Origin of the sequence: Rhizobium jaguaris (genome assembly GCF_003627755.1) — a bacterium.
GTDB classification, from domain to species: Bacteria; Pseudomonadota; Alphaproteobacteria; order Rhizobiales; family Rhizobiaceae; genus Rhizobium; species Rhizobium jaguaris.
The window spans coordinates 2,946,878-3,858,606 of sequence record NZ_CP032694.1; the positions used below are offsets into that span (position 1 = coordinate 2,946,878).

Sequence of the window (911,729 nt, forward strand, 5' to 3'; positions counted from 1 at the left end):
TCGGGCACGGCTTGCCGCTGTGCGCAGCTTGCGGCAAGCGCGCCAGCAGCTCAGCGGATTTCTGCTTCGTCATGGCTTTCACTACAGCCGGCCGGCCTGGACGCAGATGCACCGCCGTTGGTTGGCCGGTCTTTGCTTTGAACAGCCAATCCACCAAATCGTTCTCCAGGATCACATCGCCACAATCGAGGCGGCAACTGAGCGGCGGGATCGGCTGACGAAGCAGATCGAGACCATGTTGAGTGACTGGTCATTGGCTCCGGTGGTCGTCGCGCTGCAATCACTGCGCGGCATGGCTCTGGTGACGGCCGCTACGATGATTGCCGAATTGGGCGATCTCAGCCGCTTCACAAACCCGCGCCAATTAATGGCCTATCTCGGGCTGGTACCATCGGAGCATTCAAGCGGTGGAACTCGGCGGCAGGGCGGCATTACAAAAGCAGGCAATACAACGGCGCGTCGAATGCTGATTGAAGCCGCTTGGAGTTATCGGTTTCCCGCAAAGATCAGCCGTGATCAGTTGATCCGCCAGGAGCAGCTCCCAAAAGCGATCCGCGACACGGCATGGAAGGCGCAGGAGCGGCTGTGCGGCCGCTATCGCAAGCTCACGAAGGCCGGAAAGCCGGCAACGACCGTAACCACGGCGATCGCTCGCGAATTATCCGGATTCGTCTGGGCGATTGCATGCCAGGTCTCACCGCGTTGAGTATAGCTCAATCCTGAACTCAACAAGGAGGACAGAAGAGTCAAAAAGCCATATGCGCCTGGGCAAGGCTGGGGGCACGGTCACGGCAGGAGAACCCTCGATTCCACTATCAGCCGGTTACATTCCGACGCTGCGAACTAGACAGAGGAAGCTCCGCGACGCATCAGGTCCGGCGGTAACCAACCCGCGCATCAGAGCATGATCAACCGTCGTTATATGACCGTGCTTCCTGCTTTCCCCAGGATGCATCCACACCAAACGAAACGCCCTGACGACAGGGCGACGATTTTTCTATTCCTGCATCTTGTAAGGGCGAACATGAGAGTGGGTCGATTGCAGCGACGAATGCCCTGAGCCAAAGCGAAGGGCCGGCGATGCAGCAAACGGAGGCCGCTCGGTTACCCTTCAACCCTAACGCCCCACTTCTCCGCTATCGTCGTCATTGAAAAAGGCCCCGTTTCCGGGGCCTTGCCTTGTTTCATCAACCGTCGGCCTGTATGACGCCGGCTTCACGCTCCAGATAGGTCTGGTCGATTTTCGGCAGCGGCTCATCATCGATCGCCGCTTCGAAGGCTTTGAGGCGCTTGTGGATCGACAAGAGCTCGATGATCGTCGTCCAGGAATTGACGAGATACTGGAACGAATTGCTGACCTGACCGAAGGCGGTCGCGATCTGCTGATATATGCCGTAGGTGATCGCGCCTGCGACAAAAGTCGGCACCAGCATGAACAATACGAACATCGAGTCGGCCTGCAGATAGAAATAGCGGGCGATATTGAAATAGACGTAGTGGAAATAGATGCGGAAGTAGTTGCGCCTTACATTTGCGAAGAGCTCTCCGACAGTCGCAGGCTGTGCACGCTCGGCATTGTCTTCGCCGTAGACGAGCTCCTTGCGGTAGGCCGCTTCCACCCGCTGGTTCTTGAAATTCAGGCCAGGCAGCTTGATGCCGGCAACCGCCAGCAGCACCGTGCCGAAGGCCGACCAGAAAAGCGCCAACCAGAAGAGCGAATGAGAAATCTTGCCGATGATCGGCAGTTCGGTGACATAGCCCGAAAGCGCAAGCAGAATCGGCAGAAACACAATCAGCGTCATCACCGAGTTTATTAGGCTGATACCCAAGCCTTCCAACGTGCTCGAAAAGCGCATCGTGTCTTCCTGCACACGCTGCGAAGCGCCCTCGATGTGGCGCAGCTTTTCCCATTTCGACATGTAGAAGGTGTTCATCGCGGTACGCCAGCGGAAGATATAATGGCTGGTGTAGAAGTCCGTCAGGATGGAGACAAACATGCTGAGGAAGGCGATCTGCGCAAAGATTATCATCAGCGTGTAGAAACTCTCCACCGTCACCCCAGGCTGTTTCGTGAGCGCAGCCTGCAGGAGGTCACCGAAAGGACGGCGGAAGTTGTTGACGACGACAGACACTTGGACACCAAAATAGGTGACCAGAATAATCAGTGCCGAGCCCCAGATTGACCAGATCTTCCAAGGATGATCCCAGGCCTTGATGTGCCATGCCCCACAGAAGATCGCGGTGCATAAAAAGAAAAACCCGTAGAACCAGAGATTCCCCCACAATACGAAATAGCTGAGATCGTAGGGCTCCTGTCCTTCCGGCGGCATGATGAACCCCAGATGCGTCCCCAGATCGGAGAGAGACGAATACCAGATTGCTATGCAGAAAACCGTCCAGACCACCATCGAGATGAAGAACAGCTTCGGTTGAGGGAAGAAAGAGTGAAACACGAGAGGCAAGCTTTCTTGATTGGGTCCAGCGACCGCAATGACGTTTATTCGCGGCGAACCTAAGGCACTTCGAAAGTTGCGGCAACCAGCCAGGCTGTATTCTTACAGAGATGTAATCGCTTATCCCATGATCGTGATGCGATTGTTCAGCCGCGATTTCCCGTTTTAGGAAGGCGAACCTGTCGCCGCTCCGGGATCCGGCAACCCCTTTCAGCAAAAATTCGACGTCCCCTTGCAACAAGCTATCTTACGATATATATCTTACGACATGACGAACGATATAAACCTCATCATCAAAGGAGATACACTATGAGAGGCTTTAGAGATCGCATGTGCGGCGATAGCTTTGACACCGTCGAGGCATATATCCTACGACATCGCGAAAGCCGTGATTCACACGGGCGGCACGGGAGAGATTTCATGAGAGGCTTCAAGGGCGGCATGTTCGGCGGCGGTTTTCGTACCGGCCGGAAATTCGACGCCGCCGATCTGCAGCTCATCATTCTGGCCCTGCTTTCCGAGCAGCCGCGCCATGGCTATGAACTGATCAAGACTCTGGAAGAGCGCTCCGGCGGCTTCTATGTGCCGAGCCCCGGCGTCATCTACCCCGCCCTCACCTACCTGGAGGAAACGGGCCTGGCCGAAGTCGAGGCGAGCGGCACGAAGAAACTCTACCGTATCACCGAGAGCGGTCAGAAGCGGGTCGAGGAAAACCAGGCACTGGTCGAGGCGACGCTCGCCAAGCTCAGCGCGATCGGCGAGAAGATGGCGCATGTCAGGCGGGTCTTCGGCGGCGAGGATGCCGGCGACGATGAAGGCCGCGACAGCCCCTTCGGCCGCGATGCCGGCGATGTTCACCTCGCACGCCAACTTCTGCGCTCGGCGCTGCGCTCGAAATATCCATGGAACAAGGCCGAAGGCGCCCGCATAGCGGCAATTCTCGAACGCGCCGCCGCCGATATTATCCGCGGTGAGACGAAGGCGGAAGATTGAGGTCTAACCGATCAGTTGTCCGCTAGGGTCAGGATTATCGGCCCATTGCGGGTGGTGACGACGGTATGTTCGAACTGAACCGTGGCCGCACGTGGGTCGGCATAAAGCGTCCAGGCGTCGTCGCCGCCCTCCGCCCAAGTGGCGCCGAGCGACAAAAACGGCTCGACGGTGAAAACCAGGCCGTCCTGCATGATGCGGGTCTCATCGGGATCGGCCCAGGTAGACACCTCCGCCGGCTCCTCATGCAGTGAACGGCCGATGCCGTGGCTGGCGAGATTGGCGATCAGCGTATAGCGGTTCTTCTGAGCGAAGGCACCGACGGCATGACCGATCTTCGAAAAGGGCGCACCGCTGCGCACCTGGTTCAATCCAACCCAGAGCGCCCTCTTGCCGTCGCGGCAGAGACGCTCGACCTTCGGCTTGACCGGTGGCACCGCGAAGGAAGACCCTGTATCGGAGAAGAAACCGTCCTTCTCCGCGGAAACGTCGAGATTGACCAGATCGCCGGCCTGGATCACCCGCGGACCGGGAATGCCGTGCGCCACTTCCTCATTGACGCTGATGCAGGTGGCGCCGGGAAATTTATAAACAAGTTCCGGCGCCGAGCGGGCGCCGGCATCGTCCAGCACCTTGCGGCCGATATTGTCGAGTTCCAGTGTGGTGATGCCCGGCTCCAGCGCCGCCGCCATCGCCTGTATGGCGTTGGCGCAGATGCGGCCGATCTCTTTCAGCTTGGTCAGTTCGTCGTCGTTCGAGATGATCATTCACGGCTTCCGGCTGGCGTACACGCCCCGCAGACTCCTGACGCGAAGGCTCAAGCAGTCGCTTTCGCCTCTCCGCTTTGTTCAGTCAATGCCTTTCTGACAAGCGGCGCGACTTTCGTGCCGTAAAGCTCGATGCCGCGCATGATCTGCTCGTGCGGCATCGTGCCGATCGCCATCTGTAGCAGGAAGCGATCGTTCTTGAACAGCTTGTGATGAGCGACGATCTTCTCCGCCACGACGTCGGGATCGCCGACGAAAAGTGCCCCGTGAGGTCCGCGCGATTGGTCGAAATGTACCCGGTTCGTCGGTCCCCAGCCGCGCTCGCGGCCGATGCGGTTCATCACCTCGGCCTGAGGGCCATAGAACTGATCGGCGGCAGCCTCGGTCGTATCGGCGACGAAGCCGTGGACATTGATGCTGGTTTTCAGCTTGGCCTGATCTTGATCAGCGCGGCGGGCGGCCTCGCGGTAGAGATCGATGAGCGGCGCAAACCGGCGCGGCTCGCCGCCGATGATGGCGAGCGCCATCGGCAAACCAAGAGCGCCGGCGCGCGCGACCGACTGCGGCGTGCCGCCGACTGCGACCCAAATCGGCAATGGATCCTGGAGCGGGCGTGGATAAACCCCTCGCCCGTGGATCGGCGCGCGGAGTTCGCCCTTCCAATTCACCTGCTCGCTCTCGCGGATCGCCAACAGAAGGTCGAGCTTTTCCTCGAATAGCTGGTCGTAATCTTCGAGATTGTAGCCGAAGAGCGGGAAGGACTCGATGAACGAGCCTCGTCCCGCCATGATCTCGGCACGGCCGTTGGAAATAAGGTCGAGCGTCGAGAACTGCTGAAACACGCGCACTGGATCGTCCGAGCTCAGTACCGTCACGGCACTGGTCAAGCGGATATTCTTTGTCTTTGCCGCAGCTGCCGCGAGGGCGACGGCTGGTGCCGATGCGGCATAATCCGGCCGATGATGCTCGCCGAGCCCGAAGACATCGAGACCGACTTGATCGGCCAACTCGATTTCCTCGATCAAATTTTTCAGGCGACGCGCTGCCTCCGCACCCTTGCTGAGAGCGGGATTGGGATCGACGTCAGCGAAGGTATAGAGACCAAGTTCCATGATAAAAATCCCATCTGTCGTTGATGGACGAAATAGGAAGACGAGGCTGATACCGCAAATATGAATTGTCGAACGGTTTGTTCGAGAATGTAGATAAGTAAGAACTAAGAACCCTCAGTCCACGGATTGATGAGATTGATATCCAGTCCCTGAAAATCGCGGACATTACGGGTGACGAGCGTAAAACGGTGAACAGCGGCCGTCGATCCGATAAATGCGTCGCGCCAAGGCCTGGGATTGGGGACGAAAGTAGCCGCACAATGCATGGCCACGGCCTCGTCGATTGACAATATGCGCCCGCGCAGAGCGGCTTTTATCTTATCGGACCAATCTCGCAGAATTCGAGCCTGCAAGGGATCTCGCCGCTCAAGCAGCAATATCCCGTTTTCAATTTCAAAAAGCGTGATGACAGACGCATAAAGAATATCCACCGCGATGGTATCGAACCACCGGGCAAAAACCGGGTCGGCTTTTCCATTGCTGAGCTTTCTGAGCTCGGAAATAACATTCGTGTCCAACAGATACATTATGAGAAATCAGCCGGCTTGAAACCGAAATCGCCGTCCAGCTTTGGTATTTCCAAATCGATCTCGTCTGCCCCGGGAGAATAAAAAGCCTCAGCGACTGTCGGTCCCTTCTTCGCCAATTTCAAATACTCATCCATGCTGAGCAGGACGTGCGAGGGCTTGCCGCGATCCGTGATAAAAACCGGGCCTTCCGAAGCAGCACGCTTGGCGCCGCTTGTATCCTGATTGAACTCTCGGCTGCTCATGATCGTCATCGCGAGAACTCCATTTGTAGAGAAGTTACTACATATACAAAAATAAGCAATTCGAATCCGAAATCAACAGCTTGCCCGCCACTTCGGAATCGACCTCAGAAGCATTTGATGTTGGACATCAAAGGCGTTGATCATCCGTCAGCAGCGCCCAGCGTTCATGATCGCACCAGACGCCGCCAATTCTCAGATATTTGGGCGAGAAGCCTTCCTTGCGGAAACCGAGCCTTTGCACCAAAGCGATCGAAGCATGGTTCGCGGGCTGGATATTGGCCTCAAGCCGATGCAGGCCGATGTCGTCGAAACCATGGGCGATGGCCAGACGCAACGCCTCGGTCATGAATCCCTGACCGGCAAAGGCCACCATGCCGTGATAGCCGAGAAATGCGCTGCGGAAACCGCCCCACACCATCTGGCTGATGTTGACCACCCCGACAATGCCGCCCGAACCAGTGTCGCGCGCGACCAGACCGACATTGGATCCCGTCACGGTCTGGCCGAACCAAACATCGAAGCCATCCCGATCCACGAATGGATAAGCCCATGGCGCATGGTAAGCGCGGCTCGCAACATTCGCCGCGATCAATTCGCCGGCGTCCGATTGCCTGACCGGTGCAATAGTGACTTGCGGCATGGCTCACTCCACGAACAGATGAGAGAGTGAGCCATATCAAATCGAAACCAAAATCAACAGCTTCCGCGCATGAATGGAATCATTCTGCGAACCCCTTCATAGCGTAGATAAAGTCCACCCCAGGCGATGACGCCGAGATAGAGACCGAACAGCAAATGCGAGAACATCGGGCTGCCTACCCGCAGATGTGTCGCCATCGCTCCGCCGAGCAGACCGGTGAGGAGGATCGCACCGAGAACCGATGTCTGCGGAATGGCGTAGAGAACGGCACAGCCAAGCGTGATGACGCCCAACAGCCGCGCCAAAGCCGGATCGCCGGAATAGCCGAGCACCGCCATTGTCTCCGTAACCACAGGCAGAGGAACGAGCTTGATCACGCCGTCGAAAACAAGAAAGGCGACAATCAAGCCGCTGAGGATTGTGCCGGCCACGCGCTGCACCCGCGAGCTGGATGGTGATTCTGTTAGATAAGACATTGCGGCATCCCCCGGAATTGAATCGGAAAATCAGATCTTCAGCGCCAGCGCGCCTGCGTCTCAAGGACGCCGACTGCAGCCCCTTTCCGACATGGAAGGACGGATTTTTCGATTATTTTGCGATTGCCGGAGCTGTGACGCTGAGCCGGTCGAGCTGATGACGGATATGAGCAGCTTCGGCGGGCGAATGGGCAAGCGCGATTGCGCGGTCGAAGGCTATGTGCGCCTCGTGCGACCGGCCCAACTGCGCAAGCAGACCGCCTCGAAGCCCATGAAAGTAAAAATAGCCATCGAGTTTATCCGCCAGCGACTCGACCAAGGCCAGCGCCTCCTCCGGTCCCTTGAGCTTGGCAACAGCGACCGCGCGGTTCAGCGTGACAACGGGGGATGGATGCAGCCGCTCCAGCGTCTGATAGAGCAGATCGATCTCCGACCAATCGGTATCCTGGGCCCGCTTGGCCCTGGAATGCAGCGCCGCGATCGCAGCCTGAAGCTGATAAGGCCCGGGGCGGCGATGGCGGATTGCCTTGTCGAGCAGAGCGAGCGCCTCGTCGATCAATGTGCGGCACCAGAGCGACCGGTCCTGATCCTCCAGCAAGATGATCTGGCCGTCCGCATCGAAGCGGGCCATATTTCGCGATTGCTGCAGCAGCATCAGCGCCAGCAGACCCATGATTTCCGGCTCCGCCGGAAAGAGGCGCAGCAGCAGCCGACCGAGTCTGATCGCCTCATCGGCAAAGGCAGACGCCTCGCGGCCCGGCCCGCCGGCGGAATAGCCCTCGTTGTAGATGAGATAGATCATGGCGCTGACGAGCGCCATACGTTCGGTCCGTTCGACGGCGCCCGGCGTCTCGAAAGGCACGCCGGCCGCGGCAACACGCGCCTTGGCGCGGGTGATGCGCTGCTCCATCGCGCTTTCGCTGACGAGGAACGCACGAGCGATCTGCGTCACCGACAGGCCCGAGACGACACGCAGAGCCAGCGCAATCTGCTGTGTCGCCGGCAGGTCGGGATGACAGCAAATGAACAGCAACCGCAGAATATCGTCACGATAATTGGAACCGTCGAGCCGCTCGGCAAGATCGCTTTCGGCGTCGCCGGTGTCCGAGATCACCTCCTCGTCCGGCAAGCCTTGCGTTTTCGACTGTTTGCGCACCGCGTCGATACCGCTGTTGCGGCCGACAAAGATCAGCCAGGCGACGGGATCGCGCGGCGGCCCCTTGTCTGGCCATGTCTTCAACGCCCTGAGGCAAGCCTCCTGGAATGCCTCTTCGGCGATATCAAGGTTGCGGAAATACCGCAGCAGCGCACCGAGCACCTGCGGCCGGGCATTGGTGAACGCGATATCGATCCAGGCAAGATCGGTCATGTTGCCATCGTCCCCGGTCTAAACGCATGAAGCGGGCGAATTTCATAGGAGCCGGCACCGGGATTGGCGATGGCCAGTTTCTTTGAGAATTCAATTGCTTCGTCGAGTGTCTCGAAGTCGATGACATAGAATCCGAGCAATTGCTCCTTCGTCTCCGCGAAGGGTCCATCGATGACGAGCGGCTCGTTCTTGCCCTTGCGCAACGTCGTTGCCGCCGTCGTCGGCATCAGCCGAGCGACCGGGCCGAGCTTGCCGGCCTCACGGAGCGGCGCCTGCACCGCGATCAACCGGTCCATCGTCGCCTGCTCCTCTTCCTTGGACCAGGAAAACACGGTGTCTTCGTCGTTGTAGCATAGGATTGCATAGAGCATGAGAATGTCCTTCTCTTGTATTGACGAGGAAATATCGCCTGCGCCGACAGGCCGCGTCAAAAAATTATCGATGCTGGAGGCTATGCACCGCCGCGCTGGACCATCAGCGTCCCCGCTTTCGCATCCAGGACAGCGACTGCGCCGATCGGCACGCTCAACGGGCTATGCCCATGGCCCAACGGTAAGCCGCCGAGGACCGGAACATCGAGCGCATCGAGGTGTTCGCGCAGGATATCGATGACCGAGAAACGGCGATCGAATTCAAAGCGCGTGAACTGGCCGACCGCAACGCCAGCTAGACCATCCAAATGCCCCGCCTTGCGTAACATCGTCAATTGCCGGTCCACCTGCCCGCGATACATGTTGACGGCCTCAAGCAACAGGATGGCACCGCGCAAATCCGGCAGGGCCCAGCCGGCCGCCGTAGCAACCATATCGAGATTGCCGCCGATCAATCGCCCGGTGACCGCTCCCGCAGTCGTCAGGGTGGATGTCGGTTCCTCCGGGCGCGAGCGGATGACGATATCCTCCGAACTCATCAGCGCCCCGCGAAGGGAGCCGCTGGTCTCCGTGCTGACAGTCTGTTCGCCCTCGCTGACGAAAAGCGCGCCGTGGATACTGACCTGTCGGCAATGCTTCCACAGGCTGAAATGCAGCACGGAAATATCGCTGAAACCGACGACAAACTTCGGATCGCGCTGCGCAGCCAGGAAATCCAGCCGGTCGGCGATACGGTAGGACCCCTTGCCGCCCCGCGTAGCAAAGATCGCCCGAATCTCGGGATCACGAAGCGCGGCGTTGAAATCTGCCAATCGCTCCTCATCCGTCCCTGCAAGATAGTCGTGCCTGCAAAAAGCATGCTCACCGAAATCGACGTTGAGCCCCCAGCTCTTCAAAATCTCGACTTGCCTCAAAACGAGGTCCTGGTCGGGCGGACTTGCGGGCGAAACAAAACGGATTTTGTCGCCGGGCCGGAGCGGCGGCGGCAGAACGCAATCGGCTTCGGTTCGATCAAATGATTCCATGCCCGAATTTTGGCATGGAACGACGACGGGCGTTAGTCCCCGGTCGCACGCCTATGCAACCGCCTCGACTGTGACTGGAACTCCCCTCCTCAACGAATTGTGGACCATACATCGCGCCTTGGCCTCAGCAATCACGGGCTGCGGGTCGGAACCGTCTGATGTCTCGCATGACACCGTCACCGTCGCAGCTTTGGTAAAAGACAGATCGCTTTCCAATTCAACACGCACGGAGATCGAGATTTTTGTCAACTCGACACCCATCTCGGCTGCAACAAAATGCAGGTCGTTACAGAAACATCCGCCGATCGCCAATCCCAGCAGTTGCGCGCCATTGAAACCGAGCCCCTGCCCGCCGGCCCGGCCCTGCGGACGATCGACGACGATAGTGTGACCGCCGGCCCAGCCCAACGCCGCCCGCGTGCCTTCGACGTTGCGCAATTCAACCGTTACGGACACCATGGCCGATCTCCTCGTTCGGCGGGAAGGCGAATGATTACGTGATCAACGCAGCGACGGAGCCAAGAGGCCAGCCCCTTTTGTGGTCGCCCCCGCAGCCTTTTCAGGGGTTGGCGACTCCTGCCGAGCCGGCGCCTTGCCGTCCCACAGTGGCAGTCCGAGGGATTCCGATACGGTGGGATCGGCCGTAAAGACCGGATGACCGCGCTCCATCAGCCGCAGTAGAATTTCCCTGTCTCTTTGAATATGCAGCCGAGCCAGATTTACCTGATTGTAGATGTGTCCACCGGAATCCGGGTTGATGCCGGTAATAATCACCGCGGTGGCGCCGTTATAGAGCGCGAAGAGCACGGCATTGATGCCGTTCGAGCATTTGTCGCCCGCACCCAGTTCGCTGCATTTTACACCGCCAACCCGGTCGAGAAGTGCCATGCGCTTATAGCGATCGACAATTTCAAGATCGTCGTATCGATAGTTGAAGGCTCTCAGCCCATTCTCCAGCCGCTCGCGGCCCTTTCGCCAGAGCAGAACGTAGAGCTTCTTCGTTCGCTCGCCATTGAGAACGCGGCGCACTTCGACGGCGTTCGTATTCGTTCCCTCGATCTGGTTGAATTGAACGAACGTGACATCCGGCTGTTCGATGCCCCATGCCTTCGTCACGACCTGAGAGCCGTTGATCGTGATGACCTTGAATGTCCCGTCAAAACCAGCGGGTTTGTGCGACGCCGGCGCCGAGCCGACCACGAGAACGGGGCCGGAAAACCTCTCGGCGAGCGTGGGGGGCGTCGGCCGGGAAAGCCAATACTTTACGCTTCGATAGATGTGTCTTTTAACATCCGTAAATGTAGCAGCCATGTCTCGCCTTGGATTTCTTGAAGGCGTCCACCCGAACATAGTTGAGCCGACAACAACTGATTCAACGATATCGGTCGTTGAATCGCGCCTCAGCTTACTATCGCTGCTTGGTGCTATTTTAGGAAAATAAAGAAATTTTACACACTCTAATCTTAGGTGAGCTGCATATTATCCCGCATGCTCTGTGCTTAGCGTCCGCCTTACCGCGTCGCGCCATCCCTTCAGCTTCACCGTTCGCGTCTTCTCGTCCATGTCCGGCTCGAAGCGTCGGTCACGTGCCCAGGCCTTGGCAAAACTCTTGCGGTCCGGCCAGACCCCGGCGCGGCTGCCGGCAAGCCAGGCGGCGCCGAGCGCGGTGGTTTCCAGGATGAAGGGACGGTCGACCGGCGCGTCGAGCAGATCGGCGAGCCGCTGCATCGTCCAGTCGGAAGCGACCATGCCGCCATCGACGCGCAGCACTGTCTCCCGGCCGCTGCCATTCTTCCAATCCTTGTGCATGGCATCCAGCAGGTCGCGCGACTGATAGCAGACCGCCTCCAGCGCGGCGCGGACGATTTCCGCGGGGCCGGTATTGCGCGTCAGCCCGAAAATCGCGCCGCGCGCATCCGGATCCCAATGCGGTGCGCCGAGGCCGGTGAAGGCCGGCACGAGATAGATCTCCTGCATCGGATCGGCCTTTTCCGCCATCCCGTCGGAATCGGCGGCGCGCTTGATCGCCTTCAGCCCGTCGCGCAGCCACTGCACGGCCGCTCCGGCGATGAAGATCGAGCCTTCCAGCGCGTAGGTCGTCTCGCCATTCAGCCGGTAGGCGATGGTGGTCAGCAGGCGGTTTTTGGAGCGCACCATGTCCGTGCCGGTGTTCAGCAGTGCGAAGCAGCCAGTGCCGTAGGTGGATTTCATCATACCGCGCTCGAAGCAAGCCTGGCCGATGGTGGCCGCCTGCTGATCGCCGGCAACGCCAAGGATGGGGATTGCCGCCCCGAAGATAGACTCATCGGCAATGCCGAAATCAGCGGCGCAGTCCTTCACCTCCGGCAGCATCGCGGCGGGAACGCGCAGGATATCGAGCAGATCCTCGTCCCACGCATTGTTACCGATATTGTACATCAGCGTCCTAGAAGCGTTGGTCGCATCGGTGACGAAACTCTTGCCGCCGGTCAAACGCCAGATCAGGAAGGTGTCGACGGTGCCGAAGCAAAGCTCGCCCTTGGCGGCGCGCGCACGAGCACCCTTCACGTTGGCCAGCAGCCAGGACAACTTCGTGCCGGAGAAATAGGGATCGAGCAAAAGACCGGTATGGCGAGTGAAGAGCTTTTCCAGGTCTTGCCGCTTCAGTTTCTCGCAATAGCTCGCTGTGCGGCGGTCTTGCCAGACAATGGCATTATGGATCGGCTTGCCGGTTTTTCGATCCCACACCACGACCGTTTCGCGCTGATTGGTGATACCGAGAGCGGCGATGTCCTTCGCAGTGATGCCGGCGGCCTTGATAGCCTTATTGACGGTCGAAACGACGGAAGTCCAGATTTCCTCCGGATCATGCTCGACCCAGCCGGGCTTCGGGTAGTGCTGCGCGAACTCCTGCTGCCCGGCGCCGGCGATTTTCATGTCACCGTCGAAAACGATCGCCCGCGTCGACGTCGTACCCTGGTCGATCGCCAAGACATAACCGCTCATGCATTCCTCCCGATTGTTCCTGTCCCAAATCAACAGATACGGCACCAAAACGAATGTGAAAAGAAAGCAAAACGAAATTTTATGCCGAAAACGCTTCATTCCTCCTCGCGAATATATGAAGCGAACTGTCGCAAAAGAGTCTTGCAGCGGTGCGATTGCCATATCCGACGGTTTGGGACTAACCTCAAGCCGCTATTGCGCTGCAACAAGACGCGCCGTTCAAGGAGAAGATCATGGCAAGAACAGTCGTTGTCACCGGTTCTACAAGCGGTATCGGCCTCGCCATCGCGACCGCCTTCGCCGCCAAGGGTGAAAACATCGTCCTCAACGGCTTCGGCAAGCCCGAAGAGATCGACGCCATCAGGAACACGCTCGAAGCGTCTGGTGGCGGCAAGGTGATCTACCATCCAGCGGACATGACCAAGCCCGCAGAGATCGCTGACCTGATCGCGACCGCCAATTCAACCTTCGGCAGCGTCGACGTCCTCGTCAATAACGCCGGCATCCAGCATGTCGAGAAGATCGAAGACTTCCCGATCGAGAAGTGGGACCAGATCATCGCCATCAATCTGTCCAGCTCGTTTCACACGATCCGCGCCGCTATTCCGCTGATGAAGGCGAAGAAATACGGCCGCATCATCAACATCGCCTCGGCCCACGCCCTCGTTGCCTCGCCCTTCAAATCCGCCTATGTGGCCGCAAAACATGGTATTATGGGTTTGACTAAAACGGCAGCGCTCGAGCTTGCCGAATTCGGCGTTACCGTCAACGCTATTTGTCCCGGCTATGTCCTGACCCCTCTCGTCGAAGCGCAGATCCCGGATACGGCCAAGGCGCGCGGCATGACTGAAGAGCAAGTTAAGAACGAGGTCATCCTCAAGGCGCAGCCCACGCATGAATTCGTCAAGGCCGAGGAAATCGCAGCATTGTCGATCTATCTTGCCAGCGACGATGCACGCCAGGTCACCGGCACACACGTCTCGATTGACGGTGGCTGGACTGCGGAATAACCATAGACGGTTAGGGCCGGATTCGTGTGAGCATGACCGGCCCCGACCAACAGATGATAAACGGGAACGACATGAACGACAGCATCCGCTTTATCCTCAACGGCGAGGATATCACGTTATCGAGTCTGCGCCCGACCGAGACGCTCCTCGATTTCCTGCGGCTCAACCGGCGTTTGACGGGTACGAAGGAGGGATGCGCGGAAGGCGATTGCGGCGCCTGCACCGTTCTGATCGGCCGCCTGATCGATGGCGGATTGCATTACGAATCGGTCAATGCCTGCATCCGTTTTGTCGGCTCGCTGCATGCCACCCATGTCGTTACCGTCGAACATCTGGCCGCCAAGGACGGGACGCTGCACCCGGTGCAGCAGGCCATGGTCGACTGTCATGGCTCGCAGTGCGGTTTCTGTACGCCGGGCTTCGTCATGTCGCTCTACGGCCTGTGGCTTACGACCGAAAAGCCGAGCCGGGCGCAGATCGAAAAATCGCTGCAGGGCAATCTCTGTCGCTGCACTGGCTATGAGCCGATCGTCAAGGCAGCCGAACAGATAAGCCGGACGCGTCCGAGCGCTCTGTTCGATCCTCTTGAAAAGACCAGAGCCGACATCATCGCCCGCCTCTGGGCCATGCAGGGCAGCGATACCATCAGCGTGACTTCCGGCGAGGATCGCCTGATCGTGCCGGGCTCTGTTGCAGCGCTTGCGCAAGTGATGGCCGACGAACCCAAAGCGACGGTCGTTGCCGGCTCCACCGATGTCGGCCTGTGGGTGACCAAGCAGATGCGCAAGCTCGACCCGGTCGTCTTCATCAACCATCTGACCGACTTGCAAAAGATTGTCGTGGACGACAACGGCCTGACCATCGGCGCCGGCGTCACCTACAGCCAAGCCTTCGCCGCTATGGCCGAAAAGATCCCCACGATCGCAAGCCTCATCAACCGCATCGGCGGCGAACAGGTGCGCAATATGGGCACGATTGGCGGCAACATAGCCAATGGATCGCCCATTGGTGACACGCCGCCGCCGCTGATCGCGCTCGGCGCCGCCGTCAAGCTGCGTTCCGTGACCGGCGCCCGCACCTTGCCGCTGGAGGACTTCTTCATCGACTACGGCAAGCAGGATCGCAATCCCGGCGAATTCGTTGAAAGCGTTTTCGTGCCTTACCCGGCCGAAGGTGCCCATTTCGCCGTCTACAAAATTTCCAAACGTCGCGACGAGGATATTTCGGCGCTCTGCGGCGCTTTCCATCTGGTGTTGGATGCGGCCGGCAACGTCGCCGACATTCGCATTGCCTTCGGCGGCATGGCCGGCACGCCGAAGCGCGCTCGCACGGTCGAAGCCGAACTGATCGGCAAGCCCTGGACCGAGACGACGGTCGAAGCCGCCCGCGCCGCCTTCGATGCCGATTACACGCCGCTCACCGACTGGCGCGCCACCGCCGAATACCGGCAGTTGACCGCTAAGAACCTGCTTATCCGCTTCTATCTGGAGACGGCCGGCGCGCCGCAGGAATTGAAGCGCTTTGCGACGGTGGAGGCTTGAACCATGGATAAATCCACCTTCGAAGAACGCAAGGTTATCAACGGCTCGATGCATGGTGCGCTGAAGCACGACTCGGCGCACAAACACGTAACTGGCGCAGCCGACTACATCGACGATCTGCCGGAACCCGCTGGCCTGTTGCATGGCGCACTCGGCCTTTCCGACCGCGCCCATGCCGAAATCGCTGATATCGATCTCACCGCCGTGAAAGCCCATCCGGGCGTCGTCTGGGTATTCACCGCCAAAGATATCCCGGGCGCCAACGACACCAGTTCCAACGGCATGCACGACGAGCCGCTGCTCGCCGACACCAAGGTCGAGTTCCACGGTCAGCCGATCTTCGCCGTTATCGCCGAAACCCGCGAAGCGGCTCGCCAGGCCGCAAGGCTCGCCAAGATCGACTATCGCGATCTTCCGCATTGGAGCGACATCGATGGCGCGCTCGCCAACGGCGCGCCGCTGGTCTACGAGCCGATGACGCTGAAGCGCGGCGAGCCGGAAACTGAGATGGCCAATGCCAAGCACCGCATCAAGGCGCAGATGCGCATCGGCGGCCAAGAGCATTTCTATCTCGAAAGCCACATCGCCATGGCGATCCCCGGCGAAGACGACGAAGTTGCCGTCTGGTCGTCCACCCAGCATCCGAGCGAAATCCAGCATATCGTCGGCCACGTCCTGAACATCCCGTCCAACGCCGTCACCGTCAATGTGCGCCGCATGGGCGGCGGCTTCGGCGGCAAGGAGACACAGGGCAACCAATTTGCGGCGCTCGCCGCCGTCGCTGCCAAGAAGCTTCGCCACGCCATCAAATTCCGTCCCGACCGCGACGAGGACATGGCCGCCACCGGCAAGCGCCACGACTTCCTGGTCGATTACGAGATCGGCTTCGACGATGATGGCCGCATCCACGCCGTCGATGCCACCTATGCCGCCCGCTGTGGCTTCTCCTCCGACCTCTCCGGCCCGGTCACGGACCGCGCATTGTTCCATGCGGATTCGAGCTATTACTACCCGCATGTGCATCTCGTCTCGAAACCGTTGAAGACGCACACGGTTTCCAACACCGCATTCCGCGGTTTCGGTGGCCCCCAAGGCATGGTCGGCGGCGAGCGCTTCATCGAGGAGATCGCCTATGCGCTCGGCAAGGACCCATTGGAGATTCGCCGCGCCAATTTCTACGGCCAGCCGGGCTCCGATCGGACGCTGACGCCCTATCATCAGGAGGTGGAGGACAACATCATCCACCGTATCGTCGATGAATTGGAAGAGTCCTCCGACTACCAGGCGCGGCGTAACGCCATTATCGAGTTCAACCGCTCCAGCCGCTTCATCCGCAAGGGCATTGCGCTCACACCGGTGAAATTCGGCATCTCTTTCACCATGACCGCCTTCAACCAGGCGGGCGCGCTGGTGCATATCTATCAGGACGGCTCGATCCACCTCAACCATGGTGGCACCGAGATGGGTCAGGGCCTCTACACCAAGGTGGCGCAGGTCCTGGCCGACAGTTTCCAGGTGGATATCGACCGCGTGAAGATCACGGCCACGACCACGGGCAAGGTGCCTAACACCTCGGCGACCGCGGCCTCCTCCGGCTCCGACCTTAACGGTATGGCTACCTTCGATGCCGCTCGCCAGATCAAGGAACGGCTCGTCGCCTTCGCTGTCGAGAAATGGGGCGTCGCTGCCGAAGAGGTGCAATTTTTGCCGAACCGGGTGCGCGTCGGCGACATGGAAATTCCCTTCCCGGATTTCATCAAGCAAGCTTATTTTGCCCGCGTGCAGCTTTCCGCTGCCGGCTTCTACAAGACGCCGAAAATCCATTGGGACCGCAAGGCCGGCCGCGGCACGCCATTCTACTATTTCTCCTATGGCGCCGCCTGCTCCGAAGTCTCGATCGATACGTTGACCGGCGAATATCTGATCGACCGCACTGATATCCTTCACGATGTCGGCCGTTCGCTGAACCCGGCCATCGATATCGGTCAGGTCGAAGGCGCCTTCGTGCAGGGAATGGGCTGGCTGACGACCGAAGAACTCTGGTGGGACAATAAAGGGCGGCTGCGCACGCATGCGCCGTCGACCTACAAGATCCCGCTCGCCTCCGACCGGCCGAAGATCTTCAACGTCCGCCTCGCCGAATGGTCCGAAAATGCCGAGGCCACCATCGGCCGCTCCAAGGCCGTGGGCGAGCCGCCCTTCATGCTCAGCATCTCGGTGCTCGAAGCCTTGTCCATGGCGGTCGCGAGCGTCGCGGACTATCGCATCTGCCCACGTCTGGACGCGCCAGCAACGCCGGAACGGGTGCTAATGGCGGTCGAGCGGCTGAAGGGGATGTGACCATGGCGATCCGCGAAGTGCTTTCCGGTGTCATACCCAGGAGCGACTTCCGCGCATTTCTCGCGACACACCCCTCCTCCATCCTCATCGAGATCATCGGAACACAGGGCTCGACGCCACGCGAGGCCGGGACCTTCATGCTCGTTTCCGAACATACCACCTGGGGCACGATCGGCGGCGGACAGTTCGAATTCCTGGCGATCCAGAACGCCCGTGATTTACTGACCGGCGGTGGCGTCGAAGCGATGGACATCCCGCTCGGGCCGGAGATCGGCCAATGCTGCGGCGGCCGCACGCAACTGCGCTTTCGGAAGATGACGACACAATTGCGGAAAGAGCTCGAAGCCAAACGGGCGAGCGAAGCGGAACATCGACCGGAAGCCTATCTCTTCGGCGCGGGACATGTCGGACATGCATTGGCCGCTGCACTCGCACCTCTGCCGCTTTCCGTGACGGTAGTCGAGACCCGCAAGGAGGAATTGGCAAACCTGCCGGCGGAGATGAAGACGGTGCTTTCGCCAATGCCGGAAGCGCTGGTAAGGGATATGCCGGCAGGCTCGGCAATCATCATCCTGACCCATGATCACGCCTTGGATTTCCTGATCGCCAAGGAAGCCCTCGCCCGCACCGACCTTGCCTATGTCGGCATGATCGGCTCGGCGACCAAGCGCGCCACTTTCTCCCGCTGGCTCGTGCGGGAGGGCGGCGACAAGGCCTCGCTTGAACGGCTGACGCTGCCGATCGGCGGCGCGGCGGTGAGGGACAAGCGCCCCGAGGTCATCGCCGCCATGACGGCCGCCGAATTGCTAACGGCTTTCGCCGCCTACCGCATCCGATCATCCTCGTAACGCGGCTCACGCCCGTCGAGAAATCCGAGATCGCGCTTGAACCGATCGGGCATCTCATCGAGATGCAGGCGGGGCGAAGGTTCCGTGCGTCCTGTGAAGACGTGCGCCAATGTCTCCAACAGGCGGGCCAAGACAGGCGGTCTGGCCGCGTTCATCTGCTCGATGGTAGCACAGCTATTCATGACAATACCTCAATCCAATCGGTGATATGGATTGCAGTTTGCCGCTGAAAATGCTGAAATTCCAATCGAACTATCATCTGCATACATAAAGAGAACTTATCTATGAAGCTCTCGAAACAGTTTCCGCTGAATGCGCTGCGCGTCTTCGAGGCCGCCGCCCGGCACGGCAGTTTCACCCGCGCCGGCGAGGAACTCGGCATGACGCAGACGGCCGTCAGCTATCAGATCAAGCTTCTTGAGGAGAATGTCGGCGAGCCGTTATTCCTGCGGCGTCCGCGTCAGATCGCGCTGACCGAGGTCGGCGAACGGCTGGCGCCGAAGGTCAGCGAAGCCTTCAGCATGCTGCATGAGGCGATGGCTTCGGTCAGCGACGACGCCGAAACCACGCTCCTCATTCACTCAACGCCGACCTTCGCATCGCAATGGCTTGCACGCCACCTCGGATCATTTCAGCTACAGCATCCGAATGTCGCGGTGCGGCTCGCTACCTCAGACGCGCTCATCGACTTCTCTCGCGAGCCGTCCGACATCGCCATTCGCAATGGGCGCGGCACTTGGCCCGGGCTGCGCGCGCATCTGTTGATGAAAATGAACTTCACGCCCATGCTCAGCCCTGCGCTCGCAGCCAGTATCGGCGGCGTCCATACGCCGGCTGATCTCCTCAAACTTCGGATCATCGATGCCGGCGACCCCTGGTGGGCACAATGGTTCGAAGCGGCTGGAGTTCCGGATCCCGGCCTGCAGGGCCGACCGAGAAGCAGGCTTGGGGCACAATCCTTCGAGGCAAGCGCAGCCATCGCCGGACAGGGCGTCGCTGTCCTAACCCCCGAATTCTATGCCGACGACCTAGCCGCCGGCCGGCTTATCCAGCCCTTCGATATCCTCTGTAACGATGGCACGAACTATTGGCTTGCCTACCCCGAAAACAGACGTCACACACCGAGAATTCGTGCCTTTAGAAACTGGATTCTCGGCGAGTTCGGCATGCCCTTGGAGTGAGCGCCGCTCAATAAGCCATATCCGGTGCATAGAAGCAGCGCGGCGTGTTCTCGTCCGGGAACAGACAGAGGTGATAGGCTCCGTCGGGCGAACGCATCGTCTTGCGCTGTGGCAGGTTGAAGATATGGGCATGTGTCACATAGCGATGATCGCCGGGATAGAGCTCAATCCGATAGCCGCCCGGCACAACGGTAACCGTGCGCGAGGGGATCATCTCGCAATCGCCCGTCTTGCTGTCGCCGTTGCAACAATAAGGATCGTAGGACCAGCCGGAGGGCGCATCATGCGCCATGGCAGAGGTTGCAAGAAGGAATAGTGCAAACGCCAGTATACCACGCATGGGCAAATCTCCGACGATACGGCACACCGCGGGCTTTGTGGCCCACCTATCACCGACGACACCGAAAAAAAGCGTCGAAATTTTGATCTATGTCGAAGTTGGCGCTCGGCAAGAGCGGCAGTATATCGGTCACGGAAGTGTGTGATCCCGGCACGAAAAGCACTTCCCCAATCAAACTCCCCTTCCCTCTGCGTCCAACATTTTGCAAGGTGTCGAGTCGGAGGAAGAAAAAGGGGAACTGAATGTATGAATATGCCATTGCGTGGGAATGGCTGGCTTTTGCTGCCCGCTGGTTCCACGTCGTAACTGCGATTGCCTGGATCGGTTCGTCTTTCTATTTCATCGCGCTCGATCTCGGGCTGGTGAAGCGTCCGCATCTCCCGCCCGGCGCCTATGGCGAGGAATGGCAGGTGCATGGCGGCGGTTTCTACCACATCCAGAAATATCTCGTGGCTCCCGCCCAGATGCCCGAGCATCTGACCTGGTTCAAATATGAGAGCTATTTCACCTGGCTCTCCGGCTTCCTGATGCTCTGCATCGTCTATTACGGCGGCGCCAATCTCTTCCTCATCGACCGGCACGTGCTCGACGTCAGCGTTCCCGTCGCCATCCTGATTTCGCTCGCGTCCCTGGCCGGCGGCTGGATCGTCTACGACCTGCTCTGCAAGTCGCCCCTCGGCAACAATACCTGGGGACTGATGGCGGTGCTTTATGTTGTCCTCGTCTTCATGGCCTGGGGTTATACGCATCTGTTCACTGGCCGCGCCGCCTTCCTGCATCTCGGCGCCTTCACGGCGACGATCATGTCGGCCAATGTCTTCATGATCATCATTCCCAACCAGAAGATCGTTGTCGCCGACCTGATTGCCGGACGCACGCCGGACCCGGAATATGGCCGCATCGCCAAGCAGCGTTCGTTGCACAACAACTATCTGACGCTGCCCGTCATCTTCTTCATGCTGTCGAACCACTATCCGCTGGCCTTCGGTACCACCTACAACTGGATCATCGCGGCGCTGGTGTTTTTGATGGGTGTCACCATCCGCCACTGGTTCAACACGATCCATGCCCGTAAGGGCCGGCCGACCTGGACCTGGATCGTCACCGTTATCCTCTTCATTCTGATCATATGGCTTTCGACAGTGCCGAAGGTGCTTACCGGCGAGAAGGAAGCCAACGCTATCGCACCCGCATTCCAGCAGTTCGCGGCTGATGCGCACTTTCCGGCGGTGAAGCAGATGATCTCGACGCGCTGTTCGATGTGCCATGCCGCCGAGCCGGCTTTTGAAGGCATTGCCCGCGCGCCGAAGGAAGTGATGCTGGAAAACGACGCAGAAATCGCTATGCATGCCCGCGAGATCTATATTCAGGCCGGCCGCAGCCATGCCATGCCTCCCGGCAACGTCACCGACGTGACGCCGGAGGAACGCAAGCTGCTGGTCGCCTGGTTCGAAAGCTCCGTCGGAGAAAAAGACCAATGACAACCCTTTTGCGCGGCCGCCTGCTCTCCTTCAAGCGCGCGCCGCAGAGCCTGAGCGATACGGACAGCTATTCGTATGAGAACGATGGCGGCCTGCTGATCGAAAATGGCATCATTGCCGCCATCGGCCCCTATGCGGAGGTGAAGGCGAAAGCGCCCGCGCATGTTGCCGAAGCTGACCACCGGCCGAACCTGATCTTGCCGGGCTTCATCGACATGCATTTGCATTTCCCGCAGATGCAGGTGATCGCCTCCTATGCCGCCAACCTGCTGGAATGGCTGAACACCTATACCTTCCCCGAGGAATGCCGCTTCGTCGAAAGCACCCATGCTCAGCGCATCGCCACCCACTTCTACGACGAGTTGGTCCGCCACGGCACGACGACCGCAGTCGCCTATTGCTCGGTGCACAAGACCTCCGCCGACGCCTTCTTTTCCGAAGCCATGCACCGCAACATGCGTATGGTCGGCGGCAAGGTGATGATGGACCGCAACGCACCGCAGGGCCTGCTCGACACACCGCAAATGGGCTATGACGAGACGCGCCAGGTGATCGCCGATTGGCACGGCAAGGGGCGCAATCATGTCGCCATCACTCCACGCTTCGCCATTACCTCGACTCCGGAGCAGATGGAGGCTGCAGCAGCCCTTGCTCGCGAATTCCCGGATCTGCACATCCAGACGCATCTCTCCGAAAACCACGACGAGATCAAGTTCACCTGCGAGCTCTATCCGGATGCGATCGACTACACCGATATCTACGCGCATTACGGCCTGCTCGGACGCAAGAGCCTGTTCGGCCACGCGATCCATCTTTCCGAACGCGAAGCAGACGCCATGAGCGAGGCCGGCGCGATCGCCGTCCACTGCCCAACCTCCAACCTTTTCCTCGGTTCGGGCCTCTTTCCGCTGAAGGCTCTTGCACGCCGCGAAAAGCCCGTTCGCATCGGCGTGGCCACCGATATCGGCGGCGGTTCCAGCTATTCGATGCTGCGCACGATGGACGAGGCCTACAAGATCCAGCAGCTGCTCGGCGAGCGTCTGAACCCGCTGGAAAGCTACTACTACATGACCCTTGGCAATGCCGAGGCCCTGTCGCTGGCCGATAAGATCGGCACCCTCGATCCCGGCACCGACGCCGACCTCGTGATCCTCAACGCCTCGGCAACGCCGGCCATGGCACTGAAGATGGAAGTGGTGAAGAGCCTCGCCGAGGAACTGTTCCTCTTGCAGACCATGGGGGATGATCGGGCGATCGTGGAGACCTATGTGGCGGGCGAGCCGGCCAAGAGTGTTCTTGGCCAGCACTGAGTGGGTCTCAAACGACCGGCACCGTACCCCCGTCGATCGTATACTCCGCTCCATGGATGGCCGCCGCGCGGCCCGAGGCGAGGAACGCCACCAACTCGGCGACCTCTTCGGGAAAGGCGGGGCGGCCGATGGGGATGCCGCCGAGTGCGTCCATGATGCTTTGGCGGGCTACGGCTTCGTCGATGCCGCCGTGTTCGGCGATGCGGCTCACCATGTGTTCTGCAGCCTCCGTCATGATCCAGCCAGGCGCGACGGATGTGACCCGTATGCCCTTCGGCCCGACCTCCTTGGAAAGGACCTTGCTATAGGTCGTCAGCGCGGCCTTGGCCGCAGCATAGGCGATGGTCGATTCATGCAACGGCAGACGGCGCTGGATCGACGAGATATGGATGACGACGCCGGCGCGGCGTTCAATCATCTGCGGCAGCAAAGCGCGATCCAGGCCAACGGCGGCCATGAGATTGAGGTTCAGCTCCTGTTGCCACAAGACATCGTCGATCACCGCAAAACCGCCACCAGGCGTCGCGGAACCGCCGAGATTGTGGACGATGACATCGACGGCGCCGAACCTGCCCAGAACTGCGTTCGCCACTTGGGCAACACCTTCTGCTGTCACAAGATCGGCCTGAACGAAGAGCGCGGGCGAAAGATCCTCCGGCAACGGCGAACGAGCGGCCGTCGCAACCGTTGCGCCAGCCGCCATCAGCCGGCGGACAATGGCAGCACCCGCCCCCTTGGTGCCACCCGACACAAGCACGTGTTTGCCGGAAAATTCATTGGGATCGATCGAAAACGTCTGCACAAAGGTCATAGACCGATCTCCAGGCGGATGATCTCGCCGTCCGCTCCGAGCGTAAAGTCGTAGTGCAATACGATCGGACTACCGGGGAAAGTACCGGCGACTTGCGCGGATACCCGCAGCGCTTGACCTATTGCATCGACACCCTGAATGTCGGCCGTGATGCCGTATTTTCCGGTCGTCTTCACGATCCAGCTGCGAATGGCGGCATGGCCGCGCATCTCTTCGCCTTCGTCGTGCACGAATGCATCCTCGCCAAACTGCGCGAGCATTCCGGCGACATCACGTTTGTTTACTGCAGCGAAATAGGCTGCCAGTTTTTCGGGCAGTGATATTGTCATATCTCGAATCCTTCTGTTGTATCAGGGAAACGGAGGCGCCACCGTGTCCAGGCATAGGTGGCGGAGGACAATCGAAATGGCAAGAACGCACGAAAAAGTAGGGTACTTACCTGAAAGTCAGTATGAGGCCTTCTCGACGCCTTCCTCGGCGGCCGTCGGTGTTGAAAACGTGCTGCGAATTCTCGAGGGCCGCTGGAAGTTGGTGATCCTCTTCCATCTGTTCGGCGGCAAGCTGCTGCGCTTTTCGGAACTGGAAAAGGCGATCCCGGCTGTGTCGCAAAAGATGCTGATCCAGCAGCTTCGGCAGATGGAGGCCGACGGTATCGTCCGGCGGATCGTCCATCATCAAGTGCCACCCAAGGTCGAATATGGCCTGACCGGCTGGGGTCAGGCATTGTGCCCAGCGCTCGACGCGCTCCTTAAATGGGCTGCTTCCAAAGAAGCTGCCGAAGCCGCTTCCCCACCCAAGGAGGGTTCGGTCTGAGCCGAATTCCTCGTCACATCTTCGTCAAAATCATGCTATTGGCGAATGTCTCATTTAAATTCAAAGGCATACTGCCATGACCGAGCCGCTTACCATTGCCGAACTGAAGAAGCTCGCCAAACGGCGCGTGCCGAAGATGTTCTTCCAATATGCCGATTCCGGCTCGTGGACCGAGTCCACCTATAATGCGAACGAAGCGGATTTCAAAAAGATCAAGCTGCGCCAGCGCGTCCTCGTCGATATGGCCAACCGCTCTCTGGAAACGCGCATGGTCGGCCAGACGGTGTCGATGCCGGTGGCGCTGGCTCCGACCGGGCTGACCGGCATGCAGCATGCCGACGGTGAAATGCTGGCGGCGCGCGCGGCGGAGGAGTTCGGCATTCCGTTCACGCTGTCGACCATGAGCATCTGCTCGATCGAGGACGTTGCCTCGGTGACGAAAAAACCCTTCTGGTTCCAGCTTTATGTCATGAAGGACCGCGACTTCGTGATAGACCTGATCAATCGCGCAAAAGCCGCGAAGTGTTCAGCCTTGGTGCTGACAGCCGACCTGCAGATCCTTGGCCAGCGGCACAACGATCTGCGCAACGGCCTGACGGCGCCGCCGAAACTCATTCCGAAGCATATGTGGCAGGTGGCGACGCGGCCGCGCTGGTGCCTGGACATGATGCGAACCAAGCGGCATTCCTTCGGCAATGTCATCGGTCATGCCAAGAACGTTACCAGCCTGGCGTCGCTGGCGGGTTGGACCCATGAGCAATTCGATCCCAAGCTTTCATGGAGCGATGTCGGCTGGATCAAGGAGCGCTGGGGCGGGCCGCTGATCATCAAGGGCATCCTCGATGTCGAGGACGCCAAAGCCGCCGTCGATACCGGCGCGGACGCGATCATCGTTTCCAACCATGGCGGCCGGCAGCTAGACGGCGCCCCCTCCTCCATCAGCGTGCTGCCGAAAATCGTCGACGCTGTCGGCGACAAGATCGAGGTGCATGTCGACGGAGGTATCCGCTCCGGCCAGGATGTATTGAAGGCCGTGGCGCTTGGCGCCAAAGGCACCTTCATCGGCCGCCCCTTCCTCTACGGCCTCGGCGCCATGGGCAAGGAAGGCGTCACGCTCGCGCTTGAGATCATCCGCAGGGAGCTGGACATCTCCATGGCGCTGTGCGGCAAGCGGGATATCAAGACCGTGAATCGGGAGATTATCGCCGAGGTTTAGCGCAGCCACCCTGTCGCCAAACCGCTCGCCCAATCGGCGCGGCCGGCACGCCCAGCTAACGCCGCCATCGCTCGATGATCGTAGGCCACCTGCCGGAATGCCGGCAGCCATATGCCGTCCACCTTTTCCAGAATGACATAGGAGGCGAAGGGATGGCCGGCCTCGACCTTGTGATAATGGGGCAAATCGTCATCGTAGGCGGGGCAGCCGACGCTGCCGGGGTTGACGATCAGGCGCCCATCACCGAGGCGAACCATACGCGGGATGTGACTATGGCCGCATAACAACAGCGGAAAATCGATTCCGGTGGCCAGCGCCTCTATCTCTTCGATCGGCTTCAGATAAATGTGGCCTTGCGGCGAGACGGCTTCGAGCCAATAGGTATGATCGTCCTTGGGCGTCGCGTGGCAAAGGTAGGCCTCGTCCCCATAGACGGTGCTGAAGGGTAAGGTCCTCAGCCAGTCGAAATGATGCACGGACAATTCCGCATGGGCGGCACTGTCCGAAGCATGCATCTCTTTCGGCACCTGTTCGATCAGATGCCGATCGTGGTTCCCGCGAACCGTCACCGCGTCGAGCGCAACCAGGATTTCGGCCGTCTCCCCCGCCGTTAGTGGCCCGCTAAAGCAGTCGCCGAGATTGACGATGTCGTCGATGCCTTGCGCCCGTATATCAGCCAGCACCGCCTCCAGCGCCAGATGATTGCCATGCACATCCGCAATCGCCGCAAAACGCAATTCTCAGCTCCCGCGATAGGTGGAATAGCCATAGGGCGAGAGCAGCAGCGGCACGTGGTAATGCGCCGTCGTATCGGCGATACCGAAACGGATCGGTACAAGATCCAGGAATGCTGGCTCGGGTAGCTTGACCCCGGTTGCACGCAGATAATCGCCGGCCCGGAAGAGTAATTCATAGATACCGGCAACAAAACTGTCGCCGACCAGCATCGGCCCACCGTCGACGCGTCCGTCCGAATTGGTCGTGACCGTCTTCAGATGCTGCCGCGTCTCGCCCTCGATCTTGAAGAGATCGATCACCAGGCCTTCGGCCGGTCTGCCAAGGGCAGTATCGAGCACATGGGTGGTCAGTCCGGTCATAGGGTCGGCGCTCCGATGATGAAGGGGGTGTCGAAGAAGAATTCCACCAGATTGTTGCCCGGCCCGTCGCGATCAACGACGAGAAAGTCGCTCGGCTGATCAAGGGTCATCAGCGGGTAGTGCCAGACATTGCGACGATAGTTCACACCTTGGTCACCTCGTGCCAAAAAAACCCGCGGCGTGCCTGGCCTGCCGTCCTCATCCTCCGAAACGATGACAAGAAACTGCCGATCGTTCAGCGGTACGAAACACTGGCTGCCGAGGGGATGGCGCTCCATCATCTCGACCGCGTATGGAAAGGCCCGCGGCTGGCCGCGAAACAGATTGATGATCACGCGCGCTTCGTCGCCCGCGGCCTCAGCGCTGGAAAGGGCATGAAACCGCTCCGTCGTACCGCCATTGATCAGCCTCACCGTCGCTGGGTCCGCTTCGATGACGTCGCCAAAGGGCGCGAACGCGGCCTTGGTAAGAGGGAAGATATCGAGAGTTCTGGTCATGGGCGTCACTCTCCTTCCGCTCGCCAGCGGCGGATGGATTCGAGCTGTGTGAGCAATTCCGGGATCACATGCCCGACCGTCGTCCAAACGTCCTCGACGTTTGCCGTGACGCCGTCGGCTAGCAGGAGCTCGCTCATGGCTTGCATCTCATTCCAACGTAGATCCGGATGGTCCGGGCCAAATTCCGGATATTCACGCAGCAATTGGGCTGCCGCCGCACCAATGGCACAGAGGCTATATGCGACGGCATATTGAGTACGATCATCGGCCAGGAACGATGCCCTGTCCATTCCTCGAACAAAAAGACGCGCTTCGGACGCGGCCCTCTGCATGTGATCCAGGTAATGGACAGGACCTCTACCGGTCATGTCCTAGGCCTTGTTCCCGAAAAGCCTAAGCCGCATGACGCCGCCGTCCGGATGCATGGCGAATCGCACATGCGTTACCGGGCCGATGGACGCCAAGACATCGGCGCCATATTCGTGGATGTGATCCATCTGCAGCTTCTGGCGCGGAAGGATCGGCTTCCAGTTCTCCGAGGCGGCGATCTCCGCATCGGTGAAGGTGTCGCCGTGACCGGGCAAATAAGCGCCAAGCAGTTCGCACGTATCCGGAAAATTGCCCTTGAAGAATGCGGTGTCGACGATAACGCGGTTGATGGTACCGGGATGACCTAGGCGGATGATCGTCCAGTCATGGCCGGGGCCACGCCGGCGCTTTGTTTCCCAGCCGTCGCCCATGTTGAGACCACGGCCCGGTCCGAGCATCTTGTCGGGGTGGCCATAATGCGCATCCGACCAGGCAAGCGCCTTGGCGCCGTTGAAGATATAGCCAAGGTCGACTTCTTCGGTGCCACCCACCTTCGACCAGTCGAAATAGGCCGCGCCGTAGACGCGTAGACGTGCAACACCGCCATCGGGATAGATGTGCATCCGAAGATGCGTCCAGACTTTTTCCTTATCGGCCACTTCGAAGAAATGATGTGCGCTGGAGCCGAGCGGCGATTTTACGAGGATCTCGGTCCAGGCGGTCGCGTCGGTCGGATCGCCATTTTCAACGAACGCGGCCTCGATCGAGCAATGCGGCGGGTAATTGCCCGTGAAATAGCTGGTATCGACATCAAACCCGAAGATGCGGCCCGGCATGGCGAGGCGGATGTCCGACCAGTCATGCCCCGGTACACGCTTGCGCCGGCTTTCCCAGCCGTCCATGTACTTGCCGTTGTCATCATAGAGATCCGGATCGAAGCTTGCCGGTACATCCTGCAGCATCCGATCCAGCGGCGCGAAGAACTCGTCGGTGGCGTAGAGCCCTTTGGCGCCGAGACGGGCGGAGGCAAGGTTAATGGCACCGAGCGCGAAGGACGGAAGGCTGGTATCGGCAGTGTCAGTCATTCAAGTCTCCGGAAGCATGGATTGCAGGCGTAGCATCGCGATCCTCTCCACCTGCGCCGTTGCGGTCGCAAATTCCGCGTCCCGGTCATTGCCGATCCGCGTTTCGAAGGCGGTGAGGATATCGTCTTTGCCGAGCCCCCTGACCGCAATAATAAAAGGAAAGCCGAATTTCGTCACGTAAGCCGTGTTGAGCTCGGTGAAGCGAGCATGCTCAGCCGGTGTCAGCCGATCAAGTCCGGCGCCTGCCTGCTCTTTGCGGCTGTCCTCAGTGAGCTTGCCGGCAATGGCCAGCCGACCGGCGAGGTCGGGATGCGCCCGCAAAACGCCAAGCCGCTCGTCAGCACTGGCCCTGCGGAAAATCGCAACCAGAGCGCCATGTACGCCGACTGACGTCAACGGTTCGACAATGCCACCAGCGTCATAAGCTCGTTCGGCAATGAACGGAGAGTGCTCGAAGACGCCGCCGAAGCGGGTCACAAAATCGTCGCGCGATATCATTCAGGGCGCACCCACGGGAAGGTGATGCTGGTACCAGTGATTGGCGATATCGATGCGCGTAGGTATCCAGACCTTGTCGTGCTTCAGTACATAGTCGATAAAGCGCCTCAGCGCCGCCGCACGACCCGGCCGGCCGACCAGACGGCAATGCAGGCCGACAGACATCATCTTCGGGCTACCCTGCTTGCCCTCTTCATAGAGCGTGTCGAAGGCATCCTTGAGATAGGTGAAGAACTGATCACCGGAATTGAAGCCCTGCGGTGTGGCGAACCGCATGTCGTTGGTTTCAAGCGTATACGGAATGATCAGGAACGGCTTGCCCTCGAGGCCGTCGACCCAATAGGGCAGATCGTCGGCATAGGAATCCGACGAATAGAGGAAACCGCCCTCTTCCATCACCAGTCGCAACGTGTTGTCGGAAGGTTTTCCCTGATACATGCCGTAGGGACGCTCACCGGTCAGCTCGGCATGCAGGCGCACGGCTTCGAGGATGTGCTTGCGCTCCAGATCCTCGGAGAAGTCCTTGTATTCCAGCCAGCGATAGCCGTGGCTCGCGATCTCCCAGCCGGCTTCCTTCATGGCAGCGACCGCTTCGGGATTGCGCGCCATGGCAAGCGTCACGCCGTAGACGGTCGCCTGAACCTTGAGCTCGGAGAACATGCGCCACAATCGCCAGAAGCCGGCGCGCGAACCATATTCATAGATCGATTCCATGTTGAGATTGCGCTGGTTCGGCCAGGGTGCCGCACCGACGATTTCCGACAGCAGATTCTCGGAGGCGGGATCGCCGTCGAGCACGGAGCTTTCCCCGCCCTCTTCGTAATTGATCACAAACTGCACCGCGATGCGCGCATCGCCAGGCCATTTCGGATCCGGTGTATGGCGGCCATAGCCAACGAGATTGCGGGGATAGGTATCGGACATCAAAGCACCTTCTCAACTGCGTGAAGACGGTAGCATTCATGGCCGGAAAGTCGAGACGGAAAGTGCGAAACCCACTTTCCTTTCGCCTGCAAGCAGTTAGGCGATCTTGCGAGCGCTGACCTTGCCCATCGGATGAAGAGAGTGCACTCGGAACGGCCCGCCGCTGCCCTCTTCCACCATCAGTGCAATGTTCGACACCGGCACCGGCTCGGCAAGCGCCGGCTCGAAGAAATCGCGCAATACCCGCTCCATGCGTGGCAGGTCGGCGGGGCTCACCGTACCTGTCAGCATCATCTGGAAGCGAAATTCATCCATGACATGCGGATGGCCCCAGCGGTGCAGATTGGCGAACTGCGTAGCCGACAGATTGTCTGGGTCGCTGCGCTCGATTTCCGCTTCGGTCAGCGGTGCCCGATAGTGGTCGAAGGCCTGGACCAGCGACGCGGCCAGGAAATTCATTTGCTGACAGGGTTCCGACGGCACCAGTCCGAACGTCCCACCGAGGCGCGCGACTTCCATCCGCGGAATTTCGAATGGCGTCACCGTGCCGGAAAAACGCATGAGATCGCGCAGCAGCGTCGCCTCGGACATATCTTCGGCCAGGCGAAACGGTGCTTTCAACGTGCCGTTGAAGCCGTAGCGGCGCGGCACTGCGGTATGGAAGGCGATTTCATGAATGCCGAGCCCGCGAATGGCTGGCGGGTCGACCATCTCCCCGGAGTAGACATTGCGTCCCAGCCAATTTGCGGCCACCAGCGTCAGCGGATCGCTGGCAGACGGCGTGAAGCAAATGGCGTAGCGCATAAAATCTCCTCCAGAGCGCGATAAACCGGCCAACCCAACCGGCGGCCGATGGGCAAGGAGATAGGTGATTTGCGTGACAAATTGACGACCTGGACAGGTTTATATTCACGTTTTATGTGATGCTACCGTAATGTGGTTCGAAAGTGCGAAACCTCGGGGCAGCTTGAAAGAACAGGGAATTTCCAACGCCTCCCGAACCGCCGCTTCGGCCAAGCGATGCGCCAGACCGAAACTGACCTTGAATCCACCGGTCAGCGCGATGAGATGTGGATGGTCCGGATGCGCTCCCACCATGGGATCCCGATCGATCGCCTTTGGCCGCAAACCGGCCCAGCGTTCGACCACCTCGGCATCGGCCAACACCGGCGCCATCATCCGCGCAGCGGTAAGGAGATCGTCCAGTTGAGCATCGGTCGACAACGGATTGTCGAAACGGTTCTCGCTCGTGCTGCCGACCGCAACCAATCCGCCCTCATGCGGAACGATATAGAGCCCGTCACGGAAAATCACCGGCAAACCTGCATCGACATCCGCTTTCAACAACGCCGCCTGCCCCTTGACTGGCACGCCGAGGGGCGAATGACGACCGGGCGTCAACCCATCCAGCATCGGAAAGGAGCGATGGCCGGCTGAGAGGATGCAACGGCGGAAACGGATGACGCCTTCGCGGGTCACCGCAATGCCTCTGTCCGGCTCGACGCTCTGGACATCCAGTCCTTCTACAACTCGAACATGTTTCGCCTTGCTGAGATATTCGGCAAGAACCCTCACGACGGCGCGGGGCGCAACGCGAGCGGCGAGCGTGTCGAAAACAAATCCGCTTTCGCCGGCGACCGGATCAATCCAGTCCTCTGCCGGGGCAGCGTCGAGCACATGCCAATGAAATCGCCGCTCGCCGTGATGCCAATGCGTTTCGGCATCCTGCGAGTGGCCCAGCGCAATCTTGCGCAGATGCGGCTTCGGCAACGGCATCAGCCGGCCAGAACGGCGGTATCCGGCGGAAAGCCCGATTGCCGCTTCCAGCGCCGCGATCTCATGCTCCAGAGATACGAGTGCATCGAACTGAAACTGCTTCTTCTCGGACCACTTGTCCGGCATATGCGGCATCAGCGCACCAAGCAGGCCGCCGCTTGCCCCCTGCCCCAGCCGACCGGCATCGACGAGCAAGGCCTCGACGCCCAAGCGCTCCGCATGCACCGCCGCCCATAGGCCCATAATGCCGCCGCCAACGATCAGCAGTTCGACGGACGATTGACCGGCAAGCCCCGGAAGATTATCGGCTGTTCCCATGACAGATCCAGTTTCCGATCGGACGCCAGCAGCCGAGGCCAATGCGGGCCAAGCGCTTGAATGGCGCGATGGCGATATGCCTTATTCGACCGCCTTTGGCGACCATTTTTATTGCCAGACCGACGGCCGGCTGGAATGCGGCCATGTCTTCCTCGCCGGCAACGGTCTGCCCGCGCGCTGGAATGAACAACAGAGCTTCCTGATCGGCGAACTCGGCTTCGGCACCGGTCTGAATTTTTGCGAGACCTGGCGGCAATGGCGACAGCACCGCGCGCCGAATTCGCAACTGCATTTCATGTCTTTCGAGCTCTACCCGATGCGCGCCGAGGAGATCGATCGCGCGCTGTCGCACTGGCCTGAAATCGAAGCCGAACGACAGGCGCTTGTCGCCGTTTGGCCTAAAGAACCGCGAGACCTCGTTGCACTCGCACTCGACGCCCAGACGCGCCTCAGCGTCGTCTGCGGCCAGGCGATCGACGGCGTGAGCCAGGCAGCAACAGGCTTCGACGCCTGGTATCTAGACGGCTTCGCCCCTTCCCGGAACGCCGATATGTGGTCGCCGGAACTCATGCAGCGTCTCCACGACAAGACAGTTCCCGGCGGCACCTTCGCCACCTACGCCGCCGCTGGCTTCGTGCGCCGCAACCTGCAGACAGCGGGCTTCACGGTCGAACGACGCAAGGGGTTTGCGGGAAAACGCGAGATGCTCTGCGGAGTCAAACAGTTTTAATTTGTGGAACGCTCGGTCTGGAGCGCCGCATCGCCCAGCCAACGGCGAGCCTTGGCTTCCAGGAGCTCGGGGCTGATCGGCTTGGACATATAGTCGTCCATCCCCGCCTCCAGGCACATGTCGCGGTCGACATCGAGCGCATGGGCGGTGACCCCGACGATCGGCACGCGCCAGCCCTGCCCGGCATCTGCTTCCAACTGCCGGATCATACGCGTCGCCTGATGGCCGTTCATGATCGGCATGGAAACATCCATCATGATCAGCGATGGCCGAAGCTGCTGCCAGGCCTCCACGGCCTCCTGACCGTTCTGAACTACGAGGAAGCGCAGGCCCGTGACCTGCAAGATCTGTGTGAAGACGATCTGATTGACCTCGTTGTCTTCCGCGACGAGGATATCGATGGCGCTAACGGGCTTCGCAGCCAACCCGCGTTCGATGGTGTCGATAGCGGTCGCTGCTTCGGCTGCTACCGGTGACTGCGAAGAGGCTGTGGGTTCGTCGCTACTCACCCGCTGCCGCCGTGCCGTGCGCAAAACGTCGATGATGGTGCCGCGCAGCACATTGGCGCGCGTGGGTTTCATCAGATGCGCCTGGCCATTTAGCGCCGCAAATTCCTTGTCGCTGCCGGCGACGTCCATGGATGTCAGGAAGATCAGCGACACGCCTTCGAAGCGAGAATCGGCGCGAATGGCGCGCGCGACCTCACCGCCGTTCATGTCCGGCATGTGATAGTCCAGGATCACGGCATCGACCGGGACGCCCATATCGAAAGCGGCATGGAGGATGGCGAGCCCCGTCTTGCCGTCCTCGGCGGCATAGCCGTCAAAACCCCATTGCTCCAACTGCTCGGTCAATATCCGCCGGTTGATCTCGTTGTCATCGACGACCAGGATACCGGCGCCCTTGACATTGACCGGCACCGCACGCGGTTCGCTGCGCATGGCCGCCGGAGAAACGGGCAGATGCACGGTAAAGGCCGAGCCCTTGCCCCATTCGCTCTCGACTTCGAGATAGCCGCCGAAGAGATCGACCAGCCCGGCTGTTATGGCGAGGCCGAGTCCCGTACCTTCGTGGCGGCGCGTCGAAGAAGCGTCGACCTGCGAAAACTTCTCAAAAATGGAATCGAGCTTCTCGTCGGGGATACCGATGCCCGTATCCTCGATACGGAGCGTCAACATGATCTCCCCGTTGTCGATCGGCTGACTGTTTACCTCGACCAGCACATGACCGCGCTCGGTGAATTTGACCGCATTGCCGACAAGGTTCGTGACGATCTGGCGAAAGCGGCCGGCGTCTCCCAACACCATGACCGGCACATCGGGCGCTGTGCGCACCAGCAACTCGATATCCTTTTCCGCCGCCGGCGACGACAGGAGTGTCGCGACATCTTCCACCGCCTCCGCCGGATCGAAGGCGGCCTTGCGCAAACGCATCTGCCCGGCATCGATCTTCGAGAAATCCAGGATATCGTTGATGATCGTCAGGAGCGCATTGCCCGATTTGACGATGATATCGATGAAAGTCTTCTGTCGGGCGTCGAGATCGGTCTTGGCCAAGAGTTCCGCCATTCCGAGAACGCCATTCATGGGCGTACGGATTTCATGGCTCATATTGGCGAGGAACTCGGATTTGGCGCGGTCGGCAGTTTCGCTGCGGGAAAGCAGCAGTTGCAGCTCTGCTTCGCGCTCCTTCATCTCGGTGACGTCGGTCAGCACCACCGTCCAACGGCGACTTTCGCTGATCGTCGCTTCGAGCTGCATCCAGCGCTCTCCGGCGACCTGGAACACCGCCGAGACAGGCTTGTTCGCCGCCATGCTTTCGCGCCACGCAAGCCGAAGCGCCTCCGGCTCGTCGCCGAAATCGCCGCGGGCGGCGCAATGATCGAAGGCGACGGACCAATGCTTGCCGACCTCGAGATAATCTACAGGAACACGCAGCATGTCCGTCAATGCGTCGCTTGCCAGCATGATGATGCCGTCCTGCACGATGAGCAGTCCTTGCGACATGGCATGCGTGGCGTCCGTCATCAGCTCGCCAAGGCGCTCGAGCGCAAGGCGAGCCTCGGTAATTTCGCGAGCTTGCTGGCGCACGGAGGAGATATCCGCATAGGCGACCAGGGTGCGGCCGTTCGAAATGCGGCGTGCGTCCATGATGACGGACTTGCCGTCGGCAAAATTCAGCTCGGTCTGGAGATGCGGCCCGGCATTGCGGAAGGCGTCCAGTCGCGCCTGGTAGATATCGTCGATGCTGCCGGCATCGGCATCGTAGCGGCCGACCTCGAAATGCTTGGCAACGAGGTCACGATAGGGCCGGCCCTCGAAGCGCTCGTCCTTGGGGAATTCCCAGATGTCGTAAAAGGCATCATTGGTATATTCCACGTCATAATTGCCGTCATGGATCATCACGCCGATCGGCATCGAGCGCAGGATATTCTCCAGATCCTGATGCAGGACCTCGGCGCGCGCCTGCGCGTCGATCAACTCGGTCTCTCGCAGCTTCAACACGGAAATATCGATCATGGACCCAACGGCATAGCGCTTGCCGTCCGAGGTGACGACGCGGTTGACGCGCGTCATGATCGGATGCTTCACCCGCAGCCGATCAACCACTTCACCTTCGAATTCGAGCCCGCGCCCTTCGTTCAGCGCCTTCTCGTTTTCCCTGAAGAAATCATCGGCGCCGGTTTCGAACATCTCGTGTTCCGTCTTGCCCAGCACCTCGGCGCGGCTCAGCCCCGTGATCGCCGCATAGGCCTCGTTGGCATAGATCAGCCGATGGTTGGCATCGCGCACGAAAGCGGCAACCGGCAGATCCTCGAGAATGGTGCGGTAAAGTCCGATCTCATCGACGTGATTGCCCGGACTATCGTCCTCTTTGGCAGCCAAGGACGAACGCGAAGGCGTGGCCGGCGCATCGAGAAACATCCCGAAGACGTAGAGGCGGTCTTCGGAGGGCGAAAAACTTTCAATCTGCACCCGCGAACGGCTATGGCCCGTCGGATCGAAGCAAAGCGCCATTTCCTCGGAGCCGAAGACCAGCGCCCGGCGCTCCTTGTCTTCGCGATCGGCCTCTTCGCCGCTATCAAAAAGGTCGCGGCTGCGATTGCCGATGAAATCGGAGATATCGCGCCCAAAGAAGCGCGCATAGGCTTCGTTGACGGCGACATAGCGCAGATCGCTGTTCTTGACATAAGCCGGCTGATCCAGATCGGCGATCCGGCGACAGGCCATCTCCAGCAATTCCCCGTCCGAGTTCAACAGGACCCCTCTTCTCACCACGCACAACAGTCTACTGACCAGAGCTTTATCACGAATCGCTTTAACAAGCCGTTAACCATATTGCCAGTTCGCTGAACGTCGCGTTCAGGCCACTGACTATCCCAGAACGGTCACCCCTAGGTCGCAAACGACGGCAGCATCCGACGTCGAACTCTGCCAAGAATCATATCAGGACAATGGTGGAGCGAGAGTATGAGCGACGATAGGAACATGGCCCTGCACGAGATCGAAACTGCTACGATCCCGGTCGAGCGCCGCCGCCGGGCCGGAGGTCGCGGGGCCGAGCGCAGTCGCAAGCCAAGCGGCGCAAAATATCTCAATCTCGTCAACAATCTCGCCCACACCGAGCTCCTGTCGCCTGAAGCGCTCGACGACATTCACGAAGCGTCGCTGACCATTCTCGAAGAGATCGGCATGGACATCATCCTGCCGGAAGCGCGCGAGCGCATGAAGGCCGCCGGCGCTACCATCACGCCCGGCACGGAACGTGTCCGCTTCGACCGCAGCATGATCGCCGAATTGATCGCCTCTGTCCCTTCGACCTTCACCCTGCATGCCCGCAATCCGCTCCGAAACGTTCAGATCGGCGGCAGGAACCTCGTTTTTGCCCAGGTCGCCTCGGCGCCGTTCGTCGCGGATCGTGAAGGTGGAAGACGAGCTGGCAATCAGGAGGACTTCCGCAAGCTGATCAAGCTTGCTCAATCCTACGACATCATTCACATGACCGGCGGCTATCCAGTCGAGCCCGTCGATATCCATGCCTCGGTGCGACATCTCGATTGCCTCTCCGACATCGTCAAGCTCACCGACAAGGCGTTTCATTGCTACTCGCTCGGCAAGCAGCGCAATCTCGACGCGATCGAGATCGCCCGCATCGGCCGCGGCATCAGCATCGAGCAGATGGAGCGCGAGCCGTCGCTTTTCACTGTCATCAATTCCTCTTCTCCGCTGCGCCTCGACGGACCGATGCTGCAGGGCATCATCGAAATGTCGTCGCGGGGCCAAGTCGTGATCCTCACGCCCTTCACGCTGGCGGGCGCAATGGCGCCGGTAACCATCGCCGGCGCGCTGGTGCAGCAGAATGCCGAGGCACTGTGCGGCATCGCCTTCACGCAGATGGTGCGCAAGGGAGCGCCCGTCATGTATGGCGGCTTCACCTCGAATGTCGATATGAAGACCGGGGCGCCGGCCTTCGGCACACCGGAATATATGAAGGCCGTGATCGCCGGCGGTCAGCTCGCTCGCCGCTACGGCATCCCCTATCGCACCTCCAACACCAACGCCGCCAATACGCTGGATGCCCAGGCAGCCTACGAATCGGCGTTGTCGTTGTGGGCGCTGACCCAGGGTGGCGGCAATTTCGTGCTGCATGCCGCCGGCTGGAGCGAGGGTGGGCTCACCGCCTCCTTTGAAAAATTCATCCTCGATGTCGACATGCTGCAAATGGTCGCGGAATTCCTGACGCCATTGGATGTCAGCCAGGACGCGCTGGCGCTGGACGCCGTGCGCGATGTCGGCCCCGGCGGCCACTATTTTGGCACGGCGCACACGCTCGCTCGCTACGAAACCGCCTTCTATTCGCCCATCCTTTCGGACTGGCGCAACCACGAAACCTGGACCGAAGCCGGTCGACCGACGACCTATGATCACGCCAACCGCGTCTTCAAGGAATCGCTCGCTCATTACGAGCGTCCTCCGCTTGATCCGGCAATCGAGGAGGAGCTCGATGCCTTTGTCGCCAAGCGCAAAAAGGAAGGCGGCGTTCCCACTGATTTCTAGAGTGAAATCAACCAGTTTTTCCTGTTTATTATGGACAAAATTTAATGCTGCGGCCGTCTTTTTGGCCGCGACTTCGCCCCCTTTTCCACACACCTTCAAACTCGGCTTCGGCTTGAGGCCCCTGTGTTTTGGGAAAGGGATGTCAATGTCTGTGCTTCGCACTTTAACGACGGCCGGTTTGATCGCGTTGACGCTTGGCAGCGCCGCTGCCGTAACCACCACAAATGCCGGCGCCTCCGAACGCGGCGCCTTCTTCGGCGGCCTTGCCGCTGGTGTCGTCGGTGGTGCCTTGGCGGCGGAGGCGGTACGGCCGGCCTACCCCGTCTATCCGGCTTATTATCCGGCCTATCGAACCTATTACGCTCCTGCCTATGTACGCGCCTACCCCAGCTGCTACTGGGCATGGCGCCATGACGGTTGGGGCCGGCCCTACCGTGTCGAGGTCTGCCGCTGAAGCATGATGGGACCGCGAGGTGCCGACAGTTTGCGAATGCCGCCGGCTTTCCGGCGGCGTTTTTGTTGCACCTGCGAACAAGCTTTCGCCCACACCCCTTGACATTAGCGTGGAATAAGACCAAATGCGCGTCAGCTTTCGCCTTCCGGCCGCCGCGTGAGCGTGCCCTGCGGGACTAGACGTACGCAAGAGAAGGACAAAAGCGCTTTTGAAATGAGACCGCAACCAAGGCGGTCGGATGCGCTGGAAAGCTTTTTCCAACTAACAAGTTCCCACTTCACGCGGGGTTCTTGACGCCAGAGACAGACCGGGCCGCATGGTGCGATCCGGCCTATTTGCTTTGGCGCCCCCGAAAGGTATTGATTTGACCGATTTTCATTCGCTTGGTCTCTCCAAGCAGATCGTCGATACGCTGTCGCAGAACAACTTCGCGACGCCGACGCCGATCCAGGCACAGGCCATCCCGCTTGTTCTCCAGGGCCGCGATCTCATCGGCCTCGCCCAGACCGGCACCGGCAAGACCGCTGCATTCGGCCTGCCGATCATCGAAATGCTGCTTAAGGACGCCAAGCGACCCGACAACCGCACCGTCCGCACGCTCATCCTTGCGCCAACCCGCGAACTGGTGAACCAGATCGCCGACAATCTTAAGCTCTTCGTCCGCAAGACACCGCTGAGAATCAACGTCGTGGTCGGCGGCGCCTCGATCAACAAGCAACAGCTCCAGCTCGAACGCGGCACCGACATCCTTGTCGCCACCCCTGGCCGCCTGCTCGACCTCATCAACCGCCGCGCCCTGTCGCTCGGCCAGGTCAGCTATCTCGTCCTCGACGAGGCCGACCAGATGCTCGACCTCGGCTTTATCCACGACCTGCGCAAGATCGCCAAGCTCGTGCCCGCCAAGCGCCAGACCCTGCTGTTCTCAGCCACCATGCCGAAGTCGATCGCGGATCTCGCTTCCGACTATCTGACCGATCCGGTCAAGGTGGAAGTTACCCCGCCGGGTAAGGCGGCCGACAAGGTCGAGCAGTATGTCCACTTCGTTGCCGGCCAGAACCATAAGACCGAGATCCTCAAGGAAACGATATCCGCCAATCCGGATGGCCGCGCTATCGTGTTCCTGCGCACCAAGCACGGTGCCGAGAAGCTGATGAAGCATCTCGACCACGTCGGCTTTGCCGCGGCCTCCATCCACGGCAACAAGAGCCAAGGCCAGCGCGAGCGCGCGCTTAAGGCTTTTCGTGACGGTGAGGTTCGAGTTCTCGTCGCTACCGACGTCGCCGCCCGCGGCATCGACATTCCCGGCGTTTCGCATGTCTATAACTACGATCTGCCGGAAGTGCCGGACGCCTATGTCCATCGCATTGGCCGCACCGCGCGCGCCGGCCGTGACGGTATCGCCATCGCCTTCTGCTCGCCGGATGAGATCCGCTTGCTGCGCGACATCGAGCGCCTGATGGGCATCGAAATCGCCGTTGCCAGTGGCGAAGCTCCGGCGGACCGTGGCCGTCCGGCTCGCGGCAACAACCGCGGCGGCGGTCGTGGCGGCCAGGGTCAGGGCCGTGGCGCAGGCCAGGGTCGCTCCGAAGGTCGTCCGGCTCGCCCGGCCCGTCGTCCCTTCTTCGACAAAGAAAACGGCGAGGCCCGAAGCCAGGCCGGCGAGCGCCAGGAGGGCCGTCCACACGAAGGTCGTCCGCAGCGCGAAAACAATCGCAATGCCGACTTCCGCGGCCAGCGCCGCAACGAGCGCACGCCGCGCCCGGAAGTGGACTACGATCTCGCTTCGACGTCCGATTTCCGTCCGGCCAAGAAGCCGCATCATAACGGCCCGGCAAACGCCAATGGCGCAGCCCACGAAGCCGGCGCCCATCGCGGCCAGCGCCACGCCCATAGCCGCCCCTCCGGCCGCCATAATGAGGAGCGCGGCCAAGGCCACGCCCATGGCGAACACCGCGAAGGCGGCAATGGCGGGATGAAGCGCCGCGGGCCGCGCAACGGCAACGGCCAGCGTCGCGAACGCGCTTGATGAAATGAAGAAAGGGGGCCCGAATGGCCCGGCCCCTAATCGAAATGTCGAACTAAAGTCGATATTGATGTCGAACCGCTTGCAGTACAGACACTGCAAGCGGTTTTTCTTGCTGCGGAATGCCTATTTTGCGACACAGCAAAACCCAGCCGCCAAATCATTGCAAGCTCCATTTGAAGCTTAGGATGTGTATGACGATGGCTCCGCGCTTGTGATTTGATCCAGATTTGCGATCAGCCGGGTGAGTAAGGCGACGAGTTGTAGCGCCTCTTCTTCTGTGAACCCATCCATTGCGTCACGATTTCCTTTGAACAAGGTCTCAATCGCGTAAGGCATGCGGGCCTGCGCGGCCTTCGTGAGAACGATGCGGCTACTTCGCCCGTCTTCCGGGTTGGGTGTTCGCTGGATCAAACCATCCCGCTCCATGCGAGCGAGCATCTGGGCCATCGGCGGCTGTTCGATCTTGGCGAAGCGAGCCAGATCGCGTTGCGTGCTTGCCTTCCCGTTCTGCAGCGCGACCAGCACCGGCAAGTGACCGACGCCGAACCCAAGCGGCCTCAGGCGTGCCTCGCTTAGACGGGCGAATCCTCTCGCAGCAAGACTGATGAGATGCCCCGGCGTAGAAAGCACGTCGTTTTCCATCTTCCGCTTATCCTTTGCCTGTGTTGACCGCAAACTACATATGTACGTATATATATTCGGGCAAGCTGGCAAGTTCGACTCCATGCCGAGCAACGATCCTTCTAACCAACCTTGAGGAAACGATATGTCGGAGACCCATACGCAATTGATCGAGCGCATCTACGACCGCTTCAACGCCAGAGACATCGACGGCGTACTCACCGAGCTTGCCAATGATGTTGCCTGGGCGAACGGTATGGATGGCGGCCACGTTCATGGGCGTGAGGCTGTGCGCGATTATTGGACACGGCAATGGGCGGTTGTCAGTCCACACGTTGAGCCCGTGGCAATTCAGACAACCGATGACGGTGTCATCGCTGTCGAGGTAATCCAGTCCGTGTTTGACCTCAACGGCCAGCCGTTGACGGGGCAAACCCATGGGCTGAAGGACAAGACGGTGACGCATATCTTTCGCATGAAGAACGGCAAAATCGCTCGCTTTGATATTAAGGACGCCCCGTAGACGTCCCGCGAGACCATGCCGAGAAAGCGGTCGTCCGGCGATTTGAGCTTCGGCGGGTGCCATACCGCCGATGAGCCCAGCCCGCCTTATTCCGGTACCACGGCCGCCGTGCGCCGATTGGTCAAATAAACGCCGATCACCACGATCAGGGTGCCGATGATGATCGGTAAGGTCAGCGGCTCACGGAAAACGATCGCCGCTTCGATGGCGACGGCGGGCGGTATCAGATAGATCAGTGAAGCAGCGCGCGACACCTGCCCTCGACGGATAAGATAGAGCAGCAGGCCGACGGCACCCATCGACAGACCGAAGACCGACCAGAGCAGCGCAAGGATGGCCTCAGGCGTGCCGTCGAAATGCAGGTTCTCGACCGTCAGCGCCAGAGGCACAGTGACGATGAGCGCGCCGACATATTGCAGCGTCGCGATGGTCCGGAGATCCCCTGTCTGCAAATGACGCTTTTGATAAAGTGTGCCATACGTCACCGAAACCATCGACAACAGATTGACGCCGAGCGGGATCGCCGACTGCCAGAGATTGGCGGTATCCGATGTCAAAAGCTTCGGCGAGATGGCAATCGCAATGCCGACGAAGCCGAGCAGCAGGCCAAGGCGCTGTGCCGGCTGCAGGCGCTCCCCGACCAGATAGGGCGCGGCCATCGCCGTCATCAGCGGCTGCAGGGCGGCGATAATGCCCGAAATCCCTGCTGGCACGCCGTTAGCGATCGCCCACCAGAGACCGCCGAGATAAAATCCGTGCAGAAAGATGCCAGAATAAATGGCGCGGAAGACGCTGGACCAATCGCGCGGCCATTTCGCACCGGTAAATGCGCAGAGCAGGACGAAAGCAAGCGCGGACAAGCTGTAGCGGATCACAAGAAAGGTGAACGGACCCGAGTGCATCGCTGCATATTTCGCAACGATCCAGCCTGTAGACCAGAGAAAAACGAAGATCGCCGGCGCGAATGTATCGAGGGACATGGGGGCTCAGACTGAAATTGATTTTGCAGGCTCGAACCGGGCCAGAATTGAAACCGGAACGTCCCTTGTGCAAGGGGCAGCTGCTGATAACCGAAGACAGTCAAAGCGTCAAAATCGAACCGCTGAAAACAACCATCAATTTTCTTCATGTCGGCCCCGAACACCCACGCTCGAGAAAATTCAGCATGCCGTTCAGGCATCGTGACGACAAAAATAAGCAAATGCTTAGATTTTGATCGCAGGCCAGCAGCAGTAATCTTTCATTTACTGGTGCGGCCACCCAAAATGCCTGGAAATCCAGCATTTTTGCCAGCTCCGAAATTCATGCCCTGAAACGCGCATACTTCTTGCATTGTCAAAACGGTTGTATTCAAATGAGAAAAAATGGGGACCGCACCTTTGGCATTTGATGAAATGATAACTGCGGATGAAAGTCCGCGCGCGCCTTACGAGAAATATTTCGAGTGGTACTCCGGCCAGGACAGAGGCCACCTAATTGCCAAATCCCGCGACGCGGAAAACATCTTCCGAAAGACAGGCATTACCTTCGCAGTCTACGGACACGCGGACTCCGCCGAGAAACTCATCCCCTTCGACATCATCCCCCGCATTATTTCCGGCCGTGAATGGCGCAAACTCGCCCAAGGCATCGAGCAGCGGGTCATCGCACTGAACGCCTTCCTCGACGACATCTACCACAAGCAGGAAATCATCCGCGCCGGCCGTATCCCACGCGAGCTGATCGAGAGGAACGACGCTTTCCTGCCGGAGATGATCGGCTTCCGTCCCCCGGGCGGCGTCTACACCCACATCGTCGGCACCGATATCGTGCGCACCGGCGAGGACCAGTTCTACGTGCTGGAGGACAATGCCCGCACGCCCTCCGGCGTCAGCTACATGCTGGAGAACCGGGAAACCATGATGCAGATGTTCCCGGAGCTGTTCCATCAGAACAAGGTGCAGCGCGTCGAGGACTATCCGCTACTGCTGCGCCAGAGCCTCGCCTCGCTCGCGCCTCGCGGCTGCAACGGCAAGCCGCGCGTCGCTGTTCTGACCCCCGGCATCTACAATTCCGCCTATTACGAACATTCCTTCCTTGCCGACATGATGGGCGTGGAGCTGGTCGAGGGTTCGGACCTGCGCGTCATCGATGGCAAGGTGAAGATGCGCACCACACGCGGCTATGAGGCGATCGACGTGCTCTACCGCCGGGTGGACGACGACTTCCTCGATCCCCTCACCTTCCGCCCGGATTCGGCGCTCGGCATCCCCGGCATCATGGACGTCTATCGCGCCGGGCACATCACTATCGCCAATGCGCCCGGCACCGGCATCTCCGACGATAAGGCGATCTATTCCTACATGCCCGAAATCGTTGAATTCTACACCGGCCGCAAGCCGATCCTCGAAAACGTGCCGACCTGGCGCTGTTCCGAGCCGGACAGCCTGAAATATGTGCTGGAGAACCTGGCCGATCTCGTCGTGAAGGAAGTGCATGGCTCCGGCGGCTACGGCATGCTTGTCGGGCCAACCGCCTCGAAGAAGGAGCGGGCGGAATTCGCCGAGAAGCTTAAGACCAAGCCGAACAATTATATCGCTCAGCCAACCTTATCCCTGTCGACCGTGCCGATCCTGGTAAACAAGGGCATAGCACCTCGCCATGTCGACCTGCGCCCCTACGTCCTCGTTTCCGACAAGGTACGGATCATTCCCGGTGGCCTCACCCGCGTCGCACTGAAGGAAGGTTCGCTGGTGGTCAATTCCAGCCAGGGCGGCGGCACAAAAGATACCTGGGTTCTGGAGGACTAAGACGGACATGCTTGGAAGAACCGCGAATGGCCTCTACTGGATGTTCCGTTACATCGAGCGCGCCGAAAACATAGCCCGTCTGGTCGATGCCGGCCAGCGCATGTCGCTGACCCGCAGCGGCGCAAACGAGGACGATGACTGGGACGGCGTGCTGCAGAGCGCCGGCGTGCGCGAAGCCTATGACGAGGTGCATGGCAAGCTGACCGGCGCCGACGCCATCGACTATCTGATGCGCGACCGCTCCAATCCGTCGAGCGTAATGTCCTGCATCGATTACGGCCGCAACAATGCCCGCATGGTACGCACGGCGCTCACCCGCGACACCTGGGAAGCGACAAACGAATGCTGGATCGAGCTGAAGACATTGCTCGGCAAGCGGCTGAAGACGGCCGAGGTGCCGGAGATGATCGAGGTCATCAAGCGCCGCGCCGGATTGATCCGCGGCGCGTTTCACGGTTCGATGCTGCGCAACGAGCTCTACAACTTCGCCCGCATCGGCACCTTCATCGAACGCGCCGACAATACGGCGCGCATACTCGACGTGAAATACTACGTCCTGCTGCCGTCGATCTCGCATGTCGGGTCTTCGCTCGATAATGCCCAATGGGAATCGATCCTGCGTTCGGTCTCTGCCCATCGCGCCTATAAATGGGCCTACGATCCGGAGTACAAGCCGGCCAACATTGCCGACTTCCTGATCCTCAATGGCCAGATGCCGCGTTCGCTTGCCTATTGCTACGAAAAGATCGTCAGCAATATCGGCTATCTCGGGACCGAATACGATCAGCGGCTCCCCGCGCACGACACCGCCGATGCCATCCGCAAGATGCTGCAGACGCTCACGGTCAAGAGCATCATGGATCAGGGACTGCATGAATTCCTGGAGGATTTCGTTTCGCGCAACAACAAGCTCGGCGCGGAAATCTCCGAGGGCTACAGGTTCTATGAGTAAGCGGATCACATTATGAGACTGACGATCAGCCATACCACCGAATACCGCTATGACGAACCCGCGCAATTTTCATTGCAGCGCCTACGGCTAACGCCGCTCACCGGTCCGGGCCAGACCGTCCTCGACTGGAAACTGACGGTCGAGGGCGCTCATCCGGAGGTGGAATATGAGGACCAGTTCGCCAATCGCGTAACACTCGTCTCGCTCGACGGCCAACAGGAAGCGACCCGGATCGTCGCCGCCGGCGAGATTGAAACGCAGGACCTGAACGGCGTGGTCGGCCCGCATAGCGGTTTCAGCCCGCTCTGGCTCTTCCTCAGGGAAACGCCGCGCACCAAGGCTGGCAAGCTGGCGAAGGAACTCGTGCGCGGCCTTTCGGGCGACAACGAACTCGGCAAGATGCATGCACTGATGAGCGCGATCCATCAGACGGTGGAATACAAGCCCGGCAGCAGCGACACGGAAACGACCGCGGAACAGGCATTGGAGAAGAAGAGCGGTGTCTGCCAGGACCACGCCCACATCTTCATTGCCGGCGCCCGCGCACTTCGCATCCCGGCCCGCTATGTCTCCGGCTACCTGTTGATGGAAGGCACGGCCGAGCAGACCGCCACGCATGCCTGGGCCGAAGTGCATATTCCCGGCCTCGGCTGGGTCGGCTTCGATCCGGCCAACGACGTCTGCCCCGACGCGCGCTACGTTCGCATCGCAACCGGCCTCTGCTACCGCGACGCCGCCCCGGTCTCCGGCATGCGCCTTGGCACGCCAGGGGAAAGCCTTTCAGTCAAGGTGACGGTGGCGAGCCAGGAACAAAGCCAGAGCCAGAGCTGATATCGGCATCTCAGGAATTAGCTGCGCCCAAACGACAATCTTTGGCGACCAAAGAGCGCGCGCCGCTTCCGGCGGTCGGGAGCATAGGCGTCATTTTTGGGACGTGCCTCCTCAATGCACCCCGCCATCGGGCAACAGGAGTTCCAGCCCGTTTCGCCGCCCGATCTCAACCACACGCGGAATATCCGTCGGCTTTCCGTACGGTGGCGGCAAGTCGCATGTGCCGACCGGCATCGCCTCGCCTGCTTCCGTGAAGAAGCCATCGTGAACGCGACCGGGCGAATTGATGATCAGCAGCCGTCCCGGCGCCGCACCGATATTGCGGAACGCATGAATGGCGCCGGTCGGTATCTTGACAAAACTACCGGCCTGCGCCTGGACGGTCTCGCCATCGATCATGAATTCAAACAGGCCCTCCAGGATGTAAAACGCTTCATCATCATCGGGATGCCTGTTCGGCGGTGTGCCCGCCCCTGGCGCCGTCAGCGTCTCGACAAGGCAATAGGCCCCGCCTGTATCGACGCTGTGAGCGTGAAAACGAAAAAGGTTGCCAAAGAGATGATAGGTATCGGCCTGCAAGGCTGACATAGCGCCCCCCGGATGCCAAATTAAGGATGCAATCCGGAAGGGACTATATCATGAACTGCTGATCAAAGCAGTGCGGCCGGAACCATGCACCGGAACGCGCCGCATACTTACCAACGGCCGCAATATGCAAAAAGGGCGGAACTTTCGTCCCGCCCTTTCCAATTCCAAACGCTAAACTTAGTGGCTGTCGCGATTCATCGGGACGTCGGAGCCGCGTGAGCCAACCAGGAAGTCCAGGTCGGCACCAGTGTCGGCCTGCATGACGGTGTTGATGTAGAGGCCGCCATAGCCGCCGACGAGCGGCTTGACCGGGGAAACCCAGGCGGCGCGGCGCTTAGCCAGTTCTTCGTCGGAGATTTCGAGCTGGATCGTGCGGGCCGGAACGTCGACGGCGATGATGTCGCCGTTCTGAACCAGTGCCAGAGGCCCGCCATCGGCAGCTTCCGGAGCCGTATGCAGGATGACGGTGCCGTAAGCCGTGCCGGACATGCGCGCATCGGAAATGCGGATCATATCGGTGATGCCCTTCTTCAGCACCTTGGGCGGCAAGCCCATGTTGCCGACTTCGGCCATGCCCGGATAACCCTTCGGACCGCAGTACTTCAATACCATGATGCAGTTCTCGTCTATGTCGAGGTCCTCGCGGTTGATGCGGGCGTGGTAGTCCTCGATGCTTTCGAAGACGACGGCGCGGCCCTTGTGCTGCATCAGATGCGGCGAAGCGGCGGACGGCTTGAGAACGGCGCCCTTCGGAGCCAGGTTGCCGCGCAGAACCGCGATGCCGCCGGATTGCGTCAGCGCCTTCTCGCGCGAGACGATGACGTCCTCATTGTAGTTGACGACATCCTTGACGCCGGCCCAGATGGTATCGCCGGTGACGGTGATTGCATCCTTGTGCAGCAGCCCCATGTCGCCGACTGCCTTGATGACGACAGGCAGACCGCCAGCGTAATAGAACTCTTCCATCAGATATTTGCCGGAAGGCTGCAGATTGACGATGGTCGGCACCTCGCGGCCCAAGCGATCCCAATCGTCCAGCGACAGACCGACGCCGACACGGCCGGCAAGGGCCAGGAGATGCAGCACGGCATTGGTCGAACCGCCGACGGCACCGTTGACGCGGATGGCATTTTCGAAGGCTTCCTTGGTCAGGATATCGGAAGGCTTCAGGTCTTCCTTGACCATATCGACGATGCGGCGGCCGGAAAGCTGCGAAATGACGCGGCGACGCGCATCGACGGCGGGGATGGCGGCATTGCCCGGCAGGGTCATGCCGAGTGCTTCGGCCATCGACGCCATTGTCGAGGCAGTACCCATCGTCATACAGCTACCGGCCGAGCGGGCCATGCCCTGCTCCGCATCCATGAATTCCTCCAGCGTCATCTCGCCGGACTTGACCATTTCCGAAAACTGCCAGACCGCCGTGCCGGAGCCGACATCCTTGCCCCGCCACTTGCCGTTCAGCATCGGGCCGCCGGAAACGAGGATGACCGGGATGTCGACGGAGGCGGCACCCATCAAAAGGCTTGGGGTGGTCTTGTCGCAGCCGCCGAGCAGCACGACACCGTCGACAGGATTGCCGCGGATCGCCTCTTCGACGTCCATCGCTGCGAGATTGCGGAACATCATCGCCGTCGGGCGCAGCGTGCTTTCACCGGTCGAGAAAACCGGGAATTCCACAGGGAAACCACCAGCTTCGTAAACGCCGCGCTTCACGCGCTCGGCAAGATCCCGAAGATGCGCATTGCAGGGCGTCAGCTCCGACCAGGTATTACAGATGCCGATGATCGGTCGGCCGTCGAACGTGTCGGCCGGCAAGCCCTGGTTCTTCATCCACGAGCGATGCATGATCGCGTTCTTGCCGGTGCCGCCGAACCAGTCGTAGGACCGCAATTTGCGCGGCCATTCTGCTTTCTTTTTCATGTCTTAATACCCTTTGCGTCGCCCAGGCCGCCTCGTTCGCGCCTGGGCTTTGAAATCGATGATCAGGCCAGCGTGTAAGCCGTCTTGACCGTGGTGAAGAATTCGGCGGCATATTTGCCCTGCTCGCGCGGGCCGAAGGACGAACCCTTGCGGCCGCCGAACGGCACGTGGAAATCGACGCCCGCCGTCGGCAGGTTCACCATCACCATGCCGGCTTCCGCATTGCGCTTGAAATGCGTCGCGTGCTTCAGGCTCGTCGTGGCAATGCCGGAAGATAGGCCGAACGGCGTGTCGTTGGCCGTTGCCAGCGCCTCTTCGTAATCCTTCACTCGGATGACCGAAGCGACCGGTCCGAAGATCTCTTCGCGGCTGATGCGCATCTGGTTCGTCGCTTCGGTGAACAGCGTCGGCTGCAGGTAGAAGCCGGGCGTTTCGCGGCTGATGAGTTCGCCGCCGAAGGTGAGCTTGGCGCCCTCCTGCTTGCCGATCTCGATGTAGTCCGTATCGGTCTTCAGCTGCTTGGCGTCGACCACGGGACCGATATGCGTGCCGGTCTTGACGGCGTTGTCGACATTCAGCCCCTTCAGCCTATCGGTCAGAGCCGCGACGAACTTGTCGTGGATACCCTCGGTGACGATCAGACGCGAAGAAGCGGTGCAGCGCTGGCCGGTCGAGAAGAAAGCGGAATTGGCCGCGGCCTCGACGGCAACAGTCAGGTCGGCATCGTCAAGCACGACCATCGGGTTCTTGCCGCCCATTTCGAGCTGGTACTTGCGGCCGTGCTCGACGGAGGAAAGTGCCACACGTTTTCCGGTGCCGACCGAGCCGGTGAAGGTGATGCCCGAAAGAATCGGGCTGTCGAGCATCGCCTGGCCGACGACCGAACCCTTGCCCATGACGAGGTTCAGCACGCCTTTCGGCAGGCCGGCGCGGTGGAGAATATCGACAATCGCCCAGGAACAGCCGGGCACGAGATCGGCCGGCTTGAAGACGACGGTATTGCCGTAGCAGAGCGCCGGCGCAATCTTCCAGGCCGGAATGGCGATCGGGAAGTTCCAGGGCGTGATGATGCCGATGACACCGAGCGGCTCGCGGGTGATCTCAACGCCGATGTTGGGGCGGACCGAGGGAACCACTTCGCCCGCCAGGCGCAATGCTTCGCCGGCGAAGAATTCGAAGATCTGGGCCGCGCGGATCGTCTCGCCGATCGCCTCCGGCAAGGTCTTGCCTTCTTCGCGAGCAAGCAGCGCGCCGAGCTCATCCTTGCGCGCCATGATCTCGTCGCCAGCCTTCTTCAGGATGGTATGGCGCTCGAGAATACCCGAACGCGACCAGGCAGGAAACGCGGCCTTGGCCGCCGCAATCGCATCCGCCACGTCCTGGACGCTGGCACTGGCATAGAGACCGACGACCTCGTTGGTATCAGATGGATTGATATTCTCGGCGCCGGTCGTGCCGGTCCATTCGCCGGCGATCAGATTCTGATGAATGGTCATGGCTTCATGCCTCCCTGGATCTTCTTGGAAATGGCCAGCCGCGCATGGGGCAGCCGGCCTCGACATATATTAGAGCTGGCGAACCGCTACATTCTCCTCAGAGGCAACAGCGAGCCGATTGCGCAGCGGCAGGCCAAAATCAGCAACTTCGATTTCGAAGACATCGCCGGCTTCCGGCTTGATGCCATCCGCGAAGGAGAGCGTCGCCGTACCGAACATATGGACGTGGACGTCGCCGGGAATTCGGAACAGGCCATACTTGAAATGGTGGTATTCGAGATTGGCGAAAGTATGCGACATATTCGCCTCGCCCGAGAGGAAGGGCTTTTCGAAGATCACCTTGTCGCCGCGCTTGATGCGCGAAGTGCCCCTGATATCCTCAGGTGCGGCGCCGATACGGATTTCCGGACCGAAGCTTGCCGGACGCAGCTTGGAGTGGGCAAGATAGAGGTAGTTGATCCGCTCGGTGACGTGATCGGAAAATTCGTTCGAGAGCGCAAAGCCGATGCGGAACGGCGAACCGTCCTTGGCTATGACATAGATACCGGCCATCTCAGGCTCTTCGCCGCCGTCGAGCGCGAAGGAGGGAGAAACGAGCGCAGCGCCAGGAGCGGCTGCGCCATAGCCGTTGCCCTTATAGAACCATTCAGGCTGGACACCCTTTTCGCCGGCCTTCGGCTTGCCGCCCTCGATGCCCATCTTGAACATCTTCATGGAGTCGGTAAGCGTTTCCTCGGCAGCTTCCGTCGTCTTCTTGTGCATGGAATCGCGGGTCGCGGCGGAACCGAGATGCGTCAGGCCAGTGCCGGTCAGATGCAGGTGAGCCGCATCGGGATGAGTGATCGGCGACAGGAAACGGCCTTCGGTATAGGCTTTTTCCAAATCGACCACGTCGCCGAACCCGTGCGCTTCGATGACGGAAACGAGGGACTTGCCGCTATCGGCAGCTTCCATCGCGAGCTTATAAACGCTGCCGCCGTTGACGACGGCCTTGGCAACATCGCAGCGCCTGTTGCGGACCGCAACGACGATCTCGCCGTTCGAACCCTTGATCTGGGAGATGAGCATATCTTTCATCCTTTCCTAACAGACAGAGATCGGATGCACTTCACCGTTCCGGCTCTCGTCGAGAGCCGGACTCTGTCATGGATTTGGTTTTAAAGCCTCGGTTGATCGCGCTGCGATCAACCCTTGTTCTTGTTGTAGACGTCGATGAACACGGCAGCGAGCAGCACCGCACCCTTGATCATCTTCTGGGAGTCGGTCTGATAGCCAAGGATGGACATGCCCTGGTTCAGCACGCCCATGATCAAGGCGCCGATGACGGCGCCCGTCACCTTGCCGACGCCGCCGGACGCCGAAGCGCCGCCGATGAAGCAGGCCGCGATCACGTCGAGCTCCAGACCGTCGCCGCCCTTGGCGGTTGCCGAGTTCAAGCGCGTGGCGATGATGATGCCGGCGATGCTGGCAAGGATGCCCATGTTGATGAAAGTGTAGAACGTCAGGCGGCGGGTATCGATACCCGAAAGCTTCGTCGCCTTCTCGTTACCGCCCATGGCATAGATGCGCCGACCGATGGTGGTGCGCTGCGTGGCAAAGCTGTAAAGGGCGATCAGCAGCAGCATGAGAACCAGAACGTTCGGCAGTCCTCTGTAGGAGGAAATCTGATAGCCGATGAAGATGGTCGCGGCGGCAACCACCAGATTCTGGGCGAGAAAGAAGCTGAAAGGCTCGACGTCGATGCCGTGCTGCTCGTTAACATTGCGGCGACGCCACGAGAGCAGGAACATGACGATCGGGATGGCGATGGTCAGGAAAATCGACGTCGAGCGAATGGTGCCCATATCGACGAAGTCGGGAATGAAGCCCGTTGCGACGATCTGGAATGCCGGCGGGAACGGGCCGATACTGCTGCCGTTGCCGGTCGTATTGATGATGGCATAGGTCAGGCCGCGGAAAACCAGCATGCCCGAAAGCGTGACGATGAACGAGGGAATGCGGTGGTAGGCGATGAAATATCCATGCCAAGCGCCGACCGCGGCACCCATCAGAAGACAAATGACCGTCGCAAGCGCCAGATTCATATGCATCTGCACGACCAGCACGCCGGCAACCGCACCAACGAAACCGACGACGGAGCCGACGGATAGGTCGATATGGCCCGCCACGATCACAAGCAGCATGCCCAACGCCATAATAACGATGAATGAATTCTGCAGCACGATGTTGGTCAGGTTCTGCGGCCTGAACAGAACGCCGTTCGTGAGATACTGGAACAGCAGCATGATGACGACGAGCGCGATCAACATGCCGTATTCGCGAATATTGTTGCGGATATGGTCGCCGATGGAAACGACGTGGCTGGTTTCCGTGGCTGTGGCTGGGTTGGCCGAACTCATTGATGCTTCTCCCCTGAGCGCATGATAGCGCGCATGATACTCTCCTGGCTTGCCTGTGCCTTCGGCAGCTCGGCAACGATTCGACCTTCATTCATGACGTAGATGCGGTCGCAGGTACCGAGAAGCTCCGGCATCTCCGATGAAATCATCAGAACGCCCTTTCCGTCGGCGGCAAGCTGGTTGATGATGGAATAGATTTCGTATTTGGCGCCGACGTCGATGCCACGCGTCGGCTCGTCAAGGATTAGGACGTCCGGATCGGAGAACAGCCATTTCGACAGCACCACCTTCTGCTGGTTGCCGCCGGACAGGTTGCCCGCCTCCTGGAAGACGCCTGCCGAGCGGATTCGCAGCTTGGCGCGATAGTTTGTCGCCACCTGCAGCTCCCGAACGTCGTCAATGACGGTCGCCTTGGAAACGCCCATCAGATTGGCGAGCGTCGTATTGTGCAGGATGCTGTTCGACAGCACGAGGCCGAGTTGCTTGCGGTCCTCGGTCACATAGGCGAGACCGGCATCAATCGCCCTGCGCACCGTGCTGGTGTCCACCGCCTTGCCGTCGACAAAGACTTCACCGCTGACCCTGTGACCGTAGGACTTACCGAACACGCTCATGGCAAATTCGGTGCGTCCGGCACCCATCAGGCCGGCAATACCGACCACTTCGCCCTTGCGCACATTGACATTGATATTGTGCAGGACCTGGCGATCGCGATGCTGTTGGTGAAAGGCGTTCCAGTTCTTCACTTCGAATATCGTCTCGCCGATCGGCACCGAACGGGGCGGATAGCGATCCGCCAGCTCGCGGCCGACCATGTTGCGAATGATGATGTCTTCGCTGATCTCTTCTTCGTGACAGTTCAGCGTCTTCACCGTCATGCCGTCACGCAGCACCGTAATCTCGTCGGCCACCTTGCGCACTTCGTTGAGCTTGTGCGTGATGATGATCGAGGTGATGCCCTGATTGCGAAACTCGATGAGGAGGTTGAGCAGCGCATCGGAATCGCTTTCGTTGAGCGATGCCGTCGGCTCGTCGAGAATGAGCAGCTTGACGCTCTTCGACAAGGCCTTGGCGATCTCGACGAGCTGCTGCTTGCCGACGCCGATGTCGGTGACGAGCGTATTCGGGGATTCCTTGAGGCCTACCTTGGCAAGGAGCTGCTTGGTCCGAGTGAAAGTTTCCTGCCAATTGATCATGCCATTGGCGATGACCTCATTGCCCAGAAAAATGTTTTCGGCGATCGACAGCAGCGGCACAAGCGCCAGCTCCTGATGGATGATGATGACGCCGATCTCTTCGGAGTCCCTGATGGTTTTGAACTGACGGACCGCGCCGTCGTAGTAGATGTCGCCATCATAGGTGCCGGCCGGGTAGACGCCCGAAAGCACCTTCATGAGGGTGGACTTGCCTGCCCCATTTTCCCCGACCAAGGCATGGATTTGGCCCTGGCGGACCTTCAGATTGACATTTTCCAAGGCGTTCACACCAGGAAACGACTTGGTGATGCTCCGCATTTCGAGGATGGTATTGTCCATTGTCCGTATCCAACGCCGCAGTCGAACATAGCAGACCGGGCGATCGTCTTAAATATCAAAGCCAGGGCTCGCGTTTCAGCGAGCCCTGACCGGTATGCAGGAAGATTACTTCAGCTGATCAGCCTTGTAGTAACCACCCTCGACGAGAATCTTCTCGTAGTTGGTCTTGTCAACTGCGACCGGGGTCAGCAGGTAGGACGGAACAACCTTGACGCCGTTGTCGTAGGTCTTGGTGTCGTTGACTTCAGGCGTCTTGCCTTCCATCAGAGCGTTGACCATGTTGACGGTGACCTTTGCGAGGTCACGGGTGTCCTTGAAGATCGTGGAGTGCTGCTCGCCGGCGATGATGGACTTGACCGACGGAATTTCGGAGTCCTGACCGGTAACGATCGGGAGCTTCACGCCGCCGCTGCCGTAGCCAACGCCCTTGAGCGAGGAGAGGATGCCGATCGACAGGCCGTCATAAGGAGACAGAACAGCATCGACTTTAGCGTCGGTGTAGTAGGCCGACAGCAGGTTGTCCATGCGAGCCTGGGCTGTTGCCGGATCCCAACGCAGCGTGCCGACCTTGTCCATGCCCATCTGGCCGGACTTCACGACCAGCTTGCCGCTGTCGATGTAGGGCTTCAGGACAGACATTGCGCCATCATAGAAGAAGAAGGCATTGTTGTCGTCTGGAGAACCGCCGAAGAGTTCGATGTTGAACGGACCCTTGCCATCCTTGAGGCCAAGAGCGTCGACGATCGAGCCAGCCTGCAGGACGCCGACCTTAAAGTTGTCGAAGGTCGCATAGTAGTCGACGTTCGGGCTGTTGCGGATCAGACGGTCATAAGCGATGACCTTGATGCCGGCATCGTGAGCCTTCTGCAGAACGTCGGACAGCGTGGTGCCGTCGATCGAAGCAACGACGAGGACCTTGTCGCCCTTGGTGACCATGTTCTCGATCTGAGACAGCTGGTTCGGAATGTCGTCGTCGCCATACTGCAGGTCGGTGCCGTAGCCAGCTGCCTGAAGCTGCTTGACGATGTTGTTGCCGTCATCGATCCAGCGAGCCGAAGCCTTGGTCGGCATGGCGATACCAACGGTACCCTTATCTGCCGCGAAGGCAGGCGCAACCAGCGTAGCGACGCCGAGCGCTGCGCCGGCCATCAATGAGATAATGGATTTCATTACTCTCTCCCTTAGTTAATAATGCGGCGGACTAAAAAAGCCCGCCCGAGACTGCGGCAGGTTCCGTAGAAGGAATGGTTACTTCTAATTGTGAGAAACGAAGTAGGTCTCCTCCACGCTCTCACGTGCATGAGCTGCACCCAGCGCACGAGCGGCAAACTCGTACGATTTCGTATAACTGTCAAATAGAATAACTGGCGCAACATATACCTAGTTTGGTATAATGTTAAAAAATAGTACTTTTTTGCCGACGAACGGGAAATTTGGCCGTCATGGAGAAAATATATAACGATTATTCGAGCGAAGGCATCGAGATTCACTCGGACAGTTTTCGCGACGATACCCTGCTCAAGGCCGGTTTGAAGCTCAATCACCTGCGTATGATCGTCACGATCGAGGACCACGGGCAGATTTCGGCGGCCGCTGAGTCTATGAACATCTCACAACCTGCGGCTTCGCGCATGCTCTCGGAAATGGAGTCGATCGTCAAAAGCCCGCTTTACGAGCGTGTCGCCCGCGGCGTTGTGCTGACACCTTTCGGCTTGGCGCTCGCCAAGCGGGCACGCAAGATCCTGCTTGAGCTGCGTGAGGCGAGCCGCGAGATCGGCGAGCTCAGAACCGGCAAAGGCGGCTCGGTCTTTCTCGGCGCCGTGACCGCGCCTGCAATCAGCCTTGTCGTACCGGCAATTCAACGCGTGACGCGCGCCTATCCCGGCATCGAGATCAATATCGAGGTGGAAACCAGCAATGTGCTCGCGCGCGAACTGCTCGCCGCTCGCCACGATTTCATCATCAGCCGCATTCCGGATGAGCTCGATCCGCGCCTGTTCACCGCCTATGAGATCGGTGTGGAGAAAGCCTGTCTCGTGGTCCGTAGCGGCCATCCGCTGCTGAAGAAGGGCGTGGCTAGTCTCGATGATCTGCCGGGCTACGATTGGGTCTTCCAGCCCCCGGGCACTTTGCTCCGGCGCAAGGTGGAGGATATCTTCGTCACGGCTGGCGTGCCCCTGCCGGAAAACATCATCAATACCTCTTCGTTGCTCCTGACGCTTGCCATCGTCTGCAAGACGGACGCCATCACTCCGGTCGCGCTCGACATGGCGCACTTCATGTGCGGGCAGTCATCGCAAGCCGGCGAATCCTCCATTTTGCCCATCGATTTCGATATTGAAGTGAAGCCCTACAGCCTGATTACCGCCCGTGAGCGCGCCATGCCGCCCAGTGCCCGGTTGCTGCACGATATGATCCTGGAGGAAAGCAGGAGCCTCGATCTCGCTTGAGTCTGCCGAAAAAGCCGCCTCTTCCAGTTCATGATCATACCTGCGGCCATAAGCTCCGCGCCAACTTGCGTGGCTATTCTAGATGCTTCTGGAGGCAGGCATGTTGTTCGGGCAATCGCTGTTTCAATCCGTCCTCGATCGTCTCGACGCGGAAGAAGAAGATAAGTCAGGGAAGGACGAGGCGGCGCATCGCATCCGCGGCCTCAATGTGAGCTTTGCCGCGACCGTTTTCGGAGGCGAGCCGCCGGCATCTGCTCGTCCAGACGACGCCTACGTCGACAATCTCGGCAACGAGATCCCTTCGCCTGAGCCAATGCTGGAGCCAGAACAGAAAGAGCCGGAGCCGCCGGTAATGCCTGACTATCTGGCGCGCACCTCGCGAGAAGAGGTGGCGGCCGAACTGGCGATCTCTTCGCAGAGCACGCTTCAGTCCCTCCATGAAAAACGCCGCGCTTTCGCCAAGGCCAATCATCCCGACGGCGTCGCTCCATCTTTCCGCGAACAGGCGACGACACGCATGATGATTGCCAATCAACTGATCGACGAGGCCATACGGCGTCTCACGCGCTAGCAATTTCAGGAAAAGTGCGAAGTATCCGTCTTAGTCAAGCGTGTTCAGGTGTCCAAAATCGATCCTCTCGGATGAGTGCGTTTGCGAGAATGACGAGCTTTCGCATGATGGCGGTAATGGCGGCCTTGGCGGCTTTTCCGCCGGCGGTGAGTTGCTGGTATTTGCTCTTGAGGGGTGGATTGAAGCGAATGGCGACGAGGGCCGGCATATAGAGGGCGCGGCGAAGCTGGGTCCTGCCGCCTTGAATGAAGCTTTTGCCTTTCCATTGGCCGGACTGTCGCACGACCGGCGCGAGACCGGCCAGGCTGGCGGCCTGTTTGTTGGCCAGTGTTCCAAGTTCCGGCATGTCGGCAATCAGCGCCAGGGCGCAGGTTGCCCCGATACCGGGAATGCTGGTGAGGATGTCGAGACGGCGCTGCAATTGCGGCTCGGCGGCAATCAATCGACGGCTTTCGGCATCGACAGCCTCGATTTGGGCGTCGACCTGCCGCAGCCGTTGCTCGGCCTGGCGCTGCAGCAGGGGGATGGTCACATTCTTCTGCCGATGCAGGAGAGCGTTCCGGTCCTTAACGAGCGCGCGGCGAGCGGCGAGCAGTTCGGCGAGAAGATCAAGCACTTGGCTGCGCATTGGCCGGATGTCCGGGGCCATCAATGTGCCGAACCGGGCCATGACGCGCGCGTCGATGCGGTCCGTCTTGGCCAGCCGGCCACAGGCTTTGGCGAAGGCGCGTAGGCGCTGCGGGTTCACCTTGACGCCGGGCAGGTCCGCCGTTGCCAGCATGCGTTCGAGGCGCCGATGGTAGGCGCCGGTCGCCTCGAAGACAATGCGCTCGGGCGCGTAAGGCAACAGCCAGCGGATCAATGCCCGCAGCCCTTTGGCGTCGTTGGGGAACTGCTTGTCGATGCCGTCCGGCAGGAGATGGACATCGAGGCGATCTTTCGAGATGTCGATACCGAGGGTTCGTGCTATCGTATGAGCCATCTTTTCCGTGTCCCATGCTTGTCATGCGGGCCGTCAAAGCCCGGCTATCCGTTCAGGCCTCATGGAAAAGAAAGGGGCGATCCTACTGCGCAACGGTTCTGTCAAACCAGCGGTTTCTCGATCCCACCCCTCCCGCCGTCTGTGGGTGTTCAGGCCCACAGGCGGCAATCCATTGTCGCCTCAAAACAAGACAAAGTCATAAGACAAGCGGTTTTCCGTCCGGAATGCCTAAAAACAAAGGGATAGAGCGGGAAAGCGATTCCGTGAAACGCTGAACCGCGCTCGGTCATTTCTTTTCGTCTGTCGGCTCGTCATCTTCTGCTTCGTCGCTCACCGCAGCGCTTTCAGCCTCAGCCTTGGGCGGCTGCGGATTGAAGCTCAGAAGCAGCATCCAGGCCGCGTAGGCGCCAAGACCGCCCGCAAGGACAGCCCAGAAGGGTTGCGGCCCCAGGGCCTCAACAACGGCCCAGCCGAAGCAGACGGCTACGATCAGAACCCGCACCCAAAGCGGCTTATAGACGGGATGGTTGGGGTCGATCAGTTGCATGGGCCTCGTTCGCCTGTTGGAGAGATCTTGTCTTTAGCGCATGATCCCGAAAAGTGCGAAGGGGTTTTCGTACAAGATCAAGCCGGTCAATCTAGCGCAGGACGGCGATTTGAGGATAAGCCAATTTCGCAACATGAATTTCGGAATTGTGAAACGCTGGCAGCTTGACGCCGCCATCGGAAAATGGAATGAAAATTCCATATGGATTATTATTCGGTTCATTTGTTCCGAATTAGGGAGGTAGAGATGACTGTCAGATTTGGTTTGCTTGGCGCCGGGCGCATTGGCAAGGTGCATGCAAAGGCCGTGAGTGGCGATGCCAACGCCAAGCTCGTCGCAGTGGCGGATGCGTTTCCGGCCGCCGCGGAAGCGATTTCCTCGGCTTACGGCTGCGAAGTCCGCACCATCGAAGCCATCGAAGCCGCCAAGGACATCGACGCAGTGGTGATCTGCACGCCGACCGACACGCATGCCGATCTTATCGAGCGCTTTGCCCGCGCCGGCAAGGCGGTCTTCTGCGAAAAGCCAATCGATCTCGATGTCGCCCGCGTCAAGGCCTGCATCAAGGTGGTCGAAGAGGTGAAGGGCAAGCTGATGGTCGGCTTCAACCGCCGCTTCGATCCGCATTTCATGGCGGTCAAGAAAGCCATCGACGACGGCCGCATCGGTACGGTCGAGATGGTGACGATCACCTCGCGCGATCCCGGCGCCCCGCCGGTCGACTATATCAAGCGCTCGGGCGGTATTTTCCGCGACATGACCATCCATGATTTCGACATGGCCCGTTTCCTGCTCGGCGAAGAGCCGGTCGCAGTCACCGCCACCGCCGCAGTCCTCGTCGACAAAGCGATCGGCGATGCGGGAGACTATGACAGCGTCTCGGTCATCCTGCAGACCGCATCCGGCAAGCAGGCGATCATCTCCAATTCCCGCCGAGCCACCTATGGCTACGACCAGCGCATCGAAATTCACGGCTCGAAGGGCATGGTCGCGGCCGAAAACCAGCGTCCCTTCTCCATCGAAGTCGCCAACGGCGACGGCTACACCCGCCCGCCCCTGCACGACTTCTTCATGACCCGCTACACCGAGGCCTACGCCAACGAGATCGCGAGCTTCATCGCCGCCGTCGAAAAGGGCGCTGCGATCACGCCATCCGGCGCTGACGGCCTCGCCGCGCTCAAACTTGCGGACGCGGCGGTTCAATCCGTCAAGGAAGGCCGACTGGTCAAGCTCAGCTAAGCAGTTGGCCGATCCCACCAAGGGATATGGTTTCGTCCAATGAGTCCGTCGCGAATGACTTCGCGGCGGACTTTTTCTTTGGCCGCTCCGCAAGCGTTCGAGAGTCTGCCGTCGGCAACCAGAGAATCATCAGTCGCAAGCTGTTGCGGAAAGCTCTTGCGAATCACATAAGTACGTGCTTATCTGTCGCCATGATAGAGAACGAGATATTCCGGGCTTTGGCGGACCCTACCCGCCGCGCCATCTTTGAAAAGCTGGCTGCGGGCAGCATGAACGCTAGCGGCCTGCGCGAAGGCATGGAGATCAGCCAGCCAGCGATGTCCCAGCATCTTGCGGTCCTGCGGGGCGCCGGGCTGATCAGAGAAGAACGGCAGGGGCGTTTCGTGAATTACGAAGTCGATCCGGAGGGACTCGCCCTCATCGCCCAGTGGCTGGCGAAATACCGCGCCTACTGGCCTGCCCGGATCGAAGCTCTCAAGGTCTTGTTGAAGGATATGGACCAATGAACGACCTGAAGACCCCCACGCGTGAAAACGGTATCGAACTTGAATACGACCTCAACGAGCCGCCGCAAAAGGTCTGGCGCGCGGTCAGCACCCCTGAACTCCGGGAAAACTGGCTGCCGAAGGAAGCTTTGGCCAATCCCGACGCGATATCGGTCAAACCGGGCGAAGAGGTCCGCTACAGGCTGCGCGATGACGAGCCACCATTCCTCGAAAGCACCGTGACGTTCAGGATAGCCCCGAACGCAAGCGGCGGTACGAGCCTGAGGATCATCCACGAGCTTGATGATGTGAGGCTTCGAAGGACTGCAAAAGCTGCGGCGAACAACAACGGCGTCTCCGTCATGCGCGCCGCCTAACACGCCAAATCCGCCAACAATTTCAGTGATATTGGAGGTCGCCGATGCGCGAAGCGATGCAACTCGTGCCTATGGTCGTAGAACAATCCAGCAGAGGAGAGCGGTCTTTCGACATCTATTCCCGTCTGCTGCGCGAGAGGATCATCTTCCTGAATGGTGAGGTGAACGATGACGTCTCGGCCCTGGTCTGCGCGCAACTGCTGTTTCTCGAGGCTGAAAATCCGAAGACGCCGATCAGCCTCTACATTAATTCGCCGGGTGGCGTCGTGACCAGCGGCTTCGCCATGTACGACACCATGCGTTACATCCGCGCGCCAGTGCACACGCTCTGCATGGGGACTGCCCGTTCGATGGGATCGTTCCTGCTGATGGCGGGCGAACCGGGCCAGCGCGTCGCCTTGCCCAACGCCAGCATCCATATCCATCAGCCTTTGGGCGGCTTCCAGGGCCAGGCCTCCGACATGCTCATCCACGCCGAGGAAATCAAGCGCACCAAGCACCGCGTGACGCGGCTTTATGCAGAGCATTGTGGCCGTTCCTATGACGAATTCGAACGCGCTATGGATCGAGACCACTTCATGACGGCGGAAGAAGCCCTGGAATGGGGATTGATCGATCGTATTCTGCACGTCCGCGAAGAAGATCGGCACATGGGCTTGGTGGATTGATTTCTATAGCGGCGTTGCGGCGCTTTATGAATAAGATTGCGCATTCGGTTTGAAGGCCGGGTTGCCCGGCCTTCTCTCCCGATTTTCTATTTCGTCACAGGTTGATTGCTCGTCTGTTGCCCGGCGGGTACCGGCGTCGCGGCAGCCGGCTGCGCTGTGGCCTGATCGGTTTTCTGAGGCGGCGGGAACCAGTATTTCGCCGAAGTGGTGCCGCGCTTGATCACCACATGCTGGTTGGCGAAGATGCGGTAAGGCTGACTCCACTCCCCGTCCGGCCACTGCACCCGCACCACGGCGCGTTCATTGGTCCCGAGGCCGAAATGGGTGAAGCCGACATGGCCCGACGCGTGACCGCCGCCGACCTGCACACGCTGCACCTGCGTCTGCGTGCCGGCCCTGACATTGATGGTCGCGCCGATGCCCATATGGTTGATCGGGCCATTGTCCAATTCGATTTCGGTCCAATTGCCGAGCGGACGATAGCCCCAATCGGTCTTTGCACCGAGATTGCGAAACAGGAAGGCGCGCTGGCTGCGGTTGACGACGAGGATGTCGAGCATGCCGTCATTGTTGAAGTCCTCGACCACGGCGCCGCGCCCCTTGCCGGGAAGTGCAATGCCGGCCTCGTCCCCCTTCTCGGTGAACTTTCCGTCGAAACCGCCAAGCAGCAGGTTGTCGGGATCACTGCTGGCGAAATCCGGCATGGCCTCGACATTGCCCTTGGTCATGAAGAGATCCATGTTCGTGTCGTTGTTAATGTCGGCGAACTGCGCGTGCCAGCCCGTCGAGGGACGGTGATCGTTGCCCGTATAAGGACGATAGGCAGCGACACCCTTTTCATAAGCCGTGTCGCGATAGGTCGGACTGTTTTCGTCAGCCGCCTCGTCATTGAGTTCCTGCAGCTTGTTGTCACCCATGGAGGTGATGAAATATTCCGGCCGGCCGTTGGCCTTGGGGTCGGCTTCGGCGATCCCCATGCCCCAAATCTTCAGCGATGCCCAGCCGTCGCTCGCCGTATATTGCCGCGGCGGCCTGCCGGGAGAGATATCCCAGAGCTGCTCCTGTCCACCGCGATAATATTGCCGGTCGTTGGCAACCCGCAACGAATCCTGGCCCGAATGGTTCCAGTCGGTGAAGAGCATCGACAGCGTACAATAGCTTGGCTTCAGCGGCAGCGGATTGGAATAATCCGGCTTGTCGTTGCCTACGGGACGATCGAAGACATTGTCGCTGCAGGTGCCGAAGGGCGTGCCTGGCGCATAGCGATCGACGTAGTTGCCGAAAGCAAGCGTCGGATATTTGTTGCCGGCTTCCCAGGTGGCCGCAAAGGCGACCGTCCAGTCCTTGCCGCCGTCGAAGGCAAAGGTGCGATTGGCCTTTTCGAAAGTGCAGTTCGGTCCGCCCTTCAGGATGATATTCTCGCCGAGCCGCAACAGGACGACGTCCGTGTAACCGTCATTGTCGATATCGATCGGATAGACACCGAGGACGGACCGGAGATCCTTATCGGAGAGATTGATAGGCACTTCCTTGAATTTCAGAGCGCCACCCGTCTCGCTTTCATTGACATAAAGCGCCAGCGGGCTGGTGCCGCCGGCCAGCATCAGGTCGGGCTTGCGGTCGCCGTTGCAGTCGAAGCTGGCGACCCCGCCACCGACGAAATATTCCCAGCCGCCGGTATATTGATGGTCGATGCCGGCGGCGACCGCTTCCTCCTGGAAATGCGGGACATCCATCAGGAAAGGTGCCGGCGCGGGCGTGTCCTCGGCGAAACTGCCGGGCGCGAACGAGAAGGAAATCAAGCCGGCGACGGCAAGGAGGGCTGCTATCTTCTTCATTGGTTCACCCCTGCCTGCTCGATGACCAGCGTCTTGAGGAAAGCGATGATACGGGCGCGATCGTCTTCGGACGCGCCGACGTAGCTATCGCGGGCGGTGCGGCCGTCGCCGCCATGGGCACGAATGACGCCGTCAAGGGTCGTAATGTCGTTGCGATGACCATAGGGAGGTGTCGAAGCCACGCCCCAAAGCTCCGCCGTCATGAAGATATTGCGATCGACGAAACGTTGCGCCAGAAGCTCGTTGCCGAGCTGGTCGACTGTGCTGTCGGTCATGGCGTGACGCTTGAGATCGCCGAATAGCGGCACCAGCACCTGCCCCTTGTCATTGCGCTTCAGCTTCTTCGTCCAGTCGAGCTGCGACAGGTCGTAGACAGCCGGGTCTTTTACCTGGCTCGTGCTCAACGTACCGGACATGTCGTTCGGACCGGGATCGGAGAAGGAGAGACTATCGAGCGGCAGGCTTGTCCTGTGGCAGGCCGTGCAGCCCATCCCATCGAACAGCTTCTCGCCGGCGGCCGCCATGTCACGCCATTGGGCATTGTCCGGCACCTTCTGGTCGGGCGCAGGCAAGGTTGCTTGCCAGGCGACCATTGCCGAAACATCGCCGTCGCTGATCTCGTCGGCATGTCCGTCGCCATCGAAATCCGTGGTCCCCGTCCAGCGGCCACCGAAGCGCTCCACCGGCTCCATGCCGTGATGCTGGTTCAACGCATTGACGGTAAACTGCCGGAGCGAGGTCATCACGCCCTTTTGGCTGAACGGGCGAATGACAAGATCCATGTCGACGCCATCGAGCTCCTGCATATCGACCAGGCCGTTGGGCTGCGCAGTCAACCAGCCGTACTTGACGCCCTTGGTCTCGAGCGCGACGCGCTGGGGCTGGCCGGTTTTTGCCGCAAGCGTAATCGCCTCGGCGCGCTGACGCTGCAGATCGACGGTCATCTCGCGCGCCAGAAGCTCGATCAGACCATCGCCGAATAGGCTGTTGGTGCCGCGCTCATTGGAAAATTGCGGATCGGTCGTGTCGAAATCCGCGCTCTCAAACCCTTCGGATACGAAGACATTGGTGGTGAAATCGCCCGCGCCACCCGGAAACGGCATGTTATGGCAGGAGGAACAGGCATTGGCATCGACACCCGCCGTTCGGCTGAATTCGTTCATGACCGGATGCTTGCGCTTGGTCGGCACGATCGCCTGCGTCGCGCCGGGGCGCCCTGCCCCATCCTCCACCGTGAAGCGCGCCGTGAACAATTGCTCCCCTATCTTGATCAGGTTCTTGAGCTGATCGAGCGTCAGATGGCCGGAAACCTCCGTGCCGGCCTGTCCCAGCGCCGCCGTCTTCTCCTCCCAAGGCTGAGCCGCGATCGCGGGCAATCCCGCCGCGGCAAGACAGAGGCACGCGAGTGCCATTCGTTTCATAGTCCCCTCCTCAAACAGTCTGGCTATTCAACTCCGCAACGACACCCGAACTGACGATATCGTCATCCATCATGGCCAGAGCGCGGTTGAGGTGCCCTTCGAACACCAGCGTCGGTTCGTCCGCCACCACCCGCAGCTCCGGCATGCCCTCCATGCGCACGACATGCGATTCCGCCAGCCCCTCGGAAATGCCCTCCACCAGCAGGTCGTAATAGCGCGTCCCCGGACCCGTGATCGCGATCGGCATGCTTTCGTGCAGGCTGAGCACGCGCGAGAGGCCGTTGCCAAGTGCCAGCCCCGCCTGACGGAAGGCGTGGATGTTGCGGCGGCTGCCCTGCCGGGCGCTGGCCGCGATCTTGTCGAGTTCGGCGATCGGCACGAATTTAGCGGGGATCGTGTCGAGCGGCACGTCGAAGGCCGTGCGCAGGATGGCGTAGAAGCCGGCATAGGCCTCTATGCAGCCACGCGAGCCGCAGCGGCAGAGGCCGCCGCCCGGCAGATGCAGCATATGGCCGAAATTCGGCGCCGATATTTGGAGCCTTCCCTCATCGCCGCGGCGCACCACGCCCAGACCGATGCTGTGGCCGAGCGAGAGTGCCGCAAGCGCCCGGAAATCACGGCCCTTCTTGTTCTCCTCCTGGCGTCCGACGGCAGCAGCGACGAGCAGCGTCTCATTGCCGAGGATAACTTTTGCCGACCATTCGTCGCGTAACACCGCTGCAAAATCGATTTGCTCGCGCCCGAAGATCGGCGACCAGCGCAGCACCGGCTCCGAACTCTCGACCAGGCCCTTGCTGCTGATGGAAATCATCAGGACCTTGTCGCGCGACAACCGCGAGCGCGCGACGATCCGGTTCAAGGCATCGCGCAGCCCCGTGACGAAAGAGCCGACACCCGAAACGTTCTGCTGCCTCTCCTCGGTGAAGCGGTCGATCAGCCGGCCGGCATAATCCACAAGCGAATATTGAACGGCATCGGATGAAATGATGACGACGATGAGATAGCCGCAATCGCGCCGCTGCGAGAAGAGCACGCGCGGGCGGCCGCGGCCACTTGCTGCCTGCTGCTCCGCCTTCTCGATGATCTGCGCCCGCTCCAGATCGGTGGTGATCACCGATATCGTCGCCGACGAAAGCTTGGTGAAATCAGAAAGTTCAGTATGGGCGAGCGGACCGTGGCGGCGTAGCGCCGTCAACACCAGAACACTGTTTTTCTGGCGGACCAATTCGGTGCTCGATTTGGCCAGCATCATCAAGCCTCCCGCTCATTCCATCCCTCCGTCCGCAACTCTAGTCCGCTCTTCTTAAACGGCCGATTAAACCTGGCAGTGCGGTGTTGACAGTTGAAAAAATCTCTGACACTAAATTTCTCGACTGTCGAGAAAAAAATCCGAACCTTTCTCGTCAGCGTTATCGCGGCGGCCGGCGGGAGCTCAGGGCACGTGCGGTCGCATTCACTCGGGAGGATAATATGAGAGCTTTAATCAAGCTGGCTGCTGGTGCGGCCATCGTTTTGACCATGCAGACAGCGGCCTTCGCGAAGGATCTCGTCGTCGGCGTTTCCTGGTCAAACTTCCAGGAAGAGCGTTGGAAGACCGACGAAGCTGCCATCAAGAAGGCACTCGCTGCGGTTGGCGCCAAGTATATTTCCGCTGATGCCCAGTCTTCCGCTTCCAAGCAGTTGACCGACGTTGAATCCCTGATTTCCCAGGGTGCCAACGCACTCATCATTCTCGCTCAGGACTCCGACGCCATCGGCCCGGCTGTTGAAAAGGCTGCCGACGAAGGCATTCCGGTCATCGGCTACGACCGCCTGATCGAAAATAAGGCCGCCTTCTACATCACCTTCGACAACAAGGAAGTGGGCCGCATGCAGGCTCGCGAAATCCTGAAGGCCAAGCCGGAAGGCAACTACGTCTTCATTAAGGGCTCGTCGTCCGACCCGAACGCTGACTTCCTCTTCTCCGGCCAGATGGAAGTGCTGAAGCCCTCCATCGATGCCGGCAAGATCAAGAATGTCGGTGAAGCCTACACGGACGGTTGGCTGCCGCAGAACGCACAGCGCAACATGGAGCAGTTCCTGACCGCCAACAACAACAAGGTTGATGCGGTCGTTGCCTCCAACGACGGCACCGCCGGTGGCGCCGTTGCCGCTCTCGACGCCCAGGGCCTCGCCGGCTCCGTTCCGGTTTCCGGTCAGGACGCCGACAAGGCAGCGCTCAACCGCATCGCGCTCGGCACGCAGACCGTTTCCATCTGGAAGGACTCGCGTGAACTCGGCAAGCGCGCCGCCGAAATCGCCATCGATCTCGCCAACGGCAAGTCCATGGACCAGATCAGCGGCGTCCAGACCTTCAGCGGCGGCCCGAAGCACGTGCCGATGAAGTCGGTCTTCCTGACACCGCAGCCGATCACCAAGGACAACCTGAGCGTCGTCATCGACGCCGGCTGGATCACCAAGGCTGAAGCTTGCCAGGGCGTAAAGGCCGGCAGCGTTGCAGCCTGCAAATAAGCTGTCCTTGAACGGTTGACCCGATCATAATACCGACGCCGCAACGGCACTCCGTTGCGGCGTCGAATGCGGATCAGGAGCAGACAACTCTCCCTTGCAACTGGAGACGGAGCTTCCCGCATCGTGCTGCGCCATCGCATATCCCGCTGGCCCGTCGGATGACGGTCATCGGGACCGGTACGAAGACCGGCCGCACGGCGATGACGCATTTTTGAGATTGGCGCGGTTTCGCCAGCGATAGCCTGGAAGGTATCGCAGACCGCGCCCAACAGTGGAGAACGGCAAAGCGATGGCCGACATGACACAGTCCACAACATCGAGCGGTCCCCGCGACGCGGAAGCCGGCGCAATTACCCGCTTCCTGCGTGCCACCGAAATCGATACCCGCCTGCTCGGCATGATCGGAGCGTTGCTGATCATCTGGATCGGCTTCGATCTTTATCTCCGGATATTCGACGGCCGGGAATTCCTCACCGCCAGAAACCTTTGGAACCTTTCGGTGCAGACCTGCGAAATTGCGGTCCTCGCGACAGGCATGGTGCTGGTCATCGTCACGCGCAACATCGATCTTTCGGTCGGCTCGCTGCTCGGCTTCGTCGCCATGATCATGGGCGTCATGCAGGCCAAATGGCTGCCGCAATATCTCGGCTTCGACAGTTCCTGGACCTGGGTCATCACGCTGATCTGCGGCCTTGCGATCGGCACGGCCATCGGCGCCTTCCAGGGCGCGATCACCGCCTTCATGAATGTTCCCTCCTTCATCGTGACGCTCGGCGGACTTCTCGTCTGGCGCGGCCTTGCCTGGTATGTCACCAGCGGCCAGACCGTGGCGCCGATGGATTCCACCTTCGTCGTCATGGGCGGCGGCGGCGCGACCGGTTCGATCGGCGCGACCTGGAGCTGGGTGGTAGGTGTGGCCGCCTGCCTGCTGATCATCGCCGGCATCATCGGCTCGCGCCAGCAAAGAAAGCGCTTTCACTTTCCGCGCCGTCCGCTTTGGGCGGAATATTTCCTTGCCTGCCTCGGCTCCCTGATCGTCCTCGGCACCGTCTATCTCTTCAACAGCTACAATTGGCCGATCGGTATCGCCAAGCGCTACGCCACGGACCATAATATTCCCTGGCCGGAGACCGGATTGGACATTCCTTACGGCATTGCCGTTCCGGTTCTCATCGCCGTCTTCATCGGCATCGTGATGACCTTCATCGCCACGCGCCTGCGCTTCGGCCGTTATGTCTTCGCAATCGGCGGCAACCCGGAAGCAGCCGAGCTCGCCGGCATCAAGACCAAATGGGTCATCGTCAGGATCTTCGCGCTGATGGGCTTCCTAGCCGCCGTCGCGGCCGCTATATCGACGGCGCGCTTGAATTCGGCGGTCAACTCGCAGGGCACGACCTACGAGCTCTTCACCATCGCCGCGGCCGTCATCGGCGGCACCTCGCTTGCCGGCGGCAGCGGCACGGTAGCCGGCGCCATGATCGGCGCCCTGGTCATGCAATCGCTGCAATCGGGCATGGGTCTCGCCAATGTCGATACGCCAATTCAGAACGTCGTCGTGGGCATTGTCCTGGTGGTCGCCGTCTGGCTCGACATCGTCTACCGCTCGCGCGCCAAGTAAAAGGAATTCTGAACCATGACGGATCAAACCACTCCGCTTGTGGAAATGAAGAACATTTCCATCTCCTTCGGCGGCATTCACGCTGTCGACAACGCCTCGGTGGACCTCTTTCCCGGCGAGGTCGTGGCGCTGCTCGGCCATAACGGCGCCGGCAAGTCGACACTGATCAAAATTCTCTCCGGCGCCTACAAGCGCGACAGCGGTGAAATCCTGATCAACGGCGAACCGGCTGATATCCGCACGCCACGCGACGCCAAGAAATACGGCATCGAGACGATCTACCAGACACTTGCCGTCGCCGACAATGTCGATGCCGCCGCCAACCTCTATCTCGGCCGCGAGTTGCAGACCCGCTGGGGCACGCTGGACGACGTCGCCATGGAGGCTTCCGCCCGCAAGGTGATGGGTCGCCTGAACCCCAACTTCAAGCGCTTCAAGGAGCCGGTGAAGGCGCTCTCCGGCGGCCAGCGCCAGTCGGTGGCGATCGCCCGCGCCATCCTCTTCAACGCCCGCATCCTGATCATGGACGAGCCGACGGCGGCCCTTGGCCCTCAGGAAACCGCGCAGGTGGGCGACCTGATCAAGGAGCTGAAGAAGGACGGCATCGGCATCTTCCTCATCAGCCACGACATCCACGACGTCTTCGACCTCGCCGACCGCGTCTCGGTGATGAAGAACGGCCAGGTCGTCGGCCACGCCCGCACCGAAGACGTCACCAAGGACGAAGTCCTCGGCATGATCATCCTCGGCAAGGTCCCGCCCAAAGCCATCCCCGGCCCCGGCGCGATGAAGAGCTGAGCCCGCAATCGCAAACAAACAAACAGGGCCGCGACATCAAACGATCGCGGCCCTTTTGCATTCAAACAAATCGATATGTGGTTTCCCGCATTTTCCGCATTGAAGCCAAACGCTTCCTAGGCTAAGAACCACCTCATCGGACAGGCGAGTCAGATCGCCAAAGGCATGCACCCGTAGCTCAGCTGGATAGAGTGTTGGATTCCGATTCCAAAGGTCACAGGTTCGAATCCTGTCGGGTGCGCCAACAATTTCAATAACTTATTACAAAGCTAGTGGCCTTAACTTTAAAGGTAGGAAGCATATAGGAAGCGGTATGACGGCACTTTTCTCGATCCCCGTTGAAAATGCAGATCTGAATCTTCCGGAATGCTGCTTGGTCGTTCCATCCGCGGCATCTGTTTTTTCCATCTCGGCAGAATCTGCCCTAAATCGCTCTTCCTGACCTTTGAAAGGCCGGGTCGACCCTTGTCGCGCAAAAACGAAAGCCCACGAGGCTCGGGAGCAACATATCGCAATTAGGTGAAGCCCCACCACTCGGTCAGGTGACATGTGAAAACCTGCATATCGAGCGAAGAGCAGAGCTGTGGACTCGCTTGCGCCGACAGACGGGGACTCACGATCGATCGCGTTCATTGCGCCACGGAATATTCATGGAAGGCGCAAGCAAATGACTCACATTACAAAACGGCGGGATGTTCCCTCGTCTTGCTGGCTTCCTATGCCAATTAATCTCCTTCGCTTTGAACGCGTTTTAGCCGGCTCGGAGAAGCCTAACGTCGCCTATATTGAGCCTCGCAGAAATTGCGGCACTCAACGCATCGCGGATTCGATTGACGACAACGTGGCGAATATTGGTGACATTCCAGCGGACGCTTCCCAGGATGTTGCTGTCGGCAGTAAGCGTTTCCGTGGCTTCGAACAATGCTTGATGGCGAGCCACCAATTTCTGATGTGCTGCTTCGCGTTCGTCCAGCTCATCATCTATCTCTTTGCGGTGACGCTGATTAATAAAAAGATCCGGTGGCATGACGACGTATCCTCCTAATCGAGCTTGAAAACTGAGGGAAATGCGCTTGCAAGTGCCTGATGAGCCGAACTCTTCTCCCCCCTGGAGTTCAGAGCGTCTTGCGCCCAATCGAAGTCCAAGCTCGATAAAGGAGGCCACCAGTCAAAATTGGCCAGATTATCATTCCCCAGGACTCGGCGGCTTGGGGGTACATATAGAATGGGGCAGCCTTGTTGATCTCTTCAGTACCACTCATGCAATGATTGATCTGCGTCGTTCCATCCAGATTGTTGAACAGAAGGGAGAAGCCGCCCCCATCACTACAGTGCCCAGCAGGGGCAAGAACAACGAAATACTGTAGGGACAAAAAAGCCGTGAGGGCCGTAATCAGCACAAAAATTACGGCTAGAGGAAGCTGACCTATATCCGATGCGACTGGAACTTTGAGCTGTCGTGACAGATACCATATGACGACTGAGACGATCACCGCGGCGGGCGGGCCAAAGACGATTAGATAAACGACATTGAGGTTAAGCGGCAGACTGACCAAGGGCAACGTTCCAGTGAATGTTGTCGGCGCGCGCGATACAAAGGCGGAAAGTGCCAACAAGGCAAGAACGGTTCCGGATATTTTCCATATGGCCTTTGCCGAGGCGGATTTGGCATTGCCGGTCGGTTCAATCTGCGCCATCGTCGTCTTCTCCGGTTATTGCTTGCACAATTTCGTCAGTTGCTGGGGCAACCCGCCTTTGAGCCCCTCCTGGATTTGCGGCTTGAGTGCGTCGATAAATTTTTTGAAAGTTCCGCCGGTGTCGATAATTTGCACATCGTTGCTGGTAACCACGCAGGTTCCAAGATCGACCTGTGCTTTGATGGCGAACGTGGCCGAAACATCACCTTTCATAACAGCTTGATCTGACGTCTTGCATGCCAGTGATGCGTTCAGACTAACATTCGCGGTATTCCCTTGGATATCGACCGACGCAGCTTTCACATCTACGGATTCGAACTTATCGACGCCAACCGTAACGAAACCTGCCTTCACCTTGAGCGAACTACACGGCTGAGCGGCCGCAATCGCGCGGTCAACAATATTGTCAGCTTGCGCAATACCATCGGCGCCAATGAGGCACAGGCCGCCTAAAGAAATCGGCATGAATAACCGAAGTGTTATTGCGAGAAAATAATGCTTTCGGCTAGCATCCATGCGCATTTTATCCTCTCCAAAAGTTGAAGACGCTTAGGCTGATGGATTGTATTGCGGTGTTCTGCCCTTAATTATTCTAAAATGTAGCTCAGTTGTGCTTGTGGAGCTAGAGTGAATTTTACAGCCATGGGCTGCTGCCAGCTTTGAATATTATCATACTTGCCCGTTGAGCAAGACTCGTGCGGCGACAGTATGCTCGGGGCAACTGGCCCATAGTTTCAGCGAGGTGCCATCATCATGTCGTAATGCGCGGATTGCTCCGTAACAGCGAAAACCTGTTTGAAGACAGCCAAGAAACGTTCGACGGTCGTGGAATCACAAGCAAGATAGAGGTCTTCGTAGGCGTTGTGTGATCCGTCGTTTACCCAAGAGAACAGCGAATTGCAGATCTGTTGATCCTGACCGACGAATTTGTCGATAATCTTGTCCTTGTCCATATTTCCGAGGATCGTGAAATAGTTTTCCAGGATCCGCCTGAGCGTGTTTTGGATTGTGAGCATCGAACGGTTCTCATTTCGAACCTCCTGCCAAAGCATCTCGTAGGAGGTGCGTATCGGATTATGGAGGTGGCCCTCGATGACGGAATAATCGTCTTTCTTCCTGACAACCCAGAACGTCTCGAAATTTCGCCTCTCACCACCCGAGCGCTTCGGATCGAATGCGACTTCCTTGTGAAAGTAGATGTTGTGGGTCAGGACGAAAACTTGCTTCAACGTCGAAGCTGGTTCTTGCACCTTCGCGAACAGCTTCTTGATCAGGCTGCTCACGATGAACAGAATGTCGCTGTCCAGGCTGGAAACCGGGTCATCGATCACCACGATCCGGTTCGTGGTTATGCCGCTTTCGGAAACGCTGCCGCTGATAAGATAATAGAAGTAGAGAAAGACGATGAAGGTCTTCTCACCTTCGCTGAGCGTTTCTCGGGCTTCTGAACCATCACTCCGGATAACCGTATAAAATCGGTCGCCTTCGTGAGCTGTGGCGAGTTTGAAGTTCCGGAAGCCAAACGAATCCAGCAGGCTATTAATAGCGTTCACTGTCGGCTGGACGCTGGTTACCTGCCTTTCAAGCTCCTGCAGCCTCGCCGATTTCTCATTCCTTTCTCGCTCTTTTGCGGCAATGCCGGTTGTCAGGCCGGAAATGGCATTTGTCAGGGCCAATCGAGCAGTCTTGTACGCCTCCAGAGGCAGCTTGGCTTCATCAACGATATAACGCCAAATTTCCGAAATCAGCTTTTCGCGCTCAGAGACGATGTTATCGATTAGCGCATTGTGAGCATCAATTTTCTGGTTCGCCTCAGCGGCGATAGCGTTAAGGGTGTCGATTGTTGCTGCAACCCCTTCCAAGATTATCTTGACGCTCGGCTCAGCTCGCTTTCTGCCAATATGCTGTGCGTTCAAGCTGAGCTTGGTGCGAAGTGCCTCCGCGGTTTGTTCGAACAATGGCCTGTCGAGATATTCCGACTGGACGAGAAGCACCGCGTCAAGTTGGCGGATGATGCTTTTGGAATGTTCGTCGTAAGCGGTGGCTATGCCGGCAATAGCATCAAGGTCGCGTTGATATGTTTCGTCGAAATACGCCTCAAGATCGTGGCGGAAGGCATCATCTGTAGTTTGCTGGCAAAAGGGACAGCAGTCCCCGTTCTGATGAAAATATCCGAGGCCCTGCTTTACCCAATCGCTGTTTCCAAGGCGCTTGATCATATCTGCTATGGAAACGTCCTCTTTGCCAACCACACGCTTGTCGAGAATAGCAGCAGCCTCTAGCGCCACAATTTCCGATCCCGGGATGTCCGGAAGGCGATCCTGGCGCAGCTTGACATCAGCAAAAATAGTGGCGGCTCGGGTCTCCAAATCATCTTGCGATTTGAGGTCGACCGAATTGCTTTCGAACTCAGCAAACATGCGGTCGGCGAAATTGGCTCGGGAATTCAGAACCCCGCGAAACGCCTCACGAAACTTGTCCTCGTGCTTAAGCTTGGTTTTCCAGCATGCCTCTTGAAAATTGGTATTTAAATCGTGCAGTTCTTTGCGCTTTCCTCCATTGCCATCCGGCCCCTCTAGCGTATGCTTTCTGGCCCGGATAGTGTTCGAGACGTCATCGATGTCTTTCTTTAGGTCTTCAATCGCTTGTAGAACCGCAGCGTCTTCATGACCAAGAGTGAATATGCCTCGCATCCGAGCAGTGAAGTTTTCTTCAATGAAGTCGCGATTGTACACAAGGCATTGGAGCGGCGACCGACCTGCCCAACTGACGGCACAGTTGGCATAGGTCTCTGGTTTAGCTATCACTCGTGAGAGTGTAGTCTTTCCCGAGCCGTTGGCGCCGAATATGAAGTTCACCGACCTCAATTCAGAAAGAACCGCAGCACCTCCAGTGTAACTCGCCACGCCATCGATGGATATCTGTTCAATCATATCCTGCCTCCGAACTCCCGGCCGAAATATACGCGTAAAACGCGATCAATCAAACCGGTAAATACAACGAAAAACAGTGAAAGGATCGGTGTAGGAAGGCAAGGATGTCACCACGTTGGGGGCACTCCCGGTCTGCGAAAGTTGGCGCTTTCGTGAGCGCGACGAACAGCCCACTGTTTTCGGCGTTGACGGGATCGCAATAGCACTTTCTTTCAGAACTTCTGCTTTGCCCTTTTCGGCATAAAGTAGGTTCGGATATTGACGAGCGCTTCGGCGACGGCAGCAGCATCCTGGCGGGTGGCTTTCCGTTTTGTCTCGCCGAGCTTGCGGATGGGCGCGATGATATCGCCAGTGACGGCATGACCTCGAAGGACCGGCTGCCAAAGCCTCGGCGCGTATCCTGTTCCCAGCAGAAAGCAGAGATCCCAATCGAATGGATCAAAGGTCTGATCATCGATCCTGGTGAACTTGGGCCGGTGGTCTTTCGGCGTTTCGGAGAGGCTTGCCGAGATACGGTTGTACTCTGCAACGATCGTCTGCACGGCCCGATGTTCGATTGTTTCCATCGGCAGATTCAGGGCGTCCGGACCGGTCAGTTCCGGGATCCACTTGCGTGGGTCGATGAACTTTGGGCCGATGATGAGAGCCGTGAGATAGCCATCGAGACCGCTCATTGACCAGATAGGCGATGGCGGACGACGTTTCCTGATAAAGGCTTCGAATGCGTCGTCATCGAGCTTCGGTCGCGGCGTCATCTCCTGGCTGTTCTGTGTCATGCCGCTTGTCGCTCCTGCTGTGTCATCGCTTCGCGCTCCGCCTTCCAGGCCCAAGGCAAAAGGCTCTCCATCTCGTTGGCTTTCACTTTGCCGGAGATGATGCGCTCCAACACATCGGCAAGCCAGACGTCGGGGTCCACGCCGTTAAGCTTTGCCGTGTTGACGAGCGATGCCAGAACAGCGAAGGACTTTCCACCCCGCTCGTTGCCCACGAATAATGAGTTCTTTCTCGTCAGAGCCACGGATTTCATTGAACGCTCGACGACATTGGAGTCCACCTCGATCCGGCCATCCTCCAGGAAGGCTGTCAGTCCGCTCCAGTGGTTGAGCATGTAAGTGACTGCCTTGCCAAGTGCCGATTTCGACGACACCTCGTCGCTCAGTTCGGTGAGATGGACCTTCAGTTCTCTCATGATGGGAGCTGCCTCACGACGCCTGCCGCTAAGCCGGGTATCTTCATCTTCCCCTCGTAGTTTTGCTTCGATGCGATAGATTTCGGCAATCCTGGCAAGGATCGACAAGGCCTCCGAAGAGCCGGTCAGCTTGACGACATCGACGAACTTTCGCCGGGCGTGGGCCAGGCAGAAGGCCAGCCGCATGGGGGCAACGTTGCTCTTGCCGCGTCGTTTGACCATGGTTTTATAGGCTTGGTATCCATCAACCTGAAGCACGCCGGCAAACGACGACAGTTGCCCCTCAACCTCGCGAGCGCTGCGGCTTTCGGCAAAAGTATAGGCCACCGCCGGTGGCGCCGGACCATTCCAGGGGCGGTCGTCAACTGCTTGCGCCCATAACTGGCAAAGCTTGGTTCGTTTGCGCCCCGGATCGAGGCGCGGCAACGGCGTCTCATCACAGAACATCCTCGGCTGCGAGCGGATGAAGGCGAGTAGCTCGTTATAGAGAAGTTCTAGCCACCAGGCGACCCGCATGACCCAGGCGCCGAGTGTGCCGCGATCGATGATGACGCCGCAGGAGGCCAGCATCTGGGCCTGGCGATTGAGCGGGAGATGCCAGGCAAACTTCGAAACAGCGACATGCGCGGCAAACGCCGTGGTCACCATGCCACCATCCATCACGCGCGCTGGTGCCGGCGCCTGCACAACAACGCTTTCGCAAGCCCGGCATGCGTAGCGCGGCCGGATCGTCCGTTTCACCCGGACAACCGCAGGCACGATGCCGAGCGCCTCGCTGACATCAGCGCCGATGCAATGAAGTTCGAACGAACAGCAGGGGCAAGTCTTGCTCTCCGGCTCGATGACCTCGTCATAACGCGGAAGGTGCTTGGGCAAGCGGCCGATATTGCGGGCTGGCGATCTCCGTGCCTGCGTTTTGTCGTCATCGACTGGCGCGACATCGTCATTGGCAGCAACGGGAATGTCGCTTAGATCGCCAAGATCGAGCATTGCCTGCGTCGGATCGAGCACCGTCATCTTCTCCGATTTCGTCCCGAAGAGTTGGCGCTCAAGGAAGGCCACGCGCGCTTTGAGATCGGCATTCTCTTCGTTGAGCGAGAGAATGATCCGGGTCAATTGCGCAGCATCCTGGGGCAAGGGATCGGGTCGAAGCGGCATGACAGACCCTACCATATGAGTCTGAATCTTCAAGCAAAACCAATAGGATCAGCCTGCTTTTGAGGGCCTTCTCACCGCGTTTCGTTTGACCCTCGTCCAGTCAATGCCGGCCAGCAAAAGCGAGAACTCCTGGGCACTCATCTGCATCGCGCCATCGCAGATCGGCGGCCAAACGAACTTTCCGCTTTCCAACCACTTCGTTGCCAGGATCATGCCGGATCCGTCCCAATAGATGCAGCGCAGCCGATCGAGACGCTTGGCGCGGAACACAAAAACATCGCCACAATACGGATCAGCAGCAAGCGCCGAAGCCACCAATGCCACCAGGCCATTCATCCCGCGCCGGAAGTCGACAGGTTGCGTCGCAATCATGATCTTCACGCCATTTGGCGAAACTCCGATCACCGGCGTCCTCGCAACGCCGCCACCATTGCTTGTGCCAGCTCAGGCGCTACCGAACCGATAACCGTCATGCGCGCGCCGGCAATCTCGATCTCAATCCGGCCAGCAAGAACCTCCGAGGCATTCGATGGCGAGCCTTCGTGTCGTGCGCCATCCCCAACCACTGTCACCGGCACGAATACGGCAGGCGGCAAGCTGGCCTTTGCCGACCGTTGAGAGGTTAGTCCGGCATCCCGTCGCCACACATTCAGCAAGCCGCGATTGACGCCCCAGCGCCTCGCAACAGCCGAAATGTTCACTTCAGGTTCTGCGCTCTCCGCGAGAATCCGCGCCTTCTCCTCGTCAGTCCAATTCCGCCGCTGCCGCCGACCGGTGATCATCTCGATCCGCCGATACTTTCCCTCATGCCTGGCTTCATGCATGCCTTCATCCATGACTTCAAGCATGGCATCAGCGCGATCTCCAACCATCCCGGTCCACTCCTATCAATGATAGAGCTTATCTCGCGGCCTCATTCACAAAAGAAAAGGTGGGCTGTTCGTCGCGCTCACGCGCTTTCAGGCCGATCCAGATAACCGTTATGATTTTGGTCCTCAATCCCGCGATGCAGTTGCACCACCTCGAAGAGTTGCCGATTCCGATGAAGCCGCCCCTTTGTTCCGAGATGATTGCGCCCCTTGATTCCGGGATGATCTCGCCCCCTGTTTAGTGGGGTCTGCAGGCGATGATTGTTGTCAGTCCATTTAGGCGGGGTGTCAAGCTTTTCGGGGCAGGTTTCGGCGTAGGCTATCGCCGCTCAATTCGATGCGATGGGCGTTGTGAACGAGGCGATCCAGGATGGCATCAGCATAAGTCGGGTTTCCTATGACGTCGTGCCATGCCGACACCGGAAGTTGGCTGGTAATGATGGTTGATCTGCGGCCGTAGCGATCTTCCAGGATTTCGAGGAGGTCGTGCCGGGCCTGTTCGTTGAGCGGTTCGAGACCCCAGTCGTCGAGGATCAGGACTTGAACATGGCCCAGGGTACGTTGCAGCCGAGCATACCTGCCGTCGCCGCGAGCAAGTGCGAGCTGAGCAAACAGTCGTGGGACACGCTGATAGAGAACGGAACGATCGTCACGGCAAGCCTTGTGGCCGAGAGCGCAGGCTAACCAGCTTTTTCCGACACCCGAGGGTCCGCAAATGGCCAGATTGTCATGAGCGTTGATCCAGTCGCCGCCGAGCAGCTTCATGAAGAGCGCGCGATCAAGGCCGCGCTCGCTGCGGTAGTCGACATCTTCCGGGGTGGCCTGGTGGCGAAGCTTGGCAAACCTGAGGCGTGCGGCAAGCTTACGATCGTAGCGGGAACTCCACTCCCGTTCGAGCAGCAGTCCTAGCCACTCGGCATGCGAGAGATGTTCGGCTTCGCCGTTGGTGACGAGCTCCCCGAAGGCCTTTGCCATGCCGGCCAGGCCCATGGAATTGAGTTTGTCGAGTGTTGGATGGGCAAGCATTCTTTGTTCTCCTTAGTGGTAATAGCGAGGTCCACGGATGTTTTCGTGTTGGATAGGCTCATGCGAAGGTGGTCCATTGGTGGAGGCGGCTCGATCGAGATGATTGTCGAGGATGGAGCGCACCGAACCGTAGGTCCGGGCCCCGATCTCAAGCGCACGGCTGCAAGCAGCGTTCACTCTGTCGCGGCCAAAGCTTTTGTTCAGGCGGATAATTCCCATGCAGGCTCGAAAGCCCTGCTCCGGGTGCGGCCTGTCGGCGAGGATCTTCTCACACAGCAATGCAACCTCCGGCCCGATGGAAGAGGCCTCGCGTTGAATGCGTTCGATCGTCCAGTCGGCAAAGCGGCGGTGGGCCGAGGGCATGTGATCGGGGATTGTGGTGTGCTTGCCGTTACCGCTGGAGCGGCGATGAGCGGCTATTCGCTCGCCTTTGTGGAATATCTCGATCGTATTGGCGGTGATGCGCGCCTCGACTTGCTCGCGAGCAAAGCGATAGGGAACGGAGTAATAATGCCGCTCGATCTCGACGTGGTAATCCAATCCAGCACGCCGGATACGCCATTCCGCAAAGACATAGCGTTCAACGGGCAATGGCCTTAAAGCGGGCCGGTCGAGCTCTTCGAACAATTGGCGGCGCGTGACGCCAACCCGGCGAAGGACACGCCTGTCGTTCAAATCATATAGCAAGTCGGCAATCGCCGCATTGACTTCGGCCAGACTGTAGAAGGTGCGATGGCGGAGGCGGCCCAGCAGCCAACGCTCGACGATACGAACCGCAGCCTCGACTTTCGCCTTGTCGCGGGGGCGTCTCGGCCTCGTCGGCAGGACGGCGCTGCCATAATGCGCTGCCATCGCGCAATACGTCCGGTTGACCTGGGGATCGAAGTGGCACGCCTTGATGATCGCCACCTTGGCATTGTCGGGAACCAGCAACGCCGGCGCACCGCCGAAGAACTCCAGCGCCTGAACATGGCATTCGACCCAGTCCGGAAGCGTCTCGGTCCAGCGCGCCTGCGCGAACGAAAGACTGGATGCCCCCAGGACAGCGACAAATAAATGGGCCTGCCGTGTTTTGCCCGACAGCCGATCAACGACAACAGTGACCGTGTCGCCGGCGTAGTCGACGAACAATTTGTCGCCCGCCATATGATCCTGCCGCATCGTCACCGGCAGCTTCAACGCCCAGCCGCGATAGAGGTCACAATATCGGCTGTAGCGGTAACCATCGGGATAACGGCTTATGTATTCGTCCCAGAGAATTTGCAGCGTCACGTGCTTGCGCTTGAGCTCGCGATGGACTTGCACCCAGTCAGGCTCCGGTGCGCGACGATGACCCGTCTTCGTCCCAGCCGCACGGTAGAGCGCCGCCTCCAGGACGGCATCACTCACGTCATCATCCAACGGCCACGAAAGCCCCGCAGCCGCCGCCCGTCGCAGCGTCTCGCGCACCGTCGAGGCTGCTGCTCCGACCCGAACCGCAATCGATTTGTGGCCCAGCCCTTGCTCGGACCGATATCTCAGTATCTCGCGGACACGCCGCATCTCCAGTCTCTCCGCAGGCATCCCGTTCCTTCCTTGTCATCATTGACGGAAGGAACTTCACACCGGCAGAACACCCTTGCCACATCCCTCCGTAGGGGGCGGCATCATCTCGGAACAAGGGGGCGACTAATTCTCGGAATTGGGGGGCGACATCATTTCGGAATCAGGGGGCGGATTGCCTCGGAATTTGCAAAGAGTTGCACCGCGGCGTGCCTACCGATTGCGCCGTCGTTGACAGAGGGGCCTTTGCAGGTGCCCAGAAGTAGCAAATATTTCGGGAAATTAAGGAATCTTATTTCGGCGCCGTCGCCAGCCAATGGTCGTTTATAGCGCGATCAACGATGGCCCGGATCGTCGGCTGGTCGAGGTCGGGAAACAGATGTTGCGCAAGCGCAGTGCGTTTGCCAGTGCCCACCTTGGGTCCATTAAAGCGAGAATCTCCCATTAGCTGCTTGGCCTTGAGAATAATGGTCTTTTCTTTGGCGGCTTGCAGTTCCCTCTCGCTGATTTCCTGCTGTTGAAGCAGTTCGGTCACCAACTGCTCAATCTCGCCTTCAAATTCCTCCAACCAATCGGTCTGTTCAATAGCGCGATGTAAGATGCCATCGCACATCAAGCCCGCGGCCACACGGCAGGCCTGGCCATCGTGGCTGCGCCATATCGCAATAATCTTCTTGGCTTCTGGAAGGTCGCTAATGTCGTCCTCTTCGAAGTTGTCGCCGAGTTCTTCCGCCGCATCAAAACTGGTGGTGATGAGATAGACGATTTTTGGCTTGGCATGCCTTATAAGATTAAGAAACTCGCCAAATGAAACAGATGCGATGAACCCGCCTCTGCCTTCCACGGGCAGCACCGCTTCCAGCAATAGCGCGCCGCATTCTGCCGCGGCCTCTTTCAAATCATTCGCAAGGCGGTCGATATCTGCAGTATCCATGACCTGTGTCCAATATCGAGGCTGCATGGCTTGTTATAATCAATCAGTGCGAGCATCTAAAGATGGCCCCTCTGCCGTGGAGTCTTTAAGTTCCTGTCTACGCAAGAAAACCAACACGGCAGTTCCTCTATCTCTAAAGCAATCGTTGATCTTGCTCTGCTTCCCGCGCTGCTGCTGGATTGAAATGTACAACAACATCGTCTGATTTGCTGCCCGTAAACGAAAAAGCAAATTCCGGAGCATTTGGATCTGGTCGCCGGATCGCTTTAGAGACTTGCCGCTTCTCCGGCTGAAAGAACTCTCGGGATATGTGTCCGAGCGATGGGAGTGCTGGACGAACGCCCTTGAACCACTCGCCGATCGTGACGATTTGAAGCCGGGGAAGATGGCCGTGAGCTGTATCAACAAAACCGAACGACGCCGCTTCGGCTCTCATCTCACGAGTGGCTTCATGAAGACAGATAAAGAGCCCCATTTCCGCGCGTTCGCGGTCGATTACAGCCTTGAACTCTCTGACGTCTTTTGCCCCGACATGCTGCCCACCTTTCACTGATGTTAAGATCCGGCCCCAGCCGCGTGGACCGTTCATAAAATACATCTCGCCATCGATGCCGCGATCTGGTCCCTTTTTTGTTTCTTTCAGCGCTTGCACTCCGACCAGATAGTTCGCCCACCACTGAAACTGAAACTTGTCCTTCAACGCCAAACGTTCAGCGCTGAGAAAATCTCTCGGTATTCCCCCGACATCATAGGCAGCATTTGGATTCAATCCTCGGATCCGATTCTCAATGACCTTGATCGCGTGAAAGGCAACATCGATTCCCACCCACTGCCTTTTAGCAATCTCCGCTGCGGCTATCGTCGTCCCGCAACCACAGAAAGGATCGAGGACCACTCCTCCTTCAATTGTAGCAGCACTCAGAATTCGGTTGAGGAGCTTTACCGGCTTTTGAGTGGGGTATCCGAGCCTTTCGCGCGCTTGCGAGTTAAGCGGGGGAATATCTGTCCAGACATCACCAAGCGGCATCCCTCGTTGCTCGTCCAAATAACGCTTTAGGCGTGGCACTCTTCCTGGTGCTGATTGATGAATCAAACCAGCGAGAAATGCTTCCTCCATTCGGCTTCTCGTCCAACGCCAAACGCGCGTGACGCCCAAGAACTCGTATGTCAGATTTGGGCGGTCGTGATTTGGATTTAGAAGATTGTCAAGCTGATACTTTCTGCCATCGCCATCGTCGTGAACGTACTTTTCCGCAATGGACGGCGGAAGGTTATTCAGATCATATGGCTCGTACAATTCATCGCTGTTCCAGGTCCATTCTCTCCCTTTTGCAAAGCTCAAAATTACATCGTGATTGTTGGGAAGCCGTCTGGTTGACAGCGACTTGCCCGTGCTTCTCTGCCATATTATTTCGTTGGCAAATTGCTCAGGTCCAAAAATGGAATCCAGAACGATCTTCAGATAGTGGCTCGCCGTTGCGTCACAATGCAAAAAAAGTGATCCGGTTGGCTTTAAGACGCGCCTCAACTCGTGAAGACGTTGCGCCATCATAACGAGGTAAGCCATCATGTCGCTTTCGCCCAGAGCTGCGTGCAACGCATGGATAATGGCGGCAACGCTACCACCAGTTCGCATCAACTCATCAAATGCCCACTGCGCCTCGCTACCCCAAGTCCAAGTATCTCGGAACGCCTCAACCTGAGCACTCGCAGCCTCGTCGGCCGGAGTTCGAAAAAGTACGTTGTAGTTCGCGTTACTGTTGAATGGTGGGTCAAGGTAAACAAGATCCACGCTTTCGCTCGCGATTTCTTCCCGCAATATAGTCAGATTGTCCCCAAACCAAAGTTGATTCATCGCTTGTTACTCCACACCCTCAGTAAATTTGAGCGAATATAGTTAACATCTTCCTACACCTCATAATTGAATAAACATGAGGGCCATTCGCCGGTACGGAGAGCACTGCTGATAAGCACGTGGGCGTGCGCGACCCTCACGAGGCGAAGAGGAACCCAATGGTCCCCAATTTTGATATCTTTGATCCTTCAGATCAAAGATATCGCAAAAGGCGCTCGGGGTTTTTGCGCTTTCGATCTTCGTATGACCAATTCGGATTGTACTTTGGTCAATCGGTTCCTTCCGTCCACTCCGTCGTATGCTGTTCTCATAGTTATGGATCAACTTGATAGCTCCGTGAGCACATGATCAAGTAGAGGTATTTTATCCGGTGTGGCAGCACGCTATTTGAGCGCGTGACTACGGGAGGGTTAGATCATATGACATCCGCTGAGGCTCTGCGCGGTGGGCCGCAGATAAAAAATGTAGATGGCTAGCGGTGTAGTCGTGAACACGGTTCGGCTGCCCTTCCAGATCGCGATGCAGGACGATGAGCTTCCTGCCAGCTTTGTAAGTCGAGTTGCGATTGCGAACGGCTTTCGATCCGGGTCGGAATTTTGCGCGATTACGGGGATGAACCGCGATCGACTCATCCATGGCAGCGAATATGAAATCAAATTGCTAGCAGAATGGACTGGTGTAGATCCAGCGCAGATCAATGCATTCACTTTCAAGCAAGGCCACCTTTTTGCATTTGGCCAGGCGGTCTTGAAAACTCGCGGCTTCTGCCGAGACGGTTTCCGCTTTTGCTCGGAATGTTACGTCGCAGACACCAGCCTCGGTCCGCCGGTGATCCGGGCGACCTGGCAATGGCTGCCTATTTCCTGCTGCCCGGTACACGGAATACCTTTAGCGTCATCATCTGGCGATGTTGGTGAGATCGGCGCCGTTCCTGAAATGGCTAACGAAGCCTTCAAAAGCACTAAGCGGCTCGCCTATCCAAAGGCTATCGCGCTATCCAAATATCTCACCGATCGGATATTGCGATCTGCCGATGACGATTTTGTCGGAAGACTTCCGCTCTACGTCGCGCTCGAGTTCTTTGATGTCCTGGGTTCTCTGCATCGAAGAATTCGTCAAAGTTCATGCCTGGGCACCGGGAGGTTCGAGCTGGCCCAAGCTGGATACCAAATTGCGCAGCGTGGACCAGATGCGGTGTCCGAGCTGCTGTCGCGCTACACGACGAAGGGAAGCGCGAGCAGCGCCAACAGACTTCGGGTCAAGATCTATGGAGACGCGAAGCAATGGTTGTGGCGTCACAAGGATGACGCCGATTACTCCCCGATTGCCGATCTGTTCCAATCACAGGCTAGATGGAATCCATCGTTTGCGACCGGTGGGATATCTGCCAGGAAAGCCCGAGCGAGCCGCACTCATACGGTACGGAGCGCATCAGAAGAATATTGCGTTCCCGTTGCACTCGTGGAGCGATTTCTCAAGGAGCGGGGCGTGGCCCTCCCATCAGACTGCTTGCTCTCGAGCTTCAAGTTCGACGCCGCCGTCGCTGATGAACTGTTCGGAGGAGCTGGTATCCCACTTGGCCTGCACCAGGCCGCTGAGGTACTCGGCTGTTCGCCTGCCACAATCATCGAGCTGCTTGATCTTCGCTTACTGGATCCTCTTTCGAGCGACAAGAAAGACGTTCGAGAGACGTTCGTCAGCAGCGCCAACTTGTCCCGTCTTCTGAAGCGTATCTATCGGGACGCAGACACAACGGCAAAGACGCCCGGGTTAAGATCTCTCCCACATTGCGCTATCGCGTCCGGCGTTTCTGAGGGGAGAATCGTAGGTTTCATTTTGGCGGGACATCTATCTAACGTCGCAATTGCGAAGGCCCAAGCTGGATTGGGCGCGTTGTACGTCTCCTTGCGAGAGGTGCTGACGTTAAAGAGCCAAAGGGTTTAGCGATCACGCTCGCCCGATCGCAGAGCTGATCACCAAAAAACGCCGAACATGTCCTATGCCATCGGCATCGCAGTCCCTCTGTGCCTATAGTGGCATAGATAGATATTTCGTCTTTAAACCCCTGAGCGTAAGGCGCGATAGCCTTCGCACTGCTCGCGCCGCTGGATTTCCCGCCTTTAGAATTTCTCGTCCCTTGCATCAATCGCGTGCAGAATCGCAGGGACTCTGCCTACATGAGGCCAAAGTGTGTAACGAACCAATCGTGTCCATCGACGGGCCTGCGTCGATAGTCGAAATTATGGAACAGATACTGAAGGGTCATAGGTGGCAGCCGACGAGTTGGAACAACAATGCGGTGGTTGAAATTGGCGTCGATGGACAGGAGGAAGGCTTTTTGAAAATCAATTTGAGAGCTACCAGCGGTGACTTCGAGGGCATCCCGTTGGTGTGGTGGCAAGAAGTTTCTCTCGCTGAGGCGGGCGATCACCTAAGACAGTTCCTTCTTGAGCAAGCCGCTTGGGTTGAAGAGCATGTTGGTACCTCGCTGCAGTTCGAACCGCTTCCGTTGTGGTTGACGGCTGTGCTAGCCGAAGACTTAGAAGCATGGAGCCTCGAGGCCTATGAAAATGCAATAGCTACCTTGGAGGCCTCAGGCTCCGCCCGCCGCGATCCGAAGGAATGCCAGTCGCAATTTTGCTAGAAAGTCCTTATCGTCTGATGTTAAGGATTTTGACATAGTGGCCACGACATGGGGCACCAACATCGCTCCCCCGTTCACACGCCGCATACGCGGATGTGTAATTTCCTTGCTTCTTTCATAAACCAGGTCCTCCTGAAATCCCATCGTCTCCACGACGATAGTTTTCATTAGGTGTCCGCCTTCGTTTCGCACTTCAAGGACAAAATCTGGACGGCACATCTCCAAGTCTCCTTTCTCCATACGCACGGCGATATCAAAGAGCGGCTTCCAAATATCAAAGCGAATGCCGCCTTTCTCTCGCTCCTTTTTTTGCACCCATGATAGTAGCCCGAGCGTCCGCTTCTCGTATTCGCTGTCGACTGGTGCGCAATCCGTTCCAGAGAGGCACGGTTGAGCGAAACACCCGTATGGCTCATAAACCGTATCGTTGGGAGTGCCCTTTGCATAGCTGATTAAGGAAATATACGGGCCGGTCATCACGTCCTTGCATTCCGCGAAAACATGCGGCTTGTTCGCCATTGGGCGTGAAAAGTGGTCGCTACCAAATACCACCGTGCCTTTCTCGAACCGATTGACCCGGGTGCAAAGAAACCCATGCGGTCTCCCAGTCCCAGGCCAGCCTTCCGCGGCACTAGCAATCTTTTGTCTCAGGGTTACGGGCTCGCTGACAGCCGTAAAAGAATGCTCTGATCTTCCAATTAACTTTGGAGACGAGATAATCAGATCGCCGACGGACTTGCCGCCGCCAAGAGGCAGTTCCAACGCGGCCTCGCGGATCGCTTCATATTGTTCCTTGAGGCTCCTACGTTGCTCGCCAAATTTCCACCTATTGATTTTGGCCCGATCCAAAAGCGTCAATAAAAGATGCGCGTGACTTGAAGAGCGCGTTCGATCGTCGCGTGTCCCGTCGCGAGGTATGACTGGGGAGCGTACTGGTGATGCGCCTCGAAATGCACGAACCAAACCAAACGTGTTTACCTGCCTTGGCCGCCTTTCAGGATCAATGAATTTTTGAGTGTTATCAGCGTTGGCGTTCAACTTCCCACGAGACTGAACAAAAACGCAGTACTCATCGTGTTCAGGCCGGCTCGGGTGCCTCCTTAAGATGATGCCTTCCACCGGATGAAGAAGAGGTGCGAACTTCAATTCTGTATAACGTTTGCAATCGCATGCCAGCCATTGATTGCGAAATTTCAGGTCATGGAATAAATCCTCGACCTCTTCGGCCATAGTGTCGGTTAGTTCGCCGTGGCGCGTGAAATAGGCTTTGATGGGCGCCGTCAAATTGCCGTCAACGTCGCAGTTATCCGCAAACCGGAAAGGAGCCCGGTCAACCCTCTTAAATGGCATGTCTTCAATCCGAGATTCGAAACATAACGTTCTATCGCTTCGCAATGCGCCTGGTTTTCTAGGCTGTAGAGGAAACCGCGGTAAAATTCGCTTTCACGATAATCTTACGCGCAGATAAGTGGAAAGCGTTTGAAGAATAGTGTTTCAATTCGATACAATTATAAAGATATGCAATTACTTAGGTTCATGAGGAGACGAACGCATCCCGTAATTCCAGTTGAGATGGCCACGGCGACCGCGCGCCATCGGCTTAGCCCCCAAAATATGTGCAGCCAATTATGAGAATGCGGGTGTTTCGACTCGGCCTTGGTAGCGTGGCTACTTCCTGCGTTTCACCACAGCAATGCTAGACGCATCGGCGGCTTACCTGATGAAACGGCGATTTATATTTTTATAATCTAGCTACTGAGAATTGTTGCATTGCGAGTAATATTCATATTCTGCCCGTTCCACTGCAACGCGACCTGTTCAGTCGGAGAATGCCCAAGGTTGAGCAGGCACCCTCCAATGAAGAATCAGCGTGCAAGTACCCTTGGCCTATTAGCTTCGTGTACTTCAATCACGGCAAGCTGATCGCTTAGAATCCTTCCAAGCACCTCCGCAACCTCTTCCTCGCCAAGACCCGAAGCCAGAAGCTCTCTGCGAACCTTGTTTGCTTTACGGATGTTGTCAAGCTTGTCAGAGACAACACTTTGCCAAGCCTTTGCGTTTGCTATCGCTCGCTTGTCTTGTTCTTCTTGATAAAACAACACCCTATCAAGTACTTTCCTGGCGAGGGAAATAGGAATCTTCCTAAGTACTGCCCATATCTCAAACGGATTAGTGAACGATATCTGGTCTACTTGTACCAAATCTCCCATGTCATCCACCGGCCCACGCGGACCACCACCTCTATCGAAAACTGAGCAAGCGTAATAAAATAATTCGACTGCAAGGATGTTTAGCTCAACATCCTGAGGCAGAAGGATTCCTTCCGCTGATTTCCTTGTATCCATCGTGATGCTCACAACTGCCATGGAAAATCCCTCTTCAGCGACCTTTATTTTGCGGCCATTTTTTCTCTTATCTCAGACGCCGGATTTACTTCTAGCGCTATCCTTCTGGTTGACCCAAAGTATTATATTTGCCACTAGTAGTATCGTCGATCAAGTGTTGAGCATGCCGATTGCGTTCTCGAAACTCCCTCGCCGACATTCGCCCCGTTGACATTGCGATGATGGCTCAATCGCCAACGCTTCGGGAAGTGTGGTGATCTTCGTATTGGAAATATCGATCATCCCACCAATGTCCGCGAACAGCTCCTCGTGTTCCGGTGACAGAATGAGCTTCGCTCAGCGCTCGCGGGCGGCCGGGCCACCCATTGCGACTTGCCGATTTCGCGAGGTATTTGCTCGATGGTCGAGAACTTCAGCAGCTTCTTCGGGTGTCCCCGGATAAGCGAACTCAGCGTCCCAGTGTGCTTCTTCATTCAGCAGTTGCGAGCAACGTTTCGACGCCCGCACCGCCAATGGCGCCGGACAACTCACCGTAAGCACATTATTTTTAGTGGGTCCTGAACTCTCGCGCCGACATCGTTCGATCGTTCGTGATGATGACCTGATCATCTGGGACGCAATTTGGCAAAGAGTTGATGGCGGAGTTGCTCAGACTGATCTTACCGCCCACACTCATGATGTCCGGCAGCTTAGAAATTGATGTCCCACCGATCAGAACGTCGCGGTCCACGTACAAGCCGTTTGATAGCTGGGAGACTTGGGTGCCGCGAAGGTCGAGGTTTCCTCGAATTCGCGTATTCTGTGGCAAGGTAGTCAAAGGTGCATTGCCGATGATAAGGCCGCCTACATCCAGCCCCTCGCCAATTTCCGCAATCAGACTGGAGCCGATGAGCAAACAACCGCTCACATACAGTCCCGGCGGAAGGCTCCGCAGAGCGGTATAACCAAGGTTCAACCTGCCCGGAACGCGGAGGTCTGGTGGAAGCTCGCTTAGCTTGTGCCAGACACCGTTCTCGTCAAGTACCCGTCCCAGTTCGAACGCTGCCAAGCCTAGTTTGTAGCCCTCGCGCGAAAAGAAGGGAGCGAGAATGTTGAAATATCGATCGATGGGCGGCCGATTTCCCTTTCCTTGCATAGCGATAACGTATTTCCCGTTCACCACTGACATGGTGACATGCGGCCTTCCGAAACGGTCGCGCAGGGAAAGGAAGGCGCTGCCAGGGCTCTGAAGACAGTAATCATATCGCCCACAGCCCAAACAGTGATCCATTCGAAGACCTTCCCAATCAAGTGCTTCCACCGTGACCAGCCTCACAATGGTGTAACCGTCATCGAGCTCTGCGATGCACTCTTCGCCCGAACACGCAGCCGGTGGGCCGAGTTTCCGGCCTGATTGCCGTTCTGTCTTCGCGACTTCGACAAGCAGCTGTTCGATCGAAGCGCATTTCATAATTTTCTTGGGTCTATTTGCCTCGTCAACTTTCTGCAGCCAATAGGCCTCATGAAAGACGGCATCGTGCAGCCACTCAACAACCCGTTCGATATCCTGGTCAAGAAGACGTCTTGTCCTACGCTGCAAGATACCTCGTACGATGACAGGCATCACACAATTGCGCATCAACCCATATACGTGAAAGTGGCAATCCCAGTAGAATTGGAGCCGGTTTTGCACGCGAATGGTCAATCGCGCGCGAACTTGATCTCGCGTCGGCATGGTACACCTAATGGCTTCTGATTGGTGATTGCCGCCAAACCGGCGGCTGATTGTGCGGGCGTCTAATAGTCCGCAAGTGCCGCTATTGAGCGGCTATGCCGGAATAGCTGTCGGGCTCCAAGGCAACTGGCACGGTCTGAAACGACACGGCATGAGCAGCAACCATTTCGCCGACTTGTTGCGCGTCTAGCCGGCCTTTTTCGACCAACGCGTCGCACATCGCGTCGAACAAGACGCGCTCCTCGACGATGATGGCTTTGGCGCGTTCGAGCTGTCGCAGCAGACCCGCCTCAACCGCCTCCGCCAATCGAGGGTAGAAGCGCCGTACTCGATCGGCCTCTTCGGCATCTGCTGCCGCTGAGAACGTTAACCTGTGCCCTAGTCCGGTCGCCGCCTCCATCTCGGTCAACCGATCTGTTGCTCTCTGCAAATCCGAACCGACGATCAAGCCGCCACCGTCACAGTGACCGCCGAGGATCACGATTTCCGCAGCGATTCCTCCGAGGAGCATTGCGTTCTCCCGTTCAAAGTAGTCGCGATCACGCCGCTGAAGCACTGATTGTTTGAAATGCGCCCCACCCAGCTCGATCACTTGGTCGCCGGGGTTAAACCAGTCGGCAATCTTGACCCCGACAAATTTTCCAGCTCCCAGTCTAAGGCCTACCAGGCTGTGACCGATCTCATGCACAGCCATCGCACGGCGATGTTCGCGCGGAATGATCACACGCGGTGGCAGATGTGCAAGTACGTCATCGACTGACACAGGACGGCCGCTACGTCTGGCAGACCGGCGCGCGTCTCGTGCCAACTGTTCCAAGTGAGCACCTGACATTCCCTCCGATAGGTCCGACACCGGAGCCAACTGGCTTTGCGTCAATGCTTGGTCCAAATACTGCGACAAGATAAGCAACCGCTCGGTCGGGCCAGGCAGTCGGATTTGGATGAAGCGATCGAGGCGACCAGGGCGACGTAGCGCAGAATCAATTCGGCTCGCATTGTTGCAAGCGCCAACGATAATCAGACCTTCGTGTTCATCGGAACCATCGATTTCTTCCAAAAGCGCGTTCACGACCTGGATGCTGTAGTCGCGGTTATCGTCGTCGAGCTTTTCCCGGTCGCCAAACGCGTCGATCTCGTCGATGAACAGGATAGTGGGTGACTTGCTTTTCGCCTGCTCAAAATCGCGGTGCATGGCCTTCAGGAGGTCGCCCAGATGCCCGCGCCGCTGCCAGGCGGCCAGAGATGCCGTAACGAGATGTGCATTCGCTGTCGTCGCAAGAGCGCGAGCGAAGGTGGTCTTTCCAGTTCCCGGCTTGCCTTCAAGCAGGACGCCGCGATCGACGTCACACCACCCGATCTTGCCAGCCTGCCAATCTCTCAAGTCTTCCGTGAGCTGCATGCCCCATTCAGCCGCTTGGCCGTACCCGGCCATGTCCTCCAGACCCCTCGCATTCGGCTGCGACTTTCGCTTTGCTGGCGCGGAGTCTGAGGCTCCAAGTGACCTCAATCGCCTGAGACTCTCGTTGAAGCTTCGGCCTCGCGCGACGGCCTTCCACATCAAATCTGCACCGATGTGGAGAGCCTCGGCAATCTGCGTGTCGGTCGCGACAACATCGCAGCAATTCAGGAGCGCGCAACGCACCTGTCGGACGGTCAGCTTCTCGATATCGCCGATGAAGGACGCGGCCAGTTGCCACTCGGGCGGAATTTTGAAGTCGTGGACGACCACAACCAAGATATACCCGAATGAACGTACCTCGTCGCTATCCAAGACCTTGTGAAACGCCGAGCTGTCGTCGTCAACAATTACGCGCCGCTCCTTTTCGTTATAAGCCGGTCTCCTGCCCGCAAAGAGCACGGCCTCGGCGGCCTCTCGATAAGGCTCGGCTGACTGTCCCAGCGGGGCCTTGAGAATTGTAATTCCATGAAGCCACGGATTAATCTTTCGATGTAATCTGAGTGCTTTCTGGATTGCGCAGTAATAAGCGAAGGTCTCTGCAGACTTCATGGCCGCGCGTAAAACGTCCTGCTTGCGAGTCATCACGAACCCACCTTTCATCGGAGGTTGCAACAGAGTTTCGATTTTTGGATATGAAGATCAGCGGCGCCGAACGCGGCTGTCCGGCCCGAGCGGAAGCTCGTCTATGTCGTCGAAGACAATGAACCGATGGAGGAAAAGGCTTGCGACTACGGGCACAGCCCTTCCTGTCATGTTGATTGACTGGCAATCGGCCAGGCTCAAGCTTCCTTGTTCGTCGAGCGCGGACAACAATCGAACTCGATCAGAAAGCGACACGGTGACCCTGGCGTATTGCAAGAGGTCTTTGGCGTTTTGCAAACGCACCGGCGCGATCGCAGACCGATCAACGTGGCGATAACGATGCCCGAGATCGTGGATCCGCTGCGGCAGCCAAGTAGGGAGCCGCTGACTGGCATCCTCGATCGTGACGATCTCGATGGAGGTGCCATAATTGACTTCGAAATCGGCGGTGAATTGCTCCCCTTCCCCGTCGTGGAAGATCGGGCCGCAAGTCCAGCTTCCAAGCTGGTCGTCTACGTCAAGGAGACACGCGTAATCACGAGCCAGCTCACTCCTAAACCTGAGCGGACCGACTGATCGGACGGTATTCAAACCTGATGGAAGAAAAGCGCGGGCTTCCGCGCGATGGGACAGCAGTTCGCCCATTTTTGCCACTCCGATACGACAAACGAGAATACATAACCACCCGGTGGTGGGTCATATGTTTTCGCGAAAGCGTATGAGGCGGCCAATGTTTGTCATGGTCGGAACAAATACAGAACAGACCTACTTATTGTCAAGTGCCTTTTTGAGCTAGGGCTGCCGGTCGGACGGTTTAGGAAGGAGAACCGGCATGGTGAGTTCCGGGGGGTTGATCCTGATTGCCATCTTGCCCTAACGCACCTGCATAGATTCAATGCTTTGAAAAGATTGACAATTCCAAGTTCCGGTTGGGTCACAGCGAAACGCAATGGTCGAAAAGAGAAAGAATTCAACACACGATGCTGCTAGGCCACTACAACTGACCGTGTTGTCGGCTGCAAACGCACCAACGCTTCCCCAACCCTTGCACTCTTCCTGTCGCGAATCGAACAAATCAAGAAATGAGCCGAACGCTGCGTCGCCATTGCGATGTCGGCGAGAGTGGGCCGGGTTGGTGGATCAGGTCCGGTCGCGCCGCCAAGCGAAGGCCGACACGGCTATAGCGCAGAGCATGCAGGCCGCGCCGGCGGCGCCGATCCAGGCTACCGAAGCCAGCGTGATAACAACGGACCCCAAGATTGCGCCGAGTGAGAAGCCGAGATACATGAATGAAGCGTTGAGCGAGAGAACGACCGGCGTATGGCTGAGGCCGGCAACGCCGACAAGCCGTGCCTGCTGTGGCGGGAAGAAGCTCCAGGCGCTCAGACCCCATAACGCGACCAGCGGCAGGATCGCCAGGAGTGCGTGGGGCGCCCAGATCAGCGCTACCATTGTCAGACTCGCGAAGGTCAATGCCGATATCGGCAGGGCAACAGCCTGAGCCCTTCGAGTGCCAAACCGATCATTGGCGTGGCCACCGAGCGTCACCCCACCAATGGCGCAGATGCCGAGCAATGTCAGAACGAGACCAGCCTGTTCGGGTGCCAGGTCCGCAGCAGACACCAGGAAAGGCGACACATAGGTGTAAACAACGTAGGCGCCGGTCGCCCAAAGAGTCGTTGTCAGCAACGCCGAAAACACGCCGGGCATCACGGCGACCGAGAGGCGTTCCCTCAGGCCAGCGGGCGCGCTGGCTGCGATTTCGCGTGGAAGCCTGATGCCGAGCACCGAGAGAGCAATCGCCGAAAGGCCGGCAACGCCGACGAACGTCGCCCTCCAGCCAAAATGTGCGCCAACAAGGGCACCGGCCGGAACACCGAGCGCGACCGCGACGGTAATGCCGCCATTGACGATTGCCAGAGCTCGGCCGCGATATGCGGCAGGCGCCAGCGCGCTAGCGACGGCATTGGCGTTCGGCACATAGAGTCCGGCCGCAAATGCAAGCAGGACGCGAGCGCCCGCCAGCCACCAATAGCCGGGGGCCGCTGCCGCAATCAGATTGGCAACGACAAACCCGGCGAGCGATACCATCAGAAGGCGGCGCCTCGGCCAGGCCGCCGTCAGCGCGGTCAGGATCGGTGAACTCAAGGCGTAGGTCAGAGCGAAGATCGTCACGAGCTGGCCTGCAGCTTGAACGCTCGTGCCCAAGGAGGTCGCGATCGACGGCAGGATCGCCGCAATCATGAAACCCTCTGTGCCAACGGCGAAAGTGCCAAGCGCCAGCGTGTAGAGTGTGCCGCGATCATAGTCCGGTTTGGCCAGCGTAGCCTGGTTACGGCAATGCTTGGCGCTTCCGCTGGTCGAGGTATCTGCTGTGACTGCGCAGTCGGAAGAAGCGCTCATCCCGTTCTCCTGAAGATCGTTGCACTGGGCGCCGTACTGGCGGCCGGAACGTCGTCGCGCCGAGGCCGTCATAGAGGCCACCTGCACGGCGTTCTGCTTTGCACAGTCAATTTGGACGGGACAAAATAGATCCGCTAGCGGCTGATTTAGGCTAACTTCTATGTATATAATACATTAATCGCGTGGAGCCGCAGTTGGCGGGCTCTGAAAGGAGCCGATGTAATTTGATCAAGGATAATTTCGCCCTTCGCCTCTATACGCGCGTCGCCCGTCTCGGCAGCTTCTCTGCCGCGGCGCGGGAGTGCGGCTTGTCGCAATCCCAGGCGTCGCGGATTGTGGCCGATCTGGAGGCCGAGCTCGGTGTCAGATTGTTGTCGCGTACCACGCGGGCCGTCGTGCCGACCGAAGCCGGCGGAGAATTCCTCGCGCGGGTCGAGCCCATTCTCGCAGCGTTAGACGAGGCGGAGCATAGCGTGCGCGAGGGGGGCGAACTGCGCGGGCTTCTGAGGATGAGCATGCCGACCAGCTTCGGCATTCGCGATGTCATCCCGCGCCTGGCCTCTTTCGCCGAAAGGCACCCGGATCTGCGTATCGAGCTTCAGCTCGGCGACCGGCGGCAGGACCTCGTCCGGGATGCCGTGGATGTCGCCATACGGCTTGGTCGGCTTCCCGATGCCACTGCTACGGCGAAGCGTATCGCGACGATTCCGCGTGTGGTCGTAGCCTCGCCTGAATATCTTGACCGATTCGGTGCGCCCGAGACACCAGACGATCTCGTTCGGCATCGCATTGTCGGCGGCACCGCCGCTGCAGTGCCGACAGCCTGGCGGTTCGAACGACATGGCCAGGAATCGGCCATAAAGCTCGATCCGCATTTCTTGACCGACGAGAATGAAGGGGCCATTGCGGCAGCGGTTGCGGGATTCGGCATCACCTCGACAAGCGGCTGGGCCTGCCGCCGCGAGTTGGAGAGTGGGGCGCTGGTGCGCCTGCTTCCCGATTGGACATTGGCCGGCATCCCCGTCCACGCCTATTTCCCGATGGGGCGAGCGACACGCGCCGCAGCGCGTGCCGCGATCGATCATCTCGTCTCTGCCTTCGAACGCAGTCCATCGGTCGTGCCCGACTGAATGCCTTCAAGATTGGACGGCAATGGCGCAAATACTGGGCGCTCCTCTTCTGATTGATGTATTTCATGCATAGAAATTAGCGGAATTTTGAAGCTACCGGCCAGAACCGCCACAGACGATGTTCGCCCTCACCAACAATCAAAGTGAGGGCTTTCGATTATGACCCGCTCCGTCCGCATCCACGATTTCGGTGATGCCAACGTCCTCCGCATCGAAAATGTCGAGGTCGGGGAGCCGGGCAGAAGCGAAGTCCGCCTTCGTATCCGCGCGATCGGCCTCAACCGCACAGAGATTACTCTCCGTTCCGGTCGGTCGCCTGCGAAACCGCCGTTGCCTACCGGTCTTGGCTTCGAAGCGGCCGGCGTCATCGAGGCGCTTGGTCCGGATGTCACCGGATTTTCGGTTGGCGATCGGGTTGCCCTCGTGCCGGCCTACGGCGCCGCGCAGTATGCGCTCTATGGCGAAGCCGCGATCGCGCCGGCCCGCTCGCTAGTGATGATCCCAGACGATGTAGGCTTCACCGAGGCCGCCGCGACCTGGACCGCCTATGGCACGGCCTGGGGCGGGCTGGTGGCTGTCGGCGCGCTCAAGGCCGGCCAGAGTGTGCTCATTCCCGCTGCCTCTAGCAGCGTCGGCCTAGCTACTATCCAGATCGCTCATCGGCTGGGTGCGCGTCCGATCGCGCTGACCCGCACCTCGGCGAAAGCGAACGATCTTCGCCACCTCGGTGCCTCAGCGGTCATCGCAACCACCGAGCAAGACGTCGTGGCCGAGGTCAAAGCCCTCACTGGGGGCAAGGGCGCGGAACTAGTCTTTGATCCGGTCGGCGGTCCTGAGTTCGCGACGCTTGCCAAAGCCACCGCCGCTGGTGGCACCCTCGTGGTCTACGGCGCTCTCGACATACGGCCGACGATCGTGCCGCCTTTCGAGATCTTCGCGCGCGATCTGGCGATACGGGGCCTCGCCCTGACCGCCCTCACGCGCGATGACCCAAAACTCGCATCGCTGAAGCAGTTCGTCAGCGAAGGCCTAGTCCAGGGCGCCTTCCATCCGACGATCGCGCGCACCTTCACCTTCGACCAGATCGCCGATGCTCACCGCTTCATGGAAGCCGGCGAGCAGATCGGGAAGATCGTGATCACCCTCTGACCCCTCGCTTTCAAAGGAAATCTCTGATGACTACCCAGCCTCTGTTCACTCATTATCGCATGGGCGATCTCGTTTTGCCGAACCGGATCGTCATGGCGCCACTCACCCGCATGCGGGCTGGCACACACGACCATGTACCGACGGCCCTACAGGCGGAACATTACGCCCAGCGGGCGAAAGCGGGCCTAATTGTCACCGAGGCGACCGCGATCAGCCCAGACGGGTTCGGTTGGGCCGACACTCCTGGCTTATGGACCTCGGATCAGGTTCGTGGCTGGCGCCGCGTCACCGACGCCGTCCATGCCGCGGGCGGGCGTATCGTCGCCCAGCTCTGGCACACCGGCGCTATCTCTCATCCCAATTTACGCGGCGGAGCGCTCCCACTGTCGGCCTCTGATGTCAATCCGGAGCAAGTATCCGTCACCGCTGCCGGGCGCGTGCCGACCGTGACACCGCGTCCAATGACCCGAGATGAGATCCGGCAGACCGCCGCCGACTATGCCCGAGCGGCGCGCAACGCGCTGGAGGCCGGCTTCGATGGCGTGCAGATTCTGGCCAACTATCTCTATCTGTTGGCTCAATTCCTGAACAAGACGACCAATCGGCGGACCGACGATTATGGTGGCGAGATTGAGGACCGTGCTCGCATTCTGTTCGAGGTTGTCGAGGCCGTCCTCAACGAAGTCGAGCCGTCGCGTGTGGGAGTGAAAATCAGCCCGATGCACGAAGGGGGCCCCTTTGCCGCAAATGACGAGACGCTGCCGATGGCAGAATACGCCATTCGCGAACTTAACGGCTATGGCCTCTCGCATCTCCTTCTGATGGGCGCCACCACCGACTTCACTGGCACGCCGCTTGAGCCGCTGATGGGCGATGGAATGTTCCGTCATTTCCGCCCGATTTTTAAAGGAACGCTCATCGCGAACGTCCAGATGGATGCCGAGCGCGGTAATCGGCTGATAAACGGAGGCCTCGCCGATCTCGTGGCGTTCGGTCGGCCGTTCATCGCCAATCCGGACCTAGTCGAACGTCTGGGGACCGGCGCGCCGCTCGCCGAGATCGACTGGACGACCGTCTATGCATCGGGTCCCAACGGCTATTCCGATTACCCGGCTCTGCAGCCGGCGAACCTCTGAACCATCACCCAATCCGAACACGGAAGGAATTGACCATGTCCAAAACCACACCGGAAGAAAACAAGAGGCTTATGTTCGAAGCCTCCGACACGCTCTTTAACAAGCGCGACTATGCAGCCTCCGAACGCTGTTGATCGGATCACTACATCCGGTATAGCGCCCATATCGCGCCCGGACACGGGGGACTGTTCAACCTGATCGGCATGCTCCCGGACACGCTGCGTGACGAGAACCAACTCATCGTCGCCGTGGGCAATTACGTGATTGCCCACGGCCGGTTCTAGGGCAACGCCCGACCCGCCGCCGATATCGTTCGAATGGAAGACGGTGAGCTCGCCGAGCACGGGGTATGCTCCAAGACGAAGCACCAAAACCAAACCGCCACCAGCAAGGTGTTTCTCGACCATGCGCGCGCAGCGCTCGTTCAAGTTGAGGCGACGATCGAGGCGACGCGACGTGCGGCGGTGCCAGCCAAAGCGTCTTTGGGTCTCGACTTCCTAACCGGCTACGAATTTGACTGGCTGCCCGCGATCATCCGCATCATGTATGACGAGCTACGCCATGTTGAGATTGTCATTCTCAGCCCCTCATCGCCCGATCTTGTAGACGACTGATGCGGGGCAGGAATGATCTTGCCTCCCCCGGCATGAGCGCAATGCGCCGAGAATCGTCTCCACTCGGCTGACCGACGAGCCGCCTATCGTGTTGATGCCAGTGGAGTACCATCTGACGGAGCGCAGCACCATCACCCCGATAACGTAACGGGCGGGCAATTTGTCGGTGTTCTCCATGACAAATCGCCAGCGTTGAGAGCGGTGGCTGACGCCTAGCGGATCAAGCTCGGTATTGATCTCACCTCTGATCAATACCGAGCTTGACCCGCGGAATTGCTCCGATGCCGCTCTACGCGCTCGATCTGTCGCCTTCCACCGTCGTCAGTAGACCGCTTGCCGGCGTACCGCCGACGATCGACCTCTCACTCGGCGACAAAGAAGCCAACACGTCGCCCCTTCCAAAAGCCATCGAATCAAAGATCGGCGAACTCAAATTCGCCGATCCTTGGCTCTTGCGTTCCCTGAGGGGCGACCGGACATGGGCGTAGCGTAAGCGGAGACGCTGCTGAACCACGCCTAATTCAGCCGTGCTTCTAGATGCATCAACCCAGAAGCCGGAAACGGCAGTCGATGCCGAGCGCGCGGTCGCCGAATGTCGCCTGATAGCCGGGAGAGTTGTACCAAGCCGTCGCGGTCTCGCGATCAGCGAAACGAATGATGGCACCGTTCGTAAAGGCTGGCTCGCCGGTCAAAACATCCCAAGCGCCGCCAGCGATAAACTCGCCGCCATATTCCTTCAGAACGGGACCCGCTGCGGTGGAGTAGCGATCCTTTGCCTCGGGGTCCTTCACAGTCAGTTCGACTACAACATAAGCACTCATTTCGTTCTCCGATCTTCAAATCTAAGGGGAATCGTTGTTACTGAGTCGTCTGGAGTTCGACTCGCTACCCGGCTTGGGAAGCCGAGTGTGCGGTTATGGCGGGCCGGGCTACAGCCCGGCCCTGGCTTTCTGGGTCAGCCTGCTGACTTACCGCCGTCGACGGTCAGGATATGGCCGGTGACGAAGCTGGCGTCGCCCGAGGACACGTAGAGGATGGCCCGTGCGATCTCGTCAGGCTGGCCGACCCGCTTCTGCGCATTGAGGCTGGCGAGATACGCCTTGACGTCCTCGCCGCCTCCAGTGAAGCGGTCAAGCATGCCGGTCTGGATCGGCCCCGGCGCAACCGCGTTAACCCGGATTCCCTGCGTCCCGACTTCCAGCGCGACCGACTTGGTCAAGCCTTCCACGGCATGCTTGCTAGCGGAGTAAATCGATGCGCCAGCACCACCTTCATGACCGAAGGTCGACGAGATGTTGACGATGCTCCCACTGCCCTGAGCCTGCATCACACGCAACTCGTGCTTCATGCTGAGGATCGTGCCGAGGACATTGGTGTCGAAAGTCGCGGCATAGGTTTGCGCGGTCTGCTCGACAGCTGGGCCGGGCTGACCCTCGGTGCCGGCGGCATTGACGGCGATGTCCAGCCGGCCGAAGCGCGTGACGGTCGCATCGACGAGCGCACGAACATCGTCCTCATGGCGCACATCGGCACGAACGAACTCGGCTTCCGCACCGGCGGCACGCAACTCGGCGACGAGAGCCGCCCCGGCGTCGGCATGGCGGCCGGAACCAACGATCTTAGCTCCCTTCTGTGCAAAGGCGAAGGCGGTGGCGCGAGCGATGCCTGTGAGGGCGCCGGTGATCAGGACTACGGGCGTATTCATATTCATTTCCTTTCGAAGCGGCGTTCTAGTGGCCATGCCTGAGTGGTCTGGATTGGTAGCCGCGTGGTTTGGGACGTGAGTAAATTCGGCTGGAAAACCTTGCCGGTGAAAAGGAAATAGGACTTGAAGGCTCCCGTGAGAAAGACTTTGTTTCTTGGACTCCATGCCTGAGAGGTATGATCGTGGATTTACGCCGCCCCCTGATATTTCATTGCCGTCGCCGAGGAAGGCAGCCGGAACACGCGCCGATTGCACGCTATTATCGGCCGAGCAACGGATAGAGGGACGAAAAGGGCGCGATCTTCACATTGGGAAGGTGCGCCTGCCATCGCTTGTGATTCTTCGCGATACCATTCTGGCGAGCGCAGGCGCCGCCTTGCTGGCAAAGTTCGTAGCCGCTGACGACATCGAGGCGGGCCGACCCGCCTACTGGGGAACACATGCCAGCCCATTGGTCGAGATCTGGGCGCTCCAGAGCTCGCGCCGTCTCATCGGCGCTAAGGCTCGTGCTTTCCTGGACGTGATCGAAAAGGCATTCCCGGAGAAGATCCTTATCCCTCCGACCTGAGGGAGGGGTGGATCGCGGCGAAAGCTGAGCCGCCAACCTTGGAATGGTACACTCGAGCGATCTTAAGAATCGGGGCTGGTCGATATGACGACCGATTAGCAGACAGGTATTCAAACTCCGTGTTGGAGATTCCAATTTTTCGATGAGCTTCGATGTTGCCGCGCCGCTGCTTGGCAACTTAGGACAGATCGGCCGCCCACGGGGCCGCCCCTGACTGAGCGCAAGCTATGATGGTCGCGCCGTCCGGCAAGACCACGTCCGATAAAGGCCGTGGATCAAGCTTCGCCCGTGGCCGCGTGACAAGCGTGCTGGCCAATCGTCTCATCATCAGCCGCACCCAGTTCTGTGCAGTGAAGGCCTACATGTTCGCTCCCGAAACCGACAACGCCGACGTAAAGAGATTTACCGATCATTGAAAGGACCGCCGGTACCGTCTCTGGTGCGGCGGCGCGTCCACGTCAACGTGAACGCCCGAACCGCTTCCAACCGATGGAGGATCATGTTCCGAGTTGATCAGCGGGCTGAGCCAAGCCAGCTTCAACTCACCTACGTTCCAGCTGGGTCTACCGGCGTGGTTGATACCATACTCCGAAAGCATGGACGATCGACCTACAAAGTCTTTTCCAACGCAAACACGGCTGCCTATGTTGATGCTTACAGGGCGTCGAGATAGCGATGCCCCCTAACGCAGAGAAAGGGAAATTATCATTTTTCTTCAATCATCTGTGGTTTCGCTGCTGCTATCAGCTTTTTTGTACTCACACCCTCCAGAGGCCCGCAGCCCGCTCGTCTGTGGTCACCTCTCGTCATACCTGCTTCGCATCAGCGTGGCATCAGAAAGGAACAATGAAATGAAACTCTACCACTCCAAGGGTTCACCCAATTCACGTCGCGTCCGCATCCTAATCGCTGAGAAGGGTCTCGACGTCGAACTTGTGCCAGTAGATCTCGGGATCCGGGAGCAGGCGTCAGACGCTTATAAGGCGATCAACCCGCGTCAGGTCGTCCCGACGCTCCTTCTCGACAATGGCATCGCGATCGGCGAAGTACCGGTCATCCAGCGCTACCTTGAGGAAGTTTCTCCGGAAAAGCCGCTCTTTGGAACGACGCCGGAAGAACGGGCCGTGGTCGGCATGACTGACCGCCGCATCGAGGCGGAGGGCTTCGCTTCAGTCATGGAGGCGATCCGAAACACCGTGGCCGGGCTCAAGGATCGGGCGATCGCCGGCCCGCACAGCTACGCTCAGATTCCCGACCTAATTGTTCGCAGCAAGCAGCGTGTTGCGAACTTCTATTCCGACCTCGAAGCGTCACTCAAGACGTCTGCCTACGTCGCCGGCGCTGATTTCTCTGTTGCCGACATTACAACACTCGTGACGATCGATTTTGCGACGAACGCAATCTCGATGCCAATCCCGGAGACCGCGGTGGCGGTGAGGGCCTGGTACGAAAAGGTCGCGGCACGTCCCTCATCGCAGGCCTAGTCGGTGGTCCTGTCGGGAGGTTGGTCGGCGTACGCAAAAAGTCCGACCTCTCGACATCCAAGGAAGTCAGCGCAGCACGAGACACGCGCTTGCATTGCATAAAACAATATAGCTCGTTTTGATTGCGAGCTTTCTGCATCGAGCCTTTTGAAGATTGAAACGGCCCTCTGTCGGAATACTTCGCAGTTCCGCCATGTCGTACGTTTGAGTGTGGCCTTGACACCTTGAGTTAGGGATTCGTTATCGTTCCCAACCGGTCGCTCAGCACTCCACCGCCAACAACGAGGGAGGCAAGAGCGAGCAGGCAGACGCTCGAGAGCCATTGCACGGCGGAAAGCGGCCCGGCAAGATCCAACTGGATGGTCGGCAGCGCGACGTTCACGATAGAGGCGTCGACAAAGTCGATACTGTTGCCGAAGATGCTCACCAGCACTGTCAGGGAGTTTCTCGAACTGGTAGGAAGCCACCCATCGGGGGTGGCCGCCTCATGAGGCAAGCTGTTTTCCGTTCCGATCGTGATGAGGTTGGCTTAGGCGGCGGCGCGGGTCAGGCCGTGGGGAATCTTCAAGCTGTCGAGAAGAGCCTGCGGCTCGAAGTACGCTACCCAGATGTTTATGGCTTTACCGTCCCGGACTGTCCAGTGCTCCGAGATCTTAATCATCTCGTCCCGACCGGTGAGACCGAAGTTCACGAGCGCGATGGCGTTCTCGCCGTTGGCGAAGAAGACGTCGTAGCTGAAGCGGCCGAAGTCGAGAACGTCCGGCAGGTTGGGGAGCACCTGCTCGCGAAAGAACGCGCCTCCATGATGGACGCCGCCCCACGGGAGGTAATTTGGTGCAGTGGTGACGAAGTCATCGTGGAGATACGAACCGAAGTCCGTGAGGCGCTTTTCGACGCCGGCCTGGTAATAGGCGTCCACGACTTCAAGCGTGTTCTTGGTGGTCGAGATCATGTCCATTCCTCGGTCCTTTCTGATCGATCTGGAAGCAGAATCCGGACATGACGCGACGCGTCGTCAGGTATTCTCGATGAACGATGTAGGCCCTGACGGCACTGTTTTATTGAAAGCTTGTGCAGGTTTTGAAGTTTCGCGATCAAAATTCGGAAAACGAAAGCACTACGACTGCAATCGTTGCTTACTCGACCTCACGGCACTATCCCGTACTAGGACTTTTGAGGATTCGAGCATGGACAATTTCTCAACCACCCTATGGGCGCTGGTCGAGTGGGGACAGCCTGCGATGGCGCTCCTAGGTGTAGGCAGCCTCACGATAGGCACCGCTACAACGGTAGCATATGGCCTCTTCAAGTGGCTCGGCGAGAAAAGTGGATCGATCAGAAATTGGCAAATCAGCTCGAACTGTTCAAAAGTGAGCAAGCGCGGGAGCTTGAACACTTGCGATTGAAGATCAACCGCGCTTTTCGAAGAAAGGGGGCGAACTATTGGGCGCCCTACCTACCCGACAAAAGCATCGGTGTGTTCTCGATGACTAATTCCAACTGCGCATGCTCGCGGCTTCCGATTTTCGGAATTCTCTCGAAAGCCCTTCGTAAGACCTCGACGCCGTTGACAGTCCCAGCGGTCAGCATGAGGTCCGCGAAATCCACGACCCAGGCCCACAATTCCGGGCGCTTGAGTATGGAGGCCGAGACTGCCGTGTAAGTGTCGAAGCTCCCTTCTCGCCCCAGCTCAATGAGGTGTGGCTGCGCTTGCAGGCGATCGTCAAAATGCCCGAGGGACATCTCGTCCGATCCCCCGTTAACGCTACCCCAGTGCAGCAGATCAGCAGCCATTCCGGCGCTGAAGACGAGAACCATGGCCGAGCGGGATTCCTTAGTAAGGATTTCGGCGGTCTGCCACCTCACATGACCGCGGCCATGCTCGCTTTCCTCGATGCTCATTACGGTGACATGGAAGCCGCATGCCATTCCATAACCGCATGGCCAGCTTCATGGTAGGCGGTGATGGTGGACTGGTCTCGTTGCGATGCCATTTGTGTTCTTCCAGTGAGTCGGTGCTTCCAGTGTCTCACAATGGATGTCGGCCATCTTCAAAATCCGCAGTTTCTTTCAATCAGGCCCGGCCCCGTTAGACTAACTACGTTACACAGAATGCGGTTCAGCGCGAGCTGATACCTGGAGGCGATGCGATGAACATCTCAGTTGTCGCGGGAAGACCCCGCCCATTTCTCGGAATGCCGATTTTGAACGCACACCAGCCTATGAAGATCGTCGGTCTCGCCGGCAGCCACAGCAAACCGTCGAAGACGCTGGCACTTGTCGACTACATCTGCACGAGAGCCGAGACCCAGTTCCGTCTTGAAAAGACGACGTTCGACATGATGGGCGTCGGTCCCTCCCTCGGGACGTCGATGAGCTTTGGCGACCTCGACGCACAGGCGCAGTTCGCCGTCGATCTGATGCTGGCTGCCGACGTTCTCGTAGTCGGAGCGCCGACGTACAAAGGCAGCTATCCTGGCCTTTTCAAACATCTGTTCGACTTGCTCGATCCAGCCAGTCTGCGTGGCAAGGTGATCGTTATCGCGGGTACGGGCGGCGGCGACCGACACGCCCTAATGGTCGAACACCAGCTCAGGCCGCTTTTTGGCTTCTTCATGGCCCATACCGTGGCGACGTCTATCTACGCCTCCGACAAGGACTTCGAAGCTTACACCGTCCGATCGGAAGCCTTGGCGAGCAGGGTCGACGAAGCGATGAGCGACATCGCCGCCTTCGTCAGACCGGGCACGCCAAGGCGTCTGCTTGATCTCGGGCCGCTTGCCTAGACTTGAGGGGAACTAAATTGCGATCGGCGCCGGGGGGCGAACGAAACGCAATCCGGAGAAAGTAGATGAATCATATGCCGTTGTCGTTTCCGATCGGCGGGCAGCGCCCGGCCAAATACGAGATTGAGGACCGTATCCGTAGATGGCGGGCGGGGCCCGAGCTCTTTGCCGTCCAAACAGTGACGCAACTACGCACTTGGTCGGATGATGCCTTGGACGCCTTGGGTGAGATACCTCTTCCCATGAACTACAACGCCGAAACGGACCGGTTCGAGGTTCTCACCTGGGCTGAGGCGGTGCGCGTCGTCGGGGACGAACTCGACGCTCTCGAAAACCCTGATCAGCTCTCCGTCTTCGCGGGTTCCGCGATCTCGAAGGAGACTGCGTTCCTGCTCAAGATCTTCCTCAGGGCTTTCAGATGGCGATCGGTGCCACCGACCGTCGACACGCGGGATACTCAGCTTCTGGAGCCACGCCATCGACATCTGGTAAGGGCTGTTTTTCATGTGGGGGAGCGCTCTGCCGGCAAAATGCTTGTCGACGCCCATAGCTCGGAACTTGATCTCGCTGTCCACATCGACGCCCGCGTCAACCGCAACCATTTGGTCGCAGCCAAACATTCGGTGATTCTACCGGCGTTCGAGTTCCTTGAAACCCCGGCGACGGAAAGCGACCATCGGCTGACCTTCCGCAGAAATCCATCGCGAACCGTGCCTCGCCTATCTTCCTTACCAGGCTGTGACCGCAAGGCGGGACCCGAAATCGTCGCGACGATCGCCTTGACCACGGCCCGCACTCGCGGCGCTTTCGAGTGGCAGCGCATGGCCGACGACTTCGACGAGATCCGCGCTGAGATGGCGAAAACACGCTCCTCGACCTCATGCCTGGGGTTACGAGGCGTAGCGGCCGGCCGCTGACGCGATTCTTCGCTCGCCATGCCTGATGGGCATGCCGGTCCATCTTACAAAGTCTTTTTCAACGTATAGGAGACGACCTAAACCTCTCCCCGGCTTATAGACACCATGTCGCACGCACGATCGCCGGCACCGCTGGTGATGCTCTCGCGGCATGCCATCCTGAGAGGATAGGTGTGATGAACGTCGTTACGAGAAACACTTCGCCACGCGCGATGGTCCTGCCGCCCTCCCTTGGTTACGTCTTCTCTGCTCCGTCTGACGAGTATCGCGAGATTTGTCGCCACAGTGGGCCTACTTACCAGGGAGCGACCGTCGAGAAGCGGCACGCGCACTCATGGGACGGCGTTTCCGCATCGCTCGACAACGTCGTCGCCGAGGGCGGCTACGGGGTATCGCTCGACAGCGAGCATCCAGTCATCGTCATCGTTCTTGAAGAGGTCGGAGGGGTTCTACAGCTCTTGGATAGAGCGTCGGTTCCCCGTCACACGGCGGCTGAACATGGTACGATCAGCGTGGTTGCGGCAGGGGCGCAGGTCGACATCGCGACAAAGGAATTGCGCTATCTCCGGCTTCTCACTTTGAGCGTGGACCCTTCGATGTTCACGCGCCCGGTTCGCGACGCGGTCTCGTTCCTGAATAAAACCAGACTGTCGTTCGGCGATCACGACGGCCTCGCACTGGCAGAACTGATTGCTGAAGAACTTCGCGCGCCAGGGGTGAACGATACCCTTTATCTGGAGAGTCTCACGTCAGCCCTGCTGGTGGCGCTATCGCGCGTAGACGCCCAAAAGACGAAACCTCGCTATGTCCGCGGCGGCCTGGCTCCGACACATTTGCGTCGGGCCCAGGAACTTATGCTTCAAGAGGACGCCCAGCCGCTGAAACTGCAGGACGTCGCCAAGGAGCTCGACATATCCCAAGCGCATCTTTCCAGAGCGTTCAAGATGTCAACTGGGCAATCTCCGCATCAATGGCTCATCGAGCGCAAGATCGCGAAGGCCAAGGCCCTCCTGGTCGAGGGAGAAATGGCTCTTTCGGAGATCGCCTTAAAGTTGGGCTTCTGCGACCAGGCCCATTTCACGAGAGCCTTCCGAAAGAGCACCGGATTGACGCCGTTGGCATGGCAGCGGTTGTAAAAGCGGCCGTCAGGCCGCAGTCAGCACGTTGACAGTAATTCTCGCCAGGGCCGGTTTGACTGTGGCAAGAAACGCGTTGAGATGAGCGGACTTCATGTGGGCGTCGAGCTTTTCCGGCGCTTCCCACTTCTCGATCACCAAGAACCTGTCCGGCCCAATCTTGTCTCCACCGTCGGCGTCGACGACGGGTTCGTATTGGATACAACCGTCTTCCCTCAGCGTCGCTGGGCGCATCTTCTTGAATTCTTCGAGAATGAAGTCCCGTTTTCCGGGGTTGGCAGCAAGCGTCGCGACGACGTGTATCATTGAGGCGTTCCTTCAGTTATTGGTCGCGTGCACCTATACCTGTAGAAACCGCGCGTGGATTGCAGGTTCTTGATCCAAAGGCGTGGCCTCAGGCGACCTCGAGGTCCTGGTTTTCCAGCAGAGCGTTGCACTCGACCGCGCCGAGATCGTCCGATAGCTGCCGTTCGTTCACAGTCGCGACGGCGATGTGTTCTCCGAGCGCAGACAGGAATGTTGCGATACGGGCATCTCGCCGGCGCGTCTCTAATGAAAGTTTCGAGGCCCAACGAATGACGATGGTTATTTCGGGGCCATGTTCCAGTGGCGGGTTCAAGGCGTCGGTGACGAATCCAAAGTGCAAGCAGTCCGGATCCAGCCGGACAGGTTCCACGACCGCCTCGAGATACCGAAGCACCACCCCCATTCTCTGCCGTCTGACGCGAACAGTCGCAACGATCTCGATCATGTTAGCGTCCCTCGTTCGATTGGTGAAGCCAAGCCGGTTCGAGGGCCGGCTTCTTGTACCATTCTGAGGTGAAGTCCAGACGAAGGCTCAGGCCTTCTCGCCGACGCGCAGGCTTCATGCTCGAATTGTTCTACGAATGTCAGCATTGCGCAATAAGGACGACCGTCTGGCCCATATTTCGCGTTAGCAACCAACAGGGTTCATGCGAATGATCTCGCTCTTGTAACCGGCAGCTTTGCTATGAACATCACTTTCGGACGCTCCGCGAGCTTCCTCATCTCGGGAGCGGTTGTCGCCCATACTCTTTGGACGAGCGCCGCCCCTGCAATGACGTACCCAATCTACGCCAGGGAATGGCACCTTAGTCCCGCGGTGACCACCGGGATCTTCGCGATCTATCCGGTCGTGGTCGTCCTCGTGCTGATCCTATCTGGCGACATCTCGGATTATATCGGACTGCGGGCCACGATGCTTTCCGGCCTTCTCTTCTCGATAGCGGGAGTGCTGCTCTTTGCACTCGGTCCGAACGTTGTCTGGATTTATGGAGGCCGCACGCTGATGGGGGTCGGCGTCGGGCTTTCGGCCACGCCGTCCGCCGCCGCCATGGTCGAGTTCGCCAGCTTGCGCGGAAAGTCTTCAGCCAGCGCCGCAATAGCCGCCTGTCAGGGGGTCGGCCTCGTGGCTGCGGCACTGGTGGGCGGTGCGTTGATCCAATATGCGCCCTACCCCACCCGTTCAAACTTCTGGGTCTTGTTTGCCGTTCTGTCCACGATCTTTGCGTTCACGGCCGGTCTGCCGAGGCACACTCCGAGTGAAGAGAAAGGGCCGTGGAAAATCCGGCCCGTCTCGGTGCCGAAGTCGCTGCGGCCGGTCTTTGCGGTTTCAGCCTTTGCGATGTCGCTGTCGTATGCCCTGGGCGCGATCACGCTTTCCCTGGGTGCGCAGATCGCCATCGAACTGGTAGGATCGACGAACTCCCTCGTGAACGGCGCCATCATAGCGTTGTTCTCTTCGTCGTCGGCGGTCGTCTCGGTCGCAGGGCGCAAGCTGCCTCCCAGCCTCGCTATCCTGCTGGGCTCGATCGCTTGCATCTTATGCGGCGGGTTTCTTGTCCTCTCCTCGCTCTCCCATTCGCTGGCCCTCTTCACGTCGTCGATGATCACAGCGGGCATTGCCTACAGCATGCTGTTCTCCGGAGGGCTCGGCCTGATCTCGGCGCATGCCCCCGCCCATCACCGTGGCGGCGCCATATCCGCGCTTCTCCTGTCGGCCTACCTCGTTCAGGGCTGCATGGCCTTCGTACTCGGCCTACTGGCCACGGCAGCGGGCCTCACCATCGCGATCGAAGCCGGAGCCGCGGTCCTTGGGGTCATCGCCTTTGCAACTATCACCCTGGCGCTCGCGACCGGCCCGGGCAGAAGCAGCGCCTACTAGCACGGGCGGACCTACACAACGGTCCGCCTTCACCTCAACCTCGAAATATCAGGAAAACTGCTATGTCCCAGACAGTTCTCATCACGGGTGCCCTTTCCGGCATCGGCCGCGAAACCGCCATCGCTTTCGCACAGGAAGGCTACAACGTCGCCGTCTCCGGCCGTCGCCAGGAGGCCGGTGAGGAGTTTGCAACCGAGCTTCGCCGGCTGGGCGCGGCGGCCGAGTTCGTGCTCGCCGACGTTTCCATCGACGAGGGCGTCCGAAAGATGGTGGACATGGTCGTCCATCGTTTCGGTTCGATCGACATCGCCATCAACAACGCTGGAACGGAGGGCAAGCCGGGACCGATCGTCGAGCAGACGCGGGAGTCCATTACCTCAGTATTCGAGACGAACGTCGTCGGCGTCCTCCTGAGCCTGAAGTACGAGCTCAAGGCAATGATGGAGCAGAAGCGCGGAAGCATCATCAACATCTCGTCGACGATGGGCCGGACCTCGTTCCCAAACCAGGGCGTCTATGCGGCGAGCAAGCATGCGGTCGAGGCGCTCACCAAGACGGCCGCCCTGGAAGGAGCGCCGTTCGGTATCCGGGTCAACACGGTCGCTCCCGGACCGACCGATACCAACATGCTTCACCGTCTTACCGGGGGTGCGGACGGCATCGCGAAGATGACCGCCGGTATTCCGCTTGGTCGTGCAGGAACGCCACGGGAAGTGGCGGATGCATGCGTCTTCATTGCGTCCGACAAGGCGAGCTTCATCACTGGCCAAGTGCTCGGCGTGAACGGGGGCCGGCTGTTGGGCTAAACCTTGCCACGCTCTTCGATCATGCTCGTGAAGCATGGCTACAAACATACAAAGTCTTTCACTAACTGTCTGCGAAGTCATACCTTTCTGTTCAGGGAAGCCACTCCGGCATTGCCTCCATATATAGAAAGGAACTATCGCTATGGCTAAGTTTTCAGGTAAGACTGCGCTCGTTACGGGCGCGTCGCGTGGCATCGGTCGCGCAGCAGCACTCGCTCTCGCCGAAGGTGGCGCGAAGGTCTTCGTCCACTACAGCCAAGGCGTCGACGAGGCCGAGGCCGTCGTCAACGAGATCCGCAGCAAGGGCGGCGAAGCAGAGAAGTTCAAGGCTGATCTTTCCGCCGCAAATGGACCGCACGAGCTCGCCGAGCAGGTAAAGAAGGCGACCTCGAAGCTCGACATCCTGGTCGCGAACGCGGGTATCTCCAAGGCCGCCTCAATCGAGGAGACGCGGGTCGAGGATTTCGACAGACAGTTCGCGGTGAACGTGCGCGCGCCGTTCTTCCTCGTGCAGCAGCTCCTTCCGATCCTTAGCGACGCCTCGAGCGTGGTGCTCGTGTCCTCGCTGGCTGCGCGTGCGGCGGTCGGCACTCTCTCGGCCTACGCTGCAACCAAGGGCGCGATCGACACCCTCGTCAAGCATTTCGCGTCGGCTCTGGGCGAGCGCGGCATCCGAGTGAACGCTGTTGCTCCCGGCGTCGTGGCGACGGACATGTCGAGCTTCGCGAAAACCGACGCCGGCAAGGACTTCACGCTAAGCATCCAGGCGATGAAGCGCGTTGCCCAGCCGACAGACATCGCCGGTGCTATCGCTTTCCTGGCGTCCGATGACGCACAGTGGGTCACGGGGGATACGCTCCGCGTCGACGGCGGCTCGAAGCTCTGATCTGAAAGAACAAAAACAGGCGCCCTTCCACATGCGGGAGGGCGCCTGTTTCACGGACGTCCTGTCCTACCGGCAAGGCGCCGGGCGATCACGGCTCCGTTGGCGGACGAGCGAGCCGAATCCTTGGAGGTCGAGGGGGGCAGCCTCGGGACGCCGCGTAGCCTGGGCCACGAAAACGAGGATAGGCGCAACTGCATTGAAGGCATTGAAGGATTCGAGCTCATTTTGTGGAAAGCCGATGGAAACAGTCGGGACTTCACGGCCATGCCCAGCAGCGGCAGTCGTCGCTTCCGAGCCGAGTTGCAAATCTGCTGGCCGGCCGCATCTCGGTTTCATGATACTAGATGCGCCCTCTGGCCCACCGACTGGCGGAGCAAACCCGGTACGGGGGATCTCACCGGAAGAAATGTAACTTCGGAACGCTAATCTCGCTGCGCATTTTTATGAGCGCCTTCATAGCTTGAGCGGAATCGCCCAGTTCACGGTGATTGGAAACCACAAGTCGGATCAGGACGTGGTCCGTCCCTATCCGAACCATCAGGTCACCCGGAACGTGCCGGCTTCTTTTGGTAGTAAGGCGAGGCCATCGTGAAGGAGCGCGACGTCGTGGGCGTATCTAATCCATCGACAGGGTATCCCAGGCAGGCCTTCGGAGTTACGCGTTCCGATCGTAGAGGTTACGGTCTTTTTCACGGAGAAAAAGCTGAACGAGATGCGGGACGCTGACCGCGCCTCCGGCCCGTCGCACTAGGCCAGCGAAGATCAATCTCGTGATAGCGGCGTGGTCGCTGGAAGTCTTTCCTCGACTAAGCATAAGCAGCTCCTTCCGATCCGCCGGCCGAAGGATCGCATAGCTCCATTCCAGAGCCGCGCTCATGCTCCGATGACGCGGATGCGCAGTTCGCCTGCCGCCTGAGAGCACATCGATGCCACCCTCCGCCTGAGCAAGCACTCCATCGAAGCCCAGCTCCAGAACTCTTGCTGCTGCAAGTTCGATAGCCAACGGGTTCCCGTGCACCAGTCTGCAGATCTCCAACGTTGCAGTAATCTCCTCGTCCGTGAACGAATTGCTCCCCACCACCGCGGCGGCTTCTTCCAGGAAGAGTTCGACAGCCGGCCCGTCGTCGTCGACGGGCAACGGATCGATCATTTGCACGACCTCCCCGTCGAAACCCAATGCGACTTGACTGGTTGCAATCACGATCGATTCCGGGGATCGTTGACGGATCGCCGAGACCAGGCGCACGGCGATGGGTACGACATGCTCGCAGCCGTCGAGGACAAAAACCGCCCTCTTCCCAGCCAGAGTGGTCTCCATGTCGTCCAAGCGGCCGCTGTCGTAGGCGTCTTCGATTTTGAGGGTGTCCTGTTGCCTCCCATCCAAACGCCAAACCGACATCGCTTCGAAATCGAAGACAATCGTCCCGTCTGGATATTCGCTCGCAATCCGTTCGGCTGCCGCGAGCGCAAGCGCTGTCTTCCCAACGCCACCGCCTCCGCTCAAGGTTACGTTCCCACGTATTTGGAGGTTCGCCACGGCTTCCTGAAGGTCGTCTTCCCTTCCGACAAGTCGAGTCAAGGGAGCCTGCTCGAGGATGATCGGCGGCGCTACGTCGAACTGCTGGATTTCGCCTGAGAAACGGTAGCCCTCGCCCTGAAGGGTCACGACATAGGACGTCTCCAGGTCGTCCTGCTCGAGAGCTCTTCGAAGGCGCGCGACGTGGACGCGCAACAATCCTTCAGAGATTGGCTCCCCAGGCCAGATGGCTTCAGAAAGTTCGGCGGCTTTGACGACGGCACCGCCCTGGCGGATCAGAGTGACGAGGATGTCGAACGCACGCGCTCCGACCGGCACCGGTCTGCCTTCATGCTGGAGCCGCCTCCCCGGAACTGAAAGAACATAAGGTCCGAACCGGAACTCTTCCGCCACCGCAGTCTCCTTGACAGGCGGAGGAACGCCGGCAACTCGCCATATGTCCAACAATCATCTGGTCTGGGGACTGCGCAAGAAACCACCTGCGCCACTTTTTCCAGAGAATACCGCCGCTTGAAGGCGTTTTCTCACAGCCTGCTGAGGCCGTTTAGAAGATTTTTGAAGCTTTAGAATGAAACAATACAAAACGGATCTGCGATTATCTCGCCCGCTGATGCCGACGCCGCCATTGCCCAGGCGGCATTCCGATCCTGCGCACAAATTCCCGTCCAAGATGGCTCTGGTCCGAGAAGCCGCAGGCCAGCGCAACGGCGTTCAGCGGCTCCGAGGTGCGGTCGAGCATATCCTTGGCCATCGCGATCCGAAGCTCGGACAGCCAATGGTGCGGCGGCATTCCCATGGTTTCGCGGAAGGCTCTGACGAAGTAGCTCGATGACAGCCCGCATTCCTCGGCGACCTTTGCCATGGAGACTTTGGAAAGCTCCGCCGCGATGAGCTCTTTTGCACGCTTCTCCTGCCACGGAAGGAGCCCGCCCCTCTTGCGAGGACTTGCAATGGCAGTCTCATTGTAGTTGTGAAGCAGATGCGTCTGTACGGCGATGCCGAGCTGATCGAGGAACAACTGCGGCGCCCGGTCGGGGTACTGGAAGCAGGCCGCGACGGTCGAAGCGATCCCAGAGATGATCGGATCGATGGTGCCGATCGGCGGACGGGTGATGCGTACGCTCTGCTTGTGCCCCATCTCGCGAGCGGCGTCCTGAAGGCTATGGCGAGGAAAATGGAAACGGATCATATCGAACCGCGTGTCCATCTCCATCATCTGGAGATCCGCGAGGTCGTAGATCGCGATACCGGACAATGGGATGTGGTGCTTTTGCTCGTTCGCCCGGCCCGGTGCGATCCGGAGAAGCCCGTGGGAGATGCAATTGACGTGCAACGAGTAGGCGTCTTCGGCGCTGATGTCCCCGAGCGAAAAACTTGGCGGGGCGATGAGCCTTGCGAATGCGACCGCCGCGCCCGTAGCAGACTTTGCGTTGAGCCTTCCGGACAACGCTACACCAAACCTCCTGACGGCAAGCTCGCCCACCCCGCTATCCCGCGTCAAGCGGTCGCCGTCGGCGAGGCTATCGCCAGCCTGGTTTTCGGTTCTGTCGCTAACGTCGAGCTGAATCCCGGTCATAACCTTTCATGGCATATTTTCAGGTCAAATGCGACCTCTGCCATGCCAGAGGCGTCGTTCCGACCGCTTTCAGAAATGTCCGGGTCAGGTGCGCCTGATCACAGAAGCCCAAGGCTATCGAAATCTCCGCTATTGGAAGCGTCTTGTCGAGTAGCAACTGCTTGGCTTTGTCGATGCGAGCGGCGATGAGCCACTGATATGGCGACTGACCGGTCGACGACTTGAAGGCACGTGAAAAATGCGCCAGCGAGACGCCCGTCAGCTCGGCGAGCGCCTGTAGCGATATAGAATCGGCAATATGCTCGATCATGAAGCCTTGCGAGCGACGGAGCTGCCATGGGGCCAGTCCGCCTCGCGAAAGCTGCTTCAACGGCTTCCGACGCCAGCGTGTCAGACCTACCATAAGCGCAAGGATGAGACCCTCCCCGTACTGGCCGCTGTTCGTGCCTGGATCGCAACTCTCCTCCGCAATCAGCCGGCAAAGGTTCTCGATGCGTTCATCTGAAACCATATGATGCGGAAGCGCGAGTTCCCTGCGCGAAGACGGTCCGCCCGCATCAGAAATTCGTGACAACTCACCGGCGTCGAGCTCAATAACGACCCTCCTGAAGAGCCTGATGGTCGCCGCGCTTCCGGAAGCGAAGAAGCCCTTTGGCAGAAACGTCACGGGTCCCCTTCCTGGCTCCGCTGCCTCCGGGTCGCCCCGGTCCATGCCATGGAACTCTAGCTTCCCGCCGACCTCGTCCATCATGAAGACCAGCGTCGGACCTACGGCGTCGATGCTCATGTCCGTCTCGCCGTCACACTGCATGTCGTCGACAGTAACCTTCCCGAGTCCCCACGTCTGCGTTCGGCGCTGCAGAAGCCTTCCGGTGTCCTGGAGCTCCATCTCCGGCTGTTGCCGCGGAGCGTTCCCGACCAGAGACACTGATGCTCGCCGAGGCGTTCTTGCGCCAATGTTCGTCGGTTGGGGAGCATCTAGTATATCGAGCATCGCAGCACCTCTTCGGATTGCGACGCAGCATCGGACCAACGCCGACCCGAGCCAAGTTAATGCCCGCTAACGTCCGTTAAATGAGCATCGGCTCACTTTGCGAACAAAAGCGGCTTTGGCGGCCGTTTTCGTGATGGCAGACCCACAGTGATGGGTCGACGGTGTTGCACGCTCCCAAGTGCCGTCTCGTTGCGCTCCTGGGGGCACATGCAAGGTCGGACGATCTCTTTTAGACGTGGCCAAAATTGGGTTTGATGGAAGCCGCATCGAGGCTCGAATTAGGCTTTGACGAAAGCGAAAGGTCGTGGATCTACGACTCGAAAGCAGGGGGCACCCGGGCCGTCTCACATTCACCTAGTCGCCAACATCCGGATCACTTGTTGTCGAACCAAAATTCGTCCGGACAAAGCCGCTCTGCCGCAAGCGTCTGATCCGCAAATCTTTCAGCCAATCAAAATCGGCTTCAACAGTCTTCGATGAATATCTTTACGAGTAGGGCCGCAGGAAGCGGCCCATCTCTTTCACTCTGCGGCTTCCGCCTGCAGGAACGGGTAATCGACATACCCCTTTTCCGTTCCACCGTAGAAGGTGTCGCGGTCATAGCGGTTCAGGGCTGCGCCGGTGCGGAGGCGCTCCGGCAAGTCCGGGTTCGCGATGAAGCTTCTGCCAAACGCCACCAGCTCGGCATCGCCGGCCCCGATGACTGCCTCGGCCTTCGCACCGTCGTAGCCGCCGGCCGATATGATCGGCGCCTTGAAGAGCTTGCGCAGTCGGTTGGTGGCGATCGGATGTTCCATCCCCTCAACGTCCTGCGATCCAACTACGCGCGGCTCGACAATATGAAGATAGGAAAGCTCGCGCTGATCGAGGCTCCGCACAACGTAGTCGAAGAGCGCGTCCGGATCGCTGTCGCCCATTCCGTTGAAGACGCCGCTGGGCGAGAGCCGGACGGCATAGTGGTTTGCGCCCCAGACCGACTTCACGGCGGCGGCAACGTCAAGGAGGAACCGGGCGCGGTTTTCGATCGAGCCGCCATAGCGGTCGCTGCGCTTATTCGAGATGTCCTGCAGGAACTGGTCGGGCAGATAGCCGTTCGCCGCATGGATCTCGACTCCGTCGAAGCCCGCGGCCTTCGCTCGAATGGCCGCGGAGCGGTAGAGCTCGATGACTTCCCCGACTTCCTTCTCCGAGAGCGCGCGTGGAGGCGTGGCCGGAACCCAGCCGTTCCTGGTGAACGCGAGACCGTCGTACGGAATGGCGCTTGGGGCGACGGGGATATGACCGTTGCTGATGTCAGAATGGGCCGTACGGCCAACATGCCAAAGCTGTAGGTAGATGAACCCGCCCTTCGCGTGGACGGCGTCGGTGATCCTCGCCCAGCCTGCGACCTGTGCGTCGCTGTAGATGCCAGGGGCGCCAAGGTAACCCCTATTGTCCGGCGTGATCGTCGTGGCTTCGGTGATGATTAGCCCGCCCTTTGTGGCGCGCTGGCTGTAATATTCGAGCATGAGGTCGGTCGGCACATCACTGTCATGGTCCGCACGCATGCGCGTCAACGGGGCCATCACGACACGATGCTGAAGATCCATTTCGCCGATACGAACGGGCGAGAAGAGATGCGTGGTACTATCGCTTGTCATTGGTCGAATCCTTTTGGTGGGAATGCGTGCCCTCGGCACGACACCGCGGGAATTCTTGTGGAAGCAGGGGCGCCTGGATTGTCTGAAAGTCGCGCCGTAGAATATTCCGAGCGTCAAAACGGACGATCGATACTGGCCGGAGTGAGCATTAGACTTTCATGATCTGGCGCTTCGAAATCGATCCACGAATGGCGCCATCGACGTTGACCGCCAGCTCTTCGACGCCGTCCGAGATCATGCGCGACAGCGCTTCCCGAAGGTTGGAGTTCGCCGTGATCGGGCGTCCGCTGTTTTCGATCGAATTCTGAGACATTACGTCCACGACCCTGAAAAGGCTCAACCTTCGCACCGCACGGTCAGCTCCCACAAAGTCTTCGACGAAATCGTTGGCCGGCTTCGAGAGGATCGCCTCGGGGGTATCGTACTGGATGAGCTCACCCGCCTTCAGGATGGCCACTCGGTCGCCCAGCTTGATGGCTTCGTCGAGATCGTGCGTAACGACAACGACGGTCTTGCGCACCTTCGAGAGGACATGGGTCAGCTCCTCCTGCAACTTCGTCCGGGCAATGGGATCGATGGCGCCGAAAGGTTCATCCATGAGAAGGACGGGTGGATCTGCGGCGAGGGCCCTCGCCACGCCGACCCTCTGCTGCTGCCCGCCGGAGAGCTGCTTGGGATAGCGCGAGCCGAATTCGCGTGCGTCGAGCCCGATCGTCTCGAATAGTTCCTCGACACGCTCGGCGATCCGCGCTCTGCTCCATCCGAGCAGCGACGGGACGGCGCCAATGTTCTCGGCGACCGTCATATGCGGAAAGAGACCCACCTGCTGGATAACGTAGCCGATCCGACGTCGCAGCTCGGACGGGTCCGCCGCCGAAATGTCCTCGCCGTCGATCTCGATGCGGCCGGACGTCGGCTCGATGAGCCGGTTGATCATCCGGAGCAGAGTGGTTTTGCCGCACCCCGATGGCCCGATGAGCGCCACAGTCGACCCTTCCGGCACCGAGAGGGTGACCCCTCTGACCGCAGGCGGGGAGCCCTCGCCGTAGCGTTTGAAGACGTCCGTAAGTCTGATCATGAAGCCCTCCGGCTGAACGCCAGGCGTTCCACGAGTGAGAAAAGAAGTTCGGAGCCCAGGGCCAGAGAAGCGATCGGGACTGCGCCGACGAGGAGCTTCACCGGATCCATTGCGCTGATGCCCGTGGCGATGAAGTCTCCAAGTCCGCCTCCACCGATGAAGGGTGCGAGTGTCGCGCCCGAAAGGACCTGAACCGCCGCCGTCCGCGTTCCGGCGAAGATGGCAGGATACGCGAGCGGAAACCGAACCTTCATCGTGGTCTGACGCCTCGTCATGCCGATGCCGATCGCCGCCTCTACTGCGGCGGGGTCGGCGTCGCGAAGTCCAATGAACGAGTTGATTAGGATCGGCGGCAGTGCCAGGACCGTCAGCGCGACGACCGATGGTGCAAGGCCAATGCCCATCAGCGGCATGGTAAGGGCGAGGATGGCGAGACTCGGAATTGTGCGGAGCCCATTCACGACCGCGATCCCTATCGACGCGATCTTTGCCGAGCGGACGATCGCGGCCGCCACTGGCACGCCGATCGCAAGCGCTATCAGCATGGCGATTGCGGACATCTCCAGGTGACGCGTGAGCGCTATCCGGAAGTCGTCAGGATGGTTTCGTACCCACTCGATCGCGGCAAGGAACATCGGCTAGACCTCATCGCCAGCGCACGAACAGTTGCTCGGCAAGTTGCAAGGCCTTGTCGAAGAGCAACGCAAGCGTCGAAATGAGCACGCAGCCGACGATGATCTTCTCGGCCCGGTTCTGGTCGAGGCCGGTGAGAATGATGGTGCCTAGGCCGCCGCCGTCGATGAACGCCCCGATCGTCGCGATGCCAATGACGGTAACGGACGCGATGCGAAGGCCCGAAATGACGAACGGCGCCGAAAGCGGAAGTTCGACACGAAGCCATAAGTCCTTCGGGCGAAATCCCAACCCCCTCGCCGCCTCCATGGCGTCCTGCGGCACGGCGTTCATACCCGTCACCATGTTCCGGAGGAGTATAACCAGGCTGTACGAGGAGAGCCCTACGATAACGGGCTTCTGCCCCAAACCGAGGAATGGGATGAGAAAGGCGAAGAGCGCCAGACTAGGGAGCACGAATAGAAGGTTGGTCAGCACCAGCGCGACTGCGTAGGCGCGCGGTCGGTGGGCGCAATAAACTGCGATCCCTGCTGCGACCACGAAGCCGATCACCACCGACACCCCGGAAAGCCAGAGATGCTGTGCAGTCGCCAGCAGGATTTCCGGGATATGGCCCAAGGTCCACTTCATGCGCCCATTGCCCTGTTAGAAGCCATTTTCCGAAAGGAACTTGGCAGCCACATCCGCCGGTTCCTCCTCGTCGCGATCAACTTCGGCGTTAAGTTCGCGCATCCTCTCGCTGGTCAGCAACGGGTCGACCTTGTCGAGAACCTCCGCGATCCTGGGGTCTTTTGCGACGGCGTCCTGCCGCACGAAGGGAACGAGATAGTAGGGCGGAAACAGATGCTTGTTGTCTTCCATGACGACGAGGCCTTGGTCCTTGATCTGCCAGTCGGTACCGAACCCGAACGAAACGTCGAGGTCGCCGCTCTGGAGAGCGGAATACCTGAGGCCGAGCTTCGCCAGAACCTTGTAGTCCTTGAACTTGATGCCGTAGATGTCGCGCAGACCGATCAGGCCGTCCTTGCGATCCTCGTAGCCGGCCTCTGCGCCGAAGACGAGCTTGTCAGACACGGGACCGAGATCGGTCAGGGTCTTCAAATGATATTTTTGAGCGGTCGCCGGCAGCATCATGATTGCGTAGCCGTTGTCGATGTTCGAGGACTTCAACAGGGTGACCTTGAAGTGGTCCTCGTAGTACTTCTTGACGGTCGCATAAATGTCCTCGGCGCTTCCCGAAAGATCGCCCTTCACCACGTCCGCGAGAGCCGTTCCCGTGTACTCGGGGTAGAGGTCGATGTCGCCGGACAGCAGCGCAGTGTGCGCGATCGCGGTGGTCCCGAGATTGAAGCGGCGCTCGACCCTGACCCCGGCCTTTTCAAGCGCCTGAGCGTAGATCTCGGAAACGATGAATTGCTCGGTGAAGTTCTTACTGCCGATCTTCACCGCGTCGGCGGCGTGCGAGACGCCGGCGGCAAGGACCGCGATCCCGATCGTCAATACGTGCTTGATGTTCATGGTGACTCTCACTTGTCGGAACTGTCGAAAAGATTGGTAGGCTTCTTAAGCCTGAGGCGGTCCCGGAAAGTTCCGGCCTCGTACTCAGTGCGGAACAGGCCGCGACGCTGCAGCTCGGGCACGACCTCCCGGCAGAATATCAGCCAGTCGCCAGGCAGTAGAGGGAACATGAGGTTGAAGCCGTCGGCCGCTCCGCTGACAAACCATTCCTCAAGCTGATCCGCGACCTCGATCGCGGTGCCGGCGATCGTCGGTACCGCGCCCGTGTTGGCGAGGGTCGTCGCGATCTCCCGGATCGTCGCCCCGGTCTCGGCCATCTTTCGAACCCGGTCGAGCGCGGTGCGGCCGCCGTTGTAGGTGGCGTCGTCGGGGAGCTTCGGCATCTGGTCGTCGGGCGAATAGCCGCTCAGGTCCATGCCGCTCCAGCTAGACAAGAGATCGAGCTGCATCCGGTCCGGAATGTAGGTTTCGAGGAACGCCTGGCGCTCAAGCGCCTCCGAACGGGACTTCGCGACCACTGGCAGGATCCCAGGAAGAACCTTGAAGCTCTCCGGCGCTCTGCCGCGGGCGGCGAGCCGCCTGTCGATGTCGGCGCGATAGGCGGCACCCTCCTCCTTGCTCTTGAGGATCGCAAAGTGGAGATCGGCATGCTGGGTAGCGAAATTCTTGCCGTCATCCGAAGAGCCTGCCTGCACCACGACCGGATGACCCTGCGGGGGCCGTGGAACGTTGAGCGGTCCCCGCACCTTGAAGTGCTCGCCCTCGAACTTCAGGGAATGAACCTTTTCGACGTCGGCGAAGTCTCCGGACGCTTTGTCGAAGAGCATAGAGCCGTCTTCCCAGCTATCCCAAAGGCGCTTCACGATCGATATGAATTCGTGGGCTCGCTGGTAGCGGGTAGCGTGCTCTGCATTGCCGTCGCGTCCGTAGTTCATCGCCTCTTCCGGCATTGCGGACGTCACCAGATTCCACGAAGCACGGCCACTGCTGAGATGGTCTAGCGAGGCAACCTGGCGCGCGACGTTGTAGGGCTCCCAGTATGAGCTCGATATTGTGGAAATCAGGCCGATGTTCTTCGTGACGGCTGACAGCGCAGACAGGAGCGTGATCGGCTCGAGGCGCGGGTTGGCGAAATGCGCCAGGCCGCTCGGGAGTATGTCCCAAATGGCCACGTGATCGGCGATGAAGATTGCGTCGAGCCTCGCGTCCTCGGCGGCCGTCGCGAGCTTCTGATAGAACGAGAGGTCGAAGATCTCGGTGGTCGGCGCTTCCGGATATCGCCATGACATCCTGTGGTCGCCCTGGGGGTTGAAGAAGAAGGCGCTCAGGATCATGTAGCCGCTGGACATAAAGAAACCTTTCAAGGGCTCGAAATCTATCGATTGAGTGGCTTTTGAAATTGAAGAAAAAGAACGCCTTGGAACAAAGCTGACGCTAAGTGATCAGCCGAGCATTACGAAGACTATCGTTGCTGGAACGTCGCCCAGGTTTCGCTAGCCGTGACGCGCTCCTGCTGGACGACGATGTCGCCGGCGTGGATGTCGCGACGGTCGCCGCCGTCAAATTCCAACATCAGCACGCCTTCCCGCACAATCGCGTAGTCCAGCATCGGCGTAGTGTGCATCTTCGAGCCGTCGTATTCGAAAGTGTCCGCGAGGCCCGGAAGTCCGTTCGCCTATTCCTGCCCGATCTCGGCCGGCGCCGCCGTCGTCTTGGTCCGCTCCGCTGGCGGCGGGAAGTCGACTATCTGCGCGAGGGAACCGTTGGCTCGACGAAGTGCGGACTTCTGGGTTTCTTCGTCCCCGGTCAGCGGCTCTCCTTCGGCGATCCCCTTTGCAGACCAGACATAAGCTTGCTGTAAGCCCTTCACGGTCTGGAAGAAGTACGCTTCTCGGCTTTCGTCCCGGACGAATACCGACTTTCCGTTTTTGTTGCCGGTCGCGACGCCGCGATGGATCTTTCAGTTGCTAGTCATTCGAATTCCTCCGGCCGTACCCGGCCTCTATTAACCATGAAATGGACGCCGCCTCTTGGGTGTACGGCGTCCTCGCAATTCAGGCCGTGGCGTCTGCCTGGGCGTGAGTGTGAACTCGGCCAAAAAGAAGGATCGAGACCAGGGAGAGCGCGGACATCACGCCGCCAAAGTACATCGCGTCGAAGAGACCGAAGCCGTCAACCACGAGACCGCCAACGAACGAACCGACCGCGATGGAGATCTGGAAGTTTGCGACGAAGAGGGCCATGCCGCCTTCGGCGACGTGGGGCGCCGCCTTGGCCATCCACATCTGCAGGGCGACGGGCATCGCTCCGTAGGACAGGCCCCAGATGGCGAGTAGCAGGAGAACACCTGCCTGAGATACGCCGACGACCGGCAGAAGAAGCATGGGCAGCATCAGGAAGACGATGGTGACCATGAAGGTCTTGTGGATGCTGTGCGAAGCGCCCGCCCCGCCGACGAAGTTGCCGAGAAGCCCGATCGCGGTGTAGCCGAGAAGGATGGAAGAGATCGCGGCGCCGCTGAAACCGGAAACCTGAGCGAGGAAGGGCGTGACGTACGTGTACGTTGCGAACTGGCCGGTGAGCACGAGGAACATCGCGATCAATCCAATGCGACCCTGCTGTGTCTGCGCAATGCCGAGGAGGTCAGACGGACGAACGCGCTGCTGAACTTCGAGCTTGGGCAAAGAAATGACCTGCGCCAGGAACGCGAGCACTGAAATCGCAAGTGCTGCACCGAAGGCCGCGCGCCAGCCCACGAGATCACCGATGATCGCGCCGGCCGGGCCGCCTATCAGCATCCCGAGCGAGACGCCTGCGAAGATGATCGAAGTGGCCCGCCCGACACTGCGTTCGGCGACGAGACGGCCGCCAAGACCCGCGCCAATGGCCCAGAAGCCGCCGAGACCGATGCCGAACAGCACGCGGCCAACGATGAGCGCAGCAAAGCTGGGGGCGAGCATCGAAACCAGGTTCGACAGGACCAGCAGGAGGGACAGGCCGAGCAGCACCAGGCGCCGATCGTGATTCTTGACGGCGACCGTCACCACCGGGGCTGCGACCGCTGCAAGCACGCCGGGCGCGGTGACCATCAGGCCCGCCGTGCCCTCCGAGACGCCGAGGCCTTCTCCGATATAGCGGAGCACGCCGACTGGAAGGAACTCGGTGGTGCAGAAAACTGTGGCGCTTAGGGCTACGGCGAAGACGCCGAGCCAGTTTGATTCTTTCTCCTGCGACATAGCAGAATCCTTTCCTTTTTGACGTTCGAGGAATTCGCTAGAGTTGCGAACCTCCATCGACCGGAACGACCTCACCGGTGATCCAGCGGGCTTGGTTTGAGGCGAGAAATGCGACGACGCGGGCGACGTCCTCTGGACTGCCGATCCGCTTGAACGTCTGCATGGCGAGTGTGTGCTCACGGCCCTCGCCCGTCTTCACAAAGGCGGCGGCGTCGGTTTCTATGACGCCGGGAGCGACCGCGTTGACGCGGATGCCGTGCGGACCGAAGGCCCTGGCCAGATACTTTACCGTGGTCTCGAGAGCGCCCTTGCTGGCGGCGTAGGCCGCGAAGTCGCCAATGGTCGCCCTAGCGGCGAGAGACGAAACGAAGATCACGTTGCTGCCGGTGCACATAATGGGCCTGAGCTGCTGCACTAAGAAGAGCGGAGCCCGGACGTTGACCGCGAAGAGCTTGTCGAACTCCTCGACGGCCAGGTCGTCGATCGACGAAGGCAAGAAGACGCCAGCATTCGCCACCAGGATGTCCAGGCGACCACCGATAATCTCCTTTGCCCGCTTCGCGAGCTTGTGGGGACCGTCTGGCTGGGCCAGGTCCGCGTTAATCTTCTCAGATCGCGAACCCATTGAGCGGATCTCTGCCACCACCTGGTCGGCTTCCCTCGCATGCCTGCCATAGTGGACCAAGACCTGCGCGCCCTCCTTGCCGAGAGCAAGGGCGATCGCCTTTCCGATACCACGGGAGGCGCCGGTCACGACAACGGTTTTCCCTAGAAGACTTCTTGCCATTGCGCGCTCCTTCCTTGGTTGTGGGACGCACCAAGCCTTCCTGGCCATCCGCGTGGATGGCCAGGGCGTCCTGCCTAAGACTTGCTAGTGGGGCCGGCTCTTAGGCGGCGTCGAGGAACGTCGAGACGTGGGTCACGAACAGTTCCGGGTACTGGTACTGCGAGCCGTGGTTGCTGTCCGAATACAGGATGAGTTGGGCGTCGGGGATGTTCTGCTGCAGGATGTATGAGTTCACCGAGTAGATGATTACGTCCGTGCCGCCGTTGACAACCAGGGTCGGCTGCTTAATGGCCTTCAGGTAGTCGTAGGGGTTTTCACGCGGTGCTCCCCACTTGCCGAGAGCTTCGATCTGTGCGGGAGCGACTTTCTCGTTCACTTCCGGGTCGCGGCCTTCGCTACGCAGACGAAAGCGCTTGAGGAACTCGCGGCCTGCAGCCTGGCTATTTTCGGACGGCGTGAAGAAGACGCCCAGCCAAAGGTCGTCGGGGTTCTCGTACGCCGCACCGAAGACTGCCTGGGCTTCTGGAGTCAACGTCGCCATGCCCTCGCCGCTGCGGGGACCGGTACCGACCAGGATCAGCTTGCGGACGAGGTCAGGCTCGGCCAGCGCGATCTCCTGGGCGACGAGACCGCCCAGAGAGAAACCGAGGACGTCCACCTTCTTTAGGCCGAGGGCCTTGATGAAGGAGACTCCGTCCGCGGCCATACCCTCGATCGTCGTGGGGACTTCTCCCGAGGTGCTCGAGATGCCGGCGTTGTTGAACAGGATGACTTCCCTGCCCTTCGCGAGACCGTCGGTCACCAGCGGATCCCAATGATCCATTGTCCCGGTGAAGTGCATGTTGAGCACAAGTGGAACGCCTTCCGGTTTCCCGAAGCGGCGGTAGGCGAACTTGATACCGTTAGCTTCGACGTACTGTGTCGGAGCGGTCTGATGCGTATTGGTCATAGCAGTGTTCCTCGTTGAGTTCTTGCTGGGTCTATCTGTCAGCCGGCGGTCTTGCCGCCGTCCACGGTGACAACCTGTCCGGTGATGAACGACGCTTGTTCCGAAGCCAGGAATGCGATCGCATGCGCCATCTCGTCAGGCTTGCCTATGCGGCCGAGCGGAACGCCGGAGGCGAGTTTGGCCTTGTTCTCATCGGTACCGGTGAAGCGGTCGAGCATGCCGGTGTCGGTCGGGCCAGGGGCCACCGCATTTACGCGTATGCCGGAGTTCGCGACTTCCAACGCCGCCGACTTCGTCAGGCCTTCGACGGCGTGCTTGCTCGCCGAGTAGATGGACGCGTAGGCGGCGCCTTCATGACCGTAGGTCGACGATATGTTCACGATGCTCCCTGCGCCCTTCTCCTGCATGGCGCGGATTTCGTGCTTCATGCTAAGCAGCGTGCCGAGGACGTTCGTGTCGAAGGTCGCCGCATAGGACTCTGCGGTCTGAGCAGTAATCACACCCGGCTGCCCTTCCGTGCCGGCGTTGTTGACGGCGGCGTCAAGCCCGCCGTAGAGGGCCACGGTCTGGTCGACAAGGTTGCGGACTTCTTCGTCGTGGCGGACGTCGGCGCGAATGAATGTAGCGGTACCGCCGCTTGCCTTGATTTCTTCCGCGAGGGCATGCCCTGCAGGTTCATTGCGGCCAGAGATGACGACCTTATCGCCTTGTTTGGCGATTTCAATTGCGGCCGCGCGGCCAATGCCGGTTAGCGCTCCAGTGATGAGTACAACACGTTCTGACATTGGATCAAATCCTTGAAAAATTTAGCTCTGAACGACCCGAGCGAATTCCATCTGCGAGTTGTTATCGCCTCCGTTGGGCATTGGTTTAAGCTCCTTCCTCGCTATTGAAAAAGACTTTGTAAGTTGGTAGATATACCTGCCAGGCATGGGAGAACAGTAAGTGGAACTACGACATCTTCGATACTTCGTGGCAGTCGCCGAAGAAGGCAGCCTCACGCTGGCGGCAGAGAAACGGTTACACACGGCGCAGCCCTCCCTGTCGCGCCAAATCCGCGATCTCGAATATGAAGTCGGCGTCCCGCTGTTTTCGCGCAGCGCGAAGGGCATCGAGATGACGCCTGCAGGAAGAGCGTTCCTCGACCATGCACGGCAGTCTCTTGCCGAAGCGCAAGCCGCCGTCGAAGCCGCAAGGCGTGCCGCCGAGCCCGACAAGCCCGTCTTCTCGATGGGGTTCCTCACCGGCATGGAGGTCGAGTGGCTCCCGATCGCTTCGCGCATCCTTCGCGACGAGCTGCCGAACATCGAGATCCGCGTCGTAAGTCAGTACTCGCCTCAGCTCGCCGAAGACCTGCATCGCGGAAAGCTCGACGTCGCCTTCCTGCGTGCCGAGGGAAAACCGAACGTCGAGTACAAGGTGGTCGCAAGCGAGCCGCTCGTTGTCATGCTTCCGAGCGATCATAGGCTCGCCGCGCAGGACGCAATCGATCCCCACGAGCTCGTGGGCGAGATTTTCATCGGAATGTCGGACATCCCGCACGTCCTGCGGGACGTGATCAGCCGCTACTTCGACAAGGTCGGAATCTCGATCAAGCCGACGCATCTCATCGACAATTTCGCGATGGCGATCTCGCTCGTCGCCTCGACGCGCGGCGTCTGCCTGCTTCCGGCTTATGCGGAAAACTTCCTGTCGTGGTCGGTCGTCAGCCGTCCTTTGAAGGGCGAGGTCCCCTCCATCGATCTGATGCTCGGATACAATACTTTGAACACGTCGCCACTTCTGAAGCTGTTCCTCACGCGGATGGAGAATCAGGGAACGGCCGTCGCAAGCTAATCGTCTTTCCGGCGTTGGATCTGCAGTCACGGCGGCCTCATGTATGTTCCAGTTGGGCATCCGCTAAGTAGTGGCGGCCGCTCACCGCGACGCGGAGACCATGGCGCGGCGGAGAGCGGCCGGTCATGATCGAGGGAGGGCGCGCGACCATGACGATGTCCGGTATGTCGCCTGACAAAAACACATAGCTTCACTGGGAGATTGGACGTTCTAAGCCGTTTTGTGAGATCCTGCGCAAACGTCGAAACAGCATGGGACCGCTTGAGACCTCATTTGGGACGCATCGTTCCGAGCCTCCGCTCAATCCGCGACCGCTGGGTTTCAAGCCACGGCGGCAGCACGATCGACGGTCCGGCGGGATTGTCGTCCAGTATGAGGCCGCTCGACGTGTCTGCCGCCAGCCCGACACGAACACCGCACGGGATTTCGAAATAGATTGCCTTGAAATAGTATCGGTCGAGCACCGGCGTCACGTCGAGTCCGAACGCCACGACGCGGTCGCGGAACATCTTCAACCGCTGCAAGTCGCTCACCTTGAACGCGACGTGCGTCGCGACGCCCGCGCCATGCGTCCCCCGTCCGTGACCAGGCGCCGACAGCAGGTCTATCACGGGTCCGCCAAAAGTCGTGGTGTCGGCAAAGCGCGTCACCGCGCCCTGCCGATCGACCTGGGCGAAGCCGAGTATTTCCCTGATGAACCGCGCCGTATGCTCGAAACCTTGCAGATGGAACTCTACTGACTTCAGCTTTCCGATAGCGAGGCGTTTGTCGGCTATGGCGGAATGGCCGCCGCGGTCGCACTCGACGAGCGAGATCGACAGACCATCCGGGTCGGAGAAGCAGAGGCAACGCTCGCCGAAGCTGGAGGCGAACCCGGTGACGTCGACGTCGCGCCTAGCCAGCAGCTCCGCCCATTGTTCCAGCGTACCGGCATGGACTATGAACACGAGATTGCTGATCTGGCCTGTACCTTGCACTCCCTGGGGTGACGCCGGATTGACGGTGAACGTGATGATCGAGGCCGGAACGCCAAGCGATCCCCCAAGCTGGATCTCAAGCATGGTGGTCTGGTCGTAGTTCACCGTTCGGCGTAGCAGGCGCATTCCGAGGCCGGCCGTATAGAACTCGGTCGTGCGCTCCTCGTCCGAGCAAACGGCCGTCACATGGTGAAAGGCCAGTTCAGTTGGCATTCTGATTGTAACCTCGCGGTGCTTACCAGAATTGAGCACTACCACAGGGCGTCGGAGTGCCGCGACACAATTGATTCGTCGAAGCAAATTTGAGGTCGGAATGTTATACGTCGGCGGGAATCTTCAATTGCCGCCCGCAATTAACACTGCGTAACTTTCCCCTGAGCATGGACTCCTATAACCGGTGTTAAGAGCGCTATCGCGAGGAGAGGCGAGTGAATTCGACGACACGCGACTGCAAGGACACCGATCGCCTATTCGAAGACTTTGACAATCAACCTGTAACAAGGTTGCACGTCTTTGCCCTGGTGGTTTGTGGCCTTGGTTTTTCTTTTGACCTTGCTGAGATAGCCTTCGGGAATACCCTGTCCGCCGTCTTTTCCGCTCCGCCCTACTCTGTCGGAAGTTCGGAACTCTCCGTTCTGCTTGCCTCGGTCTATATCGGCGCGGTGGTCGGCGCACCGCTGCTCGGACTTCTCGCCGACCGGTTCGGAAGGCGGCCGGTTCTTTCGGGAATCATGCTTCTCTTGACCGTCGCCTCCGCACTGGCGGCGACCGCGGCTAGCATCGGGGCATTGACTGCGTCGCGCGCTCTTGGCGGCATCGCGCTCGGCGCCTATCCGCCGCTGATGTTCGCCTACCTCACGGACATCCTACCGGCCGCAAGGCGTGGCAAGCTTGCGGTCGCCAGCACCGCCATCGGCTATATCGGCCCGCCGACCTTTATCTTTCTCGTGCGCAGCCTCGGGGAATCTTCTCCTCTCGGTATCGAAGCTTGGCGATGGGGCTTTTGGATCGCTGGGGCTGGTTCGCTCCTGTGCTTCTTTCTTTTCATCTGTCTACCGGAATCGCCTCGCTGGCTTGCCATGAAAGGACGGCTGCCAGAAATGGAGCAGGCACTCGAGAAGTTTCGCCGATCCGCCGTCATGCTGGCGTCTATGCCACCGCGACCCGGTCGAAAGGATGCCCCCGTCGAAGTCAAGGACGGCCCGGTGCTTGGGCGCGCGATAAGCCTTGTGGCGTTGTATTTTCTATCGCCATGGGCCGCCGTCGGGTTCACCGTTCTGTCGGGCGCGGTTCTGGTTCAGAAGGGCATCAATGTCCGGGACTCACTCTTCTACCTCGGAATATCGACGCTTGCCCCAATCTTCGGCGCCGTCTTTATAAGTTCGTTCGTTGACAAGATGCAGCGTCGAACATTCCTTGTTGTCTGCTCGATCGCAATGGCTGTCCTAGGCATAGCGTTCGGCGGTTCGAACGAGCCTTGGGTGCTCATTACGAGCGGACTGGCTTTCAACCTAATGGTGACCCTCTACATGCCGGTCCTGGTGCTCTTCGCGACAGAATCGGTCCCGACGCTGCACCGCGCGGGCGTTACCTCTTGGGCATGGGCGTCCAACCGACTTGGATCGGCGCTGGTGCCACTGGTCCTGCTTCCGCTCCTAGTGAACTTCGGCGGTCTTGTAATGTTTTCGGCGATAGCGGTGACTTTGATCGCATTTGCCGTGTTCGTCGCTCTATACGATAGGAGATATTTGCCGCGCAACGTTAAGTAACGTTCGCGCCCATCCGATATACTATGATGTGGCTCCTATCGCCGTCTGTTTGTTGTTTTTATTGTGACGCATAACATAAGCGTGCTAGACATTCGGGTATTGAGCTTGGGAAAGCGCGGATTCCATTGATGGACGCTGACGGAAATGTTGCCTCGCTCGGGCGTCGTTCGGGCTCAATGCGGCCAAGCGACGCGAGCTTGGACGAGGGCTACCTGTTCGACCGCTTTTGCTTTTATCCTGGCCGTGGCGCTCTTCTCGAAAACGGGAAGGAAGTGAAGCTCGGCGGGCGGGCCGTCAAAGTGCTGGCGACGCTGGTGGAACGTTCGGGCGAGGTTATCAGCAAGGAAGAAATCATTCGCGCCGTGTGGCCGTCCACCTTCGTAGATGAAGGCAATCTCCGCGTTCATATCGCCGCCCTCCGCAAGGCCCTCGGCCAAGACCGCGAAAATACGCAGTTCATATCCAACATCGTCGGTCGGGGATATCAGTTCACCGGCAGGGTTTCGAAGGTGCGGGGGCCGGTGAGCGCCAACGCCATCCAGCTCCGCCTTCCCGACCAGCTCTCCAACGACACTCTCCCTGCCCCGCTGGCGCGAATCGTTGGCAGGGCGGAAGCCATCGACGGTATCGTTCAGCTTGTCAGCAGACAGCGCCTGGTCACCATCGTAGGAGCGGGAGGCATCGGGAAGACGACGATTGCACTTGCTGCTGCCCAGAGGCTCTCGGCTAGCTTCAACGACGGCGTGTTCTTCATCGATCTGGCGGCCGTCTCCGACGCCGGGCTCGTACCGTTCGCGGTTGCTGCCGAACTGAACATATCGGCAGAGGCCGCCAATCCTATTGGAAGTCTTGTTGCCCACGTCCGGCAGCACCATGCGCTTATCATTCTTGACAACTGCGAGCATGTGATCGGAGGCGCTGCGGAACTGGTGGAAGGCCTTCTCCGCGGCGCGAAGGGCCTGCGAATAATCGCCACCAGCCATGAACGCCTTCGCACCGAGGGCGAGTGGCTCTACAGACTGTCGCCGCTCGAAGTGCCGAAGGCTGCGGACGACCTGCTTCTTGAGGAGGCGATAAGCTACCCTTCCGTCGAACTCTTCGTCGAACGGGCCACCTCGGACAATCCCGCAATGACGATCGGAGAAGCGGACGTTCCGTTCATCGTCGAGATCTGCCGCAAGCTAGACGGCATCCCGCTGGCGATCGAGATCGCGGCTGCGCGCGTCGAGGTTTTCGGCATTGCCGGACTTCTCGAGAACCTAGAGGATCGGCTCGACGTCCAGAACGGTGGCAGACGCACAGCGGTCGACCGGCATCGTACGATTCGCAGCATGCTCGACTGGAGCTACGAAATATTGGACGCCGACGAGCGCGTCGTCCTCCGCAGGCTCTCGGTCTTCGCAGGCTCGTTTTCCATGGATGCGGCCGTACAGGTGGCTGCGTGCGAGATGCTTACGCCGCAAGCCGTAATGGAGGGCGTCTCCGGGCTGGTCCGGAAATCGCTTCTCTACTCGAGCATGGGGCCGAAGACAGTCAGCTACCGATTCCTCGAGAGCACGAAACTCTATGGCCGGGAGAAGCTGGCCGATATGTCCGAAACGTCGAGATCGAAGCGGCTCCACGTAGAGTATGTCATCGACGTGCTCATCGAAGCCGACGCGAAGTGGAAGGACACGGGACGATCCATCTGGATCGAACGCTATTCTCCCCTCCTCGACGACATACGCGATGCGATGTCCCACTGCTTCCATCCCGAGGCAGACCACTCCGTGGGCGTCAGGCTGACGGCGCTCGCAATGCCGCTCGGACTGCAGCTCGGTCTGGTCGACGAATTCAGGGAGCGGGCAAGGAAGGCTATAGCAGCGGCTACAAGTCTGCCGAAGCCAGACCTCGTGTCCGAAATGCGCCTCAACATCATCTACGGCATTCTCGTTCAGAACCAGCACCAGCCCACGGACGACAACATCGTTGGCCTGACCCGAGCCGCGCTCCTTTCCGAAGAGATCGGACAGGATCGTCACAGAATCGAGCCCCAGATCGTGCTCGCCGCGTTCAACATGGGCATGGGCAAGTACGCGCCGGCCATCACACACGCGGAGATGGCCGAGCGGCTCGGGCAGAGCGTCGGCGACGACCTCGCGGTTGTCGCATCGCAGCGCATCCTTTCGCAAGTCAACCATTTCAACGGCGATCACGCAAGGGCGTCGAAGCTCGCGAAGGCCGTCCTTGCCCATCCTGTGGTCAACATCCCGACTGCGTATGGTGGCCTCCAGACGGACCGGCGCGTCTCGATGCGGATAATCCTGGCGCGCGCCCTTTGGATGACAGGCAAGCCCGATCAAGCGATCGAGGTCGTCAGAAAGGCGGAGGAGATCGCCCGCGCGGACGGGCCGCTCGCCCTCTGTCAGGCGCTCGCGCTCGCGGTCTGTCCGATCTTGCTATGGCGCGGCGGCGACGATCTCGCACGACAAGCCGTGACCGATCTGCTGGAGCAGTCGTTGCGCTTCACTCTAAGTCACTGGCATTCGTGGGGTCGGATGTTCGAAAGCGTGTTGCAGCACCGCGCCACGGGCGAAGACCAAGGCCTTCCGGTGATAGAGACGCAGGGTGACCTTCAGGCCCAGACGCTGGCGACGCTGACGGGTCAGCTAGTCGGTCTCGAAGCTGACGCCGCGGGCGAAGACGGCTGGTGCGCTCCGGAAGTCATCCGGGCCAAGGGCGGGCGAGCCGTCGCCGAAGGAAGGTACGGAGAAGCCGAACGACTGTTCCGGCGTTCCATTTCGGTTGCTCAGACGCAGGAAGCGCTTTCGTGGGAGTTGCGAAGCGTCACCAGCCTTGCGCGGCTTCTGGCTTGCCAGGGACGCGTGCAGGAAGCGAAAAGTGCCGTACGGCTCATTCTCGAACAGTTTTCCGAGGGGGTCGACACGCGCGACTTGGTCGACGCCCGGAGCATATTGAGTCTTCGGTGAGATCCACAGTCGCTGCATCCTCGTGATGTCGCCGCTATGCCGCGACGCGCCTGGTCCGCGCGGACTCCCGAATAGCACTTGTATCAGTTTACTTCAAAGATCGACAAGCGCGTCCAAGACCTGGTGCTTGATAGAGCGGAAAACGTGGCAGATAAGCGCGGTGGGCGCTCGCCCGCCTGACAACGCCCCTCGATGGACATTCATGAACGGAGTACGGCTATGGCAGATCAGGTGACGACCAGAACCAAACGGATGCCTGGCCCGGATCATCCGATTACGATCGAGGCAAGCACGTCGCGGGTCGTGGTGAAGGTTGGCGGCGAGACCATCGCGGACACGAGGCACGCCGTTATTCTGCGTGAGGCGAACTACGCGCCCGTGTTCTACATCCCGCGCGAGGACGCCCAGATGTCGACTATGCGGCGGACCGATCACATGACGTATTGCCCCTACAAGGGCGAGTGCGCGTACCTTTCGATACCTGCTGGTGGCGGACGATCGGTGAATGCCGTCTGGACCTATGAAAAGCCCTACGAAGCGGTGGCCGAGATAAGGGGCTTTCTCGCGTTCTATCCGGATCGGGTGGACTCGATAAACGTCGGCGACTGATCCGAGCTTTAGCTCAAGGAGGGGGATCCGTTGGCTCATTCTCGACGCTGGCGAGATTATGAAGTGCGTCTTCTCTCGCCACCCTCCAGAGTATCATCGGACCTCTAGGGATAACCTTGCTGGAAGAGCGAGCTTGCCGGCTTCCCAAGTCGCCGAGAATCGCGTTTTTATCAACTTCCACAAGAGCGGGATGAGCGATGCAGGTTGTATTTAGAGGGCGCGCGGGTCGGTCGTTGAGAACCCCAACCGACAGCGGTGACGTTCTCGAGCTCATCGAAAATGACTGGGACGATTACGGGCACGCGACGACCTTCAACACCGCATGCCGGATAGGGGGCGAAATCCTTGACCTCGGCTCCGTGAAGATTTTGTTCGACGGCAAGACCTCAAGCCGCGGCGTCCTCCGAGAAGCGGTATCGGCGGGATGGGATGGCGTGCTCCCCGTCCCCGATCTTTCGTACGTCTCCGTCCCTTCTGAGATTTCGTTCTATGAGCAGCTCGTTTCACTGCTTGGTGAGGAAGGAGCGAGCGAGGTCGCAATCGCCCTTCGGGACGCCAGCTATCTTATCAATGTTAGAAATGACGATGAAGCAGTGCGGATGTCGAAGGCGCCTGGGTTCGGGTCGTCGCTGCAGCGAGAGCGCGGAGCGCAGAACGCTTTCCAGGACGGGTGGAAGGTTTTCGCCCAGCAAATGGCGACAGCGAATAATCTTGATTTCCGTTATCTCGACGCAAACGGCGTCATTCGGGAAATTCTTTTTAGGTATCGGTCACCGACGCCGCTTCCTCATGACATCAACGTGCTGATTGGTCCGAACGGGATTGGAAAATCTCAGCTTCTTCATCAAATCGTCAGGGATTGGATCGATGACGACGACAGCAAGCCTGCCGAGTCGCCTGGCTTCATCACAAGACCGAGCCTCAGCCAGATCGTTGTCCTTTCGTACAGCCCTTTCGAACGCTTCCCGATCACTATGGAGAGGGAAGACTTCCAGGATCAGGACGTCTACAGGTACTTTGGACTTAGAGGGCCTGCAGAGGCGGGAAACGTCCCTGTGAACGAAGACGTCCTCAGCCTTGAAGTTCCGAAGGAGGCAACCGCCCGATCGCTGATCTCATGTGTTTCCGACGACGTCCGCTTCCGCGCCATGCGCGCATGGGCAAAGAAGTTGGCGACAGCCGAAGAGGTTCTGAGGTCCGCGTTCTCCTTTGATTTCGCAGCGGTAGAAGTTGAGAGGGACGACCCGTCCACGTTCGCGAGTAAGGCGATAATGGGGCCACATCCTGTGTTCGACGGGCCAAACGGCGAGCAGTTCGTGCGCATATCTTCGCAGGAGCTGCCCCAGCTAGTTCCAGACCGCATCGTAGACAGGCTCAGAGCGCGCACGGGTGTAGTTTTCTTTAAGGACGGGGCGCCACTCCATCTAAGTTCGGGGCAACGCCTCTTTTCTTACATTATCATCAACCTTCTGGGCGTCATGCGACGCAACAGTCTCATCCTGATCGATGAGCCAGAGCTCTTCCTTCATCCCACGTTGGAGATCCAGCTCGTCGACATGCTGAAAGAGATTTTGAAACAGTTCAATTCGAAAGCCCTATTCGCCACCCACTCGATCGTCGCGGTGCGTGAGGTTCCAGCCGACTGCGTTCATGTCTTCGCCCGGACCGACGACGGCATAGTTGTTAATACACCGCCGTTCCAGACATTTGGCGGCGACGTCCAACGTATTACGTCATACGTGTTCGGCGATAGAGCGGTCTCGAAACCGTTCGAGGCCTGGATCAAGGAGCAGCTACAAGAGCGCTCAGCCAGCGATCTGATTAACTTGCTTCGCGACGAGCTGAACGAAGAAATGATCATCCAGATCGCTGCGATGGGTCGGGCAATCTGATGGTCCATATATTGACGCCGCCCGCGGTCGACGACGTAGGTCTGATCGATGATGTGATCGCCGAACGACAGACTGGCGTAAACGCCGCGTTCTTCAATGGCATCGCCGTAGAATGGCGAGAACGAGTTCAATCTTATCTCGACGGCCGCGGTTCGCCCGCGGTCGTCGAGAGGTGGCCGGCAGCCGAAGCTCGCAAGAGCACACTGATCGGCCTCTATACACATCCAGCCGAAGGTTCCGCCCAAGCAACCGTCCTAAACAATCTCAGATCACATGAACTGGTTATATGTCCGGCGTGTGGAGAGGCCGGTCGACCAAATACACTCGACCATTACCTTCCGAAGCGGCTCTACCCTCAGTTCGCAATCGTTGCCCATAATCTCTTTCCAATGTGTGACGCCTGCCAGAAGGCAAAGCTGGAGGAAACGGGCGACGCCCAGAATCCCCGCTTTTTCATCCACCCTTATTTCGACAGATTCTCTGCGCCGAAACTCGTTGCGTTGAGGATCGAGCCTCCATTTTCGACACCACTTTTCGAACTCACGGCGAATCCCGATTTGCATGATCATGAACGTGCGATTGTTGCGATCCATGTCGAGAAGCTGGAGGTTACGACACGGTTTGCATCGTTCTTCTCCGGAGCCCATCGCCGTGTTCTCCGACTCGCCGGTGAGATTCGTGAAGGCGGCCAGGACCTGGTGGCAATGTTCGGTTACTTCCGGGGAAACGCTTGTGCGATATCGCCCAATTCGTGGGACTTCATCGTCTACGATGCAGTGCTATCGAACCCGGAGCTGATGAATTTTCTGCAAAATGGAGAGCTACCGCCGCTCCTGTAGAAGGCTTCGCTTAAGCTGAAGCTAGCGGTGGCTGGCGGCGTGGCAGTTTTGTTCAAAGGACATCACGATTGTACAAGAGTGGACAGGCTCGAGAATCCTATCGCCTTTTCTCCATTCGGGAATTGAGAGCCGCCTATGCTTCGCAGAGATAACGACGTGACTACTCTATGGCCTCAACACCGGCACGAAATAATCGACTGGTTGGTCAAGGATGTCCACGAACAGAGGTTCATCGACAATCTATTGGTAGATTTGTGCGCGCGTCTGGCATCGACCGGCGTTCCGGTCGCCCGCGCAGCGCTCGTGTTCCGCACCAACTACCCGCAGTGGCTGGGTGCTCGAATCCTTTGGCAGCGCGGCGCTAGCGAGTGCGAGATTCGCGGCGTCGAATACGGGATAGAACGAACTCCCGGCTATATCGGAAGTCCCGTTGAGCAGGTTGAGAAAGGTGCCGACTTCGTCCGTCATCGCATCTTTGACGACAAGCCGGGCGCGTCCCGCCATATGGTCTACGACGAACTTGCAGCCGAAGGCATGACTGATTATGTCGCTCTTGTAATGCATCATACCCTAGGCAAACGTCAGGTCGTTACGTTTGCCACAGATGCGCCCCAAGGATTCAGGGACGACGAAATCGACCTTCTAAAGGATGTCACTCCCCTAGTTTCGTCCGCGAGCGAAATCCGGATCAAGAACCATCTGGCGCGTATGCTCCTCGAGACATATGTCGGGAAACAGGCAAGCAATGAAATCCTTGCCGGTGCGACTAGGCGGGGAAGCGGATCAACAGTGCAGGCGGCGGTGATGATCTGTGACCTGCGAGACTTCACTGCACTATCGGACGCTCTTCCAAGGGACAGCGTGCTCTCGCTGCTAAACGACTACTTCGATACCGTCACCGAACCGATCGAGCGCCACGGTGGCGAAATTCTGAAGTTCATGGGCGACGGCCTGCTCGCGATCTTTCCGTTGAGCAGGCCTACAGCTGCCGAGGATCTCCTTGCCGCCGTGAAAGACGCGAGCAAAGGACTTCAGGCCTTGTCCGCCGCGCGCCTGAAACATGGCCGCGAACCGCTGTCCTGGGGCGTCGGCGTTCATGCGGGCGACGTAATGTACGGAAATATCGGCTCGGCAAGTAGGCTGGACTTCACGGTTGTAGGTCCTGCCGTAAACGTCGCATCGCGACTGGAACGGCTGACAAAGGACATTGGCCGACCGGTATTGATGTCACAGGATTTCGCCAGCCTCCTACCAGATAGTGATACGCTAGAGCGCCTCGGTCCCTTCCGGGTACGCGGATTAGGGGCGCCGATAGAGGTCTTCGCACCGGTTAACGACCAATCCGCCAAACCTCCCCCCGTTTCCTGACAGCGCAGGGAGCACGATCCAGACGCGAGGGTCGCCATAGTCGACGCACAGTACCACGAACCTGCCATTGAACGGCCAGATCTCTTGATTGCGGTCAGCTCGACATCGAGGACGGCATCGAAGTCGCCGCCGAGACATCAAGGCTCTCGGAAGACGTTCTCCGTCGCGGATCGCCGGCTCTTTTGGTTCGATGTTTGCGGTTGTGCCGCTTCCGATCCGGATCGTCCAACGCCGTGCTCGCTATTTTCAATACCAGCCGCCAGCGGCGGGGTACGTCTTCACGATCGCGCCGCTCCCGAACTCGCATTGAAATTCCGAAGCGGCCGCGCCAAAAAGGAGAAAGCCGATGACGACCCCGGAAGAAAACAAGGCCCTTGTCCTGAAGGCCTTCGACACGCTCTTCAACAAGCGCGATTACGACACCGCTTGGGATTTTTGGTCGCCCCACTACATCCAGCATAGTGCGCACATCAAGCCAGGCCGCGAAGGCCTCTTCGACCTCATTCGCGCGGTGCCGCCAACGCTGAAGTACGAACATCAGCTCATCGTGGCCGAAGACGACTATGTGATCGTCCACGGCCGCTTCTCGGGAAACGGTCGCGGCGTCGCGTGGGTCGCGGCAGATGTCGTTCGGATCGAGGGTGGCAAGCTTGCCGAACACTGGGACGTTCTGCAGGACGAGGCCACCCGTGCTGAATCGCAGAGCGGCAACCCGATGTTTGGCGGATTCTTCCCCGAAGAGCTGAACCCCGCCTGACCGCTTCGGCGTTTCGCCGTGCAGAACTTTCGAGGCGTCGTCGGAGTACCGCGACGCCTTTCTCCATGGCCTCTGAAGAGAGTTTGACCCAATCCGGTCAGTATTCTCCTAAAAAGCTGCTTTCCGACAATCGTTTCGGAATGGCGGGCCTACGGTAGCGGTCCGAATTCCCGCAGCCACCGCGGCCGCCGCACAAAGGTCTCATCATGCCCCTCGTCCGTTTCGACCTCATCAAAGGTCGTTCCCCCGATCAGCTCGCAAAGCTTCTGGACCATGCACACCGCGCGTTGGTCGAATCGTTCCGCATACCCGAGAGCGACCGCTACCAGGTCGTAACGGAGCACGAGCCCATTCATGTGGTTGCGCTGGACACCGGCCTCGGTTTTCAGCGGACGAAAGATCTTGTCGTCGTCCAGGTTGTCAGCCGTCCGCGGTCGATGATGGAAAAGACGGCCTTCTACAGTTCCTTGGCGAAAGCCTTGGAAGACAAATGCGGCGTCAGTCCCTCAGACCTCATCATCTCGGTCGTCGAAAACACCGACGCCGACTGGTCCTTCGGCAAGGGCGAGGCGCAATTCCTGACGGGTTCGCTCGCAGGCGTGAAGAACGAAGACGCCATCGAAGGCCCGCATTTCGGCGCCCGTCAACATCGAGGATAATTACATGTTCTCTCGCAAGCTCGCGTTGCCGCTGCTCCCACTTATGGCTGCACTCTCCAGTGCCCAGGCATCCGCCCAGCAGGCCCCACCCCCGCCTCAGGTCTCCGTTGCTAAGCCGCTCGTCCGGGAAGTGGTCGACACCGACGACTTCATCGGCCGCTTCCAGGCGTCGGAACAGGTTTCAGTCCGCTCCCGCGTCGGAGGCTATCTTCAGAACATCGACTTCCAGGACGGCCAGCTCGTCAAGGCGGGAGACAACCTCTTTCAGGTCGACCAGCGGCCGTTCGACACCGCTTTGAGCGAGGCGAAGGCGAACCTTGCCGTGGCGAATTCGACGCTCACCTATGCGAAGGCCCAGTTTGACCGGGTAGACGCGCTCGTGAAGTCGGGCAGCCAATCGGTCTCGACCCTGGACGACCGGCGTCGCGAGCTACAATCGGCGGAGGCGAGCGTCCAGGGCGCGGAGGCGAGCGTGGACCGCGCCAAGCTCGACCTCGTGTACAGCAATATCACCGCGCCGCTGAGCGGCCGCATCGACCGGCACCTCATCTCCGTCGGAAATCTGGTCCAAGCCGACCAGACGATCCTCACCACGATCGTGGCTCTCGACCCGATCGACCTCTACTTCGACGTGGATGAGCGGCGATTGCTCAGCTACGCGGAAACCGCCCGCACCCAAGGCAAGGTGCTTCAGGAAGGCGGCGGCGGCATCGCCGTCACGGTGACGCTTTCGGACCGCGACCATACCAAGTTCACCGGCAAGGTGAACTTCGCCGAAAACGTCGTGGACCCAGCCACGGGCACGCTTCGCGTCCGCGCCAGGTTCTCAAACCCGGACTTCATTCTGCAGCCCGGTCTCTTTGGGCGGGTCAGCATCGAGGGCTCCAATCCCTACAAGGCGATCCTCATACCGGACGAGGCGATCTCGTCGGATCAGAACGAGCGTATCGTCTACGTGCTGAGCGCGGACGGAACGGTCACCACAAAGGCCGTCCGGTCCGGCCCGAAGCTTTACGGGTACCGCGTTATCCGAACCGGCCTGACAGGCGATGAGAACGTCGTCGTCAAAGGCGTTGTTCGTGTGCGTCCTGGTGCTAAGGTCACGCCCGTCACGGTCGTGCTGCCCCAGGAAAACAACGAAGCGCCCTCCTCTAGTCAGGAAGCCGCTGCAACGACGGAGACGACGAAATGAGGTTCGCGCACTTTTTCATCGATAGGCCGATCTTCGCGTCGGTCATCTCCGTCGTCCTGATGATCGTCGGAACGGTCGCATACTTTCAGCTCGCGGTAACTCAGTACCCGGAAATTGCGCCTCCTACGATCGTAGTCCGGACCTCTTATCCGGGTGCCGATCCCCAGACCATCGCGGACACCGTGTCGACGCCCATCGAGCAGGAAGTGAACGGCGTCGAAGACATGCTCTACATGTCTTCCTACTCGAGCGCCGACGGCGCGATGTCGCTGACCATTACCTTCAAGCTTGGTACCGACCTGGACAAGGCGCAGGTTCTTGTCCAAAACCGCGTGGCCATCGCCCTTCCCCGTCTGCCGGAGGAAGTCCAGCGACTGGGCGTGACGACGAACAAAAGTTCGCCCGACCTCATGATGGTCATTCACATTCTGTCGCCTACGGGACGCTACGACCAGCTCTACACCTCGAACTACGCGCGCAACCGTATCCGGGACGCGCTCGTGCGCCTGCAAGGCGTCGGCGACGTCCAGATCTTCGGTGAGCGCCAATATGCCATGCGCATCTGGCTGGATCCTGAAAAGCTGGCGTCCTACGGGATGACTTCCGCAGACGTGGTGCAGGCGCTCCGGGATCAGAACGTACAGGTGTCGGGCGGATCGATCGGCGGGCCACCGGCAGGCAGTGACAATTCCTTCCAGTACACGGTCAGGACCGACGGGCGCTTCTCTGAAGCCCGACAATTCCGTTACGTGATCGTCAAGTCGACGCCCGACGGCCGTCTCGTCAAGCTTGAGGACGTCGCCCGGATCGAGCTCGGCGCGCAGGACTACGTCACGAACAGCTATTTGAACAATCAAGCGGCGGTCGCCCTTGGCATCTTTGCGAGACCCGGAACGAATGCCCTGGATACCGCCGCTCACATCAAGCAGATCATGACTGAAGCGGGCAAGAGCTTCCCGCCTGGCCTCGAATACCGGATCGTCTACGATACGACCGCCTTCGTTTCGGAGTCGATCACGGAGGTCTATCGGACCATTGGCGAGGCTGCCGTGCTCGTCGCAATCGTCGTCATTATATTCCTCCAGTCCTGGAGGACCGCGATCATTCCGATCGTCGCTATTCCGGTTTCGCTCATCGGCACCTTTGCGTTCCTTTCCGCCTTCGAGATGTCGTTGAACATGCTAACGCTGTTCGGCCTCGTTCTCGCGATCGGGATCGTGGTCGACGATGCGATCGTCGTCGTCGAGAACGTGGAGAGAAACCTTGCTAAGGGCATGAGCCCGCGCAAGGCGTCGCACGTGACCATGAACGAGGTCGGCACAGCTGTGGTAGCGATTTCGCTCGTTCTGATCGCCGTTTTCGTGCCGACTGCCTTCATCCCGGCATTTCTGGTCAGTTCTACAAACAGTTCGCGGTGACGATATCGATTGCGACGGCAATCTCCGCGCTAAACTCGCTGACGTTGTCTCCCGCCCTCGCCGCGATCATTCTCAAAAAACACGTCCACCGGCAGGATCACCACAAGCGGAATATCTTCTCGCGCATCGGTCACGGAGCCGCCACCGGGTTCAATCGAGGCTTCGATGCTATGAGCAGAGGGTATTCCTCCATCGTCCGGATATTCGTCACCTCCTGGCCTGGACGCGGGATCGCGCTCCTCATCTTCGCTTGCCTGCTTGGCGCGACTTACTTCCTCAGCACCAAGGTGCCAAGCGGCTTCATTCCGGTCATGGACCAGGGATACGCCATCATCGTCGTGCAGCTTCCGGACGGCGCCTCGCTCGATCGCACTGACGCGGTTGTCAAGCGCGTTGCCGAGATCGCCAAGAAGACGCCCGGCGTCGGTAACGCAGTAGAATTCGCGGGCTTCAGTGGCGCAACGTTCACAAACGCGTCGAATGCGGGCGTGGTCTTCACTCCCCTCAAGCCGTTCGAGGAGAGACTGAAGGACGGTCAGACCGCAACCTCCATCATCAGCAACCTCTACAAGAACCTGCGGAGCGAGCAGGAAGCCTTTATCATCGCCATCCCACCGCCGCCCGTCCGCGGCATCGGCAACTCCGGCGGCTTCAAAATGCAAATCGAGGATCTTGAAAACGCGAGCATGACGCGAGTCCTTGGCCTGACCCGCCAGTTGATGGCGGCTGCGAACCAGACGCCAGGCCTTTCGGGAGTGTTCACGACCTTCTCGGAATCCAGCCCCGAGTTTTTCGTCGATATCGACCGGGACAAGGCCCAGTTTCTGAACGTGCCGATCCCGAACATCTTCGACACGCTCGCCAGCAACCTCGGGATCTCATACGTGAACGACTTCAACGCCTTCGGACGCGTCTATCAGGTGCGTGCGCAGGCCGACAAGCAGTTCCGCATGGAGCGGGACGACATGCTCGACCTGAAGGTCAAGTCGGCGACCGGCGCCCTAGTGCCGCTTGGAACGCTTGCCGACATCCATGAGACTAGCGGCCCCCGCTGGTGCAGCGCTATGGCATGTACGTATCCGTGCCTCTTCAGGGCAACACCGCGCCCGGCACGTCGACCGGAGAGGCAATCAAGAAGATGGAAGGACTCGCGACGAAGATCCTGCCGCCTGGGACGACGTTCGAATGGACCGACCTTGCCTACCAGGAGACGCATGTGGGCGGGAACGCATCGTGGATTTTCGTCCTATCGGTCGTGTTCGTCTTCCTTGCGCTGTCCGCCCAGTACGAGAGCTGGATCCTTCCTCTGTCCATCATCCTGATCGTGCCGCTGGCCGTCCTTGGCGCGCTACTGGGCGTCTACGTCCGGGGGATGGACAACAACGTCCTCACCCAGATCGGCTTCGTTGTCCTAATCGGACTGGCGGCGAAAAACGCGATCCTCATCGTCGAGTTCGCCCGCCAGGCCCAGGACGAAGGCAAGACCGCCGTCGAGGCGGCAATCGAGGCCAGCCATCTTCGTCTGCGGCCCATCCTTATGACGGCGTTCGCCTTCATCTTCGGCGTGCTGCCGCTGGCGGTGGCCGAGGGACCCGGCGCGGAAATGCGCCGATCGCTCGGAACCGCGGTGTTCAGCGGGATGTTGGGCGTGACGATCTTCGGCCTGTTCCTAACACCGGTGTTCTACGTCGTGCTCCGGTCGGGCTACAAACCCCGCGTCCACGAAAAGGAAGACGAGGACGAAGTGTTCCCGCAGGCGGCGGAGTGACAGAAAGCTCGGCTACGCTCTAGCGAAGGTGTCCGAGGCCTTTCCCTCCCGCGGTTCGCAACCGCCAGCAAAGTGGACGACGCCGATGATCTACGCCGTTGAGTGCAGCTACAATGACCGCGCAAGCGAAGTCGAATGGAACGCGTTTTACAGCTTCGAGAAGCTGCCGGCGCTGATCTCCGTCGCTGGTATCAACACGTCGAGCGGTTTAAAGCGCTCACGCCCGGATGTCCGAAATACCTGGCGCTTCACTCGGTCGCCTGCCCCGACGTGCTCCTGAGCGCCGAGTATCGATTGAAGGGCGGTGGGAACTTTGCAAAATGGCAATCCCACATCACGGACTGGCATCGCAACGTCTACGAGGGAATCGAGCTGATGCTAGCAGTGGGACCAACAGATCTCCTTGCCCTCACTTTCGATGGTTCAAGCGCATTCGAGCATGATGACGAGGCATTCCGGCTGGAGGCGGTCGCACTCGATATGAAGCCAGCGTTTCGCTGGTTGCGAGTGTTCGACTTGGTCAAGGTTGATCTCGCGCGGCTCCGGCTGGAGGGCCTGGCATTGTACGAGCCCATGGGTAAGCGACTTATGCCAGGCGTCCGGAACGAATAATTGGTCCCGTTTGCCCAAGCCGGAAACCCGTCCGCATCCGAATGGTGCTTTGAGATCCACGTACGAAGACATTGAGGCAGCCATCAGGATCCGGATCCCGAATGCTCCGTTGATCCTGGCATGATTGCGCGACGGAAATATTCGGAACCACCATATCCGATCAAGGCGCCGATCGCGAAAGCGCCGAAGAAATCCTCGACCGTGATGAAGCTCTGAGCACCAGTCTTTCGGGACAACGTTATAGAAGCAATGATGCTCATAACAACTGCGGCTGCGCCTTGGACAAGCGAGACCAGACCGATGTCCGCTGGCGTTTGAAGGGAGCGGGCTAGTGCGCCCAGCGAACCGCCGAAAATCGATCCCAGCAAAATGGAGCCAAGCGGTGGGTTTATCGAAAAAGTGGCGGCAACGACCTGGCTCCTGAAGCGCCCATCAAGCTCGAAGCCGAGCTGAATATTTACGGGGAATCGTCGCGGCGTAAACAACAGCCAATGCGTTGTACGAACAAAAACAGTGAAAATGCGTTCGCTCCCCGGCGGTATAATGACGGTATCGACCAGATTCTTCGGCTCAGTAAGCTGCTTTCCGATCTCTACATTAGACCCCTCCTCCGCAGTGATATTAAGCGTCGTGTAGGGCCCCACGTCTTCATCAAATTTGACCTTCGAATTGGGCTGCGCGATGACGTTGACTTCTCTGTTAGATTGCCTTTGGGTCTCGATTTTGATCCCGGCGAGCGGTAGTGAGATCGAAGCCAATACGCCAGACATTCCTTCCAGAAACCCCGACGCCGCCTTGACCGCAGCCGCACCGTTCCGTGTTCGATCCTTAACGACAGCGGTCACGGTCTGAGAACTCGGGCCTGCGACCTCGGTGACAGAAATTGGCACCGAAAATGGATTTCTGATGATGAAGTTAATCGCGTTGTCCTGGCCCGCAACAAGCGTCTCTTCAGGAACCACGATCTCCAGACGCCCAGATTGTGAGGGTTCAGTGCCCAGTTCTTTTGCGATCGGGTCCATTTTTCCACCTGCTCAGTCGTTCCAATTTCCGTAGGCGTGAAGCTGCGGAAATGCAACCATTGATCGGGAAGCTCGAGCTTGCTCCTATACAGCGGTTACCCCTACGGCCAAGAAGTATTTGTCGCGAGCGCCGATACTAATGTTGATTTGATCGCAGGACTTGTCTCAAAAGAGTGAATTAATCGGCGAGGCTGGAAGGCCTCGGACCGTCTGTACGGCGCCTTCCTGTCGCCGCCTGCGCGTCTCGAGACGAGAGTCTGGAAGTGTGCGTCAACATGCTCTGATCGGCGATCCGCCGCGCAAGCCGCACCCGATCGCTTCACGCTCGCTTCGTCCAATCATCATCAACATCGTTCAATCCCGTCCGCCTCCAAATGCGAATATCGGCCAGCAGCATCGCGAGCTGCGACCGGTATCCTGTGGAGGCCACCATGAAGTTCAATGCACTCGTCGGCGCGGGGCTCTTTCTCCTGTCCGCATCCGCCGCCCTCGCCCAGCAGCAGGCGCACGGCGATCCGACAACTGGCGACGCCCCTGCGGCCATAGTCGCACGCGGAGAGTATCTGGCACGAGCTGGGGATTGCATCTCGTGCCATACTGTGCCAGGCGGCACGCCGTTCGTTGGCGGCCGCGCCTTCACCCTGCCCTTCGGCGTCATCTACTCGACGAACATCACGCCGGACAACGAGACCGGGATCGGGGCATGGACCGACGACCAGTTCGTACGCGCCGTGCACGAAGGCATCGGCAAGGATGGCGAGCACCTCTATCCCGCCTTCCCCTATGCTTCGTATACCCAGATCTCCCGCGAGGACGTACTCGCGATCAAGGCATACCTGTTCAGCATGCCGCCGGTTCATCAGCCGAGAACCGCCAATAGCCTTTCCTTTCCCTTCAACCAGCGCTGGGGAATGGCCTTCTGGAACGCTCTCAACCTTGACGCCGCGCGGTTCAAGCCCGATCCCGGAAAATCAGCGGAATGGAATCGCGGCAACTACCTTGCGAACGCCCTGGGCCACTGCGGGGAATGTCATACGCCCAGGAATGTCACGTTCGGCCTTCAGGCCAGCCGGATGTTTTCCGGCGCTGAGATCGAGGGATGGCGCGCCTATAACGCATCGGCCGACGCCGCGCTGGGGATCGGCGACTGGTCCATGCAGGAACTCGAGCAGTTTCTGAAGACGGGGCACGCCGAGAATCGTGGTTCGGCATCCGGCCCGATGGAGGAAGTCGTCCGGCTGAGCCTAAGCCATCTCAACGATCAGGACATCCATTCGCTCGCCGTGTACCTGAAAGACACCGCTCCGGTCTCTAACGAGCGCGATCCAAGGGTAGCCGCAGCTCCGTCCGCGTTGCACGATGGCCGCTACGTGCCTGGGACGGGGGATGCCGGGCTTGGACAGAAGGTCTTCGCCGGAAATTGCGCGAGCTGTCATAGCTGGAATGGCGGCGGCATGTCGACGCCGTTCGCCGGTCTAAGGGGGAGTAAGACTGCCAATGACGCAGTCGGCTCGAATATCGTCCAGGTCGTCCTTAGTGGACAGAAGGCAAACACATCGACAGGCGTCGTAAGCATGCCATCCTTCAGGCTGTCGCTCAATAACAGTGAGATCGCGGCGGTTGCAAATTACATTGTTGGACGCTTTGGAGACAAACCGGGCTTCGTAACGCCGGAACAGGTCGAAAAGCAGAGAGTCGGCGAGCAGCGGATCGATTTCGGACCATACGTTAGGTTTGCCGTCGGCGGTCTCGTGATCATCATAGTTACCGGCGTTCTGGCATTTTTGGCGTTCCGTTCACGCAGGCAGCCTCGCGGCAACATGCACGCGCACTGATGTTAGGGGACATCGCTTGTCCCCGTCTTGCCTTCAATCGACGCACGTGCAAGAACACCTGAAGTTGAAATTCTTAAGAGTCGGAATTGAGCCACGAACTGAAAGCGCTCGACAAACCCACGAAATGGCCAGGCGCGAACGCACGGCTCTTGGGTCCAAGCCATGGATTGCCTGTCAAGCCGATCGATCGTTTGGCATTGTTCAGCGCGGACGAGTTCGAACGCTTCGTTCTTGAATGGGCAGACGACTATCTCGCCCAAAAACTCCCCGGTGTGACGCAGGTCCAGCAGAGAGGCGGGTCCGGGGACAAAGGGCGCGACATCGTCGTCTGGTTCGGCGCGCCGGGATCGCCAGATCGATACTGGCATCTGTACCAATGCAAGCGGTATAGTACGGCGCTCGGTGAAGCAAAGGCGGTCGCAGAGATCGGCAAGGTTCTCTATTTTGCTTGGCGGGGCGACTTTTCGCTGCCGAAAGAATACTGGTTCGTGACCCGCAAGGGGGTGACGAATGATCTTCAGGATACGGTCGACCACAATAAGCTCGGCGCCTTTCTTATCGACAACTGGGACGAGTATTGCGCAGGAAGCATCATTTCAAAGACGAAGATCCCTCTGGAGGGCGACTTTCTCGAGTTTGTGAAAGCAATCGACTTTTCATTCGTGAGGGTTAAGCAGCCGCTTGAGATCCTCGGGGAACACGCTCAGACTAAGTATCACAGGTTCGTTTTCGGCGCGCCGCTGGTGGATCGCGCAAAGCCCGCAGTGCCCCCTTCGTTAATCGCAGAGAAGGAGCGTGGGTATGTTCGACAGCTTTACGACGTCATTGGGGAACTGACAGGCATGTACGTCCAAACGGAGGCTGACTTCGACGGTCACAGCAAGTCTGCGCTTCTGTTCAAGAGGTCCCGTGCCTCCTTCTACAGCGCCGAAGGACTTAAGGAGCTCTCCCGCGACCAGATGAACGATGAACAGTTCTTCGATGATTTGCTCGAGCGTTTTGAGACAGGCCTCTATTACACATATTCCGGGCCGGCGGCGAATGGTTACGAACGCTTGGCCGCTACGGTCAAGGCTGCGCAAATTCAACAGATCGATGGGCACGTCCTGAAGGAGCACATGTCCCCCCTTGATCGAGAGGGCGTCTGCCACCACCTCGCCAATTCGGGTACCGTCACGTGGTGCGACGATGAGTGAAGGTCAGGATCGTCCTCGCAGGCGTCGTCGCGAGCGCCTGTTCAACACGCCCATCGAGTGCGGGTTCCGCCTGCTTTTCGTTTTGTCGGCAAGCCGGCCTTCCAGTTACGATGTCCAAAGACTGATCAGTTACGACTATCTCCTCGTTCATTCAGGCGACGCCGCCGATGAGCATGGAAGCCTTCACCCGGCTGTACCCAATCGCGGAAACGAGTGGGTCGTGAAGAGAGATGTCGTACAGGCCGGGCTGCATTTGATGTTCGCTCGCGAACTGTTGGAGAAGCGGCTGACAGGTCAGGGCATTCTTTTCTCTGGCACAGATCTGACAACAGCGTTCGTCAACCTTCTTGAGACGCCATATGCGGAAGCGCTTCGCGAACGGGCGGCGTGGCTGGCGACAACCTTCGATCCGTACTCGGACGCCGAACTTCAGCAGTTCATGACCTCCCGCGTCGGCGTATGGGGGGCGGAGTTCGAAACGATGTCAGCAATCAAGGATCTGGAACTTTAATGGCCAGAATAGTCGAAATTCGCCTCACTGGTGCTGGCCTGGAAGATGCAATCATACGCTTCAAACCAGGCCCGAACGTCGTCACAGGCGACTCGGATACCGGAAAGAGCTACCTTCTCCGTCTTGTTGACTTCGTGCTAGGCGCGAAGGAGCTGTCGAAGGTCATCGATGAAGCTGCTGACTACGAAACCGCTTGGCTCGAATTGGCGGACGACCGCGGAAGGCCCCTTACTCTCGAGCGGCATCTGACGGGGGGAAATGTTCGGAGCTATTCTCGAGCTATCGATGAAATCCTGATCGAGATCAGGGGCGCTGGCGAGGAAAAGCAGCCCGTCGTTCCGGACGACGCAGAGGTTCTCTTGTGGAGAAGGCAGGGCAAATCCACCGAGCCGGACGTGACGTCAAAGATCTTCCCCTTCTTCGGAATGCCGGAGAACGTCTTTGTGCGGGAAAACGCCGATGGCGACGTCCAGCGACTTTCAATCAGGACTTTGCTTCCGATCGTTTTGGTCGATGAAGAGTCTATCATCACGGAGAAATCGCCCATTCTGCGCGGAGGATTTGCTCAGACGGCAGAAAAGCGGATGTTCTCCTACCTTCTTACCGGAAAAGACGATCGCGGCATCGTTGCGCAAGAGCCTCGCGAGATCGTCTCAGCACGCACCCAGGCGCAGCGCGACCTCATCGACGAGTTGCTTGTGCCGTTGAACGAACGACTGAAGGACCGCTCGGAGAGCGAGGAAGACGAATCCATCGACCGGCTCGAGGGGACGATCGGATCGTTGTCGGACGCCCTCGCCGCCAACTCCGACCAACGATCGCGCCTCCGGCAGCGCCGGACGGAGCGCTACCAGCATGTATTGAAATCCGATACTCAGATTGCGGCGGTCGACGGACTGCTGACACGTTACCGTCTCCTCGTCGAGAGATACGCCTCGGATTTGCAGCGCCTCGACTTCATAGCCGAGAGCTCGCATTACTACGACGGACTCCAGGAAAGCGCCTGCCCGATGTGCGGTCAACTACTCGTTGGAGAGGCGCACGACCACGGCGAAGACGCTGAGTTTAGGGCTGAAGAGGTTCATGTATCCGCGAGCGCCGAAGCCGCCAAGATCCGTGGGCTCCAAAGCGATCTGAAAGCGACGATCGCGGACCTCGTCGAGCGGGACGCATATTGGAAAGACCAAAAAGAAAACGCGTCGCGCGAGTTAGAGACCATCGACCAACAGTTAGACAACGTTCTGACCCCTGCTCGCGCTACCGTCCGCAATTCCCTGAATGAGCTGGTACAAAGGCGCCTAGAGCTCCAAACGGCGCGCGCTGACCGGCTGGAAGCCGCTCGCCTCGCCGAACTGAGGGCGAAGCTTGAACGGCAGCTTTCCGAGCCCACTGCGAAGCCTACATGGGCCGGGCTGGAGCCGAAAGCTGTCACCGATCTCAGCTTGGAGATCCAGGGCGTTCTTAAAGAGTGGTCGTGGAAAGAGGACGTGCGCGTCGAATTCCTAGAGGATCGCTTCGACATAAAAGTCGACGGGAAGCTGCGGCGCTCGCACGGAAAAGGATTCCGCGCCGTCATGCATGCGGCCCTTTCCATCGCGATCCTCCGCTTCTGCAAGAAGAACGAAAAGCCACATCCAGGATTCGTGGTTCTGGATTCGCCGTTGACGACAGTAAAGCAGCGCAGCGGCCAGGCCGCAGTGGAAGTGGCCGAGAAGGATCGACTCCTTCCTTGGATCGAGCCGAGCTTCTGGAAAAGCATATCGAAAACCGATGCCTCGGTGCAGATCATCGTGCTCGATAATAAGGAACCGCCATTAGATCTTACCGACGATCTAAACGTCCAGCTGTTCGTCGGTCCTGAGGTCGGGCCTGGTCAGCGCGCAGGATTCATCCCACCGAAAAAGTGAATCATAAGCACGAGCGGCAGAGACGTCCCAGCATCGCGCCCAGGTCGAATGAGCTGCAACGGAACGCCTTCCCGCAAGTGCGGGCGGGACGCTCCAACACCCTTCTGAGACTGTGCGGTCAGGATCGTCTTGCCTAGGTTTCAGTCGCACCGACGTCGCGCACCGCGGTCGCGTATCACCGCCCTCATTCCGCTGGGAGGTGACCACACGGCAAAGCTCTGACCTATATCGCCAAATACTGGACGACCTTTCTATCTTTTCGACCGACGGGTGTCTTCCGCGATCATGCCGTCGGTAACGACGCCGCCACCGGCAACTTCCTGAGACGCTTGCCACATGCCGCGAAGATGGCGTTCGTCAGCGCCGGCGCGGCCGCTGCCGTCCCCGCCTCGCCGACGCCGCCTGGATTCTCGTTGCTAGAAATCAGATGAACGTTTACGACAGGTGCCTCGTTCATGCGCAGCACGCGGTAGCCGTCGAAGTTGTTCTGGTCGACGGCCCCATCGGTGAAGGTTATTTCACTGAACATGGCTGCGCTGAGGCCAAAGATGATGCCGCCCTGCATCTGCGCTACGACCGTGTCGGGATTAACGGTCATCCCGCAATCGATCGCGGCGACTACTTTCCGAATGATCACATTCCAGCCATCGGCGACGTCGACCTCGACGCAGAGGGCGACGAACGAGCCGAAGGCGTTCAGCACGCTTAGGCCACGTCCCTGCCCCTTCGGAAGTGGACGCCGCCATTCCACCTGCTGGGCGACCTTGTCGAGGGCCGCCAGCGTTCTCGGGTTCTTCGCGAGCATCGACCTCCGGAAATCGAGTGGATCCTTCTTTGCCGCGTGCGCAAGCTCGTCGATGAGGCTCTCTACGACGAATGAATTGTGTGTCGGTCCGACACCGCGCCAGAAGCCCGTGTTGATGCCTTCCTGTTCGTACCGCACGTAATCGACGAGCACCGCTCCGTCTTCGTACGGCGTTTCTGCCGCAGCCTCGACGGCGTCGCTGTCAAGGCCGTCCTTGAATGCCGGCGGCGCCCATCTGGCAAGGATCGACGGCCCCGCCACGCGGTGCGTCCTACCGACAAGCCTGCCGTCATTGTCCAGGCCGGCCGACACGCGGTCGTAGTAGAACGGCCGGTAGTAGTCGTGCGTCATGTCCTGCTCGCGGCTCCAGACGAACTTCACCGGGTAGGAGACGTTCTTGGCAAGTTTGGCCGCTACCTCCACCATGTCGATGTCAAGCTTCCTGCCGAATGCGCCCCCCATCAACATGTTATGGACGACGACCTTTTCTTGAGGGAGGCCGGTGGCGTTTGCGACGGCGATCTGCGCCCTTACCGGAACCTGTGTTCCCATCCAAAGGTCGGCACCGTCTGGCCGGACATGTAGCGTGCAGTTCAACGGCTCGAGCGGAGAATGCGACATGAAGGGCGACTGGTAGACCTGTGTCACCTTTACGGCGGCGTCCTGAATGGCCTTGTCGGCGTCGCCTTCCCTTCGGGCGACGACGCCCGCGTTTCTCGATGCGGCGTCGAGAGCCGCTACATGGGAGGCCGAGCTTATTTCGGCGTTCTCGCCTGCCCTCCATTGCGGATTAAGCGCCTCCAGTCCTTGGAGGGCAGCCCACATGTGATCCCCGATGACCGCGACGAGGTCATCACCTGCCGAAACGACGTCGCGTACGCCCGGGACCGCGCGCGCTGCGGCCACGTCGGAGGATGCGAGCCTGCCTCCCTTGACGGGAGAGATCGCGAGCGTTCCGATCTTCATTCCCGGTATCTTGGCATCGATGCCGAACTGCGCGCCTCCATTCACCTTGGCGGGCGTGTCGAGGCGCTTTTGCGTCTTGCCGACAAGCCGGAAGTCTTTCGGGTCTTTGAGTGGAATCGTAGTCGGCACCGGCTGCCCGGCGGCGTCGGCTGCAAGGTCGCCGTAGGAGTAGGACCGACCGCTGGCCTCGTGATGAACGACGCCCAACTCCGCCCTGCAGGCGGCGGGCGAGACGCCCCATCGTGCGGCCGCAGCGCCCACCAACATTATGCGAGCTGCAGCGCCGGCTTCTCTCAGGCGTTTCCAGTCGGCGCGCGTCGAAAGCGACCCGCCAGTGGCCTGGTCGCCGAGGAACGGGTCAATGTACTTCTTGATGTCAGGCGGGGCAGGTTCAACAGCGATCTGGTCGAGGCGAAGTTCGAGTTCTTCACAGACCAGCATCGCGCTTGAGGTGTAGATGCCCTGCCCGACTTCCGTGTGCGGGATGACGAGCACGACAGGGCCGGACTTCTCGATCCGTATGAACGCGTTGGGAACGAAGGCGTCGGCGTCGGCTGCCTGCGCCCCGCTCCTGCCCATCTGCGTCGCCAGCACTAGGCCGCCGCTAACCGCGACTGAAGCCTTCAGAAACGCGCGCCTTGTCTGAACGAAATCGGTCATGTCACACCTCAAGCCGTCGCTGCTGCATGGATTGCTTCCCTGATGCGGCCGTACGTCCCGCAGCGACAGAGATTGCCTGACATGGCGTCGTCGATGTCGGCGTCGGTGGGATGGGGGATATGGTCGAGCAGAGCAGTGGCGGACATGATCTGCCCAGACTGGCAGTAGCCGCACTGGACGACCTCCTTGCCGAGCCAGGCGCTCTGCACCTTCTTGCCATTCGGCGTCTCGCCGACGCCCTCGATCGTCGTTACCTTCGAATTGCCAAGCGCTCCGATCGTGGTCTGGCAAGCGCGGACGGCGTCACCGTCGACATGGACGGTGCACGCGCCGCATTGGGCGATGCCGCATCCATATTTCGTACCGGTCATTCCCAAAATATCGCGGAGAACCCAAAGGAGCGGCATGTCGTCGGGAACGTCGACCTGGACGTCTCTGCCGTTAACGGTGATTGTCTTCATCGGGCGCACCTCTCATCGAAATCGATAGCGAGGCAGACTAGACGAGCGGGTGTCGGTTGCGTTGTAGGAAGTAGACGAGATTTGAATATTCAAAGCAGATTGTGGATCGTCGCGCTCGATGCTCTTCGATTCAGTTCTCGATCTCCGCAATGCGCTCACCCTGCAGGACCGTTCGGAGGACACGGTATTCCTGGAGCGATTTCCATTCATCTGGCGTGCAGATTGAGGCCGACGTACCTCCCTAGCGTATCTTCGATAGGCTTGATCGCTTGGCCCAAATCGAAGACGTCAAGAGCGCCACAATCATCAGGCGACGTCGCTTTCCCGCTGCGCTTCTTGCCAGCGAGCCGAATACGAAGGACAGCGCAATGCGATTTCCGAATGGAGCCAGTTCTCGGGCTATGGCCTCCGCCACTCCGACTGTCATCAGACAAATCGAACGCAATTCAAGATAAATCGAGTGCCTCCGGTTCGGCGAGTAGAGCCGCTGATCGCACCCGGCGGTCTTCAAGGCGATCACCGACATCGCGAACTGCATCGGGACGCGTTTGCCGGCGCCGGAGCCAGGCCTGCCGATCGCAACGAGTTCGTTAGACCTGAACCGTCGCCCTGGATTTAGCAGCAATGCTGCCAGCATCTTTTGCTAACGTGCGGAGAGCATGAAGTCGACACGAGACATAACGAACCCATTACTGGACCGACTACACCAATAGTGGGTTTATACCGACCCGTTTCAACTAGTCGATCCGACGGGACTCGTCTTATGCGCTCGCCTTAGCGCCTGCGCCTCGTCGGTCAACAGGGCCTCTTTAGATTCAGACGAATTTCGCGAGATGACGATCTTAAGCGCAGGCGCAGTCCGCGCGTGGCGCGTTACCCAGACCGCCCCCGGACGCCGGCATGCGGACACTGACTGTCCAGTCCGTCCACAAGCAACTCTACGATCGCGGCGCTCGCTCCGCACTGCCGCCCGTCGCGACATGGCCGACGTCACAGACGGCCAGTGCGCCTCGCCCGCACGGCGGGGGCGACCAGCATCTCCAGGATGAGCGACGTCAGCTCATCGATCTTAAAAGGTTTCCGCAAATATCGGATGTCTTCACCTTCGATCAGGCCGTTTCCAGGCTTGTGGGTTGTAAGGACGACCTTCTTGTCGGGCCACTGGGTCACGACGCGCTCGGCGAACCGACGGCTATCGAGCTCGTCCAGCAGGACGTCGTCCGCAATGACTACGTCGACTTCGGGATAGGATGCCAGCATAAACTCCGCATCACTTGCGTTGCCGCACTCGACGGTATCGAAGCCCGCGTCGAGCAGTTGGGCTACCAAAATCATTCTTAGGAAGATTTCATCCTCGACGACGAGGACAAGCGGTCGGTCGATGTTCACGATGTCACCTCGTGGAGCCAATTTTCACGACGATGATGTGGGAACGCGCGCAGCTCGATGTCAGGGCCAAAGGCGGCTGCTGATTGGACGAATTCCTCATTTTTGGGAGGAATCGCGCGCGATATTTTTGGGACGGCAGTCTCCTGTGAAGGGTCTCAATGCTAATCGGGATAGGGGGGAGCCAGCCGGCTCCGCCCCTCCCACACCACCCGGCATGCGGGTCCGCACCGGGCGGTTGGAGCGGTTGAAGTCGTCAGGTTTATAGTTCTCCCGGCCTGCCGCTTGGGTTTGCTTATTCTGGTTCGGCGGGTTTGATTTCTCGCTGCCGAGGCCCCTCGGGCTTCACCCTACCTGCCAGATCGGCGAGCTTCGCTGACGCGACCATCTGAGACCGTTCAAATCCGATAACCAGTGGCTCTCCCTTCCGCTCCTTCGGCCCTTCGTTCGCACCGTGGCGCTCCCTACTACGGCCTCTGCTGACTTCTCGCCCCGGCTCGACACCGTCGCCCTTTCAGGCACAAGGCGAGATCTCCCCAGGTAAGAACGCACTCCTTCCCTGCACGACCGCCGGATTTACGCCACCGACCCTTGGTCACAAGAGCTTCGCGGTCGTTGGCCCGCTTGCCCTGGTCGGCACCGCCTCATATCCGGTTCTTGTTCATCGGCCCACAGGTTCGATCCACGCTTCCTCCCCACGGTCGGTCGCCCTTCCGCAGTTGCGCTTCTCTTCGCTCGCCATGACCAGCTCACGGTGGGACTTCCACCCACAAGAATGCGCCCATGCTGGGCGCACCAACAAAAAAAGGACGGCCACTGATTGGTGGCCGTCCTTTTTTTGTTGGATAGTCGCTTCGATCACGCCGCCTGGAAGAGCGCCAGCATCTGTGCGTTGAAGCCGTTGACGAGTTCGTGTTCCTGAGGACCCGCATTGTTGCGCAGCCCACGCGCTTCCTCGACAAGGATTTCGTCGGCGTCAGTACCGAGCGCTTCGATCGTACCTGCGATGAATTTGTCGAGCGGCATCGCGGCCTCGGCCTCGGAGCTGTTCATCAGATCGGTGCGGACCCATGGCGGAGCGATTTCAAGCACGCGGACCGAAGTGTCGCGAAGCATGAAGCGCTGAGAGAGGGCGTAGGAGTGGATGGCTGCCTTGGTGGAAGAGTAGACGGCGGTGAACGCAAGCGGCACGAAGCCTAGGACGGAACTCGTATATGCGATAACGGCGTTTTCCTTGGTCTTCAGATGATCGACCAGAGCCGAGGAAAGACGCATCGGGCCGATGACGTTCGTGGTGATGGTATCGACCATCTGCTTGTCGTCGAGCTTCGTCGACGCTGCATCGGGAAGCATTATGCCCGCGTTGTTGAAGACGACGTTTAAGTCAGGATACTGCTTGATGAGATAGGCCGCAGCCTTTTCGATGCTGCCGAGATCGGTAATGTCGAGCTCGACGGCTTCGATACCGGGATTGGCTGCCACCACGGCATCCAGATGGCCCTTGCGGCGACCGCCGACGATGACCTTGTTCCCGAGCTTATGGAGCGCCTCTGCGAGGCCGCGCCCGATGCCGGAACCGCCGCCAGTGATGAAGATCGTATTGCCAGTGAGTTTCATTTCGATGCCCTTTGCAATTAGTCGCGAGGGTGTGAGCCGACAGGCGCCGACCGTCGCGAACGTGGTGTGTTTTGTTTCGAAAGTGAGCGGGGTTTGTTAGCCCAAAAGGCGGAACCGACATTCGATCGCCGCCGAGCGAAGATCCTTTAACGCTTGATACTCAGGCGAATTGAACCAGCTCTCAGCGGCTTTACGGTCTTCGAACTGGACGATCATGCCGACCTTGTGGTCGGACTGGCCGACGAGTTCCTGCCATGGGCCGAATGCGACGGGGTTGCCACCGAACCGCTCGATGATCGGTGCGGCAAGTTGTGCGTACTCATCTCGCACTTCCGCGTTTAAAACATTTGCTTCGACGACGACGAATGCACTCACAACCGCTCCGAACCTGTTGGAAACAACCTGATGGGCAGCTCGCGCCAATCGGTCGGCTGCCACGAGATTGAATATAGAAAGGGTGGAGGTAGCGTGATTGTACAAAGCGAGCATGTTCGTCTGCCGCCACGTGAGCCTACCTCTACTAGTCCACAGACCAGACTTTAACTCCATGTCGTTCGAGCCTCCCAATGCACCGGGTGCCCGAGCGAGCAAGGGGGCATAAAGAGGACGAAGCGGTTGCGAAACACTTCCGAGTGCTGGTCGAGCTTGTCCAGGTCCTTTGCTTGTTGAGTTCTGGGAGATTTTGACCCCAGATTACCACTTTGGCCTAACCCGCCTTGGTAAATGCAATACCTTGAAAAAATTGATACTTCGAATTTTCGGCCGGGTCATCGCCAGGCAAAAACGTCAAATAAGGATGGAATTCAATAACTTGCGCTTGAAGATACGCAAATCTCTGAGAATTTCAGGACTTACCCACAAAGCAGCTGTCACTCAGTGCCCGGCCCGCCCTTCGAAAGGAATTCCCTCGCAGATTGCGTTATCTGGTCTCGCCTTAGTTCCACGACAAACCGTTGTCCACGATGCACGACCGTGATTTCGCCAGTTACGCGCAGCCGCTCGAGGAAGCGATCAAGCTCCTCGTCGCTTGAATTCACGACAAGAATTTCTTTCTGCGCCATAGCCATCCGCAACTGCACGCTACAAGGATTTCTTTAGACCGTTCCGGTGAGAAATGCAGCATCTATTTGGAGTCGACGCGCACGGCAGCGGGGCATGTTGGACTGAACATCGTTAGCGTCTTAATTCATTAGTAACGTCTAACAATTAGCCTTCCGAAATAATTTTCGCGATAGAGAACCGCGATGACCGCGTCTTTCTTGCTTGATACAAGCGTCCTAAGCGAAACGAGCCGACCTTCTCCTCGGAGGGAGATTATTCGATTTCTCCACACGGCGGGCAACCTCTACATTTCTGTTGCATCGCTTTTCGAACTGCAATTGGGAATAGTTCAGCTTCTTTCTACCAACCCGACCAAGGCGATCAGATTGAGCGAATGGTATTCGCAATTACTGAAAAGCGGCATTCCCATTTTGCCCACGACATCGGCCGTTACCGATATCATGGCCAGCCTCAGCAGCGATCCTCTTTTGCGAAATCTGGCTGTTCCGCGCGTGGACTGTAAGAAAATTAAGGGCGGACAAGACCTTCATATTGCCGCGGCTTCTTTGGCGCATAGGCTCCCCATCGCCACTTTGGATACGAAAGACTTTCTCCTCATCAACTCCGTCTACCCGCTCATCGGGGTATACAACCCCCTTAACGAGCAATGGCACGCGCGAATGGAACCTCTCGGCTACGATTGCATGGCCAGTATGCCTGACATGGCGCTCGATCGTCAAAAGTGAGGGCCGCAGGACAGTCGACCGCTTTACCTCGGTGGAGAGAGCCGCGAAATATGCACGATCTCTCGGTCGCAAATTGACGGTTGTCGACGAGCGCACGGCAGAGGTCGAGGACCGGTTGATCGAAGGCTATTTTCAAGGGTTACGGACTACCGGAACCGAATTTAACGCCGAAAACTCTGCCCAATACAGCCCAATGCCACAGGCAAACTTGGCCGAGACGTCGATGAAATCTGGCCGGACGGAAAAGGCAATATTGAGCATCAACCCTTTTGAGCGAAGGTGCGCAACACGCTGCTCAGGAGCCGCGTGAGGGAGCAGAATATCAATTTAGAGCCATCTTAAAACGCGAAGAGCCGCCCTTTTACACACCCCCGGAGAGGCCGTGTGGCGGCCCGTGACGGATGGAAAATAAGTCTAAAATCTTAAGACTGCAAGGCTGCCGACGGCAGGAAGCGCAGGAAGAAGACAATGACCAGAGCGGCAAAAGTGGAAGCCACCCATCTCGATGACGATGAATTCGTCATCGGCAACGCACCATAAAAACACTTAAGGGACCCGAAGGTCCCTTAAATGCGGTTAGCGTAGTAGCAATAACCCCGTGGCAAAGCCATGGTGGGAAACTAATCGACGCTTCCGATTTTTGCAAGATTAATACTGCTTGGGCCTTCAGACGCCCGGGACAGCAACCCGTCCGCGGGCTCTTTAATAGATTAGGATCTCGCAACTTACTGTTCCGAAGAGCGACAAGGCGGAGACTACCTCGGTGGACTGCGGCAGGACAAGCCAGGTCAACTCAGTGTCAGCAATTAATCGTCAAAAGCAGCGCTCTGACTAACAGAAATCCGCCCATCTTTGCCCGTATGGATGTGAGATCGTCGAGCGGCATATCTCGTCCTCAGGGCTCTGCACATAGATCTCTGCGAAGCGCGAAAACGCGACGGCAACTTCTTCGGCGAACATTCCCGTGCCGCCGCGGAGGTAGTGTGCCAACAGTTCACCAAGGCTTTCGTGGCAGTCTACAACCACGGCCGCAAACTGCAGCGGCATCAGTGGATTTATCCGCCCGCACGATATCACATGGCGGCCATACGGCGCTGACGGCAGGTAATCGTCGGGTGACCAAGCCGCGATGCCAAACGCCGAAATCTCGAGATCGTACACAAATTTGGATTCATCGTTGTATGCGAGCCACTTCAGAAACCTATTCATCTGTTGCCCAGCTTCCCGCTCCGCCGCTTCTTTGGAAAGAAATGTGACAGGCTTTGCCTCGCTGCGGATGCATCTGATAAACGATAGATCGATCGGCACGGGACCTCCGCGACAGAACCATGCTATTTCCGTCAATGAGCGTCTGGAGGTCTCGATATCGGCAGCAAGCTGTAGCCGAGTATACTCAGCGGGCAACTCGATCTGCCATTTTGCTCGAACGCGCTCCTCCGCCGGATGAAGGCGAAATTCCCCCTCTCTCCAGCAGAGAACACGATCTAGTGTGTCGATATCTCCTTCGTGGATATAATCGTCCAACTCGCTAAGCAGCCGTTTGACGTCGAGTTCCGCGAGCCTCAGATATTCCGCGTGAGCTTTTTCGCGTTCCTCAGTGATCTCTTGAGCGCGGTCCAGTAGTGCTTTTTCTAATTTCGTTGTCAGCATATCGATTTTTGACCTGGACGATCCATCGATAGAACGTGTCACAAGATCAAACAGCTGAACCGTTTGAGGCGGAACAGCCTCCCGCCCCAGACCAAACATGAATTGATACAAGTAGTCGGCCCGCAATCCGGCCGGAATCGAAATTGCGACGTCGCGCCCATTGACTGAGGATGCTTCAACTAGATCAAATCCGAACGGTCCTGCTCTTAAGACCATGCCTGCGGGCAGTGGAGACGCGTTGCTTGCGAGCTCCGAAAGACACGCTTTCAGAAGCCTGACGAGTGGTGATGACGATGTCATGGGTGTGGTTCTCAAGGTGAACAGGAATATGAGAACCGAAAACTGCGAGCTTGAAAAGCCCGCTTTTTTTGTCGCTCGTATTTTTCTCCAGATAGGAGCCACAACTCACACTGGTTTTTTACCAAACATTTTGGCAGCTTAGAAAGCTTCGATTGGTAGAGAGAAGGCACTGAGCCCCTGGAAATTCTCAATCACCATGCAATTCGCATTCGAACAATCGCTAAAGTCTCGGAGCGCGCCCAGCGAAGCTCAGCTCGCTGAAATAGCGGCTCGAAGCGATGCGCTAGATGACGCCAAAAAAGAACTTGCGGATATCCAGAAAGCAATGTCGGCGGCAATGTTCCGCATGTTCGACGAAGTCGAGAAGCTGCACAAATCACACTTCGAAAATTTCAGCGCTATTGCAGCTTGGCTCAAAACTGAGTGCAGACTCTCCGACGAAGATCTCTTAACCTACCAGAGGTTCGGCGAAGCTCTTGGTCAACAACGGGACCTTCTCGATAAAACAGGCATCACCTTCGAAACGATTAAGGCGCTTGTTCACGCAGATAATGTAGTTCGTGACGACGCTCTCCGGATGATCAAGGCGGGCCATGCAGTCGACGCCAACGTGGTGCGATCGATATCGAAATCTCGTCACCGCGAGGCAATGACGGTTTCTGAGCGTAGATATAGTGAGCAACAGCTGCTGATACGACGCAAGATTTACCAGAAGGGCCGCGCGATCATCGTTGACTTTCAAAAGGAGGCTCGCGACCTCTACCGGCTGATTACGACACAGGAGGTTAGCCGGCGAGTTCTCTCGGATGGTAGGAAGTCCACCGACGACGCTGGCGTCGGAGTGGCACCGGATGAGGATTCGATCAAAACCGAGATCATCGACCGCGCAAAGAGGCTGCAGCCGCGCTTCGAAGAAATATTCGCACCAAAATCTGTCGCTGTCGAAGATTGGCTTACCGTCGGTTTGAAGGATCTGGCGGAGCAAAATGTCGCGGAAGCGAAATATGCTTTAGAGCGTTTGAGCAGTGGCGAGTTTTCTCTGGATTTTCCAGACGAATTTGAGTTTGACATCTATGAATGGCGAATACCGGATGGGATCCTTCACTTGACCGGTCTCTCCTTCGCTGCGTCAACGAAAAGTCTCGGGCCGGAGGCGAACGAGAAGTTGACTTCCCTGGAAATTTGCGCGGGCATCGGTGGTGAGGCCATCGGTCTGATGGCGGCCGAATTCGAAACTATTGGTCTGATCGATAATTCGGGGGACGCGATCGCACTCTTCAACTGAATTGGCCACGCTGGAACGCCATACAGAAAGATCTTCGCTCTAAAGTCGCGCAAAAGGAAATTCTTGCGTTGAAAGGTGGAATTGACCTCCTTGCTGGTGGTGTTCCTTGTCAGCCTTTCTCCAGAGGCGGCCAACGCCGCGGGGAATTTGACGATCGTGAACTGTTCACCACCGCCGGATATTACGTCAAGGAATTGAAGCCTCGGGCCTTCTTCTTTGAAAACGTCAAAGGATTCGAGGAGCGCAAGCACGCTGATTTTCGCAGACGCCTTACCGTCGACTTCAATTCGCTCGGCTATGACATCAAGCTCTTCACGATGAAAGCAGCCGAATACGGATTGCCCCAGGAACGTGAGCGCGTCGTTCTCCTTGGATTGAAGAAGGGTTACAGAGGCGCATTCAGGCTACCGAGCGTGAATCCAACTCCCAAAACCTTTGTCGACACAATCATCGACGTTCTCTTTCCTTACCGATCTAACCTGGACGCCCTGGAAGATGATTCATTTGCCGTCGCGCGAAGTAAGCAACAGAAGCTATACGACGATTGGGTCGCGACCTGGATTTTCCGATATGGAGACAATCGAGCGCCTACCCTCGTCAGATCGGGTTTGAAGATCGGTGAAAGTCGTGAGGACAAATGGAGACAGATCGGATTCGACATACGGCTTGAGGCGGAACCTGTCAGACCGGAGCGGGTTCGAAGTGTCGATGATCTGCCGCGTTTGACCATCGGCGTTGTAAAGCGGATACAGGGGATTCCGGACAACTGGAATTTGCCTCCAAACATCAGCACCCGAAAAGCCTCGCTTCTGATCGCTAACGCCTTTCCGCCGGTTCTGGCCCGTGCGGTAGGGCTTGCCGTGCGCGAGGCCTTGACGGGCAAGGCCCACGATCAAAACGAGGCTTTGCAACAACCGGTCATCGACACTCGGCGCATCGGTCGAAAGCGAGACCCGATTAACTTGAAAGCCGTCATCGATCCGAGATGGCGAGAGCGCGCCCCGTCCGCCAAGGCAAAGATCTGGCGAGAACATATTGTCCATCAGCGGAAAGAGGAAGAGGTCGAACGTCTCCTCTATGCGCAGGCGCTTCTCATTGAGGATGACGGACCAGGCCCAATGTTTGGCGACGAGACATAGCTCGTATCTGCGCTCGCAAAGCCTTGCCGATTTCCTGGGGCTCATAGGCATTCAGCCAGACCTTGCGTTGCTGATCAACGGACAGACTGACAATATCCTTGTAGAAAAGCAGGCTGTATCCATGTCCTTCCGGATCTTGGAAGCTGTAGATTTCGGCGCCACCTACGCGGTCGCACTTGATTTGAACCGGCCCTAGCTTCTTCACCGCTTTCTCGATTTCTGGATAGGCATTAGCGAACGCGTCAAATCTCGTCACGTTCGGGTGCTTCGTTCCGTCCGGGATCACGCCGCTGTATTCGATTGCCTCGGTTATTTCCTTGACAAGGTCTTCTCGTTTGTCGGGAAGCTGGATGCTGTAACGGCCGCACTGTGTATAGGCGATCCACCCGTTGTGGCCGATCTTCCGTTCTTCAATGTAGGTGGTGGAGAAATACCCTCGGTCCCATACGGCTTTCTCTCGCGGCTCGCCTCTGCGAGCGTATAGCTCGATGGCGATGGGGCACTCGAGGCCGCGTGCGCGATCCCTGAACTCGATGTGATAGCCGCCGTCAACCAGCTTGATCGACGGGCGCAGGTGAAATCGCTGCAACACCGGCGCCAAGTCTTTCGAAAGCTCATTTACCTGATCGAAGATCGTCATCTCGTTGGCTCCCTGTGATGTCCAAAGAAGCTTCAGAGCCACTTGTGCAACCGACAAATTGCGTTTTCGATTGCCCGGATGCGGTTAAAGAAAAGCCAATATGCGATCGTTGCCTTGCCGAATTTGAAGCGGCCGTACGCGCATCGCCGTTAACCATGTTTAATATTTTAGTTAACACTTATTTAAAATGCGCTGGATTTTGAAGACGAAAATGGCACACTGATGATCGCAAAGGCCGTATTCAGGGATAACCAAGGCATCGCCATGTCCATGATACTCATATGCATTTCGGCGCGAACGGAACGCCGCTGCATCAGCTGAGATAGCGAAAGCGTCCAGTTGCCCGGCTTCCGCGCTCGTGAGACAGAACCCAAAGTTCAAACGTCGCGAAATGCAAAGCCATGAACGCTCCCCATTTCCACCACCGTGCCAAAACAAGACAACCTTCTGCGCACGCTCTTCCTAGGGAAGAGCGCACATTCGCGCGTCATCGTGACGAGGGCCGGATTCATTTTCTGGTAGCATTGCCCGAAATCTTTTATCTCGCACTATCCCCCCAACAATTTGAAGATCGGCTATTTCTCTCCGTGCAAGCAATGCCAACCGGAGCCCATCAGATGTTGTTCGAGCAGATAGCAAGCGAGACCGCCCCTATCATCCCGGGCTTTGTCTCACAGATTTAATCCACCTTTTCGAGTTAGAAGGACTTTGCTGCCATGTCGCAGATCCCTTTCGCACGCCCAAAATTCAGCGACCCAATTGCTGCACCAGTCGCCCCCAACGCCAAATCGCTCCTCGCCCCGCTGGAGGAGGACACCGAAACGTCGCTTTCGAGCTCGCGCGTTCAAATCGGCCAGAAGGGTCTATTCGTTCGCCGCTCAAGCGAGGGCGTTTTCCTACGCAAAATCTGGAAAATCGAACAGGCCACTGTCGGCGCGGAAGTCTGCATCGACTGGGTTGCTCGGGTTAGCGTTCTGCTCAACCACCGCTCCCACATCCTTTGGATCGAGCGGCGTAATCCGGAAAACGATCGCTTCATCACGATCACATGTAGATCCAAGCCGACGATCTCGGATCGCCAGGCAACGGCCATGATTCGACTGGCTCTCCTCGACGTCGAATTCGAGCGGTGCAAAAAGGCGGCCGAAAAGAGCGCTGAGGCCGAAGTCGATCAGTCGGAAGGGACCAGAGCTCCGACTCCAAACGGGCCGCAAAGAGAGCTTAAGGAGGGATGTGACCATGAAATTTAGCGAGGAACTTCTCTACCGAAGCATTATTAAGAGCCGCCAGATGAAAGAAGTCCACCGCAATGCTTCGCGATCCCCTCAGCCAATCGACGAATTCGACCCAATCGCGATCGGCCCTGCACGACCCGTCGCTATCCAGGAGAAGCGGGCGACCGACGCGGAGCCGATGTTCTATTCGCCTGGGGAGCACAATGGGGCTCGCAAGATCGCGAAAAATAGCGACAGCACTTCGCTCGGCTACACGTTCTTCAATGATCGGAAGATCTATCACGAGAGCTTGAACGAACTTCGCGTCTCGGCAATTTTGCAATCGACGCCAGACGTTGTCGATCTCTATTCGCAGTTGCCGAAGGTCTATTTCAAAGACGATGACCTTGCCCCGTTGAAATAATCCATTTTGAAGTAAGCTCTGGCCCATTGAGAGGACCAGGGAATGAAACGCAACCGTTTTACTGACGAACAGATTATCGGCATTCTGAAGGAGCACGAGGCGGGCACGCCAGTATCGGAGCTTTGCCGCAAGCACGGCGTCAGCGATGCCAGCATCTATAAATGGAAGGCCAGATTCGGCGGGATGGAGGTGTCTGAGGCCAAGCGGCTGAAGACGCTGGAGGACGAGAACACGAAGCTGAAGCGGCTTCTGGCGGACGCGATGCTCGACAATGCCGCGTTGAAAGACCTTTTGGGAAAGAAGTGGTGACGCCCGCAGCAAAGCGGAACGCTGTCGCGCATCTGATGGATCACCATCGGATGAGTGAACGGCGGGCGTGTAAAGCCATCGGCGTTTGCCGGATGACAGTTCGTTACGAAAGCAGCCGCATCGACGACCAGGGCCTTCGCGAGCGGATGAAGGCGTTGGCGCATGAACGCCGCCGCTTCGGCTATCGACGCATTCATGTGCTGCTCAGACGCGAGGGGCACCTTGTGAACCACAAGAAGCTCTTCCGGCTCTATCGGGAGGAGAAGTTGACCGTGCGCAAGCGTGGTGGCCGCAAGCGAGCGATCGGCACACGAGCACCGATGCTGATACCAGTAACCGCCAATGAACGTTGGTCGCTGGACTTCGTGTCGGATCAACTCACCGATGGTCGCAGGTTCCGGGTTCTGACGGTCGTCGATGATTGCACCAGAGAATGCCTGGGTCTCATCGCCGATACATCGCTTTCCGGCCTGCGTGTTGCTCGTGAGCTGGACCGGATCATCGAGGGGCGTGGCAAGCCGAAGATGATCGTCAGTGATAACGGCAGCGAGTTCACAAGCAATGCGATCCTGCAATGGACGGACAAGACGAAGATAGATTGGCACTATATCGCGCCAGGCAAGCCGATCCAGAACGCCTTCATCGAAAGCTTCAATGGACGGCTGCGAGACGAGTTCCTGAACGAAACACTGTTCTCGTCACTGACCCATGCTCGTTCAGCGCTTTCAAACTGGCGCAGCGATTATAACGATAACCGCCCGCACTCTGGACTCGGCTGGAGGACACCTGCCGAGTTCGCTCAGACCATCAACCCGCGACGTGATGCGGTGCTGCGCAGCCGAAATGGCTCCGCACCGCAACCCGCCGCTACCGCCCCGAATACAGCAACCCAAAACCACTGGAGCGAACTCAAAACTGGATAAAACTTGGGGGCAAGGTCAACGACAAGGGCATTTGGCACTACCATATCTTCGACTACCTGGCGATCATGGCAGACGGAGAAAGGGTGGGGATCGCGGTCAAGGCCGCAAAGTACTACAGTAGATTGATGAAGATGTTCGCCCTGATGGCCGCAAGCGGACAGAACCACATTGATCGCGCTGTCGCTTGGACTAACAAGCAAGCCACTCGTGAACTGTTCGCAAACGCCCGAAATATCAACTGGGCGCGTGACGACCATGATCCTGACGAAGTCGTCATCGTTCGTAGCCTCATGCGGAGGCTGCCGTCCTCGGTCTACTTTTGGCAACTCTATGATAATGCCGAGCGCAATTGGAAGCGCGAGGCGGCAATTTTCCATCTGATCGGTCTCGGTGAACTTCGGGCGATAGATCCCGCTGAAAGGATCACCGAGATCACCGTCCTGAACATCATCAGGTAACTCTCCCTTCAACCTAACAACCTCACGCCGAACACCCCGATTCCGGGCAACGGCGAAGCTATGCCGGAAAGGAGGCACGAAATGAATCAAGCACTGAGACGCGTTAGCTATTACCGTTGCGATCTACATCCCACCGACCGCCTGTTCTATAGAGGCGAGTATTGGATTCCTCGAGAATTCGACAACAATGGTCACCATGTTCAGTCCGAAAAAGACCCGGGCCGATGGCACTTCATCGAACATGAAGAGCTCTACCGGGCGCTGGAATCAGGTGAGTCCAGGACGGACGATGGATATTACACCCAGGAGCAAACGCTTGTTCGGGCTCGGACAGGCGACCTGGAAATCCACGAATTCTCCGAGAAGAAGCGAGAGCGTGCCCGCTTCATGGAGCAGCTCGTCCACTATTTCGAGGAGGAGTGCAATTCGCGGGGCGGCAAGAAGCCGACGTGGGAGGAGCTCGAACTCCTGCTGATTACCTGGGCTGCCGAAATCACCAAGAAAACCGCCCAGACACACCTCTTGGCAAAGAAAAGCGAGAAGCGTGGCCGCAAGCCCAAGGGCGCCGCCTCCCAAAAGAAGAGCCCGAAGGCCTATGGCGGCACGCGTGCGCAGGTCTCGATCTACACTCCCCCCGGACCTAAGCGCTTCCTCCAGCTTTGTGAGCGATATTGGAAGTGTAATCGCGACGTACGGGCTTTGATGCCGCTGCATAGCGGCCCCGGTGTCATGGCGCTTACGGACGGATGCAAGGAATCGCTGGCACTGGCGATGAAGTATGCCGTCCAAATCGCGACCGACCGAAAGGCAAAGAAAGCCAAGCTCTTCTTTGAGTATGGCAAGGCTTACGAGGCCGAAAACAAAAAACGATCGAAAGAAACTCAACTCAAGAAATTTGGCCGGTTTCGCTTTGAGAAGCTGATCGACCGGCTGTTCGCGGCCGACGAACTCATGGCAGCGCGCGAGGGCAAGGGTAAGGCCCGCGCGTACTTTCGACCGCAAATGTATGGACACGATGTCGAGCGTCCGGGTGAGCGCATCGAGTTTGACTCGATGATGCTCGATGTCGAGACCTGGTTCCGTTTCTGGGAGATCTGGGAATTTCTCGATGGCCCCACTCAGAACGCCCTCAAGCCGCTGCGCATCTATATCGTCGCGGTCGTCGATGCGGCGACCGGGTACATCCTCGCGCTCAAGGGCACTCTGACGGAGACGTCGGCAGCGGTGATCGAAGCGCTGGACATGGCGCTCCACGACAAAGCCCACATCTCGAAACTGGTCGGGGCGCAGACGCGCTGGCTTTCCGGGGGCAAATTCAGTTCCGTTTGGACAGACCACGGCAAGCCCTATACCGCCGAAGAGACCGAACTCGCCTTCGCCTCGTATCGCATCAGCTATAACCACCCGCCTGCAAAGCAACCTTGGCACCGCCCATTCATCGAGCGGACCATTGGCATGATCCAGCAGGATATCGCGCCTAATTTCGACGGACTCACATTCTCGGACGTCGTCAAGAGGGGTGACTACGATGCAGAGAAGCAGGCCGCACTGCTAACAGATGAGGTCATCGCACTCATCCTACGCACGATCCTCGATGTTTATCACCATCGTATCCACTATCGGTTGGGGATGTCGCGCCACGAAGCGTGGGCGAAATACGTTACTGAAACCGGCATTAAGCCATCCTTCGACCGCGAGCGTCGTATCCATGTTTTCGGCACTACCGAAGAACGCACGCTACTGGCTGACGGTATCCACAACTACGGCATTCGGTTCAATTCAGCATGGCTGGCCAATCTACGCGGCAAGATCGGACAGACGAAGGTCAAGATCCGCTACTATAAGAACGATCTGCTGTACGGCATCGTAGTAAAAGATCCTGAAGGACCGGGCTGGAAATTCGTTCCGAGCCGCGCTCGCTATACTGCTCACGTCAGCGTCTTCGACTGGACGATTGCTCGCCTCAGATTACTGGAGAAGGCCCGCGCAGGCGAAAATGCTACCGTCGATATCATGTACGCTGCGATGCGCGATGTCGCCTCGTCTTCGGACGCGGCGGCCGAGCGCGCTTTGATGCTGAACGCAGGCTTCACGCCGCACATGCCGTCGCATCAGGACCTCATCAATATCCACGCCACGATTTTCGAAGGCTGGCTCATCGACGAAGACGAGCCCACCACCTTCGATCCTAGTTCGGCTCCCATGCCGAAAAACCCGCTGCGCGAGGGGGGCGTTTCGATGCTCCCCATCCATCGTCCCAGCGAACCTACCCTCAAGACCGGTGAAGACATCCCCGATCATGGGACCGCAACTGACTACCTCGAAACACAGGAGACTCACAATGACGACGACGAATACTACACCCGTTAATAACTCCCCTCTTCCGACCGGCGATGTCGAGGCCCGCATGCTTGCGAAGGTCATCGCTGCTACGTCCATCTACATTGAGTTCGAACGGGACGACACGTTCGACCGCCACCTTGACTACTTCGACCTCAATCGACGCGCTTGCATTGCGGGTCACGGCGCTCGACAGCGTGCGCTTTACATCATGGGCGAATCTGGAACCGGCAAGACGAAGATGGTCCGTCATCATCTTGCAAAGCGGAAGGAATTCCAGCCCTACCAAAATGAAGCGGGCCATACAATCAATCCGGTTCTTTTCGTTGAGACGCCAGCTGCTACGAACAATACCAAATCGTGTGCTATCGCGACCTTGGCACAGTTGGGGATCTCCGCATCTGACAGGGCTTCAGAGTTCAAACTCTACGACCTCCTCAAACGGCAGCTGAAGTTCCAGGGCATCCAGTACATCGTCTTCGACGAGGCACAGCAAATCTTGCGTGGTGCTAAGGCAGCCACCGTCCTCAAGGTCCAGGACGTGATGAAAAGCCTCCTGCAGATCGAAGGGCATCCGGTCCACATCATTTTCGTTGGGACCCCTGCCCTCGCTCGCTTTCTGGACGGCGACCGTCAGCTAGCAAATCGATCGCGTGTCATGCGTCTCCTCCCCCTCAATCCGAAGAAGGACATGGAATTCGTCAAGAAGGTCATCCATGAGGTCATCCTCCGCTGCGAGCTAACGCCAGGGTGGGGCGAACACGAAGACGTCGGGGCGCGCCTCGTCAAAGCCGCCAGCAACTCGCTTGGCACGCTTGCGGAGATCCTACGCGATGCCTGCTTCATTGTGCTCAAGGACGGTCGGAAGGCTTTAACGTCCAAGGACCTCGCCATCGCCTATCGCGAGCGCTTTGGCGCCCTCAACTCTCAAAACGTGTTCAAGGCCAAGCCCGGGGCCTGGGAAAACATCAACCCCGCCAAGGCGGTCTCCGACCTTGTAGCTGAAAACGAGAAATAGGAGAAACCCGTGGGAGAGGTTACCAAGCGACTGAGGTACCGCATTCCGATGGCCATCGACGAAACGGGCGAGAGTTCTCTCGCCCGCCTAGCGTGGGCAAATGGGTTTCAATCTACCCAAGAGTTCGCCTACATCACTGGCCTACGTCTTGCACCTGGCGGCCGAGTGAAGGACGAGGACATTCCGAAGCTTTCGGAGTGGTCTGGCATGCCGATCGCTGTTCTGCGGCGGTTCGATATCGCAGACGGCACGGTGGTCCCCTTTGGGGCCACTACCGTTAAGCGCTTCCAGCTTCGCAGCGGGCAATCGGGTTTTTGCCCCCACTGTCTGGCAGATGACGCCTCCGAGCCCTACCTTCGCGGCCCGTGGAAGTGGAGCCTCCTGACCCATTGCCACGTTCATGGTTGCGAACTTCGTCCGTTCCCTGCGAAATTCAATATCGCGGACGCACGAGACTTCTCGACATTGGCTGTGGAGGTTTCCCGTTCGGAACCATCCAAGCCTGTTGAAGCAGATCGATACTTCTACGAACGCCTCACTCTCCCCGCCGAGAGTGGCTTCCTCGATCGCTTTCCGGTCTACGTCGCGGCAGAGTTCTGTGCCTTGATTGGCCAATTCCATCGGGCGGTCGAGCTCGGCGCTTTGACTGAACGCATTCCCGGCGGTTTCGAAAACAGGGATGTTCGGTTGCGCGGCTTTGAGATTGCCAAACACGGAGAGGAGGCAGTGCGCGAGTTCTTGTCGGAATACGTCCGAAACACCGGCACGCGCGTTACCGCTCCTGTCAGAATGTATTCACCCGCGTTGCACTGGTGGGAGGTCAACAAACACAATGACGACTACCTGCCAATGATGCGCCTTTTCCAAGACCATGCCGAGAACAACATTCCGATGGAGCCAGGGGAAGTCTTCATGTGGCCGATCACTCGGCGGAAAGTCCATACGCTGGCGACAGCGTCACGGGACTATGAGCTCTCCGAGGAGCGCATTTTGCGGGTCGTCGAAGCGAAACTTAGCCCGTCGCCGGTGCCGCGTTTCCTCAAACGCTCCGAAGTCCATCATTGGCTTCTAGAGGAAAAATCGTATGTGACGACCTCCGAAGCCGCTTCCGCGTTGGGCTGCACAATCGAGCTTGTCGACCTACTGATCAAGTCAGATCTGTTGGCGGCTGTACCGAACAAAACCGCCGAGGGTCGAGTTTTTCGTCTCATCCATAAGGTAGAGATCGATGGCTTTCTGAAATGCCTTCGAGAAAAAGTGGTCATGGTAGAAGCGAGTCCCCGCCTCCGGCCACTAGGAACAAATTCCTTTCGAGCTCATTGCTCGCGTGCCGATGTCATCGAGCTCGCGATGCTCGGCTATCTCCGGTCCATTGCACATCCCGAAGGCGTCTTCCGAATAGATCAGCTGCTCTTCGACTTGGATGAGGTTGGAGAGCAGCTAATCAAGCTCAAGAAATTGAGCGTGGCCACCGACCGTGAGTTCGATCACGAGATGATCAAATTAGAAGCGGCTCGAAGGAAGCTCGGAGTAACAAGGGCAACGATCGATGGGTTGGTCGACAACGGACTGATAAAAGCCGCCTTGAAAGCGAACGATGTCCATCACAAGGGTCGGATCAACAAGTGGGTCCGGACGATCGAACTGGATGAATTCGCGGACCGCCATTGCTCGCTTGGTCAGATCGCTTCCAGTACGTCACTCGATCAAACGCAAATTTTGGACCGCCTGGCCGAACATCAAGTTGACCCAATCTTTGTTGGCCATAGATACCGCGAAAGAATTTATCGTCGTTCGGACATCGAAGGATTGAAGTTCATCTAAAGCTTCCATCTGTTTCCATTCGAAGCCCGGCAATGCCGGGCTTTTTTGTTCCTGAATTTGCTCGAACTATCCTTTGCTGGATGTTGGAAAAAACAGATGCGGCATCTGGAAATAACAACTGAATGAGGTGAAATAGGCCCAAAATGCGGGCAAAATTATGCTTATTTCTCAATAGCTTACCGAGTCGGCATTTTTCGTCATGGAAGATTCAGATCAGCGTCGTCACCCGTGTGACCTTGGTAGAGGTGGGACTGTGGCGCGGCGCAACCTTTGGCGCAGATCGGCGTTAGCTTTGTCACGGCAAAATTGATCTTCATCACCGGGTCAAGCGTTTTGAGACTTCCCGCCCATTCACTTCTATGCGCTCGATATCATCGTAGTGCCCGACGCGGGTCAGAACATAATCCTGCGGGTCTTTCTCGATGGGTAGCTGAAGAGTGAATTGATAAGTCCTCTCGCTAATGCCGCTTCCAACAAGATGCTCTCGAAACGCCAGTTGAGCCGCTGAATGGCCCACATTAAATTGGTGATCAGAGATATCTTTCGAAAATGTCAGGGTGCCGGTGGTCGAGGGTACGGGCGTTGCATAACCAACGCCACCATAGGTACGATATCCGTGCGGATTGGCACCTTCCAAAGGCCCAACGGCGCTCGCGACGGAGCCGATCTGGCGCCGAAGTTCTGTAATCTCTTCCCACAACAATTGTAGCTCAGGAGGCGCGGCGTTCTCGATCTGCTGTACTCCACGTGCGCGCGTTACCGGATTTATCACTTTAAAGTTCGGGCGCACCGCCTCTGCCACTGCATCTTTGAGATCGCGCCGGGCTTTATCAACTGTTTCAACATGATCGATTGAAAAAGGAATGGCTCGATGAGGAGCCACGTCGAACGGAATCTTCGTGTCCGCCGAGTACATATGAACGATGGGTTTCGCCGTCATATGACGAATACCCATTTCGTAGAACGCGTTGGGGTTTGTTTCCGACATATCTGCGATAACAAGCTCCGCGTCGTGCAAGTGATTGATCATTTGGACGTCAATCATGCCAGGAGTTACAATAGTGTCGGACCTGACTACGTCGTAACCTGGAAAATGCGCATCAAACACTGGCTGTATTATGCCCCTTAGGAGCCAGTCTGCGCGTCTCCGAGTTTCGCTATCGGCAGCCCCGATAGGACCAACAACGAAACAGGTTTTCCTTTTGGCGGCAGCGCCATCCTTTTCGTCATCACCAGTCGGTTTCATGCGCGCGCCTTCGCTGGAAAATCATGGATTGTGTATCGCGGCACCTGTCTTGCCGTCTTCCGGCACATCCGTCAACTTTGCTTGCCATCGACCGACCATCCCCACGCGAGCGACTGCCTAAGTCTACAATCCTTGGGCCGCTACCTATAGATGCGAGTGCGTATTAAGCCGGATTTGATGTAGTTAAGCACAGAGAAAACGGTAGGCCCGAAGGGCCTAATAAGATGCAATAGAAACAACGGCATACCGAAGTGCTTAGCTACAACTGTTTTGTATCCGTTCACGGTTCGCAGGCTAACCGTAAAAGAGAACGGCATTGCAATCCGAAACCGCAAGCCGATGCTGACGATCATATTTAAGCTGGTGTACTCCCCTCACCGTATTATTTCGGCTTGATTCAAAGCCCCACAACCTATTCAATCGACAGTAGGACGCGCGACAATCGATTTCGCGCTGACATAGAAAATATAGAAAAGCGATAAAATGCTCACTAGCTGGCAAATCAAAAATTTCAAATCGTTTAAAGAGCCGCCGCAAGTGGACTTTTCAACTGTGAATGTTTTAGCTGGAGCTAATAGCAGCGGGAAGAGCACCCTTATTCAAAGCATTTTGCTGTTGAAGCAGACCATCCAGTACGGCTCTCAAGATCGCGAAATCACCCTCAATGGCCCGCTTTTGCGTCTTGGGTCATTCAGTGACATACGGAACAACAGTTCATCAAATAGTAATTTCACCGTCGCTTTTGACATGAAGGTTCTACGCGGGGGCGGACCGAATCAGCTCCGTCCCGATTGGGCGAGATCAGCCGGTTATTCCTTGTATTCTGGGAATTCCGTAACGTGGGAAAGAATATCCCTATTTCTAGATTACGCAGACTTAACCGAAGATACCTTTCCGAGACTTGATATCGCCGAGACACGCAAACCGCCAAGCTTGACGAGGCTCAACCTCGAAATACAAGGTTCTTTGGACGATCAAAAAGAAATTAATACCTGGGAATTTACGCTAAACCCGGAAGGCCGATGGCCATATCACGCCAACTTAGATCCAACGAGCCAGAAAGAAGTTATTGACGGCAGGCCGGACGGCAGGGTGAACGGGGGTCTTATTTCCCATTTCTTGCCCGAGATAGCTGTTGTCGATTACAACGCGACCGAACTTGCAGTGAACAATATTGTGGAAACAATATTCGAGCCTAGCTTTCTCGGCCGCCGTGCGAGCAATGACGAAACGCTCTCACCCGAAGTTGTCAGTCTTATCAACGACTGGCTAACAAAGCATGACCCAGCCGCAGAGCTTCTAGCAGGTGGTCCGGTGCTCGCATCACAAGCAAACCAGCGCTTCTCACGTATTGCTCGCCCACAATTTATGACTGGCATACTCGGAAGCAATCGAGTTCGCTCCGCCGCTACTGCCGAGGCTGCAGCAGACTTGGAGCAATTGAAAGCAAATGTGAAGGCGACGCTCTTAAGTGAACGAAAGCCGGAGCGCGCTGTCGCAGCAGGACGTTCGACTGGCCTGAACTACGCCGTCAGCTACATAAGCGATTTTTTCCGATTCGGCGTGAGATATCTCGGACCTCTCAGAGAGGGTCCCCGACCCGTTTATCAACCGGAGGCGTTAGAGGGATTGACCGATGTTGGCTATAAAGGAGAGCACACCGCAGCGGTTTTCGAACTGAATAAACACAACCGAGTGCAGTATATTAAACCGCCGAAGGAAGGCACCGACGACTACTATGTCGCCACAGCCGTGCAAGCCTCGGACTCGTTGGAAAATGCTGCCGCGGAATGGCTTGTTTATTTGGGTGTAGCCGCGTCGGTGCAAACAATCGACTCTGGAGTTTTTGGAAACCGAATGCAGGTTTCCATCGAGAAAGGCGCCGAACCTCATGATCTAACAAACGTAGGGGTCGGCGTTAGCCAAGTCCTTCCCATCCTCGTAACAGCTCTGCTCGCTCCTCGGGGTAGTCTACTGATTTTTGAACAGCCAGAGCTTCATTTGCATCCAAAAGTTCAGGCGCGGCTCGCAGATTTCTTTTTGGCACTAGGGATCGATGGAAAACAGACCCTGCTCGAGACGCACAGCGAATACTTGGTAGATCGCTTGCGCTTTCGGATCGCGACATCCGAAGAAGACAATATTCGGCCGTTAGTGAAGATACTCTTTTCAGAGAAGCACGACGGATGCTCGGCTCTGACGCCGGTTGAAATTAGCGAGTTCGGCGCAATTCTGAATTGGCCGGCGGATTTCTTCGAACAATCTCAAAAGGAAATCAGTAGGATCGTCCAAGCTGCAGCTCGCAAGCGAAAAAATAGGACGCACAAGGGCTGACATGCTTCATATATATTTGGATACAGCTTTGCTGGCGATTCCCAACTACGCTTATGGCATGACATCCGCCGAAGTACAGGAATTGCTTGATAGGGTAACACATTTCTCAACCATTCTTTCTGAGAAGTTACCTTTGAGAATCGTAGTGGCGGACGACGCCGAGAGCGAGCTCGATCAAGACTTTCCCACACACGAGAGCATTCAAGAGTTCCTCGAGCAAGAGCAGCTGACGGACTTCTATTCGACAAACGACTTATTATCTCAATACCTTACCATCCTTGGAAAAGCTTCTCGGCCGATAGATCTTGGTACGTTCGAAGTACACCAAGCATCAGATTTTTCATCTGATCCAGAGCTTCCACCCGGCCTTGGTCCAGCCGATCTTTTAGCGGAATCGCAAAGGGTCTTCGCAACTGTGGCTGTTCGAGCCGATGCAAGTGCCACCGCGTGGTGGGTGGGTTCAGCCATGAACGGTACGTCTAACCAGTCATTCGACGTGAGCGCGTCGGTCGTCGCCGCGTCACACGACCCGGCCCCTGTCGACGGTGCCTTGCCTTTCTCTTTTACCCGTGCGGCACGCACGATAGAACGATTAAAAGACCTCGTGGATTCCAATTCAGCGGAGGTCCTTTGGAAAGCTGCGCGGTCGCCCGAAGAATTGCACATGGCCATAACGCTTGGAGCCCTTGCAGTTCGTCGATCGATGCATCCAGAATCAGGTCTGGAAGACTTGCTGACTTTCACCGTTGGGACAGAGTTCGCCGCCAGCTTAATAACTCATCAATGTGGTGGCTCCCAGAATTATTCCTCAACAACGTTCCAACGTTGCTGCCAAGTAATTGCTGACATTGGCGTTGTGGAAACGAAAATTATGGGGCGTCCAACTCAAATTCGCCGTGAGGCTGATAACTCTGGAGCCTATCGGGTACACATCACTAAAGGCCACCAAGCGTTGCGATTGTTATATTGGGATACGCCTGGAGGTATCGAGTTTGCCAATGTCGAAGTGAAGAAAAAAATTGCGATAGAAGCGGGAAACATCGCCCAGCGGAAAAACGTCTGCATTAAACAAGTCCTCGATTGAAGTAGTTGTCGCGTGCGACCTTTGGGGCAATTTCACCGCCCATGAAGAGGAGAAAGCCAGCGTCAAATAGGCTGGCTTTCGTTACCCGTTTATTCAATAACACGTCGGGAAAACCATTTCTGAAACAGAACTTCCGTCCCGCGCGGCCCGAGGTACGCTAGCCCCGCTATCAGGCCGGTTGTCGCGGGCGGCCCGACGTTCAGATAGGAGGCAATCCCCTCCCCGATGAATGCCATGCCAAAGGCAACCGGGACTTCCCAAAGCAGTTCGATGCCAAAGAACTTCCGCCGCCCCTTGCGGGCTTCATTGCTATGCCACATAGCGCGGCCCATCATGGCACCGACGATGGTCGAGAGCGCGCCTCCACCCCAGGCATTCAGCAGCTCATAGAGCGAGTTGTATTTATCGGACATCAATCAGACTTTCCGCAGTAGAGGGCATAGCGTCCGCGATGCCGAGCGATGTTGACAGCAACCCTCCGGTCGTGACCGACAAGGTATGTGTTGGTTTCTGGCAGCGGATCGATCGGCACCAGAAGGTCGCACGGTTCAATCGCCTTGGCGGTTGGGCTACAAGCAGCCGCCGAGCAACAGGCACAAATCAGCATCATCAGCCTGAAGAGATTGTTCATCGATCTTTTGTCCGTCTTTGAGGATGGTAACGCGGCCAGCCTGTAGGGTCGCCGCAATCTCGGATTTGGCCGCGTGTCTGCCGAGCAGATAAGCGGGCGCAAATGCCAAGGCGGCACCGATCACGATGCCGCCTCCGATCTTGATGTAGTCGAATGGGGTCATGACAGCTTCCGCCATGCCAGATAAACCGTGAGGCAGACAACCATCACCGCGATAGCCATCCGCAGCCAATCGCCGGACGAGAGATCACCTTGTTGCGCCGTGACAACCTCGACGGCTTTTACAAGCGGCTCCTGCGCAACGGGTGCCGCCGTGCCGACGCCGCCGGCAACAAGCGCGACCGCCTTGGACTTTGCTTGCGCGTCGGTCTCAGCCTTTTGTTTCGCGCCGGCAATGGGTCCCTTTGACGAGTATTGCTCCCAAGGCAGTTGCCAATGGGGCCCATCCTTGAAGGTTTTCCAGTCCCCGCCCCACTCGATAGCAATGCGGAGTTCCTTTGCCGCCTGTTTCATAGCCTTGGCGATCTTGTGGTAAAGCGGCCAATCCCAAGAGACCGACCCGTTGACGACCGGCGCGAGATCGACCGCATGCCCATAGCCGTTCTCTGCGCGTAGATGACGCGAGTTCATCGTCGTGGACGCGCCGGATGCGACCATGTCCTTTTGCCGTCCAATGTCACGGACGCCCTCAAGCACCGTGAAATCAACTTCGGTGATCTGGATCGCGCGTCGGACCAGGCGAACGAGATCGGGGTGCACGCCAAAAAGACGCGAATTGCTCCGCGCCGACAGCGAGTAAGCCATAATTTCTCTCCATATTTTGGGGTAAAATTTGCACCACTTATATTTACATGGTGCATAATATGCCCTATGTTTACCCCCTCGAAGTGAGGGGCACATGGGCAAACTGGTTCAGATCGGAAACGTCATCATTCGGATTTATGCGAATCATCATTTGCCTCCGCACTTCCACATTCTCACGCCTGATGGGGATGCATTGGTGGAGATCGCGACACTGGAAATCCTGCGTGGTAAGCTCGCACGCAAGGCGCAAGATACCGCCCTCGAATGGGCAGCAAAGAACAAGGCAGCTATTGCCGCCGAGTGGAACCGGACCAATCCCCGCTTTCCAATCGCTTGAGGAAGGGAAACAGAAATGGATATGCCGCGAATTGAAAGCGTAACGCCTACGTCAAACATGACACTGGCAATAAAGTGGAAGGGTGGCACTGAATCTTCTGCAAACCTAGTTGGCTGGATTGCGACCGGCGGCGAATTGCTCGCCCCCCTCAAGTCTCCCGATGTCTGGAAAACCGCCGCAGTTGCCGACTATGGCGCAACGGTCGAATGGGCCGGCGAAGATTTGGCGATCGATGCCTATCACCTCTTCCAGATCGCCGAAGACCAACGCGATTTCAATGCCGGGGATCTACGGAAATGGCAGGAAGAGATAGGGCTTTCGAATAACGAGGCGGCGGACTTCCTTGGAGTTACCCTTCGCACATGGAAGAACTATCGCGCGGGTGCTCCGGTCAGCCATGCCGTCAAGATGCTGTTACGTGCAAGTCAACGCGACCCGCTCTTGATGCATGCGCATTACCGGCCGCGTCAGAATGGCAGGCCGAAAGCTGCTTAGCCAACAGGCCATTCATATTTCAATCATTACTGGCACCTGCAACATCTGGAGAAACGATGATTGGACGCTGCGCCATGTGCAAAAGGCAACTCGATCTCGAAGGAGATCCACTTTCCGGGAACACGGGGGGTGATTGCTGGGGATGCGTCGGGCATATGGAGGCTTTTTGTGGCGGCGATCCGCAAGAGAACATTTCGATTGGATTCGTTGCAAAAGAAATCGAGTGGGGTTGGAGAGAACGCGACGGAAGACCGAAGCCTCAATCGTTCTTCCTGTCAAATCCGCAATATTGGCCTAGTGAATGACTGTTTGGAGGAAGATCAACCCTCTCTCCTGAAAAGCTCTGGCCTAGTTCTCATCAATCCGCCCGAAGCGGCGAGGCGTAAGGAAAACCGGAGGCGTGGCGGGCGTGCCCGGCGCGCTACTCGGCGCAACCTTCCCGGCCGTATCGGCGGCTTCAAGCGGTTCGACACCTTCGCGCCTGCCGCCGCCCTCGTCTTCGGTCGCCGACTTGCCGTCGTAAAGTCGTCCCGACACGTCAACCTCAAAGCCCGTTGTCTTCGCATACTTAGAGCGTGCCGTTTTGATGATGTACGGCACGCCATCAAGTCCGGGCGAACATCTGCGACGAGTAGAGGCAAGCCCGCCCCAATTTCGGCATCGCCTAGTACCGTTACCGAAACAGCGCCCTCCCCGCGTGCAAGCTCTTTCGCTTTCGCGCGCGTGGCCTTGTCCGCTTCTGCTGGCGAGAAAAAGGCATCGGGAATGCGATAGACGCTATCGCCATCCGCATCCGCATCGGCTTCAACCTCCACACGCTGCGCCTTGTCCGCGTCCTGATAGTAAGACACCACCTTGCGATACTTCGTGCGGTCGTTGATATCGACTTTCAACGTGCCGGTTTTGATGACGGCGGGCGTGAGGATGACAGAGCCGAGAGACGCGCCGGAAACCGACAGACCGGAGCCGCGCCGGGCATACAGTAGCCGCCGCTGCTTGATGGCAAACAGGGCGTTGTGCCGATCTGCCAGCCGCCGAAGGAAATGGATGTTTGTTCGTCCTGCCGGCCTAAGGTTTCGTTCGAAGGTTATCGAGATGCTCTTCGCAGATGGTCTTCACCAGGTGCTGCAGCTGGGTGGTGCGCCCACCGAGCCAGAGTAGCGCTTCTTCGCTGATGCTGAAATGCGGAGAATAACGGGCCTTCACGTAAGCCTGATTGATGGTATTGAACCAGGCGACATAGCGTTGTCGCTCCTTCGGCCAGATCTCCACGAGTCGCCGGTCACGACCTTCTGCTAGCATCCTTAGGTGGTTGAGGTTATGCGAGGCGGGACTGTAGCTGGTCAACGTGAGCAATAGCGTCGAATAGGATTGCTCAATGGCTTGATGAAGCAGGAACGCCGCATGCTTAGAATGGCCCTTCTTTACATAGAGTTGGACGCCATCCATCAAAGCTACCGCGAAGGAATACCGGTCGTCAAAATGCTCCCTGGCAACTCGGTATTCATCCGCAGCTGAAAGCGGCTTCGGCTGGGCTAGTTCTTCATCGTCGAGCTCGAAGAGTACTATTCCGTCGCGACGGATGTCGCTGAAGAAATAGTTGCCCTCCTTCAGCGCCGTGTTGACCTCACGGCGCGAGTGCACGATCAGGCTGACCGGCGTCTTGATAGCGCGGTCATAGGGGAAACGAGTGGCTGCCTTGTGCCAGAAAAGCGCGAAATCGGTGAGTTTGCGGTTGTTGACGATGATCAGCAGATCATAATCGGATTTATAACCCTTGCTGGTGTGAACCTCATCGACCCAGTCGCCGCGAGCGTAGGAGCCGAACAAAATGATCTTGAGAATGCGGCCCTTCTTTTTGAACTCCGCCGTGCCCTCCTTCAAGGCATCCTCGAACTCCTCGTGCAGGATCTCCACGATGTGCGATAATTCGCGCTGTTTGCGCTCCGGCAGATGCTCAAGGCTGGATTTCATAAAAAACGGAAACCTTTCTGACGGGGCCATTTTAGACACGATCCGGTTGCAAATGCCAATCCGGCGTTGGTTAGAGAACAGCAGATTTTCTTCAGGGTGCACCCCTCTGTAGGAATTTCATTTGCCTTCGGGATGAAGATTTTTCTGCTCACGATTGCCGCTTATAAATCGCTATCTGCTAATCATCCTTTGTGAGAGTCATATTCGCTCCTGGAACAAATGTAGAACATAATTGCCTTTTGCTCCGATGAACAGAGACACTTGGCGTCCGACCGACGTGGGCAGAGGGTCTTCTACCCGGTTGAGCAAATTCTGTGATCGATGAATCGAATGCGAAGTGACGGCGGTGCCGCCTGCGGATGAAGTCATTTTAGTCACTCTGATAACCACGACGTTGAAACTTCGGGATAACGAACTCGCCACGCGGCAATTTCAAAAGCTCGGTCCCCACCTCCTCAAGAACCTACGCCACCAAGGCATGCGAAGCGTTTTGCGAGGAAGAATTGCGGAACGGCGCCTTCCGGCGCCAGCCGGCCTTGACAGCAGGCGAGCACTGCCTGTCCAGCCTTCCAAGTCCCCCACCCAACCATCCATGGATAAACCGTAACTTGCCTCCCCTCCCATTGAGGATGACACTCCTATCGCGCCGGATAACGGAGATGATAGACATGTCGAATTTGGAAATGCTTGTCAGACGCCGGATCGAAGAAGAGCGCGCCAAGGGGACATCCCCAGAGCGAATAGCGCAGCTCGTTCAGGAACTCTTCAACAGCACGGACCCCGCGCAGGCTGGTGCTTCCCATGCGGTTTCACGCGATCGGAATTCATAGCCGAATTGCGCATGCATCACCTTCGCCGGCTCGAACCCTGACATCATCGCGCCGGCGTCCCCTTCGGGCTTGTCTCGAAAGCGCGCGCCGGTTTCCCGGCCGATAAGGAGACAATAAGCCAGCCTTAATGGAACAGCCGCTATAGACATGCGATAACGAGCCGGGAAACGAGGGGCGCTATCCATGTCCATTGGGAATTACCTTCGCATTGTACCCGCCGCGCTCGCATTGCTTTGCAGCGCCTTGTCGGCCACGGCGGCCGGGCGGGTTATCTATCTGACCTTCGATGACGGCCCGCTGTCGGGGACGGCGAATGTTCTGGATGTGCTTGCCGAAGAGCAAGTGCCGGCGGCGATGTTCTTGGTCGGACTTCATGTCGAATCCAGTGGGGAGCAAAGAGCGCTGCTGATGCGCGCCAAGGCGCTGCCTCTGGTCACGGTTGGAAACCACAGTTACAGCCACGCGAACAATCGTTACAGGGACTTCTATTCCGACACCGACGCCGTCGTTGCGGATATGCTCAAGGCCAATAGCGTGCTTGGCCTGACGCCCTGGGTCTATGCCCGCTTGCCAGGGCGCGATGTCTTTCGCCTGATCGATTATTCCAAGGACGATCTTTCAATGGATCCCGCCCACTACGAGCGCGAAGTGGTCGATTACGACTATGTGGCCGCGATGAAGTTCCTGATCTACGGCTGGGATTTCGAATGGGCGCATTCGGGTGATGGCAAGCCGGTGCAATCCGTCGATCTCCTGCTTAGCGAAATTGATCATCTCTTCGCCTATGGCCGGTTCATGAAACGCAATGAGATGATTCTCTTGATGCATGATGAGATGTTTCAGGATCGTTTTAACGGCAGGGAAAAGCTCAAAACGCTCATTCAGCAATTGAAGGAACGTGGCTATGTGTTTGGCGACATAAAGCAATATGATCCGAATCCGTATACGGGAACTGCCGCTCGCTCGTCGGCGAAGTGATTTGGCGATGGCACCTCGAACCGGACATCATGAGAGGTCGGATCACGTGATCTAACCGCCAACGCAAAAACATTTCCCGCAGCATGTCGGGAATGCGGCTTGTCTTCCGTCCTTGGGTGAGAACGGCGATATTGTAATCGGGATTGCCGGATAGTCGAAAAACGGAGGATATGCACATGGGCAAGACAATCGCAATCTGCCTGGCCAGACTGATCTTCGGCGCCGTCTTCGTGATGGCGGCCACTTTCAAATTCGCGGACATGCAATCGACGGCGGGCTATATCGCCTCGGCCGGTTTCCCACTGCCGCTGTTCCTCGCCTGGATCGCCGCCTTATTCGAAAGCGCGCTGGCGATCTGCCTGCTGACGGGGGCCTTCTTCTCCGAAGCCGCGTTGCTTGCCGGCATCTACGTCATCTTCCTCGCCTTGAGCTTCCATGGTCCAAGCCGCTGGAGCGGCAATCAGGCGGAATTCGGCTTCTTCGTCGATCATTTCGTCTTTCTCGCCGGCCTGTTGTTTGCGGCGGTCCACGGCCCTGGCGAAAGACTGGCCGTTCGTGTCGGCATGCTGCGATCGGAAACCGGCATCTGACCGCAGCCGTTTTCTTCAAGAGTGACGCATCTCTCGCCTTATAGTGTATAGTTGCTGCGATGCTTCCGACGGTTGGCGCACTCGATAAAAGGGGCGGCGCCGGCCATTCGAAATGAACATATCCGCTGCTGCGACTATCATCCGCTTTACTGAGGACATGGGGGAGAAAGCGTAATGAGCGATGATCACATCTATAATGTTCTATTCCTTTGCACCGGCAATTCCGCCCGTTCAACCCTTGCCGAATCGATCTTGAACACGGAAGGCAAGGGCCACTTCCGTGCTTTTTCGGCCGGTAGCTATCCCAAGGGCCAGATAAATCCCTGGGCCACCAAAACACTTGACGCGCTTGGATATCCCTCTTCCGGCTTCAGCTCGAAAAGCTGGGATGTTTTCGCCGAGCCGGGCGCACCGCAGATGGATTTCATCATCACCGTCTGTGACGATGCGGCGGGTGAAGTCTGCCCGGTATGGCCTGGCCATCCCGCCTCCGCACACTGGGGCATCGAAGACCCCTCCACTGTCGAAGGCTCCGAACTCGACAAGGCTCGCGCCTTCGCGCAGACCGCTCGCTATCTGAAAAATCGGATCATGCTCCTGGTCAACCTTCCGATCGCGTCGATCGACCGGTTGGCGCTGGAAGCACATCTGCAAGAGATTGGCCAGATGGAAGGATCGACATCTCCGGTCAAAGCGGAGTGATATTTTCCGGCTTGCGGCACCAGGCGAACAAGTGATCGGGCGCGCTAGATTGGAGAGTTTGTAGACCGAATTTCTCCGGCGCCCCTTCAAATGATCAACCGAGGCTTTCATGATGCCGTTGTGTATTTCGACGGTAGGTTGAGTCGCAGCCACGCAAGTGTGGCCGATGGCGGCAGGATTGATTTCGATCAAGGCTCGCCCGTTCCATGCCCGGCATAATCACAACATGGAAAATCCGGTGAGCTTTTAGCCCGGCGCAAGGAGATCATATGTATCGCAGAATTGTTTGTGCCCTTGACATAGGCAAGTTGCAAAAGGGCGAACGGCTTCTGAGACGGGCGGCAGCATTGGCGGACGACGGTGGCGAGATCATCGTGGTGCACGTCGTCGAGGACGTACCGAGCTATCTCGCCGATCTGCCGCAAGCGGTCGTGACCGGCGCGATCAAAGATTCGCAGGAAAAGTTCGAGAGTCTCTGCCATCGCATGGCGATTCCAGCAATTGTCGATACCCGTACCGGAAGGCCGGCAACCGCCATTCTCGCAGTCGCTGAAGAGAGGAAGGCCGACCTCATCATCGTCGGCTCCCATATTCCGGACCTTTCGAATTATTTCCTGGGAGCAACCGCCGACCGGATCGTGCGGCACGCGAAATGCTCCGTTCTGGTCGAACGCGGATGAGGGCAATCATGCGCTTGGGAAAGCGATGGAAGCGTCACGCAAGCGTCTCCCCGCACGGATTGACGCATGGGCGACATATCGATTGCAAACAGGACAGAACGACTTACAGTGATTTCAGAAATTTCTGAAATCACTGACAACAGGATGCGACCATGAATCTTCCGCCTCTCGTACAGTCCTTTGTGCTTCACTTCGGGGAGATGGGTTCGCGATGGGGCATCAACCGCACCGTCGGACAGATTTACGCCCTGCTCTTCGTCTCCCCGGCGCCGCTCTGCGCTGAAGAGATTGTCGAAGCCCTCGGCATTTCCCGTTCGAATGTCTCCATGAGCCTGCGCGAGCTGCAGACCTGGAACCTTGTGCTCCTGAGGCACAAGCCCGACGACCGTCGCGACTTTTTCACTACGCCGGACGATGTCTGGCAGATCCTGCGCACGCTTGCCGAAGAGCGTAAGAAGCGCGAGGTCGATCCGACTCTCTCGATGCTGCGCGAAGTGCTGATGCAGCAGCCGGCAAGCGATGCCGAACGTTATGCCCAGGGACGGATGAGCGAAATGTACGGCCTGATCGAGCGGCTGACCAATTGGTACGACGACGTCAGGCGGTTGGAGACGGAGCGGCTCGCGACTCTGCTGCTGCTCGGCTCGAAGGTGACGAAGCTGCTGGAAACAAAGGACCGCGTCGTCTCGCTCGGCCGCCGCCGTCCCAAGACGACGAAAGAGGATTGAACGATGACGGCTGCTTTCTTCGATCCTGACATCACTCCAGAAGAAGCGCACACGGCCGAGTCCGACGCTGCGCCGGCCGCGAAGCGAAACCGAGCAAGCCGGAAACAAAAGCCGGCGGGGCTTAAGCTGGCCGCAGGCATGCAGACCGCTGCTGCGCTGGTCTGGATTCCACAGGCAGCCCTCCTCGCCTTCAGCGTCGGCGTCATTAGCGATGGCGGCAGCACAACGGACGTGGCACTTGCGGCCCTTGCCATTTTGGCGCTTGGCATCGTTCGCGCCGCTGTCGAGGCCGCCGGCGGACGCATTGCTTTCCGCGCGGCGAGAGGCGAGCTTACATCGCGGCGCAATCGCGCCGTTGCGGCGCTTGCAGCCCGGTCGCCCCTCGACATTGGCAGGCCGGCCTCGGGTTTGGCGGCGAGCGTCGTCAGCGAACAGGCCGAGGCGGTCGTGCCCTATCTCGCCCGCTTCCAGCCGATACGCATGAAGGCGAGCACGGTGCCGCTCGTCTTCTTCGCCTGCATCTTTCCGATTTCCTGGGTTGCGGCGCTCATCCTGCTCATCGCCGCGCCGCTCATTCCAATTTTCATGGCTCTGATCGGCTGGCGCGCCAAAGCCGCCAGCGAAAAGCAATTGGCCGAAACCGGCGGCCTCAACGCCTTCTTGCTCGACCGCCTACGCGGCCTCGCAACGATCCGGGCACTCGACGCCGTGGATGTAACGGCGGTACGGTTGCGCGCCGATGCGGACTCGTTGCGAAGCCGCACGATGGCGGTGTTGAAGATCGCCTTTTTGTCCTCCGCCGTTCTCGAGCTTTTCTCCGCCCTCGGTGTTGCCGCAACCGCCGTCTATATCGGCTTCAGCCTGCTGGGTTCGATCGACATCGGCACATGGCACGGCCGGCTCACGCTTACACAAGGCCTTTTCATCCTTCTGCTCGCACCGGCTTTTTTCGAGCCTCTGCGAGAACTCTCGGCCGTATGGCACGATCGCGCCAACGGCGAAGCGGCGCTTGCCGCACTCGACGCCTTATCGTCGCAAGGACCTACGATCCTCGATGGAGCGGAGCCAGACGGCGTAAAGGCCCCGACTACCGTTCCCTCCGTGCAGATCGATGGGCTGGTCTTCCGCCACGCACCGGATCTTCCGGTGGTGATCGACGACCTCTATCTCAATGTTGCAGCGGGAGACCATGTCGCACTCTGGGGTGCCAGCGGCTCCGGCAAAACCACCATCCTGTCCCTGATTGCGGGGCTTGCTCAGCACGAAGCCGGCACGATCAGGGTCGGCGGCGTCCCGCTGACGGAGGATAGCGCCGCCGCCCTTCGCTGTCGCATGGCCTGGATTGGACAGAGGCCTCATATTTTCTCCGGCAGCCTAAAGCGAAATGTCAGCGTTGGACGGGCCGGTATCGACGATGGCACCATCGAAGATGCGCTTCGGACGGTGCGCCTAGACGGCGTGGTCGCTGCCAACGAGATCGCCGCAGTCGGTGAAGGCGGCCTTGGCCTCTCTGGCGGCGAAGCGCTGCGGCTGGCGTTGGCCCGCGTAGCCGCCAACAACGACGCCGGCATTATCCTCGCCGACGAGCCAACCGCCCACCTCGATGCCGCAACTGCGGCCGATGTGACCGAGGCTTTGCTCGCGCTGGCAAAGGGCCGGACGCTGATCGTCGCCACCCATGATCCGCTGCTTGCGGCACGCCTCGACCGCACTATCCATCTTGAAACGCGACGCAGGGGGATTGCCGCATGAAACGGAGCCTAACCACGCTTCTGCCGATCGTCCGCCTGTTTCGTGCCGAGCGCGGACGCGGTCTTTGCCTCGGCGCAGTGCTATCGGCTTTGGCCGTGCTCTCCGGTGCCGGATTGCTCGGTCTTTCCGGCTGGTTCGTCACCGCGACGGCGCTCGCCGGCATGTCGGCGACCAGCGCCATCATCTTCGACGTCTTCGCGCCATCGGCCGGCATCCGCCTGCTCGCCATCAGCCGCACAGCAGCACGCTATGGCGAACGGCTGGTGACCCATGACGCAACTCTGCGCGTTCTCGCGGCATTGCGCGAAAGGCTCTTTCGCGGCTGGGCAGCACCCGGCAGCGCCGCAGCCATGATGCGCCGTCCGGCAAAGCTGCTGTTCCGGCTGACGGCCGACATCGATGCGCTCGATTCGCTTTACCTGCGCGTACTGTTGCCGGCGGGCGTCGCTCTGCTATCAGCTCTCGCCATCGGCGTTGCGCTGGGCCTGATGCAGCCGATCTTCGGTATTTTGGTCGGCCTTTGGCTCGTTATCACCGGCCTCGGCATTCCTTTGATAGCCGGTCGAATGGCGATGAAGCCTGGACGCCGCCGCGCCCACGCGATGGAAGCGCTCCGTGCGCGCGTCATCGATCTGGTCGCCGGCCAGACGGATCTTGCCATGGCCGGTCGTCTACGGGCGCAACGCGTCGCGATCGACGACGCCGACCGACGGCTCACTGACGCGGATCATGAATTGAACAGGATCGAAAATGCCGTCGGCTTCGGCTTTTCGCTCGCCTCGACGGTTCTGCTGACAGCCACGCTTCTGACCGTTGCCGCGCTGGCAAAACACGGCACGATCGGAGCGCCGGCCGCCGCTTTCGGCTTGCTGATCGCCTTCGCCGCGACGGAACCGTTCGCGGCACTGCGCCGCGGGGCGTTGGAGCTCGGCCGCACGCTGCTTGCCGCCAGGCGTATCGCCCCGCGCCTGGCGACGGAAGATATAGCCTCTGAGACCATGCAGCCACCCGACGGCTATGCATTCCAGTTGAAGGCTGTCAGCGCATCCTACGAGAAAGCGCGGCATCCGGCGATCGAGAACCTGTCCCTGTCACTGGCTGCCGGTGAGCGACTTGCCCTTGTCGGCGCAAGCGGCGCCGGAAAATCGACACTTCTCGCTCTGCTTGCCGGCGAAATCGCTCCGGCTTCCGGGACGATCACCCGCCTCAGCGCGACAACGCTGACGCAGCGCACCGAGCTTTTCAACGATACGATCCGCGACAACCTGTTGCTCGCCGACCCGCTCGCAAGCGACGAACGGCTCCGTCAGGCGCTGCAGGCCGCAGGCCTTCTCGCCGATATCCAGGCGCTGCCGGAAATACTATCGGCGCGTCTCGGTGAAGGCGGTGCCGGCCTGTCGGGCGGCCAATCGCGCAGGCTGGCGCTGGCCCGGCTCTTCCTGCGCGACACGCCGCTCTGGCTGCTCGACGAACCGACTGAAGGGCTCGACGCTGAAACCGCGCGCGCTGTCTTGGGAGAGATCGCCACCAACACCGCCGGACGCAGCCTCGTCATCGCCACACATATCCGCCGCGAAGCCGCGATCGCCGATCGTATTGCGATGCTCGAGCATGGCCGCATTACAGCATCGGCGCGACGCGGCGAACAAGAATTCGATGCCATCCTGAACCGGCTGCGACCGGACTGAGGCGGCAAACTGACCGTACAAAGACGGCGCGTCGAATAGCGCCGTATCGACCAACCCCCGTGGGACCGTGGGAGAAAGACTATGGAACTCGACATCGTGGCGCTATCGCGCCTGCAGTTCGCCATGACTGCGCTTTATCATTTCTTATTCGTGCCGCTGACGCTCGGCCTCTCCGTGTTGCTTGCCATCATGGAGACGACCTATGTGATGACCGGACGGCAGATCTGGCGCCAGATGACCAAATTCTGGGGCACGCTGTTCGGCATCAACTTCGTGCTAGGCGTCGCAACAGGCATCGTCATGGAATTCCAGTTCGGCATGAACTGGAGCTATTACAGCTATTATGTCGGCGACATCTTCGGCGCGCCGCTGGCGATCGAGGGCCTGATGGCCTTCTTCCTGGAGGCGACTTTCGTCGGCCTGTTCTTCTTCGGCTGGGACAGGCTCTCCAAGGTCGGACACCTCGTCACCACTTGGGCGGTCGCGCTCGGCTCCAACTTCTCGGCGCTCTGGATCCTCGTCGCCAATGGCTGGATGCAGAATCCGGTCGGCTCGGCGCTCAATCCGCAGACGATGCGCATGGAGATCACCAACTTCTTCGACGTTGTCTTCAATCCGGTAGCCCAGGCAAAATTCGTCCACACCGTATCGGCCGGCTATGTCTGCGCCTCGATCTTCGTGCTCGGCGTTTCGGCCTGGTACATGCTGAAGGGCCGCCATATAGAGATTGCCAAGCGCTCAATGACGGTTGCCGCGTCCTTCGGCCTGGCTTCGGCCCTGTCGGTCGTCGTCCTCGGCGATGAAAGCGGTTATCTCTCGACCGAACATCAGAAGATGAAGCTCGCGGCGATCGAGTCCATGTGGGAGACCGAGCCGGCACCCGCCGCTTTTACCCTTTTCGGCTTTCCGGATCAGCAAGCACGCGAGACCCATTATGCCGTCCGTATCCCCTGGGTCATGGGCCTGATCGGCACCCGCTCGCTGACCACCGAAATCCCCGGCATCAACCAGCTTGAGGAGCAGGCCAAGACCCGCATCCGTGACGGCATCAAAGCCTACGACGCGCTCATGAAGATCCGCGCCGCCCAGCCTGGTACTGCCGGTGCCGTTGCGCAGGATACGTCCATCCAGCAGGCGCGCGCTTCCTTCGAAGATATCGGCCACGAGCTCGGCTACGCCCTGCTTCTGAAGCGCTATGTCGACGATCCTCGCCAGGCGACCGATGCGCAGATCGATCAGGCCGCGCGCGATACCATTCCAAATGTGCCCACACTCTTCTGGACCTTCCGCGTCATGGTCGGTCTCGGCATGTTCTTCATCCTGCTGACGGCAACCTTCTTCTGGCTTTCGGCCCGCCGCCAGCTCGACCGCTATCCCCTGTTGCTCAGGATCGCCTTCTTTGCCATCCCGCTTCCCTGGGTTGCCATCGAGTTCGGTTGGGTCGTCGCCGAGTTCGGCCGCCAGCCTTGGGTCATCGAAGGCGTGCTGCCGACCGCCGCTGCGGTCTCCAATCTCGGAGCCAGCACTGTGCTTCTCACTTTGCTCGGCTTCGCCGCGATCTACACCGCGCTGATCGTCATCGAGATGAGCCTGATGGTGAGAGCCATTCGTAAAGGCCCGGAACCGGACGACGAGCCGGAAGCCGAACTTACATCCGAAACCTTCGTTCCTGCTGCGGAGTAACCGTCATGATCCTGCATCAACTGATCGACTATGAAACTTTGCGCATCATCTGGTGGTTGCTGCTCGGCGTCCTGCTGATCGGCTTTGCGGTGACCGACGGCTTCGATCTCGGTATCGGCGCGCTCCTGCCATTCGTCGCAAGGACGGATACCGAGCGGCGCATCGCCATCAATGCGATCGGCGCGACCTGGGAAGGCAACCAGGTCTGGCTGATCCTCGCCGGCGGCGCCATCTTCGCCGCCTGGCCGCCGCTTTACGCCGTCTCCTTCTCCGGCTTCTATCTGGCGATGTTCGCGGTCCTCTTCGCGCTCATCCTCAGGCCGGTGGCGTTCAAATACCGCTCCAAACGCGAAAGTGCACGCTGGAAGGCAGGCTGGGACTGGGCGCTGTTCATCGGCGGTTTCGTTCCCTCCCTGATCTTCGGCGTCGCCGTCGGCAACGTCTTGCAGGGCGTGCCGTTCCGCTTCGCCGACGACATGCGGATCTACTACGAGGGCTCGTTCTTTGAACTCCTCAATCCCTATGCGTTGCTCTGCGGCCTGCTCTCCGTCGCCATGCTCACCATGCATGGCGCGGCATGGCTGCAGTTGAAGACGGACGGCGTTGTCGCCGAACGGGCCCGCAGTTATGGCAGCCTGGCAGCACTCGCGACGGTCGTGCTCTTCGCACTCGGCGGCCTCGCCCTCTGGTACGGCATCGACGGCTATCACATCACCAGCGAGATCAACACGATCGGTCCGTCCAATCCTCTATTGAAGACCGTCGATCATGCGCCTGGCGCCTGGTTCGCCAATTATGGTAGTCATCCCTGGATGATGATCGCTCCGATCCTCGGCCTCCTCGGCGCAATCGCGGCCCTTCTGTCGATGCTTGCCCGCCGTCAAGTGGCACCGCTGCTCTTCAGCAAGCTCGCCATTTTCGGCATCATCTCGACGGTCGGCGTCTCGATGTTCCCCTTCATCCTGCCCTCCTCGCTTGACCCGCGCTCCAGTCTCACGGTCTGGGACTCGTCCTCAAGCCATATGACGCTGTTCATCATGCTGGTCGTGGCGGTGCTCTTCCTGCCGATCATCCTGCTCTACACCGCCTGGGTCTATCGGGTGCTCTGGGGTAAGATCGACGCCGAGACGGTCAGCGACAAGAGCCACCACGCCTACTGATCGCACAATAGGAGAAAGAACATGTGGTATTTTGCTTGGCTTCTCGGCTTCCCCCTCGCCGCAGCCTTCGCCGTCCTCAACGCAATGTGGTATGAGATCGTCGACGACAATAAAAAGGCGAAAGAACCGGCGGGGAAGGCTCACTAAAGCCAGTCTCTCGGATTACTCGAGGCGCGGCGGCCCTGCCGTCGCGCCTGGCCTGACTACCCAGTTCCAATGAAACAAACGGCAGTCGAATTGCTTTTTGCCGCCGTGGCTCCTTGGAGTCTGACGGCCATTTCCCTTGACGAGGCTAGCATCATGCCGAACGGAAACCTGCTTCTGACTTTCAATGCCGGGTCGTCGACGGTCAAAATCGGCCTGTTCGAGATCGAGGCCGATAAAGCCCATCGCATCGGCAAGGGACTGATCGATTTTCGTCGTCGCCCCCTCACCTTCCATTTGACAGAAGGCCCGGCGTCCCTCGATCGCTCTCTGCAAACAGATACAGGCGAACATCTGCACGAAGTCGTGGACGAAACTTTTGGCATCCTCAGCGAGCATTTCGACCTGTCCACAGTGAGAGCCATCGGTCACCGTGTGGTCCATGGAGGCGATATGTTCACCGGTCCGGTGCGCCTCGATGAGGCCAGTATCCGCGATATCGAAGGGCTGACTACGCTTGCGCCGCTGCACCAGCCGCAGGCGCTGCGCCTGATCCGCGCGGTCAAGCATCTGCGCCCGGCGCTCGCACAGACCGCCTCCTTCGACACCGCCTTCCACGCCACGCAGAGCGATCTCGTTCGTCGCTTCGCTCTACCGCGCGCGCTGCACGACCAGGGAATCAAACGCTACGGCTTTCACGGCCTTTCCTATGCTTTCATCGCCGCCGAGCTGCAAAGGCGCGCACCCAAGGCGGCCGCAGGCAAAGTCGTTGTCGCCCATCTTGGCAGCGGGGCAAGCCTCTGCGCCCTCGACAAGGGCGAGAGCCGTGATTGCAGCATGGGATTTTCGACGCTGGACGGCATTCCGATGGCGACGCGCTGCGGCACTCTCGATCCCGGCGTACTGCTTCATCTGCTTGGACAGAAAGGCACGGCGCTGAAGGAAGTGGAAGATATGCTCTACTACCAGTCCGGCATGATCGGTGTCTCCGGCATCAGCGCCGACACGCGCGATCTGCTGAAGGACGCGCGCGCGGAAGCGCGAGAGGCGATCGATTTGTTTTGCCTGCGCATTGCCGGTGAGATCGGTCGCATGGCGGCAACGCTGGGTGGCCTGGACGGCATGGTCTTCACCGCCGGCATTGGCGAGCACCAGCCGGAAATTCGTGCGGCGATCTGCGACCGCCTGCGATGGCTCGGTCTCGATATCGACAACGATGCGAATGCCGCCAACGCGCCCGTCGTCAGCACATCTTCAAGTTCCGTTACCGCTTTCGTCATTCCAACGGACGAAGAGCAGATCATTGCCAATGAGGCCCTGTCGATTTTTGCCGGGAGTGATCCAGATCATAACCAGCCCGCTCCATGGGCGATAGCTTCCCATTCGACCACATCGAATCGGAGCAATCACATGGAAAAGCAGGCAACCGCAGATTCTACCGGCGTGCTTGATACGGCCGAGCTGGCGCTGATCGACCGCTATTGGCGCGCGGCCAATTACCTCTCGGTCGGACAGATCTACCTTCTCGACAATCCGCTGCTGCGCGAGCCGCTGAAGGCGGAGCATATCAAACCCCGTCTGCTCGGCCATTGGGGCACGACGCCCGGATTGAATTTCATCTATGCTCATCTCAATCGGATCATCCGCAATCGCGATCTCGATATCATCTATGTCTGCGGCCCTGGCCATGGCGGTCTCGGCATGGTCGCCAATACCTATCTCGAAGGCACCTACAGCGAAATCTATCCGGATATTTCCGAGAATGCGGACGGCATGCGCAAACTGTTCCGTCAGTTCTCCTTCCCAGGCGGCATTCCGAGCCATGCGGCGCCGGAGACGCCCGGCTCGATTCATGAGGGCGGCGAACTCGGTTATGCCCTCGTCCATGCCTACGGCGCCGTCTTCGACAATCCCGACCTGATCGCAGCCTGTGTAGTCGGCGATGGTGAAGCCGAAACCGGCCCGCTGGCCGCTAGCTGGCATTCCAATAAGTTCCTCAATCCGGCACGCGACGGCGCCGTACTGCCGATCTTGCATCTCAACGGCTACAAGATCGCCAACCCCACCCTTCTCGGCCGCGCCACCGACGAGGATTTGCGCCATCTCTTCATCGGCTACGGCTACGAGCCGTTCTTCGTCGAAGGTTCGGAACCGCATAAGATGCATCAGGCCATGGCCGCGACCTTCGAACAGGCGTTCGATCGTATCCGCGCCATTCAACGGGAGGCCCGCCACGGCGCGCCCGGCAATTTCTGCCCGCGCTGGCCGATGATCGTATTCAGAAGCCCGAAGGGCTGGACAGGCCCCAAGGAAGTCGACGGCAAGAGGGTCGAAGGCTTCTGGCGGGCGCATCAGGTGCCCGTTTCCAATTGCCGCGACGATGCCGGTCACCGGAAGATCCTGGAAGATTGGATGCAAAGCTACGATCCGCAGGATCTCTTCGACACCAACGGGCGTCTGAAGGAGGCGTTGCGCGCACTGGCGCCGATGGGCCAACGGCGCATGGGCGCCAATCCCCATGCCAATGGCGGCCTCCTGCGCCAAGAACTCGTAACACCCGCGATCGACGATTATGCAGTCGCCGTCAAAGAGCGCGGCAGAACGATGGCACAATCGACGGAAATCCTTGGCCACTATCTGCGCGACACCCTGACCCTCAATGCCGATGGCGCCAATTTCCGCATCTTCGGTCCCGACGAGACGGAGTCCAACCGCCTTGGCAGCGTTTTCGAAGTGACCGACCGTGTGTGGATGGAGGAAATCAAGCCGTATGACGTCAGTCTGGCCCGCGACGGCCGGGTGATGGAAGTGCTGAGCGAGCATCTGTGCCAGGGTTGGCTGGAGGGCTATCTGCTGACCGGTCGCCACGGCCTGTTTTCCTGCTACGAAGCCTTCATCCATATCATCGATTCGATGTTCAACCAGCACGCCAAGTGGCTGAAAGTGTCGCGCGAGCTCCCGTGGCGCAAACCGGTTTCCTCGCTGAACTACTTGCTGACCTCGCATGTCTGGCGGCAGGACCATAACGGCTTCAGCCACCAGGACCCCGGCTTCATCGACCTTGTCGCCAACAAGAAGGCCGACACCGTGCGCATCTATCTGCCGCCGGATGCCAATACGCTGCTGTGGACGTCAGACCATTGCCTGAAGACCTATGACCGCATCAACGTTATCGTCGCGGGCAAGCAGCCGGAATTGCAATGGCTGTCGATGGATGAAGCCGTCAAACACTGTGAGGCCGGCATCAGCATCTGGGATTGGGCCGGCAATGAACAGGGCGCCGGGGAACCCGATGTGGTCATGGCCTGCGCCGGCGACGTGCCGACCATGGAGACGCTTGCGGCGGTGGATCTTCTCCGCCAAAACATTCCGGAGCTATCGATCCGCGTCGTCAACGTCGTCGACCTGATGGCATTACAGTCCAAGGAACAGCATCCGCATGGCCTGACCGATGAGGTCTTCGACAGGCTGTTCACGCCGGATCGGCCGGTCATCTTCGCCTATCACGGCTATCCCTACCTGATCCACCGCCTGACCTACCGGCGCACCAACCACAGCAACATTCATGTCCGCGGCTTCATCGAGGAAGGGACGACGACAACGCCGTTCGATATGACCGTTCTCAACGAACTCGACCGCTACCATCTCGCCATCGAGACGATCGAGCGCGTGCCGGGATTGAAGGAAAAAGCGGCCGATGTGATCAAGCTTTTTCAGGGCAAACTCGAAGAACACCATCGCTACGTCCGCCAACACGGCGAAGACATGCCGGAAATCAGTAACTGGAAATGGCCTTATGACGGCAATGGTACGCGTCTGGCCTGAACAGGCCTGACGCGGCAGGGGAAAGAACGAGGTGACGAGCCAGGCCGCATAAAACCTGCCCCAATGCACTTCCTTGCGGCAGAGGTGCAATCCGGCACCCCTGCCGCACGAGTGACGAGCCGTATGAAAGCTCCACACTGAGAGGAGGTGCGCGACCGCATGCATAAATTGATCGGATACCGATCAAAATCCAGCAAGTTTGTTGAGAGGGCTGCAGGGATTCTTGCGTTGCGTTGCGTCACTCAAACCGTCGCTCAGGAGATGTCATCTTGGCAGTATCACAACCCAAAATGGCGGCTATCCATCCGGCGTTTGAACCATAACCTCGTATCAGTATCGCCTTTTGGGCTGGGTGCAGATGTGCGGTTGAGTGATCCCACCGCCCTTCAACTCTCACTTTGCTGAGATCACGCCAGATGCTGCAAACATGCATATTTTTCAATACAGACCATCTCAAATTCGATCCGCTGCGCCTGTTGTTGGCGGCGGCAATATCCAAGAACCGCATACTGAAAAGCTGCTGCCGCACCCCTGTCAATTGATGGGCTTATAGAAACGCGCCCCATGGTTGTAGTTAGAAAGATTCCTTCATCTCGCTACATTGGGTTGCACGCGGGATTAATCCCCATTTTATCATGACATGACACAACAACGGGTATAATATTCGCGACGAGATGGAACGCATTTATCCTTGGGGGGCGACACGTGTCCATCAATTCACGAATAAAACGCCGGAACGGGCGCGACGCGCCAACCGTAATCATCATAGACCATCACACACTTGCCCGCACGACCATCGTGAAGCTTCTTGAGCACGAACTCGCCGGCTGGGATCTTGTTGATATGGTCTCTACTGAGAGTCTTGATAGGGCTCTCGGAATGGATGTCCGTCTGATCGTTCTGGATTTGGGCGGCAGAAGCGTTGAGAGCGTCAGTGTACTTGAAGATCTGACGGCTATCGCGGAACGCTTTTCCGAAGCGCCTATCGCGCTATTATCGGGCTCGGATGATATTTCTATCGCATCTCAAGCACTGAAAATGGGCATTCGCGGCTTTTTCACGACCTCAATTCCCATTGAGATCGCCCTTGCCGGGCTGCGGCTCGTTCTCGCAGGCGGTATATTCTGTCCGCAGCCGTTAGATATGCTTACAAACGGCCTTGTCAGGCATACCGACTCTCAGGATGACGATCAAAGGATGATAGAGGCGCGCGCGCATGGCCTGGACCTTGCCGACTTCACGCCGCGCGAAACGGATGTGCTTGCCGAGCTGCAACGCGGCTGCTCGAATAAGGTCATTGCGGGGAAGCTCAATCTGTCCGGCCACACCGTGAAAATGCACGTGCAGCATATTATGCGCAAGCTGCAAGTCCAGAACCGAACCGAAGTCGTTGCCCGTTTGGGTTACAGGGTGCTAACCAACGGCCATGATGCGGCGGCATCGTAAGCTACGCGCTTTCCTTGGATGTTTTTTCAAGCATTTCGCTCAGCGTCGCTGCTGCGAGCATGGTTTCGGCCAATAGCTTCTTGAGTTTTCGGTTCTCCTCTTCCAAGGCCCTCAGCCTTTTGACGTCGAAGCCGGCATTCCTGAGCTGCAGGGATTGCCACCGATAGAAGGTAGGCTCGCTAATCCCGTATTTGCTGCACACATCCGTCACCGTCATGCCACTCTGATGCTCCTTCAGAATGTCCATGATTCTGTCATCATTGAATTTTCTCTTACCCATCATTGCGTCCCTTCGACGGCGACATGCCAGAAATTGAGAGGCGCCAGGAAGGAATGGTGGGAGTACCAATCCATATTCGCGTCGCATTTCCAAGCCGTATGCTCTGGAGGTCTTCAGTCTTCGCGAAACGCTCTGTTGAAGCTGTCCAGAAGCGGTCTGATTGCGTAAAACGCGACGCTGCTCTTGCCCGTTTCGATCAATGCTTGGGCGGGCATGCCCGGAACCAGCGCGACATCGTGCATCTTCGCCAATCGTTCATCTGTCACACGGATCGTCGCAGCATAGTAGGCCTGACCGGTCTGCTTATCGACAAGGCGATCCGCGGAAACGTAGTCCACTGTACCTCTCAGCAGCGGAACCCGCCGCTGATTATAAGGTAGAAGATGAACTTGTGCTTCCAACCCCGGACGCACCAAATTGATATCCTCCGGCCGCACATGTGCCGTTATCACAAGACGGGCCTCGCGCGGCACCAGATCGAGAAGCGGCTCGCCCGCACCGACCACGCCACCTGCCGTGTGAACGTGCAGGTCCATGATCACCCCGTCCTCCGGAGCCCGGATGTCGGTCCTCGAAAGCTGATCGTCAATTTCACGCAACCGCTCGCTCAGTTGCAGAATTTGGCTCTCCGTGTCGCGCAGGCCTAGGGCGACCTCATTTTGCCGATCGTTCTGCAGTTTCACCAGATTGGCCTGGGCTTCGCCGATCACCTGATAGGCGCGCGATATCTGAGCGTCCACTTCGCCCGCCTGCCCATCGATGTCAGCCTTCTCGCGCCCCAGATTGAAAATCCTGCTCTTCCGCTCCGCCCCTTTGTTGACGAGACTCGTGGCCGATTCCATCTCTTGCCGTGAGATTTCGGCCCTGTCTGCAAGCGAAGCCTTTTGTGCGCCGAGCCCGATGATCTCCTGTTGAACCTGCCTCATCTTTTCCTGCGTGATTGCTATCTCGGACTGCATGACCTGACGGCGCGTCTCGAATATCCTGTGCTGCCCGCTCATGATGGCATTGACCGCCGGATTATTGTTCATCAACGCTCGAAGGTCCGGTGGAAAGGTGATCTGGTCGCTATCGCTCTGTTCGGCAAGCAGGCGCGCATGCATGCCTTCAGCGTCCCAGAGCTGGCCCTGAATGCTGTCGCGCTCCGAACGCGATTTCGTATCGTCCAGTTCGATCAAAACCTGCCCCGCAGTGACGGCATCGCCGTTCCTGACGAGAATTTGTCTTATGATCCCACCCTCCAGATGTTGGATGGTCTTGCGGCTGAACTCCGGTTCCACGATGCCGGAGGCGACCGCAGCGCTCTTGAGAGGAGCCAACGCCGACCATATTCCGAAACCGAGGATAAACACGCAAATCAGCAGGTTGCCCGTTCGCTTCACCGACCGCAGCACGGGCATGGGCGACGCCGGCGCCAACCTCGTGAAATCCGCATCAAGGACCGGTGAATAGCTCAGGAATTTCTTCGCAGCCTCCAATCTTTGGGCAGACCGGGTGCTCGGGCTTGACGGACTTATGAATTTGGCCGGAGCTGCTGGACGGATGACAGTCATGGCACAGCCCTTCCCTCCAGGGACGGCGCCGGCGATGGAGGGCGAAGGTAGGTATCGTATATATACTCGCTCTCTCCAAACGCATTGACCATGCCGTTGCGGATAATGGCGATCTTGTTGGTGACGGGCAGAACGCCCATCCGATGAGTAATGATGACGACGATCATTCGCCTGGATCTCATGCGTTCGATCGCATTAAACAAGATGCGTTCGCCTTCATAGTCCAGACTGGAATTCGGATCGTCGAGTATCACAAGCGCTGGATTTCCGTAGGCAGCTCGCGCCAATCCGAGCTGCTGCCGCTGAGCGCGCAGCAGCAAGCTTCCCCCCTCGCCGATGTCGGTCTCGTAGCCCTGCGGCAGCCGCATGATCGTTTCATGCAGCCCGACGAGCTTTGCCGCTTCGATCGCCTTGGTGGGATCGGCGCCGTCCAGACGCCCGATGACGTCCTTGATCGCTCCGCCGAAAAGCTCGATATCCTGCGGCAGATAGCCGACGTGATGGGTGTCGCCGCAAAGGCGCAGCGCCGATATGTCGACGCCTCCAAGGAACGTGCCTCCGCTCGTCGGGTGCAGGACGCCGGCCATGATCCGGCCGAGCGTCGACTTGCCGGACCCCGACGGGCCGATGAGCGCAACGCAATCACCTGGCACAAGGCGCAGCGTGACGCCTTTCAATATCGGCCGATCGACAAACGGCGGGGCATAGCCGACATTGTCGACGACGAGCCCGCTGGGTTCGGGGGTGGGTATCGTTCGGGCGTCATCCTGCGAAGCAACAACCAGCAGCATCTTGTTGAGACGATTGAAGGAATTGCGAGCAAACGCAAACGAGCGCCAGGCACCGATCGCGCCCTCGACCGGCGCAAGACCGCGGCCGAGCAGCAGGCTCGCGACAAAGATGATCCCGGGACTGCTGTTATCATCGAGGACCAGCCATGCGGCCGCTCCCATGGCAAGAATTTGCGTTAACGTCCTGATGGACTTCGAGAATCCCAAGATGATCTCGGTCCGATGCATCGCGGTATCTTGCGCTCTTCTGGCGACCTCCGCATCGCGGTAGATGATTTGTGCCGCGCCATCCTGCATCCCCATGGCTCGGATCACCTGAATATATCGGAGAGCCGTTGAAAGCCGCACATAGCTCCTTGACAGCGCAAGATTGGCCTGCGCGATCGGCTGCTGCGTCGCCAGCTCCGTCAACAGGGCAAGCGACAAAAGCGCGACTGCGCTAACAAGGCCGATCGCTCCCAGCAAGGGGTGGACGAGAAAGAGCAGCAACAGGAATACCGGCGCCCAGGGAACATCGAAGAGAAGCGAACTTGCCGGCGAATCGAGGAACTGACGCAGCGTGGCAAGGTCGCGATAACAGTCGGCCGCCACGCTGGTATCGGCACGGGACGCATATTCGAACGACGCGCTCAAAACGTCCGGGCGCAACCGGTGGTCCATCCAACTGCCGATACGCGAAAGCGCTGCTCTGCGCACAATATCCAAGGTGGACCCCACCACCACGGCAACAGCGATGATGAGCGTCAGCATCAACAGCGTATCGGCGCTGCGGCTCGACAGCACCCGATCGTATATCTGCAAAAGATAGATGGAAGGAGCGAGAAGAAAGAGATTGTAGCCGCAGCTATAGATGAAGACCAAGCCGAAAGCGCCGGCGGAAGCCCGGAGGGCAATGACCAGTGGAGTCTGCGGGCGCTGGGCTTGTGCAAGACTTGTTGACATCATCAGATCTCGCAGCTCTGGACTATGAAAGGCGAATGCTTGGTCGAACTGTCATAAATACGAGGATCGCTGGCCGAAACCGGCGATCCTCAGGACCCGAATTCACGGGCCGGCTGGCATAATCGATCACGTACCGAGATGGTGCACGTCGATGGTGCCGAAAGAATTGTCGAAATGATCGAAAGCGTTCGATACGGCCGTGCTGAGGGTATCGGTATGAACCAATGCAGTCGAGACACTGCCGCCTTCGGCCAGGTTGCCGTTACCGCCATTGCCACCCATGCCGGATATGATGGTGGCGTGCTGATCGGACACCAATTCGCCAAGTTGTGTGGCTGTTGTCGGTGCCGAAACCGCTGCCGTGTCGCCGCCGCTCCCTGAACCCTGGTTGCCGCTGGAGGTGGGGTCTCCGCCTGCTCCACCAGCTCCGGCGTTGTTGACCGTTGCAAGTAAGGCACTCACAGCGGCGCCGCCAGCTCCGCCGTCACCGGTGCCCCAATCGGCCATCTGAGAAACATGATCGCCATTGTGAACATCAGTTGAGGCGCCGTAGACGTCCTGAACATTGTGGACATATGCAGTGGGATCGAAGTGGATATCCCCATTGCCATAGCCATTACCGCCGTTGCCGGCATTTGCGTTGCCTGCAGTGGGATCGGTGAGATTGATCGTATCAGTTATCTGTGGAATAGGCATAGTGTAACTCCTCTCCTATTCGGTCCGTATATCTCCCACGGCCCGATGCCGGTACGTTATTACCTGGCAAGAAAACCGCTTGCAGACAGTGCTCGCAATTCAACCGGTGAGCCAGCCGGATATTCGGAGATGGCCCTTTGGGTGGGGTATGGCCGGGAAAGAGGATGTATCCCAAATGGCTATGCCCACGCGATTAACGGCGCAAAGCTAGACGACAGAGACAATGCTCTCTGTAAACACTTCCATTGAGAGTTGGAACCCGGAATTGGAACCGCCTGCGCATGTTCCTGCGAAGCGGTTTTTCCGTCCTCAATTGCAAAAAACAAAAGGATAGAGCAGTTTCCTGAAAACTGAGCCGATCTAGCTGTGCATAAAATTGAGGATATCGTCGACGAGCGCCGAATGGGCATCCGTCAGGTTGCCCTCGCCGCCATGGCCGCCAATGCCGGCCAATTGCAGCGTATGCTGATCAGTGAGGATATGGTCGATCTGCTGGGCGTCGGCCGTCCCGCCGGCAGGAACAGCAATGTTGATCGGATGGAAATACCCGATGCTGACATCGACGAAACTGCCGTTCGCAGACCCCGATCCACCACCGCCACCCATGCTGTTTCCGGTGAAGATCGTATCCGAGGACAGATTGAAACCGCCTCCATCACCGCCGATACCCGCCATCTGGATACCGCCCTGCTCGAAAATCGCATTGTTTGTCTGATGGGCTTCCGCCGAGCCGCCCGCAGCGCCGACCGCGATGTTGATCGGCGAAAAGATGGCGACGTTGACATCGACCATGCTACCGATGAAGTGGCCATCGCCACCGTGTCCGGCATAGTTGTCGCCGGTGAGAATGAGCGCGTTTCCAGGGTTTGAAGCGGCACTCTCCGACCCGCCGCCACCGGCGGCAATATTGTGGTCGCCACCCGAGCCGCCGATACCGCCCATCTGGGTCGCGCCCTGCAGAAACACGGCGTTGTTCGTTTGGTCCGAATGCGCCACGGATCCCTCGCCACCCGCGACGGCGGTGTTCACCGGGGCGAAGACGGCAACATCGGAGCTCACGATACCACCGAAAAACAGGCCATTGCCGCCGCTTCCGGCATGGTTGACAGAAGTACTGCCGATACCGCCGATTGCGACATTGCCGCTACCGCCATTGCCGCCTATGCCGGCCATTTCGGTGGAGTGCTGATTGAAAAACACATCATTGCCCTGAGAGGCGTCCGCTGTCGAATGAGGGCCGGCTATTGCCGCGTTGGATGGGGTGAAGATCGCGAGGGGATTGCTGCTGATAAGGCCGGTCGCAATTCCGTCGCCGCCGCTTCCTGCGGAATTAACGTTCGCGCTGGGCGCAATATCCAAAGGCATCCATGTAGGAACCAGCGCCAGATGTCCCGCGCTGGTACCGGAGATCACGTTTTGACCAATGCTCGAATTGGACGCGTCTTCCCCTGTGAGACGAGTTTCCGTCATCGCGGTCTCCCCCTTGCACACTCACGCCTGGCGCGAATTATCCTGCGCTATTGTGGAATGGGACGGGCAAAAAGAAGAGCCTGCAATTCGTCTACGCCCATATGGGCGGGGTGACAGCCATTTGGGGGTCATACCGTTTGGCCGTATGCCGTGACCGCGAAGAGATTGGTGGGCGCACCGTGCAACATGACTTCGCGTTCGAAGGTGAAGCCGCATTTTTCCAGAACAGCCCTGGAAGCGACATTGGCTGAACGAACGAGGCCAATCACCTGTTCAGCGCCCAAGTCATTGAATGGAAATGTCAAAGCTTCCTTCACCAGTTCGGTCGCGTAGCCCTGTCCCCAGCTATGCGTGCGCGTATGATAGGTCAAGTTGAGACTATCGAATCCTTTCGACACCGTGATGCCGCCAAACCCGATCAAGCCGTTGCCCTACATCGAGAGTCCCACGTCTAATTCGATGATTACGCCAGTGATTCATATCACGAGAAAGACGTCGCGCCCTCTTCGATCCGGTCGAGACTGCCATTGGGCTTGTGGGCAACGGCACGAAGTCCCAGTTGCGAAGGTTTCACACGGCCTCAGCCAAAGGAACCTTGTCGAAGCAGCAGGCGGCCGTGGAAACGCCTATGCTGCAGCCGCTCGCCTCCAGCGCTTCCGTCACGACTTCCACGAACAAGCGACGCAGCCAGACCGAACGGCTGTCGGCCTGATCGACGCGCCGATAGAGCATCGTCACCGGATCAGCTGGCAATTCGAACGGCGGCGCCGAAATTGTCAAATCGTGAAGCTGCGCCATGCAGCGGGCGATGGACTCCGGAACTGTCGCAATGGCCGGAATGGCTCGCAATGTCGGCGGTAAAGCGGAGAAACGCGGGACCGTCGCCACCACCTGACGGCGATGCCCGAGGCGCGCAAGAGCGACATCGACATTGGTCGATATGGTGCCCTCAAGTGATACCGTCACATGCGGCGCGTTTGCGAAATGCTTCAGGCTCAGCGGCGTCGCGCATGTCAGATGCCGGGCATCATAGATGCACAACGAGGCCTGTTCGAACAAAGGCGCTCGAATGTGCCATGAGGCAGGTTCGTCGTGCACGGAGATGCTGAACTCATAGGCTCCATCGTCCAGGAGACGCGCGGCGTCGCGTTTGTCAAACGCCACGCTGACCAACCGAACACCAGGCGCCAGCTGCCGCATCCGCGCCGCCAGCGGCCCGAAGAAAGCCGATTCCAAATTGTCGCACATGCCAACGCGGAACTCGCCCTGCCAACTTGCCGGGTCGAAAGCGGTCGGTGGTCGGATGGCGCGCTCGATACCCGAAAGCGCGTCCTCAATGGCGGGGGCAATGGAGAGAGCGCGCGGCGTCGGCTGCAAACCGCGGCCGACACGCACGAACAATTCGTCATCGAGCGTCTCGCGCAGCCGGCGCAGCGCGGCCGACAGACCGGGCTGGCCGAGCAGCAGGCGCTCGGCGGCGCGGCTCACATTCCGTTCCCGCATAAGCACGGAAAAAGCGAGCAGCAGATTGAGGTCGATCTTTCGGAGTGTGGCATCATTCATCATCACGAGTAATACCTGACATGGTTACTATCAATTTGCAATAGGGTTTGAAGCTGTACATTTTCTCGTTCCCTGCCGTTTTCAACCTCCCAAGAGTCGGCAGCCTAGAAAGGAACGATCCCGATGAATTCTTCCCAAACTCGAAGCGGGGCCGGATTGGCGTTGCTGCTGCTATGCGCCGCCAATTTCCTCGACGCCATGGACGTCTCCACCATTGGGGTGGCCCTGCCCGCAATCCAGAAAGAGCTCGGCATGCAGGCGACCTCGCTGCAATGGGCCGTCAGCGCCTATGTGCTTGGCTATGGTGGTTTTCTGCTGCTCGGCGGCCGTGTCGCCGATCTCTTCGGCCACCGTCGCGTCTTTCTCTGGTCGCTCGGCGTCTTTGCTGCCGCCAGCATTGCCGGCGGCTTCGTCGATAGCGCACCGACCTTGATCGCCGCACGCCTGATCAAGGGCATCGCGGCCGCGTTCACGGCACCGGCAGCCCTCGCACTGCTGCTCTCTGTCTTCGGAGAAGGCAGCGCCCGTGCCAAGGCACTCGGCGTATTCTCTTCCACCGGTGCCGCCGGCTTCGTGCTCGGTATGGTGCTTGGTGGTGCGGCCACGATCGTCAGCTGGCGCGCGACCCTGGTCATGGGTGCTCCCGTCGCCATCCTAGCCCTGATCGTCGCCCCCTTCGTCCTCCCTGCCGATCATAAGCGAAGCGGCTCACGTCCCCACTTTGACTGGGCCGGCGCCTTGACGATCACCCCCGGTCTGCTGCTTTTCGTCTTCGGCGTCACCAACGCCGCCGCCGATGGCTGGCAGGCATTCGCAACCTGGGGATCGCTCGTTGCAGCGCTCGTACTGATCCTGCTCTTCCTGCTGGTCGAGTCGCGCCATCACGATCCGATGGTGCCGCTTGCGATGTTCCGGCGAGCCAGGCTCAGCCATGCTAATGCCATCGCTGCCCTGTTCCAGGGAGCCTATGTCGGTTTCCAATTCATCGCGACGCTCTATTACCAGACCGTCGTCGGCTGGTCGGCCTTCGCCACCGGTTTCGCCTTCGCCCTCGGCGGCGTCTGCGTGATGTTCCTCGCGCCTCGCTTCGCCACGATCGGGCAGAACCGCGGCACGACGTTACTGATGACATTCGGCGTCGGACTTCAGGCCATCAGCTATCTCTTCTGGGTACTGTCAGCCGGCCAGATCGATACGATCGTGCTCGTCGCCATCTCGCAGTTGTTGCTAGGCGTCGGTTATGCCATGACCTATCCGTCGATTCAGGTCGCCGCACTGTCTGACGTCAGCGAAGACCAGTCCGGCTTGGCTTCGGGCATGCTGTTTGCCTCCTTCCAGATCGGTGGCGGCATCATCCTGGCGGCCGCATCGGCTGTCTTCAGCGCAGCACCGAGCTTCGGCTGGAACCCCTATATCGCCGGCACTGCCTTCGTCGCAATATTGGCTGCCGCGATCACATTGCTGGCAGCTGTGGGGCCGAGAACATCGACCCCGCGCTCGGATGCCTATCAAGCGGCAGAATAGTCAGTGTTTCGGGTACCCGCACCGTTCGGGTGCGGGTATTCGCAATCAGACGGTTTCGATCGTCCTCAGCTGATTGTCGGAAGGTGCTGATGTCCGGCGAATACAGTCATGACGACAGCGATGCCGCCTCAGCGGCACGTCGCATCAGCAGGTCACGCTCCCGCTGGTTCCCGGCAAGTGCGGTGGCCGCTTCGAAAGCAGCTTTCGCCTCCCCGTGGCGGGCCAGCTTATGGAGCAGATCGCCGCGAACGCTCGGCAGCAGGTGATATCCCCTGAGCGCCGGCTCGTCTGCAAGCCGATCGACGATAGCCAGCCCCGCCTCCGGTCCTTCAGCCATGCCAACCGCGACCGCACGATTGAGTTCGATGATCGGCGAAGGCACAATCGCCGTCAGCTCGCCATAAAGCCCGGCAATCCGCGCCCAATCGGTCGCATCGGCCGTTCGAGCTTCCGCGTGGCAGGCGACGATTGCCGCCTGCAATGCGTAAGCTCCGCCCGCGCCGCCGAGGTCCCGCGCCCGTGCAAGTGCCCGCAGTCCTCGCCGGATCTGGAGCTGGTCCCAAAGGGCGCGGTTTTGTTCCAGTAGGAGGATCGGCTCGCCGGCTGCGTCCGTACGCGCTGCGGTGCGCGAGGCATTTAGTTCCATCAGTGCCAACAACGCATGCGCTTCGGGCTCGTTCGGCGCGATGGAGGTGAGGATGCGGCCCATCCGCAGTGCTTCGTTGCAGAGCTGCGGCCGCAGCCAGTCCTCGCCGCGCGCTGCTGTGTAGCCCTCGTTGAAAATCAGATAGACGACCTCCAGCACGGAGGCGAGCCGTTGTCCGAGCTCCTCGCCGCAGGGTGTCTCATAAGCCAGCCCCGATTCCGAAAGCGTTCTTTTGGCGCGCACGATGCGCTGGGCGATCGTCGCCTCCGGCAGCAGAAAAGCCCTCGCGATCTCCTCTGTCGTCAAGCCGCAAATCATCCGCAACGCCAATGCGACGCGGGCCTCTCGCGATATCAACGGATGGCAGGCGGTGAAGACGAGACGGAGCATCTCGTCACCTATGTCATCGTCCAGGGCAGCATCTACATCGGGCATGGCCTGCTGCTCCTCATCCATTTCCAGGGCGATCATCTCATGCTTGCGCTCAAGCATCTGGCGGCGGCGCAGATGATCCAGCGCCCGGCGCTTGGCGGTCGCCATCAGCCATGCGCCGGGTCTTTCCGGGACGCCCGTCTCGGGCCAGCGTTCCAGCGCTGCCAACAGCGCCTCTTGAGTCAGGTCTTCGGCCAACGGCACGTCGCGCAGCATCCTTGCCAGGCTGGTGATCAGCCTGGGCTGCTCGATCCGCCAGACGGCCAGGATCGTGCGATGGGCGTTGGCGGCCGTCACGGCCGCCTATCCCCTCTTTCGGCTGCTAGCTTCAAGCGACCTCAACCACGACCGAGTGCGTGCTGCATGGGTTCATATCCGGCGGGAAGAACGGGCGAACCTCGCACGTGCCTTCCCAGCCTGGCATGTGATCTATGTGGAGCTGCATGAATTCGACCGTCAGTGCCAACGCCTCCTCCTTGTTCTGGAATTCGAAGATTGCGTAGCCGCCGACCACTTCCTTGGCCTCGACGAACGGGCCATCCACGACGACGATCTTTCTGTCTTTGATGCTGACGCGGACTCCGGTTTCCATCGGCATAAGTCCGGCGGTGTCGATCATGCGGCCGGCCTTGATCTCGCGATCTGCGAGCTTACCAATGGCTTCCATGAGTTCTGGCGTCGGCATTCCGACTTGAGCGGAAGAGATGATAGACATGAAACGCATTTGACCGTTCCTTTCGAGGCGAGCCGCTGGCGCCATTGCCGCGGAATTGTCTCGCTCACTATGACGACGAAGCGATCCTTCGGAAATCGACAGGCAATCTGAAAAAAATGCGTGGGCGAGATTCCAACTCGATTCCGAGGATCAAGCCGATCGATCGAACGCCCCGCGAAAGCCTGAAATTTTTTCTGAGCCGCAGGCACCCCACCCTATCAATTCCGCGCCTGCAGACAAGCTGCAGAACGCCGGGAACCGAGGCTTCATGCACAGGACCCGAACAGGCGCCCGGGCAGCTCTTCATTGACTTCGAACGGTCGTTGAAAGATGGTTGGAAACAACGCCATCGCCATTGGATTTGAAGGGGGCATACCCTCAGCCTTGGCAGGCATGGAGCCGCGGAAGCGGACAAACGGAGCCCTGTATTTTATGTTCGATCACATCTCGATTGGTGTCAAAAGCGTGGAAAGAGCCCGGCAATTCTATGATGCGGCACTAGCGCCGCTCGGCTATGAGCGTCTGTCGAATTTCGACGGCACGATCGGCTACGGTGCGGAGCGGGCGCAATTCTGGGTCATGGAAGTGGAGCGGCCAGTTCCGGCGGATCGCGGCTCCGGACTGCATTTCTGCTTCGTCGCGCCGAGCAAGGCGGCGGTCGACGCCTTCTACGCCGCCGGGCTTGCCAATGGCGGCGAAGACAATGGCAAACCGGGCATCCGGCCGGACTACAGCCAATTCTACTACGCGGCCTTCGTCATCGACCCCGACGGCTATCGCCTCGAGGCCTATTTCCAGACCGGCGAGTGACGATTAGGTCAATCGACGCGACAACGCCAGGCGGGTGCATTTTGCACCGCCCGTAGGTGCTCCGTCGGCATAGCATGCCACGGGTTATCGTGTCCGACACGGCAGGTGACGGGCGCGATCCGGTCGTCGCCTCTTGAGAGGACAAACCGCGCTTCCTAAGCATTTTATGTTTCAGGTTACTGTCAGATTTCTCCCGTAATGAGCGCAACGGAGATCGTCTGCGCCCTTCAGCGGGTGGCCGATAGACCCTCCTAGCATCCCTATATGCGATGACGGAAAACGGCGTTTCCTGATGTATGACGACTATGCTGCTTACCCAAAACGAGCGACATCGTTCGGCAAGCCGCTTGCCTGGTTCGTCGCGCTCTTTGCATTTTGGTGTTTGCTGCTTCTCCTCTTCAACAGGTTTCCCCAGATCGATCTTTCCGTCGCTCGCAGCGTCTTTACGAATGCGCCTTGTACATCGACGGATTCGGCGGGCGAGGTCTGCGGCAAGTTTGCCTATGACAAATATCGGCTCTTCGTTTTGCTGCGCACCATCACGCTCGCCTTGCCCTATGTCGCGATCGTTGTGCTGCTCGCGGTCCCCTTTCTCTCCTGGAGGAAGCTTGGCGGATCCCATTGGCGCACGCCGAAAATCGACCAGTGCATAGTGGCGCTGTTGTCATTGGCCGTCGGCTGTGGCCTCATCGTCAACATGATACTAAAGGCATATTCCGGCCGACCGCGCCCCCGCGATACCAATCTTTTGGCGGAGCGATGGATTTTGCTCAGGCGGGCTCGTTTGCGGGAAAATGCCTCAGGAATTGTTCCTTCATTTCTGGAGAGGCGTCATCAGCCGGATGGCTTCTCTGTCTCATCCTGCTGCTGCCGCCGCGCTGGCGTCTTCCTCTGGGAGTGCCATTAGCCGCGGTATCGATCATGATGCCGACGATGCGCGTTCTGACTGGCGCCCACTATCTGTCTGATGCGGTGCTGGGTTGGCTTTCGTCACTGGTAATTTTTGCAGCCGTATTGACTGCCTTCGAAGTCTTCAACTCCAGATCGCTGCAGCAACCTTGAAAACTGCACTGCTCCGCGCCGGTCAGCCGGTTTGGGGAAGAATGCTCGGCCGGTGTTTCCTCGATTTTCCGGCGCTTGACGATGTTATTGCTTTGCGGATGCGGGCCGTGAGTTCGCCAAGGCCGAACGGCTTTATGAGATAATCAGTCGCGCCGATGTCCATTCCGGCCATTTGATCCGATAGCTGATCATAAGCGGACATGATAATGACAGGCGTGGAATCGCCCTTCGCCGTCATTTGTTTCAGCAGGTCCAGGCCACTTCCATCCGGCAGGCGAAGATCTAGGAGAACCACGTCATAAGCTTCGGCGACAACCGCCACCGTTGCGGACCGAAGGTCCATCGACCAATCGGCCGTCCAGCCTTCGGCAAGCAAATGATCCTGCACTGCATTGCCGATAGTGGCGTTGTCTTCGACCAGCAAAACCCTCACGATTTCTCCCTTATTTTAAGAGTGAAGGTATGATCGGGATTTCTGACGGCGACCTGAAATCCGTGCGGCCGCACGGCGAAAAGCGTAGATAACGGAAATTGGCTGCCAAACAACCGCCAAACAGCAGTGCAAAAGGAAGGCTCATTCAGGTAAATGTCAGGAACGGCGGACACGGTCCCGCGCTTATTTAGTCAAAGCAGCGTCCTGCGCATGCTCCGGTTCCCGGACCCGCCTTGCAGGAAACGCCTTGGAGAAAACCTTTGAACAACAATAATACTCAGCCTGGCCGACAGGGTGTCCGGCCAGCAATCGGCAGCGTTACTCTTTGCCTCATAACCACTCTTTATATCCTTCTTGTGACAAATCAGACGTTTTGGACCAAGTCTTACGGCTATTTTGTTGCTGAGCCTGCCGCCTTCGCCGCCTTCGCCATCGGGATCTCTGCCGCGATCATGGCGCTCTTCACGTTTTTTTCCGCCAAATACGCCACAAAGCCGACTTTGATCTTCTTCGTTCTCGTGGCGTCGGTGTCCTCGTGGTTCAACGATCAGTTCGGCGTCATCATCGACAAGGAAATGATCCGCAATGCGGCGGTATCGACGGGTGCGGAGGCAGGTCACCTGATCACGCTGCGCTTCGCAACGCATGTGCTGCTGACGGGTATTTTGCCGTCTCTGGTGATTGCCGGGGTGCGCATCGTCCATCGCCCCATCCTCAAGAAGCTTGGCTATAATACCGCTGTCATACTCTCCTGCGTCGCCATTTTCGTGGTTGCTGGCACCAGTTTCTACAAGACGTTCGCCGGTGTCGGCCGCGCGCACCCCGATCTGGTGGATATGCTCAATCCAGTCATGCCGATCACCAGCGCCGTGCGCTACGCCATCAACTCGCGAAAGGATTCAAGCATCGTCGCGCAGCCTCTGGGCACGGATGCCCACAGGGTTGGCACGGCCGACAACGGCAAGCCGCGCGTGACGATCATCGTTGCCGGCGAAACCGCGCGAGCCCAAAATTTTTCACTCGGCGGCTATGGCAAGATGACCAATCCGGAATTGGCAAAACAGAATGTCGTTTATTTCCCCAACACCAGCAGTTGCGGAACTGCGACGGCAACCTCGATTCCCTGCCTGTTCTCCGTCTATACCCGGGCGCAATATACCCATCTGAAAAGCCTGGAGACGCAGAACCTGCTCGATGTGCTGACCCACGCCAAAGTGGACGTCACCTGGCTGGACAATGATACCGGCAGCTATCACGTCACCGACCGCGTTTCCTACGCCTATCTGCCGACATCGGCCGATCCTCGCTTCTGCAAGGATGGTGAATGCCTGGATGCGATCCTGGTGGACAAGGTCGACAATTGGCTTGATCACGTCAAAGGAGACAGCGTCCTCGTGCTGCACCAGCTTGGCAGTCACGGCCCCGCCTACTACCAGCGCTACCCCGATGAGTTCCGCCGATTCACGCCCGATTGCCGCGCCAATGATTTCGGCAGTTGCACGCCGGAAGAGATCACCAACGCCTACGACAATACGATCCTCTACACAGACCATATCGTTTCGGCGGTGATCGACAAATTGAAGCAGCGTTCAAACTCGCTGTCCGGCGCAGTCGTGTACTTCTCGGATCATGGCGAGTCGCTCGGCGAGAATGGGATCTACCTGCATGGTACGCCCTATATCATCGCTCCGTCTCAACAAACCCATGTACCGTTCCTGGTCTGGCTGGCCGGCGATCTGGCGAAGACTGGCGGCTATGACATGGCCTGCCTGGCAAAACGTGCCGCTGACGGCACCTATTCGCACGACAACATCTTCCACAGCGTCCTCGGCCTGATGGATGTTGCAACGAAGGTCTACGATCCCAGCCTGGATGTGTTCGCCGAATGCCGTCGTCCGCTGAACAAGCTGGCCCAATTGAATTGATGGCTGTCAGCCTCGAACCCGAATTGCGGTCTCGCCAAACCGAGACCGCAATTCGCCTCGTACCGCTCAAAGCCGAGCCGGCTGACGTATCGTCCGCTCGTTTTCCACATTGCCGGTATTGAGCGTCGTATTCCTCTCCAGCAGCAAGACCTCGCATGTCGGTTCTGCGGTCGGACAATGTTCGACGCCATGCGGCACGATGATGTATTCGCCGGGGCCCAGGATGATATCGCCACCATTCTCTTCACGTAGCTTCATGCGAAGCGTGCCTTTGACAACGAGGAACAACTCGTCCTCCTCGTCGTGATGATGCCAATGAAAAGCACCTTCGAGTTTGACGAGTTTGATCTGAAAATCATTGATGTCGCCGCCGATCCGCGGGCTCCAGGTCTCGCTGAACGCCGCAAAGGCCTTCGTGAGATTGACTTTTTTCAGCTCCGGCATGCGCTTCCTCCTTCTTGCACCTGCAATCGAATGCCGGGCACACTATCGACGGCGGCCCCGCCAAACGCAACGCATCACCGCGAATTCATAGGTGCCCCTGTCTGTACTGCCACCATGGCCATATCGAATTCTTCGAACGGAACCCTAGAAACTTTGCGGGTAGTTCACATGGGAGTACGCAGATAAATGCCTGCCAAACACAATTGCGATAGGCGATGGAAAAATCATGGCGGCAGGTATTATCGAATTCGGGCTCGATACTTTCGGCGATGTCACTCACGACGAGAACGGGAAACCGGAATCCCACGCACAGGTCATCCGCAACGTCATCGAGGAAGGCGTGCTTGCGGACCAGCTCGGGATCGATTTTTTCGGCATCGGCGAACATCATCGCCAGGATTTCGCCGTCTCCTCTCCGGACACCGTGCTGGCGGCGATTGCAGGTCGCACGTCACACATCCATCTTGGATCGGCCGTTACCGTTCTCAGTTCCGATGATCCGATCCGCGTCTTTCAGCGTTTTTCCAGCCTGGACGCGGCGTCGAACGGGCGCGCCGAAGTGATCCTCGGCCGCGGTTCGTTCACCGAATCTTTCCCGTTGTTCGGCTTCGAGCTATCCCAATATGAAAAGCTGTTCGAGGAAAAGCTCGACCTTTTCGCCGCCCTGCTTTCCAATGAACCGGTCAACTGGAAGGGAACGATCCGCCCACCACTCAGCAATCAACGGGTCTTTCCGACGATCGAAAAAGGCCATCTGAAAACATGGATCGGCGTCGGCGGAAGTCCGGCTTCGGTCGTCCGCGCCGCGCAATATAATCTGCCGCTGATGCTGGCGATCATCGGCGGCAGCCCCTACCGCTTTCAGCCCTATATCGATCTCTATCATAGGGCGTTCGCGCAATTGGGCGGAACGGTTCAGCCGATCGGCATCCATTCGCCGGGTTATATAGCCGACACCGACGATCAGGCCCGCGAAGAATTGTGGCCCAGCTACAAGGCGATGCGTGACCGCATCGGCCACGAGCGCGGCTGGCCGCCGATGACGCGCGAAGAATTCGAAACCGAGATCGAAAACGGCTCGCTCTATGTCGGCTCACCCGAAACGGTCGCCGCAAAGCTCGCGCCGGTCATCAAGACGCTCGGCGTCAGCCGCTTCCAGTTGAAATACAGCGCCGGCACGCTCAGCCATCGGAAACTAATGCGCTGCATCGAACTTTACGGCCAGAAAGTTATCCCGGCGGTACGGGCGGAAATAAGCGGCAACGCCTGAGACCCAACCTTTGCGGCTGAAGGGCTCAACTCTCAGCGATCAGGCCGAGACCGGGTGGAATGTCATGGCTACGCCGTTGATGCAGTAGCGCAGGCCCGTCGGCTTTGGCCCGTCTGGAAAGACATGGCCGAGATGGCCGCCGCAGCGGCTACAATGCACCGCCGTGCGCGCCATGCCGAAGGAATGATCCTCTGTCGTACCGACCGCGTCGGCGATCGGCGCCCAAAAGCTCGGCCAGCCGGTGCCGCTGTCGAACTTAGCACTTGAAGAGAAGACATCCTGCTGGCAGCCGGCACAGGCGAAATTGCCCTTGCGTTCTTCATGCAGCAGCGCGCTGGAAAAAGGATATTCCGTACCCTCCCCGCGCAGAACGTCATATTGGTCCGACGTCAGCAGCTTGTGCCATTCTTCGTCGGTGTGAATGACGGGAAATTTCCCGGCCGCAACGGCGGGGCCCGATCCCAGACCAAGTCGAGTCGCGACCGCACCGAGCGCAGCCGCGATGAGGAATAGTCGTCTGTTCAACATTGCTGGAGCCTCCCATAAAGGGGACGATCACCTGTCCGATAAATAATACGGCACGGACGCGGATTTTGTTACATATGGGTGCGCGAAGCACCGAAACGTGATCCCGAATACGGCTTCCGATATCGCCCAGGAGTCCGCGAAATCTCAGGCGCAGCAATTGTTGCATGGACCTTGCGTGGCTCGCCGATCGCGGCGGCACCAATGGCTCGCCCGGCTGTCTCATCATTGTCATGCTGATGTAACAAACATTACCTATATCGATATCGGTAGCGTTTGCTACGTACAAATCTCAAAGGCAAACCGCCATGACAACGGACACCCAGCCGCAGGCGACATTCGACGCTCAGATTCTCGCCGTGCTTGAGGACCTTGCGCCCGCTGAACAACGCGTGGCCCGTTTCTTTGTCGACCAGAAGCAGATGGTGCTGCTAAGTTCAGCCGCCCAGATCGCCCAGCTTGCCGGCGCCAGCGATGCGACCGTTGTGCGTACCGCCCGCGCGCTCGGCTTCGAAAGCCTCTCGGCGCTTCGCGCAGCCATGCTCTCGGAGCTCACCGGGACGACGTCGCCCGGCAATCGCCTGGAACGGACACTTGCCGAGACGGGCGGCGATGCCGCTGGCGCTCTTCATCACGTCATCGGCATCCACGAGAGTGTGCTGGACGTCCTGCGGCGTCCGGAGATCGCCGCGAGCTTTGAGCGCGCGATCGATATTCTGGCAGGCGCAGCGAGGCGTCATGTCTTCGGTATCGGCCCCTCCGGCGCCATGGCGGATTATTCCAGCCTGCAATTCAATCGCATCGGACTGCCCACCAGTTCGCTCTCTGCATCAGGCGTTGCCTTGGCGGACCGTCTTCTCTGGCTCGGCAAGGGCGATGCCGTTTTGATGATGGCCTATGCGCCGCTTTATCGCGAAGTCGAGGTCGTGCTCGACCAGGCCGCCCGGCATGACGTGCCGGTGATCCTGATCAGCGACAATCTCGGCCCACTGGTCGCCGACAAGGTGGCGGAAATTATCCCTATTCCACGCGGCAAGGCCGATCATCTCGCGATGCATGGCGGTACCATGGTGCTGATCGAAGCCATGATCGTCGGACTGGCGGGTCGCTGTCAGGAAGCTGCCTTCGACAGCCTCGACCAGCTTAGCGTCTTGCGCGGCTCCATCGACAAGGCATGGAAAAAACGCGGCACGAAGAAAAAGAAATAGCGAAGTAATCATCCGCATACATAAATGCTTCAAAAAAGAATTATAGTATAAAATCGCAGTAATTATATCCTCTCTAACGAGTACGGGAGAAATAAATGCTTACTAAAACTATAGCTGGACTTGCGCTGAGTGTAGCGGTGACATGCGCAGCCGCCCCGGCCTTTTCCGCAGACCTGGTGCTGTACGATGCGCTCGATTTCAGCGGCAAGGTAGCCAAGGCTTTCGAAGCCAAGACCGGCCTCAAGGTCGATGTCGTCGAGCCCGGCAGCACCGGCGAAGTGCTTGGCAAGATCGCCGCCGAAGGCAACAACCCGCAATTCGATATCGTCTGGCTGGATGGCTCGGCCGTGATGGAACGCATGGCGTCGGATCACGTCCTGCAGCCGATCCCGGGCGATGTTTATGACAAGGCGGCCTTCACCGATTTCGGCAAGTCGCTGATCCCGGCAAGCCATGCCTTCCTGCCGACCGGCGCCAGCACCACGGCTCTCGAAGTAAACACCAAGAAGGTGCCCGCCGACAAGACGCCGAAGTCCTGGGCCGATCTTGCGCATTTCGCCGGCACCGTCGCCGCCAAGGACCCGAACCTCTCAGGTCCGGCCTACCAGTGGCTCGCAGGCTTCTTCCAGACCAACGGTCTCGATGCCGGCAAGGATCTGCTCGGCAAGGTGCTGACCGTGAAGTCGCTCTCGGGCCTCTCCAGCGGCGGTAAGGTCAATACGGCCGTGCTGACCGGCAATGCTTCCGTCGGCATCAACCAGGACAGCGCCATCTTCGCAAAGATCGCCGGCGGCGAACCCGTGATTGCCGTTTATCCGACAGAGGGTTCGATTGCCCTGCCGCAGGGCCTCGGCATTAGCGCCAAGACGACGCATATGGATGCTGCCCGCAAGTTCATCGATTTCGTGACGAGTGCTGAAGGCCAGGCAGCCATGCAGGACGGCGACGATACCGACTTCTTCTTCATGCCCGTCATTACCGGCGTCAAGGCGAAGCCCGGCCGTCAGACCGACGTCGCCTTCGTACACCTCGACGACAAGGTCGCTTCCGCGCACGAGACCGAATGGAAGCAATGGTATAAGGATCATTTCGTCCCATGATCGAACGGAGCTCACGATGACCGTTCTGCATCATGAAGGGGCCGCGGCATTCGCCCGCGGCTCCAACAGCAGAGGCTTGTCGCCGAATGGATTGCTGGCTTTCATTGGCCGTCTCTGCGGGCCGATGGCCATTTATGCCGTGTTCTTCCTGCTGATCGGGCTACCCCTGGCGCTTGTGCTGATCCAGTCCGTGATGCCGCGGCTGTTCGACGTTCAAGCCGGCAGCACCGCCTTTAGTCTGGAGCCGCTGGCGCATGCTTTCGCCTCGCCGCGTATTCTCCAGTCGATCCTGAATTCATTGGAGCTGGCCGCAACGGTCGCCGTGACGACCACCGCCCTTGGCGGCGCCTTCGCTGTCCTCGTGCAGCGATGCAACGTGCCCCTGCGCGGCGTCATCGCCGTCACGCCCTGGCTGGTGTTCTTGACGCCCTCCTATCTCAAGGCGCTGGCTTGGGTGCTGCTGATGTCGTCCGGCGGCTATCTGGCGCAGCTCGGCATTCTGCCGCAGGCCTGGAGCGATGCCTTCTTCGGGCTCGAAGGCCTGGTCTTCGTCCACACGCTCGGTCTTTTCCCCTTGGCCAGCTTCATCATCGCCAGCGCGCTTGCCGGGCTCGGCAGCGAGCTCGAAGATGCGGCGCGGCTATACGGCTCGTCTCCGCTGAGAATATGGCTGCGGATCAACGGCCCCCTGCTCGCGCCGGCCATCGCGCTCAGCATCATCGCCACCTTTGCAGAGGTGCTGTCTGATTTCGGCCTTGCCTCGACCATCGCCCGAACCTCGAACTTCGGCGTGCTGACCTACGGCATCTATTCCGCGACCAGCGATTATCCCGTCGACTTCGCTTCGGCAGGCGCACAGGCGCTGATCCTGCTCGCTTTGGTTCTGCTTGTGGTGCTGGCCGACCGGATGCTGCGCCGCCGGGCCGATCCCCGTCTGATCTCCGGAAGAGCGCGACCCGCGCACCGATATGAGCTTGGTCTCTGGCGCTGGCCCGCGACCATCGCTGCGCTCGCCGTCGTCTTCCTCGCACTGGTCCTGCCATTGCTCGCAGTCGCCATCCGGGCATTGAGCCAGACCCTCGGCCAGGGGCTGGACCGGAGCAACTTCACGCTGGTCAATGTCCAGACGGCTTTGAGCCTCGGCACGGCGGCAAATCAGGGCCTGCTGCGCAGTCTCGGCTATGCCGGCCTGACAGCGATCATCGCGAGCGGCATCGCCCTGCTCCTCTCCGCCCGGCTCGACCGCTCCAATTCGCTTATGCGCACGATCGCCATCGGCCTGTCGCTCGGCGCAGTCGCCATTCCCGGCATCGTGCTCGGCTTCGGCTATATTCTTGTCTGGAACCGCCTGCCCGGCTTCCGCGACTGGCCGTTCCCACACTATGGCGACGGCTCGCTGCTGGTCACCGGCTATGTCGCGGCTGCCTTGCCCTATTGCCTCGTCGTCATCCTTTCGGCCATTGGCCAGCTGGCACCAAGCCTGACCGACGCAGCGCGACTGCAAGGCGCGGGCGCAATGCGCCGCCTGCTTGCCATCACCTTGCCGCTGGTCTTCCTGAGCGTGGTGACGGCCTTCCTCCTGACCTTCATCCGCACAGTTTTCGAACTGCCGATGTCGCAAATGCTCATTCCGCTCAGCGGCCCCGCTGCCCCGACGCTGATCCTGAAACTGTTCAGCCATGATCAGGACGGCCTCGCTTGCGCCATCGCATTGATGGCGATGGCGGTTGCCGGCGGCGGCGCGGCCGCGGCGTGGATGCTGGTACGGCGCTTCATGCCGAAACGTGGCAGCAACACCAGAGGAGACAATGTAAAATGACCGCTTCGCTGGACTGTATCGGTATCTGCAAATCGCTCGGCGGCCGCCCTGTGCTCGACAATCTCGATCTGAAAATCGCTGCCGGCGAGGTCGTCTCGCTGCTCGGCGCCAGTGGATCGGGAAAAACGACGCTGCTTCGCATCATCGCCGGACTGATCAATCCGGACAGCGGCATCGTCAAGTTCGACGATACGGTCGTCTGGAGCCGACAATCCGTCGTGCCGCCGGAAAGGCGCCGCGTTGGCATGGTGTTTCAGGACTATGCCCTGTGGCCGCATATGACCGTATCCCAGAACCTGTCCTTCGGGCTGCAGTCACAACGCCTGTCCGAAACAGAAGTAGCGGGGCGGCTGGATCATGCCCTCGAGGTCACTCGTCTGATCGCCTATCGCAACCGCTATCCGGCGGAACTGTCCGGCGGCCAGCAGCAGCGTGTGGCAATCGCCCGCTGTCTTGCCGCCCGCCCCGCGTTGATGCTGTTCGACGAGCCGCTCAGCAATCTCGATGCCGCGCTGCGCGAGGATATGCGGGTGGAAATGATGGAGCTGGTGCGCCGCGAGGCCACAACGGTCATCTATGTCACCCATGACCAGGCCGAGGCTATGGCCGTGTCGGATCGTATTGCGGTTATGCGCTCCGGCGTCATCGCGCAGTTCGATACGCCGCAGGCCATCTATGAGGCCCCAGCGGACGCTTTCGTTGCCAGCTTCATCGGTGGCTTCTCGATCGTTCCGGGGGAGGCCCGCGACGGTCGTTTCAAGATCGAGAATGCTCCGGCCGAAGCATTGCGCACGGGCGGTGCCCAAAGCGGCAGCGCGCTCCTGGTCGTTCGGCCGGAAGACGCGCGACCATCCGATGCCTATCCCGACAACCGGCTTCAGGGTATTGTCCAGTCCAGCGCTTTCCAAGGACGCTGCTGGCGCTTGATGATCGATATCGGACCCCATCGCGTCCGGCTCGACTGGCCGCAGGCCATGCCCACCGGCACACCGTTGGTCTTCTCCTTGCCGCCCGAACGCTGTGTGGTCCTTACCGCCTAAAGCATGATCTTATCCGAAAGGTGCGAGAGACTTTCGGATAAGATCATGCAATATCAAAAACCTATCCGCTACTCAGGATTCACTGCATGAACAGTCTCACACCCATTCTTTCCACCATAACAGCGTCCTTCCTCGGTTCTTTCGTCGAAGTCGTGGAAGCCTTCACCATCGTCCTCGCAGTCGGGGTCACGCGGAGCTGGCGTCCGGCGCTGACGGGTGCCGTGCTGGCACTCGCCGTGCTTGCCGCCCTCGTCCTGATCTTCGGGCCGCTGCTGGCGCTGGTGCCGATCACTATACTGCAATTCGTGGTCGGCGTTCTCCTGATCCTGTTCGGCATGCGCTGGCTGCGCAAAGCCATTCTGCGGTCGCTCGGCGTCATAGCCCTGCATGACGAGGAAGCGGCCTTCTCCAAGGAGACGGCGGCGCTTCGGCAACAGTCCGGGGACCGGCGCGCCGACTATCTCGCCGGCCTTGCCTCCTTCAAGGCAGTGCTATTGGAGGGCGTTGAGGTGGTCTTCATCGTCATTGCCGTCGGCGGCGCCCATGGCTTGACGCTCTACGCCGCCCTCGGCGCGCTGGCCGCCTTCATCCTGGTTATGCTGATCGGCCTGCTGGTGCATCGTCCGCTCGCCACCGTGCCGGAAAACACACTCAAATTCGTTGTCGGCCTGATGTTGACCAGTTTCGGCATCTTCTGGACCGGCGAAGGCATCGGCGCGGACTGGCCGGGCGCAGATCTTGCGCTTATCGCGATCTTCGCGATCGTTGCCCTGGCGTCCTTCGCCATCATCCGCAGCCTGCGCGGCTCCGTCGGCAAACCCACAGCAAAGGCAGCCCAATGAACATTATCCGTATCGCCATATCCGAACTTATCGGCATGTTCATCGACGACGGCAGCCTTGCGGCTTTCTCGCTGATCCTGGTGATCGTGGTCGCCGGCGCGGTCAAGCTTTTCGCATTGCCGCCGCTCATCGGCGGTTTGTTGTTGCTGCTGGGTTGTCTTGCCATTCTGGTGTACAGCGTTCGCCGCGCTGTGAAACGATAACATAAATATTTCCCTGCAAACCGCTGATTTGCGGGGGAATATTCACAGAATGGCGGCAGTATCAGCCGCGGTCGCTTACGGGCAAGGGCGGCAAGACATGGTCGAGCAGCTTCTCCACAAAGGTGCCGAGATTTCCCTTGCCGCCGGCCTCCAGCCAGGCGTGGACCATCCGCCCTGCAAGTGCCTGATCCACCGGCAGGCCATTCGCCCAAAGTGTCGCCGGGAACGACCGTGCGCGCGTCTCAGGATCAAATGGCAAAAAAAGCGGCGCGATAGCGGCGGGCTGGCCGAAATAGAGCCTCGCCGCATTGCCGCCGTGGAATGCGGTGCGCTCCTCCAATGTCGGCGAGAGCCGCTCCACCCAGTCGATCGCCTCCGGCATGGTCTCCGTCCGCCAGAACATAACGGGGGCTTCAGAACCCCAGAGGATACGGCTCCATCCGGTCCGGGCGACCACTGCCTCTGCCCAGGTCAGAACGGCAGCGGCCGGAAATCCGCCGTGCCGGGAGAAGACGACATGAAAACGGGGATGGGCGAAGAGCGCGGCAGCGGGGCCATAAGCGAGAATTCCCGGATCGCCGACACCGGCGAAATGTCCCCCGATCACGATGGCGTCGGGATTGCGTTCGAGATTGGCGAGCACCGCCCGGGCGGTTTGGTCGGCAGATGGCCGCCCGCAGACGATAGCGATCCGACCTTCGGCGGCGAGAATATCGAGCAGCCATGGCCGCTCGATCACATCCTCATCCGTCAATCTGAGGCCGCTGAAGCCTGCCGTGAGCTGAGCGCGGACAGCGGCCTCCATCTCCTTTCGGTCGTTGCCGAGAGGAACACCGAGACCGCGGAATTTGTCCGGCGACCGGCTGATCGCCGTGTGAATGGCGGCCAAATCCGGGCTGCTGTCGAAGGAACAGAGTACCGCGCGGCCGATCCCCGCCCGTGCCATCACGCCCTCATAATCCCCGACGCTCTGGAAACGCGGCATGCCGACATGGGCGTAGGCATCGATCAGCAACGGATTATCGCTCATGGCTGGCTCGCTATCTTTCCGGTGTCGCTGTCATTCCGCATCCTGCGCCCGATAGACATCGACGGTCATGCGGGGCAGTTGCGCAAAGTCGAAAGCCGGATGGAAATCGTTGACCAGTTTGACATTGAGATCGACCTCCTCCGGCCAGCGCATCCCGACAATGGCCGAGTGGACGCGGCTATCCGACAGGACGAATTCAAGGCAGACCTGGAAAAGGTCCTTCGCTTTCTGCCAATCGGGTGCGAGATAACGCACTCCGCGCTGAAATATCCCGGAGGTCATGGTGCGCATGGTGACGACGCCGACATTTTCGGCCCTGGCCTCGTTGAGAATATGCCGCGCCGCCGATTGGTAGATGAAGTTATAGGCGAGTTGGAAGACATCGAATTCCTTGTGTTTCAAGAATTGCCGCGCCGTCCACGGCTCTTCCGCCGTCAGTCCGATAAAGCCGATCTCGCCTTTCTCCCGCAATTCCAGTAGCCCCTCGAGCGGCCCACCCTTGACGATGTGCTCGTACTCCTCCGCCGAGAACATACCACCGTGAAACTGCACGATGTCGAGGCGGTCGGTGTTGAGGCGCTTCAGGCTGTCGCGCACGCTGGCGATGACGTCCGCCTTGCCGATGCCATCCCAACGAACTTTGGTGGCCAGCACGCATTCGTCGCGGCGGCTCTTCATCACCTCACCGATCAGCCTCTCGCTATTGCCTTCGCCATAGGCGGGAGCCGTGTCGATATAATTGATGCCGAGATCGAGGGCGCGGTTGATGGTGGCGATCGCCGATTTCCGCCCCTCTTCCGACCATGGGTCCCAGTTGTTGGCGCGGTTGAGCCCGCCGAAGGGATATCCGCCAAGCGCGATCCGCGATACCTGCAGGCCGGTTCTGCCAAGAGCTATTTTCTGCATCGATCTCTCCAATGTCATCTGTGAGATTGTCGCCCCGAAATCCAGGCGTCGTCAGCCGAGTTCGGCCAGGGCAGCGCGAACGCCGGTCAAATTGTCGAGGCGCATCTCTGAATATTTTCGGCCGAGCACGACGCCGGAGGCGCCGCCTTCAAAAGCGGCAAGGACGGCCGCCTTGACCCGATCGGGCGTGGTCCGCGTCAAATCGGGTCCCAAAGTCTCGTCGGCATCGATCATGGCGGCGTCGCCAAGCACCGGCCTCGGAATCTCGCTGGCATCAGGCTGACCGACCGGAATATCGACATCGATGCCGGCATAAATGACGCAACGCCCTTCGCCGCCGACCAGTGCCCGCTTGGTTTCGCGCCTCACATAGTCGGCGGAAAAGCCGTTCTTCGGCAGGTCCTGATACGGTGCCTCGTCCAGGCCCAAAATCTTCAACATCAGCGGATAAACCTGGCCCGGATCAGCATCCCCGAAGATCGTGCGGCTGATACCGGCAATGAAGGTGTGGAAGCGCGGTCCGGCTGCGTTGTTGTAAGTCGATATCTTCAGGAAATCGGCGATATGGCTGAGATCCGCATAATTCTGGCTGGCCCGAAAGAATGGGCTGAAGGTGATGTTCTGCGGCATATTCCAGCCGGCCTTCATCTCCGGCCGATAGGCGCGCACGGTGCCGAAGATGTCGCGATACATCTGGTGCTGTCCGTCAGCCCAGAGCGCTTGCCAGGAAAGCAGCTCCGGATAGGTCAGCAGCAGCCGCCAGAAGGTGACGAAAGCGCCGTCAGAGGGAATGGCACCGCGGGCAATGTCGGCATTCCAGAGAACCAGCTTGCGGTAACCTTCCTGCGCGCGTCGCCAACTGATGCCGCGCTCGGCGCCGAGCGCCTTGCAGTGGCTGCAATAGCAGGTGATCAAGCCGAGACCCTGCCGCGTTGGCTCCTGGATCAGCCGATCGAGCGGGCTTGGGCGCTCCGACGACCACATAATCCCGTCAAGCTCATAGCTCTTGATGTAGTCCTCGATGATGCCGAGATGCCAATTGCGGTAGTCGGGATTGTTGAAGCAGGGCCGCCGCGCCGGCTTGTTCCAGATATCGACTTCGAGGCATTTGAGAAAATTCGGATAGCTGCGCAGATGCCGTGCATGGCTGCTTTCGTCGATCATGGCGAAGCTTTTCATCCCCCGCCGCTTCGCCTCGGGAATGACGGTCTCCAGCATGTCCCAGTCGGGATATTCAGGGGCGCGGCCCGCCGGCCCCAGGATGGTGTTGGCGTAATATTCAGGACGGATCTTGGCGTAGTTGCCGCCGCGCCAGTCAGGTTCATATTGCCGAACGCCATGGTCGGGAAACGGCCGTCCAGGCTCCGCCCGGCCGCCGGTGGCGCGGTCCCAGGTCGATGTAGCAAGGAATAGCGTATTCGCCGCTGCCCGCTCCTGCACCGTGTCCAGCACCATACCGACACCTTCATCCATGAAAGACACGGCTCCGACCTGGATTGCCACCAAACGCTCAGTCATTGGATTTCTCCACCATTGCTCTTGCCATGGCAAACCACCTCACCCTTTAAGCCCCGTGGTTGCGATGCCTTCGACGAGGCGCTTCTGGAAAAACAGGAAGACGAGGAAAACCGGCACCAGCGACAGCGTCGTCATGGCGAACATCGAGCCCCAAGAGGATTGCCCCGACGCATCGAGGAACTGCCGAAGACCGAGCGAGACCGTGTAGTTCTTCTCGGTATTCAAATAGAGAAGCTGCGAGAAGAAGTCGTTCCAAGTCCAGATGAAGGTGAAGATCGTCGTCGTCACCAGCGCCGGCATCATCAGCGGCAGGATGATCAGCGTGAAGATCTGGAAACGATTGCAGCCGTCAACCATTGCCGCCTGTTCGAGTTCCAACGGTATGCCGCGGATGAATTGCACCATCAGGAAGATGAAGAAGGCATCGACTGCGAAGAACTTCGGCACGATCAGCGGCAGGAAGGTGTTGATCCAGCCGAGCCTATTGAAAATGATGTATTGCGGCACGACCGTGACATGAAACGGCAGCATCAGCGTGCCGATCATCAGGGCGAAGAGAATGCCTTTGAAGTGGAAATTGATGCGAGCGAAAGCGTAGGCCGCGAGCGAGCAGGACAGCAGATTGCCGACGATCGCACCCAGGCAGACGATGAAGGAATTGAGGAAGAAGGTCGAAAACGACGTGCCGGTGCCGAGCGTCCAACCCTTGATATAATTGGAGAAATCCAGCCTCGTCGGAATGGGGTTGAGATTGGAGAAGATCTCTCCTTCCGGCTTGAAGGAACTGCCGATCATCCACAGCAGCGGATAGAGCATCAGGAAGGCGCCGACGATAAGCACGACGTGCAGCAGCCATCGCCAGTCCCTGCGTCTGCGCCTTGTCTTGATCGGGCCTGCAAGGCTTGCCATCGCGACTACCTCTCGTCCTCGTAGTGAACCCAGTATTTGCTGGAGAGAAATGCCAGCGCGGTGAAGGCGCCGATGATGATGAGCAAGACCCAGCCCATGGCCGATGCGTAGCCCATCCGGAAATTTCCGAACCCCTGCAGATAAAGGTAGAGCGTGTAGAACAGCGTCGAATCGAGCGGGCCGCCGGTGCCGCCGCTGACGATGAAGGCGGGCGTGAAGGCCTGGAACGAATTGATGATCTGCAGGATCAGGTTGAAGAAGATCACTGGCGTCAGCATCGGCACGGTAATCATCCGGAACTGCTGCCAGCGGCCGGCGCCATCGACCACCGCGGCCTCATAGAGCTCCTTGGGGATCTGCTTCAGCCCCGCGAGAAAAATAATCATCGGCGAGCCGAACTGCCAGACATGCAGCATGATCAGGGTCCACAGCGCCGAATTCGGCGAGGATACCCAGCTCGCACCCTGGACACCGAAAACCGCAAGGATCTGGCTGACGATGCCGCTCGGACCGAAAACCTGCCGCCAGAGAATGGCAATCGCCACGCTGCCGCCCAGCAGCGACGGCACGTAGTAGACAGCCCGATAAAGCCCCAGGCCCTTGATCTTGGCGTTCAGCAACATGGCGAGCGCCAGCGCGAAGGCGAGGTTCAATGGTACGGCGAAGGCAACATAGGTGAAGGTCACCCTCAGCGAGGTTAGATAGCGGCTATCCATGGTGAACAGCCGGACATAATTCATCGCCCCGATCCATTTCGGCGGGTTCAGCAGGTTGAAGTTGGTGAAGGAGAGATAGAGCGACACCAGCGTCGGACCTGCCAAGAATAGCAGCATGCCGATGATCCAGGGCGCGAGAAAGAGGTAGCCCCAGCTGTTGTCGCCGAGCTGCCTTCGACGCCGCCGCTGGCGCTCCTTTGAAGGGGATGAGGTCAGCGCTGCAGGCGGCGCGCTGTGCCGTGCCGCTTGCATGCCGCTTTGACGTTGAGAGGACGACATCAGTTCAAAATGATCCCGGCCTCACCGAAGAACTTCGTGGCAGCGTCGGCGACACTGCTTTGGCCGAAGGCAATCGCCTGATGTGAGCGCTGCATCAGGTCCTGCACCTGTCCCCCGGTCGTCGGCCAGGTGACACCGGGAGCCGCAGAGTGGTTCTGGGTATATTTGATGACATCGGCCATGCTCTGCTCGATCGGCGAAACGGCTGGCAGGATCGATTCCGCAATCTTCGCCGACAACGGCACGCCACGTGCCATCAAATGGACCTTCGCGGCATCGGGATCGTTGGTAACGAAATTCAGGAAATCGACCGCCAGATCTTTCTGCTTCGTGGCGGCGTTGACGAAGACCTGTAAGCTGGCATTGATGAAGGCGCCGAATGTCGGGCCGGACAGCGCCTTGCTGTTGATGCCGTTCGGGACGACCGCGCAGACGAGCTTGTTCTTGGTCAGCGCCTGCAGCGACGATGCTATCGAGCTGTTGACGGGATACATCGCCGCCTTGCCCGTGATGATCGGCGAGGTCTCGTAGCCGCCTTCGGCCGCTGTGATCTCGGCAGGCGGCACGCCGCCCGCTTTGCGCAGATCGTCCCAGAAGGTGAACCATTCCGTCAGTTCTGCCTGCTCAAAACCGAGCTGGCCATCGGTCGTGAACGTCGACTTGCCGCGCTGACGCAGGAAGAACTCGAAGGGATAGAGCGAGCGAGTGCCGGCCGGCGCCCAAATGTCGGCGGAACCGTAGACCTTGCCGCCGCTTGCCTTGTTGATCGCTTTGGCCTTCTCCGCATATTGATCCCAGGTCCAGTCCGGGCCGGGCAAGGCGACATTGGCGTCCTGGAAGGCTTTCGTGTCGAGGAAGAAGCAGCCGCAGGCCAGCCCCCAGGGAATGCTGTAGAGCTTGCCGCCGACCTTGATGGTTTCAACGACACTCTTATTCGCATCAGCAAGATTTATCTTTCCGCTGGCGATGGCGTCGTCCAATTGCAGCAAGCGGCCCGACGCTATCAGCGCCTCGCGATTGTCGGAAATCTGCATGATGTCGGGAGCGTTGCCGCCGGCGAACTGTGTGGAAATCTTATCCTGATAGCCGATAAGTCCGCCATATTGCGCATCCATCTTCAGACCGGGATGTTTGGATTCGAATAGCTTCAACAACTTCAACGTCTTCTGGTGCCGGTCATCCGAACCCCACCAGGCGACCAGCATTTCGGCCGCTCCCTGTGCGCGGGCGATCTCGGGCAGCAGCCCGCTTCCGGCAAGCATTGCGGCGCCGATCAGCAGGCTGCGGCGACTAAGCTCGCCGTTCTCTGCAAATCGAGCCAAATCATCTGCGGTCTTATTCTTGGCCATGATAGCGGTCCCCTCCTCTGGGCCGTTCAGGGTATGAGCGCCGTCTCCTCCCGCCGCCCAGCGCTGAACGCATGGGATTCTTTGATCACATTCCCGGAGCGGTATCGAATGGTTTACGGTTGCTTTTCCGCATCGTGGAATTCTCATGTAAAGGCTGACGACTACCTCAGGATTTCCCCTAGTTTGGCGACGCAGATCAACCGAGACATGAGTGAGCGAATCCATGGCATTGGAACCCTGGTACAAGACGACACTGCGCTGGGCCCAGACGAATCTCGTCGAAATCGACCCGGCGCGCTATGACGAGCAATGGTGGCGGGAACATTGGCGCAGGACGCGCATCCAGGGTGTAATCGTCAATGCCGGCGGCATCGTCGCCTATTACCCCTCCGAATTTCCGCTGCACCACCGTGCCGAAACGCTCGGCGAACGCGATCTCTATGGTGAGATCGTCAAGGCGGCCCGTGAAGAAGGGCTGAAGGTCATCGCCCGCATGGATTCAAACCGCGTGGCCGAGGATTTCTATCGCGCCCATCCGGACTGGATCTGCATCGACATCGACGGCAAACCCTATCGCCAGGCCGACAAATACGTCACCTGCATCAACTCGCCCTATTACAGCGAGTACCTCCCGAAAATCATGGAGGAAATCATCGGCCGCAGCCAACCAGACGGCTTTGCCGACAACAGTTGGGCCGGCATCCCGCGCAAGAACATCTGCTATTGCCAGCACTGCACCAAGCAATTCCGGGAATGGTCAAACGTCGAACTGCCGCGCCGTCATGACTGGGCGGACGAGAGCTATCGGCTGTGGATCCGCTGGAACTTCAAGCGGCGCACCGATCTCTGGGAGTTCAACAACAAGGTCACCACCAAGGCCGGCGGCGAACATTGCGCCTGGATGGGCATGATCAGCGGCGATGTCTTGAACAACAACAACCGGTTCATCGACCTGCCTTCGATCCTCGCCCGCAGCCCGATCGTCATGCTCGACCACCAGCGCCGCAACACGACAGACGGCTTCGAGGACAATACTGAGGTCGGCAAGCGGCTGCATGAAGTCGGCGGCTGGGACAAGCTCATTCCGGAAAGCACGCCGCAATATCAACTCGGCTCTCCGGCCTTCCGCCTCGCGAGCATGCCGCCGGCCGAGGTGCGTCTCTGGTCGTCCGCCGGTTTCGCCGGCGGCATCCAGCCGTGGTGGCACCATATCGGCTCGCTGCATGAGGATCGGCGCCAGTACAACACCGCCGAACCGATCTTCACGTGGCATGAGGTCAATCAGGAAATCCTCGTCAACCGCAAGCCGCAGGCCGATGTCGCGGTCGTCTGGTCGCAGGGCAACCACAATTTCCACGGCCAGGATCAAGCCAACGACCGCACCATGAATCCCTATCGCGGGACAACACGAGCCTTGGACAGAGCGGGCATCACTTATCTGCCGGTCCATGCCGACGATATCGGAAAGGCGGCCGACCGTTTCGGCGTCCTGATCCTGCCCAACCTTGCCGCAATGTCGGACTCGCAAGTTGCCGCCGTCGAAGCCTTCGCCGCTCAAGGCAGGTCGGTCATTGCCTCATCGGAATCGAGCCTCTACGGAGAATACGGCAATAAGCGCGCCGATTTCGCCCTGGCGAAACTGTTCGGCGTCCATGCCAAGGGCGGCAGCCGCGGCGCCCAGGAGGCGGCCAATCCCGATATCGAGACCAGCTTACGCCACACCTATCTGCGTCTTTCCCCGGAACTCCGCGCCAAGGTGCATGGGCCGAGGGACAAGACCGCACCGGCCGCTGACGGCAGCCGCCATCCTGTACTTGGCGGGCTGGACGGAACCGACACCCTGCCCTTCGGCGGTTATCTGCCTGTTGTCAGCGTCGAGGACGACGTGAAGGTGCTGGCGACCTTTATCCCGGATTTCCCGATCTATCCGCCGGAAACTTCGTGGATGCGCCAGCCCTATTCGGATCTGCCGGCCATCACTGTGCGCGAGACGGCCAAAGGCGGTAAACTCGTCTGGTTCGTCGCCGACCTCGACCGCTGCTACGCGCGCGACGAACAGTTCGAACACGCCAAACTGATCGCCAATGCCGTGCGCTGGATGCTCGGCGACAAGTCCCTTCTCAGCCTTGAAGGAACGCATGGCTTCCTGACGGCAACGCTCTACAGCCAGGACAGCAGGCAGATCATCCACCTCAACAACCGCATCCTGACCTCGCGCGTGCCCGGCCGCCAGAACGAACTGCTGCCCATCGGCCCGGTCACCGTCCGGTTGCGTAAGCAGCCGGGCGCCAGCATTTCCGCTGACGTATCGCTTCGGGTAAGCGGTCGGAAAGCTCCGGCGAAGTCCGAAGGCAATGAACTCGTTATCGAGATCGGCGACGTCCTCGATCATGAAGTCGTCGTGGTCGATTGGAGCCGATAACCACAGAACCAGTCCCCTCTCCCCGCATTGCGGGGAGAGGGTCAGGGTGAGGGGCCAGGCACGAAGGCACGGCAACGGCGGCGGCGCCTGACAATCGGTAGATTATTGATTGGAAAAGAATTTTCCTTCGCGCTATCGGGAGAAGTGTCCCCCTCCCCGCTGCACGAGAGAGGGAGTTATTGGTGCCTGCTCCACCCGGCATCGCTCCGCCAGCGTTTAATTCACGCCATCGCAAACTCCACCACCAAAATATTCATTGCAACCTTACGATGCGTCTGGCAAGGTTTGGTAATGGCATCGGTTCCTGCCAGTCCCGAAAAGAGAATGACATGAAAGCGGTGTTCGCGGTTACCCTGCCCAGCCTGATATTTTCGGTCCACGCGATGCACGCCGAACAGCTAGGAGCGCCGATCGACGCCGATAGTCTTAGAGGAACGCCTGGCGTCGAAGTCGAAAGCACGGGCGATGGCGATGCTAGAATCATCACTATTCGCAAAGGTGGCGTCGAAATACGCCAAGAAATCGTCAACGGTGAGATCCAGTCCTTCGGTATCGACAACAGCGGCGAAGGTGCAGTTCTTTGCGCATGGGAAATGAACATCTCAATGAGCGTGGCTGTCGATGCTTGCTATGCATCCAAATTCGCCGGTGTTCGGCAAAATCTGAACTCCCAAATCAGCCAGATCAACGATTTTATCAGCAAAAACAATCTCACTCCGATCTCAAGAGCCGAAGTCGAGGCTGTTGAAAAAGTACATGCCGGAAAAGCCCGCGCAGAGTGGGCGAGATATTCGCGAAAACAATTGAGAGAGGCATGCTCGCACTATCCGCTGCTACCTCTGGTGCAGCAGATGTCAGGTATGAAGCAGACAGACAAACAGGAAGCCTTGGATCGCCTTCTCAGAACGCCTAGGCCTCCTGTTATGAATCCGTGTCTCTAAGCCAGAAAAATAGGAAACCGGTCTAATGGCTGCGCCCTACCCTGGCATTGCCCCACCCAACGCCAGCGTCAGTTCCTGCGCCGTTTCGGCCACCAACCGCCCGAGCGCGGGTACCCGCTCCATCGGAATACGCGACGGCAGCCCCGAGACTGAGATCGCGCAAACGCTCTCGCCCTGATAATTGTGCACGGCCGCCGCGACACAGCGCAGACCGGTGGTAAACTCTTCGTCGTCAATGGCGTAGCCGTTTTCGCGAACGGTTTCGAGTTGAGCCTCCAGCGCAGAACGGCGTGTCAGCGTGTTCGCGGTGAAGCGGCGCAGGCCAGAGCGCGACAGGACAGCCGTTACGTCCTCCTGCGAATAGGATGCAAGAATAGCCTTGCCCATGCCCGAAGCCGGCATCGGCACGCGACCGCCGATGCGGTTGATGGCACGAGCGATTTCGCGGCTTTCGACCTGGTTGATCAACACCACTTCGCCATCCTCGACAACGCCGAGATTTGCCGTCTCATGCGTCTGATCGCGCAGGCGGCGTAGAAACGGCAAGGCCGGCGCTACGAAGCTGCGCTGGCGGGCGAAAGCCGAACCGATGGCAAAGGTCTGGCGGCCGATATGCCAGAGCCGGTCCGTCGGGTTGAACTGGATGAACTGACGCTGCTCGAGCGTCGTCAAAATGCGGTGCACCGTCGATGGCGCAAGACCGGTGCGGCTGACGAGATCGGTCAGCCGGTTGCCTTCGTCGTCCTCTCCCAGGACTTCCAGCAACATCATAGCCCGCTCGACGGATTGAACGCGACCGTGAAGATCCTTCTCCTCCATGAATGCTACCACTCCCTTTTCGACCGAATGCATCCGGGCACGATCACAGGCTTGCGCTCGCCCTCCGGTGGCCGAGCGCCTGCAACATCCCATCGATTGAAATTTCCTCCCGAATGACAGCTTGGTCTGACATTCCTCTCAGCTTCTCAGACCACGCGGATGTGGCCCTCAACCAAGTTGTCATGCGACTATGGTAGCGCTACCGTCATTGGTCGTCAACGGCTATGTTTTCAGTCGCCAAGGCAGGACCAGAGACTTTGGGGGCTGTTTCAGCGGAAAAATCGGGTCTTATGTAGCAAGTGCCACCAATGTTCGGTGCCGGCCTCAAGCGGTTATAACGCTCTCGTGAATGTCATGCGAGAATTTGGGACTTCCGAGGTGAGCCTCGATATTGATTGGACCGGATGACGGGATTATCAAAGAGATTTGAGCGAGGTGCCGGATCGAGCCGCTACCGACCTTGCCGATGACGTAAAAATCAACTCAGCGTGTGCTCCAATCAGTATGATGGAGAAACACATGGAAGGCGTCGATCGCTGGGTTCCGTATAGTACGATGACCAATCCAGGTCGTCACGCCAGCGCAATCACCGCGCTTCCGACCGAGGTTGGCGCTCTAATCCAAATCATTCAAGGCGTCTTGGTTCATTCCGACTGGGTGAAGGAGTACGGCCTTGACGAGACGAAGCTGAATTCGACGGCGCGAACGACACTGCCGATCGCGGAGCGTTTAGACGACGTCTTAAGGCGAGATTCACAGCCCCTCAACGTCCAGCGGTCGGCCGACAAGCGGTCGGTAGGAACCTGCCGCGACTACGCTCTAATGCTCTGCTCCTTTCTGCGATGCAAAGGTATTCCCGCCCGTGTACGCTGTGGTTTTGCAGCTTATTTCTCCAATGGATGGGAAGATCACTGGGTATGCGAATACTGGGACTCTGGCGCTGGAGAATGGTGCCTGTGCGATCCCCAAATCGATGAGATGCTGCGGCAGAGGAGCCAAATCTCGTTCGCTCCGGCCAACGTTCCACGTCAGTCCTTTATGTCGGCGGGGGAAGCATGGCTGGAATGCCGGCGAGCGAGAGCAGATCCAGCTTCCTTCGGCCATGGCAACGTTACTGGTCTGTGGTTCGTGAAAATCAACGTGCTGCGCGACCATTATGTGCTGAACGGTCGCGAGACTTCGAGTTGGGACCGTTGGCGGGACGCGCCAAAGCCCAAACGCGCGGTAACCGGCGGCGAATTGGAGTTACTGGACGCGTTAGCCACAAGCCCGGAGCAACCGTTGGTGGAGATTGCGCCAGACTGGTAGATCCGCCAAATCCAGAACTCGTTCGGCTTCGTGACATGACGCCGACTCGTGGAGAGCGAGTCTGCAAGGCATGTTTTGGCGCAAGGTTTGCCTCCAACACCTTGGCCGCTCATGGCGCATAATCGCGCTCCACCGCTGGTAGCATATGCTACCGAATACCGGAAGAATCAGACGAAATACCCGATATTACCACGTTCCCCGGGTGGGACTCCGGGCGAGACCTCCATGGCGATCGGTGCTGCCGCGCTTCATGACCTGGAAGCCGAGATCGACGATCGTCGGGCCGCCCTCATCGCCATCCAACCGGCGGCGCAATGCTAGCACGGCCTCATGACCGGACTCCCAACGCGGGCTACGCACGCTGCTCAGCGACGGATGCGCCGCCTCCATGATGTCGAAATCGTTGAAACCGGCAATGCCGAAGTCCTCCGGCACACGAATGCCGCGCTGCATGCATTCGAACAACACGCCGAGCGCCATGCTGTCATTGTTGCAGAAGACGGCATCCATGCGCGGATCAGCTTCCAGAAGGCCGCTCAACAGCCTGCGCGCACCGAGCGGGGTAGCGAAGCTCATTTTTTTCTCATCTCTATGTTCATGCACCGGCTGACCTGTGATGATCGGCGTAATCAGCTTTGGATTGTACATGCCCGCTTCCTTCAGCGTATCCGTCAGTCCGGCGAGACGTGCGAGCGAGCGGCCGTTCATCCAGCCGCTCAGGAAACCGATATGGCGATAACCGGCCTCGATCAGATGACGGGCAATGCCTCGACCGGCCTCGTAGTGGGAAAAACCGATCACCGTGTCGATCGGATCATCAGTCAGATCCATGATCTGGATGACCGGGCATCCGGCCTTCTCCAGCATGCTGCGCGATCTGGGGTTCTGATCCGTACCGGAGATGATCATGCCGGCCGGCTTCTGCCGCAGCATCTGCCCGATGAGGCGCTCCTCCTCTTCCTCGTTGTAATGGGTATTGCCGACTTGTATCTGAAGATTGGTGCCGTCGACGCCGTCATAGACGCCTCTGAGAACGTCGGAGAAGATGTTCTGGGTCAGCGAGGGGACGAGAACGCCAACCACATCGGTTCGGATCGAAGCTAAAGCGCGGGCGTTCAAGTTTGGAACGTAGTTCAGCTCGCGGACGGCGTCGTCGATCATTCGCCTCAAGGCTTCGGAAACCTGAGTGGGATCGCGCAGTGCCCGTGATACGGTAATGGCTCCGACACCGGCGCGGCGTGCCACGTCGGCGATTGTTGGACGACCGTCGGTCCGGCGACTCCTCAAATCCATTCCCCCGAATGCTAGCTGCAGGTCCCCTGGTACCTGCTCGATATCTGATCGTAAGACAGGCCGGCCCGTGTTCAAAGCCGGTTTATGAAATTCGCCACAGCCATTCGAAATGCGCTTGACGACCCCATTTGGTAGCGCTACCGTAATTGGGCGTTGCTCGTCAACTCGCCTAAACCAATAAAAAATCAATAAAATTTGTAGGGAAGAGATGCGACGCCTCGATAGAGGAGGATTCGAGTGTGACATTGACCAGACGTACCTTTATGGGCCGTTCCGCCGCCATTATCGCCGGCGCCGGTTTGGCTGCCAATTTCGCAATACCAGCAGCAGCACAGAATAGCCCCGAACTCAGATTGGCCTTTGCCGCCCGCGGGCTGCGCACCATCGACCCGGCCTTTTCCATCCAGGGCGCCGACGAATGGGCGATCATCCACATCTTCGACCAGCTCATAGACGTGCCTCTTGGTCATTTCCCCAACAGCATGGATGAGGTTCAACCAAATCTGGCCGAAAGCTGGACCATGTCGCCGGATGCCAAGACCTGGACGTTCAAACTGCGCCAGGGTGTAAAGTGGCACAAGGGCTACGGCGAGATGACCTCGGACGACGTGCTCTTCACGTTCCAGCGTCTGCGCGATCCCAAGCAGCTCGCCGCCAACCATGTTCTCTTCAACAACATCGCCGATGTGAAAGCCGATGGCCCCTATCAGGTCACCTTCACTCTCAATCAGCCCGATCCCTTGTTCCTCGTTGGTCCGCTCGGTCATTTCTCATCCAGCATCGTGCCCCGCAAGGCCGTGACGGAAAAAGGCAAGAATTTCGAGAAAGACCCGATCGGCACCGGTCCCTACCAGTTGGTGAGCGTCGAAAGCGACCCTTCGCAGGGCGTGAAGCTGACGGCCAATCCAGACTATTTCGGTCCGGCGCCGCTGACGAAGGATATGCATATCCTCTACATAGCTGACACCACGGCGCGCACGCTGGCGCTGTTTTCCGGTGACGTTCACATGATCGAAGGCGTGCGCGCACCCGGCTGGGTGGCGTCCATCCAGCAGCGCGGCGCCGGATACCATTATGACGTCGCCTCGCCGGGCAGCATCTTTACGGTTTCCTTCAATCTGAAAGTAAAGCCCTTCGACGACCCGCGCGTCCGCCAGGCCATGGCCTACCTGATCAATCGCGACGAGATCGCGGCAGCGCTTGCCCCTGTCGGATTGAGAACCTACGGCATCAACCCGCCATCCTATCTCGGCGGCTTCACCGCCGACACCATCCCAGCCGAAGTGCGTTACGACTACAGTCCCGACAAGGCGAAGAAGCTCCTTGCCGATGCCGGCCTTCCGAATGGCTTCCACTTCAAGGCCGACACCTCGCAGCGCGAGGATTATCAGTCGATCATGCTGATCATCCAGCAGCAACTGCGCGTCGGCGGCATCGAGATGGAGCTCAATATCAAGGATCATACGGCGTTCCATGCCGATCAGGGCAAGGACACCAACACGCTCTACCAGCGTTCCGCCGCCTATCCGCCGGTGCCGACGCTCGCCATTATCGAGCAGTTGAGCAAGGACGCCGAGGTCAAGGCGGACGGCTCCGGCGGCCCGAATTTCAGCCACTATGGTGTCGTTACCCCGGGGATCGACGATATGCTGGCGAAGGCACAGGACGAGCCCGACATCAACAAGCGCATCGAACTCGTGCACGAGATCGAGACCAAGTTCTTGAAAGACATGCCGTTGCTGCCGATTTGCGACAATGGCTACATGCTGGTTCGCGCCCCGAATGTCGATCTCGGCTACGAACTCAAGTCGGGCTACGCCCATTGGCGCCTGACGAGGACGAAGATTACCTGACGGTAAACCGCCGGGGGACGCTGACCCGTCCTCCGTCGCGCCCAAAATGCACGACGCCCGGGAGCCTCGCTTTCGAGCGAATGAGTTTTCGCGCCTGTACGACCCGACACGACCGGGCCACAGGCCTCTTGTCCGCGGTGCGGAGCCTAGTCTTATCTTGCGAGGAATTCTTCATATGGGCATTTTTTCGACCATCACGATCGTCCTCTCCGGCCGTGACGATGCATCCAGGTCCGATGCCGTTCGCTGGGCGGCGGCTGAATTGAAGCGGGCGCTGGACAAACGCGATGTCGAGACAACAATCGCAGAAACAGCAGGGCCAGGATTCAATATCGAAATAGCGAGCGGCGCCCAGGGTTTCCCGCCAAAGATTTCCGCGCCTCGTCCCGACAAAGAGGAATCCTTCGCGCTCCACCGCGAAGCGGACCGGATCCTTGCCTGGGGATCGGATGAGCGCGGCCTTGTCTATGCTCTGACGGAACTGGCGGATCGCGTTCGTTATGCCGGCGGAGAGGATCTGTTCGCCGGCACCTTCCCGCTCGTCGAGCAGCCCTCGGCGCGGGTACGCAGCATGGCGAGACTGTTCTGCAGCGAGGAAGAGGACAAGGTCTGGTTCTACGACAAGCAGCAATGGCGCGATTATCTGACCATGCTTGCCTCGAACCGCTTCAACCGCTTCGCCCTGACGCTCGGCATGGGCTACAACTATCCCTACCACAATCCCTGGATATCGGACGTCTATTTCTATTTCCCCTACCCGTTCCTGCTGCAGGTTCCGGGCTACAAGGTGGATGTCGTCGAGCTTTCGGAGGAGGAGCGCGACACCAATCTGGAGATGCTGAAATTCATCGCCCGTGAGGCGGCGAAACGCGGGCTGGAATTCCAGCTCGCACTCTGGACGCAGCGCTATGATTTCGACGACGTACCGCACGCCAATTACACCGTCCGCGGCGTCACCAATGATAATCTCGCGCCCTATTGCCGGGATGCTCTGACGCTGCTCCTGAAGGAAGTGCCCGAGATTACCGGCCTGACCTTTCGTGTCCACGTCGAAGGCGGCATAGCCGAAGGCGATTACGGTTTCTGGCGCGAGGCTTTCGCGGGTGTCGCCGCCGCCGGCCGTCCTGTCGAGATCGACATGCACGGCAAGGGCCTCGATCACGAGATGCTGCAGATCGCCCGCCAATCCGGCATGCCCTTCGCCGCTTCTCCGAAATACCTCGCCGAGCACATGGGTCCGCCCTACCACCAGTCCGCCATCCGTAACAAGGAATATCCGCCGGAGGTGGCGCGCAGCGAGCGCGAGCAACTGAGCGAAGGCTCGCGCAAATTCCTGCGCTATAGCTATGGCGATCTCCTGACCAAGGACAAGGACTACAAGGTCATCTACCGCATCTGGGCCGGCACCCAGCGCGTGTTGCTCTGGGGTGATCCGGCCTTTGCCGCCGGCTACGGCCGCAGCTCGATGTTTGCCGGCTCCGACGGGGTGGAATGGTGCGAACCGCAGAGCTTCAAGGGGCGCATGGGTACCGGCATCCCTGGCACACGCTTCAACTACCAGAAGCAGGGCATGCCGACCCGCTACGACTGGCACAAATACGACTATCAATACCGCGTCTGGGGCCGTCTGCTCTATTATCCGGAAGCGCCGCGCGAAAGCTGGATGCGCTATCTCCAGCATGAATGCGGCGATGCGGCTGACATCTGCGAACAGGGTCTCTCCTGGGCAAGCCGCGTGTTGCCGCTCATCAGCCTGACCCACGGTCCCTCCGCCTCCAACAACCATTATTGGCCGGAGGTCTACACCAACATGCCGCTGATCGAAGGGACCGGACAGCGCGCCTATGGTTTCGACATGGAAGGGCCTGTGCGTTTCGGCAATGCTCCGACCTTCGACTCCAGCCTCTTCGCCAATCCGCGCGAATATGCCGAACTGCTGCTCACCGGCAGGGAGTCCCATCGCTACACGCCGCTTGATGTTGCCGACTGGCTTGAGAAGATGGCCGATGGCTGCGATCAGGCCGTACTCGACGCCAAGAAGACTGCGAGCTTCGGCAAAGCGGCCGTGCAGCGAATGATCGTTGATGTCCAGATCTGCGGCGGCATAGCCCGCTTCTTTGCCGAGAAATTCCGCGCCGCCTGCTGGGCCGAGCTGTTCATCGCCACCAAGGTGTCGAAGCTGATCGAGCCGGTCATCGACCATGCCCGCCGCTCGGTCATGGCCTGGCAGACGGCCGCCGACGTTTCGCGCGATCTCTATCATGACGACCTGACCTACGGACCGCAATCCTGGCTGCGTGGTTCCTGGCACTCGCGCCTGCCGGAGATCCAGGCGGAGATCCTCGATCTGGAATCACTGCGCGGCGGCAAGACGGAATCCGTGCAGCCGACGGTCGAGGTACAGGCAGCAATCGACGCCCTGGTCGGCCGTAGGCCGGTATTGACACAAAAGTTCAATATCGAAGCGCCGCTATCCTTCAAGCCTGGTAGCGCATTTACGGTCCGCGTCACCGATGCGGTGGACGAGGCACCGGTGCTGCATTATCGTCATATCAATCAGGCGGAGCGCTGGAAGGCGATGACGATGACACGCGATGGGCAGGGTTATGCAGCCGTCGTTCCCAGCGACTACACGAACTCCAAATTTCATCTGCAGTACTTCATCAGCGCCAAGAGAGACGGCCGCGCCGTACTGTCGCCGGGGCTGGAGGACAACCTCGCGAACGAGCCCTATTGCACAGCATTGCAGGTTTAGGAGCTTACTCGAAACATCGGGGCGACTGTCGACTGCCCCGATGCCTTAGCCGTTTTGAGACCATTGATCGGAGACGGAGGGAGCCGTTTCCATCGATGGGTGGAGGAGATGGAAATATGGCCCGATACTTATTGCTGCGGTTGCTGGACGCGATCCCGACCGTTCTGCTGGTCCTGACGCTGGTATTCATCGCCATGCGCATCCTGCCGGGTGATCCGGCAATTGCCGCGCTAGGCGACATGGCAACCGCCGACCAGCTCGCTCAATTCCGCGCCAAGATGGGCCTCGATGCGCCGCTCTGGCTGCAATATATCCATTTCGTCCTCAGCGCCTGCACGCTCGATTTCGGCAAGTCGATGATGACCAACCAGTCCGTGCTCGGACTGATCGCCTATAACCTGCCCTACACGATCGAGTTGACCGCCGTCGCCATGCTGATCGGCACTGCCATCGGCATCCCCTTCGGCGTCGTTGCCGCAACCCATCGCAACGGCGTGCCGGACAGCGGCATGCGCGCCTTCTCCTTGATCGGCTACGCCATCCCCGACTTCTATCTCGGAGCATTGCTGCTGATCGTCTTCGCCCTTAATCTCGGCTGGTTTCCGATCAATGGCGGCGGCAACAATTTTCTGGACAGCCTCTATCACGTCTTCCTGCCGGCACTGACGCTCGCCCTCGTCAAGGCCGCGTTTATCGGCCGATTGACGCGCACGTCGCTGCTGGAGGTGCTCGGTAAGGATTATGTGCGCACGGCCCGTGCCAAGGGCGCGGGCGAAACCCGTGTCATCTATCGTCACGGCCTGCGCAACGCGCTGCTGCCACTGACGACAGGCATGGGTCTCAGCCTGCTCACGACGCTTTCCGGCTCGGTCGCCATCGAAATGGTCTTCAACCGGCCAGGCATCGGCAAGCTGCTGATCAACGCCATCGCCGAACGCGACTATGCCGTCATTCAGGGCGGCGTCATCGTCTTCGCCATGGTCGTCGTTCTCGTCAATCTGGTGATGGACCTGCTCTATATCGTGGTCGATCCGAGAATTAGGGTGAAGTGAGATGACGCTGACCATCGATCGCGATCTCCCGGAAATCGCTCCCGCTCCGACATTCTCCTCCCATCTGCAGCATCTGCTCTTCGGCCGAGTGTCCACCATCTTCGCGCTGCTGCTGATCATCATCTTCGTCGCGGTCGCCGTCCTGGCGCCGTTGATTGCCCCCTATGATCCGCTGCAGCAAAGCTTCCTGGCGATCAATAAGGGTGCATCGGCCCAGCATTGGCTCGGTACCGATCAGTTCGGCCGCGACGTGCTGTCGCGCATGATCTACGGCTCGCGAAACTCGCTGATCTTCGGCCTCGTCTCGCCGCTCCTTGCCGCCGCCTTTGGGACTACGCTCGGAGTCACGGCAGGCTTCTTCGGTGGCACGCTTGACCGGCTGGTATCGCGGCTGATCGATATTCTCCTTGCCTTTCCGGAGCTGTTGCTGGCGATCATCATCGCCGCGGTTCTGGGCGGTGGATTCTGGAACATCGTGTCCGTCATTACCGTCGCGTTCATTCCGGGCTTCGCGCGCGTCGCCCGCGCCTCGACGCTTTCCGTCAAGCAGGAGCCCTATGTCGAAGCCGCGATTGCCGCCGGCGTGCGGACGCCCGTCATCATCTTCCGCCATGTTGTCCCCAACATCGCCGCGCCGATCGTCGTGCTGATGACATTGTGGGTGGCTTCGGCCATCCGACTGGAAGCGGCGCTGAGCTTCCTCGGCATCGGCACCCAGCCGCCGAACCCGAGCTGGGGCAACATTATCCGTGACGGCCTCAACAACATGTTCGGTTCATCCTGGCCGATCATCAGCGCCGGCTGCGCCATCACCTGCGTCGTGCTCGCCTTCAATCTGCTCGGCGACGCCGTGCGTGACGTGCTGGACCCGGAGACCGCCTCATGACACCACCACTGCTCAAGGTCAACAATCTGGCGGTGGAAATAAGCGGCAAGACAGGCAAGGTGCGTCTCATCGATGGCGTCAGCTTCGAGATCGAAGCCGGCGGCGCAGTCGGCATTGTCGGCGAATCCGGCTCGGGCAAATCGATAACGTCGCTGGCGATTATGCGGCTGATCCCGGAGCCGCCGCTGAAAATCGCCGAGGGCCGCATTGCGTTCGACGGCACCAACCTGCTGGACCTGCCACTTTCCAAAATGCCCGAGATTCGCGGCCGTGACATCGCGATGATCTTCCAGGAGCCGATGAGCTCGCTCAATCCGGTCATGACCATCGGCGACCAGATCGGCGAGGCGCTGAAGCTGCATGCTCGCGGCACCCGCAAGCAGCGCCGCGCCCGCATCATCGAGTTGCTCGGCCTTGTCGGCATTCCCAATCCGGAAGGCAGGCTCGATGCCTATCCGCACCAGTTCTCGGGCGGCATGCGTCAGCGCGTGATGATCGCCATGGCGGTCGCCTGCAATCCGAAACTCCTGATTGCGGATGAGCCGACGACAGCGCTTGATGTCACCATTCAGGCGCAGGTGCTGGAACTGATGCACAAGATCAGGAAGACGCTGAATACGGCAGTCCTCCTCATTTCCCACGATCTCGGCGTCATCGCCGATGTCTGCGACCGAGTGATCGTCATGTATGCCGGCCGTGTGGTCGAAGATGCCGACGTCCGCTCGGTTTTCCGTGCGCCGGCCCATCCCTATACCCGCGCTTTGTTGAAATCGATTCCACGCCTCGGCGGCGACCAGACGCGCCTGTTCCAGATACCGGGCTCGGTTCCGGCGGCGGGCTCGGTAAAGCAAGGCTGTCCCTTCTATGGCCGCTGTACGCTGCGGGTCGACCGCTGCGCCGCCGAAATGCCGCCGATGTTTTCCTTCGGCACTGCCCACCGCGCCGCCTGCTGGGTGACATCGAGCAACATGTCGGCGACGTCACCTAAGGAGGTGGCAAAATGAATACCATCCTGCGCGCCGAAGGCATCAGCAAAACCTTCTCGGATGGCGGTGGTTTGTCCTTTGGCACGCCGAAACAGGAAGTCCGGGCCGTCGACAGCATCGATCTCGAAATCAAGCGCGGCGAGACGCTCGCGCTGGTCGGCGAATCCGGCTGCGGCAAATCCACGCTCGGACGGTTGCTGCTCAGGCTGATCCAGCCGAGCGGCGGCAAGGTCTGGTACGACGGCACCGACATTACGGCGCTTTCCAGCGAACAGATGCGCAATATGCGCCGCAAGCTGCAAATGGTGTTTCAGGACCCCTATGGATCGTTGAGCCCTCGCCGTTCGATCGCGCAGATCATCGCCGAGCCGCTGGATGCTTTCGGAATGCTCCACTCGGCAAAAGAACGGCGCGACAAGGTGGCGGATCTCCTGACACAGGTTGGCCTCGCTCCAGCCTTCATGGATCGCTACCCCCGGCAGTTTTCCGGCGGCCAGCGCCAGCGCATCGGCATTGCCCGCGCCATTTCGGTCGAACCAGATTTCATCGTTGCCGATGAACCGGTCTCCGCGCTCGACGTTTCCGTGCAGGCGCAGATCATCAACCTGATGCAGGACCTGCAGCAGCAGAAGGGCTTTTCCTTCCTGTTCATTGCCCATGATCTCGCCGTGGTGCGCCATATCGCCGACCGGGTGGCGGTGATGTATCTCGGCCGTATCGTCGAGATCGGTCCCAAGAAGCTCATCTACGACCTGCCGCAGCATCCCTATACACAGGCGCTGTTGTCAGCCGCTCCCGAGCCGGACCCGGATCTGAAAAGCCGCCGCATCATTCTCGAAGGCGACGTGCCGAGCCCCACCAACATGCCATCGGGCTGCGCCTTCCGTACCCGCTGCCCGCTCGCCAGGGACATATGCAGCGCAGAGCGGCCGCCGCTTCGTGAAGTCGCTCCCGCGCAATGGGCCGCCTGTCATTTCGCTAAGCCCAACCCGATACCGCTCAAGGCTTGAGAGGCGTATCCTTCCGGCATGATCGTTGCCGCGGCGCTGTCGAGGACAGCCTGTCGCCGGGTGAACATTGCGAATATTGGAGGATCAAATGACTCTTCAGGGAAAAATCGCCCTTGTCGCCGGCGCCACGCGCGGTGCCGGCCGCGGCATTGCCGTCGAATTGGGAGCCGCTGGCGCGACCGTCTATGTCACCGGGCGCACGACGCGCAATCATCAATCCGATTACGCTCGCCCCGAAACCATTGAGGAAACGGCGGAATTGGTAACGGCGGCCGGCGGGTACGGCATCGCGGTGCAGACCGACCATCTCGTTGCCGACGAAGTGCGGCGACTGGTCGAGCGCATTCGTGTCGAACAGGGACGGCTCGATATCGTCGTCAATGACATCTGGGGTGGCGAAAAACTGTTCGAATGGAACAAATCGGTATGGGAGCACAATCTGGATGCCGGCCTTCGTCTGCTGCGGCTTGGTATCGACACGCATCTGATCACCGCACATTTCGCCCTGCCGCTTCTGATCGAACGCCCCGGTGGCCTATTGGTCGAAGTGACCGACGGCACCGCCGAATATAATGCCGACCACTACCGGCTTTCGCCCTTCTACGACCTCGTCAAGGTGGCCGCGACGCGCATGGCCTGGGCGCATTCCAAGGATCTCATGTCCTATGGTGCAACGTCCGTATCGCTGACACCTGGCTGGCTGCGGTCGGAAATGATGTTGGAGGGCTATGGCGTCAGTGAAGACAATTGGCGCGATGCCACCGCAAAGGTTCCGCATTTCATCATCTCGGAAACCCCGCGCTTCGTCGGCCGTGCCGTCGCAGCGCTTGCCGCGGATCCGGATCGCGCCCGCTGGAACGGCCGATCGCTTTCCAGTGGCGGCCTCGCACAGATCTATGGCTTCACCGACCTCGACGGGTCCCGCCCGGATGCCTGGCGCTACGTTCCCGAGATTGAGGATGCCGGCAAGCCGGCGGACGCGACCGGTTATCGATAGGCTGCCGATCGTCCCTCGACAGACCGTCTCGCAGATGCGAAGAATCGCCGGGAGTTTCAGCGCGATTGAGAGGCGTCCAAATGAGCAGTTCGCATCCGGAAATCTACCTGGTTCGGCATGGACAGACGGAATGGAGCCTGTCCGGCAGACATACTGGGCGAACCGACATCCCTCTGACGGCGGCCGGTGAAGAAGCCGCCCGCAAAGTCGCCGGCCGCCTCCCCGCCATCGATTTCGCCGCGGTCTGGTCGAGCCCGTCGCAGCGCGCCAAGAGCACCAGCGCGCTGGCGGGCTTCGGCGATGCGCGTGTCATCAAGGAGGATCTGGCGGAGTGGGATTACGGCGCCTACGAGGGCGTCACCACCAAAGAAATCCTGGCTCAGCGTCCCGGCTGGCAACTGTTTCGCGATGGATGTCCCGATGGCGAAACGGCGGCCGACGTCGGCGGGAGAGCCGACCGGATCATCAGCGAGCTTCGGGAGGTGAACGGCAGCGCTCTGATCTTCTCCAGCGCGCATTTCCTGAGGGTCTTCGCCGCCCGCTGGCTCGGCCTGCCGCCCGAAGGCGGCGCACACTTCGTGCTCGACACCACCAGCATCAGCGTTCTCGCCTACGAACACGACCTGACCGAACCGGTCATCCGCCGCTGGAACCAGGTTTGACGGATCGTCCAGGCATCGGTTGTCGGCAGACAGAAATCGAACGGCAATAGCGCCGCTCGATCAAAGTTCCGCAACCACCTTTACCAGGATTACCAGGCCGTCAGCCCCAGCAGTTTTTCGCCCAGCGGCGTCAGAACGGCCGTCGCCGCATTGCGTTTTTCCCACTCGCGGGGATCGCCGGGAAACGCCTCGCGTTTCGGATGATCGCGCTCGCGCCACAAGCGGATGCGTTCCTCGCGCTCGGCGACATTGTCGAACTCGGCAGGATGCATCGAAATATACTGCGCCATGCGGACTCGGTTTTCCGCATGATTGGGCCGGACGCCATGGGCAAGCAATGAATTGAAGATCATCAGATCGCCGGGCTCCATGTCGATGTTGACGACCGAAAGGCTGGCCATGTCGGGGTGCATCGGGTCTCGATCCGCGGGCTGCGTCTTCTCCCATTCCTCAAAGTGCTCGAACAACGCCGGCACGCACTGAAAACCACCGACGTCGCCGTCCTGCTTCTTCAGGCTCAAGACGCCCTGAACGCCTATCGGCAGGGGACGCAGGGATGTATCGACATCCCAGTGAATGAAGCCGTTCGGATTGCCCTTGATCTTCTTCGGCGGATTGAGATTGGCGCGATCGATCGTCACCCACATATCCTCGCGGTCCCAAATATCGACGAAGGCGCCGTAGATGCGCGGCTCCATACGATTGTCCCAAAGATACTGATGGTTGTAGATCTCTAGCATGCCGGTGTTGTTGAGCTCTTTCATTTTGTGCTCGCGGCGCTGCGGCGCATACCAGGTCGACGGATCATTCGGGTCTTTCTCGTCGAAGGCCCAAAGCACCTCCACAAGCCGCTCGACATTGGCGGGAGGGACGGCCTGCCGCACGATCACATAGCCTTTGGTGATCCAATGCTGCCAGTCTTGCTGCGAGAGGACCCGCAGCGGCAACGTCTTCTTGATGTCCTTCAACTGCGTCATGGCCGAAGACGCGGTCGGATGTGCGTCCCGTTTCAAACCTTGTTGCATATACGTCTCCCATCTCGTTGATCCCCGTCACATCAGGCGATGCTCCAGCAATAGCGGGATGCAGGTCGGTCATGTTGCCTGGGTCTGGCCTTTTCTGATACTATTCTAGCTTCCGTTATCATTTAGACGCCCGATGAGACCCTATCTTGAGATATTGCCACGGTCGCAGGAAACGTCGTGGAGCATGCTGAACCGGCGGCTCGACGATGTCATCCCCTTCCAATGGCATCATCATCCCGAATTCGAACTCACCCTCACACTGAACTCGGTCGGGCAGCGTTTCATCGGTGACCATAGCGGCGACTATGGCGACGGCGATCTCGTCCTCGTCGGCCCCAACCTGCCGCATACATGGGCCTCACGCGCAAAGATCGACGAGCATAAGCCGCATGTTGCCCTTGTCTTTTGGTTCCATCGCGACTGGCTGTTGCAGATGTCGGGCGGTGCAGTCGAATTTCGGCCGATCGAGGCGATGGTGATGCGGGCCGATAACGGCCTGCAATTTTCGAAAGAGATCGCTGCGGCGGTGCGGCCGGACTTCGAGGCAGTCTTCGAAAGGCGGCCTGTCGAACGTCTGCTATCGCTGTTGAGCATCCTTGTCAGGATCGCCGATGACAGGAAGGCGACGCCGCTTGCAAGCGCGCCGGGCCAATCGCAGGACCTTCGGGAGAGCCGGGAACGCATCGACCGTGTGCTGACACATATGCATCTCAACTATGCGCGCCCTATCAGCCTGGATGAATTGGCCGATATCGCCGCGCTCAGCGTTTCCGGTCTGCATCGGATGTTCCGCCGCCACACCGGCACCGCCATTTCCGATTATCTGATGCGCATGCGTATCGGCGACGCCTGCGCTCGCCTCTCGTCTACCAATCAGGCGGTCCATCAGATCAGCGATGCCGTCGGCTATAATTCCATCGCCAATTTCAACAGGCAGTTCAAAACCCTGAAGGGCATGACACCGCGAGAGTACAGACGATTGTTCGTCAGGCCGTGACTTCTGGAAGCCGAATGAGTTTGGCAATCTTTGCCGCTGCCGCGTCCGCCGCCTCGGGCGCCATGCGTGCGATTCCGAACAGCAGCCCCGGTCGCGGCGGCCCAAGATGCAGGGCAGACATGGGCCGAAGCGCGAAACCCTGGGCATTGATCCTCCGCACGACCGCGCGATCATCGGCCCCTGCGTCCCGGAACCACGCAGCCAGTTGCAGCCCGCCGGTGCCCTCGCCGATCGTAAGCTGATCTCCGCAATGGCGGCGCAACGCGGACACGGCGGCCGCCATCCGCTCGGCATAGACCGCATTCATATGTCTCAGATGCGCGCGAAACCGGCCCTCGCGAATGAAATCGGCAAGGGCCGCCTGGATATGGATCGGTACGACGGCCCCTCTCAGCCGCTGCGCGGCAGCGGTCTCGGACACAAGCCGGGATGGCACGACCGCATAGGCGATGCGCAGGCCGGGCGCCAGCGTTTTCGAGAATGTACCGAGATAGGCGACCACTTCGCCTCGATCGATGCCCTGCAGCGCTGCGATGGGGCGTGAAGCATATTGGAATTCGCTGTCGTAATCGTCTTCCAGCACCACCGAACCGTTGGCGCGCGCGAATTCGAGCAAGGCCAGGCGGCGTGGCAGGCTCATCGTCACGCCGGTCGGATATTGGTGGGAGGGCGTGACGTATATCAGGCGCGGTGTCGGACCGGCAGCCTTGGCAACATTGATGCCTGCCTGGTCGCACGGCACCGGCACCAGGTCCGCACCCGCCATCCGCAGCAACGCCTGCGCCGTTCCATAGCCTGGCTCCTCAATCCAGGCGACGGTCCCTTTCGGGCGATCGGGCCGCAGCAGGACGCGCGCCAAAAGATCGATGGCGGCTCCGGTCGAAGGAACGATGAGGATTTGTTCGGGACGGGCGATCACGCCGCGCGTCGCGGAGATGTGCTCGAGGATTGCCTCGCGCAACTCGCGAATGCCGCTGTGGGCACCATAGCCGAGGTCATGCACCCGCAGCGAACGGCCGCGAGCGCCAAGGCAGCGCGCCCAGGCGGCATGCGGAAAAGCTGCAACATCCGGCACGCCGGGCTCGAAGAGGCCGCCCGCGCCCATCTCGATCGCTGGCACCGGGCTGAGCGTCGTCGGTGCGGCTTGCCCCTGCAAAGGAGGCGTGGCAAAGGCGGCAACGCGCGTCGCAGCGCCCGTCGTTGATTGCAGATAGCCCTCGGCTTTCAGCCGCTCATAGGCATTCACAACGGTGGAACGCGCGACGCCGATCGAGACCGCCAGCCACCGTGTCGACGGCAGCCGCTGCCCTGGCGGCATCTGCCCTTGGAGAATACGATCGCGCATCACTCGATACACCTGCCCCTCCAGGTCGCCTGCGGCCCGATCGAGTGCCGGCCATTGCGCAACAAATGCCATGGCATCCCTCAACTGGTCTGCTGAAAATAGATAAACTGGTTGTTTATAGCCTACCTGTTTGGCGGCAAGAATCAAAAAGAATACCAGCGAGGAAAACGATGGCTGATCTCTACCCGCCGCAAGCCGACGACTATCCGACCACCGAACGCTCGCGCGTGCGGCGCGAACATCATCGCGGCAGCCATGCTCGTGCCGACGTTTATGCGGTTTTGGATGCCGCACCTCTCTGTCACGTCGGCTATGTCATCAATGGCGCGCCCTATGTGACGCCGACGCTGCATTGGCGCGAAGGCGACCACGTCTATTGGCACGGCTCGGCCGCAAGCCGCTTTCTGCGTGCGGCAGAGGACATGCACGTCTGCCTCACCTGCAGCATCTTGGACGGCTATGTGCTCGCCCGCTCCGCCTTCAATCATTCGGTCAATTACCGATCCGCCATGGTTTTCGGCACGGCCCGCCTGCTGGAAGATGCCGAGGAGAAGGCCGAGGCGCTGCGCCGCTTCGTCGAGAACCTGTTCCCGGGCCGCTGGGATAGCCTGCGGCCGATGACCGGGCAGGAGGTGAAAGCCACATCCGTATTGCGGATGGAAATCGAGGAGGCGACAGCCAAGGTCCGCAACGGCCCGCCGGGCGATGCAGATGAGGCGCATTTTCCCGTCTGGGCGGGCGTCCTTCCGGTGCGGAGCCATCTGGTTTCGGCGGAACCCGCGCCTGGATTGCCCGACGGGATAGAGCTACCCGAACCGCTGGCGGCGCTGATACAATCGGGCCGGATTCGATAGATTGCCTTCGCATTTGATACCAAAGGATTTTGATATGGACCTCGCGAATTGGAACGGCGTGCCGCGCCCGGAACGAATCACTCTGGAAGGCCGCTATGCCCGACTGGAGCCACTCGGTGCGGCGCGGCATGGCGCGGACCTCCTCGCTTCGGCGCAAGCGTCGGGCGCGGAGGATCGCTTCCGCTATCTGTTCGAGGAAGCGCCGGCCGATGTCGCCGCCTTCACGCCCTGGCTTGAAAAGGCCGCCGCCAGCACCGATCCCCTGTTCTTCGCCACGATCGACAAGCGGACCGGCAAGGCCGAAGGCCGGCAGGCGCTGATGCGTATCGATCCCGTGCATGGCGTCATCGAGATCGGCAGCATTCTTTGGGGGCCCGCCATCGCCCGCAGCCGCGTCACTACCGAAACGCTCTACCTCTTCGCGACTTACATCTTCGACACGCTCGGCTACCGCCGCTTCGAGTGGAAATGCCACAATCTCAACGAACCGTCGAAGCGCGCAGCCGAGCGTTTCGGTTTCACCTTCGAAGGCATCTTCCGCCAGCACATGGTCGCCAAGGGCAGGAATCGCGACACCGCCTGGTTCGCTATCATCGACGCCGACTGGCCGCGCCTGAAGGCCGGTTACGAGAGATGGTTGTCTCCTGAGAATTTCGACGAGGCCGGGCAGCAGAAGAGCAAGCTGACGTTCGGGTGAAGCCTCGGCTGCTCGGCATACGTCTCTTGTCCTAAAGCGGCTTTCGAAAATAGACGACGCGCCCGGTTTCCTCGAAACCCAATGCAGCGTGGAATGCATGGCTTTCAACGTTGTCGAGCAGCGCGTCCGAGCCGAATTCACGGCATCCGGCAGCACGCCCCCAGGCAGCAATCGCGTGGCAGAGCGATCGAGCGACGCCCTGCCGCCTGTGCCCCGGCAATACATAGATGCCCTCCAGAAAAAGCACCGGAGACGTCTCGCAGCCGTTCACATAGTCGTGCCGAAGTGTCGCCTCCGCAAACCCCACGACCTCCGCCTGCTCGCAGGCAAGGTAGGCAATAGCACCTTCCTTCGAGAGAAATTCAGCGAGCTCGGCGCGATGATATTCGATCGAGCTTTCCGGCCAGAGTTCGGCACGCAGACGCGACCATGCATTCGTATGTTTGGGTTCCGCTTCCTCTATGCGCATGGCTTGGCCTCCAAGGATCCGAGGTCTAATTTACCAGACTCGAATCGATCACCGGAAGATTTCGCTTCCTCGTCCACAATCATCGCGGTACATATCCCGCATATTGCGCGCCACCCCACCCGACTGACGAGAATTCGAGGACAATGGCATGACATTTCAAAACAGTTCGCGTCTCTACGCTGCTGTTTCATCCTTATTGTGGCCGGCCATCTTTTGCGCCGGGCTGACAGGCGCCTATTTTGCGTTTCAGTCGCATATGCCGCTCCTTTGGTTCAATGTCGTCTATCTCTCGATCGTGGCGACGATTGCGCTGTTCGAGCGGCTGATGCCCTATGAGGAGGCCTGGCTGGAACGCGACGGCGAGACGTTTAGCAATGTCGCGCACACGCTTTTGAGCAAAGGGAGCGTGCAGATCGCGGCAGCCATCGGCACGTCATTTCCGATGGCGGTGGCGACCGTAGCGCAGCCTTTTCTGAGCCACCAGGCACATATCTGGCCAGAGCAATGGCCGATGGCTTTGCAGGTCGTGCTTGGATTGGTTGTCGCCGAATTCGGCCTCTATGTCGCCCATCGCCTAGCGCATGAATACCTGTCGCTTTGGCGTTTCCATGCCTTGCATCATAGCGTCGAGCGGTTGTGGGTCATCAACACCGGGCGTTTCCACATCATCGATTCGCTGTTCAAGATCGCGCTGGGGCAGATCCCGCTCTATCTCTTAGGCTCGCCGCTGCCGGTCTTCCTGTGGATCGGCGCGGTGACGGCCTTTATCGGCCTCCTCACCCATTGCAATATCGATGTACGCACAGGCCCGCTCGACTGGTTCCTTTCCACGCCGCGCTTGCATCGCTGGCATCACTCGAAGCTGCTGGCCGAAGGCAACACCAATTACGGCGAAAACCTCGTAATCTGGGACCAGATCCTTGGTACCTACTACAACCCACCCCGCCCCTCCTCCACCGACATCGGTATCAGCGGCAAGGTGGCAAAGGGCTTCCTTGCCCAGCTCGTGCAGCCCTTCTCCACCAAGGGACGAAAGCAAATTATTGGGAAAAAACCGAAGGAGTTGGTGGCCAAGGAAGAACTGGCTGCCAGAGCGGCTGCCGTTCGCGAACAGCCCCGCGAGTCGATCCGAAAAACGAGCTGAGAGACGATCATGAGCGGCCTCCCTCACTTGGCGTCGAAGCGCGCAGCGTTCGCCGGCCTTTGCCTCGCACTTGGCGCCCCGTTTTCCGCTTTGGCGATGGATCAGGTCGGCGTCGGTCCGCAATATGATACGACCCACGTCTATGTCGCGCCCGACAAGGTCGATGTTTTTGCGAAAAGCTTCCTCGCCACCTTCGGCGGCACCAGCACAAAACAGGTGACGACCAAGGCGACGCCGACGCCGAGCGGCACGACATCGCAACTGTTGCAGACGCCGGCGGGCTATGTGTCGCTCTTCGGCTTCACGACGCCGATCCCCTACCCTTTCGGCCTTGAACGCACAGGCTATCTCGTCACCGATATGGATAAGGCAGTCGCAGCGGCAAAAGCCGCCGGTGCCGACATCATCGTCGCGCCGTTCCCCGATCCGATCGGCCGCGATGCCGTCATCCAATGGCCAGGCGGTGTCAACATGCAGCTCTATTGGCATACGGTGGCCGCCAACTATCCGCCGCTGCAGACCGTGCCGGAAAACCGTGTCTACGTTTCGCCCGATCGCGTTGGTGTTTTCGTTGAAGATTTTATCGCCTTTTCCCATGGCAGGATCGTTTCCGATGATCCGAAAGCCCCTGGCGTCGAGATTGGCCGGCCGAACGACACCTTTCATCGCATCCGTCTCGAATCGATTTTCGGCCGGATGACGGTGCTCGTCACCGACGGGCATCTTCCCTATCCTTACGGCCGCGAGATCACAGGCTATGAAACCACCGACCTGAAGGATACACTTACCAAGGCGACGGCGAGCGGTGCTGCGGTGATCACAGGCCCCTATGCCAGCGACGGCCGGGAAGCCGCGGTGGTTGCGTTTCCCGGAGGGTATATCGCGGAGATTCATGCAGCGACGAAATAGGTTTTCGCCTCTTCGCGCCATCCACATTTAAGATGATACGCACAGAGATTTTTGTGTTGAAACCAGCGCCGCTAAATTCCAGCATGCAACCAGTGCTCGGAAACCTATTTCAAATCGAGAAGATATTGTCATTTAACGTGTATTGAAAAAGCCACCCCACGGGGTTACCTATCGCACGCAAATGAATGGCCATGAAAGATTAGGAAAATTATTGAAATGGAAGGGAGATTTACCACAGATCATCTCAAGCAACTCCATAGAATATTTTTCACATCTCGTGAAATAGACCGACTTGAACGAGAATTCATCAAGCAAGGCATAGCACATTTTCACGTTTCCGGCGCGGGACATGAGTCGACGGCGCTGTTGAACGAATTCCTCCATGAAGACGACTGGTTGCATCTGCATTATCGCGACAAAGCCTTGATGCTGGCGCGCGGCATGCCCATTCGTGAGTTTTTCTCGAGCCTTCTCGCCACAAGCAACTCCCATTCCGCCGGCCGGCAGATGAGCGCGCATCTTTGCTCCCGCGCTCTCAACATCACCTCCATCGTCGGCCCCGTCGGCAACAACGCACTACATTCCGTCGGCGTTGGCGCCGCGCTGAAACACAAGGCCGGCATGCCGATCGCCATTTGTTGCGTCGGTGACGGCACCACGCAGCAGGGCGAATTCGTCGAAGCCGTGGCCGAGGCCGTGCGCAGCCAATATCCCGTCGTCTTCATCGTCGAAGACAATAGTTTCTCCATCTCGACGCGGACTACCAAGCAGACTTTCTTCGATCTGCCGACCGGACCCGCTTCTTCTTTCTACGGCCTCGACATTATCCGTGCCGATGGCGACGATCTGCAGGCGTCACGAGAAGCTTTCCGCAAGGCGGTCCGCCACAGCCGCAACAACCGTACGCCGAGCCTCGTGGTTCTCAATATCGAGCGCCTGTCCGATCACACGAATGCCGACGATCAGAAGACCTATCGCACCCAGGAAGAGATCGAGGCCGGCTTCATCCACGATCCGCTCACCAATCTGCGCGCCGCCCTGCACGAGGCGGGTGTCGACGCTGCCGCGCTGGAACAGATCGAGAAGGATCTGACTGCCGAGGTGCAGGCGCAAGCAGCCCTTGCCCGCAAGGAAGATGCGCCGCATGTCGAGCCCGAGGCGAAGGCGCCCTATCCGGCTTCGTTCGACAAGACTACCGAATATCGCGGCGGCAAGAGCGCTGCGACTCTGACCATGCGCGAGGCGCTGAACGGCGTGCTCGACAAGCAGCTTGCCGACAATCCCGACGTAGTTCTTTTCGGTCAGGATATCGAAGATCCCAAGGGCGATGTCTTTGGCGTCACCCGCGGCCTCAGCACGAAATATCCCGAGCGGGTGCTCAATGCCGCGCTCAGCGAATCGACCATCGTCGGCACAGCTGTCGGCCGCGCGCTTGCCGGTCAACGCCCCGTCGCCTTCCTGCAGTTCGCCGATTTCCTGCCGCTCGCTTATAACCAGATCGTCTCGGAAATGGGCAGCATGTACTGGCGCACCCAAGGTGCCTGGGAATCGCCCGTGATCCTCATGGTGAGCTGTGGCGGCTATAAGCCAGGCCTCGGACCGTTCCACGCGCAAAGCTTCGAGAGCATGCTGGCGCACACGCCCGGCATCGACGTCGTCATGCCCTCCAGCGCCGGCGATGCCGCGGGTCTGCTCAACGCCGCCTTCGAGTCGCGACGTCCGACCGTCTTCCTTTACCCCAAGGCCGTGCTCAACAATTCCGACGGCCGCACCTCCACCGATCTCGACAAGCATTTCGTCCGCCCCGGCTTTTCGCGCTACGTCGCCCGCGGCCGTGACCTGACGCTGGTCACCTACGGCAACACGGTTTCGCTCTGCGCCAAGGCGGCGAGCGCCTTCGAAGCCCAGGGATTTTCCGTGGAGGTCATCGACCTGCGCTCGATCTCGCCCTGGGACGAAAAGGAAGTGCTCGCGAGCGCCAAGCGCACCAAGCGCCTGATCGTGGTGCATGAAGACAATCGCTCTGTCGGCATGGGCGCCGAAATCGTCGCGACTGTTACCGAGAAGACCGACGTACCCGTCGTCGTCCGCCGGCTGGCCCGCTCGGATGCGCATGTGCCGTTCAATTTCCGCAACCAGTTGGAAACGCTGCCTTCCTACAGCAAGCTGGTCGATTTGATGGCTGAGGTTCTCGAATGCGAGGTCACCTGGCATGAAGAGGACAAGACTGGCCCAACCGCCGCCATCAAGGCTATCGGCTCCGGCCCTGCTGATGAAAACGTGCTGGTGACCGATCTTCTGGTCAAGCCGGGCGATACGATCGAGGTCGGCCAGCTGGTCGCCGTAGTCGAGGCGACCAAGGCCTCCGTCGAAATCTGCGCCAATATCGGCGGCGTAGTGCAAGAAGTCTTCGCCAAGATCGGCGACCAGATCGCCACCGACAGCGCGCTTTTGACCGTCGATGCCGACCGTGACCTGAGCGAGCGCAACTTCGCGCTTGCCTCGGAGACTCACAATAAATTCGTGCTGCGCCGGCTGAAGTCGCATGCGATCCCTGCGTTGCGCCGCCACTCCGGCAATTTCTCCGAAATCGCCGTCAGCGGCATGGGTTTTGCGACGGGTGCCCGCCGCGTCAGCAACGAAGACATCATCCACAATTGGCCCAACCGGCGCGCCGAGGAAATATTTGCGCTGACCGGGATCAAGAGCCGCTTCTGGGTCGGCCCTGGCGAAGGCACATTGAGCCTCGCGACTAAGGCTGTCCGCGATCTCTTGCGCCAGACCAATATGACGATCCACGATATGGATCTCGTCATAGCCGCGACCGGCACGCCCGATATCGCCACGCCATCGCTTGCAAGCCGTGTTGCGGTCGCCGTTGCCGAAGACGGCGTGCGGCCGTCGCTTGCCGCCTATGACATGGGAGCTGCCTGCTCGGGCTACATCTACGCCCTGCAGCAGGCTTACGACTTCATCGCCCAGCAGAACGACGCCAAGGTGCTGATCGTCACCTCGGAAGTGCTTTCGCCGCTGCTCGACATGAACGATTTCTCCACCGCCATCCTGTTCGGAGATGCCGCCACGGCCTGTCTGGTGACCAGCCGCGACATGGCGCGCAATCCGCTTTTTGCCGCCAGTCGTCCGATCATCAGCGGCCGTCCGGAGCCGGGCGACCTCCTTTATGTGCCACTGCCGGATGAAGGCGTTATTTCGATGAACGGCCGCTCGGTCTTCACCGAAGCGGTGCATTCCATGTCGCGCTCGATCGAGGACGCTTGCGTCGATGCCGGGCTCGAGCTCGCCAACCTTGACCTTCTGGTGCCTCACCAGGCCAATCAACGCATCATCGACACCATCGCCAAGCGCAGCGGCCGGCCGGCTCTCAGCGTCATCGAAACCTATGGCAACACTAGCTCGTCGAGCATCCCGCTCGCCATGATGCACGTCGCCAATGAACGCTCCGAACCGCTCAACCTCGGCCTCGTCGCCTTCGGCGGGGGTATGACCTCCGGCGCAGCCATCGTGCGCACGATAAAATAGTAATCTTCAAGCAGCCCGAGCCGCCGTCTTCAACAGACGGCGGTTCCGCGTGGACGCGGATGCTTTCTCCTGATTTTTTGTTGTTGCTGGCATGATCCAGCCACGTTCTGCCGGTTGCACTTAACCATTCGGCCGACTACGCTTAGGTAGAGTGTAGCATCAAAAAAACGCAACCTGCCTCCCCTTTCGTTCATTACAATTCATCCATGTTTGCCTGCGCGTCTTCTTGAAAAGCACCGGAGCGGTACTTTACTTATATCGCATGGCAAAGACACCCGGTCCATCGCGCCAATCGCTCCTGCGTTATGAGCTTGCTCCCGATAGCGCGGCACGGAACGCTTTGGACGAGACCTTTGCCGCATACGGGCAGATGATGGCGATTCTGACCGAGATCGTTTCGGATAAAGCCGGGGCCAATCTCGTCGTTCTTCACGATCTTGCCTATGAAACCATTCGCGAACGCACAGGTTTACCCGCACGTCTGGTGACGCTTGGCCTGCGTGATTTTGCGGCCAGTCGCGGCGGAGTGGTCGATGTCAACCGCCTGCCGCTCGATGAAAAACTCTTTGCCATCAAGGGTCCGTCGGACCTGACAATCTCGACGGTACGCGGCCGCGTCGCCGTGCCCTTCGACGTGGCCGGTTATTCCAGGGGGTGGGAGAGTGTTTTTCCTGCCTACTTGGTCGCCGATGCCGGCCACTACGAGATTCACATCGGCGTAACGCCAAACTCCCCCCGAACGGAGGAAAACATGATGATGAACGAAGGCATTCTTTCCCGCATGGGACGGCTGATCGCCGGCCTCGCCAATGCGGCAATCGACAAGGCGGAAGGCGCAAACAAGATCGCGGTCATCGAACAGGCACTGCGTGAGATCGACGCTGCAGCCGACGAGGCCCGCACCGATCTCGGCAAAGCGCGCGCCGAGGAATACCGTATCCAGAGCCGTCGCACTGAAATCGTCGACGACCTTGCGGCCCTCGACGAAAAGATCCGGCTTGCCGTCTCCAACGACCGCGACGATCTCGCCAAGGCGGGTGTCGCGCGCCAGATTGATCTCGAAGCCCAGATAGCCGCGCTCGACAAGGCGCTGGCCGACGTGCGTGAGCAGATCGATGAAGGCCAGAAGGCGCTGCAAGCGGTCCTCGCCACCCGTCGCGAGGCGGAAGCCCGGTTGGTTGATTTCAAGCGGAGCGTTGTTCGTCACGCGCCGGAGGAAGCGGCCGGCAGCAAGTCCCATTCGACGCCCGGCGCCGGTGCCGCCCGCGCTGCCGCGGCAGTCTCACGCCTGACCGGCGTGCCCGCAGCGGAACCCACAACCAGCGCCGAGCTCGACGAACTCGACCGCCTTCACCGAGAACAGGCCATCGAAGCCCGCCTTGCCCGTTTCAAGGCGAACAGTCGATAACGACGATGCACCTTTTTTTCGCGCCCGAATGCGGGCCATTTGCCATCGCGGCAATGATCCTGGTTGGCCTGACCGCTATCGAGATCCTTTCGATGCTGCTCGGCTTTTCCTTGAGCGAGTTGATCGGCAAGCCGCATTTCGAGAGCCATGACGGTTTTGTCGCCGGTCTGCTCTCCTGGATTAATGTCGGCGGCGTGCCGCTGTTGATCCTCATCATGTTGGTGCTCGGCACCTTCGCAGTCACGGGTTTTGCCATACAGGCGGTGGCAGACATCGCCTGGGCCCCCCTGCCGGCAATCGTTGCCGTGCCTCCCGCTGCCCTCCTCGCCATTCCTTTGGTGCGAGGCTCGACTCGTACCGTCGCACGGCTCGTTCCGCGCGACGAAACCTATGCCGTCGATGCCGGCGATTTCGTCGGCTGCACCGCTGAAGTCACCATCGGCCCTTTGGACCAGGGCCTGCCCGGCCGCGTCTGCGTCAAGGACGCGCACGGCAACTGGCACCAACTGCGCGCTGGCGCCGCCAAAGGCGAGGGTCCCCTGGCAGTTGGCTCCAAAGTCCTTCTTGTCGACCGCAAGGCCGACATTTTCATCGCAGTTCCCGCCCCATCGGACCTTATCGGTTCCGATGATCAATCCTCTACGGAGCAACACTAATGAACGGCCTATACGATCTTATTCTGCCAGCAGGCATCGGCATTGTTCTGATCCTCGGGATCGGCTTTGTTCTTGCCTCGCTTTATGTCCGATCGAGCCGAGATGAAGCCTATGTGCGCACCGGTCTCGGTGGCCAGAAAGTCGTCCTCGACGGTGGTTCCGTCGTCCTGCCGATCTTCCATTCGATCGCCCGCGTCAATCTCAAGACTTTGCGGCTGGAAGTCCACCGCGGCGAAGGTGATGCACTGATCACCAAGGACCGTATGCGCGTCGACATCGGCGCCGAATTCTACGTCCGTGTCAAACCGGATATCTCCTCCATCGCGCTTGCTGCGCAGACGCTTGGCAGCCGCACCAATGACACCGAGCAATTGCGCCAGTTGATTGAAGCGAAATTCGTCGACAGCCTGCGCTCTGTCGCCGCCACGATGAACCTCGATGCCCTGCAGGAGCAGCGCATGGATTTCGTCAAGGCGGTACAGGAAGCAGTCGGAGCCGACCTGCAATCCAACGGTCTCGAACTGGAATCCGTGTCGCTGACCCGCCTCGATCAGACCGATATCAAGCATTTCAACGCCAACAACTTCTTCGACGCCCACGGTCTGGCAGCGCTGACCCGTGTAACCGAGGCCCGCAAGAAGGAACGCAACGAAATCGTTCGCGATACCGAAGTCGCGATTGCGCAGAAGGATCTGGAGGCCCGGCAGCAATCACTGACCATCGAGCGGACGAAACGCGAGGCCGAACTCAGCCAGCAGCGCGATATTGCCAATAAATCGGCCGCGACCCGCGCCGAGACGGCGCAGCAGGAACAGGCCGCGAAACGCGCTGAGGAAGAAGCCCGCATCGCCGCCGAACAGGCGATCGCAGAACGTGAAGCCGCCGCCAAGCAGGCGCGTGAGTCCGCCAATATCGACTCGACCCGGGCCGTACAGCAGCGTGACACACAAGCTCGCCGCGATATCCAGATCGTCGCGCAGGAAAGCGCCATTGCGGTCGCCAACAAGAGCCGCGAGGAGTCGGAAGCCAAGGCGCAGGCGGAGGCTGCGCGCGCACTCGCGATCGCCGCCGAAGAAAAGGTTGGCACGGCCAAGGCCGTCGAAATCGCCGAACGCGAAAAGCAGATCGCTGTGATCGACGCGCAAAAGCGAGCACAGACCCAGGCGACTGCCGTCACCATCGCTGCTGAAGCGGAAAAGCAGGCGGCCATCGATCAGGCCGACGCCATTAAGACATTGGCGACCGCAGAGGCAGATGCGGCAATCATCAAGGCCAAGGGTATTCTGGAAACCGGTAAGGCGACGGCTGAGAGCGAAGCGTTGCTCAACGAAGCCCGCAACAAACTCAGCCCCGCCATCATCGAATATGAAGTGACCCGCGAGCGCATTCGCATTGTGCCCGCAGCCCTTGCCGAGGCGGTCAAGCCGATCGAGAAGATTTCGGACATCAGGATCTTCGACACCGGTGGCATGCTCGGCCGCAACGGCAATGGGGCGAACGTCGGCAGCGGCGTCGGCTTGGGCGAAGGTCTCGCCGGCCAGTTGCTCTCCTACCAGGCCAACAAGCCGATCCTCGACCGCCTGCTCAAGGAGGCCGGCTTCGAGGGTGACAACGCCATCGCGGCGCTGCTTGCCAATCTGGATGGCAAGAACGCTGTCGCGTCTCCGCGCGAAGAGGATGTCGAAGACATGGACGCGGATAAATAGCGCGGTGGAGCAGCCTCGCTAACTCGACCCTTCAAATAAAACCCCGGAATCCGCAAAGGATTCCGGGGTTTTCGATAGGGTCTGCAAGCGATGCGCCTTATGCCTTCGGACGGTTTCTCAGCGCTTCGGCTTCAGCGTAGAACTTCTTTTCCCATTCCTTGTGATTGTCGAGGCCTTCGCGAATGAACGGCGTGAAGATCGCCAGGTTCATCAAGGCCCAGTTGACGATGCGAGCCGGGAGCTTCAGTGGCTTGACGAAATCGACGAAGAGGACGACGCGGGTCTTGTCGGAGTGGTTCCAGGCCTCGTGCTCATAGGCGTCGTCGAAGATCAGCGCCTTGCCTTCCTGCCAGTGGCAGACCTGCTTATCGACGCGGATAGCAAGCTGGTCGTTAGGCTCCGGCACGACGAGGCCGACATGCAGGCGCAACACGCCGTTGTAGGGGCCACGATGAGCCGGAAGGTGCTTGCCCGGTTCGAAGATCGAGAACATCGCCGTTTTCAGGCCCGGAATTTTCTGCACGGCCGCCCAGGTGTTCGGGCAGGCCTTGATGTTCTGCTCCGACTTCACGCCAAAACCGAGAAGGAAGAAGGTCTTCCAGCGGCTGTCCGTCGAAATGGTCTTCACATCGGTGGAAATGTCCTGGAAGGTCGGCAGCTCGCTCTGGCGCAGCAGCACCTTTTCCAACTCGGCGCGGATCGCGGGATAGTCCTTCTCGATCTCGGCGGCCCAGGGAAAGGTCGCATTGTCGTAGACCGGCGGGTTGCCGAGCTTGGCGTATTTCAAATTGAGGCTTTCGGCCCAGGCGACGATGCCCATGAAAAAGCGCGTCATGGCGCTCGGACGGTCCATCGGCGCGATGCCGGCTGTACCGAAGTTTTGTTCCGGAGCACGCGGCTCGGTGGTTGTGGGAGCTGGTGCGCTCAAAGTGCTCTCCGTCATATCTGTCTGTAGGCTCTATCTGGGGGAGGAAATCTTGTCTCAGGGGAATCTGCTTCGAAATCTTGGAGAGGCAGGTCCGGCAACTTCAGTATTTGCCCGGCCTATCCCTGATCGGTGCCTGACTCCTCTGTTATGCAATAATCATAATAGGCGATTATATGAGTCCGTTAGTCGAATTTCGCAAGAGAAACCGTTCGCGAGAGCGGTGCTTTGCTGTGCATTGAAATCTCAGCGAATTCCCGAAATCTCTGCCGCAGAGCCGGCAAAAATACGGCCGGCAAAGACGCTTTTTGCCGCAGGCCGCTTCACATTTTCGATAGCCGGTCACTGTCGAACAATAATTGCCCGGCGAAGGGATTTATGCGGTCTGGCCTTGTGCGAGCAGCCGGATAATCGTGAGCCCGACGACCAGCGCGGCCAGCGACAAGAAGAGAGACAGGGCGACATAAATCAGGGACGCTACCCATTGGCCACGCTCCCAAAGGGCGACTGCATCTAGCGAAAAGGTCGAGAATGTCGTGAAGCCGCCAAGGATTCCCGTGGTCAGGAAGAGCCGCAGTTCCTGCGACAGGCCACTGCGGAGAACGAAATATTCGGTCAACAGGCCCATGATCAATGAGCCAACGGTATTAACCGCGAGTGTCCCAAAGGGAAATGCGAGGCCCAGCAAGCGTGCGGCGGCTTGATTGACGCCGAGACGAAAGGCGCCGCCCAATCCGGCGCCAAGAAAGACGATCAGATAGTTCATGGAACTCCCCGAATAAAATCAGACAACGATATCCACTTTTAGAACTTCTTCGGTCGCACTCTCGTGACCGGCCACATTCCAATGCTTGATCTGCCCGTAAATGATGACTTTCCGCGTTAGGTTCATGACTTCGAACCTTCCCGTTGGGATTGTGGCGGCGCCTGGTGAACTCTCCCGATCATGTCGCCTAATGCTCTGGCGTTGAGATCAGGAACGTGACGAAGGGGGATACCAGAGGGAATGTGACTGGCCGCGGCGCTCTTCACGATACCGATACGCTGCGACGGATAGATGCTGGTATGGCCGCTGCAGATATAGGCGAGGAAGCAGGCGACGGCGAGATAGACCGTATGCGTCGCGCCGAAGAGCTCGATACCCATGATCACGCAGGCGAGCGGTGTGTTGGTGGCTCCTGCAAAGACCGCGACAAAGCCGAGCGCGGCAAAAAGATCGATCGGCGCACCAAGGACGGCGGCAATCGCATTGCCGAGTGCGGCGCCGATGAAAAACAACGGCGTCACTTCACCCCCCTTGAAGCCGGCGCTGAGTGTCACGATCGTAAAGACCGCCTTCCAGAACCAGCTCCAATAGTCGATGCGTGCAGGATCGAAGAAACCTGGAATCGTCGCATCACCGGGATTGGGCGACCAGACACCGAGGCCAAGATATTCGCGCGTGCCAAGCACATAGACCAAGGCGATAAGCACTGCGCTGGCGATGACTGGTCTCAGCGGCGCATAGGCGCAAATCCTTTTAAAGACTGCCGTCATCAGGTGAGAAATTTCACTGAAGCATCGCGCCATCAGTCCGAAGAGCACGCCGGCAATGCCGACCTTCGCAAGCAGCAACGCATCGAGATGGAACGTACTTGCCGGCGTGCCAGCGAGATAGGCGATACGGTACTGAATGTGCTCGATGCCCCAGGCATGGCAGGTCCAGTCGGCCGCAATCGCCGCCGCAAGAGAAGGAATCAGAGCCTCATATTGGATGCGCCCGATAGTCAGAACCTCGAGCGCAAAGACAGCACCCGCAATCGGCGTGCCAAACACAGCGCCGAAGCCGGCGGCAATGCCGGCCATCAGCAGGATACGAACCTCGGCGTCGTTCAGCCGGAAAAGCTTGGCGAAGGCGCTCGCGATGCTGCCGCCGAGCTGTACGGCCGTTCCCTCGCGCCCCGCGGAGCCGCCGACCAGATGCGTCAGCACGGTCGAGACCAGGATGAATGGCGCCATGCGCAGCGGCACACCGCCGCCGGGTTCATGGATCTGATCGACGATCAGATTATTGCCGCCCTCCGCCCCCCGGCCGAAATGCTGATAGGCCAGCACCATCAGGAAGCCCGCGACCGGCATCAGAAAGATTAGCCAGGGATAATCGAAACGCGCCACCGTCACCCGGTCGAGGCTCCAGAGAAACAGAGCGCAAAGCGACCCGACCACGGCTGCCATCGGCACCACCAAGATGATCCATTTGAATATGCTTCGCAATTGCTGAAAACGATGATTAAAAAATGCAGATGCGGACATTAGTTCGTCCCTCCCGCAAGACCAGCGGCCGGCCTGTCGGGGATAGCGATCATTGAACAAGAAAAGGGTAACAGCAGAATTATGGACACGATCCTACTCCTTCGCCCAGCGGGCGTATCGAGTAGGAGTCATTAGCATCTCTGGAATTCAGAGCAGCGGTTCGGCCACCATGGCCCGGCAGAATCCATTGCCGTTGGGTTCTCAATACAGACACGGGCGCGCGCCTGTCAATCCGGGCGTCGCAAGCTCGGCTGCCATCAATTGGCCTTGGCGACCATTTCGATCGGAGCAATCAGCCCGCCTCCCACCGCCGCGCCGACATTACCCAGCCGCTCCGCCGCGCTCGGCCCCATCAGGGCAGCTTGGCTCAGCGCCTGCCCGCCATTTTCGGCACGGGCACGCATTTCCTGCGCCACCCGGATCGCCAGCGCGCTACGGTCCTGCTCGAACTCCACCGTGAAGCCGGCATCTTCAAGCAGTTGTCGATAGGTCGCGGGGCTTCGCACGAAGCTCGTCTCCGGAGTCATCGCCCATGGCATCGGATAGGGCAGCTCAGCGTCGCGAACCTGCATGATCTCGTAAAGGCCGAACCGACCGCCGCGCTTCAGCACCCGCCGCACCTCAGCAAACAGCGTCGCCTTGTTTTCGATGTTCATGCCGACGTGGATCAGCGTCGCGCGCTCAAAGCTTTCATCGGCAAAAGGCAGTGCCAGTGCACTTGCCTGACGGAACGACACCTGCATGGCCATGCCGCACCGCTCAGTCAGGGCATTGGCGACATTGACGAATTCATCCGTCAGATCGACACCGGTGACGATACAGCCATACTCGCTGGCGATATAGCGCGCGGACCCACCAATCCCCGATCCGATGTCGATGAGCCGCATGCCATCGAGCAAATCGAGATCTTTGGCGAATTCCACCGTTGCCTCGCGCCGTCCAAGGTGAAACTCATCGATACCGGCGAGATCGTCGATGCTGAGATGATCAATATCCTTGCCACTGGCCGTGAGACCGCCAAGGATCGTCGATTCCAGCGAACCACGCGTATAGTGGCTTGCTACCTTTTCTTCGGTGGACATGATCCCTCCTTCAATGACCTCACATTCACACGATCATGGAAGAATGCTGCGCCCGCGCCCTACTCCCGTCAAGCGATTGCAGCGATGGCATACGAGGCAGATCAGCAGAAATCGTGACGCATGCCAGTCAGTGCGCAATCGATCCACCGGATCGATTGCCCGGGCTTCGCCCAACCGCGTCTCACCTCATCCTGATCCCTGCCAGCAGCAGGGAGAGCTCCGGCTGCCGGTTCGTATCGGTCTTGCGGTAGATCGATTTCAGATGGGCTCTGGCCGTCTGATAACTGACGGTGCGCTGGGTTGCGATGTCGTGCAGGGTCATGCCCTGGGCAAGCATCAGGGCGATTTCCGCCTCGGCGCGGGTCAATCCGAAAAGCTTGGTCAGCGTTGCCGGCCGCTGACGAACTTTCTCCTCGGGATCTTCAACGGTGGCAAATGCACAGGAATGGCAGAAAACATCCTGCATATCGCTATCGAGGCGCTGCATGCGCACGATCAGCGGCCGCCGGCCTTTACGGCTGAGCAGCAGGATTTCCGGCTCCGCGGACGTCAGCAGGTTGCCGTCTCCGAGTACGGCTTTAAGCCGCCGATCGAAAGCGTTTGCGTCTTCCTTGCGGATCGGGCACATCCGCCCCTGATTGATTTGCAGATCCGGACCGAGCAGCCGGCGCATCTTCTCATTGACGGTGGTCACAAGGCCCATCCGGTCGAAGAACACGCAAGCGACATTGGCCATCTCGAAGGCAGTCGCCATGCCCTTCACTTCACTTGCGGATATGTCGCGCATAATTTTCGCCGTGATCATCAGTTTCTGACGTATGCGATGCAAACTTCTTGCTTCGTCTCGGCTGTAGGGACCGTCCTCGATCCGCCGCTGCAAGGCAAATCCGAGGAGATCGTCGCCGGACGAAAAACCTACTATTGCCGACCAGCGCAGGCCAAAACGCTCTTGCGCGCGGTAGAAATCGAGTGTCTTGAATTCGTCTTCACCCGCAAAATCCTGCTCGAGCATTACTCCCGCTTGCCGCATGATCGGGATGTGCTGCCTGCGATAATCCTGCCTGTACCACTCTTCCGCGAAATAATTCTCCATCGCAGGAGCAAGGCTTTCCGTGACGATGAAGGTGTTAAGCAGCCGACCTTCGATCGGGGCGATGTTGGCACCGAAGGATCTTGTCGCCTCCGCGACCTTCTCCAGCACGGCCGGCCATAGCGTCGTATCCAGCGCGGCGCCAAAAAATCCGTCCGTTGCCCGGTCGAGTCCATGAAGATCGAACCGCATTAGCCCCTCTTCTCGGCTATATCGACTGATCCAAGCATTTCACCCATTACGTCCCCCAACGTTATGTGCGAATCAGTTTATTGATGCAAATTCTAAATAATACAAGAAACATTTTTGGTATTAGTGACATTTTACAGAATACATTTAACATAACGCGCATCTAATATATACAAAAATGTCAATAATATCATTAGATTACGGACAGCAATAAAAAACATGCTTTGAATTTCTACTATCTCCTAAAAGAAACGGCCGCCCAAAGGCGGCCGCTTTAAACGTCGGAGATAGAACAAGGCATTGTCAAACCTTCAGTTCGCGCCGCTCCTTCTCCGTGACCATCGCAAGGTCGAGCACACGCTGCAGATTGGCAGCATGGCGGAACGTTGGGTCCTGATGACTACCGGTCATGACGGCGTCCGCAAAACGCTGATAATTGGTCGGCACGGGCGGAACCTCGATAACCTTCCATGTCGCGGTTTCCGTATCCTCGCCGAGGCAGCCGCGCAATTCGGAACCGTTAGGACTATGGGAGATCTCCAGCCCGCCGCGCTCGCCATAGATACGCAGTTTCAGCTCGTTGAGATGTCCCGTTGCCCAGCGGCTCGCATGCACGACGCCGAGCGCGCCGTTGGCAAAATCGACCGACATCGAGAAGCTGTCATTCGCATCGAGCGTATATTCGCCGATGCGCTCGTCCGGCGCCTTGTTGAAGGTCTTCAGCCGGGCGAAGACATGGTCGATATCCGTCGCCGCGCCATAGGCGGCGAAGTCGAGGATATGGATGCCGATATCGCCAAGCACCCCATTCGAGCCGTGACCGGTCGACAGCCGCCACAACCACTTGGATTCGCTTCGCCAATCGCCCCAGGCCCGGGAAACGAGCCAGCTCTGCAGGTAGGACGCCTCCACATGCTTCACCGTGCCGATCTCGCCCGATATCACCATTTCGCGCGCCTTTTGCAGTTGCGCGACATTGCGATAAGTAAGGTTGACCATATTGACAACGCCGGCCCGTTCGGCTGCCTCCGTCATTTCCAGAGCCTTGTCGTAATTCTCTGCAAGCGGTTTCTCGCAGAGAACATGCTTGCCGGCGGCAAGCAGCGGCAAAGTCGTCGGATGGTGAGCCCGGTCCGGCGTAACGTTGGTTGCCGCATCGAACTCACCCCAGGTGAGCGCTTCATCCAGCGACGAGAAGCGTTTCTTGATATCGAACATATCGCAAAAGGCGGTGAGCCTCGTCGCATCCGTATCGACGGCGCCGACGATTTCGACGCCAGGAATGCGGGCGAAATGCTCCACATGGTTCTTCGCCATGCCGCCCGTACCAACGACTATAAGACGCATATTATACCTCAGCGATAACCGGCTTCGCCGGCCTGGTGCAGTTTCGGGCCACGCTCGACGATCGGCTCCAGCGCTTTTTCGACCGGGACATTCGGCGCATCATGGATATTCGCCTGGGTGCCGAGCGGATTGTGCGCCCACTTGACGCCATTGATCAGCACCTTCTGTACTGTCTCGTTGTGATAGGTCGGATAGGTCTCGTGGCCGGGGCGGAAATAGAAGATGTTGCCCGCGCCGCGACGCCAGGTCATGCCGGAGCGGAAGACTTCGCCGCCCTGGAACCAGGAAATGAACACCGTTTCCAACGGCTCTGGAACGGAGAACTGCTCGCCGTACATCTCCTCGTTTTCCAGCTCGAAATGTTCACCCAGGCCGGCTGCGATCGGGTGGCGCGGATTGATGACCCAAAGGCGCTCGCGTTCACCCGCTTCGCGCCACCTCAATGCGCAGGGTGTACCCATCAGCCGCTTGAAGATCTTTGAGAAATGACCGGAATGCAGCACCAGGAGGCCCATGCCTTCCCAGACGCGCTTGGCGACACGCTCGACGATTTCGTCTTTCACGGCGCCGTGGTCCTTATGGCCCCACCAGACGAGAACATCCGTGTCCTTCAGCCGCGCCTCGCTCAAGCCGTGCTCTGGCTCCTGCAGCGTCGCAGTTGTCGCATTTATTCCCGTATCGGTGTTGAGTGCCTTGGCGATCGTCGTATGCATGCCCTCGGGATAAATCCCGGCAACGACCTTGTTGGTTTGCTCATGAATATTCTCCCCCCAAACGACGGTGCGAATGGTCATCTCGGTGCTCCTCTAAAACATATTCAATTGAATAGGTTAGCCGAAACCAAAGCGCTTTGAGAAATGGCTACTCCCAGCTCTCCTTCCGGCCTCCTGAGCAAGACATAGCCCGTCATTTGCGATTTGACAAAGGCAAAATCGCCGCGACCGAAAACGTTTTCGGTCATGTGACACAAACCGTGATGCAAACTGCGCAGCACGGTTCTAATGCGACACGGATTTCGAAAAGAGATTGACCACGAGCACGCCGGCGATGATCAATGCCAGTCCGATGATCGCCGCCAGATCTAGCTTCTGGCGGAAAAACACCAGGCCGACGGCGGAGATCAGCACGATACCGAGTGCGCTCCAGATGGCATAGGCGATGCCGACCGGGATGACACGTAGCGTCAGCGACAGGAAATAGAAGGCAGCGACGTAACACAGCACAAGCACGATTGAGGGACCGAGGCGTGTAAACTGCTGCGACATCTGCAACGCAGTCGTACCGATCACTTCCAGCACAATCGCCACCAGCAGCATCGCATAGACAGATGCATTCGCCATTCCGGTCTTCCCCTGATTTCTAAAGCTGCGTGAGTTCGATCAGCCGGTCGATCAGCTTTTCGCGGGCGCCTTCATCCATCTCATGGCTGCCGAGCAAGTCGGCCAGCCAGAGCCCATCGGTCGCCAGCCGCACAATCTCAGCGTCGGCTGAAGAGTCCGTGCCGACATATTCCTCGCTGCGCTCGCGCACCCAGTCGCGCCAGCGCTGGCGCAATTGCGGTTCGCTGAGCAACACCATCGTCACTTGCGCCCAATTCCTCGCTTCCTGCGGCTGGTCGCGAAGTGCGAGGCAGGCGCGAAGATAGCCGCGGGTAAAACGCCCATGCGGCAACGGATCGGCCCGCATCGCCTCTTCGATTGCCCCATCCAGGCGCTCAAGCAGGCTGTCGAACAATGCTTCCAAAAGGGTATTTTTGTTGGGAAAATGATGCAGCAGCCCGCCCTTGCTGACACCGGACGCGCCCGAGACCGCATCCAGCGTCACCGCCGTCATCCCCTTTTCGGACGCCAGCCGCGCGGCCACCTCCAGCAACTGCTGGCGGACGAGTAAAGGCTGCTTCTTTCTGTGGTGCGCTGTGGACATGCCGACATAACATACCAAATAGACGGTTTCGTCAATGATAAGTTTGGGGCCGGCCGCCGCCGGTAGTCGTTTTAGCCGCTAGTGCGCTCCCTCAATCGCGGAATGATGGGCGACATCGTTCTGGTCGAAGATCGTCAGCTTGGTACCATTAACAGCAAACGCGATCGGCGCTCCCGTGGTGATGGTGGTCATCCCCGGGTCGGTCCCGATGATCTTCGAGCCATCCTTCAGCCTGACATGGACGAGCGAACGATCGCCCAATCTCTCCACCGTCTCGACCGTGCCGGCAATATCCCCTTCTCCGCCGTCGTGGCCACCAGATATTCGGGCCGGATGCCGAGCGTCAATTCGGAGCGCGCCATGCCGTTCAGCGGGACCGACGTCTTAATGATTGACCCATCGGGCAGGATTGCCGTCGTAAAGCCTCCGGCTTCGCTAACGCCAGCCACATTGACGAAGTTCATGCCCGGTGAGCCGACGAACTGCGCAACATAGCGCGTCGCCGGACGCGTATAGATCTCTACCGGTGTCGCCACCTGCTCGATTTTCTTGTTGTTCAGCAGCACGATCCGGTCAGCAAGCGTCATTGCCTCCACCTGGTCATGGGTGACGAAGACCATCGTCGCACCCAGCCGCTCGTGCAATTGGGCAAGCTCGACACGAGTGCGGGTGCGCAGGCCGGCATCGAGGTTGGACAGCGGCTCGTCGAACAGGAAGACCTCGGGCTCCCGTACGATGGCGCGGCCGATGGCGACACGTTGACGCTGACCACCCGAGAGCTCGGAAGGCTTGCGGTCGAGCAGATGCGGCATCTCCAATATTTTGGCGGCGGCATCGATGCGCTTCGCGATCTCCGCTTTCGGTGTCTTGATATTCCTGAGGCCGAACGACATGTTCTCGCGAACTGTCATATGCGGATAAAGCGCATAGGACTGGAACACCATCGATACGCCGCGCTCGCCGGGCGGAAGCTGGTCGACGCGCTTGCCCCCGATCCAGATCTCGCCGCTCGTGATCGACTCCAGCCCGGCAATCATCCGCAGCAGGGTCGACTTTCCGCAGCCGGACCCGCCCAGGAACACGACAAACTCTCCGCGCTGGATCGTGAGATCTATGTCGTTGAGAACCTGCACCGCACCGAAATGCTTGGTGAGGGATTTGATGTTGATACCTGCCACTTTTTCCTCCTCCAGGAGAATTGAACCTTGTCAGACCTACCCTTTTCCCTCGGTCTATTTGACAGCACCAACCGCTACGCCTCGCGTCAGCGTGCGTTGGAAAATCAGGAAGAAGATCACCGTCGGGGTGACGCCGAGCAAGGAAGCCGCGGCAATCGCGGTCGGATCCTGCGTATTGGCGCCCGACAACACGCCCATGGCGACGGAGACCGTCTGGTTATTGTTGGAGACCAGGAAAACCAGGGGAATCAGGAACTCGTTCCAGGTCCAGATGAAGAAGAAGGTTGCCAGCACGGCAAGTGTCGGCCGCAGCACCGGCACGATCACCTTCCAAAGAATTTGCCATCGGCTCGCATTGTCGATTAGCGCCGCCTCGATGATCTCACGCGGGAACGTCGTCAGGACCGATGACAGAAGATAAGTGCCGAACGCGGTGTGCAAAACGCCGAAGATCAGGATCACGGCGAGCATCGAGTCGAACAGACCGATCTGTTTGGCCATGTAGTAGAGCGGATAGACCAGCGCTTCCTGCGGGGCCATGATGGAAATCAGCAAGACCACCAGCAATGCTTTGCCGCCCCGAACACGCCCGATGCCGATGGCATAGGCATTGAGCAGGCTCAGAACCACGGCCAATATGGCTGTGCACCCACTGATCAGAATGCTGTTGAAGAGCTTGCGGGTGAAGTCGACCGTCGTCCAGAAGTTCTGGAGCGCTGTCAGGTCGAAACTATGCGGCAAGGCAAGCGGACCATTGGCCGCATAGTCCGCCGGCGTCTTGATGGCGTTCAAAGCCGCCAGCAGGAACGGAAAGAGCGTGGCAGCAAGAAAGACGAGCAGGATAGCCAGGACGATCCAGCGGGCAAAGCCTTTTTTCTGGCCATGATGCACATGCATGTCCGATACAACTTCAGTCGAAAGCGATGCCGTGGTGGTCATGTTAGCGCCCTCCCTCTTGTTTCGACTGCATGCGCAGGAAGGCGATGCCGAGCACTATCGTCATCACGGTCTGCAGGGTCGCGATCGCCGCTGCATAGCCGACGCGGTTTGTCGTGAAGAAATGATAGTAGGACAGATAGGAAGGCACCGTCGTCGCGTTGTCGGGGCCGCCGGATGTCAGAACGTAAATCGGCGCGAAGACCTTGAGCGCCGCGATCAGCGTTGTAAGGGCGACGACAAAAATCTCGGGCATGAGCATGGGGATGGTGATGTAGCGAAACCGTCCGAACCAGCTCGCATTGTCGAGTTCGGCGGCTTCGTAGAGCGAAGGGTCCACACGCGCCAATCCGGACATGAACACGACCAGGCAATAGCCGACCTGAACCCAGACGATGACGGCCGAAACCGCCCAGAGCGCAAAGCTTGCGTCCCCCAGCCAATTCTTCGCCAAGAAATCGAGGCCAATCCCTTTCAGCACCGCGTTGATGATACCGACCGGGTTGAGGATCCAGGCCCAGAGAACGCCGGCGGCCGTCAGCGGCAAAATCTGCGGCAGATAGAAGCCGGCGCGAAAGAAACTCGACCAGGTTTCGCTGAACTGCGCACTGATATAGTCGAACAGAACCGCCGCCAGAACCAGCCCAAGAAGAATGGGCACGATCGTCATCGAAATGATGAACAGAACCGTGTGCTGGATCGAACTCCAGAACACCGTATCGGCGAGCAGCCTCTGGTAGTTCTCGATTCCGACATAGCGCGGCGCAATGTTTCCACCTTTCCAGGTGGTGAAGCTGATCGCGAAGTTGGCGATTAACGGTACGAGCACCACCAGGATAAACCCCAGCATGCCTGGGATCATATAAAGGTAGTACCCCGCCCTCCCGGCGTTCTGAGACTTGTCCATCGAGTTCCTCCAGTCCGATACGGCGAGGCGGCATTGAAGCCGTCCCGCCGCCATGAATCGTTGCCGATGGTTTTATTGCGCCGCCTGCACGTCGTCATAGGCCTTCTTCAGGCGCGCGACGAACTGGTCGGGCGTCGACGAGCCATTCACCAGACCCGTGGTCGCCTGGATGAGGAGCTCATAGTAGCCGGGTACCGGCCAATCCGGATAGAAGCCGAGGCCACCCTTGTCGGAGATCTGATTGAAGATCTCCACATTGCGCTTGCCCACCTCATCGGTAATGGCTGCCGGATCGGCGGCGATGGCGACACCGCCAAGATTTGCCTGTGCGTTCTGGTTTTCCTTGCTCAACACAAGGCCGATGAACTCTTCGGCAAGATCCTTGTTCTTGGCGCTCTTCGGCACCATGAACATGCTGCCCGTGGAGCCGGTGCTGTACTTCGGCGTCGGGAAGACGAACTGGCTCCACTTGAAGTTCTTGATATTGGTAGCGAAATTGCCGTTGTTCCAAGTACCGCTGACAAACATTGGCGATTTGCCGGAAGAAAACAGGTTGTCGGCACCGCCCGTGCCCTTGAGACCGGTCGAATCCTTGGAGATGTAACCCTTGTTGACCCAGTCGACGATCTTCTGAGCGGCAAACAGGAAGGGCTTGGTGTCCAGCGCAGCCTTGAGGCCCTGGTAATTCTTGACCCAGGTGTCGTCTGCCTGCGTCAGCGCCAGCGTATACAGCAGATGCTGCCCGTTGGAATCCACCGTGCCATAGGCAAGCGGCGTAATGCCCTTCTTCTTGAAGGCATCGAGAGCTGCCTCGAACTCCTCCAGAGTGGTGGGCACCTTGATGCCGTTCGCTTGGAACATGTCAACGTTATAGAAAACCGAGACAAATTCGGCATAGGCGGGGATGCCGATCATCGGACCGGAGCCATAAATGCCATTCTGGTCGTATTTGCTGAGCTGGGTCTTGGTATCGCTCAGAATCTTGTCCCAGCCGCGCGACTTGAATTCGTCGTCGAGCGGCGTCAGCAGTCCCTGTGAAGCGACGAGGCCGGCCGTGGCGTTGCCCTTGTTATATTCGAGCACATCCGGCGCCTGGTCCGAATTAAGGATGAGGCTGCCAGCCTTTTGCAACTGCTCGAAGGTCTTCTGTTCGAAATTGATGGTGACGTCGGGATGCTTGGCTTTCAGTTCGCCGAGCGCCTGCGTCCACGCCTTGGCTTGAGGCGTATCCGGCAGCTCGTACCACCAGACATTAAATGTCTTGTTCTGGGCTTGCGCTACACCGGCAGCCAACAGAAGCGACATGCCGGCGCTGATCGCCAGCTTCGAAAACATATTCATACATTCTCCTCCACTTTGCGAACCGTGACGGTATCGGTCCGACGGCATGGCTCGCGATGCCTATCGGCGTTTTCCTATTGGCTTTACGTTCGCCCGCTCACTCCATGAGGCCAACAAGCGATCTCTGGACCTCTCAACGCTCCTCCGTTTCGACGTCCGGGCCAACTGGAGCGTTACAAAGCATCGCTCCAGCTTCCCGAATTAACGCACAACTCTTTCCTTAAATCGATCCCGATTTAAACGGTGCGTGTTATTCGACGAAATCGCCACCGCGGCTCTTCTTGAGATAGTTCAGACCATGGATCTGGCCAGTCATTTCCAGTTCGTTGCGATAGACCGGATCGTGCCAGCCTTCGATATCGATCGAACCGGACCAGCCGGCAAGGCGCAGTTCGGAGATGACGTCCGTCCAATTGCTGTCGCCGAAACCCGGCGTGCGCATGAAGACGAACTTCTCCTTGCCGAAAATGCCGTGTTCCCTGATGACATCCCAGCGGATCGTCGCGTCCTTGCCGTGGACGTGGAAGATTTTCTTTGCCCATTTGCGGATCTGCGGCAGCGGCTCAATGAGATAGACCATCTGGTGGCACGGCTCCCATTCGAGGCCGATATTGTCGTCGGGCGTTTCGTTGAAGATCAACTCCCAGGCATCCGGGTTATGTGCGATATTCCAGTCGCCGGTCGCCCAGTTGCCGTCCATGGCGCAGTTCTCGAAGGCGATCTTGATGCCCTTGTCGGCGGCACGCTTGGCAAGCTCGCTCCAGACCTGCTTGTAACGCGGCAAGCTGTCGGTGAGCGGCTTGTTGCGGATACGGCCCGTAAAGCCGGCGACGCAGGTTGCGCCGAAATGATGGGCGTTGTCGATGCAATCCTTCCAGCCCTGCAGCGTCTGCTGGTCGAGGTCGGTGCCTTCGAGCGGATTGCCGAACATGCCGATCGTGGAAATGGTAATGTCGCGGTCGCCAATGGCACCGATGCAACGCTTGCCGAGCTCCGCAAGGTTCTGGCCGTTGGTCGTCTGCCAGAAGAAGGGTTCGAAGCTTTCGAAGCCGAGATCGGCGATCTTGGCGATGCCTGCAGCGGCATCTTCGTTGGTCGCCTTGATCATCGTCCCGATGCGGATGGCCTTTGCCGGATTTGTCATGATCTCACTGTCCTTATGCTGAAATTTCGATACGTCGGCCCGACTTGGCGCTTTCGATCGCACCGAGGACCATGGCGAGGCTGCGGATATTGTCGCGGCTTTCGGTTTCCGGCCGCTTGCCGGTCTTCACCGCCTCGATGAACGAGGCGATGACGCTGGCGTGCCCGTGCGTCTCTTCATCGTGCTCGGGACCGGGAACTTCGATCGGGGTAAAGCCGTGCAGCAGGCCGGGCTCATGGCCAGCAACGGAGGCTTCGAAATTCTCCTCACCGTCCCAGGTCAGCATGCCTTTACTGCCGGTGAGCCGCCATTGGCTCTCCCAACTCGTGCGCTTGCCCTCGGCACACCAGGAGCCGCGATAGCTGAAGACGACATCGTCGGAAAATTCGAACACCGCATGCGCGGATGCGCCGTGCTTGTACCAGGAGCCAACCGGATTTTTCTCGACGCAATAGACCGAAAGCGGCGTCTTGCCGGCAACGAAACGGGCAGCGTCGAAGGTGTGGATCGCCATGTCGAGCAACAGCACGTTGTCCATTTCTTCACGGAACCCGCCGAAATGCGGGCCTAGGAAGAAATCGCAGTGGATGCCGGTGAGCTCGCCAATCGCGCCCTCCTCGACGAAACGGCGCATGCGGCGCACGCCGGAGATGAAGCGGCGGTTCTGGATAATGGCATGCACCTTGCCGGTCTCGGTGGCAAGATCGATGAGGGCGGCGCCCTCGGCCAACGAGGTCGCCATCGGCTTTTCGCTCAGCACATGGCAACCGGCCTTCAGCGCAGTCGACACGACGCCGAAGCGAGCGGCGGGTATGACGACGTCGAACACGAGATCTGCCTTCGTCGCGGCAATGACCTCCGCCAGGTCCGCGCCGATGACGGCCTCCTGGAGACCGAATTCTTTTGCAAGGTTTTCTGCGGTCGCCCGGTTCAAATCGACCAGACCGACAATCGTAATGGCTTCGGCAAGCGACGGCGTCGAGGCAACAGCCCGAAGCCAGCCCTTGGACATAGCTCCGCACCCGCACAGAATTGCGTTAAATTTCACGATTTCCTCCTGCGAACGGCGTCAAACTCCACATGACACGCGTCCCGTAAACGTTTACGATCCTATGCGAAAAGATTTTCCTGTGTCAATAGAGGAGGACTATGGAAAATGGCGCATGGAGGAAAACCGCGGCCGATGAAGGGAATTCGTCAGCTTGCCGAGCATCTCGATATCTCGATCGGCACAGTATCACGCGCGTTGAACGGCAAGCCGGATGTCAATGAAGAGACCCGCAAGCGCGTTCTCGCCGCCGCCGAACAATTAGGCTATGTGGCGAACCAATCAGGGCGCAGCCTGCGGCAAGGTACGACGAACGTCATTGGGCTGATGATCCAATCCAGCAGGGAAACTGTTGAAAATAGCGACAATTTCTTTCTGACCGTAACAGGCGGACTGCAGAGCGTATTGTTGCGCCACAAGCTCGATCTGATCATGTTGCCCTGCCCGCATGACGAAGATCCTTATGAGTATCTGAAGCGCATGGTGGCGAGACGCATCGTCGATGCGCTCATCATTTCGGAGACGCATCGCGTCGACAAGCGTTTTGACTTGCTCGCCAAGGCGAAAATCCCTTTCGTAGCCCTTGGCCGCAGCCTTTCGGGCGGCAATTCCTCCTGGATCGATTTGGATTTCGATGGTGTCGTCAATAGCGCCGTCGACCGGCTGGTGGCGCATGGGCATCGCCGTATCGCCATCAGCGCGCCCTCCAGCGACATCAATCTCGGTTTCATTTTCGTGGAAGGCTATCGCCGGGCGCTGGAGCGACACGGCATCGCCTATGACCCGGCCCTGGTCATTCGTGCCAAATCGAGCGAACAGGGCGGCTACCAGGTTGCCGACGAATTACTTCGCCTCGAAGACAGGCCGACGGCCGTGATCCTGATCTACGAATTGATGGCCATCGGCCTCTATCGGCGCGTGATGGAATCCGGCATCATTCCGGGGCGTGACATCGCCGTCGTAGGCTTTCGCGAGGCGCCACGCGCCAAATTCTTGCAGCCGCCACTGACCTGCTTTCGCACATCATTGCACGACCTCGGCGTCGAGCTGGCCGAAATCCTGCTTTCCAACATGCCCGCCTACAGCCAGGAATACCCCGGGAAGGCGCGCCAGACGGTCTGGCCGCTCGAGCTCATCCCTGGGGAAAGCGACGCCTTCCGGCTGACAACCAAAAAATAAGGCAGCGCCGAAACGCCGCACCGGCCGCTTCGGCGGTTGCGGCATCGCCTGCCAGTTGCCATTTAAACCGCAGGCAACGGGGACAGGCATTTGAGCGAAGAGACCACCACACTTTATCAGGCGATCGGCGGCGATGAAACCGTGTGGGCGCTGACGGCACGTTTCTACGAATTGATGGATACGCTTCCCGAAGCAGCAAACTGCCGCGCGGTGCATCCGCCGAGCCTCGAGGGCTCCAGGGAAAAACTCTACGAATATCTGACCGGCTATCTCGGCGGACCGCAGCTCTATATCGAAAAGCGCGGCCATCCGCGCCTGCGCAGCCGCCATTTCATTGCTGCCATCGGCCCGAAGGAGCGCGACGAATGGTTGCTCTGCTTCCGCCGCGCCATGGACGAAACCGTCGCAAACGAGAAACTGAGGGCTATCATCTGGGAGCCCATTGAACGCCTCGCCTTTCACATGCAGAACCGGGAACAGGATTAGACATGAGCTTCAGCGCCACGATCCGTCCGCTTACCCTGTTTATAGCCGGCATCCTCGGCGGCGCCGGCGTTGCGCTCGCAGCAGCGGCATCCCATGGCGGCGACACGCATTTTCTCGGTTCCGCCTCGACCATGTGTCTGGCGCATGCCCCTACCCTGCTTGCCCTCTATGCCGGGTACGACCGCATCCGCACCGCGCCGATAGCAGCCGTGCTGCTAGGGCTCGGAACACTGATCTTTGCAGGTGATCTTGTCGGCCGCCATTTCGGCAATAGTTCGCTTTTCCCGCTGGCCGCACCGACGGGAGGGCTCGGCATGATAGCGGGATGGGCTGTGGTGGCTCTGGGCGCGTCCTTTAAAAGGACCGCAGCTGAAACTTGAAACCGGCCGTCGATCTCGCCGGCCGGTATCAGACGATGCCGTCAGACGCCGGCAACCACATTAAATCCTTCGAACCGCGGCGGCCCCCAATATAGCGCCTTGTTATCACCAGCATTGCGGTGCGCCATGCGGAAATTCTCGGATTTCGTCCAATTGAGGAAATCCTCTTCACTGCGCCAGATCGTATGCGAGGAAAACAGCGTATAACCCTCTTCCACATTCGTGCCGCCGCGCAGCAGGCGGAATTCTACGAAACCAGGGACATCTTCCAATCGTGAATCGCGACCTTTCCAGACCGCTTCAAAAGCGCCTTCCGAACCGATGATGACCTTGAAGCGGTTCATCGCAATATACATGGCTGGATCTCCCGGTGTCAGACCTTCTGGCGGCGTTGCGCAGTCTTGCCCGGCAGCGGCGCAAAGGCAATGACATTCGTGCCGTCTTGCGCAGAAACACCCAGCGGCGGATTCGGCTCTTCAACTGGAGCGCGCGCCTCCCAAAAAGGAAAGGCCGTCACGTTGGAAGCCTGCCTTTGCTCTTCGGCGCGGCGCATCAGTAACTCATAGAGCTCCGGCACCAAGCCGTTGCCATTTTGTGAGGCCAGCTTGTGCAGGCCGATCATCATGAACCCGTCAGGGCCTTTGTCAGTCATCGGGAATTGTCTCGTTCGTTCATCGTCTGCAGCGCCCGCTCGAGGCTCGACTTGCTGCCATTGCGCAAAGGTATGAAGGCCTTGCCGAATTTCTTGCAGCCGGTCTTCACCCGCAGGCAAGCATCGTGGCTGATACAGTCGATCGGGCAGAAGACGCAGTCGACCGAAGGCAGCACGGTGTCGATGCGCGACACCGCCTCGCGCAAGCCGCCGTCGTGATGGATGAGCTCGGCGCCGAAGCTGCTGGCGATCTGGCGCAAATGCGCCACCTGGCAATCGCGACCGCCGACATAGAGGAAACTGCGCCCGTCGAGACTGGATCTTGCGGATACCGGCTCCGGCGTTTGCGCCTCGCGGCTATCGCGGCCAAAATCCTTTTTCCCCTTACGCGCCATGCGTCACCCGCTCGTTGGTTGCTCTTGTGCACTCGACTCCAGCGAGCGCGAGAGAACCATATTAAAGTTGATTTTTGCAGTAAAGTATAAAGTTGATAATTTTCATCATATTTTATTGCGGCCTATCGCCCTGTCACCTGAACCTCCTGCGTGAAGGACCAGCTGGGTTTGCCCCATTCCGGGGGCAGCGGCGGAAACGGTGCAGCTCGGCGAACGCCATCGGTGACGGCTTCATCCAGTTCGGGAATGCCCGAACTCCGTGCTACGGAAAGGGAACTGAGCTCACCGCCCGCTCCGATCGTCAGACGCACCCGAACCGTTATGCCCTTTTCGTAATTCGAGGACAGACGCACGGCGCGGCGAATGCGGGACTGCACCTTGCCCGGATAATTGGCAACGGCCGCGCTGCCCAAGCCGGTGCGACGGCCGTCGGTTAGCGAATTCGCATTCGACTGCGCATTTTCAGTGCCTTCGGCAGAACCCTTCTTCGAATCTTGCTCACTCTCGCCGCCGGAGCCGGCCTTCACCTTCACGGCCTTGGGCGGCTGTTTCTTGACGATGTCTTTCGGCTTTTCGATCGGCTTGGCCTGTTGAAGCGGTTTCTCGACCGGGGTCACCGCTTCGGTGGGCGGTACGGCAGCCTGCGCAGCCTCCACCGGCTGCACTTCAACAGGTTTCGTCTCGGCGGGTTGGACTTCCTCAGGCTTAGCATTTGTCGGCTGCACCGACGCCGTCATCGGCTGAACCACGGTCGTTTCGGCCGGCGCCTGCGTCGCCAGCACCTCCGGCTCCGGGCTGACGATCGCTTCCCGCGAGATCTGTTGCAGCGGCTGCGCCGTCTCCACCGTTTCAGTCGCCGGCTGAACAGCTTCGACTGTCTCGACCGGCTGAGCCGCCGTTGGCTGCGGTTGAACGGCTTCCGCTTCTGCAGGCTTTACATCGGCAGGCTGCATCGTCCGCGGCTGCACGGCATCTGCCGTTATCTGCTCGGGCTGCGGCTCCGTACTTTCCTCGCCCGCCGACATCTGATCCATATCCGAGCTGCCGAGCATGATAACGCTGACGGTATCGCCGGCCTCCTCCTCGGCATCTTCGGGGGCCACGGCCATCGTCACCAACAAGGCCGCAACAATAACAGCGTGAAAGAGGAAGGAGCCGAGGCAAGCGACGGCAACAGTTTTCTTGCCTGTCGAAGGAGCCAGCCTCGGCCTCTCCATCAGCACATCCATGACGGGTGGCTCGGGCGCATCCGGCACAGGCTCGGCCGGATGATCGGGAAAGGAGCCTATCTGCGTGAATCGGCTGTAATGCGCAACCGCTTCAGCGGCCGGGGGGCGCGGTAGGCCGTCAAGGCCGATCAGTTCGTGGCCTGGAAGCACACTCGGATGATTGTCATTCATGCCGCCGCCGGCGCGGCGACGCTCGATGGAAACCCTGACCGAGCGCGAAGCCATGGTCTCAGCCTTCGAAAGGAACGGAAAGCTGTGAACGCGTCGTGAGAGCTGCCTTGCACTCCCCCGCCGCCGGGCCATCGCACACCGGCGTATCGTTGATGATGATGCGGCTGACGCTCTCGCACTTCACGCCAGGCATATCAAATTGCCGCACCCGCTTCTTGCCGACCGGCAGGTCGCGAAAATCAAGGACGGTGACGCGGTCGACCGCATTCTTGTCGTTGAAGAAGGCGAGTTCGAAGGAGATCTTGCCGATCGGCGTCGCCAGATCGTTTTCCGCGACGAAGGTCATCATGCAGCCCTTCTGCGACGGTACCAGTGCATTGAGCTCGACACTCAGCTTCTGGGCACTCGCCGTTGGAGCCGCAGTCGCATCCTGGGCGAAGGCCGGGAGGCAGGATGCAATGGCGATCAACCCGCTGGCGGCCACCGCCAAAATCGTCTTCGTCGGCATCAGCAATCTCTCCTGAATATCTCGTGGCGAGCGCGGATCGAACACCGAATACCGGCATGCGCACCACCCAAAATTAAAACTTGACTCTAACACTCTTCTATTGCGTCTTTAGGAAACCTTGAGTATGTGAGTCAAGATAAATCTGGCCAGGGCATTGTCCGGCTTCCTATGAATTTTCAGGCAAAACCAAGCAGGATGATTGCTGAGAAAACCCCAATACAGCCGGTGCCGCTGATGGCCGCACCGCAAATTAGAATTGTCGAGAGCACGGATATTTTCCGTGGCCAAACTGAAATCATGATCAGGCACGAGGGCGTCATCTACCGGATGAAAATCACGCGCCAAGGCAAACTCATTCTCAACAAATAGGCATAGCAGATGACTGACACGACCAAAGAAACGACCCGATTGTCCCCCGCCGACATCCGCGCCTTCCGCGCCGAAAATTCAAAATGCGCGAGCGCGATATCGCTGCTCGGTTGGGTGTTTCCGAGGCGGCACTGGTTGCCGCGGAAGTCGGCATTTCCGCTGTTCGCATCGACGCCGATGTCTATCGTTTCCTCGATCGCGTCGCTTCCCTCGGCGAAGTCCTGGCGCTGTCGCGCAACGAAAGCGCCGTACATGAAAAAATCGGCGTTTACGAAAACATCAAATCGGGCGTGCAGGCGGCCATCGTGCTCGGCGAGAATATCGATCTGCGCATTTTCCCGAAGCGCTGGGCGCATGCCTTCGCGGTCACCAAAATGGATGGCGACCAACAGCGGTTCAGCCTGCAGTTCTTCGACAAGGCCGGTAGCGCCGTCCATAAGGTGCACCTGCGCCCCGCCTCCAACCTCGAGGCCTATCATGCCATCGTCGTCGAGCTGCTGCTCGAAGACCAGTCGCAGGGTTTTATCGAGGATCGCTCCGGCTACGACAACGGCGCGATCGACGGCGATGTCAGCCGCGACGAACTGCGCGACCACTGGAGCCGCATGACCGACACACATGAATTCTTCGGCATGCTGAAGAAATTGAAGATCGGCCGCCAGGCGGCGATCCGCACGGTCGGTGACGATTATGCCTGGAAGTTGGAGACGAGCGCGGTCGCCGAGATGATGCATGCCTCTGTCCGCGAAGGTCTGCCGATCATGTGCTTCGTTGCCAATGACGGCATTGTGCAGATCCATTCCGGACCAATCTTCAATGTGCAGGCCATGGGTCCGTGGATCAACGTCATGGATCCCACCTTCCATCTGCATCTGCGTCAGGATCACATTGCCGAGGCCTGGGCCGTGCGCAAGCCGACGAAGGATGGTCATGTCACCTCGCTTGAAGCCTACAACGCCAAAGGCGAGATGATCATCCAGTTCTTCGGCAAGCGGACGGAAGGCTTCGACGAGCGTCCCGACTGGCGCACTATTATCGAGAACCTGCCGAAGGCCGATGCCAGCGTCGCTGCGTAAGGATCGGGCCATGACGATGTTGAAGAACTTCAAGCGCATCAAGCCGTGGGAAATCGCGCTGACAGCGCTAGTGATGGCTTTGCCATTCCTTCCCACGAGCCCGATCAAGAGCGGCCATGATTTCGTCGGGCACGCCCACGCCACGGAAGCGCCCAAGATCGATACGTCCCGCCTTGTCTCGATCGGCGGCGACGTCACCGAGATCATCTACGCGCTGGGCGAGGGAAACAGACTGATCGCCCGCGACTCCACCAGCATGTATCCGGAGGCGGCGGCCAAGCTGCCCGATGTCGGCTATATGCGCGCGCTTTCACCCGAGGGCATCCTCGCCGTCAATCCGACCGCGATCGTCGCGGTGGACGGCTCCGGCCCGCCGGAGGCTCTGGCGGTGCTGCGCAATGCCAGCGTGCCCTTCGAAACCGTGCCGCAGACCTATGACCGCGACGGCATTCTGAAGAAGATCGACGTCATCGGCTCGCTGCTTGGTGTTCCGGACAAGGCGAAGGCCCTCGAAAATAAGGTTGCCGCGGATCTCGACGCCTCGGTCACGGACTCCGGGAAACGCTCTGAGGCCGAGCGCAAACGCGTGCTTTTTGTCCTGAGCAACCAGAATGGCAAGATCCTCGCTTCGGGCGGCAACACCGCCGCCGACGGCATCATCAAGCTTGCCGGCGCCATCAATGCCGTCGACAATTTCTCGGGCTACAAGCCGCTGACCGATGAAGCGATCATCGAGGCAAAGCCCGACGTGATCCTGATCATGGACCGTGAAGGCCCGCTGTCGATGAAGGATGACGACCTCTTGAAGCAACCGGCGATTTCGCTAACGCCGGCGGCCAGCCACAAGGCGATCATCCGCATGGACGGCCTGTATCTGCTCGGCTTCGGGCCGCGCACCGCCAGCGCCGTGCGCGAGCTCAACGCCGCGATCTACGGGGGCTAAGGTGGCACTCAACGAGGTCATGCCGGGGCTGAAGCGCATGTCGCACCATACGGATCGCCGCCATCGCGAGGGCGACCGCACCGCCCTTGCTCTTTTCGTCCTGGCCGGCCTCGTGGTCACAGCCCTCCTTGCTTTCGCCTTTTCGATCATGACCGGCGCATCCGATGCCTCAATTGTCGATGTCATCGGAAGCATGGTAAGCGGCGGCGCGGACAGTGCGCTGAGCAGCCGCGATCGTATCATCATCTTCGATATCCGCCTTCCCCGCGCTATCCTCGGCTTCCTGATAGGCGGCGGGCTCGCTGTTTCGGGTGCGGTCATGCAGGGCCTGTTCCGCAATCCGCTCGCCGATCCCGGCCTGATCGGGGTTTCGGCGGGCTCCAGTCTCGGGGCAGTGGCGATGATCGTCCTTAGCGGCAGTATTCTTGCCCCGGTCGCGCATGTCTTCGGCATCTTTTCCTTCCCGATTGCCGCCTTCATTGGCGGTCTCGTCACAACTGTGCTCCTCTACAGAGTGGCGACGCGGCAAGGGCAGACATCCATAGCGACCATGCTCTTGGCCGGTATCGCGCTCGGTTCCCTGGCGCTGGCGGCGACCGGCATGCTGATCTACATGGCCGATGATCGGCAACTTCGCGACCTCACCTTCTGGAGCATGGGCTCGCTCGCCGGGGCGACCTGGACCAAGATCGCCGCCGCCGGACCGATCATCGTCCTCTCCATGCTGCCGCTGCCCTTCATGGCGCGCGGCCTCAATGCGCTGACGCTCGGCGAAGCAGCCGCCTTCCACATGGGCATCGCCGTACAGCGGCTGAAGAATGTCGCGATCGTCAGCGTCGCGGCCGCGATCGGCGCCTCCGTAGCAGTCAGCGGTGGCATCGGCTTCGTCGGCATCATCGTGCCGCATATTCTGCGCCTGGCGATCGGCCCGGATCACCGTTTCCTGCTGCCGGCCTCCGCGCTGCTCGGCGGCGCGCTACTGATCATCGCCGACGTGGTCGCCCGCACCGTCGTCTCCCCGGCCGAATTGCCGATCGGCATCATCACCGCCGGTGTCGGCGGGCCGTTCTTCCTGTGGATGCTGCTTCGGCAGCGCTCGCGCCTCAGCCTGTGAGATTTCGATGATCGACGTCTCGAACCTTTCCGTGCGGCTCGCCGGCAAAACAGTCCTGCACGATGTCTCCTTCACCGCCCCGGCCGGCGCACTGACAGCAATTTGCGGACCGAACGGCTCGGGCAAGACGACGATTGTGAAGGCCATTTCGAGGGAACTCGCCTATCACGGTACGGTGCGCCTCAACGCAACGGAAATCGGCAGCCTTGACGCTTGGCAACTGGCCGAAATGCGCGGCGTGCTGCCGCAAGCGAGTGCCATCTCCTTTCCCTTCACCGTTTACGAAATCGTCCGCATGGGGCTGACGACCGGGCGCAACCGCCATCCCGAACAGGCCGATCGTATAGCCGCCGAGGCGCTTTCCTCCGTCGATCTCGCCGGCTTCGAGGGCCGCTTCTATCAAGAGCTTTCCGGCGGCGAGCAACAGCGCGTCCAACTCGCCCGGGTGCTTTGCCAGATCCCCGAGCCCATCGTCGACGGGAAGCCTTGCTGGCTGTTTCTCGACGAGCCTGTCTCCAGCCTCGACATCAGCCATCAGCTCACCATAATGACGCTCGCCCGGCAATTCTGCCGGCGCGGCGGAGGTGTCATTGCCGTGATGCACGATCTTAATCTCACCGCCCTCTTCGCCGACCAGATGGTTTTGCTCAAGAACGGGCGATTGCAGGCGGCCGGTCCCGTAGCCGACGTTTTGACCGATCGGCATCTGCAGGATGTCTTCGGCTGTGCGCTCCGGGTCAACTGCCTCCCCCTCGATGGCGTGCCGTTCGTGCTCGCACATAGTGCGCTAGCGGAGTGATTTCCCTTTCGCCGCACAAGCCGGAACTTTTCGTTGCATCGCTGCGTTGATGACCAATGATCCAGATCAATGTTCTGCACGCCAGCAGCGCAATATGCTGGCAGCACTCGGTTATCGCAAAAGCCGGCGCGGTTTTCAGGCGCCGGGACGAAGACGCTAACGACGTAAGGGAGCAAGACCATGGCACCATCCATTCTCCATTCGGCGCGAGCCAAGCGTAATGGCGGCAGCCTGCACGACATCGAAGCCAGCATCGAGGAGCAGATCGAACATCTGCGCAACGAAATCGCCGCTTTCGCCAAGATCGTCGGTGAAAACAGCGCCAAGCAGAGCCAGACGATGCGCGCGCGTGCCGAGACCGGCTACGAGGATCTGACGGCTCGCGGCGAAGAACTGCTGCGTGAGTTGCAGCACGGCTATGTCAGGGGCACGCGGGAAATGCGCAGGACCGTGCGCCAGCATCCCATTGCCACCATCGGGGCTGCTGCAGCTTTCGGATTGGCGGTTGCCCTGCTTCTGTCACGCCGTTAAGGAGCTTCAATGCTAGCTCCGTTCCTCGGCCTGCTTCTGTCGGGCACTTTGAACCGCACCGTTGCGCGCACCAAGCGCAACGGTATTTTTGTCGTCATCGCCGCGATTCTCATTTTAACGGCCTATGCCTTTGCTCTGATAGCCGCTGCCATTTGGCTGGCGAGCATCTACGGAGCAGCCGTGTCGGCACTGTTGATTGCCGCCGGCGCCCTGCTGCTCGGCCTGATCGTTCTCGTCATCATGACGATCATCAACAAGCAGGAGGAGCGCCGCATCCACGAACGTCGCGCCGCCTTGGAATCCATGGCCGTCGCAGCGCTTGACCTCGCAAAGTCACAACCGCTGCTCACCGCTGCCATTGCTACCGCGCTGGTATTCGGCAACTTGCTTGGAACGAAGAAGCGGGATGATTGAGAGCGGCTCGGTACAGATTGCCTCTGCCTAGAAAGCAAACGCCTTGGACGTCAACGGCGCGGAGGTGGCGTCGGGACCGAAGTCCGCTTCTCCGGAAATCTGCAGCAATTCCTGTAGACGCTGCCGGGCCCTGTTGACGCGGCTCTTGATGGTGCCGACGGCGCAACCGCAGATCTCTGCAGCCTCCTCATAGGAAAAACCGGAGGCGCCGACGAGGATGATGGCTTCGCGTTGATCGGCCGGCAACTGATCGAGTGCCTTGCGGAAATCCTGCAGGTCGAGCGCGCCATATTGCGAGGGATGTGTTGCCATCGATTCGGTGAACAGGCCATCGCTGTCCTGCACCTCGCGGCCACTTTTGCGCATCTGGCTATAAAGTTCGTTGCGCAGGATGGTGAAGAGCCAGGCCTTCATATTCGTGCCCATCTCGAAATGATCCTGCTTCGCCCAAGCCTTCATGATCGTGTCCTGCACGAGATCATCGGCGCGGTCGTGGCGGCCGGTCAACGAGATGGCGAAGGCACGAAGGCTCGGGAGAGCGGCCAGGAGTTCACGCTTGAAGCTCGGTTGCGGTTCCATGACGCTTCCTCCTCAATCGGAGAGCTTTGCAGAAGCTAGCCGTTCAGCTTGATCCAACTTCTCAAGCAGATCAAGGAAACGATCGGGGATAGCCTCATCCTGCACCGCAGCGTAGAAGGAGCGCAGCCGGTTACCAATCTGATTGTTGGGATCGAGGATATCGACGGCACGCACGTCAGGCCGTTTGCGGTCCGCGTCCTCTTGATTCTGGGTAGTCATTTAGCCTGCTCGCTTCCGCATTTTCTCGCGTTCATGGGCGGGTGTGTGCCTTTATACACCCAGTCTGGGAGGCCAGTAGCCTCACCCCGTCCGCTTCGGCCCGAATTGGGCGGTTGAAACCTACTGTTCGTCGGCAGGAGTAATGCCCGTATTTAAAAAAAGTTCCGCGGGAGAGGAACTTTTTTACTGAGTTGGCGTTTGCTTGTCACTGCAGTCTTGGAGGCTGTGTTTCAATTAGAAATTAGTAAAGGGCGGGAGCCATTAATGACACTTTCCACACGCATTGCGCCGCATCTTCCCTTTTTGCGCCGCTACTCCCGTGCGCTGACGGGGACGCAGACATCGGGAGACGCCTATGTCGCGGCGGTTTTGGAAGCGATCATCGCCGATCTTTCCATCTTCCCAGACACGCCCAACGACCGCGTTGCCCTTTATAAACTCTTCACCAAGCTCTTCGGTTCCTCAGCGGTCCAGATCCCCGAGCCGACATCACCCTACGCCTGGGAACAGCGTGCCTCGGTGAATCTTGCCAAGGTTTCTCCGGTCGCCCGTCAGGCCTTCCTCCTTGCCTCCGTCGAAAATTTCCGTCTCGGCGAGATCGCCGATATTCTCGATGTGCCGGAAACCGAGGCCATGAACCTGCTCGACAAGGCATCTCAGGAAATTTCGCGTCAGGTGGCAACCAATATCATGATCATCGAGGATGAACCGCTGATCGCGATGGATATAGAGCAGATGGTGGAAAGCCTCGGTCATCGGGTCACCGGCATCGCCCGCACCCATGCGGAGGCAGTCGCTCTTCACAATGCCACCAACCCCAGCATGGTGCTCGCCGACATCCAACTCGCCGACGGCAGCTCCGGCATCGACGCGGTCAACGACATCCTCAAAACATCCAGCATTCCGGTCATTTTCATCACCGCCTTCCCCGAGCGCTTACTGACCGGCGAGCGCCCGGAGCCCACCTTCCTCGTGACCAAGCCATTCAATCCCGACATGGTGAAAGCGCTGATCAGCCAGGCTCTTTTCTTTAACGAAACCACAAAGGTGGCCGCCTGATACAATTTGACACCTTGTCGTGGAACAAAAATAGCGGCTGGACGTTGCGGCGGCTTAGGGACGCTTTACCGACTGTTATAGCGATTGACTTTATAAACCGGGCTGAGTTTTTCCGGTCGAGAATGCCCTGTCGGCGGGTTTCTCGAAATTCGAGTGAAAGGCGAGCCGGTGAATACGACTGAACCATTATCGGGTGCGCCTTTGAGTTTTGAGGGCAAGGCCGCTATGATGGAGCGCGCGCTTGGCACGGCTGGTATCTCCATTCTCTTTCAGGACGCAAACCTTGCGATTCGCTATGCCGAAAACTTGCCCGACCACCTGAAACCATCTCTTATCGTCGGCGGCACGGATCTCCATCTCTTCGGCGAGAAAGACGGCGAACACCTGTTGCAGCTCAAACGCGGGGTGCTGGAAAGCGGCAAGCCCGTCACCGCGGAAGTGGAGTTGGTGACGGGCGATGGCGTGCGAATTTACGAGCTGAAGATCGAGCGCGTCGGCGGACGCAAGGCGCAGGGCCTGCTTTCCGTCATCTCCGAAATCACGGAGACCCGGCACCGCGAAAAAGTTTTGAAATCGCTGCTGCGCGAGCTGTCGCACCGCTCCAAAAATCTTTTGGCAATCATCCAGGGCATCGCCACGCAGACGGCGCGTCATACCGTGTCGCTCGATAATTTCCTGATCAAATTCCGGGGGCGCCTGCAGTCGCTGTCGAACTCGCAGGACCTGATCACCGATTCGAGCTGGCGTGGCGCCTATCTGTTCGAGCTCGCTGAAAAGCAGTTCGCCCCCTATTGGCCCGATGCAGGGACGCCGATGCCGATCTACGGGATCAATGCGCATCTCACCCCGAATGCCGCCGTCCATCTCGGCCTCGCCTTACACGAACTGATCGTTAATTCCGCCTCGCACGGTGCCATCTCCGCTGGCGCCACCAGTATCACGCTGAACTGCAAGGAGGCTGAACTCAACGGCAAGAAGGCGATCGAAGTGGCATGGTCGGAGCACTTCTACTTCCCTTCCGACCATGAGTTCGAAGACAACAGCTTCAGCCGCACCGTGTTGGAGCGGGTCGTCCCCACCTCCATGAATGGGCGCGCCCAATTCGCGATCGATGACGACAGCATCGGTTATCGCCTGACGATTCCCGAAACCGAATATGAGATCCTGAAGCGCCGCTGACGCCCCCAAACGAAAACCGCAAAAGAAAACAGCCAGTGCGAGGGCGGCGCACTGGCTGCTTTTCACTCATCGGGAGGGGACCGTGAGTAGATGCCCGGTGATGAGTTTTGGGGGCGTGCATCGGTTGATGCGATCATCACCAAGACACATCCTTAACGGCGGCGCTCGGCCTTGGTTCCCATCTTTCTAAAAAAAAATTCGATTTTTTCTCTAGCGTATATCGCCGATGTCAAAATGGTCGCCAACGGCGACTGGACAGGCTTTCAAGAAGCTGTCCAAAACTCAGGAAATTTATAGTTTGTTCTTCAGAAGATCGTCGGCCGATTTCATAAAATATAACATTAAAACATATTGTTAGTGGATGCTTCCCGCTCCTCTGCGGCGCCGTGCAATCGCGACAGCGACGTCTGCTTTTGCAAAACCAAAAACTCAAAAATTTTACCGTTTGATAAATTTTTTATCCTGAGTTACCGTTCATTCCACTAGCCGTTTACTATAATGAGGGAACTTCAATGGGACGACTGGAAACTGGGATTCATAAAGGCAGGCTGACGCCGGCCGAATATGATGCGAACTTTTCCGATCTGCATCCGCGCCTTAACGACCATGAGGCGCTGGTCGCTTCCGACCGCTGTTATTTCTGCTATGACGCGCCGTGCATGACGGCCTGTCCGACCTCGATCGACATTCCGATGTTCATCCGCCAGATCTCGACGGGTAATCCGATCGGCTCGGCCAAGACGATCTTCGACCAGAATATATTGGGCGGCATGTGCGCCCGCGTCTGTCCCACCGAGCAGCTCTGCGAGCAGGCCTGCGTGCGCAACACCGCCGAAGAGCGCCCCGTCGAAATTGGCCGCCTGCAGCGCTATGCAACCGACGCGGCCATGGATGCAAATAAGCAGTTTTATGCCCGCGCTGCCTCGACCGGCAAGAAGATCGCCGTTGTCGGCGCCGGCCCTGCCGGCCTTGCCTCCGCCCACCGTCTTGCCGTGAAAGGCCATGACGTCACCATCTTCGATGCCCGCGAAAAGGCCGGCGGCCTCAACGAATACGGTATCGCCACCTACAAGACGGTCGACGATTTCGCGCAGAAGGAAGTTGACTACGTGCTGGCTATTGGCGGCATCGAAGTTAAGAACGGCCAGGCGCTTGGCCGCGATTTCAGCCTTGCCGATCTGTCGTCGCAGTACGATGCCGTCTTCCTCGGCCTCGGGCTTGCCGGCGTCAACGCGCTGCGGGCCGAAGGCGAGGGCCTCGATGGTGTCGCCGACGCCGTCGGCTATATCGCCGATCTGCGCCAGGCGAAGGATAAGGCTGACATCGCTGTCGGCCGCCGCGTTGTTGTTCTCGGCGGCGGCATGACCGCGATCGACGCCGCCGTACAGGCGAAGCTGCTCGGGGCCGAAGAGGTGACGATCTGCTATCGCCGCGGCAAGGAACATATGAACGCCTCGGAATACGAGCAGGATCTCGCCGCCTCCAAGGGCGTCATCATCCGCCATTGGCTGGCGCCGAAGCGCATCCTCGACAAGGACGGCAAGGTTGCCGGCATCGAAGTGGAATATACTGAATTGCGCGACGGCAAGCTGACAGGCACCGGCGATACCGGCGTCATCGCCGCCGACCAGATATTCAAGGCGATCGGCCAGACGTTCGAAGCTTCCGGCCTCGGCGCGTTGCGTATGGAATCCGGCCGCATCGCCATCGACGGCGAAGGCCGAACCTCGCTCGACGGCGTCTGGGCTGGCGGCGATTGCGTTCTCGGCGGCGACGACCTGACGGTCTCCGCCGTTGCACAGGGCCGTGATGCGGCCGAATCCATCAACCGTGCGCTCGGCTCCGCCGCGCAGCCGACCGTTGCCGTCGCTTGAAGGGAGAATTGATATGGCTGATCTCCGCAATAATTTCGTCGGCATCAAATCTCCGAACCCGTTCTGGCTCGCTTCGGCACCGCCGACCGACAAAGCCTATAACGTCGAGCGCGCCTTCAAGGCCGGCTGGGGCGGTGTGGTGTGGAAGACGCTTGGCGAGGAAGGCCCGCCCGTCGTCAACGTCAACGGCCCGCGTTACGGCGCAATCTGGGGCGCCGACCGCCGCCTGCTCGGCCTCAACAATATCGAGCTGATCACCGACCGCGACCTCTCCACCAATCTGCGCGAAATGAAGCAGGTGAAGATGAACTGGCCGGATCGCGCCCTCATTGCATCGATCATGGTTCCCTGCGTTGAAGATGCATGGAAGGCGATCTTGCCGCTGGTGGAGGAAACCAATGCTGACGGCATCGAGCTCAATTTCGGCTGTCCGCACGGCATGTCCGAACGCGGCATGGGCTCCGCGGTCGGTCAGGTGCCGGAATATATCGAGATGGTCGTGCGCTGGTGCAAGCAATATACCCGCATGCCCGTCATCACCAAGCTGACCCCCAACATCACCGACATTCGCAAGCCCGCCCGTGCCGCCAAAGCCGGCGGCACCGACGCCGTGTCGCTGATCAACACCATCAACTCGATCGTCTCAGTCGATCTCGATAGCTTTGCCCCGAACCCGACCGTCGGCGGCAAGGGCAGCCACGGCGGCTATTGCGGCCCGGCAGTCAAGCCGATCGCGCTCAACATGGTGGCCGAAATCGCACGCGATCCCGAAACCTACGGCCTGCCGATCTCCGGTATCGGCGGCATCACCAGCTGGCGTGACGCGGCCGAGTTCCTCGCTCTCGGCGCCGGCAACGTGCAGGTCTGCACAGCGGCAATGACCTACGGCTTCAAGATCGTTCAGGAGATGATATCAGGCCTCTCCGACTGGATGGACGAAAAGGGCCACCGCAATCTGGACGATATCATCGGCCGCGCTGTGCCGAACGTTTCGGACTGGCAATATCTCAACCTCAACTACATCGCCAAGGCAAAGATCGATCAGGACGCCTGCATCAAATGCGGTCGCTGCTACATCGCCTGCGAAGACACCTCGCACCAGGCGATCACCAACATGGTCGACGGCGTCAGGCATTTCGAGGTGATGGATGAGGAATGCGTCGGCTGCAATCTCTGCGTCAGCGTTTGTCCCGTCGAAAACTGCATCACCATGGAAGCCCTGCCGGCAGGCGCCCTCGACAAGCGCACCGGCAAGGTCGTCGATCCAAACTATGCCAACTGGACGACCCATCCGAACAATCCGATGGCCCGGCAGGCGGCGGAGTAAAGCGACAAAGATCCGCATGAGCATAGGGGCGGTCGCAGCAAGCTGCGGCCGCCTTCTTCGTACAAGCTCCGGCGTAGTTCACGACCTGTTTTTCACAGCTCGCGGAAGCGTGAAAAACAGGTTATGGGAGACGCACTGCAAACGATCGCAGGAATAGCAACTCAGAGGAGGCGACCATGTCACGCAAGTCCAAAACCCTCCACGACGTGAGCTTTTGAGGTCACGTCCAAACGACGCAAGTCCTTCCCATCGGAAACCCGGGTAAAGACCGGCTCGCAACTCATCCATGGCGATGTCGAGCTGATTGAAAAACTCGGCCGCAACGACCCCTGCCCCTGCGGTTCCCGGAGGCGGTTTAAAGAGCTGCTGCCTGAAATCAGGCCGCTATGACGGCATCGAGCGGGACTACTATTTTTAGAGAACGGAGCTGAGTTCTATCACCTCCATGTGCGGCGCAATCCTTTCGGGGGTTGCGTCGCCGCTCAAGTGTGGCGGATACGGAGCCCATCGACGAAAAGCTGTTCGAGGTAGCGCGCAGCATCCTCGAAACGCCCATCGCCTGAATGTTCCTGCCCGAGTACGGCGCGCACCTGTACGTCGAAATCCGCATAATGCTGCGTCGTCGACCAGATGGAGAAGATCAGGTGATAGGGATCGCATTTGGCGATCTTACCAGCCTTCGCCCAGGCGCGAATCACCTCCGCCTTTTCGTCGACAAGGGTCTTCAGCGGCCCCCGAAGCTCATCCTCGACATGCGGCGCCCCCTGCAGCATCTCGTTGGCGAACAGACGGCTTTCTCGCGGGAAATCGCGGGCCATTTCCAGCTTGCGGCGGATGTAGGAGCGGATCTCGCTTTCGGGGTTGCCATTGGCGTCGAAGGCACGCAACGGCTCCAGCCAGGTAAACAGCACCCGGTCGATCAGCGCGCGGTGCATGGCCTCCTTGGTGCGGAAATAATAGAGCAGATTGGGTTTCGACATGCCAGCGACTTCCGCGATCTGATCGATGGTCGAGCCGCGAAAGCCGTGGACCGAAAATACGTCCAACGCGGCTTCGAGTATCACTTCCTCTTTTTCTTCCTGAATGCGGGTACGGCGTTGCGTCTTGGCGGCTCTAGGGATGGCCATGTGTGCTTTGTTTCTCCTTGAAATCCAAGCCCTTCGGCCAAGCTCTCATTCATCCCGCCCACGCTTTAAATTTGGGCAATTGCCTATAATTTTGTCGGGAATTTTCGTGCTTTTCGTCTTGAGCGCCGCCACGGAAGTTGTAATGTTTACCAATCGGTCAAATTATCTGTCAGATGTCTTACAAAGGCAACCGGCGATTTCCCGGGGCGAGAAAAACAAACAAGCGCTCTGGGCAACGACCAACGGGAACAATTGGGCATGCGCCTTGCATGACCCGAGATAAACAGGTGAGGATTAGATCATGGTGGCAGCGCCAGGGGAAAACATGCGTATCAACGGCGATCGCCTTTGGGACGCATTGATGGACATGGCGAAGATCGGCCCCGGCATCGCCGGCGGTAACAATCGCCAGACGCTAACCGACGCCGACGCCGAAGGCCGCAGCCTTTTCAAGACGTGGTGCGAAAACGCCGGCATGAAACTCGGCGTCGACAAGATGGGCACGATGTTCGCGACCCGTCCCGGCACCGATCCGAATGCGCTGCCCGTCTATGTCGGCTCGCATCTCGATACCCAGCCGACCGGCGGCAAATATGACGGCGTGCTCGGCGTGCTGAGTGCGCTCGAAGTCGTACGCACGATGAACGACCTGGGCATCAAGACCAAACATCCGATCGTGGTCACAAATTGGACCAATGAAGAGGGTGCGCGTTTCGCGCCCGCCATGCTCGCCTCCGGCGTCTTCGCCGGCATGCATTCGCTGGACTATGCCTATGGCCGCAAGGACCCGGAAGGCAAGACCTTTGGCGAGGAGCTGAAGCGCATCGGCTGGGTCGGCGAGGAAGAGGTCGGCGCGCGCAAGATGCACGCTTATTTCGAATATCATATCGAGCAAGGCCCGATCCTTGAAGCCGAGGACAAGACCATTGGCGTCGTCACACACTGTCAGGGCCTGTGGTGGCTGGAATTTACGCTGACCGGAAAGGAAGCACATACCGGCTCGACGCCGATGAACATGCGCGTCAATGCTGGGCTTGCCATGTCGCGGATCATCGAAATGGTGCAGGGCGTCGCGATGGAAAACCAGCCTGGCGCCGTCGGTGGTGTCGGTCAGGTCTTCTTCACGCCGAATTCGCGCAACGTCCTGCCGGGCAAGGTGGTCTTCACAGTCGACATCCGCTCGCCCGACAAGGAAAAGCTCGATCGCATGCGCGCCAAGATCGAGGCCGAGGCGCCTGTGATCTGCGACGCCCTCGGCGTCGGCTGCTCGGTCGAGGCGATCGGCCATTTCGAGCCGGTGACCTTCAATCCGAAGCTCGTAACAGCCGTTCGCAACGCCGCCGAGAAGCTGGGCTACAGCCACATGAACATCATCTCCGGCGCCGGTCACGACGCTTGCTGGGCCGCCAAGGTGGCACCGGCCACCATGGTCATGTGCCCCTGCGTCGGCGGCCTGTCGCACAACGAGGCCGAAGAAATTTCCAAGGAATGGGCGACCGCCGGCGCGGATGTCCTGTTCCATGCAGTCCTGGAGACTGCGGAGATCGTTGCGTGAGCATGATGCCTCGCCCGTCGCAGCCCCCTCATCCGCCCTTCGGGCACCTTCTCCCCGAGGGGAGAAGGGGGAAAGCCGCTATGCCCTTCTACAGCATATTCGCGATCCTGGCTGATAAGATCTTGTTTGACATCGATGCCGCAGCAAGAATCCCCTTCTCCCCTCGGGGAGAAGGTGGCCCGAAGGGTCGGATGAGGGGGACGCCACGGATGCCGGACAACGACGACATCAGCAAACGCCGCCCGGGCAAAACCAGACAGGCGCGTAGACTTCGTCAGATTGAGACGGAAGAGGAATATCGCCTCTGGAGCGACCTGCGTGACCGTCGTCTAAACGGATACAAATTTGCCAGACAAATTCCCCGTGGCCCCTATGTCGTTGATTTTCTCTGTCGCGACAAATTACTGATCGTTGAAATCGACGGCTTCCAGCATGCTGGATCTTTTTCCGATGTCATTCGGACGCAGTGGCTCAATACACACGGTTATTCGGTGTTGAGATTCTGGAATCATGAGATCACGAGGGAGCGCCGGGCGGTATTGGGGACAATTCTTGCAGCGCTCGAGGGGAAGATGCTCAAAACGGACGATATTTTGCGCTTCCATCCTGCGATCCGACCACTGGGGGAAGCAGTCGAATGACGCGTTTGAACCATCCCCCTCATCCGCCCTTCAGGCACCTTCTCCCCGAGGGGAGAAGGGGGCACCAACCAGCGCAGTCTTCGCTGGCTGGCTTTTGTTTGACATCGATGTCGCAACAGGAATCCTCTTCTCCCCTTCGGGAGACGGTGGCCCGAAGGGTCGGATGAGGGGGCGGCGCAGATAAGGGAACGTCACAACTGCCAGAACTTCGAAAACAGGGAGCAAACACCATGAGCACAGTCATCAAGGGTGGAACCATCGTCACGGCCGATCTGACCTATAAGGCCGATGTCAAGATCGAGGGCGGCAAGATCGTCGAGATCGGGCAGAACCTGTCCGGCAATGAAGTTCTCGACGCGTCCGGCTGCTATGTCATGCCCGGCGGCATCGACCCGCATACGCATCTCGAAATGCCGTTCATGGGCACCTATTCCTCCGACGATTTCGAGAGCGGCACGCGGGCGGCTCTTGCCGGCGGCACGACAATGGTGGTGGATTTCGCGCTCCCCTCGCCCGGCCAGTCGCTGCTCGAGGCATTGACCATGTGGGACAACAAGTCGACGCGGGCAAACTGCGACTATTCCTTCCACATGGCAATTACCTGGTGGGGCGAGCAGGTCTTCAATGAGATGGAAGCCGTCGTCCGCGACAAGGGCATCAACACCTTCAAGCACTTCATGGCCTATAAAGGCGCGCTGATGGTGGATGACGACGAGATGTTCTCCTCCTTCCAACGCTGCGCCGAACTCGGTGCCCTCCCCCTCGTTCATGCCGAGAACGGGGACGTAGTGGCGCAGATGCAGGCGAAACTGCTTGCTGAAGGCAATAACGGCCCGGAAGCGCACGCCTATTCCCGCCCGGCCGAAGTTGAGGGTGAAGCGACGAACCGCGCCATCATGATTGCGGATATGGCCGGCAGCCCAGTCTACATCGTCCATACCTCCTGCGAACAGGCGCATGAAGCCATTCGCCGCGCCCGCCAGAAAGGCATGCGCGTCTTTGGAGAGCCATTGATCCAGCACCTGACGCTCGATGAGAGCGAGTATTCCAATCCCGATTGGGACCACGCCGCCCGCCGCGTCATGTCCCCACCCTTCCGCAACAAGCAGCACCAGGACAGCCTCTGGGCCGGCCTTGCCTCCGGTTCGCTGCAGGTGGTCGCCACTGACCATTGCGCCTTCACGACCGAACAGAAGCGCTTCGGCCTCGGCGACTTCACCAAGATCCCGAACGGCACCGGCGGCCTCGAAGACCGTATGCCGATGCTCTGGACCCATGGTGTCAACACTGGCCGTCTGACCATGAACGAGTTCGTGGCTGTGACATCGACCAATATCGCCAAGATCCTCAACGTCTATCCGAAAAAGGGCGCGATCCTTGTCGGCGCCGACGCCGATATCGTCGTCTGGGATCCGAAGCGCACGAAGACCATCACCGCCAAGACGCAGCAATCGGCGATCGACTACAATGTTTTCGAAGGCAAGCAGGTGACGGGCCTGCCGCGCTACACGCTAACCCGCGGCGTGGTTGCCATCGAGGAAAGCACGGTCAAGACGCAGCAAGGCCATGGCGAATTCGTCAAGCGTGATCCTTTCACCGCTGTCAACCGCGCACTCTCGACCTGGAAAGATGTCACCGCGCCGCGCAAGGTTCAGCGCAGCGGCATCCCGGCGAGCGGGGTGTAACGCTTGGCAATGGCGTTCCAGTCCATCACCTCACAACGGCACATGCAGTTCCAGATCCGGCAGCAGGACGACGCTTTCCTGTTCGTTCGGATCGGTGCGGGCGATGATGGCTGTCGCCGGCTGGTCGCTGAGATTGGCGGGCAGATGCGGAACGCCGGCCGGAATGTAGAACATTTCGCCGGCGCAAACGACAACGTGTTCTTCCAATTGATCGCCAAACCAGCAATGCGTCTCGCCGGACAGCGCATAAATCGCCGTCTCATGCGACGCATGCAGGTGCGCCTTGGCGCGTCCGCCCGGCGGGATCGTCAGAAGATGCATGCGGATACCCGTCGAGCCGACTGTCTCGGCGGCAATCCCCTCAAAGTAGTTGAAGCCTTGTTTCCCGGCATAGGTGCTGCCGGGCTGCACGATGCGGCAGGTGGGCTTCGATGAAACGCTCATGCCATTCCTCCATAAAATTCGATAGATCTGCGGCGGCCTCAGGTTCTAAAACCAACGCGATGCCGTGTAGAGTAACACGCAATCCGCCTCGACTGCGCGGCGAAAACATGACTGGTAGGTGTTAATGACGTCATCCGCTCCCTCCGTCGTCTCCGCGCGGAACCTCTGCCTCACCTATGAGACAAATGACGGGCCGGTGCATGCGCTGAGCAATGTCGATCTCGACGTGCGGAAGGGCGATTTCGTCTCCTTCATCGGTCCGTCCGGCTGCGGCAAGACCACGTTTCTGCGTGTCATCGCCGATCTCGAGCGCAAGACCTCCGGCGACGTCACCGTCAACGGCATGACGCCGGAAGAGGCGCGCAGCGCTCGCGCCTATGGCTATGTCTTTCAAGCGCCTGCCCTTTATCCCTGGCGCACGATCGAAAAGAATATCGCCCTGCCGCTGGAGATCATGGGCTATGCCAGGAGCGAACACACCAAGCGCATCGCCCAGACGCTGGATCTGGTCAACCTCGCCGGCTTTGCGCACAAATACCCCTGGCAGCTCTCCGGCGGCATGCAGCAGCGCGCCTCGATCGCCCGCGCACTCGCCTTTGACGCCGACCTGCTGCTGATGGACGAGCCCTTCGGTGCCCTCGACGAAATCGTTCGCGATCACCTCAATGAAGAGCTGCTGAAACTCTGGAAGCGAACGAACAAGACCATCTGTTTCGTAACGCACTCTATCCCGGAAGCGGTCTATCTCTCCACCAAGATCGTCGTCATGTCGCCCCGTCCCGGCCGCGTCACCGATGTCATCGAATCCACCCTTCCGCTCGAACGCCCGCTGGGCATTCGCGAAACCCCTGAATTCCTGGAAATCGCACACCGTGTCCGCGAAGGACTGAGGGCGGGACATAGTTATGAGGAATAGGATCACACGATGAACCCGCAATTCCTCCTCTGGCTTACCGGCGCCATGGCGATCTTCATTGGTGGCGCGACCGCCTCGCGGGCTTATATCGCCAACAACAACATATTGGTCCTTGTTCTGGCGCTCTGCCTCTATTGCGTCGGCAATCTGATGATGGTCCGGCTGATGCGCGAGGGTGGGCTGGGGCTGGCGATTTCCGCCTCCGCCATCGCCCAGCTCGTGGTCGTCAACATCGTTGCCTTCATCGTCTTTGGCGAGCGTCTCAGCCTGCCGCAGCTCGCCGGCGTCGGGCTCGGCATTGTCGCGATGGTGCTGATGCTGTTTTCGGCGGAAAGAGGGGCGTGACCATGGAGAAGGAGCAATTCTTCAAACACAAATTTCTGCCGGTTACGACCATCGTGCTCGCAATCCTCGTGTTGTGGTACGCCTTTGCCATCATTCTCAACACCCCGTTCCAGCGCGATCTTGATCGGCGCGCCAACGTCACTTCCGGCAGGATGGAATTCATCGGCAAGACGCTTGCGCAGCCGAAGCCGGTCCTGCCGGCGCCGCATCAGGTGGCGCAGAACGTCTTCGAAAACACCTTTCTGAGACCCCCGACCAGCAACCGCAGTCTCGTCTACAATGCCTGGGTGACATTATCCTCCACAGCGGTCGGTTTCGCTTTCGGCACCCTGCTCGGCATTCTCATTGCCGTCGGCATCGTGCATCTTGTCGCGCTCGACCGTAGCCTGATGCCGTGGATCATAGCATCGCAGACCGTGCCGATCCTGGCTATCGCGCCGATGGTCATCGTTGTCCTCGCCGCGGTCAACATTACCGGCCTGATCCCAAAAGCGTTGATCTCGACCTATCTTTCCTTCTTTCCCGTCGCCGTTGGCATGGTGAAGGGACTGCGCTCGCCGGAAGTCATGCACCTCGACCTGATGCGCACCTATAATGCTAGCGCCGCGCAGACTTTCTGGAAGCTGCGCGTGCCCGCTTCGATCCCCTTTCTTTTCACCTCGATGAAAGTTGCGATTGCCGCGAGCCTTGTCGGCGCCATTGTCGGCGAATTGCCGACCGGTGCCGTTGCCGGTATCGGCGCGAAGCTGCTCGCAGGGTCCTATTACAGCCAGACGATCGATATCTGGGCGGCGCTTGTCGCCGGCTCGGTACTGGCGGCAGCCCTTGTCGCCATCGTCAGCATCGTGGCCCGCATCGTCGATCGCTCGATGGGAGGCAGGCCGGCATGAAGGGCATTCATCTTTCCTGGCAGGGCCTGCTCGCCCTCCTCCTCTGCCTCGCTGCCATCGCCATGCTGCCGTTGCTTACGGAGGACGCGGTTGCTCCCTTTACCGGTGGCGTGACCATCCTCACCTTGCTGCTGGTCGCCGTTGCCGCCGCGATTTCCTTCATCAATCTGTCGTCGGCATTGTCCGCTACAGTCCTCTTCATCGGCGCGCATGGAGCTGCATGGTTGCTGCTTTCGGGGATCACCGGAAACGAAGGCGAAGCGCGCCTGTCCTTCTTCCTGCTGATCGCCGCCGCCTGGCTGCTCGCCTGGCGCTGCGTCTCCGTGCTGTCCACGATCCGGCCGCGTTCACCTGCGGGCAATTATGGCCTGCGGCTGCTCATTCCGGCAATCTTCGGCGCATGGATATTGATCATCTGGGAAGCCGCCACCCGTGGCGCCGGCATCCCTTTCATCCTGCTGCCGCCGCCGGGCGCCATCGGGGCGCGGATCGCCGGCTCCATCCCGACCCTCTGGACCGACGTGCAGCAGACGATCTTCAAATCGGTACTGATCGGCTACATCATCGGCTGCGCAAGCGGCTTCGTCGTCGCCATTCTTGCCGATCGCGTCGCATTTCTCCGTCATGGCCTGCTGCCGATCGGCAATCTGGTCTCGGCCTTGCCGATCATTGGTGTCGCTCCGATCATGGTCATGTGGTTTGGCTTCGACTGGCAGTCGAAGGCCGCCGTTGTCGTCATCATGACCTTCTTTCCGATGCTGGTGAACACGGTCGCCGGCCTTGCCGCTGCCGGCAATATGGAGCGCGACCTGATGCGCACCTACGCGTCGAGCTATTCGCAAACGCTGCTCAAGCTTCGCCTGCCGGCCGCCGCGCCCTTTATTTTCAATGCGCTAAAGATCAACTCGACCTTGGCCCTGATCGGTGCCATCGTGGCGGAGTTCTTTGGCACACCCATGTCGGGCATGGGCTTCCGCATCTCGACCGAAATCGGCCGGATGAATGTCGACATGGTCTGGGCGGAAATCGCGGTCGCCGCGGTTGCGGGATCCGTCTTCTACGGTATCGTCGCCATTCTGGAGAGGATGACGACGTTCTGGCATCCGTCTATCCGTGGTGGGCAGACGTAGCCTGAGATCCCGGCCAAAGGATCAAGGCATAACTTCAGAGGGAAAAGGATAAAAAATATGAAAAAACTGGTGGTCGCATTGATGGCAAGCGCAATGGCGCTGGCCGCAGCACAGGCAGCGATGGCTGCCGACAAAGTGACGCTGCAGTTGAAATGGGTGGCGCAAGGTCAGTTCGGCGGCTACTTCGTCGCCAAGGACAAGGGCTTCTATAAAGAGGAAGGCCTCGACGTCGATATCAAGCCGGGCGGTCCGGATATCGCGCCGGAACAGGTGATTGCCGGCGGCGGCGCCGATGTCATCGTCGACTGGATGGGTGGCGCCCTGGTCGCGCGCGAAAAAGGCGTTCCGCTGATCAACATCGCCCAGCCCTACAACAAGTCCGGCCTGGAGCTGATCTGCCCGAAGGACGGCCCGGTGAAGACCGAAGCCGACTTCAAGGGCCATACGCTCGGCGTCTGGTTCTTCGGCAACGAATATCCCTTCTTCGCCTGGATGCACAAGATCGGTCTGAAGACCGATGGCGGCAAGGATGGTGTCACCGTCCTGAAGCAGAGCTTCGACGTTCAGCCGCTCGTTCAGAAGCAGGCCGACTGCATCTCGGTCATGACCTATAACGAATATTGGCAGGCGGTCGATGCCGGCTTCAAGCCGGAAGACCTGATCGTCTTCAACTACACCAAACTCGGGAACGACCTTCTGGAAGACGGCTTGTATGTCAACGAGGACAAGCTGAAGGACCCGAAGTTCAAGGCCGACATGGTCAAGTTCGTCCGCGCTTCGATGAAGGGCTGGAAATACGCCGTCGAACATCCGGATGAAGCCGCCGAAATCGTCATGGACAATGGCGGCCAGGACGAAAATCACCAGAAGCGCATGATGGGCGAAGTCGCCAAGTTGATCGGCACCGGCAAGCTCGACGAGAAACTCTACGATCGCACGGTGGCCGCCCTTCTCGACCAGAAGATCATCAACAAGAAGCCGACGGGCGCCTATACACACGAGATCACCGACGCCGCACTGAAATAGTCCGACGCCGAAAACTGTCGAAACGCGCAAGGTTCACGCTTCGCGCGTTTTTTTCATTTTGTAACAGCAGCGATAAAAGACTGGCTTTGTTACCGCGTTTGCCTGAAAAGCCATGCTTCGATCAAGCATGTGAATGCCGACATCACCGGCGCGTAATTGATTTGCAATGCAACGCCCTTTAGAATTGCGTGCGAAGCAGAAATCATTTTCTCGTGATCTTGCAGGATTTGGAAATCGTTCCCACCTAATGGGACAAATTGAGGATGAGGGACTTGCAGGCATGAAAGACGGATATTGATCCGCCGGAAAGAGCCGGCCCCGCACGCATTGATCCCCCGTGCTCGCGACGGAAAATAGCGAGATCCCGTTTACACACATACCGAACTGGAATTGAACGCATGGCCTTTACGCCGCACAGATTTTTGAGCACGACTGCAATGTTGCTTGTTCTCCTGACGGCACCGGCGGCTCTAGCCGAAGAGCCCACTGTCACTGCGCCGAAGCAGAATCTACCAGCGATCGTCGTCACGCAGGCCATGACGCGCAAGCTCACCGACAAGGTTGTCGCCACTGGCACGGTGAAAGCCGTGGAAGAGGTTTATATTCAGCCGCAGGTCGACGGCCTGTCGATCCGCTCGCTGAATGCCGATGTTGGCGACAGGGTCGAGGCGAACAGCACGCTTGCCACGCTGAACGACGACGCTTTGGTTCTGCAGAAGAGTCAGATGGAGGCAACGAAGGCCAAGGGCGAAGCAACGCTTGCCCAGTTGCACGCGCAGCTCAGTGAGGCCCACGCCAATGCGGATGAGGCAGAATTGCAGCGCGTCCGCGCCGTTGCCATGGGCGCCAAGGGCACCGTCTCGACCTCGTCGGTTGAGCAAGCGAATGCGGCGGCTGCCGCCAACAAGGCGCGCGAGGCCTCGGCCGAGCAGGCAATCGCGGTTGCCGAAGCCGATCTCAAGGTCATCGACAGCCAGATCGCCGATACCGACCTGAAGCTTGCCCGCACCGGCGTCAAGACGCCTGTCGCAGGCACCGTCGCTTCGCGCAATGCCCGCGTCGGCGCTATCGCGAACGGCACTGGCGATCCGCTGTTCACCATCATCCGCGACAGCGATTTGGAGCTGGTGGTGGATGTCTCGGAGAGCGATATCACCAAGATTACTCTTGGCCAGAAGGCGTTGATCTTGCTTTCCGGCAGCCGCGAAAAGCTTACCGGCTCCGTCCGTCTTGTTGCGCCGATTGTCGATGCGGTCACCCGCCTCGGCGCGGTGCACATCTCCATCGATGACGACGAAAAAGCGCGCGCAGGCATGTATGGCAGCGCTGAGATCATCGTCCGCGAGACACAGGGCGTCACCCTGCCGTTGACGGCCGTCTACACGGACGAAAATGGCTCTTCCGCGCGCAAGGTCGAAAATGGGGTCGTAAAATTCGTCAACGTTCAAACCGGCATTCAGGACGGCGGCTATGTCGAAATCGTCAACGGCCTGAAGGATGGTGACGAAGTCGTCGCCAAAGCCGGTGCCTATGTCCGTGACGGGGATCACATCACCCCCGTCAAAGAAGCTCCGCAAGCGTCCAACTGAGCGAGAACGGCAAGATGAACTTTTCCGCCTGGTCCATCCGAAATCCGGTCGCCCCGCTTCTGGCCTTTTTCCTGCTGATGGTGGTGGGCGCACACGCCTTCTTCAATCTGCCGATCACCCGATTCCCGAATATCGACGTCCCGGTCGTCAATGTTACCGTGACCCAGAGCGGCGCCTCGCCTGCCGAACTCGAAATGCAGGTGACGAAGGAAGTCGAAGACGCCGTCGCCAGCATCAACGGCATCGACGAGATTCAATCGACGGTGACCGACGGCCAGTCGCAGACCGTCGTCATTTTCCGCCTGGAAGTGCCGACGCAACAGGCCGTTCAGGATACCAAGGACGCGATCGATCGCATCCGCGGCACTCTGCCGTCGACCATCGACGAGCCGATCGTCTCCAAGGTGGACGTCGAGGGCCAGGCGATCCAGAGCTTTGCCGTTTCCTCGCCGAACATGTCGCTCGAGGAACTGTCCTGGTTCGTTGACGACACCGTTAAGCGCGCGCTGCAGGGCCAGGCCGGCATCGGCCGCGTCGACCGCTATGGCGGCGCCGACCGCGAAGTACGCATTGAGCTCGACCCGAACAAGCTGAACGCCTACGGCATTACCGCGCTTTCGGTCAGCCAGCAGTTGCGCGGAACCAACATCGATCTCGGTTCCGGACGCGGCCAGGTGGCCGGCAGCGAACAGGCGATCCGCGTCCTTGGCGACGCCCGCGATGTCGCCCAGCTCGCCGACACCACGATCGCGCTGACCAACGGCCGCTTCGTCAAGCTCTCCAATCTCGGCGTGATCAAGGACACCTATCAGGAGCCGAAATCCTTCTCGCGCTTCAACAGCACGCCCGTCGTGACTTTCGGCGTGTTCCGCGCCAAGGGCGCCAGCGAAGTATCCGTCGCCAAGACTGTGGCCGACACTTTGAACAAGGTGCGTGCCGAAAATCCGAACGTCTCGATCGAGATGATCGACGATGCGGTCTACTACACCTACGGCAACTACGAAGCGGCGATGCATACGCTGCTGGAAGGCGCGTTGCTGGCGGTCATCGTCGTCTTCCTGTTCCTCAGGAATTGGCGAGCGACGCTGATTTCGGCAGTCGCACTGCCCCTTTCGGCGATCCCGACCTTCTGGATCATGAATCAGATCGGCTTCTCGCTGAACCTTGTCAGCTTCCTGGCCCTGACGCTCGCGACCGGTATTCTGGTCGACGACGCCATCGTCGAGATCGAGAACATTGCCCGCCACATCAAGATGGGCAAGACGCCCTATCGCGCCGCGATCGATGCCGCCGACGAAATCGGCCTTGCGGTCATCGCGACGACGTTCACCATCATCGCCGTCTTTGTACCGGTTTCCTTCATGCCGGGCATTCCAGGCCAATATTTCATCCAGTTCGGCCTGACGGTTGCCTTCTCAGTGTTCTTCTCGCTGCTGGTCGCGCGCCTGATCACGCCGATGATGGCCGCCTATTTTATGCGTGCCGAAGACGCCATCGACGACCATCACGACAATGACGGCCGTTTCATGCGCGGCTATAGCTGGCTGGTACGGATCACGACGAAGAAATGGTACACGCGCTATCCGACGTTGCTTGCGGCCTTTGCATTCTCCGTCGCCTCCGTCTTCGCGCTGATCATGTTCGTGCCCGGCAGCTTCATTCCCCCGGACGATTCCTCCCGCATCGTGCTGTCTGCCGAGCTGCCGCCAAATGCCCGGCTCGACGACACCGAGCAGGCAACCAATGAAATTTACAGGCGCATCAAGGACATCGACGGTGTTGACAATGTTTTCGTCCTTGGCGGCGCCTCGCCGAAAGGCGATCTGGAATTGCGCCGCGCGACAGTGACGCTGACTCTCGGCAAGCTCGACCAGTCGCTCGTCAAGAAGCTGGTCAACGATGTGCTGGGTTCCCTGCCCGTCATCGGTCCCCACCTGCCGAAGGTTGCCGTCCACGGCCGCATTAAGCCGCAATGGGAGATCGAAAAGGAAGTCTTCGCCAAGCTGCGTTCGATCCCTGACGTTCGCATCACCAAGCTCAATGACCGCGGCGACCGTGACCTGACCTACAACTTCCTCTCCCGCAACGAGAAGGATTTGAACGAAGCGGTCGGCATCCTCGAAGCCAAACTGCGCGCCGATCCGGCACTTGCCAATGTCAGTGCCGACGGCGCCCTGCCCCGGCCTGAGCTGCAGATCTATCCGCGCAAGGACGAGGCGGCCCGTCTTGGCATTACGCCGCAGATGATTTCCGATACGGTGCGCGTCGCGACCATCGGCGATATCGACGCCTCGCTTGCCAAGATTTCGCTCGATGACCGCCAGATCCCCATCCGGGTGCAGGCTGCAATCGGCATGCGCCGCGACCTTGCAGCGATCCGGGCATTGCGCATCAAGACAGCCACCGGTGCGACAGTGCCGATGTCGAGCGTGGCCGATATCGACTATTCGGAAGGCCTTTCCTCGATCAAGCGCAACAACCGTTACCGCGTCGTCGCCATCGGCGCCGACCTGCCACAGGGCGTGGCGCTGGACACCGCTTCAAGCCATTTCCTCGCCACCGTCAACAGTGCCAAAATCCCGGCCACTGTCCATCTGGCTGAAAGCGGCGACACCAAGGTCCAGAAAGAAATGCAGCAGAGCTTCGGCAACGCCATGCTGCTGGGCCTTCTGCTGGTGCTGACAGTGCTGGTGCTGCTGTTCAAGGATGTGATTCAGCCCTTCACCATTCTGCTGTCGCTGCCTCTGGCGATCGGTGGCGTGGCCCTGGCGCTGATGCTGACCGGCAATGCCCTGTCTATGCCCGTCATGATCGGCATCCTGATGTTGATGGGTATCGTCACCAAGAACGCCATTCTGCTCGTCGATTTCGCCATCGAAATGATGCATCACGGCATGCCGCGATTGGAGGCCGTGGTCGAGGCCGGCCGCAAGCGTGCAAGGCCGATCATCATGACCTCGATCGCCATGTCGGCCGGCATGTTGCCGTCCGCACTCGGCGTCGGCGAAGGCGGCTCGTTCCGCGCGCCGATGGCGATCGCGGTGATCGGCGGCATCATCGTCTCGACCGTCCTCAGCCTGGTGGTCGTGCCGTCCTTCTTCCTGATCATGGACGACCTGTCGCGCCTGCTTGCCTGGCTCTTCGGCCGTGTCGTCGGCAAGAAGGATGTGGACGACGAGGTTCTGACCAAGGAAAGACTGGCAACCGCCGTCGACGAAAACCGCAAGTCGCTCACTGCGTTGGAAGAACGCCTTGAGGCCGTGGAAAACAAGGACGCCCCGCAGCGCGGCGTAAAGGCCAAGACGAATATCTTGAAACTGCCGCCGTTCGCCGCCGAGTAGAACGGCAGGTTGACTAAAATGATAGTGGTAATGATGACGGGGCGGCTTACAGGCCGCCCTGTTCTTTTAGGAAATTGACGATCGTTCCAATGCCTTCGCCGCGCTTCATGTCGGAGAACACGAAGGGACGGGCCTGACGCATGCGGGTCGCGTCACGGTCCATGACATCAAGATCGACGTCGACGAAGGGTGCGAGATCCTTCTTGTTGATGACGAGAAGGTCGGACTTGGTAATGCCGGGACCGCCCTTGCGCGGAATTTCCTCGCCCTGGCAGACCGAAATCACATAGATGGTGATATCGGCGAGATCCGGCGAAAAGGTCGCTGCCAGATTATCGCCGCCGGATTCGATGAAGACCACATCGAGATCAGGGAGCCGCTCGTTGAGACTGGCGATGGCCTGCAGGTTGATCGTCGCATCCTCGCGAATGGCGGTGTGCGGGCAGCCACCGGTTTCGACGCCGACGATGCGATCCGATGTCAGCGCCTGCATGCGCACCAGCGCCTCGGCGTCCTCGGTCGTGTAGATATCGTTGGTCACCACCGCAACGGAATAATCGTCGCGCATTGCCTTGCACAGCTTCTCCGTCAGCGCCGTCTTGCCCGAGCCGACAGGTCCGCCGATGCCGACGCGCAAGGGTCCATTTCTCGATTTCATGCCCGAAACTCCGATAAAAACATAGAATAGCGAAGCATACGCGTCTCGCACAGCGGCGAATGACGTAGGACCTGCTTCGATCGCAACATTTGCTTGAACCCACCCCTCAGGAGCGAAAGAGCCGGGTGCCCTGCCTCTCATGACGAAGGCTTGCAATATCGGCCTGCACTGTCGCCGCACCGAGATCATCGAGACTCGATTGCGCGGCTCGTTTCGCGACCTCGGCGATGACGTCCTCCAACGCCGCCAGGATCGCGACGCCGTCTTTCTGTCCGGTCACCCCGAGCCGAATGCCGGCCGAGAGCATCTGCGACGCCAGCGCATGCAGGAAGGCCGCGAGCGTCTTTTCCCTAGATATGCCGTGCGCTCCAGCCACGGCGCCGACCGCCACCGGATAGGCCGTCTTCGCGGGTAGAATGGAAAAGACCGGATGCGGCCAGGCATTGGCGGCGGAGAGGAAGGCTTCGCCGAGCAGCATGGTTTCCTGATGCCGCTCCTTCGAGCCGGCCAACGCGTCGGCAAGCTCGGCCGCCTCAGCCAACCGCGCGGCATCCTCACCCGCGCCATGCGCCTCGGCGAGCAAGACGGCATCGTTCCAGACCGAACCATGGCGGATTAACGCCGTGATCCAATCCCGAAGGCTCATGGCATTCTGCACCAAGCCGTCGTGGACAGCGCTTTCGAGGCCGCTCGAATAGGCGAAGGAACCGACGGGGAAAGCCGGCGACAGCCAGGCCATCAGCCGCAAGAACGCCTGCAGCTCGCCGTCCTCCTTTACTGAACCCCCAGTCATCGACGCTCAGTCGTCTGAATGATCGTGATGGTCGTGGTCGTGCCCATGATCATGATTATGGCCATGGTCATGATGCCCGTGATCGTGACCGTGCGAATGGCCGCCATGCGCATGGTAGGCGCCGCGTGCAGGCTGGAAAGCTTCGCTGACCTCCTTCACCGTCGCGCCGAGACCTTCGAGCATCGAGCGGATGACATGATCGCGCAGGATCAGGATGCGGTCTTCCTCGATCTGTGCCGAAAGATGCCGGTTGCCGAGGTGCCAGGCGAGCTCGATCAGGTGCCGGCGGTCGCGCGGCTTGATCTCGAACAGCTTTTCCGTGGCAGCAACGATCTCGATCAGTTCGCCGTCTTCGCGCACCAGCAAGTCGCCATTGGCAAACAGAACCGGCTCCTTCAGATCGAGCATGATCATCTCGCCATTTTCGAGATGCAGCAGTTTGCGGCGCAAATGCCGGAGGTCATGCGGCAACACGACGCGATCGATCGGATCGGAGGATGGGGTGCCGGCGGGCAGATAGGAAGTGACGCGTTGCATGGCAGGTCCAATTCAAAACTTTGTCAAAGCATGCAAAATAGCGGCTTTCCGCGCAAGGACCAGTGCCGGTTTTGCAGAGCCAGAGCAATTCCAGGAAAAGTGCGTAGCGGTTTTCCGTTCGGAATTGCGAAAATACAAAAAGATGGAGCGGTTCTAAGATTCCGTGAAAAGCTGGACCGCTCTATATCCCATGGCCGTATCGATGCTGCTCCGCAAGGTAAGGCGCTGTCTCCGGATCCTCTTCGACCGGGCTACGATGCCAGACATGATTCAGCCATTCGCTTTCATGAACGACGCGATTACGGCCGAGCGCCTTGGCAAGATAAAGCGCCTTGTCCGCGGCGGCATAGACCACCTCTTTTTTGCGTTCACTCCATATGTCGGCGACCCCCGCCGAAATCGTGATCTTCACTGCACCGCCCTCGACGGCAATGGCCTGATCGGCAATCAGCGCTTTGACGCCCTCGATACGGGCGACGCGTTCGGCCATGTCGTGGCCGTGGACGATGGCGCCGAACTCTTCGCCGCCGAGGCGGGCTATCACATCCCTGCCCTCGAAAATGCTGGAAAATATCTGCGACACCGCAACGATAACGGCATCGCCCGAGGCGTGCCCATAGCGATCATTAATGGTCTTGAACCGATCGACGTCGAAGATCACCAGCGAGGCGTCGCTCTGCGCTTCATCCAATGCCTCGGTAAAGGCGCGACGGTTCAGCAAGCCGGACAGCATATCCGTACGGCTCAGTCGCTCGAATTCGGCGCGGGAGACGGCAAGCTTATGAATGGCGTAGCCAGCCAGTAGTGCCAATGCGCCGGAGACGATACCGCCGATGAACCATGCAAACAAGATACTGAGGCGGATCGCGTCCAGTATGGGTAACGGCAACAAGCCAAGCCACCGCAGGACCGGCAGCATGACGAGAATGATGGCAACCGACAGAATGACCGCAATAAAACTCATCTTTAACGCGAAAATATAAATCGTGCGACGCTGCTGAAAATTACCGAGCTCGGCCTGCAGCGAAATCCACCATTTCATGCGAATCACCTTCCTCAGCCACCAATTCGATGAGGTGAGATAGGGGTGAAGGCTCTTCCAGGTCTTTAATGCAATAATTAAAATGCGCGGCTTTTCCCAACTTATGAACTATTAGAAATTGGAACCAAAACCGCCCATGGCCTGACGTGAGGTTGCGACAGGAATACCCCCGGCGCAAGTCTCTGATTATGTTGTGTTAGTTCGGACGACTGACGAAAAACCCCTGGAATCCAGGGGTTTTCACAATCTACAGGCGTTGAAATGTCGCAGGTCCTGTTAAAACAGGAAATAGCGCTGCGCCATCGGCAGCACAGTCGCCGGTTCACAGGTCAGAAGCTCGCCATCGGCACGTACCTCGTAGGTCTCAGGATCGACCTCGATATGCGGCGTCAGGCTGTTGTGGATCATCGAAGCCTTGGAGATGCCGCCGCGGGTATTCTTGACGGCAACGAGGCTCTTGGCGACACCGAGCCTGCCGGCGAGACCGGCGTCGAGCGACGCCTGTGAGACGAAAGTGACTGACGAGTTCGTCAGGCTCTTGCCGAAAGAGGCAAACATCGGGCGATAGTGCACTGGCTGCGGAGTTGGGATCGAGGCGTTCGGGTCGCCCATCGGGGCGGCGGCGATCGAGCCGCCGAGCAGGATCATGTCCGGCTTGACGCCGAAGAAGGCCGGATTCCAGATCACCAGATCGGCGCGCTTGCCGACTTCGATCGAACCGATCTCGTGGCTGAGGCCATGGGCGATCGCCGGGTTGATCGTGTATTTGGCGATGTAACGCTTGACGCGGAAATTGTCGTTGTCGCCGATTTCCTGCGCGAGGCGGCCACGCTGGCGCTTCATCTTGTCGGCGGTCTGCCAGGTGCGGATGGCCACCTCGCCGACGCGGCCCATGGCCTGGCTGTCGGACGAAATGATCGAAAAGGCGCCGATATCGTGGAGAATATCTTCCGCCGCGATCGTCTCCTTGCGAATGCGGCTTTCAGCAAAAGCGATGTCTTCCGGGATCGACGGCGACAGGTGATGGCAGACCATTAACATGTCGAGATGCTCGGCGATCGTGTTAACCGTATAGGGGCGCGTCGGGTTGGTCGAAGACGGGATTACATTCGACTGGCCGCAGATCTTAATGATATCAGGCGCGTGGCCACCACCGGCCCCTTCGGTGTGGAAAGCATGGATTGTGCGGCCCTTGATGGCGCCGATCGTGTCCTCGACGAAACCGCTTTCATTCAACGTATCCGTGTGTATCATAACCTGCACGTCATAAGCATCGGCAACCGTCAGGCAGCAGTCGATTGCGCCCGGCGTCGTTCCCCAATCCTCGTGCAGCTTCAACGAGGTCGCACCGGCAAGCACCATCTCCTCGAGCGCACCGGGCAGCGAGGCATTGCCCTTGCCGGCAAAGGCGAGGTTCATGGGGAAGGCGTCAGCGGCCTCGATCATGCGGGCGATGTGCCACGGGCCGGGCGTGCAGGTGGTGGCAAGCGTTCCATGCGCCGGGCCGGTACCGCCGCCGAGCATGGTTGTCAGCCCGCTCATCAGCGCCTCTTCGATCTGCTGCGGGCAGATGAAGTGGATGTGGCTGTCCATGCCGCCGGCTGTGACGATCTTGCCCTCACCCGCGATCGCCTCCGTGCCCGGCCCGACAATGATGTTGACGCCCGGCTGCGTATCCGGATTGCCGGCCTTGCCGATCGCGACGATGCGGCCATCCTTGAGGCCGATATCGGCCTTGACGATCCCCCAAGTATCGACGATCAGCGCGTTGGTTATAACGGTGTCGACGGCACCGTTTGCCCGTGTCACCTGGCTCTGCCCCATCCCGTCACGAATGACCTTGCCGCCACCGAACTTCACCTCCTCGCCATAGGTGGTGAAATCCTTCTCCACCTCGATGAAAAGCTCGGTATCGGCAAGCCGCACCTTATCGCCAGTCGTCGGCCCGAACATGTTGGCATAGGCGGCGCGCGAGATCTTGTAGGGCATAAATCAGGCTCCTTGGGAGGAATGGATAAGAGTCTTGTCGGCGATGCGCCTCAGGCGACCGAGGGAAACGTAAAGGTCGACCAAGCGCTTCTCCGCAGCAAATGGATGGCCGTCCCAGCCGGTATGGCTGAAGCCGGTGATGGCGATGTCGTCGTCGGGGTACCGTAAAAGCAAGTCGGCGATCACGATCATGCCGCTGCTCGGCACGACATAAGGGCCGGGTTCATGCGGCTTGAGAGCTTCGTCGACGCTCCCATGAACAGACTGATCGATGACCACATGGCGCTTGCCGGTGGCCTTGCAGAAAGCAGTGAACTGATCGGTGTAATCGTCGCAGAAATCGTTAAGTTCCGGATGCGATTGCGACAGCGGAGCGCGCAGGGCGGCGAACTTGCGGGGGTCGCGCACGCTCCAGATTTCCGATGCGGCCGCGATCGGTGGGCTGCCGCGCCATTCGGCAGAACCCAGCATCGCGCGCGCCGGCCGACCGGTATTGCAGACCGCGACGACATCGGTGCGGCTGCCGCCTGTCTGGATGGAGCGGCAATCGTTGAAGCGCACGACCATGTCGGCGGCGTCGATCTCCTTCGCCGCCGCTTCCGCGATCTCGCCATTGCCGACGATCACGATCCTGCGTTTTGCATTCACTGCGCACCCTCCGGCCCATCGGCCAGCGTCTTCAGCTCTTTGGTTCTTTGCTCCGTCAATGTCGCCTTGCATCCAGAAACGAGCATGGGCTCCATCGACCCGCCCCGCGCCTCGAAGCCCTCCGCCTCGCATTGGCCATCGCGGTAATCGACCCAGGCGCGTTGCGCTTTGACCAATGCCTTTTCTGCGCCCTTTTGGTCGGCATCGAGATCGGCATCAGTGGCAACCATTGCCGCGCGCGTCTTTTTATATTGCTCGTTCAATGCCTTATCGGCCTTGTCGTAGTCGCGCTGCGAGCAGATGTTCATGTCCATCTGCGTCTGCGCATTGTTGCAATCGACCTCCGGCTCGTCCGGATCATTTTGCGCATAGGCCGAACTGCACATCAAAACCGTCGCGACAAACGCGCCGGACGCAAGCAATCTCAAAGACATGCCGTCTCTCCCTGTAAGCCTTCAGAGTTTGCCCATGATTTGCTGGCGGAAGCCGTAGACTTCGCGCTTACCGGAGAGCGGGATCAGCGTCACCGAACGCGTCTGGCCCGGCTCGAAACGCACGGCCGTCCCTGCAGGGATATCAAGACGCATGCCCTTGGCCTTGTCGCGATCGAAGGCGAGACCGCCATTCGTCTCGGCAAAATGATAGTGGCTGCCGACCTGCACCGGCCGGTCGCCGGTATTGGAGACCTCCAGCGTTACGGTCGGCGCGCCGGCGTTCAGTTCGATATCGCCGCTTGCGGCAAGAATTTCACCTGGAATCATGGTTTCCTCTGCTCGTCGCTCAGCGGATCGGCTCGTGCACGGTGACGAGCTTCGTCCCATCCGGAAACGTCGCCTCAACCTGTACGTCGTGGATCATCTCGGCGATCCCCTCCATCACCTGGTCGCGGGTGATGACATGGGCGCCGGCCTCCATCAGTTCGGCAACCGGACGGCCGTCGCGAGCACCTTCGACGACGAAATCGGTGATCAGCGCGATGGCTTCCGGATGGTTGAGTTTGACGCCGCGCTCCAGCCGTCGCCGCGCAACCATTGCCGCCATGGAAATCAACAGCTTGTCTTTTTCTCTCGGAGTAAGGTTCATCGCCTACCTATGTGATTGCTATTTGCTCGAACTACAGATTCCAGACTTTCGGCACTGGCGTTCCGTTGCGCAAGGCGGAAATGACCGGGATCAGGATTTTTCTCAGGGCGAAGCCGTCGGGTGCCGCCAGCCGTGCCACCAGCTTGTCGCGCCATTGGCTAACGCCGCCCATGTGCCCGTCTACGAGGGGCCGCACCTTGGCGAGATAGGTCTCCGCTAGCGGCCCGGCATAGAACAGGGTGGCGAAAGCGACCTGGCCGCTCAGGACAGCATGCTCGGCCGTCAGCGCCGCGACATCGCCGTCGAGCAGCAGCTCCTCGGCATGGATCAATCGCCCAGCGCGGCGGATGCGCCAGCGGTCGCGAAACAAGCCCTGCGCCATCGCCTCGCCCATGGCTTTGCGGCCAAGCAGGATTGCCTCAACGGCCAGAAATTCGGCGGTCTCGTCGAGATCGACATCAAGCCTGCGCGACAGCGAGGCGCGATCGAATAGAATGGTTTCCTGCGGCAGCCAATCGACGCGTGCGCCAGCGCCGACCCTGATCGAAGTCACGACTTCAGCGGTGCCCGCGGATGCCTTGTAGATCTTTTCGCAGGCCTGCGTAGTCACATCGATGCGCGTGCCCGGCGCAGCAACGATGCTCCAATCCATCCGGTCGCCGCCGGTCAGCCCACCGGCCGTGTTGATGATGACGGCTTCCATGGAACTATCGAACGTGTCGGGCAGACGGATCTTCGCCGCACCCTCCTGGAAAAGCTCGGCAAGGCGCGTGCGCCCGTCAAGCGCTTTGGCCGCCAGATGACCGCGCCCGCGCGCCCTCTGCGGTCTCGTGCTCGCCGCTGCCGTCACCATTCCGTTTCTCCGCTCATCCCATCATGTCGCGCAGGTCATTGAAGCCCGCCAAGGAATAAAGGCAAGCAATTTCTGTGCCTTGTACAATCGCCTGGGGCACGGGCCGATGTGGCGGGCACCCGCCGCATTTTTCGTCAGACGATGAAAAGAGCGGCAATGGCTTCACACCGTCAGATGCCGGCGCGCCGCGGGCGTATCCAGCGTCTCCGCCAGCCCTTCGTGAACGATCTCGCCGCGGTCCATGATGTAGACGTAATCGGCAAGCTCCCGGCAAAATCGAGATATTGCTCGACCAGCAGGATCGCCATGCCGGTGGAATCCCTGAGATAGCGGATCGCGCGGCCGATATCCTTGATGATCGAAGGCTGGATGCCCTCGGTCGGCTCATCCAGCACCAATATTTTCGGCCGCGTCACCATTGCACGGCCGATCGCCAATTGCTGCTGCTGACCGCCCGATAGGTCGCCGCCGCGGCGCGACAGCATGGATTTCAGCACCGGAAACAGATTGTAGATGTCCTCGGGAATGTTGCGGTCACGGCGCGGCACGGGTGCGAAGCCGGTCTCCAGGTTCTCCTTGACCGTCAGCAGCGGAAAGATTTCGCGCCCTTGCGGCACATAACCAATACCCTGTTTGGCGCGGGCAAAGGGCGCCATTCCGTTCAGCGTTATCCCATTGAAGGCGACCGAACCCGCCGACAGCGCATGCTGGCCGGTGACCGCGCGCAACAGCGAGCTCTTGCCGACCCCGTTGCGTCCGAGCACGCAGGTGATGTTGCCCATCTCCGCCTTGATGGAGATGCCGCGCAAAGCCTGGGCGGCGCCATAATGCAGATTTGCGTTTTCCACTGTCAGCATGGCTTCATCTTCTTTCTTTTCCATAAAAGCCCCTCACCCTAGCCCTCTCCCCGTTTTGACGGGGAGAGGGGACGACCGAGCAAGCTAAACCCCTTCGCCCCGTGAAACGGGGAGAAGGTGGACTTGAGCGGCTTCGCACAGCGAACCGCGAAAGGACGGATGAGGGGCTTTTCTAGGCAAACAAGGATCTTCTTTGCACCCGAAACATCACCTACCGCCCCAGATAATTCTCAATCACCTTCGGATCGCTGCTGACGAAATCGATCGAGCCTTCGGCCAACACCGAGCCTTCCGCCAGACACGTCACCTTGACGCCGAGATCGCGGATGAAGCCCATGTCGTGCTCCACCACCACCACGGACCGCGTCTTTGCTATCTCCTTCAGCAGCACCGCCGTCTCCGCCGTCTCGGCGTCGGTCATGCCCGCAACGGGCTCATCGACGAGCAGAAGCTTCGGCTCCTGGGCGAGCAGCGTGCCGATCTCCAGCCATTGCTTCTGCCCATGCGAAAGATTGGCCGCCAGTTCATCGCTCCGGTGAGAGAGGCGCACCGTGTCGAGGATTTCGTGGATGCGGTCTCGATCCTCCGGCGTCAGGCGGTAAAAGAGCGTCGAGAAAACGCCGCGCTTGCGGTTGAGGGCCAATTCGAGGTTGTCCCAGACGGTGTGGCTCTCAAAGACCGTAGGCTTCTGGAACTTGCGGCCGATGCCGAGCTGGGCGATGTCGGCCTCGTCCTTCTTGGTGAGATCGATCTGGCCGTTGAAGAACACCTCGCCCTGATCGGGCCGCGTCTTGCCGGTGATGATATCCATCATCGTCGTCTTGCCGGCACCGTTCGGGCCGATGATAGCGCGAAGCTCGCCCGGCTCGATGACGATCGACAGCGAATTCAGCGCCTTGAAGCCGTCGAAGGAGACGGAGACGTTGTTGAGATAGAGCATGCTGTTGGGCTTGATGTCCGGGATCATCGTCTCACTCCGCCGCTTGAATGGTCGTCTTACCGGCTTCGGCTTCGGCTTCGGCTTCGTCTTCCTCTGCTTCAGGCTTTGGACTGACCGCCTTACTGCCACGACCGATATATCGCGCCGCCGTGCCGACGACACCCTTGGGCAGGAACAACGTCACCGCGACGAAGAGGCCACCGAGCGCGAAGAGCCAGAAATCGGGGAAAAGGCCGGTGAAGATCGTCTTTCCACCATTGATGAGGATGGCGCCGATGATCGGACCGATCAGCGTTGCCCGGCCGCCAACCGCGGTCCAGATGACCACTTCGATGGAATTGGCGGGTGCAAATTCCCCGGGATTAATAATGCCGATCTGCGGCACATAAAGTGCACCGGCAATTCCGGCCATCATCGCCGACACCACGAAGACAAAGAGCTTCATGTGCTCAACGCGGTAACCCAAGAAGCGCGTCCGGCTTTCGGCATCGCGCACGCCGACCAGCACCTTGCCAAACTTCGAGCGCACTATGGCCGATGACAGCATCAACCCCAGCGCTAGCAGCAGCGCGGTAACCGCGAAGAGTACGGCGCGCGTGCCATCCGCCTGGATGTTGAAGCCGAGAATATCCTTGAAATCGGTCAGGCCGTTATTACCGCCAAAGCCCATGTCGTTGCGAAAGAAGGCGAGCAGTAGCGCGTAGGTCATCGCCTGCGTGATGATCGACAGATAGACGCCATTGACGCGTGAGCGGAAGGCAAACCAGCCGAAGATGAAGGCAAGCAGTCCGGGAGCCGCCAGCACCATGATCATGGCAAACCAGAAATGATCGAAGCCGTACCAGAACCAGGGCAGTTCCTTCCAGTTCAAGAACACCATGAAGTCCGGCAGGATGGGATTGCCATAGGTACCGCGCGACCCGATCTGCCGCATCAGATACATGCCCATCGCGTAGCCGCCGAGCGCGAAGAAGGCGCCATGGCCGAGCGAGAGAATGCCGCAATAGCCCCAAACGAGATCGAGTGCCAAGGCGAGCAGTGCATAGGTCAGATACTTGCCGAACAACGACATCAGGTAGGTCGGCACGTGCAACAGACTGCCTTCCGGCAGAACCAGGTTCGACAGCGGCACGAGTACCGCGACAGCAAGCAGGATCGCGATGGCGACGCTGATACGGCGGTCGAGCGAGCGAAGGAGAAAAGCCGTGATCATGCTTCCACCGCCCTTCCCTTGAGGGCGAAGAGCCCGCGCGGACGTTTCTGGATGAAGAGGATGATGAGGACGAGAACCAGGATCTTGCCGAGCACCGCCCCCGCATAGGGTTCGAGGAACTTGTTGAGGATGCCGAGCGAGAAGGCGCCCACCAGCGTTCCCCAGAGATTGCCGACGCCGCCGAAGACCACGACCATGAAACTGTCGATGATGTAGCTCTGGCCAAGGTTTGGCGAGACGTTGTCGATCTGGGAGAGCGCAACGCCTGCCATCCCCGCAATGCCCGACCCCAGGGCAAAGGTAAAGGCGTCGACCCAGGGCGTGCGAATGCCCATGGAGGAAGCCATGCGCCTATTCTGCGTCACCGCCCGCATCTGCAGCCCGAAGGCCGAGCGCTTCAACAGCAACAGCAAGGCGACGAAGACGCCGAGTGCGAAAACGATGATCCAGAGCCGGTTCCAAGTGATCGAAAGATAACCGAGATCGAAGGAACCGGACATCCAGGAGGGATTGCCGACTTCCTGATTGGTCGGCCCGAAGATCGAGCGCACGGCCTGCTGCAGGATCAGCGAAATGCCCCAGGTGGCGAGCAGCGTCTCCAGTGGCCGGCCATAGAGGAAACGGATGACGCCGCGCTCGATGACAAGGCCGACGGCACCGGTGACCAGAAACGCCACCGGCAAGGCGATCGCCAGCGACCAGTCGAAGAGTTCCGGATAGAAGCTGCGAATGACGCTCTGGACCATGAAGGTGGAATAGGCGCCGATCATCACCATCTCGCCATGCGCCATGTTGATGATGCCCATGACGCCGAAGGTGATGGCAAGCCCGATGGCGGCAAGCAGCAGTACCGAACCGAGCGAAAGGCCGTACCAGACGTTCTGCACCGCATCCCAGATCGCCAATTGGCTCTGGATACCGGCGATGGCGGCCGCGACATCGGGCTTCAGGCTGTCGTCGACGGAAACCGAAGAAAGAATGCCGATGGCGTCACGACCACCTTCTGCCTTGATCGTCTCGATCGCCGCCTTCTTCTGCTCCGGCGGGCGATCGGAGCCGAGCACGGCAACCGCGCGCGCCCTGTCGAGCACGCCGCGAATTTCGCCGTCCTTTTCGTTCTTTAACGCCGCCTCCAATGCCTCCAGCGAATCCGCGCTTGGCGATTTCAACACGGATTGCGCCGCCTCCAATCGGACGCCACGATCCGGGCTCATCAGCGTCAGGCCGCCGAGCGCCGAACGGACCGAGCGACGAAGATTGTTGTTGATCTTGATCTTGCTAAGATTGCCCTTGGTTTCCTGGCCAGCCGTCTGTCCGGTCAGCGGATCGATCAGGGCCATGACGTCTCCGGAAGATTTGGCGATGAAGACCTGATTGTCGGATTTGCGGACATAAAGATCGCCGTCCGAAAACGCCTGCAGCGCCGGCACCACCTTGGGATCGCCGGTTTTGGCCAGGTTCTTCACGATCTCGTCGGCCTGCTGGAAGTTCGCCGGACCCAGCGCGTTGATAAGACTATGCGCATCCTCCTGGGCACGCAGCGCTGTCGCCGTTAGCGCCAGCATCAGGCAAAAGCCGGCGGCAAGCGCCACAGCCATGCGGTAAACGAATTTGTCGAACATCGCGCGTCCCCTCATGCTGTCGCGGGCAGAGGAGTCTGCCCGCGACGAGCGCACACTAAAAGCTGAACTCAGGAACCCTTGCCGCCGCACTTGCCGGTGGAAACGTTGAAGTTGCCGCAGTTAAGCGGCATGCGCCAATCCGAGATCAGATCCTTGCTATCAGGCAGGTAGTCCGACCATTCCTTGCCGACCACTGCAGGGGTCTGCGAAACAACGTCGAACTGGCCGTTCTCCTGCACCTCGCCGATCAGCACCGGCTTGGTGATGTAGTGGTTCGGCATCATGGTGGCGTAGCCGCCGGTAAGGTTCGGCACGGAAACGCCGACGAGCGCGTCGATCACCTTGTCCGGATCGGTCGTACCGGCCTTTTCGACCGCCTTCACCCACATGTTGAAGCCGATATAGGCAGCTTCCATCGGGTCGTTGGTGACCCGCTTGTCGTTCTTGGTATAGGCGTGCCATTCCTTGATGAATTCGGCATTGGCGGGCGTATCGACGGACTGGAAGTAGTTCCAGGCGGCGAGATGGCCGACCAGCGGCTTGGTGTCGACGCCGGCAAGCTCTTCTTCGCCGACCGAGAAGGCGACGACCGGAATGTCCTCCGCCTTGACGCCCTGGTTGCCGAGTTCCTTGTAGAAGGGAACGTTGGCGTCGCCATTGATGGTGGAGACGACCGCGGTCTTCTTGCCGGCCGAGCCGAAGGCCTTGATCTTGGAGACTTCCGTCTGCCAGTCGGAGAAGCCGAACGGCGTGTAGTTGATGATGATGTCTTCGTCCTTGACGCCCTTGGACTTCAGGTAGGCTGCAAGGATCTTGTTGGTCGTGCGCGGATAGACATAATCGGTGCCTTCCAGAACCCAGCGCTGCACGCCTTCATTCTGCATCAGGTAGTCGACGGCGGGGATCGCCTGCTGGTTCGGGGCAGCTCCGGTGTAGAACACGTTGCGCTCGGACTCTTCACCCTCGAACTGCACGGGATAGAACAGGATCGAGTCCAGTTCCTTGAACACCGGCAGGACCGATTTGCGCGACACCGAGGTCCAGCAACCGAATACGGCCGAGACCTTGTCCTTCTGAATCAACTCGCGGGCCTTTTCGGCAAACAGCGGCCAATCGGAGGCCGGGTCGACGACGACAGGCTCCAGCTTCTTGCCGAGAACGCCGCCCTTCTTGTTCTGCTCGTCGATGAGCATGAGCATGGCGTCCTTCAGCGTCGTTTCCGAAATCGCCATGGTGCCCGAAAGCGAATGGAGAACGCCAACCTTGATGGTGTCGTCGGCGGCAAAAGCTCCATGAAATGCAGTCGTCGACATGATGGCGCCCAGAAGCGCGCCCGAGACAAGAGTCTTCAGTTTCATGCGTAGTTCCCCTCTTTTTTGTCTGCCGCAACGGCTCGTAAACGAAGATTAACCGTTGCCTGCCGCGACTATCCGGCAGCACCGGGGGATTCCACATACGTAATATGACGTAGGAAGCGGGGCGAAATATGCAGCATATTAGCAGTTCACGCACTTAAGGACTGCGCCGATCCGTGTTACGACATGAACTACACTTGCCAAACTATTTGGGGGCAAGACTGCTGAAGGGTGGGCATGGCAGCGCGGCAACGCATCATTCCGGTGAGACGCGAATACAACCGCTGGGTCGCAAACCAGACATTGGAAGACTATGCCCTGCGCTTCACCGCCAAAAGCGCCCGGCAATTTTCCTCGCAGCGTATCTCGCAGACAGCGATCGGCGCCATCTCTTTCCTGGCTTTGGAAGCGATCGGCGGCGCCATTACGCTCTCCTACGGCACGACCAACGCCTTCTATGCCATCATCGTCGCTAGCATCGCCATGCTCGCGATCGGGTTGCCGATCAGCCGCTACGCCATCCGCCATGGGGTCGATATCGACCTGCTGACCCGCGGCGCGAGCTTCGGCTATATCGGCTCGACCATCACGTCACTTATCTATGCCAGCTTCACCTTCATGCTGTTTGCCATCGAAGCCTCGATCATGTCGGGGGCGCTGGAACTGACGCTCGGCATACCCTTGTGGATAGGCTATATCGTCAGCGCCGTCATGGTTATTCCGCTGGTAACGCATGGTGTCCGTCTGATCAGCCGGTTTCAGCTTCTGACGCAACCATTCTGGATCGTCCTCAATATCCTGCCCTTCGCCTTCATCGCCTTTTCAGATTGGGGAAAAATCGATCTCTGGCGTGCCTTCGCGGGCATACATCATACGTCCGGCGCATCCGGAACCGCCGCTCCCTTCGATCTCGTGGAATTCGGCGCCGCTTCCGCCGTTATCCTGGCGCTGATGTCACAGATCGGCGAACAGGCCGACTTTCTGCGCTTCCTGCCGCCGGAAGGCCGCCGCAAATGGCGGCATCGTCTGGTAATCTTCCTCGCAGGTCCCGGCTGGGTGACTATCGGCGCACTGAAGCTGCTGGCCGGGTCTTTCCTTGTCGTCCTGACGCTGACCTCGGGCGTACCGGCCGATCGCGCCGCCGATCCGGCGCAAATGTATCTCACCGCCTTCGGCTACATGATCCCCTGGCACAATGCCGCACTGCTGCTGATGGCCGCCTTCGTCGTGGTTTCGCAGCTCAAGATCAACGTCATGAACGCCTATGCCGGCTCGCTCGCCTGGTCGAATTTCTTCTCTCGGCTGACCCACAGCCATCCCGGCCGCGTGATCTGGCTCGTCTTCAACGTCGCCATCGCCCTGCTGCTGATGGAACTTGGCATCTATAGGCTGCTGGAAGAGACGCTCGGCATCTTCTCCATCATCGCCATGGCGTGGCTCTGCACGATCTCCGCAGATCTCTTCATCAACAAGCCGCTCGGCCTTGCCCCTCCCGGCATCGAGTTCAAGCGCGCGCACCTCTACGACATCAATCCCGTTGGCTTAGGCGCCATGGCGCTGTCGGCGACGATTGCCCTCGTCGCCCATTTCGGCGCCTTCGGCGCGGTCGCCGCCTCGCTAGCCCCCTACATCACCTTGGTGATTGCGCTCATCGCCTCGCCCGCGATCGCCTGGGCGACCAAGGGCAAATTCTATCTCGCCCGCAAGCCGCGCCAAAGCTGGAAGAATTTGACCTCCATCACGTGCTCGGTCTGCGAACATCCTTTCGAGCCAGAGGATATGGCCTGGTGCCCGGCCTATGCCGCGCCGATCTGCTCGCTCTGCTGCTCGCTGGACAGCCGTTGCCACGACATGTGCAAGCCGAAGGCGCGGCTTAACACGCAGGTCGCCACCGTCGCCAAGACACTGCTGCCGGAGACCATCGTCGCCAAGCTCGCTACTCGCCTCGGCCGTTACGGCATCGCCGTCGTGGTGGCGTTGGCGGCCGTGGGCGCTATCCTGGCAATGATCGCCCACCAGGTCGGCTCCGCCTCGCCGGAGACCGCCGCGGTGGTGGACCGCACGATCCTCATTGTCTTCTTCGTCTTCGCCGTCATCGCCGGCGTCGTCTGCTGGTTCTACGTGCTCGCGCACGACAGCCGCGTAGTCGCCGAAGAAGAATCTTCCCGTCAGAATACGTTGCTGCTCAAGGAAATCGCCGCGCACAAAAAGACGGACGCTGCTTTGCAAAGCGCCAAGGAGGCGGCTGAGGCGGCAAACCGCGCCAAGAGCCGCTACGTCGTGGGCCTGAGCCACGAATTGCGCACGCCGCTCAACGCGGTGCTCGGCTATGCCCAAATCCTTGAGCGCGACGAGACTATCCCGGCGCCGCGGCAATCCTCGCTGAAGGTCATCCGCCGCAGCGCCGAACATCTCTCCGGGCTGATCGATGGGCTGCTGGATATTTCCAAGATCGAGGCCGGCCGGCTGCAGGTCTATTCCAACGAGATCAATATTCAGGATTTTCTCGACCAGATCGTGGATATGTTCCGACCGCAAGCACAGGCCAAGGGTCTTGCTTTCATCCATGAGCGATCCGGCGCCCTGCCCGATTATGTCCGCACCGACGAAAAGCGGCTGCGGCAGATCCTCGTCAACCTGCTCTCCAACGCCATCAAGTTCACCGACGCGGGCAGTGTGCGTTTCGAGGTCGGCTATCGCAGTCAGGTCGCGAGCTTCACCATCGCCGATACCGGCCGAGGCATCGCCGAGAAGGACCTCACCCGCATCTACGAGCCCTTCCAACGCGGCGAGGCCGACAGTGTCCGCCCCATGCCGGGCCTCGGCCTCGGGCTGACCATCACCCGATTGCTCACCAATACACTCGGCGGCGAGATCTCCGTCGTCAGCGAAAAGGACAAGGGCTCGACTTTCAAGGTGCGCCTGATGCTGTCTGCGGTGATCCGGCCGATGAGGCCCCCGGCACAGGAGCAGCGCATCGTCAGCTATGAAGGCCCGCGCCGCACCATCGTCGTCGTCGACGACAATGAGGATCATCGCGAGCTGATGCGCGAAGTGCTGTCGCCCCTCGACTTCATCGTGCTGACGGCCGCGGGCGGACCGGACTGTTTGACGCTGATCGAGGGCATCAAGCCGGATCTTTTCTTGGTCGACATCTCCATGCCTGGCATGAACGGCTGGCAATTGGTCTCACGGCTCAGGGAGAACGGCCAGATGGCGCCGATCCTCATGCTATCGGCCAATATCGGCGATGGCGCCGCCGCCAAGGACAGCGACGACAGCCATAATGACGCCATCGCCAAACCTGTCGATATCCGCCAGCTTCGCGACAAACTGGCACTACATCTCGGCCTGAAGTGGATCTATGCCGACGGTTCCGCACCCGTCTCGCCGAAACCCGCGCCACCTATGAAGAGCCCGGGGATAGAGCATGTCCGCGAGTTGATACGGCTTGGCGAGATCGGCTATGTCAGAGGCATCGAGGCGAAACTCACGGATCTTGCCAAGCTCGATCAGAACCGACCCTTCACCGATGCTTTGCGCACCTATGTTCAAGCCTTCGATATCGGCGGGTTTCTGGATTTCCTGCATAAATTCGACAATGAAAAGGTAGAACCGATTGGCTGAGCCCGCCCTTCCCCGCGATATAGTCTTGCTCGTGGACGATTCGCCGGAGGCGCTCGGTTTCCTGACCGACGCCCTGGAGCAGTCGGGTTTCTCCGTTCTCATAGCTACATCAGGCTCGGCGGCGCTGAACATCGTCGAACGCATCACGCCGGACCTGATCCTGCTCGATGCCGTGATGCCATCCATGGACGGTTTCGAGACCTGCCGGCGGCTGAAAGCGAACGCCAGTATAGCCCAGATTCCCGTAGTGTTCATGACCGGCCTGACCGAAACCGAGCATGTCGTGCATGCGTTGGAATCGGGCGGCGTCGACTATCTCACCAAGCCCATCAACGTTGATGAACTGCGCGCCCGCATCCGCGTCCACTTGCGCAATGCCCGCTCCGCTCAGAGCGCCCGCGTTGCGCTCGACGCCGCCGGCCGGCATCTCCTGGCGGTCAAAGGCGATGGCGCGATTCATTGGTCGACACCGCAAGCGACGCGCCTCATCAACGCCGCCACCGGCAGCGACGACGGCCTCGATCTTGTAGTGAAACACATCGCGACCTTCATGCGCGAGCGCGAACGGCCAGGCCCGGCGCGCGACAACCTGCTCTCCATCAGCAATGGCAGCCAAGCGGCCCTGCAGCTCGCCTTCCTCGGTGCGATCGGCCCGGACGAATATCTCTTCCGCCTGACCGCCACCAACCAGCGCGCCGACGACGGCGTGCTGCGCCAGCATTTTGCGCTCACCCAGCGAGAATCCGAAGTCTTACTCTGGATTGCCAAGGGGAAATCGAACCGCGATATCGGCGAGATTCTTGGGCTTTCAGCGCGGACCGTGAACAAACATCTGGAACAGATCTATGTGAAGCTCGGGGTGGAAAACCGAGCTTCCGCCGCGGTAAAGGCGGCGCATGTGCTGCATGAGATGTAAATCCACTTTCGGGGCTAAGCCACCCGATCCGGCGGCTCACGCCCTTCGAAAAATGCGGTGATATTCTCCACCACCTTCATCCCCATGGCCGTGCGCGTCTCTTCGGTCGCGCTGCCGAGATGCGGCAGCAGCACGACATTCTCCATTGCCTTTAGCCTCTCCCGCACATTCGGCTCCGCCTCGTAGACATCGAGGCCGGCACCACGAATCGCGCCTTGCTCCAACGCAGAAATCAGTGCCGCCTCGTCGACGACATCGCCGCGTGCAGTGTTGATCAGAAAGGCGCCGGGCTTCATGGCGGCGAAACGGGCTGCATTCATCAGATGGCGGTTCTCCGCGCCGCCAGGGCAATGCAGCGAGACGAAATCGGAAACCGCGAGCACATCCTCGATCATCGGAAGTTGCATCGCGCCGTAACGCGCCGCTTCCATCGGATCGATGGCAGAGCGATTGTAAAAGACGACATCCATGCCGAACCCGAAATGACAGCGTTGCGCGAACGCTCTGCCGATGCGGCCGAAACCGACGATGCCGACGGTTTTGCCGGCAACCTTCGTGCCGACCATATGCGTCGGCCGCCAACCGCTCCATTCGCCGGCACGCAGCTCGCGCTCCCCTTCACCGGCGCGGCGCGCCACGGACAGCAGCAGCAGCATGGCGATGTCAGCGGTGCAGTCGGTAAGTACGCCCGGTGTATTCGTGACGACGATGCTCTTGGCCCTGGCGGAAGCCACATCGATATGATTGAAGCCCACTCCGAAATTGCCGAGGATTTTTGTCCTAATGGCATCGCCCGCGAAAAGCGCGGCCGGCAGCTTGTCGGAAACGGTCGGCAGCACCGCATCATAGGCCAGCAATGCTTCGCGCAACTGCGCCGCATTGAGCGCGATATCATCCGAATTGAACGTCGCGTCGAAGCGCTCGGAAAGTACGGCCTCCACGGCGGCCGGCCAGCGCCGGGTGACGAGAATACGGGGTCCGCTCATGCTGCATCGTCCTCCTGCCAAGATGGGCTCAGACTTAAAGCACGAACGCCGTGAAGGAAATGCCGTTCATCACAGCCTAAACAGAAAGAAGCCCGATCATTGACCGGGCTTCGCAGATCGGACGCACCGCCGGAAAACCGGCGCCGCGAAGATTACTTCTCCATTTCGGCGTAGTTGTACTTGCCGTCGGAGCCCTTGGACCACTTGTACATCACGTAGTCCGGACGGGTGATGTCGCCCTTTTCATTGAAGCCGAGTTCGCCGATGGCGGTCTTGTAGGGACCCTTTGCCTTCAGCGCGTCGGCAACAGCCATCGGGTCGCTGGAGCCTGCAGCCTTTGCCGCGTCGGCGATGACCTGCATGGCAGCGTACGCATAAAGCGTATAGCCTTCCGGCTCATAGCCGGCAGCGCGGAACTTGGCGACCAGGTCCTTGGAAGCTGGGTTCTTGCGCGGATCCGGCGCGAAGGTCATCAGCGTGCCGTCGACAGCGTCGCCGGCGATCGAAGCCAGCTCGTTCGATACGATACCGTCACCGGACATGAAGTGAGCCTTGACGCCCTGGTCAGCCATCTGGCGCATGATCAGGCCAGCTTCGGTGTGCAGACCGCCGTAGTAGACGAAATCGACGCCAGCCTGCTTCATCTTGGCGATGAGGGCCGAGTAGTCCTTGTCGCCGGGGGTGATGCCTTCATAGAGAACTTCTTTCACGCCAGCGGCGTTGAGGTTCTTCTTGGTTTCGTCGGCAAGGCCCTGGCCATACGGGGTCTTGTCGTGAACGACGGCAACCTTGGCGCCCTTGAAGTTGTCGGCGATATACTTGCCGGCCACTGCACCCTGCTGGTCGTCACGACCGCAGGTACGGAAGGTGTTCCACAGGCCACGTTCGGTGAACACCGGGTTGGTGGAAGCCGGAGTGATCTGGAGGATGCCGTTTTCGGCATAGACTTCCGAAGCCGGGATGGAAACGCCCGAGTTGAAGTGGCCGACAACGAACTTGACGCCGTCAGCGACGAACTTGTTGGCAACCGAAACGCCCTGCTTGGCGTCCGAAACGTCGTCGCCGAGTTCGAGCTTGATCTTTTCGCCGTTGATGCCGCCGGCTGCGTTGAGGTCGGCAACAGCTTGCTCAGCACCCTTCTGGAGCTGAGCGCCGAACGCAGCATTTGCACCAGTCAGAGGGCCTGCAACGCCAACGATGATGTCAGCCTTCGCAACGCCGCTGAATGCGATCATCGCCGACAGAGCCACGGCCGACAGAAGATACTTCTTCATATTGTTACTCCCAGTTTTTTAAGCGGGTTCCGTTTGATTCGCCCTGCGCAATACCCACTAATCATCGCGCCGGTAAGCTTGTATTCCGAAGTCTAGAAGAGATGATCCCAAGAAGTAGTTCAAGCACTTTTCAAATAGGATCACACCCGACTTTGAATGCAGACTGTGCCTAGTTTCAACGCACTGTCAATTCTTCTTCTTCCACGAGAAGGCCGAGGTCTTTTCGTAGAGCCAATAGTAGTTATTCACCATCTGGTCCGTACGACGATAGCGGTATCCGCCCGTGGAGAAGATGAGGAGTAGAACCACGTCGAGTATATAATTGTAGAGGTCGAACACCGGGCCGTTGAACAGCGCATGGTGCAGGAATTGCAGCCCGAGGCCGATCAGAAGCGTGTAGATGACCACCAGCGGGTAGGAGTTCCAGCTACTCGCCACGGCGCGGCCGGCGCGCCATGCCGTCCAGAAGCCCAAGAGAATGATGACCGCACGAATGACGATGCGCCCGCCGCTATCGCTTTCGAAGAAAATTCCCTGCATATCAAATTCTCCGCAGAACGAGGCTCAATGGTGGCCGCCTTCGAGATAGGCGGCACGCACTTCCGGATTGGCGAGCAGTTCCTTGCCAGAGCCGCTCATCGTCACCCGGCCGTTGACCATCACATAGGCGCGGTCGGAGAGCTTGAGCGCGGCAAAGGCGTTCTGCTCGACCAGGAAGACGGTGAGCCCCTGGGTCTTGTTCAGAACCTTGATGGCTTCGAAAATGCCCCTGACGATCAGAGGCGCAAGGCCGAGCGAAGGCTCGTCAAGCAGAAGCAATTTCGGGCGCGCCATCAACGCACGGCCGATCGACAGCATCTGCTGTTCGCCGCCCGATAGCGTACCGCCGCGCTGCGATTGGCGCTCCTTCAAACGTGGAAACAGGGTGAAGATCTTTTCGACGTCCTCATTGAAATGTTTGAGTTTGTCGAGGCTTGCCCCCATCTGCAGGTTCTCGTAGACCGTCATGCGCGGGAAGATGCGCCGTCCCTCGGGCGACTGCGCAATACGCATCCGGGCAATCTCATGCGTCGGCATGTGGGTAATGTCGCGGCCGTCGAAGATTACCGACCCGTTGCGGGCCTGCGGACTGCCGCAGATGGTCATCATCAACGTCGACTTCCCGGCACCGTTTGCGCCGATCAGGCTAACGATTTCGCCGCTGTTGACTTCGACATTGACGCCGGCGAGAGCGCGGATATTGCCGTAATAGGTTTCGACACCCTCAACTTTCAGAAGCGGTTGCCCCGTCATCAGCGTTCGCCCTCTTGGAGGTGCTCGACTTCGGCAATCACCTCTTCCACTTCCACATCTTCGACGCCGAGATAAGCCGCGATCACTCTTGGATCGTTCTTGACCTCATCCGGCGTGCCATCGGCAATCTTCTGTCCGTATTCGAGCACTACGACGTGGTCGGAAATTTCCATGACCACCGACATGTCGTGTTCGATCAGAAGGATCGACGTGTCAGCATCCTTCCGAATGCTGCGCAAGAAATCATTGAGCACCATCGACTCGCGCGGGTTGAGACCGGCAGCCGGCTCGTCCAGGCACAGGAGCTCCGGGCCGGTGCACATGGCGCGGGCGATTTCCAGGCGGCGCTGCGCGCCATAGGGAAGATCGCCGGCCGGATCGTCGGCACGATCGATGAGATTGGCCTTCTCCAGCCAAAAGGACGCCAGTTCGATGGCGTTCTTGGCCTCAGCGCGATATTTGCCGATACCGAGCAGACCAAGCACCGTATATCCGGATGCGCGCATCAGCTTGTTGTGCTGGGCCACCAGCAGATTTTCAAGCACGGTCAGGCCCGAGAACAGACGGATGTTCTGGAACGTGCGCGCCACCTTGGCTTCGCGCGTGATCCGAAAATCCGGCAGCCGTTCCAGTAGGAATTCCTTGCCGCCCTTCTGGTTGAGCGTGATCATCCCCATCGTCGGCCTGTAGAAACCGGTGATGCAATTGAAGACCGTGGTCTTGCCGGCGCCGTTCGGGCCGATCAGCGCGGTGATATCGCCGCGCCTGGCCTCGAAGGAGAAGTCGTTGATCGCCATCAGGCCGCCGAATCTCATCGAGAGATGATCGACCTTGAGCAGGATGTCGTCAGGGGTTGCGGTCACAGCGTTCATCAGCCGTGGCCCTCCTTGGTAAAGCTGCCGGACACCGCTTTTCGCTCCTTGAGGAAGGCGGTCGGCTCACGGGTTCCGACGAAACCGCGCGGTTTCACGATCATGACGACGACCATGGCCAGGCCGAAAATCAACATGCGGTAGAGTTCCGGCGTAAAATCCGGACCAAAGATCAGCTTGAGAAAATCCATGTCGCGCAGCAATTCCGTGCCGCCGACCATGGCGATCGCAGCAAACGCGATGCCCTTCAGCGATCCCATGCCGCCGAGGACGACGATGGCGAGAATGACCGCCGATTCGAGGAACACGAAGGATTCCGGCGAGACGAAGCCTTGCCGCGCGGCGAAGAACGAGCCGGCAAAGCCGCCGAACATCGCGCCGGTGGCAAAAGCCGTAAGCTTCGTCGTCACCGTGTTGATACCAAGCGACCGGCAGGCGATTTCGTCTTCACGCATCGCTTCCCAGGCGCGGCCGATCGGCATGCGACGCAGCCGGATCGTCACATAGGCGGTCAGCATGCAGAGCGCCAAGATGACGTAGAACAGGAAGATCTTATACCAGGCAGACGAGATCGGCAGACCAAGGGTCCGGATGATGTTGTGCGGATCCTTGAGATCGAAAGTATAGAGACCGAACAACGACGCCTTGGTGATGTTGGAAATGCCGAAGCTGCCCTTAGTCAAATCCGTCCAATTCGTGATCACGATGCGGATGATTTCACCGAAAGCGAGAGTCACGATCGCCAGATAATCGCCGCGCAGACGCAGAACCGGGAAACCAAGGATCATACCCCACAGTCCAGCGAAGATACCGGACAACGGCAACAGAATCCAGAAGGACAGGCCAAAATGCGTCGCCAACAGCGCGTAGGAATAGGCTCCAACCGCGTAGAAGGCGACATAGCCCAGGTCGAGCAGGCCGGCGAGACCGACGACAATGTTCAGGCCCCAGGCAAGCATCACATAGATCAGGATTTGGATGCCGAAATTGTCGACGTAGGTCAGCGATCCCTGCGGACCGAAAAGTGCCAGCGCCAGCATCGGATAGACGAGCAGGAACGCCAAAGCGATCTTGTTGAAGTTCTTCGATACGAAGCCTGGCTCGGCTTCGACCGGCGGAGCCTTTGCCTTCGCCGCTCTTCTGGCGGCAAGCGTCGGCTGGAGGAAAACGGTCGAGACGAAACGTCCGGCCGCGGCGATGGCAACGATGGATGCCAGCAAGCCCCAACGCTGAACGATGATCAGCTTGTTGTCGATGTTCTGATCGGTCTTCAGGCCGATATAGAGCACGAACATGCCGAAAGCGATGACCGCCGTCCAAAGGGCATCTGTAATCCCTTTCTGGACAAGGCCGGGCGCGGTCTTGCCGGGAACGAAACTTGAGCTTGCCATGGCCTTATACCTTCTCGACTTCCGGCCGTCCGAGAATACCCGTCGGCTTGAAGATCAACACGTAGGCCAAGATGCCGTAGGTCGCGACATCCTTATACGCGATAGCGAAATTGCCCGACCAGAACGACTCGATGAAACCGATCATCAAACCGCCGAGAACGGCACCCGGCAGTGAGCCGATGCCACCGAGAACGGCCGCGGTGAACGCCTTGACACCGGGAACGAAACCATCGGTGAAGTTGGCGACGCCATAATACATCAGGTACATCGTGCCGGCGACAGCGGCGAGCGCTGCGCCCATGATGAAGGTGACGGAAATGGTGCGGTCGACATTAATGCCGAGCAGCGCCGCCATCTTGCGATCCTGCTCCGTGGCGCGCTGGGCACGGCCAAGCGCTGTCTTATTAACCACGTACCAGAAAGCGGCAAGCAGAACGACGGTGACGATGAAGATGATGATCTGCTTCAGCGAAAGCGATACGCCGCCGATATTATAGACATCGCCCACCAAAGTCGGGATCGGCTTGTTGCGCGGACCCTGTGCGACCTGGATGAAGTTCGACAGGACAATCGACATGCCGATTGCGGTGATCAGCGGCGCCAAGCGGAACGAACCGCGCAGCGGCCGGTAAGCGACACGCTCGATCACCCAATTCCACAAGCTCGTCATCAGCATGGCGACGATGAGCATTACCAGAAGCAGGATCGCCACCGGCAGACCGGCGAAGAGCGACACGAGAACCAAGTAAGTGATGAGAGCGGCGAAGCCACCAAGCATGAAAACGTCGCCATGGGCAAAATTGATCATGCCGATGATGCCGTAGACCATGGTATAGCCAATGGCGATCAGGCCATAAATAGACCCGAGAGTCAGCCCATTAAGGAGCTGCTGGATAAAATAATCCATATGTCATTTCCCCTGGATGCGGAGTCTATTGACCGCATCTCTTATTGATTAGGGTTTCCTACGAGAGGACCCGTGGGGCCGATTCCATACTGTTTTCGAAGCAAATGTGAAGCCAAAAAGGCAGGGAATTGACAAATTCTTTTCAAATGGCCGTGCAATGGCGCAATTCGGACCAGAAAAGACAGAAAAATGGCACCTCCTGGCTCAAAAATAGCCAAGATGGCCTGCGCAGGCGTTCCAGACTGAAGACATCTCGTCAGAAACGGGCTCCCGTGGAAGCCCGTTCTTTACCGTTCGAGGTCGACCATCAGGAGCGCATGCGCGCACCCTCGACATCGAACAACGGCTGCGGCTGCAGCGTCGCTGGCAATATTTCGCCGAGCAGTTCGATCGACCATCCCTGCGCTTCGTCGGCAATCTCTTTCGGCACGTAACCAACCGCGACCGAGACCCCGGAGGCGTGCGCATAGCCGCCGGAGGTCACCCAACCGCAGACAGCACCATTGTGATAGATCGGCTCATCACCGATGACATCGGCGTCCCTAGCCGCGAGAATAAAGGTGCGCAGCCGCAAGGCCCCACCCTCCGCCTTCTCCTTGGCTGCCGCCAACTTGCCGATGAAATCGGCCTCCTTGGATAGCGCGACGAACCGGCCGAGCCCGGCCTCCAGCGGCCCATAAAGCGGCCGGTATTCGCGCGCCCAGCTACCATAGGATTTGTCGAGGCGGAGCGCGTTCAATGCCCTGAGACCGAAGAGCCTGATATCGAATTCGGCGCCGGCCTCCATCAGCAGATCAAAAAGATAGCGTTGATGTTCCGGCTTCATCCAGATCTCGTAACCGAGATCGCCGGTATAGGAGACACGGCCGACGATGGCGGGCGCCATGCCGAGATCCATGCGGCGGATGGACATGAAGGGGAACGCGGCTGCAGAGACATCCTGGTGCGTCAGCTTTTCCAGAAGTCTGCGCGCATTCGGCCCGGCAATGGACAGGCCAAGCAGCGACAGGCCGAGCGCCTTCAGCTCGACCGAACCGTCCTTGGGCAATTGGCTCTCGAACCAGCGCATGTGATAGGCCTCGGCAATCCCGGAGCCGATAACGAGAAAATCATCCTCGCCCAATTTGGCGAGCGTGAAATCGCCGATCAGCTTGCCGTCATGCTTCAACATCGGCGCCAGCGTCATGCGGCCGACGGCCGGTATACGGCAGGCGAGCAGCCGGTCGAGAAAGGCTTCCGTGCCCGGTCCCTTGACCGAATATTTGGCAAAGCCAGAGGTTTCCATCAGCCCGACGCTGTCACGCACCGCCTTCGCCTCGGCGCCGACCACATCAAAATCATTGGAGCGCCGCCAGGAGAACTCATCCACTTCGCCCGCGGGCGCGAACCACAGAGCCTGCTCCAACCCGTAGGACGCACCGAATATGCCACCCGCAGCCTTGAGCTTGTCGTAGATCGGCGTCGTCAGCAGCGGCCGCGCCGCCGGCAATTCCTCATTGGGATAGCGAATGGAAAAGCGCCGCGCGTAGTTCTCACGCACCTTGGCGTTGGTATAGGCTAGCGTCGCATAGTCGCCATAGCGCGAGACATCCATGGCGAAGACGTCGAAACCGGGATCGCCGTGGATCATCCAGTTGGCGAGCGCCAGTCCCACGCCGCCGCCCTGGCTGAAACCGGCCATGACAGCGCAGGCAGACCAGTAGTTCGTCAGCCCCCGCACCGGCCCGACCAGCGGATTGCCGTCCGGCGAGAAGGTGAAGGGGCCGTTGATGATCTTCTTGATCCCGGCCTTGTTGAAGGCAGGGAAATGCCGGAAGCCGACTTCGAGCTCCGGCGTGATACGCTCGATGTCCTCGGCCAGCAGCTCGTGGCCGAAGTCCCAGGGCGTGGTCACAGGCGACCACGGGCGGCAGGCCTTTTCATAGGTGCCCATCAGCATACCCTGCCGCTCCTGGCGCAGGTAGATCTCACCGTCGAAATCGACGCAGTGCATCAGCTCTTTGCCGGTCGTCTTGTTGAAATCAGCGACCTCCGGCATGTCCTCGGTGATCAGATACATATGCTCCATGGCGAGGACAGGCAGCTCCAGCCCGACCATTCGCCCGACCTCGCGTGCCCACAGTCCGGCGGCATTGACGACATGCTCGGCGACGATCTCGCCCTGATTGGTAATCACCCGCCAGGAACCGTCCTCGCGCTGTACCAGCTCTTCCACCTTTGTGTGCAGATAGATCTCGGCGCCGTTCTTCTTTGCCGAGCGGGCATAGGCATGCGTCGTGCCATAGGGATCGAGATGACCTTCGACGGGATCATAGAGCGCGCCAACGAATTGGTCGGGATCGAGAAGCGGCATCATCTGATGCGCTTCTTTCGGCGTCAGCAAAGTCGCCTCCAGGCCGTTATAGCGGCCCTTGGCGAGGATCGATTTCAGCCAGTCGAAACGCTGCGGGGTCGCCGCCAGCATCAGACCGGACGTCATATGCAGGCCGATATCCTGGCCGGAATAGTCCTGAATCTCCTTATAGAGCTCGACCGTATATTTCTGCAGCTTGGCCACATTGGGATCGCCGTTGATCGTGTGCATGCCGCCGGCCGCGTGCCAGGTCGAACCCGATGTCAGCTCGGAGCGCTCGAGCAGCACGACATCCGTCCAGCCGAATTTCGTCAGGTGATAAAGCACCGAACATCCGACGACCCCGCCGCCGATGACGACGACCTTGGCATGGCTTTTCATCTAGAAATCCCCTGTGTTCGGCGCGAAGTCTGCGGGCGTTTTCCCGCGCAACCGGCCGTATTTGCAGGGCAGCCTAAAGACTATCCAGAAGGCCAAATAGCCCGAACTGCGAACCCGATCTGCCTGTTTGCGCCATCGCAATTGTTCGGATCGCGCCATCCATTTTTCTGGCGTATAAGCCCTTCGGAAAAACCGCTTCGCACTTTTCCGGTTTACGCGCTCAATCGGCGAACCCAGCCGTCAGTGCGAACTCGCGTCCCATCTCCATCAGCTCCTCGAACACGCTGCCGGCATAGGAACGCGGGATGATGATCTCGAAACGGTCGGGGCCGGTACGGGCCAGATTGGCGCTGACATGGCAGCACAGCATATTGGCCGACTGTCCCTCGGCGAAGACCTCCGGATGCAGGTCAATAGCCACGCATTTCGCCAGGATGCGGCGGACACTCGGGCCTGAAAGGCGCAATATCACCCGGCCATCGCTTTGTTCGAAGAAGGAAACGCGGCCGGCATCCAGAATGGCAAGATCGCGCGCCAGGCTCTCGGCCGCCAACACCTCGGATACTGCCAGCCACTCGTCCGGCCCGGCATGGCGCACCGAAATGTCCGACATCGCTTTCAAAGCCGCCAGTGTCCATTCTTCCTGTCCGGCATGGGCGAGCACGGAGAAGATGACGGGACGGCGGGCAACCGCAAGATGGTTCGGATTAGGCTCACCTTCGAAGCCGGAAATGTGATCTTCCAGCACGTGCCGGCTTTGATATGCGACGCTCATCGATCCCTCATCCCAAAAGTTTCTTGTTGGCAGGATCGACGAAGACCGGATTGCAGACCTCAGCAACCACCTCTTCGCCACGCAGCCCATCCCAGACGACCAGATGTTCGCCGATCCGCTCGCGGCCCGATTTGAGGAAAGCCAATGCGATGAAATGGCCGAGAACCGGGGAGAAGCAAGCCGAAGAAACATGGCCCTGGTCATTGCCCGTCGAAGGCTTGGCGCCTTCTTTCAGGAGATGCGCGCCTGCCCGAATTTCCTTGGTGGGATCGACCGGCTTCAGCCCGATAAGCTGGACACGATCGGCTGCGGTGAGGCCGAAGCGGGTCGACAATCTCTTGCCTATGAAATCCGGCTTCTGCGTCGCCATCATCCGACCGAGGCCGACATCGTCGGGCGTGGTGCGGCCGTCCAGTTCGCTATGGGTGACATGCCCCTTCTCGATGCGGAGCACATTCAGCGCTTCGACCCCGTAAGCACAGATACCATGTGCCCTGCCCGCCTCCATGATCGCATCCGCCACCGCTTCGCCGAAGCCGGCGGGAACGGCCAGTTCATAGGCCAGTTCGCCGGAGAAGGAGATACGGAAAAGGCGCCCCTTCAGCCCGCCCTTCAGCATCACCTCTGCGGCGGCGAGGAAGGGGAAGAATTCGTCGGAGATGTCATCCTGGATAATCTGCTCCAGGACCAGCCGCGCTTTCGGCCCGGCAATCGCCATCTGCGCCCATTGATCCGACGAGGAGACGAACCGCACGTCGAGCTGCGGCCAAAGAGTCTGGGCGCAAAACTCCATATGGGTCATGACCTCGCCCGCCATCGCGGTCGTGGTGGTCAGGAAGAAATGGCAAGGCGAAAGCCGGCTGGTCGTGCCATCGTCGAACACCATGCCGTCCTCGCGCAGCATCAGCCCGTAGCGCGCCTTGCCGATCGGCAGCTTCAGGAAGGCATTGGAATAGAGCCGATTGAGAAACTCCGCCGCATCCTTGCCGAACACTTCGATCTTGCCGAGCGTCGAGACATCGCAAAGACCGACATTGTTGCGGACATTCAGGACCTCGCGGTCGACGCTGTCGCGCCAGCCCTTCTCGCCTGGGCGCGCAAACCAGGCCGAGCGATACCAAAGGCCGGCTTCGACAAAAGTTGCGCCATTTTTCTTAGCCCAGCCATGCAACGGCGATTCCCGCACCGGCTGCGCATGCTTGTCGCGCGCCGTGCCTGCGAGGGCGCCGAACGAGACGGGCGTATAGAAAGGCCGGAATGTCGTCGTGCCGACGGCAGCCGGGCTGACGCCGCGCATGCCGGCGATGATGCCTGCGGCGTTGACATTGCCGAGTTTGCCCTGATCCGTCGCCATGCCACTTGTCGTATAGCGTTTGGCGTGCTCCGCATGACCAAAACCTTCGCGCAGGGCCAGGCCCAGATCCTTGGTGTGGACATCGTTCTGGAAGTCGACGAAGGCTTTGTTCTTGGCGCCCGGCACATGCCATATGGCCGCAAAGGACGGATCGTGATCGCCTTCGACCTCCGGCATCTCAGCCTCATGCACCGTGCGACCGAGACTCTCGACGACCAGTCCCGTTTTTCTGGCGCCATCGACAAGACAGCCCGAAACGCTGTCGATGCCATTGGCGGCTCCCGCGATCTCCAGTTCGCCACCGACCGTCGGCGCCACGAAGGCCTGCCTCTCTTCCGACCACACGGGCTTTGCACCACGCTGACAGGCAAGGTGGATAATCGGCGACCAGCCGCCCGACATGGCAAGCGCATCGCAAGCGATGAGCTCGTCCAGGCCGCCGCGATCGGCAATCACGCCACTGATGCGATGCCGGCCCTTCGTGGCCTGTATCGTGCCGGCATGAATGACGCGAACGCCCTGCGGTGCAGGATCGGACGAGGCGCTGCGCGTATCGATGATGGCCGTTATCTCGACGCCTTCCGCCGCCAGATCCGATGCCGTGCGATAGCCGGACCCGCCATTGGTGAACACCGCCACCCTTTGTCCCGCCACCACGCCATAGCGGTTGAGATAGCTGCGCATAGCGCCGGCCATCATCACGCCGGGCTTGTCATTGCCGCCGAAAACCAGGGGCCGCTCTTCCGCGCCTGTGGCCAGGATCGCGCGCTTGGCGACGATGCGCCAAAGACGCTCGACCGGCAGATCGGGCGACGGCATCGCCACATGCTTCTGCACTTTCTCGACCGCGCCGAAGACATTGCCGTCATACCAGCCGAACACGGTGGTGCGCGGCATCAAAGTGACATTCTCGAAGCTCTGGAGTTCATCGAGCGTTGTATGCACAAAAGCATCTGCGGAAACGCCGCCGATCGACAATCTCTCCGTCAGCAATGATCCGCCCAGGCGAAATCCTTCGTCGGCAAGGATGACGCGCAGTCCGGCGCGCGCCGCCGTCAGCGCCGCCATCAGCCCGGTCGGGCCTGACCCGATCACCAACAGATCGCAATGTGCCCAGGCCTTCTCATAGCGATCAGGATCGGCCTGCATGGCCGCCTTGCCAAGACCGGCAGCGCGGCGGATCAGTGGTTCATAAACCTTCTCCCAAAAAGCTGCCGGCCACATGAAGGTCTTGTAGTAGAAGCCGGCGCCGAAGAAGGGCGAGAACAGGCCGTTGATCGCGGCAAAGTCGTACTTCAGCGACGGCCAGCGGTTCTGGCTGACGGCAGTCATGCCCTGATAGAGCTCGGCGACGGTGGCGCGAGTGTTCGGCTCCACGCGTCCATCTTTTCCGATCGTCACCAGCGCATTCGGTTCGGCGGAGCCCGCCGTCAGAATGCCGCGCGGACGGTGATATTTGAAGCTCCGTCCAACGAGCATTGTGTCGTTGGCGAGAAGGGCGGCGGCAAGCGTATCGCCCTCCATTCCCTTCATATTCTTGCCGTCGAACTTGAACGAAAGCGGCCGGCTGCGATTGATGAGCCCGCCGGAGGAAAGACGATAGGCTGTCATTTCGCCGCCTCCCGCGCCTTGTCCGCGGCATCGATGACGGAGAAGACCTCGTGCGTGATATTGCTGCGATCGACGATCAGCCAGCGGCGGCAACCGGCCGCGTGATGCCAATATTCGAGAATGCGCCCACGCGCATTATCGCGGACGTAGACATAGCGATGCCAGTCGTCATCCGGCGCTGATGGCGCCGGGCGGACGACGGATGCAGAGCCGCGAATGGTGAATTCTTCTTTCGGGCGCGCGCCGCAATGCGGGCAGGTGATCAAGCTTGCCATCGGTTTCGTGCCCTCAATGCAGATTCGGCTGCGGACCCTTGCCGCCTTCGTCGATCGCAAAACCGCGCGCGAAACGGTCCAGACGCATGAAGCGACTGACCTCGTGGCTTTCGCCGTTGGCGATCAGGTGCGCGAAGCAGAAGCCGGAGGCCGGCGTCGCTTTGAAGCCGCCATAGTTCCAGCCGCAGTTCAAATAGAGATTGTCGATCGGCGTACGGTCGATGATCGGCGAGCCGTCCATGCTCATGTCCATCACGCCGCCCCAACTACGCAGCACGCGGACTCGCGACAGGCCCGGGATCAGCGACACCCCCTCCTCCATCGTATGTTCAACGGTGGCGAGATTGCCGCGCTGAGCGTAGGAGCTGTAATAATCGATATCGGCGCCGAAGACCAAACCGCCCTTGTCCGACTGCGATATATAGAAGTGGCCGGCGCCGTAGGTGATGACGTGATCGATCACCGGCTTCAGCCCTTCAGAGACGAATGCCTGCAGCACATGGGTTTCGATCGGCAGTTCCAGATCCGCCATGCGGCCGAGGATCGAGGTATGGCCAGCCGCCGCCAGCGCCAGCTTGTTGCAGCCGATGAAGCCACGCGTCGTCTCGACACCGGTCACGGCACCATCTTCTCGGCGGATGCCGATCACCTCACATTGCTGGATGAGATCGACACCGCGGCTTTCGGCGCCGCGCGCATAACCCCAGGCGACAGCATCGTGCCGTGCCGTGCCGCCACGCGCCTGCAGCAACCCGCCGAGGATCGGAAAGCGAGCATGATCGAAATTGAGATAGGGCATCATCTTGCGGACCTGATCGCGGCTCAAGAGTTCCGCATCCACGCCATGCATGCGCATGGCATTGCCGCGCCGGGCGTACTCGTCGCGCTGTCCGTCGGAATGGAAGAGATTGATGATGCCGCGTTGGGAGACCATGGCATTGTAGTTGAAGTCCTGTTCCAGCCCTTCCCAAAGCTGCATCGAGAATTCATAGAACGGCTCGTTGCCAGGCAGGAGATAGTTGGAGCGGATGATCGTGGTGTTGCGGCCGACATTGCCGGAGCCCAGATAGCTCTTTTCCAACACGGCAACATTGGTAATGCCAAATTCCTTGGCGAGGTAATAGGCCGTCGCCAGTCCATGGCCGCCGCCGCCGACGATGATCACATCATAATGCGGTTTCGGCTCCGGCGTTCGCCAGACAGGCTGCCAATGACGGTTTCCTGAAAGCGCCTGCTTCAGAACCTGATATGCCGAATAACGCATGTATGAATCCCGGTCTCTACGCGGCCACACATTCGCATATGCAACAAAAACGACAAGTCTGGGAAGGACGGAAAACCTTCGCAAACAGAACATGTTCTTTCCCGAATGCGCAGCAAAGTGGGGCACTGTATCTTAAAGAGCACGCGGCGCCCGGAGATGTTGTCGACATTGGAGCACGGATGCAAAGCTCCCGTTGCGAAGTCACGATGCAGGCGCTAGGCGGTAAAAACGTGATCGGTGCGAGGTCTGAACTTCATAGTGGAGACTTCTTAAGTACTATATCTTTAAGCTCGGAACGCAGACGCGCTGCGGAAAGAAGAACAGGCGAATGCTCGCGACATTTGAAAAAGCGGCCCTTGAGGCGGGTAAGGCCATATTGGAGGTCTACCGTGCGGGCTACACTGTCGCCTTGAAGCAGGACATGAGCCCCGTCACCATCGCCGACGAGCACGCCGAGCACATTATTCTCGAACATCTGACCCGCGACTTTCCGGACATTCCCGCAATTGCCGAGGAATCGGTGGCTGCCGGCAAGGTTCCCGATGTCAGCGGCCGCGCCTTCTTTCTCGTCGACCCGCTCGACGGCACGCGCGAATTCATAGAGCATCGCGACGAGTTCACCGTCAATATCGCCTATATCCAGAACGGTGTTCCTGTCACCGGGATCGTCTATGCGCCGGCTCTCGGCATCGCCTTCACCGGCGAATCCGGCAAAGCGCGGAAGCTCGTCATCACCGACCATTTTACCGTTGCCGATCGCTCCATAATCGCAGTGCGCGCGCAACCCGAGAATTTGCTGGCGCTTGCAAGCCGCTGCCACGGCAGCACCAAGACGGATAGCTTCCTCGCGGAAAATGCCGTCTCCGCTTGCACCTCGATCGGTTCTTCGCTGAAATTCTGCCTCCTTGCCGAAGGCAAGGCCGACGTCTATCCGCGCTTCACCCGTACGATGGAGTGGGACACGGCGGCGGGCGACGCCGTATTGCGCGCCGCAGGTGGCTCGACCCTCACTCTCGACGGCCGTCCGCTCTCCTATGGTAAGACCGATCAGAGCGACGATTGCGATTTTGCCAATCCCAATTTCATCTGTTGGGGCGGCAAGAAAAGTCTGGTCGGCGCCTGAGCAGCGGTTCACAAGCGTAAGTTATCACTGACGAAAAATCATAGGGAAACGGCGTTTTCCGATGCAATAACAGTGAGTTGCATGGCCTGCGACCGTGCCATGAGACGAGCAAATCAGCTCGCATCGGCGTTCCTTAAAATTCTTAGCAAAGTGTTACTAAGCGCTTAGGCAATTTTTAAATGTGGCAAGTTAGAGTGACTCTCGTGGTCTTGAGTATGTGTAGAGAGTCCAATGACCGAAATGATACGTCCCCGAGTAAAGTATGTCATCGGCCCCGATGGCAGCCCGCTTACGATTGCCGACCTGCCGCCGCCGAATACGCGCCGCTGGGTTATCCGTCGTAAGGCCGAGGTTGTCGCGGCGGTACGCGGTGGTCTGCTGAGCTTGGAAGAAGCTTGCGAGCGTTATACGCTCACTGTTGAAGAATTCCTCTCCTGGCAGTCGTCCATCAATACGCACGGCCTTGCCGGCCTGCGGACGACCCGCATACAGCAGTATCGTCACTGACGGCTGCCACACAGACGCGACATTCGTTTGATCTTCAGTTCGGGCCTCCTTTCCTCAAACGGAATAACAGAGGCCCGAATTATTTGATGCAGCCGAAATTAAGGTGAGCCGCCCACTGGTCTCCCAACAGACGGGGAGCACCTCCCCGTCGTTCCATTTTCTTTAAGCAAGTTTGCAAAGCCTGCTACAAGATTTGGCCGCACGCGGAGATTCGAGAGTTTGCTGCTTCACACCTTGCCAGCCGTGATCACGCACAATTTTCATCCCGATCGGGGTGCCTTCCGAAATGTCTGCGCCCTAACAACGGAAGACGCGGAACGGATCATTGCCTCGATCCGGCTTGGCGGCCATGCATATCTCAAGGAAAATTATCTGCAACGTCGGATGCTCTCCGAAAACTGGCTCATCGCGGAACGCCGGCGAAAGATCGGCGAGACGCCTTTGTCACATCCTATCTATTTTTTCCTCGGCAACATGGCCGATGGATGGGACAAGTCCCGCCCTGCCTCGATCGTTCTGCCCCTCGCCATATTCGATCCCGGCATGATTACATTCACTTTTCCAGATAGCATGACCAGCTGCCCGTTTCTGAGGCCGGCAGATCAGTCAGGCGAGCCATGGCACGGACAGGTTTTCACCGAAGACGAGATTGAAGACGTCATCGCCAGATACGGCTTCCCCGACCCGGCCCAGTCACGCGAGGTGCGCGGCCGTGATTCCTTTATCGAAGTGCAGGTCTGGGACGATCGTCCGCTTGAAGATATCAGACGGCAGGCTAGCCTGCCGTAGATCGGGAGTTGGCAGCGCGACGGGCGCATGCAATCCTCATCATCCGCAACACGACAAGGGAAAATCATGGACATCCGCAACGAAGACAACGCATCGGGCGGCCGTTATGCCGCAACCGTCGAAGGCCACGAGGCAGAGATGACATTTTCCCGCGCCTCCCCCACGCTCATCATCATCGACCATACGGGCGTTCCGGAAGCGCTCCGCGGCAAGGGAGTGGGCCAAGCCCTTGCCCTTCACGCCGTCGAGGAAGCTCGCCGTGGCGGCTGGAAGATCATCCCGCTCTGCCCGTTTTTCAAGGCGCAGGCCCTGCGTCACGAGGAATGGCGCGACGTGGTGAACATGTAGGTAGCAGATAAGAGAATTTGTGAATTTTGCTTATCTCGGCTAACATCGGATCCACAAAAGGAGACCCGAGATGGCGACTATGACCGTATCCCTTCCGGACCAGATGAAGGACTGGATCGAGGCCCAAATTCGCAAGGGCGAATATGCCAGCACCAGCGATTATGTCCGTGATCTGGTTCGCAAGGACCGTGCACGTCGCGGCGAAGAATATACGATCGAAGAATTGCGTGAAATTTTTGCCGACGCCAAAGCCAGTGGCATAAGCGAAAAGACGGTAGAAGAAATCCGCGCCGAAGCGTTACAGATTGCCCGCGCCCGCGGTTTGATACGTGACTAAATACGAGCTATCAGCCCGTGCCAGTAAAGAATTTAGAGAACTATACTTGGATGGTATCGAGAAATTTGGCTTGCGGCAGGCCGATCGATATCTGGACGAACTGATCCATCGCTTTGAATTGTTGGCTGACAATCCTTTTATGGGCCGCAAGGCGGAGTCAATTGCGCCAACTGCACGGCGCCAGAACATAAGAGTCATATTATTCTCTATGAACGAACGGAGCGTGACGTGATCGTCCAAGCCATCGTACCAAGTCGAAGCATTATTCGGCTCCAATTGTAGGACCTGTCGACCAACACCCTACACCTCCGACAAAACACCAAAAGCCGTGCATGGCCGGCCACCCACTTGGCCAGTCATGCACGGCTTTCGAGCCGTTCCCGTCGCTTCTTGCATGATCCCGAAATTCGTTCCGGTTTCGGAACGGAACTATGCGACCTCAAGCAAGGACGACGGATTGGTTAATTCAGGCGCGCGCCCTCACCGGGCCCGAACCATCGCGCTCTTCGAGCGCTGCGGCTTTGGCGTATTCGGCCTGCATTTCCTCCAGCGATGTTTCCAGCGCCTCTTCCTGCACCTGCAACTCCCGGATCGACACGTGCAGGTTGTCCGCACGCTGACGTGCGGCCTTGGCAAAGGTCGGATAAGCGAAGTGGTTAGGATCGGAAATGCCGGACTTTTTCTCTTCCAGCACGATCTGGTTCTCCAGATCCTTTGTCATGCGGTCGAATTCCGCCATCATCATCTGCAGTTGCTGCAGTTGACGACGTTTTTCGTTCACCTGAAATTCCTTCAGGCGCGTTAGGCTCTCACGTGATTTCATACGCATTACTCCCGTGATGCGAGACCCCGGCTCTCTATATGTTGACCCACCGCACCGCTTTGAAACGGCTTGGTTAAAAAAATTTCCAGCGATCTTAATAAAAACCTACCGCTGGTAACCTTTCGTTTACGGGCATCGTTAATGATAGGGACGATCATTTAAGGGTCAGTAAATGTCACGGTCGGAATTCGAGATGTCGGCATTGGTGAGTCGAATGAATCACTTGGCGTGTCTTCTTAATGCAACACTTTAGGAATGATATTTGCCGATTGTCTTTGGAAAACAGTGCAATGGAAAAATTATTTAATAAATTCGATACGTCTTGCCAGAGTGAATCAGAATTTGTTAACCATTCCGTGGCAGCTTCCAAATCAGGCAGTGATTTGATCGGTATCGCGTAAGGGGGCTGACGACCTTTCGGCGGCGGTAAAGGGGATAATTATGCGGGTTCTACTTATTGAAGACGATAGCGCGACAGCGCAGAGCATCGAACTGATGCTCAAATCCGAAAGTTTCAACGTTTATACCACCGATCTCGGTGAAGAAGGCGTCGATCTCGGAAAGCTCTACGACTACGATATCATTCTGCTCGATCTTAACCTTCCCGACATGTCCGGCTACGAAGTGCTTCGCACGCTGCGCCTCTCGAAGGTAAAGACGCCGATCCTTATCCTCTCCGGCATGGCCGGTATTGAAGACAAGGTTCGCGGTCTCGGCTTCGGCGCCGACGACTATATGACCAAGCCCTTTCACAAGGATGAACTGGTCGCGCGAATTCACGCCATCGTCCGTCGCTCCAAGGGACACGCCCAGTCGGTGATCCTGACCGGCGAACTGATCGTCAATCTCGACGCCAAGACCGTCGAAGTCGGCGGCCAGCGCGTGCATCTGACCGGCAAGGAATATCAGATGCTGGAGCTGCTTTCGCTCCGCAAGGGCACGACGCTCACCAAGGAAATGTTCCTCAACCACCTTTATGGCGGCATGGACGAGCCGGAACTGAAGATCATCGACGTCTTCATCTGCAAACTGCGCAAGAAACTCGCCAATGCTGCCGGCGGCGCCAACTATATCGAAACCGTCTGGGGCCGCGGTTATGTGCTGCGCGAGCCCGACAGCAGCGATTTCGCCGAAAGCGCCTGAACCGCCCCCCTTTTATCGCCGAATCCGTCAAAATCCCGCCCTCTCAGGCGGGATTTTTTGTGTTGCGTTTTCAAACAAAAAAATAAGGCCGCCAGAAGAGGCGGCCGCCATGCGTTCAATAGTCTGCGGAAATGATCAGGCGGCGACGGCACGATTGCCGAAGACGGCAGTCAGGATCTTGCGGTCGAAGGGCTTCAGCAGGAAATCAGTGGCGCCGGCCCGTTTGCCGGCCATCAGCTTGCGCAGGTCCGCTTCGACGACGCAGTAGTAGATTTTCACCTCCTTGCCGTTCGGCATGGCGCGGATGCTGGCGATCAGATCGAGAGCGCCTTCCATGCCGGCGTCGACGATCAGGTAATCGGGGAGTTCGGCCTGGCAGCGCGTCAACGCCTCGCGGGCATCGCCGGCTTCGCTGACAAGAAAATCGAGCTCGGACAGAATGCGTTTGCCGACCTTGCGTACGACATCCGACGTATCCGTAATCATGAATCGCTGCATCGTCAGCTCCTTCGCGCCCGGCGACCATCGTTCGGGCACCAACTTCAAATTGGGACGATAGGCGCACGAGGCTAAGGATTCGTTACCGCTATATTCTTATTTGCGTAGATAACTGAAAGACCGCGAGAGAGCAGCGATACACGTAACAATGAACCCGCAGCCGGAGGTCCGGTTACGGGTTCATTGATATGATCGTGCGAGCAACGCTTATTCGCTGCGCATGGCGGCGACAAAAGTCAGCTCTTCCGGCGTGGCGTTGTAGGAAAGTTCCATGCCGCTCTCGTCGGCCAGAAGCACGGTGTAGTAGGGCTGGATAGAGTGGGCATCGACTGCCTCTTCCAGTGTACCCGAGCAGATCTCCGCGAATTTGGGCGGCACTCGCATCAGCCGGCCCTTGGCCGTGATCGTGAACTTCGCGTCGAGATCGGGATTTTCCAGCGTCACCTCGATATTGCCGCCGCGTGGGATCGAGCCATAGGCGACGAGGAAGAGGTTGAGTAGCAATTTCACACGGTTTTTCGGGATGATAGCGCGCGGGCCGATCCAAGTGACTTCGGTCTTTTTTTCGGCGGCGGCGAAATCCTTGGCGGCTCGCTCGGCCTCGCCGGTATCAATCGAGGCACCGACCGATCCGGACGCGCCAAAGGCAAGGCGTGCGAATTTGAGACGGACGGAGGCATTAAGGGCACTGGTGCGGATCAGCTCCATCGCGTCGGCATCGGCGCCGCCCTCGTCGAGCAACTCGAGGCCGTTGTTGATCGCACCGACCGGAGAGATCACATCATGGCATACGCGGCTGCACAGCAGCGCGGCCAGATCAGGTCCGGTCAAGGTGAGGTTCGGATTCTTCGACATTCATTGTCTCCTGAATGCTGACAAGGCGGAACGCAGTATGATTCTACGTTGCCACGGCAAGATTGCCCGAGGATTGCCGCAGGCGGCGTACCGCACGCCATAAAGACACCATATTTGGTAAACCGATTGTTAAGATGATCGACGCAAAATGCATTCATCACCACCAGACCCTTTCGTGCACGATTCGCCGTGCGGAACATGGGCGGAACGGTCTGGATTGAGGAGCGAGGTGTATTTGGCGCGTTCGTGCGAATGCGCAACGCATCGGCTCCCCATTGCACCGACCATGATGAACGGATGACTGTCATGCGCTATCAACTCCTGAAGAGAATGCCTAGCCTCGGCACGAGAACGGTCGGCCTCGGCCTGATCTTAGCCCTCGTAGCGTTGGTAAGCTTCGCGTTGCCGGTTCGTCAGGCAGCGGCCGCGGCCAGTAACGAATATTCGATGCAGGAAATCGTCGACGCCGGCCACTCCTTCTTCGGCTCGACCAGCGGCGGCCTCGCCAAGGTGGTCGAGCGGGCCTTTCAGCAATATGGGCTGCCGAATGGCTACATCCTCGGCCAGGAAGGCTCGGGCGCCTTCATCGCAGGATTGACCTATGGCGAAGGCCAGCTCAACACCAAGAATGCCGGCGAGCACCCGCTTTATTGGCAGGGCCCGTCCCTTGGCCTCGATTACGGCGGTCAGGGCACCCGCGTTATGATGCTGGTCTACGACCTGCCGAGCGTCAACAGTGTCTATACCCGCTTTGGCGGCGTCAGCGGCCAAGCCTTCGTCGTCGCCGGCGTCGGCATGACGGTGCTGAAGAACAACGACATCGTGCTGGTGCCGATCCGCACGGGCCTTGGCGCCCGTCTTGGCGTCAACCTCGGCTACCTCAAGGTTACACCGAACCCGACGTGGAATCCTTTCTGATATTACTGGCCATATTTCCTCCGCCGATCTCATCTCCTGGCCCGCACGGATCGCGGGCCTTTTCTTGTGACAAAGCTCCGGCGCGCCGATAAACCATATCCGATTTAAACGCTTGCCCGCGCGCCGGCCCCATGCTTAATCATTTGCTTAATCACTTTATTGAGATTGAAAACAACTCCTAGATGCTGGCTGCGCCGTGATTGAATTCGCTCTGCTGTTTGGATTGGGCTTTCTGACCGCCGCCTTTCTGGGCTTCCTCATTGCGCCCGCGGTGCACCGCCGTATCGTCTGGTTCACGGAAAAACGGCTGAAGGCGACCATGCCACTAAGCCCGCAGGAAGTGCGGGCGCAGAAGGATATGGCGCGCGCCCTCTTCGCCGCCGAAAACGCCAAAACCGAACAGGCGCTGACGCAGGAACGCGACAAGAGCGTCGCCTTGCAGATCCACAACGGCAAGCTTCAGCAGGAAGCCGGTCGCTTCGCCTCTCAAAACAGCGAATTGCGGACCAGGATCGACGACATGGAGGTCGAAGCCGGTGAACTGCGCTCGCGCCTGCGCCGCGAGGAAAGCTATATCAGCCAGCTCAAATCCGGCATCCATGCCGCTGAAAAGGTCAGCGCCGAAAAGGATGCCGACATCGACACTTTGCGCAAGCGAATGACCAAGATGGCTGCCGACGCTGACAATATGAAGATCGACCTCGCGACCCGGGAGACCGAAATCGAGAGCCTGAAGCTCCGTCTCCACACGTTGCGAGACGAGCGCGACACGCTGCGCCAGGACCTGAACCTTGCAAGCCTCCGTGCAAAGGATGCAGAATTGCGGTTAGGCCAGGAAAGCGACAAGGCCCAGCGGCTTGAGGAGCGGCTGGACCGCGAGATCGCCGACAATGCCGATAAGGAAACCGCGATCGAACGCCACGCACATGACTTGGCGCGCCTGAAGGAGAAGCTGGAAACGGCCAATGCCGAGGCGCAGGAAGCCGGCCAAGTGCTGCGGGCGGCCGGTCTTGTCCCATCCGGCAAGCGGACCAAGGGCTCGAAGCCGCCGATCGGACCGAGGATCGTGGACATTATCGACAATCGCGCCGATGCAGCAGAAGCGGAACGCAACGTGGAAGACGATATCGCTCAATTGACGGAAGAGGCGCGCAACCGTGCTGCAGCCCTTTCCGACCGTCTGCTCAAATCCCGTTCGCCCTCGCATGATCAGACCATACGCGAGGAGATCGCCACTATCGCTGCCAACATGGTGGCGCTGACCGCCCTGAGAGAAGGCGACAAATCGCCAATCTTCGATCTCCTGCCCAAGGAAACGAGCGCCACTGAGCAGGGCGGCCGCGTCAGTCTTGCTGAACGCGCTGCCGCCCTGTTGCCCAAACAGCAATAAGGGCTCGATACAAAAACAGAAAATTCAGACGCGTTTGATCAGGGACGCCAGCGCAAAGAGCGCGATGCCGCTCGCCGTTGCGACGTTCAAGCTGTCGAGGCCAGGCGCCTGCGGTATCCGCAGGCTGCCAAAGGCCGACAGGATCTTCTGCGGCAGCCCCTCTCCCTCGGTACCGACCACCAGCGCCATGCGATCAGCCGGCGGAACGACACGAATATCGACCTCGCCGTGAGGCGACAGGCTCCAGATGGAAAAGCCGCGCCCCGCCAGCGCTGTCAGCAGATCGACATCGCTCAGTTGACGGCAATATGGGACAGTCAGCACCGAGCCCACCGACACGCGCAGCGCTTTGCGATACAGCGGATCACAGCAGGTTTCGTCGAGCAGCACCGCGTCGGCCTCGAAGGCCGCAGCGTTGCGGAACATCGAACCGACATTGTCGTGATTGGAAACGCCGCAGCCGGTAAGGATAAGTGCCCGCTCCGGCAACCGGTCGAGGAAGGCGTCGATATCGGTTTCCGCCTTGCGCCGGCCGAGTGCGAGCACCCCGCGATGCAGATGGAAGCCGACGATGCCATCCAGTACCGAGGCTTCCGCAACAAATACAGGCACATCAGGCGGGAAGGCGGCGATGATCTCTTCCAATCCCGCCACACGGTTACGCAGCAGCAATACCTTCTCGGCGACGAAGTCTCCGCCAGCGGCATGTGCCTCCGCCAGAAGGCGCAGCACCACCGTACCCTCGGCAATGAAACGATTCTCGCGGCCGGTCAGATCGCGTTCGCGGATATTGCGAAATTCGGCGATGCGCGGATCGTCGGGATGCGTGACCTCGATCAACCGGTCGCCTGTCATCACAAGGCCGTCAGTTGGAGAGCGATATGGTCGCGACGATGCGGCCGATACCGTAGTCGAAGACGACGGCCTGACGCTCGCCGCTGGCGAGCGTGCCATAGAACAGCACCTGGCTTCCGGAGAGCGCCGTGGACTGCACTGTGAAACCTTTCGGCAGTGCGACGGTCACCGCAACAGGCGCATCGGAGGGAATATTCGAGGCGATAGAGCCCCCTGCCTTCGGCACGGGGCGCATCGTCTTGTAGACAACGGCGCCGAACACCGCCATAAGGCTCACCACCATGATGGCGGCCGAGACGATCTGCAGGCGGACCATCTTGCGTCGGACATTTTCCATCGCCGGATCGAGGGGCTTTTCCTCTTGATCGTCTGGCTGGAGATTCGTCATCGATGCGTCCTTATTCCCTAGAGAGCGCCCTATGCGCTGGAGAAATGCGTTTGAGCGACCCCTTTAAAGAAGCCGCGGGCATTAGAAAAGTCCTAACCGCCGATGAAACTGCCGAAGGCCGGCTTGATGCATGGCTGACGGCACAGGTCGGCGAGGAATTTTCCCGCAGCCGCATCCAGGCCTTGATCAAGGACAATGCCGTCCTGCTCAACGGCGCCCCGGTTACCGACGCCAAGCGCAAGGTGCGCCCCGGCGATACATACCAGATCACGCTGCCCGAACCCGAAGACCCGACGCCGCAGGGCGAAGACATTCCGCTCGACGTGCTCTACGAGGACAACGACGTCATCGTGATCTCCAAGCCCGCCGGGCTTGTGGTTCACCCCGCCGCCGGCAACTGGACGGGCACGCTGGTCAACGCGCTGATCCATCATTGCGGCGACAGCCTCTCTGGCATCGGCGGCGTGCGCCGGCCCGGCATCGTCCACCGGCTGGATAAGGACACCAGCGGCGTCATGGTTGTCGCCAAGAACGATATTGCCCATCGCCATCTGTCGCTGCAATTCGCCGATCATGGCCGCACCACGTCGCTGGAACGCGCCTATCAGGCGATCGTCTGGGGTCGCCCTCGCCAACTGATCGGTACCATCGACGCGCCGCTCGGCCGCTCCACCAGCGACCGGACCCGACGCGCCGTCAAGCGTCCGGACAATCAGGACGCCGACGAGGCCATCACGCATTACGAAGTGCTGGAACGCTTTCACGAGGCTCCGGATGCGACCGCATTCGCCTCGTTGGTCGATTGCCGCCTCGAAACCGGCCGCACCCACCAGATCCGCGTCCACATGGCCCATATCGGCCACCCCCTGCTCGGCGACGCCGTCTATGGCGGAGGCTTCAAGACAAAAGCCAACCTCCTGCCGGACAACGCCAAGCAGGTCGTCAACCGCTTTCCCCGCCAGGCGCTCCACGCCTACCTCCTGCAATTCGAACATCCCCGCACCGGCGAAGTGATGCATTTCGAAGTGCCTCTGCCGGAGGATATGGAAGAACTGGCAGCGGCCTTGCGGGCTTGAGAAGCGCCCGCGGGAGAAGGCTATTCGACATCCTCGGTTAAGCCATGCGCGAGGAGACCATCCTCTGCGGAGGTAGTCCAACACTGTCGCAGCCATCAGAGCCAGGCTTCAGTCTTCGGGTGAGGCTCTCGCGAAATCGCCGACAGTGATTTCTTTCAGTCCCCGGCGCAGGGTTGCGACGTTTGCGGCCCCGTTCAACTGCTCGAATTTTTGCTGGGCCCTCTCCCAGAGAGGCTCCGCTCTTTTGTGCAGTAGACGGCCCTCCTTGGTAAGTTCAACGATACGAACCCTGCCGTCCACAGGAGATGCCTTGATGGTAAGGAACCCGTCGCGTTCCAGGAAGCCGACCATCTTTCCCATCGCCGTCCGCTCGATATCGAGCCGCTCGGCAAGAACGTTGACCGTGGCACCGTCAGCCTCCTCGAGAGCCGCCAAAGTTAGAAACTGCGTGATGCGCAGCCCGACTGGCTCAAGATGGTCATCATAAAACCGCGTGATCTGTCGGCTCGCCTTTCTCATGGCGGAGCAGTTGCACTGATCGATTCCAAGCGGTTGGTTGGCCGACAACATTTTAGTTTCCTTTCGATTTCATTCTGTACCCGAGCCATGGGCGCGAAACCCAAGGAATCTCCGCGCCCACAGCAATTCCCGCCATCGCCGGAGTTAGAATAGCCCTTCCGGCGGGGTGATATAGCCGGGCACTTCGTCCGCAAGCGTGCTCTTCAGCAGCGCCGTCCCCTGATCGGCCATGATCTCGCTCTTGCCAGCGGCGAGTGCATCATAAGTCTGGCGCACAACGTCCTCCGGGCTGACCTTCGGCACGTCGATGCCACTGGTCAGATCTGTATCCACGAATCCGACATGCAAGCCAAGGACCTCGATGCCGCGATCGCGAAGGTGGAAGCGAAGCTGGTTCGTATAGCTCCACGCCGCCGCCTTGGATGCCGCATAAGGTGTCAGAAAGGGCCGCGGAAGCCAAACAATGTCAGACAGCACGTTGATGATGGCGGCATGTGGTTTGGCCGACAGGATTTGCTCGAAGGCCTGCGTGACGCGCACCACGCCATAATAGTTGGTGTCAAAGAGCCGCTGCGACTGCGCTTCGACATCGTCTGCCAGAGGCCCGTCGATTAGGGCGGCGATCCCTGCATTGTTGATCAATAGCGTCGTATCCGCTGCCAGTTCTGCGGCCGCGGCGATCGATGCTTTATCCGTGACATCGATCCTGACCGGGAGGATGCCCGGCTCGTTGAAGCCGCTCGTGTTGCGCATGCCCGCGTAAACCTTCGATGCTCCGAGGCGGAGTGCCTCGCGTGCGAAGGCCAGGCCCAGACCACGATTGGCACCGGTGATGAAGACTGTGTTGTTGGCGACGTCCATAGCAATTTTCCTTTCTGGGGCCGCAGGTCGAGGACGATATCCGTCGCTGGGCCGTTGATTGAGTTCAAAGAAAAAGGTCTTCCGGCAACTGCCCCGAGAGCGTTTGACGCAAATGGGCGGCGAGCGATAGAACAGAGCCAAGCGGGCTCATCCGCACGCTGACCCGAGGCACCGAGCCGTCGGAGGCGTGATCGACGACCACGACGGCGGTCAGCTTCTCCCCGCTAGTCAGAACGGCCTCATATTCGAGGAAGAGCCGGGAGCCGACGGTCTGAAGGAATGTCGGCGTCTGCGAGGCATAGAAGGTTCCGACGGCATTCACGGCGAGCCTGATCTCGCCGCGTCCGATGACGGAACCTCGCAACACGGAGCTGGTCAGCTCCGCGTCGGCCGTCAGGTCGTCCAGAAAGGGATGACGTTCATCTTGGGCATGTGACATTGTAGAATCTCCGAGTTGTCTTCGTGGAATTCACGCGAAGGCGGCGCGATTGTTGGAGACAAATTTCTGGACCGAGAGCGCCGGCGTTCCGGTAATCGTCTCGACCACATCATTGGTCCCCGAGAAGAAGATGCCGTCGCGATAGTTCTGGGCGACTTCGACGAGGTGCTGCACAAGGAACGGCGGGAACTTGTAAAGATTTTCCATCTTGTCCTTGAACGCCTCTATCGAGGACGGCGCATATTCGATCCTCGCGTCAAGCACGTCGCTCACAATGGCCGCGATTTCGGTGTAGTTCATCTCGACCGGACCATGGAGCGGATAGACCTTGCCTTCATGGCCCTTCGGATTCGCCAGGATATGGGCGATCACCCGGCCCTGATCATCGGACGCGATAGGCGCGTGCCGCCCGTTCTCGAAGGGGAACGAGATTTTCTTCGTCGCCCAGATTTCTTTTGCGAAATGGGGATAGACGAGCCAGTCGGCAAAGAAGGTCGGGCGAAGATGCGTCGTCGGAACACCTGACCAGTCGAAGACCCGCTCGGAGATCCAGTGGTCCTGCGCTGCATGGCTTGCCGACTCCCGGCGCGCCGAAATCTGCGACATGTTGACGATCGCGGTAACACGGGCCTCCTTTGCAGCCTGTGCGAAATAAGCCGCGGCGCCAAGGATGCCTGGTGCGATCGGGTGAAGAAAATAGGCAGACCGGGTGCCTTCCATCGCCGCCCGAATGTGATCGATGTCCGTGAAATCGCCGACGGCGATATCGACACCGCGCTGCCTCAGCGCCGCCGCCCGCTCATCGTCCGAGCGCACATAGGCACGAACGCTTTTTCCCATCCTCAGGAGTTCGTCGATAGCGGCACCTCCGGTCCGTCCCGTTGCACCGCTCACAAGTATCTCAGCTTCGCTCATAATCGCTTCTCCGTTGCCAAATGAGAGCATATGCTCTTACTGAGATCGATATAAGAGCATACGCTCTTATCGTCAAGCTTTTTTTCCTCGGCTGCGCGCCTCGTCCTGATGGATCGAAAGAAGAGACTGCAAAGAGTGAGATTTGCCAGGCGCTTAGGCGCTTGATCATAGGCGTCTGATGTCGACGCAAATCCAGAGGAGCCGCCTACCCTTGTCCGGATACCGCCAAGCAAGTCGTCAACCGCTTCCCGCCGTCAGGCGCTCCACGCCTACCCCCTGCAATTCGAACATCTCCACGCTGGCGAGGTGATGCATTTCGAAGTGCATCTGTCGGAGGATATGGAGAAGCTTGCTGAGGCCCTTGGACAGTAACCTCTGATGAGGCAGCACGACCGAACGGGTTCCCCAGCCACGTGAGGCCATCTCAATTGCAGGCACTCTGAGAATCCGGCAATGATTCCATCGCAGACTGTTGGCGCGAGTCTCTATGATCAATCATGCGCTGTGGAGCATAGAGAATGTTGCGGCTCGTTGTGACGCTTTTCCTATCCGTGATTAGTGTAAATCTCGCCTTTGCCACGGAACGTTTGAATGAATTCCTGGAAGCAAAGGCTAGATTGGTGATACCCGATGAACCGGCCATCATACCGTCATTTATAGATAAGATGCATTTTGAGTTGCTGCTCGGATCATTGATCGGCGATCATTGGATAATCTTGGGCGGCGTCGACAAGTCGTCCGATGAGCAGCTGGCAAAAGCATGTGCGGACCAGAATGCAACCTTTACCAGATTGTCCGATTATTCGTTCGCAAAAGACTATAGCGTCCGGTCGAACCAGCTGCACGATGTATACATCAGAAAATGGGGGCAACTTTACAACGTTCGAGGGGATTACGAAAAGAAAATCGGTCAGTATCCTTCATCGAATATGACACAAGATTCGAAGGACCTCTGGGATTCCATTACATTGTCGCACGCCAACGGTGAATCGATATTGCTGAACATCAGTCAGAACGTCATTCTTGAAGTTCGCGACGGCATACCGATGCTTTATGGTCATTGCCGCCCCGCTGCCGCGACACCTCTCTTCGCCGAATTCAGGCAAGCAGAGAAACTCCTTGAGAGTGCCGATTCAAAAGACTTTCAGCAGGCAAATCGTCAACTGCTGGATCAAATCGAAGGGAAATGGATCGTTCTGAACAGCATAGCGCTTTCCGAGGAAGGCCAAGTTGCCAAGGTCTGTGACAAGAATTTCCTGAAATTCGCGAAGACCGGCGGCTATTCCTTTGTTCAGGTGAGGAAGTCATCAAACAGCGATGAAGTCCGAAACGTCTATCTCTGGCGTTCCGGAATTTCCTACAACGTTAGGCAGGATGTCGACGCTTTGATTCGCAACAATCACAAACAAGATAATTCGACGTTGAACGAACTTAACTCAAGTGATGAAAGCTATCTTGGCGTCGCCAATCTCGATGTCATTCTACTGCCTCTCAGCCCCAACGTCCTGTTGGAGGTCGTCAACGGCAACGAACGGATCTATGGGCGCTGCGAAAGCTAAGCTGCTGGACGGATGACCCAACACGATTTAAACTTCCTTTATTCGCATTATAGCGACGAGCCTGCCGCTTTGGATGAAACCAATAGCAGCCGGAGGCGTTCGGGAGTGGAACCCCAAAGATGAAATCACGGCGTGCGGTGCAGTCACGCCGCCATGACACTTGCGTGACCGCGTTCTTGAATCACTGTTTCGCCGTACTTATCTACACATTGGTTTAGTGCGGGGTCTTCGCGACCTGCACGCCTTGGTCTGCTTCGCAAAGGGCGCGCAATACGCCTCTAGAAGGGGCCAGATCTCGAATAGGAGGGTGCATTCATGACCCGTAATACCTTGCCGTCCATTACCGCCGGTGAAGCCGGCCTCAATCGTTATCTCGACGAGATCCGCAAATTTCCGATGCTGGAGCCGCAGGAAGAGTACATGCTCGCCAAGCGCTATGCGGAACATGCCGACCGTCAGGCTGCGCATAAGCTCGTCACCAGTCATTTGCGCCTTGTGGCTAAGATTGCCATGGGCTATCGCGGCTACGGCCTGCCGATCGGCGAGGTCGTGTCGGAAGGCAATGTCGGCCTGATGCAGGCCGTTAAGAAGTTTGATCCGGAACGCGGCTTCCGCCTGGCAACCTATGCCATGTGGTGGATCAAGGCCTCGATCCAGGAATATATCCTGCGTTCATGGTCGCTGGTGAAGATGGGCACGACCGCGAACCAGAAGCGTCTGTTCTTCAATCTGCGCCGTCTGAAGGGCCGCATCCAGGCCATCGACGACGGCGATCTGAAGCCGGAGCATGTCTCTGAGATCGCCACCAAGCTGAACGTCTCCGAGGAAGAGGTCGTTTCGATGAACCGCCGCCTCTCCGGCGACGCGTCGCTGAACGCGCCGATCAAAGCGGCTGAAGGTGATTCCGGCCAGTGGCAGGATTGGCTGGTGGACGATCACGATAGCCAGGAAGACGTGCTGATCGAACAGGATGAACTTGACACGCGCCGCCGCATGCTGGCGCGCGCGATGAGCGTCCTGAACGACCGTGAACGCCGCATCTTCGAAGCTCGCCGTCTCGCCGAAGATCCGGTCACGCTGGAAGACCTCTCGGCCGAATTTGACATCAGCCGCGAACGCGTGCGCCAGATCGAAGTCCGTGCCTTCGAAAAGGTGCAGGAAGCTGTTCAGAAGGATGCGCTGGAACGCGCCAAGGCACTGCGCGTGGTGGAAGCCACTGCCTAGGGCAATTCCAGGAAAAGTGGGCAGCGGTTTTCCGCGCGGAATTGCGGAAAACAAAAGATAGCTTCAGGCTTTGGAAATCGCCCTGAATGAATTCAAACAAAAAGGCGGACTGTAAGGTCCGCTTTTTTGATTTCCGATGATTTGAAATCCGCTATTGGCTGCTGGAAGCGACACCGCCGAGTGCCTGCCATTCCGCGATTGCCTTATTGAAGGCGTCGGTACCGGTCGGCCCCTTCTCCATGGTCAGCAATGCGCGACGGCCGTTGCGGTAGACTACGGGAATGTCCATCCAGTTGCGGCTTTTCAAGAGGTCGAGATTGGTCTTGCGCGCGTCCGGAAAATCGTTGAGCGCGACCATATAGACGTCGTCCGTGACCTTGGCCGGCACGGCGATCAGGGGGTCGCCACGATCCTGCTCGGTTGCCTTGAGTGCGATGCGTTGTACGCTATCGATTGCGCCGCCTTCGAAATTCGGCGGAACCTGGAAGGCTAGTTCAACCAAATGACTTGCCGGCAATGATGCGTCGGTATTGCGCGACACCGTGATCGTCGCCGTCAAACCACGCTCGGGCACGCTGATGAGGCCCTGGACGGAGGGCTCCGGCCGACCGTCCTCGCCCTTGCCTTCCTCCAGCGACCAGGTGACTGTACCTTCGAAAGCCGTCGGCGACGTCTGACCGAGACGCTCCTCGTATAGGAATACCTTCTGACCATCCGTAACCGCGGTCGTCTGCTGTTGCCCGGCGGACGGCTGCTGGGCTGCAGGCGGTTGCTGGGCAGGAACAGCGGATGCTTGCTGGTCGCTCGAAGGCGGCGTAGAAGCCGGTGCGGTCGCAGCGGGCGTCTGCGCGGCATTCGCATTGTTCGCAGGCGCGGCTGCGGCTGCGGTCGGCGCAGCGGCGGCGGCTACATTCTGCTCAGCCACGGACTTGCCTTCGGCCACACCGGGCTGCCCACCTGCTGCCGGACCTTCGTCCTCTTCCGTGCCATTCGTCAACAGGCGCTGTGTGAACTTGGTGTTGACCGTATTGGCATCGTTGTCGAGCGAGGCGACATTGGTGTTGCCGGCTGCAGGCGGTTGCCCGGCGGCATTATTGTTTTGCGCCGGAGCGGTCGTGGCTGGCGCCGAAGCGGCAGGCGCATTCGCGGCTGGAGCAGCCGCATTATTGTTCTTGGCCGTCTCGGTGGCGGGAGCGGGCGCCGTGCTGGTCGCAGTCTTCGGCGCCGAACTGATAAGATCGGCGACCATCTTGTTGAGCGCCTGGCGGTTCGCCCAAGCGGCATAGCCACCGCCAGCGACGACCGCGAGCCCGAGAAGTGTCAGGATAATGCCGGTCACATTGAAGCGACGGCGCTTCGGCTCCATGCGGAAGCTTTTTCCCTGCAGCTTCGATGCCATAGACCGATCGAGATCCGGCGGAATGGAAGAGCCGCCACTGCGTCCACCCTCGGCGAGCTTGTCGAAACCGGCAAGCTCCTTGAGCTCGCGCCAGCCGTCACCGCCAGCATCATTCTTCGGAGTCGCTCTGGATGGAGAATGCACATCGGCAAAGAGATCGACATCGTCAAAGGCATTATCCGGCATCTGCCGGACGGGCTGCTTTTGTTTGGCTGCTGGTGCCGCTACCGGCTCCAGCTCCTCGAAAACATCTGCATCCCAGGCAAAGGCCTTGTCGGCTGCCGGCGCCTTCGCCACGGCGGGCGCCTCCACGGGATGCCCGAAGGCAACCGGCGCAAAGGCGGCAGCCGGCATGACGGCTTCGGCCACCGGCTCCGATACAGCGCGCTTAACAGGCGCATCGACCTCTGCCCAGATCTCTTCGACCTGGCTGATAACATCATCACGTCGCGCCTGAGCGGCATGCGTCTGCGGGACAACATGCTCGGGTTCGGCGGCGGCCGGCACGTCCTCCGCGTAATGCTCCGGTTCTTCCCGATGTGGCTGCTCTTGGACAGGTTCCACATAGGCTTCGGCGTGATGAACAACGGCAGGCACCTGGTCCTGCGGCGCATCGACCCATTGCTCTACCGGCTCATGCTCGTCTGCGGCCTGATGCTGAGCACGCGCGGGCTCCTCATAGACGGGCTCCTCGTAGGCAGCCTCTTGGTGGGCTGGCTCTTCGTGTGCCGGCTCTTCCTGCACAGGCTCGTAAGCGGCGGGCTCTTCGTATGCGTGAGCCTCCGGATGGGCCGGCTCCGGTTCTTCGACATGGGGCTCTACCGCAGCATGATGCTCTTCAGGAGGCTCATGTTGCGGCTCCTCCTGCACCACAGGCGCTTCCGCAACAGGCTCTTCAGCGAGCGGCAATGCCTCCGCATGCTCGGCTTCCACCTCGACGATCGCGGCTTCCAGCTTGTCGAGCTGACGGCGCAGCATCTCCTCCGGCGGGCGCGGCTTCATGCTCTCGAGCTGCCGCTGGACGGCACCACGAGCCCGCTCGTAAACCTTGACCCGCATCTCGGGAGTATTATCGGCCAGGCCGTCCACGGCCCGTCGAATGACTGCTACAAAATCCGCCATCAGTACTTTCTCATGAGGCCCGGCACGTGGCCGGACCGGGATTCGTCATTGATCCGCGACATTAGCCCTCAAACGGATCGGTCACAAGTATAGTGTCTTCGCGCTCCGGGCTGGTCGAAAGCAGCGCGACAGGCGCGCCGATCAGCTCCTCCACCTGCCGGACATATTTGATCGCCTGCGCCGGCAGATCGGCCCATTTGCGGGCACCGACGGTCGATTCCTTCCAGCCTTCGAGCGTGATGTAGATCGGCTCGACGCGGGCCTGCGCAGCCTGGCTCGCCGGCAGGTAATCGATCTCCTTGCCGTCCAGTTTGTAGCCGACGCAGATCTTCAACTCGTCGAGACCGTCGAGCACGTCGAGCTTGGTCAGCGCAATACCGGTAATGCCGGAAGTCTTCACCGTCTGGCGAACCAGCACGGCATCGAACCAGCCGCAACGACGCGGACGACCGGTATTAACGCCCACCTCGCGGCCGACCGTCGACAGATGCTTGCCGATCTCATCATGCAATTCGCAGGGGAACGGCCCTTCGCCGACACGCGTCGTATAGGCCTTGGTGATGCCGAGCACATAGCCGAGCGCTGTCGGTCCGAGGCCGGAGCCGGCGGCCGCCTGCCCCGCCACGGTGTTCGACGAGGTTACGAACGGATAGGTGCCGTGGTCGTTGTCGAGCAGCGCGCCCTGCGCACCTTCGAAGAGGATGCGGGCGCCAGCCTTGCGCTGCTCGTCGAGCAACCGCCAGACCTGATCGATGTAGGGAAGAATATGCTCTGCAACAGAGGTAAGCTCGTTATGCAACGCATCGAAGGAAATTTCATCGAGGCCCATGCCGCGGCGCAGCGCGTTGTGGTGGGTCAGAAGCCGGTCGATCTTGGCCGGCAGCGTTTCCGGTTCGGCGAGATCAATGACACGGATAGCGCGGCGGCCGACCTTGTCTTCATAGGCGGGGCCGATGCCGCGGCGCGTCGTACCGATCTTCGTGCCGCTGTTGGAGGCGGCATCTTCGCGCAGCGCGTCGAGGTCACGGTGCAGCGACAGGATCAGCGGTGCGTTTTCGGCAATGCGCAGCACGTCCGGCGTGACTGCGATGCCCTGGGCGCGCAGCTTGTCGACCTCGGCAACGAAATGATGGGGATCGACGACGACGCCATTGCCGATGACGCTCAGCTTGCCGCGAACGAGTCCCGAAGGCAGCAGCGCGAGCTTGTAGCTGACACCGTCGACAACCAGCGTATGACCGGCATTGTGGCCGCCCTGAAAGCGCACAATCACATCGGCGCGTTCCGAAAGCCAGTCGACAATCTTGCCCTTGCCTTCGTCACCCCATTGCGAACCGATCACAACTACGTTCGTCATTTCTCCATTCCCGCTTCCTGCGCACAAAGGCGCGCCTTGCTCAAACCCGCGCATCTATAAAGCTTTGTTTTTGGGAAAGCGACCCTGTTGTCTCAGCAGATTCGGCTTTTTAGATGACGAATTAGCGCCTCCAACAGGATTTTTCCCGTCAGTGCGCCGATAGAGGCAATGTCACGATCACAGCGTGATCATTGCCGTTTCCCAAGGAAACGCGGGGTGATTCTAGGAAATGTCCGGCTCCTAGGCAACGATATGGAAATTCATGGCCGGCCGAGGCAATGGAACGACGTCTGTGCGGTCGAGCCGAAGAGCGGACTAGCCGAGTTCGAGCGTGGTGACGGCAAAGATGCGTCCGAGCGGCATTTCGGGTGCTTCGCCACGATACATTCGTGCCGTTTCGAACACTGGCGACAGCCCGAAAGTTTCGGCAAGCCCGATCGCGGCAGCGTTGTCAGCAGGCACGTCCAGATATACGGGCCGGCCCTTGGCCTCCGGCACCAACTTGGCCAACAGGGCCGATGCCACATCGGCCCTGTTGGCAAACAGCGGACCGACCTTATAACCCTCGAAACAGCGCCGGATCGTGCCGTAGCCGCGGATCTTGCGGCCGCTGCCGACAAGGAAGGATTTTCGTTTTTCCGGCGCGTTGCACCAGGCCGTGAGGAAGGAATAACGCAGCCCGGGAAAAATGCCGGCGTCGTATCGCAGCAAACCTTCAAGCTTGTCCTGCGTGACCGGACCGACATCTATCCCGGCTCCGCCGATGTCAGGCATTTCCGGGATGCCGCCATAGCGCACGGTGCGATAGGCCGTTTCAAAGCCGCTGCGGCGGTAGTTTTCCCGTTGTGCCACGACGCCGTCGAGACCGATGGTGCGATTGCCCGCGAAGGCAATTCCCTTGTTCCACAGCGCCTTGCCGTAACCCTGGCCGCGAAATTCGGGATGGACGATATAGAGGCCGAGAAAGGCAAAGCTTTCGCCGTAGCGCACGACGGAAATGCAGCCGACGGGCACCTCACCGATCGCGCCTATAAAGAAGCCGGAAGGATCCGCCTCCCAAAACGCCAGGGCATCATCGACACCGGGATTCCATCCCTCTTGCCGCGCCCATTCGAGGGCGAGCTCCAATTCCCCAGCCCGCATTGTACGCACGGCGAAAGTCGACTTCATGCAACAGCCCTGAATCGCCCGTTCTACACCATTTCCCACCGGAACGATTGTCCCCGATTCATCATGGTGCAACGCGATAGCAATCACAAGCGATATGCCGCAGTATGCCTAACGGGCTAAATCGCTGCTGGCGCTGGGCGCGTAAGCGGCCGGGTCGACCATTTGCGGCCGGCTTCGAGCGCGGGTTGTTTATGACACTTCTGTCTCAACCTTATGGATAAGCACCATCGCGTATATGCGCCATCGGCGATCCTGTGTATAAGCGCAGACGACTGCCAAAGACGGGATCGCGTTCCAATGCTGAGCCCGGCGCTAGCAAAAGGATTGAAGTTTCATGCACATCACGATGATCGGCTCTGGTTATGTGGGTCTTGTGTCTGGCGTCTGCTTTGCCGATTTCGGCCATGACGTGATTTGTGTCGACAAGGACGCCGGCAAGATCGAGGCGTTGCGCAAGGGTGAAATCCCGATCTTCGAGCCGGGGCTCGAGCAGCTCGTGGCCGACAATGTCCGCGCCGGCCGGCTGTCCTTTTCGACCGATGTCGAAACCAGCGTTGCCGCCAGCGACGTCGTCTTCATCGCCGTCGGCACGCCGTCGCGCCGCGGCGACGGCCACGCTGATCTCTCCTATGTCTATGCCGCCGCTCGCGAGATCGCTGAACACGTCAAGGGCTTCACCGTCATCGTCACCAAATCGACCGTGCCGGTCGGCACCGGCGATGAAGTCGAACGCATCATTCGCGAAACCAATCCGGATGCCGACGTTGCCGTCGTCTCCAATCCGGAATTCCTACGCGAAGGTGCAGCCATCGAGGACTTCAAACGACCGGACCGCATCGTCATCGGCCTCAACGACGACCGCGCCCGCGGCGTCATGACGGAGGTTTACCGGCCACTCTATCTCAACCAGGCGCCGCTGCTCTTTACCGCCCGCCGCACCTCGGAGTTGATCAAATACGCCGCCAATGCCTTCCTTGCGATGAAGATCACCTTCATCAACGAGATGGCCGACCTCTGCGAGAAGGTCGGCGCCAATGTGCAGGAAGTGTCGCGCGGCATCGGCCTCGACGGCCGCATCGGCTCGAAATTCCTGCATGCCGGGCCGGGCTATGGCGGCTCCTGCTTCCCCAAGGACACGCTGGCGCTTGCCAAGACCGCGCAGGACTACGACAGCCCCGTACGCCTGATCGAGACGACGATCTCGATCAACGACAACCGCAAGCGCGCCATGGGCCGCAAGGTGATCGCTGCCATGGGGGGCGATATCAGGGGCAAGACCGTTGCCGTGCTCGGCCTGACCTTCAAGCCGAATACCGATGACATGCGCGACAGCCCGGCAATCTCGATCATCCAGGCGCTGCAGGATGCCGGCGCCTCGGTGACCGGCTACGATCCGGAAGGCATGGACAATGCCCGCCAGCTGATCGACAACATCGCCTACGCCGACGACGCCTATGGTGCCGCGCGCGGCGCCGATGCGCTCGTCATCATTACGGAATGGAACCAGTTCCGCGCGCTCGACTTCGGCCGGCTGAAATCCATCATGAAGGCGCCCGTCCTCGTCGACCTCAGAAACATCTATCGCCATGACGAGGTCACAAAGCACGGGTTTGCCTATACTAGCGTCGGCAGACCCATGGGCGGGGCCGAACTGTAAGCAAAGGCCGACAAATGCGTTATCTTATCACCGGAACCGCCGGGTTCATCGGGTTCCATCTCGCCAAGCGCCTGCTCGACGATGGGCATTTCGTCGTTGGCTTCGACGGCATGACGCCTTACTACGACGTCAGGCTCAAGGAAAAGCGCACCGCCATCCTTGCCCGCTCCAACGGTTTTAAGGCTGTCACCGGCATGCTGGAAGACAAGGCGGCGCTGGATCACGCCGCTGAGCTTGCAGAACCCGACGTCATCGTCCACCTCGCCGCGCAAGCCGGGGTGCGCTACAGCCTGGAAAATCCGCGATCCTATGTGGATTCCAACGTCACCGGCTCATTCAATGTATTGGAGCTGGCAAAAAGCCTGCAGCCGAAGCACCTGCTGCTGGCCTCCACCTCCTCGGTCTACGGCGCCAACGAGAAGATCCCCTTCGCCGAAAGCGACAAAGCCGACGAGCAGATGACAATCTATGCGGCGACGAAAAAGAGCATGGAGTTGATGGCGCACAGCTATGCGCATCTCTTTCGTATCCCGACCACCGCCTTCCGCTTCTTCACCGTCTACGGTCCGTGGGGCCGTCCCGACATGGCGCTGTTCAAATTTGTCGACGCCATCAGGAACGACCGGCCGATCGAAATCTACGGTGAAGGCAAGATGAGCCGCGATTTCACCTATATCGACGATCTCATCGAGGGCATCGTCCGGCTGATCGGTGTCGTGCCGTCGGAAGACAACCGCGTCGTTTCGGATACAGTCACCGACACCTTGTCGAAACACGCGCCGTTCCGCATCGTCAACATCGGCGGCGGCCAGCCAGTCGGGCTGATGAGCTTTGTCGAGACCATCGAAGCAATGCTCGGCAAAAAAAGCGATCCGGCACATGCTGCCGATGCAGCCCGGCGATGTGCACAATACCTATGCCGTGCCGGACCTGCTGGTGGCTTTGACCGGCTTCAAGCCGCAGATCGAAGTCGAAGAAGGTGTGCGCCGTTTCGTAGAGTGGTATCAGGAAAACTATTGAGCCGATGCCGCCGTAGGCGGCCTGTTGCTGGAAGCGGATTGAGCAGCATCAGATTGGCACTTGCCACGACTGCTTGATCTTCTGCATCGGAATTTCGGTCTTGATGTTTCTGACTCCTTTGATGCGGCCAAGGTGCTCCATCTGAAACCGTCTGTATCCGTCCAGATCCGGTGCTACGACCCTGAGTAGGAAATCGCAGTCGCCCGCCATGAGGTGGCACTCGACCACCTGTGGAAGCTTTTCAGCCGCCTCATAGAAAGCTGTCGTCGTCTCTTCGTCCTGGCTGGAAAGCCATATTCGGACAAAAACAGTGAAGCCCATATCGAGCTTTGCGGGGTCGAGGATGGCGACATATTGCTTGATGATACCTGCCTCTTCCAGCAACTTGACCCGCCTCAGACATGGAGACGGAGACAGTCCCACCTTTGCGGCCAGCTCAGTATTCTGGATTTTCCCATCCTGTTGCAGGACGCGGAGTATCGCGCGATCTAAGGAATCAAGTTTCATTGGAGTTTTCCGCCAGGAAGTATGTGATCGTTGGCATATTCTGCCAATTTTTGAAGATTTCGGCCGCAAAACGCAACCAAAATCGCGAATGACTGGGCTACTCTCTCGCTCGTATGTCGCTCAAGGTGTCGGCAATTCGAGATGAGAAGGGTTTGCAAAGGTGGCGGACTGCGTTTCAGGTGATGTCAGCGTCCGATCGCAGGGACGTTCAGAGGGGTGGCGAGGTCTCAGGGATTCGATACCGGTGATGTTGGGCTTCGTGCCTTTTGCACTGGTACTTGGAGCACGCGCGGCTGCTAAAGGGTTCAGTCTTGGAGAAGTGCCTTTGATAACGGGATTGAACTTCGGCGGCGGCTCGGAGTTCGCGGCTGTCGAACTTTGGACGTCTCCCCCGCACATTCTCCTCATTGTCGCCATCACGTTTCTGGTCAACAGCCGCCACCTCCTGATGGGTGCGGCACTCGCTCCCTTCATCCGACACCTGTCGAAGAAAAAGGCTTTCATGGCACTGTTCTTCATGTGCGACGAAAGCTGGGCAATGGGTCTCGCCGACGCGAAAAAGTCGAGCACGACCTTGAGCCTCGGCTATTTCTTCGGCGTCGCCCTCGGCCTCTATTTCAGCTGGGTTATCTTCACGACAATAGGAGCTTTCGTGGGGCCAATTCTTGGCGATGTCACACGATATGGCTTTGACATGGCATTCCCCGCCGTATTTTTCGTGATGCTCGCCGGAATGTGGAAAGGTGCGAAAGCGGCACTTCCCTGGCTGGTCAGCCTGCTCGTCGCCGCAACCACATACCTGGTGTTTCCCGGGGCTTGGTATGTTCCCGCCGGGGCTCTTTCCGGTGTATTCTCTGCATTCCTGTTGGCGCGGACTGATGTCTGATCCTTCATTTGTTATTACCATCATCTGCATGGCAGCGGTTACCTATCTGACGCGTATCGGAGGATATGTCTTCTTGCGCAACCGCACGCTAAGTCCTCGTTTGCGGACCGTAATGGAGAATGCCCCCGGTTGCGTGCTGATCACGGTCATCGCGCCGGACTTCGTCACTGGACGCCCAGCCGATCTCATCACCCTTGCGCTCACGATGTTGGCGGCTACCCGACTACCAGTGCTTCCCACAGTGCTGATCGCAATCGCTTCGGCTGGTATTCTTCGCCACACGCTGGCGTGAGTTCCCATTCTTTAGGTAGGCTGGAAAAATGGCAGAGATCGTGGAGGCAGAGCACTGGATTGAGAGCCCGGGCGGACGCCTCTATGCCAAATCATGGGCGCCATGCGATCTGAATTCCAAGTCGCCGATAATCCTGTTTCACGATTCTCTCGGATGCGTTGCGCTCTGGAAGGATTTCCCGCAGCTGCTGGCAGGTTCTCTCGGGCGACGTGTGATCGCCTATGACCGATTGGGCTTTGGTCGCTCCGATGCTCGTACGGACATTTTGGAGCGAGACTTCATCGCCTTGGAAGCCGAACGCTTCGTACCCCTCCTCTGCGAGCAATTGGCGGTTCCGGAATTTGTCGCCTGTGGGCACAGCGTGGGCGGCGGCATGGCGGTGGAAACGGGAGCCAAGTTTGCCGGGTGCAAAGCCGTGATTACCATCGCCGCCCAGGTTTTCGTGGAAGATAAGACGCTGCAGGGTATCAGGATCGCTCGGCAGGAATTTGCGTCGGTCGATAATGTTGCCCGGCTTGCCAAATATCACGGCGACAAAGCTGATTGGGTGCTGCGCGCGTGGATCGAAACCTGGCTTGCTCCGGAATTCGCGGCATGGAATCTCGATGCAGCACTTGGGCGACTGCGGTGTCCGGTGATCGCCATTCACGGCGACCGTGATGAATATGGTTCACTTGCCCATCCACGTCGGATCGCGGCAGGCCGCGGATCATTCCATATTTTTCCGGACGCTGGACATTCGCCACATCGCGAACGTCCTGCCCTAGTCATGGGGGTAATTAAAGACTTCCTGGCCTATTCGGCCGATCCCGCCGGATGATAGGCCCGGTCGAAATAGATGAGCCCCTGCCCGCCGTCGCGCAGGCGGATGGCATCGACTTCGCACATCAGGATATCATGCGTTCCGCCATCGGCGCGATGCACGATACGGCAATCGAACGAAACGAGCGCATCCTCCAATGCCGGCGCGCCGGTTGACAGTTCCGACCATGCAGCTGCGGCAAAACGCTCCGCTACCGGCGTCTTGCCGCCAAAGAGGCGCGACAGGTCCTGATGTCCCTCCGAAAGCACGTTCACGCAAAGCACACCATTTTCCGTGACCGCCGGATGAACCGAAGCCGTGCGGTTGAGACAAACCAGCAGCGTCGGCGGATTGTCGGTGACGCTGCAAACGGCTGTTGCGGCAAACCCTGCCAGCCCAGCCGGTCCATTGGTCGTCACGATGCTGACAGCGGCTGCCATCCGCGCCATGGCGTTGCGAAACTCGGATTTGACCACATCGGGATCGGCGACAGGCACAGCCCTCTCGATCGCTACGGATGTTTTCATGTTCATTCCTGTGTCCCCACAACTGGCGCCGGATGTGGGCAAAAGTAGTGGGTCGCGAGGCTTATCTCAAGCAATGGCGTTTCACTGGACCGGTATCGGAGGAGCAATTAGTTTTCTATAAAATCTATAAACAAAAAGAAAAGCAATCCTGCGAACCCCTTTCGTACATCCCTTGAATTCTGAAACGCATCATGTTGACACCATCGACCAAGGATCTTATAACTGAGGATGTACTCACTCATTAAATGAAGCCATGGCACGTCCCCTCAGTGAAGAAAAGCGCAACGCCATTTTAGCGGCAGCGGCCGAGGCCGTCGGCTCGCTTGGCGTTTCCGCCTCCACGGCGAAGATCGCCAAGGATGCCGGCATCGCCGAGGGAACATTGTTCGTCTATTTCCCGACGAAGGACGACCTGCTCAATGAACTCTACCTTGCGCTCAAAGCGGACATGAAGGCTGCCATCGCCGCCGGCTATCCGACAGAGGCGAGCGTGAAAGAGCGTTGCGAACATCTGTGGAACCAGTCCATCGATTGGGGCGCGAAAAACCCGGCAAAACGGAGAGCCTTGCGGCAGCTCGGCGTTTCGGACAAAGTGACCGAGGCGAGCCGCAAGGCCGGCATGGCTGCCTTCCGCGACATTCAATCGATGCTGGACGAAGGTTTTCAGTCAGGCATTTTACGGCAGCAGCCGAAGGACATGCTTGGCGCCACCACCGACGTGCTGACAGATATGGTCCTCGAATTCATCCACCGGGATCCCGGCAATATCGAAAGCTACCGGCGCGCAGGCTTCGAGACCTACTGGGGCGCAATTTCCAATAAATGAGCTCTTTTTATTTCGACAAATAATGAGCATGTACTCACTCAAAGGAGACAGAGATGTCAAAGACATGGTTGATAACAGGAAGCGCCAATGGATTGGGGCGTACGCTCGCCGAGGCCGTTCTCGACAGTGGCGACCGTCTAGTGGCGACGGCACGCAATCCGGGCCGGCTCGATGACCTGACCAAGCAGTATGGCGATCGGATCAAGGTCGCCGCCCTTGACGTAACCGACGCCGTTGCGGCGAGAGCGGCAGTCCAAACTGCCGTCGATACCTTCGGCGGCCTCGACGTGCTCGTCAATAATGCCGGTTTCGGGCATATGTCACCGTTCGAACAGGCATCGGAAGAAGAGTTCAAGGCGCAGATCGATACGAACTTCTACGGTGTCGTCAACCTGACGCGGGCCGCCCTGCCCATCATGCGCGCGCAGCGCTCCGGCCACATCATCAACATCTCCTCCGTGGGCGGTCGCACCAGCATACCGGGCCTCAGCGCCTATCAAGCCGCCAAATGGGCAGTCGGCGGCTTCACCGAGGTCCTCGCCAAAGAGGTCACGTCTTTCGGCGTCAAGGTCATTGCGCTCGAGCCCGGCGGCATGCGTACCAACTGGGCTCAGACCGCCGCAGGCACGGATGTCGAGCTGCTGCCCGACTATCAACCGAGTGTCGGTGCTGTCTATGGCATGCTGAAGCACCTCGCGGGCAAGGAATTCGGCGATCCGCAAAAGATCGCGAAGGTGATCCTCGATCTGGTTCAAAGGGACACTCTGCCCAACCACCTCCTCCTCGGCAGCGATGCTCTCTTCGTCTTCGGCCTGGCGGAAGCGGCACGCACAAAGGCAGCGGCGGAATGGGAACAAGTCAGCCGCTCAACTGACTTCGAGGGCAGCGACGTCTCGGTCTTCACAGGCGGCGCGCTCGAATGAACCGCGGACAGCATCGCGGCCGACTACGGCCGCGATGCCCGTTCCGCCGGATGTGCACACAAAAAGGCAGCGGCACGCCCGCAAATTGATGCTTTCCCCCGCCATCATGCTTGCCGTATCCGTTGTGAAAGAGAAGCACATGAGAGGAAATGGCGATGGCAAAGCCCTTCTATTGGAACGAACTGACCACCTATGATTTCGCCGGCCTCTCGCCCGACACCACGATCGCCATCCTGCCGATCGCCTCGACCGAACAGCATGGTCCACATCTGCCGATCGCGACCGACGTCGCCATCGCCAATGGCATGCTGGCCGAGTTGAGGGCACAACGCCCGGACGACCTCGACTTCCTGGTGCTACCGACCCAGGAAATCGGCAAGGCCAACGAACATATCTACGGCCCCGGCACGCTCTCCCTCAGCGCCGAGCTGCTGATCCCGGTCTGGACGGCGGTCGGCGCGAAGGTTGCCGAAGCCGGCATTCGCAAGATGGTGATCGTCAATTCCCATGGCGGCAATCTCGACATCATGGGCATCGTTGCGCGCGAACTGCGCGTGCGCTACCAGATGGCGGTCGTCGCCACGCAATGGACGCGCTTCGGCACGCCGGACGGCATGATCAGCGACCATGAGCAGCGCTACGGCATCCATGGCGGCGACGTCGAAACCTCGCTGATGCTGCATTTCCGCCCCGAGCTGGTACGGATGGACAAGGCTGAAAACTTCGTCTCCAAGGCGGAATGGATGAAGGAGCAGTCGAAATACCTGCAGCCGCTGCCGCCGCATTCACTTGCCTGGATCGCCCATGATCTCAATCCCAATGGCGTTGTCGGCGATGCCGCCAACGGCACGGCGGAAAAAGGCGCGCTCATCTGCCGCCATCAAGTGCAGGGCTTCATCGAAATGCTGCGCGATCTCCGGGACTACCCCTTGTCGAACCTCTATTCGAAATAGGCTTCCGGCCGGCGGCGTTCCGATGCTGCCGAAATGTGCCCTTTCGCCTGCAGCTCCTCCACCAGGCCGGCCAGTTCGGCGAGCAGATATTCCACGAACAGGCTGGTCGCCGCATCGAGCGGCGCACGCGTGCGGGCAAAGAGCTTCATCGGCTGATGCCGCGAATGCGGCTCGGCGATCGACCGGAATACGAGTTCGCCGCGCCGACATTCGGTGATGACGTCGAGCGGGTTCAACAGCGTCAGCCCCGCCCCGCATTTGACGAGCTGCTTCAACATCTCCGACGCGTTGGTTTCCAGTACGGGTTCCACCTGCACCGATAGCCGCGCCAGCGTCAGATTGATGACGTCGCGCAGGCTGGTGCCAGGCTGCGCCAGCAGCAGCCGCTCCTCCACGACATCGGCAAGATTGATCGGCCCCGGCCCGATCAGCGGATGCCCCGGCGGCAGCACGACGCCGATCGGGATGTCGAAATTGCCGAGCGAACGGATGCCCGGTGTCGCTGGGATGTTGAAGCCAAGGCCGATATCGACTTCGCCTGACAGGACCGGCGCCATCGTCGTCGAGCCGGCATCGTTGCGCAACTGGATAAAGACGCGCGGATGTTCGGAGAGAAAGCGCGCAATGATCTCCGGCAGCGGCCCGGAGGCAAGGCCGACGGTCGTGACGATCCTAACCTTGCCGGCCTGCTGCATCTTCAGACTGCGGATGCGTCCTTCCAGCCGCTCGTAATTCTTCAGCACCTCGCGGATATGCTCGATGCAGAGCTCGCCTGCCGCCGTCAGCCTGAGGCCGCGCGGCAGCCGTTCGAACAGCGGCGCTCCCATCTCTTCTTCCAGCGCCAGGATCTGCCGGTTGATGGCGGAGGACGCCACATTGAGCCTCGCCGCCGCCTTGCGGATCGAGCCGCAGCGGGCAATCTCATTGATGTAAAGAAGCCGTCTCGAGTGCAGCATGCGCATCCCCATTGCATAAATTTTGCCCAGGCCGCACAATTTAGGCACAGGTGCGTGCTGAGATGCCTAAAAGGCATCAATGCGCACGAATTTTGATGCTTTTCAAAGCGCGACGCAATCGCTCAAATGCGGAAAATGGGCGTCAATCGCGGCGTCCCATGGCAGATAAGGGGAACAACCGGCCATGTCCAATGCATTGAAGACCAAAGCATTTCTCGCCGTCATGAGCCTCGTGGCCGCTGTCGCCGCGGCACAGCCGGCGAACGCCCTCGACAAGGTGACCTATGGGACCAACTGGCTGGCGGAGGCAGAACATGGCGGCTTCTACCAGGCGATTGCCGATGGCACCTACAAAAAATACGGCCTGGATGTCGAAATTGTCCAGGGTGGCCCCAATGCTGCCAACCAGGCGCTGCTGATTTCCGGCAAGATCGATTTCTACATGGGTAGCCCACAACAGGAAATCGATGCCGTCAAACAGGGCATCCCGATCGTCGACGTTGCCGCCATCTTCCAGAAGGACCCACAGGTGCTGATCGCCCATCCGGACGCCGGCGTCGACAAATTCGAGGATCTCGCCAAGCTGCCGACGATCTTCCTTGGCAAGGACGGCTACGTCACGTTCTTCGAATGGATGAAGGCCAATTTCCCCGGCTTCAAGGACGAACAATACAAGCCCTATAATTTCAGCCCGGCGCCGTTCCTCGCCGACAAGCAGTCGGCGCAGCAGGGTTATCTGACCTCCGAACCCTATGAAATCCAGAAGCAGACCGGCTGGGAACCGAAGGTCTTCCTGCTCGCCGACAGCGGCTATTCGCCCTATTCGACGATGATCACCACGCAGACGTCGCTCGTTCAGAAGAACCCAGACCTCGTGCAGCGTTTCGTCAGCGCCTCGATCGAGGGCTGGTACAACTATCTCTACGGCGACAACAAGGCGGCCAACGAGCTGATCAAGAAGGACAATCCGGATATGACGGACGGCCAGATCGCCTATTCCATTGCCAAGATGAAGGAATACGGCATTGTCGAATCCGGCGACGGGCTGGACAAGGGCATCGGCTGCATCACCGACGCGCACTACAAGAAATTCTTCGACGAAATGGTGCAGATCAAGGTGTTTACCGCCGATACGGATTACAAGAAAGCCTTTGACCCGCAGTTCGCCTGCAAGGGCGTCGGCATGTCGCTGAAGAAGTGACGGTCAAGCAGAGCAGCCCCTCATCCTCGCCCCCTCCCCGCTCGCGGGGAGGGGGAACGACAGAGCAAAGGGCGCGATCGCCGAACAACAAGAGCTGCAACTGCCGCCATAGGCTATGGTGATTGAGATCGGCAGGCATGAACACGATAGTCCCCTCTCCCCGCTAGCGGGGAGAGGGTAAGGGTGAGGGGCAATTCTTGCTCTGAAGCCGATTGCTGACATCGACAGAGAGCCAGAGCATGACCATACCCAATGCAACCGCTGCCCCCACGACAGAAGCACGCAAGCGGCCGCTGGTCGTGATGGAACAGGTCTCCAAAGTCTTCTCCAACGGCACGCTGGCGCTCTCCGGCATGTCGATCAACGTTGAAAGCGGCGAGTTCATCAGCCTGCTCGGCCCCTCCGGCTGCGGCAAGTCGACGGCGCTGCGCATCATCGCCGGCCTCGGTGGCGCCTCCAGCGGCACCATCGACTGGCCGAGTTCACGCATCAATTCCGGGGGCCTGCCGGAAGGCGATATCGGTTTCGTCTTCCAGGAGCCGACACTGCTGCCGTGGAAGACCGTCTTCGGCAATGTCCATCTGCCTATAAAACTGCGCGGCGTTTCCAAAGTCGCGGCCTACGACCAGATCATGGGAACATTGGCGACCGTCGGTCTGCAGGATTTCGCCGACGCCTATCCGCGCGAATTGTCCGGCGGCATGAAGATGCGCGTCTCCATCGCCCGTGCGCTGGTCACCAAGCCGAAGCTGCTGCTGATGGACGAGCCCTTTGCGGCGCTCGACGAGATCACCCGTCAGAAGCTCAACGACGATGTGCTGCGGCTATGGAAGAACACCGGCATCACGGTGATCTTCGTCACCCATTCCGTCTACGAGTCCGCCTATCTCTCAAACCGCATCGTCGTGATGAAAGCGCGCCCCGGCCGTGTCCACGCCGATTTTCCACTGGACACCAGCGGCGAACGCGACCTCCTTTACCGGTCTTCCGAAGAATACCGGCAGGTTTGTGAGAAGGTGTCCCGTTCCCTGATCGAGGCCATTGGTTGGCCGGAGGCGCATTGATGAGCGACAGCACCAGCCTACACGTCAGCCTCTCGACAGAAGCGGCCAATGTGCCATCCGAACCCGCCGTCCGGACTGGAAATGCCGAACGCTCGCTCGGCATTCTGGTACCGCTGCTGACCGTCGCCATCCTGATCGTCCTTTGGCAACTTCTCGTCGTCGGCGCCAACATTCCGCAATATATTCTGCCCAGTCCGCTCGCCGTCGCGAAATCGCTCGTGTCGGACTGGGGCATCCTCTCGCCGGCGCTCTGGGTGACGACCGAGATCACCTTCATCTCGCTGGCGCTGGCGCTGATCGGCGGCGTCGGCTTTGCGATTTTCCTCGTGCAGTCGCGCTGGATCGAACTCGCCTTCTATCCGCTCGCCGTCATCCTGCAGGTGACACCGATCGTGGCGATCGCGCCGTTGATCCTGATCTACGCTCCGACCCGCGAATCAGCTCTGCTGATCTGCGGTTTCCTCGTCGCCTTCTTCCCGATCCTCTCCAATATGGTGCAGGGGCTGAAGAGCGTCGACCACAACCTTCTGAACCTCTTCGATCTCTACGGCGCCTCGCGCTGGCAGACGCTGTTGCATCTGAAGCTGCCGGCAGCCCAGCCCTATTTCATGACAGGCCTCAGGATCGGCGGCGGCCTGTCGCTGATCGCCTCAGTGGTCGCTGAATTCGCCGCGGGTTCTGGCGGCCCCAACTCCGGCCTTGCCTTCCGGCTGCTGGAAGCGCAATACCGCCAGAACATGCCGCGCCTGTTTGCCGCCCTGCTGCTGCTTTCGGCGCTCGGCGTCGCCATCTTCGCCCTCACTTCCTTCATCTCATGGCTGAGCCTGCATCGCTGGCACGAAAGCAGCCTCAAGCGGGAGAACTGATGTCCTACTCCTTCATGTCCCCGCCGAACGCGGCGCGCTTCGTGCTGAGCAACGCCACCGTCCCCGCCGTGACGCTTGCCGGCTTCACCGGCTCGGCAAGTGAGGGCCTTATGAAAGCCGACATCGTCGTTGCGGATGGTCTCATCAAGGACATCCTGCCGGCCGGCAGTGCGCCGGCGGAATTCGCCAAGGCGGACATGAGGGACGGCATGGTCTGGCCGACCTTCGCCGACATGCACACCCATATCGACAAGGGCCATATCTGGGAGCGCCGCGCCAATCCGGACGGCAGTTTCATGGGCGCTCTCGACGCCGTGCGTGCCGATCGCGAGGCCAATTGGTCGGCTGACGATGTCAGGAAGCGGATGGAATTTTCGCTGCGCTCAGCCTACGTCCACGGCACCAGCCTGATCCGCACCCATCTCGATTCGCTGGCGCCGCAGCACCGCATTTCTTTCGAGGTGTTCTCGGCGGTGCGCGAAGCCTGGAAAGACAAGATCGCGCTGCAGGCCGTCGCCCTCTTCCCGCTCGATGCCATGACCGAGGACGCCTTCTTCACCGACCTCCTCATGGTGATCCGCGATGCCGGCGGCCTGATCGGTGGCGTCACGCAGATGAACCCCGATATCGACCGCCAGCTCGACAAGCTGATCCGCGCCGCCGCGGACAACGGCCTGGACATCGACTTGCACGTCGACGAAACGGAAGACAAACAGGTTCTGACGCTTAGGGCGATTGCCGAGGCGGTGCTGCGCAACGGCTTCACCGGCAAGGTCACCGCGGGCCATTGCTGCTCTCTTGCGCGTCAGGACGAGGATGTTGCTGTCGCCACCATCGATCTCGTCGCCAAGGCGGGGATTTCGGTGGTCTCGCTGCCGATGTGCAATATGTATCTGCAGGACCGGCATACGGGCCGTACACCGCGCTGGCGTGGCGTCACCCTTCTGCACGAGCTGGCGGCCGCCGGCGTGCCAACTGCGGTTGCCTCCGACAATATCCGCGATCCCTTCTACGCCTATGGCGATCTCGATCCCGTCGAGGTCTTCCGCGAGGCTGTCCGCATCCTGCATCTCGACCATCCGCTGGATACCGCCGCCCGGGTGATCACCACGTCTCCTTCAGCCATTGTTGGCCGCCCCGATATTGGCCGTATCGCCGTGGGCGGCCTCGCCGATCTCGTCCTCTTCAGCGCCAGGCGCTGGAGCGAATTCCTCTCCCGTCCGCAGTCCGACCGTGTCGTCCTTCGCAAAGGCAAAGTGATTGACCGTAGCCTGCCGGATTACCGCGAACTCGATACCGTTATTGGAGCGTGACATGCCGGATTATCAGCTCATCAAGAAAGAACTCGAAGGCATCGCCGTCGAAGACAATCCGGCGCTGGTGCGCCAGAAGAGCCGTGATTTCTACTGGTATTCGCCGATCCTGAAGGCACAGCTCGACAATGTCACCGCCGACCTCGTCGTGACGCCGAAGACCGAGGAAGAGGTGATCCGCACGCTGAAGGTGGCCTATGCCCATGATGTGCCGGTCACTCCGCGCGGCGCCGGTACTGGCAACTACGGTCAGGCCATGCCGCTTTCGGGCGGCATTGTGCTGAACCTCGCAGCCATGAACAAGGTCAAGGAAATTCATCCCGGCCGCGTCATCTGCGAGCCGGGCATTGTCATCGCCGAGCTCGACCGCCAGACCAAGGCGCATTCCGGCCAGGAGCTGCGCTTTCATCCCTCCACCGCGCAGACGGCGACCATCGGCGGCTTCATCGCCGGCGGCTCCGGCGGCGTCGGCTCGATCACCTGGGGCGGGTTGCGCGATATAGGCAATATCCTGCGCCTGCGCGTCGTCACCATGGAGGCCAAGCCGCGCGTGCTCGACCTCACCGGCTGGGACCTGACCAAGGTCAGCCATGCCTACGGCACCAATGGCATCATCACCGAGATCGAAATGCCTCTCGCCCCGGCCTACGACTGGGTGGATGTGCTGGTCGGCTATGATAATTTCATGGACGCCGTGCGCTTTTCGGATGCGCTCGCCAAATGCAACGGCATCCTGGTCAAGGAGATCGCGCCGATAGCGGCCCCCATCCCTTACGAATATTTCGCCCGCCACAAGCCCTATATCCGTCAGGGCCAATCGATCGTGGCCCTGATGATCGCTCCGCATTCCATGGACCCGTTCCTGGCCTTCACCAGCCAGCAGAAGGGCGAGATCACCTTCCGCTCCGATAAGGTCGAGAGCATGAAAGGCATTCCGCATGCCTATGAACTCGCCTGGAATCACACGACGCTGCGCGCCATCAAGGTCGACCCGACCATCACCTATCTGCAGGTGCAGTATCCGGGTCCGGATCACGTCGCAAAAGTACAGAAGATGGTCGAGATCTTTGGCGACGAGGTGCCCGGCCATCTCGAATTCATCAAGTTCGACGGCCAGATCCAATGCTCCGGCCTGCCGCTTGTGCGCTACACATCGGAGGCGCGGCTGGAGGAGATCATCCGTATCCATCAGGATCACGGCTGCCCGATCTTCAATCCGCATCGCTATACGCTGGAAGAAGGCGGCATGAAGCAGACGGATACCGTCCAGCTCGCCTTCAAGAAAGAGACGGACCCGAAGGGCCTGCTTAACCCCGGCAAGATGATCGCCTGGGACAATCCCAACTTCGATTTCAAGGCCGGCCAGAACTATCTCTTCCCCGGTCTTGCGGCGCTGATGGAGGCCTCGTGAGGGTTCTCGTCCTCCATTCGCATCCCGTCGAGGAAAGTTTTGGCGCGGCCCTGCACCGACAGACGATCGAGAGCCTGAAGGCGGCCGGCCACGAGGTGGACGACTGCAATCTCTACGCCGAGGGCTTCGACCCTGTGCTCTCTCGTCATGATCGAATGATCTATCACGATTATCCCGAGAATACCGAGGCGGTGAAAACCTATGTCGAGCGGCTCCAGCGGGCCGAAGCCTTGGTTATTGTCACGCCGGTCTGGAATTTCGGCTTTCCGGCGATCCTGAAAGGCTATTTCGACCGCGTCTGGCTGCCGGGCGTCACTTTCGAGCTGGTGAACGGCAAGGTGACGTCGAAGCTGCGGCATATCCGCAAGCTCGGCGCCGTGATGACCTACGGCGCCGATCCCTTCCGCGCCTTCATCGTCGGCAATCCGCCGAAGAAAATCATCAAGCGCATGCTCCGCGCCATGATCAAACCTTTTGCCCCGGTGGTCTTCCTCGCCCATTACGACATGAACCGCTCGACGGACGAGACGAGAAAGCGGTTCCTAGAGAGGGTGAAGCGGGAGATGGAGCGGTTCTGATCGGCGCAATGGATAGAGCCACGCTTTGCCGCGAAGATATTCGCTCACACCACCTTCGCCGCCGTCACCTCGACCTCTACCAGAAATTCCGGTCGCGTAAACCCACCGACGATGATCAGGGTGGAGACCGGTTTTGGCTCAAGCGTATAGCGGTCACGCACGGCCATATAGGCTGGAAAATCTTCGCGCTTGGTGACGAAACCGGAGATACGAATGACGTCGGCGAAGCTCATGCCCGCCTCCTCGAGGATCGACTTGATCGCCTCGAAGCAGAGTTCGGCCTGGCTCGTGATGTCAGATGGAATGTTGTCGTCAAGCGCGATGCCGAGTTGGCCGGAGGTGACCAGCAGGCTGGCGCCCGGCGGCACCAGCAAGCCGTGATTGTAGTTGCCGAAAGGGCGGCGAACAGCAGGGGGATTAAAGGTCTTCTTCATCAGCATCGGTTCCCATTGGTCGCGCCGATTTCAGCATTTCACTGGCACCCAGACAAGCCGCTCAGAGCACTTGCGCCGGCTCCACCGCCCGGTTTCGCCGCACTTCCAGCAGAATATGGCCGAAGAGCGCGGCGAGCACGATCGGGCCGCCGATCAACGTCGCCTGCGACGGACGCTCTGCTAGGAACATCCAGACCCACAACGGCGTCAGCGGCACTTCGAGCGAGGTCAACAAGGTGGCATCGGCAGCCGGTATCAGCCGTGAACCGAAGGTATAAAGGCTGAGACCCATAGCGTTCTGAATAATGCCGAAGGCGATGATCAGACCGAGATCATGTCCCGACACCATCATCGGCGAAGCGAACCAGAAGGTGATGAAGGAGCAGAGCCAGGCGGACAAGGCCATCGCCGGCAGCATCGGCACATTCCGGTGCTGGCGCATGACGACGGCAAGACCGGCGACTGTCAGCGTCATGACGCCGGCCAGGACCTTGCCGAGCCAGCCACCGCTGCCGCCCGCCTCTCCGGAGAGCATGACGATTACGCCGAGGAGCGCGACGGCGCTGGCGACCAGCGTCGCCATGCTTGGGCGCTCCCTGATGAAGACATAGGCAACACCCGCGGTGACGAAAGGCACGGTTGCATAGATCACCATGGCATCGGCGACGGAGGTATAATAGATCGAGCCAATGCCGCTGATCATGGACGCGGTGGAAAACACCGTCGCAGCCAGCGACGGCCAACGCATGGTGCGAAGAATGCGCCAGCCCCTGCCGCGCTCAAGATAGAAGAACAGCGCAAAGACACCGAGGCCCGAGACGATGCCGCGGCAAAAGAGGATGGTCATCAAATCCGCATGGATCGAGCGTACGAACAGGCCGGAGCTCGACCAAGCCAGGGCTGAACACGCTACATAGACTACGCCCAGCCGATATTGCTGCTGCTCCGCCAGCGTCACGACGATTCTCCCCCAACCCTTTTAGGCTTCGACTATTAACGAGCAGCGGGCTGAGCGACAAGCAAAGCTTGCGGCGCGGTGTGTCGCGAACGCAGGAAGAAGTGCGGCGGTTGCAGGCTTGCCACGCCCATGGTTGTGTGTGCCCGTAGGCCGGGCTTCGCCGGCACGTGCCGACGATTTGGCGCCGCCCGGTTTCCGACGAATTCAACCAAAAGCAACCCGTCCGTCTTGCGGATATTTCGAGCGCCTTTACGGTATGGATGATTCGGCAGAGGGAGATTCAATGCAGCTATTGCTGGCAAGCCTGTTTGCATGCGGCTGCGTGAGCCTGGTCGATGCCGTGCCGTGGCCCGTCGCCGAAAGCTATATCAACCCCGTCGTGGATTGCAGCCAAAGCACCAATCCAGCGGCCTGCCGGCACACACGCGATACCTGGAAGGTGGACTATGGCGACGCCATTTCGGGGAAATCTCAAGGCCAGAGGAACGTCGCCTTCTGCCTGAGCACAGGCTGCGACAAGGCCATCCAGCCAGACAAGATCCTCGGCTGCGCATGGCAAATCGTGATCGCAAAATCCGGACAGGCCGAGCCGGATGGAACGGACGCCTTGAACCTTAAGCGCTTCTGTGGGCCAGACTATGTTGCCCAGGCCGACCGACGAGCGGCCGAGACCCAGGCAGGAACCATGCTGATGATGATCGGCAAATAATCAGACCCAAGGCAGTCGATGACCGCCTTGCGTCTGAGCTGTACCTGCAACTACGCGTAGGGCGCGAAGAAGCTGTGGATCGCTTCGATCTCATTCGGGCGGATATCGTGACCGCCCGAATGCCAGTCGAGCGTCACCTCGGCCTTCTGCCGCGTGAAATAATCCGCCAGCGCCTTGGTCACCGGCGCCGGCGAGATCGGGTCGCGTTCGCCGGCAGTGATCAACACCCGGCTGCCGTTAAGCTTGGCGTTGTCGCGCGGCTGGAACGGGATCAGCGGATGCATCAGCACGGCCGCGTTGAAGAGATCGCCATGCTCGATGAGCACGTTGGCGAGAATATTCGCGCCATTGGAAAAGCCGAGACCAAGCACCTGTGAGGCGCCGTGGTCGACGGCCAGGCTCCTGACATAGGTGGCCATTTTCTCGGTTGCCCGGGCAAGGTCGGCCATGTCGTAGACGCCCTCGCCCGTGCGCCGGAAGAACCGCGCCGCGCCATATTCCGAAACGTCGCCACGCGGCGAGACGATCGTCGCTTCCGGCAGCAGACGGCTGGCGAAATCGAAGAACTGGTTCTCGTCACCGCCCGTACCGTGGAAGGTAAAAAGAATAGGCTTGCCGGGTGCACCGGGCTTCACCCGGTGCACATAGATCGTATCCGTCATGATAACCCCCTGATTAAGCGTCCAGCGGTTCGAGATGCTGCTCGAGCAGCGCTCGCAGATGAGCATGCTGTTCCGGCAGCTTCAGCGCCTCGCCGAGATGGGCCGTATCCTCGTCACGGTTGAATCCAGGCTCGTTGGTGGCGACTTCGAACAGCACGCCGCCAGGCGTGCGGAAATAGATCGCCCAGAAGTAATCACGGTCGATGACCGGCGTGACCTGGTATCCCGTATCCATCAGCGCCTTGCGCACCTCGAGCTGCTTTGCGCGGTTCTCGACAGCAAAGGCGACATGGTGGACGGAGCCCGCGCCGGGAAGCGCACGGCCGATATTCGGCATGGATTCCAGGTCAACGAAATCGGCACCGTTGCCGCCGGGAATAGCCAGCCGCTTGACGCCTTCATGCGTATCGACCACTTCATAGCCCATATACTTCAGCAATTCGCCCGTGGCGCCATCGTCCCGCAGCCGCATGGCGACGGAATGAAAGCCTCTGATGGCATGTTCGGCATCGACGCCGCCATGCGTCCAGGGTTCACGATGATCGTCCTTAACCTCGACAAGCGCGAAACCGTCACCATCCGGGCCTGCGAAATGCAGGCGCTTCTGGCCGAAGGATTCATCGGCCTTGAGAGCTTCGACGCCCTGATTGCCGAGCCGCTCGGTCCAATAGCCGATCGCGCCTTCCGGAATGGCGAAAACGGTATTGCCGACTTCGCCGGTGCCCGGACGGCCGCGTGCCATCTTCGGGAACGGAAAATAGGTCATGATCGTGCCCGGCGTGCCGATCTCGTCACCATAGTAGAGGTGATAGACATCGGGCGCATCGAAATTGACGGTCTTCTTTACCCGGCGCAGGCCGAGCGTATTCGTGAAGAACTTGTTGTTGGTGCGGGCGTCTTCCGCCATCGACGTAACGTGGTGAAGACCCTTGATCTGATTGAGCATCTCTAACCCCTTGTCTCGCCCGCAACAGCAGGCGTTTCTGATGAGCAGAAGATGGTCCCAGAGGCCGCTTTTCGATAGCCCCCAATAGCCAAACGGATTGTCTCCGATTTTTGAACGATAAATTGTCATCGTTCAATGGTCATTTCTCGCGAACATCCGACCTATTGGTATTGCCTAAGGCAATAACCCATATTAATTTAATCTAGACAGTCTAGCTAGGAGATCGGTCGATGGATTGGCCGTTACAGGATGCCAAAAATCAATTCTCGAAAGTCGTGCAGAAGGCACGCAGCGAAGGTCCGCAAACGGTGACGTTGCGCGGCGAGCGCGCGGTCGTTGTTCTCTCCGCTGAGGACTACGACGCCCTGCGGGCCAACAGGCCCAGCCTGGTCGATGATCTGCTATCAGGATCTGCCTGGGACGATGAATTCGCCGACGCGGTGACAACGCGAGACAAGGCGCCAAGCCGGGATGTCGCCTTCTGATGTATCTGATCGATACCAACATCATTTCCGAAGCGCGTCGCGGCAGCGCGGAAGCAACAGCCTGGTTACGCACGGCCGATCCGTCGACCGTTTATCTCAGCGTCATCACGCTCGGCGAAGTCATGCGCGGGATCGCCCTGAAGCGAAAGTCCGATCCGCGAACCGCAGGACATCTGGAGGAATGGCTGCGTAAGCTTCGCCATGATCATAGCGGCCGTATCCTGCCCATCACAGACCAAATCGCCGTCGAATGGGGACGTATCGCGGCGCTGCGTCCACGCGGCGATGCCGACGGGCTGATCGCAGCCACTGCAATCGTCCATGACCTGATTGTCGTTACACGCAATGTCAGCGATTTTGATGATACCGGCGTACCGGTGATCGATCCTTGGGATCAAGAATCTTACTGACGACCGGGATCACTCGGCAAAGCCCAGTCGATCGGATCCTTGCCGTGCTCGGCCAGATAGACATTCGCCTTGGAGAAATGCCGACAGCCGAGGAAACCGTTATGGGCTGAAAGCGGCGACGGGTGTGCGGCTTTCAGCACGAGATGCCGCTCAGTATCGACGAAAGCGGCTTTCTTCTGCGCGTAGGAGCCCCACAGCATGAAGACCACGCCGTCGCATTCGTCGTTGACCCGGCGGATGACGGCATCGGTGAAGCGTTCCCAGCCCTTGCCCTGATGCGAGGCCGCCTGCGATTCCTCGACCGTCAGCACGCTGTTGAGCAAAAGCACACCCTGCTTCGCCCAGCTCTCGAGAAAGCCGTGACGAGCCGGCGAAATGCCGAGATCGGTTTCCAGTTCCTTGTAGATATTGACCAGCGACGGCGGGATGCGCACGCCGGGGCGAACGCTGAAGCACAGCCCATGCGCCTGGCCGATGCCGTGATAGGGGTCCTGCCCGAGGATTACGACCTGCACTTCATCGAGCGGTGTCAGGTTCAAGGCCCGGAAATATTCGCTGCCGCGCGGAAAGATCACCTTGCCGCGCTGCTTCTCTTCGACAAGAAAGGATTTAAGCTGCTGCATATAGGGGCTGACGAATTCCTCTGACAGCGCCTCTTTCCAGCTCTCTTCCAGCTTGATGCCTGCTTCCGCCATCGTCCCTCGCCTCGACCTTTTGTCCGCATTTCGATTGAGGATGAAAGCGCCGGCGTGTCAAGAAAATGGCCGATGCCAAGGCCAAGAGATCACAGTTTTCAAGAGAACGAGCGAGTTTGATCGGGATCTTACATGGTTGATGCGACCAAATAATTGCTTTGCAGGCCACAGCAAATGCGCTCCATTCTCCAGCGAATTTTCTTGCCCATTCCCGCCCGTGCGATCAGCATTTGCTTGCTCGCCTCGCTGCTCGTACCGGAGCAATGGCCTGTCTTATTCCTGGCGTATTGAATTGCACTTTCACTGAACCAACATCATCCGTGACCTCAAAGCCAACTGTTTTGGCTGCCTGCAGTTGATCGAGCAGGCTCCGATTGACATGGTTAAAGGAAACCTCGCCGCCACCTTGACGGTTAGCCACGATATCTCTGGTCACAATTTTTCCGTTGACTATAAGCTTCAGAGAGATTTTGTCTTGAGGGGTACCGCTCCAAGCCTTGCTATAGACCGAAATATTGATGTCGCTATGGATGCATGTGATCGTGAAACTTTGGTCCTGGTAGGTAAGATGTTCGGGACCATCATGGATCGCTGCAATCAGCGGAGTGCCTTTCGCCTTCTTTCCATTGGCATCGATGATCTCGGAATCCAGCAGATTATAGACGTTAAACTCACCAACAAGGTGATGATATTTGTTCTCGACAGCACGAGCGTTCGAGTTCACGGAGCGAGGTTGGGCCCAGCAGGTGCCCAAACTTGAAATCAAAAAGCCGATCAGAGCGAGGGAGTGAGCAATTTTCATGTCTGACATATGCATCTATTCCAACGAGTTCCGGGTACGTCTGAATCGACGCATAATTCCCGATTAAAGCGATACTTGTTTTTTCGATTTTTGCTACATCACAGCCGCAGATTGCAATATTTCACCTGATCCTATCCGGCGCTGCTTCGTCCATGATCAAGCCTTGATCCGCGCCATCTGCGGGTCATACAGCGGCTTCAACGACACCTGGCAGGGGACGCGACGTTGGGCAACGTCGAGCTCATACCGCCCCCCAAGCACGAAATCCTCGGTAACCCCGTCAGGATCGCGAACATAGCCATAACCGATTGGCTTGCCGATCGTGTAGCCATAGCCGCCGCTCGACAGCCAGCCGACGCGCTGGCCGTTGCGATAGATCGTCTCGCGGCCGAGCAGCACGGTTTCAGGGTCATCGGGCACGAAGCACGCGAGCAGCTTTTTCACACCGGAGGCCAGTTGCCGCTCGACAGCCTCCCGGCCGCGGAAGGCGATGTTCTTCTTCATCTTCACTGCCCAGGCCAGCCCCGCTTCAACCGGAGTGTGATCCGGCCCGATATCGGAACCCCAGGCGCGATAGCCCTTTTCCAGCCGACAGCTTTCGATGGCACGGTAACCGGCATTGATGAGACCGTGCTCACGGCCGGCAGCCATCAGCGCATCGTAGACCGTGGCCGCATATTCCACCGGCACATGCAGCTCGTAACCGAGCTCGCCGACATAGGTCACGCGCAGCGCCCGAACCGGGCAGCCGGCGATGCCGACGGTCTTCACCCGCAGGAAAGGAAACGCCGCATTCGCAACATCGTCCGAGGTGACGGCTTCCAGCACCATGCGCGAAGTCGGCCCCATCAGAGACAGCACGGAATAGGCGGAGGTTATGTCCACCAGTTCGGCATGCATCTCGGCCGGAATATTTTTTGCGATCCAGTCGAAATCATGCGTGGCAAAGCCTGTACCCGTCGTGATGTAGAATTCGTTCTCGGCCACACGTGCCACGGTGACATCGCATTCGATCCCGCCTCGGTCGTTCAGCATCTGCGTGTAGGTCAGGTTGCCGACCGGCTTGGCGACGTCGTTGGACGCGATCCATGAAATCGCCGCTTCAGCGTCCCGTCCCTTCAGCACGAATTTTGCAAAAGACGTCTGATCGAAAATCACCGCCGCCTCGCGCACCGCCCTATGCTCACGACCGACCGCAGCAAACCAGTTCTGCCGGCCATAGGTGTAGACGTCCTTCGGCTCCTCGCCTGCAAAGAGATCGGCAAACCAGTTCGGCCGCTCCCAGCCGAGCTTTTCGCCGAAACAGGCGCCCTGCGCCTTCAGCCGGTCATAGAGCGGCGATTTGCGGCAGGGGCGGCCGCTCGAATGTTCTTCGAACGGCCAGGCCATGGTGTAATGCTTGCCATAGGCTTCCAGCGTGCGGGTGCGCACCCAATCCGTATCGAAATGCGGACGGCCGAAGCGCCTGATGTCGACCGGCCAGAGATCATAGGGCGGTTCGCCCTTCACCACCCATTCGGCGAGCGCCATGCCCGCACCACCCGCGGAAGCGATGCCGAAGGCGTTGAAGCCGGCGCCGATGAAGAAGTTCCGAAGCTCGGGAGCCTCGCCAAGGATGAAATTGCCGTCGGGGGTGAAGCTCTCGGGTCCGTTCAGAAGCTGCTTGATGCCCGCCGTCTGCAGCGCCGGCACACGCATCAGGGCCTGCTCCATGATCTGCTCGAAGTGGTTGAAGTTGCTATCGAGCAGCGTGTAGTGGAACTCTTTGGGAATGCCGTCGATCGCCCAGGGGATCGGATTCGGCTCATAACCGCCCATGACCAATCCGCCGACCTCTTCCTTGTAATAGGTCAACCTGTCCGGATCGCGCAGCGTCGGCAGGTTCGAGGGCACGCCGAAGGATTCGGTGATGAGGTACTGATGCTCGACGGACACGAGCGGCACATTGACGCCGAAGCGCGCCGCAAAGCTTCGCGTCCATTGCCCGGCGCAAACCACGACGCACTCGCATTCGATGCGGCCATTGTCGGTGATAACAGCGCGGATCCTGCCCTTGTCGATCTCCAGATCGAGAACTTCGGTATCTTCGAAAATCGAAACGCCGGCCATGCGCGCGCCCTTCGCCAGCGCCTGGGTGATATCGGAAGGATTGGCCTGCCCGTCGGTCGGCAGATAGGCCGCACCGATGAGATCGTCTATGTCCATCAGCGGCCAGAGATCGAAGGCCTCCTTCGGCGTCAGCAGATGCATCTGCAGCCCGAAGGATTGCGCCGTCGTCGCCTGCCGCTTCACTTCCGTCCAGCGCTCCTCGTTGCAGGCAAGGCGCAGGCCGCCGTTCATCTTCCAGCCGGTGGCGAGCCCCGTTTCGGCCTCCAGCCTCTTATAAAGGTCGACGGAATAGCCGAGCATCTGGGTAATATTGGCGCTGGTCCGCAATTGTCCGACGAGACCGGCGGCATGAAACGTCGTGCCCGAGGTCAGCTTCTTTCGCTCCAGCAGGACCGTATCGGTCAGCCCGAGCTTGGCAAGGTGATAGGCTGTGGAACAGCCGACGATACCCCCGCCGATGACGACCGCCTTCGCTGTGTGGGGCAGTTCTTTCATCGCATCACCTCAAAAGAATTCCGGAATGATTGATAGGTGCGTTCAAATCGCGTCAGATTTTCGCTCGTATAGGCTGAATAATCGAAATCAATATGGGAATGGATTTCCGAAACCATGCTCCACATCGTCTCGCGCAACAGCGAGGCGCATTTCATTGCCTGATAGCGCCGACATAGTTCATCACCCACCGGCGCCTCGAAATAGGCTTCCAGCATCGCCGTTTCCTGGCCCTCGGAGAATTCATTGTTGGAGGCAAGACCACCGAGATCGAAGAGCGGCGTATTGAAACCCGCATAATCCCAATCGATCAGCCAGAGCCTTTTTCCATCGTCGAGAAAATTGCCCGCCAGCAGATCGTTATGGCCGAAAGCGATATCGAAAGGCCTGGCGGCCTGCTCCAGTCGCCCCGCAATATCGAGGAGGGAAGGCAGCAATGCTCTGTGCCGACTCTCGCCTTCCTCGAGAACGGCTGCATAGTCGCGCACGACATGGAAAACCCAGAAAATCGCGGCAGCACCGCGAAAATACTTCGCAACATTCTGGTGGCAGGAACGGACAAGCGGTACAATCCGCGTCAGCATCATGGGGTCGCGAATATCCTCCGCTGCAAGCGGTTTGGCGTCGATGTAATCCAGCACAAGGACACCCGGCTCATAGTGAATGACAGCGGGCGACAACCCCGCCGCATGCGCGGCCTTGCTCGCGGCAAGCTCGTTGGCACGGCTGATATGGTGAACCGGAACGTCCGTTCCCAACCTGACGACAAAATGCTGGCCGCCGTCGGTGACCAGGTAATTGCGATTGGTGATGCCGCCCATGAGCGGAGCGATCTCGATCGATCCGCGCCAAATGCCAAGAGCATGTATCTTGTCTTCGGGCGTTACGGTCATCCCACCTCCGGCGCGGCAGTAGCGCGTCTTTCGGATGCAAAAGGTTCCCCACAAAAGGAGAACTGTCAAGAACTACCCACAAAATGAAACGAGCATTTGGTTTTTTGTTGGATTATGCGGGCAAAGAGGGTTTAATCCCTATTGGGTTATGGATATTCTCAACAGAAAGCTTCACCGTAGGCGGGATTTGACCTAAAAATTCAATCTCGAGGTGATTGGAGCGAACTGACTTGCCTTCGAGTCGTTATCCCGCTCTAGATGTTTGATCAGGCGTGGTCTATCCAAAGCCGTTGCGCGGGTTTTGAAATCATGCCGTAGACAGGATCGATACTATGTCGGACATCGTCCAGGCGCCGCTTCATTCGAACCATCGGGAACGCGAGATCCTGGAGGAGCTTCGGCTCGCGGGCGGCGCGAGCCGTATTCAGTTTCTGGCGGAACGGCTGGCCGTTTCGGAAGAGACCATCCGCCGCAATATCCGCAGCCTGGAGGCCAACGGTCTCGTCACCAAGGTGCATGGCGGCGTCCATATCAAGGACTCGATCATCGAGCAGCCTCTGCATTTCCGAATGAACGAAAACGCGGAGGCCAAGCGCATGATCGCCGCCCGCGTCGCGGCAATGATCCAGAATGGCGACACGCTCTTCCTCGACATCGGCTCGACGACAGCTTTCATTGCCGTAGCGCTGCAGAAACATCAGAACCTGTTCATCGTCACCAACGCCGTCTCGGTGGCACACGCGCTGGCGACCCGCAACGGCAACCGCGTCTTCTTCGCCGGCGGCGAACTGCGCGGCCACGACGGTGGCGCCTTCGGCATGGAAGCGACCAACTTCCTGCGCCGCTTCAATGTTCGCCATGCGATATTGTCCGTCGGCGCCGTCAATGCCGTTTCCGGCTTCATGCTGCACGATCTGGAGGAGGCGGAATATTCCCGCGAAGCCGCGCGGCGCGCTGAAAACCGCATCATCGTCGCCGACAGCGCCAAATTCGGCCGCAGCGCTCCGATCATCATCGATGATCCCGCCATCTACGACATGATGGTCACCGACGACGTGCCGCCTCCGGATATCCGTGCCATGCTGGACCGCAACGAGATCGATCTCGTCGTCGCCAGCCAGCGCCGGATGGAGCAGCGCTAACGACAGAAATTCCAGGAAAAGTGCGAAGCGGTTTTCCGTCCGGAATTGCGTAAAAACAAAAAGATAGAGCGGTTCTAAGATTCCCTGAAAAACTGAACCGCTCTAATCCCTGCACATGGATTCCAGCGTCAACGCCGCCTTGCTGGCATGACGCTCTTTGTGGCGCAGCAGACGGAAGCTGCGGACGGGCAGATCGAAGGCTGCCCGAACCAGCAATCCTTGCTGCAGATAGGCCATAGCCGCCGCGCTGGAGATCGCCGCCGCGCTCTGTCCTTGGCAGACCGCCGACAGTACGGCCTCGTTTGATGGCAGTACCAATGCCACGCCGAGATCATGCGGCGAGGTGCCGAGCTTGATGATGGCATTTTCGAATTCGGACCGCGTGCCCGAACCTTCCTCGCGCATGACCCAGGACGTACCGTTGGCAAGATCGGCAACGGTCAGCCGCCGCCCGTCCGCCCAGGGATGATCCGGCGGCACGACGACGACAAGCGCATCCTGCGCAACGACTTTCATCGACAGAACCGGCGCATCCACCTCCCCTTCGACGAAACCCAGTTCAGCAGTGCCTTCGATCACCGCCTCGGTGACCGTACGCGTATTGCCGATCGTCAGATCGAGGTCGATGCCGGGATAGTCGCGATGAAAGCGCATCAGCACGGGCGGCAGCCAATAGCTCGCTATGGTCTGGCTGGCGCGCAGGCTGAGCCGGCCGCGCTGCAACCCGCCGAGTTCGGAAAGCATGAGCTCTGCCGAACGCACGCGGGCAAGCGTCGCCTTGGCCTCCCCGAGAAAGGTGCGCCCGGTTTCCGTCAGCTCGATCCGCCGGCCGACGCGATGAAACAGCTCGACGCCGTAATAGGCTTCGAGGTTCTTGATGGCGGCGCTGACCGCCGACGGTGTCAAATGGATGGCCTCTGCCGCATGGGTCAGATGTTCCCGCTCGGCGACGGCGACAAAAATTGCGAGTTGCTCGAAGGTCATGGGAAATCATTCTAATTTATCGAACGAAACATAGGATAATATTCGATGGATGTCGACATCAGGAGGTGAGACTTTCCCGCCATCGAAATTTCTTTTTAGTCGAATGGCGGTTCAGCATGCCCCTTTTTCATCGAGCCAATATTATCCTCCCCGGCCTTGCCCTGACGAGTGCGGTGGCCCTTCTCGCCTATGCCGCCGAGCGCGTCGAGATTGGTATTCTCGGCGGCAAGTGGATCGAGAGCCTGGTGCTCGCCATTGCGCTTGGCATTGTCGTCTGCACCATAATGCCGCTTAAGCCCACCTTGCGCGCTGGCATCGATTTCAGCGCCAAGATCCTGCTTGAAATTGCCATCGTCCTGCTTGGCGCCTCGATCAGCCTGTCGGCCATCAGCGGCGCCGGTGTCTGGTTGATCGCCGGTATTGCCATTGTCGTTGTGCTGTCGATCGCAGCGACCTATGTCGTCGGGCGGCTGCTTGGCCTGCCGCCGAAGCTGGCCACGCTCATTGCCTGCGGTAATTCCATCTGCGGCAATTCGGCGATCGTCGCCGTTGCTCCGGTCATCGAGGCCGGTTCGGAGGAGATTGCCGCCGCCCTTGCCTTTACGGCCGTGCTTGGAATCGCCGCCGTCTTCCTGCTGCCGCTTCTTTATTTCCACGCCGGCATGAGCGTCCCGCAATATGGCGTGCTGGCCGGCCTGACCGTCTATGCCGTGCCGCAGGTTCTTGCCGCGACCGCGCCAGTCAGCACCCTTGCGGTGCAAACCGGAACCCTGGTCAAGCTCGTCCGTGTGCTGATGCTCGGGCCTGTCATTTTCCTTCTCGGCGTCATCACCAAGACCGAAACGGCTGGGATCGACAGCCGCACGGGCCGCCACCACTCACTGGTTCCCTGGTTTATCTGCGGCTTTTTGGGGCTGATGGCGTTGCGTTCTTTCGGCCTGATCCCGGACGCGCTGGTCGCGCCGATGGCGCTCGTCTCCAACATCCTCACGGTGATTGCTATGGCGGCGCTCGGCCTATCGGTGAACATCCGCTCCGTTGCCCATGCCGGCGGCCGGGTGATCACGGCAGCCACGCTGTCGCTGCTGACACTCGGCGTCATCAGCTATGGGCTGATTGCCGTCCTGCAAATCCGGTAGATCCAGCATCGCCTTGGGAATTACCTGAGGGCCGGTGTAAATCTGGCCGCTGAACAGATGCCAGCAGCGCAGCGATCTCATTTGCCGGCGAAGGATAACCGATCGCATAGCCCTGAAGTCCGTCACAGCCGGCGCGCGCCAGGAGCCGTGCATGGTCTTCGGTCTCAACGCCCTCGGCGATGACTTCAACACTGAGGGCTCTTGCTATTTCCACGATCGAGCTGACCAGGCGGCGTTGTTCGTCCGAGGTGGTAATTGCCGTCACCAACTGCCGGTCGATCTTCAGTCGCTTCGGCTTCAGCTTCACCAGGCCGATCAGTGAGGCATGACCGGACCCGAAATCGTCGATCTCGATCTCGATACCCATCTTTTTGATCGCGTCGATATTGGCGAGCACTTTGTCGTCGGGATCATCGAGGAAGATCGTCTCCACCAACTCGAAGGCGATGGCATGGCGCGGTATGTTCAGAGCTTCCAGCCGTTCAATTAGCCTTGGATCGGCCAGACGGCTTCCGGAAATGTTGACGGCGATACGCGGCGGCGTCAGGCCCTGCAAGGCCCAGGTGGTGCGGTCGAACAATACGCGGTTTAGGATGGCCGCATCGATCTCTGCTGTCAGCCCGTATTCCTCAGCTACCTTCAGGAAGGCTACCGGCGCCAGCAGCCCCCTCTCCGGATGCCACCATCGCGCCAAAGCCTCTAGCCCGACGATTCGTCGGCTGCGCGCATCCACCTGGGTTTGGTAGAAAGGCACGATCTCATTCCGTATCAGCGCAAGTCGCAATTCCTCTGCCAGCTGGCGCTCGGACTGCAAGTCGGATTGCAGTTTCGGTGTGAAGAATTCGACACGGTTGCGGCCAAGTTTCTTGGCCTGATAGAGGGCGACATCGGACTCCGCCAACAGATTGCCGGCCCCTTCGATAGCGCTCCAAGCCGCGCCGATCGAGGCGCCTACCCGCAGCATGTCGTGGCCGAAGCGTATGTCGCGCCGCAGCCGCCATAGAATATCCTCCGCAATGCTTCTCAGCTCATCGGCGGTATCGATATCGACCAGCACCACGACGAACTCATCCCCGCCGATGCGAGCAACCATATCATTGGCCGAGATCGCCCCGGAAATCCGCCCCGCCGCATTCTGCAGCGTTACATCGCCAGCCGCATGGCCCCATTTGTCATTGATCTGCTTGAAACAGTCGAGATCGATATGGAGGACCGCCAGTGTCTTCACGGCCGCGTCGGCGCACAGCTCCGCCAGCCGGCGATCGAAATAACGGCGATTGGGAAGGCCAGTCAGGTAATCATGGTCAGCTGCGTGTTCGATACGTGCGCGGCTCTGCTCCAGCGCGATTGCGCGGGCTTCCGCGACCGCCTTCTGATCGGTCAGCTCACGATTGAGCAGGACGTCAGCCGTGACATCCCATTCCGCACCGATGAAAGACGGCTGGCCATCGGGTCCCTCGTAGAAATGAGCCCGCGAGCGCAGATAGCGCACCTCTCCATCAGGCAGGATGATGCGAAATTGTGAATTATAAAAACCCTTTTTCGCGTTTGCTTCATCAAACTCGGCGATTGCCCGCTCTACATCGCCGGGATGAAGGGCATTCAGCCAGACCGACGACGACACCTTGCGATCGGTACGGCCGGTCTCGTAGAGCTTGTGCATCTGCAGATCCCAAAGCACTTCCTCTTCGCTGAGGTCATGCTCCCACACCCCGATCTGCGACGTCTCCAGCGCTAATTCCAGCCTCCTCAAGAGGTCTTGGAATTCCTGCTCGGATCGCCCTGACACCGCCTTTTCCACCGAGTTCGAACCCCCTCCGGACGCATGGAAAGTTTGCATGATTTCGGCGATATCTTTGCACCACTCCCTTTAGCGATATTTAATAGCCCCTCCAAAGTTGCGGGCTTTTGCCCGCAACGCTCGCTGCATTCGTTTTTTGGTTAATGATTGTGACGCGGCAGATTGGCTGCGATGTTGCGGAAATCGGCAGCGCCGTCGAGCACCGCGCCGTCGGAAAGTTGCGTGACCGACCGCCGGTAGATCTGCTGCCAGGGTGTCGCGTCCGGCGGAACCGCCGGAATGCCGTCGCCCTTGCGCCGCTCGATTTCCGCCTCTTCGACCAGCATGTCGCAGCGGCCATGATTGAAATCGATGCGGATGATGTCGCCGGTCCTGAGCCACGCAAGACCGCCGCCCGCCGCACTTTCGGGCGAGGCGTTGAGGATCGACGGGCTGTCGGCCGTGCCCGACTGGCGGCCGTCACCGATCGTCGGCAGGCTGCGGATGCCGCGCTTCAGCAGCGCATCCGGCGGCTGCATGTTGACGACTTCGGCAGACCCCGGCCAACCGATCGGTCCGGCCCCTCGAATGACGAGAATGGTGTTCTCGTCGATACCGAGGCTCTCGTCGTTGATGCGCTTGTGATAGTCCTCCGAACCATCGAAAACCACTGCCCTGCCTTGGAATACGCCCTCGTGGCCGGGCTCCTGTAGATAGCGACGGCGGAAATCCTCCGAAACGACGCTCATTTTCATGATAGCGAAATCGAAGAGATTGCCCTTCAGCACCAGGAAACCCGCATGCTCCTTCAACGGCTCCGCGAAAGGGTAGATGACCTCGCGGTCAGTCGCTTCCTTACCGTTCAGGTTCTCGGCCATCGTCTTGCCTGTGACGGTCGGACAGTCACCATCGAGCTTGCCGGCCTGCAGCAGCTCCCACATGACCGCCGGCACGCCGCCCGCGCGATGAAAGCGTTCGCCGAGATAAGCGCCCGCCGGCTGCACATTGGCGAGCAGCGGAATGTCGAAGCCGTGCACCTGCCAGTCATCGGGGTGGAGATCGACGCCGGCATGCTTCGCCATGGCCGCCAGATGCGGTTGCGCATTGGTGGAACCGCCGATCGCCGAATTGACCTTGATGGCGTTCAGGAAAGCCGGACGGGTGAGAACATCGGAAGGCTTGATGTCTTCGATCACCAGTTCGACGGCGCGGCGGCCGGTGCGATAAGCCATCTGCCCGCGCTCGCGATAGGCGCCCGGAATGGCGGCGCAGCCGGTGAGCGACATCCCGAGTGCTTCGGCCATGGCGTTCATCGTCGAGGCCGTGCCCATCGTATTGCAGTGACCGACCGAGGGCGCCGAGGAAAGCGCCGTTTCCAGAAACTCCTCTTCATCGATCTCACCGGCGGCGAGCCGGCGGCGCGAGCGCCAGATCGCCATGCCGGAACCGGCCAACTCGCCATCATGCCAGCCATCGAGCATAGGACCGCCGGAAAATACGATCGCGGGAATATTGACAGTGGAGGCCGCCATTAGCGCCGACGGCGTGGTCTTGTCGCAACCGGTCGTCAGCACGACACCGTCGAGCGGATAGCCGTAAAGCACTTCGACAAGGCCGAGATAGGCAAGATTGCGGTCGAGCGCCGCAGTCGGACGCTTGCAATTCTCGAACATCGGATGGGTCGGGAATTCGATCGGAATGCCTCCCGCATCGCGAATGCCGTCGCGAATGCGCTTAGCGAGATCGAGGTGATGGCGGTTGCAGGGCGTCAGGTCGCTGCCGCTCTGGGCAATGCCGATGATCGGCTTGCCGGAACGCAGCTCTTCCGGCGTGATGCCATAGTTCATGAAGCGCTCGAGGTAGAGTGCGGTCATGTCGATATGATCGGGATTGTCGAACCAATCCTGCGAACGCAGACGACGTTTGGATATGCCATTGTCGGTCATGTCTTCCTCAAGCCTTTCCTCGAGCATTCTTTTCTTCCAGATGCAGCAGCAGACCGCTGTGATCGCTTTCGCCGCCGCCTTTCTCCACGAATTCGGCGAACTCCGCCCTGACGGCTTCGGTCAACGGCAAATGAAGCGACAAGCTTTGAGCAGCGTCAAGAACAGTGTCGAGATCTTTCAGTTGATTGCGCGCCGTGCCGCCGGGTTCAAAATTGCGCTCGATCATGCGCTGCCCGTGCAAGTCCAGAATCCGGCTTTCGGCAAAGCCGCCGCGAATAGCAGCGCGAAAGGCCTCGCGCGAACCGCCGCCGGCTTCGACCAGAAGCATGGCTTCTGCAATCGCGCCGATGGTCACTGCGACGATCTGCTGGTTGCCTAGCTTGGCAAGCTGGCCTGCGCCGCTGGGTCCCACATGGGTAACGCGACCGAGCGGGGCCAGCACGTCGCGGACGCTATCGATGACTTCGGCATCGCCACCCGCCATGATCGCCAGCGTCCCGGCCGCTGCACCGACCACGCCCCCGGAGACCGGCGCGTCGATGTGTCGGATGCCACGCTCAGCCAGCTTCGCCGCATGCTCGCGGGCGATCGGCGGCGGGATGGAGCTATTGTCGACCACGACGGCGCCGGGCTTCAATGCATCGGCAACACCGCTTCCGAACAGGATCTCGCTGACCGCGCCGGCATTGGTCAGCATCGTGAACAGTACGGAGGCACCGTTGGCCGCCTCCACCGCCGTCGCGGCGACGGCCGCTCCATCTGATGCCAATGCGTCGGCTTTGGTCCGATCGCGGTTCCAGACGGTGACGGCAAAGCCGGCGCCCAGCAACCGCCGCGCCATCGGGGCACCCATGAGCCCGGTTCCGAGAAAAGCAATCTTCCGATCGGTCATGGAAGGCGTCCCTCCAATTCGTCATCGATGTGAACGCGAATGATCTCGTCGAAGGAGCTCTCGGCCACAAAACCGAGCTCCCTCGCCCACGTCGCCGTAAAGCCTTGAGCCCAGCCAGAGACGATGCGCATCACCAGCTCGTCCGGTTCGCGGCGGATCAATTTCACCGCCTTGTCGCCGGCGATCCGGCGCAGAGCCTCGATCTGCTCGCCGACCGTGGCGCTGACACCCGGCATGGAAAGATTGCGGCCGGCACCAAGCGGCGCAAGATCGATTGTCGCGCCATGAATGAGAAATCCGACGGCCGAACGCGGCGACGCATGCCAATGCCGCACGTCTTCCGGCACCGGCAGCACGGCTTCCATGCCGATCAACGGCTCGCGCAATATGCCGGAGAAGAAGCCCGAGGCGGCGCGATTCGGTTTGCCGGGACGAATGCAGATGGTCGGCAGGCGAATGCCGATGCCGTCGAAAATGCCGCGGCGCGTATAGTCCGCCAGCAGCAGCTCGCTGATCGCCTTCTGCGTTCCGTAACTGGTAAGGGGCGTCAGATGAAAATCGTCGGGGATTGGTGTCGGAAACGGCGAGCCGAAAACAGCGCAGGAAGAGGTAAAGACGACCCGCGGCTTATAGCCGTCCTCCGTATGGGCGGCACGGATCGCTTCGAACAGTTGCCGGGTGCCATCGAGATTGATGCGATACCCCTTGTCGAAATCGAGTTCCGCCTCGCCGGAGACGATCGCCGCAAGATGGAAGATCACATCCGGCCGGCGGGCCACGATCTTCTCCGCTGTTTCTGGTGCAGACAGATCGCGAGCGCGGGCCTTCACCTTGCCAGTGAAACCCTGAGGCACAGGCGGTTCGATCACGTCGATCAGCGATAGCCGCGTGATCTCCCGGCCGCCAAGACCGCCATCGGCCACCAGCCTTGCCGTCAATTTCCGGCCGATCATGCCGGCTGCTCCGATGATGGCTATGTGCATGGAATCCTCCCTCGCAACTGACCATCAACGGGCGGCTCCTTCGGCCCGATGTACGTCAATCATTTTGCCTAGGTGTTTGATAAACCCATGGCGTCAGCATGCAAACGAAATTGGCGGGCGAGTGGCAAAATCTTCGAAAAACAGATTGGCCGAAATGGAAAATATCAAAATCAACGGGAGATCAAAAAAGAAGGGCGAGACCTTGCGGTCCCGCCCCTGAAGTATCGGGCACTGGGGGTAACACCCGACACGGCGTTCCTATTCGGCGGCGATAGGGAGAATTTCCGCCGAATGGTTATTGTCGTTATGGTGATGCTGTTTCAGCGGACGGTTGCCCGTCAGCCTGCGGATCAGCACGTAGAACACCGGCGTCATGAAGATGCCGAAGAACGTCACGCCGATCATGCCCGAGAACACCGCGACGCCCATGGCGGCACGCATCTCGGCGCCGGCGCCGGTCGAGGTGACCAACGGCACGACACCCATGATGAAGGCCATGGAGGTCATCAGGATCGGGCGCAGACGCAGGCGGCTGGCCTCGATGGCGGCCTGAACCGGCGTGCGGCCGTCGAACTCCAGCTCGCGGGCGAACTCCACGATCAGGATCGCGTTCTTTGCCGACAAGCCGACGAGCACCACCAGGCCGATCTGGGTGAAGATATTGTTGTCTCCACCCGTGAGCCAGACGCCGGTCAGCGCCGCCAATACGCCCATCGGCACGATCATGATGATGGCGAGCGGCAAGGTCAGGCTCTCGTATTGGGCGGCCAGCACGAGGAAAACCAGCAGCAGCGCCAACGGGAAAACAACGACGCTGGAATTGCCGGCCAGAATCTGCTGGTAGGTCAGGTCCGTCCATTCGAAGTCTATACCGGGCGGCAACGTCTCATGCAGAATCTTCTCGATCGCCGCCTGTGCCTGGCCCGACGAGTAGCCAGGCGCCGGGCCGCCATTGATATCAGCCGCAAGGAAGCCGTTATAGCGGTTCGTGCGTTCCGGACCGGTGGTGGCGTCCACCTTCAGCAGGGCTGAAAGCGGGATCATCTGGCCCGATGCCGAACGAACCTTCAACTGGCCGATATCTTCCGGCTGAGCGCGGAACTTGGCATCGGCCTGCACGCGGACGCTGTAGGTGCGGCCGAAGGCGTTGAAGTCGTTCACGTAGAGCGAACCGAGATAGATCTGCAGCGTCTGGAAGACGTCCGTGACGGAGACCCCGAGTTGTTCGGCCTTGGCGCGGTCGAGATCGGCAAAGAGCTGCGGCACGTTGATCTGGAAGCTCGAGAAGATGCCGGTGAGTTCCGGCGTCTGGTAGGCCTTGGCGATCACTGCCTTGGCCGCCTGGTCGAGCGCCTGGTTGCCAAGGCCGGCGCGATCCTCGATCTGCAGCTTGAAGCCGCCTGTCGTGCCGAGGCCGTTGACCGGCGGCGGCGGGAACATGGCGATGAAGGCATCCTGGATGGCGCCGAACTTCTGGTTCAGCGCCATGGCGATCGCTCCGCCCGAAAGGTCCGGCGTCTTGCGCTCATCGAAGTCCTTCAGCGTCACGAAAACGATGCCGGCATTCGAGGAATTGGTGAAGCCATTGATCGACAGGCCCGGGAAGGCGATCGCATTGGCCACGCCCGGCTGCTTCAGCGCGATGTCCGTCATGCGCTTAATCACGTCTTCTGTACGGTCGAGGCTCGCGGCATCCGGCAGCTGTGCAAAGCCGATCAGATACTGCTTGTCCTGCGACGGCACGAAACCGCCGGGAACTGTGGTGAACAGGCTGTAGGTCGCACCCACCAGCGCGAGATATAGCACCATGACGATGCTCTTGCGCGACACCAGGCCGCCGACGCCCTTGCCGTAGTACTTCGAACCGGCCCCGAACGCCCGGTTGAAGCCGCGGAAGAACCAGCCGAAGATCGCGTCCATGAACCGCGTCAACCAATCCTTCGGCGCATGATGGCCCTTCAGGAGCAGGGATGCCAGTGCCGGAGACAGGGTGAGCGAGTTGAAGGCAGAGATGACCGTCGAGATGGCGATCGTCAGCGCGAACTGGCGATAGAACTGGCCGGACAGACCGGAGATAAAGGCGAGCGGCACGAACACCGCGACGAGGACCAGCGCGATCGCGACGATAGGACCGGAGACTTCCTTCATGGCCTTGTAGGTGGCGTCTCGCGGACTGAGCCCGTTCTCGATATTGCGTTCGACGTTCTCGACCACCACGATCGCGTCGTCCACGACGATACCGATCGCCAGCACCAGGCCGAACAGACTGAGCGCGTTGATCGAGAAGCCGAAGACATACATCACCGCAAAGGTGCCGATAATCGACACCGGAACGGCGATCAGCGGGATGATCGAGGCGCGCCATGTCTGCAGGAACAGGATAACGACGAGGACGACCAACGTGATGGCCTCGAGCAGCGTGTCGATGACCTTCTCGATCGAGGCGCGAACGAATTTCGTCGTGTCGTAGACGATCTCGTACTTGACGCCAGCCGGCATTGCCAACTGCAGCTCGTTCATGGTCGAGCGCACGTTGTTCGCGATCTCGATCGCGTTCGAACCGGGCGCCTGGAGAACCGCGACGGCGACGGCCGGCTTGCCGTCGAGCAGCGAACGCAGCGTATAGTCTTCCGCACCGAGCTCGACGCGGGCGACGTCGCGAAGGCGGGTAATCTCGCCGTTGGCGCCCGTCTTGACGATGATGTTGCCGAACTCCTCGGGTGTGCGCAGTCGGCCCTGGGCATTGACGTTGAGCTGCAGATCCACGCCCTGCCGGCTGGGTGAGGCACCGATGATGCCGGCCGCAGCCTGGACGTTCTGGGAGCTGATCGCATTGCTGATGTCGCTGGCGGCAAGATTATGCTCGGCCGCCTTCTGCGGATCGATCCACACGCGCATGGAATAGTCGCCGGCGCCGAAGACCTGCACCTGCCCGACGCCTTCGATGCGGGCGAGCCGATCCTTGACGTTCAGGGTCGCATAGTTTCGCAGATAGGTGATGTCGTGATCGGCCCCGTCCGAGACGAGGTTGACGACCATGATGAAGTCGGGCGAGCTCTTGACGGTCGTGATGCCGAGGGCACGGACTTCCGTGGGCAGGCGCGGCTCGGCCTGCGAAACGCGGTTTTGCACGAGCTGCTGCGCCTTATCCGGATCGGTGCCGAGCTTGAAGGTGACCGTCACGTTGAGAACGCCGTCGGACGTTGCCTGGCTGGACATGTAGAGCATGCCCTCGACGCCGTTGATCTGCTCTTCGAGCGGCGTTGCCACCGTTTCGGCGATGACGGTCGGGTTGGCGCCGGGATAGGTGGCGCGCACGACAATCGACGGCGGCACGACCTCTGGATACTCGGAGATCGGCAGCGCTCTGAGGCCGATCAGGCCGGCGACCACGATGAGGACCGAAAGAACACCGGCAAAGACCGGGCGGTCAACAAAGAATCTGGAGATGTTCATATCAAAGCCCCCTCCGGGGTGAAAACGATGCAAAACCCCTGTCCGGCGATTTGAGAGCCGCCGGCGGATCATGTGATTTCGGAATGTCGGCCTTCTGCCCACGGGCAGAAGGCGAAGTCTTACTGAGCAGTCGCGACCTTCTCTGCCAATTGCGGCGCGACGACTGCACCGGGACGGATGCGCTGCAGCCCGTTGACGACGATCTTTTCGCCGACTTTCAGGCCGTTCTCGATCACTCGCTGCCCGTCGACCAGCGAACCGAGTTGGACCTGCCGGTAATTGACCTTGTTTTCGCCATCAACGACGAAGACGAACTTCTTGTCCTGGTCGGTGCCAACTGCGCGGTCATCGATGATAATCCTGTTCTCGGCCTTCGGCTGGCCCATGCGCACGCGGACGAACTGGCCAGAGATCAGGCGTCCGCCTGGATTGTCGAAGATGGCACGCACCGCGATCGTGCCGCTGGCGGCATCCACCACGTTGTCGATGAGCTGTAGCTTGCCAGTGATCGGCGTGCCGTTGTCGCTGACCGTGCCGATCTGCACCGGGATCTGCTCGACCGGCGGCACCGTGCCGTCGCCGGCCGGCAACTGGGCGAGCGCGCCGGTGACGACCTGCTCATTGGCGTTGAAGCTGGCATAGATCGGATCGACCGACACGAGCGTCGTCAGCGCGGGCGAGGACGAACCAGCCGCGACAAGATTGCCCACAGTGACCTCGATCTTACCGACGCGGCCGGAGATCGGCGCCCGGACCTGCGTGTAGTCCAGACTGAGCTGGGCCGTCTGCAGCGCCGCCTGGGCCGCCTTCAGATTGGCCTGGGCCGCGTTGTAATTGCTGGAGCGCGTGTCGAAATCGCTCTGCGAAATCGTCTTGTTATCGGAAAGCCTCTGGCCGCGATCGAGCTCGACCTTGGCGAGGTCGAGCTTGGATTCGGCCGCGGCAACTTCCGCCTGCGCCTGGGCGACGGCCGCCGCATAGGGTGCCGGGTCGAGCGTCACCAGCAGGTCGCCCTGCTTGACCAAAGCGCCTTCGCGGAAATGCACCGACTGGATGGCGCCGGCCACACGCGGACGTACCTCCACACGATCGATGGCTTCGAGCCGGCCGGAAAACTCCTGCCAGGCGGTGATATCGCGCGCCTCGACGGCGGCGACGGTGACAGGGATGGCCGGCTTTGCTGCCGGGGCCGCCGCCTCGGTCGCTTGAGCGCCGCGCGGCAAATCCAGATAGAAGGCTGCGCCCGCAACGGCCACAGCAACACCCATGCCGGCGCCCCACAGGGCCCAGCGCTTACCGTTGGACTTCATGTTAGTCTCTCCTTTTGATCCCGGCTTGGGGCACGGGATCGAAAATTCCTATCGTCTCGACATCATCAGGCTTAGTCGATCAAGCCTGCACATCTTCGACAAAGCTCTTGAAACAACAGCAGACATCCTGTTGCCACGACGGCTTGTCTTTCGACTGCCCGCCGTAGATGGTGGGCCAGCCCGTCCCAGCGGGGAGGACTTGCTGGCGAACACGGACGCCGGCCCCTTTCAGGCGGCTGCCGTATTCCATGCCCTCGTCGCGGAGCGGGTCGTCCTCGGCCGTGAGCACCAATGCCGGCGCGAGGCCCGAAAGCCGCGAACAGTATCGAGGCGCCGCATAGGGGTGACAGACACCGCCCAGAAAACCCAGGTAACGGTTCCAACCCTCTGTCCAGCGCTCGCGCATGCCGCTTTCCTCCGCCTGGAGGAAAGATTTCGATCCCATGAAGGGATCAAGCAACGGCGAAATCAGCACCTGTCCGTCAAGCGAACCGGGCATCTGATCGCGCGCCTTCAAAGCCACGCCCGCAGCCACATTGCCACCCGATTCCTCACCGGCGACAAAGAGCAGCGATTTTTTCGCCCCGCCTAGCGCAAGCATGTTCCGCTTGTTGCCGAGATAGGCGAGAATCCCGTAGGCACATTCCAGCACCTGCGGAAAGGCATTGTGATTGCCGCTGCTGTAATCGGCAGCAACCACGATCGCGCCAGCCTCCGCAAGACTTGCGGCCACCGGTCGGTCAATAGCATGCTCGGTATCGAGAAAGGCGCCACCATGCAGATAAAGCACGATCGGTGCTGCCTTCTTCATACCTTCGCCGTTGTAGATCCGTGCTGCGACCGGCCCTGTTGGCACGTTTTCCAGCAACACATCTTTCCACGGCGCACTCATGAACCCACATCCTTGTCTATTCGATTGAACATGATCTCTTCGGAAAACTGTTTCTACACGTTTCCGATCATGTTCCAAATCACGCGGCACCAAGCGCCCCATACCGCGTTGCAACATTTACCCCTACAACATATTGTTATTCCGTTCCGAGAATAAGTAGCCTATATTCGATCAGACTATTCACGAGAACAAACAATCGACCGCTTTTCGCTGCGGTCGAAGGGCACCCTGGAATGGACCAGCTATCAGCAATGCGAGCATTTGCACGTGTGGTGGAGACGGGCAATTTCACCCGCGCCGCCACAACTCTCTCCATGCCGAAGGCGACGGTGACGACGCTCATCCAGTCGCTTGAGGCGCATCTGCACACCAAGCTCCTGAACCGCACGACGCGGCGCGTCATGGTAACGACAGACGGCGCACTTTATTACGAACGTGCCATTCAGATTCTCTCCGAAATTGAGGAACTGGACGGCAGCATCAGCAATTCGCAGAGTCTGCCGAGCGGCCGTTTGCGTGTCGAAATGGCCGGCGCTTTTGCCGACACCATCGTCATGCCGGCGCTCTGTGATTTTCATAAGCGCTATCCGGACATCCATATCGATCTCGGCGTGGGCGACCGGTTGGTGGATTACCTGGCGGAGAATGTCGACTGCGCCCTGCGCGCGGGCATGCCGAGCGATCAGTCGCTGATTGCCCGACGCGTCGGAGAAGTGCATCTCGTCACCTGTGCCGCGCCTCGCTATGTCGAAAACTACGGCATTCCCGAACGGCCGGAAGAGCTGGAGGGTAGCCACTATGCAGTCAGCTATTTTCGCGCGCAGACCGGGCGGACGATTCCGTTCGAATTCCACCGCGGCAACGAATCGCTGGAAATCAGCCCCCGCTACATCCTCTCGGTTAACGACAGCCGCAGCTATGTCAACGCCACATTGATGGGCCTCGGCATTGCCCAAGCTCCGACCTTCATGGTTCGCGAGGCGCTTGCAAAGGGCGATCTCATCCCCATCCTTCCCGGTTGGACACGCAGCACTTTGCCGCTGCATATTGTCTATCCCCCCAACCGGCACCTGAGCAACAAGGTGCGCGTGTTCGTCGATTGGTTGGCGAAATTGCTGGCGACATCGCGGCTTGGAGCGGTTTAACAACCTTCTCCCCGGGGGCAGGGAGAAGGTTATGACGCGATGATCCTACATCATCAGTTCCAGGACGCCCCTGCCGGATGCCGGACTGTCGCGTTCAAGCGGTTCCAGACATTGTCGACGGCAACCGAGATGATCAAAGCAGACAGCGCTTTTTCGTCGTAATATTTGGCCGCCTCATTCCAGACTTCATCGCTCACCGCGTCCGGCCGGTCGGCAAGCCGGGTCATCGCTTCGCCGAGCGCAAGGGCGGCGCGTTCGGCCTCCGTGAAATAGGGCATTTCGCGCCAGGCGGAGACGCCGACGATGCGCTCGATCTTTTCTCCTTCCTTCTGCAGCTTGCGGAAGCCCATATCGGTGCAGACGCTGCAGCCATTGATCTGGCTGACGCGCAGATGAACGAGATCCATGGTGTTTTCAGTCACGCCGCGATCCTTAATCGAAGCGCTGACTGCCAAGAGGGCTTGCAGGGTTTCCGGCAGGATGACGGCGGGGTTCTTCATGCGGGCTTGCATCATTTTCTCCTTGAGGTGTTTTCAGGTGGCCCCAATTCGGGCTCGATCTTGACGACACCGCCCCATGCCGATCCTTTGTCACGTCGGCTTGGTTTCGTTCGTCATAGGCATGACGGAGCGCACACAAGGAATGTGACCGATGGACGAAAAAAAGTGGCAGGCAGAAAAATTCGAGGCAAACCGGCCGCATCTGCGCGCGGTCGCCTACCGCATGCTCGGCTCGCGCACGGAGGCGGAGGACGCGGTGCAGGAAGCATGGCTGCGGCTCAGCCGTGCGGATATCTCGGACGTCGAAAACCTCAGCGGTTGGCTGACGACGGTTACCGCCCGCATCTGTCTCGATTGGCTGCGCTCCCGCAAATCCCGGCGCGAAGAGCCGCTGACTATCCATGTCCCTGAACCGGTCGTCAGCCACGAAGCCGGCACCGGTACCGACCCTGAACGGGACGCGCTGCTCGCGGATTCGGTCGGCCTAGCGCTGCTGGTGGTATTGGAAAAGCTCGCTCCGGCCGAGCGGCTGGCCTTTGTGCTGCACGACATGTTCGACATGCCATTCGACGAAATCGCCCCGATCGTCGGACGCACGACGATCGCCACACGCCAGCTCGCCAGCCGCGCCCGCCGCCGGGTGCAGGGAGCGCCCGTCGCGGCGGAAGCAGATCTCAGCCGCCAGCGCCATGTGGTCGACGCATTTCTGACGGCCTCCCGAGGCGGCGACATGCATGCGCTTCTCGCCGCTCTTGATCCGGATGTCCTCTTCCGCGCCGATGCCGTGGCAACGCGGATGGGCTCGCTGGCGGAAATCCGTGGACAGACAGCAGTGGCCGAAACTTTCCGCGGCCGCGCCCAGGGAGCCCTGCCGGCCGTCATCAACGGCGCTGTCGGCGCCATTGTCGTCCTCGGCGGAAAATTGCGCATCGCGCTCCGTTTTGCCGTCGGCACTGACGGCCGCATTATCAGCATCGATGCCATGGCTGATCCCGAGCAATTGCGCAGGCTCGATGTGTTGGTGATCGATCGGTGAAGGTATCAACGCATCTGCGTCGGACTCGTCCCCGTCAGCCGGCGAAACATGGCGATGAAGGCGGAGGCGTTGCTGTAGCCCAGTCGCGCCGCGATCCGTTGCACGGGCTGGCCGGCGTCGATCATCGCCAGCGCTGCGACCAGTTTCAGCCGCTGGCGCCACTCGTTGAAGGAGATGCCGAGATCGTCGTGACAGCGGCGGGAAAGCGTCCGCTCGGTCGTTTTCATCCGATGCGCCCATTCCGTCAGGGAATGGCGGTCACCGGGGTCGGCCTGCAAAGCCCTCAGTACCGGCCCGAGCAACTCATCGTCTGATAGCGGCAAATAGCTCTCGCTGCGCGGCGCCAAACGAATCTGATCGACCAGCACCTGTGCCAGCCGCAAGTCTTCCTCGCTCTTTGGCAAGGTGATGTCACGGGCCGCGAAATCGGCAAGGATCGCTTTCAGAAGCGGGCTGAGGCCAAGCGTTGCCGGTGCCGGCGGAAGATTAGCACAGAGCGACCGCTCGACATAGACGGTGACATAGCGGACGTCATACTGGTTCCACGCCTCGTGCAACTCATCGGGCGGAATCCAGATCGCATAATGCGGCGGCGACAGATAACGCACGCCCTGGATATCGAAATCGACGACGCCGGCGAGCGCATAGTTCAGCTCGCCCCAGGTCTGGCGCTTGGCGGGAAAGACGGTGCCGCCTTTGTAGTTTTCCGTCCGGAAGGAGACCGGCTGCGGCGGGTCTCCTTGGATACGCGGCTCGCGTGCGCTCATGTCCGTAATCCACTACAGATGTCCGAAACTCGCTATATACCAGTAATCAGACAAACGGTAAAAGCGGTACCAACACAATCCCAACCGATCCGACCAAGCCGACCATCCGACAGGAGGACTGCCATGAGCAGCAACCCGCCCTCTCCCACCACCGGCGCAGCCTCTATCATGACGAGCGCGGCGATTGCACCGCTTTGCACCGTCCTCATCTGGTCCGGCAACACGATCGTCACAAAGGCTGCGTCCGGCGTCATCTCGCCCGGCTCGATCTCCTTTTATCGCTGGCTGTTGGCCTTCGTCGTCCTGCTGCCTTTCCTCGGCCGGGCCGCATGGCGGAACCGCGCTCTCGTCAAGCAATATTGGCTGAAGCTCGCCACCCTCGGCGCGCTCGGTATGGTCATCTATCAAAGCCTCGCCTATGAGGCCGCCAAAACCACTTCGGCTGTGAACATGGGTGTGATGCTGGCGCTGATGCCGCTGCTGTCGACGCTGCTCGCCAGCGCACTGGCCGGAGAAAGACTGACGGCCACCAGCCTGGCAGGCGGGGCCATCTCGCTGATCGGCCTGATTTATCTGACGTCTCAGGGCCACCCGGCGACCCTGCTGAATGGCGGCTTTCATGTGGGCGACGGCCTGATGATCATCGCCGTGCTATCCAACTCGCTGTATGGCGTGATGTTGAAGCGCTGGGCGACGCCCCTTTCCATGTGGCAGCAATTGTTTTGGCAGATCGGCTTTTCGACCATTCTTTTGATCCCGGTTTTCCTGTTGGGGGATATCTCGCCGATCACCTCGGCCAATCTGCCGCTGATCCTCTATGCGGCCATTCCGACGTCGCTGGTCGCGCCGCTCTGCTGGATGATCGGCATCCAGAAACTTGGAGCCGCGCGCACCTCCCTGCTCATCAATCTCCTGCCGGTCATCGTGGCGATTCTCGCCTGGGCGATCCTGCGCGAAGAACTGCACGCCTATCACGCCATCGGCGGCGCACTCGCCCTCATCGGTGTCGGCCTCGGCCTGCGGCAGGCGAAAATCGCCAAGGGCGAAACGGTACCGCGCGCCGATCAGGCAGCCTGGGAGACGGAAGAGGTCTAATGCGTGTCGCGCAAAAGTGTGCAGCGGTTTTGCGAAAACGACATGCAAAAACAAGGAGCTAAAGCGTGGGAGCGAATCTGAAAGATCGCGACGAGCTTTAGCGTTCCGGTCTTTGCGTCGAAACACTTTCCATCCGGCCGCCCTTCGTTCTACCATGACACTTATGACTGGAGTCGTCCGAGCAAAAAGGAAACGAGCGTGCGCATAGCCCTGGAACCGGTGTCTTCGAGAACGACCATCCAAGAGGGCGTGTACCAGCAGTTGCGCAACGCGCTGATGGCCGGCAATTTCGACCCCGGCCAGACGCTGACCATCGCCTCGCTCGCCGAAACATTCGGCACCAGTAACATGCCGGTGCGCGAAGCCTTGCGCAGGCTGGCGGCGGAAAATGCGCTGGAGGTCGCGCCGAACGGCTCGGCCCGCATCCCGATCGTGACACTTGCCCGCCTCGACGATCTCTGCCGCGCCCGCATCGCCGTCGAGGGCCTGGCAGCCGAGCTTGGAATTCCCAGGCTGACCGCCACCGACATCGAGACACTGGAGCGCATCGCCGCCGAACAACACGCCATCGGCCGCAGCAGCAATGTCTATGAACTCATGGCGAGGAACCAACAATTCCATTTCACCATTTACCGTGCCTCCGGCTCGGATGTGCTGCTGCAACTGATCGAAACGCTGTGGCTGCGTTTCGGCCCCTATATGCGTATGTTGTCAGCCTCCGTCGAACCTCTGATGCGGAGCGGCGAAATCGATCCCGCCGGCCCACATCTCCCGATCATTGAAGCACTGAAGGCCGGCGATTTCGCCCGCGCCCGCGATGGCGTTGTAGCCGATATCCGCCGCACCCATGAGATCCTGCGCGACTATTGCCCGGCATCGGAAGATGAACCGCGCGCCAAGGGACCAGCCTCCGCGCAGCGGCGGTAGCACATCCCGCTACGGGACGAATGAATTTAGTTGAACCCTCAAATATTTTGTGATCAAATGATCATAACATCAGTTTTGAACCCATCATTTGCAGCGAGATTCTCATGAGCGCCTCCCCTTCCCCGTCGAAATTTTCCGGCCACAACCGCTTCCCGGTCGATGAAGTCCGCGCCATGTTTCCGGCTATTCGAAAGGCCGGCGATTTCGTGTTTCTCGACAATGCCGGCGGCGCGCAGGTGCCGCAAACGGTGGTCGATGCGGTTGCCAACCATCTCATCGATTACAACGTCCAGCGCATGGCGAAATATCAGCACAGCCAAGGCGTTGACCGCAATCTAGACGAAGCGCGAGAGAGCGTCGCCATGCTGGTCAACGCTTACCGCCTGGAAGAAATCTCGTTCGGCCAGAACGCCACGTCCTTCATCCGCCTCGTAAGTCTCGGTATTGCCAAGCTGCTCGGCGAGCGCAACGAGATCGTCATTACCGATATGGACCATGACGCCAACATCGCCACCTGGCTGGCGCTGGAGGCCGATGGCGCCAAGATCGTCTGGTGGCGCATGCGCGAAGACGGCACGCTGCACACAGAAGACCTGAAACCGCTGCTGAACGACAAGACCCGTCTTGTTGCCTGCACTGTGACCGCCCACTCCATCGGCACGATCGTCGACGTCGCCACAGTGGGCAAGCTGGCGCATGCGGCAGGCGCCGAAGTTTTCCTCGATTGCGTCCACTATGGCCCGCACGGCCTGATGGACGTACAGGCTTGGAATTGCGACTATCTCGTCTGCTCGGGCTACAAGAATTTCTCGCCGCACATGGGCTTCCTCTGGGGCCGCTTCGACGCACTGGTCAAGCTGCCGACCTTCAAGGAAGATTTCATCCCGGACGTGCCGCCCTACAAGATAGAGGTCGGCACCTTCACCTATGAGAACGTCGCCGGCATGAACGCCGCCGTCAAATATCTCGAAGCTCTCGGCCTCCGGTTCCTGCCGGCCGGCACACATACCCGTCGCGAAGCGCTTGCCGCCGCCATGGCTGCGATCCGCGAATACGAACTGAAGCTGTCGCGCGAAATGATCGCCGTTCTGAAGCGTCACGGCGCCGTCATTTACGGCATTTCCGACGAGGCCCGCCTCGAACAGCGCGTGCCGACCATCTGCTTCAACATGCCAGGTATCACGCCACAGCAATTCGCCGCTGAAATGGGCGAAGCTGGTATCGGGCTGCGGGACGGTCACATGTTCGCCCCGCGCTTGATGAAGCGCCTTGGCCTGTCCATGGAAACCGGCGCGATCCGTGTATCCCTGGTACACTACAACAAGGTCGAAGAAATCGCCCGCTTCGAAAAAGTCCTTACCGAAGTCATCGCGCGGCACAAATAAGCCGCGTATGAGCGGTGGCGGGCGCCCGAACAACTCCGCCACCGCAACGCTTCTTGGGAGCAATGCTGCATTCACCGGACAAGAGCGTAGCTCGTGCTCCTGCCGCCACCCGGCTCGCGAACGAGAATGCCGTGGGCAATCAGATCCTCAATGTCGCGTAGTGCCGTATCCTGCGAACAATTTTCGATCTTTGCCCATTTGGAGCTGGTAAGCTTACCCTCAAAGCTATCCAGGAGGCGATTTAGCATACCTCGTTGACGCGAATTAAGCGGCGTCGCCGCATGCTTTTCCCAAAAGTACGCCTTGGTCATCACCGAGGCCAACGTTGCCTCCGCGCCTACAAAAGCGCGACCGAGGCAAGAGAGAAACCATTCCAGCCAAGTGGTGACATCGAGATCGCCTTTCTGAGTTCTTTCCAAAATGTCGTAATAGGCTTTCCGTTCGGCACGGATTTGCGCCGACATGCTGTAAAAGCGCTGCGGTGTTCCCTCAGAGCGGGCAAGCCCCATATCTGCGATTGCCCGGGCGATACGGCCATTGCCGTCATCAAAAGGGTGAATCGTTACAAACCAAAGATGGGCTAGCGCGGCCTTCAAGAGTTCATCGATCGCAGTCGGCGTATTGAACCAATCAAGAAAAACTTGCATTTCGGCATGGATCCGCCCCGCATCCGGTGCCTGGAAATACACCTTTTCGTGCCCAAACGAACCCGAGACAACTTGCATCGGTCCCGCTCGATCATCCCGCCAGGTTCCTGTAACCACACGGGTCATCCCACTGCGTCCCATCGGAAACAAAGAAGCCTGCCAGACAAACAGGCGTTCGGCGTCGAGCGGACGCTCGAAATTCTGCGTTGCATCCAACATCATTTCGACAACGCCATCGACCTGTCGGTCGGCCTGAACCAGTCCAGCGATTTCGACACCCAGCCGTCGAGCAATAGAGGATCGGACTTGCTGCCGATCGAGAATTTCACCTTCGATCTCACTGGTCTTGATAATATCCTCGGTCAACGTCTGCATAACCGCCTCGGTTCGCAATGGAAAGCCAAGGGACTCCATATGACCAATCAGGCGGCCCTGCCGGTGGCGGATGGTACCAAGCAACGGTGACAATTGCTCATCCTTCCAGCGGAAGGCTGGCCAGTCGACTCGGTCGTAGATGTAGCGGCTCATCTTCCCACTCCTTGCGGAGAACTTATGTTGCTTATTCTCCGCATAATCAAGTTATTCTCCGCAAATTGTGCGAAGAATAACTTCCTTAATCTCCGCATACTTCCTAGTCCGAACTTCGAGCGGCGACGAACGATCGTGGAAACGGGATGGTCTTCATGTGTTGATTGATGACGGTACATTCACGCGGCAATTGTGATGTCGATTCAGATCAGATGTGAGGCGGACGGCACGACGCACAAAATACTTCAAGCCTAAAGTGGATTGCTGCTTCGCAGCTTAGTATTTTCAGTCTATCCCTCTTCGCAGAGATCGTTGGAGAGCGAAGAACTCATGGGCAATTTCCGCAAAAACTGCATCGAGAAAAACCTGCTCATCGGCACCTTCGCCGCGATTCCGCATCCCGTTGCCATCGAGGTCACGGCAGCGGCAGGCGTCGATTTCCTTTGCATCGATTGGGAACATTCGCAGATCGGCCGCGAGCGTATCGAGGACCTGATCCGCGCCGCCGATGTTCATCGTGTTCCAGCGATAGTCCGTGTGCCGGGCCACGCGCCGGAGGCCATCGCCTCGGTGTTGGATGCAGGTGCGGCGGGCGTTCTGGTGCCGCGCGTGTCAACGGCGGCGCAAGCGAAGGCTGCAGTTCTTGCGACGCGATATCCGCCGATCGGCGAGCGGGGCGTCGGCCCCGGCCGGGCGGCGGCCTACGGCTACCGCATTCCGGATTACCTCGCCAAGGCCAATGCCGAACTCGTCCTCGCCGTCCAGGTCGAGACGGCGGAGGGGCTCGCCAATATCGCTGAGATCGCCGCGGTCGATGGCATCGACGTCATCTTCATCGGTCCTGGCGACCTCTCCGTCTCGATCGATGCGATGGGGCCTGCCGGGAAGGACAAGCTCAACGCCGCCATCGACACCATCGCGAAAACCGCGCTCGCCGCCGGGCGCGCGGTCGGCATTTTCCGACCGTCGCCGGACGATATCGGAGCCTGGTCAACAGCCGGCATCAGCTTCTTCCTGCTCGCCAGCGACACCATGTTTCTCGGCGCCAGCCTTGCCGATGGGGTTGCCCAGGCACGACAGCAAGGCGCAACAAAGCCATAGAGCACCGGAGCTAAAGACCCGCCGCTTTCGAAAAATTATCGCGGAAAGCAGCAAGATCGGCCGAGGCGACATCAGAAACCGCCCAGAAGACCAGCCCACCGCCAGACCATTCGGTGAGATTATAGCCGTCGTGCACCGTCTCGCTCTGCGCGACCTTCTCTCCCGGCCAGACGAAGAGATTGATGACATGACCGTGGCGGCGATAGACGAGCGCCGCGACGACCCGGCCATTGATATAGTCCACCCGACCGCCGATCAGCGGAAAACCCGCCGCCATAAGGTCGACCACAGGCGGCGAGAAATCGATCTTGCCGTTGAACCAGGGCTTGACCGTGTGCTGATCGGATGTCTCCACATCGACCAGATGGTTGGCGAGCATCGAACGCACATGGCTGGCGAGCAATTCGTTCTGGATAGGCACACTTGTCTGCGGATTGCCAAGTATCAGCATCAGGCTAGCAGCCAGGGCGGCCAGCGATGGTATGAAGCTCCATTGCCCGAACAATTGCAGGCCACGCCACCACACGTTCTCGCGACGCCGCGCCTCCGGGACGTGCGCCTGCCGCCGGGTTTCTTCAACAGAAATAGCTGTCATGATGCGCGCGCGAACCTCATCCGGAGCCTTCCACTTCACATCATCCCGACCGAGGACCCGCTTCATGTCTTTGAGCCCTTCCAAGGCGGCAGTGCAATGCGGGCATGTCGCAAAATGCTGTTCGAATTGTATCGTATGGACCGCATCGAGTTCGTCATCCACATAACTGTGCAGGATCGTTTCCCATTCCGGGCAGCTTTCCAGGGTTTTCCCGCTCATCATGCGACCCCGCCTTTCTCGCCCAGCTGCCACGCCTCGCCGAATTCACGTCTCGCTCTCGCGAGCCGTGACATAACGGTTCCGATCGGCACGTCGGTTATGTCCGCGATCTGGCGGTAAGATAGATTTTCCAGCTCTCGAAGCACGAGAACCTCTCGTGACAGGTCCGGAAGGGAATTGATGACTTGCCGGACCCGCAGCGACTCCGTCTTGCGGATCAGCGCCGCCTCGGGTGAATCCTCTTCAGAAGCGACGTCGTCAACGCCTGAGTGGGGCTGATCGTCGTCCTTCGCTTCGCTCGCCATCATCGACGTCTCGAAGCGCGCCTTGCGCCGGCCTTCGCTCAGCCAGACGTAGTAACAGTTGCGGACAATGGCAAACATCCAAGCGCGGGGCTCGCCGCCACGATAGCCATCGAAATTGCGGTAAGCACGCAGAAAAGCTTCCTGCACGATATCTTGTGCCGCATCGGCATCCCGGCTCAGAAACCGTGCGAAATTATATGCGGCATCCAGGTGTGGAACGACGGTATTTTGAAACCGCCGCATCAAGTCGCGTGACGCCGGTGAAACGCTCCCGATATTTTCGTGATGTAGCGATTGCAGCATCGGACCGACCGTATCGATGGCGGCGGCCGAGCATGTCTTTGTGAATAGCACGACGGATTGCCGAACAAAGGCGACCACAGCTCGCATCCCGATCACCGGCCGACTGAACGGTGAAGCGAGACCCGGCGGCGGGCGACCATCAAATGTGGAGAAGGCGAAATGGATATCCGTCGTCATGATCCCTGTATGGCTCCAGCGTCGGTTCCGGTCGGGCCAGACCCTGACCGCGGAAGTTGCTCTTCACTCTCCAGATCGTTTCAAGCAGCGTTTTATTCTCGCTGCCTGCAAATATTTTTTCGTCAGCGACCGCACCGAGCAGCGATATTCTCATTCTGTGCTCCAATGTGCACCTGGCGGACTAGCTACGCCAGTAGAATTAGCTAAAGCATATCAAAATCTTATCAGAAAGATGCCGGAAGTCCGGAATAATCCTTCAACACCGGCGATCTCCTTCGACAGCGGAGGCATTGATTGACCCCTGTCCTCCGCTTCGCGTGGCGATGCCACTCAAAGAGGAGACAAGACGATGCTCAACATGACACGCCGCACCGTTCTCAGCTCGGCTGCTGCCGCTGCCGCTTTCGGCCTGTCGGCGAGACTGGAATTCATCCCATCACTTGCCAAGGCCGAAACACCGCTGGAGCCGACCGTCGGCTTCTATCGCTATAAAGTCGGGGATGTCGAAGTCACCGCCATCTATGACGGCATCTGGCGCAAGCCGCATGATCCCGCCTTCATCAAAACGCCTCCATCGAGGATACGAAGCAAGCGTTGGCCGCCGCCGGCCAAACCACCGAATTCATGCCCATCCCGCTTACCGTCGTCGTCCTGAAGATCGGCGACCGGCTGGTCATGATGGACGCCGGCTCCGGCGTCGGCCAATGGCAGGCCAATGCCACCCATCTGCCCGCCAACATGGCCGCTGCCGGTATCGACTACAAGAATATCGATACGGTGATCATCTCGCATTTCCATCCCGACCATGTCTGGGGCCTGATGGAAAAAGGCACGAATGAGCCGGTTTTTGCCCATGCCGAGCTCATCACCAATGCCGACGAATATAATTGGTGGACGGCACCCGGCCGCGTCGACACATTAGCGGCAGGCCGCAAGGACGCCGGACGCCGTATCGGCGACGTCTTCCCGAAATGGAAAAACTGGAAGCTGGTCGGCGATGGTGCCGAAGTTGCGCCTGGCGTTCACCTCGTCTCAGCACCCGGTCATACGCCCGGCCATTCCACCTTCCTCGTCGCCTCGGGCAAGGAGCAACTTCTGGTCTCCGCCGACATCATGTATGTGCCGGCCTTGCTCGCTCCCCATCCGGATTGGCAAGGCAGCTACGACCAGGATGGACCAGCCGCCATCGTCACGCGGCGCAAGCTGATCGACCGCATCATTGCAGACAATATCAAGATTTGCGGTTCGCATTTCCCCTTCCCGGGCTCCGGCACCTTCGTGAAGGACGGCAATGCCTATGGTTTTACCCCAACGACACAAGCGTGAAAGCTGAAGGAGACATATCATGATCAAATACGCACTCTTTGGCGCCGCCAGCCTTTGCGCGGTCGTCATCATCCCCGCAGCCGCGGCTCTACCGGCCTTTGCCGTCGACAACATGGAAACCACGGATGCGCCGGATTTGACTTCCGTTCGCGCCAAGATCGACGCAAAGGATTACGAGGGGGCATTGGCCGAACTGCGCGATCTGGCTGAGGATCACCAGCAGGCAGACGTTTATAATCTTCTGGGCTTCACGCTCCGAAAGACCGGCGATTTCAAGACCTCGCTGACCTACTACACCAAGGCGCTGGAGCTGCAGCCCAATCACAAGGGCGCCCGCGAATATCTCGGCGAGCTCTATGTCGAGACTGGCAACATGGACAAAGCAAACGAACAGCTGGCGACGCTGAAGCAACTTTGCCCAAGCGGCTGCGAAGAGCTGGAGGACCTGCAAAAGGCAATCGACACCAAGACTGCCAGTGCCAAGGCCGCCAATTAACCCGAGACCCACACGTGCGCCTGTGACATCGAACGACGCCTCGCAGGCGCACCGCCCCAATGGGAGGTGACACATGGACTATTTGGAAAATGAAAATGTCATGCATCCAATGGACATGACGCTTCTGGCCGGCCGGCTGTTGATGGCCTGGATATTCCTGCATGAGGGCATGGCTCTGGCGTTCAATTTCGACGCCGCGGTTACCGCCATGGCGAAGCTTGGCGTTCCAGAGCCGTTGGTTCTCGCCGTGATCGCGCTGCAGCTTGCCGCGGGCCTTTCCGTAGCCCTCGGTTTGCTGACCCGCCTCGGCGCCCTATCGCTCGGATTGTTCTGCCTTTCGACGGCGTTGTTGTTCCACGCGGATTTCGCCAACCACAACGAAATCCTGCATTTCGAGAAGGACTTGGCCATCGCCGGCGGCATGTTCGTTCTAGTGACGGCGGGCGCCGGCGCACTATCGGTGGATCGCTTTCTCGAACGCCGCATCATGGCCTCTAACGACAAGTCCCCGCGGCCGCTGCGCCGCGCAATCGAAAAAGGCATTCTCTGAATGTCTCGCAAATATCCATCCACGTGAAATCCGTGTCGAAAACAGCCTCAATCGCGGCTGTTTTCGGCATTTCCACCGATTTTTTAAGCTTAAAACTTTTTCCTTGAAATGCATCTCATTTTGGATAACCATCCAAGAATGAAGGGCGACCGGAACGCTGTCATTCGCGACGGAACGCCCCTTTGACATCAGGCTTCCAGGGAAAGTTCTTTGTCTCTTCTGCCACCGCACAGCTTGTCCGAGAAGACACGCGACCGCTACGCCTTCGAGGGCATCCGCGCCCAGATCCGTGACTTGCGCACTGACAATATCGCCGTGCTTGCCAAGCGCGCCCGCGAGCTCGGCGGCGTCATCCCGCTATGGTTCGGCGAAGGCGATATGGTAACGCCGGCCTTCATCCGCGACGCCGCCAAGAAGGCGCTCGACGACGGTCAGACCTTCTATGTTCCGAACATGCGCGGCCTGCCGGCGCTCAATGAGGCCCTGTCTGACTATCAGACCCAATGGCACGGTCGCCCGATCCCGATCGAGCGCACCACCGTTGCGCCCGGCGGTATGCAGGCCCTCTACATGGCATTGGAGCTGCTCGTCGATGTCGGCACCAATGTCGTCTACGTCGCGCCGCAATGGCCGAATATCCACAATGCCATCCATCTGATCGGCGGTGAGCCGCGGCCCGTGTCGCTGGATTTCGACACGGATTGGCGGCTCGATCTCGACAAGCTCTTTGAGCGCTGCGATGCCCGCACCCGCGCCATTTTCCTGTCGACGCCGGCCAATCCGACCGGTTGGACCGCGACACGCGAAGAAATGCAGGCGCTGCTCGATTTCAGCCGCCGCACTGGCATCTGGATCATTTCCGACGAGGTCTATGCCCGTCTCTATTTCGACGGGGGGATAGCACCGTCGATCCTCCAGGTGGCCGAAGATGGCGACCGGGTGATCGCCGTCAACAGCTTCTCCAAGGCCTGGGCGATGACCGGTTGGCGTATCGGCTGGCTCACGCACCCATCAAAGATCGCCGATCAGCTCGGCGCGATGACGCAATATGTCAACAGCGGCACGTCTGCGATGATCCAGGCGGGCGCCGCCGCCGCAATACACGAAGGCGAGCCGCTGGTTGCCGAAATCCGCTCCAGGATCAAGGCTGGCCTCGATCTCGCTTACGAAAAACTGCCGCAGATACCGGGTATCATCCTTCCGGAAAAACCGCGCGGCGGCATGTATGCTTTCTTCGCGATTCAGGGCGAAGCCGATGCCACCGCGGTCTGCGAGCGCGTTCTCGAAACAGCGCGCGTTGGCCTGGCGCCCGGCTATCATTTCGGGGAATCGTCGCGCGCATTCCTGCGCATGTGCACATTCCGGGATACCGAACAGATGCGTATCGCGCTCGATCGTATGGTCGAGGCCATGAGATGACGGCCCGCGATAATGCGCGAACCGGCAATACCCGCAGGCACGAGGCGCCTGCGGTCATAACCAGAGGGAGACAAACCAATGAATTTTACCCGTCGTAATCTACTGGTCCTAGCGACCGCCGTCGGCCTGGCCGGCGGAAGCCACTTCGCCTATGCCGCCGATGTATTGAATGTCGGTTCCTATCCGAACAACCCGCCCTTCGAATACAAGACCGCCAATGGCGGTTTCGAAGGCTTCGAGGTCGATGTCGTCAACGAAGCCGCCAAGCGCGCCGGCATGACGACCAACATCGCCGACTATGGCTTCCAGGCCCTGTTCGCGGCAACGAGCTCCAAGCGCATTGACGTGGCGATCTCGTCCATTACCATCACACCGGAACGCCTGAAATCGCAGTCCTTCACGCAGCCCTACTATGACTCCGACATGGGCGTTGCCGCCAAGGAAAGCAGCTCGATCAAGTCGCTCGCTGATCTCAAGGGCGCGGTTGTCGGCGTACTCTCCGGATCGACGGGTGAAAAATGGGTCAATGACAACAAGGCGGCGCAAGGCTTCGCCGACGTCAAGGGCTACAACTCGCAGCAGGACATGTTCCTCGATCTCGGCGCCGGCCGCATCGATGCGGTCGTCAGCGACATCCCCGGCATGCAGTATCTCTTCGTCAAGACTAAGGGCTTCGCCATCAAGGATCGCATCAAGACCGGCGAACAGTACGGCCTGATGATGACCAAGGACTCGCCGCTCGTCGCCAAGATCAACGATGCCATCACCGCGATGAAAAAGGACGGCACGCTGGAAAAGATCCACGAAAAGTGGTTCGGCAGCAAGGCGCCCGCCGGCTCCTCCACCGTGACAGAAATGCCTATCCCCAAGGCGTGATCAAAAGATCATTTTCCAGAGCAAATTCTAACGCCGGCCGTTTCGGCCGGCGCAATTGTGGTAATAGACCTTCATTTTATTCTGCCTAATGGGAGTGCCAATGTCGCTCGTCGATACCTTCTTCAACTCCGACGTCATGATTTCGGCCTTCCCTCAATTGCTGCATGGTCTCTGGATGACGCTGGCACTGGGCGTTGTCAGCATCGTCATCGGTGTTTTGGGCGGCCTGGTCGTCAGCCTGATCCGCCTCTATGCGCCCAAGCCGTTCCAACTGCTGATGGTCGCCTATATCGACATCATGCGCGCCATGCCGATGCTGGTGGTGTTGATCCTGATCTATTACGCTTTGCCTTTTGTCGGCATCAGCTTTTCCGCCTGGTGGTCTGCGATCCTGGGATTCTCCATCGTGCTCGCCGCCTATTCGGCGGAAGTCTTCCGCTCGGGCATCGAGAGCGTGCCGCGCGGCCAGTTCGAGGCGGCTGCCGCGCTTGGCATTCCCTTCCTGATAACACTCTACAAGGTCGTGCTGCCGCAAGCGATCCGCATCGTCATTCCGCCGACCACCAGCAACTGCGTCTCGATGTTCAAGGATACGTCGCTCGCTTCGACCGTGGCGCTGCCGGAGCTTTTGAAAGAAGGGCAGAATGCGCAGGGCTTCTATGCCAATCCCTCGCCGCTAATCATGGCCGCCCTGATCTACATCATCCTGCTCTGGCCGATGGTGCGTCTTGTGAGCGTGCTCGAAAAGAGATTCAAGAGCGAGAAGGCGCGGTAAGCGCTGCCATTATTCGAAAGCAGCGCCCGAAAGGTGATTGTTCACGGACGACTTCACCCCGCCTATATCCCTCCACAGCTCGGCGATGATGGCGGGATCGACGTCACCCATCATGTCTCGCAACCAGCCCTCATGGGCGGCAGCCATGGCCGCGAAGAGCTCCTCGCCCTTCTTTGTCAGCTTGGCGACGGTTACGCGCCGGTCGCCATCGGGCGTCTCGCGCAGGACAAGTCCGTCCGTTTCCAGCCGCTCCACCAGTCCCGTCACATTGCCGTTGGTGACCATCGTGCGTTTGGAAAGTTCACCGAGCCGCAGACCATCGCGCTCGCGATAGAGCTGCGCCATCAGGTCGAATTGCGGCAGCGTCGCGCCGAATTCGTTGCGCAGGCGGCGGCGGATTTCCTGTGATATCAGCTTTGTGGTCGACAGCATGCGCAGCCAGAGCCGCAGCTCCTGCTTTTTGCCCTCTTGCGTCCCCTGGACGATGATTTCCAGATCGACGGTTCCACTTTCGGACTCAGCCATGATGTCAGCTCAAATTACCGCGTTGCAATTTCATATATGAACGGTCTACGGAGCAATATTTCAAATGTCAAAGGTTTACGCATCAAGCCCGAAAAGGTTCATTTAGCCAGCATTTTCCCCAGCAAGAAACCGGAGCCGGCACCCGTGCCCGCACCCGGCCAGGTTGAAGCGCCGCACATATAAAGCGAACCGACGGGTGTCTTGTAGCGCGAATAGCCGGCGACAGGGCGAAACAGAAAATTCTGGTCGAGATGGTGGCTGCCGGAAAGATTGTCGCCCCCGATCAGATTGGGATTTTCACGTTCGAGATCGACAGGCGAAAACACCGAACGGCCCAATATCTTGCCGCGCAGACCCGGTGCATAGCGCTCGATGATCTCGAGCACGCGCTCGGCATAGACATCCTTCACCTCGTCCCAATTCCGCCCGCCGATCTCGCCCGTCGCATCGCGGCTGAATTCCGCCGGCAGGACACGCACCTGCACCCAGAGTATATGCTGGCCACCCGGCGCTCGCGACGGATCGATAGCCGTTGGCTGGCCGACCACCAATACCGGCTCGGCCGGCAAAAGCCCGCCCATCGCCTCGGCATAGACACGCGACATCATCTCCATATCCGGCGCGATGTGGACATAGGCGAATGTCTTGAGCTCCTCGCCCGCCGTCCAATCCGGCAGGCCGGAGAGCGCCAGATGGATCATCATCGTGCCAGGTCCGGCGCGGAAACGGGCGAGCCTGCGCTCGAATTCCTGGCAGGAAGCATCCTGATCGAGGAGCTTTCCGAACAGGATCTGCGGGTGAATATTGGCGATGACGGCGCGCTTGGCTTCATAACGGCGTCCGTCGGCGAGTACAACACCGGTCGCCTTGCCGCCGGAGGTGACGATCTTGTCGACACGCGTGCCGAGCATCAGCTCACCACCCTTGGCTTTGAGCACACCGACCATCGCCTTGACGATCGTATCGGCGCCCCCTTTGCCGACCACCATGCCAAAAGCCTGATTGGCCATGGATTCAAGATAGGGGAAAAGCGCACCGCCAGCGACATCCGGTGCGAAATCGAGATGCAGGCCCCAGGCGGCCATCATCGTCTTGAGCTTAGCATTCTGGAATCGCGCATCGAGAAAATCGCGCGGCGAAGCAAACAGCATGCGTGCGGTTTCGTAGAGCCAGCCGGCCCCCTTCGCCCGCCAGGCCTTCCAGACGACCCGTGCGGCCGCCGCCGACGGCATCGGCGCACCGAGCAAGCCGAAAATATGCGGCGCATCCGAACCGAATTCCGACAGCATGGCCCGCCAGGCGGCGGCATCCTGCGGCGAGATATCGGCGATCGCACCCGTCGTCTTTTCCAGATCGGTGCTGACGCCGAGATAAGTGCCGTCGCGGAAGACGCTAGCAAAACAATCGGCTGCCGGAACGAAGCCGAGACCTGCAGCTGTCAACTCATTCTTGTACTCAGCGAAAAAGGCGGAGCCGGCGAACATCGAGAGGTTCATGGCGCAGAGGTCATGCCGAAAACCAGGCAGCGTCACCTCGCGGGTTTTCACCGCACCGCCCGGCTCGGCATTGCCCTCGATGACGGCGACCTTCCAGCCCTTCGCCGCCAGATGCACCGCCGCTGCCAGGCCATTGTGACCGGCACCCACAATGATCGCATCATAGCTCATTGATTGATCCCTCTTATATCGTGATTATTATTGTCACATGCATACATTTTGAGCTTTAAGCTTCAAGTACCTGTGACGGAAAATCGCCATCACAGGCCACAACCAGATGTCGTTTTCGCAGGAAAATAGCGCATAAATGGCCTTTATTTTCCGGGAATTGCGTGGGTTGCATGGGGCGGATGGCTTGTGCCATTTTTGGCCCTTGGGATACCGGTGGAATGCTTGCATTATCATATATTGTGACATAGGCTCGCCCTCATCCAGTCGCCGCAGCACAGCTTTACGATGAGAGGAATCGCGCTGTGCGCTCGGCGGTAATGGCTTTCGAACTTGGCCCTGAAGCGAAGATCCCAGCAGGGCTTTTTCGGATAGGGCCACGTCAAACTAAGGGGAACGCAACATGACCACCAATACTCTTGCCAGCCTAGCCACGGCCCTCGTTTCGGGCTCCATCAAGGTCGTCGACCTGACGGCACCGCTCGGCCCCGAAACACCGGTGCTCTACCTGCCGCCACAGTTCGGCAAGAACACGCCGTCGGTCAAAGTGCACCAGATTTCCGAATATAATCAGGATGGTCCGTTTTGGGCCTGGAACTGGCTGGAACTCGGGGAGCACACCGGCACGCATTTCGACGCGCCCTGCCACTGGATCACCGGCAAGGACAATCCGAACAATACCACCGACACCATCCCGCCGCAGAACTTCGTCGCCCCGGTCAACGTCATCGACCGCTCGAAGGAAGCTGCCGCCAATCCCGACTATCTGCTAACGGTCGACAGTATCAAGGAATGGGAAGCTGAGCATGGCGCAATCGAACCCGGCACCTGGGTGCTGCTGCGCACCGACTGGTACAAGCGCAACGGCTCGACCGAAACCTTCCTCAACGCCGACGAAAACGGCCCGCATTCGCCGGGGCCGACTGCAGAAGCGATCGAATATCTGCTGACCAAGGGCATCATCGGCTGGGGTTCGGAAACGATCGGCACCGACGCCGGTTCGGCCGGAGGCATGAACCCGCCCTTCCCGGCTCACAATCTGATGCACAAGAACAACCGCTACGGCCTCGCCAGCCTCTCAAACCTCGATCAGCTTCCGGCCAAGGGCGCCGTATTGATCGCCGCGCCGCTGAAGTTCGTCAAGGGTACGGGCTCTCCGGTGCGCGCGCTGGCCTTGATTGCCTGATGAACTTAAAGGGTCAGAGCGCGGGGACGCTTTGACCCTTTCTCGCATTCCTCTTTGCCCAGGGCGGCGGCATGAGCGACCATGACTATATAATTGTCGGCAGCGGCATCAACGCGCTGGTTGCGGCTGCCATGCTGGGCAAGAAGGGCCGGAAGGTGCTCGTCCTCGAGCGCAACGACCGCATCGGCGGTTGCCTGCGCAGCGAGGAGATCACCGAACCGGGCTTCGTCCATGATGTCATGGCGACGACGATGGTGCTGTTCCTGACGTCGCCGGCCTATGGTGCCATCGGCAAGGATCTGGAAGCCCGCGGCCTCGAATTCGCGCACGCCGATCTGCCGACTGGCGTGCTGAGGCCGGATGGTTCGCATGTCATCTTCTCGAAAGACCGGCGCCGTAACATCGCCACCTTCGATGAGCTGTCGCTCGGCGACGGCCAGACGTTTTTGCGGGAGATGGATGCGCTCGCCGCCGACGCCCCTTTCCTGTTTTCGCTGCTCGGCGGCGCCCTGTGGTCGGGCCTGACCTTGAAGACCGTCGCCAAACAAGGTTGGAGCCGCGGCCTGCGCAAGCTCGCCGCCTGGTTCGGCGACGCGCTGACGCCGGCCCGAGGCTACCTCGAAAACACCTATCGTTCCGAAGATATTCACGCGCTCTGGGCGCCCTGGGTGCTGCATTGCGGCCTCGGGCCGGAGAGCGCCTATTCAGCTGAGATGCTAAAGGTCATCGGCTTTGCCATAGAGCTCGCCGGCGCTCCCATTGTCAAAGGCGGCGCGGGTGGTCTGCTGACAGCCTTCGAACGGCTGATCAAAGACAATGGCGGCGAGATCCGCACCAACACCGATGTGGAAAACATCATCCCCGGTCCCGGCGGGGGCGCCGGCGGCGTCAAGCTTGTCGGTGCCGAAACGCTGAAGGCCAATGCCGGCGTCATCTGCTCCGTGACGCCGAACCAGCTCTACGAACGGCTGATGCGGGACTGGCCGACGCCGCTTCCGGCCGATATCAAGACCAGCGTTGCCCGCTATCGCTATGGCAAGGGCAACATGCAGATCCACTACGCCCTCTCCGAGCCGCCGCGCTGGAAGGCCAATGCGGAACTTGGTCAGGTCGCGCTTCTTCATCTGACGCCCGGTCTCGACGGCGTTTCGCGCGCCGCCAACGAATGTGAACGAGGGCTACTGCCGGCTGAACCGACCGTCTGTGTCGGCCAGCCCACCTCTTTCGATCCCAGCCGTGCGCCGGAGGGTAAATCGATCCTCTGGCTGCAGCTTCCGGAAGCGCCGCGGCATATCAAAGGCGACGCGGCGGGCGAGATCGGGGCACCGGCAGACGGCCGTTGGACGGAAGAAGGGCGCGAGCGCTATGCCGATCGCATCGAGTCGCTGCTCGAAAGTCATATCGAGAATTTCTCCGGCATAAAGCTCGCCCGGCGCTGCTATTCGCCCGCAGATATCGAGGCGATGAACCTGAATCTCGTCGGTGGTGACCCCTATGGCGGCTACTGCGGTATAGACCAGTTTTTCCTCTGGCGCCCCTTCAAGTCGTCTGTTAACCACCGCACCCATGTACCCGGCCTGTACCACATTGGTGCTTCGGCGCATCCCGGCCCGGGGCTTGGCGGAGGCTCGGGTTTCCTGCTTGCATCATCGTTAAAATAATAAGGTTCCACAGGGAGATATCGTCCAATGGAGGAGCGGTTTTCAGGCACCGTTTTACGGCGACGCAGCCAGGAGAACACCGAGAAGCGTCCGACCATGGGCGAAATAGGGCTCAATCACTTCGCCCCGTATCTGATGAACCGACTGATGGCCCGCTGGAACATCAACATGTCGGAAGAGCTGCGCGAATATGACATGACGACCGCGAAGATGCGCGCGCTCGCCGTCCTCAGCGTCTCTTCCTCGGTCACCATCAACGAACTCTCCGTCTTTGCCGTCACCGAACAATCGACGATGAGCCGGACGCTAGACTCCCTGGAACAGCAGGGCTTCATCCGCCGTCAGCCCCGCATCGAGGACATGCGTATCCGCGACGTCTCCATCACCGAGGAAGGACGCGCCGCCTTCGAAAAGGTCTGGCCGACCATGTACGATCTGTTTCTGCAGATGTTCGATGGCGTGGAAGAGACGGAGTACCGGGCGTTCATCTCGACGCTGCACAAGGTGCTGCACAATATCCGCAAGCATGAGATTTGAGGAACAAAACTAGCGATTGGTTAGTCTGCCGACCAATCTTCCGGAAAACTTTGCCCACCATAAAGTACGCGTAAAATACGCACAGTGTCGGCTTCGACGATGAATGCAATCGACGCCCGGCGTTCGAAACCTATAATTCTGATGCCTGGGAGGAGATCATCGCGAACTGTACCGCGTTCTGGGAAAACTGTAAGCGCCCGACAAGAGGCTTCTATTCGATCGATGTAGTCGCCAGCTAGTCTGTGATCAGCCTGTTTTGCAATGTAGTCATAGAGCGCCTTAAGATCGGCTCTCGCCGCCGGTCTGAAGACAATCCTATGAGCCACGCTTACCGGCTTTCATCTGTTCCAGATGGTAAGCACGTAACTCCGCGAAGACGTCGTCAGCGGGGATGTCTGGCGCGGGATCTTCTAGCGCCTCGCGAATTTTGGCTCGCATAACTGCGTTAACGGCTGCTTCCTCACGGTCGAGCGCGCGTAACGCAGCACGAACGACTTCGCTGGCGGATTCATATGCCCCTGACGCAAGGCGCTCATCCAAAAGATGCTGTTGTTTTCCCAGCGTGACAGTAATCGGCTTGCTTGTGCGCATGGCGGCTATCCTCAACTCCCGCCAACTTAGCACATAATTGTTACACTGTAATACATTTTCTGCTATTTCACAGCGTCGCTACCGTCTTCAGCGCCCCGTCCAGCGCAATGCCCTTCTCATCCAGCAGCGCCGCCTGCCTCAATCTCTTCATCCACGCAGCTCCGTCGTCACGATCACGTAGCATCGACAGCGCCGACATCACGCGATCGAACTTTGACAGGCCGCGCGCATGCGTGTCGGAATAGCCTTTGACCAGACGGCGGTTGTTGAGCACTTCGACGGCGAGGTCGTAATTGACGCCCAGAAGATTGGTGGCGGCTGCGAGCCAGGTTTCACGATGCTCGACTTCACGCATATGGCGCAGCGTGCCACGGCGGGTTCGGCGCAGTGCTGAGACAAGATAAAGGCCGAGGAACCAGAAGAGCGTGCCCGTCTGCACCCGGCGGCCCTTGTTGACTATGCGATCGAGACGATTGAAGAGCTTGGGCCGGCTCTCAATCCAGAGGCCGAGGCCTTTCGGCAAGGTGCCGCAGACCTCTTCCATGCGTGGGTGCATATATTCGGTCATGTAGACGATCTGGTCGTCCTTGGCGCCGACTTCCTTGCGCACGCGATCGAAACGCGAGGCACGCACCTTCAAATCGGCGACGCGGATGACATCGTCATAGGCCATGGCGACCGCTGTATATTTCGCCGCCTGCACGGTGAATGCGAAATCCTTGGCCGCACCGCCAGCTTTGCGATCGAGGGCGTAGAGCGCTGCAACGCGGGTCAGATATTCATCGGCATAGGCCGGGTCCTGATAGTCGGTAAGCTTCTTGACTCCGGCAAACAGCAGCGGCCGCGCTTCCTCCGGAAACTCGGCGCGGATGCGATGCACCAGACGGTCAAGCGCCGGATGACCGGCCGTTTCCGGCAAGGCATCGAAATGTTTCGGTGGCGTCGCGGAAACGGCATCGCGCGGCTTGTCCTTGGCGCGGTCGAAGGCGGCGTTGAAAGCCTTCAGGCTGGGCTCGATGCCCCTGCCGCCGGCACGGATCATGGCTTCAAAGGCCTGCTTGGCGAAAGGCAGCGCCCCCGAGGCCGCCAGCGCACCGAACATCGATGCGGAAATCACGCTGCCATTCTTGACGGCCAGCGTCTCCATGTCGAAGGCGATGGTGCGCTTGGCGGCAAAATCCGTGGCTTCGACCACCACTTCTGGATTGCCGATACCATCGCCCGGCTTCTCCTTTTCGCCGACAGCGAAAGAACGATGCGTCGAGGCGATCAGCACGGTCTTATCGGGCGTCACCAGGCCGCGCAGCACGGAACGGCCGGCTTCCATCAGCTCGGCCGCCATGACGACATCGACATCGCCCGGCGTCGGCATGAGCGAGAAGATCGGCGCATGCCCGTCACGGGCCTGCAGCATCTCGATATAGTAGATCGTGGCGCCTGTGCGTTGCGCCACGCCAGGAACAGAGGTGGTCTGCGCCATCCAGCCTTCGGCTTCGGCAAGCCCGACGATCCAGTCGGCCAAGACACCACCGCCCTGCCCGCCCATGGCGAGGATGGCCAGTGACAGCGGCTTGTCGGTAGATAGACGTTGGGTACCGATATTGGTCATGCTGACATGCTCGTTCATATCGATCCCTCAATCCGCAAAGACGATGCGGCCGGCCTGGCGGCGGGCCTGCAGCCAGCCGATGACGGCGGCGCGCGTGCGGGCAAGGAAGCGATCCCAACCAGTGGGGTTGAAGATGATATCGGCGCGGTAGAAGGAGGGACAGAGAACCGCGGCCTCCGCTACGTCGCCGCAATTGCCGCAGCCGACGCAATTGTTGTCGACCGCCGCCACCGGATCATCCTTCAGCGGATCGTCGGTATGCTTGACCGACAGCGACGGACAGCCGGAAAGACGGATGCAGGCGTGATCGCCGGTGCACACATCCTCATCGACGCCGAAGCGCTCCTTGACCATGCGCTGGCCGTCCTTCACCGCCTTGGCGAATTGCGGCTTCACGCGTCTCTGCTTGTTCAGCATGCATTCCGACGAAGCGACGATAATCTTCGGGCCCGGCTCCTTCGAGGTCAGCGCCTCACGCAGCGTGTCGCGCATCTTGCCGACATCGTAGGTCCGGTCGATCTGGCGGACCCAGGTCGCGCCGATGCCCTTGACGGCGTTGACGATGGAATTGTTGGTTTTGCGGCGCGGGTTCAGCGCCCGCGAAGACGGGATGTCCTGGCCGCCGGTTGCCGCTGAATAGTAGTTGTCGACGATGAGTATGACGCCGTCCTGTTTGTTGAAGACGGCATTGCCGACCGAGGTCGCCAAGCCATTATGCCAGAAGCCGCCATCGCCCATCACGGAAATGGCGCGCTTTTCGGCGGCGACATTGAAGGCGGACGCGGCAGCCGGGCCGAGACCATAGCCCATCGTCGTGCTACCGATGTTGAATGGCGGCAGGATCGAGAACAGGTGGCAACCGATATCGCCGGAGATGTGATGCTCGCCGAGCTCGTTCTCGACTAGCTTCATCGCCGCGAAGATCGGTCTTTCAGGACAGCCGATGCAGAAACCCGGCGGGCGCGGCGGCACAACTTCGGCCAGCGCTTTGACCTTCGGGTCATTGAGAACAGGCGTCGGGTCCGGCAATGGCGGCTGGTTGCCGAGCAACACACGCTGATGCGTCTCAAGGAATTTCTTGATGCCCTTCGTCAGCACCGGCACGGTGTATTCACCACCCATCGGCAGGACGTCTTTGCCGGAAATCTTGGTCTGGATGTCACGGCGGCGCAGGATGGTGTTGAGCGATTGCTCGATATATTCCGGCGCCCCTTCCTCGACCATCAGAACGGCCTTCTTGTTCGCGCAGAACTCGGCCACCTGATCGTCAACCAGCGGATAGGCGACATTGAGGACATAAAGCGGCACCGCGGAGTTGCCGTAGACATCGGCAAGGCCGAGCTGCTCCAGTGCGCGCATGACGCCATTATACATGCCGCCGAGCAGGATGATGCCGACTTCGCCTTCGGACGGACCGAAATATTCGTTGAGCTGACGCTTCTTGATGAACTCGATGGCGGCCGGCCAGCGCTTCTCCAGCTTCTCCTTCTCATGCAGGAAGGAGGCCGGCGGCAGCACGATACGGTTGACGTCGCGCACCGGATTTTCCAGCGCCTGCTTGAGCGTATATTTCGGCCGCTTGTTGTCCTTGGCTTCGAACTGGCCGTGAACATGGCAGCTGCGAATGCCCACCTGCAGCATGACCGGCGTATTGGAGGCTTCCGACAGTTCGAACCCCTCCTCGACCGCCTGCACGATCGACGGCAGGTTCGGACGCGGATTGAGCAGCCACATCTGCGATTTCATCGCATAGGCATGGCTGCGCTCCTGCATGATCGAGGAGCCTTCGCCATAGTCTTCGCCGATGATGATCAGCGCGCCGCCGGTGACGCCGCCGGACGACAGGTTGGAGAGCGCATCGGATGCAACATTGGTGCCCGCTGTCGACTTCCAAGTCACGGCGCCGCGCACCGGATACATGACAGAGGCTGAAAGCATTGCGGCAGCGGCAGCCTCCGAAGCCGAGGTCTCGAAATGTACGCCCAGGTCTTCCATCACGTCCTTGGCATCGGCCAGTACGTCCATCAAATGGGAAATTGGCGATCCCTGGTAACCGCCGACATAGGAAACGCCGGATTGCAACAGCGCTTTCGTGATCGCGAGAATACCTTCGCCGCGGAAGATGTCGCCTTCCCCGAGCTTCAGATCCTCGACTTCGCGCGCAAACGACCGTTCGGCCATCGAAGTTACCCCTTCGCCCTATCGAGCTTGTTCTTAAATCATTTGCAAAATCATATTTTGAACCTCGCCCGGCTGTCAATGAACAAATGGGAAACTGCGCCATCCATATAACTGCCAGAGACATACGCCGGTTGAGGCTTGGAAAAATACTATTCTGAGTCATAAATGACGAACGTACATATATGCATTCGCATAAATTATGGACTTCCTTTTCGAAATTCGCGATGAAAATGCCGCTCCGGAATCTGCGAAATGTCCCTAGAAAGCGCTTGCCGGTTCAGAAGCCTTATTTTAAGATTAAAACATTCCGACAATAAATCGCCAGTGGTAGGCGGGCTTCGCGCTTTTCTACCGCTTAACAGGGGAACGGAGTGACCATGACAACGCTTACTCGGCGCGAGGCCCTTAGCCTCGGCGCAGCCGCATTCATTACTGGGATTCTCGCAGGCCGAACGCATGTGGAAGCCGCCGAAGCCGGCACGCTAACCATTGCTTTCAACGTCAATTTACCCTCTTTTGATCCGACCACCGGCCCATCGGCAGTCAATCCGACGATCCAGGCGATCTATCGCTCGGTCTTCGACCAATATATCGGTCAGGGCCCGGATCTGAAATTCCAGCCGGGATTGCTGACCGCCTGGGGCTGGAATGACGACAAGACGAAGGTTTGGATGGATGTCCGCGAGGGCGTCACCTGGCACGACGGCTCCAAATTCACACCCGACGACGTCGTCTGGTCGCTGGAGCGCGCCGCCAAGCAGGAGACCGGCAACCCGATACAGTTCATCTGGTCGACGGCCAATAATTATAAGGTGGAAGGCAATCGCATTACCGGCGACGTCGTCCGTTTCGAACCGACTTACTTTAAGTGGATGGCCTTCCTGACGGGCTATGTCCTGCCGAAGGACTATTACACGAAGGTCGGCGCGCAAGGCTTCGAAAAGAAGCCGATCGGCACAGGTCCCTACATGGTCGATGCCTACGAAGGAAACTCCTTCCTGCGCCTGAAGGCCAATCCGAATTATTTCGGCGGCAAACCAGCCTTCGATACCGTCATCTTCAAGTTCGTGCCGGATACTACGAGCCGGGTGGCGGAAATCGAATCCGGCTCGTCGGACGTGACCCTCGAAATTCCCTATGAGGATTTCGACCGCCTGAAGAAGAAATCCGGCCTTGCCGGCGTCGCCACGCCGATCTCCGATATCGGCATGATCTTCATCAGCAATGTCGATCCGATGCTGGACAAGAATGTCCGCCTCGCCGCGAACATGGCGATCGACAAGGACGCGATCATCAAGCGCCTGCTGCGCGGCTACGGCAAGCCGCTTTCGACGCTGGAAGCGCCGGAATACGACGCATACGATCCCTCGGTCAAAATCCCTTACGATCCAGAACAGGCCAAAAAGCTCCTGGCTGCCAGTGGCTACTCACCGGAAAAGCCGGTGAAGTTCACCATCAAGACGACCCGCGGCTTCAAGCCGAAGGATTATGAGATGATCCAGGCGATCGTCGGCATGTGGCGCAAGGTCGGTATCGAGGCGGACATCGAAGTCTACGAAATCGCCAAGCACTACGAACTACGCGCCGCCCATCAGCTCGGCCCGGCCGCTTTCTACAACTGGGGCAATGCCATCGGCGATCCCACGACCTCCACCGGCTTCGCAATGTTCGGCCCTTCGCCGCACTCGGCCTGGAAGACCAAGGATGTCGACGACATGTTGGGACCGCTCTGGGTCGAAAAGGACGAGGCCAAACGCATTGCCGGCTGGAAAGCGGCGATCAAATATATCGCCGAGCAGGGCTACGTGATCCCGCTGCTGCAATATGCCCAGCCGATCGTCTACAAGTCGAGCCTGAAGGTGACGCCGAATGTTTCGGGCGCGCTACAGCCGACGCTGGTGTCGAAGGCTTGATGTCGGCTCTACCTCTGTGGCTTTGCCCCTCCCCCTCACCCTAACCCTCTCCCCGCAAGCGGGGAGAGGGAACGACCTTTGTGCCCTCGCTTGAACAAGTCATTAGGGGTAGGCTGTAGGTGCCTCCTTCCCCTTCTCCCCGTCAGAACGGGGAGAAGGTGCGCGACAGGGCGGATGAGGGGCTCAGGGCTCTCATCCCCGCCAGCGGATGCCACCGGAATTCGTAACGAATGCTAGCAGTCTCCATTCTCAATCGCTTGATCATGGCCGCGGTGACGCTGTTCGGTGTGGCGTTGATCGTCTTCGTGCTGCTGCGCGTCGTGCCGGGCGATCCAATTGCGATGATGATATCGCCGGGTGCAACTCCCGCCGATATCGCCGCGCTCCGTGCCCATTACGGCCTTGACGCCAGCTTGCCGGTGCAGTTCGGCATCTGGCTGAAATCGGTTCTATCAGGCGATTTCGGCACCTCGATCTCCTTGAAGCGCGACGTTCTCTCACTGCTCGGCGAGCGCCTGCCGGCGACGCTGGAGCTTGCCTTTGCAGCCCTCGTCCTTGCGGTGCTCCTGGGAGGCGCAGTGGCGGTTGTCGGTACGCTTGCCCGGCGCACGTTTCTCGAGCCCATCATCGACAGCCTCAATGGTCTCTTTCTCGCCGTGCCGGATTTCGTCTGGTCACTCGCCCTCGTGCTGGTTCTCGGTGTTCTCGTCCCGCTCTTCCCGCTATCCGGCCGCATCGATCCGGCCATCGATGCGCAATTCGCGACGCCCTTCTATCTCATCGAAAGCCTGGTGACCCTCCGCTTCCAGATATCTGCCGATATCGCCGCCCATATGGTCATGCCGGTGCTGGCGCTCGGCCTGCCGCTCGCCGCCATTATCGCTCGCGTGTTGAAGGCGACGCTCTCGGAAGCAATGGTGCAGGACTATATCCTTCTCGCCAAACTCAAAGGCATGTCCAACCTGCGCCTGGTGCTACAGGAAGCGCTCCGCAACGCTGTCGGCCCGACGATCGCGCTCACAGGCGTGCAATTCACCTTCCTGATCGGCGGCACCGTCATCGTCGAGCGCATCTTCGCCTATCCTGGCATCGGCAATATGGCGATCGACGCCGTTATCAATCGCGACCTGCCGCTGATCCAAGGTCTTGTGTTGGTCTTCGGCGCCCTCTTCATTCTTATCAATCTGGCGGTCGACCTGCTGGTGGCAGCCTTCAATCCGAGGCTCGCCCATGGCTGACGCCGCCGCGGCTGCCTCCACCAAACCACCCTCGCGCGCCGCCAGGCGCCTGCGCGCGCTGCTGTCGGAACCAAAGGTGATCTTTGGCGGCGGTTTCATCCTGATTCTGATCATCCTTGCGATCTTCGCGCCCTATATCGCACCGAAAGATCCGCTGGAGCAGGACCTGATGTCGGGCACTCTGCCGCCCGCCTGGCTCAACGGTTCCGATCCGGGCTTTCTCCTTGGCACTGACGATCTCGGCCGCGACGTGCTGTCTCGCGCCATCTTCGGCACACGCGTCGCTCTGACCGTCGCCTTCGTTGCGGCAGGGCTTGCAGCCCTGATCGGCACGCTGCTCGGCCTCTTCGCCGGCTGGTACGGCGGCTGGATCGACAAGGTGATCTCTCGCCTTGTCGATATCTGGATGGCCTTTCCGCCGGTATTGTTGTCGATCTTGCTTGTCGCCGTGTTCGGCTCTGGCGTGCATTCGGTTATCGCCGCCATCGTCATCATCGACTGGACACGCTTCTGCCGCGTCATACGTTCTGAAACCCAGGCGCAGGCCCAAATGGACTATGTCACCGCCGCCCGCACGATCGGTTTCTCGCGCGCAAAAATCCTATTCAGCGAAATCTTGCCTAACGTCGCGCCGGTTCTGATCGCCCTCGTGAGCCTGGAAATGGGCATCGCCGTCATCGTCGAAGCCATCCTTTCCTTTGTCGGTCTGTCGGTTTCCTCGGACACGCCGACCTGGGGCGGCATGATCGCCGAAGGACGGCAGATCATCTATGACGGCTGGTGGGTGCTGGTCGCGCCGCTTATCGCCCTCTTCGCCACGGTGCTCGCCTTCAATCAGCTTGGCGACGGCCTGCGCCGCGCCCTCGACCCGGTGATGCGCCGATGACCGAACCGCTTCTCTCTATTACTGCGTTGAGCGCTGTCTCCGACCGCGATAACGGCGCGCCGATCCTGCGCGATGTCTCGCTGACATTGGAACGCGGCGAAGTCCGCGGCCTCGTCGGCGAAAGCGGCGCCGGAAAATCGACCATTGCTAAAGCCCTGCTCGGTATTCTGCCGCGCACCGTGCGCGTTACCAGCGGCTCCATTCTGTTCGAAGGCCGCGACCTGCTGAACCTGCCCGCGAAGGATCTTCGCGACATCATGGGCAACGAGATTTCTCTGATCCCGCAAGACCCGCAGACTGCGCTTAATCCCGGCCGCCGCATCGAGGCGCAACTGACCGATGGCTTACGACTGAAGCGCGGCATGTCTTCGCGCGATGCCAGGCTGAGGGCTCTGAGATTGCTGGAAGAAGTCAGTATCCGCGACCCTGAGCGCGTGCTGCACGCCTATCCGCACGAACTTTCCGGCGGCATGCGCCAGCGCATACTGATCGCTGCCGCCTTCGCGCTGGAACCGAAATTGGTGGTTGCCGATGAGCCGACGACGGCCCTCGACGTCACGGTGCAGAAACAGATCCTGCGGCTGATCCGCGGCCTGCAGGAGGCGCACGGCACCGCCGTCATCTTTGTCACGCATGATCTCGGCGTCGTCGCGCAGATCTGTGATACTGTTACCCTGCTTTATGCAGGCAAGGTCATCGAGGAAGGCCGCACCGCCGACGTTCTCGGCAATCCACAACACATCTATACGAAATCCCTCATCGCCGCCGGCCCGCGCTATGACCGGCCCGATGCCGGGTTGACGCCGGTGCCGCAAGCAGTCTTCGAACAATTGCGCCGTGAGATCGGCATTCGGGAGGGCGGAAGATGAGTCAGTCCGACATTCTCCTTTCCGCAAAAGGCATCGACGTCACCTACGGCGCCAAACGCCATCTGTTTGGCCCGGCTGGCGGTGGCATCAAGGTGCTGCACAGCGTCGATATCGATATCCGCTGCGGCGAAACCGTGGGTATCGTGGGCGAAAGCGGCTCCGGCAAGACAACGCTCGGCCGGGCGTTGCTGCGGTTGGTCGACATCTCCGCCGGCACGATCCATTTTGACGGCAAGGACATTACCCATATGCCGGACGCCGAGATGCGGCCGCTGCGCCGGCGGATGCAGATGATCTTCCAGGACCCGATGGCCTCGCTCAATCCGCGCCATACGATCCGCCGCATCCTGGTCGAACCGCTGCTGCTGCATGGACTCGCCACTAACCGGCGGGACGCCGAACGCCGCGTCGCCGCGATCCTCGACCGAGTGACGCTGCCGCATGCCTGTCTCGACCGAAATCCGCATGAACTTTCCGGCGGCCAGCGCCAACGCGTCGGCATCGCCCGCGCCGCCCTACTCGAGCCGGATTTCGTGCTCGCCGACGAAATCGTCTCGGGCCTGGATGTCTCGACGCAAGCGCAAGTACTGAACTTGCTGAAGGAGCTTTCCCGCGACCTCGGCCTATCCATGGCCTTCATCAGCCACGATCTCTCCGTCATTCGCGCTGTCTGCGATCGCGTTTATGTCATGCGCAACGGCAGGGTCGTCGAGGAAGGCGACTGTGAGCGTGTCTTTGCCGCGCCTGCCTCCTCCTATACGCGCATGCTGCTCGACGCCATTCCCTTACCGGAAATCGACCCGCACTGGCTCGGCCGCAAGAGCCTGATTGAAGAAGCGTCCGATGCTTGAATAGTCACCGGAAGGGGGGCGCAACGCTAGCACTTGAGCCGCAGGTACCAGCGAGAGTGCAACGGCATCGGCATACAGAAAGGGGAATCACGATGAAATACCCTGTGTCAGCAGCGACAAGAGCCACCGGGCTGCCTGGTCTTCGTGGTCACGACCATACAGGACTCACGGTGCCAGATATGAAGCAGGCGGTCGACTTCTTCGAGAACGTGCTCGGCTGCCAGGTCGTCATGTCATTCGGTCCGTTTTCCGACGACAAGGGCACATTCATGACGGATCTGCTCGGTGTCGACCCCAAGGCTGAGATAAAGCAGATAACTCAAGTTCGGTGCGGTTTCGGATCGAACATAGAACTGTTCGAATATTCAGCTCCCGATCAGCGGGACCTCAATCAGAAGAACAGCGACATCGGTGCGTTTCATATCTCGCTTTACGTTGACGATGTTGATGCGGCGAAGGCTTATCTGGACAGCAAGAAAATTGAAACGCGGCTGGGGCCGTTGGCAATCACAGATGGCCCGGCAGCGGGCCAGTCGATCCTTTACTTCCAAGCACCATGGGGTTTGCAATTCGAGGCAATCAGCTATCCCAAGGGCATGGCTTATGAAAAAGATGCCGAAACTCTGCTGTGGAATCCGAAAGATCCGGGCAAGTGAGACGAGGCAAGAAAACGCCGCCTGACGGTATACTTAGCTACGCAGGCGGAAGCGCTGTATCTTGCCGGATTCGGTCTTCGGCAGGGCTTCGACGAAGACAATGGAACGCGGATATTTATAGGGCGCGATTATTGCTTTGACGTGATCCTGCAACGTCTTGACCAGCAAATCCGAGCCCGCGATGCCCGGCATCAGCACCACATGCGCCTGAACGATATGGCCACGATCTTCGTCCGGCTTGCCGATGACGGCGCATTCCAGCACGTCGACATGCGACAGAAGTGCCGCCTCCACTTCCGGCCCGGCGATATTGTAGCCGGCGGAAAGAATAATATCGTCGGAGCGCGCAGCGAAATAGAAATAGCCGTCTTCATCCTCGATGAAGCTGTCGCCCGTCAGGTTCCAGCCATCTCTGACATAATCGGCCTGACGGTGGTCGGCGAGGTAGCGGCAACCGATCGGGCCTCGAACCGCGAGCTTGCCGATCGTGCCGCGGGGGACCTCCTTCATGTCGTCGTCAACGACGCACGCCTCATAGCCGGCAAGCGGCTTGCCGGTACAATGGGGCTTGGCATCATGAAGCCGGTTGGAAATGAAGATATGCAGCAACTCGGTCGAGCCGATGCCGTCGAGGATCGGCTTGCCTGTCTTGCGCGTCCACTCTTCGAAGATCGGACCAGGCAACGTCTCGCCGGCTGAAACCGCAATCCGAAGCGAGGAGAGATCCGCCCCCTCCTCCATCGCGGCCAGCATGGCGCGATAGGCGGTCGGCGCGGTGAAGCTGATCGTCGCGCCATATTCCTGGATGATCTCGACCATGTTCTTCGGCGAGGCGTTTTCCAGCAGGGCCGTCGATGCCCCGAAGCGCAGCGGGAACACGACCAAACCGCCAAGCCCGAAGGTAAAGGCGATCGGCGGCGAGCCGATGAAAACATCCTCCGGCGTCACCTGCAGGACTTCCTTGGCATAGGCATCGGCGATGATGAGGATATCCCGATGGAAATGCATGGTGGCCTTGGGAACGCCCGTCGACCCCGAGGTGAAGCCGAGCAGCGCCACATCATCCCGCCCGGTCTTTGCCGCCTCGAAACGCACCGGCTTGTTAAGCGCGATCCGGTCAAGCTCGGCATCGTGATTGGCGGTGCCATCGAAACCGACAACCTGCTTCAAAAACCGGCTATCCTTCGCCGCCGCAACGAGTTCTTCCAGCAGCCTCGTGTCGCAAAGCGCGAACGAGATTTCCGCCTTGTCGATGATCTTCGAAAGTTCGCCAGCCCTAAGCATCGGCATTGTGTTGACTGCGACGGCGCCGACCTTGGTCACCGCCAGCCAGCAGGCAATCATTGCCGGATTGTTGCCGGAGCGGATGATAACGCGATTGCCGGGCTTGATACCGATATTCTCGACGAGCGCATGAGCGATACGATTGGTCCAGTCCGCCAGTTCCTTATAGGTACGCCGGCGGCCATTGCCGATCAGCGCGACGTGATCGCCGAAGCCGCGCTCGACCATGCGGTCGCTGAGCTCGACACCCGCATTCAACCATTCGGGATAGTCGAAGCCATCTAGCAACAACTCCGGCCACTCCCCTGCCGGCGGCAGGTTGTCGCGTGTGAATGTATCGGCATGACCAGTCGGTCCAAGCATGGTTCGCTCCCGCATTCCTCTCGAGCCAATTCGCTGCCCAACGCCGATCTCCCGACAGCGCCTGCAGCTTTGTCGAAAATGATTGCACCGAAGACGCAATTGTTCAAGAAAGAAATTTTAAGCCTAAAACAATGCCCAATAAGCATTGATTCAAAAGCATTTTTTGATCGCGTTGCCTCTGAAGGATCGTTTTTCGTGCCGAGACTCCCGCAAGACAACTCTTGACGAATGGCGGCGACAAGATATTTTAAACTTAAATAATTCGAGTGACCCGACTTCGGTGTCACAGGAGGGATTAGCGATGAAAATCGTCTGCATCGGCGGCGGACCCGCGGGCTCTATTTCGGGCTTCTGATGAAGAAGCTGCATCCCGAGCATTCCATCAAGGTCGTCGAGCGCAACCGCCCCTATGACACCTTCGGTTGGGGGGTCGTCTTCTCCGATGCAACCATGGTGTCGATGCGCCAATGGGATCCGGAGAGTGCGGCCGAAATCGAGGACGCCTTCAACCATTGGGACGATATCGAAGTCTGGTTCAAGGGAACGCGCCAGCGCACCTCGGGTCACGGCTTCGTGGGCATCGGCCGCAAGAAGCTGCTGAACATCCTGCAGAAGCGCTGCGAGGCTCTGGGCGTCGAACTGATCTTCGAGACCGACGTCACGTCCGATCTCGACTTTCCGGACGCCGATCTGATCGTCGGTTCGGATGGTTTGAACTCACGGATTCGCAACCATTATCCCGAAGTCTTCCAGCCGGACATGATCACCCGGCCGAACCGCTATATCTGGCTCGGCACCAACAAGCTCTACGACGCCTTCACCTTCGATTTCCGCAAGAGCGAGCACGGCTGGTTCCAGGCACACATCTATAAGTTCGATGACAAGACCTCCACTTTCATCGTCGAAACGACCGAGGAAGCCTACCTAGCCCACGGTCTCGACAAGATGGACCAGGACGGCTCGATCGCCTTCTGCGAGAACCTGTTCTCGGAAGTGCTTGACGGCGCCTCGCTGATGACCAATTCCCGCCATCTCCGCGGCTCGGCCTGGCTGAATTTCAACCGGTTGATCTGCGGCAAGTGGAGCCATTTCAACGGCAATTCGCACGTCGTGCTGATGGGTGATGCAGCCCACACCGCCCATTTTGCCATCGGCTCCGGCACCAAGCTCGCCATCGACGACGCTATCGAGCTGACCCGACAGTTTCAGATCCATGGTCACAGCAAAGAGAAGATCCTGGCGGTCCTCGAAACCTACGAAGAAATCCGCCGCGTCGACGTCGCCCGCATCCAGAATGCGGCGCGCAACGCCATGGAATGGTTCGAGGTGGTCGGGCGGCGCTATGCCGACACGCTGGAACCCGAGCAGTTCATGTATTCGATGCTGACCCGCTCGCAGCGCATCAGCCACGAGAACCTGCGCCTGCGCGACAAAGACTGGCTCGAAGGCTACGAGCGGTGGTTCGCCAAGAAATCCGGCCTTGCGGTCGGCAACGACCGCTGCCTGCCGCCGATGTTTACGCCCTATCAGCTACGCGACGTATCGCTCGTCAACCGCATCGTCGTCTCGCCGATGGCGATGTATTCGGCGCAAAACGGCGTGATGAACGATTTCCACATCATCCATCTCGGTTCGCGCGCTCTGGGCGGTGCTGGCCTCGTCTTTGCGGAAATGACCTGCGTCACGCCAGATGCCCGCATAACACCCGGCTGCCTTGGTCTTTGGAATGAGGAACAGGCGGCACAGTGGAGGCGGCTTGTCGAATTCGTGCATACGAACAGCGCCGCCAAGGTCGGCATCCAGCTCGGTCATGCCGGCCGCAAGGGGGCGACGAAGGTCGCCTGGGAAGGCATCGATCAGCCGGTTGCCGAGGGCGAATGGCCGCTGATCTCAGCCTCCGCCGTTCCCTATCTCAAGAACAGCCAGGTACCGAAAGCCATGGACCGCGCCGACATGGATCGCGTCAAGGCCGACTTCCTCCATGCCACGGAATTGGCGATCACCACTGGTGCTGACTGGCTGGAACTGCACTGCGCTCACGGCTATCTCCTGTCGAGCTTCTTGTCGCCGCTCACCAATTTGCGCGAGGACGAGTACGGCGGCAGCCATGAAAACCGCGCTCGTTATCCCCTGGAGATTTTCCGCGCCATGCGTGCGATCTGGCCGGAGGACAAGCCCATGTCTGTCCGGCTTTCCTGCCATGACTGGACCGATGGCGGCAACACGCCGGAGGATGCGGCTATCTTTGCAGCCATGTTCAAGGACGCCGGCGCCGACTTGATCGATTGTTCGTCGGGCCAAGTGTCGAAGGAAGAAAAGCCGGTTTACGGCCGCCTGTTCCAGACACCGTTCTCGGACAAGATCCGCAATGAGATCGGCATCCCGACCATTGCCGTCGGTGCAATCTCTGAGGCCGACCACGCCAATTCGATCATCGCCGCCGGTCGCGCCGATCTCTGCGCTGTCGCCCGCGCGCATCTGGCTGATCCCGCCTGGTCGCTGCACGAAGCCGCCAAGATCGGCCTGAGCTCGATCCCCTGGCCGAAGCAATATCTCTCCGGCAAGACGCAATACGAAACCAATCTTGCCCGCGCGGCCGCCGCTGCCGCACCGGCAAAGTGAGGAAACGATGACGACGACCGGCAAACTCGCGGGCCGTCACGCCCTTGTCACTGGCGCCGGCAGCGGCATTGGTGCCGCAATCGCGCGGGCGCTCGCTGCTGAGGGTGCTCGCGTGACGCTGGCTGGGCGGAGAAGAGAACAGCTGGAGGCGGTAGCTGCCGAAATTGGAGCAAATGCCGTCGTCGTTGGCGATTTCGACGTCACCAATGCCGACGCGATCGCGAACGGCCTGCGCATCGCCCACGAGAAATTCGGCCCCGTCGATATTCTCGTCAACAATGCGGGCGAGGCGCCAAGCGCGCCGTTTGAGAAGACCAGCCTGGACATGTGGAACCGCGTCCTCGCGGTCGATCTCACCGGTGTTTTCCTGGTGACGCAAGCCGCCCTGCCCGATCTCAAAGCGCATGGAGCAGGTGCCCGCATTATCAACATCGCTTCGACGGCGGGCCTGACCGGCTATGGCTATGTTTCCGCCTACGTCGCCGCCAAACATGGCGTCGTCGGTCTGACGCGCTCGCTGGCGCTCGAACTGGCAAAGACTGGCATCACCGTCAACGCTGTCTGCCCCGGTTTCACCGATACGCCGATCATCGAACGCTCGATCGCAACGATCGTCACCAAGACGGGACGCACCGCAGAACAGGCGCTTTCGGAATTCACCAAATCCAATCCGCAGGGACGGCTTGTCAAACCCGAGGAGGTTGCCGACACCGTTTTATGGCTGGCGTCCCCGGCCGCTGCATCGATCAATGGACAGGCAATCGCGGTTGCCGGTGGGGAGGTTTTAGCAGGATGAGCGATCGGGACATGACGATGCAGGGCCATCTCAAGCCCTTCAGGGACTACAAGCCACAGCATTTCCTTTGGGAAGTCAGTGAGGATGGCCGCGTCGCCACCATCCGGCTGAACCGGCCGGAACGCAAAAACCCGCTGACATTCGACAGCTACGCCGAACTGCGCGATCTCTTCCGCGACCTTGCCTACGCGTCTGACGTTCGCGCCGTGGTATTGACCGGAGCTGGCGGCAATTTCTCTTCCGGCGGCGATGTCTTCGAGATCATCGAACCCTTGACCCGCATGGCAATGCCCGAGCTTCTCGCCTTCACGCGCATGACCGGCGATCTGGTGAAAGCCATGCGCAAGTGCCCGCAGCCGATCATCTCTGCCGTCGATGGCATATGCGCCGGCGCGGGCGCCATTCTGGCGATGGCTTCCGACATGCGTCTGGCAACGCCGGAAGCCAAGACGGCCTTCCTGTTCACTCGCGTCGGTCTTGCCGGCGCCGACATGGGCGCTTGCGGCATCCTGCCCCGCATCATCGGCCAGGGCCGCGCCGCCGAACTGCTCTTTACCGGCCGTTCGATGACATCGGCCGAAGGCCATGCCTGGGGTTTCTACAACGGCCTGCATGCCAGCGCCGATCTGGAGCAGGAAGCCGTCAAGCTCGCACGCTCACTGGCCGACGGACCATGGTTCGCGCATGGCATGACCAAGACCATGCTGAACCAGGAATGGGCGATGGGCATCGACGAGATGATCGAATCCGAAGCGCAGGCCCAGGCCGTCTGCATGGCGACGCAGGATTTCCGCCGCGCCTTCGAGGCCTTCGCCGCCAAGCGCAAGCCTGAATTCCAGGGGAATTGAGGCGATGTCCGCGGTATCAAGCCTCCCGGGTCCGACACGGGACCATTTGGATTGGCCGTTCTTCGATGAACGCCACCGGGAATTCGCGGCTGAAGTGGACGCTTTCGCCAAGTCCTCCGCCATGGCCGAAATCGACCATGGCGATGTCGACGGCGCCTGCCGTAAGCTGGTCAAGGCGTTTGGCGAGGCCGGCCTCCTTACAGCCGCGACCGGCACTTCCGACAGCTCTCCACTGATCGATTCCCGCCTCGTCTGTCTTGCCCGTGAAACGCTTGCCTGGCACGACGGCCTTGCCGATTTCGCCTTTGCCATGCAGGGCCTCGGCACCGGCGCGATCGGCCTTTCCGGCTCGGCCGAGCTGCGCGCCGCCGTGCTGCCGAAAGTGCGCGCCGGCGACTGGCTTTCCGCTTTCGCGCTGTCGGAAAAGGATGCCGGTTCGGATGTTGCAGCGATGGCCTGTGCCGCCCGTGCCGATGGCGATTATTATGTCCTCGACGGTGAAAAGACCTGGATTTCCAATGGCGGCATCGCCGATGTCTATACGGTGTTCGCCCGCACAGGCGAGGCGCCGGGCACGCGCGGCATTTCTGCTTTCGTCGTCCTTGCCGACGATCCGGGCTTCTCGATCGCCGAGCGCATCGAAGTCATCGCGCCGCATCCGCTCGCGACGATCCGTTTCGAGAATTGCCGCATTCCCGCTTCGCGCCGGCTTGGCGCACCGGGCGAAGGCTTCAAGATCGCCATGCGCACGCTCGATATCTTCCGCGCCTCCGTTGCCGCCGCAAGCCTTGGCTTTGCCCGGCGGGCGCTGGACGAGTCGCTGGCCCATGTCCGCACCCGGCCGATGTTCGGCGCGACGCTCGGCGACCTTCAGTTGACGCAGGCCGCCCTCGGCGATATGGCGACCGGCATCGACGCGGCGGCCTTGCTCACCTATCGGGCGGCCTGGCGTCGCGACGTGCAGCACCTGCCGACGACGCGCGAGGCGGCCATGGCCAAGATGACGGCCACGGAAACCGCGCAAGCCGTCATCGACCGCGCCGTCCAGCTGTTCGGCGGACGTGGCGTCAAGGCGGGAGAGATAACGGAAAAACTCTATCGGGAGATACGCGCGCTTCGCATTTACGAGGGTGCGACGGAAGTTCAGAAACTGATCGTCGCGCGCGAGCTTCTGAAAAACAATTGACGGGAGAAAAGACGATGAGCCGCGAGATTTTCGATTGGGCCGATCCGTTCCGCCTGGCGGAGCAATTGAGCGATGACGAGCGCATGGTGCTGGACACGGCTCATGCCTATGCGCAGGAGAAATTGGCGCCCCGCGTGCTCGAAGCTTTCCGCCACGAGAAGACCGATCCGTCGATCTTCCGTGAGATGGGCGAACTCGGCCTGCTCGGCCCGACGATCGCGCCGGAATACGGCGGCGCCGGCCTCGGTTATGTCGCCTATGGGCTGATCGCCCGTGAGGTCGAGCGCGTCGACAGCGGCTACCGCTCGATGATGAGCGTGCAATCCTCGCTCGTCATGGTGCCGATCAATGCCTTCGGCTCCGAGGCGCAGAAGCAGAAGTATCTGCCGAAGCTCGCGACCGGCGAATGGATCGGCTGCTTCGGCCTCACCGAACCGAACCACGGCTCCGATCCCGGCTCGATGGTGACTCGGGCCAAACAGGTCGATGGCGGCTACAGCCTGACCGGTGCCAAGACCTGGATCTCCAATGCGCCCATCGCCGATGTCTTCGTCGTCTGGGCCAAAACCGAAGACGGCGTTATCAGAGGCTTCATCCTGGAAAAGGGCTGGAAGGGCCTGTCCGCCCCGGCCATCCACGGCAAGGTGGGCCTGCGCGCCTCCATCACCGGCGAAGTCGTCATGGACAATGTCTTCGTGCCGGAAGAAAATCTGCTGCCGAACGTATCGGGCCTCAAGGGTCCTTTCACCTGCCTGAACTCGGCCCGCTTCGGCATCGCCTGGGGCGCGCTTGGTGCGGCTGAGGATTGCTACGCCAAGGCGCGGCAATATGTGCTCGACCGCAAGCAGTTCGGCCGGCCGCTCGCCGCCAACCAGCTCATCCAGAAGAAGCTTGCCGACATGGTGACCGAGATCACGCTCGGCCTGCAGGGTTGCCTGCGGCTCGGCCGGATGAAGGAAGACGGCCATCCGCCAGTGGAGCTGACCTCGATCCTGAAGCGCAATAGCTGCGGCAAGGCGCTCGACATTGCCCGTGCGGCCCGCGACATGCTCGGCGGCAACGGCATATCCGACGAGTTCGGCATTGCCCGCCATCTCGTCAACCTCGAAGTTGTCAACACCTACGAAGGCACCCACGACATTCACGCCCTCATCCTCGGCCGCGCCATTACCGGCATCGCCGCTTTTTCGAACTGAGGCCGGCCGTGGCGTTCAAAACCACCAGACCTCTGCGCTTCGGAGACTGCGATCCCTCCGGGATCGCTTACTTTCCGTCCTATCTGAACATCCTGGTCGGGGTGCTGGAGGATTATTTCGCGTCGCTGGGCTTCCCCTGGAAGACGCTGGTTGACGACCGCCGCATCGGCGTGCCGACCGTGCGGCTCGACGTGACCTTCGTGCGGCCCGGCTTCCAGGGCGACGAGCTCGATTTCGTGCTGGCGGTGCGCGGCATCGGCCGTTCCTCGCTCGATCTGGAACATCAGGTCTCGGCGAATGGACACGTTCTGTGGACCGCCCGTCATCGTGTCGTTTCCACCTCCCTCGACACCCACCAATCGCTTGCATGGCCGGACGATATCCGTGCCGCACTGACCCCTCATCTGGAGACGACCGATGCACACCATCCTGCAACCTGAAGGCTGGGCCAAGCCGATCGGATATGCCAACGGCATGGCGGCAACCGGCCGCATGGTGTTCGTTGGCGGCCAGGTCGGCTGGAACGCCGCCTGCGAATTCGAAAGCGACGATTTCGTCGAGCAGGTGCGTCAGACGCTGAAGAATGTCGTCGCCATCCTCGCCGAAGGCGGCGCCGAACCGAAGCATATCACCTCGATGACCTGGTATTTCACCGACAAGCAGGAATATCTCGCCAATCTGAAGGGCATCGGCCAAGTCTATCGTGAGATCATCGGCCGGCACTTCCCGGCCATGGCCGCTGTGCAGGTCGTCGCCCTCGTCGAGGATCGCGCCAAGATCGAGATCCAGGCGACTGCCGTTATCCCGGAATAGGATGGTCTGGTCATGTCGGCATTGCGCTTTTCGGACACAATCTCAGCGACGCTGACCGATGGCGTTCTCGTCGTGACCATCGACAATCCGCCCGTCAATGCGCTCTCGGCCGATGTCCGCGCCGGCCTGATGGCGGCGATGGATCACGCGGAGAAAGACAGTGCAATCGTTGCCCTTGTATTGACGGGGGCTGGCAACGCCTTCATCGGCGGCGCCGATATCAAGGAATTCGGCAAGCCTCCCATCGAGCCGCTGCTGCCGCAAGTCATTGCCCGAATAGAGAATTTCTCCAAACCTATCGTCGCGGCCATTAACGGTGTTGCCTTGGGTGGCGGCCTGGAAGTGGCGCTTGCCTGCCATAAGCGCGACGCCGGCCCCTCCGCGAAAATCGGCCTGCCGGAGGTCAAACTTGGCATCGTTCCCGGTGCCGGCGGCACGCAACGCCTGCCGCGCCTGATCGGCACCGCCGCTGCTATCGAACTGATCTCTAGCGGACGAATTATTTCGGCCAACGAAGCACACAAGCTCGGGATCATTGATGGCCTGATCGAAAGCCCGCTGATCGATGCTGCCATTGTCAGTGCCAAGAGCGCAGCCGATCTCCCCTTGCGGCGTACGGGCACGCTGTCTGTTCCGTCAGAACCTGCGGAAGCGATCGACAAAGCAGCCACAGAAGCCCTTCGCAAGGCACGCGGTCAGCGTGCCCCAGCCGAAGCCGTCCGTCTCGTTCGCCTCGCTGGGACGACCTCTCTTGCAGAAGGGCTAGCCGAAGAACGCCGCACCTTCATGGAACTCCGCGACAGCCGGGAGGCCGCAGCGCTCCGCCACGTTTTCTTCGCAGAGCGAGCCGCTGGCAGGGTCGAAAGCCTGGAAAAAGTCGCGCCGCGCAAGATCGAAACTGTCGGCATTGTCGGCACCGGCCTGATGGGCTCCGGTATCGCGGTGGCTGCGCTGAACGCCGGCTATCGCGTCATCGGCATCGAACAAACCCAGGACGCTGCCGACAACGGCCGCGAGCGGATTACCGGCATCCTCGACAAAGCCGTGCAATCCGGCCGCATCGATACGGCAGGCCGGGACGATCGCCTGAGCCGTCTGACGGTTGCCGCCGATGCTCAGGAGCTCGGACAAGCCGATCTCGTCATCGAAGCCGTCTTCGATGATCTGACCGTCAAGACCGAGCTGTTCCAGCGCCTCGGCAGCATCATTCGCACGGACGCCATCCTTGCGACCAACACCAGCTACCTCGATCCAAATGTCATCGGCGCCGCAACCGCGCATCCTGAGCGGGTCGTCGGCCTGCATTTCTTCTCGCCCGCCAATGTCATGCGGCTGCTGGAGGTCGTGAATTGCGAAAAGACGGCGCCGGATGTGCTGGCGAGCGCGCTCGCCTTCGCCAAGCGCCTTGGAAAACTACCGGTCGTCTGCGGCGTCACCGAGGGCTTCATCGGCAATCGCATCTTCTCCGCCTATCGCCGTGAGGCCGAATTCATGGTCGAAGACGGCGCACTGCCACATGAGATTGATGCGGCGCTGGAGGCCTTCGGCTTCCCGATGGGCCTCTTCGCGGTCTACGACATGGCCGGCCTCGAAATCGCCTGGGCGCGGCGCAAACGCCAGACGGCAACGCGCGATCCCGCCGCCCGCTATGTCGTCATCGCCGATCGCCTCTGCGAAGCCGGCCGCTTCGGACAGAAGGCCGGGCGCGGCTGGTATGCCTATCCCGACGGCAAACGCACCGTCGACCCCGAAGTGACGGCCATCATCGAAACTGCCCGCGCCGAAAAGGACATCGCGCCCAAAAGCTTTACGGCAGACGAGATCGTCACCCGGTTGCTGAAGGCCATGGCCGATGAGGGCGATGCGCTCTTGGCAGAGGGTATCGCCGCTCGCGCCAGCGATATCGATCTGGTGATGATCAACGGCTACGGTTTCCCCCCACACAAAGGCGGCCCGATGTTTGCCGCCGGCCGCCGGTGAAAGCCGTCACGCCGCCGACGACAGCAGCGTGAACAGCTCCTGCGGCCGGTTGACGCCGCGCAGCGCGTAGCGGCCGACCGAGACGAGATCGTTGCTCTGGCTGGACGCGAGGGCAGAGACGAAATTCGACGACATCAGTATGTTGCGGTCGGCCGAACGGCACATGGAGGCAATGCGGCTGACCTCGTTGACGGCCGGACCTATGACGGTAAAGTCCAGCCGGTCCATGCTGCCGATATTGCCGTAGAAAACATCACCGATGTGCAGGCCGAGATAGACGTCGGTCACCGGCCTGCCCTCGATCTGCCGCTGGGAATTGAGATCACGCAGCCGCTGGCGCAGCAACGATTCCGCCATTAGCGCCGCGGCACAGGCATCACCCGCATCGCGCGCTTTGAAGATCGCCAGCGTGCCATCGCCGATCAGTTTCAGCACATTGCCGCCGGCCTCGTGGATCGAGGAAATCACTGCGTCGGCGTAAGCATTCAGCATCGGAATGATTTCATCGGGCTCGGCCGTGTCGGAAATGCGGGTATAGTTGGCAAGGTCGGAAAACCACAGCGCCGCCGAGATGCGCTCGGCCTTGCCGCGCGTGATCTTCCCCTCGAGAACATGCCGGGCGGCATCTTCGCCGAGATAAACCTCGGCAATGGTTCGGGCAATGCGTCCCATGGCGGTACATTTGATTGCCAATGCCAGGGCCGGTGTGAGCTTGCGCAGCACACGCAGGTCCTCGTCAAGGAAACCTGCATCAGCGGCAGTGGCGAAGTGAGAATAGAAACAATCCATCTCACCGATGGTGCCCCCTTCTTCGAACCGGTGCACCATGGCGAGATAGTCGGTGTGACCGTCGGTCTTCAGCGTATCGAGCCCGAAGAAATCGATTGGGTCGCCGAAGCCTATGCGCCGACGCACCTCGTCTCCGCCTGTCGTCAGCAAATGATAGAAGGAGGAACGCAGCCAGTTCTCGGCGGCGATCCCCTGATGCGACGGGCCATATTCGAACTCGCGTTCGATCACCTGATTGCCGTCCCAACGGAAGGCACGACCTTCATAGACCGGATGCAGCGTATCCATCAGCGCCATCGCGCGATCGACATTGAGCCCGCGCTGACGGCATGCCTCGCAGAAGCCCGCCAGGATGTCGGCTTCCCCCATGCCTTTAAGGCCGCTCTGCATGAGCCAGGAGGCGATTTCGCCAATGTCCTTGTCGTTCATGGATATCTCCCGACCCCGGAATAGATTCGCTTTAATACGAAATAGGCGGCCTTGGAACGCTGCACAACGCAAATCGCCCAGCCAGAAACAAACGATCGCCGCTCCTGTGGCACAGAAGCGGCGATATCACACAGAAATGGTGCAGCAAGACGGTCGGTTCAACCCTTCACATGCGGCTTCAACAGATATTCCAGGCCGATGCGCCAGAAGAGTTCAGCGCGGACGCGGTCGGCGACGCCGTTGACGATTTCCGCGCCGTCCTCGGACGGATCGATATGGGTGCGGAACGGACGCGTGCCGAAGGGCATGTTGACGACATCGACGATAGCGACGGCGACCGAGGCGGCATCGGCGTCGGCGGGCTCCAGCGAAGCCAAACCCTTCAGCGCCTGATCCGGAACGCCGGCATAGGGACCATTGTCATATTCGGCAGCACGCGCCTTGTCGGCCGGCGAGCCGGAATGGGCAAAGTGGTTGGTACCCTTGGTGAAGGCGCCGGGCACGATGATGGCAGTTTCGATGCCCCACCGGGTCAGTTCGGACGCGTAGGAGACGGCGAGCGAATCCATGGCGGCCTTGGCGGCGAAATAGGGCGAGAGATACGGCGGCGTACCGCCGCGGGTGCTGGACGACGACACCCAGACCACCAGGCCCTTGCCCTGCTTGCGCAGATGGGGAAGTGCTGCTCGATTGACGCGCTGGGTGCTCAAGACGTTGATGTCGTAAAGCTGGGCGAACTGTTCCGGCGTGAAGGCTTCCGCCGGACCGAAGGACATGTGACCAGCATTGTGGATGATGACGTCGATATGGCCTTCCTGCTCGATAACCCTGGCGATACCTGCCTCGACGGAGGTATCAGAAGCGACGTCGAGTTCGACGGCCTTCAGGTCCACGCCGTTCTCCCTGGCGAAGGCAGCGACCTCGGCGACCTGCGGCGCATTACGGCCTTCTGTTTCGCGCATGCTGGCGTAGACGGTGTGGCCCGCCTTGGCGAGCGCGCGGGCAGTGAGAGCACCGAAGCCGCTCGATGCACCGGTGATGACGATAACTTGCTTGCTCATGATCGTATTCCTTTTCGAAGTGGCTGTGCCGCGAATGGGTGAAATGAGTTCAGATCGGTATGGGCCGGCGGCGACGGCCTTACCCCGCCGACACCTGGGAGGGCTCAGATCATGCCGCCATTGGCGCGCAGCGTCTGACCGTTGATCCAGCCGCCGTCCGGGCCGGCGAGGAAGGAGACGGCAGCGGCGATGTCTTCCGGCGTACCCAGCCGCTCCAGCGGGTTCATCTTGGCCATGCGATCGATCAGCTCGTCGCTCTTGCCGTTGAGGAAGAGGTCAGTGGCCGTCGGACCGGGAGCCACGGCGTTGACCGTGATCGACCGGCCACGCAGTTCCTTGGACATGATGCCGGTCAGTGTTTCGACGGCGGCCTTGGTGGCAGCGTAGACGCCATAAGTCTCGAGCTTGAGCCCGACGACGCTGGTCGAGAAGTTGATGATCCGGCCGCCATCGCGCAGACGCTTGCCGGCTTCGCGCAGCGTATTGAACGTACCCTTCAGATTGATGGCGATATGCCGGTCGAAATGGGCGTCGTCGGCATCGGCGATCTTGGCGAGCTGCATGATGCCGGCGTTGTTGACCAGGACGTCGACGCCACCAAAAGCGGCCTCGGCTGCATCGAACATACGGCGCACGGCTTCGGCATCGGAGACATCAGCCTTGGCGGTCAGCGCCTTGCCGCCCTTTTCCTCGATCCTGCGGGCCAGCTCCTCGGCGGCGGCTTCGCTGCCGGAGTAATTGATGACGACGGTGAAACCGTCTTGAGCGAGGCGTTCCGCAATCGCTGCGCCGATACCGCGGGACGCGCCGGTAACGATAGCTACCTTTTTGGAATTGTTGGTCATTGCCTTCATCCTTCACTGTGATTGCGCCGTAGCGCGTTTCGATGAGAGGAAGATGCCTCTTTTCAGATTGCGGATAATCAGCCATTATTTGACATCACTATCCGAAATTACCGAACAAAGAAAAATGGACAGATTCGATGCCATGCGGGTGTTTTCCCGCGTCGTGGAACGGCGCAGCTTCACGCTGGCCGCCGAAGACACCGGTCTGCCGCGCTCCACGGTGACGGACGCCGTTAAACAACTGGAGGCGCGGCTCGGCGTTCGCTTGCTGCAGCGAACGACACGGCATGTCAGCCCGACGCTGGATGGCGAAGCCTACTACCAGCGCTGCCTGCGTATTCTATCAGACATAGAAGATGCGGAGGGTGCCTTTGCCGGCGCCAAGCCGAAGGGCCTGCTGCGCGTCGATGTCCATGGCACGCTGGCCCGGCATTTCGTACTGCCGAACCTGCCTTCTTTCCTGGAGACCTATCCGGAAATCGAGCTCTACATGACAGAGGGCGACCGCTTCGTTGATCTCATTCGCGAAGGCATCGACTGCGTGCTGCGTGTCGGCACGCCGCAGGATAGCGACATGATCGCCCGCCGCGTCGCCCTGCTGGAGGAGATCACGCTGGCAGCGCCTGCTTATATCGAGCACTTCGGCATCCCTCAGCATCCGGAAGCCCTCGACGGCCACCGCATGGTCGGCTTCCGCTCGTCGGCGACGGGCGGATTGCTGCCGTTGGAGTTCATCGTCGATGGTGCAGTGCGCAATATTAGCCTGCCTGCGACAGTCTCGGTTAACGCCGCCGAAAGCTATTTTTCAGCGGCCAAGCTTGGCCTGGGCCTGATCCAGGTGCCGCGCTATCACGCCGAACATGCCCTGAAATCCGGCGAACTGGTGCACGTCCTCAAGGACTTTCCGCCAACCAGGACACCTGTCTCGATGCTCTATCCCCGCAATCGCCAGCTTTCCCCGCGCGTGCGCGTCTTCATCGACTGGCTTGTCAGGGTTTTTGCCCGACAAACAGAGGTGGAAAGCGGCGCTGGATGAATATTCCATGGAACCGATCAAATAAATGAAATCGGCTCTTTGAATGCGCCGATAACGCTCCTACGTCGAAGGCGATATTCTTGTAGGCGCCTGCCCGCGCAGGCTGCCATGAACCAGCGATGTCCGAGAGGGATGAACCCATGTCTGAACAGAAGCAACTCAAGCTTGGGGCCTTCATGCGCCCAGTCAGCCTGCATACCGGCGCATGGCGCTATCCCGGCTCCTATCCGGATGCGAACTTCAATTTCAAGCACATCAAGAGCTTCGCACAAGCGCTGGAACAGGCGAAATTTGATGCCTTTTTCATGGCCGATCATCTCGCCGTGCTGAACATGCCCATCGAGGCGTTGAAGCGCAGCCAGACTGTAACGTCTTTCGAGCCTTTCACGCTGCTCTCGGCGCTCGCCGCTGTCACCGAAAAGATCGGTCTCGTCGCAACGGCCTCCACCACCTTCGACCAGCCATACCACATCGCCCGCCGTTTCGCCTCTCTTGACCATATTAGCGGCGGTCGCGCCGGCTGGAATATCGTGACGACATCCAATCCGGACGCAGCACTGAATTTCGGCCTTGAAGAGCATATGGAGCACGGCGAACGCTATCACCGCGCCCGCGAATTCTACGATGTCGTCACCGGCCTCTGGGACAGCTTCGCCGACGACGCTTTCCTCCGCGATGCCGAAAGCGGCATCTTCTTCGATCCGGAAAGGATGCATGTGCTTGCCCACAAGGGCGAAGAGTTGAGCGTGCGCGGGCCGCTCAATATTGCCCGCCCGCCACAGGGTTGGCCGGTGATCGTCCAGGCCGGGCAATCGGATGCCGGACGCCAGCTTGCCGCCGAAACGGCCGAAGCGGTCTTCGCCGCCCCTCGCAATCTCGCCGACGGCAAGGCGATTTACGCCGACATCAAGAGCCGGATGCAGCGCATCGGCCGCAACCCGGATCACCTGAAGATCCTTCCCGCCGCCTTCATCGTCGTCGGCGATACGATCGAGGAGGCGAAGGCCAAACGCGCCAAGCTCGATAGCCTCGTCCATTACGACAGCGCCATCGCCTCCCTGTCGATCGCGCTCGGTCATGATGCCTCCAGCTTCGATCCCGATGGCCCGCTGCCGGAAATCCCGGAAACCAATGCCAGCAAGAGCGGCAGGGAACGCGTCATCGCATTGGCCGAAGCGGAAAAGCTGACCGTGCGCCAGCTTGCCCAGCGCCTTGGCGGCTATGCCGGCCTCGCCTTCATCGGCACGCCGCAGACCATTGCCGACGAGATGGAGCAATGGCTGCGGGAGGAAGGATCCGACGGTTTCAACGTCGTCTTCCCCTTCCTGCCGCAGGGCTTGCTGGACGTGACCACGCGTGTCGTTCCGGAACTGCAACGCCGCGGCATTTTCCGCCGCGAATACGAGGGCACGACATTGCGCGAACATCTCGGCCTGCCACGCCCGCAGAACCGCTTCTTCACACCGACTTCCGAAGCGGCGCAATAAGAGACACAGCAGATGAGCCATATCACGCCGATCGATTACGACACCGCCTCCGAAGCTGTCCGCGCCGAACACGACCGCGAAGTGGAGCTTCGCGGCCGCATGACCAATATGAAGCGGACGCTGCTGCACTCACCGGTGGCACACCGCATCTATGCCGAATGGTTCACGCTGCGCGAAGAACTGCGCCCGGCGCTGGACGACCGCGCCGTCTGGCTTTTCTGCCATGCCATTTCGCTGGAAAGCCGCTCGATCATCCCTGTCGGCTTCTTCCGCCGGGCGCTGATCAACGTCGGCCTGATGCCGGAAACCATCGTACCCACTGAAGACGAGGCGCTGCTGATCGATTTCGGCAAGGCCATCGTCAGGGATTCCAACGCCGTGCCGGAGGAATTGTGGGACCGATTGAAGGCGCGCTATGATGAACCGACGCTAGCCAACCTCGTGGCTTTCGCCGGCATCATGATTGCCACGGCGGTCTACAACAATGTGGTGAAAGTGGATATCGATCCTGAGCTTGGACCTTATCTGGAGGGATTTGAGTTCCCCTCGAAATAACGAAAAACCCCTCACCCTAGCCCTCTCCCCGTTTTGACGGGGAGAGGGGACGACCTTTGTTTCTCGCCTATTTCGTTGGTGAAGGGGACCGCGGTGGTGCATCTATCCCCTTCTCCCCGTCAAAACGGGGAGAAGGTGCCCTACAGGGCGGATGAGGGGCTTTCTCCACCTGCACTAACTCACCCCGAAATCACTGTCTCGAAGCTCGGATTTCCCCGGATCGTATTGCTGACGGTACAGATCTCGTCCTCGGCGGCGTGCGCGATGGCATTGCGGATCTCGTCACCGAAATCGCCTTTGATCGTGAAGGCGATGTTGAATTTTTCGACGCGCGACAGTCCTTCCGTCGCCTTCTCGCCAGTCACGACGGCAGTCACTTCCGTCAGTTTGTCGAGCACGCCGAGACTGCTTGCAGCCATGCGGGCGCTGAGTACGAGGCAGGCGGACAGCGACGAATAAAGCAGGTCGAGCGGATTGAAGCCTGGCTGCGATGGCGAGGTGACGATGTCGATTTCGCCGCCTGTCACCGACGTCACATGCGGAAGGCCGGTTCGGCCGACCGTCGCCGTAGCGCCCGTCTGTCTCGTCTTCACCTTCAACTCGGCCATATCGAAAATCCCTCAGATAAAATCGCTGAAACTGCTGCACAACACATAGGGATTCACCTCGCCCGACACAATCGTCGTTACCAGCCCTTGCGTGTTCATGTCAGTTGCGCCACCACATGATCATAAGCTCATCGCAGACAGGCAAATTTCGACATGACCGTTTCCGATCCCCGCGCTTTCCTCACCTCCCTCTTCGACGCAGCCGTTCGCGCCGCCGATCCTATGACCGGCATCCGCGCGCATCTGCCGGCAAAACCTAAGGGACGGACGATCGTCATCGGCGCTGGCAAAGGATCGGCGCAAATGGCTGCTGCCTTGGAACAATGCTGGGATGGCCCGCTGGAAGGGCTAGTGGTGACGCGCTACGGCTTTGCCGCCCCCTGCCGCTACATCGAGATCATCGAAGCCGCCCATCCTGTTCCCGATGAAGCCGGCCTCGTCGCCTCCGGGCGGCTGTTGAAGCTGGTCGAAGGATTGACGAAGGACGATCTGGTGATCGCCCTGATCTCCGGCGGTGGATCGGCACTACTGCCCTCCCCGGCGGGCAGCCTTACCCTTGCCGACGAGATCGCCGTCAACAAGGCGCTGCTCGCCTCCGGCGCGCCGATTTCGGCGATGAACGTCATCCGCAAACATCTGTCCACCATCAAAGGCGGCCGCCTCGCAGCAGCCGCCTATCCGGCCAAGGTCGTCTCGCTGGTGGTTTCCGATATCCCCGGTGACGATCCGGCCCTCGTCGCCTCCGGCCCGACCGTACCCGGCGCCGGTACATGGGCAGAGGCGCTGGATCTCATCCGTCTTTACCGCATCGAACTGCCCGCCGCCGTGCTCGCGCATATCGAAAAGCCGGAAGCCGATGCGCCGCCGACGGACGATCCGCGCTTTGCCCGCAATGAAGTGCATGTCATCGCATCGGCCGGCGTCTCGCTGGAGGCTGCGGCCAGAGTGGCGCGCGAGGCCGGCATCGAGGCGGCGATTCTTTCGGATGCGATCGAAGGGGAAGCCCGCGAGGCAGCCCATGTCCATGCCGCCATTGCCCGCGAGATCCTTCATCGCAATCGCCCTTCCGCCAAGCCGATCGTGTTGCTGTCGGGTGGGGAAACGACAGTAACGCTGACAGGCAAGGGCAAGGGCGGGCGAAACTCCGAATTTCTGCTGTCGCTGGCGATCGACATCGACGGCCACACCGGTATTTACGCTATGGCCGCCGATACTGACGGCATCGACGGCAGCGAAGACAATGCCGGCGCCTTTGCCGACGCAAGCACAGTGGCGCGGCTGCGCAAGGCCGGGCTAGTCCCCGCTGAGATGCTGAGAAACAACGATGCCTGGTCGGCATTCGACGCGATCGGGGACCTCTTCGTGCCCGGACCGACCGGGACGAATGTCAATGATTTCCGAGCCATCCTGATCGCCTAAAGCGCATCGCGACCTTTCAGGTCCATGCGTTTTAGGCCCGTGGTTTTGCGCATGTCGTTATCACAAAATCGCGGCACACTGTTGCACGATATGCGTTAGTCGCCGGGCTGCATTAGATCAGGATTGGTGGAGCAATCCTCGCAGCGCCAATAGGCGGGTGCTGTCGATGCCCACCGGAAAAAATGACGACGACAATGCGTGCATTCGATCTCGACGACATGCGCCTTCCTGGCGATGACAACCGGCTTCGGCTGGCTATTGCGTTCGTTCTTCCACTGCTCGAGTTTCGTGACGATCATGTCAGTCCTCCACGCAATACTTCCGCCTGCCACAGGCGCCTACCTAAAGTAGACTGTACTGATGAAGAAAATATTGCGAGTGCAAAAAGGCATTAACCGCCGCATTCAAAAGGCTCGAAAGATCGATTGCACACCTCTCGTTTAGCGCGTTTGCATTAACCCGATTAGCCGGATGACACTCTTGCCTATCGTCGGGACGAATCTCCATCAGGTCCCGATTCCGGGCACTCGGCTGCGACGGGCCGCTAGCGAAATTTCAACAGCAGAACGCATTTCAACACTAGACACAACGCCCGCGATAGGTTCCCTTACGGCAGAACCTGATTTCGGGAGGGACTATCATGCGCCATTTCCGCCAACGGGCGATATCCTCAGCCACCATCTTCGCCTTCGGGCTCTTTTCCATCACCACCGTTCAAGCCGCAGCACCACAGCCGGTCGAGGCTGAGCACGGCATGGTAGTCACTGCCCAACATCTGGCGACCGATGTCGGCGTCGACGTGCTGAAGAACGACGGCAACGCCGTGGATGCCGCGGTCGCGGTCGGTTATGCGTTGGCTGTGGTTTATCCGACCGCTGGCAATATCGGCGGCGGCGGCTTCATGACCATCCGGCTGAAGGACGGTAAGACGGCATTTCTTGACTTCCGCGAACGCGCGCCGCTTGCCTCGAGCAAGACCATGTATCTCGACGCCAAAGGCAATGTCGTCAAAGGCGCAAGCACGGACGGCTATCTTGCTGTCGGCGTGCCGGGCTCCGTCATGGGATTCGAGACCGCGCGCGAGAAATACGGCACGAAATCCCGTCAAGAACTGATGGCGCCGGCAATCCGCTACGCCAAGGAAGGTTTTGCTTTGAACCAGGCGGATGCCGCCGAGCTGAATGAAGGCAAGAAATGGCTGGCACGCGATCCGGCCGCGGCCGCTATCTTCGTCAAAGCAGACGGTAAGCCCTTCGAAACCGGCGACACGCTGACTCAGCCGCAGCTCGGCGCGGCCCTGTCCAGAATTTCGGAACAAGGTCCGGACGGCTTCTACAAAGGGGCGACCGCCGACGCCATTGTCAACGCCAGCCGCGACAAGGGCGGCATTCTGGCGAAGGAGGATTTCGAGCAGTACAAAGTCCGCGAACTCGATCCGGTGACGTGCAATTACCGGGGCTATGAGATCATCTCCTCGCCGCCGCCCTCTTCCGGCGGTGTGATCATTTGTGAGATCCTCAACGTGTTGGAAGGCTATCCGCTTTCCTATACCGGCTACGGCTCCGCAGCCACCGTGCATCTCATGGCCGAAGCCATGCGCCACGCCTATGTTGATCGCAATTCCGCGCTAGGTGATCCTGATTTCGTCAACAATCCCATCAGCAAGCTGCTCGATAAAGACTATGCCAAGAAAATCCGCGACAGCATCGATCCCTATCGCGCCGGCGTCTCCAAGAATCTGAAGCCGAACGGTCTCGGCGAGAGCACGGAGACCACACATTATTCGATCATCGACAATGACGGCAATGCGGTTGCCGTCACCTATACACTAAACGGCTCCTTCGGCGCCGGCGTGGTCGCGCCCGGCACCGGCATCTTGCTCAACAACGAGATGGACGATTTCACATCCAAGCCAGGGGTACCCAATCTCTACGGTCTGGTGCAGGGCGAGGCCAATGCCATCCAGCCGAAGAAGACGCCGCTTTCCTCGATGAGCCCGACCATCGTCGCCAAAGACGGAAAGCCCTTCATGGTGATCGGCAGCCCTGGCGGCGCACGCATCATCACGATCACTCTCGAATCGATCGTCAATGTTATCGATTTCGGCATGGATATTCAGCAGGCGATCGACGCGCCGCGTATCCATCACCAGTGGCTGCCGGACAAAGTCTATACCGAGCCCTACACGCTGTCTCCCGACACGATCAAACTGCTGACCGGCATGGGCTACAATGTTGAGGTCGGCGGCGATTGGCCGGTCTGGGGTCAGGCCGCCGGCATTCTCGTCGGCGGCAAGAGCCTAGGCGATATCGCCAAGGGTGGCGGAGCCCGCTACAACGGCGCGATGGACAGCCGCGCCGGCTCGGGTCTCGCCGAAGGCTACTGATCCCTAAGCGATCTTGGCGAGCTCAGCCAGCACGGTTTCAAAGGGCGTCGGCGCCACTACGTGTTCGTTGACTTCAGCAGGCTCGAAGTCGATCCAGCCGGAGCTGAAGCTTTCAATCATCTCGATGCGCGGCTCCGGCCACGCAGCACCCTGCGCCCGGAAACGCTGTTCCCACTCGGCGCGCGGGACGGGCTTGGCGACGACCGGGCGACCGATGGCTTGACCGATCAGGGTCGCGATTTCGATCTGGGTATAACGCTTCGGCCCTTCGATCTCGATCACCCGGCGGCCGGTCCAGGACTCGGCCATCGTCCTTGCCGCAATGGCACCGATATCGGCGGTGGCGATCATCGAATAAGGCTTGTCGAGCGGCGACAGATAGCTTGGCATCTCGCCGGTTTCGCGTGCTGGTGCGATATCCCACAACGAATTCTCCATGAACCAGGTCGGCCGCAGCGTGGCGACCGGCATGGTCAACGGCGCCAGCGCCTCTTCCAGCATATGCACCTGGGTGATAAGCCCGAGACCGGAGGTGCGCTGACCGCCGATCGACGACAGCATCACGACTTTGCCCGGCTGCGCGCGCTGGATGGCGGCCGCTTGTGCCGCGGCATCCCTGCGGGCACCTGGAAAACCGGGATCGGGTGCGAAATTCGGCGAGGCCATGACGAAGACGCCTTCGGCACCCTCGAAAGCCCGCGCCAGCGCATCGGCATCATCGAAAGTGGCGACGGCGACTTCCACGCCGAGCTTTTCCCATTCCGCACCCTTCGCCCGGTCGCGAACTACGGCCCGGATCTTATGCCCCGCGCTAATGAGCGCGTGTGCGGTCGTGCCACCGACCTTGCCGGTCACGGCAGTGATTACAAACATGATCTTCTCCTTGAAGATGTGGTTAGGTGTCAGAAGTCAGGCGGCCGAGGTCGGACCGGCTCCGATTTCGTTTCGGAAACCTTTATGCAACAGGATGGAACATGACTTAAGTGCGCTTATGTCAGCTTATTCCTGACATAAAATCAGCAATTGAAACACACCATCTTACGCGGGAAAACAGACCGTGATCGATACAACCAATGCTAATCGCTACTGCCTGTTCATCTGGCATTCATCGGCTGTGACATTCCTGCCCGCCTGCGTCGTTTTTTCCATTTCGATCAATAAGATTTGCAAATTCGGATATAGTCATCCCGCGTGAGCGGGAGTATACCAGCCCCCGTTCCAATCGGCCTTTGCGCCGTCACCAGACTTGCGGTTCTGTCTTTGGACCCCACCGCGCCATCGAGAGCGATCCCCGACAATGTCGGACCAGATTTTCCAGGCCGCCCCAACCCGGCGGGCCGCCCCTAGTTTTCGTGTTATCGCGCTTATCGTAGCAAGCGCCATGTTCATGGAGCAGCTTGACGCGACCGTTCTCGCCACAGCGCTGCCGACCATGGCGAGAGACTTTAGCGTCAGTGCGCCGGCGATGAGCATCGCGCTCACCTCCTATCTGCTCAGCCTCGCGATCTTCATTCCGGCGAGCGGCGCGATCGCCGATCGTTATGGCTCTCGCACGGTTTTCCGAACGGCCATCGCCGTTTTCGTGGTCGGCTCGCTCCTCTGTGCCCAGGCTCCCACCTTGTTCTTCCTCGTCGTCGCCCGCCTGATCCAGGGCCTCGGCGGCGCCATGATGATCCCGGTCGGCCGTCTCGTGCTGATGCGCAGTGTCGCGCGCAAGGATATGGTGTCCGCCATGTCCTGGCTGCTCATTCCAGCGCTTGTCGGCCCGATTCTCGGTCCCCCCATCGGGGGCATGTTCGTCACCTATCTCGACTGGCGCTGGATCTTCTACATCAACGTACCGATCGGCATTATCGGTTTCGCTCTCGTCACGATGTTCATCGAAGACGTGAAAGGCCCGAGGAACGGCCGCTTCGATCTGTCGGGCTTCGTCCTATCCGGCATTTCGCTCGGCTCGCTGCTGTTCGGCTTCGAAATGTCGAGCCGCGAAGGCGAAGGCTATCTGGCCGTGTTCCTGATTTCGATCGGCCTGCTGTTCGGCATCGCCTACCTTCGCCATGCCCGCAAGCATCCGTCGCCGATCATGGATTTCTCGCTGATGAGGGTACCGACCTTTGGAGCATCGGTCATCGCGGGCTCGCTGACGCGCATCAGCCAGGGCGCTACGCCCTTCCTCATTCCGCTGATGCTGCAGCTCGGTTTCGGCCTGTCCGCCGCCTCCGCCGGTCAGATCTCCATCGCCACAGCCCTCGGCTCGATGGCAATGAAGCCGCTGCAGCTCAAGATCCTGCGCAGGCTCGGCTTCCGCACCAGCCTGCTGATCTTCGGCGTGATCGGCACGCTCGGCTACGGGCTTTGCTCGATCTTCCGGCCCGACTGGCCGTTGCCGCTGATCTTCGTGATCCTGTTCTTCTGCGGCTTCTTCATGTCGTTCCAGTTCACGGCCTATAACACCATCGCCTATGACGAGATCGAGCGCGAGCGCATGAGCTCGGCGACGAGTTTCTATACGACGTTCCAGCAGTTGATGCTGTCGCTCGGCATTTGCGTCGCAGCTCTTGCCCTGCATGGCTCGATGTATGTGCGCGAACACGCGACCGCCGAGATGAGCGACTTCTCCGCCGCCTTCATCGTCGTCACCCTGATCGCGCTTCTCGCCATGGTCTGGAACGCCCGCTTCTCGAGCACCGCCGGTTCGGAAATCAGCGGCCACCGCAAGAAGTCGCCCGAGGACGCGCTCGGCGGACACTGAATTGCTTCAGCGAAAGTCTCGAAAAACTCGCTCGCCAGCGATCTTGCGACTGGCTAGCCGCAGCCCAATGAAGCAGGTCGTCATTCAGAACTTCTTTTTGAGGAAATATCGCGGAACAGCGCCGCTGCCGCCTTCAAGCTCGCCAAACAGCGTGTAGCCAAGCTTCTCGAAAAAGGGGCGAGCCTGGAATTCAAACGTGTCCAACCAGATGCCGATGTAGCCACGCGCCTTCGCGATCGCTTCAGCTTCCTCGATCAATCGAGTGCCGAGCCCCATTCCGCGATATTGTTCCGGCACGATCAGGAACTTGACGAAGGCCCAGCCGTAGCCGTCGACACCATAGAGACCGCCCGTGACTTCCTTCGTTTCCGGATCGCGGATAGCGATGGCGAAATCCGGTTCCTCCGGCGCGAAGTCCCGCATTTCGGCGTTGAAGGAAACCAACGCGGCGAGGATGCCAGCTTTCACATCAGGTTCGGGGTCTGTGGGAATGATCTCGATGAGAGGGCGCATGGGATGCTTGTTTCCAAATGTTCAGTTGTAAAACGCCGATTGAAGCGGCAGTTTTACATCTAATTTTTGCAGAAGCGCAAAACCGGACTCTCGCAGCGATCAACTTCGCGCAAGCCGTTCGAGAAATATTTTCAATGACTGCTCGCCTAGAGCAAAATACAAAAAAGGCCGGGCTAACCCGACCTCTTCCTTCATCGCCTCAACGATCGATGCCAGTACATCCGTGGTCAAAGACCAGAAGCAAATGCCTCACAGTGATTGAAGCTGGTCAGCCGACATCTTGCCGGAACGCTTGTCCTGGACAAGCTCGTAGGAAATCTTCTGGCCGTCACGGAGAGTGCTCATTCCAGCGCGTTCAACCGCGGAAATGTGCACGAAGACATCCGTCGCGCCGTCGTCAGGCTGAATAAAACCAAAACCCTTGGCAGCATTGAACCACTTTACAGTACCTGTGCTCATAGCGATGACCTTTCAATCACTCGTATAAAGATCGCATTCCAGGCAACCGCCCGGGTGCTTTAGACCGATTTTGAGAGGGAAGTTCGTCAATGTCGCGCAGAGTGCGTCGAGGCAAAGTTCATTCACCAATATCGATGAAGAGGTTATACCGGCTGGCTGAATATGCCACAAGGAAAAACATCAGAAATATCGAAAATGGCTGAATATTTCGTCCGAATCGAGCCATGCGACATAAAATCATCACTCATTGACAATCAAAATCGGATAGTCTTTTCCCTGCTATTTCCGAGAAATTTGCGTCGCCCTATATAGGATTCACCCGAATTTTTCTTTTTATCTGCCAAGTTTCAGCGCAAAAACTCTGCCTGATTTCTTGGAAACCGATAGACTTATATCGCCGCTATAAACGCGCCATCCGATACCGAATACGATTTCCCGCCTTGCGGGCGCGGATGCTCAACCGTCCAAAGCCCGCAAGTAACGCCAACGCCGACGCGAACCAAGGAGGCCAATATGGCGCCGTCTAACAAAGACAACCTGTTCGGAGCCAAGAAGCAAGCATCGCTGAAGGCCAGCGGGCTCGACTCCACCGTTAAGGAAATCATCGCCAGCGAACAGATGATCCGCGAACGCAAAACGGCGCGCCTGCGGGAATTGCGCCTCGAGAAGGAGGCGTTACAGCCGCCACCGGAGCCAAAGACCAAGACCAAACGAAAGATCGTCAAGCCATCCGAATAGGCGCTTTCGGTGAACACAGCCTCCATGGATGCAGCATTGAATTGACCGCTGTTTCCGCCCTAAATAGCGACCAATTGCGCAATCCATCCTGGAGCATCTTATGGTCGCCGGCATTCACCACATCACGCTGATCACCCGCAAGGTGCAGGCGAATGTCGATTTCTACGCGGGCTTTCTTGGTCTGCGTCTGGTCAAACGCACCGGAGGCTTCGAGGACGCAACGCAATTGCATCTCTTCTATGGCGATGCCACGGGATCGCCGGGATCTCTGGTGACCTTCCTTGTCTGGGAGGACGGATCTCCCGGTCGTCCCGGCATCGGCCAGGTCGGCGAAATCTCGCTCGCCATCGACCCCGCCAGCATCGGTTTCTGGCTGACGCGCGCCTTAAGTGCAGGGCTGAAACCGGAAGGCCCTTCGGACGAATTCGGCGAACCGGTGCTGCGGCTGAAAGATCCGGATGGTATCATCGTCAAATTGGCCGGTGCCAAGGATCTGCAATCGACCGCACCTTGGACAAGCGGGAACATCCCGCTTGAACACGCCGTCAGACGCATTCGCGGCGCGACGCTGTTCAGCGAGACGCCTGAGGAGACGCAAAACCTTCTCGTGAAGCATTTCGGCTACCGGCCAGCGGCCAGCAGCGGCGCGATCAGCCGCCTCATTTCCGAACCCGGCGACATCATCGACATCCGCGATGCCAGCGGTTTCTGGGCAAGCGCGCCGGGAACCGGCACGGTCGACCACGTGGCGTTTCGTGCTTCCGACGACGCGGAGCTGCAAACGGTGCGCACGGCGCTGCAGGCGATCAATTCCTGGCCGACGGCGATGCACGACCGCAAATATTTCCGCTCGCTCTATGTCCGCGAGCCGGGTCGAATCCTGTTCGAGCTGGCAACCGATGTGCCAGGCATGTTGGTCGATGAAGACGAGGTGACACTCGGCACGCGTCTTTTCGCGCCCGATGACAAACCAGAACGATTGGCTGAATTGAACGTTATCCTGCCGCAATTCTCGATGCCCGGCGAGCCGCGCGTCATCTACCGCGATCTGCCGTTCGTGCACCGCTTTTTCACGCCGCAGGAACCGGACGGCACTGTCTTTGTTTTGCTGCATGGCTCAGGCGCCAGCGAAACGACGCTGATGCCGATCGCCCATAAGATCGGCGAGCAGGCAACGTTGCTCGGCGTGCGCGGCCGGGCGCTCGAGGAAGGCGCGCCGCGCTGGTTCCGCCGCATCACGCCGTTTACCTTCGATCGGGCCGATATCGCAAATGAAGCGGAAGCCTTTGCTGCGTTCATTGACGGTGCGATCCATGCTTATGGTCTCGATCCCGAACGCATCGTCTATATCGGCTACTCGAACGGCGCAAACCTGATCAATGCCATGCTGTCGCTGCACCCGCATCTCATCCGCCGCGCCGTGCTGCTGCGCTCCATGGCCGTTCTCACCGATCCGCCGCCGGCGGACATGTCGGACACCGACGTCTTGATCATCGCTGGCGCGAAGGACGATTACGGACCCTACGCGCAGCCGCTCGCCGAACGGCTCCGCGCCGACGGCGCGACGGTGAACCTGCAAACCATCCCGCACGGTCATGAGCTCACCGACGCCGATGTGCCGATCATCCAGGCTTGGTTGAAGCGATTTGAGCTGTGAGAACTTTGGCATATTATTGAGCATGCCGACGCGGCAGCTCTATGCTAGGCCCCTCACCCCAGCCCTCTCCCCGCTCATGCGGGGAGAGCGAGCTTTTCTCCAAATTCAAGCAATGCGTTTCGAGGCTCCGGGAAATGCGAACGAGTCCCCTCTCCCGCATTGCGGGGAGAGGGCTAGGGTGAGGGGCCGGGCATGAACAAGCGGCGCAAAAGCGCCTGTTCAACCGGCGTCATATTTCGCGCAATAAGTTCTTCGCCATCATCATATGCACGCCCTTGTTGCCGTTGACCGCCTGAGTGACATGCAGGTCGCCGGCGAGGCTACAAAGCGTATAGGCATCCTCCCGCGACAGGCCGGCCTTCTCGCCGAGCAGCACGATCATATCCCGCAATGCCATGACCGAACATTGGTCGAGATCCGGGTCCATGCCCATGGTGATGTAGTGAGTTGGAGTTTCGGCGCGTGGATAGGTAAAGCTCAGATCATTACGGACAATGAACTGGAAGGTACCGCGCAGCGCCGTCTCGATCGCCGTGATGCAGACCTCGCCGTCACCTTGCGCACCGTGGCCGTCGCCGCAGGAAAACAAAGCGCCTTCGTTGAAGATCGGCAGATAGAGCGTTGTGCCGGCAACCAGTTCCTTGTTGTCGATATTGCCGGCATGGGCACGCGGCATGATCGAGGAGATACGGCCCCAATTCGGCGGCGGCGCAACACCCATGACGCCGAAGAACGGAGCCAGGGGCAGCTTCAGACCCCAGGGCAGATGCGCAACATTGGCCTCTGCGTCGAGCGGGATGTTCAGCAGGCGTGCCGTCTCGAAGTCGTAGGGCAAGGTACCGGCCAGCGGACGGATGACGTTGTAGCCCCAATTTTGGCGAAGCTTCACATCCTTGATACGCACCTCCAAAACCTGGCCGGGCTTGGCGCCGCGGATCGCCACGGGTCCGGTCAGGATATGGCCGGGCATTTCCTGCACGGAATTCTTGTGGACGTCGAGCAACTCGGGCGGGATGAAAAAATCGTCCTTCGGGAGTACGTCGGGTCCGCCGGACACCGTGTCGATGACGACGGTGTCGCCGCTATCGACCGTCAGAGCCGGCGCACGCTTGGGGTCGAAATAGCCCCAGGCGCAATTTGCTGAAGATGCAGGCAGATGATGATCCATGAGATATGTCCTAGAGCAATTTCAGGAAAAGTGCGTAGCGGTTTTCCGTCCGAAAATTGCGGAAAAACAAAATGATAGAGCGGTTCTTAGGTTCAGTGAAAAGCTGAACCGCTCTAGTCGTCCTTGGTCACGCCCTTGAGGCTGATGAGGCCCGTCGGCAGCGGCTGGAAGCCGTGGACCTTCCTGGAGAGAACGAAGGGCCAGGGCTGATGATAGAGATAGATGATCGGCAGGTCGTCCTGAATGATGTTCTGAGCGTCATCGTAGAGCTTCTTGCGGGCATCGAAATTGCCCTCGACCTTGGCCTTATCCAGATCGCTCGTAACCTGGCTGTTGCAATAGCCGGCATAATTCAGCGAGTTCTTGCAGGCGAGGAACTGATGGATATTGCCGTCCGGATCGTAGCGGCCGGACCAGCCGGTCAGCACGGCATCGAAATCGCCGCTCTGCGCCTGCGTCAGCATGGTGGTGAATTCGACAGCATGCAGCTTGATGTCGAAACCCGCTTCGGCGCCCATGGCCTGCATCATCTGGGCGATCTGATCGCTCGTTGTCGAATTGGCGTAGATCAGCTCGAAGGAAACCTTCGGCGTGCCGGCTTCCGCGAGCAGTGCCTTGGCCTTGTCGACATTGTGCTCGCTGACTTTGATCGCTGTATCGTGGAACGGGCTGATGCTGGTGAAAGGCTGCTGAGCCGGCTCGAAGGTGCCCGCCCCCACCACCTGGTTGATCGCATCCTTGTCGATCGCGAGCTGCAGAGCCTGGCGCACACGCTTGTCTTTGCCGAGCGGGCTTTTGCCGCCCGAGCCATTGCCGACATTGATAGTGAGGCCCTGGTAGCCGACGCTGGTGACCGCGGCGAGCTGCAGATTGGGGTCGGACTTGACCGAAGCAATATCGGACGGCGCCAAACGTTCCAGCATGTCCAGCCCTCCGGAGCGCAGATTGGCAAGGCGCACCGTCGTGTCCGGCATGATCATGAAGGTGACCTTGTCGAAGTGATAGTCGGCGGCGTCACGGTAGTTCTGGAATTTTTCGAGCGTGATCGAGTAGTTCTGCTGGCGCGAAACGAATCTATACGGGCCTGAGCAGACCGGCGCGGTCACGGCACTATCGAAACGCGCTGGCGACATCATCATGCCGGCGCGGTTGGAAAGCTGCGGCAGAAGCGTCGGATCCGGCCGCTTCAGCTTGATCTTGAACGTGAGGTCGTCGACAACGGAGACGCTGTCGATCGACTGCAACTCGCTCTTGCGCATGCTGTCCGGTTGAGTGATGGACCGGTCAAGATTGGCCTTGACCGCCTGCGCATTGATCTGCGAGCCATCATGAAAGGTCATGTTCGGGAAAAGCGTCATGGTCAGCTCGGTATTGTCGCCGTTCCACGACCATCTGCTTGCAAGCGCCGGCTGCGCCTTCAGATCCGCTCCGACGGAGACAAGGCTGTCGCATAGCGATTTGAAAACCACTTCGCCGACAAAGGTCCGTGATTTCACAGGATCGAGACCGTCGAGGTCATCCTGCAGGCCGATCTTCATCTCATTGGCAAATGCGCTCGTGCCCGCCAATAGCACCGATATCAGCGGAAGTGCGAATATCAATCTCATTCCCAATCTCCTGGTTTCAAACGATCCATGGTGCCGATCAATCGTCTGTGAACCAATTCTTGATTGGATCGACGTTGCCGCAGCCCATTCAGACGCAACTTTTGGTCGGCACGGCCCCATCCCTGAGCCCGTTCCGCAGTTGTCTCGAAATCCCGTCAATGTTTTGAATTTGTTATAGGTAGCTATAACAGTCCAGGCTTACGCGGCTGTCAAGGGACATTCGGAGATCATATAACCGCATGAAATGGAAGATTATTTTGGAGAGTCTGATCAATGATTGTGCCGCTGACTGCGCTCGCGCTGAAAATATGGGCAGGCTGCCGCTAAGCCGATGATCCCATTGGAATCCGGTTCGCTCACAATTTGTGCGTTCACTGACCAATCGGCATGGAAAATAACCGAGAGCGTCATCTCGGTGATGCGATGCGGCGCGTGTAGGCAAACAGATTGTCGAACCAATTCGGCGTTGATCCGCGAAAGCCCGCTCAAAACAACAAAGGCCCGCCATCCGGCGGGCCTTTGTCTCTCCTCCTCGTGGGGTGACGGATCACCCCTTGAACGTATAGGCGGCGATCGACTCGGGCTTCATCTCGATCGAGAAACCCGGCAGGCTCGGCGGCATGTAGGCGGCATCACGGATGATGCAGGGGTCTTTGAAATGTTCGTGCAGGTGGTCGACATATTCGATCACACGGCCGTCCTTGGTGCCGGAGACGGCGATATAGTCGATCATCGACAGGTGCTGCACATATTCGCAGAGGCCGACGCCGCCGGCATGGGGCCAGACAGGCAGGCCGTATTTCGCGGCGACGAGCAGCACGGCCAGGACTTCGTTCAGTCCGCCCATGCGGCAGGAATCGATCTGCACGATGTCGATCGCGCCTTCGGCGATGAACTGCTTGAACATGATGCGGTTCTGGCACATTTCGCCGGTCGCGACCTTCACCGGGCCGATCGCCTGGCGAATTTTGCGATGGCCGGCGACATCATCGGGGCTGGTCGGCTCTTCGATGAAGAAGGGCTTTGCAAAGGCGAGCTTCTGCACCCAGTCGATCGCCTGGCCGACTTCCCAAACCTGGTTGGCGTCGATCATCAGATAGCGATCCGGGCCGATCACCTCGCGTGCGATGCTGAGACGACGGATATCGTCCGCGAGATCGCGGCCGACCTTCATCTTCACATGGTTGAAGCCGGCATCGATCGCCTCCTGGCACAGGCGACGCAGCTTGGCATCATCATAGCCTAGCCAGCCGGCCGAGGTCGTGTAGCAGGCATAGCCTTCACGCTCGAGGGTGGCGACGCGCTCTGCCTTGCCGGCTTCGGCCTTCTTCAGGATGGCGACGGCCTCGTCGCGGGTCAAAACGTCGGTTAGGTAGCGGTAATCGACGATATCGGCGATGCGCTCCGCATCCATCTCTGCCACCAGCCGCCAGACCGGCTTGCCGGCCTCTTTGGCGAGCAGGTCCCAGACCGCATTAACAACGGCGCCGGTGGCGAGATGCATCGCGCCCTTCTCCGGGCCGATCCAGCGCAGCTGGCTGTCGCTGGTCAGATGCCGCCAGTATTTGCCGGGATTTTCCACCACGGTCGCAAGCTCGGTGCCGACGACCAGATGCCGCATTGCCTCGATCGCCATGCAGCAGATGTCGTTGCCGCGGCCGATGGTGAAAGTAAGGCCATGACCTTCGAGGCCTAGCTTGTCCGTATCCAGAATGACGTAGGCGGCGGAATAATCCGGATCGGGATTCATAGCGTCGGAGCCGTCGAGGCTCTGCGAGGTCGGAAAGCGCAGGTCGAATACGCGGAGATTGGTGATGCGCGTCATGGGAAAACTCCTTCTCATTCAGTCGGGCGATCTCTCGGATAGTCACCCGAGGTCGAACTCTTCCCAGATCGCCGCATTATGCTCGCCGACATGCGGGGCCGCACGTTCGAATTTCGGCCGCTGCCCGTCGATACGGACCGGCGAGCGCGTCGTACGCACGGAAATGCCGTCGTCGCGGCCGACCGTCTGCAGCATGTCGAGCACACCAAATCCTTCGCTCTGCAACAGTTCCGGCCAGTTCAGTACCTTGGCACACCAGATGTCGGCAGGCTCCAGAATTGCCAGCCATTCATCCACTGTGCGAGTAGCGATACGCGCCGAAATCAGCGCTTTGATGTCGTCGCGCGCCGTAAACCAGCTTTTCGGATCGTCGCGGTAGGGCGCAAGCTCGTTCATGGCGAGCAAGTCGGCAAGCTTCGAAATCGGCGTCATGGCGATGGCAAGATAGCCGTCGAAGGCGGGATAGACGCCGTAGGGTGCGGAGAGATAAGCATGGGCGCTGCGGAATCCGGACCGTTGCGGCAGTTTGTTGCCGCTGTTCATGTGGACAGTCAGAACCTCCACCTGCAGATCGACCAGCGCCTCCAGCAGGCTCGTCTCCACCAACCCGCCTTTGCCGGTGACGCCACGGCGCACCAGCGCCGCCAGAATGCCCTGAGCCGCCGCCGCACCCGCCAGCATATCGCCGATCGCCAGGCCGAACGGCACCGGCCCCTGCCCCTCATCGCCGTTCAGCCACATGACGCCGGAGCGCGATTGCGCCAGCAAGTCCTGCCCCGGACGCGACACCCAGGGACCTTCGTCGCCATAACCGCTGATCGAGCAATAGACGAGCCGCGGATTGATCTCCTGTGCAGCCTCATAATCCAACCCCAGCCGCTCGATCACTCCCGGCCGGAAATTCTGCACCAGCACGTCGGCCTTGGAGATCAGCTTGCGCAGCGCCTGCATGTCGCGCTCGCTCTTCAAGTCGATCGCCAGACTTTCCTTCGAACGGTTGATTGCGTGGAAAATGGTCGAATCGCCGCTCTCGCTGTCGCTGAGATAAAGCCGCCGTGAGAGATCGCCTCCATCCGGGCGCTCGATCTTGATGACCCTGGCGCCGAGATCCATCAGTCTCAAAGTACAATAGGGCCCGGACAGGAACTGGCTCATATCCACGACCACCAGGCCGGCCAGCGGCAATTCCTTTTCCACCACCATGATTATTTTCGCTTCCCTAGCATCAATTCAGCCGTGCGTGCGCCTCCGCATCGGCAGACGCCTCGGTCTGCCAACTCCCTGCGTCCCGCGCCCGACTTTTCTTATGTGAATAGTATTTTCACATATGGATGATTTTTGCAAACGAAAAGAGGGGCGTGATCTGCCGCCATTCGGCGAAGCCCTCGCAAAAATGCGCTATAGCTTTCGCATCAATTCGGATTGTTGAAAGGAGACTTGAGATGACGACAGTCAAATTGCTCGATGATGCAGAGGTCGAGGCGATCCCGGCGGTCAAGGCCGTATTCGACGACATCCGTGCCGTCAGAAAATCCGATTTCGTCAATAATTTCTGGCGTGGTCTGGCCAATGATCCGGCGCTTTTGAAGCGCACCTGGGAGGGGCTGAAAGCGGTGATGATGGCCGACGGCGCGCTCGATCCGCTGGTCCGCGAGATGATCTATATTGCCGTATCAACCGCCAACGGCTGCACCTACTGCGTCCATTCCCACACCGCCGCCGCCAGGGCAAAAGGCATGACGGATGCGCAGCATGGCGAGTTGCTGGCCGTCATCGGCCTTGCCGGACAGACGAACCATCTGGTGACCGCGATGCAGATCCCCGTCGATCCGGAATTCGATGTGAACTGCCGCTGATATCACAATAAAAGAACCCGCCGGCATGCGCCGGCGGGTTCCGAGATAAATCATGCGCTATTTCTTAGCGGTCCGACTTTTCCGTTGCCTGGGTCTCGGCAACAACAGCGGCGACATCGACACCATTGTTAACGACCAGGAGGCGTTTGCGAACGAGAACACCCATCACTCTGGCCGCGGTCGAAAAGGTCATCGTGTCCAGAGGACCTTCACCTTCCCAAGGCTTTGTCAGCCGTTCGGTAACAGCGGTGACGATATTGTTGGGTACGATATCAGTGCATTCACGCATGGCTTCGAAAACGGCGCTGACGGGAAGGATCTTCCCTTCGAACGTCACGATCGGTTCGGTGACTTCTGTGTCCCATTCCTCGAACGCATAGAGCGCTTCCCTGAAGAGCTGTTGCAAAGTAATGGGGGCATGACCCTCATGAAGGGGCGGCAAGGCATTGCTCATGTCTGTCTCCTTTCAAGTGGAAGTCCGGCGCATAATCTGAAAAACTATCAGGCCTCAGGCAGAGGCCCACGCGCTGCTTCTAAATCTGGCGCGCCCCGAACGCGTTTGATCGGACGAGCGGCGCGGCAAATCATTTAATTGCGACCGGCGCAACGCGGGACAAACACGAAATGTTCCCACCGGTCAATTAACTTGATCAAGTCTATCGATTAATCTCGACTTGAAAAGCCTCTTTCGAAACTTTCTGTAATTCCCTATATTTTTGAATAGTTTCGCCTTAGCTGATGTAACAATCTATCTCTGGAGGAGGTGCGAATCCCTTCCTCTGCAGTGAAAGGACAGCCATGAGCAACGATCATGGGCACGATCACGACCACCATCACGAGCCGGTCGACTGGCGCGAACATGGTGTCAAAATCATCCCCGGCAATGCGCTCGATCCCAACACAGCGCAGACACCTGGCATGAACCGAGCCACGGCAATCAACCATGCCCGTGCGGGTGCTGAGAAAATCTGGGCCGGAACGGTCACGATCCACGCCAACGCCAAGACCGGCGCCCATCATCACGGCGATCTCGAAAGCATCATCTATGTCGTCAAAGGCAAGGCGCGGATGCGCTGGGGCGAGAACCTGGAATTCGTGGCCGAAGCCGGCCCCGGCGACTTCATCTATGTGCCGCCTTTCGTGCCGCATCAGGAGATAAACGCCAGCCGCGACGAGACGCTGGAATGCGTCCTCGTCCGCTCCGGACAGGAACCTGTCGTCGTCAATCTCGACATCGAACCGGTGGAAAAGCCGGAAGAGGTGCTCTGGAAGGACCCTATCCACCGCTGATTTGCATAATTTCGATGCACCCAAAATCGCTGATGCATAAAAATCGACTATTTCTATAGAAAATTAGTTCCCGATCAGCCGTACGTCAAAAAGAGTTTTTCAGAAGTGCGGCGCACAACAAATGATCCTGCTTCGCACGGCCTGCAACCGTCTGAGATGATCCTCGCCGTCAACGAGACAATGGCGTCTCAATCACATGGAACAGGATTTCCCATGACGAAAAAGTCTTCTCAAGGTCTCGACACGTTGCGCTTCTCGCGCCGGACCGGCCTTGCCGCTTTCATCGCCTCCGCCGTCGCCGTCTTCGGCTTGACGGCAGCCGCCCCCTCCTTTGCCGCCGACAAGACGATCAAGGTCGGCATCATGAGCGGCGAAGACGAAGACGTCTGGCGCGTGGTCACCACGGAAGCCGCCAAGAAGGGCTTGAAGATCGAAACCGTCGTCTTCAACGACTATACCCAGCCGAACGAAGCGCTGGAGCGCGGCGAAGTCGATGCCAACGCCTTCCAGCACCAGCCTTATCTCGACAACCAGATCAAGCAGCACGGCTATCACATCGTCCGCGTCGGCTATACGGGCGTCTGGCCGATCGGCCTCTACACCAAGAAATACAAGACCGTTGCCGATCTGCCGAAGGGTGCGGTCATCGGCGTGCCGAACGACCCGTCCAACGAAGGCCGCGCTTTGCGCGTGCTGCAGAATGAGAAGGTCATCAAGCTCAAGGACGGCACCGGCATTCTCGCCACCACGGCCGACATCGTCGAGAACCCGAGGAATGTCGAGATCAAGGAACTCGATGCCGGCATCGTCGGCCGCTCGATCGACGATCTGGATGCCGCCGTCGTCAACACCGATTGGGCGCTGAAAAGCGGGCTTTCGCCGAAGGACCGCATTGCGCAGGAGCCGATCGACGGCAATCCCTACCGCAACTTCATCGCCGTCAAGCAGGGCAGCGAAAGCGAGCCCTGGGTGAAGACGCTGGTCGCCTCCTATCAGAACGATACGGTCAAGGCCGAGTTCGACAAGGTCTATAAGGGCACCGGCCTCAGCGCCTATTGATAGCCATTCAGCGCCGGGGGCAGCGCTGAGCACCAGGGCGGCCGGGGCATTTCTGCTCGGGCCGCCTTCGGTGTTTCCAGAAGATCAGCGCCCGACGCCGCAAAGCCGAGAGAAGATTGACATGAATTCCTTCGTTTCCGCCACCGCCATCAAAGGACACGCGACGCCCGGCGCGTCGGAGAATGACGAGATCGTCCGCCTAGTTGACGTTCGCCGCCATTTCGGCACGAACCCCGCGCTCGACGGCATTTCGCTGACGGCACACCGCGGCGAGATCGTCGGCATCATCGGCCGCAGCGGTGCCGGTAAATCGACGCTGATCCGCTGCCTGAACGGGCTGGAGCGCGCCGATGGCGGCGAAATTCATATCGAAGGGCGTGATATCGCCGGCCTGTCGGAAAACGAGTTGCAGCCGCTGCGTCGCCGCATCGGCATGATTTTTCAGCATTTCAATCTGCTTTCTGCAAAGACGGTCGAGGACAATGTAGCCTTGCCGCTGAAGATCGAAGGCGTCGCCAAGGCGGAACGGCTGGCGCGTGCCAACGAGCTGCTCGAACTCGTGGGTCTTGCCGACAAGGCGAAAGCCTATCCTTCAGCATTGTCCGGTGGGCAGAAGCAGCGTGTCGGCATCGCCCGAGCACTGGCCGCCCGTCCCGCTCTTCTCCTCTCGGACGAAGCGACCTCCGCCCTCGATCCCGAAACGACACGATCGATCCTCGCACTGCTGAAGGATATCAACCGCAAGCTCGGCCTCACCATTCTGCTCATCACTCATGAGATGGAAGTCGTGCGCTCGATCGCCGATCGCGTCGCCGTTATCGATGCCGGCAAGATCGTCGAGGAAGGCCCGGTCTGGCAAATCTTCGCCAATCCGCAGACCGAGATCACGGCAAGCCTGCTCAGCACCATCCGCCCTCAACTTCCCGAACATATCGCCAAGCGCCTTTTGCAGACGACGGGTATCGAGGCGATTCTGAGCGTCGATCTCGCCGGCCCGGCGGCCCAAGGCGCGCTTTTCGCCGAGCTTTCGGCGGCGCTGCCACATTCCTTCCGCCTCGTGCATGGCGGCATCGATCATATTCAGAACCAGCCTGTCGCCCGCTTCTTCATCGCCGTGCCGACACGCGACGCAACGCTGCCGGCTCAGGTGACTGATTTTCTAACGGCCCGGTCCGCCCGGGTGGAGGCTTTAGGCTATGACAACTGACATCATCCTCGGCCTGCTGTGGCGCTCCTTCTGGGAGACGGTCTGGATGACGGGCGCGTCCGGTCTGATCTCACTCATCATCGGCCTGCCGCTCGGCCTCGCCCTAGTCATCACCGACCGCGACGGCATCGCCGAACAGCTCACCGTCAATCGTATGCTCGCGGCGCTGGTCAACGGCTTCCGTGCCGTGCCTTTCATCATCCTGCTGATCGCCTTGATCCCGCTGACGCGGCTGATCGTCGGTACCGCGCTCGGCACGACCGCAACGATCGTGCCGCTCACCATCGCGGCGATCCCCTATTACGCCCGCATCGCCGAAGTCTCGCTGCGCGAGGTCGATCGCGGCCTGATCGACGCCGTGCGCGCCATGGGCGGCAATCGCTGGACGATCATTCGCGAAGTGCTGGTGCCGGAAGCCCTGCCCGGCATCGTCGCGGGTTTTACCGTGACGCTGGTGACCCTGATCGGCGCCTCGGCCATGGCAGGCGCCATCGGCGGCGGCGGCCTCGGCGATCTCGCGATCCGCTACGGCTACCAGCGCTTTGAGACCGGCGTGATGATCGCCGTTGTCATCGTGCTGATCATCCTCGTTTGCGGCATGCAATGGCTCGGCGACCGCCTGGTCGCGAAGCTCGATCATCGCTAAACTCTTTGATCAAATCCGATGACGGAATGCGGCTGCCGGATGGCTTGACGGCAGCCGCCCATCGCCTCGGCCGAACAATTTCTCGCGCAACGTCCCCTCGGCATAATCCGCCTTGAACAATCCGCGCTCCTGCAGCACGGGAACGACGAGATCGACGAAATCGCGCAGGCTTTCCGGCGCGACCGTCCGCGCCAGGTTGAATCCGTCGGTGCCGCCCTCCTCCACCCAGGTCTGCAAGCGATCGGCGATCTGCTCGGGCGAGCCGACCATCGGCTTCTGCCGGCTGCCGAGTACCGTCTGATCGATGATCTGCCGCGGCGTCATCGCCGGTTTGCCGCCGCTCTTGCCAGTCACCGTCGCAAGCGCAGCCTGCTGTGCATTGGTCGACGCTTGTTCGATCGGTTCATCCATCGCGAACTTGGAAAGATCGATGCCGATCGAGCTGGAGTAGTGTGCGAGCGAGGCCTCTACGCTGGCATGCCGGCGATAATCCTCCAGTTTGTCCTCGGCTTCCTTCTCCGTCCGCCCAACGACGACGCTGATGAGATTGAGGATGCTGAGATCGTCGCCCCGCCGGCCAAAATCGACGGCCCGCTGCCGGAGCGCCTCGGTCATCGGCCTCGCGCCCTGCGGTGTCGGGCTGGCGATGAAGACGCATTCGGCATGCCGCGCGGCAAAGTCCTGCCCGCGCGCCGAAGCACCGGCCTGGAAGAGCAACGGCGTACGCTGCGGCGACGGTTCGCTCAAGTGAATGCCGTCCATCCGATAGTGGCTGCCTTCGTGGCGGACGGCGCGCACCTTGGATGGATCGGCAAACAGACCGCTGATCTTGTCGCGCTTGACCGCATCGCCGTCCCAGCTTCCCTCCCAGAGCTTATAAACGACCTCCAGATACTCTTCGGCGGCGTCATAACGGGCATCGTGATCCGGCTGGCACTCCATGCCCATGCTGCGGGCGGCGCTATCGAGATAACCGGTGACGATATTCCAGCCGATGCGGCCCTTCGTCAGATGATCCAGCGTCGACATCCGCCGCGCGAAGAGGAAAGGCGGCTCGTAAGTCGTATTGACGGTGACGCCGAAGCCGAGATGTTTGGTCACATAGGCCATGGCCGACAATGGAATGATCGGGTCGTTGACCGGTATCTGCGCCGCGGTCCGGATCGAGGTCTCGGGGCCGCCCCTGTAGACATCATAGACACCGACAATGTCGGCCAGGAAAATGCCGTCGAGCTTGCCGCGCTCGGCCGTTCGCGCGAAATCCACCCAATAATCGAGGTCGGTATAATTCAGCGACGTATCGCGCGGATGCGTCCAGAGACCATGATTGATATGCCCGACGCAGTTCATATCGAAGGCATAGATCTGGATCGGCTTCATTGCTTTGTCCTCAATTCTCGACTTCATCGTCCCGCCTGTTTCCTTTACCGATCGCAAAAAGACCTGGAGTCTCGCGATATTTGGAAGTGGGTTGCGGCAGATGCCGCAAATCTGGAATTTTTTATCTCTATATTTTCTATCAATTTTACAATCATTAATGCAGACCGGCTGCGACGTCAGCGGTTGAAGATCATTTTGAAACACCACGCCGGGGGAAACATGACCATCAACAAACGCAATCTTTTGACCACTACAGCCGTCGCCGTTTTTGCCGCGACCTTTGGTTCTTATGCAAGCGCTGCAGACGTAACACTCAATATTGGTTATCAGCCGATCGTCGAGCCGTCCCGCGTGCCGCAGGCCGACGGTGAATACGACAAGGCGACCGGCGCCAAGATCAGTTGGCATAAGTTTGACAGCGGCGCCGATGTCGTCACCGCCATCGCCTCGGGCTCGATCGACATCGGCTATGTCGGCTCCTCGCCTCTTGCCGCCGCTGCCAGCCGTGAACTGCCGATCGAAACCATCTTCGTCGTCGGCAACATCAGCGACGCGGAAGCGCTCGCAGTCAAGGGCATCGACAAGCCGGAGGATCTGAAAGGCAAGAAGATCGCCACGCCTTTCGTCTCCACCTCGCATTACAGCCTGCTGACCGCACTGAAGCATTGGAACATCGATCCGAAATCGGTGCAAATTCTCAATCTGCGCCCACCGGAAATCGCCGCCGCCTGGGAGCGCGGCGATCTTGATGGCGCCTATGTCTGGGATCCGGTGCTGTCGCAAATCAAGAAGAACGGCAAGGTCCTCGCGACATCAGGAGATGTCGCAAAATGGGGTGGCCCGACCTTCGACGCCTGGATCGTCAGCAAGAAATTCGCCGATGCCCATCCAGACGTGGTGACCGGTTTCGTTCGGGTCACCGGTAAGGCCTATGCTTCCTACCGCGCTGATCCGGCGAGCTGGAGCGTGTCGTCGCCCCAAGCCGCCGCGATTGCCAAACTCACCGGTGCCAAGCCGGAAGAGGTGCCGGAATTGCTGAAGGGCTATTATTTCCCGACGCTCAAGGAGCAGGCGAACCCCGAATTTCTCGGCGGCGGCACGACGACCGCGATTGCCCAGACATCTGCCTTTCTGCTGGAACAAGGCAAGGTCCCCGCAGTGCTGAAAGACTACACACCCTACGTCAATGCCAAATTCGTCACCGATGCGGCGAAGGCCGGCCTCTGATTCACGCTTTTGGCGCAGGCCGGAGTTTTCCAGCCTGCGCCAATTCACTGGAGTACGCGCAATGAGCATCCTGTCCTTGCAATCCGTTTCGCTGAACTTTCCGGGTGACCGTCGAGGGCAGAATACCCATTGCGTGCTCGATAATCTGACGCTGCATATTGCCTCCGACGAATTCGTTACCGTCATTGGCCGCTCCGGCTCAGGCAAGACCAGCCTGCTTAATCTTGCCGCCGGCTTTCTGACGCCTTCGGAGGGACGCATTCTCGTCGACGGCAAGGAGATCGAAGGACCGGCTGCCGACCGAGCTGTCGTCTTTCAGGATGATGCGCTTTATCCTTGGCTGAATGCCCGCGACAACATCGCCTTTCCCCTGCGCCTGCACGGCGTCCCGAAGGAGGAGCGCCGCCGCCGCGCCGACGGTTTGCTCGCCAAAGTCGGTCTCGATGGCGCTGGCGACCGCAACATTTGGGAACTCTCTGGCGGTATGCGCCAGCGTGTCGGCATCGCCCGGGCGCTAGCCTCCGATCCGCGTTTTCTGCTGATGGACGAACCGCTCGGCGCGTTGGACGCCCTGACCCGCGCTCGCATGCAGCAATTCCTCCTGAAGGTCTGGTCGCAGAGTGGCACGGGCGCGCTGTTGATCACACACAGCATCGACGAAGCCCTGCTGCTTGCCACCCGCGTCATCACCCTGGCGCCCAATCCAGGCCGTATCACCGCCGACATCCCGCTTTCCTTCGGCAAACGTTACCTTGCGGGCGAGCCGCTTGCCCAGATCAAAGCTTCGGCTGAATTCAAAAGGCTGCATGATGAGTTGACCGGCCTGATCCACGACGAGACTGAGGAGGAGGCCGCTTGACCGCCGATATCGAAAAAATCGCAGCCATCGACACCAAATCCGGCGCAGCACCTGTTGGTAAGACCAGCTCGTCCAGCTCGACATTGTGGATTTCGCTTACAACTGTGCTGACACTGTTGGTGATCTGGGCGATCGCAGCAGCCTACGGCATCGTCTCGCCGGTCTTCCTGCCTTCGCCATGGACCGTCACCAAGGCGATTTACAATCTGAATACTACCGGCTTTGTCGATTCAACACTGGCCGAACACGCATTCGCAAGCCTGCTCAGGATTTTTGGCGGCCTCACCGTTTCGCTCGTGATCGGCATTCCCGCCGGGTTAGCGATCGCCACCAGCCGCATCGGCAAAGGCATCCTTGACCCGATCGTCGAATTTTTGCGGCCGCTTCCACCACTCGCCTATCTGCCCCTGATCATCATCTGGGTCGGCATCGGCGAGGCCTCGAAGATCACCGTCATCGCACTCGCCATGCTGCCGCCAATCATTCCGTCGACTGCCGCCGGCGTGAAGGCCGCGCCTGTCGACTATATCAATGCAGCCCGTTCCTTAGGCGCCGGCAGGTTGCAGGTGTTGCGCCACGTCATCCTGCCCGGCGCCATCCCCTCGATCCTCACCGGCATCCGCATCGCGCTCGGCGCCGGCTGGTCCACGCTCGTCGCAGCCGAACTGGTCGCAGCCACACAGGGCCTCGGCTTCATGATTCAGTCAGCGGCGCAGTTTCTGGTGACCGACATCGTCATCAGCGGCATCATCGTCATCGCGTTGATCGCCTTCCTGTTCGAAATCGGCGTCCGGTTGATTGAGCGCCGTTTCGTGCCCTGGTCGGCTCATCGCTGAGCCGATGGCGAAGTTGACACTTAAACCTACAGCTTCAGTTCCTGGTCACCGGCTTCGAGCGCATCCGCGACACCGTTTCGCGCTCCGCCCGTTTGCAGCGCATCGGTGGCAGACCACGGTCCATCAGATCCATATCTTCCAACACCATGTCACCCATTTTCTTGAAGGCGCTGTCCAGCGCACCGGCGCGATGCGCGGAGCGGATGAAGCCTTTGAGACCTCGCGCCGGATGATCCTTGCCAAGCGGTTCCTCCGGATAGACATCGCTCGCGGCGACAATATGGCCGGAGGCGACAGCCGCCATCAGCGCATCGAAATCCACGACATCGGCGCGGCTGAGCAGAATGAAGGCCGCTCCTTCGCGCATGCGCGCAAAAGCCTCGGCACCGAGGAAACCCTTGTTTTCGCTAGTGACGGAGGCGACGGCGAAAATGAAATCGCTGCCCGAAAGCACCTCATCGAGACCAGCCGGCTGGACGCCATATTCCCTAAGGATCGAAGGCGGCATCCAGGGATCGAATACCCTGATCGTCGCGCGAAAACCCGACAGCACCCGGTTCAGTGCCTTGCCGAGATCACCGAAGCCGACGATGCCGATATCGCTGCCAGAGATCAGCCGTGCCTTGGCATTGCCGTCACCGCCCCAAAGTTCCCTGCCCTCGCGAAAATCAAGATCGGCATCGACGATGCCGCGCGCCAGGCTTAGCGCAAACCCGAGCCCGATCTCCGCCACCGGCTCGGCGAAGACCTGTCCGGTTGTAACGACATGGATGCCGCGCTCGAACAGGACCTCATAGGGCATGTTGTTGATAAGATTGCTTTCAACATTCAGGATGCAGCGCAGGCGCGGCATGCGGTCGAGCGTTTCCTTCGAAAGTGGTGGCTGGCCGATGATATAGCGGGTCTCGCCAAGGACATCGTCGCCAAGTCCGGCAATATTCTCCGGGTCCGCCTCGACGATCCGATATTTCGAATGCAGGAGCGATAGCGCATCTTTGCTGAAGATAAGCTCAAGCGAGCGCGGCTCAGGCGCGCTGATGGCCAGAGGCCTGTTGTCGGTCGGCATGAAAGTCTCTCCCTATTCCCCGCGGACGATCCAATATTATTGGACCGGTCAAATCAATCAGACCTCTTCATCTTCACCCGGCATGCCCACAGAGAAGGCGCAGATGCGCGAGAGATAAGTTTGCGGCAGGCCTGTTTCGGCGCCCCACGCATTGAATTGATCCTGGATCAGGCGCAGCTCCTTCTTGGTCGGCTTCGTCTCCGAGATCGGCAGACCGGAGAGGCGCAGGCAGACGAGCACGTCATGGCTCATGACGAAACTGTCGCGACCGATGGCACGCAGGAAATATTGGCCGCTCATGCCACCAAGCCGGTTGGCGCGCTTATCGAGGACAGCCAGCAGGCCGATATGATCTTCTACCGGCCAATCGGCAAAGAAGTGACCGGCGCTGCCATGCTCATCGGCAAGCTGGCGAACGAACTGCGCGTTGTCCCGCACCGACATGATCTTGGCGCCGTTGCGCACGATACGTGTGTCCGAGGTCAGATCGTGCCAATAATCGTCGGGTGCGAGGTTGAGGAAAGCCGGGTCGAAACCGGAAAAGGCCGCTTCGAAACCCGGCCATTTCGAATCGATGACATTGCGCACGAAACCGGCATAGAAGACATAGCGCGTCATTTCCGACAGCAGCCGATCATCCGGCGTGGCGCGCAAGGCTGCATGATCGGGCACCTTGGGCAGAAGTGCCTTCAGCGCTTCCGCCCCGCCTTTGCGCTTTCCCGCCCGTTCCAAAATCTCCGCGAAACTACCCATCCGCCCATCTCCTTCCGCTGCATCTCAAGTCTTTGATGATCTTGCGTCGCTCCGCAAGAGACCTCTTCTGCCGACGCCGGAATCAAAAGGCCGGAGCAATGCCCCGGCCTTCCCCATTCCTGCAGGAAAACAGCTATTCCGCAGCCACTTCCGCCACCGGCCGGCGGGCAATGGTCGCCTGTGTCAGCAGGAAGGCAGCGACAGCGCAGAGCGCAATGCCGGCAGCCATGGGCAGGGCAGTACCGTCGAAGAACAGGCTGGCAATGACCATGGCGATGGCTGCGGTGACGAACTGCAGCGTGCCCATCAGCGCCGAGGCTGTGCCGGCGATCTTTCCATGATCTTCCAGGGCCAGCACCGCCGTCGTCGGAATGACCAGGCCGAGAAAACCGTAACCGATGAACAGGAACACCACCATGACCGGCAACTGGCTGAAGCCAAGGCTCATCACCACCACCAGCGCCGCCATGGTAAAGGCGAAGGCGGTGACGGCGACCCGCATCACCCGCACCAGGCCGAAACGCTCGCCGAGCCAGCCGGTCAACTGTGACACCGCAAAGAAAGAAACGGCATTGATCGAGAAGGCGAAGCTGTATTGTGTCGGGGTCAGACCGTAGTGATCGATCAACACGAAGGGCGAATTGGCAAGATAGACCAGGAAGCCTGAGATGCCGAGACCGCCGATGAAGGTCAGCGTCAGGAAATTGCGATCACCGAGCAAAAGACGATAAGCTGCCATCGCGCTGCGCAGGCCGCTTTGTGAGCGATCCGCCTTTGTCCGGGTCTCCTCGAGCTGCGTCGACAACAGAATCAGGCCGATCGCCGCCGCGATCGTTACCGCCCAGAACACGCCGCGCCAACCATAGAAGGTGATGACGGCGCTGCCCGTGAGTGGCGCTAGAATCGGCGAAATGCTGAAGACGAGCATCAGCAACGACATCAGCCGCGCCGCCTGAACACCGGTATGCATGTCACGCACGACGGCGCGCGGCACCACCATGCCGGCCGCTCCGCCGATGCCCTGCAGGAAGCGGAAAGCAATCAGCGTCTCGATATTGCTTGCCGTGGCAGCGCCGATGCTGGCCACTGCAAATAGGCCGATGCCGAGATAAAGGGGTGCCTTGCGGCCCCACATGTCCGAAAGCGGCCCATAGAGCAGCTGAAAGACGGCGAAGGGAATAAAGAAGAACAACAGGCTCAACTGAACGACACCGTTCTCCGCCGCGAGATCCTTGCCGATCGACGGCAAAGCGGGAAGATACATGTCGATCGCGAAAGGACCGATGGCCGAAAGCAGCCCAAGGATGATCGCATAGCGAAGGAAAGACGTCTTCATGATGATGATCTTTCAGAAAATCTTGAGCGCGAGAGCTGGATTGCCTTCACGCCGCATCTCCCGCGGGAGACGTTGAAAATGTGCTGCATCTGGCAATCGAGGTCCGACAGCGGCTCAACTGCCTTCTCTGCGACGGACAAACCACCCGAAAATCGACGGAATGCCCGATGGATTCTTCGATTGCGTATTGCGAACACCGCACGGTCTTGGGAGGAAAACGCGGGCCTCGCAATGCTTAACATTAACGTCCATTAATTTGGACATAAATGTAAAATAGACACTATTGTCCAAACCGTCAATGCGGATTATCTTCATTCCATGAAAAGCCGAAACGCCGCCTCGCAGGCAAAGACAATAAGACCCGCCCAATGCCTGAAACGGGTTCCCATTCTCGACGCTGCGGCGGAAGTTTTTTGCCGCGAGGGATTTTCCGGCGCAAGCATTGACGAAATCGCAGAGGAAGCCTGCGTCTCCCGGCAGACCATCTACAATCACTACCGCGAAAAAGAGACACTGTTCGTCGCCGTCGTCGCAGACGTGAGTGCGCGCGCCAATACCGCCTTGTTCGCTGCGCTGGCCGCCTTTCCCGACAAGCCAGAAAACCTTCGGGAGGATCTGATCGCCTTTGCCATCGATCTCAACCGCAACTGTCTTTATAACCAGGACGGAAAATTCCTGCGCAAGCTCCTCCAGTCCGAAGGTCCCCGCTATCCGCACCTTTTCGAAGCCTGGCGCGAACACGGCCGCTGCAAGATTGGCATGGCACTGGGCGCCATCTTCGCGCGCCTCCATCATCAGGGCCTCCTCCACATCCCCGATTGCGACCTCGCAGCCCGTCAATTCACCGCACTGATCAACGCCGACCTGCAGATGACCACACTCTTTGGTGAAACGCCGACAGAAGAGCAGATTCGGGGATCGGCGGAACAAGCAGCGGATATGTTTTTGCGGGGGTACGGGGTTCGAGCGGAACTCGTTCTCTGATCCCGACATTCACATCACACCCAACGCGGCCTTGAATTTCGTCTGTACCTTTACATCTCCCAGCGGTAGCGTGAAGGGCGTGGGTTGGAGCTTGCAGCAATGAGCAATAGACATTGGAATTTCCCGGTGATGGTCATCTGCACGCGAACGGGGAAAATCTATACCGTTGGCACCACGAAGGAGGCGTTGGACATGCTGCTGAATGCGTGGCCGGTTGCCGAAGGCAAGGCGTTCATGATGGCCTTGCAAATATGTGCGGATGTCGAAAGCGGCATCAGGCAGCCGCGCGAAGCGCGCAACAGCTTTCTCGCAGCAGCCAAAGAGGCCGGCGTACCGATTGAAACCACAATGGCAGAATAAGGTCGGAATCTTCCTTCTCCAGCCGTAACTTCATACTCCACCAGAAGAATGCCTGGAACGAAACCGTCGCTATACCGTTTTGAACGCCAAAACGAGGAGCGCGATGTTTCAAACCGCCTGGAGAAAGCCTGTCGTCGTGCGCCTGCCGAAAAATATTCGCGTCATCCAGACCGCGGCCGAGGCTACGGATTGTCTGACGGTGGATTGGACGATGCGTCACGGGAACGCCTACGAGGCGGCCTTGCGCGCCTGCATCGATTACTTTGAAGGTTATACGACTGCAAATGAAACCCGCGAGGCTTTCGTCGCTGCCTGTCGCGAGGCAAATGCCCTGATAAGCGCCTGATGTACGAAGGCCGCGATTTTCTTGCGGAACCGAGGGCAAGCCGTCCACCTCTCGGCTATTCCTTCTATCGCCGCCGGCGGTCCTTATCGACGCACGCTCCAGGTAAGCTTGTCTCCCTACGCATATAGGGGAGAAAAGCCTCAGCCAGCGCCACGGAAAGCACCGACATATGAACGTCCCCTCACCAGACAGCCCGCAATTTGTGCAGTTTTTGGCCGTTATGGTCGAACAGATATTGGGGAACCCCCGAGGAGACGCATTCAACCTTGATACGGTAGCGCGTCTTGCCGCCGCAGTATCGTCTTCACAATACCTGTACTCGCGCATGATCGGCGCAAAACGCCTCAATGCGGCGGTAGAATTGATCGACTACGCCGTTTCGTGCGCCGCGGTCGAGGGGCTTACATTGGAATTCGGCGTCTTCTCGGGCCGGTCGATCAACCGCATCGCGCAGGGCAAACCAGGTCCCGTCTACGGGTTTGACAGTTTCGAGGGGCTTCCTGAAGACTGGCGTGAGGGGTATGACAAGGGCGCCTTTGGCCGCGCGGATCTTCCCCAAGTCGCGTCCAATGTGGAACTGGTTGTCGGATGGTTCGACAGGACCTTGCCGCAATTCCTGGACACCCATCCTGGCCCGGTGTCTCTCGTACATGTCGATTGCGACCTCTACAGCTCGACGCAAACAGTTTTGACGCAGCTGCGCGAACGCTTCGTGCCGGGGACAATCATCATCTTCGACGAATACTTCAATTATCCTGGCTGGGAGATGCACGAATTCAAAGCGTTCAAGGAGTTCGTAGAAAGTACCGGTCTCCAATATGAGTACATCGCCCTTTACCCCAATCACCAGCAGGTGGTGGTCCGCGTTACGGGCGTTCCCAACCGCCGCCCTTCCGCCTAAGCCGGACCGCGCTCCCTCACCCGCTCAGTAAATCGCCCCTGGCATTACGTTGATCGCCGGGGTGCGTGCGGCTGACGCCTATTATCTTCCGGGAATGACGCACAAGTATTAAACCGGATCTGTTGTTGGGAAGACCCGCAGCTTGGCGGTCGTTAATTCAAAATTAAAAGCAAAAGAATAAAACCTCTCTTGGTCGCGAGAGTTCTGCTGAAGAACGCGATTCGCCCATGAGTAAACGACAGATCTGGGCGAACCGGAGTTGCAAGGCAAGACATTGGCGTCCAATGGCGTAGGGATCAGGGCCATTGCATGGCTCTGGAAGCATGATGCCCTTCCAACGCGCCGGCTCGTCCGAGCCATGTTCCGTGTCAATTCATTCTCTTCCGACAGGTCGCCCGAATAGTCGACGCCGGTATGGTGTCCGATCAAGCGGGTAACGCTGCCAGCAAACGCGCGTCTGAAGACGCGGCGATAGGCTTTGCTGGTCTTCTCGCGCGACCGACGGCTGAGGAATGATATTTGCAGTCAGCTAACACTAGGGGCGCGCGTCCATGACTTCAGTTATTTCTTCTCTGAGCATCAATCAGATTAAGGCTCTTGCCACCTCAACGATCAAAGCGCTGACCACGAACGACGTGGCGGCGCTGAGCACCGCCCAGATCAAGGCGCTGAGCTCAACGCAGATCTCCGCTTTTGGAACGCAGGATATCTCCACCTTCACCTCCGAGCAGATAGGCGCCGTATCGACGACCGCCATTCTCGGGTTGAACCTGGACCAACTAGCAGTTCTTTCCTCGGGTCAGTTAGGAGGCCTCTCGACCGATCAGGTCGCCGCGCTCTCGACAGCCGACGTTGCCGCGCTCTCCACCGACCAGGCCAAGGTCCTGACCACCAGCCAGGTTGCCGCTCTGACCTCGAAGCAGGTTGCGGTTCTCTCCACCGACGACGTTGCCGCCCTCTCCACCGATCAGATCGGTGTGCTGAAGACCGGCCAGGTCGCCGCGCTGAAGTCCACGCAGATCGCCGCTCTCTCCACCGATCAGGTTGCCGCGCTCAACAGCTCGCAGATCGGCGCCCTGACAGCCTCCGAGGTTGGTGCACTCTCCACCGCCGACATCGCTACCTTCTCCACCGACGAGATCGCAGCGCTGACAACCGCAGCTCTGGCAGGCCTGTCCTCCGATAAGGTCGCAGCCCTCTCCACAGACCAGGTTGCCGCACTGTCCACCGGTCAGATCGCCAAGCTCTCCACCAGCCAGATCGGCGCCCTCTCCACCGGCCAGGCCAAGGTCCTGACCACCGGCCAGGTTGCCGCGCTGACCTCGACACAGATCGGCGCCCTCTCCACCGACGACGTTGCCGCCCTCTCCACCGATCAGATCGGTGTGCTGAAGACCGGCCAGGTCGCCGCGCTGAAGTCCACGCAGATCGCCGCTCTCTCCACCGATCAGGTCGCCGCGCTCAACAGCTCGCAGATCGGTGCCCTGACGGCCTCCGAGGTTGGTGCACTCTCCACCGCCGACATCGCTACCTTCTCCACCGACGAGATCGCAGCGCTGACAACCGCAGCTCTGGCAGGCCTGTCCTCCGATAAGGTCGCAGCCCTCTCCACAGACCAGGTTGCCGCACTGTCCACCGGTCAGATCGCCAAGCTCTCCACCAGCCAGATCGGCGCCCTCTCCACCGGCCAGGCCAAGGTCCTGACCACCGGCCAGGTTGCCGCGCTGACCTCGACACAGATCGGCGCCCTCTCCACCGACGACGTTGCCGCCCTCTCCACCGATCAGATCGGTGTGCTGAAGACCGGCCAGGTCGCCGCGCTGAAGTCCACGCAGATCGCCGCTCTCTCCACCGATCAGGTTGCCGCGCTCAACAGCTCGCAGATCGGTGCCCTGACAGCCTCCGAGGTTGGTGCACTCTCCACCGCCGACATCGCTACCTTCTCCACCGACGAGATCGCAGCGCTGACAACCGCAGCTCTGGCAGGCCTGTCCTCCGATAAGGTCGCAGCCCTCTCCACAGACCAGGTTGCCGCACTGTCCACCGGTCAGATCGCCAAGCTCTCCACCAGCCAGATCGGCGCCCTCTCCACCGGCCAGGCCAAGGTCCTGACCACCGGCCAGGTTGCCGCGCTGACCTCGACACAGATCGGCGCCCTCTCCACCGACGACGTTGCCGCCCTCTCCACCGATCAGATCGGTGTGCTGAAGACCGGCCAGGTCGCCGCGCTGAAGTCCACGCAGATCGCCGCTCTCTCCACCGATCAGGTTGCCGCGCTCAACAGCTCGCAGATCGGCGCCCTGACAGCCTCCGAGGTTGGTGCACTCTCCACCGCCGACATCGCTACCTTCTCCACCGACGAGATCGCAGCGCTGACAACCGCAGCTCTGGCAGGCCTGTCCTCCGATAAGGTCGCAGCCCTCTCCACAGACCAGGTTGCCGCACTGTCCACCGGTCAGATCGCCAAGCTCTCCACCAGCCAGATCGGCGCCCTCTCCACCGGCCAGGCCAAGGTCCTGACCACCGGCCAGGTTGCCGCGCTGACCTCGACACAGATCGGCGCCCTCTCCACCGACGACGTTGCCGCCCTCTCCACCGATCAGATCGGTGTGCTGAAGACCGGCCAGGTCGCCGCGCTGAAGTCCACGCAGATCGCCGCTCTCTCCACCGATCAGGTTGCCGCGCTCAACAGCTCGCAGATCGGCGCCCTGACAGCCTCCGAGGTTGGTGCACTCTCCACCGCCGACATCGCTACCTTCTCCACCGACGAGATCGCAGCGCTGACAACCGCAGCTCTGGCAGGCCTGTCCTCCGATAAGGTCGCAGCCCTCTCCACAGACCAGGTTGCCGCACTGTCCACCGGTCAGATCGCCAAGCTCTCCACCAGCCAGATCGGCGCCCTCTCCACCGGCCAGGCCAAGGTCCTGACCACCGGCCAGGTTGCCGCGCTGACCTCGACACAGATCGGCGCCCTCTCCACCGACGACGTTGCCGCCCTCTCCACCGATCAGATCGGTGTGCTGAAGACCGGCCAGGTCGCCGCGCTGAAGTCCACGCAGATCGCCGCTCTCTCCACCGATCAGGTTGCCGCGCTCAACAGCTCGCAGATCGGTGCCCTGACAGCCTCCGAGGTTGGTGCACTCTCCACCGCCGACATCGCTACCTTCTCCACCGACGAGATCGCAGCGCTGACAACCGCAGCTCTGGCAGGCCTGTCCTCCGATAAGGTCGCAGCCCTCTCCACAGACCAGGTTGCCGCACTGTCCACCGGTCAGATCGCCAAGCTCTCCACCAGCCAGATCGGCGCCCTCTCCACCGGCCAGGCCAAGGTCCTGACCACCGGCCAGGTTGCCGCGCTGACCTCGACACAGATCGGCGCCCTCTCCACCGACGACGTTGCCGCCCTCTCCACCGATCAGATCGGTGTGCTGAAGACCGGCCAGGTCGCCGCGCTGAAGTCCACGCAGATCGCCGCTCTCTCCACCGATCAGGTTGCCGCGCTCAACAGCTCGCAGATCGGTGCCCTGACGGCCTCCGAGGTTGGTGCACTCTCCACCGCCGACATCGCTACCTTCTCCACCGACGAGATCGCAGCGCTGACAACCGCAGCTCTGGCAGGCCTGTCCTCCGATAAGGTCGCAGCCCTCTCCACAGACCAGGTTGCCGCACTGTCCACCGGTCAGATCGCCAAGCTCTCCACCAGCCAGATCGGCGCCCTCTCCACCGGCCAGGCCAAGGTCCTGACCACCGGCCAGGTTGCCGCGCTGACCTCGACACAGATCGGCGCCCTCTCCACCGACGACGTTGCCGCCCTCTCCACCGATCAGATCGGTGTGCTGAAGACCGGCCAGGTCGCCGCGCTGAAGTCCACGCAGATCGCCGCTCTCTCCACCGATCAGGTTGCCGCGCTCAACAGCTCGCAGATCGGCGCCCTGACAGCCTCCGAGGTTGGTGCACTCTCCACCGCCGACATCGCTACCTTCTCCACCGACGAGATCGCAGCGCTGACAACCGCAGCTCTGGCAGGCCTGTCCTCCGATAAGGTCGCAGCCCTCTCCACAGACCAGGTTGCCGCACTGTCCACCGGTCAGATCGCCAAGCTCTCCACCAGCCAGATCGGCGCCCTCTCCACCGGCCAGGCCAAGGTCCTGACCACCGGCCAGGTTGCCGCGCTGACCTCGACACAGATCGGCGCCCTCTCCACCGACGACGTTGCCGCCCTCTCCACCGATCAGATCGGTGTGCTGAAGACCGGCCAGGTCGCCGCGCTGAAGTCCACGCAGATCGCCGCTCTCTCCACCGATCAGGTCGCCGCGCTCAACAGCTCGCAGATCGGTGCCCTGACAGCCTCCGAGGTTGGTGCACTCTCCACCGCCGACATCGCTACCTTCTCCACCGACGAGATCGCAGCGCTGACAACCGCAGCTCTGGCAGGCCTGTCCTCCGATAAGGTCGCAGCCCTCTCCACAGACCAGGTTGCCGCACTGTCCACCGGTCAGATCGCCAAGCTCTCCACCAGCCAGATCGGCGCCCTCTCCACCGGCCAGGCCAAGGTCCTGACCACCGGCCAGGTTGCCGCGCTGACCTCGACACAGATCGGCGCCCTCTCCACCGACGACGTTGCCGCCCTCTCCACCGATCAGATCGGTGTGCTGAAGACCGGCCAGGTCGCCGCGCTGAAGTCCACGCAGATCGCCGCCCTCTCCACCGATCAGGTTGCCGCGCTCAACAGCTCGCAGATCGGTGCCCTGACAGCCTCCGAGGTTGGTGCACTCTCCACCGCCGACATCGCTACCTTCTCCACCGACGAGATCGCAGCGCTGACAACCGCAGCTCTGGCAGGCCTGTCCTCCGATAAGGTCGCAGCCCTCTCCACAGACCAGGTTGCCGCACTGTCCACCGGTCAGATCGCCAAGCTCTCCACCAGCCAGATCGGCGCCCTCTCCACCGGCCAGGCCAAGGTCCTGACCACCGGCCAGGTTGCCGCGCTGACCTCGACACAGATCGGCGCCCTCTCCACCGACGACGTTGCCGCCCTCTCCACCGATCAGATCGGTGTGCTGAAGACCGGCCAGGTCGCCGCGCTGAAGTCCACGCAGATCGCCGCTCTCTCCACCGATCAGGTTGCCGCGCTCAACAGCTCGCAGATCGGCGCCCTGACAGCCTCCGAGGTTGGTGCACTCTCCACCGCCGACATCGCTACCTTCTCCACCGACGAGATCGCAGCGCTGACAACCGCAGCTCTGGCAGGCCTGTCCTCCGATAAGGTCGCAGCCCTCTCCACAGACCAGGTTGCCGCACTGTCCACCGGTCAGATCGCCAAGCTCTCCACCAGCCAGATCGGCGCCCTCTCCACCGGCCAGGCCAAGGTCCTGACCACCGGCCAGGTTGCCGCGCTGACCTCGACACAGATCGGCGCCCTCTCCACCGACGACGTTGCCGCCCTCTCCACCGATCAGATCGGTGTGCTGAAGACCGGCCAGGTCGCCGCGCTGAAGTCCACGCAGATCGCCGCTCTCTCCACCGATCAGGTTGCCGCGCTCAACAGCTCGCAGATCGGTGCCCTGACAGCCTCCGAGGTTGGTGCACTCTCCACCGCCGACATCGCTACCTTCTCCACCGACGAGATCGCAGCGCTGACAACCGCAGCTCTGGCAGGCCTGTCCACGCAGGACATCTCCTCTCTCTCCAGCGCTCAACTGTACGCCTTCACGACCACGCAGGTGCAGTCACTTGATGCGGGGCAAGTCGCTGCGGTCGTCTCCGCCTATGCGGTCTACAACTAAATCGAACGGTTTGCGGCGCGGTTTCTACCGCGCCGCAAGAACTTCGGCGCCGCGCGAGAAATCGCGCGGCGCTTTTTTGTGTGACGTGCTGGGCATCCACAATCGTTTTCGATTCGGACGAAGTCGCCATCTGGCGGCAGAGGCACACCATTACCCCTTTTTGACCGGCCGCCATGTCACGGCTGGAAGAACTCGTGACCAACCAGTCCGACGCAAGCTAGCTGCGATAGAAGGCATGACGCTTTCGCTCGTCAGTTCACACCCTCGGCCGAGAGGCCGTCTTGTCGTAGGATGTCCATGACCGTCAATATCGCATCTGTCTCGACTCCAGTCTCACCGCTCGCCAGCGTGCTGGACCGCGCGCGGAACCAGCAACTGCCGCTTGGCGAGTTGTTCCAGATTGCCGAAGTCCTGAGCCGCGCCGGGAAACAGCCGCAGGCAGTCGAGCTTTACAAAACCTGGATCGCATTCAACGACACCAATCCTCTGCTGCACCTCGCTTGTTTCAACTATGCGGTCTCCGCCAACCAGGCCGGAGATGCCGCGGGCGCGATCCACGCATTGCGTGCATGTTTGAAACTCGATCCGCTGTTCGGGCCGGCGCACATCAATCTTGGCCGCGTCCTGGAAGATTGCGGCCTGAACAATCGGGCCGTCGAACAATGGCAAAGCTTCGCGAAAGCTACCGCCGAAATCACGCCTGACAAGATCGGCTATCGCCTGATGGCGCTCCAGCATATTGGCCGCGTTCTCGAAGGCGCCGGCTTGCTCGAAGAGGCGGAAGCAGCTTTATGGCAGGCGATCGAGCTGCAACCCGGCAAGACCGAGGCGGGTCAACATTGGACGTCGCTGCGGCAGCGTCAATGCAAGTGGCCGACACTTGTTCCATCAGAGCATGTCTCCGCCCGACAGTTGCTGGACGCGATGTCGCCTTTGATACTTGGCTGCTATGCCGACGATCCCTTATTTCAGCTCGCCAAGGCCTATCGCTATAACAAGTCTCTGATCGGCCGGCCCGATCTCAGCGGCTTCCCACGCGCGACTCCGAAGCAGAAATCGGGAACGGGCGAACGTTTGCGCGTCGGTTATGTCTCATCGGATCTGCGCGATCACGCGGTTGGTTTTGCGCTCCGGGAAGTTCTGGAGTTGCATGACAAGAGCAGCGTCGAGATCTTCGCTTATTTTTGCGGCGAGCCGCGTGCCAACGACGCGACGCAAATGCGGATCAGAAACGCCGTAGATTGCTGGCGCGACATCTATGCGCTCAGCGATCTCGAAGCGGCAAAGCAAATCCGCGCCGACGAAATCGATATCCTCGTCGACGTCAACGGGTACACCAAACTTGCGCGGACGAAGATCTTTGCCTACCGGCCAGCGCCGGTCATCGTCAATTTCTGCGGCTATCCCGGCTCGATGGGCAGCCCGTTTCATCAATACATCATTGCCGACGAGCACATTATCCCGCCGGACAACGAAATCTATTATTCGGAAAAGGTGCTGCGGATTGCCTGCGACCAGCCCGTCGACCGCAAACGGCAGATCGCCGCAACGCCGACCCGTGCGGAAGCCGGCCTGCCCGAGGACGCTTTCGTCTATGCCTGCCTCAACGGTATGCAGAAGATCACCGCCGACTGCTTTGCGCGCTGGATGACGATCCTTTCCGCGACACCCGGCAGCGTGCTGTGGCTGCTCGGGGATGCAGAGGACGTCAACGAACGCTTGCGCCAGATGGCAGCGCAAAGCGGCGTGGAACCCGAGCGCCTCATTTTTGCGCCAAAGGCCGCCAATCCGAACCATCTGGCGCGAATGGCCCTTGCCGATCTCTTCCTGGACACCTTCCCCTATGGGGCGCATTCCACTGCAGCGGACGCGATTACCGTCGGCTTGCCAGTCCTGACGGTTCCCGGAAAAAGCTTTGCCTCCCGCTTTTGCAGCAGCATCGTCGCAGCCGCCGGCGTTCCGGAACTGACCTGCAGCGGGCCGGGCGACTACGTAAGTCGAGCTATCGCCTTCGCACAGGACCGCGAAAGTCTCGCGGCGATCAGGCAATCCCTGCAGAGCCAACGCGAGACCAGCACGCTGCGCGATATCCCGGCTCTCGCGCGGCGCCTCGAATACTTGTTTTGGCAGATGCAGGGCGAAATCGAGCGCGGGGAAACACCGGTGCCCGACCTGCAAAATCTTGATGTCTATTACGAGATCGGTGCTGAAATCGTTCTGGAGAATGTCGAATTCGAGGACGACCTCGCCTACCGGAGGCGCTATCTCGAGAAACTGGCCCAATGGAACGATTATGCGCCGCTTGCGCGCGACTCCCGTCTGCTGAGTGACCCGACATCGCTCAAGAATTGATTTCCGGCAAATATGCAATCCAAGAGGACATCATGACTCCTGTTATACTTGTGACGTTTGCCGGACGGCAAAAACGAATGGAGATCCTGACAAAGTATATCCGCAAAGCCATCAATGACGGGATCATTGATGAATGGCACATATGGGATTTTACCCGTTCTTCTCAGGATAATGAGTGGGTTACGCGCGAATTCGGCCCGGCGCGATATATGAGACCCGAGGCGCCCTATCAATTGAAGGGTACGGTCGCGCCCCGTTCCTCGTTCCGCACAAATGCGAAAATAGATCACGACCTTCATATCGCCGTTCTTCCGAATGGTGAGGCCGAAAATTATTTCGAGATTGTTGTCGGCGGCTGGGTCAATACGCACTCTGTTCTCCGCACCGTCAAACCCAGCGAGCTGGATAATTTTGCAAACAGGGGTGAAGCGGCGGTCATTTGGAGTAAATCGACCCCCGGCGTTCTTTCGCCGAGCCAGCCGAATCAGGTCGTCCTCAGCGTCGATTCCGCAGGTATTCCCACACTTCAGGTCAATGGGGTGATTGTCGGCACGTGGCCCGAGCTGAACTTGAGTTCAGGCGCATCGGTGATGGTCCGGGGAGGATGGGGCGCCGATCTGGAACTTTGCGATGTAAACGCCCCGGTGCGGCGCTACGTCGGAAATCCCAATGAAAAGCTGCCATACTGGCAGGCTTACGATTACTACGCGAAACGACTGGAGAAATTTTCCAGCGCGGTATTTCTGAAGTGCGATGACGATATCGTCTATTTGGACATCGAAAAGCTCAACGAATTCATCGAGTTTAGAAGGGCTAACCCCAATTATTTCGTCGTCTCCGCAAATGTCGTGAACAATGGTGTTTGCGCCTATTTCCAACAGTTAGGCGGAGCGCTTCCCGACGAGCTAGGCCATTTTGAACGCCCCCCGGGAGGGTTTGGGGGAAGCTTGTGGCTAAGTGCCGAGCGCGCAACCCAGCTTCACGACTTCTTCCTGGAAAAGAATGACAAGCATCTGCCGTTGCCGAACAAGGTCGTCGAATGGAAAGAGCGCCAATCGATCAACTTCATATCGTGGCTCGGAAAAGACCTGCTCCACATGGCTCTCCCGAAAGGCGATGATGAATACGCCTTGACCGTCGATCTGCCCACCTTCCTCGACCGTCCCACCGCCATCTATGCGGATTTTACGGTCAGCCATTTAAGTTTCGGGCCGCAAGAACAAGGACTGGATGTGGATCGTTTGATCAATGCCTATGACGCATTGACCTCTTCACGACTCTAGTCACCCAGGGCGGGAAGCCTGAATATCGTTAAGCCGACACAGGTGCGCGTTTCACTACGACTCGCGCCTGTATGATATCAGCTTGCGTCCTGCATGCTGTCTTAGCGAATATTCATGACAGCAAAGACGAACGACCCGGCGGTGACGCATATTGCGAGCGTTGAGTAGTAATCCATGTTGCATCCCCCTTTTCGCACCAATGCGATAAGGAGTCATAATCTTCACAAAAAAGTCGCAAGAATGAACTGATTGCGCACTTTTTCTATCGCCTGGACTCATGCCGTTATCGTGACGTGATGCGGCGATGGTGGGCGGCTAGCGGAGCTTGAAACCATTCCAATGCGAAGCTCTTGCCTTGGCAATGATAAGCTGCCCCTCGCGGACGACGGCGAACAAAGCAAAAATTGCTGCGATTGTTATCAGATCCCAATGCATTGCTGGCCTCGTAATTCTCGGTAAAAGCGGCCGAGCATCGGCAACCATCGCTGCGAGCCGTCTCACAGTTTCAAGGCGACATTGAGTTCGGGGAGCGGCACGATCGCGGCAATCTGCGAGCGGGATTAGGTAACACTCAACGCCACACCGCCTCGCTGCCCCAAGGCTGGCTGACAGGTATATGCCTCTCTTGGATAGCTTGCCTTTCCGCACCTATCATTGTTGACTTCCGCATTCAGTCATCGCGCCCGTGGCAGGGAGGGGAAGATGGGTACATCGCTTGTGGAACGTTTAACCGGATGCGTCGGACAGATCGAGGAGTTCTCTCAGCGTATCTCTCGCATTCAGGCCGGAGAAATGCATCATCAGGCCCAATTCGGTGATGGCCCTTGGGAGGACATCACGGCAATCGTCCTTGCCCACTATGAGCGTTTGCTCGAGGACTACAAATATTTCGCCGAGGATTTGAGACGTCGCATCGACAACGGTGAAAGCTGAGTTGGCTTGAGCCCGAGTTGGGACATGCCTCCGCCGTCCAGCAGGAGTTCTCCGCCCTTTTGGATGTCAACCCGCGCGGCTGCCTTGCGGGAGATGGTCGACGGCACCGTTAATTTGAACCCAACTGTGTTTCGACTGCTCAAAAATCGATTTGGCGGGAGGCGGGCATTTGGCATCGGCTAGCGCCCCAACTGCAACGCCGATCATTGACGGTAGATTGTCGGCCCTCCAATAGACCGATGAGCCGCAGTTCGGACAAAAATACGTGTGCACCTTTCCCCCGCTAGCCGCATCGCGGGTGAACTCTTTCGCAGTTCCAGAAATGGCGACGGCTTCGACCGGATAAAAAGCGCCCGCGCCAAACGGCGCGCCGGTTCTCCGCTGGCACTCGATACAGTGACACGCGACAATCAATTTTGGCGGTTCCGGAAGCTCTATCGTAAGAGCGCCGCAACTGCATCGGGCGTGGGTCATTGGAATACTCCTTCTTCTAAAGCGGGATCATAGAGCGGCGGCCGCCACTGCCTCACCGATGGCGGCCGCAATAGCTATCTTCGAAACCAATTCGATAAACTGCACGACCGGCTAGCGAAGGCAAACGTCACGCAATCTGTCACGCGACATTCGATTGCTGCTCCTGTAGTCAGTCCTCAGGTTCGATTTGAGGAGCAGGATGATGTCGACTTCGGTTCTGATTGCTTTGACGATGTCTTCGGCCTTGGTCACGCTAGCCCTTATGGCGACACAGCTTCTTCATTGACTTCGTAGACTTGGCGACACCTAGACACCGGTAACCTATGGGCGAAATATCACACGTAGACTTTCGCGAAGCGTCCGATATGGCCAACTGAGCGGAATTTCGCAGGGACATCGAAGTTGTAGATGACGAGAGTCCCACACGCCCGACCAAGGTTGCTCCGGGACTCCCGGCCGTCGCGTGGGTCCCCCGCTTCAGCACGTCCAATAGATCGCCCATTTCGGGGTTAAACCAGAGCAAACATCCTCGCGTCAGAAACGCGAGATTAATATCCACTGAAGCGTGTGCCGTTTCGGATCGCGGCTGCGCGACATGGCGGCCATTACCGCCTTACCGATGACGGCCGCAAGAGCTATCTTCGCAAATGATTGCAATGCCGAATGGAGGATACCATGGATTTGCATGAACGCCGTAAGAGCTACGAGCAGAAGATTGCCGAGCATCAAGAACATCTTCGGTCGATGGAAGAGAAGGACATCCGCCATTTTCGCCAGGAGGGAAATGGGCCTCTCGCAGAGGTAACCGAGGAGATCAAGGCGGAATACCGCCGACACATCGAAACCTATGCCGCCCTGATTGCACAGATTGATGCGATTTTGGGCGTTTAAAAACGGTGATCGTGCGAGGCTATTGAACGAAGTGATTTACCCGTCGCTTCTAAGTTGGTGAATGGGAAAGGCCCAGGGCGGGCCTTCCCCGCGAGCGTACGATAGCGACCTTAGCGCGTGAGGCCGGCGGCCGCGAGTTCCGCGCGAGCGTCGTCCAACAGCGGCCTGAATTTGGCGTTCTGCATCAGCAGCATTCCGATGGTCGTGCCGAGTACCGCGCTCGCCCTGATATCGCTGCGCGAATGAACGCCACAGATCATCCGGCTTTCAGCGAAGTCCTCGGCGCGAGCCATGACGAGCTGGCCCTTGTTCGGCATCAGGTGGGCAAGGATGACGCCCTGAGCATAGGATAGAGTGCCGTGACCACTGGGATAGGCACGAACCTTCGAACCGCCCTTGCCTGCCGCCTCGCAGACCTGGATATCGTCGTTGAAGGTCCAAGGCCGGCGCCGCCCGAAATAGACTTTGACCACGTCGGCGGCAGCATCGCGCTCATGCAGCACGGCGTCCAGCATCGCCGCGGTCGCGGGAAGCTTGGTGAGGTCGAAGCCGATCGGCCCCAGGGTCGTAATCCAGAGCTCGGAGCTTTCGTGCCGGTCATCCCATACGGCTTGGTCGCGACGCGCCTGCGAGGCGGCCTGCTGCATGTGAAGCACCTCCGCCACTTCCGCCTTCTGCTGGTCAGAGCCATCGGCAGGAGGAGGCGCCAGAAGGGTCGCCGGATCGAGGTCATCAGGAGAGAGATATTTTAGAATGTGCGCCGGGTTTTGCGGAAGCGGGGCCGGAGCCGGAGGCTCGGCTGCCGCAATCGCTGCCGCACCGGGATCCGCAGCTGCCGCCGCCGGCACTGCATTCTGGGCAAAAGAAGGCACGGCGAAGCCTACTACCACCGCCGTCGCAATCGCGAGGCAAGCGTATCTGGTCATGACGATTTCTCCTGCGGGGGCCAATCGCCTGAGCGATTGTGGTTTTGTTGCGAGCTGATGCATTGCCGTCATGCGAGAACTGATCGTGTCAATTGAAGGACCCGACAACTCGTAGCAAATGCAACATCCGTTGCTTACGCAGCGTTCATTACAGCGTCGTGACGACCTGGGGGGCAGACATGTCGTCAGCCGGCTTCACCGAAACAGCCATCGAGTCCCGCCGTCATTGCGCGGCGCCTTCGCACCGGCCCTTAATATCGATTCCCCTCGCCTTGCCCTGTCCTTTGATGAGATTTTTCATGGTCTTTCGACAGAAAGCGCCCTGGTAGAACGAACCTCCAGCCGCGCCGCATCGTTCAACTTTCATTTTCACAGCCGTAAAAGATTGTTTGAGCAGCTATGGACTTGGCCCGTTATCTCTCCGACAAGGCGCTGCTAAAGGAAAAATGACATGCGTGATTCTACGAGAGATCGAAAAGCTGAAGAAGCTCCATCCCGGGAGGACAAGCGTCCCGTTGAGGCCGAACTCTATGACCCGTGGGAAGAAGAGTTTCGCAAATCCTACCGAAAGGATGATATGGCGTTCGAGTTCTGATCGACGCCAACAGCGTTCAAGCCCGGCGGTCTCCCCCGACTTGATCCAGAACTGCCCGGCCTTCTCGACTGTGACGCTGGCCGAATCGGCAATGTGAACGCCGTCGCAAACTTCAACCGTTGCCGTCGCCGCGAAAGCATCGGCCTGCTTTTTCAACTTGAACGTCTTCAGCCGGCGTGTGCCCTAATGGTCGGTAGGCAACGTCCTGGACGGCTATCTTGCTGCCGTTGCCGTTGGAGAGATCGCACCGGATGCAAATATGAACTCAGGAAAACGGGCTAAAGCCACCGCCCCAGATTTGCGACCGGGGAAATTATGACCATCGGCTTTTTTCGCAACTCAATAGCGGAGGCGGTCCGTCCGTTCAGCCATCGACGAACGCTGTCTTCAGGCCGATCGCCCGGCATCACTTGAACCGATCTTCCGAGAATATCCATTCTTCGACCGTTAAATCCATGGTCGTCCGGATCCCGGCCGAACTTAGATGGCCCATAATCCGCTGTCCAGCGTGCGCGCGCCGGGAAGGGCTTTTCGGGTCCTGCTGCAAAGAAGGCCCAGACGTCAATGTCCTTCAGCCCATTCTTGCCATTCTCGTAGTGGAGTGCTCCTCCCTGAGCCAGGGCTAACAGGAGCAAACGATCCTTATAGAGCGACGCGACCGGAGCGTGTTCAAAAACCTGCAGAAGCCGTTTCCACGCAACGTCACCAAACCGAGGCAAATCGTCGTTCGTAATCGGTTCGAAAGAACGCGTTGCGACCAAGTTGCTCATGGTTACTCCTACCGAGAATATCGTTGTAGGTTACGACGCCTAAACTGGTAACTTTCGCCTTCCGCCGACCACTCCCAAGGTTTGCCCCGCAATAGTCCTTGCGGAGCGCAAAACTATTCCCAAATGCTCGGCGGCTCAGAAGTCAATGAAAAAACTGTAGCGCCACAAGCGCTATCGTGGTGATCTCCGCGCATACCGTCATGGCAGTCAAGATCGAAGTCGACATCATCTCGCTCCTCAAATCGAATTTTCTGAAGTGGTTACAGAAGCGAGCGAGGGGTGTCGCGCGACAGATCGCGTGACTTGCTGCCTCAAAAAAGCCCCCGCCTACTTACGTTTCAGCGGGGGGAGGAAATGCCATATATATTAGAAGATGCGAATTAATGAGCAAATGCCAAAGTGGATTCAAAATCCCCTATTCGATCAGCTTTGGTAACTTTTTGTTTCCGCAAGGCCCGAAGACTTATGGCAACTATAACAGCGCAGGAGCGTCACGCCGCCATAACGTGGAATACCCAAAGTCACTTTGACACGAGTTGTGCTCGCCCCTTGCGAGCATGTGCCGCGATCACCACCTTCGATACCCAATTGAATCTTGCGGCAAGTCTTGGTGGAGTAACGGCGACATTGGGGGAATGGCCCGGAGAGCAAAACGGGAAGTCGCTCGTCGCAGCAAAACAGGCACTGATTGATGCTCACGAAAGCAAGAGCTCAACCGAAGAAGAGCGCCGCGCGTTTCTAGCGGCGGCGGAAGAAGCTCAGATACTTTTCTTCAGGGCATAAAGTGAGACGCGGCGGGGAACCGTGGAACGCGAAGCGTGTTTCCGAACGGCTAACATCCATAAGCGACCGCACCGATGTGGATCAGATCGTGGAAAACTTCAGGCTGTGATGTTTCGCCCCAAGCTAATACATCTGCACTTCAGGCGAACGGCCGAGAACGATCGGTGCTGGCTGTACAAAAGGAAATATTCCGATGATGGGCACGAAGGGCGCAAGCAGCGGTGATGAGCACAACGCCTTCTCCCGTCGCAGCCGGCGAATGCTTGCCTGGGGCCGCGGCGAACTCAAAAAGATCAAACGGGGATTTTGGAAGCGGCAACGCAAGGCGGCCAAAGCAGATCGCGGGATGTGATCTTAGTCCGTGGAGCAGTCGTAAGCAGGAGCCGTCCTCACAAGCAGCCGATACTCATCCATCCGTAGATTGATCGTCGCCTCATACGCACGCATCGCCGCAGAATCATTTCTGATATAGGCACCCGCCGGGAAACAGCGCTCGAACCACTCCTGTGTCGGCTCTTCGGGCATCAGGCGCCATCCTTTGGGCACCGCGATAGCGGCTGCTTTTTTCGGCTCCGCTTCAGCCAGCGTGTGATGATCGTTCATCAATTTATCCTCCCCTGAGATTCCCCTCTGAAGGGATGTCACAACTCCATGAAGCGAGGCTGAATATTCCTATCGCTTGGTTGTCGTGCGATCGCTTTGAGGCTCGACAGCGGTTATGAATTTGAACCCTTCACGGGGCGTATCCCGCAATTGCGCGGCTGACTCTAAGCCAGCGCAGGGAACAATCCACTCCGCCCAAGGTTCGGTTTCGTCCACGGCGTAATGCCGTTCCGAAGGGAGAACCCGGATGAAAACGCGCGAGTATGCCGCTTTGCTCGAAGACGCTGCCAATCGCATCGCAGATATGTCGCGAGCAGAATTTCAGATCACATTGCGGCGGACTGCGTTGATGCTCAGAAATTCCGCTGCAGTCATCCTCGATGGCGATGCAGAAGACGCGGTTGCCAGTATCGCCGATGAACTCGGTATGACGCGAAACGACATGATCCGCTATATCGTCAATGAATGGCTTGAGAAGAATGCCTACCTACCCGTGCGAGAGCGGGATGAGGACGGCGAGGCGGAGGGCATTGCTTAAAGCCTAAAAAAGCCCCTAGCCAGTCGGGGATAGGGGCTGAGTTATCATGAAGTGCTCATTTCACTCGCCGGAGGGAAATCCGACCTAGTTGAATTAGAACACGATAATGTTGCCAATGATATACGCCCTTCGAGGAAGCGCTCTTCGGCAATTTTCCTGTATGATTCACCGTATTGAAGATCGGCCGTAAGCCTAGACCCCCTTCCGCATTCCCGAAGGGGTATTAATATTTTTCTGTTCCAGGTGAGAGGCAATCATATCGCGATTGGCATGGTGTATCAGCAGCGTCTCGTAGAAGAGTGCCAGGATTTTTCCGCCAATTCCGTGTCCAAGTGCCGCATGAGAAGTGTGGTAACTTTTTGCTCCTGCTGTGCAACCTGTTCCTCGGTTTCTGCGACATGATGATCTATCATATCGAGGTCGGCTTGAGTGAACGCCACTTGCATTCCCTTCCCCCCTTAAGCTCGGTGTCGCTGGGAGGTGGGACCCGTGATGGAAGCACTCTCCGTGTGCTCCGCTGGAACCTTGTGTAACGATCATGGTTCGGTATCGGGAGGATACGAAGATGACGCCACAAACTTGGACTCTAGCAGTGACGATCGAAACGTAAGCGCCGTCTCCGCCCCATTGGATTGGCTGTATTTTGAGGCTTGCTGCGTGTGCGAGAAGGTTTCCAGGACTATCTGGAGATTGGCATGGCAGATGATGGATTTGTTGGCCGCTACGAAATTGTCGAGCCGCGCCGCGGAAACCGGCGCTGGCCGGATGATGTGAAGGCGCGGATCGTGGCGGAAAGCCTTGAGCCTGGTGTTCGTGTTGTTGATGTCGCGCGCCGTCATGACGTTGTGCCGCACCAGCTTTCCTTGTGGCGCCGGCAAGTGCGCGAGGGCATTCTGGCCCTGCCTTTTGAGGCTATGTCGGGCCTGTCGGAGAGCGGCGATGCCGCGCCTGCATTTGTGCCTTTGGCGGTTGCGGCAGAGCCGAGCGAGGCGGTGAATGTTTTGGCGCCGCCGCTGCCGGAGGCGGGTTGGCCGGTCTTGACGTTGGAGATCGGCCCGGATGTTGTGATGCGGGTTCCCGGCGATGTGCCGGTTGAACGTGTGGCGGCTCTGGTACGAGCCATGCGAGGGACGGCATGATCGTCGCGGGCCAACGACTGCCGATCCTGATTGCAACGCGTCCGGTGGACTTCCGCTGTGGGCATCAGGCGCTGGCCTTGATGGTGCAGACCGAGTTGAAGCTCGACCCGCATTCCGGGGTGACGGTGATCTTCCGGTCGAAGCGCGGGGATCGCCTGAAGATCCTGGTGTGGGATGGCACCGGAATGGTGCTAACCTACAAAATTCTTGAACATGGAAACTTTGCCTGGCCCAAGGTTCAGGATGGGACGATGCGTCTTTCCAGGGGTCAATATGAGGCTTTGTTCGAAGGTCTTGACTGGCGACGGGTCATGGCACAGCGGGTGACCGCGCCGTCGGCGGCAGGGTAAATATCCGGCCGTCTTTGCATTGTTTTATTTGGCTTTTTTGTGCTGCCTTGCTATAAGGCCGCATGTCGTCGCGCCTTGATCTCAGCCTGTTTCCGGACCTTCCGCCAGAGGTTATCAAAGCCTTTGCGGCGATGCAGTTCGAGCTGTCGGTCGAGCGTGCTGCGCGTCAGCATGAGCAGGCTGTGGTGGCCGAAAAGGACGCCTTCATCGCCGAGCTGAAGGAACTGATCGAGAAGCTTGAGGGGCAGGTTCACGACTATCGGCGCACCAAGTTCGGGCCGAAATCGGAAAAGCTCGATCCGGCGCAGATGGAACTGGCGCTGGAAGACCTTGAAACGGCGATTGCCGAAACACAGGCGCGGATCGCCGCCGTCGAGAAAAAGATCGAAGCCAGCGCATCCGATCCGGAAAAGGCCGCTCCTCGCAAGGAGCGTAAGGCCCGTGCACTGCCCGAACACCTGCCGCGGGTCGAGAAGGTGATTGAGCCCGACAGTATTGTCTGCCCCTGTGGTTGCGGCAACATGGTCCGGATCGGCGAAGATCGGACGGAACGGCTCGACCGGATTCCGGCACGCTACGAGGTGATCGTCACGATCCGCCCGAAATACGCATGCCCCAAGGGTCGAACGGGCGTCGTCCAAGCCAGAGCGCCGGCGCATCTCTTGGAAGGGAGCTGGCCGACGGAAGCCCTTCTGGCTGAGATTGCCGTCTCCAAGCATTCCGAACATATGCCGCTCAACCGGCAGGCCGAAGTCATGGCGCGACACGGGGTGCCGATAGACCGCACGGTCCTGGCCGATTGGCTTGGGCGCACGGGCAGCGAAATCGCACCGGTGGTCGACCACATGGCCGAACGGCTGCTGTCGGAAAGCGCGCGGCTCTATGTCGACGAGACCACGGCTCCGGTGTTGGATCCGGGGCGCGGCAAGACGAAGACCGGTTATCTATGGGCCGTGTTGCGTGACGATCGCGGCTGGAATGGCTCCGCGCCGTCGGGCGTGGTGTTCCATTATCGACCTGGGCGTAAAGGCGAATATGCCGCTGAAATCCTCGACGGCTTCAACGGGACAATCCAGGTGGATGCCTACGGTGGTTACTCTCACCTCGCCACGTCGGACCGGATGGGTGGCGACCCCTTGAAGCTGGCTTTCTGTTGGGCGCACGGACGCAGGAAGCTGATCAAGGCCACGCCAAAGAGTGGATCGCCCATCGTCGACGAGGCGCTGGTGCGGATCGCCGCGCTCTACAAGATCGAAGACAGTATCCGGGGCTCAGATCCCAAACATCGCCGGGCAGTTCGACAGGACCTGTCCCTCCCGCTGGTGGACGAGTTCTTCACCTGGCTGGCAGCGCAAGCCAAGCGCATCTCACGCAAGTCTGACCTCGGAAAAGCCCTGGCTTATATGCTAACGCGGCAGGACGGCTTCCGGCTGTTCCTGGACGACGGCCACGTCGATATCGACTCCAACCTGGTGGAAAACGCGATCCGCCGACCCGCCATGAACCGCCGCAATGCGCTCTTTGCGGGGCACGATGAAGGGGGCCGCAATTGGGCCCGGTTTGCCAGCCTGATCGGCACTTGTAAAATGAACGGCGTTGAGCCCTACGCCTATCTGTGCGACCTCTTCACCCGCCTCGCAAACGGCCACCTCGCCAAAGACATCGACGCCCTGATGCCATGGGCTTATGCGCAACGGATCAGAGCCTCACAATGAGCTCGTCAGGTACTCTTCGGTGAGCTCATTTGACGGCCCGTAGATCAACCTCAGACCGCTGCAACTGAAAATTCGATGGGGCGTGGACGCCGCATACATCGAAACGCGCCGTGTTGGTAGATATTTTACCATCAACACCACCGAAAAAGCAGTCGAATATATGCTGGAGGAATGGCCTGAAAAGCAAAATGGGAACTCATTCATCGCAGCAAAGCAGGCTCTGATTGATGCTCACGCCGGCAAGATCTCAACAGAAGTAGCGCGCCGCGCATTTTTAGCGGCGGCGGAAGAAGCTCAGATATTTTTCTTCAGGGCATGAAGTGAGACGCGGCGGGGAAACCGTGGAACGCGAAGCGTGTTCCCTGCCGCGCTTGGTCGAGAGCCACCGTTGTTGAGTGAAAGGGCCTCGGGTTTCCCCCAATCGCAGTGGGAGCGTTCGGAAGCATCACGACCGAGGAATATCAAATTAGGTTCATTAGCAATTCGCCTAAAAATTGGCCCAGCAATTCAAAGAACGCCGCGGGTGAATATGCGAAGGGGGCGCTGGCCGCAAGACCAACAAAGCCGAGCGCGATGGCCGCAACCAGTCCATGCTTCTCCCAACCAAATGCCGCGCCGAAGCCGGTACCGGCTGCTACGATCGAAACTGCCCATCTCCATCTAAACGTGATCGTCAAAATACGTAGCATTTTGGCTTTCCGGTCGAACAGCGGTCAAATTATCTGCAATGAGCGTTCGCGTTATCGTTGTAGATAATATGCCGCCGTCATGTTTGCTAGGAGGTCGGTCGCGCTTTTGATCTGCGCGTCTTGACTCATTCGCGACATGAACGATCAGGAGCGGACGTTGCTATGAGCAACGCTACCGCGAATCACTGCCTGAAGAAAATTCCCGCCTCTTCCGCCGCCGCCAAGAACGCGGTCCGCGCGGAGTCAATTGAAACCTTTCCACCGTGAGCATTGATCAGCGCCAGCTTGGCGGCCTTGAAAGCTTCACTTCCTCGCTTCCCCGACCATTCGAAAAGCATAAATTCAGCCGCCCGTTCCGTGCTTGTGATCGTGACCATCCGACCGAGCTTGTCGCTCTGTATCGTCACCGAGTGATCCCACCATTGATGTGCCATGTTCGTGTCCTCCCATCGCAACAACTGAAATGTCGGGGAGTCGTTCCGATGGGCTCACGGACCCGCCTTGGCCAGCCACGAAATGATATTGGTGAAATAGGTCGTCAGGATAAATGTGAGCGCCGACGACGAAGAGGCCGCCTATCCCGCGCTGTTTCCAGGCTCGGACTTCTTCTGTCACCGGCTTCATAACTTTTACGTCATCCTGGACGTCCTTCATACCGGTTTCTACCTTGCTCACTCTGTCGACAAGATCGTCCATTCTCCGATGCATCGAGGAGCGGCTGATCGAGCAGGCGGCGAGGGGAACGATCGACGAAGAAGATGTTCTCGCTGTATTGCCCGGCCTGAAAGCCGAGCGCAGCCGCCTGAAGGCGGAGCTCGAGGCCGAAGAGCCGCCGACCAACATCATTGAGCTGAAACCGAAGGCGGTCGAGAAATTCAGAGAAGACGCTGAACAGATTGCTGAGATCGTCAATGTACCTGGCACAGAGCCATCAATCGAGCTCGTAAAGGCATTCCGGGAAGTGGTTTCGAGCGTGATCGTGCACCCACGCGTTCCGGGCGAAAAATATCAATATGAAATAAAGGGTTGGCTATCCGCGCTCGCCGGCGAAGAGTTGTCGGCTGTTCTGATGGTAGCGGAGGAGGGATTTGAACCCCCGACACAAGGATTATGATTCCTCTGCTCTGACCTACTGAGCTACTCCGCCATATCCGCATAATCTCTTGGATTATACGTGAGGCCAAACAAAACCGCTGCTCGATGAACATGGGCTCGTCGGTTGAGCGGCTTATAAGGTGCGGTTCGGCTTTGTGTCAAGCGGATGATTTGGAAAAATCAGCGCTTTCCCCTGCCCGCGCCGCGCGTCGTCAGGCGGCGACGGGGCTGGCTAGCAATGCCTTCAGCGAGGCTTCCGCGATCGGTTCGCGCTCGGAGCGTTCTATGAAGCCGCCGCCGTAGACGCGGGCGTCGTCACCGGGGGCGGAATAGAGCGCGCAGGCCTGGCCAGGGGCGACACCGGCCTCGCCGATCGCGAGGTCGACATAGATGCCGGTCGCATCGAAATGCAGCACGGCAGGGGCCGGCGCGCGGGTCGAGCGGACCTTGGCGTAGCAGGCAAAGCCCTCGCCGGATGCCGCCTTGGCCAGCGGCTCGTCGCCCAGCCAGTTCACATCCCGGAGATAGACGCGATGCGTCTCCAACGCCTCTTTCGGGCCGACAATGACGCGGCGCGAGCGGGCGTCGAGATAGACGACATATAGCGGCTCCCCGGTCGCGATACCGATACCGCGGCGCTGGCCGATCGTATAGTGCAGGATGCCCTCGTGATGACCGAGCACGCGGCCGTCGAGATGGACGATCTCGCCCGCAAGTGCCGCATTCGGCTTCAGCTTAGCGATCACGTCGGAATATTTGCCCTGCGGCACGAAACAAATGTCCTGGCTGTCAGCCTTCTTCGCAACGACGAGGCCCATCTCCTCGGCAAGCGCTCGCGTCTCCGACTTCGGCATGCCGCCGAGCGGAAAGCGCAGATAGTCGATCTGTTCCTGCGTGGTGGCAAAGAGGAAATAGCTCTGGTCGCGATCGGCATCAGCCGGGCGATAGAGCGCGCGGCGGCCGGGGTGGTCGGCGGATGGGTTCGGGCGCGAACGGATATAATGGCCGGTCGCCAGCGCATCGGCACCGAGCTCCTTGGCGGTCGCCAGAAGATCGGCGAACTTGACGGTCTGGTTGCAGGCAACACAGGGGATCGGCGTCTCGCCGGCAACATAGCTTTCGGCGAAGGGATTGATCACCGTCTCGCGGAAACGCTTTTCATAGTCGAGCACGTAATGCGGAATGCCAAGCGTCTCGCAGACGCGACGGGCATCGTCGATATCCTGGCCGGCGCAGCAGGAGCCGGCGCGGTGAACGGCGGCGCCATGATCGTAGAGCTGCAGCGTGATCCCGAGCACATCGTAGCCCTGACGCTTTAGAATGCCGGCCACGACGGAACTGTCGACGCCGCCCGACATGGCGACGACGACGCGCGTATCTTCCGGCCTCTTGTCAAAATCCAGTGTGTTCACGGTCTTGCCGCCAATCTCAGTCGATATCAGGTGCTGTCTTCTGTCCACCGGTTGCCATGCAAAAGCGGCGGATTTTTATCATCTGCTGGCGCGCGGCGACTTAGCCGCCCGGCCTTGATGGATCACGGATATAGAAAGGATTGCTGCCCGGCGCAAGGGGCGGCGAATCAGCGGCATTGCGACAGCCGCTCGTCATGAGATGAAACTGCCGATCAACCTCTGGCTTTGAGCAGCCGGATGAGATTGCGGGCCCGGCGAAAGGCCGTCGCCGCTGCGCCGACGGCAACGATCCAGAGGGCGACGGTCAACACCCACGAGCCGCCGCTCCACAAGACTTCGACGACCGACAGCAGAGCGGCAGCGGTCATCGTTGCCATGCGGTGCTGCTTGGCCATCGGCCCGCCGAAATCGCTGGGATTGCCGGTGGCGCGGCCAAGCTCGCGGACATAGGCGGTCAGAACGGCAAAGGCGGCCGCGGCCCAGCCAAGGCCGGGTGCGGCGATGCCGTAGCCGACGCCGGCAAAGATCAGGATATCGGCAACGCGATCGGGGAATTCATTCCAGAACGGCCCATCCTCCTCGCCCTTGCCACCCTCGACCGCGACCATTCCGTCCAGCAGATTGCAGAGCAGGCGAAGTTGGCAGAACAGTGCCGCAAGGATCAGGAATATGGCGCGCAGCCCAGCGCTGCCCTGCCCCGATAGCCAGAAGGAACCGCCGGCCAGCGCCGCCATGACCATGCTTGCCTGCGATATCCGGTTCGGTGTCACCGACAATGCGGTCATGTACCGCGCCAGCGCCTGTGCCCAGCGCGTGTTGCGGCTAGCCAATGGCCGCCTGTCGCCCTTTCCCCCCCCCGCCATGGACCTAACGCCTCCCGCCCGAAATCGAATAATTGTAGATCGCCGCATAGCTGGTAGAGACCAGCAGCGGCACCGCGATGGTTCGCAATATCTCCGGCGTGCCGCTGATCACATGGATCGTCACCAATATGGCGGTTGAGCCGAGACAGGCGATCAGTGGCGGCGCCCAGAGAGCCGTGAAACCGCTGAAGCGTTTCGACAGGGCTTCGACCACCGATTTGAGAAACAGCGTCAGGCAGGCCGACAGAATGCCCTGAACGAGACCGGCGATCACCGGACGCGGCATCGGATGCATGCGGTTGGCAAAGACAGCCCAGCCGCCCATGGCGAGGAAGGCGAAAAGCACGTGCATGATACTGCTGCCGGCAAGCGCCCTCCCCCACGCGGTCATGACAGCGACCACCAGTAGCGCACGAGATGGAAAAAGATCGGCGCTGAGAAGACGACGGAATCCAGCCGATCGATTAGCCCTCCATGACCTTCGATCAGATGCCCCCAGTCCTTGACCCCGCGATCCCTCTTGATCGCCGACATCACCAACCCGCCGAAGAAGCCCATCAGGGTAATCACGAAAGCAAGCAGGCCCGCCTGCAGCGGCGTGAACGGGGTGATCCACCAGAGCGCCGCCCCGATCAGCGTCGCGCTCGCAACACCACCGACAAAGCCTTCGACCGTTTTGGACGGCGACAGTTTCGGTGCAATCTTGTGGCGGCCGAAGAGCTTGCCCCAGACATATTGCAGGACATCGCTGAGCTGCACGACGATGACGAGGAAGGCGATCAAGAGGACGTTGCGCCCTTCGTAGCCGGGTATGTGGAGGGTCAGCAGTGCCGGCACATGCGAAGCACAGAAGACGCAAATCATCAGCGCCCATTGCACCTCGGCGATGCGGATCAGGAAGCGCTCGGTATCGCCGCGCAAGACCGCGATGATCGGCATGAACAAAAACGCATAAACCGGGATAAAGATCGAATAGATGCCGTACTGTTCGGCCCAGAGCAGATAATATTGAAGCGGCAGCGCAACGAAAAATGCGGCGGCCAGCGCCCAATGGTCGGCGCGCCGGGTGTTGGTCAGTGTGATGAATTCCCGCAGCGCCGCAAATGAGCAGAAGGCAAAGAGCAGGATGACGCCGGCGCGGCCCGCCAGAAAGGCGATGCCGATCAGGATCACCATTACCCACCAGGCCTTGATGCGGGCATTCAGGTTTTCGATCGCCGCGTTGGAGCCATCCGGCGACAGGCGCCGCTGCAGCACATAGCCGATAACGGAAGCGACGAGCAGCACGCCGAGGATACCGAGAATAAGGTGGATGAGATCGGAGCTTGCTGCGCTCATTCGCTATTCCCCATTTGTTTGGGAGAGAGCGCCAGCAGCGCCGCTTGCGCGCGCACCAGAAAATCCGCCTTCTCTTCGTCTGCGCCGATACGCAGCGCGTTGCCGAAGGTCACCGTGCAGATCAGCGGAATGGGTACGAATTCGCCTTTGGGCATGACGCGATTGAGATTGTTGATCCAGACGGGAACAAGATCGATATCGGGGCGCATCTTCGCCAGATGAAACAGCCCGCTCTTGAACGGTTGCAAAGGCGCTTCCGTCAGGTTCCGTGTGCCCTCGGGAAACAGGATCAGGGAGCAGCCCGCATCGATGGCAGCGGCCATCTGTTCCACCGGATCTTCTGTCCGTGCCTCGCGGACCCGTTCGATGAGCACGGCATTGAATACGTCGCGGCCGATGAAGCTCTTCAGCCTCGATTTCAGCCAATAGTCGGCGCCCGCGACTGGACGCGTCCTCTGTCGGAGCCGCGGTGGAAGCACCGCCCAGATAAGGATGAAATCGCCATTGCTGGAGTGATTGGCGAAATAGACGCACCGTTCGGAGGGTACGCCGCTCTCCGCCCAGATCGCTCTCACGGCGGTGATGGCACGCGCAAAGAGCACGATCGCCGCCGCAACCGGTTTCGTAAGCCAAGCCGCCACGGGCTTGCCCATCACTCGCCGACCATTTTCTTGCGAGGCCCCCATGACAAAGAGATAGGCATGTTTGAAGGGGAGCCGATAGCCCGATGAACGGACTTATCCACAGCCCGTTAGGAGGTGCATTCCAACGGCAGAGCAGGTTTCGGCGAAGGGACTGCATATAACGAAAAGCCCGGCGCAGTTTCCTGCACCGGGCTACGTGTCGCTCTTGGGAGGAGCAAGTTTAGTCGACGTTGAATACCAGCGGCTTTGCCTGGCGGATCGCCTGGTTGGCGGTCAGCTTGGCCAGAACCTCGTCGTTGATCGGGCCGTCGACGTAAAGCAGCGCGATGGCATCGCCGCCCTGTTTGTCACGGCCGAGCTGGAAGTTGGCAATGTTGACATTGGCAGCACCCAGCGTCGTGCCGATGAAGCCGATCATGCCGGGAACGTCCGTATTGGCGATATAGACCATGTGGCTGCCGACATCGGCGTCGAGATTGATGCCCTTGATCTGAATGAAGCGTGGCTTGCCATCGGAGAAGACAGTGCCGGCAATCGAGCGCGTCATGCTGTCGGTGGTGACCGTCAGCTTGATGTAGCCGTCATAGACGCCGGTCTTGTCGCGCTTGACTTCGGCAAGCACGATGCCCTTTTCCTTGATCATGATCGGCGCCGAAACCATGTTGACATCGGCAACCTGAGTGCGGATGAGGCCGGCCAATAGAGCGCTCGTCAGCGCCTTGGTGTTCATGCCGGCGGTAACGCCGTCGTAGAGGATCTCGATTTCCTTGATCGGATCTTCCGTGACCTGGCCGACGAAGGCGCCGAGGACGTCGGCGAGCTTGATGAACGGCTTCAGGATCGGCGCTTCCTCGGCGGTGATCGAGGGCATGTTGATGGCGTTGGAAACCGCGCCCTTGACGAGATAGTCCGACATCTGTTCGGCCACCTGCAGGGCGACATTCTCCTGCGCTTCCGTAGTCGATGCGCCGAGATGCGGCGTGCAGACGACGTTCGGCAGGCCGAAAAGCGGGCTTTCCTTGGCAGGCTCGACTTCGAACACGTCGAAAGCAGCGCCGGCGACATGGCCGGACTTAATGGCGGCGGCGAGGGCAGCCTCATCCACCAGGCCGCCGCGGGCGCAGTTGATGATGCGCACGCCCGGCTTGGTCTTGGCGAGCGCGTCGGCGTCAATGATGTTGCGGGTCTTGTCGGTGAGCGGCACGTGCAGCGTGATGAAATCGGCGCGAGCGAGAAGCTCGTCGAGCTCGACCTTGACAACGCCCATTTCCTCGGCGCGTTCCTTGGACAGGAATGGGTCATAGGCAACGACATGCATCTTCAGGCCGATGGCGCGGGCAATGACGATGGAACCAATGTTGCCGGCACCGATGACACCAAGCGCCTTGCCGGTGATTTCGACACCCATGAACTTCGACTTTTCCCACTTGCCGGCCTGGGTCGAGGCGTCGGCCGACGGAAGCTGGCGAGCAACAGCGAACATCAGCGCGATAGCGTGTTCGGCGGTCGTGATCGAATTGCCGAAGGGCGTATTCATGACGATGATACCGCGGCGCGAAGCGGCCGGGATATCGACATTGTCGACGCCGATGCCGGCGCGGCCGACGACCTTCAGATTCTTCGCCGCTTCGATGATCTTTTCCGTCACCTTGGTGGCGGAACGGATGGCGAGGCCGTCATAATTGCCGATGATTTCGAGCAGCTTGTCTTTATCCTTGCCGAGCTGCGGCTGGAAATCGACTTCGACGCCGCGATCGCGAAAGATCTGGACGGCGGTTTCCGACAGTTCGTCGGATACGAGAACGCGAGGTGCCATTGAGGCCTCCTGAGAAATGAGTCAGCGACGACAAGCAATTCCAGGAAAGTGCGAAACGGTTTTCCGCCCGGAATTGCGTGAAAATAAAGAGAAATTGCGCATGCTGGGCTCCGCCCTCTTGGCGGAGCCTGTAGACGCTATGATCTCAGGCAGCAGCCTGGGAGAGCGTCGCCTTCTGCGTTTCGAAAGCCCAGGAGAGCCAGGGCATCAGTTTCTGCATGTCGGCGGTTTCGATCGTCGCACCGGCCCAGATGCGCAGGCCCGAAGGCGCGTCGCGGTAATGGCCGACGTCATAGGCGACGCCTTCCTTTTCGAGCAGTGCGACCAGACCCTTGGCGAAATTCGCCTGGCCATCGGCATCGAGAGCAACGACATCCTTGTCGACGATCTTCAGGCAGACGGAGGTGTTGGATTCCGTCTGAGTCTTGACGGCCAAATTGGCGATCCAGTCATTGGCGGCAACGAAGTCGTGAACGACCTTGGCATTGGCATCGGCGCGGCCAATCAGCGCCTTCAGGCCGCCGAGGTCTTTGGCCCAGAGGAGAGCATCGATATAGTCTTCGACGCAAAGCATCGACGGCGTATTGATGGTCTCGCCGGTGAAGATGCCTTCGATCAGCTTGCCGCCGCTGGTCATGCGGAAGATCTTTGGCAGCGGCCAGGCCGGCTGGTAAGTCGTGAGCCGCTCGACGGCGCGCGGCGAAAGGATGATGACGCCGTGTGCGCCCTCGCCGCCCAGGACCTTCTGCCAGGAGAAGGTGACGACATCGAGCTTAGCAAAATCGAGGTTCTGCGCGAAAGCGGCCGAGGTGGCGTCGCAGATCGTCAGGCCCTTGCGGTCAGCCGGAATGAAATCAGCGTTCGGAACGCGGACACCGGAGGTCGTGCCGTTCCAGGTGAAGACCACGTCGCGGTCAAAATCGACAGCGGAAAGATCAGGCAGCTCGCCGTAACCGGCTTCAAGCTTGCGGACGTCCTTGAGCTTCAACTGCTTGACGACGTCGGTAACCCAGCCGGCACCGAAGCTTTCCCAAGCGAGCATGTCGACGCCGCGCTCACCGAGCAGCGACCAGAGCGCCATTTCGACGGCGCCGGTGTCGGAAGCCGGAACGATGCCGATGCGGTAGTTCGCCGGCACTTCAAGAACTTCGCGGGTGAGATCGATGGCCTGCTTCAGCTTGGCCTTGCCGACTTTCGCTCGGTGCGAACGGCCAAGAGCCGCGTCGGAAAGAGCATCGAGCGTCCAACCGGGGCGCTTCGAGCAGGGGCCAGAAGAAAAATGGGTATTTTGCGGACGAATGTCCGGCTTGGCGAGCTTAGTCATGATGCTATCCTCTCAGATAGAAAGCTCCTCGTTGGGGAGGAGTGTCCCGCCGCCGGATATATTGGAAGCCGCCCATCAGCGCAATAGGTAAAACGAGCGGATGGACAGCGCCTCACGAATTCGTGCAGCAATGACGCCAGTGGATAAGCTTCGCACAGCATAATTACGCTACGTTAGCCACACAAAAGCTGGCATCTTCGCCGACACCCACCATATGTTATGGGCGTTGAATGGATCGGCGCCGACAAATAAAGAACAAATGTCTTTTATGTACCAAGCCGCACTTTCCAAAAGTCCCAGCATGCCGGTGCAGCCTCTGCCCGTCTATCTCATCAACATTGATCGAGCGACGGACCGATTGGCGGAAATTCAGCGGCAGAGCGATCAATTCGGCATAAGAATCGAGCGGGTCGAGGGTGTCGACGGCGCTCTTTTGCCGCCGGCGCAATGGATCGACGTCGATCACGATCGCTTCCGGCGCCGGCACGGCAGGGTTATCCTGCCCGGTGAATATGGTTGCTATCGCAGCCATCTGATGGCGCTACGTCAATTTCTGGCTGACGGCGGCGATTCGGCTGTCATCATCGAAGACGACGTAGCACTGGACGGCGATTTTCTGGATCGCGCCATGGCGGCAAAGGAAGCTGCTCCGAACGCAGAGGTCATCAAGTTTGTCAATCATCGCTGGGGCGGCTTCCGCCCGGCAGCCCGCAGCCGCACGGGAGATGTGATTGGCCGTTGCCTCTTCGGCCCGCAGGGCTCGACCGCTTGTTATCTCGTGACACGCAGCGGTGCTGAAAAGATCGTCAAGTCGCTCGCGATCATGTCCCTGCCCTGGGATGTTGCCGTCGAACGCGGCTGGGATATGCGCACATCCATCTTTACCACACGCGCCAACATCGTTGGCTTCAGCCCGCTGCAGAAGACGACGATGATTGGCTGGCGCCGCGACTACCGCGCCGCGAAGTCAGCCGCTTGGCGGCGCCTTCCCGCGCATCTCTTCCGCACCTTGGATTTCTTCCGCCGCATCGCCTACGTGCTGACGACGCCGTAGCTAGCGATCCTACCAGGTGGTGATTCGCAAACCGATACGGATCTCGTGTCGCGACAGTGCGCCGTCGCGGCCCATCGTGCCACCGGCGCCGGCCGCCGTATCCGCAGCGGAATAGCCGAACATGTCGCCCCCGGCGATATGCGAGAAGCGATAGCCGAGATCCAGCTTCACGTTCGGCGCCACCTCATAGGCGACGCCGGCCATCAATGCATAAGTCATGCGCCAGTCGCTATCGCCGGGATAACGCGTACTGACCGAAGCAGCACCGCCGCAACCGGAGGTGCCGTCGACGCAGGAACCGATGGCATTGACGCTATTCCAGGAGACCCTGGTTGCACCGATGCCGGCACCGACATAGGGCGTGAAGCCCGCCAGCGTGCCGAGATCGACATAGCCATTCACCATCAGACTGCCGGCTTTGAAAGAAGAGCGCACCTTGGTGGAGCAACCCGTACCGCCTGCTCCGCCGGAGCAAGGCGAAGCGCCCGCCATGCGACCATCGAAATCCCCGCTGAAATAGTCGCCGGTGAGATCGGCGCGGAACAGGTCGTTGAACTGATAGCCGACACCGAGGCCACCCGAAAAATCGCCGCTGAAGCGATCGGAATCGAAACGCCCGGAGCCGTAATCTCCGCTGGCGGGATCGTAGTTGCGAAAGGTCGTATCATCGTGGCTGGCGTTGATCGCATAGCCGACATCGCCGCGCACGTACCAGCCTTGGGCATTCTTGACGCTGACTTCGGGCATCTTGATTTCTGGCGGCAGATCGGCTGCAAAAGCAGTGCCCGCAAACGCACTCGCCATCACCGCGGCCAGCGCCAAAGCGTCGAAACGGATCATTACCCCTCGCCTTCCAACCTCGGGCAGGTGCCCGCATTCCAAGCTGGCCAGCCCTTGTCGCATCCACCGCCCGGGCTTCCCAAGAGGAGAGACCGAGGCCGGGCCGCAGCCATTGTCATTTCATTAACCATAGGGAATTCATGGTTAATGAAGGTTTAAAACGTGGCTGAATTGCTTAACGGCAGCAGAAAAAAGAAAAAACCACCCGGACGAACCGGGCGGCTTTTCAACGGCTTGGACGTTAGGATGTTTTACTTGTAGACCGCCGGTTGGGGCGGGATCTCGGCCGGCGGCATGTAGCTGGCGGTCTGGCAGCCGCCGAAGGTGTAGCGTGCGCCGATGCGGGCTTCGTGCAGGTTGAGGCCCTTGTCGTAGCCGGGACCGCCGTTTTCCGCATAGCCGAACATATCGCCGCCTTCGATATGGCGGTAGCGATAACCGACATCGGCCTTGAGATTGCACGACAGGTCGATCGAAGTACCAGCCATCAGCGCGTAGGTGAAGCGCCAGCTGCCGCGGCCGTTATGCGTGACGGTCTCGTCACAGGAGCTCGAATCGGCGTTAGAGCAGGAGGTGTTCTTCAGCTTGTCCCATTTGACGTAGGTGCCGCCGAGACCGCCGCCCACATAAGGCGTGAAGATGCCATAGGTGCCGATATCGACATAGGCGTTGGCAAGCAAGCTGTAGGCCGTCAGCGTGGCCACGTCGTGCGACGTCGCAGGCACCGCTGTGAAACCGGGGCCGCAGCCGCCGCAATCGCCGCTCGTGGAGCCTTTGAAATCGGACGAGAAGAGGTAATCCAGCGTCACGTCCGTGCGCAGGTAGTTATTGACCTGGTAACCGACACCGCCGCCGAGCGACCAAGTGTCGTCGAGGTTGGCGCTATCGAAATCATGCATGTTGGAGTTGGAGCCCTGGAAGTAGTTGGCGCCGCGCAGGTCGGTGAATACGTAACCAACATCGCCGCGCAGATACCAGCCGCTCGATTGGCTGACCACTTCAGGTGCCGCCGGTGGCGGCGTATAGAGATCGGCTGAAAAAGCGGATGTGCCGACGAGCAAAGCTGCAGCGGCCCCAATCAAAGTTTTCATCATGACTTTGGCTCCAAATTTATTGCCATTGGCACGACAAACGCCTGCCAATCGAAAGACATGATATGGATAATGAATGGTAATGGTTAAAGCCCGCTTAACTACGAATATTTACTCTGATTAGTTGCCGGATATACTTGTTTTGTACATTAGTAATTTATAAAACTAGGACTATGAAAGAAGAATGTTTTGGCCAATTCGGCTCTTCGAGCTGCCGGGACGGAAGAACCCACGAAGCCAAGCTGTTCTCAGCTCTTAAACCAATTGGCAATAATCAGGTCGTTACCATTATCGCAGCCGGGGCGTAAAATATGGAGGAAGTCATTGACTTGCTTTCGCAATCTGGGTGCCGGCCTATGCCTCGCGCTTATCTTTCTGACGACCGCCGCGCTCGCTGGCCCCATTCCGATTGAGCCCGTTGCGGCTACGAGCTGGAACAAGGGGCGGGAAACTGGACTGCCGATCCCTCGTTACGTGTCGTTGAAAGCGCATAAGGCACGTATGCGCGCCGGGCCATCAACGATCTATCCCACCAAATGGATCTATATGAAACCCGGCCTGCCGCTGGAGATCATCGATGAATACGGCCATTGGCGACAAGTCCGCGATGATGTCGGCACCACCGGTTGGATGCACAGCGCACTTCTTTCGGGGCTGCGAACGGCCGTTGTCGGGCCGTGGTTGAAGACAAATGCAATGCTGCGCAGAAGCCCGGAAACAACGGCCGCACTCATCGCCGAGCTGCAACCCGGCGTTCTGCTGTCGCTACGCTCCTGCACCGGTGCCTGGTGCAGCGTCTCGGTACAGAAGCATTCCACAAGCGGCTATATCAGGCAGAACTTGCTCTGGGGCGCCTATCCTGGCGAAATGTTTCAGTGATCTTCACACAACGCCACAATGCGATGTGGCCACCTCAATGAGGCGGCCACCGATCAAGTATCAATATCTTGACGGCCGGAAGCCCTGATCAGGCAGCGTTGCGGACGTTTGAGATCACATCGATCAGGCCGCCGACGATGCGTTCGATCTGGCCGCGATCGTCGCCTTCCGCCATGACGCGGATCAGCGGCTCGGTGCCGGAAGGGCGGATGACCAGGCGGCCGCTGCGGGCCAGCTCGTTTTCGGCATCGGCGATCGCCTTGCGCACTTGAATGTCCTCCAGCGGCTTGCCGCCGGAAATGCGGACATTGCGCAGGAGCTGCGGCACCGGTTCGAAACGGCGGCAGACTTCGCTGACGGGCTTACCCGTGCGCTTGACCGCAGCCAGGATCTGCAGTGCGGCCACGAGACCGTCTCCCGTCGTGCCATAGTCGGAGAGCACGATATGACCGGACTGCTCCCCGCCGACATTGTAATTGTGCTGGCGCATATGCTCCACGACATAACGGTCGCCAACCGCAGTGCGGGCAAGTGCCATGCCCTTGTCTTCTAGGAAGCGTTCCAGACCGAGATTGGACATGACGGTGGCGACGATGCCATTGCCACGCAGCAACTGGCTCTCGGCCCAGCTCTCGGCAATGACGGCCATCAGTTGGTCGCCATCGACGATCGTGCCGGTTTCGTCGACGATGATGACGCGATCGGCGTCACCGTCGAGCGCAATACCGATATCGGCACGCACTTCGTCGACCTTCTTCTGTAGAGCGACCGGGCTGGTGGAGCCGCAATTGAGATTGATGTTGGTGCCGTTCGGCTCGTTGCCGATGGTGACGACATCGGCGCCGAGTTCCCAAAGCACGGCGGGCGCGACCTTATAAGCGGCACCATTGGCGCAGTCGATGGCGATGCGTAGGCCCTGCAACGTCACATCGCGCGGCAAGGTACGCTTGGCATGTTCGATATAGCGGTCATGTACGCCGTCGACGCGCTTGGCGCGGCCGATGTTCTCGGACTTGGCGAGATGCGCCGTCATGTCCTTTTCCAGCAGATCCTCGATCTTCGTTTCGAGGTCATCGGACAGCTTGTAGCCGTCGGGGCCGAAAAGCTTGATGCCGTTATCTTCGTAAGGATTGTGCGAAGCGGAGATCATAACGCCGATATCGGCGCGGAGCGACCGTGTCAGCATGGCGACAGCAGGCGTCGGGATAGGGCCTAGAACGAACGCATCGACGCCGGCGGCGGTGAAGCCCGCTACCATGGCGTTTTCCAGCATATAGCCGGAGAGACGCGTATCCTTGCCGATGACCACTCGATGGCGATGACTACCTCGGTGAAAGATCGTACCCGCGGCGATGCCCACTCGCATGGCGAGATCCGGCGTCATCGGATAGATATTGGATTGACCGCGGATTCCGTCCGTTCCGAAATAGCGACGTTTCATATGCACTCCCGTGATTGCGGCGTCCCTCTGAGGGACTGCGGCATCCCGTTCACCTCCCCTGAATCATGGGCTGCGCGAACATCGATGCTTGAGGCTCATGCCATAGATTGCAAATCTCGGCACTTAAATTACCAAGAAAGCGTATTACAACGCGTTACCGTTAATAAGCACTAAAAAAGGCCGATCCCCCAATGAAACGGGACCAGCCTCCTAGTCTATCGACGTAAATGCGGTCGCCGTTGGTACGGCGGCAATTGGAAACTCTGACCATCCTCACATCCTTACTTGCGCTCGTTCCGATTAACAGCAACGGCCTCGCCCGCTCTGAGCCTGGATCGGCGGACAAGGAACGGTTCCGTATGAGCAGAACACACAACAATCGCCGACCTTCGGCCGAAGGATGGCACCGCAGCCCTTGCATTCATAGAAATACTGGCAGGCATCTGATGGCATCGTTTCCGTCGCCTTGAAGCGGCAGATCGGGCAGGTAATTGTTGAGCTGAGAATCACGGATGTTTCATGCATAGAGATATCCGATCGTCAGTAGGCTAACGCCGGCGACGAGACCGGCCTCCGTTCGTTACCCTCAACCATAAAGAAAAAGGCCAGTTCCCTGCTCAAAAGGAGAACCGGCCTCTTCATTTACATGGTCAATCGGCTCCGCCCGTCAACGCGGCTGCGGTTCAAAACCGCCTTCGGGCTCGTCACCCTTGGTACCGAGCGAGCCATCCTTCTTGGCGCCGGTCTTCGGCACTGCCGAGCCACGGCTCGGAGGCGTATCGTCGCCGAGATCGCGGGCGGGCTTTTCGCCGCGAATCAGCGCCTTGATCTCTTCGCCGGTCAGCGTTTCGTATTCGAGCAGGCCTTCGGCCAGTGCTACGAACTCGTCGTGCTTGGTGGTGATGATGTCCATGGCCTGTTTGTAAGCCTGGTCGATCAGACGGCGGACTTCATTGTCGATCTTCTGCGCGGTGGCTTCCGAGACGTTCTTCGACTGCGAGACAGAGTGACCGAGGAAGACCTCCTGCTGGTTTTCACCATAAGCGACCTGACCGAGTTCATCGGAGAAGCCCCATTGTGTGACCATGGCGCGGGCAAGCTTGGTCGCCTGCTCGATATCCGAGGACGCGCCGGAGGTGATGTTCTCCTTGCCGAAGGTCAGCTCTTCCGCGACACGGCCGCCCATCATGATGCAGAGGCGCGACACCATCCACTTATAGCTCATCGAGTAGCGGTCGCCCTCGGGAAGCTGCATGACCATACCGAGCGCGCGGCCGCGCGGAATGATGGTCGCCTTATGCAACGGATCGGCGACGGCGACATTGAGCGCCGTGATGGCGTGACCGGCTTCGTGATAGGCCGTGAGCTTCTTTTCCGCTTCGGTCATTGCCGAAGAGCGGCGCTCGGCGCCCATCATGATCTTGTCCTTGGCGTCCTCGAACTCCTGCATGGTGACCAGGCGCTTGTTGCGGCGGGCAGCCATCAGCGCAGCTTCGTTGACGAGGTTCATCAGGTCCGCGCCGGAGAACCCCGGCGTACCGCGGGCAAGCGTCTTCAGGTCGACATTCGGAGCCAGCGGAACGTTGCGGGCATGCACCTTGAGGATGCGCTCGCGGCCGACGATATCCGGGTTCGGCACGACGACCTGGCGGTCGAAGCGACCGGGACGCAGCAGCGCCGGGTCGAGAACGTCAGGGCGGTTGGTGGCCGCGATGAGGATGATGCCCTCATTGGCTTCGAAACCGTCCATTTCGACCAGCAGCTGGTTCAGCGTCTGCTCGCGTTCATCGTTACCGCCGCCGAGACCGGCACCACGATGGCGGCCGACGGCGTCGATTTCGTCGATGAAGATAATGCAAGGCGCATTCTTCTTGGCTTGTTCGAACATGTCGCGAACGCGGCTGGCGCCGACACCGACGAACATTTCAACGAAGTCGGAACCGGAAATGGTGAAGAACGGCACATTGGCTTCGCCGGCAATGGCACGCGCCAGAAGCGTCTTACCGGTGCCCGGAGGACCGACGAGCAGAACGCCACGTGGGATACGGCCGCCGAGACGCTGAAACTTCTGCGGATCACGCAGGAATTCAACGATTTCTTCCAGATCCTGCTTAGCTTCGTCGACACCGGCGACATCATCGAAGGTGACACGGCCATGCGCCTCGGTCAAAAGCTTGGCTTTGGACTTGCCGAAGCCCATCGCACCGCGCGAGCCCCCTTGCATCTGGCGCATGAAGAACAGCCAGACACCGAGGATCAGGAGCATCGGCAGCAGCGTGCCGAGATAGCTCAAGAAGCTCGAAGACCCATCCGATTCCGGGCGGCCGACAATGTTGACGTTTTTGCTTTGCAGGCGTTCAAGCAGGCTGTCGTCCACGACCGGAGCATAGGTCTGGAAAGGTGTTCCATTTTCGACATAGCTGCCGACCACGCGATTGCCGGTGACGGTGACGTCACGGACGCGGCCGGAGTCAACTTCACGGAGGAATTGCGAATAAGGAATTTCTCTGGAGCCTGTTTGTGCCGGCGCGTTCTGGAACATGCTGAACAGAGCAATCAATAACAAAGCTATGATTGCCCACAGAGCGAAATTACGAAAATTAGGGTTCATCGAACTCCCCAGCACTGAAACTTCCGCCGTCAAACGGCGGCATTACTTGATCCCTAACATAGGGTTGCGCCAAGCCCTTGCCAAGGCAAACCGCATCGCCACGCGCTTTTTCCGTCAATAAGTCTCAAAGCGGCGGCGGCATATAGGGTTCACGGCCAAAGCAAGCCGCCAACCGATCCGCGAATGTGAGATCGAATCGTGTCAAAAAGCGGTCGAAAGGTGCGAGATAAGGCGCAATCGTGGCTGATGCGCCGTTGCCGTCATCGCAGGCGATCACCCGCGGCAAAACCGCCCGTGCCCGCTGCACGGCACCTTTCGGCAAACCCTCCTGAAACTTCGCCGCACCGCCCGCCCCCAATGCTTCGATGCGGATGGCGACCGGACCGTGATTGACGATCTGGAAGCGGCTATCCCATACACCGTCGGTCCCCGCCGCAAGCACGAGCGGCTGGATGTTGCGGCTTTCGCGCATGAGATAAAGCCCGTCTCGACGCAGATCGAAGACGACCCCGCCCGTCGTGCGCCGCCCCGGCTTGTCCTCACCAACAAAATCCAGGATACGGCGCATCCGCTCGCGGCCTGGCCGATAGGATTCACCGCCGAATACCGCTGCAAGATTAGACAGCGCGTAGGAGAGCACGCCCTCATCGGCGGCCAGCGCATCCCGACTGACGGCGCAAAGTACACCTGCATGGACAGTCACATATCTGTCCAGCCAGGCAGCGGCTTCCGCCGAGAGCGCCGCGCGAGCCGCACCACCTCCATCCGGCGCGGAGAGCGACGCGATATCCTCCTGCGCCAAGTGCTTTCGTGTACGTACGCGCTCGTAGCGGATATCCTCATTGCTCGGATCGTCCAACCAGGACATGCCGAGCCGCGCGAGATAGGCACGAATATCTGCTCGCCGGCACGCGAGAAACGGCCTGACGATCCATAGGCGCCGATCAAAGAGTATGGCGTCGGCAATGCCCGTGCCGGCTCCGACCGCGTCTTCACTGATGAGACGTGCGGCGCGCATGGCCAGCGTCTCGCACTGGTCATCGAGCGTATGAGCTGTAACGACAACATTGGCAGAGATTTCGGCCGCAACATCGGCGAGCAGCCCGTAACGCGCCTCGCGAGCTGCAGCCATGATACCGCTCTTCGGCTTCTCACCCTCCCAGCGACGGACGATATGGGGCACGCCAAGCGTTGCACAGAGAGCGGCAACGTCACGCGCTTCCTCGGCGGACTCTGCCCGCAGGCCGTGGTCTATGGTCGCTGCAGAAAGGGCAATGTCGGAATTCGGGAAGGATTTCAGCTGTTCGGCAAGAGCGGCCAGAAGACCGGTGGAATCGCTGCCGCCGGAAATAGCGACCAGAATATGGGCAGGCTTGAAAAGGGAATGGATGAAATCGGCCGCCGCGGTGTCCGGCATTTGGGCTGTGGCAGCACCAGTCACAGCATCACTGGGCATCGGAATCAGCAGGCAAGGCGCTTTTGTTCACTGGCGACCTTGTTGGTAACGGCCTTCGAAGCCTTCGGATAGCGTTTGTTCACCTCGCGCAGCGTCGCGCAGGCCGTGTCCTTGTTGTCCAGGGCGGCGAGCGACATGCCAAGCTTCAAGAGCATTTCCGGCGCCTTTTCGGAGGTGCCGTATTTCTGATGCGCATTCAGGAAAGTCTTAGCCGCGTCATTGTATTTGCCTTGCGAATAAAGCGCTTCACCGAGCCAGAAATTGGCATCAGCCGCCCGGGCGCTGTTCGGATAGCTGTCGATGTATTGGCGGAACTCCTGTTCGGCGACGCTGTAGTCGCCGGACAGGACGTGGCCGTAGGCCGCCTTATACTGATCGCCTTCGCTGCCGAGCGAAGCCGTCTGCGTTCCAGAATTTGCGGCGGGCGCAGCACCCGAACCATTGTTGGCCCGTGTTGCCGTCGTGCCGACCTGTTTTCCGTTCGGATCGAATTGGATCGAGCCGAGCTGGGTCGGCGGCTTGCCAGCGCCACCGCCCTGCGGCGCGGGACCCGACGCGTCGCCACCTTGCGAATCGCTGATGACGCCGGCGATGTCGTCCTGTTGCTGACCGCCACCCGCACCCTGGGCCGGGGCGTCGGCTTCGCTCTTCTTCATCGGGGCAGTGGCGCCAGCGCCCGCCGCACCGCCGGTGCCCCCACCGCCACGCTTTTCAAGCTGCTGGAAGCGGAATTCATTGTCCTCTTGCGTCTTGCGTATCTGCTCTTGCATCTGCAGCAATTGATAGCTCATCTCTTCGACGCGGCCGTTCAACTGGCGCATCTGGTCTTCAAGCTGCTGCAAACGGACTTCGGCATCGCTGTTTTGGACGTTGATGACAGGTGCTTGCCCGGACTGTCCCTGCCCCTGGGGAACCGCGTTGCCCGGAACAGCCTGTTCCGAAGTGCCGCGACCACCGAGGTGAAGTCCGAAAAGCGATAAGGCAGAGGCGTCACGCTCACTGCCGGCCACGGCGGCGAGACAAAGTAAGCTCGCCACGACAAGTCTTCTCATTTGGATCATCCTGTCCCATTGATTCTTCGCGCCCTGGGCACGAACAGGAGATTTTTACAATTGGTCTCAAAAAGCAATTGAGTTCGGCCAAAGTGTGGTCAAAAAAGTAAAGGCGGCCACGAGGACCGCCTTTGTGCATTTCGGCCGGATTTGACCTATCAGGAACCGGCGCCGTTGAGCACCGTAACGGCGCGACGGTTCTGCGACCAGCAGGAAATATCGTCGCAAGTCGCGACCGGACGTTCCTTGCCGTAGGAGATCGTCTTCATGCGCTGAGCCGGAACGCCGCGGGAAGCGAGATAATCCTTGGTAGCCGCAGCACGGCGCGCGCCGAGAGCCAGGTTGTATTCGCGCGTACCGCGTTCGTCGGCATGGCCTTCGACGGTGATCGAGTAGTTCGGATAACGAGCGAGCCACTGAGCCTGACGGTCGAGCGTCTGGGAGGCATCGGCACGGATCGACGAGCTATCGGTGTCGAAGAAGATGCGGTCGCCGACGTTGACCGTGAAGTCCTGCGGCGAACCCGGACGGGCATTGCCAGCACCATTGAGGCCAAGTCCGTTGGCATCGTTCGGCAAGCCCTTTTTGGAGGCGCAGCCGGCCAGCGAAAGGCCGACGAAAAGCGCGATCATGATCGGGTTGCGAGCGAGGTTTTGCATATGGCCAACGGCCGGGGTTGCGATGCGGCTCATTGCCGGTCTCTCCTTAAGTCTTTATCAGGGTTGCCAGACTGTAACCGGGTTCGGTTAATCCGATTCCAACAAATATGGTTAATAGTGTCCTAAAATTGTCCCGAAGTGGCTCACTCACAGGACTTTGCGGCGATAAAGTGACGCGCCCTACCCTACTCGAGAAGCGGCGACCAGGCGGGATCGGAGGCAAAGCCCGGGGTCGGGATTTTCTGCTCGTTGTAACCCGTCAGGTCGATCGAATAGAGCTGCGGCCCGCTGGCGCCTTGCGGTTCGCGGAAGAACATGATGACGCGGCCGTTCGGCGCCCAGGTCGGGCCTTCATTGTGGAAACCCGAGGTCAGCAGGCGCTCGCCCGAACCATCAGTCTTCATCACGCCGATCGAGAAGGTCTGACCGGACTGTTTGGTGAAGGCGATGAGATCGCCGCGCGGCGACCAGACCGGCGTCGAGTAGGAACCGTCGCCGAAGGAAATGCGGTGCTGGTTGGAACCGTCCGCATTCATCACATAGATCTGCTGCTTGCCGCCGCGGTCGCTTTCGAAGGCGATCTGCGTGCCATCAGGCGAATAAGAAGGCGACGTGTCGATGGCTGCCGTCGACGTCAGGCGGGTCGTCGTGCGCGAGCGCAGGTCCATCGTATAGATGTTGGCGTTGCCTTCCTGCTGCAGGCTCATGATCACACGCTGGCCATCCGGCGAGAAACGCGGCGAGAAGGTCATGCCCGGGAAGTTGCCGACCAGTTCGCGCTGGCCCGTCTGCAACTGCAGGAGGTAGACGCGCGGCTGCTGGTTCGCGAAGGACATGTAGGTGACCTCCTGCCGGTTCGGCGAGAAGCGTGGCGTCAGCACGAGGTCGCTCCCATCCGTCAGCATGCGCGCATTGAAACCGTCCTGGTCCATGATGCCGAGCTGAGTCTTGCGGGCCGTCTTCGGACCGCTTTCGGCGACGAAGACGACGCGCGTATCGAAGTAGCCTTTCTCGCCGGTGATCTTCTCGTAGATCGCGTCGGCGATGATGTGAGCGACGCGCCGCCAGTTGTCCGGCTGCGCATAGAATTGCTGGCCGACCATTTGCTGGTTGCCATAGGTGTCCCACAGCCGGAACTCGGCGCGAAGGCGACCGCCTTCCTGCGTCACCCGGCCGGTCACCAGCGCCTGTGCGTTGATCGCCGTCCAGTCCTGGAAGCGCGGCGTCGAATCGGGATTGCTGATCTTCTCGATAAAGGCCTGCTTGTTGATCGGCGCGAACAAGCCGGACCGCTGCAGGTCGGCGGCGATGACGCCGGAGACCTGCGCACCCAGACCATCATTCGACAGAAGGTCGGTGATGGCGATCGGCATCGGCTGGACGTTGCCCTTGTTGATGTTGATCTCGACCACGGCGTAAGCCGGAGTGGCGAGGACTGCCGTCAGACCTGCCAGCACCAGCAGGACACGAACGAGGGATTTTCTGATCATATGTGCCAAGCCTTTCAGCATTAAAGCGCCATGTCGCCCGGTGCGAAGTTCAGGATGACTCCGACCGAGCTAGTTTCATTGTCGAATTGAATCCGCGGCAAGTTCCTGAAAGGTGCCGCCGTGAGGACGGCGCACATAGCGTTTGCCGCCTGTATGATCCCCGGAGCCGTAAACGAAGACAGGCAGAAGCGGGGACAGTCGTTCGTCGAAAGTTGCACTCCTGGCATCACATCCCCAGGTCCGCTGCGCTGAAGTTGACGACGACTTCCTGCCAAGTGTCATACTTGTCCGGCGGCAGGATCTTGAGGTAATCCGACTGCGCCCGTTGCACGGCACGCACCGCAGCGCTCTGCATTGCCGATTGCGTCGACGCTGGCCCGCCACTCGTCGTCGCCTCTGGTTCACCAACGATCTGCCCGGATTTGTCGAGCCTGAAATGTACCTTGATCCGCACGTCACTTGCACCCTCAAGGCCGGGCATCAGGTTCCAGTACTTGGCGATCAGATCGCGCAGACCATCCTGCTCGCTCTGGCTGAGCTTACCGGCGCTCAGTGATTTCATACCGCCTCGCGAGGTGACCTGAGTATCCGAGCCGGCTGATGCCTGTTTGGACGAGCGCTGCGCACCGCCCTTCGACGATGTGTTGTTCAGAACATTGGCGATCTCGTCGGCAAGACCTTCATCCAGGCCCTTGTTCGAGGCTTTGGCGCTCTCGCGCTTCTTGTCGCTATCCTTCTGACCATCATCGGTTGAGGTATTCTTGCTGGTGCTCTGGGTGGTCTGCTTGTCCGTGGGCTTGGCAGTCGGCTTCGCGTTTGCGACCTGTTGAGGTTTCGTAACGGGCTTCTGTTCCGGCTTCGGGTCAGGCTTCGTCTCCACCGTCTTCGGCGGCTGCTGAGGTTGCGGCTTTACGTCGGGAACGGGAACTTTGTCCGCCGGCGGCTGTGCGGCCTGCTCGGTCGGGCTTTCGGTCACCGGCTTCGGATCAGCTTTTTGCGGAGTGGGGGTCGGAGTCGGCGTGGGTGTTGGGGGCGTAGGCGTGACCTCGCTCTTCTGCGGGGTCGGCTCCGTCTTCTGCGGCGTGGGCGTCGGCGCAGGAGTGGGCGTCACATCCGGCTTCTGCTGCGGAATGGCGGCCACTTCCTTCGGCGCAGCCTCCGTATCCTGCTGCTCGATCGTCTTGACGTCATTCGGCCGCGGATCGTTTTGCGGAACGGGCACATCCACCTTCTTCGGTGCTAATGCCGCCGTGTCACTTTCCGGCCGTTGGGTCGGCACAACCGGGTTCTTGATATCGACGTTGTTCTCGCCGACATTCTGAGCGTTGGCAACCTGATCCTGCTTCGTAGTCTGCTTCCGTGCGACGTGATCCGTAACCGACGCCTTCTTTTCTCCCTGCTGAAGTTGTTCGGCAGGGACGATATCGACATCCATCGCCGTGCTCTCCGGCGTCTCCAAAGGCGCAGGCGCACTCAGCGTCAACATGGCGCCGATCAGCACCAGGATGTGAATGACCGCAGATGTCGCGATGCTACGCTTCATATCGAACCGTCAGTGATCCGTTATCTGCTGGGTAACCAGGCCGATGTTCTTGTAGCCGGCCTCCTGAATGCGCGACATGACGTCGGCGATCACGCCATAAGGCGCCTTGCCGTCGCCGCGCACGAAAATGCGCTCGCTATATCCGGTCGTGGCGATCGCCTGCAGCTTGGCAGCGATATCGACCGCTTCGATCTGCGTTTCCTGCAGGAAGACCTGGCCGTCCTGCTTGATGGAAATGGTGATCGGCTGTGTCTGGGCGTTCAGCGCACCAGCCTGCGTCTGCGGTAGGTCGATCGGTACACCCGAGGTCATCATCGGCGCGGCCACCATGAAGATGATCAGCAGCACGAGCATGACGTCGACGAGTGGCGTTACGTTGATATCGGCGATCGGTGCGCCCCGGCGACCACCGCGGCGACCGCCCCGGCGGCCACCGCCGCCACCATTACCTCCAACAGACATTGCCATGTGCGTTACTCCGGTTCCGTCTGCGCTTTACTGGGCAGCCTGACGCGGCTGCAGCTTTTCGTCGATCTGACGCGACAGGATTGCGGAGAATTCGTCCGCGAATCCTTCCATGCGCGCCGACAGCTTGCCGGCATCGGCCGAGAACTTATTGTAGGCGATAACGGCAGGGATAGCGGCAACGAGGCCGATCGCGGTCGCGAGCAGCGCTTCGGCGATACCAGGCGCGACGACCGCCAGATTGGTCGACTTCGAGCCTGCAATGGCCTGGAACGAGGTCATGATACCGACGACGGTGCCGAACAGACCGATGAACGGGCCGGCCGAACCGATGGTCGCGAGCGATCCGAGGCGGGCGACCAGATGTTCCGACTCACGCGCGAGCGTGACGTCCATGGCACGATCGATACGCATCTGCAGACCGATCGGCGAACGTGCTCCGCGCTCGAACGATTTCTTCCACTCGCGCATGGCGGCGACGAAGATGGCGCTGAGGCCCGTATTGGTCCGTTCCGAGAGCGTGCGATAAAGTTCCTCGAGCGACTGGCCCGACCAGAAGACCTGCTCGAAATGATCGAACTGCCGGCGTGCGCGGGCATAGCTCAGATACTTGTCGATGACGATCGCCCACGTCCAGACGGATGCTGCGAGCAGACCGAGCATGACGACCTTAACCACGAGGCCTGCCTGCATGAAGAGCGACCAAAGCGTGATGTCTGGTGTGGCGACCGCTGCCAGTGCTGTTGTTGTCGTATCCATTGATCCAAAATCCCCGAATCCAAACGCCCGGCGCTAGACCGGGCGGCACAAAGTGATCTCACAAGAAATGTTTGGCAGCCGCCGCTGAACGCCCTGGTCAAGCTTTTCCAAGCTCTACAACTGCCTTCTTGCCGTCAAATTTGGTCAAAGGAAGGCGTGCGCCGCACAAACTCCGACGACGGCAGTAAGACACTATTATGGTTAAAAGAATGTTAGTGCCAGAGCATAAGAGATTTGACAGTGAGGAAAGCTATTCTGTCTCCCGGGAAGAACTGACCGGACAAAACCGGCGGCGGACACGAAACAAATCTTGCGCGCAAATTCCTTCACATAAAACTCAAGTTTTAGCAAGAAGGCTTTTGTGCTGGGCGAGACATCGTCTCCCAAGCCAGCAATCCATCGCTAATGCGACATGAGATATCTCGCCTTCGGGCCGAATCGCTGGCAGCGGACAGATGCCCGGATTCGGAGAACTAGAGCGCCGTCGATGCCACCAGCATCTGCTTCGCTAACTTCTCCGGCAGCCGCCGCGGTTTTCCCTTGGCGTTGATCACGGCAATGATGACCTTGGCTGCGAGCAGCAGCGTGTCGTCACGCCGGATTTCCTGGGAAAGCACCATCTTGGCGCCGCCAGCCTTCTCGGTCGTCGTGCGAATCGTCAGCATGTCGTCCATCCGCGCCGGTCCCTTGAAATCGATCTCCATGCGGTGAACGACGAAAACCAGCCCCTCCTCGTCGGCATTCAGGAGCTCGCGCTGTTCCACGCCGAGGCAACGCAGGTAGTCCGTGCGGCCGCGTTCGAGGAAGTGGAGGTAGCGCGCATGATAGACGAGGCCGGAAAAATCCGTATCCTCATAATAGACTCGCTGCACCAGCCGGTGGCCACCGGCTTCCAGTTCCCCGGCAATCAGAAAGGGGCTGTTCATCGTCGCCGCATCTCCAAAAAATCTGGGGACCCTCTTTGGCCGAAGTTCCGCCATCAAGCAAGCTTTGAACAATTGTCATAAATACTGACTATCCGGGATGATGCCGGATAGCGGTCGACGCAGAAGGATATGATTTCATGAAAATAGCGGTTATGGGCGGCGACGGTTTCATTGGTTGGCCAACCTCGCTGCATCTCTCCGATGCCGGTCATGAGGTCCATATCCTCGACAATCTTTCGCGCCGCTGGATCGACACCGAACTCGGCGTGCAGTCACTGACCCCGATGGATTCGATCCAGGAACGCACGCGCATCTGGCACGCCGAAACCGGGCGCCGCATCCATTTCAACCTCATCGATCTCGCAAAAGACTATGAGCTTCTGAAAAAGTGGCTTGCCGAGCATCGCCCGGACGCCATCGTACACTTCGCCGAACAGCGCGCCGCACCCTATTCGATGAAAAGCGACCGCCACAAGAATTACACCGTCAACAACAATGTCAGCGCCACGCATAATCTCCTGAATGCACTGGTCGAGCTCAATCTCGATGCTCATCTCGTGCATCTTGGCACCATGGGGGTCTACGGCTATTCGACCGTCGGCGCCGCCATTCCCGAAGGCTACCTGGCTGTCGGTATCGAGACCGCCGATGGCCGTACCGTCAATCAGGACATTCTCTATCCGGCCAATCCGGGCTCCATCTACCATATGACCAAGTGCCTGGATCAGCTTCTCTTCCAGTTTTACGCCAAGAACGACGGCTTGAGGATCACCGATCTGCATCAAGGCATCGTCTGGGGCACGCATACGGAACAGACCCGCCGTCACGAACAATTGATCAATCGTTTCGACTATGACGGCGATTACGGCACGGTGCTCAACCGCTTCCTCATCCAGGCGGCGATCGGCTATCCGCTGACCGTGCACGGCACCGGCGGACAGACCCGCGCCTTCATTCACATCCAGGATTCGGTTCGCTGCATCGAGCTGGCGCTCAAGAACCCGCCGCCGCGCAATGCCCGCGTCGAGATCTTCAACCAGATGACCGAGACGCATCGCATCCGCGATCTTGCCGAGATGATCGCCAAGTTGAGCGGTGCGGAAATCCTCCGGCTGCCCAACCCGCGCAAGGAAGCGCCGGAGAACGATCTGATCGTCAAGAACGACAAGTTCCTCAATCTCGGTCTCGAGCCGATCACTCTCCAAGCGGGTCTGCTCAGCGAAATCGTCGATGTCGCCAAGAAATATGCCTACCGCGTCGATCGCTCACGCGTCCCGGCCGTTTCCGCTTGGACCAAGGATCTCGCAGCGACGGTCAACCACGATCCGGAAGGCAAGCGATTGAAGTCCGTCTCATGATGTTCGGAAGCGAAATCCTGCAGGGGGTGCGACCGCGCTCCAGCCCGCGGGCGCGGCAAGCCTTCGTCACGCTGGTCACCAACGCCGACTACGCCATGGGCGCCTTGGCATTGGCGCGCTCGATTTCGCTGAGCGGCACCAGGGCGGATACGGTCGTGCTGCACACGGCCGGCGTTGACGAAAGCGATCTTGCGCCGCTGGAGGCGCTCGGTTGCCGGCTGGTGGACGTGGAACATCTGCCCCTTTCCGATGAATTCAACGAGCGCCATGCGCGCGGCAATCTCCATGCCAACGCTCCCTTCACCAAAGGCCGCAAGCCGTCCTTCCACTCGCCGCTCGACAATTTCTGCAAGCTGAGGCTTTGGCAGCTCATCGACTACGACACCTGTGTCTTCATCGATGCGGATGCGCTGGTGCTGAAGAATGTTGACAAGCTCTTCGACTATCCGGAATTTTCCGCCGCACCCAATGTTTACGAAAGTCTGGCGGATTTTCATCGGATGAATTCGGGGGTCTTTGTTGCCCAGCCGTCGCTCACGACCTTCAAAGCCATGTTGAAGCTGCTCGATCGTCCCGGCGTTTTCTGGCGGCGCACCGACCAGACCTTTCTCGAGACATTCTTCCCGGATTGGCACGGCCTGCCGGTCTATATGAACATGCTGCAATATGTATGGTTCACCATGCCCGCGCTTTGGGACTGGAACAGCATTTCGATCCTGCATTACCAATACGAGAAGCCTTGGGAACAGAACCATCCGAAGGCCGATCAACTGAAACCACTGATCGATTTGTGGCACCATTTCCATGCCGGGCACGACGTGCCCGAGATCACCGCATTTGCCAATCCGAAAGTGGCAGCATGAAAGTGCTGATATCGGGCGGTACAGGTCTCGTCGGCCGCTACATCGTCGAGGAACTACTATCAGCCGGATATCAAGTTGCCGTTGGCGGTCGCAACCCACCACGACCCGGCCTTTTCTCGCAACCCGTCACCTTTGTGTCATGTGGCCTGGATCCTTCCGAAAACTATACCAACGCCTTCGACGACGCTTATTTCTTCGTGCACGCGGCTTTCGCGCATATCCCCGGCAAATATCGCGGCGGCGAGGGCGATGATCCCGAGAGCTTCCGCCGGTTCAATCTCGATGGCACAGTGCAACTGTTCGAGACCGCGAAACGCGCCGGCATCCGCCGCTGCGTCTTTCTCTCCTCCCGCGCCGTCTATGGCGACCGGCTGGCCGGCGAGACGCTGACGGAGGAAACCACGCCGACACCGAATACACTCTATGGCGAGGTGAAGCGCGATGCCGAACACGCGCTCTTTTCCCTTTCCGCTCCCGGTTTCGCAACGGCAAGCCTGAGAGCAACGGGCGTCTACGGCGACCTCTGTCCAAACAAGTGGGATGATCTTTTCGCGGATTATCTTGCCGGCAAGCCGGTTCTCTCGCGCGCCGGAACCGAGGTCCATGGCCGCGACCTCGGCCGCGCCGTCCGCCTACTGCTAGAGACTGAGACAAGCCGCATCAGCGGCGAAGCGTTCAACCTCTCCGATGTGCTCACCGACACCCATGATATCCTTGAGCACCTGCAGCGGGTAACCGGCTGCCAACACCCCCTGCCCTCACCCACCCCACAAGGCATTGTCAGTGCGATGGATACGTCGAAAATCCGTGCTCTCGGCTGGAACGGCGGAGGTCGGGCGTTGCTGCAAGAAACCGTCGCGAGATTGGCGAAAACGATACCGCTTCGCCCTGCCACCCTCAACGCATCAACATCGTCTCGTCCCAGCTAAGCGCCGCCAATTCCTCACCTCGGAACCTCGCATCGTCGGCAACGATGAATTCGTCCAACTGCGGCGGCGCAACGCTGCTGCCGGAGAGCATGGCATGCACCTGCCCCCGATGATGGGTCTGGTGCTGGAAAAGATGGCTCAGCACATCCTCCGCCCGCTCCCTCTGGATGCGATTGCCACGGTGAAGATCGATTACGCGCACCAGTGCCTCGGGATTCAGGTCCTGACATAGAATTACGAGCCGTCGATCGACTTTGCTTTGCTCCATCGACAATGCATCCAGCGTGTCGAACGGCTCATCGATGTCGAAAGCTTTGAGACCGAGCGTACCGCCTTCCAGCGCGTCGACATAAAACCAGTCGACGGTCAGGATATGATTGAGCGTCGATTTTATCGAAGGAAAGAAACTGACCCGCCTCGCCTCGAACTCACCCGGCTGAAGCGCCACACAGGCCCGTTGCAATCGAGTATTCGCCAAGGCGTTATTGTAGGCGAGCTTGCGAAACACACGCATTGGATCGAAAGCGGACATACTGGCCTCCTCTATCGGAATTGCGAGCAACCGGCATTCAGCCGGATGATCCCGCGTTTGGGTATCGCCCTATCCCAGATCGATCACAACGATTTCCGGCGGTACACCGACACGGACGGGAGCGACCGAACAGCCGAGGCCGCCGGAGACGATGATGTGACGGTCCTCTTCAATGATATGGCCATATACATACCGGTCGCCGTAGCGCGAGGGCAGATAGGGCGACCAGCCGAGAACTCTGATCTGCCCGCCATGCGTGTGACCTGACAAGGTCAGCGACACGCGCGACGGCACGGTCGGAAAGATATCGGGCTCATGGGCAAGCAGGATGATTGGCGCTTCGTCGTTCACCTGTGCCAGCGTACCCTCGAGATCATCAAGCCCCTTTGCGAACTGGCGCTTCCAGCGGACGCTGCTGCGCAAAGCAAGCTGATCCTCGACACCGGCCAGCCAAAAGCCGTGCCCATCTTTTTCCAAGCGGGACGATCGGTTGGAGTAAACCGGAATTCCGACATCGGCCAATGCCTTATGACTGAATGTCGGGCCACGGCCGCTCTTTTGTGCAGCCGCATCGTGCCACCAATCATGATTGCCGATGATCGCATGGACACCGAGCGGCGCCTTCAAGGCTGCGAGTTCCGTCGCCCACACCTTATGATCGACAAGACCGGTCACGAAATCCGTTCCCGACGTGTAGTCGCCCAGCAGAACGATGATATCGCCACCAAGATCGTTGGCGCGGCTGCAAATGGATGCGATCCGATCGGCCGTCATCCACGGTCTGCATGCATGAAAATCGGCAAGCGCGACGATCCTCAGTTTCAATCCCGGCGTCCAGCCCGGCGGCGTCAACTGGTAACGGGCTATCCTCAATCGCATGACCGGCTCGTATCCGAAAGCATAGCCGCCGAGTGCCATCAACCCGGCAATGCTACTGCCGAAAAGCTTCAGGAAACCGCGGCGGCCGATCACTCATCTTCCTCCTGGAACAGCCTGAACTGCGCCGCCTCCAGGTCTTTCGGCGGCTGCATTCCAAGATGCCTCCAAGCCGTGGCCGTCAGCACGCGGCCGCGCGGCGTACGCTGGATGAACCCCTGCTGGATCATATAGGGCTCGATGATATCCTCGATCGCGTCGCGCGGTTCGGAGAGGCCTGCAGCGATGGTTTCGATACCGACTGGGCCGCCGCCGAAATTGACGGCAATCATGTTGAGATAGCGCTTGTCGAGCTGATCGAAACCGACGTTGTCGACCAGCAGCCGCGTCAATGCCTCGTCGGCTATTTCACGGGTTACGGCTTCGGCCTTTGCGACCTCCGCAAAATCACGCACGCGGCGCAGCAGGCGACCGGCTATGCGCGGCGTGCCGCGGGCGCGCCTGGCAATCTCACGTGCACCCTCTTCGGTTATGCCGAGCCCCATCAGCCGCGCGCCACGCCGTACGATCAGCTCCAACTCCTCGACAGTATAGAAGCTCAGGCGAACCGGAATGCCGAAACGGTCACGCAACGGCGTCGTCAACAGGCCGAGACGGGTAGTGGCGGCAACCAGCGTGAATTTGGCGAGGTCGATTTTCACCGAACGCGCCGCCGGGCCCTCGCCGATGATCAAATCGAGCTGGAAGTCCTCCATGGCCGGATAGAGGATTTCTTCGACGGCCGGATTGAGGCGATGAATTTCGTCGATGAAGAGCACATCGCGCTCTTCGAGATTGGTCAGAAGTGCTGCAAGATCGCCGGCCTTGGCGATGACCGGGCCGGAGGTCGAGCGGAAATTGACACCGAGCTCCTTCGCCATGATCTGAGCCAGCGTCGTCTTGCCAAGACCTGGCGGGCCGACGAACAGCACATGGTCCAGCGCCTCCCCTCGCCCCTTCGCGGCTTCGATGAACACCTTGAGATTGGCACGTGCCTCCGCCTGGCCGGTGAACTCGTCCAGCGACTGCGGCCGCAGCGTCACATCCAGGTCTTCGCCCCGCTTTTCCGGCGATATCAGGCGTGCAGCCTCGCTCATGTCAGAAGTTCCATTCCCGGTATGCGTTTCACAGCTTTACTATTGAGGACCATGGCGGCGACACCATGGTCTCTTCTCTCAAATCATCATTCCGTGGCGGACCGTCATGAGTCGACCCCTTACTTTGAGACAATAGTGAGGAACTGGAAAGGGTGCAAAGGTTCACCGCGACAGCTCCTTAAGACCCAATCGGATCAGCTTGGCGCTGTCAGCCCCATCTCCGGCCGATTTCATTGCAGCCGCAACTGCGTTCGCAGCCTGGTCGCGGGAATAGCCGAGATTGGTGAGCGCAGAGACGGCATCAGCGACGGGAGCCGAGGCTACACCCTCGCCCAATTCCTGCTTGAGGCCGATATTGATCGCCTCGCCGGCAAAGGCCGGCGCCTTGTTTTTCAGTTCCGTAACAATACGCATTGCGACCTTCGGCCCGACGCCGGGCGCCCGCGACACGGCACTGCGGTCCTGCAGCGCGATCGCGTTGGCAAGTTCCGCCGGCGTCAACGTCGACAACAGCGCCAGCGCCACTTTCGCGCCAATGCCCTGCACGGTCTGCAGAAGATTGAACCACTCGCGCTCCAGCACCGTCGTAAACCCGAAAAGGCGGATCTGGTCCTCGCGGACATAAGTCTCGATGAAGAGAATGCAGGCCTCGCCAGCCGAGCCCAGCTTCGACAGCGTGCGCGCCGAGCAGTAGGCGACGTAGCAGACACCATGCACATCCACGAGCGCATAGTCCTCGCCGATCTCTTCGATGGTGCCTTTTAACTTGCCAATCATAAATGACGTCCGTCAGGGATGGGTTTCGGGGGAGATGAGATCGACCGTGGAAAAATAAGAACGATACCCCTTTGGATCTCGGGTCAGTATGGAATAACCACGAACGGCAGCATGGGCGCCAATCAGAAAGTCAGGAAGAATTCGCTCGCGTTCTCCACCGGCTTGACGATAAATCTTAAAAGCAGCCGCGGCCGCAAATGCCGCGGACCAAGGCAGGTTTTCACGGCGAAACTCGCTTTCCGGCAACAGTTCATCCACTCTGTCTATATTGCTGTAACGCAGTGAAAATTCCGCATAAATGATCGGGTTGATAACGACCGGCCCTTGTTTGAAAGCGGAAAAGACCTTCCCATTCGACCAATCATGCCAAGTTGAGCTGGGTATGGCCAAATCAACGAGCACATTCGTGTCGACCATCGTGACCATGATCTATCGGTCGCGCGTCATCGACATCAATGCTTCGGCATCGATATTCTGATCGCCTGTACCTTCCAGACGCTTGAGAGTCGCCATAAATCGATCCAACCGGTGCCGATCCTCGATCTCTCTCTTGCCGTTCTTAGGCGAAATAACCAGCTTTCCGTTCTCAACGGAAAATATGACTTCGCTGTTGAGTTCTATGCCTGCCAATTCACGCAAGTCACGGGGGATTGTCACTTGTCCTTTGGATGTCACGCGCATTCAGGCCTCCAATCTCACGGTAAGAATTATCATTACCGCAAGAACAAGTCAAGAACAAGCTAGCCGGCCAGGGCCGCTTGTCGCATCCGGCTTGCGCCCCGGTTATGGGCATGGCAGATGGCGATGGCGAGCGCGTCGGCGGCGTCGTTGCCTTTGAACTCCACTTTCGGCATCAGGATCTTCAACATCATGTGGATCTGCTGCTTTTCGCCGTGACCCACGCCAATCACTGCCTTCTTGACGGCATTTGGCGCATATTCGGCAACCTGCAGTCCGGCGCGCGCCGGCACCAGCATCGCAATGCCGCGCGCCTGACCGAGCTTCAGCGTCGCTACCGCGTCCTTGTTGACGAAAGTCTGTTCGACCGCCGCTTCGTCCGGCTGGTAGCTATGGACGATATCGGCGAGCCCGTCATGGAGCTGGCAGAGGCGCGATGCGAGATCCATCTCACCGTCCGATGTCACCGTTCCCGAGGCGACAAAACGTAGGGAGTTTCCCGATGTCTCGATGATACCCCAGCCGGTGCGGCGCAGGCCCGGATCGATGCCGATGATACGAATCGTGTTTTGCATGGCTCAACCTATCTTTCGCGCCGCAGATGTGCCAGCAAAATGTGAACAAAACAAAAACAAATCCAAACCGCGTGCCCTTTCTGCGGCTTCGAAATTACGATGAACGAATTTACCGGAGCGGGTTTGGAATAGAGCATGCGCACTCCTACATGGGGAGGGTTGCTCCTCCCTTTTCACCACGCAGGTTCCTTGCCATGGTCCCCTTTTCCATTCTCGATCTTTCGCCCGTTGCCGAAGGCAGCACCGTCAGCCAATCCTTTGAAGGCTCAAAGCGCATGGCGCAGAAGGCGGAAGCGCTTGGCTACACAAGGTTCTGGCTGGCGGAGCATCATGGCATGCCTGGCGTCGCTAGTGCTGCAACCGCGGTCGTGATCGGCCATGTCGGAGCGGCGACCTCGCGCATCCGCATCGGCTCGGGCGGCGTCATGCTGCCGAACCATTCGCCGCTGGTGATCGCCGAGCAGTTCGGCACACTTGAGGCCCTGTTTCCTGGCCGCGTCGATCTCGGCCTCGGCCGTGCACCGGGCACGGATATGCGTACCGCCCAGGCACTGCGTCGCAACCTCGATGCAGGCGCCCAGAGCTTTCCCAATGACATTGTCGAACTGCAACACCTGTTCAGTCCGGCCGACGAGAACCAATCGATCCTTGCCGTGCCCGGCAATGGCGCCAAGGTGCCGATCTGGCTGCTCGGTTCAAGCCTCTACAGCGCCCATCTCGCAGCCATGCTCGGCCTGCCCTATGCTTTCGCGTCGCATTTCGCTCCGGAAGCTCTGCTCGATGCGGTCGCCATCTATCGTGATCGCTTCACGCCGTCGGCAACGCTCGACAAGCCCTATGTCATGGTCGGCGTCATGGGTTCGGCGGCGGATACGGATGAAGAAGCCCAATATCACTTCACTTCGGCACAGCAGCAATTCGTCAATCTGCGCCGCAATGTCCGCGGTCCCTTCCCGCGCCCCCGCAAGGACATGGACGATTTTTGGACGCCGATGGAGAAACTGAACGTCGAACACACGCTGCGCTACGCCGTCGTCGGCTCGCCGGCAACCGCAGGGGCCAAGCTTTCGCAGTTCATCAAGGATACGGAAGCCGACGAAGTGATCATTTCGATGCCGATCCACGATATCGAGGCGCGACTGAGATCGGTGGAACTCTTCGCCACGCTGCCGAGCTTCAAGAAGACGGTTTAGTCACCTCCACGTTGAGGGCAGGGCAATTGCATATGAGATGAGGTCGTTGCCACGCATCTCCTTCTCCGCTCGGGGAGAAGGAGTTTACGGCGCTCGCATGTCCTCAAGGAGAGGGTAGATCAGGCCGAAAGCTTGGCCATGACCTCTTCCGAAACTTCGAAGTTGGAATAGACGTTCTGCACGTCGTCGTCATCTTCCAGGCTGTCGATGAGCTTCATCAGCGACTGCGCCTTTTCTTCGTCGACCGGCACATTGTTCTGGGCACGCCAGATCGCCTTGACGGTTTCGGCTTCGCCAAGCGTTGCTTCCAGCGCCTTGGCAACCTCGTTCATCGCTTCGAAGCCGCAGATGATGGTATGGCCTTCTTCGTCGCTCTCGACATCGTCGGCACCGGCTTCGATCGCAGCTTCCATCACCTTGTCGGCATCGCCAACCTCAGGCTTGTAGGTAATTTCGCCGACATGGTCGAAGGAGAAGGAGACCGAGCCGGTTTCACCAAGCGCGCCGCCGGCCTTGGTGAAGATCGAGCGGACGTTCGACGCGGTGCGGTTGCGATTGTCGGTCAGAGCCTCGACGATGATCGCCGTGCCGCCGGGGCCGTAGCCCTCATAGCGGACCGCATCGTAATTCTCGGTGTCTGCGCCGGAGGCTTTCTTGATGGCGCGATCGATATTGTCCTTCGGCATCGACTGCGCCTTGGCGTTCTGGATCGCCAGGCGCAAACTTGCGTTCATGGTCGGGTCCGGCAGACCCGTCTTGGCGGCGACGGTGATTTCACGCGCCAGCTTGGAGAACATTTTCGAACGCACGGAGTCCTGACGACCCTTGCGGTGCATGATGTTTTTAAACTGTGAATGGCCAGCCATGGCACCCCTGTTCACGTCTTTTGTTGGGAATGGGCCGCCTTATAAGAGCGAAGTGGCTTTCATTCAAGCAAAAAGCCCGTAAAGAGGCCCGCGACGAGACGCCCGGCGGCAATTCCTTCAAAGGTGTGCCCGGGCGGAGGGAGAAGGCCGCCCGGGCATCGTACTGAACGGCTCAAAGCCCCTTCAGCACGTAAATCAGCGGCTTCCGCGGCAGGGTTTTCAGCGAAACCGTGGTGCTCGCGGTCGGCGCATAAGCGACATCGAAATCCGGGCCGAACATCGCCAGGAATTGCTGTATCGGCGGCCCCCAGCGATGCATCGGCAGAATGAGCGACGAACGCAGCCGTTTCACCACCCGGCTCATGCTGTCCGCGCCCATGGTCAGGCCGCCATCGACCGGCACCATGACGACGTCGAGCCGGCCGATCTCGGCATATTGCTTATCGTTGAGCTCGAAATGCAGGTGGCCGAGATGGCCGATGCAGAGGCCGGCGACCTCGAAGATGAAGATCGAGTTGCCGTTCGCCTCGACGCCCCCAGACCAGGAGCGGATATCGGACGCCACATTGCGGATCAGCGCATCGCCGACGGTCAAATGGATCTTTGCCGGCTCGCCGGGCGTATCGCTCCAGCCGTGCAACACATATTTGATCGCCGGGTCGGGGGTCAGCGTATAGTGGCTCGGATGCGCCTTGTTCATCGTAACGACGGTCGGCGTATAAGGCGGCAGAAAGACGCCGCTGAAATCAGTTGCGATCGACACACCGCCGGGCGTCTCGATGAAGAAGGTAGCATGACCGAGGAAGGTGATTTTCACATCGCCGTCGACGGGATTGTTGGCAAGTGTCTGATCTGAACCGGAAAAGCTCGCGAACGCCGCCTTCGGAAGTGATTGCGCGATCGCCTGACATTGACTGACTTGCGGACGGGAAGGCATCTGTTGGGCATCTGCGACACTCCACCCTGCCAAGGCCAGTAGGGAGATCGCAGCGAAGATGGGAAATCGCAGCATCATGCCATTCCTTCAGCTCCACAGAAGGCTGAAAGATGTGGCATGGCCTGCGGTAGGTCCAGCGGCAAACCCGATCGGATTGCTCACAATCGCGTCATTGCAGCCCGATGATTAAGGGCTGGGCAATATTTAGCGCCAGAATTCCGGAATGGTCTCCGCGAGCCGCGGCCCTATCCTGAGCGGCGCGATCTTTTCGGCAAGCCCGGTCGCATCCGATATCTCGACGCCGACGCCACAGATGGTGGCCGGACCGGAGGCCGCCTCGAAACGGCCCTTCGGCATCTTCGAGATGAAACGGTTGAGCGGCTCTTCCTTGTCCATGCCGAGCGACGAATCATAATCGCCGCACATCCCGGCATCCGACATGTAGGCGGTGCCGCCGTTCAGGATCTGCGCGTCCGCGGTCGGCACATGCGTGTGTGTGCCAACGACGAAGCTGGCGCGGCCGTCAACGAAATGGCCGAAACACTGTTTTTCGCTGGTCGCCTCCGCATGGAAATCGAAGACGATGGCGTCCGCCTGCTCCTTCAGCGGGCAGGCATCGAGGATGGCTTCCGCCGACTTGAACGGATCATCCAGCTCCGGATGCATGAAGACGCGGCCCATGATGTTGGCGACGAGCACACGGGCGCCATTACGGGCATAATAGATGCTGGAACCGCGGCCGGGCGTACCGGCGGGATAGTTGGCGGGGCGCAGGAACTGATCGTGGCGCTCGCAAAACACCACCGCTTCCTTCTGATCCCAGACGTGATTGCCCGTCGTCACCACATCGGCGCCGGCATTGATCGTTTCGAGAAAAATATCCTCGGTAATGCCGAAGCCGCCGGCGGCGTTTTCGCCATTGACGATGACGAAATCGAGCTTCAGATCGGAAATGAGGCCCGGCAGGCGATCCCATACCGCAACCCGTCCGGTCTTACCGACCATGTCACCCAAAAAAAGCAGCCGCATTCCCTATCCAATCACTTCCGAAACGAAATTGAGTCCGCTCTCGGTCAAAATCGCGTCAAGACGGACATCATGCGGCTCAGCCGGCACTGATGGCACTTCCTGGCAGTCGAACGCAATGCCAATCAGCCGTGGATTCAGGCCTTTTTGGTGCAACTGGTCAATGGCGCGGTCGTAATAGCCCGCACCGTAACCGATGCGATGGCCGGTGCTGTCGAAAGCCGAAAGCGGCACCAGCATGATCTGTGGGTCCAACACCGCAGCCTCAGGCCCCGGCCCTGCTGTACCAAAGCCGCTGGAAACGAGCGGCGCACCCGGAACGAGTTCGCGAAAGACGATGGTGCGTTTGTCGAGGATGACCGGGACGCAGAGCCGCGCGCCCCGCTCGCGCAGCCGCGCCATCAGCGGTCGTATATCCACTTCGGACCGGATCGGCAGGAAGCCGGACACGACCTCCCCCGGCTGGAGATCGATCGCATCGCCGGCGTGCACAAGCATCGCCAGCGCCTTTTCAATACGCTCGTCCGGGGGAATGGCATCGCGCGCCGCCAAGCGTTCGTTGCGATATTGGGCTTTCAGCTCTTTGCGGATCATCAGCTTTTCGTGGATTTCAACAAATATCACGAAAAGATAATGAGCCGGCGGCCCATTGCAATGCGTGAAAGCGACATGCGGTGATTGTATGCTGACCGACAGACGTCAACCAGCCTTGCGCACCACAGAAATCAGCCCGTCTCCATCGATATGTGCTCGAACATTCTCATAGTTCTGGAGCGTGGAATGACCCGTTTCGATCGGATGGGAATGCGTCGCCGTGATAACCATGATGTCGGAGCCGGCGGTTTCGCCGGCCTTGATGCCGGCCATCACGTCTTCGAAAACCAGGCAATCGGACGGCCGCAGGCCGAGGCGCTCGGCACCGAGGATGTAGCATTGCGGATCGGGTTTGCCGTTCTTGACATCTTCGGCGGTGACGATGAAGCGAGGGACCGGAATGCCGGCGGCGGCAAGGCGCGCCTGCGCGAGCCGGTAGGGCGAGGAGGTAACGATCGCCCAACGGTCCGGCGGCAGCGAGGCCAGGAAGTCCACGGCGCCCGGTAATGGCACCACGCCTTCCACATCGGCGATTTCTGCCTCCATGATCAACTGCGATTCCGCCGCCGGATCGACGCCCGGAAGGTTCAACAGGCCGATCGTATCGACGCCGCGCTTGCCGTGCATGGTCGGCATGAATGCCGCGACATCCAGCCCCTTGCTGCGCGCCCAATCGCCCCAGACACGTTCGGCGGCGGCGATCGAGTTGATGATCGTACCATCCATGTCGAACAGGAATCCGGAATAATTTTTGTCGAAGGCGGAAGACGATGCGGCGGACAAGGTGCAGTCCCTTTCGGTTTGGCGGGATTCGGTCGGCGCGAGCCAAGGCTGACTCGCGATATCTTTCCCCCGACTACCGATAGCGGCGGCAATAAGCAAATAAATGCTGGACGGCAGGCGAGGAAAAACGCCGTTATGCCCCGCCGGAACTCTCCCCTTCCCGGAACACCAGCTCCAGCAATATGCCTGTCGGCGTCTCCACGAAGAGCCTTCTCTCACGAAGCTCCGGCAGATCCATGGTCGAATAGGGAATGCCAAGGGCATCGAGTTTGCCCCGCTGCTCCTGATAGTTCGTGAGACGGAAGCCGACATGATCGATGGTCTCACCACGACGGTCGACGGGACTGGCGCGGCCGGGGATGAGATGCACGATCGGCTCCTTGCCTGCATAGAGCCAGTATCCGGGAAAACCGAAGGCGGGTCTGTAACCCGGTTTCAGATCGAGAAGGGTCTCGAGAAAGGCACGCGTCCCCTCCAGATCGGCGGTTCTGAGTGTCACATGGTCCAACATGGTGGCCTCACGCGATCGCGCCGCCGCCATCGACGCGGACGGTCGATCCGGTGGCGAAGGGTGTCGTCATCAGGAATAGCGCCGCATTGGCGATATCCTCCGGTGTCCCGACCACACGGGCCGGCAGGCTTGCCGCAACGCGGGTGAACATCCCCTGGCGTGTCTCTTCAGCCATCTTCGACCAAAGCGGCGTATCGATCAGGCCGGGCGAGACCGCATTGACACGCACCGGCGCCAGTTCCAACGCAAGGCCGCGCGCCAACGCCTCCAGTGCCGCATTGATGGCGCCTTGCAGGACCGACGTTGCGGAAGGTCGCACGGCGAGATAGCCGGTGATGAAGGTCAATGTCGCCCGCTCGCTGAATTTCGCCGCATGTGCGATGCGATAGGCACCCCAGAACTTGCTTTCCATCGCCTGCTTGGCATCGGGCAACGGCAAGGAGCGGACCGGACCGCTCGCCGTCTGCGCGGCGGAGATGACGATGTGATCCCAAGGCGCTTCCTCGGCAAAGAAGCGATCGATGGCCGCTTCATCACCGGTGTCGAGCACCACGGCCCGCGCCGTGGCAGCGAGGCCCGTCAGGGCCTCATCGAGTTTTGCCTGCGAGCGGGAAGCGATCGTGACCTTGGCGCCGGCGTCTGCGGCCGCCTTCGCCGTCGCAAGCCCGATACCGGAACTGCCGCCGAGCACCAGAACGCGTTGATCGATCAGAGACTTCATAGGGCATGCTCCTCTTGTGAAAACCGCTGGATATCGAGCAGACGTCGGCATCGTGCCGCCATCAATGCTCTGTTCCAGACTTCGGTCCGGCTGCCATGAGAGACATTTAGACCTTCTTGGCGTTTGCAAGAATAGACTTTGCCAGAGATGGTTCCTTGCTATATCAGCAAGAATATGGCCGATAACCTCTTTGACATGCTGGTGTTCGTGCGCGTTGTCGAGGCAGGCAGCCTCTCCGGCGCGGCGCGGGAACTACGCCTGTCGCTGGCCGTCGTCAGCCGCAAACTGGCGCGGCTGGAAGAACGCCTCGGCGTCCGCCTGGTGAACCGCACGACGCGAACATTGGCGCTGACCGAGGAAGGCACGACCTTCCACGCGCGCTGCGTCCGCATTCTCGCGGAAATCGATGAAGCCGAGCTGGAAGTGACGCGCGGCCGCGACACCGCAACCGGCATTTTAAGGGCCACCTCGACCTATGCCTTCGGCCGCCGACGGCTTGCACCGCTGCTCCGCGAATTCCGGTCCCATCATCCCGGACTGCATATCCAGCTCGATACGTCCGATTCCATCGCCAACATCGTCGAAGACGGCTACGATCTCGCGGTGCGCTTCGGTGCTTTGGCGGATTCCAGCCTGATCGCTCGGCAACTCGCACCCAACATTCGCGTCATCTGCGGCGCACCAGCCTATCTTGACCGGCATGGCCGGCCCGAGAAACCGGAAGAACTGCTGGGCCATGATTGCATCGCATTCGGCCATCCGCCGCTGGACGACTGGATCTTCGCCGACGGCACGACTGTGCATATCCGCGGGTCGTTCACGACAAATGATGGCGATTTGGCCCATGCCTGGGCTCTCGATGGCGCCGGCCTGATCATGAAATCGATATGGGACGTCCGGGACGATATCGATTCCGGACGGCTGGAGATCGTGCTTGCGAAGCAACCGCTGCCGCCCGCGCCGATCCACGCAGTCTATCCGCATAATCGTCACACGGCCGCCAAGGTGCGCCTTTGCGTCGATTTCCTGGCGGACAGGCTGAAGCGCCAATCGGCGTCCATATTGCCGGCCGTCTAACTGCCGGAATATGCGCGACGGAGGAAACCGCCGTGCATGCTGGCACCTTATTCGCCGAGCCGGCTTTTCAACCCGTCGATGATATGATTGGCCAGCGCTTCATAGTCGTCGTCGAAATGGTGACCGCCATCCATGGCGATGACCTCGGCGCCCGTGCCTTTCAGCGCCGGGCAGGCGACATCCTCGTCGTCATCCTTGCCGTAGACGCATTGTACCATTTTCGGGTTGATCGACTTGAGGTCGTTGATGGGATCGCCACCCTTGCCGGCGCTTGTAGCGCCGAGCCAACCCATGACCGAGATCACATAGTCGACCTTGCGCGACAGCGACAGCAGCGACATCTGCACGATCTTGTCCTTGTCCGGCTGCTTCAGTCGGTTGTAGCTCGCCGGCAGCACGTCGGCGCCGAAGGAATAGCCGATCAGCACCACATGCTTCACCTTGAAGCGCTTGGTATAGTACTGGATGATGCGAGCGAGATCGTCAGCGGTCTGCTGCGGATCGCGCTCGGACCAGAAGTAATGCAGAGAGTCGACACCGACGACGGGAATACCCTGGTCCTGCAGATAGCTGCCGACTTCCTTGTCGATATCGCGCCAACCGCCATCACCGGAATAGACGATCGCCAGCGTATCTTGCGTCGGCTTGGTGTTCATGACGTCGAGCGGCAGACCCAGCGGCGACTTTTCGCTGTCGATCGTCTTCATCAGATCAACCAGCCCATCGCTCAGCGCGGCATAGGTGTCACTATCGCCGGAATCCGTAACCTGAACATCAGGATGCGTCTTCTGGATTTCCGTGACGTGATCACGTCCATCCTTGGGGGCTTTCGAGGTGAAGGTCGCGAGGATCGGATTCGGCAGCGCGCCTTCCTGGAGGCCGAAGGACACCATATCGCCATCGGTCTTCTTTTCCGCCGGCGTGCAAAGCTCCTGCTTCAGCGCGATGCCGAAGGTCGGATCGACGGCGAGCGTACCGGCAACGGTGGCGTCGGGCGTCTGTGCGGCGATAGTCAGCGCCATGGAGCCTCCGGCGCCGACGCCGGCAATGATCGGCAGCTGATAGGTACTGTCGGCGAAAGAGCGCTGCACCTGCTGGCTCAGCGACTCCAGATCCGAAACCATGTAGATGCAACCGTCGTTCTGGCTGACGTCATACTTGTTGAGCGACGCCAAAAAGGACGGGTAATCGATGCCGATGACCAGAGTGCCATTGGCGACGAGCTTGTCGGCAACGCCTTTTTCCTTGTCGCCCCAGCCGGCCGCGTCGGAGATCAGAACGACCTCGCTCGTCACCTTACCCTGTGGGCGCATGATATGCGGCGGGGAGATCATGCCGAGATCGTATTTGGTATCGTCCTCGTCCGCCCTTGCTGCGCCGGATGCCAGTAGCCCCGTCGTCAACATGAATGCGAAAGCCAATGACACTGCGTATTTCAAGATCATTTCCTCACGACCCCTTTAAGTCCGCCCCCGATGAGGAATGTGGCATCCATCAACGCGATCATTGGACTGACACCTCCCGAGACAGCCAGGTAACGCGGCTGCCATTCGGGATGAAATTTGGATTTGAAGGCACGAAGCCCTTTGAAGTTATAGTAACGCTCGCCGTGTTCGAACACAGTTCCCCCAACCCTGTCCCAAACCGGCGCCGACTCCCGCCTCGACATGCCCGACAACGGCGCCATGCCAAGATTGAAGCGTTGGAAGCCCTGCTCTTTCAGATACACGAGGATCTGCACGAATAGAAAATCCATCGACCCCTTCGGTGCATCGGGCGAAAAGCGCATCAGATCGACGGAGCCCTCCTCCTTGGTCTCCGTCATCAGGATGTTAGCGAAAGCAACGATCTTGCCATCCTTTTTCAACACGCCAACCGGCTGCGAAACGACATAATCGGGATCGAAGGCGCCCAGCGAAAAACCCTTTTCCTTGGCATTGTGGTCGGCAAGCCAGGATTCCGAAACCTGAGCGAGCTCATCGATCACGTCGCGCACAAGATGGGGTTCGATAACGGCAAATTCTAGTCCGTCACGTACGGCACGGCTCGCGGTCTGGCGAAGATTGGCCCATTTGCCGCCCTTCAGCTCGAAATTGGAGAGATTGACAACCGCCAGTTCGCCGAGTTTGAAAGCACGCAAACCAGCATCGGCGCAATAGGACAAGAGTGCTGGCGATATCTGGTAGAAGACCGAACGACAGCCCGCCGAACGGGCGGCTTCGACAAACCGCCAGACAAGCTCCGGCAGTGCCTGCCGCGGTCCGATCGGATCGAAGAGCGCAATCCAGGAACGGCCCTGCTTGCCATACATGATGAACGCATCGCCCTTTTCGGAGAACATGATGCTTTTATCGCCCATGCGCACGAGATTGGCGTCAGCAATCCCTTGCTTGCGAACGATTTCGACGGCCCGTTCCACGGCATGGTCCGAAACCGGCTCCAGCCGCGCCGTTGCCGGCCGCAGCAAGCTGAAGATCGCGATCGCCGACGAGACGATGGAAATGCCGAGAACGGCGCGAAGGCCGCGCGGCGCTTCCTCGGTGAATTCGAACTGCCACCAGAGTTGATTGCTGTATTCGACGTCGCGGTAAACGAAAAACAGAATGACGACTGCGCCGATGCAGATGACCGCGATTGCCGTCAACCACCCTCCTGTCAGGGTTTGATTGAGCAGCGATGCCGGGCGAGTGAACAGTCGACGGCTGACGACAAGGCCGAAAACGAGAAAGCCGAGCAGCGCGGCCTCGACAATCGCGATCGCTTTCAGCAGCGAGAACAGCAGCGCGAAAACCGCCGAGGCAATCGAAACCCACCAGGCGCCATCGAGACGTTGGCCGAGCCCGCGGGCAGCAACGATCATCGCTAGGCCGAGAAGACTGGAGAGAAATGCGCCCCTTCGATAAGGGGCAGAGGCAGATAGTCGGAGAGGAATTCGAGGTTCCTGTCCGGCGTCGGCGTCACGCTCGAAAACACCAGCATCATGCCGAGCAGCAGCGCGAAGGTCGACAGCAACTGTGGCATCAGACGGCCGCCGATACGCCGCATGCCGGAGGCGACCGGATGGTCGACAAAACGACGCAACTCCGCCACCGAGATCGCGAGGATCGCGATCGCCAGTGGGATGACGTTATAGATGACACGGTAGAGAACCAGCGAACCGAGAACCGCATCGGCATTCACCGAGCTGCCGAGCCACGCGATGATGATCGTCTCGAAAACGCCGAAACCGGCCGGCACGTGGCTGAGCACGCCGAGGCCGACGGCGATGGCGTAGATGGCGAAGAAGCCCGGCCAGCCTATGGCCGAATCAGGCAGCAGCACATAAAGCACGGAGGCCGAGGCGGCGATGTCGAGCGCGGTCACCAGGAATTGCCGCGACCACGTACGCGAATCCGGCAGGCGAATGGCAATCGGTCCGATCCGGACCTCGCGGCCGTTGCGGCCAACCACGATCACGATGGCCAGCGCCGCGAGAATGGCGCCGGCGACCAAACGCAGCCACAGGCCGTCGAAGTTGATGAGCGGGCCGATCTCGTCGGCAATGATCATCAGCGCAATGGAGCCGACGGCGGCAAGGCCGAGACCGAAGGCAAGCGTCACGAAGGCAATGACACGGGTAATGTCATCCGGCTGCAAGCCGAGCCGGGTATAGGCGCGATAGCGGATGGCACCGGCGCTGAGCGCACCAAAACCGGCCGTATTGCCGACCGCATAGGCGCTGAAGGAGGTCAACGCCACATGCGGAAACGGCACCCGCTTGCCGATATATTCGAGCGCGTTCTGGTCGTAGAAGATCAAAGAGAAGAAGCTGAGACCTGTGAAAAACAGGGCAAGCAGGATCGACGAGATTTTCGTCGTCGCCAGCGCGTGCACGACATCATCATAGCGCACTTCGTTCGTCAGATCGAAGATCGCATAGGCGGCGATACAGAAGACCGCCACGGTGAGGGTAGCGACGATCAGCGTGCGATTGCGGTTCAGGAGCCCGCTTATACCGCTGCGTGCCTCCAGTTCCTCATCGGCTTTTTCCAGATCGATTGGAGTCGACATGCTCTACCTGTTTTGAATTGGCTTTCGCCGGTCCCGTTTGCTCGGATGTGCAGTAACGGCAATCTTGCATCTCTGTGTTACCGCCTGCACTTCTTTCGACGGGCTCTTTTTCTCGAGCGCTCCCATCATTCTGAATTTGGGCAATTTTGGCGCAGGACTCGTTCCGCCAGCAATGAATCTGTTATTATTTAAAGGAATTTGTCATTCATCCCGATTTTGAGCTTATCCACACAGAAAAGTGAACAGTGTGGCCTGCGATCAACGCAGTTCTCCATCAGGATGTACCTTTCGGACGATCGTATCTTCCCAAGCGAGCAAACGTCCCGTTCCCGATCGCAGTTCGAGTTTTTCGACCGGCTCCCCCTTTTCGATATCCACCAGTTCCGAGTGAGCTTCTTCGGGCGAAAACAGGTGCGTCTTTCCCCATTGCCGCAGCCCCACGACGACATGAAAAAGGCCACGCCCTTTTCCGGTCAGCCGATATTCCTGATAGGCACTTCCGTCGGACGCCGGGACGAACTCCAGCACGCCGTGGTCTGCATGCTCGGCGCCGGGGTCAGCGCGCTGGCACTACTCTTCTGGGCGGCCACACGCCGCCGAGAAGTATGTCCGGCGGAGGTATCGAACAGCGCATGCACCGCCCGTCCTGTCACCGGTCCGGCGCTTCCGCGGGCACGCCCCGCATTTCGCTCAGGAAGAACCCGTCGCGCAGATTGATGCCGTACTCGACAAAAGCCTTCATGCAGCAGAGCATCTGCGTCCAACCCTCGCAATTGAGATAGGTGCCGCGGCGGCCGGCCGCGTCCTCTCGCCAGCCGGATTCCTCGATCGTCACGAGGGTACCGCCGTCGTCGAGCGATTCGAACGTCATCTCGACCTTGGTCCTGTAGCGCGCGCCGTCTTCGCCGGTGCCGCCATCCCAGTGAAAGACGATACGCCGGTCGGTTTCCACCTCATTGACCTCGACGGGCGCGTTCTTCCACCAGATCACAGTTGTCCCCGCCACGAGCGGCGCGCTGGCGCCGCCGACGGTGGTGAAATAGCTCGAGAGCTTCTTCGGATTGACGACTGCGTCGAAGACCTCATCCACCTTGCGGCCGATGCGTCCCGAAATGCGAACATTCAACGTCATAGCTACTCCTCCGCTTTCCGATTGCGGCTGCATTTCCATTGCGATCAGAGGCATTATGTTATAAAAACATAACATGTCAAGCGAATCGGATAGCGACCTCATTTTCAAGGCTCTGGCACACCGACGCCGGCGCGAAATCCTCGACATGCTCAAGGAGGCGCCGAGAACAACCGGCATGCTCTGCGAGACCTTTGCGGATATGGACCGTTGCACGGTGATGCAGCATCTGAGGGTGCTGGAGGAGGCCGATCTGGTGATCGCCAAGAAGGAAGGCCGGGAGCGCTGGAACCATCTCAACAGCCTGCCGATCAAGCAGATTCACGACCGCTGGATTAGCGCCTATGCCGGCCATGCCTTGTCGATCCTCGACCGGCTGAAGAGCGATCTCGAAGGCTGAGACTATCGGGCGTCGTATCCGATGGCCCTGCGATCAGCTTTTCGCGTTCTGGCCCAGGAGTGTTTTCAGCTTCTCGCCGGTTCCGTCCTCATCCAGTGGCGTATAGACGACGAGCTTCATATCCGGCCGGTCGATGACGGCAAGTGCCGTATATTCAAACGTCATCAGCCCGCCTTGCGGATGGCGCAGGCGCTTATGGCCGGCGAGCGGCCGCAGCACTTCCTGTTTCGGCCACCAAGCGCGAAATTCCGGGCTTGCCTGCGTCAACGTTGCGATCAGCCGCTCGAAGTCGGGATCCCCGGCATAGCGGGCGCTATCGGCGCGGAACATGGCGAGCGAATTCGCCGCCACAATCTCCCAATCGACCAACAGCTTACGGTGTGCGGGATCGGTGAACACCCGATGGACGGTGTTGCGCGCATCGCCCTGCAACAAGCCGTAATCGCCGAAAAGAGCCACGGCTGCAGAATTCCAGGCAAGCACATCCCAGCGCCGGCCGAGGACATAGGCGGGCTGGCTGGTGAGGCTCGCGAGCATCCGTCGCAGCGATTCCGGCACTTCTTCCGGCCCGCGCGATGGCATTTCCGTCGATGGCCGATCGCTGAGGGTGAAGAGATGCCGCCGTTCGGCGGGATCGAGCCGCAACGCGTCTGCCAGCGCCGACAGCACCTCCGTCGATGCACGAACGTCCCGCCCCTGCTCCAGCCATGTGTACCAGGTGGCCCCGACGCCGGCGAGAAGCGCCACTTCCTCGCGTCGCAATCCCGGCGTTCGCCGACGAAATCCTTCCGGCAATCCCACGCTTGCCGGCGTCAGCTTCTCACGGCGAGACCGCAGGAAAGCGCCGAACTCCCGGCGCCTGGCTTCCAGAATGGTTTGATTCTGATTGATGGTCATCGCTTATCATAGCAGGATCAATACTAGGATAAAACCGGAACTGTTTGTCCCTTTCTCAATTTGCCAAATATCACGGCAGAGACGAAATGGAGGCGATTGCAATGGACATGAGCGACAAGACGATCCTGATTACCGGCTCGACCGATGGCGTCGGCCGCCGGGTTGCCGAAAGGCTCGCCGCGTCGGGCGCGACGGTGCTGGTGCATGGGCGTGACAAGGCACGCGCCGAGAGCCTGCTCTCTAAGATTCATGGCGCGGGTGGGAAAGCAAGCTTTTACCCCGCCGATCTTTCATCGCTGGATGAGGTCCGCGCCCTGGCCGATACGATCGAGCGCGACCATGATCGACTCGACATTTTGATCAACAATGCCGGCATCGGCACCAGCGGCCGTGACGCGGGGCGCCAGGTGAGCCGTGACGGGCATGAACTGCGCTTTGCGGTGAACTATCTTGCCGGCTTCCTGCTCGCCCGCCGCCTGCTTCCGCTGCTGAAGGCGAGCAGCCCCGCCCGCATCGTCAACGTTTCCTCGGTCGGCCAGCAGCCGATTGATTTCTCCGATGTCATGCTGACACACGGCTATAGCGGCGTGCGCGCCTATTGCCAGAGTAAGCTGGCGCAGATCATGTTCACTTTCGATCTCGCCGAGGAACTGGCTGGCACCGGCGTTACCGTCAACTGCCTGCACCCAGCGACCTACATGGACACCACCATGGTGCGCCAAGCTGGCGTTGCTCCCATGAGCACCGTCGACCAGGGCGCCGACGCCATTCTCAACCTTGCTGTGAGCGCCGATCTCGAAGGACATACCGGCCTCTATTACGACGGACAGCGCCCTTCCCGCGCCAATGCCCAGGCCCAAGACGCGGCCGCGCGCAATAAGCTGCGCGTCCTCAGCCGAAACCTCACCGGCCTTGCCTGAACGCAGACCGCCATTCCCATCATCAATCATCGAACTAGGAGACAAACCATGTCATCCCAACACGCCGTTATCATTGGCGGCTCCTCCGGCATCGGCCTTGCGAGCGCCGCTCATCTTCTCGAAAAAGGATATCGGGTTACGATCACAGGCCGCGATGAGACGAAGCTGAAGGCGGCAGCAGAGAGCCTCACCGGCGACGTCGCCGCGATCGCTATGGACGCCGCCGACCTGACTGGCCTCGCCAAAACCTTCGAGACGATCGGGCCATTTGATCATCTCGTTCTGGCACTCGGCGGCGGCAATGGCGGCGGCCCCCTCGCCTCCGTCGACCTTGCCGATCTCAAGAGAGGTTTCGAGCAGAAGACGATGGCGCATTTTGCCTGCGCCCAAGCCTGTCTTCCCTATCTCTCGAAAGAAGGCAGCATCACCTTCGTCTCCGCCGTCTCGGCACAGGCAGCTTTGCCCGGAACAGCCGGGCTTGGCGCCGTCAACGCCGCTATCGCCGCGCTTGCGCCAATTCTTGCCGTCGAGCTCAAGCCGATCCGAGTGAACTGCGTCTCGCCCGGCGTCGTCGACACGCCGTGGTGGGATTTCCTCGGCGAAGAACAGAAGGCGCCGGCTTTTGCCAGCTTCGCCGCACGCACGCCGGTCGGCCGCGTCGGCCGCCCGGAAGAGATCGCTGACGCCATCGCCTTCCTGATCGGCAACGGCTTTATCAGCGGTCATACGCTGATCTGCGACGGAGGCATCCGGCTCGGCCAATAGTCCGCGACGCACCATTGCCGGTCAGCCCCGGCAATGGCCTCTTCATTTGCGCAATAGGGTAGTAACTGCCACCAGGCCTCTGAACTCAGGTCGCAGGCGATTTCGGCAGGGGTTCGTTGATTTCTTCCGGAATGAAACCCCCGGTCTGGCGTTTCCACAGGCGAGCAAACAGGCCATTCTGCTCAACCAGCTCCTCGGGCCTACCTTCTTCCACGATGCGCCCGTGATCGAGCACGACGATGCGATCCATCCTGGCAATGGTCGAAAGGCGGTGCGCGATGGCAATCACCGTCTTTCCCTCCATCACTAGATTGAGCCTTTCCTGGATGGCGGCTTCGGATTCGCTGTCCAGCGCCGAGGTCGCCTCGTCAAGCACCAGGATCGGCGCGTTCTTCAACAGGACGCGGGCGATGGCGACACGCTGGCGCTGGCCACCGGAGAGCTTGATGCCGCGATCGCCGACAAAGGCGTCATAACCCTTGCGGCCTTCACCGTCTGCGAGATCGGCAATGAAGGCATCAGCGCTTGCCATTTTTGCGACCTCTTCGATCTCGTCCTGAGTCGCCTCCGGCCGTCCGTAACGGATATTGTCGCCGACGGAACGGTGCAGCAGCGCCACATCCTGCGCGATGACCCCGATCGCGCGGCGAAGGCTTTCCTGCGTGACGGTGCGGATATCCTGCCCGTCGATCAGGATTGCGCCGTCCTTGATGTCGTAAAAGCGCAGCAGGAGATTTGCGAGCGTGGTCTTGCCGCCTCCGGAGAGACCCACAAGGCCCACCTTCTCACCGGGCCGGACCGCCAGCGACAGATTATCGATGACAGGTTTGCCGCCTTTGTAGGAGAAGAGGACGTTTTCGAAACGGATCTCCCCATGGCTGACCGTGAGGCTGGTGGCATCCGGCCGGTCGGTGATGGTGGGCGGCGTCGTCATGACGGGCATGGCGTCCTTGATCGTGCCGATCGCCTGGAATATCTGCTGGCCCATCTGCAGGAAAGTGAAGGTGTGCCCGGACAGTCGGTTGAGGATGTAGACCGCCCCAACGAACTCGCCCACGGTGAGAAAGCCGTTGACGAGGCCCGAAAAACCGATCGAAAGCATCGCCAGCCAGAGTGCCATGTTGAGAGCCACGACAGTCAGTTCCGACGTGCGGTAGATGCGCTGTTCCCTGTGCTGCGTCTGCATGGCTTTCTGAATGATACGGCGAATGCCCCCTGCCTCGCTGTCTTCGGCCGCAAACTGCTTGATCATCTGCATGTTGGTGTAGAGATCGGTGATGGCGCCCGCCACCAGACTGCGCTGCTTGGCGGTGCTGCGTGCACGTTCGGCAAAGATCGGCGCCATTTTGACGGCGAGCAGAACATTGAGCGTGATCCAGATGACGACCGGCAATGCGAGCTGCCAGGAAAGGCTCGTCAGCAGGATCACCGAGCCGACCATTTGCAGCAGGAAGCGCGGAATGGACTGAAAGGCGGCGACGATCTGCTGCTGGACGGCGGAGGCAACCTGCTGCAGGCGCGAGGCGACCTGTCCGGCAAAAAGGTCCTGGAAAAAACCGAGATCCTGCCGTTCCACAGCTTTGTGCCCCTGCCACTGGATAGCGGCCGGCATTCCGACGCCGAGCGTGTGCGAGTTGAAGGTGTTTACGAGGAACGAAGCGATCGGCATGGCTGGAAAGATCAGGAAGCCAAGGAAGGCAAGTAGCTGCCATTCGCTCTGCAGGAAGGCAGAAGCGCCTTGCTGTGTGACCCCGTCGACGATGACCGAGAGGCCCCAGACGATCGTCAGATTGATGGCCTCGATCGCCATCGAGGACAGCGCCATGGCGATCAGAACGCCGCGGAACATCGAGATGAAGTGCAGAAGAACCGTCACTGGCCCCTTGGACGGCAGCGGTCGGTAGGGGATGTCGAGCGGCCGGATCAACGTTTCGAAGGGACGGTAGATCGCATCTGAAATCGACATGGGCCGCTCGGGTCAAAAATCGGGAGAAGCGCGAGGGGAGCCAGCTACCCGGACGGCATAAAATCACCTTCCGGCTGCAATCTCAAATAGAATTTCGGGAAATGTACAGGACAGGAGTGTCGCAACTGCTGGATCTGAGGCTGCGGGGCCGAGAGCTGCCGCTGGTGGCACCTGCTACTGAGTTCTGTTCATTTGCCACCGACATCAGCCTGCAGATGCGTCAGAATATCGATCAACTCCGGCGCCATATCGCGGATCTCCCTGAGATGGATGGCGCTGAGCCGGCGCAGGATCTCCTCGGATTTTTCCGTCAGCCGCAGCTTCTGGCGGCGTTTGTCATCCGGATCGGGATGGCGGGTGACATAGCCGGCTTCGATCAGACGGCCGGCCAGTTCGGTTGCCGTATGCGGAGCGATCAACAGGCGTTCCGCCAGCATGCCGATGGTCATCGCCTCGCCTTGCGGATTGCCCTTGATCGCCAGCAGCGCCTGATGCTGCTGCGGCGGCAATCCCTCATGATGCGCAGCAGACGTGCTGAAATCCATGAATTTCCGGAGCGTATAGCGCAGTGTCGCCAAAGCTTCGTAGTCCGCCTGCGATAGCGTCTCATCCAAATCTCGCGCCACTCTCATCGTCCTCATGATCACATTTTGCTTTCGTTGTTTTCGGCCGTTGATTTATATCGCATTACGATATAATTGCGACTGCAATGTAATCCCGGCCGCTTGCCGCCGCGCTTTAGCACAGAAAGCAATCCATGCAGGATATCAACGCACATCGGCACGCCCATGATTTCTCGGGCGGCGCTTCACGGAAAGACAACGGAGATTTTACCACCGACAAGCGTGTCCTGGTGCTTGCGGCCATGGCGCTGGTCGTGGGTACGGGTGGCGCCCTCGCCGCCTGGGTGCTGATCAATCTCATCGCGCTGGTCACCAACGCCGTCTGGCTGTTCAAAATCAGTGTCGAACCGCTGTTGATGAGCACCGTTGCGCGCTCGCCCTGGATGGTCGCGGCTCCTGTCATCGGCGGCATCGTGATCGGCCTCATGGCACGCTACGGTTCGGAAAAGATCCGCGGCCACGGCATTCCGGAGGCGATCGAGGCGATCCTGATCGGCGGCAGCCGTATGTCGCCAAAAGTGGCGATCCTGAAGCCGCTCTCTTCCGCCATCTCGATCGGCACAGGCGGCCCGTTCGGTGCGGAAGGGCCGATCATCATGACCGGTGGCGCTATCGGCTCGCTGTTCGCACAATTCTTCCATCTGAGCGCCGCTGAACGCAAAACCCTCCTGGTCGCGGGCGCGGCCGCCGGCATGACCGCGATCTTCGGCTCGCCCATCGCCGCCGTCATGCTGGCCGTCGAACTGCTGCTGTTCGAATGGAAGCCACGCAGCTTCATTCCGGTCGTGATCGCATCCTGTGTTTCCATTACCTGGCGACCCATACTGATCGGCAGCGGCCCGCTCTTCCCGGCCCATTTCGACATGCAGCTGAGCTGGTGGGGCATCCTGTTGGCCGCGGGCCTCGGCATCGTGTCCGGCCTGCAATCCGGCCTTTTGACGACGCTGCTCTACCGCATCGAAGACGCCTTCGAGAAACTGCCAATTCATTGGATGTGGTGGCCGGCTCTCGGCGGCCTCGTCGTCGGTCTCGGCGGACTGATCGAGCCACGCGCGCTCGGTGTCGGCTACGACATCATCTCCGACCTGCTGAACGACCACATTATCGCGGGCGCGGTGCTCTCCATACTCCTGGTCAAGGCCGGCATCTGGTTGGTTGCCTTGTCGTCGGGAACATCGGGCGGCGTCCTCGCGCCGCTTCTCATTCTCGGCGGCACGCTCGGCTGGCTTATCGGCCTCGTTCTGCCCGGAGATCCCGGCTTCTGGGCGCTGCTCGGCATGGCCGCGATGATGGGTGGAACGATGCGCGCGCCGCTGACCGGCACCTTCTTTGCGATCGAACTTACCGGCGATATGCACGCACTTGTGCCGTTGCTTGCCGCCACTGTCGCGGCTTACGCGGTCACTGTGTTGTTGTTAAAGCGCTCGATCCTGACAGAAAAGATCGCGCGCCGCGGCCAGCACATCACCCGCGAATACGGCATCGATCCGTTCGAACTCACCCGCGCCGCCGATATCATGATCGCGAAGGTCGCTACGCTGCCTGCCGCCATGCCGGCCGCGCAGGCGTTGGCGCAATTGACCGAGCAGCCGGATGCCCATCGCTTCTATCCCGTTATCGAGACTGATGGCCGTTTGGTCGGCATGCTCTCGCGGGCGGATGCGCTACGCTGGCAGAATGGGCCGGATCTCGCCGGCCAGACGCTGTATGATCTGATCTCGGATACCTCCATTCCGCTCGCCCATCCAGAAGATACGGTCGGCCGCGTTGCCGATATCATGATCCAGGCCGATACCGGCCGTGTTCCCGTTGTCGATGAGCGGACAGGCGTCCTTGTCGGCTTGATCGCCCGCAAGGATCTGCTGCGCCTACGCAGCGCTGCCAACCGTTCGGAATTCGAGCGCGGTGCATATCTAGGCGCAAAACGTTAAGGGGAGGAGGAACAGCGTCAGCGGGGCAATGAGAATCCCGCGACGCTGCCTTTCTTTACCGGGCTGAGAAAGAAAGAGCGATCCACGACGACCGATGGATGTTTACGATCCTGGGCGCCTACAAACGTAGGTGGGCACCGTGTGACCAGGCCCACGAGCCCGGTCAGGGACAGCTCCCTTTGGATCGAGTATGGCCCCAGGGATTGTGGTTCCTGTCGGGAAGCGCAGACCGCGCACCCTATATAAAGAGAATTATCGACTTGCACCAGAGGGTGCCAAGTCTGATCCGAGAAATAAAAGAATACCTCAATTCGGCTCGCCGCCCGGACGAACCGTCAGCTTCTCGGTAATGCCGCGAATGCGCATTGTCACTTCGTCGATGACTGTTGCCAGCGTCTCTTCGCTGCGGGCGTTGGCGGCAGCCACGGTATCACGGTTGCTGTGCAAGCTTTCGAGCTCGGCCTCCAACGCAGAGACACGGCGCGTCAACTCCGCCACTTCGTCCATGATCATAATTCCGGCCATGACGGTGATGCGCAGATCGCCGATTTCACCGAACTGACTCTTTAGATGCGCGACATAGCGGTCAAAGCGGGTGGCGAGATCCGTCAGATGGGCTTCCTGCCCCTCTTCGCAAGCCATGCGATAGGCTTTGCCGTCGATCGTTACCGTTACCTGCGCCATTCGACTTTCCGATCATTGCCGCTGATCGCGACAGCTGCATCCCGAGGGGTCAGCGGTCGAGCACGGCTCTTATGGTTTCCATCGCCGTCACAAGCCGGCGCGACACTTCGCGATTGACTTCTTCGAGCCGGTTCGCGCGGAACTCGGCTTGATCGAGTTCCTGGGCGAGCCGTGAGCGGTCGGCATGCACCCGGCGAACCTCGCCTTCGACATCGCTTTGCGCGCGTTCACGTTCGAACCGCACGTCGACAGCGCTCTCCAAAGTCGAAAGCGCCTGGCGCAACTGAGCGAGCGCCACATCCACCGTTTTGCCTGAGGGTGTCATGCCTTTCGATTCCCCGCGCAAGACCCGAATCAAAACATCCGGCCACTCGTCTGATTTCGCAACAATATTCAACTCAGCAACTGCACGTCAATAAAGGCTGTCATGCGGCAGGGGACCTAATCTGTGGATGAAGGTCGTCTTTGCGGCTTATGCAGGCTTTGTCTTGTCACTGTCGTCTTTTGTGCAAGTGGACGGGCAAATGTCGAAAAATTGCCGCACCACCCCCTGATCGACCTGCGGATTTATTGACTTGCTCGCCCCAACTGCTATGTCTCAGCCGCCTGAGGCAGTGCTAAAAACGGAGTTCATAGGGACTTCTCCGTTTCGGCCGCCTTTCAACCGGTGGCCCTGTCTCCCAAGCGTGCGGCCATCCCACCGAACCCGGAACATAGCGGAAAAACCCATGATCTCTCGCGAACAACACGACCGGATGGCAAATGCGATCCGTTTCCTTGCCATGGATGCTGTCGAGAAGGCCAATTCCGGTCACCCCGGTCTGCCGATGGGGATGGCGGATGTCGCTACCGTTCTCTTTAGCAAATATCTGCGCTTCGACCCGAAGCATCCGCACTGGCCGAACCGCGACCGTTTCGTGCTGTCGGCCGGCCACGGCTCCATGCTGCTCTATTCGCTGCTGTATTTGACCGGCTATCCCGACATGACGGCCGACGACCTCGCGCATTTCCGCCAGCTCGGCTCCAAGACCGCCGGCCATCCGGAATATGGTCATGCCACCGGCATCGAAACCACCACCGGCCCGCTTGGCCAGGGCATTGCCAACTCGGTCGGCATGGCGATCGCCGAGCGCAAGCTGCGCGAAGAATTCGGCGCCGATCTGATGGATCACTATACCTACGTCATGTGCGGCGACGGCTGCCTGATGGAAGGTATCAGCCACGAAGCGATCGCGCTCGCCGGCCACCTTAAGCTGAATAAGCTGATCCTCTTCTGGGACAACAACTCGATCACCATCGACGGCGCCATCTCGCTCTCGGATTCGACCGACCAGGTCGCCCGCTTCAAGGCCGTTCACTGGAACACGATCGAAGTCGATGGCCATGATCAGGCCGCCATCGCCGCCGCCATCGAAGCCGCTCAGAAGTCCGACCGCCCGACCCTGATCGCCTGCAAGACGATCATCGGCTTCGGCGCTCCGAACAAGCAGGGCACTCACAAGGTTCACGGCTCGCCGCTCGGCGCCGAGGAAATTGCCGCCACCCGCGTCGCTCTGAACTGGCCCTACGAGCCCTTCGTCATCCCGAATGATATCCTCGGCGAATGGCGTGCCGCCGGTGAGCGCTCGGTCACCACCCGCACCGATTGGGAAGGCCGCCTTGCTGCCGCTGAGGCGGGCAAGAAGGCCGAGTTCAACCGCCGCTTTGCCGGTGAACTGCCGGCTGGCTTCGACGCCGCCATCAGCGACTACAAGAAGAAGCTTGCGGAGACCAAGCCGACGCTCGCAACCCGCAAGGCATCGGAAGACGCACTGGAAGTCATCAACGGCTTCCTGCCGGAAACGCTCGGCGGCTCTGCGGACCTGACGCCGTCGAACAACACCAAGACCAGCCAGATGAAGTCGATCACCCCGACCGATTTCTCCGGCCGTTACGTCCACTGGGGTATTCGCGAGCATGGCATGGCTTCGGCCATGAACGGTATCTCGCTGCACGGCGGCCTGATCCCCTATTCCGGCGGCTTCCTGATCTTCTCGGATTATTGCCGTCCCCCGCTCCGTCTCGCTGCACTGATGGGTATCCGCGCCATCCATGTTCTGACACATGACTCGATCGGCGTCGGCGAAGACGGCCCGACGCACCAGCCCGTCGAGCAGATCGCGGGTCTGCGCGCCATTCCGAACTTCCTGCTGTTCCGTCCGGCTGACGCCACCGAAACCGCGGAATGCTGGCAGATTGCGGTCAAGACGCATAATCGTCCGTCCGGCATTGCTCTCACCCGCCAGAACCTGCTTGCCGCCCGCACCGAATACAGCGAGAAGAACCTCTGCGAACAGGGCGCCTACACGCTCGCCGGCAATGCCGACGCCAAGGTGACGATCTTCGCTTCGGGTTCCGAAGTCGAAATCGCCGTCGCCGCCCGCACAGCGCTGGAAGGCAAGGGCATTTCCACCCGCGTCGTCTCCGTTCCCTGCACCGAACTCTTCTTCGAGCAGCCGGATGCCTACCGCAAGGAAGTAATCGGCAACTCCCCGATCAAGATCGCCGTCGAAGCTGCCGTTCGCGAAGGCTGGGATGCCTTCATCGGACCGGAAGGCGCCTTCATCGGCATGAAGAGCTTCGGCGCTTCCGCTCCGTACAAGGACGTCTACAAGCACTTCGGCATTACTGCTGACGCCGTTGTCGCCGCCGCTGAGGCAAAGCTTTCCTGAGGGCGCTGACAAGCGCTCTCAAATCCAATAGATAAAGACCCTGACTGAAAGGGAGTGAACACAATGACTGTAAAAGTTGCCATCAACGGCTTTGGCCGCATCGGCCGTAACGTTCTGCGCGCGATCGTCGAATCCGGCCGCACCGACATCGAAGTTGTCGCCATCAACGACCTCGGCCCGGTCGAGACCAATGCTCACCTGCTGCGTTACGACTCGATCCACGGCAAGTTCCCCGCCGAAGTGAAGGTCGAAGGCGACACGATCATCGTTGGCGGCGGCAAGCCGATCAAGGTCACGGCGATCAAGGATCCGGCGACCCTGCCGCACCGCGATCTCGGCGTCGACATCGCGATGGAATGCACCGGCATCTTCACCGCCCGCGACAAGGCTGCCGCTCACCTGACGGCCGGTGCCAAGCGCGTCATCGTTTCGGCTCCTGCCGACGGCGCCGACCTGACCGTCGTTTTCGGCGTCAACCACGACCAACTCACCAAGGAGCACTTGGTCATCTCCAACGCTTCCTGCACCACGAACTGCCTGGTGCCGGTGGTCAAGGTTCTTGACGACGCAGTCGGCATCGACCACGGCTTCATGACGACCATCCACTCCTACACCGGCGACCAGCCGACGCTCGACACCATGCACAAGGACCTGTACCGCGCCCGCGCCGCAGCCCTGTCCATGATCCCGACGTCGACGGGCGCCGCAAAGGCCGTTGGTCTCGTTCTGCCGCACCTGAAGGGCAAGCTCGACGGTACGTCGATCCGCGTTCCGACCCCGAACGTATCGGTTATCGACTTCAAGTTCGTATCCAAGAAGGCAACGACGGTCGGCGAAATCAACGAAGCAATCAAGGCTGCATCGAACGGCAAGCTGAAGGGCATCCTCGGCTACACCGACGAGCCGCTGGTTTCCCGCGACTTCAACCATGACAGCCACTCGTCGATCTTCGCAACCGACCAGACCAAGGTCTTGGAAGGCAACTTCGTGCGCGTCTTGTCCTGGTACGACAACGAATGGGGCTTCTCGAACCGTATGGCCGATACGGCCGTAGCGTTTGCCAAGCTGATCTGATCATGGCCTTCCGCCCTCTCCTCCCGACGACAGTTCGCTGGCGTCCGCTGGAGGGAGATGGGCTGGAGCATCTGACGATTGGTCCCATCGACGTGGCCACCGGCGCAGCCATTCGCGCCTGTGGCACCATCATCGGCGGCCGTGACGGCTCACCTTACGGCGTCTTCTACCACATCGATTGCACAGCCGACTGGTCCGTTCTCTCCTTCACGATCGAAACCACCGACGGCCGGCGCCTTGCCTTGCTTTCCGATGGCAAGGGACACTGGCACACCGAAGATGGCATTGCCTTGCCGCAATTCGACGGCTGCGTCGATATCGATCTCTATGGCTCCCCCTTCACCAACAGCCTGCCAATCCACCGGCTTGAACTGACGCCGGAGGCCGGAACGGCCAAGCTCTCGATGCTCTATGTACCGTTCGACAGCTTTGTGCCAGTGCGAGACGGTCAGCGTTACACCTGCATCACGCCGGAGAAACTCTATCGCTATGCTGCGGAAGACAGGGCTTTTACCGTCGAACTACCTGTCGATGCCGACGGTCTGGTGATCGACTATCCGATCTATTTCAAGCGTGTGGATATTTGAGCCGCCAAAGACCACTCAAACAACAGCGCACCGCCCGCATTATTCCTCCGCTTCGCCAGAATCTTTCCTCTTCCTGCCCTGCTATCGTCCAGATTCACCAATAAATTTTTTATAGGAATTCTCCCAGGGCATTCGGGGCCGTTTCGCCGTTCTGGCGAACGCATCACACAATGAAGTCGCATTCGTCGAGGCGGGCATCGATCGCAACGCCTCCTCGAACAATATTTGTATTTACTAATTTAAAGCGCGCGGCAGCATAGTGAATGGCAGGGGAATTGCGAACGATCCGGGCTTTTCATCCGGGTAAGGACACGCGGGAAAGGGGTAGACGGAGTGGAGGCATTTTACGTCGTCGTGCTGGTGTGCACGCTCCTGATTCTGATGGCGGCTTTCTCGAGCCTGCTCGCTTTCCGTTTCGGCGCGCCATTACTGCTGCTCTTTCTGATGATCGGACTGATCGCCGGCACGGACGGACTCGGTATCCAATTCAGTAACAATTATCTTGCCTATATTCTCGGCTCCCTTGCCCTCGCCATCATCCTTTTCGATTCCGGATACCACACGCCGCTCCAGGCCTTCAAACTGGCGGCAGGGCCGGCCATGGCCCTCGCGTCCACCGGCGTTCTTGTTACGGCGGCCCTATTCGGCCTCGCTGCTACCTGGCTTCTTGGCTTTACCTGGCTGCAGGGTCTGCTCCTCGGCTCGATCGTCGCGTCGACGGATGCCGCCGCCGTCTTCTTCCTGCTGCGCATCGGCGGCATCAACATCCGCGACAAGGTGCGTTCGACGCTGGAAGTCGAATCCGGTACCAATGATCCGATGGCGATCTTCCTGACGCTGGCGCTGGTCGAAGTGCTCGCAAGCGGCGAAGGCTATCATGGGCTCAATCTCGTCATGCTGGCCACCTTTCTCCAGCAAATGGGTCTTGGCGTCATCCTTGGCCTGCTTGGCGGCATGATGATCGTGCTGATCGTCAGCCGTCTGGAGACCGATCGCGGCCTGACGCCGATCTTCGTGCTTGCGCTCGCTCTCCTCGTCTTCTCCTTCACCGGCGCCGTCGGCGGCAGCGGCTTTCTCGCCGTCTACGTTGCGGGCATTTACGCCGGCAATCGCAAGATGCCGGCCTCGGCCAGCATCAAGCGCTTTCAGGACGGTATGACGTGGCTGGCGCAAATCATCATGTTCCTCGTCCTCGGCTTGCTCGCCACGCCGTCGCAATTTCCGGCAATCGCCATTCCCGCCGTGGCACTGGCGCTGTTCCTGATCTTCATCGCCCGACCGGTCGCCGTCTGGCTCTGCTTGCTGCCTTTCGATTACACACAGCGGGAGACCGGTTTCGTCGCCTGGGTGGGTCTGCGCGGCGCCGTCTCCATCCTGCTCGCCATCATGCCGATCCTCGGCAATCTCGAGAGCAGCCACACCTATTTCAACGTAGCCTTCATCGTCGTGCTCGTGTCGCTTCTTGTCCAGGGCTGGACGATCAAGCCGATGGCGCGTCGGCTTGGCCTCATTGTCCCGCCGCGCATGGGCGCGGTCGATAAGGTCGAGGTCGACTTGCCGGGCGCGGTCAACCACGAACTGCTCTCCTATCGTGTCGTCAAGGATAGCCCGGTCCTGCGCGGCGAGCGCATTCCGCGCTGGGCCATGCCGTCACTCATCGTGCGTGATGGCAAGTCGATGCGCTATCAATATGCCGGCCGCCTGCGCGAGAACGATCTCGTCTATCTCTTCATCTCGCCCACCTATTCGCGTCTTCTTGACCGACTGTTCGCCAGCCGCGCGCCAGTCGATCCGGATGACGCCGAATTCTTCGGCGCCTTCTCGATCTCGCCGCTGCGCCCCGCCGCCGATCTCGATGCGGCCTATGGGCCGGGGCTTCTGAGCGAAGCGGAGAAGGGTCTGACAATTGCCGAACTTATGCGCCAGCGCCTTGGGGGCAAGGCCGATTATGCCGACCGTGTCCGTCTCGGCGAGATCATCCTGATCGTTCGCGACCTCGATGAAAACGACCATATCCAATCGGTCGGAATGTCGCTGGAAGCGCTGGAACCGGCGACCATCCTGCCGATTTTCATCAATCTGCATGACATCTTGAATGGCATCCGCGGCTTCCTGCGCAAGCGTCGAGAGCATGCCGAGGAGGCCGTTTCAACCGATTCAAATACCGGCAAAAACGACGCCTGACCGCCTTGCGTCTCGCATCATCCGTAGTATGGTCGGCGCATTTTGCGGCACCAACCATATTGGATCCTCCCCATGGCGACCTTCAAGACCCTCGACAATCTCACCAACATCACCGGCAAGCGCGTGCTCGTGCGCGTCGACCTCAACGTGCCGGTCAAGGACGGCAAGGTTACCGACACGACCCGTATCGAGCGCGTGGCGCCGACGATACTCGAATTGTCCGGCAAGGGCGCCAAGGTTATCCTGCTCGCCCATTTCGGCCGCCCGAAAGATGGCCCGTCGCCGGATCTGTCGCTCTCCCTCATCGTTCCGGCGGTCGAAGAAGTGCTCGATCACGCCGTCCTCTTCGCCTCCGACTGCGTCCATGCACCGGCCGCCGACGCTATCGCCAAGATGAACAATGGCGATATCCTGCTGCTCGAAAACACCCGCTTCCATAAGGAAGAGGAGAAGAACGACGCAGCCTTCACGAAGGCGCTGGCCGATCTCGGCGATATCTATGTCAACGACGCCTTCTCCGCCGCCCACCGCGCGCACGCCTCGACCGAGGGCCTTGCCAAGCACCTCCCCGCTTATGCCGGCCGCACCATGCAGGCCGAACTTGAGGCGCTGGAGAAGGGCCTCGGCAGCCCGGCTCGCCCGGTTGTCGCCATCGTGGGCGGCGCCAAGGTCTCGACCAAGATCGACCTGCTGATGAACCTGGTGAAGAAAGTCGACGCGCTGGTGATCGGCGGCGGCATGGCCAACACTTTCCTCGCCGCCCGTGGCACCAATGTCGGCAAGTCGCTGTGTGAGCATGATCTGGCCGACACCGCCAAGCAGATCATGATTGAAGCCGCCACCTCGGGCTGCGCCATCGTGCTGCCGGAAGACGGCGTTATCGCCCGCGAATTCAAGGCGGGCGCTGACAATGAAGTCGTTTCGATCAACTCCATTCCGGCCGACGCCATGGTCCTCGACGTCGGCCCGAAATCAGTCGAAGCCGTCAAGGCATGGATCGGCCGTGCAACGACGCTGGTCTGGAATGGCCCCCTCGGCGCCTTTGAAATCACGCCCTTCGACGCCGCCACCGTGGCAGCCGCCAAATATGCCGCTGAATGCACAAAGGCCGGCAAGCTTACCTCGGTTGCCGGCGGCGGCGACACCGTCTCCGCACTTAATCATGCCGGCGTGGCCGACGAGTTCACCTATGTCTCGACGGCTGGCGGCGCCTTTCTCGAATGGATGGAAGGCAAGATCCTGCCGGGCGTTGCCGTTCTCCAGGCCGCAAAGTAGGCATTAGACACAATGGGGAGAGCTGCGATAGTCGGACTTTCGCAGCTCTCCACAGGATGCTAAAATGATAGTCCGAACTTTCAAACGGTTGAAATCATTTCAATAAGTTAGCTGGCAATTCCCCTCTTTATACACTTCTGGTGTCGCCGACCTATATCTTCCTATCGCTGATCTAAATGGCCTTGGAGAGCAAAAATGAGCGAACGACTTGAAGACATTGCCGTAAAGATGGTTACCGATGGCAAGGGCCTGCTGGCGGCTGACGAATCCACCGGCACGATCAAGAAGCGCTTCGACACGATTGGTCTTGTTTCCACCGAAGAGAGCCGGCGCGACTATCGCGAAATGCTCTTCCGTTCGGACGAAGCGATCAAGAAGTATATCTCCGGCGTTATCCTTTATGAAGAAACCCTTTTCCAGAAGGCTGCCGACGGCACGCCCCTCGTCAACATTATCAGCGCCGCCGACGCTATTCCCGGCATCAAGGTCGATACTGGCGCCAAGCCGATGGCCGGCTTCCCGAGCGAAACCGTCACCGAGGGCCTTGACGGTCTCGCTGACCGTCTAGCGAAATATTACGACGCCGGCGCTCGCTTCGCCAAATGGCGTGGCGTAATCGCCGTTTCCGACAAGCTGCCGACATTCGGCTCGGTGAAGGCTAATGCCCACGCTCTGGCCCGCTACGCCGCGCTCTGCCAGCAGGCGAAGATCGTGCCGATCGTCGAACCCGAAGTGCTGATGGATGGCGAACCCGGTACGCATGACCTCGCCCGCAGCGAGGAAGTGACACGCTGGACGCTGCAGATCGTCTTCCAGGAGCTCGCCGAAGCCCGTATCAAGCTCGAGGGCATGGTACTGAAGCCAAGCATGGTCATCGACGGCAAGAAGCTGCGCAAGGCATCGGTCGAGCAGGTCGCCGAGTCCACTGTCAGGGTATTGAAGGAAACCGTTCCTTCCGCCGTTCCCGGCATAGCTTTCCTCTCCGGCGGCCAGGCGCCGGAGGAAGCAACCGCGCATCTCTCCGCCATCAACGGCTATGACCTCCCCTGGCATGTCACCTTCTCCTACGGCCGCGCCCTGCAGGACGCCTCACTGAAGGCGTGGGGCGGAAGGGCGGAAAACGTCGCCGCCGGCCAACGCGCCTTCGCCCACCGCGCCGAGATGAACTACCTCGCCGCCAAGGGGAGTTGGACCAAGGACAGCGAAAAGGCCGCTTGATCCAAGGTCAGATTTCTGACGGATGAAAGCCCTGATCGCGACGCGATCGGGGCTTTTTGCTTTTGTCCCGCTGCGGCATATGCGTCTGGAAAGCCCTGGCCTCAATACCGAGGCGTCCCCTCTCCTCCATCACAACGGCGAGAGGGTTAGGGTGAGGGGCAGTCTCGGGAAGAAGCCGATAGTGAAGTTGTCACCCGCACAAGTTCCCGCTTTAAGCCATGGTCGGCCAGCGGCTATATCCTGGCAGTCCTATGAAAGCTCGGGAGCCGCCATGAACACCGTCGCTTATGTCACCGTCGACGTCTTCACCTCGGAACGCTTCGTCGGCAATCCGCTCGCCGTCATTCCCGATGCCCGCGGCCTGAGCAGCGACGCCATGCAGAAGATCGCAACCGAGTTCGGCTATTCGGAAACGACCTTCGTGCTGCCACCGGAGAACTCAGATCGTACCGCGCGCGTCCGTATCTTCACGCCAACGGCCGAAATCCCCTTTGCCGGCCATCCCAATGTCGGCACGGCTTTCGTTCTCGGACAACAGCCGGAAATCTTCGGAAAGCCCGCAGGCGATAGGCTGATCTTCGAAGAGGATGCCGGGCTGGTGGAGGCGACCCTGCTGCGCAAGGGCGGTGACATCACCGGCGCGAGCATACGTGCACCGGGAAAGCTGACGATCGGCGAAACGATTGCCCCTGAGCTGATTGCCGGCTGCGTGCAGATCGGTCCGCAATCGATCCGCACGGTGACGCATGCCCCAACCTTCGCATCCGTCGGCTTGCCCTTCGCCTTCGCGGAACTGGACAACCTCGAAACGCTCGGAAAAGCGTGGCCGAATGCGGCGATCTTTGCCGAAGCGGCCGTGCGGCACAAGGAAGACAAGACCGGCTTCTCGCTCTTTCTCTACGTACGTTCCGCCGAAAATCCATGGTATATCCGCGCCCGCATGTTTGCGCCCCTGGACAATGTGACGGAAGATCCGGCGACAGGCAGCGCCTCCGCCGCACTCGGCGCCTATCTGACCTCGCTGTTGCCGGCGCAAGATGCCGAGGTGGAAATCACCATCGAGCAGGGCGTGGAGATGGGAAGACGCAGCGTCATCGGCGTCGAAGTCAGGAAATCTTCCGGCACGGTAAACGAAGTCTTGTTGTCGGGTAGCAGCATCCATGTCATGCGCGGCGAGATCCTGCTTTAAGACGCCGCACGCGATCGTCCGAAAGTCTCCATCCCGGCCTGCAATGCCCTAAATTGTCTCGTTGATGACCAGCGCGATCGTCCAGACCGCGAAGGCAATGACGGCGATCTTCCAGAAATCGGCACGTCTTTTCAGGCCCGGCAGCCCAAGCGGCTTGATGATTTGCACCGCCATGGCAAGCAACAACAGCACCGCGATCACTTTTGTCACGGTATTTTTCCCCGTTTGCGCAAGTGTGAGCATGGCCTCATACAAAAACCACTGCGCGGTTTTCGCGATCATGCTCTAATCGTCATAGGACGGACATTTTTCCGCGCCAACAGACTGTTTCTACAGGCCGATAGCGGCAATCCGGGGCACAATCAATAGCAAAAACTGGCAGGACTCGCTCCTGCTTTATCGGTTCCTTAAGCGGGACCGAATGAAAGTGGGAACATGAAAAGAAATATTTTACCCGTTCTTGCCCTGCTTTTCGGTACGCTCTTCCTATTCACAGGCAATGGCCTGCATAGCCTGCTTCTACCGGTGCGCGGCACAGCCGAGGGCTATGCCACGACGACGCTCGGCCTGCTCGGCACGACCTGGGCGACAGGCTTCGTGCTCGGCTGCCTGACAGCGCCAAAACTGGTCCGGCGCATCGGCCATGTCCGCGCCTTTTCCGGCTTCATTTCCGTTATCGCCGTCATCGCGCTTTTGACCGGCATCGTCGTCGACCCCGTCTGGTGGGTGCTGCTGCGCGCCGTCACCGGCTTCTGCACCGCCGGTACTTCGATGATCATCGAAAGCTGGCTCAACGAGCGTGCGACGAACGAAAGCCGCGGCGCGATCTTCTCGCTCTATATCGGTATCACGCTGATCGGCGCCGTCGCCGGCCAAATGATGGTCCCCTTCGCCGACATCCATACGCCCATTCTCTTCATGTGGTGCGGCATCTGCTATTGCATCGCCATGCTCCCGACGACGCTCTCGACCGCCGCCTCGCCGCAGCCGCTGAAGGCCGTCAGCCTCGATTTGAAGGCGCTCTATCGCAATTCGCCGGTCGCCTCCATTGGCATCCTCCTGGTCGGCATCGCCAACGGCGCCTACGGCACGCTCGGCGCAGTCTTCGGCGCCAATGCCGGCCTCTCGGACAGCAATATCGCGCTGATGATGAGTACGACCATCTTCGCCGGCGCCGTAATGCAGCTTCCGGCCGGCCGCCTTTCCGACCGTATCGACCGTCGCTTTGTGCTAGCCGGCATGGCCGCCATCGCTGCCTTGGACGGTCTGCTGCTCTTCCTGTTACAGCCTGGCCATCCCTATTTCCTGATCACCATGGTGGTCATCTATGGCGCAGCCGCCAACACGCTCTATCCGATTGCCGTCGCCCACGCCAACGACTTCGCTGCGCCGCAGGATTTCGTCAAAGTCTCCGGCGGCCTGTTGCTGCTCTATGGCATCGGCACGATCATAGGACCTACGCTCGGCGGTCCGGTTATGACGGCTGTCGGCCCCTATGCGCTGTTCTTCGTCACCGCGGTCGCCCATGTGCTGATCACGAGCTATGCGATCTTCCGCAGCCGCCAGCGCGCCGCCAAGCCCGCGAGCGACCGCGAAGCCTATACGACGATGCCGTCGGCGAATGCGCAGAACATCACGCCGGAAAGCCTGTCGCTGGCACGCAGCGACGCTTCTAAAAAGGAAGATACGACGGTAAATTACGGCACCTAAGCGCCAGGGAGTGACAAGCGGGTGTGATAAGGAGGAGACGAAATGAGCATTTTCGATGACGACCGCCCGAAGAAACCATCTGCCCATGAGATCGGCAGCGACCTGTCACTGCTTTCCGTCGACGAACTCAAGGCTCGTATCGCCTTGATGCAAGCGGAGATCGCCCGGCTGGAAGCCGAGGTCGCCACCAAGGCATCCGGCCGTAAGGCCGCCGAAAACCTATTCCGGTCCTGAGCCTGCCATCAGCGCAAAATTTGCGCGATCGAAGTACAGATCGGGACACGCTCAACGGAATATTAAGCTTTACGACATATTACTATAACTATCCAGATTCGCTCTGGACTCAGACAGTTCCTCCACTTGGCGAATTGGTCTGATTTTTCTCCCTGTTTTACCTTGAGAGCCGCTTTTGCGGCTCTTCTTTTTCACCGTGAATAAGGCGCCTCTGAGGAAACTGTGGAGATTAACCCTTTCTTAAGAATCGCCTTGCGAATTTCAGTTAAAACCACCATCTTGAAGTCATAAGAACGGGCGCCGAGAGTTCTTCTGAACTTCACCGGCTTTTCCTGAACAAAAGTGTTGCGTTAGGCAGGGATTTCTTCGATGTCGGAACTTGGGTTGAACACGATCAGCTTTGCTGGCCATGCAGCTTCGTCGGCGCAGTTCAGGGTGCTGTATTCCGAAGGCATGTCGCTGGTGGAGGAAACCGCTGCTTATCTCGATGGTCAGGGTCGGGCAGCCTCCAAGGTTCTGCCGCGCATGGCCTCCGTGCTCTATGCCGCCGAATCCATGCGTCTGACCACCCGCCTGATGCAGATGGCCTCGTGGCTGCTGCTGCAGCGCGCCGTCAACAACGGCGAAATGTCGCGTGATCAGGTATTGGCCGAAAAGAACAAGGTTCGCCTCGACGGCTTTAACGTCGACCGCAACGCACCCGGCTGGAACGACCTGCCGGAGGCCTTCCGCGACCTCGTCGAACGGTCGCTGCGTCTTCAAAACCGCGTCGCCCTGCTCGACCGCGAAATCTATCGCCCGACGGAAGCCCCGATCGTCCCGGACAACCAGAACAGCGTCAAAGCGCAGCTCACCCTGCTGCAGACGGCTTTTGGGACTAACTGAGCCGATTTCAAATTGGTAAAGGCTTTCGACCGGTCATGCATTGCGTGGCCGGTTTTGCTTTGCATGGGAAAAGCAACTATCGTGTCGACCTCATCCTGGCGAGGCAATCATGCGTCCTGAAGACGTGCTGAGTCTTTACGAAACGAAGATCAAGTTACGTCGCTTCGACGAACTGGTGCCGCTCATAGCGGACGACGCTGCAAATTCCGAGGCAATCCGCCCCCTGATTCCGAAATGATGTCGCCCCCCAATTCCGAGAATTAGTCGCCCCCTTGTTCCGAGATGATGCCGCCCCCTACGGAGGGATGTGGCAAGGGTGTTCTGCCGGTGTGAAGTTCCTTCCGTCAATGATGACAAGGAAGGAACGGGATGCCTGCGGAGAGACTGGAGATGCGGCGTGTCCGCGAGATACTGAGATATCGGTCCGAGCAAGGGCTGGGCCACAAATCGATTGCGGTTCGGGTCGGAGCAGCAGCCTCGACGGTGCGCGAGACGCTGCGACGGGCGGCGGCTGCGGGGCTTTCGTGGCCGTTGGATGATGACGTGAGTGATGCCGTCCTGGAGGCGGCGCTCTACCGTGCGGCTGGGACGAAGACGGGTCATCGTCGCGCACCGGAGCCTGACTGGGTGCAAGTCCATCGCGAGCTCAAGCGCAAGCACGTGACGCTGCAAATTCTCTGGGACGAATACATAAGCCGTTATCCCGATGGTTACCGCTACAGCCGATATTGTGACCTCTATCGCGGCTGGGCGTTGAAGCTGCCGGTGACGATGCGGCAGGATCATATGGCGGGCGACAAATTGTTCGTCGACTACGCCGGCGACACGGTCACTGTTGTCGTTGATCGGCTGTCGGGCAAAACACGGCAGGCCCATTTATTTGTCGCTGTCCTGGGGGCATCCAGTCTTTCGTTCGCGCAGGCGCGCTGGACCGAGACGCTTCCGGACTGGGTCGAATGCCATGTTCAGGCGCTGGAGTTCTTCGGCGGTGCGCCGGCGTTGCTGGTTCCCGACAATGCCAAGGTGGCGATCATCAAGGCGTGCCACTTCGATCCCCAGGTCAACCGGACGTATTGCGCGATGGCAGCGCATTATGGCAGCGCCGTCCTGCCGACGAGGCCGAGACGCCCCCGCGACAAGGCGAAAGTCGAGGCTGCGGTTCGTATCGTCGAGCGTTGGCTGCTGGGCCGCCTCCGCCATCGCACCTTCTACAGTCTGGCCGAAGTCAATGCGGCGATTGCCGACTTGCTATATGATTTGAACGACAGGCGTGTCCTTCGCCGGGTTGGCGTCACGCGCCGCCAATTGTTCGAAGAGCTCGACCGGCCCGCTTTAAGGCCATTGCCCGTTGAACGCTATGTCTTTGCGGAATGGCGTATCCGGCGTGCTGGATTGGATTACCACGTCGAGATCGAGCGGCATTATTACTCCGTTCCCTATCGCTTTGCTCGCGAGCAAGTCGAGGCGCGCATCACCGCCAATACGATCGAGATATTCCACAAAGGCGAGCGAATAGCCGCTCATCGCCGCTCCAGCGGTAACGGCAAGCACACCACAATCCCCGATCACATGCCCTCGGCCCACCGCCGCTTTGCCGACTGGACGATCGAACGCATTCAACGCGAGGCCTCTTCCATCGGGCCGGAGGTTGCATTGCTGTGTGAGAAGATCCTCGCCGACAGGCCGCACCCGGAGCAGGGCTTTCGAGCCTGCATGGGAATTATCCGCCTGAACAAAAGCTTTGGCCGCGACAGAGTGAACGCTGCTTGCAGCCGTGCGCTTGAGATCGGGGCCCGGACCTACGGTTCGGTGCGCTCCATCCTCGACAATCATCTCGATCGAGCCGCCTCCACCAATGGACCACCTTCGCATGAGCCTATCCAACACGAAAACATCCGTGGACCTCGCTATTACCACTAAGGAGAACAAAGAATGCTTGCCCATCCAACACTCGACAAACTCAATTCCATGGGCCTGGCCGGCATGGCAAAGGCCTTCGGGGAGCTCGTCACCAACGGCGAAGCCGAACATCTCTCGCATGCCGAGTGGCTAGGACTGCTGCTCGAACGGGAGTGGAGTTCCCGCTACGATCGTAAGCTTGCCGCACGCCTCAGGTTTGCCAAGCTTCGCCACCAGGCCACCCCGGAAGATGTCGACTACCGCAGCGAGCGCGGCCTTGATCGCGCGCTCTTCATGAAGCTGCTCGGCGGCGACTGGATCAACGCTCATGACAATCTGGCCATTTGCGGACCCTCGGGTGTCGGAAAAAGCTGGTTAGCCTGCGCTCTCGGCCACAAGGCTTGCCGTGACGATCGTTCCGTTCTCTATCAGCGTGTCCCACGACTGTTTGCTCAGCTCGCACTTGCTCGCGGCGACGGCAGGTATGCTCGGCTGCAACGTACCCTGGGCCATGTTCAAGTCCTGATCCTCGACGACTGGGGTCTCGAACCGCTCAACGAACAGGCCCGGCACGACCTCCTCGAAATCCTGGAAGATCGCTACGGCCGCAGATCAACCATCATTACCAGCCAACTTCCGGTGTCGGCATGGCACGACGTCATAGGAAACCCGACTTATGCTGATGCCATCCTGGATCGCCTCGTTCACAACGCCCATCGCATCGAATTGAGCGGCGATAGCCTACGCCGAAACCTGCCCCGAAAAGCTTGACACCCCGCCTAAATGGACTGACAACAATCATCGCCTGCAGACCCCACTAAACAGGGGGCGAGATCATCCCGGAATCAAGGGGCGCAATCATCTCGGAACAAAGGGGCGGCTTCATCGGAATCGGCAACGACGCGGTGTTCTGGTTCTCCGATGGCACCCACTATGGCATAGACGAAATTAGAGCTGCGTTCGAAAAAACCTGGCAAAAAGTTGAAGGCGAAGTCTACTGGCTCGAGGATCTTCGGTGGATTACCGCTGCCGACAATTCTGCGAGCTGCATATACATCTTTCATTGGAAGGGTTTATGGGACGGCAAAGCCTTCGAAGGCAAAGGCCGAGGAACCACGATTCTCGAAAAGAGAGCCGGCGAGTGAAAAATTATCCACGAACACCTCAGCCACTTTCCCGGATAGTGGACAACAAAAAGCTCGGCAAAACCGGGCTCTTTTCAAAACACGCTGTCGCGCAGCGGACGACGGGTAATCTCCGGGGCATCTTCGAATAGTGGAGAAGCTAGACCAGCATGCCTCAAGCCGGTTCGCGTTGCTTCAGCCAAAGTCCGAATTCTTGTATAACGGTGACGACATTTTTCAGTCTCTTACCGTCCTCCGTCAGTGCATACTCCACTTTGACCGGCACTGTAGGATACACGGTGCGGACCACTAGGCCAGCCCCTTCAAGGGCACGGAGGTCCAAGGTCAGCATCCTCTGGGAGATCCCCGGCACATCACGCCGAAGTTCGTTAAAGCGCTTCGGACCGTCGACCAGATAGGAAACGAGAAGCAAACGCCAGCGCCCACCCAACAGATGCATCGCTTCCTCGACCGAACAGCCGCTCACATTTTTTCTCATATAGCATACCCCTGACTATACTAAGTATATTTTTGTACCTAGATGTCAAACTATTGCCTTCTTACTTTTTTAGACCGACCCGGCTACATGGCGCGAAGCCGCCTTTCCGCGTGAAGGGAGGTAATCGAAATCCGCTGTGGAGATTGCAAATGAAGCTTTATTACATGCCCGCCAGCTGCTCCCTTTCCCCTCACATCGTCATCAATGAGCTTGGTCTTGATGTAACGTTGCTCAAAGTCGATCACGGCAAGCACATGATCGAAGGCGGCGGTGACTACTACGACGTCAATCCTCTTGGTTATGTTCCTGTCCTTGAGCTGGACAACGGAACGAGGCTGCACGAGGGGCCGGTGATCGTGCAGTATCTGGCCGACCTTAGGCCGGAACTCGGCTTGGCCCCGCCAAATGGCACGATGGAACGTTATCGCTTACAGGAGTGGCTCAGTTTCCTGACATCGGAGATTCACAAGGGCTTCATCCCGCTTCTATACGCGAGGCTGGCAAGCAAATACGTGGAGACCGCTACGCCGAAACTTGAGAAGCGCTACGCCTGGATAGACGGGCAACTTTCCGGGCGCGATTTCCTAATGGGCGACACCTTCACCGTGGCCGACGCATACCTGTTCGCGCTTACCGGCTGGGGTCAGGCAGGTTGGCTGAAGTCCTACTACAAAGCAGACATCCATTTTGATCAGCTACACAACCTGAAAGCCTGGTATGGCCGAGTACGTGAGCGCGATGCGGTCAAGGAGGCTCTTCGAGCAGAGGGCCTGGATTAGCCCTGAAATTCGCGGCAACGGTATGCCGTTTCTTATTTGGTGGCATTTTCTACCGAAGAGACAACAAAAAAGCCCGGCAAAACCGGGCTTTCCAAAACACCAGATCGCGAAGCGATTAGATGCCGAGGCCGCCGAAGCGCTTGTTGAACTTGGAAACGCGGCCGCCGCGGTCTACGAGCTGCTGATTGCCGCCCGTCCAGGCCGGATGAGACTTGCTGTCGATTTCGAGGTTCATGACGGCGCCTTCCGAACCCCAGGTCGAGCGGGTTTCGTATTCGGTGCCGTCGGTCATGACCACCTTGATGGTGTGGTAGTCGGGATGGATGTTGGCCTTCATAACAATCTTCCTGTCATGCCAGGGTCCATTTGTCGCAAGCCATTGCGGCAACCGAACCGATTGAATAAATGAAGCCGCAGTCCGATTGAGGCCACGGCTTCCAATTAAGATGGCGTGCCTATACATGAAGGCAGCAAGGATAACAAGGGGCGAAAGCGCGAAGTCCCTTGCTGATATGGGGATTGGAGACGACTTGTCAGAGACGGGCCAGGCAGACGACACAAAACGCAGATCCATTCGGCCGCTTCTGCGATTGACACCCTATCTCAGGCGTTATCGCAGCATGGTGTTGGGCGCGCTGATCGCTCTGGTGGCTGCCGCCGTCACCTCCCTCGCCTTGCCACTTGCCGTCCGGCGCATGATCGACCACGGCTTCGATCAATCCGATCGCGGTCTTATCGACAGCTATTTCGCCGCGATTATGGTCATGGCCGTCATCCTCGCGGTCGCGAGCGCGATGCGCTATTATTTTGTCATCACCATCGGCGAGCGCATCGTCTCGGATATGCGCCGCGAAGTGTTCGACCATGTGACGCGGCTGTCGCCTTCCTTCTTTGATGTCAATCAGTCCGGCGAGATCGTTTCGCGGCTGACGGCCGACACGACACAGATCAAGTCCGCCGTCGGCGCGACGGCGTCGGTGGCGTTGCGCAATCTCATCCTCTGTCTCGGCGCCGTGGTCATGATGATCGTCACCAGCCCGAAGCTGTCGAGCATCGTGCTGATCGCCATTCCGATCATCGTGCTGCCGCTCGTCAGCTTCGGCCGCTCGGTGCGCAAGCGCTCGCGCGCCGCACAGGACACACTCGCCAATGCGTCAGCCTATGCCAATGAAACCATCGCCGCCAGCCGCACCATACAAGCCTATAACGGCGAAGATGCTGCAGCACAGCGTTATGGCGCCGCGGTCGAGGATGCATATCAAGCCGCGCGCGCCGCCATCAAATCCCGCTCGCTGCTGACCGGCTTTGCCATCACCATGGTGTTCGGCAGCATCGTCGCCGTGCTCTGGGTCGGTGCACAGAACGTGCTCGCCGGCACGATGTCGGCGGGGACACTCGGTCAGTTCCTCCTTTACTCCGTGATCGCCGGATCGTCGCTCGGTTCGCTGTCGGAAGTCTGGGGCGAGCTATCGCAAGCTGCCGGCGCGGCCGACCGCCTGGGCGAATTGCTTGCTGAGGTATCGCCGATCGCCGCTCCGGCCAATCCTCTGCTCTTGCCGCCGCCGCAGGGTCGTGTGGAATTCTCTGATGTCCACTTCTTCTACCCGTCACGGCCCGGCAGATCTGCGCTGCATGGGCTCTCCTTCTCGGTTGAGCCGGGTGAGACGGTTGCGATCGTGGGAGCATCAGGCGCCGGCAAAAGCACCATCTTTTCGCTGCTGCTCCGCTTCTATGATCCGCAGAAGGGTCGCGTCGCCATGGATGGCGTCGATGCGCGCGATGTCCTGCCGGACGCCCTGCGCGAGCGCATCGCCATCGTGCCGCAGGACACCACGATCTTTGCCGCTTCCATCCATGACAACATCGCGTTCGGGCGCCCGGACGCCTCCCGTGACGAAGTCTATGCGGCCGCCATCGCCGCACAGGCGGACGAATTCATCTCGCGCCTGGAGAAGGGATACGATACCCAGGTCGGCGAGCGCGGCGTCACTCTTTCCGGCGGTCAGCGCCAACGCATCGCCATTGCTCGCGCCATCCTGAAGAATGCGCCGATCCTGCTGCTCGACGAGGCGACCTCCGCCCTCGATGCCGAGAGCGAAACCCTCGTTCAGAAGGCGCTGGAAGGCTTGATGGAAACGCGCACCACCCTCGTCATCGCCCATCGACTGGCGACCGTGCTGAAGGCCGACCGTATCTTGGTCCTCGATCAGGGCCGCATCGTCGAAGAAGGAACGCATCAGAGCCTGATCCATCACGGCGGCATCTACGCCAAGCTGGCACGCCTGCAATTCGACGCAGGCATCGAGGGCCGTATGCTTGCCGTCAAATAGCGACGGATTGATCAAGGTGAGCCGAATACTACAGGTGGAAATAGCACTAAAGTTGCGCTAGATTTTTCGCGTCATCTCGCGCTGATGCGATTCTAGGAGACGGGAACCATGTATAAATTTGAAGTCTACAAGGACAAGGCTGGCGAATTCCGCTTCCGGTTCAAGGCCTCGAACGGCGAAACCATGTTTGCCTCCGAAGGCTATAAGGCGAAGGCTTCGGCCCTCCATGCCATTGAATCGATCAAGTCCCATGTCGGCGGCGCCACCATCGACGACCAGACCAGCGCCTAAGACTTCGCGTCGAGCGTCTGCTATTCAGTCTTCGACAGCCGGCCGCCTTCGGGCGCGCCGGCTGTTTTGATTTAATCGTCGAAAATTTTGAAAAATCTGCGCCGGTCTGTCGAAATCGGCCCGGCTCACGGCTCATTGTATCGGAACGGCATGAAGCCGCTTCGCCGGCGGCGTTGCACATTTTAGTATTTGCTCCTTAGATGCAGCGTCCCGTCCGGATTACCGTCAACAAATCCAGCAGGAGTTATCCCATGCAGTATGCATTGATCATCCGTGAATCGGCCGAGGATTTTAAGCGGCGCGAGGACCCCGCCTATAAGAACGGCTGGATCGCTTATACGCAGGCGCTCGTCCAGGCCGGCATCATGACCGGCGGCGCCGGATTGACGCCCCCGGAAACCGCAACGGTCGTCCGCCGCCGCGGCGAAGACCACGATGTGCAGGACGGTCCCTTCCCGGAAGGCAAGGAACAGCTCGGCGGTTTCTATCTGATCGACGTGCCAAATCTCGACGCAGCGCTGGAGTGGGCCGTGCGCGTGCCGGTCTCCCAACATGGCTCCGTCGAAGTGCGGCCACGCCTGCAAATGTGAGATAGCTATGAATCCTGACGTTGGGGGCGCCACCGAGCGGGTGGCGCGCCAATCCTACGGTAAATTGATCGCCTTTCTCGCAGCGCGCTCGGGCGATGTCCCGTCCTCAGAGGACGCGCTGTCCGAGGCGCTGGCGACCGCCCTGAACGTTTGGCCGGAACGCGGCATTCCCGACAATCCCGAGGCCTGGCTATTGGTCACGGCGCGGCGAAATCTTTATGGCGCCGCAAGGCACGCAAACGTCAGAGCCGCCGCCCGCGATACGATCACACTCGCTTTCGAGGAGGCTGAGGAGCGCATGAATGCGGGCGACCCAACGTTCCCTGACGAGCGGCTGAAGCTGCTGTTCACCTGCACCCATCCGGCCATCGACCGGTCCGTGCACACGCCGCTGATGTTGCAGACGGTTCTCGGCATTGACGCCAGGACCATATCGCAAGCTTTCATTGTTTCACCGGAGACCATGAGCCAGCGGCTGGTTCGGGCAAAGACCAAGATTCGCGAGGCGCATATTCCCTTTGCGGTCCCCGACCGCTCCGTGCTGCCGGAACGCCTGACCAGCGTGCTCTCGGCGATCTATGCTGCCTACGGCCTTGGCTGGGACGGGCTGGATGGTGAAGACGGCAAGCGCAACTCCTTGGCGGACGAAGCCATCTGGCTCGGCCGCGCTCTGCTTGCCACCATGCCGCAGGAGCCGGAGGCGATGGGATTGCTATCTCTGATGCTTTACTGCGAAGCCCGCCATACCGCCCGCCGGAACGCAGATGGCCACTATGTGCCGCTCGACGAACAGAATACCACTCTCTGGAACGCCATCATGATCGCCGAAGCTGACGGCCTGCTGCGGCAAGCGGGCACTTTCGATCGCTTCGGCCCGTTCCAGTGCCAGGCAGCGATCCAGTCCGTCCATGCCGAGCGGCGGCGCTCCGGAGCTACTGACTGGACGGCGCTCGCAATGCTCTATGACGCACTTGTGCTGATGAAACCAACCGTCGGCGCCCGCGTCAGCCAAGCCGCCGTTATCGGCCGGGCGCAAGGGGCGACCGCCGGACTACATCACCTGAACCAGATGGCCGAGGGCGATATCGTCAGCTATCAGCCCTATTGGGCCGTTCGCGCCCATCTGCTGGTGGGAACCGGAGAAACGAAGGGCGCCATCATGGCTTATCGCACGGCGATCGGGCTCAGTGATAGCTCCGCCATCCGCAATTTCCTGCAGGAGCGCCTCGATACCCTTCTAGCCGATCGAAGCTGACGATTATTTCTCCGTCAGCTTCAGCTCGATGCGGCGATTAGCGGCGCGGGCTTCCGGCGCATCGCCGGGAGCGAGCGGCTGGAACTCGCCGAATCCGGCAGCGACGAGCCGGTCTGCGGGCACGCCATGGGCAATCAGGAACTTGACGACGGCAATGGCACGAGCCGACGATAGCGCCCAATTGTCAGGATAGCGGCCTGTGCCAGAGAGCGGTACGTTGTCCGTGTGACCGTCGACACGCAGGACCCAATTGATCTCAGGCGGAATTTCCTTGGAAAGATCGATCAGTGCGGCGGCAAGCTTGGCCATCTCCGTCTGACCGTCCGGATTGAGATCGGCGGAGCCGGAGGGGAACAGCACTTCCGACTGGAAGACGAAGCGGTCGCCGACGATGCGGATATTGTCGCGGTCGGAGAGAATTTCGCGCAACCGCCCGAAGAAGTCGGAACGATAACGGTTGAGCTCCTGCACGCGCTGCGCCAGCGCCACATTCAGCCGCCGGCCGAGATCGGCGATCTTTACCTGCGATGTCTGATCCTTCTCCTCCGACGCCTGCAAGGCAGCCTCGACGGCAGCGATCTGGCTGCGGAGCGCGGCAATCTGCTGGTTGAGAAGATCGACCTGGCTCAGCGCGCGGGCGCTCGCCTGCTTCTGCTCGTCAAGCTGCTGCGTAAGCGTCCCGACCCGCTGTTGCGCGGCCTGATTACTACCGGAACCGGCATCGAGCAGCGACTGTAGGCGCGAGCGTTCGCCCTCTGCCATCGAAAGCGACGCTTGCAGATTGGCGACGGAATCCTCCAGATCCTGCTTGCCGCTCTTTTCGAGCGCCAATGCCTGCGTCAATTCGTTGATCTGGCTGTTGAGGCGATTCAGCACCTCATCGCGGCCAGATATTTCGCGGCTCAGGATGAACTGTCCGACGACAAACACCGTCAGCAAGAACATGATCGCCATCAAAAGCGTGGAGAGCGCATCGACGAATCCCGGCCAATAATCGACCGTTCTCTTGTGGCGGCTGTTTCGTGCGAGCGCCATGATTTACTTGCTCCCGGTCTTCTCGGTGTGGCTGATGCGGTCGGCTAGACGGTCGAGTGTCCGCCGCATCGACTTCGCCTCTTCCTGCTGTGCCTCGATCCAGTCTCGGAGCATCTGCTGTTCGTTGCGCATGTTCTTGACGAGGCCCTGGATGCCTTCGGCCAGGTTTGCCATTGCCGTCACGGAGCGCTGACCGCCGCCGCCTTCTTCCGCGATCTTGCGCAGATAATCCGAAAGCACGCGCACATCCTCGGAGGATGCGCCGTTGGCGCCTTCGATGACGGGAGTAATATCCGAGCCGACATCGGTGACGGAGGAAAGCCAGTTTTCCAGCTCGGTATAGAAACGGTTCTGCGCACGGCCGGCCTGCAGGTCGAGAAAACCGAGGATCAGCGAGCCGGAGAGGCCGAGCAGTGAGGACGAGAATGCCGTACCCATGCCGACCAGCGGGCCGGACAGGCCAGTCTTCAATGCGCCAAGAATGTCGCCGGTGTCGCCGGAACCGACATCGAGGCTCTGGATGACGTCGTTGATCGAGCCGATCGTGCCGATCAGACCCCAGAATGTGCCGAGCAGGCCGAGGAAGACGAGCAGACCGATGAGATAGCGCGAAGTGTCGCGCGACTCGTCGAGGCGGGTGGCGATGGAATCGAGGATCGAGCGTAAGGTCGCAGTCGATAACTGCATGCCGCGACGGTTGCCGATCAGCGCCCGCATCGGCGCCAGAAGCCGCGGATTGCGCCCGACCTTGTCGGCGGCATTGCCGACCGCGCGGAAATGGTTGAACCAGCGGACTTCCGGCCTGAGCATCAGGACGTGATTGAAGACCAGCAGAATGCCGACGGCCAGAACGCCAAGGATCAGGCCATTGAGGCCGGGATTGTGCAGGAAGGCGACTTGAGCCTGGCGAAACAGGATCGCTACTATAAACCCGACGATGACTAGGAAAAGGATCATCGTCCAAAAGAAGGCCATTGGGCTGGAGAGCTTGTACGTGTAGTTGGCCGACACATTGTCGGTCGAACCCAGATCCCCCAGATTTACATTTTCCATTGCACGCTTAGCCTCCGGATTTTCCGTAGCCGGAGACTAGAGCAACATTGTGCCGAATTGAAGAGACGGAAAACACAAAACAGACCATTGGCAACAGCCTGTTTCGCCGCACGGCGATTGACGAAAGACGATCCTTATTTCGTCGGGATCGGCCGCTTGACGACCTCGGCCAGCGCCTTTTGAATATGCTCGTTGCCGCAGATGATCGAGCTGGTGCCGAGCATATCGGTGCCGCCGTTGAAATCCGAGACGAAGCCACCGGCTTCGCGTACCAGCAGAATACCGGCCGCCATGTCCCAAGGCGACAGGCCCACTTCCCAGAAGCCATCGAAACGGCCGGCGGCGACATAGGCGAGATCGAGCGCTGCAGAACCAATACGGCGGATGCCGGCGACTTCGCCCATGACATGGCGCAGCTCCACCAGGAATTTGCCGTGATTGCCGCGACCAAGATGCGGAACACCGCAGCCGATAACGCAGTCCGACAGCACGCGGCGCGAGGCAACGCGCAGACGGCGATCGTTGAGGAAGGCGCCACCGCCGCGCTCGGCAGTATAGAGCTCGTCCGTCGCCGGATTGAAAACGACGGCGCCGACGATTTCGCCATTGCGCTCCAATGCGATCGACACCGAGAACATCGGAATGCCGTGCAGGAAGTTGGTCGTGCCGTCGAGCGGATCGACGATCCAGCGATGCGCGCCGTCGGTGCCCTTGATTTCTTCGCTCTCTTCGCCGAGGAAGCCGTAGGTCGGCCGTGCCTTCAGCAGCTCGTCATGAATGATCTTCTGCGCCTTGAGATCGGCCTGGCTGACGAAATCGCCCGGTCCTTTCACCGAAACCTGCAGGTTCTGCACCTCGCCGAAATCGCGGCTGAGCGACTTGCCTGCCTTGAGGGCAGCCTGAACCATGACATTGAGAAGAGCAGAACGGGCCATCGGGCTTCCTTGGGTAATACAGGAGGCGCTGGCCGGACCCGAAAACAGGCCCCGGCGGAGCGGGATCGGCAGCGCATTAAAGATTGGCGGCCTCAAGACCACAAAATCGGGGGAATTTCAAGTACGGCGAGCCGGAAGGCCCGGTTTTCTCGTCAAGCCGAGGTGCCGGTGTACTTCCCACCTCTTTCAAAGCCGCCAGAGATTTTTCTGGACTAATCAGTCCGGAATCACTACAAAGCCCATATGGCACGACATAAGGAATTCGATCGCGACGAGGCGCTGGGCGCCGCCATCCGGGTCTTCTCCGACCATGGATACGAAGGCACGTCGACGGATGACCTGCTGAAGGCCATGAAGATCAGCCGACAGAGCATGTATGACACCTTCGGCGACAAGCGCAGCCTCTATCTCGAAGCGCTTAGACGGTACAATGCCGACAGCCTCGCCAGCATCCTGGCGGACCTTAAGGGAGACCGTTCGGCATGTCAGGGGATTGAAGCCGCGCTCGTCGCCTTTGCGGCCCGTCCAGCGAGTGAGGCGAGCCGCTGTTGCCTTGGCGTCAGCGCCATCTGCGAATTCGGCCGCGCCGATGCCGAGGTCGCAACGCTGACCGACGAAGCCTCCCGTATCCTTGCCTCCTCACTCGAAAGCGTCATCAAGGCCGGTATCGGCAGCGGCGATTTCGCCGCCGATCTCGACGTCACGAGTGCCGTCTATTTTCTCGGCGCCACGCTCTCCGGCATGAAAGTCAGCGCCCGCAACGGCGCCTCCCCCGCAACCCTCACCGCCATCGCCCACATGGCCCTCAAAAGCTTGAGCTGAAACCATCAGCGGCTTCCTCCATTTTGGCATGCACAATTCTAGATCGAACAGTCCAAAAATAAAGAAAGGAAATATCGTGTCCCAACCCTTCACCAACAAGGTTGCCCTCGTCACCGGCGGCTCGCGCAGCATCGGGGCCGCCATCGTCCGTCGGCTGAGCGCCGATGGCGTCAAGGTGGCCTTCACCTATTCGGCCTCGCCGGACAATGCGGAAGCCCTGATGCGTGATCTCAAAGCTGCCGGCGGCGCGGTGACCGCCATCAAAGCAGACAGCGCCGATCCGGACGCCGTGCGCGCCGCCGTCACAAGGACCGTTGAGCAGTTCGGCGGCCTCGATATATTGGTCAACAATGCCGGCATCCTGATCCGCGAAACGGTCGACAACTACGATCTCGCCGATTTCGACCGCATGTTCGCCGTCAACGTCCGTGCTGTCTTCGTTGCCGCGCAGGCTGCTATCAAACACATGAGTGAGGGCGGCCGTGTCATTACCATTGGCAGCGTCGTCGCGGACCGCAGTGGTTTTCCGGGCGCCTCCGTCTATAGCGCCACAAAGGGTGCCGTTGCCGCCATGACTCGCGGCCTCGCCCGCGATTTGAGCCCGCGCGGCATCACCGTCAACACCATCCAACCCGGTCCGACCTTAAGCGGCATGACGGTCGATGCGGGAGAAATGTTGAAGCCGCTCCTGCCTGTCGGCCGGCTCGGCAAGGACACGGAAATCGCCGCCTTGGTCGCCTATCTCTGCAGCCCGGAGGCCGCCTTCGTCACCGGCTCGGCGCTTACGATCGACGGTGGTTACCTGGCTTAGTTCCCTGTTCGAGCATGATCTTGTCCGGAGCTTTCCGCTTCGCGGCTCTTCGGCCCGGATCATGCTCAGAATTTCTGCTGCGCCATCAATATCTCGCGGGCGATCTGTTCGAGCGGCACGACGCGATCGACGCCACCACGGGCGATTGCCTCCTTCGGCATGCCGAAAACGACGGAGGTCGCCTCGTCCTGGGCAACCGTGTAGGCACCGGCCTGTTTCATCTCGAACATGCCGCGCGCGCCGTCATCGCCCATGCCGGTCATGATGACACCCATGGCATTCGATCCGGCCGCCCGTGCCGCCGAGCGGAAAAGCACGTCAACGGAAGGCCGGTGGCGCGACACCAGCGGCCCGGTTTTGACGGCCACATGGTAACGCGCACCCTGCCGCTCCAGCAGCATGTGGTTGTCGCCGGGGGCGATCAGCACGTGGCCGCGCAATACCGGATCGCCATCGGCCGCTTCCTTCACTTCCACTTCGCAGAGGCTGTTCAGCCGCTTGGCGAAGGCGGCGGTAAACTTCTCCGGCATATGCTGGACGATGACCATGCCCGGCGCATTGGCTGGCAGCGCCTCCAGCATCTCGCGCAGCGCCTCGGTGCCGCCTGTCGAGGCGCCGACGCAGACCACCATCTCCGTCGTCTTCGCCATGGCGCGGCCGGTCGGCGGCGGTAGCATGGCGTCGGCCGTCAGCTTCTTGGCTGGTCCCGAAGCGGCTGCCGAGCGCGCCTCGGCCCGCCGGACACTCGGCAGCCTGGCATGCGACGCACTCTTGACTACCTCGCGGATGCGCATCGCCTCGTCAGCCAGATAATCGGCAGCGCCGATCCGTGGCTTCTGGATGATATCCACGGCGCCGGCTTCCAATGCCTGCAGCAAAGTCTCAGAACCCGCCTCCGTCAGCGACGAGCACATGACGACGGGGATTGGCCGCTGCGACATCAGCTTGCGCAGAAACGTGATACCGTCCATGCGCGGCATCTCGACATCCAGCGTGATGACGTCGGGTATCTCCTCCTGGATCTTGCGGGCGGCCATGAAGGGATCGGTCGCTACCCCCATCACCTCGATTTCGGGGTCGTCCGACAGCAATGCGGCGAGCGTCTGACGCACGCTGGCCGAGTCGTCGATGATCAGGACACGGATTTTCTTTGGCATGATGACCTGCCTTAGAGTCGCTGGAAGACCGTGTTGGAAACCTGTTTCAGCGGCAAGTCGAAGCCGGTGATCGATTCCGAGTGGCCGATGAACATATAGCCGCCGGACACCAGACAATCGCACAAACGCGAAAGGACGCCGGCTTGCGTCTGCTTGTCGAAATAGATGAGGACGTTGCGGCAGAAGATGAGGTGCATGGCATCGCCCACCTGATATTTCTCATCCATCAGATTCATCCGGCCGAAGGCGATCTTCGAGCGCAGCCGCGGCGTAATGCGCACCTCGCGCTTGCCCGGCACTTTGGCGGTCATCACATATTTGCGCTTCAGGTCGGCAGGAACCGGCAATACCATGTCTTCCATGTAGATACCGTTCCTGGCCGATTGCAAAACGTCGGTGCTGAGATCGGTCGCCAGGATCGCATAATCGTTTCCGCCTTCGCTTTCGGAGAATTCCTCCATCACCATCGCCATGGAATAAGGTTCAGCCCCGGTCGAGCAGGCGGCACTCCAGGCGCGCAGGCGGCGATGGCCGGCGCGCGTCAGCGCCGGCAGGGCCACAGCCTGCATGAAATCGAAGTGTTTGGCCTCGCGGAAGAAATCGGTCTTGTTGGTCGTCACCGCATCGATGAGATAGACCGATTCCTGTTCGAGGCCGCCATGATTGAACAGAAAGTCGCAGTAGTCGTCGAAGGATGTGATGCTGGTGGCGCGCAGGCGGCGGCGCAGCCGCCCTTCCAGCATCGTCAGCTTTGTCGACGGCATCTTGATGCCGCTGTAATCATAGATGAAACGCGCCAGCTTCTCGAAATTCCGCTTACTGATGCGGTCACTGATGCTTTGACTTTCCTGAACGGCAGCAGTTCCCATTCATCCACTCCCTTACGAATTCTTATGCAGCATGACCGGCGCGATGCGGATCGAGCGCGACGGTATCTTCTCGCGACAGCAGGCGGGCGAGATCGACGATGACGACAAACCCATTCTCCCGGCGTACGACACCGGCGATATAGTCGGAACGCCAGCGAACGCCGATGTCGGGCGCCGCTTCGATCTGGTCGCGTCGGAAGGGCGTGACTTCAAAAACGCGGTCGGCGACGAGGCCGAGCGTCAGCACTTTGGCCTCGATTGGAATGTCCAGCACCAACACCCGTGTATGCGAGGTCGGCACGGTCTTGGAGAGACCGAGCTTCAGCCGGAGATCGATGGTAGGCACGCCCTGCCCGCGCACATCGCGCAGGCCGAGCAGGTAATCAGGCCCGTTCGGAATCTTGAAAGCCTCGGCATAGTCGAGGATTTCGCGGACTACTTCGACGGGAACGGCGAAGACTTCCTCGCCGAGGCTGAAGGTCACGAATTGCGCTTCCAGAGCAGGTGCGGCCATAGTCATGCACTTTCCTTGAATTCGGCGTCGCCATCGTCGGGGCCGCCCATGGAGAGATCGAGGGCAAAGCCCTTGAGACGTGCCTGTTGCGCCTGAACCGTGGTGGGTTTCACCACCGCCTTCGGCTGACGAGCGGTCGCCGCCGAAGCCCGGCCGGTCGACTTAGCTGCGGCCGTTCGGTTCTGGCGATTGGTCGATGTATCGACCTTGAAGAAGGCGATGGAGGCTTGCAGCTCTTCAGCCTGGGCCGCCAGCTCTTCCGAGGTCGCCGACATTTCTTCCGAGGCGCCGGCATTCTGCTGCGTCACCTTGTCGAGCTGCTGGATCGCCTCATTGATCTGGGCAGCCCCAATATCCTGCTCGCGGCAGGCAGCACTGATCTCGGAGACGAGTTCGGCGGTCTTTCGGATGTCCGGCACGAGGCGGCCGAGCATTTCACCGGCTTCGGCGGCGGCTGTGACGGTATCGCTCGACATCGAGCTGATCTCGGCGGCGGCGGATTGGCTGCGTTCGGCAAGCTTGCGCACTTCCGAGGCGACGACAGCAAAGCCCTTGCCGTGCTCACCGGCGCGCGCCGCTTCCACAGCTGCGTTCAGAGCGAGCAGATCGGTCTGACGGGCAATCTCCTGGACGATGCCGATCTTTTCGGCGATTGTCCGCATGGCACTGACGGCGCGCGAAACAGCGTCGCCGCTTGCTTCCGCATCCTTGGCCGACTGACGGGCAATCTTTTCCGTCTGGGCGGCATTGTCCGCATTCTGCTTGATATTGGCTGCCATCTGTTCCATCGAGGCCGAGGCTTCTTCGGCCGATGCAGCCTGTTCGGTCGCGCCCTGCGACACCTGCTCCGAGCTTGCCGAAAGCTCCTGGCTGCCGGCCGAGACATTCTCGGATGCGGAAATGGCGTCGGCGACAACGCCGCGAAGACGTTCGACCATTTGCTCCAGCGCCAGGCCGAGTACGTCCTTCTCGGACAGCGGCTTCGGCGTCACCATCAGATCGCCGTTGGAGATCTTCGTGGCGATATCGGCTGTGTTGCGCAGGTTCGCGGTCATACGCTGCATCGAATTGACGAGGTCGCGGATTTCGTCGTTGCTCTTGTGTTCGATCGTCTGGTTGAGATCGCCGATGCTGACGGCGTCGGCCAGACTGACGGCGCGCGTGAGGCCGCGGGAGATGTTCAGCAGGATCCAGATCGCAAAGGCGGAGGAAACCACGGCAAGGCCGATCGCCATGCTGATCAGAAGGTTACGCGACTGCGCATATTGATCATTGGTGGACGAGTCGGTTGCGGCGACATCGCCGGTCACGGTGTCGTTGAGCTTCTTCAGCGTATCGAGCAACTGCGTGGTGATCGCCTGGCCATCGCCCATCGAGATCGCGCCCGCCTGGGTATCGGATTCCTGCGTATTCTGCTTGGCGAGGTCGGCGACCTTGTCCTGCAGCGGCGTCCAGCGGCTGTAAAGATCCGAGAAGCTCGCCATTGCGGCGCGGACGTTCGGATCCGCCGAGGCAACCAGCTTGCCTTCCAGCGTCCTGATCAGATCGCGCTGCTTGCTGATATCGTCGATATAGCCGGAGATCTTCGTCGGATCCGTATTGATGATCGCATCCTTCTCGGCGCGGATCGAACGCAGGACAGCGTCGGAAAGATCACTGGAGCTACGCAGGTCTGCCACCGGACCGGCGACCATCACGCTAATATCGTCGTTCAGCGAGGAAAGATTGAAGATGGAAATGGCCGCCATCGTGCAGGTCAGCAGCACGATGAAGCAGAATACCAAGCTGAGCTTGAGTTTGATCGTCAGACGCATAGCTACTCCTGAAGAGGCTGGAAATCATTTGCAAAGATGGATGGCCCGATCATGCGAGCTTTCGGAGCGGTACATCCACTCCTGGATTTTGGTCCGAGGCGCCGGCTGTCGGCCCGCGCTCCGGTAGCTAGGCGGAACCCGGTCGTCATATCCGGATCGCGCCTGAAGTCGTTGCAAGAGTTATGCGCCGTCGCGGAAATCCTCGTCGCCAGCGTCAGGACCGCCCATCGACAGATCGAGGGCAAAACCCTGGGCACGAGCCTGCTGAGCTGCGACCGACTGGCTGGTGCGAGCGGCGGGTGCCGGCTTACGCTGCGCAGGGATGTGCGCTGCTTTAGTCATGGTCCTCGCAGCCGCCTTCTTCACTGCGGCGGGCTTGTGGCCGCTCGTCTCAACCTTGAAGAAGGCGATCGAGGTCTGAAGTTCCTCGGCCTGAGCCGCCAGTTCTTCCGAGGTCGCCGACATTTCTTCCGAGGCGCCGGCATTCTGCTGCGTCACCTTGTCGAGCTGCTGGATTGCCTCATTGATCTGGGCGGCCCCAATATCCTGCTCACGGCAGGCGGCGCTGATCTCGGAAACGAGTTCGGCGGTCTTTCGGATGTCCGGCACGAGGCGGCCAAGCATTTCGCCGGCATCGGCGGCAGCCTTGACGGTGTCGCTCGACATCGAGCTGATCTCGGCGGCGGCAGACTGAGAGCGTTCGGCAAGCTTACGCACTTCCGAGGCGACGACAGCAAAGCCCTTGCCATGTTCGCCGGCGCGCGCCGCTTCCACAGCCGCGTTCAGCGCGAGCAGATCGGTCTGACGGGCGATCTCCTGGACGATGCCGATCTTTTCGGCGATTGTCCGCATGGCACTGACGGCGCGCGAAACAGCGTCGCCGCTTGCTTCCGCATCCTTGGCCGATTGACGGGCGATCTTTTCCGTCTGGGCGGCGTTGTCGGCATTCTGCTTGATATTGGCCGCCATCTGCTCCATCGAGGCCGAGGCTTCTTCGGCCGATGCAGCCTGTTCGGTCGCACCCTGCGACACCTGCTCCGAGCTTGCCGAAAGCTCCTGGCTGCCGGCCGAGACATTCTCGGATGCGGAAATGGCGTCGGCGACAACGCCGCGCAGCCGTTCGACCATCTGCTCCAGCGCCAGGCCGAGTACGTCCTTCTCGGACAGCGGCTTCGGCGTCACCATCAGGTCGCCGTTGGAAATCTGCGTGGCAATCTCAGCGGTCGCACGCAGGTTGGCGACCATGCTCTGCATCGCCAGACCCAACACGTCCTTGTCGGAGAGCGGCTTCACCGTGATGGAGAGATCGCCCATGGCGATGCGATCAGCCACCGCAGCGGTGTCGCGCAGGTTGGACGTCATGACGTTGACAGTGTCGATCAAGTCCTTGATCTCATCATTGGTCTTGACCTCGACCTTCTGATTGAGATCGCCGAGTGCCACCGCCTTGGCAATGTTGGACACTTTGGATAGGCCACGATTGATGCCGAGCGTGATCCAGAAGGCCGCACCGATCGCTATGATCAATGCGATGCCGGACGCAATCGCCAGAAGCATCTTCGTGTCGGAATAGAGTTGGTCATTGGCCGCATCGGTTGTCGCCAGACCCTTCTTCTGGATTTCCACCAGGCTGTTGACCGCATCGGTCATCTGGTTGGTCAAGTCACGCAGTTCGCCAACCGAGAGGGCCTGAGCGCCAGCCTGATCGCCCTTGGCGTCAAGCGCTTGCATATCGGCGGAGCGCTGGCGGAATGTCTGGCCGAGCGACAGAAGCTTTTCCCAATAGGGCTTGCCTTCCGGCGAAGCAATGGCAAGGCCATCCTGCGCATTGGAGAACATCGTCTGTATATAGCCGTCGGACTCCTTGTAGAAGGCGGCGGTTTCAGATGCGACGCTGGTGAGCAACGCGTTCTTCTGCGCACGCACCGCATTGACTTCGGCAACATTGGCATTGAGCGCAAGCTGCAAGCGCTTGACCGGTCCCGCGACCATGGCACCGCTGGCGTCATTCAGCCGACCGAGGCTGACACTGCCATAGACGGCGATGCCGATCAAAAGCAGCGTCATGATGCCGAAGGCTAATGCCAATTTGAGCTTAATGGAAAAACGCATTGCTATATCCCCGAAAAGAAGACGGAAAATCTGGTGCTGCGGACCGCCGTCCCGGATCAGGGGCGTCGCGCCGAAATGAGAGAGCTCGCACATCGGAAAGAGCGATCCATCCGCACTCTCCGTTACAAGACATCTCACGAACCACGACGCCAACGCATACACACGTTGGGGATATCAACCAGCCGAGGCCTGAGACAGCCTCGGCAGAACTCACGAAGGGAAGCGCTTAGGCGCTTTCGCGGAAGTCCGCGTCGCCGGCGTCCGGACCACCCATGGAGAGATCGAGGGCAAAGCCCTTGGCCCGAGCCTGCTGCGCGGCGACGGTATGAGCCGGATTGACGGTCGCAGACGTGGTGCGACGATTAACCAGCGGCGCGGCGGTAGCCTTATGAGCGGCCGCCTTGGCGGGCGACTTCCTGGCGGTGATTTTGCTCCCTGCAGTATCGACCTTGAAGAAGGCGATCGAGGTCTGCAGTTCCTCGGCCTGGGCCGCCAGCTCTTCCGAGGTTGCCGACATTTCTTCCGAGGCGCCGGCATTCTGCTGCGTCACCTTGTCGAGCTGCTGGATTGCCTCATTGATCTGGGCGGCACCGATATCCTGCTCGCGGCAGGCCGCACTGATCTCGGAGACGAGTTCGGCGGTCTTGCGGATGTCCGGCACGAGGCGGCCAAGCATTTCGCCGGCATCGGCGGCGGCCTTGACGGTATCGCTCGACATAGAGCTGATCTCGGCGGCGGCCGATTGGCTGCGTTCAGCGAGCTTGCGCACTTCCGAGGCGACAACCGCAAAGCCTTTGCCATGTTCACCGGCACGCGCCGCTTCCACAGCCGCGTTCAGCGCGAGCAAATCGGTCTGGCGGGCGATCTCTTGCACGATGCCGATCTTCTCGGCGATTGTCCGCATGGCGCTGACGGCGCGGGTCACCGCATCGCCGCTGGCTTCAGCATCTTTGGCCGACTGACGGGCGATCTTTTCCGTCTGGGCGGCATTGTCCGCGTTCTGCTTGATATTGGCTGCCATCTGCTCCATCGAGGCCGAGGCTTCTTCGGCCGATGCAGCCTGTTCGGTCGCGCCCTGCGACACCTGCTCCGAGCTTGCCGAAAGCTCCTGGCTACCCGAGGAGACGTTGTCAGCCGCGCCCAGCGCATCGGCGACCACGCCGCGAAGACGCTCGATCATGACATTGACGTTGCCGAGCAACTCACCGATTTCATCCTGGTTGGTGATCTCTGCGGTCTTCGTCAGATCGCCTTCGGAGACTTCGCGAACCACAGTGTTGGCACGGGCCAGGCCCTTGCTGATCGTGTTGGCGATCCAATAGGCGGTCACGGCGGCAATCAGCAGCGCTGTGGCGGCAGCAATGAGCATCGTCAGGCGAGTGCTCCCATACTGGACGTCGGCGCCGTCGTCGGCTTCTTTCATGTGCTGCTTCTCGGTGGCAATCATACCGTCGAGGGCATCATCGATATCGCGGTTAGCCTTGCGAGCATCGGTGACGGAGATATTGTTGGCACCTTCCTTGTCGCCGGCCTTCAGGAGCTGACGAACCTGATCGTCAGCCTGGATGAATCTTGCAGCCATGGACTGGACGTTGGCCCAGCGCTCGCGGCTCTGTTCGGTGGCGATCTTGTCGACGGCGACAAACGTATCAGCAAGTTCCTTACGCGCCGCATCGCCGGCGGCAACCGCCGCCTTGGCTTCATCATCATTGCGCGCGGCAAGCAGGTTCTTCTGCTGGCGGATAATTTCAAGTTCGGAGATGTTAACCTGCTGAGTGAGCTCCAGACGCGCGACGGGGCCTTCCAGCACATTGCTGATGGTATCGTTGAACGAGCTGAGACTCATGATGCCGTAGCCGGCCGTGCCTATCAGCATGAGAATGATGAAGGCGAACGCCCCCACCAGCTTGGCTTTGATCGTTAGACGCATCGTCTTGGTTCCCTCGATATTCAGCCGGCGGCATTGGTCAGGCGGAAAGCGCCTTGTTTTGCCGGGCGGAAAAAATCGCCTGCAGATTGGGGAGAATGATGAATTCCCCACCGCGCTTGACCAGGCAGTTGATGTAGTCGGGACGCCAACGCATCCCCACGCTAGGCGGCGCTTCGCTGGAAGCTTTTGCAAGTGTGGTGACTTCATTCACCTTGTCAGTCCGCAGACCCACGAGCGTGGGCTCATCCTGCAGGTCGAGTTCGATAACGATGATACGGCTATCAATCGTCGCTTCCGCCGCCTCCATGCCGAAGGCGAGACGGAGATCGGCAAGGGGGATCACCTTGCCGCGAAAGTTGATGACGCTGCCCACGAAGGGCTGGCTGCCGGGAACGGCAGTTTCCGGCAGAATATCCAGGATCTCCTGAACCATGACCGCCTCGAGGGCGAAGGTTTCGCCATTGAGATCGAAGGTCAGAACCTCGAGCTCGCCGTCGTCATTCCAATGAGTGCCATTCCAGAGATTGTCGAGTTTCATGGCTGCTTCGCTCATCCCGCTGCACGCAGATGCGCCTCCTGTTGCTGGCCGACTGTGACCAGATGCACGACGTCGAGAATGAGGGCGACACTGCCGTCGCCGAGGATCGTGGCCCCGGAGAAATGCGCGACGTCATTGTGCAGCTTCGACATGGATTTGATCACCGTCTGATGGTCGCCGATGATCTGGTCGACGACCAGGCCGACCCGCTCCGTGCCGGTCGAGATGACCACGACCTTCTGATGGACATCCGGCTTGGTGCCGGTGCGGAACACGTCCCGCAGCCGCAGGAACGGCACCAGGCTGTCGCGCAGCGAAATGAAACTGCGGCCTCGCGAACGCAGGTCCTCTTCCAGCGACAGTTCCAGGCATTCCTCGACCGCCGACAGCGGAATGACGTAGCGTCCGGCGCCAACGCGTACGAGCAGGCCATCGATGATGGCGAGCGTCAACGGAATGCGCAGCGATACATCCGAGCCCTGCCCCGGCAGGCTGACGATATCAATGGCGCCCCGCAGCGCCTCGACCGTTTTCTTCACCACATCCATGCCGACGCCGCGGCCAGAGAGATTGGTGATCTGCGCCGCCGTCGAAAAGCCGGGCGCGAAGATGAGCTGCAGCAGCTCGGCGTCGCTGAGCTGCTGACCCGGCTGGATCAGCCCGGACGATTCCGCCTTGGCACGAACGCGCTCGCGATTGATGCCGCGGCCGTCATCCTTGATCGAGATGATCACCTCGCCGCCCGATTGCCGCGCCGACAATGTAATGGTTCCTGCTTCGGCCTTGCCGGCAGCGAAGCGCTCTTCCGGTGGCTCCAGGCCATGGTCGATGGAATTGCGCACCAGATGCACAAGCGGATCGGCAAGCCGCTCGATAACGGTCTTGTCGACTTCCGTCGTCTCACCTTCGGTGACGAGCTCGATGACCTTGCCGGTCTCGCGCGCCAGATCATGGACCAGACGACGGAAACGGCTGAAGAGGCTCGCGACAGGCACCATGCGCAGCACCATCATCGTGTCGCGCAGCTCGCCGGACAGGCGCTCGATCTCCTCCGACACCGACCTCAGCCCGATATCGGCGCTAGCGCTGGCCAACTGACTGAGGCGCGATTGCGCAATGACCAGCTCCCCGACACGATCCATGAGTTCGTCGAGGCGCTCTGCCGGGACGCGAACGCTTTCCGTAACTTTTGCCTGACGCTGGTCGGCAACGGGCGCCACCTGTGCCGGCGCCTCCCGTTTGACCGGTACAATCTCGCCAGCGGCCGGCGCGACGGGCGCCGCCGGGGCCGCCGAGACAACAGCCTCCTTCGGCGTCGCAACAACCGCGTTGCCATCGATTTCCTCGACATCGAGCTGCATGTCGTCCATGACGAAGATGAAGACGTCGTCGATGGCTGAACGCGGCTGCTCGGTCGTGACTGTCACGTCCCAGGACAGATAGAGTTCCGTCGGCACCAGCGCGCTCAGCGACGGAATGGTCGATGTGTTTGCGACGACGCGGCATTCACCGAGATCACGCAGCTCGTCCAGCAGCCCCAGCGGATTGGTGCCATTGATCATCGCGTTCAGCGGCAGGCTGAAGCGGATACGCCAGGTCTTGCGCTTGTCCGTCACTACGGATGCAGGCGCAGCCGCGGTAACCCACTGCGCCGGCTTTGCAGCGCCGCCGACTGCCGCTTGCAACTGTGCCAGAAGACGCTGGCTGGTGGCGTCATGATCGCCATTGGGATCGTCGACGAGGGCGCGCATATGATCCTGCGCATCGAGAACGGCGGCGACGAGTTCGGCCGTTGCCGGCGCTTCGCCCTTACGGACGCGATCGAAGGCGGTTTCGCAATGATGGGTGAAAGCGGCGAGCGCATCGAAGCCGAACATCGAGCCCGAGCCCTTCAGCGTATGAAGGCCGCGAAACACCGCGTCGATCAGGGCCTTGTCGTCAAGCTGGTGCGTGAGATCGAGAAGACCCGCCTCGATCTGCTCCAGGCATTCGGCGGCCTCGATACGGAAGACGGCGATAGGATCGGTCGAGCTCATCTTCCAAGTACCTTCCTGACGATCTTGACGAGGTTTTCCGGATCGAAAGGCTTGGTCAGCCAGCCGGTGGCACCGGCCGCCTTGGCGCGCGCCTTGAGATCGGCATCGGATTCCGTCGTCAGGAAGATGATCGGAACGCCCATATGAGCCGGCAGCTTGCGGAGCTCTTCGATCATGGTCAGCCCATCCATAACGGGCATATTGAGGTCGGTCACGATAAGATCGAACTGTCCAGCCTTGGCCTTGTCGAGGCCTTCGGCGCCGTTCACCGCTTCGGTGACCTCGTAGCCGGCATTGGTAAGCGTCACCTTGGTCGTCAGACGGATGCTGGCGGAATCATCGACAGTCAAAATCTTCGCACTCATGGATGTACCTCTTGATGGAGCCAGAATTGCGCGTCCTCTGCCGTAAAGGCGTCGATGAACCCACCCCTCTGCAAGACTTTCAAAACAGAACCACTAGCCGGAGAAGAAAGGCGAAGTGTTTTGCCGGAGGCCTTCGCCTCGATCCGCGCTGACTCGACCAACTGAACGAAGCTCAAATCGGCTTCCGCATCGTCAGCGACTTCGAGGACGAGCATTTTGCTGTCCTGAAACTTCAAAGTCATACTTTGATGAATTTCGGAAATGTTCCTGATATTCAGGGCATTTGGCAGAGAAATAGATTCGGAATATTTATCGGACATTTCAAATCTGGCCCCGCTAGCAAATAAATACTTGAGCAATAACTATTGAATCTCATGTCAACCTTAACAGGCAGTAAATGCAGGTTGTATAATCCGCCATTTCGAAGGCTGTGAATTCTCACCCGGCATAAATGACCACTAAAATTGCATGGTGAAAAATGTGATTGAGATTCAGGTAGTTAAATCGAAAAAACTAAAACACCGCTTTTCCAGTGAGCGAATTTTAACCCTACCGACGAAAGCCCGGGATGCAACGCTTACGAGTCCCGAGAATTTACCGGAATTTTCCATCCCACATTTAAGAGTTGAGTCAAACAAGCCTTTCTCCAAGTAAAGGGACAGACATGGAAAATGGAACAGCTCTGGCACGCCGCATCGATCGCCCACGGGGGTTCCCGCAGGCAATGGATGTCAGCCGTACCCTGGAAGCGGCGCGCACCGAGGTTGAGAAACGCTTTCTCGACGGCGGCGCTGTTCTCTTGTCGGTGATGGAGGTTCTGAACCAACTGTTGTCATCCCTCGACCGGTTGACCAAGGCGCTCGACGGCGATGGCGCCAGCGACACCACGGCTGATCTGTTGCAGACGGTGAGCGGCCTGTCCGACCTGCCCGGCCTCGAAGCCAAGCGCCAGAAGAATTTCGCCGTGCTGGCCGAGGCCGGCACCAAGCTGCACGCACATGTCACCGATATGCAGGAGACCATGCGTTACCTGCGCACCTTCGCAGTGACAGTGAAGATTACCGGTGCGGGCATTGCCGAATTTGCTGGTTTTGCGGAGGAGATCCTGGAGCGCATTCACTCCGGCACCAATGAAGTCAACACCTTCGCCCAGCAGCTCGGCGCGCTCGAACGCGACCTGAAGGTCGCAATGACCTTTGGCGCCACCACCGCGAAGGCCTATGACCGCACCGTTCCGCAAGTGGTCGCAGCGCTCGAAAAGGATGCCCGCACTATCGCCGCCCACCGCAGGGAACTCGCAGTGATCGCCGCCGAGGTTGGCGCCATCGCCCGCGGCGTGCAAAGCAAGGTCGCAACCACCCTTTCGGCTCTGCAGATCGGCGACATCACCCGCCAGCGCATCGAGCACGTGCAAAGCGCCTTCACTTTTCTCGAAGAGTTTCTCGCGAGCAACGAAGGGAGCAAGCTCGATGCCGACGCCCGCCAGCGGCTCGCAAATGTCATTCATCATCTGACGGCGGCGCAGATGCGGGAGATGGTCGCTGACTTCCAGCGGGAGTCGGGCAATGTCGTCAAGACGATCGCCAGCTTCAGCAACGACACCCGGGAAATCCTGAAACTGCGCGACGCCATGAAGCCCGAGGGAAGCAGCGATGGCAATGTGCTGCGTGCATTGGAACAGAGCGTCTCCGCTGCTCACACCATCGTCAAACAGGTCGAAACTGCCCGCGTGCAGGCCGATGGCATCAGCCAATCGACGCTCGGCACCGCCTCGAACCTGCTGCACCGCATCGAAACCATCCGCGCCGTCAAGACGGATATTCACTATATGGCGCTGAACACCAATCTGCGCTGCAGTCGCATGGGCGAGGAAGGCCGCTCGATCAACGTCGTCACCGCCGAACTGCGCATCTTTGCGGCAAAGCTCGATGAATCCGCTGACGCAATTGTCGCCGGTCTCGCAACTCTCGAAACGGCGGCCGGCCGCGTCGCCTCTGGCCAGGAGGCTTCGGATCATCGCCTCGACGAGAGGCTGATCTCGGCCGTCGACACCATCCGCTCCGCCGCCAATATCATGGACGGCGAGTTGGAGACGCTGTCGGAACATGGCCGTGAAGTGGCAAACAAGATCATGCTGTCGATCGGCAAGCTCGACTTCCAGCGCGACCTCGGCGAGACCCTGGCAAATTGTGCCGACACGCTCGACGACATGGCCGGCAGCGAAATGGCCGATGTGAGCGATTTGGAAGAGATCATCGCGCCGCTCAGCGCGCGCATCTTCAAGATCTACACGATGGTGCAGGAGCGCAATATCCATAGAGACATCATCGCCATGGACGATAGCGTTGCACCAGCCGCTGCCGCACCTGCCAAGACGGATGACGAAGATCTTTTCGCCGACGCTCTATTCTAAGGGAATTCAGTCTAACGGAATTCGTCTGGCGCGTTACTGCGCCCTGCGAAATTTGTTCGCGGCATCGATTGCGGCCTTCTGCTGAAAATCCTCGATGCCCTGGTAGAAATCCTCGAGCTCCGGATCTTTCAGGCCGGCGCGGCGCGAGATGACATACCAGGTGGCCGCGGCGACCGGATCCTGCTTCGTACCCAGTGCATTGATATAGAGATGTGCCAGCTTGTTCTGCGCGACGACGTTACCGCGATAGGCAGCGACCTTCATCCAGTTGAACCCGTTCTCCAGGTCCTGCTTGCCGCCGATACCGTTGATCAGCCAGATACCCATGTCGAGCTGTGCGGTGTCGTAGCCCGCATTGGCGGCGCGCGACAGCCATTCACGCGCCTGCGCCTTCTTTTCAGGCGGCATGTCCGGCAGATTGAGGTAGAGCTGCGAGACTGCGTATTGCGCATCGGCAATGCCCTGCTCCGCCGATTTTTCATAATATGGAAGAGCTAACTGCAAACCTTTGATGCCGGGATTGTCGGCCGTCAGGCTTTGCGCCCAGTTGAATTCGGCGGATGCCTGGCCGGCATCGGCCGCCTTCTTCATCCATTCGTCCGCCTTCTTCTGGTCGCGCGGCACATCGCGCCCCTCCATCAGGAGCAGCGCATATTTGAACATCGATGTCGCATCGCCACCCTCGGCCGCCTTGCCGTACCAGAAGGCAGCGTCCTTGGTGTCGCGCTTGACGCCCAGACCTTGCGACATCAATTCGGCAATCAGGGTCTGGGCAGAGGGATCGCCGAGTTGCGCCCGCGGCAGAGCTTTCTGAAACGCGGTCAAGTAATAGCCGCGCTGGAAGGCACCGTAGGCATCGTCGATCTTGCCTTTGAAGGGCTTTTCCGGCGGCAGGTCGGGCAGCTTCGCGCCCATGCGGTCAAAGACACCCACACCTTGCGAGGGCTTGATGTCCTCCGCCTTTGGCTCCGAGCCTGGCTGAATCTTCTCGGTCTTGAAGGTACCGACTTCAGCGTTCAATGGCCGCGTCACCACGCCGTCATGCGCTGGCGCGCCGTCGCTCGGCACAGCAAATTCATCCCGTTGCGTGGCATCGTCGGGTTGATCGCTGTCGGCGGGCCGGCTGCCCTTGTCCGGCTGCGTGGTGATACCTGGCAGCGACGTATCGTTATTGCTCGATTGCGCCGCTGCCAACAGCGGCAATGTCGTTAGCCCAACGGCGAGCGCGGCAAGAAAGGAACGGTGGCGAAATCGAGGCGTGAGCGACATGGATTGCTATCAATCTTCAAACCGTGGCGCTTTTTCGTCCAAAAGCGCATTCACTTCCGCAACGATGGAAGGCGCCGTCGCAGGGTCGGCAAAAACAGCGGTGCGCAGCGCCACAAATTCGGCGCCGGACAGCGCCACCTCCAGCGCCGATTTCGGATCGGTGCCACCCATGACGATGCAGGGAATTTCGATCATCGACGCCCACCATTCGCCGAGTGCGACGTTTTTCGGATGCGCCTCCGGCTTGATGTCCCCGTCGAGCTTGCCGAAGAAGATATAGTCGGGCCGTAGCTCGCCGATCTCCAGCGCATTGTGCCTGTCCGTGGCACTACCGCCGCCGACGATTAGCTTCGGCACGAATTTCTCGACTGCCTCGGTGAATTCGGCAAGATTGCCGGTAATGTGCAACCCGTCGGCCTTGGCACGGCCCGCGACGCGGCTGTCCCCGGCAATCAACGCAGCCGCTCCGGCGGCCTGCACCACCGGCACCAGCTTTTCCGCGTGTTTCTGAAAGGTGCCGTCATCAAGGCCATATTGCGGGATGATGACCGATGCCACATCCCCGCCCCTCAGCGCATCGGCTACCATCTTCGCCTGCTCGTCCATATCGGCGATGTCGGGAACGATGAGAACGAGCCGGCAGCGATCTTCAGGTACGGTCATGCGGGTTTCCATGTTTGCTTTCATTTATTGGGGATGGCACGCCCATTCGATGCTTGTGAGTAAATCCGTTAGAACTTGCTGACAAGGGGAAACACACGCTGATCTGTGCATTGCCTGCCCGACAACCGAAGACTGATGCGAATACAACCTCAAAGTTGATATTTACCGCAGTACCAGAGTAAAGCTAGGTGACGGATCGGCGACTGGCTGGGGTATTAATGATAAATCACATGAAAGTAGGGCGCATAATGTTCGCCCTGGCGTTGAGCTTTGCGCTTTGCACGGCTCGTACAGTCGCCCTGGCCGATCCAGATGAAGCTTTCACAGCCTATCAGAAGTCGGATTATGCCACTGCCTTCAAGCTTTATCATGAAAGGGCGCAGAAGGGGGACGTCACCGCTCAAGGTATGGTCGGAACTCTCTACGCTTACGGACGGGGCGTGAAGCAGGACGACACTCAGGCAGCCTTCTGGTTCCAGAAGCTAGTCAGCTGAATCGGAAATTCGTGTCATAAGCTGTTGTCGACCTTCTGACAGAAGCGTTTGACGGCGGCGAGAATGTCGTCTGCCGATTTGGTCCACCGATACGGCTTGGGATTTTCGTTGTGGCGCTCGATGAAGCTTTTGATGTCGGCTTCGAGTTGAGCTGTCGAAGTATGGACGCCACGACGTAATTGCTTGCGGGTTAATTCCGCAAACCAGCGTTCGACTTGGTTGATCCATGAAGCCGAGGTTGGGGTGAAGTGCACGTGGTAGCGTGGCCGCCGCAGCAGCCAGTTCTTGATCGATGCAGTTTTGTGCGTTGCATAGTTGTCCATCACGATATGCACGTCCAAATCGGGCGGCACATTCGCATCGATCTGCTTCAGGAAGTCGAGGAACTCGGTGGCCCGATGCCGCTTGTAGCATTTGCCGATGACAAAGCCGGAGGCGACATCCAGAGCTGCAAACAACGTCGTTGTGCCGTGGCGAACATAAGAATGGGTACGCCGTTCAGGCACGCCAGGCATCATCGGCAGGACTGGCTGCTCGCGATCGAGTGCCTGGATTTGGCTCTTCTCGTCCACACTGAGAACCAGCGCCCGATTGGGAGGCGACAGATAAAGACCGACGATGTCGCGGACCTTATCGACGAACAGGGGATCGCTGGACAGCTTGAACGTCTCAGTGCGATGCGGCTGCAGGCCGAAGGCGTTCCATATCCGGCGGATCGTCGTGTGCGAAAAGCCGGCGACTCCTGCCATCGAGCGGATCGACCAGTGGGTCGCATCGCTTGGCGTAGAACGCAGCGTGCGCTCGATCACAGCAGCAATCTGATCATCGTCGATCGTTCGGGGCCGGCCAGGGCGAACTTCGTCGAGCAGGCCATCGAGCCGATCTTTAAGAAAGCGCCGTCGCCATTTGCCAACCGTATGTTCATGTACGCCAAGTTCGCTCGCAACGGTCTTGCTCGCAATCCCGTCGGCGCAGCGAAGAATGATCCGGCACCGCTCAGACATGGAACGAGCAACGCGATGTTTACGAACCTGTCGCTCTAGATATTCCCGCTCCGCCTCGCTCAAAATCAGGGGTGCCGTCGGTCGGCCAGTCGCATTTGCCATTGCTCAACCTCCCATGAAGAGGCCAAGCGTACAATGTAATGAACTTCTGTTCCAGGTGACTAGCGGAGCAGGGCATTGCCAAGGGGCAATTCGCACTTGGGGAGATGTATCTCGCAGGCCGCGGCGTACCTCAGGATTCCACCAAGGCAGCCGAATTGTTCCGCAACGCCGCGGAACAAGGCGAACCATTCTCCGCATTTTGGCTGAGTATGCTCTACGAGCAGGGGCAAGGAGTCCCCAAGGACCCAGAGCAAGCCGCCTACTGGAAGAGGAAATCCGACGAGAACATGCCCGACATTTCCCATATTTTACCTCCGCGACAACAAAAGTAGGCCGCGACCAACACAACGCATCATTGCGGCGCACAATTGACTTGCCGCTCTTTGGCGTTTGACGTAGTTTTCCGCCATGTCGACCATGGACCCCTTCGCAGCCATCGCGGATCCGAACCGGCGCTACTTGCTGGAGGAGCTGCGACGCGCACCGAAAACGGTCAATGAACTGGCGCAGGGCCTGCCGATCAGCCGCCCCGCCGTCTCGCAGCATCTTAAGGCATTGCTCGACAGCAATCTCGTTTCCGTCACCACCGAAGGCACGAAACGCATCTACGCGGTCAACAGCCGCGGTTTCGACAAGCTCAATTTGTGGCTGGATCAATTCTGGGCCTGACGAGCGGCCCTACGCTTTTGCAGCAATTTCCCGATCTTTCTCAGGAAAGTTGCGCCAACCTCCACTGGTCACGTTTTGAAGTTGGCGCATCCGTTTCGACTGGGAGCAGTCACCGTCTCTTACAAGGGAATTTGTTTCAGGGCCTTGCGGCCCGCCTGTCTTCCTTGCCACGATCGGCGGCTTTAGTCTTTTGGAAGACGTTGCGTCAGTGAACTGACGATCTTAGACGTTGGATTTCGTCTTTGAGACGCAGTTTCCTGCGCTTGATGTCGGCTATTTCGGTATCATTGATAGAGGGAGATGTCAGTGCGGAATGTAGCTCCTCCTCAAGAGCGACATGTTTCTTTTCGAGCGATTCAAGATGAGCTTGAACAGTCATATGACCCTTCCTTCCTCATACGATCCCTGGCCATCCATCGCCAAGGCTCTAGGTGTCAACCCTATCAGTGTGCCATAATATTGAACCCTTGTCGAAGGCCAAAACGTGGCCTACAGGCGGCAAATTCGTGATGAAGGATAACTTCCCGTTATCGCGATTTGGTGATAGGAGCTTGCGGAATTCATGAGGCGGAACGCTTGCGATTCCGCGAGGCATTGGGGAAATGGGCATGGCCGATCAGGAACAGGCGGAAATCAGGCTGATCGTGGCGCGGTTGCGCCAGGAACATGAGGATTACGACGCCGCAATCGACGCCATGATCCAGACGGGCTGCGACGCCCTTCGCATCCAGCGCATGAAGAAGAAGAAGCTCGTCATCAAGGACAAGCTGACCAAGCTGGAAGACCAGATCATCCCCGACATTATCGCCTGAGGAGTAAGACGCGACGATGATGACAGAAAGACCACCCGTCGCCATCATCATGGGCAGCCAGTCCGACTGGGAAACCATGAAAAATGCCGCAGACACGCTGGAAGCGCTGGAGATCGCCTATGACGCGCGCATCATCTCAGCGCACCGCACACCGGACCGGCTGGTAAGCTTCGCCAAGGGCGCGCGCGACGAAGGCTTTAAAGTAATCATCGCCGGTGCGGGTGGCGCCGCCCACCTTCCGGGCATGGCCGCCTCGATGACGCCTCTGCCGGTCTTCGGCGTACCCGTGCAGTCGCGCGCCTTGTCCGGCCAGGACAGTCTTCTTTCCATCGTGCAGATGCCGGCAGGCATTCCCGTCGGCACACTGGCGATCGGCAAGGCCGGCGCGATCAACGCTGCCCTTCTTGCAGCCGCCGTCCTGGCACTCGGCGACGAAGATATCGCCGAGCGGCTGGACGAGTGGCGCGCCCGGCAGAGCGCCGCAGTCGCTGAATACCCGATGGACGACCTATGACCGCAAAAACAATCGGCATCATCGGCGGCGGCCAGCTCGGCCGCATGCTAGCCATGGCTGCGGCCCGTTTGAATTTCCGTACGATCATCCTGGAGCCCCAGGCCGATTGCCCGGCCGCGCAGGTGGCGAACGACCAGATCGTGGCCGCCTACGACGATCCCGCTGGTCTCGCCGAGCTCGCAAAGCGCTGCGACCTCGTCACTTATGAATTCGAGAACGTGCCGGTCGCCGCTGCCGAAAAACTCGCCAAGGATATTGCCGTCTACCCGCCGCCGAAGGCGCTGGAGATGGCGCAGGATAGGCTGACCGAAAAGCGCTTCATCAACGATTGCGGCATTCCGACCGCCCGCTTCCACGCCGTCGATAGCCAGGCCGATCTCGATGCTGCGCTTGCCGATTTCGGCGGACAAGGCGTGCTCAAGACTCGCCGTCTCGGCTATGACGGCAAGGGCCAGCGCGTCTACCGATCGTCCGCCGACAGCCCCGAAGGCGGCTATGCCGCGCTCGGCAGCGTGCCGCTGATTCTCGAAAGCTTCGTGCCATTCGAGCGGGAGGTCTCCATCATTGCCGCCCGCGGCCTGGACGGTGCTGTCGCCTGCTACGATCCGGCGGAAAATATTCACCGCAATGGCATCCTTCACACCTCTACCCTTCCCGCCCGTATCTCTGCCGAGACGGCGGCTGCGGCGCGCGTGGCCGCGGAAAAAATTCTGGCCGCGCTCGGCTATGTCGGCGTCGTCGGCATCGAGTTCTTCGCGCTTGCGGACGGCAGTCTGATCGCCAATGAAATGGCGCCCAGAGTGCATAATTCCGGCCACTGGACGGAGGCAGCCTGCGTGGTCTCGCAATTCGAGCAGCATATCCGTGCCGTCACCGGCCTGCCGCTCGGCAATCCCGCGCGCCATTCGGACTGCGTGATGCAGAATCTGATCGGCGACGATATCCTTTCGGTTCCCGATTGGCTGAGCCAAGACGATGTGCTCGTGCATCTCTACGGCAAGACTGAGTCGCGCCCGGGCCGCAAAATGGGCCATATCACACAGCTTCGCCGCTAACAGCGCGGGGAAAAAACCCCTGACGTGGTTGACAGGACCCAGGCGACAGGGTATTTGCTGCCCACCCTAAAGAGCGCGCCCTGAGCGCGCTTTTGATTGTTAAAGACCCGGGCGAATGTGACATTCCCCCTCAAACATCGCGGATCAGAAAAATGAAGATCAAGAATTCGCTCAAGTCGCTCAAGGCGCGTCACCGTGACAACCGTCTGGTCCGCCGCAAGGGCCGCATCTATATCATCAACAAGCTGAACCCGCGCTACAAGGCTCGTCAGGGCTGATTTTGCGTGGCGCCTGGCCCATGGCCAGGCCGACCGTCATCGGTCGCTTGAGATGATCACATCAAAATTGTTTTGATCTTCGGCATTGGCGGGCTACTATGCTCGCCATGCGCATTTTTGCTTTGTCATATTTGGCTCTGCCGATTCTCTTCGCTTTGACTGCCGCCGCACCGCATCTCGCCATGGCGGATGATTCGAGCATCGTCGAGAAGAAAGATCCGAACGCCGCGTCCAGCAGCCTGTCGCCGAAACAGCAGCTCGACAATCTCTTCACAGCTTTGAAACGCCAACGCGATCCTGAGCAGGCGAGCCTCATCGCCGACCAGATCCGTATGGAATGGAACGATTCCGGCAGCGCTACGATCAATCTCCTGATGCAATGGGCCGACAAGGCCATCCAGGAGAAGCGCAATGCCGCCGCTATGGATTTCCTTGATCAGGTCATTGCGCTGAAGCCCGACTATGCCGAGGGATGGAATCGTCGAGCGACGCTGAATTTCGCCATCGGCGACTATCGCAAGTCGATGGAAGACATCAATCAGGTGCTGCGGATAGAGCCGCGCCATTTCGGTGCGCTCGCCGGCATGGCCGCGATCTTGAGCGAAGCCGGCAACGACGAGCTGACGCTGAAGGCGTGGGAACGTTTCCTTGAAATCTATCCGGCGAATCGCGCGGCTCAGGAGCAGGTTAATACCCTCTCCGAAAAAATCGCCGGAAGCCGAACTTGAGGTTTGTCAACAGCGGGCATGCCTACGACGGACGGGGGTTCATGAAAGTCGGATAGGCTGATGGTCCCCAGTATCTGCTTACTACAACAATGATCGATGTCCTGCTTCTCGCCGTTGTTCTCCTTTTTGCCGTTGGTGCCGGCTTTTCGGCTTACAAGACACGCGCCATAGAACAGGCCTATCCCAACATAGGCGAGCTGACCGATATCGGCGATTTCCGCATGAATGCCCTGCATCTGCCGCGCCCGGCCACTGCCGATCTGCCGTCGCTGATCTTCATCCACGGCGCAAGCGGCAATCTGCGCGACCAGTTCGAAGCCTTTGCCGACCCACTCGAGGGCCGGGCCGAAATGCTGTTCGTCGATCGCCCCGGCCATGGCTATTCGGAACGCGGTGGCCCGGAAAACGCCTTGCCGTCCGGCCAAGCTGATGCGATCGCCAAACTGATGGAGAAACGCGGTATCAAAAGCGCGATCATCGTCGGCCACTCCTTCGGCGGCGCCATCGCCGCAGCTTTCGGCATGCGCCATCCCGACAAGACAACCGGCCTGCTTTTTCTCTCGCCGGCAACCCACCCGTGGCCGGGTGGCATCGATTGGTACTATACGCTTGCCGCCATGCCGGTCTTTGGCTGGCTCTTCGCTCATCTGCTGGTGATGCCGATCGGTCTGCACCGTGTCGAAAGCGGTACGCTCGGCGTCTTCAGCCCCAACGAGCGGCCGGTCGACTATCTCGAAAAAACAGCACCGGAGCTGGTGCTGCGGCCAAGAACCTTTCGCAACAATGCGGCCGACGTCGCCAATCTCTTCGCCTATGTTTCGGCACAAGCGCCGCGCTACCGCGAGATAACTGCGCCGACCGTTATCATCACCGGCGACAGCGACGATATCGTCATGGAAGAGCTGCATTCCCGCGGCCTGGCACGTGACATCGCCGGCGCCGAACTCGTCACCATCGGTCATCTCGGACACAAGCCCGACTACGTCACAACCGATGTGGTCATCGCAGCGATGGAACACCTCGCCGGCCAGTCGCGCGATCTCCAGGCCTTCGCCCAGGAGGCGGAAGCCCGCCTCGCCTGCCTGAAGACCGTGCTGTCGACCGGAACCGCCGCCGCTCAGGCGGTCACGAGTTCATAGTCAGGCGCATCGACAAACACCCGCCCCTGCGGCGTGGCGTTCACCGTTTGCCGCACGGCTTGCAGCATGATCGAGGCCAACCGCTCCGTCGCCGGATTTGCTTCAGCTTCAGCGCGATGCAGCACGAGGTCGAGTTTCGGCAGCAGTGGCAGGCCGGCTTCGCCTGACGCCATAAGGTGCACCTTGTCCGGCAGGCCAAGCGGCGTGCGCACGGCCAAGCCCAATCCAGCTGCCGTCGCCGCCCAGAGCCCGCCAAGGCTGGGACTGACGAAGGAGATGCGCCAGCCGATGCCCGCGTGATCCAGCACCTTCGTCGCGATGGTGCGCAACAGACAAGGCGCTTCCAGCGACGCAAGCGGCAGCGGCTCGCCGCCATCGGCATGCCAATGGGTAGCACGATGCACCGGCCCGACCCAGCACATCGGCACTTCGGCGATTCGATCGGTATGGGCAGTGCGAAAACCGTCGCTCCAGGCGAGCGCCAGATCGAGCTTGCCGGAGGTCACGCGCTCGATCAGCTCGGCATTGCGAACCACGCGCGCCTCGATCCGCACCTTCGGATGCGCGCGGGCAAAGCGGCCAAGCACCTCCGGCAGCAGCGTCTCGCCGAAATCCTCCTGCAAGCCGAGCCGCACCCAGCCTTCCAGATCGGCACCGTGGATCGCAGTCGCGGCCTCATCGTTAAGATCCAGCAATCGCCGCGCATAGGCAAGCATGGTCTCGCCGGCCTCCGTCAGCGCCAGCCCACGCCCGGCCTTGCGGAAGATCGGCGCGCCCGCCTGCTCCTCCAACTTCTTGAGCTGCGCGCTGATGGCTGACGTCGAACGGCCGAGCCGATCGGCCGCCTTGGCAAAACTCCCAAGCTCCATACCGGTAACGAAGCTCCGTAGAACGTCAAGATCGAAGACGGCTTTCCGCATGATCTATCATCCATATTTTTGGGACTATCGGTCCAATATTATCTAATTTTCCGAACGATTATCCCGTGGCATGGTGAAGCCGTCAAGTGGACAGATGACAGGAGTTTCCCATGCCTTTCACCCGAATTTCCCTTCTCCGCGGCAAATCGCCCGAATATCTGCAAGCGCTCTCGGACAATTTCCATCGCGCAATGGTAGAGACTTTCGAGGCGCCGCCCACCGATCGTTTTCAGGAGATCCGTCAGTTGGAACCCGGCGAGCTGATCTTCGACCGCACCTATCTCGGCGGCCCGCGTTCGGACGATTACGTCTTCTTCCAGATCACCATCGGCAAGCCGCGCTCCACTGAAGTCAAAAAGGCCTTCTATCGCCGCCTCGTGACCCTGCTTGCGGATCAGCCGGGCGTCCGGCCCGAAGATGTCATGATCAACATCGTCACGACGACGCGCGAGGACTGGTCCTTCGCAGACGGGATCGCGCAGATGATCGAACAGGTCTGACGACGATGAACCGGACAAGCATTCGACAACCGCTTGCGATCCATCGCGCCGGCACCGCTATCAGGCGTTCACCGGAAGGCATCGCCAATGCGCCCTTTTGGGTGGAGATGCTGGTTAAGGACAGCGAGGACGGCGGCCTCACAGCCATGCGCTGCACGCTCGAACCCGGCACCATGACACGCTGGCACACACATCCCCATGGGCAGATCCTCTATGTTCTGTCGGGTGTCGGCCATGCCCAATGCGACAACGAACCGGCAGAGGAACTGCGCGCCGGCGACTGCATTACCTTCGCACCCGGCGAGCCTCACCGACACGGCGCAACGCCGGACAGCACCTTCGCCTATATCAGCATCCAGGCTCAACAGAACGGCAGCGCCGTGACCTGGCTGGAGGATTGACCCATGATCGCCATGCAATACAGCTTCACCCTGCCCGCCGGCTATGACATGGCGATCATCGACCACCGCGTCCGCGACAAGGGACCTATGCTCGACAATTTTCCGGGTCTGAAGTTCAAGGCCTATCTCACAGCCCGGAAGGGTGATGGAGCCACGGAAAGCCGGGAAAATCTCTATGCGCCCTTCTATATCTGGGAGAAGGACGAGGGCTTGAGCAATTTCATCTGCGGCCCCGGCTTTGTCGGGCTAACGGATAGCTTCGGCTGGCCGCAAGTCAGGACATGGATCGTTTGGGCTGCCGATGTCTCGCCGGACATTCGCAATGCCCGGTTTGCCACTCGCGAGATTGTTCAGATAGAGCCCTATGCGCCGCTTGCCGAGATTCGTCGGCGCGAGAGCGATGCAGCCCCTGTCGAGATCGCCCGTGGCGAAGCGCTTGCTTCCGTCGCCGCCTTCGAGCCGACGAGCTGGACGCGAGTGCGCTTCCGGCTCCTCGCCGATCTGCCGAAAAGCATCTTGCGGCCCGCCGTCCAGGCCTACGCTGTCGGCCACCTTTCCTTGCCGGATGTCAGTTGAAGTGTCACCGGGACAAAGTCGTTGTTTCAAAGAGGGTCGCGGCGTCTTATGGATGGATAGCCTTTCCGCAGCAGAAGAGTGTTCCCTCCATGGTCGATATTGCAATGATTGAAGCCGCTCGCGCTCGCCTCGGCGGTCGCGCGCGACGCACGCCCCTTCTCTCCTCCCCCTTCCTCGATGAGATCGCGGGGCGGCGGCTGTTCGTGAAGGCGGAATGCCTGCAGCATTCCGGCTCCTTCAAATTCCGCGGCGGCTGGTCGGCCGTGTCTGCATTAGAGCCCTCCGTACGCGCCAAGGGCGTCATCGCCTTTTCCTCCGGCAATCATGCCCAAGGCGTGGCGCTGGCCGCGCAACTGCACGGCATTCCCGCCGTCATCGTCATGCCGACGGATGCCCCGAAACTGAAGATCGCCAACACTCGTGCCTTCGGCGCCGAAGTCGTGCTTTATGACCGCATCAAGGAGGATCGCGACGAGATCGGTGCGCGGCTCTCCAAGGAGCGCGGCCTGACGCTCATCAGGCCTTTCGACGAACCGCTGGTCATCGCAGGCCAAGGGACGGCCGGGCTGGAAATCGCTGAACAGGCGGCCGAAGAGGGCATCGATGCCGCAACCGTACTCGTTCCGTGTGGCGGCGGCGGCTTGACGTCCGGCATCGCGCTGGCACTCGAGGCTCGCGCCCCCGGCTTCAAGGTCCGCCCCTGTGAACCCAAGGACTTTGACGACACCACCCGCTCGCTCGCCTCCGGCAAGATCGAACGCAACGCCGCCCTGCAAGGCTCGATCTGCGACGCCATCATCACTCCGCAGCCCGGCAACATCACCTTTCCTATTCTGAAGCGTCTCTGCGGCGCAGGCGTGGTCGTGACCGACGAGGAAGCACTCGACGCCATGGCACTCGCTTTCACTCGCCTCAAGATCGTCGTCGAGCCAGGCGCCGCCGTGGCACTGGCGGCAGCCCTCTTTCACGGCAAGGAGATCGACGGCGACACGGTCATCGCGGTCACATCCGGCGGCAATGTCGATACCGACGTCTTCGAGACGGCGCTGCGCCGCCACTAAAGCTCGTCGCGATCTTTCAGATTCGCTCCCACGCTTTAGCTCCTTGTTTTCGCATGTCGTTTTCGCAAAACCGCCGCACACTTTTGCGCGACATGCATTAATCCTCAACTCGCCGCGCGGCGATAAAGCACCAGCGAACCGGCCAAAGCCAGGAGCGCGCCGCCACAGGCGCGTTCCAGCCATTTCGTACCTTCCGTCTTGAGGAAGCGGACTGCCCGCGAGCCGAAAACCGCATAGCCGAACATGATCGAGAAATCGAGCGAGGCAAAGACCAGCGCGAGGATGGCATATTGCGGCATCTGCGGCGCGGCAGGATCGATGAACTGCGGCAGGAAGGCCGAGAAGAGCAAGTAACCCTTGGGATTGGTCACGGCGACCATGAAGCTCTTCATCCCGATGGAAAGCACGGTGCCCCTAGCCTGCTCGGCACTGGCCCTGAGCATGCCGTCGATCGACCCCTTCGAGCGCAACATCATGATGCCGAGGAAAGCGAGATAGGCGGCACCCGCCCATTTCAGAACCGAGAACCAGAATTCCGATGCCGCCAGCAATGCGCCGAGCCCAATGGCGACCGCGCCGATCAGCACGAAATCCGACAGCACGGCACCGACCATGCCGGCCAAGGCACGGCGTACGCCGTAGCGCGAACCATTGGTCAATGCCAGAAGCACAGTCGGCCCCGGCGTCGCGATGCCGATTGACGAGACGGTGACAAAGGCAAGCAATGCGGCGGTGTGCATGGTTTCCTCCTGACAGTTGTCAGAACCTTGCATGCACCACTACGGTTTGCAAGCTTCCCACAGTCCCCAGATGTCACGATAGTGACGGGGAGGACGGACGCCCTCCCCACTCACCACCAATAGAGACTAGTCCCCCAGGCCGGCATCCATCGCTGCCAGTGCACCGACCGCTGACCAGTCGAGATCCTCGCCGCCGTGGGCCAGCAAGGTCAAGAAGCGGTCGCGTAGCAGGCTTGCAAGCGGCAGCGGCACGTTCAGCGCCTCGCCGGCGGCCAGTGCGAGACGGATATCCTTTTGACCAAGCGGCGCGGCAAAGCCAGCCGGCTTGAATTTGCGGTCGGCGATCAGGCCGCCATAAGTCTTGTAGACCGGCGCATTGAACAGCGTCGATGTCAAAAGATCGAGATATTCATGTCGGTCGACACCGCCCTTTTCCACCAATGCCATGGCTTCCCCGAGCGACTCGATCACCGAGGCGATCAGGAAATTGCCGCTCAGCTTGACGAGATTGGCGGATTTCGGTTCTTCGCCGAGAACGAAAGTATGCTGACCGATCGCCTCAAACAGCGGTGCCACGGCTGCGATGGCGCCGGGCTCGCCGGACGCGGCGATAAAGAGTTTGGCCGCAGCCGCCGCTTCGGGCCGGCCAAAGACCGGGGCCGCCACGAAGCGCTGACCGGCCGCGGCATGCTCTTTTGTCAGCCGCTCCGAGAGGGCGACACTGATCGTGCTCGATGAAATATGAATCGCATTTTTATGCAAACTCGCCAGCACGCCGCCCTCGCCATGAACGACAGCCGACAGCGCATCGTCATTAGCAAGCATGGTGAATACCGCCTCGCCGTGGCAGGCTTCTGCGACCGTTGCGGCGATCTTGGCGCCCTCGCCCACGAGCGCTTCCGCCTTGTCGCGCGAGCGATTGTAAACTGTAACGTCGTGCCCGGCCTTCAACAGGTTTGCCGCCATGGCACTGCCCATCTGGCCCAATCCGATAAATCCGATCTTCATTGGAAACTCTCCATTCACATATGATTCGTCAAAGCCTGAAACATCATCCCAATGTCTGAAACGGCTTTCCGGCGGGATTATGCTGCGTCCGATCCGTGGGCGATCGAAGGACAACAGGACGAACTACCAGGGCTCCAGCACATCTTTTTCGCCGTCGCTAGACGATCAGCAATATCGTACCGGTGCCAAGCAGGACCAGCGTCCAGACGAGATCCATATTAATCCAGGCGCTGCGCAATATCTCGAGTCCGACCCAGCGATAGACCGCGAGCGCAATGAGACTTGTGACCGCCAACATTGCAACCGTATGAACACCGACTGCCGCGATCGTTATCGCCGCGGTCGTATCCCCGCCGATGTCGTGCAATGGTGACCCCGCAAGACAGAGCGGCATCAAAGCCGGCAGGAGCATGAGCCCGGCACCATGAGCCGTCGCCATCAGGAACGACCAGAGCACGAGGCCGGCAAGCCCTGTGCGCATGCCGATGCGAACGCGATGCCGATGTCCGAAGAAATGATGCCATAAAGCCCAGGCGACGAGGCCCGCTCCGGTGGCCGTGCGCACGGCCCCCTGATCTACGAAAAGACCGACCGCAACCACGGCTCCAGCAACAAGCGCGATGGATACGGCGTGGCCAAGGGCGATAGCAGGCACCGCTTTGACCACAGCGGCAGAACTCTGCCGGTGAACGCCAAGCGCCACGGCAAACAGCCATCCCATCGCGGGATTGAGACCATGAAAGGCCCCCAGTCCCGCCAGCAGCATCCAAGGCCAGAGTTCGTTCATTGGCACCTCATCCGACAGACCTTTGCTCACGGATAACAATAGGAATCCGACGAACAATCTCCGCCCTGCAAGCGGACCTGGTGCGGACGATGCGACTTTGGCCACTCGACGAAGAATTTCTCGTCGAAGGCAATGCCGCCATCCGCTCGGACATCAAGTTTCACCATCCAGCCAGAGACACCATCGGGATAGATCTGATCGTCGATCGCACCATAAAGCGAATTGGTGAAATAGACGCGGCGACCGTCGCGGCTGATCTCGACCATCTGCGGACCGCCATTCAGCGTGCCATTCTTCGCTCCCGCATGCGAAGCGCGCGAAACGACGCCGCCGATCCGGACCTTGCCAGTCAGCTTTGGCTTGAAGGGATCGGATACATCATATTGTTGCAGGTCTCCGGTTCCCCAGCAGGAGACGTAGAGAAATCTGTCATCCATCGAAAGGTCGATATCGGTGACGAACGGCGGCACCGCATTGAAACCCTTGAGCATCGGCGGCAACAGTTCCGGATCAGCTGGCTCCGCCGGAATATCGATCACCTTCGTCACCGCCCACTTCTCGCCATCGCGATGCCAGACCCATATTGAGGATGACAGGTCCTCAAGGCTGAGAACGCAGTTGACGAAGCCATAGGCCTTGGTCGGATTGTGCGCGGGTCTGAGTTCGAACACGAGCTGATATTTTTCACCGAGATCGATCGTCTGCACATGCTTGCGCTTGTGCAGATCCCAGAAATGCAGACGGTGACCGTATTTCGAGCCGAGCAGGACTTCCGGGATCAGGCCGTTTTCGAAAGTATCCGGCGTGCCCCATTCGCTGGTGACGAGCGTATCGTGACCAAGGTGCCACCAGACATCATAGGAAAGCTGTTGCGGTCCGCGATCCATTTCCCATTGGCCACGCACCTCGAATGTCTGGTGGTCCATGAGGAATACGCCGCCCGGCCCTTTCCCCTCGGCATTGCCAAGCGCCGCGATATAAATCCCTTCCGGTCCGCAATGAATGGTATGGGGTCTGGAATATCCGGCCCTCTCGGCGACTTCGCCGGGTTCGATAACCTTGACGATCGATGGCTTCCGACCATCGGGCTTGGTGTCGATGATATGGATGCGCGAGGATTTCAATCCCGGCACGACCAGATAGCGGCGCTCCGCATGCGGATGCGGCGCATTCGGGCAAAGGCAGGATGAACAGGCATTCCAGCCGAAATGATGCAGCTCGTCGCCGACATTGGGCATCGCAACGGCGGTCACGATTTGACCGTAAGTGGTTGATTTGGGATCGACATCGACAACCGCGAGCTCGTCGGGAACCGCTCGTGTCGGATCGAAGGCTGCGACATAGGCAAGCGTCTCCGGCGCCGCCTTCATGGCCATGCGCGGTGACGGATAAAAGCTTGGATCGGGTTTCAACATAACCATGTGAAGTGCTCCTGGCTCGCGTTTGCTAAACAATGAAGAATGTTCACTGGATGCATGCCGACAACAGCCCCATCGCTGCGGAGGGGCAGGATCAAATGCTTCAATGGGATTCGAGACCGTCCTCGCGGCCGAATGGGCGGCAGAGGCAATGTTCCCCAGGTGATTATCTCAGATAAAGGCGGGTTTGGGCAGCTTTTTTCGCCGCCACTCTCGCCGCGGCCGCTACACTGCCCGTTCAAAGCAGGGCTGGTGCGATGACGGTTGCTGCCTGATAACAAAAAAGCCCGCCGCCTTTCTCAGGCAACGGGCTTCGATACTTGCGAGAATCCGGCCGTTAGACGCCCGATTGGCCGTCCGAGCCGATGTAGGCGATACGCAGCATGTTGGTGGCACCAGGGGTGCCCAGCGGCACACCGGCCGAGATGATGATGCGGTCGCCGGGCTTGCCGAAACCTTCCTCCGCGACGATGCGGCAGGCATTGTTGACCATATCGTCGAGGTCGGTGGCGTCATGGGTAACGACACAGTGCATGCCCCAGACAACCGACAGACGGCGAGCCGTCTGAATGATCGGCGACAGCGCCAGGACCGGAACCTGCGGCCGCTCGCGCGAGGCGCGCAGACCCGTCGTGCCCGACGAGGTATAGCAGACGATGGCGGCGAGCTTCAGCGTCTCGGCAATCTGGCGGGCAGCCAGCGAGATGGCGTCGGCGCCGGTTGCTTCCGGCTGGGCGCGCTGGGCATAAATGATGCCCGGATAGTGCGGCTCGCGCTCGATCGTGCTGGCGATCGAGGCCATCATTGCCACGGCCTCGACCGGATAGTCGCCGGAAGCGGATTCGGCCGACAGCATGACGGCGTCGGCGCCTTCGAATACGGCGGTAGCGACGTCGGAAACTTCGGCGCGGGTCGGAACCGGCGCAGAGATCATCGATTCCAGCATCTGCGTCGCGACAACCACCGGCTTGCCAGAACGGCGGCAGGCGCGGATGAGTTGTTTCTGAATACCGGGAACGGCTTCGAGTGGCATTTCGACGCCAAGATCGCCGCGGGCGACCATCAGCGCATCGGAAAGCTCGATGATCTCCTCAATGCGCTCGACGGCCTGCGGCTTCTCGATCTTCGACATCAAACCGACGCGGCCGCGCGAAATCTTGCGCACTTCGGACAGATCTTCCGGGCGCTGGATGAAGGAGAGCGCCACCCAGTCGACTTCATTGGTGGCCAGCACCGCGTCGAGATCGACGCGATCCTTGTCAGTCAGTGCGCCGACACCAAGCAACGTATCGGGCAAGCTGACGCCCTTACGGTCGGAAATCTTCGTGCCGGAAATGACGGTCGCGACAATGCTTTTGCCGTCGCACTTTTCCGCGCGAAGCGCGAGCTTGCCGTCATCGATCAGCAGACGGTGGCCGGGCTGAACCGACTCCAAGATTTCCGGATGCGGCAAGAACACGCGGGTGTTGTCACCGGGCACATCGTTGTTGTCGAGCGTGAAGGTCTGGCCCGGCTTGAGATCGACCTTGCCTTCGGCAAACTTGCCAACACGCAGCTTGGGACCCTGCAAGTCGGCGAGAATACCGATCGGACGACCACAGCGGGCCTCGACGGAGCGGATACGCTGGATCAGCGTGCGCATCAGGTCATGGCTGGCATGGCTCATGTTGATGCGGAACAGATCGGCACCGGCCTCATGCAGCTTCTGGATCATCTCCTCTTCGGAGGAAGCCGGGCCGAGCGTCGCTAGGATTTTGACTTTTCGGTTGCGTTTCATCAATTCTGGCTCTCTTGGCTGCCCGGGGTATCGGAGAGCTGAACCATCCAACTCGCCTGACGCCCCGTGTCGTATTCCTTGAATCCCATTTTCTGGTAACCGCGCGCGTAGCAATCTTTCACGCCTGGGATCTTGAATTCATTTTCCGCCACGCACATTTCGACATCGCCCGTCCAGCGGCCGCCACGGGCTGCGTCTTCTGCGTAGAGGTAATAATAGCGGGATTGGAGCGGCCCTTCGATCAAAGTAGCGCAGGTGGTAGCCGGAACTTGCCACCATCCCTCGGTCACCCAGCCTTCCTTCGCACGATAACCGATCGCCACGCCCACGAGATTCTGCGTACCATTGCAGACGCGGAAATCGGCATGGGCTGCATTTGGCATGAAGAAAAACGGCGCGGCGGCGGCAAGGATGAAAAATGCGAATCGGGCAAACGGCCCCGACCGCGTAACGAAACTTGGCGCGACTTGGCTGAACACGGCTTCCAATGGGCTCCCGGTTATTCGTTGTTGCGTCTTCTTGCGCTGCCATCCATGGAATGTCAACGCAAGTCTAATCGATTATATTTCCTTCACGGGATGGTGACGGCACCTTGCGGCCCGCTCCTTGCCCATTCAATAGGCCGAACCTTGCACCTTCCGCCCGCGCATGCAATCAAACAACGGGCTGAAAATGCAGTAATCGACAAATCCACATGAATGACTTCAAATCTTTCGAAATCATATCCGGCAATCGTGACAAAGGCATGGTCATTCTCGGTGATCATGCGATGCGGCATCTCCCCGAACGCTATGGACGGTTAGGCCTGCCAGAAACTGCCTTTTCGCGGCATATCGCCTATGACATCGGCATCGAGGGCCTTTGCCGCAAGCTTTCGGCGCGGCTCGGCGTGCCTTCCGTGCTCGGCGGCTTTTCCCGTCTGCTGATCGATCCGAACCGTGGCGAAGACGACCCCACGCTGATCATGAAAATTTCCGATGGGGCGATCATTCCAGGCAATCATCCGATCACCGAGGAAGAGTGGGACTATCGCATCGAAGCTTTCCACCGGCCCTATCACCGCGCAGTGGACGAGACGATTGCGTCGGTCGCGGAGGCGACGGGCAAGGCGCCGCTGGTGCTGTCACTGCATTCCTTCACACCGGCCTGGAAGGGCGTCCCACGCCCATGGCATGCAAGCGTGCTCTGGGACAGCGACGAGCGCGCCGTGGTGCCGCTGCTTGCAAAGCTCCGTGCCGACACCAATTTCGTTATAGGCGACAATGAACCCTATGACGGGGCGCTGAGGAACGACACCATGTATCGCCATTGCATGGTCAGAGGCATTCCCCACGCGCTGCTGGAAGTCCGCCAGGATTTGATCGGCGATGAGGCCGGCATCAGCGAATGGGCCGAACGACTGGCACCGATCTTTTCGGCGATGAACGACGATCCGGCACTGCACGAATACAAGCGCTACCCGTCGCGCACCGGCCCTGACGACGAAGCTTGATGCCAAAGAAACGAAGGGCTTCGGACGACATCATGCCGGCGAAGCGGCTTGAGGAGATAGAGATGACCGAACTCACCAAGGAACAGCAGACCGAACTGGAAGCAGCCGCCTTTCGTCGCCTTGTTGCTCATCTGCGCGAGCGCAGCGACGTGCAGAACATCGACCTTATGAACTTCGCCGGTTTCTGCCGCAACTGCTTGTCCAACTGGTATCGCGAGGCGGCCGAAGAAGCAGGGCTGCCGGTAACCAAGGACGAATCGCGCGAAATGGTCTACGGCATGCCCTATGAAGACTGGAAAAATCTGCATCAGACAGAAGCTTCCGCTGTGCAAAAAGCCGCTTTTGAGCTGAACAAGCCGAAAGAATAGGGCTTCTTCCGTCGAGACGGCTTGACCTCGCGCTCCATTCGCGGCAGGTCAACGGCCCATCGAATTCAAAATCCCACGCAATCAGGAGACAATGATGTCTGATGCTCATGGCGTCGCCCGCGATCAGCTTCGCGCTTTTGTCGAGCGCATCGAACGGCTGGAAGAAGAGAAGAAGACTATTGCCGACGACATCAAGGATGTCTACGGCGAAGCCAAGGGCATGGGCTTCGATACCAAGATCCTGAAAAAGGTCATTGCGTTGCGCAAGAAGGACGATCAGGAGCGGATGGAGGAAGACCTCATTCTCGATACCTATCTCCACGCTCTCGGCATGATCGAAGCACCGCCGGAAGCCTGAGCTTCCGTCGAAGGCTGAGCTTCGCGCCTCTGCGCCTGAAATAGAAAAACCGCCGAATCGCTTCGGCGGTTTTTCTTTTGGAATTGATGGCAGCGGTTATTCGACGGAATTGAACTTCTTCACCTGCAGGAAGTTCACGGCCGAACCGCTGAAGCGTTCCGGGTCGATCGACGCTGTCTGAACCTTGAAGCCATCGGTGTAGACGGCGGTCGGCTGGGCGCGCAGCGTCGGGCTCACAAAGCGCGGAGCCTTGACCGGGCGGTTGACGATCTCGACGCGGGCATTGGTGATCGCCCACTGCGAGATCATCTTTTCGGTCAGCTTCGGCTCGGTAGTCACCGTCGCGCGGCCGGCATCAGCTACTGCAGCATCCTGCTTGTTCGGACGGCCGCCCTTGGTCGCAATACCAGCAGCGATCGGACGTTCCTGCGGCACCGCCATCTCGAAATTGTCCCTGAAGCGGCTACCGCCGGCCTTCATCTCGCTGGCGGTCGGCGCAAGTGCTGCCACCTGCATCGGCATCTGCGGCCTCTTCTGCGGCGAGACCGCAGCGATCGCCCGCACGGCGTCATTGTCGGCAACGGCATTGTCCTTGGCCGGCGGCGCGGCATCCGCGGTATTCTTCGGCGGCGCCTCATCCTTGGACGCGGCGTTGTTGGCAGCAACTACAGCCACGGGAACGCCGACATTCGTACCCGTCTGATCGACGCGATGCTGTTCGAGGGCAGCAACGATCGAGGGCGACAGCGTGCCCTCGTCGGCCGCATCATCGACCGCATCCGGATCGGCGTCGGCAGAGGCAAGCAGGCTCTCGGCGACTTCCGGACGTTCGGCTGGAACCGGCACGTCGGCGGTCTGATCGTTCGCGTCGGACTCGGCGGAGGCCAACTCGGCATCCCCGGGCGAACGGCGCTCAAGCAATGCAGGCACAGGAACGTGATAGGCGCGAAGATCGGCAAATTGCTGTTGGTCCTGCTGGCCATTCGGCATGGCTGCGGCCATCGCATCTTGAGCGGCATTCTGCGGTGACGACATCAGAGCCGAAGCAACGTCGCTTCCTGCCGGTTGATTGCCGAAGGCCGGACGAACCTGCGGAACAGGCGCGTTTATGCTGGCAACCTGCGTCTGTGTCGGCGGCTGGCTGTCGTCGCCCTCGTCCGCAGTTGCTGGAGCCTGCCCAGCCTTGTTGCTCGCAACCATCGTGGTCGGCGCTGCCGTTGCCGGTGCACCTTCATCCGCATTGTCCTCTTCCTCATCCGCGCCACCGCCGCCAAACAGCCTGGCGAAGAAGCCGCGACGCGAATGCGAAGCGCTGGCGATCTGGATATCGTCGGACGCCATGCGGCGCTTATAGTCGGCAACCGCTTCCTGATATCCCGGCAACGGCCGTCCGTCGGCCGGAATATGCATGGTCTTGCCATCGGGGAAGAGGCGGACGAGATCCTGGCGATCCATGCGCGGCCATGCGCGCACGCCGCCAACGTCCATGTGGACGAAGGGCGAGCCGGACGTCGGATAATAGCCGACACCGCCGACCTGCAACTTCATGCCGATCTCGCGCAACTTCGTGAGCCTGACGTCGGGAAGATAGAAATCCATCGCGTTGCCAAGCATATGTTGGCTCTTCTTCGCGACACCTGTATGGGCCGAACGTGTGCGCAGCATCTCGTTGGTACCCGGTGACCGGAAGCCGCAGACGACATAGATGAATTCATGCGAGCCGCTTTCGCGGTAGACTTCCCAAATCAGGTCGAACAAGCGCGGGTTCATCTTGGTGGGCTGGTTTTTACGCCAGTCGCGCAGGATGCGGTTCAGTTTCTCCAGACCGTCCGGATCGAACTTTCCATTGCGCTTGTAGGTGATGACGGCCTTTTCGCCTGTATGGACATAGTAGATCTTGAGGCTTCGAGTTTCGCCGCCTGCCTGGGATGGGGTGCCAATGAAAACCGGAGTGGAAACAGCCATCGCAAGCAGACCAACGGCTACGACCTTGGCCACCTTACGAAATATCTCTGAGCACGCAAAAAGCCTGCTCAAGCTATTAGGCTTGGTATTCCCACTCAGATTCGGCAATTCGATCCCCGTCCGACAGACAATGTCGCATCGTGTTCCAAATGGCTGTCAATTGCGGTGACACGATGGCAAAAATGCCACACATAGTCGCCACCTTCATACATGGTGAACGATGCACTAACAAGTGCTTTACGACGGGTAACAAAATATGCTTGCCTAAACGTTAAAATACTTTCAGGCTGCATGTTTCTGCGGGTCATCCGGGTCTATCCCATAGTCTTTCAACTTGCGATAGAGGGTCGAACGGCCAATCCCGAGCTTTCTCGCCACTTGACTCATTTGTCCTCGATAGAATTTGAGAGCGAATCGAATGAGCTCTTCTTCAACATCTGCGAGCTTTCTGACGTCGCCGGACGGGTCGGTGCTGGCGATGACATTGTCAGAAATATGTCCAGATTGTGTTTCGACGATCGAAAGCGGAGAGATTGTAATCACATCCGAGGAAATGACACGCATACCGTGCTCAAATCTCTCGGCTGCATCCGCGTCGGTGCTGAAAGTCTGAGAATTATCCACAACTAAAGTCGGATGCTCAGCGGTGAAATAACCTGGCAGCTGTGCCGCAATCTGCGGGAAATCGGCTTCAATCAGGTCTGCCCCCTCGGACAGCACGACCGCGCGGAAGATCGCGTTTTCGAGCTGGCGGATATTGCCCGGCCAGTCATAGGCCGTCAGCAATGCCAGTGCGCCAGGGCTGATCGAAAGCGAGTGGCCGAGCTTCTGCTCGAGCGCAAATCGGTCGGCGAAGGCGCGGGCAAGGTACGGGATATCCTCCTTGCGGCGGCGTAGCGCCGGCATGGTGATCGGGAAAACGTTGAGGCGATAATAAAGGTCTTCACGGAACCGGCCGGACTTCACTTCCTCGATCAAATCCTTGTTGGTGGCCGAGATCAGCCGGACGTTGACCTTCTGCGCGACGCGTGCGCCGACTGTCTCGATCTCGCCCTGCTGTACGGCGCGCAGGAGCTTGACCTGCACCTCCAGCGGCAGATCGCCGACTTCGTCGAGAAACAGCGTGCCACCGTCTGCTTCCATGAACTTGCCGACATGCCGCTCGGCAGCACCGGTGAACGCACCCTTCTCATGGCCGAAGAGAATACTCTCGACAAGATTGTGCGGAATCGCACCGCAATTCACCGTCACGAACGGTTTGCCGGCGCGGTCGCTGGCGGCCTGGATGGCACGCGCCACCAGCTCTTTGCCAACACCGGATTCGCCTTCCAGCACCACGGGGATGTTCGATTGTGCGGCTCTCTGGGCAAGGTCGACCACCCGCATCATCGCCGGGCTTGCCGAGACGATGTCGTCGAAACTGATCGCACTCGAACGCACCCTGCGTCCGGCACGCGCCCTTGCCTCGCGCTGATCGAGCTTCAACGCATTGGCGATCGAAGCCGCTATCCGTTCGGGCGACACCGGCTTGACGACGAAATCGAAAGCGCCAGCCCGCATGGCCTGCACCACGGTCTCAATGCCGCCCTGCCCCGTCTGCACGATGACGGGCAGATCGGTACCCATATCGCTCAACGCGCCCAGAAACTCGATGCCGTTCATCTCCGGCATCATGAGATCAAGCACGATCACATTGATCTGCTCGCTATTGCGCTTCAGAATCTCAAGGCCGAAGCGGCCATTCTCTGCCATATGAGCAACGTGTCCGTGCCGCTCGATAGCGTTTTTCAGCAGACGCCGTTGAATCGGATCATCCTCAACAACGAGAATCTGCGCGCCCCCCTTGGCGCTATTAAATACGGTCATTGGTGCCTCACTTCATGCGAAACCTGACGCGGACATTCGCAGAAAGGCTTGAACATGAAGTTTTGCCAAAGCATCGTATTTTAATCATCGTGACGAATGTAACATCGCGTGAGAGTCCGGTTGTTTGGCCCCAAGGAAATCCGCCCTTGCCGCCGCCTTTTCAGCGGAATAGACACGGACGGACCGGACTGTCCCGCAAAGAAAAGCAGAGGAACTACCGCCCATGAGCCCGACCTCGCTCTATTCATCCCTTAATTTTTCCGCTGGCCCGGCGGCGGCGGCCAATGCCGAACTCGGCGACCTGCCCGCCTGGAAACTCAGCGATCTCTATCCTTCCGCCACATCCACCGCCTTCGTCAGCGACATGGAAAAGGCTGGCAAGGCGGCAATCGCCTTCGAGGAAAAATGGAAGGGCAAGCTCGCCGACGCCGCGACAAAAACCGCCGATGCCGGCATCGGCGCCGCGCTGAAGGAATATGAAGCGCTGGACGACATCATGGGCCGCCTCGGCTCCTTCGCCGGACTGACCTATTTTTCCAACACCAGCGATCCGGCTAATGGCAAGCTCTATGGCGACGTGCAGGCGCGGCTGACGGACTATTCGGCCCATCTGCTGTTCTTCCCGCTTGAATTGAACCGTATCGACGATGCCGTGATGGATGCGTGCATGGCGAACGATCCGGCTGCTGGCCATTACCGTCCCTGGATCGTCGACCTGCGCAAAGACAAGCCCTATCAGCTCGACGACAAGCTGGAGCAGCTGTTCCTGGAAAAATCCATGACCAGCGCCGCCGCCTTCAATCGCCTGTTCGACGAGACCATGGCGGAACTGCGCTTCGACGTCGACGGCGAGAAGCTGCCGCTGGAAGTCGCCTTGAACATGCTGCAGGAAAAAGATCCGGAGGTACGCCGCAAGGCGGCAATGGCTTTGGCCGAGACCTTCAAGGCCAATTTGCGCGTCTTCACCCTGATCACCAATACGCTCGCTAAAGACAAAGACATTGCCGACCGCTGGCGCGGCTTCGAGGATATTGCCGACAGCCGGCATCTGGCAAACCGCGTCGAGCGCGACGTCGTCGACGCATTGGCAGCGGCGGTGCGCGATGCCTATCCGCGCCTCTCGCACCGCTATTACAAGATGAAGGCCAAGTGGCTCGGCATGGAACAGATGAACTTCTGGGACCGCAACGCGCCGCTACCCGAAACCTCCAACGCGCTGATCCCCTGGACCGAGGCGAAACAGACCGTTCTTTCCGCCTACGGCAATTTCGCCCCTGAGATGGCCGCGATCGCCAAGCGGTTCTTCGATGAGGAATGGATCGATGCGCCGGTGCGTCCCGGCAAGGCGCCGGGCGCCTTCGCGCACCCGACCGTTCCTTCCGCCCACCCTTACGTCCTCGTCAACTATATGGGCAAGCCGCGCGATGTCATGACGCTGGCGCATGAGCTCGGCCATGGCGTGCATCAGGTGCTTGCCGGCGGCCAGGGCGCGCTGATGTGCCAGACGCCGCTGACCTTGGCTGAAACCGCGTCCGTCTTCGGCGAAATGCTGACCTTCCGCGCGCTGCTCGACAAGACCACGGACAAGCGCGAGCGCAAGGCGATGCTCGCCCAGAAGGTCGAAGACATGATCAACACGGTCGTCCGCCAGATCGCCTTCTACGAATTCGAGCGCAAGGTGCACACTGCGCGCAAGAACGGCGAACTGACATCAGACGATATCGGCGAGCTGTGGCTCTCCGTCCAATCGGAGAGCCTCGGTCCGGCGATCAAGATCTCCGAGGGCTATGAGACCTACTGGTCTTATATCCCCCACTTCATCCATTCGCCCTTCTACGTCTACGCTTACGCTTTCGGCGACTGCCTGGTGAATTCGCTTTATGCCGTCTACCAGAATGCCGAGCAGGGCTTTCAGGCGAAATATTTCGAGATGCTGAAGGCCGGCGGCACCAAGCATCATTCCGAACTCCTGAAACCCTTCGGCCTCGATGCGACCGATCCGTCGTTCTGGAGCAAGGGACTGTCGATGATCGAAGGGCTCATCGACGAGCTGGAGGCGCTTGATAAAAGCGCTTGATGCACATTGATGTAGAATCGCGCATGGCCGATGCCCAACCCTACGTCCTCTTTCGGGACGACAGCACTGGACAGGTAATGATCTTCGCCGAGCCGGCGGAGATCATCATTGCTCGAACGCACGCGGAATTTTTCGATGCCCTTGAGCGGATGCAGAAGGCGAAGGCCGAGGGAAAATGGCTGGCGGGCTATCTGGCCTATGAGGCCGGCCATCTCTTTGAGGAAAAACTTGCGCCTTTCGCCGAAGAGAACCGCGAGACGCCGCTGCTCTGCTTCGGCGTTTTCGATGCTCCCGCGGCCGATGGTCATGCCCTCGCCCAGCCACTTCAACGCCTTGAAAACGAACCGTTTCTGACTGGCGCCACGGCTGCTTGGGATTTCCCCGTATATAAAGAGAGATTCGACCGGCTGCATTGGCACTTGCGCCAGGGCGACTGCTATCAAGCAAACCTTACCATGCCCATCACCGCCCGTTGGAATGGCGACGCCCGCGCTGCCTTCTGGTCGCTGATCGACCGTCAACCGGTAAAGTACGGCGCGCTGGTCGATCTCGGCGGCCCGATCATCCTATCGCGGTCGCCCGAACTCTTCTTCCGCACGGATGAGGATGGCTGGATCGAGACACATCCGATGAAGGGCACGGCCAAACGTGGCGCCGACGCCGCCGAGGACACAGAAATCATCAGCGCCATGCTCGCCGACGAAAAGACGCAGGCCGAAAACCGCATGATCGTCGACCTCTTGCGCAATGATATCTCACGCATCACCGAGGTCGGCACCCTCGACGTGCCGAAACTTTTCGAGATCGAGACCTATCCGACGGTGCACCAGATGGTCAGCCATGTGCAGGCGAAGCTGCGCCCCAATATGACCATCCGCGATATCTTCGCCGCCCTATTCCCCTGCGGCTCGATCACCGGCGCACCGAAAATGCGGGCGATGGAAATCCTGCACGAGCTCGAAGACGGCCCTCGCGACGCCTATTGCGGAGCAATCGGCATGATTTCGCCATCCGGCGCCATGCGCTTTTCCGTGGCGATCCGCACCATCACGCTGTTCGATAACGGCCGCGCCGTCTTCAATGTGGGCGGCGGCATTGTTTTCGATTCGACGGCGGAAGCGGAATATGAAGAATGCCTGTTGAAGGCACGCTTCGCCGTGGGGGACCGATGGATCAAGCGCTAGACGACTTTTCGCTGATCGAGACGTTGCGCTATGAACCGCAAACAGGTTTTGTGCGTCTGCGCTTACATCTTGCCCGATTGCAACGTTCCGCCCGTCGTCTGGGTTTCCCCGCGCCGAAAGATGCGCTGACGAAACTGGATGCTATCGTTGCTGGCGCGAACGCGTCGTTGCGGGTCCGCCTAACTTTCGATCGCACCGGACGAACGGACATCACCACCGCGCCTTTCACGCCTCTCGTTACCGATACGGTCTGGCGCGTCCACATTGCAGAGACACGCGTCGATTCCGCCGACAAGCTGCTGCGCGTCAAAACCACTCGCCGGTCCGTCTATGAGGCCGCCCGCGCCGAATATTCGCTAGCAGAGGCTGACGAGGTGCTTTTGCTCAATGAAAAGGGCGAGGTCTGCGAGGGCACCATCACCTCGATTTTCCTCGACGATGGCTCCGGCATGTTGCGTACCCCACCCATTTCTTCAGGGCTGCTCGCCGGCGTGTTGCGCACCGAACTCATCTGCCAGCGCAAGGCGCGCGTCGGCCGCATAGGGCTGGACGATCTCGAAAAAGGCAGCCTTTATGTCGGAAACTCTCTGCGCGGACTGATCCGCGCGCAACTCCTACGGAATTGATTGATGTTCATCCTCTCGCTAACCTATCTCAAAGGCAATGACGAAGCCGATAAGTACATGCAACCGCATATGGCCTGGGTAAAGGAAGGCTATGCCAAGGGCTGGTTCCTGGCTTCCGGCCGCAAGGTGCCCCGTACCGGCGGCGTCATCTTCGCCCGAGGAGACCGCGCCGAACTGGAAGCCTATGTCGCGGTCGATCCCTTTACTGTTCACGGCATCGCAACATACGACGTCACGGAGATAGCCCTGACGACCGTGACAGAGGGCTTGGAAGCGTTGAAGAGCTAAAAAACGATGGACGATCTACAGGCGCGCTTGAAAGATCTGGAAGAACGGCTCTTTGACCCGGCGGTGCGCGGCTCCCGGCAGATGCTGGCGGATTTACTCTCTGCTGACTTCCGCGAGATCGGCAGCTCCGGCCGGCTCTTCGACCTGGAGGACGTCCTGACCCGGCTTCCGGTAGATCCGGAGGATATCGCCTTGCGGGCACTCGAGGACTTCGACGCTCGTCTGCTTTCGGACGGCATCGCTCTCGTCACATATCGGGCCACCCGCGCATCTCCCGACAAGCCAGCGGTCAGAACGCTGCGCAGCTCGATCTGGCGATTGGAAGCGGATGGGCACTGGCGGATGCTATTCCATCAAGGCACGTTAATGCGGTAGGTTCCAACCATGACTCTACCCACCTACACGCCCTATGATGGCTCCGCAAAACCCTTCACGATCGGTCTTATGCCGCTCGACCCGCTGCGATGGATCGAGCCCGATGCCGATCTTGACCGCTATCTCGATGAAAAACAGCGGCTTCTGCGAGACCATCGCGACGCCATTTTCCTCTCGGAGACCGGCTCCGAAGATGCCCAGCAGGAATGTCTCGATCTCCTAGCTGCGTATCTTTGCCAGCAACATCCCGGCTTCCACCGCCGCGAAGGCGACATCGTCTCTGCCGCGGGGCACTCTGTCGATCTTGCCGACCCCAACCTGCCTCCGCTTCTGAAAGCAGGCTCGCTGATCGCCGACGATCTTGTGATCATGCGGCGCAAGACCGATGGCTGGCACCTCGTCGCGGGCCATGTCGCCTTCCCCTCGTCATGGTCCCTTGCCGAGAAATTCGGGCGGCCTATACAGGCGATCCACGGCGAAGTGCCCGGTTTCGGCGAAGGCACCCGCAATGCGGTGCTCATCAACCGCATCTTCGACAATCTTCAGGTGACGCAGCCGGTCGAACGATTCAATTGGTCCGTCAGCACCAGCGGCAATCTCCACCTGCCGTTTCCGCCTGTCCGCCCAAAGGTCGGCGAGGCCTTTACCCTCAATCAACGCTTCGCGCGTATCGAGCGGCAAACACTACGGAAACTGCCCATATCTGGCGATATTCTCTTCACGATCCGCATCTACGTTGATCCGATCGCCGCGATCGCCAACCATGCCAAAGCTTCGGAACTGGCGTTAAGCTTCGCCGCACAATTGGATGCATTGGACGAATCGCAAGCGGCTTATAAAGGTCTGGTTCATCAGAAAGCAGAGCTCGCCAGGCAATTGCGAGCGCTTGTGGAAGTTGCTTCACCGGCTTGACATTTGGCCGATAAGCCGGAACGGCTCTTTATTGTGACATCAATTTATGGTTAGAGCCGTTCAACTCGCATTTTCGCGCTAACATTGATTGTATTTCATAGGCCGAACGGCGTCCTGCCTTTCGAAGGAGACAAGAATGACGGAACAGAACTATCCGGTATATGCCGAAATTACCGGTCCGATCGTGATGATCGGCTTTGGCTCCATCGGCCGCGGCACCTTGCCCCTGATCGAGCGCCATTTCAAATTCGACAAGAGCCGGATGGTCGTCATCGACCCGCAAATGGACGCCGAGCACTTGGCGATCCTGGAAAGGCACGGTGTCCGTCATATCCAGGAATACGTCACCAAGAACAACTACAAAGACCTCTTGATGCCGCTTCTGACGGAAGGCGGCGGTCAGGGCTTCTGCGTCAACCTTTCTGTTGATACGTCGTCGCTCGACCTCATCAAGTTCTGCCGCAAGCACGACGTGCTCTATATCGATACCGTCGTCGAACCTTGGCTCGGCTTCTATTTCGACAAGAACATGAAGAATGCGGATCGCACCAACTACGCGCTTCGTGAGACCGTGCGCAAGGAAAAGGCGAAGAACCCCGGCGGCGCGACAGCGGTTTCTACCTGCGGCGCAAACCCGGGCATGGTGTCCTGGTTTGTCAAGCAGGCGCTCGTCAATCTCGCCAACGACATCGGCCTCAAATTCGAAGAGCCGGATCAGCATGACCGCGAAGGCTGGGCCAAGCTGATGAAGAAGGTCGGCGTCAAGGGCATCCACATTGCAGAGCGGGACACGCAGCGCACCAAGCATCCGAAGCCGCTGAACGTCTTCTGGAATACCTGGTCGGTCGAAGGCTTCATCTCCGAAGGACTGCAGCCGGCCGAACTCGGCTGGGGCACCCACGAAGAATGGATGCCGAAGAACGCCAAGACGCACAAGAAGGGCAACAAGGCCGCCATTTACCTGGAACAGCCGGGCGCCAACACCCGCGTTCGCACCTGGTGCCCGACACCGGGTCCCCAGTATGGCTTCCTGGTCACGCACAACGAATCGATCTCGATTGCCGACTTCTTCACGGTCCGCGATAAGGATGGCGAAGTCACCTTCCGTCCGACCTGCCACTACGCTTATCATCCGGCCAACGATGCCGTGCTCTCGCTGCACGAAATGTTCGGCAACGGCGGCACGCCGCAGCCGGTTCACCACGTTCTCGATGAAGATGAGCTGGAAGATGGCATCGACGAACTCGGCGTGCTGCTCTATGGCCACGACAAGAACGCTTATTGGTACGGTTCGCGCCTGTCGCTCGAAGAGACACGCCGCATCGCCCCATACCAGAATGCAACCGGTCTTCAGGTGACGTCCGCCGTCCTCGCCGGCATGGTCTGGGCTCTGGAAAATCCGACCGCCGGCATCGTCGAAGCCGACGAGATCGACTACAAGCGCTGCCTCGAAGTGCAGTTGCCCTATCTCGGTCCGGTTGAAGGCCACTACACCGATTGGACGCCGCTTGATGGCCGGCCGGGCCTCTTCCCGGAAGACATCAACACCAAGGATCCGTGGCAGTTCAAGAACATCCTGGTTCGCTGATCGGCGGATCATCCGAATAGTCGAAGATCGAAATGCCCGCACAGGCTGTGCGGGCATTTTTGTTACGCTCGTCGGATAAATCGAAGTGACGGATTGTGGAGCCTTGCTTTCAACAGATGGCCGCGCCATGTTTCCCGCAACTACACGACATCAGTCCGCCTTCAATCGCGGGAGACATTTATGAAGATTAGAACCAGCCTTGCTCTTATTGCCGCCGCGGCAGCGCTTTCTGCCTGCGTCGATTTCGGTGGATCAAGGGCCCCGCCTGCTATGCAAGCCAGCGCGCAGCCGCAGGGAGTGGAAGGTAACTGGAGCGATGCGAACGGCCTCATTTCGACCTTCCAGGCCGGCACCTTCACCACTCACACCACCGACAGCAACTCGGTTCTGGCTTCGGGCACCTATACCAACGTTTCTCCCGGCCTGATCGAAATCAACATGACCTCGCTGGTGCGCAAGACCCAGTCCAAGATCAACTGCGCCCTGATCAGCGCCTACCAGCTCAATTGCACCTCCGATGCCGGGAAGCAGTTTTCCCTCAATCGCCGATAAGCTGAAACAGGCGGCATGGACGGATAAGCGCCATCTGCATAATGGCGCCTATTCGTCTGTGTCCCCACATTGCCGCTTGGCCTTCCGGCGGTGGTTTTCCCCACCAATAGCGACCGAACGACAGGCATCGCGCGCTTGATTGACGCCGCCCGAGAATCTTAACGCGATGCCTCCAACGAGGCCTGCATTTGACGCTGCGACTTCTTTCCCACGGATTTGCAAAATCCTAATAAACCCAACAGCTTTCGCTTGCGCTCTTCCCGCCGTGATGGAAACATTCATGCCGGGAACCGCCTAGGCGCATGGGCGGACCGGATTTGGTGAGCAACAGGAGAAAGAGATGACGAAGCCCTTAGGAGTGGGTCTTTTAGCCGCCGCCGCGTTGGCGCTCAGCGCCAGCGCCGCTTTCGCGGATTACCAGCTAAACATTCTGCACTTCAACGATCTCCATTCGCGCATAGAGTCGATCAACAAGTTCGATGCCACCTGCTCCGCTGCCGAGGAGGCCAAGAACGAATGCTTTGGCGGCGCTGCACGGCTGAAGACGGCCATCGACCAGAGGCGCGCCGCGCTCGCCGGCCAGAATGTGCTGGTGCTCGATGCCGGCGATAATTTCCAGGGCTCGCTGTTCTACACGACGTACAAGGGGGCGGCCGAGGTCGAATTCCTCAACGATATGAAGATCGACGCCATGACCGTCGGTAATCATGAGTTCGATGACGGCGAAGGCCCGCTTGCCGCCTTCCTCGACAAGGCACAGTTCCCGGTCGTGACAGCGAATATGGTGATCGACGACCAGTCGAAGCTCGGCGACCGCATCAAGAAATCCATCGTGCTAGACATCGGCGGCCAGAAGATCGGCATCGTCGGCGCAGTCACGACCGAGACGCCCGAACTCGCCTCGCCCGGCCCCCACGTCAAGATCACCGACGATGCCGCCGCCATTAGCGCCGAGGTGGACGCGCTGAAGTCGCAGGGCGTCAACAAGATCATCGCGCTGACCCACGTCGGCTATCCGCGCGATGTCGAGAAGATCGGCAGGATCGCCGGCGTCGATGTCGTCGTTGGCGGCCATTCGCATACGCTGCTGTCGAACACCGATCCGAAGGCCGCCGGCCCCTATCCGACCATGGTCGACAATCCGGCCGGCTATAAGGTCCCGGTCGTCCAGGCTGCCTCCTACAGCAAATATCTCGGCGATATCGTCATCACCTTCGATGACAACGGCGTCGTCAAGGAGGCCAAGGGCGATCCGATCCTGCTCGATTCCTCGATCAAGCCAGACCCCGCGATATCAGCCCGTATCCAGGAAATGGCCAAGCCGATCGAAGAGCTGCGCCAGAAAGTCATCGGCGCCTCCACCGACCCGATCGATGGATCGCACGACGTCTGCCGCGCAGCCGAATGCCCAATGGGCAATCTCGTGGCCGACGCCATGCTCGATCGCACGAAAAACCAGGGCATCAGCATCGCCATCCAGAACGGCGGCGGCCTGCGTGCCTCCATCGGCGGCGGCAACGTCACCATGGGTGACGTGCTGACCGTGCTGCCGTTCCAGAACACGCTCGCCACCTTCCAGTTGACCGGCGCCGACATAAAGGCGGCGCTGGAAAACGGCCTCAGCCAGATCGAGGACGGCGCCGGCCGTTTCCCGCAGGTCGCCGGTCTGAAATATACTTTTGACAAGTCAAAGCCGCCCGGCAGCCGCGTCGTCTCCGTCTTGGTGCAAGAGGGCACGGAGTTCGTGCCTCTCGATCCGAACAAGACCTACGGCGTCGTCAGCAACAATTATATGCGCGCCGGCGGCGACGGCTATGTCGTCTTCGCGCAAAACGGCAAAAATGCCTATGATTTCGGCCCCGACTTGGAAGCAGTCGTCGCCGACTATCTGGCGGCGCATAATCCCTACAAGCCTTACACCGACGGCCGCGTGACCCAGGTTGCCGCAACCGCAGCGACCGCCCAACCGGAGGCGGCGAAACCCGCGGAAACGCAACAGGCGGCACCATCGGATCAGAAACCCGCCCCGGCCGCGGCCGATACCAGCGCAACACCCTCCACAACGGCTCCCGCTGCTTCAACTCCCACCGCGACACCCAACACGTCAACATCTCAAACGACAGCGCCCGCCGCGACCCCGCCGGCAGCGACGGCCCCCTCTATGACCGCACCTGCCGCTTCGACACCCAGCACCACTACGACACCCGACACGTCAACGTCTCAGACAACGACGCCGGCCGCCCCCCCTCCGGCGACGACCGCTCCGGCAACAACAGCCCCTGCGACCAATACTCCGGCCACGACGACGGCGCCCGCCACGACAGCGCCCGCTGCTTCAACGCCCAGCACCCCCGCGCCTGCTGCGCCAACGCCTGAGACCACCGCGCCGACGACAACGGCTCCCGCTGCCACAGCAACGGCACCGGAGACCACAGCACCGGCCCCTCAGGCTAGCGAGCCGCCGAAAACACCGACCACCCATGTCATCGTCGCCGGCGACACGCTCTGGGATATCGCCAAGACTTATTACGGCGATGCCAATGGATGGCGCAAACTTCTGGCTGCCAATCACAATCTCAGGCCACACCACCTTACCATCGGTCGTGAATTGAAGATTCCGGCCAAGTAAGGACGATTTGTCTCGTAAAAAGTCGGCCGGTCCGGGCTTTTCCGGGCCGGCTTTTGTTTCTATGTGAGGTGCTTCCATTTCGTTGAGAGGAATACAACTGATGACCGCAGAAGCCCCGACCGGCCAGTCACAGCAAAAGTCCGGCAAGATCGGCGTCCTTCTCGTCAATCTCGGCACGCCCGACGGCACCGACTACACCTCTATGCGACGCTATCTGCGCGAATTCCTGACCGACAAGCGCGTCATCGAATGGTCTCCATGGAAGTGGTACCCGATCCTGTTCGGCATCGTCCTCAACACCCGCCCCTCCAAGGTCGGCAAGGCCTATGAGACGATCTGGAACAAGGAAAAGAACGAAAGCTTCCTGCGGACTTATACCCGCAACCAGTCGGACTTGATGGCCGAGCGGCTGACAGATTTGCCTGACGTAATCGTCGATTGGGCGATGCGCTACGGGAAACCCTCGATCGCAGAGCGTATCCAGACGCTGAAGGATCGGGGCTGCGACCGCATCCTGCTGTTTCCGCTCTACCCACAATATGCGGCCGCAACCACCGCTACCGTCAATGACAAGGCTTTCGAGAAACTGATGGCCATGCGCTGGCAGCCGGCGCTACGCACGGTGCCCGACTACCATACCGATCCCATCTATATCGACGCGCTCGCCAACTCCGTCACCCGGCATCTCGCCACACTCGACTGGCAGCCGGAAAAGATCCTTGCGTCCTTCCACGGCATCCCGCTTTCCTATTCCGAAAAGGGCGATCCCTATTACGGCCAATGCATCGAGACCACGCGACTGCTGCGCGAGAAGCTCGGACTTTCCGAAGACAGGCTGATGATTACCTTCCAGTCCCGCTTCGGCCCGGAAGAATGGCTTCAGCCCTATACCGATAAAACAGTGGAACGCCTCGCCAAGGAAGGCAGCAAGCGCATCGCCGTCCTCAATCCCGGCTTCGTCTCGGACTGCCTGGAAACACTCGAAGAAATCGCCGAACAGGCGGCCGAATCCTTCCACCACAATGGCGGCGAAAAGTTCGCGCACATCCCCTGTCTGAACGACAGCGAGGATGGCATGCGGGTGCTGGAGAAGGTGGTGCGGCGGGAGTTGCTGGGTTGGGCTTAAGGGGTGCTCTTGCGGCATCGAACCCCGTTCCGACCGGAAGCTCCGTCACGCCGGCGATACCTCATTGCAGTTGCGGCTTCCGGAGGAAACTGTTGCGGTCGGCCGACTTGATGCGCAGCCATGCTTCGCGACCGTCGCGCAATATCCTCATGGGGATTTCTGCACCGGCAGGGCCACTTTCCCACACCTTGCGATAGAAATCAGCCAGGCTATCAACTTCCCCATCTCGGATCTCGGAGATGACGTCGCCTCGACGCAGGCCTGCTTGAGCCGCCGGGCCCCCTTCCGCAACGCTCATGACCACGACCTCGCCATTGCTCTCGGCGGAGAAAGCGCCGAGCCAGGGCCTGGGCGGCTTGTTGACTTGGCCCCGGTTGAGCAGATCATCGAGAATTGGCGGCAGCAAATTGATCGGCACGACCATATTGATATCGGCAGTCTCTTCGTTTTGGGAGGCCATCTGCAGGTGAAGCGAGCCGATGCCCAAAAGCTTGCCGTCCGTGTTGAGGAGCGCAGCACCTCCCCATGAAGGATGGGCGGGCGCGACGAAGATCGCCTCGTCCAGCAGGTATTCCCAATAACCCGCGAATTCCTGCTTGGCCACGATGTTCGCGCGGACGAATTGACCGATTCCGTCAGCGATCACCACCGGATCGCCGATCTCGGCCTCGGCCACGTCGCCGAAATCCAGTGCGGGGACGCCAAGCGACCCCAGCGCCTGGACCAGGCCAAAGCCGGTTTCCTGATCGTAGGCAAGTGCATGCGCAGGAACCACATGACCATCATTGGTCGTCAGCCAGACCTCGTCGGCCTCGGTGATCAGATAACCGATCGTGAGCACCAGCCCGTTACCTCTGATGACCACACCGCTGCCTTCCCGCCGGGTCCCTAGTGCCCCGGCTGTAAAGGCATCTTCCGGAATTGAAGCGTGTACGGCCACGATTGACCGCAAAGTCCTATCGATATTCATAGTCTCACCCTCATGATGCGCCATGCGATGGCTCAGAAGGCTACGCGGCGGCAGAAAGCAGATACATTTCCTACCCTTAAGGTATGACGATGTATGGTAAGTGCAAGACCTTGCGCGAGATTGAGTATCTCGGCCACTTTCGGCTGAATTTATTCCGCAGGCGAGAGGGCGGCGGGAGCTGCCCCTTCGGGTCGGGAACGCAACGTTTCCGTCCGCACTTTCATGCCGTCAAACAGGGCAAAAGGTCTGAAGACGCGGGCCATTCCGCCCTTGCCGAGAACATGCTAACCCACCACATCAGATTGGGCTGCCGCATGGCCTGTTCGTCCGAATCGGCTGATATCGCGGCAGGTCTTTGAAGTGACGCAAACCTGCATCGTGCGGGAGCGTCTAGGGAGGATTTTATGGTAATCGGTGGGTTCAGCATCGTTGTGATTGCCTTGGTTGTCTTGGTCATCCTGGTGCTGTTTGCAGGAATCAAGACCGTGCCGCAGGGATATCGCTACACGGTCCAGCGCTTCGGCCGCTATATCCGCACGCTGGAGCCGGGGCTCAATCTGATCGTGCCCTTCATCGAAACGGTCGGCGCACGCATGAATGTGATGGAACAGGTCCTCGCCGTCCCGACGCAAGAGGTCATCACCAAGGACAATGCCAGCATCGCCGCCGATGCGGTCGCCTTCTTCCAGGTGCTGAATGCGGCTCAGGCTGCCTATCAGATCACCAATCTCGAAACCGCGATCCTCAATCTCACCAAGACGAACATCCGCTCCGTCATGGGCTCGATGGATCTCGACGAATTGCTGTCGAATCGCGACGCCATCAACGAGCGGCTGCTGCGCGTGGTCGATGAAGCAGCCGAGCCCTGGGGTATCAAGGTGACGCGCGTGGAAATCAAGGACATCCAGCCGCCCAAGGATCTCGTCGATGCCATGGCACGGCAGATGAAGGCCGAGCGCGAAAAGCGCGCTCAGGTTCTGGAAGCGGAAGGCTTGCGCAATGCGCAGATTCTGCGCGCCGAAGGCGCCAAGCAAGCCGCAGTTCTCCAGGCCGAAGGCCAGCGCGAGGCAGCGTTCCGCAATGCCGAGGCCCGCGAGCGCCTCGCTGAGGCAGAAGCCAAGGCGACGCGCGTGGTGTCTGAGGCCATTGCGGAGGGCAATGTGCAGGCGATCAATTACTTCATTGCGCAGAAGTACACGGAAGCCCTGAGCGCGATCGGCTCCGCCGGCAATTCGAAGATCGTGCTCATGCCGATGGAAGCCAGCTCCATTATCGGTTCACTGGGCGGCATCGGCGCCATCGCCCGTGAAGTCTTCGGCGACAATGGCGATGGCAACGGCGCGCCGCAGCCTTCTCGTCCGCGGACGAGCTCCGCGCGCACCACGCCTTCGATCAATCCTTTGACGTCTAGGGAGAGCTGAGATGTTCGACAATCTCGTCGTCGAACTCGGCCCTTGGAGCTGGTGGCTGGCGGGCCTAGTGCTGCTCGCTGCTGAACTGATCCTGCCGGGCTTCTTCCTTGTGTGGATCGGCTTGGCTGGCATCATCGTCGGCGCTTTATCGCTGCTTTTCTGGGATAGCGCCTTCTGGATCTGGCAAGTGCAAGGACTTGTCTTCGCCGCCACGGCCGTGATTGTTACCCTGCTCGGTCGTCGCTACCTCTATGGCAACAACCAGGCCACCGACGAGCCCTTCCTGAACCAGCGCAGCGCCAGCCTGGTCGGACGCACGGCAACGCTCGACCAACCGATCACCGAAGGCCGGGGGCGCATTCGTTTGAACGATACCTATTGGACGGTAAACGGACCAGATTTGCCCGTGGGCACCCGCGTCAAGGTCGTCGCCAGCAGCGGCCGCGACCTTACAGTCGAACCAGCCTGATCAGGCGACGCCGATACGCAGCAGATCGTGGAAGTGAACGATGCCGATCGGCCGCCGGGCGTCATCGACAACGATCAGCGCCGAGATATTGTGGCGGTTCAGCAATGCCATCGCACCGGTCGCCAGCGTCGTTTCCTTCACCGTCTTCGGATTGCGCGTCATTACCTCGTCCACGCACATCTCCGCAAGGCTGCTACCGATATTGCGGGCAATATCGCCGTCGGTCACAATGCCGCAAAGACACCCGTAATCATCGACGACGCCGACGCAACCGAAGCGCATTTGCGCCAGCGTCATGACGGCTTCCCGCATACCCGTGCCAAGCTTGACCAGGGGTACGCGATCGCCCTTGTGCATGATATCGGCGACATGCGAGAGGCTGGCGCCCAATTTGCCGCCCGGGTGGAAGGTACGGAAATCCTCCGCGGTGAAGCCCCGCGCCTCCAAGAGCGCCACGGCAAGCGCATCGCCGATCGCAAGCTGCAACAGCGTCGATGTCGTTGGCGCCAGCCCATGCGGGCAGGCTTCCTGTTCCTTGGGCAGCAACAGCACGACATCCGATTCGCGCGCCAGCGTCGAGGTTTCGCCGGCCGTAATGGCGATCATCGGGATCGAGAAACGGCGCGAATAGCTGATAATGCCACGAAGCTCAGCGCTTTCGCCGCCCCAGGACATAGCAATGATGACGTCGTCATGGGTAATCATGCCGAGATCACCGTGATTGGCCTCGACCGGATGGACGAAGAAAGCCGGTGTTCCCGTAGAGGCCAGGGTGGCGGCGAGCTTATTGCCGATATGGCCGCTCTTGCCGACTCCGGTCACGATGACGCGCCCGTTAATCTCGCCCAGAAGCTCCACCGCGCGGCTGAAAGGTTCGGCCAAACCATTGACCAACGAACGCTCCAGCGCCTCCAGCCCCCGCCTTTCGGTCTCGATCGTCCGCATCGCGGACTCAATCGCACCGTTCTCGATGAGTCTTACAGCTCTCTTGTTCATGACGGAGGCCTAACGCTTTTCTGCAAATCTGTCCACCGGAGATCGATTTTGCACAGCGACGATGGGTAGTCGCGTCACCAAAGCCAATTCCGTCATCATCACTCCTTGTAGTCCGCTGGCAAGGAAGCGTTAACCATGAGCCTTTACGGTTGGGTAACGATTTAAAGCATTTCCAGTAAGGTCAGCATAGGATCAAATGGACATTGGCAAGAACAAGGCGGGTGGTTGCTCCCTCCGGCTGACGGCGTGCGCTGCATCCGCTCTGCTGGGCTGGGGCGCGCTCGCCATGCCGATGCCGGTTCATGCGCAATCGCTCGATATCAGCCAGAGTTCCGGCGCCAATCTAACGGCGACTTCGACCGGTATAGACAGCCTCGATCTGCCCGGTTCCGACACGACGACCACGACATCCTCTAAATCGAAGGCGGCCAAGACCGCGACAGATACGGCCGCCGCACCCAATGCCCGCCTCAGGCTCGACGGCATCGACCCGACCACGACAGGTTCCACCCTTGATGACGATCTGCGCCGCGTCAATTTGCGCGAGACCAGTGTCGATGACCTGAAGGCGCGGCAACATCCGGATCGCGAAGATGTACAGGGCATACCACTCGGCACATTCACCCTGCGCCCCTCCGTCAACCAGTCCATCAATGTCGAGCGCAACCGCACCGGCTCCACCAACGATGACCGCAGCTTCCTGCAAACCGATCTCCGCAGCACGCTGAAATCGGATTGGGATCGCCATGCCCTGACCATTACCGGTGAGGGTGTCTGGCAGAAAAACCTGAGCGGCAATGGCGCTGAACAACCGACTGTTGATATCAATGCCGATCTGCGCCTCGACCTTCCCGCCGATACGACGGCGCATATCACCGCCGGCTATCAATTCTTCCGTGAAGACACCAGCGATCCGAACGCTATTGCCGGCGCCTCCAAGCAATCGGCCGTTAACCAGTTCGACGCCGGCGCATCGCTGGAGCGCGATTTCGGCGTGCTGCGCGGCACGACCGCCTTGGCGTTGGTCCGCACCGTCTATTCCGATGCCACCCTGTCGGACGGAACGCAGGTCACGCTCAGCGACCGCAACCAGACGGCCGGCACCTGGCGTGGGCGTATCGGCTACGAATTGTCCCCCGCCCTGATCCCCTTCCTGGAAGCCGATCTCGGCCGCACCCTCTACGACCAGTCGCAAGACAGCAACGGCTACGCCCGTTCGAACCAGAGTTACGGCGGCAAGGCCGGCATGGAGCTCGACCTCGGCGAAAAGATGAAGGGCGAACTGGGCTTCGGCTATCTACACACGCAATTCGACGATTCGCGCCTTGCCTCGATCGATTCGCCGACCGTCGACGGCAATCTCGCCTGGTCGCCACAGCGCGGCACGGATGTCAGCATCGGTCTCTCAACCACCTTCCAGCCCTCCACGACAGCGGGCGAAAGCGGCTACACCGCTTATCAGTTGACGAGCACATTGAGCCAGGAACTGCGCGACGACCTCACCGCCAAACTGACGGGTGGCACGATCTGGCGCGACTACCCGTCCAGCAGCGCCACATCAGACGAAACCGAATATGACGCCGCATTCGGCCTGATCTGGGGCATCAACCGCTACCTCGATCTGACCAGCAATGTCGGCTACCAGCTAACGTCGCGAAAGACGGGCGATGATACCCAGCAGCTCCAGGCGGGCGTGGGATTGACGGTGAAGAGGTAGGTCTTCGGCCGCCCTCTTGCCCCGCAAGAACGGGGCAAGAGAGGACAGGCCTCTACTTGAGCGCCTCGATAAGCGCCTTGAACCCGTCCTCGATGGTCGGGCGGATATCCGCACGGGCGAGCGCGAAGGCGACGTTGGCGAGAATGAAACCATCCTTCGACCCACAGTCGAAAGTCTGGCCCTGGAAGTGATAGCCGGCGAAATCCTGCTCTTGCGCAAGCTTCAGCATGCCGTCCGTCAGCTGGATCTCATTGCCCGCACCACGCTCCTGGCTCTCCAGGATGTGGAATATCTCCGGCTGCAGGATATAGCGGCCGTTGATGAAGAAATTCGACGGAGCCTTGCCCTTGGCCGGCTTTTCCACCATTTCGGTAATGCGGAAGCCGTTGCCGACGGTGTCACCAACGCCGACGATGCCGTATTTGTGGGTCTGATCCGGAGCGCATTCCTCGACAGAGATGACGTTGCCGCCGCTATGCTCATAAAGCTCGATCATGCCCTTCATGCAGCCCTTTTCCGCACGCATGACCATGTCGGGCAGCAGCAGCGCAAACGGCTCGTCGCCGACGATCTCACGGGCGCACCACACGGCATGGCCGAGGCCGAGCGGCTCCTGCTGGCGCGTGAAGCTTGCAGTACCTGCCTTCGGCAGCAGGCCGTTCAGCAGCGACAGCTCGGCACTCTTGTTACGCTGACGCAGCGTGTGCTCGAGCTCGAACTGAATGTCGAAATAGTCTTCGATGACATGCTTGCTGCGGCCGGTCACGAACACGAAATGTTCGATCCCCGCTTCCATCGCCTCATCGACGACATACTGGATAACCGGCTTGTCGACGACGGTCAGCATTTCCTTCGGCACCGCTTTGGTCGCCGGCAAGAACCGCGTCCCAAGTCCGGCGACCGGAAATACTGCCTTACGCACCTTTTTATGCTGTCCCACTCATACCTCCTGGGGAATTACGTCGCTTCGCGCCAAAACTGTTCCGAGGGTCAGTAGTATAGAATTGCTACTGTTTCGCAAATGATGACTGACCCCGACTTCCATGGTAAAGAATTTGTTGACTTCGTTTCTGTAGTGTCATGCTTGGGCGAATGCTAAGGGCATCGCCGCACCGAAATCCAAAGTATTGATGGACACGGCTGTTGATGACCCCAAACCGCAAACTCTCCCTTCGTGGTCTCGCTCTGGCGCTCGCGCTCGGTGCCTTTGCGGGACTCGCCCCCGTTAACGCCAATGCGGACCCAGGGTTCCAGAAATGGATCGCGGGTTTCTACGATACCGCGGCTAAAAGCGGCATTACGCAGTCAACCTATCGCAAAGCATTTGCCGGCGTGACGGACCCCGACCCCACGGTCCTCGAAAAAGCTCAGTACCAACCGGAATTCACAACCCCGATCTGGGATTATCTGGATTCCCGCGTCAATCCCTATACCATTGATATTGGCCGGAAGATGGCGGCCAAATACGGTTCGACACTGCGTACACTTGAACAGCATTTCGGCGTGGACCGCAACATTGTCTTAGCCATCTGGTCGATGGAATCGAACTACGGCGCGGTATTGGCCAAGGACGAGAAGCTGCATTATGTGCCTCGTGCGTTGGCGACCCTTGCCTATGCCGACCCGAAGCGCGCCAACTATGCCAGAAAACAATTGATCGCGGCGCTGAAGATTCTGCAGAGCGGCGATGTGCCGCGCGAAGAGCTCAACGGCTCCTGGGCCGGCGCCATGGGCCATACGCAGTTCATTCCGACCAGCTACCTGCTCTATGCCGTTGATGCCGACGGCAGCGGCCATGCGGACATTTGGAACTCAGTTCCCGACGCCCTGGCAACGACCGCCAATCTCTTGGCAAAGAACGGCTGGAGCACCGGCCGCACCTGGGGCTACGAAGTGAAGGTGCCGCCAGGCGGCAGCGCACAGGCCGGCAAGACTCATACCCTCGCTCAGTGGGCAGCCCTTGGCTTTGTCCGCCCGAACGGCAAAGGCTTCAGCCAGACCGCCGATCGCGCGCAACTGAAGATGCTTGGCGGACCTGACGGCCCCGGCTTCCTGATGGCCGGCAACTTCTTCACCATCAAGCGCTACAACGCATCCGACAGCTATGCGCTCGCCGTTGGCCTGCTTGCCGATCAAATCGCTGGGTATGGTGGCATGCAGCAATCCTGGCCGCGTCCGAGCGGCACGCTGGACGTCAAACAGAAATTCGAGCTGCAGACCCGCTTGAAGGAGCTCGGCTATTATGACGGCGTAGTCGACGGCAATTTCGGTTCCGGCTCCAAGGCCGCCATTACCGCTGTGCAACAGCATTTCGGCATGAGCGCCGACGGTGAGCCGTCGCTGAACCTGCTGAAGGCACTACGCAAGTAGGTCGCGACCGTCGGCGTGAGCCTTGGATTTGCTGGACGGCGATGCCGTCCTCATGCGACCATGGGGTAGTGAGCGGAAAAGAGCCCGATGAAGAACCGACCTGCCCGCGCCATCATGGCTGCCACAAAAGCCATCCTTGCGACGCTTGTTGCCGCCTGTTTCACGCTTACGTGTCTGCTGTCGTCGGCTGAGGCGCAGGAGCCGCGGCGTAGAACTTTGCTCGAAATGCTGTTTGGCCGTTCCGAGCCCGATATCCCTGAGCAGCAGCCTGCGCCGAGACGCACAATTCGGCCGCCACGCAAACGGATTGCCCCGCCGCCGCCCCGTCAGGTGGTCGCTCAACCGGAAACACCGCCGCAGGTACAAAAGCTGCCTGACGCCAAGTCGATCCTCGTCGTCGGTGATTTCCTGGCAGGTGGCCTGGGTGTCGGACTGGAGGATGCCTTTTCCACCTCCCCCGGCGTCGTCGTCCAGACACACAGCACCGTTGCCTCCGGCCTCGTCCGCCAGGACTATTACAACTGGCCGCAACAGCTGCCCGCCATGCTGGATCAATTGAAACCAGCGATGGTCGTCGTGATGATCGGCGCCAACGACCGCCAGCAGATGGTTGGTGACGGCCTCAACGAAAAATACGGCACCGACCCTTGGTTCCTAGCCTATGAAGAGCGCATACAGGAGTTCGGCAAGCTGGTGACGAGCCGGCATATCCCGTTGCTCTGGGTCGGTCTGCCGCCCTTCGGCTCGGACCAGATGACGGCGGATGCGGTGAAGCTCAACCAGCTCTATCAGAGCCAGGTTCAAAGTGTCGGCGGCGAGTTCATCGATATCTGGGACGGGTTTACGGACCAGAACGGCCAGTTCATTGTCACCGGCTCCGACATCAACGGCCAGCAGGTGCGGCTCAGAACCGCCGACGGAATCAACCTGACGGCAGCGGGCAAGCGCAAGGTCGCCTTCTATGTCGAAAAGCCGACGCGCCGCCTGCTTGGCGATCAGGCGAGCCCGGATATCATCCGCCTCGATACAGGCAATTCGCTCCCAGTCGAACAGGCCAACCTGCCGCCGGGGGAGATGGAGAAGGTTACCCGTACCCAGCCCGTGAGTCTCTCAGATCCCAATCTAGACGGCGGCTCGCAGCTTCTCGGCGGCGCTCCCCCGCGCAATCCCATCACACCATCACCTCGCGATCTCTTGGTCGAAAAAGGCGAAATGGCCCCCGCGCCGACTGGACGCGTTGACGATTATCGGCTGCCGGCGGCTACAACTGCTCCGTAACCCACCACCGGATATCAACGAAGGGCAATTTCGAATGCTCGGATCGCACGCAGACCTCAGCCTGCCGGAAGCAGTGGCGGATGGATGGACGTCTTCGATCCCTGAGGAACATGGTTTCGACGCGGACAGATTGCGAGGCATCGGCTCGCATTTCGAGGCATGGGCAGCGGCAAATGCCCATGCAGTCGTAATCGCTCGCCATGGCAAACTGGTCTACGAGCGATATTTCACTGGGGAGGACAGGGCATGGGCGACTCCGCTTGGCCGTGTCTCCTATCATGCGGGCCTCAGACACGATCTTCGCTCAATCACCAAAAGCATCACCTCTTTGCTCGTCGGCATCGCCATTGAAAACGGCTGGATCACCGACCTCGACATACCGGTTTTCTCGTTCTTTCCTGATCACGGCGATCTCCGTACGCCGGAGAAAGACAGGATTACGCTCCGCCACCTGCTGACGATGTCCGCCGGCCTCGCCTGGAGCGAGGAACTGCCTTACAGCAATCCTGCCAATAGCGAGCGCCGGATGATGGAGGCTCCCGACCAGCACCGCTATGTTCTGGAACAACCTGTCGCTAGGCCGGCTGGCGCTGTTTATACCTACAATGGCGGCTTGACCGCCCTCCTCGGCGCCATTCTGGATAGGGCATCGGGTCGACAACCCGATCAGCTTGCAAAAGAATTTCTCTTCTCTCCACTCGGTATCGATGATGTGGAATGGATTCGCTATCCAAACGGCACGCCCAATGTTACTTCCGGCCTGCGTATGCGGCCTCGCGACGTCGCCAAGATCGGCCAATTGATCTTGAACAAGGGCAGCTGGAACGACGCCAGAATCGTATCGCCAACTTGGATCGACCAAGCCACATCACCGCAAATCCAGGGGGAAGGCCTGTATTTTTATGGCTTCCAATGGTGGCTTGGGCGCTCGCTGATCGATCGACAGGAGGTTAGCTGGAGTGCGGCCGTTGGTTGGGGTGGACAAAGACTCTATGTCATTCCGAGCTTGGACATGACAATCGTGGCGCTGGCAGGATTATATGACAATCCGGCACTGCAGCCGGCCGTCGGAGATACCGTCCTTCGACGCTTCGCACTGCCAGCCGCAATGAACCGCTGAACGGAAAGGCGCCGCCGAAGCAGAGCCTTTCCTGCCCTCAATAGCGCCAAGCGCTTTTACCGCGGCAGTACCGTCGAACCCATCAGGGCCTCGTCGATCGCACGGGCGGCCTGGCGGCCTTCGCGGATGGCCCAGACGACCAGGGATTGGCCGCGGCGAACGTCGCCGGCGGTCCAGAGCTTGTCGACCGAGGTCTTGTAGCTCTTGTCGTCGGCAACGACATTGGTCGAGCCACGGCGGTCCGTGTTCAGCGTCAGCTTGCCGTCGAGTTCCCTGAGCACGCTGTCGGTGAACGGGCCGCGGAAGCCGATGGCGATGAAGGCGAGATCGGCGCGGATGACGAATTCCGTCCCGGCGATAGGCTGGCGGCGCTCATCCACTTCGCAGCACTTTACACCGGTCAACACACCATCTTCGCCGACGAATTCCAGCGTTGCGACCTGGAATTCGCGCACGGCACCCTCGGCCTGCGAAGAGGAGGTACGCATCTTCGTCGCCCAGAAGGGCCAGACGGCCAGCTTGTCTTCCTTTTCCGGCGGCTGCGGGCGGATGTCGAGCTGAGTCACCTTGACGGCGCCCTGACGGAAAGCAGTGCCGACGCAGTCCGATGCCGTATCGCCGCCACCGACGACGACAATATGTTTACCGCCGGCGAGGATCGGATCGGACGGCCAGCCGATGCTGTCGATGTTTTCGCGGCCGATGCGACGATTCTGCTGCACGAGATAGGGCATGGCGTCATGGACACCGGCAAGCCCGGTGCCGGGAATACCGGCCTCGCGCGGGGTTTCCGAGCCGCCGCAATAAAGAACAGCGTCATAATCAGCCAGAAGCTGCTCGACATTGACGTCGACGCCGACATTGACGCCGCAATGGAAGGTGACGCCCTCGCCCTTCATCTGCTCGACGCGGCGGTCGATGAAGTTCTTCTCCATCTTGAAGTCCGGAATGCCGTAGCGCAGCAAGCCACCGGGCTTCGTTTCGCGCTCGTAGACATGGACCTCATGGCCGGCGCGGCCAAGCTGCTGAGCCGCAGCCATGCCGGCGGGGCCGGAGCCGATGACGGCGACCTTCTTGCCGGTATGGACCGTTGCCGGTTCCGGGCGGATGAAGCCGAGCTCATAGGCCTTGTCGGCTATGGCCTGCTCGACCGTCTTGATCGCGACCGGGGCGTCCTCGAGGTTCAGCGTGCAGGCTTCCTCGCAAGGCGCCGGGCAGACACGGCCGGTAAACTCCGGGAAGTTGTTGGTCGAATGCAGGTTGCGGATCGCCTCTTCCCAGTTGTTGTTGTAGACGAGGTCGTTCCAGTCCGGAATCTGGTTGTGAACAGGGCAGCCGGTCGGGCCGTGGCAATAGGGAATGCCACAGTCCATGCAGCGCGCGGCCTGTTTCTGTACTTCCTGGTCCGACATGGGGATCGTGAATTCGCGGAAATGCCGGATGCGATCAGACGCCGGTTGATACTTGCCAACCTGCCGGTCGATTTCCAAGAAGCCTGTTACCTTGCCCATGCTTTCGTTTCCTCACTCTAGTAGAGGAGCCGATGGCTCCTGTGCCTGCAGGCAAATCCCGCTGCCCTGTCAGGCACTGTAATTCAAATTCGATTCCGCTGTTCGACAGTTGCGATCGCCTCTCCGGCGACCGCAATCGGACGCGAAACCCTCGACTGGAAGACAAGCCGCAGCGGATTACTCCGCCGCCACGCTCATCCGGCTCCGCTCCATCTCCTCCAGTGCACGACGGTATTCGACCGGCATGACCTTACGGAATTTCGGGCGGTGGTCTGCCCAATGATCGAGGATTTCCTTTGCCCGCGTCGAACCGGTGTAGTGGAAATGGTTCGAAATCAGCTGATAGAGGCGCTCCTCATCGTGGCGCGTCATGTCACCGGAGACGTCGACGCGTCCCTTGTGCATGAGGTCGCCGCCGTGATGATGCAGCTTCTCCAGCAATTCATCCTCTTCCGGAACCGGCTCCAGTTCGACCATCGCCATGTTGCAGCGGCGGGCGAAATCGCCCTTTTCGTCGAGCACGTAAGCGACGCCGCCCGACATGCCAGCCGCGAAGTTGCGGCCGGTTTCGCCGAGCACGACGACGACACCGCCGGTCATATATTCGCAGCCATGGTCACCCACGCCTTCGACGACAGCGATGGCGCCGGAGTTGCGCACCGCGAAACGCTCGCCGGCGACACCACGGAAGTAGCATTCGCCTTCGGTCGCGCCATAGAGCACGGTGTTGCCGACGATGATCGAGTGTTCGGCCGATATTTGCGAGTTTTCCGGCGGACGGACGATGATGCGGCCGCCCGAGAGGCCCTTGCCGACATAATCGTTACCGTCACCGACGAGATTGAAGGTAACGCCGCGCGCCAGGAACGCGCCGAAGGACTGGCCGGCAGTGCCTCTCAGCGTGACATGGATGGTGTCATCTTTCAGGCCACGATGACCGTAACGCTTGGCGACAGCACCAGACAGCATCGCACCGGCTGAACGGTCGACGTTCTTGATGTCGACGTCGAGGGCGACCGGAGTCTTGCTGGCAAGCGCCGGCTCCGCCTTCTCGATCAGCTTGCGGTCGAGAATGTCGACGATCGGGTGCTTTTGCACCGTCGTCCAATAGGTCTCTTCCTTCGGCGCATCGACCTTGTGGAAGATGCGGCTGAAGTCGAGCCCCTTGGCCTTCCAGTGGGCGAGCATATCGTCCTTCTCCAACAGCTCCGAAGCGCCGATGATGTCGTCCAGCTTGGCAACGCCGAGCGAGGCGAGGATTTCGCGCACTTCCTGAGCGACGAAGAAGAAGTAGTTGATGACATGCTCCGGCGTGCCCTTGAAGCGCTTGCGCAGGACCGGATCCTGCGTCGCGACGCCGACCGGACAGGTGTTGAGGTGGCACTTGCGCATCATGACGCAACCGGCCGCGATCAGCGGCGCGGTGGCGAAACCGAATTCGTCTGCGCCAAGCAGCGCTCCGACGATAACGTCGCGGCCGGTCTTCAGGCCACCGTCCACCTGCAGGGCGACGCGCGAGCGCAACCCGTTCAGTACCAGCGTCTGCTGCGTTTCGGCAAGGCCGATTTCCCAAGGGCTGCCGGCATGCTTCAGCGAGGTGAGCGGCGATGCGCCGGTGCCGCCGTCGAAGCCTGCAACGGTGATGTGATCGGCGCGCGCCTTAGCGACGCCGGCGGCAACCGTTCCGACACCGACTTCCGAGACGAGCTTGACCGAGACATCCGAGGTCGGGTTGACGTTCTTCAGGTCGAAGATGAGCTGCGCCAGATCTTCGATAGAGTAGATGTCATGGTGCGGCGGCGGCGAAATGAGGCCGACGCCCGGCGTGGAATGCCGGGTCTTGGCGACGGTGGCGTCGACCTTGTGGCCGGGCAACTGCCCGCCTTCGCCGGGCTTCGCACCCTGCGCCACTTTGATCTGCAGCACGTCGGCATTGACCAGATATTCGGTGGTCACCCCGAAGCGGCCGGAAGCGATCTGCTTGATCGCCGAGCGTTCCGGGTTCGGCGAACCGTCGAAGAGTGGCATGTAGCGGTCGGATTCCTCGCCGCCCTCGCCGGTGTTCGACTTGCCGCCGATCCGATTCATGGCGATCGCCAGCGTCGTATGCGCCTCACGGCTGATCGAGCCGAAGGACATGGCGCCCGTCGAAAAGCGCTTGACGATATCGGTGGCAGGTTCGACCTCCTCCACCGGGATCGGCTTGCGGCCGAGCACGTCCGCCCCCTTGATCTTGAAGAGGCCGCGGATAGTGTTCATTCGGAGCGCCGATTGGTTGACCATCTCCGAGAATTCGCGATAGCGATCCTCGGCATTACCGCGCACGGCATGCTGAAGTGCGGCGACGGCATCCGGCGTCCAGGCGTGGCTCTCGCCGCGCATGCGGTAGGCATATTCACCGCCGATGTCGAGCGTGCTCGCCAGGATCGGGTCACGGCCGAAGGCCGACTTGTGACGGGCGACAGTTTCCTCGGCGATAGTTTCGAGGCCGATGCCTTCGATCATCGTCGCCGTGCCGAAGAAATACTTGTCGACCAGTTCCTGCTGCAGGCCGATCGCATCGAAGATCTGCGCGCCGCAATAGGACTGATAGGTCGAGATGCCCATCTTCGACATGACCTTGAGGATGCCTTTGCCGACCGCCTTGATATAGCGGTAGACGACTTCACTCGCATCGACTTCTTTCGGGAATTCGCCGCGCTGATGCATGTCGAGCAGCGTGTCGAAAGCGAGATAGGGGTTGATTGCCTCGGCGCCATAGCCGGCGAGCAAGCAAAAATGGTGCACTTCGCGCGGCTCGCCGGTTTCGACGACGATACCGACCGACGTGCGCAGCCCCTTGCGGATCAGGTGATGGTGCACGGCCGCAGTCGCCAGCAGCGCCGGAATTGCGATGCGGTCAGGCCCGATCTGGCGGTCGGAGAGCACGATGATGTTGTAGCCGCCGCGAACGGCCGCTTCGGCGCGCTCGCAGAGACGATCCAGCATTTCCGGCATGCCTTCGGCGCCACGTTCGACATCATAGGTGAAGTCGAGCGTCTTGGTGTCGAAGCGGTCTTCCGTGTGACCGATCGAGCGGATCTTTTCCAAATCGCCGTTGGTCAGGATCGGCTGGCGCACTTCCAGCCGCTTGGCATTGGCCATGCCGGTGTGGTCGAGCAGGTTCGGGCGCGGACCGATGAAGGAGACGAGGCTCATCACCAGCTCTTCGCGGATCGGATCGATCGGCGGGTTGGTGACCTGCGCGAAATTCTGTTTGAAATAGGTGTAAAGCAGCTTCGGCTTGTCGGACATGGCCGAGATCGGCGTGTCCGTGCCCATGGAGCCGATCGCCTCCTGCCCCGTCGTTGCCATCGGCGACATCAGAATCTTGGTGTCTTCCAGCGTGTAGCCGAAAGCCTGCTGGCGATCGAGCAACGACACGTCGCGACGCAGAGCGCGCGGCTCTACCGGCTTCAGATCTTCGAGGATCAACTGTGTGCGGTCGAGCCAGTTGCGATAGGGATGCTTGGTGGCAAGCTCGAACTTCACCTCATCGTCAGAGATGATCCGGCCCTTTTCCATATCGATAAGCAGCATCTTGCCCGGCTGCAGCCGCCACTTCTGGATGATCTTCTCTTCCTCGACCGGCAGAACGCCGGCTTCGGACGCCATGATGACGCGATCGTCGTTGGTGACGAGATAGCGCGCCGGACGCAGGCCGTTGCGGTCGAGCGTCGCGCCGATCTGCTTGCCGTCCGTGAAGGCGACCGCAGCCGGTCCGTCCCACGGCTCCATCAGGGCAGCATGATATTCGTAGAACGCCTTGCGTTCTGGCGCCATCAACTGGTTACCGGCCCAGGCCTCCGGGATCAGCATCATAACGGCATGCGCCATGGAATAGCCACCGCGCACAAGGAATTCGAGCGCGTTGTCGAAGCAGGCGGTGTCCGACTGTCCTTCGTATGAGATCGGCCAGAGCTTGGAGATGTCGTCGCCGAACAGCGGCGAGGATACCGACGCCTGGCGCGCCGCCATCCAGTTGACGTTGCCACGCAGCGTGTTGATTTCGCCGTTGTGGGCAACCATGCGGTAGGGATGCGCCAGCTTCCATGACGGGAAGGTGTTGGTCGAAAAGCGCTGGTGCACGAGCGCAACCGCCGATTCGAAACGCGGATCGGAAAGATCCTTGTAATAGGCGCCGACCTGGTAGGCGAGGAACATACCCTTGTAGACCACGGTCGAGCTCGACAGCGAGACCGGGTAGAAGTTGCTCTCTTCGCCCTCGTATTCCGCATAGATGCGGTTGGAGATCACCTTGCGCAGGGTGAACAAGCGGCGCTCGAATTCCTCATGCGTGCTGGCATCGCGGCCGGCGCCGATGAAGACTTGCACATGATACGGCTCCGTGGCGGCGATATCAGGCGCCTTGGAGAGCGAGGAATTGTCGACCGGCACATCGCGGAAACCAAGCAGAACCTGGCCTTCCTCGGCGACGACCAGCTTGATCGCGGTCTTGAAGTGTTCGATCAGCGCCTCGTCACGCGGCAGGAAGAAATGGCCGACGCCATATTCGCCCGCCTTCGGCAGAGTAACGCCCTGCAAGGCCATTTCCTCACGGAAGAAGCGATCTGGAATCTGCACGAGAATGCCGGCACCGTCGCCCATCAGCGGATCGGCACCGACAGCACCGCGATGCGTCAGGTTTTCCAGGATGAACAAGCCATCCCGCACGATCTGGTGCGACTTCTGGCCCTTCATGTGCGCGACAAAGCCGACGCCGCAGGCATCATGTTCATTGCGCGGATCATAAAGGCCCTGCCTCGGCGGGATGCCGACAGCGCGTTTCGACGTTTTGGCCGTAGCGGCAGCATTGGCTGCAGCGGTCGGGTCAAAAGTCATGGACGTCGTCCTGTTCGTCATCGTCTTCCCTCCGGTAAGGCCCGCGTCGCGGGCGATCCTTCGTCCCGCGCCGCCCCGTTATCGGGTCCGACGCGCGACAGCGCTGTTGCATTGTGAAGATCGGCCGCAGACCATGCTCCTTCGGTGGAGCCCGTCGTCAGCGTTCCGCGCCTTGCTTATTCCACCGCCGCCCCGCCTGGTCGCCTAGTGGCTCCCGTAGGACGTGCTCGCGATAACTATAGCTCGAAATCCCGATATCGTCAGGACCCTCTAGCGCATCTTCGGCCTTGGCGGCCAAAATAGGACAGCAACCCTGTCCTAATTCATCAGCTCTATGCCAGAAAGTGATGGGTTTCGCAAGAGCAAAACGGCAAAATATCGTTAACGGACGACGGAAGATTGCCAATGCTTCGAAATTCGAGCAAGAAAGTTTCGCCGCGCTGCATCATTTTGTTTGTTGATTGCGTAGATCAATTTCTGTGATGAGTCCTTCAGCACAGCACTCTTGATCCCCCGCGGCATTGGATTAATGTCCGGCGAACCTCAGTTAACCCTCCCGCAAATCCCTTAGTTTCAGTTGGTACATACCTATGTTCTTTGCTTCCGATAACTGGGCCGGCGCCCATTCCAAGATTGCCGAACGTCTGCTCGCCGAATCCGGCGGTTTCGCCGCGGCCTACGGCACCAGCGATCTCGACCGGAAGGTCGAAGCCAAGTTCGCCGAAATCTTCGAGCGCGAGGTCGCCGTCTTTTTCGTCGCCACCGGCACGGCCGCCAACTCGCTGTCGCTCGCCAGCGTCCAGAAGCCGGGCGGTATCAGCTTCTGCCACACGGAAGCGCATGTGGCCGAGGACGAATGCGGCGCGCCGGATTTCTTCAGCGGTGCGCGACTGGCGACAGTCGATGGCGCTGCCGGTAAGATCGATGCTAAGGCGCTCGCCACCAAAGTCGCCCGCTTCCCGCAGGACGCGCTGCATCACGGCCGCGCCGCCGCAGTGACCATCACCCAGGCGACGGAAATCGGCACGGTCTATTCGCTCGCTGAAATCGACGCCATCGCCTCCGTCTGCAAGGCGAACGGCCTGCCGCTACATATGGACGGCGCCCGCTTCGCCAATGCACTGGTCGCGCTTGGCGCCAGCCCGGCGGAGATGACCTGGAAGCGCGGCGTCGACATCCTCTCCTTCGGTGGCACCAAGAACGGCTGCTGGTGCGCGGAGGCGATGATCTTCTTCAATCCGGAGCAGGCGAAGGAGATGCATTTCATCCGCAAACGCGCCGCCCAGCTTTTCTCCAAGTCGCGCTTCATTGCCGCCCAGTTCGATGGCTATTTCGAAGGTGGCCTCTGGCTCGATCTTGCCCGCCATTCCAACCGCATGGCCGATCGCCTGCGCGCTGGCATCGAGCAAGCTGCCACCGCACGCCTCGCCTGGCCGACGGCTTCAAACGAAGTCTTTGCGATCATTTCGAAATCGGCTGCCAAGACCGCCGAGGACAAGGGTGCAAAATTCTACGAATGGCCGATCCCGGAATCGCAGCCCGAACTGGTGAACGAGAACGAGACGCTGATCCGCCTCGTCACCAGCTTCGCCACGACCGATCACGATGTCACCGGTTTCCTGGCTTGCCTCGCCTGATTTTCGGATAAAAAGGAACGCCGTGGTGACGGCCCGATTGGGACATACGCGGCGCTCAACTCCCATTTGGAGAGCTAGTTTTCAGTTTGGTGCATAAATAGGGCGGAACGTGAAACCTCTTGTCCAGACCGACCGGGCATGTGGCGGGTTATGGCCGTCATCGCCATCACACAGGCGATCAAGCCGCAAATAAACATTGCACCATATTTCATCGGGCTGATTTTCCTCGACTCAGCTCGTTTAGTTATTTCGAGAATACTAACGGAAACTGACGGAAACCTGAAGGGCGAATTGAACGAACGGGACACGCAAAACGGGAGACAGAAGCCGGCGAAGGAATCCTAACAACTTACTCAAGCTTATCTCCATGATTCAAAAGTGATTTTTAAATCGGGATTCGCCCATCCTGTTACTTTAGGTAGACGTCAGCCCTCTCACCTTCGCCAAAATATCCTCCGACAAGGCACGGACCAGCAACTGGTCCGCCCCTTTACGCGGCACCAGGACGAATTCGACATCCTCCAATGCCGGCAGCCAACCCGGTGCAATTTCCGACAGTCCGGTCGGCGCCATGCTGCGAGGCTGAACAAGGACACCCATGCCGGCACGGGCGGCCGCGGTCAGGCCGCTAAGGCTGCCGCACGTGCAGACGATCCGCCAAGGCACCTGCTGACGGCGCAAAGCTTCAAGCGCCACGGCGCGGGTGACGCTCGGGGCCGGAAAGGCGATCAACGGCAGAGGCGCCGCGAGTGCGCAAATGCGCTCCGGATCACGCGCCAGCCAGACCAGCGGCTCGCGATAGACGAGCGTTCCCCGGATATCACCGAGGCGACGTTTGGCAAGCACGAGATCAAGGTCGCCATTGTCCTGCATCTCATAGAGCGTACCACTAAGGGCGACCGTCAATTCGAGATCGACGGAAGGATGCGAGCGGACGAACTCTTCGAGCACATCAGGCAACTGGCTGGTAACGAAATCCTCGGAGACGCCGAGCCGTAGGTTGCCGCGCAGGCTGTTGCCGGCAAAAAGCTGCTGTACCTCCCCCTCGATCGACAGCATCTGTCGGGCGTGGCCAAGCAATGCCTCACCGTCCCCGGTCAACACCACCCGATGTGTGTCGCGCGCCAGAAGCTTGCGGCTGAGCGTGGTCTCCAGCCGCTGAATATGCTGACTGACCGTGGATTGGCCAAGGCCGAGCCGCTCGGCAGCGAGCGTGAAACTGCCCATCTGCTCAACGGCGACGAAGCTGCGCAACTGTATGAGATCGAGCATCGCTCATCCTGCTTCACGATAACTGTTATTCCTTGCATCGTGGATCACGATAGGTCTATGTGCAAGGATTATTGTTACGGCTTGTAATTGCGATTGGGGTTGGCACATGCGCCGCTTTCTTCCAGACACCTTCACCATGCTGCTTGTGCTCACCGTGCTCACGGCATCCTTCTTCCCGGTGCAGGGGACGAGCGCTCACTATTTCGGCACCGCCACCAATTTTGCCATCGGCCTGCTGTTTTTCCTGCATGGCGCGCGTCTGTCGCGTGACGTCGTTATCGCGGGCCTGCTGCATTGGCGGCTGCACATGGTCATCCTACTGACCACCTTCGGCATTTTCCCGCTTCTGGCGCTCGCCATGGGCGTGCTGGTGCCGACCATCCTGCCGCAAGCGCTTTACACCGGCATTCTGTTCCTCAGCGTGCTCCCCTCGACGGTGCAGTCGTCGATCGCCTTCACTTCGATTGCCGGCGGCAACGTGCCGGCCGCAATCTGCGCCGCGTCGGCCTCCAACATTTTCGGCATGTTCCTGACGCCCCTGCTCGTCGGCGTGCTCTTCTCGGTCGGCGGCCATGGCGGTGGGTTCTCCTGGGACGTGCTGGAGCAGATCATGCTCCAGCTGCTGGCGCCCTTCATCGCCGGCCAGATCCTGCAGCCGTGGATCGGCAACTGGATACGCTCGAAGAAGAAGATCCTGATGCCGGTCGATCGCGGTTCGATCCTGATGGTCGTCTATTCGGCCTTCAGCGAGGCCGTCGTCGAGGGACTCTGGCACACCTTCTCAGTAGTCGACATCGTCACGGTCATCATCGCCAATATGGTGCTTCTGGTGCTGGTGCTCTGCATCACCATGTTCGGCAGCCGCGCGCTCGGCTTCTCCAAGGCCGATGAGATCACCATCACATTCTGTGGCTCGAAGAAATCCCTGGCGAGCGGCGTGCCGATGGCCAACGTCATTTTCGCCGGCCAGGGCATCGGCGCCATCGTCCTGCCGCTGATGCTGTTCCACCAGATCCAGCTCATGGCCTGTGCCGTCATCGCCCAGAAATATGCTGACGCCGCCAAGAGGCGGGAAGCGGCAAAGGCCGGAGCCGAGACAGCAGGGTCGCCCAAGACGAACGGAGCCACAAACGCGGCGTAGCGGCATGAATTAATTCAGTCGCCAAGTTTAAAAAATGTACCGCCACGCTTGGCTGTTGACACCGAATCAACACGATGGATTATGGCTGCATGAACAATGATCGATTGATTGGTGTCGGCCTTTATACTCCCGCGGAAGCGGGAAAACTTCTTCGCATCCCGCCAGCCAAAATCTCGCGTTGGCTAAAGGGCCACCATATTCAAGGAAGGTACTATCCGCCGCTTTGGACGCCTGAAATTTCGCTTGGTGATGACCGAGTATTTCTTGGATTTCGCGATCTTATGGAAGTCCGTGTAGCAGACGCTTTTATTCAAGTAGGCGTGTCGGCAATTAGAGTCCGTTCCGCGATCGAGGTCGCCAGAGACGTTATCGGCCGGGACAGACCTTTGTCCACAAACCGCTTTCGAACCGATGGACGCGAGATTTTCCTCCACATCGTTGAAGAAGACAGTGATGGCGAAAAACGTGAACTTTTACTTAATCTGTTCCGTAAACAATACGAATTTAACAGCATTCTCGATCCTATCCTGAGAACTGTCGACTTCGGCAGCGACGGAAATCCATTGGCTTGGTGGCCGGCAGGCCGACGACTTAATGTCGTCATTGACCCCACCCGCTCGTTTGGCCAACCGATAGATGCCTCTTCAAGTGTACCTACGGCAATTTTGGCAGCCGCAGCTAAATACGATGGCAGCATCCGAAATACAGCGCTGGCATATGATGTGTCTGAAACAGCAGTCAGACATGCTGTCGAATTTGAAACGATGATGGAACAACGGCTCGCGGCGTGAACGTCTTTTTTGACAATTGCACTTCTCCTGTTCTTGCCGCCACATTACACGGATTCATTCAGCACCAAGGTCATGCCGCAGCGCATGTACGTGACCTAGATGGCTTGCCGAACGGTCGACATTCGACGGATTTGGAATGGATTGATCGTCTTCGGAAATCCAATGACCAATGGATATTCATCTCTGGTGATGGACGCGTCTTGAAAAATCCGGCTGAAAGGGCCGCTCTTCGGTCGGCTGGACTCCACGGTTTTATTTTGGCACCAGCGTATCAGAAGACACCATTGAATCAGGTGGCATCCATCTTAATTTGGCGCTGGCCTGAAATCCTTCAAATTACAAATCTGCTCCAGCCACCATCCATGCACGAAGTGCCAATAAACAGAAATGGAAAGCTTCGTTCCCTTCCAATCTGAGGATTGAGCACTCCTCGGAAATGAAGGTGATTGAAAATCAACCCAAATAACATACAAAGGCGGCGCCCCAACGGAGCGCCGCCTTGCTTTTATGACCTTGGGAGGATCGGTCTTCGGGCTATTTATTGAAGGCCGTTAGTTGATATGGGCCTCGATTGCCTTTGGCGTCTCGACCGGCTCGGCGGCGATGGAGATGCGGCGGGGCTTCATGGCTTCCGGAATGTTGCGCAACAGATCGATGTGCAGCAGACCATTCTTCAGCGAAGCCGCCTGGACCTCGACATGATCGGCGAGCTGGAAACGACGCTCAAAGGCGCGCTTGGCAATACCGCGATAGAGATATTCGCTGGCCTCGGTCGGCTCTGCGCTCTTTTCACCCTTGACCTGGAGAACATGGGCATGGGTCTCGATGCTCAGTTCCTTTTCATCGAAACCGGCGACGGCCATGGTGATACGGTAGGTGTTTTCACCGGTGCGCTCGATGTTGTAGGGCGGATATGTCTGAGCCTGATCGGGCTGCGCAAGGCTGTCGAGCATGGTGAAGAGACGGTCGAAACCGACGGTGGAACGGTAAAGGGGAGAGAAGTCTACGTGACGCATGGTGTCCTCCTGTGAGCGACGATTGCGATTCGGTTTTTGCCCCACGACCCCGCTCTGGGCGGCCTCGGGACGGTTACGCGAGCCCGTTTGGCACCCGCAGAATGGAGATGGGGATCGCTTTTCAGGAGTTCAAGACCCCAATGGTTTCTTGCGAATTTCTGGCAAAAAGCCGCGTGAACCTCAGATGAACGCTCGGTTCGGGGCCCGTTCAGGCTAGCGGAATTATCAATAGACCATCGGATGCATTCACTGTCCGATGACTGAAGTGTATCGTCCCTTCTTCTTCAGTCCTTGCTAGGCCGGCGACGCGGAACTCCTTATCTCCGCAAGCCGGCCCTTTTCTTTCCAGCATCAGCGCAACAGCTTCAGCGAACCCGTCAGCGATTTCACCCATTTCGATGGACCTGCCAGCCCCAAGCCGTCAATGACTTCGCCGGCAAGATCGTGATCCGGAAATGTCGCCTCATATTCCCTGTAATCGTGCAGCGACCGGGCGAAAGCAGGAAACGGAACGATCGCGCGATCATCCTGCTGCGGCAAAGTCTTCAGCAGCAGCGACCGGATAGCCTCGGCATCCGCCTGCAGCACCGGAACGGGCATGTTCGAGCTGATGTCGATGGTGCGCCCCTCCCTGTCGCTCAATTGACGCGCCGCGAGCGCTGGAAATTTCGCACCCAGTCCGATCGCAATGGCGCCGGCGGTGTTGGTGATCAAACCGAGCGGGAGTGCCGGATTGACGACGATGGCAAGACGGATATCGGGAAGCATGGAGACCTGCTGCTGTTGAGACTATGCTCTCACACGATATCTCTCACATCGGGGATAATCTTACTTTTCATTGCCGCACAGATCGCAATTATGGTAGAGTCTACCAAATTCTCACAAGGATGAGGCCGGGTATGCCTAATACGCTTGAGCCTATCGATCTGCGAATTCTTGGGGCGCTCCAAAAAGACGGACGCCTGACCAATCAGGCGCTTTCATCCCAAGTCGGGCTCTCCACCTCCCCATGCTGGCGGCGTGTGCGCCAATTGGAAGAAACCGGAGTCATCCAGGGCTATACGGCGACCCTCGACAGGCGCCAGATCGGTCTCGGCGTCCTGGCTTTCATCAGGGTGAAGATCGACAGCCACAGTGAGGCAGAAGCCGAGAAATTCTCACACGACGTCCTGAAGCTGAGCGAAGTCGTGGCGTGCTACAGCATCGCCGGAGACGCGGATTTCCTGCTGCAGGTCGTCGCTGCAGACCTCGATAGCTATGCGGATTTCGCCATGGCGGTCGTTCGCCGATTGCCACGCATCAAGGAGATGCAGACGACGTTCGTGCTCAAGGAAATCAAGGCTTTCAAAGGTTTTCCGCTGGATGTCGACCAGCGATAAATTGCTCGTTCCACAGGTCAACACTTGGTTGCTCTGCGTGTCCGGCCAGCCTTTACGTTTGGATCGAAGACGCCCTATTCTAGAAGAGTAGCAGCCCACCGGGGATATTGAATGTTGGCGCTCCCTTTCTCGAAGATATCCGCACCACTGAACACGTTGCTCGCGGCAATCGGTCTCTTGACCGTGGCTGCGCTCACGACGCCGAACATAACCGGACAGACCAGGCTCCTTCTGGAAGTCCTGCTCGTCGGCATCTGGGCTGCCTACGTCCTGCAACTGATTGAGACGCTGATCGTGCAGCGAGCAAGAGACGTTCGCGATCGTGTGCCGGAAATCACCGTTGATATGCTTGCCGTTTTGGTCCCCCTGGTCGCGTTCCTGTTTGTCGGCGGGCGCGATCAGAGTCTCTATTGTGCCATTTGGCTGCTGAAGCCGCTGCGCGGTTCGACCTTCTTTCGCCTGCTGGGCAGGGTCCTGTCCAAAGAGGCTCACAACCTGATCGGCGTCACCTCGATCTTCGGCATCGTTCTGTTTGGCGCGGCGCTCGCCGGCTATGTCATCGAGCGCGACGTCCAGCCCGACAAGTTCGGCAGCATCCCCTTGGCGATGTGGTGGGCAGTGACCACGCTGTCGACCACCGGGTATGGCGACGAGATTCCGCAAAGTTTCGCCGGCCGCATACTTGCTGGGTTGGTCATGATGAGCGGAATCGGCATCTTCGGACTCTGGGCCGGCATTCTCGCCACTGGCTTCTACGAAGAAGTTCGTCGCCAGGACTTCGTGCGCAATTGGCAGTTGGTTGCAGCGGTGCCGCTGTTTCAAAAGCTCGGTTCGGCCGCACTCATCGAGATCGTGCGGGCGCTGAGGCCCCGCGTCGTGCCGGCCGGCGGCATAATCTGCCGTAAGGGTGAGAGCGGCGACCAGATGTTCTTCATCGTCGAAGGCCGGGTCAGCGTCGCGACACCGAACCCGGTGGAACTGGGCGCCGGCAGCTTCTTCGGCGAGATGGCGCTGATCAGCGGCGAACCGCGCTCGGCGACCGTCAGTGCCGTGACCGAGGTCTCACTGCTGTCGCTCTATTCGGCGGATTTCCAGATGCTGTCGAGCAGCAGCCCGGAGATCGCCGACATCATCCGCAAGACCGCACTCGAGAGACGCGGCACGACACCGAAGCCCTGACGGAGAAGACGCTGCGATCAAGACAGTGTCGGAAGTCTCGGATGCTGGCGCCTAAGAAGCTGCGAGCGACCGATGGCCCGGACCCTCCGCTGACCTTGTTTCCAGCCATTCCCTGATGTGTTGACGATGACATAAGCGATATGGCAGCGTCGTCTCTGTTGAGCGTCTCTTCATTTGATGGCGCTTGTTCTGACCTCAATTCGGCACGGCTCGATGCACCCCAGACTGCTCAAGACATTCCTCGCGGTGGCTCGGAACCGGAATTTCACCCGTGCGGCCGAGGAGGTCCATCTCGCGCAATCAAGCGTGAGCGATCAGATCCAGTCGCTCGAAACTGAACTGGACACCGCTCTCTTTATCCGGTCGAGATCGGGCTTGGAGCTGACGGCGGCGGGCGAGACATTAAGACCCTATGCCGAAGAAATTCTGACGGTCGCGGACGAGGCGCGCGCCGCCGTCAAAGCCGCCTCGGGGGTCGCGGCTGGGACGGTGACGATCGGCGCGCTGGAGACGGTTGCCTCCATGAAGCTTCCGTTGTGGTTGCCGGCTTTTCAAAGCGATCATCCTGATATCAGCCTAACGGTGAAGGTCACGGGCAGTGGCGATCTCTTGCGGAAGCTCGAAGACGGCGAGATCGATGTCGCCTTTTGTTTTGACAAGGACGATCTCGATGAGCGCCTGGCGAAGCGGATCATATCGGCGGAGCCATTGGTCCTTATTACACCTCCCGGGCAAGTTTCCGCATCGAAAAGCGGCGATTTGGCAGCACTTGCCTCCATGAGCTTCGTTGTGACCGAAGCCGGCTGCATCTATCGACACCTGTTCGACAAAGCATTTGAGGAGGCAGGGCTCGCAGCACCGAAGCTCGTCGCTGAAGTTGGCAGCATAGGCACAATTGGTCGGCTCGTGGCAGCCGGTACGGGCGTGAGCCTGGTTCCAAGGCTTGCTGTCGGCGATGCGCTCGACCGTGGCGAAATCCGCGAGATGCCCTGGCCGGGTCCAATGCGGACAGCATCGCTTGTGATGATCTGGCGCCGCAGGCGCGTTCAGCCGCCAGCCCTGAAACTGTTGCTGGCGGCCGCGAGCGAGGGTTTCGTGCCAGCTAAACCAGTCGATGCCCGCCCTCGACATGCAGTATCGTCCCCGTTGTGAAGCCATTGCCCATCAGGAAGCTGATGGCATCGGCGATGTCTTCTGGTTGTCCCACTCGCCCGACTGGCAGTCGTTTTGCCATGGCGCTCAACGTCTCGTCTTTCTTGTCGCCGGCAACGAAGGTCCAGATGGGCGTATCGACCCAGCCGGGCGACACGGCATTCACGCGAATTGGCGCCAACTCGACCGCGAGCGCACGGACCAAACCCTCCAGGCCCGCGTTGACGGCGGCCACGACCGCCCCCCGCGCCGATGGACGATAGGCTGCAATGCCCGATGTGAATGTGATGGAACCGGTGGGGGAGAGCATGGGCGCGCCATATTTCGCGAGCAATAACGGTCCGAAGAACTTGCTTTCCACGACCTTTTGCGCGGCCCTGAGATCCAGCGAGGGCAGCAGCTCATAAGCACCTTCGATATCGGCGGCAGTGCTCACGATATGGTCGAGCCGGCCGATCCGCTCAAAGAGATCGGCGACCTGGCCTTCCTGCGTGATATCGACCGTCGCCGTGGAGAGCGCTGGGCTTTGGAGCTCTGCGCAAGCGCGCTGAAGTTTCTCCTCATTCCGTCCGGTGATTATGACCTCGGCACCGACGGCGAGCGAGCGTTTCGCCAGCGCCAGGCCCATTCCGGAGCTGCCCCCGGCAATAAGAATTCTTGAATTCGCGATTTCGGCGATTGCCATGTCTTTCATTCCTGCAGGTGATGACTACCGCCGAAAATTCGCAAAGACGCGTAAGGAGGGGAAACGGAGAAAAACGATAGTGTCATCGGAAACGCCGATGGAGGAATATCGTCGCGGAAGCGCCAGGTTCGACTGCGGGGACCACCAACAAACCAGTTGCAATTCCCCCAGCCTGCGCTATCCCCTTGAGGAGGACATCCCGTCAGCGAGGGGCGACATCGTCATGGATTCGATCCTCTATTCCACAGCAGATAATCCGGTGCCGGAAAACCGCACCGAGGGGTTCTTTGAAACCTTTGACGGGCGCAAGCTGCGCTATGTCGTCTTCCGCTGTGAACAGCCGGTCGCCAAGGGCACCGTGGTGGTGCTGCAGGGTCGCAACGAGTTCATCGAGAAATACTTCGAGACGATCCGCGATCTGACCGCCAAGGGGCTGTGGGTCGCGACCTTCGATCTGCGTGGCCAGGGCGGTTCGGAGCGGCTGTTGAAGGATCCTTTGCGCGGGCATGTCCGCCATTTTTCCGATTATGAGCGGGACCTTAGCGCTTTCCTCGAAAAGATCGTGCTGCCGGATACGCGCCTGCCCTTCTATTTGCTGGCACATTCGACCGGCGCGCTGATCGCACTGTCGGCGGCGCCGCGGCTGACCAGCCGGATCGAGCGTATGGTGCTGTCGGCGCCCTTCGTTGGACTCACCGGCCACGGTGCTTCGCCCGGCCTCGTGCGCTTTCTCTCCGGCACGGTCAGCGCTGTTGGTCTCGGCCGGATGCAGTTCAGCAAAAAATTCAAGGAAAAGCCTTTCGCTGAAAACCCGCTGACCACGGACGAACGACGTTATCGGCGCAACATCGCTATCGGAAAGACCTATCCGCAGCTCACGCTCGGACCGCCGACGGCGCGCTGGCTGCTGGAAGCATTCCGCACGATCGAGCGCGTCAATTCGCCCGAGCATCTTTTTTCCATTGCCATTCCGACCGTGCTGATCGCGCCGACCCGAGATGGCGTCGTGCCCTATGCCGACCAGGAACGGCTGTCGCGCTATTTCCGGGCGGCACAGCTCGTGCCCGTCCACGGCGCGAAACATGAGATTCTTCAGGAGCGGGATGTCTATCGCAATGCGGCACTCGCCGCCATCAACGCCTTCATTCCCGGCAGCGATGCCGAAACGAATACGGATACGGCGGGGGTCGGAATTTAGAGCATAGTGCCGAAAAGTGGGCAGCGGTCTTCTGATAAGATCACGCTCAATCAGACAGCTAGAGCGTTTCCGTTTTTAGCTGAATCGGAAGGGATTCCGTTTTTGCTTGTTTTGTGATTCAAGATGTTGGCTGGAGTGGAGGCCAGCATCAGATGACTCGACCTCTTTCAAATGATCTTCGTAAGCGTGTTGTTGATGCGATCGAGGCCGGCGAGAGCTGCCGGTCGGTGGCGGCACGGTTCGGTATTGCGGTGTCTTCAGCGGTGAAGTGGTCTCAGCGTTATCGTTCGAGCGGATCCGTCGCGCCCGGGAAGATGGGTGGTCACCGCAAGCGTGTTCTGGAGCCGTACCGGGCGTTTATCGCAGAGCGGATCAACCAGACGCCGCATCTGTCACTGCACGGGTTGAAGGAAGAGTTGGCCGCACGAGGGGTGAAGGTGTCCCACGATACCGTATGGCAGTTCCTGCGGCGCGAAGGGCTGCGGTTCAAAAAAAACACTGTTCGCCCTTGAGCAGGCGCGTGCCGACATAGCGCGGCGACGACAGCGCTGGCGGTCCTGGCAGGCCGGTCTCGATCCAAGACGGCTGGTCTTCATCGACGAAACCTGGATCAAGACCAACATGGCGCCGCTTCGAGGCTGGGGGGCGAGGGGCAAACGCCTGCGCAGCTTCGCCCCGCACGGCCATTGGCGCACCCTGACTTTCCTCGGCGCGCTGCGCTGCGATCGGCTCGCCGCACCTTGTGTCTTCGATGGACCGATCAACGGTCAGTGCTTCCGTGCCTATGTCGAGCAACAACTCCTACCGGTGCTCGAACCCGGCGACATCGTCGTGATGGATAACCTCGGTTCCCACAAGTCGGTCGCCATCCGTCAGATGATCCGCAACGCCGGTGCACGGCTCTGGTACCTGCCGCCCTATTCACCCGACCTCAATCCGATTGAGCAGGCCTTCGCCAAAATCAAGCACTGGATGCGCTTGGCTCAGAAGCGAACCATCGATGACACGTGGCGTCACATCGGACAACTCGTTACAACAATCCAGCCCAACGAATGTAGCAACTACTTCGCCAATGCCGGCTACGCTTCCGTCAAAACCTGAAAGGCTCTAGCGCGACAGGATCGCCCTTGCCTCATCATAGACCGCACGGCTGCCCGCGGCGATAATGGAGCCGCCTATTTCCGGCCGACCGCCGTCCCATGTGGTGATAATGCCGCCCGCCTGCTCGATGACAGGGATGATGCCGCCGACATCATAGGGCTTCAGCGAATTTTCGATAACGAGATCGACGTGACCGGCGGCGAGCAGTGCATAGGCGTAGCAATCCGTGCCGTAGCGGAAGAGGCGCACCTGGCTCTCGATCTCACGGTATTTCGCCAACTCTTCGCCGACGAAAAGATGCGGCGAGGTGGTGAAGAGAATGGCATTTGAGATGCCGCCGCAATCGCGGACCTGCAGCCGTTTTTCACCATCCGGGCCGGAATAAGTGGAACCATTGCCGTCGGCGAAATAACGCTCGCCTGTGAATGGTTGATCGATCATGCCCATGATGGCGCGGCCGTTTTTCTGCAGGCCGATCAGCGTGCCCCAGACGGGCACGCCGGAGATGAAGGCGCGAGTGCCGTCGATCGGATCGATCACCCAGACATGCTGGCGGTCGAGACCGACATTGCCGTGTTCTTCACCCAGAATACCGTGATCGGGAAATTCCGTTTCGATGAGTGTCCGGATCGCCACTTCGGCGGCACGGTCGCCCTCGGTCACCGGGTCGAACCCCTTGGCCTCCTTGTTGACCACATCGACCCCGGCGCGAAAGCGCGGCAGGGTCTCGGCCTTGGCCGCCTCGGCCAGACGATAGAAGAACGCACGGTCAGGAAGCATGGTCGATCCGGATAAATGACGGGACGGGCGAAGTCATAGCGCATAAACGCAACGAAGCAAACCAAATGCCGATGCGAGAGGCGGATTGCCCGGCGATCAGGCAGATATCTTGAGATTGCCTAAATATTTTGCATCGCAATAATCTGCTTGACATTTGTGCAATGCAATAGCAATATCCCCTTACAGTCTTCTGACTGTAAATACCCTCCTTGGGTGTTTCCTCCCTAGACTTAGCCGCGCCACAAGCGCGGTTCTTTTTTGCTAGAGAGTCCCCTCGCCCTGCCTGCGGGGAGAGGGCTAGGGTGAGGGGCCAGGCACCAAGGCACGTTAACAGCAAACATGCCTGACCATCATCACAGCCAAACGATTCGATAAGCTTTGTTCGCTCTGAAAGGTTCGAGACAGCCCCTCATCCGAGGCGTCGACATTTCGCCCTGCTCAATGTCTCCGCCCCACCTTCTCCCCGCCTTGCGGGGCGAAAGGGCTTTGCCTCACTCCGCCGCCAGCGCCGGATCGCCTGCATAAGACTCCACATGTTCGGCCATGCGCTTCATGAACAGGGTGATGGCAGCGGCCACCGCATCGAAATCCGCGCGCTTCTCCAGCGTCGTTTCATCGACATAGAGCGAACGGTTGACCTCGATCTGGAGGGCATGAAGACCGCGGGAGGGGCGACCGTAATGCTCAGTGATGAAGCCGCCGGCATAGGGCTTGTTGCGCACGGCGTTGAAGCCGAGTTCTTCGAGGATCTGCATGGCGGCGCGCGACAGGTCCGCCGAAGCGCTGGTCCCATAGCGATCGCCGAGGATGAAATCGGGGCGCATGTTGCTGCCGGCGATGCGGATATTGCCCGGCATGGAATGGCAGTCGACCAGAACACCGAAACCGAATTGGACATGCGTGCGGGCAATCAGCCGGCGAAGGGTCGCATGGTAAGGCTTGTAGATCGTGTCAATGCGCCTCAGCGCATCCTCGACCGGTACGCGGCGGGCGTAGATTTCCATATTTTCCGCAACAATGCGCGGAATCGTGCCGAGGCCGCCGGCAACGCGGAGCGAATTGATATTGGCATAGGGCGGCAGCATGCCGTCGAACATGCGCGGGTCGAGCTCGTAGGGCTCGCGGTTGACGTCGATATAGGCGCGCGGAAAATTGGCGAACAGCAACGGCGCACCGAGAGCGCTCGCTGCCGAAAACAGCTCATCGACGTAATGATCTTCCGAGCGGCGGATGGCGATGCCTTGCAGGCGGGACTGGGCGATAAAATCGGGTGGATAGATACGGCCGCTATGGGGCGAGCTGTAGACAAAGGGAATTGTCTGAGAGACGGGCTCCAATACCTCGAAAATCTCGAAATTACGCATTTCTGCGGACATCAACGTCTTTACCATGTCAACAACTTGTCGCAGCATCCATGTTGCCAGTTGCTCGCCCGCAAGTCCATACTAACTTAAGCAAAATGGCCTTAATACAATGGGTCGCAGCGGAAATGTCCGAAAGCACGATCCCAGGATACGCGAAGCGATTTTGGATGCGATCATGCCGCAGCGAACGAACACCTATGGTTTTGCCCTGGCCGACCATTCACCGCTTGTTTACGGCCAACAGCTAAGCTGGATGCCGGACAAGTCCAAGAAGACAAAAGTTGATTAGCGAACAGATGATGACCCAGAAAATACTCCTTGCCGAAGATGACAACGACATGCGTCGCTTCCTTGTGAAGGCGCTGGAGAAGGCCGGCTACAAGGTCTTGTCCTTTGACAATGGAGCAAGCGCCTATGACCGGCTGCGCGAAGAGCCTTTTTCGCTGCTGCTTACCGACATCGTCATGCCGGAGATGGATGGCATCGAACTGGCGCGCCGTGCCACCGAGCTCGATCCGGACCTGAAAGTGATGTTCATTACCGGTTTCGCCGCCGTGGCGCTGAACCCTGATTCGAAGGCGCCGAAGGATGCCAAGGTGCTTTCCAAGCCATTCCACCTGCGCGAGCTGGTCGACGAAGTCAACAAACTCCTCGCTGCGTAAGACTTCTGGCGGCAACGTCACAAAACCGAAAAAAAGCCTATTGACGGCCACCAAGGTTTTGTGATCTATGCGCCGCCATCGGATGGGCGTGTAGCTCAGCGGGAGAGCACTACGTTGACATCGTAGGGGTCACAAGTTCGATCCTTGTCACGCCCACCATCCTTTTCAAGGGCTTAGCGGGAAACCGCCGAGCCCTTTTTGGTCTCTGGTGCCAAATGGTGCCAACTTCGGGCGGTGAAACGGTGCCAAATCTGGCACCCTGCAGCCCCCCCCGAAATTCACTCCCACCGGAGCCCTTGACGACCTTCCCGATTGCAACCCGTTGCACCGGGCATTCGCCGCGCCTCTCTGGTGCCAAATCCGGCACCGCCAGCGGGTGGTTAGGCTGTCTTCGCAGCCCCCGCAGCGCTCATGCGTGCACGGCGCTCCGCCTCAAGGTCAATCACTGAGGCGCGCATGTCCTCCGTGGTCACCTTCACGTAGACCGACTTCGTCACTCGACTTCCCGGCGCGTGACCCAGGCGCGGCTGGAGGAGAGCGTCTGGCACACCGCGCACGTGAAGCCAAGTCGCCATTGCCTTGCGTAGGACGTGCGGAGAGAGCTTCAGTGGCTGTCCGTTTCGCTTCACTTCGGCCTTCTTCACCGCACTCGCAAGCGCGCGACGGATATTCACGAGCTTGCCGCCAAATCGGCCTGGGAAGATAAGAGCGGGTGGCGTCTCACCTGCCTTCACTGCCTTGGCGCGGGCAGCCTGCTTCGCTGCCGAGAGGCCTTCACATAGGGAGGCGCTTATCGGAATATCCCTGTCCGAGTGGCGCGTCTTGGGAGTGAAGCCATCCTTGCGGCGAATGGAGACGAGCTGATTTGTCGTGTCCAAGTCCAACCATTCGAGCGTGTAGGCTTCCGTCTTGCGAACCCCGGTCTCGGCGAGAAAGCGCACCAGCAGAGCCCTTTGTTCACCGAGAGCATCCAGAATGCGAGACATCTCCTCAGGCGTAGGCACGTCCACTCGCTTCACCGGCATCGGAATGCGTTCCACCTTCGGAAGCTTCTCCACGAGACCCTTATCTTGAGCCCAGCGGAGTACCTGGAGGAACAACGAGGTTTCCGCGTTGATGGTCGCTGCCACGCAGCCCACTTCTACTCGGTGCTTCTGGTAGTCAGCCATCTCCTTGGCACCGATGCTGGAGACGTCAGTTTCGGGAAACTTGCCCAGGATGGCTTTGAGCTTGAAGCCATCAGCATCCAGGGACGATTGCCGCTTCTTGCCGGTGGCCACACGGTCAGCCTGCTCCTCCAGCCACCGCTTCGATACCTCGGTGAGCGTGACGCCGCTCACCTTTCGAGCGAAGCCGCGCCCTGACAGAGCGCCATCAAGCTGAAGCTCTCTTAGCAGCCTCTTCGCATCCGCCAGCGCCTCCGCTTTCGTCGTCAATGTGTGGCGGGCGCGCTTTCCGTTCGGTGACAGGTGCGGCGGGACATCAACAATCCATGCCCCTGTATGCGCACCATCACGGATGCGCGGGGCCACCCGGAATGGCCCTATCTTTTCAGCCTCTAGCTTTGCCTTTGTCATCTCGTTGGTTTTCCCCTTTCGTCAGAGTTCGCACGTAGCTGACCGGGTCGAACGACCCGGCCTTCTCCGGTGCAACAAGTTGCACCGGCTCCCGCGCGACAGGCGTGCGCATCTTTCGAGCTGGTACCACTCTGGCACCGCCGCCCTGGTCCCGCCGCGAGGTAATGAAAACGACCACATCGGACCGCCGATAGATCAGGCGCGCGCCAATCTTCGAGGCGGGCAGCTCACTACGAGGAATGCGGCGGACAAAGTCCACTCCGCATCCCAGCATACGCGCCACATTTTCCACGAATAAGAAGTCACCGCCGAGGCCATCAGAACTCCCTGTAAAGCGGTGCGGATTATTGCGCCTATCCACTTCGTAGGACCCTCGCACGCTAACACCAAGCCTGTCCAGCAGACCGGCCATGCTGCGCTGCCTTCGAACCAACTCATCTCTTCTTTCCGACGACTCCACGTCAACAGCCCTCAATTCAAAAATCATATCACCAAATTGGAGAAGCATAAGGCTGTTTTCAAGTGTTAAATCAAACATCTGTGAATTTATATTTGACGAACGATCAGTAAAACGTCATATAGGATCCAATTTTTATTTTAACTCCGATAAAATCACCTTGCATACATAGATGATTCTGCCGTAGTGATTAAACGATAATCAACAGGAATACTGAAAATGCCGAGAAAATTGATAGCGCTGCAGGTTGATCCTAGGTGTGTTCACGAAATTGACGCCTTCGTTGGCAACGGCCTCCCTGGGGATGCTTATTTTTTCGCCACGCGCTCCGACTTCCTCCGCGCCGCAATTGCTCGGCTTATTGAGGAGCTGCGCCTCGACAAGCCAGTCGTCCGCCACCGTGATCGCCCGGTGCAACCCGTTGCACCGGCTGCCGGTGCTTGACCAACGTGTAAGAAAAGGAACTGCAAATGTCCGCACCATTGATCCCTGTCACCTCGTTCGCGAAGAACGAGCTTCAGGCGTCGCTCTCAGAAATGGCTTTCCGAGACCGGACCGAACGCTTGAAGTCGCTCGACGCGGAGCTTGCCGCCATTAATCGCGGGGCGCCCGCGCGTCCACAGGCGGCCCTCACGCCTTCCGGAGGCTATCCGCAGACCCTGTTGCTGCCTGATATCGCGCCGGCGCCTGTGCAGGCGAAGAAGATCGAGCCGCAAAAATTGCATCCGAAGGTCCGGCCACTCGCAACCACGCTATCGGCCGATGCGGCGATGCTGCTATCACTCGTGGTCAAGGCGGATGAGGCCTATAAAGGGGCACAGTTGATTGATCTCGCTGCCCTGACGGTAAAGAGTGCTTTAGGTGTCTCAGAGCAAAATGCCGTCGCCGCCAGGACCGAGCTTGAGCGTCGTGGCCTGATCGTGTTTCGAGACAACGGCAGCGGTTACAGGGGCTTCCTTCCTCGCCTGTAAGTTCGATTTCGTCGGGCGGCGCCCTTGCCCGAAGTATTGCCCACCACCGTTTTCCTGATCGCGCGGGTGGGTCTTCGGGGAGCGACGTGTTGTTCGCGCCGCTCCCCATCGCTCTCCCCAAAAAATGTAAGGAACGCCGTCCATGACATTCACTATGGCGCATGCGGCACTGACCGCAATCCTTTGGATTTTCGCAGGTGTCTCAACGCATCGAGAGATGCTGCTCGATGCTAAAGATGATCTACCGGACGATGTAGCCATCTGGTTTGCAGATGAACTACCGACATCTGCCCGCTTGGCACGAGCAACCGTCTTCTGCCTCTTTCTAGCGACATGGCCAGTATTTTTAGTCGCCTGCGGCATTGCCGGACGCTTCGGATATAGGGGATGACCGTGACAATATCTGACAATCAATTTCGTATCGGTTGCGAAAACCTTCTCGCTATCCAATTAGCCGCGTGGGATATGCCCGCAGCAACAGGCGACAAAGCGGTCGATGCAGTGACCGCCGCCGTGGCGAGGTTCAGATCGGCCGCCGTCCCAGAAGCAGCACCAGGTGCGAGCAGCGAAGCGCTGCGCGAGCTATTAGCCGCCATTGAGGCGGCAGGCGTCAAACGCTACCTGGCCGCAGCTGGACCCTACATACTGGCTGACCTGGATCGTTGAGGACCTGGCATGGTTCGCATTTGTACCGTTTGCGCCCACCCCAATCGAGCCGAAATAGACCGGAGCATTGCCTGTGGGGTGCCGATGCGAGCCTTAGCGGACCGGTTCAACGTGTCCCGATCATCGGTGAGTCGCCACCGTCAGCACTTGCATGGAATGCTGGCCGCAGCGTTGCAGGTTCGTCGCACGCAAGACCTTCAGCACAGCAGCGACCTTCTGACCCAGGTCAACGACATGGAGAAAGTTGCCATCGCAATGATGAACGCCGCTTTTGAGCGCAATGATGAGGTAGCGGCGGCAGCCTGGTTCGATAGGTTGCTGAAGGCGAGTGCTTTCCGTCTTTCTGTTGAAAGCTCCTCGAAACCGTCACGTTCACTGGACAACCCGGTCATCGCCGCAATGGCGAAACAAGAACGGCTTGCCGCAGTTGCCCGACGCTTTACGGAATTGATCGCGCGGCACCGCGCCGGGGACGATAATGAAGGCGAGATAATCGACGTCACGCTCGGGCCGGATGCGCAAGACGGTGACGCGCCTGAACCGCGCTCAGGCAACAATTGAGCCAATGCGACACTGTAGCAGGGATAGGGCATCTTACGGCGATTTGAGGTGGCAGGATGCCCTATCGTTTGTCAACTAAGCCTTTGAAATTGCAACGGGTTGAAAAATATATCGGATGCTGAACCTAGCATCTTGTGATAGATAAAATCCAACAACGGAGTAGCTACCGTTGCATGCCGCCTCCCGGAATGGGCCTTCCTGCCCTGCGGCCGGGAGGCGGCGCCCCGCAAAAAGGAACTGCCATGTCCCGCGATCAACGCGCACCTATGCATCCGATGGTCATCTCGTTCGCCAAAGCCCGCGCGGCCCGCGAACCAGCCGAAGTGCGCAAGGATGACTGGATGGGCGGCGAAAGCGTGCAAGTCCAAAACGATGCCGGAAAACAAACAAAAGCCAATGAAAATATCGTCTTAGGTGTGCAAGAGCGCAAGAAATCCAGGATCAGTTACCCGGTAACCAATACGTCATCCAATCCCGCTTGCACGCCCTATTCCGACGAGGAATTCGCGAGGCTAGTGGCGTCGCAGTCCGTGCGAAAGCTCCGCACGATGTTCCCTCATGAGCACTCGTCACATACTGCCATGATAGCTAGGGAAAAGGACGGCAGATACACCATTCACCCTGACATGAAGTCGCTCAAAGGCTTCCTTTCCGTCATGGGACAAGCACCTTCCCCAGATCACACGGTTGACCGCATCGACACACACGACACGGAATACGCGCCCTCCAAGGTCAGGTGGGCGACCAAGCGCGAACAAGCAAACAACCGCTCAACGACCATTACGCTGCCATTCGACGGTGAACACCTGCCGCTGACGATCGTAGCTGAGAAGATCGGTCAGAAGCCCGACACGCTGTACAAACGTCTCAATGCGGGCTGGCGTGCCGAGGAAGTGGTCGCGGGCCGGCGTGCGAGCGAAGCTGCACCGCTGACGGCGGACGGTTGGCCAGCCGGCGCGACTGTCAGCAGGTGGGAGGGGCCCTACAAGGGATTTGAGAAGACTTTCGGCTCGAAGTTGCCGGGACGGTTGTCACGCGCTGTGTTTTTCGACTGGATAGCCCGCAACCATCTCGACGCCGCCAATCTGAGGTTGGCTGAAGACTTCCCGCAGTACTTCTCGCCCGAAACAGACCCAGACAATGAAGACCCTCTGCCAGCGGTAGTCTCACAGCACCCCTCCTATTTACAAGCAGAAAGGTTGCGGCCGATGGTAGATGAGGCTCACGCTCTTGTTTGTCGTGACCCCGAGCAACTGTTGCTATGGCAGTGGTTCCGCAAACATCATAGGCGCGCGATTGACCAGAAAGACGCGATCAAGGCTATGAGCAATCCAACGCCCCGACGTCCCCGCTAGTTTAAGAAGGGTGTTGCAACGGGTTGCATCGTCGTCCACCGTCATGCGCTTCATGATTTCTTGCGTCCGCCCCTGAGGGGCGCGGGGGGTATGGCACCTTCGATTGGGACTTCGAACAACTCCGCCAGCGTGACGCCGAGAGCCAGCACGAGCTTATCGAGAACATCGACGCCGGCATTGACCGACCGGCGTTCAAGCTTCGCCAGATAGGCGCGATCGACGCCAGCGTCTGCCGCAAGCTTCTCCTGCGACAACCCTTTGGCCACCCTGATCTTACGCAAATTCCAAGCGATGAGTGCGCGTCCGTCCATCCGGCAGAATGAACAATCTTGGAGGCGATAAACCCACTGGCGATAGCCACAGGATTATGTATGTTTTGGTTGTACCAATGTGGGGTGGCCGGGGTTAGTTCAATGAGGAATGCCCATACTTCGCTAATCGGCGAGGCAGGAATAAGAAGAGCTGTAGTATTCGTATTATTCATTATTGCCGCAGTTTACTCACAGTATGCGATGGCTGGCGCTTGGTCATATCACCAGGACAGCGACAAAATGCGAGGAACGACTACCTATTACGCGACGTTGCGAAGTGATAATGAGGTCGATTTTAGCTTTCCATACCAAGGCGGATCACACGGTACATTGGGGCTTCGCACGGATGGTGGCCACAAACTTGATGCTTATCTTATGGTGTCCAAAGGCCAATTCATGTGTTCTAGTTTGGATGAGGACATTGTAGCGGTTAAATTTGATGACGGCCCGGTTCAAAACTTCCGGTGCAGCCGATCTGATGATGGCAGCTCGGATGTGATATTCTTGAACGACGAGGTCAATTTTCTTACCCAACTAAAAAGCGCGTCAAAGTTAATTATTGAAGCGAGGTTCTTCCAAGAAGGAACGCGACAATTTGTGTTTGACGTGACAGGTCTACATCAAAACTTACGAGTTGATGGTCCGCCCGCGAAAGACGCAACCAAAGAGCGGGCCGCCGATATTGCTGCTCCCAAAATCAAAGCGCTGATGGCGGAAGACTTGAAATGGCAAATGGCTTGTCGCGGGCCGGAGTACTACGAGAAAGGCAGCAAGGTTTGCGAAAACTGGGATAAAGTCAGGCGGAAGCTGCGGCGGGCAGGTTGGTGCTTTGGCCCTGCTGAAGTAGCGGAAGCCAATCAAGATTGGATGTTATGCCGCGCCGGGGACTAGTGATAGCCAAGGTGATTGTTAGCATCGCATTGCAACCCGTTGCAGCGGAAATGTTGCCGGAGGCCGGGTCGCCGAGCAGAAGCCTTATTGAAAACGTCGAAAGTCATGTTACATTCCAGTCAACGAACATTGACAGGAATGTAAAACATGCGCGGTGTTGCCTACTATCGAGTCTCGACTGATAAGCAGGGCCGCTCCGGCCTTGGTCTGGAGGCACAACGCGAAGCCGTCCGTCGCTTCATGGGCGACGGTTATCCGCCCGTCCGTGAGTTCACCGAAGTTGAGAGCGGCAAGCTCTCCACCCGCCCCGAATTGGCCAAGGCACTCGCTGCCGCCAAGATGCTCCGCCTTCCTTTGGTAGTGGCCAAGGTCGACCGCCTCGCCCGTAACGTCGCCTTCCTTGAAACCATCCTCGCCAGCGGCGTCGAAGTCGTTTTCTGCGATATCCCGCAGGTCAACGGCGCGATGGGTCGGTTCATCCTGCAGCAGATGGCTGCAGTTGCCCAACTGGAGGCTGGTCTCATCTCCGAACGTACCAAGGCAGCGCTGAAAGCTGCCAAGGAACGCGGCAAGGTTTTGGGCGGCTTCCGTGGCGTGAAGGTGGATGCGACACTTGGGCGCGCTGCCAAGACCGCCAAGGCCGAAGACTTCGCTTCGCAGCTAGCCCCGATTGCACGGGAGTTGCAGGCCAGTGGCGCATCGCTCCGCACCATCGCGGCAGAGCTTACCTCTCGCGGCATCCCAACGCCTCGTGGCGGCGAATGGTCCGCCGTTCAGGTCAAGCGCGTTCTGGAGCGCGCCTGTCTCGCATAACGCCGATGGCAGCGGTAGGCCAGAACCGGAGGCTGTAACGCTGGATCAGCTGCACCCTGTACTCACCGACCGGCTATCGCGACAGGCACCGATCGGAAATAGTCTGGTTGACCAACTTTTCGCCAAAATCGTACACTTCGCTTTACCACCGCCAGTGAGATTGCGACGCACCATTTCACTGGAGAAGCTAGATTGGAAAAGCTTGCACTCTACGCCGACTACGACCGCCGCGAGACACATGATATTTTTGCTCCTGGCACACCATTCACCGAAGGGTCCGGCACATGGGGTAACCATGGCGTGGTCCAAATTCCAGGCCGCCCGGGTGACTGGGTCTTTTTCGTAACTTTTGGGCAAACGGTTGGCACTCACGCCTTCGACGAAGGTGTGAGTGCTGATGGAGTCTTGACCTGGCAATCTCAGCCGTCACAAGTTTTTGCGGAAAAGAGGATTAAGGAGTGGATCAAGCACGACGAACTCAAGCATAGCATTTACCTGTTTCTTCGTGCGAGAAAGGGCGCCCATTACACCTATCTTGGGAAACTGAAGTACCTCTCGCATGACAGCGAAAGGGAAAACCCGGTTTACTTCAATTGGCAAATCCTTGACTGGCAAATGGACGAGCCGACGAGGGTTAAAACCGGCTTGGAATATAACGACGCGCCTGAAGTGCCAGGGCCGACTGATAGCCGCCCTATAGAAGGGCTAAGAGAGATCGATCCGCCTTCGCGTCGAGAAGGAATGGGGGAAACCACCCGAAAATTCCGGGCGAAGAAAGCAGATTTTTCCGCATCGGACGCACGGAATAAGGCGCTGGGCTTTAATGGGGAGAAATCCGTCATATGCTTTGAAAGGGGCCGCCTGGCCGACACCGAAGCAAAATCTTTGATCTCCGAAATACGGCACGTTGCCGAAATTGAAGGTGATGGCGCCGGGTACGACATATTGTCATTCGATCCTGATGGCACCCCGCTGTACATTGAGGTGAAAACGACAAGGGGGCACGAACGGTCGGACTTCTATCTTTCCGCTAACGAGCTAGCGTTCTTCAACGCGCACCGGGCACAATATGCAATCTATCGCATATGCGAGTTCGAACCCGCTACTGGATCAGGGAAGCTTTTCATCCTTCGAGGCGAAGAGATTGCCAATCTCTCATTAGAGCCGATGAGCTTTCGCGCTCGCCGGTAAATTCAGCGCCTCTCAATGAACATGATCTAAAATGTCACCTAGACGCTGGACAATCGTCCATGATCTCGTGCAGTAATTGCAGTCATGGGGCGGCGGCCATTGTTACATCCCTAAATTTCGAGTTTCTTCGGGCGTACGACGAACAATTGGCGGTATTGGATGGATTTGCGGAAAGCTATTTCCGCACCGGTTCGTTCAGGTCTAACGCTCGCGACGAGGATGCGATGTTCAAGAAATCACTGGTGGAGCGAGCCCGACAAACGTCGCAAGAGATTGCTGAAAATGACGGCGATAACAACGAGAGCGGAGTTGAGGAATGACCCACGACGAACCTCTCAATGGTGTGAAATTCCCCTCGAAGTTTGGCGGAGGCTTTTTCGGGCCGGACACCTCGGCCGCAATTGCAAAAATGACGACAAAGAGCGTTATGTCGCCCTTGCTCTGGTTCGAAGGAATAACGCTGGGGCCCATTTTGCTGGCTGCATACATGATGCCCGATCAGCGTCCGCTGCTCATTTATGCGGCCCTTGCGCTGGTCACCTTCGGCGTCGGAACATTTGCCTATTTCGCTCTTAGAAGCCCGGACAGGTTACAATCTGAGGAATATCTGCTCGCGCGGAAACACTATGAAGTGCTCCAAGAAAATGGAAAGGGCCCCAAGACAATTGATGTAACGTTGGACGTGATGGAACAAGCGGTAAACAAGCGGGTTCAGCCGAGAAAAGGAACGGAAGCAAATGACTAGTAAAATATATATGCTGACGTTCTTTGATCCGAATTACGACTGGGATCGGATGAATTATTTCATTACCCATAGCCCCTATGTCGAAAGTTATTGGAACTATATTCCTCTAGTCTATTGCTTCAGGGCTAGCAGACCGGTCAACGAGCTAAGAGTCCACTTTGAATTTTTGTTTCCAAGAGGAAACTTTCTTATTTCCGAGATTGATCCTCTTAACATGGACGGCCGTCTTCCCACCCCGGAAGCATGGGAATGGTTTCACCGGGACATAACCAGTCAGGCTATTCCTGATGGAACGCCTAAGAACATGCTGCTGGGAAAGTAGGCTTGCCACGCCGGCGCCCCCTCAACCACTCCAACGCAAAGAATCGCCGAGACCTTATATGATTCGAACCACGAAAACGCGCTACTAGATCGGTTTCCGAAATGTAACCCTGAACAAACCTATCGAACTCGCTAATGCAAGTTCGAGGGGAACGGATTTCGTGTTCTCCGGCGTCACAACCTGCGCCGGAACGTTGCCCCTAAGCACAGCGCCTTGCGCAGCATGTAACGGCGCATTTTACTCCGATGGGATTTTGATGAATCAGCACCCGCAAGCGTTCCGGGACGGAGCCTGGGTCGAAGCCGGGCGGCGGCATCTCGTTCGCCATGACAACACAGTTGAACAGCGTGGCCGCCACCAGGATCAGCGAACGCATCATCACGCCTTTCTAGTTTTGCATCATGCGTGCGCGCCCAACGAGAATAATATTGCGAGCAACGAAGTTTCAATCTCAGTGGAGGACTATAGCTCAATCGTATTTCTTGATTGCCTCACATGCTTCCGCAATACTTTCTTTTGTCGTTCCAGATTGCATCTCCGCCAACATCTTCGTCATAAGAGAAGCGTAGCGGCCACCCGGCGCGATGTCGGACCATTTTACTCCGGCGTCTGCTGCCCATTTTGCGATCTGATCCTCGTGAGGTTTCGACGATGGGCACCTTTGCTGGAGCGATAATACCCGCGCAGCCATCATTGAAAAGACCTTTACGTTCTGAGGGATTGTTGGGTCTTGGTACCATTCAGCGAAGCGAAGTGCCTCAACGGCTTTCCTATCGCCTTCGATCTTTAGTTCACGTGACACCTGATCGGCTGCGGCTGCCGCGTTGTCGGAGATTTCAGGATGTGCGGGATCAGCGCCGAAGCGTCTGTAAATGGTGACGCTCCCACCACCGCCGTCTCGCGTGAATGCTTGGCATTCAATTTTAACGCCACGGACTTCCCGATCAGCAAGTTCGGCGGCACTCGATTTGAGCGCGTCAGTGACGCACGCCGACGTTTCTGTCATGATCTCTGCGCGAGTAGCCCCCGTTACGAACTCGCCGCCCTTGGCGATAAGAGCCGCAATGTCAGAAGGCGGTCGCGCCTTTCCTTCCCAATAGACCGCAAAGTCGGGCTTTTGCTTTGGACCGAATGGGCAGCCATAAGTCACAGTAGTAGCTGCTCCAACGTGGCCGATCTCGATGTTCATGCTCCTCTGCTGTCCTGTCCCACCTCCAAGATATGCGGCGAGCTTCTTTGCGCCCGCGAGACACTTTGCAGCATTGACCTCATCGTTGAACAAATCAGGCTTCGGTCGAACGACCGATTGAGTGACATCCGTGGTCAGCATAGCTTCAACACTGATGTCATCAATCAGCTTGCCGATCTCAACGGGTGGCCGCGCTGTAGGAATGGGATAATCGAGCACGTCATCAATGACAAAAATATGCTTGTCCAAGGCCCGCTTCGTCGTCTCGGTCCCACCGACACCAGTCAGCATTTGGACCTTTGCTTCTGCGCATGGTTTGCTCTTCTGGAGCGAGACCGCAGTTAAAGTCAAAAGCTGAGCGGGAAACTGGAAGCCTTCTTTGACTTCATAGTGCCATGTTGACGGGTCCTCCGGCTTGCCGAGGTTTGGCCCATCATCCTCGAAGACAGTTGTCGCCGGAATGATAATTTCATCTTGGGCCTTTAGATGAACGTCCTTGTCTGCAAGGCAAATCCTCGCAATCCCGGGGGAGCCGTCTACCGGTCTCGGTGGCGGCTCATCCTTCACCGGCAGAGCAGGCATATCTGGCCGCGCGAGTGTTTCAGCTTTCGGCGTAGTGGTTTCGACCTGCGTAGCATTGGCCGGCTGGTCTGGCGTGAACAAGCTGATCGATACGAAGAACGCTACAACCGACGCGCCAAGTGCAAGTGCCGCACGTCGTCTCAGGCGTCGGCCAAGGATGGAAAGGAGACTGACCCCAGCTACCGCGAGGCTCAGAACGGAAATAAATGCGTATAGTGTATTCAAATCATCCTCGCCGAGCACGCCTAACTCTGCGCGCAACCTTAGCGGTAAGCTGAAAACGCGCAAGTCCCCAGCGGGCCGCCTAGACGACCGATTCCATGAAAGCGGCGTTTGATGGAACCTGAAGTGCGCTGGTGGATTCCTGGTTTGAGACTATTCAAACAAGGAGTTTCATCATGACACCAAGGCGGCGAGTATTGAATTGGCGATGAGCGAGCAAGAGATCGAAACGCTGACGGCTCTTTCGCGGTCTCGAACCGAGCCGGTGAGCCGGGTATCCGGCGTTTGTGCGCGATTTTGAATATAGACGTCACGGCACGCTCAGCCTGTTGGCCGGAAATGACCTGCTGACAGGCTAGGTCCACGCGCTCGTCACGACCGCCACCGCTCGCGCGAGTTCATCGAATCCGCCTATCCGGGCGGCACCGCCATCAAATTGATCAATTGATCCTCGACAATTATTCCGCACATCATCTCGAAAGAAACCAGAGCCTGGCTCGATAAACGACCGGCAAGCCGCTTCGAATTTACCTTCACGCCCAAACACGGCTCCTGGCTCAACCTGATCGAGGGCTTCTTCTCCAAGTTCGCCCGCTCCGTCCTGCGCCACACCCGGGTGAGCTCAAAGCACGAGCTCAAGGAGCGCATTATGGCCGGCATCGACGACGTCAATCGTTATCCCTCATCCACACATGGTCCTACAAGCTCGCCGAGACCTGATATGATTCGAACCACGAAAACGCGCTACCAGTGACGGAGAAAATCTCTTCGAAAAGAACGTCCGGTGGGCTCGGTTTCAGCAGAAGCACGATGGCGGTGTCAGCAGTTCCGCTCATGGTGTCTGGGATTTGACGAAAGAGTGGTGCCAACTGGTGCCAGATCAGCCCCCAAACGGGGCATAAACTGACCACTAATCGCCTCCATATGGCACTATGAGGCGGCATCGGGAGACGCATCTGCGAAGATGATACGAATGCCGTAAATAGTTGATAAATATTTAGAAAATCAACCAATCAGTTCGCCTTGGCAGAGACGGGAAGGATGGCGGGCGCGATTTTGACATCGTAGGGGTCACAAGTTCGATCCTTGTCACGCCCACCATCCAAGTTTCTGATATAAAAGGCCTTTCGAGAAATCGAGAGGCCTTTTTTCATTGTGGTCGGCGGGTGCGTGAATCTCTTCCACAACAACGATGGCCTCGCCCGTGCTTCAACTGCGCCGCTTGCAGGCTCCTACAGCTGGCTCCGCGTTCACGCGACGTTCACATGAACATAATCATACCCTAAAGAGTTATATATGTGAGTCGAACGTTAGCAATATATGGCGCATTGCGCCGGAGGTGGTCATGATCAAGAAGACAATTCTCTCGGTTTTCATCGTTGCTGCATTTGCAAGCAGCACGGCGATCCCGGGCAGCTACGCGCAAGCGCAGCAATATGATGGCCGGCCCCCGTATCGTCATGGCGACTGGGATCGGCATCATCATCATCACAATAATGGAAGTGTAATTGCCGGCGGCCTGGCAGCCGGGGTTATTGGCGGCTTGATCGGCGGCGCAATCGCAAACGGTGGAGGAGGGTATTATGAGCCTGCTCCCCCGCCGCCAAGATGCTGGTATGAGAGCCGCCCGGTCCAAAACGAATATGACGACGGGTACCACTACGAGCGAATGCGCGTCTGCGATTAACAGCCGCGAATCATTCAGGTCCGGGAGCAAGGGCGCCGCTACGTGCGGCGCCCTTGCTCGTCAAATGGCGAGGCTGAACTTTGGCGATCAGCGATCCAGGAAGTGCCGGTACCAAGCCGTCGTCGGATAGGCGTAGGCGCCGCGATCCACAAAGCTGTGTCGATATAAACAATCTCTCAATGCAAGTATGTACATGGTGCTGTTTGGATCGGGTGATCCCCGAGACCAGGAATAGGCCTCCGGTTCGCAGTAGCGCAGAGCCCTATCGTATTTCGCTAAAAGCACGGGATCGGAATCGACACGGATACCGTGATATGACTGATAGTTCGAGGGCGCTTCGCCTGCAGAGACGCAAGCCAAGCTTAATACCGCCCCTAACGCTAACATCATTCTCATTTGTTTTGACCTCTCGCTGATGGCGTCTCGAATTCTCGAACGCGCGGGTTGAGGATAATGCTCTTTTCGCCGATATCCAATCACATGGTGATGTCCGGCGCTTGAACGCTCTACAAGCGGACGGCGCAAGCATGGCTTCCATCCACAAGTCCCTTGACTTCCGGTCGCGCTGTCACACTACTGTCACGCTAAAGCATTGATCGTACGGGAGGATGACATGGCGATCGTGAAGAAACAATTCTATAAAAACCACAAGCCCAACGGCGACGAATATCTGTTTCACCTTGCCCGAGACACCGAAAGTGGCGAGGTCTTCGTCATCCGCCAATCCGACTATCTCGTCGACGGCGGCAGCGAAAAGAAGATGACGCTCTACGAATTTCTCGCCGGCGGCGGCAACCGGCAGAACGCCCTGCTGCAGTTGATCGGAACGCTCGTGCCGGAGTGACAAGCGTCCCTTGCCGGGCATGCGTATTATCGCACCGGGATTGACTGCCACATTTCCATCGGCAAACCTGCGCGGGCTTGAAAGGAGCCATTCATGAGATTCGCAGGCCTTGCCATTGGATTGACAGTCGTGACCGTTGCAGCGAGCGCCGCTGCACAGAATTTTCCGGGGCCGGGTGTGGCTGTCATCAACGGCACATGTTCCAAGCTCGTCGTCGGCAAGCTCGATGCCTCGAAAGGCTGCAAGGCCGAGATCGCCACCGTGACGGGGCCGGATGGCTCGGTCACATTCATTTTTTCGTCTGGGGGCAAGATGCTTGGCTTCCAGGGCAACGGGCGCGGAATAAAGCCCGGCGCGAAGCAAGGAACCGCGCAATTGCCGATCGAGGTCATTTCCACCGGCGCCGGCAACAAGATGACCGGCCAGGTCGAGGCCAAGGGCGTCTGCACCTTCGCCAACCCCTATTCGGGTAAGCCCGTCGCCATCGAATGCTCCGCAAAATCGACCGAATTGAGCTTTACCGGTAGCTTCCAGTCGAACGGCAAGCCCCCGTCGAGTGGCAAGCCACCACGCGGCAAATAGACAAAGCCCATCTGGTCCGGGGCCCCCGGGCCTGCGCCGCCTCAGAATTCCAAATTTTACTTTGCCAAATTTTACTTCGAATGGCCTTTGTTTTTCCCGCCGTGATTGGCGTCGCCGGGCGCCTCCCGCGATAGGTCGGCGCCGCTGACATGCGCCGGCACGTGAACATCTTCATGTGTCGCAGGCTGCAGTGTCAGGTCGACATTGTGCGGCGGCAATACCTGCGCCTGGCGCAGAACGTTCGGACGTGCGCGCTTCTGCCGGGCCGTCGGTTCCGGCTTCTTTTCTTTCGGCTTGCGATGAATGGGGTGGGGGCTCATGGAAGGTCCTCCTTGGCCGCTGCTCTCTATCCGACAATGAAATCCGCATATGGGACCCGCCTTGCAACGGACATCGCCCTGCCCGCCTTAAGGCCAAACGCCCGCTTCTCCGTTTGGTTCCGGAAATTCCTGTCCTGCCGACAATGGCCGCAGCGAACCGCGCGGGCTCTTGACGGGCGCCATAATTTCACTAACTAATGGTAGTATCTCCGCGCCTTCTGACATCGGTTGCGGATTGAACTTTGGTGCCGGGCCCCTCTGGCGAGAGTTTTAACGGCGCTCTCGCGATGTCGGTACCGCCTGCAGATGAGCCGGCGGATATCTTTCCATGAATAGCGTGACCATGCCTCGCCCGCATGCCGTCTCTGGCGTGCGGCTATGCCTTGCCTCCGGATACACTTTTTCCATTCCCGACGAGGTGCGTCGATGACGCAATCCTCTTCCTCCAAATCCACGCTCGGCTATTTCGGCTGGGCTTTCATCGTCACCATTGCCGGCCTCGTCTTGGGTGGACTGCTCGGCTGGAATATGACAGGTACGCTCGGCGGCTTGGCGACGGCCTTTTTCATCTGCGCGGTGCTGGCCGTGCTCGAAATATCGCTCTCATTCGACAACGCGATCGTCAATGCCAACAAGTTGAAGGAGATGACGCCGGTCTGGCAGCATCGCTTCCTGACCTGGGGCATCGTCATCGCCGTCTTCGGCATGCGCATCGTCTTTCCGCTGGCGATTGTCGCGATCGCCGCCCATATCGATCCGTGGGAAGCACTGAAGCTCGCGGCGACCAGACCGGCGCAATATGCCGAGATCATGCACGGCGCACATCTGCCTATTGCCGCTTTCGGCGGCACCTTCCTGATGATGGTCGGCCTTACCTATTTCTTCAATCACGAAAAGAATGTGCATTGGATCGCCTTTCTCGAGAAGGCGATGGCCCATTTTGCCACCATCAAAGGCATCGAGATCGCCTTCGTGCTTATCTTCGCTCTGATCTTCGCCGGCCTGCTCGGCGGCGAGGATGCGACGACATTCCTCTATTCCTCCGTCTACGGTCTCCTGACCTTTCTTTTGGTAGAGGTCGTCAGCGGCTTTTTGGATGCCTCGCAAAAGACGATGAGCGCCGCGGCCAAAGGTGGTCTCGGGGCCTTTCTCTATCTGGAAATCCTCGACGCCAGCTTCTCCTTCGACGGCGTCATTGGCGCCTTCGCGCTGACTCAAAACCTCTTCGTCATCGCCATCGGCCTCGGTATCGGCGCCATGTATGTGCGATCGATGACGATCATGCTCGTGGAAAAAGGCACGCTCGCCCACTATCGTTACCTGGAGCACGGCGCCTTCTACGCCATCCTGATTCTCTCGGTGATCATGTATGTCCAAACACTCATACATATTCCCGAAGTCATCACCGGCCTCGGTGGCGCGGTGCTGATCGGCATCTCGCTTTGGTCGTCGATCCGCTACAACAAGCGCAACGGTCTAAACCATCGCTCAGCCGATGAAGAGCCGCGCGACAGAGCAAACGCGTAACAAAATGATCCACGGACGTTGCCGCATCAACATGGCGGCAACGCCTACGTCTTTCGATGGAAGTTCCCGCAACACGGATCTGGCCTCTCAACCGAAGCATGACTTTGTCTGTTCGAATTTCCACACTAAGATCGGCGAATGTTCGCAGTCGATGTCAGATTCCCGCTGGTGTTTTCCTGAAAAATAACGCAATGGCGAAGGCCAGTTGTTTAAAGGACGAGCGTCGCGATCGCCTATGCTGTAGATGTCCGCGAAGCGTTCTTGAATAAAGTGTCTAGAAGAGAGGCAAGATATGGCAGCCAAAATCGTCCCAGTGATCATGGCCGGCGGCAAGGGAACACGGTTATGGCCGCTATCGCGCGCCTCTGCGCCAAAGCAATTCATCCAGTTCATCGGCGACAAGACGCTTTTTCAGAGCACTTTGGCGCGCGTCTCCGATCCCGAGCTTTACGAAGCCCCTATCGTACTCACCAATGAAGAATTCCGTTTCCTCGTTGCCGAACAGGCGCGTGAACTTGGCCTGAAGCTGGCAGCCGTCCTGCTGGAGCCGGTCGCCCGCAACACGGCTGCCGCCGTTGCCGCGGCAGCCACGCTCGTCACCGAACTCTTCGGCAAGGACGCGACGATGCACGTCCTCGGTTCCGACTACGAGATCGACGCCAACGCCACCTATTACGACTGCGTGCGGACTGCCCGCGATACCGCGCTCGAAGGCAAACTCGTGACCTTCGGCATTGCACCGACCGAGCCGGCGACCGGCTATGGCTATATCGAGAGCGGCAAGGCGCTGTCGACCGGCGCGCATGCGGTCAAACGTTTCGTCGAAAAGCCTGCCTTGGAAAAGGCGGAGGCAATGGTCGCCAGCGGCGGGTTCTACTGGAACTCCGGCATGTTCATGTTCTCGGCCGGCCAGCTTCTCTCGGAAATGCACGAATACGCGCCGGAAGTCGAAAAAGCCGCCAGCAAGGCCGTTTCCAAGTCGACGCGCGACCTTGATTTCACCCGCCTCGATGCAGAAGCCTTCGTCAAGAGCCCCGATATCTCCATCGATTACGCTCTTATGGAAAAGACCGCGAATGCGGCGGTTGTCCCCTCGCCTTTCACTTGGTCGGATCTCGGCAGCTGGGATTCGGTCTGGAAAGTCGGCAAGCGCGACGAAAACGGCAACGTGGCTGCCGGCGATACGACGCTCGTCAACACCAAGAACTCGCTTGTCATGACGCATGGCGTCCATCTCGCCGTGCAAGGGATGGAGGATGTCGCCGTCATCGCCAGCGAAGACGCCGTCTATGTCGGCCATCTCAAGGACAGCCAGGAAGTCGGCAAGCTGGTCAAGCTGCTCGCCGGCCAGAAGACGACGGCCAAGCTCACCGAGACGCATCCGACGTCCTATCGCCCCTGGGGCGGTTACACTTCGGTCCTGAACGGCGAACGTTTCCAGGTGAAGCGCATCTTCGTTCTGCCCGGCAAGAAGCTGTCGCTACAGAAGCATCATCATCGTTCGGAACACTGGATCGTCGTCAAGGGCACGGCGGAGGTGACCGTGGGTGAACACGTGCAGATGCTGCGTGAAAACGAGTCGATCTATATCCCGCTCGGCGAAGTGCACCGCCTTTCCAACCCTGGCAAGATCCTGCTGGAACTGATCGAAGTGCAGACGGGCTCCTATCTCGGCGAAGATGACATCATTCGCCTGGTCGATGAATTCGGCCGAAGCTGAGATCTTCGACAGCATCGATTTCAAAGCGGTGGGCGAAAGCCCGCCGCTTTTATTTTGGCACCCCATGCAATGGCTCTGATTGAGCGCCGAGACGCCTTGCATTCTTCCGCTGCATTGCACACACTGCCGACGGGAACAGCAAATGCCGCACAACGATGCGAGCTAGGCAAGAGAAAATATGGCGATCAAAGCAAGCATTTATCATCTCACCCATTATAAATACGACAATCCGGTCCGCCTCGGCCCTCAAATCATTCGCTTAAAACCCGCTCCGCATTCCAAGACGCGCGTCCTCAGCCATTCGCTGAAGGTAACGCCCTCCAATCATTTCGTGAATCTGCAGCAGGACCCCTACGGCAACTATCTTGCCCGCTTCGTTTTTCCCGATCCGGCGACCGAGCTGAAGATCGAGGTCGATCTCGTCGCCGATATGACGGTCTACAATCCCTTCGACTTCTTCGTCGAAGAGGAAGCCACCAAATGGCCCTTCGATTATCCCGAGACCATTCGCGAAGATCTGTCGATCTATATGAAGCCGGAGGAGCCCGGACCGCGCCTTGCGGCTTTCCTCGCAACGCTTGACCGCTCCGAGCAACGCACCGTCGACATGATCGTCGGCCTCAATGCGCGGCTGCAGCATGAAATCGGCTATGTCATTCGCCTGGAAACCGGCGTGCAGACACCGGAAGAAACGCTGGAAAAGGCAAAGGGGTCCTGTCGCGACACGAGCTGGCTGCTCGTCCAGGTTCTCCGCCATCTCGGCCTCGCCGCACGCTTCGTTTCGGGCTACCTCATCCAGCTCACGCCGGACCTGAAGGCGCTCGATGGCCCCTCGGGCACGGAATACGACTTTGCCGACCTGCATGCCTGGGCGGAGGTCTATCTTCCCGGCGCCGGCTGGGTCGGCCTCGATCCGACCTCGGGCCTGCTGACGGGCGAGAGCCATATTCCGCTCGCCGCCACACCGCACTATCGCAATGCAGCACCAATCTCCGGCGGCTATTTCGGCGAAGCTGAAACTGAATTCGACTTTGATATGAAAGTCGCCCGCGTTGCCGAGCATCCGCGCATCACCAAGCCCTTCTCCGATGAGAGCTGGGAAGCGCTGAATGCGCTCGGCGAAGAAGTCGACCGTATCCTGAAAAGCGACGATGTACGCCTGACCATGGGCGGTGAGCCGACCTTCATCTCGATCGACGATTTCCAGTCGGAAGAATGGAATACCGCCGCTGTCGGCCCAACCAAGCGCGACAGGGCCGATCAACTGATCCGCCTCCTGCGCGAGCGCTTCGCGCCTGGCGGCTTCCTGCATTATGGCCAGGGCAAATGGTACCCGGGTGAGAGCCTGCCGCGCTGGACCTTCTCGCTCTACTGGCGCAAAGACGGCCGGCCGGTCTGGCAGAATCCGGCTTTAATTGCCGAAGAGACTGTAAAGACCGGCGCGAGTGCGGACGACGCCGAGAAGCTTCTGACCGCGATAGCCAGGGAATTGGCGATCGCGCCGGACATGGTTCAGCCGGCCTATGAGGACCCGGCGGAATGGATCATCAAGGAAGGCAGCCTGCCGGAGAATGTTGATCCGTCCAATTCGAAACTGAAGGATCCGGAGGAGCGCAGCCGTATCGCCCGCGTCTTCGAGCGCGGACTGACGACGGCGACCGGCTATATCCTTCCGGTTCAGGCCTGGAATGCGCGCGCCAGCCGCACGCGCTGGATCAGCGAAAAATGGCGTACGCGCCGCGGCAGGATTTTCCTGGTGCCGGGCGATTCCCCTGTCGGCTATCGCCTTCCGCTCGGGACCCTCCCCTATGTGCCGCCGTCGCGTTATCCCTATATCCATACCGCAGATCCTTCGATTCCGCGTACGCCGTTGCCGGAGGTGTTCGTGCCCGCCGGCCGCGCCATGCCTGAAGCCTCTTTTCAAGCGGACGAAACCCTACAATTGCGCGTCGAACAGACGCTCGGCGAAATCGGCGGTGCTGTACGCACCGCGATCTCGGCCGAGCCGCGCGACGGTCGGCTCTGCGTCTTCATGCCGCCGGTCGAACGGATCGAGGACTATCTCGAACTACTGGCCGCGGCCGAGAATGCGGCGGCGGAACTTGGACTACCGGTGCATATCGAAGGCTATTCGCCGCCACAGGACGAGCGCATCAACGTTATCCGCGTCGCCCCCGATCCCGGCGTGATCGAAGTCAACATTCACCCGGCGTCGAATTGGCAGGAATGCGTCGACATCACCACCGCGGTCTATGAAGAGGCCCGGCAGACGCGCCTCGGAACCGACAAGTTCCTGATCGACGGCCGCCATACCGGCACCGGCGGCGGCAACCATGTCGTCGTCGGCGGCGCCAATCCGAATGACAGCCCGTTCCTGCGTCGGCCCGACCTTCTCAAGAGCCTGGTATTGCATTGGCAGCGCCACCCTTCGCTCTCCTATCTCTTCTCCGGCCTATTCATCGGCCCGACCAGCCAGGCGCCGCGCATCGACGAGGCGCGCCACGACAGCCTCTACGAGCTGGAAATCGCGCTGGCGCAGGTGCCGGCACCCGGTCGTGGCATCCCGCCGCTGCCCTGGCTGATCGATCGCCTGTTCCGCAACCTTCTGACCGATGCCAGCGGCAATACCCACCGCTCGGAGATCTGCATCGACAAGCTGTTTTCCCCGGATGGACCGACCGGCCGCCTTGGGCTGGTGGAACTGCGCGGCTTTGAAATGCCGCCGAACGCGCGCATGAGCCTTGCCCAGCAATTGCTGGTCCGCGCCCTCATCGCCCGCTTCTGGCGCAACCCGATCGACGGCAAGTTTGTCCGCTGGGGCACATCGCTGCACGACCGTTTCATGCTGCCGCATTATATCTGGCACGACTTCCTCGATGTGCTGACGGATCTCCGGGAAAACGGCTTCGACCTTCGTCCCGAATGGTTCCAGGCGCAGCTGGAATTCCGCTTCCCTTTCTGCGGCGAGGTCGAATACGAGGGCAGCAAGCTGGAGCTGCGCCAGGCCCTGGAGCCGTGGCATGTCATGGGCGAAGAAGGCGCGATCGGCGGCACTGTCCGTTATGTCGATTCGTCGGTGGAACGGCTGCAGGTGCGGCTCGAAACCAACAATCCCTCACGCTACACCGTAGCCTGCAACGGCCGCGCCGTGCCGCTGACGCCGACGGGCACCTCAGGTGTTTCTGTTGCCGGCGTCCGCTACAAGGCCTGGCATCCTGCTTCGGGCCTGCATCCGGTTCTGCCTATCGACACGCCGTTGACCTTCGATATTTATGATACATGGTCGAAGCGTTCGATTGGCGGCTGCATCTACCATGTTGCCCATCCGGGTGGCCGGAACTATGACACCTTTCCCGTCAACGGCAACGAGGCCGAGGCGCGGCGCCTGGCGCGATTCGAACCTTGGGGACATAAGGCGGGCGGCTATAATCTGCGTGCGGAATCAGTGTCGGGGGAGTTTCCGCTGACGCTTGATCTTAGGCGGCCGATAGGAGTTTGAAACAGGAATAGGCATGGGTAAAAAACCAGCGACGGAGCGGCGAGACGATATAAGGGCTGGCATCGGCAACGATCCGGCCTTTGCCTATTCGGCTTTGCCCGGCGTCGCCGACGAAATGGTCGACAATAAAGGTGCGGTGCGGCCGGTCTGGCAAAACCTGCTCGCTGCACTGACCCGCATGCCGGAAAAGGAACTCCTGGAACGTTTCGCCCGCGCCGACCGCTATCTACGCGACGCCGGCGTGTTCTACCGAGCCTATGAAGCAAAGGGCGTCAGCGAACGCAACTGGCCGATTTCGCATATTCCCGTGCTGATCGACGAGCGCGAATGGCAGACGCTGTCGGCCGGCCTGCGTCAGCGCGCCGACCTGCTTGAAGAGATCATTGCCGATATCTACGGCGATAACCGACTGGTCAACGAAGGCTTGCTGCCGCCGGCGCTCATCGCCGCCAATCCTGAATTCCTGCGGCCGCTCGTTGGCATCAAACCCGCCGACGGGCACTATCTTCACTTCCTCGCCTTCGAGGTCGGCCGTGGGCCGGACGGCAATTGGTGGGTGTTGGCCGACCGCGCCCAGGCTCCGTCCGGCGCCGGTTTCGCGCTGGAGACCCGTGTGGCCACCACGCGCGCTTTCTCCGATATCTATGCTGAAACCAAGGTCCACCGCCTCGCTTCTTTTTTTGGCGCCTTCCGCGACGCGTTGCAGGGCGTGAAGCGCGGTGCGACCGACCGCATCGCCGTCCTGACGCCGGGGCCGGCCAACGAGACCTACTACGAACACGCCTATATTGCCCGCTATCTCGGCTTCATGCTGCTCGAGGGCGAGGACATTACCGTCGTCGACGATCAGATGATGGTGCGCACCGTCGCGGGCTTAAAGCCGATCAGCGTGCTTTGGCGACGCCTCGACGCGTCCTATGCCGATCCGCTGGAGCTCAATCAGCAATCCCATATCGGCACGCCCGGCATGGTCGAGGCCTTGAGGGCGCAAAGCGTCACCATCGTCAACGCGCTCGGTTCCGGCATTCTGGAAACCCGCGCGCTTCTCGCCTTCATGCCCACCATCTGCCGGCAGTTGCGTGGTGAAGACCTGATGCTGCCATCGATCGCCACCTGGTGGTGCGGACAGAAAGCCGAGCGCGAGCACGTCGCCGCGCATATCGAAAAAATGGTGATCGGCCCCGCCTATTCCTGCATGCCTTTCTTCGACGACAACGGCCAGTCGGTATTGGGCTCGACGCTGCGCACCACCGCCAAGGAATCGATTGCCGATTGGCTGACGAGGGACGGGCAGAAACTGGTCGGCCAAGAGGTCGTCACGCTGTCGACAACGCCCGCATGGGTAAACGGCAAGCTGCTGCCGAGGCCGATGAGCCTGCGCGTCTTCGCCGCCCGCACCGAAAACGGCTGGCAGATCATGCCCGGCGGCTTTGCCCGCATCGGCAGCGGCGACGATGTCGCCGCCATCGCCATGCAGGCCGGTGGGTCCGCCGCCGATGTCTGGATCGTTTCCGACAAGCCGGTGGAGCGCCACACGCTGTTGCCGACCGAGGAGACCTTCACCCGCAACATGCCCGGCAGCCTGCCGAGCCGCGCCGCCGACAATCTCTTCTGGCTCGGCCGCTATATCGAACGCGCCGAAGGAGCGTTGCGCATCCTGCGCGCCTGGCACGGGCGCTTCGCCGAGGCCGCCGATCCTACCCAGCCGCTGCTCGCCGCCGTCAGCGCCTATCTCGCGGCCGTGGATATCGACACCGAGGAAGCCGTACCGGAAAACCTGCTGCGCAATATCGACAGCGCAGTCTATTCCGCCAGCAACATCCGTGATCGCTTCTCGCCGGATGGCTGGCTGGCACTGAACGACCTCGCCAAGACGGCGCGGCGCTTCAAGGAAAAGGTCAAATCCGGCGACGATGCCAGCCATGCCATGACGATCCTGCTGCGCAAGCTCGCGGGCTTTGCCGGTCTCGTGCATGAAAACATGTACCGCTTCACCGGCTGGCGTTTTCTATCGCTCGGCCGCTATATCGAGCGCGGCCTGCATATGACGCGCCTGCTTGGCTACATGTCCGGCCCGGAGGCGCCCGACGGCGCGCTCGACATGCTGCTCGAAATCGGCGACAGCGTCATGACCCATCGCCGCCGCTACAACGTCAATACCGCGCGCCTGACGGTGACCGATCTCCTGGCGCTCGATCCGCTCAACCCGCGCTCAATTCTCTTTCAGATGAACGAAATCCACCGCGAAGTGGAGCAATTGCCGAACGCCTTGGTCAACGGCCAGATGTCGCCCTTCTATCGCGAGGCCATGCGGTTGCATTCAGGTCTGGCGGTCATGACCCCGGAAACGATGAATGGCGAGGTTTACAAGCAGCTGGAACGGGAGTTGGAACGGCTCTCCGATCTCCTGGCCCAGACCTATCTCGGATGATGTCATGCTTTACGACCTGTCGCTGCACATGGGCTATATCTACGACGTGCCGGCCAGCGGCGCGCGCCACATCATGCGCGTGCTGCCGCTGTCACTGGCCAATCGTCAGCGCCTGATTGCCGGCTCGCTGAAAGTCACCCCGCATCCCGACGAACAGTCGAACTTCACAGATTTTTTCCAGCATCCCGCAACCTCGATCCTGGTCCGCAACCCACATGAAAAGCTCGATATCCGCATGCAGGCGCGGGTGCAGGTGGAAAGCCAGCCGCTTACCGCCGACTTCTCGCCCGTACTCGCAAGGCTGCCGGATGAGATTGGCGATTGCTGGTCGGTAGAACCGTCCTCGCCGCATCATTTCATCGGCACAAGCCCACGCCTGCCGGAGACGACAGAAATCGCGGATTACGCCCGGCAATGGGCGGCGACCAACCTGACGGTTATGCAGATCGCCCATGCCGTCTGCGCCCAGATCCACAAGGATTTCGTCTACGACCCCAAGGCGACAACGGTCGACACCACGCCAAAAGAGGCATTCCGCTTGAAACGCGGGGTGTGCCAGGATTTCGTGCATGTGATGATCATCGCGCTGCGCAGCCTCGGCATTCCGGCCGGCTATGTCAGCGGCTTCCTGCGCACCATCCCGCCCCCTGGCGAGGAACGGCTGGAAGGCGCTGACGCCATGCATGCCTGGGTGCGCATCTGGTGCGGTGAAACGGCAGGCTGGATCGAGCTCGATCCGACCAACAACATCCCTGCCGGAACCGACCATATCGTCGTCGCCTACGGCCGCGATTATTCCGACGTCGCCCCCGTCATCGGTGTGCTGAAGAGCTATGGCAGCCAGAAGACGGTTCAAGCAGTCGATGTTATTCCGTTGAAACAGCAATAGCTTAAATAAAACCATAACGGGAATAATCCAGCTATTCCGTAAAAGTCGAACGATCTTCTAAACGGCGCACTGAGAGTTTTCGCCGATAGTCACCGTCAATTCTGAGGCTTACACTCTTTGGACGGACGTGATGATCACCGGTTCGAGCAAATTTCGCAGCATTCAACGCCTTTTGCGCGATCGCGCCGGCAATTTCGGCATATTGACCGCACTGCTGCTCGTTCCGGTGTCTTTGGCAGCGGGCGCGGCAATTGATTATTCCACGGCCATCGCTCAGCGTACCAATCTGCAGGAAATTGCCGATAGCGCCGCACTTGCCGGCGGTGAGATATACGACGGAACCAATTTTTCGACTGCCAAAGCTACGGCACAGGCTTTCATCGATGCCTACGCAGCAACCACACCCATTGGCCTCGCCTCTAACATAACGGCGAACGGGAACACGCTGCAGGTGACGTTGACCGGCTCCGTTCCGACGACGCTGATGCGGCTCGGCAATGTCAACAATGTCGATATCAGCGTCAACGCCGCTTCTTATTCGCCGCCCAAGCCCCAGCAGGTGACGCTCACACCGACGAAAGCGCAGGGCTATTATTACAAGAAGGTTACCATTCGAGTTGTGCGGCCGAATACGACATCGGAAGTCGTTCTCGGCACGGTGACCTACCAACCGACCACACATAACGACTCCGGCCAGGGCACTATGGTAGTAAATCCGCCGGGCGCCATAAATCTTGGTCAATACACGAAGCTTGTCTTGCAAATGGACATCAAGGATGATGGTTGCCCCACCGGCCAAACCGCCTCGGTCAGCAGCAACAATGCCGTTAAATGCAGCAAAAGCTCTAGGGCAGCAGATCAGAAATACGATCTGACATTGCGCACCGATAACCCCGATACTTCATATTACCTTTTCGTCAATGGGCAGCAACTTCCGAAGGGAATAACAGTACCCATCGAAAATTATTTCGGCTGCCAGTCACCTCAGAATCACGCTTGGGAAGACGGCGGCGGCTGGGAGCGGCAAGACATCTTCTACACAATCTCCTCGGTTTGCGCGTCTGCTGATGGCGCTGCCGTCCGTTTGACGCAATAGAACTAGTCGGGAAGATCGAAGGCGCATCGGAGGATAGATTGCTCAGGAACGGTCCGGGTTGTCTCGTCTATCGCTGATTTGGACCGCGCTCGAAGAAAATGACGCTTCTGACCAAATAACAACCGGGGCGCGACGCGCCCGAAACCACAAATAGATCGTAAAAACAAAAGCCGCGCTGGAATAATCCAGGGCGGCTTTCGCTCGTTAGGTAATCCAACGATAAGAGCCGGAAAAACAACCGAAATCAAGTCTTTTTGGCACATCGAGAGCGTTTGCTCGGTATTTTTGCATCTGCAACATTCACTTGTTGCAACAGCTTTACATCGGTGCATAAACTGCTACGTAGAGGCAGTGGCAAATTGATCTAGTTAGGCGTAACACCCTGAATATAAATCACAAATGGCGAGACTTGATAGTATGAATAACTTGACCAAGGCCAATCTCCCCGTTCCTGCGCCCCGCAGTTCCCGCCCCGAAATCCTGGCGGAAGAAATCATCGAGCGTCTGACCTATCGCATCGGCAAGGACGCAAAAGTTGCCAAGCCGCACGATTGGCTGACGGCGACGATCCTTGTCGTTCGCGACCGCGTCATCGACAAGTGGATGGAATCGACCCGCAAGGTCTACGAGACCGGTGCGAAGCGCGTCTACTATTTGTCGCTTGAATTCCTCATTGGCCGCCTGATGCGCGATGCCGTTTCGAACCTTGGCCTGATGGAGGAGATCACTAATGCGCTCTCCTCGCTCGGCGTCGACATCCGCGTCATTGCCGGCCTCGAGCCCGATGCGGCACTCGGCAACGGCGGCCTTGGCCGTCTCGCCGCCTGCTTCATGGAGTCGATGGCGACCGTAGACGTCCCGGCCTACGGCTACGGCATTCGTTATGTCCACGGCCTCTTCCGCCAGCAGATGGCCGACGGCTGGCAGGTGGAACTGCCGGAAACCTGGCTCGCCCATGGCAATCCCTGGGAATTCGAGCGTCAGGAAAGCGCCTATGAAATCGGTTTCGGCGGCGCCGTCGAATTCGTCAGCGGCCATGACGACCAGCCGCGCTATGTCTGGAAGCCGGCTGAGCGCGTCATCGCCGCCGCCTTCGATACGCCCGTCGTCGGCTGGCGCGCCAAGCGCGTCAATACGCTGCGCCTCTGGTCGGCACAGCCGATCGACCCGATCCTGCTCGACGCCTTCAATGCTGGCGACCATATCGGCGCACTGCGCGAAAGCAACAAGGCCGAAAGCCTGACCCGCGTTCTCTATCCGGCCGATGCAACGCCCGCCGGCCAGGAGCTGCGCCTGCGTCAGGAATTCTTCTTCTCGTCCGCTTCGCTGCAGGACATTCTGCGCCGCCATCTGCAGCAATATGACGATCTGACCAATCTTGCAGACAAGGTTGCAATCCAACTGAACGACACCCATCCGGCCGTCTCCGTCGCCGAAATGATGCGCCTGCTGGTCGATGTTCACGGCATCGAGTTCGATGCCGCCTGGGATATCACCCGCAACACTTTCGGCTACACCAACCACACGCTTCTGCCGGAAGCGCTGGAAAGCTGGCCGGTGCCGCTGTTCGAACGGCTGCTGCCGCGCCACATGCAGATCATTTACGCGATCAACGCCAAGATCCTGGTCGAAGCCCGCAAGGCCCGCAATTTCAGCGATGCTGAAATCCGCTCGATCTCGCTGATTGATGAAAACGGCGACCGCCGCCTTCGCATGGGCAATCTTGCCTTCGTCGGCTCCCACTCGATCAACGGCGTCTCGGCGCTCCACACCGATCTGATGAAGGTCACCGTCTTCGCCGACCTGCACAAGCTCTATCCGGATCGCATCAACAACAAGACCAACGGCATCACGCCGCGTCGCTGGCTCATGCAATGCAATCCGGGCCTGACCAGCCTCGTTCGCGAAGCCATTGGCGACGCGTTCCTCGACGATGCGGAGAAGCTGAAGCCACTCGACCAGTTTTCCCGCGATCGCGCCTTCCAGGAAAAGTTCGCCGCCGTCAAACGCGCCAACAAGGTACAGCTTTCCAATCTGGTCGCCAGCCGCATGGGCATCAAGCTTGATCCCAATGCCATGTTCGACATCCAGATCAAGCGCATCCATGAATATAAGCGCCAGCTTCTCAACATCATCGAAGCCATCGCTCTCTACGACCAGATCCGCTCGCGTCCAGAACTGGACTGGCAGCCGCGCGTAAAACTGTTCGCCGGCAAGGCGGCGCCGAGCTACCACAACGCCAAGCTGATCATCAAGCTGATCAACGATGTCGCCCGCGTCATCAACAACGACCCATCGGTGCGCGGCCTGCTGAAGGTCGTCTTCGTACCGAACTACAATGTCTCGCTCGCCGAAGTTATGGTTCCGGCCGCCGACCTCTCCGAGCAGATCTCGACCGCCGGCATGGAAGCATCCGGCACAGGCAACATGAAGTTCGGCCTCAACGGTGCGCTGACCATCGGCACACTGGACGGCGCCAATGTCGAAATGCGCGACAATGTCGGCGAAGACAACATCGTCATCTTCGGCCTGAAGGCCGACGAGGTTGCCAATTTGCGCAGCGACGGCCACGATCCCCGGGCCATTATCGAACACTCGCGCGAACTGGCGCAGGCGCTTTCAGCGATCGCGTCGGGCGTCTTCTCTCCGGACGACCGCACTCGCTATGCCGGCCTGATCGACGGCATTTATGCCCATGACTGGTTCATGGTCGCAGCCGATTTCGATGCCTATGCAGCAGCCCAACGCGACGTCGATACCCTCTGGGCCAATTCCTCGGAGTGGTATGCCAAGACGATCAACAATACCGCTCGCATGGGCTGGTTCTCCTCCGACCGGACGATCCGCCAATACGCCAAGGAAATCTGGAGAGCTGGATGACAAAGCCGAAAAAACCCGCTGACGGCATCGCCTTGAGGGATATTTCGGCAGACGAGATTGCTGCAATTCTCGCAGGCACGCACTCCGATCCATTCGCCGTTCTCGGCGTGCACAGGACCGATGATGGCTTCATCGCCCGTTGCTTCATTCTCGGCGCAGAAGCCGTCACTGCGACGGCGCTGGACGGCTCCGTCATCGGCGAGTTGGATTGTCTCGATCCGGCCGGGTTCTTTTCCGGTAACATCACGGTCACCAAGCAACAGCCGGTGCGCTATCGCGCCCGGCGCGGCGACGCCGAATGGGCAGTGACCGATCCCTACAGCTTCGGCCCGGTCCTCGGGCCGATGGACGATTACTTCGTCCGCGAGGGCACACATCTCCGCCTGTTCGACAAGATGGGCGCACACCCGTTGAAACACGAGGGCGTGCAGGGCTTTCACTTTGCCGTCTGGGCGCCTAACGCGCAGCGCGTTTCGGTCGTCGGCGACTTCAACAACTGGGATGGCCGCCGGCATGTCATGCGCTTTCGCTCGGATTCCGGCATCTGGGAAATCTTCGCACCCGACATCCCGGCGGGCGTAGCCTACAAGTTCGAAATCCGCGGCCATGACGGCGTGGTCTTGCCACTGAAGGCCGACCCCTTCGCCCGCCGCAGTGAACTGCGGCCGAAGACCGCTTCGGTCACGGCCAACGAAATGACCCAGGTCTGGGAAGACGAGGCTCACCAGGAACATTGGGCCGGTATCGATAAGCGTCGCCAGCCGATTTCGATCTACGAGGTACATGCCGGCTCATGGCAGCGCCGCGACGACGGCTCGATGCTGTCCTGGGACGAGCTTGCCTCGCGCCTCATTCCCTATTGCGTCGACATGGGCTTCACGCATATCGAATTCCTACCGATCACCGAACATCCCTACGACCCCTCCTGGGGTTACCAGACCACGGGCCTCTATGCACCAACGGCCCGGTTCGGCGAGCCGGAAGGCTTTGCCCGCTTCGTCAACGGCTGTCACAAAGTCGGTATCGGCGTCATCCTCGACTGGGTGCCGGCGCATTTCCCGACGGACGAGCATGGACTGCGCTGGTTTGACGGCACTGCGCTCTACGAACACGAAGACCCGCGCAAGGGCTTTCATCCCGACTGGAATACCGCGATCTACAATTTCGGACGCACGGAAGTTCTCGCCTACCTGCAGAACAATGCGCTCTATTGGGCCGAAAAATTCCATCTCGATGGCGTGCGCGTCGATGCCGTCGCCTCGATGCTTTATCTCGACTATTCCCGCAAGCACGGCGAATGGATCCCGAACGAATATGGCGGCAACGAGAACCTGGAGGCTGTTCGCTTCCTGCAATCGATGAATACCAGGCTTTATGGTTCGCATCCGGGCGTGATGACCATCGCCGAGGAATCGACCTCCTGGCCGAAAGTGTCGCAGCCGGTGCACGAAGGCGGCCTCGGCTTCGGCTTCAAATGGAATATGGGCTTCATGCACGACACGCTGAGCTATCTCGCCCGCGAGCCCGTGCACCGTAAATATCATCATAACGAGCTGACGTTCGGCCTGATCTACGCCTTCTCCGAAAATTTCGTTCTGCCGCTCTCCCATGATGAAGTCGTGCACGGCAAGGGTTCGCTGATCGCCAAGATGGCGGGTGACGACTGGCAGAAGTTTGCCAACCTGCGCGCCTACTACGCCTTCATGTGGGGTTATCCGGGCAAGAAGCTGTTGTTCATGGGCCAGGAATTTGCCCAATGGAGTGAGTGGAGCGAAGCCCGCGCGCTGGATTGGAATCTCCTGCAGTACCGCATGCATGAGGGCATGCGGCGCCTGGTGCGCGATCTCAATTTGACCTATCGCAGCAAACCGGCATTGCACGCCCGTGACTGCGAAGGCGATGGCTTCGAATGGTTGATCGTCGAGCACTTCGAGAATTCGGTCTTTGCTTGGCTGCGCAAGGCACCCGGCGAAAAGCCAATCGCGGTCATTACCAATTTCACGCCTGTCTACCGCGAGAATTATAATTTGCGCCTGCCAGCCGAGGGACGGTGGCGCGAAATACTGAATACCGATGCCGACATTTACGGCGGCAGCGGTAAGGGCAACGGCGGACGCGTGCAGGCTGTTAGTGCAGGCGGAGGCATACAAGCGACAATAACGCTACCTCCCCTGGCGACGATCATGCTCGAACCGGAATTTTGAGACCAACAGACAGGGAGGAATGAAATGGTAGAAAAACGTATCCAGCCGCTGGCACGCGATGCCATGGCCTACGTTCTTGCCGGCGGCAGGGGCAGCCGCCTGAAAGAGCTGACCGACCGCCGCGCCAAACCTGCCGTCTACTTTGGTGGCAAGACGAGAATCATCGACTTCGCTCTGTCCAACGCGCTGAACTCCGGTATCCGCCGCATCGGCGTCGCTACCCAGTACAAGGCGCACTCCCTGATCCGCCACATGCAACGCGGCTGGAACTTCCTGCGCCCGGAGCGTAACGAAAGCTTCGACATCCTGCCGGCGAGCCAGCGCGTTTCCGAGACGCAGTGGTACGAAGGCACGGCCGACGCAGTCTATCAGAACATCGACATCATCGAGCCCTACGGTCCGGAATACATGGTCATCCTCGCCGGCGACCATATCTACAAGATGGACTATGAATGGATGCTGCAGCAGCACGTCGATTCCGGTGCCGACGTCACCATCGGCTGCCTGGAAGTGCCGCGCATGGAAGCCGTCGGCTTCGGCGTCATGCACGTCGACGAGAAAGACCAGATCATCGACTTCGTCGAAAAGCCGGCCGACCCGCCTGGTATTCCGGGCAATCCAGACTTCGCGCTGGCGTCTATGGGCATCTACGTGTTCCACACGAAGTTCCTGATCGACTGCCTGCGCCGCGACGCCGCCGACCCGAACTCCAGCCGCGATTTCGGCAAGGACATCATCCCTGACATCGTCAAGAACGGCAAGGCCATCGCCCATCGCTTTACGCAGTCCTGCGTTCGCTCCGACTTCGAGCGCGAGGCCTATTGGCGAGACGTCGGGACGGTCGACGCCTACTGGCAGGCCAATATCGACCTGACCGCCGTCGTGCCGGAACTCGATATCTACGACAAATCCTGGCCGATCTGGACCTATGCCGAAATCACGCCGCCGGCCAAGTTCGTTCATGACGATGAGGACCGCCGCGGTTCGGCCGTCTCCTCCGTCGTCGCCGGTGACTGCATCATCTCCGGTGCGACCCTGTCGAACAGCCTGTTGTTTACCGGCGTGCGCGCCAATTCCTATTCCAAGCTGGAAGGGGCCGTCGTGCTGCCGAGTGTCAAGATTGGCCGCCGCGCCCAGTTGAAGAATGTCGTCATCGACCACGGCGTCACCATTCCGGAAGGTCTGGTCGTCGGCGAGGATCCGGAACTGGATGGCAAGCGCTTCCGCCGCACGGAAAATGGTATCTGCCTGATCACCCAGACAATGATCGACAAGCTGGATATCTGACATATGAAAGTTCTTTCGGTTTCGTCCGAAGTCTTCCCTTTGATCAAGACAGGGGGTCTGGCCGATGTGGCCGGCGCCCTGCCTATCGCACTCAAGCCCTACGGCGTCGAAACGAAGACCCTGATCCCGGGCTATCCCGCGGTCATGAAAGCCATCCGCCATCCGGTGGCTCGTCTCGAATTCGCCGATCTGCTCGGCGAGAAAGCGACGGTCTTCGAGGCTGAGCACGACGGGGGTTCCCTCCTCGTGCTCGACGCACCGGCTTACTACAACCGCACCGGCGGCCCTTATGTCGACGCTACCGGCAAGGACTATCCCGATAATTGGCGGCGTTTTGCTGCCTTGTCGCTCGCCGGATCGGAAATCGCTGCCGGCCTGCTGCCAGGCTGGGTGCCGGATCTGGTGCACGTGCACGACTGGCAGTCAGCCATGGTGCCGGTCTACATGCGTTACAATCCGACGCCGGAGCTGCCGAGCGTACTCACCATCCACAATATCGCCTTCCAGGGCCAATTCGGCTCGGACATCTTCCCCGGCTTGCGTCTGCCTCCACATGCCTTCTCGATAGAAGGTGTCGAATATTATGGCGATGTCGGCTTCCTCAAAGGCGGCCTGCAGACCGCACTCGCCCTTACCACCGTCAGCCCTTCCTATGCCGAGGAAATCCTGACGCCGGAATTCGGCATGGGCCTCGAAGGCGTGATTGCCAGCCGAGCAAACAGCCTGCACGGAATTGTGAACGGCATTGACGACGGCATCTGGAATCCAGAAACCGACCCGATGATCGCGCAGACCTATGGAGCAGCGACGCTGAAAGACCGCGCCGCGAACCGCAAGCTCGTGATCGAGCATTTTGGTCTGGACGATGATGACGGGCCGATTTTTTGCGTCGTCAGCCGCCTGACCTGGCAGAAAGGCATGGATCTGCTCGCCCGCATCTCCGGCGATATCGTCCGGCTGGGCGGCAAGCTCGCCATCCTCGGTGCCGGCGATGCCGCTCTCGAAGGCGCGCTTTTTGCCGCCGCCGGCCGTTATCGCGGCCGTGTCGGCGTGTCGGCCGGCTATAATGAGCCGATGTCGCATCTGATGCAGGCCGGCTGCGACGCCATCATCATTCCATCCCGTTTCGAACCCTGTGGCCTCACGCAGCTTTATGGCTTACGCTATGGCTGCCTGCCGATCGTCGCGCGCACGGGTGGCCTCAACGACACCATCATTGACGCCAACCACGCCGCGCTGCAGGCAAAAGTCGCGACCGGCATTCAGTTTTCGCCCGTCACAGCCGACGGACTGCTGCAGGCCATCCGCCGCGCCATGCACCTTTTCCAGGATCGAAAGGTCTGGACGCAGATGCAAAAGCAGGGCATGAAATCCGACGTATCCTGGGGCAAGAGCGCAGAACGCTATGCAGCCCTCTACTCCAGCCTTGTCTCGAGAGGCGCTTAACCAGATGATTAAAACCATTCCCACCAAACCCTATGCGGATCAGAAGCCTGGTACTTCAGGCCTCCGGAAGAAGGTTCCCGTATTTCAGCAGCCGAACTACGCCGAGAACTTCATCCAGTCGATTTTCGATTCGCTCGAAGGCTATCAGGGCAAATGCCTCGTCATCGGCGGCGATGGCCGCTTTTATAATCGCGAAGTCATCCAGAAGGCCATCAAGATGGCCGCCGCCAATGGCTTTGGCAAGGTGATGGTTGGCAAGGGGGGCATTCTCTCGACGCCCGCCGCCTCGAACATCATCCGCAAATATAAGGCGTTCGGCGGCATCGTGCTGTCGGCCAGCCACAATCCCGGCGGCCCGACCGAAGACTTCGGTATCAAATACAATATCGGCAATGGCGGCCCGGCGCCGGAAAAGATCACCGACGCGATCTACGAACGCACCAAGGTCATCGAAAGCTACAAGATCGCCGATTTTGCCGACATCAATCTCGACCGCATCGGCCGCGAGGATGTAGGCGGCATGATCGTCTCGGTCATCGATCCGGTCGAAGACTATGCTGCTCTGATGGAAGAGCTGTTCGATTTCGGCGCCATCCGCAACCTCATCAGCCTCGGTTTCCGCCTCTGTTTCGACGCGATGAGCGCGGTGACCGGCCCCTATGCCAAGGAAATCTTCGAAATCCGCCTCGGCGCGCCGGGCGGCTCGGTCCGCAATTTCCTGCCGCTGCCGGACTTCGGCGGCCATCACCCGGACCCGAACCTCGTCTATTGCAAAGAGCTCTATGACGAAATGATGGGCGAGGATGCACCCGATTTCGGCGCTGCATCGGACGGCGACGGCGACCGCAACCTGATTATCGGCAAGGGCATCTACGTCACGCCATCGGATAGCCTGGCGATCCTTGCCGCCAATGCCAATCTGGCACCCGGCTATTCACACGGGATTGCCGGTATCGCCCGCTCCATGCCAACCAGCGGAGCCGCCGACCGTGTCGCCGAAAAGCGCGGCATCGGCATCTACGAGACGCCGACCGGTTGGAAATTCTTCGGCAATCTGCTTGACGCCGGCATGGCGACGATCTGCGGCGAGGAAAGCTCCGGCACCGGCTCCAATCACGTCCGCGAAAAGGATGGTCTCTGGGCCGTGCTGCTCTGGCTCAACATCCTTGCCGTGCGCGGTGAGAGCGTCATCGACATCGTCACGCAGCATTGGGCGACCTATGGCCGCAACTATTATTCCCGCCACGACTATGAAGGCGTCGACACCGATGCCGCCAATGGCCTGATCAGCGCGCTGCGCGAGAAGCTGCCGACCTTGCCGGGCACGAAATTCGGCGATCTCACCGTTTCTGCCGCCGACGATTTTGCCTATCACGATCCGGTCGACAAGTCGGTCAGCCAGCACCAGGGCATCCGCATCCTGTTCGAAGGCGGCTCCCGCGTCGTCTTCCGTCTATCTGGTACTGGCACGACGGGCGCGACCCTGCGTGTCTACATCGAGCGCTACGAGCCGGATCCGACCCGCCACAATATCGAGACTCAGGAAGCGCTGGCCGACCTCATCGCCGCCGCACAGTCGCTTGCCGACATCGAGGGCCGTACCGGTCGCGACGCCCCGACAGTGATCACCTGAACTTATCGCCAAGCCCCTTCGCCCCGCGGCTGCGGGGAGAAGGTGGCCAGGAGCTGCCGAACGAAGTTAGGCGGCGACTGGTCGGATGAGGGGCCCTCTCGGAATTCACCGCGACTGCACAATTTGCCTGACGCGCCGCCCCTCCTCCCCGCCCTTCGATGAACTCAGGAGCGGGGAGAGAGGACAACCTCTAGACGTTCGGAAAGCCCGCGAGACATGCAAGAGCCCGCCACCCGATCTTTCGGCGCTACGGTTACCGACCAAGGCGTGGAATTTGCAGTTTGGTCCAAGCATGCCGACAAGATCGAACTCTGCCTGTTCGATGCCGAGGGTAAGAAAGAGATTGCCCGTCTGCCAATGAAACGCGAAGGCGAAGAGCATCGCCTGGCTGTGGACGGCATCAAGGAACGCGCGCGCTACGGTTTTCGAGCCCATGGCGCATACGATCCGGCTCAAGGTCTATGGTTCGATCCGTCGAAGCTGCTTGCCGACCCCTACGCCAAGGAAATTGACCGGCCCTTCCACTACGATCCACGCCTGACCACGTTCGGCGAGGACACGCAGGATCTGATGCCGAAGGCGATCGTCTCGCGTGACGTACCAGTGAAGCGGGCCAAGCCGCTGTTCCAACCGGGCGGCCTGATCTACGAAATCGCCGTCAAGCCTTTCACAATGCTTCATCCGGAGGTGCCGGCGGAAAAGCGCGGCACGCTCGCCGCCCTCGCCCACCCCGCCGTCATCGCTCATCTCAAGCGCCTGCACGTCGACGCCATCGAGCCGATGCCGATTGTCGCCTGGATCGACGAACGGCATTTGCCTCCGCTCGGACTCAGCAATGGCTGGGGTTATAATCCCGTCGCTTTCATGGCGCTCGACCCGCGTCTTGCCCCCGGCGGTGTCAGGGAATTGCGAGAAACGGTCGCCGCGCTGCACGCCGAAGGCATTGCCGTCATCCTCGATCTCGTCTTCAATCACACCGGCGAGAGCGACCGCTACGGCCCGACGCTGTCATTGCGCGGCCTCGACAACCCTACCTATTTCCGCCATGAGCCGGACCAACCGGGCACATTGATCAATGACACCGGCACCGGCAATACGGTCGCCTGCGATCAACCCGCCACACGCCAGCTCATCATCGACAGCCTGCGCCATTTCGTGCTCCACGCCGGCATCGATGGCTTCCGATTCGACCTCGCGACCGTCCTCGGCCGCACCGCCAAAGGCTTCGACCCCGAAAGCCTGACGCTGCGGTCCCTGTTTGCCGACGACATTCTGGAAGATCGCATCATGATTGCCGAACCCTGGGATATAGGCCCCGGCGGCTATCAGCTCGGCAATTTTCCGGCGCCTTTCCTCGAATGGAACGACCGCGCCCGTGATGATCTGCGCCGCTTCTGGCGCGGCGACGACAACATGATCGGCGACATCGCCACCATCCTCGCTGGCTCCTCGTCCTTTTTCGGTCGCGACGGTCGCGTCCAGACCCGCAGCATCAATTTTCTCGCCGCCCATGACGGCTTCACGCTGATGGACATCGTCTCCTATGCTCACAAGCACAATGAGGCGAACGGCGAGAACAATCGCGACGGCCATAACGAAAACTTCTCCTGGAACAATGGCGTCGAGGGCAAGACGGATGATCCGATCATCCTCCGCAAACGCCGCACCGACATCGAAGCCTTGCTGTCGACGCTCTTCGCTACCCGCGGGACGATCATGCTGACCGCCGGCGATGAAGGCGGGCGCACGCAGCGCGGCAATAACAATGCCTATTGCCAGGACAACGACATCACCTGGATGGACTGGACCGCGCTGGACGAGGAACTGATCGGCCACACCGCCTGGCTCGCCAGCCTCCGCCGTCGCTTTACCGCCTTCAGCGAGATGGAGTTTTTCAACGGTAATGGCGACGTCCTCTGGTTCTCCGCCAAAGGCACGGCGATGACGGTACCCGATTGGGAAAAGTCAGATGCCCAAGTGCTCGGAATGGCGATCGGGACGGAGGATCGCGATACCGGCAAGAAGACCCGCCTCGCCCTGCTGCTCAACCGTGCGAACGGAGAACAGACCTTCAAGCTGCCGGCATCAGGCAAGGGCGGCTGGTCGCTGCTGAATCCGGAGGAGACGAAGACGGTTCGAGGCGAGATCATCGTGCCGGCGCGCTCGGTCAGCTTCCTCATCGAAAACTGAGCCCGTTGACTTTCCGGTCTTATGCGCCAGAAAGATCGAAGGAAGCAGCAAAGCCTGACGAGGATAGAATGCCCGGCGATATTTCGCTTGTTGAGATCATGAAGCTGGTCGGAACCGAGATCGGCGTCTCCGGCTGGATCACGGTCGACCAGACCATGATCGACACTTTCGCCGACGCGACGCTCGATCACCAGTTTATCCACGTCGATCCCGAGCGCGCCAAAGCGGAAACGCCCTATGGCGGCACCATCGCTCACGGCTTCCTGACACTCTCGCTTCTCTCGGCCATGAACTACAGCGGCCTGCCGAAAATCCGCGAGCAGACGATGGGCATCAACTACGGCTTCGAAAAGATCCGCTTCATGTCGCCGGTCAAATGCGGCGCCCGCGTCCGCGGCCATTTCGTACTCGCAGAAACCCGACTTCGCGGCGCCAACATGATGATGCTGACCTACGAGGTCAGCGTCGAGATCGAGAACGAGCGCAAACCAGCCCTGACCGCGACCTGGACGACCATATCGCAGTTCGATCCGAAGGATCGGCCGGAAGGAGCTTAAAGCCCCGCATCCTCCGCGGCCTCAGCCAGAAGGCCGAAGGCGTAGTCGGAAAAGGAGCGCCAGACCTCGACGCGGAACGTCTCTTCATCGAGCCTCAACAGCACGACTTCCGCCTTGCCGAACAAGGTGCGTGAGCAGGCCCCGACCGGGAAAGCCTGCAGCGACAGGTCCTGCGGGCAACCGCCGGTGAGTGTGGCTTCCGCACCGGGGCCGGAAACGATGATCGCGGTGTTGCGGTGGGAGATGTCGGTCGCCGCGTAGAGAACCCCTGCATCGCCTGGGAGGCTGAGCAGATCGGCGCCGCTTTCGTCGATGATGAGCCATTCATCCGGCCCGAGCCAGAGAGCGTAGCGACCGTCCTTGTGCGAAGAGGTCTTTGGCCGCTGCGGTATATCCAGCTTGAGGGCCCAGGACAGACCGGCTATCGAATCGGCAGGTGCGCGCAGCGAGATGCGGCTGGCAGGCGCCGCCGGTGTTAGGCGAACGGTGCCGGAGCCGCCGTGGCCGCCGGCGAGCGGCAGTTTGCGGGTTGCGATATCAGCCATTGATCCGGCCTCCTTCCTTGTCAAAGAACACCAGATCCGTCACCTCGACGGCGATCGTCTTGTCCGGCATCGGCACGTAGAGCGTCTTGCCCATACGCTCGCGGCCACCGGCAACCAATGCGAAGGCAATGGAGCGTCCGAGATTTTCCGACCAGTAAGCCGAGGTGACATGGCCAAGCATGGTCATCGGCTTCGGCTCGTTCGGATCGGCGACGATCTGTGCGCCTTCCTCGAGCACCACCTTCGGATCGCGGGTGATGAGGCCGACGAGCTGTTTGCGCCCTTCCTTGATGAGATCGGGCCGCTTCAGGCCGCGAATGCCGACAAAATCGGTCTTTTTCTTCGATACGGCCCAGGAAAGCCCGGCATCGTCTGGCGTCACCGTGCCGTCGGTATCCTGGCCGACGATGATGTAGCCCTTTTCGGCGCGCAGCACGTGCATGGTCTCGGTGCCGTAGGCGCAAGCGCCCATCGGCTCGGCCCGCGCCCAGACGGCTTCCAGAACCGACTGGCCGTAGTCGGCCGGGACGTTGATTTCAAAGCCAACTTCACCGGTGAAGGAGACCCGGAACAGCCGCGCCGGTACGCCACATACCATGCACTCCGCCACGCTCATATGCGGGAAGGCCTCGTTGGAAAGATCCAGCCCCTCTACCAGCGGCTCGATGATCTCCCGAGCCTTCGGGCCTTGGACGGCGATCACAGCCCATTGCTCGGTCGTCGACGTCAGCCAGACTTTTAGATGCGGGAACTCGGTCTGCAGATAATCTTCCATGTGATGCAGCACGCGCGGCGCACCGCCGGTGGTGGTCGTCACGTGGAACCGGTCGTCAGCCAGACGGCCGACGACGCCGTCGTCATAAACGAAGCCATCCTCGCGCAGCATGATGCCGTAACGGCAGCGGCCGGGCTTCAACGTATCCCAGGCGTTGGTGTAGATGAGGTTCAGGAACTGTGCCGCATCCGGCCCGACCACTTCGATCTTGCCGAGCGTCGAGGCGTCGAACACACCGGCGACTTCGCGCGCCGTGTGGCATTCGCGATCGACGGCCTGATGCATGGTCTCGCCTGGGCGCGGATAGAACCAAGCGCGCTTCCAGTTTCCGACGTCCTCGAAGACAGCACCGTGCGCCTCTTCCCAGGCATGCATCGGCGTCTTGCGCGTGGGATCGAACAGCGAGCCGCGCGAATGGCTGATCAGCGTGCCGTAGGTCACGGGGGTGTAGGGTGCGCGGAAGGTGGTGAGACCGACCTGCGGGATATCCTTGCCGAGCATTTCCGCGGCGATCGCCAGGCCATGCATGTTGGAAAGCTTGCCCTGATCGGAAGCCATGCCGTTGGTGGTGAAACGCTTGATATGTTCGATCGAATGCATCCCCTCACGCACGGCGAGACGGATGTCCTTGGCGCAGACGTCATGCTGGAAGTCGACGAAAGCCTTGGCATTGGTATCTGGCCCCGCACCTTCGGCCGCGCCGATCATGCCGCCGGTCCATTCGAAGGCCTGCTCGGCGTGCAGCAAAATTTTGTTGCCCTCACTACTGGCGCCGACAGCCCGCGCCATTAGTTCTCCGGCGGCAAGCGATTCCTCGATCGCCGCCTGGAGGCCGTCCGTTCCGTTGCAGGCACCAACCGAAAGACAATCCTGAACATAAGTGCCCGGCAGGAAGCGCTGCTTCTCGGTATCGAATTTCAGCTTGCCGCGCGACTGTGAAAACAGATGCACGGAGGGCGTCCAGCCGGCGGAAACGAGTAGCGCGTCGATGGCGATCTTGCGGGAACCGCGGCTGCCGTTACGCGCCACCGTCATCGACGAGATGCGGAGCTTGCCGGCAGTGTCGGTGACAGCATAGCCCGGCAGCACTTCGATGCCGAGCCGCTTTGCTTCCGCGGTCACGGCCTCGCCTGGATGCGAACGACTGTCGACGATGGCGGCGACCGAGACGCCGGCGCGCTTCAGATCGAAGGCGGCCTCATAGGCCGAGTCATGCGCCGTATAGACGCCGATCCTGGCACCGACGGCAACACCGTAGTGGTTGAGATAGGTGCGCGCCGCAGATGCCAGCATGATGCCCGGACGGTCGTTGTTCGGAAACACCATGTGCCGTTCGATCGCGCCCGTCGCCATGATGACGCGCTTGGCGCGGACCTGCCACAAACGCTCGCGCGGCAAATGACGGCCCGGCCTTGCGAGATGATCGGTGACGCGTTCGGCAAGGCCGACGAAATTATGGTTATAGTAGCCGAACGCCGTCGTGCGGGTCAGCACCTCGACATTGTCCATCGAATTGAGCTTGGCAACGACACCCTGAGCCCAGGCAAAGCCTTCGACGCCGTCGATCTTGACGCTGGCGTCAAAGCGTAGCGCCCCGCCCGCTTCCGACTGTTCGTCGCAGAGAATGACCTTGGCGCCGGCCTCGGCTGCAGCGAGCGCCGCCGAAAGACCGGCAACGCCGGCGCCGACCACCAGCACATCGCAATGGGCGTAACGGCTGGCATAATGATCCGGATCTTCTTCGGTCGGCGCGACGCCTAGACCGGCGGCGCGACGGATGAAGGGCTCATAAATATGCTTCCAGGCCGCTTTCGGCCACATGAAGGTCTTGTAGTAGAAGCCCGCGGCGAAGAAGGGCGACAACAGATTGTTGACGCCGCCGACATCGAAGGCGAGCGACGGCCAACGGTTCTGCGATTGGGCCTTCATGCCATCGAAGACCTCCTGCACGCTGGCGCGCACATTCGGCTGCCGGCGGGCCGAATCGCGGGAGATGTCGAGCAACGCGCTCGGCTCTTCTGCGCCGGCCGATAGAATGCCGCGCGGGCGATGATATTTGAACGAGCGGCCGACGAGATGAATACCGTTGGCAAGCAGCGCCGAAGCGACGGTGTCGCCCTCCAGCGCGGTGTAGCTTTTGCCGTCAAAGGTGAAGCGGGCGGTTCTAGCTGGCGTCAGACGGCCCTTGCCCGCAATACGATTGGCGCCGCTCATTTCGCAAATCCCTCTTCTTGTGCCGCTTGTTCTTGTGCATTCTGGTCTTGTAACACCGGCTCTTGGGCGGCCGGCGGCGTCGAAAGATCCGGCTTCGGCTCGCCGGCCTTGTAAGTCCGGTAGAATCGGTCGCTGACCGTATCGCGCGCCGCATTGAAGAAGCGGCCGCAGCCATGGATGTGCCGCCAGCGCTCGAAGATCAGACCCTTCGGATTGTCCCGCAGGAAGAAATATTCCTCGAACTCTTCGTCGGAGATCGCGGCGATATTTTCCGGCCGCACGATATGCGCGTCGCCAGCATTGCGGAACTCCAGTTCCGAACGCTCTTCCTCGCAATAGGGGCAGTAAATCAGCAGCATCGTTTTCTACCTAATGTTAAAGCTCGGGACCGAAGCCCGGAGGACGGGCGCAGAGCTGTACCCCATCAATGCGCCACGGCAGCAGCTGCAGCCTCGTCGATCAGACGCCCGGTGCGGAAGCGTTCGAGCGTCAGCCCGGCATTGAACTTGTGCGGCTCGTCGCGGGCGATCAGATGCGCGAACAGATTTGCCGATCCTGGCGTCGCCTTGAAGCCGCCCGTCCCCCAGCCGCAATTGACATAGAGCCCCGGCACCGGCGTTTTCGACTGGATCGCCGAACGGTCCGGCGTATTGTCGACGATGCCGCCCCAGGAGCGCATCATCTTGACGCGCCGGAACATCGGGAAGAGCTCGCAGATCGCATCCAGCGTATGGGTGATGATCTGCAGGCCACCGGTCTGGCTATAGGAATTGTATTGGTCGGTGCCCGCACCGATGACGAGTTCGCCCTTGTCGGACTGCGAAATATAGGCATGCACCGTGTTCGACATGACGACGCAGGGGAAGATCGGCTTCAGAGGCTCTGAAACCAGCGCCTGCAACGGGCTCGATTGCAGCGGAACGCGCACGCCGGCCATCTGCATGACGACCGTGGTGTGACCGGCCGCCGAAACGCCGATCTTCTTGGCGCCGATGAAGCCGCGCGTCGTGTCGACGCCGGTGACGCGGCCATCCGGTCCGCGCTGGATACCGGTCACTTCGCAATTCTGGATGATGTGCACGCCGCGATCCGAGGCCGCGCGGGCAAAACCCCAGGCAACCGCATCGTGACGCGCCGTGCCGCCGCGACGCTGCAGGGCAGCACCATTGATCGGATAGCGGGCCGTCTTGGAAATATCGAGCGGCGGACAGTAAGCCTTTGCCTGTTCCGGCGTCAGCCATTCATTGTCGATGCCGTAGAGCCTGTTAGCGTGGATATGCCGCTTGAAGGACTGCTGGTCGTGGATATTGTGCGACAGCATCATCACGCCGCGCGGCGAATACATGACATTGTAATTGAGATCCAGAGAAAGCCCCTCCCAGAGCTTCATCGAATGCTCGTAAATGTGCATGCTTTCTTCATAGAGATAGTTCGAGCGGATGATGGTGGTGTTGCGGCCGGTGTTGCCGCCACCAAGCCAGCCCTTTTCAAGGACTGCGACATTGGTGATGCCGTGCTCCTTGGCGAGGTAATAGGCGGCGCCCAGACCGTGGCCGCCGGCGCCGATGATGATGACGTCATACTCCTTGCGCGACTCCGGCGAACTCCACTGGGCCTCCCAACCCTTGTGAGCCCGCATTGCTTCCCGTGCCACGGCAAAAACCGAGTATTTACGCATTCGCCCTCAACTCCTTCAGGGATCAAGCCCTTTCGATGGGCCATACAAATCGCAAATCGAAAACCGACACAACGGCTCTTTTGCGACGCATTAAGGACCCGCTTTCGACACGCTCTAAAAGAATGCTACAGCAAGGCCCGACCTTGTGAACAGCCTGGATCGATTTGTGGTGCGAAATCCTCACATAAGGATGTCAATGCAGCAAAGGCACGGGCTGCCAATATCAGTTCAGCGGCTCCGATGAGGCGGAGACGACATCGCTGGCTCAACTCAGCGCTCGACAAAGCGCTTTTTCCTCTGCAAACTCACGATCTGGCTAGACTTTGACAAACCGATCTGTTATCTCGCCTTACCAATCGCAAGGCTGCGGCCGCGCGAACGTTATATTTTTGCCTCCTGGCGCTGCAGTCGCCGCTGGCATCAACCAAACCAAAGGAACGTGATTCTCGTGCAGGTACTTGTCCGCGATAACAATGTCGACCAGGCTCTCCGCGCTCTCAAGAAGAAGATGCAGCGCGAAGGTATTTTCCGCGAAATGAAGATGCGCGACTATTACGAAAAGCCGTCGCAGAAGCGTGCTCGCGAGAAGGCAGAAGCTGTTCGTCGCGTTCGCAAGTTGGCACGCAAGCGTGCACAGCGCGAAGGTCTGGTCGCACGCTAATCGTCGTTTTTTCGACGTTTTCAGATGCATGTCTGGCGGGGGCGAGTCGTTCGCCGCCGCCTTTTTGATTTATTCTCCGGGCAAACCGGGTTAAATCAAAACAGCCTGATATAACGCATGGGAAAGCGAAACCCGCTAATGGCAATCACGACGTCCAAACAGTTCCGCACTTCGAAGCTGTCTTTTTTTGTTTCGAAGCGCGCCACTGCCCTGCCAGCTTTGGCGCTTCTCACTGCGATCGGCCTTTCCGGCTGCCAGACCGGCTCCACCGATACAGTGATCCGCATCGACAAGGCACAAGGCTCGTCGGAAAACATTGCCTCGCTGACCTCGGTCATCAATGCCAATCCTCAGGATCCGGAAGGCTACAACGTCCGCGGCACGGCCTATGGCCGCGGCGGCGAATTCAGCCGCGCCCTCGCAGACTTCAACCAGGCGATCCAGCTCAATCCGAAGTTCTACCAGGCCTACGCCAACCGCGCTCTGATCTATCGCAACATGGGCAAGCTGCCGGAAGCGACCGCCGACTATAATGCCGCACTGCAGATCAATCCTAATTATGACGTCGCCTATATCGGCCGTGGCAACCTCTATCGCCAAGCCGGCCGCGACGACGACGCCTTCAGCGACTACTCCAAGGCGATCAGCCTCGGAACGACGGATGGCCGTGCCTATAACGGCCGCGGTGTGATCTATCAGAAGCGCAATCAGCAAGATAAGGCGATCGACGATTTCTCGAAGGCGATCTCCCTGTCGCCGAATTCGCCCGAGCCCTATAACAGCCGCGGCATTTCCTATCTCGCGCAGAACGACGACGACAACGCTTTCGCCGATTTCAACCACGCGATCGACCTGAACAACAAGGTCGCCGAATCCTGGGCAAACCAGGCCTTCGTTTACGAGCGCCGTGGTGACAAAGCCAAAGCCCGCCGTTCCTACCAACATGCCGTCAACCTCGACCCAAGCTATCAGCCGGCCAAGGACGGCCTGGCACGCGTCGGAGCGGGCGCCTAAAGCAGTTTAGGAAAAGCGAGCGCGCGGTTCCGTCCGGAAGTGCGAAGAACAACAGTGGGCCGCCCGGCGAACATCCGCCCGGCGGCTTTCTTTTATGCCGTTGAGCGCATAGTCTCGGTCCAACCCCGCATTCGGACCAGAGAAACGGCATGTCCTCTCCTCCAAAAATCATCGTCGTCGGCGCTGGCATCATAGGGGCTTCCATCGCCTGGCATTTGGCGCGCAAAGGCGCTTCCGTCACCGTGATCGCCTCAAAGGCCGGGGGCGAGGCGACGCCGAACTCCTTCGCCTGGATCAATGCGAGCTGGGGCAATCCCGAATTCTATTTCCATTTCCGGCGCCGCTCGATGGCGGAATGGTCACGTTTGGCGGCTGATGTTCCCAGCTTGCCGCTTTCCTGGTGCGGCGGGCTCTGCTGGGATCTGCCGGAGGCTGAGTTGGAGGCCTATGCCGCACAGCAAAGCGGTTGGGGCTACGGCATGCGGCGGGTCGATCGCCAGACAAGCGCCATTCTCGAACCCCATCTCGCCGACCCGCCCGTGTTCGCGCTGCATGTCGCCGAGGAAGGCGCCGTCGAGCCTGTCGCCGCTGCCAATTTGTTGCTGGAGGATGCCGCCCGCCAGGGCGCAACGCTACTATACGGCACGGAGGCCAGGCGGCTCCTGCAGGAGAACGGCAAGATTGCAGGCGTTGAAACGACGGATGGAGCCCTGCTCGCCGATCACGTCGTTCTGGCCGCCGGCGCCGGCACAGCACCGCTCGCCGCTTCTGTCGGCATCGATGTGCCGGTAGAGACGCCGCCGGGATTGATCGTTCACTCCCGTCCCGTTCCGCCGCTGCTGAACGGCCTGGTCATGGCACCGGAGCTGCATATGCGCCAGACGATGGAAGGCCGGGTTATTGCCGGCAGCGATTTCGGCGGTACCGATCCGGGCGATAATCCGCAAAAAGCAGCCGACGAGCTTTTTGCCAAGGTCAAAGCCGCATTGCGTGATGCCGACGGGCTCGAACTCGATTTTTATACCGTCGGCTATCGCCCGACCCCGAAAGACGGCTTTCCGATCATTGGCGGCGTCGACGGCGCGCCCGGCCTTTATCTCGCCGTCCTGCATTCCGGCGTGACGCTGGCGCCGCTCGTCGGATCGGTTGCGGCAACGGAAATTATCGACGGCCGTCCCGACCCTCAGCTTTCTCAATTCCGCCTATCGCGCTTCGCGCAGTAAGGCGAGTGATCGACGAAAGAACAACCTTATTCCGGGCCGCACTCAAAGCGTCCGGCCTCACTTACGATTTAACGGCGATGACTTTTCATATGTTGCAACGCAATTTACCGGGCTCTAACATGGCGCTTTCGAGATCATGCTGCTCGGGTAAGAGCATGGGGGCGCTCGACATGATGACTAAGACCGTTATTCCCGCTTTTGCGGACGTTTTTTATCCCTATGGTGGTCCGGTCGGTTGATCCCGCCATGAAAAAGCCGCGTTTCCCGAAGGCTTCGATTGGAGCTTATCTGATCGCCATAGCACTGGCGATTGCTTTGCCGATTCTGGCCTTCGTGGCACTGTTGCTGGTCCAGCTTGAGAGCAACGAACGTGATGTGCTGAAGCGCGATACGGTTCAGGATGCCCAGGCACTGGCGCGTACCATCGATCGACAACTGCAGGACATGGCGACGACCCTACGCCTGCTCTCCTCCTCACCAGAATTGGAGCACAACGATATCGCCACCTTCTTCGAACGGACGGAGACAGTGCTGCGCACCGATTCGCTTTTCGTCCTGCTCGTCGACAAGGATGGCCAGCAACGGCTGAATACGAGCCATCCGTTCGGTGAGCCACTCGGCAAGACAGCCAATATGGCTGCATTGCACTCGGCGCTCGACTCGGGGCGTATCGAAGCGTCCGACGTCTTCATCGGCTCAAGCAGCGGTCAATGGGTCTATAATGTCACCCTGCCCCTTTACCACTCGCCCGCCGGTGCTGCGTTGATCATGACGCAGAGCGCCGAGGACCTCGGCAAGCTCATCACAACGGGCGCGCTCGCACCCGGCTGGTCAGCCGCAGTCATTGACAGCTCCGGCCACATCGTCGCCTCCAGCGGTCCCGCCAATCATGTCGCCGGCGACGCCTTCAACCGCGACATCCTGCCGAAGCTGATCGCCTCAAGCGGCGTCTATCAGGATGAAAAGATCCTGCCGCACGCCCTGCTTGGTTATGCGCAAATTCCAGGCTGGTCGTGGAAAGCCGTCGTATGGGGACCTGTCGCCTCGGCGCAGGCTTCGCTGATGAGCACATGGCGCTTCCTGATCTATGGCGGCGTCACCCTGTTGTTGATCGCGCTGATCGCGGTCTATGCGCTGGCCCGTCAGGTGCGTATCACCATCCAGAGCATCGCCGATATGGCAGACCGAATGGGCCGCGGCGAAATCGTTTCGCCGATCGACACCAGCGTCATCGAGGCCAATCAGGTGGCTGTGGCGCTATCCAACGCATCCTTCGATCGCAGCGAAACAGAGGACCGGCTGCACTTTGTCATGCACGAGCTTGTCCATCGCACCAAGAACTTGCTCGCGCTCGCCCAGGCAATGACTCGTCAGCTCGCTCGGCAAACCGACAGCGTCGACACCTTTCAACGGGCAGTCGCCGACCGGCTTGAGGGGCTGGCGCGTTCGATCGAAGTCCTGACCAGCGAACAATGGTCCGGCGTGTCGCTGCGCCGGGTGATCGATATTCATCTGGCCACCTTCCTGCAAGGACCGCAACAGCTCGACATCAAAGGCAGGGATTTCCTGTTGAAGCCGGAGGCCGTGCAGAATCTCGGCCTGGTTCTGCATGAGCTGGCGACAAACTCGGTGAAATATGGCGCGCTCTCCGCCCCCGAGGGGAAGATCACGATCGAATGGACGAATGTGGAGAGCGACATCGGGCAAATGATCCGGTTCGTCTGGACGGAAAGCGGCGGTCCGATCGTCAAGACACCGACCGTGACTGGCTTTGGTACGACCGTCACCAAGGCTCATGCCGCCGCCGCCTTCAGCGGCAGCGTCGAGATCGACTTCCGCCCAACAGGTCTCGTCTGGGTGCTGAACGCCTTGCGCAGCACCCTGGAGCGTGAACGCGAGCGAAACTAGAGCAATTCCAGGAAAAGTGCGAAGCGGTTTTCCGTCCGGAATGCGTAAAAACAAGCGAATAGAGCGGGGAAGCGATTCCGTGAAAAGCTGAACCGCTCTAGCACTCGCCTTCCACCCGGAACATTCAACCGCAGGAACCGTTCCAGTTTCATCATTGGTCAATCCAGAGGAGAAAGACCATGCTGAAACACATTCTCCTGGCATCCGCAGCGTTGTCTGCTGCAGTATGGGCTACGCCTGCAAGTTCGGCAGACTACACTACTCTCGGCAGGCTCACCTGCACGTCGGAAGGATCGACGGGCATGATCGTCATGTCCCAAAAGAACCTCATGTGCACTTTTGAACCGGGCAACGGCGGACCAGGCGCGCGTTATGCCGGCACAGTCCAGAAATACGGCGTCGACCTCGGCGTTACCGGCCGCAGCGTCATGGTCTGGGCCGTCCTTGCCAAAACCGGCACGCCATGGACCGATATCGCGTTGGCCGGCGAATACTACGGCGTTGGCGCCGATGCCAGCTTTGCCGCCGGCGGCGGCGCCAAGGTTATCGCAGGCGGCACCAACAAGGCCTTTATGCTGCAACCACTCAACGTCCAGGCCCAGGAAGGTGTTAATGTCGCCGTTGGCGTTGAGAAACTGACGCTGGCACCCGCTTCGATTTGAGCGGCTATTCTATTGATCCTTTGGCGTGAACCGCAATTCCTGCATTTTGCTTCTCGCCACGATGGCCGACCTGCTCGAAAAAGCTTCGGCCAGAAATCCATAATCAATACGGCCGGATGCATCCGGCCGTTCGTGAAGATCGTATCCCGGCCAGACAACTCGATTGAGCTCGGTGAGGCGCCCCAACACTCGCGGTGAGCTGCATGGCAACTTTGCGCCAGAAGCGGCCATTGGATCTTTACAGCGCCAATTCCTCTGAATTTAGGACTCGCTACGGCTGCCTGCGGAATGGTCCCGCATTCAATCAGATCTGCTCCTCGCTGAAGGCTGCCTTTAGCCAGTTGAGAAACGCCGTTGCGGCAGGCGATAGTGGACGGGCGGGGTTCATCATGGCCACGAAGCCATCGTTGAAAGTCAGAAACTCAGAGCGCTGCACCAACTTTCCACTTTGCAGTTCTTTCAACGCGAAGCGCCGTTCGACCAGCGCGACACCGAGCCCGGCAACGGCCGCGCTGACGCAGAGATGAACATGCGGAAAGCAGAGCTCGTCCGACGCCGAAATTTCATGTCCGGTTGCGGCCTGCCAGTTTGTCCATTGTCCGTCCATATGACCATGGGAAATCCGGACCGGAAAGCTCGATCCGTTACCTTCACTTCGAAAGGGATAGTCCGGCGCGGAAACCAGACCGAATGAAACCGGGCCAAGCGGAACGAAGTGTCTCTGAACCACCGGTCTCGACAGGCGGTCCCAACTGAGCGTCATGTCGACGCCATCCCGAGCTCGGCTCATGCCGCTATCGCGCGCCGTGGAAGACATCGAAAGCTCCACACGGCAGCCCGGGCGCAGGCGATAGAATTCGCCGAGACGCGGCACGAGCCAAGCCATGGCGAACGTGGCGCTGCAGGCGATATGGACGCTTGCCTCGCTCCGGCCCGTCTTCAGTTCATGATAGCATTCTTCCAGAAGATCGAAGGCGCGCGTGACTGTCGCATAAAAGGTCGCTCCGTCCTCGTTGAGGCGAAGACCCGTGCCGGCCTTGTCGAACAGCGGAGCGTCGAATTGATCCTGCAGGAGCTGCAACTGCCTGGAAATCGCGGCGTGTGTCCGCCCCAGTTCATCGGCAGCGCGCGTGACCGATCCGAGGCGCGCCGTGGCTTCGAATGCGCGAAGGTATGAAAGAAGCGGCAGGTTGCGAGGCATGGCTTCCCTGATTGTAAGATTTTCTGACGAATTCGGTCAGGATTACGAGCTTTTCGCCCCTAAAGCACACGGTTATGACATCCGTGTTTCAGAGAAAACGGGTTTTTCCATGCCAGCTCCGCACGATACCGACGATAAGCAAACACACTGATCGCATTCCTGCAATGCCAAACGGACATCGATAGGCGATCCACCCAAATGAGAAAATTCACGCAAACGTCGGAATCAACCGTGGCTTCCAGGCTAGCAAAGTTGCTTGGCAAGACGGTGCGATGCACCCGGATATCAACGTATCTCGGACGAAATGAAGTATTCACGATCAATGACGGCCTGATTTTGAAGATCTTCCACATCGATCCCCGCCAGCGTCGAAAGACCGAAATGGCCTCGCTGGCGTTCCTGGAAAGAATAGGAATTCCGGGACCGCAATATGTCGCTCACAGCGACGAAGAAGACGATCTCCTATGGCTGTTGCAGACCCGGCTCAAAGGCGATCCCTTATCCCTTCAGGCGGGAAATCCTGCCTATCACGCGAATATCTATCGTGAGATCGGCGGGATCCTGGCTCGGCTGCAGGACGCCTCGATCACTGAGCCGCCGGACCTGCTGCATCAAACACTGGCGGAGCGATGGGCTCATACCCGCAGGCGGCTGGACGGCAAATCTGTTGGCGGACTCGATGTGGTCAGACGCGCAATCGAATATCTCGATGGTGCCGATCTGGCCGACCGGAGGCCACTTGTCTTCGTCCATAACGATTTTTCGGCGCGTAATTTTCTGGTCGACCCGGGCAAGGACGGGGCGCCGCTTCGCTTCATTGGCCTGATCGACTTCGAAAAATCGTTCCTTGGCGATCCCTGGGCCGATCTTGCCATTCTCCTGTCCAAGACGATGGCCTCGAACCCAGTCATATTTTCCGCCTTCTGCGACGGTTTCGGCCGCGATCGTGCACTCGCGCTGGTTACGCATCCGAACATGGTCAACCGCAGTCTGATCGAAATGCTCTATATCGTCAGTTGGGCAGCCTCGGACGATCCCGACTTCTGCGCCTCTGCCCTCGCGTACACAAATTCGCTGCTTCAAGGCACGGCCATGGCCGCACTGCAACTGTGATCCCCTCTCAATAAGCGGAATTGGTGATGGCTTACACATCCGAACTTGTCCGGCCCAAAATTGCCGAAACGATCATTCATCCGACCGCCTGCGTGAAAGCCTCCCAAATAGGAGATCGATGCGAGATTCTTGCCGAGACTTCGGTCAGCAGATCCCAACTCGGAGATTTTTCCTATCTCGGCCAGCATTGTGTGATCGCAGATGCGGTCATCGGCCGATTTTGCGCCATCGCAGCCAATGTCCGGGTGGGCGCGCCCAATCATCCGATCGAGCGTCCGTCCATGCATCGGTTCACCTATTGTCCCGAATACTATTTCGAAGGCGCAGAACGCGACTTTGAATTTTTCAGGAAGCGTGGCGCCGACCGTGTGATCATCGGCCACGATGTTTGGATTGGCCATGGAGTGATCGTTTTGCCGGGCGTGACGATCGGCAATGGCGCGGTGCTCGCGGCCGGTGCCGTCGTCACGAAGGATGTCACCCCGTACACGATCGTCGGAGGCGTTCCCGCCCGGCCGATCCGGGAGAGGTTCACGCGAAACATCGCGGAAAAGCTTACCGAAATCGCATGGTGGAATTGGCCGCTTGAAACCTTGATCGAAAGGCTTGCTGACTTCCAGTCGGAGGACATCGAGGGTTTCTGCAAGCGTTGGTCGCAACCCCGCTTCTGAGAATACCCTTTTTCAGATCGCACTCATCACGGCAAAGGAAAGCGCGATGTCTCATTGCATTGAGGTCGATGTCCTCATCTGTGGCGCGGCGACTGTGTACTTGTTCGGCCCGACGGATACGTCGGCGCAGTCGTGGATCGCAGCCATCGTCACGTGCTGAGCGATTAGCTGGACCAAATCGGTCTTTTCAACTCCGAAAATTGAGAAAGGCGCATCGATGCATGAAATATTGGAAAACGTTTTGATATGGGATTTCGAGGGAACGCTGGCAGTTCGTCCTGGCCGTTTTGCTGGCGCTTTGGCGGATGCTGCGCGGATCATCGATGGAACCTTTTCTGCTTCGACCGCTGACCTGAGGCCACTTCTGTCACCAGCATTTCCATGGCACTCGAAAGAACTGATGCACAAATATGCCGGGGACGCAGATTCCTGGTGGACGAATATCGAGAAATATTCGACGGATGCCCTGCAGCAATTCGGGCTTTCGAGTTCCGTCTCCCGAGAGGCAGCACGGCTTGCACGCTCGGTCTATCTCGACATAAGCGGCTGGCGGCGAATCGACGGGACAGTCGAAACCCTTGAGATCTTATCTGAGCGCGGCTGGGTTCACGTCATCATGTCCAATTTTGCGCCGGAACTGGAGTTGATCGTGGATGGTCTTGGCCTTTCGGACCCCATAGCGATGGCGTTTTCCTCCGCAATCGTCGGCTTCGAAAAACCGCATGAGGGGTTCTTCAGATATGTTTTCGAACGGCTTGGCCGAGCGCGGGCCGTTTGGATGATCGGTGACAACGTCGATGCCGACATCAAGGGCGCACGCGCCGCCGGCTTGAAAACCATATTGCTTGGCGAGCACTCCCCTGAAGCCGATCATTCGATTCCGGCAATCTTTCAAGTCGCCGATATCGTGGGCTCGCCTCCGGGTATTCGCAAAGACGACTGACGAAGTCCATTGCTGGCACAGAGAACGGAATCACTCATTGACTGCCTTGACGATCTCCTCGGTCACCTTCTTGGCGTCACCGAGCAGCATCATCGTGCCGTCCTTGTAGAACAGCGTGTTGTCGATACCGGCATAGCCGGATCCAAGGGAGCGTTTGACGAAAAGGCAAGTCTTGGCCCTGTCGACGTCAAGGATTGGCATGCCGTAGATCGGCGAGGTCTTGTCGTCGCGTGCGGCCGGGTTCGTGACATCGTTGGCGCCGATGACGTAGGCGACATCGGCCTGCGCAAATTCCGAATTGATGTCCTCGAGCTCGAACACTTCGTCATAAGGAACATTGGCTTCGGCAAGCAGCACATTCATGTGGCCGGGCATGCGGCCGGCGACGGGATGGATGGCATATTTCACGTCGACGCCGTTTGCCTTCAGCTTGTCGGCCATTTCGCGCAGCGCATGTTGGGCCTGGGCGACCGCCATGCCGTACCCCGGCACGATGATGACTTTCGAGGCATTGGCCATCAGATAGGCAGCATCCTCTGCCGAGCCGAGCTTGACAGTTTTGTCGCTATTGTCGGCGCCACTGGAAGCCGCCTCACCACCGAAACCTCCGAGGATCACGGAAATGAAAGAGCGGTTCATGCCCTTGCACATGATGTAGCTGAGGATCGCACCCGAGGAGCCGACCAAAGCACCGGTGATGATCAGCGCCAGGTTGCCGAGTGTGAAGCCGATGCCAGCCGCCGCCCAGCCGGAATAGGAGTTCAGCATCGATACGACGACGGGCATGTCGGCGCCGCCGATCGGCACGATCAGCAATACGCCGAGCGCCAGGGCCAGAGCGACGATCGCCCAGAAATCGAAATGGCTTTCGCTGACGGTCAGACCGATGATGAAGAACACGATCAGCGCCAGCAGCGCGGAATTGATGACATGTCGGTTCGGCAGCAGGATCGGCTTGCCCGACATGCGTCCGTCCAGCTTCAGGAAGGCGATGATCGAGCCGGTGAAGGTCAGCGCGCCGATCGCCGCGCCGATCGCCATTTCGATGCGGGCCTCGCGATGGATCAAGCCGATAGCACCGATGCCGAAAGAAGACGGCGTATAAAGTGCCGCGGCAGCGACCAGCACGGCCGCCAGACCGACCAGCGAATGGAAGCCGGCGACGAGTTGCGGCATGGAGGTCATCGGAATGACGCGGGCGATATGGGCCCCTGCCCCGCCGCCGATGGCAAGACCGAGGATGATCAGCGCCAAGCCGCCGAAGGAGGGCGTCGCCAGAACCAGCGTCGTCGCGATGGCAATGCCCATGCCGACCATGCCGTAGAGATTGCCGCGGCGGCTGGTGGCCGGATGCGACAGGCCGCGCAGCGCCAGGATGAACAGCACGCCGGAGACGAGATAGAGGAAGGCCGCGATATTGCTCAGCATGCCGCCCTCACTTGTCTTTCTTCTTGTACATCGCCAGCATGCGCTGGGTGACAAGGAAGCCACCGAAGATATTAACCGAGACGAGCACCAGCGCCACAAAGCCGAAACCGGTGGCAAGCCCGCTGGCGGAAATGCCGACCGCCAGAAGCGCGCCGACGACGATGACCGAGGAAATCGCATTCGTCACAGCCATCAGCGGCGTATGCAAGGCTGGCGTCACAGACCAGACGACATAATAGCCGACGAAGATCGCCAATACGAAGATCGCCAGTTGGAAGACGAAAGGATCGATCGCACCGCCAGAAACAGCGCTGACGGATTCCGGCGCCTGGGCGGCAGCGGTCATCACAGCGTTGACCGCGTCATCCAGTTGCTGAAGCGCCTGGTCCATTGCTTGGCTGGCCATCTAGAGATCTCCCTTGTTGACCGTCGGCTGATCCGGGTCGACGAAATTCGGATGCACGACTTCGCCGCCATCGGTCAGCATCGTCGCTTTGATCAGTTCATCGGCACGGTTGAGCCCAAGGCTCCTGGTATTCTTGTCAACCATCGTTTCCAGGAAAGTGACGAGATTCTTGGCGTAGAGCGCAGACGCGCTCGCCGGAATGCGCCCGGCCATATTGGGATATCCGACCACCTTGACACCCTCGACATGGGCGACGGTCCCGAATTCGACACCCTCGACATTGCCCCCGCGTTCAACGGCAAGGTCGACGGCAACCGCGCCGGAGCGCATCGCCTTCAGCATCTCGCGGCTGACAAGCCGTGGTGCCGGGCGGCCGGGAATCAAAGCCGTCGTAATGACGATATCCTGTTTGGAAATATGTTCGGCAACCAGAGCCGCCTGCTTGGCCTGATAGTCTTTGGACATCTCCTTGGCATATCCGCCGGCCGTTTCCGCCGCCTTGAACTCCTCATCCTCGACGGCGACGAATTTGGCGCCAAGCGAGGCGACCTGCTCCTTGGCGGCGGGACGAACATCCGTCGCCGACACCTGCGCGCCAAGCCGTCTTGCCGTCGCGATCGCCTGCAGACCGGCCACGCCGGCGCCCATGACAAACACTTTCGCTGCCGGCACCGTACCGGCCGCCGTCATCATCATCGGCAACGCCCGGTCATAAACGGCAGCTGCCTCGATGACCGCCTGATAGCCGGCGAGATTGGCCTGCGACGACAGGACGTCCATCGACTGTGCACGGGTGATGCGCGGCATCAGCTCCATAGCGAAGCTCGTCAGTCCGGCCCGTGCCATGTCGGCAAGTGCGGCTTCGTTGCCATAGGGATCCATGATGGCAATGACGATCGCGCCGCTCTTATAGCCCGCGATCTCGTCGCCGGTCGGCCGGCGTACTTTGAGGATGACATCGGCCTGAGCGGCGTCTTGAACGGAGCCAATACGCGCGCCGATGGCTTCGTATTCGCCATCCCGAATGCGCGACGGAGCACCCGCGCCGGCTTCGACCACAATGTCGAAGCCAAGGCCTTTCATCTTCTTTACCGTTTCGACGGACGCCGCAACGCGCGTCTCATCCGCCACGGTCTCCTTGGCAACGAAAACCAGATTGCCCAACGACACCACCTCGCGTCAAACGACAGCACCACTGGATACAGGAGCGCAATAACCTGCAAAATCAGGCCAAGATTCACGGAAAGCACGGGCCGGTCGGCCCTGCGTCGATCAGAGCGTCAAATAACTGCCGACAAAAGCAAGGATAATGAAAATCAGGAACCCGCCGAGGAAACCGGCGTGGCCGAAAAAGCCCGCGGTCATGCCGATCAGCAAGGCGACAACAATAGTAGTCCCGAGTTTGGCCGCCCGCAGAAACAGGTTATAGGTCTTCTCATGCTCCTTGTAATCCATCGGAGCACCTGTCTCGATCGGTCCGGTATGATGTTCGGCCATTCAAAAATCTCCCCTCAATCCACCCATCCGTCGGCCCGACAAGAGCCGATCGGCTGGAGTTCATCCTCGAAAGCAGCAGCACGTCCAGAGGATATGCCGCAGCCAAATTCCCACAATCGAGGCGTTACACAAAGCGACGAAAAATGCAATGCACGACAACGCCGCAGAGGCTGGAGCATCCCGCTTTCAGGTGGTCCCACCTGAAAGCGGACAAGAATGCCCTAGATTCAAAGGTCGAGAGCGATCTTTGTGCGTTCAATGAATGCACGGCTTAAGAAGGCTTAGCCGAATTGCTCTCGAACAGCGGTGCGCCCACCTGCAGCCAATCGCGCCGTTGGCAGGATGGTCAGCGGGAGCGTGCCGCCGTCTACATCGCGGGAGAACATCATCCGCCGCTCATAGGGTTCCGAATCGAAGAAGGGATACCGTTCCATCAACTTGCCGCGAATCTCTTTCGACCGCGAAGCAAGCAACGTCAGTTCGAAACCATAGGTCTCCGTCATGCGCGGCGGCACGATAGTGTCGGCATAGAAGACACGCTTGTAGAAAGCAGCGTGTGCCGGACGGATATGCTGCATCACCCGGTCGGCATTGAAATAGATAGCCGCGACGATTGCCGGCCTCAGCGTCAAGTAAGGTAGCGCCGGCATTTCAAGCTCGAAATCGGGATCGATCGCGAAGCGGGCCGGGTCTATCAGCGTCATGCCGGCATCGAGGAAGGCATGGATTTCATCGGGGAAAATCCCCGTGGACTGACAAACGCGATGGTCCGGCGTGACGTGGTGCACACGCACCGTACTCACCAGCTCTTCATAGTAATAGACACCGAAAATATAGGCCTGTTCGTCGAAATCGATGGCGTCGATCATGGTCTTGGCTGCAACGGGCAAAACCGCATGCGCCTTATAGGCCTTGTAACGCAGCCGAGCGACATCCTCCATGTCCTCGCTGCTCTCGATCCGACGATATTCGACATGATCGAGCACCTCCATAAGCTTCCCAGCAAAGCTATTTTTCAAAGTACTCATATAAGTCATGGCCGTATTCCACAATGGTAACGGTCCATTATTGGTATTAACCGAAAAATTGATCAATATTCGTTTTAATTTTTATTAATTATTTGTTCGTTAAGGTTAATTTTTTGACTACGAATACCGGTATAGATTCGAATATTCACGGATTCTTATCTAACGATTATTGTGAGATGTTGGGGGAAACCTGACGTAAGGACAGGCAAGAGGCATTGATGACAGTGATGTCTGCCTGTCACCAAAGATAGACGGGTTTGTTCTGGACAGTTTGAGTTCGGCAGACTCGACGTTCGCCCAGACTGGGAGACCGCCCACCGCTGGCCGTCTCCTCCTCGCATATGCGGCAGAGTCGGCAGTGAGGCGAGAGTTCAGGCCACATTATCCTGCCGCATGGCCCGCTGATTGCGGCCGAGATTGCCCACCATATCGACAATACTCTCCTGCGACACGGGAACTGAAAACACATAGCCCTGGATGATATCGGCCAAATCATATTCTTCGATGAGCGCCAGTTGTTCCGGCGTCTCCACTCCCTCGATAACGATTTCGAGGCTAAGAGCCCTTGAGAGATCAATGATGCCGCACAGGAGTTTGAAACGGCGGCTGTCGTTGGTGATATCACGTACGAAGGAACGGTCGATCTTGACGATATCCACAGGCAGCGAATCGAGATAGCTGAGGCTTGAAAAGCCGGTACCAAAATCATCGATGGCGATGGTGATGCCCTTGGCGCGCAGATCGGTGAGGATGGACCGTACGGTCGCGACTTCATCCATCAAGCAGCTTTCGGTTACTTCCAGATGCAGCCGCGACGGGTCCAGCCCCGATGCATCGAGCGCTTCCATGACCATGGTGACGATATCGTCGCTGCGCAGGTCCTGTGCCGAGAGATTGACCGAGACCGAGATCGGCTTCGGCCACGTGGCGCAGTCCCGGCAGGCCTGATTGAGCATGAAGCGGGTAATACCGGTGACGATGCCCATCTCCTCGGCGATCTGCACGAAGACATTCGGCGGAATCGAGCCCTTTTCCGGATGTACCCAGCGCGACAGAGCTTCGCAGCAATCGATGCGACTGCCATCCGGCGTGAACATCGGTTGATAGACGGCGTGCAGCTTGCCAGTCTCGATTGCCTCGCGCAGATCCTCTTTCAATTTTTGCCGCTCGACGTAACGGGCATCCATTTCCTGCTCGAAGGCGGAGCATCCACCCTTCATCCGCGACTTGGTTTCGAACAAAGCCAAGTCGGCCTTGATCTGCCACTCCTCCGGACGGAACTCCCGGCTCGGCATGGTTACATAGCCGCCGCTGAAGGAGACACGAAAACTATTGCAATCTACGTCGTATAGGCCGGCCATGGCGGCGTGCAGCGCGCGCACACGGCCGTCCAAATCGGGCTCGTCATCCTCGTTGGGAAAAAACAACACAAACTGGTCCCCGACGAGACGCGCGGCGAGTGCCATATTGCCCGCCTTCTCTTGCAATCGGGCGGCTATGGCGACCAGCAGCCGATCGCCGATGACATGCCCCTTGGTATCATTGACGTGTTTGAAGTCGTCGACGTTGAGAACCAGAATGCCGATCTGGCCCTCCTGGGCGCGGGCCGCGAGCTTTTCCTTTATCGTCTCGACGAAATATTCGCGGTTCGGCAATCCCGTCAGTGGATCGAAGCGCACCATGTGCAGGATTTTGCGCTCGGCGCGAATGCGCGGCGTCACATCCTCGAAAATCAGAATGACGACGCCATCGGCGCGCCGGCTTGCCGAAAATTCCAGAAATAAGTCTTCATTGAATTGAATCAGCGTGCGCGACAGCGAGCCGCTAACGAGCTGCGCCATCTGTCGCTGGATCAGGCCGGGCAGCGAGCCGTCGATGAAGGCGTGCCGGGCGCCATAGCGCAGCACGACGTCGAACTCACAATCCCTAAGCTGTTCCTGATGCGCCAGGTTCAAAAGCTCGCAGGCTTTGCGGTTAACCACCAGGATGCGATTGTCGGCGTCCAGCATGAACAGACCATGCGTCATGTTGTTGAGCGCCGTGTCGAACCGGTCGGCAATCAGCGATATCTCACGCGAAGCGATGACATTCTTGTAAAGAAACTCGCGCACGCCATTGGCCATCGAGCGCGTCGTCAGGCCGAAGGGCACGAGCATGATGGAGACGATGGCCTTGTAAAGCTGTTCCGACATTAGGCAGGCGACGATGATCGGCAGGCAGCAGGCCATGGTCTGCAGATCGATCGCCTTTTGCGAACCATAATTGCGGCCGACGATCGACACCATCGATGCCATAGTCACGGCGATACAGATGAATTCCGCCAGCGGGTCCTGGACGATCAGGATCGCATAGCCGCTGCCGATACCAAGAATGCCGGCGGTGCCCGCAGCGCCCAGCACATAACGCGTTTCCCAACGCGCTATGTCGGCGCGCGAAAAGACATGTTTATCGGCGGCGTCGAATTGCCGGAACGAATACATGCGCGAGGCGAAAACGGCCGCAAAGGCCAGACAGAGACCGAGATAGATGTCGGCGCCCGTGCTCAGAAAAACAATGACATAGCTCAAGATGTGAACGAACACACCCGTAAACAGCGTTTTACGGTTTCCGAAAAGCGAACTTACGAACGACAGATAAACATCCGTCGGCACGGTGTCCGGGCTTTGAGGCTTCATTCAGAGTTCCCCTGGTGCGGCGGACACACTAATTGAAACTTTTTAAAATTTGATTGCCCAAATAAGAGGTATCTGGACAGATTTTCTAATCATGTCGGTAACTTACGCCGATTTTGAGTGATATTTTGCACCGTATTCGTGCAATCGACTAAAACCGACTCTACTCAGACTATATTTCATCAATCAAAAATTGCTAAAATAGAAAATGATGAATATCAACGTGCCGCCAATCACAGCTTGCCGGCCCGCTGCTGGATCATCATGAAAGTGTCGAAGGTATACTCGGAAAGTTGCATCCAGAGATAGGCATCCTTCTTATAAGCAACCTGATCCTCGTAAATCCGTTTGAAATAATCGTTCGACTTCGAAAGATCGGCATAAATTCCGGTCGCCGCCTGGAAACAGGCCTCGAGAATTTCCTGACTGAAGGGGCGCAGCGTCACTCCCTGCTTCACGATCTCCTTCAGCGCCTGCGGATTTCTCAAATCATATTTCGCCAGCATGTTGGTGTTGGCGAAGGCGCAGGCACCCGCCAGGATCGTCTGATAGTTCTTCGGCAGCGCGTTCCATTTTTCCAGATTGAAGAAAGCGTGCACGACGGCACCTCCCTCCCACCAGCCGGGATAATAATAATATTTGGCGATCCTCTGAAAACCGAGCTTGAGATCGTCATAAGGACCGACCCACTCTGCAGCGTCGATGGTACCTTTATCGAGTGCGGCATAGATGTCGTTGATGGCGAAATCCTGTTGCGGCACGACGCCGATCTTTTCGATGACCTTGCCGGCGAGACCGGCAATGCGCATCTTCAAGCCTTTAAGATCGTCCAACGTATTGATTTCCTTGCGGAACCATCCCCCCATCTGCGCGCCGGTATTGCCGGCCGGCAGGCCGAAAATACCCTGGGTGGCGTAAAACTCGTTCATCAGCTTGTTGCCGTCGCCCTGATAGAACCAGGCATTGGAGAGCCGGGCATTGAGGCCGAAGGGCAGAGCCGTGCCGATGGCGTAGGTCGGGTCCTTGTTCCAGAAATAATAGGAACAGGTATGAGCGGCATCGACCGTCCCCGCGCTCACCGCGTCGGCCGCCTGCGCGCCGGGCACGATCTCCCCGGCTTCATAGGTCTGGATGACGAAATTGCCTCCGGTCGCATCCGAAACATGCGCCGCAATGTCCTCTGCGCCGCCATAAATCGTATCCAGGCTCTTCGGGAAGGAGGAGGTCATCTTCCAGGTGATCTTCGGATATTCCTGGGCCACAGCGGGACTGGCGAGCGCAGAGGCAGCCGCGCCCGCGCCAACTGCTCCAGCCCGCCTGATGAACGAACGGCGATCCATCGAAACCTCCCGTATAGATAGCATTGCGGGAAAAATGCTCTCCCGACTATGGCGCGAGCGTTGGAGCTAACCACGCCGCGCATTGTCTTTCAAGATTGCTTTTGCACCGTATTATGGCGATTCCTGTACATCGTCATGACGAACGGAAACAAAGCCTCGCCGCAACCATTCCGCGTTGCCGAATAGCCGCTCTTCGCGTAGATTTGTATGAAGGTGACTGGCGCTCGCATTGACACCATATTCATTGTGGGGTCTCAACTGATCCTGATCGTTTCGCATTTCTCCGGAGCCTCATATGTCCAGACCGATCGTCGCCGTTCCTGCCGATATCCGCGAATTCGATGGTGTGACCTGGCATGCGGTGCAGCACCAATATGTCCGCGCGGCCGTCAATGCCGCCGGCCTGATGGTGCTGATCGTCCCGGCGCTGGACGATGGCAACGATGTCGACGCCATTCTCGACCGCGTCGACGGTCTGCTCGTGTCCGGCTCCGCCAGCAATGTGCACCCCTCGCTCTACGGCAAGGAAGCGCGCGAGAGCGATGGCCCCTTCGATCCGGCACGAGACGCTACGTCGCTGCCGCTCATTCGCCGCGCTATCGACCGAGCCATCCCAATGCTCGCCATCTGTCGCGGCATTCAGGAACTGAACGTCGCGCTTGGCGGCACGCTCGCGAGTGAAATCCAGGAACAGCCGGGCATCTGGGACCATCGCAAGCAGCCGGATGTCGACCGCGACACGATGTATTCGATCCGCCAAAGCGTTTTCGTCAAGGAAGGCTCCTGCATCGCCGGCATCGTCGGTCCCGGCGAAGTGCGGGTAAACTCACTGCATCGTCAGGCGATCGCCGATACGGCGCCGCGGCTGCAGGTGGAAGCAGTCGCGGAAGACGGCACGATCGAAGCCGTCTCCGTTATTGGCGCCAAAGCCTTCGCCGTCGGCGTGCAATGGCACCCGGAATATTGGGCGGAAACGGATTCGTCATCGCGCAAACTGTTTGCCGCTTTTGGCGATGCCGTGCGCGACTATGCAGCCGGCAAGGAGCAGCCCTTGGCCACCCCTCGCCGGCAACAGGCGGTATAATCAGCCTTTCGATTTAACGGGGGTCTCCGGCACCGGCGTCAGCACGTTGCCGTTGGTGAACCATGCGATGATGTTGTCCGCCACGAGATCGGCCATGGCGTTGCGCGTCGGCACCGAAGCGGATGCCACATGCGGCAGCAGCGAAACGTTCGGCAGCGAGAGATAACCGGCCGGGACATTGGGTTCGTCGTAGAAGACATCGAGGCCGGCGGCACCCAGCGTGCCGTTGCCCAGAGCAGCGATGAGCGCATCGTCATCGACGGACCAGCCGCGGCCGACATTGATGAACACACCCTGCGGTCCGAGCGCCGACAGTATCTCCGCGTTGATGACCTTGTGGGTCTCCAGCGTCTTGGGCACGATGGAAATTAGCGTATCCACCGATTCTGCCATCTCCTTCAGGGTCGAATAGTAGTCGTAAGGCAACGAGTCCCGCGGCGAGCGTGTGTGATAGCCGATCTTCACCTTGAACGGCTCCAGCCGTCTGGCAATCTCCAGACCGATGCGGCCAAGGCCGTAAATGCCGACGCGACGTCCCTTCATGGAGAAGGGCGAGAGCGGAAAGGCCCCTTCCTTGACCCAGCGCCCCTCGCGCAGCCAGGTTTCCGCTTGCGGGAATTGCCGCAGCGTATTCAACAGCAAGGCAATCGCTGTATCGGCCACCTCATCGTTGAGCACATCGGGCGTGTTCGTAACCACGATGCCCTTCGAAGCCGCATGCCCGACATCGATGCCGTCATAGCCGACACCGAAATTGGCGATGACTTCGATATTGGGGAAGGCATCCATCCAGACGGCGTCGTAGCCGCCCGACACCGCTACACCGCGCACACGCGCCGCCGTTTCCGCATCGACCTTCGGGCTCTCGCTGCGGTCAAGCGCAACGATGTCGAAGTGACCCTTGAGCGTTTCGAGAACACGCGGGTGTATTTTCCCCGGAACGAGGACGGCGATGCGGTTATCGGACATGATTTTTCCTCTTGAAGACGCGGTTCGGCGCTACTGGCGCGCTTGATAGGGAGACGTCGATTGACGGATGCGCATTTCCGGCTTGATAAGGTGAATACCATCCGGCTCATGGCTGCCCGCCAGCCTATCCAAAAGCGCGCGCGCCGCAAGCCTTCCGACCTCGGCCTGGCCGTTCCATACCGTCGTCAGCGCCGGCGTCGCGATCGCCGCCTCCTCCAGATCGTCATAGCCGGTGACCGAAATATCCTTGCCCGGCACGAGGCCGGCGCGGGAAATGCCGTTCATCAAACCGATCGCCACGAGATCGTTCCAGCAGACGGCCGCCGTCGGCTTCTGCGGCAATGACAGAAGATGCACCGCCGCCTCGAAACCGCCCTGCTTGGAACGAGCGCCGGGAATGCGCAGATCGGGATCGACCTCGATGCCCGCCTTGCGCAAGGCGTTCACATAACCCTGATAGCGATCACGACCGGTCGAGGTCTGGTCCGTGCCGCCGATCATCGCGATGGTGCGGTGGCCGAGGCTGATCAGGTGATTCGTTGCCAGCGAAATGCCGTAGCTGTCGTCGCCGCGAAAGGTCGGCAGATCCAGCCCCTCCATCGAACGTGCGACGAGGATGGCAGGCATGCCATTTTCCTCCGCCAGATCGAAATCTTCAGCCGGCGTGCCGATCGCCGGTGACATGATGATGCCGTCGCCGCCGAGCTGCAACAGGGTTTCGACAAAGGTCCGCTGCTTCTCGACCGAATCGTAATGGTTGGAGAGAATGAAAGTGTGGCGGCTGCGGTCGAGCTCGCTTTCAATCGCCTTGAGGATCTCGCCATAAAACGGGTTCATGATGTCGTGGACGACGACGCCGATGATCCCCGATCGCGATGTCCTGAGGCTTGCCGCGCGGCGATTGTAGATATAACCGAGCGTGCGCGCCTGATCCTTGATTTTCTCGCGTGTATTCGCCGCCACCAGCGGGCTGTCACGTAGGGCAAGGGATACGGTTGCCGTTGAAATGCCCAGCGTTTCCGCAATGGTCGAAAGCTTTATCTTTTGCGCCATGCGCTCCCCTCCTCGTGAAACGCAGCCAAATATGCCATTCCGTCGTCTCACGATTCCGGAATTTAAAAACTTTAATTAAAAGCTTAAATCGCGCCGTGCAACTCGAATCCGCGAGGATTCTCAGAATTCCCCATCATCTTCGTCATGGTCGCCGGCCTGAAGATTGCCGTCGATCGCCTTTAGCAGGCGCACGAGCGAGCGGACATCCTTCTCCGAAAAGCCCCGGGTGGCGAGTTCGTCGCAAGCAGCCGCCGAGCTTGTGATCTCGGTGACGCTATTGCGCCCGGCCTCGGTGAGATAGACCTTGGTCAACCGAGCGTCAGCGGCATCCGGTCGTCGCTCGACAAAGCCCTGCGCCTCCATGCGGCCGATCGTGCGGGTCATCGTCGGCGCCTTGACGCCGAGTTTCTGCGCCAGCGTTCCCGCCGGCAGGCCGTCGCTCGCCGCGAGCGCAAGGATGACACCATCCTGCCCTGCGTAAAGGCCGCTGGCCGTCAGGTTGCGGGTCAGAACCGTGCGCATCGACCGCGCCGCCTGCGTCAATGCAGGCGACAAATCGGCAAGCGTGTATTCGCCGTGGTCCTTCTTTTTACCCGACTTACCTTTTTTCCCGTCCTTGTTCTTCTTACCCATCGTGATTCCGTTGATCTTTCCGCCGCGTCAGCATCACGATATGACATTGCGCAGGTTATTGACATAAACAAGAGGCACATCCACAGATGGCACAGCCTATGCCGCGTTTCGATGACAATGATAGGACGCTGACGCCAATAGACCGGGCAAACTGGATCGCCGTCCTGCCACTTGGTGCCCACGAGCAGCACGGCCCCCATTTGCCTTTCGAAACCGACACGTTGATTGCCGAAGGCATCGTGACCCGCCTGAAGTCTGCGCTGCCAGCCGATTTGCCCGTCACTTTTCTGCCCGTCGAGCCGGTCGGCTACTCGATCGAGCATATGGATATCGCCGGCACCAGGACACTTGCCTTCGACGAAGCCGTCAATCGCTGGATGGGTATTGCCGAAAACCAGCACCATCTCGGCATCCGCAAATTCGTCATGCTGAACGCCCATGGCGGCAACTCGCCCTTGATGACCATCGTGGCGACGGAAGCGCGTGTTCGCTTCGACATGCTGGCGGTCGCGACCAGTTGGACGCGTTTCGGCGTGCCGGAAGGGCTGATCGCGCCGGACAACAAGGCCATCGATATCCACGGCGGCGATATCGAGACGTCGGTGATGCTGGCGCTTTACCCAGAGAAAGTCGACATGACCAAGGCCGCGGATTTTCCTTCGCGGCAATCCGATTTCATCAGACGCTTCAAGCATCTGCGCGCTTATGGTCCCCATGCTTTCGGCTGGAAGATGTCTGACCTTAGCACAGAGGGTGTAGCCGGCAACGCCGGTGCTGCAACGGCGGAGAAGGGAGAGCGGCTGATCGCCCATGCGGTGAAGGGATTGGTGGAATTGCTCAGGGATGTCGATGGGTTTGATGTCGAGGCATTAGGCTGAACCACATCGAACCCGCCGTCCCAAACCTAATGTGATCTTATAACATACAAAAGCCTTTGAACTGGCGCCGCCAACTCCTTATATGGAGCTCGATTACTTTCCGCTCTCCGGGGCAAACTCCCTTATTTCGAGGCTCCCATGACCGAAACAGCCACGCAAAAGCCCATTCCCGTCACCGTTCTGACGGGCTATCTCGGCGCCGGCAAGACGACGCTGCTCAATCGTATTCTCTCTGAAAACCACGGCAAGAAATACGCCGTCATCGTCAACGAGTTCGGCGAGATCGGCATCGACAACGATCTGATCGTCGAATCGGATGAAGAAATCTACGAGATGAACAATGGCTGTGTCTGTTGCACGGTGCGCGGCGACCTGATCCGCGTCGTCGAGGGCCTGATGCGCCGTCCCGGCCGTTTCGACGGCATCATCGTCGAGACCACCGGTCTTGCCGATCCGGTTCCCGTCGCCCAGACCTTCTTCATGGATGACGATGTCCGAGCCAAAACCGAACTCGACGCCGTCGTTGCGCTTGTCGACGCCAAACACCTGCCGCTGCGCCTGAAGGACAGCCGCGAGGCCGAAGACCAGATCGCTTTTGCCGACGTCGTCGTCATCAACAAGTCCGATCTCGTCTCTCCGGAAGAGCTGGCTCAGATCGAAGACATCGTCCGCGCCATCAACCCGGCCGCCCGCGTCTACAAGACCACCCGCTCTGGCGTCGATCTTGCCCGCGTTCTGAACCAGGGCGCCTTCAACCTCGAGCGCGCGCTCGAGAACGATCCGCATTTCCTCGAGCATGGCCATGAAGATCATGTCTGCGGCCCGGATTGCGATCACCATGACCATGACCACCATCATCATGACCACGACCATGATCACGATCATCACCACCATGATCATCATCGCCATGGCCCGTCGCCAATTCACGACGTGACCGTGCAGTCGGTTTCACTGCGCGGCGGCGAGATGAACCCGGAACGCTTCTTCCCGTGGATCCAGAAGGTCACCCAGACCGATGGCCCGAACATTCTGCGCCTCAAGGGCATCATAGCCTTCAAGGGCGACGCGGAGCGCTATGTCGTCCAGGGTGTCCACATGATCATCGAAGGCGATCATCAGCGTCCCTGGAAGGACGGCGAAAAGCATGAGAGCCGCCTGGTCTTCATCGGCCGCGAGCTTGACCGTGAAAAACTCGAAAAGAGCTTCAAGGCCTGCGAGGCGGCCGCCTGATGTCGACTGTCGCTCCGCTTGATATCGACGGCCACGTTCTGGCCGTCGAATTTTTAGGTGACACCCCCTTCTTCGCCAGCGCTGCCGGCGCGATCCATCGGTTGGATGGCGGCGAGAAGGTGACGGAAGCCCATCAGGGCATGCTCACCTGCATTCGCGATCCCCATAGCGACAGCCTGATTTCCGGCGGCGAGGACGGCAAGGTTCTCCGGATCGCTGCTGACGGCGGCGTTGCCGTGCTTGCGGAAGCACCACGCAAATGGATCACCCAGCTCGCCGCCGGCCCGCAGGGCACGGTCGCTTACGCATACGGGAAAAGCAGCTTCGTGCGGCTCGCCGATGGCTCGACCAAGGAATTTACCGAGGAGCGAACCGTCGAGGGCATCGCCTTCGCGCCCAAAGGCCTGCGCATCGCGGTCGCGCGCTACAACGGCGTTTCGTTGCATTGGGTTGGCATGACCGCTCAGCCGATCAATCTCGAATGGAAGGGCGCCCACACCGGCGTCACCTTCTCGCCGGACGGTCAGTTCGTCGTCACCACCATGCAGGAAAACGCCTTGCATGGCTGGAAGATGGACACGAAGCCCGGCGCCGAGGCCCGACACATGCGCATGACGGGGTATCCCGCCAAGGTAAAATCGCTCTCCTGGTCCAACAAGGGCAAGTGGCTCGCCTCCTCCGGCGCACCGGCGGCGATCGTCTGGCCGTTTCAGGGCAAGGACGGCCCGATGGGCAAGGCACCGCTGGAGCTCGGGACCCGCGCCAACATCATGGCGACCTCGGTCAAGTTCCATCCGGTGGAGGATATCCTGGCAATCGGCTTCATCGATGGAATGATCCTGGCCGTGCGCATCGGCGACGCCAAGGAAGCGCTCTTGCGCCGCCCGGGCAAAGGTGCGATCACCTCGATGAGCTGGAGCAAATCCGGCAAGCTGCTCGCCTTTGCCTCCGAGGCCGGCGATTGCGGCGTGGTTGACGTTTCCGCTTGATCAGAAAGAAATAGTCATGTCCCAGACAGGAACGGCAATCGCCGGACATTCTGTTGCCGCTGCCGGCAGGGTCTGGGACGTGATCCGCCATGAGGCCGTCGATCTCGCCGGCCGCGAACCGACGCTACGTCCGTTGCTCTCCGCACAGGTCATTGCGACGCAGACCGATGCTGAAAGCCTCGCCAATGTCCTGGTCGCCCGGCTTTCCGTTGCTGGCATCGAAACCGATGCTCTTTTCGCCCTGTTTCATGATGTGCTGACGCGGCACGCCGCAATCCTGAAGCAGACAGAAGCGGATCTCGCCGCCGTCCGCACGCGCGATCCCGCCTGCACGACCTATCTGCATGCGCTGCTGAACCTCAAGGGCTTCCACGCGCTGCAGACCCACCGCATCGCCCATGCACTGTGGTCGGAGGGCCGGCCGGAAATCGCTAGCTGGCTTTCCAATCTTGCCTCACTCGTCTTCGGTCCGGATATCCATCCGGCCGCAAAGATCGGCTCGTCCATCATGCTCGATCACGGCTCTGGTATCGTCATCGGCGAGACCGCCGTCATCGAGGATGAAGTCTCGATCCTGCAGAACGTCACGCTCGGCGGCACCGGCAAGGAAACCGGTGACCGGCACCCGAAGATCCGTCACGGCGTGATGATCGGCGCCGGCGCAAAGATCCTCGGCAACATCGAAGTCGGCGCCTTCAGCAAAGTCGCGGCCGGCAGCGTTGTGGTGAAGCCGGTCCCGGCCCATTGCACCGTCGCCGGCGTTCCCGCGACGGTCGTCCGCATCCATCGCGCCGACGAGATTCCGGCCGAGACGATGGATCAGAATATCTAGCTAACGGGTGTGCCCCGTGACATAAGGTAGCAGGCTACGCGTGTCCGCGGCACCTGCCGGCGACCTCCTCTTTCATGTCAGCAAAAACAACCCTTTAGTTGCGTTCCTCATAGACAACACATCCTTCTTCCGGCATTCACCTTCACGGAACTGTCATATACGCTTGGTAGCCCGGCATTGTTCCCTCCGCCTCGGCGCGGCGCATTTTAAGCGTCGGGGCGCGGACCCCCACTCGAGAGGATATGACTATGATCTGTCTTTCGCGTCGCGCCGCCCTCGCTGCCGGCAGTGCGCTCACTTTGATTTCGCTCTGTTCCACCGCTGGTGCCGCCGATATGGCGCCGACGAATACCGCGACGCCGATCAAACATCTGGTCGTCGTGTTCCAGGAAAACGTTTCCTTCGACCATTATTTCGCGACCTACCCCAAGGCCGCAAACGTCGACGGCGAGCCGGCATTCAAGGCCGCCGACAACACGCCGACCGACATCAACACGCTCGCCCATGCCGGTCTCATCGACAACAACCCGAACAAGACGAATACGGCCAACGGCGCCGATGCCGCTGCCCCCTTCCGCCTCGATCGCACGCAAGCAGCCGCACAGTCGCAGAACCACGGCTATACCGCCGAGCAGGCCGCCTACAACAATTTTGCGATGGACCTTTTCCCGGCCAATACCGGCAAGGGCACCAAGGGTGCCGCCGGCGCTTTCGGCACCAAGGGCCAGGTCATGGGCTACTATGACGGCAACACCGTCACGGCACTCTGGAACTACGCCCAGCGCTACGCGATGAACGACAATTCCTTCTCCACCAATTTTGGACCGTCGACCCCTGGCGCGCTGAACCTCATCTCCGGCCAGACCAACGGCGCCATCCTGCCGCCCGGCTATGCGCTGGAGAAGGACGGCACCTATTCAAAGGGCCGCATCGTACCTGACGGCAACGGCGGCTGGACCGTGATCAGCGACTTCGACCCGACCGGCGATGCCTGCTCGGCCGGCCAGACAGCGCTGATGTACGGCAAGAACATCGGCGACATGCTGAACGAACACAAGATCACCTGGGGCTTCTTCGAAGGCGGCTTCGATCTGACGCAGACCAATGCCGACGGCACGACCGGCTGCAAGCGCGCCACGACCTCGACCGTCACCCAGGTCAACAGCGCCGACTACATTCCCCATCACGAGCCGTTCCAGTACTACGCCTCGACCGCCAACCCGACGCACGCGCGTCCGTCCTCGATCGCTGCAATCGGCACCACCGATGCAGCCAACCACCAGTACGACATGACGGACTTCTACGCGGCCCTGAAGAACGGCAGCATGCCGACCGTCAGCTTCCTGAAGGCACCGGCCTATCAGGATGGCCATGCCGGTTATTCCGATCCGCTCGACGAGCAGGAGTTCGTAACGCAGGTGGTCAACACCGTCCAGAATTCGCCGGACTGGAAGGACACCGCCATCATCGTGCTCTACGACGATTCCGATGGCTGGTATGACCACGCACATGCCGTCGTCAATCCGTCGAAGCTCGGCGTCAAGGGTTATGACGTGCTGACTGGCGATAGCTGCTCGAACGGCACGCCGCTGCCGGGCGTCAACGGTCAGCCGGCGCAAGGCCGCTGCGGCTATGGCACGCGCCAGCCGCTGCTGGTCATCTCGCCCTACTCCAAGGTCAACTTCGTCGACCATACTTTGACCGACCAGACCTCGGTGATGCGTTTCATCGAAGACAACTGGATGGGCGGCGAACGCCTCGGCGGCGGCTCGTTCGATGCCATCTCCGGCTCGCTGAACAACATGTTCGACTGGTCGAAGGGCGATACGCAGAAGCTGATTCTCGATACGAAGACCGGCAACAGCGCCTCCTAAGCCAAGAATGGGGGATGGAAAATGTCCTTGAACACGAAGCACCGTTTCCTCCCCCTGATCGCACTCGCGGGCCTATCGCTCGCGGGGGCGACCATCGGCTTGGCAAGCGAACCCACCGCCAAGGCCGCTGCAGATACCTATGACGATACGGCGCCGCTGAGCGCCGTCGCCCAGCTCGGGCAGAAGCTGTTCCACGACCCATCGCTGTCCGGCGGTGGCCAGATGTCCTGCGCAACCTGCCACGATCCCAACAATCACTATGCGCCGGCTAATGATCGCGCCGTGCAATTGGGGGGACCGCATCTCGACCAGCCGGGCATCCGCGCTGTCCCGAGTCTCGCCTATAAGATGTCGACGCCTTCCTTCTCTGTCGGCGCGGAAAGTGCTGCCGACGAGGCAGCGGAGGCGGCACCGATGACCGAGGCATCTGGTGTAGCGCTTGCGAGTGCCGCGACGACCGTCACCGGGCCACTGACGGCGCAGGCCGTCGTCAAGGCCGGTTCGAATGCACCCGATCTGGTGCCGCAGGGCGGCATGTTCTGGGATGGCCGCGTCGATTCGCTCGAAGAACAGGCGCTGCAGCCGATGATCTCGCCTTTCGAGATGGCCAATGCCGATGCCGCCGCAGTCTATGCCAAGCTGAGGCAGGGTTACGGCAAGGACATCGGCGCCCTTTTCGGCAACAATGTTCTCAACGATCAGGACATGACGATCGCCGAGGCCGGTTTCGCGCTCGCGCGCTACCAGATCGAGGAGCCGTCCTTCCACCCCTATTCAAGCAAATACGACTATTATCTGCGCGGCAAGGCGATGCTATCAGACGCCGAAATGCGCGGGCTGAAACTGTTCGACGATCCTAACAAGGGCAATTGCGCCTCCTGCCATCTCGACAAGATGACCGATGACGGCCGCATGCCGAACTTCACCGATTTTGAATTCGAGGCGCTTGGCGCACCGCGCAATCCGGACATTCCGGCCAATGCCGACCCGCATTATTACGACACCGGCATCTGCGGCCCGCTGCGCCATGACGCCTATTCCGCTCAGCCACAGAATTGCGGACTGTTCAAGACACCGACGTTACGCAATGTCGCCACGCGCCGCGTCTTCTTCCACAATGGCGTCTACCACTCGCTGGAGGACGTCACCCGCTTCTACGTCAAGCGCGATACCAATCCGGCGGAGATCTATCCCAAGGACACGAACGGCAAGGTCCTGAAATACAACGACATGCCGGAGCAATATCAGGCCAATATCGACGTCATCGACGCGCCGATGAACCGCAAGCTCGGCGATGCGCCGGCTCTGAACGATACGGAAATCGCCGATGTCGTCGCGTTTCTGAAGACGCTGACGGACGGTTACGACCCGGCGAAGGATGGGGCGAAGGCGGCGAACTAGGGCAATTCCAGGAATTGTGCGCCGCGGCTTTCCGTCCGGAATTGCAAAAAGAGATAAAGCGGTCTGTGTCTCTTTGAAAAGCTGAACCGCTCTACGCCGCTTCTACGGCTGCGTCTTCCGGCACTGGCGGACGGACCTCGACGCGATCGCGGCCGTCGCGCTTGGCCCTATAAACCGCTTCATCGGCCCCTTGCAGCAAAGCCCCGAGACCGTCCCGCCCTGCCCGCCCTTCGGTAATGCCGATCGACAGCGTCGGCAGGACACGCAAACCAGCCTCACGCTGCACAGCCTCGTGGAAGGCGGCACGGATGCGCTCGGCAATATGCACGGCCGCATCGATTGCAGTGCTTTCGAGCACCACGACGAATTCATCACCGCCCTGTCGCGCCACGATATCGCCGGCGCCAAGCTGCGTCCTCGCCGCCTGCACGAACAGCAGAAGGATCCTGTCGCCGACTGCGTGGCCATGCGTATCATTGAGGGTCTTGAAGTGGTCGATGTCGATCAGGAAGACGGAAAGAGGCGCCGCCGTTCCCGCCCGCTGCATTGCCTCTAGCCGCCCGAAGGCATCGGCAAGCCCGCTTCGGTTCATCGCGCCGGTCAGCGGATCGTGGTGGGCAAGTTCGATGAGCTTGTTGCGGCTGCGCTCCGAGGCCATCAGGACGATGGTTATGCCGCGCAGGCAGATGAAGACGGCAGCCGTGAGCGCCAGCCATTGATCCGGGCCGGCCTTGTCAAACAGGCCATCGCCATCCAGCCGACCTATCAGTGCCAGGGTCGACCGTCCTGCAAAAATCAGTGCAGTCGGCGCGAAGAGGCCGACGAGAATCCAACCGGATACCAGTTTTTCTCGTCGAACCAGCCGCAGACCCTGGCGCATAATGGCGACATCACAACAACAGAAGATGGCGGAGAAATAGGCAATGCGCAGCAGGTAGCTGGCGCCATCGCTGAAGACCAAGAAGGTCGGCGAAGAGGCGAGAATGATGAAGACGCCGTAATAGAGGAGATTGACGCGTTCGGCGGCAAACACGCGAATGGCGATGAGAAGAGCCACATAGCCAGCAAGTGTCAGGCTGTTCGCTGGACCAACCGAAACGAAATCGGGGACAATATCGCGCAATGCAACGCCGAAACTGCCAAAACCAAGCAGCAGATTGCTGATACCCCACCAGAGCGGCCAACGCTCGAAACGCCCCGTTGCATAGGCCAGCAGCTGCACGCAGCCGAGCACCAGGCAAGCGACGGCACAGACAACGTAAATCGTCCGTAGATCCAGCACCATGTTGACGTCGCCCCTGTCAAACCTTGTGGGTGCCGAAACTACATTGGCGCTATTGCGGTTCTCTTAACCGGAAGCGCTCAATTGAGACGACTTCCGGCGCATCGAGCACCTTCTCCCCGAGAGGAGAAGGAAGAGATCAAGCAGCCATGGCGATCGGAGGCTGACCCAGCTTGCGTCCGCTGGCGACGATCATGCCGGCAGCACCATTCAGCCAGCCATCCTTGAGCTCCAGCGCCAGGAAACGGTTGCGCTGGAACGGGCCTGGCATGACGAGGTGGCGGGTCTTTTCGGCGAAGAAGCCGAAACGCTCGTAGTAAGGCGCATCGCCCACCAGCAGGATGGCGCCATGGCCGCGCTTCTTGGCTTCGAGGACTGCGGCGCGCATCAGCGCCGAGCCGACGCCCTTGCCTGCGTGGGCACCATCGATAGCCAGCGGGCCAAGCAGCAGCGCGTCGACCGGGCGGGTTTCCCGGTCGACGCCGGCCTCGATGTTCCACAGACGAACGGTGCCGATGACATGGCCGGCGCGATCGCGGGCGACAAGCGCCAAGCCCTCTGCCGGAACGCGGCCGCGGCGGAGCTTTTCAGACGACTTCTTGCGGCGATCGGCGCCCATGACGCGATCCAACAGATTTTCGCGCGCAACGACATCGCCTGCATTTTCCAGGTCGAGGGTGAAAGTGGAAGGCGCAAAGAATGCGCGTACAGAATCAAGAACAGCGGCCATCTCGGCCTCCCGTGCCCAATACCGTTATCAGCGGTGGTGACGAACTATTGTGAAGGTGCCGCCCCAGCTAACTACGGGGGCGGCGAGGACAAACCTTAGATAACGTAAGCCTTCAGAGGGTCGAACCCGTTGAAAGCGACAGCCGAATAGGTCGTCGTATAGGCACCAGTGCCTTCGATCAGGACCTCGTCGCCGATCGTGAGCGTCACCGGCAACGGATAGAGGTTCTTTTCATACAGCACGTCGGCCGAATCGCAGGTCGGGCCGGCGATGACGCAGGGTTCCATGTCGTCGCCGTCGCGCTCCGTGCGGATCGGGTAGCGGATCGCCTCGTCCATGGTTTCGGCGAGACCGCCGAACTTGCCGATATCGAGGAAGACCCAGCGAGCGGCATCGTTGTCCGACTTCTTGGAAATCAGGACGACTTCAGCCTTGATCACACCGGCGTTGCCGACCATGCCGCGGCCTGGCTCGATGATCGTGTGCGGGATCTGGTTGCCGAAATGGGCACGCAGAGACGCGAAGATCGCCTTGCCGTAGGCTTCAGCCGACGGAACGTCGCGCAGGTACTTAGTCGGGAAACCACCGCCCATGTTGACCATCTGCAGGTGGATGCCCTGCTTGGCCAGCGAGACGAAGACGCGCTTGGCATCGGCAAGAGCAGCATCCCAGGCATCGACCTTGGTCATCTGCGAGCCGACGTGGAAAGACACGCCGTAGGATTCCAGACCCAGCTGATGGGCGTAGACGAGAACGTCGACAGCCATCTGCGGGACGCAGCCGAACTTACGGGACAGCGGCCATTCGGCGCCTTCGCCATCCGTCAGCACGCGGCAGAACACACGGGCGCCGGGAGCGGCACGGGAAATCTTCTCGACTTCTTCGTGGCTGTCGACGGCGAAGAGGTTGATACCGAGTGCGTGTGCACGAGCGATATCGCGCTCCTTCTTGATCGTGTTGCCGAAGGAGATGCGGGCAGCCGTCGCACCGGCATCTAGCGCCATTTCGATTTCAGCGACGGACGCGCAATCGAAGTTGGAGCCGAGACCAGCGAGCAGGCGCAGTACTTCTGGAGCAGGGTTGGCCTTGACAGCATAGTAGATGGCGCTGTCCGGCATGGCGTGACGGAAGGCGTGAAAATTGTCGCGGACGACATCGAGATCAACCACCAGGCAGGGACCGTCCGGACGTCGGGTAGCGAGAAAGTCGCGAATACGTTGCGTGGTCATGTCAATTCCCTTTTCAATTCCAAAAGCTCCGGGGAAAACCCAGAGGACAAAGGGCGACGCTCATTCGCTTAGGTACCAGCCGGTGGAGACCCCGGAACCGTGCAAACGCGCGAAGCGCAGATAATGAACCAGTGCTACGAACGCAGCGCGGATTCGGCTTTGTCTGCCATGGATTGGAGGGAAAATCCCAACCGCACTTCCGGCAATGAAGGTGTGCCTCTTCAGTAACCCCGGCTGATGGAAAGCCGGGAGAGAACAAAAAGGCCCGCACCGTCGTTGCTTCAGATGTCCTCGCATTTTCCGGTTGGCCGGAATAGCGACTGGAGGGGTTAATTCCAGGTACCTTACCGATTTTCTCACCACATCGAGGATCGGCGGACACCCACGGGCACGTGCGACTTTGGGCTGAACCCGAGATAAGAATATTCGCCGTAATAATCAAGAATTTTTTTCGCCAATGCCCGAAAAAAATAATTGAACAAATCAGCGCATTTTGTTCAATAACTTGCGACAGTTAACGAGGGCTTCGCCATGGACACTTTGACCCGGATTCGCGCCTTTATCGACGTGGTCGAAGCGGAAGGTTTTTCCGCGGCCGCCAGGAAAACCGGACGTTCCAAGGCGCTGCTTTCCAAGTATGTCCGTGAACTCGAGGATGAGCTTGGCGCTCTCCTGCTCAATCGCACGACCCGGCAATTCTCGATGACAGAAGCGGGCCACACCTACTATCGCACAGCTTCCGACATATTGAAAGAAATCGACAATCTTGCCGACCTCGTGCGCGAGAGCAATCAGCAGCTAAAGGGCCGTCTGCGTATCTCCGTGCCGCGCACCTTCGTCGATGCCGATGTCGGGCAATCCTTGATCGACTTCGCCAAGGAAAATCCCGATCTCGCGCTGGAGATCGCCGCCGATGACCGATTCGTCGATCTGATCGAGGAAGGCTTCGACGTCGCCGTGCGCATTACCAAGCTCGAAGACTCCGGCATGATCGCTCGCAAGATCTCGGACTTCCGCGTCCATCTTTGCGCAACGCAGGAATTCCTCAACCGCTACCCCGCCTTGGAACGTCCAGCCGATCTTACGCACGTGCCTTTCATCATCGACTCCAACAACCGATCGCAAGGCAGTATTCGTTTCGTCGACGCCGACAGCACCACGTTCAACGTCGCCATCAACGGCACGCTCGAAGTCAACAGCCCGCATGCCACGCTGCGAGCTGCCCTCGCCGGCCTCGGCATCGCTGTCGTTCCGGACTTCATCGGCCGCAAGGCGATCGAAAGCGGGCAACTGCTGACGCTGTTCAACGACTATCTCCCCACCGACCGCGGCATTTACGCTGTCTACCCGCACCGCCGTTATCTCCCGGCCAAGGTGCGCATCTTCGTCGACTACCTGCATAACTGGTTCCGCAAGAACGGCTAAGCATTTCAGCTCTGCCCGCGGTCCCAATTCCGTCTCATTTCCTGACCAGAAATCGAAGTGAATCAATGCTCACGAAGCACATCGGACGCATGAGAAAATCCACCCCTGTACATGTTGCCGGCCTGGCCGGAGGCCTGTTGCTCGCGCCTGTCGCGGCATCGGCACATCCGCATATCTTCGTGGAAGCGCGTCTGGAAGTGCTGGCGGGCGCTGACGGCACGGTGCAGGAGCTGCGCAATGTCTGGCGCTTCGACGAGGTTTTCTCCTCCTCGGTGCTGATGGATTTTGACAAGAACACTAATCTGAAGCTCGACCCGGACGAGCTCAAGGAAGTCGGCAAAACTGTGCGCGATTCGCTGGCCGACTACGACTACTACACAAACCTGACGTTCAACGGCAAAGCCATCAAGGTGAACAAGCCGGACGTTATCAATGTCGACTACAAGGACGGCCAGCTCCTGATGTTCTTCGCCGTCAAGCCGTCCGAGCCGATGCCTTTGAAAGGCAACAAGCTCAGCTTCGGCATCTACGATCCGACACTCTACACCTCGATCGATTTCCCCAGCGACAATGAGCTGGTGACCGAAGGCGACGCCTTCAAAGCCTGCACGCAGAAGGTCGTGCGCCCTGATCCGGACGAAGTCATCGCCGAAAACAAGGCGACATTGACGGATGCCTTCTTCAACGATCCGACGGGAACGACCATGTCGAAGCTCTTCGCAACGCGGATAGACGTCCAATGCTGACGTCACGAATATCGAAGCTGTTTCCGGCGGCAGCCCTCGCCTTTCTGGCAGTGGCAAGCCTTGCCCATGCAACCGGATCGCCGCTCGGCATCGGCACGGCGGAACCGAGCTTCCAGCCGATCGGCGGGCCGCTGGCGCCGATCTTCCTCTATGTGAACTACGAGCAACAGGCCTTCTATCGGGCGCTCACCAAATCCATCGAGGCGATGCGCCAGGATCCCTGGCAGCTCTGGACGCTGATCGGCCTCTCCTTCGCCTACGGCATCTTTCACGCCGCCGGCCCCGGCCATGGCAAGGCCGTCATCTCTTCCTACATGGTCGCAAACGAGATCGAGCTGAAGCGCGGCATCGTCATCTCCTTCATCTCGGCCTTCATCCAGGGCCTCGTCGCCGTCCTCGTCGTCGGGGCCGCCTATTTCGTCCTGCGCGGCTCGGGCATCACTATGACCATGGCCACCAATGCGATGGAGATCACCAGCTTCGTCATGGTGATCATCTTCGGCGGCTGGCTGTTGTTCCGCAAACTGCGCTCGATGATCCAGAGCCGGCCGCAACGCCAGCAGGTGCAATTTGCGACGTCGGCCGGCCCGGTCAGCATGTCGCTTTTCGAAGGCGGCTCGAACGGCTCAGCTCCTGTGCAAAAACTCTCCCGCCTCCGCGCCACGCCGCAGACCGGCAACCGGTATAATTGCGACGACCCGACGCATGATTTGGCCAATGGCATGCTCTGCGAGGCCTGCGGCCATTCGCATCTGCCGGATCCGAAAATGCTGTCGAACGAGAAATTCAGCGTCCGCGAAGCCTGGTCGGCGATCATCACCGTCGGCCTGCGCCCCTGTTCCGGCGCGCTGCTCGTCATGACCTTTTCGATGCTGAACGGGCTCTATCTCGGCGGCCTGCTGTCCGTCCTCGCCATGTCGGTCGGCACAGCATTGACCGTCTCCCTGCTCGCCATCATCGCCGTCTTCGCCAAGGGGACCGCCGTGCACCTCACCGGTCGCGGTTCGAAGCTCTCGACATGGGTCGGCAACGGCATCGAAATTCTTGGCGCACTGCTGGTCATCTGCACCGGCATTATATTGCTCGGTGCATCGCTGCAGACCTGATCCGTTGGATTATCGGTTCTTGCGCCTCTGATAGCGGGCTCTCAGCCAGAAGACCAAGAAAAAGGCCAGGATGACGATGACGCCGAAGCCGGTGCCGAGCCACGGCGAAACATTGCCGAGCCAGACAATGACATTGGGCATCAGGTACAGCAGCGCCATGGCGGCCAGCAGAATGATGGCGGCGGCGATCGCCGTGGAGCGGGTTTCGCTGTTTTTATCCGTCAAAATGGGCATTCCTTCCCGCGCCACTATTCGTTGTCCGGCGCAGGCTTAGGCCAGCCGCCCGCGAAAGGCAACCGGCCCTTCCCCAACGACGATCAGACCTTGGCGCTTGCGACTGTTGCCTCGATATGATCGACCAGCGCGTCGGGGAGACCGAGACGACCGGCGAGAAGATCGAGATAGCGGCGCTCCGCCCGCGAATCCGGCTCGATCGCCAAGCGCGACGCAGTGTAGATCTGCACGCGCTGCTCTTGCGTTTGCGCCGATGCGACGATGGCGTCGAGATCCACAGGATTGGCAAGCTCGCGCTCGAAAAAGGCTTCCGCTTCCGCGCCCACACCTGCTTCCTGCACCTTGCCGAGAATATGTTGCCGCTCCACATCATCGATATGCCCATCGGCACGGGCGGCAGCGATCATGGCGCGGACGAGGGAAAGCGCGAAATCATTGCTGGCGATCGCCGGCGCAGTGCTGAAGCCGGAATTGGAAGGCGGCGGCAGGAATTGCGGTTCCGCCTGCTGGGCAGGTTGCGGCGCTGCCTGTGGCGTGTCGCCGGCCTGGTAATTCTTGTAGGCCTGATAGCCGAGCCCGGCGATGGCGGCGAGACCGCCGAGCGTTAGTACGTTGCCGGCAATCTCGCGTCCGGTCTTCGTGCCCAGCAGCACGCCGGCAATGGCGCTCGTCGCCAAGGGATTGTCTCTGGCGAGATTGATGGCTTCGGTCGCCTTGTCTCTCACGCTTCCCTGCATTCCCGGAACTTGCGATCCCAGGAACTGGTCCAGAAGCTTGCGGGCGTCGATCATGTTGATGGTCCTCCGTCCTTTGTGAAGCATGATCCCAAAAAGTGCGTAGCGGTTTTTGGGCGAGATCATGCGCGAGCAAAACTGCGAGAGGGAAATAGGAAGGTGCGGCCGCAAATACAAACCTTCCGAAAAAGTCATAACCTCCACCAAAGGTGGAGGTTTGAAACGCTGCGCTTGAACCGCTAGAAGCGGTTTTGTTAGCGCTTAGTAGCTACGATTGAAGAGGTCGGCAAAGTCGGAAGCTTTGTCGGCCTTTTCCTGATTACGGATATATTGTCTGACGACCTGCTCGTTGTAGCCCGTCGTCGATACGAAATACCCGCGCGCCCAAAAGTGATAACCCTTGTAGCGGCGCTTGCGCGCATATTTGTTGGCAACGTAAAGGGCTGTCTTGCCCTTCAAAAAGCCGACAATATGCGCAACCGAGTATTTCGGCGGGATCGATATCAACATATGCACATGGTCGGGCATCAAATGACCCTCTTCGATCTGGCAGCCTTTCTGCTGTGCCAGCCGACGTAAGAGTTCTCCCAACTCACGCCGTACGTCCCCGTAGAGTCTTTTCGTTCGGTATTTGCTGCCAAAAACAACGTGATACTTGCAGTCCCACGTCGCATGCGAGAGCGTTTGCTCATCCATAGAACCTCCTTGTTCGAAGTCTGGGCCGCGCCAGCGGTTCAAGCAGGAGGTCTCTCAACTACCGTGTAGAACTCGTCCAGTCCTCCACCATAGGTGGAGGTTTATTTATGGGTATAGCAAAAGGGCGCGCATGAGGCCATGCACGCCCTCAAATCGGCTTTTCGAAAGGCTCAGCCCTTCAGTGCGGCCGCTTCGGCGGCGAGCTTGGTGATCCCCGCCCAATCGCCGGCCGCGACCAGTTCCTTCGGCGCAACCCAGGAGCCTCCGACGCAGATGACGTTCGGCAGCGACAGGTAATCATGAGCATTCTTCAGCGAAATGCCACCAGTCGGGCAGAATAGCGTTCCTGACAGCGGCGAGGACAGCGCCTTCAGATAGGCAGCGCCGCCGGCCTGTTCGGCGGGAAAGAACTTCAGAACTTTGTAGCCTTCCTCGCGCAGCGCCATGACTTCGCTCGCCGTCGCCGCACCCGGAAGCAGCGGCACATCGGAGCTACGGGCAACGTCCAGCAACTCCTGCGTCGTGCCGGGGCTGACGATGAACTTCGAGCCGGCCTCTACGGCAGCTTCCCACTGCGCGACATTCAGGATCGTGCCGGCACCGACTTCGGCGCCTTCCACTTCCTCTGCCACGGCGCGGACGGCGTCGAGCGCGCCGGCGGTGCGAAGTGTGATCTCGATTGCCTTCAAGCCGCCGGCAACCAGCGCACGGGCGAGCGGTACGGCCGATTTCGCATCTTCGACGATGAGGACGGGAACGACGGGTTGCAGTTTCAGGATGGAAAGAAGCTTTTCGGTTTTCTCGCCCATGGTCGGCGTGCTCCCTTAAAACGATTGAAATCCGGTTTTCGAATAGCCTTCCGGAAGGTCCTTGTCGAGACAAAAGCTAAGTTTGAATAGAGTGGGTAGGAAATCCAGAAAACTTCCGTTAGTCTATTTAGATATGATGCGGGCGGAGCATGTCGAGCGCATGGCAAAAGAGATCGAGCGAAAGTTTCTGGTGCGCGGCGATCATTGGCGCGACCTCGTTTCCGAGAAACTCACCCTACGGCAGGCCTATATCGCCTCTATGGACGACCGTTCCGTGCGCGTTCGCCTGACGAACGACACGGTCGCCACCCTGACGATGAAGATTGGCAGGGCGATGACGCGCGACGAGTTTGAATATGAGATCCCCATTGCTGATGCCGAGGAGCTGCTTGGCAATGCTATCGGGCTCGTCATCGAGAAGACCCGCTACAAGGTGCCCTTCAAAGGCTTCGTCTGGGAAGTCGACGTTTTTCGCGGCGCGCATCGCGGCCTGGTGATCGCCGAGGTCGAGATGGAGGACGAAAGCGATGATCCTGAATTGCCGGATTGGGTTGGCCGCGAGGTGACCGGCGAATATCGCTACTCCAACCAGGCGCTCGCGACGCAATTCGAGCAGGAATACGATGAGTTATCGCATTCGGCCTGACAAGGCCTTTGACGACGATGTACGCACCGCCGCCGCACGGCAGCTTAGCAAAGCGATTGCGGCATTGACCGATCGGCCGGAGGGCCTCCACGAGGCTGTGCACACGGCCCGCAAGCATATCAAGCGCGTCCGCGGGCTTTACCGGCTGATCGCCCCGCGCGCGCCGGAATTCCAGCAGGTGGAAAATGACAGGCTGCGGGAAATGGCGCGAACGCTCTCCCACGTTCGCGACGCCACCGCCCTCGTCGAGGCCGGTCGTCATCTGCACGAGACGGCGACATGCGAGGACGAAGCCCAAGCACTTGCCCGCGTCATCGATGTACTGACGGTCCGGCGCGACCGGCTGTCGGAAGAGGAAACCGATCTCGAAGAGAAGGCGAATGCCGCAGTCGCCACCTGCCGCGAAGCGTTGGAGGCGCTAAACGCGACCTCTTTCGACAGTGGCCGACGCGAGGCCGCACGCTTTTTTCAAAAGAGCTGGCGCAAGACGGGGCGCAAGGCGGCCAAGGCGCTCTCCGAATGCCATGCCGAAGCCCATACCGATCAGTTTCACGAGCTGCGCAAACGCGGCCAGGATTGCTGGATGCATCATGCGCTGTTGCGCGACATCTGGCCCGCCGCCATGCATGCAAAACAACTCGAAGCCAAGGCGCTGGTCGACGTGCTCGGCCGCTATCTCGATCTGTCGATGCTTTCCGAGGTCACCGATCGCGAGCCGCATCTCTTCAACGGCAGCGACGACCACGCCCGCCTGCTGGAGGCGATTATCTCCCGCCAACAAACCGCCCGCCAGGATGCGCTGACCAAGGCCCGCTGGGTTTTCGCCGACGAACCGAAGCAGGAAGCGCGGACGATCAAACGGCTGTGGCTGGAAGCGGGGGATTGAGGAAATCTGCCCTACGCGCTCGGAACCGAGGTACGAAGCCGATTTCTTGCTCCTCGGGGAGCGATCATCACCAGCGATAGATTTTGCGGGTAGCGGCCATCTATCGCAGTGATTTTTCCATACGGAAATTTTCGAGCGTCTGCCCGCGCTTTTCCACACTCTGCGACGTCAGGACGGCGAAACCTCTTCGTTCGAAAAACGGTCTGGCAGTGAGGCTCGCCTCCGTAAAAATGCGCCCAAGCCCCTGTTTTCTTGCCTCTGACTCGATCGTCGTCAGGAGCAGACTGGCTGCGCCAATGCCTTGATAATCGGGATGGACAAACATCATGTCCAAGAGCCCATCGGGCACCAGATCGGCGAACCCGATTGCCGTGCTCCCATACTGGACGATCCAGGCCAGCCTGCTTGATCGTCGTTTCGCCCAGGCTTCCCTGTCTTCCACCTTGGCCCAAGCATCGACTTGGGCTTGATCGTAGTCCCTCGACGCCACTTCCCGGATCGCCCTCAGGAATATGTCGATGGTCAGATCGGCATCGGCCGGGACATATGGTCTTACCGTCAGCATGTTCTTCGACACATTAACCTCATCACCGCGTACCGGTCGCCGTTGCGCGTATTTATATGGTAGTGCAGAACAGGGAACGCCTCGCTGGCGAGCGTGACCCGATGGCGCAGCGTCAAAATACGAATCCCGATTGCTTGCCGACGCACAAAATTGTATTTCCGCGGCATGACGGACATCCTTTCGACCTCACGACATGAAGCAGGCGGCGCGTTCCTCGTTGCCGCTCTTTATCATTTCGCATCCTTTCCGCGCTTCGAGGCCTTGCGGGAGCCGCTGCTTGCGCTCTGCGAAGCAAACGGCGTCAAGGGCACCCTGCTGCTCGCCCATGAAGGCATCAATGGCACCGTCGCCGGCACTGATGCAAGCATTGGCGCAGTGCTCTCCTTCCTGCGCGCCCAGCCGGAATTTTCGGGCCTGGAGCACAAGGAAAGCCGGGCATCGAAGATGCCCTTCGTCCGCATGAAGGTGAAGCTGAAGAAAGAGATCGTCACCATGGGCGTCGAGAATATCGACCCCAACAGGATCGTCGGCACCTATGTAGCGCCGAAGGACTGGAATGCGCTGATCTCCGACCCCGACACCATCGTCATCGACACACGCAACGATTACGAGACGGCGATCGGTGTGTTCAAGGGCGCGGTCGATCCGAAGACCAAGACATTTCGCGAATTTCCGGAATGGGTGCGCCAGAACGAGGGCCTGCACAACAAGCCGAAGATCGCCATGTATTGCACCGGCGGCATCCGCTGCGAGAAGGCGACCGCCTTCATGAAGGAACAGGGTTTCGACGAGGTTTACCACCTCAAGGGCGGCATCCTGAAGTATCTCGAGGAAGTACCCGCCGAGGAAAGTCTGTGGGAAGGCGCCTGCTTCGTATTCGACGAACGCGTCTCGGTCGAACACGGCCTGAAGGAAGGCAATCACAAGCTCTGCCATGCCTGCCGCAATCCCATCACCGCCGAAGAGATCGCCTCACCCTTCTATGAAGCCGGTGTGTCCTGCAGCCAATGCTATCACGACCGCAGCGAGGAAGACCGCAAGCGCTTTCGCGAGCGCCAGCGCCAGGTGATGCTCGCCCGCAAACGCGGCCTGGAGCATATTGGCGGCTAAAGAATTCAGGCGGCCGCTTCTTGCTCGCCGGCAAGCGCGCGGGCCGTCTGCGCCTTCAGCCGCTTGCTGATTTCCGCTTCGGGCAGCGGCTTGCCGAAGAAATAACCCTGCAGCTCGTCGCAGCCGAAGAGCTGCAGGGCGATCCCCTGCTCTTCCGTCTCGATGCCTTCCGCCGTCACGGGAATGTCAAGTGAGCGCGCCAATGCCACCGTCGCCTGCAGCATCTCGCGGGCACGGCTATCCGTCAGCACATCCATGGTCAGCGATCGGTCGATCTTGATGCGGTCGAAGCCGAATTGGCGGAGATAGCCGATCGAAGAGAAGCCCGAACCGAAGTCATCAAGCGCCACCTTGACGCCCAGCGCCTTCAGCCGCTCGATCGACTGGCGGGTGCGCTCCGGATTCTGGATGATATAGCCTTCGGTGATTTCCAGCGTGATGCGTTCGGCTTCGATCTCTGCGTGATTCAGGACATGCCGGACATAGTCTGCAAAAGCGGGATTGCGGAATTGTCCCGGCGAGACGTTGACCGCAATCCGCAGGTCTGGCCATTGCTGCGCCGCCTCACAGGCCTTGCGTAGCACGAGCAGCCCGAGTGCCTCGATCAAGCCGCTCGTCTCGGCGACGGGAATGAAGGCTTCGGGCGAAATCGGCCCGTAACCGGGCCGGCTCCAGCGCACCAATGCCTCAACGCCGGTGATCTCATGGGTCTTGGCATCGACCAGCGGCTGATAGGCGAGCGTCAGTTCTTCCTTTTCGATGGCATTTCGCAGGTCAAGTTCCAGCGCGTTGCGTTCCTCGCGATCGGCATCCATAGCCGTCTCGTAGCAGGTCATGCGGGCGCGGCCGGCTTCCTTGGCCTTGTACATGGCAAGGTCGGCGCGACGCACCAGCTCCTCGCGGTCGATCCGGCCCTCCGGCGAGCTGGCAATGCCGATGCTGGCGCCGACCACCACCACACGGCGGCCGATCTCCAACGGCTCGGCAAAGAAATCCAGCACTTGTTCCGCAAGCCTGAGCGCCGGCGCGTCATTCAGTTCCTTGGTCGGAAAAGCAACGGCGAATTCGTCGCCGCCAAGGCGCGCGAGCGCCGCCGTCGGCGGAATGAGCACATTCAGTCCAGCCGCGACGGCGCGGATCAACTGATCCCCGGTGCCATGGCCGTAGGCGTCATTGATCTCCTTGAAGCCGTCGAGGTCGAGATAGAGCAGCAGGACATTGCTGCCGTCGGCGCGGGCACTTTCCACCAATCGGTCGACATCAAGGCGCAGACCCTCGCGATTGAGAAGGCCGCTGAGCCGGTCTCGCAGCGAACCCTGCCGCGCTAACGCCTCCTCCGCTCTCAGCCGGCGACCTGCCAACGACCCCAGTATCAGCAGCACCACGAAAAACATGCCGACCAGACCGAGTGCGCCGAGGACCAGCGGACGGGCCTGTTGATAGCTGACGTCACCTGGCCCGCGCGAGGTCCAGACCAGCCGCCCGAGCGGCTTGCCGAGCGGATCGACGATCGAGACGGCATAGCGCGCAGTCGTGTCCGGCGGCACCAGCCTGAGGCCACTGATGACATAGGTGTTGGAAAGCATCTTGATCTTGGCGGCATCCAGATGCCGGACAAAGATCAGATAACGGCGCTTGCCTTCCGGCACGGGGATATGGCCGGATTTTTCGCGGATCGTCGCGACACCGATGGCGGCGATGCCCTTGTCGGTCATCACATAGCCGCTTGCTTCCGGCACGCTGGTTACCCGCGTCTTGCGTACCTGATCCACCAAGGCCCACATCGAGGCATCGAAGACATCCTCGACCTTATCGGTCATCGGTTTGCCGTCGCGATAGGCGATGACGGGCTTGTTGCTGTCGTCGACGACCAGCGCCATGTCGAACAGGGAGCCATCGGAGGACATTTCGCCATAGGCGCCGGCAATCCACTCCTGATCGTTTTCTTCATAGACATTCCTGGCGGCGGCGTTTCGTGCTGCATAGTCATGCAGCGTCGCGTCGAGCAGGCCTTCGAAGGTCTTCAGCGCACCGGCGGTGGTTTCCCAGGAGCGCTCGTCGTCTAATTTGTTGGAATAGTCCGCCACCCGACCGATCGCCGTCAGCACCATCAGCGTGACGACCGTGACGACCAAAGCGAATGAAAACAAAACGGCCGTCACGATGGAATGACGACCGATTTGCGTATTCCGCTGGATTGACCCGAAAACTGCTCCCAATGCGCTTCTCCTTAGCTTGAGAAGTCTGCCTTCAGGTCTTCAAAAAACGGTTAAAGCGAACCTATGATTATTGCATGAAAGGGTTGTATATTTATTGGCGCAGCAAGCATTCATACAGATGCGCGGATTGCCTGCGCAAAACGATCGAGACCGGCTCTCAGCGCGCCGCTCTGTTGCAGCTCGGCTAGGACCGACGCCTGCGCCTCGTCGCTCTTGCCGGCGAGCGGCACCCGCAGAAAAGCCTCCGACACGATACGGAGCGACATGGTCTTCAGGACTTCGGTCAGTTGCTCCAGCACAAGATCGCCGCGATACGACGCGTGTGCAAACATCAGCGGCTTGAACGGCACCTCGTCGCGCGACACCAGCCAATCCAATGCATTCTTGAAGCCGCCGGGAATGCCATGGGCATATTCCGGACAGGAGACGATCAGCCCGTCCGCATCGCGAATCTTTGCGGCGAATGTTTCGACGACAGGAGGCGTCCTGTCGCCCTCATGATCCGGGTTGAAGATCGGCAGACTGCCGATCAAATCGCAGATTTCGATGGAGACTCCGTCAGAGGAGACCCGCTGCAGAGCCTCCAGCAGCCGGCGGCTGGTGGAGACCTGTCTTTGACTACCGCAGAGCGCGTAGAGGGAGAGAGGACGCTGGATCATGCGCAAGATTTATCAGGCGCCATCGATTCGGGCGATAGCTACCCTCCCCTCGAAGGCAGGGCTATCGCATTTGAGCGAGGAGAGATTTGAGGAAGGAGTTGTTCCATCCCGCCTTTTTGACTTTGAGGCGGATGGAGTCCTTCGTTGGATCGGATCGCAGCAGGTTGAGGGCGAGACGGCGGAGGATGGCGAGGTTCTGCGCAGTGTGATCGTTTCGTGTGTGGATACGATCTTCGCCGAAGGCGACGTCGAGAATCCAATGCTGGCTGTTTTCGATGGACCAATGAGCCCGCACCACCCTGAGGACCTCGTCGGGATGAAGCAGGCACGATAGGGCGACATATCGCGTCTGGCGTTCTTCCTGCCCGTTGACGAGGCGGCGCGCATCAATCCTGGCCATGGCGACCAAGCCGTCGAAGCGATAGGTCTCGGCCCAATCCGGGACCGCCCGGACCCAGGCGCGACGCTCTTCCACCCGGCCGTGCGCGGCGGATGTGTGCGGGCTTGCGGCGGCAGCCGGCTCGACATTGGCGAACAAGGCTGCCGCGGCCCGATGAAGCGGACCGCGATTGCCTTTGATCATCAGGGCATAATCGCCACTGCGTGCCCGGATGGCTTGCGCCGTCCGGCGACTGCCATGCAAGGCGTCGGCGGTAACGATGCTGCCGGCCAGATCTAACAGGGCGATGATCTCACGCGCCGCCGTCACTTCACTGCGGCCGGCGGCCAGGCGTTGGCCCAGAACCAGCCGTTGCTCGGCACTCCAGACCGTCACCAAATGCAGCGGCGTCGTGCTGCCAGCAGCCTCGACCGCTCCGCGCAGCGATTTGCCGTCAATCGCCAGCACCGGCAGTCTTTCGTCCTGATCCCCTTGCGCATGGGCAAGCGCGGCGGCAAAGGCCGTCATGAAGCGACGAAACACCACCTCGAATGCCGCAGGCTCCAGCAGACGAAACGTCCGGCTAAATGTGTCGTGACTGGGAACGCCATGATCCAACTGCAGAAATTCGCTCAGCACATCCTGCTTGTCGCGGCCAAAGGCGGCAAAGTCCACGCAACTTTCCGCCCCGCACAACATGGCAGCAAAGGCTATCAGCAACACATCAGCCAAAGAATGCCGGGCATTCGCTGCCCGACCATCCGGCAATTCGCAAAACAGATCCTGCAAGCCTCGCATGCAATCTCTCCAGACCAACTTCTGGAGAACCTACAGAATCCAATTCCTCACCAAACGCCACAACTTCCTCATATGCGATTCCCCTGCCTCGAAGGGGAGGGTCGGACCGAAGGTCCGGGGTGCGGTGACCATTGCGGATACCAGAGATCACCCCCACCCGCGCGTTGCGCGCGACCTCCCCCTCAAAGGGGAGGTAGAACCGCATCAAGCCGCCTTATGGTTCCCCTTCGGGAACTGACCGGCGAGTTCGCGATACCACTTGCCGCTCTTCTTGATCGTGCGCACCTGCGTCTCGTAATCGACATGGACGAGACCGAAGCGCATGCGGTAACCTTCCGCCCATTCGAAATTATCCATCAGGCTCCATGCGAAATAACCGCGCATGGGATAACCGTCCTTGATGAGGTCGGCGACAATGCCGAGATGGTCGATGTAGTAATCGAGGCGCCGCTGGTCATCGACTTCGCCGTTGACGACTTCCATGTTGTAGCAGGCGCCGTTTTCGGTGATGTAGCATTCCGGCAGTTGGTAGCGCTTGTAGAGGTCTTCCACGACATGCTTCAGGCCCGGTGCGTAGATTTCCCAGCCGATATCGGTCCTGGCGGCGCTGACCGGCGGCGCGTCCTTCGTCCAAGGGAAATCGCCGCTCTTGGACGCGTCATCGAAGACGCGCATCGGCATGTAGTAATTCAGGCCCCACCAGTCGAGCTTCTGGTTGATGATCTTCAGATCGCCATCCTCGACGACAGGCATACGATCGCCGAGAGCCTCGACGAACTCCTTCGGATACTGACCCTTGAAGATCGGACCGAAGAAGGCGCCGTTGTGGAACTGATGCGCGCGCTCGACCGCAGCCTGATCTTCGGCGCTATCGGAACCCGGCAGGATCGATGCGGCATTGAGCACGATACCGACCGGCACCTTCGGCGCTTCCGCGCGGATTGCCTCGACGCCGAGGCCATGCGCGAGATTCATATAGTGCATGGCATAAAGCGCAGCCTGCATGTTGCGTTCGCCCGGCGCGTGGATGCCATAGAGGTGGCTAAGCCAGACAATGCACCAGGGCTCATTGAAGGTGGCGACCGAATCCAGGCGGTCGCCGAGGCGGCCCACGACAGTCTTCACATAACGCTGATAGGCATAGGCCGTCGAACGCGCCGTCCAGCCGCCGTCCCCGGCAAGCGTCAGCGGCAGGTCCCAGTGATAAAGCGTGGCGAAGGTCTTGATGCCGCGCGCCTTGCAGCCGTCGATGAGACGATCATAAAAATCGAGACCGGCTTCGTTCACCGGACCCGTACCGTCGGGAATGATGCGCGGCCAAGCGATCGAGAAGCGATAAGCCTCGACGCCCATCTCCTTGATGAGATCGAGATCCTGTTCCAGGCGGTTGTAGTGATCACAGGCGACATCACCGTTGTGGCGATGATAGACGCGGCCCGGCATGTTGGCGAAGGCATCCCAGATCGACGGCTTGCGGCCGTCCGCCTTGGTGGCGCCTTCGATCTGGAAAGCGGCAGTGGCGACGCCGAACGTGAAATCGCCCGGGAAACGGGCGGCGAAGCTTTTTGGATCAATCATGACTAACCTCGTTTCTTTCAAACGGCGGGACGGCCGGCTGCGATCGACCCGCGCTCACGATATTGGGCCGCGCGCGGTTTAAACCTACGAAAACGTCCTTGTACAGTCCTGAAATGACAAAACTGCAACGTTGCAGTCAGAGGTCGAGGAGGACGGGGCGGCAAACAACCTGCCGTCCCATTCCCGCGGATTAGAGCTTGACCCAGGCACCATTGCGCTTCGAAGAGGCAACGCAGGCCTCGACGAAAGCGACACCCTTCACGCCGTCATCGACGGTCGGGTAGACGACGGCCGGATCGATCGCCACACCCTTCTTGCGGGCGTTGATGGCGCGCGCAGCTTCGGTGTAGATCGTCGCGAAGGCTTCAAGATAGCCTTCCGGATGGCCGGAGGGGATGCGCGAGACGCGTGCAGCCGCAGCGCCCGATCCGGCGCCGTTGCGGGTGATGAGGCGCTTCGATTCACCGAACGGCGTGTACCAGAGATAGTTGGGGTCGGCTTGCGTCCATTCGATGCCGCCCTTGGTGCCGTAGACGCGCAGCTTGAGGCCGTTCTCATGACCCGGCGCCACCTGGCTGCACCACAGCATGCCCTTGGCCGGCTTTTCCTTACCCTTTGCCTTGAAGCGCAGCAGCAGATGACCATTGTCGTCAAGGCGGCGGCCTTCGACGAAGCTGTCGAGATCGGCGGCAAGGCTGTCGAGTTCGAGGCCCGTGACGAAGGAGGCGAGATTATAGGCGTGCGTGCCGATATCGCCGGTGGAGCCGCCGGCGCCGGACTGCGATGGATCGGTGCGCCAAGCTGCCTGCTTCTGGCCCGACTGCTCGATATTCTCCGTCAGCCAGTCCTGCGGATATTCCGCCTGCACGATACGGATATCGCCGAGCTCGCCATTGGCGATCATCTCACGCGCCTGGCGGACCATCGGATAGCCGGTGTAGTTGTGCGTGAGGATGAAGAGTGCGCCGCTTTCGTCGGCCACCTTCTTCAGCTTCTTGGCATCGGCAAGGTTGGAGGTCAGCGGCTTGTCGCAGATGACATGGATGCCGCGCTTCAGGAATTCCTTGGCGGCGTCGTAGTGAACATGGTTCGGCGTGACGATCGAAACCGCTTCGATACCGTTCTTCAGCTTGGCTTCGCGGATCGCCATGTCGCGATAGCTGGCATAGGTGCGGGCTGGATCGAGACCGAGATCACGGCCCGAAGCGATAGCCTTGTCCGGCGAGGCCGACAGCGCGCCGGCGACGAGATCGAACTGGTCGTCAATGCGCGCGGCGATGCGATGCACCGCACCGATAAAGGCGCCCGCGCCTCCGCCCACCATGCCAAGCCGAATGCGCGGCTCACGCGTCTGCTCCGATGATCCTTCGATTGCCATAGATTCCTCCTGAAAAATGAAATGTGTGGGATGCGACCGCTTGGCGCGATAGTCCCCTCTCCCCGCCCGCGGGGAGAGGGCTAGGGTGAGGGGCCGAGCCTTCAGCAAGTCCGGAATTAGCGGAAAATATCGAGAAAGCCCCTCATCCGACCTGTCGCAATTTCGCTATGCTCAATTGCTCCAGCCCACCTTCTCCCCGCATTGCGGGGGGGAAGGGACTGGATCCTAAAGCCCCAGCATGCGCCGGTTGGCCGCCTGATCCGTGCCGCTGCCGGCAAAGTCGTCGAACGCCTTTTCGGTAACGCGGATGATGTGCGACTTGACGAATTCGGCACCTTCGCGTGCGCCGTCTTCCGGATGCTTGAGGCAGCATTCCCACTCGACCACGGCCCAGCCGTCGAAATCATTGGCGGTCAGCTTCGAGAAGATCGAGCCGAAATCGACCTGGCCGTCGCCGGGCGAACGGAAGCGGCCAGCGCGGTTGACCCAGCTCTGATAGCCGCCATAGACGCCCTGACGCCCGGTCGGATTGAACTCCGCATCCTTGACGTGGAACATCTTGATGCGGTCCTTGTAGATATCAAGGTGGTCGAGATAGTCGAGGCACTGCAGGACATAGTGCGACGGGTCATAGAGCATGTTGGCGCGCGGATGGTTGCCGACCCGCTCCAGGAACATTTCGAACGTGATGCCGTCATGCAGATCTTCGCCGGGATGGATTTCATAGGCGACATCGACGCCGCAGGAATCGGCATGATCGAGGATCGGCGTCCAGCGGCGGGCAAGCTCGTCGAAGGCGGTTTCGACCAGGCCGGCCGGGCGCTGCGGCCAGGGATAGAGGAACGGCCAGGCAAGAGCGCCGGAGAAGGTTGCATGCGCCTTGATGCCGAGATGCTTGGAAGCCGACAGCGCCATCTTCACCTGCTCGACGGCCCACTCCTGCCGCGCCTTCGGATTGCCGCGCACTTCCGGCGCCGCAAAGCCGTCGAAAGCCTCATCATAAGCCGGATGCACCGCAACGAGCTGGCCCTGCAAATGGGTCGAAAGCTCAGTGACCTCGACGCCGTTGGCGCGGGCGACGCCGGCGAATTCGTCGCAATAGTCCTTGGAGCTCGCGGCCTTCTTCAGGTCGATGAGCTGGCCTGCCCAGGTCGGTACCTGCACGCCGACATAGCCGGCATCAGCTGCCCATTTGGTGATCGAATCCCACGAGTTGAACGGAGCTTCGTCACTTGCGAATTGCCCGAGAAACAGGCCTGGGCCCTTGATCGTCTTCATGCGTAATTCCTCCCTGATCGTGTAACTGTAAACGTTTCCGAAGCGTCTTAACACCTCATTCGGGGCGAACAAGGCGTCCAGCCCTCAAAAAACAATAGGGCCGTCAGGCCAAAAGTCGAATGCATGGAGACCTAATCACGGCCCGCCTTCGACGGCAAGAGGTACGTGCCGCAAAAATCGCCGCGCTCGGAAAAACTGCGTGGCAGACCGTACGAAAACGCCCGCCGGAACCGGCGGGCGCCTCTCTCGAAATGCGTGGATCAGCCGATCAGAACGGCGAATCGGGGAAGTAGAAATCCTTGGCATTGTCCTTGGTGACCAAGGTCGCATCCAGGATATAGTTGCCGCGAACCGGAACCTGGCCATAGAAGTTGGAAGCGGTCAGTTCCATGGCCGTCCCGACCATTGCCGGCGGATAGAGAACGTCGACCGGAATCAGCTTGTCGCCGTCCATGACCTTCTTGACCATATCTTTGGAACCGGCGCCGGCGATGACATACTTGATGTCGGTACGCTTGGCTTGATCGATCGCCTGCAGCACGCCGACGGCCATGTCGTCATCCTGACACCAGACAACATCGATCTTGGGGAATTTTGTCAGATAGTCCTGCATGACCTTGAAGGCGTCGTCGCGGTTCCAGTTGCCATACTGACGGTCGAGAACCTTGACGTTGGAGCCGGCAATGCCCTTGTCGAAACCGTCCTGACGCTGCTGGTCGATCGGGATCGGCAGGCCGCGGATGACGACGACCTGAGCATTCGGCGTATTGGCCTTGATATATTCGCCCGCCGTCTGGCCAAGCGCAGGATTGTTGCCCGCAACATAGAGGTCGCGGACGGAATTATCGTTGTTGCTCGGCGCACGGTCGACGAGCGCGACGAACTTACCCTTGTCCTTGACTTCCTTGATGGCGTTGACCAGCGGATCGGGATCCGACGGCAGAATCACGAGAGCGTCGATGCCCTGGGTCTCGAGGTCCTGCACCGCATTTGCCTGGCTTGCGGCGTCGGGCGAGGTCTTGACGATGATGTTAAGCCCCGGATGTTCCGCCATCAATTGTTTGGCGACGCGTTCGGCGTGGAAGACAACGCCCGAGGTCCAGCCATGGTCCGCTGCCGGAATGGAAACGCCGATGGTGACCTTCTTGTCCTCGGCGTGAACCGTGCCGGCCAGTGCCGCCAGCACGACAGCCAGACCAATTAGTCTTTTACGCATATTTCATCCTCCCAGATAGAGACAGGGCATTGTCATAGAGACCGGGCGCCCCTTAGACCCGGTTATGGCTGTTTGCGAGCCAGCGAGCGCTGAACCAGCATGGCGATGATGATGATCGCACCCTGGATAGCACTCAGCAGATACTCGCTGATGAAATTGGAAAGCAGCATGATGTTGCCGACCAGTTCGAGGATGAAGGCGCCGCAGACGGTACCCCATACCCTGCCCGCGCCGCCTTTAAGCGCCGTGCCGCCAACGACGACGGCAGTGATCGCCTGCAACTCCCACAAGCTACCTGTCGTCGCCGATGTCGAACCAAGCCTCGGCACATAGAGAAGAACGGCGATCGCCACACACAGGCCCTGGATGACGAAGGCAACGGTACGCACGCGATTGACCGCCACGCCCGAATAGCGCGCTACGTCGCGGCTAGAGCCGACGGCGATGACATGCCGACCGTAACGGGTGCGATAAAGAATGAAGGCCGCGATACAGGTAACGACAATGATGACGACGATCGGCACCGGCACGCCGAGCACGGAGCCGTAATAGGCGGGCTTGTAGAGCGCCTGCAGGTTGGCCGGGCGCAAGGTGATGGCGCCGCCCTGCGACAGCCAAGTCGTCAAGCCGCGGTAGACGCCCATCGTGCCCAGGGTCGCGATGAACGGCTCGATCTTGCCCATGGTCGTGATCAGACCATTGGCCAAGCCGCACAGGAGACCGGCGACGATCGAGAAAAACATCGCGGCCGCCAACATCAGGGCCGGATCGGCGATGACGCCTGAGTTCATCAAGAGGATCATCAAGCTCGCGACGAAGGCGACCATCGCGCCAACAGACAGATCGAGATCGCCCGCCGAGATGACAAATGTGGCACCAACCGCGATGATCGCAATATAGGCGCATCTCGTCGCGACATTGGTGAGATTGGTAATGCCGATGAAGTTCGGGTTGACCAGTGCGCCTACGATCAGAAGCAGCACCAGCGCTGCAAACGGTGCCACGGCCCTCAGATCGACGTCACGCCAGGAACGCCCTCGCCGACTGGTCTTGCCGCTGCTTTCTTCGCCCACGCTCATAACCAAAACCAACCTCCCGTCCCATGACTACTGGGAATTCTTCCGCCCTATGCCGCCCGTTCAGGCAGCGGTCTTTTTCTTCAGGCCTGCCGCATAACGCATGATTTCCTGCTCGGAGATCTCGTCGCCTTCAAGCATGCCAACGATCCGGCCCTCGCGCATCACCGCGATCCGCGTGCACAGCCCGATGACCTCGGGCATTTCCGAAGAGACCACGACGATCGAATGGCCATCACGCGCCAGCGCCGAAATGAAATGATAGATCTGCTGCTTCGTGCCGACATCGATACCGCGCGTCGGCTCGTCGATGATGATGATCCGCGGGTCGGTTTCCATGACCTTTGCCAGGAGCAATTTCTGCTGATTGCCACCGGACATGCGGCCAACGACGATATTTCCATCGCGGACCCTGATGTCGAAACGCCGGCGCGCCCGCGCCAGTGCATCGGCCTCGCTGGAGGCGCTCAAATAACCGTACTTGCCATGCCGATCCAGGGACTGGAGGGTCAGATTGACGGCCATGCCCGAATTCAGAAGCAAGCCTTTGGACTTCCGGTCCTTGGTCATATAGGCAAGCCCGGCATCGATGGCCGCATGCACGTCATGCGGCGGCACCGTTTGGTCGTTGGCGACGACTTCACCGGCGACGCGTGAGCGCAGGCCGACGATCGCTTCCATCAGCTCCGTCCGGCCCGAACCGATCATGCCTGAAAAGCCCAAAATCTCGCCCTTGCGCAGCTCGAAGCTCGCATCGTGCACGTAGCCGGTCGAAAGGGAATTGACGCTGAGCACGATCTTCTCGTCGACATCGGGCTCATTCTTGGCGGGATAGAGGCTGGAAAGCTCACGTCCGACCATCAACTGGGCAATCGATTCGCCGTCGAGCAGCGAGGTTTGCGACGTCTTCACCCATTGGCCGTCGCGCAGGACCGTGACCCGGTCCGTCAGTTCCATGACCTCATCGAGCTTGTGCGACACGAACACGAAACTCGTTCCCTGGTCACGAAGCTTGCGCACCTGTTTGAACAGGAAGTTGGTTTCCTCCCGCGACAGAACCGCAGTCGGCTCGTCCATGAAGACGATCCTGGCATCCCGGCTGATCGCCTTGGCGATCTCCACCATCTGCTTGTCCGCGATGGAAAGCGTGCCGATCAAGGCATTCACGTCGACATGCGAACCGAGGAGATCGAGGACGCGGCGCGTTTCGGCGCGCATATATTTGCGGTCGAGCACGCCGAAACGCGTGACTTCACGACCGAGAAACAGGCTCTCGGTAACGGTCAGATGTTCGGCAAGATTGAATTCCTGGTGGATGATGACGATGCCAAGCGCTTCGGCGGCGCCATTGGGCGGCAACTTCACCGGCTGGCCGTCGAGCAGGATCTCGCCGGAGCTTGGCTGCTCGAAACCGGAGAGAACCTTGACAAGTGTCGACTTGCCAGCACCGTTCTCGCCCATCAGCGCGTGGATTTCGCCGGCCCGAAGATCGAAATTGACGCTGAACAGTACCTGCACGCCGCTGAAGGACTTGCAAATTCGCCTCGCGGACAGCACTACCGCACCGTCGACGGCCTCCGAACTCATCATTCCCTCCCCTGTGGCTCCACCCACTTCCATGTTGTGTAAACCTTTACATATTCCGTGTAAAGGTTTACATCATTCCATGTTGCACAATTTTCCGCGGTCGCATTTGATCTCCGCGGAAGTCTGTGTAGTGTCCGGTCCGAGACGAGACCCAAGGCAGAGCGCAGTGTCTAATTCCACGCCCGCAACTATCGAAGACGTCGCCCGAATTGCCAACGTTTCGATCGCAACGGTCTCGCGGGCAATCCATATGCCCGAGAAGGTCGCGAACTCGACGCGCCTGAAGGTCAACCAGGCGATTGCGATCACCGGTTATACCACCAACGCCATGGCGCGCAGCCTGCGGCTTGGCCGCTCGAACATGATTCTCGTCGTCGCACCCGATATCGGCGATCCCAATTTCTCCAATATTCTCATCGGGCTGGAAAATGAGGCGCGCTCGCATGGCTATGGCGTCCTGATCGGCCACACGCAGAACGATGCTCAGCGCGGGCTGGAATATCTGAAGTTCCTGAATTCCAACCAGGCGGCCGGTTTGATCCTGTTCACCGGTATCCTGCCCTTCGGACACCAGACGATGACGGCGCGGCTTCCGCCGAGCGTCGGCGTCTTCGAGCCGGTCTTCAACGGCGGCATTCCTTATGTCGGCGTTGACGATATCGCCGGAGCGCGCAAGGCGGTCGACCTTCTGATCGCCGAGGGTCATCGGAAGATTGCGTTCATCGGCGATTCGCGCACCCGCCTCGCCTACAGCCGGCGGCGCATGGGCTATGACGCGGGGCTCGATGCCGCCGATATCGGCACCGACCTGCGCATCGTGTTCGAGGGAGACGGCACGATCGAGAGCGGAAGGCTGGCCGTCGAGCAGCTCTTCATGCGCGACACGCTGCCGACAGCCTTCATGTGTGTCAACGATCAGACGGCCATCGGTGTGATGATCGGGCTGAAGGCGCGCGGCTACGACATTCCGAGGGATTTTTCGGTGACCGGCTTCGACGATGTGCCGCAAGCCGTCTTCATGTCGCCCGCGCTGACGACGATCCGGCAGCCGCGAACCGCCATCGGCAAGCATGCGATGTCGCTCCTGATTGAACTCCTGTCGGACGGCCAGCCGGCCGAGACGGAAATCCTGCTGCGACCCGACCTCGTGGTGCGCAACTCGGTCTCGGCACCGTCGCGCGCCCGGCGATAGGAATGCCTAGCATGCTGCTCGGCAGACTCATCCTTTATGCCCGCGACGTGGAAGCGACGATCGCCTTCTACGAGAAACATTTTGGCTTCAAGCCGCTTCGGCAGGACGGTGATCGAATTGTCGAGCTGCTCGCACCGGATGGCGGCGCCAATCTGATGATCCATCCGGCAGCAAAGACCCAAAAGATGGGTCAATCATTGGTAAAACTGGTCTTCGACGTCGAGCATGTCGAAGCTTTTCGCGCCAAATGCGCGAACGTGGGGCTTGAATTCGGACCGTTACATCAAGCCGACGGCTACATGTTCGCCAATGCCAAGGACCCCTGCGGAAATTCCATATCCATTTCGAGCCGCGCATTCAGGCGATAGAGCGGGAGGCGATCGGTGATCGCCTCCCGGATTTCGTCGATCAAACGTAACGATTGACGATGTTTTCGAGAAGTTCCTGCTTGCCGGACTTCGGCTGCGGGTTGACATCCTTGCTCTCGACCCACTGCGTGATCTGGTCGAGGGAATATTCGCCGCGGAGAAGCTTCTGTCCTTCAGCGGAATCCCAGCCGGCATAGCGGTCGGCCAGCGGCTGCGACAGGGCCTTGTCCTCGATCATCTTGGCGGCGGCCTTGAGACCGCGGGCGCAGCAATCCATACCGCCGATGTGACCGATCAGCAGGTCTTCCGGATCGAGCGACTGACGGCGCAGCTTCGAGTCGAAGTTGGTGCCGCCTGTCTTGAAGCCGCCACCTGCCAGCACGTGGTAATATGCGAGCGACATTTCTGGAACGTTGTTCGGGAACTGGTCGGTATCCCAACCGGACTGATAGTCGTTGCGGTTCATGTCGATGGAGCCGAAGATGCCGAGCGCATTGGCGAGCGCCAGTTCATGCTCGAATGAATGGCCGGCGAGGATCGCGTGGCCCTGCTCGATGTTGACCTTCACTTCGTTTTCGAGGCCGTTCTTTTTCAGGAAACCATAGACGGTCGCGACGTCGTAGTCGTACTGGTGCTTGGTCGGCTCCTGCGGCTTCGGCTCGATCAGGATCGTGCCCTTGAAGCCGATCTTGTGCTTGTATTCGACCACGAGATTGAGGAAGCGGCCCATTTGGTCCAGCTCACGCTTCAGGTCGGTGTTCAGCAGGGTTTCATAACCTTCGCGGCCGCCCCAGAGAACGTAGTTTTCACCGCCGAGCTTGTGCGTCGCGTCCATGCAGGTCTTTACCGTCGCAGCCGAGAAGGCGAAGACATCAGGATCCGGGTTGGTGGCGGCGCCCGACATATAGCGGCGGTTGGAGAACAGGTTCGCCGTACCCCACAGCAGCTTGACGCCCGTTTCGGCCTGCTTCTGAGCGAAGTAGTCGACGATCTCGTTGAGGTTCTTGGTGTTCTCGGCGAAATTCTTGCCTTCCGGACGCACGTCGGCATCGTGGAAGCAATAATAGGGCGAGCCGAGCAGGGTGAAGAATTCGAAGGCGACGTCGGCCTTCAGCTTCGCCGCTTCCATCGTGTCCTGGAACCAGGGACGGAGGAAGGTCTGGCCGCCGAAGGGGTCGCCGCCCGGCCAGGTGAAGGTATGCCAGTAGGCAACGGCAAAGCGCAGATGGTCTTCCATGCGCTTGCCGAGAACCACTTCATCCTTGTTGTAGTGGCGAAAGGCCAGCGGGTTGGTGCTGTCCGGGCCTTCATATTTCACTTTCTTGATGTCACCAAAAAATCCGGTGCTCATGTTCTATCTCCTTGGGTTTGGTATTTCGACATTGTTATTCGTGCCGTGTGGCGCCCCCTCATCCGACCCTTCGGGCCACCTTCTCCCCGATGGGGAGAAGGTATGGGCGGTTGCCGCAAGCTCGGTCTCACCCTCTCCCCTCGGGGAGAGGGCAGGGTGAGGGGGTTTCCCCTCAAACTATGCTCAGCGGCTTGATAGCCGGATACAGGGCGCGGTAACGCTTGTAGGCATCCTCGTAAGCGCCAGTCAGCGCTGTTACCGGTTCGATCGTGCCGGCTGTTTTCGGCGGCGTGCAAATGGCGACGGGATCGGCGCCGGTTGCCGCGATCAGGCCGAGACGGGCAGCGCCGAAGGCTGCTCCGAAATCGCCGTCGGCCGGCAGATCGACGGGAACGCCGAGCGCAGTCGCAATCGAGGCCAGCCAGTAGCGCGAGCGCGAGCCGCCGCCGATGGCGGTGACGCGGGCGATATCGGTACCGGCCGACCGCAATGCCTCGAGATTATCGCGAATGGCGAAGGTGACGCCTTCAAGCACCGCCTGGGTGAGGACCGCACGGCCGCTCTCATGGCCGAGACCGATGAACGCGCCACGAATGGTCGCATCGTTATGCGGCGTGCGTTCGCCGGAAAGATAGGGAAGGAAGATGACGGCAGACGGCGCTTTCAGGGCATCTCCGAGTTCGCTGGTGAGTTCTGCAGCGGATTTGCCGGTGACGCCCGAATGCCAGTTCAACGCATCGGTTGCCGACAGGATCACGCCCATCTGGTGCCAGGTGTTCGGCAACGCATGGCAGAAGGCGTGAACGGCGCTCTCCGGCTTCGGCAGGTAGGAGCCGTTGGCGGCAAAGAGTACGCCCGAGGTGCCGAGCGAGACGAAGGCCGCGCCATCACTGACCGTGCCCATGCCGCAGGCCGAGGCGGCATTATCCCCTGCCCCACCGGCCACGACGACGTCACCGGCAATACCCCACTTCGAGGCCAGTTCACCGCGCAGCTTGCCGGCTACTTCCGTGCCTTCCACCAGCGTCGGCATCTGTTTTTCATCGAGGTTGGTGGCGGCAAGCAGCTCGGAAGACCACTTGCGCTTGCCTGTGTCTAGCCAGGACGTGCCGGCGGAATCGGACATCTCAGACATATGCTCGCCGGTCAGCCATAGGCGCAGATAGTCCTTCGGCAGCAGCACCCAGCGCACCCTAGCGAAGATATCCGGCTCGTGCTTGGCGACCCAGGCAAGCTTCGGTGCGGTGAAGCCGGGGAAGACGATGTTGCCCGTCAACGTCCGGAAACGCGGATCGGCGTCGAGAGCGGCAGCCTCGAGATAGCTGCGCGTGTCATTCCAAAGAATGCAGGGACGCAGTACTTTGTCACCGGCATCGAGCAGTGTCGCTCCGTGCATCTGGCCGGATAGACCGATGCCGCGCACCGCGGCCAGCTCCTTCGGATGTGCCGCCTTCAGGCCGGCGACAGCCTCCTCGGTGGCGCGAATCCAGTGCGCCGGCTCCTGTTCCGACCAACCTGGATGCGGGCGCGACACGTCGAGCCCGCCATTGGCCGATCCGATGATCTTCTGGTTGCCGTCGATCAGCATCGCTTTTACGCCGGACGTTCCGAGATCGAGACCCAAATACATTAGATGTACTCCCTATGCTCTGCCGCAGGTTTTGATGGTCAGGGCAGATTGTCCTTCAAGAAAATGTCGAGACGGATACGCTCCTGCCCGGCGATGACGCCCTGGCCGTCCGCCGTCGCCTTCATGACGCGTATGGCGCTACGCACTTCATGGCCGGCGTCCTGGTTCAGAACGGCATCGATCGTACCGTCCTGCAGGGCCGCACGGGTATGTTCGGTAAGTTCGTGCACGACGACGGTCAGCCCTCGCCCCTGCCCGGTCGCTTTCAGCGCCCGGATCAAGCCGCGATTGCCGGCGCCGAGGCTATAGATGCCGATAATATCATTGTTGCCAGAAAGAGCTTCGCAGATGAGGGTATTGGCGATCTCCGGATCGTCGCGACCTTCAAGCACCGGCAGCAGCCGCAGTTGCGGAAATTCCGCCGCCATGACGGAGGCAAATCCCTCCAGGCGCTCACGATGGTCGCGCACCAGCATGGAGCCGGCGAGAACGGTGAGATCACCCTTGCGCCCGCCAAGGAACCGGCCAAGCAGCCGCGCCGCAGTGCGGCCCGCAGCGATATTGTCGACGCCTGCATAGTGATGCCGTGTAGAACCAGTGAGATCGGAAACGAGGGTAACGACAGGAACCCGTGCTTCCACCAGCCGGTCGACGGCGGCGCGGACATCGGGCGCATCGGTCGCCACCAAGGCCACCCCGGCGAGATCCGTGCCGTGCAATGCGTCGAGCGCGGTCACCAGGGCCGCTGCGTCGAAGGCAGGCACCTCGACAATCCGAATCTCGGTGCGGTCGAAGGCCGATCGAGTCATCGCCTGGCGCACTTCGGCATAAAGACCGTGCATGAAGGAATTGTCGCCGGTCGGCAGGATGAAGACGACTGGATAGATACGGCCCTTTGCCAGATTGGCGGCCGCCACGTCGCGCACATAGCCGATCTCTCGGATGGCTGCTTCCACCTTCTCGCGCGTCACGAGACGCACGCCCGGGCGCTGGTTCAGCACCCGGTCCACAGTCGCGAGGCTGACGCCCGCGGCAGCGGCGATGTCGTAAACGGTGGGTCTCATCAGCTCCTCCTGACAAGATTCTTACCGCTAATTCTGATGTACGTAAATCAGAAATTTTTCGCTTCCGACATTTCCTGTCAAAAAGCACAAATGCAGAAGGGCTTCTCGATTTGAGAAGCCCTTCAATTTCAGAGAGATAAGGAGAATTTAGTGGCCGCCGCCGCCTCCGCCGGCCGTCTTCGGCTTGCTGAGCATCAGCACACCGAAGATCATCGCCAGAAACAGAACGGTGAGCATCAGGAAGATGTCGCTGAACGACATGATTATCGCCTGCTGCTCCGCCATGTTGACCATTTGCTTCAGCGCGGCTTGCTGGCCATCCAAACCCGATGTGTTGAAATTGGCCGCCATGTTGTTCAACTGATCGACGGCCGCCGGGTTGCCCCAATGGATATTGTCGCGCAAATTGAAGTAGTGCTGATCCTGCCGGGTTGTCAGCAGCGTGTTGATAATGGCGAGGCCGACAGCGCCACCGAGATTACGCGTTAGATTGAACAGGCCGGAGGCACCCCGCATGCGAGCGGGCGGCATGGTTCCAAGCGCGATGTTGTTGATCGGCACCATGCAGAGCATCAGGCCGACGCCACGCAGGATCTGTGGGATCAGCAGTTCCCAGAAATCCCAATCCACGGTCAGGTGCATCATGATGTAGGTGCCGGCGGAGAAGCTGGTGAAGCCGATGATCATCAATATGCGCAGATCGAGCTTGCTCGACAGGAAACCGGCAAGCGGCGCGGTGAAAAACATCGCCAGGCCCGAGACGAACATCGTTTCACCGATCTGCAGCGAATCGTAACCCCGAATGCGGGCGAGATAGAGCGGGTAGATGTAGGTCAGGCCGTAGAGACCAATGCCCATCACGAAGGAAAACATCGAGCCGAAGGCGAAATTCTTGTTGGTGAAAGCCCTGAGATCGACCACTGGAAATTCCGCAGTGAAGGCGCGGATGAAGAAGACGATTGCACCGATGCCGGAAGCGATCGCTGCCGCAACGATGTAGCTGTCGTTGAACCAGTCGTTGGTGTTGCCTTCTTCCAGCACGTATTCCAGCGCACCGAGGAAGATACCCATCGAGATCAGGCCCCACCAGTCGAATTTCTTCATCAGCGACAGCTCGGGCTTGTCGAAATCGATAAAATTCCAGGTGACGATGGCGACGACGATGCCCGGCGGGATATTGACCAGGAACAGCCAATGCCAGGAGAAGGCGTTGGAGAGATAGCCGCCGACGGTCGGCCCGATGGTCGGCGCCAGCGTGGCGATCAGGCCGATGATCGGCGAGACGACATTGCGCTTCGACGGCGGGAAGATGGTGAAGGCCGCCGCGAAGACCGAGGGGATCATGCCGCCGCCGATGAAGCCCTGCAGCGCACGATAGATAATCATCTGGTCGATATTGGTGGCGGTCGCCGCGAGCGCGCTCGATATGGTGAAGCCTGCAGCCGAGATCGCGAAGAGGTAACGCGTCGAGATGATGCGCGCCAGCGTCCCCGACAGCGGGATCATGATGACCTCCGCGATCAGATAGGCCGTCTGCACCCAACCAATCTCATCCGAGCCGGCGCTGAGGCCGGCCTGGATTTCGCTGAGCGACGCAGAGACGATCTGAATGTCGAGGATCGACATGAACATGCCGAGCACCATCGCGAGGAAGGCGATGAGCTTCTTCGGCTCGATATGGTCCACCGCCGGAGGAGCGGCGGGGGCGGCCACACGAGGGGCCGAACCTGCGGTAATGCTGGCCGACGACATGATCTGTCTCTCCCGAGCTTACTTGTCCGGCGCCGTGCGGGTGTCGACGTCAACGACGACGCTCAGGCCGGCACGGAGGCGCCCACTATTGAGCGCATCCTGCGGCAGGGCGATGCGAACCGGCACGCGCTGGATGATCTTGGTGAAATTGCCCGTCGCATTTTCCGGCGGCAGCAGCGAGAAGACCGAACCGGAGGCGGGCGAAATCGATTCGACGGTGCCGACGATCGGATGATCGCTATAGGCGTCGACATGGACGTTGACCTTGGAACCGGGAACCAGGTGCTGGATCTGCGTTTCCTTGAAGTTGGCGTCGATGTAGAGCTGGCGGGTCGGAACGATCGCCATCAGCTTCTGGCCGGGAGAGACAAGATCACCCTCCTGGACCGAACGATTACCGACAACGCCGTCATAGGGCGCCTTCAGCACGGTGAAGGAGAGGTCGCGGGCCGCCTTGTCGCGAGCGGCCTCCAGGCCCTTGATCGTGCTTTCGGCCTGGCGACGCTGCGCCTGCAGCAGGTTGATATTGGCCTGGGCCGAAGCGATGGCCGCATCGCCGCCGACGAGATTAGCCTTCGCCTGGTCAAGGGCGATATTGGCGCTATCCAACGAGGCCGTAGTGCCGACCGACTTCGCTTGAAGCTCGGCAGCGCGCGTCTGGGTGATCTGTGCGCCGCGCACCGTTGCTTCCAAGGCGACCTTCTGGGCCTGCGACTGGGCAAGCGCAGCCTGACCGGCAGCAATCTGCGCATCGATGGTATGCAGCGACAATTGCTCGGTGTCGAGCGAAGCCTGGGCTTGGCCAAGCGCCAGCTTGTAGTCGCCGTCGTCGAGCGTCGCGAGCACATCGCCTGCCTTGACCTGCTGGTTGGCGACGACGTCCACCTTGGCGACATAGCCCGTCACCTTCGGCTGGATGGTCGCAATGTCACCTTCGATATAAGCATCGTCGGTCGACACCAGGAAACGGCCGTTCGTCCACCACTCGTAGCCGTACCAGCCGCCACCGACGAGCACCAGAGCGACAATGATGGGAAGCACCAGGCTGCGCCGCTTCTTCTCGGCCGGCGGTGGGGCCGCCTGTACCGGAGCAGCAGGCGCAGCCTGGGCGGGGGGCTGGTTGCCAGGCTTTTCCGCGGCAGGAGCTTCAAGAGATGCACCGGCGCTCTTTGCTTCCACTTCGACATCAGCGGAATCATCAATGATGCGCGCTACATTGCTACTATGACTTGACGACATTGCCCTACCACCGGAAATCTGGGTAAAATAATCGAACCGAACGGTTCAGTTCAGTTGACATAGATCGTTTTTCATTCCATATCAAGTCATATCGAACCACACGGTTCGATTTAATTAACGAATCTGATTAAGATTCAGAAAAAGTGATCGAGCTAAACGGAGACGATGAAACACGAACCGCAAAATACCGCAGTCGTAAACGCACCCGCATCGGGAGGGCGTTGGGCCGCCGGCGAAGACCCCGTCAAGCGCCAGCAGATTCTGGATGGTGCCACACGCGTCTTCATGAAAATGGGGTTCGATGCCGCAAGCATGAACGACGTCACGCGCGAAGCCGGCGTCTCCAAAGGCACTCTTTACGTCTATTTCGCCAATAAGGAAGATCTGTTCTCCGCCATGATAGACAGTGAGCGTGCGCGTTTCGTCGAGACGGTACGCACCGCGCTTGCCGATGATGCCGATGTGGCCACCAGTCTCTATGAATTCGGCATGGTGTTCGTGACCCACGTCACATCGGATAAGACCATCAGCGCCATGCGCACCGTCATCGGTGTACGCGAACGCATGCCGTCTCTCTGTCAACGCTTCTTCACCGGCCCGGAAAACCTGCGCACCGTTCTGCGCGGCTTTCTCGAACGTCAGGTTGCGGCCGGTCGTCTCCGCATCGAGGACTTCGATATGGCCGCACGCCATTTCCTCGACATGGCCAGCGGCAGCTACTTCAAGCTGAGGCTGTTTGGCGACATGGACTTCCCTCCCTCGAAAGAGGAGATCGATTATGTCGTACGCGGCGCCGTTCGCGTCTTCATGGCTGCTTATGGTATCAATCGGAAAGACCAGGCCTGACCGCCTTCCGATAGCCGGCGGATATCCGTCCCAATCCCGCAATCGCGATCAAGCCCGATAGCCGGTCAACGCCTAACAATGGGCGGGCAACCAGGGAATCGAATATGAGCGCGATCGGAAGAGCTATATGGTTCATCGAAAGCCATTTCTCATCTGATATTTCGCTGGACGAGATTGCCGATACGGCCGGCCTGTCGCGCTATCATCTCTCGCGCGTCTTCGGCCTCACCACCGGCCACTCGATCAGCGGTTATATCAGGGGCCGGCGGCTCAGTGGGGCGGCCCTTGCGCTGATCAACAGTTCGTCGACCATTCTCGAGGTTGCCCTCGATGCGGGCTACGGCTCGCATGAGGCTTTCACCCGTGCCTTCCGCGAACAATTCGGGATGACACCCGATAGTTTGCGCAAACAGAGGCACGCCCGAAACCTTGTTTTGCTGGAGCCGATCAGAATGGACGACACCCGCCTTCCCAAACTCGACGCACCGCGTTTCGAGACCCGCCCTGCAATGTTGCTCGCCGGCCTTGCTGAAACCTATGCCTATGAAGCCACGCAGGGGATTCCCTCGCTCTGGCAGAAATTCAACCAATATTTCGGCCATATCCATTGCCAAGTCGGCAATGTCGCCTATGGCGTCTGCATCCAGGCCGAGGGCGAGACCGACAGCTTCCGCTATATGTCTGCCGCCGAGGTCACTGCTGCCGACGATCTACCGGAGGGCTTCACGACCCTGAAGCTGCCGCCGCAACGCTATGCCGTCTTCACCCATCGCGGCCATGTTTCCGGCATCTCCGCCACCGTGCACCAGATCTTCGGTGACTGGCTGCCGCAATCCGGCCACCAGCATGGCGGCGTGCCCGACATGATGGAACGTTACGACGATCGTTTCGATCCCCACACCGGCATGGGCGTGACGGAGGTGTGGATTCCCTTGAAGACATAGAAATATGCGCGCCCCCGGCGAAAATATTGGCGACGCTTGCGCCTGCGATTTCACTCCTTACATTAGCGACCATTATTGGGGAGCCGGAGCTGGGGCAGCATCGGCGGACGCTGACCAGGGGAAAATCGCCGATGGACATTGTTGATTTGGTGCAGGATCCGAGCGCATGGGTTGCGCTCGTCACGCTCGTCGTCATGGAGGTGGTCCTCGGCATCGACAACCTCATCTTCATTTCGATCCTGACCAACAAACTGCCTGTAGAACACCGCGTGAAAGCGCGCAGGGTCGGCATCGGCCTCGCCTTGGTCATGCGCCTTGGGCTGCTCGCTACCGTCGCCTGGATCGTACAAATGACGGAACCGGTCTTCGAAGTCTTCGGCGAAGGCTTTTCCTGGAAGGACGTGATCCTGATCGGCGGCGGCCTGTTCCTGGTCTGGAAGGCAACCAAGGAAATCCATCACAACGTCGATCCCGAAGAACATGGTGAGGACTTCATCGCCAAATCGAATACGACAGGCTTTGCATCGGCCATCGGTCAGATTCTGCTGCTCGACCTCGTCTTCTCGATCGACAGCATCATCACCGCCGTCGGCATGACGCCGCATCTGCCGATCATGTTCATCGCCGTCATCGCCGCAGTCACCGTCATGCTGGTGGCCGCCACCCCGCTTGCCAACTTCATCGAGAAGAACCCGACCATCGTCATGCTAGCGCTCGGCTTCCTGCTGATGATCGGCACCACACTGATCGCTGAAGGTATGGGTTTCCACGTTCCCAAGGGCTACATCTACGCCGCGATGGCCTTCTCGGCCGCGGTCGAGCTGTTGAACATGTTGGCGCGAAACAGGCGAAAAAGAGCTGCCGGCGACAGTTGATCACGAAAGCCGCACCGGAAATAAGTGCGACCTTCATGGCGCCTAATCAGTCCTGGACGTGAATGTGGACACACTGGCCGATGTCACCGTGTCCGTAGATATCTGCCTCGATCCAGACGTTGCCACGAACGATGAGGTTCCCGCCATCGTTGGCGATATTGCCGTTTGCCAGCATAGCTTCCAGCTTCTGGCGATCGGACGCCGCCGAGAAGAAGCTATCGCCGCGATCGCGGCGGCGATAGGCGTGATAGTTCGCGCGGTTCTGGCGGATGATCTGCCACGGCGCCGTCAGGCGCTCGCCCTTGGAATTGTAGAGATCGTCACTACCGATATAGGCGCGGTAGGATTCGATCAGGCGCGCCGAACTGTCGCGCGCAATTGTCGAGTGTGCCGCGGCGGCATCGAACATGGCTGCTGTCAATAAAAAGCTCAAAATCAATTTCTTCATTGTTTCCTCGCGGCAAACGATTGATGGCCTACTTCGCAACTACCGCGAAAATTGCAAATCAATTTCGACGACCGGCCCGCTTTTATCCCTGTGACCCTATGAGGAGTAAAGAAACCCTATAAAATTGAAAGATCGGCTCAAATCGATGCGGCGCAATGTCGGCAACCTCGCCCGAGAAGCCTCGCGGCGCAGTTTCCCTTGACGCCACTCCTTGAATATGGCCTAAGGCCAGCCAAACGGAAAACGCGGGATTGAAGCGCCAAGACGCCCTTTTCCGGCCGGTTTCCTGATCGAGATAAACATCTCCAGCCGGGCAGCGCTTATCGCAAGCAGCGGCCTGGCTTTTTCTGACGGGCAAACAAGATGACCACTTCAGGCGTTCGCGTCCGCATCGCACCCTCCCCGACCGGCGAGCCGCATGTCGGCACCGCTTATATCGCGCTGTTCAACTATCTCTTCGCCAAGAAGCATGGCGGCGAGTTCATCCTGCGCATCGAAGACACGGACGCGACCCGCTCGACGCCGGAATTCGAGACGAAGGTGCTCGACGCGCTGAAATGGTGCGGCCTGAAATGGTCTGAAGGCCCTGACGTCGGCGGTCCTTACGGCCCCTATCGCCAGAGCGACCGCAAGGATATCTACAAGCCCTATGTCGAGAAGATCGTCGAAGCAGGCCACGGCTTCCGCTGCTTCTGCACGCCCGAGCGTCTGGAACAGATGCGCGCTGCCCAACGCGCCGCCGGCCTGCCGCCGAAATATGACGGGCACTGTTTGAACCTTACTGCCGAGGAAGTCTCCACGCGGGTCGCCGCGGGCGAGCCGCATGTCGTGCGTATGAAGATTCCGACCGAAGGCTCCTGCAAGTTCCATGACGGCGTCTATGGCGATGTCGAAATCCCGTGGGATGCGGTCGATATGCAGGTTCTGCTAAAGGCCGACGGCATGCCGACCTATCATATGGCCAATGTCGTCGACGACCATCTGATGAAGATCACCCATGTCGCACGTGGCGAGGAATGGCTCGCCTCGGTACCGAAGCATATTCTGATCTATCAGTATCTCGGCCTCGAACCGCCACAGTTCATGCACCTGTCGCTGATGCGCAATGCCGACAAATCGAAGCTGTCGAAGCGTAAGAACCCGACCTCGATCTCCTATTACACCGCACTCGGCTATATCCCCGAGGCGCTGATGAACTTCCTCGGCCTGTTCTTCATCCAGATCGCCGAGGGCGAAGAGCTTCTGAGCATGGACGAGCTCGCCGAAAAGTTCGATCCGGAAAACCTCTCCAAGGCCGGTGCGATCTTCGACATCCAGAAGCTCGACTGGCTGAACGGGCGCTGGATTCGCGAGAAGCTGTCCGAAGAGGAATTCCAGCACCGGGTCTTGACCTGGGCGATGGAAAACAACCGCCTGAGGGAAGGTCTGAAGCTGTCGCAGTCGCGCATTTCCAAGCTCGGCGAACTACCCGACCTCACCGGCTTCCTGTTCAAGTCCGACCTCAACCTCGATCCCTCGGCTTTTGCCAAGATCAAGTCGACGCCTGAGGAGCTATTGGAAATCCTGAACACTGTGCAGCCGGACCTCGAAAAGATCCTCGAATGGGATGTCGAGACGATCGAGGCGGAATTGCGCGCCATTGCCGACCGCATGGGCAAGAAGCTGAAGGTCATCGTTGCACCGCTTTTCGTCGCCGTATCGGGCTCGTCGCGTTCCCTGCCGCTTTTCGATAGCATGGCGATCCTTGGCCGCTCCGTTGTGCGCCAGCGGCTGAAACTTGCCGCCCAGACCGTTGCGACCCTCGTCGGCCCGAAGAACTGAACCGGATTTTAGAAACATGAACGACAAGACCGAAACATCAGCCCTTTCCTCCGACGCGACGGAAGTCCGCGCGCAGAAGCTGAAGCTGCTGCGCGAGCAGATCGGCGAGGTCTATCCGGCACACTTTCACCGGACGCTGACCAACGCCGAGCTAGCGGCGAAATATGAGGGGCTGGAGCCGGATACGGAAACGGGCGATGTCGTCACCGTCGCCGGCCGTGTCTATTCCTCGCGCAATTCCGGCATGTTCATGGATATCCATGACGCCTCGGGGAAGATCCAGATCTTCAGCCACAAGGACGTTACCGGCGAAGAGGCCCGCGCCCTACTGCCGATGATCGATATCGGCGACATCATCGGCGTGACCGGCGTCGTGCGCCGCACCAAGCGCGGTGAGCTGACCATCAATGCCCAGCAAATCACCATGCTGACCAAGTCGCTGTTGCCGATGCCGGAAAAATGGCACGGCCTGTCCGACATCGAGCTGCGCTACCGCAAGCGCCATCTCGACATCATGACCAACGAAGAATCGAAGCTTCGCTTCCAGCAGCGCAGCCGCATCGTCTCCGGCATCCGCCGTTTCATGGAGAATGACGGCTTCATGGAAGTCGAAACGCCGATGCTGCATTCGGTCTATGGCGGTGCCACCGCCGAGCCGTTCAAGACGCATCACAACACGCTGAAGCTCGACATGTACCTGCGCATCGCGCCGGAACTGTTCCTGAAGCGCACCCTCGTTTCGGGCCTCACCGACAAGGTGTTCGAGATCAACCGCAACTTCCGCAACGAAGGCGTCTCCACCCGGCACAATCCCGAATTCACGATGATGGAGTGCTACTGGGCCTATGCCGACTACGAGGACATCATGGACCTCGTCGAGCGCCTGTTCTCGACGCTCGCCATGTCGATCCACGGCAGCACCGAATTCGCCTTCGGCGACAAGCAGATCTCCTTCAAAGGCCCGTTCCGCCGCGTACCGATGCCCGATGCCGTCAAGGAAGCGACCGGTATCGACTTCCTGGCGATCAAGACGGATGAGGAAGCCCGCGCCGCCGCAAAGGCTGCCGGATTCGCGGTCGAGAAGGATGCGACCTGGGGCGAATGCCTTGCCTTCGTCTTCGAAGAGAAGGTCGAGGCCACGCTGATCCAGCCCGCGCACGTCACGCATTTCCCGAAAGACATCTCGCCCTTCGCCAAGGAAGTGCCGGGCGAGCCACGCCTCGTCGAACGCTTCGAGACCTATTGCAACGCCTGGGAACTCGGCAACGCCTTCTCGGAACTTAACGATCCGGAAGAGCAGCGCGCCCGTATGGTCGAGCAGCTCGAACAGGCACATGCCCGCGGCGAGAAGCAGAAGGAATTGGACGAGGAATTCCTCGACGCCATCGATCAGGGCATGCCGCCTGCCGGTGGCCTCGGCATCGGCGTCGACCGCCTGATCATGCTGCTCACCAATTCCCCGTCGATCCGCGACATCATCCTGTTCCCGGCACGGCGCAGCAAGACGGACTAGAGCAATTCCAGGAAAAGTGCGAAGCGGTTTTCCGTCCGGAATGCGAAAAAACAAAAGGATAGAGCGGGAAAGCGATTCCGTGAAACGCTGAACCGCCCTAAGACGGCTTCGCACAGACGACAGGCCGCCGGGTTATGCCATGGCGGCCTTTTTCATTGGGCCATTGCTTGCGGATTGCGTATAAGTCCCGCCAACGCGCGGCGAACCCCGCCCCGGAGACAAGAGGCACGAAAAATGACTGAGACAGAAAACCCGATCACGGACGCCGATCTCGAGCACCAGCGCCTGGCCGATCTCGCCGAGCTTGGCGATGTCGATCTGACCCAATACGCGCCGGGCACGTTCGGCTGCCATGAGGCGATGCACACCACGTCGCTCATGCTCGACATGACCGACGACCAGTTGCTGCAACATCCCGCCGTTCTTGCCAATCCGGAATTCTACCGTCTCGCGGGCGCGGTCCACGAGGCATTGTTTGCGCTTTATCAGGCGATCGGCGAAAAGCATTTGGCCGATTGAGGGATTTTGACCTTCGCCTCGGCGAGGCAAAGGTCGCCTACAGTCAATTCGTCACCGGTGACCGCCGATCGCTAGCGCCCGTCATGGTCGGGTCGAGACCGGGCGATCGCGTTGTATCCGGGTCGGCGGCGTCGGCGCCAATGAAGCTGCCGGTATTGTCGCCCTCAGGCGGGAGTTTGCCTGTGGAAGCAGGGGGCCGCTGTTCTGGAGGTGTCGCAGGCGCTTCGTCCTTTTCCACGCGAGCGGCCGCCTTTTGTTCGGCGGCTTCTGCGGCTTTCTGCTTGTCCTTTTTCGCGTCGCCGCCCGACTCGTTGTCGGCGGCCAGCGGATTGTCGCAATCGGAGTGATCTTTCAGCGCCGCCAGCGCGTCGTCGATATCCTTGGGCAACATGTTGATCTGTTCACCATAAAAGAGCCCTGCGGCGCTCGCTCCGCCATTGTAATAGCGCGCCGTCACCGGCTCCTCGACGCTGCCATCGGCAACCTTGCCGGGATGCGGCACATAGACGACATCGGCGCCTAGCGCTCGGCCGCGAATATCGGACCGCAAGGTCGGGCCATTTTTATCGAGAACGACCACCTGAACGAGATCCGGCTTTTGCTCGTCATAGACGGCCTTCGCAACGCGAAGTGCCGTTCTGACGCGCGTTAGGCCGTCGGTCGGATCGGTGCGGATATATTTACGCACCCAGAACCGCTCCTCCTTGCGGATCGTGACGAGATTGACATCGCTGCATTTCAGGCCATTCGGGGAGGCTGAGGCGAGGCCCAGAAGCTTGTCTTTGCCGATATAAAGCGCAAAGACGCCGGAACAGCCCATCAACAAGGCCACTCCGCCGACGATAACGACAAGCTTCCGGGATGGCCGGAAAATGTGCAGTAAGGCGCTCACGCCAACTGCTCCACCATAGAGCACTCCAACGCGACAAAATGATCAACTCTCACGTTAGGGACATCGCGTTTCGGAATACTTAAAGAAGAGGTGAATCTTGCGCCGCTCGCGTTTCCGTTACCAAAAAAGGTCCAAGCCTTTCAGACCGATGCCGGCGCTTGCCTCGGATGGCACGGCCGTGCTCTAACCGGGGCATGGCCTTCACTTTGAGACAGCTTCAATATTTCGTCGCCGTGGCGGAACAGGGTTCCATCACCCGCGCCGCGCAGAACCTGTCGATCTCGCAATCTTCGGTCACCGAAGCGCTGAAGGAATTGGAGAGCGATCTCGGCGTCGAGCTTTTCGACCGCCATCCGCGGGGGTTGTCCATCACCCATAATGGCCACCAGTTCCTTCGCCATGCCACGAAAATCCTCGCGACCGTTTCCGACGCGCGCACCAGTTTTTCCAGCCAGCGGAACGCCGCAGGCGGTACGTTGAATATCGGCGTCACTTCGCTGGTTGCCGGCTATGTATTGTCCGACCTCCTGGCGCGCTACCGTCGCGCCTGCCCCGGCGTCGAGGTCAGCGCCATCGAGGACAATGGCGGTTATCTCGAACATCTGCTGGTCGGCGGCGAGCTCGACGTTGCCGTGATGGTCATTTCCAACCTGCGCGACCGCATGGCGCTGCAGGCCGAAATCCTTGAAACATCCCCCTATCGCCTCTGGTTGCCGATGGGCCACCCCCTGGTCTCCGCCGACATCATCAGCGTCGCCGACATCACCCGTGAACCGCTGATCATGCTGACCATCGACGAGATCGAGGAGAATACCGGCAAGCTGCTGACGGCACTCGGCGCTCGCCCGCATGTCGCCTTCCGCACCCGGTCCGTCGAGGCGGTGCGCAGCCTGGTTGCCACAGGCGCCGGCGTGGCGCTGCTGCCGGATCTCGTCTACCGGCCCTGGTCGCTGGAAGGCGACCGTATCGAAAGTCGCGATGTCTCCGGCTCGCTGCCGGTGGTGCAGGTCGGCATGGTCTGGCGCAAGGGCTCGAGCCTGCCGCAAGCCGCCCGCGATTTCGTCGGTATCGCCGAAGCGATGCGTTCGGGGCGTCAGCGGTAAATTTTCAGCACATATCGGAAATTCCGATATCGACTTTCTGATAAATGAATTTGCGAATACGGCAAAATCGCGTCACCTTTTTCTTCGGGAACAAAACGCCAGAAACTGGCTCCGAGACCAACTGGCTCAAGAACCGGGAGAATTCGATGAAGCATTTGCTGAAATCATGCACGGCTGCGCTCGCATGCTTAAGCTTCGCCACGCAGGTCATTGCTGCTGAGCCGTTGAAAACGCTTGGTAAAGGCGAAGGCGCCGTCAGCATCGTCGCCTGGGCTGGCTATATCGAGCGCGGCGACAGCGACAAGAATTACGACTGGGTCACCCAGTTCGAGAAGGACACAGGTTGCAAGGTCAGCGTCAAGACCGCCGCCACCTCCGATGAAATGGTGGCGCTGATGAACGAAGGCGGCTTCGACCTCGTCACCGCCTCGGGCGACGCGTCGCTGCGCCTTGTCGCCGGCAAACGCGTCCAACCGATCAACGTCGATCTGATACCGAGCTGGAAAAACCTCGATGAACGTTTGAAAAATGCGCCATGGCATACCGTCAACGGCGTTCATTACGGCGTTCCCTATCTCTGGGGGCCGAACGTCCTGATGTACAATACCGACGCCTTCAAGGGCCAGGCGCCGAAGAGCTGGAACGTCGTCTTTGAGGAAATGACCCTGCCGGACGGCAAGTCCAACAAGGGCCGTGTTCAGGCCTATGACGGCCCCATCTATATCGCCGATGCCGCTCTTTACCTGATGGCCCACAAGCCTGAACTCGGCATCAAGGACCCCTACGAGCTCAACGAAGACCAATATAAGTCTGCTCTCGACCTTCTGCGCGGCCAGCGCAAACTCGTCAGCCGTTATTGGCATGACGCCATGATCCAGACGGATGATTTCAAGAACGAAGGCGTCGTCGCCTCCGGCTCCTGGCCGTTCCAGGTCAACCTCCTGCAGGCCGACAAGCAGAAAATCGGCTCGACCTTCCCGGATGAAGGCACGACTGGATGGGCCGATACCACCATGCTGCATGCCGACAGCGAGCATCCGAACTGCGCCTATATGTGGATTGAACATTCGCTGCAGCCAAAGGTCCAGGGCGACGCTGCCGCCTGGTTCGGCGCGGTCCCCTCGGTCCCCGCGGCCTGCAAGGGCGACGAATTGCTGACCGACAGCGGCTGCGCCACCAACGGTTACGATCATTTCGACAAGATCAAATTCTGGAAAACCCCGGTCGCCAAGTGCACCACCGAGAGCGAATGCGTGCCGTACCATCGTTGGGTTTCGGACTATATCGGCGTGATTGGGGGCAGATAGCTCACGCCGATCGTGGCGACCGCCTCTCCAGCCTAAAGAGCGCGATCGCATCGGGACGATGAGGGGCCCGACATCTGACGCCCCTCATCGCCTCGCCGCGCCTCTTCCAAACGGAGAGGCGCAACGGAAAAACATGCCCGTCATCTCTGCATTCCCGGGAGCACCCCATGACCGCCGTTCGTTTCCAGCAGGTATCGCGCCATTTCGGGCAGGTCCGCGCCGTCGATCACGTCGATCTGGAGATCGCTTCCGGTGAATTCTTTGCCATGCTCGGCCCCTCCGGCTCCGGCAAGACCACGTGCCTGCGGCTCATTGCCGGTTTCGAGCAGCCTACCGGCGGCCATATCGAGATTTTCGGCGAAACCGCCGAAGGCGTGCCGCCCTATCGCCGCAACGTCAACACCGTCTTTCAGGACTATGCCCTCTTCCCGCATCTCAACATCCTCGACAACGTCGCCTACGGGCTGATGGTCAAGGGCATCGGCAAGACCGAACGGCTGAGGGCCGCTGAACAGGCATTGGAACTGGTGAAGCTGCCGGGCTATGGCGCCCGCCGCCCCGGCCAGCTCTCCGGCGGCCAGCGCCAACGCGTGGCGCTCGCCCGCGCCCTCGTCAACAAGCCGAAGGTCCTTCTTCTCGACGAGCCGCTTGGTGCGCTGGATCTGAAACTGCGCGAGCAGATGCAGGAGGAACTGAAGGGGCTGCAGCGGGCGCTCGGCATCACCTTCGTTTTCGTCACCCACGATCAGGGCGAAGCGCTCTCCATGGCCGATCGCGTTGCCGTCTTCAACAATGGCAGGATCGTGCAGGAGGGCACGCCGCACGATATCTATCAGCGGCCGAAGACCAGATTCGTCGCCGATTTCGTCGGTTCTTCCAATGTGATTGCCCCTGAGACGATGTCGTCGCTCGGCGGCGAACGACGTTGGGCGAGCCTGCGGCCTGAGGCGATACGATTGACACAGGATGCCGGTGTTTCGGCGACGGTACAGGCAACCAGCTTCCTCGGCGCAGCCACCCGCCTTTCGGTTGAAGCGCATGGTACGCGCATGCATGTCACCGTGCCCGCCGGCCTGCCGATTCCGGAAACCGGCGCCTCGGTGCGCATCGCCTGGCTGCCGGCCGACGTACACTATATGGACGACGCCGCATGACATCGGCCGCTATCATCACGGCTGCACCTGCGGCCACCTCGATCCTGCCAAGCCGCGGGGGCTTCTTCGGCCGCCTGTCCGATCTCTTCTGGCGCCGCCCTAAACTCCTGCTCTTCCTGATGCTGACGCCGCCGCTGCTCTGGCTCGGCATCATCTATATCGGCTCGCTGATCGCATTACTCTTGCAGAGCTTCTTCTCGATCGACGACTTCTCGGGAATGGTGAACTACGAATTCACGCTCTCGACCTACGCGCAGCTTTTGAATTCCGCCAATTTCGACATCATCATCCGCACCATCGTGATGGCGGCGCTAGTGACCATCGCCTCCTCCTTCGTCGCCTTTCCAATTGCCTATTATGCGGCACGCTACGCCAAGGGAAAATGGAAGGCGCTGTTCTATCTCGGCGTCATGCTGCCGCTCTGGTCGAGCTATCTGGTCAAGGTCTATGCCTGGAAGCTGATCCTCGCCAAGGAAGGGATTTTGACCTGGCTTTTCGACAAGCTCTATCTCGGCTGGCTGCTCGACGGCGTGCTCAATCTGCCCATCGTCGGCGGCAATTCCCTGTCGGTGAGCTATATCGGCACCTTCCTGGTCTTCGTCTATATCTGGCTGCCCTATATGATCCTGCCGACGCAGGCTGCCCTTGAGCGAGTGCCTGCCAACCTCCTCGAAGCTTCCGCCGATCTCGGCGCCACGCCGAACCAGACCTTCCGCACCGTGCTGTTGCCGCTGGCGCTGCCCGGCGTCGTCGCAGGCTCGATCTTCACCTTCTCGCTGACACTCGGCGACTACATCATCCCGCAGATCATCGGCTCCTCGCGCCTCTTCATCGGCCAGGCCGTCTATGCACAACAGGGCACGGCCGGCAACGTGCCGCTCGCTGCAGCCTTCTCGGTCGTGCCGATCGTCATCATGGCCATCTATCTCTGGATCGCCAAGAAACAGGGAGCTTTCGATGCGCTCTGATCGCGGCCAACAGGCTTCCCTGCCCTTGAAGATCGCCGCCGCCTGCGGCCTGCTCTTCCTGCATCTGCCGATCCTGCTGATCTTCGTCTATGCCTTCACGACGGAGGAGAAGAGCTATCAGTGGCCGCCTCCAGGCTTCACGCTGCAATGGTTCGGCATAGCCTGGAACCGGCCGGATGTCTGGTCGTCGCTTGCGCTGTCGGTGCAGGTAGCAACTGTCGCGACGGTAATCGCTCTCGTGCTCGGTACGCTATGCGCAGCGGCCGTCAGCCAGACGAAATTCTTCGGGCGCGAGGCGATCTCGCTGCTGGTGATCCTGCCGATCGCGCTTCCGGGCATCATCACCGGTATTGCGCTACGCTCGGCCTTCAGCCTGTTCGATATCCCCTTCTCGGTCTGGACGATCGTCCTCGGCCACGCCACCTTCTGCGTGGTCGTTGTATACAACAACGCCGTCGCCCGGTTCCGCCGCACTTCCGGTTCGCTGATCGAAGCCTCGATGGACCTCGGAGCCGACGGTTTCCAGACCTTCCGCCACATCATCCTGCCGAATATCGGCACGGCGCTGCTCGCCGGCGGCATGCTCGCCTTCGCGCTTTCCTTCGACGAGGTCATCGTCACCACCTTCACCGGCGGCCAGCAGATGACCTTGCCGATCTGGATGCTGGAGGAGCTGATCCGCCCGCGCCAGCGCCCCGTCACCAATGTCGTCGCCATGGTCGTGGTGCTCGTCACCTTCCTGCCGATCCTGGCAGCCTACTATCTTACCCGCGACGGCGACCAAATCGCCGGCGGCGGCAAATGAAAGGGAGATAATTATGGATACACAGATGCTGATCGGCTCCCGCTTTGAAGCCGGTACGGAGACGGAAGAGCATATCCTCAATCCGAAGACCGGGGAGACGGTGCTCAACCTGCCGGAAGCCTCGCTCGGCCAGATCGATGCCGCCGTCGACGCCGCCGAAAAAGCCTTCGCGAGTTGGTCGCAGACGACGCCCGGCCAACGCTCCACCTATCTCCTGAAGATCGCAGATGCTATCGAGAAGGACGCCAAGGGTTTCGCAGCGCTCGAAGCGCTGAACTGCGGCAAGCCGATCAATGCCGTTCTCAATGACGAAATCCCCGCCATTGTCGATTGCTACCGCTTCTTCGCCGGCGCGGTGCGCAACCTGCATGGCCCGGTCGCCGGCGAGTATCTGCCCGGCCACACCTCGATGATCCGCCGCGATCCGATCGGCATCGTCGGCTCGATCGCGCCTTGGAACTACCCGCTGATGATGATGGCCTGGAAGCTGGCACCGGCCATTGCCGGCGGCAACGCCGTCGTCTTCAAGCCCTCGGAACAGACGCCGCTGACGGCGCTGAAGATGGCGAAGCTGCTGGCGGACATCCTGCCGGAAGGCGTCGTCAACGTCATCCTCGGCCGCGGCGAGAGCGTCGGCAACGCGCTGATCAACCATCCGAAAATCAACATGGTGTCGATCACTGGCGACGTCGCCACCGGCAAAAAAGTGCTGCAGGCCGCCGCCAAGACGGTGAAGCGCACGCATCTCGAACTCGGCGGTAAGGCCCCTGTCATCGTCTTCGACGATGCCGACATCGATGCCGTGGTCGCAGGCATCCGGACCTTCGGCTATTACAATGCCGGCCAGGACTGCACCGCCGCCTGCCGCATTTATGCCGATGCCAAGGTCTACGACAATTTCGTCGCCGACCTCACCTCCGCCGTCTCCAGCATCAAATTCAACCTGGCCAACGACACGGAGAACGAGATCGGCCCGCTGATTTCCAAGCGCCAGCGCGACCGCGTCGAAAGCTTCGTCACCCGGGCCGCCGAACACAAACATATGGAGATCACCACCGGCGGCAAGACTTCAGGCGATCGAGGCTTCTTTTATGCCCCGACCGTGGTTGCCGGCGCCACACAGGATGACGAGATCGTCCGCCGCGAAGTGTTCGGCCCGGTCGTCTCGGTGACGCGCTTCACCAACGCCGACGATGCCGTGACCTGGGCCAATGACAGCGACTATGGCCTCGCCTCCTCCGTCTGGACCAAAGACATCAGCCGCGGCATGCAAACCGCCGCCCGCCTGCAATATGGCTGCACCTGGATCAACACCCACTTCATGCTGGTCAATGAAATGCCGCATGGCGGCCTGAAGCAATCCGGCTATGGCAAGGACATGTCGGTCTATGCGCTGGAGGACTACACCGCCGTCCGGCATGTGATGATCAACCATGGGTGAGACGTAAGGAACGGTCGGAATTGCCGCTGTAATCGACCGCAGCGGGTCGATCACAGCGACGAAAGACGCGTTGACCGCGATCAAGAAAATTGGCATTTTTGTTTGGTCGAGAAGGACGTTGGTCGGAATTGGTAACCCCGACCTCTTCCAGAATTGGAAGCTCCGTGTCGCTTTGGCAAGCGAACCCACGACAAACAACCGGCGTCTACGTCGGGGTTTGTAGTGGCAATAGGCTGTTGCCAATCGCCCCCCGATGATGTCGCCTCCAACCGTTGAGGAGATCATCATGCCTATCATTCGCGCCAATAGCGGTGTTGTCACGCAAATCAATATTTTTACGGTTCCGGAGGACAAGCAGGAGCCGTTGATCGAGCTTCTGGCCGAAGCCGCTGAGTTTGCTCGCTCCACTCCAGGCTGGATATCGGCCAGCCTCCATCGCAGTCTCGATGGTACACGTGTCGTCAACTACGCCCAGTGCGAAAATCTGCAGGCGTCACAGTTCGTCATCGAACGGCTTCGGCAAGAGGGCTTTCTCGAACGCAACAAATTGCTCGGAGCGGCCAGTCCCGGGCTCTATGAGGTCGTATTTGCGCTCGATCGTTAGTCCCCCGCATTTGTGACAGCTCGGGCCGATCGTAAATTGCGGCGGTAGGCCCGAGTTCCGAGACGCGTGATATCGGGTCATGCTGAGCCCATAAATCTGAGAGCTTGGGCCAAGCGGCCCGGAACCTATGGATTGCGGAACACTTTCCCGTTTCATGCGTCATTATTCGACGCAACGCAGAGGAGTTTTTCTGATGCTGAAGTGGGCTCTGATATTCTTCATAATTTCACTGATCGCCGGGTATTTCGGCTTTTCCGGCGTCTCGGCCGCAACGGCGACGATCGCCCGCGTGCTTTTCACCATCTTCGTGATCGTCTTCCTAGTGTTCCTGATCCTGGCGGTCCTGGCCGGCAATGCGGTTGTAGGATGAACGGCGGACGCCGACACTATGGAGGCGCGTGAGGGCGCGAGCTACAGCAAGCTCGCCCCGACGTTGATCGCAAGCGCCAGGATCGTCGTATTGAACAGAAACGACAGGATCGAATGCAACAGCACCAGCTTGCGCATATTAACGGAAGAGACGCCGATATCCGCGGTCTGGGAGGCGACGCCGATGGTGAAGGAGAAATAGAGGAAATCCCAATAGATCGGCTCCACCACCGGTTCGGCGAATTTCAGTCCCGGTCCCTTATGCAAATCACCATAGAAGCGATGCGCATAATGCGTTGTGAAAAGTATATGCAGGAACGCCCAGGAAATCAGGATCGTGACGATCGCCATCAATGCGTGGAAAAGCGCCACCTCCGGCGGCGCGTCCTTGACGCCAAGCAGTTCCAGAGCAATTCCGCCAACGCTGGCAACTGCGGCCGCAATCGACAGGAACAGCAGAAATGCATCCGAAAAATCGAGATCGGCCGAGCGCTTGCGGATGCGATGCACATCGGACGTCAGCATCCGGTATAGGCTGAAGACGACATAGACGATGGCGGTGGCGTTCCACGCGAAGAGCCCATTGGTCGCATTGAACGCGCGCGAAGTCAGGAGCAGGAAGACGGCGACACCGACCGCGACGCTGACAAGAATCACCTGATGTCTGCGTAGCAGCATGGCGGCCCTGGAACGATGCTGCTGTCCGTCCGTCGGCATGCCACTCTCCCAATCACTAACTCTCTCTCAGATATAGATTCTCTGACGGACGTGGCAAACAAAAAGAGGCCTCGCGATGCGAGACCTCCGATCTTGGATAAGGTGTTAATTCAAGCCGTCCAGCCACCGTCGATGACATGGATCTGACCGGTGGTGAAGCCCGCCTCGTCGCCGGCGAGATAGGTCACCAGCGCCGCGATCTCCTTGGCATCGGCGATGCGCCCCATCGGCTGACGGGCGATGAAATCGGTCATGGCCTTCTCGTAATCGCCGGTAGCGCGCAGGCGCTCGTGCAACGACGGGCTGTCGACGGTGCCCGGGCAAATGGCATTGACGCGGATGCCCTTGGAGACGAAATCGGCGGCGATCGATTTGGTAAGGCCGATCACGGCCGCCTTGGAGGCGCAATAGGCGAAGCGGTTCGGCACGCCCTTCACGCTTGAGGCGACCGAGGACATGTTGACGATCGAGCCTTTGCCCTTTTTAAGCATGCCCGGCAGGAAGGTGCGGCAGGTCGTGTACATCGCCTTGGCATTGAGATTGAAGGAGAAATCCCAATCCTTCTCTTCGCAGTCGAGGATGGTGCCGGCATGCACGAAGCCGGCGCAATTGAAGAGCACGTCGATCGGACCGAGTTCGTCGGCGTAAGCCTTCACCGCGGCGCTGTCGAGCACGTTCAGCACATGCTTGCTGGCGCCTTCCAGCGTCGAAAGCGTCTGCTCGTTGATGTCGGTGGCGTAGACATGCGCACCGAGCGAAATGAAGCGCTCGGCCGTCGCCCGTCCGATACCCTGCCCCGCCGCCGTGATGACGACCTTCTTGCCTTCCAATCCGTGACCCATAATCCTGATCCTTTCCTCCAGGGCATGATCTCGAGACCGAAGGCAACCCAGCGAAAACGCTTGATTGCCTGCGGATAAGACCATGCGAAAACAAACAGCTAGAGCCGTCCCGCTCTAGCCTTCGAACGATTGCGCGAAGAGCCGGTTAAGCTTGTCGATGAGGACTGTATGCCGCTCGGCGGCGCGCAGTCCATTGGTAATGATGTCTGAAGCCTCGCTTTGGAACGCCATGTAGCCGTCATGACGCGGCCGAACGTATGCCCCCTCAAGCGTGGCGCGCGTATTGCGGTAGAAATCAAGTGCAGGCGCGTTGACGGCATCGCTGACCCACGCATCGGAGTGGCCGGGTTGACCGTTGCCGCTGGCATAGGCGCCGGCCTGCACCGGCCCACTGGCAATCCAACGCGCAAAGGCTTTGGCCGCCTCCGGCGCCTGCGTCCTGGCCGAAACGGCAATACCCGTGCCGCCGAGGGCCGAGCCGTTCGGTACACGCCCGTCGATCACGGGCATGTCGGCAAAAGCTAAGCGCGCCGGTCGGAATCCGGCAAAGGAATAGCTGACATAGCCATAGGCAAAGGGAACGACGTCATAGGGGCAATCCGGCTCGCTCATCAGATCGAAGACGGCGATCGGGTCCATCTCGTAGCATCTCGCATCCATGCCTGCGACGAGCCGTGCCATCCAGTCGAGCACGACTTCTCCATCAGCCCTGGCGATGCACTCCGGTCCCTCGATGCTGCAGGGTGTGCCGAGATGCGCCGCAAGCGTGAAGAAGGTCATCAGCGAATGCGGCGGCCGCATCGGCAGGATCGCCCTGCCTTTGGCTGCCAGCGATACGATCTCGGCGAGATCGGCGATCGGCCCGCTCAACCGGTCCGGTCGGTGGGCCTGAACCTGCGTCGCCGCATCGATCGGAAAGGCCCATTGCCGACCTTGCCAGTTGTAGCTCGGATAAGATCGTCCGACCGTGCCGGCGGCGATCGCAGCCAGTTCATCCGCATGTCCGGCATCGTCGAGCGGCAGCAGACAATTCTCTCGCGTGATCTGGCCGACATGCGGATGATCGATGACGATGAGGTCGTAGGCCGCGGCAAGCTCATCGACCGGAAAGGTTTCGAAATCCTGCAGCGACCGCTTCTCCCAGGCGATCTCGACACCGGTCTTTTCCAACCAGAGTTTCGAACATGCCACCATCGGATCGTAGCCTCGCGGATGCGACCAGGTCATTCCCTTGAGTTTCACCATCATTCTCTCTCAGCTTGCCGCTTTGCGTTCGACGATCAGGACATGGTCGGCAGCGAGGACGACTTCGTCACGCTGGTTCAGCACCTCGCAACGTTCGACAACGCGGCCGGATGCCGGGCGCTTCGGATCGTCTTCTTTTGCCGATATCGTCACCCGCGTGCGGATCGTGTCGCCGATATGCACGGGGCGGATGAACCGCAACCGGTCGTAGCCATAGGAAAAGGCGACGGGATTGATGAGTGACGCCGTCAGCCCGACGCCGATCGAAAAGATCATCGTGCCATGGGCAATGCGCTGACCGCCGGGCAAGGTCTTGGCGAATTCCGCATCCATGTGATGCGGAAAGAAATCGCCGGTGTGACCGGCATGGACGACGAAATCGGTCTCGGTGATCGTCCGTCCGGTCGTCATACGGACATGCCCGAGTTCGTAGTCTTCGAAGTAGATCGTCTGTTCTGCCATTCCTCAAGCCTTTGGAAGTTTTGCAATCGGCGTCGCGGGAGCAGCGCTCGACTGATAGGCGGCCTCGACCAGCGCCATGGTCTGCCAGGCATCTTCGACGGAGCCGACCAATGTCTTGTCCTCGCCAGAAGCGAAGCGCTGCAGATTGGCCATGCGGTTGACGAAGGCATCCGGGAACCAGGCACCTTCTAGCTTCACTTCGACCCAATCGCTGCCGTCGGCCGGCCGAATCCAGAGTTCGTCCGGCTCGCCACGCGGATAGTCGAGATTGACGCCGAGCTTGATATAGGCCGCGCCCTTAGTGCCGGAGATACGGAATTCGCAAGCCTGGAACTTGCGGCCGAAATCATGGTCGTGATTGACCGAGAGCACACAGCGCACCTTGTCGCCATAGTCCAGGATGGCGGCGGTGCGCGTCTGTGCCACCTCGTGGTTCGGATGGCCGATGGTCTTGGCATGTACGCCCTTGGGATTGCCGAGCAGGCCGCGGATGAAGTCGAGATAGTGGATCGAGTGCATGGCAATTTCGATGCGAGGCAGGCCCTTCAGGAATGGCCAGAGCCCCCAGGGCGTCGCGAGCGCCAGCCAGGCGTCGAAATCGACGACCTCGCCGAGGTAACCTTTCTCCACGGCATCATAGAGCGCCAGCATCATCGGCGCGAACCGAAGCTGAAAATTGACGGCCGCCTTGATGTCGCGTTCGCGGCACACCCGCAGAATTTCCGTCGCCGCGGCCAGATCGCTGCCCATCGGCTTCTGGATCAGCGCGAAAGAGCCGCGCGGCAGCTTGGCAAGGATACCGGCATGAGCCGCCGGCGGGGTCGCCAGATCGAAAATCGCATCTTCAACAGCAAGCGCCTCGGCCTCGGACGCGAAGGCGCGGATGCCCCATTGATCCGCCAGGGTCTTTGCCTTTTCACCGTTCGGATCATAGAGGCCAGCGACCGGGAAACCTGCCTTGTTGTAGGCCGGCAGATGTGCATCGTCGACGATGCTGCCGGCGCCGAGGATGACGATCGGGCGCGGCATGGGGGGTTTCGGCCACCATTGGCGCAGGGATTTGGGATCGAAGGTCATGAGTTCAGCTCCGGTCGTGAGAAGCCCCTCATCCGGCCTGTCGGCCACCTTCTCCCCGTTTTGACGGGGAGAAGGGAATGGGCGCACCCTCCGTCATCCCTCAAGCTCACAGAAATCGGAAGGCCGTAACAAAAGAGGTCGTCCCCTCTCCCCGCCTGCGGGGAGAGGGCTAGGGTGAGGGGCACTCCTTGCAAATCAGTCAAGATGAAACACCTCTTCCATCATCGCCCACCACTCGCCTTCCTTGCGGGTATCGAGCGGCTTCTGGCAGGGCATGCAGACGGACCACCATTCCTGGTTTTTCGGGCTCGCAGCCATCTTGGCCATATCCGCGGCGAAATCCGTGCCGACATATTCCCAATAGCCGAAGAGCAGGTTTTCCGGCTCTTTCAGGAAGATGGAATAGTTGGTGATGTTGCACTCGGAGATCAGCGCCAGAATCTCTGGCCAGACGGCCGCATGCAGGCGCTTGTATTCCTCGACTTTTGCCGGCTCCAGGCCGATCACCATCCCCATTCGCTGCATGGCCTCTTCCTCTCTTAGCCGTGAATTTCGCGCGTGAATTCACCGATCGAGCGCGCCTTCACCGCTTCCCAGTCCCAGGCGATGCCGATGCCGGGTTCAGCGGGCGCGATGGCCTTGCCGTCAACAATCTCCATGCCCTTGGTGGTGAGGTCGTCGAGCTGCGGGATATATTCGACATATCTGCCGTTCGGCACGGCACAGACGAGGCTGACATGCAGTTCCATCAGGAAGTGCGGGCAGACCGGAATATCGAAGGCCTCGGCCGCATGCGCCACCTTCAGCCAGGGCGTGATGCCGCCGATGCGGGCAACGTCCACCTGAACGATCGAGCAGGCGCCTTTCTGCATATATTCGCGGAAATGCCGGATCGAGTAGATGGATTCGCCGACCGCGATCGGTGTCGGCGTTGAGCGCGTCAGGCGGATATGGCCGTCGAGATCGTCGGCCGGCAGCGGCTCCTCGATCCAGGCGAGATCCAGCTCTCTCAGCCGCGCAGCACGGCGGATGACCTCGTCGACCGTAAAGCCCTGGTTGCAGTCGGTCATGATCTCGAAGCCGGCTCCGAGCGCCAGGCGCAAAGCCGAGAGCCGATCGTAGTCCTCGGATCCGTGCGGCTTGCCGATCTTCACCTTCGAGCCGGAGAAGCCCTTGGCCTTCGCTTGCAGGGCATCCTCGACCAGTGCTTCCTTCTCGATATGCAGCCAGCCGCCTTCTGTTGTGTAAAGCGGACAACGATCCTTGGCGCCACCGGCAAGTTTCCAGAGCGGCAGTTTCTGCTTCCTGGCACGCAGGTCCCAGAGCGCCGTATCGACGGCAGCGAGCGCGAGGGCTGTGATCGCGCCGATCGTCGTCGCGTGCGTGGCAAACTCCATCTTGTGCCAGATCGCTTCGATGCAATCGGCATCCTCGCCGATCAGCAGCGGCACGAGATGATCGGACAGCAGCCGCATGACAGACGAACCGCCCGTGCCGATCGTATAGCTGTAGCCGGTGCCGACAGCGCCGTCGGAATCAGTAATGGTGACGATCGGCGTCTCTTGGCTGACGAAGCTCTGGATCGCATCCGTCCGCTTCACCTTCGGCGGCAGATCGACCATGCGCAGTTCAATTTTCTCGATGCGGGCCATGTTCTTGCCTCCCTCGCTCAGATTGCCAGGCTCTTGCCGGTCTCGGCGGAAAAGAGATGCGCCTGGCTGAGGTCGAAGCTCATTTTCAGTTGCTCGCCGCTTTTTAAACCGCGCGGATTGAGCATGCGCGACACCCACTCGCGGCCGGCGAATTCGACGAAGACCAGGGTTTCATTGCCGAGAGGCTCGGTAATGGCGACGGGCAACGTTACCTCGTGCACCGCTGACTCAGTGCCAGAATGCAGGCCATGGCCGCTTGGGAAAATATCGTCCGGACGCAGGCCGAAGGCAACCTTTTCGCCATCCTTGACCTGGCCTACGAACTGCCCTGGCAGCGGCAACTTGTCGCCGTTCTTGAACAGCAGTGCGCCGGCCGAAACCGTAGCCTCCTCGATATTCATCGGCGGCGAGCCGATGAAGCCGGCGACGAAACGGGTTGCTGGCCGCTTGAACACCTCATCCGGCGTGCCGACCTGCTCGATATAGCCGTCGCGCATGATGACGATGCGGTCGGCAAGCGTCATCGCTTCCACCTGATCGTGGGTGACGTAGATCACCGTCGACTGCACTTTGGCATGCAGCTTTTTGATCTCGGTGCGCATCTGCGTGCGCAGCTTGGCGTCGAGGTTCGACAGCGGCTCGTCGAAGAGGAAGACTTCCGGCTGGCGAACGATGGCACGGCCCATGGCGACGCGCTGGCGCTGGCCGCCGGAAAGCTGCGCCGGCCGGCGATCCATCAGCGCTTCCAGGCTGAGGATGGCGGCAGCTTCATTGACGCGCTGGTCGATTTCCGCCTGCGGTTGCTTGGCGATCTTCAGCGAGAAACCCATGTTCTCGCGCACGGTCATGTGCGGATAGAGCGCATAGGACTGGAACACCATGGATATGTTGCGATCGCGCGGCGGCAGGTCGTTGACGATGGTGTCGCCGATTGCAATGGAACCGCCGGAGATTTCTTCGAGGCCGGCGATCATGCGCAGCGTCGTCGATTTGCCGCAGCCGGAAGGCCCGACGAGCGCGATGAATTCCTTGTCCTTGATATCGAGATTGATCCCGTGGACGATTTCCAGGGCGCCGTAGCGCTTGACGAGTTTTATGAGCGAAACCTGAGCCATGGGGTTTTCAGCCTTTGACCGCACCGAATGTCAGACCCGACACCAGATGCTTCTGAATAATGAAGGTGAGAGCGAGCGCCGGAAGGATCATCACGACCGCCAGCGCACACATGCCACGCCAATCGATGGTGAACTCGGCCGTATAGTCGAGCAGGCCGACCGGCAACGTCTTGGAATCGACCGAGCGGGTGAGCTGGGATGCCAGCGCATATTCGTTCCAGCAGGTGAGGAAGGCGAAGATGCCGGCAGACGCGATGCCCGGACCGGCGAGCGGAAACTCCACCTGCCAGAAGGCCTGCCAGCGCGTACAGCCGTCGATCTGCGCCGCTTCGGCGAGATCCTTCGGCACCTGACGGAAGAAACCGTCGATCAACCAGATCGTGAAGGGTACGTTGAGCGCCACATAGGTGATGATCAGGCCAAAATGCGTGTCGATGATACCGAGGCGCGCATAGACCATGAAGAGCGGCAGCGAAAGCGCCACACCCGGCACGGATCGCGTCAGCATCAGGCCGAGGAAAACCGCCGACTTGCCGGCGAAGCGGTAGCGGGCGAAAGCATAGCCGCCGGACATGCCGATGATCAGCGCAATAATCGTGGAAGTCACGGAGATGATCAGCGAATTGCGGAAATAATCCCAGACGGGGATGCCGCCCTGCCCTGCCCCGCCGAACATGGCGCGATAGGCGTCGAGCGACAGCTCCTGCGGTATCCAGACCGGCGGCTTCGCCATGATCTCGACCGTGGGCCGCAGCGAGCTGAGAATGATCCAGAAGCCCGGCAGGCAGATGATGAGCATCGCGATGAAAAGGCCGATGAGATAGGCGACTTTTCCGATGCGGCGGCGCATGCGTTGTTCGGCATTGCGATCCATGATTACCACTCCGCTCCGATCTGGGTGCGGGCAAGCGCCAGCTTACGGAAGAAATAGACTGTGAAGGCGATCGACAGAATGATCGAGACATAGGCCATGGCGTTGGCGAGCCCCATTTGCGCATCGGCATAGGCCGTGCGTCCGACCAGCGTCCAGATCAGCTCCGTGCGCCGCGCCGGGCCGCCATCGGTCATGATCTTGACGATGTCGTAGGCGCGGGCGACGTCGAGCGAACGGATGGTCATGGCAATGAAAGCGAACGGCATCAGGAATGGCCAGGTGACGTAACGGAAAGTCTGCCAGCTCGTGCAGCCGTCGACCTTGGCGGCCTCCACCGGCTCCTGCGGCATGGCGAGCAGGCCGGCCAGGATGAGGATGGCGAAGACCGACGTCGACGACCAGACTTCGGCGATGACGATGGACAGCAGCGCCAGATTGCCGTCGATCAGCCATGGAATGGCACTATTGGTTATGCCGAGCGACTGCAGGGCATTGTTGATGATGCCGACATTGTCGTTGAACATGAATTTGAACTGGAAACCGACGAGCACGGGCGAAAACATCATCGGAAACATCATCAGCGTGCGCAGGATGCGCTTGCCGTGGGTCGCCTTGTTGATCAGCAGCGCCAGGCAGAGACCGAGCAGCATTTCCAGATTGAGCGCGATGGTCAGCAGCACGACGGTGCGCACGAAAGCTGCCAGGAAGACCGGATCGGTGAGAATGCGGGTATAATTGCGCAAGCCGATGAAAGTGAAGAGCGTCGCAGGCCGTGTCAGGCGGAACGGCGTGAAGCTGGAATAGAAGGACAGAAGCAACGGAAACAGTACCACCGCCACGAGCACGATAATCGCCGGAAGAAGCAGCAGGACCGGTGGAGATATTTTCTTGAACATGGTTTGCACCTGTCGGCATTCCTCAGCAGCGTGGCCCGAACTGCGTGGAATGCGATTGCATGGGGCCGAGAGGCCGGAACATATCCAGCCGGACAGACCGGCCCCTAAAGGCACTGGTCATAAGCAATTTTTAGAGAAGTCCCGCACCCTCAACCGGATGCGGGACTTTGATTGCGGCGATCAGAGCGCGCCGGCGTCCTTCAGAACGTCGGTTGCCTTCTGTGCGGCCGTGTCGAGCGCTTGCTTCGAGGTCTTGTCGCCAAGGATGGCGGCCTGAAGCTCAGGATAGACGACGTTGGAAATTTCGATCCATTGCGGCGTGCGCGGAACGGGAAAGCATACTTCATCGATTCCTGGAAGGTGCTCAGCACTTCTTTCTTGTAGGGATCGGCAGCAGCCTGCTGGATGTCCCAATCCCAGACCGCCTTGCGGGTCGGCAGCGTGCCGTTGGCGGCTTCGAGCTTCTGCGAGTCGTCATTGGTCAGGAACCAGACGAGCGAGGCGGCGGCATCCTTGTTCTTGCAGGCCTCGGTCACCGAGAAGCCGTGATGGCCGGACCAGCCGGTGTGCTTGCCGGCGGAGCCGACGGGCTGCACGACGACACCGACATTGCCGGCGATCTTCGAGGACTTCGGATCGTTGAAATAGGTTGCCCAGCCCGGCCAATCCAGATCGAGAGCGACAGTGCCCGACGCAAAACCGGCGCCGAGATCATCCCAGAGATAGTTCGTCGTGCCGGCAGGAACGGCCTTGGCCTTGTACATGTTTACGAACCAGTCGAGCGCACGCACGCCAGCTTCGGAATTGAAGGCCGGCTTGCCGCCCTTGTCGAGATATTCGCCGCCCTCGGCGATCAGCATTTCATAGAAGCGGCCGTTGATCGCCTCTTCCTTGCCGGGGAACTGCGTGCCGAAGAAGTTCGGCGGATTGGCGAAGAATGTCGCCTGATCGGAGACCTCCTTCCAGGTCTTCGGCGGAGCCAGATCGTAGCCATACTTGGCCTTGAATGCTGTCTTCTTGGTCTCGTCGTTGTAGAGGCTCTTCTGATAGTAGAGAGCCGACACGTCGAACTGGGCGCGCGGCAGCATGATCAGCCGGCCGTCGATGGTGGATGCCTCGATGGTCGAATCGACGAACTTGGCGATCTCTTCCTTCGGCAGCAGCTTGCTGAGATCGGTATAGAGGTCGGGATATTGGGGCGCGAAGGATGAGTGGTTCGAACCAACGCACCAGGAAATATCACCCGATGCCATGTCCGACTTGATTTCCTTGTCGAGCTCGAAGTGGTTCTTCTTGGAGAGGATGTTGACCTTAGCGCCGGTCTCCTTCTCCCACTCGGAAATGCGCGCATAAAGCGGCTCATATTGCTGGCCACCGATCAGTTTGGCGTCGATCGTCACACCCGGGAACTTGCCGGGCAGGTCGGCGGCAGAGATCGCGGAGCTCGCAAACAATGCCAGTATGCCGGCTGCGAGGCCGGTCTTCAAATTCCTCATTGAATTTCCTCCCTAAAGGACCGGACACCCCGCCCGATCGCCCTCACGACCCAAATATGGATCAATGATTTATATGTAAACATCTTATTCATCGACCGTCAAGCCGGGATTGCCAGCGCTTGCAAATCGCTTTCATTCATATATGAATGAATCATATTTCACTGATACATGAGGCCCTTCATGAGCGTAGAAGATGATAGCGACCGATACCGCGCACCGGCGCTGGACAAAGGCCTTGACATTCTGGAACTGCTGGCGCGGATCGACGGCGGCCTGACGCAGGCGGAAATCGCCAAGGCGCTCGGTAAAAGCCCGAACGAGTTCTACCGCATGCTCGATCGCCTGGTCCGGCGTGGCTATGTGCAGCGGCAGGATGGCGACCGCTTCTATCTGACCCTCAAACTCTTCGGCCTGGCACATTATCATGCGCCGGTGCGCCGGCTCGTTTCCTTTGCCACGCCGCTGATGCGCGAATTCTCCAACCGCGCCGAGCAGGCCTGCCACCTGGCGATTTTCGACCGCGGCTCGGTCATTGTCATCGCCCAGCAGGATTCACCGACCTATTGGGGCATTTCGATCCGCGTCGGCGCCCAGATCAACCTGTTCAACACCGGCTCCGGCCACGTCCTGCTCGCCTTCCGCGACGAAAAACATCGAAAGATGATGATCAACGAGCAGCAGCGCCAACAGGACGACGACGGGCCGATGCCCGCCGATCTCGAAGAACGCCTTCAATTGATCAAGGAGAAGGGCTTCGAGACGATGGACAGCCTGCAGACCAATGGAGTGCGCAACATTTCGGCACCCGTTCTGGCGTTGGATGGCTACGCTTTGGCCGCGCTCACCTGCCCTTATATCCAGCCGGTCAATCCGAATGCGCCGAGCTATGAGCAGGTGATTCAATATGTGTGCGAAGCCGCCAAGGACGTGTCCGAAACCGTCGCCGGCACATTGGACAACGCCGAAATATAATTTCTATTTGAATAAACTATTCTTCTGTGAGTATATATTGATCAGCATGATGGGAGGATCGCCATGCTTTTCGATAGCCACCTGCACATCGTCGATCGCGAGAAACTTGGATACCCCTGGCTGGAAGGGGCCGGCGCGCTGAACCGCGACAGCCTTTATGAAGACTATGCCCGCGAAGCCCAGCGCCTGGGGATAACCGACACGCTCCACATGGAAGTGGATGTCGCTGAAGGCGATATTGAGCGGGAAACGGACTACGTCAAAGGCTTGAGCCGACAGCCCGGCAGCCTGATCCGCGGGGCCATCGCCGCCTGCCGTCCGGAAGATGCCGGCTTTCCAACCTATCTCGAGCGCGTGCTTGCCGATCACTTCGTCAAGGGCTTTCGCCGCGTGTTGCATGTGGTGCCGGACGACCTCTCCGAAGGCTCGCTCTTCAGGGAAAACTTGAAGCGGCTTGCCGGCACTCGCCTCACCTTCGATTTCTGCGTGCTGCCGCATCAGATCGCCAAGGCGATCGCGCTGGCCGATCTCAATCCCAATGTTCAGTTCATTCTCGACCATTGCGGCGTGCCAGCCGTCAAGGACGGCCTCAGCGAGGTCTGGACCTCGGGGATCACTGAAATCGCCAAGCGGCCGAACGTTGTCGTCAAGATTTCCGGCATCGTCGCCTATGCCGATCCCGACAGCTGGACCGTCGACACGCTGCGCCCCTTCGTCGAGCATTCGATAACAAGCTTCGGTTGGGATCGCGTCATCTGGGGCAGCGACTGGCCCGTCTGCACGCTGGGCGGCGGTCTCTCCACCTGGGTCGCCGCTACCCATGCGCTGACGCAGGGGGCGAGCGCCGACGAGCGCGCCCACCTCTATCAGCTCAACGCCAAGCGACTCTGGTCTCTCTGAGCGCGCCATAGAAGTCCATCGAAAGCCCATGCCATGACTGCCACCGTCGGCATTTCCAGCACCCATCCGAAGACCATGCCGGCGGATCATGCCGACATTCCCGTCTGGAACTCGGAAAACTGGTTCTATGAAGACTTCGAGATCGGTCACAAGATCCGGTCGCTGCGGCGGACGATCTCCGAAGGCGAATCCCAGCAGTTCAACGCCCTCGTGCTCGATATGCATCCCTATGTCAGCGACCAGATCTTTGCGGAGACGGAGGGCCTGTTCGGCAAACGCCTCGTCGCCGGTGCTTTCGTCTTTTCCGCCGGCCTCGGTCTCGTCGCTACCAACTGCATCAACGCCTTCTCCTACGGCTACGACAAGCTGCGCTTCATCAAGCCCACCTTCATCGGCGACACGATCTACACCATCCGCACCAATCTCGACAAACAGCCGAAATACAAGGATCTCGGTTTGATCCGCTCTTCGTACGAAGTCTTCAAGGGCGAAGGCGAGCTGGTGCTTTATTGCGAGCATATCCAGACGGTACGCTACAAGAACGGCCGGCCCGCCGATGCTCCGGAATTGAAGGGCTGAGATGACCACAGGAAACAAGGACAGCCTGCTCGCCGGCATTACGGTGCTGGATATGAGCCAGTTCCTGGCCGGGCCGATGGCCGCTCTTCGGCTCGGCGACCTCGGTGCCCGGGTGATCAAGGTCGAGCGTCCCGACGGCGGCGATCTCTGCCGCAGGCTTTATCTCAGCGACACCGAGATCGGTGGCGACTCGACGCTGTTCCACGCAATCAATCGCGGCAAGGAGAGCTTTGCCGTCAACATGAAGGACGAAGGTGACCTGCAAGACCTTAGGACGCTGATCGAAAAGGCCGATGTCATCATCCAGAATTTCCGCCCTGGGGTCATCGATCGCCTGGGTCTCGACTACGCCTCGGTCGCCAAAATCAATCCACGCATCGTCTACGGCAGCATCACCGGCTATGGCCCGGACAACGAGTGGCGACAGTTTCCCGGCCAGGACCTGCTCGCCCAGGCCCGCTCCGGCGCCATGTGGCTGAACGGCGAGGCCGATGATGGCCCGGTGCCCTTCGGCCTAGCGGTCGCCGACATGCTGGCCGGCAATCTCATCGTCCAGGGCATTCTCGCCGGCCTCGTGCGGCGCGGCGTCACCGGCCAGGGCGTCCACGTCGAAACCAGCCTGCTGGAGGCCATGATCGATTTCCAGTTCGAGGTCCTGACCACCCATCTGAACGATGGCGGTCGCCCGCCGAAGAAATCCTCCGTGCGCAATGCCCACGCCTATCTCTCAGCCCCCTATGGCGTCTATCATTGCGCCGATGGTTGGCTGGCGCTGGCCATGACGCCGCTGCCGAAACTGGCGCCTCTCTTCGAGCTTCCAGCGCTTGCCGACTACACGCCGGACGAGGCCTTTTCCCGCCGCGACGAGATCAAGAGCCTGATCGCCAGCCGCCTGCATGAGAAGACGGTGAAGGAATGGCTCGCCATCTTGGAGCCCGCCGACATCTGGGCGGCGGAGGTGCTGGACTGGCCGAAACTGCTGGAAACCGCCGCGTTCCGGCAGCTCGACATGTTGCAGACGGTAACCCGTGGCGACGGCGCTTCCGTTCGCACGACGGCAAGCCCGATCCGTATCAATGGCGTCAGGCGCAAGAACGATCTTGCCGCCCCGACGATCGGCAGCGATTCCGAGAAGATCAGAGCGGAATTCTTCGCCTGACACCTCTTGCCTTAGCGGCGCGGGTTGGGCTCACGCCACCGGCTGCACCGAAGCGACCTTGCCGGTGTTGTCGATGATGCAATTAAATCTGCGGCCGGTCGCATTCAACTCGACGCGGTAGGTGTTTGCATCCAATTGCTGCGAATTCGTCGGAAGCACCTTGCTCTGAGTAAGGCCGGCCGATTTTGCCGCAGCGTCAGCGCATAAGAGCTGCAGATCGGCGGGTGCCGTCTGTAGTTTCGTTCGAGCCATCTGGTCGGGCGGCGGCGAGGATACGCATGCCGTCACTGGCGCAAGGATCACAAGCGGGAAAAGCAATCGTGCCGCGGACCAGCCATTCGATTTCGTCATTCTTCATCCCCCATTTTGCGGTCATACGCCCTTATAGAGTGCCGCGCCCTGCATCAGCACAATCACCTTCGCCCCGATCTTCACGCGAGAGTGCAGATCGATGATATCGTCGTTGTTCATGCGTATGCATCCGGAGGAGACATCAAGTCCAATTGACCATGATTCCGGCGTGCCGTGAATGCGGTAAATCGTGTCGTTGTTGCCTTCATACAGGTAGAGAGCCCTCGCCCCGAGTGGGTTGTCGGGTCCGCCCGGCATGCCGTTCGCCCATTTCACCGCATTCGGATCACGAGCGACCATTTCGGCGGGCGGTGTCCAGGTCGGCCATTCCGCCGTGCGCCCGACCCGCACGATGCCGGCCCAGCCGAAGCCTTCCCGCCCAACGCCTATGCCATAGCGGATCGCCTGGCCGCCGGGCTGGACCAGGTAGAGAAAATGCTGGTTGCCGTCGATGATGATCGTTCCCGGCTCTTCTGCCGTCCGGAAGGGAACGACTTGCCTGCGAAAGGCATCCGGCACCTGTTTGTTGCGGGCGTAATATTGGCGAGCCTTCTTCGCATCGTAGTCGACCCAGGTTCGGGTCTGCGGATCGAATATCTGCGTCTGCGCCGCGAGCGCAACGAGAGGCCCAAGGCCGATGGCTGCCGCCATGAGCATGACGGTTGTATTGCGCCTCCAGCCTCGTTCCGATCTTGCCTCCACCTGAGCCACTGTCTCGGGGTTCTTTGTTGGGTCTGTTCTCATGGCTTTGCCCATCCGTCGACGCGGGATGCATGGCTGTCTACCCACTGCTTCGCGAATTCCAGGGGCGGCTGACGGTCCACCTGCAGGGCGTAGGTCATGTGCGTAATTTCCTCTGGCGTAAAATCGACCTTCTCGAGAAAGCTCGCAACGTCGGCATGTTTCTTTGCGAAGGCGGTGGCATAGGCAATGTGAAAACTCGTGGCGGGCCAGGCGACCGGTGCGCTCGAATCGCTGATCCAGGTCGGATCGCTCGCTGGCGCGATCTTCCATTTGGAAGCATCATAGGGCGGCTCTGTCAGTCGCACGATATTGTGCAGCTCGAAGACGTGATGTGGCGCGTAGCAGGCAAATACCATCGGCCGGCCCGTCGCGACTGCCGCATCGACCGCAGCCATGCCGACATCTTCCTCGGCTTCGATCAGGGTCAGATTTTTCGCGTAGCCATAGCTGTTGGCGCGCACTCTCTCGATGCCTGTCGACAACCATGTCGGTGCCCCGATCCACAGCTCTCCGCGTCCGTCGCCGTCGGTATCCAGAACCGCAGTCTTGGCGGGATCACTCAGATCCGAGATGTCCTTTATACCGGCCGCGACTGCATCCGGCGTCGCGCAAAGGCCCTGCCAGGCATCGATGCCGCGCGCCGCCACCTCGACGACGTGCTTTTCGTTGACGTATTTCTCGATCAGGCTGTCGAGGTTCGGCCGCCATACTTCGGGATTGATGTCGACGTCGCCGCTTTCGAGACCGTTGAAGGCGGTGAGCGTTCCGAGCTCCCGGACCTCGGCATCGAGCTTATATTCCTTGGCAATCGCAACCTTCAGGATATTCGCCGTTGCCTGACCTGAAGGCCAATTCGGCATCGAGATGACCAAATCGGCCGCATCGGCGCTTACCGCCCCGACAGACGCAAGGGCAGCGGCAAAGGCCACGGAAATGAGTCTGTTCTTCATGTCCCCTCCAGCTTTCGGTAACAACTGCTATCCGTCGCGGCTGTCGCGAACCGGAACCAGATAGCGGAGGGAAACACCCGCAGGTAAGTACGTTACGGTAACATGATCGAAATTTACGCCACTGTTACGCGAACCAACCGACCACAGAACGGGATGTAGAGCGTGAATGGGCACCAACAAAAAGGGGCGCCACGATGTGACGCCCCTCGATATAGATGTGTGCGGCCCTCATCTCACCGAGGGAGGCTTTCACTAACCGCTTAGGCGGCAGCGAGCTGCAATTCCTTGCCCACCATGGTCCGCAAAGCGATCAGGTCCTTGGCGAATGCGCGAATGCCTTCGGCGAGCTTTTCGGTCGCCATCGCATCTTCGTTCATCATCCAGCGGAAGGTCTTTTCGTCGACCGCGACCTTGGCAACGGAGGTCTTGTTTTCCGGCGAAAGCTTGCGTTCCAGCTTGCCTTCATCCTTGGCAAGCTCGTCGAGCAAGTTCGGGCTGATCGTCAAGCGATCGCAGCCGGCCAGCGCTTCGATTTCGCCGGCGCTACGGAAGGAAGCGCCCATGACGATCGTCTTGATGTCGTTGGCCTTGTAGTAGTTGTAGATCTCGCGGACGGAAAGAACGCCCGGATCTTCTTCCGGCGTGAACTCCTTGCCGGTCGACTTCTTGTACCAGTCGAGGATGCGCCCGACGAAGGGCGAGATCAGGAAAACCTTGGCGTCGGCGCAGGCAACGGCCTGGGCCTTGCTGAAGAGCAGTGTCAGATTGCAGTCGATACCTTCCTTCTGCAGGACTTCTGCAGCGCGGATGCCTTCCCAGGTGGAAGCGAGTTTGATCAGGATGCGATCCTGGCCAATGCCGCGTTCCTTGTAAGCGGCGATGATGGCGCGGGCCTTGGCAATCGAAGCTTCGGTGTTGAAGGACAGATCGGCGTCGACTTCGGTCGAGACGCGGCCGGGAACGAGGCCGGAAAGAGCGGCGCCGACGGAGATTGCCAGACGGTCGGCAACCGCTGCTGCGATAGCGTCCGGCGTGCCGCCCTGCTTCTTGCCCCAGGCAACGGCTTCCTTGATTGCATCGGCGAACATCGGCGTGCCGAGCGCCTTGAGGACGATGGTCGGATTGGTCGTGCAGTCGACCGGCTTCAGGCGGGCAACCGCCTCGATATCGCCGGTATCGGCCACGACCGTCGTCATAGCGCGAAGTTGGTCAAGCTTGGATGTCATGATACGTATCCTTGTTGAATTGGCCCACTGTGAGAGATATTGACCGGCGAAATTCCGTCCGGTTCGATGGACGACACGAAGACTGCAAGCGGATTGCGCCGTTCCTTCTCCTATGCCTCGGTAACGGGAGAAAAAGCGCGAAAGTTCCATTCCCGGTGAACGGTCAAAGCCGCGAAGAAGCAATTGCCAAAGACAGGCTTTTCGCCGAAACCGAGCGCCCTATATGGCTCTCTGCTTGGCCAGACATGTCTACGGCGCAGCGCTCGCACATTGTCCTCCTCGACTGGACAAAGACCGACTTCCTCACGGCGACTATCATCAATCTCGCGACGAAAAGTCAAGGACATTTGTGCATTTCAATTGACATAAGTTTCAGGCCATAGAATATCGGCAGAAGAAGAGCTGATCTTGCCGCCCCTGTCATCCGCAACCTTTGTCGCTTGCGGTCATTAAAATAAAAAGGCGTGCAAAAATCTTGCCGGAGGACCTGTGGCCAAACTTAGACGCGGGACACACACCGCCTATTCCGAGACGGCGTCTTTGAGGCTGCGCGCGGCTTGGCTCTACTACAATCAGGGCCTGACGCAGAAGGATGTCGCAGAACAGCTCGGCATCAGCCGCACCACCGTCATCCGCCTCCTGGACGAGGCAATGCGTCGCAGTGAAGTGCAGATCTGGATCAATGAAGGCATCGACGATTGCGTCGAACTGGCAATCAAGCTCGAGCGCGCCTACGGACTGGACGAGGCGATCGTTGTTCCCTCACCTGCAAGCGCAGACGTCGACGCCCAGGCAAAAAGTGTCGGCCTGGCGCTCGGTCAGTTTCTCACTGAAGCGATCCCCGACAACTATACGATTGGTGTCGGCTGGGGCCGGACCATGACTGCCTCGCTTGCAAGCTTCCGCCCACCGCGCCGCGACAATTGTAAAGTGGTTTCGCTGCTCGGCGGCATCGTCGCCGTCCAGCAGACCAATCCGATCGATTATACTTGGCGCCTGGCAAGCCAGCTTGGCGCGGAATGCTACATGTTCCTGGCGCCGCTCCTGGTCGATTCCATCGAGACCAAGCGAAATTTGATCGAAAAATGTGGTCTTGAGGCTATCTACCGGCTCGCCGAAAGCCTCGATCTCGCCATCGTCAGTTGCGGTGACATCGGCCCTCGCTCAACGTCGCTGTCGGAAGGCTTCATATCGAAACAGGTGCTGGATCAGTTGATCGAAGCGGGTTGCGTCTGCGACACCATGTTCAATTTTCTCGATGCCGAGGGAAATTCGGTCGATCATCCCATTAACAAGCGCGTGATGTCCGTCGATCTCGACACGCTGAAGAAGGCCAAGCACATTGTTCTGTCTTCCGGCGGCGCCCACCGCGCCCTTGCGATCCGCGCCACCATCAAGCGCATCGGCTGCAACACATTGATCACGGACGAAAGCGCGGCAAAAGCGCTGCTGCAGATGGCGATGGCAAAGGCAGCTTGAGGACTCCTACCTTCTCCCCGCCGGGGAGAAGGTAGGACATTCACGCCCTCCCGGCTTCCCAGCCCAGCATCGCCCGCTTGCGCGTCAAGCCCCAATGATAGCCGGTGAGATCGCCGTTCTTGCCGAGCGCGCGGTGACAGGGGACGACGAAGGAGACGGGATTGCGGCCAACTGCAGCACCGACCGCGCGCATCGCCGTCGGCTGGCCGATATCTCTGGCGATGTCGGAATAGGTGACGGCCCGGCCCATCGGGATCTTCAACAGGCTTTCCCAGACCCGCACCTGGAAATCCGTGCCGATCAGCACCACCCGCAGCGGCTGTTCGCTCGACCATTTCGACGGCTCGAAAATCCGCGCCGCATAGGGCATAGTCGCCTGCAGGTCCTCGACATATTGCGCGTTCGGCCAACGGCAGCTCATATCTTCCAGGCAGGCCTTCTCGTCGCCGGAATCGCTGAAGGCAAGGCCCGCAAGGCCGCGGTCGGTGACCATGATCAGCGCCAGGCCGAAAGGCGAGATGTGGAACCCGTAGCGGATGACCAGCCCGCCGCCTTTCGCCTTCCATTCGCCGGGCGACATGGCCTCATGCGTGACGAAAAGATCATGCAGCCGGCTTGGACCGGAGAGACCCACTTCGAACGAGGTTTCCAGCAAGGGCAAATCTTCCTCGCGCAATAGTCGCTTGGCGTGGTCGAGCGTCACGGCCTGCAGGAAGGCCTTTGGCGACAATCCGGCCCAACGTGTAAACGTCTTCTGCAACTGAGTCGGCGATTGTCCGAGCCGGTCGGCGATCGTCTCCAATGACGGCTGGTCGCGATAGTCTTCTGTGATGAGTTCGATCACCCGGCGGACGGTATTGTAGTCAGGTCCGTCCGGCGTGATGTCTGTCTTCAACTTTGCGATAGCATTCATAGTCTTTCTCCTTGTGGGCCAGAACACCACGAAGAAGGCGAAGAAACCACCCGTTTCTTGCGTAAAGGCGTGCTCCCGAAAAGTGTGAAGCGGTTTTCGGACAAGATCACGCCCATCAAGCGATCTATATCCGCTGCGTCACCGTCGCAAGCGCACGTTTAAAAGCCTTTGCAAAGCTCTCCCGATCCTCGGGATTGAGAAAGGAGCCGACATCGGTGTCATGGCTTCGGTCGCGGACATGCATCGACACGACACCGATTTCACTGTGCCGGCGAACGAGAAAGCGCGTCCAGAATGGATTGAAGCGGTGCTCGACCATACGGCCCGAGGGCGAGAATTTGCGGATCGAAACGTCGGTGCGCGACACCGTCACCTCCTCCCGCACCCTGCCCGAACGATAGTTCAGCCAGAAGGCGCCGTAGAGCAGGATGAAATCCGCACCGAAGAAGATGCCGATCGGCCATGCGCCGCGAATGACGAATACGATGCTATAGATCAGGCAGAACGCCCCCGTCAGCGTCAACGTCACCTTGAACCCCCTCCGCCCCAGCGAGCGATGGGGAAACAATTCAGCGGCGAAGACCGGCCTGTTGTTATCGATGTCAGTATCGGCGTTGCGTTCAGTCATAGGACTTGAGTATAGGTCGTTCATGGCAAACCCCAAGAGCAAATCCAGCGCGCAAAACGCGAAAAAGTCAAATGCGACGGCAAGCCGCAAAACGGCTCTTAAAAGCCCCTATTCCAAAGCGGATTTGGACGAGATCTTCCGTCGCTTCTCCATCCAGCGGCCTGAGCCGAAGGGGGAGTTGGAACATATCAATCCCTTTACCCTCGTGGTTGCCGTAGCTCTGTCGGCACAGGCAACCGATGCCGGCGTCAACAAGGCGACCCGCGCCCTCTTCGCCGTCGCCGACACGCCGCGCAAGATGCTCGATCTCGGTGAAGACCGTATCCGCGAGTACATCAAGACGATTGGCCTCTACCGCAACAAGGCGAAGAACGTCGTGGCGCTATCGGAGAAACTGATCCGGGACTTCGACGGTGAAGTGCCACAGACGCGCGAGGAGCTGATGACGCTACCGGGCGTCGGCCGCAAGACCGCCAATGTCGTGCTCTCCATGGCCTTCGGCCAAGCAACGTTGGCCGTCGACACCCATATTTTCCGCATCGCCAATCGCCTGCTGCTCGCCCCCGGCAAGACGCCGGACGAGGTCGAACAACGGCTGATGAAGGTGATTCCGGACAAATATCTCTACCACGCACATCACTGGCTGATCCTGCACGGGCGCTATGTTTGCAAGGCGCGGAAGCCCGAATGCGAACGCTGCGTCATCGCCGACCTCTGTCGCTCGCCGGAAAAGACCTGCGACATACCCGCGCCATTGGTGCCGCTACCGCCGCAACTGATCGGCGCTGAGGCAGCCGGTTAGAGCCGCAGCCGCGCGAAGTTTCAGATGCGGCGAGCTTCTTTTTGGGAAAGAAGCTTGTGCAAGTGCACCATCATCCCAGCCGCGAACAGCGGCGTCAAAAGATTGACGATCGGAATGGCGAGGAAGGCGGCGATCACCAGCCCTGAAAGAAAGACCGTAAAGCCATATTTGATGCGAAACCGCCGTGCCTCGTCCGGTGACCGAAAACGCATGGCGGCGAATTCGAAGAATTCCCGGCCAAGCAGATAGCCGTTCACCAGGAAAAAGGCGATGAGATTGATGCCGGGAATGAAAAGAAGAAGCAGCGCGATGACGTTGCCGACGACAACGACGCCGAGGAATCTCAGCGAACTCCTCATAGCCGCCGCAAACGGCAGAGCCTTTCCCGGCGCATCGGCCGGATAATCTCGTTTTTCCACCACCTCGGCGACTTCATCGAGAAAGAGACCTGCGATCACCGCCGTTATCGGCGAAATCAGCAGCGCCAATAGGAGCGTCAGACCGAGACCCGCCAGAACTGCCAGAAGAAAGGTGAGCCAGTTCGTCCAATCCGGTACCGGCGGCATGAAGCTCTGTAACCAGGGCAACACAAAAGTGACGAAGGTGCTGCGCAGCGCAAACCAGAGAGCGACAAGCGCCAACAACGTCAGTCCGAGGACTTTCCAGAAAACCTTACGCGTTTCGGCTGCAAAGAGGTTGGCGATGGAAAGACGCGCGGCATGGATGATCATTCGTCAGATATCCCCTTGGTCGTAGCTCGATATGTAAATAGTGATTGCATTTATATCAACATATTCACGTTAAGCGCGTAATAACCATCACCCATTTGAATTGTTGTAATAAAGTACACACTAATATATGTTGAGTGTCATACGAAAAACAACAACCTAAACATGATCACCGGTCATCAAAAATTTGCAAGCACTCCGATTGTTTCTGCATTCGGCGCGATCGCACTTCGGATAGACCGTTAGCGAGGCGTAACATTTGGAAGACCTTGGGCAGAAACTTAGACAGTATATCAAGACAGGCACTCCTGCCGAGCGCCGAATAGCCAAGTATTTTTCTGAACATTTGACAGAATTGCCCTTCGAAACCGCCTCTTCCGTCGCCGACAGGCTGGAGCTGAGCCCGATGACCGTGGGGCGCTTTCTGCGGTCGCTCGGCTATCAGGGCCTGGATGGCATCAAAGTGCACCTGAGAGAAAATGTGGCGCCGGTGGCGCTGCAGCTGCCGAACGTTCTGGAGCAATTGCAAAAGGACGCCAGCGAAGGACGCCCGATCGCCGGCCAGATCGCCGAACAAGTCGAGATGCTGCAGCATATCTATAATCTCACCAGCCAGCCGCAATGGCTGGATGCGGTGGCGACCATCCTTTCGGCCAGCGAGATTTTCGTCACAGCACATCTTGGCCTCGCAAGCCTTGGGCGCCATCTCTGCGACCGCCTCGCATTTGCCCGCGACCATGTGCAGTTCCTCGACGGCGCCAACGGCAGCTATATCGAGCTGCTCGGCCATCAGTCGAACGACGCGTTGGTGGTGATCATCGATTCGCCCCGCTTCGTGACCTCCCGGCTGCTTGCGCGTTCCGCCCGCCGCTCCGGCTATAAGGTGCTGCTGATCACCGGCCAATACACCGAATGGGCACATGAATTCGCGAATATGACACTGTCGCTGCCGCCCCTGCGCACCAGCGGTCACGAAAATCTGTCGGCGATGATGGCCCTCTTGGAATTCTTGGCTGCCACCGTCATTCAGGCCGCCGGTGAAGAGGCGGAGACCCGCACCCACAGGATCGAGGAACTGGAAGGCATGTTCGCCCACACGCCGCTTCGGTAACGATCGACAAGTGATCCCTCTTACCTTTTATTCCATCGAATCCAGTTCGGCGCGATGGCGGTACATGGCGAGAAAGCGCCGGTAATCGCGGTCATAAAGCTCTTTTTTGCGCTTGTCCGGCAAGCGCTCGTGTCCGCCGGGATACATGGCCGCGCCGGCCGCCGCCAAGCTCTCGTAGAGTCCGCAAGAAACAGAAGCTGCAATTGCCGTTCCCAGCAGCACCGCCTCGTTCATCTTCGGCACGACCACCTTGCAGCCGGTGATATCGGAGTAAAGCTCCATCAACACGGCATTCTTCACATGGCCGCCGGCGACATGCAGCGTATCGGGCACGTAGCCATAGTCACGCATCTGCTCGAGAATATGGCGAATGCCGAGCGCCACTCCGACGCTGGTCCGCCAATAGAGGCGGCAGAGGCCATCGAAGGACGCATCCAGCGTCAGGCCACTGACGACGCCGACCGCGTGTGGATCGGCAAGCGGCGATCGATTGCCGTGGAAATCCGGAAGCACATGGATACGCTGGGCAAAGGCATCGCCCTCGACGGCGCGCAGTTCCGCGATGCGCTTCACGATGCGATCGTGCAACGCCGCCGTCGGTTCGCCGCCGGCCGCATGCATGGCGACGATATAATCGAGAAGCGCGCCGGTCGCCGACTGCCCGGCTTCGACCAGCCAGGTGTCCGGAAACACGGCCTCGTAATAGGGTCCCCACATGCCGGTGCTGCGCTTGCGCTCACGCGAGAAGGAGACGACGCAGCTCGACGTTCCGGCAATCAGTGCCAGCTGGTGCTCCAGCGCGTTGAGGTCACCGCAATGACCCGCGAGTGTGCCGAGCGCGCCGGCATAGGCGTCGATCATTCCTGCGCCGACATGACACTCGCAGTCGAGCCCCAGAGCATCAGCCGCTTCCGCGGTCAGCGTACCGACGCTTTGCCCGACGGGAGCTGTCTCTTCCGGCAGGTTGCCGTGCTCGCGCAGATCGCCAAGACCGATCACATTGAGGAAATCCGTCTGCCAGCCTGGTTTGCGATGGGCGAGATAATTCCATTTCGCCGTCAGCGTGCAGCGCGAACGTGCAAGCGAACCCGTAGCCTTCCAGGTCATGAAATCGGCGAGATCGAAGAAATGGCCGGCCTTTGCCCAGCTCTGCGGCAAATTTTTCTTCAGCCACATCAGCTTCGGCATTTCCATCTCCGGCGACATGAACTGACCGGAATGTTCGAGAACCGGATGCTTGGTGGCTGTGCAGAAATCCGCTTCGGCAAGCGCCCGATGATCGAGCCAGACGATGGTATCGAATCGGTCTTCGCCACCGGTCGAAACCGTCAGCGGCTTGCCCTCCGTGTCTCGCACCACCAGCGAACAGGTAGCGTCGAAGCCGATGGCACCGATAACGGATGCATCGACGCCGGAGGCCGTGACGGCGGCACGCACGGCCGTGCAGACGGCGGCCCAGACGTTTTCGGAGTCATGCTCGGCGTGATTTTCACGCGGGCGGTTCATGATGATCGGATGTTCGCCCTTGCCCTGCAGGGCGCCGCGTAATGTGAACACGCCGGCGCGGGCGCTGCCAGTGCCGATATCGACCGCAACCACGTGATCACGCATACAGCAGGGGCCCCATCCACTTACGTCTTGTTGCGGACAAGGTGTATCAAATCCGACATTGCGTCAAACACGACTTCAGGAGAAAGCCGCTCAAGTTCAGCCCTATAACTCGGCGAATGGGCATGCGAGCCGCCGGTGAAGGCGAAAACCGTCATACCGGCCGCCCTCGCTGCCGTGATCCCGGCCGGGCTGTCTTCGACAACGATACAATCTTGCGGAGCGACGTGCATTTGCCTGGCGGCGTAAAGGAAGAGATCGGGCGCCGGTTTGCCGCGCTTGACCATGCTGGCGCTGAAAATGTTCGGCTCCAACCGCTCCAACAAACCGGTAACGCCCAACGACAACCGGATGCGCTCCATCTGGCTGGAGGAGGCAACGCAACGTGGAACGGTCAGCCTATCCAACGTCTCGGCAATGCCGTCGATCGGCTTCAGCTCGTGCCGGAAGCGGTCATACAGGTCGTTGCGGATGCGATCGAGAAATTCCTGATCGATGAAGACGTCGAATTCGGTCTCCAGCGTGTCGACGAGCGTGGCAAGGCTTTTGCCAAGGAACCGGCTGTAGACATCTTCCTCGCTCATATCCACGCCGACATCGTGCATCGCGTCGATAAGCACACTGACGGACAGCGGCTCGCTGTCGACGAGCACACCATCGCAATCGAAGATTACGAGTCCCTTCTCCGCATCAGTCATCGCTGATCCAACCCGAACCCTGTTTTCCGTTGCGTCTCTTCAAACGCAGCTTTCGACCATAAAAATTCGGCCGGGACTTGGGCGCCCCGGCCGATGAACAATTATTCCGCGAGTTTGTTGTCGAGGTATAGCTGCAGGGTGGCGCGCGTACCCTTTTCCCACAGCGTTTTTAATGCATGGGCAAAGCGCTTGCGGAAAAGATCCGACTGGGCGACGTTGCCGAATATATCGTCGAAGACGAGGAAGGCGTTCGGTTCGTCCTTGGCCTTCAGCGCTGCGGCATGCAGCCGGTCGGCGCTGGCATCGTTGAAGACGATGTCCTTGCCGCTGTCGGTGGTGCCGGCGAAGTAGCGGCACCATAGTGCCGAAACCAGCGCCAAGCCTACGACATCTTCGTTGCGGCGAAGACGGTCGGCGGTCGACGGCAGAATAAACTTCGGCTGCCGGTTCGAACCATCCTGTGCCAAGCGCGGAATGGTGTCGGCAATCTTCGGATTGGAGAAGCGCCGCTCGATCAGCTTGAAATAATCGGCAAGCACCGTGTTCGGCACTGGCGGGATCACGGGAATGATTTCTTCGTTTTCAAGCTTGGCGAGGTAAGCACGGATCAAGGGCTCTTCCATCGCCTCGTGCACAAAATGCACATCCATGAGCGCCGCGGGATAGGCAATTGCCGCGTGGCCGCCATTGAGGATACGGATCTTCATGTGCTCGTAAGGCGTAACATCCGGAACGAAGGTGACGCCGACTTTTTCCAGCGCCGGACGGCCTGCCGGGAAATTGTCCTCCAGCACCCATTGCTTGAACTCTTCGCAATAGACGGGCCAGTTATCCTCGATATCGAAGACTTCCTTGAGCAGTTCGATTTCACGCGTGCCGGTTGCCGGCGTGATACGATCGACCATGCCGTTCGGGAAGGCGACATTGGCGGTGATCCAGTCGGCAAAGGCGGGGTCCGAAAGCTTTGCCGTACCGACGACGGCCGCTTTGGTGACGCCGCCATTATGGGGAATGTTGTCGCAGGACATGACAGTGAAGGGTTGCAGACCGGCAGCGCGGCGGGCCTTGAGACCGGCAACGATCAGACCGAACACCGTCTTCGGCGCATCCGGGTTCTGACCGTCGGCGACGATGGCCGGATGTCCGGGATTGAACTTGCCGGAGGCATCGATGAAGTAGCCGCCTTCGGTGATCGTCATCGAGACGATGCGGATCGAAGGGTCGGCAAGCTTGGCAATGATGGTCTTGACGTTGCCGACCGGCAGGATATCGATCATCGGCGCCGTAACACGCGCAGCGGTGCGATTGTTGTCCTGCTCGACCACCGTCGTCAGGAAATTCTGCGCTGCAAGCTTTTCGCGCATGGCATTGTCTGACGGCAGCACGCCGGCACCAATGATCGCCCAATCGTGGTCCTGGCCGGCGTTGAAGAGGTCGTCGAGGTAGATTGCCTGATGGGCGCGATGGAAATTGCCGACGCCGAAATGAACGATGCCCGCCGACAGCGACTTCGGATCATAGGCCGGGATAGCAGCCGTTGCAGCCGCCTCCTGAAGGGTTGCGAGCGATAATTTGCACGTCATGTCTCAAGTCCTTCTAAAAGGTCTTTTGCTCCGGATGGGCCGGGATGTCATCCGGCTAGGATGACCTAGGCCCACCTGATGCGGGCCTAGGTTTAAATGGTATTCGCCATCCTGAGTGAGGCCGGGCATGGCGAGGAGGTTCGATCTAGATCGACAGGCCCTTTTCATTGAACCGGTGGATGCGGGCTTTGTCGGGCGTCAGATAGACGGTATCGCCAGCGCGGGCCGGGAAATCGCCGGTGCCGCGCGCCGTGATGGTGCCGACGCCATCGGCAGCAATGTGCAGGAACGTATCGGAGCCGAGATGCTCGGCAACATTCACCTTGCCCTGCCAGTCACCCTCTGTGGTTGACAGCAGCACATGTTCCGGACGGACGCCGATCGTATGGGCGCCGAGGTTCTGCGCGTAGGCGCCCGTGACGAAGTTCATTTTCGGCGAGCCGATGAAGCCGGCAACGAAAAGGTTCTGCGGGTTGCGGTATAGTTCGAGCGGTGAACCGACTTGCTCCACATTGCCGCGGTTCAGGACCACGATCTTGTCGGCCATGGTCATGGCCTCGACCTGGTCGTGTGTCACATAAATCATCGTCGTCTTGAGCTGGTTGTGCAGTTCGCTGATTTCGAGACGCATGTTGACGCGTAATGCCGCATCGAGGTTCGACAAGGGTTCGTCGAAGAGGAAGGCTGCGGGCTGGCGGACGATCGCGCGGCCGATGGCGACGCGCTGGCGCTGACCGCCGGAAAGCTGGCGCGGCTTGCGCTCCAGATAGTCCGTCAAGTTCAGAACGCGAGCCGCTTCCGCCACCTTCTTGTCGATTTCCGCTTGCGGCATGTTCGCCATCTTGAGCGGAAAGGCGATGTTCTTCCGAACGCTCATGTGCGGATAGAGCGCATAGGACTGGAACACCATGGCAAGACCGCGTTCGGCGGGCGCCAGATTGGTGCCATCCTTGCCGTCGATCAAAATCTGGCCGCCGGAAACATCCTCGAGACCTGCGATCAGACGCAGCAGCGTGGACTTGCCGCAACCGGAGGGGCCGACGAACACGACGAACTCGCCGTCATTGATGTCAAGATCGATGGAAGGGATGACCTTGGCTTCGCCGAAGACCTTAGAAACCTTCTTAAGGACAATGCTACCCATGTTTCTCTTCCTTACTTAACCGCGCCGAAGGTGAGGCCGCGAACGAGTTGTTTCTGCGAGAACCAGCCGAGAATCAGGATCGGGGCGATCGCCATGGTCGATGCTGCCGAAAGTTTGGCGTAGAACAAGCCTTCCGGGCTGGAATAGGAGGCGATGAAGGTGCTGAGCGGCGCCGCGTCCACCGCGGAGAGATTCAGCGTCCAGAAGGCCTCATTCCATGCCAGGATGATGTTGAGAAGCATCGTCGAGGCAAGGCCCGGGATCGCCATCGGCGTCAGCACGTAGATGATCTCCTTGGCCAGCGATGCGCCGTCCATGCGGGCCGCTTCGAGGATCTCGCCGGGGATCTCCTTGAAGTAGGTATAGAGCATCCACACGATGATCGGCAGGTTGATCAGCATCAGCACCACGACCATGCCGAGGCGGCTGGCGAACTGATTGTTGAGCAGGCCGAAAGCCTGAAACAGCAGGTAGATCGGGATGAAAGCGCCGACCGGCGGCATCATCTTGGTGGACAGCATCCACATCAGCACGTCCTTGGTGCGCTTGGTCGGCGAAAAGGCCATGGCCCAGGCGGCCGGAACGGCGACGATCAAACCGAGGATCGTCGAGCCGAAGGCAATAAGGACCGAGTTGCCGAAATGGAGGAAGTAGTTCGAGCGCGATTGCACTTCGAAATAATTCTCCAGCGTCCAATGGAAGAAGAGGAACTGCGGAGGTGAGGCGATAGCGTCGCCTTCCGTCTTGAAGCTCGTCAGGAACGTCCAGAGGATCGGGAAGAAGATCAGGATCGCGACCACCCAGGCAGCGACGGATACGACCACCTTGCGTTTGGTTGAGACAGTGCGTGCCATCTTAAGCCTCCAGATTCTTGCCGACCGCGCGCATCAGGAAGATCGCGACGATATTGGCGAGGATAACGGCGATGATGCCGCCCGCCGATGCGCCGCCGACGTCCTGCTGCAGAACGAGCTGTGAATAGACCAGGTAAGTCAGGTTGGTCGTTGCCGTGCCCGGACCGCCATTGGTCGTGACCAGGATTTCGGCGAAGGCCGAGAGCAAAAAGATCGTCTCGATGAGGATGACGACTGTGATCGCACGCGCCAGATGCGGCAGGATGATATAGAGGAACTTCGATACCGCGCCGGCGCCGTCCATTTCGGCGGCTTCCTTCTGCTCTTCGTCGAGCGACTGCAATGCCGTCAGCAGAATGAGCGTCGCGAAGGGCAGCCACTGCCAGGCAACGATGATGATGATCGAAAACAGCGGAACCGTCTCCAGCCAGGTCAGCGGCTCGAGCCCGAAAAACTTGAAAAGATGCGCCAGAAGCCCGTTTACCGGGTTCATGAACATATGTTTCCAAATAAGGGCGGCGACCGTCGGCATGACGAAGAAGGGCGCCAGCACCAGCATGCGCACGATGCCTTGGCCGAAGATCGGCTGATCGAGAAGGAGCGCGAGGGCAATGCCGCCGACCACCGTGATGATCAACGCGCCGCCCACGAGCAGAAGCGTGACCAGCAGCGAATTCCAGAAGGCCGGGTCGGTGACGAAATATTGGTAGTTGAGAAACCCGATGAAGTTATGTTCGCCGGGGGACATGAGATTGTAGTTCAGCGTCGAGAAGTAGATCGTCATGACCAGGGGGACGATCATCCACGCGAACAGAAGCAAGACAGAGGGCGCCATCATGACGCGGGCGGTAGAACGGGTGTGCAACGTTGCCATGGCAAGTACCGACCTATCTTTTAGCAGGGAGAGTGGCCGCTGACCGGCTGAAATAAAAGAGGCCGCCGAAGAGCAGTTCGGACACTCGGCGGCCTAAGGGAGGAGAGCGCTAATAGACGCTCCCCTCCATACCTTGGGAGGTTTCTTATTTCGGATAGCCAGCCTTGGTCATTTCACGGCTGGTCAGTTGCTGCGCGGCCTTGAGGGCCTGATCGACCGGGATCTGGCCGGCAAGGGCAGCAGAGAACTGCTGGCCGACAGCGGTGCCGATACCCTGGAACTCAGGAATAGCGACAAACTGGACACCGACATACGGGACCGGCTTGACGGTCGGGTGCGCCGGATCAGCCGCATTGATCGAGTCTAGCGTCATCTTCGCGAAAGGCGCTGCCTTCTGATAGTCCGCATTCGCATAGAGCGAGGCGCGGGTACCGGGAGGTGCATTCAGCCAGCCTTCCTTTTGGGCAACGAGGTTGGTGTAATCCTTGCTGGTTGCCCATTCGATGAACTTCTCAGCAGCTTCGGTCTTCTTCGACGAGGCCGGGACCGCCAAGCTCCATGCCCAGAGCCAGTTGCCGCGCTTGCCAAGGCCTTTATCAGGCGCCAGAGCGAATCCAACCTTGTCGGCAACCTTTGACTGCTTCGGGTCGGCAACGAACGAAGCTGCCACCGTCGCGTCGATCCACATGCCGCACTTGCCGGTCTGGAACAGCGAGAGGTTTTCGTTGAAGCCGTTGGACGAAGCGCCCGGAGGGCCGGCGTCCTTCATCAGCTTGACGTAGAAGTCCAGCGTGTCCTTCCATTCCGGCTGATCGAACTGTGGCTTCCACTTTTCGTCGAACCAGCGAGCGCCGAACGAGTTCGACATCGCCGTCAGGAATGCCATGTTTTCGCCCCAGCCTGCCTTGCCGCGAAGGCAGATGCCGTAGATTTCATGGTCCTTGTCGGTGATCTTGCGGGCTGCGTCGGCGATGAAGTCCCAGGTCGGCGCATCCGGCATTTTCAGGCCGGCTTTTTCGAACAGGTCCTTACGGTACATCACCATCGAGCTTTCGCCGTAGAACGGCGCGGCATAGAGCTTGCCGTCCACCGTCAGGCCGCTGCGGATAGGCGGGAGAAGGTCATCTACATCATAGTTCTTGTCGGCGGTAAGCTTATCGAGCGGCGCGAGCCAGCCGAGCTTACTCCAGATCGGCACTTCATAGGTGCCGATCGTCAGCACGTCATATTGGCCGCCCTTGGTAGCGATGTCGGTCGTAACCTTCTGGCGCAATACGTTTTCCTCGAGCGTGACCCACTGCAGGTCAATGTCGGGATTCTTAGCTTTGAAATCGTCCGTAAGTTTCTGCATACGGACCATGTCGCCATTGTTCACGGTAGCAATCGTGAGGGTTTCGGCGGACGCCATTCCAGCAAACACCAGTGCGGAGCATGCGCCCAGCAGGAAAGTTTTCAATTTCATATCTTCCTCCCAGAAGATCAAAAGATGAGCATTCGCTTTGCTCGTGAGCAATTACTCGTCTTTTGCCGCAAAATGTCAATGCGGATTCGTTGCTGCGTTGCCGAACATGCAGCTCATCTACTTGTTTTTATGATGTTATTTTTTGCTCATTCTTTGAGCAAAAATTCAGCAGTCGCTTCGTCGGTGATCAAACCATTGATTTGGTGGCCAGTAACGGCAGCCTTGATGGCCTCGAACTTGCGTTTGCCCTTGGCGATTCCGATGACTGAGGAGGCTTCGCGCGGGGGAAGCGGTGCGCTGGCGACCCGGTCGTTGATGGCATCAGACATCAGCTTGCCCTGACCGTCGAAGACCCACCCGCAGATTTCGCCGGCCGCTCCCCGCTTCATCAATGCCAGCATCTCGTCTCTCTCGAGAAAACCATCGAGACATAGCGGTGCCTCGATACCCATCTCGCCGACACCGACGAAAGTCACGTCGGCCTGCGCGCTGATATTGAGCGTCGAGCGCACCAGCGCCTGCGCATGCAGAAGTTCGCGTTCCGCGGCCGAGGAGACGAGCACCGGCAGAGGCATGGGATAGTGTCGCGCCTTGACCGCATCGGCCATGCTGAAGATGACATTGTAGTAGGCAGCCGATCCGTCCGGACCGATATTGCCGGTCAGCGATACGACTCGATGCTGCGGACATTCGATGACCGGCAGTTGATCGACCGCGGCCTTCAGCGTGCGGCCAGTGCCGACCGCCAGCACGATCGGATCGCTGCGTTTCAGCCAACGCTCGATTTCCGCAGCCCCCGCTTCGGCGATGCCGACCGTCGACGACGTTCCGTTCGGATCGCTCGGTACCACTTCGACATGCCTAAGCTTGAATTTTTCGCGCAGCGCCGCGGCATATTCGAGGCAGGCGGCGATCGGATGATCCAGCCGCACCTTGATCAGCCGTTCGGCAACCGCGAGCGACACCAGCCGCTGTGCCGATTGCCGGGAGATTCCCATGGCGATGGCGATCTCGTCCTGCGTCCGCCCGGCAACGTAATACAGCCAGCCAGCTCTCGCCGCGTCGTCAAGCCGCCCTTGGGAATCCAACTTCCTGGCCATCACATTCCTTTGCAAATGCAAAAACGGCGCCTCTTTTTTCAGGCGGAGCTTTGATGTGGTACGTTACTCAGTTTTCTGGCGGGATGACGCCCTTGGTCAAGGTAAAACAACCATAGAAGCGGCGTTCCCCGGTTTGGATCACGCAATAGGCGGTTTTTGCCCGCTCATAGAAAGCGAAACGCTCGACGGCCGTCAAAGGCCAATGTTTGCCTTCGGCGCTATCGATCGCCGCCTGCACTTCCCCCTGAACCTGGGGCACTACGTCCGCCGCACCGACCACCTCCATACGCGCCGCCGCATCGGCGATAAACGTATCGAGCGGCATCAGCGACAGCACCGCCGCAACAGCTTCGGCCGCCGATACGTTGTCGATTCGCAGAAGGTGGCCCAGCGTGGTCTGGCGTGCAATTGCGTCGGCCGGAAAATTCGTATCGACGATCGCCAGCATGTCGCCATGCCCCATCGATTTCAACGCATGCAGCACGTCCGCATTCAGTAGCGGCGAAATTCCCTTCAGCATGAACGAGCCTCCCCGAGCTCTTCGATCAGCGGCTGTTCAGCAGCCGCGCTCCTTGTTGGGAGGAAAGAAGTAATCGCGGCTCCGATCTCTGTCCATAGCCACCGTGAACGTTATCGGTCGGAGAACCCAAGGATAAGATGTGAGCTTCTCATTGTGGCTTATTTCGGCCTTTATTGACCAGATAGGTTCGGCGGCATTAACTGATGCAGCGCGAAAGTTGCGAGGGACAGGTGAGGATTCTTCTGGTCGAAGACGATGAGACGATCGGCGGCGCAGTTCGCGACCATATCGCTGCGACCCCGCATGCCATCGACTGGGTAAAAAACCTGGCCGATGCGACCGAGGTCACCAGTGCCGTGCATTACGGCCTTATCCTGCTTGACCTGCAGCTTCCCGACGGCATCGGCATCGACTTCCTCAGGAAACTGCGCCGCAAGCCTGACGAGACGCCCGTCATCATCCTGACCGCCCGCGACCAGATTTCCGACCGGATCGACGGGTTGAACAGCGGCGCCGACGATTATCTCGTCAAGCCTTTCAATCTTGACGAACTCTCCGCCCGGATCATGGCAGTGGCTCGCCGCTATAGCGGTAGTCCGCAACCGACGATCCGCTTTGCCGATCTCGAAATCGACCTGCCGCAACGGCGCATTTCGCTCTCCGGCAAGGATGTCGTGCTGACCGGGCGGGAATGGGCGGTTCTCGATCTATTGGTCGCGCGACCAGGCGCCATCGTCTCAAAGGACCAGATCGAAGAGGCGCTTTATGCCTTCGGCTCGGAAATCGAAAGCAACACCGTGGAAGTCTATGTCAGCCGTCTGCGCAAGAAGATCGGCAGGGACCGCATCCGCACGGCCCGCGGCGTCGGCTATTGCCTGGGTGAGAGATGACCCAACGCAGGGGCCTCAAACGCACCAGCATCACCCGCCGCCTGATCGCGGCACTCACCGGCACGGTTGTCCTGTTCTGGCTGATCGCCGTCGGGATCGGCGTCTATGTGGTCAACAAGGAACTCTCCGAGACCTTCGACGGCGCATTGCAGGAAACCGCCCAGCGGCTGATCCCGCTGGTGGTCGACGATCTCGCCGATCGTGATCCCGCCGCCGATCCGCAAACTCTCGAAAACATGGAGAGGGGACTCAATCGGGAATATCTGACTTACCAAGTGCTCGACGCGACCGGCAAGCTGCTCCTGCATTCCCATGATGCGCCGACGACGCCCTACGACGTGCCGCTGCAGATCGGATTCCACAACACGGCGAAATACCGAATCTATACCGAATCCTCACCGAACGGCTCGCTCTTCCTGCATGTCGCCGATGCCTTCAAGAACCGCCGGGAAGCAGCGCGCGAGAGCGGCGTAGCCCTGCTCTGGCCGCTGCTCGCACTGATCCCGGGCAGCATTCTCGCCATTTGGTTCATCGTCGGCCGCTCTCTTCGGCCGATCGACCGGTTGCGATCGGAAATCGCCACTAAGGACGGCGGTAACATGGCGCCGTTGGAGAGCGACACTCTGCCACATGAGCTGCGGCCGATCGCCCGTTCCGTCAATCTGCTGCTCGGCCGCCTGCGCTCCGCCCTTGAAGCCGAGCGGGAATTCACCGCCAACAGCGCCCATGAGCTACGCACGCCGATCGCAGGCGCGCTCGCGCAGACGCAGCGCCTGATCGCCGAGCTGCCGAAAGGGGCGCTTGTCGAACGCGCTGGACGGATCGAGACCTCGCTTTCCAATCTCGGCCGGCTGGCGGAGAAATTGCTGCAGCTTTCCCGCGCCCAGGCCGGCATCGGCGCGGGCGACAAGCCCGCCGATCTGATCGCCATCATCGAAACCATCATCGGCGACTACGATCGCGACACGGGCACGGCCGGCCGCATTCTCCTGGAAAACGAGGCGGACGAAAAGCTGATCCGCAACGTCGACATCGACGGCTTCGCCATCGTCATGCGCAACTTGATCGAAAACGCCCTGATCCACGGCCCAGCCGACGACGAGGTGACCGTCAAAATCGATAACGGCATCGTTCGAGTTCTGAACGGTGGCAATCTGCTGTCACAGGAAGAACTGGCCGGTTTGAAAAAGCGTTTCTGGCGCGGAAAGACCAAAGCTTCCGGCTCCGGCCTCGGCCTTGCCATCGCCGAGCGCATTGTCGCACAGATCGGCGGCCGGCTCGATCTGCTGTCGCCCGCCACCGGTCAGATGGACGGTTTTGAAGCCAGGATCGTTCTCCCGAAGATCTGATCGCACCAGGGATGGGCGCCGCTTGCCGATTGGCCTTGCAAAGACCGGCAAAGGGTGCGAGCAAGCGCAAGACGTTTCCTGCAGGCCAGTATTTATGATCGTTTCCTTCGACATCGGGGGCACCGCCATCAAAGGCGGTATCGCCCACTCCATGACAGACATCACGCCGCTCGCCCGACGCCCGACGCCGAAGCATGATTTTGGCGAATTCGTCGCGGCTTTGCGCGCTGTTATCGCCGAGACCGGAGAGAAGCCGGATTGCATTTCCTTTTCCATCGCTGGCGTCGTCGACCCTGACACGCAGGCACTGACCTGCGCCAACATTCCCTGCATCCATGGCCGGCGCCTTGCTGCCGAGCTGGAAGCGGAACTCGGCTATCCCGTCCTGATCGCCAACGATGCCGATTGCTTCGCGATGGCGGAGGCGATGTCCGGCGCCGGACGCGGGCACCGCATCGTCTTCGGCGCCATTCTCGGCACCGGCGTCGGTGGCGGCCTCGTGGCGGATAGCCGCCTCGTCAATGCCGCCGGCGGCTTTGCCGGCGAGTGGGGCCACGGCCCGATCATCGCATCTTTTGCCGGCAATCCGCCGGCCGCCATCCCTGCCTATCCCTGCGGATGCGGCCAAAAAGGTTGCGTCGATACGGTCGGCGGCGCCCGGGGCGTCGAACGCCTGCACAAGACCCTGCATGGACTGGAATTTTCCAGCGAGGAAATCATCCGCCAATGGCTTGATGGCGATGCCAAGGCCGAGCGGACGATCGATGTGCTGGTCGATCTCGTCGCCTCGCCACTCGCGCTGACCGTCAATATCACCGGCGCGACGATCGTCCCTGTCGGCGGCGGCCTTTCCAATGTCGAACCCTTGCTGGCTCGGCTGGACGCGGCCGTGCGCGCGCGTATCCTTCGCAAGTTCGACCGTCCGCTAGTCGTCCGGAGCGAATGCCGGGTCGAGCCCGGTCTTATCGGCGCGGCAGTGTTGGGGCTGAAATTTGTTGACGAGCAAAGCCATGCTGCTTGAGGTCTGCGTCGAGGATATTGCAGGCCTCAACGCCGCCGTCGCCGGTGGCGCCGATCGCATCGAGCTTTGCAGCGCCCTTGCCGTCGGCGGCCTGACCCCGAGTGCCGGGCTGATGGCGATGGCGGCGCGCGCGCCCATCCCTGCCTACGCCATGATCCGCCCTCGCGCCGGCAGTTTCGTTTACTCGGCAGATGAACTCGCCGTCATGAAGAGCGACATTGATGCCGTCAGGCATGCCGGCCTGCCAGGCGTCGTGCTCGGTGCCTCCCTGCCGGACGGCCGCCTGGACAGCGATACGCTCGCCGCTCTCGTCGCTCATGCGGGAGGCCTCGGCATGACATTGCACCGCGCCTTCGATCTCGTTCTGGATATCGAGGAAGCAGTGGAACTCGCCGTTTCGCTGGGGTTCGAGCGCATCCTGACGTCCGGCTGCGAGAAGACGGCCGTGAAAGGGCTCGCCGTGTTGGAACGGTCAATCGCCATCGCTGCCGGCCGCATCTCCATCATGCCTGGCTCGGGCGTCAATATCGGGACGGTCGGTAAGCTCTGGCCGAGATTGGCGATCGGCGAAATCCATTCCTCCTGCTCCGTTGCCGAGACGGAGACGAATGAACACCTGCTTGCGTTCGGATTTTCTGCACCAACTGTCCGCCGTACCGACGCCGCCACCGTCAGGACGCTCAAGGCGCATTTCGCCTGAACAGGGCTGCGATTTGACAAAGAAACGGTAGAATGATCAATCGTTCATAAACGCATGTTGTGTAGCTATAGATCGGCTGCGGAATGCCAACCCTTTGCAGTTGAGCAGGTTTCCTCTGGAGTAGCTGTAGATCTGAACCATGTCGGTGGCGCCACTTCGCAAGAAAAGCAGGGCTGTCTTCTGGATTGCGGCGATCGTCATCGGCTCGATCATTTTGGCGACGGCGCTGTTTGCCAACGGCATGCACAATCTCCGGGCGCTTGATGCCCGCTATCATCTCGACCTGTTCAAGGGGGCGGCACAGCAGCCCCCAACCCCGGCCGTGACGGCCGCCGCCGCGCAAACCGCCACCGGCCAAGCTGCCAATCCGAAACCGGCCGAAACCGGCGCCCCGAGAAGTCCGCCGGCCAATCCGGCAACGACTACGGCGCCTGCACGTGCACCTGTGCAGACGCCGGCCACGCCTGCCAAAGCCCCGGCAGCGGCGAAAGTAAAACATGCTCGACGCTCTCACCTGTTCGATACGCCCGTCGACGCCCTGCGCGGCGCGTTCATCCGAAGCTGGCGGACAACGGGGCCGATGCTGTGCGCCGACCTCATCAAATCGGGCCTGCCTGTCGGTGAATGGAGGCAGAGCGCGCTTGGCGTTGGGACTTACGAATGCAGCTACGAGATCCAGAAGGGCGGCAACGGTGATTCGAACGCGGCGTCATTCTTTATCATCATCCGCGGCACGCCAGCCGGAGAGCTCGACAATATCCGTATCAAGGTGATCATGCCCGACAATGTGGACGGCCGCGCGATCGGCGAGACATTCATTGACGGCGTCGTCCAGCTGCTGACCGAAACCCGCTGGCTCGACTTTCAGACCGCGCTCGAAGCGATCGGCAAACTGCAGGACGTGACGCAGAGAGCTTTCGGCGCAAAACTCGCCTTCTTCCGGGAATTCCAAAACGACAGGAGTTTCAATCTTCAGTTGGGGCTGGAGAGAAAAACGCCGGAGGAGATCCGCACGGGCATCGTTTTCGACAAGGCGCGATGGACGCTCCCATCGCCGTCACCTGTCAAATAGCAGAACCGCTCGCGAAAATTTGACATCGCGTTTGCGACGAAGGGTCTCCGTTCCGCCTGCTTTTTGTTGCACCGCGCCATCGATAGTGGTCAAATGACCCTTGTCTTGATGGCCGGTGAATCGCCGGTCGCCCACAGCATGATTCCCAAAAGTGCGAAGCGGTTCTTGGATAAGATCATGCGCCAGCATTGACGCGCCGAACCTCCCATTCGGCCGTGGAAAGTAATTGCATTCCTATGGATTCGACAGATACCGCCCCTGAAGGCCAGGTCTTCGCGATCGACCGCGACCCGCGCCTGCGTTACATCATCCCAGCCGTGGTCGCCGTTGCATTCCTGATGGAACAGCTCGATTCGACAATCCTCGTCACGGCCGTTCCTGACATTGCCAGAAGCCTTGCCACCACGCCCGTGCGCATGAACCTTGCGGTCACAACCTATATTCTAACGCTCGCCATGTTCATCCCGGTGAGCGGCTGGTTCGCCGACCGCTTCGGCGCGCGACGCATCTTTGCTCTGTCGCTCTTCACTTTCACCATCGGCTCGATTCTGTGCGGCCTGGCAACCAGCCTGCCGATGCTCGTCGCCACGCGCGCCCTGCAGGGTTTCGGCGGCGCGATGATGACGCCGGTCGGGCGCCTCATCCTGATCCGCAGCTTCCCCCGCAGCCAATTGGTGACTGCGATGACCTACATGACATTGCCGGCCGTTATCGGCCCGGTGATCGGACCTGTTCTCGGCGGTTTTCTCACGACCTATCTCTCCTGGCGCTGGATCTTCTGGGTCAACCTGCCCTTCGGCATCATCGGTATGGTGATGGCGCTGCGCTACGTCGAAGACACCGTTCGCGACACCTCGAGCAAATTCGACTTTCCGGGTTTCATCATGGTGGGTGTCGGCTGCGTGCTGCTGCAGTACGGCATCGAGAATGTCGGCCGGCCGACCATTCCCGTCTGGGCCATCATTGCCGTCCTCGCGGCCGCCTGCCTGCTTCTCGTTGGCTTCATTCGCTATGCGAAGACCGTGGAATCGCCGGCGGTCGACCTGACGCTGTTCAAGCTGCGTACTTTCCGAGTCGGCACATTGGCCGGTGGTATCTGTCGTGTCGGCCTCAATGGCGTGCCTTTCTTGCTGCCGCTAATGTTGCAGGTCGGTTTCGGCTTGAGCCCGATCGTTTCGGGCACGCTGACCTTCGTCAGCGCATTGAGCTCTCTCGCAGTGCGTCCCGTATCATCGACGATGCTGCGCCTTTATGGCTTCGACCGTGTATTGACCTGGAGCGCCGTGTTCGGCGCCGCCATTGTCGCCGGCTTCGCCCTGATAGGGCCGGAGACGCCTCACTGGTTCATCATCGTCTACGTCTTCGTCTTCGGCTTATCGCGGGCCGCACAGTTCATGACGTCCAACACACTTTCCTATTCCGACACACCTGCCGCTCAGCTCAGCCGCGCCACGAGCCTCGGCGGCGTGCTGCAGCAATTGAGCGTCAGCTTCGGCGTCTCCATCGCCGCCATGCTGCTCGGACTGGTCACGCTGGATGGCTCGCAGCTTACGCCGGACAAGTTCCACATGGCATTCCTGCTGATGGCGGTGATTCCGCTCCTGGGGCTGCCGGGCTTCCTGAAGCTGCGGCCGGAAGACGGCAGGCAGGTCAGCGGCCACTATCGCCAATCGAAGGAAGCCGCTTAAAATCCTGCGCCGTCACGCCGCAATGGCCGACGGGCGCGGATGGACGAGATGGTCGCGCAGCACCAAGCCAGACCGGTCGACCTCTTGCAGCAGGACGTCATAGCTCCAGAGATCGGCGAGATGCTGTAGCACGCGTTTGGCGTCGAGATCCTCCAGCAGGCCGCCGTTCAGCACGGTATGCTTGAGCATCAGCCGCCGGTCGCCCGCAAGGTCGACATCGACAATCTCGATATGCGGATCGATCCAACCGACATCATATTGCCGCGCCAGCTCGCGGCGGATGCGCTTGTAACCCCGCTCGTCATGGATCGCCGCCACCAACAATCCTTCTTCCTCTTCCGGATCGTCGGTAAGGTGGAACATGCGCATCTTCCGCATCAGATGCGGGCTGAGGAACTGCGACACGAAGCTCTCATCGCGATAGTTGGCCCAGAGGTCCCGCAATACTGCCATAGTATCGCCGCTCCCGGCGATATCAGGAAACCACTGTCGGTCCTCATCCTTCGGCTTCGTCACGATCCGCTCGATGTCTTGCATCATCGCAAAACCGATTGCGTAGGGATTGAGGCCGGAATAGCGCGGATCGTTGAAGGCAGGCTGGAAGACGACATTGGTGTGCGACTTGAGGAATTCGAGGAAATCGCCATCGCCGATGCCGCCGAGCTCGTGCAGCCGCGTCATGATGCGGTAGTGCACATAGGTCGCCGTACCTTCGTTCATGACCTTGGTCTGGCTTTGCGGGTAAAAATATTGAGCCACATGCCGGACGATGCGCAGAATCTCCCTCTGCCACGGCTTCATCCGCGGCGCCATCTTCTCCAAGAAATAGAGGATATTTTCCTGCGGCAGGCCTGCAAGCGAACGCCGGCGCTCCAGATCGAGATCCGGCGCCGCCTTGCCCTTTCCGACCGGAACCGTCCGCCAGAGATCGTTGAAAATCCGCTCGTCATATTCGCGCCGTTCGCGCTCGCGCTTTTCCTCGTCGCGCAGGTCAGGCGTCTTCTTGCCGGCATAGCGATGAACACCATGCGACATCAGCGCATGCGCCGCATCCAGCGTCCGCTCGACGGCGGCATGACCATAGCGCTCCTCGCAGCGGGCGATATAGCCCTTGGCGAAGTTGAGATAATCGAGGATACCCTCGGCATCGGTCCAGAGCTTGAACAGGTAATTGTTCTTGAAGAAATGGTTGTGGCCGAAGGCGGCGTGGGCAACCACCAGCGCCTGCATCGTCGCCGTGTTCTCCTCCATCAGGTAGGAGATGCAGGGCGAACTGTTGATGACGATCTCATAGGCAAGTCCGCGCAAACCCTTGCGATAGAAAGCTTCGTGATGCGCGAAATGCTTGCCGAAGGACCAATGCTTGTAGAACAACGGCATGCCGATCGACGAATAGACGTCCAGCATCTGTTCGGCAGTGATGATCTCGATCTGATTGGGGTAGACGTTGAGGCCGAGCTCGTCGATGGCGATCCGCTCGCAGGCATCGTGGATCCGCTGGATGGTCGCGAAATCCCAGTCCGCACCCTCAAAAAGCCGCTCCATCGATGCTGTCGCCATCATCCGCCCCTAGTTTCCGCCGCCCGGCGCTGAAAGAGATCGTGGAAGACCGGGTAGATCTGGCTGCGATCGCTGACGCGGCGCATCGACAGCACGGGCCAGCCCAACTGAATTCGCTCATAGAGCGACCAGAGCGCGGAACCGGATGAGATCGCGACACTGCGCGCCTCCCCCACCTCCAGATAGGCGAAATACTGGCAGACCGGCAGAACGGAGTTGGTAAGCAGCGCCGCTGCCGTCGCATTGTCGGAATAAGCATTGTCGCCATCCGATGCCTGCGCCGCATAGATGTTCCAGTCCGATGGCGGAAAACGATCGTGAACGATCCGCCGCATGGCTTCGAGTGCACTGGACACCTGTGTGCCGCCGGTCGCTGGACTGCGGAAAAACGTCTCTTCGTCCACCTCTTCGGCGACGTCCGTATGACGGATGAAGACGATCTCGACGCGACGATACTGTCTCGTCAGGAAGATGTAGAGCAGCATGTAGAAGCGTTTGGCGAGATCCTTCATATGCTCCGACATCGAGCCGGACACGTCCATAAGGCAGAACATCACGGCCTGCGCCACCGGCTTCGGCTCGTTCTCGAAACGGCGATAGCGGATGTCTATCGGGTCGATGTAGGGAATGCGCCGGACCTTCGATTCCAGCACCTTGATCTCAGCCTCGAGTGCGGCACGCCGCTCTTCGTCTTTGCATTCGGCCGCCTCCGCCTCAAGCTCGGCGACGGTCTCCGGCTTCGGACGATGCAGCGCCACGCGCCGCATCATCGCCAGCCGCATGGTGCGGTTGATGGCAAGATTGGCTGGCGATCCTGTCACCGAATAGCCCGATCGTACCAGATTGGGCTGATCGGTCGTCGTTAGCCGCTTCTTGGCAAGATCGGGAAGTTCAAGATCGTCGAGGAAAAGGTCGAGGAATTCCTCGCGCGTCAGGATGAAGCGGAAGGCGTCTTCGCCGCTGCCCTCGCCGCCTGCCCGCCCCCTGCCGCCACCGCTCTCCGGCCGCGGAAGGATATCGCCTTCAATGAAGTCCTTGTTACCGGGAAGGATATGCTCATGCAGGCCCTCTGGGCCGCGATGGAACCGGGGTTCCTCGGTTCCATCGATGGGAATGCTGATCTCGCCACCCTTCAGAATGTCCTGAATGTCGCGATTTTGAGAGGATTCGTAGACCGCTCTCTGCACCAGTGCTTTTGCTCTTCGCAAAAACCGTTGACGATTTTCCAGACTTTTGCCGCCTGGGTTCAGGCGTCGGTCAACAATGTGCATTCCTTCTTCCTTGGTGGCTCATCCTGCCTGTTTCACACGCATGTACCATTCCACAAGCCGTCGAACCTGACGCTCGGTATAGCCACGCGCCATCATGCGTTCGACGAATTCGCCATGTTTCTTTTCCGTCTCGCCGTCCTTCTTGGACCCAAACGAGATGACCGGTAGGAGGTCCTCGACCTGGGAGAACATCCGCTTTTCGATGACCTCGCGAATCTTCTCGTAACTCGTCCAGGACGGATTCTTACCGCCGTGGCTTGCCCGCGCCCGCAAGCAGAACTTGACGATCTCGTTGCGGAAATCCTTCGGATTGGCGATACCCGCCGGCTTCTCGATCTTGGTCAGTTCCTGGTTGAGAAGCTCTCGGTCCAGGAGTTGGCCGGTGTCAGGATCCTTGAAATCGACATCCTCAATCCAGGCGTCGGCGTAGTCGACATAACGGTCAAAGAGATTCTGGCCGTAATCCGCATAGGATTCGAGATAGGCCTTCTGAATCTCATGTCCAATAAATTCCGCATAACGCGGTCCAAGCTCGCTCTTGATGAACTCAATATAGAGCTTTTCGGTCTCGAGCGGCAGTTGCTCACGGCGGATCGCCTGCTCCAGCATATACATCAGATGCACCGGATCGGCGCCGATCTCCGTCGTATCGTAGTTGAAGGTCGCCGCCAGCACCTTGAAGGCGAAGCGGGTCGAAGCCCCGTCCATGCCCTCGTCGACGCCGGCCGCATCACGATATTCCTGCACACTGCGCGCTCTCGGATCGGTCTCCTTCAAGCTTTCGCCGTCATAGACCCGAAGCTTGGAGAAGGCCGTCGAGTTCTCGTGCTTGGCAAGCCGCGTCAGAACCGTGAAGCGGGCAAGCGTCTCCAGCGTCGACGGTGCACAAGGGGCATCGCTAAGCTCGGATTCCTCGATCAGCTTCTCGTATATCTTCTGCTCTTCGGTGACCCGCAGGCAATAAGGCACCTTGACGACGCAGATGCGGTCGATGAAGGCCTCATTGTTCTTGTTGGACTTGAAGGTCTGCCATTCCGACTCATTCGAGTGAGCCAGAATAATGCCGGAGAAGGGAATGGCGCCGATATTCTCGGTGCCGATATAATTGCCCTCCTGCGTCGCCGTCAGCAACGGATGCAGCATCTTGATCGGCGCCTTGAACATCTCGACGAATTCGAGAATGCCTTGGTTGGAACGGTTCAGCGCGCCGGAGTAGCTGTAGGCGTCAGGGTCGTTCTGCGCTAGGCTCTCGAGTTTGCGGATATCAACCTTGCCGACCAGCGAGGAGATGTCCTGGTTGTTCTCATCACCCGGCTCGGTCTTGGCGACGGCAATTTGTCGCAGCCTGGAGGGCTGTATCCTGACCACGGTGAAGCGGGAAATGTCGCCCTCGAAATGCTCCAGCCGCTTCAGGCACCATGGACTCATCAGACCGGTCAAACGCCGGCGCGGGATGCCGTAACGCTCCTCGACCATTGGTCCCATTGTCACGGGATCGAAGAGACTGAGAGGGCTTTCGAACACCGGACTGATCTCATTGCCGGCCTTCAGCACGTAGATGGGGTGGACCTCCATCAGCGATTTCAGCCGCTCGGCAAGCGACGATTTACCACCGCCGACAGGCCCGAGCAGGTAGAGGATTTGCTTTCGCTCCTCCAGCCCCTGCGCCGCATGGCGAAAGAAGGCAACGATACGTTCGATCGTCTCTTCCATGCCGAAAAAGCCGGAAAAAGCCGGGTAGGTCCGGATCGTCCGGTTCATGAAGATACGCCCGAGACGGGTATCCTTGGCCGTATCGATCAGCAGCGGTTCACCCATCGCGGCGAGAAGACGCTCAGACGCATTCGCGTACAAGAGCGGATCATCCCGGCACGCTTCCAGGTATTCGGAGAATGACATCTCGACTTCGCGCCGTGCTTCGAAAGAACGGGCGAACGTGTTAAATAGCACATCGTTGTTTAACATGGCGCCTCGATAGCTTGCTATTGCAATAAACGCCGGACTTAGCGAGATCGTTTCCCGCTAGTATCTAAGGTGCGGTAATAGTCGCTTCGAATCAATAGGTGATCCTTCAATAATTCGTACGCTTCATTGCAGCGGCCATCAATATCTTGAAAGGTTCTTTCACCGGAATTAATAATCGATACCTCTAAAGTTGTGAGTTTCACCCTAATCTCCACCATTAGACGCGCTTGACAGACCCCACGAAAGCGCGAGCCCGCCTTCCCTTTCAGATGAGCCGGGTCGCGACATCCCGATTGAAACAATGGGGAAATTCGGGATCGGAAACTCCAGCGGGATCTAAGTCACGCCGCTAATCGCTTGCCAAATGTTGCAGCACGTCATGGATGTGCCGTAACGCGCGTCGGCCAAGCCGACAAATTGCTCGCAGCTTGTCGCGCGTCTGCACATCGCGGTGATTTCGAAGTGAAAATAAAATGGTGCCCAGGGGCGGAATCGAACCACCGACACGCGGATTTTCAATCCGCTGCTCTACCAACTGAGCTACCTGGGCATCCCTGCTTCACGCTGATCGAGAGGTCTTGAAAGACCCTGGGCGGTTGGTTCGCCCCGGAAGCGAGCGGGGTTATAGCATCTTGTTCGCCCATGTCCAGCCGCAAATGACTCTTTTTTGACAGGAAATGGATTTTTGGTAATTCACGAATAAAATGAAAGGGTTCGTCGACTTGGCGGAGCGCCTATTCCTCGTCTGGCGCCTTGGTCTCGTCGTCGGCAACAGGAATGGCATAGGATCCATTCAGCCACCGTGACAGATCGAGCGAGCGGCAGCGATCGGAGCAGAAGGGATAATGCTCGCGCACCGAAGGCCGGCCGCATTCTGCGCAAGCGCGCGTCTTGCGCAGCGGCTCGACCTTTGCGCCCACCTTGATCTTGTCATCTGCCATGACGATCATCCTTCCTGCCATTCTGCGTAAACGTCGAATCCTTCGCCCGCGAGAAGCAGCATGGTTTCGTAAAGTGGCAATCCAACGACATTCGTATAGGAGCCGATCAGCTTCTGCACGAAGGAGCCGGCAAGCCCCTGGATGCCGTAGGCACCCGCCTTGCCCCGCCACTGGCCGGAGGCGAGATACATGTCGATATCCTTGCCGGACAGCCGCTTGAAGCGAACTTTGGTCTCGACGACCTTCTGGCGCAGTTTGCGGTCAGGCGTGATCAGGCAGATGCCGGTGTAGACGACATGGCTGCGGCCGGAGAGCAGATGCAGCGCGGAAGACGCCTCGTCGACGAATTCCGCTTTCGGCAGGATCCGCCGGCCGACGGCAACGACCGTATCGGCGGCGAGGATATAACTCCCCTGCCAGGCGACATCACCCTTCACCGCCGCAAACGCCGCCTCGCCCTTCTCCGCCGAAAGCCGGCGTGCCAACGAACGCGGATGCTCCGACTTCTTCGGGTCCTCATCGATATCCATGGGCATCAGACGCGCCGGCTCAATTCCTGCCTGATGCAGGATGTCGACGCGGCGCGGCGATCCGGAGGCCAGTATCAGCTTGTGTTTCAGCGCCATAAAACCTCGACCGTGACGGGCGGCAGACGGAGAGCCGGCTCGGATGCGAGCTGCGGACTACTTGAAACGATAGGTGATGCGGCCCTTGGTCAGGTCGTAAGGTGTCATTTCGACAAGCACCTTGTCGCCGGCGAGAACGCGGATACGGTTCTTGCGCATGCGGCCGGCGGTGTGCGCGATGATCTCGTGCTCGTTTTCCAGCTTCACGCGGAAGGTTGCATTCGGCAGCAATTCGGTGACGACACCGGGAAATTCAAGGACTTCTTCTTTCGGCATTAAAGCTTCTTTTCCTGTGGGGTTGGTGCCGGCGCCCATGGCAAAAAGCGAGGCCGCCGGAAATTTGCGCGGAAACTACACAATCGCCGCGGTTTTGTGAACCTCGTTGATCAGGCTTTCTGCATTTGTTTCATTGAGCACTCTAAAGAGAGCCGCGATGCTCCACCAGCCGGCTCTCGATCAGACCAAGAAGATGGTCCCGCACCTCACGGTAAGCATGGAGGATCTGCTCGCGCGTGCCGTCTGTAGCCGAGGGATCGATGGTCGGCCAATAGATGACATCGACGGCATTTGCGCGCGTCAGTTCGAGAGCCGCGTGATGCGCCTCGGGAGAGAGCGTGATGATGACGTCGAAGAAATCATCTTCCAGCTCCTCCAGGGTCCGTGGCTGCCGTCGGCCGAGCGAAAGGCCGATTTCGTTGAGAACGACGTCGACAAAGGGGTTGCGCTCACCGGCCCGCACGCCCGCCGAGGCGATATAGGTGCCCTGCGGCAGCATTCCACGCGCGATCGCCTCGGCCATCGGCGAGCGGATGGTGTTGAGCCCGCACATGAAGAGAATGGCGCTCGGCGGCTTCCCCTTATGTTCGATGGCCTTCGGCTGTTCCATTGCCGTCACCCACGCCAATAGAGCACGCAGACGAGTGTGAAAAGCCGCCGGGCCGTGTCGAAATCCACGATGATCTTGCCCTTCAGCCGCTCCATCAGCGTCCGCGAGCCTTCATTGTGGATGCCGCGGCGGCCCATGTCGATCGCCTCGATGCGGCTGGGGGTGGCCGAGCGAATCGCTTCGTAATAGCTTTCGCAGATCATGAAGTAGTCTTTCACGATCCGGCGAAACGGCGTCAGCGACAGGATATGGGTGGCGACGACGGCCCCTTGTTCGGTTCGGATATCGAAGACGAGCTTCTGGTCCACAAGCGACAGGTTCAACTGGTACGGCCCGCCGTCATGGCCGACGGGCTCGAAGCTGTTTTCCTCGATCAGGTCGAAAATGGCGACGGCGCGCTCATGTTCGACATCGGGCGTCGAACGGCCGATCGTGTCGTCCAGGACCACGTCGCTCAGCCGGAAAACGCCGTCAGTCATGCCCTACCCCTCTAGATTGAGGCGGATCGCAACGGATCGCGCATGGGCATCGAGCCCTTCGGAATTGGCGAGCGCGATCGCCGCCGGCCCAAGCACGCGCAACTGCTCGGGGCCAAGTCTGAGGATCGACGTGCGCTTGACGAAATCGAGCACGGAAAGGCCGGACGAAAAGCGGGCGGAGCGGGCCGTCGGCAGCACGTGATTGGAGCCGCCGACATAGTCGCCGATCACTTCCGGGGTATGACGTCCGACGAAGATCGCACCGGCATTGCGAACACCGGCAAGCAGCATATCGGGATCGTCGACGGCGAGCTCGAGATGCTCTGCCGCGATGCGGTTGGCGAGCGGAATGGCCAGCTTCAGATCGGAAACCAGGATAATGGCGCCGAAATCCCGCCAGCTCGCGGCCGCCGTCTGCGACCGGCCGAGCTGCTTGAGCTGCCGCTCGACGGCACCTTCCACGGCCTTGCCCAGCGCCGCATCATCGGTGATCAGGATCGATTGCGCGCCCTCGTCATGCTCCGCCTGCGCCAGCAGATCGGCGGCGAGCCAGTCCGGATCGTTGTGCTTATCGGCGATGACGAGCACTTCGGAGGGGCCTGCGATCATGTCGATGCCGACAGTACCGAAAACCTGCCGCTTGGCAGCGGCGACATAGGCATTGCCGGGGCCGGTGATCTTGGCGACCGGGGCGATCGTCTCGGTGCCATAGGCAAGTGCCGCAATCGCTTGCGCACCGCCGATGCGGTAAATCTCCTCGACGCCCGCCATGCGGGCGGCGGCCAGTACCGCTGGATTAATCGCGCCGCCCATCGTCGGCACGGTGATGACGATGCGTTCGACGCCGGCGACCTTGGCAGGCACCGCATTCATCAGGACCGAGCTCGGATAGCTTGCGGTGCCGCCTGGCACATAGAGGCCGACCGCTTCGATCGCCGTCCAGCGCGAGCCGAGGCCGACGCCGAGTTCGTCTTCATAAATGTCGTCCTTCGGCAATTGCCGGCGATGATGCGATTCAATGCGGGTGGCGGCGACCTTGAGGGCACCCAGCACCTCGGCGGGGACGGCTGCGATCGCCGCGTCGATCTCCGCTTCAGTGACACGCATGGGCGTCGTGGCGAAATCGATGCCCTCGAATTTCCTGGAATAGTCTGCAAGAGCCGCGTCGCCTCGCGCCCGCACATCATCGATTATGGCCCGTACGACGGCATTTACATCCTCGGACACTTCCCGCTTGGTCGTCAGGAAAGCGGCGAACAGCTGTTCGAATCCTTCCGACGCCTGATCCAGCCAGATAGCCAACGCTGATAATCCTTTTACATCGAGGCCGCCTCAAGCGACCGACACTCGTTTGTCGTCCGGCTGCTAGGCTTCGTCCGGATGACTGGGCTTGTTAGCCGTTTCCCACGCGCCGCCGATATCTGCAAGCTGAACTTCGATGCATTCGACATCGAGCGCGATCGTCGCGTTGCCGGCCAGCGTCAGCTCGATCGTGCCATCCGGCCCCTCGCCTTTCGGATCGAAGCGGATGGCGAGCAGCGACAGAACCTCGTCGCGCCGGCGCCGGTCGACACCGCTGGAGCGTACCGCCAGCACCCGCTTGAACACCAGCGCCGAACGATGACGCTCGAACGCCTTGTCCTTTTGATCCGACAGTTCCCAGACGAAACGGTTGGCGGCAAGCGAAAACTGCCCGAGCTTCGGCGCATAGCTCGTGTCGCCAATCTTGAAGACACTGTCCTGCATATGCGCAGAGATGACGCCCAAGTCTTCGTTGTCGAGTGCCATTAGCTTGAGATTGGTCATTCGCCTGATATCCCCGATCGCCGACAAGAAATGCCGATAGCGGCATTTCTCCCGTGATGGAAATAGGATGCGGGCGGGCAAGACGCAACCGGAGAAAACGAGCTTCTCCAGTCTCTTTTTATGAGCCGCTTTTGAGAGCCGAGGAATCAGTCGCTGATGCGTTCGACCATGGCGCCGCAGCGCGTCAGCTTTTCTTCCAGCCGCTCGAAGCCGCGGTCGAGATGGTAGACGCGCGACACCAGCGTTTCGCCCTCGGCAGCGAGGCCGGCAATGACCAGGGACACGGAAGCGCGAAGGTCCGTCGCCATGACCGGCGCGCCCTTCAGCCGCTCGACGCCCTCGATCTTGGCGGTCTGGCCGGAAAGCGAGATCTTCGCGCCGAGGCGGGCGAGTTCCTGGACATGCATGAAGCGGTTTTCGAAGATCGTCTCGGTGATGTGCGACGTGCCGGTCGAGCGCGTCATCAGCGCCATGAACTGCGCCTGCAGGTCGGTCGGGAAGCCCGGGAAGGGATCGGTGACGATATCGACCGGCTTGATGCCGCCGCCGTTGCGCTGCACGCGGATGCCGTTATTGGTCGCCGAAACATCGGCGCCGGCGCGGCGCAGGCTTTCCAGCGCCGTGTCGAGCAGCGCCATGTCGGTGTTTTCCAGCCGGACATCGCCGCCGGCCATGGCTACCGCCATGGCATAGGTGCCGGTCTCGATGCGATCCGGCAGGACGCGGTGACGCGCGCCGGAGAGTGAGGTGACGCCTTCGATGGTGATCGTGCTGGTACCGGCGCCGGAAATCTTGGCGCCCATGGCAATGAGGCAATTGGCGAGATCGACGATTTCGGGCTCGCGCGCCGCATTGCCGATCACCGTCGTGCCGCGGGCAAGCGTTGCCGCCATCATCATCACATGCGTCGCACCGACGGAAACCTTCGGGAAGACATAGCGCGTGCCGATCAAGCCGCCCTTCGGCGCGGTGGCATTGATATAGCCGCCATCGATTTCCATGGTGGCGCCAAGCGCCGTCAGGCCCTCGATGAAGAGGTCGACCGGGCGCGTGCCGATCGCGCAGCCGCCCGGCAGCGACACGCGCGCCTGGCCCTCGCGAGCAAGCAGCGGCCCGATGACCCAGAAGCTGGCGCGCATCTTGGCGACCAGCTCATAGGGCGCCGTCGTGTCGGCGATGGTGCGGCAGGTGAAATGGATGGTGCGGGAATAGCCGTCTTCCTGACGCTCTCGCCGGCCGTTGACGGCGACATCGACGCCATGATTGCCGAGGATGCGCATCAGAAGCTCGACGTCGGCGAGATGCGGCACGTTTTCGAGCGTCAGCGTATCGCTGGTGAGCAGCGAAGCGATCATCAGAGGCAGAGCCGCATTCTTGGCGCCGGAGATCGGAATGATACCGTTGAGCTCGTTGCCGCCGACAATCCTGATACGATCCATATATGACTACGGGCGGGGCCCGCCTTTCCTGAAGTTCCGTGCGCCAAATTCCACGCGTTTGGGGAGAAAGCGCTGTTTAGACGAAATAGATTAACGCATCAATTCGTTTGATGGCTCTTTGATGATGGGCGACATCAATCATTACGATTCGTCCATTTTTGCGGCGGCATCCTTCGCATCGGACGAATTTGCTGCGGGAAGCCCATCCGTCTCATCCGCCTGGCCCGCGCGGCGCGCCCTCACCTGCTGCTTGCGGCGCGTAAGATTTTCCCGCAGCTTCTGCGCCGCCCGCTCCCGACGCCGCTCCGCCTCGATATTCAGCTTCGCGCCCGCGCCTTGCCTCTCTCCGCCAGTCGTCAAACCGCCTTGCGAGATCGGCTCATCACCAGTTTTCGTCTTATCCGCACACATCCCCTTCCCATATCCGAAATCCCCAGCCTTCAAAAGACCGACACAATTTTTCCCGCGATCTTTCGCCGAACTTGAAATTTGCGGCTTGCACTTACCTCTCACCTATGGCAATAGCCGCCTCGCCCAACACGGCGCACCGACTGGCGCCACGGTTTGCTGCTATAGCTCAGGGGTAGAGCACTCCCTTGGTAAGGGAGAGGCCGAGAGTTCAAATCTCTCTAGCAGCACCAGTTTTCTTCTTTGTCTTTCAAAGATTTACTCATACGAAGCACGGCATAATTGCGTGTAACTCCACCTAAATGCACGGAACACAGCGTGAATTGCACGGATTATCCGTGCAATATCGGCGCGCAATGTTGGATGGATGTTCTCAAGAGTGCGCGGCCGGAGCTCTTCCTCCGCGCATAGGATGACTTGTGGACAGTTGCATGCCGCCCGAATAACCTCGCTCTAGCGTTTCAGAGGGCGAGCAAATGCGTTACATATGGGATAGGCTCCGGGCATTACCAAAGGACTTGGATCTGGTGGCTTGGGCTGCTCTTATCGTCTCATGCGCCGCATTGTATACCTCGGTGAGACAGGCGAGCGTGATGACGGAAGCCCTGACCTCCTCAGACCGAAACCGACTGGTCGAGCAAGCAATGGAGAGCACATTCGCTATCTGCGATCAATTTAGCGCATTGGCGGAACCAACCTACGGCAAACGAAACCCTCCCATGCCTGTTGATTTTGACGCCCTGTTTTCTAGAGCCAGGCAAAATTGGAGATATGCCGCATTTTGGCTCAAGGAAGATCAGGCTAGACAAGCAATGATCTATCTGACGGAAATTACCTCCTTGAAGGCTGACTCAGGGTTCGATGCAGCTTATTCAGATTATTTATCCGCGAGAAACGAGAGTAGCCCACAAGAGCGAATCGAAGTCTATCGCAAGTACAGCTTGGCCTGCCAGAAAAGCGCTGTCGACATCTTTGCTGCCGTCATGGACAATCCTGGGATAGGGCGCTCCATTGGTGAGTTTCTCCCGGCATTCAATTAAGCCCGCAAAAAGCGGATTGGTTAGTGAGCAACAGCTTGGAAAGCTCGACCCAACTGAACATAGCCAAGCCCCTTTGCCGTAAAACTGCGCCGATCCGACGTGAAATCGCGCAATGATCTCAATAGGGTTGTAAAACGACCTGCGACGTTTGGCCCACGCCGATCAATGTTACGGCTTTCCCCCTTTGAATCATGATCTACGCGAGTGCGAAATCCTCAAATTGATGAATGATCCGAGTGAGAACTGCCGATCATAGCGTTACGCCAGATTTATGGGTCCTGAGCCTAGCTAGGAGGCTTAAGTTGTGCCGCCAACAAAAAAGCAACGTGACATTGGCGATAAATAAGATCATTATAATAATGGGACAGGGCATCATCCAGAACGGGTTTTATTTGGCGTCACAACAAGAGGGGCGACGCTTGTGGGAACATTTGGCTCGACGTTGTTTGGCGTTGGCGCAGTTGACCTGCGGAGTTTCTGCGCGGCTATGCTTACCCCAACGCTTGGCTTTGCTTTCCTCTATCTTCTCGGTCGCCCATTAAAGAAACTTCCCGTTATTGACGTTGAGTCTGACTATCGTCCTCCTCGGTGGGTGCTTCCTATTTTCGCATTGGGGTCGATATTCTTTCTTTCTCTTGCTTTTTCATGTTCGTTATTTCTCGATTTGTTAAAAATGAGTCCAAGTGATACGGATTTCCTTCAGATGTACGAACGAGAAATTGCTGTGACGAAGGAGCCCATCACTGAGCCTTTGTCCAAAGCTTCAATTAAGTTAGATTCCTACGACGGGTTCAGTACATTCGAGTTTTTCTTTAATGGATACAGGATATTTAGTAGCGAGGTGAACTGCTTGATGCAGTATCAGTGTCACAAGCCTTCGCAATTCCTCGACACTGAGTTCAATGTAGCGACTAATAACATACTGGACAGCTCACTGCATAACATTAGAGAAAAATATGAGCTTCCGCATGAAGAATCTATTTTGCAGCTCCTTGTTCCAGGCGATAATTACTTGGACATAATATCGTCAAACTCAGGTATCGGTGATTGCAGCCTTCGCGGGACAATTTCTTTGAGCACTGAAAGCTCGAATATTCAAAAGATCTTCAACATTACTCCAGCGTCTGGAAAATCTTCGAGTAATGAAGCTGACAATATTGAATTTATTGATTTTCCTAGCTACGGCAACGGAGAGACCGCTGACCCGCTGCATATTGCCCCCTACATGACGCTAAGTGCCGATCCTTCCTACCGAGTCTGCGAGAGACTGCACTTCAAAATGAACCTCGCCCCAACAGCCATTCCTGCCAACATATCTGACATCGCGAACTGGAGCCGCTGGGCTCAGGCGAGTCTGAGCCGAAAACGTTGTGAGATTCTGAATGGAGCCGTCTGCAACTGATGCGCCAGAGCGCAAGCATGCACCAAACCGCAAGCCCGCAAGCAAGATGGCAAGTCGGCGAGCACGTAAGCACGTAATTGGCGCGCTTTTAAGCTTAATCATAGGCACGGCAAGCGGCTTTCCAATCGTATATTTTTTCGGCGAGTGGCTACCTCCTGCCGAACCTCACATCATTGCCGGGACGGGAAGAATTGAAGAGATACGCATGCCGGAAGGCGCTCGGAAAAAGGTGGACGTAAGGAAGTTCATAATAGCAGGAGGCGACGCGGATGATTTCGGGCGAATATATATAAACAACTACCTGGTAAATAGCGGCGAATCGCCAACAAAGCTATTCAACTCTACCAATCCCGCTGGCACTTCTGCAAGAAGTGACGCGATTAAGTACGCAGTTATTCGGAATGACTTCATGATTGAGGACAAAGATGTGACGGTATTCCTTAGAAGAGGTGACAACTATGTCGTCCGAGAGCTTGAGAATTCCATTTTCGGAACTTGTGTTGGAGGGATAAGAATCGAAGTGAACGGAGCCACTCTCGAGCATTTTCCGCAGACAATGCCAGATAATTTTTACGTCGAACCAGGCGTATCTAATTCGGTGCTTGCCCAAAAATTCGAACAAGCGGGGATCGGAGCCTTGTCAGACGCTGTTTGTGCCAGGCGCATATATCACTTTAGGCTCGAATAGGTCACAGTGCGTGGATCGTCTTAACTCGCCTCCATCGCGAGAACAAACGAGAGGCAAACACCACGGCGCCCGCCGAGAAATTCATCGTCCTACTGCACAAAAAGAACCATTTCCGTCGCTACCCTCCTCCCCAATTTAGCTGCAATCCCTCGTTTAAACCCTTGGCTCATCACATCCGTCTGAGCCGGGAGCAAAACCTTAATGTCGAAACTACGCGTAGCCGTTCTGTTTGGCGGTCAGTCCAGCGAGCATGAGGTTTCCATCATGTCGGCCGGCAATGTCATCAAGGCGATCGATGGCGGGAAATATGAGATCGTGCCGATCCTGATCGATCGGGCGGGGCGCTGGCTGCTGGTTGAGGAAAAGGGCGGCGTGCTGCCTGAGCCGATTGCCTATGCAGGCACGGAAGTCTGCCTGGCTCCGGGCGGCAAGGGGCGCCTCATGGCGCTGGACGGCGCAGGTGCGCGCGAATTGCCTGATATCGACGTGCTGTTTCCGGTGCTGCATGGGCTCAACGGCGAGGATGGCTCCATTCAGGGCCTTGCCCAGATCGTCGGCGTGCCCCTCGTCGGCTGCGGCATTCTGGGGTCTGCGAACGCGATCGACAAGGATATGGCAAAGCGCCTGCTGCGCGAGGCCGGGCTGCCGGTCGCGCGCTCCGTCACGCTTACGCGCGGCGATATCAAGAGCTTCGATGAGATCGTGAGCGCGCTCGGCTCGCCGGTCTTCGTCAAGCCCACCCGTCAGGGATCGTCGGTCGGGGTCAGCAAGGTGCATGATGCCGGCCAGTTCGAGAGCGCGCTTGCCGAGGCCTTCCGGCATGACCGCAAGGTGCTGGTCGAGGAATTCGTCCGCGCCCGGGAAATCGAATGCGCGGTGCTGGAACAGCTGGACGGTACGCTCTTCGTCTCCGTGCCGGGCGAGATCGCAACTGCGGCGACGCACGGCTTCTATTCCTACGAGGCGAAATATCTCGATCAGGACGGCGCCGTGATCACCGTGCCCGCGGATATTCCCGCCGAGACGGCCGAGGTGCTGAAGCGCATGGCCGCCGAAGGCTTCCGCGCGCTTGGATGCGAAGGCCTGGCGCGCGTCGATTTCTTCGTGAGGCCGGATTTGAGCGTCGTCATCAACGAGATCAACACCATGCCCGGCTTCACCAATATCAGCATGTATCCCAAGGCCATGGGCGCATCCGGCATTTCCTATCCGGAACTCGTCGACCGGCTGATCGAGCATGGGCTTGTCAGGGCGCGGCAGGCTTAAACCCAAGGGCGGCAGAGATTCAGGCCGCCCATTCCGTCTTCCCGTCAGACCTTTTCCGTCTTCTTGGTCTTGACCTTCGACTCCGCCGGCGCATCGGGTGTCGGCGCCAGCAGCTTTCTGAGCGAGGCGATCTTGTCCTTCACCAACGGACGGAAGCGGCTGGCGCGGTAGGGCATATCGGCGGCACCATAACCCTCGGGGCCATCGTCGTTGCCGCGATGGATCTCCTCGAGCTTCACGCCGATGAACGTGCCGTCGACATAATGCGTATATTCGCCGACCCAGCGGATCGTGTAGATCGTCCCCTTGCGGATCAATTGGTCGATGCTGACATGCTTGAACGTGTCATCGATGCAAACGACCTTCTGGCCCACATGGAAATCGTAGCTCACTCTGTTCTCCTTGGATCGACAGGGACCACCATGCCCCATCGCCGGGACGCGAGCATAGCCGCATATCAGCTTGCGAGTAAACGTGGCGAATGCCGCAGCGCGGATCTGCGGCGCTGCGAAGGGCGACGAAGCGAACGTCGGCAAGCCTCGGCGAAGGCCGAAGACTGCACGCTGTTCATTGCCCAATGGCTACCGGCGCGCGGACCGATTCTTTGGTGCGACGTCCGTCGCGCTCCGCGACAGGGCAGCAACCTTCAAGGCCTCCAACGAGCTATTGCGACTTTTGAGGATCGTCTGCCGGATTGATATATTTGATCCCCCAGGGGCCATTGGTGGTGATCTGGAGGACAGTCTCCTCGTTAAAGTAAACGAAATGCGCCGTGCCGGGCGGCAGCGCGAAGAAACTGCCCGCAGGCAGTGGCTTGGTGGCGCTCCGATCGGCGGTCTTGCCCATTCCAAAATTGGTCGTCCCCGATATCACCGTGACCACCTCATCCCCAGGATGCGTGTGCGGTGGGATCGCGTAGCCGGCTGGCACTTTGAGCCGTAGGGCAAATAAACCTTTCTTCGTGGGATCGCCGAACAAGACCGCCGCTTGTGCTCCGGCAGGAAGCACTTTGGGGGCTGGGCCCCACTTGACATCATTGGGAACCACCAGTGTATGTGCCTGCTCTGCCAAGGCAAAGGAAGCGATTCCACAAAATCCGATCCAGCCGATTGCAAGTATCGACGCGATTTTCATGACAACCTCCCTGTGTCGCCGGGCCTTCCGCCTCGGCTGCACGCTGGGGCAGGCTCGCGAACAGTTCAGAATAAGTCCGCCTACCATTCCGAGCAAGGTTCCCCTGGGTCATCCAATCGGATTACGGGCCCATTCGACTTGACAACTCCCCCATAATTTAAAGACTGCACCCACCCAAATCGGCACACCGGAACGTCATTCCCATGCTTATCTCCACCGCATCCCGAGCCCTTTGGAGGCGATGATCGCTCATGCCCACCCTCCGCCTCATTGCTGACGATCTGACCGGCGCGCTTGACACGGCGGTCGAATTCGTCGGCGTCTATGGGCCGATCGAGGTACAGCGGGAAGATGCACTTCCGGTAAGCCTGCCGGATTGTCTCGCCATCGATAGCGGCACCCGCGAGAAATCGGCAGCCGAAGCAGCTGCTATCGTCGGCGGCCTCGCGCCGCTGCTCGAGGGCGCCGATCTTGCCTTCAAGAAGGTGGATAGCCTGTTTCGCGGGCCTTGGGCAGCGGAACTCGCAGCCTGCTTTCGGCTCGGCCACTGGCGGCATTGCATTCTGGCGCCGGCCTTTCCGCATCACGGGCGGCACACAAGGGGCGGTCGGCAGGTGCTTTTTGCCGGCAACGACGCCTGGCGCGATGTCAGCGGCGACCTGGCCGCTCAACTGAGAGCGGAAGGATTGCCGGCCTTCAGCACAGCGCTCAGTGAGCACCCTGCCGATGCCGTAACATCCATACCGGAAGGCATCCATGTTTTCGATGCCCATTCGGACGACGACCTGGACGCCGTCATCGCGTGGGTTTCATCCGAGCTGCCGGGACCGGTCCTTTGGAGCGGCACCGGCGGGCTGGCTCGGGCACTAGCGCGGAATATCGATCTGGCAACGCGTCATCAATCTCATCCTGGAAAGCGCGCGGGCGAAGGGCGACCCGCGCGATCCGTGTCCGCCGTGCCTGTTTCGCGCCGGCTGCAGAGACCGGTGCTTGGCCTGTTTGGCTCGGACCAGCCGATCACGCTCGCGCAACTCCAGGCCTGCGGCCCCTATTGGCTGAAGCTTTCGGAAGGCGCGGATGCCGATACCGTCGATCGACAAATCCGGCAAAGCGGCGTCGCCATGGTCAGCGTCGATCTGCCGACAGGGCTCGAACGCGACGATGCGGCGAGGCGGATCGAGGCGACCTTCGCCGGCATAGCCAAGACACTGCCGGCTCCGGCCACGTTGATTGTCGCCGGTGGCGAAACCTTGCGAAATCTTTGCTCGGCGCTCGACGTCACAGCCCTCAGCATTACCGGCCAGGCCGCGCCAGGCCTGCCCCTCTCCACAATTGTCGGCGGTCCATGGCAAGGGACCACGGTGATCTCGAAGTCCGGCGCATTCGGGGGCCCGACCTTGTGGCGCGATCTGCTGAGTGAAAATGCTCTGATTGCCGGAGGAGAAGAACCATGACGCGGCAACGGGAGGGTGAGGCGGCCCTATCCCGCCCTTGGCGGGCGGGAAAGCAATTTCACTGGTTTAGGAATTGCGATATCTGAACCTCTATTCGCTCAATAGCTTGGCGCAATTTCTAAGCCATTGAAATTGCAAGGGCGGGGGTCCGTTACTTGCTCATTCTTGAGACCGAGCGCCCCTGCCTACCCCCTCTCTTGCAAAATCTAGCACTTAGCCTCACGGCTAAATACTGATTTTGCTTTCTCGCCCGCCGAGGGCGAGATAGGCCAAGCGCTTGTCGCATCTCCCTCACCTATTCAAATAAAAACAAGCCCGTATCCCCGCCGCAAATGAATCCCCTGACATCATTGACATCTGCGGCAACCCGCACCAATATTTAATTCGTTATGAACTAGAGGAAGTTCATATAAAAACAGGTATCGCAAGCTTTCTGGGAGTGAGCGGGCGGCGACCTGGGGAGGAGGCTCATGGGAATCCGGTGGAGCCGTGTCACGCCGCATCTGGCCGTCGCGCCGGCGGCCTTGATGACGCTCGTATTCTTTATCGGCGCCATTGCCTGGACGGTCTATCTGTCCTTCACGGCAAGCCGACGCTTTCCCGACTACGAACTGGTCGGCTGGAAACAATATTGGCGGCTGTTTCATGATGCCTCGTGGCTGTTATCGCTGCAAAACCTGGTGATCTTCGCGATCGGCAGCCTGTTTTCCATCATCCTTGGCTTCATCCTGGCCGCGATGATCGACAAGGAAGTGCACGGCGAAGGCATCTTCCGTACCATCTTTCTCTATCCGCTCGCCATATCGCTGATCGTCACCGGCCTCGTCTGGCGCTGGCTGTTCAATCCAGGCCTCGGCGTCGAAAACGTGCTGCATTCACTCGGCTGGCAAAGCGCCTCGTTCAACTGGCTGGCGAGCCAGGACACCGTCATGTTCGGCGTCATTCTCGCCGCCGTTTGGCAGTCGACCGGCTTCTTCATGGCGCTGATGCTGTCTGGACTGAAATCGATCAATACCGAGATCTGGCAGGCCGCCCGCCTCGACGGCGTGCCCTTCTGGCGGCTCTATATAGAAGTCATCATCCCGATGATGAAGCTCACCTTTTTCACCTGCATCATCCTGCTCTGCATCGGCGTGGTGAAGGCCTATGACATCATCGTCGCGATGACCAATGCCGGCCCCGGCGGCGCCTCGATCATGCCCGCCTATTTCGTCATCGACGCCTATTGGCAGAAACAGAATCTCGGCTACGCCTCGGCCGGCGCCACGATCATGCTGCTGACCACGCTCGTCCTGTTCCTGCCGCTGGTCTTGGTAACGGTCTGGAGACAGAAGAGGAGCGCGACATGACGGCGATCAGTTCCAATGCCGGCACGTCGGCCCCCTCCGCCGTCAAGGCGCGGCGGCGGCCCTTGATCCGGCCGAGCCGCGTCGTGATCTTCGTCTTCCTGCTGATGGCGGCCGCCTTCTTCGCCGTGCCGCTCTATGTCGTCATCGTCACCTCGTTCAAGACGATGGATCAGATCCGCCTCGGGCAGATCTTTTCCCTGCCCTCGCCCTGGACCACGGAAGCCTGGTCCTATGCCTGGACACAGGCCTGTTCCGGCATGAACTGCAACGGCGTGCGCGTCGGCTTCGTCAATTCGCTCTATATTCTGGCGCCGAGCCTGGTACTGACGATCTCGCTTTCGATCGTCACCGGCTATGGCCTGGCGCTCTGGAACGTCAAATGGGCGAATGGCTTCCTGTTCGTGCTGTTCATCTGCGCCTTCGTGCCGTTCCAGATCATCATGTACCCGCTGATCAAGATCGCCGGCGGCCTGCATATCTATGGCACCACCTTCGGCATCGCCGTCATTCACAGCGTCCTGTCTCTACCCTTTCTGACGCTGATCTTCCGCAATTATTTCCGCGGCCTGCCGCCGCAGATCATCGCGGCGGCGATGATCGATTCCGGCTCCTTCTGGCGCATCTTCTTCGAGATCGTCCTGCCGATGTCGGGCAATATCATGGTCGTCGTGCTGATCCTGATGATCACGGGCATCTGGAACGACTTCCTCGTCGGCCTCACCTTCGGCGCGCAGGACACGCAGCCGATGACGGTGGTGCTGAACAACATCACCGTGACGACGACGGGCGCCAAGAACTACGCGGTCGACATGGCCTCGGCGCTGCTCACCGCCCTGCCCCCGCTCGTCATCTATTTCGTTCTCGGCAAATTCTTCGTCCAGGGCATCACCGCCGGCGCAATCAAGGGATAGCGTAATGCCGACCATTGCCTTCAATAATATCGTCAAGAAATTCGGCGCTCTCACCGTCATCGAAAACCTCAACCTGGAGATCGGCGACGGCGAATTCCTCGTCCTGCTCGGCCCCTCCGGCTGCGGCAAGACGACCCTGCTCAATCTGCTGGCAGGACTTTTGGAGATCGACGGCGGCGAGATCAGGATCGGCGAGCGCGATGTCAGCTATCTCGATCCGAAGGACCGCGGCCTTGCCATGGTCTTCCAGTCCTATGCGCTCTATCCGACCAAGACCGTGCGCGGCAACATGAACTTCGGCCTTTCTTCGCGGGGCATTTCCAGGGAGGAGGCCGACAAGCGCATTGCCTGGGCTGCGAAGCTCCTGCAGATCGAGCACCTGCTCGACCGCAAGCCATCGCAACTATCAGGCGGTCAGCGCCAGCGCGTCGCCATCGGCCGGGCACTGGTGAAACAGTACGGCGTCTGCCTGTTCGACGAGCCGCTCTCCAATCTCGACGCCAAGCTGCGCAACGAGATGCGCATCGAGATCAAGAAACTGCATAACCAGTTGAAGAACACCGTCGTCTACGTCACCCACGATCAGGTCGAGGCCATGACGATGGCCACGAAGATCGCGGTCATGGACAAGGGCGTCATCCAGCAGTTCGGCACGCCGGACCAGATCTACAACGAGCCCGCCAATCTCTTCGTCGCCGATTTCGTCGGTTCCCCGGCAATGAATGTGCTCAATTGCACGGTCAAGCAGAACGGTAGCGGCCTTGTCGCGGTCGATGAGCCGAACGCCGTCTCGATCAACCTCGATGCTTACAAATGGAAGAACAAGGGCGTGGCCGGCAGCGCGGTCAAGGTCGGCTTTCGCGCCGAGGATTTCTTCACGGAGCCGCATGAGGACGGCGGCGAGACCGTGCGATTCGACTGCCCCGTCGAATATTTCGAGAAGTCCGGCGCGGATGCCTTCGCGTTCCTGACGCTTGCCGGGCGGACGATCGCCGTTCGCATCGATGGCCGCAATGCCAATCGCTACCGTGGCCGCACGGATCTGCCGGTCTATCTGCCGCTCGACAAGCTGAATGTTTTCGACGCGCAGACGGGGCAGCGGCTTTGAGGCCTCAAGTTTTCTGAAGACAATTCTGATGGGAGGAAGGAAGCATGATGAAGTGGAAAGCTTTAGGTCTGGCCGCGGCGTTGCTGGCGGGCACGGTGCTTGGCGGCACGGCTTCGGCCGATGAGGTCGTCGTCTATCATACCTGGTCCAAACCCTCCGAAATCGCCGCGCTCGGCGTATTGCGGGACGCCTGGGGCAAGGACGGACACCAGTGGAAGGACCTGTCGATCGCCCATGATTCCGGCGCCAATGTCAGCCTGATGAACATGATCACCGGCGGCAATCCGCCCGCGATCTTCATGAACTCCGATCCCGGCATCTATCGCGACCTGACCAAGCAGGGCCTCGGCGTGCCCCTGACGAAACTCTTCGACAGCATCGGCGCCACCAAGAACTTTCCGCCGGCCGTCCTGAAAAACATCACGGTCGACGGTGAGATCATGAAGGCGCCGGCGACGGTCCATATCGATGGCATGATCTACTACAACAAGCATGTCGCCGAAGCGACCGGCGTCGATCCCAAGTCCTGGAAATCCCTCGACGATCTCTTTGCTGATTTCGACAAAGTGAAAGCCAAGGGCTATATCCCGATCGCACAAGGGGGCGACCAGTTCCAGAAGGCCTACCTCCTGCAGGCAGTGATCGCCTCCGAGGAAGGCCCAGATATCTACAATCGCTTCTACGGCGAAAAACCCGACAAGAGCGTGATCGACACGCCGGAAATGCGCACCGCGCTGAAGCGCTTCCGCCAGATCCAGCAGCATACCGATCCTGGCTCGCCCAATCGCCAATGGAACGACACGACCAACCTTGTCATCACCGGCAAGGCACTGCTGCAGATCCACGGCGACTGGATGAAGGGTGAATTCCTCGCCGCCAACCAGAAGCTCGGCACCGATTTCGACTGCATCAACATCCCCGGCACCAAGGCCGTGGTCGTGACGGTCGATGCCTGGGGCTTCCTCAACACCAATAATGCCGACACCGCCAAGGCGCAGGAGGACTTCGCCAAGCTCGACGTCGATCCGAAAATCAACGCCGCCTTCGTCTTGAAGAAGGGCGCAAGCCCGGTCCGCACCGATGTCGACACCTCCAATCTCGACGCCTGCAACAAGCTCGTCCTCGAAACGCTGAAGGACCCGAACAAGCAGGTCTCCAACCCCTTCAACACCGCCGATGCCGACTGGTATCGAACGATCTGGGAGCAGGCCGACAAATATTGGAGCGACCCGAACCGCACCGAGGACGATTTCGTCAAGGCGATGCAGGATGCCTATGATCAGATCTTCTGATCGAGCTTGAGAAGCAATCGTATCTGAACCCGGCGAGAGCGATTTCGCCGGGTATTTTTGTTTCGCGGCGGGAATTTCCGAGCGCCTCGCAAGACGGCCGGATCAAGTCTGCCGAAGGGATCGCTCGCAGCGTGCTTTGTGCCCATGCTTTATGATTGTCATAACGATCACGCAGCAGCTAATAGTTATGTCATACCGGTCTAATTGAGATTGAGTTTCTCAATGAGTGACAGAACTCCAGATGAATCCGACATCGAAAGCCGCCCGCCGGAGCGCTCGGCGCCGGCTGATGCGTCCGGCCCGGTCCTCACCTACAAGAAAATGACCGCAAGCGTCATTTCATGGATCGATCGGATCGACCCAGGCGTTCACCGTCGCATCAAAGGGCTCCGGCTTGTCACGGCCTACGGCATCGCAGCTCTGCTCGGCACGCTTCACGATCTGACGCATCTCACCGGTGCCGCTTCCGTAAGTGTACTCGCCGGCGGCATCGCGCTTTGGGCGAGTGTTTCGGAAGCGCGGACGTCGCGTTTCGAATCGAGCCGGGATATCGCACTTCTTACCGCATCTGCGACAGCCGGTGCACTTGTTATGGCCGTAAGTGCGCCTGCTCTCAACGGAACCGGGCTTCCCGGCGTTGAACTCATATTGGCGAGTGGTGCATTCCTTGTCGGCTATCTCAAACGCTTTGGAATTCTTGGCGGCGGGATTGGGTCGCAGGTCTATATTGGCCAACTTCTTGCCTATGGCACGGGTCTCACGGCGTCGGACCTAAGGGCCATCGTGGCGGCAGGCCTGATTGCGACCGTCGCGGCAATGGTTCCTCGTCTGCTGAGCGGGCCTGCCGAGCGACCGGTTCTTCCGCCCACCATGGCGATGCCGAAAAGCGCCGAGCGCGGCTGGTGCTCGCCAGAATTGATAACCGGGTTGCAGGCGGCCGTTGCCGCCATCGCCATCGTCGCGTCGCGCGACAAGTTCGGCATGCAGGAATCCGCTTGGGCCATCACGGCCTGCACTTATACCGTCACAAATTCGTTCACCGGAACAATGGAGCGTACTCGCGGACGCTTGATCGGTACGATGATCGGCGTTCCCTTGGGTCTTGCCTGGCTCCCGATTGCCGCAGATGTCCAAATCCTGATCTGGATCATGGCGGCAATCGCAATGATCATCTACGCCATGGCTCTGCCGGAGCGTTACGACATTGCATGCGCCGCTTTCGCCTTCGCGTTGGTTGTCACCTTGGCGGCCAGTGGCGAATATTCAGCGTGGGTGCTTGCGGCGCGCATTTGGGAAACTTTCATCGGCGCCGCTTTGGGAGTTGCGTCGGCAATCCTTCTTCTGCCTTTGCGCAAAAGGTACTTCGAAGGATAGAGCGTAGCCTCTCGCGGCAAGACTTGAAGCGAAGATCTAAATCAATCCGCATGGCCCCTCCCGGCCCTGCCGACCATGTGCAGAAAAACATCGGACCAGCTAGAGCAATTTTAGGAAAAGTGCGCAGCGGTTTTCCGTCCGAAAATTGCGAAAAAACAAAGGGATAGAGCGGTTCTCAGATTCCGTGAAACCGAACCGCCCTAGGTGAACGGTGACGGTGAGCGCCCTTAGCGATCAGTCGCGCTTTTCAGCATCTAGTTCTCCATCAAGTCGTTCCCGCAGCGCCGCCATGACGCGATGTGCGGTCTGGATGTCTTCAAGCGAGAGCCCTTCGGTCATCGCGTTGACGCGCGGGTTATAAGCTCTGATCGCGGCGTCATAGGCTAGCTGCCCTTTGTCGGTCAGCACGACGAGGTGCGCCCGCCGATGATGTGGGTTGGGCTCGAATACGACCAGCCCGTCCTCATGCAAGTCATTTACGATCCGCTGCACGTTCTGGCGGTTTGCCCCCAGATCTCGGGCCAGCCAGGCAACCGGCTGCGCCCGATCGGCATTCACGATTGCACCGAGTATCTGCCATCGCGCGCTGGTCAGCCCATAGGCCGCCACAAGCCTGTCTCCCCAGGTCAGGGTCAGGTTGTTCACCCTGAACATCGAAAGGATCAGATCGGTCAAGGCTTCGCCTGCTGGGCTTCTCGTCGTGTCGTTCATTTGTCACCATATATTATTATTGACATCATCATGTCAAAGTATTAGGTATGCATCATACCACATTGACATCATTATACCAATATGAACGGAGGCTCAAATGACGCACATGCAACCACTCGACGAAACATTTCCGATTGGCCGCCAGCTCGCTGTCAAGGCCGCGCCGGTCGTGCTCGTCAATCTCTTCACGCTCGATCCAGCCGACGAAGCGCGCTTCCTGGAAGTCTGGAAGGACGATGCCGATTTCATGAAGCGGCAGCCCGGCTTCATCTCGACGCAGCTTCATCGGGCCTTGGGCGATAACCCGACCTATTTGAACTATGCCATCTGGGAGTCGACCGAGACGTTTCAAGCCGCTTTCAGTCACCCGGACTTCCGCGCCGCGATCACCGCATATCCCTCATCCGCTGTCGCTAGGCCGCATCTTTTCCAAAAGGTCGGTGTCGCGGGCATCTGCACGGCCTAAACGTGGAACTCCCGGTCACCGCCAGAGCGATTTTCATCGCCCGCGACGGCGTCCGGGAGAAACTGTTTATCCTCAGGCCGGCTCTTTTCGCAGCCGTTCGATGGCCTGGAATTGGATGCAGTTCGGCGCCATTTCCATGACCTCGATCTGCGTGCCGTCGGGATCTTCGATCCAGCCGCCACGATTGTGGTCGATGCCCGGCTTTTCCGGGCGCGGTTTGCTCGGATAGATGCCGACTTTCGCCAGTTCGGCGAAGGTCGTGTCGATGTTTTCGACCGTCAGGCAGATGTGGAAGATGCCGATGCTGTTCGGCCCGGTTTCCGGCCTGTCGACGCCCTTGGGGAAAAGTTCGAGATATTGGTCGTCATTGATGCGCAGATAAACGATCCAAGCCTCGCCCTTGTCGTTCAGCAGCCGCGTCATCTCGCGAAAGCCGAGCTTGTTGTAGAAGGCGAGCGACGCATCCAGATCGGCAACGCGCAATGCGATGTGGCCGAGATGCTTGAAGAGATCCATCGCGATCAGCTCCCGGCCTTGATGCGGGCGATCGCCTGCAGTTGCAGGGCCTTCTCGCCGAGCTGCATAAGCTCGATGCGGTTGCCTTCGGGATCGGCGATCCAGGCCTGATAGTTATGATCGACACCGAGCTTCTTTTCCGCGGTGAGCACGACGCCCTTACTGGTCAGCTCGGCAATCGCGCCATCGATATCATCGACTTCCAGACAAAGGTGGTTGAAACCGACATTGGCAAAGGGCGGTGCGCTGTCGCCGACCGCGTCCGGAAACAGCTCGATATATTGCGTGTCGGTGATGCGCAGATAGACGATCCAGAGACGGTTGTCGCGCTCCAGACGAAACATCTCATCAAAACCAAGCTTGTTCACGTAGAAGTCGAGCGAACGCTCGATATCCTTGACGCTGACGGCGACGTGGCCAATCGATTTCACATTCCTCACGTGCAGTACCTCCTCTTTGAACTGTTTCCTCAGCCAAAGCCATCGCGGCCCCGGCAATCTCCTCTCAGCCATCGGACACATCCGCTCCCACGGATGTCGCCGGCTTCGACATCAGGACCGTCATCGCAAAATGTTGCGGAGGATATGATGCCAGATGTTTTTATTTGAACTATGATGCGTTCATGTGTGAATTTAGGAGTAATTTTCTGCTAAAGTCAATCGCAGTGATGGTGCACTGATGGTGCATTGCGTGGAAGCAGCGCTTTGCGTAAGGAATGCAGGGGAAAAGGGTGGAGGATGCGCGCCCATGGCATCCATCTCAAGGATTTGGCATGGCTGAGATCAGTGAAGAAGCATCGCAGAAATATCGCATTCCGGTCATCGAGCGGATGGTGGATGTCTTTGCACTGCTCGAGCGGACACCGGAAGGTGCGACGATCCGCGAGGTCGTCAAAGCCGTGAAGCTGTCGCGGACCACCGTCTACCGCATGCTGAATACGCTAAGCGCGCATGATTTCGTCCACCGCTCGCCCGCCGGCACCTACACGCTCGGTCGGCGGCTGCTGACGCTTGCAGCCCATGTGGCGCCAAATGTCGCGAGTTACGATCTCTTAGCGATCGCCCAGCCGCATCTGAACCAGATGTCTGATGTCACGGGTGAAGGCGGCAAGCTTACCGTGCTGTCGGGCGACGAAATCCTCGTCGTTGCTGCCAGCCAGGGCCGCGGCCAATATGCGCTGACGGCGTCGGCCGGTCAGCGCTTGCCGATCCATGCGGGCGCTGCGGGCAAGATCCTGCTGGCATTCTCCCCGCAGGAGGATATCGACCGGCGCCTTTCCAAGCTCGATGCCCTGACCAGCCAGACGATCTCGGACCCGGCACGCATGCTGGAAGAACTCGCCCTCATCCGGGAACGCGACTGGGCGCGCGATACGGGCGAACAGATGGTCGGTGTTCATGCCTTTGCCGCCCCCGTCCGCGATGCTTCGAATGCGGTGATCGCGGCCGTCAGCATCCCGTTCGTCGCCGGTGTCGATGAGCGTCGCGTCGAGGAAATTCACCGTACGGTGATCGCAACGGCACGGACGATTTCGAAGGATGTCGCCGAAGCGTCGAAGGATGAGCTTGCGGCTGATATTCCAATGACCGCGGAACCATCGGCGAACAAGCATTCATCCGCCGCAAAACGCTCCAATGCCGCAGCCACTAAAGGCCGCGTTAGCCATATCAAAGCGTAACTGCTCTTATCCCCTTGTTTTTCTTAACCTTAGTGTAAGTTCCGCCCTCCAACGTGTCTTGCGTTGAGCCACCGGCTGAACTAGCGTCCTGTCGCTGCCTTAAAATGGCGGAACTATTAGAATATTTCAAAAGATTGCACTGCGTGTTGGCGTACGTCCATGACCGGACTATTTCATCGGCTTATCGGCAGGAGAACGGCGAAGTTCATGGAACAACACCGGCGGCAACGCATCGATCTGACCGCAGAGGGCTACACAGCCATCTATGCGATAGGCGATATCCATGGCTGCTACGACTCGTTGATCGAAGCGGAGAGGCGCATCGTCGAGGATGCCGCCACGATTCCTGGCCGGAAGCTGCTGATGCTTCTTGGCGACTATGTCGATCGTGGTCCGCGATCAAATGACGTGCTGCAGCACCTGTGCGAGCCGTCGCCTGCGGGCTTTGACCGCTACATCCTCTGCGGCAACCACGACGACGTCTTCCTGAAGTTTCTGGACGATCCGCGCGCCAACAGCCATTGGCTTGAATTCGGCGCCGTTCAAACGCTCGCCTCCTATGGCGTCGACGCGGAATATCTGCTGCTGGAAGAAGGCCGGAGCATAGAAGAATTCGGCGAAACCGTTCGGCAGGCTGTCCCGCGGGCGCATGTCGAATTGCTGCGCTCTCTGCCTATCGCCATCATCATCGGCCCCATTCTCTTCGTCCATGCCGGCATCCGGCCTGGCATACCGCTTGCTGAACAAACCGACCAAGACCTGATCTGGATCCGCGACCCCTTCCTCTCCGAAGGGCCGCAATTACCGCTGCTGGTGGTCCATGGTCACACGCCGGGCTTGCAACCCGACTTTGGTAACAACCGTATCGGCATCGACACCGCCGCCGCCATGGGTGGAAGCCTGACTGTCCTCAAGATCGCCGACGGTCGGTGCACGATCCTAACGCAGGTCTCCTGAGCAGTTCCAGGACAAGTGCGAAGCGGTTTCCGTCCGGAATGGCGTAAAAACAAACATTAAAGCGGTTCAGGCGACTCCGCTTAAACCTGAGCCGCTTTAAGCAAACAGCCCAGCAAAATTAAAGGGGTCCCGGCATTTGCGGAGACCCCTTCTCGCTTTGCCCGCGCTTGTTATTCCGCTGCCATAGCCGGCGGTAGATGATCCACGGCGTCGTTGCTCTCCTCTTGCTCGGCCGGCGTTTGCCCCTTCTGTTTCGGCTCGCGGCCGAAGAAGAGCGCGTAGCCTGCCGGCAGCACGAAGATGGTCAGTACGGTGGCGACCAGGATGCCGCCCATCATGGCGTAGGCCAGCGGCCCCCAGAAGACGCCCCGCGAGATCGGGATCAATGCCAGCACCGCCGTCAGCGCCGTCAGCATGATCGGCCGGAAGCGCCGGACGGCCGAGCCGATGATCGCCTCCTTCCGGTCCATGCCCGCCGCAATATCCTGGTCGATCTGGTCGACGAGGATGATCGAATTGCGGATGATGATCCCGAGAAGCGCGATGACGCCGAGGATCGCCACGAAGCCGAAGGGTGCGCCACTGATCAGCAGGGCACCGGCCGCACCGATGATGCCGAGCGGACCGGTGGCAAGCACCAGCATCGCCTTGCCGAAGTGCTGGAGCTGCGCCATCAGCAGCACGACGATGATGACAAGCATGATTGGCGCCTTGGCGGCGATCGAGGCCTGGCTTTCAGCGCTGTCTTCGGCACCGCCCTGGATCTCGATCTTGTAACCTGCCGGCAGGCTGTTCCTGAGATCGGCCATGTCGTTGTAGAGCTTGGCCACGACGTCATTCGACTGCACGCCGTCGGGAAGGGTCGCCCTGACGGAAATCGTCGGCAGACGGTCACGGCGCCACTCGATGCTCTGCTCCATGATGGGCTCCACCTTGGCGACCTGCGACAGCGGCACGAAACCGCCGGAGTCGGTCGGGATGTAGATGGAGTTGACCGACGTCAGCAGGTGGCGGCTGGCGTCCGGCTCCCGTGCGACGATGCCCACGGTCTCCTCGCCCTCACGATAGTTGTCGAGGGTGACGCCGGACATCGAGGCCTGCAGCATCTGGCGGATACGCTGCGAGGTGACGCCGAGTGCGCGGGCACGGTCCTGATCGATCACCAGCTTCATGGCCGGCACCGGCTCCAGCCAGTCGTCATGGATGGCGCCAAGCAGCGGGTTCTGTGCGAAGCGCGCCTTGACCTCGTCGGCGATGTGGCGAACCTCCTGCCGATCCGGGCCCATGACGCGCAGTTGCACCGGCCAGCCGGTCGGCGGACCCAGGAACAGGCGGTCGACCTTGGCGCGGACCGAGGGGAAGTCGGCGGCAAGCATGCTGCGCAGCTTGACGATCAGACGCTCGCGGGCCGGTTCGTCCTTGGCCATAACCAGCATCTGGGCATAGTTCGGATTGGTGAGCTGCTGGTCGAGCGGCAGGAAGAAGCGCGGGGCGCCTTGGCCGACAAAGGTCGCGATGAACCGCTTGTCGGGATCATCGGCCATGCGGGCCTGCAACCTCTGCGCTTGGCGCTCGACTTCCTTGATGCTGGTGCCTTCCGGCAGCCAGAGATCGACCAGAATTTCAGGACGTGAAGACTGCGGGAAGAAATTCTGCGGAATGAACTGGAACGACCACAGGCTGCCGACGAAGGCGGCCAATGTCAAAAGCAACACGATGACGCGATGACGCACGGCCCAGCTCACCGACGACCGCAGACGACGGTAGAAACGTGTGTCGAAGACATCGTGGTGCTGGCCGGCGTGATGGCGCTGCTTCAGGATCATATAGCCGAGCCATGGCGTGAAATAGACCGCCACGAACCAGGAAATCACCAGCGCGATGCCGACGACATAGAACAGCGTGCGGACATATTCACCGGCAGTCGATGCGGCAAAACCGACCGGAATGAAGCCGGCCGTGGTGATCAGGGTACCCGTCAGCATCGGGAAAGCGGTCGAGGAATAGGCAAAGCTCGCGGCATCGAGCTTGACCAGCCCCTCCTCCAGCTTGCGTTCCATCAGCTCGACCACGATCATCGCATCGTCGACAAGGAGGCCGAGCGCGATGATGAGGGCGCCGAGCGAGATACGCTGCAGGTCGATGCCGAGCTCGTACATCATGGCGAAAGTCGCCGCCAACACCAGCGGAATGGCGATGGCGATCACCAGGCCGGAACGCCAGCCGATCGACAGGAAGGAGACAATCAGCACGATCACCAGCGCTTCGCCGAGCGCATGCATGAACTCGCTGATTGCATCGGTCACCACTTCCGGCTGGTTGGAGATCTGATCGACCTGTACGCCGACCGGCAGCGAGGCCTCGAAACGCTTGTAGGTTTCTTCCACCGCGTTGCCGACGTCGGTCACCTTATTGCCATTGGCCATGACGACGCCGAGCTGGACACTCTCGTGGCCGTTATAGAGGAACTTGGCCGTGTAAGGATCCTGCAGCCCGGCGTTCACCGTTGCGATGTCGCCGAGACGCGTAACCTGGCCGCCGGCGGTCAATCGGAGATTCTTGATATCCTCGATCTTGTTGACGTCACCTTCGACCGAGATGCGCACGGAGCGTGTGCTCGTGTCGACAGAGCCGGCCGGATCGACCTTGTTCTGGCCGACGATCGCATTCTGCAGTGCACTCAGCGTCAGACCGCGCTCGGCCAGCACCTTGGAGGAGACATCGATATAGATCTGCTCGGGCTGATCGCCGATGATCACAGCCTTCTCGACGCCGGGAGTCGCAAGCAGCATATCGCGGGCCTGGATGGCGAATTTCTTCAGCTCGGGATAGCTGTAGCCATCGCCGCTGATCGAATGCAGGGTGATGAAAGTATCGCCGAACTCATCGTTGAAATAGGGGCCTTGCAGGCCCTCCGGCAGTGTATTGGCAATATCGCCGACCTTCTTGCGCACCTGATAGAAGGCGTCCTTCACCTGTTCGGTGTTGGTGTCGCCCTTGATCTGGACGGTGGTGATGGCAAAGCCGGCACGGGTATAGGATTTGACCCAATCGAGATGCGGCGTCTCCTGCAGCTTGCGCTCGATCTTGTTGACCACCTGGTCTTCCATGTCCTGCAGCGAAGCGCCGGGCCAGATGGTCTCCACCACCATGACGCGGAAGGTGAAATCTGGATCCTCCTTCTGGCCCATATGCGTGAGCCCGAGCGCGCCGGCGATGATAATCAGCGCAAACAGGAAGCGCGCGATGCTGGGATGGGCTATCGCCCATCTCGACAGGTTGAAGCGCTTCTTTTCTTCGGAGGTGCTGTTCATAGTCATTGTCCCGCCCCTCGATCGATTTAGCGCACGATATCGGCAGCCGCTGCGGCGCTGCCACTTGTCTCTGCCGATGCTTGCTGCGCAGTCGGCACCTTGACCTTCATATTTTCGTTCATGAATTGCGTGCCGGCGGCAACGACGACATCGCCGGCCTTGAGACCATCGGCAACGCGCACCCCGTCATCGGCGAAATCGGCAACCTTGACGCTACGAGAATGCACTGTGCCGGCGCCGCGATCGACCAGCCAGACGATCTGCTGGCCATCCTTCTGGGCAAGCGCGCTCAGCGGAATAGAGACGTACGGCTGGGTATTGTCGGCCTGAGCCTCGATTGTCGCGGTCATGCCGAGCAATACGCGCGGATCGTTCGGCAGGCTGACACGGACCGCAAAGGTACGCGACTGAGCGTCGGCACTTCCGGATACTTCGCGCACCTTGCCGGGGAGCACCAGTGCATCGTCGGACCAGAAGTGTGCCTTGACGTCCTTGCCGACCTTGAACTGGGCGATGTCCATTTCCGGAACGGCGATCTGCGCTTCCTTTTCGCCGTCGACGGCGACAGTGATAACGGGCGTGCCGGAACCGACCACCTGGCCGACATCGGCATTGATGGTCGTCACGATGCCGTTCATGTCCGACGTCAGATCGGTATAGGCGACCTGGTTCTTCGCTTCTGCCAGCGCTGATACGGCGGAATCCCGCGTCGATACGGCCTGGTCATAGGAAAGCTCGGCCTGTTCGAGCTGCGATTTCGGCGCGACGTTCTTGTCGAAGAGCTGCTGGGCGCGATTGCGTGCGAGTTCCGTGGTCTGCACCTGCTTTTCCGCCGCATCCAGATCGGCCTGCGAGCGGCGCACGGCCAAAACGTAATCGGTGGAATCGATGCGCGCGAGCACGTCGCCGGGCTTGACCTTTTCGCCGATATCCACCTTGCGCTCGACGATCTTGCCGTTGACACGGAAGCCAAGGTTCATATCCGTCCGCGCCCTGACCGAGCCGGAATAATCGAGCTTGCGCGTTGTATCCGCCTGAGCGATCTCGACCACCTTCACCGGCCGGATCACCTCCGCCGTTTCCTCTTTTTTCTGGTTGCAGCCGGAAAGCGTGAGCGCAATGGCGGCAAAGAGTGCGGCGCCGGCAACGGATCTTATGGTGGTGGTGGTCGTCAGCGAACCCATGTCGCTCTCCTTGATGAAACGGCTTTGGTCAATTGGCAATGCAAAGACACGCGGATCATCCAGCGTGCGGACTGTTATTCCTCAGAGCTCTGAGGGCGAATTCGATGAGATCGTCGGGCTCGGCCCGGTTCGTCTTGGCAAGACACTGCGCAACCATCTGCGGATGACACAAAAGGATCGTCGCCGCGCCGAAGCATTTCGAGGCGGCGGCCGGATCCTGTTCGGGAAACTCGCCGGCGGCGATGCCTTCCGCGATGATTTCGGCCATGAGATCGTGGATGCTGTCGATATGTTTTTCGATGACATGCCAATCGCGCTCGATGGCAACGATCACCATCTCATGCACCTTCTGCTCGTCGAGCATCGTCTCGAGCGTCATCTTGTATTGAGCGTGCACATAGTTGCGCAGGCGATCGGACGCGCTGATCGGCAGGTGACGGATATCGTAGGCCATCTTGTAGCTCTGCGCGAGCATGCGGCCGCAGACGGCTTGGTGGATTTCCGTCTTGGATGCGAAGAAACGGTAGATATTCGCGGTCGACATGCCGAGATCGCGGGCGATATCGGCGACCGTCGTCTTGCTGTAGCCATAGTGGCGAAACAGCTTTTCGGCGGAATCGAGGATCCTCGTTATGTTTTCCTGACGCGCCTGATCGGCGCTGACATCAGAAAGATCGAGCATGGACGCACTTTCGATTTACGAGTGACGATTTTTAATTTTCGTCACTCGTAAATCATCAAAGCGCAAATGTCAAGAAACCACCCCGCGAAGCGAGGCAGTTGAAAACGTGTCGTCGATAGGCTTGATCGGCTCAGGCGCCCTGAAGCTGTGGGCGGAAGCGACGCACGCTCAGGAAGCCGACGATGACGATGACCGCCAGCAGCACTAGCTGCGAGGCGAGGACCGGTGGGGCGTTGTCGGCGGGAGCCAAAGCGTGCAACGGCGGAATCTTCTGGAACGACTGCACGATCAGCACGAGACAGTTGAAGAAGAGCAGCGCGAGAGCGCCGACGACGTAGACCAGCCGCCAAATCCCGGCGAGCCGGAACTTGTAGAGCGCCAGAGCGGTCGGGATAAAGATCAGCACGCAAAGCGTGCCGACAATGATCCCCGGCGTCACCACGGTGAATGGAAAGAGGAAACCGGTGAGGCTGGTAAGGATCGTGGTGACCATATAGACCAGCGTCGTGCGCTCATAGCGCCTGCCGGTCAGGAAACCATGTGCCACCGCAATGCCGGTAACAATAGCGATCAGACTGATAATGACGTGAATCAACGTAAGTCCGGACATTTAGGCAATCCCCTTTTGCACAATGCATTTTGCGTGGAGAGCGTAGTCCAAACTGTGAATGTAGAATTGTAGATTTCCAGCAGAATATGCGGGAATTTGCCGGTTCGTGCAGCGGGGTAGAAACCCATCAAACCGATTTCAATAAGAGCGCCGTACCACCGGCACGACGCCCTTATATCGAAATGGCCAGCTTAGGCCACGTGCACTTCCAGCGAAATCGGAACCGAAGCGAGTGCCTTGGAGACCGGGCAACCGGCCTTCGCCTTGTTGGCGAGTTCAGTGAACTTGGCTTCGTCGGCGCCGGGAACTTTACCGGTTAGCGTCAAGTGGATCGCGGTGATGGCGAAGCCGCCTTCGACGCTTTCGAGCGTGACCTTGGCGGTTGTTTCCATGCTCTCCGCGGTAAAGCCGGCCTCATTGAGGATCAGCGACAGAGCCATGGTGAAGCAGCCGGCATGGGCCGCGCCGATCAGCTCTTCCGGATTTGTGCCGGGAACGCCTTCGAAGCGGCTGGCAAAACCATAGGGATAGTGATTGAGCGCGCCGCTCTGGGTCGAGATCTGACCCTTGCCGTCCTTCAGACCGCCGGACCACTGGGCCGAACCTGTACGATTGATCTGCATGCCGTCCTCCTTGTCGTTGATTGAGCGTCGGAAAAGGCCCCTTGCCCTCCCCGCTATGACCGATGGGAAGCAGCCGATCCAGCCTGAAAGATGGATGCTCTACGGCTGCCCCAACCGGCAATATAATGCTCTATCCGTCGAAGACGACAGGGCCGTTACAATTAACGTGCGGGCCGCGGCCAAAGCCTTTGGCTATCCCCTCCTGCGCCCGGCCGCAGCCGAGCGGATATTGTCCAGCGTCACTGCTATCAGCAGGATCGAACCAAGCACAAGGTACTGATAGAAGGCCGGAATATTGAGAAGATTCATGACGTTCTGAGCGATACCCATGATCAGCACGCCGACGATGACGCCGCTCATCGAGGCCCGACCGCCCGCCAGCGATACGCCGCCGAGCACACAGGCCGAGATGACCAGCAGCTCGAGCCCGATCGCGGCATTCGGCTGACCGGAGGTGATGCGCGAAGACAGGAGAATACCGGCGATCGCGCAGATAAAGCCCTGCAGTGTGAAGATCCAGATCCGCATCGTGGCGACGTTGACGCCTGCCAGCCGCGAAGCCTCCGGATTGCCGCCGATCGCCAGCGTGTTCTTGCCGAAGATGGTACGGTTCAGCACGAAGCCGAACAGGAGGAACAGGATCACCATGATCCAGATCGGCGTCGGAATGCCGAGAAAGGTCGAGAGCGCCAGTTGATAGAAATTCGGATCGTTGATGCCGACGGCGCGGCCGTCCGAAGCGATCAGCGCTAGGCCGCGGACGATCTGCATGGTGGCGAGCGTTGCGATCAGCGCATTGATGCGCACCTTGGCGATAAGCAGACCATTGACCAGGCCGACGATCGCGCCGCAGATCAGTGCAGCTAACAGACCGAGAATAATGGAGCCGGTGACGTTCGAGGCCATGACCGCGATCATGCCGCAGAAGGCGACGGTCGAGCCGACGGAAAGATCGAAATCGCGTGAGGCCAGGCAGAACATCATGGTGCAGGCAACGATGCCGATCGTGACCACCGATTGCAGCAGGCCTATCATGTTGCGCTCGGTCAGGAAATTCGGAACCGTCAGCGACACGATGACAAAGGCCACCGCGAAGATGACGACGAGACCCTGTTCGCCGAGGAGGATTTTTTTCACGGAAGACATCGTCACAATTTCCCTGGTCAGAATGTGCCTGCGGCGTTTTTGTCCGGCAGTGCGGCGGTAAGAATCTGGCGCTCGTTGAAATTCGCCCGCGCCACATCGGCGGCGACCTTGCCGCCGCACATCACCATGATCCGGTCGGAAATGCCGATGATCTCCGGCAGCTCGCTGGAGATGACGACGATCGCCATCCCGCCGGCCGCCAGGTCATAGAGGATTTCATAGATTTCCGATTTCGCTCCGACATCGATACCGCGCGTCGGCTCGTCGACGACCAGCACCTTGACGCCCTGTTCGGACAGCCAGCGACCGAGAATGACTTTCTGCTGGTTGCCGCCGGAAAGATTGATGATGTCCTGCTTGCGCGACGGCGTGCGCACGCGCAGCCTGGCAATGAATTGATCGGCAAGGGCTGCCTCCTTGCGAGGACTCAATATGCCGAATGGCGAAAAATGCCGCCGCGAGGAGATGGCGATATTCTCCTGGATCGAGCGGCCCTGGATGATCCCATCGAGCTTGCGGTCTTCCGGGCAGAGCACCATGCCGGCATGGATCGCCGCCTTGGGGTTGTTCGGAGCGACGGTGACGCCATCGATGGTGACCGTACCCTGATGGCGATGGTCCGCGCCGAACAACAGCCGCGCCATCTCGCTGCGGCCGGCGCCGATCAGGCCGAAAAAGCCGAGGATTTCGCCCCTGCGGACGGAGAAATCGATCGGCGTCGGCAGCTTCCGCCCCGAAAGGCCCCTGACCTCCAGCCGGACAGGCCCAAGCGGCCGCTCACGCCATCCCCAGATATTGCTGATCTCGCGGCCGACCATTTCCGCAATGATCTGCTCACGCGTAACTTTCTTGATGTCGGGATGGTTTGCCGCGAGCTTGCCGTCGCGCAATACCGTCAGGCTGTCGCAGAGCCGGAAGATCTCGTCCAGCCGGTGCGAGACATAGAGGATGACGGTGCCGTTCGATTTCAGCCGCTCTATCAGGGAAAACAGGATCTCGCTCTCGCGGGACGACAGCGACGAGGTCGGCTCATCCAGCGCGATCACGCGGGCGTCGACCATGACGGCCTTGGCTATTTCCACCATCTGCCGCGCGCCAATCGACAGCGACGATACCTTGGCCGCCGGATCGACATCGATACCGATCTCCCGCAGCTTGGCGCGCACGGTTTCAATCAGTGTCTTGCCGTTGATGACACCGGCCTTGGCCGGAAAGCGGCCGAGCCACAGGTTTTCGGCGACTGTCAGTTCCGGCACCAGTTGCAGTTCCTGATGGATGACGGTGACGCCGGCGTGAAAGGCATCGCGCACCGAATGGTAGTGCTGTTCCTGTCCGTCGATGGTGATCGCGCCGGCGTCGGCGGACTGATCGCCGGAAAGAATGCGGATCAGCGTCGACTTCCCGGCGCCGTTTTCGCCCATCAACCCGTGCACCGCACCCCTGACGACGGGGAAGGTGATATTCGACAGCGCCTGAACGCCGGGATAGCTCTTGGAAATGCCGTTGAATTCGAGAAAGGCCATGTTTCTCTCACTGGTAAAAGGACCCGGCGGCAAGGTTGCCACCGGGCCATGATCACCTGGGGAGGATGATTATTCGATGCCGAGATCCTTGCGGACCTTCTGATAATCGCCGCGCAGCGCCAGCGAACCGGAGGTCAGCGTCAGCTTCGGCGGTTCCTTGCTGTTGGCGATCCAGTCGTACATGTTGATCGCGGTTTCGTAGCCATGACGCTTCGGCGAGATGATGACCGTGCCGAAGAAGCCCGTCGGCTGCGGCTTCTTGAACTCGTTGATTGCCGAGTCCGCGCCGCCGATCCCGACGCCGATGACGTTGGCTGCGGGAATACCGACCGATTCCGTTGCGCGCACCGCGCCGAGTACCGCTTCGTCGTTGAGACCAAACGCAATCCAATATTTCACATCGGCGTGCTTATTGAGGACGGTGGTCGCGGCATTCAGCGCTGCTTCCGTGTCGGTCTTGGCCTGCGGCGCGTCATAGATGTTCGCCGCCGGGAAGCCGGCGCCCTTCAGCACCGAGATGGCGCCTTCGACGCGATCGACGGCGGTCGGAAGCTGGTCGTAGGAAACGCGAATAGCGCCGACATTCTTCATATCCCAGCCGCGCTTCTTGATTTCATCGACGATCGCCTGACCGACGCTCTCGCCAATTTTTGTAGCGGAAATGCCCATATGCGGCACGTCTTCCAGCGGCTTGCCGTCGGCACTGACCAGACGGTCGTCGACAGTCATCAGCTTAAGTTGGTTGGCGGCTGCTTTGGCGACGATGCCGGGGCCAAGCTTGACATCGGGCGTGCAAATGATGAAGCCCTGCGCACCCTGGGCGCCTAGATTGTCGATCGCGGCCTGAACCTTTTCGCCGTCTTCCGCGCCGATCTTGACGAGCGTGAAGCCCTTCTCTTTGGCGGCCGCGTCAGCGAACTTCCATTCGTCCTGGAACCAGGGTTCCTCCGGCTGCTTGACCACAAAGCCGATTTTCACGTCTGCGGCGAAGGCCGAGGTAGCGGCGATAACCGCAACCGTACCAGCCAGAATAGCTGCTTTGAAAAAGCGCATGATTCTCTCCCAAAAATCCGAAATGAAGCACCTGCCCTCCCAGGCAGTGTTCTTGAAGTATGATAAATCATCATACCAGTCAATTGCCAATGTATGATGATTCGAATAATGTGACTTTTGGAAAGGATGGCTCGCCAAACGCTCCGACGCTTATCGCCATGTGGAACGAATTCCGCTAAGCAGAGGCTCGGCCGCGCGGGAGAGCGACTGCGGAGAAGGAAATTGGATTCGTTTGAACGGCAAGAGCATAGGCTGAACGGGGCACCGGAGCGCCGTCCGCGCGTGCGCAAGAACGTCACCTCGGCGATCGCCGAGGACATCTGTTCCGAACGCTACCCCTCGGGCTCAGCACTGCCGCGCGAAAACGACCTTTGCGACATCTACGGCGTTAGCCGCACCGTCATCCGCGAATCCTTGAAGATCCTGGAATCGAAAGGGCTCGTACGAGGCAAGCCGCGCATCGGCACCACCGTCTGCGACAAGGACGACTGGAATATTCTCGATCAGGACGTACTGGAGTGGATGGGGCCCTATATCGCCGAGTTCGATATTCTCGGCTGCATCCTAGAGGCCAGGCGCACAATCGAGCCGGTTGCCGCCGAATATGCCGCTGAACGCGCTACCGCCCAGGAGATTGCCGATCTCGACAGGGCATGGAGACAGATGCGTGATTCCGGCGACGATCCCGAACGCTTCACCGAAGCCGACGTGATGTTTCATACGGTGCTCTTGAGCGCCAGCCACAACCAGGTGTTCCGCCGCCTCTCGAGCGCCATCCATGCCGGCCTGAAATATGCATTGCACGCCTCGAACGTCGCCGTCGACAGCCGTGACGAGGCAATCGCCGTCCATGGCGACCTGGTGGAGGCGCTGCGCCTGCGCAACCGAACCGCCGCGCGAGACTGTGCCCATCGCATGCTCAACCTTGCCGCCCGCGACCTTGCCGCCGCCGAAAAGGCGATCGGGCGGGCGGAGAAAAACAAGACCTGAATTCCCGAAATCCGCGGCCTCGCGCCGCTGATATGATCCCAAAGCCGAAACGGAAGCATTCCCATGAAAATCACCAAATTGACGACCTATATCGTGCCGCCGCGCTGGATGTTCCTGAAGATCGAAACGGACGAAGGTATCACGGGCTGGGGCGAGCCGGTGGTCGAAGGCCGCGCATTGACTGTCCAGGCGGCCGTGCATGAACTGGAAGACTATCTGATCGGCAAGGACCCCTTCCTGATCGAGGACCACTGGACCGTCATGTACCGCGCCGGCTTCTATCGCGGCGGCGCAATCCACATGAGCGCACTCGCCGGCATCGACCAGGCACTATGGGACATCAAGGGCAAGGCGCTCGGCCAGCCCATCCATTCCCTGCTCGGCGGGCAGGTGCGCGACAAGATCAAGGTCTACTCCTGGATCGGCGGCGACCGCCCTTCCGACGTCGCCAACAACGCCAAAGACGTCGTTGCGCGCGGCTTCAAGGCGATCAAGCTCAACGGCTGCGAGGAAATGCAGATCGTCGATACCTATGACAAAGTGGAGAAGGCGGTCGAGACCATTGCGACCATTCGCGAGGCGATCGGCCCCTATATCGGCATCGGCGTCGATTTCCACGGCCGCGTCCATCGTCCGATGGCAAAGGTTCTCGCCAAGGAACTCGAGCCCTACAAGCTGCTGTTCATCGAAGAGCCCGTGCTCTCCGAAAATCGCGAAGCCTTGAAAGAAATCGCCAATCACGCCTCCACCCCGATCGCACTCGGCGAACGGCTCTATTCGCGGTGGGACTTCAAGTCGGTCCTGTCGGACGGCTATGTCGACATTCTCCAGCCTGACCTTTCCCATGCCGGCGGCATCACCGAATGCCGCAAGATCGCGGCGATGGCGGAAGCCTATGACGTCGCGCTCGCGCCGCATTGCCCGCTCGGCCCCATCGCGCTTGCCGCCTGCCTGCAGGTCGACGCCGTCAGCTACAACGCCTTCATCCAGGAGCAGAGCCTCGGCATCCACTACAACAAGGGCAACGACATCCTCGACTACATCTCCAACAAGGAAGTCTTCAAATACGCCGACGGTTTCGTCAGCATCCCGCAAGGCCCTGGCCTCGGCATCGAAGTGGACGAAGCCTACGTCATCGAACGCGCCAAGGAAGGCCATCGCTGGCGCAACTCGGTTTGGCGTCATGAAGATGGCAGTGTGGCCGAGTGGTAAGTGGCAGCTAGGCTCGAAAGAAGGGCGTCAGAGGAAGCAAATTTCGAATATGCCGCACCTCTGATACCCCCTCTGTCACTGTCGTGACATCTCCCTCACAAGGGGGGAGATTGGCAACCCGTGGTATCTCTTTGCCTCAAACGAACACAGAACCTGCGGCAACTGAGGTTTGTTGTTTAACGAGGGCGAGCCACATTCTCCAAACGATCTCCCCCTTGTGGGGGAGATGTCCCGAAGGGACAGAGGGGGTATCGCACCCTCCGCAAACTCCAAACTCTACCAGTAGCGTTCTTTCACCGAACATCCGCCCGCGCTCGTGGCCGCGTATCGTTCCTCTCCCAGGAGAAAATCGCCGGTGGTAGCGGATCACGATCACGGATGATATCCGCGCCTTTTTCGCCGACCATGATCGTCGGGCCGTTGGTGTTGCAGGAGGGTACGCGAGGCATGACGGAGCTGTCGCAGACGCGCAGGGCCTCAAGCCCTCGCACCTTCAACTCGAGATCGACGACCGCCATGGCGTCCGTGCCCATCTTGCAGGTGCCGACGGGATGGTGATCGGTCTTGGCGTTGGTGCAGCCATAGTCGAATAGTTGCTCTTCCGTCTTGAGATTATCGCCCGGCAGGCGTTCAGCCAGTACGAAAGGTTTCAGCGCATCCTGCCGCATGATGTCGCGGGCGATCCGCAGCCCTTCGAGCGACATCTTCACATCAAGAGGATCGCTCCAATAATTCGGATCGATCAGCGGCGCGGCCGATGGATCGGACGAAGAGAGCCGTACCGTGCCGCGCGAGCGCGGATGCAGATAAGCGGAATTCAGCGTCACGCCGGCATTCTTCAGCCGCGCGACGCCGGCCTCGATGCCCGAGCCGAGGCCGAGATGGAACTGGATATCCGGCGAGCGGGCATCGGGATCGGCATACCAGAAGCCGCCGGTTTCGAAGAGCGACGACGCGACGGGACCAGAGCGGAACAGCACATACTGCAACCCGGCCCACAGCGTACGATGCAGCTTGGCGACATTGTCGTAGGTATGATCGCCAGTGCATTCGGAGATGACGAAAAGGTCGAGATGGTCCTGCAGATTGCCGCCAACACCCGGTAGGTCGTGCGCCACTGGCACACCGACCGAAGTCAGATGATCGGCCGGACCGATGCCGGATTGCAGCAGCAGCTTCGGCGAGCCGATGGCGCCGGAGGAGACCAGCACTTCCCGCTCGGCCCGGATGATCTCGGCGCCCTTGTCCGTCGCCACTTCGACGCCGACAGCGCGGCGACCTTCGAGCACGATCCGCGCCACCCTCGCACCGGTCCGGATTGTCAGGTTCTTCCGATCCTTGATCGGCGAAAGATAGGCAAGCGAGGCAGACGAGCGGCGGTGGTTGCGCTGCGTCAGCTGATAGAAGCCGACGCCCGCCTGCTGTCTGCCGTTAAAATCGTGGTTATAGGGAATGCCAAGCTCCTGGCCGGCGCGGATATAGGCATCGCAGATCGGCAGCGCCGCGGCCGGCATGGAGACACCGAGCGGCCCGCCATAAGAATGGTAGTCATCGGCGAAACGCTGATTGTCCTCGGCGCGCTTGAAATAGGGAAGTACGCTGCGGTAGTCCCAACCCTCGCAGCCATCCTCGCGGGCCCAGAGATCGTAGTCGGCCGCGTTGCCGCGCGTATAGAGCTGCGCATTGATCGAAGAGCCGCCGCCGATCACCTTGGCCTGCGTATAGCGCAGCACGCGGCCTTTCATGTGCCTCTGCGGCACAGTCTCCCAGCCCCAGCTGGCCACGCCCTTGGTCATCTTGGCAAAGCCTGCCGGCATGTGGAACAACGGATTCCAATCACCGCCACCGGCTTCCAGCAACAGGACTTTTACCGAAGGGTCCTCGCTCAGACGGTTGGCGAGTACGCAGCCCGCTGGTCCGGCGCCGGTGATGATGTAGTCGTAGGTCATTTCCAGTCCTCAAATTTATCACGGGCCACGGGCTCAGAGCCGCCCGATCCCTAGCCCGCCGTCCGCAGGGATCACAGATCCCGTGGCAAAACCGAAACTGCCTTTGGCCAGCGCCGCGACGATACTGCCGACATCGCCCGCCTCGCCCCAGCGCTTCATCGGTACCAGCCCGCCGTCGATCAATGCGTCGTATTTCTCCGAGACCTGCGCCGTCATGTCGGTGCGGATGATGCCGGGACGAACTTCGAAGACGGCGATGCCGGTCTCCGCCAGCCGCAACGCCAACCCTTGCGAGAAGGCCGAAAGGCCGGCTTTGCTGATGCAATAATCCAGCCGTTCGGGCGAGCTCAGCGCTGCCGAGACCGAGGTGATGTTGATCACCGAACGCGGCACCGGCGGCGTCTTCGCCGCAAGCATCGAACGAACCACGGCCTGGGTGAAAAACACCGTGCCGCGCAGATTGACGTCGATGATCCGGTCGAAATTTTCAGGCGTCAGATCAAGGAAATCGCCGCGCATGACAGCGCCGATGCCCGCATTGTTGACGAGGCAATCTATGTCGCCCAAAGCCGCCCGGATCGCCTCGACGGTTGCTGCGTGTCCCGAGAGATCGGCAAGATCAGACCGCAAATAGATTGCCCGCCCACCATTCGCTTTCAATTCCGCAAGCTCCACCAGCGGCGGCTCGGTCTCGATACCGGTGACCGCCAGATCGAAACCGCTCGTGGCCAGCGTCTGCGCGATGCCAAAACCGATCCCTTTGCGGCCACCGGTGACGACGGCGATCGGGCGTCTTGCCTTCATCACCGAAGCTCCTCCCGCACGATATGGTCGGCGACGCGCAGCGCTTGCGCAGCCACCGTCAGTGCCGGATTTACCGCCGCCGAAGTCGGCAGGAAACTGGCATCGACAACGAAAAGATTGGGATGATCGAAGGCGCGGCAGAAGATATCGAGCGGGGCAGTCGAGCCGTCATTGCCGATCTTGGCCGTGCCGCATTGATGCGACGGCGTGCGCTTGTCGAAGGGACGTGACAGCACGATCGGGAAGCCGGCCTTGCGCAGCACACCCTTCAGCTTCTTCACGAGATCGAGATGCGCCTGCCAATTGGTGCGCACCCACTGCAGCACGATACGGTCTCCTTCGACCATGATCCGGCTTTCCGGCGACGGCAGATCCTCGCTCATGGCATAGAAATCGATGGCGTGGGCGGAAAGGCTGTTCAGCAGCCACTCCGGAACAGTCGGCATGTTCGCTTTGAGGATCGTGCCGGAAACGCGCCCCAAAAGCTGGACATTGCCGAGCGGCGGCCCGCCTTCGCCATCCGAGAGATAGAAATCGTTGAAGCCGAAGGTCTTCTGATAGATCGAATCGTTCCTATACCAGGGCGAAATCGCCAAAACGGCCGAGGAATTGTGGTTCATGAAATTGCGTCCGACCTGATCCGAGCGGTTGGCCAGCCCGCGCGGATTGGCATCGTCAGCAGATCGCAGCAACAGCACCGCAGACTGCACAGCGCCGGCCGAAAGGACGACCAGTTTCGGCCGCACAACATGCGCCTCCCCATAGGCAGAATAATGTACCGCGGCGATCGTCCGCCCATCAGCGGCGGTTTCCAGCCGCGTGACGCGCGCGCCGGTCTTCAGCCGGACGTTCGGATATTGCAGGGCCTTGGCGAGCGCCACCGTCTCGGCATCCATCTTGCCGTCGGCGCTGTTCGGATGCGCGTCCCAGGGTGTACGGCCCTTGGCGAGCCACTTGTCGATGTCGACGCCCAACGGCAGCGAATGCGGATGCATGCCATTGTCCTTCAGCCGCCTGCGGACTTTGGCAATCGCCGGCTCTTCAGGGACCGGTGGAAATGGATAGGGCTGCGAATGCGGCGGCTCCCATGGGTCGTCCCCGAGGCTGCCGCGCACTCGATAGAGCTGCTCCGCCTCGCTATACCACGGCTCCAGCTCCTCATAGGGAAAGGGCCAGGCCGGCGACACGCCGTCCAGATGCCGCATCTCCTCGAAATCCTCGCGACGGTAGCGGATCAGCACCGCACCGTAGAATTTCGAATTGCCGCCGACATTGTAGTAGTTGCCGGGATTGAACCCCTTGCCGTCCTTTTCGTACCAGGTCTCCTTCGGGCGGAAATGGCCGCGCACGAAGATCGCCCGCTGGTCCCGATTTTCCGGCCGGTCCTCCAGCCGTTCACCAGCTTCGAGGATTAATATGTTGGCGCCCGAGGCGGCAAGGCCGGAAGCGACGGTCGAGCCGCCGATTCCCGAGCCGATGATGACGATATCCGGTTCTTCCATGCCGCTGCTCATCCTATCCGAATTTGGCTCTGCGGATCGAAGAACACCGCCTTGTCGAGGTTAAAGGCAAGCCGCGCCGTCTGGCCAGGGGCAATGCGGGCATCGGCGCGCAGCCGCGCCACGACAGATTTGCCTCCGAGGCGGACGATCGCGAAGGTATCCGATCCCGCCGGCTCGACCACCTCGATCAGGCAGTCACCCTCGGCAAGCGAATGGGCATTGCGATCCGCACCGTCGGGGTCGGTCAGTGCCTCCGGCCGGATGCCGAAGATCACATCCTTGCCTGCATGGGTGCCAAGGCCGGCGCCGCTGCTGTTGATCGGCAGCTTCAGGGGGGCTGCACCGTTCGGCCGGTCGAGCGAGACCTGCAATCCGAGCGGCCCGCTCTCCACCTTCGCCGTCAGGAGGTTCATGGCGGGCGAGCCCATGAAGTCTGCGACGAACATGTTGGCGGGGTGATTATAGATTTCCGCAGGCGTTCCGAATTGCTGCAGGACACCGTCCTTCAGGACGGCGATCTTGGTCGCCAGCGTCATCGCCTCGATCTGGTCGTGTGTCACGTAGACGATCGTCGTCTTCATGCGCTGGTGCAGACGCTTGATCTCGGTACGCATATCGACGCGCAGCTTGGCGTCGAGGTTGGAGAGCGGCTCATCGAACAGGAACACCTGCGGATCGCGCACCAGTGCCCGGCCCATGGCGACGCGCTGGCGCTGGCCGCCGGAAAGCTGGCTCGGCTTGCGGTCGAGCAGATGGCCGATCTGCAGCATGTCGGCCACCTGCTTGATCGCCTTCTCGCGTTCTTCCTTCGGAACTTTGCGGATTTCCATGCCGAAGGCGATGTTGCCGGCGACGGTCATGTTCGGATAGAGCGCATAGGATTGAAACACCATGGCGATGTCGCGCTGCGATGGCGCCAGGCCGTTGACCGAGCGGCCGGCGATGGCGATGTCACCCGAAGTGATCGGCTCCAGCCCGGCAATGGTGTTGAGCAGGGTGGACTTGCCGCAGCCGGAGGGGCCGACGAGCACGAGAAATCCGCCCTTTTCGATCTCGATATTGATGTCCTTCAAGATCTCGAGCGACCCATAGGACTTGCGCAGATTGGTGATTTTCAGGAAGGACATGGACTTATCCCTTGACGGCGCCGGACATCAGTCCACGGACGAAATACCGGCCGGAGACGATATAGACGATGAGGGTTGGCAGGGCCGCGAGGATTGCGCCCGCGAAGTGGACATTGTATTCCTTGACGCCCGTCGACGACGAAACGAGGTTGTTGAGCGCAACCGTCATCGGCGTCGAATAGGGTCCGGAGAACGAAGCTCCAAACAGGAAGTCGTTCCAGATATTGGTGAACTGCCAGATGACGGAGACGACGATGATCGGCCCGGAGGATGGCAGCAGGATACGCCGGAAAATCTGGAAGAAGCTCGCCCCGTCGATCTGCGCAGCACGGACCAGCTCGGTCGGAAACGCCTCATAATAATTGCGGAAATAAAGCGTCGTGAAGCCGAGGCCGTAGATGATGTGGACGAGGATCAGCCCCCAGATCGTGCCGGCAATACCGAAGAGGCCGAGGATGCGCGCCATCGGGATCAGCACGATCTGGAACGGGATGAAGCAGGAGAGCAGCAGCATGCCGAAGAAGAATTCCGCGCCGCGGAAGCGCCACTTCGTCAGTACATAGCCGTTCAGTGCGCCGACAATGGTGGAGATGGCGACGGCGGGCACGACCATCAGGATCGAATTGATGAAAAAGGGCCTCAATCCCGTCGGCTGCACGCCGATCTGCGCCGTCGACCAGGCGGAAATCCATGGTTCGATCGTCCAGGTCTGCGGCAGGTTCAGCATGCCGCCCTGGCGGATCTCTTCGAGCGGCTTGAAGGAATTGACCAGCATCACGTAGAGCGGCAACATGTAATAGACGGCAAACAGGATCAGCGCCACATAGATCAGTGCACGCGTCAGCTTCCCGTGCGAGATGGCGTTTTGCGGATTGGGGTTGCTCATGCGCGTTTCCCTCCGCCGATTTCCGAATAGAGATAGGGGATGATGATGGCGAAGATCATCGCCAGCATGATGATCGCCGACGAGGCGCCTATGCCCATCAGGTTGCGGGTGAACGTGTAGGAATACATGAAGGTGGCCGGCAGCTCGGTCGCCTGCCCCGGTCCGCCGCCGGTCAGCGCGATGATCAGGTCATAGGCCTTGATGGCAAGGTGGGCGAGTACGACGAAAGCCGAGAGGAATACCGGCCGCATCAGTGGAATGATGATGCGGCGATAGGTGGTAACCGCCGACGCGCCATCGATCTGCGCCGCCTTGATGATCTCGTTGTCGACACCGCGAAGGCCAGCGAGGAACATCGCCATGACGAAGCCCGAGGACTGCCAGACCGCGGCGATGACGACACAATAGATCGCCATCTTCGAATCCTTGATCCAGGTGAAGGAAAAACTGTCCCATCCCCAGAGGCGCATGGTGTTCTCGAGCCCGATGCCGGGATCGAGGAACCATTTCCACGCCGTCCCCGTGACGATGAAGGACAGCGCCATCGGATAGAGATAGATCGGCCTCAGCAGCCCTTCGGCGCGGATCTTCTGGTCGAGCAGGATCGCCAAAGCGAGGCCAAGCACCGAGCAGATGACGATATAAAGCGAAGCGAAGATGCCGAGATTGGTAATCGCCCGCCACCAGTGCGGCAGCGCCCAGAGCTTGCTGTAGTTGGCAAAGCCGATGATATTGTAGGACGGCAGCATCTTGCTGTCGGTCAGCGACAAAAAGCCCGTATAGGCGATGAAGCCATATACGAAAATCAGAATGACGACGAAGCTCGGGGCCAGCACCAGCTTGGGTAACAGCTCCTGCATTCGGCTGCGACTGTTCATGGTCGAACACCAACTCTTATAGCTTGACTATTTGCCTACGGAGCAAGTCAGGCCCCTCACCCTAGCCCTCTCCCCGCTCGCAGGGAGAGGGAACGAACCCGTGTTCCCTCGTTTCCAAAGAGATCGAGGGACGACGGGAGGTACGTCTATCCCCTTCTCCCCGTCCTGAGCCTGTCGAAGGGGCGGGGAGAAGGTGGCCGACAGGCCGGATGAGGGGCGTTCCTTGCTCCGTAGCGACTACTTCGCAGCAGCGACCGCGGAGACGAGTTCCTTGACCGCATCGTCAGACGAAAGATCGCCGTTGAATTCGCGGGTCACGACATCGTAGATCGCGTTCTTGACCGCGGCCGGATTCGCATGGCCATGGGCCATGGAGCCCATCAGCGTGCCGTTCTTGTTGGCTTCGGCCAGGTCCTTGATCGCCTTCTTGCCGCAATCGTCGAAAGCGCTGTCCGGAACGTCGGTGCGGGCAGGAACCGAGCCCTTGACGACGTTAAAGGCCGACTGGAAGGTCGGGCTTTCGATCGAGGACGCCATCTGCATCTGCGCCGGGATCTTGTCGGCGGAGACCTTGAACATAGCGAACTGGTCGGAGTTGAAGGTCACCGAGCCCTGCGTTCCCGGGTAGCGGATGCAGACGAAATCCTTGCCGGGCACTTTCTTCGCCTTCAGGAACTCGCCCTTGGCCCAGTCGCCCATGAACTGCAGGCCGGCCTTGCCTTCGATGACCATGCCGGAGGCGAGATTCCAGTCGCGGCCGGAAAAATTATCGTCGACATAGGAGCGCAGCTTCGTCATGCGGTCGAAGGCTTCCTTCATCTTCGGGCTGCCGAGCGTATCGGGATCGAGATCGATGAAGGCCTTCTTGTAGAAGTCGTTGCCGAGCGAGAGCACGACGGCGTCGAAGATCGTCGCATCCTGCCAGGCCTGGCCGCCATGGGCGATCGGCGTGATGCCTTGCTTCTTGAAGTTGTCGAGCAGCGCGATCAGCTCGTCCCAATTGGTCGGCGCCTTGCCGCCGGCCTTGTCGAGCGCCTCCTTGTTGATCCACACCCAGTTGGTGGAGTGGACGTTCACAGGCGCGGCGATCCAGTGGCCGTCATATTTGGAGAACTGCTGCAGGGCGGTCGGGACGACCTTGTCCCAGCCTTCCTTGTTGGCGACCTCATCGAGATTGCCGAGCGAACCTTCCTTGGCCCAGTCGACAATGTCGAAGCCGAGCATCTGCACGGCGGTCGGCGGGTTACCGCCGGTGACGCGGGCGCGCAGCACGGTCATGGCTTCGGTACCGCCCCCGCCGGCGACCGGCATGTCGACCCAGCCGATGCCCTTCGATTCCAAGTCCTTTTTCAGGACTTCCAGCGCCGCCGCCTCGCCGCCTGAGGTCCACCAATGCAGGACTTCGACGCTTTCGGTGGCGCGCGCCATTGTTGCGGTACCCGTCATTAGAAAGGCAGCCGCCGCCACCGATGTCATCAACTTACGCATATTTTCCTCCCGGTTTTAGACACTTGAGCAGCAAGACCTCCTCCCGCTGCTCCCCCTGTTCTGCGCTCCCTCGCGAAGAACAAATCCTCCACGGCCTCCCAGCCATGGGCATGCACGAAAAACGTCACATCCCGCGTTGCGCCAAGCGTTCACAACCATTACTGGCTGAACCTGTCAGCTGTCCACTCGGGCGCATTCATCTCACCTCGGCATCCACCAGCCGGTGCGCCGGCCGATATGCATGTTGAGCGTTTTGGTCTCGGTGTAGTCTTCCACCGCATGTCGGCCGAGCTCGCGCCCGAGCCCTGATTGACGATAGCCGCCGAAGGGCAGTTCGGCTGCGCCATCCATGAAGGTGTTCATCCAGATCGTGCCGGCCCGCACCCGCCGCCCGATCGTCATGCATGTGTCGAAATCGCGGCTCCAGACACCGGCGGAAAGGCCGTAGTCGACGGAATTGGCAATGCGGATCGCATCTTCGGTTGTCTCAAACATCAGCACCGAAAGCACTGGCCCGAACACCTCCTCCTTCGCCACCGCCATCTCCGGTTTGACGTCGGCGAGAACGGTCGGCGCCATGTATTGGCCGAAGCCGAAATCGATCTGGCTGCCGCCATGTGCCACCGTCGCGCCGCTCTTTGCGGCGCCCGAGACATAGCCTTGAATCTTCTGCAGATGCTGCGGCGTGATGATCGCGCCGACTTGCGTTGAAGGATCGAGCGGATCGCCAACCTTTACCTTTTCCGACAGGCTGGCGATACGCGCTGTAACATCCCCTGCGATATCGCGATGGACGATCAGCCGCGAGCCGGCATTGCAGCATTCGCCGGCGTTGAAATAGGCGCCGAACACTGCGGCATCGACGAACTCGTCGAGATTGGCGTCGGGAAAGACGATCTGCGGGTTCTTGCCGCCGAGTTCAAGCGAAACCTTCTTCAGCGTCTGCGCCGCATTCGCCATGGTTAGCCGCCCGACGCCCGTCGACCCGGTGAAGGAGATCATGTCGACATCCGGATGGCTGGTCATCGACGCGCCGACATCGGCACCCATGCCGACCAGGATGTTGACGACGCCGGCCGGCACACCGGCCTCCATCAGGATTTCGCCGAGCACCAGCGTTGAACCCGACGTCAGTTCGGACGGCTTGACCACAGCCGTGCAGCCTGCGGCAAGCGCAAAAGGTAACTTCTGACTGACGATCAGGAATGGGAAATTCCAGGGCGTGATGATCGAGACGACCCCAATTGCCTCGCGCAACACGACACCCATCATGCCGTCGCCGAGCGTATTGTAACTCTCGCCGTGCAGATCGCGGGCGAGAGCAGCGGCGTAGCGCCAGATATCGACGGAGCCGGCGATCTCGCTGCGCACCTGGGTGATCGGCTTGCCGGCCTCGATCGCATCGAGATAGGCGAGTTCCTCGGCCCGCACCGAGATCATGTCGGCGGCTTTCAGGAGGATGTTGGAGCGTTCCGCCGCCGTCATGCGCGGCCAGGGACCATGGTCGAACGCCCCGCGCGCGGCGGCGATTGCCCGATGCACATCGTCCTTGGTCGCGGATTTATAGCGGCTGACAGTGACTCCATGGCTCGGCGCTACGCGGTCGATCGTGCCGGTCTCGACGCCTTCGACCCATTTGCCGTCGATCAGCATCTTGAATTCGCGCACCTTTACGTCGGGAAGCGCCTGTGGCTTCACAAGGACCGTCATCACCATTCCCCCTTGAATTCGGCGGCGCGTTTGCCGGCAAAGGCCGCAACGCCCTCCTTGAGGTCGCCGGTTTTGGCGACCAGGATCGATCCCAGCGCCTCGACGGCTGACCCATTATCCTCGCCATTGGCCGAAGCGATCATCAGCTTCGCAATCTCCAGCGCCGCCGGTCCGCGCATGGCGATGCGCGCCGCGTAATCCCTCGCGGCAGCAAGCGCCGTTCCCGTTTCGACGACGGCATCCACTAGACCGTAACCATGCGCTTCCTCGGCGGAAAACATCTCTCCGCCCAGCACCATGCGACGCACGATCTGCGCACCGAACCGCTTGGTAAGCCGCTGCGTACCAGACCAACCGGGCACCATGCCGAGGCTTGTCTCCGGTAGGCCGATCCTGATCTGGCTTTCCGCAATGCGGATGTCAGCTGCGGCCGCCAGCTCCAGCCCGCCGCCAAGCGCATGACCATTCAATGCGGCGATCACCGGCATGCGGAGCGTTGCCAGCCGCTCGAAGACACGATGGCCGAAGCGCACCCAGGCATGACCGAACTCGTTGGCCGCCATACCATCCCAGGCTTTGATGTCGCCGCCGGCCGAAAAGGCCTTGCCTTCGCCGGTCAGGATTGCGACACGCACGGAACCGTTCGCCTCGACTTCGTCACAGGCTGCCGCCAGCGCCTTCAGCATCTCGATATCGAACGCGTTGAGCTTTTCCGGCCGCGAGACCGTGATCGTCGCGACGGAGCTTTCAACGGATACCTTGACCTCACCCATGGCCCGCTCCTCCCAGAACACGCCTGGCCTTGGCAGGTAGTGTCAGACCAACGGGCGCTTCATGGAACAGAGCCGCATCCATCACCTTCAGCCGGTCGGAAACGAGCAGCGGGAATTCCGACTGATCGAGAATATGCGCCTCCAAATCGACGCCGGGCGCAATCTCCGTCAGCAGCAGGCCATCCGGCGTCAACTTCATCACGCAGCGTTCGGTGACATAGGTGATATCCTGCCCCTGTGCGATGCCGCGCGGGCCGGAGAAGGTGACGTGTTCGACCGCATTCACCAGCTTCTTCAGCTTGCCTTCCTTCTCGATGACGAGCCGGCCCTCCCCGACGCCGAGCTTCGCGCCGGCATTGAACATGCCGGAGAAGACGATCTTCTTCGCCCGCGCCGTAATGTCGACAAAGCCACCGGCGCCGGCCGTCACATGCGGCCGGAAGCTGAGCCTGGAAACATTGACCGAACCGTCGCGGCCGATCTCCAGGAAGGAAAGAAGCGAAGCGTCGAAACCGGCACCCTGGAAATAGGTGAACTGATAGGGCGACGGCATGAAGGCATCGGCATTGGACGCGCAGCCGAAGGCAAAATCGAGCAGCGGCACGCCGCCGACCGCTCCCTGCTCGATCACCCAGGTGACCGCGCCATGCAACCCTTCTTCCATCAGGATACGCGGCACATTGGCCGAAATGCCGAAGCCGAGATTGACGGCACTGCCGGATTGCAACTCCTGCGCCACCCGCCGGGCGATGACCTTCTGGATATTGAATTCCGGCACGCGGAAGCTGTCGAGCGGCCGAAAGATCTCGCCCGAGATCGCCGGATCGTAAAGCGTCTGAGTCGTCTGTTTCTGATCCGGGTCGACCACGATATAGTCGACCAGAACTCCTGGAATGCGTACGTCATGCGGTTTCAGCGAGCCTTCCTTGGCAAGACGCTTGACCTGGGCAATGACGATGCCGCCATTGTTGCGGGCGGCAAGCGCCTGGTCGAGCCCGCCGAGATAGGCGCCTTCGTGCTCATAGGTGAGATTGCCGCGCTCGTCGGTGGTGGTTGCCCGGATGATAGCCACCTGCGGCGCGATCGCCTTGAAATAGAGCCAGTCTTCACCCTCGAAGCGGATTCGCTTCACCACCGGCTCAGCCTCGGCGGCCGCATTCATGGCGCAACCCTCGCGTTCCGGGTCGACGAAGGTGTCGAGACCGACCTTGGTCAACACGCCGGGACGCTTGGCGGCCGCTTCGCGATGCATGTCGAAGAGAATGCCCGAGGGGATATTGTAGGCCGCCACCTCGTTGCCGCCGATCATCTGCCAGATCAGTGGCGGTTCGGAGCTCGAAGGGCCGGAGGGATAGGAGCCGCCGATGATCTTTTTCAGCAGACCTTTCTTGGCGATATGATCAACGCCCTTGATGCCGCTCATGTCGCCCGCCGCGATCGGATGCAGCGTCGTCAGATCGCGCGGATGGCCCGTCGTCTCGAAACGCTCGCCGATCGCCTTCAGCATCAGGTCCGGGCAGCCGAGACCGCTTGAGGATGAGACGGAGACGATGGCACGATCGGGGATCAGGGCGGCCGCCTCCGCAGGAGTGATATGCTTGTTCATCGCGGCGCTCAAAGTCCAGGTTCGATCTTGGCAGCTCCGCCGGTCGCGGCCGATTTGACGACGGCCAGGCCCGTCGCCAGCGACCACACGCCGTCCTCGCCGGTGGCTGACGGTTTTCCCCGTCCTTCGATCGCGGCATGAAAGGCGGCAAGCGCCGTCTCATAGAGATTGTGATGATGAAGCGGCAGCTCCGTCTCACCATCCCTGTTGCGCAGGAAGACGTGGCCGATAGGCTGCTGCGTCATGACATTGCGGCCGATCAGCGAACCGTCCGTGCCATGCACCTCGAAGCCGGTCTCCGCATATTTCGTGGTGAAGCCGTCGTGAAACTGCGCGATGACGCCGGATTTGAAGCGCAAGGCGCCCATAACGGCATCTTCAAGCCCGGCCTTGCTCATGCCGCCGCTCTGGCCAAGCGCGATCGCTTCCACCGGATCGTCGTTCAGCACGAAGCGCAGGGTGTCGGCGTCATGAACGGTGATATCGAGAATGACACCACCGCCCGCTTGCGGCTTGTCTAGGCGCCAGCCCTGCAAATGTGGTGGCAGATAGACGGCATGGAAAACACGGGCGCTTAGCGGCTTGCCGATGCGACCGGCCGCGATTGCCTCCCGCATCGCACGGTGGCTGGCGGCATTGCGCAGGTGATGGTTGGTGCCCATGACCACGCCGGCACCCTTCGCCGCCTGCACCATGAGCCTCGCATCTTCCAGCGTCAGCGCCAGCGGCTTTTCGCAAAGCACATGCTTGCCGGCCTTCACCGCCGCCAAGGTCTGGTCGCGATGCAATTCGTTGGTCGTCGAGATATAAACCGCATCGACATCCGGATCGCTGACGAGGTCGGCGAGATCCGTCACCGATTGGGCAATGCCGTTCTCGGCCGCATAGGCCCGGCCACGCTCCGCATCCGTGCTCATGACGGAGACGACGTCGCCGCCGGTTGCACGAATGGCGCCGATCATCCATTCACGGGCAATCGTGCTTGCTCCGATCAGGCCCCATTTTACACCTCCACTTGTCATGACACGGCCCTCCTTGCCGTTGTGTCCAACCCAGCTCCGGAGCTCTGGCGCACCACCAACCGCACAGCGCTGACGATCGCTTCCGCCTCCACCTTGCCGGAATTGACCTGCTTCAGGAGCAACTGTGCCGCCCGCCGGCCCATACCCTGCGGATCGACGGAAATCGTCGTCAGCGCCGGCACTGCACTCTCGGCCTCGATCACATCATCGAAACCGACCACTGCGAAATCGACGCCCGGCTCAAGCCGCCGTGCCCTCAGACCGTCGCATACGCCGAAGGCGACCGCATCGTTGAAACACACGGCCGCTGTCGGCTTATGAGCAAGCAGCATGGCGCGGCCGACCGCTTCGACGCCGCCGGCCCGTGACGGTGCGGTGGCAACGACGAGGTCGTCGTCAAAAGCTATCTCCGCCTTGGCCAGCGCCTCGCGATAGCCGCCGAGCCGTTCGGCAAAAACCGCGGTGTTGGCAAAACCGCCCATGAAAGCGATGCGGCGGTGGCCAAGACCGGCCAGATGCTCGACCGCCGCCGATGCGCCGGCAAAATTGTCCGACACCAGCGAAGAGACCTTTGCGCCGGGAATATTGCGCACCACGATCACGACTGGAATGCCGGCATTGGTGAGCGGCTTGAAATCGGCCGCTTCCGTGCCCCGCGCAGGCGAGACGATCAGACCGGAAATGCCATGCTCGCGCATCGAGGCGACGACCTCACGCTGCCGGTCTACGCTCTCGCCGGTATTGGACAGGAATTGCACATAGCCGGCCGACTGCACAACCATATCGACACCAACGGCGAGCTCGGCAAAGAAGCTGTTGGTGAGATCGTTGACGACGATGCCGACAATCTTCGACTTCGCCTGCCGCAGGTTGGCGGCGCCGCGATTGTAGACGTAGCCGAGCTCGCGGATCACAACATTGACCTTGGCCCGCGTCGCCTCGTTGACCAGCGAGCTGCCCTGCAGAACGAGAGACACGGTCGACTTCGACACGCCGGCGGCATGCGCAATATCGATGACCGTGACGCGTCCCTTGCTCATCCGTCTCCCTGCGGGCTTTAAATCCTTTTGTTGAGGTGATTATTTGGAACGTTCCAAATTTTGTCAAGTCCATAATGGACGCCGCGATGAGAACGCTTGTCGGCTCGGCAAATGCGAGGCCCTTTCTCGTCCTTGGCGGGCGAGAAAGCAATTTCATTGGTTTAGGAATTGCGATATCCGAATCTCAACAAGCTCAAAAGCTTAGCGCAATTTCTAACCATTGAAATTGCAGGAGAATTTATCTGTATCTTGCACCGGTATGCCGGGAATTGGTAGCGTCTTCACCTACCCCCGCTCTTGTAAAAACTAAGAATTATGCGAGGCACGAGCCTTCGCCTAGTCCCAAGTTTTTACTTTCTCGCCCGCCAAGGGCGAGATAGAGCTCCGCCTCACCGATGAATCTCCCATACTTCACATCGAACAGATCGAAGCCTTTATATTTGGAACGTTCTAAATCAATGCCTTCCCTAGCATGCAGAAACGCCCAGCAACCGAACGGGTTACCGGGCGTCCCATGGAAACGAAAATATAAGAACCGCAGGCTTTATTTATTCAACTGCGCTTGCAGCTTGTTGACGTCCTCGGTCGACATCTCTCCATCCGTCGTCACCTTGCCGCCCACGATCTTCCAGAGACGGAACGGGCCGGTGATGTCGCCGTATTTGTCGAAGGCGACCGGGCCGATGACGCCCTCATAGCGGATCGGCTTACCATCCTTGATCAGGCCGAGCGCCTTGGCGAACTCATCCTTGCCGGCATAGATCGGCGTGCCCTTGGGATCGACCGCCTTGAACATCGCATCCTTGATCTTGGCCGGATCGTCCGAGCCTGCAATCGCGATGGCGAGGCCGACGATGGCACCGGCGTCATAGGAACGGTCAGCCGCCGGATTGGAGGGTTCGATTCCCGAGAAATCCTTGTAGTTCTTCATGAAATAGTCGGTCGAAGCGGTCGGGCTGGTGCCGGAGGAGGTGCCATAGGCATCCTTGAGGTAGTCGGCGCCGACCGAGTCGATGAAATCTGGGCTGTTCATGCCGTCGTTGAGCAGGAATTTCTGCACGCCTCCCTGCGAAATCCAAGTACGGGCGATGGTTGCGCCATCGACCGGCGTGCTGACGAGATAAAGACCGTCCGGATTGCCAGCCATGGCGGCGGTGACTTCCGAGGCATAGCTCGACTGCTTTTCGTTATAAGGCGTGTCGGACACGATCGTGCCGCCAAGCGCTTTATAGGCGCGAGAGAACTCCGCCACCATGTTGACGCCAAAGTCGTTGTTGACGTGGATGACCGCAAGCTTCTTGAAGCCCTTGTCGATCGCGTATTTCGCGGCCGCTACACCCTGCAGCGCGTCCGAAGTGATGGTGCGGAAGAAGATGCCGTTGGTCTTGCCGTCACGACCGAGCGCCGTCAGCGTCGGCGAGGACGAGGCCGGCGACACCTGCACGATCTTGGCCGGCGCGGTGACCGAGGTCAGGATCGGAATCGAGACCGACGAGATGATGCCGCCGATGATGACGGGCACCTTCTTCACCTGCACGAGCTGGGTCGCGGCATCTACGGCGACATTGCCCTGGCTCTGGCTGTCGCGCGTGTCGGTCACCAGATCGCAGCCGCGTACACCGCCGGCGGCGTTGATGTCGCGGAAGGCCATCTCGACCGATTTCGCGCCCGCCTGGCCATATTCGCCGGCAGGCCCCGTCAGCTCCATGACCAGCCCGACGGTGATCTTGCAGTCTGCCGCATTGGCAACGCCTGCCGCAGCAAGGAGTGCCAGAGCGGTGGTGAGTTGAAATATCGTCTTTTTCATCTTTGTTCCCCTTGTTAGGTACACGACTTCTATTTCAGTGGTTGGCCTGTTTCGTCTCAGGCGCCTGCAGCCAGGTTTCATGCAGATGCCGCCATTCGACGCCGTTCGGCATCGATGAATTCTCGCTAAAAAGCGCGCTCGCCCGCCGCCAGGTCCAGACGCCGGCTCGGCACTGTGCCTCGACATAGGTCACGACGATGATGCCGGCGGCCTCCCAGCCAGGCGTGACATCATCGATCTCGATCACGAAATCACCGTGAAAACAGCTTCGGTTGGCCCGGACATGGCTGATGATGGAATCGCGCTCGATAATGCGCCCATCGTCCGGCGTGACGATGCGAAAGCCCTCGCCCAAGACTTTCTCGAACCGGCTGAAATCCGTCGGGTGGGAGTCGGCTGCGTTATACCAGTCGGCGAAATAGCGATGCAGGTCGATGATTTCGGCCTTGGCGCGATCGAAGAGGGATGGGCTCGTGCTCATTTTTTCCCCGCGTTCAGATTGTAATGCATGATTGAGCCATGCCGCCCCGTGCGGTCGCGCTCCAGCGTGTAGACATCGCCGAGCAGGCCGTTGCTCTCAGCGATGATCGCGGCAATCTGAGACCGCTCCTCCGCTGTGAGCGCAATATCCATGATTTTCGCATTGGTAAGCGCATGTGCCTGATTGCGGGCGCCGACAATGACAGCAGCCACTTGCGGCTGTTCCAGCACCCAGGCACTTGCAATGGTGGCAATATCGACGCCATGGCAGTCGCCGATGGTCTTCAGCGTTCGGAGCAGCGACTGGAACGGGTCCCAGCCGCCGAAATCGTCGATGATCAGCTTGTATTTGACCAGCGAGCGGTTCTCGAGCGGCATCTCCGGCTCCGGCTGCCCAAGCCATCTGTCGCTGAGGAATCCGCCTGCGACGGAGCCGTAGCAGAGGAAGCGGACATTGTTGTCGGCCGCAAGTGCTGCCAGACTGTTCGCGGGCCTCTGATCAAGCACGGAATATTGCAGTTGCTGGCTGACTAGGGGAATACCGGCTTTCAGGATTTCGGCGATGTGCGGTGTATCGAAATTCGTCGTACCGACATTGCGGACCTTACCCTCCCGCCGCATCTCGTCCAGCCAGCCGAGCGCGTCGAGATAACCGGGCAGCGCATAATCCCACCAGTGAAACTGCACAAGGTCCAGCCGCTCCGTTTTCAGCCGCCGCAGCGATTGCTCCACGATGCCTCTGATGTAGTCTCGGCTGATGCGCGACAGCATTTCGAGATCGGGCACAAGCTTGGTGTGCACCTTCATCTTGGCGGCGACATCGAGCCCACGCTCCTTGGCAAGCCGCAGGCGGGCAGCACCGATCAGCTCTTCGACGCCGGTATAGATATCGGCGCAATCGTAGGTGATGATGCCCGCGTCGAAAGCGGCGATGAGGTCGGTCACAGCCTGCGCGCGGTCGATCGCTCCATGGCCGCCGGCCAATTGCCAGCCGCCGCGGATGACGCGGGAGATCGCATAGCCGGGGCTGAGTTCGAAGGTCTTGGCATTCATCTACTTAGTCTCCTCAGGCAACGGCACCGCCGTTGTCTCTGCGTGGCTAAACCGCCGCTTGCCTGTTCTGACGATCCGCAAACGGCTCGCGCAGTTGGGGTCCGGACAGGCGATCTCGGCATCCGACGTCATCCAGTCGTTCTTGTGGGTGGGCCGCTGCTTGGCCGCGAGCAGCGGCAATACGGCGGAGATGGAATAGATGGAGAAACCCTGCCCTGGCGGCAGCGAAAGCATTTCGCCCTTGAGCTCGAAATAGTCACCCTCCTTGGCGCCGCAATAGATCGGCCTGCCCTCGGGGATGACGGCTTCGACACGCAGGTCGAACAACTCGAAGGAATCGTCTGATGCGCTCATCTCACGCCTCCGTGATGCCAGCGAATGTCACGTCGCAGGCGCCGTTGCGGCGGATGATGCCGCAGGCGGCCGCGAAATGCTCGCGCTCTTCGGGGCGTACCTGTGCAACGACGCTGCCCGGCAGCCAGCCGATCGGAAACAACAGCCGCGCGCCCTGCCCATAGAACAGGCCGATATCGAAGATCGGTTTGGGGCTGCCACCCCAGACACGCGCCGGCACATAGCTCAGCACGATATCGCCCGGCTGCGGCGTCAGCGTCGCGTTTTCCGCCGGGAGTGGATTTGCCCATTCCTGGCCGACAAGATGATCCGGCGGAATCGGGCAGGAAATCTCCGGTCCCGTCCACATGGCATGGATACCGGGCACGAGGCGCGGCTCGGCCAGATAGGCCCAAAGGAACCCCGCATTATCCGGCGCCTTGCCGTCGAGCAGCACGGCTGTGACGGAAAGCGCGGAACGGGGCTCGGTGATGCGGATGGCGCGCGTACTCATGACGTACCTTTGTTTGCCGCTTCGGCTTGCAGCTTGTTGCGGAGGAAATTGAAAGGCCGGCTGATGTCGGCGATCAGCGCTTCGCGGGCAGCCGTGGCATCCTGAGCCGAAAGTGCTGCCACTACGCTGCGATGGAAATGCGCCGTATCGACCTCGCCGGCCTCGGAGAAGGCGTAGATCGCCACGCGGATGCAAGGGCCGGATTGCAGCCATAAGCTCTCGATCATCGGGATCAGCACGGCCGAGCCACAAGCACGATAGATTTCGAAATGGAAGCTCTGGTTCAGAGTGACCTCGCGGTCGACATCCTTCTTTTGCTTCAGCGCCCGCATCTCGTCCCACTCGCCGAGCATGCTCTCGATGACGGAAATTTGGCGAGGGCTCATCCGCGTCGCCGCCAGTGCAATCGCCTCACCTTCGATCAGGATGCGAGCGCGCAACAGGTCGTCGATACGATCGAGGGTAATCGGCGGGACGCGGACGGAGCGATTGGGCAGCGCCTCCAGCGCCTTTTCCGTGATCAGCCGGCCCAGCGCCTCGCGCACCGGCATGGTGCTGGTCATCAGCGCATCGGCAAGACCGCGAATGGTGAGCACCTGGCTCGGCTCGAACAGGCCGCCGATCAATGCCCGACGAAGCTCCAGATAGACGCGATCCTGCACGGTCTCGCGGCCGACCGGCGCGAGCTGAGCGGCAATGGGGTGGTTGCTTTTCACGACGGCGGACTTTTGCATGGCCTCCCCGCTTTTGACTTGCAGAGGCGATTAAAGCCGATTAGCGTGATCAATACAAGTGTGATCACAAATCAAAAATCAGAAGGTGGCAACGACCGTCTTCGGCCAGAGGGATCCATGAGTGCATTGAACGAACGGCTGGAAGAAGATACCCCGACACCCGTTCTCACAGCCAAAAACGTGGTGCGGCGCTTCGGCGGGGTTACCGCTGTCAACGACGTGTCCTTCGATGTCCGGCGCGGTGAAATCCTCGGTCTGATCGGCCCGAACGGCGCCGGCAAGACGACCATGTTCGATCTGCTTGCCGGCAGCGTCCAGCCGAGCAGCGGCGAAATCATGTTGAACGGCGCGGCTGTATCCGGCGAAGCCGCACACCGTCGCATCGGCCGCGGTCTGGGCCGCACCTTTCAGATCCCCCGCCCCTTTCCGAACCTGACGCTGCTCGACAATGTCATGCTGGCCGCGCAATCCCAGGCAGGCGAAGGACTGCTGGCAAACTTCCTGAAACCCTGGCGGGTCAAAGCAGAGGAGAAAGCTGCCCACGACAAGGCGGCGGAGCTGCTGGAGCTCGTCAACCTGTCGCGGCTGGCGCATGAACCCGCCCGCGTGCTCTCCGGCGGCCAGCGTAAGCTGCTGGAGCTTGCCCGCGTCATGATGGCCGATCCCGCCATCATCCTGCTTGACGAGCCGGCGGCCGGCGTCAACGCGACGCTGCTCGAAGTCATCATCGATCGTATTCGGGACATCAACGCCCGCGGTATCACCTTCCTGCTGATCGAGCACAATATCGACATGGTGACCCGCCTCTGCCACCGCGTCCTCGTCATGGCGAGCGGCCAATTGCTTTGCGAAGGCACAGCCGATGAAGTGGCGCGCGATCCCAGGGTCATCGAAGCCTATCTCGGAGGTGCGGCATGAGCGAAACCGCCCTCCTTGTCCGCGACCTCATTGCCGGCTACGAGCCCGGCGTGCCGATCGTTCGCGGCGCGTCGATCAACGTCCATCAAGGCGAGATCGTCGTCGTCCTCGGCCCGAACGGCGCCGGAAAATCGAGCTTCATCAAGGCGATCGCTGGGCTCGTACCGGTCTCCGGCGGCACGGTCTTGCTGGATGGCAGGGATATCACCGCCGCGCCCGCCCATACCATGGTCCGCCTCGGTCTCGCCTTCGTGCCACAGACGGAAAATGTCTTTCCACTGATGTCGGTCGAGGACAATCTGAAAGTAGCATGCGGCATCCTGAAGCCACGCGAGATCCCTGGTCGTATCGCGGAGATGTATGCGACCTTCCCCGATCTCGCCCGCCACCGCCGCATTGCTGCCGGCAACCTGTCCGGTGGTCAGCGGCAGATGCTGGCGGTCGCCCGCGCCCTGATCGTGCATCCGAAGGTGCTGGTGCTGGACGAACCTTCGGCTGGTCTGTCGCCGAAATTCGTTTCAATGGTCTTCGAGATGCTGACCGAGATCCGCAAAGGGGGCGTCACCATCCTATTGGTCGAGCAGAATGCCAAGGCAGCGCTTGCGATCGGCGACCGCGCTTACGTTCTCGTCGAAGGTAAGGACCGGCATGAGGGCGTCGCTTCCGAACTCTGGAACGACCCCGTCGTCGCCGAACTCTATCTCGGCCAGCGGCCAGCACACACCAAGTCGGGAGGTGCGGCATGAGCCTGCAATTCATTGTCGACGGGCTGCTGACCGGCTCGATGGTCGGCCTTGGAGCCATCGGGGTGACGCTCACCTATTCGATCCTGCGCTTCTCCAACTTCGCCCATGGCGACCTCATGGCCTGGGGCACCTATGCGACGCTTGCCGTCGTCAGTGCCATCGGGGCGATGTTCGGTAAGATCGCCCCGATCGGCCCGCTCTCTTTCGGGTGGCCGCTGATCGTCGCGGTCGTCATCGCGATGGGACTGACCGGCCTGTTGGCGCTGCTCCTTGACATGGTTCTCTTCGCTCGCCTTCGGGCCAAGGGTCAGGCGATCATCGTCGTCATGGCGAGCTTCGGTGCCTCGATGGCGCTGCGCAGTCTCCTGGAATTCCTCTTCACGTCGCGGCCGACCTATTTCAGCCGCGCCATCCAGATCGCCATGCCCGTTGGCTTCGGTATCCGCATCACCCCCGATCAGATCGTGCTGCTGCTGGTAACCGCGATCCTGGTTTTCGGCGTGCATCTATTGATCACGCGGACGCAGACGGGCCGCTCGATGCAGGCGCTGAGCCAGAACCCGGCCCTTGCCCGGGTCGTCGGCATCGATGTCGCCAAGGTCGTACGCGTCACCTGGCTGGTCGGCGGGGCGCTTGCTTGTGTCGCCGGCGTCATGATCGGCATTCTCGTTCAGATCCGCCCGCTAATGGGCTTCGACATGCTGCTGCCGATGTTCGCCGCCGCGATTCTCGGCGGCATCGGCAGTGTGCCCGGCGCCGTTCTCGGCGGACTGATCATCGGCCTTGCCGAAGCCGGTGCTGTGCAGTTGATCGGCGCGGAATGGCGCGCCGCCGTCTCCTTCATCATCCTGATGGCGGTGCTGTTCGTCCGGCCGATCGGCCTCTTCGGAGTGAAGGAACGATGATGGATCTTGTCGGCTACGGCGCATTCTTCCTGACCACGGCGCTGATCTTTTCGTTAATCACCCTCGGACTGAACCTGCAATGGGGCCTGACCGGCCTCTTCAACGTCGGCCTCGCCGGCTTCGTCGCCATCGGCGCCTATACCTCGGCACTGCTGACGACGCCGGACACCGCCGGCCGCTTCGGTGGTTTCGACATGCCGATCCTGATCGGCTGGCTCGCAGCCATGATGGTCGCCGGCACTGCCGCCGCCGTCACCGGCTTCGCCACGCTCAGGCTGAGGTCCGACTATCTCGCCATCACCACCTTCGGCGTCGCCGTCGTCGTCCAGCTCGTGGCACTGAATGCACAGAGCCTGACCGGCGGCCCCTTCGGCGTCGGTTTCATCCCCCGCCCCTTTGCCACTCTCGCGGAGACTCCGCTGCTCTTCAACCTCTCCAATCTCTCCATCGTCGCCGTGGTGACGCTGGTTGTCTTCCTCGCCCTGGAACATCTCTCGCGCAGTCCCTGGGGACGTGTGCTGAAAGCGCTGCGCGAAGACGAACGTGCCGCGATTTCGCTCGGCAAGAGCGCGCGTTTCTATCGGGTGCAGGCCTTCGCCGTCGGCGGCGCGATCATGGGGCTGGCGGGCGCTGTGCAGGCGCATTTCATCGGCTTCATCGCACCGGACAATTATGTGCCGACGCTGACGTTTCAGGTTTGGGTGATGCTGATTGTCGGCGGCTCCGGCAGCAACAAAGGCGCAGTCATCGGCAGCATCCTCGTCTGGGCGATCTGGGCCGGCTCCGGCGCGCTGACCAGCGTGCTCTTCACGCCGGAACAACAGGCCCGCGCCGCCTCGCTGCAGATCGTCGCCATCGGCGTCATGCTCTGCGTCATTCTGCTCGTCCGCCCGAATGGCCTCTTCGGCGACATGCCCCGCCCCCCGCGCTTCGGCAAGCCGGAGCGGAAACCGGTGGCGGATGAAAGCGGCGCGACGCCATGAGCTATGGTTTTTGTCAGGCGAGTGTGAGTTTGCCGCGCCGTTGTGCATGGCCCCTCACCCTAGCCCTCTCCCCGCAAGGCGGGGAGAGGGGACGATGGAGTAAGATAGCCACGTCCGCAACAGCAGCGCCCCCTCTCCCCGCGTTGGCGGGGAGAGGGTCGAGGTGAGGGGCCATGCACAGAAGTTCCTCATCGGCAAACTTGCCTGGCCATCCCCAAATCTCCCTCTGGCACGCCACCAGCCGCAACCGCAAAGACAGACCGCCACTGGAAACAGATCTCGATGCCGACCTCGCCATTGTCGGCGCTGGTTTTTCCGGCCTTTCGACCGCGCTTCATGCTGCCGAGAAGGGTCTGTCGGTCGTCGTTCTGGAGGCCGAAATCGTCGCCTGGGGGGCGACCGGCCGCAATGCCGGTTTCGTGGTGCCGAACTTCGCCAAGATGGACCCGGACAATATCCTTGCCCTCCTCGGCCCCGAACGTGCCGAGCGTCTCATTCAGATGGCCGCCGGCAGCGCCGATCTGGTCTTCGATCTCGTCAAGCGTCACCATATCGATTGCGATGCATTGCAAAGCGGCTGGATCCAGCCAGCCCATTCGCCGGTAGCTTTCGAGAAGGTCAAATCTCGCGTCGAACAATGGGCAAGCCGCGGACGGCCGGCCGTAATCCTCGATCGGCAGGCGGTTCGAGAAATGACGGGAGCGGATGGTTATTTCGGTGGCTGGACGGACAAATCCGGCGGCGTGCTGGATCCTGTCGGCTATGCGCATGGTCTTGCCATGGCAGCCGAAGCGGCCGGCGCGCGCATCTTCGAACATTCCCCCGTTGGCTCGATCCGGCGCGCAGGCGACGGCTGGGTGCTCGCGACCACAGGCGGAAAAGTCCGGGCCGGCAAAGTCCTGATTGCCACCAATGCCTATGGCGGCCACCTCAATCCGACGCTGGCGCGCACCTATTTCCCGTTGAAGGTCTTCCAGATCGCAACGGAGCCGCTGCCGGCTTCGATACGGCGATGTCTATTGCCCGGCGGCCAATGCGTTTCCGACACACGGCGCAATCTCTTCACCTTCCGCTTCGATGCCGAAAACCGGCTGATCACGGGTGGCATGCATGTCATCGGCCCGGGCGCGGATGAGCGGGTGCCCAGCGCCATCCACCGTCGCCTCGCCCGTCATCTGGATCTCACGGATATTCCGCTGCTTGCCTATCGCTGGTCCGGCATCGCTGCTGTCGAGCCGGATTTCCTGCCGCATCTGGTGGATCTCGGCCCCGGCCTCATTGCCGGCTTTGCCTGCAACGGCCGCGGCATCGCCATGACGACGGCCATGGGCCGCGTGCTGGCCGATTGGGCTGCCGGCACGAAGCCGAATGATCTGCCAATCCCCTTCGCGCCGCCGGCGCCGATCCCATTTCACAGCCTCCTCAAACATGCGCCGAACATGCTGCTTCCGTGGAGCATGCTGCGCGATAGGCTGGATGAACGCGCCGTCACCTGATCCCCAAAAAGGTTGCGCCTGCGGTATCGGCGCAGATACCGCAGGCGCGTCTTGCGTCCCACTAAACCCCCACGAGACGCAATCCTATGACTTTGCTACTCCCGCTCGCCGGTGAAATTCAGCAGGAGCTGGAAGATGTTGACGAAGTTCAGGTAGAGCGACAGTGCACCGAAGACGGCCAGCTTCTGCGACGACTCCTGATCGTAATTCTCGGCATACTGTTCCTTGATGTTCTGCGTATCCCAGGCCGTCAGGCCGACGAAGACGACGATGCCGATGACCGAGATCGCAAACTGCAGTGCGCTCGAACCCAGGAAGATATTCACGACGCTGGCAATGATCACACCGAACAGGCCCATCATCAGGAATGAGCCGATGTTGGAGAGGTCACGCTTGGTCGTATAGCCGTAAAGACTGGTCGCGCCGAACATCGTTGCAGCAATGAAGAAGGTCCGCGCGATGCTGGTGCCGGTGAACACCAGGAAGATCGAAGCGAGCGACAGGCCCATAACGCCACAGAAGGCCCAGAACATCGTCTGCGCCGCGCTCGCCGACATCGACTGGATGCGGAACGAAAAGAACAGTACGAAGGCGAGCGGCGCCAGCATGACGACCCACTTCAGCGGTGTCTGAAAGATCGGCACATAGAGCGCCGGCGTTGTGCCGACGATCAGCGCAACGATACCGGTCACCACAAGGCCGATACCCATGTAGTTGTAGACGCGCAGCATATGCTTGCGCAGACCTTCGTCGAAGAGCGCCTGCGAGCCGGCGGCGGCTCCATAGCCGTATCGCGGATTGGTCGGGTTCATAGTCGTTCTCCTTTAATTTAAACTAATACAAGGTACGGGCGAGCTTTTCGGCCTCGCCGTCGAGTTCGGCAGCCTTGCCGTCGCCAATCAGCGCGTAGGCGACCTCGCCGATCTGCCAATAGGCCGCCTGAACGTCGTCGCGCTTGACATGACCAACCTTTTGGACGGCGAAATTGCCCGGACGGACGGCAAACAGCGACAAGTGCCCGCCTTCGCCGGCATTGACCGTCAATTCGACGCTCGGGCCGAATTCGGACGGATAAATCTGTGCATCGGTGACGTGCCAACCTTCCGGCAGTGTCGGCAGAACGATCGCCGTCGATGCGCGGATGTCTTCCGGATTGTAGGCCGCATGCGTCGGCTGCGACGTCATCGCTTCGCGAACCGCCGTCGCCCGGTAGGCCTGCACGGCATCATCAACGAAGGCAGGCGCCGGAACGGATGCGTTGACTTCGCTCGCGGTAAAGGCGCCGAAGGATGTGTGAGCGATCCAGCCGGCCGCCATCAGCATGGCGACGGCGGCAACCCGCTGGAACGAGCTTAGAACCCGGCCGTAGGCCAGCCCGCGTTCCAGCCGCCGTGCAGCCTCGCGGGTTTCCGCTTTCGCCGCCAGTCCTTCGCCGGCCAGCGCCATACGCAGTTCGCCGCGCATGCTCATATCGGCCATGACCTTGGCAGCAATCTCTGGACGCTCCGAAAGATAGGATTCCACCTCGACCCGACGCGCGACAGTCAGTTCGCCATCAACATAGGCATCGAGATCGGTATCGATGATCGGATCACTTGTCTTCATTGCCACCTCCTTCGATGAGCCGAAGATGCGAAACCGCTCGCGATGCCCCCTCGAAACTCCTTAGGCCGGCACGGGCGCGGGCGATGCGCGACATCAGCGTCCCCACGGGAATGCCGAGTGCCGACGCCGCCTCCTGATAGGAAAGATCCTCGATGGCCACGAGATGCAGCGCCTCGCGCTGCTCTTCCGGCAGACTGAAGAAGGCTTCGCGCACCTGTTTCAGGCGCACAGCATGGTCCTGCGAAGCCGGAAGTGCCGGTTCGAATTCAGCGGCAGCTTCTTCGTGACGACGATTGAGTGAGCGCGTTTGGCGCAACCGATCGATATGGACATTGTGCAGGATCGAGAGCAGCCAGGTGCGCAGGTTCGCACCGCGCCGGAACGAAGACTTCCGTTCATAGGCTTTGACCAGCGCATCATGCACCAGATCTTCCGCCTCATCCGCATTGCGGACGAGCGAACGGGCATAACGTCTCAGCGAACCGAGCTGCCCCAAAACATCGAATGTGCGTCCTTTGCGTTCCATACCCCAATATACGGAAGCCGAGGCGACCTTATTCCAAGGATCGGCAAATATTTTTGCCGATAGCTTACATCAGCACGAAATCCTTCGGTTGCGGCAGCGGCGGCAGATCGGTTTCGCCAAGCGCTTCCCGCAGGTTGATCTCGATTGTATCGGCAAGAGCACCGATTGCGAGCGCATTCGGACGATTGCTGAACGGATCCTCCAATTCGTCCCCCAGCGCATCGAGGCCGAAGAAGGTATAGGCCACGAGGGCGGCGACGAAAGGCGAGCCCCAGCCGAGCGTATCCACGAAACCGAAGGGCAGCAGGAAGCAGAAGAGATAGGCCGTGCGATGCAAAAGCAGCGTATAGCCGAAGGGCAGCGGCGTATTGCGGAGGCGTTCGCAGGCTGCCTGCGCTGCCCCCAAATGGCCGACGTTAGTATCGAGCATCTGGTATTGAATATCCGTAATTCCGCCTCCGGCCCTCAAACGCGCAAGGTCGGCGGACATAAGTCGCAGAAGCAGATCCGGTCGATTTTGAGCCGTGCGGTAGAATTCGACTTCGCCCGGCGTCAGATGATGCAAAACCTTGCTGTCGTCACCGCCCGGCCGCAGATGGCAAACCAGCGCCTGCACGAAGGCCATGCTCAGCCGCAGCAGATTCCGTCGCGCCGCATAACCGGCCTCCCCGGCCGCCTCCAATAGCAGCGTCTGACGAGTGAGGCCACGGACCGTATAGACAAGCTGGCCCCAGTTGCGCCGTCCCTCCCACCAGCGGTCGTAGCAGGCGTTATTGCGAAAGCCGAGAAAGATGGAAAGTGCGATGCCGAGCAGCGCGAAGGGCGAGCCGCTGAACGAGAGGATGACGTTCGGTCGCTCCTCATGCCCCCAGACGATCAGCGTCGACAGCAGGAAGATCACCACGATTTGCGGCAGTATCCGGCGGACAATCGAACCGCGAACGATGAAGAAAAGCTGGAAGAGACCTGGCCGGTCGCGGACGATCATGACGAAGAGCACTCTGATTGATGCCTGGGGAATGGACCAATACACCAGGCATCGGAAGAGTAACGAGCATTTCCTGCAAGGCTGCCGTGATCGGCCAGCATCGCCAGCAGACCCGCAGGATGAACTGCGCTACTTCGCCGAGGCGCTTGCTTCGACCAGAACCGGATCGGCGCGATAGTCCTTCGGGAAAATGCGCTGCAGATTTTTGATCTTCGGCAGATCGTTGATGACGATGTAGGGGTAATCGGGATGTGTCGTCAGGAAGTCCTGATGATAGTCCTCGGCGGCATAGAATTGCCGTGCCGGCTCGATCTTGGTGACAACAGCCCCATCGAAAACCTTGGCGTGATTGAGCTGGTCGATATAGGCCTTTGCGACGCTAGCTTGTTCCGCATTGGTCGGGAAGATTGCCGAACGATATTGCGTGCCGCTATCAGGCCCCTGATAGTTGAGCTCCGTCGGATCGTGAGCGACGGAGAAGTAGATCTGCAGGAGATGCCCATAACTGATCTTGTGCGGATCGAAGACGATGCGCACGGATTCGGCATGCCCCGTATCGCCGGTGCCCACCATCTCGTAGTGAGCCCCATCCTTGTTGCCACCGGCATAGCCTGACGTCGCGCTGATGACGCCGTTGACATGCTGGAACACGCCTTGCACGCCCCAGAAGCAGCCGCCTGCGAGAACGGTGGTCTCCGCGCTGCCGGAACCCGGCTTTTCATCCACGGTCGGCGCCGGGATGACGCGCGCATCTTCGGCCGAGGCTCGGCTGATGAATTGCAACGCGACACCGGCAAGCAGCACCGCGCCGACCGCAAAGGCGGTAGGACGGGCAACACGCGACAATGTCCTGCGGATTATATCTTTCGACGCACCGTTCATGACCATCTCCTCCTGCAGTGATTATAAAATCTCTCGTCACCAGGGGATACGGGAGGACAGCGCTTTTTGTTACACACAGCCGTGTGAAACACCGAAACGTGATGATGCGCCGCAGCGGAATCGCCTGCGAACCCATTAGAACTTGGGAACGATCGCTGCGCTGGCAGGTTAGCAGCGGCAGCAGGCAGGGAGAGTGGAATGGAGCTATCGGGAAAAGTCGCGCTGGTCACCGGCGCAACGTCGGGTATCGGCCTTTCGTTTGGCCTCGCAGGGCGCGGCCATCGGCGTTCTCGGCTGCGGGGCGAATGAGATCAATGGTCTGGCCGAAAGGCAATATACCCTTGAACGACGGTCAGCCCTGCAGCGCAGACGACATCGCCGAAACCGTGTTGTTCCTCGCCTCCGAGCGCTCCCGTCACATCACCGGCACACCGATCTTTATCGACGGCGGTCAGGGTCTGTTGATCTAAGAGACCGTTTGAAAACGCTGTGGCAGCTTGAGGCGACACCTTGTAGGTTCGAACGACACCTTGGAGATTGGAAACATGGCGCTCAAGCGGATGGACAACGTAGGAATCGTCGTCGAAGATCTCGGAGGGACGATTGATTTCTTTCGCGAACTCGGCCTCGAGCTCGAAGGGCGGGCCACGATCGAAGGAGAATGGGCCGGACGCGTCACTGGACTGGGCGATCAGCGTGTCGAGATTGCCATGATGCGCACACCGGACGGCCACAGCCGGCTCGAGCTCTCCCGCTTCCTCACGCCGCCTGTCGTCGCAGATCACCGGAACGCCCCGGTCAACGCCCTAGGCTACCTCCGCGTCATGTTCGCAGTGGACGACATCGACGGGACGCTTGAAAGGCTCCGCACGCGCGGCGCGCAGCTCGTAGGCGAAGTAGTCCAGTATAAAGACGCGTATCGGCTCTGCTACATCCGTGGGCCCGAAGGGCTTCTCATCGGACTCGCCGAGGAACTCACTGAGCGCAATACGAAGACAAATAGCGAAGAGTGACCAATGTCAGCGAGCGCGTGAGGGCGGTCATCTGCTCCGACGGATCAGCCACTGACGTTCTCAAACGGACTCTGAGGTCTCACGATGGAACCGCTCAATAATGCGGCGGCTTGGTGATGGGCGGCGGTACGTCCAGGCTCTGTTCTTCCAGCGTCAGGAAGCGCTCGGTCAGCCGGTCGAGCTTCTGCCGCGTCTGCTCGATCACTTTCCACTGCTCCGCCACTTGATCGGACAGTTCCTCGATCGTCTTGGCCTGATAGGCCACCAGCTCTTCGAGTGCGGTAATGCGGCTTTGTTCGTCTGACATTTCTGTACCCCTTCGGCGGCGATCTATAGCACCTGCAACCCCTGCGTATAGTGTCTTAATGAGGCATATGACGGGCATCGGCGCCATTTGACGATGATGTGACAAAACTGGAAAACAGATGAAAAGACCCGTTACCTAACTGACATCAGGGCCTTCTAAACAGGGCGGCGAGAAGCGCCGGTCTTGAAGGAAACTCCCTCCGCAAGCGCTCTCCTTTTAAGATTTTCGGAGAAGCGCCTTGAAGATCATCCAGATCACCGACACGCATTTCAGCCCGAGCAAGCCGCATTTCAACGGAAATTGGGAGCCCCTGGCGCAGTGGATCGAAGCGAGCGGTGCCGATCTCATCGTCCATACCGGCGATCTCAGCGTCGACGGCGCCGACAAGGATGAGGATATCGCCTTTTCCATGGACCTCATGCGGCAGATCTCAGTGCCGATGCTGATCGTGCCCGGCAATCATGATGTCGGCCATCTGCCCGGTTCTCTTCAACCCGTAAATGCTGAGCGGCTGCAGCGTTGGCGTCGGCTCGTCGGCCCGGATTATTGGGCTGAAGATCTCGAAAACTGGCGGCTGATCGGCCTCGACAGCCTGCTGATGGGCTTCGAGGACGCCGAAGAACAGAAGCAGTTCGACTGGCTGCAGGAAATGCTCGAAAGCCGTGGCGGCCGGCGCGTGGCGCTCTTCGCCCACAAGCCGCTATTCGTCGATGAGCCCGATGAAGGCGACACCGGCTATTGGAGCGTGCGCCCGGCGCAGCGCCGCCGTCTCTACGATCTGATTGCAGCCCATGACGTCGCCCTTTTCGGCAGCGGCCACCTGCACTGGGCCTGGAAAGGGCAGTTCGACAACACGGCCTTGGTCTGGGCGCCGGCCGCCTCCTTCATTCTCGATAAAATGGAGCGTCTGATGCCGGGCGAACGTCTGATCGGCGCTGCCGTGCACGAGCTTGGCGACGACGTGACGACCGAAATCGTCGCCGTTCCCGGCATGACGACCTATTACTTCGACGATGTCGTCGAGGAGGTTTATCCGCACGAAGCCCATAAAGTTCAGCGGGAGCCGACGGCATGAGCACGCTCTCGCTTCGCGACATCACCAAGTCTTTCGGCGCCAACGACATCCTGAAGGGCGTCAGCCTCGAGGTCGAGCCCGGCGAGTTCATCGCCCTCGTCGGCCCGTCCGGCTGCGGCAAGAGCACGCTGCTGCGCATTCTTGCCGGGCTCGATCATGCCGACGGCGGCGAAATCCTGGTCGCCGGCAGCGACATCTCGGGCGTGGCGGCGGCCGACCGAAACATCGCCATGGTCTTCCAGTCCTATGCGCTCTATCCGCATCTGACGGCATCGGAAAATATCGCCGTGCCGCTCGCCATGCGTCGCCTGACGCGCGTGCAGCGCCTGCCCTTCATCGGCGCGCTGATCCCCGGTCAAAAGAAGATCCGCGCCGGCATCCTCCGCGATGTCCGCGAGATGGCGACATCGCTGAAGATCGACCATCTGCTCGACCGCAAGCCAGGCCAGATGTCCGGCGGCCAGCGGCAACGCGTAGCACTCGCCCGAGCCATGGTGCGCCAGCCGAGCGTCTTCTTGATGGACGAACCGCTCTCCAATCTTGACGCCAACCTGCGCGTCCATGCCCGCGGGGAAATCGTCGAGCTGCATCGCCGCGCCGGCGTGCCGACGGTTTATGTGACGCATGATCAGGCCGAGGCGCTTTCCATGGCCGACCGCGTCGCCGTGATGATCGGCGGCCAACTGCTGCAACTGGCCGCGCCGCAGACGATCTATGACGACCCGGCCCATATCGAAGTCGCCCGCTTTGTCGGCCAGCCGCGCATCAACCTCCTGCCGGCATTGGTCGAGAACGGCACCGTCGCCTTCGGTGGCATAAGGCTCGCGCTGGAAGGCGGTAGCTTTACTGGCAACAATGTCACGCTGGGCATTCGGCCGGAGTTCGTTCGCCTCACCCAGGGCCGACAGGATGCGCTCGCAGCCCATATCGAACGCCTAGAGTTCCTCGGCTCCGAAGTCATCGTCTATGCCAAGCTCGACGCCATCGGCGAAACCATGGTCGTCAAGCTCGCGCCAGCCGAAGTTGCCGGCCTTTCGGCCGACATGCCCATTGCGCTGACCCTGACAGCCGAACAGGCGATGGTCTTTGCCGAAGACGGCCGCCGCTTGAGCGCCGCGCCCGTTGCAGTTGATGCGACCAGGGAGAAGGCCCATGGCTAGCATCGCCGCCACGGCTATTCCGATGCAATCGGTGGCCGCACGCGAGCGCAGCGAGGCTCGTACGGCCCTGCTGCTGGCGCTGCCGGCCATCATCCTGATCGTGCTTTTCGTTCTCCTGCCGATCGTTGCCGTCGTCTTTCTCGGCTTCACCGATTTCCAGCTCGGCGCCAAGAGCTTTCGCTTTGTCGCCTTCGAGAATTTCGCACATCTGCTCAGGGACCGCACATTCCAGAAGTCCCTGTGGAACACGACGATCTATACCATTATCGTCGCGCCCGTCTCGATCGTGCTTGGGCTCGGCGTGGCGTTGCTGATCGAAAGCGAAGGTATTGGCCGCAGCTTCTTCCGCACCGCCTATTTCCTGCCGGTCGCCTCACTGATCGTCGCCATGGCGACTGTCTGGCAATATCTCTTCCATCCGACCATCGGCCCGATCAATGCCATGCTCGCCGACATCGGCCTGCCGCGCCCGAACTGGCTCGGTTCTTCGGCAACGGCGCTCTACAGCCTGTCGATCATCGGCATCTGGCAGTCTGTCGGCTTCAATATGGTGTTGTTCCTCGCCGGCCTCACCGCCATTCCTCGCGAGCTCTACGCCGCCGCCGAGGTGGATGGCGCAAAATCGGCTCTCGACCGCTTCTGGCTGGTCACCTGGCCGATGCTTGGGCCGACGACACTGTTCGTGACCACGATTAGCATCATCAATGCCGTCAAGGTCTTCGATACTGTCAAGACGCTGACTGATGGCGGCCCGAACCATGCCTCGGAAGTCCTGCTTTTCACCATCTATCAGGAAGGTTTCGTCTATCTCGAAGTCGGCTATGCCTCGGCGATGACGACGGTCTTTCTCGCCATCCTGGTGGTGCTGACCTTCTTGCAATACCGCGTCCTCGACCGGCAGGTGCATTACTCATGACCTCCACAGGCTTCACCCCCGGCCGCATCCTGCGCCTCTCGGTGCTGATCCTCGGCTCGCTCGTCTTCCTGGCGCCCTACATCTTCATGATCTCGACCGCCGGCAAGGCGCAGGACGATATCTTCACCTCGGCCCTGAAGCTGATCCCGACGCATATCTTCTACGTCGAGAACATCACCCATGCGCTGAGCAAGGTGCCGATGGGTACGCTGCTGCTCAACGGCGTCCTCGTCTGCGGCCTGATCTTCTTCTTTCAGGTGCTGATCGCCATCCCCTGCGCCTACGCCATGGCCAAGCTGAAGTTTCGCGCCGCGCGCACGATGATGGTGCTGATCATGCTCGGCCTGCTGATCCCGATCCACGCCACGGCCCTGCCGCTCTATGTCGCCTTCAACAGTCTTTCCCTGCTGAACAGCTACACCGCCCTGGTAGCGCCCTTCTCGATCTCGGTCTTCGCGATCTTCATGTTCCTGCAGTTCTTCCGCGCCATGCCGGACGATCTGATCCACGCTGCCCGCCTCGACGGTATGTCCGAGCTCGGTATCGTCGCCCGCGTCATCGTGCCGAACGCCTGGCCGGCCGTGACCGCCTTCGCGATCTTCTCCGTTGTCGCGCATTGGAACGACCTCTACTGGCCGCTGATCGTCATCAGCAACCAGAACTACGCCACGCCACCGCTCGGCCTCATGTATTTCCGCGCTGCCGAGGCGGGCGACGATTACGGCGCGCTGATGGCCGCCACGCTGATTATCACCCTTCCCCTCGTCGTCGCATTCCTTCTCGCGCAGAAGCGCTTCGTCGAGGGCATCACCATGACCGGTCTCAAAGGATGACCGGTTCGAAACAGGAGAACGAGCGATGAAGCATATCACCCAGATTCTCACCGCCGCGGCCATTTCGATGGTCGTGTCGGTCCCGGCCTACGCCGAAACGACCCTGACGGTTCACTACCCGATGCCCGGCTTCTTCAAGGACGTGATGGACACGATCTCGAAGAAGTTCATGGAACAAAATCCCGACATCAAGATCCAGTTCGCTGCTCCTTCGGCCACCTACGAGGAAGGCATCCAGACCATCCTGCGCGAAGCCGGCACGAATGAAATGCCCGACGTCACCTTCATTGGCCTCAACCGCCTGCGCATGATGGACGAGCGCAATGTCGCCGTCGATCTCGGACCGCTGGTCCAGAAGGACGGCGACATGGCCGCCCAGGGCTTCTCCGACACCATTCTCAAGCTCGCCCAGGTCAAGGGCAAGCAGGTCGGCCTCGCTTTCGCGACGTCGAACCCGATCATGTACTACAACGCCGACCTCGTGAAGGCAGCCGGCGGCGACCCGAACAACCCGCCGAAGACCTGGGATGAAGTCATAGCGCTTGGCGGCAAGATCAAGGCTCTCGGCAACGGTGTCGACGGCATCGATTTCCGCTGGCAGGGCGACGACTGGATGTTCTCCGCCCTCCTCTTCGGCGCCGGCGGCAAGATGCTGAGCGACGACGAAACCAAGGTCGCCTTCAACGGTCCGGAAGGCCAGAAGGCCGTCGATATGATCCAACGCATGGTCAAGGAAGGCGGCATGCCGGTCTTCACCAAGCCGGCAGGCGAACAGGCCTTTGCCGCCGGTAAGGTCGGCTTCGAATTCCAGACCACCGGCGCTCTGATCAACACGATCAAGAATGTCGGCACCAAGTTCGACCTGCGCACCGCCAAGATCCCACTGATCGACCCGGTCAACGGCCACCTGCCGACCGGCGGCAACGCCGTCGTCATCCTGACGCATGATCCGGTCAAGGAAGAAGCCGCCTGGAAGTTCGCCAAGTTCGCCGCCGGCCCCTATGGCGCTTCGGTTGTCGTGCCCGGCACCGGCTATGTGCCGAACAACGAGCTTGCTGCCAAGTCGGCCGACTATCTTGGCGACTTCTACAAGAAGAACCCGCTCTTCCAGGCAAGCCTCAACCAGATGCCGCTGATGATCCCGTGGTACGCCTTCCCCGGCGCAAACGGCGTCAAGGTCACTCAGACGATCGTCGACAACCTGTCGCGCATCGTCGACGGTTCGGCCACGCCGAAGGAAGCGCTTGACGACGCCGCTTCCGACGTCGAAGGCATGCTGCCGCGCAGCTGATATTTGATTGATCACGAATTCGACGCCGCTTCTCTTTGGAGAGGCGGCGTTTTCATTTGCGGGCATACCCAGTCTAACGGCTAGGAATTTGTAGAAGGGCATCGACGGTTCAGTTTAAAGCGCCGTCGATTGGCGTCACAGACCAACGAAAAACGGCCCGGCAGAGCCGGACCGTTCGATGTCTTCGCCTGATGGAGCAGGTCTTACCAGGACGCGATCACGGCGCCCTTGAACTGCTCGTTGATGAACTTGCGGATGCTTTCATCGTGGTAGGATTCGACCAGCGTCTTGGCCCAAGGCGCGTCCTTGTCGGCAGCGCGAACGACGATGACGTTGGCGTAAGGCGACTTTTCGCTTTCGATGGCGATGGCGTCGGCCTTCGGATTCAGGCCGGCTTCCATGGCGTAGTTAGTGTTGATGACGGCGGCATCCACGTCTTCAAGCGAGCGCGGCAGCTGCGCGGCGTCGATCTCGGCGAAATCGATCTTTTTCGGGTTTTCGACGATATCGGCCACGGTCACCTTGATGCCCGCGTTTTCCTTGAACTTGATCAGGCCCTTGCTGGCCAGAACCAGAAGCGCGCGGCCGCCATTGGTCGGGTCGTTCGGGATGGCGACGGTAGCACCCTCCTTCAGCTCGTCCAGGCTCTTCACCTTCTTGGAATACACGCCCATCGGCGTGGTGATGGTCGTCCCGATGCTGACGAGGTCGAACTTGCGGTCGGCGATCTGGTTGTCGAGATAGGGCTGGTGCTGGAACGAGTTGGCCTGGATGTCGCCATCGGCCAGCGCCTGGTTCGGCACGACATAGTCGGAGAACTCGACGACCTCGATGTTCAGGCCCTTGGTCTTGGCGACTTCGGCAACCTTTTCCATGATCTGCGCGTGCTCGCCCGGCGTGACGCCGACCTTGATGTTCTCGGCGAAGGCCGAGCCGGCGGCAAAGGCCGCAATGGCGGCTGCGATGATGAACTTCTTCATGGGTGTCTCCTTGGTATGTCTATTGGTTATGCGTGTAAAAGATCAGTTCTTCCGGTTGCGTTTGTCGAAGCGCCGGGCAAGCCCGTCGCCAGCGCTCTGCACCACCTGCACCAGCACGATCAGCACCACGACGACGAGCACCATCATCTCGGGATTGAAGCGTTGGTAGCCGAAGCGGATGCCGAGGTCGCCCAAACCGCCGCCGCCGACAGCCCCGACCATGGCCGAGTAGCCGATCAGACTGACGATGGTCATGGTCAGCGCCATCAACATGCTGGGCCGCGCCTCGGCGAGCAGCACCTTGAAGACGATCTGGAACGGCGTCGCTCCCATGGCGCGGGCGGCTTCGATCAGGCCCTTGTCGACCTCGCGGATCGCGGATTCGACCAGGCGCGCGAAGAACGGAATGGTAGCGATGGTGAGCGGCACGATGGCGGCCCAGGTGCCGATCGACGTGCCGGTCAAAAGGCGCGTCAGCGGCACGATGGCAACCACCAGGATGATGAACGGCGTCGAGCGCGCCGCATTAACGATAAGGCCGAGCACGCGGTTGGTTTTCGGCGCCGGAAACAGCTCGCCCTTGCCGCTGGTGGCCAGGAACACGCCGATCGGCAGGCCGATGATCGAGCCGACGATGCCGGCGACGAAGACCATCTGCAGTGTCTGCATCAGCGCCTTGGAGAGCAGGTTGAAGAGCATATCAGGGGACATAGCCGAGCACCTCCGTGACGAGACCCGTTTCGGCATAGAAGCGATTGGCCCGCGCGACGACATCCGGCTCCGCCGAATAGGAGACGACAAGGGAACCGAAGGGCTCGCCCGATATCTCCTCGATCGCGCCGGCAAGGATATTGACGTCCGAGCCGAGCTCGGTGACCAGCCGACCGGTCAGCGGCCTGAAGGCCGTGTCCCCGAAGAACACCAGTCGGACCAGCACCCGGTCGCCGGCCGCCGGCTGCGGCTTGACGGCGGAGCGCAGCCAATGCGGCAGTTTCAGCGCCGAGGCAAGCAGCGTGCGCGTCGTCTCGTGCTGCGGGTTGGTATAGACATCGAAAGTACGGCCGGATTCGACGATGCGGCCTGCGTCGATGACAGCCACGTGGCTGGCGATGGTTTTCACCACCTCCATCTCGTGGGTGATCAGGAGAACGGTGAGACCGAGCTCGGCATTGATCCGTTTCAGGAGCTCAAGGATCGACTGCGTCGTCTCGGGGTCAAGCGCCGAGGTCGCTTCGTCGGAGAGCAGCAGTTTCGGGTCAGTTGCCAGCGCGCGGGCAATGCCGATGCGCTGCTTCTGACCGCCGGAGAGTTCCGACGGATAGCTGCCGGCCTTTTCGCCGAGACCGACGAGATCGAGCAGCGGCCCGACCTTGGCGCGGATCGTCTTTTTGTCGACGCCGGCGATCTCCAGCGGCAATGCCACATTGTCGAAGGCTGTGCGCGACGACAGAAGGTTGAAGTGCTGGAAGATCATGCCGATCTGGCGGCGCAGGCTACGCAACCCGTCCTCACCGAGCCCGCCGACGTCGACGCCATCGACCAGCACCTTGCCGCACGTGACGGCCTCGAGCCCGTTGACCATGCGGATCAGCGTCGACTTGCCGGCGCCGGAGCGGCCGATAATGCCGGTGATGGCGCCGCGTCCAACGGTGAGATCGACGCTCTCGACGGCGGTGAAGCCGCCTTCGCCGGCAGGCCCGTAACGCTTCCCGGCGCCTTCGAAAGCCACCATCGGCACCGAATGCGCTGCGCCCGCCGTATCGCTTCCCAACTGACCGTTTGATGCGGCCCTGGCAGCCGCTTGTTGGCCGGCGTGTTGCGTTGTCATGCTATGCTCTCGGATGTAGGTCTTCACAAACTGGCGGCTCTATAACCGCAAATGCACAGATTAGCCAATCAGGCTGCACATTCGAAGACAAACATGGATCCGGCGCATGGGAGAGAGCTTTCTTGGCAAACGGTCACGAGAGACGATCCGCCTCTCTTGTTGATGCAACTTATGCCGCGACCACCCGCCGCTGCCCAGGGATTATTGTTCGCTTATCGGATGCGGCAGGAAAAATATTCCTACTGCGCCGCTACCATCGGATGAGATCCGATGAGATTCTGGGTTCCCGCTTAAGAAACAGCTTTGAGATTACGCACTGTTCCACCGGGCCGGAGCCTATAGGGCACGGTCAGGTGGCGCGGCGGCGCGGCATTCTCCGCCATGTCGAGCAGCAGCGAGGCCGCAGCCGCTCCCATCGTCACTTCCGGTATCTCCACCGTCGTCAACGAAAGCTCCATCAGTAGGCCGAGGGAGATGCCGTCGAAACCGGCAACGGAGATGTCGTGCGGAATCGAAAACCCCTGGCGCCGCAGCGCACCCATGACACCGATGGCCAGGAGATCATTGGAGGCTATGACCGCCGTCGGCTTCAGGCGCGACACGACGTCCGAAAGATCGAGCTGGTCCAGGCTGTTGACGAAGGAAATTTCCAACGGCTCGAATGGCGGATAGTCTGCCGCCTCCATCGCCTTGACATATCCGAGATAGCGCTGCCTGGCTCGATCCGATGCAGCAAAATGGCCGGCGATGAACAGGATGCGGCTATGCCCCTTGCGCAGGAAGTGATCGGTCAGATCCCGACCGGCGCCGAAATTGTCGGTCGCCACGGCTGCGGTGAAGCGTTGCGTCGGCAGATTGCCGAGCAGCACGGTCGGCGGCAGAGCCGAGGAAAGAGCGGGACTATGTTCAGGGTCGCAGACCGTGAGGATGAGACCGGTCGGCTGCTGTTGAAGCAGCGATGCGACGGCATCCGCTTCCTGCGCCGGATCATAGTTCGATTGCGCGATCAGTACGCTGTGCCCTGCATGCATGGCGCGGCTCTGGATGCTGGAGAGCGAGGACGCGAAAACTGGATTGGTGATGCTCGGAATGAGCACGCCGATTGCCGGCCGCCGATTGCCGGCACGGCCGCTGGTGCGGTAGCCGATCTCGGCTGCGGCGCGACGCACGCGGCGCACCATCTCGTCGCTGACCGGGCCATTGCGGTTCAACACCCGGCTGGCAGTCGCAACCGAGCAGCCGGCACGAAAGGCGACTTGCTGGAGCGTCGACATGATCTCACGCACCTCCGGCTTCAGGTCCGGCAGCAACGAAAATAGATCGAGCACCAGAGTAGCCGGCTATTTATCCGAGGTCCGTGACAGTTATTTGAAGGATTCTTGTCGCCTCAGCTCATCCATTTCCGATGTTCGACAAAGCGCTCCGCGACCAGATCGATGAATATCCGTGTTTTCGTCGGCAAATAGGTACGGTTGGGATAGATCGCATTGATGGAGAATTCGGCAGGCTTATAGTCCGGCAGCAGCCGCACCAGCGCGCCGGAAACCAGATCGTCCATGATGAGAAAGCTGGGCGCGAGGAAAATCCCCTGACCGTTCTGCGCCATATAGCGCAACGTCTCGGCGCTTGTCGTGACGATATTGCCTCCGACCCTGACGCTGACCTGTTCCTCGGCCTCAGTGAAAAAGCGCCAGTCGTCGCCGTAGGGATAATAGGAATAGCGCAGGCAATTGTGGCTTGCCAGATCGGCGGGCGCCGTCACGGCCGGATGTCTCCGGATGTAGTCCGGCGAACAGACGAGCACGTGCCGCCAGGGCGTCAGTCGCCGCGCCACCAGGCTCGAATCGGGCGGCATCGTCGTGCGGATGGCGAGATCGTAGCCCTCTTCGATCAGATCGATCATCCGCTCGCCGATATTCAAGTCGATCGTGACCGAGGGGTAGAGGCTCAGATATTCACTGATGACAGGCGACAGGAAGCGGGTGATATGCGTACTGGTGTAGAATTTCAGCGTGCCGCGCGGCGTCGAGGTCGCCGCGCCTGCGGCGCTGTCGGCCTCCTCCAAATCGGCGAGAATCTGGCTCGACCGTTCGTAATAAAGCTTGCCGGTTTCGGTGAGGCTCACCTTGCGCGTGGTGCGGTTGAGCAGCCGGACGCCGAGCCGGTCCTCCAATGATTGTATATGGTTGCCAACCATGGTGACCGACATGTTGAGGCGCCTGGCGGCTGCCGAGAACCCGCCGCATTCCACCACGCGCCCGAATACCTGGAGGCTCGTCAGCCTGTCCATGTTGCCCCTCGATTATCCGCTCTGAGTTGATGATCCTTCCCGATATAAGCACATTATCACGCGGCGCGTCACGGCGCATTCTCCAGCCAACGAAACAAGGACCTCCGCACCGAGGTCAGGGCCATGGAGAGAGACAATGGTTGAGTTGCCGCGCAAGGAACAGTTCCAGACCGTCCTGGAAGCAGATGTGAAAACGCCCGCCGTCGCCGAGGCGCCTGCTACCGGAACCCCTGCCGCTGAGACCCCGAAGTCCAAGTCGGGCGGCAAGATCGTCAAGCGCACGATCATCGCCGCCGCATTGCTGGCCGGTGCTGCCTTCATCGGCAATTATGGCTACCATTATTGGACAACCGGCCGCTTCATCGAATCAACAGACGATGCCTATGTTAAGGCCGATTACACCACTATCGCTCCGAAGATTTCCGGCTACATCGCCGAGGTGCTGGTCAACGACAACGACCGCGTCAAGGCCGGCCAGGTACTCGCCCGCATCGACGACCGCGACTATCGCTCAGCCCTCACCCAGGCTCAAGCCGATGTCAAAGCCGCCGAGGCCGCCGTTACCAATCTCGACGCCCAGATCGCCCTGCAGCAATCGATCATCGACCAGGCCAAGGCCACTATCGTTGCCTCGCAGGCTTCGCTCACTTTCGCCGAAGCGGACTCGCAGCGCTCGCAGAACCTGATCCGCAATGGCGCCGGCACGACGCAGCGCGCCGAACAAAGCCAATCGGCACGTGACCAGGCTGCAGCCAACCTTCAGCGCGATCAGGCAGCTCTTATCGCCGAACAGAAAAAGATCGCAGTCCTTCAGACCCAGCATGACCAGGCCGTCGCCCAGCGCGATCGCAGCGCCGCCGCCGCCCATCAGGCTGAGTTGAACCTTTCCTACACCGGAATTGTCGCTCCCGTAGACGGCACGGTCGGTGCCCGCACGCTGCGTATCGGCCAATTCGTCACTGCGGGCACGCAGTTGATGGCGGTCGTTCCTCTTAATGCGGTTTATGTCGTCGCCAATTTCAAGGAAACACAGTTGACCTATGTTCGCCCGGGGCAGCCGGTCGAAATCAAGGTCGACAGCTTCCCGGACGCCGCCATCAAGGGTCATGTCAATAGCGTATCACCGGCAAGCGGGCTTGAATTCTCGCTGTTGCCCCCGGACAACGCGACCGGCAACTTCACCAAGATCGTCCAGCGAATTCCGGTCAAGATCACGCTGGACGACGCAAGCCTTGCCGGCCTGCTGCGCTCCGGCATGTCGGTCGAACCCGAGATCGACACCAAGACCGCAGTTCAAGGCGGACACTGAGACGAGGGATTATCCAGCCAAACTGGATGATCCTTCCCTTCCTTCCTCGATTATCACTCGGACCTCCCCGTGAGACTGTCTCTTCCAGAGAGCCAGAGGAGAAACGTCATGGCTACGCTTCAGATCGCCGCTAACAGCAATTCCTCCGCAAAGCCCGCACCCGCAGCCAGCGATGCTGCCACCATGAGCCCGCTGAAGATGTGGACGGCCGTCATCAGCTCCACGCTTGGCGCCTTCATGGCCGTCTTGAACATCCAGATCGTCAATGCCTCGCTGGCAGACATCCAGGGAGCGATCGGCGCCGGCACGGACGACGGCGGCTGGATTTCCACCTCCTACCTGATCGCCGAGATCGTCGTCATTCCTCTGACCGGCTGGCTCGCACGCGTGTTCTCGATGCGCACCTATCTCCTGGTCAACGCCATCCTGTTCCTCATTTTCTCGGTTGCCTGCGCCTTTGCCGCCAACCTGCAGCAGATGATCATCCTGCGCGCCATTCAAGGTTTTTCCGGCGGCGTGCTGATCCCCATGGCCTTCACCATCATCATCACCCTTCTGCCCAAGGCCAAGCAGCCGATCGGCCTTGCCCTCTTCGCGCTGTCGGCCACCTTCGCGCCGGCCATCGGCCCGACGATCGGCGGCTATCTCACCGAAAACTGGGGCTGGGAATATATCTTCTACGTCAACCTCGTCCCCGGCGCGATCATGGTCGGTATGCTCTGGGCTTCGCTCGACCGCGCGCCGATGAACCTCGGCTTGCTGGCCAAGGGTGACTGGCCCGGCATCATCACCATGGCGATCGGCCTCGCCTCACTGCAGACCGTGTTGGAAGAAGGCAACAAGGACGATTGGTTCGGCTCGCCATTTATCGTCCGCCTTTCGGTCATCGCCGCCGTCTCGCTGACCCTCTTCCTGATCATAGAACTGCGGGCAGCCCATCCGCTCCTGAACCTGCGCCTGCTGGCGCGCCGCAACTTCGGCTTCGGTATCGTTGCCAACTTCCTGCTAGGCATCGCGCTCTACGGCTCGGTCTTCATTCTGCCGATCTATCTGACGCGCATTCAGGGCTATAATTCCGAGCAGATCGGCATGGTGCTCGCCTGGACCGGCATCCCGCAGCTCCTGTTGATCCCGCTGGTTCCGCGTCTGATGAAGCGCATCGACCTGCGCATCATGATCGTCGTCGGCTTCGCCCTCTTCGCCACGTCGAACTTCATGAACATCTACATGACGGCAGACTATGCCAGCGACCAACTGTTCTGGCCGAACATCGTCCGCGCCATCGGCCAGGCCCTCGTCTTCACTCCGCTGTCGGCCATCGCCACCTCGGGCATCGAAAAAGAAAATGCCGGTTCCGCTTCGTCGCTCTTCAACATGATGCGCAACCTCGGCGGCGCCGTCGGCATCGCCATGCTGCAGACCTTCGCCCAGAAGCGTGAGCAGTTCCACTCGAACATCCTGACGGACTCGGTCACGGTCTTCGATGAAGCCACCCGCACCCGCATTGCGCAACTGACCGCCTACTTCATGAACCACGGCGTCTCCGACGTTGCGACAGCCCAGCACAAAGCCATCGTCGCCGTCGCGCTGCGCCTGCGGGAACAGGCCAATATCATGGCTTACAGCGACACCTTCTACCTGCTCGGTGTCGCCCTAGTCGCAGCCCTCATCGCCAGCCTGTTGCTCAAGAAACCCGGCCATATCGAAGGCGGCGGCGCTCACTAGGCGCCGCACCCCACCCTTGCCTCAGGAGACACGATCATGACCGCCGTCAAGACCCGCCAGCCTGCAACTTCCCAGTCTGCAACTTCATTGTCTGATCTTCTCGATATCGAACATCCTGTCTCCGAGCGGGGCGCCATCAGCCCGGCCGCCATCCTCGCTCTCATCGAATGGCTCTCGGGCGACGAGGCTCACGCGCTGGACGAGGCCGGCCTGACCTTCGGTCTCGGCCGCCGCCTAAGAAGCCTCGGCCTTCCGGTCGACCGACTGACCTTGCATCTCATGACCCTGCATCCGGAAATCCTCGGCCGCTCCGTCGCATGGTCGCCGAACGAGCCGGTACAGATCCGCGACCGCGAGCACGGGACCATTACCCAAACATTCCTTCACAGCGCACTTTGGAAGGCCATGAACATCCGCGATATCGTCATCGCCGGCCGGGGAGATGACGGTGACCAATGGGAACAGCTCGACATATTCGCCGGCCGTGACCTGGTGGAATTGATGATCGTGCCGCTCTGCAATGCCGACGGGCCGGTCAGCGCCGCCTCTTTCGGCACCAAACGTCCAGGCGGCTTCACAGTTTCGGAACGGCAACTGATCGAACGCATCATGCCCTCGCTGCGCAATGCCTGCGAGCTCCGGACGCTGCGGCAGGTCGAGCTTAGCCTGCTCGACACCTATATCGGCCCGATGACGGCGCAACGCATTCTCGCCGGCCACATCCGCAAGGGCGAGATCGAGACCATGGAGGCCGCGCTCATGCTCTGCGACCTCCGCGGTTTCACCGAGCTTTCCAATCGCCTGCCCGGCGAACGCGTGCTGGAACTGCTGAACATCTATTTCGATGCCGTCGTGCCAGCAATTGCCCGCGAAGGCGGCGAAGTCTTGAAATTCATGGGCGACGCCGTTCTCGCCGTCTTCCCCGGCTATGATGCGACCCGCTCCAGCGATGCCGCGCTCGCTGCCGCCAATGCCATCCTCGCCCGCCTCGAAACGCTGCATTTCCCCGATGCCCGGCTGCAGGCCGGCATCGCGTTGCACTACGGCGAAGTCAGCTACGGTAATATCGGCTCCGGCCGCCGCCTGGATTTCACCGTCATCGGCCCGGACGTCAACCTCGTCAGCCGGATACAGGGCGTGTGCAGCGATAGCGGCGAGCCGCTACTGATGTCGCGGGATTTTGCCAAGAAGCTCGGCCATCAACAGAGCTTCTCGATCGGCAGCCGGTTGCTCAAGGGATTTGACGAAGAGATCGAGCTGTTCGCACGACCTGCCGTCTGACATCTATTCCGGCACCACAATGAGGATATCCATATCGAGTCAAGCGGCATGTTCCCGCTGCGCATTCCGCCGGATCGCCTGTGGCGGTTGCCCGAAAGCCCGCAGAAAGGCGCGCCGCATGCGTTCGCGGTCGGCGAAGCCGGTTTCCTGCGCCACCACGTCGATCGAGTGCCGCCCCTCCTCCATCATCAACCGCGCCGCCTCGACGCGCAGGTTCTCCACTGCCTTGGCCGGCGACTGCCCCGTCTCTGAACGGAAAGCCCGGCTGAATTGCCGGGGGCTCAAATGGGCGGCTTCGGCAAGTTGTTCCACCGACAACGGCGTGCGCAGATTGCGCTTGGCGTAGGTAAGCGCGCTCTGTATCCGGTCAGATTTCGGATCCATCTCCAGGAGTGCTGAGAACTGCGACTGACCGCCGGCTCGACGGTGATAGACGACGAGTTTCTTCGCCACCGCGCGCGCCACGTCGATGCCGTGATCCTTTTCCACCATGGCCAAGGCCAGATCGACGCCGGCCGTCATGCCGGCCGACGTCCAGATCGAACCATCGATGATGAAGATGCGGTCCTCCTCCATTTTGATCTTGGGAAACCGCTTCTGGATATCGCGGGCCACGATCCAGTGCGTCGTCGCTCGCCGCCCATCGAGCAGGCCCGCATGGGCTAGGAAATAAGTGCCGGTGCAAATGGAAGCCAGACGACGCGAACGCGCCAACGCCTCCTGCATGAACAGCCGTTCCCCTGCCGTCGGGACAGCCTCCTGCGGCGCGCCGCTGACAATCAGCGTGTCGAACGTCGGATCGTCAAACGCCTGAGTTTCAACCGCCAAGCCGAGCGAGCTCATGATTTTTCCGCCGGTTTCGGAGACGTAGAGCGTCTCGTAGATCGGCTCCTTCATTTCGAGATTGGCGAATTCGAATACCGAGGCCGCGGCCAGGCTCATGACCTGAAAGCCAGGAAACAAAAGAAAGGCGACGCGTTGCATGGCCGAAATCTCCATCTTGTCCTAAAAGGTGGTATATATGACATTTGAGACGCGAACAAGCTGGACTATGAATCCTCTCAAGCGAACGGCGGATGCCGACGCTCTGAACCGAAACGAAGGAGACAGACAATGTCTAGCGAACACAAAGGCACCGCACTCGTCACCGGCGCATCTACCGGCATCGGCGCCCTCTATGCCCACCGCCTTGCCCAGCGCGGCTATGACCTGATCCTGGTTGCCCGCAATTGCGATCGTCTGACGACGCTTGCCCAGCGCCTCACCGCCGAAACCGGCCGCACGGTCGAAATCATTGCGGCCGATCTCAACGAAAAGGCCGATCTCGCCCGCGTCGAGGAGACCTTGCACAGCGATGCCAGCATTACTCTGTTGGTCAACAATGCCGGCGTTGGCGGCACGGCACCATTGCTGGCCTCCGACATCGACAAGATGGAACAGATGATCAACCTCAACGTCACGGCATTGACGCGGCTGACCTATGCGGCGGTTCCCGGCTTCGTCGCCCGCGGTGGCGGTGCCATTATCAACATCGCTTCGATCGTTGCCGTAGCGCCTGAAGTCCTCAACGGCGTTTACGGCGGCAGCAAGGCCTTCGTCCTTGCCTTCAGCCAGTCGCTGAAGCACGAACTGGCCGACAAGAACATCAAGGTCCAGGTCGTGCTGCCGGGCGCCACCGCCACCGATTTCTGGGGCATCGCCGGCACGCCGGTCGAGCATCTCCCGAACGAAATCGTCATGTCGGCCGAAGATCTGGTGGACTCCGCGCTTGCCGGTTTTGACCAGGGCGAATTCGCGACCGTGCCTGCTCTTCCCGAGATCGCACAGTGGAATGCTTACGAGGGCGCCCGCCAGGCCATGATGCCCAATCTATCGCGCGCCAAGCCAGCCGAACGTTACAAGATCGCCTAAGCTGCTGAAAAGGCTCGCACGATATGATCAGATGCGTCAGCATCCCCTTACGTGAGGCGCTGGCGCATTGTTTATATTAGCAATAGAAGATTTACATCACATTTGGACTCAACTTGCTGTTTTCGCGCTGCACTATCTAGGATAGTGCTCCAAAAATTGATAATCGTCGCTGGCATTGGTCTCGGAGGGACCGGCTGTTGTGAGGCTTGGGGCGTAGCAACGATGCATCATGGTGCGGGGTCCGAAGACTATTTCAGGCTAAGCGCGCCAGCGGGTGCGCTTGAAGCTGTCCTATGCAAAAACGGAATGAACCTGGACTGTCCCGAGACGGTCACGGGCAGCACTGGCGAAGCCGGTATTGTGCTTGGCCTGCAGCGTCAGGAACCGGCGTTGGACCGGGTAAAGCTCGGCGAATACTTCATTCCCGTCATTCCCTTCCCGCATGGCACGATCGGGCTTGCCAGCCTGATCCTCGATCCGCCCGGTAAGATGCGTCGCGAGGAAACGACCAGCATCTACCTCTCACGCCGGACCTTCGACCAGATTGCCGATACGCTCGGCACTGACCGCATCGTCGAACTTCCGCTCGCGCCCGGCATCGCCACCGGCGACACCGTCATCGAAAATCTGTTTTCCTGCCTGATCCCGGCCATCGAACAGCCGGGCCGGACGAGCGCCTTGTTCATCGATCACGTCGGCAAGGCTTTCAACGCCCATATTGCCCAGCACTACGGTCGCATGCAGATGGTGCGACCCGCCGTGATCGGCGGTCTGACGCCCTGGCAGTTGCGCCGCGCCCGCGACACGATCAATGCCCGGCTGGATCAGGATGTGTCCCTCGCGCAGCTTGCCAGCGACTGCGGCCTTTCCACCAGCCATTTCGCCCGCGCCTTCGCCCGCAGCACCGGCATCCCGCCGCATCGCTGGGTGATGCAGCGCCGCGTCGACCGCGCCAAGGAGCTGATGCGGACGGGAACGCCTCTTGCCGAGATCGCGCTGATGTGCGGTTTCTCCGACCAAAGCCACCTGACACGCGTTTTTTTCGCAATCCGTCGGCCTCACGCCGGGACGATGGCGGGAATCGCAGATATCAACCGCTTTCGATGTGGCGCCGGTCGCAATGAGAGAGGCCGATCCGTGCTGACCACCGGCAAAGGGCCGTTGCTTGATCGGCGCTATGGCATCAAGAGCCCGCTGACGCTGATCTCCACACTCGCTGGTTCCGAGTCACGGACATGATCCGCGACATCTAGGCCCTTGATTCTTTGCTGCGCCGCAGCAGATCCTCAACAGGAAATACAGAGACGAATGATGCTGTCATCAAGCAATGCCATCATCTTCTCGCGACGACCCGCAGATCCGACCTTTGAAAGGATGCTCTCATGTCAGAAGCAGAAGTACGGACGCCTGCCGCCTCTCCCGGAAAGACCGAACGGCTGTTTTTCCTCGATATCAACGATGGGCGAATTCTCTCCTCCGCCATCGACGGAACCGACCTCAAGCTGATCATCCAGCGCCCGAGCCGCAGCCCGGACGGCATCCTCGTCGACAGCGAAAACGGTTGGCTCTACTGGACGGAAATGGGGACCGACTACAATGCCCATGACGGCTCGATCGAGCGCATTGATCTCGACGGCAGCAATCATGTAACGTTGATTGCGCCGGGCGGCACGCTGGTGACACCGAAGCAGATCCAGATCGACAGTGATGGTGGCAAGCTCTACTGGTGTGACCGCGAAGGCATGCGGGTGATGCGCGCCAATATCGACGGCTCCGACATCGAAACCCTGGTCCAGAACGGCGATAGCCCCGCCGACAGCGCTGATATCGAACGCTGGTGCGTCGGCATCGCGCTCGACCTGCCGCGCGGACAGATCTACTGGACGCAGAAGGGACCGCCGGATGCCGGTCTCGGACGCATATTCCGCGCCGGCGTCAATATTCCGCAGGGCGAGACGGCAACCAAGCGCAGTGATATCGAGACTTTGCTCGACAAGCTGCCGGAACCGATCGACCTCGAACTCGATCTTGCCACTCGCACCATCTATTGGACCGACCGCGGCAATCTTCCGCGCGGCAATACCGTCAACCGCGCCAGCATGGACAACATTGCAGCGACCTCAGAGGTCGTCCTTGAAGGCCTCGACGAAGGTATCGGCCTGTCGCTCGATCTGCCGAACAACCGCATGTTCTTCACCGATATCGGCGGCAACCTCTACTCCGCCAGGCTGGACGGTTCGGGCGAACGCGAGCTGCTACACCATGCGGGCTCGTTCACGGGGATCGTCTACGCGGTTGTTTGAGGTTTTCAACCAACTTCAGATCCCAGGATTACCCCTCACCCTAGCCCTCTCCCCGTTTTGACGGGGAGAGGGAACGACCTCTGTACCCACGCCCAGTAGGTAGTTGAAGGGGAGGCCGCGGGTGCGTCTTTCCCCTTCTCCCCGTCAAAACGGGGAGAAGGTGGCCGATAGGCCGGATGAGGGGCTCCTCTGCACTCAATATCCCCCGCGCACACCATCCATCAGATGCGGCAGTCCCTTGACGCCTTCA

The 911,729-nt window shown here is 59.6% G+C and carries 861 protein-coding genes, 5 tRNA genes, 1 other RNA gene and 13 pseudogenes (2 of these 880 running past the window's edge); 428 read left to right on the top strand and 452 right to left on the bottom strand.

Annotation, left to right across the window (positions count from 1 at the left end; genetic code table 11):
- A protein-coding gene (locus CCGE525_RS14370) for an IS110 family RNA-guided transposase (RefSeq protein ID WP_120702917.1) crosses the window boundary here: on the top strand, nucleotides 1–706 show its 3' portion. It extends 398 nt beyond the left edge of the window; the window shows 706 of its 1,104 coding nt (coding positions 399–1,104); the start codon falls outside the window, past its left edge; its stop codon occupies nucleotides 704–706.
- Between the two features lie 481 nt (nucleotides 707–1,187).
- On the opposite strand, the gene sbmA is transcribed toward CCGE525_RS14370, so the two are convergent.
- Entirely contained in the window at nucleotides 1,188–2,453 is a 1,266-nt protein-coding gene (sbmA, locus tag CCGE525_RS14375) for a peptide antibiotic transporter SbmA (RefSeq protein ID WP_120704862.1), read from the bottom strand.
- Nucleotides 2,454–2,873: 420 nt separating this feature from the next.
- Here sbmA and CCGE525_RS14380 point away from each other — a divergent pair, with 420 nt between their 5' ends.
- Entirely contained in the window at nucleotides 2,874–3,446 is a 573-nt protein-coding gene (locus CCGE525_RS14380; RefSeq protein ID WP_120704863.1) for a PadR family transcriptional regulator, read from the top strand.
- Nucleotides 3,447–3,457: 11 nt separating this feature from the next.
- Here CCGE525_RS14380 and map read toward each other — a convergent pair whose 3' ends face one another.
- The 12 genes from map to glpK form a co-directional block, all read right to left on the bottom strand.
- Nucleotides 3,458–4,210 (bottom strand): type I methionyl aminopeptidase, encoded by a 753-nt coding sequence (gene map / locus CCGE525_RS14385; protein ID WP_120704864.1) that lies wholly within the window; start codon nucleotides 4,208–4,210, stop codon nucleotides 3,458–3,460.
- 50 nt (nucleotides 4,211–4,260) lie between these two features.
- Nucleotides 4,261–5,322 (bottom strand): LLM class flavin-dependent oxidoreductase, encoded by a 1,062-nt coding sequence (locus tag CCGE525_RS14390; RefSeq protein ID WP_120704865.1) that lies wholly within the window; start codon nucleotides 5,320–5,322, stop codon nucleotides 4,261–4,263.
- 104 nt (nucleotides 5,323–5,426) lie between these two features.
- Nucleotides 5,427–5,849 (bottom strand): type II toxin-antitoxin system VapC family toxin, encoded by a 423-nt coding sequence (locus CCGE525_RS14395; protein WP_120704866.1) that lies wholly within the window; start codon nucleotides 5,847–5,849, stop codon nucleotides 5,427–5,429.
- On the bottom strand, nucleotides 5,849–6,103 hold the full coding sequence (locus tag CCGE525_RS14400; RefSeq protein ID WP_120704867.1) for a type II toxin-antitoxin system prevent-host-death family antitoxin: 255 nt from the start codon (nucleotides 6,101–6,103) through the stop codon (nucleotides 5,849–5,851). The genes CCGE525_RS14395 and CCGE525_RS14400 overlap by 1 nt, the downstream gene beginning before the upstream one ends.
- 118 nt (nucleotides 6,104–6,221) lie before the next feature.
- On the bottom strand, nucleotides 6,222–6,734 hold the full coding sequence (locus CCGE525_RS14405) for a GNAT family N-acetyltransferase (RefSeq protein WP_120704868.1): 513 nt from the start codon (nucleotides 6,732–6,734) through the stop codon (nucleotides 6,222–6,224).
- A gap of 53 nt (nucleotides 6,735–6,787) precedes the next feature.
- On the bottom strand, nucleotides 6,788–7,210 hold the full coding sequence (locus tag CCGE525_RS14410; RefSeq protein WP_120704869.1) for a DoxX family protein: 423 nt from the start codon (nucleotides 7,208–7,210) through the stop codon (nucleotides 6,788–6,790).
- A 112-nt stretch (nucleotides 7,211–7,322) separates the two neighbouring features.
- Nucleotides 7,323–8,579 carry an RNA polymerase sigma factor gene (locus CCGE525_RS14415; protein ID WP_120704870.1) on the bottom strand — a complete coding sequence of 419 codons (1,257 nt, stop codon included), beginning with the start codon at nucleotides 8,577–8,579 and terminating at the stop codon, nucleotides 7,323–7,325.
- Entirely contained in the window at nucleotides 8,576–8,950 is a 375-nt protein-coding gene (locus CCGE525_RS14420) for a YciI family protein (protein ID WP_120706415.1), read from the bottom strand. The genes CCGE525_RS14415 and CCGE525_RS14420 overlap by 4 nt, the downstream gene beginning before the upstream one ends.
- Before the next feature lie 80 nt (nucleotides 8,951–9,030).
- Nucleotides 9,031–9,975 carry a S66 peptidase family protein gene (locus CCGE525_RS14425; RefSeq protein WP_120704871.1) on the bottom strand — a complete coding sequence of 315 codons (945 nt, stop codon included), beginning with the start codon at nucleotides 9,973–9,975 and terminating at the stop codon, nucleotides 9,031–9,033.
- A 51-nt stretch (nucleotides 9,976–10,026) separates the two neighbouring features.
- Entirely contained in the window at nucleotides 10,027–10,434 is a 408-nt protein-coding gene (locus CCGE525_RS14430) for an OsmC family protein (RefSeq protein ID WP_120704872.1), read from the bottom strand.
- A gap of 42 nt (nucleotides 10,435–10,476) precedes the next feature.
- Complete coding sequence (locus CCGE525_RS14435) at nucleotides 10,477–11,286, bottom strand: membrane-anchored protein (RefSeq protein WP_120704873.1); 810 nt, start codon at nucleotides 11,284–11,286, stop codon at nucleotides 10,477–10,479.
- A gap of 168 nt (nucleotides 11,287–11,454) precedes the next feature.
- On the bottom strand, nucleotides 11,455–12,960 hold the full coding sequence (gene glpK, locus CCGE525_RS14440) for a glycerol kinase GlpK (protein WP_120706416.1): 1,506 nt from the start codon (nucleotides 12,958–12,960) through the stop codon (nucleotides 11,455–11,457).
- Between the two features lie 233 nt (nucleotides 12,961–13,193).
- On the opposite strand from glpK, the gene CCGE525_RS14445 reads away from it, so the two are divergent.
- The 4 genes from CCGE525_RS14445 to xdhC all read left to right on the top strand — a co-directional run bounded on the left by CCGE525_RS14445 (nucleotide 13,194) and on the right by xdhC (nucleotide 18,699).
- The gene (locus CCGE525_RS14445; RefSeq protein WP_120704874.1) at nucleotides 13,194–13,970 is read left to right on the top strand and encodes a 3-hydroxybutyrate dehydrogenase; all 777 of its coding nucleotides are present in this window, start codon (nucleotides 13,194–13,196) and stop codon (nucleotides 13,968–13,970) included.
- Between the two features lie 71 nt (nucleotides 13,971–14,041).
- Nucleotides 14,042–15,511 (top strand): xanthine dehydrogenase small subunit, encoded by a 1,470-nt coding sequence (xdhA, locus tag CCGE525_RS14450; protein ID WP_120706417.1) that lies wholly within the window; start codon nucleotides 14,042–14,044, stop codon nucleotides 15,509–15,511.
- A gap of 3 nt (nucleotides 15,512–15,514) precedes the next feature.
- On the top strand, nucleotides 15,515–17,851 hold the full coding sequence (gene xdhB / locus CCGE525_RS14455; protein ID WP_120704875.1) for a xanthine dehydrogenase molybdopterin binding subunit: 2,337 nt from the start codon (nucleotides 15,515–15,517) through the stop codon (nucleotides 17,849–17,851).
- Between the two features lie 2 nt (nucleotides 17,852–17,853).
- Nucleotides 17,854–18,699, top strand: coding sequence for a xanthine dehydrogenase accessory protein XdhC (gene xdhC, locus CCGE525_RS14460; RefSeq protein WP_120704876.1), 846 nt, complete (start codon nucleotides 17,854–17,856; stop codon nucleotides 18,697–18,699).
- Here xdhC and CCGE525_RS14465 read toward each other — a convergent pair.
- Nucleotides 18,675–18,881 carry a hypothetical protein gene (locus CCGE525_RS14465; protein WP_120704877.1) on the bottom strand — a complete coding sequence of 69 codons (207 nt, stop codon included), beginning with the start codon at nucleotides 18,879–18,881 and terminating at the stop codon, nucleotides 18,675–18,677. The genes xdhC and CCGE525_RS14465 overlap by 25 nt on opposite strands.
- 102 nt (nucleotides 18,882–18,983) lie before the next feature.
- Here CCGE525_RS14465 and CCGE525_RS14470 point away from each other — a divergent pair, with 102 nt between their 5' ends.
- On the top strand, nucleotides 18,984–19,880 hold the full coding sequence (locus CCGE525_RS14470) for a LysR substrate-binding domain-containing protein (protein ID WP_120704878.1): 897 nt from the start codon (nucleotides 18,984–18,986) through the stop codon (nucleotides 19,878–19,880).
- A 7-nt stretch (nucleotides 19,881–19,887) separates the two neighbouring features.
- Here CCGE525_RS14470 and CCGE525_RS14475 read toward each other — a convergent pair whose 3' ends face one another.
- Nucleotides 19,888–20,220 carry a hypothetical protein gene (locus tag CCGE525_RS14475; RefSeq protein WP_120704879.1) on the bottom strand — a complete coding sequence of 111 codons (333 nt, stop codon included), beginning with the start codon at nucleotides 20,218–20,220 and terminating at the stop codon, nucleotides 19,888–19,890.
- A 242-nt stretch (nucleotides 20,221–20,462) separates the two neighbouring features.
- Between CCGE525_RS14475 and CCGE525_RS14480 the strand changes: the two genes are divergently transcribed.
- Both CCGE525_RS14480 and guaD read left to right on the top strand, forming a co-directional pair.
- Nucleotides 20,463–21,701 carry a urate hydroxylase PuuD gene (locus CCGE525_RS14480; RefSeq protein ID WP_120704880.1) on the top strand — a complete coding sequence of 413 codons (1,239 nt, stop codon included), beginning with the start codon at nucleotides 20,463–20,465 and terminating at the stop codon, nucleotides 21,699–21,701.
- A complete protein-coding gene (gene guaD, locus CCGE525_RS14485; RefSeq protein WP_120704881.1) occupies nucleotides 21,698–23,011 on the top strand; it encodes a guanine deaminase in 1,314 nt (437 codons plus the stop codon). The genes CCGE525_RS14480 and guaD overlap by 4 nt, the downstream gene beginning before the upstream one ends.
- 7 nt (nucleotides 23,012–23,018) lie before the next feature.
- Here guaD and CCGE525_RS14490 read toward each other — a convergent pair whose 3' ends face one another.
- Together CCGE525_RS14490 and CCGE525_RS14495 are read right to left on the bottom strand one after the other, a co-directional pair.
- Nucleotides 23,019–23,822 (bottom strand): SDR family oxidoreductase, encoded by an 804-nt coding sequence (locus CCGE525_RS14490; RefSeq protein WP_120704882.1) that lies wholly within the window; start codon nucleotides 23,820–23,822, stop codon nucleotides 23,019–23,021.
- Nucleotides 23,819–24,151 carry a nuclear transport factor 2 family protein gene (locus tag CCGE525_RS14495; RefSeq protein ID WP_120704883.1) on the bottom strand — a complete coding sequence of 111 codons (333 nt, stop codon included), beginning with the start codon at nucleotides 24,149–24,151 and terminating at the stop codon, nucleotides 23,819–23,821. Before CCGE525_RS14495 ends, CCGE525_RS14490 begins: the two co-directional genes overlap by 4 nt.
- Nucleotides 24,152–24,227: 76 nt before the next feature.
- On the opposite strand from CCGE525_RS14495, the gene CCGE525_RS14500 reads away from it, so the two are divergent.
- Together CCGE525_RS14500 and CCGE525_RS14505 are read left to right on the top strand one after the other, a co-directional pair.
- Nucleotides 24,228–24,635 carry a winged helix-turn-helix transcriptional regulator gene (locus CCGE525_RS14500; RefSeq protein ID WP_120704884.1) on the top strand — a complete coding sequence of 136 codons (408 nt, stop codon included), beginning with the start codon at nucleotides 24,228–24,230 and terminating at the stop codon, nucleotides 24,633–24,635.
- A gap of 76 nt (nucleotides 24,636–24,711) precedes the next feature.
- The gene (locus CCGE525_RS14505) at nucleotides 24,712–25,851 is read left to right on the top strand and encodes an alpha-hydroxy acid oxidase (protein ID WP_120704885.1); all 1,140 of its coding nucleotides are present in this window, start codon (nucleotides 24,712–24,714) and stop codon (nucleotides 25,849–25,851) included.
- Here CCGE525_RS14505 and CCGE525_RS14510 read toward each other — a convergent pair.
- The 9 genes from CCGE525_RS14510 to CCGE525_RS14550 all read right to left on the bottom strand — a co-directional run bounded on the left by CCGE525_RS14510 (nucleotide 25,848) and on the right by CCGE525_RS14550 (nucleotide 32,355).
- Nucleotides 25,848–26,588, bottom strand: coding sequence for a metallophosphoesterase family protein (locus CCGE525_RS14510; protein ID WP_120704886.1), 741 nt, complete (start codon nucleotides 26,586–26,588; stop codon nucleotides 25,848–25,850). The two genes, CCGE525_RS14505 and CCGE525_RS14510, sit on opposite strands and share 4 nt — an antisense overlap.
- A gap of 3 nt (nucleotides 26,589–26,591) precedes the next feature.
- A complete protein-coding gene (uraH, locus tag CCGE525_RS14515; RefSeq protein ID WP_120704887.1) occupies nucleotides 26,592–26,948 on the bottom strand; it encodes a hydroxyisourate hydrolase in 357 nt (118 codons plus the stop codon).
- A complete protein-coding gene (locus CCGE525_RS14520; protein WP_120704888.1) occupies nucleotides 26,945–27,445 on the bottom strand; it encodes an ureidoglycolate lyase in 501 nt (166 codons plus the stop codon). Before CCGE525_RS14520 ends, uraH begins: the two co-directional genes overlap by 4 nt.
- Nucleotides 27,446–27,450: 5 nt before the next feature.
- Nucleotides 27,451–27,813, bottom strand: a complete 363-nt coding sequence (locus CCGE525_RS14525) for a HepT-like ribonuclease domain-containing protein (protein ID WP_120704889.1) — start codon at nucleotides 27,811–27,813, stop codon at nucleotides 27,451–27,453.
- A gap of 3 nt (nucleotides 27,814–27,816) precedes the next feature.
- The gene (gene alc / locus CCGE525_RS14530) at nucleotides 27,817–28,839 is read right to left on the bottom strand and encodes an allantoicase (RefSeq protein ID WP_120704890.1); all 1,023 of its coding nucleotides are present in this window, start codon (nucleotides 28,837–28,839) and stop codon (nucleotides 27,817–27,819) included.
- The gene (gene uraD / locus CCGE525_RS14535) at nucleotides 28,840–29,337 is read right to left on the bottom strand and encodes a 2-oxo-4-hydroxy-4-carboxy-5-ureidoimidazoline decarboxylase (protein WP_120704891.1); all 498 of its coding nucleotides are present in this window, start codon (nucleotides 29,335–29,337) and stop codon (nucleotides 28,840–28,842) included.
- Nucleotides 29,338–30,264 (bottom strand): allantoinase PuuE, encoded by a 927-nt coding sequence (puuE, locus tag CCGE525_RS14540; RefSeq protein ID WP_120704892.1) that lies wholly within the window; start codon nucleotides 30,262–30,264, stop codon nucleotides 29,338–29,340.
- A gap of 93 nt (nucleotides 30,265–30,357) precedes the next feature.
- Nucleotides 30,358–31,065 (bottom strand): DUF1045 domain-containing protein, encoded by a 708-nt coding sequence (locus CCGE525_RS14545; RefSeq protein WP_120704893.1) that lies wholly within the window; start codon nucleotides 31,063–31,065, stop codon nucleotides 30,358–30,360.
- A 105-nt stretch (nucleotides 31,066–31,170) separates the two neighbouring features.
- The gene (locus CCGE525_RS14550; protein ID WP_120704894.1) at nucleotides 31,171–32,355 is read right to left on the bottom strand and encodes an NAD(P)/FAD-dependent oxidoreductase; all 1,185 of its coding nucleotides are present in this window, start codon (nucleotides 32,353–32,355) and stop codon (nucleotides 31,171–31,173) included.
- Here CCGE525_RS14550 and mnmC2 point away from each other — a divergent pair.
- Nucleotides 32,354–33,085: a tRNA (5-methylaminomethyl-2-thiouridine)(34)-methyltransferase MnmC2 gene (gene mnmC2 / locus CCGE525_RS14555; protein WP_120704895.1), complete on the top strand. Its 732-nt coding sequence runs from the start codon at nucleotides 32,354–32,356 to the stop codon at nucleotides 33,083–33,085. The genes CCGE525_RS14550 and mnmC2 overlap by 2 nt on opposite strands.
- Here the strand turns inward: mnmC2 and CCGE525_RS14560 are convergent.
- The gene (locus CCGE525_RS14560) at nucleotides 33,082–36,342 is read right to left on the bottom strand and encodes a PAS domain-containing hybrid sensor histidine kinase/response regulator (protein ID WP_120704896.1); all 3,261 of its coding nucleotides are present in this window, start codon (nucleotides 36,340–36,342) and stop codon (nucleotides 33,082–33,084) included. The two genes, mnmC2 and CCGE525_RS14560, sit on opposite strands and share 4 nt — an antisense overlap.
- A gap of 213 nt (nucleotides 36,343–36,555) precedes the next feature.
- Between CCGE525_RS14560 and CCGE525_RS14565 the strand changes: the two genes are divergently transcribed.
- The 3 genes from CCGE525_RS14565 to CCGE525_RS14575 all read left to right on the top strand — a co-directional run bounded on the left by CCGE525_RS14565 (nucleotide 36,556) and on the right by CCGE525_RS14575 (nucleotide 40,622).
- Nucleotides 36,556–38,142, top strand: coding sequence for a trimethylamine methyltransferase family protein (locus CCGE525_RS14565; RefSeq protein WP_120704897.1), 1,587 nt, complete (start codon nucleotides 36,556–36,558; stop codon nucleotides 38,140–38,142).
- 145 nt (nucleotides 38,143–38,287) lie between these two features.
- Complete coding sequence (locus tag CCGE525_RS14570) at nucleotides 38,288–38,596, top strand: hypothetical protein (RefSeq protein ID WP_120704898.1); 309 nt, start codon at nucleotides 38,288–38,290, stop codon at nucleotides 38,594–38,596.
- A gap of 316 nt (nucleotides 38,597–38,912) precedes the next feature.
- Nucleotides 38,913–40,622 carry a DEAD/DEAH box helicase gene (locus tag CCGE525_RS14575; protein WP_120704899.1) on the top strand — a complete coding sequence of 570 codons (1,710 nt, stop codon included), beginning with the start codon at nucleotides 38,913–38,915 and terminating at the stop codon, nucleotides 40,620–40,622.
- A 180-nt stretch (nucleotides 40,623–40,802) separates the two neighbouring features.
- On the opposite strand, the gene CCGE525_RS14580 is transcribed toward CCGE525_RS14575, so the two are convergent.
- On the bottom strand, nucleotides 40,803–41,264 hold the full coding sequence (locus CCGE525_RS14580; RefSeq protein ID WP_120704900.1) for a MarR family winged helix-turn-helix transcriptional regulator: 462 nt from the start codon (nucleotides 41,262–41,264) through the stop codon (nucleotides 40,803–40,805).
- Between the two features lie 124 nt (nucleotides 41,265–41,388).
- Between CCGE525_RS14580 and CCGE525_RS14585 the strand changes: the two genes are divergently transcribed.
- The gene (locus tag CCGE525_RS14585; protein WP_120704901.1) at nucleotides 41,389–41,766 is read left to right on the top strand and encodes a nuclear transport factor 2 family protein; all 378 of its coding nucleotides are present in this window, start codon (nucleotides 41,389–41,391) and stop codon (nucleotides 41,764–41,766) included.
- A gap of 86 nt (nucleotides 41,767–41,852) precedes the next feature.
- Here CCGE525_RS14585 and CCGE525_RS14590 read toward each other — a convergent pair whose 3' ends face one another.
- Nucleotides 41,853–42,746, bottom strand: a complete 894-nt coding sequence (locus tag CCGE525_RS14590; protein ID WP_120704902.1) for a DMT family transporter — start codon at nucleotides 42,744–42,746, stop codon at nucleotides 41,853–41,855.
- A gap of 399 nt (nucleotides 42,747–43,145) precedes the next feature.
- Here CCGE525_RS14590 and CCGE525_RS14595 point away from each other — a divergent pair, with 399 nt between their 5' ends.
- The 3 genes from CCGE525_RS14595 to CCGE525_RS14605 are packed head-to-tail and all read left to right on the top strand — an operon-like array spanning nucleotide 43,146 to nucleotide 46,338.
- Nucleotides 43,146–44,555, top strand: coding sequence for a circularly permuted type 2 ATP-grasp protein (locus tag CCGE525_RS14595; protein ID WP_120706418.1), 1,410 nt, complete (start codon nucleotides 43,146–43,148; stop codon nucleotides 44,553–44,555).
- Nucleotides 44,556–44,562: 7 nt separating this feature from the next.
- A complete protein-coding gene (locus CCGE525_RS14600; RefSeq protein ID WP_120704903.1) occupies nucleotides 44,563–45,507 on the top strand; it encodes an alpha-E domain-containing protein in 945 nt (314 codons plus the stop codon).
- Nucleotides 45,508–45,519: 12 nt separating this feature from the next.
- A complete protein-coding gene (locus CCGE525_RS14605; protein ID WP_120704904.1) occupies nucleotides 45,520–46,338 on the top strand; it encodes a transglutaminase family protein in 819 nt (272 codons plus the stop codon).
- 111 nt (nucleotides 46,339–46,449) lie between these two features.
- Here the strand turns inward: CCGE525_RS14605 and CCGE525_RS14610 are convergent, their stop codons facing one another.
- From CCGE525_RS14610 to chvE, 7 genes are all read right to left on the bottom strand, one after another.
- Nucleotides 46,450–46,926, bottom strand: coding sequence for a cupin domain-containing protein (locus tag CCGE525_RS14610; RefSeq protein ID WP_120704905.1), 477 nt, complete (start codon nucleotides 46,924–46,926; stop codon nucleotides 46,450–46,452).
- Nucleotides 46,927–47,103: 177 nt separating this feature from the next.
- The gene (araD, locus tag CCGE525_RS14615) at nucleotides 47,104–48,849 is read right to left on the bottom strand and encodes an L-arabinonate dehydratase (RefSeq protein WP_120704906.1); all 1,746 of its coding nucleotides are present in this window, start codon (nucleotides 48,847–48,849) and stop codon (nucleotides 47,104–47,106) included.
- Between the two features lie 62 nt (nucleotides 48,850–48,911).
- A complete protein-coding gene (locus tag CCGE525_RS14620; RefSeq protein ID WP_120704907.1) occupies nucleotides 48,912–50,345 on the bottom strand; it encodes an aldehyde dehydrogenase family protein in 1,434 nt (477 codons plus the stop codon).
- A gap of 69 nt (nucleotides 50,346–50,414) precedes the next feature.
- The gene (gene araD1, locus CCGE525_RS14625; protein ID WP_120706419.1) at nucleotides 50,415–51,413 is read right to left on the bottom strand and encodes an AraD1 family protein; all 999 of its coding nucleotides are present in this window, start codon (nucleotides 51,411–51,413) and stop codon (nucleotides 50,415–50,417) included.
- A 116-nt stretch (nucleotides 51,414–51,529) separates the two neighbouring features.
- Nucleotides 51,530–52,744, bottom strand: a complete 1,215-nt coding sequence (gene mmsB / locus CCGE525_RS14630) for a multiple monosaccharide ABC transporter permease (protein ID WP_120704908.1) — start codon at nucleotides 52,742–52,744, stop codon at nucleotides 51,530–51,532.
- Nucleotides 52,741–54,279 carry a multiple monosaccharide ABC transporter ATP-binding protein gene (mmsA, locus tag CCGE525_RS14635; protein WP_120704909.1) on the bottom strand — a complete coding sequence of 513 codons (1,539 nt, stop codon included), beginning with the start codon at nucleotides 54,277–54,279 and terminating at the stop codon, nucleotides 52,741–52,743. The genes mmsB and mmsA overlap by 4 nt, the downstream gene beginning before the upstream one ends.
- A gap of 105 nt (nucleotides 54,280–54,384) precedes the next feature.
- Nucleotides 54,385–55,449, bottom strand: coding sequence for a multiple monosaccharide ABC transporter substrate-binding protein (gene chvE / locus CCGE525_RS14640; protein WP_120704910.1), 1,065 nt, complete (start codon nucleotides 55,447–55,449; stop codon nucleotides 54,385–54,387).
- Nucleotides 55,450–55,721: 272 nt separating this feature from the next.
- On the opposite strand from chvE, the gene CCGE525_RS14645 reads away from it, so the two are divergent.
- The gene (locus CCGE525_RS14645) at nucleotides 55,722–56,729 is read left to right on the top strand and encodes a LysR family transcriptional regulator (protein WP_120704911.1); all 1,008 of its coding nucleotides are present in this window, start codon (nucleotides 55,722–55,724) and stop codon (nucleotides 56,727–56,729) included.
- 100 nt (nucleotides 56,730–56,829) lie between these two features.
- On the top strand, nucleotides 56,830–57,300 hold the full coding sequence (locus tag CCGE525_RS14650; protein ID WP_120706420.1) for a hypothetical protein: 471 nt from the start codon (nucleotides 56,830–56,832) through the stop codon (nucleotides 57,298–57,300).
- Between the two features lie 34 nt (nucleotides 57,301–57,334).
- Here CCGE525_RS14650 and CCGE525_RS14655 read toward each other — a convergent pair whose 3' ends face one another.
- Together CCGE525_RS14655 and CCGE525_RS14660 are read right to left on the bottom strand one after the other, a co-directional pair.
- Nucleotides 57,335–58,282, bottom strand: coding sequence for an IS110 family RNA-guided transposase (locus tag CCGE525_RS14655; protein ID WP_120703185.1), 948 nt, complete (start codon nucleotides 58,280–58,282; stop codon nucleotides 57,335–57,337).
- Between the two features lie 286 nt (nucleotides 58,283–58,568).
- Nucleotides 58,569–58,829 carry a hypothetical protein gene (locus CCGE525_RS14660; protein ID WP_120704912.1) on the bottom strand — a complete coding sequence of 87 codons (261 nt, stop codon included), beginning with the start codon at nucleotides 58,827–58,829 and terminating at the stop codon, nucleotides 58,569–58,571.
- Between the two features lie 246 nt (nucleotides 58,830–59,075).
- Between CCGE525_RS14660 and iolG the strand changes: the two genes are divergently transcribed.
- From iolG to CCGE525_RS14685, 4 genes are all read left to right on the top strand, one after another.
- A complete protein-coding gene (gene iolG / locus CCGE525_RS14670; protein ID WP_120704914.1) occupies nucleotides 59,076–60,068 on the top strand; it encodes an inositol 2-dehydrogenase in 993 nt (330 codons plus the stop codon).
- 191 nt (nucleotides 60,069–60,259) lie between these two features.
- On the top strand, nucleotides 60,260–60,574 hold the full coding sequence (locus tag CCGE525_RS14675) for an ArsR/SmtB family transcription factor (protein WP_120706421.1): 315 nt from the start codon (nucleotides 60,260–60,262) through the stop codon (nucleotides 60,572–60,574).
- Nucleotides 60,571–60,930, top strand: coding sequence for an SRPBCC family protein (locus CCGE525_RS14680; RefSeq protein ID WP_120704915.1), 360 nt, complete (start codon nucleotides 60,571–60,573; stop codon nucleotides 60,928–60,930). Before CCGE525_RS14675 ends, CCGE525_RS14680 begins: the two co-directional genes overlap by 4 nt.
- Before the next feature lie 44 nt (nucleotides 60,931–60,974).
- Nucleotides 60,975–61,598 (top strand): ATP-dependent Clp protease proteolytic subunit, encoded by a 624-nt coding sequence (locus CCGE525_RS14685; protein WP_120704916.1) that lies wholly within the window; start codon nucleotides 60,975–60,977, stop codon nucleotides 61,596–61,598.
- A gap of 86 nt (nucleotides 61,599–61,684) precedes the next feature.
- Here CCGE525_RS14685 and CCGE525_RS14690 read toward each other — a convergent pair whose 3' ends face one another.
- Genes CCGE525_RS14690 through CCGE525_RS14700 form a run of 3 tightly spaced genes read right to left on the bottom strand, consistent with a single transcriptional unit; the run spans nucleotide 61,685 to nucleotide 66,106 of the window.
- Nucleotides 61,685–63,436, bottom strand: coding sequence for a CRTAC1 family protein (locus CCGE525_RS14690; protein ID WP_120704917.1), 1,752 nt, complete (start codon nucleotides 63,434–63,436; stop codon nucleotides 61,685–61,687).
- Nucleotides 63,433–64,857 carry a cytochrome c family protein gene (locus CCGE525_RS14695; RefSeq protein ID WP_245472021.1) on the bottom strand — a complete coding sequence of 475 codons (1,425 nt, stop codon included), beginning with the start codon at nucleotides 64,855–64,857 and terminating at the stop codon, nucleotides 63,433–63,435. The genes CCGE525_RS14690 and CCGE525_RS14695 overlap by 4 nt, the downstream gene beginning before the upstream one ends.
- A 10-nt stretch (nucleotides 64,858–64,867) precedes the next feature.
- Nucleotides 64,868–66,106, bottom strand: coding sequence for an ROK family transcriptional regulator (locus CCGE525_RS14700; RefSeq protein WP_120706422.1), 1,239 nt, complete (start codon nucleotides 66,104–66,106; stop codon nucleotides 64,868–64,870).
- A 221-nt stretch (nucleotides 66,107–66,327) separates the two neighbouring features.
- On the opposite strand from CCGE525_RS14700, the gene xylF reads away from it, so the two are divergent.
- The 4 genes from xylF to CCGE525_RS14720 all read left to right on the top strand — a co-directional run bounded on the left by xylF (nucleotide 66,328) and on the right by CCGE525_RS14720 (nucleotide 70,028).
- Nucleotides 66,328–67,368, top strand: coding sequence for a D-xylose ABC transporter substrate-binding protein (gene xylF / locus CCGE525_RS14705; protein ID WP_120704918.1), 1,041 nt, complete (start codon nucleotides 66,328–66,330; stop codon nucleotides 67,366–67,368).
- Nucleotides 67,369–67,657: 289 nt separating this feature from the next.
- Nucleotides 67,658–68,986 (top strand): sugar ABC transporter permease, encoded by a 1,329-nt coding sequence (locus CCGE525_RS14710; RefSeq protein ID WP_120704919.1) that lies wholly within the window; start codon nucleotides 67,658–67,660, stop codon nucleotides 68,984–68,986.
- Between the two features lie 15 nt (nucleotides 68,987–69,001).
- Nucleotides 69,002–69,784, top strand: coding sequence for an ATP-binding cassette domain-containing protein (locus tag CCGE525_RS14715; protein WP_120704920.1), 783 nt, complete (start codon nucleotides 69,002–69,004; stop codon nucleotides 69,782–69,784).
- Between the two features lie 167 nt (nucleotides 69,785–69,951).
- Nucleotides 69,952–70,028, top strand: a tRNA-Arg gene (locus CCGE525_RS14720).
- A 507-nt stretch (nucleotides 70,029–70,535) separates the two neighbouring features.
- On the opposite strand, the gene CCGE525_RS38305 is transcribed toward CCGE525_RS14720, so the two are convergent.
- The 12 genes from CCGE525_RS38305 to CCGE525_RS14780 all read right to left on the bottom strand — a co-directional run bounded on the left by CCGE525_RS38305 (nucleotide 70,536) and on the right by CCGE525_RS14780 (nucleotide 82,987).
- Nucleotides 70,536–70,811 (bottom strand): hypothetical protein, encoded by a 276-nt coding sequence (locus CCGE525_RS38305; RefSeq protein ID WP_162950170.1) that lies wholly within the window; start codon nucleotides 70,809–70,811, stop codon nucleotides 70,536–70,538.
- 88 nt (nucleotides 70,812–70,899) lie between these two features.
- Nucleotides 70,900–71,481 (bottom strand): hypothetical protein, encoded by a 582-nt coding sequence (locus CCGE525_RS14730; RefSeq protein ID WP_120704922.1) that lies wholly within the window; start codon nucleotides 71,479–71,481, stop codon nucleotides 70,900–70,902.
- A gap of 15 nt (nucleotides 71,482–71,496) precedes the next feature.
- Nucleotides 71,497–72,003: a hypothetical protein gene (locus CCGE525_RS14735; protein ID WP_120704923.1), complete on the bottom strand. Its 507-nt coding sequence runs from the start codon at nucleotides 72,001–72,003 to the stop codon at nucleotides 71,497–71,499.
- Nucleotides 72,004–72,215: 212 nt separating this feature from the next.
- Nucleotides 72,216–74,414: an AAA family ATPase gene (locus CCGE525_RS14740; RefSeq protein ID WP_120704924.1), complete on the bottom strand. Its 2,199-nt coding sequence runs from the start codon at nucleotides 74,412–74,414 to the stop codon at nucleotides 72,216–72,218.
- 212 nt (nucleotides 74,415–74,626) lie between these two features.
- Nucleotides 74,627–75,190, bottom strand: a complete 564-nt coding sequence (locus tag CCGE525_RS14745) for a UPF0149 family protein (protein ID WP_120704925.1) — start codon at nucleotides 75,188–75,190, stop codon at nucleotides 74,627–74,629.
- Nucleotides 75,187–76,761 (bottom strand): IS66 family transposase, encoded by a 1,575-nt coding sequence (gene tnpC / locus CCGE525_RS14750; RefSeq protein ID WP_120704926.1) that lies wholly within the window; start codon nucleotides 76,759–76,761, stop codon nucleotides 75,187–75,189. Before tnpC (CCGE525_RS14750) ends, CCGE525_RS14745 begins: the two co-directional genes overlap by 4 nt.
- Before the next feature lie 48 nt (nucleotides 76,762–76,809).
- Nucleotides 76,810–77,166 (bottom strand): IS66 family insertion sequence element accessory protein TnpB, encoded by a 357-nt coding sequence (gene tnpB, locus CCGE525_RS14755; protein WP_120704927.1) that lies wholly within the window; start codon nucleotides 77,164–77,166, stop codon nucleotides 76,810–76,812.
- Nucleotides 77,163–77,633, bottom strand: a complete 471-nt coding sequence (tnpA, locus tag CCGE525_RS14760) for an IS66-like element accessory protein TnpA (protein WP_120704928.1) — start codon at nucleotides 77,631–77,633, stop codon at nucleotides 77,163–77,165. The genes tnpB (CCGE525_RS14755) and tnpA (CCGE525_RS14760) overlap by 4 nt, the downstream gene beginning before the upstream one ends.
- 285 nt (nucleotides 77,634–77,918) lie before the next feature.
- Nucleotides 77,919–78,656, bottom strand: coding sequence for an IS21-like element helper ATPase IstB (gene istB, locus CCGE525_RS14765; protein ID WP_120702904.1), 738 nt, complete (start codon nucleotides 78,654–78,656; stop codon nucleotides 77,919–77,921).
- A 12-nt stretch (nucleotides 78,657–78,668) separates the two neighbouring features.
- Nucleotides 78,669–80,198 (bottom strand): IS21 family transposase, encoded by a 1,530-nt coding sequence (istA, locus tag CCGE525_RS14770; protein WP_120703235.1) that lies wholly within the window; start codon nucleotides 80,196–80,198, stop codon nucleotides 78,669–78,671.
- A gap of 292 nt (nucleotides 80,199–80,490) precedes the next feature.
- Complete coding sequence (locus CCGE525_RS14775) at nucleotides 80,491–81,132, bottom strand: hypothetical protein (protein WP_120704929.1); 642 nt, start codon at nucleotides 81,130–81,132, stop codon at nucleotides 80,491–80,493.
- Nucleotides 81,133–81,265: 133 nt separating this feature from the next.
- Nucleotides 81,266–82,987, bottom strand: a complete 1,722-nt coding sequence (locus tag CCGE525_RS14780; protein ID WP_120704930.1) for a site-specific DNA-methyltransferase — start codon at nucleotides 82,985–82,987, stop codon at nucleotides 81,266–81,268.
- Nucleotides 82,988–83,455: 468 nt separating this feature from the next.
- Between CCGE525_RS14780 and CCGE525_RS14785 the strand changes: the two genes are divergently transcribed.
- Nucleotides 83,456–84,931 (top strand): TniQ family protein, encoded by a 1,476-nt coding sequence (locus CCGE525_RS14785; protein ID WP_120704931.1) that lies wholly within the window; start codon nucleotides 83,456–83,458, stop codon nucleotides 84,929–84,931.
- A 298-nt stretch (nucleotides 84,932–85,229) separates the two neighbouring features.
- Nucleotides 85,230–85,631, top strand: coding sequence for a hypothetical protein (locus tag CCGE525_RS38310; RefSeq protein ID WP_162950171.1), 402 nt, complete (start codon nucleotides 85,230–85,232; stop codon nucleotides 85,629–85,631).
- Here the strand turns inward: CCGE525_RS38310 and CCGE525_RS14790 are convergent.
- The 6 genes from CCGE525_RS14790 to CCGE525_RS14815 form a co-directional block, all read right to left on the bottom strand.
- The gene (locus tag CCGE525_RS14790) at nucleotides 85,581–86,981 is read right to left on the bottom strand and encodes a hypothetical protein (protein ID WP_120704932.1); all 1,401 of its coding nucleotides are present in this window, start codon (nucleotides 86,979–86,981) and stop codon (nucleotides 85,581–85,583) included. The genes CCGE525_RS38310 and CCGE525_RS14790 overlap by 51 nt on opposite strands.
- Before the next feature lie 515 nt (nucleotides 86,982–87,496).
- Complete coding sequence (locus CCGE525_RS14795) at nucleotides 87,497–87,997, bottom strand: hypothetical protein (RefSeq protein ID WP_120704933.1); 501 nt, start codon at nucleotides 87,995–87,997, stop codon at nucleotides 87,497–87,499.
- Between the two features lie 526 nt (nucleotides 87,998–88,523).
- A complete protein-coding gene (locus tag CCGE525_RS14800) occupies nucleotides 88,524–89,579 on the bottom strand; it encodes a leucine-rich repeat domain-containing protein (RefSeq protein ID WP_162950172.1) in 1,056 nt (351 codons plus the stop codon).
- A gap of 193 nt (nucleotides 89,580–89,772) precedes the next feature.
- Nucleotides 89,773–91,731 (bottom strand): AAA family ATPase, encoded by a 1,959-nt coding sequence (locus CCGE525_RS14805; protein WP_162950173.1) that lies wholly within the window; start codon nucleotides 91,729–91,731, stop codon nucleotides 89,773–89,775.
- 57 nt (nucleotides 91,732–91,788) lie between these two features.
- Complete coding sequence (locus tag CCGE525_RS14810; protein ID WP_120704936.1) at nucleotides 91,789–92,376, bottom strand: hypothetical protein; 588 nt, start codon at nucleotides 92,374–92,376, stop codon at nucleotides 91,789–91,791.
- 495 nt (nucleotides 92,377–92,871) lie between these two features.
- Complete coding sequence (locus CCGE525_RS14815) at nucleotides 92,872–94,134, bottom strand: MFS transporter (protein ID WP_120704937.1); 1,263 nt, start codon at nucleotides 94,132–94,134, stop codon at nucleotides 92,872–92,874.
- A 224-nt stretch (nucleotides 94,135–94,358) separates the two neighbouring features.
- Here CCGE525_RS14815 and CCGE525_RS14820 point away from each other — a divergent pair, with 224 nt between their 5' ends.
- The 5 genes from CCGE525_RS14820 to CCGE525_RS14840 all read left to right on the top strand — a co-directional run bounded on the left by CCGE525_RS14820 (nucleotide 94,359) and on the right by CCGE525_RS14840 (nucleotide 98,651).
- On the top strand, nucleotides 94,359–95,264 hold the full coding sequence (locus CCGE525_RS14820; protein ID WP_205587393.1) for a LysR family transcriptional regulator: 906 nt from the start codon (nucleotides 94,359–94,361) through the stop codon (nucleotides 95,262–95,264).
- A gap of 159 nt (nucleotides 95,265–95,423) precedes the next feature.
- Complete coding sequence (locus CCGE525_RS14825; RefSeq protein WP_120704938.1) at nucleotides 95,424–96,413, top strand: zinc-dependent alcohol dehydrogenase family protein; 990 nt, start codon at nucleotides 95,424–95,426, stop codon at nucleotides 96,411–96,413.
- A 26-nt stretch (nucleotides 96,414–96,439) separates the two neighbouring features.
- Nucleotides 96,440–97,549 (top strand): alkene reductase, encoded by a 1,110-nt coding sequence (locus CCGE525_RS14830; RefSeq protein ID WP_120704939.1) that lies wholly within the window; start codon nucleotides 96,440–96,442, stop codon nucleotides 97,547–97,549.
- 317 nt (nucleotides 97,550–97,866) lie between these two features.
- Nucleotides 97,867–98,163, top strand: coding sequence for a type 2 periplasmic-binding domain-containing protein (locus tag CCGE525_RS38315; protein ID WP_162950098.1), 297 nt, complete (start codon nucleotides 97,867–97,869; stop codon nucleotides 98,161–98,163).
- A 281-nt stretch (nucleotides 98,164–98,444) separates the two neighbouring features.
- Complete coding sequence (locus tag CCGE525_RS14840) at nucleotides 98,445–98,651, top strand: type 2 periplasmic-binding domain-containing protein (protein ID WP_120704940.1); 207 nt, start codon at nucleotides 98,445–98,447, stop codon at nucleotides 98,649–98,651.
- 54 nt (nucleotides 98,652–98,705) lie between these two features.
- On the opposite strand, the gene CCGE525_RS14845 is transcribed toward CCGE525_RS14840, so the two are convergent.
- Both CCGE525_RS14845 and CCGE525_RS14850 read right to left on the bottom strand, forming a co-directional pair.
- On the bottom strand, nucleotides 98,706–98,984 hold the full coding sequence (locus CCGE525_RS14845; RefSeq protein ID WP_120704941.1) for a DUF1330 domain-containing protein: 279 nt from the start codon (nucleotides 98,982–98,984) through the stop codon (nucleotides 98,706–98,708).
- Nucleotides 98,985–99,118: 134 nt separating this feature from the next.
- Nucleotides 99,119–99,868 (bottom strand): SDR family NAD(P)-dependent oxidoreductase, encoded by a 750-nt coding sequence (locus CCGE525_RS14850; protein WP_120704942.1) that lies wholly within the window; start codon nucleotides 99,866–99,868, stop codon nucleotides 99,119–99,121.
- A 211-nt stretch (nucleotides 99,869–100,079) separates the two neighbouring features.
- Here CCGE525_RS14850 and CCGE525_RS14855 point away from each other — a divergent pair, with 211 nt between their 5' ends.
- From CCGE525_RS14855 to CCGE525_RS14865, 3 genes are all read left to right on the top strand, one after another.
- Entirely contained in the window at nucleotides 100,080–100,436 is a 357-nt protein-coding gene (locus CCGE525_RS14855) for a type 2 periplasmic-binding domain-containing protein (protein ID WP_162950175.1), read from the top strand.
- A gap of 227 nt (nucleotides 100,437–100,663) precedes the next feature.
- Complete coding sequence (locus tag CCGE525_RS14860; RefSeq protein WP_205587394.1) at nucleotides 100,664–100,852, top strand: hypothetical protein; 189 nt, start codon at nucleotides 100,664–100,666, stop codon at nucleotides 100,850–100,852.
- Nucleotides 100,853–101,287: 435 nt separating this feature from the next.
- Nucleotides 101,288–101,920, top strand: coding sequence for a glutathione S-transferase family protein (locus CCGE525_RS14865; RefSeq protein ID WP_120704944.1), 633 nt, complete (start codon nucleotides 101,288–101,290; stop codon nucleotides 101,918–101,920).
- Between the two features lie 229 nt (nucleotides 101,921–102,149).
- Here the strand turns inward: CCGE525_RS14865 and CCGE525_RS14870 are convergent, their stop codons facing one another.
- The 3 genes from CCGE525_RS14870 to CCGE525_RS14880 all read right to left on the bottom strand — a co-directional run bounded on the left by CCGE525_RS14870 (nucleotide 102,150) and on the right by CCGE525_RS14880 (nucleotide 103,822).
- Entirely contained in the window at nucleotides 102,150–102,353 is a 204-nt protein-coding gene (locus tag CCGE525_RS14870; RefSeq protein ID WP_120704945.1) for a hypothetical protein, read from the bottom strand.
- A gap of 96 nt (nucleotides 102,354–102,449) precedes the next feature.
- A complete protein-coding gene (locus CCGE525_RS14875) occupies nucleotides 102,450–102,872 on the bottom strand; it encodes a nuclear transport factor 2 family protein (protein ID WP_162950176.1) in 423 nt (140 codons plus the stop codon).
- A 500-nt stretch (nucleotides 102,873–103,372) separates the two neighbouring features.
- Nucleotides 103,373–103,822, bottom strand: coding sequence for a hypothetical protein (locus CCGE525_RS14880; protein ID WP_120704947.1), 450 nt, complete (start codon nucleotides 103,820–103,822; stop codon nucleotides 103,373–103,375).
- A 293-nt stretch (nucleotides 103,823–104,115) separates the two neighbouring features.
- Here CCGE525_RS14880 and msuE point away from each other — a divergent pair, with 293 nt between their 5' ends.
- The 3 genes from msuE (at nucleotide 104,116) to CCGE525_RS14900 (ending at nucleotide 106,759) form a co-directional block, all read left to right on the top strand.
- Entirely contained in the window at nucleotides 104,116–104,706 is a 591-nt protein-coding gene (msuE, locus tag CCGE525_RS14890; RefSeq protein ID WP_162950249.1) for an FMN reductase, read from the top strand.
- Between the two features lie 65 nt (nucleotides 104,707–104,771).
- Entirely contained in the window at nucleotides 104,772–105,623 is an 852-nt protein-coding gene (locus CCGE525_RS14895) for a hypothetical protein (RefSeq protein WP_120704949.1), read from the top strand.
- A 176-nt stretch (nucleotides 105,624–105,799) separates the two neighbouring features.
- A complete protein-coding gene (locus CCGE525_RS14900; protein WP_120704950.1) occupies nucleotides 105,800–106,759 on the top strand; it encodes a helix-turn-helix domain-containing protein in 960 nt (319 codons plus the stop codon).
- Between the two features lie 9 nt (nucleotides 106,760–106,768).
- On the opposite strand, the gene CCGE525_RS14905 is transcribed toward CCGE525_RS14900, so the two are convergent.
- Together CCGE525_RS14905 and CCGE525_RS14910 are read right to left on the bottom strand one after the other, a co-directional pair.
- Nucleotides 106,769–107,065 (bottom strand): putative quinol monooxygenase, encoded by a 297-nt coding sequence (locus tag CCGE525_RS14905; protein WP_120704951.1) that lies wholly within the window; start codon nucleotides 107,063–107,065, stop codon nucleotides 106,769–106,771.
- An 88-nt stretch (nucleotides 107,066–107,153) separates the two neighbouring features.
- Entirely contained in the window at nucleotides 107,154–107,510 is a 357-nt protein-coding gene (locus CCGE525_RS14910) for a putative quinol monooxygenase (protein WP_120704952.1), read from the bottom strand.
- Nucleotides 107,511–107,750: 240 nt separating this feature from the next.
- Between CCGE525_RS14910 and CCGE525_RS14915 the strand changes: the two genes are divergently transcribed.
- The 3 genes from CCGE525_RS14915 to CCGE525_RS14925 all read left to right on the top strand — a co-directional run bounded on the left by CCGE525_RS14915 (nucleotide 107,751) and on the right by CCGE525_RS14925 (nucleotide 110,636).
- The gene (locus tag CCGE525_RS14915) at nucleotides 107,751–108,944 is read left to right on the top strand and encodes an MFS transporter (protein ID WP_120704953.1); all 1,194 of its coding nucleotides are present in this window, start codon (nucleotides 107,751–107,753) and stop codon (nucleotides 108,942–108,944) included.
- A gap of 62 nt (nucleotides 108,945–109,006) precedes the next feature.
- Nucleotides 109,007–109,750, top strand: coding sequence for an SDR family NAD(P)-dependent oxidoreductase (locus CCGE525_RS14920; protein WP_120704954.1), 744 nt, complete (start codon nucleotides 109,007–109,009; stop codon nucleotides 109,748–109,750).
- 142 nt (nucleotides 109,751–109,892) lie between these two features.
- Complete coding sequence (locus CCGE525_RS14925; RefSeq protein ID WP_120704955.1) at nucleotides 109,893–110,636, top strand: SDR family NAD(P)-dependent oxidoreductase; 744 nt, start codon at nucleotides 109,893–109,895, stop codon at nucleotides 110,634–110,636.
- Between the two features lie 655 nt (nucleotides 110,637–111,291).
- On the opposite strand, the gene CCGE525_RS14935 is transcribed toward CCGE525_RS14925, so the two are convergent.
- The 14 genes from CCGE525_RS14935 to CCGE525_RS15000 all read right to left on the bottom strand — a co-directional run bounded on the left by CCGE525_RS14935 (nucleotide 111,292) and on the right by CCGE525_RS15000 (nucleotide 125,369).
- Entirely contained in the window at nucleotides 111,292–112,566 is a 1,275-nt protein-coding gene (locus tag CCGE525_RS14935) for an ATP-binding protein (RefSeq protein WP_162950177.1), read from the bottom strand.
- A 202-nt stretch (nucleotides 112,567–112,768) separates the two neighbouring features.
- On the bottom strand, nucleotides 112,769–113,749 hold the full coding sequence (locus CCGE525_RS14940) for a helix-turn-helix domain-containing protein (RefSeq protein WP_120704958.1): 981 nt from the start codon (nucleotides 113,747–113,749) through the stop codon (nucleotides 112,769–112,771).
- A gap of 19 nt (nucleotides 113,750–113,768) precedes the next feature.
- Nucleotides 113,769–114,536, bottom strand: coding sequence for an AraC family transcriptional regulator (locus CCGE525_RS14945; protein WP_162950178.1), 768 nt, complete (start codon nucleotides 114,534–114,536; stop codon nucleotides 113,769–113,771).
- A gap of 728 nt (nucleotides 114,537–115,264) precedes the next feature.
- Entirely contained in the window at nucleotides 115,265–116,383 is a 1,119-nt protein-coding gene (locus tag CCGE525_RS14950; protein WP_120704960.1) for an alkene reductase, read from the bottom strand.
- 148 nt (nucleotides 116,384–116,531) lie between these two features.
- A complete protein-coding gene (locus tag CCGE525_RS14955) occupies nucleotides 116,532–117,461 on the bottom strand; it encodes an ABC transporter ATP-binding protein (RefSeq protein WP_120704961.1) in 930 nt (309 codons plus the stop codon).
- The gene (locus tag CCGE525_RS14960) at nucleotides 117,458–118,096 is read right to left on the bottom strand and encodes an ABC transporter permease (protein WP_120704962.1); all 639 of its coding nucleotides are present in this window, start codon (nucleotides 118,094–118,096) and stop codon (nucleotides 117,458–117,460) included. Before CCGE525_RS14960 ends, CCGE525_RS14955 begins: the two co-directional genes overlap by 4 nt.
- 10 nt (nucleotides 118,097–118,106) lie before the next feature.
- On the bottom strand, nucleotides 118,107–118,724 hold the full coding sequence (locus tag CCGE525_RS14965; RefSeq protein WP_120704963.1) for an ABC transporter permease: 618 nt from the start codon (nucleotides 118,722–118,724) through the stop codon (nucleotides 118,107–118,109).
- A gap of 15 nt (nucleotides 118,725–118,739) precedes the next feature.
- Complete coding sequence (locus CCGE525_RS14970) at nucleotides 118,740–119,612, bottom strand: glycine betaine ABC transporter substrate-binding protein (RefSeq protein WP_120704964.1); 873 nt, start codon at nucleotides 119,610–119,612, stop codon at nucleotides 118,740–118,742.
- Nucleotides 119,613–119,620: 8 nt separating this feature from the next.
- A complete protein-coding gene (locus CCGE525_RS14975) occupies nucleotides 119,621–120,961 on the bottom strand; it encodes an LLM class flavin-dependent oxidoreductase (RefSeq protein WP_120704965.1) in 1,341 nt (446 codons plus the stop codon).
- A 113-nt stretch (nucleotides 120,962–121,074) separates the two neighbouring features.
- Nucleotides 121,075–121,236, bottom strand: a complete 162-nt coding sequence (locus CCGE525_RS38325; protein WP_162950179.1) for a cupin domain-containing protein — start codon at nucleotides 121,234–121,236, stop codon at nucleotides 121,075–121,077.
- 430 nt (nucleotides 121,237–121,666) lie between these two features.
- Complete coding sequence (locus tag CCGE525_RS14985) at nucleotides 121,667–122,848, bottom strand: MFS transporter (protein ID WP_162950180.1); 1,182 nt, start codon at nucleotides 122,846–122,848, stop codon at nucleotides 121,667–121,669.
- A gap of 37 nt (nucleotides 122,849–122,885) precedes the next feature.
- Nucleotides 122,886–123,635, bottom strand: a complete 750-nt coding sequence (locus CCGE525_RS14990) for an SDR family NAD(P)-dependent oxidoreductase (protein ID WP_120704968.1) — start codon at nucleotides 123,633–123,635, stop codon at nucleotides 122,886–122,888.
- A gap of 100 nt (nucleotides 123,636–123,735) precedes the next feature.
- Nucleotides 123,736–124,584: an alpha/beta fold hydrolase gene (locus tag CCGE525_RS14995; protein ID WP_120704969.1), complete on the bottom strand. Its 849-nt coding sequence runs from the start codon at nucleotides 124,582–124,584 to the stop codon at nucleotides 123,736–123,738.
- Between the two features lie 38 nt (nucleotides 124,585–124,622).
- Nucleotides 124,623–125,369 (bottom strand): SDR family NAD(P)-dependent oxidoreductase, encoded by a 747-nt coding sequence (locus CCGE525_RS15000; RefSeq protein ID WP_120704970.1) that lies wholly within the window; start codon nucleotides 125,367–125,369, stop codon nucleotides 124,623–124,625.
- A gap of 160 nt (nucleotides 125,370–125,529) precedes the next feature.
- On the opposite strand from CCGE525_RS15000, the gene CCGE525_RS15005 reads away from it, so the two are divergent.
- The gene (locus tag CCGE525_RS15005) at nucleotides 125,530–126,420 is read left to right on the top strand and encodes a LysR family transcriptional regulator (protein WP_120704971.1); all 891 of its coding nucleotides are present in this window, start codon (nucleotides 125,530–125,532) and stop codon (nucleotides 126,418–126,420) included.
- A 269-nt stretch (nucleotides 126,421–126,689) separates the two neighbouring features.
- Here CCGE525_RS15005 and CCGE525_RS15010 read toward each other — a convergent pair whose 3' ends face one another.
- Entirely contained in the window at nucleotides 126,690–127,610 is a 921-nt protein-coding gene (locus tag CCGE525_RS15010) for a VOC family protein (RefSeq protein ID WP_120704972.1), read from the bottom strand.
- A gap of 215 nt (nucleotides 127,611–127,825) precedes the next feature.
- Between CCGE525_RS15010 and CCGE525_RS15015 the strand changes: the two genes are divergently transcribed.
- The 11 genes and pseudogenes from CCGE525_RS15015 to CCGE525_RS15065 all read left to right on the top strand — a co-directional run bounded on the left by CCGE525_RS15015 (nucleotide 127,826) and on the right by CCGE525_RS15065 (nucleotide 143,249).
- Nucleotides 127,826–129,166 carry an MFS transporter gene (locus CCGE525_RS15015; protein WP_120704973.1) on the top strand — a complete coding sequence of 447 codons (1,341 nt, stop codon included), beginning with the start codon at nucleotides 127,826–127,828 and terminating at the stop codon, nucleotides 129,164–129,166.
- A gap of 128 nt (nucleotides 129,167–129,294) precedes the next feature.
- Nucleotides 129,295–132,135: an ATP-binding protein gene (locus CCGE525_RS15020; RefSeq protein WP_120704974.1), complete on the top strand. Its 2,841-nt coding sequence runs from the start codon at nucleotides 129,295–129,297 to the stop codon at nucleotides 132,133–132,135.
- A gap of 219 nt (nucleotides 132,136–132,354) precedes the next feature.
- Nucleotides 132,355–132,744: a DUF427 domain-containing protein gene (locus tag CCGE525_RS15025; RefSeq protein WP_120704975.1), complete on the top strand. Its 390-nt coding sequence runs from the start codon at nucleotides 132,355–132,357 to the stop codon at nucleotides 132,742–132,744.
- Between the two features lie 197 nt (nucleotides 132,745–132,941).
- A complete protein-coding gene (locus tag CCGE525_RS15030) occupies nucleotides 132,942–134,636 on the top strand; it encodes an ATP-binding protein (RefSeq protein ID WP_120704976.1) in 1,695 nt (564 codons plus the stop codon).
- A gap of 11 nt (nucleotides 134,637–134,647) precedes the next feature.
- The gene (locus tag CCGE525_RS15035; protein ID WP_162950181.1) at nucleotides 134,648–135,475 is read left to right on the top strand and encodes a hypothetical protein; all 828 of its coding nucleotides are present in this window, start codon (nucleotides 134,648–134,650) and stop codon (nucleotides 135,473–135,475) included.
- A 135-nt stretch (nucleotides 135,476–135,610) separates the two neighbouring features.
- Nucleotides 135,611–136,843 (top strand): adenylate/guanylate cyclase domain-containing protein, encoded by a 1,233-nt coding sequence (locus tag CCGE525_RS15040; protein WP_120704978.1) that lies wholly within the window; start codon nucleotides 135,611–135,613, stop codon nucleotides 136,841–136,843.
- A gap of 346 nt (nucleotides 136,844–137,189) precedes the next feature.
- The gene (locus tag CCGE525_RS15045) at nucleotides 137,190–137,600 is read left to right on the top strand and encodes a nuclear transport factor 2 family protein (protein ID WP_120704979.1); all 411 of its coding nucleotides are present in this window, start codon (nucleotides 137,190–137,192) and stop codon (nucleotides 137,598–137,600) included.
- Between the two features lie 206 nt (nucleotides 137,601–137,806).
- Nucleotides 137,807–138,259 carry a tautomerase family protein gene (locus CCGE525_RS15050; RefSeq protein ID WP_120704980.1) on the top strand — a complete coding sequence of 151 codons (453 nt, stop codon included), beginning with the start codon at nucleotides 137,807–137,809 and terminating at the stop codon, nucleotides 138,257–138,259.
- Between the two features lie 43 nt (nucleotides 138,260–138,302).
- Nucleotides 138,303–139,451 carry an efflux RND transporter periplasmic adaptor subunit gene (locus CCGE525_RS15055; RefSeq protein WP_245472162.1) on the top strand — a complete coding sequence of 383 codons (1,149 nt, stop codon included), beginning with the start codon at nucleotides 138,303–138,305 and terminating at the stop codon, nucleotides 139,449–139,451.
- Nucleotides 139,448–142,637 (top strand): annotated as a pseudogene (locus CCGE525_RS15060) (efflux RND transporter permease subunit). Before CCGE525_RS15055 ends, CCGE525_RS15060 begins: the two are co-directional and overlap by 4 nt.
- Before the next feature lie 135 nt (nucleotides 142,638–142,772).
- Nucleotides 142,773–143,249, top strand: coding sequence for a sugar ABC transporter (locus CCGE525_RS15065; protein WP_205587395.1), 477 nt, complete (start codon nucleotides 142,773–142,775; stop codon nucleotides 143,247–143,249).
- Nucleotides 143,250–143,332: 83 nt separating this feature from the next.
- Here CCGE525_RS15065 and CCGE525_RS15070 read toward each other — a convergent pair whose 3' ends face one another.
- On the bottom strand, nucleotides 143,333–144,271 hold the full coding sequence (locus CCGE525_RS15070; protein ID WP_120704982.1) for a hypothetical protein: 939 nt from the start codon (nucleotides 144,269–144,271) through the stop codon (nucleotides 143,333–143,335).
- Nucleotides 144,272–144,702: 431 nt separating this feature from the next.
- On the opposite strand from CCGE525_RS15070, the gene CCGE525_RS15075 reads away from it, so the two are divergent.
- From CCGE525_RS15075 to CCGE525_RS15085, 3 genes are all read left to right on the top strand, one after another.
- Entirely contained in the window at nucleotides 144,703–146,106 is a 1,404-nt protein-coding gene (locus tag CCGE525_RS15075) for a cytochrome c (protein ID WP_120704983.1), read from the top strand.
- A gap of 86 nt (nucleotides 146,107–146,192) precedes the next feature.
- Nucleotides 146,193–147,302, top strand: a complete 1,110-nt coding sequence (locus tag CCGE525_RS15080; RefSeq protein WP_205587397.1) for an ABC-three component system protein — start codon at nucleotides 146,193–146,195, stop codon at nucleotides 147,300–147,302.
- A complete protein-coding gene (locus CCGE525_RS15085; RefSeq protein WP_205587398.1) occupies nucleotides 147,295–147,813 on the top strand; it encodes an ABC-three component system middle component 2 in 519 nt (172 codons plus the stop codon). The genes CCGE525_RS15080 and CCGE525_RS15085 overlap by 8 nt, the downstream gene beginning before the upstream one ends.
- Before the next feature lie 2,190 nt (nucleotides 147,814–150,003).
- On the opposite strand, the gene CCGE525_RS15095 is transcribed toward CCGE525_RS15085, so the two are convergent.
- The 5 genes from CCGE525_RS15095 to CCGE525_RS15125 all read right to left on the bottom strand — a co-directional run bounded on the left by CCGE525_RS15095 (nucleotide 150,004) and on the right by CCGE525_RS15125 (nucleotide 156,104).
- Nucleotides 150,004–152,151 carry a xanthine dehydrogenase family protein molybdopterin-binding subunit gene (locus tag CCGE525_RS15095; RefSeq protein WP_120704985.1) on the bottom strand — a complete coding sequence of 716 codons (2,148 nt, stop codon included), beginning with the start codon at nucleotides 152,149–152,151 and terminating at the stop codon, nucleotides 150,004–150,006.
- Between the two features lie 8 nt (nucleotides 152,152–152,159).
- Nucleotides 152,160–152,612, bottom strand: coding sequence for a (2Fe-2S)-binding protein (locus CCGE525_RS15100; RefSeq protein ID WP_120704986.1), 453 nt, complete (start codon nucleotides 152,610–152,612; stop codon nucleotides 152,160–152,162).
- Between the two features lie 990 nt (nucleotides 152,613–153,602).
- Nucleotides 153,603–154,001 (bottom strand): DNA-binding transcriptional response regulator, encoded by a 399-nt coding sequence (locus tag CCGE525_RS15110; protein ID WP_120704988.1) that lies wholly within the window; start codon nucleotides 153,999–154,001, stop codon nucleotides 153,603–153,605.
- A gap of 855 nt (nucleotides 154,002–154,856) precedes the next feature.
- Nucleotides 154,857–155,615: an SDR family oxidoreductase gene (locus CCGE525_RS15120; RefSeq protein WP_120704989.1), complete on the bottom strand. Its 759-nt coding sequence runs from the start codon at nucleotides 155,613–155,615 to the stop codon at nucleotides 154,857–154,859.
- Between the two features lie 96 nt (nucleotides 155,616–155,711).
- Nucleotides 155,712–156,104, bottom strand: a complete 393-nt coding sequence (locus tag CCGE525_RS15125) for a DUF1330 domain-containing protein (protein WP_162950182.1) — start codon at nucleotides 156,102–156,104, stop codon at nucleotides 155,712–155,714.
- 755 nt (nucleotides 156,105–156,859) lie between these two features.
- On the opposite strand from CCGE525_RS15125, the gene CCGE525_RS15135 reads away from it, so the two are divergent.
- Nucleotides 156,860–157,402 (top strand): PIN domain-containing protein, encoded by a 543-nt coding sequence (locus CCGE525_RS15135; protein ID WP_120704992.1) that lies wholly within the window; start codon nucleotides 156,860–156,862, stop codon nucleotides 157,400–157,402.
- An 831-nt stretch (nucleotides 157,403–158,233) separates the two neighbouring features.
- Here CCGE525_RS15135 and CCGE525_RS15145 read toward each other — a convergent pair.
- The gene (locus CCGE525_RS15145; protein WP_162950183.1) at nucleotides 158,234–159,352 is read right to left on the bottom strand and encodes a hypothetical protein; all 1,119 of its coding nucleotides are present in this window, start codon (nucleotides 159,350–159,352) and stop codon (nucleotides 158,234–158,236) included.
- Nucleotides 159,353–159,548: 196 nt separating this feature from the next.
- Here CCGE525_RS15145 and CCGE525_RS15150 point away from each other — a divergent pair, with 196 nt between their 5' ends.
- Complete coding sequence (locus CCGE525_RS15150) at nucleotides 159,549–160,637, top strand: hypothetical protein (RefSeq protein WP_120704994.1); 1,089 nt, start codon at nucleotides 159,549–159,551, stop codon at nucleotides 160,635–160,637.
- 20 nt (nucleotides 160,638–160,657) lie between these two features.
- Nucleotides 160,658–161,776: a DNA cytosine methyltransferase gene (locus tag CCGE525_RS15155; protein WP_245472164.1), complete on the top strand. Its 1,119-nt coding sequence runs from the start codon at nucleotides 160,658–160,660 to the stop codon at nucleotides 161,774–161,776.
- On the opposite strand, the gene CCGE525_RS15160 is transcribed toward CCGE525_RS15155, so the two are convergent.
- The gene (locus CCGE525_RS15160) at nucleotides 161,730–162,416 is read right to left on the bottom strand and encodes a hypothetical protein (protein ID WP_162950184.1); all 687 of its coding nucleotides are present in this window, start codon (nucleotides 162,414–162,416) and stop codon (nucleotides 161,730–161,732) included. The genes CCGE525_RS15155 and CCGE525_RS15160 overlap by 47 nt on opposite strands.
- Before the next feature lie 716 nt (nucleotides 162,417–163,132).
- Between CCGE525_RS15160 and CCGE525_RS15170 the strand changes: the two genes are divergently transcribed.
- From CCGE525_RS15170 to CCGE525_RS15200, 7 genes are all read left to right on the top strand, one after another.
- A complete protein-coding gene (locus CCGE525_RS15170) occupies nucleotides 163,133–163,666 on the top strand; it encodes a hypothetical protein (protein ID WP_120704998.1) in 534 nt (177 codons plus the stop codon).
- Nucleotides 163,656–164,054, top strand: a complete 399-nt coding sequence (locus CCGE525_RS15175) for a hypothetical protein (protein ID WP_120704999.1) — start codon at nucleotides 163,656–163,658, stop codon at nucleotides 164,052–164,054. Before CCGE525_RS15170 ends, CCGE525_RS15175 begins: the two co-directional genes overlap by 11 nt.
- A gap of 42 nt (nucleotides 164,055–164,096) precedes the next feature.
- A protein-coding gene (locus CCGE525_RS15180; RefSeq protein WP_120702903.1) for an IS3 family transposase occupies nucleotides 164,097–165,286 on the top strand; the annotation gives its coding sequence in 2 pieces (ribosomal slippage) (nucleotides 164,097–164,346 and nucleotides 164,346–165,286; 1,191 coding nt in all).
- Between the two features lie 65 nt (nucleotides 165,287–165,351).
- A complete protein-coding gene (locus tag CCGE525_RS15185) occupies nucleotides 165,352–165,744 on the top strand; it encodes a hypothetical protein (protein ID WP_162950185.1) in 393 nt (130 codons plus the stop codon).
- A gap of 81 nt (nucleotides 165,745–165,825) precedes the next feature.
- Complete coding sequence (locus tag CCGE525_RS15190) at nucleotides 165,826–168,114, top strand: Mu transposase C-terminal domain-containing protein (protein ID WP_162950186.1); 2,289 nt, start codon at nucleotides 165,826–165,828, stop codon at nucleotides 168,112–168,114.
- Nucleotides 168,086–169,102 (top strand): TniB family NTP-binding protein, encoded by a 1,017-nt coding sequence (locus CCGE525_RS15195; RefSeq protein ID WP_162950187.1) that lies wholly within the window; start codon nucleotides 168,086–168,088, stop codon nucleotides 169,100–169,102. Before CCGE525_RS15190 ends, CCGE525_RS15195 begins: the two co-directional genes overlap by 29 nt.
- 9 nt (nucleotides 169,103–169,111) lie before the next feature.
- A complete protein-coding gene (locus CCGE525_RS15200) occupies nucleotides 169,112–170,926 on the top strand; it encodes a TniQ family protein (RefSeq protein ID WP_120705003.1) in 1,815 nt (604 codons plus the stop codon).
- 316 nt (nucleotides 170,927–171,242) lie between these two features.
- On the opposite strand, the gene CCGE525_RS15205 is transcribed toward CCGE525_RS15200, so the two are convergent.
- Complete coding sequence (locus tag CCGE525_RS15205) at nucleotides 171,243–172,172, bottom strand: hypothetical protein (RefSeq protein ID WP_120705004.1); 930 nt, start codon at nucleotides 172,170–172,172, stop codon at nucleotides 171,243–171,245.
- A 483-nt stretch (nucleotides 172,173–172,655) separates the two neighbouring features.
- On the opposite strand from CCGE525_RS15205, the gene CCGE525_RS15215 reads away from it, so the two are divergent.
- Nucleotides 172,656–174,506 carry an AAA family ATPase gene (locus tag CCGE525_RS15215; protein ID WP_120705006.1) on the top strand — a complete coding sequence of 617 codons (1,851 nt, stop codon included), beginning with the start codon at nucleotides 172,656–172,658 and terminating at the stop codon, nucleotides 174,504–174,506.
- 28 nt (nucleotides 174,507–174,534) lie between these two features.
- Nucleotides 174,535–175,590 carry a hypothetical protein gene (locus CCGE525_RS15220; protein ID WP_162950188.1) on the top strand — a complete coding sequence of 352 codons (1,056 nt, stop codon included), beginning with the start codon at nucleotides 174,535–174,537 and terminating at the stop codon, nucleotides 175,588–175,590.
- An 89-nt stretch (nucleotides 175,591–175,679) separates the two neighbouring features.
- On the opposite strand, the gene CCGE525_RS15225 is transcribed toward CCGE525_RS15220, so the two are convergent.
- The 3 genes from CCGE525_RS15225 to CCGE525_RS15235 all read right to left on the bottom strand — a co-directional run bounded on the left by CCGE525_RS15225 (nucleotide 175,680) and on the right by CCGE525_RS15235 (nucleotide 177,025).
- Nucleotides 175,680–176,003 carry a phage holin family protein gene (locus tag CCGE525_RS15225; RefSeq protein WP_120705008.1) on the bottom strand — a complete coding sequence of 108 codons (324 nt, stop codon included), beginning with the start codon at nucleotides 176,001–176,003 and terminating at the stop codon, nucleotides 175,680–175,682.
- A 156-nt stretch (nucleotides 176,004–176,159) separates the two neighbouring features.
- Entirely contained in the window at nucleotides 176,160–176,384 is a 225-nt protein-coding gene (locus tag CCGE525_RS38330; protein WP_162950189.1) for a hypothetical protein, read from the bottom strand.
- Nucleotides 176,381–177,025, bottom strand: a complete 645-nt coding sequence (locus tag CCGE525_RS15235; RefSeq protein ID WP_120705009.1) for a M15 family metallopeptidase — start codon at nucleotides 177,023–177,025, stop codon at nucleotides 176,381–176,383. Before CCGE525_RS15235 ends, CCGE525_RS38330 begins: the two co-directional genes overlap by 4 nt.
- A 94-nt stretch (nucleotides 177,026–177,119) precedes the next feature.
- Between CCGE525_RS15235 and CCGE525_RS15240 the strand changes: the two genes are divergently transcribed.
- Together CCGE525_RS15240 and CCGE525_RS15245 are read left to right on the top strand one after the other, a co-directional pair.
- Complete coding sequence (locus CCGE525_RS15240) at nucleotides 177,120–177,362, top strand: DUF4160 domain-containing protein (protein ID WP_120705010.1); 243 nt, start codon at nucleotides 177,120–177,122, stop codon at nucleotides 177,360–177,362.
- A gap of 15 nt (nucleotides 177,363–177,377) precedes the next feature.
- Entirely contained in the window at nucleotides 177,378–177,857 is a 480-nt protein-coding gene (locus CCGE525_RS15245) for a hypothetical protein (protein ID WP_120705011.1), read from the top strand.
- Between the two features lie 348 nt (nucleotides 177,858–178,205).
- On the opposite strand, the gene CCGE525_RS38960 is transcribed toward CCGE525_RS15245, so the two are convergent.
- Nucleotides 178,206–178,394 (bottom strand): hypothetical protein, encoded by a 189-nt coding sequence (locus CCGE525_RS38960; protein ID WP_245472022.1) that lies wholly within the window; start codon nucleotides 178,392–178,394, stop codon nucleotides 178,206–178,208.
- Nucleotides 178,395–178,925: 531 nt separating this feature from the next.
- The gene (locus CCGE525_RS15260; protein WP_120705013.1) at nucleotides 178,926–179,831 is read right to left on the bottom strand and encodes a nucleotidyltransferase and HEPN domain-containing protein; all 906 of its coding nucleotides are present in this window, start codon (nucleotides 179,829–179,831) and stop codon (nucleotides 178,926–178,928) included.
- 1,013 nt (nucleotides 179,832–180,844) lie between these two features.
- Between CCGE525_RS15260 and CCGE525_RS15265 the strand changes: the two genes are divergently transcribed.
- The 13 genes and pseudogenes from CCGE525_RS15265 (at nucleotide 180,845) to CCGE525_RS15320 (ending at nucleotide 196,037) form a co-directional block, all read left to right on the top strand.
- Entirely contained in the window at nucleotides 180,845–181,639 is a 795-nt protein-coding gene (locus tag CCGE525_RS15265) for a polysaccharide deacetylase family protein (protein ID WP_120705014.1), read from the top strand.
- Between the two features lie 176 nt (nucleotides 181,640–181,815).
- Nucleotides 181,816–182,229, top strand: a complete 414-nt coding sequence (locus CCGE525_RS15270; RefSeq protein ID WP_120705015.1) for a DoxX family protein — start codon at nucleotides 181,816–181,818, stop codon at nucleotides 182,227–182,229.
- 174 nt (nucleotides 182,230–182,403) lie between these two features.
- The gene (locus tag CCGE525_RS15275) at nucleotides 182,404–182,931 is read left to right on the top strand and encodes an arsenate reductase ArsC (protein WP_120705016.1); all 528 of its coding nucleotides are present in this window, start codon (nucleotides 182,404–182,406) and stop codon (nucleotides 182,929–182,931) included.
- Between the two features lie 269 nt (nucleotides 182,932–183,200).
- A complete protein-coding gene (locus tag CCGE525_RS15280; protein WP_120705017.1) occupies nucleotides 183,201–183,611 on the top strand; it encodes a universal stress protein in 411 nt (136 codons plus the stop codon).
- Between the two features lie 152 nt (nucleotides 183,612–183,763).
- Entirely contained in the window at nucleotides 183,764–184,339 is a 576-nt protein-coding gene (locus CCGE525_RS15285; protein ID WP_120705018.1) for a GbsR/MarR family transcriptional regulator, read from the top strand.
- Nucleotides 184,340–184,342: 3 nt separating this feature from the next.
- Nucleotides 184,343–186,091: a thiol reductant ABC exporter subunit CydD gene (gene cydD, locus CCGE525_RS15290; protein WP_120705019.1), complete on the top strand. Its 1,749-nt coding sequence runs from the start codon at nucleotides 184,343–184,345 to the stop codon at nucleotides 186,089–186,091.
- Nucleotides 186,088–187,779 carry a thiol reductant ABC exporter subunit CydC gene (gene cydC / locus CCGE525_RS15295; protein WP_120705020.1) on the top strand — a complete coding sequence of 564 codons (1,692 nt, stop codon included), beginning with the start codon at nucleotides 186,088–186,090 and terminating at the stop codon, nucleotides 187,777–187,779. Before cydD ends, cydC begins: the two co-directional genes overlap by 4 nt.
- A gap of 81 nt (nucleotides 187,780–187,860) precedes the next feature.
- Nucleotides 187,861–189,462, top strand: coding sequence for a cytochrome ubiquinol oxidase subunit I (locus tag CCGE525_RS15300; protein ID WP_120705021.1), 1,602 nt, complete (start codon nucleotides 187,861–187,863; stop codon nucleotides 189,460–189,462).
- A gap of 5 nt (nucleotides 189,463–189,467) precedes the next feature.
- Nucleotides 189,468–190,622, top strand: a complete 1,155-nt coding sequence (gene cydB, locus CCGE525_RS15305) for a cytochrome d ubiquinol oxidase subunit II (protein WP_120705022.1) — start codon at nucleotides 189,468–189,470, stop codon at nucleotides 190,620–190,622.
- Between the two features lie 21 nt (nucleotides 190,623–190,643).
- Nucleotides 190,644–190,769, top strand: coding sequence for a cytochrome bd-I oxidase subunit CydX (gene cydX, locus CCGE525_RS15310; protein WP_120705023.1), 126 nt, complete (start codon nucleotides 190,644–190,646; stop codon nucleotides 190,767–190,769).
- A gap of 153 nt (nucleotides 190,770–190,922) precedes the next feature.
- Nucleotides 190,923–192,038: pseudogene (locus CCGE525_RS38965) on the top strand (acetate/propionate family kinase); the annotation flags it as partial.
- Between the two features lie 138 nt (nucleotides 192,039–192,176).
- Nucleotides 192,177–194,591 carry a phosphoketolase family protein gene (locus CCGE525_RS15315; RefSeq protein ID WP_245472166.1) on the top strand — a complete coding sequence of 805 codons (2,415 nt, stop codon included), beginning with the start codon at nucleotides 192,177–192,179 and terminating at the stop codon, nucleotides 194,589–194,591.
- A 705-nt stretch (nucleotides 194,592–195,296) separates the two neighbouring features.
- Nucleotides 195,297–196,037, top strand: a complete 741-nt coding sequence (locus CCGE525_RS15320; protein WP_120705024.1) for a LuxR C-terminal-related transcriptional regulator — start codon at nucleotides 195,297–195,299, stop codon at nucleotides 196,035–196,037.
- Nucleotide 196,038: 1 nt separating this feature from the next.
- On the opposite strand, the gene CCGE525_RS15325 is transcribed toward CCGE525_RS15320, so the two are convergent.
- From CCGE525_RS15325 to CCGE525_RS15355, 7 genes are all read right to left on the bottom strand, one after another.
- Nucleotides 196,039–196,284 (bottom strand): transposase, encoded by a 246-nt coding sequence (locus CCGE525_RS15325; protein ID WP_162950190.1) that lies wholly within the window; start codon nucleotides 196,282–196,284, stop codon nucleotides 196,039–196,041.
- A gap of 146 nt (nucleotides 196,285–196,430) precedes the next feature.
- Nucleotides 196,431–197,870, bottom strand: coding sequence for an HlyD family type I secretion periplasmic adaptor subunit (locus tag CCGE525_RS15330; RefSeq protein WP_120705026.1), 1,440 nt, complete (start codon nucleotides 197,868–197,870; stop codon nucleotides 196,431–196,433).
- Nucleotides 197,867–199,603: a type I secretion system permease/ATPase gene (locus CCGE525_RS15335; protein ID WP_120706429.1), complete on the bottom strand. Its 1,737-nt coding sequence runs from the start codon at nucleotides 199,601–199,603 to the stop codon at nucleotides 197,867–197,869. Before CCGE525_RS15335 ends, CCGE525_RS15330 begins: the two co-directional genes overlap by 4 nt.
- 126 nt (nucleotides 199,604–199,729) lie before the next feature.
- A complete protein-coding gene (locus CCGE525_RS15340; protein WP_120705027.1) occupies nucleotides 199,730–200,299 on the bottom strand; it encodes a PE-PGRS family protein in 570 nt (189 codons plus the stop codon).
- Between the two features lie 360 nt (nucleotides 200,300–200,659).
- A complete protein-coding gene (locus tag CCGE525_RS15345; RefSeq protein WP_120705028.1) occupies nucleotides 200,660–201,769 on the bottom strand; it encodes a hypothetical protein in 1,110 nt (369 codons plus the stop codon).
- A 128-nt stretch (nucleotides 201,770–201,897) separates the two neighbouring features.
- Complete coding sequence (locus tag CCGE525_RS15350) at nucleotides 201,898–202,191, bottom strand: GNAT family N-acetyltransferase (protein ID WP_425375872.1); 294 nt, start codon at nucleotides 202,189–202,191, stop codon at nucleotides 201,898–201,900.
- Nucleotides 202,192–202,339: 148 nt separating this feature from the next.
- Nucleotides 202,340–203,335 carry a LysR family transcriptional regulator gene (locus CCGE525_RS15355; protein WP_120705029.1) on the bottom strand — a complete coding sequence of 332 codons (996 nt, stop codon included), beginning with the start codon at nucleotides 203,333–203,335 and terminating at the stop codon, nucleotides 202,340–202,342.
- Between the two features lie 120 nt (nucleotides 203,336–203,455).
- Here CCGE525_RS15355 and CCGE525_RS15360 point away from each other — a divergent pair, with 120 nt between their 5' ends.
- The gene (locus CCGE525_RS15360; RefSeq protein WP_120705030.1) at nucleotides 203,456–204,856 is read left to right on the top strand and encodes an MFS transporter; all 1,401 of its coding nucleotides are present in this window, start codon (nucleotides 203,456–203,458) and stop codon (nucleotides 204,854–204,856) included.
- Between the two features lie 106 nt (nucleotides 204,857–204,962).
- Here CCGE525_RS15360 and CCGE525_RS15365 read toward each other — a convergent pair whose 3' ends face one another.
- Both CCGE525_RS15365 and CCGE525_RS15370 read right to left on the bottom strand, forming a co-directional pair.
- Nucleotides 204,963–206,231, bottom strand: coding sequence for an RNA polymerase sigma factor (locus CCGE525_RS15365; protein WP_120705031.1), 1,269 nt, complete (start codon nucleotides 206,229–206,231; stop codon nucleotides 204,963–204,965).
- A gap of 31 nt (nucleotides 206,232–206,262) precedes the next feature.
- Nucleotides 206,263–206,658, bottom strand: a complete 396-nt coding sequence (locus CCGE525_RS15370) for a YciI family protein (RefSeq protein WP_120705032.1) — start codon at nucleotides 206,656–206,658, stop codon at nucleotides 206,263–206,265.
- Between the two features lie 423 nt (nucleotides 206,659–207,081).
- Here CCGE525_RS15370 and CCGE525_RS15375 point away from each other — a divergent pair, with 423 nt between their 5' ends.
- Nucleotides 207,082–207,459, top strand: coding sequence for a VOC family protein (locus tag CCGE525_RS15375; protein ID WP_120706430.1), 378 nt, complete (start codon nucleotides 207,082–207,084; stop codon nucleotides 207,457–207,459).
- Nucleotides 207,460–208,218: 759 nt separating this feature from the next.
- On the top strand, nucleotides 208,219–208,521 hold the full coding sequence (locus CCGE525_RS38970; RefSeq protein ID WP_342637427.1) for a phosphatase PAP2 family protein: 303 nt from the start codon (nucleotides 208,219–208,221) through the stop codon (nucleotides 208,519–208,521).
- Between the two features lie 22 nt (nucleotides 208,522–208,543).
- On the opposite strand, the gene CCGE525_RS15385 is transcribed toward CCGE525_RS38970, so the two are convergent.
- Nucleotides 208,544–208,954 (bottom strand): response regulator, encoded by a 411-nt coding sequence (locus CCGE525_RS15385; protein ID WP_120705033.1) that lies wholly within the window; start codon nucleotides 208,952–208,954, stop codon nucleotides 208,544–208,546.
- Nucleotides 208,955–209,214: 260 nt separating this feature from the next.
- On the opposite strand from CCGE525_RS15385, the gene CCGE525_RS15390 reads away from it, so the two are divergent.
- Nucleotides 209,215–210,879: a phosphoethanolamine transferase gene (locus tag CCGE525_RS15390; protein WP_205587399.1), complete on the top strand. Its 1,665-nt coding sequence runs from the start codon at nucleotides 209,215–209,217 to the stop codon at nucleotides 210,877–210,879.
- A gap of 66 nt (nucleotides 210,880–210,945) precedes the next feature.
- Here CCGE525_RS15390 and CCGE525_RS15395 read toward each other — a convergent pair whose 3' ends face one another.
- A complete protein-coding gene (locus CCGE525_RS15395) occupies nucleotides 210,946–211,323 on the bottom strand; it encodes a cupin domain-containing protein (protein WP_120705035.1) in 378 nt (125 codons plus the stop codon).
- Nucleotides 211,324–211,549: 226 nt separating this feature from the next.
- Between CCGE525_RS15395 and CCGE525_RS15400 the strand changes: the two genes are divergently transcribed.
- Nucleotides 211,550–212,593 carry an LLM class flavin-dependent oxidoreductase gene (locus tag CCGE525_RS15400; protein WP_120705036.1) on the top strand — a complete coding sequence of 348 codons (1,044 nt, stop codon included), beginning with the start codon at nucleotides 211,550–211,552 and terminating at the stop codon, nucleotides 212,591–212,593.
- A gap of 39 nt (nucleotides 212,594–212,632) precedes the next feature.
- On the opposite strand, the gene msrB is transcribed toward CCGE525_RS15400, so the two are convergent.
- Nucleotides 212,633–213,121, bottom strand: a complete 489-nt coding sequence (gene msrB / locus CCGE525_RS15405; RefSeq protein WP_120705037.1) for a peptide-methionine (R)-S-oxide reductase MsrB — start codon at nucleotides 213,119–213,121, stop codon at nucleotides 212,633–212,635.
- A gap of 305 nt (nucleotides 213,122–213,426) precedes the next feature.
- Here msrB and CCGE525_RS15410 point away from each other — a divergent pair, with 305 nt between their 5' ends.
- The 6 genes from CCGE525_RS15410 (at nucleotide 213,427) to CCGE525_RS15435 (ending at nucleotide 219,330) form a co-directional block, all read left to right on the top strand.
- Nucleotides 213,427–214,326, top strand: coding sequence for a MurR/RpiR family transcriptional regulator (locus CCGE525_RS15410; RefSeq protein WP_120705038.1), 900 nt, complete (start codon nucleotides 213,427–213,429; stop codon nucleotides 214,324–214,326).
- Nucleotides 214,327–214,421: 95 nt separating this feature from the next.
- Nucleotides 214,422–215,426: an ABC transporter substrate-binding protein gene (locus CCGE525_RS15415; protein ID WP_120705039.1), complete on the top strand. Its 1,005-nt coding sequence runs from the start codon at nucleotides 214,422–214,424 to the stop codon at nucleotides 215,424–215,426.
- 16 nt (nucleotides 215,427–215,442) lie between these two features.
- Nucleotides 215,443–217,245 (top strand): ABC transporter permease, encoded by a 1,803-nt coding sequence (locus tag CCGE525_RS15420; protein ID WP_120705040.1) that lies wholly within the window; start codon nucleotides 215,443–215,445, stop codon nucleotides 217,243–217,245.
- Complete coding sequence (locus CCGE525_RS15425) at nucleotides 217,242–218,285, top strand: ABC transporter ATP-binding protein (protein WP_120705041.1); 1,044 nt, start codon at nucleotides 217,242–217,244, stop codon at nucleotides 218,283–218,285. Before CCGE525_RS15420 ends, CCGE525_RS15425 begins: the two co-directional genes overlap by 4 nt.
- An 86-nt stretch (nucleotides 218,286–218,371) precedes the next feature.
- Complete coding sequence (locus tag CCGE525_RS15430) at nucleotides 218,372–219,127, top strand: COG4280 domain-containing protein (protein WP_120705042.1); 756 nt, start codon at nucleotides 218,372–218,374, stop codon at nucleotides 219,125–219,127.
- A complete protein-coding gene (locus CCGE525_RS15435; protein WP_120705043.1) occupies nucleotides 219,124–219,330 on the top strand; it encodes a hypothetical protein in 207 nt (68 codons plus the stop codon). The genes CCGE525_RS15430 and CCGE525_RS15435 overlap by 4 nt, the downstream gene beginning before the upstream one ends.
- A 61-nt stretch (nucleotides 219,331–219,391) precedes the next feature.
- Here CCGE525_RS15435 and CCGE525_RS15440 read toward each other — a convergent pair whose 3' ends face one another.
- From CCGE525_RS15440 to CCGE525_RS15465, 6 genes are read right to left on the bottom strand one after another with little or no spacing between them, the layout of a single operon-like run.
- On the bottom strand, nucleotides 219,392–220,360 hold the full coding sequence (locus CCGE525_RS15440) for an amidohydrolase family protein (protein WP_120705044.1): 969 nt from the start codon (nucleotides 220,358–220,360) through the stop codon (nucleotides 219,392–219,394).
- Between the two features lie 30 nt (nucleotides 220,361–220,390).
- Nucleotides 220,391–221,266 (bottom strand): aldo/keto reductase, encoded by an 876-nt coding sequence (locus tag CCGE525_RS15445; RefSeq protein ID WP_162950191.1) that lies wholly within the window; start codon nucleotides 221,264–221,266, stop codon nucleotides 220,391–220,393.
- A gap of 51 nt (nucleotides 221,267–221,317) precedes the next feature.
- Nucleotides 221,318–222,784 carry a hypothetical protein gene (locus CCGE525_RS15450; RefSeq protein ID WP_120705046.1) on the bottom strand — a complete coding sequence of 489 codons (1,467 nt, stop codon included), beginning with the start codon at nucleotides 222,782–222,784 and terminating at the stop codon, nucleotides 221,318–221,320.
- Between the two features lie 39 nt (nucleotides 222,785–222,823).
- On the bottom strand, nucleotides 222,824–223,693 hold the full coding sequence (locus CCGE525_RS15455; protein ID WP_120705047.1) for a carbohydrate ABC transporter permease: 870 nt from the start codon (nucleotides 223,691–223,693) through the stop codon (nucleotides 222,824–222,826).
- Between the two features lie 5 nt (nucleotides 223,694–223,698).
- Nucleotides 223,699–224,661, bottom strand: coding sequence for a carbohydrate ABC transporter permease (locus CCGE525_RS15460; RefSeq protein WP_205587473.1), 963 nt, complete (start codon nucleotides 224,659–224,661; stop codon nucleotides 223,699–223,701).
- A 26-nt stretch (nucleotides 224,662–224,687) separates the two neighbouring features.
- The gene (locus CCGE525_RS15465) at nucleotides 224,688–226,037 is read right to left on the bottom strand and encodes an ABC transporter substrate-binding protein (protein WP_162950192.1); all 1,350 of its coding nucleotides are present in this window, start codon (nucleotides 226,035–226,037) and stop codon (nucleotides 224,688–224,690) included.
- A gap of 211 nt (nucleotides 226,038–226,248) precedes the next feature.
- Between CCGE525_RS15465 and CCGE525_RS15470 the strand changes: the two genes are divergently transcribed.
- Together CCGE525_RS15470 and CCGE525_RS15475 are read left to right on the top strand one after the other, a co-directional pair.
- Nucleotides 226,249–228,459 carry an alpha-amylase family protein gene (locus CCGE525_RS15470; protein ID WP_162950193.1) on the top strand — a complete coding sequence of 737 codons (2,211 nt, stop codon included), beginning with the start codon at nucleotides 226,249–226,251 and terminating at the stop codon, nucleotides 228,457–228,459.
- A 182-nt stretch (nucleotides 228,460–228,641) separates the two neighbouring features.
- Nucleotides 228,642–229,400, top strand: coding sequence for a hypothetical protein (locus CCGE525_RS15475; protein ID WP_162950194.1), 759 nt, complete (start codon nucleotides 228,642–228,644; stop codon nucleotides 229,398–229,400).
- A gap of 36 nt (nucleotides 229,401–229,436) precedes the next feature.
- Here the strand turns inward: CCGE525_RS15475 and CCGE525_RS15480 are convergent, their stop codons facing one another.
- Nucleotides 229,437–230,219, bottom strand: a complete 783-nt coding sequence (locus CCGE525_RS15480) for an IclR family transcriptional regulator (protein WP_245472023.1) — start codon at nucleotides 230,217–230,219, stop codon at nucleotides 229,437–229,439.
- A 519-nt stretch (nucleotides 230,220–230,738) separates the two neighbouring features.
- On the opposite strand from CCGE525_RS15480, the gene CCGE525_RS15485 reads away from it, so the two are divergent.
- Nucleotides 230,739–231,527 carry a transglutaminase domain-containing protein gene (locus CCGE525_RS15485; protein ID WP_120705053.1) on the top strand — a complete coding sequence of 263 codons (789 nt, stop codon included), beginning with the start codon at nucleotides 230,739–230,741 and terminating at the stop codon, nucleotides 231,525–231,527.
- Between the two features lie 186 nt (nucleotides 231,528–231,713).
- Here the strand turns inward: CCGE525_RS15485 and CCGE525_RS15490 are convergent, their stop codons facing one another.
- A complete protein-coding gene (locus CCGE525_RS15490; RefSeq protein ID WP_120705054.1) occupies nucleotides 231,714–232,820 on the bottom strand; it encodes a LacI family DNA-binding transcriptional regulator in 1,107 nt (368 codons plus the stop codon).
- Between the two features lie 239 nt (nucleotides 232,821–233,059).
- Between CCGE525_RS15490 and CCGE525_RS15495 the strand changes: the two genes are divergently transcribed.
- From CCGE525_RS15495 to CCGE525_RS15530, 8 genes are all read left to right on the top strand, one after another.
- Nucleotides 233,060–234,673, top strand: coding sequence for an ABC transporter substrate-binding protein (locus CCGE525_RS15495; protein ID WP_162950195.1), 1,614 nt, complete (start codon nucleotides 233,060–233,062; stop codon nucleotides 234,671–234,673).
- A gap of 175 nt (nucleotides 234,674–234,848) precedes the next feature.
- Nucleotides 234,849–237,428 carry a hypothetical protein gene (locus tag CCGE525_RS15500; RefSeq protein ID WP_120705056.1) on the top strand — a complete coding sequence of 860 codons (2,580 nt, stop codon included), beginning with the start codon at nucleotides 234,849–234,851 and terminating at the stop codon, nucleotides 237,426–237,428.
- 116 nt (nucleotides 237,429–237,544) lie between these two features.
- A complete protein-coding gene (locus CCGE525_RS15505; RefSeq protein ID WP_120705057.1) occupies nucleotides 237,545–238,480 on the top strand; it encodes an ABC transporter permease in 936 nt (311 codons plus the stop codon).
- Nucleotide 238,481: 1 nt separating this feature from the next.
- Nucleotides 238,482–239,366 (top strand): ABC transporter permease, encoded by an 885-nt coding sequence (locus tag CCGE525_RS15510; protein ID WP_120705058.1) that lies wholly within the window; start codon nucleotides 238,482–238,484, stop codon nucleotides 239,364–239,366.
- On the top strand, nucleotides 239,363–240,370 hold the full coding sequence (locus CCGE525_RS15515) for an ABC transporter ATP-binding protein (RefSeq protein WP_120705059.1): 1,008 nt from the start codon (nucleotides 239,363–239,365) through the stop codon (nucleotides 240,368–240,370). Before CCGE525_RS15510 ends, CCGE525_RS15515 begins: the two co-directional genes overlap by 4 nt.
- A complete protein-coding gene (locus CCGE525_RS15520) occupies nucleotides 240,367–241,362 on the top strand; it encodes an ABC transporter ATP-binding protein (RefSeq protein WP_120705060.1) in 996 nt (331 codons plus the stop codon). Before CCGE525_RS15515 ends, CCGE525_RS15520 begins: the two co-directional genes overlap by 4 nt.
- Nucleotides 241,363–241,450: 88 nt before the next feature.
- Nucleotides 241,451–242,359, top strand: a complete 909-nt coding sequence (locus tag CCGE525_RS15525) for an SDR family oxidoreductase (protein ID WP_120705061.1) — start codon at nucleotides 241,451–241,453, stop codon at nucleotides 242,357–242,359.
- Nucleotides 242,360–242,439: 80 nt separating this feature from the next.
- Nucleotides 242,440–243,021 (top strand): histidine phosphatase family protein, encoded by a 582-nt coding sequence (locus CCGE525_RS15530; RefSeq protein ID WP_120705062.1) that lies wholly within the window; start codon nucleotides 242,440–242,442, stop codon nucleotides 243,019–243,021.
- Nucleotides 243,022–243,110: 89 nt separating this feature from the next.
- Here CCGE525_RS15530 and CCGE525_RS15535 read toward each other — a convergent pair whose 3' ends face one another.
- Nucleotides 243,111–244,046 (bottom strand): phytanoyl-CoA dioxygenase family protein, encoded by a 936-nt coding sequence (locus tag CCGE525_RS15535; protein WP_120705063.1) that lies wholly within the window; start codon nucleotides 244,044–244,046, stop codon nucleotides 243,111–243,113.
- A gap of 133 nt (nucleotides 244,047–244,179) precedes the next feature.
- On the opposite strand from CCGE525_RS15535, the gene CCGE525_RS15540 reads away from it, so the two are divergent.
- Nucleotides 244,180–245,043: a helix-turn-helix domain-containing protein gene (locus CCGE525_RS15540; RefSeq protein ID WP_120705064.1), complete on the top strand. Its 864-nt coding sequence runs from the start codon at nucleotides 244,180–244,182 to the stop codon at nucleotides 245,041–245,043.
- On the opposite strand, the gene pdxR is transcribed toward CCGE525_RS15540, so the two are convergent.
- A complete protein-coding gene (gene pdxR / locus CCGE525_RS15545) occupies nucleotides 245,033–246,460 on the bottom strand; it encodes a MocR-like pyridoxine biosynthesis transcription factor PdxR (RefSeq protein WP_120705065.1) in 1,428 nt (475 codons plus the stop codon). The two genes, CCGE525_RS15540 and pdxR, sit on opposite strands and share 11 nt — an antisense overlap.
- Before the next feature lie 98 nt (nucleotides 246,461–246,558).
- On the opposite strand from pdxR, the gene CCGE525_RS15550 reads away from it, so the two are divergent.
- Together CCGE525_RS15550 and CCGE525_RS15555 are read left to right on the top strand one after the other, a co-directional pair.
- A complete protein-coding gene (locus tag CCGE525_RS15550) occupies nucleotides 246,559–247,242 on the top strand; it encodes a pyridoxamine 5'-phosphate oxidase family protein (RefSeq protein WP_120705066.1) in 684 nt (227 codons plus the stop codon).
- 34 nt (nucleotides 247,243–247,276) lie between these two features.
- Nucleotides 247,277–247,939 (top strand): GNAT family N-acetyltransferase, encoded by a 663-nt coding sequence (locus tag CCGE525_RS15555; RefSeq protein ID WP_120705067.1) that lies wholly within the window; start codon nucleotides 247,277–247,279, stop codon nucleotides 247,937–247,939.
- 31 nt (nucleotides 247,940–247,970) lie between these two features.
- Here the strand turns inward: CCGE525_RS15555 and aac(6') are convergent, their stop codons facing one another.
- Entirely contained in the window at nucleotides 247,971–248,408 is a 438-nt protein-coding gene (gene aac(6'), locus CCGE525_RS15560; RefSeq protein WP_120705068.1) for an aminoglycoside 6'-N-acetyltransferase, read from the bottom strand.
- A 148-nt stretch (nucleotides 248,409–248,556) separates the two neighbouring features.
- Between aac(6') and olsE the strand changes: the two genes are divergently transcribed.
- The 6 genes from olsE to CCGE525_RS15590 all read left to right on the top strand — a co-directional run bounded on the left by olsE (nucleotide 248,557) and on the right by CCGE525_RS15590 (nucleotide 257,771).
- On the top strand, nucleotides 248,557–249,552 hold the full coding sequence (gene olsE, locus CCGE525_RS15565) for an ornithine lipid hydroxylase OlsE (protein ID WP_120705069.1): 996 nt from the start codon (nucleotides 248,557–248,559) through the stop codon (nucleotides 249,550–249,552).
- Nucleotides 249,553–249,561: 9 nt separating this feature from the next.
- On the top strand, nucleotides 249,562–250,461 hold the full coding sequence (locus CCGE525_RS15570) for a glyoxalase (RefSeq protein WP_245472024.1): 900 nt from the start codon (nucleotides 249,562–249,564) through the stop codon (nucleotides 250,459–250,461).
- A 216-nt stretch (nucleotides 250,462–250,677) separates the two neighbouring features.
- Nucleotides 250,678–254,001, top strand: coding sequence for a thiamine pyrophosphate-dependent enzyme (locus CCGE525_RS15575; RefSeq protein ID WP_120705070.1), 3,324 nt, complete (start codon nucleotides 250,678–250,680; stop codon nucleotides 253,999–254,001).
- 262 nt (nucleotides 254,002–254,263) lie between these two features.
- Entirely contained in the window at nucleotides 254,264–255,409 is a 1,146-nt protein-coding gene (locus CCGE525_RS15580; RefSeq protein ID WP_120705071.1) for a PspA/IM30 family protein, read from the top strand.
- Nucleotides 255,410–255,414: 5 nt separating this feature from the next.
- Complete coding sequence (locus CCGE525_RS15585; RefSeq protein WP_120705072.1) at nucleotides 255,415–256,065, top strand: OB-fold-containig protein; 651 nt, start codon at nucleotides 255,415–255,417, stop codon at nucleotides 256,063–256,065.
- Nucleotides 256,065–257,771 (top strand): flotillin family protein, encoded by a 1,707-nt coding sequence (locus CCGE525_RS15590; RefSeq protein WP_120705073.1) that lies wholly within the window; start codon nucleotides 256,065–256,067, stop codon nucleotides 257,769–257,771. Before CCGE525_RS15585 ends, CCGE525_RS15590 begins: the two co-directional genes overlap by 1 nt.
- 97 nt (nucleotides 257,772–257,868) lie before the next feature.
- On the opposite strand, the gene olsC is transcribed toward CCGE525_RS15590, so the two are convergent.
- The 15 genes and pseudogenes from olsC to CCGE525_RS15665 form a co-directional block, all read right to left on the bottom strand.
- Nucleotides 257,869–258,714 carry an ornithine lipid ester-linked acyl 2-hydroxylase OlsC gene (gene olsC, locus CCGE525_RS15595; protein WP_120705074.1) on the bottom strand — a complete coding sequence of 282 codons (846 nt, stop codon included), beginning with the start codon at nucleotides 258,712–258,714 and terminating at the stop codon, nucleotides 257,869–257,871.
- A 358-nt stretch (nucleotides 258,715–259,072) separates the two neighbouring features.
- Nucleotides 259,073–259,462: a fluoride efflux transporter CrcB gene (gene crcB, locus CCGE525_RS15600; RefSeq protein ID WP_120705075.1), complete on the bottom strand. Its 390-nt coding sequence runs from the start codon at nucleotides 259,460–259,462 to the stop codon at nucleotides 259,073–259,075.
- Between the two features lie 122 nt (nucleotides 259,463–259,584).
- Nucleotides 259,585–260,988 carry a voltage-gated chloride channel family protein gene (locus tag CCGE525_RS15605; RefSeq protein WP_245472025.1) on the bottom strand — a complete coding sequence of 468 codons (1,404 nt, stop codon included), beginning with the start codon at nucleotides 260,986–260,988 and terminating at the stop codon, nucleotides 259,585–259,587.
- Nucleotides 260,989–261,245: 257 nt separating this feature from the next.
- Nucleotides 261,246–262,070 carry a class I SAM-dependent methyltransferase gene (locus CCGE525_RS15610; protein ID WP_120705076.1) on the bottom strand — a complete coding sequence of 275 codons (825 nt, stop codon included), beginning with the start codon at nucleotides 262,068–262,070 and terminating at the stop codon, nucleotides 261,246–261,248.
- 181 nt (nucleotides 262,071–262,251) lie between these two features.
- Complete coding sequence (locus CCGE525_RS15615; RefSeq protein WP_120705077.1) at nucleotides 262,252–263,352, bottom strand: helix-turn-helix transcriptional regulator; 1,101 nt, start codon at nucleotides 263,350–263,352, stop codon at nucleotides 262,252–262,254.
- A gap of 300 nt (nucleotides 263,353–263,652) precedes the next feature.
- On the bottom strand, nucleotides 263,653–264,696 hold the full coding sequence (locus tag CCGE525_RS15620; RefSeq protein ID WP_120705078.1) for a Gfo/Idh/MocA family protein: 1,044 nt from the start codon (nucleotides 264,694–264,696) through the stop codon (nucleotides 263,653–263,655).
- A gap of 8 nt (nucleotides 264,697–264,704) precedes the next feature.
- Nucleotides 264,705–265,490 (bottom strand): ThuA domain-containing protein, encoded by a 786-nt coding sequence (locus CCGE525_RS15625; RefSeq protein ID WP_120705079.1) that lies wholly within the window; start codon nucleotides 265,488–265,490, stop codon nucleotides 264,705–264,707.
- A 204-nt stretch (nucleotides 265,491–265,694) separates the two neighbouring features.
- Nucleotides 265,695–266,036: an SMR family transporter gene (locus CCGE525_RS15630; protein ID WP_120705080.1), complete on the bottom strand. Its 342-nt coding sequence runs from the start codon at nucleotides 266,034–266,036 to the stop codon at nucleotides 265,695–265,697.
- Nucleotides 266,037–266,055: 19 nt separating this feature from the next.
- A complete protein-coding gene (locus tag CCGE525_RS15635; RefSeq protein WP_120705081.1) occupies nucleotides 266,056–266,619 on the bottom strand; it encodes a TetR/AcrR family transcriptional regulator in 564 nt (187 codons plus the stop codon).
- A 78-nt stretch (nucleotides 266,620–266,697) separates the two neighbouring features.
- Nucleotides 266,698–267,797: pseudogene (locus CCGE525_RS15640) on the bottom strand (ABC transporter ATP-binding protein).
- A 54-nt stretch (nucleotides 267,798–267,851) separates the two neighbouring features.
- Nucleotides 267,852–268,736, bottom strand: coding sequence for a carbohydrate ABC transporter permease (locus tag CCGE525_RS15645; RefSeq protein ID WP_120705082.1), 885 nt, complete (start codon nucleotides 268,734–268,736; stop codon nucleotides 267,852–267,854).
- A gap of 1 nt (nucleotide 268,737) precedes the next feature.
- Nucleotides 268,738–269,640: a carbohydrate ABC transporter permease gene (locus CCGE525_RS15650; protein ID WP_120705083.1), complete on the bottom strand. Its 903-nt coding sequence runs from the start codon at nucleotides 269,638–269,640 to the stop codon at nucleotides 268,738–268,740.
- Between the two features lie 72 nt (nucleotides 269,641–269,712).
- Nucleotides 269,713–270,981, bottom strand: coding sequence for an ABC transporter substrate-binding protein (locus tag CCGE525_RS15655; RefSeq protein ID WP_120705084.1), 1,269 nt, complete (start codon nucleotides 270,979–270,981; stop codon nucleotides 269,713–269,715).
- A 250-nt stretch (nucleotides 270,982–271,231) separates the two neighbouring features.
- Nucleotides 271,232–272,125: a sugar phosphate isomerase/epimerase family protein gene (locus CCGE525_RS15660; protein WP_120705085.1), complete on the bottom strand. Its 894-nt coding sequence runs from the start codon at nucleotides 272,123–272,125 to the stop codon at nucleotides 271,232–271,234.
- Nucleotides 272,126–272,138: 13 nt separating this feature from the next.
- Nucleotides 272,139–273,173, bottom strand: coding sequence for a Gfo/Idh/MocA family protein (locus CCGE525_RS15665; RefSeq protein WP_120705086.1), 1,035 nt, complete (start codon nucleotides 273,171–273,173; stop codon nucleotides 272,139–272,141).
- A gap of 135 nt (nucleotides 273,174–273,308) precedes the next feature.
- Between CCGE525_RS15665 and CCGE525_RS15670 the strand changes: the two genes are divergently transcribed.
- The 3 genes from CCGE525_RS15670 (at nucleotide 273,309) to CCGE525_RS15680 (ending at nucleotide 275,218) form a co-directional block, all read left to right on the top strand.
- Entirely contained in the window at nucleotides 273,309–274,352 is a 1,044-nt protein-coding gene (locus CCGE525_RS15670; RefSeq protein ID WP_120705087.1) for a substrate-binding domain-containing protein, read from the top strand.
- Nucleotides 274,353–274,442: 90 nt separating this feature from the next.
- Nucleotides 274,443–274,838, top strand: coding sequence for a group II truncated hemoglobin (locus tag CCGE525_RS15675; protein ID WP_120705088.1), 396 nt, complete (start codon nucleotides 274,443–274,445; stop codon nucleotides 274,836–274,838).
- A gap of 2 nt (nucleotides 274,839–274,840) precedes the next feature.
- On the top strand, nucleotides 274,841–275,218 hold the full coding sequence (locus CCGE525_RS15680) for a DUF423 domain-containing protein (RefSeq protein WP_120705089.1): 378 nt from the start codon (nucleotides 274,841–274,843) through the stop codon (nucleotides 275,216–275,218).
- Nucleotides 275,219–275,259: 41 nt separating this feature from the next.
- Here the strand turns inward: CCGE525_RS15680 and hmuQ are convergent, their stop codons facing one another.
- From hmuQ to CCGE525_RS15705, 5 genes are all read right to left on the bottom strand, one after another.
- Entirely contained in the window at nucleotides 275,260–275,574 is a 315-nt protein-coding gene (gene hmuQ / locus CCGE525_RS15685) for a heme-degrading protein HmuQ (RefSeq protein WP_120705090.1), read from the bottom strand.
- A gap of 17 nt (nucleotides 275,575–275,591) precedes the next feature.
- Nucleotides 275,592–275,870 (bottom strand): hypothetical protein, encoded by a 279-nt coding sequence (locus tag CCGE525_RS15690; RefSeq protein ID WP_120705091.1) that lies wholly within the window; start codon nucleotides 275,868–275,870, stop codon nucleotides 275,592–275,594.
- On the bottom strand, nucleotides 275,867–276,265 hold the full coding sequence (locus CCGE525_RS15695) for a DUF2325 domain-containing protein (protein WP_120705092.1): 399 nt from the start codon (nucleotides 276,263–276,265) through the stop codon (nucleotides 275,867–275,869). The genes CCGE525_RS15690 and CCGE525_RS15695 overlap by 4 nt, the downstream gene beginning before the upstream one ends.
- Nucleotides 276,266–276,387: 122 nt before the next feature.
- Nucleotides 276,388–277,719: a cell envelope integrity protein TolA gene (gene tolA / locus CCGE525_RS15700; protein WP_120705093.1), complete on the bottom strand. Its 1,332-nt coding sequence runs from the start codon at nucleotides 277,717–277,719 to the stop codon at nucleotides 276,388–276,390.
- A 4-nt stretch (nucleotides 277,720–277,723) separates the two neighbouring features.
- A complete protein-coding gene (locus tag CCGE525_RS15705; RefSeq protein WP_120705094.1) occupies nucleotides 277,724–278,173 on the bottom strand; it encodes a hypothetical protein in 450 nt (149 codons plus the stop codon).
- Nucleotides 278,174–278,368: 195 nt separating this feature from the next.
- On the opposite strand from CCGE525_RS15705, the gene hemP reads away from it, so the two are divergent.
- From hemP to CCGE525_RS15740, 7 genes and pseudogenes are all read left to right on the top strand, one after another.
- Nucleotides 278,369–278,542 carry a hemin uptake protein HemP gene (hemP, locus tag CCGE525_RS15710; protein ID WP_120706432.1) on the top strand — a complete coding sequence of 58 codons (174 nt, stop codon included), beginning with the start codon at nucleotides 278,369–278,371 and terminating at the stop codon, nucleotides 278,540–278,542.
- 9 nt (nucleotides 278,543–278,551) lie between these two features.
- Nucleotides 278,552–279,618, top strand: a pseudogene (locus CCGE525_RS15715) (hemin-degrading factor).
- A 10-nt stretch (nucleotides 279,619–279,628) separates the two neighbouring features.
- Nucleotides 279,629–280,561 (top strand): heme/hemin ABC transporter substrate-binding protein, encoded by a 933-nt coding sequence (locus tag CCGE525_RS15720; protein WP_120706433.1) that lies wholly within the window; start codon nucleotides 279,629–279,631, stop codon nucleotides 280,559–280,561.
- A gap of 19 nt (nucleotides 280,562–280,580) precedes the next feature.
- Nucleotides 280,581–281,675, top strand: a complete 1,095-nt coding sequence (locus CCGE525_RS15725) for a FecCD family ABC transporter permease (RefSeq protein WP_162950250.1) — start codon at nucleotides 280,581–280,583, stop codon at nucleotides 281,673–281,675.
- 7 nt (nucleotides 281,676–281,682) lie between these two features.
- On the top strand, nucleotides 281,683–282,474 hold the full coding sequence (locus CCGE525_RS15730; protein WP_120705097.1) for a heme ABC transporter ATP-binding protein: 792 nt from the start codon (nucleotides 281,683–281,685) through the stop codon (nucleotides 282,472–282,474).
- 180 nt (nucleotides 282,475–282,654) lie between these two features.
- Nucleotides 282,655–283,005: a glycine zipper domain-containing protein gene (locus CCGE525_RS15735; protein WP_120705098.1), complete on the top strand. Its 351-nt coding sequence runs from the start codon at nucleotides 282,655–282,657 to the stop codon at nucleotides 283,003–283,005.
- Between the two features lie 9 nt (nucleotides 283,006–283,014).
- The gene (locus CCGE525_RS15740; RefSeq protein WP_120705099.1) at nucleotides 283,015–283,419 is read left to right on the top strand and encodes a hypothetical protein; all 405 of its coding nucleotides are present in this window, start codon (nucleotides 283,015–283,017) and stop codon (nucleotides 283,417–283,419) included.
- A 27-nt stretch (nucleotides 283,420–283,446) separates the two neighbouring features.
- Here the strand turns inward: CCGE525_RS15740 and CCGE525_RS15745 are convergent, their stop codons facing one another.
- Both CCGE525_RS15745 and CCGE525_RS15750 read right to left on the bottom strand, forming a co-directional pair.
- Complete coding sequence (locus CCGE525_RS15745) at nucleotides 283,447–283,998, bottom strand: RNA polymerase sigma factor (protein WP_120705100.1); 552 nt, start codon at nucleotides 283,996–283,998, stop codon at nucleotides 283,447–283,449.
- A 12-nt stretch (nucleotides 283,999–284,010) separates the two neighbouring features.
- Complete coding sequence (locus CCGE525_RS15750; RefSeq protein ID WP_120705101.1) at nucleotides 284,011–284,217, bottom strand: NepR family anti-sigma factor; 207 nt, start codon at nucleotides 284,215–284,217, stop codon at nucleotides 284,011–284,013.
- Nucleotides 284,218–284,481: 264 nt separating this feature from the next.
- Between CCGE525_RS15750 and CCGE525_RS15755 the strand changes: the two genes are divergently transcribed.
- The 5 genes from CCGE525_RS15755 (at nucleotide 284,482) to CCGE525_RS38980 (ending at nucleotide 290,046) form a co-directional block, all read left to right on the top strand.
- Entirely contained in the window at nucleotides 284,482–285,276 is a 795-nt protein-coding gene (locus CCGE525_RS15755; RefSeq protein ID WP_120705102.1) for a response regulator, read from the top strand.
- A 225-nt stretch (nucleotides 285,277–285,501) separates the two neighbouring features.
- Complete coding sequence (locus CCGE525_RS15760; protein ID WP_205587475.1) at nucleotides 285,502–286,455, top strand: sensor histidine kinase; 954 nt, start codon at nucleotides 285,502–285,504, stop codon at nucleotides 286,453–286,455.
- A gap of 512 nt (nucleotides 286,456–286,967) precedes the next feature.
- Complete coding sequence (locus tag CCGE525_RS15765) at nucleotides 286,968–288,329, top strand: NAD(P)-dependent oxidoreductase (protein WP_120705104.1); 1,362 nt, start codon at nucleotides 286,968–286,970, stop codon at nucleotides 288,327–288,329.
- 13 nt (nucleotides 288,330–288,342) lie between these two features.
- Complete coding sequence (gene preA, locus CCGE525_RS15770) at nucleotides 288,343–289,656, top strand: NAD-dependent dihydropyrimidine dehydrogenase subunit PreA (protein ID WP_120705105.1); 1,314 nt, start codon at nucleotides 288,343–288,345, stop codon at nucleotides 289,654–289,656.
- A 303-nt stretch (nucleotides 289,657–289,959) separates the two neighbouring features.
- A complete protein-coding gene (locus CCGE525_RS38980; protein WP_245472170.1) occupies nucleotides 289,960–290,046 on the top strand; it encodes an SEC-C metal-binding domain-containing protein in 87 nt (28 codons plus the stop codon).
- Between the two features lie 92 nt (nucleotides 290,047–290,138).
- Here CCGE525_RS38980 and CCGE525_RS15780 read toward each other — a convergent pair whose 3' ends face one another.
- Complete coding sequence (locus tag CCGE525_RS15780; protein ID WP_120705106.1) at nucleotides 290,139–290,783, bottom strand: TetR family transcriptional regulator C-terminal domain-containing protein; 645 nt, start codon at nucleotides 290,781–290,783, stop codon at nucleotides 290,139–290,141.
- Nucleotides 290,784–291,084: 301 nt separating this feature from the next.
- On the opposite strand from CCGE525_RS15780, the gene CCGE525_RS15785 reads away from it, so the two are divergent.
- From CCGE525_RS15785 to hydA, 3 genes are all read left to right on the top strand, one after another.
- The gene (locus CCGE525_RS15785; protein WP_120705107.1) at nucleotides 291,085–292,338 is read left to right on the top strand and encodes a Zn-dependent hydrolase; all 1,254 of its coding nucleotides are present in this window, start codon (nucleotides 291,085–291,087) and stop codon (nucleotides 292,336–292,338) included.
- A gap of 2 nt (nucleotides 292,339–292,340) precedes the next feature.
- Nucleotides 292,341–292,979, top strand: coding sequence for an endonuclease domain-containing protein (locus CCGE525_RS15790; RefSeq protein ID WP_425375901.1), 639 nt, complete (start codon nucleotides 292,341–292,343; stop codon nucleotides 292,977–292,979).
- A gap of 230 nt (nucleotides 292,980–293,209) precedes the next feature.
- Nucleotides 293,210–294,664: a dihydropyrimidinase gene (gene hydA, locus CCGE525_RS15800; RefSeq protein ID WP_120705109.1), complete on the top strand. Its 1,455-nt coding sequence runs from the start codon at nucleotides 293,210–293,212 to the stop codon at nucleotides 294,662–294,664.
- Between the two features lie 30 nt (nucleotides 294,665–294,694).
- Here hydA and CCGE525_RS15805 read toward each other — a convergent pair whose 3' ends face one another.
- On the bottom strand, nucleotides 294,695–295,108 hold the full coding sequence (locus CCGE525_RS15805; RefSeq protein WP_120705110.1) for a cupin domain-containing protein: 414 nt from the start codon (nucleotides 295,106–295,108) through the stop codon (nucleotides 294,695–294,697).
- A 124-nt stretch (nucleotides 295,109–295,232) separates the two neighbouring features.
- Between CCGE525_RS15805 and CCGE525_RS15810 the strand changes: the two genes are divergently transcribed.
- From CCGE525_RS15810 to CCGE525_RS15840, 7 genes are all read left to right on the top strand, one after another.
- On the top strand, nucleotides 295,233–296,024 hold the full coding sequence (locus CCGE525_RS15810) for an ABC transporter ATP-binding protein (RefSeq protein ID WP_120705111.1): 792 nt from the start codon (nucleotides 295,233–295,235) through the stop codon (nucleotides 296,022–296,024).
- Between the two features lie 9 nt (nucleotides 296,025–296,033).
- Nucleotides 296,034–296,369, top strand: a complete 336-nt coding sequence (locus CCGE525_RS15815) for a hypothetical protein (protein WP_120705112.1) — start codon at nucleotides 296,034–296,036, stop codon at nucleotides 296,367–296,369.
- Nucleotides 296,370–296,371: 2 nt separating this feature from the next.
- Nucleotides 296,372–297,259, top strand: a complete 888-nt coding sequence (locus tag CCGE525_RS15820) for an ABC transporter permease (protein ID WP_120705113.1) — start codon at nucleotides 296,372–296,374, stop codon at nucleotides 297,257–297,259.
- Entirely contained in the window at nucleotides 297,256–298,389 is a 1,134-nt protein-coding gene (locus CCGE525_RS15825) for an ABC transporter permease (protein WP_120705114.1), read from the top strand. Before CCGE525_RS15820 ends, CCGE525_RS15825 begins: the two co-directional genes overlap by 4 nt.
- Nucleotides 298,390–298,446: 57 nt before the next feature.
- On the top strand, nucleotides 298,447–299,415 hold the full coding sequence (locus tag CCGE525_RS15830) for an ABC transporter substrate-binding protein (RefSeq protein WP_120705115.1): 969 nt from the start codon (nucleotides 298,447–298,449) through the stop codon (nucleotides 299,413–299,415).
- A gap of 437 nt (nucleotides 299,416–299,852) precedes the next feature.
- Entirely contained in the window at nucleotides 299,853–301,004 is a 1,152-nt protein-coding gene (locus CCGE525_RS15835; protein ID WP_245472028.1) for an efflux RND transporter periplasmic adaptor subunit, read from the top strand.
- Nucleotides 301,005–301,018: 14 nt separating this feature from the next.
- Entirely contained in the window at nucleotides 301,019–304,345 is a 3,327-nt protein-coding gene (locus CCGE525_RS15840) for an efflux RND transporter permease subunit (protein ID WP_120705117.1), read from the top strand.
- Nucleotides 304,346–304,391: 46 nt separating this feature from the next.
- Here the strand turns inward: CCGE525_RS15840 and ureG are convergent, their stop codons facing one another.
- The 15 genes and pseudogenes from ureG to urtA form a co-directional block, all read right to left on the bottom strand.
- Nucleotides 304,392–305,003 carry an urease accessory protein UreG gene (ureG, locus tag CCGE525_RS15845; protein ID WP_120705118.1) on the bottom strand — a complete coding sequence of 204 codons (612 nt, stop codon included), beginning with the start codon at nucleotides 305,001–305,003 and terminating at the stop codon, nucleotides 304,392–304,394.
- Nucleotides 305,004–305,109: 106 nt separating this feature from the next.
- A complete protein-coding gene (locus CCGE525_RS15850) occupies nucleotides 305,110–305,796 on the bottom strand; it encodes an urease accessory protein UreF (RefSeq protein WP_120705119.1) in 687 nt (228 codons plus the stop codon).
- A gap of 6 nt (nucleotides 305,797–305,802) precedes the next feature.
- Nucleotides 305,803–306,333 carry an urease accessory protein UreE gene (gene ureE / locus CCGE525_RS15855; protein ID WP_120705120.1) on the bottom strand — a complete coding sequence of 177 codons (531 nt, stop codon included), beginning with the start codon at nucleotides 306,331–306,333 and terminating at the stop codon, nucleotides 305,803–305,805.
- Nucleotides 306,334–306,514: 181 nt separating this feature from the next.
- Nucleotides 306,515–307,375 carry a GGDEF domain-containing protein gene (locus CCGE525_RS15860; RefSeq protein ID WP_120705121.1) on the bottom strand — a complete coding sequence of 287 codons (861 nt, stop codon included), beginning with the start codon at nucleotides 307,373–307,375 and terminating at the stop codon, nucleotides 306,515–306,517.
- Nucleotides 307,376–307,651: 276 nt separating this feature from the next.
- Complete coding sequence (ureC, locus tag CCGE525_RS15865; protein WP_120705122.1) at nucleotides 307,652–309,364, bottom strand: urease subunit alpha; 1,713 nt, start codon at nucleotides 309,362–309,364, stop codon at nucleotides 307,652–307,654.
- 3 nt (nucleotides 309,365–309,367) lie between these two features.
- Complete coding sequence (locus CCGE525_RS15870; RefSeq protein ID WP_120706434.1) at nucleotides 309,368–309,991, bottom strand: Urease operon accessory protein; 624 nt, start codon at nucleotides 309,989–309,991, stop codon at nucleotides 309,368–309,370.
- Nucleotides 309,992–310,008: 17 nt separating this feature from the next.
- Nucleotides 310,009–310,446: a lysozyme inhibitor LprI family protein gene (locus CCGE525_RS15875; protein ID WP_120705123.1), complete on the bottom strand. Its 438-nt coding sequence runs from the start codon at nucleotides 310,444–310,446 to the stop codon at nucleotides 310,009–310,011.
- Nucleotides 310,447–310,467: 21 nt separating this feature from the next.
- On the bottom strand, nucleotides 310,468–310,773 hold the full coding sequence (locus CCGE525_RS15880) for an urease subunit beta (RefSeq protein WP_107108952.1): 306 nt from the start codon (nucleotides 310,771–310,773) through the stop codon (nucleotides 310,468–310,470).
- Between the two features lie 19 nt (nucleotides 310,774–310,792).
- Complete coding sequence (locus CCGE525_RS15885; RefSeq protein WP_034503828.1) at nucleotides 310,793–311,095, bottom strand: urease subunit gamma; 303 nt, start codon at nucleotides 311,093–311,095, stop codon at nucleotides 310,793–310,795.
- Between the two features lie 31 nt (nucleotides 311,096–311,126).
- Entirely contained in the window at nucleotides 311,127–311,948 is an 822-nt protein-coding gene (locus CCGE525_RS15890) for an urease accessory protein UreD (RefSeq protein WP_120705124.1), read from the bottom strand.
- Nucleotides 311,949–312,110: 162 nt separating this feature from the next.
- Nucleotides 312,111–312,805: pseudogene (gene urtE / locus CCGE525_RS15895) on the bottom strand (urea ABC transporter ATP-binding subunit UrtE).
- 211 nt (nucleotides 312,806–313,016) lie between these two features.
- The gene (urtD, locus tag CCGE525_RS15900) at nucleotides 313,017–313,772 is read right to left on the bottom strand and encodes an urea ABC transporter ATP-binding protein UrtD (RefSeq protein ID WP_120705125.1); all 756 of its coding nucleotides are present in this window, start codon (nucleotides 313,770–313,772) and stop codon (nucleotides 313,017–313,019) included.
- Between the two features lie 4 nt (nucleotides 313,773–313,776).
- Nucleotides 313,777–314,958: an urea ABC transporter permease subunit UrtC gene (urtC, locus tag CCGE525_RS15905; protein WP_120705126.1), complete on the bottom strand. Its 1,182-nt coding sequence runs from the start codon at nucleotides 314,956–314,958 to the stop codon at nucleotides 313,777–313,779.
- Complete coding sequence (gene urtB, locus CCGE525_RS15910; RefSeq protein WP_120705127.1) at nucleotides 314,955–316,580, bottom strand: urea ABC transporter permease subunit UrtB; 1,626 nt, start codon at nucleotides 316,578–316,580, stop codon at nucleotides 314,955–314,957. Before urtB ends, urtC begins: the two co-directional genes overlap by 4 nt.
- Nucleotides 316,581–316,648: 68 nt before the next feature.
- Nucleotides 316,649–317,938 (bottom strand): urea ABC transporter substrate-binding protein, encoded by a 1,290-nt coding sequence (urtA, locus tag CCGE525_RS15915; RefSeq protein WP_107108958.1) that lies wholly within the window; start codon nucleotides 317,936–317,938, stop codon nucleotides 316,649–316,651.
- A gap of 234 nt (nucleotides 317,939–318,172) precedes the next feature.
- Here urtA and CCGE525_RS15920 point away from each other — a divergent pair, with 234 nt between their 5' ends.
- Together CCGE525_RS15920 and CCGE525_RS15925 are read left to right on the top strand one after the other, a co-directional pair.
- On the top strand, nucleotides 318,173–321,562 hold the full coding sequence (locus tag CCGE525_RS15920) for a hybrid sensor histidine kinase/response regulator (protein ID WP_120705128.1): 3,390 nt from the start codon (nucleotides 318,173–318,175) through the stop codon (nucleotides 321,560–321,562).
- Nucleotides 321,555–322,478, top strand: a complete 924-nt coding sequence (locus tag CCGE525_RS15925) for a response regulator transcription factor (RefSeq protein WP_120705129.1) — start codon at nucleotides 321,555–321,557, stop codon at nucleotides 322,476–322,478. Before CCGE525_RS15920 ends, CCGE525_RS15925 begins: the two co-directional genes overlap by 8 nt.
- A 14-nt stretch (nucleotides 322,479–322,492) precedes the next feature.
- Here the strand turns inward: CCGE525_RS15925 and CCGE525_RS15930 are convergent, their stop codons facing one another.
- The 12 genes from CCGE525_RS15930 to CCGE525_RS15985 form a co-directional block, all read right to left on the bottom strand.
- Nucleotides 322,493–323,464, bottom strand: a complete 972-nt coding sequence (locus CCGE525_RS15930) for a 2-hydroxyacid dehydrogenase (protein WP_120705130.1) — start codon at nucleotides 323,462–323,464, stop codon at nucleotides 322,493–322,495.
- 152 nt (nucleotides 323,465–323,616) lie between these two features.
- Entirely contained in the window at nucleotides 323,617–324,738 is a 1,122-nt protein-coding gene (locus tag CCGE525_RS15935; RefSeq protein ID WP_120705131.1) for a branched-chain amino acid ABC transporter substrate-binding protein, read from the bottom strand.
- A gap of 186 nt (nucleotides 324,739–324,924) precedes the next feature.
- Nucleotides 324,925–325,278 carry a DUF6867 family protein gene (locus tag CCGE525_RS15940; RefSeq protein ID WP_120705132.1) on the bottom strand — a complete coding sequence of 118 codons (354 nt, stop codon included), beginning with the start codon at nucleotides 325,276–325,278 and terminating at the stop codon, nucleotides 324,925–324,927.
- Between the two features lie 24 nt (nucleotides 325,279–325,302).
- Entirely contained in the window at nucleotides 325,303–326,031 is a 729-nt protein-coding gene (locus tag CCGE525_RS15945) for an ABC transporter ATP-binding protein (protein ID WP_120705133.1), read from the bottom strand.
- The gene (locus CCGE525_RS15950) at nucleotides 326,031–326,903 is read right to left on the bottom strand and encodes an ABC transporter ATP-binding protein (RefSeq protein WP_120705134.1); all 873 of its coding nucleotides are present in this window, start codon (nucleotides 326,901–326,903) and stop codon (nucleotides 326,031–326,033) included. Before CCGE525_RS15950 ends, CCGE525_RS15945 begins: the two co-directional genes overlap by 1 nt.
- Entirely contained in the window at nucleotides 326,903–328,294 is a 1,392-nt protein-coding gene (gene livM / locus CCGE525_RS15955) for a high-affinity branched-chain amino acid ABC transporter permease LivM (RefSeq protein ID WP_120705135.1), read from the bottom strand. Before livM ends, CCGE525_RS15950 begins: the two co-directional genes overlap by 1 nt.
- 4 nt (nucleotides 328,295–328,298) lie before the next feature.
- A complete protein-coding gene (locus CCGE525_RS15960; protein WP_120705136.1) occupies nucleotides 328,299–329,201 on the bottom strand; it encodes a branched-chain amino acid ABC transporter permease in 903 nt (300 codons plus the stop codon).
- Nucleotides 329,202–329,508: 307 nt separating this feature from the next.
- Nucleotides 329,509–331,935, bottom strand: a complete 2,427-nt coding sequence (locus tag CCGE525_RS15965; protein ID WP_120705137.1) for a GcvT family protein — start codon at nucleotides 331,933–331,935, stop codon at nucleotides 329,509–329,511.
- Between the two features lie 220 nt (nucleotides 331,936–332,155).
- Nucleotides 332,156–332,710, bottom strand: coding sequence for a sarcosine oxidase subunit gamma (locus CCGE525_RS15970; protein ID WP_120705138.1), 555 nt, complete (start codon nucleotides 332,708–332,710; stop codon nucleotides 332,156–332,158).
- A gap of 7 nt (nucleotides 332,711–332,717) precedes the next feature.
- Nucleotides 332,718–335,675, bottom strand: coding sequence for a sarcosine oxidase subunit alpha family protein (locus tag CCGE525_RS15975; RefSeq protein WP_120705139.1), 2,958 nt, complete (start codon nucleotides 335,673–335,675; stop codon nucleotides 332,718–332,720).
- Nucleotides 335,672–335,950: a sarcosine oxidase subunit delta gene (locus tag CCGE525_RS15980; RefSeq protein ID WP_120705140.1), complete on the bottom strand. Its 279-nt coding sequence runs from the start codon at nucleotides 335,948–335,950 to the stop codon at nucleotides 335,672–335,674. The genes CCGE525_RS15975 and CCGE525_RS15980 overlap by 4 nt, the downstream gene beginning before the upstream one ends.
- Before the next feature lie 13 nt (nucleotides 335,951–335,963).
- Nucleotides 335,964–337,214, bottom strand: a complete 1,251-nt coding sequence (locus tag CCGE525_RS15985; protein WP_120705141.1) for a sarcosine oxidase subunit beta family protein — start codon at nucleotides 337,212–337,214, stop codon at nucleotides 335,964–335,966.
- Nucleotides 337,215–337,542: 328 nt separating this feature from the next.
- Between CCGE525_RS15985 and cysQ the strand changes: the two genes are divergently transcribed.
- The 6 genes from cysQ to CCGE525_RS16015 all read left to right on the top strand — a co-directional run bounded on the left by cysQ (nucleotide 337,543) and on the right by CCGE525_RS16015 (nucleotide 340,550).
- Nucleotides 337,543–338,337, top strand: coding sequence for a 3'(2'),5'-bisphosphate nucleotidase CysQ (gene cysQ / locus CCGE525_RS15990; protein ID WP_120705142.1), 795 nt, complete (start codon nucleotides 337,543–337,545; stop codon nucleotides 338,335–338,337).
- A 231-nt stretch (nucleotides 338,338–338,568) separates the two neighbouring features.
- Nucleotides 338,569–338,844, top strand: a complete 276-nt coding sequence (sciP, locus tag CCGE525_RS15995) for a CtrA inhibitor SciP (protein ID WP_004107124.1) — start codon at nucleotides 338,569–338,571, stop codon at nucleotides 338,842–338,844.
- Between the two features lie 219 nt (nucleotides 338,845–339,063).
- Nucleotides 339,064–339,633 (top strand): hypothetical protein, encoded by a 570-nt coding sequence (locus CCGE525_RS16000; protein ID WP_120705143.1) that lies wholly within the window; start codon nucleotides 339,064–339,066, stop codon nucleotides 339,631–339,633.
- 66 nt (nucleotides 339,634–339,699) lie between these two features.
- Nucleotides 339,700–339,981 (top strand): GNAT family N-acetyltransferase, encoded by a 282-nt coding sequence (locus CCGE525_RS16005; RefSeq protein ID WP_120705144.1) that lies wholly within the window; start codon nucleotides 339,700–339,702, stop codon nucleotides 339,979–339,981.
- A 70-nt stretch (nucleotides 339,982–340,051) separates the two neighbouring features.
- The gene (locus tag CCGE525_RS16010; protein WP_120705145.1) at nucleotides 340,052–340,318 is read left to right on the top strand and encodes a type II toxin-antitoxin system ParD family antitoxin; all 267 of its coding nucleotides are present in this window, start codon (nucleotides 340,052–340,054) and stop codon (nucleotides 340,316–340,318) included.
- 46 nt (nucleotides 340,319–340,364) lie between these two features.
- Nucleotides 340,365–340,550: a type II toxin-antitoxin system RelE/ParE family toxin gene (locus CCGE525_RS16015; RefSeq protein ID WP_245472029.1), complete on the top strand. Its 186-nt coding sequence runs from the start codon at nucleotides 340,365–340,367 to the stop codon at nucleotides 340,548–340,550.
- A gap of 234 nt (nucleotides 340,551–340,784) precedes the next feature.
- Here the strand turns inward: CCGE525_RS16015 and CCGE525_RS16020 are convergent, their stop codons facing one another.
- Nucleotides 340,785–341,141 carry a flagellar export protein FliJ gene (locus CCGE525_RS16020; RefSeq protein ID WP_120705147.1) on the bottom strand — a complete coding sequence of 119 codons (357 nt, stop codon included), beginning with the start codon at nucleotides 341,139–341,141 and terminating at the stop codon, nucleotides 340,785–340,787.
- Between the two features lie 441 nt (nucleotides 341,142–341,582).
- On the opposite strand from CCGE525_RS16020, the gene ctrA reads away from it, so the two are divergent.
- Nucleotides 341,583–342,284, top strand: a complete 702-nt coding sequence (gene ctrA / locus CCGE525_RS16025; RefSeq protein WP_120705148.1) for a response regulator transcription factor CtrA — start codon at nucleotides 341,583–341,585, stop codon at nucleotides 342,282–342,284.
- 135 nt (nucleotides 342,285–342,419) lie between these two features.
- Here the strand turns inward: ctrA and CCGE525_RS16030 are convergent, their stop codons facing one another.
- Complete coding sequence (locus CCGE525_RS16030) at nucleotides 342,420–342,782, bottom strand: response regulator (RefSeq protein WP_120705149.1); 363 nt, start codon at nucleotides 342,780–342,782, stop codon at nucleotides 342,420–342,422.
- A gap of 207 nt (nucleotides 342,783–342,989) precedes the next feature.
- Nucleotides 342,990–343,637 carry a histidine phosphotransferase ChpT gene (gene chpT, locus CCGE525_RS16035; protein WP_120705150.1) on the bottom strand — a complete coding sequence of 216 codons (648 nt, stop codon included), beginning with the start codon at nucleotides 343,635–343,637 and terminating at the stop codon, nucleotides 342,990–342,992.
- Between the two features lie 306 nt (nucleotides 343,638–343,943).
- On the opposite strand from chpT, the gene CCGE525_RS16040 reads away from it, so the two are divergent.
- Nucleotides 343,944–344,555: a DUF1134 domain-containing protein gene (locus CCGE525_RS16040; RefSeq protein WP_414130732.1), complete on the top strand. Its 612-nt coding sequence runs from the start codon at nucleotides 343,944–343,946 to the stop codon at nucleotides 344,553–344,555.
- Nucleotides 344,556–344,751: 196 nt separating this feature from the next.
- Complete coding sequence (locus CCGE525_RS16045) at nucleotides 344,752–345,945, top strand: coiled-coil domain-containing protein (protein ID WP_120705151.1); 1,194 nt, start codon at nucleotides 344,752–344,754, stop codon at nucleotides 345,943–345,945.
- A gap of 24 nt (nucleotides 345,946–345,969) precedes the next feature.
- Here the strand turns inward: CCGE525_RS16045 and CCGE525_RS16050 are convergent, their stop codons facing one another.
- Both CCGE525_RS16050 and CCGE525_RS16055 read right to left on the bottom strand, forming a co-directional pair.
- A complete protein-coding gene (locus CCGE525_RS16050) occupies nucleotides 345,970–346,800 on the bottom strand; it encodes a TrmH family RNA methyltransferase (RefSeq protein ID WP_120705152.1) in 831 nt (276 codons plus the stop codon).
- 10 nt (nucleotides 346,801–346,810) lie between these two features.
- Nucleotides 346,811–347,188, bottom strand: a complete 378-nt coding sequence (locus CCGE525_RS16055; RefSeq protein WP_120705153.1) for a hypothetical protein — start codon at nucleotides 347,186–347,188, stop codon at nucleotides 346,811–346,813.
- Between the two features lie 50 nt (nucleotides 347,189–347,238).
- Between CCGE525_RS16055 and CCGE525_RS16060 the strand changes: the two genes are divergently transcribed.
- Entirely contained in the window at nucleotides 347,239–348,264 is a 1,026-nt protein-coding gene (locus CCGE525_RS16060; RefSeq protein WP_120706436.1) for an RluA family pseudouridine synthase, read from the top strand.
- Nucleotides 348,265–348,372: 108 nt separating this feature from the next.
- Here the strand turns inward: CCGE525_RS16060 and CCGE525_RS16065 are convergent, their stop codons facing one another.
- From CCGE525_RS16065 to CCGE525_RS16080, 4 genes are all read right to left on the bottom strand, one after another.
- Entirely contained in the window at nucleotides 348,373–348,834 is a 462-nt protein-coding gene (locus CCGE525_RS16065) for a MarR family winged helix-turn-helix transcriptional regulator (RefSeq protein WP_120705154.1), read from the bottom strand.
- Between the two features lie 93 nt (nucleotides 348,835–348,927).
- Nucleotides 348,928–349,644, bottom strand: a complete 717-nt coding sequence (locus CCGE525_RS16070) for an SDR family oxidoreductase (RefSeq protein ID WP_120705155.1) — start codon at nucleotides 349,642–349,644, stop codon at nucleotides 348,928–348,930.
- Nucleotides 349,645–349,708: 64 nt separating this feature from the next.
- Nucleotides 349,709–350,083: a hypothetical protein gene (locus tag CCGE525_RS16075; protein ID WP_120705156.1), complete on the bottom strand. Its 375-nt coding sequence runs from the start codon at nucleotides 350,081–350,083 to the stop codon at nucleotides 349,709–349,711.
- A 30-nt stretch (nucleotides 350,084–350,113) separates the two neighbouring features.
- On the bottom strand, nucleotides 350,114–350,998 hold the full coding sequence (locus CCGE525_RS16080; RefSeq protein ID WP_120705157.1) for an NmrA family NAD(P)-binding protein: 885 nt from the start codon (nucleotides 350,996–350,998) through the stop codon (nucleotides 350,114–350,116).
- Between the two features lie 230 nt (nucleotides 350,999–351,228).
- Here CCGE525_RS16080 and CCGE525_RS38985 point away from each other — a divergent pair.
- The 3 genes and pseudogenes from CCGE525_RS38985 to rpoH all read left to right on the top strand — a co-directional run.
- Nucleotides 351,229–351,370 (top strand): annotated as a pseudogene (locus tag CCGE525_RS38985) (RNA pseudouridine synthase); the annotation flags it as partial.
- Nucleotides 351,371–351,516: 146 nt separating this feature from the next.
- Nucleotides 351,517–352,557, top strand: a complete 1,041-nt coding sequence (locus CCGE525_RS16090; RefSeq protein ID WP_120705158.1) for a hypothetical protein — start codon at nucleotides 351,517–351,519, stop codon at nucleotides 352,555–352,557.
- A gap of 315 nt (nucleotides 352,558–352,872) precedes the next feature.
- A complete protein-coding gene (gene rpoH, locus CCGE525_RS16095; protein WP_120705159.1) occupies nucleotides 352,873–353,781 on the top strand; it encodes an RNA polymerase sigma factor RpoH in 909 nt (302 codons plus the stop codon).
- A 151-nt stretch (nucleotides 353,782–353,932) separates the two neighbouring features.
- Here the strand turns inward: rpoH and CCGE525_RS16100 are convergent, their stop codons facing one another.
- The 3 genes from CCGE525_RS16100 to CCGE525_RS16110 form a co-directional block, all read right to left on the bottom strand.
- On the bottom strand, nucleotides 353,933–356,302 hold the full coding sequence (locus CCGE525_RS16100) for a hypothetical protein (protein ID WP_120705160.1): 2,370 nt from the start codon (nucleotides 356,300–356,302) through the stop codon (nucleotides 353,933–353,935).
- A gap of 61 nt (nucleotides 356,303–356,363) precedes the next feature.
- Nucleotides 356,364–357,659, bottom strand: a complete 1,296-nt coding sequence (locus CCGE525_RS16105; protein ID WP_120705161.1) for an adenylosuccinate synthase — start codon at nucleotides 357,657–357,659, stop codon at nucleotides 356,364–356,366.
- A 315-nt stretch (nucleotides 357,660–357,974) separates the two neighbouring features.
- Nucleotides 357,975–358,829, bottom strand: coding sequence for a GNAT family N-acetyltransferase (locus CCGE525_RS16110; protein WP_120705162.1), 855 nt, complete (start codon nucleotides 358,827–358,829; stop codon nucleotides 357,975–357,977).
- A gap of 334 nt (nucleotides 358,830–359,163) precedes the next feature.
- On the opposite strand from CCGE525_RS16110, the gene CCGE525_RS16115 reads away from it, so the two are divergent.
- Both CCGE525_RS16115 and CCGE525_RS16120 read left to right on the top strand, forming a co-directional pair.
- Nucleotides 359,164–360,486, top strand: a complete 1,323-nt coding sequence (locus tag CCGE525_RS16115; protein ID WP_120705163.1) for a UDP-glucose dehydrogenase family protein — start codon at nucleotides 359,164–359,166, stop codon at nucleotides 360,484–360,486.
- Between the two features lie 14 nt (nucleotides 360,487–360,500).
- Nucleotides 360,501–361,506 (top strand): annotated as a pseudogene (locus CCGE525_RS16120) (NAD-dependent epimerase).
- Between the two features lie 48 nt (nucleotides 361,507–361,554).
- On the opposite strand, the gene CCGE525_RS16125 reads toward CCGE525_RS16120, so the two are convergent.
- On the bottom strand, nucleotides 361,555–362,013 hold the full coding sequence (locus CCGE525_RS16125; protein ID WP_120705164.1) for an Lrp/AsnC family transcriptional regulator: 459 nt from the start codon (nucleotides 362,011–362,013) through the stop codon (nucleotides 361,555–361,557).
- Between the two features lie 247 nt (nucleotides 362,014–362,260).
- On the opposite strand from CCGE525_RS16125, the gene CCGE525_RS16130 reads away from it, so the two are divergent.
- From CCGE525_RS16130 to CCGE525_RS16140, 3 genes are read left to right on the top strand one after another with little or no spacing between them, the layout of a single operon-like run.
- Nucleotides 362,261–362,899: an AzlC family ABC transporter permease gene (locus CCGE525_RS16130; protein ID WP_120705165.1), complete on the top strand. Its 639-nt coding sequence runs from the start codon at nucleotides 362,261–362,263 to the stop codon at nucleotides 362,897–362,899.
- On the top strand, nucleotides 362,892–363,191 hold the full coding sequence (locus CCGE525_RS16135) for an AzlD family protein (protein WP_120705166.1): 300 nt from the start codon (nucleotides 362,892–362,894) through the stop codon (nucleotides 363,189–363,191). The genes CCGE525_RS16130 and CCGE525_RS16135 overlap by 8 nt, the downstream gene beginning before the upstream one ends.
- A 28-nt stretch (nucleotides 363,192–363,219) precedes the next feature.
- Nucleotides 363,220–364,011 carry an alpha/beta fold hydrolase gene (locus tag CCGE525_RS16140; protein ID WP_120705167.1) on the top strand — a complete coding sequence of 264 codons (792 nt, stop codon included), beginning with the start codon at nucleotides 363,220–363,222 and terminating at the stop codon, nucleotides 364,009–364,011.
- On the opposite strand, the gene CCGE525_RS16145 is transcribed toward CCGE525_RS16140, so the two are convergent.
- The gene (locus tag CCGE525_RS16145) at nucleotides 363,987–364,526 is read right to left on the bottom strand and encodes a flavin reductase (protein WP_120705168.1); all 540 of its coding nucleotides are present in this window, start codon (nucleotides 364,524–364,526) and stop codon (nucleotides 363,987–363,989) included. The genes CCGE525_RS16140 and CCGE525_RS16145 overlap by 25 nt on opposite strands.
- Nucleotides 364,527–364,773: 247 nt before the next feature.
- Between CCGE525_RS16145 and CCGE525_RS16150 the strand changes: the two genes are divergently transcribed.
- The 3 genes from CCGE525_RS16150 to CCGE525_RS16160 all read left to right on the top strand — a co-directional run bounded on the left by CCGE525_RS16150 (nucleotide 364,774) and on the right by CCGE525_RS16160 (nucleotide 367,222).
- Nucleotides 364,774–365,346, top strand: coding sequence for a TetR/AcrR family transcriptional regulator (locus tag CCGE525_RS16150; RefSeq protein WP_120705169.1), 573 nt, complete (start codon nucleotides 364,774–364,776; stop codon nucleotides 365,344–365,346).
- 53 nt (nucleotides 365,347–365,399) lie between these two features.
- Nucleotides 365,400–366,269, top strand: a complete 870-nt coding sequence (locus CCGE525_RS16155) for an SDR family NAD(P)-dependent oxidoreductase (protein ID WP_120705170.1) — start codon at nucleotides 365,400–365,402, stop codon at nucleotides 366,267–366,269.
- A 155-nt stretch (nucleotides 366,270–366,424) separates the two neighbouring features.
- The gene (locus tag CCGE525_RS16160; RefSeq protein WP_120705171.1) at nucleotides 366,425–367,222 is read left to right on the top strand and encodes a creatininase family protein; all 798 of its coding nucleotides are present in this window, start codon (nucleotides 366,425–366,427) and stop codon (nucleotides 367,220–367,222) included.
- Here CCGE525_RS16160 and CCGE525_RS16165 read toward each other — a convergent pair.
- Nucleotides 367,210–368,178, bottom strand: a complete 969-nt coding sequence (locus CCGE525_RS16165) for a LysR family transcriptional regulator (protein WP_120706437.1) — start codon at nucleotides 368,176–368,178, stop codon at nucleotides 367,210–367,212. The genes CCGE525_RS16160 and CCGE525_RS16165 overlap by 13 nt on opposite strands.
- 184 nt (nucleotides 368,179–368,362) lie before the next feature.
- Here CCGE525_RS16165 and CCGE525_RS16170 point away from each other — a divergent pair, with 184 nt between their 5' ends.
- From CCGE525_RS16170 to CCGE525_RS16195, 6 genes are all read left to right on the top strand, one after another.
- Nucleotides 368,363–369,379 (top strand): ABC transporter substrate-binding protein, encoded by a 1,017-nt coding sequence (locus CCGE525_RS16170; protein WP_120705172.1) that lies wholly within the window; start codon nucleotides 368,363–368,365, stop codon nucleotides 369,377–369,379.
- A gap of 239 nt (nucleotides 369,380–369,618) precedes the next feature.
- A complete protein-coding gene (locus CCGE525_RS16175) occupies nucleotides 369,619–370,443 on the top strand; it encodes an ABC transporter ATP-binding protein (RefSeq protein ID WP_120705173.1) in 825 nt (274 codons plus the stop codon).
- Complete coding sequence (locus tag CCGE525_RS16180; protein WP_245472030.1) at nucleotides 370,443–371,309, top strand: ABC transporter permease; 867 nt, start codon at nucleotides 370,443–370,445, stop codon at nucleotides 371,307–371,309. Before CCGE525_RS16175 ends, CCGE525_RS16180 begins: the two co-directional genes overlap by 1 nt.
- Nucleotides 371,309–372,622 (top strand): cytosine deaminase, encoded by a 1,314-nt coding sequence (locus tag CCGE525_RS16185; protein WP_120705174.1) that lies wholly within the window; start codon nucleotides 371,309–371,311, stop codon nucleotides 372,620–372,622. The genes CCGE525_RS16180 and CCGE525_RS16185 overlap by 1 nt, the downstream gene beginning before the upstream one ends.
- 1 nt (nucleotide 372,623) lies before the next feature.
- Nucleotides 372,624–374,033 (top strand): FAD-binding oxidoreductase, encoded by a 1,410-nt coding sequence (locus tag CCGE525_RS16190; RefSeq protein WP_120705175.1) that lies wholly within the window; start codon nucleotides 372,624–372,626, stop codon nucleotides 374,031–374,033.
- Nucleotides 374,030–374,611 (top strand): NAD(P)H-dependent oxidoreductase, encoded by a 582-nt coding sequence (locus CCGE525_RS16195; protein WP_120705176.1) that lies wholly within the window; start codon nucleotides 374,030–374,032, stop codon nucleotides 374,609–374,611. Before CCGE525_RS16190 ends, CCGE525_RS16195 begins: the two co-directional genes overlap by 4 nt.
- Before the next feature lie 44 nt (nucleotides 374,612–374,655).
- On the opposite strand, the gene CCGE525_RS16200 is transcribed toward CCGE525_RS16195, so the two are convergent.
- Both CCGE525_RS16200 and CCGE525_RS16205 read right to left on the bottom strand, forming a co-directional pair.
- Nucleotides 374,656–375,045: a RidA family protein gene (locus CCGE525_RS16200; protein ID WP_120706439.1), complete on the bottom strand. Its 390-nt coding sequence runs from the start codon at nucleotides 375,043–375,045 to the stop codon at nucleotides 374,656–374,658.
- A 61-nt stretch (nucleotides 375,046–375,106) separates the two neighbouring features.
- Complete coding sequence (locus tag CCGE525_RS16205; RefSeq protein ID WP_120705177.1) at nucleotides 375,107–376,003, bottom strand: DMT family transporter; 897 nt, start codon at nucleotides 376,001–376,003, stop codon at nucleotides 375,107–375,109.
- A gap of 283 nt (nucleotides 376,004–376,286) precedes the next feature.
- On the opposite strand from CCGE525_RS16205, the gene CCGE525_RS16210 reads away from it, so the two are divergent.
- Nucleotides 376,287–376,712: a hypothetical protein gene (locus CCGE525_RS16210; RefSeq protein ID WP_120705178.1), complete on the top strand. Its 426-nt coding sequence runs from the start codon at nucleotides 376,287–376,289 to the stop codon at nucleotides 376,710–376,712.
- A 50-nt stretch (nucleotides 376,713–376,762) separates the two neighbouring features.
- On the opposite strand, the gene CCGE525_RS16215 is transcribed toward CCGE525_RS16210, so the two are convergent.
- Nucleotides 376,763–377,374, bottom strand: coding sequence for an alpha/beta hydrolase (locus tag CCGE525_RS16215; RefSeq protein WP_120706440.1), 612 nt, complete (start codon nucleotides 377,372–377,374; stop codon nucleotides 376,763–376,765).
- Between the two features lie 13 nt (nucleotides 377,375–377,387).
- Nucleotides 377,388–378,320: a VOC family protein gene (locus tag CCGE525_RS16220; protein ID WP_120705179.1), complete on the bottom strand. Its 933-nt coding sequence runs from the start codon at nucleotides 378,318–378,320 to the stop codon at nucleotides 377,388–377,390.
- Between the two features lie 230 nt (nucleotides 378,321–378,550).
- On the opposite strand from CCGE525_RS16220, the gene CCGE525_RS16225 reads away from it, so the two are divergent.
- Together CCGE525_RS16225 and CCGE525_RS16230 are read left to right on the top strand one after the other, a co-directional pair.
- Nucleotides 378,551–378,805, top strand: coding sequence for a type II toxin-antitoxin system Phd/YefM family antitoxin (locus tag CCGE525_RS16225; protein ID WP_120705180.1), 255 nt, complete (start codon nucleotides 378,551–378,553; stop codon nucleotides 378,803–378,805).
- The gene (locus tag CCGE525_RS16230) at nucleotides 378,805–379,215 is read left to right on the top strand and encodes a type II toxin-antitoxin system VapC family toxin (RefSeq protein ID WP_120705181.1); all 411 of its coding nucleotides are present in this window, start codon (nucleotides 378,805–378,807) and stop codon (nucleotides 379,213–379,215) included. Before CCGE525_RS16225 ends, CCGE525_RS16230 begins: the two co-directional genes overlap by 1 nt.
- Here the strand turns inward: CCGE525_RS16230 and ung are convergent.
- The 4 genes from ung to CCGE525_RS16250 form a co-directional block, all read right to left on the bottom strand.
- On the bottom strand, nucleotides 379,209–379,910 hold the full coding sequence (gene ung, locus CCGE525_RS16235) for a uracil-DNA glycosylase (RefSeq protein ID WP_120705182.1): 702 nt from the start codon (nucleotides 379,908–379,910) through the stop codon (nucleotides 379,209–379,211). The two genes, CCGE525_RS16230 and ung, sit on opposite strands and share 7 nt — an antisense overlap.
- Before the next feature lie 223 nt (nucleotides 379,911–380,133).
- Entirely contained in the window at nucleotides 380,134–380,721 is a 588-nt protein-coding gene (locus CCGE525_RS16240; protein WP_120705183.1) for a hypothetical protein, read from the bottom strand.
- Nucleotides 380,722–380,868: 147 nt separating this feature from the next.
- Nucleotides 380,869–383,316, bottom strand: coding sequence for a GcvT family protein (locus tag CCGE525_RS16245; protein ID WP_120705184.1), 2,448 nt, complete (start codon nucleotides 383,314–383,316; stop codon nucleotides 380,869–380,871).
- On the bottom strand, nucleotides 383,313–384,206 hold the full coding sequence (locus tag CCGE525_RS16250) for a phosphotransferase (RefSeq protein WP_120705185.1): 894 nt from the start codon (nucleotides 384,204–384,206) through the stop codon (nucleotides 383,313–383,315). The genes CCGE525_RS16245 and CCGE525_RS16250 overlap by 4 nt, the downstream gene beginning before the upstream one ends.
- 332 nt (nucleotides 384,207–384,538) lie before the next feature.
- Between CCGE525_RS16250 and CCGE525_RS16255 the strand changes: the two genes are divergently transcribed.
- Nucleotides 384,539–385,348 carry a DeoR/GlpR family DNA-binding transcription regulator gene (locus CCGE525_RS16255; protein ID WP_120705186.1) on the top strand — a complete coding sequence of 270 codons (810 nt, stop codon included), beginning with the start codon at nucleotides 384,539–384,541 and terminating at the stop codon, nucleotides 385,346–385,348.
- 102 nt (nucleotides 385,349–385,450) lie between these two features.
- Here CCGE525_RS16255 and CCGE525_RS16260 read toward each other — a convergent pair whose 3' ends face one another.
- On the bottom strand, nucleotides 385,451–386,332 hold the full coding sequence (locus CCGE525_RS16260) for a LysR substrate-binding domain-containing protein (protein WP_120705187.1): 882 nt from the start codon (nucleotides 386,330–386,332) through the stop codon (nucleotides 385,451–385,453).
- Between the two features lie 116 nt (nucleotides 386,333–386,448).
- On the opposite strand from CCGE525_RS16260, the gene CCGE525_RS16265 reads away from it, so the two are divergent.
- Entirely contained in the window at nucleotides 386,449–387,471 is a 1,023-nt protein-coding gene (locus CCGE525_RS16265) for a YeiH family protein (RefSeq protein WP_120705188.1), read from the top strand.
- On the opposite strand, the gene CCGE525_RS16270 is transcribed toward CCGE525_RS16265, so the two are convergent.
- The 7 genes from CCGE525_RS16270 to CCGE525_RS16300 form a co-directional block, all read right to left on the bottom strand.
- On the bottom strand, nucleotides 387,434–389,311 hold the full coding sequence (locus tag CCGE525_RS16270; protein ID WP_120705189.1) for a putative bifunctional diguanylate cyclase/phosphodiesterase: 1,878 nt from the start codon (nucleotides 389,309–389,311) through the stop codon (nucleotides 387,434–387,436). The genes CCGE525_RS16265 and CCGE525_RS16270 overlap by 38 nt on opposite strands.
- A 101-nt stretch (nucleotides 389,312–389,412) precedes the next feature.
- Nucleotides 389,413–391,197 carry an IlvD/Edd family dehydratase gene (locus CCGE525_RS16275; RefSeq protein ID WP_120706441.1) on the bottom strand — a complete coding sequence of 595 codons (1,785 nt, stop codon included), beginning with the start codon at nucleotides 391,195–391,197 and terminating at the stop codon, nucleotides 389,413–389,415.
- Nucleotides 391,198–391,204: 7 nt separating this feature from the next.
- Nucleotides 391,205–392,089 carry an NAD(P)-dependent oxidoreductase gene (locus tag CCGE525_RS16280; protein WP_120705190.1) on the bottom strand — a complete coding sequence of 295 codons (885 nt, stop codon included), beginning with the start codon at nucleotides 392,087–392,089 and terminating at the stop codon, nucleotides 391,205–391,207.
- Complete coding sequence (gene denD / locus CCGE525_RS16285) at nucleotides 392,086–393,072, bottom strand: D-erythronate dehydrogenase (RefSeq protein ID WP_120705191.1); 987 nt, start codon at nucleotides 393,070–393,072, stop codon at nucleotides 392,086–392,088. Before denD ends, CCGE525_RS16280 begins: the two co-directional genes overlap by 4 nt.
- Before the next feature lie 258 nt (nucleotides 393,073–393,330).
- Nucleotides 393,331–396,528, bottom strand: a complete 3,198-nt coding sequence (locus CCGE525_RS16290; protein ID WP_120705192.1) for an efflux RND transporter permease subunit — start codon at nucleotides 396,526–396,528, stop codon at nucleotides 393,331–393,333.
- A 119-nt stretch (nucleotides 396,529–396,647) separates the two neighbouring features.
- Complete coding sequence (locus CCGE525_RS16295; RefSeq protein ID WP_120705193.1) at nucleotides 396,648–397,838, bottom strand: efflux RND transporter periplasmic adaptor subunit; 1,191 nt, start codon at nucleotides 397,836–397,838, stop codon at nucleotides 396,648–396,650.
- 79 nt (nucleotides 397,839–397,917) lie between these two features.
- Nucleotides 397,918–398,730, bottom strand: coding sequence for an alpha/beta hydrolase fold domain-containing protein (locus CCGE525_RS16300; protein ID WP_120705194.1), 813 nt, complete (start codon nucleotides 398,728–398,730; stop codon nucleotides 397,918–397,920).
- 233 nt (nucleotides 398,731–398,963) lie between these two features.
- On the opposite strand from CCGE525_RS16300, the gene CCGE525_RS16305 reads away from it, so the two are divergent.
- Entirely contained in the window at nucleotides 398,964–399,875 is a 912-nt protein-coding gene (locus CCGE525_RS16305; RefSeq protein ID WP_120705195.1) for a LysR family transcriptional regulator, read from the top strand.
- Between the two features lie 53 nt (nucleotides 399,876–399,928).
- Here CCGE525_RS16305 and CCGE525_RS16310 read toward each other — a convergent pair whose 3' ends face one another.
- Entirely contained in the window at nucleotides 399,929–400,387 is a 459-nt protein-coding gene (locus CCGE525_RS16310; protein WP_120705196.1) for a carboxymuconolactone decarboxylase family protein, read from the bottom strand.
- A gap of 139 nt (nucleotides 400,388–400,526) precedes the next feature.
- Here CCGE525_RS16310 and CCGE525_RS16315 point away from each other — a divergent pair, with 139 nt between their 5' ends.
- A complete protein-coding gene (locus tag CCGE525_RS16315) occupies nucleotides 400,527–401,411 on the top strand; it encodes a sigma-70 family RNA polymerase sigma factor (RefSeq protein ID WP_120705197.1) in 885 nt (294 codons plus the stop codon).
- 5 nt (nucleotides 401,412–401,416) lie between these two features.
- Here CCGE525_RS16315 and CCGE525_RS16320 read toward each other — a convergent pair whose 3' ends face one another.
- Complete coding sequence (locus CCGE525_RS16320; protein WP_120705198.1) at nucleotides 401,417–402,178, bottom strand: AraC family transcriptional regulator; 762 nt, start codon at nucleotides 402,176–402,178, stop codon at nucleotides 401,417–401,419.
- 123 nt (nucleotides 402,179–402,301) lie between these two features.
- On the opposite strand from CCGE525_RS16320, the gene CCGE525_RS16325 reads away from it, so the two are divergent.
- The 3 genes from CCGE525_RS16325 (at nucleotide 402,302) to CCGE525_RS16335 (ending at nucleotide 405,585) form a co-directional block, all read left to right on the top strand.
- Nucleotides 402,302–403,273: a DMT family transporter gene (locus CCGE525_RS16325; RefSeq protein ID WP_120705199.1), complete on the top strand. Its 972-nt coding sequence runs from the start codon at nucleotides 402,302–402,304 to the stop codon at nucleotides 403,271–403,273.
- 198 nt (nucleotides 403,274–403,471) lie between these two features.
- Nucleotides 403,472–404,200 carry a GntR family transcriptional regulator gene (locus tag CCGE525_RS16330; protein WP_120705200.1) on the top strand — a complete coding sequence of 243 codons (729 nt, stop codon included), beginning with the start codon at nucleotides 403,472–403,474 and terminating at the stop codon, nucleotides 404,198–404,200.
- A 104-nt stretch (nucleotides 404,201–404,304) separates the two neighbouring features.
- Nucleotides 404,305–405,585 (top strand): cysteine desulfurase-like protein, encoded by a 1,281-nt coding sequence (locus CCGE525_RS16335; RefSeq protein WP_120705201.1) that lies wholly within the window; start codon nucleotides 404,305–404,307, stop codon nucleotides 405,583–405,585.
- 71 nt (nucleotides 405,586–405,656) lie between these two features.
- On the opposite strand, the gene CCGE525_RS16340 is transcribed toward CCGE525_RS16335, so the two are convergent.
- The gene (locus CCGE525_RS16340; RefSeq protein WP_120705202.1) at nucleotides 405,657–406,760 is read right to left on the bottom strand and encodes a Fic family protein; all 1,104 of its coding nucleotides are present in this window, start codon (nucleotides 406,758–406,760) and stop codon (nucleotides 405,657–405,659) included.
- Nucleotides 406,761–407,090: 330 nt separating this feature from the next.
- Here CCGE525_RS16340 and CCGE525_RS16345 point away from each other — a divergent pair, with 330 nt between their 5' ends.
- Nucleotides 407,091–407,861, top strand: coding sequence for an HpcH/HpaI aldolase family protein (locus tag CCGE525_RS16345; RefSeq protein ID WP_120705203.1), 771 nt, complete (start codon nucleotides 407,091–407,093; stop codon nucleotides 407,859–407,861).
- Between the two features lie 10 nt (nucleotides 407,862–407,871).
- Here the strand turns inward: CCGE525_RS16345 and CCGE525_RS16350 are convergent, their stop codons facing one another.
- Together CCGE525_RS16350 and CCGE525_RS16355 are read right to left on the bottom strand one after the other, a co-directional pair.
- Nucleotides 407,872–408,675 (bottom strand): anti-sigma factor family protein, encoded by an 804-nt coding sequence (locus tag CCGE525_RS16350; RefSeq protein WP_120706442.1) that lies wholly within the window; start codon nucleotides 408,673–408,675, stop codon nucleotides 407,872–407,874.
- The gene (locus tag CCGE525_RS16355) at nucleotides 408,675–409,370 is read right to left on the bottom strand and encodes a sigma-70 family RNA polymerase sigma factor (protein ID WP_120706443.1); all 696 of its coding nucleotides are present in this window, start codon (nucleotides 409,368–409,370) and stop codon (nucleotides 408,675–408,677) included. The genes CCGE525_RS16350 and CCGE525_RS16355 overlap by 1 nt, the downstream gene beginning before the upstream one ends.
- Before the next feature lie 88 nt (nucleotides 409,371–409,458).
- Between CCGE525_RS16355 and CCGE525_RS38335 the strand changes: the two genes are divergently transcribed.
- The 7 genes and pseudogenes from CCGE525_RS38335 (at nucleotide 409,459) to CCGE525_RS16385 (ending at nucleotide 414,902) form a co-directional block, all read left to right on the top strand.
- The gene (locus CCGE525_RS38335; RefSeq protein ID WP_162950197.1) at nucleotides 409,459–409,758 is read left to right on the top strand and encodes a hypothetical protein; all 300 of its coding nucleotides are present in this window, start codon (nucleotides 409,459–409,461) and stop codon (nucleotides 409,756–409,758) included.
- Nucleotides 409,759–409,809: 51 nt separating this feature from the next.
- A pseudogene (locus CCGE525_RS16360) lies at nucleotides 409,810–410,786 on the top strand (MBL fold metallo-hydrolase).
- A gap of 19 nt (nucleotides 410,787–410,805) precedes the next feature.
- A complete protein-coding gene (locus CCGE525_RS16365; RefSeq protein ID WP_120705204.1) occupies nucleotides 410,806–411,282 on the top strand; it encodes a tetratricopeptide repeat protein in 477 nt (158 codons plus the stop codon).
- A 73-nt stretch (nucleotides 411,283–411,355) separates the two neighbouring features.
- Nucleotides 411,356–411,832, top strand: coding sequence for a DoxX family protein (locus CCGE525_RS16370; RefSeq protein WP_120705205.1), 477 nt, complete (start codon nucleotides 411,356–411,358; stop codon nucleotides 411,830–411,832).
- Nucleotides 411,833–412,042: 210 nt separating this feature from the next.
- Complete coding sequence (locus CCGE525_RS16375) at nucleotides 412,043–413,251, top strand: pyridoxal phosphate-dependent aminotransferase (RefSeq protein ID WP_245472032.1); 1,209 nt, start codon at nucleotides 412,043–412,045, stop codon at nucleotides 413,249–413,251.
- A 78-nt stretch (nucleotides 413,252–413,329) separates the two neighbouring features.
- Complete coding sequence (locus tag CCGE525_RS16380; protein WP_120705206.1) at nucleotides 413,330–414,127, top strand: ABC transporter substrate-binding protein; 798 nt, start codon at nucleotides 413,330–413,332, stop codon at nucleotides 414,125–414,127.
- 100 nt (nucleotides 414,128–414,227) lie between these two features.
- On the top strand, nucleotides 414,228–414,902 hold the full coding sequence (locus CCGE525_RS16385; protein WP_120705207.1) for an amino acid ABC transporter permease: 675 nt from the start codon (nucleotides 414,228–414,230) through the stop codon (nucleotides 414,900–414,902).
- A 9-nt stretch (nucleotides 414,903–414,911) separates the two neighbouring features.
- On the opposite strand, the gene CCGE525_RS16390 is transcribed toward CCGE525_RS16385, so the two are convergent.
- Complete coding sequence (locus tag CCGE525_RS16390; protein ID WP_120705208.1) at nucleotides 414,912–415,427, bottom strand: MarR family winged helix-turn-helix transcriptional regulator; 516 nt, start codon at nucleotides 415,425–415,427, stop codon at nucleotides 414,912–414,914.
- A gap of 98 nt (nucleotides 415,428–415,525) precedes the next feature.
- The gene (locus CCGE525_RS16395; RefSeq protein WP_120705209.1) at nucleotides 415,526–417,094 is read right to left on the bottom strand and encodes a phytoene desaturase family protein; all 1,569 of its coding nucleotides are present in this window, start codon (nucleotides 417,092–417,094) and stop codon (nucleotides 415,526–415,528) included.
- A 400-nt stretch (nucleotides 417,095–417,494) separates the two neighbouring features.
- On the opposite strand from CCGE525_RS16395, the gene CCGE525_RS16400 reads away from it, so the two are divergent.
- The 3 genes from CCGE525_RS16400 to CCGE525_RS16410 all read left to right on the top strand — a co-directional run bounded on the left by CCGE525_RS16400 (nucleotide 417,495) and on the right by CCGE525_RS16410 (nucleotide 420,475).
- A complete protein-coding gene (locus CCGE525_RS16400) occupies nucleotides 417,495–418,277 on the top strand; it encodes a cyclase family protein (RefSeq protein ID WP_120705210.1) in 783 nt (260 codons plus the stop codon).
- A gap of 71 nt (nucleotides 418,278–418,348) precedes the next feature.
- Entirely contained in the window at nucleotides 418,349–419,938 is a 1,590-nt protein-coding gene (locus CCGE525_RS16405; protein WP_120705211.1) for a phytoene desaturase family protein, read from the top strand.
- 27 nt (nucleotides 419,939–419,965) lie between these two features.
- On the top strand, nucleotides 419,966–420,475 hold the full coding sequence (locus tag CCGE525_RS16410) for a MarR family winged helix-turn-helix transcriptional regulator (protein WP_120705212.1): 510 nt from the start codon (nucleotides 419,966–419,968) through the stop codon (nucleotides 420,473–420,475).
- A 20-nt stretch (nucleotides 420,476–420,495) separates the two neighbouring features.
- On the opposite strand, the gene CCGE525_RS16415 is transcribed toward CCGE525_RS16410, so the two are convergent.
- The 4 genes from CCGE525_RS16415 to CCGE525_RS16430 form a co-directional block, all read right to left on the bottom strand.
- Nucleotides 420,496–420,801, bottom strand: a complete 306-nt coding sequence (locus CCGE525_RS16415; RefSeq protein ID WP_120705213.1) for a type II toxin-antitoxin system RelE/ParE family toxin — start codon at nucleotides 420,799–420,801, stop codon at nucleotides 420,496–420,498.
- Nucleotides 420,791–421,066 (bottom strand): type II toxin-antitoxin system ParD family antitoxin, encoded by a 276-nt coding sequence (locus tag CCGE525_RS16420; protein ID WP_120705214.1) that lies wholly within the window; start codon nucleotides 421,064–421,066, stop codon nucleotides 420,791–420,793. Before CCGE525_RS16420 ends, CCGE525_RS16415 begins: the two co-directional genes overlap by 11 nt.
- 67 nt (nucleotides 421,067–421,133) lie before the next feature.
- Nucleotides 421,134–422,693 carry an indolepyruvate oxidoreductase subunit beta family protein gene (locus tag CCGE525_RS16425; RefSeq protein WP_120705215.1) on the bottom strand — a complete coding sequence of 520 codons (1,560 nt, stop codon included), beginning with the start codon at nucleotides 422,691–422,693 and terminating at the stop codon, nucleotides 421,134–421,136.
- A gap of 9 nt (nucleotides 422,694–422,702) precedes the next feature.
- A complete protein-coding gene (locus CCGE525_RS16430; RefSeq protein WP_120705216.1) occupies nucleotides 422,703–424,856 on the bottom strand; it encodes a thiamine pyrophosphate-dependent enzyme in 2,154 nt (717 codons plus the stop codon).
- Nucleotides 424,857–425,233: 377 nt separating this feature from the next.
- Here CCGE525_RS16430 and CCGE525_RS16435 point away from each other — a divergent pair, with 377 nt between their 5' ends.
- The 6 genes from CCGE525_RS16435 to CCGE525_RS16460 all read left to right on the top strand — a co-directional run bounded on the left by CCGE525_RS16435 (nucleotide 425,234) and on the right by CCGE525_RS16460 (nucleotide 431,269).
- Nucleotides 425,234–426,769: an ABC transporter substrate-binding protein gene (locus CCGE525_RS16435; protein WP_120705217.1), complete on the top strand. Its 1,536-nt coding sequence runs from the start codon at nucleotides 425,234–425,236 to the stop codon at nucleotides 426,767–426,769.
- A gap of 230 nt (nucleotides 426,770–426,999) precedes the next feature.
- A complete protein-coding gene (locus CCGE525_RS16440) occupies nucleotides 427,000–428,007 on the top strand; it encodes an ABC transporter permease (protein WP_120705218.1) in 1,008 nt (335 codons plus the stop codon).
- Nucleotides 428,000–428,893: an ABC transporter permease gene (locus CCGE525_RS16445; RefSeq protein ID WP_120705219.1), complete on the top strand. Its 894-nt coding sequence runs from the start codon at nucleotides 428,000–428,002 to the stop codon at nucleotides 428,891–428,893. The genes CCGE525_RS16440 and CCGE525_RS16445 overlap by 8 nt, the downstream gene beginning before the upstream one ends.
- Entirely contained in the window at nucleotides 428,890–429,762 is an 873-nt protein-coding gene (locus tag CCGE525_RS16450; protein WP_120705220.1) for an ABC transporter ATP-binding protein, read from the top strand. The genes CCGE525_RS16445 and CCGE525_RS16450 overlap by 4 nt, the downstream gene beginning before the upstream one ends.
- Nucleotides 429,759–430,613, top strand: coding sequence for an ATP-binding cassette domain-containing protein (locus CCGE525_RS16455; RefSeq protein WP_120705221.1), 855 nt, complete (start codon nucleotides 429,759–429,761; stop codon nucleotides 430,611–430,613). The genes CCGE525_RS16450 and CCGE525_RS16455 overlap by 4 nt, the downstream gene beginning before the upstream one ends.
- 92 nt (nucleotides 430,614–430,705) lie before the next feature.
- Nucleotides 430,706–431,269: a VOC family protein gene (locus tag CCGE525_RS16460; protein WP_120705222.1), complete on the top strand. Its 564-nt coding sequence runs from the start codon at nucleotides 430,706–430,708 to the stop codon at nucleotides 431,267–431,269.
- 33 nt (nucleotides 431,270–431,302) lie between these two features.
- On the opposite strand, the gene CCGE525_RS16465 is transcribed toward CCGE525_RS16460, so the two are convergent.
- Complete coding sequence (locus tag CCGE525_RS16465; protein ID WP_120706445.1) at nucleotides 431,303–432,916, bottom strand: AMP-binding protein; 1,614 nt, start codon at nucleotides 432,914–432,916, stop codon at nucleotides 431,303–431,305.
- Between the two features lie 301 nt (nucleotides 432,917–433,217).
- Between CCGE525_RS16465 and CCGE525_RS16470 the strand changes: the two are divergent.
- The 8 genes and pseudogenes from CCGE525_RS16470 (at nucleotide 433,218) to CCGE525_RS16505 (ending at nucleotide 442,357) form a co-directional block, all read left to right on the top strand.
- A pseudogene (locus CCGE525_RS16470) lies at nucleotides 433,218–435,538 on the top strand (bifunctional salicylyl-CoA 5-hydroxylase/oxidoreductase).
- Between the two features lie 7 nt (nucleotides 435,539–435,545).
- Entirely contained in the window at nucleotides 435,546–436,334 is a 789-nt protein-coding gene (locus CCGE525_RS16475) for an SDR family NAD(P)-dependent oxidoreductase (protein ID WP_120706446.1), read from the top strand.
- Nucleotides 436,331–437,182, top strand: a complete 852-nt coding sequence (locus tag CCGE525_RS16480; protein ID WP_120705223.1) for an enoyl-CoA hydratase family protein — start codon at nucleotides 436,331–436,333, stop codon at nucleotides 437,180–437,182. The genes CCGE525_RS16475 and CCGE525_RS16480 overlap by 4 nt, the downstream gene beginning before the upstream one ends.
- 4 nt (nucleotides 437,183–437,186) lie before the next feature.
- Complete coding sequence (locus CCGE525_RS16485; protein WP_120705224.1) at nucleotides 437,187–438,368, top strand: acyl-CoA dehydrogenase family protein; 1,182 nt, start codon at nucleotides 437,187–437,189, stop codon at nucleotides 438,366–438,368.
- 14 nt (nucleotides 438,369–438,382) lie between these two features.
- Nucleotides 438,383–439,564 (top strand): acyl-CoA dehydrogenase, encoded by a 1,182-nt coding sequence (locus CCGE525_RS16490; RefSeq protein WP_120705225.1) that lies wholly within the window; start codon nucleotides 438,383–438,385, stop codon nucleotides 439,562–439,564.
- 8 nt (nucleotides 439,565–439,572) lie between these two features.
- The gene (locus tag CCGE525_RS16495) at nucleotides 439,573–440,004 is read left to right on the top strand and encodes an acyl-CoA thioesterase (protein ID WP_120705226.1); all 432 of its coding nucleotides are present in this window, start codon (nucleotides 439,573–439,575) and stop codon (nucleotides 440,002–440,004) included.
- Nucleotides 439,982–440,377, top strand: a complete 396-nt coding sequence (locus CCGE525_RS16500; protein ID WP_120705227.1) for a RidA family protein — start codon at nucleotides 439,982–439,984, stop codon at nucleotides 440,375–440,377. The genes CCGE525_RS16495 and CCGE525_RS16500 overlap by 23 nt, the downstream gene beginning before the upstream one ends.
- 12 nt (nucleotides 440,378–440,389) lie before the next feature.
- Nucleotides 440,390–442,357: a 3-hydroxyacyl-CoA dehydrogenase NAD-binding domain-containing protein gene (locus CCGE525_RS16505; protein ID WP_120705228.1), complete on the top strand. Its 1,968-nt coding sequence runs from the start codon at nucleotides 440,390–440,392 to the stop codon at nucleotides 442,355–442,357.
- 6 nt (nucleotides 442,358–442,363) lie between these two features.
- Here CCGE525_RS16505 and CCGE525_RS16510 read toward each other — a convergent pair whose 3' ends face one another.
- The 3 genes from CCGE525_RS16510 to CCGE525_RS16520 form a co-directional block, all read right to left on the bottom strand.
- Complete coding sequence (locus CCGE525_RS16510) at nucleotides 442,364–443,575, bottom strand: adenylate/guanylate cyclase domain-containing protein (protein ID WP_120705229.1); 1,212 nt, start codon at nucleotides 443,573–443,575, stop codon at nucleotides 442,364–442,366.
- 158 nt (nucleotides 443,576–443,733) lie between these two features.
- Nucleotides 443,734–444,636: an SDR family oxidoreductase gene (locus CCGE525_RS16515; protein ID WP_120705230.1), complete on the bottom strand. Its 903-nt coding sequence runs from the start codon at nucleotides 444,634–444,636 to the stop codon at nucleotides 443,734–443,736.
- A 104-nt stretch (nucleotides 444,637–444,740) separates the two neighbouring features.
- Complete coding sequence (locus CCGE525_RS16520) at nucleotides 444,741–445,481, bottom strand: SDR family oxidoreductase (protein WP_120705231.1); 741 nt, start codon at nucleotides 445,479–445,481, stop codon at nucleotides 444,741–444,743.
- 124 nt (nucleotides 445,482–445,605) lie between these two features.
- On the opposite strand from CCGE525_RS16520, the gene CCGE525_RS16525 reads away from it, so the two are divergent.
- The 3 genes from CCGE525_RS16525 (at nucleotide 445,606) to CCGE525_RS16535 (ending at nucleotide 448,559) form a co-directional block, all read left to right on the top strand.
- Nucleotides 445,606–446,517 (top strand): LysR family transcriptional regulator, encoded by a 912-nt coding sequence (locus CCGE525_RS16525; protein WP_120705232.1) that lies wholly within the window; start codon nucleotides 445,606–445,608, stop codon nucleotides 446,515–446,517.
- Between the two features lie 140 nt (nucleotides 446,518–446,657).
- Nucleotides 446,658–448,004, top strand: a complete 1,347-nt coding sequence (locus CCGE525_RS16530) for an LLM class flavin-dependent oxidoreductase (RefSeq protein WP_120705233.1) — start codon at nucleotides 446,658–446,660, stop codon at nucleotides 448,002–448,004.
- Between the two features lie 12 nt (nucleotides 448,005–448,016).
- Nucleotides 448,017–448,559: a carboxymuconolactone decarboxylase family protein gene (locus CCGE525_RS16535; RefSeq protein WP_120705234.1), complete on the top strand. Its 543-nt coding sequence runs from the start codon at nucleotides 448,017–448,019 to the stop codon at nucleotides 448,557–448,559.
- A gap of 179 nt (nucleotides 448,560–448,738) precedes the next feature.
- Here the strand turns inward: CCGE525_RS16535 and CCGE525_RS16540 are convergent, their stop codons facing one another.
- Nucleotides 448,739–449,167 carry an OsmC family protein gene (locus CCGE525_RS16540; RefSeq protein ID WP_120705235.1) on the bottom strand — a complete coding sequence of 143 codons (429 nt, stop codon included), beginning with the start codon at nucleotides 449,165–449,167 and terminating at the stop codon, nucleotides 448,739–448,741.
- A gap of 153 nt (nucleotides 449,168–449,320) precedes the next feature.
- Between CCGE525_RS16540 and CCGE525_RS16545 the strand changes: the two genes are divergently transcribed.
- Nucleotides 449,321–450,586 (top strand): glycerate kinase type-2 family protein, encoded by a 1,266-nt coding sequence (locus CCGE525_RS16545; RefSeq protein WP_120705236.1) that lies wholly within the window; start codon nucleotides 449,321–449,323, stop codon nucleotides 450,584–450,586.
- 95 nt (nucleotides 450,587–450,681) lie between these two features.
- Here the strand turns inward: CCGE525_RS16545 and CCGE525_RS16550 are convergent, their stop codons facing one another.
- Nucleotides 450,682–450,885, bottom strand: coding sequence for a hypothetical protein (locus tag CCGE525_RS16550; RefSeq protein ID WP_120705237.1), 204 nt, complete (start codon nucleotides 450,883–450,885; stop codon nucleotides 450,682–450,684).
- 341 nt (nucleotides 450,886–451,226) lie between these two features.
- Here CCGE525_RS16550 and ggt point away from each other — a divergent pair, with 341 nt between their 5' ends.
- Nucleotides 451,227–452,972 carry a gamma-glutamyltransferase gene (gene ggt, locus CCGE525_RS16555; RefSeq protein ID WP_120705238.1) on the top strand — a complete coding sequence of 582 codons (1,746 nt, stop codon included), beginning with the start codon at nucleotides 451,227–451,229 and terminating at the stop codon, nucleotides 452,970–452,972.
- 3 nt (nucleotides 452,973–452,975) lie between these two features.
- On the opposite strand, the gene CCGE525_RS16560 is transcribed toward ggt, so the two are convergent.
- Entirely contained in the window at nucleotides 452,976–453,845 is an 870-nt protein-coding gene (locus tag CCGE525_RS16560) for an NmrA family NAD(P)-binding protein (protein WP_120705239.1), read from the bottom strand.
- A 424-nt stretch (nucleotides 453,846–454,269) separates the two neighbouring features.
- Between CCGE525_RS16560 and CCGE525_RS16565 the strand changes: the two genes are divergently transcribed.
- On the top strand, nucleotides 454,270–455,724 hold the full coding sequence (locus tag CCGE525_RS16565) for an MFS transporter (RefSeq protein ID WP_120705240.1): 1,455 nt from the start codon (nucleotides 454,270–454,272) through the stop codon (nucleotides 455,722–455,724).
- An 84-nt stretch (nucleotides 455,725–455,808) separates the two neighbouring features.
- Here CCGE525_RS16565 and CCGE525_RS16570 read toward each other — a convergent pair whose 3' ends face one another.
- Together CCGE525_RS16570 and CCGE525_RS16575 are read right to left on the bottom strand one after the other, a co-directional pair.
- Nucleotides 455,809–456,237, bottom strand: coding sequence for a GNAT family N-acetyltransferase (locus CCGE525_RS16570; protein WP_120705241.1), 429 nt, complete (start codon nucleotides 456,235–456,237; stop codon nucleotides 455,809–455,811).
- Between the two features lie 249 nt (nucleotides 456,238–456,486).
- On the bottom strand, nucleotides 456,487–456,696 hold the full coding sequence (locus tag CCGE525_RS16575) for a cold-shock protein (protein WP_120705242.1): 210 nt from the start codon (nucleotides 456,694–456,696) through the stop codon (nucleotides 456,487–456,489).
- Nucleotides 456,697–457,209: 513 nt separating this feature from the next.
- Here CCGE525_RS16575 and CCGE525_RS16580 point away from each other — a divergent pair.
- Together CCGE525_RS16580 and CCGE525_RS16585 are read left to right on the top strand one after the other, a co-directional pair.
- Complete coding sequence (locus CCGE525_RS16580) at nucleotides 457,210–457,434, top strand: hypothetical protein (protein WP_120705243.1); 225 nt, start codon at nucleotides 457,210–457,212, stop codon at nucleotides 457,432–457,434.
- A gap of 100 nt (nucleotides 457,435–457,534) precedes the next feature.
- Complete coding sequence (locus tag CCGE525_RS16585) at nucleotides 457,535–459,091, top strand: alpha/beta fold hydrolase (protein ID WP_120705244.1); 1,557 nt, start codon at nucleotides 457,535–457,537, stop codon at nucleotides 459,089–459,091.
- A 229-nt stretch (nucleotides 459,092–459,320) separates the two neighbouring features.
- Here CCGE525_RS16585 and CCGE525_RS16590 read toward each other — a convergent pair whose 3' ends face one another.
- The 4 genes from CCGE525_RS16590 to CCGE525_RS16605 form a co-directional block, all read right to left on the bottom strand.
- Nucleotides 459,321–460,259, bottom strand: a complete 939-nt coding sequence (locus CCGE525_RS16590; protein WP_120705245.1) for an acetamidase/formamidase family protein — start codon at nucleotides 460,257–460,259, stop codon at nucleotides 459,321–459,323.
- A 113-nt stretch (nucleotides 460,260–460,372) separates the two neighbouring features.
- Nucleotides 460,373–461,866, bottom strand: coding sequence for an ABC transporter substrate-binding protein (locus CCGE525_RS16595; RefSeq protein ID WP_120705246.1), 1,494 nt, complete (start codon nucleotides 461,864–461,866; stop codon nucleotides 460,373–460,375).
- A 547-nt stretch (nucleotides 461,867–462,413) separates the two neighbouring features.
- Nucleotides 462,414–463,691 (bottom strand): L-fuconate dehydratase, encoded by a 1,278-nt coding sequence (locus CCGE525_RS16600; protein ID WP_120705247.1) that lies wholly within the window; start codon nucleotides 463,689–463,691, stop codon nucleotides 462,414–462,416.
- A 42-nt stretch (nucleotides 463,692–463,733) separates the two neighbouring features.
- A complete protein-coding gene (locus CCGE525_RS16605) occupies nucleotides 463,734–464,894 on the bottom strand; it encodes a CaiB/BaiF CoA transferase family protein (protein WP_120705248.1) in 1,161 nt (386 codons plus the stop codon).
- Nucleotides 464,895–465,133: 239 nt separating this feature from the next.
- Here CCGE525_RS16605 and CCGE525_RS16610 point away from each other — a divergent pair, with 239 nt between their 5' ends.
- The gene (locus tag CCGE525_RS16610; RefSeq protein ID WP_120705249.1) at nucleotides 465,134–465,547 is read left to right on the top strand and encodes a carboxymuconolactone decarboxylase family protein; all 414 of its coding nucleotides are present in this window, start codon (nucleotides 465,134–465,136) and stop codon (nucleotides 465,545–465,547) included.
- A 64-nt stretch (nucleotides 465,548–465,611) separates the two neighbouring features.
- On the opposite strand, the gene CCGE525_RS16615 is transcribed toward CCGE525_RS16610, so the two are convergent.
- Nucleotides 465,612–466,001 carry a BRA0787 family protein gene (locus CCGE525_RS16615; RefSeq protein ID WP_120705250.1) on the bottom strand — a complete coding sequence of 130 codons (390 nt, stop codon included), beginning with the start codon at nucleotides 465,999–466,001 and terminating at the stop codon, nucleotides 465,612–465,614.
- Between the two features lie 344 nt (nucleotides 466,002–466,345).
- On the opposite strand from CCGE525_RS16615, the gene CCGE525_RS16620 reads away from it, so the two are divergent.
- The 4 genes from CCGE525_RS16620 (at nucleotide 466,346) to CCGE525_RS16635 (ending at nucleotide 469,749) form a co-directional block, all read left to right on the top strand.
- Complete coding sequence (locus tag CCGE525_RS16620) at nucleotides 466,346–466,837, top strand: cupin domain-containing protein (protein ID WP_120705251.1); 492 nt, start codon at nucleotides 466,346–466,348, stop codon at nucleotides 466,835–466,837.
- Nucleotides 466,838–467,050: 213 nt separating this feature from the next.
- Nucleotides 467,051–467,896: a MetQ/NlpA family lipoprotein gene (locus tag CCGE525_RS16625; RefSeq protein ID WP_120705252.1), complete on the top strand. Its 846-nt coding sequence runs from the start codon at nucleotides 467,051–467,053 to the stop codon at nucleotides 467,894–467,896.
- A gap of 121 nt (nucleotides 467,897–468,017) precedes the next feature.
- On the top strand, nucleotides 468,018–469,103 hold the full coding sequence (locus CCGE525_RS16630) for a methionine ABC transporter ATP-binding protein (protein WP_120705253.1): 1,086 nt from the start codon (nucleotides 468,018–468,020) through the stop codon (nucleotides 469,101–469,103).
- Nucleotides 469,093–469,749, top strand: coding sequence for a methionine ABC transporter permease (locus tag CCGE525_RS16635; RefSeq protein WP_120705254.1), 657 nt, complete (start codon nucleotides 469,093–469,095; stop codon nucleotides 469,747–469,749). Before CCGE525_RS16630 ends, CCGE525_RS16635 begins: the two co-directional genes overlap by 11 nt.
- 9 nt (nucleotides 469,750–469,758) lie before the next feature.
- Here the strand turns inward: CCGE525_RS16635 and CCGE525_RS16640 are convergent, their stop codons facing one another.
- Nucleotides 469,759–471,129: an LLM class flavin-dependent oxidoreductase gene (locus CCGE525_RS16640; RefSeq protein WP_120706447.1), complete on the bottom strand. Its 1,371-nt coding sequence runs from the start codon at nucleotides 471,127–471,129 to the stop codon at nucleotides 469,759–469,761.
- Between the two features lie 219 nt (nucleotides 471,130–471,348).
- On the opposite strand from CCGE525_RS16640, the gene tauA reads away from it, so the two are divergent.
- From tauA to CCGE525_RS16655, 3 genes are all read left to right on the top strand, one after another.
- Entirely contained in the window at nucleotides 471,349–472,356 is a 1,008-nt protein-coding gene (tauA, locus tag CCGE525_RS16645) for a taurine ABC transporter substrate-binding protein (protein ID WP_120705255.1), read from the top strand.
- A 61-nt stretch (nucleotides 472,357–472,417) separates the two neighbouring features.
- A complete protein-coding gene (locus CCGE525_RS16650; protein ID WP_120705256.1) occupies nucleotides 472,418–473,215 on the top strand; it encodes a taurine ABC transporter ATP-binding protein in 798 nt (265 codons plus the stop codon).
- Nucleotides 473,212–474,051 carry an ABC transporter permease subunit gene (locus CCGE525_RS16655; protein ID WP_120705257.1) on the top strand — a complete coding sequence of 280 codons (840 nt, stop codon included), beginning with the start codon at nucleotides 473,212–473,214 and terminating at the stop codon, nucleotides 474,049–474,051. Before CCGE525_RS16650 ends, CCGE525_RS16655 begins: the two co-directional genes overlap by 4 nt.
- A 34-nt stretch (nucleotides 474,052–474,085) precedes the next feature.
- Here the strand turns inward: CCGE525_RS16655 and CCGE525_RS16660 are convergent, their stop codons facing one another.
- The 3 genes from CCGE525_RS16660 to CCGE525_RS16670 all read right to left on the bottom strand — a co-directional run bounded on the left by CCGE525_RS16660 (nucleotide 474,086) and on the right by CCGE525_RS16670 (nucleotide 477,206).
- The gene (locus CCGE525_RS16660) at nucleotides 474,086–475,117 is read right to left on the bottom strand and encodes a hydroxyacid dehydrogenase (RefSeq protein ID WP_120705258.1); all 1,032 of its coding nucleotides are present in this window, start codon (nucleotides 475,115–475,117) and stop codon (nucleotides 474,086–474,088) included.
- A gap of 57 nt (nucleotides 475,118–475,174) precedes the next feature.
- Nucleotides 475,175–475,870 (bottom strand): DNA-3-methyladenine glycosylase I, encoded by a 696-nt coding sequence (locus tag CCGE525_RS16665; protein WP_120705259.1) that lies wholly within the window; start codon nucleotides 475,868–475,870, stop codon nucleotides 475,175–475,177.
- A 133-nt stretch (nucleotides 475,871–476,003) separates the two neighbouring features.
- Entirely contained in the window at nucleotides 476,004–477,206 is a 1,203-nt protein-coding gene (locus tag CCGE525_RS16670; RefSeq protein WP_120705260.1) for a multidrug effflux MFS transporter, read from the bottom strand.
- Nucleotides 477,207–477,524: 318 nt separating this feature from the next.
- Between CCGE525_RS16670 and CCGE525_RS16675 the strand changes: the two genes are divergently transcribed.
- The 8 genes from CCGE525_RS16675 (at nucleotide 477,525) to CCGE525_RS16710 (ending at nucleotide 490,151) form a co-directional block, all read left to right on the top strand.
- Nucleotides 477,525–478,190: a TetR/AcrR family transcriptional regulator gene (locus tag CCGE525_RS16675; protein WP_120705261.1), complete on the top strand. Its 666-nt coding sequence runs from the start codon at nucleotides 477,525–477,527 to the stop codon at nucleotides 478,188–478,190.
- A 99-nt stretch (nucleotides 478,191–478,289) separates the two neighbouring features.
- Nucleotides 478,290–478,550: a DUF982 domain-containing protein gene (locus CCGE525_RS16680; RefSeq protein ID WP_120705262.1), complete on the top strand. Its 261-nt coding sequence runs from the start codon at nucleotides 478,290–478,292 to the stop codon at nucleotides 478,548–478,550.
- 103 nt (nucleotides 478,551–478,653) lie between these two features.
- The gene (locus CCGE525_RS16685) at nucleotides 478,654–478,896 is read left to right on the top strand and encodes a DUF982 domain-containing protein (protein WP_120705263.1); all 243 of its coding nucleotides are present in this window, start codon (nucleotides 478,654–478,656) and stop codon (nucleotides 478,894–478,896) included.
- Nucleotides 478,897–479,065: 169 nt separating this feature from the next.
- Nucleotides 479,066–479,797 (top strand): TylF/MycF/NovP-related O-methyltransferase, encoded by a 732-nt coding sequence (locus CCGE525_RS16690; RefSeq protein ID WP_120705264.1) that lies wholly within the window; start codon nucleotides 479,066–479,068, stop codon nucleotides 479,795–479,797.
- Between the two features lie 551 nt (nucleotides 479,798–480,348).
- Nucleotides 480,349–485,583, top strand: a complete 5,235-nt coding sequence (locus tag CCGE525_RS16695) for a beta strand repeat-containing protein (RefSeq protein ID WP_162950198.1) — start codon at nucleotides 480,349–480,351, stop codon at nucleotides 485,581–485,583.
- A 297-nt stretch (nucleotides 485,584–485,880) separates the two neighbouring features.
- Nucleotides 485,881–487,935: an O-linked N-acetylglucosamine transferase, SPINDLY family protein gene (locus tag CCGE525_RS16700; RefSeq protein WP_120706449.1), complete on the top strand. Its 2,055-nt coding sequence runs from the start codon at nucleotides 485,881–485,883 to the stop codon at nucleotides 487,933–487,935.
- Between the two features lie 32 nt (nucleotides 487,936–487,967).
- Nucleotides 487,968–489,218 carry a DUF6250 domain-containing protein gene (locus CCGE525_RS16705; protein ID WP_120706450.1) on the top strand — a complete coding sequence of 417 codons (1,251 nt, stop codon included), beginning with the start codon at nucleotides 487,968–487,970 and terminating at the stop codon, nucleotides 489,216–489,218.
- A 702-nt stretch (nucleotides 489,219–489,920) separates the two neighbouring features.
- Nucleotides 489,921–490,151: a hypothetical protein gene (locus tag CCGE525_RS16710; protein ID WP_120705265.1), complete on the top strand. Its 231-nt coding sequence runs from the start codon at nucleotides 489,921–489,923 to the stop codon at nucleotides 490,149–490,151.
- A gap of 66 nt (nucleotides 490,152–490,217) precedes the next feature.
- On the opposite strand, the gene CCGE525_RS16715 is transcribed toward CCGE525_RS16710, so the two are convergent.
- Nucleotides 490,218–490,625 (bottom strand): GFA family protein, encoded by a 408-nt coding sequence (locus CCGE525_RS16715; protein WP_120705266.1) that lies wholly within the window; start codon nucleotides 490,623–490,625, stop codon nucleotides 490,218–490,220.
- Nucleotides 490,626–491,300: 675 nt separating this feature from the next.
- Here CCGE525_RS16715 and CCGE525_RS16720 point away from each other — a divergent pair.
- Nucleotides 491,301–491,516 carry a hypothetical protein gene (locus CCGE525_RS16720; protein WP_120705267.1) on the top strand — a complete coding sequence of 72 codons (216 nt, stop codon included), beginning with the start codon at nucleotides 491,301–491,303 and terminating at the stop codon, nucleotides 491,514–491,516.
- Between the two features lie 110 nt (nucleotides 491,517–491,626).
- Here CCGE525_RS16720 and CCGE525_RS16725 read toward each other — a convergent pair whose 3' ends face one another.
- A complete protein-coding gene (locus CCGE525_RS16725) occupies nucleotides 491,627–492,442 on the bottom strand; it encodes a phosphatase PAP2 family protein (protein WP_120705268.1) in 816 nt (271 codons plus the stop codon).
- A gap of 451 nt (nucleotides 492,443–492,893) precedes the next feature.
- Between CCGE525_RS16725 and CCGE525_RS38340 the strand changes: the two genes are divergently transcribed.
- On the top strand, nucleotides 492,894–493,037 hold the full coding sequence (locus CCGE525_RS38340; RefSeq protein ID WP_162950199.1) for a hypothetical protein: 144 nt from the start codon (nucleotides 492,894–492,896) through the stop codon (nucleotides 493,035–493,037).
- 278 nt (nucleotides 493,038–493,315) lie between these two features.
- On the opposite strand, the gene CCGE525_RS16735 is transcribed toward CCGE525_RS38340, so the two are convergent.
- Complete coding sequence (locus CCGE525_RS16735; RefSeq protein WP_120705269.1) at nucleotides 493,316–493,807, bottom strand: hypothetical protein; 492 nt, start codon at nucleotides 493,805–493,807, stop codon at nucleotides 493,316–493,318.
- A gap of 399 nt (nucleotides 493,808–494,206) precedes the next feature.
- Between CCGE525_RS16735 and CCGE525_RS16740 the strand changes: the two genes are divergently transcribed.
- A complete protein-coding gene (locus CCGE525_RS16740) occupies nucleotides 494,207–494,590 on the top strand; it encodes a DUF982 domain-containing protein (RefSeq protein ID WP_162950200.1) in 384 nt (127 codons plus the stop codon).
- Nucleotides 494,591–494,783: 193 nt separating this feature from the next.
- Nucleotides 494,784–494,942, top strand: coding sequence for a hypothetical protein (locus CCGE525_RS38345; protein ID WP_162950201.1), 159 nt, complete (start codon nucleotides 494,784–494,786; stop codon nucleotides 494,940–494,942).
- A 2-nt stretch (nucleotides 494,943–494,944) separates the two neighbouring features.
- On the opposite strand, the gene CCGE525_RS16745 is transcribed toward CCGE525_RS38345, so the two are convergent.
- Nucleotides 494,945–495,193 (bottom strand): hypothetical protein, encoded by a 249-nt coding sequence (locus CCGE525_RS16745; RefSeq protein WP_120705271.1) that lies wholly within the window; start codon nucleotides 495,191–495,193, stop codon nucleotides 494,945–494,947.
- Between the two features lie 247 nt (nucleotides 495,194–495,440).
- On the opposite strand from CCGE525_RS16745, the gene CCGE525_RS16750 reads away from it, so the two are divergent.
- From CCGE525_RS16750 to CCGE525_RS16780, 5 genes are all read left to right on the top strand, one after another.
- The gene (locus CCGE525_RS16750) at nucleotides 495,441–495,731 is read left to right on the top strand and encodes a CopG family transcriptional regulator (protein WP_120705272.1); all 291 of its coding nucleotides are present in this window, start codon (nucleotides 495,441–495,443) and stop codon (nucleotides 495,729–495,731) included.
- A 695-nt stretch (nucleotides 495,732–496,426) separates the two neighbouring features.
- The gene (tnpA, locus tag CCGE525_RS16765) at nucleotides 496,427–496,870 is read left to right on the top strand and encodes an IS66-like element accessory protein TnpA (protein ID WP_120702554.1); all 444 of its coding nucleotides are present in this window, start codon (nucleotides 496,427–496,429) and stop codon (nucleotides 496,868–496,870) included.
- A complete protein-coding gene (gene tnpB / locus CCGE525_RS16770; RefSeq protein WP_028005268.1) occupies nucleotides 496,867–497,220 on the top strand; it encodes an IS66 family insertion sequence element accessory protein TnpB in 354 nt (117 codons plus the stop codon). The genes tnpA (CCGE525_RS16765) and tnpB (CCGE525_RS16770) overlap by 4 nt, the downstream gene beginning before the upstream one ends.
- Nucleotides 497,221–497,282: 62 nt before the next feature.
- A complete protein-coding gene (gene tnpC, locus CCGE525_RS16775) occupies nucleotides 497,283–498,935 on the top strand; it encodes an IS66 family transposase (RefSeq protein ID WP_120702553.1) in 1,653 nt (550 codons plus the stop codon).
- An 82-nt stretch (nucleotides 498,936–499,017) separates the two neighbouring features.
- A complete protein-coding gene (locus CCGE525_RS16780) occupies nucleotides 499,018–499,254 on the top strand; it encodes a DUF982 domain-containing protein (RefSeq protein WP_162950202.1) in 237 nt (78 codons plus the stop codon).
- Nucleotides 499,255–499,396: 142 nt separating this feature from the next.
- Here the strand turns inward: CCGE525_RS16780 and CCGE525_RS16785 are convergent, their stop codons facing one another.
- From CCGE525_RS16785 to CCGE525_RS16835, 11 genes are all read right to left on the bottom strand, one after another.
- The gene (locus CCGE525_RS16785; RefSeq protein ID WP_120705275.1) at nucleotides 499,397–499,624 is read right to left on the bottom strand and encodes a hypothetical protein; all 228 of its coding nucleotides are present in this window, start codon (nucleotides 499,622–499,624) and stop codon (nucleotides 499,397–499,399) included.
- 182 nt (nucleotides 499,625–499,806) lie between these two features.
- On the bottom strand, nucleotides 499,807–500,058 hold the full coding sequence (locus tag CCGE525_RS16790) for a DUF982 domain-containing protein (protein ID WP_120705276.1): 252 nt from the start codon (nucleotides 500,056–500,058) through the stop codon (nucleotides 499,807–499,809).
- Nucleotides 499,967–500,470, bottom strand: coding sequence for a DUF1515 family protein (locus CCGE525_RS16795; protein WP_342637428.1), 504 nt, complete (start codon nucleotides 500,468–500,470; stop codon nucleotides 499,967–499,969). Before CCGE525_RS16795 ends, CCGE525_RS16790 begins: the two co-directional genes overlap by 92 nt.
- Before the next feature lie 224 nt (nucleotides 500,471–500,694).
- Nucleotides 500,695–500,771, bottom strand: a tRNA-Met gene (locus tag CCGE525_RS16800).
- Nucleotides 500,772–500,931: 160 nt separating this feature from the next.
- Nucleotides 500,932–502,131, bottom strand: a complete 1,200-nt coding sequence (mnmA, locus tag CCGE525_RS16805) for a tRNA 2-thiouridine(34) synthase MnmA (RefSeq protein WP_120706452.1) — start codon at nucleotides 502,129–502,131, stop codon at nucleotides 500,932–500,934.
- Nucleotides 502,132–502,343: 212 nt separating this feature from the next.
- Entirely contained in the window at nucleotides 502,344–502,994 is a 651-nt protein-coding gene (locus CCGE525_RS16810) for a CDP-alcohol phosphatidyltransferase family protein (protein WP_120705277.1), read from the bottom strand.
- A gap of 4 nt (nucleotides 502,995–502,998) precedes the next feature.
- On the bottom strand, nucleotides 502,999–503,385 hold the full coding sequence (locus CCGE525_RS16815; protein ID WP_120706453.1) for a hypothetical protein: 387 nt from the start codon (nucleotides 503,383–503,385) through the stop codon (nucleotides 502,999–503,001).
- A complete protein-coding gene (locus CCGE525_RS16820; protein WP_120705278.1) occupies nucleotides 503,382–504,332 on the bottom strand; it encodes a phosphatidate cytidylyltransferase in 951 nt (316 codons plus the stop codon). The genes CCGE525_RS16815 and CCGE525_RS16820 overlap by 4 nt, the downstream gene beginning before the upstream one ends.
- A complete protein-coding gene (locus tag CCGE525_RS16825) occupies nucleotides 504,329–504,985 on the bottom strand; it encodes a lysophospholipid acyltransferase family protein (RefSeq protein ID WP_205587400.1) in 657 nt (218 codons plus the stop codon). Before CCGE525_RS16825 ends, CCGE525_RS16820 begins: the two co-directional genes overlap by 4 nt.
- A 211-nt stretch (nucleotides 504,986–505,196) precedes the next feature.
- Complete coding sequence (gene serA / locus CCGE525_RS16830) at nucleotides 505,197–506,792, bottom strand: phosphoglycerate dehydrogenase (protein ID WP_120705279.1); 1,596 nt, start codon at nucleotides 506,790–506,792, stop codon at nucleotides 505,197–505,199.
- 145 nt (nucleotides 506,793–506,937) lie between these two features.
- Nucleotides 506,938–508,116, bottom strand: coding sequence for a phosphoserine transaminase (locus tag CCGE525_RS16835; protein ID WP_120705280.1), 1,179 nt, complete (start codon nucleotides 508,114–508,116; stop codon nucleotides 506,938–506,940).
- Between the two features lie 301 nt (nucleotides 508,117–508,417).
- Between CCGE525_RS16835 and CCGE525_RS16840 the strand changes: the two genes are divergently transcribed.
- Nucleotides 508,418–509,170, top strand: coding sequence for a glycosyltransferase family 25 protein (locus CCGE525_RS16840; protein WP_120706455.1), 753 nt, complete (start codon nucleotides 508,418–508,420; stop codon nucleotides 509,168–509,170).
- Nucleotides 509,171–509,179: 9 nt separating this feature from the next.
- Here CCGE525_RS16840 and CCGE525_RS16845 read toward each other — a convergent pair whose 3' ends face one another.
- Both CCGE525_RS16845 and CCGE525_RS16850 read right to left on the bottom strand, forming a co-directional pair.
- Nucleotides 509,180–510,010 carry an outer membrane protein gene (locus tag CCGE525_RS16845; protein WP_120705281.1) on the bottom strand — a complete coding sequence of 277 codons (831 nt, stop codon included), beginning with the start codon at nucleotides 510,008–510,010 and terminating at the stop codon, nucleotides 509,180–509,182.
- A 251-nt stretch (nucleotides 510,011–510,261) separates the two neighbouring features.
- Complete coding sequence (locus CCGE525_RS16850) at nucleotides 510,262–511,104, bottom strand: outer membrane protein (RefSeq protein WP_120705282.1); 843 nt, start codon at nucleotides 511,102–511,104, stop codon at nucleotides 510,262–510,264.
- A gap of 321 nt (nucleotides 511,105–511,425) precedes the next feature.
- Between CCGE525_RS16850 and CCGE525_RS16855 the strand changes: the two genes are divergently transcribed.
- Nucleotides 511,426–511,980, top strand: coding sequence for an SH3 domain-containing protein (locus CCGE525_RS16855; protein WP_120705283.1), 555 nt, complete (start codon nucleotides 511,426–511,428; stop codon nucleotides 511,978–511,980).
- Between the two features lie 88 nt (nucleotides 511,981–512,068).
- On the opposite strand, the gene glmM is transcribed toward CCGE525_RS16855, so the two are convergent.
- The 11 genes from glmM to ybgC form a co-directional block, all read right to left on the bottom strand.
- Nucleotides 512,069–513,421, bottom strand: coding sequence for a phosphoglucosamine mutase (gene glmM, locus CCGE525_RS16860; RefSeq protein ID WP_120705284.1), 1,353 nt, complete (start codon nucleotides 513,419–513,421; stop codon nucleotides 512,069–512,071).
- Nucleotides 513,422–513,721: 300 nt separating this feature from the next.
- Complete coding sequence (locus CCGE525_RS38995; protein WP_425375902.1) at nucleotides 513,722–513,931, bottom strand: GDCCVxC domain-containing (seleno)protein; 210 nt, start codon at nucleotides 513,929–513,931, stop codon at nucleotides 513,722–513,724.
- Between the two features lie 157 nt (nucleotides 513,932–514,088).
- Entirely contained in the window at nucleotides 514,089–516,032 is a 1,944-nt protein-coding gene (ftsH, locus tag CCGE525_RS16870; RefSeq protein ID WP_120705286.1) for an ATP-dependent zinc metalloprotease FtsH, read from the bottom strand.
- 124 nt (nucleotides 516,033–516,156) lie between these two features.
- A complete protein-coding gene (tilS, locus tag CCGE525_RS16875; RefSeq protein WP_120705287.1) occupies nucleotides 516,157–517,488 on the bottom strand; it encodes a tRNA lysidine(34) synthetase TilS in 1,332 nt (443 codons plus the stop codon).
- Nucleotides 517,489–517,493: 5 nt separating this feature from the next.
- A complete protein-coding gene (ybgF, locus tag CCGE525_RS16880) occupies nucleotides 517,494–518,540 on the bottom strand; it encodes a tol-pal system protein YbgF (RefSeq protein WP_120705288.1) in 1,047 nt (348 codons plus the stop codon).
- Nucleotides 518,541–518,698: 158 nt separating this feature from the next.
- Nucleotides 518,699–519,232 (bottom strand): peptidoglycan-associated lipoprotein Pal, encoded by a 534-nt coding sequence (pal, locus tag CCGE525_RS16885; RefSeq protein WP_120705289.1) that lies wholly within the window; start codon nucleotides 519,230–519,232, stop codon nucleotides 518,699–518,701.
- 152 nt (nucleotides 519,233–519,384) lie between these two features.
- Nucleotides 519,385–520,689: a Tol-Pal system beta propeller repeat protein TolB gene (gene tolB / locus CCGE525_RS16890; RefSeq protein ID WP_120706456.1), complete on the bottom strand. Its 1,305-nt coding sequence runs from the start codon at nucleotides 520,687–520,689 to the stop codon at nucleotides 519,385–519,387.
- A 226-nt stretch (nucleotides 520,690–520,915) separates the two neighbouring features.
- Nucleotides 520,916–522,232 (bottom strand): hypothetical protein, encoded by a 1,317-nt coding sequence (locus tag CCGE525_RS16895; RefSeq protein WP_120705290.1) that lies wholly within the window; start codon nucleotides 522,230–522,232, stop codon nucleotides 520,916–520,918.
- Nucleotides 522,233–522,241: 9 nt separating this feature from the next.
- Entirely contained in the window at nucleotides 522,242–522,700 is a 459-nt protein-coding gene (gene tolR, locus CCGE525_RS16900) for a protein TolR (RefSeq protein WP_120705291.1), read from the bottom strand.
- 27 nt (nucleotides 522,701–522,727) lie between these two features.
- Nucleotides 522,728–523,456, bottom strand: a complete 729-nt coding sequence (gene tolQ / locus CCGE525_RS16905; protein ID WP_120705292.1) for a protein TolQ — start codon at nucleotides 523,454–523,456, stop codon at nucleotides 522,728–522,730.
- A gap of 473 nt (nucleotides 523,457–523,929) precedes the next feature.
- Nucleotides 523,930–524,382, bottom strand: a complete 453-nt coding sequence (ybgC, locus tag CCGE525_RS16910; protein WP_120705293.1) for a tol-pal system-associated acyl-CoA thioesterase — start codon at nucleotides 524,380–524,382, stop codon at nucleotides 523,930–523,932.
- Nucleotides 524,383–524,519: 137 nt separating this feature from the next.
- On the opposite strand from ybgC, the gene CCGE525_RS16915 reads away from it, so the two are divergent.
- The 3 genes from CCGE525_RS16915 to CCGE525_RS16925 are packed head-to-tail and all read left to right on the top strand — an operon-like array spanning nucleotide 524,520 to nucleotide 527,532.
- Nucleotides 524,520–525,740, top strand: coding sequence for an NAD-dependent epimerase/dehydratase family protein (locus CCGE525_RS16915; RefSeq protein ID WP_120705294.1), 1,221 nt, complete (start codon nucleotides 524,520–524,522; stop codon nucleotides 525,738–525,740).
- Nucleotides 525,740–526,603 (top strand): glycosyltransferase, encoded by an 864-nt coding sequence (locus CCGE525_RS16920; RefSeq protein ID WP_120706457.1) that lies wholly within the window; start codon nucleotides 525,740–525,742, stop codon nucleotides 526,601–526,603. Before CCGE525_RS16915 ends, CCGE525_RS16920 begins: the two co-directional genes overlap by 1 nt.
- A complete protein-coding gene (locus CCGE525_RS16925) occupies nucleotides 526,600–527,532 on the top strand; it encodes an NAD-dependent epimerase/dehydratase family protein (RefSeq protein ID WP_120705295.1) in 933 nt (310 codons plus the stop codon). Before CCGE525_RS16920 ends, CCGE525_RS16925 begins: the two co-directional genes overlap by 4 nt.
- Here CCGE525_RS16925 and CCGE525_RS16930 read toward each other — a convergent pair.
- The 7 genes from CCGE525_RS16930 to ruvC all read right to left on the bottom strand — a co-directional run bounded on the left by CCGE525_RS16930 (nucleotide 527,501) and on the right by ruvC (nucleotide 532,106).
- Complete coding sequence (locus CCGE525_RS16930) at nucleotides 527,501–528,064, bottom strand: DinB family protein (RefSeq protein WP_120705296.1); 564 nt, start codon at nucleotides 528,062–528,064, stop codon at nucleotides 527,501–527,503. The two genes, CCGE525_RS16925 and CCGE525_RS16930, sit on opposite strands and share 32 nt — an antisense overlap.
- Before the next feature lie 69 nt (nucleotides 528,065–528,133).
- On the bottom strand, nucleotides 528,134–529,036 hold the full coding sequence (locus CCGE525_RS16935; RefSeq protein WP_120705297.1) for a metallophosphoesterase: 903 nt from the start codon (nucleotides 529,034–529,036) through the stop codon (nucleotides 528,134–528,136).
- Nucleotides 529,033–530,076 carry a Holliday junction branch migration DNA helicase RuvB gene (gene ruvB, locus CCGE525_RS16940; protein WP_120705298.1) on the bottom strand — a complete coding sequence of 348 codons (1,044 nt, stop codon included), beginning with the start codon at nucleotides 530,074–530,076 and terminating at the stop codon, nucleotides 529,033–529,035. The genes CCGE525_RS16935 and ruvB overlap by 4 nt, the downstream gene beginning before the upstream one ends.
- 162 nt (nucleotides 530,077–530,238) lie before the next feature.
- Nucleotides 530,239–530,853, bottom strand: a complete 615-nt coding sequence (gene ruvA, locus CCGE525_RS16945) for a Holliday junction branch migration protein RuvA (RefSeq protein ID WP_120705299.1) — start codon at nucleotides 530,851–530,853, stop codon at nucleotides 530,239–530,241.
- Nucleotides 530,854–530,865: 12 nt separating this feature from the next.
- Nucleotides 530,866–531,279: a type II toxin-antitoxin system VapC family toxin gene (locus tag CCGE525_RS16950; protein ID WP_120705300.1), complete on the bottom strand. Its 414-nt coding sequence runs from the start codon at nucleotides 531,277–531,279 to the stop codon at nucleotides 530,866–530,868.
- Nucleotides 531,280–531,282: 3 nt separating this feature from the next.
- Nucleotides 531,283–531,534 carry an AbrB/MazE/SpoVT family DNA-binding domain-containing protein gene (locus CCGE525_RS16955; RefSeq protein ID WP_120705301.1) on the bottom strand — a complete coding sequence of 84 codons (252 nt, stop codon included), beginning with the start codon at nucleotides 531,532–531,534 and terminating at the stop codon, nucleotides 531,283–531,285.
- Nucleotides 531,535–531,593: 59 nt separating this feature from the next.
- A complete protein-coding gene (gene ruvC, locus CCGE525_RS16960; protein WP_120705302.1) occupies nucleotides 531,594–532,106 on the bottom strand; it encodes a crossover junction endodeoxyribonuclease RuvC in 513 nt (170 codons plus the stop codon).
- A 194-nt stretch (nucleotides 532,107–532,300) separates the two neighbouring features.
- Between ruvC and CCGE525_RS16965 the strand changes: the two genes are divergently transcribed.
- Nucleotides 532,301–533,299: an LLM class flavin-dependent oxidoreductase gene (locus CCGE525_RS16965; RefSeq protein WP_120705303.1), complete on the top strand. Its 999-nt coding sequence runs from the start codon at nucleotides 532,301–532,303 to the stop codon at nucleotides 533,297–533,299.
- A 119-nt stretch (nucleotides 533,300–533,418) separates the two neighbouring features.
- Here the strand turns inward: CCGE525_RS16965 and CCGE525_RS16970 are convergent, their stop codons facing one another.
- The 7 genes from CCGE525_RS16970 to CCGE525_RS17000 all read right to left on the bottom strand — a co-directional run bounded on the left by CCGE525_RS16970 (nucleotide 533,419) and on the right by CCGE525_RS17000 (nucleotide 538,737).
- Complete coding sequence (locus CCGE525_RS16970; RefSeq protein ID WP_120705304.1) at nucleotides 533,419–534,165, bottom strand: YebC/PmpR family DNA-binding transcriptional regulator; 747 nt, start codon at nucleotides 534,163–534,165, stop codon at nucleotides 533,419–533,421.
- A 172-nt stretch (nucleotides 534,166–534,337) separates the two neighbouring features.
- Nucleotides 534,338–535,180, bottom strand: a complete 843-nt coding sequence (locus tag CCGE525_RS16975; protein WP_120705305.1) for an MBL fold metallo-hydrolase — start codon at nucleotides 535,178–535,180, stop codon at nucleotides 534,338–534,340.
- Nucleotides 535,181–535,306: 126 nt separating this feature from the next.
- Nucleotides 535,307–536,131 carry a TIGR00282 family metallophosphoesterase gene (locus tag CCGE525_RS16980; protein ID WP_120705306.1) on the bottom strand — a complete coding sequence of 275 codons (825 nt, stop codon included), beginning with the start codon at nucleotides 536,129–536,131 and terminating at the stop codon, nucleotides 535,307–535,309.
- Nucleotides 536,132–536,134: 3 nt separating this feature from the next.
- Nucleotides 536,135–536,722 (bottom strand): 5-formyltetrahydrofolate cyclo-ligase, encoded by a 588-nt coding sequence (locus tag CCGE525_RS16985; RefSeq protein WP_120705307.1) that lies wholly within the window; start codon nucleotides 536,720–536,722, stop codon nucleotides 536,135–536,137.
- 105 nt (nucleotides 536,723–536,827) lie between these two features.
- Nucleotides 536,828–537,505: an HAD-IA family hydrolase gene (locus CCGE525_RS16990; protein ID WP_120705308.1), complete on the bottom strand. Its 678-nt coding sequence runs from the start codon at nucleotides 537,503–537,505 to the stop codon at nucleotides 536,828–536,830.
- A gap of 133 nt (nucleotides 537,506–537,638) precedes the next feature.
- On the bottom strand, nucleotides 537,639–538,016 hold the full coding sequence (locus CCGE525_RS16995; protein ID WP_120706458.1) for a VOC family protein: 378 nt from the start codon (nucleotides 538,014–538,016) through the stop codon (nucleotides 537,639–537,641).
- Nucleotides 538,017–538,023: 7 nt separating this feature from the next.
- The gene (locus CCGE525_RS17000) at nucleotides 538,024–538,737 is read right to left on the bottom strand and encodes an SDR family oxidoreductase (protein ID WP_120705309.1); all 714 of its coding nucleotides are present in this window, start codon (nucleotides 538,735–538,737) and stop codon (nucleotides 538,024–538,026) included.
- Nucleotides 538,738–538,911: 174 nt separating this feature from the next.
- On the opposite strand from CCGE525_RS17000, the gene CCGE525_RS17005 reads away from it, so the two are divergent.
- The gene (locus CCGE525_RS17005) at nucleotides 538,912–539,814 is read left to right on the top strand and encodes a LysR family transcriptional regulator (protein WP_120706459.1); all 903 of its coding nucleotides are present in this window, start codon (nucleotides 538,912–538,914) and stop codon (nucleotides 539,812–539,814) included.
- A 47-nt stretch (nucleotides 539,815–539,861) separates the two neighbouring features.
- Here CCGE525_RS17005 and CCGE525_RS17010 read toward each other — a convergent pair whose 3' ends face one another.
- The 4 genes and pseudogenes from CCGE525_RS17010 to CCGE525_RS17025 form a co-directional block, all read right to left on the bottom strand.
- Nucleotides 539,862–541,259 carry a virulence factor gene (locus tag CCGE525_RS17010; protein ID WP_120705310.1) on the bottom strand — a complete coding sequence of 466 codons (1,398 nt, stop codon included), beginning with the start codon at nucleotides 541,257–541,259 and terminating at the stop codon, nucleotides 539,862–539,864.
- Nucleotides 541,256–543,864, bottom strand: a pseudogene (gene mprF / locus CCGE525_RS17015) (bifunctional lysylphosphatidylglycerol flippase/synthetase MprF). The gene CCGE525_RS17010 and the pseudogene mprF overlap by 4 nt, the downstream one beginning before the upstream one ends.
- 258 nt (nucleotides 543,865–544,122) lie before the next feature.
- Nucleotides 544,123–544,392 (bottom strand): hypothetical protein, encoded by a 270-nt coding sequence (locus tag CCGE525_RS17020; RefSeq protein WP_205587401.1) that lies wholly within the window; start codon nucleotides 544,390–544,392, stop codon nucleotides 544,123–544,125.
- A gap of 121 nt (nucleotides 544,393–544,513) precedes the next feature.
- Nucleotides 544,514–544,996, bottom strand: a complete 483-nt coding sequence (locus CCGE525_RS17025) for an SRPBCC domain-containing protein (RefSeq protein ID WP_120705311.1) — start codon at nucleotides 544,994–544,996, stop codon at nucleotides 544,514–544,516.
- Nucleotides 544,997–545,069: 73 nt separating this feature from the next.
- On the opposite strand from CCGE525_RS17025, the gene CCGE525_RS17030 reads away from it, so the two are divergent.
- Complete coding sequence (locus CCGE525_RS17030) at nucleotides 545,070–545,393, top strand: ArsR/SmtB family transcription factor (protein ID WP_120705312.1); 324 nt, start codon at nucleotides 545,070–545,072, stop codon at nucleotides 545,391–545,393.
- Between the two features lie 33 nt (nucleotides 545,394–545,426).
- On the opposite strand, the gene CCGE525_RS17035 is transcribed toward CCGE525_RS17030, so the two are convergent.
- Nucleotides 545,427–546,290: a helix-turn-helix transcriptional regulator gene (locus tag CCGE525_RS17035; RefSeq protein WP_120705313.1), complete on the bottom strand. Its 864-nt coding sequence runs from the start codon at nucleotides 546,288–546,290 to the stop codon at nucleotides 545,427–545,429.
- Between the two features lie 101 nt (nucleotides 546,291–546,391).
- Here CCGE525_RS17035 and CCGE525_RS17040 point away from each other — a divergent pair, with 101 nt between their 5' ends.
- Entirely contained in the window at nucleotides 546,392–547,210 is an 819-nt protein-coding gene (locus tag CCGE525_RS17040; protein WP_120706460.1) for an SDR family NAD(P)-dependent oxidoreductase, read from the top strand.
- A gap of 48 nt (nucleotides 547,211–547,258) precedes the next feature.
- Complete coding sequence (locus tag CCGE525_RS17045) at nucleotides 547,259–547,975, top strand: SDR family oxidoreductase (protein ID WP_120705314.1); 717 nt, start codon at nucleotides 547,259–547,261, stop codon at nucleotides 547,973–547,975.
- Nucleotides 547,976–548,060: 85 nt separating this feature from the next.
- Here CCGE525_RS17045 and CCGE525_RS17050 read toward each other — a convergent pair whose 3' ends face one another.
- Entirely contained in the window at nucleotides 548,061–549,941 is a 1,881-nt protein-coding gene (locus CCGE525_RS17050) for an ABC transporter ATP-binding protein (protein WP_120705315.1), read from the bottom strand.
- Between the two features lie 188 nt (nucleotides 549,942–550,129).
- The gene (locus tag CCGE525_RS17055) at nucleotides 550,130–550,567 is read right to left on the bottom strand and encodes a MarR family winged helix-turn-helix transcriptional regulator (RefSeq protein ID WP_245472034.1); all 438 of its coding nucleotides are present in this window, start codon (nucleotides 550,565–550,567) and stop codon (nucleotides 550,130–550,132) included.
- A gap of 131 nt (nucleotides 550,568–550,698) precedes the next feature.
- Between CCGE525_RS17055 and CCGE525_RS17060 the strand changes: the two genes are divergently transcribed.
- Nucleotides 550,699–552,495, top strand: a complete 1,797-nt coding sequence (locus tag CCGE525_RS17060; RefSeq protein ID WP_120705317.1) for a chloride channel protein — start codon at nucleotides 550,699–550,701, stop codon at nucleotides 552,493–552,495.
- Between the two features lie 75 nt (nucleotides 552,496–552,570).
- On the opposite strand, the gene ssrS is transcribed toward CCGE525_RS17060, so the two are convergent.
- The 3 genes from ssrS to CCGE525_RS17075 all read right to left on the bottom strand — a co-directional run bounded on the left by ssrS (nucleotide 552,571) and on the right by CCGE525_RS17075 (nucleotide 553,504).
- Nucleotides 552,571–552,729: non-coding RNA, 6S RNA (gene ssrS / locus CCGE525_RS17065), on the bottom strand.
- Nucleotides 552,730–552,801: 72 nt separating this feature from the next.
- A complete protein-coding gene (locus tag CCGE525_RS17070; RefSeq protein WP_120705318.1) occupies nucleotides 552,802–553,179 on the bottom strand; it encodes a cell division protein ZapA in 378 nt (125 codons plus the stop codon).
- A 49-nt stretch (nucleotides 553,180–553,228) separates the two neighbouring features.
- A complete protein-coding gene (locus CCGE525_RS17075; RefSeq protein WP_104825195.1) occupies nucleotides 553,229–553,504 on the bottom strand; it encodes a DUF4164 domain-containing protein in 276 nt (91 codons plus the stop codon).
- A gap of 403 nt (nucleotides 553,505–553,907) precedes the next feature.
- Here CCGE525_RS17075 and tkt point away from each other — a divergent pair, with 403 nt between their 5' ends.
- The 7 genes from tkt (at nucleotide 553,908) to CCGE525_RS17110 (ending at nucleotide 563,417) form a co-directional block, all read left to right on the top strand.
- Nucleotides 553,908–555,890: a transketolase gene (gene tkt, locus CCGE525_RS17080; RefSeq protein ID WP_120705319.1), complete on the top strand. Its 1,983-nt coding sequence runs from the start codon at nucleotides 553,908–553,910 to the stop codon at nucleotides 555,888–555,890.
- Nucleotides 555,891–555,953: 63 nt separating this feature from the next.
- The gene (gene gap / locus CCGE525_RS17085) at nucleotides 555,954–556,964 is read left to right on the top strand and encodes a type I glyceraldehyde-3-phosphate dehydrogenase (RefSeq protein ID WP_120705320.1); all 1,011 of its coding nucleotides are present in this window, start codon (nucleotides 555,954–555,956) and stop codon (nucleotides 556,962–556,964) included.
- A gap of 2 nt (nucleotides 556,965–556,966) precedes the next feature.
- Nucleotides 556,967–557,551 (top strand): putative glycolipid-binding domain-containing protein, encoded by a 585-nt coding sequence (locus CCGE525_RS17090; RefSeq protein WP_120705321.1) that lies wholly within the window; start codon nucleotides 556,967–556,969, stop codon nucleotides 557,549–557,551.
- Nucleotides 557,552–557,884: 333 nt separating this feature from the next.
- Nucleotides 557,885–559,735, top strand: coding sequence for a potassium/proton antiporter (locus tag CCGE525_RS17095; protein WP_120705322.1), 1,851 nt, complete (start codon nucleotides 557,885–557,887; stop codon nucleotides 559,733–559,735).
- Nucleotides 559,736–559,807: 72 nt separating this feature from the next.
- A complete protein-coding gene (locus CCGE525_RS17100) occupies nucleotides 559,808–561,010 on the top strand; it encodes a phosphoglycerate kinase (RefSeq protein ID WP_120705323.1) in 1,203 nt (400 codons plus the stop codon).
- Between the two features lie 195 nt (nucleotides 561,011–561,205).
- Nucleotides 561,206–562,228, top strand: coding sequence for a class I fructose-bisphosphate aldolase (locus tag CCGE525_RS17105; RefSeq protein ID WP_120705324.1), 1,023 nt, complete (start codon nucleotides 561,206–561,208; stop codon nucleotides 562,226–562,228).
- A 271-nt stretch (nucleotides 562,229–562,499) separates the two neighbouring features.
- A complete protein-coding gene (locus CCGE525_RS17110; RefSeq protein ID WP_120705325.1) occupies nucleotides 562,500–563,417 on the top strand; it encodes a PhzF family phenazine biosynthesis protein in 918 nt (305 codons plus the stop codon).
- 48 nt (nucleotides 563,418–563,465) lie between these two features.
- Here the strand turns inward: CCGE525_RS17110 and CCGE525_RS17115 are convergent, their stop codons facing one another.
- The gene (locus CCGE525_RS17115; protein WP_120705326.1) at nucleotides 563,466–563,699 is read right to left on the bottom strand and encodes a hypothetical protein; all 234 of its coding nucleotides are present in this window, start codon (nucleotides 563,697–563,699) and stop codon (nucleotides 563,466–563,468) included.
- Nucleotides 563,700–563,852: 153 nt separating this feature from the next.
- Between CCGE525_RS17115 and CCGE525_RS17120 the strand changes: the two genes are divergently transcribed.
- From CCGE525_RS17120 to istB (CCGE525_RS17145), 6 genes are all read left to right on the top strand, one after another.
- The gene (locus CCGE525_RS17120; protein WP_120705327.1) at nucleotides 563,853–565,127 is read left to right on the top strand and encodes an MFS transporter; all 1,275 of its coding nucleotides are present in this window, start codon (nucleotides 563,853–563,855) and stop codon (nucleotides 565,125–565,127) included.
- Between the two features lie 42 nt (nucleotides 565,128–565,169).
- On the top strand, nucleotides 565,170–565,361 hold the full coding sequence (locus CCGE525_RS17125; RefSeq protein WP_120705328.1) for a DUF1192 domain-containing protein: 192 nt from the start codon (nucleotides 565,170–565,172) through the stop codon (nucleotides 565,359–565,361).
- A 369-nt stretch (nucleotides 565,362–565,730) separates the two neighbouring features.
- Entirely contained in the window at nucleotides 565,731–566,246 is a 516-nt protein-coding gene (rcdA, locus tag CCGE525_RS17130) for a protease adaptor protein RcdA (protein WP_120705329.1), read from the top strand.
- Between the two features lie 109 nt (nucleotides 566,247–566,355).
- On the top strand, nucleotides 566,356–566,484 hold the full coding sequence (locus CCGE525_RS39580; RefSeq protein WP_281024636.1) for a hypothetical protein: 129 nt from the start codon (nucleotides 566,356–566,358) through the stop codon (nucleotides 566,482–566,484).
- A gap of 152 nt (nucleotides 566,485–566,636) precedes the next feature.
- Nucleotides 566,637–568,166 (top strand): IS21 family transposase, encoded by a 1,530-nt coding sequence (istA, locus tag CCGE525_RS17140; protein ID WP_120703235.1) that lies wholly within the window; start codon nucleotides 566,637–566,639, stop codon nucleotides 568,164–568,166.
- A gap of 12 nt (nucleotides 568,167–568,178) precedes the next feature.
- A complete protein-coding gene (gene istB / locus CCGE525_RS17145) occupies nucleotides 568,179–568,916 on the top strand; it encodes an IS21-like element helper ATPase IstB (RefSeq protein WP_120702904.1) in 738 nt (245 codons plus the stop codon).
- 528 nt (nucleotides 568,917–569,444) lie between these two features.
- Here the strand turns inward: istB (CCGE525_RS17145) and CCGE525_RS17155 are convergent.
- Entirely contained in the window at nucleotides 569,445–569,768 is a 324-nt protein-coding gene (locus CCGE525_RS17155; protein ID WP_120705330.1) for a winged helix-turn-helix transcriptional regulator, read from the bottom strand.
- Nucleotides 569,769–569,917: 149 nt separating this feature from the next.
- Here CCGE525_RS17155 and gstA point away from each other — a divergent pair, with 149 nt between their 5' ends.
- Nucleotides 569,918–570,547, top strand: a complete 630-nt coding sequence (gene gstA, locus CCGE525_RS17160) for a glutathione transferase GstA (RefSeq protein WP_120705331.1) — start codon at nucleotides 569,918–569,920, stop codon at nucleotides 570,545–570,547.
- A gap of 115 nt (nucleotides 570,548–570,662) precedes the next feature.
- Here gstA and rpmE read toward each other — a convergent pair whose 3' ends face one another.
- Nucleotides 570,663–570,884, bottom strand: a complete 222-nt coding sequence (gene rpmE, locus CCGE525_RS17165) for a 50S ribosomal protein L31 (RefSeq protein ID WP_120705332.1) — start codon at nucleotides 570,882–570,884, stop codon at nucleotides 570,663–570,665.
- Between the two features lie 175 nt (nucleotides 570,885–571,059).
- Here rpmE and CCGE525_RS17170 point away from each other — a divergent pair, with 175 nt between their 5' ends.
- The 4 genes from CCGE525_RS17170 to CCGE525_RS17185 all read left to right on the top strand — a co-directional run bounded on the left by CCGE525_RS17170 (nucleotide 571,060) and on the right by CCGE525_RS17185 (nucleotide 575,013).
- On the top strand, nucleotides 571,060–572,877 hold the full coding sequence (locus tag CCGE525_RS17170) for an ABC transporter transmembrane domain-containing protein (RefSeq protein WP_425375903.1): 1,818 nt from the start codon (nucleotides 571,060–571,062) through the stop codon (nucleotides 572,875–572,877).
- A 108-nt stretch (nucleotides 572,878–572,985) separates the two neighbouring features.
- On the top strand, nucleotides 572,986–573,168 hold the full coding sequence (locus CCGE525_RS17175; RefSeq protein WP_120705333.1) for a YegP family protein: 183 nt from the start codon (nucleotides 572,986–572,988) through the stop codon (nucleotides 573,166–573,168).
- Between the two features lie 251 nt (nucleotides 573,169–573,419).
- Nucleotides 573,420–573,758 carry a YciI family protein gene (locus tag CCGE525_RS17180; protein WP_120705334.1) on the top strand — a complete coding sequence of 113 codons (339 nt, stop codon included), beginning with the start codon at nucleotides 573,420–573,422 and terminating at the stop codon, nucleotides 573,756–573,758.
- Nucleotides 573,759–573,765: 7 nt separating this feature from the next.
- Nucleotides 573,766–575,013, top strand: coding sequence for an RNA polymerase sigma factor (locus CCGE525_RS17185; protein ID WP_120705335.1), 1,248 nt, complete (start codon nucleotides 573,766–573,768; stop codon nucleotides 575,011–575,013).
- A 3-nt stretch (nucleotides 575,014–575,016) separates the two neighbouring features.
- Here the strand turns inward: CCGE525_RS17185 and CCGE525_RS17190 are convergent, their stop codons facing one another.
- From CCGE525_RS17190 to CCGE525_RS17200, 3 genes are all read right to left on the bottom strand, one after another.
- Nucleotides 575,017–576,048 carry a peptidoglycan -binding protein gene (locus tag CCGE525_RS17190; RefSeq protein WP_120705336.1) on the bottom strand — a complete coding sequence of 344 codons (1,032 nt, stop codon included), beginning with the start codon at nucleotides 576,046–576,048 and terminating at the stop codon, nucleotides 575,017–575,019.
- A 3-nt stretch (nucleotides 576,049–576,051) separates the two neighbouring features.
- The gene (locus CCGE525_RS17195) at nucleotides 576,052–577,101 is read right to left on the bottom strand and encodes a flagellar motor protein MotA (RefSeq protein WP_120705337.1); all 1,050 of its coding nucleotides are present in this window, start codon (nucleotides 577,099–577,101) and stop codon (nucleotides 576,052–576,054) included.
- 134 nt (nucleotides 577,102–577,235) lie between these two features.
- Nucleotides 577,236–578,036: an inositol monophosphatase family protein gene (locus CCGE525_RS17200; RefSeq protein WP_120705338.1), complete on the bottom strand. Its 801-nt coding sequence runs from the start codon at nucleotides 578,034–578,036 to the stop codon at nucleotides 577,236–577,238.
- A gap of 243 nt (nucleotides 578,037–578,279) precedes the next feature.
- On the opposite strand from CCGE525_RS17200, the gene CCGE525_RS17205 reads away from it, so the two are divergent.
- Both CCGE525_RS17205 and CCGE525_RS17210 read left to right on the top strand, forming a co-directional pair.
- Nucleotides 578,280–578,858: a TetR/AcrR family transcriptional regulator gene (locus CCGE525_RS17205; RefSeq protein WP_120705339.1), complete on the top strand. Its 579-nt coding sequence runs from the start codon at nucleotides 578,280–578,282 to the stop codon at nucleotides 578,856–578,858.
- 76 nt (nucleotides 578,859–578,934) lie between these two features.
- Nucleotides 578,935–579,669 (top strand): 3-oxoacyl-ACP reductase family protein, encoded by a 735-nt coding sequence (locus tag CCGE525_RS17210; protein ID WP_120705340.1) that lies wholly within the window; start codon nucleotides 578,935–578,937, stop codon nucleotides 579,667–579,669.
- A gap of 65 nt (nucleotides 579,670–579,734) precedes the next feature.
- On the opposite strand, the gene CCGE525_RS17215 is transcribed toward CCGE525_RS17210, so the two are convergent.
- From CCGE525_RS17215 to CCGE525_RS17260, 10 genes are all read right to left on the bottom strand, one after another.
- Nucleotides 579,735–580,826, bottom strand: coding sequence for a protein-glutamate methylesterase/protein-glutamine glutaminase (locus CCGE525_RS17215; RefSeq protein ID WP_120705341.1), 1,092 nt, complete (start codon nucleotides 580,824–580,826; stop codon nucleotides 579,735–579,737).
- An 11-nt stretch (nucleotides 580,827–580,837) separates the two neighbouring features.
- The gene (locus CCGE525_RS17220; protein WP_120705342.1) at nucleotides 580,838–581,695 is read right to left on the bottom strand and encodes a CheR family methyltransferase; all 858 of its coding nucleotides are present in this window, start codon (nucleotides 581,693–581,695) and stop codon (nucleotides 580,838–580,840) included.
- Nucleotides 581,696–581,717: 22 nt separating this feature from the next.
- On the bottom strand, nucleotides 581,718–582,215 hold the full coding sequence (locus CCGE525_RS17225) for a chemotaxis protein CheW (protein ID WP_205587402.1): 498 nt from the start codon (nucleotides 582,213–582,215) through the stop codon (nucleotides 581,718–581,720).
- Entirely contained in the window at nucleotides 582,212–584,023 is a 1,812-nt protein-coding gene (locus tag CCGE525_RS17230; RefSeq protein ID WP_120705344.1) for a methyl-accepting chemotaxis protein, read from the bottom strand. Before CCGE525_RS17230 ends, CCGE525_RS17225 begins: the two co-directional genes overlap by 4 nt.
- A gap of 180 nt (nucleotides 584,024–584,203) precedes the next feature.
- The gene (locus tag CCGE525_RS17235) at nucleotides 584,204–586,135 is read right to left on the bottom strand and encodes a methyl-accepting chemotaxis protein (RefSeq protein WP_120706462.1); all 1,932 of its coding nucleotides are present in this window, start codon (nucleotides 586,133–586,135) and stop codon (nucleotides 584,204–584,206) included.
- 226 nt (nucleotides 586,136–586,361) lie between these two features.
- A complete protein-coding gene (locus CCGE525_RS17240; RefSeq protein WP_120705345.1) occupies nucleotides 586,362–588,065 on the bottom strand; it encodes a methyl-accepting chemotaxis protein in 1,704 nt (567 codons plus the stop codon).
- Nucleotides 588,066–588,102: 37 nt separating this feature from the next.
- Complete coding sequence (locus tag CCGE525_RS17245; RefSeq protein WP_120706463.1) at nucleotides 588,103–588,603, bottom strand: chemotaxis protein CheW; 501 nt, start codon at nucleotides 588,601–588,603, stop codon at nucleotides 588,103–588,105.
- Nucleotides 588,604–588,614: 11 nt separating this feature from the next.
- A complete protein-coding gene (locus CCGE525_RS17250) occupies nucleotides 588,615–590,639 on the bottom strand; it encodes a chemotaxis protein CheA (RefSeq protein ID WP_120705346.1) in 2,025 nt (674 codons plus the stop codon).
- Entirely contained in the window at nucleotides 590,636–591,004 is a 369-nt protein-coding gene (locus CCGE525_RS17255) for a response regulator (RefSeq protein WP_120705347.1), read from the bottom strand. Before CCGE525_RS17255 ends, CCGE525_RS17250 begins: the two co-directional genes overlap by 4 nt.
- Nucleotides 591,001–591,246 (bottom strand): hypothetical protein, encoded by a 246-nt coding sequence (locus CCGE525_RS17260; RefSeq protein ID WP_414130970.1) that lies wholly within the window; start codon nucleotides 591,244–591,246, stop codon nucleotides 591,001–591,003. Before CCGE525_RS17260 ends, CCGE525_RS17255 begins: the two co-directional genes overlap by 4 nt.
- A gap of 422 nt (nucleotides 591,247–591,668) precedes the next feature.
- Here CCGE525_RS17260 and CCGE525_RS17265 point away from each other — a divergent pair, with 422 nt between their 5' ends.
- Entirely contained in the window at nucleotides 591,669–593,417 is a 1,749-nt protein-coding gene (locus CCGE525_RS17265) for a chemotaxis protein (RefSeq protein WP_425375873.1), read from the top strand.
- A 33-nt stretch (nucleotides 593,418–593,450) separates the two neighbouring features.
- On the opposite strand, the gene CCGE525_RS17270 is transcribed toward CCGE525_RS17265, so the two are convergent.
- Complete coding sequence (locus tag CCGE525_RS17270; RefSeq protein WP_120705348.1) at nucleotides 593,451–594,686, bottom strand: tetratricopeptide repeat protein; 1,236 nt, start codon at nucleotides 594,684–594,686, stop codon at nucleotides 593,451–593,453.
- A gap of 9 nt (nucleotides 594,687–594,695) precedes the next feature.
- On the bottom strand, nucleotides 594,696–595,349 hold the full coding sequence (locus CCGE525_RS17275) for a thiamine phosphate synthase (RefSeq protein WP_120706466.1): 654 nt from the start codon (nucleotides 595,347–595,349) through the stop codon (nucleotides 594,696–594,698).
- 230 nt (nucleotides 595,350–595,579) lie between these two features.
- Between CCGE525_RS17275 and CCGE525_RS17280 the strand changes: the two genes are divergently transcribed.
- Nucleotides 595,580–595,843 carry a sel1 repeat family protein gene (locus tag CCGE525_RS17280; protein ID WP_120705349.1) on the top strand — a complete coding sequence of 88 codons (264 nt, stop codon included), beginning with the start codon at nucleotides 595,580–595,582 and terminating at the stop codon, nucleotides 595,841–595,843.
- 14 nt (nucleotides 595,844–595,857) lie between these two features.
- Here CCGE525_RS17280 and CCGE525_RS17285 read toward each other — a convergent pair whose 3' ends face one another.
- Nucleotides 595,858–596,949 (bottom strand): IS630 family transposase, encoded by a 1,092-nt coding sequence (locus CCGE525_RS17285; protein WP_120704145.1) that lies wholly within the window; start codon nucleotides 596,947–596,949, stop codon nucleotides 595,858–595,860.
- 104 nt (nucleotides 596,950–597,053) lie between these two features.
- Between CCGE525_RS17285 and CCGE525_RS39840 the strand changes: the two genes are divergently transcribed.
- Nucleotides 597,054–597,281 carry a tetratricopeptide repeat protein gene (locus CCGE525_RS39840; protein ID WP_120706467.1) on the top strand — a complete coding sequence of 76 codons (228 nt, stop codon included), beginning with the start codon at nucleotides 597,054–597,056 and terminating at the stop codon, nucleotides 597,279–597,281.
- A 76-nt stretch (nucleotides 597,282–597,357) separates the two neighbouring features.
- Nucleotides 597,358–597,618 carry an ArsR/SmtB family transcription factor gene (locus tag CCGE525_RS17295; protein ID WP_107109154.1) on the top strand — a complete coding sequence of 87 codons (261 nt, stop codon included), beginning with the start codon at nucleotides 597,358–597,360 and terminating at the stop codon, nucleotides 597,616–597,618.
- Nucleotides 597,619–597,823: 205 nt separating this feature from the next.
- Here CCGE525_RS17295 and CCGE525_RS17300 read toward each other — a convergent pair whose 3' ends face one another.
- Nucleotides 597,824–597,997 carry a YdcH family protein gene (locus CCGE525_RS17300; protein ID WP_081670329.1) on the bottom strand — a complete coding sequence of 58 codons (174 nt, stop codon included), beginning with the start codon at nucleotides 597,995–597,997 and terminating at the stop codon, nucleotides 597,824–597,826.
- A 229-nt stretch (nucleotides 597,998–598,226) separates the two neighbouring features.
- Here CCGE525_RS17300 and CCGE525_RS17305 point away from each other — a divergent pair, with 229 nt between their 5' ends.
- The 6 genes from CCGE525_RS17305 (at nucleotide 598,227) to CCGE525_RS17330 (ending at nucleotide 602,144) form a co-directional block, all read left to right on the top strand.
- Entirely contained in the window at nucleotides 598,227–598,430 is a 204-nt protein-coding gene (locus tag CCGE525_RS17305; protein WP_028752913.1) for a YdcH family protein, read from the top strand.
- A gap of 19 nt (nucleotides 598,431–598,449) precedes the next feature.
- Nucleotides 598,450–598,944: a 5-(carboxyamino)imidazole ribonucleotide mutase gene (gene purE, locus CCGE525_RS17310; protein ID WP_120706468.1), complete on the top strand. Its 495-nt coding sequence runs from the start codon at nucleotides 598,450–598,452 to the stop codon at nucleotides 598,942–598,944.
- Nucleotides 598,941–599,999 (top strand): 5-(carboxyamino)imidazole ribonucleotide synthase, encoded by a 1,059-nt coding sequence (locus tag CCGE525_RS17315; RefSeq protein WP_120705350.1) that lies wholly within the window; start codon nucleotides 598,941–598,943, stop codon nucleotides 599,997–599,999. Before purE ends, CCGE525_RS17315 begins: the two co-directional genes overlap by 4 nt.
- A gap of 152 nt (nucleotides 600,000–600,151) precedes the next feature.
- A complete protein-coding gene (gene ykgO, locus CCGE525_RS17320; protein ID WP_003582204.1) occupies nucleotides 600,152–600,277 on the top strand; it encodes a type B 50S ribosomal protein L36 in 126 nt (41 codons plus the stop codon).
- 98 nt (nucleotides 600,278–600,375) lie between these two features.
- Nucleotides 600,376–601,005 (top strand): tetratricopeptide repeat protein, encoded by a 630-nt coding sequence (locus tag CCGE525_RS17325; RefSeq protein WP_120705351.1) that lies wholly within the window; start codon nucleotides 600,376–600,378, stop codon nucleotides 601,003–601,005.
- An 89-nt stretch (nucleotides 601,006–601,094) separates the two neighbouring features.
- The gene (locus CCGE525_RS17330; protein ID WP_120705352.1) at nucleotides 601,095–602,144 is read left to right on the top strand and encodes an alpha/beta fold hydrolase; all 1,050 of its coding nucleotides are present in this window, start codon (nucleotides 601,095–601,097) and stop codon (nucleotides 602,142–602,144) included.
- Here CCGE525_RS17330 and CCGE525_RS17335 read toward each other — a convergent pair.
- Complete coding sequence (locus CCGE525_RS17335) at nucleotides 602,123–603,064, bottom strand: LysR substrate-binding domain-containing protein (protein WP_120705353.1); 942 nt, start codon at nucleotides 603,062–603,064, stop codon at nucleotides 602,123–602,125. The two genes, CCGE525_RS17330 and CCGE525_RS17335, sit on opposite strands and share 22 nt — an antisense overlap.
- A gap of 110 nt (nucleotides 603,065–603,174) precedes the next feature.
- Between CCGE525_RS17335 and CCGE525_RS17340 the strand changes: the two genes are divergently transcribed.
- The 4 genes from CCGE525_RS17340 (at nucleotide 603,175) to CCGE525_RS17355 (ending at nucleotide 605,602) form a co-directional block, all read left to right on the top strand.
- Nucleotides 603,175–603,564 (top strand): tautomerase family protein, encoded by a 390-nt coding sequence (locus CCGE525_RS17340; RefSeq protein ID WP_120705354.1) that lies wholly within the window; start codon nucleotides 603,175–603,177, stop codon nucleotides 603,562–603,564.
- Between the two features lie 5 nt (nucleotides 603,565–603,569).
- Nucleotides 603,570–603,965, top strand: a complete 396-nt coding sequence (locus CCGE525_RS17345) for a cupin domain-containing protein (RefSeq protein WP_120705355.1) — start codon at nucleotides 603,570–603,572, stop codon at nucleotides 603,963–603,965.
- A gap of 3 nt (nucleotides 603,966–603,968) precedes the next feature.
- Nucleotides 603,969–604,541 (top strand): DUF4865 family protein, encoded by a 573-nt coding sequence (locus CCGE525_RS17350; protein WP_120705356.1) that lies wholly within the window; start codon nucleotides 603,969–603,971, stop codon nucleotides 604,539–604,541.
- A gap of 89 nt (nucleotides 604,542–604,630) precedes the next feature.
- The gene (locus CCGE525_RS17355; protein WP_120705357.1) at nucleotides 604,631–605,602 is read left to right on the top strand and encodes a threonine ammonia-lyase; all 972 of its coding nucleotides are present in this window, start codon (nucleotides 604,631–604,633) and stop codon (nucleotides 605,600–605,602) included.
- Between the two features lie 104 nt (nucleotides 605,603–605,706).
- On the opposite strand, the gene CCGE525_RS17360 is transcribed toward CCGE525_RS17355, so the two are convergent.
- The 6 genes from CCGE525_RS17360 to CCGE525_RS17385 all read right to left on the bottom strand — a co-directional run bounded on the left by CCGE525_RS17360 (nucleotide 605,707) and on the right by CCGE525_RS17385 (nucleotide 611,820).
- Nucleotides 605,707–606,342 (bottom strand): LysE family translocator, encoded by a 636-nt coding sequence (locus CCGE525_RS17360; RefSeq protein ID WP_120705358.1) that lies wholly within the window; start codon nucleotides 606,340–606,342, stop codon nucleotides 605,707–605,709.
- Nucleotides 606,343–606,468: 126 nt separating this feature from the next.
- Nucleotides 606,469–607,350, bottom strand: a complete 882-nt coding sequence (locus tag CCGE525_RS17365; RefSeq protein ID WP_120705359.1) for an NAD(P)-dependent oxidoreductase — start codon at nucleotides 607,348–607,350, stop codon at nucleotides 606,469–606,471.
- A gap of 157 nt (nucleotides 607,351–607,507) precedes the next feature.
- Nucleotides 607,508–608,137: a hypothetical protein gene (locus tag CCGE525_RS17370; RefSeq protein ID WP_120706469.1), complete on the bottom strand. Its 630-nt coding sequence runs from the start codon at nucleotides 608,135–608,137 to the stop codon at nucleotides 607,508–607,510.
- Nucleotides 608,138–608,163: 26 nt separating this feature from the next.
- Nucleotides 608,164–609,558 carry a selenium-binding family protein gene (locus CCGE525_RS17375; protein WP_120705360.1) on the bottom strand — a complete coding sequence of 465 codons (1,395 nt, stop codon included), beginning with the start codon at nucleotides 609,556–609,558 and terminating at the stop codon, nucleotides 608,164–608,166.
- A gap of 334 nt (nucleotides 609,559–609,892) precedes the next feature.
- Complete coding sequence (gene pyk / locus CCGE525_RS17380) at nucleotides 609,893–611,332, bottom strand: pyruvate kinase (RefSeq protein ID WP_120705361.1); 1,440 nt, start codon at nucleotides 611,330–611,332, stop codon at nucleotides 609,893–609,895.
- On the bottom strand, nucleotides 611,332–611,820 hold the full coding sequence (locus tag CCGE525_RS17385; protein ID WP_120705362.1) for a DUF1036 domain-containing protein: 489 nt from the start codon (nucleotides 611,818–611,820) through the stop codon (nucleotides 611,332–611,334). Before CCGE525_RS17385 ends, pyk begins: the two co-directional genes overlap by 1 nt.
- Nucleotides 611,821–612,026: 206 nt before the next feature.
- On the opposite strand from CCGE525_RS17385, the gene CCGE525_RS17390 reads away from it, so the two are divergent.
- The 3 genes from CCGE525_RS17390 (at nucleotide 612,027) to CCGE525_RS17400 (ending at nucleotide 613,550) form a co-directional block, all read left to right on the top strand.
- Complete coding sequence (locus CCGE525_RS17390; protein WP_120705363.1) at nucleotides 612,027–612,824, top strand: N-formylglutamate amidohydrolase; 798 nt, start codon at nucleotides 612,027–612,029, stop codon at nucleotides 612,822–612,824.
- Between the two features lie 62 nt (nucleotides 612,825–612,886).
- On the top strand, nucleotides 612,887–613,192 hold the full coding sequence (locus CCGE525_RS17395; RefSeq protein WP_120706470.1) for a DUF1244 domain-containing protein: 306 nt from the start codon (nucleotides 612,887–612,889) through the stop codon (nucleotides 613,190–613,192).
- A 94-nt stretch (nucleotides 613,193–613,286) separates the two neighbouring features.
- Nucleotides 613,287–613,550, top strand: a complete 264-nt coding sequence (locus CCGE525_RS17400) for a DUF2312 domain-containing protein (RefSeq protein ID WP_120705364.1) — start codon at nucleotides 613,287–613,289, stop codon at nucleotides 613,548–613,550.
- 96 nt (nucleotides 613,551–613,646) lie between these two features.
- On the opposite strand, the gene CCGE525_RS17405 is transcribed toward CCGE525_RS17400, so the two are convergent.
- The 3 genes and pseudogenes from CCGE525_RS17405 to CCGE525_RS17410 all read right to left on the bottom strand — a co-directional run.
- Nucleotides 613,647–615,623, bottom strand: a complete 1,977-nt coding sequence (locus CCGE525_RS17405) for a peptidoglycan L,D-endopeptidase MepK (RefSeq protein WP_120705365.1) — start codon at nucleotides 615,621–615,623, stop codon at nucleotides 613,647–613,649.
- Between the two features lie 174 nt (nucleotides 615,624–615,797).
- Nucleotides 615,798–616,007 (bottom strand): annotated as a pseudogene (locus CCGE525_RS39845) (helix-turn-helix domain-containing protein); the annotation flags it as partial.
- A 123-nt stretch (nucleotides 616,008–616,130) separates the two neighbouring features.
- Nucleotides 616,131–617,381: pseudogene (locus tag CCGE525_RS17410) on the bottom strand (sigma-54-dependent transcriptional regulator); the annotation flags it as partial.
- A gap of 223 nt (nucleotides 617,382–617,604) precedes the next feature.
- Here CCGE525_RS17410 and CCGE525_RS17415 point away from each other — a divergent pair.
- From CCGE525_RS17415 to hemH, 10 genes are all read left to right on the top strand, one after another.
- Nucleotides 617,605–619,458: a M3 family oligoendopeptidase gene (locus CCGE525_RS17415; RefSeq protein WP_120705367.1), complete on the top strand. Its 1,854-nt coding sequence runs from the start codon at nucleotides 617,605–617,607 to the stop codon at nucleotides 619,456–619,458.
- 23 nt (nucleotides 619,459–619,481) lie between these two features.
- Complete coding sequence (locus CCGE525_RS17420) at nucleotides 619,482–620,642, top strand: aminodeoxychorismate synthase component I (protein ID WP_120706471.1); 1,161 nt, start codon at nucleotides 619,482–619,484, stop codon at nucleotides 620,640–620,642.
- A complete protein-coding gene (locus CCGE525_RS17425; RefSeq protein ID WP_120705368.1) occupies nucleotides 620,627–621,268 on the top strand; it encodes an aminotransferase class IV family protein in 642 nt (213 codons plus the stop codon). The genes CCGE525_RS17420 and CCGE525_RS17425 overlap by 16 nt, the downstream gene beginning before the upstream one ends.
- A gap of 3 nt (nucleotides 621,269–621,271) precedes the next feature.
- On the top strand, nucleotides 621,272–621,556 hold the full coding sequence (locus tag CCGE525_RS17430) for a YciI family protein (RefSeq protein WP_120705369.1): 285 nt from the start codon (nucleotides 621,272–621,274) through the stop codon (nucleotides 621,554–621,556).
- Between the two features lie 6 nt (nucleotides 621,557–621,562).
- Entirely contained in the window at nucleotides 621,563–621,931 is a 369-nt protein-coding gene (locus CCGE525_RS17435; RefSeq protein WP_120705370.1) for a nuclear transport factor 2 family protein, read from the top strand.
- Between the two features lie 9 nt (nucleotides 621,932–621,940).
- Nucleotides 621,941–622,843 (top strand): heme-dependent oxidative N-demethylase family protein, encoded by a 903-nt coding sequence (locus CCGE525_RS17440; protein ID WP_120705371.1) that lies wholly within the window; start codon nucleotides 621,941–621,943, stop codon nucleotides 622,841–622,843.
- Nucleotides 622,844–622,979: 136 nt separating this feature from the next.
- Nucleotides 622,980–624,431 (top strand): homospermidine synthase, encoded by a 1,452-nt coding sequence (locus tag CCGE525_RS17445; RefSeq protein ID WP_120705372.1) that lies wholly within the window; start codon nucleotides 622,980–622,982, stop codon nucleotides 624,429–624,431.
- 180 nt (nucleotides 624,432–624,611) lie between these two features.
- Nucleotides 624,612–624,983 (top strand): outer membrane lipoprotein Omp10, encoded by a 372-nt coding sequence (omp10, locus tag CCGE525_RS17450; protein ID WP_120705373.1) that lies wholly within the window; start codon nucleotides 624,612–624,614, stop codon nucleotides 624,981–624,983.
- A 340-nt stretch (nucleotides 624,984–625,323) separates the two neighbouring features.
- A complete protein-coding gene (locus CCGE525_RS17455) occupies nucleotides 625,324–627,612 on the top strand; it encodes a 5'-nucleotidase C-terminal domain-containing protein (RefSeq protein WP_120705374.1) in 2,289 nt (762 codons plus the stop codon).
- 100 nt (nucleotides 627,613–627,712) lie between these two features.
- Entirely contained in the window at nucleotides 627,713–628,738 is a 1,026-nt protein-coding gene (gene hemH / locus CCGE525_RS17460; RefSeq protein WP_120705375.1) for a ferrochelatase, read from the top strand.
- Between the two features lie 61 nt (nucleotides 628,739–628,799).
- Here hemH and CCGE525_RS17465 read toward each other — a convergent pair whose 3' ends face one another.
- A complete protein-coding gene (locus CCGE525_RS17465; protein WP_120705376.1) occupies nucleotides 628,800–629,708 on the bottom strand; it encodes a S1C family serine protease in 909 nt (302 codons plus the stop codon).
- 404 nt (nucleotides 629,709–630,112) lie between these two features.
- On the opposite strand from CCGE525_RS17465, the gene CCGE525_RS17475 reads away from it, so the two are divergent.
- Complete coding sequence (locus CCGE525_RS17475; RefSeq protein WP_120705378.1) at nucleotides 630,113–631,129, top strand: SPFH domain-containing protein; 1,017 nt, start codon at nucleotides 630,113–630,115, stop codon at nucleotides 631,127–631,129.
- A 1-nt stretch (nucleotide 631,130) separates the two neighbouring features.
- Nucleotides 631,131–631,589, top strand: coding sequence for an NfeD family protein (locus tag CCGE525_RS17480; protein WP_120705379.1), 459 nt, complete (start codon nucleotides 631,131–631,133; stop codon nucleotides 631,587–631,589).
- Here the strand turns inward: CCGE525_RS17480 and CCGE525_RS17485 are convergent, their stop codons facing one another.
- Complete coding sequence (locus CCGE525_RS17485; protein ID WP_120705380.1) at nucleotides 631,590–632,585, bottom strand: KpsF/GutQ family sugar-phosphate isomerase; 996 nt, start codon at nucleotides 632,583–632,585, stop codon at nucleotides 631,590–631,592. It abuts the gene before it with no gap.
- Between the two features lie 196 nt (nucleotides 632,586–632,781).
- Here CCGE525_RS17485 and CCGE525_RS17490 point away from each other — a divergent pair, with 196 nt between their 5' ends.
- Nucleotides 632,782–634,302 carry an outer membrane beta-barrel protein gene (locus CCGE525_RS17490; RefSeq protein WP_120705381.1) on the top strand — a complete coding sequence of 507 codons (1,521 nt, stop codon included), beginning with the start codon at nucleotides 632,782–632,784 and terminating at the stop codon, nucleotides 634,300–634,302.
- 52 nt (nucleotides 634,303–634,354) lie between these two features.
- On the opposite strand, the gene galU is transcribed toward CCGE525_RS17490, so the two are convergent.
- Complete coding sequence (galU, locus tag CCGE525_RS17495; RefSeq protein WP_120705382.1) at nucleotides 634,355–635,242, bottom strand: UTP--glucose-1-phosphate uridylyltransferase GalU; 888 nt, start codon at nucleotides 635,240–635,242, stop codon at nucleotides 634,355–634,357.
- A gap of 206 nt (nucleotides 635,243–635,448) precedes the next feature.
- Here galU and CCGE525_RS17500 point away from each other — a divergent pair, with 206 nt between their 5' ends.
- The 3 genes from CCGE525_RS17500 (at nucleotide 635,449) to CCGE525_RS17510 (ending at nucleotide 639,070) form a co-directional block, all read left to right on the top strand.
- Nucleotides 635,449–636,672 carry a lytic murein transglycosylase gene (locus CCGE525_RS17500; protein WP_120705383.1) on the top strand — a complete coding sequence of 408 codons (1,224 nt, stop codon included), beginning with the start codon at nucleotides 635,449–635,451 and terminating at the stop codon, nucleotides 636,670–636,672.
- An 87-nt stretch (nucleotides 636,673–636,759) separates the two neighbouring features.
- A complete protein-coding gene (locus tag CCGE525_RS17505) occupies nucleotides 636,760–637,950 on the top strand; it encodes an SGNH/GDSL hydrolase family protein (RefSeq protein ID WP_120705384.1) in 1,191 nt (396 codons plus the stop codon).
- Nucleotides 637,951–637,984: 34 nt separating this feature from the next.
- Nucleotides 637,985–639,070 carry a serine hydrolase domain-containing protein gene (locus tag CCGE525_RS17510; RefSeq protein ID WP_120705385.1) on the top strand — a complete coding sequence of 362 codons (1,086 nt, stop codon included), beginning with the start codon at nucleotides 637,985–637,987 and terminating at the stop codon, nucleotides 639,068–639,070.
- 56 nt (nucleotides 639,071–639,126) lie between these two features.
- On the opposite strand, the gene CCGE525_RS17515 is transcribed toward CCGE525_RS17510, so the two are convergent.
- Entirely contained in the window at nucleotides 639,127–640,581 is a 1,455-nt protein-coding gene (locus tag CCGE525_RS17515) for a glutamate synthase subunit beta (protein ID WP_120705386.1), read from the bottom strand.
- Nucleotides 640,582–640,758: 177 nt separating this feature from the next.
- On the bottom strand, nucleotides 640,759–645,483 hold the full coding sequence (gene gltB, locus CCGE525_RS17520; RefSeq protein ID WP_120705387.1) for a glutamate synthase large subunit: 4,725 nt from the start codon (nucleotides 645,481–645,483) through the stop codon (nucleotides 640,759–640,761).
- A 569-nt stretch (nucleotides 645,484–646,052) separates the two neighbouring features.
- Here gltB and CCGE525_RS17525 point away from each other — a divergent pair.
- Entirely contained in the window at nucleotides 646,053–647,099 is a 1,047-nt protein-coding gene (locus CCGE525_RS17525) for a threonine aldolase family protein (protein WP_120705388.1), read from the top strand.
- A gap of 414 nt (nucleotides 647,100–647,513) precedes the next feature.
- Here the strand turns inward: CCGE525_RS17525 and CCGE525_RS17535 are convergent, their stop codons facing one another.
- Nucleotides 647,514–648,371: a LysR substrate-binding domain-containing protein gene (locus CCGE525_RS17535; protein WP_120705390.1), complete on the bottom strand. Its 858-nt coding sequence runs from the start codon at nucleotides 648,369–648,371 to the stop codon at nucleotides 647,514–647,516.
- A 106-nt stretch (nucleotides 648,372–648,477) separates the two neighbouring features.
- Here CCGE525_RS17535 and CCGE525_RS17540 point away from each other — a divergent pair, with 106 nt between their 5' ends.
- The 3 genes from CCGE525_RS17540 to CCGE525_RS17550 all read left to right on the top strand — a co-directional run bounded on the left by CCGE525_RS17540 (nucleotide 648,478) and on the right by CCGE525_RS17550 (nucleotide 650,719).
- Nucleotides 648,478–649,512, top strand: coding sequence for a bile acid:sodium symporter family protein (locus CCGE525_RS17540; protein WP_120705391.1), 1,035 nt, complete (start codon nucleotides 648,478–648,480; stop codon nucleotides 649,510–649,512).
- A gap of 89 nt (nucleotides 649,513–649,601) precedes the next feature.
- Nucleotides 649,602–650,303 (top strand): hypothetical protein, encoded by a 702-nt coding sequence (locus CCGE525_RS17545; protein ID WP_120705392.1) that lies wholly within the window; start codon nucleotides 649,602–649,604, stop codon nucleotides 650,301–650,303.
- Nucleotides 650,300–650,719: a PIN-like domain-containing protein gene (locus tag CCGE525_RS17550; RefSeq protein ID WP_120705393.1), complete on the top strand. Its 420-nt coding sequence runs from the start codon at nucleotides 650,300–650,302 to the stop codon at nucleotides 650,717–650,719. The genes CCGE525_RS17545 and CCGE525_RS17550 overlap by 4 nt, the downstream gene beginning before the upstream one ends.
- 135 nt (nucleotides 650,720–650,854) lie before the next feature.
- Here the strand turns inward: CCGE525_RS17550 and CCGE525_RS17555 are convergent, their stop codons facing one another.
- Nucleotides 650,855–651,319: an Hsp20 family protein gene (locus CCGE525_RS17555; RefSeq protein WP_120705394.1), complete on the bottom strand. Its 465-nt coding sequence runs from the start codon at nucleotides 651,317–651,319 to the stop codon at nucleotides 650,855–650,857.
- 351 nt (nucleotides 651,320–651,670) lie between these two features.
- On the bottom strand, nucleotides 651,671–652,087 hold the full coding sequence (locus tag CCGE525_RS17560; RefSeq protein ID WP_120705395.1) for a DUF2000 domain-containing protein: 417 nt from the start codon (nucleotides 652,085–652,087) through the stop codon (nucleotides 651,671–651,673).
- A gap of 131 nt (nucleotides 652,088–652,218) precedes the next feature.
- On the opposite strand from CCGE525_RS17560, the gene CCGE525_RS17565 reads away from it, so the two are divergent.
- From CCGE525_RS17565 to CCGE525_RS17575, 3 genes are all read left to right on the top strand, one after another.
- Nucleotides 652,219–652,698, top strand: a complete 480-nt coding sequence (locus CCGE525_RS17565) for an Lrp/AsnC family transcriptional regulator (RefSeq protein WP_120705396.1) — start codon at nucleotides 652,219–652,221, stop codon at nucleotides 652,696–652,698.
- 111 nt (nucleotides 652,699–652,809) lie between these two features.
- On the top strand, nucleotides 652,810–653,877 hold the full coding sequence (locus CCGE525_RS17570) for a cyclic nucleotide-gated ion channel (RefSeq protein WP_120705397.1): 1,068 nt from the start codon (nucleotides 652,810–652,812) through the stop codon (nucleotides 653,875–653,877).
- 213 nt (nucleotides 653,878–654,090) lie between these two features.
- Entirely contained in the window at nucleotides 654,091–655,029 is a 939-nt protein-coding gene (locus tag CCGE525_RS17575; RefSeq protein WP_120706472.1) for a LysR family transcriptional regulator, read from the top strand.
- Here CCGE525_RS17575 and CCGE525_RS17580 read toward each other — a convergent pair.
- Entirely contained in the window at nucleotides 654,980–655,714 is a 735-nt protein-coding gene (locus tag CCGE525_RS17580) for an SDR family oxidoreductase (RefSeq protein ID WP_120705398.1), read from the bottom strand. The two genes, CCGE525_RS17575 and CCGE525_RS17580, sit on opposite strands and share 50 nt — an antisense overlap.
- Before the next feature lie 223 nt (nucleotides 655,715–655,937).
- On the opposite strand from CCGE525_RS17580, the gene CCGE525_RS17585 reads away from it, so the two are divergent.
- Both CCGE525_RS17585 and CCGE525_RS17590 read left to right on the top strand, forming a co-directional pair.
- The gene (locus CCGE525_RS17585; RefSeq protein ID WP_120706473.1) at nucleotides 655,938–656,912 is read left to right on the top strand and encodes an alpha/beta fold hydrolase; all 975 of its coding nucleotides are present in this window, start codon (nucleotides 655,938–655,940) and stop codon (nucleotides 656,910–656,912) included.
- A 152-nt stretch (nucleotides 656,913–657,064) separates the two neighbouring features.
- Nucleotides 657,065–658,013 (top strand): IS630 family transposase gene (locus CCGE525_RS17590; RefSeq protein ID WP_120703057.1). Its coding sequence is split into 2 segments (ribosomal slippage): nucleotides 657,065–657,400 and nucleotides 657,402–658,013, totalling 948 coding nucleotides; the frame shifts between segments, so codons are not numbered across the junction.
- A gap of 6 nt (nucleotides 658,014–658,019) precedes the next feature.
- Here the strand turns inward: CCGE525_RS17590 and hisN are convergent.
- Both hisN and CCGE525_RS17600 read right to left on the bottom strand, forming a co-directional pair.
- Nucleotides 658,020–658,793, bottom strand: a complete 774-nt coding sequence (hisN, locus tag CCGE525_RS17595; protein ID WP_120705399.1) for a histidinol-phosphatase — start codon at nucleotides 658,791–658,793, stop codon at nucleotides 658,020–658,022.
- A 491-nt stretch (nucleotides 658,794–659,284) separates the two neighbouring features.
- Nucleotides 659,285–660,169 carry an N-formylglutamate amidohydrolase gene (locus CCGE525_RS17600; protein WP_120706474.1) on the bottom strand — a complete coding sequence of 295 codons (885 nt, stop codon included), beginning with the start codon at nucleotides 660,167–660,169 and terminating at the stop codon, nucleotides 659,285–659,287.
- A 287-nt stretch (nucleotides 660,170–660,456) separates the two neighbouring features.
- Here CCGE525_RS17600 and cpdR1 point away from each other — a divergent pair, with 287 nt between their 5' ends.
- Together cpdR1 and CCGE525_RS17615 are read left to right on the top strand one after the other, a co-directional pair.
- Nucleotides 660,457–660,819: a response regulator CpdR1 gene (gene cpdR1 / locus CCGE525_RS17610; RefSeq protein ID WP_004117561.1), complete on the top strand. Its 363-nt coding sequence runs from the start codon at nucleotides 660,457–660,459 to the stop codon at nucleotides 660,817–660,819.
- Between the two features lie 84 nt (nucleotides 660,820–660,903).
- Nucleotides 660,904–660,978 (top strand) — tRNA-Val (locus CCGE525_RS17615).
- 221 nt (nucleotides 660,979–661,199) lie between these two features.
- Here the strand turns inward: CCGE525_RS17615 and CCGE525_RS17620 are convergent.
- The 3 genes from CCGE525_RS17620 to CCGE525_RS38350 all read right to left on the bottom strand — a co-directional run bounded on the left by CCGE525_RS17620 (nucleotide 661,200) and on the right by CCGE525_RS38350 (nucleotide 663,252).
- Entirely contained in the window at nucleotides 661,200–662,396 is a 1,197-nt protein-coding gene (locus CCGE525_RS17620) for a tyrosine-type recombinase/integrase (protein ID WP_120705401.1), read from the bottom strand.
- The gene (locus tag CCGE525_RS17625) at nucleotides 662,371–662,934 is read right to left on the bottom strand and encodes a helix-turn-helix domain-containing protein (protein ID WP_162950204.1); all 564 of its coding nucleotides are present in this window, start codon (nucleotides 662,932–662,934) and stop codon (nucleotides 662,371–662,373) included. The genes CCGE525_RS17620 and CCGE525_RS17625 overlap by 26 nt, the downstream gene beginning before the upstream one ends.
- 120 nt (nucleotides 662,935–663,054) lie before the next feature.
- Nucleotides 663,055–663,252 (bottom strand): hypothetical protein, encoded by a 198-nt coding sequence (locus tag CCGE525_RS38350; protein WP_162950205.1) that lies wholly within the window; start codon nucleotides 663,250–663,252, stop codon nucleotides 663,055–663,057.
- Nucleotides 663,253–663,416: 164 nt separating this feature from the next.
- Here CCGE525_RS38350 and CCGE525_RS17635 point away from each other — a divergent pair, with 164 nt between their 5' ends.
- The 5 genes from CCGE525_RS17635 to CCGE525_RS17650 all read left to right on the top strand — a co-directional run bounded on the left by CCGE525_RS17635 (nucleotide 663,417) and on the right by CCGE525_RS17650 (nucleotide 666,406).
- Nucleotides 663,417–663,824 (top strand): hypothetical protein, encoded by a 408-nt coding sequence (locus CCGE525_RS17635; protein WP_162950206.1) that lies wholly within the window; start codon nucleotides 663,417–663,419, stop codon nucleotides 663,822–663,824.
- Nucleotides 663,825–663,966: 142 nt separating this feature from the next.
- Entirely contained in the window at nucleotides 663,967–664,215 is a 249-nt protein-coding gene (locus CCGE525_RS38355) for a hypothetical protein (RefSeq protein ID WP_162950207.1), read from the top strand.
- Nucleotides 664,212–664,490 carry a hypothetical protein gene (locus CCGE525_RS17640; protein WP_120705405.1) on the top strand — a complete coding sequence of 93 codons (279 nt, stop codon included), beginning with the start codon at nucleotides 664,212–664,214 and terminating at the stop codon, nucleotides 664,488–664,490. The genes CCGE525_RS38355 and CCGE525_RS17640 overlap by 4 nt, the downstream gene beginning before the upstream one ends.
- Before the next feature lie 9 nt (nucleotides 664,491–664,499).
- Nucleotides 664,500–665,051 carry a helix-turn-helix domain-containing protein gene (locus CCGE525_RS17645; protein ID WP_162950208.1) on the top strand — a complete coding sequence of 184 codons (552 nt, stop codon included), beginning with the start codon at nucleotides 664,500–664,502 and terminating at the stop codon, nucleotides 665,049–665,051.
- 242 nt (nucleotides 665,052–665,293) lie between these two features.
- Nucleotides 665,294–666,406 (top strand): hypothetical protein, encoded by a 1,113-nt coding sequence (locus tag CCGE525_RS17650; protein ID WP_120705407.1) that lies wholly within the window; start codon nucleotides 665,294–665,296, stop codon nucleotides 666,404–666,406.
- Between the two features lie 50 nt (nucleotides 666,407–666,456).
- Here CCGE525_RS17650 and CCGE525_RS17655 read toward each other — a convergent pair whose 3' ends face one another.
- Nucleotides 666,457–666,660, bottom strand: a complete 204-nt coding sequence (locus CCGE525_RS17655) for a helix-turn-helix domain-containing protein (protein WP_245472035.1) — start codon at nucleotides 666,658–666,660, stop codon at nucleotides 666,457–666,459.
- Nucleotides 666,661–666,819: 159 nt separating this feature from the next.
- On the opposite strand from CCGE525_RS17655, the gene CCGE525_RS17660 reads away from it, so the two are divergent.
- The 5 genes from CCGE525_RS17660 (at nucleotide 666,820) to CCGE525_RS17680 (ending at nucleotide 670,357) form a co-directional block, all read left to right on the top strand.
- Complete coding sequence (locus CCGE525_RS17660; protein WP_162950209.1) at nucleotides 666,820–667,608, top strand: hypothetical protein; 789 nt, start codon at nucleotides 666,820–666,822, stop codon at nucleotides 667,606–667,608.
- A gap of 147 nt (nucleotides 667,609–667,755) precedes the next feature.
- Nucleotides 667,756–668,421: a recombinase family protein gene (locus tag CCGE525_RS17665; RefSeq protein ID WP_120705410.1), complete on the top strand. Its 666-nt coding sequence runs from the start codon at nucleotides 667,756–667,758 to the stop codon at nucleotides 668,419–668,421.
- A 192-nt stretch (nucleotides 668,422–668,613) separates the two neighbouring features.
- Nucleotides 668,614–669,612, top strand: a complete 999-nt coding sequence (locus CCGE525_RS17670) for a DUF3427 domain-containing protein (protein ID WP_120705411.1) — start codon at nucleotides 668,614–668,616, stop codon at nucleotides 669,610–669,612.
- 59 nt (nucleotides 669,613–669,671) lie between these two features.
- Nucleotides 669,672–669,932 (top strand): hypothetical protein, encoded by a 261-nt coding sequence (locus tag CCGE525_RS17675; RefSeq protein WP_120705412.1) that lies wholly within the window; start codon nucleotides 669,672–669,674, stop codon nucleotides 669,930–669,932.
- Nucleotides 669,929–670,357: a hypothetical protein gene (locus CCGE525_RS17680; protein WP_120705413.1), complete on the top strand. Its 429-nt coding sequence runs from the start codon at nucleotides 669,929–669,931 to the stop codon at nucleotides 670,355–670,357. The genes CCGE525_RS17675 and CCGE525_RS17680 overlap by 4 nt, the downstream gene beginning before the upstream one ends.
- 791 nt (nucleotides 670,358–671,148) lie before the next feature.
- Here CCGE525_RS17680 and CCGE525_RS17695 read toward each other — a convergent pair.
- On the bottom strand, nucleotides 671,149–672,693 hold the full coding sequence (locus CCGE525_RS17695) for a hypothetical protein (RefSeq protein ID WP_162950210.1): 1,545 nt from the start codon (nucleotides 672,691–672,693) through the stop codon (nucleotides 671,149–671,151).
- A 451-nt stretch (nucleotides 672,694–673,144) separates the two neighbouring features.
- On the opposite strand from CCGE525_RS17695, the gene CCGE525_RS39850 reads away from it, so the two are divergent.
- Together CCGE525_RS39850 and CCGE525_RS17705 are read left to right on the top strand one after the other, a co-directional pair.
- Nucleotides 673,145–673,426 (top strand): transposase, encoded by a 282-nt coding sequence (locus tag CCGE525_RS39850; RefSeq protein WP_425375904.1) that lies wholly within the window; start codon nucleotides 673,145–673,147, stop codon nucleotides 673,424–673,426.
- Nucleotides 673,427–674,020: 594 nt separating this feature from the next.
- Nucleotides 674,021–674,359, top strand: a complete 339-nt coding sequence (locus CCGE525_RS17705; RefSeq protein WP_120706475.1) for a hypothetical protein — start codon at nucleotides 674,021–674,023, stop codon at nucleotides 674,357–674,359.
- An 87-nt stretch (nucleotides 674,360–674,446) separates the two neighbouring features.
- Here the strand turns inward: CCGE525_RS17705 and CCGE525_RS39000 are convergent, their stop codons facing one another.
- The gene (locus tag CCGE525_RS39000; RefSeq protein ID WP_120705418.1) at nucleotides 674,447–674,755 is read right to left on the bottom strand and encodes a hypothetical protein; all 309 of its coding nucleotides are present in this window, start codon (nucleotides 674,753–674,755) and stop codon (nucleotides 674,447–674,449) included.
- A 217-nt stretch (nucleotides 674,756–674,972) separates the two neighbouring features.
- Here CCGE525_RS39000 and CCGE525_RS17715 point away from each other — a divergent pair, with 217 nt between their 5' ends.
- Nucleotides 674,973–675,203: a hypothetical protein gene (locus CCGE525_RS17715; protein ID WP_120705419.1), complete on the top strand. Its 231-nt coding sequence runs from the start codon at nucleotides 674,973–674,975 to the stop codon at nucleotides 675,201–675,203.
- Nucleotides 675,204–675,296: 93 nt separating this feature from the next.
- Entirely contained in the window at nucleotides 675,297–675,785 is a 489-nt protein-coding gene (locus CCGE525_RS17720; protein WP_120705420.1) for a hypothetical protein, read from the top strand.
- Between the two features lie 71 nt (nucleotides 675,786–675,856).
- Here the strand turns inward: CCGE525_RS17720 and CCGE525_RS17725 are convergent, their stop codons facing one another.
- Nucleotides 675,857–676,105 (bottom strand): hypothetical protein, encoded by a 249-nt coding sequence (locus CCGE525_RS17725; protein ID WP_120705421.1) that lies wholly within the window; start codon nucleotides 676,103–676,105, stop codon nucleotides 675,857–675,859.
- Nucleotides 676,106–676,531: 426 nt separating this feature from the next.
- Here CCGE525_RS17725 and CCGE525_RS17730 point away from each other — a divergent pair, with 426 nt between their 5' ends.
- From CCGE525_RS17730 to CCGE525_RS17790, 13 genes are all read left to right on the top strand, one after another.
- On the top strand, nucleotides 676,532–677,632 hold the full coding sequence (locus CCGE525_RS17730; RefSeq protein ID WP_120705422.1) for a DUF475 domain-containing protein: 1,101 nt from the start codon (nucleotides 676,532–676,534) through the stop codon (nucleotides 677,630–677,632).
- A gap of 292 nt (nucleotides 677,633–677,924) precedes the next feature.
- Nucleotides 677,925–679,352 carry a mannose-1-phosphate guanylyltransferase/mannose-6-phosphate isomerase gene (locus CCGE525_RS17735; protein ID WP_120705423.1) on the top strand — a complete coding sequence of 476 codons (1,428 nt, stop codon included), beginning with the start codon at nucleotides 677,925–677,927 and terminating at the stop codon, nucleotides 679,350–679,352.
- 178 nt (nucleotides 679,353–679,530) lie between these two features.
- Nucleotides 679,531–682,851: a transglutaminase family protein gene (locus CCGE525_RS17740; RefSeq protein WP_120705424.1), complete on the top strand. Its 3,321-nt coding sequence runs from the start codon at nucleotides 679,531–679,533 to the stop codon at nucleotides 682,849–682,851.
- A 13-nt stretch (nucleotides 682,852–682,864) separates the two neighbouring features.
- Complete coding sequence (locus CCGE525_RS17745) at nucleotides 682,865–685,282, top strand: circularly permuted type 2 ATP-grasp protein (RefSeq protein ID WP_120705425.1); 2,418 nt, start codon at nucleotides 682,865–682,867, stop codon at nucleotides 685,280–685,282.
- A gap of 4 nt (nucleotides 685,283–685,286) precedes the next feature.
- Entirely contained in the window at nucleotides 685,287–686,171 is an 885-nt protein-coding gene (locus CCGE525_RS17750; RefSeq protein ID WP_120705426.1) for a transglutaminase family protein, read from the top strand.
- A 130-nt stretch (nucleotides 686,172–686,301) separates the two neighbouring features.
- Nucleotides 686,302–687,267 (top strand): TadE/TadG family type IV pilus assembly protein, encoded by a 966-nt coding sequence (locus tag CCGE525_RS17755; protein WP_120705427.1) that lies wholly within the window; start codon nucleotides 686,302–686,304, stop codon nucleotides 687,265–687,267.
- A gap of 417 nt (nucleotides 687,268–687,684) precedes the next feature.
- Nucleotides 687,685–690,147: a glycogen/starch/alpha-glucan phosphorylase gene (locus tag CCGE525_RS17760; protein WP_120705428.1), complete on the top strand. Its 2,463-nt coding sequence runs from the start codon at nucleotides 687,685–687,687 to the stop codon at nucleotides 690,145–690,147.
- Entirely contained in the window at nucleotides 690,144–692,351 is a 2,208-nt protein-coding gene (glgB, locus tag CCGE525_RS17765; protein WP_120705429.1) for a 1,4-alpha-glucan branching protein GlgB, read from the top strand. The genes CCGE525_RS17760 and glgB overlap by 4 nt, the downstream gene beginning before the upstream one ends.
- A 24-nt stretch (nucleotides 692,352–692,375) precedes the next feature.
- Nucleotides 692,376–693,638, top strand: a complete 1,263-nt coding sequence (gene glgC, locus CCGE525_RS17770; RefSeq protein WP_120705430.1) for a glucose-1-phosphate adenylyltransferase — start codon at nucleotides 692,376–692,378, stop codon at nucleotides 693,636–693,638.
- Nucleotides 693,639–693,641: 3 nt separating this feature from the next.
- Complete coding sequence (gene glgA / locus CCGE525_RS17775) at nucleotides 693,642–695,084, top strand: glycogen synthase GlgA (protein WP_120705431.1); 1,443 nt, start codon at nucleotides 693,642–693,644, stop codon at nucleotides 695,082–695,084.
- A gap of 4 nt (nucleotides 695,085–695,088) precedes the next feature.
- Nucleotides 695,089–696,717, top strand: coding sequence for an alpha-D-glucose phosphate-specific phosphoglucomutase (locus tag CCGE525_RS17780; RefSeq protein WP_120705432.1), 1,629 nt, complete (start codon nucleotides 695,089–695,091; stop codon nucleotides 696,715–696,717).
- 216 nt (nucleotides 696,718–696,933) lie between these two features.
- Nucleotides 696,934–698,907 carry a glycogen debranching protein GlgX gene (glgX, locus tag CCGE525_RS17785; RefSeq protein ID WP_120705433.1) on the top strand — a complete coding sequence of 658 codons (1,974 nt, stop codon included), beginning with the start codon at nucleotides 696,934–696,936 and terminating at the stop codon, nucleotides 698,905–698,907.
- A gap of 68 nt (nucleotides 698,908–698,975) precedes the next feature.
- Nucleotides 698,976–699,464 (top strand): MaoC family dehydratase, encoded by a 489-nt coding sequence (locus CCGE525_RS17790; protein WP_120705434.1) that lies wholly within the window; start codon nucleotides 698,976–698,978, stop codon nucleotides 699,462–699,464.
- Here the strand turns inward: CCGE525_RS17790 and CCGE525_RS17795 are convergent.
- The 4 genes from CCGE525_RS17795 to CCGE525_RS17810 form a co-directional block, all read right to left on the bottom strand.
- Entirely contained in the window at nucleotides 699,461–700,009 is a 549-nt protein-coding gene (locus CCGE525_RS17795) for a sarcosine oxidase subunit gamma (RefSeq protein WP_120705435.1), read from the bottom strand. The genes CCGE525_RS17790 and CCGE525_RS17795 overlap by 4 nt on opposite strands.
- On the bottom strand, nucleotides 700,002–702,998 hold the full coding sequence (locus CCGE525_RS17800) for a sarcosine oxidase subunit alpha (RefSeq protein ID WP_120705436.1): 2,997 nt from the start codon (nucleotides 702,996–702,998) through the stop codon (nucleotides 700,002–700,004). Before CCGE525_RS17800 ends, CCGE525_RS17795 begins: the two co-directional genes overlap by 8 nt.
- Entirely contained in the window at nucleotides 702,995–703,357 is a 363-nt protein-coding gene (locus tag CCGE525_RS17805; protein WP_120705437.1) for a sarcosine oxidase subunit delta, read from the bottom strand. The genes CCGE525_RS17800 and CCGE525_RS17805 overlap by 4 nt, the downstream gene beginning before the upstream one ends.
- A 65-nt stretch (nucleotides 703,358–703,422) precedes the next feature.
- Complete coding sequence (locus CCGE525_RS17810) at nucleotides 703,423–704,676, bottom strand: sarcosine oxidase subunit beta family protein (RefSeq protein ID WP_120705438.1); 1,254 nt, start codon at nucleotides 704,674–704,676, stop codon at nucleotides 703,423–703,425.
- Between the two features lie 448 nt (nucleotides 704,677–705,124).
- Here CCGE525_RS17810 and rpsU point away from each other — a divergent pair, with 448 nt between their 5' ends.
- The 5 genes from rpsU (at nucleotide 705,125) to CCGE525_RS17835 (ending at nucleotide 710,144) form a co-directional block, all read left to right on the top strand.
- Nucleotides 705,125–705,337 carry a 30S ribosomal protein S21 gene (gene rpsU, locus CCGE525_RS17815; RefSeq protein ID WP_003585885.1) on the top strand — a complete coding sequence of 71 codons (213 nt, stop codon included), beginning with the start codon at nucleotides 705,125–705,127 and terminating at the stop codon, nucleotides 705,335–705,337.
- A gap of 138 nt (nucleotides 705,338–705,475) precedes the next feature.
- Nucleotides 705,476–706,351: a tetratricopeptide repeat protein gene (locus CCGE525_RS17820; protein ID WP_245472036.1), complete on the top strand. Its 876-nt coding sequence runs from the start codon at nucleotides 705,476–705,478 to the stop codon at nucleotides 706,349–706,351.
- A 149-nt stretch (nucleotides 706,352–706,500) separates the two neighbouring features.
- Nucleotides 706,501–707,574, top strand: coding sequence for an NAD(P)/FAD-dependent oxidoreductase (locus CCGE525_RS17825; protein ID WP_120705439.1), 1,074 nt, complete (start codon nucleotides 706,501–706,503; stop codon nucleotides 707,572–707,574).
- A 246-nt stretch (nucleotides 707,575–707,820) separates the two neighbouring features.
- Nucleotides 707,821–709,482, top strand: coding sequence for a sensor histidine kinase (locus CCGE525_RS17830; RefSeq protein ID WP_162950211.1), 1,662 nt, complete (start codon nucleotides 707,821–707,823; stop codon nucleotides 709,480–709,482).
- Nucleotides 709,483–709,661: 179 nt separating this feature from the next.
- On the top strand, nucleotides 709,662–710,144 hold the full coding sequence (locus CCGE525_RS17835; protein ID WP_120705441.1) for a DUF992 domain-containing protein: 483 nt from the start codon (nucleotides 709,662–709,664) through the stop codon (nucleotides 710,142–710,144).
- Nucleotides 710,145–710,448: 304 nt separating this feature from the next.
- Here CCGE525_RS17835 and CCGE525_RS17845 read toward each other — a convergent pair whose 3' ends face one another.
- On the bottom strand, nucleotides 710,449–711,345 hold the full coding sequence (locus CCGE525_RS17845; RefSeq protein ID WP_120705443.1) for a LysR family transcriptional regulator: 897 nt from the start codon (nucleotides 711,343–711,345) through the stop codon (nucleotides 710,449–710,451).
- Between CCGE525_RS17845 and CCGE525_RS38360 the strand changes: the two genes are divergently transcribed.
- The 4 genes from CCGE525_RS38360 (at nucleotide 711,344) to CCGE525_RS17860 (ending at nucleotide 714,072) form a co-directional block, all read left to right on the top strand.
- On the top strand, nucleotides 711,344–711,496 hold the full coding sequence (locus tag CCGE525_RS38360; protein ID WP_162950212.1) for a hypothetical protein: 153 nt from the start codon (nucleotides 711,344–711,346) through the stop codon (nucleotides 711,494–711,496). The genes CCGE525_RS17845 and CCGE525_RS38360 overlap by 2 nt on opposite strands.
- 80 nt (nucleotides 711,497–711,576) lie before the next feature.
- Nucleotides 711,577–712,458: a phosphotransferase family protein gene (locus CCGE525_RS17850; RefSeq protein WP_162950213.1), complete on the top strand. Its 882-nt coding sequence runs from the start codon at nucleotides 711,577–711,579 to the stop codon at nucleotides 712,456–712,458.
- A gap of 26 nt (nucleotides 712,459–712,484) precedes the next feature.
- Complete coding sequence (locus CCGE525_RS17855) at nucleotides 712,485–713,129, top strand: DapH/DapD/GlmU-related protein (RefSeq protein ID WP_120705445.1); 645 nt, start codon at nucleotides 712,485–712,487, stop codon at nucleotides 713,127–713,129.
- A gap of 217 nt (nucleotides 713,130–713,346) precedes the next feature.
- Nucleotides 713,347–714,072 (top strand): HAD family hydrolase, encoded by a 726-nt coding sequence (locus CCGE525_RS17860; RefSeq protein ID WP_120705446.1) that lies wholly within the window; start codon nucleotides 713,347–713,349, stop codon nucleotides 714,070–714,072.
- 30 nt (nucleotides 714,073–714,102) lie between these two features.
- On the opposite strand, the gene CCGE525_RS17865 is transcribed toward CCGE525_RS17860, so the two are convergent.
- From CCGE525_RS17865 to CCGE525_RS17895, 7 genes are all read right to left on the bottom strand, one after another.
- On the bottom strand, nucleotides 714,103–715,497 hold the full coding sequence (locus tag CCGE525_RS17865; protein WP_120706477.1) for an NAD(P)(+) transhydrogenase (Re/Si-specific) subunit beta: 1,395 nt from the start codon (nucleotides 715,495–715,497) through the stop codon (nucleotides 714,103–714,105).
- 10 nt (nucleotides 715,498–715,507) lie between these two features.
- Nucleotides 715,508–715,906 (bottom strand): NAD(P) transhydrogenase subunit alpha part 2, encoded by a 399-nt coding sequence (locus CCGE525_RS17870; RefSeq protein WP_120705447.1) that lies wholly within the window; start codon nucleotides 715,904–715,906, stop codon nucleotides 715,508–715,510.
- Complete coding sequence (locus tag CCGE525_RS17875; protein ID WP_120705448.1) at nucleotides 715,907–717,070, bottom strand: Re/Si-specific NAD(P)(+) transhydrogenase subunit alpha; 1,164 nt, start codon at nucleotides 717,068–717,070, stop codon at nucleotides 715,907–715,909.
- Nucleotides 717,071–717,178: 108 nt separating this feature from the next.
- Nucleotides 717,179–717,403, bottom strand: a complete 225-nt coding sequence (locus CCGE525_RS17880) for an aa3-type cytochrome c oxidase subunit IV (RefSeq protein ID WP_120705449.1) — start codon at nucleotides 717,401–717,403, stop codon at nucleotides 717,179–717,181.
- 281 nt (nucleotides 717,404–717,684) lie between these two features.
- Nucleotides 717,685–718,440: an N-acyl amino acid synthase FeeM domain-containing protein gene (locus CCGE525_RS17885; protein ID WP_120705450.1), complete on the bottom strand. Its 756-nt coding sequence runs from the start codon at nucleotides 718,438–718,440 to the stop codon at nucleotides 717,685–717,687.
- A 362-nt stretch (nucleotides 718,441–718,802) separates the two neighbouring features.
- Nucleotides 718,803–721,106 (bottom strand): putative bifunctional diguanylate cyclase/phosphodiesterase, encoded by a 2,304-nt coding sequence (locus tag CCGE525_RS17890; RefSeq protein ID WP_120705451.1) that lies wholly within the window; start codon nucleotides 721,104–721,106, stop codon nucleotides 718,803–718,805.
- 230 nt (nucleotides 721,107–721,336) lie between these two features.
- The gene (locus tag CCGE525_RS17895; protein WP_120705452.1) at nucleotides 721,337–722,443 is read right to left on the bottom strand and encodes a TRAP transporter substrate-binding protein; all 1,107 of its coding nucleotides are present in this window, start codon (nucleotides 722,441–722,443) and stop codon (nucleotides 721,337–721,339) included.
- Nucleotides 722,444–722,738: 295 nt separating this feature from the next.
- On the opposite strand from CCGE525_RS17895, the gene CCGE525_RS17900 reads away from it, so the two are divergent.
- Complete coding sequence (locus CCGE525_RS17900; RefSeq protein ID WP_120705453.1) at nucleotides 722,739–723,527, top strand: gamma-glutamyl-gamma-aminobutyrate hydrolase family protein; 789 nt, start codon at nucleotides 722,739–722,741, stop codon at nucleotides 723,525–723,527.
- Here CCGE525_RS17900 and CCGE525_RS17905 read toward each other — a convergent pair whose 3' ends face one another.
- From CCGE525_RS17905 to CCGE525_RS17915, 3 genes are all read right to left on the bottom strand, one after another.
- Nucleotides 723,528–724,496 (bottom strand): 2-hydroxyacid dehydrogenase, encoded by a 969-nt coding sequence (locus CCGE525_RS17905; RefSeq protein ID WP_120705454.1) that lies wholly within the window; start codon nucleotides 724,494–724,496, stop codon nucleotides 723,528–723,530.
- A gap of 30 nt (nucleotides 724,497–724,526) precedes the next feature.
- A complete protein-coding gene (locus CCGE525_RS17910) occupies nucleotides 724,527–725,549 on the bottom strand; it encodes a LacI family DNA-binding transcriptional regulator (RefSeq protein WP_120705455.1) in 1,023 nt (340 codons plus the stop codon).
- A gap of 120 nt (nucleotides 725,550–725,669) precedes the next feature.
- A complete protein-coding gene (locus CCGE525_RS17915) occupies nucleotides 725,670–726,182 on the bottom strand; it encodes a MarR family winged helix-turn-helix transcriptional regulator (RefSeq protein ID WP_120705456.1) in 513 nt (170 codons plus the stop codon).
- A gap of 86 nt (nucleotides 726,183–726,268) precedes the next feature.
- On the opposite strand from CCGE525_RS17915, the gene CCGE525_RS17920 reads away from it, so the two are divergent.
- The 6 genes from CCGE525_RS17920 to CCGE525_RS17945 all read left to right on the top strand — a co-directional run bounded on the left by CCGE525_RS17920 (nucleotide 726,269) and on the right by CCGE525_RS17945 (nucleotide 733,386).
- Nucleotides 726,269–727,060, top strand: coding sequence for a creatininase family protein (locus CCGE525_RS17920; RefSeq protein ID WP_120705457.1), 792 nt, complete (start codon nucleotides 726,269–726,271; stop codon nucleotides 727,058–727,060).
- A 138-nt stretch (nucleotides 727,061–727,198) separates the two neighbouring features.
- Nucleotides 727,199–728,290: a CobW family GTP-binding protein gene (locus CCGE525_RS17925; RefSeq protein WP_120705458.1), complete on the top strand. Its 1,092-nt coding sequence runs from the start codon at nucleotides 727,199–727,201 to the stop codon at nucleotides 728,288–728,290.
- Complete coding sequence (locus tag CCGE525_RS17930; RefSeq protein WP_120705459.1) at nucleotides 728,290–729,279, top strand: WD40 repeat domain-containing protein; 990 nt, start codon at nucleotides 728,290–728,292, stop codon at nucleotides 729,277–729,279. Before CCGE525_RS17925 ends, CCGE525_RS17930 begins: the two co-directional genes overlap by 1 nt.
- A 16-nt stretch (nucleotides 729,280–729,295) precedes the next feature.
- The gene (gene cysE, locus CCGE525_RS17935; RefSeq protein WP_120705460.1) at nucleotides 729,296–730,111 is read left to right on the top strand and encodes a serine O-acetyltransferase; all 816 of its coding nucleotides are present in this window, start codon (nucleotides 729,296–729,298) and stop codon (nucleotides 730,109–730,111) included.
- 248 nt (nucleotides 730,112–730,359) lie between these two features.
- Nucleotides 730,360–731,985: a phospholipase C gene (locus CCGE525_RS17940; RefSeq protein WP_120705461.1), complete on the top strand. Its 1,626-nt coding sequence runs from the start codon at nucleotides 730,360–730,362 to the stop codon at nucleotides 731,983–731,985.
- A gap of 21 nt (nucleotides 731,986–732,006) precedes the next feature.
- On the top strand, nucleotides 732,007–733,386 hold the full coding sequence (locus CCGE525_RS17945; RefSeq protein ID WP_120705462.1) for a cytochrome-c peroxidase: 1,380 nt from the start codon (nucleotides 732,007–732,009) through the stop codon (nucleotides 733,384–733,386).
- Nucleotides 733,387–733,477: 91 nt separating this feature from the next.
- Here the strand turns inward: CCGE525_RS17945 and CCGE525_RS17950 are convergent, their stop codons facing one another.
- The 3 genes from CCGE525_RS17950 to odc2 form a co-directional block, all read right to left on the bottom strand.
- Nucleotides 733,478–734,671, bottom strand: a complete 1,194-nt coding sequence (locus CCGE525_RS17950) for a GGDEF domain-containing protein (protein ID WP_120705463.1) — start codon at nucleotides 734,669–734,671, stop codon at nucleotides 733,478–733,480.
- 136 nt (nucleotides 734,672–734,807) lie between these two features.
- On the bottom strand, nucleotides 734,808–735,398 hold the full coding sequence (locus CCGE525_RS17955) for a GNAT family N-acetyltransferase (protein WP_120705464.1): 591 nt from the start codon (nucleotides 735,396–735,398) through the stop codon (nucleotides 734,808–734,810).
- A gap of 95 nt (nucleotides 735,399–735,493) precedes the next feature.
- Nucleotides 735,494–736,627: an ornithine/lysine decarboxylase gene (gene odc2 / locus CCGE525_RS17960; protein WP_120705465.1), complete on the bottom strand. Its 1,134-nt coding sequence runs from the start codon at nucleotides 736,625–736,627 to the stop codon at nucleotides 735,494–735,496.
- A 531-nt stretch (nucleotides 736,628–737,158) separates the two neighbouring features.
- Between odc2 and CCGE525_RS17965 the strand changes: the two genes are divergently transcribed.
- The 3 genes from CCGE525_RS17965 (at nucleotide 737,159) to CCGE525_RS17975 (ending at nucleotide 739,904) form a co-directional block, all read left to right on the top strand.
- Nucleotides 737,159–738,052 (top strand): LysR family transcriptional regulator, encoded by an 894-nt coding sequence (locus tag CCGE525_RS17965; RefSeq protein WP_120705466.1) that lies wholly within the window; start codon nucleotides 737,159–737,161, stop codon nucleotides 738,050–738,052.
- Nucleotides 738,053–738,141: 89 nt separating this feature from the next.
- On the top strand, nucleotides 738,142–738,798 hold the full coding sequence (locus CCGE525_RS17970; protein WP_162950214.1) for a DUF1007 family protein: 657 nt from the start codon (nucleotides 738,142–738,144) through the stop codon (nucleotides 738,796–738,798).
- Nucleotides 738,792–739,904 (top strand): nickel/cobalt transporter, encoded by a 1,113-nt coding sequence (locus CCGE525_RS17975; protein ID WP_120705468.1) that lies wholly within the window; start codon nucleotides 738,792–738,794, stop codon nucleotides 739,902–739,904. The genes CCGE525_RS17970 and CCGE525_RS17975 overlap by 7 nt, the downstream gene beginning before the upstream one ends.
- Before the next feature lie 9 nt (nucleotides 739,905–739,913).
- Here CCGE525_RS17975 and CCGE525_RS17980 read toward each other — a convergent pair whose 3' ends face one another.
- The 4 genes from CCGE525_RS17980 to CCGE525_RS17995 all read right to left on the bottom strand — a co-directional run bounded on the left by CCGE525_RS17980 (nucleotide 739,914) and on the right by CCGE525_RS17995 (nucleotide 742,377).
- Nucleotides 739,914–740,129: a hypothetical protein gene (locus CCGE525_RS17980; RefSeq protein ID WP_205587403.1), complete on the bottom strand. Its 216-nt coding sequence runs from the start codon at nucleotides 740,127–740,129 to the stop codon at nucleotides 739,914–739,916.
- Between the two features lie 92 nt (nucleotides 740,130–740,221).
- Complete coding sequence (locus CCGE525_RS17985; RefSeq protein ID WP_120706478.1) at nucleotides 740,222–740,929, bottom strand: tellurite resistance TerB family protein; 708 nt, start codon at nucleotides 740,927–740,929, stop codon at nucleotides 740,222–740,224.
- A gap of 204 nt (nucleotides 740,930–741,133) precedes the next feature.
- Entirely contained in the window at nucleotides 741,134–741,568 is a 435-nt protein-coding gene (gene tnpA, locus CCGE525_RS17990; RefSeq protein WP_120663694.1) for an IS200/IS605 family transposase, read from the bottom strand.
- Nucleotides 741,569–741,738: 170 nt separating this feature from the next.
- A complete protein-coding gene (locus CCGE525_RS17995) occupies nucleotides 741,739–742,377 on the bottom strand; it encodes a 2-dehydro-3-deoxy-phosphogluconate aldolase (protein WP_120705470.1) in 639 nt (212 codons plus the stop codon).
- A 160-nt stretch (nucleotides 742,378–742,537) separates the two neighbouring features.
- On the opposite strand from CCGE525_RS17995, the gene CCGE525_RS18000 reads away from it, so the two are divergent.
- Together CCGE525_RS18000 and CCGE525_RS18005 are read left to right on the top strand one after the other, a co-directional pair.
- Nucleotides 742,538–743,023 carry a CYTH domain-containing protein gene (locus CCGE525_RS18000; RefSeq protein WP_120706479.1) on the top strand — a complete coding sequence of 162 codons (486 nt, stop codon included), beginning with the start codon at nucleotides 742,538–742,540 and terminating at the stop codon, nucleotides 743,021–743,023.
- On the top strand, nucleotides 743,001–743,909 hold the full coding sequence (locus CCGE525_RS18005; protein ID WP_120705471.1) for a CHAD domain-containing protein: 909 nt from the start codon (nucleotides 743,001–743,003) through the stop codon (nucleotides 743,907–743,909). The genes CCGE525_RS18000 and CCGE525_RS18005 overlap by 23 nt, the downstream gene beginning before the upstream one ends.
- A gap of 100 nt (nucleotides 743,910–744,009) precedes the next feature.
- Here the strand turns inward: CCGE525_RS18005 and CCGE525_RS18010 are convergent, their stop codons facing one another.
- The gene (locus tag CCGE525_RS18010; protein WP_120705472.1) at nucleotides 744,010–744,474 is read right to left on the bottom strand and encodes a GNAT family N-acetyltransferase; all 465 of its coding nucleotides are present in this window, start codon (nucleotides 744,472–744,474) and stop codon (nucleotides 744,010–744,012) included.
- 165 nt (nucleotides 744,475–744,639) lie between these two features.
- Here CCGE525_RS18010 and trhO point away from each other — a divergent pair, with 165 nt between their 5' ends.
- Nucleotides 744,640–745,584, top strand: a complete 945-nt coding sequence (gene trhO / locus CCGE525_RS18015) for an oxygen-dependent tRNA uridine(34) hydroxylase TrhO (RefSeq protein ID WP_120706480.1) — start codon at nucleotides 744,640–744,642, stop codon at nucleotides 745,582–745,584.
- A gap of 5 nt (nucleotides 745,585–745,589) precedes the next feature.
- On the opposite strand, the gene CCGE525_RS18020 is transcribed toward trhO, so the two are convergent.
- The 9 genes from CCGE525_RS18020 to CCGE525_RS18060 form a co-directional block, all read right to left on the bottom strand.
- A complete protein-coding gene (locus tag CCGE525_RS18020) occupies nucleotides 745,590–747,803 on the bottom strand; it encodes a bifunctional diguanylate cyclase/phosphodiesterase (RefSeq protein ID WP_120705473.1) in 2,214 nt (737 codons plus the stop codon).
- A 110-nt stretch (nucleotides 747,804–747,913) separates the two neighbouring features.
- The gene (locus tag CCGE525_RS18025) at nucleotides 747,914–748,459 is read right to left on the bottom strand and encodes an NADPH-dependent FMN reductase (protein ID WP_120706481.1); all 546 of its coding nucleotides are present in this window, start codon (nucleotides 748,457–748,459) and stop codon (nucleotides 747,914–747,916) included.
- Nucleotides 748,460–748,523: 64 nt separating this feature from the next.
- Nucleotides 748,524–749,639, bottom strand: a complete 1,116-nt coding sequence (locus tag CCGE525_RS18030) for an ISAs1 family transposase (RefSeq protein ID WP_120702965.1) — start codon at nucleotides 749,637–749,639, stop codon at nucleotides 748,524–748,526.
- Between the two features lie 204 nt (nucleotides 749,640–749,843).
- Complete coding sequence (locus tag CCGE525_RS18035; RefSeq protein WP_120705474.1) at nucleotides 749,844–751,217, bottom strand: GH1 family beta-glucosidase; 1,374 nt, start codon at nucleotides 751,215–751,217, stop codon at nucleotides 749,844–749,846.
- Between the two features lie 190 nt (nucleotides 751,218–751,407).
- The gene (locus tag CCGE525_RS18040) at nucleotides 751,408–752,595 is read right to left on the bottom strand and encodes a Gfo/Idh/MocA family protein (RefSeq protein WP_120705475.1); all 1,188 of its coding nucleotides are present in this window, start codon (nucleotides 752,593–752,595) and stop codon (nucleotides 751,408–751,410) included.
- Between the two features lie 225 nt (nucleotides 752,596–752,820).
- The gene (locus CCGE525_RS18045) at nucleotides 752,821–753,873 is read right to left on the bottom strand and encodes a sugar phosphate isomerase/epimerase family protein (protein WP_120705476.1); all 1,053 of its coding nucleotides are present in this window, start codon (nucleotides 753,871–753,873) and stop codon (nucleotides 752,821–752,823) included.
- Between the two features lie 268 nt (nucleotides 753,874–754,141).
- A complete protein-coding gene (locus CCGE525_RS18050) occupies nucleotides 754,142–755,089 on the bottom strand; it encodes a substrate-binding domain-containing protein (RefSeq protein WP_120705477.1) in 948 nt (315 codons plus the stop codon).
- 62 nt (nucleotides 755,090–755,151) lie between these two features.
- Nucleotides 755,152–756,168 (bottom strand): ABC transporter permease, encoded by a 1,017-nt coding sequence (locus tag CCGE525_RS18055; protein WP_120705478.1) that lies wholly within the window; start codon nucleotides 756,166–756,168, stop codon nucleotides 755,152–755,154.
- A gap of 60 nt (nucleotides 756,169–756,228) precedes the next feature.
- Nucleotides 756,229–757,752 carry a sugar ABC transporter ATP-binding protein gene (locus tag CCGE525_RS18060; RefSeq protein ID WP_120705479.1) on the bottom strand — a complete coding sequence of 508 codons (1,524 nt, stop codon included), beginning with the start codon at nucleotides 757,750–757,752 and terminating at the stop codon, nucleotides 756,229–756,231.
- 166 nt (nucleotides 757,753–757,918) lie between these two features.
- On the opposite strand from CCGE525_RS18060, the gene CCGE525_RS18065 reads away from it, so the two are divergent.
- Nucleotides 757,919–758,944 (top strand): LacI family DNA-binding transcriptional regulator, encoded by a 1,026-nt coding sequence (locus tag CCGE525_RS18065; protein WP_120705480.1) that lies wholly within the window; start codon nucleotides 757,919–757,921, stop codon nucleotides 758,942–758,944.
- Between the two features lie 11 nt (nucleotides 758,945–758,955).
- A complete protein-coding gene (locus CCGE525_RS18070; RefSeq protein ID WP_120705481.1) occupies nucleotides 758,956–759,312 on the top strand; it encodes a VOC family protein in 357 nt (118 codons plus the stop codon).
- A 40-nt stretch (nucleotides 759,313–759,352) separates the two neighbouring features.
- Here the strand turns inward: CCGE525_RS18070 and xylA are convergent, their stop codons facing one another.
- From xylA to CCGE525_RS18095, 5 genes are all read right to left on the bottom strand, one after another.
- The gene (gene xylA, locus CCGE525_RS18075; RefSeq protein WP_120705482.1) at nucleotides 759,353–760,663 is read right to left on the bottom strand and encodes a xylose isomerase; all 1,311 of its coding nucleotides are present in this window, start codon (nucleotides 760,661–760,663) and stop codon (nucleotides 759,353–759,355) included.
- A gap of 172 nt (nucleotides 760,664–760,835) precedes the next feature.
- Nucleotides 760,836–762,293: a xylulokinase gene (xylB, locus tag CCGE525_RS18080; RefSeq protein ID WP_120705483.1), complete on the bottom strand. Its 1,458-nt coding sequence runs from the start codon at nucleotides 762,291–762,293 to the stop codon at nucleotides 760,836–760,838.
- Nucleotides 762,294–762,331: 38 nt separating this feature from the next.
- Entirely contained in the window at nucleotides 762,332–763,357 is a 1,026-nt protein-coding gene (locus CCGE525_RS18085; protein WP_120705484.1) for a LacI family DNA-binding transcriptional regulator, read from the bottom strand.
- A gap of 147 nt (nucleotides 763,358–763,504) precedes the next feature.
- The gene (locus CCGE525_RS18090) at nucleotides 763,505–765,109 is read right to left on the bottom strand and encodes a DHA2 family efflux MFS transporter permease subunit (protein ID WP_425375874.1); all 1,605 of its coding nucleotides are present in this window, start codon (nucleotides 765,107–765,109) and stop codon (nucleotides 763,505–763,507) included.
- Nucleotides 765,110–765,127: 18 nt separating this feature from the next.
- A complete protein-coding gene (locus tag CCGE525_RS18095) occupies nucleotides 765,128–766,348 on the bottom strand; it encodes an HlyD family secretion protein (protein ID WP_120705486.1) in 1,221 nt (406 codons plus the stop codon).
- 165 nt (nucleotides 766,349–766,513) lie between these two features.
- On the opposite strand from CCGE525_RS18095, the gene CCGE525_RS18100 reads away from it, so the two are divergent.
- From CCGE525_RS18100 to CCGE525_RS18110, 3 genes are all read left to right on the top strand, one after another.
- The gene (locus CCGE525_RS18100; protein ID WP_120705487.1) at nucleotides 766,514–767,194 is read left to right on the top strand and encodes a TetR/AcrR family transcriptional regulator; all 681 of its coding nucleotides are present in this window, start codon (nucleotides 766,514–766,516) and stop codon (nucleotides 767,192–767,194) included.
- Nucleotides 767,195–767,298: 104 nt separating this feature from the next.
- Nucleotides 767,299–768,138 carry a GyrI-like domain-containing protein gene (locus CCGE525_RS18105; protein ID WP_120705488.1) on the top strand — a complete coding sequence of 280 codons (840 nt, stop codon included), beginning with the start codon at nucleotides 767,299–767,301 and terminating at the stop codon, nucleotides 768,136–768,138.
- A gap of 131 nt (nucleotides 768,139–768,269) precedes the next feature.
- A complete protein-coding gene (locus CCGE525_RS18110; protein ID WP_120705489.1) occupies nucleotides 768,270–769,013 on the top strand; it encodes a TerC family protein in 744 nt (247 codons plus the stop codon).
- A gap of 46 nt (nucleotides 769,014–769,059) precedes the next feature.
- On the opposite strand, the gene CCGE525_RS18115 is transcribed toward CCGE525_RS18110, so the two are convergent.
- Entirely contained in the window at nucleotides 769,060–769,461 is a 402-nt protein-coding gene (locus CCGE525_RS18115; RefSeq protein ID WP_120705490.1) for a hypothetical protein, read from the bottom strand.
- Between the two features lie 363 nt (nucleotides 769,462–769,824).
- Between CCGE525_RS18115 and gltX the strand changes: the two genes are divergently transcribed.
- From gltX to CCGE525_RS18130, 3 genes are all read left to right on the top strand, one after another.
- Complete coding sequence (gene gltX / locus CCGE525_RS18120) at nucleotides 769,825–771,282, top strand: glutamate--tRNA ligase (protein ID WP_120705491.1); 1,458 nt, start codon at nucleotides 769,825–769,827, stop codon at nucleotides 771,280–771,282.
- A 16-nt stretch (nucleotides 771,283–771,298) separates the two neighbouring features.
- On the top strand, nucleotides 771,299–772,795 hold the full coding sequence (lysS, locus tag CCGE525_RS18125) for a lysine--tRNA ligase (protein ID WP_120705492.1): 1,497 nt from the start codon (nucleotides 771,299–771,301) through the stop codon (nucleotides 772,793–772,795).
- A 234-nt stretch (nucleotides 772,796–773,029) separates the two neighbouring features.
- The gene (locus CCGE525_RS18130) at nucleotides 773,030–773,314 is read left to right on the top strand and encodes a hypothetical protein (protein ID WP_120705493.1); all 285 of its coding nucleotides are present in this window, start codon (nucleotides 773,030–773,032) and stop codon (nucleotides 773,312–773,314) included.
- A 43-nt stretch (nucleotides 773,315–773,357) separates the two neighbouring features.
- On the opposite strand, the gene CCGE525_RS18135 is transcribed toward CCGE525_RS18130, so the two are convergent.
- The gene (locus tag CCGE525_RS18135; protein WP_120705494.1) at nucleotides 773,358–774,206 is read right to left on the bottom strand and encodes a hypothetical protein; all 849 of its coding nucleotides are present in this window, start codon (nucleotides 774,204–774,206) and stop codon (nucleotides 773,358–773,360) included.
- A gap of 194 nt (nucleotides 774,207–774,400) precedes the next feature.
- Between CCGE525_RS18135 and CCGE525_RS18140 the strand changes: the two genes are divergently transcribed.
- From CCGE525_RS18140 to CCGE525_RS18175, 8 genes are all read left to right on the top strand, one after another.
- Nucleotides 774,401–775,309 (top strand): LysR family transcriptional regulator, encoded by a 909-nt coding sequence (locus CCGE525_RS18140; RefSeq protein WP_120705495.1) that lies wholly within the window; start codon nucleotides 774,401–774,403, stop codon nucleotides 775,307–775,309.
- A 146-nt stretch (nucleotides 775,310–775,455) separates the two neighbouring features.
- Nucleotides 775,456–776,616: an ABC transporter substrate-binding protein gene (locus tag CCGE525_RS18145; RefSeq protein ID WP_120706482.1), complete on the top strand. Its 1,161-nt coding sequence runs from the start codon at nucleotides 775,456–775,458 to the stop codon at nucleotides 776,614–776,616.
- Nucleotides 776,617–776,783: 167 nt separating this feature from the next.
- Nucleotides 776,784–777,770, top strand: coding sequence for an ABC transporter ATP-binding protein (locus CCGE525_RS18150; RefSeq protein WP_120705496.1), 987 nt, complete (start codon nucleotides 776,784–776,786; stop codon nucleotides 777,768–777,770).
- The gene (locus CCGE525_RS18155; protein WP_120705497.1) at nucleotides 777,767–778,738 is read left to right on the top strand and encodes an ABC transporter permease; all 972 of its coding nucleotides are present in this window, start codon (nucleotides 777,767–777,769) and stop codon (nucleotides 778,736–778,738) included. The genes CCGE525_RS18150 and CCGE525_RS18155 overlap by 4 nt, the downstream gene beginning before the upstream one ends.
- Nucleotides 778,728–779,543 carry an ABC transporter permease gene (locus CCGE525_RS18160; RefSeq protein WP_120705498.1) on the top strand — a complete coding sequence of 272 codons (816 nt, stop codon included), beginning with the start codon at nucleotides 778,728–778,730 and terminating at the stop codon, nucleotides 779,541–779,543. Before CCGE525_RS18155 ends, CCGE525_RS18160 begins: the two co-directional genes overlap by 11 nt.
- Nucleotides 779,544–779,556: 13 nt before the next feature.
- Nucleotides 779,557–780,984 (top strand): gamma-aminobutyraldehyde dehydrogenase, encoded by a 1,428-nt coding sequence (locus CCGE525_RS18165; protein WP_120705499.1) that lies wholly within the window; start codon nucleotides 779,557–779,559, stop codon nucleotides 780,982–780,984.
- A 286-nt stretch (nucleotides 780,985–781,270) separates the two neighbouring features.
- Nucleotides 781,271–781,588: an antibiotic biosynthesis monooxygenase family protein gene (locus CCGE525_RS18170; protein ID WP_120706483.1), complete on the top strand. Its 318-nt coding sequence runs from the start codon at nucleotides 781,271–781,273 to the stop codon at nucleotides 781,586–781,588.
- 193 nt (nucleotides 781,589–781,781) lie between these two features.
- Complete coding sequence (locus CCGE525_RS18175) at nucleotides 781,782–781,958, top strand: DUF1328 domain-containing protein (RefSeq protein ID WP_120705500.1); 177 nt, start codon at nucleotides 781,782–781,784, stop codon at nucleotides 781,956–781,958.
- A 41-nt stretch (nucleotides 781,959–781,999) separates the two neighbouring features.
- Here CCGE525_RS18175 and CCGE525_RS18180 read toward each other — a convergent pair whose 3' ends face one another.
- From CCGE525_RS18180 to CCGE525_RS18230, 11 genes and pseudogenes are all read right to left on the bottom strand, one after another.
- Nucleotides 782,000–782,674, bottom strand: coding sequence for a DUF1345 domain-containing protein (locus tag CCGE525_RS18180; protein WP_120705501.1), 675 nt, complete (start codon nucleotides 782,672–782,674; stop codon nucleotides 782,000–782,002).
- 110 nt (nucleotides 782,675–782,784) lie between these two features.
- Entirely contained in the window at nucleotides 782,785–783,516 is a 732-nt protein-coding gene (locus tag CCGE525_RS18185; RefSeq protein WP_120705502.1) for an SDR family oxidoreductase, read from the bottom strand.
- Between the two features lie 114 nt (nucleotides 783,517–783,630).
- The gene (locus CCGE525_RS18190; RefSeq protein ID WP_120705503.1) at nucleotides 783,631–784,764 is read right to left on the bottom strand and encodes an extracellular solute-binding protein; all 1,134 of its coding nucleotides are present in this window, start codon (nucleotides 784,762–784,764) and stop codon (nucleotides 783,631–783,633) included.
- 6 nt (nucleotides 784,765–784,770) lie between these two features.
- Nucleotides 784,771–785,223 (bottom strand): MaoC/PaaZ C-terminal domain-containing protein, encoded by a 453-nt coding sequence (locus tag CCGE525_RS18195; protein ID WP_120705504.1) that lies wholly within the window; start codon nucleotides 785,221–785,223, stop codon nucleotides 784,771–784,773.
- Between the two features lie 3 nt (nucleotides 785,224–785,226).
- Nucleotides 785,227–786,300, bottom strand: a complete 1,074-nt coding sequence (locus tag CCGE525_RS18200) for a Gfo/Idh/MocA family protein (RefSeq protein ID WP_120706484.1) — start codon at nucleotides 786,298–786,300, stop codon at nucleotides 785,227–785,229.
- Nucleotides 786,301–786,495: 195 nt separating this feature from the next.
- Nucleotides 786,496–786,825, bottom strand: a complete 330-nt coding sequence (locus CCGE525_RS18205; RefSeq protein ID WP_120705505.1) for an L-rhamnose mutarotase — start codon at nucleotides 786,823–786,825, stop codon at nucleotides 786,496–786,498.
- A gap of 14 nt (nucleotides 786,826–786,839) precedes the next feature.
- Nucleotides 786,840–787,952: a mandelate racemase/muconate lactonizing enzyme family protein gene (locus tag CCGE525_RS18210; RefSeq protein ID WP_120705506.1), complete on the bottom strand. Its 1,113-nt coding sequence runs from the start codon at nucleotides 787,950–787,952 to the stop codon at nucleotides 786,840–786,842.
- Between the two features lie 17 nt (nucleotides 787,953–787,969).
- Nucleotides 787,970–789,067 carry an ABC transporter ATP-binding protein gene (locus CCGE525_RS18215; protein ID WP_120705507.1) on the bottom strand — a complete coding sequence of 366 codons (1,098 nt, stop codon included), beginning with the start codon at nucleotides 789,065–789,067 and terminating at the stop codon, nucleotides 787,970–787,972.
- A gap of 7 nt (nucleotides 789,068–789,074) precedes the next feature.
- Nucleotides 789,075–789,941 (bottom strand): carbohydrate ABC transporter permease, encoded by an 867-nt coding sequence (locus tag CCGE525_RS18220; protein ID WP_120705508.1) that lies wholly within the window; start codon nucleotides 789,939–789,941, stop codon nucleotides 789,075–789,077.
- 2 nt (nucleotides 789,942–789,943) lie between these two features.
- Nucleotides 789,944–790,837, bottom strand: coding sequence for a carbohydrate ABC transporter permease (locus CCGE525_RS18225; RefSeq protein ID WP_120705509.1), 894 nt, complete (start codon nucleotides 790,835–790,837; stop codon nucleotides 789,944–789,946).
- Between the two features lie 180 nt (nucleotides 790,838–791,017).
- Nucleotides 791,018–792,333: pseudogene (locus tag CCGE525_RS18230) on the bottom strand (ABC transporter substrate-binding protein).
- A gap of 180 nt (nucleotides 792,334–792,513) precedes the next feature.
- Between CCGE525_RS18230 and CCGE525_RS18235 the strand changes: the two are divergent.
- From CCGE525_RS18235 to CCGE525_RS18250, 4 genes are all read left to right on the top strand, one after another.
- Nucleotides 792,514–793,305, top strand: a complete 792-nt coding sequence (locus CCGE525_RS18235) for an IclR family transcriptional regulator (protein WP_120705510.1) — start codon at nucleotides 792,514–792,516, stop codon at nucleotides 793,303–793,305.
- 63 nt (nucleotides 793,306–793,368) lie between these two features.
- Nucleotides 793,369–794,205: an amidohydrolase family protein gene (locus tag CCGE525_RS18240; protein WP_120705511.1), complete on the top strand. Its 837-nt coding sequence runs from the start codon at nucleotides 793,369–793,371 to the stop codon at nucleotides 794,203–794,205.
- 33 nt (nucleotides 794,206–794,238) lie between these two features.
- Nucleotides 794,239–794,784: a MaoC family dehydratase gene (locus CCGE525_RS18245; RefSeq protein WP_120705512.1), complete on the top strand. Its 546-nt coding sequence runs from the start codon at nucleotides 794,239–794,241 to the stop codon at nucleotides 794,782–794,784.
- A gap of 1 nt (nucleotide 794,785) precedes the next feature.
- Nucleotides 794,786–795,943: a CaiB/BaiF CoA transferase family protein gene (locus CCGE525_RS18250; RefSeq protein ID WP_120705513.1), complete on the top strand. Its 1,158-nt coding sequence runs from the start codon at nucleotides 794,786–794,788 to the stop codon at nucleotides 795,941–795,943.
- A gap of 30 nt (nucleotides 795,944–795,973) precedes the next feature.
- Here CCGE525_RS18250 and CCGE525_RS18255 read toward each other — a convergent pair whose 3' ends face one another.
- The 4 genes from CCGE525_RS18255 to tal all read right to left on the bottom strand — a co-directional run bounded on the left by CCGE525_RS18255 (nucleotide 795,974) and on the right by tal (nucleotide 799,214).
- Complete coding sequence (locus tag CCGE525_RS18255; protein ID WP_120705514.1) at nucleotides 795,974–796,294, bottom strand: hypothetical protein; 321 nt, start codon at nucleotides 796,292–796,294, stop codon at nucleotides 795,974–795,976.
- A gap of 21 nt (nucleotides 796,295–796,315) precedes the next feature.
- On the bottom strand, nucleotides 796,316–796,951 hold the full coding sequence (locus CCGE525_RS18260) for a L,D-transpeptidase (RefSeq protein WP_162950253.1): 636 nt from the start codon (nucleotides 796,949–796,951) through the stop codon (nucleotides 796,316–796,318).
- 83 nt (nucleotides 796,952–797,034) lie between these two features.
- A complete protein-coding gene (locus tag CCGE525_RS18265) occupies nucleotides 797,035–797,988 on the bottom strand; it encodes an ABC transporter substrate-binding protein (RefSeq protein WP_120705516.1) in 954 nt (317 codons plus the stop codon).
- 260 nt (nucleotides 797,989–798,248) lie between these two features.
- Complete coding sequence (gene tal, locus CCGE525_RS18270; protein WP_120705517.1) at nucleotides 798,249–799,214, bottom strand: transaldolase; 966 nt, start codon at nucleotides 799,212–799,214, stop codon at nucleotides 798,249–798,251.
- A 489-nt stretch (nucleotides 799,215–799,703) separates the two neighbouring features.
- On the opposite strand from tal, the gene CCGE525_RS18280 reads away from it, so the two are divergent.
- Nucleotides 799,704–800,693: a sugar-binding transcriptional regulator gene (locus CCGE525_RS18280; protein WP_120705519.1), complete on the top strand. Its 990-nt coding sequence runs from the start codon at nucleotides 799,704–799,706 to the stop codon at nucleotides 800,691–800,693.
- A gap of 40 nt (nucleotides 800,694–800,733) precedes the next feature.
- Here CCGE525_RS18280 and CCGE525_RS18285 read toward each other — a convergent pair whose 3' ends face one another.
- Both CCGE525_RS18285 and CCGE525_RS18290 read right to left on the bottom strand, forming a co-directional pair.
- Entirely contained in the window at nucleotides 800,734–801,606 is an 873-nt protein-coding gene (locus tag CCGE525_RS18285) for a methylated-DNA--[protein]-cysteine S-methyltransferase (protein WP_120705520.1), read from the bottom strand.
- A 124-nt stretch (nucleotides 801,607–801,730) separates the two neighbouring features.
- Nucleotides 801,731–802,234: a DUF2244 domain-containing protein gene (locus CCGE525_RS18290; protein WP_120705521.1), complete on the bottom strand. Its 504-nt coding sequence runs from the start codon at nucleotides 802,232–802,234 to the stop codon at nucleotides 801,731–801,733.
- Between the two features lie 22 nt (nucleotides 802,235–802,256).
- Between CCGE525_RS18290 and nth the strand changes: the two genes are divergently transcribed.
- Complete coding sequence (nth, locus tag CCGE525_RS18295) at nucleotides 802,257–803,036, top strand: endonuclease III (RefSeq protein ID WP_162950215.1); 780 nt, start codon at nucleotides 802,257–802,259, stop codon at nucleotides 803,034–803,036.
- A 20-nt stretch (nucleotides 803,037–803,056) separates the two neighbouring features.
- Here the strand turns inward: nth and CCGE525_RS18300 are convergent, their stop codons facing one another.
- Nucleotides 803,057–803,767 (bottom strand): sulfate transporter family protein, encoded by a 711-nt coding sequence (locus tag CCGE525_RS18300; RefSeq protein WP_120705522.1) that lies wholly within the window; start codon nucleotides 803,765–803,767, stop codon nucleotides 803,057–803,059.
- Nucleotides 803,768–804,023: 256 nt separating this feature from the next.
- Here CCGE525_RS18300 and CCGE525_RS18305 point away from each other — a divergent pair, with 256 nt between their 5' ends.
- Entirely contained in the window at nucleotides 804,024–804,875 is an 852-nt protein-coding gene (locus CCGE525_RS18305) for a MurR/RpiR family transcriptional regulator (protein WP_120705523.1), read from the top strand.
- Nucleotides 804,876–804,902: 27 nt separating this feature from the next.
- Here CCGE525_RS18305 and CCGE525_RS18310 read toward each other — a convergent pair whose 3' ends face one another.
- The 9 genes from CCGE525_RS18310 to CCGE525_RS18350 all read right to left on the bottom strand — a co-directional run bounded on the left by CCGE525_RS18310 (nucleotide 804,903) and on the right by CCGE525_RS18350 (nucleotide 814,718).
- Nucleotides 804,903–806,486, bottom strand: coding sequence for an FGGY-family carbohydrate kinase (locus tag CCGE525_RS18310; RefSeq protein WP_120705524.1), 1,584 nt, complete (start codon nucleotides 806,484–806,486; stop codon nucleotides 804,903–804,905).
- A gap of 20 nt (nucleotides 806,487–806,506) precedes the next feature.
- Nucleotides 806,507–807,181, bottom strand: coding sequence for an HAD family hydrolase (locus tag CCGE525_RS18315; protein WP_120705525.1), 675 nt, complete (start codon nucleotides 807,179–807,181; stop codon nucleotides 806,507–806,509).
- Nucleotides 807,182–807,282: 101 nt separating this feature from the next.
- Complete coding sequence (locus CCGE525_RS18320) at nucleotides 807,283–808,764, bottom strand: mannitol dehydrogenase family protein (protein ID WP_120705526.1); 1,482 nt, start codon at nucleotides 808,762–808,764, stop codon at nucleotides 807,283–807,285.
- Between the two features lie 145 nt (nucleotides 808,765–808,909).
- Complete coding sequence (locus CCGE525_RS18325) at nucleotides 808,910–809,908, bottom strand: ABC transporter ATP-binding protein (RefSeq protein ID WP_120705527.1); 999 nt, start codon at nucleotides 809,906–809,908, stop codon at nucleotides 808,910–808,912.
- Nucleotides 809,909–809,919: 11 nt separating this feature from the next.
- Nucleotides 809,920–810,762, bottom strand: a complete 843-nt coding sequence (locus CCGE525_RS18330; protein ID WP_120705528.1) for a carbohydrate ABC transporter permease — start codon at nucleotides 810,760–810,762, stop codon at nucleotides 809,920–809,922.
- A gap of 1 nt (nucleotide 810,763) precedes the next feature.
- Complete coding sequence (locus tag CCGE525_RS18335; RefSeq protein ID WP_120705529.1) at nucleotides 810,764–811,636, bottom strand: carbohydrate ABC transporter permease; 873 nt, start codon at nucleotides 811,634–811,636, stop codon at nucleotides 810,764–810,766.
- Between the two features lie 145 nt (nucleotides 811,637–811,781).
- Nucleotides 811,782–813,098 carry an ABC transporter substrate-binding protein gene (locus CCGE525_RS18340; RefSeq protein ID WP_120706486.1) on the bottom strand — a complete coding sequence of 439 codons (1,317 nt, stop codon included), beginning with the start codon at nucleotides 813,096–813,098 and terminating at the stop codon, nucleotides 811,782–811,784.
- A gap of 146 nt (nucleotides 813,099–813,244) precedes the next feature.
- A complete protein-coding gene (locus CCGE525_RS18345; RefSeq protein WP_120705530.1) occupies nucleotides 813,245–814,198 on the bottom strand; it encodes a sugar-binding transcriptional regulator in 954 nt (317 codons plus the stop codon).
- Between the two features lie 67 nt (nucleotides 814,199–814,265).
- The gene (locus CCGE525_RS18350; protein ID WP_120705531.1) at nucleotides 814,266–814,718 is read right to left on the bottom strand and encodes an RbsD/FucU family protein; all 453 of its coding nucleotides are present in this window, start codon (nucleotides 814,716–814,718) and stop codon (nucleotides 814,266–814,268) included.
- Nucleotides 814,719–814,948: 230 nt separating this feature from the next.
- Here CCGE525_RS18350 and CCGE525_RS18355 point away from each other — a divergent pair, with 230 nt between their 5' ends.
- The 6 genes from CCGE525_RS18355 to CCGE525_RS18385 all read left to right on the top strand — a co-directional run bounded on the left by CCGE525_RS18355 (nucleotide 814,949) and on the right by CCGE525_RS18385 (nucleotide 821,438).
- The gene (locus CCGE525_RS18355) at nucleotides 814,949–815,608 is read left to right on the top strand and encodes a response regulator (RefSeq protein WP_120706487.1); all 660 of its coding nucleotides are present in this window, start codon (nucleotides 814,949–814,951) and stop codon (nucleotides 815,606–815,608) included.
- Nucleotides 815,605–816,957 carry an ATP-binding protein gene (locus tag CCGE525_RS18360; RefSeq protein WP_120705532.1) on the top strand — a complete coding sequence of 451 codons (1,353 nt, stop codon included), beginning with the start codon at nucleotides 815,605–815,607 and terminating at the stop codon, nucleotides 816,955–816,957. The genes CCGE525_RS18355 and CCGE525_RS18360 overlap by 4 nt, the downstream gene beginning before the upstream one ends.
- Nucleotides 816,958–817,051: 94 nt before the next feature.
- Nucleotides 817,052–817,978, top strand: a complete 927-nt coding sequence (locus tag CCGE525_RS18365) for an ROK family protein (protein WP_120705533.1) — start codon at nucleotides 817,052–817,054, stop codon at nucleotides 817,976–817,978.
- Nucleotides 817,968–818,678: a copper homeostasis protein CutC gene (locus CCGE525_RS18370; RefSeq protein ID WP_120705534.1), complete on the top strand. Its 711-nt coding sequence runs from the start codon at nucleotides 817,968–817,970 to the stop codon at nucleotides 818,676–818,678. Before CCGE525_RS18365 ends, CCGE525_RS18370 begins: the two co-directional genes overlap by 11 nt.
- Before the next feature lie 139 nt (nucleotides 818,679–818,817).
- A complete protein-coding gene (locus CCGE525_RS18375) occupies nucleotides 818,818–819,750 on the top strand; it encodes a DUF6030 family protein (protein ID WP_120705535.1) in 933 nt (310 codons plus the stop codon).
- A 236-nt stretch (nucleotides 819,751–819,986) separates the two neighbouring features.
- A complete protein-coding gene (locus CCGE525_RS18385; RefSeq protein ID WP_120705537.1) occupies nucleotides 819,987–821,438 on the top strand; it encodes a DHA2 family efflux MFS transporter permease subunit in 1,452 nt (483 codons plus the stop codon).
- 12 nt (nucleotides 821,439–821,450) lie between these two features.
- Here CCGE525_RS18385 and CCGE525_RS18390 read toward each other — a convergent pair whose 3' ends face one another.
- From CCGE525_RS18390 to CCGE525_RS18450, 13 genes are all read right to left on the bottom strand, one after another.
- Nucleotides 821,451–823,001 carry a SpoVR family protein gene (locus CCGE525_RS18390; RefSeq protein WP_120705538.1) on the bottom strand — a complete coding sequence of 517 codons (1,551 nt, stop codon included), beginning with the start codon at nucleotides 822,999–823,001 and terminating at the stop codon, nucleotides 821,451–821,453.
- Nucleotides 822,998–824,269, bottom strand: a complete 1,272-nt coding sequence (locus tag CCGE525_RS18395) for a YeaH/YhbH family protein (protein ID WP_120705539.1) — start codon at nucleotides 824,267–824,269, stop codon at nucleotides 822,998–823,000. The genes CCGE525_RS18390 and CCGE525_RS18395 overlap by 4 nt, the downstream gene beginning before the upstream one ends.
- Nucleotides 824,270–824,287: 18 nt before the next feature.
- Entirely contained in the window at nucleotides 824,288–826,234 is a 1,947-nt protein-coding gene (locus CCGE525_RS18400) for a PrkA family serine protein kinase (RefSeq protein WP_120705540.1), read from the bottom strand.
- Nucleotides 826,235–826,708: 474 nt separating this feature from the next.
- Nucleotides 826,709–826,784: transfer RNA gene (locus CCGE525_RS18405), tRNA-Phe, on the bottom strand.
- A gap of 184 nt (nucleotides 826,785–826,968) precedes the next feature.
- Nucleotides 826,969–827,175: a DNA gyrase inhibitor YacG gene (yacG, locus tag CCGE525_RS18410; protein ID WP_120706488.1), complete on the bottom strand. Its 207-nt coding sequence runs from the start codon at nucleotides 827,173–827,175 to the stop codon at nucleotides 826,969–826,971.
- A 5-nt stretch (nucleotides 827,176–827,180) separates the two neighbouring features.
- On the bottom strand, nucleotides 827,181–827,801 hold the full coding sequence (locus CCGE525_RS18415) for a Maf-like protein (protein WP_120705541.1): 621 nt from the start codon (nucleotides 827,799–827,801) through the stop codon (nucleotides 827,181–827,183).
- A 57-nt stretch (nucleotides 827,802–827,858) separates the two neighbouring features.
- Nucleotides 827,859–828,077 carry a translation initiation factor IF-1 gene (gene infA, locus CCGE525_RS18420; protein ID WP_004117876.1) on the bottom strand — a complete coding sequence of 73 codons (219 nt, stop codon included), beginning with the start codon at nucleotides 828,075–828,077 and terminating at the stop codon, nucleotides 827,859–827,861.
- 142 nt (nucleotides 828,078–828,219) lie between these two features.
- Entirely contained in the window at nucleotides 828,220–828,687 is a 468-nt protein-coding gene (locus CCGE525_RS18425) for an arsenate-mycothiol transferase ArsC (RefSeq protein WP_120705542.1), read from the bottom strand.
- A gap of 5 nt (nucleotides 828,688–828,692) precedes the next feature.
- Nucleotides 828,693–829,166, bottom strand: coding sequence for a UPF0262 family protein (locus CCGE525_RS18430; RefSeq protein WP_120705543.1), 474 nt, complete (start codon nucleotides 829,164–829,166; stop codon nucleotides 828,693–828,695).
- A gap of 3 nt (nucleotides 829,167–829,169) precedes the next feature.
- Entirely contained in the window at nucleotides 829,170–830,468 is a 1,299-nt protein-coding gene (gene hisD, locus CCGE525_RS18435) for a histidinol dehydrogenase (protein WP_120705544.1), read from the bottom strand.
- Between the two features lie 63 nt (nucleotides 830,469–830,531).
- Nucleotides 830,532–830,972, bottom strand: coding sequence for a DUF2948 family protein (locus CCGE525_RS18440; RefSeq protein WP_120705545.1), 441 nt, complete (start codon nucleotides 830,970–830,972; stop codon nucleotides 830,532–830,534).
- A gap of 146 nt (nucleotides 830,973–831,118) precedes the next feature.
- Complete coding sequence (murA, locus tag CCGE525_RS18445; RefSeq protein WP_120705546.1) at nucleotides 831,119–832,411, bottom strand: UDP-N-acetylglucosamine 1-carboxyvinyltransferase; 1,293 nt, start codon at nucleotides 832,409–832,411, stop codon at nucleotides 831,119–831,121.
- A 141-nt stretch (nucleotides 832,412–832,552) separates the two neighbouring features.
- Nucleotides 832,553–832,822 carry a hypothetical protein gene (locus CCGE525_RS18450; RefSeq protein WP_245472037.1) on the bottom strand — a complete coding sequence of 90 codons (270 nt, stop codon included), beginning with the start codon at nucleotides 832,820–832,822 and terminating at the stop codon, nucleotides 832,553–832,555.
- A gap of 155 nt (nucleotides 832,823–832,977) precedes the next feature.
- Here CCGE525_RS18450 and CCGE525_RS18455 point away from each other — a divergent pair.
- The 5 genes from CCGE525_RS18455 (at nucleotide 832,978) to CCGE525_RS18475 (ending at nucleotide 837,215) form a co-directional block, all read left to right on the top strand.
- A tRNA-Thr gene (locus CCGE525_RS18455) sits at nucleotides 832,978–833,052 on the top strand.
- 360 nt (nucleotides 833,053–833,412) lie between these two features.
- Entirely contained in the window at nucleotides 833,413–833,859 is a 447-nt protein-coding gene (locus CCGE525_RS18460) for a hypothetical protein (RefSeq protein ID WP_162950216.1), read from the top strand.
- 421 nt (nucleotides 833,860–834,280) lie between these two features.
- A complete protein-coding gene (locus tag CCGE525_RS18465; protein WP_162950217.1) occupies nucleotides 834,281–835,261 on the top strand; it encodes a hypothetical protein in 981 nt (326 codons plus the stop codon).
- Nucleotides 835,242–835,949, top strand: a complete 708-nt coding sequence (locus tag CCGE525_RS18470) for a hypothetical protein (protein ID WP_120705549.1) — start codon at nucleotides 835,242–835,244, stop codon at nucleotides 835,947–835,949. Before CCGE525_RS18465 ends, CCGE525_RS18470 begins: the two co-directional genes overlap by 20 nt.
- A gap of 201 nt (nucleotides 835,950–836,150) precedes the next feature.
- On the top strand, nucleotides 836,151–837,215 hold the full coding sequence (locus CCGE525_RS18475) for a D-alanine--D-alanine ligase family protein (protein WP_120705550.1): 1,065 nt from the start codon (nucleotides 836,151–836,153) through the stop codon (nucleotides 837,213–837,215).
- 44 nt (nucleotides 837,216–837,259) lie between these two features.
- Here CCGE525_RS18475 and CCGE525_RS18480 read toward each other — a convergent pair whose 3' ends face one another.
- Entirely contained in the window at nucleotides 837,260–837,607 is a 348-nt protein-coding gene (locus CCGE525_RS18480) for a CAP-Gly domain-containing protein (protein ID WP_120706490.1), read from the bottom strand.
- A 271-nt stretch (nucleotides 837,608–837,878) separates the two neighbouring features.
- Nucleotides 837,879–838,349, bottom strand: coding sequence for a cupin domain-containing protein (locus CCGE525_RS18485; RefSeq protein WP_120705551.1), 471 nt, complete (start codon nucleotides 838,347–838,349; stop codon nucleotides 837,879–837,881).
- Between the two features lie 251 nt (nucleotides 838,350–838,600).
- Here CCGE525_RS18485 and CCGE525_RS18490 point away from each other — a divergent pair, with 251 nt between their 5' ends.
- The 6 genes from CCGE525_RS18490 (at nucleotide 838,601) to CCGE525_RS18515 (ending at nucleotide 845,837) form a co-directional block, all read left to right on the top strand.
- Nucleotides 838,601–839,803, top strand: coding sequence for a four-carbon acid sugar kinase family protein (locus CCGE525_RS18490; protein ID WP_120705552.1), 1,203 nt, complete (start codon nucleotides 838,601–838,603; stop codon nucleotides 839,801–839,803).
- A 470-nt stretch (nucleotides 839,804–840,273) separates the two neighbouring features.
- A complete protein-coding gene (locus CCGE525_RS18495; RefSeq protein WP_120705553.1) occupies nucleotides 840,274–841,152 on the top strand; it encodes a carbohydrate ABC transporter permease in 879 nt (292 codons plus the stop codon).
- On the top strand, nucleotides 841,149–842,063 hold the full coding sequence (locus CCGE525_RS18500) for a carbohydrate ABC transporter permease (protein ID WP_120705554.1): 915 nt from the start codon (nucleotides 841,149–841,151) through the stop codon (nucleotides 842,061–842,063). The genes CCGE525_RS18495 and CCGE525_RS18500 overlap by 4 nt, the downstream gene beginning before the upstream one ends.
- 4 nt (nucleotides 842,064–842,067) lie before the next feature.
- Complete coding sequence (locus CCGE525_RS18505; protein WP_120705555.1) at nucleotides 842,068–843,171, top strand: ABC transporter ATP-binding protein; 1,104 nt, start codon at nucleotides 842,068–842,070, stop codon at nucleotides 843,169–843,171.
- Nucleotides 843,172–843,215: 44 nt separating this feature from the next.
- Entirely contained in the window at nucleotides 843,216–844,463 is a 1,248-nt protein-coding gene (locus CCGE525_RS18510) for an ABC transporter substrate-binding protein (RefSeq protein WP_120705556.1), read from the top strand.
- A gap of 222 nt (nucleotides 844,464–844,685) precedes the next feature.
- Nucleotides 844,686–845,837, top strand: a complete 1,152-nt coding sequence (locus CCGE525_RS18515; RefSeq protein ID WP_120705557.1) for an FUSC family protein — start codon at nucleotides 844,686–844,688, stop codon at nucleotides 845,835–845,837.
- Nucleotides 845,838–846,071: 234 nt separating this feature from the next.
- Here the strand turns inward: CCGE525_RS18515 and CCGE525_RS18520 are convergent, their stop codons facing one another.
- On the bottom strand, nucleotides 846,072–846,548 hold the full coding sequence (locus CCGE525_RS18520) for a MarR family winged helix-turn-helix transcriptional regulator (protein ID WP_120705558.1): 477 nt from the start codon (nucleotides 846,546–846,548) through the stop codon (nucleotides 846,072–846,074).
- A 97-nt stretch (nucleotides 846,549–846,645) separates the two neighbouring features.
- Between CCGE525_RS18520 and CCGE525_RS18525 the strand changes: the two genes are divergently transcribed.
- Nucleotides 846,646–847,014 (top strand): antibiotic biosynthesis monooxygenase family protein, encoded by a 369-nt coding sequence (locus CCGE525_RS18525; RefSeq protein ID WP_120705559.1) that lies wholly within the window; start codon nucleotides 846,646–846,648, stop codon nucleotides 847,012–847,014.
- Nucleotides 847,015–847,086: 72 nt separating this feature from the next.
- Here the strand turns inward: CCGE525_RS18525 and CCGE525_RS18530 are convergent, their stop codons facing one another.
- Nucleotides 847,087–847,530 (bottom strand): VOC family protein, encoded by a 444-nt coding sequence (locus tag CCGE525_RS18530; protein WP_120705560.1) that lies wholly within the window; start codon nucleotides 847,528–847,530, stop codon nucleotides 847,087–847,089.
- A gap of 5 nt (nucleotides 847,531–847,535) precedes the next feature.
- On the bottom strand, nucleotides 847,536–847,970 hold the full coding sequence (locus CCGE525_RS18535) for a VOC family protein (protein ID WP_120705561.1): 435 nt from the start codon (nucleotides 847,968–847,970) through the stop codon (nucleotides 847,536–847,538).
- A 332-nt stretch (nucleotides 847,971–848,302) separates the two neighbouring features.
- Between CCGE525_RS18535 and CCGE525_RS18540 the strand changes: the two genes are divergently transcribed.
- A complete protein-coding gene (locus CCGE525_RS18540; protein WP_245472038.1) occupies nucleotides 848,303–849,208 on the top strand; it encodes an IclR family transcriptional regulator in 906 nt (301 codons plus the stop codon).
- A 159-nt stretch (nucleotides 849,209–849,367) separates the two neighbouring features.
- The gene (locus CCGE525_RS18545) at nucleotides 849,368–850,165 is read left to right on the top strand and encodes a metallophosphoesterase family protein (protein WP_245472039.1); all 798 of its coding nucleotides are present in this window, start codon (nucleotides 849,368–849,370) and stop codon (nucleotides 850,163–850,165) included.
- Between the two features lie 170 nt (nucleotides 850,166–850,335).
- Here CCGE525_RS18545 and CCGE525_RS18550 read toward each other — a convergent pair whose 3' ends face one another.
- The 8 genes from CCGE525_RS18550 to CCGE525_RS18585 form a co-directional block, all read right to left on the bottom strand.
- Nucleotides 850,336–853,485: an efflux RND transporter permease subunit gene (locus CCGE525_RS18550; protein WP_162950218.1), complete on the bottom strand. Its 3,150-nt coding sequence runs from the start codon at nucleotides 853,483–853,485 to the stop codon at nucleotides 850,336–850,338.
- A 20-nt stretch (nucleotides 853,486–853,505) separates the two neighbouring features.
- A complete protein-coding gene (locus CCGE525_RS18555) occupies nucleotides 853,506–854,663 on the bottom strand; it encodes an efflux RND transporter periplasmic adaptor subunit (RefSeq protein WP_120705564.1) in 1,158 nt (385 codons plus the stop codon).
- A gap of 55 nt (nucleotides 854,664–854,718) precedes the next feature.
- Complete coding sequence (locus CCGE525_RS18560; protein WP_120705565.1) at nucleotides 854,719–855,345, bottom strand: TetR/AcrR family transcriptional regulator; 627 nt, start codon at nucleotides 855,343–855,345, stop codon at nucleotides 854,719–854,721.
- 130 nt (nucleotides 855,346–855,475) lie between these two features.
- The gene (locus CCGE525_RS18565; RefSeq protein WP_120705566.1) at nucleotides 855,476–855,955 is read right to left on the bottom strand and encodes a hypothetical protein; all 480 of its coding nucleotides are present in this window, start codon (nucleotides 855,953–855,955) and stop codon (nucleotides 855,476–855,478) included.
- 191 nt (nucleotides 855,956–856,146) lie between these two features.
- The gene (locus CCGE525_RS18570) at nucleotides 856,147–856,578 is read right to left on the bottom strand and encodes an OsmC family protein (RefSeq protein ID WP_120705567.1); all 432 of its coding nucleotides are present in this window, start codon (nucleotides 856,576–856,578) and stop codon (nucleotides 856,147–856,149) included.
- Between the two features lie 192 nt (nucleotides 856,579–856,770).
- On the bottom strand, nucleotides 856,771–857,724 hold the full coding sequence (gene araH, locus CCGE525_RS18575) for an L-arabinose ABC transporter permease AraH (RefSeq protein ID WP_120705568.1): 954 nt from the start codon (nucleotides 857,722–857,724) through the stop codon (nucleotides 856,771–856,773).
- Nucleotides 857,725–857,741: 17 nt separating this feature from the next.
- A complete protein-coding gene (gene araG, locus CCGE525_RS18580) occupies nucleotides 857,742–859,247 on the bottom strand; it encodes an L-arabinose ABC transporter ATP-binding protein AraG (RefSeq protein ID WP_120705569.1) in 1,506 nt (501 codons plus the stop codon).
- A gap of 69 nt (nucleotides 859,248–859,316) precedes the next feature.
- Nucleotides 859,317–860,300, bottom strand: coding sequence for an arabinose ABC transporter substrate-binding protein (locus tag CCGE525_RS18585; RefSeq protein WP_120705570.1), 984 nt, complete (start codon nucleotides 860,298–860,300; stop codon nucleotides 859,317–859,319).
- A gap of 222 nt (nucleotides 860,301–860,522) precedes the next feature.
- On the opposite strand from CCGE525_RS18585, the gene CCGE525_RS18590 reads away from it, so the two are divergent.
- Nucleotides 860,523–861,290 (top strand): FadR/GntR family transcriptional regulator, encoded by a 768-nt coding sequence (locus CCGE525_RS18590; protein WP_120705571.1) that lies wholly within the window; start codon nucleotides 860,523–860,525, stop codon nucleotides 861,288–861,290.
- Between the two features lie 63 nt (nucleotides 861,291–861,353).
- Entirely contained in the window at nucleotides 861,354–862,502 is a 1,149-nt protein-coding gene (gene dgoD, locus CCGE525_RS18595; RefSeq protein WP_120705572.1) for a galactonate dehydratase, read from the top strand.
- 293 nt (nucleotides 862,503–862,795) lie between these two features.
- On the opposite strand, the gene CCGE525_RS18600 is transcribed toward dgoD, so the two are convergent.
- From CCGE525_RS18600 to CCGE525_RS18685, 18 genes are all read right to left on the bottom strand, one after another.
- Complete coding sequence (locus CCGE525_RS18600; protein WP_120705573.1) at nucleotides 862,796–864,451, bottom strand: GMC family oxidoreductase; 1,656 nt, start codon at nucleotides 864,449–864,451, stop codon at nucleotides 862,796–862,798.
- Between the two features lie 33 nt (nucleotides 864,452–864,484).
- Nucleotides 864,485–865,255, bottom strand: a complete 771-nt coding sequence (locus CCGE525_RS18605; RefSeq protein ID WP_120705574.1) for a 3-ketoacyl-ACP reductase — start codon at nucleotides 865,253–865,255, stop codon at nucleotides 864,485–864,487.
- Nucleotides 865,255–866,757 (bottom strand): FAD-dependent oxidoreductase, encoded by a 1,503-nt coding sequence (locus CCGE525_RS18610; protein ID WP_425375875.1) that lies wholly within the window; start codon nucleotides 866,755–866,757, stop codon nucleotides 865,255–865,257. Before CCGE525_RS18610 ends, CCGE525_RS18605 begins: the two co-directional genes overlap by 1 nt.
- Nucleotides 866,758–866,765: 8 nt before the next feature.
- Nucleotides 866,766–867,884 (bottom strand): ABC transporter ATP-binding protein, encoded by a 1,119-nt coding sequence (locus CCGE525_RS18615; RefSeq protein ID WP_120705576.1) that lies wholly within the window; start codon nucleotides 867,882–867,884, stop codon nucleotides 866,766–866,768.
- 4 nt (nucleotides 867,885–867,888) lie between these two features.
- Nucleotides 867,889–868,770, bottom strand: coding sequence for a carbohydrate ABC transporter permease (locus CCGE525_RS18620; RefSeq protein ID WP_120705577.1), 882 nt, complete (start codon nucleotides 868,768–868,770; stop codon nucleotides 867,889–867,891).
- Nucleotides 868,767–869,648, bottom strand: a complete 882-nt coding sequence (locus CCGE525_RS18625; RefSeq protein WP_120705578.1) for a carbohydrate ABC transporter permease — start codon at nucleotides 869,646–869,648, stop codon at nucleotides 868,767–868,769. The genes CCGE525_RS18620 and CCGE525_RS18625 overlap by 4 nt, the downstream gene beginning before the upstream one ends.
- A 237-nt stretch (nucleotides 869,649–869,885) precedes the next feature.
- A complete protein-coding gene (locus tag CCGE525_RS18630; protein WP_120705579.1) occupies nucleotides 869,886–871,136 on the bottom strand; it encodes an ABC transporter substrate-binding protein in 1,251 nt (416 codons plus the stop codon).
- Between the two features lie 201 nt (nucleotides 871,137–871,337).
- Nucleotides 871,338–872,846 carry an aldehyde dehydrogenase family protein gene (locus tag CCGE525_RS18635; RefSeq protein WP_120705580.1) on the bottom strand — a complete coding sequence of 503 codons (1,509 nt, stop codon included), beginning with the start codon at nucleotides 872,844–872,846 and terminating at the stop codon, nucleotides 871,338–871,340.
- The gene (locus CCGE525_RS18640) at nucleotides 872,846–873,619 is read right to left on the bottom strand and encodes an enoyl-CoA hydratase/isomerase family protein (RefSeq protein WP_120705581.1); all 774 of its coding nucleotides are present in this window, start codon (nucleotides 873,617–873,619) and stop codon (nucleotides 872,846–872,848) included. Before CCGE525_RS18640 ends, CCGE525_RS18635 begins: the two co-directional genes overlap by 1 nt.
- Entirely contained in the window at nucleotides 873,612–875,225 is a 1,614-nt protein-coding gene (locus tag CCGE525_RS18645; RefSeq protein ID WP_120705582.1) for an acyl CoA:acetate/3-ketoacid CoA transferase, read from the bottom strand. The genes CCGE525_RS18640 and CCGE525_RS18645 overlap by 8 nt, the downstream gene beginning before the upstream one ends.
- 8 nt (nucleotides 875,226–875,233) lie before the next feature.
- Entirely contained in the window at nucleotides 875,234–876,247 is a 1,014-nt protein-coding gene (locus tag CCGE525_RS18650) for a Gfo/Idh/MocA family protein (RefSeq protein ID WP_120705583.1), read from the bottom strand.
- On the bottom strand, nucleotides 876,244–877,287 hold the full coding sequence (locus tag CCGE525_RS18655; protein WP_120705584.1) for a LacI family DNA-binding transcriptional regulator: 1,044 nt from the start codon (nucleotides 877,285–877,287) through the stop codon (nucleotides 876,244–876,246). Before CCGE525_RS18655 ends, CCGE525_RS18650 begins: the two co-directional genes overlap by 4 nt.
- A 544-nt stretch (nucleotides 877,288–877,831) precedes the next feature.
- Nucleotides 877,832–879,094, bottom strand: coding sequence for an ABC transporter substrate-binding protein (locus tag CCGE525_RS18660; RefSeq protein WP_120705585.1), 1,263 nt, complete (start codon nucleotides 879,092–879,094; stop codon nucleotides 877,832–877,834).
- 34 nt (nucleotides 879,095–879,128) lie between these two features.
- Nucleotides 879,129–879,575: a hypothetical protein gene (locus CCGE525_RS18665; RefSeq protein ID WP_120705586.1), complete on the bottom strand. Its 447-nt coding sequence runs from the start codon at nucleotides 879,573–879,575 to the stop codon at nucleotides 879,129–879,131.
- Nucleotides 879,572–880,627: an aldo/keto reductase gene (locus CCGE525_RS18670; RefSeq protein WP_120705587.1), complete on the bottom strand. Its 1,056-nt coding sequence runs from the start codon at nucleotides 880,625–880,627 to the stop codon at nucleotides 879,572–879,574. The genes CCGE525_RS18665 and CCGE525_RS18670 overlap by 4 nt, the downstream gene beginning before the upstream one ends.
- Nucleotides 880,628–880,981 (bottom strand): TIGR04076 family protein, encoded by a 354-nt coding sequence (locus CCGE525_RS18675; RefSeq protein ID WP_120705588.1) that lies wholly within the window; start codon nucleotides 880,979–880,981, stop codon nucleotides 880,628–880,630. It abuts the gene before it with no gap.
- Between the two features lies 1 nt (nucleotide 880,982).
- A complete protein-coding gene (locus CCGE525_RS18680) occupies nucleotides 880,983–881,474 on the bottom strand; it encodes a DUF3830 family protein (RefSeq protein ID WP_120705589.1) in 492 nt (163 codons plus the stop codon).
- Complete coding sequence (locus tag CCGE525_RS18685; RefSeq protein ID WP_120705590.1) at nucleotides 881,471–882,208, bottom strand: GntR family transcriptional regulator; 738 nt, start codon at nucleotides 882,206–882,208, stop codon at nucleotides 881,471–881,473. Before CCGE525_RS18685 ends, CCGE525_RS18680 begins: the two co-directional genes overlap by 4 nt.
- A 117-nt stretch (nucleotides 882,209–882,325) precedes the next feature.
- On the opposite strand from CCGE525_RS18685, the gene CCGE525_RS18690 reads away from it, so the two are divergent.
- From CCGE525_RS18690 to CCGE525_RS18710, 5 genes are all read left to right on the top strand, one after another.
- Nucleotides 882,326–883,126 carry an ABC transporter ATP-binding protein gene (locus CCGE525_RS18690; RefSeq protein ID WP_120705591.1) on the top strand — a complete coding sequence of 267 codons (801 nt, stop codon included), beginning with the start codon at nucleotides 882,326–882,328 and terminating at the stop codon, nucleotides 883,124–883,126.
- A complete protein-coding gene (locus CCGE525_RS18695; RefSeq protein WP_120705592.1) occupies nucleotides 883,123–883,872 on the top strand; it encodes an ABC transporter ATP-binding protein in 750 nt (249 codons plus the stop codon). Before CCGE525_RS18690 ends, CCGE525_RS18695 begins: the two co-directional genes overlap by 4 nt.
- Complete coding sequence (locus CCGE525_RS18700; RefSeq protein WP_120705593.1) at nucleotides 883,869–884,777, top strand: branched-chain amino acid ABC transporter permease; 909 nt, start codon at nucleotides 883,869–883,871, stop codon at nucleotides 884,775–884,777. Before CCGE525_RS18695 ends, CCGE525_RS18700 begins: the two co-directional genes overlap by 4 nt.
- Nucleotides 884,774–885,760 (top strand): branched-chain amino acid ABC transporter permease, encoded by a 987-nt coding sequence (locus CCGE525_RS18705; protein ID WP_162950219.1) that lies wholly within the window; start codon nucleotides 884,774–884,776, stop codon nucleotides 885,758–885,760. Before CCGE525_RS18700 ends, CCGE525_RS18705 begins: the two co-directional genes overlap by 4 nt.
- A 173-nt stretch (nucleotides 885,761–885,933) precedes the next feature.
- Nucleotides 885,934–887,256 (top strand): NAD(P)/FAD-dependent oxidoreductase, encoded by a 1,323-nt coding sequence (locus tag CCGE525_RS18710; protein WP_120705594.1) that lies wholly within the window; start codon nucleotides 885,934–885,936, stop codon nucleotides 887,254–887,256.
- 95 nt (nucleotides 887,257–887,351) lie between these two features.
- On the opposite strand, the gene CCGE525_RS18715 is transcribed toward CCGE525_RS18710, so the two are convergent.
- The 5 genes from CCGE525_RS18715 to msrA all read right to left on the bottom strand — a co-directional run bounded on the left by CCGE525_RS18715 (nucleotide 887,352) and on the right by msrA (nucleotide 891,257).
- A complete protein-coding gene (locus CCGE525_RS18715) occupies nucleotides 887,352–888,068 on the bottom strand; it encodes a Bax inhibitor-1/YccA family protein (RefSeq protein ID WP_120705595.1) in 717 nt (238 codons plus the stop codon).
- Nucleotides 888,069–888,090: 22 nt separating this feature from the next.
- On the bottom strand, nucleotides 888,091–888,861 hold the full coding sequence (locus CCGE525_RS18720; RefSeq protein ID WP_120705596.1) for an anti-sigma factor family protein: 771 nt from the start codon (nucleotides 888,859–888,861) through the stop codon (nucleotides 888,091–888,093).
- The gene (locus CCGE525_RS18725) at nucleotides 888,848–889,387 is read right to left on the bottom strand and encodes a sigma-70 family RNA polymerase sigma factor (protein WP_120705597.1); all 540 of its coding nucleotides are present in this window, start codon (nucleotides 889,385–889,387) and stop codon (nucleotides 888,848–888,850) included. Before CCGE525_RS18725 ends, CCGE525_RS18720 begins: the two co-directional genes overlap by 14 nt.
- Nucleotides 889,388–889,451: 64 nt before the next feature.
- Nucleotides 889,452–890,375 (bottom strand): bestrophin family protein, encoded by a 924-nt coding sequence (locus CCGE525_RS18730; protein ID WP_120706493.1) that lies wholly within the window; start codon nucleotides 890,373–890,375, stop codon nucleotides 889,452–889,454.
- A 129-nt stretch (nucleotides 890,376–890,504) separates the two neighbouring features.
- Complete coding sequence (gene msrA / locus CCGE525_RS18735; protein ID WP_120705598.1) at nucleotides 890,505–891,257, bottom strand: peptide-methionine (S)-S-oxide reductase MsrA; 753 nt, start codon at nucleotides 891,255–891,257, stop codon at nucleotides 890,505–890,507.
- Nucleotides 891,258–891,455: 198 nt separating this feature from the next.
- Between msrA and CCGE525_RS39005 the strand changes: the two genes are divergently transcribed.
- The 3 genes from CCGE525_RS39005 (at nucleotide 891,456) to CCGE525_RS18750 (ending at nucleotide 892,270) form a co-directional block, all read left to right on the top strand.
- On the top strand, nucleotides 891,456–891,566 hold the full coding sequence (locus CCGE525_RS39005) for an SDR family oxidoreductase (protein WP_120705599.1): 111 nt from the start codon (nucleotides 891,456–891,458) through the stop codon (nucleotides 891,564–891,566).
- 32 nt (nucleotides 891,567–891,598) lie between these two features.
- Nucleotides 891,599–891,727, top strand: coding sequence for an SDR family oxidoreductase (locus CCGE525_RS39010; RefSeq protein ID WP_245472040.1), 129 nt, complete (start codon nucleotides 891,599–891,601; stop codon nucleotides 891,725–891,727).
- A 75-nt stretch (nucleotides 891,728–891,802) separates the two neighbouring features.
- Nucleotides 891,803–892,270 carry a VOC family protein gene (locus CCGE525_RS18750; RefSeq protein ID WP_120705601.1) on the top strand — a complete coding sequence of 156 codons (468 nt, stop codon included), beginning with the start codon at nucleotides 891,803–891,805 and terminating at the stop codon, nucleotides 892,268–892,270.
- Between the two features lie 94 nt (nucleotides 892,271–892,364).
- On the opposite strand, the gene CCGE525_RS18755 is transcribed toward CCGE525_RS18750, so the two are convergent.
- Complete coding sequence (locus CCGE525_RS18755; RefSeq protein WP_120705602.1) at nucleotides 892,365–892,577, bottom strand: SlyX family protein; 213 nt, start codon at nucleotides 892,575–892,577, stop codon at nucleotides 892,365–892,367.
- Between the two features lie 238 nt (nucleotides 892,578–892,815).
- Between CCGE525_RS18755 and CCGE525_RS18760 the strand changes: the two genes are divergently transcribed.
- From CCGE525_RS18760 to CCGE525_RS18780, 5 genes are read left to right on the top strand one after another with little or no spacing between them, the layout of a single operon-like run.
- The gene (locus CCGE525_RS18760; protein ID WP_120705603.1) at nucleotides 892,816–893,652 is read left to right on the top strand and encodes a metallophosphoesterase family protein; all 837 of its coding nucleotides are present in this window, start codon (nucleotides 892,816–892,818) and stop codon (nucleotides 893,650–893,652) included.
- Nucleotides 893,649–894,812 carry an ABC transporter ATP-binding protein gene (locus CCGE525_RS18765; protein ID WP_120705604.1) on the top strand — a complete coding sequence of 388 codons (1,164 nt, stop codon included), beginning with the start codon at nucleotides 893,649–893,651 and terminating at the stop codon, nucleotides 894,810–894,812. Before CCGE525_RS18760 ends, CCGE525_RS18765 begins: the two co-directional genes overlap by 4 nt.
- Nucleotides 894,805–895,728: a carbohydrate ABC transporter permease gene (locus CCGE525_RS18770; RefSeq protein WP_120705605.1), complete on the top strand. Its 924-nt coding sequence runs from the start codon at nucleotides 894,805–894,807 to the stop codon at nucleotides 895,726–895,728. The genes CCGE525_RS18765 and CCGE525_RS18770 overlap by 8 nt, the downstream gene beginning before the upstream one ends.
- Nucleotides 895,725–896,561, top strand: coding sequence for a carbohydrate ABC transporter permease (locus CCGE525_RS18775; protein WP_120705606.1), 837 nt, complete (start codon nucleotides 895,725–895,727; stop codon nucleotides 896,559–896,561). The genes CCGE525_RS18770 and CCGE525_RS18775 overlap by 4 nt, the downstream gene beginning before the upstream one ends.
- A gap of 25 nt (nucleotides 896,562–896,586) precedes the next feature.
- A complete protein-coding gene (locus CCGE525_RS18780; protein ID WP_120705607.1) occupies nucleotides 896,587–897,852 on the top strand; it encodes an ABC transporter substrate-binding protein in 1,266 nt (421 codons plus the stop codon).
- Between the two features lie 203 nt (nucleotides 897,853–898,055).
- Here the strand turns inward: CCGE525_RS18780 and CCGE525_RS18785 are convergent, their stop codons facing one another.
- The 5 genes from CCGE525_RS18785 to CCGE525_RS18805 all read right to left on the bottom strand — a co-directional run bounded on the left by CCGE525_RS18785 (nucleotide 898,056) and on the right by CCGE525_RS18805 (nucleotide 902,950).
- Nucleotides 898,056–898,832, bottom strand: coding sequence for a MetQ/NlpA family ABC transporter substrate-binding protein (locus CCGE525_RS18785; RefSeq protein WP_120705608.1), 777 nt, complete (start codon nucleotides 898,830–898,832; stop codon nucleotides 898,056–898,058).
- Nucleotides 898,833–898,874: 42 nt separating this feature from the next.
- A complete protein-coding gene (locus tag CCGE525_RS18790; protein WP_120705609.1) occupies nucleotides 898,875–899,543 on the bottom strand; it encodes a methionine ABC transporter permease in 669 nt (222 codons plus the stop codon).
- Nucleotides 899,533–900,564 carry a methionine ABC transporter ATP-binding protein gene (locus CCGE525_RS18795; RefSeq protein WP_120706494.1) on the bottom strand — a complete coding sequence of 344 codons (1,032 nt, stop codon included), beginning with the start codon at nucleotides 900,562–900,564 and terminating at the stop codon, nucleotides 899,533–899,535. Before CCGE525_RS18795 ends, CCGE525_RS18790 begins: the two co-directional genes overlap by 11 nt.
- 386 nt (nucleotides 900,565–900,950) lie before the next feature.
- A complete protein-coding gene (locus tag CCGE525_RS18800) occupies nucleotides 900,951–901,934 on the bottom strand; it encodes a substrate-binding domain-containing protein (protein WP_120706495.1) in 984 nt (327 codons plus the stop codon).
- 113 nt (nucleotides 901,935–902,047) lie between these two features.
- On the bottom strand, nucleotides 902,048–902,950 hold the full coding sequence (locus CCGE525_RS18805) for a LysR family transcriptional regulator (RefSeq protein WP_120705610.1): 903 nt from the start codon (nucleotides 902,948–902,950) through the stop codon (nucleotides 902,048–902,050).
- Between the two features lie 136 nt (nucleotides 902,951–903,086).
- Between CCGE525_RS18805 and CCGE525_RS18810 the strand changes: the two genes are divergently transcribed.
- The 3 genes from CCGE525_RS18810 to CCGE525_RS18820 all read left to right on the top strand — a co-directional run bounded on the left by CCGE525_RS18810 (nucleotide 903,087) and on the right by CCGE525_RS18820 (nucleotide 907,265).
- Nucleotides 903,087–904,259 carry an HlyD family secretion protein gene (locus CCGE525_RS18810; protein ID WP_120705611.1) on the top strand — a complete coding sequence of 391 codons (1,173 nt, stop codon included), beginning with the start codon at nucleotides 903,087–903,089 and terminating at the stop codon, nucleotides 904,257–904,259.
- A 108-nt stretch (nucleotides 904,260–904,367) separates the two neighbouring features.
- Entirely contained in the window at nucleotides 904,368–905,984 is a 1,617-nt protein-coding gene (locus tag CCGE525_RS18815; RefSeq protein ID WP_120705612.1) for a DHA2 family efflux MFS transporter permease subunit, read from the top strand.
- Between the two features lie 36 nt (nucleotides 905,985–906,020).
- Nucleotides 906,021–907,265, top strand: a complete 1,245-nt coding sequence (locus CCGE525_RS18820) for an adenylate/guanylate cyclase domain-containing protein (protein WP_120705613.1) — start codon at nucleotides 906,021–906,023, stop codon at nucleotides 907,263–907,265.
- A 39-nt stretch (nucleotides 907,266–907,304) separates the two neighbouring features.
- Here CCGE525_RS18820 and CCGE525_RS18825 read toward each other — a convergent pair whose 3' ends face one another.
- Entirely contained in the window at nucleotides 907,305–908,249 is a 945-nt protein-coding gene (locus tag CCGE525_RS18825) for a GlxA family transcriptional regulator (RefSeq protein WP_120705614.1), read from the bottom strand.
- A 129-nt stretch (nucleotides 908,250–908,378) separates the two neighbouring features.
- Here CCGE525_RS18825 and CCGE525_RS18830 point away from each other — a divergent pair, with 129 nt between their 5' ends.
- From CCGE525_RS18830 to CCGE525_RS18840, 3 genes are all read left to right on the top strand, one after another.
- Nucleotides 908,379–909,176: an SDR family NAD(P)-dependent oxidoreductase gene (locus tag CCGE525_RS18830; protein ID WP_120705615.1), complete on the top strand. Its 798-nt coding sequence runs from the start codon at nucleotides 908,379–908,381 to the stop codon at nucleotides 909,174–909,176.
- Between the two features lie 306 nt (nucleotides 909,177–909,482).
- Nucleotides 909,483–910,415, top strand: coding sequence for an AraC family transcriptional regulator (locus CCGE525_RS18835; RefSeq protein ID WP_245472041.1), 933 nt, complete (start codon nucleotides 909,483–909,485; stop codon nucleotides 910,413–910,415).
- A 143-nt stretch (nucleotides 910,416–910,558) separates the two neighbouring features.
- On the top strand, nucleotides 910,559–911,479 hold the full coding sequence (locus CCGE525_RS18840; protein ID WP_120705616.1) for an SMP-30/gluconolactonase/LRE family protein: 921 nt from the start codon (nucleotides 910,559–910,561) through the stop codon (nucleotides 911,477–911,479).
- Between the two features lie 195 nt (nucleotides 911,480–911,674).
- Here the strand turns inward: CCGE525_RS18840 and CCGE525_RS18845 are convergent, their stop codons facing one another.
- Nucleotides 911,675–911,729, bottom strand: the final stretch of a protein-coding gene (locus tag CCGE525_RS18845; RefSeq protein ID WP_120705617.1) for an aldehyde dehydrogenase (NADP(+)). The gene runs 1,532 nt beyond the window's last position; only the last 55 of its 1,587 coding nucleotides appear in the window; its start codon lies off the right edge, out of view — the gene reads right to left on this strand; the stop codon is at nucleotides 911,675–911,677.

Coding starts and splice junctions, on each gene's coding strand:
- CCGE525_RS14380 (WP_120704863.1), top strand. CDS start 2,874: ATGAGAGGCTTCAAGGGCGGCATGTTCGGCGGCGGTTTTCGTACCGGC.
- map (WP_120704864.1), bottom strand. CDS start 4,210: ATGATCATCTCGAACGACGACGAACTGACCAAGCTGAAAGAGATCGGC.
- CCGE525_RS14390 (WP_120704865.1), bottom strand. CDS start 5,322: ATGGAACTTGGTCTCTATACCTTCGCTGACGTCGATCCCAATCCCGCT.
- CCGE525_RS14395 (WP_120704866.1), bottom strand. CDS start 5,849: ATGTATCTGTTGGACACGAATGTTATTTCCGAGCTCAGAAAGCTCAGC.
- CCGE525_RS14400 (WP_120704867.1), bottom strand. CDS start 6,103: ATGACGATCATGAGCAGCCGAGAGTTCAATCAGGATACAAGCGGCGCC.
- CCGE525_RS14405 (WP_120704868.1), bottom strand. CDS start 6,734: ATGCCGCAAGTCACTATTGCACCGGTCAGGCAATCGGACGCCGGCGAA.
- CCGE525_RS14410 (WP_120704869.1), bottom strand. CDS start 7,210: ATGTCTTATCTAACAGAATCACCATCCAGCTCGCGGGTGCAGCGCGTG.
- CCGE525_RS14415 (WP_120704870.1), bottom strand. CDS start 8,579: ATGACCGATCTTGCCTGGATCGATATCGCGTTCACCAATGCCCGGCCG.
- CCGE525_RS14420 (WP_120706415.1), bottom strand. CDS start 8,950: ATGCTCTATGCAATCCTATGCTACAACGACGAAGACACCGTGTTTTCC.
- CCGE525_RS14425 (WP_120704871.1), bottom strand. CDS start 9,975: ATGGAATCATTTGATCGAACCGAAGCCGATTGCGTTCTGCCGCCGCCG.
- CCGE525_RS14430 (WP_120704872.1), bottom strand. CDS start 10,434: ATGGTGTCCGTAACGGTTGAATTGCGCAACGTCGAAGGCACGCGGGCG.
- CCGE525_RS14435 (WP_120704873.1), bottom strand. CDS start 11,286: ATGGCTGCTACATTTACGGATGTTAAAAGACACATCTATCGAAGCGTA.
- glpK (WP_120706416.1), bottom strand. CDS start 12,960: ATGAGCGGTTATGTCTTGGCGATCGACCAGGGTACGACGTCGACGCGG.
- CCGE525_RS14445 (WP_120704874.1), top strand. CDS start 13,194: ATGGCAAGAACAGTCGTTGTCACCGGTTCTACAAGCGGTATCGGCCTC.
- xdhA (WP_120706417.1), top strand. CDS start 14,042: ATGAACGACAGCATCCGCTTTATCCTCAACGGCGAGGATATCACGTTA.
- xdhB (WP_120704875.1), top strand. CDS start 15,515: ATGGATAAATCCACCTTCGAAGAACGCAAGGTTATCAACGGCTCGATG.
- xdhC (WP_120704876.1), top strand. CDS start 17,854: ATGGCGATCCGCGAAGTGCTTTCCGGTGTCATACCCAGGAGCGACTTC.
- CCGE525_RS14465 (WP_120704877.1), bottom strand. CDS start 18,881: ATGAATAGCTGTGCTACCATCGAGCAGATGAACGCGGCCAGACCGCCT.
- CCGE525_RS14470 (WP_120704878.1), top strand. CDS start 18,984: ATGAAGCTCTCGAAACAGTTTCCGCTGAATGCGCTGCGCGTCTTCGAG.
- CCGE525_RS14475 (WP_120704879.1), bottom strand. CDS start 20,220: ATGCGTGGTATACTGGCGTTTGCACTATTCCTTCTTGCAACCTCTGCC.
- CCGE525_RS14480 (WP_120704880.1), top strand. CDS start 20,463: ATGTATGAATATGCCATTGCGTGGGAATGGCTGGCTTTTGCTGCCCGC.
- guaD (WP_120704881.1), top strand. CDS start 21,698: ATGACAACCCTTTTGCGCGGCCGCCTGCTCTCCTTCAAGCGCGCGCCG.
- CCGE525_RS14490 (WP_120704882.1), bottom strand. CDS start 23,822: ATGACCTTTGTGCAGACGTTTTCGATCGATCCCAATGAATTTTCCGGC.
- CCGE525_RS14495 (WP_120704883.1), bottom strand. CDS start 24,151: ATGACAATATCACTGCCCGAAAAACTGGCAGCCTATTTCGCTGCAGTA.
- CCGE525_RS14500 (WP_120704884.1), top strand. CDS start 24,228: ATGGCAAGAACGCACGAAAAAGTAGGGTACTTACCTGAAAGTCAGTAT.
- CCGE525_RS14505 (WP_120704885.1), top strand. CDS start 24,712: ATGACCGAGCCGCTTACCATTGCCGAACTGAAGAAGCTCGCCAAACGG.
- uraH (WP_120704887.1), bottom strand. CDS start 26,948: ATGACCGGACTGACCACCCATGTGCTCGATACTGCCCTTGGCAGACCG.
- CCGE525_RS14520 (WP_120704888.1), bottom strand. CDS start 27,445: ATGACCAGAACTCTCGATATCTTCCCTCTTACCAAGGCCGCGTTCGCG.
- CCGE525_RS14525 (WP_120704889.1), bottom strand. CDS start 27,813: ATGACCGGTAGAGGTCCTGTCCATTACCTGGATCACATGCAGAGGGCC.
- alc (WP_120704890.1), bottom strand. CDS start 28,839: ATGACTGACACTGCCGATACCAGCCTTCCGTCCTTCGCGCTCGGTGCC.
- uraD (WP_120704891.1), bottom strand. CDS start 29,337: ATGATATCGCGCGACGATTTTGTGACCCGCTTCGGCGGCGTCTTCGAG.
- CCGE525_RS14545 (WP_120704893.1), bottom strand. CDS start 31,065: ATGCGCTACGCCATTTGCTTCACGCCGTCTGCCAGCGATCCGCTGACG.
- mnmC2 (WP_120704895.1), top strand. CDS start 32,354: ATGACAGATCCAGTTTCCGATCGGACGCCAGCAGCCGAGGCCAATGCG.
- CCGE525_RS14550 (WP_120704894.1), bottom strand. CDS start 32,355: ATGGGAACAGCCGATAATCTTCCGGGGCTTGCCGGTCAATCGTCCGTC.
- CCGE525_RS14565 (WP_120704897.1), top strand. CDS start 36,556: ATGAGCGACGATAGGAACATGGCCCTGCACGAGATCGAAACTGCTACG.
- CCGE525_RS14570 (WP_120704898.1), top strand. CDS start 38,288: ATGTCTGTGCTTCGCACTTTAACGACGGCCGGTTTGATCGCGTTGACG.
- CCGE525_RS14575 (WP_120704899.1), top strand. CDS start 38,913: ATGGTGCGATCCGGCCTATTTGCTTTGGCGCCCCCGAAAGGTATTGAT.
- CCGE525_RS14580 (WP_120704900.1), bottom strand. CDS start 41,264: ATGGAAAACGACGTGCTTTCTACGCCGGGGCATCTCATCAGTCTTGCT.
- CCGE525_RS14585 (WP_120704901.1), top strand. CDS start 41,389: ATGTCGGAGACCCATACGCAATTGATCGAGCGCATCTACGACCGCTTC.
- CCGE525_RS14590 (WP_120704902.1), bottom strand. CDS start 42,746: ATGTCCCTCGATACATTCGCGCCGGCGATCTTCGTTTTTCTCTGGTCT.
- CCGE525_RS14600 (WP_120704903.1), top strand. CDS start 44,563: ATGCTTGGAAGAACCGCGAATGGCCTCTACTGGATGTTCCGTTACATC.
- CCGE525_RS14605 (WP_120704904.1), top strand. CDS start 45,520: ATGAGACTGACGATCAGCCATACCACCGAATACCGCTATGACGAACCC.
- CCGE525_RS14610 (WP_120704905.1), bottom strand. CDS start 46,926: ATGTCAGCCTTGCAGGCCGATACCTATCATCTCTTTGGCAACCTTTTT.
- araD (WP_120704906.1), bottom strand. CDS start 48,849: ATGAAAAAGAAAGCAGAATGGCCGCGCAAATTGCGGTCCTACGACTGG.
- CCGE525_RS14620 (WP_120704907.1), bottom strand. CDS start 50,345: ATGACCATTCATCAGAATCTGATCGCCGGCGAATGGACCGGCACGACC.
- araD1 (WP_120706419.1), bottom strand. CDS start 51,413: ATGCTCATCTCCCAGATCAAGGGTTCGAACGGCGAGATCGTCGTTGCG.
- mmsB (WP_120704908.1), bottom strand. CDS start 52,744: ATGAGTTCGGCCAACCCAGCCACAGCCACGGAAACCAGCCACGTCGTT.
- mmsA (WP_120704909.1), bottom strand. CDS start 54,279: ATGGACAATACCATCCTCGAAATGCGGAGCATCACCAAGTCGTTTCCT.
- chvE (WP_120704910.1), bottom strand. CDS start 55,449: ATGAAATCCATTATCTCATTGATGGCCGGCGCAGCGCTCGGCGTCGCT.
- CCGE525_RS14645 (WP_120704911.1), top strand. CDS start 55,722: ATGGAGAAAATATATAACGATTATTCGAGCGAAGGCATCGAGATTCAC.
- CCGE525_RS14650 (WP_120706420.1), top strand. CDS start 56,830: ATGTTGTTCGGGCAATCGCTGTTTCAATCCGTCCTCGATCGTCTCGAC.
- CCGE525_RS14655 (WP_120703185.1), bottom strand. CDS start 58,282: ATGGCTCATACGATAGCACGAACCCTCGGTATCGACATCTCGAAAGAT.
- CCGE525_RS14660 (WP_120704912.1), bottom strand. CDS start 58,829: ATGCAACTGATCGACCCCAACCATCCCGTCTATAAGCCGCTTTGGGTG.
- iolG (WP_120704914.1), top strand. CDS start 59,076: ATGACTGTCAGATTTGGTTTGCTTGGCGCCGGGCGCATTGGCAAGGTG.
- CCGE525_RS14675 (WP_120706421.1), top strand. CDS start 60,260: ATGATAGAGAACGAGATATTCCGGGCTTTGGCGGACCCTACCCGCCGC.
- CCGE525_RS14680 (WP_120704915.1), top strand. CDS start 60,571: ATGAACGACCTGAAGACCCCCACGCGTGAAAACGGTATCGAACTTGAA.
- CCGE525_RS14685 (WP_120704916.1), top strand. CDS start 60,975: ATGCGCGAAGCGATGCAACTCGTGCCTATGGTCGTAGAACAATCCAGC.
- CCGE525_RS14690 (WP_120704917.1), bottom strand. CDS start 63,436: ATGAAGAAGATAGCAGCCCTCCTTGCCGTCGCCGGCTTGATTTCCTTC.
- CCGE525_RS14695 (WP_245472021.1), bottom strand. CDS start 64,857: ATGAAACGAATGGCACTCGCGTGCCTCTGTCTTGCCGCGGCGGGATTG.
- CCGE525_RS14700 (WP_120706422.1), bottom strand. CDS start 66,106: ATGCTGGCCAAATCGAGCACCGAATTGGTCCGCCAGAAAAACAGTGTT.
- xylF (WP_120704918.1), top strand. CDS start 66,328: ATGAGAGCTTTAATCAAGCTGGCTGCTGGTGCGGCCATCGTTTTGACC.
- CCGE525_RS14710 (WP_120704919.1), top strand. CDS start 67,658: ATGGCCGACATGACACAGTCCACAACATCGAGCGGTCCCCGCGACGCG.
- CCGE525_RS14715 (WP_120704920.1), top strand. CDS start 69,002: ATGACGGATCAAACCACTCCGCTTGTGGAAATGAAGAACATTTCCATC.
- CCGE525_RS38305 (WP_162950170.1), bottom strand. CDS start 70,811: ATGCCACCGGATCTTTTTATTAATCAGCGTCACCGCAAAGAGATAGAT.
- CCGE525_RS14730 (WP_120704922.1), bottom strand. CDS start 71,481: ATGGCGCAGATTGAACCGACCGGCAATGCCAAATCCGCCTCGGCAAAG.
- CCGE525_RS14735 (WP_120704923.1), bottom strand. CDS start 72,003: ATGCGCATGGATGCTAGCCGAAAGCATTATTTTCTCGCAATAACACTT.
- CCGE525_RS14740 (WP_120704924.1), bottom strand. CDS start 74,414: ATGATTGAACAGATATCCATCGATGGCGTGGCGAGTTACACTGGAGGT.
- CCGE525_RS14745 (WP_120704925.1), bottom strand. CDS start 75,190: ATGACACAGAACAGCCAGGAGATGACGCCGCGACCGAAGCTCGATGAC.
- tnpC (WP_120704926.1), bottom strand. CDS start 76,761: ATGCCGCTTCGACCCGATCCCTTGCCCCAGGATGCTGCGCAATTGACC.
- tnpA (WP_120704928.1), bottom strand. CDS start 77,633: ATGGTTGGAGATCGCGCTGATGCCATGCTTGAAGTCATGGATGAAGGC.
- istB (WP_120702904.1), bottom strand. CDS start 78,656: ATGCTTGCCCATCCAACACTCGACAAACTCAATTCCATGGGCCTGGCC.
- istA (WP_120703235.1), bottom strand. CDS start 80,198: ATGCGGCGTGTCCGCGAGATACTGAGATATCGGTCCGAGCAAGGGCTG.
- CCGE525_RS14775 (WP_120704929.1), bottom strand. CDS start 81,132: ATGGATACTGCAGATATCGACCGCCTTGCGAATGATTTGAAAGAGGCC.
- CCGE525_RS14780 (WP_120704930.1), bottom strand. CDS start 82,987: ATGAATCAACTTTGGTTTGGGGACAATCTGACTATATTGCGGGAAGAA.
- CCGE525_RS14785 (WP_120704931.1), top strand. CDS start 83,456: ATGGCTAGCGGTGTAGTCGTGAACACGGTTCGGCTGCCCTTCCAGATC.
- CCGE525_RS38310 (WP_162950171.1), top strand. CDS start 85,230: ATGGAACAGATACTGAAGGGTCATAGGTGGCAGCCGACGAGTTGGAAC.
- CCGE525_RS14790 (WP_120704932.1), bottom strand. CDS start 86,981: ATGCCATTTAAGAGGGTTGACCGGGCTCCTTTCCGGTTTGCGGATAAC.
- CCGE525_RS14795 (WP_120704933.1), bottom strand. CDS start 87,997: ATGGCAGTTGTGAGCATCACGATGGATACAAGGAAATCAGCGGAAGGA.
- CCGE525_RS14800 (WP_162950172.1), bottom strand. CDS start 89,579: ATGCCTGTCATCGTACGAGGTATCTTGCAGCGTAGGACAAGACGTCTT.
- CCGE525_RS14805 (WP_162950173.1), bottom strand. CDS start 91,731: ATGACTCGCAAGCAGGACGTTTTACGCGCGGCCATGAAGTCTGCAGAG.
- CCGE525_RS14810 (WP_120704936.1), bottom strand. CDS start 92,376: ATGGGCGAACTGCTGTCCCATCGCGCGGAAGCCCGCGCTTTTCTTCCA.
- CCGE525_RS14815 (WP_120704937.1), bottom strand. CDS start 94,134: ATGAGCGCTTCTTCCGACTGCGCAGTCACAGCAGATACCTCGACCAGC.
- CCGE525_RS14825 (WP_120704938.1), top strand. CDS start 95,424: ATGACCCGCTCCGTCCGCATCCACGATTTCGGTGATGCCAACGTCCTC.
- CCGE525_RS14830 (WP_120704939.1), top strand. CDS start 96,440: ATGACTACCCAGCCTCTGTTCACTCATTATCGCATGGGCGATCTCGTT.
- CCGE525_RS38315 (WP_162950098.1), top strand. CDS start 97,867: ATGGAAGACGGTGAGCTCGCCGAGCACGGGGTATGCTCCAAGACGAAG.
- CCGE525_RS14840 (WP_120704940.1), top strand. CDS start 98,445: ATGCCGCTCTACGCGCTCGATCTGTCGCCTTCCACCGTCGTCAGTAGA.
- CCGE525_RS14845 (WP_120704941.1), bottom strand. CDS start 98,984: ATGAGTGCTTATGTTGTAGTCGAACTGACTGTGAAGGACCCCGAGGCA.
- CCGE525_RS14850 (WP_120704942.1), bottom strand. CDS start 99,868: ATGAATACGCCCGTAGTCCTGATCACCGGCGCCCTCACAGGCATCGCT.
- CCGE525_RS14860 (WP_205587394.1), top strand. CDS start 100,664: ATGATGGTCGCGCCGTCCGGCAAGACCACGTCCGATAAAGGCCGTGGA.
- CCGE525_RS14865 (WP_120704944.1), top strand. CDS start 101,288: ATGAAACTCTACCACTCCAAGGGTTCACCCAATTCACGTCGCGTCCGC.
- CCGE525_RS14875 (WP_162950176.1), bottom strand. CDS start 102,872: ATGATCTCGACCACCAAGAACACGCTTGAAGTCGTGGACGCCTATTAC.
- CCGE525_RS14880 (WP_120704947.1), bottom strand. CDS start 103,822: ATGAGCATCGAGGAAAGCGAGCATGGCCGCGGTCATGTGAGGTGGCAG.
- msuE (WP_162950249.1), top strand. CDS start 104,116: ATGCCGATTTTGAACGCACACCAGCCTATGAAGATCGTCGGTCTCGCC.
- CCGE525_RS14895 (WP_120704949.1), top strand. CDS start 104,772: ATGAATCATATGCCGTTGTCGTTTCCGATCGGCGGGCAGCGCCCGGCC.
- CCGE525_RS14900 (WP_120704950.1), top strand. CDS start 105,800: ATGAACGTCGTTACGAGAAACACTTCGCCACGCGCGATGGTCCTGCCG.
- CCGE525_RS14905 (WP_120704951.1), bottom strand. CDS start 107,065: ATGATACACGTCGTCGCGACGCTTGCTGCCAACCCCGGAAAACGGGAC.
- CCGE525_RS14910 (WP_120704952.1), bottom strand. CDS start 107,510: ATGATCGAGATCGTTGCGACTGTTCGCGTCAGACGGCAGAGAATGGGG.
- CCGE525_RS14915 (WP_120704953.1), top strand. CDS start 107,751: ATGAACATCACTTTCGGACGCTCCGCGAGCTTCCTCATCTCGGGAGCG.
- CCGE525_RS14920 (WP_120704954.1), top strand. CDS start 109,007: ATGTCCCAGACAGTTCTCATCACGGGTGCCCTTTCCGGCATCGGCCGC.
- CCGE525_RS14925 (WP_120704955.1), top strand. CDS start 109,893: ATGGCTAAGTTTTCAGGTAAGACTGCGCTCGTTACGGGCGCGTCGCGT.
- CCGE525_RS14940 (WP_120704958.1), bottom strand. CDS start 113,749: ATGACCGGGATTCAGCTCGACGTTAGCGACAGAACCGAAAACCAGGCT.
- CCGE525_RS14945 (WP_162950178.1), bottom strand. CDS start 114,536: ATGAGCATCGACGCCGTAGGTCCGACGCTGGTCTTCATGATGGACGAG.
- CCGE525_RS14950 (WP_120704960.1), bottom strand. CDS start 116,383: ATGACAAGCGATAGTACCACGCATCTCTTCTCGCCCGTTCGTATCGGC.
- CCGE525_RS14955 (WP_120704961.1), bottom strand. CDS start 117,461: ATGATCAGACTTACGGACGTCTTCAAACGCTACGGCGAGGGCTCCCCG.
- CCGE525_RS14960 (WP_120704962.1), bottom strand. CDS start 118,096: ATGTTCCTTGCCGCGATCGAGTGGGTACGAAACCATCCTGACGACTTC.
- CCGE525_RS14965 (WP_120704963.1), bottom strand. CDS start 118,724: ATGAAGTGGACCTTGGGCCATATCCCGGAAATCCTGCTGGCGACTGCA.
- CCGE525_RS14970 (WP_120704964.1), bottom strand. CDS start 119,612: ATGAACATCAAGCACGTATTGACGATCGGGATCGCGGTCCTTGCCGCC.
- CCGE525_RS14975 (WP_120704965.1), bottom strand. CDS start 120,961: ATGTCCAGCGGCTACATGATCCTGAGCGCCTTCTTCTTCAACCCCCAG.
- CCGE525_RS38325 (WP_162950179.1), bottom strand. CDS start 121,236: ATGCACACTACGCCGATGCTGGACTACGCGATTGTGCGGGAAGGCGTG.
- CCGE525_RS14985 (WP_162950180.1), bottom strand. CDS start 122,848: ATGTCGCAGGAGAAAGAATCAAACTGGCTCGGCGTCTTCGCCGTAGCC.
- CCGE525_RS14990 (WP_120704968.1), bottom strand. CDS start 123,635: ATGGCAAGAAGTCTTCTAGGGAAAACCGTTGTCGTGACCGGCGCCTCC.
- CCGE525_RS14995 (WP_120704969.1), bottom strand. CDS start 124,584: ATGACCAATACGCATCAGACCGCTCCGACACAGTACGTCGAAGCTAAC.
- CCGE525_RS15000 (WP_120704970.1), bottom strand. CDS start 125,369: ATGTCAGAACGTGTTGTACTCATCACTGGAGCGCTAACCGGCATTGGC.
- CCGE525_RS15010 (WP_120704972.1), bottom strand. CDS start 127,610: ATGCCAACTGAACTGGCCTTTCACCATGTGACGGCCGTTTGCTCGGAC.
- CCGE525_RS15020 (WP_120704974.1), top strand. CDS start 129,295: ATGGACGCTGACGGAAATGTTGCCTCGCTCGGGCGTCGTTCGGGCTCA.
- CCGE525_RS15025 (WP_120704975.1), top strand. CDS start 132,355: ATGGCAGATCAGGTGACGACCAGAACCAAACGGATGCCTGGCCCGGAT.
- CCGE525_RS15030 (WP_120704976.1), top strand. CDS start 132,942: ATGCAGGTTGTATTTAGAGGGCGCGCGGGTCGGTCGTTGAGAACCCCA.
- CCGE525_RS15040 (WP_120704978.1), top strand. CDS start 135,611: ATGCTTCGCAGAGATAACGACGTGACTACTCTATGGCCTCAACACCGG.
- CCGE525_RS15045 (WP_120704979.1), top strand. CDS start 137,190: ATGACGACCCCGGAAGAAAACAAGGCCCTTGTCCTGAAGGCCTTCGAC.
- CCGE525_RS15050 (WP_120704980.1), top strand. CDS start 137,807: ATGCCCCTCGTCCGTTTCGACCTCATCAAAGGTCGTTCCCCCGATCAG.
- CCGE525_RS15055 (WP_245472162.1), top strand. CDS start 138,303: ATGGCTGCACTCTCCAGTGCCCAGGCATCCGCCCAGCAGGCCCCACCC.
- CCGE525_RS15065 (WP_205587395.1), top strand. CDS start 142,773: ATGGAACGCGTTTTACAGCTTCGAGAAGCTGCCGGCGCTGATCTCCGT.
- CCGE525_RS15070 (WP_120704982.1), bottom strand. CDS start 144,271: ATGGACCCGATCGCAAAAGAACTGGGCACTGAACCCTCACAATCTGGG.
- CCGE525_RS15075 (WP_120704983.1), top strand. CDS start 144,703: ATGAAGTTCAATGCACTCGTCGGCGCGGGGCTCTTTCTCCTGTCCGCA.
- CCGE525_RS15085 (WP_205587398.1), top strand. CDS start 147,295: ATGAGTGAAGGTCAGGATCGTCCTCGCAGGCGTCGTCGCGAGCGCCTG.
- CCGE525_RS15095 (WP_120704985.1), bottom strand. CDS start 152,151: ATGACCGATTTCGTTCAGACAAGGCGCGCGTTTCTGAAGGCTTCAGTC.
- CCGE525_RS15100 (WP_120704986.1), bottom strand. CDS start 152,612: ATGAAGACAATCACCGTTAACGGCAGAGACGTCCAGGTCGACGTTCCC.
- CCGE525_RS15120 (WP_120704989.1), bottom strand. CDS start 155,615: ATGAAACTCACTGGCAATACGATCTTCATCACTGGCGGCGGTTCCGGC.
- CCGE525_RS15125 (WP_162950182.1), bottom strand. CDS start 156,104: ATGCTCGCTTTGTACAATCACGCTACCTCCACCCTTTCTATATTCAAT.
- CCGE525_RS15135 (WP_120704992.1), top strand. CDS start 156,860: ATGACCGCGTCTTTCTTGCTTGATACAAGCGTCCTAAGCGAAACGAGC.
- CCGE525_RS15145 (WP_162950183.1), bottom strand. CDS start 159,352: ATGACATCGTCATCACCACTCGTCAGGCTTCTGAAAGCGTGTCTTTCG.
- CCGE525_RS15150 (WP_120704994.1), top strand. CDS start 159,549: ATGCAATTCGCATTCGAACAATCGCTAAAGTCTCGGAGCGCGCCCAGC.
- CCGE525_RS15160 (WP_162950184.1), bottom strand. CDS start 162,416: ATGACGATCTTCGATCAGGTAAATGAGCTTTCGAAAGACTTGGCGCCG.
- CCGE525_RS15170 (WP_120704998.1), top strand. CDS start 163,133: ATGTCGCAGATCCCTTTCGCACGCCCAAAATTCAGCGACCCAATTGCT.
- CCGE525_RS15175 (WP_120704999.1), top strand. CDS start 163,656: ATGAAATTTAGCGAGGAACTTCTCTACCGAAGCATTATTAAGAGCCGC.
- CCGE525_RS15185 (WP_162950185.1), top strand. CDS start 165,352: ATGGCAGACGGAGAAAGGGTGGGGATCGCGGTCAAGGCCGCAAAGTAC.
- CCGE525_RS15190 (WP_162950186.1), top strand. CDS start 165,826: ATGAATCAAGCACTGAGACGCGTTAGCTATTACCGTTGCGATCTACAT.
- CCGE525_RS15195 (WP_162950187.1), top strand. CDS start 168,086: ATGACGACGACGAATACTACACCCGTTAATAACTCCCCTCTTCCGACC.
- CCGE525_RS15205 (WP_120705004.1), bottom strand. CDS start 172,172: ATGAAACCGACTGGTGATGACGAAAAGGATGGCGCTGCCGCCAAAAGG.
- CCGE525_RS15215 (WP_120705006.1), top strand. CDS start 172,656: ATGCTCACTAGCTGGCAAATCAAAAATTTCAAATCGTTTAAAGAGCCG.
- CCGE525_RS15225 (WP_120705008.1), bottom strand. CDS start 176,003: ATGTCCGATAAATACAACTCGCTCTATGAGCTGCTGAATGCCTGGGGT.
- CCGE525_RS38330 (WP_162950189.1), bottom strand. CDS start 176,384: ATGACCCCATTCGACTACATCAAGATCGGAGGCGGCATCGTGATCGGT.
- CCGE525_RS15235 (WP_120705009.1), bottom strand. CDS start 177,025: ATGGCTTACTCGCTGTCGGCGCGGAGCAATTCGCGTCTTTTTGGCGTG.
- CCGE525_RS15240 (WP_120705010.1), top strand. CDS start 177,120: ATGGGCAAACTGGTTCAGATCGGAAACGTCATCATTCGGATTTATGCG.
- CCGE525_RS15245 (WP_120705011.1), top strand. CDS start 177,378: ATGGATATGCCGCGAATTGAAAGCGTAACGCCTACGTCAAACATGACA.
- CCGE525_RS15260 (WP_120705013.1), bottom strand. CDS start 179,831: ATGAAATCCAGCCTTGAGCATCTGCCGGAGCGCAAACAGCGCGAATTA.
- CCGE525_RS15265 (WP_120705014.1), top strand. CDS start 180,845: ATGTCCATTGGGAATTACCTTCGCATTGTACCCGCCGCGCTCGCATTG.
- CCGE525_RS15270 (WP_120705015.1), top strand. CDS start 181,816: ATGGGCAAGACAATCGCAATCTGCCTGGCCAGACTGATCTTCGGCGCC.
- CCGE525_RS15275 (WP_120705016.1), top strand. CDS start 182,404: ATGAGCGATGATCACATCTATAATGTTCTATTCCTTTGCACCGGCAAT.
- CCGE525_RS15280 (WP_120705017.1), top strand. CDS start 183,201: ATGTATCGCAGAATTGTTTGTGCCCTTGACATAGGCAAGTTGCAAAAG.
- CCGE525_RS15285 (WP_120705018.1), top strand. CDS start 183,764: ATGAATCTTCCGCCTCTCGTACAGTCCTTTGTGCTTCACTTCGGGGAG.
- cydD (WP_120705019.1), top strand. CDS start 184,343: ATGACGGCTGCTTTCTTCGATCCTGACATCACTCCAGAAGAAGCGCAC.
- cydC (WP_120705020.1), top strand. CDS start 186,088: ATGAAACGGAGCCTAACCACGCTTCTGCCGATCGTCCGCCTGTTTCGT.
- CCGE525_RS15300 (WP_120705021.1), top strand. CDS start 187,861: ATGGAACTCGACATCGTGGCGCTATCGCGCCTGCAGTTCGCCATGACT.
- cydB (WP_120705022.1), top strand. CDS start 189,468: ATGATCCTGCATCAACTGATCGACTATGAAACTTTGCGCATCATCTGG.
- cydX (WP_120705023.1), top strand. CDS start 190,644: ATGTGGTATTTTGCTTGGCTTCTCGGCTTCCCCCTCGCCGCAGCCTTC.
- CCGE525_RS15315 (WP_245472166.1), top strand. CDS start 192,177: ATGGAAAAGCAGGCAACCGCAGATTCTACCGGCGTGCTTGATACGGCC.
- CCGE525_RS15325 (WP_162950190.1), bottom strand. CDS start 196,284: ATGGACATTCTGAAGGAGCATCAGAGTGGCATGACGGTGACGGATGTG.
- CCGE525_RS15330 (WP_120705026.1), bottom strand. CDS start 197,870: ATGACTGTCATCCGTCCAGCAGCTCCGGCCAAATTCATAAGTCCGTCA.
- CCGE525_RS15335 (WP_120706429.1), bottom strand. CDS start 199,603: ATGTCAACAAGTCTTGCACAAGCCCAGCGCCCGCAGACTCCACTGGTC.
- CCGE525_RS15340 (WP_120705027.1), bottom strand. CDS start 200,299: ATGCCTATTCCACAGATAACTGATACGATCAATCTCACCGATCCCACT.
- CCGE525_RS15345 (WP_120705028.1), bottom strand. CDS start 201,769: ATGACGGAAACTCGTCTCACAGGGGAAGACGCGTCCAATTCGAGCATT.
- CCGE525_RS15355 (WP_120705029.1), bottom strand. CDS start 203,335: ATGATGAATGATGCCACACTCCGAAAGATCGACCTCAATCTGCTGCTC.
- CCGE525_RS15360 (WP_120705030.1), top strand. CDS start 203,456: ATGAATTCTTCCCAAACTCGAAGCGGGGCCGGATTGGCGTTGCTGCTG.
- CCGE525_RS15370 (WP_120705032.1), bottom strand. CDS start 206,658: ATGCGTTTCATGTCTATCATCTCTTCCGCTCAAGTCGGAATGCCGACG.
- CCGE525_RS15375 (WP_120706430.1), top strand. CDS start 207,082: ATGTTCGATCACATCTCGATTGGTGTCAAAAGCGTGGAAAGAGCCCGG.
- CCGE525_RS38970 (WP_342637427.1), top strand. CDS start 208,219: ATGGATTTTGCTCAGGCGGGCTCGTTTGCGGGAAAATGCCTCAGGAAT.
- CCGE525_RS15395 (WP_120705035.1), bottom strand. CDS start 211,323: ATGCCGGAGCTGAAAAAAGTCAATCTCACGAAGGCCTTTGCGGCGTTC.
- CCGE525_RS15400 (WP_120705036.1), top strand. CDS start 211,550: ATGGCGGCAGGTATTATCGAATTCGGGCTCGATACTTTCGGCGATGTC.
- msrB (WP_120705037.1), bottom strand. CDS start 213,121: ATGTTGAACAGACGACTATTCCTCATCGCGGCTGCGCTCGGTGCGGTC.
- CCGE525_RS15410 (WP_120705038.1), top strand. CDS start 213,427: ATGACAACGGACACCCAGCCGCAGGCGACATTCGACGCTCAGATTCTC.
- CCGE525_RS15415 (WP_120705039.1), top strand. CDS start 214,422: ATGCTTACTAAAACTATAGCTGGACTTGCGCTGAGTGTAGCGGTGACA.
- CCGE525_RS15420 (WP_120705040.1), top strand. CDS start 215,443: ATGACCGTTCTGCATCATGAAGGGGCCGCGGCATTCGCCCGCGGCTCC.
- CCGE525_RS15425 (WP_120705041.1), top strand. CDS start 217,242: ATGACCGCTTCGCTGGACTGTATCGGTATCTGCAAATCGCTCGGCGGC.
- CCGE525_RS15430 (WP_120705042.1), top strand. CDS start 218,372: ATGAACAGTCTCACACCCATTCTTTCCACCATAACAGCGTCCTTCCTC.
- CCGE525_RS15435 (WP_120705043.1), top strand. CDS start 219,124: ATGAACATTATCCGTATCGCCATATCCGAACTTATCGGCATGTTCATC.
- CCGE525_RS15440 (WP_120705044.1), bottom strand. CDS start 220,360: ATGAGCGATAATCCGTTGCTGATCGATGCCTACGCCCATGTCGGCATG.
- CCGE525_RS15445 (WP_162950191.1), bottom strand. CDS start 221,266: ATGCAGAAAATAGCTCTTGGCAGAACCGGCCTGCAGGTATCGCGGATC.
- CCGE525_RS15450 (WP_120705046.1), bottom strand. CDS start 222,784: ATGACTGAGCGTTTGGTGGCAATCCAGGTCGGAGCCGTGTCTTTCATG.
- CCGE525_RS15455 (WP_120705047.1), bottom strand. CDS start 223,693: ATGGCAAGCCTTGCAGGCCCGATCAAGACAAGGCGCAGACGCAGGGAC.
- CCGE525_RS15460 (WP_205587473.1), bottom strand. CDS start 224,661: ATGCAAGCGGCACGGCACAGCGCGCCGCCTGCAGCGCTGACCTCATCC.
- CCGE525_RS15465 (WP_162950192.1), bottom strand. CDS start 226,037: ATGGCCAAGAATAAGACCGCAGATGATTTGGCTCGATTTGCAGAGAAC.
- CCGE525_RS15480 (WP_245472023.1), bottom strand. CDS start 230,219: ATGGAGGAGAAGGATCTTCACGGTCGCGTTCAATCCGTCGAGCGGGCT.
- CCGE525_RS15485 (WP_120705053.1), top strand. CDS start 230,739: ATGGAAGGCGTCGATCGCTGGGTTCCGTATAGTACGATGACCAATCCA.
- CCGE525_RS15490 (WP_120705054.1), bottom strand. CDS start 232,820: ATGGATTTGAGGAGTCGCCGGACCGACGGTCGTCCAACAATCGCCGAC.
- CCGE525_RS15500 (WP_120705056.1), top strand. CDS start 234,849: ATGGGCATTTTTTCGACCATCACGATCGTCCTCTCCGGCCGTGACGAT.
- CCGE525_RS15505 (WP_120705057.1), top strand. CDS start 237,545: ATGGCCCGATACTTATTGCTGCGGTTGCTGGACGCGATCCCGACCGTT.
- CCGE525_RS15510 (WP_120705058.1), top strand. CDS start 238,482: ATGACGCTGACCATCGATCGCGATCTCCCGGAAATCGCTCCCGCTCCG.
- CCGE525_RS15515 (WP_120705059.1), top strand. CDS start 239,363: ATGACACCACCACTGCTCAAGGTCAACAATCTGGCGGTGGAAATAAGC.
- CCGE525_RS15520 (WP_120705060.1), top strand. CDS start 240,367: ATGAATACCATCCTGCGCGCCGAAGGCATCAGCAAAACCTTCTCGGAT.
- CCGE525_RS15525 (WP_120705061.1), top strand. CDS start 241,451: ATGACTCTTCAGGGAAAAATCGCCCTTGTCGCCGGCGCCACGCGCGGT.
- CCGE525_RS15530 (WP_120705062.1), top strand. CDS start 242,440: ATGAGCAGTTCGCATCCGGAAATCTACCTGGTTCGGCATGGACAGACG.
- CCGE525_RS15535 (WP_120705063.1), bottom strand. CDS start 244,046: ATGCAACAAGGTTTGAAACGGGACGCACATCCGACCGCGTCTTCGGCC.
- CCGE525_RS15540 (WP_120705064.1), top strand. CDS start 244,180: ATGAGACCCTATCTTGAGATATTGCCACGGTCGCAGGAAACGTCGTGG.
- pdxR (WP_120705065.1), bottom strand. CDS start 246,460: ATGGCATTTGTTGCGCAATGGCCGGCACTCGATCGGGCCGCAGGCGAC.
- CCGE525_RS15550 (WP_120705066.1), top strand. CDS start 246,559: ATGGCTGATCTCTACCCGCCGCAAGCCGACGACTATCCGACCACCGAA.
- CCGE525_RS15555 (WP_120705067.1), top strand. CDS start 247,277: ATGGACCTCGCGAATTGGAACGGCGTGCCGCGCCCGGAACGAATCACT.
- olsE (WP_120705069.1), top strand. CDS start 248,557: ATGACATTTCAAAACAGTTCGCGTCTCTACGCTGCTGTTTCATCCTTA.
- CCGE525_RS15570 (WP_245472024.1), top strand. CDS start 249,562: ATGAGCGGCCTCCCTCACTTGGCGTCGAAGCGCGCAGCGTTCGCCGGC.
- CCGE525_RS15575 (WP_120705070.1), top strand. CDS start 250,678: ATGGAAGGGAGATTTACCACAGATCATCTCAAGCAACTCCATAGAATA.
- CCGE525_RS15580 (WP_120705071.1), top strand. CDS start 254,264: ATGGCAAAGACACCCGGTCCATCGCGCCAATCGCTCCTGCGTTATGAG.
- CCGE525_RS15585 (WP_120705072.1), top strand. CDS start 255,415: ATGCACCTTTTTTTCGCGCCCGAATGCGGGCCATTTGCCATCGCGGCA.
- CCGE525_RS15590 (WP_120705073.1), top strand. CDS start 256,065: ATGAACGGCCTATACGATCTTATTCTGCCAGCAGGCATCGGCATTGTT.
- olsC (WP_120705074.1), bottom strand. CDS start 258,714: ATGACGGAGAGCACTTTGAGCGCACCAGCTCCCACAACCACCGAGCCG.
- crcB (WP_120705075.1), bottom strand. CDS start 259,462: ATGAACTATCTGATCGTCTTTCTTGGCGCCGGATTGGGCGGCGCCTTT.
- CCGE525_RS15605 (WP_245472025.1), bottom strand. CDS start 260,988: ATGTCCGCATCTGCATTTTTTAATCATCGTTTTCAGCAATTGCGAAGC.
- CCGE525_RS15610 (WP_120705076.1), bottom strand. CDS start 262,070: ATGTCCACCGAAGAAAAGGTAGCAAGCCACTATACGCGTGGTTCGCTG.
- CCGE525_RS15615 (WP_120705077.1), bottom strand. CDS start 263,352: ATGCGGTTCGATCTTCATGGACTCGACCGGGCAACGGACGGATTTTTT.
- CCGE525_RS15620 (WP_120705078.1), bottom strand. CDS start 264,696: ATGCGTCTTATAGTCGTTGGTACGGGCGGCATGGCGAAGAACCATGTG.
- CCGE525_RS15625 (WP_120705079.1), bottom strand. CDS start 265,490: ATGACCATTCGCACCGTCGTTTGGGGGGAGAATATTCATGAGCAAACC.
- CCGE525_RS15630 (WP_120705080.1), bottom strand. CDS start 266,036: ATGGCGAATGCATCTGTCTATGCGATGCTGCTGGTGGCGATTGTGCTG.
- CCGE525_RS15635 (WP_120705081.1), bottom strand. CDS start 266,619: ATGTCCACAGCGCACCACAGAAAGAAGCAGCCTTTACTCGTCCGCCAG.
- CCGE525_RS15645 (WP_120705082.1), bottom strand. CDS start 268,736: ATGACCACCACGGCATCGCTTTCGACTGAAGTTGTATCGGACATGCAT.
- CCGE525_RS15650 (WP_120705083.1), bottom strand. CDS start 269,640: ATGGACAAGTCTCAGAACGCCGGGAGGGCGGGGTACTACCTTTATATG.
- CCGE525_RS15655 (WP_120705084.1), bottom strand. CDS start 270,981: ATGAATATGTTTTCGAAGCTGGCGATCAGCGCCGGCATGTCGCTTCTG.
- CCGE525_RS15660 (WP_120705085.1), bottom strand. CDS start 272,125: ATGACAAATCCGGCAAAGGCCATCCGCATCGGGACGATGATCAAGGCG.
- CCGE525_RS15670 (WP_120705087.1), top strand. CDS start 273,309: ATGAAGGGAATTCGTCAGCTTGCCGAGCATCTCGATATCTCGATCGGC.
- CCGE525_RS15680 (WP_120705089.1), top strand. CDS start 274,841: ATGAGCTTCAGCGCCACGATCCGTCCGCTTACCCTGTTTATAGCCGGC.
- hmuQ (WP_120705090.1), bottom strand. CDS start 275,574: ATGTATATTGCGATGAACCGCTTCAAGGTCATCATCGGTTCGGAAGGC.
- CCGE525_RS15690 (WP_120705091.1), bottom strand. CDS start 275,870: ATGACTGACAAAGGCCCTGACGGGTTCATGATGATCGGCCTGCACAAG.
- CCGE525_RS15695 (WP_120705092.1), bottom strand. CDS start 276,265: ATGGCGCGTAAGGGGAAAAAGGATTTTGGCCGCGATAGCCGCGAGGCG.
- tolA (WP_120705093.1), bottom strand. CDS start 277,719: ATGGCTTCGCGCTCGGTCAGGGTTTCCATCGAGCGTCGCCGCGCCGGC.
- CCGE525_RS15705 (WP_120705094.1), bottom strand. CDS start 278,173: ATGCCGACGAAGACGATTTTGGCGGTGGCCGCCAGCGGGTTGATCGCC.
- hemP (WP_120706432.1), top strand. CDS start 278,369: ATGATTGCTGAGAAAACCCCAATACAGCCGGTGCCGCTGATGGCCGCA.
- CCGE525_RS15720 (WP_120706433.1), top strand. CDS start 279,629: ATGACGATGTTGAAGAACTTCAAGCGCATCAAGCCGTGGGAAATCGCG.
- CCGE525_RS15725 (WP_162950250.1), top strand. CDS start 280,581: ATGCCGGGGCTGAAGCGCATGTCGCACCATACGGATCGCCGCCATCGC.
- CCGE525_RS15730 (WP_120705097.1), top strand. CDS start 281,683: ATGATCGACGTCTCGAACCTTTCCGTGCGGCTCGCCGGCAAAACAGTC.
- CCGE525_RS15735 (WP_120705098.1), top strand. CDS start 282,655: ATGGCACCATCCATTCTCCATTCGGCGCGAGCCAAGCGTAATGGCGGC.
- CCGE525_RS15740 (WP_120705099.1), top strand. CDS start 283,015: ATGCTAGCTCCGTTCCTCGGCCTGCTTCTGTCGGGCACTTTGAACCGC.
- CCGE525_RS15745 (WP_120705100.1), bottom strand. CDS start 283,998: ATGGAACCGCAACCGAGCTTCAAGCGTGAACTCCTGGCCGCTCTCCCG.
- CCGE525_RS15750 (WP_120705101.1), bottom strand. CDS start 284,217: ATGACTACCCAGAATCAAGAGGACGCGGACCGCAAACGGCCTGACGTG.
- CCGE525_RS15755 (WP_120705102.1), top strand. CDS start 284,482: ATGACACTTTCCACACGCATTGCGCCGCATCTTCCCTTTTTGCGCCGC.
- CCGE525_RS15760 (WP_205587475.1), top strand. CDS start 285,502: ATGATGGAGCGCGCGCTTGGCACGGCTGGTATCTCCATTCTCTTTCAG.
- CCGE525_RS15765 (WP_120705104.1), top strand. CDS start 286,968: ATGGGACGACTGGAAACTGGGATTCATAAAGGCAGGCTGACGCCGGCC.
- preA (WP_120705105.1), top strand. CDS start 288,343: ATGGCTGATCTCCGCAATAATTTCGTCGGCATCAAATCTCCGAACCCG.
- CCGE525_RS15780 (WP_120705106.1), bottom strand. CDS start 290,783: ATGGCCATCCCTAGAGCCGCCAAGACGCAACGCCGTACCCGCATTCAG.
- CCGE525_RS15785 (WP_120705107.1), top strand. CDS start 291,085: ATGGTGGCAGCGCCAGGGGAAAACATGCGTATCAACGGCGATCGCCTT.
- CCGE525_RS15790 (WP_425375901.1), top strand. CDS start 292,341: ATGATGCCTCGCCCGTCGCAGCCCCCTCATCCGCCCTTCGGGCACCTT.
- hydA (WP_120705109.1), top strand. CDS start 293,210: ATGAGCACAGTCATCAAGGGTGGAACCATCGTCACGGCCGATCTGACC.
- CCGE525_RS15805 (WP_120705110.1), bottom strand. CDS start 295,108: ATGAGCGTTTCATCGAAGCCCACCTGCCGCATCGTGCAGCCCGGCAGC.
- CCGE525_RS15810 (WP_120705111.1), top strand. CDS start 295,233: ATGACGTCATCCGCTCCCTCCGTCGTCTCCGCGCGGAACCTCTGCCTC.
- CCGE525_RS15815 (WP_120705112.1), top strand. CDS start 296,034: ATGAACCCGCAATTCCTCCTCTGGCTTACCGGCGCCATGGCGATCTTC.
- CCGE525_RS15820 (WP_120705113.1), top strand. CDS start 296,372: ATGGAGAAGGAGCAATTCTTCAAACACAAATTTCTGCCGGTTACGACC.
- CCGE525_RS15825 (WP_120705114.1), top strand. CDS start 297,256: ATGAAGGGCATTCATCTTTCCTGGCAGGGCCTGCTCGCCCTCCTCCTC.
- CCGE525_RS15830 (WP_120705115.1), top strand. CDS start 298,447: ATGAAAAAACTGGTGGTCGCATTGATGGCAAGCGCAATGGCGCTGGCC.
- CCGE525_RS15835 (WP_245472028.1), top strand. CDS start 299,853: ATGTTGCTTGTTCTCCTGACGGCACCGGCGGCTCTAGCCGAAGAGCCC.
- CCGE525_RS15840 (WP_120705117.1), top strand. CDS start 301,019: ATGAACTTTTCCGCCTGGTCCATCCGAAATCCGGTCGCCCCGCTTCTG.
- ureG (WP_120705118.1), bottom strand. CDS start 305,003: ATGAAATCGAGAAATGGACCCTTGCGCGTCGGCATCGGCGGACCTGTC.
- CCGE525_RS15850 (WP_120705119.1), bottom strand. CDS start 305,796: ATGACTGGGGGTTCAGTAAAGGAGGACGGCGAGCTGCAGGCGTTCTTG.
- ureE (WP_120705120.1), bottom strand. CDS start 306,333: ATGCAACGCGTCACTTCCTATCTGCCCGCCGGCACCCCATCCTCCGAT.
- CCGE525_RS15860 (WP_120705121.1), bottom strand. CDS start 307,375: ATGAAATGGTGGATTTCGCTGCAGGCCGAGCTCGGTAATTTTCAGCAG.
- ureC (WP_120705122.1), bottom strand. CDS start 309,364: ATGCCCTACAAGATCTCGCGCGCCGCCTATGCCAACATGTTCGGGCCG.
- CCGE525_RS15875 (WP_120705123.1), bottom strand. CDS start 310,446: ATGTCTTTGAGATTGCTTGCGTCCGGCGCGTTTGTCGCGACGGTTTTG.
- CCGE525_RS15880 (WP_107108952.1), bottom strand. CDS start 310,773: ATGATTCCAGGTGAAATTCTTGCCGCAAGCGGCGATATCGAACTGAAC.
- CCGE525_RS15885 (WP_034503828.1), bottom strand. CDS start 311,095: ATGAACCTTACTCCGAGAGAAAAAGACAAGCTGTTGATTTCCATGGCG.
- CCGE525_RS15890 (WP_120705124.1), bottom strand. CDS start 311,948: ATGGTGACGGCAGCGGCGAGCACGAGACCGCAGAGGGCGCGCGGGCGC.
- urtD (WP_120705125.1), bottom strand. CDS start 313,772: ATGATCCCGGACATCAAGCCCAACAGCATGCTCTATCTCAACAACGTC.
- urtC (WP_120705126.1), bottom strand. CDS start 314,958: ATGATCACGGCTTTTCTCCTTCGCTCGCTCGACCGCCGTATCAGCGTC.
- urtB (WP_120705127.1), bottom strand. CDS start 316,580: ATGTTCGACAAATTCGTTTACCGCATGGCTGTGGCGCTTGCCGCCGGC.
- urtA (WP_107108958.1), bottom strand. CDS start 317,938: ATGAAACTGAAGACTCTTGTCTCGGGCGCGCTTCTGGGCGCCATCATG.
- CCGE525_RS15920 (WP_120705128.1), top strand. CDS start 318,173: ATGGCAGCGCGGCAACGCATCATTCCGGTGAGACGCGAATACAACCGC.
- CCGE525_RS15930 (WP_120705130.1), bottom strand. CDS start 323,464: ATGAGCGGACCCCGTATTCTCGTCACCCGGCGCTGGCCGGCCGCCGTG.
- CCGE525_RS15935 (WP_120705131.1), bottom strand. CDS start 324,738: ATGAAGAAGTATCTTCTGTCGGCCGTGGCTCTGTCGGCGATGATCGCA.
- CCGE525_RS15940 (WP_120705132.1), bottom strand. CDS start 325,278: ATGCAGGGAATTTTCTTCGAAAGCGATAGCGGCGGGCGCATCGTCATT.
- CCGE525_RS15945 (WP_120705133.1), bottom strand. CDS start 326,031: ATGACGGGGCAACCGCTTCTGAAAGTTGAGGGTGTCGAAACCTATTAC.
- CCGE525_RS15950 (WP_120705134.1), bottom strand. CDS start 326,903: ATGAACGCTGTGACCGCAACCCCTGACGACATCCTGCTCAAGGTCGAT.
- livM (WP_120705135.1), bottom strand. CDS start 328,294: ATGGCAAGCTCAAGTTTCGTTCCCGGCAAGACCGCGCCCGGCCTTGTC.
- CCGE525_RS15960 (WP_120705136.1), bottom strand. CDS start 329,201: ATGGATTATTTTATCCAGCAGCTCCTTAATGGGCTGACTCTCGGGTCT.
- CCGE525_RS15965 (WP_120705137.1), bottom strand. CDS start 331,935: ATGAAAAGCCATGCCAAGGTCGTCGTCATCGGCGGCGGGGTCGTCGGA.
- CCGE525_RS15970 (WP_120705138.1), bottom strand. CDS start 332,710: ATGAGCGTCGCATATCAAAGCCGGCACGTGCTGGAAGATCACATTTCC.
- CCGE525_RS15975 (WP_120705139.1), bottom strand. CDS start 335,675: ATGACAGCCTATCGTCTTTCCTCCGGCGGGCTCATCAATCGCAGCCGG.
- CCGE525_RS15980 (WP_120705140.1), bottom strand. CDS start 335,950: ATGGCAAGCTTGATCACCTGCCCGCATTGCGGCGCGCGCCCGAAAGAA.
- CCGE525_RS15985 (WP_120705141.1), bottom strand. CDS start 337,214: ATGCGTTATTCGGCATATCAGGTTCTGAAGCAGGCGCTTTCAGGAAAC.
- cysQ (WP_120705142.1), top strand. CDS start 337,543: ATGCTCGCGACATTTGAAAAAGCGGCCCTTGAGGCGGGTAAGGCCATA.
- sciP (WP_004107124.1), top strand. CDS start 338,569: ATGACCGAAATGATACGTCCCCGAGTAAAGTATGTCATCGGCCCCGAT.
- CCGE525_RS16005 (WP_120705144.1), top strand. CDS start 339,700: ATGGACATCCGCAACGAAGACAACGCATCGGGCGGCCGTTATGCCGCA.
- CCGE525_RS16010 (WP_120705145.1), top strand. CDS start 340,052: ATGGCGACTATGACCGTATCCCTTCCGGACCAGATGAAGGACTGGATC.
- CCGE525_RS16020 (WP_120705147.1), bottom strand. CDS start 341,141: ATGAAATCACGTGAGAGCCTAACGCGCCTGAAGGAATTTCAGGTGAAC.
- ctrA (WP_120705148.1), top strand. CDS start 341,583: ATGCGGGTTCTACTTATTGAAGACGATAGCGCGACAGCGCAGAGCATC.
- CCGE525_RS16030 (WP_120705149.1), bottom strand. CDS start 342,782: ATGCAGCGATTCATGATTACGGATACGTCGGATGTCGTACGCAAGGTC.
- chpT (WP_120705150.1), bottom strand. CDS start 343,637: ATGTCGAAGAATCCGAACCTCACCTTGACCGGACCTGATCTGGCCGCG.
- CCGE525_RS16040 (WP_414130732.1), top strand. CDS start 343,944: ATGCGCTATCAACTCCTGAAGAGAATGCCTAGCCTCGGCACGAGAACG.
- CCGE525_RS16050 (WP_120705152.1), bottom strand. CDS start 346,800: ATGACAGGCGACCGGTTGATCGAGGTCACGCATCCCGACGATCCGCGC.
- CCGE525_RS16055 (WP_120705153.1), bottom strand. CDS start 347,188: ATGACGAATCTCCAGCCAGACGATCAAGAGGAAAAGCCCCTCGATCCG.
- CCGE525_RS16065 (WP_120705154.1), bottom strand. CDS start 348,834: ATGTTGTCGGCCAACCAACCGCTTGGAATCGATCAGTGCAACTGCTCC.
- CCGE525_RS16070 (WP_120705155.1), bottom strand. CDS start 349,644: ATGGACGTCGCCAACAACACAGTCTTCATCACCGGTGCCAATCGTGGT.
- CCGE525_RS16075 (WP_120705156.1), bottom strand. CDS start 350,083: ATGTCACATGCCCAAGATGAACGTCATCCCTTTCTGGACGACCTGACG.
- CCGE525_RS16080 (WP_120705157.1), bottom strand. CDS start 350,998: ATGAGCGAAGCTGAGATACTTGTGAGCGGTGCAACGGGACGGACCGGA.
- CCGE525_RS16090 (WP_120705158.1), top strand. CDS start 351,517: ATGTTGCGGCTCGTTGTGACGCTTTTCCTATCCGTGATTAGTGTAAAT.
- rpoH (WP_120705159.1), top strand. CDS start 352,873: ATGACCCGTAATACCTTGCCGTCCATTACCGCCGGTGAAGCCGGCCTC.
- CCGE525_RS16100 (WP_120705160.1), bottom strand. CDS start 356,302: ATGGCGGATTTTGTAGCAGTCATTCGACGGGCCGTGGACGGCCTGGCC.
- CCGE525_RS16105 (WP_120705161.1), bottom strand. CDS start 357,659: ATGACGAACGTAGTTGTGATCGGTTCGCAATGGGGTGACGAAGGCAAG.
- CCGE525_RS16110 (WP_120705162.1), bottom strand. CDS start 358,829: ATGAAGTCGACTTTCGCCGTGCGTACAATGCGGGCTGGGGAATTGGAG.
- CCGE525_RS16115 (WP_120705163.1), top strand. CDS start 359,164: ATGCACATCACGATGATCGGCTCTGGTTATGTGGGTCTTGTGTCTGGC.
- CCGE525_RS16125 (WP_120705164.1), bottom strand. CDS start 362,013: ATGAAACTTGATTCCTTAGATCGCGCGATACTCCGCGTCCTGCAACAG.
- CCGE525_RS16130 (WP_120705165.1), top strand. CDS start 362,261: ATGTTGGGCTTCGTGCCTTTTGCACTGGTACTTGGAGCACGCGCGGCT.
- CCGE525_RS16135 (WP_120705166.1), top strand. CDS start 362,892: ATGTCTGATCCTTCATTTGTTATTACCATCATCTGCATGGCAGCGGTT.
- CCGE525_RS16140 (WP_120705167.1), top strand. CDS start 363,220: ATGGCAGAGATCGTGGAGGCAGAGCACTGGATTGAGAGCCCGGGCGGA.
- CCGE525_RS16145 (WP_120705168.1), bottom strand. CDS start 364,526: ATGAACATGAAAACATCCGTAGCGATCGAGAGGGCTGTGCCTGTCGCC.
- CCGE525_RS16150 (WP_120705169.1), top strand. CDS start 364,774: ATGGCACGTCCCCTCAGTGAAGAAAAGCGCAACGCCATTTTAGCGGCA.
- CCGE525_RS16155 (WP_120705170.1), top strand. CDS start 365,400: ATGTCAAAGACATGGTTGATAACAGGAAGCGCCAATGGATTGGGGCGT.
- CCGE525_RS16160 (WP_120705171.1), top strand. CDS start 366,425: ATGGCAAAGCCCTTCTATTGGAACGAACTGACCACCTATGATTTCGCC.
- CCGE525_RS16165 (WP_120706437.1), bottom strand. CDS start 368,178: ATGCTGCACTCGAGACGGCTTCTTTACATCAATGAGATTGCCCGCTGC.
- CCGE525_RS16170 (WP_120705172.1), top strand. CDS start 368,363: ATGTCCAATGCATTGAAGACCAAAGCATTTCTCGCCGTCATGAGCCTC.
- CCGE525_RS16175 (WP_120705173.1), top strand. CDS start 369,619: ATGACCATACCCAATGCAACCGCTGCCCCCACGACAGAAGCACGCAAG.
- CCGE525_RS16180 (WP_245472030.1), top strand. CDS start 370,443: ATGAGCGACAGCACCAGCCTACACGTCAGCCTCTCGACAGAAGCGGCC.
- CCGE525_RS16185 (WP_120705174.1), top strand. CDS start 371,309: ATGTCCTACTCCTTCATGTCCCCGCCGAACGCGGCGCGCTTCGTGCTG.
- CCGE525_RS16190 (WP_120705175.1), top strand. CDS start 372,624: ATGCCGGATTATCAGCTCATCAAGAAAGAACTCGAAGGCATCGCCGTC.
- CCGE525_RS16200 (WP_120706439.1), bottom strand. CDS start 375,045: ATGAAGAAGACCTTTAATCCCCCTGCTGTTCGCCGCCCTTTCGGCAAC.
- CCGE525_RS16210 (WP_120705178.1), top strand. CDS start 376,287: ATGCAGCTATTGCTGGCAAGCCTGTTTGCATGCGGCTGCGTGAGCCTG.
- CCGE525_RS16215 (WP_120706440.1), bottom strand. CDS start 377,374: ATGACGGATACGATCTATGTGCACCGGGTGAAGCCCGGTGCACCCGGC.
- CCGE525_RS16220 (WP_120705179.1), bottom strand. CDS start 378,320: ATGCTCAATCAGATCAAGGGTCTTCACCACGTTACGTCGATGGCGGAA.
- CCGE525_RS16225 (WP_120705180.1), top strand. CDS start 378,551: ATGGATTGGCCGTTACAGGATGCCAAAAATCAATTCTCGAAAGTCGTG.
- CCGE525_RS16230 (WP_120705181.1), top strand. CDS start 378,805: ATGTATCTGATCGATACCAACATCATTTCCGAAGCGCGTCGCGGCAGC.
- ung (WP_120705182.1), bottom strand. CDS start 379,910: ATGGCGGAAGCAGGCATCAAGCTGGAAGAGAGCTGGAAAGAGGCGCTG.
- CCGE525_RS16240 (WP_120705183.1), bottom strand. CDS start 380,721: ATGTCAGACATGAAAATTGCTCACTCCCTCGCTCTGATCGGCTTTTTG.
- CCGE525_RS16245 (WP_120705184.1), bottom strand. CDS start 383,316: ATGAAAGAACTGCCCCACACAGCGAAGGCGGTCGTCATCGGCGGGGGT.
- CCGE525_RS16250 (WP_120705185.1), bottom strand. CDS start 384,206: ATGACCGTAACGCCCGAAGACAAGATACATGCTCTTGGCATTTGGCGC.
- CCGE525_RS16255 (WP_120705186.1), top strand. CDS start 384,539: ATGTCGGACATCGTCCAGGCGCCGCTTCATTCGAACCATCGGGAACGC.
- CCGE525_RS16260 (WP_120705187.1), bottom strand. CDS start 386,332: ATGACCTTCGAGCAACTCGCAATTTTTGTCGCCGTCGCCGAGCGGGAA.
- CCGE525_RS16265 (WP_120705188.1), top strand. CDS start 386,449: ATGCCCCTTTTTCATCGAGCCAATATTATCCTCCCCGGCCTTGCCCTG.
- CCGE525_RS16270 (WP_120705189.1), bottom strand. CDS start 389,311: ATGCAAACTTTCCATGCGTCCGGAGGGGGTTCGAACTCGGTGGAAAAG.
- CCGE525_RS16275 (WP_120706441.1), bottom strand. CDS start 391,197: ATGACCGACAATGGCATATCCAAACGTCGTCTGCGTTCGCAGGATTGG.
- CCGE525_RS16280 (WP_120705190.1), bottom strand. CDS start 392,089: ATGACCGATCGGAAGATTGCTTTTCTCGGAACCGGGCTCATGGGTGCC.
- denD (WP_120705191.1), bottom strand. CDS start 393,072: ATGCACATAGCCATCATCGGAGCAGCCGGCATGATCGGCCGGAAATTG.
- CCGE525_RS16290 (WP_120705192.1), bottom strand. CDS start 396,528: ATGAACATCTCCAGATTCTTTGTTGACCGCCCGGTCTTTGCCGGTGTT.
- CCGE525_RS16295 (WP_120705193.1), bottom strand. CDS start 397,838: ATGAAGTCCAACGGTAAGCGCTGGGCCCTGTGGGGCGCCGGCATGGGT.
- CCGE525_RS16300 (WP_120705194.1), bottom strand. CDS start 398,730: ATGAGTGCGCCGTGGAAAGATGTGTTGCTGGAAAACGTGCCAACAGGG.
- CCGE525_RS16305 (WP_120705195.1), top strand. CDS start 398,964: ATGGACCAGCTATCAGCAATGCGAGCATTTGCACGTGTGGTGGAGACG.
- CCGE525_RS16310 (WP_120705196.1), bottom strand. CDS start 400,387: ATGCAAGCCCGCATGAAGAACCCCGCCGTCATCCTGCCGGAAACCCTG.
- CCGE525_RS16315 (WP_120705197.1), top strand. CDS start 400,527: ATGGACGAAAAAAAGTGGCAGGCAGAAAAATTCGAGGCAAACCGGCCG.
- CCGE525_RS16320 (WP_120705198.1), bottom strand. CDS start 402,178: ATGAGCGCACGCGAGCCGCGTATCCAAGGAGACCCGCCGCAGCCGGTC.
- CCGE525_RS16325 (WP_120705199.1), top strand. CDS start 402,302: ATGAGCAGCAACCCGCCCTCTCCCACCACCGGCGCAGCCTCTATCATG.
- CCGE525_RS16335 (WP_120705201.1), top strand. CDS start 404,305: ATGAGCGCCTCCCCTTCCCCGTCGAAATTTTCCGGCCACAACCGCTTC.
- CCGE525_RS16340 (WP_120705202.1), bottom strand. CDS start 406,760: ATGAGCCGCTACATCTACGACCGAGTCGACTGGCCAGCCTTCCGCTGG.
- CCGE525_RS16345 (WP_120705203.1), top strand. CDS start 407,091: ATGGGCAATTTCCGCAAAAACTGCATCGAGAAAAACCTGCTCATCGGC.
- CCGE525_RS16350 (WP_120706442.1), bottom strand. CDS start 408,675: ATGAGCGGGAAAACCCTGGAAAGCTGCCCGGAATGGGAAACGATCCTG.
- CCGE525_RS16355 (WP_120706443.1), bottom strand. CDS start 409,370: ATGCGAGCTGTGGTCGCCTTTGTTCGGCAATCCGTCGTGCTATTCACA.
- CCGE525_RS38335 (WP_162950197.1), top strand. CDS start 409,459: ATGATCCCTGTATGGCTCCAGCGTCGGTTCCGGTCGGGCCAGACCCTG.
- CCGE525_RS16365 (WP_120705204.1), top strand. CDS start 410,806: ATGATCAAATACGCACTCTTTGGCGCCGCCAGCCTTTGCGCGGTCGTC.
- CCGE525_RS16370 (WP_120705205.1), top strand. CDS start 411,356: ATGGACTATTTGGAAAATGAAAATGTCATGCATCCAATGGACATGACG.
- CCGE525_RS16380 (WP_120705206.1), top strand. CDS start 413,330: ATGAATTTTACCCGTCGTAATCTACTGGTCCTAGCGACCGCCGTCGGC.
- CCGE525_RS16385 (WP_120705207.1), top strand. CDS start 414,228: ATGTCGCTCGTCGATACCTTCTTCAACTCCGACGTCATGATTTCGGCC.
- CCGE525_RS16390 (WP_120705208.1), bottom strand. CDS start 415,427: ATGGCTGAGTCCGAAAGTGGAACCGTCGATCTGGAAATCATCGTCCAG.
- CCGE525_RS16395 (WP_120705209.1), bottom strand. CDS start 417,094: ATGAGCTATGATGCGATCATTGTGGGTGCCGGTCACAATGGCCTGGCA.
- CCGE525_RS16400 (WP_120705210.1), top strand. CDS start 417,495: ATGACCACCAATACTCTTGCCAGCCTAGCCACGGCCCTCGTTTCGGGC.
- CCGE525_RS16405 (WP_120705211.1), top strand. CDS start 418,349: ATGAGCGACCATGACTATATAATTGTCGGCAGCGGCATCAACGCGCTG.
- CCGE525_RS16410 (WP_120705212.1), top strand. CDS start 419,966: ATGGAGGAGCGGTTTTCAGGCACCGTTTTACGGCGACGCAGCCAGGAG.
- CCGE525_RS16420 (WP_120705214.1), bottom strand. CDS start 421,066: ATGCGCACAAGCAAGCCGATTACTGTCACGCTGGGAAAACAACAGCAT.
- CCGE525_RS16425 (WP_120705215.1), bottom strand. CDS start 422,693: ATGAACGAGCATGTCAGCATGACCAATATCGGTACCCAACGTCTATCT.
- CCGE525_RS16430 (WP_120705216.1), bottom strand. CDS start 424,856: ATGGCCGAACGGTCGTTTGCGCGCGAAGTCGAGGATCTGAAGCTCGGG.
- CCGE525_RS16435 (WP_120705217.1), top strand. CDS start 425,234: ATGACAACGCTTACTCGGCGCGAGGCCCTTAGCCTCGGCGCAGCCGCA.
- CCGE525_RS16440 (WP_120705218.1), top strand. CDS start 427,000: ATGCTAGCAGTCTCCATTCTCAATCGCTTGATCATGGCCGCGGTGACG.
- CCGE525_RS16445 (WP_120705219.1), top strand. CDS start 428,000: ATGGCTGACGCCGCCGCGGCTGCCTCCACCAAACCACCCTCGCGCGCC.
- CCGE525_RS16450 (WP_120705220.1), top strand. CDS start 428,890: ATGACCGAACCGCTTCTCTCTATTACTGCGTTGAGCGCTGTCTCCGAC.
- CCGE525_RS16455 (WP_120705221.1), top strand. CDS start 429,759: ATGAGTCAGTCCGACATTCTCCTTTCCGCAAAAGGCATCGACGTCACC.
- CCGE525_RS16460 (WP_120705222.1), top strand. CDS start 430,706: ATGAAATACCCTGTGTCAGCAGCGACAAGAGCCACCGGGCTGCCTGGT.
- CCGE525_RS16465 (WP_120706445.1), bottom strand. CDS start 432,916: ATGCTTGGACCGACTGGTCATGCCGATACATTCACACGCGACAACCTG.
- CCGE525_RS16475 (WP_120706446.1), top strand. CDS start 435,546: ATGACGACGACCGGCAAACTCGCGGGCCGTCACGCCCTTGTCACTGGC.
- CCGE525_RS16480 (WP_120705223.1), top strand. CDS start 436,331: ATGAGCGATCGGGACATGACGATGCAGGGCCATCTCAAGCCCTTCAGG.
- CCGE525_RS16485 (WP_120705224.1), top strand. CDS start 437,187: ATGTCCGCGGTATCAAGCCTCCCGGGTCCGACACGGGACCATTTGGAT.
- CCGE525_RS16490 (WP_120705225.1), top strand. CDS start 438,383: ATGAGCCGCGAGATTTTCGATTGGGCCGATCCGTTCCGCCTGGCGGAG.
- CCGE525_RS16500 (WP_120705227.1), top strand. CDS start 439,982: ATGCACACCATCCTGCAACCTGAAGGCTGGGCCAAGCCGATCGGATAT.
- CCGE525_RS16505 (WP_120705228.1), top strand. CDS start 440,390: ATGTCGGCATTGCGCTTTTCGGACACAATCTCAGCGACGCTGACCGAT.
- CCGE525_RS16510 (WP_120705229.1), bottom strand. CDS start 443,575: ATGAACGACAAGGACATTGGCGAAATCGCCTCCTGGCTCATGCAGAGC.
- CCGE525_RS16515 (WP_120705230.1), bottom strand. CDS start 444,636: ATGAGCAAGCAAGTTATCGTCATCACCGGTGCATCGAGCGGCTTCGGT.
- CCGE525_RS16520 (WP_120705231.1), bottom strand. CDS start 445,481: ATGACCAACAATTCCAAAAAGGTAGCTATCGTTACCGGCGCGTCCCGC.
- CCGE525_RS16525 (WP_120705232.1), top strand. CDS start 445,606: ATGGACAGATTCGATGCCATGCGGGTGTTTTCCCGCGTCGTGGAACGG.
- CCGE525_RS16530 (WP_120705233.1), top strand. CDS start 446,658: ATGTCTGAACAGAAGCAACTCAAGCTTGGGGCCTTCATGCGCCCAGTC.
- CCGE525_RS16535 (WP_120705234.1), top strand. CDS start 448,017: ATGAGCCATATCACGCCGATCGATTACGACACCGCCTCCGAAGCTGTC.
- CCGE525_RS16540 (WP_120705235.1), bottom strand. CDS start 449,167: ATGGCCGAGTTGAAGGTGAAGACGAGACAGACGGGCGCTACGGCGACG.
- CCGE525_RS16545 (WP_120705236.1), top strand. CDS start 449,321: ATGACCGTTTCCGATCCCCGCGCTTTCCTCACCTCCCTCTTCGACGCA.
- CCGE525_RS16550 (WP_120705237.1), bottom strand. CDS start 450,885: ATGATCGTCACGAAACTCGAGCAGTGGAAGAACGAACGCAATAGCCAG.
- ggt (WP_120705238.1), top strand. CDS start 451,227: ATGCGCCATTTCCGCCAACGGGCGATATCCTCAGCCACCATCTTCGCC.
- CCGE525_RS16560 (WP_120705239.1), bottom strand. CDS start 453,845: ATGTTTGTAATCACTGCCGTGACCGGCAAGGTCGGTGGCACGACCGCA.
- CCGE525_RS16565 (WP_120705240.1), top strand. CDS start 454,270: ATGTCGGACCAGATTTTCCAGGCCGCCCCAACCCGGCGGGCCGCCCCT.
- CCGE525_RS16570 (WP_120705241.1), bottom strand. CDS start 456,237: ATGCGCCCTCTCATCGAGATCATTCCCACAGACCCCGAACCTGATGTG.
- CCGE525_RS16575 (WP_120705242.1), bottom strand. CDS start 456,696: ATGAGCACAGGTACTGTAAAGTGGTTCAATGCTGCCAAGGGTTTTGGT.
- CCGE525_RS16580 (WP_120705243.1), top strand. CDS start 457,210: ATGGCGCCGTCTAACAAAGACAACCTGTTCGGAGCCAAGAAGCAAGCA.
- CCGE525_RS16585 (WP_120705244.1), top strand. CDS start 457,535: ATGGTCGCCGGCATTCACCACATCACGCTGATCACCCGCAAGGTGCAG.
- CCGE525_RS16590 (WP_120705245.1), bottom strand. CDS start 460,259: ATGGATCATCATCTGCCTGCATCTTCAGCAAATTGCGCCTGGGGCTAT.
- CCGE525_RS16595 (WP_120705246.1), bottom strand. CDS start 461,866: ATGAGATTGATATTCGCACTTCCGCTGATATCGGTGCTATTGGCGGGC.
- CCGE525_RS16600 (WP_120705247.1), bottom strand. CDS start 463,691: ATGACGCGCATCACCAATCTCCGCGTATTCGACCTGCGCTTTCCGACC.
- CCGE525_RS16605 (WP_120705248.1), bottom strand. CDS start 464,894: ATGGTGGTGGAAAAGGAATTGCCGCTGGCCGGCCTGGTGGTCGTGGAT.
- CCGE525_RS16610 (WP_120705249.1), top strand. CDS start 465,134: ATGACGACAGTCAAATTGCTCGATGATGCAGAGGTCGAGGCGATCCCG.
- CCGE525_RS16615 (WP_120705250.1), bottom strand. CDS start 466,001: ATGAGCAATGCCTTGCCGCCCCTTCATGAGGGTCATGCCCCCATTACT.
- CCGE525_RS16620 (WP_120705251.1), top strand. CDS start 466,346: ATGAGCAACGATCATGGGCACGATCACGACCACCATCACGAGCCGGTC.
- CCGE525_RS16625 (WP_120705252.1), top strand. CDS start 467,051: ATGACGAAAAAGTCTTCTCAAGGTCTCGACACGTTGCGCTTCTCGCGC.
- CCGE525_RS16630 (WP_120705253.1), top strand. CDS start 468,018: ATGAATTCCTTCGTTTCCGCCACCGCCATCAAAGGACACGCGACGCCC.
- CCGE525_RS16635 (WP_120705254.1), top strand. CDS start 469,093: ATGACAACTGACATCATCCTCGGCCTGCTGTGGCGCTCCTTCTGGGAG.
- CCGE525_RS16640 (WP_120706447.1), bottom strand. CDS start 471,129: ATGAAGCCGATCCAGATCTATGCCTTCGATATGAACTGCGTCGGGCAT.
- tauA (WP_120705255.1), top strand. CDS start 471,349: ATGACCATCAACAAACGCAATCTTTTGACCACTACAGCCGTCGCCGTT.
- CCGE525_RS16650 (WP_120705256.1), top strand. CDS start 472,418: ATGAGCATCCTGTCCTTGCAATCCGTTTCGCTGAACTTTCCGGGTGAC.
- CCGE525_RS16660 (WP_120705258.1), bottom strand. CDS start 475,117: ATGCCGACCGACAACAGGCCTCTGGCCATCAGCGCGCCTGAGCCGCGC.
- CCGE525_RS16665 (WP_120705259.1), bottom strand. CDS start 475,870: ATGGGTAGTTTCGCGGAGATTTTGGAACGGGCGGGAAAGCGCAAAGGC.
- CCGE525_RS16670 (WP_120705260.1), bottom strand. CDS start 477,206: ATGAAGACGTCTTTCCTTCGCTATGCGATCATCCTTGGGCTGCTTTCG.
- CCGE525_RS16675 (WP_120705261.1), top strand. CDS start 477,525: ATGAAAAGCCGAAACGCCGCCTCGCAGGCAAAGACAATAAGACCCGCC.
- CCGE525_RS16680 (WP_120705262.1), top strand. CDS start 478,290: ATGAGCAATAGACATTGGAATTTCCCGGTGATGGTCATCTGCACGCGA.
- CCGE525_RS16685 (WP_120705263.1), top strand. CDS start 478,654: ATGTTTCAAACCGCCTGGAGAAAGCCTGTCGTCGTGCGCCTGCCGAAA.
- CCGE525_RS16690 (WP_120705264.1), top strand. CDS start 479,066: ATGAACGTCCCCTCACCAGACAGCCCGCAATTTGTGCAGTTTTTGGCC.
- CCGE525_RS16695 (WP_162950198.1), top strand. CDS start 480,349: ATGACTTCAGTTATTTCTTCTCTGAGCATCAATCAGATTAAGGCTCTT.
- CCGE525_RS16700 (WP_120706449.1), top strand. CDS start 485,881: ATGACCGTCAATATCGCATCTGTCTCGACTCCAGTCTCACCGCTCGCC.
- CCGE525_RS16705 (WP_120706450.1), top strand. CDS start 487,968: ATGACTCCTGTTATACTTGTGACGTTTGCCGGACGGCAAAAACGAATG.
- CCGE525_RS16710 (WP_120705265.1), top strand. CDS start 489,921: ATGGGTACATCGCTTGTGGAACGTTTAACCGGATGCGTCGGACAGATC.
- CCGE525_RS16715 (WP_120705266.1), bottom strand. CDS start 490,625: ATGACCCACGCCCGATGCAGTTGCGGCGCTCTTACGATAGAGCTTCCG.
- CCGE525_RS16720 (WP_120705267.1), top strand. CDS start 491,301: ATGGATTTGCATGAACGCCGTAAGAGCTACGAGCAGAAGATTGCCGAG.
- CCGE525_RS16725 (WP_120705268.1), bottom strand. CDS start 492,442: ATGACCAGATACGCTTGCCTCGCGATTGCGACGGCGGTGGTAGTAGGC.
- CCGE525_RS38340 (WP_162950199.1), top strand. CDS start 492,894: ATGCGTGATTCTACGAGAGATCGAAAAGCTGAAGAAGCTCCATCCCGG.
- CCGE525_RS16735 (WP_120705269.1), bottom strand. CDS start 493,807: ATGAGCAACTTGGTCGCAACGCGTTCTTTCGAACCGATTACGAACGAC.
- CCGE525_RS38345 (WP_162950201.1), top strand. CDS start 494,784: ATGATGGGCACGAAGGGCGCAAGCAGCGGTGATGAGCACAACGCCTTC.
- CCGE525_RS16745 (WP_120705271.1), bottom strand. CDS start 495,193: ATGAACGATCATCACACGCTGGCTGAAGCGGAGCCGAAAAAAGCAGCC.
- CCGE525_RS16750 (WP_120705272.1), top strand. CDS start 495,441: ATGAAAACGCGCGAGTATGCCGCTTTGCTCGAAGACGCTGCCAATCGC.
- tnpA (WP_120702554.1), top strand. CDS start 496,427: ATGGCAGATGATGGATTTGTTGGCCGCTACGAAATTGTCGAGCCGCGC.
- tnpB (WP_028005268.1), top strand. CDS start 496,867: ATGATCGTCGCGGGCCAACGACTGCCGATCCTGATTGCAACGCGTCCG.
- tnpC (WP_120702553.1), top strand. CDS start 497,283: ATGTCGTCGCGCCTTGATCTCAGCCTGTTTCCGGACCTTCCGCCAGAG.
- CCGE525_RS16785 (WP_120705275.1), bottom strand. CDS start 499,624: ATGCTACGTATTTTGACGATCACGTTTAGATGGAGATGGGCAGTTTCG.
- CCGE525_RS16790 (WP_120705276.1), bottom strand. CDS start 500,058: ATGGCACATCAATGGTGGGATCACTCGGTGACGATACAGAGCGACAAG.
- CCGE525_RS16795 (WP_342637428.1), bottom strand. CDS start 500,470: ATGATGTTGGTCGGCGGCTCTTCGGCCTCGAGCTCCGCCTTCAGGCGG.
- CCGE525_RS16810 (WP_120705277.1), bottom strand. CDS start 502,994: ATGGCGGGGGGGGGAAAGGGCGACAGGCGGCCATTGGCTAGCCGCAAC.
- CCGE525_RS16815 (WP_120706453.1), bottom strand. CDS start 503,385: ATGACCGCGTGGGGGAGGGCGCTTGCCGGCAGCAGTATCATGCACGTG.
- CCGE525_RS16820 (WP_120705278.1), bottom strand. CDS start 504,332: ATGAGCGCAGCAAGCTCCGATCTCATCCACCTTATTCTCGGTATCCTC.
- CCGE525_RS16825 (WP_205587400.1), bottom strand. CDS start 504,985: ATGGGCAAGCCCGTGGCGGCTTGGCTTACGAAACCGGTTGCGGCGGCG.
- serA (WP_120705279.1), bottom strand. CDS start 506,792: ATGGCACCTCGCGTTCTCGTATCCGACGAACTGTCGGAAACCGCCGTC.
- CCGE525_RS16835 (WP_120705280.1), bottom strand. CDS start 508,116: ATGACTAAGCTCGCCAAGCCGGACATTCGTCCGCAAAATACCCATTTT.
- CCGE525_RS16840 (WP_120706455.1), top strand. CDS start 508,418: ATGCCGGTGCAGCCTCTGCCCGTCTATCTCATCAACATTGATCGAGCG.
- CCGE525_RS16845 (WP_120705281.1), bottom strand. CDS start 510,010: ATGATCCGTTTCGACGCTTTGGCGCTGGCCGCGGTGATGGCGAGTGCG.
- CCGE525_RS16850 (WP_120705282.1), bottom strand. CDS start 511,104: ATGATGAAAACTTTGATTGGGGCCGCTGCAGCTTTGCTCGTCGGCACA.
- glmM (WP_120705284.1), bottom strand. CDS start 513,421: ATGAAACGTCGCTATTTCGGAACGGACGGAATCCGCGGTCAATCCAAT.
- ftsH (WP_120705286.1), bottom strand. CDS start 516,032: ATGAACCCTAATTTTCGTAATTTCGCTCTGTGGGCAATCATAGCTTTG.
- tilS (WP_120705287.1), bottom strand. CDS start 517,488: ATGCCCAGTGATGCTGTGACTGGTGCTGCCACAGCCCAAATGCCGGAC.
- ybgF (WP_120705288.1), bottom strand. CDS start 518,540: ATGAGAAGACTTGTCGTGGCGAGCTTACTTTGTCTCGCCGCCGTGGCC.
- pal (WP_120705289.1), bottom strand. CDS start 519,232: ATGAGCCGCATCGCAACCCCGGCCGTTGGCCATATGCAAAACCTCGCT.
- tolB (WP_120706456.1), bottom strand. CDS start 520,689: ATGATCAGAAAATCCCTCGTTCGTGTCCTGCTGGTGCTGGCAGGTCTG.
- CCGE525_RS16895 (WP_120705290.1), bottom strand. CDS start 522,232: ATGAAGCGTAGCATCGCGACATCTGCGGTCATTCACATCCTGGTGCTG.
- tolR (WP_120705291.1), bottom strand. CDS start 522,700: ATGGCAATGTCTGTTGGAGGTAATGGTGGCGGCGGTGGCCGCCGGGGC.
- tolQ (WP_120705292.1), bottom strand. CDS start 523,456: ATGGATACGACAACAACAGCACTGGCAGCGGTCGCCACACCAGACATC.
- ybgC (WP_120705293.1), bottom strand. CDS start 524,382: ATGAACAGCCCCTTTCTGATTGCCGGGGAACTGGAAGCCGGTGGCCAC.
- CCGE525_RS16915 (WP_120705294.1), top strand. CDS start 524,520: ATGAAAATAGCGGTTATGGGCGGCGACGGTTTCATTGGTTGGCCAACC.
- CCGE525_RS16920 (WP_120706457.1), top strand. CDS start 525,740: ATGTTCGGAAGCGAAATCCTGCAGGGGGTGCGACCGCGCTCCAGCCCG.
- CCGE525_RS16925 (WP_120705295.1), top strand. CDS start 526,600: ATGAAAGTGCTGATATCGGGCGGTACAGGTCTCGTCGGCCGCTACATC.
- CCGE525_RS16930 (WP_120705296.1), bottom strand. CDS start 528,064: ATGTCCGCTTTCGATCCAATGCGTGTGTTTCGCAAGCTCGCCTACAAT.
- ruvB (WP_120705298.1), bottom strand. CDS start 530,076: ATGAGCGAGGCTGCACGCCTGATATCGCCGGAAAAGCGGGGCGAAGAC.
- ruvA (WP_120705299.1), bottom strand. CDS start 530,853: ATGATTGGCAAGTTAAAAGGCACCATCGAAGAGATCGGCGAGGACTAT.
- CCGE525_RS16950 (WP_120705300.1), bottom strand. CDS start 531,279: ATGGTCACGATGGTCGACACGAATGTGCTCGTTGATTTGGCCATACCC.
- CCGE525_RS16955 (WP_120705301.1), bottom strand. CDS start 531,534: ATGCGCGTGACATCCAAAGGACAAGTGACAATCCCCCGTGACTTGCGT.
- ruvC (WP_120705302.1), bottom strand. CDS start 532,106: ATGCAAAACACGATTCGTATCATCGGCATCGATCCGGGCCTGCGCCGC.
- CCGE525_RS16965 (WP_120705303.1), top strand. CDS start 532,301: ATGGTCCCCTTTTCCATTCTCGATCTTTCGCCCGTTGCCGAAGGCAGC.
- CCGE525_RS16970 (WP_120705304.1), bottom strand. CDS start 534,165: ATGGCTGGCCATTCACAGTTTAAAAACATCATGCACCGCAAGGGTCGT.
- CCGE525_RS16975 (WP_120705305.1), bottom strand. CDS start 535,180: ATGATGCTGCGATTTCCCATCTTCGCTGCGATCTCCCTACTGGCCTTG.
- CCGE525_RS16980 (WP_120705306.1), bottom strand. CDS start 536,131: ATGCGGCTGCTTTTTTTGGGTGACATGGTCGGTAAGACCGGACGGGTT.
- CCGE525_RS16985 (WP_120705307.1), bottom strand. CDS start 536,722: ATGATCCGCAAAGAGCTGAAAGCCCAATATCGCAACGAACGCTTGGCG.
- CCGE525_RS16995 (WP_120706458.1), bottom strand. CDS start 538,016: ATGTTGGACCATGTGACACTCAGAACCGCCGATCTGGAGGGGACGCGT.
- CCGE525_RS17000 (WP_120705309.1), bottom strand. CDS start 538,737: ATGAAGTCTCTGATCGATCAACGCGTTCTGGTGCTCGGCGGCAGTTCC.
- CCGE525_RS17005 (WP_120706459.1), top strand. CDS start 538,912: ATGGCCGATAACCTCTTTGACATGCTGGTGTTCGTGCGCGTTGTCGAG.
- CCGE525_RS17010 (WP_120705310.1), bottom strand. CDS start 541,259: ATGATCTTGAAATACGCAGTGTCATTGGCTTTCGCATTCATGTTGACG.
- CCGE525_RS17025 (WP_120705311.1), bottom strand. CDS start 544,996: ATGACGTTGAATGTTCGCATTTCGGGACGCATCGGCCGCAAGGTGGAT.
- CCGE525_RS17030 (WP_120705312.1), top strand. CDS start 545,070: ATGTCAAGCGAATCGGATAGCGACCTCATTTTCAAGGCTCTGGCACAC.
- CCGE525_RS17035 (WP_120705313.1), bottom strand. CDS start 546,290: ATGACCATCAATCAGAATCAAACCATTCTGGAAGCCAGGCGCCGGGAG.
- CCGE525_RS17040 (WP_120706460.1), top strand. CDS start 546,392: ATGGACATGAGCGACAAGACGATCCTGATTACCGGCTCGACCGATGGC.
- CCGE525_RS17045 (WP_120705314.1), top strand. CDS start 547,259: ATGTCATCCCAACACGCCGTTATCATTGGCGGCTCCTCCGGCATCGGC.
- CCGE525_RS17050 (WP_120705315.1), bottom strand. CDS start 549,941: ATGTCGATTTCAGATGCGATCTACCGTCCCTTCGAAACGTTGATCCGG.
- CCGE525_RS17060 (WP_120705317.1), top strand. CDS start 550,699: ATGCAGGATATCAACGCACATCGGCACGCCCATGATTTCTCGGGCGGC.
- CCGE525_RS17070 (WP_120705318.1), bottom strand. CDS start 553,179: ATGGCGCAGGTAACGGTAACGATCGACGGCAAAGCCTATCGCATGGCT.
- CCGE525_RS17075 (WP_104825195.1), bottom strand. CDS start 553,504: ATGACACCCTCAGGCAAAACGGTGGATGTGGCGCTCGCTCAGTTGCGC.
- tkt (WP_120705319.1), top strand. CDS start 553,908: ATGATCTCTCGCGAACAACACGACCGGATGGCAAATGCGATCCGTTTC.
- gap (WP_120705320.1), top strand. CDS start 555,954: ATGACTGTAAAAGTTGCCATCAACGGCTTTGGCCGCATCGGCCGTAAC.
- CCGE525_RS17090 (WP_120705321.1), top strand. CDS start 556,967: ATGGCCTTCCGCCCTCTCCTCCCGACGACAGTTCGCTGGCGTCCGCTG.
- CCGE525_RS17100 (WP_120705323.1), top strand. CDS start 559,808: ATGGCGACCTTCAAGACCCTCGACAATCTCACCAACATCACCGGCAAG.
- CCGE525_RS17105 (WP_120705324.1), top strand. CDS start 561,206: ATGAGCGAACGACTTGAAGACATTGCCGTAAAGATGGTTACCGATGGC.
- CCGE525_RS17110 (WP_120705325.1), top strand. CDS start 562,500: ATGAACACCGTCGCTTATGTCACCGTCGACGTCTTCACCTCGGAACGC.
- CCGE525_RS17115 (WP_120705326.1), bottom strand. CDS start 563,699: ATGATCGCGAAAACCGCGCAGTGGTTTTTGTATGAGGCCATGCTCACA.
- CCGE525_RS17120 (WP_120705327.1), top strand. CDS start 563,853: ATGAAAAGAAATATTTTACCCGTTCTTGCCCTGCTTTTCGGTACGCTC.
- CCGE525_RS17125 (WP_120705328.1), top strand. CDS start 565,170: ATGAGCATTTTCGATGACGACCGCCCGAAGAAACCATCTGCCCATGAG.
- rcdA (WP_120705329.1), top strand. CDS start 565,731: ATGTCGGAACTTGGGTTGAACACGATCAGCTTTGCTGGCCATGCAGCT.
- CCGE525_RS39580 (WP_281024636.1), top strand. CDS start 566,356: ATGCGTCCTGAAGACGTGCTGAGTCTTTACGAAACGAAGATCAAGTTA.
- istA (WP_120703235.1), top strand. CDS start 566,637: ATGCGGCGTGTCCGCGAGATACTGAGATATCGGTCCGAGCAAGGGCTG.
- istB (WP_120702904.1), top strand. CDS start 568,179: ATGCTTGCCCATCCAACACTCGACAAACTCAATTCCATGGGCCTGGCC.
- CCGE525_RS17155 (WP_120705330.1), bottom strand. CDS start 569,768: ATGAGAAAAAATGTGAGCGGCTGTTCGGTCGAGGAAGCGATGCATCTG.
- gstA (WP_120705331.1), top strand. CDS start 569,918: ATGAAGCTTTATTACATGCCCGCCAGCTGCTCCCTTTCCCCTCACATC.
- rpmE (WP_120705332.1), bottom strand. CDS start 570,884: ATGAAGGCCAACATCCATCCCGACTACCACACCATCAAGGTGGTCATG.
- CCGE525_RS17170 (WP_425375903.1), top strand. CDS start 571,060: ATGGGGATTGGAGACGACTTGTCAGAGACGGGCCAGGCAGACGACACA.
- CCGE525_RS17175 (WP_120705333.1), top strand. CDS start 572,986: ATGTATAAATTTGAAGTCTACAAGGACAAGGCTGGCGAATTCCGCTTC.
- CCGE525_RS17180 (WP_120705334.1), top strand. CDS start 573,420: ATGCAGTATGCATTGATCATCCGTGAATCGGCCGAGGATTTTAAGCGG.
- CCGE525_RS17185 (WP_120705335.1), top strand. CDS start 573,766: ATGAATCCTGACGTTGGGGGCGCCACCGAGCGGGTGGCGCGCCAATCC.
- CCGE525_RS17190 (WP_120705336.1), bottom strand. CDS start 576,048: ATGGCGCTCGCACGAAACAGCCGCCACAAGAGAACGGTCGATTATTGG.
- CCGE525_RS17195 (WP_120705337.1), bottom strand. CDS start 577,101: ATGGAAAATGTAAATCTGGGGGATCTGGGTTCGACCGACAATGTGTCG.
- CCGE525_RS17200 (WP_120705338.1), bottom strand. CDS start 578,036: ATGGCCCGTTCTGCTCTTCTCAATGTCATGGTTCAGGCTGCCCTCAAG.
- CCGE525_RS17205 (WP_120705339.1), top strand. CDS start 578,280: ATGGCACGACATAAGGAATTCGATCGCGACGAGGCGCTGGGCGCCGCC.
- CCGE525_RS17215 (WP_120705341.1), bottom strand. CDS start 580,826: ATGCCAAAGAAAATCCGTGTCCTGATCATCGACGACTCGGCCAGCGTG.
- CCGE525_RS17220 (WP_120705342.1), bottom strand. CDS start 581,695: ATGGGAACTGCTGCCGTTCAGGAAAGTCAAAGCATCAGTGACCGCATC.
- CCGE525_RS17225 (WP_205587402.1), bottom strand. CDS start 582,215: ATGACTATGGCCGCACCTGCTCTGGAAGCGCAATTCGTGACCTTCAGC.
- CCGE525_RS17230 (WP_120705344.1), bottom strand. CDS start 584,023: ATGCGTCTGACGATCAAACTCAAGCTCAGCTTGGTATTCTGCTTCATC.
- CCGE525_RS17235 (WP_120706462.1), bottom strand. CDS start 586,135: ATGCGTTTTTCCATTAAGCTCAAATTGGCATTAGCCTTCGGCATCATG.
- CCGE525_RS17240 (WP_120705345.1), bottom strand. CDS start 588,065: ATGCGTCTAACGATCAAAGCCAAGCTGGTGGGGGCGTTCGCCTTCATC.
- CCGE525_RS17245 (WP_120706463.1), bottom strand. CDS start 588,603: ATGAAACTCGACAATCTCTGGAATGGCACTCATTGGAATGACGACGGC.
- CCGE525_RS17250 (WP_120705346.1), bottom strand. CDS start 590,639: ATGAGCTCGACCGATCCTATCGCCGTCTTCCGTATCGAGGCCGCCGAA.
- CCGE525_RS17255 (WP_120705347.1), bottom strand. CDS start 591,004: ATGAGTGCGAAGATTTTGACTGTCGATGATTCCGCCAGCATCCGTCTG.
- CCGE525_RS17260 (WP_414130970.1), bottom strand. CDS start 591,246: ATGACTTTGAAGTTTCAGGACAGCAAAATGCTCGTCCTCGAAGTCGCT.
- CCGE525_RS17265 (WP_425375873.1), top strand. CDS start 591,669: ATGGAAAATGGAACAGCTCTGGCACGCCGCATCGATCGCCCACGGGGG.
- CCGE525_RS17270 (WP_120705348.1), bottom strand. CDS start 594,686: ATGTCGCTCACGCCTCGATTTCGCCACCGTTCCTTTCTTGCCGCGCTC.
- CCGE525_RS17275 (WP_120706466.1), bottom strand. CDS start 595,349: ATGACCGTACCTGAAGATCGCTGCCGGCTCGTTCTCATCGTTCCCGAC.
- CCGE525_RS17280 (WP_120705349.1), top strand. CDS start 595,580: ATGAAAGTAGGGCGCATAATGTTCGCCCTGGCGTTGAGCTTTGCGCTT.
- CCGE525_RS17285 (WP_120704145.1), bottom strand. CDS start 596,949: ATGGCAAATGCGACTGGCCGACCGACGGCACCCCTGATTTTGAGCGAG.
- CCGE525_RS39840 (WP_120706467.1), top strand. CDS start 597,054: ATGTATCTCGCAGGCCGCGGCGTACCTCAGGATTCCACCAAGGCAGCC.
- CCGE525_RS17295 (WP_107109154.1), top strand. CDS start 597,358: ATGTCGACCATGGACCCCTTCGCAGCCATCGCGGATCCGAACCGGCGC.
- CCGE525_RS17300 (WP_081670329.1), bottom strand. CDS start 597,997: ATGACTGTTCAAGCTCATCTTGAATCGCTCGAAAAGAAACATGTCGCT.
- CCGE525_RS17305 (WP_028752913.1), top strand. CDS start 598,227: ATGGCCGATCAGGAACAGGCGGAAATCAGGCTGATCGTGGCGCGGTTG.
- purE (WP_120706468.1), top strand. CDS start 598,450: ATGACAGAAAGACCACCCGTCGCCATCATCATGGGCAGCCAGTCCGAC.
- CCGE525_RS17315 (WP_120705350.1), top strand. CDS start 598,941: ATGACCGCAAAAACAATCGGCATCATCGGCGGCGGCCAGCTCGGCCGC.
- ykgO (WP_003582204.1), top strand. CDS start 600,152: ATGAAGATCAAGAATTCGCTCAAGTCGCTCAAGGCGCGTCACCGTGAC.
- CCGE525_RS17325 (WP_120705351.1), top strand. CDS start 600,376: ATGCTCGCCATGCGCATTTTTGCTTTGTCATATTTGGCTCTGCCGATT.
- CCGE525_RS17330 (WP_120705352.1), top strand. CDS start 601,095: ATGATCGATGTCCTGCTTCTCGCCGTTGTTCTCCTTTTTGCCGTTGGT.
- CCGE525_RS17335 (WP_120705353.1), bottom strand. CDS start 603,064: ATGCGGAAAGCCGTCTTCGATCTTGACGTTCTACGGAGCTTCGTTACC.
- CCGE525_RS17340 (WP_120705354.1), top strand. CDS start 603,175: ATGCCTTTCACCCGAATTTCCCTTCTCCGCGGCAAATCGCCCGAATAT.
- CCGE525_RS17345 (WP_120705355.1), top strand. CDS start 603,570: ATGAACCGGACAAGCATTCGACAACCGCTTGCGATCCATCGCGCCGGC.
- CCGE525_RS17350 (WP_120705356.1), top strand. CDS start 603,969: ATGATCGCCATGCAATACAGCTTCACCCTGCCCGCCGGCTATGACATG.
- CCGE525_RS17355 (WP_120705357.1), top strand. CDS start 604,631: ATGGTCGATATTGCAATGATTGAAGCCGCTCGCGCTCGCCTCGGCGGT.
- CCGE525_RS17360 (WP_120705358.1), bottom strand. CDS start 606,342: ATGCACACCGCCGCATTGCTTGCCTTTGTCACCGTCTCGTCAATCGGC.
- CCGE525_RS17365 (WP_120705359.1), bottom strand. CDS start 607,350: ATGAAGATCGGATTTATCGGATTGGGCCAGATGGGCAGTGCCATGGCG.
- CCGE525_RS17370 (WP_120706469.1), bottom strand. CDS start 608,137: ATGAACGAACTCTGGCCTTGGATGCTGCTGGCGGGACTGGGGGCCTTT.
- CCGE525_RS17375 (WP_120705360.1), bottom strand. CDS start 609,558: ATGGTTATGTTGAAACCCGATCCAAGCTTTTATCCGTCACCGCGCATG.
- pyk (WP_120705361.1), bottom strand. CDS start 611,332: ATGAAACGCAACCGAAAAGTCAAAATCCTAGCGACGCTCGGCCCGGCT.
- CCGE525_RS17390 (WP_120705363.1), top strand. CDS start 612,027: ATGAATGACTTCAAATCTTTCGAAATCATATCCGGCAATCGTGACAAA.
- CCGE525_RS17395 (WP_120706470.1), top strand. CDS start 612,887: ATGACCGAACTCACCAAGGAACAGCAGACCGAACTGGAAGCAGCCGCC.
- CCGE525_RS17400 (WP_120705364.1), top strand. CDS start 613,287: ATGTCTGATGCTCATGGCGTCGCCCGCGATCAGCTTCGCGCTTTTGTC.
- CCGE525_RS17415 (WP_120705367.1), top strand. CDS start 617,605: ATGAGCCCGACCTCGCTCTATTCATCCCTTAATTTTTCCGCTGGCCCG.
- CCGE525_RS17420 (WP_120706471.1), top strand. CDS start 619,482: ATGGCCGATGCCCAACCCTACGTCCTCTTTCGGGACGACAGCACTGGA.
- CCGE525_RS17425 (WP_120705368.1), top strand. CDS start 620,627: ATGGATCAAGCGCTAGACGACTTTTCGCTGATCGAGACGTTGCGCTAT.
- CCGE525_RS17430 (WP_120705369.1), top strand. CDS start 621,272: ATGTTCATCCTCTCGCTAACCTATCTCAAAGGCAATGACGAAGCCGAT.
- CCGE525_RS17435 (WP_120705370.1), top strand. CDS start 621,563: ATGGACGATCTACAGGCGCGCTTGAAAGATCTGGAAGAACGGCTCTTT.
- CCGE525_RS17440 (WP_120705371.1), top strand. CDS start 621,941: ATGACTCTACCCACCTACACGCCCTATGATGGCTCCGCAAAACCCTTC.
- CCGE525_RS17445 (WP_120705372.1), top strand. CDS start 622,980: ATGACGGAACAGAACTATCCGGTATATGCCGAAATTACCGGTCCGATC.
- omp10 (WP_120705373.1), top strand. CDS start 624,612: ATGAAGATTAGAACCAGCCTTGCTCTTATTGCCGCCGCGGCAGCGCTT.
- CCGE525_RS17455 (WP_120705374.1), top strand. CDS start 625,324: ATGACGAAGCCCTTAGGAGTGGGTCTTTTAGCCGCCGCCGCGTTGGCG.
- hemH (WP_120705375.1), top strand. CDS start 627,713: ATGACCGCAGAAGCCCCGACCGGCCAGTCACAGCAAAAGTCCGGCAAG.
- CCGE525_RS17465 (WP_120705376.1), bottom strand. CDS start 629,708: ATGAATATCGATAGGACTTTGCGGTCAATCGTGGCCGTACACGCTTCA.
- CCGE525_RS17475 (WP_120705378.1), top strand. CDS start 630,113: ATGGTAATCGGTGGGTTCAGCATCGTTGTGATTGCCTTGGTTGTCTTG.
- CCGE525_RS17480 (WP_120705379.1), top strand. CDS start 631,131: ATGTTCGACAATCTCGTCGTCGAACTCGGCCCTTGGAGCTGGTGGCTG.
- CCGE525_RS17485 (WP_120705380.1), bottom strand. CDS start 632,585: ATGAACAAGAGAGCTGTAAGACTCATCGAGAACGGTGCGATTGAGTCC.
- CCGE525_RS17490 (WP_120705381.1), top strand. CDS start 632,782: ATGGACATTGGCAAGAACAAGGCGGGTGGTTGCTCCCTCCGGCTGACG.
- CCGE525_RS17500 (WP_120705383.1), top strand. CDS start 635,449: ATGACCCCAAACCGCAAACTCTCCCTTCGTGGTCTCGCTCTGGCGCTC.
- CCGE525_RS17505 (WP_120705384.1), top strand. CDS start 636,760: ATGAAGAACCGACCTGCCCGCGCCATCATGGCTGCCACAAAAGCCATC.
- CCGE525_RS17510 (WP_120705385.1), top strand. CDS start 637,985: ATGCTCGGATCGCACGCAGACCTCAGCCTGCCGGAAGCAGTGGCGGAT.
- CCGE525_RS17515 (WP_120705386.1), bottom strand. CDS start 640,581: ATGGGCAAGGTAACAGGCTTCTTGGAAATCGACCGGCAGGTTGGCAAG.
- gltB (WP_120705387.1), bottom strand. CDS start 645,483: ATGACGAACAGGACGACGTCCATGACTTTTGACCCGACCGCTGCAGCC.
- CCGE525_RS17525 (WP_120705388.1), top strand. CDS start 646,053: ATGTTCTTTGCTTCCGATAACTGGGCCGGCGCCCATTCCAAGATTGCC.
- CCGE525_RS17535 (WP_120705390.1), bottom strand. CDS start 648,371: ATGCTCGATCTCATACAGTTGCGCAGCTTCGTCGCCGTTGAGCAGATG.
- CCGE525_RS17540 (WP_120705391.1), top strand. CDS start 648,478: ATGCGCCGCTTTCTTCCAGACACCTTCACCATGCTGCTTGTGCTCACC.
- CCGE525_RS17545 (WP_120705392.1), top strand. CDS start 649,602: ATGAACAATGATCGATTGATTGGTGTCGGCCTTTATACTCCCGCGGAA.
- CCGE525_RS17555 (WP_120705394.1), bottom strand. CDS start 651,319: ATGCGTCACGTAGACTTCTCTCCCCTTTACCGTTCCACCGTCGGTTTC.
- CCGE525_RS17560 (WP_120705395.1), bottom strand. CDS start 652,087: ATGCTTCCCGATATCCGTCTTGCCATCGTCGTCAATCCGGCACTCCCG.
- CCGE525_RS17565 (WP_120705396.1), top strand. CDS start 652,219: ATGCCTAATACGCTTGAGCCTATCGATCTGCGAATTCTTGGGGCGCTC.
- CCGE525_RS17570 (WP_120705397.1), top strand. CDS start 652,810: ATGTTGGCGCTCCCTTTCTCGAAGATATCCGCACCACTGAACACGTTG.
- CCGE525_RS17575 (WP_120706472.1), top strand. CDS start 654,091: ATGCACCCCAGACTGCTCAAGACATTCCTCGCGGTGGCTCGGAACCGG.
- CCGE525_RS17580 (WP_120705398.1), bottom strand. CDS start 655,714: ATGGCAATCGCCGAAATCGCGAATTCAAGAATTCTTATTGCCGGGGGC.
- CCGE525_RS17585 (WP_120706473.1), top strand. CDS start 655,938: ATGGATTCGATCCTCTATTCCACAGCAGATAATCCGGTGCCGGAAAAC.
- hisN (WP_120705399.1), bottom strand. CDS start 658,793: ATGCTTCCTGACCGTGCGTTCTTCTATCGTCTGGCCGAGGCGGCCAAG.
- CCGE525_RS17600 (WP_120706474.1), bottom strand. CDS start 660,169: ATGTCCGCAGAAATGCGTAATTTCGAGATTTTCGAGGTATTGGAGCCC.
- cpdR1 (WP_004117561.1), top strand. CDS start 660,457: ATGACCCAGAAAATACTCCTTGCCGAAGATGACAACGACATGCGTCGC.
- CCGE525_RS17620 (WP_120705401.1), bottom strand. CDS start 662,396: ATGACAAAGGCAAAGCTAGAGGCTGAAAAGATAGGGCCATTCCGGGTG.
- CCGE525_RS17625 (WP_162950204.1), bottom strand. CDS start 662,934: ATGTTTGATTTAACACTTGAAAACAGCCTTATGCTTCTCCAATTTGGT.
- CCGE525_RS38355 (WP_162950207.1), top strand. CDS start 663,967: ATGACATTCACTATGGCGCATGCGGCACTGACCGCAATCCTTTGGATT.
- CCGE525_RS17640 (WP_120705405.1), top strand. CDS start 664,212: ATGACCGTGACAATATCTGACAATCAATTTCGTATCGGTTGCGAAAAC.
- CCGE525_RS17645 (WP_162950208.1), top strand. CDS start 664,500: ATGGTTCGCATTTGTACCGTTTGCGCCCACCCCAATCGAGCCGAAATA.
- CCGE525_RS17650 (WP_120705407.1), top strand. CDS start 665,294: ATGTCCCGCGATCAACGCGCACCTATGCATCCGATGGTCATCTCGTTC.
- CCGE525_RS17660 (WP_162950209.1), top strand. CDS start 666,820: ATGAGGAATGCCCATACTTCGCTAATCGGCGAGGCAGGAATAAGAAGA.
- CCGE525_RS17665 (WP_120705410.1), top strand. CDS start 667,756: ATGCGCGGTGTTGCCTACTATCGAGTCTCGACTGATAAGCAGGGCCGC.
- CCGE525_RS17675 (WP_120705412.1), top strand. CDS start 669,672: ATGATCTCGTGCAGTAATTGCAGTCATGGGGCGGCGGCCATTGTTACA.
- CCGE525_RS17680 (WP_120705413.1), top strand. CDS start 669,929: ATGACCCACGACGAACCTCTCAATGGTGTGAAATTCCCCTCGAAGTTT.
- CCGE525_RS39000 (WP_120705418.1), bottom strand. CDS start 674,755: ATGAGAATGATGTTAGCGTTAGGGGCGGTATTAAGCTTGGCTTGCGTC.
- CCGE525_RS17715 (WP_120705419.1), top strand. CDS start 674,973: ATGGCGATCGTGAAGAAACAATTCTATAAAAACCACAAGCCCAACGGC.
- CCGE525_RS17720 (WP_120705420.1), top strand. CDS start 675,297: ATGAGATTCGCAGGCCTTGCCATTGGATTGACAGTCGTGACCGTTGCA.
- CCGE525_RS17725 (WP_120705421.1), bottom strand. CDS start 676,105: ATGAGCCCCCACCCCATTCATCGCAAGCCGAAAGAAAAGAAGCCGGAA.
- CCGE525_RS17730 (WP_120705422.1), top strand. CDS start 676,532: ATGACGCAATCCTCTTCCTCCAAATCCACGCTCGGCTATTTCGGCTGG.
- CCGE525_RS17735 (WP_120705423.1), top strand. CDS start 677,925: ATGGCAGCCAAAATCGTCCCAGTGATCATGGCCGGCGGCAAGGGAACA.
- CCGE525_RS17740 (WP_120705424.1), top strand. CDS start 679,531: ATGGCGATCAAAGCAAGCATTTATCATCTCACCCATTATAAATACGAC.
- CCGE525_RS17745 (WP_120705425.1), top strand. CDS start 682,865: ATGGGTAAAAAACCAGCGACGGAGCGGCGAGACGATATAAGGGCTGGC.
- CCGE525_RS17750 (WP_120705426.1), top strand. CDS start 685,287: ATGCTTTACGACCTGTCGCTGCACATGGGCTATATCTACGACGTGCCG.
- CCGE525_RS17755 (WP_120705427.1), top strand. CDS start 686,302: ATGATCACCGGTTCGAGCAAATTTCGCAGCATTCAACGCCTTTTGCGC.
- CCGE525_RS17760 (WP_120705428.1), top strand. CDS start 687,685: ATGAATAACTTGACCAAGGCCAATCTCCCCGTTCCTGCGCCCCGCAGT.
- glgB (WP_120705429.1), top strand. CDS start 690,144: ATGACAAAGCCGAAAAAACCCGCTGACGGCATCGCCTTGAGGGATATT.
- glgC (WP_120705430.1), top strand. CDS start 692,376: ATGGTAGAAAAACGTATCCAGCCGCTGGCACGCGATGCCATGGCCTAC.
- glgA (WP_120705431.1), top strand. CDS start 693,642: ATGAAAGTTCTTTCGGTTTCGTCCGAAGTCTTCCCTTTGATCAAGACA.
- CCGE525_RS17780 (WP_120705432.1), top strand. CDS start 695,089: ATGATTAAAACCATTCCCACCAAACCCTATGCGGATCAGAAGCCTGGT.
- glgX (WP_120705433.1), top strand. CDS start 696,934: ATGCAAGAGCCCGCCACCCGATCTTTCGGCGCTACGGTTACCGACCAA.
- CCGE525_RS17790 (WP_120705434.1), top strand. CDS start 698,976: ATGCCCGGCGATATTTCGCTTGTTGAGATCATGAAGCTGGTCGGAACC.
- CCGE525_RS17795 (WP_120705435.1), bottom strand. CDS start 700,009: ATGGCTGATATCGCAACCCGCAAACTGCCGCTCGCCGGCGGCCACGGC.
- CCGE525_RS17800 (WP_120705436.1), bottom strand. CDS start 702,998: ATGAGCGGCGCCAATCGTATTGCGGGCAAGGGCCGTCTGACGCCAGCT.
- CCGE525_RS17805 (WP_120705437.1), bottom strand. CDS start 703,357: ATGCTGCTGATTTACTGCCCCTATTGCGAGGAAGAGCGTTCGGAACTG.
- CCGE525_RS17810 (WP_120705438.1), bottom strand. CDS start 704,676: ATGCGTAAATACTCGGTTTTTGCCGTGGCACGGGAAGCAATGCGGGCT.
- CCGE525_RS17820 (WP_245472036.1), top strand. CDS start 705,476: ATGGCAATCACGACGTCCAAACAGTTCCGCACTTCGAAGCTGTCTTTT.
- CCGE525_RS17825 (WP_120705439.1), top strand. CDS start 706,501: ATGTCCTCTCCTCCAAAAATCATCGTCGTCGGCGCTGGCATCATAGGG.
- CCGE525_RS17830 (WP_162950211.1), top strand. CDS start 707,821: ATGAAAAAGCCGCGTTTCCCGAAGGCTTCGATTGGAGCTTATCTGATC.
- CCGE525_RS17835 (WP_120705441.1), top strand. CDS start 709,662: ATGCTGAAACACATTCTCCTGGCATCCGCAGCGTTGTCTGCTGCAGTA.
- CCGE525_RS38360 (WP_162950212.1), top strand. CDS start 711,344: ATGGCTTCCCTGATTGTAAGATTTTCTGACGAATTCGGTCAGGATTAC.
- CCGE525_RS17845 (WP_120705443.1), bottom strand. CDS start 711,345: ATGCCTCGCAACCTGCCGCTTCTTTCATACCTTCGCGCATTCGAAGCC.
- CCGE525_RS17855 (WP_120705445.1), top strand. CDS start 712,485: ATGGCTTACACATCCGAACTTGTCCGGCCCAAAATTGCCGAAACGATC.
- CCGE525_RS17860 (WP_120705446.1), top strand. CDS start 713,347: ATGCATGAAATATTGGAAAACGTTTTGATATGGGATTTCGAGGGAACG.
- CCGE525_RS17870 (WP_120705447.1), bottom strand. CDS start 715,906: ATGGCCAGCCAAGCAATGGACCAGGCGCTTCAGCAACTGGATGACGCG.
- CCGE525_RS17880 (WP_120705449.1), bottom strand. CDS start 717,403: ATGGCCGAACATCATACCGGACCGATCGAGACAGGTGCTCCGATGGAT.
- CCGE525_RS17885 (WP_120705450.1), bottom strand. CDS start 718,440: ATGACTTATATGAGTACTTTGAAAAATAGCTTTGCTGGGAAGCTTATG.
- CCGE525_RS17890 (WP_120705451.1), bottom strand. CDS start 721,106: ATGAAGCCTCAAAGCCCGGACACCGTGCCGACGGATGTTTATCTGTCG.
- CCGE525_RS17895 (WP_120705452.1), bottom strand. CDS start 722,443: ATGGATCGCCGTTCGTTCATCAGGCGGGCTGGAGCAGTTGGCGCGGGC.
- CCGE525_RS17900 (WP_120705453.1), top strand. CDS start 722,739: ATGTCCAGACCGATCGTCGCCGTTCCTGCCGATATCCGCGAATTCGAT.
- CCGE525_RS17905 (WP_120705454.1), bottom strand. CDS start 724,496: ATGTCCGATAACCGCATCGCCGTCCTCGTTCCGGGGAAAATACACCCG.
- CCGE525_RS17910 (WP_120705455.1), bottom strand. CDS start 725,549: ATGGCGCAAAAGATAAAGCTTTCGACCATTGCGGAAACGCTGGGCATT.
- CCGE525_RS17915 (WP_120705456.1), bottom strand. CDS start 726,182: ATGGGTAAGAAGAACAAGGACGGGAAAAAAGGTAAGTCGGGTAAAAAG.
- CCGE525_RS17920 (WP_120705457.1), top strand. CDS start 726,269: ATGGCACAGCCTATGCCGCGTTTCGATGACAATGATAGGACGCTGACG.
- CCGE525_RS17925 (WP_120705458.1), top strand. CDS start 727,199: ATGACCGAAACAGCCACGCAAAAGCCCATTCCCGTCACCGTTCTGACG.
- CCGE525_RS17930 (WP_120705459.1), top strand. CDS start 728,290: ATGTCGACTGTCGCTCCGCTTGATATCGACGGCCACGTTCTGGCCGTC.
- cysE (WP_120705460.1), top strand. CDS start 729,296: ATGTCCCAGACAGGAACGGCAATCGCCGGACATTCTGTTGCCGCTGCC.
- CCGE525_RS17940 (WP_120705461.1), top strand. CDS start 730,360: ATGATCTGTCTTTCGCGTCGCGCCGCCCTCGCTGCCGGCAGTGCGCTC.
- CCGE525_RS17945 (WP_120705462.1), top strand. CDS start 732,007: ATGTCCTTGAACACGAAGCACCGTTTCCTCCCCCTGATCGCACTCGCG.
- CCGE525_RS17950 (WP_120705463.1), bottom strand. CDS start 734,671: ATGGTGCTGGATCTACGGACGATTTACGTTGTCTGTGCCGTCGCTTGC.
- CCGE525_RS17955 (WP_120705464.1), bottom strand. CDS start 735,398: ATGGCCGCTGTTCTTGATTCTGTACGCGCATTCTTTGCGCCTTCCACT.
- odc2 (WP_120705465.1), bottom strand. CDS start 736,627: ATGACCACGCAACGTATTCGCGACTTTCTCGCTACCCGACGTCCGGAC.
- CCGE525_RS17965 (WP_120705466.1), top strand. CDS start 737,159: ATGGACACTTTGACCCGGATTCGCGCCTTTATCGACGTGGTCGAAGCG.
- CCGE525_RS17970 (WP_162950214.1), top strand. CDS start 738,142: ATGAGAAAATCCACCCCTGTACATGTTGCCGGCCTGGCCGGAGGCCTG.
- CCGE525_RS17975 (WP_120705468.1), top strand. CDS start 738,792: ATGCTGACGTCACGAATATCGAAGCTGTTTCCGGCGGCAGCCCTCGCC.
- CCGE525_RS17985 (WP_120706478.1), bottom strand. CDS start 740,929: ATGATCGACGCCCGCAAGCTTCTGGACCAGTTCCTGGGATCGCAAGTT.
- tnpA (WP_120663694.1), bottom strand. CDS start 741,568: ATGGATGAGCAAACGCTCTCGCATGCGACGTGGGACTGCAAGTATCAC.
- CCGE525_RS17995 (WP_120705470.1), bottom strand. CDS start 742,377: ATGGGCGAGAAAACCGAAAAGCTTCTTTCCATCCTGAAACTGCAACCC.
- CCGE525_RS18000 (WP_120706479.1), top strand. CDS start 742,538: ATGGCAAAAGAGATCGAGCGAAAGTTTCTGGTGCGCGGCGATCATTGG.
- CCGE525_RS18005 (WP_120705471.1), top strand. CDS start 743,001: ATGAGTTATCGCATTCGGCCTGACAAGGCCTTTGACGACGATGTACGC.
- CCGE525_RS18010 (WP_120705472.1), bottom strand. CDS start 744,474: ATGCTGACGGTAAGACCATATGTCCCGGCCGATGCCGATCTGACCATC.
- trhO (WP_120706480.1), top strand. CDS start 744,640: ATGACGGACATCCTTTCGACCTCACGACATGAAGCAGGCGGCGCGTTC.
- CCGE525_RS18030 (WP_120702965.1), bottom strand. CDS start 749,639: ATGCGAGGCTTGCAGGATCTGTTTTGCGAATTGCCGGATGGTCGGGCA.
- CCGE525_RS18035 (WP_120705474.1), bottom strand. CDS start 751,217: ATGATTGATCCAAAAAGCTTCGCCGCCCGTTTCCCGGGCGATTTCACG.
- CCGE525_RS18040 (WP_120705475.1), bottom strand. CDS start 752,595: ATGGCAATCGAAGGATCATCGGAGCAGACGCGTGAGCCGCGCATTCGG.
- CCGE525_RS18045 (WP_120705476.1), bottom strand. CDS start 753,873: ATGAAGACGATCAAGGGCCCAGGCCTGTTTCTCGGGCAATTCGCAAGT.
- CCGE525_RS18050 (WP_120705477.1), bottom strand. CDS start 755,089: ATGCGTAAAAGACTAATTGGTCTGGCTGTCGTGCTGGCGGCACTGGCC.
- CCGE525_RS18055 (WP_120705478.1), bottom strand. CDS start 756,168: ATGAGCGTGGGCGAAGAAAGCAGCGGCAAGACCAGTCGGCGAGGGCGT.
- CCGE525_RS18060 (WP_120705479.1), bottom strand. CDS start 757,752: ATGAGTTCGGAGGCCGTCGACGGTGCGGTAGTGCTGTCCGCGAGGCGA.
- CCGE525_RS18070 (WP_120705481.1), top strand. CDS start 758,956: ATGCTGCTCGGCAGACTCATCCTTTATGCCCGCGACGTGGAAGCGACG.
- xylA (WP_120705482.1), bottom strand. CDS start 760,663: ATGAGCACCGGATTTTTTGGTGACATCAAGAAAGTGAAATATGAAGGC.
- xylB (WP_120705483.1), bottom strand. CDS start 762,293: ATGTATTTGGGTCTCGATCTCGGAACGTCCGGCGTAAAAGCGATGCTG.
- CCGE525_RS18085 (WP_120705484.1), bottom strand. CDS start 763,357: ATGAGACCCACCGTTTACGACATCGCCGCTGCCGCGGGCGTCAGCCTC.
- CCGE525_RS18090 (WP_425375874.1), bottom strand. CDS start 765,109: ATGTCGTCGGCCAGCATTACCGCAGGTTCGGCCCCTCGTGTGGCCGCC.
- CCGE525_RS18095 (WP_120705486.1), bottom strand. CDS start 766,348: ATGTCGTCAAGTCATAGTAGCAATGTAGCGCGCATCATTGATGATTCC.
- CCGE525_RS18100 (WP_120705487.1), top strand. CDS start 766,514: ATGAAACACGAACCGCAAAATACCGCAGTCGTAAACGCACCCGCATCG.
- CCGE525_RS18105 (WP_120705488.1), top strand. CDS start 767,299: ATGAGCGCGATCGGAAGAGCTATATGGTTCATCGAAAGCCATTTCTCA.
- CCGE525_RS18110 (WP_120705489.1), top strand. CDS start 768,270: ATGGACATTGTTGATTTGGTGCAGGATCCGAGCGCATGGGTTGCGCTC.
- CCGE525_RS18115 (WP_120705490.1), bottom strand. CDS start 769,461: ATGAAGAAATTGATTTTGAGCTTTTTATTGACAGCAGCCATGTTCGAT.
- gltX (WP_120705491.1), top strand. CDS start 769,825: ATGACCACTTCAGGCGTTCGCGTCCGCATCGCACCCTCCCCGACCGGC.
- lysS (WP_120705492.1), top strand. CDS start 771,299: ATGAACGACAAGACCGAAACATCAGCCCTTTCCTCCGACGCGACGGAA.
- CCGE525_RS18130 (WP_120705493.1), top strand. CDS start 773,030: ATGACTGAGACAGAAAACCCGATCACGGACGCCGATCTCGAGCACCAG.
- CCGE525_RS18140 (WP_120705495.1), top strand. CDS start 774,401: ATGGCCTTCACTTTGAGACAGCTTCAATATTTCGTCGCCGTGGCGGAA.
- CCGE525_RS18145 (WP_120706482.1), top strand. CDS start 775,456: ATGAAGCATTTGCTGAAATCATGCACGGCTGCGCTCGCATGCTTAAGC.
- CCGE525_RS18150 (WP_120705496.1), top strand. CDS start 776,784: ATGACCGCCGTTCGTTTCCAGCAGGTATCGCGCCATTTCGGGCAGGTC.
- CCGE525_RS18155 (WP_120705497.1), top strand. CDS start 777,767: ATGACATCGGCCGCTATCATCACGGCTGCACCTGCGGCCACCTCGATC.
- CCGE525_RS18160 (WP_120705498.1), top strand. CDS start 778,728: ATGCGCTCTGATCGCGGCCAACAGGCTTCCCTGCCCTTGAAGATCGCC.
- CCGE525_RS18165 (WP_120705499.1), top strand. CDS start 779,557: ATGGATACACAGATGCTGATCGGCTCCCGCTTTGAAGCCGGTACGGAG.
- CCGE525_RS18170 (WP_120706483.1), top strand. CDS start 781,271: ATGCCTATCATTCGCGCCAATAGCGGTGTTGTCACGCAAATCAATATT.
- CCGE525_RS18175 (WP_120705500.1), top strand. CDS start 781,782: ATGCTGAAGTGGGCTCTGATATTCTTCATAATTTCACTGATCGCCGGG.
- CCGE525_RS18180 (WP_120705501.1), bottom strand. CDS start 782,674: ATGCCGACGGACGGACAGCAGCATCGTTCCAGGGCCGCCATGCTGCTA.
- CCGE525_RS18185 (WP_120705502.1), bottom strand. CDS start 783,516: ATGGGTCACGGATTGGAAGGCAAGAAGGTCGTCATCACGGCGGCGGGG.
- CCGE525_RS18190 (WP_120705503.1), bottom strand. CDS start 784,764: ATGATGGTGAAACTCAAGGGAATGACCTGGTCGCATCCGCGAGGCTAC.
- CCGE525_RS18195 (WP_120705504.1), bottom strand. CDS start 785,223: ATGGCAGAACAGACGATCTACTTCGAAGACTACGAACTCGGGCATGTC.
- CCGE525_RS18200 (WP_120706484.1), bottom strand. CDS start 786,300: ATGACCTTCGATCCCAAATCCCTGCGCCAATGGTGGCCGAAACCCCCC.
- CCGE525_RS18205 (WP_120705505.1), bottom strand. CDS start 786,825: ATGCAGCGAATGGGGATGGTGATCGGCCTGGAGCCGGCAAAAGTCGAG.
- CCGE525_RS18210 (WP_120705506.1), bottom strand. CDS start 787,952: ATGGCCCGCATCGAGAAAATTGAACTGCGCATGGTCGATCTGCCGCCG.
- CCGE525_RS18215 (WP_120705507.1), bottom strand. CDS start 789,067: ATGGCTCAGGTTTCGCTCATAAAACTCGTCAAGCGCTACGGCGCCCTG.
- CCGE525_RS18220 (WP_120705508.1), bottom strand. CDS start 789,941: ATGGATCGCAATGCCGAACAACGCATGCGCCGCCGCATCGGAAAAGTC.
- CCGE525_RS18225 (WP_120705509.1), bottom strand. CDS start 790,837: ATGTTCAAGAAAATATCTCCACCGGTCCTGCTGCTTCTTCCGGCGATT.
- CCGE525_RS18235 (WP_120705510.1), top strand. CDS start 792,514: ATGAGCGTAGAAGATGATAGCGACCGATACCGCGCACCGGCGCTGGAC.
- CCGE525_RS18240 (WP_120705511.1), top strand. CDS start 793,369: ATGCTTTTCGATAGCCACCTGCACATCGTCGATCGCGAGAAACTTGGA.
- CCGE525_RS18245 (WP_120705512.1), top strand. CDS start 794,239: ATGACTGCCACCGTCGGCATTTCCAGCACCCATCCGAAGACCATGCCG.
- CCGE525_RS18250 (WP_120705513.1), top strand. CDS start 794,786: ATGACCACAGGAAACAAGGACAGCCTGCTCGCCGGCATTACGGTGCTG.
- CCGE525_RS18255 (WP_120705514.1), bottom strand. CDS start 796,294: ATGACGAAATCGAATGGCTGGTCCGCGGCACGATTGCTTTTCCCGCTT.
- CCGE525_RS18260 (WP_162950253.1), bottom strand. CDS start 796,951: ATGCTCATGGCGGCAGCCATCGGCCTTGGGCCTCTCGTTGCGCTCGCG.
- CCGE525_RS18265 (WP_120705516.1), bottom strand. CDS start 797,988: ATGAAGAACAGACTCATTTCCGTGGCCTTTGCCGCTGCCCTTGCGTCT.
- tal (WP_120705517.1), bottom strand. CDS start 799,214: ATGACATCCAAGCTTGACCAACTTCGCGCTATGACGACGGTCGTGGCC.
- CCGE525_RS18285 (WP_120705520.1), bottom strand. CDS start 801,606: ATGAATGCTATCGCAAAGTTGAAGACAGACATCACGCCGGACGGACCT.
- CCGE525_RS18290 (WP_120705521.1), bottom strand. CDS start 802,234: ATGACTGAACGCAACGCCGATACTGACATCGATAACAACAGGCCGGTC.
- nth (WP_162950215.1), top strand. CDS start 802,257: ATGGCAAACCCCAAGAGCAAATCCAGCGCGCAAAACGCGAAAAAGTCA.
- CCGE525_RS18300 (WP_120705522.1), bottom strand. CDS start 803,767: ATGATCATCCATGCCGCGCGTCTTTCCATCGCCAACCTCTTTGCAGCC.
- CCGE525_RS18310 (WP_120705524.1), bottom strand. CDS start 806,486: ATGCGTGATCACGTGGTTGCGGTCGATATCGGCACTGGCAGCGCCCGC.
- CCGE525_RS18315 (WP_120705525.1), bottom strand. CDS start 807,181: ATGACTGATGCGGAGAAGGGACTCGTAATCTTCGATTGCGATGGTGTG.
- CCGE525_RS18320 (WP_120705526.1), bottom strand. CDS start 808,764: ATGACGTGCAAATTATCGCTCGCAACCCTTCAGGAGGCGGCTGCAACG.
- CCGE525_RS18325 (WP_120705527.1), bottom strand. CDS start 809,908: ATGGGTAGCATTGTCCTTAAGAAGGTTTCTAAGGTCTTCGGCGAAGCC.
- CCGE525_RS18330 (WP_120705528.1), bottom strand. CDS start 810,762: ATGGCACGCACTGTCTCAACCAAACGCAAGGTGGTCGTATCCGTCGCT.
- CCGE525_RS18335 (WP_120705529.1), bottom strand. CDS start 811,636: ATGGCAACGTTGCACACCCGTTCTACCGCCCGCGTCATGATGGCGCCC.
- CCGE525_RS18340 (WP_120706486.1), bottom strand. CDS start 813,098: ATGAAATTGAAAACTTTCCTGCTGGGCGCATGCTCCGCACTGGTGTTT.
- CCGE525_RS18345 (WP_120705530.1), bottom strand. CDS start 814,198: ATGGCCAGGAAGTTGGATTCCCAAGGGCGGCTTGACGACGCGGCGAGA.
- CCGE525_RS18350 (WP_120705531.1), bottom strand. CDS start 814,718: ATGCTGAAGGGAATTTCGCCGCTACTGAATGCGGACGTGCTGCATGCG.
- CCGE525_RS18360 (WP_120705532.1), top strand. CDS start 815,605: ATGACCCAACGCAGGGGCCTCAAACGCACCAGCATCACCCGCCGCCTG.
- CCGE525_RS18365 (WP_120705533.1), top strand. CDS start 817,052: ATGATCGTTTCCTTCGACATCGGGGGCACCGCCATCAAAGGCGGTATC.
- CCGE525_RS18370 (WP_120705534.1), top strand. CDS start 817,968: ATGCTGCTTGAGGTCTGCGTCGAGGATATTGCAGGCCTCAACGCCGCC.
- CCGE525_RS18375 (WP_120705535.1), top strand. CDS start 818,818: ATGTCGGTGGCGCCACTTCGCAAGAAAAGCAGGGCTGTCTTCTGGATT.
- CCGE525_RS18385 (WP_120705537.1), top strand. CDS start 819,987: ATGGATTCGACAGATACCGCCCCTGAAGGCCAGGTCTTCGCGATCGAC.
- CCGE525_RS18390 (WP_120705538.1), bottom strand. CDS start 823,001: ATGATGGCGACAGCATCGATGGAGCGGCTTTTTGAGGGTGCGGACTGG.
- CCGE525_RS18395 (WP_120705539.1), bottom strand. CDS start 824,269: ATGCACATTGTTGACCGACGCCTGAACCCAGGCGGCAAAAGTCTGGAA.
- CCGE525_RS18400 (WP_120705540.1), bottom strand. CDS start 826,234: ATGTTAAACAACGATGTGCTATTTAACACGTTCGCCCGTTCTTTCGAA.
- yacG (WP_120706488.1), bottom strand. CDS start 827,175: ATGGCAGATGACAAGATCAAGGTGGGCGCAAAGGTCGAGCCGCTGCGC.
- CCGE525_RS18415 (WP_120705541.1), bottom strand. CDS start 827,801: ATGGCGCTGAAACACAAGCTGATACTGGCCTCCGGATCGCCGCGCCGC.
- infA (WP_004117876.1), bottom strand. CDS start 828,077: ATGCCGAAAGAAGAAGTCCTTGAATTTCCCGGTGTCGTCACCGAATTG.
- CCGE525_RS18425 (WP_120705542.1), bottom strand. CDS start 828,687: ATGGAACAGCCGAAGGCCATCGAACATAAGGGGAAGCCGCCGAGCGCC.
- CCGE525_RS18430 (WP_120705543.1), bottom strand. CDS start 829,166: ATGACTGACGGCGTTTTCCGGCTGAGCGACGTGGTCCTGGACGACACG.
- CCGE525_RS18440 (WP_120705545.1), bottom strand. CDS start 830,972: ATGACCAATCTCAAGCTAATGGCACTCGACAACGAAGACTTGGGCGTC.
- murA (WP_120705546.1), bottom strand. CDS start 832,411: ATGGATCGTATCAGGATTGTCGGCGGCAACGAGCTCAACGGTATCATT.
- CCGE525_RS18450 (WP_245472037.1), bottom strand. CDS start 832,822: ATGTGTGCGGATAAGACGAAAACTGGTGATGAGCCGATCTCGCAAGGC.
- CCGE525_RS18460 (WP_162950216.1), top strand. CDS start 833,413: ATGACGGAAGCCCTGACCTCCTCAGACCGAAACCGACTGGTCGAGCAA.
- CCGE525_RS18470 (WP_120705549.1), top strand. CDS start 835,242: ATGGAGCCGTCTGCAACTGATGCGCCAGAGCGCAAGCATGCACCAAAC.
- CCGE525_RS18475 (WP_120705550.1), top strand. CDS start 836,151: ATGTCGAAACTACGCGTAGCCGTTCTGTTTGGCGGTCAGTCCAGCGAG.
- CCGE525_RS18485 (WP_120705551.1), bottom strand. CDS start 838,349: ATGAAAATCGCGTCGATACTTGCAATCGGCTGGATCGGATTTTGTGGA.
- CCGE525_RS18490 (WP_120705552.1), top strand. CDS start 838,601: ATGCCCACCCTCCGCCTCATTGCTGACGATCTGACCGGCGCGCTTGAC.
- CCGE525_RS18495 (WP_120705553.1), top strand. CDS start 840,274: ATGGGAATCCGGTGGAGCCGTGTCACGCCGCATCTGGCCGTCGCGCCG.
- CCGE525_RS18500 (WP_120705554.1), top strand. CDS start 841,149: ATGACGGCGATCAGTTCCAATGCCGGCACGTCGGCCCCCTCCGCCGTC.
- CCGE525_RS18505 (WP_120705555.1), top strand. CDS start 842,068: ATGCCGACCATTGCCTTCAATAATATCGTCAAGAAATTCGGCGCTCTC.
- CCGE525_RS18510 (WP_120705556.1), top strand. CDS start 843,216: ATGATGAAGTGGAAAGCTTTAGGTCTGGCCGCGGCGTTGCTGGCGGGC.
- CCGE525_RS18515 (WP_120705557.1), top strand. CDS start 844,686: ATGAGTGACAGAACTCCAGATGAATCCGACATCGAAAGCCGCCCGCCG.
- CCGE525_RS18520 (WP_120705558.1), bottom strand. CDS start 846,548: ATGAACGACACGACGAGAAGCCCAGCAGGCGAAGCCTTGACCGATCTG.
- CCGE525_RS18525 (WP_120705559.1), top strand. CDS start 846,646: ATGACGCACATGCAACCACTCGACGAAACATTTCCGATTGGCCGCCAG.
- CCGE525_RS18530 (WP_120705560.1), bottom strand. CDS start 847,530: ATGGATCTCTTCAAGCATCTCGGCCACATCGCATTGCGCGTTGCCGAT.
- CCGE525_RS18540 (WP_245472038.1), top strand. CDS start 848,303: ATGGCTGAGATCAGTGAAGAAGCATCGCAGAAATATCGCATTCCGGTC.
- CCGE525_RS18545 (WP_245472039.1), top strand. CDS start 849,368: ATGACCGGACTATTTCATCGGCTTATCGGCAGGAGAACGGCGAAGTTC.
- CCGE525_RS18550 (WP_162950218.1), bottom strand. CDS start 853,485: ATGACTATGAACAGCACCTCCGAAGAAAAGAAGCGCTTCAACCTGTCG.
- CCGE525_RS18555 (WP_120705564.1), bottom strand. CDS start 854,663: ATGGGTTCGCTGACGACCACCACCACCATAAGATCCGTTGCCGGCGCC.
- CCGE525_RS18560 (WP_120705565.1), bottom strand. CDS start 855,345: ATGCTCGATCTTTCTGATGTCAGCGCCGATCAGGCGCGTCAGGAAAAC.
- CCGE525_RS18565 (WP_120705566.1), bottom strand. CDS start 855,955: ATGTCCGGACTTACGTTGATTCACGTCATTATCAGTCTGATCGCTATT.
- CCGE525_RS18570 (WP_120705567.1), bottom strand. CDS start 856,578: ATGCAGATCAATCGTACAGGTTCGGCCCAGTGGTCCGGCGGTCTGAAG.
- araH (WP_120705568.1), bottom strand. CDS start 857,724: ATGTCTTCCGTGAAAAAAATCCTCCTCGGCGAACAGGGTCTCGTCGTC.
- araG (WP_120705569.1), bottom strand. CDS start 859,247: ATGGCCTTTCTCGAATTCAACGGCATTTCCAAGAGCTATCCCGGCGTT.
- CCGE525_RS18585 (WP_120705570.1), bottom strand. CDS start 860,300: ATGCGCTTTTTCAAAGCAGCTATTCTGGCTGGTACGGTTGCGGTTATC.
- dgoD (WP_120705572.1), top strand. CDS start 861,354: ATGAAAATCACCAAATTGACGACCTATATCGTGCCGCCGCGCTGGATG.
- CCGE525_RS18600 (WP_120705573.1), bottom strand. CDS start 864,451: ATGACCTACGACTACATCATCACCGGCGCCGGACCAGCGGGCTGCGTA.
- CCGE525_RS18605 (WP_120705574.1), bottom strand. CDS start 865,255: ATGAAGGCAAGACGCCCGATCGCCGTCGTCACCGGTGGCCGCAAAGGG.
- CCGE525_RS18610 (WP_425375875.1), bottom strand. CDS start 866,757: ATGGAAGAACCGGATATCGTCATCATCGGCTCGGGAATCGGCGGCTCG.
- CCGE525_RS18615 (WP_120705576.1), bottom strand. CDS start 867,884: ATGTCCTTCCTGAAAATCACCAATCTGCGCAAGTCCTATGGGTCGCTC.
- CCGE525_RS18620 (WP_120705577.1), bottom strand. CDS start 868,770: ATGAGCAACCCCAATCCGCAAAACGCCATCTCGCACGGGAAGCTGACG.
- CCGE525_RS18625 (WP_120705578.1), bottom strand. CDS start 869,648: ATGAACAGTCGCAGCCGAATGCAGGAGCTGTTACCCAAGCTGGTGCTG.
- CCGE525_RS18630 (WP_120705579.1), bottom strand. CDS start 871,136: ATGCGTAAGTTGATGACATCGGTGGCGGCGGCTGCCTTTCTAATGACG.
- CCGE525_RS18635 (WP_120705580.1), bottom strand. CDS start 872,846: ATGACGGTCCTTGTGAAGCCACAGGCGCTTCCCGACGTAAAGGTGCGC.
- CCGE525_RS18640 (WP_120705581.1), bottom strand. CDS start 873,619: ATGGGTGAGGTCAAGGTATCCGTTGAAAGCTCCGTCGCGACGATCACG.
- CCGE525_RS18645 (WP_120705582.1), bottom strand. CDS start 875,225: ATGAACAAGCATATCACTCCTGCGGAGGCGGCCGCCCTGATCCCCGAT.
- CCGE525_RS18650 (WP_120705583.1), bottom strand. CDS start 876,247: ATGACAAGTGGAGGTGTAAAATGGGGCCTGATCGGAGCAAGCACGATT.
- CCGE525_RS18655 (WP_120705584.1), bottom strand. CDS start 877,287: ATGAGCAAGGGACGCGTCACGGTCATCGATATTGCGCATGCCGCCGGC.
- CCGE525_RS18660 (WP_120705585.1), bottom strand. CDS start 879,094: ATGAAAAAGACGATATTTCAACTCACCACCGCTCTGGCACTCCTTGCT.
- CCGE525_RS18665 (WP_120705586.1), bottom strand. CDS start 879,575: ATGAGCACGAGCCCATCCCTCTTCGATCGCGCCAAGGCCGAAATCATC.
- CCGE525_RS18670 (WP_120705587.1), bottom strand. CDS start 880,627: ATGAATGCCAAGACCTTCGAACTCAGCCCCGGCTATGCGATCTCCCGC.
- CCGE525_RS18675 (WP_120705588.1), bottom strand. CDS start 880,981: ATGAGCGCATCAGACGATTCCTTCGAGTTGTTCGACCTGCGTGTCGAA.
- CCGE525_RS18680 (WP_120705589.1), bottom strand. CDS start 881,474: ATGAGTACGCGCGCCATCCGCATCACCGAGCCCCGTTCCGCGCTTTCC.
- CCGE525_RS18685 (WP_120705590.1), bottom strand. CDS start 882,208: ATGCAAAAGTCCGCCGTCGTGAAAAGCAACCACCCCATTGCCGCTCAG.
- CCGE525_RS18690 (WP_120705591.1), top strand. CDS start 882,326: ATGAGTGCATTGAACGAACGGCTGGAAGAAGATACCCCGACACCCGTT.
- CCGE525_RS18695 (WP_120705592.1), top strand. CDS start 883,123: ATGAGCGAAACCGCCCTCCTTGTCCGCGACCTCATTGCCGGCTACGAG.
- CCGE525_RS18700 (WP_120705593.1), top strand. CDS start 883,869: ATGAGCCTGCAATTCATTGTCGACGGGCTGCTGACCGGCTCGATGGTC.
- CCGE525_RS18705 (WP_162950219.1), top strand. CDS start 884,774: ATGATGGATCTTGTCGGCTACGGCGCATTCTTCCTGACCACGGCGCTG.
- CCGE525_RS18710 (WP_120705594.1), top strand. CDS start 885,934: ATGCACAGAAGTTCCTCATCGGCAAACTTGCCTGGCCATCCCCAAATC.
- CCGE525_RS18715 (WP_120705595.1), bottom strand. CDS start 888,068: ATGAACCCGACCAATCCGCGATACGGCTATGGAGCCGCCGCCGGCTCG.
- CCGE525_RS18720 (WP_120705596.1), bottom strand. CDS start 888,861: ATGAAGACAAGTGATCCGATCATCGATACCGATCTCGATGCCTATGTT.
- CCGE525_RS18725 (WP_120705597.1), bottom strand. CDS start 889,387: ATGGAACGCAAAGGACGCACATTCGATGTTTTGGGGCAGCTCGGTTCG.
- CCGE525_RS18730 (WP_120706493.1), bottom strand. CDS start 890,375: ATGATCGTCCGCGACCGGCCAGGTCTCTTCCAGCTTTTCTTCATCGTT.
- msrA (WP_120705598.1), bottom strand. CDS start 891,257: ATGAACGGTGCGTCGAAAGATATAATCCGCAGGACATTGTCGCGTGTT.
- CCGE525_RS39005 (WP_120705599.1), top strand. CDS start 891,456: ATGGAGCTATCGGGAAAAGTCGCGCTGGTCACCGGCGCAACGTCGGGT.
- CCGE525_RS18750 (WP_120705601.1), top strand. CDS start 891,803: ATGGCGCTCAAGCGGATGGACAACGTAGGAATCGTCGTCGAAGATCTC.
- CCGE525_RS18755 (WP_120705602.1), bottom strand. CDS start 892,577: ATGTCAGACGAACAAAGCCGCATTACCGCACTCGAAGAGCTGGTGGCC.
- CCGE525_RS18765 (WP_120705604.1), top strand. CDS start 893,649: ATGAGCACGCTCTCGCTTCGCGACATCACCAAGTCTTTCGGCGCCAAC.
- CCGE525_RS18770 (WP_120705605.1), top strand. CDS start 894,805: ATGGCTAGCATCGCCGCCACGGCTATTCCGATGCAATCGGTGGCCGCA.
- CCGE525_RS18775 (WP_120705606.1), top strand. CDS start 895,725: ATGACCTCCACAGGCTTCACCCCCGGCCGCATCCTGCGCCTCTCGGTG.
- CCGE525_RS18780 (WP_120705607.1), top strand. CDS start 896,587: ATGAAGCATATCACCCAGATTCTCACCGCCGCGGCCATTTCGATGGTC.
- CCGE525_RS18785 (WP_120705608.1), bottom strand. CDS start 898,832: ATGAAGAAGTTCATCATCGCAGCCGCCATTGCGGCCTTTGCCGCCGGC.
- CCGE525_RS18790 (WP_120705609.1), bottom strand. CDS start 899,543: ATGTCCCCTGATATGCTCTTCAACCTGCTCTCCAAGGCGCTGATGCAG.
- CCGE525_RS18795 (WP_120706494.1), bottom strand. CDS start 900,564: ATGGTGGCTTTCGAAGGCGCCGGGAAGCGTTACGGGCCTGCCGGCGAA.
- CCGE525_RS18800 (WP_120706495.1), bottom strand. CDS start 901,934: ATGTCGACGCTCCAGCAAGTCGCCTTTCGTGCCGGCTGCTCGGTTGCG.
- CCGE525_RS18805 (WP_120705610.1), bottom strand. CDS start 902,950: ATGGACAGGCTGACGAGCCTCCAGGTATTCGGGCGCGTGGTGGAATGC.
- CCGE525_RS18810 (WP_120705611.1), top strand. CDS start 903,087: ATGGTTGAGTTGCCGCGCAAGGAACAGTTCCAGACCGTCCTGGAAGCA.
- CCGE525_RS18815 (WP_120705612.1), top strand. CDS start 904,368: ATGGCTACGCTTCAGATCGCCGCTAACAGCAATTCCTCCGCAAAGCCC.
- CCGE525_RS18820 (WP_120705613.1), top strand. CDS start 906,021: ATGACCGCCGTCAAGACCCGCCAGCCTGCAACTTCCCAGTCTGCAACT.
- CCGE525_RS18825 (WP_120705614.1), bottom strand. CDS start 908,249: ATGCAACGCGTCGCCTTTCTTTTGTTTCCTGGCTTTCAGGTCATGAGC.
- CCGE525_RS18830 (WP_120705615.1), top strand. CDS start 908,379: ATGTCTAGCGAACACAAAGGCACCGCACTCGTCACCGGCGCATCTACC.
- CCGE525_RS18835 (WP_245472041.1), top strand. CDS start 909,483: ATGAACCTGGACTGTCCCGAGACGGTCACGGGCAGCACTGGCGAAGCC.
- CCGE525_RS18840 (WP_120705616.1), top strand. CDS start 910,559: ATGTCAGAAGCAGAAGTACGGACGCCTGCCGCCTCTCCCGGAAAGACC.